General features: G+C 65.6%; 844 protein-coding genes, 12 tRNA genes, 1 other RNA gene, 1 pseudogene and 3 riboswitches (1 of these 861 running past the window's edge). Of the genes and pseudogenes, 512 read left to right on the top strand and 346 right to left on the bottom strand.

The genetic code is table 11. The annotated features are described in order from the left end of the window. Window positions 1–796, top strand: the 3' portion of a protein-coding gene (locus Q9R31_RS04285; protein WP_311261485.1) for a 3-hydroxyacyl-CoA dehydrogenase family protein. It extends 77 nt beyond the left edge of the window; the window shows 796 of its 873 coding nt (coding positions 78–873); the start codon falls outside the window, past its left edge; it ends in the stop codon at window positions 794–796. A 9-nt stretch (window positions 797–805) separates the two neighbouring features. Here Q9R31_RS04285 and Q9R31_RS04280 read toward each other — a convergent pair whose 3' ends face one another. Next, window positions 806–1039, bottom strand: a complete 234-nt coding sequence (locus Q9R31_RS04280; protein WP_311261484.1) for a DUF6480 family protein — start codon at window positions 1037–1039, stop codon at window positions 806–808. A gap of 72 nt (window positions 1040–1111) precedes the next feature. Here Q9R31_RS04280 and Q9R31_RS04275 point away from each other — a divergent pair, with 72 nt between their 5' ends. After that, entirely contained in the window at window positions 1112–1720 is a 609-nt protein-coding gene (locus Q9R31_RS04275) for a GNAT family protein (RefSeq protein WP_311261483.1), read from the top strand. A 20-nt stretch (window positions 1721–1740) separates the two neighbouring features. Here Q9R31_RS04275 and Q9R31_RS04270 read toward each other — a convergent pair whose 3' ends face one another. Continuing rightward, window positions 1741–2592, bottom strand: a complete 852-nt coding sequence (locus Q9R31_RS04270) for an SGNH/GDSL hydrolase family protein (protein WP_311261482.1) — start codon at window positions 2590–2592, stop codon at window positions 1741–1743. Window positions 2593–2740: 148 nt separating this feature from the next. On the opposite strand from Q9R31_RS04270, the gene Q9R31_RS04265 reads away from it, so the two are divergent. Together Q9R31_RS04265 and Q9R31_RS04260 are read left to right on the top strand one after the other, a co-directional pair. Further along, window positions 2741–3472, top strand: coding sequence for a tyrosine-protein phosphatase (locus Q9R31_RS04265; protein WP_311261481.1), 732 nt, complete (start codon window positions 2741–2743; stop codon window positions 3470–3472). A gap of 57 nt (window positions 3473–3529) precedes the next feature. After that, complete coding sequence (locus tag Q9R31_RS04260; protein WP_311261480.1) at window positions 3530–6142, top strand: S1 family peptidase; 2613 nt, start codon at window positions 3530–3532, stop codon at window positions 6140–6142. Here the strand turns inward: Q9R31_RS04260 and Q9R31_RS04255 are convergent, their stop codons facing one another. Further along, window positions 6143–6586 carry a PaaI family thioesterase gene (locus Q9R31_RS04255; protein ID WP_311261479.1) on the bottom strand — a complete coding sequence of 148 codons (444 nt, stop codon included), beginning with the start codon at window positions 6584–6586 and terminating at the stop codon, window positions 6143–6145. Window positions 6587–6729: 143 nt separating this feature from the next. Between Q9R31_RS04255 and paaZ the strand changes: the two genes are divergently transcribed. Next, entirely contained in the window at window positions 6730–8841 is a 2112-nt protein-coding gene (gene paaZ, locus Q9R31_RS04250; RefSeq protein WP_311261478.1) for a phenylacetic acid degradation bifunctional protein PaaZ, read from the top strand. 166 nt (window positions 8842–9007) lie between these two features. After that, entirely contained in the window at window positions 9008–9415 is a 408-nt protein-coding gene (locus tag Q9R31_RS04245) for a VOC family protein (RefSeq protein ID WP_311261477.1), read from the top strand. A gap of 95 nt (window positions 9416–9510) precedes the next feature. Here Q9R31_RS04245 and Q9R31_RS04240 read toward each other — a convergent pair whose 3' ends face one another. From Q9R31_RS04240 to Q9R31_RS04220, 5 genes are all read right to left on the bottom strand, one after another. After that, window positions 9511–9813 carry a hypothetical protein gene (locus Q9R31_RS04240; protein ID WP_311261476.1) on the bottom strand — a complete coding sequence of 101 codons (303 nt, stop codon included), beginning with the start codon at window positions 9811–9813 and terminating at the stop codon, window positions 9511–9513. Between the two features lie 13 nt (window positions 9814–9826). After that, window positions 9827–10978, bottom strand: coding sequence for a trypsin-like peptidase domain-containing protein (locus Q9R31_RS04235; RefSeq protein WP_311261475.1), 1152 nt, complete (start codon window positions 10976–10978; stop codon window positions 9827–9829). Between the two features lie 187 nt (window positions 10979–11165). Further along, the gene (locus Q9R31_RS04230) at window positions 11166–11810 is read right to left on the bottom strand and encodes a TetR/AcrR family transcriptional regulator (protein ID WP_311261474.1); all 645 of its coding nucleotides are present in this window, start codon (window positions 11808–11810) and stop codon (window positions 11166–11168) included. 47 nt (window positions 11811–11857) lie between these two features. After that, window positions 11858–13207 carry a phenylacetate--CoA ligase PaaK gene (paaK, locus tag Q9R31_RS04225; protein ID WP_311261473.1) on the bottom strand — a complete coding sequence of 450 codons (1350 nt, stop codon included), beginning with the start codon at window positions 13205–13207 and terminating at the stop codon, window positions 11858–11860. A gap of 7 nt (window positions 13208–13214) precedes the next feature. Next, window positions 13215–13685 (bottom strand): hotdog fold thioesterase, encoded by a 471-nt coding sequence (locus Q9R31_RS04220; protein ID WP_311261472.1) that lies wholly within the window; start codon window positions 13683–13685, stop codon window positions 13215–13217. A 284-nt stretch (window positions 13686–13969) separates the two neighbouring features. Between Q9R31_RS04220 and pta the strand changes: the two genes are divergently transcribed. After that, complete coding sequence (gene pta / locus Q9R31_RS04215) at window positions 13970–16057, top strand: phosphate acetyltransferase (protein WP_311261471.1); 2088 nt, start codon at window positions 13970–13972, stop codon at window positions 16055–16057. Between the two features lie 61 nt (window positions 16058–16118). On the opposite strand, the gene Q9R31_RS04210 is transcribed toward pta, so the two are convergent. After that, window positions 16119–17450, bottom strand: a complete 1332-nt coding sequence (locus Q9R31_RS04210; protein ID WP_311261470.1) for an MFS transporter — start codon at window positions 17448–17450, stop codon at window positions 16119–16121. A 243-nt stretch (window positions 17451–17693) separates the two neighbouring features. Here Q9R31_RS04210 and Q9R31_RS04205 point away from each other — a divergent pair, with 243 nt between their 5' ends. From Q9R31_RS04205 to Q9R31_RS04190, 4 genes are all read left to right on the top strand, one after another. Beyond that, the gene (locus tag Q9R31_RS04205) at window positions 17694–18419 is read left to right on the top strand and encodes a GntR family transcriptional regulator (RefSeq protein ID WP_311261469.1); all 726 of its coding nucleotides are present in this window, start codon (window positions 17694–17696) and stop codon (window positions 18417–18419) included. Between the two features lie 185 nt (window positions 18420–18604). Beyond that, window positions 18605–19954 carry an L-fuconate dehydratase gene (locus Q9R31_RS04200; RefSeq protein WP_311261468.1) on the top strand — a complete coding sequence of 450 codons (1350 nt, stop codon included), beginning with the start codon at window positions 18605–18607 and terminating at the stop codon, window positions 19952–19954. Beyond that, window positions 19951–21480: an aldehyde dehydrogenase (NADP(+)) gene (locus Q9R31_RS04195; protein WP_311261467.1), complete on the top strand. Its 1530-nt coding sequence runs from the start codon at window positions 19951–19953 to the stop codon at window positions 21478–21480. The genes Q9R31_RS04200 and Q9R31_RS04195 overlap by 4 nt, the downstream gene beginning before the upstream one ends. A 5-nt stretch (window positions 21481–21485) precedes the next feature. Next, on the top strand, window positions 21486–22676 hold the full coding sequence (locus Q9R31_RS04190; RefSeq protein ID WP_311261466.1) for a fumarylacetoacetate hydrolase family protein: 1191 nt from the start codon (window positions 21486–21488) through the stop codon (window positions 22674–22676). Between the two features lie 70 nt (window positions 22677–22746). Here the strand turns inward: Q9R31_RS04190 and Q9R31_RS04185 are convergent, their stop codons facing one another. Next, window positions 22747–23037, bottom strand: a complete 291-nt coding sequence (locus Q9R31_RS04185) for a hypothetical protein (protein ID WP_311261465.1) — start codon at window positions 23035–23037, stop codon at window positions 22747–22749. 139 nt (window positions 23038–23176) lie between these two features. On the opposite strand from Q9R31_RS04185, the gene Q9R31_RS04180 reads away from it, so the two are divergent. After that, window positions 23177–24343 (top strand): acetate kinase, encoded by a 1167-nt coding sequence (locus tag Q9R31_RS04180; RefSeq protein ID WP_311261464.1) that lies wholly within the window; start codon window positions 23177–23179, stop codon window positions 24341–24343. Window positions 24344–24410: 67 nt separating this feature from the next. Continuing rightward, complete coding sequence (locus tag Q9R31_RS04175; protein ID WP_311261463.1) at window positions 24411–24971, top strand: GNAT family protein; 561 nt, start codon at window positions 24411–24413, stop codon at window positions 24969–24971. A gap of 2 nt (window positions 24972–24973) precedes the next feature. Here Q9R31_RS04175 and Q9R31_RS04170 read toward each other — a convergent pair whose 3' ends face one another. After that, window positions 24974–26170 carry an FAD/NAD(P)-binding oxidoreductase gene (locus tag Q9R31_RS04170; protein WP_311261462.1) on the bottom strand — a complete coding sequence of 399 codons (1197 nt, stop codon included), beginning with the start codon at window positions 26168–26170 and terminating at the stop codon, window positions 24974–24976. 4 nt (window positions 26171–26174) lie between these two features. After that, entirely contained in the window at window positions 26175–26381 is a 207-nt protein-coding gene (locus Q9R31_RS04165; protein WP_311261461.1) for a DUF2945 domain-containing protein, read from the bottom strand. A 163-nt stretch (window positions 26382–26544) separates the two neighbouring features. On the opposite strand from Q9R31_RS04165, the gene Q9R31_RS04160 reads away from it, so the two are divergent. Further along, window positions 26545–26997, top strand: a complete 453-nt coding sequence (locus Q9R31_RS04160; RefSeq protein WP_311261460.1) for an SRPBCC family protein — start codon at window positions 26545–26547, stop codon at window positions 26995–26997. Window positions 26998–27065: 68 nt separating this feature from the next. Here the strand turns inward: Q9R31_RS04160 and Q9R31_RS04155 are convergent, their stop codons facing one another. Beyond that, window positions 27066–29303 carry a S9 family peptidase gene (locus Q9R31_RS04155; RefSeq protein WP_311261459.1) on the bottom strand — a complete coding sequence of 746 codons (2238 nt, stop codon included), beginning with the start codon at window positions 29301–29303 and terminating at the stop codon, window positions 27066–27068. A gap of 603 nt (window positions 29304–29906) precedes the next feature. Between Q9R31_RS04155 and Q9R31_RS04150 the strand changes: the two genes are divergently transcribed. Then, window positions 29907–30329, top strand: coding sequence for an Hsp20 family protein (locus Q9R31_RS04150; RefSeq protein WP_311261458.1), 423 nt, complete (start codon window positions 29907–29909; stop codon window positions 30327–30329). 243 nt (window positions 30330–30572) lie between these two features. Here the strand turns inward: Q9R31_RS04150 and Q9R31_RS04145 are convergent, their stop codons facing one another. The 9 genes from Q9R31_RS04145 to Q9R31_RS04105 all read right to left on the bottom strand — a co-directional run bounded on the left by Q9R31_RS04145 (window position 30573) and on the right by Q9R31_RS04105 (window position 40056). Beyond that, window positions 30573–31490 (bottom strand): NAD(P)H-hydrate dehydratase, encoded by a 918-nt coding sequence (locus tag Q9R31_RS04145; RefSeq protein ID WP_311261457.1) that lies wholly within the window; start codon window positions 31488–31490, stop codon window positions 30573–30575. Further along, a complete protein-coding gene (locus Q9R31_RS04140) occupies window positions 31474–32265 on the bottom strand; it encodes a histidine phosphatase family protein (protein WP_311261456.1) in 792 nt (263 codons plus the stop codon). Before Q9R31_RS04140 ends, Q9R31_RS04145 begins: the two co-directional genes overlap by 17 nt. A gap of 108 nt (window positions 32266–32373) precedes the next feature. Then, the gene (locus Q9R31_RS04135) at window positions 32374–34059 is read right to left on the bottom strand and encodes an alkaline phosphatase D family protein (protein WP_311261455.1); all 1686 of its coding nucleotides are present in this window, start codon (window positions 34057–34059) and stop codon (window positions 32374–32376) included. 87 nt (window positions 34060–34146) lie between these two features. Then, window positions 34147–35301: an LCP family protein gene (locus tag Q9R31_RS04130; protein ID WP_311261454.1), complete on the bottom strand. Its 1155-nt coding sequence runs from the start codon at window positions 35299–35301 to the stop codon at window positions 34147–34149. 130 nt (window positions 35302–35431) lie between these two features. After that, window positions 35432–36124 carry a low molecular weight phosphatase family protein gene (locus Q9R31_RS04125; protein ID WP_311261453.1) on the bottom strand — a complete coding sequence of 231 codons (693 nt, stop codon included), beginning with the start codon at window positions 36122–36124 and terminating at the stop codon, window positions 35432–35434. A gap of 141 nt (window positions 36125–36265) precedes the next feature. Then, the gene (locus tag Q9R31_RS04120) at window positions 36266–36910 is read right to left on the bottom strand and encodes a DUF305 domain-containing protein (RefSeq protein WP_311261452.1); all 645 of its coding nucleotides are present in this window, start codon (window positions 36908–36910) and stop codon (window positions 36266–36268) included. Window positions 36911–36965: 55 nt separating this feature from the next. Beyond that, the gene (locus tag Q9R31_RS04115; protein ID WP_311261451.1) at window positions 36966–37418 is read right to left on the bottom strand and encodes a hypothetical protein; all 453 of its coding nucleotides are present in this window, start codon (window positions 37416–37418) and stop codon (window positions 36966–36968) included. Between the two features lie 16 nt (window positions 37419–37434). After that, window positions 37435–39618 carry a heavy metal translocating P-type ATPase gene (locus tag Q9R31_RS04110; RefSeq protein ID WP_311261637.1) on the bottom strand — a complete coding sequence of 728 codons (2184 nt, stop codon included), beginning with the start codon at window positions 39616–39618 and terminating at the stop codon, window positions 37435–37437. A gap of 81 nt (window positions 39619–39699) precedes the next feature. Further along, complete coding sequence (locus tag Q9R31_RS04105) at window positions 39700–40056, bottom strand: heavy metal-associated domain-containing protein (RefSeq protein WP_311261450.1); 357 nt, start codon at window positions 40054–40056, stop codon at window positions 39700–39702. A 273-nt stretch (window positions 40057–40329) separates the two neighbouring features. On the opposite strand from Q9R31_RS04105, the gene Q9R31_RS04100 reads away from it, so the two are divergent. Both Q9R31_RS04100 and nhaA read left to right on the top strand, forming a co-directional pair. Next, complete coding sequence (locus Q9R31_RS04100) at window positions 40330–41010, top strand: PAS and ANTAR domain-containing protein (RefSeq protein ID WP_311261449.1); 681 nt, start codon at window positions 40330–40332, stop codon at window positions 41008–41010. 83 nt (window positions 41011–41093) lie between these two features. Continuing rightward, the gene (gene nhaA, locus Q9R31_RS04095; protein ID WP_311261448.1) at window positions 41094–42446 is read left to right on the top strand and encodes a Na+/H+ antiporter NhaA; all 1353 of its coding nucleotides are present in this window, start codon (window positions 41094–41096) and stop codon (window positions 42444–42446) included. A gap of 4 nt (window positions 42447–42450) precedes the next feature. Here the strand turns inward: nhaA and Q9R31_RS04090 are convergent, their stop codons facing one another. From Q9R31_RS04090 to Q9R31_RS04070, 5 genes are all read right to left on the bottom strand, one after another. Further along, window positions 42451–42711, bottom strand: coding sequence for a hypothetical protein (locus Q9R31_RS04090; RefSeq protein ID WP_311261447.1), 261 nt, complete (start codon window positions 42709–42711; stop codon window positions 42451–42453). 127 nt (window positions 42712–42838) lie between these two features. Continuing rightward, window positions 42839–43069: a hypothetical protein gene (locus Q9R31_RS04085; protein WP_311261446.1), complete on the bottom strand. Its 231-nt coding sequence runs from the start codon at window positions 43067–43069 to the stop codon at window positions 42839–42841. A 199-nt stretch (window positions 43070–43268) separates the two neighbouring features. Further along, window positions 43269–44426 (bottom strand): ABC transporter ATP-binding protein, encoded by a 1158-nt coding sequence (locus Q9R31_RS04080; protein ID WP_311261445.1) that lies wholly within the window; start codon window positions 44424–44426, stop codon window positions 43269–43271. Next, window positions 44423–46012, bottom strand: a complete 1590-nt coding sequence (locus tag Q9R31_RS04075; protein ID WP_311261444.1) for an iron ABC transporter permease — start codon at window positions 46010–46012, stop codon at window positions 44423–44425. The genes Q9R31_RS04080 and Q9R31_RS04075 overlap by 4 nt, the downstream gene beginning before the upstream one ends. A gap of 4 nt (window positions 46013–46016) precedes the next feature. Next, a complete protein-coding gene (locus Q9R31_RS04070; protein WP_311261443.1) occupies window positions 46017–47075 on the bottom strand; it encodes an iron ABC transporter substrate-binding protein in 1059 nt (352 codons plus the stop codon). Between the two features lie 339 nt (window positions 47076–47414). On the opposite strand from Q9R31_RS04070, the gene Q9R31_RS04065 reads away from it, so the two are divergent. Then, window positions 47415–47933: a DUF2243 domain-containing protein gene (locus Q9R31_RS04065; RefSeq protein ID WP_311261442.1), complete on the top strand. Its 519-nt coding sequence runs from the start codon at window positions 47415–47417 to the stop codon at window positions 47931–47933. Between the two features lie 118 nt (window positions 47934–48051). After that, entirely contained in the window at window positions 48052–48936 is an 885-nt protein-coding gene (locus Q9R31_RS04060) for a manganese catalase family protein (RefSeq protein ID WP_311261441.1), read from the top strand. 163 nt (window positions 48937–49099) lie between these two features. Here the strand turns inward: Q9R31_RS04060 and ctaD are convergent, their stop codons facing one another. Beyond that, window positions 49100–50854: a cytochrome c oxidase subunit I gene (gene ctaD, locus Q9R31_RS04055; RefSeq protein WP_397428193.1), complete on the bottom strand. Its 1755-nt coding sequence runs from the start codon at window positions 50852–50854 to the stop codon at window positions 49100–49102. Continuing rightward, window positions 50854–51714 carry a cytochrome c oxidase subunit II gene (locus Q9R31_RS04050; protein ID WP_311261635.1) on the bottom strand — a complete coding sequence of 287 codons (861 nt, stop codon included), beginning with the start codon at window positions 51712–51714 and terminating at the stop codon, window positions 50854–50856. Before Q9R31_RS04050 ends, ctaD begins: the two co-directional genes overlap by 1 nt. 199 nt (window positions 51715–51913) lie before the next feature. Between Q9R31_RS04050 and Q9R31_RS04045 the strand changes: the two genes are divergently transcribed. Then, entirely contained in the window at window positions 51914–52753 is an 840-nt protein-coding gene (locus Q9R31_RS04045) for a carbon-nitrogen hydrolase family protein (RefSeq protein ID WP_311261440.1), read from the top strand. A gap of 18 nt (window positions 52754–52771) precedes the next feature. On the opposite strand, the gene Q9R31_RS04040 is transcribed toward Q9R31_RS04045, so the two are convergent. From Q9R31_RS04040 to Q9R31_RS04010, 7 genes are all read right to left on the bottom strand, one after another. Then, a complete protein-coding gene (locus Q9R31_RS04040; protein ID WP_311261439.1) occupies window positions 52772–53260 on the bottom strand; it encodes a hypothetical protein in 489 nt (162 codons plus the stop codon). 37 nt (window positions 53261–53297) lie between these two features. After that, a complete protein-coding gene (locus Q9R31_RS04035; protein ID WP_311261438.1) occupies window positions 53298–54020 on the bottom strand; it encodes a VIT family protein in 723 nt (240 codons plus the stop codon). A 98-nt stretch (window positions 54021–54118) separates the two neighbouring features. Then, window positions 54119–55453, bottom strand: a complete 1335-nt coding sequence (locus Q9R31_RS04030; protein WP_311261437.1) for a cytochrome P450 — start codon at window positions 55451–55453, stop codon at window positions 54119–54121. 147 nt (window positions 55454–55600) lie between these two features. Continuing rightward, entirely contained in the window at window positions 55601–55891 is a 291-nt protein-coding gene (locus Q9R31_RS04025; RefSeq protein WP_311261436.1) for a hypothetical protein, read from the bottom strand. A gap of 10 nt (window positions 55892–55901) precedes the next feature. Continuing rightward, the gene (locus tag Q9R31_RS04020; protein ID WP_311261435.1) at window positions 55902–56618 is read right to left on the bottom strand and encodes a GAF and ANTAR domain-containing protein; all 717 of its coding nucleotides are present in this window, start codon (window positions 56616–56618) and stop codon (window positions 55902–55904) included. After that, complete coding sequence (locus Q9R31_RS04015) at window positions 56615–56833, bottom strand: hypothetical protein (protein WP_311261434.1); 219 nt, start codon at window positions 56831–56833, stop codon at window positions 56615–56617. The genes Q9R31_RS04020 and Q9R31_RS04015 overlap by 4 nt, the downstream gene beginning before the upstream one ends. Continuing rightward, window positions 56833–57090 (bottom strand): hypothetical protein, encoded by a 258-nt coding sequence (locus tag Q9R31_RS04010; RefSeq protein ID WP_311261433.1) that lies wholly within the window; start codon window positions 57088–57090, stop codon window positions 56833–56835. Before Q9R31_RS04010 ends, Q9R31_RS04015 begins: the two co-directional genes overlap by 1 nt. 256 nt (window positions 57091–57346) lie before the next feature. On the opposite strand from Q9R31_RS04010, the gene Q9R31_RS04005 reads away from it, so the two are divergent. From Q9R31_RS04005 to Q9R31_RS03995, 3 genes are read left to right on the top strand one after another with little or no spacing between them, the layout of a single operon-like run. Further along, complete coding sequence (locus Q9R31_RS04005) at window positions 57347–57700, top strand: hypothetical protein (RefSeq protein WP_311261432.1); 354 nt, start codon at window positions 57347–57349, stop codon at window positions 57698–57700. Window positions 57701–57727: 27 nt separating this feature from the next. Further along, complete coding sequence (locus Q9R31_RS04000) at window positions 57728–59161, top strand: M20/M25/M40 family metallo-hydrolase (RefSeq protein ID WP_311261431.1); 1434 nt, start codon at window positions 57728–57730, stop codon at window positions 59159–59161. Further along, entirely contained in the window at window positions 59142–60281 is a 1140-nt protein-coding gene (locus Q9R31_RS03995; protein ID WP_311261430.1) for a glutamate--cysteine ligase, read from the top strand. The genes Q9R31_RS04000 and Q9R31_RS03995 overlap by 20 nt, the downstream gene beginning before the upstream one ends. A gap of 36 nt (window positions 60282–60317) precedes the next feature. Here the strand turns inward: Q9R31_RS03995 and Q9R31_RS03990 are convergent, their stop codons facing one another. The 6 genes from Q9R31_RS03990 to Q9R31_RS03965 all read right to left on the bottom strand — a co-directional run bounded on the left by Q9R31_RS03990 (window position 60318) and on the right by Q9R31_RS03965 (window position 65562). Then, window positions 60318–61958 (bottom strand): alkaline phosphatase family protein, encoded by a 1641-nt coding sequence (locus Q9R31_RS03990; RefSeq protein ID WP_311261429.1) that lies wholly within the window; start codon window positions 61956–61958, stop codon window positions 60318–60320. 1 nt (window position 61959) lies between these two features. Beyond that, on the bottom strand, window positions 61960–63102 hold the full coding sequence (locus Q9R31_RS03985) for an alkaline phosphatase family protein (protein ID WP_311261428.1): 1143 nt from the start codon (window positions 63100–63102) through the stop codon (window positions 61960–61962). Window positions 63103–63284: 182 nt separating this feature from the next. Next, window positions 63285–64049 carry an ABC transporter permease gene (locus Q9R31_RS03980; RefSeq protein WP_311261427.1) on the bottom strand — a complete coding sequence of 255 codons (765 nt, stop codon included), beginning with the start codon at window positions 64047–64049 and terminating at the stop codon, window positions 63285–63287. Continuing rightward, window positions 64046–64819, bottom strand: coding sequence for an ATP-binding cassette domain-containing protein (locus tag Q9R31_RS03975; RefSeq protein WP_311261426.1), 774 nt, complete (start codon window positions 64817–64819; stop codon window positions 64046–64048). Before Q9R31_RS03975 ends, Q9R31_RS03980 begins: the two co-directional genes overlap by 4 nt. A 27-nt stretch (window positions 64820–64846) precedes the next feature. Further along, complete coding sequence (locus tag Q9R31_RS03970) at window positions 64847–65212, bottom strand: DUF1048 domain-containing protein (protein WP_311261425.1); 366 nt, start codon at window positions 65210–65212, stop codon at window positions 64847–64849. A 2-nt stretch (window positions 65213–65214) separates the two neighbouring features. Further along, window positions 65215–65562: a PadR family transcriptional regulator gene (locus Q9R31_RS03965; protein WP_311261424.1), complete on the bottom strand. Its 348-nt coding sequence runs from the start codon at window positions 65560–65562 to the stop codon at window positions 65215–65217. 195 nt (window positions 65563–65757) lie between these two features. Between Q9R31_RS03965 and Q9R31_RS03960 the strand changes: the two genes are divergently transcribed. The 4 genes from Q9R31_RS03960 (at window position 65758) to Q9R31_RS03945 (ending at window position 68998) form a co-directional block, all read left to right on the top strand. Beyond that, window positions 65758–66114: an SPW repeat protein gene (locus tag Q9R31_RS03960; protein ID WP_311261423.1), complete on the top strand. Its 357-nt coding sequence runs from the start codon at window positions 65758–65760 to the stop codon at window positions 66112–66114. Window positions 66115–66174: 60 nt separating this feature from the next. Beyond that, window positions 66175–67515 carry a phosphoribosyltransferase gene (locus Q9R31_RS03955; RefSeq protein ID WP_311261422.1) on the top strand — a complete coding sequence of 447 codons (1341 nt, stop codon included), beginning with the start codon at window positions 66175–66177 and terminating at the stop codon, window positions 67513–67515. A 120-nt stretch (window positions 67516–67635) separates the two neighbouring features. Next, a complete protein-coding gene (locus Q9R31_RS03950; protein WP_311261421.1) occupies window positions 67636–68244 on the top strand; it encodes an NAD(P)H-dependent oxidoreductase in 609 nt (202 codons plus the stop codon). Window positions 68245–68284: 40 nt separating this feature from the next. Then, window positions 68285–68998 (top strand): haloacid dehalogenase type II, encoded by a 714-nt coding sequence (locus tag Q9R31_RS03945; protein ID WP_311261420.1) that lies wholly within the window; start codon window positions 68285–68287, stop codon window positions 68996–68998. Here Q9R31_RS03945 and Q9R31_RS03940 read toward each other — a convergent pair. After that, the gene (locus Q9R31_RS03940; protein ID WP_311261419.1) at window positions 68985–69728 is read right to left on the bottom strand and encodes a CDP-alcohol phosphatidyltransferase family protein; all 744 of its coding nucleotides are present in this window, start codon (window positions 69726–69728) and stop codon (window positions 68985–68987) included. The two genes, Q9R31_RS03945 and Q9R31_RS03940, sit on opposite strands and share 14 nt — an antisense overlap. Window positions 69729–69770: 42 nt before the next feature. Next, window positions 69771–70199 carry a hypothetical protein gene (locus tag Q9R31_RS03935; RefSeq protein ID WP_311261418.1) on the bottom strand — a complete coding sequence of 143 codons (429 nt, stop codon included), beginning with the start codon at window positions 70197–70199 and terminating at the stop codon, window positions 69771–69773. 145 nt (window positions 70200–70344) lie between these two features. Here Q9R31_RS03935 and Q9R31_RS03930 point away from each other — a divergent pair, with 145 nt between their 5' ends. Beyond that, on the top strand, window positions 70345–70890 hold the full coding sequence (locus tag Q9R31_RS03930) for a YceI family protein (RefSeq protein ID WP_311261417.1): 546 nt from the start codon (window positions 70345–70347) through the stop codon (window positions 70888–70890). A gap of 10 nt (window positions 70891–70900) precedes the next feature. Here the strand turns inward: Q9R31_RS03930 and Q9R31_RS03925 are convergent, their stop codons facing one another. From Q9R31_RS03925 to Q9R31_RS03915, 3 genes are all read right to left on the bottom strand, one after another. Beyond that, entirely contained in the window at window positions 70901–72115 is a 1215-nt protein-coding gene (locus tag Q9R31_RS03925) for a GAF domain-containing sensor histidine kinase (protein WP_311261416.1), read from the bottom strand. A 118-nt stretch (window positions 72116–72233) separates the two neighbouring features. Then, a complete protein-coding gene (locus tag Q9R31_RS03920) occupies window positions 72234–73346 on the bottom strand; it encodes an FAD-dependent monooxygenase (protein ID WP_311261415.1) in 1113 nt (370 codons plus the stop codon). 33 nt (window positions 73347–73379) lie between these two features. After that, window positions 73380–74126, bottom strand: coding sequence for an ABC transporter permease (locus tag Q9R31_RS03915; RefSeq protein WP_311261414.1), 747 nt, complete (start codon window positions 74124–74126; stop codon window positions 73380–73382). 162 nt (window positions 74127–74288) lie between these two features. Here Q9R31_RS03915 and Q9R31_RS03910 point away from each other — a divergent pair, with 162 nt between their 5' ends. Further along, window positions 74289–74858, top strand: coding sequence for a hypothetical protein (locus Q9R31_RS03910; protein ID WP_311261413.1), 570 nt, complete (start codon window positions 74289–74291; stop codon window positions 74856–74858). A 63-nt stretch (window positions 74859–74921) separates the two neighbouring features. Here the strand turns inward: Q9R31_RS03910 and Q9R31_RS03905 are convergent, their stop codons facing one another. Next, complete coding sequence (locus Q9R31_RS03905) at window positions 74922–75122, bottom strand: DUF2795 domain-containing protein (RefSeq protein ID WP_311261412.1); 201 nt, start codon at window positions 75120–75122, stop codon at window positions 74922–74924. Between the two features lie 196 nt (window positions 75123–75318). Between Q9R31_RS03905 and Q9R31_RS03900 the strand changes: the two genes are divergently transcribed. The 3 genes from Q9R31_RS03900 (at window position 75319) to Q9R31_RS03890 (ending at window position 80690) form a co-directional block, all read left to right on the top strand. Next, a complete protein-coding gene (locus Q9R31_RS03900) occupies window positions 75319–77892 on the top strand; it encodes a DUF4118 domain-containing protein (RefSeq protein ID WP_311261411.1) in 2574 nt (857 codons plus the stop codon). Beyond that, entirely contained in the window at window positions 77889–78572 is a 684-nt protein-coding gene (locus tag Q9R31_RS03895; protein ID WP_311261410.1) for a response regulator, read from the top strand. The genes Q9R31_RS03900 and Q9R31_RS03895 overlap by 4 nt, the downstream gene beginning before the upstream one ends. 141 nt (window positions 78573–78713) lie before the next feature. After that, window positions 78714–80690 (top strand): amino acid transporter, encoded by a 1977-nt coding sequence (locus Q9R31_RS03890; RefSeq protein ID WP_311261409.1) that lies wholly within the window; start codon window positions 78714–78716, stop codon window positions 80688–80690. Here Q9R31_RS03890 and Q9R31_RS03885 read toward each other — a convergent pair. Beyond that, window positions 80659–81129: a hypothetical protein gene (locus Q9R31_RS03885; protein ID WP_311261408.1), complete on the bottom strand. Its 471-nt coding sequence runs from the start codon at window positions 81127–81129 to the stop codon at window positions 80659–80661. The genes Q9R31_RS03890 and Q9R31_RS03885 overlap by 32 nt on opposite strands. 184 nt (window positions 81130–81313) lie before the next feature. Here Q9R31_RS03885 and Q9R31_RS03880 point away from each other — a divergent pair, with 184 nt between their 5' ends. Continuing rightward, window positions 81314–81832, top strand: a complete 519-nt coding sequence (locus Q9R31_RS03880; protein ID WP_311261407.1) for an N-acetyltransferase family protein — start codon at window positions 81314–81316, stop codon at window positions 81830–81832. A 101-nt stretch (window positions 81833–81933) separates the two neighbouring features. Here the strand turns inward: Q9R31_RS03880 and Q9R31_RS03875 are convergent, their stop codons facing one another. Further along, complete coding sequence (locus Q9R31_RS03875; RefSeq protein ID WP_311261406.1) at window positions 81934–82311, bottom strand: metalloregulator ArsR/SmtB family transcription factor; 378 nt, start codon at window positions 82309–82311, stop codon at window positions 81934–81936. Then, window positions 82271–83560, bottom strand: coding sequence for an MFS transporter (locus tag Q9R31_RS03870; protein ID WP_311261405.1), 1290 nt, complete (start codon window positions 83558–83560; stop codon window positions 82271–82273). Before Q9R31_RS03870 ends, Q9R31_RS03875 begins: the two co-directional genes overlap by 41 nt. A 217-nt stretch (window positions 83561–83777) precedes the next feature. On the opposite strand from Q9R31_RS03870, the gene Q9R31_RS03865 reads away from it, so the two are divergent. Both Q9R31_RS03865 and Q9R31_RS03860 read left to right on the top strand, forming a co-directional pair. Continuing rightward, entirely contained in the window at window positions 83778–83903 is a 126-nt protein-coding gene (locus Q9R31_RS03865; RefSeq protein ID WP_311261404.1) for a hypothetical protein, read from the top strand. 5 nt (window positions 83904–83908) lie between these two features. Continuing rightward, window positions 83909–84145, top strand: a complete 237-nt coding sequence (locus Q9R31_RS03860; RefSeq protein WP_311261403.1) for a hypothetical protein — start codon at window positions 83909–83911, stop codon at window positions 84143–84145. A gap of 39 nt (window positions 84146–84184) precedes the next feature. On the opposite strand, the gene map (Q9R31_RS03855) is transcribed toward Q9R31_RS03860, so the two are convergent. Then, entirely contained in the window at window positions 84185–84958 is a 774-nt protein-coding gene (gene map, locus Q9R31_RS03855; RefSeq protein ID WP_311261402.1) for a type I methionyl aminopeptidase, read from the bottom strand. Between the two features lie 138 nt (window positions 84959–85096). Between map (Q9R31_RS03855) and Q9R31_RS03850 the strand changes: the two genes are divergently transcribed. The 4 genes from Q9R31_RS03850 to Q9R31_RS03835 are packed head-to-tail and all read left to right on the top strand — an operon-like array spanning window position 85097 to window position 87941. Continuing rightward, window positions 85097–85447, top strand: a complete 351-nt coding sequence (locus Q9R31_RS03850) for a metalloregulator ArsR/SmtB family transcription factor (protein WP_311261401.1) — start codon at window positions 85097–85099, stop codon at window positions 85445–85447. Continuing rightward, window positions 85444–86145: an aquaporin gene (locus tag Q9R31_RS03845; RefSeq protein WP_311261400.1), complete on the top strand. Its 702-nt coding sequence runs from the start codon at window positions 85444–85446 to the stop codon at window positions 86143–86145. The genes Q9R31_RS03850 and Q9R31_RS03845 overlap by 4 nt, the downstream gene beginning before the upstream one ends. Then, complete coding sequence (locus Q9R31_RS03840) at window positions 86142–86561, top strand: arsenate reductase ArsC (RefSeq protein WP_311261399.1); 420 nt, start codon at window positions 86142–86144, stop codon at window positions 86559–86561. Before Q9R31_RS03845 ends, Q9R31_RS03840 begins: the two co-directional genes overlap by 4 nt. Before the next feature lie 12 nt (window positions 86562–86573). After that, window positions 86574–87941, top strand: a complete 1368-nt coding sequence (locus Q9R31_RS03835; RefSeq protein WP_311261398.1) for an FAD-dependent oxidoreductase — start codon at window positions 86574–86576, stop codon at window positions 87939–87941. Window positions 87942–88060: 119 nt separating this feature from the next. Here Q9R31_RS03835 and Q9R31_RS03830 read toward each other — a convergent pair whose 3' ends face one another. The 4 genes from Q9R31_RS03830 to Q9R31_RS03815 all read right to left on the bottom strand — a co-directional run bounded on the left by Q9R31_RS03830 (window position 88061) and on the right by Q9R31_RS03815 (window position 91433). Next, on the bottom strand, window positions 88061–88495 hold the full coding sequence (locus Q9R31_RS03830) for a hypothetical protein (RefSeq protein ID WP_311261397.1): 435 nt from the start codon (window positions 88493–88495) through the stop codon (window positions 88061–88063). 123 nt (window positions 88496–88618) lie between these two features. After that, window positions 88619–89449: an oxidoreductase gene (locus Q9R31_RS03825; protein ID WP_311261396.1), complete on the bottom strand. Its 831-nt coding sequence runs from the start codon at window positions 89447–89449 to the stop codon at window positions 88619–88621. 45 nt (window positions 89450–89494) lie between these two features. Further along, window positions 89495–90523: an aldo/keto reductase gene (locus Q9R31_RS03820; RefSeq protein WP_311261395.1), complete on the bottom strand. Its 1029-nt coding sequence runs from the start codon at window positions 90521–90523 to the stop codon at window positions 89495–89497. Between the two features lie 28 nt (window positions 90524–90551). Continuing rightward, window positions 90552–91433, bottom strand: coding sequence for an aldo/keto reductase (locus Q9R31_RS03815; protein ID WP_311261394.1), 882 nt, complete (start codon window positions 91431–91433; stop codon window positions 90552–90554). A 93-nt stretch (window positions 91434–91526) separates the two neighbouring features. Here Q9R31_RS03815 and Q9R31_RS03810 point away from each other — a divergent pair, with 93 nt between their 5' ends. Further along, window positions 91527–92414, top strand: a complete 888-nt coding sequence (locus Q9R31_RS03810; RefSeq protein WP_311261393.1) for a helix-turn-helix transcriptional regulator — start codon at window positions 91527–91529, stop codon at window positions 92412–92414. Between the two features lie 87 nt (window positions 92415–92501). Here Q9R31_RS03810 and Q9R31_RS03805 read toward each other — a convergent pair whose 3' ends face one another. Together Q9R31_RS03805 and Q9R31_RS03800 are read right to left on the bottom strand one after the other, a co-directional pair. Continuing rightward, entirely contained in the window at window positions 92502–93116 is a 615-nt protein-coding gene (locus Q9R31_RS03805; protein ID WP_311261392.1) for a hypothetical protein, read from the bottom strand. 542 nt (window positions 93117–93658) lie between these two features. Next, window positions 93659–94039: an STAS/SEC14 domain-containing protein gene (locus Q9R31_RS03800; protein WP_311261391.1), complete on the bottom strand. Its 381-nt coding sequence runs from the start codon at window positions 94037–94039 to the stop codon at window positions 93659–93661. 93 nt (window positions 94040–94132) lie between these two features. Here Q9R31_RS03800 and Q9R31_RS03795 point away from each other — a divergent pair, with 93 nt between their 5' ends. Beyond that, a complete protein-coding gene (locus Q9R31_RS03795; protein ID WP_311261390.1) occupies window positions 94133–94549 on the top strand; it encodes a hypothetical protein in 417 nt (138 codons plus the stop codon). 45 nt (window positions 94550–94594) lie between these two features. Here the strand turns inward: Q9R31_RS03795 and Q9R31_RS03790 are convergent, their stop codons facing one another. The 3 genes from Q9R31_RS03790 to Q9R31_RS03780 are packed head-to-tail and all read right to left on the bottom strand — an operon-like array spanning window position 94595 to window position 96552. Beyond that, the gene (locus tag Q9R31_RS03790; RefSeq protein ID WP_311261389.1) at window positions 94595–95416 is read right to left on the bottom strand and encodes an alpha/beta hydrolase; all 822 of its coding nucleotides are present in this window, start codon (window positions 95414–95416) and stop codon (window positions 94595–94597) included. 54 nt (window positions 95417–95470) lie between these two features. After that, the gene (locus tag Q9R31_RS03785; protein WP_311261388.1) at window positions 95471–96112 is read right to left on the bottom strand and encodes a winged helix-turn-helix transcriptional regulator; all 642 of its coding nucleotides are present in this window, start codon (window positions 96110–96112) and stop codon (window positions 95471–95473) included. 5 nt (window positions 96113–96117) lie between these two features. Then, window positions 96118–96552, bottom strand: coding sequence for a VOC family protein (locus Q9R31_RS03780; RefSeq protein ID WP_311261387.1), 435 nt, complete (start codon window positions 96550–96552; stop codon window positions 96118–96120). A gap of 189 nt (window positions 96553–96741) precedes the next feature. Here Q9R31_RS03780 and Q9R31_RS03775 point away from each other — a divergent pair, with 189 nt between their 5' ends. Continuing rightward, window positions 96742–97809 (top strand): tartrate dehydrogenase, encoded by a 1068-nt coding sequence (locus Q9R31_RS03775; protein ID WP_311261386.1) that lies wholly within the window; start codon window positions 96742–96744, stop codon window positions 97807–97809. Between the two features lie 43 nt (window positions 97810–97852). Here the strand turns inward: Q9R31_RS03775 and Q9R31_RS03770 are convergent, their stop codons facing one another. From Q9R31_RS03770 to Q9R31_RS03745, 6 genes are all read right to left on the bottom strand, one after another. Continuing rightward, the gene (locus Q9R31_RS03770) at window positions 97853–98479 is read right to left on the bottom strand and encodes a hypothetical protein (RefSeq protein ID WP_311261385.1); all 627 of its coding nucleotides are present in this window, start codon (window positions 98477–98479) and stop codon (window positions 97853–97855) included. A 53-nt stretch (window positions 98480–98532) separates the two neighbouring features. Continuing rightward, window positions 98533–99249: a sortase domain-bontaining protein gene (locus Q9R31_RS03765; protein ID WP_311261384.1), complete on the bottom strand. Its 717-nt coding sequence runs from the start codon at window positions 99247–99249 to the stop codon at window positions 98533–98535. Between the two features lie 24 nt (window positions 99250–99273). After that, complete coding sequence (locus tag Q9R31_RS03760; protein ID WP_311261383.1) at window positions 99274–100038, bottom strand: LPXTG cell wall anchor domain-containing protein; 765 nt, start codon at window positions 100036–100038, stop codon at window positions 99274–99276. A 292-nt stretch (window positions 100039–100330) separates the two neighbouring features. Then, window positions 100331–100804, bottom strand: a complete 474-nt coding sequence (locus Q9R31_RS03755; protein ID WP_311261382.1) for a hypothetical protein — start codon at window positions 100802–100804, stop codon at window positions 100331–100333. A 194-nt stretch (window positions 100805–100998) separates the two neighbouring features. After that, window positions 100999–102804, bottom strand: a complete 1806-nt coding sequence (locus Q9R31_RS03750) for an Ig-like domain-containing protein (protein WP_311261381.1) — start codon at window positions 102802–102804, stop codon at window positions 100999–101001. Window positions 102805–103386: 582 nt separating this feature from the next. Then, window positions 103387–104235, bottom strand: coding sequence for a hypothetical protein (locus Q9R31_RS03745; protein WP_311261380.1), 849 nt, complete (start codon window positions 104233–104235; stop codon window positions 103387–103389). A gap of 620 nt (window positions 104236–104855) precedes the next feature. On the opposite strand from Q9R31_RS03745, the gene paaA reads away from it, so the two are divergent. From paaA to galU (Q9R31_RS03685), 12 genes are all read left to right on the top strand, one after another. Continuing rightward, window positions 104856–105860 carry a 1,2-phenylacetyl-CoA epoxidase subunit PaaA gene (gene paaA / locus Q9R31_RS03740; protein WP_311261379.1) on the top strand — a complete coding sequence of 335 codons (1005 nt, stop codon included), beginning with the start codon at window positions 104856–104858 and terminating at the stop codon, window positions 105858–105860. Continuing rightward, a complete protein-coding gene (paaB, locus tag Q9R31_RS03735) occupies window positions 105857–106270 on the top strand; it encodes a 1,2-phenylacetyl-CoA epoxidase subunit PaaB (RefSeq protein ID WP_311261378.1) in 414 nt (137 codons plus the stop codon). Before paaA ends, paaB begins: the two co-directional genes overlap by 4 nt. Further along, window positions 106267–107187 carry a 1,2-phenylacetyl-CoA epoxidase subunit PaaC gene (paaC, locus tag Q9R31_RS03730; protein ID WP_311261377.1) on the top strand — a complete coding sequence of 307 codons (921 nt, stop codon included), beginning with the start codon at window positions 106267–106269 and terminating at the stop codon, window positions 107185–107187. The genes paaB and paaC overlap by 4 nt, the downstream gene beginning before the upstream one ends. After that, a complete protein-coding gene (gene paaD, locus Q9R31_RS03725) occupies window positions 107184–107714 on the top strand; it encodes a 1,2-phenylacetyl-CoA epoxidase subunit PaaD (RefSeq protein ID WP_311261376.1) in 531 nt (176 codons plus the stop codon). Before paaC ends, paaD begins: the two co-directional genes overlap by 4 nt. A 9-nt stretch (window positions 107715–107723) precedes the next feature. Beyond that, the gene (gene paaE / locus Q9R31_RS03720) at window positions 107724–108950 is read left to right on the top strand and encodes a 1,2-phenylacetyl-CoA epoxidase subunit PaaE (RefSeq protein WP_311261375.1); all 1227 of its coding nucleotides are present in this window, start codon (window positions 107724–107726) and stop codon (window positions 108948–108950) included. 35 nt (window positions 108951–108985) lie between these two features. After that, window positions 108986–109771: an enoyl-CoA hydratase-related protein gene (locus tag Q9R31_RS03715; protein WP_311261374.1), complete on the top strand. Its 786-nt coding sequence runs from the start codon at window positions 108986–108988 to the stop codon at window positions 109769–109771. Between the two features lie 176 nt (window positions 109772–109947). After that, window positions 109948–110508 (top strand): hypothetical protein, encoded by a 561-nt coding sequence (locus Q9R31_RS03710; RefSeq protein ID WP_311261373.1) that lies wholly within the window; start codon window positions 109948–109950, stop codon window positions 110506–110508. Then, on the top strand, window positions 110505–110786 hold the full coding sequence (locus Q9R31_RS03705; protein WP_311261372.1) for a PqqD family protein: 282 nt from the start codon (window positions 110505–110507) through the stop codon (window positions 110784–110786). The genes Q9R31_RS03710 and Q9R31_RS03705 overlap by 4 nt, the downstream gene beginning before the upstream one ends. A 226-nt stretch (window positions 110787–111012) precedes the next feature. Further along, entirely contained in the window at window positions 111013–112011 is a 999-nt protein-coding gene (locus Q9R31_RS03700; protein ID WP_311261371.1) for a hypothetical protein, read from the top strand. Between the two features lie 46 nt (window positions 112012–112057). Beyond that, on the top strand, window positions 112058–113629 hold the full coding sequence (locus Q9R31_RS03695) for a polysaccharide biosynthesis tyrosine autokinase (protein ID WP_311261370.1): 1572 nt from the start codon (window positions 112058–112060) through the stop codon (window positions 113627–113629). 7 nt (window positions 113630–113636) lie between these two features. Next, window positions 113637–114539, top strand: a complete 903-nt coding sequence (locus tag Q9R31_RS03690) for a nucleotidyltransferase family protein (protein WP_311261369.1) — start codon at window positions 113637–113639, stop codon at window positions 114537–114539. A 115-nt stretch (window positions 114540–114654) separates the two neighbouring features. Next, complete coding sequence (gene galU, locus Q9R31_RS03685; protein WP_311261368.1) at window positions 114655–115545, top strand: UTP--glucose-1-phosphate uridylyltransferase GalU; 891 nt, start codon at window positions 114655–114657, stop codon at window positions 115543–115545. Window positions 115546–115616: 71 nt separating this feature from the next. Here the strand turns inward: galU (Q9R31_RS03685) and rfbA (Q9R31_RS03680) are convergent, their stop codons facing one another. The 6 genes from rfbA (Q9R31_RS03680) to Q9R31_RS03655 all read right to left on the bottom strand — a co-directional run bounded on the left by rfbA (Q9R31_RS03680) (window position 115617) and on the right by Q9R31_RS03655 (window position 122712). Continuing rightward, window positions 115617–116522, bottom strand: coding sequence for a glucose-1-phosphate thymidylyltransferase RfbA (rfbA, locus tag Q9R31_RS03680; RefSeq protein ID WP_311261367.1), 906 nt, complete (start codon window positions 116520–116522; stop codon window positions 115617–115619). A gap of 47 nt (window positions 116523–116569) precedes the next feature. Beyond that, window positions 116570–116977, bottom strand: coding sequence for a VanZ family protein (locus tag Q9R31_RS03675; RefSeq protein WP_311261366.1), 408 nt, complete (start codon window positions 116975–116977; stop codon window positions 116570–116572). Between the two features lie 292 nt (window positions 116978–117269). Further along, entirely contained in the window at window positions 117270–117881 is a 612-nt protein-coding gene (locus tag Q9R31_RS03670; RefSeq protein ID WP_311261365.1) for an LPXTG cell wall anchor domain-containing protein, read from the bottom strand. 182 nt (window positions 117882–118063) lie between these two features. After that, window positions 118064–119788, bottom strand: coding sequence for a DUF4012 domain-containing protein (locus Q9R31_RS03665; protein ID WP_311261364.1), 1725 nt, complete (start codon window positions 119786–119788; stop codon window positions 118064–118066). 153 nt (window positions 119789–119941) lie between these two features. Continuing rightward, on the bottom strand, window positions 119942–121255 hold the full coding sequence (locus tag Q9R31_RS03660) for a UDP-glucose/GDP-mannose dehydrogenase family protein (RefSeq protein WP_311261363.1): 1314 nt from the start codon (window positions 121253–121255) through the stop codon (window positions 119942–119944). Between the two features lie 62 nt (window positions 121256–121317). Further along, complete coding sequence (locus Q9R31_RS03655; RefSeq protein WP_311261634.1) at window positions 121318–122712, bottom strand: sugar transferase; 1395 nt, start codon at window positions 122710–122712, stop codon at window positions 121318–121320. A gap of 367 nt (window positions 122713–123079) precedes the next feature. On the opposite strand from Q9R31_RS03655, the gene Q9R31_RS03650 reads away from it, so the two are divergent. The 4 genes from Q9R31_RS03650 (at window position 123080) to Q9R31_RS03635 (ending at window position 128286) form a co-directional block, all read left to right on the top strand. Further along, on the top strand, window positions 123080–124282 hold the full coding sequence (locus Q9R31_RS03650) for a glycosyltransferase (protein WP_397428202.1): 1203 nt from the start codon (window positions 123080–123082) through the stop codon (window positions 124280–124282). 28 nt (window positions 124283–124310) lie between these two features. Next, window positions 124311–125414, top strand: coding sequence for a glycosyltransferase family 4 protein (locus Q9R31_RS03645; RefSeq protein WP_311261362.1), 1104 nt, complete (start codon window positions 124311–124313; stop codon window positions 125412–125414). A gap of 22 nt (window positions 125415–125436) precedes the next feature. Continuing rightward, complete coding sequence (locus Q9R31_RS03640) at window positions 125437–127326, top strand: glycosyltransferase (protein WP_311261361.1); 1890 nt, start codon at window positions 125437–125439, stop codon at window positions 127324–127326. Between the two features lie 450 nt (window positions 127327–127776). Then, window positions 127777–128286 (top strand): glycosyltransferase, encoded by a 510-nt coding sequence (locus Q9R31_RS03635; RefSeq protein ID WP_311261360.1) that lies wholly within the window; start codon window positions 127777–127779, stop codon window positions 128284–128286. A gap of 3 nt (window positions 128287–128289) precedes the next feature. Here Q9R31_RS03635 and Q9R31_RS03630 read toward each other — a convergent pair whose 3' ends face one another. From Q9R31_RS03630 to Q9R31_RS03620, 3 genes are all read right to left on the bottom strand, one after another. Continuing rightward, window positions 128290–129174 carry a hypothetical protein gene (locus tag Q9R31_RS03630; protein WP_311261359.1) on the bottom strand — a complete coding sequence of 295 codons (885 nt, stop codon included), beginning with the start codon at window positions 129172–129174 and terminating at the stop codon, window positions 128290–128292. After that, the gene (locus Q9R31_RS03625; protein WP_311261358.1) at window positions 129174–130523 is read right to left on the bottom strand and encodes an oligosaccharide flippase family protein; all 1350 of its coding nucleotides are present in this window, start codon (window positions 130521–130523) and stop codon (window positions 129174–129176) included. The genes Q9R31_RS03630 and Q9R31_RS03625 overlap by 1 nt, the downstream gene beginning before the upstream one ends. A gap of 110 nt (window positions 130524–130633) precedes the next feature. Then, window positions 130634–132109 carry a polysaccharide biosynthesis tyrosine autokinase gene (locus tag Q9R31_RS03620; protein ID WP_311261357.1) on the bottom strand — a complete coding sequence of 492 codons (1476 nt, stop codon included), beginning with the start codon at window positions 132107–132109 and terminating at the stop codon, window positions 130634–130636. A 383-nt stretch (window positions 132110–132492) separates the two neighbouring features. Between Q9R31_RS03620 and Q9R31_RS03615 the strand changes: the two genes are divergently transcribed. The 8 genes from Q9R31_RS03615 to Q9R31_RS03580 all read left to right on the top strand — a co-directional run bounded on the left by Q9R31_RS03615 (window position 132493) and on the right by Q9R31_RS03580 (window position 143837). After that, on the top strand, window positions 132493–133665 hold the full coding sequence (locus Q9R31_RS03615; protein ID WP_311261356.1) for an acyltransferase: 1173 nt from the start codon (window positions 132493–132495) through the stop codon (window positions 133663–133665). A 219-nt stretch (window positions 133666–133884) separates the two neighbouring features. Further along, complete coding sequence (locus tag Q9R31_RS03610; protein ID WP_311261355.1) at window positions 133885–134043, top strand: hypothetical protein; 159 nt, start codon at window positions 133885–133887, stop codon at window positions 134041–134043. Window positions 134044–134605: 562 nt separating this feature from the next. Next, on the top strand, window positions 134606–135433 hold the full coding sequence (locus tag Q9R31_RS03605; protein ID WP_311261354.1) for an MBL fold metallo-hydrolase: 828 nt from the start codon (window positions 134606–134608) through the stop codon (window positions 135431–135433). A 286-nt stretch (window positions 135434–135719) separates the two neighbouring features. Beyond that, entirely contained in the window at window positions 135720–135866 is a 147-nt protein-coding gene (locus tag Q9R31_RS03600; protein ID WP_311261353.1) for a hypothetical protein, read from the top strand. 354 nt (window positions 135867–136220) lie between these two features. Further along, entirely contained in the window at window positions 136221–137504 is a 1284-nt protein-coding gene (locus tag Q9R31_RS03595) for a MinD/ParA family protein (RefSeq protein ID WP_311261352.1), read from the top strand. A 98-nt stretch (window positions 137505–137602) separates the two neighbouring features. Then, the gene (locus tag Q9R31_RS03590; protein ID WP_311261351.1) at window positions 137603–138685 is read left to right on the top strand and encodes an acyltransferase; all 1083 of its coding nucleotides are present in this window, start codon (window positions 137603–137605) and stop codon (window positions 138683–138685) included. A 1419-nt stretch (window positions 138686–140104) separates the two neighbouring features. After that, a complete protein-coding gene (locus tag Q9R31_RS03585; protein ID WP_311261350.1) occupies window positions 140105–142339 on the top strand; it encodes an acyltransferase family protein in 2235 nt (744 codons plus the stop codon). A 97-nt stretch (window positions 142340–142436) separates the two neighbouring features. Beyond that, the gene (locus Q9R31_RS03580) at window positions 142437–143837 is read left to right on the top strand and encodes a hypothetical protein (RefSeq protein ID WP_311261349.1); all 1401 of its coding nucleotides are present in this window, start codon (window positions 142437–142439) and stop codon (window positions 143835–143837) included. Between the two features lie 173 nt (window positions 143838–144010). On the opposite strand, the gene Q9R31_RS03575 is transcribed toward Q9R31_RS03580, so the two are convergent. The 6 genes from Q9R31_RS03575 to Q9R31_RS03550 form a co-directional block, all read right to left on the bottom strand. Continuing rightward, window positions 144011–144262 carry a hypothetical protein gene (locus Q9R31_RS03575; protein ID WP_311261348.1) on the bottom strand — a complete coding sequence of 84 codons (252 nt, stop codon included), beginning with the start codon at window positions 144260–144262 and terminating at the stop codon, window positions 144011–144013. After that, window positions 144259–144432: a hypothetical protein gene (locus Q9R31_RS03570; RefSeq protein WP_311261347.1), complete on the bottom strand. Its 174-nt coding sequence runs from the start codon at window positions 144430–144432 to the stop codon at window positions 144259–144261. The genes Q9R31_RS03575 and Q9R31_RS03570 overlap by 4 nt, the downstream gene beginning before the upstream one ends. Before the next feature lie 111 nt (window positions 144433–144543). Continuing rightward, window positions 144544–145719: an alpha-hydroxy acid oxidase gene (locus Q9R31_RS03565; protein WP_311261346.1), complete on the bottom strand. Its 1176-nt coding sequence runs from the start codon at window positions 145717–145719 to the stop codon at window positions 144544–144546. A gap of 24 nt (window positions 145720–145743) precedes the next feature. Next, complete coding sequence (locus Q9R31_RS03560) at window positions 145744–146508, bottom strand: amino acid ABC transporter ATP-binding protein (protein WP_142117436.1); 765 nt, start codon at window positions 146506–146508, stop codon at window positions 145744–145746. Continuing rightward, the gene (locus tag Q9R31_RS03555) at window positions 146505–147467 is read right to left on the bottom strand and encodes an amino acid ABC transporter permease (protein ID WP_311261345.1); all 963 of its coding nucleotides are present in this window, start codon (window positions 147465–147467) and stop codon (window positions 146505–146507) included. Before Q9R31_RS03555 ends, Q9R31_RS03560 begins: the two co-directional genes overlap by 4 nt. Window positions 147468–147471: 4 nt before the next feature. Beyond that, entirely contained in the window at window positions 147472–148386 is a 915-nt protein-coding gene (locus tag Q9R31_RS03550) for an ABC transporter substrate-binding protein (protein WP_311261344.1), read from the bottom strand. Window positions 148387–148586: 200 nt separating this feature from the next. On the opposite strand from Q9R31_RS03550, the gene Q9R31_RS03545 reads away from it, so the two are divergent. After that, window positions 148587–149288 (top strand): GntR family transcriptional regulator, encoded by a 702-nt coding sequence (locus Q9R31_RS03545; protein WP_311261343.1) that lies wholly within the window; start codon window positions 148587–148589, stop codon window positions 149286–149288. Between the two features lie 376 nt (window positions 149289–149664). Beyond that, entirely contained in the window at window positions 149665–150558 is an 894-nt protein-coding gene (locus tag Q9R31_RS03540; RefSeq protein WP_311261342.1) for a class II glutamine amidotransferase, read from the top strand. A 23-nt stretch (window positions 150559–150581) separates the two neighbouring features. On the opposite strand, the gene Q9R31_RS03535 is transcribed toward Q9R31_RS03540, so the two are convergent. The 4 genes from Q9R31_RS03535 to Q9R31_RS03520 form a co-directional block, all read right to left on the bottom strand. Then, complete coding sequence (locus Q9R31_RS03535; protein ID WP_311261341.1) at window positions 150582–151085, bottom strand: anthrone oxygenase family protein; 504 nt, start codon at window positions 151083–151085, stop codon at window positions 150582–150584. Between the two features lie 102 nt (window positions 151086–151187). Further along, the gene (locus tag Q9R31_RS03530; protein ID WP_311261340.1) at window positions 151188–151898 is read right to left on the bottom strand and encodes a hypothetical protein; all 711 of its coding nucleotides are present in this window, start codon (window positions 151896–151898) and stop codon (window positions 151188–151190) included. 162 nt (window positions 151899–152060) lie between these two features. Next, window positions 152061–152975, bottom strand: coding sequence for a DMT family transporter (locus Q9R31_RS03525; protein WP_311261339.1), 915 nt, complete (start codon window positions 152973–152975; stop codon window positions 152061–152063). 104 nt (window positions 152976–153079) lie between these two features. Beyond that, window positions 153080–153358, bottom strand: a complete 279-nt coding sequence (locus Q9R31_RS03520; RefSeq protein WP_311261338.1) for a hypothetical protein — start codon at window positions 153356–153358, stop codon at window positions 153080–153082. Window positions 153359–153577: 219 nt separating this feature from the next. Here Q9R31_RS03520 and Q9R31_RS03515 point away from each other — a divergent pair, with 219 nt between their 5' ends. Continuing rightward, window positions 153578–154240: a peptidoglycan-binding protein gene (locus Q9R31_RS03515; protein WP_311261337.1), complete on the top strand. Its 663-nt coding sequence runs from the start codon at window positions 153578–153580 to the stop codon at window positions 154238–154240. 6 nt (window positions 154241–154246) lie between these two features. Beyond that, on the top strand, window positions 154247–156730 hold the full coding sequence (locus Q9R31_RS03510) for a hypothetical protein (RefSeq protein ID WP_311261336.1): 2484 nt from the start codon (window positions 154247–154249) through the stop codon (window positions 156728–156730). 43 nt (window positions 156731–156773) lie between these two features. Here Q9R31_RS03510 and Q9R31_RS03505 read toward each other — a convergent pair whose 3' ends face one another. After that, on the bottom strand, window positions 156774–157859 hold the full coding sequence (locus tag Q9R31_RS03505) for a glycerophosphodiester phosphodiesterase (protein ID WP_311261335.1): 1086 nt from the start codon (window positions 157857–157859) through the stop codon (window positions 156774–156776). A gap of 278 nt (window positions 157860–158137) precedes the next feature. Between Q9R31_RS03505 and Q9R31_RS03500 the strand changes: the two genes are divergently transcribed. Continuing rightward, window positions 158138–159160 (top strand): DUF6454 family protein, encoded by a 1023-nt coding sequence (locus Q9R31_RS03500; protein WP_311261334.1) that lies wholly within the window; start codon window positions 158138–158140, stop codon window positions 159158–159160. Window positions 159161–159190: 30 nt separating this feature from the next. Then, window positions 159191–160900 carry an alkaline phosphatase family protein gene (locus Q9R31_RS03495; protein ID WP_311261333.1) on the top strand — a complete coding sequence of 570 codons (1710 nt, stop codon included), beginning with the start codon at window positions 159191–159193 and terminating at the stop codon, window positions 160898–160900. A 72-nt stretch (window positions 160901–160972) separates the two neighbouring features. Here the strand turns inward: Q9R31_RS03495 and Q9R31_RS03490 are convergent, their stop codons facing one another. Continuing rightward, window positions 160973–162652, bottom strand: coding sequence for an ATP-binding protein (locus Q9R31_RS03490; RefSeq protein WP_311261332.1), 1680 nt, complete (start codon window positions 162650–162652; stop codon window positions 160973–160975). Window positions 162653–163159: 507 nt separating this feature from the next. Here Q9R31_RS03490 and Q9R31_RS03485 point away from each other — a divergent pair. Continuing rightward, window positions 163160–163675, top strand: a complete 516-nt coding sequence (locus Q9R31_RS03485; protein ID WP_311261331.1) for a hypothetical protein — start codon at window positions 163160–163162, stop codon at window positions 163673–163675. Between the two features lie 616 nt (window positions 163676–164291). Continuing rightward, window positions 164292–166445, top strand: coding sequence for an Ig-like domain-containing protein (locus Q9R31_RS03480; protein WP_311261330.1), 2154 nt, complete (start codon window positions 164292–164294; stop codon window positions 166443–166445). Between the two features lie 108 nt (window positions 166446–166553). Here the strand turns inward: Q9R31_RS03480 and Q9R31_RS03475 are convergent, their stop codons facing one another. Then, the gene (locus Q9R31_RS03475) at window positions 166554–167129 is read right to left on the bottom strand and encodes an SRPBCC family protein (protein WP_311261632.1); all 576 of its coding nucleotides are present in this window, start codon (window positions 167127–167129) and stop codon (window positions 166554–166556) included. Between the two features lie 362 nt (window positions 167130–167491). Between Q9R31_RS03475 and Q9R31_RS03470 the strand changes: the two genes are divergently transcribed. Continuing rightward, window positions 167492–167704, top strand: a complete 213-nt coding sequence (locus Q9R31_RS03470) for a hypothetical protein (RefSeq protein ID WP_311261329.1) — start codon at window positions 167492–167494, stop codon at window positions 167702–167704. Window positions 167705–167803: 99 nt separating this feature from the next. On the opposite strand, the gene Q9R31_RS03465 is transcribed toward Q9R31_RS03470, so the two are convergent. The 12 genes from Q9R31_RS03465 to Q9R31_RS03410 all read right to left on the bottom strand — a co-directional run bounded on the left by Q9R31_RS03465 (window position 167804) and on the right by Q9R31_RS03410 (window position 178688). Continuing rightward, on the bottom strand, window positions 167804–168631 hold the full coding sequence (locus Q9R31_RS03465) for a sulfurtransferase (protein WP_311261328.1): 828 nt from the start codon (window positions 168629–168631) through the stop codon (window positions 167804–167806). A 275-nt stretch (window positions 168632–168906) separates the two neighbouring features. Then, complete coding sequence (locus Q9R31_RS03460; protein ID WP_311261327.1) at window positions 168907–169350, bottom strand: YdeI/OmpD-associated family protein; 444 nt, start codon at window positions 169348–169350, stop codon at window positions 168907–168909. 331 nt (window positions 169351–169681) lie between these two features. Further along, window positions 169682–171796 (bottom strand): OmpL47-type beta-barrel domain-containing protein, encoded by a 2115-nt coding sequence (locus Q9R31_RS03455; RefSeq protein WP_311261326.1) that lies wholly within the window; start codon window positions 171794–171796, stop codon window positions 169682–169684. Further along, complete coding sequence (locus Q9R31_RS03450; RefSeq protein ID WP_311261325.1) at window positions 171793–172296, bottom strand: hypothetical protein; 504 nt, start codon at window positions 172294–172296, stop codon at window positions 171793–171795. The genes Q9R31_RS03455 and Q9R31_RS03450 overlap by 4 nt, the downstream gene beginning before the upstream one ends. Before the next feature lies 1 nt (window position 172297). Next, entirely contained in the window at window positions 172298–173437 is a 1140-nt protein-coding gene (locus Q9R31_RS03445) for a hypothetical protein (protein WP_311261324.1), read from the bottom strand. A gap of 77 nt (window positions 173438–173514) precedes the next feature. Beyond that, complete coding sequence (locus Q9R31_RS03440; RefSeq protein WP_311261323.1) at window positions 173515–173967, bottom strand: hypothetical protein; 453 nt, start codon at window positions 173965–173967, stop codon at window positions 173515–173517. 298 nt (window positions 173968–174265) lie between these two features. Next, the gene (locus Q9R31_RS03435; RefSeq protein WP_311261322.1) at window positions 174266–174829 is read right to left on the bottom strand and encodes a copper resistance protein CopC; all 564 of its coding nucleotides are present in this window, start codon (window positions 174827–174829) and stop codon (window positions 174266–174268) included. 5 nt (window positions 174830–174834) lie between these two features. Then, the gene (locus tag Q9R31_RS03430; RefSeq protein ID WP_311261321.1) at window positions 174835–175569 is read right to left on the bottom strand and encodes a YcnI family protein; all 735 of its coding nucleotides are present in this window, start codon (window positions 175567–175569) and stop codon (window positions 174835–174837) included. Window positions 175570–175698: 129 nt separating this feature from the next. Then, window positions 175699–176289 (bottom strand): hypothetical protein, encoded by a 591-nt coding sequence (locus Q9R31_RS03425; RefSeq protein WP_311261320.1) that lies wholly within the window; start codon window positions 176287–176289, stop codon window positions 175699–175701. A gap of 510 nt (window positions 176290–176799) precedes the next feature. Next, on the bottom strand, window positions 176800–177264 hold the full coding sequence (locus Q9R31_RS03420; protein WP_311261319.1) for an Lrp/AsnC family transcriptional regulator: 465 nt from the start codon (window positions 177262–177264) through the stop codon (window positions 176800–176802). Window positions 177265–177428: 164 nt separating this feature from the next. Then, window positions 177429–177764 (bottom strand): hypothetical protein, encoded by a 336-nt coding sequence (locus Q9R31_RS03415; protein ID WP_311261318.1) that lies wholly within the window; start codon window positions 177762–177764, stop codon window positions 177429–177431. A 309-nt stretch (window positions 177765–178073) separates the two neighbouring features. After that, on the bottom strand, window positions 178074–178688 hold the full coding sequence (locus tag Q9R31_RS03410; protein ID WP_311261317.1) for a metalloregulator ArsR/SmtB family transcription factor: 615 nt from the start codon (window positions 178686–178688) through the stop codon (window positions 178074–178076). Between the two features lie 275 nt (window positions 178689–178963). Between Q9R31_RS03410 and pdhA the strand changes: the two genes are divergently transcribed. The 5 genes from pdhA (at window position 178964) to Q9R31_RS03385 (ending at window position 184799) form a co-directional block, all read left to right on the top strand. Next, window positions 178964–180187: a pyruvate dehydrogenase (acetyl-transferring) E1 component subunit alpha gene (gene pdhA / locus Q9R31_RS03405; RefSeq protein ID WP_311261316.1), complete on the top strand. Its 1224-nt coding sequence runs from the start codon at window positions 178964–178966 to the stop codon at window positions 180185–180187. Continuing rightward, entirely contained in the window at window positions 180184–181305 is a 1122-nt protein-coding gene (locus Q9R31_RS03400) for an alpha-ketoacid dehydrogenase subunit beta (RefSeq protein ID WP_311261315.1), read from the top strand. Before pdhA ends, Q9R31_RS03400 begins: the two co-directional genes overlap by 4 nt. A gap of 2 nt (window positions 181306–181307) precedes the next feature. Beyond that, the gene (locus Q9R31_RS03395) at window positions 181308–182753 is read left to right on the top strand and encodes a dihydrolipoamide acetyltransferase family protein (protein WP_311261314.1); all 1446 of its coding nucleotides are present in this window, start codon (window positions 181308–181310) and stop codon (window positions 182751–182753) included. Window positions 182754–182914: 161 nt separating this feature from the next. After that, window positions 182915–183061 (top strand): lmo0937 family membrane protein, encoded by a 147-nt coding sequence (locus Q9R31_RS03390; protein WP_311261313.1) that lies wholly within the window; start codon window positions 182915–182917, stop codon window positions 183059–183061. 961 nt (window positions 183062–184022) lie between these two features. Continuing rightward, window positions 184023–184799 carry a glycoside hydrolase family 16 protein gene (locus Q9R31_RS03385; protein ID WP_311261312.1) on the top strand — a complete coding sequence of 259 codons (777 nt, stop codon included), beginning with the start codon at window positions 184023–184025 and terminating at the stop codon, window positions 184797–184799. Between the two features lie 202 nt (window positions 184800–185001). Here Q9R31_RS03385 and Q9R31_RS03380 read toward each other — a convergent pair whose 3' ends face one another. Both Q9R31_RS03380 and Q9R31_RS03375 read right to left on the bottom strand, forming a co-directional pair. Beyond that, window positions 185002–186249 (bottom strand): DUF6596 domain-containing protein, encoded by a 1248-nt coding sequence (locus tag Q9R31_RS03380; protein ID WP_311261311.1) that lies wholly within the window; start codon window positions 186247–186249, stop codon window positions 185002–185004. Next, window positions 186249–186584 carry a YciI family protein gene (locus Q9R31_RS03375; protein ID WP_311261310.1) on the bottom strand — a complete coding sequence of 112 codons (336 nt, stop codon included), beginning with the start codon at window positions 186582–186584 and terminating at the stop codon, window positions 186249–186251. The genes Q9R31_RS03380 and Q9R31_RS03375 overlap by 1 nt, the downstream gene beginning before the upstream one ends. A gap of 198 nt (window positions 186585–186782) precedes the next feature. On the opposite strand from Q9R31_RS03375, the gene Q9R31_RS03370 reads away from it, so the two are divergent. Next, window positions 186783–188249 carry an FAD-dependent monooxygenase gene (locus tag Q9R31_RS03370; protein ID WP_311261309.1) on the top strand — a complete coding sequence of 489 codons (1467 nt, stop codon included), beginning with the start codon at window positions 186783–186785 and terminating at the stop codon, window positions 188247–188249. Here the strand turns inward: Q9R31_RS03370 and Q9R31_RS03365 are convergent. The 3 genes from Q9R31_RS03365 to Q9R31_RS03355 all read right to left on the bottom strand — a co-directional run bounded on the left by Q9R31_RS03365 (window position 188224) and on the right by Q9R31_RS03355 (window position 189916). Then, on the bottom strand, window positions 188224–188658 hold the full coding sequence (locus Q9R31_RS03365) for an SRPBCC family protein (protein WP_311261308.1): 435 nt from the start codon (window positions 188656–188658) through the stop codon (window positions 188224–188226). The genes Q9R31_RS03370 and Q9R31_RS03365 overlap by 26 nt on opposite strands. Before the next feature lie 4 nt (window positions 188659–188662). Beyond that, window positions 188663–189079, bottom strand: a complete 417-nt coding sequence (locus tag Q9R31_RS03360; protein WP_311261307.1) for a VOC family protein — start codon at window positions 189077–189079, stop codon at window positions 188663–188665. Window positions 189080–189178: 99 nt separating this feature from the next. Then, on the bottom strand, window positions 189179–189916 hold the full coding sequence (locus tag Q9R31_RS03355; protein WP_311261306.1) for a GAF and ANTAR domain-containing protein: 738 nt from the start codon (window positions 189914–189916) through the stop codon (window positions 189179–189181). Window positions 189917–190057: 141 nt separating this feature from the next. On the opposite strand from Q9R31_RS03355, the gene Q9R31_RS03350 reads away from it, so the two are divergent. After that, a complete protein-coding gene (locus Q9R31_RS03350; RefSeq protein ID WP_311261305.1) occupies window positions 190058–191290 on the top strand; it encodes an acyltransferase in 1233 nt (410 codons plus the stop codon). 13 nt (window positions 191291–191303) lie between these two features. Here Q9R31_RS03350 and Q9R31_RS03345 read toward each other — a convergent pair whose 3' ends face one another. After that, window positions 191304–191987 (bottom strand): cation diffusion facilitator family transporter, encoded by a 684-nt coding sequence (locus tag Q9R31_RS03345; RefSeq protein ID WP_397428189.1) that lies wholly within the window; start codon window positions 191985–191987, stop codon window positions 191304–191306. A 40-nt stretch (window positions 191988–192027) separates the two neighbouring features. After that, window positions 192028–192354, bottom strand: a complete 327-nt coding sequence (locus Q9R31_RS03340; RefSeq protein WP_056329323.1) for a helix-turn-helix transcriptional regulator — start codon at window positions 192352–192354, stop codon at window positions 192028–192030. Window positions 192355–192547: 193 nt separating this feature from the next. On the opposite strand from Q9R31_RS03340, the gene Q9R31_RS03335 reads away from it, so the two are divergent. Continuing rightward, entirely contained in the window at window positions 192548–194062 is a 1515-nt protein-coding gene (locus tag Q9R31_RS03335; protein WP_311261304.1) for a DUF222 domain-containing protein, read from the top strand. 26 nt (window positions 194063–194088) lie between these two features. Here the strand turns inward: Q9R31_RS03335 and Q9R31_RS03330 are convergent, their stop codons facing one another. Beyond that, complete coding sequence (locus Q9R31_RS03330) at window positions 194089–195624, bottom strand: LCP family protein (protein WP_311261303.1); 1536 nt, start codon at window positions 195622–195624, stop codon at window positions 194089–194091. A gap of 203 nt (window positions 195625–195827) precedes the next feature. On the opposite strand from Q9R31_RS03330, the gene ftsW reads away from it, so the two are divergent. Further along, window positions 195828–197066 (top strand): putative lipid II flippase FtsW, encoded by a 1239-nt coding sequence (gene ftsW / locus Q9R31_RS03325; RefSeq protein WP_311261302.1) that lies wholly within the window; start codon window positions 195828–195830, stop codon window positions 197064–197066. A 452-nt stretch (window positions 197067–197518) separates the two neighbouring features. Here ftsW and Q9R31_RS03320 read toward each other — a convergent pair whose 3' ends face one another. After that, window positions 197519–198268, bottom strand: coding sequence for an ANTAR domain-containing protein (locus Q9R31_RS03320; protein WP_311261301.1), 750 nt, complete (start codon window positions 198266–198268; stop codon window positions 197519–197521). A 223-nt stretch (window positions 198269–198491) separates the two neighbouring features. On the opposite strand from Q9R31_RS03320, the gene Q9R31_RS03315 reads away from it, so the two are divergent. Together Q9R31_RS03315 and Q9R31_RS03310 are read left to right on the top strand one after the other, a co-directional pair. After that, window positions 198492–199010: a MarR family transcriptional regulator gene (locus Q9R31_RS03315; RefSeq protein ID WP_311261300.1), complete on the top strand. Its 519-nt coding sequence runs from the start codon at window positions 198492–198494 to the stop codon at window positions 199008–199010. A 66-nt stretch (window positions 199011–199076) separates the two neighbouring features. Further along, window positions 199077–199517, top strand: coding sequence for a hypothetical protein (locus Q9R31_RS03310; protein ID WP_311261299.1), 441 nt, complete (start codon window positions 199077–199079; stop codon window positions 199515–199517). A 142-nt stretch (window positions 199518–199659) separates the two neighbouring features. On the opposite strand, the gene Q9R31_RS03305 is transcribed toward Q9R31_RS03310, so the two are convergent. Further along, window positions 199660–199983 (bottom strand): hypothetical protein, encoded by a 324-nt coding sequence (locus Q9R31_RS03305; protein ID WP_311261298.1) that lies wholly within the window; start codon window positions 199981–199983, stop codon window positions 199660–199662. A 156-nt stretch (window positions 199984–200139) separates the two neighbouring features. On the opposite strand from Q9R31_RS03305, the gene Q9R31_RS03300 reads away from it, so the two are divergent. Next, on the top strand, window positions 200140–200574 hold the full coding sequence (locus Q9R31_RS03300; RefSeq protein ID WP_311261297.1) for an arsenate reductase ArsC: 435 nt from the start codon (window positions 200140–200142) through the stop codon (window positions 200572–200574). A 22-nt stretch (window positions 200575–200596) separates the two neighbouring features. After that, a complete protein-coding gene (gene trxB, locus Q9R31_RS03295) occupies window positions 200597–201574 on the top strand; it encodes a thioredoxin-disulfide reductase (protein WP_311261296.1) in 978 nt (325 codons plus the stop codon). Between the two features lie 88 nt (window positions 201575–201662). Here trxB and Q9R31_RS03290 read toward each other — a convergent pair whose 3' ends face one another. Next, the gene (locus Q9R31_RS03290) at window positions 201663–202004 is read right to left on the bottom strand and encodes a hypothetical protein (RefSeq protein ID WP_311261295.1); all 342 of its coding nucleotides are present in this window, start codon (window positions 202002–202004) and stop codon (window positions 201663–201665) included. Window positions 202005–202288: 284 nt separating this feature from the next. Between Q9R31_RS03290 and Q9R31_RS03285 the strand changes: the two genes are divergently transcribed. Next, on the top strand, window positions 202289–202810 hold the full coding sequence (locus Q9R31_RS03285) for a PAS and ANTAR domain-containing protein (protein ID WP_311261294.1): 522 nt from the start codon (window positions 202289–202291) through the stop codon (window positions 202808–202810). Window positions 202811–202931: 121 nt separating this feature from the next. Continuing rightward, window positions 202932–204149, top strand: a complete 1218-nt coding sequence (locus Q9R31_RS03280) for an MFS transporter (RefSeq protein ID WP_311261293.1) — start codon at window positions 202932–202934, stop codon at window positions 204147–204149. Between the two features lie 10 nt (window positions 204150–204159). On the opposite strand, the gene Q9R31_RS03275 is transcribed toward Q9R31_RS03280, so the two are convergent. Continuing rightward, a complete protein-coding gene (locus tag Q9R31_RS03275) occupies window positions 204160–205002 on the bottom strand; it encodes an SDR family NAD(P)-dependent oxidoreductase (protein WP_311261292.1) in 843 nt (280 codons plus the stop codon). Between the two features lie 273 nt (window positions 205003–205275). Here Q9R31_RS03275 and Q9R31_RS03270 point away from each other — a divergent pair, with 273 nt between their 5' ends. The 12 genes from Q9R31_RS03270 (at window position 205276) to Q9R31_RS03215 (ending at window position 217537) form a co-directional block, all read left to right on the top strand. After that, entirely contained in the window at window positions 205276–205977 is a 702-nt protein-coding gene (locus Q9R31_RS03270) for an alpha/beta hydrolase (RefSeq protein ID WP_311261291.1), read from the top strand. A gap of 186 nt (window positions 205978–206163) precedes the next feature. Further along, complete coding sequence (locus tag Q9R31_RS03265; RefSeq protein ID WP_311261290.1) at window positions 206164–206709, top strand: alternate-type signal peptide domain-containing protein; 546 nt, start codon at window positions 206164–206166, stop codon at window positions 206707–206709. Window positions 206710–206786: 77 nt separating this feature from the next. Beyond that, window positions 206787–207395, top strand: coding sequence for a hypothetical protein (locus Q9R31_RS03260; protein ID WP_311261289.1), 609 nt, complete (start codon window positions 206787–206789; stop codon window positions 207393–207395). Further along, entirely contained in the window at window positions 207385–208023 is a 639-nt protein-coding gene (locus Q9R31_RS03255; RefSeq protein WP_311261288.1) for a signal peptidase I, read from the top strand. Before Q9R31_RS03260 ends, Q9R31_RS03255 begins: the two co-directional genes overlap by 11 nt. Continuing rightward, window positions 208024–208509 (top strand): hypothetical protein, encoded by a 486-nt coding sequence (locus tag Q9R31_RS03250; RefSeq protein WP_311261287.1) that lies wholly within the window; start codon window positions 208024–208026, stop codon window positions 208507–208509. 287 nt (window positions 208510–208796) lie between these two features. After that, entirely contained in the window at window positions 208797–209174 is a 378-nt protein-coding gene (locus tag Q9R31_RS03245; RefSeq protein WP_311261286.1) for a VOC family protein, read from the top strand. A 202-nt stretch (window positions 209175–209376) separates the two neighbouring features. After that, a complete protein-coding gene (locus tag Q9R31_RS03240; protein WP_311261285.1) occupies window positions 209377–210372 on the top strand; it encodes an aldo/keto reductase in 996 nt (331 codons plus the stop codon). Window positions 210373–210546: 174 nt separating this feature from the next. Then, a complete protein-coding gene (locus Q9R31_RS03235; RefSeq protein WP_311261284.1) occupies window positions 210547–211386 on the top strand; it encodes a gamma-glutamyl-gamma-aminobutyrate hydrolase family protein in 840 nt (279 codons plus the stop codon). A gap of 221 nt (window positions 211387–211607) precedes the next feature. Beyond that, on the top strand, window positions 211608–212810 hold the full coding sequence (locus Q9R31_RS03230; RefSeq protein ID WP_311261283.1) for a glutamate--cysteine ligase: 1203 nt from the start codon (window positions 211608–211610) through the stop codon (window positions 212808–212810). A 21-nt stretch (window positions 212811–212831) separates the two neighbouring features. Then, a complete protein-coding gene (locus Q9R31_RS03225) occupies window positions 212832–214328 on the top strand; it encodes an ornithine decarboxylase (RefSeq protein ID WP_311261282.1) in 1497 nt (498 codons plus the stop codon). Window positions 214329–214354: 26 nt separating this feature from the next. Beyond that, entirely contained in the window at window positions 214355–216136 is a 1782-nt protein-coding gene (locus Q9R31_RS03220; RefSeq protein ID WP_311261281.1) for an N-acetylglutaminylglutamine amidotransferase, read from the top strand. A gap of 3 nt (window positions 216137–216139) precedes the next feature. Further along, a complete protein-coding gene (locus Q9R31_RS03215) occupies window positions 216140–217537 on the top strand; it encodes a M20/M25/M40 family metallo-hydrolase (RefSeq protein ID WP_311261280.1) in 1398 nt (465 codons plus the stop codon). 15 nt (window positions 217538–217552) lie between these two features. On the opposite strand, the gene Q9R31_RS03210 is transcribed toward Q9R31_RS03215, so the two are convergent. Together Q9R31_RS03210 and Q9R31_RS03205 are read right to left on the bottom strand one after the other, a co-directional pair. Continuing rightward, window positions 217553–218458, bottom strand: coding sequence for a phosphatase PAP2 family protein (locus Q9R31_RS03210; protein ID WP_311261279.1), 906 nt, complete (start codon window positions 218456–218458; stop codon window positions 217553–217555). Window positions 218459–218494: 36 nt separating this feature from the next. After that, complete coding sequence (locus tag Q9R31_RS03205; RefSeq protein WP_311261278.1) at window positions 218495–219685, bottom strand: MFS transporter; 1191 nt, start codon at window positions 219683–219685, stop codon at window positions 218495–218497. Between the two features lie 53 nt (window positions 219686–219738). On the opposite strand from Q9R31_RS03205, the gene Q9R31_RS03200 reads away from it, so the two are divergent. From Q9R31_RS03200 to menD, 9 genes are all read left to right on the top strand, one after another. Then, complete coding sequence (locus Q9R31_RS03200) at window positions 219739–220722, top strand: ABC transporter ATP-binding protein (RefSeq protein WP_311261277.1); 984 nt, start codon at window positions 219739–219741, stop codon at window positions 220720–220722. 1 nt (window position 220723) lies between these two features. Next, complete coding sequence (locus Q9R31_RS03195; RefSeq protein WP_311261276.1) at window positions 220724–222346, top strand: hypothetical protein; 1623 nt, start codon at window positions 220724–220726, stop codon at window positions 222344–222346. Beyond that, window positions 222343–222906 (top strand): MarR family transcriptional regulator, encoded by a 564-nt coding sequence (locus Q9R31_RS03190; RefSeq protein WP_311261275.1) that lies wholly within the window; start codon window positions 222343–222345, stop codon window positions 222904–222906. Before Q9R31_RS03195 ends, Q9R31_RS03190 begins: the two co-directional genes overlap by 4 nt. Continuing rightward, the gene (gene corA, locus Q9R31_RS03185; RefSeq protein ID WP_311261274.1) at window positions 222903–223919 is read left to right on the top strand and encodes a magnesium/cobalt transporter CorA; all 1017 of its coding nucleotides are present in this window, start codon (window positions 222903–222905) and stop codon (window positions 223917–223919) included. The genes Q9R31_RS03190 and corA (Q9R31_RS03185) overlap by 4 nt, the downstream gene beginning before the upstream one ends. 111 nt (window positions 223920–224030) lie before the next feature. Beyond that, the gene (locus tag Q9R31_RS03180; protein WP_311261273.1) at window positions 224031–225383 is read left to right on the top strand and encodes an Nramp family divalent metal transporter; all 1353 of its coding nucleotides are present in this window, start codon (window positions 224031–224033) and stop codon (window positions 225381–225383) included. A gap of 125 nt (window positions 225384–225508) precedes the next feature. Further along, complete coding sequence (locus Q9R31_RS03175) at window positions 225509–226969, top strand: ornithine decarboxylase (protein ID WP_311261272.1); 1461 nt, start codon at window positions 225509–225511, stop codon at window positions 226967–226969. 28 nt (window positions 226970–226997) lie between these two features. After that, on the top strand, window positions 226998–228041 hold the full coding sequence (locus Q9R31_RS03170; protein WP_311261271.1) for an o-succinylbenzoate synthase: 1044 nt from the start codon (window positions 226998–227000) through the stop codon (window positions 228039–228041). 81 nt (window positions 228042–228122) lie between these two features. Then, complete coding sequence (locus tag Q9R31_RS03165) at window positions 228123–230189, top strand: PhoX family phosphatase (protein ID WP_311261270.1); 2067 nt, start codon at window positions 228123–228125, stop codon at window positions 230187–230189. A gap of 278 nt (window positions 230190–230467) precedes the next feature. Then, on the top strand, window positions 230468–232246 hold the full coding sequence (gene menD, locus Q9R31_RS03160; protein WP_397428188.1) for a 2-succinyl-5-enolpyruvyl-6-hydroxy-3-cyclohexene-1-carboxylic-acid synthase: 1779 nt from the start codon (window positions 230468–230470) through the stop codon (window positions 232244–232246). Window positions 232247–232365: 119 nt separating this feature from the next. On the opposite strand, the gene Q9R31_RS03155 is transcribed toward menD, so the two are convergent. The 4 genes from Q9R31_RS03155 to Q9R31_RS03140 form a co-directional block, all read right to left on the bottom strand. After that, a complete protein-coding gene (locus Q9R31_RS03155; protein WP_311261269.1) occupies window positions 232366–233142 on the bottom strand; it encodes an amino acid ABC transporter ATP-binding protein in 777 nt (258 codons plus the stop codon). Continuing rightward, the gene (locus tag Q9R31_RS03150) at window positions 233139–234098 is read right to left on the bottom strand and encodes an amino acid ABC transporter permease (protein WP_311261268.1); all 960 of its coding nucleotides are present in this window, start codon (window positions 234096–234098) and stop codon (window positions 233139–233141) included. The genes Q9R31_RS03155 and Q9R31_RS03150 overlap by 4 nt, the downstream gene beginning before the upstream one ends. 35 nt (window positions 234099–234133) lie before the next feature. Further along, on the bottom strand, window positions 234134–235087 hold the full coding sequence (locus Q9R31_RS03145) for an ABC transporter substrate-binding protein (RefSeq protein ID WP_311261267.1): 954 nt from the start codon (window positions 235085–235087) through the stop codon (window positions 234134–234136). A 184-nt stretch (window positions 235088–235271) separates the two neighbouring features. Then, the gene (locus tag Q9R31_RS03140; protein ID WP_311261266.1) at window positions 235272–236672 is read right to left on the bottom strand and encodes an isochorismate synthase; all 1401 of its coding nucleotides are present in this window, start codon (window positions 236670–236672) and stop codon (window positions 235272–235274) included. A gap of 117 nt (window positions 236673–236789) precedes the next feature. Here Q9R31_RS03140 and Q9R31_RS03135 point away from each other — a divergent pair, with 117 nt between their 5' ends. The 7 genes and pseudogenes from Q9R31_RS03135 to Q9R31_RS03105 all read left to right on the top strand — a co-directional run bounded on the left by Q9R31_RS03135 (window position 236790) and on the right by Q9R31_RS03105 (window position 242078). Next, entirely contained in the window at window positions 236790–237476 is a 687-nt protein-coding gene (locus tag Q9R31_RS03135) for an alpha/beta fold hydrolase (RefSeq protein WP_311261265.1), read from the top strand. Then, entirely contained in the window at window positions 237410–237580 is a 171-nt protein-coding gene (locus Q9R31_RS03130) for an alpha/beta hydrolase (protein WP_311261629.1), read from the top strand. Before Q9R31_RS03135 ends, Q9R31_RS03130 begins: the two co-directional genes overlap by 67 nt. 50 nt (window positions 237581–237630) lie before the next feature. Continuing rightward, entirely contained in the window at window positions 237631–238407 is a 777-nt protein-coding gene (locus Q9R31_RS03125; RefSeq protein WP_311261264.1) for a demethylmenaquinone methyltransferase, read from the top strand. Between the two features lie 3 nt (window positions 238408–238410). Further along, window positions 238411–239742, top strand: a complete 1332-nt coding sequence (locus tag Q9R31_RS03120) for a geranylgeranyl reductase family protein (protein WP_311261263.1) — start codon at window positions 238411–238413, stop codon at window positions 239740–239742. Then, window positions 239739–240839, top strand: a complete 1101-nt coding sequence (locus Q9R31_RS03115; RefSeq protein WP_311261262.1) for a polyprenyl synthetase family protein — start codon at window positions 239739–239741, stop codon at window positions 240837–240839. The genes Q9R31_RS03120 and Q9R31_RS03115 overlap by 4 nt, the downstream gene beginning before the upstream one ends. Before the next feature lie 417 nt (window positions 240840–241256). Next, a pseudogene (locus Q9R31_RS03110) lies at window positions 241257–241391 on the top strand (type IV toxin-antitoxin system AbiEi family antitoxin domain-containing protein); the annotation flags it as partial. Between the two features lie 252 nt (window positions 241392–241643). Continuing rightward, complete coding sequence (locus Q9R31_RS03105) at window positions 241644–242078, top strand: DUF559 domain-containing protein (protein WP_311261628.1); 435 nt, start codon at window positions 241644–241646, stop codon at window positions 242076–242078. Between the two features lie 111 nt (window positions 242079–242189). Here Q9R31_RS03105 and Q9R31_RS03100 read toward each other — a convergent pair whose 3' ends face one another. Further along, window positions 242190–242618 (bottom strand): hypothetical protein, encoded by a 429-nt coding sequence (locus Q9R31_RS03100; protein ID WP_311261261.1) that lies wholly within the window; start codon window positions 242616–242618, stop codon window positions 242190–242192. Window positions 242619–242670: 52 nt separating this feature from the next. Continuing rightward, window positions 242671–243324, bottom strand: coding sequence for a trimeric intracellular cation channel family protein (locus tag Q9R31_RS03095; RefSeq protein ID WP_311261260.1), 654 nt, complete (start codon window positions 243322–243324; stop codon window positions 242671–242673). A 61-nt stretch (window positions 243325–243385) separates the two neighbouring features. On the opposite strand from Q9R31_RS03095, the gene Q9R31_RS03090 reads away from it, so the two are divergent. From Q9R31_RS03090 to Q9R31_RS03070, 5 genes are read left to right on the top strand one after another with little or no spacing between them, the layout of a single operon-like run. After that, the gene (locus tag Q9R31_RS03090; RefSeq protein ID WP_311261259.1) at window positions 243386–244243 is read left to right on the top strand and encodes a sirohydrochlorin chelatase; all 858 of its coding nucleotides are present in this window, start codon (window positions 243386–243388) and stop codon (window positions 244241–244243) included. A gap of 54 nt (window positions 244244–244297) precedes the next feature. Beyond that, window positions 244298–246043 carry a nitrite/sulfite reductase gene (locus tag Q9R31_RS03085; protein WP_311261258.1) on the top strand — a complete coding sequence of 582 codons (1746 nt, stop codon included), beginning with the start codon at window positions 244298–244300 and terminating at the stop codon, window positions 246041–246043. Beyond that, window positions 246043–246771 (top strand): phosphoadenylyl-sulfate reductase, encoded by a 729-nt coding sequence (locus Q9R31_RS03080; RefSeq protein WP_311261257.1) that lies wholly within the window; start codon window positions 246043–246045, stop codon window positions 246769–246771. The genes Q9R31_RS03085 and Q9R31_RS03080 overlap by 1 nt, the downstream gene beginning before the upstream one ends. After that, entirely contained in the window at window positions 246768–247712 is a 945-nt protein-coding gene (cysD, locus tag Q9R31_RS03075; RefSeq protein WP_311261256.1) for a sulfate adenylyltransferase subunit CysD, read from the top strand. Before Q9R31_RS03080 ends, cysD begins: the two co-directional genes overlap by 4 nt. After that, window positions 247712–249118 (top strand): GTP-binding protein, encoded by a 1407-nt coding sequence (locus tag Q9R31_RS03070; protein ID WP_311261255.1) that lies wholly within the window; start codon window positions 247712–247714, stop codon window positions 249116–249118. The genes cysD and Q9R31_RS03070 overlap by 1 nt, the downstream gene beginning before the upstream one ends. 95 nt (window positions 249119–249213) lie before the next feature. Here the strand turns inward: Q9R31_RS03070 and Q9R31_RS03065 are convergent, their stop codons facing one another. Further along, window positions 249214–249651 (bottom strand): SRPBCC family protein, encoded by a 438-nt coding sequence (locus Q9R31_RS03065; RefSeq protein WP_311261254.1) that lies wholly within the window; start codon window positions 249649–249651, stop codon window positions 249214–249216. Between the two features lie 75 nt (window positions 249652–249726). Here Q9R31_RS03065 and Q9R31_RS03060 point away from each other — a divergent pair, with 75 nt between their 5' ends. From Q9R31_RS03060 to Q9R31_RS03040, 5 genes are all read left to right on the top strand, one after another. Then, window positions 249727–250893: an RtcB family protein gene (locus Q9R31_RS03060; RefSeq protein WP_311261253.1), complete on the top strand. Its 1167-nt coding sequence runs from the start codon at window positions 249727–249729 to the stop codon at window positions 250891–250893. A 129-nt stretch (window positions 250894–251022) separates the two neighbouring features. Continuing rightward, window positions 251023–252153, top strand: coding sequence for an ABC transporter substrate-binding protein (locus Q9R31_RS03055; protein ID WP_311261627.1), 1131 nt, complete (start codon window positions 251023–251025; stop codon window positions 252151–252153). Window positions 252154–252178: 25 nt separating this feature from the next. Then, window positions 252179–252904, top strand: a complete 726-nt coding sequence (locus Q9R31_RS03050) for an ABC transporter ATP-binding protein (RefSeq protein ID WP_311261252.1) — start codon at window positions 252179–252181, stop codon at window positions 252902–252904. After that, complete coding sequence (locus Q9R31_RS03045) at window positions 252894–253838, top strand: ABC transporter permease (protein WP_311261251.1); 945 nt, start codon at window positions 252894–252896, stop codon at window positions 253836–253838. Before Q9R31_RS03050 ends, Q9R31_RS03045 begins: the two co-directional genes overlap by 11 nt. Before the next feature lie 205 nt (window positions 253839–254043). Then, on the top strand, window positions 254044–254505 hold the full coding sequence (locus Q9R31_RS03040) for an SRPBCC family protein (protein ID WP_311261250.1): 462 nt from the start codon (window positions 254044–254046) through the stop codon (window positions 254503–254505). An 8-nt stretch (window positions 254506–254513) separates the two neighbouring features. Here the strand turns inward: Q9R31_RS03040 and Q9R31_RS03035 are convergent, their stop codons facing one another. After that, the gene (locus tag Q9R31_RS03035; RefSeq protein ID WP_311261249.1) at window positions 254514–255011 is read right to left on the bottom strand and encodes a cupin domain-containing protein; all 498 of its coding nucleotides are present in this window, start codon (window positions 255009–255011) and stop codon (window positions 254514–254516) included. Between the two features lie 65 nt (window positions 255012–255076). Here Q9R31_RS03035 and Q9R31_RS03030 point away from each other — a divergent pair, with 65 nt between their 5' ends. The 3 genes from Q9R31_RS03030 (at window position 255077) to Q9R31_RS03020 (ending at window position 258605) form a co-directional block, all read left to right on the top strand. Then, window positions 255077–255694 carry a helix-turn-helix domain-containing protein gene (locus Q9R31_RS03030; RefSeq protein ID WP_311261248.1) on the top strand — a complete coding sequence of 206 codons (618 nt, stop codon included), beginning with the start codon at window positions 255077–255079 and terminating at the stop codon, window positions 255692–255694. A gap of 94 nt (window positions 255695–255788) precedes the next feature. Continuing rightward, the gene (cobA, locus tag Q9R31_RS03025; RefSeq protein ID WP_311261247.1) at window positions 255789–257051 is read left to right on the top strand and encodes a uroporphyrinogen-III C-methyltransferase; all 1263 of its coding nucleotides are present in this window, start codon (window positions 255789–255791) and stop codon (window positions 257049–257051) included. An 87-nt stretch (window positions 257052–257138) separates the two neighbouring features. Further along, window positions 257139–258605: an FAD-dependent oxidoreductase gene (locus tag Q9R31_RS03020; RefSeq protein WP_311261246.1), complete on the top strand. Its 1467-nt coding sequence runs from the start codon at window positions 257139–257141 to the stop codon at window positions 258603–258605. Between the two features lie 130 nt (window positions 258606–258735). Here Q9R31_RS03020 and Q9R31_RS03015 read toward each other — a convergent pair whose 3' ends face one another. Genes Q9R31_RS03015 through Q9R31_RS03005 form a run of 3 tightly spaced genes read right to left on the bottom strand, consistent with a single transcriptional unit; the run spans window position 258736 to window position 261137 of the window. Next, on the bottom strand, window positions 258736–259986 hold the full coding sequence (locus tag Q9R31_RS03015; protein WP_311261245.1) for an SRPBCC family protein: 1251 nt from the start codon (window positions 259984–259986) through the stop codon (window positions 258736–258738). Between the two features lie 29 nt (window positions 259987–260015). Then, entirely contained in the window at window positions 260016–260843 is an 828-nt protein-coding gene (locus Q9R31_RS03010) for a DUF1206 domain-containing protein (protein ID WP_311261244.1), read from the bottom strand. Window positions 260844–260846: 3 nt separating this feature from the next. Beyond that, window positions 260847–261137, bottom strand: coding sequence for a hypothetical protein (locus tag Q9R31_RS03005; RefSeq protein ID WP_311261243.1), 291 nt, complete (start codon window positions 261135–261137; stop codon window positions 260847–260849). Between the two features lie 160 nt (window positions 261138–261297). On the opposite strand from Q9R31_RS03005, the gene Q9R31_RS03000 reads away from it, so the two are divergent. Then, window positions 261298–261837, top strand: coding sequence for a hypothetical protein (locus Q9R31_RS03000; RefSeq protein WP_311261242.1), 540 nt, complete (start codon window positions 261298–261300; stop codon window positions 261835–261837). A gap of 172 nt (window positions 261838–262009) precedes the next feature. On the opposite strand, the gene Q9R31_RS02995 is transcribed toward Q9R31_RS03000, so the two are convergent. Next, the gene (locus Q9R31_RS02995) at window positions 262010–262690 is read right to left on the bottom strand and encodes a FadR/GntR family transcriptional regulator (RefSeq protein ID WP_311261241.1); all 681 of its coding nucleotides are present in this window, start codon (window positions 262688–262690) and stop codon (window positions 262010–262012) included. A 4-nt stretch (window positions 262691–262694) separates the two neighbouring features. After that, window positions 262695–264020: an MFS transporter gene (locus Q9R31_RS02990; RefSeq protein ID WP_311261240.1), complete on the bottom strand. Its 1326-nt coding sequence runs from the start codon at window positions 264018–264020 to the stop codon at window positions 262695–262697. Between the two features lie 136 nt (window positions 264021–264156). On the opposite strand from Q9R31_RS02990, the gene Q9R31_RS02985 reads away from it, so the two are divergent. Next, complete coding sequence (locus Q9R31_RS02985) at window positions 264157–265827, top strand: CYTH and CHAD domain-containing protein (RefSeq protein WP_311261239.1); 1671 nt, start codon at window positions 264157–264159, stop codon at window positions 265825–265827. A gap of 18 nt (window positions 265828–265845) precedes the next feature. On the opposite strand, the gene Q9R31_RS02980 is transcribed toward Q9R31_RS02985, so the two are convergent. Beyond that, window positions 265846–267282 carry a PucR family transcriptional regulator ligand-binding domain-containing protein gene (locus Q9R31_RS02980; protein WP_311261238.1) on the bottom strand — a complete coding sequence of 479 codons (1437 nt, stop codon included), beginning with the start codon at window positions 267280–267282 and terminating at the stop codon, window positions 265846–265848. Between the two features lie 168 nt (window positions 267283–267450). On the opposite strand from Q9R31_RS02980, the gene Q9R31_RS02975 reads away from it, so the two are divergent. Continuing rightward, a complete protein-coding gene (locus tag Q9R31_RS02975) occupies window positions 267451–268881 on the top strand; it encodes an aminobutyraldehyde dehydrogenase (RefSeq protein ID WP_311261237.1) in 1431 nt (476 codons plus the stop codon). A 36-nt stretch (window positions 268882–268917) separates the two neighbouring features. Further along, a complete protein-coding gene (gene gabT, locus Q9R31_RS02970; protein ID WP_311261236.1) occupies window positions 268918–270288 on the top strand; it encodes a 4-aminobutyrate--2-oxoglutarate transaminase in 1371 nt (456 codons plus the stop codon). Between the two features lie 122 nt (window positions 270289–270410). Here the strand turns inward: gabT and rarD are convergent, their stop codons facing one another. Continuing rightward, window positions 270411–271451, bottom strand: a complete 1041-nt coding sequence (rarD, locus tag Q9R31_RS02965) for an EamA family transporter RarD (RefSeq protein ID WP_311261235.1) — start codon at window positions 271449–271451, stop codon at window positions 270411–270413. Between the two features lie 104 nt (window positions 271452–271555). Here rarD and Q9R31_RS02960 point away from each other — a divergent pair, with 104 nt between their 5' ends. The 6 genes from Q9R31_RS02960 to Q9R31_RS02935 all read left to right on the top strand — a co-directional run bounded on the left by Q9R31_RS02960 (window position 271556) and on the right by Q9R31_RS02935 (window position 279323). Continuing rightward, window positions 271556–272551, top strand: a complete 996-nt coding sequence (locus tag Q9R31_RS02960; protein ID WP_311261626.1) for a DNA topoisomerase IB — start codon at window positions 271556–271558, stop codon at window positions 272549–272551. A gap of 75 nt (window positions 272552–272626) precedes the next feature. Continuing rightward, the gene (locus Q9R31_RS02955) at window positions 272627–274057 is read left to right on the top strand and encodes an FAD-dependent oxidoreductase (RefSeq protein ID WP_311261234.1); all 1431 of its coding nucleotides are present in this window, start codon (window positions 272627–272629) and stop codon (window positions 274055–274057) included. A 99-nt stretch (window positions 274058–274156) separates the two neighbouring features. Beyond that, window positions 274157–275518, top strand: a complete 1362-nt coding sequence (locus Q9R31_RS02950; protein ID WP_311261233.1) for a GAF domain-containing protein — start codon at window positions 274157–274159, stop codon at window positions 275516–275518. Between the two features lie 133 nt (window positions 275519–275651). Next, the gene (locus Q9R31_RS02945) at window positions 275652–277175 is read left to right on the top strand and encodes an aldehyde dehydrogenase family protein (protein WP_311261232.1); all 1524 of its coding nucleotides are present in this window, start codon (window positions 275652–275654) and stop codon (window positions 277173–277175) included. A 3-nt stretch (window positions 277176–277178) separates the two neighbouring features. Next, the gene (locus Q9R31_RS02940) at window positions 277179–277586 is read left to right on the top strand and encodes a DUF779 domain-containing protein (RefSeq protein WP_311261231.1); all 408 of its coding nucleotides are present in this window, start codon (window positions 277179–277181) and stop codon (window positions 277584–277586) included. A 174-nt stretch (window positions 277587–277760) separates the two neighbouring features. Continuing rightward, on the top strand, window positions 277761–279323 hold the full coding sequence (locus Q9R31_RS02935; protein WP_311261230.1) for an amino acid permease: 1563 nt from the start codon (window positions 277761–277763) through the stop codon (window positions 279321–279323). A 100-nt stretch (window positions 279324–279423) separates the two neighbouring features. On the opposite strand, the gene Q9R31_RS02930 is transcribed toward Q9R31_RS02935, so the two are convergent. The 3 genes from Q9R31_RS02930 to Q9R31_RS02920 form a co-directional block, all read right to left on the bottom strand. Next, on the bottom strand, window positions 279424–280059 hold the full coding sequence (locus tag Q9R31_RS02930) for a DUF2461 domain-containing protein (protein ID WP_311261229.1): 636 nt from the start codon (window positions 280057–280059) through the stop codon (window positions 279424–279426). A 137-nt stretch (window positions 280060–280196) separates the two neighbouring features. Beyond that, window positions 280197–281693 (bottom strand): catalase, encoded by a 1497-nt coding sequence (locus tag Q9R31_RS02925; RefSeq protein WP_311261228.1) that lies wholly within the window; start codon window positions 281691–281693, stop codon window positions 280197–280199. A gap of 7 nt (window positions 281694–281700) precedes the next feature. Beyond that, on the bottom strand, window positions 281701–282186 hold the full coding sequence (locus Q9R31_RS02920) for a Fur family transcriptional regulator (protein WP_311261227.1): 486 nt from the start codon (window positions 282184–282186) through the stop codon (window positions 281701–281703). An 80-nt stretch (window positions 282187–282266) separates the two neighbouring features. Between Q9R31_RS02920 and Q9R31_RS02915 the strand changes: the two genes are divergently transcribed. Continuing rightward, window positions 282267–283538, top strand: coding sequence for an MFS transporter (locus tag Q9R31_RS02915; protein ID WP_311261226.1), 1272 nt, complete (start codon window positions 282267–282269; stop codon window positions 283536–283538). Window positions 283539–283566: 28 nt separating this feature from the next. Further along, a complete protein-coding gene (htpX, locus tag Q9R31_RS02910) occupies window positions 283567–284433 on the top strand; it encodes a zinc metalloprotease HtpX (RefSeq protein WP_311261225.1) in 867 nt (288 codons plus the stop codon). Between the two features lie 221 nt (window positions 284434–284654). On the opposite strand, the gene efeB is transcribed toward htpX, so the two are convergent. The 4 genes from efeB to Q9R31_RS02890 form a co-directional block, all read right to left on the bottom strand. After that, window positions 284655–285944: an iron uptake transporter deferrochelatase/peroxidase subunit gene (gene efeB / locus Q9R31_RS02905; protein ID WP_311261224.1), complete on the bottom strand. Its 1290-nt coding sequence runs from the start codon at window positions 285942–285944 to the stop codon at window positions 284655–284657. Between the two features lie 83 nt (window positions 285945–286027). Continuing rightward, the gene (gene efeO, locus Q9R31_RS02900; RefSeq protein ID WP_311261223.1) at window positions 286028–287224 is read right to left on the bottom strand and encodes an iron uptake system protein EfeO; all 1197 of its coding nucleotides are present in this window, start codon (window positions 287222–287224) and stop codon (window positions 286028–286030) included. A gap of 29 nt (window positions 287225–287253) precedes the next feature. Further along, window positions 287254–288114, bottom strand: coding sequence for an iron uptake transporter permease EfeU (gene efeU / locus Q9R31_RS02895; RefSeq protein WP_311261222.1), 861 nt, complete (start codon window positions 288112–288114; stop codon window positions 287254–287256). A gap of 251 nt (window positions 288115–288365) precedes the next feature. Next, the gene (locus tag Q9R31_RS02890; RefSeq protein ID WP_018769043.1) at window positions 288366–288857 is read right to left on the bottom strand and encodes a YajQ family cyclic di-GMP-binding protein; all 492 of its coding nucleotides are present in this window, start codon (window positions 288855–288857) and stop codon (window positions 288366–288368) included. 186 nt (window positions 288858–289043) lie between these two features. Here Q9R31_RS02890 and Q9R31_RS02885 point away from each other — a divergent pair, with 186 nt between their 5' ends. The 3 genes from Q9R31_RS02885 to Q9R31_RS02875 all read left to right on the top strand — a co-directional run bounded on the left by Q9R31_RS02885 (window position 289044) and on the right by Q9R31_RS02875 (window position 290173). Next, window positions 289044–289298, top strand: coding sequence for a hypothetical protein (locus Q9R31_RS02885; RefSeq protein WP_311261221.1), 255 nt, complete (start codon window positions 289044–289046; stop codon window positions 289296–289298). Between the two features lie 167 nt (window positions 289299–289465). Next, window positions 289466–289547 (top strand) — tRNA-Tyr (locus Q9R31_RS02880). A gap of 200 nt (window positions 289548–289747) precedes the next feature. Further along, the gene (locus Q9R31_RS02875) at window positions 289748–290173 is read left to right on the top strand and encodes a CBS domain-containing protein (protein ID WP_307088626.1); all 426 of its coding nucleotides are present in this window, start codon (window positions 289748–289750) and stop codon (window positions 290171–290173) included. A gap of 90 nt (window positions 290174–290263) precedes the next feature. Here the strand turns inward: Q9R31_RS02875 and Q9R31_RS02870 are convergent, their stop codons facing one another. Further along, complete coding sequence (locus Q9R31_RS02870) at window positions 290264–291304, bottom strand: LysM peptidoglycan-binding domain-containing protein (RefSeq protein WP_311261220.1); 1041 nt, start codon at window positions 291302–291304, stop codon at window positions 290264–290266. A 368-nt stretch (window positions 291305–291672) separates the two neighbouring features. On the opposite strand from Q9R31_RS02870, the gene Q9R31_RS02865 reads away from it, so the two are divergent. After that, window positions 291673–292227 (top strand): acyl-CoA thioesterase, encoded by a 555-nt coding sequence (locus Q9R31_RS02865; RefSeq protein ID WP_311261219.1) that lies wholly within the window; start codon window positions 291673–291675, stop codon window positions 292225–292227. Window positions 292228–292319: 92 nt separating this feature from the next. After that, window positions 292320–292757: a thioredoxin family protein gene (locus tag Q9R31_RS02860; protein WP_311261218.1), complete on the top strand. Its 438-nt coding sequence runs from the start codon at window positions 292320–292322 to the stop codon at window positions 292755–292757. A gap of 69 nt (window positions 292758–292826) precedes the next feature. On the opposite strand, the gene Q9R31_RS02855 is transcribed toward Q9R31_RS02860, so the two are convergent. Next, on the bottom strand, window positions 292827–293105 hold the full coding sequence (locus Q9R31_RS02855; protein ID WP_311261217.1) for an antibiotic biosynthesis monooxygenase: 279 nt from the start codon (window positions 293103–293105) through the stop codon (window positions 292827–292829). Window positions 293106–293206: 101 nt separating this feature from the next. Here Q9R31_RS02855 and Q9R31_RS02850 point away from each other — a divergent pair, with 101 nt between their 5' ends. After that, window positions 293207–294883 (top strand): AMP-binding protein, encoded by a 1677-nt coding sequence (locus tag Q9R31_RS02850; RefSeq protein ID WP_311261216.1) that lies wholly within the window; start codon window positions 293207–293209, stop codon window positions 294881–294883. On the opposite strand, the gene Q9R31_RS02845 is transcribed toward Q9R31_RS02850, so the two are convergent. Continuing rightward, on the bottom strand, window positions 294880–295509 hold the full coding sequence (locus Q9R31_RS02845) for a hypothetical protein (RefSeq protein ID WP_311261215.1): 630 nt from the start codon (window positions 295507–295509) through the stop codon (window positions 294880–294882). The genes Q9R31_RS02850 and Q9R31_RS02845 overlap by 4 nt on opposite strands. 108 nt (window positions 295510–295617) lie before the next feature. Then, a complete protein-coding gene (locus tag Q9R31_RS02840) occupies window positions 295618–296601 on the bottom strand; it encodes a 3-methyladenine DNA glycosylase (protein WP_311261214.1) in 984 nt (327 codons plus the stop codon). 189 nt (window positions 296602–296790) lie between these two features. On the opposite strand from Q9R31_RS02840, the gene Q9R31_RS02835 reads away from it, so the two are divergent. Next, the gene (locus tag Q9R31_RS02835) at window positions 296791–297195 is read left to right on the top strand and encodes a VOC family protein (RefSeq protein WP_311261625.1); all 405 of its coding nucleotides are present in this window, start codon (window positions 296791–296793) and stop codon (window positions 297193–297195) included. Window positions 297196–297235: 40 nt separating this feature from the next. Here the strand turns inward: Q9R31_RS02835 and Q9R31_RS02830 are convergent, their stop codons facing one another. After that, window positions 297236–298423 carry an SLC13 family permease gene (locus tag Q9R31_RS02830; RefSeq protein ID WP_311261213.1) on the bottom strand — a complete coding sequence of 396 codons (1188 nt, stop codon included), beginning with the start codon at window positions 298421–298423 and terminating at the stop codon, window positions 297236–297238. Between the two features lie 59 nt (window positions 298424–298482). Here Q9R31_RS02830 and Q9R31_RS02825 point away from each other — a divergent pair, with 59 nt between their 5' ends. From Q9R31_RS02825 to Q9R31_RS02805, 5 genes are read left to right on the top strand one after another with little or no spacing between them, the layout of a single operon-like run. Next, complete coding sequence (locus Q9R31_RS02825) at window positions 298483–299868, top strand: cystathionine beta-synthase (RefSeq protein ID WP_311261212.1); 1386 nt, start codon at window positions 298483–298485, stop codon at window positions 299866–299868. Between the two features lie 25 nt (window positions 299869–299893). After that, the gene (locus tag Q9R31_RS02820) at window positions 299894–301057 is read left to right on the top strand and encodes a cystathionine gamma-synthase (protein WP_311261211.1); all 1164 of its coding nucleotides are present in this window, start codon (window positions 299894–299896) and stop codon (window positions 301055–301057) included. A gap of 52 nt (window positions 301058–301109) precedes the next feature. Then, window positions 301110–301616: a helix-turn-helix domain-containing protein gene (locus Q9R31_RS02815; protein WP_311261210.1), complete on the top strand. Its 507-nt coding sequence runs from the start codon at window positions 301110–301112 to the stop codon at window positions 301614–301616. Then, window positions 301613–302977 (top strand): MFS transporter, encoded by a 1365-nt coding sequence (locus Q9R31_RS02810; protein WP_311261209.1) that lies wholly within the window; start codon window positions 301613–301615, stop codon window positions 302975–302977. Before Q9R31_RS02815 ends, Q9R31_RS02810 begins: the two co-directional genes overlap by 4 nt. Window positions 302978–303002: 25 nt before the next feature. Next, window positions 303003–303773, top strand: coding sequence for an SDR family oxidoreductase (locus tag Q9R31_RS02805; protein WP_311261208.1), 771 nt, complete (start codon window positions 303003–303005; stop codon window positions 303771–303773). A 74-nt stretch (window positions 303774–303847) separates the two neighbouring features. Here the strand turns inward: Q9R31_RS02805 and Q9R31_RS02800 are convergent, their stop codons facing one another. Genes Q9R31_RS02800 through Q9R31_RS02785 form a run of 4 tightly spaced genes read right to left on the bottom strand, consistent with a single transcriptional unit; the run spans window position 303848 to window position 308389 of the window. Beyond that, window positions 303848–305020 carry an acyl-CoA dehydrogenase family protein gene (locus Q9R31_RS02800; protein WP_397428201.1) on the bottom strand — a complete coding sequence of 391 codons (1173 nt, stop codon included), beginning with the start codon at window positions 305018–305020 and terminating at the stop codon, window positions 303848–303850. A 26-nt stretch (window positions 305021–305046) separates the two neighbouring features. Beyond that, window positions 305047–306540, bottom strand: a complete 1494-nt coding sequence (locus Q9R31_RS02795) for an APC family permease (protein WP_311261206.1) — start codon at window positions 306538–306540, stop codon at window positions 305047–305049. 13 nt (window positions 306541–306553) lie between these two features. Next, the gene (locus Q9R31_RS02790) at window positions 306554–307765 is read right to left on the bottom strand and encodes a glutathionylspermidine synthase family protein (protein WP_311261205.1); all 1212 of its coding nucleotides are present in this window, start codon (window positions 307763–307765) and stop codon (window positions 306554–306556) included. A gap of 3 nt (window positions 307766–307768) precedes the next feature. Further along, window positions 307769–308389 (bottom strand): Tat pathway signal protein, encoded by a 621-nt coding sequence (locus tag Q9R31_RS02785; RefSeq protein ID WP_311261204.1) that lies wholly within the window; start codon window positions 308387–308389, stop codon window positions 307769–307771. Window positions 308390–308485: 96 nt separating this feature from the next. Between Q9R31_RS02785 and Q9R31_RS02780 the strand changes: the two genes are divergently transcribed. The 5 genes from Q9R31_RS02780 to yidC all read left to right on the top strand — a co-directional run bounded on the left by Q9R31_RS02780 (window position 308486) and on the right by yidC (window position 313021). Further along, window positions 308486–309139 carry an MOSC domain-containing protein gene (locus tag Q9R31_RS02780; RefSeq protein ID WP_311261203.1) on the top strand — a complete coding sequence of 218 codons (654 nt, stop codon included), beginning with the start codon at window positions 308486–308488 and terminating at the stop codon, window positions 309137–309139. A 395-nt stretch (window positions 309140–309534) separates the two neighbouring features. After that, on the top strand, window positions 309535–311637 hold the full coding sequence (locus Q9R31_RS02775) for a DEAD/DEAH box helicase (protein WP_311261202.1): 2103 nt from the start codon (window positions 309535–309537) through the stop codon (window positions 311635–311637). 298 nt (window positions 311638–311935) lie between these two features. Then, window positions 311936–312007 (top strand) — tRNA-Thr (locus Q9R31_RS02770). Window positions 312008–312067: 60 nt separating this feature from the next. Beyond that, window positions 312068–312141 (top strand) — tRNA-Met (locus Q9R31_RS02765). Window positions 312142–312232: 91 nt separating this feature from the next. Then, window positions 312233–313021: a membrane protein insertase YidC gene (gene yidC / locus Q9R31_RS02760; RefSeq protein ID WP_311261201.1), complete on the top strand. Its 789-nt coding sequence runs from the start codon at window positions 312233–312235 to the stop codon at window positions 313019–313021. Between the two features lie 8 nt (window positions 313022–313029). On the opposite strand, the gene Q9R31_RS02755 is transcribed toward yidC, so the two are convergent. Both Q9R31_RS02755 and Q9R31_RS02750 read right to left on the bottom strand, forming a co-directional pair. Beyond that, window positions 313030–313929: an SDR family oxidoreductase gene (locus Q9R31_RS02755; RefSeq protein ID WP_311261200.1), complete on the bottom strand. Its 900-nt coding sequence runs from the start codon at window positions 313927–313929 to the stop codon at window positions 313030–313032. Next, window positions 313926–314378 (bottom strand): nuclear transport factor 2 family protein, encoded by a 453-nt coding sequence (locus Q9R31_RS02750; RefSeq protein WP_311261199.1) that lies wholly within the window; start codon window positions 314376–314378, stop codon window positions 313926–313928. The genes Q9R31_RS02755 and Q9R31_RS02750 overlap by 4 nt, the downstream gene beginning before the upstream one ends. 91 nt (window positions 314379–314469) lie before the next feature. Here Q9R31_RS02750 and Q9R31_RS02745 point away from each other — a divergent pair, with 91 nt between their 5' ends. From Q9R31_RS02745 to Q9R31_RS02735, 3 genes are all read left to right on the top strand, one after another. Then, window positions 314470–315129: a helix-turn-helix domain-containing protein gene (locus Q9R31_RS02745; protein WP_311261198.1), complete on the top strand. Its 660-nt coding sequence runs from the start codon at window positions 314470–314472 to the stop codon at window positions 315127–315129. An 81-nt stretch (window positions 315130–315210) separates the two neighbouring features. Continuing rightward, window positions 315211–315768 carry a dihydrofolate reductase family protein gene (locus Q9R31_RS02740; protein ID WP_311261197.1) on the top strand — a complete coding sequence of 186 codons (558 nt, stop codon included), beginning with the start codon at window positions 315211–315213 and terminating at the stop codon, window positions 315766–315768. 16 nt (window positions 315769–315784) lie between these two features. Continuing rightward, window positions 315785–316441: an SDR family oxidoreductase gene (locus Q9R31_RS02735; RefSeq protein ID WP_311261196.1), complete on the top strand. Its 657-nt coding sequence runs from the start codon at window positions 315785–315787 to the stop codon at window positions 316439–316441. Window positions 316442–316461: 20 nt separating this feature from the next. Here Q9R31_RS02735 and Q9R31_RS02730 read toward each other — a convergent pair whose 3' ends face one another. Further along, window positions 316462–317664, bottom strand: coding sequence for an ROK family transcriptional regulator (locus Q9R31_RS02730; RefSeq protein WP_311261195.1), 1203 nt, complete (start codon window positions 317662–317664; stop codon window positions 316462–316464). Between the two features lie 95 nt (window positions 317665–317759). Between Q9R31_RS02730 and Q9R31_RS02725 the strand changes: the two genes are divergently transcribed. From Q9R31_RS02725 to Q9R31_RS02705, 5 genes are all read left to right on the top strand, one after another. Next, a complete protein-coding gene (locus Q9R31_RS02725) occupies window positions 317760–319472 on the top strand; it encodes a glycoside hydrolase family 13 protein (RefSeq protein WP_311261194.1) in 1713 nt (570 codons plus the stop codon). Window positions 319473–319529: 57 nt separating this feature from the next. Then, window positions 319530–320471 carry an aldo/keto reductase gene (locus tag Q9R31_RS02720; RefSeq protein WP_311261193.1) on the top strand — a complete coding sequence of 314 codons (942 nt, stop codon included), beginning with the start codon at window positions 319530–319532 and terminating at the stop codon, window positions 320469–320471. Window positions 320472–320641: 170 nt separating this feature from the next. After that, a complete protein-coding gene (locus tag Q9R31_RS02715) occupies window positions 320642–321505 on the top strand; it encodes a CoA ester lyase (RefSeq protein ID WP_311261192.1) in 864 nt (287 codons plus the stop codon). A 28-nt stretch (window positions 321506–321533) separates the two neighbouring features. Beyond that, complete coding sequence (locus Q9R31_RS02710; RefSeq protein WP_311261191.1) at window positions 321534–322490, top strand: DUF2797 domain-containing protein; 957 nt, start codon at window positions 321534–321536, stop codon at window positions 322488–322490. A 34-nt stretch (window positions 322491–322524) separates the two neighbouring features. Next, entirely contained in the window at window positions 322525–322749 is a 225-nt protein-coding gene (locus Q9R31_RS02705) for a DUF3188 domain-containing protein (protein WP_311261190.1), read from the top strand. On the opposite strand, the gene Q9R31_RS02700 is transcribed toward Q9R31_RS02705, so the two are convergent. Beyond that, entirely contained in the window at window positions 322739–324430 is a 1692-nt protein-coding gene (locus tag Q9R31_RS02700) for a SulP family inorganic anion transporter (protein ID WP_311261189.1), read from the bottom strand. The two genes, Q9R31_RS02705 and Q9R31_RS02700, sit on opposite strands and share 11 nt — an antisense overlap. Next, window positions 324427–324807, bottom strand: a complete 381-nt coding sequence (locus Q9R31_RS02695) for a metalloregulator ArsR/SmtB family transcription factor (protein ID WP_311261624.1) — start codon at window positions 324805–324807, stop codon at window positions 324427–324429. Before Q9R31_RS02695 ends, Q9R31_RS02700 begins: the two co-directional genes overlap by 4 nt. 95 nt (window positions 324808–324902) lie before the next feature. Between Q9R31_RS02695 and Q9R31_RS02690 the strand changes: the two genes are divergently transcribed. From Q9R31_RS02690 to Q9R31_RS02670, 5 genes are read left to right on the top strand one after another with little or no spacing between them, the layout of a single operon-like run. After that, a complete protein-coding gene (locus Q9R31_RS02690) occupies window positions 324903–325364 on the top strand; it encodes a MaoC family dehydratase N-terminal domain-containing protein (RefSeq protein ID WP_311261188.1) in 462 nt (153 codons plus the stop codon). A 2-nt stretch (window positions 325365–325366) separates the two neighbouring features. Next, the gene (locus tag Q9R31_RS02685; RefSeq protein WP_311261187.1) at window positions 325367–325804 is read left to right on the top strand and encodes a MaoC family dehydratase; all 438 of its coding nucleotides are present in this window, start codon (window positions 325367–325369) and stop codon (window positions 325802–325804) included. Window positions 325805–325832: 28 nt separating this feature from the next. Then, a complete protein-coding gene (locus Q9R31_RS02680) occupies window positions 325833–327107 on the top strand; it encodes an MFS transporter (RefSeq protein ID WP_311261186.1) in 1275 nt (424 codons plus the stop codon). A 22-nt stretch (window positions 327108–327129) separates the two neighbouring features. Beyond that, window positions 327130–328197 carry a UDP-N-acetylmuramate dehydrogenase gene (locus tag Q9R31_RS02675; protein ID WP_311261185.1) on the top strand — a complete coding sequence of 356 codons (1068 nt, stop codon included), beginning with the start codon at window positions 327130–327132 and terminating at the stop codon, window positions 328195–328197. A 47-nt stretch (window positions 328198–328244) separates the two neighbouring features. Next, complete coding sequence (locus Q9R31_RS02670; protein ID WP_311261184.1) at window positions 328245–329348, top strand: winged helix DNA-binding domain-containing protein; 1104 nt, start codon at window positions 328245–328247, stop codon at window positions 329346–329348. A 66-nt stretch (window positions 329349–329414) separates the two neighbouring features. Here Q9R31_RS02670 and asd read toward each other — a convergent pair whose 3' ends face one another. From asd to Q9R31_RS02630, 8 genes are all read right to left on the bottom strand, one after another. Next, a complete protein-coding gene (gene asd / locus Q9R31_RS02665) occupies window positions 329415–330545 on the bottom strand; it encodes an aspartate-semialdehyde dehydrogenase (protein ID WP_311261183.1) in 1131 nt (376 codons plus the stop codon). A 45-nt stretch (window positions 330546–330590) separates the two neighbouring features. After that, complete coding sequence (locus Q9R31_RS02660; RefSeq protein ID WP_311261182.1) at window positions 330591–330827, bottom strand: NF038396 family protein; 237 nt, start codon at window positions 330825–330827, stop codon at window positions 330591–330593. A gap of 4 nt (window positions 330828–330831) precedes the next feature. Next, window positions 330832–331416, bottom strand: a complete 585-nt coding sequence (locus tag Q9R31_RS02655; RefSeq protein ID WP_311261181.1) for a dihydrofolate reductase — start codon at window positions 331414–331416, stop codon at window positions 330832–330834. Beyond that, a complete protein-coding gene (locus Q9R31_RS02650) occupies window positions 331413–332216 on the bottom strand; it encodes a thymidylate synthase (RefSeq protein WP_311261180.1) in 804 nt (267 codons plus the stop codon). The genes Q9R31_RS02655 and Q9R31_RS02650 overlap by 4 nt, the downstream gene beginning before the upstream one ends. A gap of 21 nt (window positions 332217–332237) precedes the next feature. Then, window positions 332238–333206, bottom strand: a complete 969-nt coding sequence (locus tag Q9R31_RS02645; protein ID WP_311261179.1) for an NUDIX hydrolase — start codon at window positions 333204–333206, stop codon at window positions 332238–332240. A gap of 9 nt (window positions 333207–333215) precedes the next feature. Next, a complete protein-coding gene (locus tag Q9R31_RS02640) occupies window positions 333216–335465 on the bottom strand; it encodes an RNA degradosome polyphosphate kinase (protein ID WP_311261178.1) in 2250 nt (749 codons plus the stop codon). 130 nt (window positions 335466–335595) lie between these two features. Next, the gene (gene mshD, locus Q9R31_RS02635; protein WP_311261177.1) at window positions 335596–336564 is read right to left on the bottom strand and encodes a mycothiol synthase; all 969 of its coding nucleotides are present in this window, start codon (window positions 336562–336564) and stop codon (window positions 335596–335598) included. A gap of 34 nt (window positions 336565–336598) precedes the next feature. Beyond that, window positions 336599–337297: a response regulator transcription factor gene (locus tag Q9R31_RS02630; protein WP_018769102.1), complete on the bottom strand. Its 699-nt coding sequence runs from the start codon at window positions 337295–337297 to the stop codon at window positions 336599–336601. Window positions 337298–337636: 339 nt separating this feature from the next. On the opposite strand from Q9R31_RS02630, the gene Q9R31_RS02625 reads away from it, so the two are divergent. The 6 genes from Q9R31_RS02625 to Q9R31_RS02600 all read left to right on the top strand — a co-directional run bounded on the left by Q9R31_RS02625 (window position 337637) and on the right by Q9R31_RS02600 (window position 343085). Next, the gene (locus Q9R31_RS02625) at window positions 337637–338404 is read left to right on the top strand and encodes a permease (RefSeq protein WP_311261176.1); all 768 of its coding nucleotides are present in this window, start codon (window positions 337637–337639) and stop codon (window positions 338402–338404) included. A gap of 174 nt (window positions 338405–338578) precedes the next feature. Further along, window positions 338579–339187, top strand: coding sequence for an FABP family protein (locus tag Q9R31_RS02620; RefSeq protein ID WP_311261175.1), 609 nt, complete (start codon window positions 338579–338581; stop codon window positions 339185–339187). A 52-nt stretch (window positions 339188–339239) separates the two neighbouring features. Further along, window positions 339240–339974, top strand: a complete 735-nt coding sequence (locus Q9R31_RS02615) for a flavodoxin family protein (protein WP_311261174.1) — start codon at window positions 339240–339242, stop codon at window positions 339972–339974. 22 nt (window positions 339975–339996) lie between these two features. Beyond that, complete coding sequence (locus Q9R31_RS02610; protein ID WP_311261173.1) at window positions 339997–341079, top strand: glycine cleavage T C-terminal barrel domain-containing protein; 1083 nt, start codon at window positions 339997–339999, stop codon at window positions 341077–341079. Then, window positions 341079–341510: an ankyrin repeat domain-containing protein gene (locus Q9R31_RS02605; RefSeq protein ID WP_311261172.1), complete on the top strand. Its 432-nt coding sequence runs from the start codon at window positions 341079–341081 to the stop codon at window positions 341508–341510. Before Q9R31_RS02610 ends, Q9R31_RS02605 begins: the two co-directional genes overlap by 1 nt. Window positions 341511–341561: 51 nt before the next feature. Further along, window positions 341562–343085 (top strand): DHA2 family efflux MFS transporter permease subunit, encoded by a 1524-nt coding sequence (locus tag Q9R31_RS02600; RefSeq protein ID WP_311261171.1) that lies wholly within the window; start codon window positions 341562–341564, stop codon window positions 343083–343085. Here the strand turns inward: Q9R31_RS02600 and Q9R31_RS02595 are convergent. From Q9R31_RS02595 to Q9R31_RS02575, 5 genes are all read right to left on the bottom strand, one after another. Next, window positions 343047–343763 (bottom strand): GNAT family N-acetyltransferase, encoded by a 717-nt coding sequence (locus tag Q9R31_RS02595; protein WP_311261170.1) that lies wholly within the window; start codon window positions 343761–343763, stop codon window positions 343047–343049. The genes Q9R31_RS02600 and Q9R31_RS02595 overlap by 39 nt on opposite strands. Window positions 343764–343790: 27 nt before the next feature. After that, a complete protein-coding gene (locus Q9R31_RS02590) occupies window positions 343791–344816 on the bottom strand; it encodes an ATP-dependent 6-phosphofructokinase (protein WP_311261169.1) in 1026 nt (341 codons plus the stop codon). A gap of 199 nt (window positions 344817–345015) precedes the next feature. Then, the gene (locus Q9R31_RS02585) at window positions 345016–345273 is read right to left on the bottom strand and encodes a PspC domain-containing protein (protein WP_311261168.1); all 258 of its coding nucleotides are present in this window, start codon (window positions 345271–345273) and stop codon (window positions 345016–345018) included. A gap of 3 nt (window positions 345274–345276) precedes the next feature. Further along, window positions 345277–345534 (bottom strand): hypothetical protein, encoded by a 258-nt coding sequence (locus Q9R31_RS02580; RefSeq protein ID WP_311261167.1) that lies wholly within the window; start codon window positions 345532–345534, stop codon window positions 345277–345279. Window position 345535: 1 nt separating this feature from the next. Next, the gene (locus Q9R31_RS02575) at window positions 345536–347167 is read right to left on the bottom strand and encodes a PspC domain-containing protein (RefSeq protein ID WP_311261166.1); all 1632 of its coding nucleotides are present in this window, start codon (window positions 347165–347167) and stop codon (window positions 345536–345538) included. A 125-nt stretch (window positions 347168–347292) separates the two neighbouring features. On the opposite strand from Q9R31_RS02575, the gene Q9R31_RS02570 reads away from it, so the two are divergent. Both Q9R31_RS02570 and Q9R31_RS02565 read left to right on the top strand, forming a co-directional pair. After that, window positions 347293–348690, top strand: a complete 1398-nt coding sequence (locus Q9R31_RS02570; RefSeq protein ID WP_311261165.1) for a PspC domain-containing protein — start codon at window positions 347293–347295, stop codon at window positions 348688–348690. Further along, complete coding sequence (locus tag Q9R31_RS02565) at window positions 348687–349376, top strand: response regulator transcription factor (protein WP_311261164.1); 690 nt, start codon at window positions 348687–348689, stop codon at window positions 349374–349376. Before Q9R31_RS02570 ends, Q9R31_RS02565 begins: the two co-directional genes overlap by 4 nt. A gap of 138 nt (window positions 349377–349514) precedes the next feature. Here Q9R31_RS02565 and Q9R31_RS02560 read toward each other — a convergent pair whose 3' ends face one another. Then, the gene (locus tag Q9R31_RS02560) at window positions 349515–350732 is read right to left on the bottom strand and encodes a pyridoxal phosphate-dependent aminotransferase (protein ID WP_311261163.1); all 1218 of its coding nucleotides are present in this window, start codon (window positions 350730–350732) and stop codon (window positions 349515–349517) included. A gap of 276 nt (window positions 350733–351008) precedes the next feature. Between Q9R31_RS02560 and Q9R31_RS02555 the strand changes: the two genes are divergently transcribed. The 9 genes from Q9R31_RS02555 to rplL all read left to right on the top strand — a co-directional run bounded on the left by Q9R31_RS02555 (window position 351009) and on the right by rplL (window position 357557). After that, window positions 351009–351081, top strand: a tRNA-Trp gene (locus tag Q9R31_RS02555). An 82-nt stretch (window positions 351082–351163) separates the two neighbouring features. Beyond that, window positions 351164–351448 (top strand): preprotein translocase subunit SecE, encoded by a 285-nt coding sequence (secE, locus tag Q9R31_RS02550; RefSeq protein ID WP_056388913.1) that lies wholly within the window; start codon window positions 351164–351166, stop codon window positions 351446–351448. 115 nt (window positions 351449–351563) lie between these two features. Next, on the top strand, window positions 351564–352382 hold the full coding sequence (nusG, locus tag Q9R31_RS02545; RefSeq protein ID WP_311261162.1) for a transcription termination/antitermination protein NusG: 819 nt from the start codon (window positions 351564–351566) through the stop codon (window positions 352380–352382). Between the two features lie 128 nt (window positions 352383–352510). After that, on the top strand, window positions 352511–352942 hold the full coding sequence (rplK, locus tag Q9R31_RS02540) for a 50S ribosomal protein L11 (protein WP_003803853.1): 432 nt from the start codon (window positions 352511–352513) through the stop codon (window positions 352940–352942). Window positions 352943–353122: 180 nt separating this feature from the next. Continuing rightward, window positions 353123–353830 (top strand): 50S ribosomal protein L1, encoded by a 708-nt coding sequence (rplA, locus tag Q9R31_RS02535; protein ID WP_311261161.1) that lies wholly within the window; start codon window positions 353123–353125, stop codon window positions 353828–353830. Window positions 353831–353999: 169 nt separating this feature from the next. Then, window positions 354000–355100 carry a GNAT family N-acetyltransferase gene (locus tag Q9R31_RS02530; protein WP_311261160.1) on the top strand — a complete coding sequence of 367 codons (1101 nt, stop codon included), beginning with the start codon at window positions 354000–354002 and terminating at the stop codon, window positions 355098–355100. A 7-nt stretch (window positions 355101–355107) separates the two neighbouring features. Continuing rightward, a complete protein-coding gene (locus tag Q9R31_RS02525; protein ID WP_311261159.1) occupies window positions 355108–356226 on the top strand; it encodes a GNAT family N-acetyltransferase in 1119 nt (372 codons plus the stop codon). A gap of 297 nt (window positions 356227–356523) precedes the next feature. Beyond that, window positions 356524–357105 (top strand): 50S ribosomal protein L10, encoded by a 582-nt coding sequence (gene rplJ / locus Q9R31_RS02520; RefSeq protein ID WP_311261158.1) that lies wholly within the window; start codon window positions 356524–356526, stop codon window positions 357103–357105. Between the two features lie 77 nt (window positions 357106–357182). Then, complete coding sequence (rplL, locus tag Q9R31_RS02515; RefSeq protein WP_311261157.1) at window positions 357183–357557, top strand: 50S ribosomal protein L7/L12; 375 nt, start codon at window positions 357183–357185, stop codon at window positions 357555–357557. Window positions 357558–357646: 89 nt separating this feature from the next. Here the strand turns inward: rplL and Q9R31_RS02510 are convergent, their stop codons facing one another. Next, window positions 357647–358144, bottom strand: a complete 498-nt coding sequence (locus tag Q9R31_RS02510; RefSeq protein WP_311261156.1) for a YbaK/EbsC family protein — start codon at window positions 358142–358144, stop codon at window positions 357647–357649. Further along, window positions 358144–359343, bottom strand: a complete 1200-nt coding sequence (locus Q9R31_RS02505) for an acetyl-CoA C-acetyltransferase (RefSeq protein WP_311261155.1) — start codon at window positions 359341–359343, stop codon at window positions 358144–358146. The genes Q9R31_RS02510 and Q9R31_RS02505 overlap by 1 nt, the downstream gene beginning before the upstream one ends. 274 nt (window positions 359344–359617) lie before the next feature. On the opposite strand from Q9R31_RS02505, the gene Q9R31_RS02500 reads away from it, so the two are divergent. The 9 genes from Q9R31_RS02500 to Q9R31_RS02460 all read left to right on the top strand — a co-directional run bounded on the left by Q9R31_RS02500 (window position 359618) and on the right by Q9R31_RS02460 (window position 374366). Continuing rightward, window positions 359618–360094, top strand: coding sequence for a hypothetical protein (locus Q9R31_RS02500; RefSeq protein ID WP_311261154.1), 477 nt, complete (start codon window positions 359618–359620; stop codon window positions 360092–360094). 307 nt (window positions 360095–360401) lie between these two features. Then, window positions 360402–363911, top strand: a complete 3510-nt coding sequence (rpoB, locus tag Q9R31_RS02495) for a DNA-directed RNA polymerase subunit beta (RefSeq protein ID WP_311261153.1) — start codon at window positions 360402–360404, stop codon at window positions 363909–363911. Window positions 363912–364014: 103 nt separating this feature from the next. Then, window positions 364015–367914 (top strand): DNA-directed RNA polymerase subunit beta', encoded by a 3900-nt coding sequence (locus Q9R31_RS02490; protein ID WP_311261152.1) that lies wholly within the window; start codon window positions 364015–364017, stop codon window positions 367912–367914. 384 nt (window positions 367915–368298) lie between these two features. After that, a complete protein-coding gene (gene rpsL / locus Q9R31_RS02485) occupies window positions 368299–368673 on the top strand; it encodes a 30S ribosomal protein S12 (protein ID WP_009358312.1) in 375 nt (124 codons plus the stop codon). Between the two features lies 1 nt (window position 368674). Next, window positions 368675–369145 (top strand): 30S ribosomal protein S7, encoded by a 471-nt coding sequence (gene rpsG / locus Q9R31_RS02480; RefSeq protein WP_003803829.1) that lies wholly within the window; start codon window positions 368675–368677, stop codon window positions 369143–369145. A 69-nt stretch (window positions 369146–369214) separates the two neighbouring features. Further along, a complete protein-coding gene (gene fusA, locus Q9R31_RS02475; RefSeq protein WP_142117238.1) occupies window positions 369215–371329 on the top strand; it encodes an elongation factor G in 2115 nt (704 codons plus the stop codon). Window positions 371330–371576: 247 nt separating this feature from the next. After that, window positions 371577–372767 (top strand): elongation factor Tu, encoded by a 1191-nt coding sequence (tuf, locus tag Q9R31_RS02470; RefSeq protein ID WP_056334246.1) that lies wholly within the window; start codon window positions 371577–371579, stop codon window positions 372765–372767. Between the two features lie 101 nt (window positions 372768–372868). Beyond that, window positions 372869–372994 carry a hypothetical protein gene (locus Q9R31_RS02465; RefSeq protein ID WP_018769130.1) on the top strand — a complete coding sequence of 42 codons (126 nt, stop codon included), beginning with the start codon at window positions 372869–372871 and terminating at the stop codon, window positions 372992–372994. A 121-nt stretch (window positions 372995–373115) separates the two neighbouring features. Next, window positions 373116–374366, top strand: a complete 1251-nt coding sequence (locus tag Q9R31_RS02460; protein WP_311261151.1) for an Nramp family divalent metal transporter — start codon at window positions 373116–373118, stop codon at window positions 374364–374366. Window positions 374367–374396: 30 nt separating this feature from the next. Here the strand turns inward: Q9R31_RS02460 and Q9R31_RS02455 are convergent, their stop codons facing one another. Continuing rightward, on the bottom strand, window positions 374397–375833 hold the full coding sequence (locus Q9R31_RS02455; protein WP_311261150.1) for a GH1 family beta-glucosidase: 1437 nt from the start codon (window positions 375831–375833) through the stop codon (window positions 374397–374399). 397 nt (window positions 375834–376230) lie between these two features. On the opposite strand from Q9R31_RS02455, the gene rpsJ reads away from it, so the two are divergent. From rpsJ to map (Q9R31_RS02340), 23 genes are all read left to right on the top strand, one after another. Next, entirely contained in the window at window positions 376231–376539 is a 309-nt protein-coding gene (gene rpsJ / locus Q9R31_RS02450) for a 30S ribosomal protein S10 (protein WP_003803825.1), read from the top strand. Window positions 376540–376556: 17 nt separating this feature from the next. Then, entirely contained in the window at window positions 376557–377207 is a 651-nt protein-coding gene (gene rplC / locus Q9R31_RS02445; RefSeq protein ID WP_013601833.1) for a 50S ribosomal protein L3, read from the top strand. A gap of 4 nt (window positions 377208–377211) precedes the next feature. Continuing rightward, a complete protein-coding gene (gene rplD / locus Q9R31_RS02440; protein ID WP_018769134.1) occupies window positions 377212–377832 on the top strand; it encodes a 50S ribosomal protein L4 in 621 nt (206 codons plus the stop codon). Continuing rightward, window positions 377829–378134, top strand: a complete 306-nt coding sequence (gene rplW, locus Q9R31_RS02435; RefSeq protein ID WP_011692807.1) for a 50S ribosomal protein L23 — start codon at window positions 377829–377831, stop codon at window positions 378132–378134. Before rplD ends, rplW begins: the two co-directional genes overlap by 4 nt. A 29-nt stretch (window positions 378135–378163) precedes the next feature. Continuing rightward, window positions 378164–379003, top strand: a complete 840-nt coding sequence (gene rplB, locus Q9R31_RS02430; RefSeq protein WP_026264302.1) for a 50S ribosomal protein L2 — start codon at window positions 378164–378166, stop codon at window positions 379001–379003. A 12-nt stretch (window positions 379004–379015) separates the two neighbouring features. After that, the gene (gene rpsS, locus Q9R31_RS02425) at window positions 379016–379297 is read left to right on the top strand and encodes a 30S ribosomal protein S19 (protein ID WP_003803803.1); all 282 of its coding nucleotides are present in this window, start codon (window positions 379016–379018) and stop codon (window positions 379295–379297) included. 38 nt (window positions 379298–379335) lie between these two features. Then, complete coding sequence (gene rplV, locus Q9R31_RS02420) at window positions 379336–379701, top strand: 50S ribosomal protein L22 (RefSeq protein ID WP_009358304.1); 366 nt, start codon at window positions 379336–379338, stop codon at window positions 379699–379701. Continuing rightward, a complete protein-coding gene (gene rpsC / locus Q9R31_RS02415) occupies window positions 379702–380532 on the top strand; it encodes a 30S ribosomal protein S3 (RefSeq protein WP_311261149.1) in 831 nt (276 codons plus the stop codon). It begins immediately after the preceding gene. Continuing rightward, a complete protein-coding gene (rplP, locus tag Q9R31_RS02410; RefSeq protein WP_015937848.1) occupies window positions 380533–380949 on the top strand; it encodes a 50S ribosomal protein L16 in 417 nt (138 codons plus the stop codon). A 2-nt stretch (window positions 380950–380951) separates the two neighbouring features. Further along, complete coding sequence (rpmC, locus tag Q9R31_RS02405) at window positions 380952–381281, top strand: 50S ribosomal protein L29 (RefSeq protein ID WP_018769136.1); 330 nt, start codon at window positions 380952–380954, stop codon at window positions 381279–381281. Beyond that, window positions 381278–381583 carry a 30S ribosomal protein S17 gene (gene rpsQ / locus Q9R31_RS02400; RefSeq protein ID WP_018769137.1) on the top strand — a complete coding sequence of 102 codons (306 nt, stop codon included), beginning with the start codon at window positions 381278–381280 and terminating at the stop codon, window positions 381581–381583. Before rpmC ends, rpsQ begins: the two co-directional genes overlap by 4 nt. A gap of 769 nt (window positions 381584–382352) precedes the next feature. After that, the gene (gene rplN, locus Q9R31_RS02395; RefSeq protein ID WP_003803789.1) at window positions 382353–382721 is read left to right on the top strand and encodes a 50S ribosomal protein L14; all 369 of its coding nucleotides are present in this window, start codon (window positions 382353–382355) and stop codon (window positions 382719–382721) included. A 3-nt stretch (window positions 382722–382724) separates the two neighbouring features. After that, entirely contained in the window at window positions 382725–383087 is a 363-nt protein-coding gene (gene rplX, locus Q9R31_RS02390; protein ID WP_142032009.1) for a 50S ribosomal protein L24, read from the top strand. Then, window positions 383087–383668, top strand: coding sequence for a 50S ribosomal protein L5 (gene rplE, locus Q9R31_RS02385; RefSeq protein WP_311261148.1), 582 nt, complete (start codon window positions 383087–383089; stop codon window positions 383666–383668). Before rplX ends, rplE begins: the two co-directional genes overlap by 1 nt. Window positions 383669–383750: 82 nt before the next feature. Continuing rightward, on the top strand, window positions 383751–384149 hold the full coding sequence (gene rpsH, locus Q9R31_RS02380) for a 30S ribosomal protein S8 (RefSeq protein WP_018769139.1): 399 nt from the start codon (window positions 383751–383753) through the stop codon (window positions 384147–384149). Window positions 384150–384167: 18 nt separating this feature from the next. Next, entirely contained in the window at window positions 384168–384704 is a 537-nt protein-coding gene (gene rplF, locus Q9R31_RS02375) for a 50S ribosomal protein L6 (RefSeq protein ID WP_311261147.1), read from the top strand. A 2-nt stretch (window positions 384705–384706) separates the two neighbouring features. Further along, entirely contained in the window at window positions 384707–385090 is a 384-nt protein-coding gene (rplR, locus tag Q9R31_RS02370; RefSeq protein ID WP_018769141.1) for a 50S ribosomal protein L18, read from the top strand. After that, entirely contained in the window at window positions 385087–385803 is a 717-nt protein-coding gene (rpsE, locus tag Q9R31_RS02365) for a 30S ribosomal protein S5 (protein WP_311261146.1), read from the top strand. Before rplR ends, rpsE begins: the two co-directional genes overlap by 4 nt. Before the next feature lie 2 nt (window positions 385804–385805). Beyond that, complete coding sequence (gene rpmD / locus Q9R31_RS02360) at window positions 385806–386012, top strand: 50S ribosomal protein L30 (protein WP_009358731.1); 207 nt, start codon at window positions 385806–385808, stop codon at window positions 386010–386012. Further along, a complete protein-coding gene (gene rplO / locus Q9R31_RS02355) occupies window positions 386013–386495 on the top strand; it encodes a 50S ribosomal protein L15 (RefSeq protein ID WP_311261145.1) in 483 nt (160 codons plus the stop codon). A gap of 210 nt (window positions 386496–386705) precedes the next feature. Beyond that, the gene (secY, locus tag Q9R31_RS02350; protein WP_311261144.1) at window positions 386706–388016 is read left to right on the top strand and encodes a preprotein translocase subunit SecY; all 1311 of its coding nucleotides are present in this window, start codon (window positions 386706–386708) and stop codon (window positions 388014–388016) included. 5 nt (window positions 388017–388021) lie between these two features. Beyond that, window positions 388022–388591 carry an adenylate kinase gene (locus Q9R31_RS02345; RefSeq protein ID WP_200830555.1) on the top strand — a complete coding sequence of 190 codons (570 nt, stop codon included), beginning with the start codon at window positions 388022–388024 and terminating at the stop codon, window positions 388589–388591. A gap of 72 nt (window positions 388592–388663) precedes the next feature. Next, entirely contained in the window at window positions 388664–389491 is an 828-nt protein-coding gene (map, locus tag Q9R31_RS02340; protein WP_311261143.1) for a type I methionyl aminopeptidase, read from the top strand. Window positions 389492–389597: 106 nt separating this feature from the next. Here map (Q9R31_RS02340) and Q9R31_RS02335 read toward each other — a convergent pair whose 3' ends face one another. Genes Q9R31_RS02335 through Q9R31_RS02325 form a run of 3 tightly spaced genes read right to left on the bottom strand, consistent with a single transcriptional unit; the run spans window position 389598 to window position 392884 of the window. Further along, window positions 389598–390947 (bottom strand): ABC transporter substrate-binding protein, encoded by a 1350-nt coding sequence (locus tag Q9R31_RS02335; RefSeq protein ID WP_311261142.1) that lies wholly within the window; start codon window positions 390945–390947, stop codon window positions 389598–389600. A gap of 60 nt (window positions 390948–391007) precedes the next feature. Beyond that, a complete protein-coding gene (locus Q9R31_RS02330) occupies window positions 391008–391928 on the bottom strand; it encodes a carbohydrate ABC transporter permease (RefSeq protein WP_311261141.1) in 921 nt (306 codons plus the stop codon). Next, window positions 391925–392884 (bottom strand): sugar ABC transporter permease, encoded by a 960-nt coding sequence (locus Q9R31_RS02325; protein ID WP_311261140.1) that lies wholly within the window; start codon window positions 392882–392884, stop codon window positions 391925–391927. The genes Q9R31_RS02330 and Q9R31_RS02325 overlap by 4 nt, the downstream gene beginning before the upstream one ends. 215 nt (window positions 392885–393099) lie before the next feature. Here Q9R31_RS02325 and Q9R31_RS02320 point away from each other — a divergent pair, with 215 nt between their 5' ends. From Q9R31_RS02320 to Q9R31_RS02285, 8 genes are all read left to right on the top strand, one after another. Further along, window positions 393100–394035: a P1 family peptidase gene (locus Q9R31_RS02320; protein ID WP_311261139.1), complete on the top strand. Its 936-nt coding sequence runs from the start codon at window positions 393100–393102 to the stop codon at window positions 394033–394035. A gap of 171 nt (window positions 394036–394206) precedes the next feature. Next, the gene (gene infA, locus Q9R31_RS02315) at window positions 394207–394428 is read left to right on the top strand and encodes a translation initiation factor IF-1 (RefSeq protein ID WP_009358723.1); all 222 of its coding nucleotides are present in this window, start codon (window positions 394207–394209) and stop codon (window positions 394426–394428) included. 71 nt (window positions 394429–394499) lie between these two features. Next, window positions 394500–394613 carry a 50S ribosomal protein L36 gene (gene rpmJ, locus Q9R31_RS02310; protein WP_009358722.1) on the top strand — a complete coding sequence of 38 codons (114 nt, stop codon included), beginning with the start codon at window positions 394500–394502 and terminating at the stop codon, window positions 394611–394613. 183 nt (window positions 394614–394796) lie between these two features. Then, window positions 394797–395171 carry a 30S ribosomal protein S13 gene (gene rpsM, locus Q9R31_RS02305; RefSeq protein WP_003803743.1) on the top strand — a complete coding sequence of 125 codons (375 nt, stop codon included), beginning with the start codon at window positions 394797–394799 and terminating at the stop codon, window positions 395169–395171. Window positions 395172–395225: 54 nt separating this feature from the next. Beyond that, the gene (gene rpsK / locus Q9R31_RS02300) at window positions 395226–395627 is read left to right on the top strand and encodes a 30S ribosomal protein S11 (RefSeq protein WP_018760435.1); all 402 of its coding nucleotides are present in this window, start codon (window positions 395226–395228) and stop codon (window positions 395625–395627) included. A gap of 130 nt (window positions 395628–395757) precedes the next feature. Then, window positions 395758–396768 (top strand): DNA-directed RNA polymerase subunit alpha, encoded by a 1011-nt coding sequence (locus Q9R31_RS02295; protein ID WP_013601812.1) that lies wholly within the window; start codon window positions 395758–395760, stop codon window positions 396766–396768. Between the two features lie 68 nt (window positions 396769–396836). Continuing rightward, window positions 396837–397424, top strand: a complete 588-nt coding sequence (gene rplQ, locus Q9R31_RS02290) for a 50S ribosomal protein L17 (protein WP_311261138.1) — start codon at window positions 396837–396839, stop codon at window positions 397422–397424. A 32-nt stretch (window positions 397425–397456) separates the two neighbouring features. Continuing rightward, window positions 397457–398362: a tRNA pseudouridine synthase A gene (locus Q9R31_RS02285; protein WP_311261137.1), complete on the top strand. Its 906-nt coding sequence runs from the start codon at window positions 397457–397459 to the stop codon at window positions 398360–398362. Between the two features lie 41 nt (window positions 398363–398403). Here Q9R31_RS02285 and Q9R31_RS02280 read toward each other — a convergent pair whose 3' ends face one another. Beyond that, window positions 398404–400071, bottom strand: a complete 1668-nt coding sequence (locus tag Q9R31_RS02280) for an ATP-binding protein (RefSeq protein WP_311261136.1) — start codon at window positions 400069–400071, stop codon at window positions 398404–398406. Between the two features lie 253 nt (window positions 400072–400324). On the opposite strand from Q9R31_RS02280, the gene Q9R31_RS02275 reads away from it, so the two are divergent. Continuing rightward, window positions 400325–401110 (top strand): response regulator transcription factor, encoded by a 786-nt coding sequence (locus Q9R31_RS02275; protein WP_311261135.1) that lies wholly within the window; start codon window positions 400325–400327, stop codon window positions 401108–401110. Window positions 401111–401113: 3 nt separating this feature from the next. Here the strand turns inward: Q9R31_RS02275 and Q9R31_RS02270 are convergent, their stop codons facing one another. The 18 genes from Q9R31_RS02270 to Q9R31_RS02185 all read right to left on the bottom strand — a co-directional run bounded on the left by Q9R31_RS02270 (window position 401114) and on the right by Q9R31_RS02185 (window position 417007). Further along, complete coding sequence (locus Q9R31_RS02270) at window positions 401114–401596, bottom strand: Hpt domain-containing protein (RefSeq protein ID WP_311261134.1); 483 nt, start codon at window positions 401594–401596, stop codon at window positions 401114–401116. A gap of 93 nt (window positions 401597–401689) precedes the next feature. Continuing rightward, window positions 401690–402574, bottom strand: a complete 885-nt coding sequence (locus Q9R31_RS02265; protein ID WP_311261133.1) for a type II secretion system F family protein — start codon at window positions 402572–402574, stop codon at window positions 401690–401692. Between the two features lie 7 nt (window positions 402575–402581). After that, on the bottom strand, window positions 402582–403514 hold the full coding sequence (locus tag Q9R31_RS02260) for a type II secretion system F family protein (protein ID WP_311261132.1): 933 nt from the start codon (window positions 403512–403514) through the stop codon (window positions 402582–402584). A gap of 10 nt (window positions 403515–403524) precedes the next feature. Then, window positions 403525–405021 (bottom strand): CpaF family protein, encoded by a 1497-nt coding sequence (locus tag Q9R31_RS02255; protein WP_311261131.1) that lies wholly within the window; start codon window positions 405019–405021, stop codon window positions 403525–403527. Next, window positions 405021–406214 carry an AAA family ATPase gene (locus Q9R31_RS02250; RefSeq protein ID WP_311261130.1) on the bottom strand — a complete coding sequence of 398 codons (1194 nt, stop codon included), beginning with the start codon at window positions 406212–406214 and terminating at the stop codon, window positions 405021–405023. Before Q9R31_RS02250 ends, Q9R31_RS02255 begins: the two co-directional genes overlap by 1 nt. After that, window positions 406211–406960 (bottom strand): Flp pilus assembly protein CpaB, encoded by a 750-nt coding sequence (gene cpaB / locus Q9R31_RS02245; RefSeq protein WP_311261129.1) that lies wholly within the window; start codon window positions 406958–406960, stop codon window positions 406211–406213. The genes Q9R31_RS02250 and cpaB overlap by 4 nt, the downstream gene beginning before the upstream one ends. 27 nt (window positions 406961–406987) lie before the next feature. Then, entirely contained in the window at window positions 406988–407962 is a 975-nt protein-coding gene (locus Q9R31_RS02240) for a Tad domain-containing protein (protein WP_311261128.1), read from the bottom strand. Next, window positions 407950–408363 (bottom strand): pilus assembly protein, encoded by a 414-nt coding sequence (locus Q9R31_RS02235; RefSeq protein WP_311261127.1) that lies wholly within the window; start codon window positions 408361–408363, stop codon window positions 407950–407952. Before Q9R31_RS02235 ends, Q9R31_RS02240 begins: the two co-directional genes overlap by 13 nt. Window positions 408364–408470: 107 nt before the next feature. Continuing rightward, on the bottom strand, window positions 408471–408695 hold the full coding sequence (locus tag Q9R31_RS02230) for a Flp family type IVb pilin (RefSeq protein WP_311261126.1): 225 nt from the start codon (window positions 408693–408695) through the stop codon (window positions 408471–408473). 263 nt (window positions 408696–408958) lie between these two features. Continuing rightward, entirely contained in the window at window positions 408959–409843 is an 885-nt protein-coding gene (locus tag Q9R31_RS02225; protein WP_311261125.1) for a type II secretion system F family protein, read from the bottom strand. 9 nt (window positions 409844–409852) lie between these two features. Then, entirely contained in the window at window positions 409853–410794 is a 942-nt protein-coding gene (locus Q9R31_RS02220; RefSeq protein WP_311261124.1) for a type II secretion system F family protein, read from the bottom strand. A 4-nt stretch (window positions 410795–410798) separates the two neighbouring features. Next, window positions 410799–412274 carry a CpaF family protein gene (locus Q9R31_RS02215; protein ID WP_311261123.1) on the bottom strand — a complete coding sequence of 492 codons (1476 nt, stop codon included), beginning with the start codon at window positions 412272–412274 and terminating at the stop codon, window positions 410799–410801. Continuing rightward, window positions 412271–413470: an AAA family ATPase gene (locus Q9R31_RS02210; RefSeq protein WP_311261122.1), complete on the bottom strand. Its 1200-nt coding sequence runs from the start codon at window positions 413468–413470 to the stop codon at window positions 412271–412273. The genes Q9R31_RS02215 and Q9R31_RS02210 overlap by 4 nt, the downstream gene beginning before the upstream one ends. Continuing rightward, window positions 413467–414243: an RcpC/CpaB family pilus assembly protein gene (locus Q9R31_RS02205; RefSeq protein WP_311261121.1), complete on the bottom strand. Its 777-nt coding sequence runs from the start codon at window positions 414241–414243 to the stop codon at window positions 413467–413469. The genes Q9R31_RS02210 and Q9R31_RS02205 overlap by 4 nt, the downstream gene beginning before the upstream one ends. Before the next feature lie 56 nt (window positions 414244–414299). Continuing rightward, window positions 414300–415340: a pilus assembly protein TadG-related protein gene (locus tag Q9R31_RS02200; RefSeq protein WP_311261120.1), complete on the bottom strand. Its 1041-nt coding sequence runs from the start codon at window positions 415338–415340 to the stop codon at window positions 414300–414302. Further along, window positions 415337–415762, bottom strand: a complete 426-nt coding sequence (locus tag Q9R31_RS02195; RefSeq protein WP_311261119.1) for a pilus assembly protein — start codon at window positions 415760–415762, stop codon at window positions 415337–415339. Before Q9R31_RS02195 ends, Q9R31_RS02200 begins: the two co-directional genes overlap by 4 nt. A gap of 107 nt (window positions 415763–415869) precedes the next feature. Further along, window positions 415870–416082 (bottom strand): Flp family type IVb pilin, encoded by a 213-nt coding sequence (locus tag Q9R31_RS02190; RefSeq protein WP_311261118.1) that lies wholly within the window; start codon window positions 416080–416082, stop codon window positions 415870–415872. Between the two features lie 277 nt (window positions 416083–416359). Then, window positions 416360–417007, bottom strand: coding sequence for an A24 family peptidase (locus Q9R31_RS02185; RefSeq protein WP_311261117.1), 648 nt, complete (start codon window positions 417005–417007; stop codon window positions 416360–416362). A 312-nt stretch (window positions 417008–417319) separates the two neighbouring features. Here Q9R31_RS02185 and rplM point away from each other — a divergent pair, with 312 nt between their 5' ends. The 3 genes from rplM (at window position 417320) to glmM (ending at window position 419842) form a co-directional block, all read left to right on the top strand. After that, on the top strand, window positions 417320–417763 hold the full coding sequence (gene rplM, locus Q9R31_RS02180) for a 50S ribosomal protein L13 (protein WP_015937805.1): 444 nt from the start codon (window positions 417320–417322) through the stop codon (window positions 417761–417763). Window positions 417764–417801: 38 nt separating this feature from the next. Further along, a complete protein-coding gene (gene rpsI, locus Q9R31_RS02175; protein WP_188570868.1) occupies window positions 417802–418305 on the top strand; it encodes a 30S ribosomal protein S9 in 504 nt (167 codons plus the stop codon). Window positions 418306–418480: 175 nt separating this feature from the next. Next, window positions 418481–419842, top strand: a complete 1362-nt coding sequence (glmM, locus tag Q9R31_RS02170) for a phosphoglucosamine mutase (RefSeq protein WP_311261116.1) — start codon at window positions 418481–418483, stop codon at window positions 419840–419842. Between the two features lie 141 nt (window positions 419843–419983). On the opposite strand, the gene Q9R31_RS02165 is transcribed toward glmM, so the two are convergent. The 6 genes from Q9R31_RS02165 to coaA all read right to left on the bottom strand — a co-directional run bounded on the left by Q9R31_RS02165 (window position 419984) and on the right by coaA (window position 426742). Continuing rightward, complete coding sequence (locus Q9R31_RS02165; protein ID WP_311261115.1) at window positions 419984–420646, bottom strand: isoprenylcysteine carboxylmethyltransferase family protein; 663 nt, start codon at window positions 420644–420646, stop codon at window positions 419984–419986. A gap of 347 nt (window positions 420647–420993) precedes the next feature. After that, entirely contained in the window at window positions 420994–421395 is a 402-nt protein-coding gene (mscL, locus tag Q9R31_RS02160; RefSeq protein WP_311261114.1) for a large conductance mechanosensitive channel protein MscL, read from the bottom strand. A 585-nt stretch (window positions 421396–421980) separates the two neighbouring features. Next, window positions 421981–423579 carry a CoF synthetase gene (locus tag Q9R31_RS02155; protein ID WP_311261113.1) on the bottom strand — a complete coding sequence of 533 codons (1599 nt, stop codon included), beginning with the start codon at window positions 423577–423579 and terminating at the stop codon, window positions 421981–421983. Further along, the gene (locus tag Q9R31_RS02150) at window positions 423572–424651 is read right to left on the bottom strand and encodes a hypothetical protein (RefSeq protein WP_311261112.1); all 1080 of its coding nucleotides are present in this window, start codon (window positions 424649–424651) and stop codon (window positions 423572–423574) included. The genes Q9R31_RS02155 and Q9R31_RS02150 overlap by 8 nt, the downstream gene beginning before the upstream one ends. 232 nt (window positions 424652–424883) lie before the next feature. Then, window positions 424884–425741, bottom strand: coding sequence for a M15 family metallopeptidase (locus tag Q9R31_RS02145; RefSeq protein ID WP_311261111.1), 858 nt, complete (start codon window positions 425739–425741; stop codon window positions 424884–424886). Between the two features lie 5 nt (window positions 425742–425746). Then, window positions 425747–426742 (bottom strand): type I pantothenate kinase, encoded by a 996-nt coding sequence (gene coaA, locus Q9R31_RS02140; protein WP_311261623.1) that lies wholly within the window; start codon window positions 426740–426742, stop codon window positions 425747–425749. Window positions 426743–426914: 172 nt separating this feature from the next. Between coaA and glmS the strand changes: the two genes are divergently transcribed. From glmS to Q9R31_RS02100, 8 genes are all read left to right on the top strand, one after another. Next, window positions 426915–428807, top strand: coding sequence for a glutamine--fructose-6-phosphate transaminase (isomerizing) (gene glmS / locus Q9R31_RS02135; RefSeq protein ID WP_311261110.1), 1893 nt, complete (start codon window positions 426915–426917; stop codon window positions 428805–428807). 168 nt (window positions 428808–428975) lie between these two features. Next, entirely contained in the window at window positions 428976–429323 is a 348-nt protein-coding gene (locus tag Q9R31_RS02130) for a holo-ACP synthase (protein ID WP_013601780.1), read from the top strand. A gap of 12 nt (window positions 429324–429335) precedes the next feature. Then, a complete protein-coding gene (locus Q9R31_RS02125) occupies window positions 429336–430919 on the top strand; it encodes an NAD(P)H-hydrate dehydratase (protein WP_311261109.1) in 1584 nt (527 codons plus the stop codon). A 69-nt stretch (window positions 430920–430988) separates the two neighbouring features. After that, entirely contained in the window at window positions 430989–433229 is a 2241-nt protein-coding gene (glgX, locus tag Q9R31_RS02120; RefSeq protein WP_311261108.1) for a glycogen debranching protein GlgX, read from the top strand. Continuing rightward, complete coding sequence (treY, locus tag Q9R31_RS02115; protein ID WP_311261107.1) at window positions 433226–435553, top strand: malto-oligosyltrehalose synthase; 2328 nt, start codon at window positions 433226–433228, stop codon at window positions 435551–435553. Before glgX ends, treY begins: the two co-directional genes overlap by 4 nt. Then, window positions 435550–437319, top strand: coding sequence for a malto-oligosyltrehalose trehalohydrolase (gene treZ / locus Q9R31_RS02110; protein WP_311261106.1), 1770 nt, complete (start codon window positions 435550–435552; stop codon window positions 437317–437319). The genes treY and treZ overlap by 4 nt, the downstream gene beginning before the upstream one ends. Before the next feature lie 96 nt (window positions 437320–437415). Beyond that, window positions 437416–438456 (top strand): L-glyceraldehyde 3-phosphate reductase, encoded by a 1041-nt coding sequence (gene mgrA, locus Q9R31_RS02105; RefSeq protein WP_311261105.1) that lies wholly within the window; start codon window positions 437416–437418, stop codon window positions 438454–438456. A 158-nt stretch (window positions 438457–438614) separates the two neighbouring features. Further along, complete coding sequence (locus tag Q9R31_RS02100; RefSeq protein ID WP_311261104.1) at window positions 438615–439700, top strand: inositol-3-phosphate synthase; 1086 nt, start codon at window positions 438615–438617, stop codon at window positions 439698–439700. Window positions 439701–439934: 234 nt separating this feature from the next. Here the strand turns inward: Q9R31_RS02100 and Q9R31_RS02095 are convergent, their stop codons facing one another. From Q9R31_RS02095 to Q9R31_RS02080, 4 genes are all read right to left on the bottom strand, one after another. Then, a complete protein-coding gene (locus Q9R31_RS02095; RefSeq protein WP_311261103.1) occupies window positions 439935–440900 on the bottom strand; it encodes a hypothetical protein in 966 nt (321 codons plus the stop codon). A gap of 300 nt (window positions 440901–441200) precedes the next feature. Continuing rightward, window positions 441201–442877, bottom strand: coding sequence for a formate--tetrahydrofolate ligase (locus Q9R31_RS02090; protein WP_311261102.1), 1677 nt, complete (start codon window positions 442875–442877; stop codon window positions 441201–441203). 76 nt (window positions 442878–442953) lie between these two features. Beyond that, entirely contained in the window at window positions 442954–444219 is a 1266-nt protein-coding gene (mshA, locus tag Q9R31_RS02085; RefSeq protein WP_311261101.1) for a D-inositol-3-phosphate glycosyltransferase, read from the bottom strand. Window positions 444220–444295: 76 nt separating this feature from the next. Continuing rightward, entirely contained in the window at window positions 444296–445723 is a 1428-nt protein-coding gene (locus Q9R31_RS02080; protein WP_311261100.1) for a 6-phospho-beta-glucosidase, read from the bottom strand. A gap of 89 nt (window positions 445724–445812) precedes the next feature. Here Q9R31_RS02080 and Q9R31_RS02075 point away from each other — a divergent pair, with 89 nt between their 5' ends. Genes Q9R31_RS02075 through tsaD form a run of 6 tightly spaced genes read left to right on the top strand, consistent with a single transcriptional unit; the run spans window position 445813 to window position 451081 of the window. Beyond that, complete coding sequence (locus Q9R31_RS02075) at window positions 445813–446904, top strand: carbohydrate kinase family protein (protein WP_311261099.1); 1092 nt, start codon at window positions 445813–445815, stop codon at window positions 446902–446904. Between the two features lie 56 nt (window positions 446905–446960). Next, complete coding sequence (alr, locus tag Q9R31_RS02070; RefSeq protein ID WP_311261098.1) at window positions 446961–448199, top strand: alanine racemase; 1239 nt, start codon at window positions 446961–446963, stop codon at window positions 448197–448199. Next, entirely contained in the window at window positions 448196–448813 is a 618-nt protein-coding gene (tsaE, locus tag Q9R31_RS02065) for a tRNA (adenosine(37)-N6)-threonylcarbamoyltransferase complex ATPase subunit type 1 TsaE (RefSeq protein ID WP_311261097.1), read from the top strand. Before alr ends, tsaE begins: the two co-directional genes overlap by 4 nt. Further along, window positions 448807–449478 (top strand): tRNA (adenosine(37)-N6)-threonylcarbamoyltransferase complex dimerization subunit type 1 TsaB, encoded by a 672-nt coding sequence (gene tsaB / locus Q9R31_RS02060; protein ID WP_311261096.1) that lies wholly within the window; start codon window positions 448807–448809, stop codon window positions 449476–449478. The genes tsaE and tsaB overlap by 7 nt, the downstream gene beginning before the upstream one ends. Before the next feature lie 44 nt (window positions 449479–449522). Continuing rightward, complete coding sequence (gene rimI, locus Q9R31_RS02055) at window positions 449523–449993, top strand: ribosomal protein S18-alanine N-acetyltransferase (protein WP_397428200.1); 471 nt, start codon at window positions 449523–449525, stop codon at window positions 449991–449993. After that, window positions 449990–451081, top strand: coding sequence for a tRNA (adenosine(37)-N6)-threonylcarbamoyltransferase complex transferase subunit TsaD (gene tsaD, locus Q9R31_RS02050; RefSeq protein WP_311261094.1), 1092 nt, complete (start codon window positions 449990–449992; stop codon window positions 451079–451081). Before rimI ends, tsaD begins: the two co-directional genes overlap by 4 nt. 153 nt (window positions 451082–451234) lie before the next feature. On the opposite strand, the gene Q9R31_RS02045 is transcribed toward tsaD, so the two are convergent. Beyond that, entirely contained in the window at window positions 451235–452386 is a 1152-nt protein-coding gene (locus tag Q9R31_RS02045) for a glutamate--cysteine ligase (protein ID WP_311261093.1), read from the bottom strand. 385 nt (window positions 452387–452771) lie between these two features. Here Q9R31_RS02045 and Q9R31_RS02040 point away from each other — a divergent pair, with 385 nt between their 5' ends. Next, on the top strand, window positions 452772–454220 hold the full coding sequence (locus Q9R31_RS02040) for a glycoside hydrolase family 3 N-terminal domain-containing protein (protein ID WP_311261622.1): 1449 nt from the start codon (window positions 452772–452774) through the stop codon (window positions 454218–454220). 48 nt (window positions 454221–454268) lie between these two features. After that, window positions 454269–455087, top strand: a complete 819-nt coding sequence (locus tag Q9R31_RS02035; RefSeq protein WP_311261092.1) for a shikimate 5-dehydrogenase — start codon at window positions 454269–454271, stop codon at window positions 455085–455087. Between the two features lie 12 nt (window positions 455088–455099). Here Q9R31_RS02035 and Q9R31_RS02030 read toward each other — a convergent pair whose 3' ends face one another. Next, a complete protein-coding gene (locus Q9R31_RS02030; RefSeq protein WP_311261091.1) occupies window positions 455100–456353 on the bottom strand; it encodes a class I SAM-dependent methyltransferase in 1254 nt (417 codons plus the stop codon). 54 nt (window positions 456354–456407) lie between these two features. Between Q9R31_RS02030 and Q9R31_RS02025 the strand changes: the two genes are divergently transcribed. From Q9R31_RS02025 to groL, 3 genes are all read left to right on the top strand, one after another. Then, window positions 456408–456788 (top strand): hypothetical protein, encoded by a 381-nt coding sequence (locus Q9R31_RS02025; RefSeq protein ID WP_311261090.1) that lies wholly within the window; start codon window positions 456408–456410, stop codon window positions 456786–456788. Between the two features lie 252 nt (window positions 456789–457040). After that, on the top strand, window positions 457041–457334 hold the full coding sequence (gene groES, locus Q9R31_RS02020; RefSeq protein ID WP_003805290.1) for a co-chaperone GroES: 294 nt from the start codon (window positions 457041–457043) through the stop codon (window positions 457332–457334). 77 nt (window positions 457335–457411) lie between these two features. Continuing rightward, entirely contained in the window at window positions 457412–459022 is a 1611-nt protein-coding gene (groL, locus tag Q9R31_RS02015; protein ID WP_311261089.1) for a chaperonin GroEL, read from the top strand. 99 nt (window positions 459023–459121) lie between these two features. Here the strand turns inward: groL and Q9R31_RS02010 are convergent, their stop codons facing one another. Beyond that, window positions 459122–459724 carry a dihydrofolate reductase family protein gene (locus Q9R31_RS02010; RefSeq protein WP_311261088.1) on the bottom strand — a complete coding sequence of 201 codons (603 nt, stop codon included), beginning with the start codon at window positions 459722–459724 and terminating at the stop codon, window positions 459122–459124. A gap of 57 nt (window positions 459725–459781) precedes the next feature. Between Q9R31_RS02010 and Q9R31_RS02005 the strand changes: the two genes are divergently transcribed. Continuing rightward, complete coding sequence (locus Q9R31_RS02005) at window positions 459782–461305, top strand: ATP-dependent DNA ligase (protein WP_311261087.1); 1524 nt, start codon at window positions 459782–459784, stop codon at window positions 461303–461305. Between the two features lie 12 nt (window positions 461306–461317). On the opposite strand, the gene Q9R31_RS02000 is transcribed toward Q9R31_RS02005, so the two are convergent. Then, the gene (locus Q9R31_RS02000) at window positions 461318–462289 is read right to left on the bottom strand and encodes a DUF389 domain-containing protein (RefSeq protein WP_311261086.1); all 972 of its coding nucleotides are present in this window, start codon (window positions 462287–462289) and stop codon (window positions 461318–461320) included. A 123-nt stretch (window positions 462290–462412) separates the two neighbouring features. On the opposite strand from Q9R31_RS02000, the gene Q9R31_RS01995 reads away from it, so the two are divergent. The 4 genes from Q9R31_RS01995 (at window position 462413) to Q9R31_RS01980 (ending at window position 469860) form a co-directional block, all read left to right on the top strand. Next, window positions 462413–464485, top strand: a complete 2073-nt coding sequence (locus Q9R31_RS01995) for an acyltransferase family protein (RefSeq protein WP_311261621.1) — start codon at window positions 462413–462415, stop codon at window positions 464483–464485. A gap of 216 nt (window positions 464486–464701) precedes the next feature. After that, window positions 464702–466213 (top strand): IMP dehydrogenase, encoded by a 1512-nt coding sequence (guaB, locus tag Q9R31_RS01990; protein WP_311261085.1) that lies wholly within the window; start codon window positions 464702–464704, stop codon window positions 466211–466213. A 130-nt stretch (window positions 466214–466343) separates the two neighbouring features. Continuing rightward, the gene (locus tag Q9R31_RS01985) at window positions 466344–467873 is read left to right on the top strand and encodes a DUF222 domain-containing protein (RefSeq protein WP_311261084.1); all 1530 of its coding nucleotides are present in this window, start codon (window positions 466344–466346) and stop codon (window positions 467871–467873) included. Between the two features lie 73 nt (window positions 467874–467946). Further along, a complete protein-coding gene (locus Q9R31_RS01980) occupies window positions 467947–469860 on the top strand; it encodes an ABC transporter ATP-binding protein (RefSeq protein WP_311261083.1) in 1914 nt (637 codons plus the stop codon). Here Q9R31_RS01980 and Q9R31_RS01975 read toward each other — a convergent pair. Next, complete coding sequence (locus Q9R31_RS01975) at window positions 469857–470462, bottom strand: hypothetical protein (protein ID WP_311261082.1); 606 nt, start codon at window positions 470460–470462, stop codon at window positions 469857–469859. The two genes, Q9R31_RS01980 and Q9R31_RS01975, sit on opposite strands and share 4 nt — an antisense overlap. A gap of 56 nt (window positions 470463–470518) precedes the next feature. Between Q9R31_RS01975 and Q9R31_RS01970 the strand changes: the two genes are divergently transcribed. The 7 genes from Q9R31_RS01970 (at window position 470519) to Q9R31_RS01940 (ending at window position 481672) form a co-directional block, all read left to right on the top strand. Further along, window positions 470519–471655: a GuaB3 family IMP dehydrogenase-related protein gene (locus tag Q9R31_RS01970; protein ID WP_142031892.1), complete on the top strand. Its 1137-nt coding sequence runs from the start codon at window positions 470519–470521 to the stop codon at window positions 471653–471655. A 107-nt stretch (window positions 471656–471762) separates the two neighbouring features. Next, the gene (locus tag Q9R31_RS01965) at window positions 471763–473502 is read left to right on the top strand and encodes a glycerol-3-phosphate dehydrogenase/oxidase (RefSeq protein ID WP_311261081.1); all 1740 of its coding nucleotides are present in this window, start codon (window positions 471763–471765) and stop codon (window positions 473500–473502) included. Window positions 473503–473542: 40 nt separating this feature from the next. Next, complete coding sequence (locus Q9R31_RS01960) at window positions 473543–474031, top strand: PTS sugar transporter subunit IIA (RefSeq protein WP_018769223.1); 489 nt, start codon at window positions 473543–473545, stop codon at window positions 474029–474031. A 103-nt stretch (window positions 474032–474134) separates the two neighbouring features. After that, window positions 474135–475040 carry an SURF1 family protein gene (locus tag Q9R31_RS01955; protein WP_311261080.1) on the top strand — a complete coding sequence of 302 codons (906 nt, stop codon included), beginning with the start codon at window positions 474135–474137 and terminating at the stop codon, window positions 475038–475040. Then, on the top strand, window positions 475037–475546 hold the full coding sequence (locus tag Q9R31_RS01950; RefSeq protein WP_311261079.1) for a DUF3817 domain-containing protein: 510 nt from the start codon (window positions 475037–475039) through the stop codon (window positions 475544–475546). The genes Q9R31_RS01955 and Q9R31_RS01950 overlap by 4 nt, the downstream gene beginning before the upstream one ends. A 114-nt stretch (window positions 475547–475660) precedes the next feature. Beyond that, window positions 475661–477250, top strand: a complete 1590-nt coding sequence (gene guaA / locus Q9R31_RS01945; protein ID WP_311261078.1) for a glutamine-hydrolyzing GMP synthase — start codon at window positions 475661–475663, stop codon at window positions 477248–477250. Between the two features lie 129 nt (window positions 477251–477379). Next, window positions 477380–481672 (top strand): DUF4011 domain-containing protein, encoded by a 4293-nt coding sequence (locus Q9R31_RS01940; protein WP_311261620.1) that lies wholly within the window; start codon window positions 477380–477382, stop codon window positions 481670–481672. A gap of 26 nt (window positions 481673–481698) precedes the next feature. Here Q9R31_RS01940 and Q9R31_RS01935 read toward each other — a convergent pair whose 3' ends face one another. The 3 genes from Q9R31_RS01935 to Q9R31_RS01925 all read right to left on the bottom strand — a co-directional run bounded on the left by Q9R31_RS01935 (window position 481699) and on the right by Q9R31_RS01925 (window position 483577). After that, window positions 481699–482445 carry an RcpC/CpaB family pilus assembly protein gene (locus Q9R31_RS01935; RefSeq protein WP_311261077.1) on the bottom strand — a complete coding sequence of 249 codons (747 nt, stop codon included), beginning with the start codon at window positions 482443–482445 and terminating at the stop codon, window positions 481699–481701. A 125-nt stretch (window positions 482446–482570) separates the two neighbouring features. After that, window positions 482571–482846: an FmdB family zinc ribbon protein gene (locus tag Q9R31_RS01930; RefSeq protein ID WP_311261076.1), complete on the bottom strand. Its 276-nt coding sequence runs from the start codon at window positions 482844–482846 to the stop codon at window positions 482571–482573. A gap of 110 nt (window positions 482847–482956) precedes the next feature. After that, a complete protein-coding gene (locus Q9R31_RS01925; protein WP_311261075.1) occupies window positions 482957–483577 on the bottom strand; it encodes a 5-formyltetrahydrofolate cyclo-ligase in 621 nt (206 codons plus the stop codon). A gap of 105 nt (window positions 483578–483682) precedes the next feature. Here Q9R31_RS01925 and galU (Q9R31_RS01920) point away from each other — a divergent pair, with 105 nt between their 5' ends. The 5 genes from galU (Q9R31_RS01920) to Q9R31_RS01900 all read left to right on the top strand — a co-directional run bounded on the left by galU (Q9R31_RS01920) (window position 483683) and on the right by Q9R31_RS01900 (window position 489323). Continuing rightward, window positions 483683–484588, top strand: coding sequence for a UTP--glucose-1-phosphate uridylyltransferase GalU (gene galU, locus Q9R31_RS01920; RefSeq protein ID WP_311261074.1), 906 nt, complete (start codon window positions 483683–483685; stop codon window positions 484586–484588). A gap of 4 nt (window positions 484589–484592) precedes the next feature. Further along, complete coding sequence (locus Q9R31_RS01915) at window positions 484593–485213, top strand: GNAT family protein (RefSeq protein WP_311261073.1); 621 nt, start codon at window positions 484593–484595, stop codon at window positions 485211–485213. Between the two features lie 105 nt (window positions 485214–485318). Continuing rightward, a complete protein-coding gene (locus Q9R31_RS01910) occupies window positions 485319–486251 on the top strand; it encodes a hypothetical protein (RefSeq protein WP_311261619.1) in 933 nt (310 codons plus the stop codon). 131 nt (window positions 486252–486382) lie between these two features. Then, a tRNA-Ala gene (locus Q9R31_RS01905) sits at window positions 486383–486458 on the top strand. 816 nt (window positions 486459–487274) lie between these two features. Next, the gene (locus Q9R31_RS01900) at window positions 487275–489323 is read left to right on the top strand and encodes a S8 family serine peptidase (protein WP_311261072.1); all 2049 of its coding nucleotides are present in this window, start codon (window positions 487275–487277) and stop codon (window positions 489321–489323) included. 10 nt (window positions 489324–489333) lie between these two features. On the opposite strand, the gene Q9R31_RS01895 is transcribed toward Q9R31_RS01900, so the two are convergent. Both Q9R31_RS01895 and Q9R31_RS01890 read right to left on the bottom strand, forming a co-directional pair. After that, a complete protein-coding gene (locus tag Q9R31_RS01895) occupies window positions 489334–489537 on the bottom strand; it encodes a hypothetical protein (RefSeq protein ID WP_311261071.1) in 204 nt (67 codons plus the stop codon). After that, window positions 489534–489659 (bottom strand): hypothetical protein, encoded by a 126-nt coding sequence (locus Q9R31_RS01890; RefSeq protein ID WP_311261070.1) that lies wholly within the window; start codon window positions 489657–489659, stop codon window positions 489534–489536. Before Q9R31_RS01890 ends, Q9R31_RS01895 begins: the two co-directional genes overlap by 4 nt. A gap of 580 nt (window positions 489660–490239) precedes the next feature. On the opposite strand from Q9R31_RS01890, the gene Q9R31_RS01885 reads away from it, so the two are divergent. The 4 genes from Q9R31_RS01885 to Q9R31_RS01870 all read left to right on the top strand — a co-directional run bounded on the left by Q9R31_RS01885 (window position 490240) and on the right by Q9R31_RS01870 (window position 492175). After that, window positions 490240–490389: a hypothetical protein gene (locus Q9R31_RS01885; protein ID WP_311261069.1), complete on the top strand. Its 150-nt coding sequence runs from the start codon at window positions 490240–490242 to the stop codon at window positions 490387–490389. A 96-nt stretch (window positions 490390–490485) separates the two neighbouring features. Next, a complete protein-coding gene (locus tag Q9R31_RS01880) occupies window positions 490486–491265 on the top strand; it encodes a hypothetical protein (protein ID WP_311261068.1) in 780 nt (259 codons plus the stop codon). A gap of 159 nt (window positions 491266–491424) precedes the next feature. Further along, window positions 491425–491724: a DUF4193 domain-containing protein gene (locus Q9R31_RS01875; RefSeq protein ID WP_311261067.1), complete on the top strand. Its 300-nt coding sequence runs from the start codon at window positions 491425–491427 to the stop codon at window positions 491722–491724. 178 nt (window positions 491725–491902) lie between these two features. Further along, entirely contained in the window at window positions 491903–492175 is a 273-nt protein-coding gene (locus Q9R31_RS01870) for a hypothetical protein (RefSeq protein ID WP_311261066.1), read from the top strand. Between the two features lie 64 nt (window positions 492176–492239). On the opposite strand, the gene Q9R31_RS01865 is transcribed toward Q9R31_RS01870, so the two are convergent. After that, window positions 492240–492869, bottom strand: a complete 630-nt coding sequence (locus Q9R31_RS01865; protein ID WP_311261065.1) for a TMEM175 family protein — start codon at window positions 492867–492869, stop codon at window positions 492240–492242. Between the two features lie 150 nt (window positions 492870–493019). Between Q9R31_RS01865 and Q9R31_RS01860 the strand changes: the two genes are divergently transcribed. Together Q9R31_RS01860 and Q9R31_RS01855 are read left to right on the top strand one after the other, a co-directional pair. After that, complete coding sequence (locus Q9R31_RS01860; protein ID WP_311261064.1) at window positions 493020–495497, top strand: PEP/pyruvate-binding domain-containing protein; 2478 nt, start codon at window positions 493020–493022, stop codon at window positions 495495–495497. Window positions 495498–495611: 114 nt separating this feature from the next. Next, a complete protein-coding gene (locus Q9R31_RS01855) occupies window positions 495612–495764 on the top strand; it encodes a hypothetical protein (RefSeq protein WP_311261063.1) in 153 nt (50 codons plus the stop codon). 76 nt (window positions 495765–495840) lie between these two features. Here Q9R31_RS01855 and corA (Q9R31_RS01850) read toward each other — a convergent pair whose 3' ends face one another. Both corA (Q9R31_RS01850) and Q9R31_RS01845 read right to left on the bottom strand, forming a co-directional pair. Further along, window positions 495841–496836: a magnesium/cobalt transporter CorA gene (corA, locus tag Q9R31_RS01850; protein ID WP_311261062.1), complete on the bottom strand. Its 996-nt coding sequence runs from the start codon at window positions 496834–496836 to the stop codon at window positions 495841–495843. Beyond that, window positions 496837–497331, bottom strand: a complete 495-nt coding sequence (locus tag Q9R31_RS01845; protein ID WP_311261061.1) for an Lrp/AsnC family transcriptional regulator — start codon at window positions 497329–497331, stop codon at window positions 496837–496839. A 169-nt stretch (window positions 497332–497500) separates the two neighbouring features. On the opposite strand from Q9R31_RS01845, the gene Q9R31_RS01840 reads away from it, so the two are divergent. After that, window positions 497501–498760 carry an MFS transporter gene (locus tag Q9R31_RS01840; RefSeq protein WP_311261060.1) on the top strand — a complete coding sequence of 420 codons (1260 nt, stop codon included), beginning with the start codon at window positions 497501–497503 and terminating at the stop codon, window positions 498758–498760. A 25-nt stretch (window positions 498761–498785) separates the two neighbouring features. On the opposite strand, the gene Q9R31_RS01835 is transcribed toward Q9R31_RS01840, so the two are convergent. Together Q9R31_RS01835 and Q9R31_RS01830 are read right to left on the bottom strand one after the other, a co-directional pair. Next, entirely contained in the window at window positions 498786–499289 is a 504-nt protein-coding gene (locus Q9R31_RS01835; protein ID WP_311261059.1) for an Lrp/AsnC family transcriptional regulator, read from the bottom strand. A 160-nt stretch (window positions 499290–499449) separates the two neighbouring features. Then, on the bottom strand, window positions 499450–500688 hold the full coding sequence (locus Q9R31_RS01830; RefSeq protein ID WP_311261058.1) for an MFS transporter: 1239 nt from the start codon (window positions 500686–500688) through the stop codon (window positions 499450–499452). Window positions 500689–500806: 118 nt separating this feature from the next. Between Q9R31_RS01830 and Q9R31_RS01825 the strand changes: the two genes are divergently transcribed. Further along, window positions 500807–501781: a LysR family transcriptional regulator gene (locus tag Q9R31_RS01825; protein ID WP_311261618.1), complete on the top strand. Its 975-nt coding sequence runs from the start codon at window positions 500807–500809 to the stop codon at window positions 501779–501781. Between the two features lie 97 nt (window positions 501782–501878). Then, a complete protein-coding gene (locus tag Q9R31_RS01820) occupies window positions 501879–502829 on the top strand; it encodes a BadF/BadG/BcrA/BcrD ATPase family protein (RefSeq protein ID WP_311261057.1) in 951 nt (316 codons plus the stop codon). 102 nt (window positions 502830–502931) lie between these two features. Here the strand turns inward: Q9R31_RS01820 and Q9R31_RS01815 are convergent, their stop codons facing one another. Further along, window positions 502932–503951 carry a pirin family protein gene (locus Q9R31_RS01815; protein WP_311261056.1) on the bottom strand — a complete coding sequence of 340 codons (1020 nt, stop codon included), beginning with the start codon at window positions 503949–503951 and terminating at the stop codon, window positions 502932–502934. 206 nt (window positions 503952–504157) lie between these two features. On the opposite strand from Q9R31_RS01815, the gene Q9R31_RS01810 reads away from it, so the two are divergent. The 6 genes from Q9R31_RS01810 (at window position 504158) to Q9R31_RS01785 (ending at window position 509940) form a co-directional block, all read left to right on the top strand. Then, complete coding sequence (locus Q9R31_RS01810) at window positions 504158–505258, top strand: ATP-binding cassette domain-containing protein (protein WP_311261055.1); 1101 nt, start codon at window positions 504158–504160, stop codon at window positions 505256–505258. Continuing rightward, window positions 505258–505971 carry an ABC transporter permease gene (locus Q9R31_RS01805; RefSeq protein ID WP_311261054.1) on the top strand — a complete coding sequence of 238 codons (714 nt, stop codon included), beginning with the start codon at window positions 505258–505260 and terminating at the stop codon, window positions 505969–505971. Before Q9R31_RS01810 ends, Q9R31_RS01805 begins: the two co-directional genes overlap by 1 nt. Next, a complete protein-coding gene (locus tag Q9R31_RS01800) occupies window positions 505968–506714 on the top strand; it encodes an ABC transporter permease (RefSeq protein WP_311261053.1) in 747 nt (248 codons plus the stop codon). Before Q9R31_RS01805 ends, Q9R31_RS01800 begins: the two co-directional genes overlap by 4 nt. Next, a complete protein-coding gene (locus Q9R31_RS01795) occupies window positions 506711–507673 on the top strand; it encodes an ABC transporter substrate-binding protein (RefSeq protein WP_311261052.1) in 963 nt (320 codons plus the stop codon). Before Q9R31_RS01800 ends, Q9R31_RS01795 begins: the two co-directional genes overlap by 4 nt. 140 nt (window positions 507674–507813) lie before the next feature. Beyond that, window positions 507814–509034, top strand: a complete 1221-nt coding sequence (locus Q9R31_RS01790) for a pyridoxal phosphate-dependent aminotransferase (protein WP_311261051.1) — start codon at window positions 507814–507816, stop codon at window positions 509032–509034. A gap of 51 nt (window positions 509035–509085) precedes the next feature. Then, entirely contained in the window at window positions 509086–509940 is an 855-nt protein-coding gene (locus Q9R31_RS01785) for a polyphosphate kinase 2 family protein (protein ID WP_311261050.1), read from the top strand. A gap of 46 nt (window positions 509941–509986) precedes the next feature. Here the strand turns inward: Q9R31_RS01785 and Q9R31_RS01780 are convergent, their stop codons facing one another. Then, on the bottom strand, window positions 509987–510205 hold the full coding sequence (locus tag Q9R31_RS01780) for an exodeoxyribonuclease VII small subunit (protein ID WP_056334565.1): 219 nt from the start codon (window positions 510203–510205) through the stop codon (window positions 509987–509989). Continuing rightward, the gene (gene xseA, locus Q9R31_RS01775; protein WP_311261049.1) at window positions 510202–511560 is read right to left on the bottom strand and encodes an exodeoxyribonuclease VII large subunit; all 1359 of its coding nucleotides are present in this window, start codon (window positions 511558–511560) and stop codon (window positions 510202–510204) included. Before xseA ends, Q9R31_RS01780 begins: the two co-directional genes overlap by 4 nt. Before the next feature lie 161 nt (window positions 511561–511721). Here xseA and Q9R31_RS01770 point away from each other — a divergent pair, with 161 nt between their 5' ends. Both Q9R31_RS01770 and Q9R31_RS01765 read left to right on the top strand, forming a co-directional pair. After that, entirely contained in the window at window positions 511722–512570 is an 849-nt protein-coding gene (locus Q9R31_RS01770; protein ID WP_311261048.1) for a hypothetical protein, read from the top strand. A 9-nt stretch (window positions 512571–512579) separates the two neighbouring features. Then, window positions 512580–513659 (top strand): 4-hydroxy-3-methylbut-2-enyl diphosphate reductase, encoded by a 1080-nt coding sequence (locus Q9R31_RS01765; protein ID WP_311261047.1) that lies wholly within the window; start codon window positions 512580–512582, stop codon window positions 513657–513659. 102 nt (window positions 513660–513761) lie between these two features. On the opposite strand, the gene Q9R31_RS01760 is transcribed toward Q9R31_RS01765, so the two are convergent. After that, entirely contained in the window at window positions 513762–514991 is a 1230-nt protein-coding gene (locus Q9R31_RS01760) for a DNA recombination protein RmuC (protein WP_311261046.1), read from the bottom strand. Between the two features lie 90 nt (window positions 514992–515081). On the opposite strand from Q9R31_RS01760, the gene ychF reads away from it, so the two are divergent. The 6 genes from ychF to Q9R31_RS01730 all read left to right on the top strand — a co-directional run bounded on the left by ychF (window position 515082) and on the right by Q9R31_RS01730 (window position 523719). Continuing rightward, window positions 515082–516167 carry a redox-regulated ATPase YchF gene (gene ychF, locus Q9R31_RS01755; RefSeq protein WP_311261045.1) on the top strand — a complete coding sequence of 362 codons (1086 nt, stop codon included), beginning with the start codon at window positions 515082–515084 and terminating at the stop codon, window positions 516165–516167. Window positions 516168–516269: 102 nt separating this feature from the next. Continuing rightward, window positions 516270–518030, top strand: a complete 1761-nt coding sequence (locus tag Q9R31_RS01750; RefSeq protein ID WP_311261044.1) for an ABC transporter family substrate-binding protein — start codon at window positions 516270–516272, stop codon at window positions 518028–518030. A 298-nt stretch (window positions 518031–518328) separates the two neighbouring features. Further along, window positions 518329–520014 carry an ABC transporter substrate-binding protein gene (locus Q9R31_RS01745; protein ID WP_311261043.1) on the top strand — a complete coding sequence of 562 codons (1686 nt, stop codon included), beginning with the start codon at window positions 518329–518331 and terminating at the stop codon, window positions 520012–520014. A 123-nt stretch (window positions 520015–520137) separates the two neighbouring features. Next, complete coding sequence (locus Q9R31_RS01740) at window positions 520138–521067, top strand: ABC transporter permease (protein WP_311261042.1); 930 nt, start codon at window positions 520138–520140, stop codon at window positions 521065–521067. Next, window positions 521057–522001, top strand: coding sequence for an ABC transporter permease (locus tag Q9R31_RS01735; RefSeq protein WP_311261041.1), 945 nt, complete (start codon window positions 521057–521059; stop codon window positions 521999–522001). Before Q9R31_RS01740 ends, Q9R31_RS01735 begins: the two co-directional genes overlap by 11 nt. A gap of 11 nt (window positions 522002–522012) precedes the next feature. Beyond that, the gene (locus tag Q9R31_RS01730) at window positions 522013–523719 is read left to right on the top strand and encodes an ABC transporter ATP-binding protein (RefSeq protein WP_311261040.1); all 1707 of its coding nucleotides are present in this window, start codon (window positions 522013–522015) and stop codon (window positions 523717–523719) included. 93 nt (window positions 523720–523812) lie between these two features. Here the strand turns inward: Q9R31_RS01730 and Q9R31_RS01725 are convergent, their stop codons facing one another. Then, window positions 523813–524637 carry an SGNH/GDSL hydrolase family protein gene (locus tag Q9R31_RS01725; protein WP_311261039.1) on the bottom strand — a complete coding sequence of 275 codons (825 nt, stop codon included), beginning with the start codon at window positions 524635–524637 and terminating at the stop codon, window positions 523813–523815. A gap of 271 nt (window positions 524638–524908) precedes the next feature. On the opposite strand from Q9R31_RS01725, the gene typA reads away from it, so the two are divergent. Further along, on the top strand, window positions 524909–526837 hold the full coding sequence (typA, locus tag Q9R31_RS01720) for a translational GTPase TypA (protein WP_311261038.1): 1929 nt from the start codon (window positions 524909–524911) through the stop codon (window positions 526835–526837). Window positions 526838–526897: 60 nt separating this feature from the next. On the opposite strand, the gene Q9R31_RS01715 is transcribed toward typA, so the two are convergent. Next, a complete protein-coding gene (locus tag Q9R31_RS01715; RefSeq protein WP_311261037.1) occupies window positions 526898–527158 on the bottom strand; it encodes a hypothetical protein in 261 nt (86 codons plus the stop codon). Between the two features lie 137 nt (window positions 527159–527295). Between Q9R31_RS01715 and fdxA the strand changes: the two genes are divergently transcribed. The 3 genes from fdxA to Q9R31_RS01700 all read left to right on the top strand — a co-directional run bounded on the left by fdxA (window position 527296) and on the right by Q9R31_RS01700 (window position 530311). Next, the gene (gene fdxA, locus Q9R31_RS01710; protein ID WP_013601705.1) at window positions 527296–527622 is read left to right on the top strand and encodes a ferredoxin; all 327 of its coding nucleotides are present in this window, start codon (window positions 527296–527298) and stop codon (window positions 527620–527622) included. 14 nt (window positions 527623–527636) lie between these two features. Then, the gene (gene dapC / locus Q9R31_RS01705) at window positions 527637–528788 is read left to right on the top strand and encodes a succinyldiaminopimelate transaminase (protein ID WP_311261036.1); all 1152 of its coding nucleotides are present in this window, start codon (window positions 527637–527639) and stop codon (window positions 528786–528788) included. A gap of 236 nt (window positions 528789–529024) precedes the next feature. Further along, complete coding sequence (locus Q9R31_RS01700) at window positions 529025–530311, top strand: citrate synthase (RefSeq protein WP_311261035.1); 1287 nt, start codon at window positions 529025–529027, stop codon at window positions 530309–530311. A gap of 119 nt (window positions 530312–530430) precedes the next feature. Here Q9R31_RS01700 and galE read toward each other — a convergent pair whose 3' ends face one another. Next, on the bottom strand, window positions 530431–531444 hold the full coding sequence (gene galE, locus Q9R31_RS01695) for a UDP-glucose 4-epimerase GalE (RefSeq protein ID WP_311261034.1): 1014 nt from the start codon (window positions 531442–531444) through the stop codon (window positions 530431–530433). A gap of 98 nt (window positions 531445–531542) precedes the next feature. On the opposite strand from galE, the gene Q9R31_RS01690 reads away from it, so the two are divergent. Together Q9R31_RS01690 and Q9R31_RS01685 are read left to right on the top strand one after the other, a co-directional pair. After that, window positions 531543–532151, top strand: coding sequence for a TetR family transcriptional regulator C-terminal domain-containing protein (locus Q9R31_RS01690; RefSeq protein WP_311261033.1), 609 nt, complete (start codon window positions 531543–531545; stop codon window positions 532149–532151). A gap of 121 nt (window positions 532152–532272) precedes the next feature. After that, window positions 532273–532884 carry a hypothetical protein gene (locus tag Q9R31_RS01685; protein ID WP_311261032.1) on the top strand — a complete coding sequence of 204 codons (612 nt, stop codon included), beginning with the start codon at window positions 532273–532275 and terminating at the stop codon, window positions 532882–532884. A 28-nt stretch (window positions 532885–532912) separates the two neighbouring features. Here Q9R31_RS01685 and Q9R31_RS01680 read toward each other — a convergent pair whose 3' ends face one another. Beyond that, window positions 532913–533770 carry a hypothetical protein gene (locus tag Q9R31_RS01680; RefSeq protein ID WP_311261031.1) on the bottom strand — a complete coding sequence of 286 codons (858 nt, stop codon included), beginning with the start codon at window positions 533768–533770 and terminating at the stop codon, window positions 532913–532915. Window positions 533771–533777: 7 nt separating this feature from the next. Next, entirely contained in the window at window positions 533778–534800 is a 1023-nt protein-coding gene (gene dapD, locus Q9R31_RS01675) for a 2,3,4,5-tetrahydropyridine-2,6-dicarboxylate N-succinyltransferase (protein WP_311261030.1), read from the bottom strand. 51 nt (window positions 534801–534851) lie between these two features. Between dapD and dapE the strand changes: the two genes are divergently transcribed. Then, window positions 534852–535988 carry a succinyl-diaminopimelate desuccinylase gene (gene dapE / locus Q9R31_RS01670; protein ID WP_311261029.1) on the top strand — a complete coding sequence of 379 codons (1137 nt, stop codon included), beginning with the start codon at window positions 534852–534854 and terminating at the stop codon, window positions 535986–535988. Window positions 535989–536062: 74 nt separating this feature from the next. Here dapE and Q9R31_RS01665 read toward each other — a convergent pair whose 3' ends face one another. The 4 genes from Q9R31_RS01665 to Q9R31_RS01650 all read right to left on the bottom strand — a co-directional run bounded on the left by Q9R31_RS01665 (window position 536063) and on the right by Q9R31_RS01650 (window position 539349). Then, window positions 536063–536902: an amino acid ABC transporter permease gene (locus tag Q9R31_RS01665; RefSeq protein WP_311261028.1), complete on the bottom strand. Its 840-nt coding sequence runs from the start codon at window positions 536900–536902 to the stop codon at window positions 536063–536065. Further along, on the bottom strand, window positions 536899–537549 hold the full coding sequence (locus tag Q9R31_RS01660; protein WP_018768597.1) for an amino acid ABC transporter permease: 651 nt from the start codon (window positions 537547–537549) through the stop codon (window positions 536899–536901). The genes Q9R31_RS01665 and Q9R31_RS01660 overlap by 4 nt, the downstream gene beginning before the upstream one ends. 85 nt (window positions 537550–537634) lie before the next feature. Continuing rightward, the gene (locus tag Q9R31_RS01655) at window positions 537635–538522 is read right to left on the bottom strand and encodes a glutamate ABC transporter substrate-binding protein (RefSeq protein WP_311261027.1); all 888 of its coding nucleotides are present in this window, start codon (window positions 538520–538522) and stop codon (window positions 537635–537637) included. A gap of 71 nt (window positions 538523–538593) precedes the next feature. Then, window positions 538594–539349: an amino acid ABC transporter ATP-binding protein gene (locus tag Q9R31_RS01650; protein ID WP_311261026.1), complete on the bottom strand. Its 756-nt coding sequence runs from the start codon at window positions 539347–539349 to the stop codon at window positions 538594–538596. A 104-nt stretch (window positions 539350–539453) separates the two neighbouring features. On the opposite strand from Q9R31_RS01650, the gene Q9R31_RS01645 reads away from it, so the two are divergent. The 4 genes from Q9R31_RS01645 to Q9R31_RS01630 all read left to right on the top strand — a co-directional run bounded on the left by Q9R31_RS01645 (window position 539454) and on the right by Q9R31_RS01630 (window position 542422). Beyond that, complete coding sequence (locus Q9R31_RS01645) at window positions 539454–540236, top strand: TIGR00730 family Rossman fold protein (RefSeq protein ID WP_311261025.1); 783 nt, start codon at window positions 539454–539456, stop codon at window positions 540234–540236. 43 nt (window positions 540237–540279) lie between these two features. Beyond that, window positions 540280–540768, top strand: a complete 489-nt coding sequence (locus Q9R31_RS01640) for a DivIVA domain-containing protein (protein ID WP_311261024.1) — start codon at window positions 540280–540282, stop codon at window positions 540766–540768. Continuing rightward, window positions 540765–542021: a hypothetical protein gene (locus Q9R31_RS01635; RefSeq protein WP_311261023.1), complete on the top strand. Its 1257-nt coding sequence runs from the start codon at window positions 540765–540767 to the stop codon at window positions 542019–542021. Before Q9R31_RS01640 ends, Q9R31_RS01635 begins: the two co-directional genes overlap by 4 nt. 233 nt (window positions 542022–542254) lie before the next feature. Next, entirely contained in the window at window positions 542255–542422 is a 168-nt protein-coding gene (locus tag Q9R31_RS01630) for a DUF3117 domain-containing protein (protein WP_009357720.1), read from the top strand. 57 nt (window positions 542423–542479) lie between these two features. Here Q9R31_RS01630 and Q9R31_RS01625 read toward each other — a convergent pair whose 3' ends face one another. Then, window positions 542480–543112 (bottom strand): O-methyltransferase, encoded by a 633-nt coding sequence (locus tag Q9R31_RS01625; RefSeq protein WP_311261022.1) that lies wholly within the window; start codon window positions 543110–543112, stop codon window positions 542480–542482. A 229-nt stretch (window positions 543113–543341) separates the two neighbouring features. Here Q9R31_RS01625 and sigE point away from each other — a divergent pair, with 229 nt between their 5' ends. The 3 genes from sigE (at window position 543342) to Q9R31_RS01610 (ending at window position 545328) form a co-directional block, all read left to right on the top strand. After that, window positions 543342–543956, top strand: coding sequence for an RNA polymerase sigma factor SigE (sigE, locus tag Q9R31_RS01620; protein ID WP_311261021.1), 615 nt, complete (start codon window positions 543342–543344; stop codon window positions 543954–543956). A 7-nt stretch (window positions 543957–543963) separates the two neighbouring features. After that, window positions 543964–544860, top strand: coding sequence for an anti-sigma factor (locus Q9R31_RS01615; RefSeq protein ID WP_311261020.1), 897 nt, complete (start codon window positions 543964–543966; stop codon window positions 544858–544860). Window positions 544861–544929: 69 nt separating this feature from the next. Further along, the gene (locus Q9R31_RS01610) at window positions 544930–545328 is read left to right on the top strand and encodes a Sec-independent protein translocase TatB (RefSeq protein WP_311261019.1); all 399 of its coding nucleotides are present in this window, start codon (window positions 544930–544932) and stop codon (window positions 545326–545328) included. 27 nt (window positions 545329–545355) lie between these two features. Here the strand turns inward: Q9R31_RS01610 and Q9R31_RS01605 are convergent, their stop codons facing one another. Genes Q9R31_RS01605 through Q9R31_RS01595 form a run of 3 tightly spaced genes read right to left on the bottom strand, consistent with a single transcriptional unit; the run spans window position 545356 to window position 548463 of the window. Beyond that, a complete protein-coding gene (locus tag Q9R31_RS01605) occupies window positions 545356–546498 on the bottom strand; it encodes an Mrp/NBP35 family ATP-binding protein (protein ID WP_311261018.1) in 1143 nt (380 codons plus the stop codon). After that, window positions 546495–547196, bottom strand: a complete 702-nt coding sequence (locus Q9R31_RS01600; RefSeq protein WP_311261017.1) for a DUF1003 domain-containing protein — start codon at window positions 547194–547196, stop codon at window positions 546495–546497. The genes Q9R31_RS01605 and Q9R31_RS01600 overlap by 4 nt, the downstream gene beginning before the upstream one ends. Then, entirely contained in the window at window positions 547180–548463 is a 1284-nt protein-coding gene (locus tag Q9R31_RS01595) for a magnesium transporter MgtE N-terminal domain-containing protein (RefSeq protein WP_056334647.1), read from the bottom strand. The genes Q9R31_RS01600 and Q9R31_RS01595 overlap by 17 nt, the downstream gene beginning before the upstream one ends. 77 nt (window positions 548464–548540) lie before the next feature. Between Q9R31_RS01595 and Q9R31_RS01590 the strand changes: the two genes are divergently transcribed. Next, window positions 548541–549581 (top strand): general stress protein, encoded by a 1041-nt coding sequence (locus Q9R31_RS01590; RefSeq protein WP_311261016.1) that lies wholly within the window; start codon window positions 548541–548543, stop codon window positions 549579–549581. Between the two features lie 121 nt (window positions 549582–549702). Here Q9R31_RS01590 and Q9R31_RS01585 read toward each other — a convergent pair whose 3' ends face one another. Then, window positions 549703–551277, bottom strand: a complete 1575-nt coding sequence (locus Q9R31_RS01585) for an aminopeptidase P family protein (RefSeq protein WP_311261015.1) — start codon at window positions 551275–551277, stop codon at window positions 549703–549705. A 164-nt stretch (window positions 551278–551441) separates the two neighbouring features. On the opposite strand from Q9R31_RS01585, the gene Q9R31_RS01580 reads away from it, so the two are divergent. Next, window positions 551442–551867, top strand: coding sequence for an ester cyclase (locus tag Q9R31_RS01580; RefSeq protein ID WP_311261014.1), 426 nt, complete (start codon window positions 551442–551444; stop codon window positions 551865–551867). 28 nt (window positions 551868–551895) lie between these two features. Further along, window positions 551896–552744 (top strand): PHP domain-containing protein, encoded by an 849-nt coding sequence (locus tag Q9R31_RS01575; protein WP_311261013.1) that lies wholly within the window; start codon window positions 551896–551898, stop codon window positions 552742–552744. Here Q9R31_RS01575 and Q9R31_RS01570 read toward each other — a convergent pair. From Q9R31_RS01570 to thiE, 4 genes are all read right to left on the bottom strand, one after another. Further along, on the bottom strand, window positions 552741–553613 hold the full coding sequence (locus Q9R31_RS01570) for a site-specific DNA-methyltransferase (RefSeq protein ID WP_311261012.1): 873 nt from the start codon (window positions 553611–553613) through the stop codon (window positions 552741–552743). The two genes, Q9R31_RS01575 and Q9R31_RS01570, sit on opposite strands and share 4 nt — an antisense overlap. An 8-nt stretch (window positions 553614–553621) precedes the next feature. Further along, window positions 553622–555334, bottom strand: a complete 1713-nt coding sequence (locus Q9R31_RS01565) for a DEAD/DEAH box helicase (RefSeq protein ID WP_311261011.1) — start codon at window positions 555332–555334, stop codon at window positions 553622–553624. Window positions 555335–555625: 291 nt separating this feature from the next. Continuing rightward, window positions 555626–557125, bottom strand: coding sequence for an RNB domain-containing ribonuclease (locus Q9R31_RS01560; RefSeq protein ID WP_311261010.1), 1500 nt, complete (start codon window positions 557123–557125; stop codon window positions 555626–555628). Window positions 557126–557161: 36 nt separating this feature from the next. Further along, complete coding sequence (gene thiE, locus Q9R31_RS01555) at window positions 557162–557896, bottom strand: thiamine phosphate synthase (protein WP_311261009.1); 735 nt, start codon at window positions 557894–557896, stop codon at window positions 557162–557164. 27 nt (window positions 557897–557923) lie between these two features. After that, window positions 557924–558042: riboswitch (TPP riboswitch) on the top strand. On the opposite strand from thiE, the gene thiO reads away from it, so the two are divergent. The 3 genes from thiO (at window position 558035) to Q9R31_RS01540 (ending at window position 560389) form a co-directional block, all read left to right on the top strand. Further along, window positions 558035–559336 carry a glycine oxidase ThiO gene (thiO, locus tag Q9R31_RS01550; protein WP_311261008.1) on the top strand — a complete coding sequence of 434 codons (1302 nt, stop codon included), beginning with the start codon at window positions 558035–558037 and terminating at the stop codon, window positions 559334–559336. It overlaps the preceding riboswitch by 8 nt. After that, window positions 559333–559569 (top strand): sulfur carrier protein ThiS, encoded by a 237-nt coding sequence (thiS, locus tag Q9R31_RS01545; RefSeq protein WP_311261007.1) that lies wholly within the window; start codon window positions 559333–559335, stop codon window positions 559567–559569. Before thiO ends, thiS begins: the two co-directional genes overlap by 4 nt. A 4-nt stretch (window positions 559570–559573) precedes the next feature. Next, a complete protein-coding gene (locus Q9R31_RS01540; RefSeq protein ID WP_311261006.1) occupies window positions 559574–560389 on the top strand; it encodes a thiazole synthase in 816 nt (271 codons plus the stop codon). A gap of 97 nt (window positions 560390–560486) precedes the next feature. Here Q9R31_RS01540 and Q9R31_RS01535 read toward each other — a convergent pair whose 3' ends face one another. From Q9R31_RS01535 to Q9R31_RS01525, 3 genes are read right to left on the bottom strand one after another with little or no spacing between them, the layout of a single operon-like run. Then, window positions 560487–560789, bottom strand: a complete 303-nt coding sequence (locus tag Q9R31_RS01535) for a hypothetical protein (RefSeq protein ID WP_311261005.1) — start codon at window positions 560787–560789, stop codon at window positions 560487–560489. A 21-nt stretch (window positions 560790–560810) separates the two neighbouring features. Next, window positions 560811–561035, bottom strand: coding sequence for a DUF3107 domain-containing protein (locus Q9R31_RS01530; protein ID WP_311261004.1), 225 nt, complete (start codon window positions 561033–561035; stop codon window positions 560811–560813). A 48-nt stretch (window positions 561036–561083) separates the two neighbouring features. Then, entirely contained in the window at window positions 561084–561749 is a 666-nt protein-coding gene (locus Q9R31_RS01525; protein WP_311261003.1) for a TetR/AcrR family transcriptional regulator, read from the bottom strand. An 84-nt stretch (window positions 561750–561833) separates the two neighbouring features. Here Q9R31_RS01525 and moeB point away from each other — a divergent pair, with 84 nt between their 5' ends. Continuing rightward, window positions 561834–563033, top strand: coding sequence for a molybdopterin-synthase adenylyltransferase MoeB (moeB, locus tag Q9R31_RS01520; RefSeq protein WP_311261002.1), 1200 nt, complete (start codon window positions 561834–561836; stop codon window positions 563031–563033). A gap of 176 nt (window positions 563034–563209) precedes the next feature. Here moeB and Q9R31_RS01515 read toward each other — a convergent pair whose 3' ends face one another. Then, complete coding sequence (locus Q9R31_RS01515; protein WP_311261001.1) at window positions 563210–564535, bottom strand: glutamyl-tRNA reductase; 1326 nt, start codon at window positions 564533–564535, stop codon at window positions 563210–563212. 158 nt (window positions 564536–564693) lie between these two features. On the opposite strand from Q9R31_RS01515, the gene hemE reads away from it, so the two are divergent. The 10 genes from hemE to hemL all read left to right on the top strand — a co-directional run bounded on the left by hemE (window position 564694) and on the right by hemL (window position 575710). After that, entirely contained in the window at window positions 564694–565788 is a 1095-nt protein-coding gene (hemE, locus tag Q9R31_RS01510) for a uroporphyrinogen decarboxylase (RefSeq protein WP_311261000.1), read from the top strand. A gap of 3 nt (window positions 565789–565791) precedes the next feature. Beyond that, a complete protein-coding gene (hemG, locus tag Q9R31_RS01505; protein ID WP_311260999.1) occupies window positions 565792–567231 on the top strand; it encodes a protoporphyrinogen oxidase in 1440 nt (479 codons plus the stop codon). A 111-nt stretch (window positions 567232–567342) separates the two neighbouring features. Next, window positions 567343–568287: a hypothetical protein gene (locus tag Q9R31_RS01500; protein ID WP_311260998.1), complete on the top strand. Its 945-nt coding sequence runs from the start codon at window positions 567343–567345 to the stop codon at window positions 568285–568287. A 113-nt stretch (window positions 568288–568400) separates the two neighbouring features. Further along, on the top strand, window positions 568401–569102 hold the full coding sequence (gene hemQ / locus Q9R31_RS01495) for a hydrogen peroxide-dependent heme synthase (RefSeq protein ID WP_311260997.1): 702 nt from the start codon (window positions 568401–568403) through the stop codon (window positions 569100–569102). After that, a complete protein-coding gene (locus Q9R31_RS01490; RefSeq protein ID WP_311260996.1) occupies window positions 569099–570346 on the top strand; it encodes a ferrochelatase in 1248 nt (415 codons plus the stop codon). The genes hemQ and Q9R31_RS01490 overlap by 4 nt, the downstream gene beginning before the upstream one ends. After that, window positions 570343–571341: a hydroxymethylbilane synthase gene (gene hemC, locus Q9R31_RS01485; protein WP_311260995.1), complete on the top strand. Its 999-nt coding sequence runs from the start codon at window positions 570343–570345 to the stop codon at window positions 571339–571341. The genes Q9R31_RS01490 and hemC overlap by 4 nt, the downstream gene beginning before the upstream one ends. A gap of 7 nt (window positions 571342–571348) precedes the next feature. After that, on the top strand, window positions 571349–572230 hold the full coding sequence (locus tag Q9R31_RS01480) for a uroporphyrinogen-III synthase (protein WP_311260994.1): 882 nt from the start codon (window positions 571349–571351) through the stop codon (window positions 572228–572230). A gap of 58 nt (window positions 572231–572288) precedes the next feature. After that, window positions 572289–573272, top strand: a complete 984-nt coding sequence (gene hemB / locus Q9R31_RS01475; RefSeq protein ID WP_311260993.1) for a porphobilinogen synthase — start codon at window positions 572289–572291, stop codon at window positions 573270–573272. Further along, the gene (locus Q9R31_RS01470; RefSeq protein ID WP_311260992.1) at window positions 573269–574345 is read left to right on the top strand and encodes an LLM class flavin-dependent oxidoreductase; all 1077 of its coding nucleotides are present in this window, start codon (window positions 573269–573271) and stop codon (window positions 574343–574345) included. The genes hemB and Q9R31_RS01470 overlap by 4 nt, the downstream gene beginning before the upstream one ends. Before the next feature lie 33 nt (window positions 574346–574378). After that, window positions 574379–575710, top strand: a complete 1332-nt coding sequence (hemL, locus tag Q9R31_RS01465; protein WP_311260991.1) for a glutamate-1-semialdehyde 2,1-aminomutase — start codon at window positions 574379–574381, stop codon at window positions 575708–575710. A gap of 135 nt (window positions 575711–575845) precedes the next feature. Here hemL and Q9R31_RS01460 read toward each other — a convergent pair whose 3' ends face one another. From Q9R31_RS01460 to Q9R31_RS01445, 4 genes are all read right to left on the bottom strand, one after another. Further along, the gene (locus Q9R31_RS01460; protein ID WP_311260990.1) at window positions 575846–576583 is read right to left on the bottom strand and encodes an amino acid ABC transporter ATP-binding protein; all 738 of its coding nucleotides are present in this window, start codon (window positions 576581–576583) and stop codon (window positions 575846–575848) included. Then, on the bottom strand, window positions 576580–577344 hold the full coding sequence (locus Q9R31_RS01455) for an amino acid ABC transporter permease (RefSeq protein ID WP_056334717.1): 765 nt from the start codon (window positions 577342–577344) through the stop codon (window positions 576580–576582). Before Q9R31_RS01455 ends, Q9R31_RS01460 begins: the two co-directional genes overlap by 4 nt. Window positions 577345–577356: 12 nt before the next feature. After that, window positions 577357–578310, bottom strand: a complete 954-nt coding sequence (locus Q9R31_RS01450; RefSeq protein WP_311260989.1) for an ABC transporter substrate-binding protein — start codon at window positions 578308–578310, stop codon at window positions 577357–577359. 349 nt (window positions 578311–578659) lie between these two features. Further along, on the bottom strand, window positions 578660–579370 hold the full coding sequence (locus tag Q9R31_RS01445) for a 3'-5' exonuclease (protein ID WP_311260988.1): 711 nt from the start codon (window positions 579368–579370) through the stop codon (window positions 578660–578662). A 63-nt stretch (window positions 579371–579433) separates the two neighbouring features. Here Q9R31_RS01445 and Q9R31_RS01440 point away from each other — a divergent pair, with 63 nt between their 5' ends. From Q9R31_RS01440 to Q9R31_RS01430, 3 genes are all read left to right on the top strand, one after another. Beyond that, window positions 579434–579850 (top strand): MGMT family protein, encoded by a 417-nt coding sequence (locus Q9R31_RS01440; protein ID WP_311260987.1) that lies wholly within the window; start codon window positions 579434–579436, stop codon window positions 579848–579850. A gap of 122 nt (window positions 579851–579972) precedes the next feature. Beyond that, window positions 579973–583224, top strand: coding sequence for an ATP-dependent DNA helicase (locus Q9R31_RS01435; protein ID WP_311261617.1), 3252 nt, complete (start codon window positions 579973–579975; stop codon window positions 583222–583224). Further along, on the top strand, window positions 583221–586697 hold the full coding sequence (locus Q9R31_RS01430; RefSeq protein WP_311260986.1) for a UvrD-helicase domain-containing protein: 3477 nt from the start codon (window positions 583221–583223) through the stop codon (window positions 586695–586697). The genes Q9R31_RS01435 and Q9R31_RS01430 overlap by 4 nt, the downstream gene beginning before the upstream one ends. Before the next feature lie 65 nt (window positions 586698–586762). Here the strand turns inward: Q9R31_RS01430 and Q9R31_RS01425 are convergent, their stop codons facing one another. Further along, complete coding sequence (locus Q9R31_RS01425; RefSeq protein ID WP_311260985.1) at window positions 586763–588124, bottom strand: macrolide 2'-phosphotransferase; 1362 nt, start codon at window positions 588122–588124, stop codon at window positions 586763–586765. A gap of 143 nt (window positions 588125–588267) precedes the next feature. Between Q9R31_RS01425 and nudC the strand changes: the two genes are divergently transcribed. Genes nudC through Q9R31_RS01410 form a run of 3 tightly spaced genes read left to right on the top strand, consistent with a single transcriptional unit; the run spans window position 588268 to window position 592158 of the window. Continuing rightward, window positions 588268–589290, top strand: a complete 1023-nt coding sequence (nudC, locus tag Q9R31_RS01420) for an NAD(+) diphosphatase (protein WP_311260984.1) — start codon at window positions 588268–588270, stop codon at window positions 589288–589290. A gap of 55 nt (window positions 589291–589345) precedes the next feature. After that, window positions 589346–591481 (top strand): ATP-dependent DNA helicase UvrD2, encoded by a 2136-nt coding sequence (locus Q9R31_RS01415; RefSeq protein WP_311260983.1) that lies wholly within the window; start codon window positions 589346–589348, stop codon window positions 591479–591481. Then, window positions 591478–592158: a YgjP-like metallopeptidase domain-containing protein gene (locus Q9R31_RS01410; protein ID WP_311260982.1), complete on the top strand. Its 681-nt coding sequence runs from the start codon at window positions 591478–591480 to the stop codon at window positions 592156–592158. Before Q9R31_RS01415 ends, Q9R31_RS01410 begins: the two co-directional genes overlap by 4 nt. 122 nt (window positions 592159–592280) lie before the next feature. On the opposite strand, the gene Q9R31_RS01405 is transcribed toward Q9R31_RS01410, so the two are convergent. Beyond that, window positions 592281–593723 carry a zinc-dependent metalloprotease gene (locus Q9R31_RS01405; RefSeq protein ID WP_311260981.1) on the bottom strand — a complete coding sequence of 481 codons (1443 nt, stop codon included), beginning with the start codon at window positions 593721–593723 and terminating at the stop codon, window positions 592281–592283. Between the two features lie 136 nt (window positions 593724–593859). Between Q9R31_RS01405 and Q9R31_RS01400 the strand changes: the two genes are divergently transcribed. The 5 genes from Q9R31_RS01400 to Q9R31_RS01380 all read left to right on the top strand — a co-directional run bounded on the left by Q9R31_RS01400 (window position 593860) and on the right by Q9R31_RS01380 (window position 599724). Then, on the top strand, window positions 593860–595074 hold the full coding sequence (locus Q9R31_RS01400) for a S16 family serine protease (RefSeq protein ID WP_311260980.1): 1215 nt from the start codon (window positions 593860–593862) through the stop codon (window positions 595072–595074). Between the two features lie 161 nt (window positions 595075–595235). After that, complete coding sequence (locus Q9R31_RS01395; protein WP_311261616.1) at window positions 595236–598214, top strand: UPF0182 family protein; 2979 nt, start codon at window positions 595236–595238, stop codon at window positions 598212–598214. 122 nt (window positions 598215–598336) lie between these two features. After that, a tRNA-Met gene (locus tag Q9R31_RS01390) sits at window positions 598337–598410 on the top strand. A gap of 167 nt (window positions 598411–598577) precedes the next feature. Next, window positions 598578–598651 (top strand) — tRNA-Met (locus Q9R31_RS01385). A 140-nt stretch (window positions 598652–598791) separates the two neighbouring features. Continuing rightward, window positions 598792–599724: a cytochrome b/b6 domain-containing protein gene (locus tag Q9R31_RS01380; RefSeq protein WP_311260979.1), complete on the top strand. Its 933-nt coding sequence runs from the start codon at window positions 598792–598794 to the stop codon at window positions 599722–599724. Window positions 599725–599739: 15 nt separating this feature from the next. Here the strand turns inward: Q9R31_RS01380 and Q9R31_RS01375 are convergent, their stop codons facing one another. The 3 genes from Q9R31_RS01375 to Q9R31_RS01365 form a co-directional block, all read right to left on the bottom strand. Continuing rightward, entirely contained in the window at window positions 599740–601161 is a 1422-nt protein-coding gene (locus Q9R31_RS01375) for a deoxyribodipyrimidine photo-lyase (protein WP_311260978.1), read from the bottom strand. Between the two features lie 90 nt (window positions 601162–601251). Then, window positions 601252–602040: a PspA/IM30 family protein gene (locus Q9R31_RS01370; protein ID WP_311260977.1), complete on the bottom strand. Its 789-nt coding sequence runs from the start codon at window positions 602038–602040 to the stop codon at window positions 601252–601254. Window positions 602041–602150: 110 nt separating this feature from the next. Further along, entirely contained in the window at window positions 602151–604214 is a 2064-nt protein-coding gene (locus Q9R31_RS01365; protein WP_311260976.1) for a TPM domain-containing protein, read from the bottom strand. Between the two features lie 282 nt (window positions 604215–604496). On the opposite strand from Q9R31_RS01365, the gene Q9R31_RS01360 reads away from it, so the two are divergent. The 4 genes from Q9R31_RS01360 (at window position 604497) to Q9R31_RS01345 (ending at window position 608889) form a co-directional block, all read left to right on the top strand. Further along, window positions 604497–606116, top strand: coding sequence for a trypsin-like peptidase domain-containing protein (locus tag Q9R31_RS01360; RefSeq protein WP_311260975.1), 1620 nt, complete (start codon window positions 604497–604499; stop codon window positions 606114–606116). A 236-nt stretch (window positions 606117–606352) separates the two neighbouring features. Then, window positions 606353–607144: an electron transfer flavoprotein subunit beta/FixA family protein gene (locus Q9R31_RS01355; protein WP_311260974.1), complete on the top strand. Its 792-nt coding sequence runs from the start codon at window positions 606353–606355 to the stop codon at window positions 607142–607144. A gap of 13 nt (window positions 607145–607157) precedes the next feature. Next, window positions 607158–608105: an electron transfer flavoprotein subunit alpha/FixB family protein gene (locus tag Q9R31_RS01350; RefSeq protein WP_311260973.1), complete on the top strand. Its 948-nt coding sequence runs from the start codon at window positions 607158–607160 to the stop codon at window positions 608103–608105. 4 nt (window positions 608106–608109) lie between these two features. After that, window positions 608110–608889, top strand: coding sequence for a PIG-L deacetylase family protein (locus Q9R31_RS01345; protein WP_311260972.1), 780 nt, complete (start codon window positions 608110–608112; stop codon window positions 608887–608889). An 80-nt stretch (window positions 608890–608969) separates the two neighbouring features. Here Q9R31_RS01345 and Q9R31_RS01340 read toward each other — a convergent pair whose 3' ends face one another. From Q9R31_RS01340 to Q9R31_RS01325, 4 genes are all read right to left on the bottom strand, one after another. Next, a complete protein-coding gene (locus tag Q9R31_RS01340) occupies window positions 608970–609848 on the bottom strand; it encodes an anti-sigma factor (protein WP_311261615.1) in 879 nt (292 codons plus the stop codon). Between the two features lie 10 nt (window positions 609849–609858). Beyond that, window positions 609859–610467, bottom strand: coding sequence for an ECF RNA polymerase sigma factor SigK (sigK, locus tag Q9R31_RS01335; RefSeq protein ID WP_311260971.1), 609 nt, complete (start codon window positions 610465–610467; stop codon window positions 609859–609861). A gap of 213 nt (window positions 610468–610680) precedes the next feature. Beyond that, complete coding sequence (locus tag Q9R31_RS01330; protein WP_311260970.1) at window positions 610681–611148, bottom strand: tRNA (cytidine(34)-2'-O)-methyltransferase; 468 nt, start codon at window positions 611146–611148, stop codon at window positions 610681–610683. A 23-nt stretch (window positions 611149–611171) separates the two neighbouring features. Beyond that, the gene (locus Q9R31_RS01325; RefSeq protein ID WP_311260969.1) at window positions 611172–612116 is read right to left on the bottom strand and encodes a DnaJ domain-containing protein; all 945 of its coding nucleotides are present in this window, start codon (window positions 612114–612116) and stop codon (window positions 611172–611174) included. A 207-nt stretch (window positions 612117–612323) separates the two neighbouring features. Between Q9R31_RS01325 and Q9R31_RS01320 the strand changes: the two genes are divergently transcribed. After that, entirely contained in the window at window positions 612324–613019 is a 696-nt protein-coding gene (locus Q9R31_RS01320) for a hypothetical protein (RefSeq protein WP_311260968.1), read from the top strand. 148 nt (window positions 613020–613167) lie between these two features. Here Q9R31_RS01320 and Q9R31_RS01315 read toward each other — a convergent pair whose 3' ends face one another. After that, window positions 613168–613590: a hypothetical protein gene (locus tag Q9R31_RS01315; protein ID WP_311260967.1), complete on the bottom strand. Its 423-nt coding sequence runs from the start codon at window positions 613588–613590 to the stop codon at window positions 613168–613170. Window positions 613591–613677: 87 nt separating this feature from the next. On the opposite strand from Q9R31_RS01315, the gene Q9R31_RS01310 reads away from it, so the two are divergent. The 9 genes from Q9R31_RS01310 to Q9R31_RS01270 all read left to right on the top strand — a co-directional run bounded on the left by Q9R31_RS01310 (window position 613678) and on the right by Q9R31_RS01270 (window position 624303). Beyond that, window positions 613678–614343 carry a helix-turn-helix domain-containing protein gene (locus Q9R31_RS01310; protein WP_311260966.1) on the top strand — a complete coding sequence of 222 codons (666 nt, stop codon included), beginning with the start codon at window positions 613678–613680 and terminating at the stop codon, window positions 614341–614343. A gap of 48 nt (window positions 614344–614391) precedes the next feature. Further along, on the top strand, window positions 614392–615621 hold the full coding sequence (locus Q9R31_RS01305; RefSeq protein WP_311260965.1) for a cysteine desulfurase family protein: 1230 nt from the start codon (window positions 614392–614394) through the stop codon (window positions 615619–615621). A gap of 150 nt (window positions 615622–615771) precedes the next feature. Continuing rightward, entirely contained in the window at window positions 615772–616905 is a 1134-nt protein-coding gene (mnmA, locus tag Q9R31_RS01300) for a tRNA 2-thiouridine(34) synthase MnmA (RefSeq protein ID WP_311260964.1), read from the top strand. Window positions 616906–617168: 263 nt separating this feature from the next. Beyond that, window positions 617169–618803, top strand: coding sequence for an ABC transporter substrate-binding protein (locus tag Q9R31_RS01295; protein WP_311260963.1), 1635 nt, complete (start codon window positions 617169–617171; stop codon window positions 618801–618803). 96 nt (window positions 618804–618899) lie between these two features. Beyond that, entirely contained in the window at window positions 618900–619982 is a 1083-nt protein-coding gene (locus tag Q9R31_RS01290; RefSeq protein WP_311260962.1) for an ABC transporter permease, read from the top strand. Further along, window positions 619982–620983, top strand: a complete 1002-nt coding sequence (locus Q9R31_RS01285; protein WP_311260961.1) for an ABC transporter permease — start codon at window positions 619982–619984, stop codon at window positions 620981–620983. The genes Q9R31_RS01290 and Q9R31_RS01285 overlap by 1 nt, the downstream gene beginning before the upstream one ends. After that, on the top strand, window positions 620980–622695 hold the full coding sequence (locus Q9R31_RS01280) for an ABC transporter ATP-binding protein (RefSeq protein ID WP_311260960.1): 1716 nt from the start codon (window positions 620980–620982) through the stop codon (window positions 622693–622695). The genes Q9R31_RS01285 and Q9R31_RS01280 overlap by 4 nt, the downstream gene beginning before the upstream one ends. A gap of 103 nt (window positions 622696–622798) precedes the next feature. Next, complete coding sequence (locus Q9R31_RS01275; RefSeq protein WP_311260959.1) at window positions 622799–623206, top strand: chorismate mutase; 408 nt, start codon at window positions 622799–622801, stop codon at window positions 623204–623206. 59 nt (window positions 623207–623265) lie between these two features. Continuing rightward, the gene (locus Q9R31_RS01270; protein ID WP_311261614.1) at window positions 623266–624303 is read left to right on the top strand and encodes a hypothetical protein; all 1038 of its coding nucleotides are present in this window, start codon (window positions 623266–623268) and stop codon (window positions 624301–624303) included. A gap of 2 nt (window positions 624304–624305) precedes the next feature. On the opposite strand, the gene Q9R31_RS01265 is transcribed toward Q9R31_RS01270, so the two are convergent. Genes Q9R31_RS01265 through Q9R31_RS01240 form a run of 6 tightly spaced genes read right to left on the bottom strand, consistent with a single transcriptional unit; the run spans window position 624306 to window position 630550 of the window. Continuing rightward, a complete protein-coding gene (locus Q9R31_RS01265; protein ID WP_311260958.1) occupies window positions 624306–625019 on the bottom strand; it encodes a DUF4166 domain-containing protein in 714 nt (237 codons plus the stop codon). A 43-nt stretch (window positions 625020–625062) separates the two neighbouring features. Beyond that, on the bottom strand, window positions 625063–626355 hold the full coding sequence (locus Q9R31_RS01260) for a DUF58 domain-containing protein (protein WP_311260957.1): 1293 nt from the start codon (window positions 626353–626355) through the stop codon (window positions 625063–625065). Further along, window positions 626355–627350 carry a MoxR family ATPase gene (locus tag Q9R31_RS01255; RefSeq protein ID WP_311260956.1) on the bottom strand — a complete coding sequence of 332 codons (996 nt, stop codon included), beginning with the start codon at window positions 627348–627350 and terminating at the stop codon, window positions 626355–626357. The genes Q9R31_RS01260 and Q9R31_RS01255 overlap by 1 nt, the downstream gene beginning before the upstream one ends. Next, window positions 627347–628573, bottom strand: a complete 1227-nt coding sequence (locus tag Q9R31_RS01250; protein ID WP_311260955.1) for a DUF4350 domain-containing protein — start codon at window positions 628571–628573, stop codon at window positions 627347–627349. Before Q9R31_RS01250 ends, Q9R31_RS01255 begins: the two co-directional genes overlap by 4 nt. Continuing rightward, window positions 628570–629208 (bottom strand): DUF4129 domain-containing protein, encoded by a 639-nt coding sequence (locus Q9R31_RS01245; RefSeq protein WP_311260954.1) that lies wholly within the window; start codon window positions 629206–629208, stop codon window positions 628570–628572. Before Q9R31_RS01245 ends, Q9R31_RS01250 begins: the two co-directional genes overlap by 4 nt. Continuing rightward, on the bottom strand, window positions 629198–630550 hold the full coding sequence (locus tag Q9R31_RS01240) for a hypothetical protein (RefSeq protein WP_311260953.1): 1353 nt from the start codon (window positions 630548–630550) through the stop codon (window positions 629198–629200). The genes Q9R31_RS01245 and Q9R31_RS01240 overlap by 11 nt, the downstream gene beginning before the upstream one ends. Window positions 630551–630731: 181 nt before the next feature. Here Q9R31_RS01240 and mtrA point away from each other — a divergent pair, with 181 nt between their 5' ends. From mtrA to secA, 7 genes are all read left to right on the top strand, one after another. Next, window positions 630732–631406 (top strand): MtrAB system response regulator MtrA, encoded by a 675-nt coding sequence (gene mtrA / locus Q9R31_RS01235; protein WP_056334824.1) that lies wholly within the window; start codon window positions 630732–630734, stop codon window positions 631404–631406. Between the two features lie 124 nt (window positions 631407–631530). After that, on the top strand, window positions 631531–633303 hold the full coding sequence (gene mtrB, locus Q9R31_RS01230; protein ID WP_311261613.1) for an MtrAB system histidine kinase MtrB: 1773 nt from the start codon (window positions 631531–631533) through the stop codon (window positions 633301–633303). Continuing rightward, a complete protein-coding gene (locus tag Q9R31_RS01225) occupies window positions 633300–635015 on the top strand; it encodes an LpqB family beta-propeller domain-containing protein (RefSeq protein WP_311260952.1) in 1716 nt (571 codons plus the stop codon). Before mtrB ends, Q9R31_RS01225 begins: the two co-directional genes overlap by 4 nt. A gap of 117 nt (window positions 635016–635132) precedes the next feature. Further along, window positions 635133–636104 (top strand): phosphoribosyltransferase family protein, encoded by a 972-nt coding sequence (locus tag Q9R31_RS01220; protein WP_311260951.1) that lies wholly within the window; start codon window positions 635133–635135, stop codon window positions 636102–636104. A gap of 144 nt (window positions 636105–636248) precedes the next feature. Further along, window positions 636249–636974 carry a ribosome hibernation-promoting factor, HPF/YfiA family gene (gene hpf / locus Q9R31_RS01215; protein WP_311260950.1) on the top strand — a complete coding sequence of 242 codons (726 nt, stop codon included), beginning with the start codon at window positions 636249–636251 and terminating at the stop codon, window positions 636972–636974. Between the two features lie 32 nt (window positions 636975–637006). Further along, window positions 637007–638218 (top strand): DNA glycosylase AlkZ-like family protein, encoded by a 1212-nt coding sequence (locus Q9R31_RS01210; protein ID WP_311260949.1) that lies wholly within the window; start codon window positions 637007–637009, stop codon window positions 638216–638218. A gap of 100 nt (window positions 638219–638318) precedes the next feature. After that, window positions 638319–641060, top strand: coding sequence for a preprotein translocase subunit SecA (gene secA, locus Q9R31_RS01205; RefSeq protein ID WP_311260948.1), 2742 nt, complete (start codon window positions 638319–638321; stop codon window positions 641058–641060). 123 nt (window positions 641061–641183) lie between these two features. Here the strand turns inward: secA and Q9R31_RS01200 are convergent, their stop codons facing one another. Both Q9R31_RS01200 and Q9R31_RS01195 read right to left on the bottom strand, forming a co-directional pair. Continuing rightward, a complete protein-coding gene (locus Q9R31_RS01200; protein ID WP_311260947.1) occupies window positions 641184–641690 on the bottom strand; it encodes an Rv3235 family protein in 507 nt (168 codons plus the stop codon). 207 nt (window positions 641691–641897) lie between these two features. Continuing rightward, entirely contained in the window at window positions 641898–642800 is a 903-nt protein-coding gene (locus Q9R31_RS01195; RefSeq protein ID WP_311260946.1) for a hypothetical protein, read from the bottom strand. A 137-nt stretch (window positions 642801–642937) separates the two neighbouring features. On the opposite strand from Q9R31_RS01195, the gene Q9R31_RS01190 reads away from it, so the two are divergent. Beyond that, window positions 642938–643507 carry a hypothetical protein gene (locus tag Q9R31_RS01190; RefSeq protein WP_311260945.1) on the top strand — a complete coding sequence of 190 codons (570 nt, stop codon included), beginning with the start codon at window positions 642938–642940 and terminating at the stop codon, window positions 643505–643507. Between the two features lie 5 nt (window positions 643508–643512). Here the strand turns inward: Q9R31_RS01190 and Q9R31_RS01185 are convergent, their stop codons facing one another. Further along, a complete protein-coding gene (locus tag Q9R31_RS01185) occupies window positions 643513–643728 on the bottom strand; it encodes a helix-turn-helix domain-containing protein (protein WP_018768505.1) in 216 nt (71 codons plus the stop codon). Between the two features lie 153 nt (window positions 643729–643881). Between Q9R31_RS01185 and Q9R31_RS01180 the strand changes: the two genes are divergently transcribed. The 4 genes from Q9R31_RS01180 to Q9R31_RS01165 are packed head-to-tail and all read left to right on the top strand — an operon-like array spanning window position 643882 to window position 652227. Then, window positions 643882–644523, top strand: coding sequence for a hypothetical protein (locus Q9R31_RS01180; RefSeq protein ID WP_311260944.1), 642 nt, complete (start codon window positions 643882–643884; stop codon window positions 644521–644523). Next, window positions 644520–645824: a P-loop NTPase gene (locus Q9R31_RS01175; RefSeq protein WP_311260943.1), complete on the top strand. Its 1305-nt coding sequence runs from the start codon at window positions 644520–644522 to the stop codon at window positions 645822–645824. Before Q9R31_RS01180 ends, Q9R31_RS01175 begins: the two co-directional genes overlap by 4 nt. Window positions 645825–645879: 55 nt before the next feature. Beyond that, window positions 645880–650733, top strand: coding sequence for an NAD-glutamate dehydrogenase (locus tag Q9R31_RS01170; RefSeq protein ID WP_311260942.1), 4854 nt, complete (start codon window positions 645880–645882; stop codon window positions 650731–650733). A 27-nt stretch (window positions 650734–650760) separates the two neighbouring features. Continuing rightward, window positions 650761–652227: a PAS domain-containing sensor histidine kinase gene (locus Q9R31_RS01165; RefSeq protein ID WP_311260941.1), complete on the top strand. Its 1467-nt coding sequence runs from the start codon at window positions 650761–650763 to the stop codon at window positions 652225–652227. Between the two features lie 148 nt (window positions 652228–652375). On the opposite strand, the gene Q9R31_RS01160 is transcribed toward Q9R31_RS01165, so the two are convergent. Further along, window positions 652376–652624, bottom strand: a complete 249-nt coding sequence (locus tag Q9R31_RS01160) for a WhiB family transcriptional regulator (protein ID WP_003804966.1) — start codon at window positions 652622–652624, stop codon at window positions 652376–652378. Window positions 652625–652854: 230 nt separating this feature from the next. On the opposite strand from Q9R31_RS01160, the gene Q9R31_RS01155 reads away from it, so the two are divergent. Then, on the top strand, window positions 652855–653343 hold the full coding sequence (locus Q9R31_RS01155; protein ID WP_397428181.1) for a hypothetical protein: 489 nt from the start codon (window positions 652855–652857) through the stop codon (window positions 653341–653343). Between the two features lie 55 nt (window positions 653344–653398). On the opposite strand, the gene Q9R31_RS01150 is transcribed toward Q9R31_RS01155, so the two are convergent. Next, the gene (locus Q9R31_RS01150) at window positions 653399–657484 is read right to left on the bottom strand and encodes an FtsK/SpoIIIE domain-containing protein (protein ID WP_311260940.1); all 4086 of its coding nucleotides are present in this window, start codon (window positions 657482–657484) and stop codon (window positions 653399–653401) included. A gap of 245 nt (window positions 657485–657729) precedes the next feature. Here Q9R31_RS01150 and glf point away from each other — a divergent pair, with 245 nt between their 5' ends. The 5 genes from glf to Q9R31_RS01125 all read left to right on the top strand — a co-directional run bounded on the left by glf (window position 657730) and on the right by Q9R31_RS01125 (window position 664669). After that, complete coding sequence (gene glf, locus Q9R31_RS01145) at window positions 657730–658917, top strand: UDP-galactopyranose mutase (protein ID WP_311260939.1); 1188 nt, start codon at window positions 657730–657732, stop codon at window positions 658915–658917. Continuing rightward, window positions 658914–660938: a glycosyltransferase gene (locus tag Q9R31_RS01140; protein ID WP_311260938.1), complete on the top strand. Its 2025-nt coding sequence runs from the start codon at window positions 658914–658916 to the stop codon at window positions 660936–660938. The genes glf and Q9R31_RS01140 overlap by 4 nt, the downstream gene beginning before the upstream one ends. After that, the gene (locus Q9R31_RS01135; RefSeq protein ID WP_311260937.1) at window positions 660935–661816 is read left to right on the top strand and encodes an ABC transporter permease; all 882 of its coding nucleotides are present in this window, start codon (window positions 660935–660937) and stop codon (window positions 661814–661816) included. Before Q9R31_RS01140 ends, Q9R31_RS01135 begins: the two co-directional genes overlap by 4 nt. A gap of 3 nt (window positions 661817–661819) precedes the next feature. Beyond that, a complete protein-coding gene (locus Q9R31_RS01130; protein ID WP_311260936.1) occupies window positions 661820–662545 on the top strand; it encodes an ABC transporter ATP-binding protein in 726 nt (241 codons plus the stop codon). 114 nt (window positions 662546–662659) lie between these two features. After that, window positions 662660–664669: a DUF6541 family protein gene (locus Q9R31_RS01125; RefSeq protein ID WP_311260935.1), complete on the top strand. Its 2010-nt coding sequence runs from the start codon at window positions 662660–662662 to the stop codon at window positions 664667–664669. 650 nt (window positions 664670–665319) lie between these two features. On the opposite strand, the gene Q9R31_RS01120 is transcribed toward Q9R31_RS01125, so the two are convergent. Further along, window positions 665320–666393: a hypothetical protein gene (locus Q9R31_RS01120; RefSeq protein WP_311260934.1), complete on the bottom strand. Its 1074-nt coding sequence runs from the start codon at window positions 666391–666393 to the stop codon at window positions 665320–665322. A 661-nt stretch (window positions 666394–667054) separates the two neighbouring features. On the opposite strand from Q9R31_RS01120, the gene Q9R31_RS01115 reads away from it, so the two are divergent. Together Q9R31_RS01115 and Q9R31_RS01110 are read left to right on the top strand one after the other, a co-directional pair. Continuing rightward, window positions 667055–667960 carry a glycosyltransferase gene (locus Q9R31_RS01115; RefSeq protein WP_311260933.1) on the top strand — a complete coding sequence of 302 codons (906 nt, stop codon included), beginning with the start codon at window positions 667055–667057 and terminating at the stop codon, window positions 667958–667960. Between the two features lie 36 nt (window positions 667961–667996). Continuing rightward, window positions 667997–668980 (top strand): glycosyltransferase, encoded by a 984-nt coding sequence (locus Q9R31_RS01110; protein WP_311260932.1) that lies wholly within the window; start codon window positions 667997–667999, stop codon window positions 668978–668980. A gap of 34 nt (window positions 668981–669014) precedes the next feature. Here Q9R31_RS01110 and Q9R31_RS01105 read toward each other — a convergent pair whose 3' ends face one another. Together Q9R31_RS01105 and Q9R31_RS01100 are read right to left on the bottom strand one after the other, a co-directional pair. Further along, entirely contained in the window at window positions 669015–669950 is a 936-nt protein-coding gene (locus tag Q9R31_RS01105) for a glycosyltransferase (RefSeq protein WP_311260931.1), read from the bottom strand. 45 nt (window positions 669951–669995) lie between these two features. Further along, complete coding sequence (locus Q9R31_RS01100; protein WP_311260930.1) at window positions 669996–670754, bottom strand: glycosyltransferase; 759 nt, start codon at window positions 670752–670754, stop codon at window positions 669996–669998. A 333-nt stretch (window positions 670755–671087) separates the two neighbouring features. On the opposite strand from Q9R31_RS01100, the gene Q9R31_RS01095 reads away from it, so the two are divergent. Further along, window positions 671088–672023: a glycosyltransferase family 2 protein gene (locus Q9R31_RS01095; protein ID WP_311260929.1), complete on the top strand. Its 936-nt coding sequence runs from the start codon at window positions 671088–671090 to the stop codon at window positions 672021–672023. 193 nt (window positions 672024–672216) lie between these two features. On the opposite strand, the gene Q9R31_RS01090 is transcribed toward Q9R31_RS01095, so the two are convergent. After that, window positions 672217–674172 (bottom strand): hypothetical protein, encoded by a 1956-nt coding sequence (locus Q9R31_RS01090; protein ID WP_311260928.1) that lies wholly within the window; start codon window positions 674170–674172, stop codon window positions 672217–672219. Between the two features lie 424 nt (window positions 674173–674596). On the opposite strand from Q9R31_RS01090, the gene Q9R31_RS01085 reads away from it, so the two are divergent. Further along, a complete protein-coding gene (locus Q9R31_RS01085) occupies window positions 674597–675094 on the top strand; it encodes a GtrA family protein (RefSeq protein WP_311260927.1) in 498 nt (165 codons plus the stop codon). A gap of 87 nt (window positions 675095–675181) precedes the next feature. Further along, entirely contained in the window at window positions 675182–676063 is an 882-nt protein-coding gene (locus Q9R31_RS01080; RefSeq protein ID WP_311260926.1) for a glycosyltransferase, read from the top strand. Between the two features lie 55 nt (window positions 676064–676118). Here the strand turns inward: Q9R31_RS01080 and Q9R31_RS01075 are convergent, their stop codons facing one another. From Q9R31_RS01075 to rfbB, 4 genes are read right to left on the bottom strand one after another with little or no spacing between them, the layout of a single operon-like run. Continuing rightward, window positions 676119–676529, bottom strand: a complete 411-nt coding sequence (locus Q9R31_RS01075; RefSeq protein ID WP_311260925.1) for a DUF2304 domain-containing protein — start codon at window positions 676527–676529, stop codon at window positions 676119–676121. Between the two features lie 8 nt (window positions 676530–676537). Then, window positions 676538–677269, bottom strand: coding sequence for a glycosyltransferase family 2 protein (locus tag Q9R31_RS01070; protein WP_311260924.1), 732 nt, complete (start codon window positions 677267–677269; stop codon window positions 676538–676540). After that, window positions 677266–678690 carry a bifunctional dTDP-4-dehydrorhamnose 3,5-epimerase family protein/NAD(P)-dependent oxidoreductase gene (locus tag Q9R31_RS01065; protein ID WP_311260923.1) on the bottom strand — a complete coding sequence of 475 codons (1425 nt, stop codon included), beginning with the start codon at window positions 678688–678690 and terminating at the stop codon, window positions 677266–677268. Before Q9R31_RS01065 ends, Q9R31_RS01070 begins: the two co-directional genes overlap by 4 nt. Before the next feature lie 3 nt (window positions 678691–678693). Further along, window positions 678694–679692: a dTDP-glucose 4,6-dehydratase gene (gene rfbB / locus Q9R31_RS01060; protein ID WP_311260922.1), complete on the bottom strand. Its 999-nt coding sequence runs from the start codon at window positions 679690–679692 to the stop codon at window positions 678694–678696. A 55-nt stretch (window positions 679693–679747) separates the two neighbouring features. On the opposite strand from rfbB, the gene rfbA (Q9R31_RS01055) reads away from it, so the two are divergent. Further along, on the top strand, window positions 679748–680614 hold the full coding sequence (rfbA, locus tag Q9R31_RS01055; RefSeq protein WP_311260921.1) for a glucose-1-phosphate thymidylyltransferase RfbA: 867 nt from the start codon (window positions 679748–679750) through the stop codon (window positions 680612–680614). Between the two features lie 141 nt (window positions 680615–680755). On the opposite strand, the gene Q9R31_RS01050 is transcribed toward rfbA (Q9R31_RS01055), so the two are convergent. Beyond that, the gene (locus Q9R31_RS01050) at window positions 680756–683092 is read right to left on the bottom strand and encodes a GH25 family lysozyme (protein WP_311260920.1); all 2337 of its coding nucleotides are present in this window, start codon (window positions 683090–683092) and stop codon (window positions 680756–680758) included. Window positions 683093–683812: 720 nt separating this feature from the next. On the opposite strand from Q9R31_RS01050, the gene Q9R31_RS01045 reads away from it, so the two are divergent. From Q9R31_RS01045 to ssrA, 13 genes are all read left to right on the top strand, one after another. Further along, on the top strand, window positions 683813–685036 hold the full coding sequence (locus Q9R31_RS01045) for an ATPase, T2SS/T4P/T4SS family (protein WP_311260919.1): 1224 nt from the start codon (window positions 683813–683815) through the stop codon (window positions 685034–685036). Further along, window positions 685033–685890: a type II secretion system F family protein gene (locus Q9R31_RS01040; protein ID WP_311260918.1), complete on the top strand. Its 858-nt coding sequence runs from the start codon at window positions 685033–685035 to the stop codon at window positions 685888–685890. The genes Q9R31_RS01045 and Q9R31_RS01040 overlap by 4 nt, the downstream gene beginning before the upstream one ends. Further along, the gene (locus Q9R31_RS01035) at window positions 685887–686828 is read left to right on the top strand and encodes a type II secretion system F family protein (protein WP_311260917.1); all 942 of its coding nucleotides are present in this window, start codon (window positions 685887–685889) and stop codon (window positions 686826–686828) included. Before Q9R31_RS01040 ends, Q9R31_RS01035 begins: the two co-directional genes overlap by 4 nt. Before the next feature lie 75 nt (window positions 686829–686903). After that, a complete protein-coding gene (locus Q9R31_RS01030; RefSeq protein ID WP_311260916.1) occupies window positions 686904–687194 on the top strand; it encodes a hypothetical protein in 291 nt (96 codons plus the stop codon). Between the two features lie 3 nt (window positions 687195–687197). Then, on the top strand, window positions 687198–687611 hold the full coding sequence (locus Q9R31_RS01025; protein WP_311260915.1) for a pilus assembly protein: 414 nt from the start codon (window positions 687198–687200) through the stop codon (window positions 687609–687611). A 262-nt stretch (window positions 687612–687873) separates the two neighbouring features. Next, on the top strand, window positions 687874–688215 hold the full coding sequence (locus tag Q9R31_RS01020; RefSeq protein WP_311260914.1) for a hypothetical protein: 342 nt from the start codon (window positions 687874–687876) through the stop codon (window positions 688213–688215). After that, window positions 688212–688658, top strand: a complete 447-nt coding sequence (locus Q9R31_RS01015; RefSeq protein ID WP_311260913.1) for a Tad domain-containing protein — start codon at window positions 688212–688214, stop codon at window positions 688656–688658. The genes Q9R31_RS01020 and Q9R31_RS01015 overlap by 4 nt, the downstream gene beginning before the upstream one ends. Window positions 688659–688739: 81 nt before the next feature. Continuing rightward, a complete protein-coding gene (gene prfB, locus Q9R31_RS01010) occupies window positions 688740–689855 on the top strand; it encodes a peptide chain release factor 2 (protein WP_311260912.1) in 1116 nt (371 codons plus the stop codon). Window positions 689856–690041: 186 nt separating this feature from the next. Beyond that, window positions 690042–690830: a cell division ATP-binding protein FtsE gene (ftsE, locus tag Q9R31_RS01005; RefSeq protein ID WP_311260911.1), complete on the top strand. Its 789-nt coding sequence runs from the start codon at window positions 690042–690044 to the stop codon at window positions 690828–690830. Beyond that, a complete protein-coding gene (ftsX, locus tag Q9R31_RS01000; RefSeq protein ID WP_311260910.1) occupies window positions 690827–691741 on the top strand; it encodes a permease-like cell division protein FtsX in 915 nt (304 codons plus the stop codon). Before ftsE ends, ftsX begins: the two co-directional genes overlap by 4 nt. 27 nt (window positions 691742–691768) lie before the next feature. Beyond that, window positions 691769–693199 (top strand): peptidoglycan DD-metalloendopeptidase family protein, encoded by a 1431-nt coding sequence (locus tag Q9R31_RS00995; RefSeq protein ID WP_311260909.1) that lies wholly within the window; start codon window positions 691769–691771, stop codon window positions 693197–693199. An 84-nt stretch (window positions 693200–693283) separates the two neighbouring features. Next, window positions 693284–693757, top strand: a complete 474-nt coding sequence (gene smpB / locus Q9R31_RS00990; protein ID WP_311260908.1) for an SsrA-binding protein SmpB — start codon at window positions 693284–693286, stop codon at window positions 693755–693757. 73 nt (window positions 693758–693830) lie between these two features. Beyond that, window positions 693831–694199: a transfer-messenger RNA gene (gene ssrA, locus Q9R31_RS00985) on the top strand. 297 nt (window positions 694200–694496) lie between these two features. On the opposite strand, the gene Q9R31_RS00980 is transcribed toward ssrA, so the two are convergent. Both Q9R31_RS00980 and Q9R31_RS00975 read right to left on the bottom strand, forming a co-directional pair. Further along, window positions 694497–696644: an acyltransferase family protein gene (locus Q9R31_RS00980; RefSeq protein WP_311260907.1), complete on the bottom strand. Its 2148-nt coding sequence runs from the start codon at window positions 696642–696644 to the stop codon at window positions 694497–694499. Between the two features lie 466 nt (window positions 696645–697110). Then, the gene (locus Q9R31_RS00975) at window positions 697111–697572 is read right to left on the bottom strand and encodes a pyridoxamine 5'-phosphate oxidase family protein (RefSeq protein WP_311260906.1); all 462 of its coding nucleotides are present in this window, start codon (window positions 697570–697572) and stop codon (window positions 697111–697113) included. A 196-nt stretch (window positions 697573–697768) separates the two neighbouring features. Here Q9R31_RS00975 and Q9R31_RS00970 point away from each other — a divergent pair, with 196 nt between their 5' ends. After that, window positions 697769–698752 carry a trypsin-like peptidase domain-containing protein gene (locus Q9R31_RS00970; RefSeq protein WP_311260905.1) on the top strand — a complete coding sequence of 328 codons (984 nt, stop codon included), beginning with the start codon at window positions 697769–697771 and terminating at the stop codon, window positions 698750–698752. A gap of 97 nt (window positions 698753–698849) precedes the next feature. Here Q9R31_RS00970 and Q9R31_RS00965 read toward each other — a convergent pair whose 3' ends face one another. The 10 genes from Q9R31_RS00965 to Q9R31_RS00920 form a co-directional block, all read right to left on the bottom strand. Then, window positions 698850–699227 carry a hypothetical protein gene (locus tag Q9R31_RS00965; protein ID WP_311260904.1) on the bottom strand — a complete coding sequence of 126 codons (378 nt, stop codon included), beginning with the start codon at window positions 699225–699227 and terminating at the stop codon, window positions 698850–698852. Between the two features lie 63 nt (window positions 699228–699290). After that, entirely contained in the window at window positions 699291–699701 is a 411-nt protein-coding gene (locus Q9R31_RS00960) for a CrcB family protein (protein WP_311260903.1), read from the bottom strand. Then, entirely contained in the window at window positions 699698–700099 is a 402-nt protein-coding gene (locus Q9R31_RS00955; protein ID WP_311261611.1) for a CrcB family protein, read from the bottom strand. The genes Q9R31_RS00960 and Q9R31_RS00955 overlap by 4 nt, the downstream gene beginning before the upstream one ends. 7 nt (window positions 700100–700106) lie before the next feature. Next, the gene (locus Q9R31_RS00950; RefSeq protein ID WP_311260902.1) at window positions 700107–700820 is read right to left on the bottom strand and encodes a metal-dependent transcriptional regulator; all 714 of its coding nucleotides are present in this window, start codon (window positions 700818–700820) and stop codon (window positions 700107–700109) included. Window positions 700821–700865: 45 nt separating this feature from the next. Further along, complete coding sequence (locus Q9R31_RS00945; RefSeq protein WP_311260901.1) at window positions 700866–701624, bottom strand: class I SAM-dependent methyltransferase; 759 nt, start codon at window positions 701622–701624, stop codon at window positions 700866–700868. A 103-nt stretch (window positions 701625–701727) separates the two neighbouring features. Further along, window positions 701728–703146: an aminotransferase class V-fold PLP-dependent enzyme gene (locus Q9R31_RS00940; RefSeq protein WP_311260900.1), complete on the bottom strand. Its 1419-nt coding sequence runs from the start codon at window positions 703144–703146 to the stop codon at window positions 701728–701730. Window positions 703147–703183: 37 nt separating this feature from the next. Continuing rightward, a riboswitch (SAM riboswitch) is annotated at window positions 703184–703297 on the bottom strand. 152 nt (window positions 703298–703449) lie between these two features. Further along, on the bottom strand, window positions 703450–704262 hold the full coding sequence (gene hisN / locus Q9R31_RS00935; protein WP_311260899.1) for a histidinol-phosphatase: 813 nt from the start codon (window positions 704260–704262) through the stop codon (window positions 703450–703452). 44 nt (window positions 704263–704306) lie between these two features. Next, window positions 704307–705422: a ribosome small subunit-dependent GTPase A gene (locus Q9R31_RS00930; protein ID WP_311260898.1), complete on the bottom strand. Its 1116-nt coding sequence runs from the start codon at window positions 705420–705422 to the stop codon at window positions 704307–704309. Then, window positions 705406–706794: a 3-phosphoshikimate 1-carboxyvinyltransferase gene (gene aroA / locus Q9R31_RS00925; protein ID WP_311260897.1), complete on the bottom strand. Its 1389-nt coding sequence runs from the start codon at window positions 706792–706794 to the stop codon at window positions 705406–705408. The genes Q9R31_RS00930 and aroA overlap by 17 nt, the downstream gene beginning before the upstream one ends. Before the next feature lie 6 nt (window positions 706795–706800). Then, entirely contained in the window at window positions 706801–707349 is a 549-nt protein-coding gene (locus Q9R31_RS00920) for a DoxX family protein (RefSeq protein WP_311260896.1), read from the bottom strand. Between the two features lie 155 nt (window positions 707350–707504). Here Q9R31_RS00920 and Q9R31_RS00915 point away from each other — a divergent pair, with 155 nt between their 5' ends. Both Q9R31_RS00915 and rsrA read left to right on the top strand, forming a co-directional pair. Further along, window positions 707505–708395, top strand: coding sequence for a sigma-70 family RNA polymerase sigma factor (locus tag Q9R31_RS00915; protein ID WP_397428180.1), 891 nt, complete (start codon window positions 707505–707507; stop codon window positions 708393–708395). Further along, entirely contained in the window at window positions 708392–708652 is a 261-nt protein-coding gene (gene rsrA, locus Q9R31_RS00910) for a mycothiol system anti-sigma-R factor (protein WP_142031662.1), read from the top strand. Before Q9R31_RS00915 ends, rsrA begins: the two co-directional genes overlap by 4 nt. A 118-nt stretch (window positions 708653–708770) precedes the next feature. Here the strand turns inward: rsrA and Q9R31_RS20110 are convergent, their stop codons facing one another. From Q9R31_RS20110 to Q9R31_RS00890, 5 genes are all read right to left on the bottom strand, one after another. Continuing rightward, on the bottom strand, window positions 708771–708845 hold the full coding sequence (locus tag Q9R31_RS20110) for a 50S ribosomal protein bL37 (protein ID WP_369299106.1): 75 nt from the start codon (window positions 708843–708845) through the stop codon (window positions 708771–708773). Window positions 708846–708964: 119 nt separating this feature from the next. Beyond that, on the bottom strand, window positions 708965–709426 hold the full coding sequence (locus Q9R31_RS00905; protein WP_311260894.1) for a PadR family transcriptional regulator: 462 nt from the start codon (window positions 709424–709426) through the stop codon (window positions 708965–708967). Next, entirely contained in the window at window positions 709426–710259 is an 834-nt protein-coding gene (locus tag Q9R31_RS00900) for a DUF4097 family beta strand repeat-containing protein (protein ID WP_311260893.1), read from the bottom strand. Before Q9R31_RS00900 ends, Q9R31_RS00905 begins: the two co-directional genes overlap by 1 nt. Before the next feature lie 85 nt (window positions 710260–710344). Further along, the gene (locus Q9R31_RS00895) at window positions 710345–710944 is read right to left on the bottom strand and encodes a GDSL-type esterase/lipase family protein (RefSeq protein ID WP_311260892.1); all 600 of its coding nucleotides are present in this window, start codon (window positions 710942–710944) and stop codon (window positions 710345–710347) included. A gap of 155 nt (window positions 710945–711099) precedes the next feature. Continuing rightward, window positions 711100–714918, bottom strand: coding sequence for a multifunctional oxoglutarate decarboxylase/oxoglutarate dehydrogenase thiamine pyrophosphate-binding subunit/dihydrolipoyllysine-residue succinyltransferase subunit (locus Q9R31_RS00890; RefSeq protein WP_311260891.1), 3819 nt, complete (start codon window positions 714916–714918; stop codon window positions 711100–711102). A 595-nt stretch (window positions 714919–715513) separates the two neighbouring features. On the opposite strand from Q9R31_RS00890, the gene Q9R31_RS00885 reads away from it, so the two are divergent. From Q9R31_RS00885 to Q9R31_RS00865, 5 genes are all read left to right on the top strand, one after another. Further along, window positions 715514–716848: a hemolysin family protein gene (locus Q9R31_RS00885; protein ID WP_311260890.1), complete on the top strand. Its 1335-nt coding sequence runs from the start codon at window positions 715514–715516 to the stop codon at window positions 716846–716848. Continuing rightward, window positions 716845–717915 carry a hemolysin family protein gene (locus Q9R31_RS00880; RefSeq protein ID WP_311260889.1) on the top strand — a complete coding sequence of 357 codons (1071 nt, stop codon included), beginning with the start codon at window positions 716845–716847 and terminating at the stop codon, window positions 717913–717915. Before Q9R31_RS00885 ends, Q9R31_RS00880 begins: the two co-directional genes overlap by 4 nt. A gap of 77 nt (window positions 717916–717992) precedes the next feature. Then, a complete protein-coding gene (locus Q9R31_RS00875) occupies window positions 717993–718970 on the top strand; it encodes a metal ABC transporter solute-binding protein, Zn/Mn family (RefSeq protein ID WP_311260888.1) in 978 nt (325 codons plus the stop codon). Continuing rightward, the gene (locus Q9R31_RS00870; protein WP_311260887.1) at window positions 718967–719782 is read left to right on the top strand and encodes a metal ABC transporter ATP-binding protein; all 816 of its coding nucleotides are present in this window, start codon (window positions 718967–718969) and stop codon (window positions 719780–719782) included. Before Q9R31_RS00875 ends, Q9R31_RS00870 begins: the two co-directional genes overlap by 4 nt. Further along, entirely contained in the window at window positions 719782–720666 is an 885-nt protein-coding gene (locus tag Q9R31_RS00865; protein WP_311260886.1) for a metal ABC transporter permease, read from the top strand. Before Q9R31_RS00870 ends, Q9R31_RS00865 begins: the two co-directional genes overlap by 1 nt. Here the strand turns inward: Q9R31_RS00865 and Q9R31_RS00860 are convergent. Beyond that, the gene (locus tag Q9R31_RS00860; RefSeq protein ID WP_311260885.1) at window positions 720644–721105 is read right to left on the bottom strand and encodes a Fur family transcriptional regulator; all 462 of its coding nucleotides are present in this window, start codon (window positions 721103–721105) and stop codon (window positions 720644–720646) included. The genes Q9R31_RS00865 and Q9R31_RS00860 overlap by 23 nt on opposite strands. 130 nt (window positions 721106–721235) lie before the next feature. Here Q9R31_RS00860 and Q9R31_RS00855 point away from each other — a divergent pair, with 130 nt between their 5' ends. Beyond that, the gene (locus Q9R31_RS00855) at window positions 721236–721892 is read left to right on the top strand and encodes an MBL fold metallo-hydrolase (protein WP_311260884.1); all 657 of its coding nucleotides are present in this window, start codon (window positions 721236–721238) and stop codon (window positions 721890–721892) included. Here Q9R31_RS00855 and Q9R31_RS00850 read toward each other — a convergent pair. Further along, window positions 721889–722998, bottom strand: coding sequence for a PLP-dependent cysteine synthase family protein (locus Q9R31_RS00850; protein WP_311260883.1), 1110 nt, complete (start codon window positions 722996–722998; stop codon window positions 721889–721891). The genes Q9R31_RS00855 and Q9R31_RS00850 overlap by 4 nt on opposite strands. Before the next feature lie 108 nt (window positions 722999–723106). Between Q9R31_RS00850 and Q9R31_RS00845 the strand changes: the two genes are divergently transcribed. Genes Q9R31_RS00845 through Q9R31_RS00835 form a run of 3 tightly spaced genes read left to right on the top strand, consistent with a single transcriptional unit; the run spans window position 723107 to window position 725612 of the window. Beyond that, window positions 723107–724021: a sulfurtransferase gene (locus Q9R31_RS00845; protein WP_311260882.1), complete on the top strand. Its 915-nt coding sequence runs from the start codon at window positions 723107–723109 to the stop codon at window positions 724019–724021. After that, window positions 724018–725187, top strand: a complete 1170-nt coding sequence (locus tag Q9R31_RS00840) for an NAD(P)-dependent alcohol dehydrogenase (RefSeq protein WP_311260880.1) — start codon at window positions 724018–724020, stop codon at window positions 725185–725187. Before Q9R31_RS00845 ends, Q9R31_RS00840 begins: the two co-directional genes overlap by 4 nt. After that, entirely contained in the window at window positions 725184–725612 is a 429-nt protein-coding gene (locus Q9R31_RS00835) for an HIT family protein (protein WP_311260879.1), read from the top strand. Before Q9R31_RS00840 ends, Q9R31_RS00835 begins: the two co-directional genes overlap by 4 nt. Window positions 725613–725630: 18 nt before the next feature. On the opposite strand, the gene Q9R31_RS00830 is transcribed toward Q9R31_RS00835, so the two are convergent. The 4 genes from Q9R31_RS00830 to Q9R31_RS00815 all read right to left on the bottom strand — a co-directional run bounded on the left by Q9R31_RS00830 (window position 725631) and on the right by Q9R31_RS00815 (window position 732162). Beyond that, window positions 725631–726614 carry a beta-ketoacyl-ACP synthase III gene (locus tag Q9R31_RS00830; RefSeq protein ID WP_311260878.1) on the bottom strand — a complete coding sequence of 328 codons (984 nt, stop codon included), beginning with the start codon at window positions 726612–726614 and terminating at the stop codon, window positions 725631–725633. Between the two features lie 30 nt (window positions 726615–726644). Next, window positions 726645–730631: an ATP-dependent RNA helicase HrpA gene (gene hrpA, locus Q9R31_RS00825; RefSeq protein ID WP_311260877.1), complete on the bottom strand. Its 3987-nt coding sequence runs from the start codon at window positions 730629–730631 to the stop codon at window positions 726645–726647. Between the two features lie 80 nt (window positions 730632–730711). Further along, window positions 730712–731050, bottom strand: a complete 339-nt coding sequence (locus Q9R31_RS00820) for a protealysin inhibitor emfourin (RefSeq protein ID WP_311260876.1) — start codon at window positions 731048–731050, stop codon at window positions 730712–730714. Window positions 731051–731109: 59 nt separating this feature from the next. Continuing rightward, window positions 731110–732162 carry a M4 family metallopeptidase gene (locus Q9R31_RS00815; protein WP_311260875.1) on the bottom strand — a complete coding sequence of 351 codons (1053 nt, stop codon included), beginning with the start codon at window positions 732160–732162 and terminating at the stop codon, window positions 731110–731112. A gap of 125 nt (window positions 732163–732287) precedes the next feature. Here Q9R31_RS00815 and Q9R31_RS00810 point away from each other — a divergent pair, with 125 nt between their 5' ends. Next, window positions 732288–733238 carry a cation transporter gene (locus tag Q9R31_RS00810; protein ID WP_311260874.1) on the top strand — a complete coding sequence of 317 codons (951 nt, stop codon included), beginning with the start codon at window positions 732288–732290 and terminating at the stop codon, window positions 733236–733238. Between the two features lie 84 nt (window positions 733239–733322). Here Q9R31_RS00810 and Q9R31_RS00805 read toward each other — a convergent pair. From Q9R31_RS00805 to Q9R31_RS00790, 4 genes are all read right to left on the bottom strand, one after another. Then, window positions 733323–733395 (bottom strand) — tRNA-Arg (locus Q9R31_RS00805). Window positions 733396–733505: 110 nt separating this feature from the next. Next, complete coding sequence (locus tag Q9R31_RS00800) at window positions 733506–735074, bottom strand: oxidoreductase (protein WP_311260873.1); 1569 nt, start codon at window positions 735072–735074, stop codon at window positions 733506–733508. Beyond that, window positions 735071–735943, bottom strand: a complete 873-nt coding sequence (locus Q9R31_RS00795) for an FAD:protein FMN transferase (protein ID WP_311260872.1) — start codon at window positions 735941–735943, stop codon at window positions 735071–735073. The genes Q9R31_RS00800 and Q9R31_RS00795 overlap by 4 nt, the downstream gene beginning before the upstream one ends. 3 nt (window positions 735944–735946) lie before the next feature. Beyond that, window positions 735947–736438 carry a hypothetical protein gene (locus Q9R31_RS00790; RefSeq protein ID WP_311260871.1) on the bottom strand — a complete coding sequence of 164 codons (492 nt, stop codon included), beginning with the start codon at window positions 736436–736438 and terminating at the stop codon, window positions 735947–735949. A 217-nt stretch (window positions 736439–736655) separates the two neighbouring features. Here Q9R31_RS00790 and argS point away from each other — a divergent pair, with 217 nt between their 5' ends. The 26 genes from argS to Q9R31_RS00660 all read left to right on the top strand — a co-directional run bounded on the left by argS (window position 736656) and on the right by Q9R31_RS00660 (window position 765964). Next, on the top strand, window positions 736656–738305 hold the full coding sequence (argS, locus tag Q9R31_RS00785) for an arginine--tRNA ligase (RefSeq protein WP_311260870.1): 1650 nt from the start codon (window positions 736656–736658) through the stop codon (window positions 738303–738305). A 5-nt stretch (window positions 738306–738310) separates the two neighbouring features. Continuing rightward, a complete protein-coding gene (gene lysA / locus Q9R31_RS00780) occupies window positions 738311–739783 on the top strand; it encodes a diaminopimelate decarboxylase (protein ID WP_311260869.1) in 1473 nt (490 codons plus the stop codon). Further along, the gene (locus Q9R31_RS00775; RefSeq protein WP_311260868.1) at window positions 739784–741100 is read left to right on the top strand and encodes a homoserine dehydrogenase; all 1317 of its coding nucleotides are present in this window, start codon (window positions 739784–739786) and stop codon (window positions 741098–741100) included. After that, window positions 741101–742207 carry a threonine synthase gene (gene thrC / locus Q9R31_RS00770; RefSeq protein WP_311260867.1) on the top strand — a complete coding sequence of 369 codons (1107 nt, stop codon included), beginning with the start codon at window positions 741101–741103 and terminating at the stop codon, window positions 742205–742207. It abuts the gene before it with no gap. Window positions 742208–742209: 2 nt separating this feature from the next. Further along, a complete protein-coding gene (gene thrB / locus Q9R31_RS00765) occupies window positions 742210–743184 on the top strand; it encodes a homoserine kinase (protein WP_311260866.1) in 975 nt (324 codons plus the stop codon). Between the two features lie 293 nt (window positions 743185–743477). Then, the gene (rho, locus tag Q9R31_RS00760; RefSeq protein ID WP_311260865.1) at window positions 743478–745619 is read left to right on the top strand and encodes a transcription termination factor Rho; all 2142 of its coding nucleotides are present in this window, start codon (window positions 743478–743480) and stop codon (window positions 745617–745619) included. Window positions 745620–745871: 252 nt separating this feature from the next. Next, window positions 745872–746945 (top strand): peptide chain release factor 1, encoded by a 1074-nt coding sequence (gene prfA, locus Q9R31_RS00755; RefSeq protein WP_311260864.1) that lies wholly within the window; start codon window positions 745872–745874, stop codon window positions 746943–746945. A gap of 13 nt (window positions 746946–746958) precedes the next feature. After that, on the top strand, window positions 746959–747858 hold the full coding sequence (gene prmC / locus Q9R31_RS00750; RefSeq protein WP_311260863.1) for a peptide chain release factor N(5)-glutamine methyltransferase: 900 nt from the start codon (window positions 746959–746961) through the stop codon (window positions 747856–747858). Continuing rightward, on the top strand, window positions 747855–748649 hold the full coding sequence (locus Q9R31_RS00745; protein WP_311260862.1) for an L-threonylcarbamoyladenylate synthase: 795 nt from the start codon (window positions 747855–747857) through the stop codon (window positions 748647–748649). The genes prmC and Q9R31_RS00745 overlap by 4 nt, the downstream gene beginning before the upstream one ends. 1 nt (window position 748650) lies before the next feature. Beyond that, on the top strand, window positions 748651–749562 hold the full coding sequence (locus Q9R31_RS00740) for a glycosyltransferase (RefSeq protein WP_311260861.1): 912 nt from the start codon (window positions 748651–748653) through the stop codon (window positions 749560–749562). A gap of 6 nt (window positions 749563–749568) precedes the next feature. Continuing rightward, window positions 749569–750531 (top strand): glycosyltransferase, encoded by a 963-nt coding sequence (locus tag Q9R31_RS00735; RefSeq protein ID WP_311260860.1) that lies wholly within the window; start codon window positions 749569–749571, stop codon window positions 750529–750531. A 99-nt stretch (window positions 750532–750630) separates the two neighbouring features. Beyond that, window positions 750631–752499, top strand: coding sequence for a nucleoside-diphosphate sugar epimerase/dehydratase (locus Q9R31_RS00730; protein WP_311260859.1), 1869 nt, complete (start codon window positions 750631–750633; stop codon window positions 752497–752499). Window positions 752500–752513: 14 nt separating this feature from the next. Beyond that, the gene (locus Q9R31_RS00725; protein WP_311260858.1) at window positions 752514–753521 is read left to right on the top strand and encodes a glycosyltransferase family 4 protein; all 1008 of its coding nucleotides are present in this window, start codon (window positions 752514–752516) and stop codon (window positions 753519–753521) included. Between the two features lie 99 nt (window positions 753522–753620). Then, on the top strand, window positions 753621–754103 hold the full coding sequence (locus Q9R31_RS00720) for a hypothetical protein (protein WP_311260857.1): 483 nt from the start codon (window positions 753621–753623) through the stop codon (window positions 754101–754103). After that, entirely contained in the window at window positions 754096–754434 is a 339-nt protein-coding gene (locus Q9R31_RS00715) for a hypothetical protein (protein ID WP_311260856.1), read from the top strand. The genes Q9R31_RS00720 and Q9R31_RS00715 overlap by 8 nt, the downstream gene beginning before the upstream one ends. An 81-nt stretch (window positions 754435–754515) precedes the next feature. After that, window positions 754516–755316, top strand: coding sequence for a F0F1 ATP synthase subunit A (atpB, locus tag Q9R31_RS00710; protein WP_236798771.1), 801 nt, complete (start codon window positions 754516–754518; stop codon window positions 755314–755316). A gap of 109 nt (window positions 755317–755425) precedes the next feature. After that, the gene (atpE, locus tag Q9R31_RS00705; RefSeq protein WP_003804776.1) at window positions 755426–755644 is read left to right on the top strand and encodes an ATP synthase F0 subunit C; all 219 of its coding nucleotides are present in this window, start codon (window positions 755426–755428) and stop codon (window positions 755642–755644) included. 54 nt (window positions 755645–755698) lie between these two features. Beyond that, complete coding sequence (locus Q9R31_RS00700) at window positions 755699–756250, top strand: F0F1 ATP synthase subunit B (protein WP_018768405.1); 552 nt, start codon at window positions 755699–755701, stop codon at window positions 756248–756250. Next, the gene (locus Q9R31_RS00695; RefSeq protein ID WP_311260855.1) at window positions 756250–757077 is read left to right on the top strand and encodes a F0F1 ATP synthase subunit delta; all 828 of its coding nucleotides are present in this window, start codon (window positions 756250–756252) and stop codon (window positions 757075–757077) included. Before Q9R31_RS00700 ends, Q9R31_RS00695 begins: the two co-directional genes overlap by 1 nt. Window positions 757078–757154: 77 nt before the next feature. Beyond that, window positions 757155–758792 (top strand): F0F1 ATP synthase subunit alpha, encoded by a 1638-nt coding sequence (gene atpA / locus Q9R31_RS00690; protein WP_311260854.1) that lies wholly within the window; start codon window positions 757155–757157, stop codon window positions 758790–758792. Window positions 758793–758865: 73 nt separating this feature from the next. Then, on the top strand, window positions 758866–759756 hold the full coding sequence (locus tag Q9R31_RS00685) for a F0F1 ATP synthase subunit gamma (RefSeq protein ID WP_311260853.1): 891 nt from the start codon (window positions 758866–758868) through the stop codon (window positions 759754–759756). 82 nt (window positions 759757–759838) lie between these two features. After that, on the top strand, window positions 759839–761293 hold the full coding sequence (gene atpD, locus Q9R31_RS00680; protein WP_311260852.1) for a F0F1 ATP synthase subunit beta: 1455 nt from the start codon (window positions 759839–759841) through the stop codon (window positions 761291–761293). Between the two features lies 1 nt (window position 761294). After that, the gene (locus tag Q9R31_RS00675; protein WP_311260851.1) at window positions 761295–761579 is read left to right on the top strand and encodes a F0F1 ATP synthase subunit epsilon; all 285 of its coding nucleotides are present in this window, start codon (window positions 761295–761297) and stop codon (window positions 761577–761579) included. Between the two features lie 10 nt (window positions 761580–761589). After that, window positions 761590–762021 (top strand): DUF2550 domain-containing protein, encoded by a 432-nt coding sequence (locus Q9R31_RS00670; protein WP_018768399.1) that lies wholly within the window; start codon window positions 761590–761592, stop codon window positions 762019–762021. 5 nt (window positions 762022–762026) lie between these two features. Next, window positions 762027–763355 carry an alpha/beta hydrolase-fold protein gene (locus tag Q9R31_RS00665; RefSeq protein WP_311260850.1) on the top strand — a complete coding sequence of 443 codons (1329 nt, stop codon included), beginning with the start codon at window positions 762027–762029 and terminating at the stop codon, window positions 763353–763355. A gap of 32 nt (window positions 763356–763387) precedes the next feature. Next, entirely contained in the window at window positions 763388–765964 is a 2577-nt protein-coding gene (locus Q9R31_RS00660; RefSeq protein ID WP_311261610.1) for a phosphatidylglycerol lysyltransferase domain-containing protein, read from the top strand. A 162-nt stretch (window positions 765965–766126) separates the two neighbouring features. On the opposite strand, the gene Q9R31_RS00655 is transcribed toward Q9R31_RS00660, so the two are convergent. Together Q9R31_RS00655 and nucS are read right to left on the bottom strand one after the other, a co-directional pair. Next, window positions 766127–766330 (bottom strand): cold-shock protein, encoded by a 204-nt coding sequence (locus Q9R31_RS00655; RefSeq protein ID WP_011692441.1) that lies wholly within the window; start codon window positions 766328–766330, stop codon window positions 766127–766129. Between the two features lie 307 nt (window positions 766331–766637). Then, a complete protein-coding gene (gene nucS / locus Q9R31_RS00650; protein WP_311260849.1) occupies window positions 766638–767333 on the bottom strand; it encodes an endonuclease NucS in 696 nt (231 codons plus the stop codon). A 119-nt stretch (window positions 767334–767452) separates the two neighbouring features. Between nucS and Q9R31_RS00645 the strand changes: the two genes are divergently transcribed. Beyond that, a complete protein-coding gene (locus Q9R31_RS00645; protein WP_311260848.1) occupies window positions 767453–767803 on the top strand; it encodes an ATP/GTP-binding protein in 351 nt (116 codons plus the stop codon). Between the two features lie 96 nt (window positions 767804–767899). After that, on the top strand, window positions 767900–768697 hold the full coding sequence (locus Q9R31_RS00640) for an alpha/beta hydrolase (RefSeq protein WP_311260847.1): 798 nt from the start codon (window positions 767900–767902) through the stop codon (window positions 768695–768697). Window positions 768698–768757: 60 nt separating this feature from the next. Here Q9R31_RS00640 and Q9R31_RS00635 read toward each other — a convergent pair whose 3' ends face one another. Next, window positions 768758–769987: an AI-2E family transporter gene (locus tag Q9R31_RS00635; protein ID WP_311261609.1), complete on the bottom strand. Its 1230-nt coding sequence runs from the start codon at window positions 769985–769987 to the stop codon at window positions 768758–768760. 323 nt (window positions 769988–770310) lie between these two features. On the opposite strand from Q9R31_RS00635, the gene Q9R31_RS00630 reads away from it, so the two are divergent. From Q9R31_RS00630 to Q9R31_RS00615, 4 genes are read left to right on the top strand one after another with little or no spacing between them, the layout of a single operon-like run. After that, window positions 770311–771990, top strand: coding sequence for a hypothetical protein (locus tag Q9R31_RS00630; RefSeq protein ID WP_311261608.1), 1680 nt, complete (start codon window positions 770311–770313; stop codon window positions 771988–771990). Between the two features lie 51 nt (window positions 771991–772041). Further along, entirely contained in the window at window positions 772042–773049 is a 1008-nt protein-coding gene (locus tag Q9R31_RS00625) for a tetratricopeptide repeat protein (RefSeq protein ID WP_311260846.1), read from the top strand. Then, window positions 773049–774146, top strand: coding sequence for an NADH:flavin oxidoreductase/NADH oxidase (locus Q9R31_RS00620; RefSeq protein ID WP_311260845.1), 1098 nt, complete (start codon window positions 773049–773051; stop codon window positions 774144–774146). Before Q9R31_RS00625 ends, Q9R31_RS00620 begins: the two co-directional genes overlap by 1 nt. A gap of 14 nt (window positions 774147–774160) precedes the next feature. Then, window positions 774161–774451, top strand: coding sequence for a DUF3253 domain-containing protein (locus tag Q9R31_RS00615; protein WP_311260844.1), 291 nt, complete (start codon window positions 774161–774163; stop codon window positions 774449–774451). Window positions 774452–774465: 14 nt separating this feature from the next. Here the strand turns inward: Q9R31_RS00615 and Q9R31_RS00610 are convergent, their stop codons facing one another. Next, window positions 774466–776340: a Na+/H+ antiporter gene (locus tag Q9R31_RS00610; RefSeq protein WP_311260843.1), complete on the bottom strand. Its 1875-nt coding sequence runs from the start codon at window positions 776338–776340 to the stop codon at window positions 774466–774468. A gap of 52 nt (window positions 776341–776392) precedes the next feature. Here Q9R31_RS00610 and Q9R31_RS00605 point away from each other — a divergent pair, with 52 nt between their 5' ends. The 5 genes from Q9R31_RS00605 (at window position 776393) to Q9R31_RS00585 (ending at window position 781771) form a co-directional block, all read left to right on the top strand. Further along, window positions 776393–777187 (top strand): ABC transporter ATP-binding protein, encoded by a 795-nt coding sequence (locus tag Q9R31_RS00605; protein WP_311260842.1) that lies wholly within the window; start codon window positions 776393–776395, stop codon window positions 777185–777187. Continuing rightward, window positions 777169–778740 (top strand): transporter, encoded by a 1572-nt coding sequence (locus Q9R31_RS00600; RefSeq protein ID WP_311260841.1) that lies wholly within the window; start codon window positions 777169–777171, stop codon window positions 778738–778740. Before Q9R31_RS00605 ends, Q9R31_RS00600 begins: the two co-directional genes overlap by 19 nt. Before the next feature lie 22 nt (window positions 778741–778762). Beyond that, entirely contained in the window at window positions 778763–779542 is a 780-nt protein-coding gene (nagB, locus tag Q9R31_RS00595; RefSeq protein ID WP_311260840.1) for a glucosamine-6-phosphate deaminase, read from the top strand. A 118-nt stretch (window positions 779543–779660) separates the two neighbouring features. Continuing rightward, window positions 779661–779990, top strand: coding sequence for a DUF3039 domain-containing protein (locus Q9R31_RS00590; protein WP_397428179.1), 330 nt, complete (start codon window positions 779661–779663; stop codon window positions 779988–779990). Further along, window positions 779990–781771: a DEAD/DEAH box helicase gene (locus tag Q9R31_RS00585; RefSeq protein ID WP_311260838.1), complete on the top strand. Its 1782-nt coding sequence runs from the start codon at window positions 779990–779992 to the stop codon at window positions 781769–781771. Before Q9R31_RS00590 ends, Q9R31_RS00585 begins: the two co-directional genes overlap by 1 nt. A 4-nt stretch (window positions 781772–781775) precedes the next feature. Here the strand turns inward: Q9R31_RS00585 and Q9R31_RS00580 are convergent, their stop codons facing one another. Both Q9R31_RS00580 and Q9R31_RS00575 read right to left on the bottom strand, forming a co-directional pair. Further along, window positions 781776–782408 (bottom strand): isochorismatase family protein, encoded by a 633-nt coding sequence (locus Q9R31_RS00580; protein ID WP_311260837.1) that lies wholly within the window; start codon window positions 782406–782408, stop codon window positions 781776–781778. Window positions 782409–782417: 9 nt separating this feature from the next. Beyond that, a complete protein-coding gene (locus Q9R31_RS00575; protein ID WP_311260836.1) occupies window positions 782418–783746 on the bottom strand; it encodes a nicotinate phosphoribosyltransferase in 1329 nt (442 codons plus the stop codon). 214 nt (window positions 783747–783960) lie between these two features. Between Q9R31_RS00575 and clpS the strand changes: the two genes are divergently transcribed. The 6 genes from clpS (at window position 783961) to rdgB (ending at window position 788277) form a co-directional block, all read left to right on the top strand. Beyond that, window positions 783961–784344 (top strand): ATP-dependent Clp protease adapter ClpS, encoded by a 384-nt coding sequence (gene clpS, locus Q9R31_RS00570; RefSeq protein WP_311260835.1) that lies wholly within the window; start codon window positions 783961–783963, stop codon window positions 784342–784344. Next, window positions 784337–784903 (top strand): DUF2017 domain-containing protein, encoded by a 567-nt coding sequence (locus Q9R31_RS00565; protein ID WP_311260834.1) that lies wholly within the window; start codon window positions 784337–784339, stop codon window positions 784901–784903. The genes clpS and Q9R31_RS00565 overlap by 8 nt, the downstream gene beginning before the upstream one ends. A 123-nt stretch (window positions 784904–785026) precedes the next feature. After that, window positions 785027–786040, top strand: coding sequence for a glutamate racemase (gene murI / locus Q9R31_RS00560; protein WP_397428199.1), 1014 nt, complete (start codon window positions 785027–785029; stop codon window positions 786038–786040). After that, a complete protein-coding gene (locus Q9R31_RS00555; protein ID WP_311260832.1) occupies window positions 786037–786834 on the top strand; it encodes an MBL fold metallo-hydrolase in 798 nt (265 codons plus the stop codon). Before murI ends, Q9R31_RS00555 begins: the two co-directional genes overlap by 4 nt. A 28-nt stretch (window positions 786835–786862) precedes the next feature. Next, window positions 786863–787621, top strand: coding sequence for a ribonuclease PH (gene rph, locus Q9R31_RS00550; RefSeq protein ID WP_026265632.1), 759 nt, complete (start codon window positions 786863–786865; stop codon window positions 787619–787621). Further along, on the top strand, window positions 787618–788277 hold the full coding sequence (rdgB, locus tag Q9R31_RS00545; protein WP_311260831.1) for an RdgB/HAM1 family non-canonical purine NTP pyrophosphatase: 660 nt from the start codon (window positions 787618–787620) through the stop codon (window positions 788275–788277). The genes rph and rdgB overlap by 4 nt, the downstream gene beginning before the upstream one ends. Before the next feature lie 90 nt (window positions 788278–788367). Here rdgB and Q9R31_RS00540 read toward each other — a convergent pair whose 3' ends face one another. Beyond that, the gene (locus Q9R31_RS00540; RefSeq protein ID WP_311261607.1) at window positions 788368–789162 is read right to left on the bottom strand and encodes a VTT domain-containing protein; all 795 of its coding nucleotides are present in this window, start codon (window positions 789160–789162) and stop codon (window positions 788368–788370) included. A gap of 82 nt (window positions 789163–789244) precedes the next feature. Here Q9R31_RS00540 and Q9R31_RS00535 point away from each other — a divergent pair, with 82 nt between their 5' ends. Then, window positions 789245–790339: an exonuclease domain-containing protein gene (locus Q9R31_RS00535; protein ID WP_311260830.1), complete on the top strand. Its 1095-nt coding sequence runs from the start codon at window positions 789245–789247 to the stop codon at window positions 790337–790339. Here Q9R31_RS00535 and Q9R31_RS00530 read toward each other — a convergent pair. Further along, window positions 790306–791391: an ADP-ribosylglycohydrolase family protein gene (locus Q9R31_RS00530; protein WP_311260829.1), complete on the bottom strand. Its 1086-nt coding sequence runs from the start codon at window positions 791389–791391 to the stop codon at window positions 790306–790308. The two genes, Q9R31_RS00535 and Q9R31_RS00530, sit on opposite strands and share 34 nt — an antisense overlap. A gap of 235 nt (window positions 791392–791626) precedes the next feature. Between Q9R31_RS00530 and Q9R31_RS00525 the strand changes: the two genes are divergently transcribed. From Q9R31_RS00525 to Q9R31_RS00510, 4 genes are all read left to right on the top strand, one after another. Next, entirely contained in the window at window positions 791627–792586 is a 960-nt protein-coding gene (locus tag Q9R31_RS00525; protein WP_311260828.1) for an aquaporin, read from the top strand. Window positions 792587–792643: 57 nt separating this feature from the next. Continuing rightward, window positions 792644–793822, top strand: a complete 1179-nt coding sequence (locus tag Q9R31_RS00520; RefSeq protein WP_311260827.1) for an exonuclease SbcCD subunit D — start codon at window positions 792644–792646, stop codon at window positions 793820–793822. After that, a complete protein-coding gene (locus tag Q9R31_RS00515) occupies window positions 793819–796977 on the top strand; it encodes an SMC family ATPase (RefSeq protein WP_311260826.1) in 3159 nt (1052 codons plus the stop codon). The genes Q9R31_RS00520 and Q9R31_RS00515 overlap by 4 nt, the downstream gene beginning before the upstream one ends. 82 nt (window positions 796978–797059) lie before the next feature. Continuing rightward, window positions 797060–798400: an MFS transporter gene (locus Q9R31_RS00510; protein WP_397428178.1), complete on the top strand. Its 1341-nt coding sequence runs from the start codon at window positions 797060–797062 to the stop codon at window positions 798398–798400. Window positions 798401–798435: 35 nt separating this feature from the next. On the opposite strand, the gene Q9R31_RS00505 is transcribed toward Q9R31_RS00510, so the two are convergent. After that, on the bottom strand, window positions 798436–799167 hold the full coding sequence (locus Q9R31_RS00505; RefSeq protein ID WP_311260825.1) for an IclR family transcriptional regulator: 732 nt from the start codon (window positions 799165–799167) through the stop codon (window positions 798436–798438). Window positions 799168–799417: 250 nt separating this feature from the next. On the opposite strand from Q9R31_RS00505, the gene Q9R31_RS00500 reads away from it, so the two are divergent. Then, window positions 799418–800749, top strand: coding sequence for an MFS transporter (locus tag Q9R31_RS00500; RefSeq protein ID WP_311260824.1), 1332 nt, complete (start codon window positions 799418–799420; stop codon window positions 800747–800749). A gap of 74 nt (window positions 800750–800823) precedes the next feature. Here Q9R31_RS00500 and Q9R31_RS00495 read toward each other — a convergent pair whose 3' ends face one another. The 3 genes from Q9R31_RS00495 to Q9R31_RS00485 form a co-directional block, all read right to left on the bottom strand. Beyond that, complete coding sequence (locus tag Q9R31_RS00495) at window positions 800824–801471, bottom strand: phosphoribosyltransferase family protein (RefSeq protein WP_311260823.1); 648 nt, start codon at window positions 801469–801471, stop codon at window positions 800824–800826. A gap of 96 nt (window positions 801472–801567) precedes the next feature. Then, the gene (locus tag Q9R31_RS00490; RefSeq protein WP_311260822.1) at window positions 801568–802395 is read right to left on the bottom strand and encodes an alpha/beta fold hydrolase; all 828 of its coding nucleotides are present in this window, start codon (window positions 802393–802395) and stop codon (window positions 801568–801570) included. 80 nt (window positions 802396–802475) lie between these two features. After that, window positions 802476–803873 carry an amino acid permease gene (locus Q9R31_RS00485; RefSeq protein WP_311260821.1) on the bottom strand — a complete coding sequence of 466 codons (1398 nt, stop codon included), beginning with the start codon at window positions 803871–803873 and terminating at the stop codon, window positions 802476–802478. 293 nt (window positions 803874–804166) lie between these two features. On the opposite strand from Q9R31_RS00485, the gene Q9R31_RS00480 reads away from it, so the two are divergent. From Q9R31_RS00480 to Q9R31_RS00460, 5 genes are read left to right on the top strand one after another with little or no spacing between them, the layout of a single operon-like run. Then, window positions 804167–804877 carry an NrtR DNA-binding winged helix domain-containing protein gene (locus tag Q9R31_RS00480; protein ID WP_311261605.1) on the top strand — a complete coding sequence of 237 codons (711 nt, stop codon included), beginning with the start codon at window positions 804167–804169 and terminating at the stop codon, window positions 804875–804877. After that, complete coding sequence (gene nadA, locus Q9R31_RS00475; protein WP_311260820.1) at window positions 804874–806178, top strand: quinolinate synthase NadA; 1305 nt, start codon at window positions 804874–804876, stop codon at window positions 806176–806178. Before Q9R31_RS00480 ends, nadA begins: the two co-directional genes overlap by 4 nt. Beyond that, window positions 806178–807956, top strand: a complete 1779-nt coding sequence (locus Q9R31_RS00470; protein ID WP_311260819.1) for an FAD-dependent oxidoreductase — start codon at window positions 806178–806180, stop codon at window positions 807954–807956. Before nadA ends, Q9R31_RS00470 begins: the two co-directional genes overlap by 1 nt. After that, window positions 807953–808870: a carboxylating nicotinate-nucleotide diphosphorylase gene (nadC, locus tag Q9R31_RS00465; RefSeq protein WP_311260818.1), complete on the top strand. Its 918-nt coding sequence runs from the start codon at window positions 807953–807955 to the stop codon at window positions 808868–808870. The genes Q9R31_RS00470 and nadC overlap by 4 nt, the downstream gene beginning before the upstream one ends. A 7-nt stretch (window positions 808871–808877) precedes the next feature. After that, on the top strand, window positions 808878–810044 hold the full coding sequence (locus Q9R31_RS00460; protein ID WP_311260817.1) for a cysteine desulfurase family protein: 1167 nt from the start codon (window positions 808878–808880) through the stop codon (window positions 810042–810044). A gap of 9 nt (window positions 810045–810053) precedes the next feature. Here the strand turns inward: Q9R31_RS00460 and Q9R31_RS00455 are convergent, their stop codons facing one another. Together Q9R31_RS00455 and Q9R31_RS00450 are read right to left on the bottom strand one after the other, a co-directional pair. Beyond that, window positions 810054–810542 carry a GtrA family protein gene (locus tag Q9R31_RS00455; protein WP_311260816.1) on the bottom strand — a complete coding sequence of 163 codons (489 nt, stop codon included), beginning with the start codon at window positions 810540–810542 and terminating at the stop codon, window positions 810054–810056. An 86-nt stretch (window positions 810543–810628) separates the two neighbouring features. After that, window positions 810629–811291, bottom strand: a complete 663-nt coding sequence (locus Q9R31_RS00450) for a DUF1684 domain-containing protein (RefSeq protein WP_311260815.1) — start codon at window positions 811289–811291, stop codon at window positions 810629–810631. 242 nt (window positions 811292–811533) lie between these two features. Here Q9R31_RS00450 and Q9R31_RS00445 point away from each other — a divergent pair, with 242 nt between their 5' ends. After that, window positions 811534–812325 (top strand): hypothetical protein, encoded by a 792-nt coding sequence (locus Q9R31_RS00445; RefSeq protein ID WP_397428198.1) that lies wholly within the window; start codon window positions 811534–811536, stop codon window positions 812323–812325. Between the two features lie 69 nt (window positions 812326–812394). Further along, the gene (locus Q9R31_RS00440) at window positions 812395–813201 is read left to right on the top strand and encodes a transglutaminase family protein (RefSeq protein ID WP_311260813.1); all 807 of its coding nucleotides are present in this window, start codon (window positions 812395–812397) and stop codon (window positions 813199–813201) included. A 22-nt stretch (window positions 813202–813223) separates the two neighbouring features. Here Q9R31_RS00440 and Q9R31_RS00435 read toward each other — a convergent pair whose 3' ends face one another. From Q9R31_RS00435 to bcp, 8 genes are all read right to left on the bottom strand, one after another. Then, window positions 813224–813691 (bottom strand): MarR family transcriptional regulator, encoded by a 468-nt coding sequence (locus Q9R31_RS00435; protein ID WP_311260812.1) that lies wholly within the window; start codon window positions 813689–813691, stop codon window positions 813224–813226. Further along, window positions 813691–814833 carry an LLM class flavin-dependent oxidoreductase gene (locus Q9R31_RS00430; protein ID WP_311260811.1) on the bottom strand — a complete coding sequence of 381 codons (1143 nt, stop codon included), beginning with the start codon at window positions 814831–814833 and terminating at the stop codon, window positions 813691–813693. Before Q9R31_RS00430 ends, Q9R31_RS00435 begins: the two co-directional genes overlap by 1 nt. Before the next feature lie 113 nt (window positions 814834–814946). Beyond that, window positions 814947–818177 carry an efflux RND transporter permease subunit gene (locus Q9R31_RS00425; protein WP_311260810.1) on the bottom strand — a complete coding sequence of 1077 codons (3231 nt, stop codon included), beginning with the start codon at window positions 818175–818177 and terminating at the stop codon, window positions 814947–814949. A gap of 69 nt (window positions 818178–818246) precedes the next feature. After that, the gene (locus Q9R31_RS00420; RefSeq protein WP_311260809.1) at window positions 818247–819749 is read right to left on the bottom strand and encodes a malate:quinone oxidoreductase; all 1503 of its coding nucleotides are present in this window, start codon (window positions 819747–819749) and stop codon (window positions 818247–818249) included. Window positions 819750–819828: 79 nt separating this feature from the next. Beyond that, window positions 819829–821496 carry an ABC transporter substrate-binding protein gene (locus tag Q9R31_RS00415; protein WP_311260808.1) on the bottom strand — a complete coding sequence of 556 codons (1668 nt, stop codon included), beginning with the start codon at window positions 821494–821496 and terminating at the stop codon, window positions 819829–819831. A gap of 159 nt (window positions 821497–821655) precedes the next feature. Then, window positions 821656–822348 carry a fasciclin domain-containing protein gene (locus Q9R31_RS00410; protein ID WP_311260807.1) on the bottom strand — a complete coding sequence of 231 codons (693 nt, stop codon included), beginning with the start codon at window positions 822346–822348 and terminating at the stop codon, window positions 821656–821658. 234 nt (window positions 822349–822582) lie between these two features. Further along, window positions 822583–822664: transfer RNA gene (locus Q9R31_RS00405), tRNA-Leu, on the bottom strand. Window positions 822665–822784: 120 nt separating this feature from the next. Continuing rightward, window positions 822785–823258, bottom strand: a complete 474-nt coding sequence (bcp, locus tag Q9R31_RS00400; RefSeq protein ID WP_311260806.1) for a thioredoxin-dependent thiol peroxidase — start codon at window positions 823256–823258, stop codon at window positions 822785–822787. Between the two features lie 96 nt (window positions 823259–823354). Here bcp and Q9R31_RS00395 point away from each other — a divergent pair, with 96 nt between their 5' ends. Next, window positions 823355–823813, top strand: a complete 459-nt coding sequence (locus Q9R31_RS00395; protein WP_311261604.1) for a MarR family transcriptional regulator — start codon at window positions 823355–823357, stop codon at window positions 823811–823813. 241 nt (window positions 823814–824054) lie between these two features. Here the strand turns inward: Q9R31_RS00395 and Q9R31_RS00390 are convergent. The 3 genes from Q9R31_RS00390 to Q9R31_RS00380 form a co-directional block, all read right to left on the bottom strand. Continuing rightward, window positions 824055–824130: transfer RNA gene (locus Q9R31_RS00390), tRNA-Lys, on the bottom strand. A 114-nt stretch (window positions 824131–824244) separates the two neighbouring features. Beyond that, the gene (locus Q9R31_RS00385; RefSeq protein ID WP_397428177.1) at window positions 824245–825348 is read right to left on the bottom strand and encodes a PQQ-dependent sugar dehydrogenase; all 1104 of its coding nucleotides are present in this window, start codon (window positions 825346–825348) and stop codon (window positions 824245–824247) included. A gap of 43 nt (window positions 825349–825391) precedes the next feature. Continuing rightward, the gene (locus Q9R31_RS00380) at window positions 825392–826513 is read right to left on the bottom strand and encodes a hypothetical protein (protein WP_311260805.1); all 1122 of its coding nucleotides are present in this window, start codon (window positions 826511–826513) and stop codon (window positions 825392–825394) included. Between the two features lie 260 nt (window positions 826514–826773). Here Q9R31_RS00380 and ilvD point away from each other — a divergent pair, with 260 nt between their 5' ends. From ilvD to Q9R31_RS00330, 10 genes are all read left to right on the top strand, one after another. Continuing rightward, complete coding sequence (gene ilvD / locus Q9R31_RS00375) at window positions 826774–828495, top strand: dihydroxy-acid dehydratase (RefSeq protein WP_311260804.1); 1722 nt, start codon at window positions 826774–826776, stop codon at window positions 828493–828495. A 380-nt stretch (window positions 828496–828875) separates the two neighbouring features. After that, window positions 828876–830783, top strand: a complete 1908-nt coding sequence (locus tag Q9R31_RS00370) for an acetolactate synthase large subunit (protein ID WP_311260803.1) — start codon at window positions 828876–828878, stop codon at window positions 830781–830783. A gap of 2 nt (window positions 830784–830785) precedes the next feature. Continuing rightward, window positions 830786–831298: an acetolactate synthase small subunit gene (ilvN, locus tag Q9R31_RS00365; RefSeq protein WP_018768340.1), complete on the top strand. Its 513-nt coding sequence runs from the start codon at window positions 830786–830788 to the stop codon at window positions 831296–831298. Window positions 831299–831382: 84 nt separating this feature from the next. After that, the gene (gene ilvC, locus Q9R31_RS00360; protein ID WP_311260802.1) at window positions 831383–832408 is read left to right on the top strand and encodes a ketol-acid reductoisomerase; all 1026 of its coding nucleotides are present in this window, start codon (window positions 831383–831385) and stop codon (window positions 832406–832408) included. 124 nt (window positions 832409–832532) lie between these two features. Beyond that, window positions 832533–834122 carry a phosphoglycerate dehydrogenase gene (gene serA / locus Q9R31_RS00355; RefSeq protein ID WP_311260801.1) on the top strand — a complete coding sequence of 530 codons (1590 nt, stop codon included), beginning with the start codon at window positions 832533–832535 and terminating at the stop codon, window positions 834120–834122. Window positions 834123–834337: 215 nt separating this feature from the next. After that, window positions 834338–837136 (top strand): FtsX-like permease family protein, encoded by a 2799-nt coding sequence (locus tag Q9R31_RS00350; RefSeq protein ID WP_311260800.1) that lies wholly within the window; start codon window positions 834338–834340, stop codon window positions 837134–837136. Next, window positions 837133–837888 (top strand): ATP-binding cassette domain-containing protein, encoded by a 756-nt coding sequence (locus Q9R31_RS00345; RefSeq protein WP_311260799.1) that lies wholly within the window; start codon window positions 837133–837135, stop codon window positions 837886–837888. The genes Q9R31_RS00350 and Q9R31_RS00345 overlap by 4 nt, the downstream gene beginning before the upstream one ends. Before the next feature lie 36 nt (window positions 837889–837924). After that, on the top strand, window positions 837925–839481 hold the full coding sequence (metG, locus tag Q9R31_RS00340; RefSeq protein WP_311260798.1) for a methionine--tRNA ligase: 1557 nt from the start codon (window positions 837925–837927) through the stop codon (window positions 839479–839481). 88 nt (window positions 839482–839569) lie between these two features. Beyond that, the gene (locus tag Q9R31_RS00335) at window positions 839570–840622 is read left to right on the top strand and encodes a 3-isopropylmalate dehydrogenase (RefSeq protein WP_311260797.1); all 1053 of its coding nucleotides are present in this window, start codon (window positions 839570–839572) and stop codon (window positions 840620–840622) included. A gap of 103 nt (window positions 840623–840725) precedes the next feature. After that, window positions 840726–841838 carry a branched-chain amino acid aminotransferase gene (locus Q9R31_RS00330; RefSeq protein WP_311260796.1) on the top strand — a complete coding sequence of 371 codons (1113 nt, stop codon included), beginning with the start codon at window positions 840726–840728 and terminating at the stop codon, window positions 841836–841838. 86 nt (window positions 841839–841924) lie between these two features. Here the strand turns inward: Q9R31_RS00330 and Q9R31_RS00325 are convergent, their stop codons facing one another. After that, window positions 841925–842518, bottom strand: a complete 594-nt coding sequence (locus Q9R31_RS00325) for a hypothetical protein (protein WP_311260795.1) — start codon at window positions 842516–842518, stop codon at window positions 841925–841927. Window positions 842519–842652: 134 nt separating this feature from the next. Here Q9R31_RS00325 and Q9R31_RS00320 point away from each other — a divergent pair, with 134 nt between their 5' ends. The 4 genes from Q9R31_RS00320 to Q9R31_RS00305 all read left to right on the top strand — a co-directional run bounded on the left by Q9R31_RS00320 (window position 842653) and on the right by Q9R31_RS00305 (window position 846611). Further along, window positions 842653–843474, top strand: coding sequence for an MBL fold metallo-hydrolase (locus Q9R31_RS00320; protein WP_311260794.1), 822 nt, complete (start codon window positions 842653–842655; stop codon window positions 843472–843474). Between the two features lie 10 nt (window positions 843475–843484). Continuing rightward, window positions 843485–844261: a fumarylacetoacetate hydrolase family protein gene (locus Q9R31_RS00315; protein WP_311260793.1), complete on the top strand. Its 777-nt coding sequence runs from the start codon at window positions 843485–843487 to the stop codon at window positions 844259–844261. Between the two features lie 92 nt (window positions 844262–844353). Then, window positions 844354–845868 carry a glutamate--tRNA ligase gene (gene gltX, locus Q9R31_RS00310; RefSeq protein WP_311260792.1) on the top strand — a complete coding sequence of 505 codons (1515 nt, stop codon included), beginning with the start codon at window positions 844354–844356 and terminating at the stop codon, window positions 845866–845868. Further along, complete coding sequence (locus tag Q9R31_RS00305; RefSeq protein WP_311260791.1) at window positions 845868–846611, top strand: HAD family hydrolase; 744 nt, start codon at window positions 845868–845870, stop codon at window positions 846609–846611. Before gltX ends, Q9R31_RS00305 begins: the two co-directional genes overlap by 1 nt. 86 nt (window positions 846612–846697) lie before the next feature. Here the strand turns inward: Q9R31_RS00305 and Q9R31_RS00300 are convergent, their stop codons facing one another. After that, window positions 846698–848302: a hypothetical protein gene (locus tag Q9R31_RS00300; protein ID WP_311260790.1), complete on the bottom strand. Its 1605-nt coding sequence runs from the start codon at window positions 848300–848302 to the stop codon at window positions 846698–846700. Window positions 848303–848598: 296 nt separating this feature from the next. Here Q9R31_RS00300 and Q9R31_RS00295 point away from each other — a divergent pair. The 4 genes from Q9R31_RS00295 to Q9R31_RS00280 all read left to right on the top strand — a co-directional run bounded on the left by Q9R31_RS00295 (window position 848599) and on the right by Q9R31_RS00280 (window position 852441). Continuing rightward, a tRNA-Gln gene (locus tag Q9R31_RS00295) sits at window positions 848599–848670 on the top strand. A gap of 127 nt (window positions 848671–848797) precedes the next feature. Next, window positions 848798–848873 (top strand) — tRNA-Glu (locus Q9R31_RS00290). A gap of 188 nt (window positions 848874–849061) precedes the next feature. Then, on the top strand, window positions 849062–850828 hold the full coding sequence (locus Q9R31_RS00285) for a dynamin family protein (RefSeq protein WP_311260789.1): 1767 nt from the start codon (window positions 849062–849064) through the stop codon (window positions 850826–850828). Next, window positions 850825–852441: a GTPase gene (locus Q9R31_RS00280; protein WP_311260788.1), complete on the top strand. Its 1617-nt coding sequence runs from the start codon at window positions 850825–850827 to the stop codon at window positions 852439–852441. Before Q9R31_RS00285 ends, Q9R31_RS00280 begins: the two co-directional genes overlap by 4 nt. Before the next feature lie 60 nt (window positions 852442–852501). Here the strand turns inward: Q9R31_RS00280 and Q9R31_RS00275 are convergent, their stop codons facing one another. Both Q9R31_RS00275 and Q9R31_RS00270 read right to left on the bottom strand, forming a co-directional pair. Then, on the bottom strand, window positions 852502–853047 hold the full coding sequence (locus Q9R31_RS00275; RefSeq protein WP_311260787.1) for a DUF1697 domain-containing protein: 546 nt from the start codon (window positions 853045–853047) through the stop codon (window positions 852502–852504). Window positions 853048–853107: 60 nt separating this feature from the next. Continuing rightward, the gene (locus Q9R31_RS00270; RefSeq protein ID WP_009356552.1) at window positions 853108–853827 is read right to left on the bottom strand and encodes an IclR family transcriptional regulator; all 720 of its coding nucleotides are present in this window, start codon (window positions 853825–853827) and stop codon (window positions 853108–853110) included. A gap of 113 nt (window positions 853828–853940) precedes the next feature. Here Q9R31_RS00270 and leuC point away from each other — a divergent pair, with 113 nt between their 5' ends. The 6 genes from leuC to Q9R31_RS00240 all read left to right on the top strand — a co-directional run bounded on the left by leuC (window position 853941) and on the right by Q9R31_RS00240 (window position 860477). Beyond that, entirely contained in the window at window positions 853941–855395 is a 1455-nt protein-coding gene (gene leuC / locus Q9R31_RS00265; protein ID WP_311260786.1) for a 3-isopropylmalate dehydratase large subunit, read from the top strand. 9 nt (window positions 855396–855404) lie between these two features. Further along, the gene (gene leuD, locus Q9R31_RS00260; protein WP_311260785.1) at window positions 855405–856007 is read left to right on the top strand and encodes a 3-isopropylmalate dehydratase small subunit; all 603 of its coding nucleotides are present in this window, start codon (window positions 855405–855407) and stop codon (window positions 856005–856007) included. A 167-nt stretch (window positions 856008–856174) separates the two neighbouring features. Continuing rightward, complete coding sequence (murA, locus tag Q9R31_RS00255) at window positions 856175–857500, top strand: UDP-N-acetylglucosamine 1-carboxyvinyltransferase (protein ID WP_311260784.1); 1326 nt, start codon at window positions 856175–856177, stop codon at window positions 857498–857500. Window positions 857501–857509: 9 nt separating this feature from the next. Then, complete coding sequence (locus Q9R31_RS00250; protein ID WP_311260783.1) at window positions 857510–858280, top strand: lysophospholipid acyltransferase family protein; 771 nt, start codon at window positions 857510–857512, stop codon at window positions 858278–858280. An 11-nt stretch (window positions 858281–858291) separates the two neighbouring features. Next, a complete protein-coding gene (locus Q9R31_RS00245; protein WP_311261602.1) occupies window positions 858292–859326 on the top strand; it encodes an NAD(P)H-dependent glycerol-3-phosphate dehydrogenase in 1035 nt (344 codons plus the stop codon). A gap of 2 nt (window positions 859327–859328) precedes the next feature. Then, on the top strand, window positions 859329–860477 hold the full coding sequence (locus tag Q9R31_RS00240; protein ID WP_311260782.1) for a D-alanine--D-alanine ligase family protein: 1149 nt from the start codon (window positions 859329–859331) through the stop codon (window positions 860475–860477). Window positions 860478–860546: 69 nt separating this feature from the next. Here Q9R31_RS00240 and Q9R31_RS00235 read toward each other — a convergent pair whose 3' ends face one another. Beyond that, the gene (locus tag Q9R31_RS00235) at window positions 860547–861050 is read right to left on the bottom strand and encodes a DUF3515 domain-containing protein (protein WP_311260781.1); all 504 of its coding nucleotides are present in this window, start codon (window positions 861048–861050) and stop codon (window positions 860547–860549) included. A gap of 69 nt (window positions 861051–861119) precedes the next feature. Here Q9R31_RS00235 and thiL point away from each other — a divergent pair, with 69 nt between their 5' ends. The 4 genes from thiL to rsmD are packed head-to-tail and all read left to right on the top strand — an operon-like array spanning window position 861120 to window position 866128. Next, window positions 861120–862166: a thiamine-phosphate kinase gene (gene thiL / locus Q9R31_RS00230; RefSeq protein WP_311260780.1), complete on the top strand. Its 1047-nt coding sequence runs from the start codon at window positions 861120–861122 to the stop codon at window positions 862164–862166. Between the two features lie 22 nt (window positions 862167–862188). After that, complete coding sequence (locus Q9R31_RS00225; RefSeq protein ID WP_311261601.1) at window positions 862189–863175, top strand: DAK2 domain-containing protein; 987 nt, start codon at window positions 862189–862191, stop codon at window positions 863173–863175. Further along, entirely contained in the window at window positions 863165–865426 is a 2262-nt protein-coding gene (locus Q9R31_RS00220; protein ID WP_311260779.1) for an ATP-dependent DNA helicase RecG, read from the top strand. Before Q9R31_RS00225 ends, Q9R31_RS00220 begins: the two co-directional genes overlap by 11 nt. 57 nt (window positions 865427–865483) lie before the next feature. Next, a complete protein-coding gene (rsmD, locus tag Q9R31_RS00215) occupies window positions 865484–866128 on the top strand; it encodes a 16S rRNA (guanine(966)-N(2))-methyltransferase RsmD (RefSeq protein WP_311260778.1) in 645 nt (214 codons plus the stop codon). On the opposite strand, the gene Q9R31_RS00210 is transcribed toward rsmD, so the two are convergent. Then, window positions 866125–866913 carry a fused MFS/spermidine synthase gene (locus Q9R31_RS00210; protein WP_311260777.1) on the bottom strand — a complete coding sequence of 263 codons (789 nt, stop codon included), beginning with the start codon at window positions 866911–866913 and terminating at the stop codon, window positions 866125–866127. The genes rsmD and Q9R31_RS00210 overlap by 4 nt on opposite strands. Further along, entirely contained in the window at window positions 866913–868142 is a 1230-nt protein-coding gene (locus tag Q9R31_RS00205) for an aminotransferase class I/II-fold pyridoxal phosphate-dependent enzyme (RefSeq protein ID WP_311260776.1), read from the bottom strand. The genes Q9R31_RS00210 and Q9R31_RS00205 overlap by 1 nt, the downstream gene beginning before the upstream one ends. Before the next feature lie 43 nt (window positions 868143–868185). Here Q9R31_RS00205 and coaD point away from each other — a divergent pair, with 43 nt between their 5' ends. From coaD to mutM, 5 genes are all read left to right on the top strand, one after another. After that, a complete protein-coding gene (coaD, locus tag Q9R31_RS00200) occupies window positions 868186–868686 on the top strand; it encodes a pantetheine-phosphate adenylyltransferase (protein ID WP_311260775.1) in 501 nt (166 codons plus the stop codon). A gap of 122 nt (window positions 868687–868808) precedes the next feature. Continuing rightward, complete coding sequence (locus Q9R31_RS00195) at window positions 868809–869333, top strand: YceD family protein (protein WP_311261600.1); 525 nt, start codon at window positions 868809–868811, stop codon at window positions 869331–869333. A 36-nt stretch (window positions 869334–869369) separates the two neighbouring features. Beyond that, window positions 869370–869573, top strand: coding sequence for a 50S ribosomal protein L32 (gene rpmF, locus Q9R31_RS00190; RefSeq protein WP_009356569.1), 204 nt, complete (start codon window positions 869370–869372; stop codon window positions 869571–869573). 20 nt (window positions 869574–869593) lie between these two features. Beyond that, complete coding sequence (gene rnc / locus Q9R31_RS00185; RefSeq protein ID WP_311260774.1) at window positions 869594–870322, top strand: ribonuclease III; 729 nt, start codon at window positions 869594–869596, stop codon at window positions 870320–870322. A gap of 6 nt (window positions 870323–870328) precedes the next feature. Next, window positions 870329–871300, top strand: coding sequence for a bifunctional DNA-formamidopyrimidine glycosylase/DNA-(apurinic or apyrimidinic site) lyase (gene mutM, locus Q9R31_RS00180; protein WP_311260773.1), 972 nt, complete (start codon window positions 870329–870331; stop codon window positions 871298–871300). A 59-nt stretch (window positions 871301–871359) separates the two neighbouring features. Here mutM and Q9R31_RS00175 read toward each other — a convergent pair whose 3' ends face one another. Genes Q9R31_RS00175 through Q9R31_RS00165 form a run of 3 tightly spaced genes read right to left on the bottom strand, consistent with a single transcriptional unit; the run spans window position 871360 to window position 876028 of the window. Beyond that, window positions 871360–872331 carry an NAD-dependent epimerase/dehydratase family protein gene (locus Q9R31_RS00175; protein WP_311260772.1) on the bottom strand — a complete coding sequence of 324 codons (972 nt, stop codon included), beginning with the start codon at window positions 872329–872331 and terminating at the stop codon, window positions 871360–871362. Then, complete coding sequence (locus Q9R31_RS00170; RefSeq protein WP_311260771.1) at window positions 872328–875012, bottom strand: alpha/beta fold hydrolase; 2685 nt, start codon at window positions 875010–875012, stop codon at window positions 872328–872330. The genes Q9R31_RS00175 and Q9R31_RS00170 overlap by 4 nt, the downstream gene beginning before the upstream one ends. Continuing rightward, window positions 875006–876028, bottom strand: a complete 1023-nt coding sequence (locus tag Q9R31_RS00165; RefSeq protein WP_311260770.1) for a 3-oxoacyl-ACP synthase III — start codon at window positions 876026–876028, stop codon at window positions 875006–875008. Before Q9R31_RS00165 ends, Q9R31_RS00170 begins: the two co-directional genes overlap by 7 nt. 229 nt (window positions 876029–876257) lie before the next feature. Between Q9R31_RS00165 and smc the strand changes: the two genes are divergently transcribed. After that, a complete protein-coding gene (gene smc / locus Q9R31_RS00160) occupies window positions 876258–879845 on the top strand; it encodes a chromosome segregation protein SMC (RefSeq protein ID WP_311260769.1) in 3588 nt (1195 codons plus the stop codon). Between the two features lie 118 nt (window positions 879846–879963). Further along, the gene (ftsY, locus tag Q9R31_RS00155; RefSeq protein ID WP_311260768.1) at window positions 879964–881169 is read left to right on the top strand and encodes a signal recognition particle-docking protein FtsY; all 1206 of its coding nucleotides are present in this window, start codon (window positions 879964–879966) and stop codon (window positions 881167–881169) included. A 36-nt stretch (window positions 881170–881205) separates the two neighbouring features. Here ftsY and Q9R31_RS00150 read toward each other — a convergent pair whose 3' ends face one another. Beyond that, entirely contained in the window at window positions 881206–882447 is a 1242-nt protein-coding gene (locus Q9R31_RS00150) for an MFS transporter (protein WP_311260767.1), read from the bottom strand. Window positions 882448–882672: 225 nt separating this feature from the next. On the opposite strand from Q9R31_RS00150, the gene Q9R31_RS00145 reads away from it, so the two are divergent. After that, entirely contained in the window at window positions 882673–884034 is a 1362-nt protein-coding gene (locus Q9R31_RS00145) for an ammonium transporter (RefSeq protein ID WP_311260766.1), read from the top strand. After that, on the top strand, window positions 884031–884369 hold the full coding sequence (locus Q9R31_RS00140) for a P-II family nitrogen regulator (RefSeq protein ID WP_307089431.1): 339 nt from the start codon (window positions 884031–884033) through the stop codon (window positions 884367–884369). Before Q9R31_RS00145 ends, Q9R31_RS00140 begins: the two co-directional genes overlap by 4 nt. Before the next feature lie 131 nt (window positions 884370–884500). On the opposite strand, the gene Q9R31_RS00135 is transcribed toward Q9R31_RS00140, so the two are convergent. Further along, entirely contained in the window at window positions 884501–885904 is a 1404-nt protein-coding gene (locus tag Q9R31_RS00135) for a glucose-6-phosphate dehydrogenase (RefSeq protein WP_311260765.1), read from the bottom strand. An 84-nt stretch (window positions 885905–885988) separates the two neighbouring features. On the opposite strand from Q9R31_RS00135, the gene ffh reads away from it, so the two are divergent. Together ffh and Q9R31_RS00125 are read left to right on the top strand one after the other, a co-directional pair. Continuing rightward, complete coding sequence (gene ffh, locus Q9R31_RS00130) at window positions 885989–887575, top strand: signal recognition particle protein (protein ID WP_311260764.1); 1587 nt, start codon at window positions 885989–885991, stop codon at window positions 887573–887575. A gap of 113 nt (window positions 887576–887688) precedes the next feature. Continuing rightward, entirely contained in the window at window positions 887689–888423 is a 735-nt protein-coding gene (locus tag Q9R31_RS00125; protein ID WP_311260763.1) for an alpha/beta hydrolase, read from the top strand. On the opposite strand, the gene thiC is transcribed toward Q9R31_RS00125, so the two are convergent. Continuing rightward, window positions 888420–890246 carry a phosphomethylpyrimidine synthase ThiC gene (thiC, locus tag Q9R31_RS00120; protein WP_397428176.1) on the bottom strand — a complete coding sequence of 609 codons (1827 nt, stop codon included), beginning with the start codon at window positions 890244–890246 and terminating at the stop codon, window positions 888420–888422. The genes Q9R31_RS00125 and thiC overlap by 4 nt on opposite strands. Continuing rightward, a riboswitch (TPP riboswitch) is annotated at window positions 890242–890349 on the bottom strand. It overlaps the preceding gene by 5 nt. A gap of 79 nt (window positions 890350–890428) precedes the next feature. Between thiC and Q9R31_RS00115 the strand changes: the two genes are divergently transcribed. The 17 genes from Q9R31_RS00115 to Q9R31_RS00035 all read left to right on the top strand — a co-directional run bounded on the left by Q9R31_RS00115 (window position 890429) and on the right by Q9R31_RS00035 (window position 903911). Further along, window positions 890429–891511, top strand: coding sequence for an amidohydrolase family protein (locus tag Q9R31_RS00115; RefSeq protein ID WP_311260762.1), 1083 nt, complete (start codon window positions 890429–890431; stop codon window positions 891509–891511). Window positions 891512–891610: 99 nt separating this feature from the next. After that, window positions 891611–892486, top strand: a complete 876-nt coding sequence (locus Q9R31_RS00110; protein WP_311260761.1) for a VOC family protein — start codon at window positions 891611–891613, stop codon at window positions 892484–892486. 119 nt (window positions 892487–892605) lie between these two features. Then, window positions 892606–893061: a hypothetical protein gene (locus Q9R31_RS00105; RefSeq protein ID WP_311260760.1), complete on the top strand. Its 456-nt coding sequence runs from the start codon at window positions 892606–892608 to the stop codon at window positions 893059–893061. A 234-nt stretch (window positions 893062–893295) separates the two neighbouring features. Then, window positions 893296–893718: a 30S ribosomal protein S16 gene (rpsP, locus tag Q9R31_RS00100; RefSeq protein ID WP_311260759.1), complete on the top strand. Its 423-nt coding sequence runs from the start codon at window positions 893296–893298 to the stop codon at window positions 893716–893718. A gap of 1 nt (window position 893719) precedes the next feature. Then, on the top strand, window positions 893720–893962 hold the full coding sequence (locus tag Q9R31_RS00095; protein ID WP_013601399.1) for an RNA-binding protein: 243 nt from the start codon (window positions 893720–893722) through the stop codon (window positions 893960–893962). A 134-nt stretch (window positions 893963–894096) separates the two neighbouring features. Further along, window positions 894097–894642 carry a ribosome maturation factor RimM gene (gene rimM / locus Q9R31_RS00090; protein WP_311260758.1) on the top strand — a complete coding sequence of 182 codons (546 nt, stop codon included), beginning with the start codon at window positions 894097–894099 and terminating at the stop codon, window positions 894640–894642. Then, complete coding sequence (gene trmD, locus Q9R31_RS00085; protein WP_311260757.1) at window positions 894643–895455, top strand: tRNA (guanosine(37)-N1)-methyltransferase TrmD; 813 nt, start codon at window positions 894643–894645, stop codon at window positions 895453–895455. A gap of 235 nt (window positions 895456–895690) precedes the next feature. Further along, window positions 895691–896050 (top strand): 50S ribosomal protein L19, encoded by a 360-nt coding sequence (rplS, locus tag Q9R31_RS00080; RefSeq protein WP_018768283.1) that lies wholly within the window; start codon window positions 895691–895693, stop codon window positions 896048–896050. An 84-nt stretch (window positions 896051–896134) separates the two neighbouring features. After that, window positions 896135–896812, top strand: a complete 678-nt coding sequence (gene lepB / locus Q9R31_RS00075) for a signal peptidase I (protein ID WP_311260756.1) — start codon at window positions 896135–896137, stop codon at window positions 896810–896812. After that, window positions 896813–897643: a signal peptidase I gene (gene lepB / locus Q9R31_RS00070; RefSeq protein ID WP_311260755.1), complete on the top strand. Its 831-nt coding sequence runs from the start codon at window positions 896813–896815 to the stop codon at window positions 897641–897643. A 2-nt stretch (window positions 897644–897645) separates the two neighbouring features. Next, complete coding sequence (locus Q9R31_RS00065) at window positions 897646–898467, top strand: ribonuclease HII (RefSeq protein WP_311260754.1); 822 nt, start codon at window positions 897646–897648, stop codon at window positions 898465–898467. A 49-nt stretch (window positions 898468–898516) separates the two neighbouring features. Further along, window positions 898517–898843, top strand: a complete 327-nt coding sequence (locus Q9R31_RS00060) for a DUF2469 domain-containing protein (protein ID WP_056335405.1) — start codon at window positions 898517–898519, stop codon at window positions 898841–898843. Window positions 898844–898952: 109 nt separating this feature from the next. Then, entirely contained in the window at window positions 898953–899309 is a 357-nt protein-coding gene (locus tag Q9R31_RS00055) for a YraN family protein (protein ID WP_311260753.1), read from the top strand. Then, window positions 899309–900853, top strand: a complete 1545-nt coding sequence (locus Q9R31_RS00050) for a YifB family Mg chelatase-like AAA ATPase (RefSeq protein ID WP_311260752.1) — start codon at window positions 899309–899311, stop codon at window positions 900851–900853. Before Q9R31_RS00055 ends, Q9R31_RS00050 begins: the two co-directional genes overlap by 1 nt. A 146-nt stretch (window positions 900854–900999) precedes the next feature. Further along, window positions 901000–902196, top strand: coding sequence for a DNA-processing protein DprA (dprA, locus tag Q9R31_RS00045; RefSeq protein ID WP_311261598.1), 1197 nt, complete (start codon window positions 901000–901002; stop codon window positions 902194–902196). Between the two features lie 45 nt (window positions 902197–902241). After that, the gene (locus tag Q9R31_RS00040) at window positions 902242–903168 is read left to right on the top strand and encodes a tyrosine recombinase XerC (protein ID WP_311260751.1); all 927 of its coding nucleotides are present in this window, start codon (window positions 902242–902244) and stop codon (window positions 903166–903168) included. A gap of 239 nt (window positions 903169–903407) precedes the next feature. Further along, entirely contained in the window at window positions 903408–903911 is a 504-nt protein-coding gene (locus Q9R31_RS00035) for a DUF3145 domain-containing protein (protein WP_311260750.1), read from the top strand. A 113-nt stretch (window positions 903912–904024) separates the two neighbouring features. Here the strand turns inward: Q9R31_RS00035 and fabF are convergent, their stop codons facing one another. The 6 genes from fabF to Q9R31_RS00005 form a co-directional block, all read right to left on the bottom strand. Continuing rightward, window positions 904025–905260, bottom strand: coding sequence for a beta-ketoacyl-ACP synthase II (fabF, locus tag Q9R31_RS00030; RefSeq protein WP_311260749.1), 1236 nt, complete (start codon window positions 905258–905260; stop codon window positions 904025–904027). A 177-nt stretch (window positions 905261–905437) separates the two neighbouring features. Continuing rightward, the gene (locus Q9R31_RS00025; RefSeq protein ID WP_009359314.1) at window positions 905438–905683 is read right to left on the bottom strand and encodes an acyl carrier protein; all 246 of its coding nucleotides are present in this window, start codon (window positions 905681–905683) and stop codon (window positions 905438–905440) included. Window positions 905684–905760: 77 nt separating this feature from the next. Beyond that, window positions 905761–906822: a beta-ketoacyl-ACP synthase III gene (locus Q9R31_RS00020; RefSeq protein WP_311260748.1), complete on the bottom strand. Its 1062-nt coding sequence runs from the start codon at window positions 906820–906822 to the stop codon at window positions 905761–905763. Further along, window positions 906819–907748, bottom strand: coding sequence for an ACP S-malonyltransferase (locus Q9R31_RS00015; RefSeq protein WP_311260747.1), 930 nt, complete (start codon window positions 907746–907748; stop codon window positions 906819–906821). The genes Q9R31_RS00020 and Q9R31_RS00015 overlap by 4 nt, the downstream gene beginning before the upstream one ends. Before the next feature lie 88 nt (window positions 907749–907836). Then, a complete protein-coding gene (locus Q9R31_RS00010; protein ID WP_311260746.1) occupies window positions 907837–909081 on the bottom strand; it encodes a helix-turn-helix domain-containing protein in 1245 nt (414 codons plus the stop codon). A 187-nt stretch (window positions 909082–909268) separates the two neighbouring features. Beyond that, a partial coding sequence (locus Q9R31_RS00005) for a transketolase-like TK C-terminal-containing protein (protein ID WP_397428175.1) occupies window positions 909269–909629 on the bottom strand: 361 nt, incomplete at its 5' end.

Genomic DNA, 909629 nt, shown 5'->3' with positions numbered 1-909629 from the left:
TGCCCACGCCTTCCTGATCAAGGGCGCCGACGTACTGGTGGTGGAACGCGACGAACAGTCCGCGGAGGCCGCCCGGGAACGGGTGGAGTCCGCGGCCGCGAAGAGCATTGAGCGCGGCATGACCGACGCCAACCTGGACGAGATGGCATCCCGGCTGACCGTGGGCGTGGACTATGACGCCTTCAAGGACCGCCGGCTGGTGGTGGAGGCCGTCCCCGAAGACTGGGACCTGAAAGTTTCCGCGCTGCGTGGCATCGAGGAACGGCTGGCGGAGGACGCCTTCATCGCCTCCAACACTTCGTCGCTGTCCGTCAACGGCCTGGCCCGTGAACTGAAGCGGCCGGAGAACTTCCTGGGTCTGCATTTCTTCAACCCGGTCCCGGCGTCCACGCTCATCGAGGTGGTGCTGGGTGAGCGGACGTCTCCCGGACTTGCCGCCGCGGCGAAAAGGTGGGTGGAGGCACTCGGGAAGACCGCCGTCGTCGTCAATGATGCCCCGGGCTTCGCGTCCTCACGCCTGGGCGTGGCCATCGCGCTGGAAGCGATGCGGATGGTGGAGGAAGGCGTGGCATCCGCCGAGGACATCGACGCCGCCATGGTGCTGGGCTACAAGCACCCCACGGGACCGCTGAAGACCACGGACATCGTGGGCCTGGACGTCCGCCTGGGCATCGCGGAATACCTGCAGTCCACCTTGGGCGAGCGGTTCGCACCGCCGCAGATCCTCAAGGACAAAGTGGCTCGCGGTGAACTGGGGCGCAAGACGGGCAAGGGCTTTTTCGACTGGCCCAGCTAGGAGCACTGCCTAGTCGAAGAAACCCACAATGTAGCCGATGAAGTACAGGAGGCACAGCAGGACCACCACGGCGATAATGCCGATCCACAGGAACTGCGTGCCCTTCCTGGTGCCGTGCTCGTCATGACCCTGCGGGCCGGCGGTTGATGCTTCACCCGGCGGGGTCTCACCCGGCGGGACCCCGCCGCCAGGTTCAAGTCCGGTGATCTTGTCGTCTTCGGGGTCCGGGTTGGTTCCTGACAAAATAACTCCCTCGCTCGACGTCGTGGTGCTTCCCAGCGTAACCCGCCCGTTCGGCGGGCCTAGGCTGGTGCAGTGACTTTCCTTGAACCCCTTACCCTGACCGGCCGCCATGTAATCCTGGAGCCACTCGCCGAGGAGCACCATGACGGCCTGGTGGATGCGGTGAGTGACGGCGAGCTGTGGAAGCTTTGGTACACCTCTGTCCCGGCTCCGGATGCCATGGCGGGCGAGATCCGCCGGCGGCTGTCGCTGCAGGAGCAGGGATCCATGCTCCCGTTCACCACCCGGCTGATCGACGCCGCCACCGGCGGGCCGGGCCGCATCATCGGCATGACCACCTACATGAACATCGACGCCGCCACGCCGCGCGTTGAGATCGGCTCCACCTGGAACACGGCATCGGCACAGGGGACCGGGACCAACCCGGATTCGAAGCTCCTGCTGCTCAGGCACGCCTTCGAGGTAATCGGGTGCCCGGCTGTGGAGTTCCGCACCCACTGGCTGAACCACCAGTCGCGGGAGGCCATTGCCCGGCTGGGCGCAAAACAGGACGGTGTGCTCCGCAGCCATTCACGGACCAGCGACGGGAACCTGCGGGACACTGTGGTGTTCTCCATCCTGGACCACGAATGGCCCGCAGTCCGCGCCGGGCTTGAGTACCGGCTGGCCCGGCGCGGATAAGGGTCTGCGTTCTGGCCGAGTTAGTTCAGATTGAAGGCACGCTGGCTACGAAGTGAGTCGTAGTAGCCAAGACGATAGCCGTCACCGTTCGGGTGGAAGCCATCGGGTGCGGTGCCGAGGTTGATCCACGGGTCCGGCGACAAGGCACCGTGGCCGAGGAATGCGGCCCGCACATCGACGTATTGCACTTTGGGGTCGTTGATTAAGGCGGCATCGGCCTCCTGGGCCGCTGCGGCAATGGTCTGGTCCAGGCGGTTTGCCAAGTCGGTGGCTGTGTAGATGAACTGCGCTGCCGGGTCGGTCAGGCCTGCCGGGATTGGGTCCAGGAGGTAGGGGTAGCCCGTCAGCACAATCTTGGCGTTTGGCGCTGCGGCACGAACGCTCTGGATCATCGCAACCAGGTCACTTTCAAGCAGGCCGCTCTGAAGCTGTACCTCCGCCTGGCCGAGGGCACCGCCACACTGCGGGGCCGGGGGGAGGTTCGCAAGGACGACCCCGCAATAGTTGATGATGTCCCCGAAACCGATGTTGTTGCCGCCGGCGGTAATGGTCACCAGTTCGGTGCTTTTATTGAGCTGACTTAGCTGGGTGTTCACGACGTCCCATGTGGTCTTGCCGCTGCAGGCGGCGTTGACCACCAGTTGGATAGCTTTCTCCTCATCAGCGAGTTCGGAATAGGCGTTGTTGCTGCGGTAGCAGGCATCCAGATACGGGCCGGCCCCTTGCCCAGCAGCATAGGAATCTCCCAGTGCTACGTATTTGAGTTTGCCCACGGCCTGGGCGGGTGAAGCCGCGAATCCGGCTGTTAGTGCCAAGGCGGCGAGGCCGGCCGCGAAAGCCGGGATTCGGCGTCGTAATGCAGTATTTCCCACTGGGTTCCCCTTTGAACATCAGTCACATGAAGTAGCTAGTGTTGCAACCGTAGGGCCCAGCAGATGGAGATCATGGGGCCTTCGTACCCTTCCCGGCCGCCGGTTTTTGTGGCATGCGGCATTCACGAGCGTGTGGTTAGCTGTGCGCATGAGCAAACGGGGCAAGTCCGTGGACTGGGACGGCGCCGTCAACGGGTGGCACGTTTCCGGCGGCGTCTACCGGATGGGGCGGCGCGAGTGGCTGACGGAGGCAGGCTGGAAGCAGGCGTTCGACGACGGCATCCGCACCGTCGTGGATCTCCGTAACCCTGTTGAGGGGAGGCGCCGGGACAAGGATCCCGTGGTGCCCGCAGCTGCCTGGGCTGGCATCGATGTGGTGCAGGCACCGACAGAGGAGCCGGGCGATCCGCGATTCACCGCCGTCACGGGTCCCTACCTGAACGACCCTGCCCACTATGCCGAGAACGCCCGCCTGTTCCCGGAAAAGCTCGTGGGCGTCTTCCGGGCCATCGCGCTGGCTGCACCCAAGGGGGATGTCCTGCTGCATTGCGCCGCCGGGCGTGACCGCAGCGGACTGGTGGCGGCCATGGTCCAGGATTTAGCGGAGGACCCGGACGAAGCAATCGCTGAGGGCTACCGGCGGGGCGCCCGCGGCATCAACGAGCGCTACCGCACGCACGGTCCGCCGCACAGCCGCGAACGCTACCTGGACGAGACTGAATTAGCGCCCCTGCTGGAGCGGCGCGGCCTCGCGGTTGTTTCGTTCGTCCGCGACCTGGACACCCGCCGCTACCTGCTGGCGAACGGACTGCAGGAGGCGGAGCTGGATGCTGTCCTGGCCCTCTCGCGAAAGCGTGCGCATAGAATGGGACCAGTGTGACGCATGTGACGTGAGGGAAATGATGCCTCCGTTACGTTGATCGGCAGAGAGACGACTATGAGCGGAACGGCAGCACCAGGGAACAGGATTCTTGCCTCGGGAGTGATGGCTGGCATCGTTCTCGCAATGGGCGTTGGCACGGGGCCCACAGCGGCCTTCGCCGGGAGCCCCACCCCCGGGGACGCGACGGCGGGCAGCCCCGCAGTTGCCCCACCGCCCGACGGCAGGGCCGGAAGCCCCGAGGCCGGCGCTTTGACAGATACTTCTCCTTCGCCGGCCCCCTCGGGTGGAGCACTCCCGGAAGCCGTGCTGCGTGACCTGGGCATGACCCCGGCGGAATTCAACGCGGCAGGCGAACTGGGGCGGCAAGCGGCGCAAGCCTTGGGCTCCCTGCAGGTGCTTCCGGGATATGCGGGCATCAGCGTTGGAAACGGAAAGATCCAGGTGCAGGGTAGCGGCCCTGCCCTGCAGGCACGGCTGGACGAGCTGAACATGCCCGGTGGGGCGACCTTCGTGCTCGTTGCGCCCGCCACGCCCGCGACGCCGGAAACGCCGGCGCCACCAGCGCAGACCCCGTCCGACATGCCCCAGGCCCACGATGCAGCAGCGGCCGGGCCGGGCCAGGGGCGCCGGATCGCAGTCAGCGCCGATCAGCTCTTCCAGGCTTATCTGCGGGACGTCGGAACGGCAGGCCTTCAGGCTGTGGTCTCCGAGGCAGGGAAATTCGTGATCCGCACAGGCGGAGTCGCCGCGGCCCAGTCAGCCCCTGACGGCGTTGACGCCGAGGCCGCCGCGGCCGCCGCAAACCAAACCGGCGCTGCCGCAAACCCCGGAAAAATTTCTCCATCGGAGTTCGTCTCAAGGTACGCCAACGTGGTGCTCGATGGTGCTGCCCCCCTCAAGCCGGAAGCGGACGTCCCCGGCGGGGTTGGGTACCGGTCCGCCACCGGGTTTACCTGTTCGACAGGCTTCTCTGCCTTCGATCCGGCCGGACTTCCCGCTGTCCTGACCGCCGGGCACTGCGCAGAAGACGGTACTGCAAAAACAGTTGACCTGCTGCTCGGGGGAGCGCCTGCGGGCCGTCTGGGCAGCTTCCAGTTCAGCCAGTTTGGCGGTCCTGGAAACTCCCCGGTGCTTGACCCGGAAACCCCCACGGGCGCCGACTACACCGCGGTCACCGACCCGGGCAATGTGGGAACTGACGTTGCCGTCATTGGATCGATCCGGCAGGACCTCGATCCGTTGCCGGCCACCAGCACTCACGGGGACCCGTCGGAGGCAGGCCCGGACGTCAAGATCATCGGAACCGCGTCCCCGGTAATCGGCATGCCCGTCTGCCGCTCCGGATGGAGGACGGGGTGGTCCTGCGGCCACATCAGTGCGGTCGGCATCTTCCTGGTGGGCGGCCCCACCTACGTCGATAACCCCGCCGATCCCAGGCACAATGACATCCGCGCGTTCAACGGGTTCCTCTCCTACGACGTCCAGTCCGCAGGCGGCGACTCGGGCGGCCCCTGGATCAGCGGAAACTTCGCGGTAGGTACCCATTCCGCCGGCGACTCGGACGGGGCCCAAAACATTGCCGTCGCGGCCACCCTGGAGGACTCCCTCAAGGTGCTTCCCGGCTACCAGCTGGAACTCTTCCTGAACAAGCCCGAACTCGTGGCTCCCGCTGACAGGACGTTCAAGGCAGGGACCAACGTCACGGGCCGGGTTCCTGCCGCCCCTGCCTCCGCCGTGGCCGCCGGTTCCCAGGTCCGTATCAGCTATTCCGGCCGGCAGCCGTTCGACGTGCCCGTGGATGCCGCCGGCAACTGGTCCTTCACAGCGCCGGAAGCACCGGGCCCGTTCACCTTTACGGCCGAATCCGTGAACGGGTTCAGCCGCTCTGAGGCGGTGCCACTGAGCATCGTCATTACGCCCTCGTTCCTTCCTGCACCGGCCATCACCACACCGGCCAATGAGCCCCTGCCTGCGCTGAAAAGTCTCGAAGGGACGGGAACGCCCGGCGCCACCGTCACCCTGTCCGGCGACGTCGCAGGCTCGGCACTGGTCGGGACGGACGGCCGCTGGTCGGTTTCACTGCAGGCCCCGGCCCCCTCCGGCAAGGTGAACATCACGGCAGTGCAGTCCTACCCCGATCTTCCGGACAGCCCCGCCACGGCCGTGACCTTCTCTGTCACGCCGCCTCCTCCCGCCGTCACCAGCCTCGCCGACGGGCAACACGTCACCCAGGACGGGCTGCCGGCAACCATCGCTGGAACCGGAATGAACGGCGCGGACGTGACCGTTTCGCTCGATGGGAAGCCGGTCTCCGGCACGGCGGTAGGCGGCACAACGGGAGCCCGCGCTGCAGGGACACACATTGCACCGTTGGTCCTGGTGGCCGGCGGAACCTGGCAGGTTTCGTTCCCCGCCGGGCTGGCAACAGGCGCCCACACTGTGTCAGTGACGCAGTCGGTGGACGGTGTGCCTTCCGCCCCGGCGCAGCTCGCGTTCATCATCGACGCCGCGCCGTCCGTCCTTCCCGCCGGGAACATCACGGCCGGCACTCTCGCCGCCACCGGGGCCGGTGGACTGAGCTTCGCGGCAGGGGCAGCAGCGGCCGCACTCGCCGTCGGGATCCTGCTGACGGTGCTGGTCAGGCGGAAGCGCCGTTCCGCCCGGTAGTTATTTGTGGCGCTTCATCAGCAGGTTGGTGATGCGGAGGGTGCAGAGCCTCTGGCCCGACTCGTTGGTGATCAGCACCTCGTGCGTAGTGAGTGTGCCACCCAGATGGATCGGCGTGGCGGTGATGGTGACGTGCCCCTCGCGCGCGGAGCGGTGGTGGGTGGCCGAGACGTCCACGCCCACCGCCGTCTTACCCATGGTGCTCGCGTGGATCACCGCCGCCCAGGACCCCACGGCCTCACCCACGGCAAGGGACGCGCCGCCGTGCAGAAGCCCAAAGGACTGCCTGTTTCCCTCCACGGGCATGGTGGCCACCACCCGCTCCACCGATTCCTCGAGGATCTTCACACCCATCTTCTCGTCGAGCTCGCCGAGGTGGATCTTCCACAGTTCGTGCTCTGACGGCTGGTTCTCCGCGGCATCCTTCGGTGAGGGGGCGCTCATTTGTTCTCCTTTGGGGTGGCCATTTCAGTCCCGGCCTTCTAGTCTGCAGCACGGCACGTCATGTATGGTGAATATATTACCGAACGGACGGTCAGTAATGACTGTCCTGTTTGCCTGCCCCCTTGTTGGAAGGACCGTCAACGATGACCACCACAGCCACAGCTCCCCAGGCCACGGTCGACACCGTGGAGACAGTACCCAGCTTCATCATGGACGCATGGTGGACGCCCGACGCCGGCTCGTCGGCTTCCGCAGTCCCGGTCCGTGATGCCAGCACGGGGGAGATCCTGGCCAAGGTGAGCACGGAAGGGCTGGACCTCGTCGACGTCGTGGACTACGGACGCACCACCGGCCAGGCTGAACTGGGCAAGCTGACCTTCCACCAGCGGGCCCTCAAGCTCAAGGAACTGGCGCAGTACCTGAACGCCCGGCGTGACCATTTCTACACCTTCTCAGCCCAGACCGGTGCCACCAAGATCGATTCCATGATCGACATCGACGGCGGCATCGGCGTCCTCTTCACCTTCGGCTCCAAAGGCCGGCGCGAGCTGCCCAACTCCCAGGTAGTGGTGGACGGTCCCATGGAGGTCCTGTCCAAGGACGGCTCCTTCGCCGGCGAGCACATCTACACCCGAATCCCGGGCGTGGCCGTCCAGATCAACGCCTTCAACTTCCCGGTCTGGGGCATGCTGGAGAAGTTCGCGCCCGCCTTCATCGCCGGCGTGCCCACCATCGTCAAGCCGGCCACCCCCACCGGCTACGTGGCCGCCGCCGTGGTCAAGGCCATTGTCGAATCCAACATCCTGCCCAAGGGCTCGCTGCAGCTGATCTCCGGCTCGGTCCGCGGGCTCCTGGACGTCCTGGACTACCGCGACCTGGTGGCCTTCACCGGCTCCGCCTCCACAGCCCTGTCCTTGAAGTCCCACCCGAACGTCGTCCAAGGCGGCGTCCGCTTCACCTCCGAAACCGACTCGCTCAACGCCGCCATCCTCGGCCCCGACGCAGTGGAGGGCACACCCGAGTTCGACGCCTTCGTCAAGTCCGTGGTCACCGAAATGACGGCCAAGGCCGGGCAGAAGTGCACCGCCATCCGCCGTGCCATCGTGCCCCAGGAGCTGGTTCCCGCTGTCTCCGCTGCCATCGGCAAGCGCATCACCGAACGCGTTGTCCTCGGCGACCCCCGCGCCGAGGGCGTCACCATGGGCGCGCTCGCCTCCGTGGAGCAGCTGAACGATGTGCGCGCCGCTGTGCAGTCCATGCTCGACGCCGGTGGTGAGCTTGCGTACGGAACCCTCGATTCGCCGTCGGTCACCTCTGCCGACGGGACCACCGGGATGGTGGACGGCGGGGCCTTCATGGCGCCCGTCCTGCTGAACTGGAACAACCCCGAGGCGGAGGAAGTGCACTCGCTGGAGGCATTCGGCCCGGTTTCGTCAGTGATTGGCTACAAGGACATTCCCGACGCCGTCCGCCTCGCCGCCCGCGGCAGCGGCTCCCTGGTCGCCTCCGTGTGCACCAACGACCCTGGCGTGGCGCGTGAACTGGTCACCGGGATCGCCGCCCACCACGGCCGCGTCCTGATGCTCAACCGCGAGGACGCCCGTTCGTCAACGGGCCACGGTTCGCCTGTCCCGCACCTGGTCCACGGCGGTCCCGGCCGTGCAGGCGGCGGCGAGGAACTGGGCGGCATCCGGTCGGTGATGCACCACATGCAGCGCACCGCCATCCAGGGCTCGCCCAATATGCTGACCGCCGTCACCGGCATCTGGCACACCGGAGCGGACCGCAACTTCACAATTGAAACGGAAAGGACGCACCCGTTCCGGAAGTCACTGGCAACGTTGCGGATCGGCGATGCCGTCCGTTCCGACCTGCGCCAGGTTACCTTGGAGGACATCACGGCTTTCGCCAACTCCACCGGCGATACGTTCTACGCCCACACCAACCATGAAGCCGCGGAAGCCAACCCGTTCTTCCCCGGCATCGTGGCCCACGGCTACCTCCTGCTGGCCTGGGGTGCCGGACTGTTCGTCGAGCCCGCGCCCGGCCCGGTCCTGGCCAACTACGGCCTGGAAAACCTGCGTTTCATTACGCCGGTGGCCGCGGGCGACTCCATCCGCGTGACCCTCACCGCCAAGAAGATCACCCCGCGCGAAACGGACGAGTACGGCGAGGTGGCGTGGGACGCCGTGCTGACCAACCAGAACGACGAGATCGTGGCCACCTACGACGTCCTCACGCTGGTCGAAAAGTAACCTCCAACGCCCGCTCACTTCTGGCGCCTTTTTGATCAACGCCCGCTCACTTTCCTTTCGGAAGTGAGCGGGCGTTCTGGTTTTGGATGCGGGAGGTGAGCGGGCGTTGAGGGAGGGTCTTTTCCGGCGGCCCGGGCGTAAGATTCATCCCGTAGGAGGTGGCCACATGACCCTTAAATTGAACACAGCCACAACCATCCTGCCGGTGGATGATGCAGCCCGCGCCCGCAGTTTCTATACCGAAAAGCTCGGACTCCCGCACCGCGGCAAGGCGGACGATGGCAGCGAATTGCTCGGCTCTGACGGCGGCCCCATGCTGCAGCTGATGCCGGTGGCCGACGGCAAGCACTCCGAGCACACGGCACTGAGCTTTGAGGTTTCGGACATCGAGGCGACGGTGCGGGACATGGAAGCCAGGGGCGTGATGTTCCAGGACTACGACCTGCCCACGCTGCGGACGGAGAACCACATCTGCACCACGGAGTCGGAGAAGTGCGCCTGGTTCATGGACACGGAGCACAACATCCTGTGCGTCCACCAGAACCTCGGCGGCCAGCCCGAGTACCAGGTTTAGGCAGGGCCGCCGCAACGCAGGCAGGCGCAAAAGAAAGCAGGAGGGGTGCCCCGGCAGGACCGGGGCACCCCTCCTGCTTGTTTCCAGCGGCGGCGTCAGCTTTCGGCGCCGCCGTGCAGGCCGTCGTCGCTGCTGTCATCCTCGGGACCCGTGCCCCGGCCGCCTTCGCTGCGGTCGGACAGGTCCATGTTGCCGCGGGCCTCATCCATCGTGGGGCCGCCGGAGGGAACGCTGTAGGTGTCAGGGCGGATGCCGTGCGACTGTTCCTCAATGAGGGCCTGCTCCTCGCTGAAGCGGATCACGTTGGCCTCGTCGCCGGCGTCGCCGGGAACGTCCTCGCGGATTTTTGAGGGGTCCGGGATGATGAATCCTGCCTCGGGCTCTTCCTTGTGGCTCATGTGCTTTTCCTTCCTATCGGGTGGTTGTGCTGGCGGGCCGGTCGGTAAGGTCCACCTTGATATCCAAACTCTGATCGCCGCGCTTGACCTTGAAGCCCACGGTGTCGCCGGGGTTGCGCTTGCGCAGTTCCGCCAGGAGCTTCTCCGGGGTGGCGAGTTCCACTCCCTCCATCGACTGCAGGACGTCGCCCGGGCGGATCCCCGCGCGCCCGGCAGGGCCGTCACGGTCGGCGGCGAGGACCACGACGCCGGCGCCTTCCTGGATTCCCAACTGGTCGGCGATCTGCGCCGTCAGTTCGCCCGGTGTCAGGCCCAGATACGCGTGTTTAGCGGTGCCGTTGGCCAGCAGTTCCTCGGCGACGTCCACGGCGGTGGCAGCCGGAATCGCGAAGCCAAGTGATACGGCCCCGGCTGACGGCGGGATGTAGGCCTCGCTGATCCCGATGACCTCGCCGCGCATATTGATCACGGCGCCGCCGGAGTTGCCGGGGCTGATGGGCGCGTCCGTCTGGATGAGGTCCACCAGCGAGAGGCTGTTCGACGCGGAACCGGGGATGGAGCGGTGGAGTCCGGAGATGATGCCGGCGGTGGCCGTGTTTTCAAAGCCAAGGGGGGAGCCCAGGACCAGGGCACCTTCGCCGACCTTGGGCAGGTCGCTTTGGTAGGTGGGCTTCGGCAGACCGGTGCGCTTGGCCTGCACCAGCGCAAGGTCCGTCACGGCGTCGCTGGCCTTCACCGTGCCTTCCACCCGCTGCCCGTCGGCGAACCCCACCTCAACGGTGGTGGCGCCGCGGATCACATGCTCGTTGGTCAGGATCAGCCCGTCGGCCGAGTACACCACGCCGCTGCCCAGGCCGCCTTCCGTGAAGATCGTAACGACGGAGGGCGACAGGTTCTCCACGAGCTGCGGCAGGTTGCCGGCCGCTGCCCCGGAGCCGCCGTCCGCCGGCGCGGCGGACTTGGCAGTGGAGGGCGCAGCGGTGGAGGACGCCAGGGCGGAGTTGGCGGAGTCCGACGACGGCGCCTGGCTTGAGGAGGTGCCGCTGGGGGCCGGGGGATTCGGCGTCCCTGTGCAGCCGCTGAGGGCCAGCGCGGCGGCGAGGGCGCTGCCGCCGACAACTGTCCGCAGGCGGCGTGAACGCTGCGGATCGCTGGCTCGGTTCATCGGTACCTCCCTGCGGATGCTGGTTTTCTACCACCGTAGCCGGGGAGCGGGGAAAATACCAAGCACACTTATTATTCCCCGGGTTGGGATTCCCGTGGCATATCAGATGGGGCGCCGAGGAGGGAGGCTGCCAGCCCAACTAACTAGCGCTAAGTGTCGTTATGGGGCCTCAAAACCATACTTAGCGCTACTCAGTTGCGGGAGGCTGGGGCTGGGAGTGGAGGCCGTCGAACGCCATCGTGATGACGTCGTCGGCGAGCCGCTGCGGCGACAGGGAGCCGCCCGGCTTGTACCACTCGACAATGGAGTTAATCATGCCGAACAGGAGCCGGGAGACGGTCCGGGGGTCGATGTCCTGGCGGAGCGAGCCTTCGTCGCGGGCAGCGGAAATCAGGGCCGCCACCTTGTGGTCGAAGGCCCGCCGCCGTTCCAGCGCGTCCCGCTCGATCTCGGTGTTGCCGCGGAGGCGCAGGAGCAGTGTGACAAAGGGAAGGCGGTCAACGAGCACGGCCACCGTCTGCCGCAGCACGAACTCCAGCCGTGCATCGGCCGCTCCGGAAGTAGCCTCGGGCCGTTCCAGGATGGCCTCGAGGCCGCCCAGCGCGTGGTCCAGGGCGAGCTTGAGGAGATCGCCCTTGGACGGTACGTGGTGGTAAATCGCCGACTTTGAGATGCCCAGGTTGTCCGCCAGGATCCCCATGGACGTCGCGTCGTAGCCGTGGCGGTTGAAGACGTCGACGGCGATGCGCAGCACGGACTGCTGGTCGTAGCCGGGGCGGCCGCGCTTCGCTGTGCCATTAGCGGCGGTGGTGGTCTCAGTGCTGCTGGGCATAGTGGCTAGTTTCTCATGAACGGTCGGTCGGCCGGCGCAGGGCTGAACTACCCCTTCGGGCGCAGGTCGTAAATCCGGCGGAGCTTGCCGTTGGACCTCTCCAGCGAGCCGGGCTCAACCACGTCCACCTGGCATGAAGAACCCACGTGGATCTTGATCTGCTCCTTCAAGGTGCGTGCCGCCGTCGTGCCCTGCGCAACGCTCACCGCGTCCCGGCGCTCGATCTTGACTGTCATCTGGTCCATCCGCTGGCCCTCGGGGCGGGTCAGCTCGAGCTGGAAGTGCGGGCTGAGCTCGGGGATCCGCAGCGCGATTTCCTCGATCTGGGACGGAAAGACGTTCACGCCGCGGAGGATGATCATGTCATCGCTGCGGCCGGTGATGCGTCCCATGCGGCGGTGCGAGGGGCGGGCCGTGCCGGGGAGCAGGCGGGTGAGGTCCTTGGTGCGGTAGCGGATGATGGGGAGGGCTTCCTTGGTGAGCGACGTGAACACGAGTTCGCCGTGCTCGCCGTCCTGCAGGACGTTTTCCTTGCCCACCGCGGGGTTGAACGCGTCGATGATCTCGGGGCGGAAGTGGTCCTCCCAGATGTGGCTGCCGTCCTGGGTCTCCACCGCTTCGCCGGCGACGCCCGGGCCCATCACTTCGGAGAGGCCGTAGATGTCGCACGCCTTGATGTTCATGGTGACTTCGAGCTCGTGCCGCATCTCCTCGGTCCACGGTTCGGCGCCGAGCACCGCGTACTTCAAGGAGGTGGATGCGGGGTCGACGCCCATGTGCGCCATGGCGTCGGCGATGGTCAGCAGGTACGTGGGGGTGGCCAGGATGGCGTCCGGCTTGAAGTCCTGGATCAGCTGGATCTGCCGTTCGGTCTGGCCGCCGGAGATGGGGATCACGGTGCAGCCCAGGGCTTCAGCGCCGGCATGGGCGCCCAGGCCGCCGGTGAACAGGCCGTAGCCGTAGGCGTTGTGGACCTTCATGCCTGGGCGGACGCCGGAGGCGCGCAGGCTGCGGGCCACCAGCTTGGCCCAGTCCGCCAGGTCCTGCTTGGTGTAGCCGACGACGGTGGGCCGGCCCGTGGTGCCCGAGCTGGCGTGCACGCGGGCTACTTCGTGCTGCGGGACCGCGAACATGCCGAACGGGTATTCCTCGCGCAGGTCGTCCTTGGTGGTGAAGGGGAAGTTGCCCAGGTCGCTGAGTTCGCGCAGGTCGTTGGGGTGGATGCCGGCGTCGTCGAACTTGCGCTTGTACAGCGGCACGCGCTCGTACGCGTACGCGACGGTGTGCTGCAGGCGGCTGAGCTGGAGGGCTTCGAGCTCATCCCGGGAGATGGTTTCCTCGCGGTCCAGGACGGCGTCGGTGCCGGTGGGTGCGGTTTCGGGGGCATGCAGGGTCATGGTTTTCCTACTTCTTGGGAATGGTGCGGCTGCGTCCGCGGAACTCGGCGATGAGCTCGCCCGGGGAACTGGGTTCGGTCTTGGAGGCCGGTGCGGCGGCGTCGGCGGCAAAGATCCGGATGTCGTACAGGCCGCTGCGCCCGGCACTGGAGCGGCGGTCCGCGACGGCGGTCAACACCTGGCCGCGGAAGGCGGGCTTGAGGAAGTTGATGTCGACGCCGGAGGCTACGGTGATGGTGCCTTCCTCGCCGGGTGCAGGGTGGATGGGGTTGCACGCGAGGGCGAAGGCGGTGTCCCCGAACGCGAAGATCATTCCGCCGTGGGCCATCCCGAAACCGTTGAGCATCTCCTGCCGGAGGGTCATCCGGATGGTGGCATGGCCGTCGCTGAGGGCGAGGACCTCGATTCCCATCCATTCGGAGGCGTAGTCGTTTTCCAGGATGGGGTGGGTGGCCCCGGAAAGTGTTGCTTCAGCCATGCGTCATTGCCTCCAGCTTTATTTACCGAATGTTCATTAGGTAATCCCATTGGGGGGTCCGGTGTCAAGGGCATGCAGCTCTGGCGCGTGCGTTCCTGCCCGCTTACTTGGCGGACCCCAGGCACCCACGCCGGGGACACGCCGTCGTCCGCGGCGCGCCGCACGATGCAGGGAAAAGCAACTGGGCTGGAACGCTCGACGGCGGCACGCACCTTTGCCCTTTAGGGCGTGCGGGGTGCAAGGATGGGAGGACCGGCACCAGCAAGAACAGCAAAAGGCGGACCATGGCAAAAGGCATCTACGTCAGCGCAACCACCCCGGGATCGGGCAAGTCCCTGATCGCCCTCGGTCTGGCCGATACGCTGCACCGGCACGCGGACAGGATCGGCTTCTTCAAGCCGGTGGTCCACGGGCCCTCGGCAGCCCATGACCCCATGGTCGCGCTGATGAAGTCCCGGTTCGCCTTGGACGATGACCGGTGCCGCGGCGGCCTGACCTATGACGAGGTCCGCGCGCTGCTCGCGGAGGGAAACCGGGCGGAGATCGACGCCAGGTGCGTGGAGATCTTCGCGGACATTGCCCGCCTCTGCGACGTGGTGATCGTCGAAGGCACCGACCTGGTGGGCCAGGACTCCGCCGTCGAGTTCGACCTCAACGCCCGGCTGGCCAACAACCTCGCCACGCCCGTGGTGGCCGTTGTGGGCGCCAAGGGGCGGACCGTGCCTGAGACCGCTGCCGCCGTCGAGGTTGCGCGCAAGGAACTTGCCGCCGAAAGGTGCGCACTGCTGGCCATTATGGTCAACCGGGCGGACGCCGATGACCTGGACGCCATTGCCGCTGCCCTGAAGCCGGGTGCTTCCGGCCGCCCCGTGTACATCCTGCCGGAGCTTGAGGAGATCGCACGGCCCACCACCGGTGAGGTGGCCACGGCACTGGGCGTGCGGCAGATCGCGGGGACGCCGGACATGGAGCGCGACGTCAGGGACATCAAGGTGGCCGCCATGAATGTGGGCAACTTCCTGAATGTGCTGGACGAGGGCGCCCTGGTGATCGTGCCGGGGGACCGGGCGGACGTGATGGTGGCCTGCCTGGCATCGTCCTTCTCGCCCGAGTTCCCGGTGGCGTCGGCCCTCATCCTCACCGGTGGCCTGGCCCCGGACGCGAACATCTACCCGCTCCTGGCCCAGGCGCCGTTCCCGGTGTTCGCCACTGAAGATGACACCTACCAGACCGCCCGCCGGGTCTCCGAGGTCCGCAGCGAGATCTGGTCCGGCCACCGGCGCAAGGTGGCCTCCGCCCTGGGGCTCTGGTCCCGCCGCGTGGACGAGGCCGAGCTGGTGGAGCGCCTGCACCTGCCGAGGGCGGAGCGGATGACCCCGCTCCGGTTCCTGCACGACCTCATCGAGCGGGCAAGGGCGCAGCGGCGCCATGTGGTCCTGCCGGAGGGGACGGATGTCAGGATCCTGCGCGCGGCCGAAATCCTGCACCGCCGCGATGTCTGCGACCTTACGTTGCTGGGACCCGAATCCGACATCCGGGAACTGGCAGCCGCCAACGGCATCGATTTGTCCGGCATTAACCTCATCGACCCGGCCACCTCCGATCTCCGGCTCAAGTTCGCCGAAAAGTATGCCGAACTCCGGGCGCACAAAGGCGTGGACCTGCCCAAGGCCCTGGAGATCATGCAGGACGGAAGCTACTTCGGCACCATGATGGTCCAGCTGGGCGTGGTGGACGGCATGGTGTCCGGCGCGGCCCACACCACCGCCCACACCATCCGGCCGGCACTGGAGTTCGTGAAAACCCGCGAGGGCGTGAAGATCGTGTCCTCGGTGTTCCTGATGCTCATGCCGGACCGGGTGCTGGTCTACGGCGACTGCGCCGTGAATCCGGACCCGAACGTGGAGCAGCTGGCGGATATTGCCCTGGCCTCGGCCGAGACCGCCGCCCAGTTCGGGGTGGAGCCGCGGGTGGCCATGCTCTCCTATTCCACCGGCGGCTCGGGTTCCGGCGAGGCCGTGGACCAGGTGCGGCAGGCCACCGAGCTGGTCCGCCAGCGCCGCCCGGACCTCGCCGTCGAAGGCCCCATCCAGTACGACGCCGCCGTGGACGCCTCCATCGCGGAGTCCAAGATGCCGGGCTCGTCAGTGGCCGGGCAGGCCACGGTGTTCATCTTCCCGGACCTGAACACCGGCAACAACACGTACAAGGCGGTGCAGCAGAGTTCGGGGGCCGTGGCCGTGGGTCCCGTCCTGCAGGGGCTGCGCAAGCCGGTCAACGATCTCTCGCGCGGCTGCACCGTGGAGGACATCGTGAACACGGTGGCCATCACGGCCATCCAGGCGCAGGTGCCGGTCCCGGCAACGCTTTAAAAGTACGACGCCGGCACCTGGGGAGTGCCGGCGTCGTAAGTTTGTGCGTGGTTGGGAGAGCCTAGGCGGCTGCCGTGACCTTCAGCGGCTCGATCTTGCCGATGACGAACAGGTAGTTGGCTGCACCAATGAGCGAGACCGCGCCGATGACGGCCAGCGGCGCCACGAAGGAACCGGTCTGGTCCACCAGCACACCGATCAGGATGGGCGTGAAGATGCCTGCCAGGTTGGAGGCGAAGTTCTGCAGTCCGCCGATGGAGCCGACGTGGCGTGAACTTGGGGCGACGTCTGCCGGCAGCGACCAGATGCCGGACGCTGCCACGGTGAGGCTGGAGTATGCGACGGACAGCAGTGCCAGTGCCATCCAGGCTTCCGGAACCAGTGCGGCAAACATGATGACCGAGCCGCCCGCCAGGCCGCCGGCGATGGCGGTCTTGCGGACCTTGCTGACCGGGGAGCCGGCACGGACGGCGCGGTCGGCAAGGTAGCCGCCGAGCCAGCCGAACAGGACGGCGCAGATGCCGGGGATGGCGCCGAAGAAGCCCAGCTTGAGCAGGTCGAAGCCGCGTTCCTTGACCAGGTAGCTGGGGAAGAACGTGATGAAGAAGTAGATGGCGCTGTTCAGGCAGAAGAAGCCGAACATCATGCTCAGGATGGTGCGGTACTTGAAGAGCGAACGCCAGGGGAGTTTGGCCGCGCCTTCGTCATCACTTGCCGCGCCGCGGGCGCCGCCCTCCTGAATGTAGCGGACTTCGGCGGCATTGGCGCCGCTGTGCTCCTCCGGACTGCGGTAGTACTTCCACCAGGCGGCGGCCCAGATGATGCCCAGGACGCCGATGATGATGAACACCGCGTGCCAGGAGGTGAAGGCGACGATCAGGGTGACGATCGGCAGGGCGATGACCGCCCCGACCCGCGAGCCGGAGTCCCAGATGCTGGTGGCAAAGGCGCGTTCCCTGACCGGGAACCACGTGGCCACCACCTTGGCTGCCGTGCTGGGCGCCGGGCTCTCGCCCACGCCGAGGAGGAAACGGGCCGCGAAAAGGGACCAGAAACTGGAGGCTGCGGCAGTGACCATGGTGAAGACGGACCACCACACGGCGGCCAGCGAGAACGAGCGGCGTGGACCCACTTTGTCCACGTACCAGCCCGCTGCGAGCTGGAAGAAGTCGTAGGCCCAGAAGAAGGCCGCAAAGATCAGCCCCTGCTGGGTGGCGCTGAGTTCAAAGTCCTTGCCCATAAACGGCAGGGCGACGCTAAGGCTGGAACGGTCCAGGTAGTTGATGCTGAGGCCTATGAAGGCGAGCCAGATGATCACCCAGCGTTTGCGGGTCATCATGCGGGGCTGCCGGGCGGGGTTGGTGATGGATGTTTTACTTCCGAGCGTAGTCATGCGGTCTCCTTCGACATATACATGGCTTCGGGTGCTATAGACACCGGCGGGAGGGGGAGACGCGGAAGATCGCAGCGCCAAAATCGTATAGGAATCTGCTTAATCATATAGACGTTGTGATCCAGGTCAAGTGTTGCTTTGGGAAAGCTTCCCGCGGAGGTGCCGGCATTTTCGTGGCTTATGATTCCCCCAGCAGTTCCAGAGCAATCAGTGCTAGTCCAACCCAGTGCAAGAGGTAACCGCGTGCCCCCACGTCACCCATCCGAAGTCCCGCGCGGCAAGGCAGCCGTTCCCGACGTCTACACGGCCATGCGGGCCTCCATCCTGGAAGGCGAGATTGCCCCGGGCACCCGCATCAACATTGACGCCGTGGCCCGCAGCCTCGGGGTCTCGCAGACTCCCGTCCGTGAGGTGCTCCAGCGGCTCGAGGGCGACAACCTGGTGGTGTACAACCCCGGCCGCGGCTACAGCACCACTCCGCTCCTGGACCTGCCGGAACTGCGCTCGCTGTTCGAGTTCAGGCTCCTCGTGGAGCCCTGGGCGGCCCGGGCGGCGGCGGTGGACCGCCTTGCCAATCCGGCCGGAGCGCTGGAAAAAGAACTGGCAGGCTTCCGGGGCGTCATGAAGCGCAGCAAGGACCTGAGGCAGGATCTGGTGGCCCACGACACCCGCTTTCATGACGCCATCCTGGCCGCCTCTGGAAATCCGGTGGTCCGGCATGCCTTCGCCCAGACCCACTGCCACCTGCACACCTTCAGGCTCTACCCTGCCGACGTGGACGGCGCCATCACCGTGGCTGAGCACACCGCCGTGCGGGAGGCAATCGAGGCCTGCGATCCGGAGCGGGCCGAGGCAGCCATGACGACCCATATCCGCAACTCCTTCGACAGGTTTGCCCAGGCCTTCGAGGGTGAACTCGCTCCGCTGGAGGACAGCGGCCCGCCCCGAAGGCGGATTATCACCGGCTAGCCCATGGAGGCGAAGCCCCGGCCCTGCTGACCAGTTCATGCAAAGGCCGGGGCTTCCTGCGTCTTGGTAGCAACGGGAAGTTGCGGGTGAGGCTTGACGTGGATCACTCGTCCTATATGATTTTATAAATTCGTATAGGAATCGAATCTTTCCCTTCCCCCAGTTGAAACCGAGAGTTGAGATCCATGCCTTCCATCACGTCCATCAAGACCCAGGACGTACGTTTCCCCACATCCCTCGAACTTGACGGTTCCGATGCGGTCAACGTCGACCCTGACTACTCCGCCGCCTACGTGGTCATCCGCACCGATGCGGGCGATGAAGGCCACGGCTTCGTCTTCAGCTGCGGCCGCGGCAATGAAATCCTGACGTCCGCGATCGACGCCTACGCACGCCTGCTGGTGGGCCGCGACATCGACGAGCTGATCTCCGACCTTGGCGGCGCCTCCCGGCTCCTGGTCCACGACTCCCAGCTCCGCTGGCTGGGGCCCGAGAAGGGCGTGACGCAGATGGCGTGCGGCGCCCTGGTCAGTGCACTGTGGGACATCCGTGCCCGCCGCGAAAACAAGCCGCTCTGGCTCCTCCTTGCTGAGATGACGCCCGAGGAACTGGTCAGCGTGGTGGACTTTACCCACATCCGCGACGCCCTCAGCCCAGAGGAAGCCCTTGAGATCCTCCGCGCCGGCCAGGACGGCAAGGCTGAACGGATCGCCGCCCTCAAGGCCGACGGCTTCCCCGCCTACACCACCTCACCGGGCTGGCTCGGCTACAGCGACGAAAAACTGGTCCGGCTGAGCAAGGAGGCGGCGGCAGAGGGCTTCTCCATGATCAAGCTCAAAGTGGGCGGCGACATCAACGACGACCGCCGGCGCATGGCCCTTGCCCGTGAAGCGGTGGGGACCCTGCCCATCGCGATCGACGCCAACCAGCGCTGGGAAGTTTCCGAGGCCATTGAGTGGGTCAACCAGCTGGCCGAGTTCAACCCCTACTGGATCGAAGAGCCCACCAGCACGGACGACATCCTGGGCCACGCCGACATCCGCAGGGGCGTCAGCCCGGTGCGGGTTGCCACCGGAGAGGCCGTCGCAAGCCGGATCGTCTTCAAGCAGCTCCTCCAGGCCGGCGCCATCGACGTCCTGCAGCTCGACTCCACCCGCGTGGCCGGCGTCAACGAGAACATCGCCATCCTGCTGCTGGCAGCCAAGTTCGGGGTTCCCGTCTGCCCGCACGCCGGGGGAGTGGGCCTGTGCGAGCTGGTCCAGCACTTCTCCTTCTTCGACTACGCCGTAGTGGGCCGCAGCCAGGAAAACCGCATGATCGAATTCGTGGACCACCTGCACGAGCACTTCGCCGAACCCGTCCGGATCATCGACGGCCGCTATGCCGCCCCGGCACTGCCCGGCACGGGTGCCGAGATGCTCACCGCCTCCCGTGCCCGCTGGGAATTCCCCAACGGCGAAGGCTGGCAGGAAGTAGGCAACCGTGCCGCCGTCACCGGAGGTTCCCTGGCACCGGCAGCAGGAGCCGCCCGATGAACGCGGCCACGGAAGCAACGGCCGTCCTCGCCGGCCCCACCACCGCGGAGCAGCTCGAGGCTGCGGTAGCAGCGGCCCACCGTGCCTTCGAACAGGGCCGGCTGGCCGATCCGCACCGGCGCGCGGCCTGGCTTGAAGCCATCGCCGCCGGGCTCGAGCAGGACGCGACGGCGCTGGTGGAGACCGCCGTCGCGGAAACCCACCTCGGGGCCGCCCGGCTGGAAGGGGAATTGAAGCGCACCGTCTTCCAGCTGCGGCTCTTCGCAGCGGAAATCCGCGATGGCGAGCACTTCGACGCCACCATCGACCACGCCGACCCCGACTGGCCCATGGGCCCGCGCCCTGACCTTCGGCGCTGCAACGTTCCACTCGGCGTCGTTGGTGTTTTCGGTGCTTCCAACTTCCCCTTTGCGTTCAGCGTGATGGGCGGGGACAGCGCGTCAGCCCTGGCTGCGGGCTGCGCCGTGGTCCACAAGGCACACGACGCGCACGCGCGGCTCGCTGCCCGGACCGCGCGAACGGTGATTGACGCGCTGGAAGGCGCCGGAGCGCCGTCGGGCCTGTTCTCCATGGTGACCGGACGGCGGGCCGCCGAGGCACTCGTGGACCACCCCCTGGTCAAAGCCATCGGCTTCACCGGCTCCACCGCCGGCGGCCGCGCCCTGCTTAACCGTATCGCCGCCCGCCCGGAGCCCATCCCGTTCTTCGGCGAGTTGGGCGGCATCAACGCCGTCTTCGTCACGGGCAGTGCCTGGGCAGCACGGAGGGCGGAAATCCTCGCCGGCTACGCTGCCTCCTTCACCCTGGGAATGGGCCAGTTCTGCACCAAACCCGGGCTGCTGTTCGTCCCCGCAGGGCAGGCTGACGAGGTTCGCCGCGAGCTGGAGCAGGCCCTGGCAGGTTTCACGCCCGCCCGGCTGCTCAGCCCCCGCCTCCACGACGGTTACGCCGATGCCGTCAGCCGGCTCCGGGACAGCGACGGCGTGGACGTCCTGGTGGAAGGCAACTTTGCCGAAGAACCGGCCCCCACCGTCCTGCTCACCACCGCAGCGGATGTCCGGAATACCCCGGACCTGCTCCGCCAGGAGATGTTCGGCCCGGCCAGCCTCGTGGTCGAATACGGTGACGAATCCGAGTTGCCCGCCCTGGCCGGACTGCTGGAAGGGCAGCTGACCACCACCCTCCAGGCCGAAGCGGACGACGACGTCGCCGCGCTCGCTGCAAGGCTGGCGGACATCAGCGGCAGGGTCCTGTGGAACGGCTGGCCCACCGGTGTCACCGTCAGCTACGCCCAGCACCACGGCGGGCCCTACCCGGCCACCACGTCAAACACCACGTCGGTGGGGACGGCGGCGATCCGCCGGTTCCTGCGGCCGGTGGCCTACCAGTCTTTCCCCGCAACGCGATTGCCCGAACCCCTGCAGGACAGCAATCCCTGGCAGATCCCGCAAAGGGTCGACGGCGTCTGGCAGCGCCCGTCCGGCGCCGCAGCCGGGGCCGCCACTACCCAGGAGGACAAGCAGTGAACCCCATGAACCCTGAAGAAGTCCAGGCAATCCTGCCCGAGGACGCGGACCAGGCCCTGCTGATCGGGCGCGTCTGGGACGTCGAGAGCGGCGGGCCGCGCGTTGTCGCCGTCAGCGGGGGCAGCGTCTTTGACCTGCACCGCCTGGCCGGAACTGTCGCGGACCTCCTGGAGCTGCCGGATCCGGCAGCTGCCGTCCGCTCAGCCATCGCGGATCCCACCCTGGCGGAACCGCGGTGGGAGACGGCCGACGTCGTCAATGCTTCCCTGGAAGGTGACGGCACCCGCACCAGGTTGCTGGCCCCCGTGGACCTCCAGGTCATCAAGGCCTGCGGCGTCACGTTTGTGGACAGCATGATCGAACGCGTCATCGAGGAGCGCTGTGCGGGCGATGCGGGACGCGCAGCTGAGGTGCGGCAACTGGTGGGCAGCGCCCTGGGCGGAAGCATTTCTGCCCTGCGGCCGGGATCGCCGGAAGCGGCCGCAGCCAAACGCGTCCTGATCTCCGAAAGCCTGTGGTCTCAGTACCTGGAGGTGGGCATCGGCCCGGACCCGGAGGTCTTCACCAAGGCCCCGGTTCTTTCCTCGGTGGGCCTGGGCGCGGAGATCGGCATCCCGGACTTTTCGTCCTGGAACAACCCGGAGCCGGAGCTGGTCCTGATCGCCACCTCCGCCGGCAAGGTGGTGGGTGCTACTCTCGGCAACGACGTGAACCTGCGTGACGTTGAAGGCAGGAGCGCGCTGCTGCTGGGTAAGGCCAAGGACAACAACGCCTCCAGCGCACTGGGCCCGTTGATCCGGCTGTTCGACGGGACATTCACCCTGGATACCGTGCGCGACGAGGAGATCCTGCTGCGCGTCGAAGGCCCGGACGGCTACCTGCTGGAGGGCCGGAACAGCGTTGCCCGGATCAGCAGGCCCTTCGAGGAGCTTGTGGCCGCGACCTATGGAAAGCACCACCAGTACCCTGACGGGTTCGCGCTCTTCACGGGGACACTGTTCGCCCCGACGCAGGACCGCGACGTGCCGGGGCAGGGCTTCACCCACAAGCACGGCGACTTGGTGACCATACGCAGCCGGCACCTTGGTGCCCTGGTGAACCGGGTGGGCGCGTGCGAGGAGCTGCCGGAATGGTCGTTCGGTCTTCGCCAGCTGTTCGCGTACCTGGCCGCGCAGCGGCAGGGGGCGCAGGCTTAGCTGTTATGCGCAAAGTACGACGCCGGCACTTTGGAAAGTGCCGGCGTCGTACTTTTTTGCGCTGGTTTTCTTAGCTGTTGTCCGGCTTGGCCAGGCTCTCCGGATCCTCCTGCTTGGCGGGTTCGTCGGAGAGGCCCTGCGGAGTAAGGTCCAGGCCTTCCCGGTCCTCAGGAGCCTCCGGCGCTTCCCCGGTCTCGGCGGCCTTGACGTGGCCGGTGTCGTCCAGGGCAGGGTTGGCGCCCTCCACCCCCGTAGGATCATTCTTGCTGCCGGAGTCCGGCTGGGCATTGAGCGGGGCAGTGCTGCTGGATCCCGTGTTGGTGGGGTCGTTCTCGTCGATCGAATTGGGCTCGTTCGTCATGGAATTGTCCTCTCGCCGTGGTCCAGCCTTGTCCGCCGACCATAGGCACAGCCGAGCCCCATCCGCAAGGAATGAGCCGACTGGGCGCGGCACATATAGTGGGGGTTGAACTGCAGACGCCAGGCTGAGGAGGCCCCGCATGCTCGTGCTCGTCATCAACTCCGGTTCGTCGTCCCTGAAGTACCAGGTCCGTGACGTGGCCGCCGGGACGGTCCTGACCGAGGGCCTGATCGAGAAGATCGGCATGGGCAACGGCGGGGGCGGCGACGGCGAGATCGTAGGCCCGCGGGACCACGCGGAGGCGCTGGAGCTGGTGGACGCGGCCATCCACCGGGAACTGGGCGGCCTTGAGCTCGGGGCGGTGGGGCACCGGGTGGTCCACGGCGGCGAGCGGTTCGCCGAACCCGTGCTGGTGGACAACGAGATCACCCGCGCCATCGAACGCCTCAACCCGCTGGCGCCGCTGCACAACCCCGCCAACGTCCTGGGAATCCGCGCCATCACCAAAAAGTGGCCCAAAATGCCGCAGGTGGCCGTCTTCGACACTGCTTTCCACCGGACGTTGCCTGAGCACGCGTGGCGCTACGCTGTCCCGGATGAGCTCTACACCAACCACGGCATCCGCCGCTACGGCTTCCACGGCACCTCCCACGAGTACGTGGCGCGCCGGTCCGCCGGGCTGCTGGACCTCCCCGTCGAGGAGTTCGACGGCGTCATCGCCCACCTGGGCAACGGCGCGTCCGTCACCGCCATCCGCGGCGGCCGGTCCGTGGACACCTCAATGGGCTTCACCCCGCTGGAGGGCCTGGTCATGGGCACCCGCTCGGGCGACCTGGACCCCTCCATCCTGGTGTTCCTTGGCCGGGCCGGGTGGACGCCCGAGGACATCGACACCATGCTCAACCGGGAATCGGGGCTGAGAGGCCTGGCCGGCAACAATGACATGCGCTCGGTGGTGGAGGCCTCCGAATCCGGTGACGGGAAAGCCACCATGGCGCTCGCGGTGGCCTCCTACCGGCTGGCCAAGTACATCGGCGGCTACCATGTCGCCGTGGGCGGGGCCAAGGCACTGGTGTTCACCGCGGGGATCGGCGAAAACTCGTACCAGTTCCGTGCCTTGGTGGCGGACAAGCTGGGTGCCCTGGGCATCGAGCTCGACGCCGGCCTGAACGCCGGGCGGTCCAAGGAACCGCGCGTCATTTCCACGCCGTCCTCCGCGATTCCCGTCCTGGTGGTCCCCACTGACGAGGAACGCGCCATTGCGGAGGCAACGGCCGCCGTCGTCGGTTCATCGACTGCTCCGTAACGGTCCTTTTGGGCGTGCAAAACGACGTTTTTGGAGCAATCGATAAACCATGGGTTAGCCTCGGTCCATGCCGCACATCTCCCTGCCGATTCGCACCGAACGGCTGGTCCTTCGCCGGTTCGATGGCGGAGACCTGGACGCGTTCCACGCCTACCACTCCTTGCCGGAGACCGCCCGGTTCCTGCCCGGCCCAGCCAAAAGCTACACCCAGTCGATGGAGCGGGTGGGCCGGTACGCCAACTTTGTCTTCGAAAAGGAGGGGGACTGGGTAGCCCTTGCCATTGAAGCAGCGGATGAGCCCGGGCTTAAGGGTGAGGTGGTGCTCAAATGGCTGCCGGGACGCGGGCAGGGCGAAGTGGGATGGACACTGGCGCCCGGAGCCCGCGGCAAGGGCTACGGCACCGAAGCGGCCCGGGCGATACTCAGCCTGGGTTTCGGGGAGCTGGGCATGCACCGGATTGAGGCCCGGCTTGACGAGCTCAACGTGGCGTCGGCGTCACTGTGCAGCCGGCTGGGCATGCGGCTGGAGGCGCGGCACATCGACAAGTGGCATTACAAGGGCCAGTGGGCCACCGAACTCATCTATGCCATCCTTGCCGATGAATGGCGCATCGGTTCCGGCGGTTAGCCTTACGCCCGGCCCTTGAGGATCAGGTTCCAGTAGATCTTCGGGAACAGGTCGCGGTCCACAACCCATGACAGTTTGCTTTCATTCCAGGTGGGCACCCGGGGAATGGTGGGCATCGGACGGTACCGGTCGTCGAATTCGGCGAAAACCACGGTGTCCCGTGAGACCGTGAACGGGCACACAGAGTAACCGTTGTACTTCGCCCGCAGCGGCTTGCCTTTCCGGGCCGCCACCAGGTTCTTGGCCACCACTTTTGTCTGCTTGCGCAGCGCCCCTCCCGACTTGGAGTTGGTGGTGCCTGCGGCGTCACCCAGGGACCATACATTGGGGTAGCGGAGATGCCGGAGGGTCTGCCGGTCCACGTCCACGAAACCGCCCGCGTCACCGGCGGCCGGCAGGTCGGTGGCCTTGAGCCAGTCCGGCGCCGACTGCGGCGGGACGGCGTTGAGGACGTCGTAGGTCAGGTCCTCGGTGGTGTTTGCGGCGTTGTCCCGGATGGTTGCCCTGCGGCCGGCGGCGCTCACGGACACCAGTTCGCTGTTGGTCCGGAGTTCGATCCCGTACTCGGCGATCTTCCGGTCCAGCTCGCGGTCCACTTCCGGGACGCCGAACACCGTGGGGTAGGGCTGCACCATCACCACCCGGATGTTGTCCAGGACGCCCTGCTCACGCCAGTAGTCGCAGGCCAGGTACATGGGTTTCTGGGCGGCTCCGCCGCACTTGATGGGTCCGGCGGGCATCGTGAAAACGGCGGTGCCGGAGGTCATGCCGCTGAGCAGCGTCCAGGCCTTGGGGGCGAGGTCGAACTCATAGTGGGATGCGCCATGGGGCGAGTGGACGGCGTGGGCCAGGCCCGGGACCGCGTCCCAGTCGTACTGCAGCCCGGGGCACACCACCAGCTGGCCGTAGGCCACCGAGGCCCCCGATTCCAGGGTGACCGTGTTGGCATTGGCGTCCACGCCCGCGGCCGCATCCCGGATCCAGGTGACGCCTTGGGGGATCACCGACTCCTGGGGCCGGATGGCTTCCTTGGCCTGGGCGCGCCCGCCTGCGATATGTGAAAACAGCGGCTGGTACAGGTGGTGGTCCCGTGGCTCGATCACGGCCACGTCTTTAACGCCGTAGCGCTGCAACCTCGCGGCCAGCGAGATGCCGGCATTGCCGCCGCCGATGATTACGACCTCATGCTGGGCAGGCACGGCGCTACTTCTTCTCGGTGAGCGCGGATGCCTTGTGGGCCGCACGGGCGCCCGTCTTCTCCGATTCCACCACGTACTGCGGCTCATCCTCACTGGCGCGGTGCGTGTTGCCGTCGAGTTCGAAGTCGCTGGTCTTCTTTTCCACGATCCTGCCGTGCGTCTTGCCCTGCGAAGTGTTCCACTCCACGGACGTTCCCTTGCGCAATGACATCTGGTCTCCTTTGGCAGTGGGTGGACGCGGCTCGCGTGCCTCAATAGTAAGCATGGTTAGCTTATTGGCGCATTGACAGGGGCGCAGCAGCGGTCCAAGCTGGCGCTGTGCCTACCTGCCGGCCAAGCCGCGTCGGCACCAGGCGCCGTTCCAGGAGAATCCGATGCCAGTAGTAGAAGAATCCGTTGTCATCGACCGGCCGCCGCAGGAAGTCTTTGATTTCCTGTCGAAGTTCGACAACACCGCCGTCTACGATTCCTCGGTCACCACCTCTGAGCAGGTGGGGGCCGGTCCCGTGGGGATGGGAACCCGGGGGCGGGGAACAAGCAAAATCATGGGGCGGCGGTTCGACTGGACCGTCGAGGTGGTGGAGTTCGATCCGCCCAGGCGGATGGTGTCCCGCTCCGTTGAAGGAAAGCTGAATTTCACGGTGACGTTCACACTGGAACCGGCCGATGGCGGCACCAGGGTCACCCAGCGGATCGACGCCGATTCCGGCCTGGGCGGCATCTTCGGCAAGATCGCCGATCCGCTGGTGGAGCGCGCGCAGGGACGCACCGTCCGCGCCAACCTTGAAACACTCGCTGAATGGCTGGTGGAGCACCCGCAGACCTGAAGCCCTGCCTGCTGCGGCGCGGGCAAAGGAAAGAGTACGACGGCGGGACGCGCCCGCCGTCGTACTCTTCAGTCCTCCTTCAGGCCGGCGCCCGGCAGCAGCTCGACGGCCCCCAGGGCGTCGGCGATGAAGGCGTAGTCCCAGGCCCTTTCCCGCCACTGGACGTACCGGCCGGACGCGCCGCCGTGGCCGCCGTCCATCTCGATCTTCATCACAATCGGCTCGGACCCCGTGGTCTTGTTCCGCAGTTCCTGCACCCACTTGGCCGGCTCAACGTACAGGACGCGGGTGTCGTTGAACGACGTCACCGCGGCGATCTTGGGGTAGGCCACCTCCCGCACGTTTTCGTACGGGGAATAAGACTTCATATAGGCGTAGGCCTGCGGGTCCGTGATGGGGTTGCCCCACTCCTCCCACTCCAGGGCGGACAACGGCAGGTCCGGGTCCAGGATGCTGGTGAGCGGGTCCACGAACGGCACCTGCGCCACGATGGCCGCGTACTTCTCCGGCGCCATGTTGGCCACGGCGCCCATCAGGAGCCCGCCGGCCGAACCGCCCAGCGCAGCGATGCGGGAGGGATCCACCCAGCCCGAGTCCGCCAGCCAGTCGGTGGCATCCACGAAGTCCGTGAACGTGTTCTTCTTGGTGAGCTTCTTGCCGTCCTCGTACCAGTGCCGGCCCAGCTCACCGCCGCCGCGGATGTGGGCGATCACGAACACCACGCCGCGGTCCAGCAGGGACAGGCGTGCAATGCCAAAACCCGGGTCCATGCTCATCTCATAGGAGCCGTACCCGTACACCAGCCCGGCCGCCGTCGAATCCTGCTTGACGGCCTTGTGCCGCAGGACCGAGAGCGGGACCCGCGTGCCGTCGCCGGCCGTGGCCCACTCCCGGGTGGCGACGTAATCGCCTGCGTCATAGCCGCCCAGCACGGGGCTCTCCTTGCGGAGCAGCAGCTCGCCGCTGGGCTGGTCCGGGGTGGGCAGGACGAAGTCGTAGATGCGCGACGGCGTGAAATAGGACGTGTAGCCCAGCCGGATCACGGGTGCCTCGTAGTCCGAACCGCCCACCCCCGCCGTGTACAGTTCCTCGTCGAACGCCGGCTCCACGGGCGCCTGCTGCGCGGCCGTGCCCAGCCCGGCCAGCCCCATCACCTGCACACGCTCGATGGTGTCCTTGCGGATGGAGACGATGAGGTGCGTGGAGGTGACGCCGGCGCCGTTGACGCGGACGTCGCCGGAATGCTCGACGACGGTCTGCCAGGCCTGTTCTGCCAGCGGCTTTTCCAGCTCGGCCGGGTCCGCCAGGGAGACCATGGAGTTGATGGCGCCGTGGTTGTGCGTGAGCAGGATCTTCTCGGCTTTTTCGCCGTTGGGGCCGTCGAGAAGGAAGGGCTCGGCCTCGTACAGGATGCGTTCGTCCCGCGAAATCACCGTGCTGACGGTTCCAGCGGGGTCGTCAAAACGGAGCAGCCTGGTTTCGCTGTACTCCGAGCATCCGATGCCCAGCACCAGGTAACGCCGGTCCGCGGAGAGCTCGAAGCCCAGCCACATGGCGGGGTCGTCCTCCTGGTAAACCACCACGTCGTCTGCCACCGGGGTGCCCAGGGCATGCGCCTTCACCTGGTACGGGCGCCAGGACTCGTCCACCACCGTGTAGAAGAGCCGCGTGCCGTCGGGGGAGAACGCCACGCCGTAGAAGATGTTCTCGATGACATCAGGCAGCAGTTCACCGGTGCGGAGGTCCTTGATCCGGAGCGTGAAGCGTTCGTCGCCGGAGTTGTCCACGGCGTAGGCGTAGAGGGTGCCGTCAACGGTGACGGCTGTGCCGCCCACGGAGAAGAACGGCTTGCCTTCAGCTTCCACGTTGCCGTCCAGGAGGATTTCCTCGCCGGGGATCTCCATCCCGGGCTCCACGGCGGGCGGAGTCCAGTCGGCCACTTTGTCTCCGGTGTCCTGCGCCTTGACCCGGCAGTGGATGCCGTACTCCTTGCCCTCCGCGGAGCGGCTGAAGTACCACCAGCCGTCCTTGCGGTGCGGAACGGAAAGGTCGGTTTCCTGGGTGCGGCCCTTGATCTCCTGGAAGATGGCCTCGCGGAGCGGCTCCTGGTGCGCGGTGACGTCTTCCTGGTACGCGTTTTCGGCCCGCAGGTGCTCCACGACCTCTGCCGATTCCTTGTCCCGCAGCCACTCGTAGTTGTCCACGAATGTCTCCCCGTGGTGGGTGCGCTCGGTGGGAATCTTCTTGGCCACCGGGGGTGCCGGGATGGCAGTGCCGGTGGAATCCTGCAGGGAGGTGGAGGTCATGGAATCAATATATAGACCAGCTGGACAAGTCGGCAGGCCGTTCGCTACCGGGGGAGAAGGTCCGTAAGTGATGGAGCAACGGGGAGGGGGAGGGTAGTTGCCGGAGGGCTGCAGGCGTATTCTGTTCAGTTCAAGGCACATCCGCCCAGCGTGAGAGGGGAAGTTCCATGACCATCCCGCCAGTGCACGAACCCGAACCGTTTCCGCCTGAACCTGGTCCGGAGCCCACATCGCCGGATCCCACCCAGCCGCGCCCGCCCGGACCGCCGTCTCCCAACCCGTTCCCTGCGCCGGCGCCGCCGGGCCCGCTGCCGGTCCCGGATCCGGGGCCCGCACCGCTCCGCCCGGACCCCACCAGGGACTGACCCGGGAAGCCAGGAAGCACTTCGGAAGGGGCCTTCCGCGCAGCATCAGCCGGCGCGGAAGGCCCCTTCCGCGCCTCCCGGACAACCCGGGAACCAGGGCAAACTGGGCTCAAAAAAATTTCAAAAATCCACGCCGTAACCCCTTGCAGACCTGCTTCCCCAGTGCTAAAAAATCTATGTCAGCCAATATAGATCGGCTGACATGGATGTTGGACCATCTCTTACGAGGAGGGAAGCCATGTTGATGCGAACCGATCCGTTCCGCGAGCTGGACAGGCTAACCCAGCAAGTCCTCGGAACCACTGCACGCCCGGCGGCGATGCCGATGGATGCATGGCGCGAGGACCAGGAATTCGTCGTGGCCTTCGATTTGCCCGGTGTCACGGCGGACTCGGTGAACCTGGATGTCGAACGGAATGTCCTGACGGTGCGGGCGGAGCGCCCGGATCCCACAGGCAAGGATACCGAGCTGATCGCCGCTGAACGTCCCCGCGGCGTCTTCAGCCGCCAGCTGATCCTTGGCGACACCCTGGATACGGAGAACGTCAAGGCCAGCTACGACGCCGGTGTCCTGACGCTGCGGATCCCGGTCGCCGAAAAGGCCAAGCCGCGCAAGATCGAGATCGAAACGAAGGGGGCCAAGCAGGAAATCGCTGCCTAGACCTGACAGACCGGGAGACGGCCGTATCTGTTGACTGCCTTTTTGGGGCGAATCGCCATTCTGTGCACGCCACAGCGCCAGACAGCGCACCGGCAGCTTGGGCCCTGACCTCCCGACACGATGGCCCCCGGCTTTGGCCGGGGGCCATCCCGTGTTCAGGGAGTCCACGTGTTCAGGGAATCCACCTGTTCCAGCGATCCGCCTGTCCGGGCGGCTACGCCTCCAGGCCGTCCGCGTCCGGGGTCAGGTGCCCAGTTCCAGCATCAGCGCCGGCAGTTCGTCGGCAAGTTCACGGGCCAGGAACCCCAGCGGCCCCAGCCTGCTGGCCAGGCGGTCCGCCGCGGCCGCATGCAGGTGTGTTCCCCAGCAGGCTGCCTGGGCGCTGCTGGTTCCCCGCGCCCGGAGCCCGGCAATGGCGCCCGCCAGCACGTCCCCGCTGCCGGACGTGCCCAGCCCGCCGTACCCCGTGGTGATTTTCCACAGCTCCGGCTCGTCCGGGTTCAGCCCCGGCGGCTGGGTGATCAGCCCCTGGCAGCTGACCACAGCGCCGAACCTCTGGGAGATTTCGGCCAGGTCCTTTTCGAGGTCATCCGCGTCCCGGCCCAGCAGGATCCCTGCTTCCTTGGGATTCGGCGTGAGGATGAGCCGGCCGCGCCACGGGCCCAGCCGGTCCTCCACGGACACCAGCGCGCCAAGTGCGTAGGCATCAAGGACGACGGCGGCGCCTTCCTTGCTGCCGGCGTCGCCTTTCCCTTCCCGTTTGAGCAGCGCCGCCAGCAACTCAGCCGCAAGGTCCTGGTCATCAAGGCCGGGTCCCACCAGGAGGGTGTCTGCCCGGTCCAGGTAGGAGGAAATGCGCTCCAATTCAGCCTTGACCGACCCATCCGGAGTCTCCGGCAGGCCGATCGCGCCGCATTCGGGTATCGCCACCCCCAGCTGGACGGCCACCGACTCTGCTACGGCCAGGGTCAGCTTCCCGGCACCCGCACGCAGGGCCGCGGCCCCCGCCAGCAGGGCGGCACCGGGGGTGGCCCGGGCGCCGCCCACCACCAGCACCGCGCCGCGTGAATACTTATCCGCCCCCGGTGCCGGCAGCGGCCACTCCCGCAGGAGCGACGGCGTCACCAGGGTGGCGCCCGAGGAGTCAGCGCGGCCGGACACTGGTGTCTCCCGCGTGCTCGGTGACGGCGACGCCCTGCTCCGCCAGATGATCGGCCACGTTGAAGCTCTCCAGCGTCCACGGCCCAACGCCGGAGGGGCGGACAAACCGGGTCACCGAGGCGTTGAGGATGGCCTCGGTGGCCGCCAGATCCAGCAGTTCCTTCTCGCTGAGCCCCTCCAGCACGTACCGGAACAGCATGATCACGGCATCGTGGCACACCAGCATCACCCGCTGGCCCGTGCCCAGGCCGTTCAGCTCGGCCAGCACGGATCGCAGCCGCAGCGCCACGTCCGCCCAGGATTCTCCTCCCGGCGGCCGGTAGTACAGTTTGCCCAGCCAGTTCCGGCGCTCGGATTCCTCCGGATAGCGGTTCTCCACGCCCAGCCGGGTGAGCCGGTCCAGGATGCCCAGTTCGCGGTCGCGGAGCCGTTCATCCGTGCGCACCCGCAGCGGCCAGCCGGCTGTTTCCACCGCGATCCCGGCAGTCTGGAGGGCACGGGCGTAGGGGGAGGACACCACGGCGTCAGGGCGGAAGCCTTCAGCGATCCGGCCCAACGCGATACCCAGCGCTTTGGCCTGGTCCCGTCCGGTTGCGGACAGGTCCACGTCCGCATCGCGGGCGGGGACCTCTATGACCTCCACTCCGGCCTCACGCGCCTCGGTGGCCGCCACGTTGCCTTCGCTCTCACCATGGCGGATCAACAGCAGCTCCACGGCCCCTGCCTGCTGGACCGCCTCCGTCAGGCCGTCGTCGTTCGAAGTATTGTCCTTCAAAAAATCACCCCGTCCTCGCCATGCTGAATACCATGCAGATATGCCGTGCTGAATGCAGGAACACTACCAACGGCGTACCCACGGCGGGGCGGAAGATAACGGCAGCAGCTACCGCTCCGGGGTCAGGACCTTGGAGAACACCGTGGTGCCGTTGGCGTTGCGGAGGCTGGCGGTGAAGCTGTTGTCCGCACCCAGCTGGACGTGCCCGAAGAACTGGTTTTCGCCGTCGCGCGGGGACTCACCGGCAAACCGCCCGGCCTTGGAGAACACCACCTCGGGCCCGAACGTGCCGTCCATCGCGTTGGGGCCGAACGATCCCGCGGCGATGGGCCCGGCCACGAACTCCCAAAACGGATCGAAGTCGGTGAAGGCTGCCCGCTCAGGGGAGTAGTGATGGGCGGCGCAGTAGTGGACGTCGGCGGTGAGCCACACGGCGTTCTTCACCCCGTTGCGCTTGAAGGCGCTCAACACCCCGGCGATCTCCAGCTCACGGCCCAAGGGGGCGCCCGGGTCGCGGTTGGACACGCTTTCCTGGTTCACCGGGCCATCCGGCACCACGATGCCCAGCGGCAGGTCCGCGGCGATCACCTTCCAGGTCGCCTTGGACCCGGAGACCTCCCGGACCAGCCAGTCCGCCTGCTCCTGGCCCAGGATGGACGTGGCGTAGGGCTCCCTGCCGTCCGTGTTGGGGGACTTGTAGGTGCGCATGTCCAGGCAGAAGATGTCCAGCTGCGGCCCGCGGCTGATCTTTCGGTAGATGCGGGCGGGCTGGTACTGGCCGGCGTCGTCGAACGTTCCTGGGCGCCAAATGGCTGAGCTGTCCGCGATGGGCATGTTTTCCTGCCACGCCTGCCGGCCGCGGGCAGCCAGGGTGTTGACGTCCCGCACCGTGTAGCGGGAGTCGTCGATGACTTGGCCGGGGTACCAGTTGTTGTGGGTCTCGTGGTCGTCCCACTGGGCGATCACCGGGACCTCCGCGAACATGGCCCGCATGTTGGCGTCCATGGAGTTGTACCGGTGGCGGCCGCGGAACTCGGTGAGCGTCTCTGCTACTTTGGAGACCTCCTCCGTCACCAGGTTCCGCCACACCTGGCCGTCCTTTTCCACCACGCTTTCGGCGATGGGACCGTCGGCGTAGATTGTGTCGCCGGAGTGGATGAAAAAGTCCGGGCGGGTCTGGTGCATGGCGCGGTAGCCGCGCATCCCGCCGATCTCCTCGTTGATGCCCCACCCCTGGCCCGCGGTGTCGCCGGTCCAGACAAAGCTTTGGGAGGACGACGCCGGAACGTCACCGCCGCTGCTGATGTCACCGGTGCGGCCCTTGCCGTTGTACGTCCCCGCGTCCGGCGCCGTACGGAAGCCGCCGCGGACCGTCTCGCCCGCCGCCCCACCCTCGTCCTCGAAGCTGATCTCGAGTGCGAAGCGTGTGTTGGACGGCAGGTTGCCGGCGTGGATTTTGGCGGTGAAGTCGGAAGCCTGGGTGGCGCGGGGCCCGCGGAGGATTCGCTCAAAGGCGCCGCGCCCACGGAGGATCTGGCCGTCGTCGTCCACCGCACGCAGGACTGCCGTCATCCGGCCGGCGCCGGACGCCCGGGACCAGAGCACGGCTGAATCGGAGGTGACGTCACCGGTGGCGATGCCGCTGGGCAGTGTCAGGCGGTTGCGGACCAGCGCAACGCCGGACGGGACTGTGCCTGCCTGGGCAGCGGCGGGAACGGACGCGAGCGCGGCGGCCAGGACGGAGCCTTTGACGACGGTGCGGCGTGAAACGGTGGCGCGGGAGTTCTCAGTCATGACCTCAGGTTTCCGCCGGCGGGCGCACGTACTCTGTCCTGCCGGTGAACCGCGGGTGAGCCGGGGCTGAACAACCAGTGGCGGCCCTTACGGCGCCGCGAAGTCCCCGATCCTGCCCTCCCGAAGGGCCGCACCAACGGCTGCGATGCCTCCATAGTCGGGGAACACCACCGACTGGCCCGCCGCCATGCCCGTTCCCGCGGTGGGCAGGGTCATGGTGCCGATGGCGTTCACATCCAGATTGCGCAGACTGTAGGCCAGGATCGCCGCCTGGACCGGGTCGAAGCCCTTGTCCACAGTGAGGCAGCAGGAGGCGAAGTCCACCAGTGAGCGCACCGCGTTGACGTCGTTCAGGGCGCCGCTGCTTGTAAACCGGGCCAGGACGGCGCGGACCATCGTGCGCTGGTTCTGGACCCGCTGGTAGTCGCCGTCGGTGAATGCATGGCGCTCCCGGCTGAACTCGAGGGCTGCCTGCCCGTCAAGGTGGTTGATCCCCTGCGTGAAAGCGTGTTCGGTTTCGATGGTGGATTGGAACGCGAAGGGAACATTCACGTCAATGCCGCCCAGGCCGTCCACCAGGAGCTTGAACCCGCCGAAGTCCAGCATCAGGGTGTGGTCGATGGTGATGCCCAGTAGCTGCTGCACCGTGGCGGTTGTGAGGTCGATGCCGCCGTACTGCAGCGCTGCGTTGATCTTGGAGCCGCCGACGCCGGGTACGTCCACCCAGAGGTCCCGCATGATCGAGATGATGTAGAGGGCGTGGCGGTCAGCAGGAACGTGGACCACCATCAGCGCATCCGAGCGCTGGTCCGTCGCCTCGCCCGTGGCCGCTGTGTGGGCCGCGGCATCACGCGCGGGAGTGTCGCGGATGTCGCTGCCGATGATCAGGATGTTCATCGGCGCGGCGGGAGCCTCGGGAATCGGAGCGGGGGGTGGCGGCGGAGCCGGGGCAGGCGGGGGAGTTTCAGAGGGAGTAGGCGTAGGCGTGGGTGTGGGCGTCGCTCTGGGCGTCTGGGTTTGGGCGGCCACAGGCTGTGCTTCCTCGCTAGCGCGGGTCAGGTTGAAGACCGCGACGCCGGCCGCCACCACAAGCGCCAGTACCACCAGGGCGGCGATCCAGCGGCGGCGGCCCAAGGCCGCCAGCCGGCCAGGCCGCTTGGAACCGGGGGCACCCGGGGGCGGGGAACCGGAGTTCCCGGAGTTGCCCGGCCCGGATGGATCAGAACCGCCTGGGATGCTCATGACGCCTCCACCTCATTGTGTTTGGTGGGATCAGTGTGCGTCCGGCAGGCCCTGGTTGGCTACAAGGTTATCCAAACTGTCACCTGGGAAGGCGCGCGCGGCTCGGCTGGGAGCTACGGCAATTCCAGTCCTACAGCGGCTGGGACGCGGTCCCCCGGACCGGGGCGTTGAGGCGGGCATGGCGCAGGATGGAGACAATCGCGGGTGCCAGCTGGTCCTCCATCTCCCGGTACACCTCGGGTGCCCGGCGGTACGGGTCCACGATGTCATTGTCTGCGGAGTCGGCAGGGAGCGAGAGATGCCGCACCCCGGCGGCCCGCGCGGGCAAGCCGCGCCACAAGGCGGCGTTGGCAGCCAGCCGGGCGTCGTCGTCGGACACGGCGCTCCCCGGCAGGGCACCCGGGGACGATGCAGCGGAGTCAGGCCGGCCATCTGCAGCGGAGTCACGCTGGGCCAGCACGTCGAGCATTCGGGCGAACTCGCGGATGGTGAACGTCCGCTTGAGCAGAGAGGCATCCAGCTGCAGGACCTCGCCGCGGTGCCCGGACGTCATGGTGAGCACCAGATCAATCCCGCGCAGGATCCTGGGCGTAAGCTGCCGTGCCGTGAACCCTTCGGGATTGCCGCCAAACGTTCGGACGATGTCCGCGGAGATGGGCTGCATGGGTTCGCCGACCAGGGCGCGGGTGCCTGCACTGGATACCTGGAAACCGCCCGGCACCACCTGGTCGAGTCCTGCCTGCAGCAGCCGTTCGGCCACCGGCGAGCGGCAGATGTTGCCGGTGCAGACGGTGAGGATTCGTACTGGTGCGGAAGTGTCCAAGGAGATGTCTCTTTTCCCAGCTGGTGACGGATCCGTTCGGACCCGTGCCTTTCAACTTAACACGCAACGGCACGACGGCGGCCTCCCGGGCTGGGTGCCGCCGCCGCGCCGTGTGGATGCTCCGGCTGGCCGGCGTGCCGGTTACAGAGTGGTCAGCAGTTGCTTCATCTGCATAATTTCCGCCTGCTGCGCCTCCACGATGTCGCGGCCCAGCTTCACGGCGTCGGGAAACTTGCCGGCGCTGATCTCCTGCTGGGCCATGTTGATGGCGCCCTCATGGTGGCTGATCATCTGCTCGAGGAACAGCCGCGCGGCCTCGGTACCGGTGGCCGACTTCAACTTGTTGATGCCGTCGTCGTCCACCATGCCGGTCATGCCGTGTCCGGAATGGCCGCTCATCGTGGTGCGCGCGTTCCACCCCGTAAGCCAGCGGCTCATCTGCTCAATCTCGGGCGCCTGGGCTGCCTTGATTTTGGTGGCTAACGCGGTCACCTCTGCGGGCATGTCCGGCTTAGCCAGGATGATCCCGCTCATCTCCACCGCCTGGGCGTGGTGCGGGATCATCATCTGCGCAAACATGATGTCCGCCTGGTTATGGTCGGCAGTGGCGCCGGGCGTCATCCCGGCGCTTGGGATTGCGCTTGGCATTGCGCTGGATATGGGGTTGGAGCTGCCTTGGTCCATGGGCATGCTGTTGCCGGAGCCGGTAGTGGAGGCGCATCCGGCGAGGCCGAGGGACGCGGCCAGGGCAGCAGCAACGGACAGGGTCTTGATAGTGGTGTTCATGGTGGTCCTTCAGGGAGGCAATGGAACTGGGCCGGGTTGAATGGCGCAGTCCGGTTTACGTCCGGCTGATGGACAAGTCGCAGGGTGTGGGGCTGGGCGGCAGGTAGTCGTAGGCGGGGCCCGGGCTGCCGGCCGCCGGCAGCAGCGGCAAGACGCCAAGGGTGGCCTGAGGCGGGGAAACCGTCACGGGGCTGGCGGGGGCCGATGGGATGCAGGGCGCCCCGGACTCTTGGGCCCCCGGGCAGGAGTCACCGCAAGTGGCCGGTGCAAGGGCCGGCACGCCGGTTGAGGCGGCGGCAGGGTGGCCGGCGTGGCCGGCATGGTCGCCAACAGCAGAATGCGCGACGGCGGTGGTTCCGGCGACGTGCGAGGCGTGGGAGGCAGCGCCGTGCGAGGCGTGGCCGGCGGTCAGCACATGCATGCCCAGCAGCCCGGCGATGACGGCCAGGGTGCCAGCGAGCAGCCATGCCCGGCGCAGGATCGCGGTCATTCCGGTGCTGTTGGTCATGGCCTTTCCTCCCGGCTCACTGTACCTCTGACGGGTTCAGCTTCAGGCGCCGCAGCAGCTGGGCGTTCAACGCCACCACGATGGTGGATACCGACATCAGCACCGCTCCGGCCGCGGGGGACAGCACCACTCCGGCGAAGGCCAGGACGCCGGCGGCCAGCGGCACGGACAGGATGTTGTAGCCGGTGGCCCACACCAGGTTCTGCCACATCTTGCGGTAGCTGGCCCGGGACAGGTCCACCATGGACAGCACGGCGCGGGGGTCGTTCCCGGCCAGCACCACGCCGGCCGATTCCATGGCCACGTCCGTCCCCGCCCCGATCGCGATCCCCACTTCGGCGCGGGCCAGCGCGGGTGAGTCGTTGACGCCGTCGCCCACCATGGCCACCCTCAAGCCGCGCGACTGCAGCTCGGCCACCTTCTTGTCCTTGTCCGCGGGCAGCACCTCGGCAAACACCTCGTCGATGTTCAGGTCTGCGGCGACGGCCTGCGCCACCTGGTGCGCGTCGCCGGTGACCATGGCCACCTTGACGCCGCGCCGTTGCAGGGCGCGCACGGCCTGCCGCGACTCAGCCCGCACCGCGTCCTCAAGGCTGACCGCCCCAAGGACGTTCCCGCCGTCGTCAATCACATGCAGGATGGCAGCGCCGCGGTCCATCCACGCGCGCGTCGTGGCTTCCAGAGCAGGAGGCACGACGGCGCCCAGCTCGCGCAGGAGCGCGGGCCCGCCTACGTGCACCGTGCGGCCGTCCAGGGATGCCCGGACGCCGCGGCCGGTGAGCGACGCGAATCCGGTGACGGCAGGCAGGGCCAGGTGCCGCTCGCGGGCTGCGCGGACGATGGCCCGCGCCACGGGGTGCTCGCTGTCGGACTCGACGGCGGCGGCCAGGGCCAGCAGCTCATCGGCGCCCGCGCCCGGCGCAACGGCCACGTCCTTCAGCTCCGGTTCGCCGGTGGTGAGGGTGCCGGTCTTGTCGAAGAGGACAACGTCGATGCTGCGCATCCGCTCCAGCGCCATCCGGTTCTTGATGAGGACGCCGGCCCGGGCAGCCTGTTCGGTGGAGATGGCGATGACCAGCGGAATGGCAAGGCCCAGGGCGTGCGGGCAGGCGATCACCAGCACCGTCACGGTCCGGGTCACGGCCTCGGGGATACTGCCCAGGAGGGTCCACACAATGAAGGTGATGACACCGGCGCCCGCTGCGAAGTAGAAGAGGAAGGCGGCTGCGCGGTCGGCCAGTGCCTGGGCCCGGGACGAGGACGCCTGTGCTTCGGCCACCAGCCGCTGGATGCCGGCGAGGGCGGTGTCCTCGCCCACGGCGTCCACCCGGACGCGCACGCTGGAGTCGGTGGCAACGGTCCCGGCCACCACCGCATCTCCGGGGCCCCGGGGTACGGTCTTGGATTCACCGGTGATCATGGACTCGTCGAACTCGGCCTGGCCCTGGACCACAGTGCCGTCGGCGGGCATCCGGGCGCCGGAACGCACCAGGACGAGGTCGGCGGGGCGGAGTTCGGAGACGGGCACAGTTTCGGTGCCGGTGTCCGTGATGCGTTCGGCCTCGTCCGGCAGCAGCGCGGCGAGGGCGTCAAGGGCTCCCTGGGCCGATCCCAGGGCGCGCATCTCGATCCAGTGGCCCAGCAGCATGATGGCCACCAGCAGCGCCAGCTCCCACCAGAAATCCAGGTCGAAGTTGCCGATTCCCAGGCTGGTGACCCAGGACGCGGCGAAGGCAACGGTGATGGCCATGCCGATCAGCAGCATCATGCCCGGGGTGCGGTCCTTGAGCTCCTGCAGGCCGCCCTTGAGGAACGGCTGGCCGCCGTAGAGGAAGATCACCGTGCCCAGCACCGGCGGAATCCAGGCCGAACCGGGGAATTCGGGCGGTATATAGCCCAACAGGCGGGCCATCATGGGGCTGAAGTAGACCACCGGAACGGCAAGGGCCAGGGTCAGCCAGAACCGGTCCTTGAACATGGCCGTGCTGTGCCCGGCATGCTGCCCGTGGGTGTGGACGGTATGGTCGTCGTCGCCGTGTTGTCCATGCCCGGCACCGTGGTCATGCCCGGCTCCGTGGTCATGCCCGGCATGGTGTGTTTGTCCGGCCCCGTGCGCCGGGGGCTGCGTCAGGGTTCCGCTGGGTGGCTGGTCCTGCCCGTGCGGGCCGCCGTGGTGGTGCATGTCGTGATGGTCCTGCATCATTCCTCCTTGGAGGCAGTCGCTGCCGCCGGCGCGGGCCGGCGGAAAATGTGGGGTCCGCGCGCAGGGGCGCGGCAGACCTTACGCCAGGGCGTAGCCTGCGCCGGCTACGGCCTGGCGGACGTCGGCATCCGATGCCGAACCCTTCACGGTCAGCCGGGACCGGCCGCCGGGGACCAGGTCAACCGAGGCCGACGTCACACCCGCAAGCGCGGACACGGCCGATTCGACGGACCGGACGCAGTGTCCGCAGGTCATGCCCTCCACGGCAAAGTCACGCTGGAAGGAGGTGCCGGCGTCGGGATCCGCGACGGCGGCAGGGGGCTGCTGTGCAGCCGGCGTGGTGAGGGTAGTGGCCTGCTCCGCGGCGCCCGCAGGGGCGCAGCAGCTGCAGCCGGCGGACGCGAGAGGGAGCTGGCGGCGGTTCCCGGTGTTCATGTCAGTTCCAATCCGTTGAGGTAATCAAGGGGCGCTGGGGTTGAACGGCTGTGAAGGCCGGTGCAGGGCACCAGCCGGGACATACCACTTCACTGACAACACCCTCGAATATACCCCCTAGGGGTATGAGGGTCAAGAGGCCGCTAGCGCATTTCGCCCGGCACGACCATAGGACCTAGCGCACTACCTTCTGTTGCCGGGGGCGGCCATACTTGGATTAGTGAGGACAGAGCCTGCCCGCTGGGGGCTGGCCTTTGCGCGGGAGGTGAACCTGTGACGGAGCTCAGCGACCTGTACACGTATTCGAGTGCGCTCGGTGACAGCGAAAGCGACGCCGGCATCTTCAGGGTGGAGATGGGGGCTGCGGGTCCGGTGTTCCAGTGGTCCGACGGAATGTTCCGGCTGCATGGCTACCAGCGCGGCGAAGTAGTCCCCAGCATGGAACTGATTTTCGCCCACAAGCATCCCGATGACAGGGAGCGGTGCGAAGAGATCCTCGCGCAGGTTTCGGGCACCGGCGGGTTCTTCTGCATGTACCACCGGATCGTTGACGCCCGCGGCAGGACCCGGCGAGTGCTGACCTCCGGCGAGGCGATCCTGGGCGGGGACGGATCCCTGGCGGCGATCGAAGGCGTGACCGTGGACCTCAGCCGGACGCTGCAGCGGGAGACTGAACAGACGGCGCGGGAAGCAGTGGTGGGCGCCACCGCAACTCGCACGGTGATCGACCAGGCCAGAGGCATCCTGATGGGCCAACTGAAGCTCGGCTCTGACGACGCCTTCCAGATGCTGGTGAACACCAGCAGCCACCGCAACGTCAAGCTGGTGGTGGTGGCGGCGGAACTGGTGCAGCTGGCCAATTCCCCGGAGGCCCGGATTTACCTGGACCGGGCCGTGCGGGCCATCCAGCTGACCGGACGGGCGGACCGCGCCGGGGGCCGCCGCGCCGGCTAGCAGCGTTGCCGGTAGGATGGCTGCAGGTGCGCCGGGAAGTCTGGTCGGCATGGATTTGCCGAACCCGGATTAAGGACGCTGTCATGAACCCCAACCCGCCCATGCCCAACCGGAACAAGTTTTTCGGCTCCACCGTCTTCGCCCGCGGCAGCTACGCCGAGGCACTGCGCATCGGGGAGATCCTCCGCAAGGAAACCGTGGGCGGCGCCCTCCTGGTCATCGCTGCCGTGATCGCGCTCATCTGGGCCAACTCGCCGGCGTCGGACAGCTACTTTGCCCTCCGCGATTTCAAGGCGGGGTATGCGCCGTGGCACCTGGAACTGAGCCTGGGGGCGTGGGCCGCGGACGGCCTGCTGGCCATCTTCTTCTTCCTCGTGGGCCTGGAACTCAAACGCGAATTCGTGGCCGGTGACCTGCGGCAGATCAGCAAGTCCATCGTGCCCGTGGCGGCCGCCGTGGGCGGCGTGGTGCTCCCGGCGGTGATTTACGCCGTCGTCAACCTTGCCAGCCCGGAAACGCGGGCTGGCTGGGCCATTCCCACCGCAACTGACATTGCCTTTGCCGTGGCTGTCCTGGCAATCATCGGATCCCACCTGCCCAGCGCCCTGCGGATCTTCCTGCTGACGCTGGCCGTGGTGGATGACCTGATCGCCATCACCATCATCGCTTTCTTCTACTCCAGCGACATCCAGGCCACCCCGCTGCTCCTGGCCCTTATCCCGCTGGTCACCTACACGTTCCTGGCCCAGAAGTACCGCCGGTTCTTCGGCCGCCATGCAGCTGCCGCATGGCTGATCCTGCTGCCGCTGGGCGCCGTGACCTGGGCGCTGGTGCACGCCTCCGGCATCCACGCCACCGTGGCCGGGGTGCTCCTGGGCTTCGCCATCCCCGTGATCCGGTCACGGGCCTCCGGCGGGCCTGAAGCGGGTCCGGGGCTGGCCGAGATCTTCGAGCACCGGTTCCGGCCCATTTCCGCCGGCGTGGCCGTTCCCATCTTCGCGTTTTTCTCCGCCGGCGTAGCCGTTGGCGGATGGGAAGGCCTGGGCTCAGCCTTGTCGGATCCGGTAGCGCTGGGCATCATCCTGGGCCTGGTCCTGGGCAAGCCGCTCGGCATCATGGGCACTACGTGGATCCTGACCAAAGCCACCAGGGCCAGCCTGGACACCTCTTTCAAGTGGATCGACGTGTTTGGCGTTGCGCTGCTGGCAGGGATCGGGTTCACCGTGTCCCTGCTGGTGGCAGAGCTCAGCTTCGGCCATGGCAGCCTGCATGACGACCACGCCAAGGTGGGCATCCTGGCTGCCTCACTGATCGCCGCGCTGCTGGCCACGGCCGTGCTGCGCTCCCGCAACCGGCAGTACCGGCTCGCCGAAGAGCTGGAGCAGGTGGATTCGGACCACGACGGCGTCCCGGACGTCTACCAGGAACGCACCTGACGAACTAGCGGCGAACTGACCTGCGGCCGGCAACCGCCTCGGCAGTTCCAACCAGGAGCACCGAGGCGATGACCGCCACGATGAAGCCCAGGAAGTTCAGTTCGAAGATATTGCCCGTTCCCAGCAGCGAGGCAACCACGCCGCCGATAACGGAGCCAACGAGCCCCAGCAGCAGCGTGGCCAGCAGGCCCAGGTTCTGCCTGCCGGGCTTGATGAGGCGGGCCAGCGCGCCGATAACCAGGCCCGCAACGATGAATCCAATCATGGTCAGTTCTCCTAAGTGGTGGCCGGAAGTCGCACCATTGTAAGCATGCTTACTAATTTCGCGCTACCGGCCATCACAACCCGTGCCGCGGAACCCAGGTGCCGGACACCCGCCGGCGAAGAGGCGCTCAGGCCATCGCGGCCGGGCTGACCTCCGGCGCCGGTTCCACGTGGCGGATCTCCAGGGCCTCAGGATCCAGCAGCTTGCGCGTGCCGGTCCGGGCATCCAGGATCCAGAAGAGCTCGAGGTGCGGGACGACGTCGGTCACCCGGCCCCTGTGGAAGAGCCTGCCCCTGTGCCAGGCCTCGATCTGGTCCCCGATGCGGAGCTGGGCGGTACGTACTCCTTGTGCCTCCATAATGGGCTGCCTCCTGCTGTTGTATCCCCGTAAGCACAGCTTGCCCTGAGGAGGTTGCCGGAGTGTTTCCGCACGGTGTTTTTTCTGTGTCGGCAGTGGCGGCCGCATCGGTCAGAAGCCTGTTCGTGCATCCGTGCCCTGTGGCTTCGGATGTGCGGACAAGCTTCTGATGCGTCGCCGAGGGACGGGGCCGGAGGGCTCAGTCGTCCATTGGGAACGCGACTGCTTCGCCGACAACCCGCAGGCACAGCTCCATGCCGGGCCGGGCGATCGAGGCGTTCCAGTGCCGGATGGTGATCACTTCGCCGCCGCCGGGGTACCGGTGGTCGGCGTGCTCCGCCACTTCCTGGGGCACGTTCAGCTTTAGCCGCACGGTGGTTTCGGGCCCGAAGTAGTCGGTGTCCACGACAACGCCGCGGATGGGGCCGTCTTCGGCGATGCGGATCTGTTCCGGCCGCAGCATCAGCTGCACGCGTCCCTGCGCCGGCGGCCTGCGCACCGGGATGCCGCCCAGGGAACAGGTGGCCAGGGATCCTTCCAGCCAGGCGTCCAGGATGACGGCGTCGCCCAGGAATTCGGCGGTGGCCCGGTCGGCAGGGCGCGTGTAGACCACAAAGGGGTTGCCGATCTGGGCCAGCCTGCCGCCGCGCATGACGGCCACCTGGTCCGCGAAGGAGAGGGCCTCGGCCTGGTCGTGGGTGACCAGGATGGTGGTGACGCCGGCTCCGGCCAGGACCTTGGCCACGGCGCGGCGGGTGGCTACCCGGAGCCCGGCGTCCAGGGCGGAGAAGGGCTCGTCCAGGAGCATCAGCTCCGGTTCACGTGCCAGTGCCCGGGCGAGGGCCACGCGCTGCTGCTGGCCGCCGGAAAGCTGGTACGGCCGGCGCTTGGCCATGGACGCATCCAGGGACACCATTTCCAGGAGTTCGGCCACGCGGGCGGCGACGGCGCGGCGGCCGCCCTCGAGCTTGGCCGCATCAAGGCCGAAGGCAACGTTCTGGCCCACGGTCAGGTGCGGGAACAGGGCGCCGTCCTGGGCCACGTAGCCGATGTGCCGCTTGTGCGCCGGGAGCCAGGCGCCGTCACCGGCCACGGTGGTCCCGTTCAGTGAAATGCTCCCTGTGTCGGGGTGCTCAAAGCCGGCGATCAGGCGCAGGAGCGTGGTCTTGCCGGAACCGGACGGGCCCACAATGGCGGTGGTTCCGCCCTTGGCCACGGACAGATTGACGCCCTTGAGGACCGCCTGCGGCCCGAAGTTCTTGGTGACATCGGTGATCTGCAGGTGGCTGTTGGTGGTTGCCGCCACCGAGGGTGCCACCCGAGGCTCGGGCAGCCTGCGGGTTGATGGTGCTGTCACTGTCCGGCTACTTTCTTGGACTGTTGGAAGAGGAGATAGGTCATGGGGGCGGACAGCAGGATCATCAGCAGTGCGTAGGGCGCCGCACCCGCGTAGTCGATCTCGCTGCTCTTGCTCCAGAACTCGGTGGCCAGCGTCCTGGTGCCGTTGGGGGACAGGAGCAAGGTGGCGGTGAGTTCGTTGGCGATGGCCAGGAACACCAGGGCGGCCCCGCCGGCAGCGGCCGGGGCGGTCAGCCGCAGGGTAACGCGGATGAAGGCCAGCAGCGGCGGCTTGCCCAGCGCCTGGGCTGCTTCATCGAGTTCCTTGGGGGCCTGCGCCAGCCCGGCGCGGAGGTTAACCAGGGCCCGGGGGAGGAACAGGAGCACATAGGCCGCCACCAGCAACCCGGCCGTCTGGTACATCCCGGGGACCATGCGGATGCTGACGGTGACGAACGCCAGCGCCACCACGATGCCGGGCATGGAACTGGTGACGTAGTTGGAGAGCTCCAGGGACTTGCTGAACCAGCCCGGCCGGCGAACGGCCAGGTACGCCATGGGAAAAGCAACCACTGTGGTGGCCACGGCCCCGGCAAGGCCGTACCCGAACGTGGCGAAGAGGGCCGGAAGGAACTCGGCCGCAGACCAGGCTTCCGCACCTCCGGCCAGCGTCCAGCGCAGCACAAAGAACAGCGGAAGGCCGAACGCCAGGGCCGTCAGTGCCAGCAGGAAAAGCTGGGCGGGCAGCTGGTACGCATGCAACGGGAGCCGCAGCGCCCTGCCCTGGACCCCGGACCCGATGCGGGCGTACCGGGCGGTGCCGCGGCTGCGGACCTCCGCCATCAGCAGGAGCAGGCAGAAAAACACCAGGACGCTGGCCAGCATGTTCCCGGCGGCGCCGTTGAAGGTCGACTTGTACTGGGTCATGATCGCGGTGGTGAAGGTATCGAACCGGATCATGGCGAACGCGCCGTATTCCGCGAGCAGATGCAGCCCCACCAACAAGGCACCGCCCGTCATGGCGATCCGGAGCTGGGGGAGGACCACGCGGAAGAATGACCGCCAGGCGCCCAGCCCCAGGGCGGCGGCGGACTGTTCAATGGCGGGGTCCAGCCGGCTCAGGGTTGCGGCGGCCGGAATGTACACCAGCGGGAAATAGGACAGCGTTGAAATCAGGATCCCGGAGCCAAGCCCGCCCAGCGACGGGACGGCCGAGACCCAGGCATAGCTGTTGACGAACGCCGGGATGGCCAGCGGCGCGGCCAGCAGCACGGCCCACATGCGGTGCCCGCGCAGCTTGGTCCGTTCCACCAGCCACGCCCCCGCCACGCCAAGCAGCAGGCACAGCGGGATGGTGGCGGCTACCAGCAGCAGGGTGTTCAGCAGCAGTTCGCCCACACGGGGCCTGAGGATGAGTCCGACGGCGGTGTCCCACCCGGTTGCCACCGTCATGTAGGCCACGTACCCCAGCGGGACGAGGGAGAAGAGGGCGATCAGCACCGCCAGGACGGACACCGCGGAAACGCCGAAAGGCGGGCGGGGGCTGCTGCCCCGGCCCGCCGTCGTCGTGCTCCGCTGTGGGGGAGCCGATAGATCGGTGGTCACGGAATTAGAGGAGTCCGGCCTTGGTCATCAGGTCGGTGACCTTTTCGGAGTTGAGCTTGGCGGCGTCAACCTTGGGAGCCTGCAGGTCCTTGATGGGAACCAGCTTGTCGTTGGCGGGGACGTCGGAGCCGATGGCGTACTCGAAGGACGTTCCGTTCTTCAGGACTTCCTGGCCCTTCTTGCCGGTGATGAACTTCAGGAACTGCTGTGCTGCCGCGGCGTTTTTGGAGGACTTCAGCACACCGCCGCCGGAGACGGACAGGAAGGCGCCCGGGTCCTGGTTCTTGAAGTAGTACGGGGTGACGTTGGCGGAGTTTTCGCCGGTCTTGGCCTGGTCGCCGTAGTAGTAATAGTGGTAGATCAGGGCGGCATCCACTTCACCGGCGTTGACTGCCTTCATGGCCGTGCTGTTGCCCTTGTAGGCCTTGGAGTTTTCCTTCATGCCCTTCAGCCACTCGTCGGTGGCGGACTCGCCCTTCAGCTCCAGCAGCGCTGAAACGATGGCCTGGAAGTCTGCGCCGGTGGGGGAAGCGGCCCACTTGCCTTTCCACTCCGGCTTGGCCAGGTCCAGCATGGACTTGGGGAGCTGGTCTTCGGTGAGCTTGGTCTTGTTGTACACCAGGACGGTGGAGCGGGCGGCGATGCCCGTCCACTTGCCGGTGGACGGCGCGAACTCGGCGGGGACCTGGGCCAGGGTGTCCTTGTTGACGTCGGCGAACAGCCCGGCGTTCTCCACCTGCGTCATGGCGGGGGAGTTTTCGGTGAGGAAGACATCTGCGGGGGACGCCTGGCCTTCCTGGATGATCTGGTTGGACATCTCGGTGTCGTCGCCCTGGCGGAGGGTCACCTTGATGCCGGTTTCCGCCGTGAAGGCGTCCACCCATTCCTTGGTGAGGCTCTCGTGCTGGGCGTTGTAAACGGTGATCTCGCCTGACGCGGCGCCGCCGGAAGCGGCGGAGGAGGAGCTGTTGCCGGCGGGGGTGCCGCCGCCGCAGGCGGTCAGGCCGAGAGCTGCGGTGGCGGCGAGTGCGATGCCGGCCAGCGCGCTGTTGCGGATCTTCATTGAGGCTGCTTTCGGTGGGGAAAAAGTCTGCTTGAACCGAGGTCCTGATGGGCGCCGCGAACGGTGCCTCTGTCAGGAAACTGTAGGGTAGGCAAACCTAAGCTCCAAGCCGGAAAGCGCTTTAAGTGACGAGGTTCACATCAATTACGCAACCATGGCATGACCTAATTCCTCCAGTGCCATAGCGGCCTCCCGCGGGGTCAACGGCACCCCCACGCCGGGTCCGGCCAGCACCCATGGCCCCGCCACGATGACGACAGGGGGTGGCTGCTCCGCTTGGAGTGGCCGACGGCGGGTAGGGGCTAAAGCGAGAGGCGTACCGGGTGAAGGGGGATTTGGATGTCCGGCGACAGTACCGGCGCGGCCGTCACGGGCGCCGCCAAGGCGCGTGCCGCCGTCGCGCCCGCCTTCCTGCTGGGGATGGGGCTGGGTGGGTTCGTGGACGGGATCGTGCTGCACCAGCTCCTCCAGTGGCATCACATGCTCACCCACACGGAGGCCGGCAGCGCAAAGACCGTTCCCGGCCTGGAGCTGAATACCCTGGCGGACGGCCTGTTCCACGGTGCCATGTGGGTGCTGGTGGCCGCCTCGGCAATCCTCACCGTCCGCGCCCGCCGGAACGGCACCCTGTCCCCAGACTGGGCCTTCCATGCCGGCCTGGTGCTGCTGGGATGGGGAGTCTTCAACGTGCTCGAAGGCCTGGTGAACCACCAGCTCCTTGGCATCCACCACGTCCGGGACGATCTGGGTGGTCCGCCCGCCTGGGACCTCGGTTTCCTGGCGCTGAGTGTGGGCCTGGCGGTTGCGGGGTGGCTGCTGTACCGGGCTTCTGCGCGCAGGTTGCCGGCCGGCAATTAGGTAGCCCAATCGCTGGAAAAACCAGCCGGACTCCCGCAGGATAGTAAGTATGCTGATCAATTTGGCATTCGGGGACGCCTCCGTCCCATCCACCGGCACCTGAACCCGAGAGGACATCATGGTTTTCTTCCACAAGCAGGAACTTCAATACAAGGCCACCCCGGACAAGCCGGACGCCGTCTACGCACGCAAGCTGCAGGAAGTGCTCGGCGGCCAGTACGGCGAGATCACGGTAGCCATGCAGTATTCATTCCAAGCCTGGAATGCCCACATTCCCGGCAAGTACCGGGACATGCTGTTCGGCATCGGGGCCGAGGAGTTCGGCCACGTGGAAATGCTGGCCACCATGATCGCGCAGCTGCTGGAAAAGGCGCCGCTGGGCATTACCGACGACGCCGTCCAGTCCGACCCCACCATCGCCGCCGTGGTGGGCGGAACGGACATCCAGTCCGCCATCGTGGCCGGAGCGGGCGTCCGCCCGGTGGACAGCATGGGAAACCCCTGGCAAGGCAGCTACATCACCGCCAGCGGCAACCTTTTGGCTGACTTCTGGGCCAACGCCAACGCCGAGATGCAGGGCCGGCTCCAGGTGGCCCGGCTCTACCACATGACCGACGACCACGGCATCCGGGACATGTTGTCCTTCCTGCTGGCCCGCGACACCATGCACCAGAACCAATGGATTGCCGCCGCCAAGGAACTGCAGGAGGAAGGCACCGAGAACTTCCCGGTCCCCAGCAACTTCCCCATCAACAAGGAGATGCGGGACGTGGCCTACGAATACCGGAACTTCTCCGACGGCCAGGCGGCGGCCGAAGGCTCCTGGGCCAAGGGACCCTCACCTGATGGCCTGGGCGAGTTCAGCTATGTGGCCCAGCCGGACTCCACCGTGCCCATGCCCCCGCCGACGCATCCGGATGCCCGCTTCTACGGCACCACCGAGTTGCCCAACATGATGGAAAAGGCGGCCGGCACCATTCAGGACAAGCTCCACAAGGAGTAGGGCCGCGGCGGGAGGCGAACCGCGGCAGGGTGCAAATGCGCTGGCGCTGTGCCAATGCGCTGGCGCTGCGCAAACCCGCCTTCGCTACCCAAAAACGCTGGCGCTGCCCGGATCCGGGCAGCGCCAGCATTTTTGCGTCTCGAAAAGAGCGGTCCGCGTGCTTCTACTTGTTCGGGTTCGGGTCGCGGACGTCGTCTTCACCGATGTCAGCGGCGCCCAGGACGTCAGCCGTGGGGCCATGCACCGGCGCGTGAACCCGCACGCTCAGCTCCGGGTGGTGCAGGTCCAGGGCAGGGCGCTCGGAGCGGATCCGGGGGAGCGAGGTGAAGTTGTGCCGCGGCGGCGGGCAGGACGTGGCCCACTCCAGCGAGGCACCGAAGCCCCAGGGGTCGTCAACGGTGACCTTCTTACCGGCCCGCCATGTGATGAAGACGTTCCAGAAGAACGGGATGAGGGACGCCCCCAGGAGGTAGGAGCCCACAGTGGAGAACTGGTTCATGAACGTGAAGTTGTCCTCCGGCATGTAGTCCGCATACCGGCGGGGCATGCCCAGGACGCCCAGCCAGTGCTGGATCAGGAACGTGGCGTGGAAGCCCAGGAAGAGCATCCAGAAATGGATCTTGCCCAGGCGCTCATTGAGCATGGTTCCGGTGAATTTGGGCCACCAGAAGTAGAACCCGGCGAACATGGCGAACACCACGGTGCCGAACACCACGTAGTGGAAGTGCGCCACCACGAAGTACGTGTCCGAGACATGGAAGTCCATGGGCGGGGAAGCCAGGATGATCCCGGTCAGGCCGCCGAAGAGGAACGTGGCCAGGAAGCCGATGCTCCACAGCATGGGCGTCTCGAAGGTCAGCGACCCGCCCCACATGGTGCCGATCCAGTTGAAGAACTTTACGCCGGTGGGCACCGCGATGAGCATGGTCATGAATGCGAAGAACGGCAGGAACACCGCACCGGTGACGTACATGTGGTGCGCCCACACCGTCACCGAGAGGGCCGCGATGGCGATGGTGGCGTACACGATGCCCTTGTAGCCGAACAGGGGCTTTCGGCTAAAGACCGGGAAGACCTCGGAAACGATGCCGAAGAACGGCAGCGCAATGATGTACACCTCCGGGTGGCCGAAGAACCAGAACAGGTGCTGCCAGAGGATGGCACCCCCGTTGGCCGGGTCATAGATATGGGCGCCGAACTTCCGGTCCGCGCCCAGCGCGAACAGCGCGGCGGCCAGCGGCGGGAACGCCATCAGCACCAGGATCGAAGTGACCAGCGCGTTCCAGGTGAAGATGGGCATCCGCCACATGGTCAGGCCCGGCGCGCGCATGCAGATGATGGTGGTGATGAAGTTGACGGCACCGAGGATGGTGCCGAAACCGGACAGCGCCAGGCCAAAGACCCACAGGTCACCGCCAAGGCCCGGGGTGAACGTCGTATCGGAGAGCGGCGCGTAGGCGAACCAGCCAAAGGACGCCGCGCCCTGCGGGGTGATGAAGCCGGACACCGCGATGGTGGAGCCGAACAGGAAGAACCAGAACGCCAGCGCGTTCAACCGCGGGAACGCCACGTCAGGTGCGCCGATCTGCAGCGGCATGATCACGTTGGTGAAGCCCGCGAAGAGCGGGGTGGCGAACATCAGCAGCATGATGGTGCCGTGCATGGTGAACAGCTGGTTGTACTGTTCCTTGGTCTGCAGGATCTGCATGCCGGGCTCGAACAGCTCGGCGCGGATCAGCAGGGCCATCACGCCACCCGCGCAGAAGAACACGAAGGACGTGATCAGGTACATGTACCCGATGGTCTTGTGGTCGGTGGAGGTGATCCAGTTGACGACGATGGTGCCTTTGGGGCGGCGGACCACTGCCGGGGCGGCCGTGGCCGCGGTCCCGCCCATACGCTGGCCTGTGGTGGTCATTACGGTGCCGTCCTTTGCTGTTCCGGTTCCAGGGCCGGGCGTGCCGGGTTCCTGACGTAATCTTCGCCCAGGCTGCCGGTGTTGCCCTTGGACTTGAGATCGGCGATGTGGCTGTCATAATCCTGCTGGCTTACCACGCGGACCTTGAAGAGCATCTCGGAGTGGTATTCGCCGCAGAGTTCGGCGCACTTGCCCATGTATTCGCCGATGCGGTTGGGGGTGATGTTGATGTAGGGGTTGTACTGTTCGTGGCCCGGGTACAGGTCTCGTTTCTGCAGGAAATCCACCACCCAGAAGGAATGCTGCACGTCGCGGGACTGCAGGTGCAGTTCCACTTTCTTCCCCACCGGAAGGTAGAGGGTGGGCAGCCGGTCAGGGGCGCCCCAGTCGCCGGTCAGGTGGGCCTGCTGTCCGGCATCCTCGTGGACCTGTTCCTTGACGTAGTTGAAATCCCAGGACCACTGTTTGCCGAAGACGTCGATCACGACGTCCGGGTTGGGATAGCGCGCATCGATGGCCCGCTGTTCCCGGTCGGTGAAGACGAACAGGACGCCGATAACGATCAGCGGAATGGCCAGGTAGAACACTTCCAGCGGAAGGTTGTAGCTCAGTTGCGCGGGAAACCCGACAGTGTTCTTCCTGCGCCGGTACGCCACGATGACCCAGATCATCAGCCCCCAGGTGATGATGCCCACCACCAGGGCAGCAATCCAGGAGTTTACCCACAGGTCCGTGATCAGCGCGGTGTTGTTGGTGGTGTCGCGGGCTCCGGGCAGGAAGCCGCGGGAAACCAGGTCGGAGCAGGAGGTCAGTGCCGGCAGCACCATGAGGCCTGCGCCCAGCCCTGCCAAGCGCCGCATGCTGTGGTTTTTGGATGGTTTGTTGCCCACGTATGGTCCCTCCGGCATGCTCCGAAGCCCAGCTGCTTGAGCCCACCGCTGGCCCGGGGACCAGCGGGTTGTGTCCATTACCCTACGCGGGCAGGATGCTGATGGGAAGAGGTTCTGTGGCCGCCGGGAAAACTCCGCGGCCAGGCCCCTCGTGCGGGAAGGACGCGCCATGAATCCAGGAGAAATGATCATCGCGGCGGGGCAATTCAGCGCGGGTACCGATAAAGCCAAAAATACGACGGCGGCAGGCCGGCTCATTGCGGAGGCTGCGGCTGCGGGGGCGGCCCTGGTGGTCCTCCCCGAGTCCAGCCTGTACGGCACCAGCGAAGCGGCCACTGCCATTGCGGCCGTGGCGGAGGACCTGGATGGGCCGTTCGTCCGGAGCATCGCCGCCTTTGCAAGGGAGCATGCGATAGCGGTGGTGGTAGGCACCTACGAAAGGCCGGAAACGGGCTTGCCGCACAACACCCTGGTGGCACTGGACAGCAGCGGGGAAATCCTGGGCTGCTACTGGAAGGTCCATCTGTACGATGCCTTCGGCTACCGGGAGAGCGACGGCATCTCACCTGGCAATGCGGAGGAACCCTTCGTGTTCAGCCTGGGCGGCTACCGGTTTGGTGCGTTCACCTGCTACGACCTGCGCTTCCCCGAGAGCGCGCGGGCAGCCGTCGACGCTGGCGCAGACGTCCTGCTGGTGCCGTCCATGTGGATCCGCGGACCGGGCAAGGAGGACCACTGGTCCACGCTGGCCAGGGCGCGGGCCATCGAGAACACGGCCTACGTCCTGGCGGCCAACCAGTGCGGCCCCCTCGCCACCGGCTTCTCGATGGCAGTGGATCCGGCCGGGGTAGTGGTGGCCAACGCTGGTGAGGAACCCGGCCTGGTCGTGGCCCGCCTCAGCCGGGACCGGCTGGACCAGGTGCGCAGGCGGGTGCCGGTGCTCGCCAACCGCCGCTTCGCCGTCGTACCTCTGCCGCAGGCTGTTTCAGGCACGAGACCGCACGGCTGACGGGCAGGGAACGTGGGGCTAGCGGGCCCCGGCCCAGACGGATACTGCTCCCGAGTGGCCGGTCAGGATGCTCTGGTACACCAGGAAAAGCCCCGCCAGGATGCCCAGCACGGACGTGGCAGGGAGCAGCCAGCGGGATTCCAGGAGCCCGCGAAGACCACGGAGGGCGGGCCGCCGCGTCAGGATCGACGGGAATGCGGCGGCGATCTGGGCGGCGACGGCCACCAGGAACAACACGGTGACGTAGCGGAGGAAACTTCCCTGGTGGGCGTGTTCCTCGATCAGTCGCGACAGGCCTCTGGCCTTCTCCAGCTGTTCTCCGGCTTCGGCCGTAAGGACGGACAGCGGGACCAGCACCAGCGCCAGGACCCCCAGCGGCCCGGCCAGGTAACGCCTGGTCCGCCCGATCAGCGCGAACACCACTGCTGAAACCCCTGCCAGCGGGGCCAGGACCACTACGCCGTGAATCAACAGAATGTGGGCCGGAAGGCCGGCGATCTCCAGCACGGGGAACTCCTGATCAGTAGCGGATGTGGGGCAAAGACTACGCGATGCCGGTGGTGCCCATCAGGCTTCCCACCGCGAACGTGAACGCCATGGCCAGGGCCCCGCCCGCCACCAGCCTGATGGTGGCCTTGCGTTTGGAGCTCCCGCCGATTTTGGCGCTGACGGTGCCGGTCAGGGCGAGGGCCAGGATGACGGCAACGAACGTGACCGGGATACGGGCCGCTTCAGGCGGGAAAATGATGGCCAGCATGGGCAGCACGGCGCCGACGGTGAAGGCGATGGCGGAGGCGAACGCTGCGTGCCAGGGGCTGACCACTTCCTCTTCGTCAATGTTCAGCTCTGCGGACAAGTGGGCTTTCAATGCATCCTTTGCCGTCAGTTCTTCGGCGACGGTCCGCGCCGTGGCTGCACTAAGTCCCTTGGCCTGGTAGATGTGGGCGAGTTCTGCGAGTTCGCCGTCGGGGTCGTCCCTGAGCTCCTGCCGTTCCTTTTCGATCAGGGCCTGCTGGCTGTCACTCTGGCTGCTGACGGAAACATATTCGCCCAGGGCCATGGACACGGCTCCGCCCACCACGGCGGCGGTGCCTGCCACCAGGATCGGCGCGAGGTCGTTCGTTACCCCGGCCACGCCCACCACTGTCGCGGCCACCGAGACGATGCCGTCGTTGGCGCCGAGCACGCCCGCCCGCAGCCAGTTCAGCCGGGCTGCGAGGCTGCTGGCGTGTGGTTCGTTGTGGCTCAGCTCGAGAGTTTCAGACATGCTGGCAGTAAAGCACTGCAGGGAAGCCGGTGCCACGAAGGTTTGCATCCCCTAACAGCATCGCCAACAGCGGCAACAACTGGCGGAAGGGCTGCTCCTCAAAGAGGGGACACCCGGAACCGCAGCGGGAAGTGGCTCAGCGTGCCGGGCAGCGGCCGGTCCGGGGACAACCGGGCGGATTCCAGGGCGAAGGTGTGGTCGCGGAGCAGGCGGGCGAGCAGGGCGCTGCTCATCAGCAGCACCAGCTGGCGGCCGGGGCACCGCGCGGGGCCGTCACTGAAGGGAACCACGCCCCAGGTTTCAGGATCCCCGGACAACGCATCCTGCTGCAGCCAGAGGCCGGGATCGAAGGAATCGGCCTGGGGGAGCCGCCGGCCGTCCCGGTGGAAGTAGGGGACAAAAATGAGCACGCCGCAGCCTTCTGGCATGGTCCCGTTCTCCCAGGCGACCTGCCCGGTGGTCTGGCGGAGGATCATGGGCGTCGTTGGCCACAGGCGGACGGATTCCAGCAGGCAGGCGCGCAGGAACGGCAGGTTACGGCCACCGGAAGCATCGCCGGCGATCTCCTGCCTGGCCGTCGCCGCCTGGTCGGGATGGGTGGCCAGGAGCGCCAGGGCACGGAAGGCTGCTATTCCCGCCGCCTCGAAAGCGAACAGCCATTGCGGGACCTGGTCGCCTGGCGCGGAAGGGTCCGTGTCAGGCCTGCCGCGCATCACGGATGCCAGGCTGCCCGGGGCGGCGGCATCAATCCCTGCCCGCACGCGCCGGTGGAACTCCTTACGGACACTGTCCCTGCGTGGCTTCAGGCCGGACCAGTTGGCGTCCTTCCGCAGCCGGGCCAGCATGTCCGTCAGCTCGACGTCATCCCTGGCGGCATCGCCGAACACCACGCGCCGGACGGCACGGTGCCAGGCGGCGGTGAACAGCGGCCAGTCAAGCGTCCCGGTAGCGGCCCTGGCCGCGGAAAGCAGTGCATCTGCTTCCTCGTCAATGACCGGCAGGAAGGAATCCGCCAACCGGTGGACCGGGCTGGAGGTATCCAGCGCCTGCTCCTGCAGCGCACGGCGGGCAGTCCTCTCGGTTCCGGTGGAAACCAGTACGTTCCGGGGCTCGAAGTGCGCCAGTGCGCCCCGCTTTTCGCTGCTCGCCGTGGAGAAGGGTTCCGGTGACTCGGCCAGGACCCGGTGGAGCTGGTCCGGCCGCAGGACCAGCGCCTGCTTCCGGAAGGGCAGCCGGAGCAGCAGCGGCCCTGCCGGATACTTGCTGTCCAGCTTCTGCATCCGGGCCACAGCCCGCCGGTCAAGGTCCAGGCGCTCCGCGAGGGCCTCTGCCCGGGGCCGCCGGATCAGGGGACCTTTGGCCGCCGTCGGAAGGAAAACGTCCAACATGAACGACACTGTGTCGCGGATGCCGGCATGGGGTAGCGGACTCATCGTGCCTGCCTTGCTCTCGGGGAGGATGCCGGTGACGTACCCTTCCCGGACACAGCTACACGGGCCAGGTGGGCGGCCTTGGACCGGGGACCAGGCGCGCAGCCCTGGGCCCCGCTGCAGCCTTATCCGCCCACGGACCCTGCCGGCTTACCCGCCCGCCGACGCGGCGCCGGGGCCCGTGCCCTTCATCTGGTCCGCGTACGGTGCGTGGAGTGGCGGCTTCTCGGCGATGATTTCGTTGCAGGCCAAAGCCAGCAGGTCGCGCTGGATGACGGGCAGGGAGATCAGGCCCTGCAGGTACGCCTGGACCTCGTACTCGCCGGCGGAACCGGTCATGCTGAAGTACCGCAACCACAGTTCTCCCACGGTGATGTCAGCGGCGGCCAGGGCGCCCCTAAGCTGGCCGCGCTGCTCCGGTTCATGCGGATCAAACCCCACCGGGTGCCCCCTACGTTTCTGCAGGCGGCACCCTGGTGGCCAGTTGTTCACTGACCTGAACCAGGGTGTCCCCTGACACCCGAGCGTTTTGAATCAATTGCTGCAGGGCCCGGTCATAGCTGATGCCCTGCCGTTCCATCAGCATCCCGCAGGCGCGGTTGATGATGTCCCGGCTGGCCAGGCTTGCCTTGAGGCTTTCCGCCATCCGCAGCGGAGCTTCTGTTCCTTGGATATGGGCCAGAAGCGTGGCTGCCGTTTCAGCAAACAGGGACAAGGCGCGTCCGGTTGACTCGTCGTATTGGCTTGGCAGTGCCGAATAGATCTTGAAGGCACCCAGCGCTTCCTTGCCCGCCCACAGGGGCGCGCTTACCACCGACCGGACCGGGAGTGACGCCACAGCGGATTGCCAGCGCGGCCACCGGGTGTCAGTCAGGAGGTCGTCGATGATGACCACTTTTCCGGCCGCCCAGGCCGTAAGGCAGAGGCCCTCACCGAGCTCGTACTGGGAAGCGTCAAGCTGCTCCACCATCGCATCTGTGGCGGCGCTGCTCGTGCGCTTGCCGTCGGCATCCAGCAAGGACACCCCGGCACCGGGACTGCCCGGAAGCGACTCCTTGATCGCCTGGGCCAGGAGTGAGACGGCGCGGTCCACCTTCTCCTCCGTCAGCAGGAGCCCGCGGATCCGGGCCACGGCCATGGTCAGATCGTCCAGCGGCAGCTGCTTCATTCCGCTACCGGATCATGCTGGTCCGGGATCTCCATCTGGAACCCGCACGCACAGCGGAGCACACTGGTTGCCAGGTACACCCCCAAGGCCTCCGGCAGGCGGTCACTGACGTAGCTGCCGTGGATGGTGCGCATGTCCGCGCCCGCGATGCCCATCGGTTCGCCGCAATGCATGTAGTGCCCGTTGGCATACAGCACATCGAACTGCGTGGACATCAGGCCACCGCCGGGTAGCTGCTGAGGATGTAATCGGCCGCGGCAGGGCCCTTCATCCGCAGGTGGCAGTTCCGGATGTCCACGCCGCAGCGCAGCATTCCCGCCCGGAAGGCCTGGTCGGATTTCGGTGCCATGCCATGCAGGTCGGCCCAGCTGACATACAGGCCGTAGAGGCAGTCGGGGCCTAACGAAGATTCATCGAAGGGGTCGGGGGCCGTGGCTTCGTCCAGGAACTGCTGGAATTGCGATAACGCCATCTCAGGGCTCTTTCGCTCCTGCATCTTGTGCCGCCGTTGCACTACAGCAGCTGCTCCGTTCGGGCCTGTGCAGGGGGCCCGGGGGAGGACGGGGCATGATTCCCGTCACAATTCCGAATGTACCTGAGGTGTGGGGCGATGTACAGCGTGCCCTTCGTGGAGGGCCCTGTACCAAACTGCCATCCTCCGGGTACCGTAAAACAAGTAAGCGTACTTACTATGTTTGCCGAAGGATCCACGCAGAAAGGGAGGAACCATGAACGACTCACCCCAGGACAACAATGTTCCCCGCCACAGCGACCTGCCCCTTCCGGACTATGACCATCTGCCGGTGGGAACTCTGCCCACGCGGATCACGGGCCTGACGGAGGCGGACGTGCACCAATTGATCAGCTACGAAAAAGCGCACGGGAACCGGTTGCCCGTCCTGCAGGTCCTGGAACAGCGCCTTCAGGCCCTGCAGAACGGGGCGGAGCCAAGCGGCACCCGGACCCCGCCTACGCCTGAAGCGTCGGCCGGGCCGGGCACTCCGCAGCCGGCAAGCGTGCCTGGCCCTCCCGTGAACCCCCCGTCCCAGGGTGATCCGACCAATCCTGCGCAGCCGCGCTAACGGGATCGTAGAAGAAAAGGCGCGGATATGGCGGATGGACAGAGCGACGACGTCGGGCACCTGCGTGAGCGCGTCCAGTCGCGTGAGGCGGAGTTGGAGCGGCGCCTGGCCGAGTGGGTGCGGGTCCCGGGCATCCTGGGCGTACCCGAACACAGCCAGGACCTGCTCCGCTCCGCCACCTGGCTCGCCGCCGAATTCCGCGAAGTGGGCTTCCCCGTGGTGGACGTACTGCCCACGGGGGAGTCCCACGCCGTGTACGCGGAGTGGTGCCAGGCCCCCGGAGCGCCCACCGTCCTGGTCTACAGCCACCACGACGTCCGGGAGGTGAAGCCGGAGAACTGGGCAATGACGGCACCCTTTGAACCGGTGCTCCGCGAGGGCCGGCTGTACGGCCGGGGAAGCTCGGACGCCAAGGGCCAGATCCTGGCCCATTTGGAGGCGGTCCGGGCCCACCTGGAAGAGACCGGCACGCCGAAGATCAACCTGAAATTCCTTATCGAGGGGGAGGAGGAAGGCGGCTCAGCACACCTGGCCAAGCTGCTGGAGGACAACACGGAACGGTTCGCCGCAGACCTGGTCCTCTTCTCCGACACCCTCCTCTGGCATGCCCGGCACCCGGCCGTCTGTGTGAGCCTGCGCGGGATGCTCAGCGTGCACCTGGAGGTGTACGGGCCCGGGCGGGACGTGCACAGCGGCGCAGTGTCAGGCAACGCACCCAACCCCGCCTTCGAGCTTGGCCGGCTGCTGGGGCTCCTGCATGACCAGGACGGCCGGGTTGCAGTTCCGGGCTTTTACGACGACGTGGAGCCGCTCCCGGCCGATCTCCGAGACGCGCTGGCGGACCTGCCCTTCAGCGAGGAGGACTGGCTGGCCCGCTCCGAAACCCGCGCAATCACCGGTGAGAAGGGATATACCGTGCTGGAGCGGCTGTGGCTGCGTCCCGCCGTCGAGGTCACCTCCATCATTGCCGGCGACCCGCTGGGCGTGTCCCGCGCCGCCGTTCCCGCTGTAGCCTCGGCGGACCTCAGTTTCCGGACCGTTCCCGGCCAGCGTCTGGAAAAGATCGCGGAGCAGTTGCAGGAGTGGGTGGCCGCCACCATCGGCGACACCTATGGCTACAGCCTGGTTCCCGACCTGGAAACGGCCCAGGAACCGTACCGCACCCCGGACCATCCAGCGGTCGCCGCCCTGGAAAAGGCAATGGCGCTTGGTTTCAGCGCAGAACGGACGGGCCGGATGGGCAACGCCGGGGGCGGTCCCGCCGAGCTGCTCGGCCGCACCCTGGCGGCGCCCGTACTCTTTTTTGGCACCGGGCTGGTGGAGGACCACTGGCACGACAGTGACGAGTGCGCGAGTCTTGACGTCCTGATGAACGGGGCACTCACGCTGGCATGCTTCTGGGAGGAGCTTGCAACCATGCAATGGGAGAAGGGCGACGGCGGTGGACACCTACGGCAATGACGGTACAGGCGGCGCCGGCGCGGGGATGCGGACGTTTGGGATTGAGGAGGAGCTGCTCCTGGTGGACCCCGCGCACGGCGAAGCCGTGCCCATGGCGGGAGACCTCCTGAACCTGTACGTCCGCCCCTTTGAGGCCGGGGCCGGCCCAGTACTGACGGCTGAGTTCCAGCAGGAAATGATCGAGGTGGTTACCCCGCCGCACGCAACCCTGGCAACGCTTGAACAGGACATCGTTGCCGGACGGGCCATCGCCCAGCAGGCGGCTGCGGATGTTGGCGTCAGGGTGGCCGCGCTGGGCACCTCACCGCTCCCGGCGGACCCCCATCCCGTGCAGCTCCGGAGGTTCAAGGCGATGATGGAGGAGTACGGGCTGACCGCCCGGGAACAGCTGACCTGCGGCTGCCACATCCACGTCTCTGTGGAGTCGCCGGAGGAAGCCGTGGCGGTGCTGGACCGGATACGCATCTGGCTGCCGGTACTCATCGCGCTCAGTGCCAACTCACCGTTCTGGCATGGCAAGGACAGCGGCTACGCCAGCTACCGCTCCCAGGTGTGGAACCGCTGGCCCTCCGCCGGGCCACTGGAAATCCTGGGCACCCCGGACGCCTACCACCAGCTGGTGCACGACATGGTGAGCACGGGCGTGGCCCTGGACGAGGGCATGATCTACTTCGACGCCCGCCTCTCCCGGCACTACCCCACGGTGGAGATCCGGGTGGCCGACGTATGCCTGCGGCCGGAGAACACCGTGCTGCTGGCGGGAATCGCCAGGGGCCTGGTGGAAACGGCGGCGCGCGAATGGCGGGAGGGGACGCCGCCGGTGGCTGTGCCGTCCGCGCTGCTCCGGCTCGCCTGCTGGAAAGCCAGCCGCTGGGGCCTCCGGGGCGAGCTGCTCGATCCCCAAACGCACCGCCCGGCGCCCGCGCTCGCCGTCGTGAATTCATTGCTGAACCACATCCGCGGGGCGCTGGAGGACATGGATGACCTGCACCGGGTGGAGGACCTGGTGGACAGGGTGCTCGCCGGCGGCACCGGCGCGGTACGGCAGATCGAGGTGCTGCACCGCACCGGGGACCTGAAACGGGTGGTCCAGGACGCCGCGGACTGCACTGTGTCCTAAGCAAGGCGCAGGTCTTAACCCAAGGCGGAACGGGCGTCAGTACGTGGTTGCGTCGGGCAGGATCAGCGGCGGCAGCGGAGCCTGGTTGAAGTCGAAGTCGTTGACCAGGTCTCCCAGTTGCGGGTTGTTTTCGCGGACCCCGGGGCGGTTGTCCGGCCGCCCATCGGTGGCGGGGTTGAGACGTTCGCCGCCCAGGAAGTCGTCCTCGATGAACTTGAAGTAGGCGTCCTGGCTGAGGACCTGGTGGTCGATGTAGCCTTTCTTTGCGTAGGGACTGATCACCATGGCCGGTATTCTCAGGCCAAAACCGGCCTTGTCCACGACGGGTGGCTGGAGATGGTCGTAGAACCCGCCCCAGTCGTCCCAGTTCAGGAAGATGGCGGTGCTGTTCCAGTCCGGGCCGCTCATGATCGCGTTGACCAGCCCGGCAACATACTGCTGTCCGGTGCTGACCCTGGCCGGGGGATGTTCGCTGACCTCGTCGCTGGGCGCAATCCAACTGACGGCGGGCAGCCTGCCCTGCCGGGCGTCCTCGTAGAAACCACTCAGGGGTTTGATATTGCCCTGCTCGCCGTTCTCCTTGACCGTGTCGAAGTACGGAAGAGGATTCCAGCGGCCGGGCGTTTCGGCGTCCTGGTCAATGGGGTCGCAGGTGGCGGCATCGTTGCGGCAGTCCGGTTCTGTCCCGCTGAAGACGTAGTAAGCCCACGGCACGCCGTGTTTGTGGAGCAGGTAGGTCAGGTCGGTCCAGGCGTAGCTGGGGCGTTTCAGGTTCTTGGCTGCTGCCGCCAGCTTCTCCTTCAGGTCGGCCGGAAAGGTGGCTGCGTCCACCGCGGCCTTGCAGGTGGCGTAGGAATCGGTGCGTTTGCAGCTGGCGGTGGCCAATTGCTGGGCCTGGACGGCAAAGCCGGGGTCGGCGCCCGCTGCCTGGAGCGCATCCCGGCAGGGCTGCACCTCCGGGCCTGCCTGGCATTTGCCGATCAGGCTTCTCTCGAAGTCATCCTTCTCCGGTTCATTGTCAAGGCCTTCGAGTGCGTCGACGCACGACGACGGGTCCCCGGCCTTGGCGCACTTGGCCGACCATTCCGAGACCATGTACAGATGGGCCTGCAGGCTTCCCGCTGCGGCGGAGGTGAACATGTGGTCCTGCAGCACGAAGTTGTCGGCGTACGTCCAGTACGTTGGCAGTTGTTTCCGGTCGTGGTAGCCCATCACGTCGGTGCGCCTGGTCTTGTACGTGCAGTCAGTGGCAGTGGGCTCGCAGTGGGCCAGGTCCTTTTCCGCCTGGGCCACGAACCCGTCCATGGCCCCGTTGTTGATATCTGCCGCCGCGTCCGCCGGGCTGTGCGGGCCGCCGTCATTTTGGTCCGTGGAATCGTAGAACGGCGCCATGCAGCCGCCGTGTGCAGGGTCCGGAAGGCATACGGCGGGTTTGCCGTCCTTCATGGGTATCCCCTCGGCACCCGGATAGGTGCCGAAGTAGCTGTCGAAGGACCTGTTCTCCTGGGTAATGATCACCACATGCTTGATCTTGGAGATTCCCGTAGCCGTCCCGTTTGCGGCCGGTGCGCCGGGACGCAGCGTGGTGGAAAGTACGACGGCGAGAATCACCAAAACCGCCACCGTCACGGCAGCAGCCAGGACAGTCCGCCGTCGTCCCTTCCGTAGGATCCCCACCTTAGGAGGCCTGCCCGTAAACATCGGCGCCGAAGGTCTTCACACCGGGGTCGGCGGCCAAGCCGAGCCGGGGGAGGTGGAAGAGATCCTCGATGGTGGCCAGCAGGCTGTAATGGTTATAGGGCTGGTCTGACGAGGCGCCGGGAGCGCTGAACGGGGAGAGGACCAGCGCGCCCACCCTGCCCCCGGCGGCACCGCCCGCGGGGCTGCCTGCGTCGCCCTCGGAGGGGCCGGCCGTGCCCCCGTCGGCCTCGTCAAAGGTGATCACCAGCATGCCGTCCTGCTGGTACGCCGGGGATGACAGGATCGCGGGTACCTGGTCCTTGAGCCAGGCGTCCACGGCCTCCAGCCCGCCAGGGCTGCCGTCAGCGCAGTTCTCATCGTGGCCGTCGTGGCAGAGGTTGGGCGTGATGTAGACCAGGTTCGGTGTGGTGTCCACTGACTTCAAATCGCCCGCCAGTTTTGAGAAGTTGACCACGTTTTTGGCGCAATCCGGCGATGAGGTCATGGAGCGGAAGTAGACAAAGGGATTGTGGCGCGTGGCGTACATCATATTCGCGGTGGCCCGGATGTCGTTGTCAGCTTCTCCCAGGATCGGGTGCTCACAGGGCTGCTGCATGTCCTCCATGTAGCCCTTCCACGTTTTGCCCTGGGCGGTCAGCTGCCCGGCCACGGTCTGGGTGTCCTTCGGGTAGACGCAGCCGTTGCCGTGCAGCGTGCCGTCGGGGCCGGTGCCTGTGGCCCTGAACGCGGTGTAGGTGTGGCAGTCATCCCTGGTGCTCTTGTTGGGTGGCTGGCCGGATATCTGGGCCAGATAGTTGGGGAGCGAGTTGTGGCCTATGCCGTAGTAGTTCTGCAGCAGCACGCCCTGGCTCCGGAGCGTCCCGGACAGGTACGGGGCCGGCGAGCTGCCACCCCACACCAAGTCGTAGCCCTTGTTTTCGAGGTTGATAACGAACACATGCCCGGGCTGGCCCGATCGGCTTGGGGCCTGCGGCTGAACGCTGCTGGTCTGCGGAGGGGCCGGCGCGGGGGTGGCAGGTTCGCAGCCCGCCAGCGCGGATACCAAAAGGGGCGCCATCAGGAGCAGGGCGGGAGCAGGCCACCGGTGGGGCTTCATCCGGGGCGCTGAACGGTGTTCCATGTCCGGCCTCTTTTGGTCGCAGCTGTTGCCCTGCCCGTCCGGCCCGAAGAGCAGCCAGCCGGGCAGGAGTGGCACCCCAGCCTTGCCGCCACTCTTGCACACCGAGGCCGGGTTGTGCAGGGGCAATCGCTATGAATTCGCCGTGAATCCGTTCACGGGCCCGCCGCGACGGCCTGCAGCGTTCAGCTGACTTTTCGGCGGTAGGCAGCGGCGGCGGCCGTGATGGCCAGCAGGAGGATGCCGGCCAGCCAGGCGAGGGCGGTCCAGATGCCGGCGCCCACCGGTTCCTGCGCAAACAGGGCGCGGATGGTGTTGACAATGGAGGTCACCGGCTGGTTCTCGGCGAACCAGGCCACCGGGCCCGGCATGGAGCCGGTGGGAACGAAGGCCGAGCTGATGAACGGCAGGAAGATCAACGGATAGCTGAAGCCGCTGGCCCCGTCCACGGTTTTGGCCAGCAGTCCGGCGATAACGGCGACCCACGTCAGGGCCAGCGTGAAGAGGGCAAGGATTCCGACGACGGCGAGCCAGGCGGCCACGGATGCTCCGGTGCGGAAGCCCATCAGCAGGGCCACGCCCACCACGATGGCCAATGCGGTGAAGTTGGCGGCCAGGGAAGTGAGCACGTGGGCCCACAGCACACTGGGCCTTGCCACGGGCATGGACATGAACCGTTCGAAAATGCCGCCCTGCAGGTCCAGGAACAACCTGTAGGCGGTGTAGGCGACTCCGGACGAAATGGTGATCAGCAGGATGCCGGGGAGCAGGTAGTTGATGTACGGTCCGCCCGAGCCGGTGTTGATGGCCCCGCCGAAGACGTATACGAAGAGCAGCATCATGGCCACGGGCGTCACTGCCGTGGTGATGATGGTGTCCGGGCTGCGGAGGATGTGACGGAGCGAGCGGCCCGTCAGGACCCGGATGTCGCTGAAGACGTGGGTGGTCATCGGATGTCCTTTCCGACGAGGGCGAGGAAAACGTCCTCGAGTGAGGGTTGTTTTTCGACGTACTCGACGGTGGCGGCGGGGAGGAGCCGTTTGAGTTCGGCGAGGGTTCCGTCCTGGATGATGGTGCCCTGGTGCAGGATGGCGATGCGGTCGGCGAGGTGTTCGGCCTCGTCAAGGTACTGCGTGGTGAGCAGTACGGTGGTCCCCTGGGCGGCCAGCTGGCGTACGGTGTGCCACACTTCGAGGCGGGACTGCGGGTCCAGCCCCGTGGTGGGCTCATCGAGGAAGATGACCGGCGGGTTGCCGATCAGGCTCATGGCGATGTCCAGCCGCCGCCGCATGCCCCCTGAATAAGTGGATGTCCTGCGGTTCCCGGCTTCGGTGAGCGAAAACCTGTCCAGGAGCCCATCGGCGATCTCCGCAGGGTTGGGCAGATGCCGCAGCCTGGCCACCAGGACCAGGTTCTCCCGGCCCGTCAGCACGTCGTCCACCGCGGCGAACTGGCCCGTGAGGCTGATGGAGCCGCGCACCCCGGCCGGCTCCGCGCCGACGTCGTACCCGTTGACGGTGGCGGTACCCGCGTCCGCCCGCAGCAGCGTGGACAGGATGCGCACCAGCGTGGTCTTGCCGGCGCCGTTGGAGCCCAGGAGCGCGAAGATGCTTCCCGGCATTACGGCAAAGTCGACGCCCCGCAGCACATGCAGGTCCTTGAACGACTTTTCGATGCCCTGTACCCGGATGGCGGGCTGCAGGGCCTGGTCAGTGGTCATGGCGGGTCCTTTCGTATGAGTGGGCAGTCAGGCGCCGTCGGCGGTGGCCTGGTTGATGGCGTCCGTCAGCCGCTCGCGCTCCTTGTTGATCCATTGGCCGTCGGAGTAGTTGCGGATGAAGGTTTCGGCGAACTCCACCGGGTCGTCGCCCACGATGTCGCGGATCGGGGTGCCGTCCGCGGCTGCCCGCTCGATCAGGTCTGCGAGGTCCTCCAGCATCTGCATCAGGACATCGCCCTTGACGATGGCGCCGGCGTAGGTGAAGTACCGCTCCAGCGCGTCGATGGTGGTCCGGTAGCTGCCGGCCAGCTGCTCTTTGCGGGCCTTGTACTGACGCCAGCGCTTCTTGTCGTCGAAGGAGCCGGTAACTTTTTCAAGCCATCCCTGGGCCATGGTTATTCTCCTTTTTCCTGCGGGCGGTTGTTGTGGTGGAGGTGGTCGATGCGTTCGGCGAGGAAGCTCCAGGTAGTCCAAAACTCGTCCAGGTACGTGCCGCCCGCTTCATTCAGCGTGTAGACCTTGCGCGGCGGTCCCTTCTCGGAGGGGACCTTTGCCACGTCCACCAGGCCGCGCTGTTCGATGCGGACCAATAACGCGTACACCGTGCCCTCGACGATGCCGGAAAAGCCCTGCTCCCGCAGCCGGGCTGTGATTTCGTAACCGTAGGCGGGCTGCGCGGCGAGGATGGCAAGGACAATGCCCTCCAGGGTGCCCTTGAGCATCTCGGTCATTTGCTTACCCATCACAGGCTCCTGACTACTTAGTGATGATGACTACCACTAGATAGTAACACTGAGTACCGGAAGTGCAAGGGGATGCAAGGTCTTTCTGCCCTAGCACCTCCACGCTGCCCGGCGTTGACTTGGATTGCGGGCGGTGAACGCCCTCCCGGGACGGAAAGCGAAAGGCCTGCCGCCCGGAACCGAAAGGAAAATGCAGTGAAAAAGTGGTATCGGTGGCAGGACTACGCAACGGTTGCCGCCGGTCTCTTCACCGCCATCGCGGTCCTGTGGACACGGCAGCAGAACATGTCCACCACCTTCATGCTCCTCTTCGGCGGACTCCTGATCATCAGCGGCGTCATCAACCTGGCCATGCCCGGAACACCGGTCATGGAATACGCCCAGGCTGCCCTTGCCGCCCTGCTGATCCTCTCGCCGTGGATGGGCTCTTACACCGGCGCCACCGGCGCCGCGTGGACATCCTGGATTGCCGGCGCAGTGGCGCTGGTGGTCACCGCCGTGGCCATAAAGCCCAGCACGGATGCCCATCACAACCTCCGCATCTCGCATTAGCGCCAGGCCCCGCCATGCTCGTCGGCCAGGGAAAGGAACCGCGTACGGCGGGAGATGGTGATGGCTGCGTTTAATGACAGGTCCGACGCCGGGCGGCGGCTGGGCAGGCGGCTTGCCGGCCTGCGCGGCCGGGACGTCGTGGTGCTGGGCCTGCCCCGCGGCGGCGTTCCCGTGGCATTCGAGGTAGCCAACGCCCTCGACGCGCCACTGGACGTGATCGTGGTGCGGAAACTGGGGGTTCCGTTCCAGCCCGAGGTGGCCATGGGAGCCGTCGGGGAGGGCGGCATCCGGGTCCTGGATCGGCGCACCATGTCCATGGCCCGGGTTTCCCAGGAGGACCTGCAGCAGGTGGAACGGCAGGAACGCGAACTGCTGGAGAACAGGGTGGCACGGTTCCGCCAGGGGCGCCGCCGGATTGACCTCACCGGACGCACCGCGGTGATCGTGGACGACGGCATCGCCACCGGCTCCACCGCCAGGGCGGCCTGCCAGGTGGCCCGGCAACTCGGGGCGGCGCACGTCATCCTTGCGGTGCCCGTTGCTCCCGCCCGCGCCATCGTGGAACTTAAGGAACCTGACGACGTCGTCTGCCTGCTTTCGCCCCAGGACTTCCAGGCCGTGGGCTACTACTACCACGACTTCTCGCCCACGGACGACGGCGAGGTGGTGCAGCTGCTGGATGCCGCTGCGCCCGCACCGCTCCACCTCGCCGGGGACAGCGCGGACGGCAGCCTGGCGGACGAGGTCGACATCCCCGCAGGCGGTGCAGTCCTGCGCGCCAGCCTCTACCTGCCGGCCAGGTGCGACGGTACGGTCCTTTTCGCCCACGGCAGCGGAAGCAGCCGGCACAGCCCCCGCAACCGCTTTGTTGCCTCTGTCCTGCACGGGGCAGGCCTGGGCACGCTGCTTCTTGACCTGCTCACGCCCGAAGAGGAGGTCAACCGGGCCAATGTGTTCGACATCGGCCTGTTGGCCCAGCGCCTCTCCTTCGCAACCCACTGGCTGGAAGCGCGGCATGATGGTTCCGCCGGCCGGATCGGCTACTTCGGTGCCAGCACCGGCGCCGGCGCCGCGCTCTGGGCCGCAGCCGAGCCCGGCGCCCAAGTGGCCGCCGTCGTTTCCCGTGGCGGCCGGCCGGATCTGGCCGGGCCGCGGCTGGCCGCCGTGAAAGCTCCCACCCTGCTCATCGTTGGCGGTGCCGATGAAAACGTGCTGGCCCTGAACCGCCAGGCCATGGCAGGCATGCAGGCCCCCACCCGGCTGGAAATCATCCCGGGGGCCACCCACCTCTTCGAGGAACCCGGCACCCTGGCCACGGCGGCGAGCCTGGCCGCGGACTGGTTCCGGCAGCACCTCCTGCCGTCGCCGGTGGGGCGGTCCATCCCGGAGGCCAGGGAGTGAAGGCCGAAGCCACCGGCTGATGCCCGCGGCCGCGCGCGGCCGGTAGTGCCCGCAGCACCTATGTGATCTACTGCTAAGTAGCCTGACTATCTGTTGCTGTTATCAAGGGAGCTCCCGCTGATGTCCGAACTGTCCGCTCTTGCCCTGGTTTGTACCCTGACCCCCTCCCCGGAACCCTCCAGCAGCGAACTGATGGCCCAGCACATCCTGGACGAGCTCGAAGGCCAGGGCGTCACCACGGAGTCAGTGCGCGTCGTTGACTTTGACGTGAAGCGCGGCGTGCAGGTGGACATGGGCAACGGGGACCAGTGGCCCGCGATCCGCGCGAGGATCCTGGCCGCGGACATCCTGGTCTTCTCCACCCCCATCTGGATGGACCACCCGTGCAGCGTGGCCCAGCAGGTCATGGAGCGCCTGGATGCCGACCTGTCCGAAACGGACGACGACGGTCGGCCCATCATGTACGGGAACGTCGCCACCGTGGCCGTGGTGGGCAACGAGGACGGAGCGCACAAGACCATCGCCGACATGATGCAGGGCCTGAACGACGTCGGCTTCAGCCTTCCCGCGCAGGGCGGCACTTACTGGGTAGGCGAGGCCATGCAGACCGTGGACTTCAAGGACCTGGACCAGGTGCCTGATCCCGTGGCCTCCACCAATTCGGGGCTGGCCCGCAACGCGGTGCACCTGGCCCGGTACCTGCGCTCCAACCAGTACCCCGCCAAGTAGCGCGGCCAAGTCCGCACCCGGAACAAGAAGGGAGACGACCATGCCTGCCGAACGGCTCGTTATTGTCTTTGACGTCAACGAAACCCTCTCGGACATGGCTCCGCTCGGGGAAGCGTTCGCGCAGATCGGGGCGCCGCGCGGACTGGCCAAACTGTGGTTCGCCACCCTGCTGAGGGACGGGTTCGCCCTCACCGCCAGCGGCGATAACAAGGCCTTCGCCGCCATCGGCGCCGACGCCCTCCGGACGCTGTTGGAAGCCGAAGGCATCTCCCGGGACCTGGACGCCGCCGTCGAACGGATCATGACGGCCATGCAGAACCTTTCGCTCCACCCGGACGTCCCGGACGGTGTGCGTGCCCTGGCCGCAGCCGGGCACCGGCTGATTACCCTGACCAACGGGGCGGCGGCCAACACCCGGAAACTGTTTGCCGCCGGCGGCATCAGGGACAACTTCGAGCTGCTCCTGTCCGTGGACGACGCCCCTGCCTGGAAGCCGGCCCGGGCCGCCTACGAGTATGCGGGAGCATCGGCCGGATCTGAGCCTTCAAACATGCTGCTGGTCGCGGTCCACCCCTGGGATATCCACGGGGCGGCACGCGCCGGGCTCCGGACGGCCTGGCTGAACCGGACCGGCGCCCGCTACCCGTCCTACTTCCAGGCCCCGGACGTCGTCATCACGGCTCTTACCGAACTGCCGCCGGTCCTCGCCGGACAGGGGTTGGCTAAAGGACAGGGCCTGGCTAACGGACGGTAGATCCGGTCCGGGCGGCGCCGGGGTGCAGCAGCCCGGCACGGTGGCGGGTCTCCAGCTGGACCACATCGCGCGTGAAGGAAAACGTGAGCAAGGCAAGTGCCAGGGCCGGGAAGGCGGCGGCCAACGGGATGCCGGGGAGAAGCGCCACCAGCAGCGCGAACGGCTGGAAGGCGCCGATGGCCTTGCGGGAAAAGCTGGGCGGGAGCGTAGCGCGAAGGTGGGGCCGGAAGAACCCGGCCGCCACGAACACGTAGTACATGCCCCCGATCGCGAGGGTCCAGTACCCCGCCACCGCGGCGGCCGCGACGGATAACACCAGCACCAGTGCAGCGTCGGTGGCGGCGTCGAAGCGTGCCCCCGCCGGGGATGCTGTCCCGGTCCGCCGTGCCACAGCGCCGTCCACGCCGTCCAGCAGGAACGCAGCCCAGCCCAGGACCGGCAGGAGGAGGTCCGTCCCGCCCCCGGCGAATAGGTGCGGAACGGCCACCACGGCGCAGAGCGCCACCAGGACGGCCCGCAGCAGGGTGACACGGTCTGCCGGAGTTGAGAACCGCGGGATGCGCCGCAGGACGGAGCCGACGGCAGCCGCAGTCACCAGGGCGCCGGCCCCCAGGCCGGCGAGCTGGGGAACCAGTCCGGAGGCGGACAGAGACGACAACCACAATGCCGGCAGGACGAAGGCGGCAAAGGCCGCCACCGCGTCCGGCACGGCCCGCTCAGCTGCGCTCATCTGCCACCTCCACCCGCATGCTGGCAACGGCTGCGGTGATGGTCACGGCCGGCGGCGTCCGGCCGGGAACCTGGTGCCGGCGTCGGACCTTCCCTTGCGTCCGGTGCGGACCAGGCCCGTGAGCGCCAGCAGCGCCCCGGCTCCCTCAGCAACAGCGCTGAGGGTCTTGGAGAAGAACCAGACGGGGTCGTACATCGCCGGGATCGGTCCGATCGCCGGGATGTCCACGTACCTGTAGAGCACGACGGCGACGAACGCGCTGAGTGCCACCACAAAAGCGAGTGCATAGGCGGGTCGGCTACCGCGCACCAGGACCCAGATCCCGGCCACCACGGCCACGCCCGCCTCGAGGAGGAACAGCGTGCCCTGGCTGACCGTGCCCGGCTGCGCGTCCTGGTGACCGGGAGCCAGGAAGAGATGGACGCCGGCATCGATGAACAGCGCCAGGGCGGTCAGTAATCGTAGTGCCACGCTTATGTATACGCCCGAAGTTCCCTCCCGGTTCACCCCGGCCCCTTATGTCTGCGGGTTTTATGGGGAATATTTAGGGGCATCCGTAATCTTGCGCCTGTAGCGGGCGGCGAAGCCTGCGGCCCTACGAGTAAGGAGAATGACAATGACCCTTCCCAAGGAACTCACGCCGGGAACATGGACCCTGGACATGGCGCACAGCGAGATCGGCTTCAGCGTCCGCCACGCCGGAATCAGCAAGGTGCGCGGCCGCTTTACGCAGGCCAGCGCCGAGGCCCGGGTGGGGCATTCCCTGGAGGAATCCTCGGTGCACGCCACCGTATCCACTGCCAGCTTTGACTCCGGGGATGCCAACCGTGACGCGCACGTGAAGGGTGCGGATTTCTTCGACGTCGAAAAGTATCCGGAGATGACGTTCCGCGGCACCCATGTGGAAGGGGACGGGGAGGAGTACACCCTGACGGGGGACCTGACCATCAAGGGCGTGACCCGGCCCGTGGAGCTCGAGGTTGAATTCACCGGCGTGGCCGTGGATCCCTTTGGCGCCACCAGGGCCGGATTCTCCGCCGAAGCCGAAATCAGCCGCAAGGAATTCGGGCTGACCTGGAACGCGGCCCTGGAAGCCGGCGGCGTGCTGGTCAGCGACAAGGTGAAGATCACCCTCGAGGCGGCGCTGGTCAAGCAGGGCTGACAAGCGGCCGTCAGCTGTTGCTGCCCAGGTGGATAGTGACCATGGTGCCTGGCCCCGGGACTGGCCCGATCTCAAGCCGTCCTCCGCTGGCGGACGCTATCCGGGCAGCCGTGGCCAGGCCCAGGCCTGTGCCGGGCGGATCATCCTCCCGGTGCAGGCGGACCAGGGGATCCAGGACGCGTTTCCGGTCCGCTTCGCCGATGCCTTTGCCGTTGTCGATGACCCGCAGGGTTGCTCCGCCCTCTGCCCGGTGGCCGGTGATGTGAATGACGGGAGGAATTCCCGGCCGGCTGTAGGTAATGGCGTTGTGGATCAGGTTCTGCAGCAGCACCCGCATCTGGACCGCATCAGCCGTGAAGGCCAGGTCACCGCATTCAATTGACGCGCCGTACTCCTCGACGCTGGCCGCCAAATCCTGCACAACGTCCCGGACCAGGTCCCGCAGCGAAACCCGGGTTGGCCGGACGTCCCCGCCGATGGTGGCGTAGGACAGGACCTCGCTCACCATGGACAGCATGCGCTGTCCGGAATTGGCCACCACGTCCAGGTAGTCCGCGATCTGCCGGTCCTCCAGCCCTTCGGCGTCGTCCCGGGCCAGCTCAACGTAGCCGAGGACGGAGGTGAGCGGGTTGCGGAGGTCATGGCTGATCCGCCCAGCGAACTCTGCCAGCAGCGTGTTGCTGCGTTGGGCCTCGGCGAGCGCGTCGGCAAGCTGGCGGGCGCGGTGCTCAAGCTGCAGGGCCTCGACAATTTCAGCAGCCAGGATTTCCAGGCCCTGGAGCTGCCGGTGGCTCAGCTGCCCGGTTTCCCTTGCCCCTGCGCAGAGCGTGCCCAGGACAAAGCCGTCCTCAGCCACCAACGGGATGGACGCGTAAAACCTGACCTCGCCCCGGCGCCCGTCCACATAGGGGTTGCTGCTGTAGCGGGGATCAAGCGAGGCGTCCTCCAGGACGGTGGGGGTCCCGTTGAGGAAGCCCACAGCGCACATCGAATCTTCCCGGGAGCACAGGTATGGTTCCATGCCGGCGGTTGCCACCTGGTACTGCATGTTTTCGGTGATGATGTTGATCGCTGTGACGGGTTGCCCGCACAGCGTCCTGGCCAGTTCCACCAGGTTCTGCAGGCGCTGGGAGGGAATCGGGACGGCGACGTCCAGGCCCGGCCCGGGGGTGGGGAGCCCGGTCCTGGCGAGGACGGCATCCCTGGCCAGCTCTTTGACGGTCACCGCGGGAACCCTGGCGCTGCCGGGAAAGTGGTGCCAGCGGGATTGATGTCCTGGCTCAGAAGGGCGTGCTCACACATCGCACCATCATGGCAGATCCACGCACCCTATCTGGCCATCATCAGCCCGGAAGCAGGCGGACGGCAAGATTCCGGACGGTGAGGCCGCCGCGGGAAGCGGGGACGAGGATGGCCGCTCCCAGGCGGTACCCGCGCTGGCGTGAAGCTACCTCCCGGCGGTGCCGGGTTTCGTACCGGCGAAACGCCGCGGTGGGGTTGCCGGGGGTGGCTGACAACTCCTCCGCCAACGTGGCCGCGCCCACCATGGCCATGCTGGAACCGTCGCCGAACAAGGAGACGCAGGATGCCGCATCGCCCAGCAGGGCCACGCGCCCGCTGGACCAGCCCGGTAGCCGCACCTGGCTGACGGCATCAAAATACAGGTCCCGGGCGTCGCGTACCTGGCCGGGCGGGTCGGGTAACTCCGGCACAGTCCACAGATGCCGGCTGTACGCATTGGCGACGATCCCGCGTTGGGCCTCCGGGTCGCGGTACTCGGCGCCGGGATGCTTTGGTCCGCGGAAGATGAATCCGGCTCCGGCAGTGCCCCGGACGGGGTGAATGGTCAGCGACAAACCCGGCTGGTTGTACATGAGGACCGTGGCGGGGTCGGCCGCCGGCCGTCCGAGGGAGAGGGTGGCAATGTACAGGCCAAGCGGGCGGACAAAGTCTGCCTCCGGGCCAAAGGCCAGCCTGCGGACGGTGGAGTGCAGTCCGTCGGCGCCCACCACCAGGTGGAAGCGCCGCGGCGCTGAGCGTTCGAACGTAACGTCCACGCCGCCGTCGTCCGGCTGCAGCGCGGTGACCGAATCCCCAAACATGAACTCGGTGCCGTCCGAGGCTGCCTCGCAGAGGACCGCCGCGAGGTCGGCCCGCGGCACCTCGACGTCGTCTCCGCGGGGGCGGCCAAGCCGCAGCGGGCCGATCCTGCGCCCGGACGGGGTCACGAACGTCAGCCCCGGCGCCCGGGTGGCGGCTGCCTGCAGGCGGGGCAGGACACCCATGCGGCGCGCGATCCCCGTGGCGTCTCCATGGACGTCGACGGGGTTGCCGCTGGACCGCAAACCGGCGGACCGTTCCACCAGGGTCGGCGCGAAACCATGCCGGGCCAGCCAGAACGCCAGGGTGGGCCCGCCAATGCCTGCCCCGCAAATCAATACCGTCGGCTGTGCCACAGGCCTCAGCGTAGCCCCGCGCCTGCCCTTGGCCTATAGCGGTTTCGGCCGCACCTTCACGTTGCCCAGCGAGCGGATGAGCGCGACAGCGGTGATGGACCCAGCCGCCATAATCGAGGCCAGCACCACCACCTGGAACCGGCCGGCCTCCAGGGGCGAGGCGCCGCCGAAGATTGCCCCCACGAACGCGCCGGGAAGAGTGACCAGGCCGGTGGTTTTGGTCTGGTCCGTGGACGGGATCAGCGCCGAATGCACTGCCTGCCGGGCCTGGATCAGGGTGGCCTGCCGCGGCGTTGCACCCAGCGCGAACCAGCCCTCCACCTGGTCCCACTGCTCCACCACGGCTTCAAAGAAGCGGCGGCCGGCAAGCGTGGCGATGGTCATGGAGTTGCCGATCACGATCCCGCCCACGGCCAGCAGGTAGCGCGGCGCGAACTCGACGGCGCCTGTTCCGAAAACGACGGCGAGGGTCACCAGGATGCCGGCGGCCATCGTCCCCGCCACCACGGCAAAGCGCCGCCAGGACCAGGCGAGCCGCCGCGTGGCCGTCACCGACGCCACGGAGAACATGACCAGCAGGGCCGCCCCCACCCAGAGCGGGTTGCTGATCACGCCGCCCAGCACCAGGCTGATGACCGCGAGCTGTGCCGCCCCGCGGAAGATGGCCAGGGCGGGGGAGAGGTACGACGGCGTCCGCGCGCCCCAGAGGATGCCCACCGTGAGTGCCGCCAGGATGGCAACGGCCATGAGGGTGGGCAGCAGGACGGAAAGGGCGGGCACCAGCCCAGCGTATCGTCCGGCCTTGGCCGGGAGTTGCGGGTTGGGCGCAACAAAAGGGAGCACGTTTGGTAAGGCTAGCCTTAGTGGTTAGGCTTTCTCCGAATTAGGTCACGTTTTGTTTTCCTAATCTGATCACCTGCACCCACTCCCCGAAGGAAGCCAATGTCCATCAACATCCCCAAGCAAGCTGCCCCAGCCCAATCTGCCTCTACCAAACCCACTGGCACAGACCCCGCTTTCCCCTCCTCGGCAGGCCGCGCCCTCGCCGTGTTGCGTATCCTGCTTGGCGCCGTCCTTCTCTGGGCCTTCGCGGATAAAGTGCTTGGGCTCGGGTTCTCTACGCCTGCCGCCAAGAGCTGGGTGGCGGGGGGATCGCCCACGGCCGGCTACCTGGGCAGCCTGAAAGGATCGCTTGCTCCTGCCTTCCAGCTGCTCGCCGGCAACCCGGCCGTGGATATCGCGTTCATGCTCGGCCTCCTCCTCGTCGGAGCGGCCCTCGCGCTGGGAATCGCCCTCCGCGCGGCAGCCGTCGGGGGAACCATCCTCATGCTCCTCATGTGGCTCAGTTCCCTGCCCATCAAGACCAACCCGGTCCTGGACGAGCACGTCATTTACGCCTCGGCCATGATCGCCCTCGCAGCAGTGGGCGCAGGCCGGGTCTGGGGCCTTGGCCGGCAGTGGGCGGGCCTCCTCAAGGCCGCCCCCGCCCCGGTGCGTGCCGCACTCGCGTAAGCATTCCCGCCGCCGGCACGGGCGAGGGCTTCGAGGATGCCCCCGGAACCGTTCAGGCTCCTCCTAGGAGTTGCTGTCCGAAATCGCGGAGCTGACCGCCGTCGGGCTGTCGTACTCCCGGTCCGGGAGTGCCTCGAGGGCCTCCATCACGTTGCTGTCGGCGCCGGAGTCCTTTGCACGTGACAGCAAGTCGTCGCGCTTCGCGGGATAGTCGATGCCGCCCAGGAACTTTTGGATCTGGATGGGGTTGGGGGTGTCTGCCATGGTGCCGGGTTTCCTTTCGGTGTCGGCTCTGCTCTCCGTGGCCCACCACGTTCGGGCCGCGGTGGACCTATCGTAGCCCTGCCGCCCGCCACGGGGAATGCGTCCGCACGGACCAGACCCATGGTGGGCCCAGGCCGGGCCTGGCCCTGCACGCGGCGAGTTGGTCCGGGTGGCTGGAGGGGATAAGACTGTGGGTATGGCACGGGGAACGCTTCGGATCTTCCTGGGGGCGGCGGCAGGGGCCGGCACCACGTACTCCATGCTGCGGGAAGCGCACCGCCTCCTGGCCGATGGCAGGGACGTCGTCGTCGGCATTGCTGAAGGCCACGGCAGGCCGGACACCGGGAAACTCCTTGACGGGCTCGACGCCGTGCCGCCGCGCCTCCTGCCGGACGCCCACGGAGCGGAGGTACCCGAGCTCGACGTTGAGGCCGTCCTGGCCCGGAAGCCGGACGTCGCCGTCGTCGACGAATATGCGCACGTCAACACCCCCGGCAGCAGCAACGAGCGCCGGTGGCAGGACGTCGAGGAGCTTCTGGCCGCCGGAACGGATGTGCTGACCACCCTTGCCGTCCAGCACGTGGCCTCGCTGAAGGACGTTGTTGCCGCGATCACTGACGAGCCAGGGGACGCGTCGGTCCCAGACGCTGTGCTGCGGCGGGCAGACCATATCGAGCTGGTCGACATATCACCGGACCTCCTGCGCCAGAGGGTCGCCGACGGGAAGGTCGTTCCAAAGGGCAGGATCGACGCGGCCCTGGCCGGCGGGTATCGCCTGGGCAACCTCATTGCCCTCCGCGAGATCGCCTTGATCTGGTTGGCCGACCGGGTGGATGAAGGCCTGGCGAGTTACCGCGAAAGCCGGGGCATCACCACTAGCTGGCCGGCGCGCGAGCGGATCGTCGTGGGACTCAGCGGGGGACCGGAAGGGGAAGTGCTCATCCGGCGGGCGTCCCGCATCCTGTCCAGGGCCAAGGGCGGGGACCTGTTGGCCGTCCACGTGCGGCGGGCCGAGGGACGCAGCGCGGCGCCGGGCCGGTTGCTGGACGCCCAGCGGCAGCTCGTCACCGACCTCGGCGGCACCTCCCACACGGTGTCCGGCGAGGATCCGGCAGCATCGCTCCTGGAATTTGCCCGCAGCGTCAACGCCACGCAAATAGTTATCGGCGCCTCGCCCGGACGCCTTTGGAAGCGCATCCTCGGCGCCGGCGCTGGCGCCAAAGTGGTCCGCGGTTCCGGTGATATCGATGTGCACATCGTCTCCCACCAGCAGGGCGGCCTTGGATTGCCGGGCCCGGCGCCCGCCGCGCTCAGCCGCAGGCGCACCGCGGCCGGTTTCGTCCTGGCCGTCCTCCTTCCTGTCCTGGTGACGGCGGTGCTGTCGGCCAGCCCGGACCTGAACCTGGCCACCCATGCGCTCGTCCACCTGACCGGGGTGATGGCGGTGGCGTTCATCGGGGGCCTGTGGCCGGCGGTCCTCGCAGCCGTCATGGACTCGCTGCTGCTCAACTACTTTCAGACGGACCCGGTGGGAACGCTCAACATCAGCGACCCGCAGAATGTCTTCGCGCTGCTGGTCTTCCTGAGCGCGGCGGTGGCCGTGTCACTCGTGGTGGGCCTGTCCGCCAGGCGCGCCCGGGAGGCCGCACGTGCACGCGCGGAAGCCGCCACCCTCGCGGATCTTGCCCGCGACGCCCTGCTCGCCGACGATACGGTCGCGGCGTTCATGGACAAGGTCCGGGAGACTTTCCAGGTCCGGTCGGCCGGGCTCTTCACCAGATCCGGGGACGGGGAAGCAACATGGGCACTCCAAGCCTTTTCGGGTGACTCCCCACCTCCGTCCCCGGATGCCGCAGCCGTGACGGACAGTGTGGAACTCGCCGATACCCGGACCGCCCTGGTCCTCTCCGGGCGGACCCTCACGGCCGGTGACCGGCTCCTCCTGTCCGCCCACGGGGCCCATCTCCTGCTGCTGCGCCAACGCCATGCCCTGCAGCGCACCCTGCAAAGCACCACAAAACTGGCCGAGGGCAACAACGTCCGCACCGCCATCCTGCGGGCCGTCAGCCATGACCTGCGCACCCCGCTGGCGGGGATAAAGCTGGCCGTGACCGCCCTGCGCCGCCAAAGCCGCAGGCTGCCGGAGGAGGTGCAGGCCGAGATGCTGGAGACGATCGAGTCCTACACGGAGCGCCTGGACGCCCTGATCTCCAACCTCCTGGACATGTCCCGGATCTCCAGCGGTTCGGCGGCGCCGCTGACCGCCCCGGTCACCTGGCGCGATGCGATCGAGGACGCCCTGCGCGGCCTCCCGGCGGACCGCATCCGGATTGACCTCGCCCCCAATATTCCCGCCGTGTGCGCCGATCAGGGGATGCTGGAGCGGGTCATCGCCAACATCGTGGAAAACGCACTGAAATACGCGCCGGCGTCCGATGTCGCCATCGTGGGCGTCCCGGGCGGATCGCATGCAGCGGACGACGACGGCATCCGCTTCGGTGAGTTGCACATCGTCGATCACGGGCAGGGTGTGCCCGCTGCCGCCGTCGAGGGCATGTTCCAGCCGTTCCAGCGCCTCGATGACGCGCCCGATGGCCTTGGCATGGGGCTCGGCCTCGCCGTCGCGAAAGGCTTTACCGAGGCCATGGGCGGCCAGCTGCTGGCCGGGCCCACCCCCGGCGGCGGACTGACCATGACTATCCGCCTGCCCCTCCCGGCCGGACCGGCCAGGTCCAACGTCCGCGGGAAAGCAGGCACCAGCACCTCATGAAGACCGTGCTGATTGTCGACGACGAGCCGCAGCTCCTGCGCGCCCTCCAGGTCAATCTGGAAGCGGAAGGCTACCGGGTGCTCACCGCCCTGGACGGGATCTCCGCCCTGCGGCACGCGGAGGGCGGCCACCCGGACGCCGTGGTGCTGGACCTTGGCCTGCCGGACATCAACGGCGTGGACGTGATCACCAGGATCCGCCGCACCAGCAGCATGCCCATCATTGTGCTGTCGGCCCGCCACGGGTCCGTGGACAAGGTCCGGGCCCTGGACGCCGGCGCGGACGACTACGTCACCAAACCGTTTGGCCTGGACGAACTCCTGGCGCGGCTGCGCGTGGCCGGCCGCCGGAGCGGCGCAGCGGAGGTAGCGGAAGAAGGGCCCGCAATTGACGTGGGGGACTTCGAGGTGGACCTGGCAAACCGCAGGGTGACGCGTGCCGGGGACCCGGTCCGGCTCACACCCCGTGAATGGGCCATCCTGGAACTGCTGGCGCGGAACCCCGGCCGGCTGATCACGCAGCAGCAGATGCTCCGGAAGGTCTGGGGTCCCGGCTACGACAACGAGACCCACTACCTCCGTGTCTACATGGGCCAACTCCGCCGCAAGCTGGAGGCAGACCCGGCCCGGCCCCGGCACCTGCTCACGGAAGCTGGCATGGGCTACCGCTTCCAGCCGTGACGTGCCGCGGAAGGCCCGTGCCGCCGTCGTAAATACGGCGTAAAGGATTCATCAAAAAATCCCCTGCCCGCCCGCCAGCCGTTTCCGCCGGTGCTAGCTTCGCAAGGGTCGCGGTGCAACGGGCAGCGCGGAAAGGCAGACATGACCACGTTGAGCAGGCCCCCGGCGGATCCTTCCGCGCCCAACAGGCACGGCAGGAAGGCGCTCCAGGACTGGCTGCTGTTCGGCCTGCAGGACAGCAAGGGAGCCCACCAGGGCCCCGGCGGCGTGCCCACACAGCACGAGAAGAAACATTCGTGGTGGCAGGTCATGTGCCTTACCGGCGTGGACTACTTCTCCACGCTGGGCTACCAGCCGGCCATCGCGGCCCTTGCCGCCGGCGTCATCTCCCCGCTGGCCACCCTGGTGCTGGTGGCGGTGACCCTGCTGGGCGCCTTGCCGGTGTACCGGAGGGTAGCCGGTGAAAGTCCCCGCGGTGAGGGCTCCATTGCCATGCTCGAGCGGCTGCTGCCCCGGTGGGGAGGAAAGCTCCTGGTGCTGGTTCTCCTGGGGTTCGCCGCCACTGACTTCATGATCACCATGACCCTCTCGGCAGCCGACGCCACCGCGCACCTGATCGGCAATCCTGTCGCCCCCGAATGGCTCCAAAACCAGAACGTCCCCGTCACGCTCATCCTGCTCGCCCTGCTGGCGGCCGTGTTCCTGCGGGGGTTCAAGGAAGCGATCGGCGTCGCCGTGGTCCTGGTGGTCCTCTACCTGGGCCTGAATGCAGTGGTGGTGGTTGCCACCCTCGCGCAGGTCGTCACTCACCCCGCGGCCATGGGGGACTGGTGGACCAATTTGTGGGTATCCCACGGAAACCCCCTGATGGCCGTGGCCATCGCGCTGCTCGTGTTCCCCAAACTGGCGCTGGGCCTGTCGGGCTTCGAAACCGGCGTCGCCGTGATGCCGCAGGTCCGGGGAGCGGCCGACGATACGGAAGAAAACCCGAAGGGCCGCATCCAGGGTGCCCGGCGCATGCTCACCACCGCCGCGGTGATCATGAGCGTCTTCCTGCTGACCACCAGCGTCATCACCGTGGTCCTCATTCCGGAACAGGAATTCCAGCCCGGCGGCCAGGCAAACGGCCGAGCCCTGGCGTATCTGGCGCACGAATACCTCGGCGTAGGATTCGGCAGCGTCTATGACATCAGCACCATCGGCATCCTCTGGTTCGCCGGCGCGTCGGCCATGGCCGGCCTGCTGAACCTGGTTCCCCGGTACCTGCCGCGCTACGGCATGGCGCCGGCCTGGGCCAAAGCGGTCCGGCCCCTGGTGCTCGTCTTCACGCTGGTCGGCTTCCTGATTACCTTCATTTTCAACGCCGACGTCGACGCCCAGGGCGGCGCATATGCCACCGGCGTCCTGGTGCTGATGACCTCCGCCGCGGTGGCCGTCACGCTGTCCGCACGCCGGCGCGGGCAGCGGAACCTCACCGTGGGCTTCGGTGCCATCTGCATCGTTTTCGCTTACACCACCGTGGCCAACATCTTCGAACGCCCCGAAGGCATCCGGATCGCCGCTATCTTCATCCTCGGCATCATCGTCATCTCACTGCTGTCCAGGGTCCGCCGTTCCTTTGAGCTGCATGCCACCCGCGTGCATCTGGACCAGCAGGCACTGGAGTTCATGTCCAGCACCCTCGACGGGCCCATCGCCATCATCGCGCACGAGCCCCTGCGGCTGTCCGCCCAGGCATACCGGGACAAACTCGAATCAGCCATCGAGGTCAGCCACCTCCCACTGGCCGGCGATGCCCTGTTCCTCGAAGTCGTCGTGGACGACTCGTCGGACTTCGAAACCGAGCTGTACGTGCGCGGCGTGAACCGCCACGGCTACCACATCCTCGAAGTCCACGGGCCCGTGGTCCCCAACACCATCGCTTCCGTGCTGCTGCACATCAGGGACGTCACCGGGCTGATGCCGCACATCTACTTCCGCTGGACCGAGGGCAACCCCATCACCAACCTCGTCCGGTTCCTGTTCCTGGGCGAGGGCGAAATCGCGCCCGTCACCAGGGAAGTCCTGCGCGAGGCCGTGCCGGACGTTACCCAGCGTCCCTGGGTCCACGTCGGTTGACCGGAGGGTCCGCCGTCGTCCGGTCCTGCAGCGTCGCGCCCTGCACCGTCCCGTCCTTCTGCTCCGCTCCCGCCACGTGGGCAACCGTGGCCGCAACGCGGGCGGCGTCAGCGAGGCTTGACGGAAGGTCCGCGCGGAACGCGGCCTCGGCGTCGTCCTCCCAGACGCCCGCGGCCAGGACCACTACATGCACCATGTCGCCGTAGGAATCGTTGCAGGCGAGGATGTCGCCGGGAACGTTGCGGCCCGCGGAGCCGAGGGACGGCCAGGGCTGGAAGATGACCCACCAGCCCTCGCCGTCCTGGTCGGGGAAGAGGTAACCGCTGGCCGGATGAAGGGCGTGGCCGTTCAGTCCACGGCCGCCGTAGCCCTCAATGGCATCGGCCGCGGCGGCGAACTTGACCCTGCCGCGGTCCTCCGGCGCCTCATCCCATCGCATCTGCACTCCCTGTCCTCGATACACGCTCCTATGCCTCCATCAAAGGGCCGGGTGGGCGCAGCCGGGGACGCGAAGCGGTTTAATTGACGGATTCTTTACACCCGACTTCCTTACACGCTGTCTTCTTTTACTCCTAGCCGCATGGCCGCAGGGTGGAGGCGGCCGCGGCACCATAATGGGACCCATGCACAGTCCCGTCGCCATCCGCCCCATGTGCCGCGAGGACTGGGACGCGGTCCATGCCATCTACGCCGCCGGCATCGCCACAGGGGAGGCAACGTTCGAGAGCGAACCGCCTACATGGGAAAGGTTCGACGGCGGCCGGTTGCCCGGGCACCGGCTGATCGCCGAGGACGCGGGGCGGGTTTTGGGGTGGGCCGCGGTCTCACGCGTTTCGTCCCGTGAGGTGTACCGGGGCGTCGTGGAGCACTCCATCTATGTGGCGCCGGAAACGCACGGACGGGGCGTGGGCCGGCGCCTCCTGAACGCCCTGATCGAGTCCACTGAAGCTGCAGGGATCTGGACCATCCAGTCCAGCATCTTCCCGGAGAACACGGCGAGCCTTGCGCTGCACCAGCGCCTCGGCTTCCGGGTGGTGGGAACCAGGGAACGGATTGCCCGGATCAGCCACGGCCCCAAGGCCGGGCATTGGCAGGACACCCTGCTCCTGGAACGCCGCAGCCAGGTGGCCGGGACCGAATAGCCCGCCCGGGGCTGGAGCTCCGGACGGGCTATGGCTTCACGCGTCGTTAGTCGGTCTTGCCGGCGGCTGCTTTAGTGCGACGGCCGCACTGGATGCGGCGTCTAGTCGTGGGTCGGTTCGCCCGTAAGGCGGTGGTCTGCGTGGTTGATCGTTTCACGAATGAGCCGGACCAGGTGCCCGTCATGCAGCGAGTAGATGATGTGCCGGCCGTCCCTGCGGGTATCCACCAGGCCGCTGAGCCGCAGCTTGGCCAAGTGTTGGCTGACCACGGTACGGGGCACGGTGGAGGCCTGCGCCAGCTCCGTGACGGACTTCGGTCCTTCAGCGAGCTGCCACAGCAGGTGCAGCCGCGTGGGTTCGGCGAGCATCCGCAGGGTCCCGGCAGCTGTTTCGAGCAGCTGGGGTCCGGGAGCTACCCGGTGGACCAGCGAAGGCTCGTCAGGCGCGGGGCTGGTGGCGTGCTGCGGTTGGCTGCCCATCCCCTTGCTCCCTGCTCTCGATCGATGTGGCTGTCCGGACGCTGTGCCGGGGCCAGGACAGGAAAGCTCCCGCCGTCCCTATCATTGCAAGAATCAGCAGCGCCAGCGAAGCCGCGCCCAAACCGGCGGCCGCCCCGGCGATGCCGGCCAGCGGGTAGCTGATGATGTAGCAGGCGTGCGAGAGGGAGAACTGGGCCGTGAAAACGTAGGGGCGGGTCTCCTCGGTGGAAGCCTCCCGCAGTAGTCTCGCGGAGGGGGTCAAAATGGTGGAGTTGCCGGCGCCCAGCACAAACCACAGCACCAGCAGCCACCACCACGTCGAATCCCCGGCGGGCAGGAACAACAGCATGGTGGCCCCCGCCAGGGCCAATGGGATTACGGCGGCGCCGGTAAGCATCACCGTCCGGTCGCCCAGCCGTTCCAGAATTCCGGGCGCGGACAGGGCCACCACCATGGACCCGACGCCGAAGCAGGCAAGTGCCAGGGCCAGGTCCGTATTTGGGCGGTGCAGGACCTCCCGCACCACCACCACACTGTTCACCAGCACCAGTGCGGTGGGGGCGGAAACCACCAGGTTCAAGGCGAGCAATGAGCGCAGCTTCCGGTTTCGCCAAAAGATCCGGGTGCCCAGGGTGGTGCGGTGCCAGAGCGATGACGCCCCGCCCTGCTGGACGGGGCCTGTGGCGGGCAGAACCGTCAGGACCACCATCAGCGCGGAGAAAAGGAACCCGCCCACGGTGCCGAGGAACAGGTTGTTGTAGCTGAGGACGCTCAACAGCAGGGCGGCGATGGCCGGGCTCACCAGCGCTTCCATGTCATAGGCCAAACGGGAGAGGGACAGCGCCCGGGTGTAGTCCTTCTCGTCTTTGAGCACGGCCGGGATCAGCGACTGGAACGCCGGCGTAAACGTTGCCGAGGCTGACTGCAGCAGGAAGATCACCACGTAGATCTGCCACGTCTCGGTGATGAATGGCAGGCATAGCGCCATCCCGGCCCGGATCAGGTCCGCGCCGATCAGCACCGGTCTCTTGGGCAGCCGGGCCACCACAGCGTTGATCACCGGGGCGAACCCGACGTACGCGAACATCTTGATGGTCAGGGCCGTGCCCAGAACCGCTCCGGCGTCTTTTCCCGCCAGGTCGAAGGCCAGCAATCCCAGCGCAACGGTCAGCAGCCCCGTACCCAGCAGCGCCACTACCTGCGCGGCAAACAACCGCCGGTACGTTGTATCCCGAAGAACCGAGAGCATCCAAACCCCTCCAAGTGCAAATGTGCGTAGCTGTGCACATAACAATAACCTTGAATGCTAGGCAACAAAACCAGGCGGACGCACTGACTGAAAGAGGCCTTATCAGCGCGCGGATCCCTGGCCATGGCAGCTTCACGGGTCATGGCACCACCCCTCACCGTGGCTCCCGGCCCTGCACTGGACCCATGATTTCCGGCGTCTGTACCCGGGGGTTTACATGAGCCTGCCGGCCATGTTCCTGGGCGCACTGTTGTCTGCCCTGGTTGCGCTGGTTTTCCTGCTGCTGGTGCGCAGGGAACGCCGGGCCGCCGTCGTGGCCACCGCAGCAGGTGCGCGCTTCTGATGCCCATGCTGTGGAATTCCATCCTGAACTGGACCGGAGCCATCGGCCTGTTTTCCCACGACCTGCCGTTCCCGCCGTTTCCGGTCAGCTGGCAGGATACGGGAACAGGTGTCTTTACGCTTGCCGGAACTGCTCTGGCCCTGATGACGGGGCCGTGCAGGCGCGATGCGCCCCGCAGCATTGCGGCAACAGCAGCCGTGACGGCGCTTGCCGCCCTCATCGTGGACGTCTACCTCTACTGACAGGCCGGCTGGAACCCGTTCCGTTGACCCGGGCCAGGGCTACCTTGTCGGCAGCGTCAGGATCTCGGCGCCGTCGTCCGTGATGGCGATGGTGTGCTCCGTGTGGGCAGTCCTGCAGCCCGTGGCGCTCCGAAGCGTCCACCCGTCGTCGTCCGTCACCAGCTCAGCCGTGTCCGCCATGACCCAAGGCTCGAGGGCGAGCAGCAGCCCGGGCCGCAGCTTGAAGCCGCGGCCGGGCCGGCCGGAGTTGGGCACATGCGGGTCCTGGTGCATGGTGGAACCGATGCCGTGGCCGCCGAACTGCGTGTTCACCGGGTACCCCGCGTCGATGAGGACGCGGCCGATGGCGTATGAGACGTCGCCGATTTTGGCATTCGGCCCGGCCGCTGCGATCCCGGCGGCCAGCGCACGCTCGGTCGCCTCGATCATCGCCACGCTGTCCGCCGGCTGTGAGTCGCCCACGATGAAGCTGATGGCAGCGTCCGCGGCAATCCCGTTCTTGACGACGGCGAGGTCCAGGGTCAGCAGGTCGCCGTCGGCCAGGGCGTAGTTGTGGGGCAGCCCGTGCAGCACGGCATCGTTGACGCCCGTGCAGATGTAGTGGCCAAAGGGCCCGCGGCCGAACGAGGGCGCGTAGTCCACGTAGCAGGATTCCGCCCCGGCGTCGGTGATCATCTCCTTGGTCCACTGATCGATGTCCAGGAGGTTGGTGCCTACGGTGGCGCGGCTCTTCATGGCCTGCAGGATGTCAGCCACCAGGGCGCCGGTCTCCCGGGCGCGGGCCACCTCAGGGGGGTTGAGGATCTCGATCATGGGGCGTCCCTCTTCTGCGGCCGATAGCTGTAGGGGCCATCCTATTTCGCCTTTCGCAGGAAGGCGCAAGTGAGTACTACCCTGCCCGATTTCGGGGTTGCCAAAGACATAGATGAATGTAAATATTCACATGTGTCTATGTCTATGGAGTTGACCCCGGTCCAGGCGGTCGCGTGCTGTTCGCCGTTGGCCCGCCAGCCCTTGTCCGAATCGGAAGCGGACGGCATTGCCCCGCTGTTGAAGGCACTGGCCGATCCGGTCCGGCTCCGGCTGATGTCCATGGTCGCGTCGCATGAGGGCGGCGAAGCCTGCGTCTGCGACCTGAATGATGCCTTTGAGCTGTCCCAGCCCACCATCAGCCACCACCTGAAGATCCTGCACGAGGTGGGCCTGTTGGACCGGGAGAAGCGCGGCGTCTGGGTCTACTACCGTGCACGCACGGAAGCGCTGCAGAACCTTGCTGCCCTGATCGGCGGGCAGGCCAAGTGAACGGGCTGTTCCGCCGGGTGGCGGCTGAGTTTGTTGGCACCGCGTTTCTGGTCACGGCGGTGGTCGGCTCGGGCGTGATGGCGTCCAGGCTGTCCCCGGACGACGCCGGGCTGCAGCTTTTGCAGAACAGCCTCGCCACGGGTGCCGCGCTAGTGGCGCTGATCGTGGCACTGCAGCCGGTGTCGGCGTCGTTCAATCCCGTGGTGACCCTGGTGGAACGGGGGCTGGGGATGATCGACTCCAGGACGGCGGCCGGCCTGATCGGCGGGCAGGTCCTCGGCGGCTTGGCCGGGACGGTGGCGGCGAACCTGATGTTCGGGCTGGACGCCGTCGCATTCTCCACGCACCAACGCGCGGGCGTCCCGCTCTGGCTTGGGGAAGTCATCGCCACGGTGGGGCTGCTGCTGGTTATCTTCGGCACGGTCCGGTCGGGCCGTGCGGACCGGGTGGCGTTCGCCGTCGGCGGGTACATCACGGCCGCCTACTGGTTCACCAGCTCCACCAGCTTCGCCAACCCCGCCGTGACCATCGCCCGCACCGTCACGGACACGTTTGCCGGCATCGCACCGTCGTCGGCCCCTGCCTTCATCCTGGCGCAGCTTCTGGGCGGCGCCATTGGATACGTCCTGGTCCGGTTCCTTTACCCAACTCTCGCCATTCCCGCCGTCATCGCGGCTGACCGAAAGGTATTGTCATGAGCCCCAAGCCCTCCGTCCTGTTCGTCTGCGTCCACAATGCCGGCCGCTCCCAGATGGCCGCCGCCTTCCTGACCACCTTGTCCCAGGACGCCATCGAGGTGCGCTCCGCCGGCTCCCAGGCCGCGGAGAAGGTCAACCCGGCCGCCGTCGAGGCCATGGCCGAGGTGGGCATCGACATGTCCGCCGAGATCCCCAAGGTCCTCACCACCGAGGCCGTGAAGGACTCCGACGTGGTGATCACCATGGGATGCGGCGACGAATGCCCGTTCTTCCCTGGAAAACGATACGAGGACTGGGTCCTGGAGGATCCCGCCGGCAAGGGCGTGGACTCGGTCCGGCCCATCCGCGACGAGATCAAGACGCGCGTCGAAGCCCTGATCGCCTCCCTGATTCCCGCCGTCCCAGCGCAGGCCTGAAAGGTGGACAGCATGGCACCGTCCGCGTCCCTTCCCGTGGCCGTCATTGGTGCCGGGCCCGTCGGCCTGGCCGCGGCCGCACACCTGCTCGAACGCGGGCTGGAACCCCTCGTCCTGGAAGCCGGGCCCACGGTGGGCGCTGCGATCCGGGAGTGGGGCCATGTGCGCGTGTTCTCCACGTGGAAGTACAACCTGGACGCTGCCTCCGTGCGCTTGTTGGAACGCAGCGGCTGGGAAGCCCCACGGCCCACAGCGTTGCCGTACGGCGCCCAGATCGTGTCCGATTACCTGGAACCGCTGGCGGCAACACCGGAGCTCAAAGACCGGATCAGGACCGGGGCCAGGGTTGTCGCGGTCAGCCGGCAGGGCATGGACAAGGGCCGCAGCCAGGGCCGCGACGAGGCGCCGTTCCTGCTGCGGATAGTGCACGACGGCGGGCAGGTCACCGAGCTCTTGGCCCGCGCCGTGATTGATGCCTCCGGAACCTGGACCATGCCGGCGCCGTTGGGAGCTTCCGGGCTGCCGGTTCCAGGGGAGGCAGCAGCCCGTGCTGCCGGGCTGGTCACGCGGCCCCTGCCGGACGTTTCCGCCGGTGGGTTTGCCGGCCGCCGCACCCTGGTCATCGGCTCCGGCCACTCTGCCGCGAACATGGTCCTGGACCTGGCCCGCCTGGCCCGCGCCAACCCGGGCACCGAAGTCCTCTGGGCCATCCGCGCCGCCACGCCTGCCCGTGCCTACGGCGGCGGGGACGCCGACCAACTGCCCGCCCGCGGCCAGCTCGGCGCCCGGCTGCACACCGCCGTCGAAACCGAGGCCGTCCGGCTCCTGACCGGCTTCCACACCACGGGACTCGAAACCTATAACGGCGACGTCACCGTGCACGCCGCTGACGGCCGGAGCGTTGACGTGGACCGGATTATCCCGGCCACCGGGTTCCGCCCCGACCTGTCCATCCTGTCGGAGCTGAGGCTTGACCTGGATCCGGCGGTTGACGCGCCCAGGGCCCTGGGCCCGCTGATCGATCCCGACTTCCACAGCTGCGGCACGGTTCCGGCCCACGGTGCCAAAATCCTGGCACAGCCGGAAAAGGACTTCTACCTGGCCGGCGTGAAGTCCTACGGCCGCGCGCCGACCTTCCTTATGGCCACCGGCTACGAACAGGTCCGCTCCATTGCCGCGGCCCTGGCAGGTGACGCCGAAGCCGCGGACGCCGTGGAACTCGAGCTGCCGGAAACGGGGGTGTGCTCCACCAGCATCCCCACCGGCGCCGGTGAGACCGCTGAGGACACCTGCTGCGGAGGCCCGGTCCCGGTGCCCGCGACCATCGGCTTCGCCACAGGCCTCCAGCACGGCCGCACCAGCGAATCGGTTCCCTTATAGGCTGTGCGTTCCAGCCCAGTTACCCGCCAGCTGTCCCGGCATGAAGGCCGCGCCGCGCTGATAGCCACGGCGTGTTTCCGGGGGAACCGAAGAGTAACTGGGCCGGAACGCACGGCGGCTCACGGCGCGGACGGGTCCCCCCAGTTGATACCGATGGAACGGCCGCGGGCAAAATGTGCGTTCGCGATGTCATTGACTTCGCGAAGGCTCTTCCCCGGGTAGGCCAGCCGGATCCATTCGTAGTCCCACTCCTGCATGTCCCGTACACGGCCGGCCTGCTTTTCGGCGCGCATGTGGGCTGCAAGGTCGTCCCCGCCAAGGACCTGGCGGGGCGGGGTCATGACGGGCTGCGGCTTGGGCGGGGGCACCCTGGCCGGACGGGGCGGGGCCTTTGCCGTGTGCACGAGTGCCACGGTCAGCGCAACCACGCCCGCAGCAATCACGAGGACCCACCAGTACTTAATGATGAGGGCAATGACGATGAGGGCGAGGAAGGGGGCACACCCGATGCTGCCGCCGCCCTTGCTGCCTGAACGGCGCCTTTTTGCTGCCATGGTGCGGTATCCAACTTGTCTCGACATGTTGACGGAACAAGTTCACTCTGGCACCGGGTTGGCGCCCTGTCATGAGTATTTAGTACTCGATTGTGGGTGCCGGAGTATGGGGAGAGCCCGAGGTCAGTCGGTGATGTCGGTACTGGTGCTCAGCTCCTGCCACTGCTCGAGCTCCGCGCGCTGGGCCTCGGCCACCTTGCCGAACGCGCCGAAGGCGTCCGTGCCCAGGACCAGCAGGCCCGGCGGGTTGGGGGATTCGACGACGGCGATGATCGCCCGGGCGGCCTTGTCCGGGTCACCGGGCTGGTTGCCGTGCGCGGTGTCATGTTCCTTGCGGCGCTTGCCGGCCGTGTCCGCGTAGTCGTCGATCGCCGTCGAGGACTGCGTGAGCGAGCGGCCCGCGAAGTCGGTCCGGAAGCCGCCGGGTTCGATGGCGGTGACGTTGATGCCCAGCGGCTTCAGCTCATTCCGCAGCGACCCGGACATGCCCTCCAGCGCCGCCTTCGTGGCCGCGTAGTAGCCCGACCCGGTCGGCGTGATCCGGGCGCCGATGGAGGAGATGTTCAGGATGGACCCGGCCTTGTTGGCGCGCATGCCCGGCAGAACTGCCTTGATCATGTCCACCGCGCCAAAAAAGTTCGTGTCGAACAGCCGCCGGATGTCGCCGTCGTCCGCTTCCTCCACGGCGGCGCGGTAGCCATAGCCGGCGTTGTTGACCAGCACGTCGATGCTGCCGAACTTCTCCTCCGCCTGCTTGACCGCGGCGCTGATCTGCGCCTTGTCGGTGACGTCCAGGGGAAGCGCCAGCGCGGTGTCCGGGAAGCCGGCCGTGACGTCCTGCAGCGTTTCCACGTTCCGGGCGGTGACGACGGCGTTGTGCCCGGATGCGAGCACGGCTTCCGCCAGTGCCCGGCCAAGTCCAGTGGAGCAGCCTGTGATGAGCCACGTTGCCATGGGTGTTCCTTTCATAGGGGGCGGGAAATGAGGCGCGGCGCGGGTTTAAGCCCGGTGCCGTCGTCGTGCCTGTGCCGTCAGCTCGTGGGCGCCGTAGCTGTTGTCGTCGGGGTTGACGGTGTCGCCCGGGCCGACGAGTTCGTCGATGCGGTCCAGTACCTCGGGGGCCAGTTTGGTGTCCGCAGCCGGAAGGTAGGACTCCAGCTGCTCCATGGTGCGCGGCCCGACGATGGCGGAGGTGACGCCGGGGTGGTTGATCACGAACGCGAGGGCGAGCTCGATGAGCGTGACGCCTGCCCACTCGGCCACCTGGGCGAGCTCCTCCACGATGTCCAGCTTGCGCTGGTTGGCGGGCTGGGTCATGTCGAAGCGGGCGCTGGGGCGGGCACTGGAGGTGGGCCGGGACGCGGAGTCCTTCCGCCACCGGCCGGAGAGCCAGCCGCCGGCCAGCGGGCTGTAGGTGAGGGTGCCCATCCCGTGGCGCTGGACCGTGGGCAGCACGTCCTCCTCGATGCCGCGGACCAGGATGGAGTAGGGCGGCTGCTCGGTGACGAACCGCTCAAGGTTGCGCTCCCTGGCGGCCCACTGGGCTTCCACAATCTGCGAGCCGGAGTAGGAGGACGAGCCGATGTAGCGGACCTTGCCCTGGCGGACCAGGTCGGTGAGGGCACCCAGGGTTTCCTCCACGTCGGTGTCCGGGCTGGGCCGGTGTACCTGGTAGAGGTCGATGTGGTCCGTGTTCAGCCGGCGGAGCGAGTCCTCCACTGCGCGCATGATCCAGCGCCGGGAGCCGCCGCGCTGGTTGGGATCGTCCTCGTTCATGGGCATGAAGAACTTGGTGGCCAGGAAGACGTCGTCGCGGCGGCCTGCCAGGGCCTCCCCGACGATTTCCTCGGAAGCCCCGCCGGAGTAGACGTCCGCGGTGTCGATGAAGTTGATGCCGGCGTCCAGGGCGTGGTGGATGATGCGGGTCGCGTCGGCGCGGTCATTGTTGCCCCACGGGCCGAACATCATCGCGCCGAGGCAGAGGGGGCTGACCTGCACGCCGGTGCGGCCGAGCGGGCGGTATTCCATGCTGGTTCCTTGTCTTTGCGGGACGGGTCTAGGCTTCGGGGATGACCATGGCGAACCGCTCGGGGCGGGCCACGTCCGGGTCCGGGCCGCTGCGGACGCCCGTGTCCAGGGCATCGATGGCAGCCAGCTCAGCGGCAGTGAGCTCGAAGTCGAACACGTCGAAGTTCTCGGCGATGCGCGACGGGTTGGTGGACTTGGGGATGGCGGAGCGGCCCTGCTGCAGGTGCCAGCGCAGCATCACCTGGGCGGGGGTCTTGCCGTGGGCCTGCGCGACGGCGGCAATCGCCGGGTCCCGCATGACGTTCTTCCGGTTCTCGCCCCACCCCGGGTAGAACGTGATGCCGCCGATGGGCGACCACGCCTGGGTGAGGATGCCGTGCTCGGCGTCTGCCGCCTGGACGTTCCGCTGGGCGAAGTACGGGTGCAGCTCGATCTGGTTCACAGCCGGGACCACGTCGGTTTCCGCAAGCAGCTGCTGCAGGTGGTGCGGCATGAAGTTGCTGACGCCGATGGCCCGTACCCGCCCGTCCTTGAGCAGGGTTTCCAGCGCCTTGTACGCGGCGATGGCCTTTTCGAACCGGTCCGGGGCGGGCTGGTGCAGGATGAACAGGTCCAACTGCTCCACGCCCAGCTTGCCGGCCGCCTTATCCCACGCGTGCAGCGTCTCGTCGTAGCCGAAGTCGCTGACCCACACCTTCGTCTCGATGAACACCTCGGAACGGTCCAGGCCGGAGCGGCGGATGCCTTCGCCCACTTCCCGCTCGTTGCCGTATGCGGCGGCGGTGTCGATGTGCCGGTAGCCCACCTCGAGCGCGGTCTGGACGGCCGCCGTCGTTTCTTCCGGGGGACTTTGGAAGACGCCCAGGCCGAGCGCGGGCATTGTGATTCCGTTGTTGAGCGTGAGTTCCATAACCATGCCTTTCACGGTATTGGGATGCTGAGGTTTGTGGGAGGGGCAGCCAGTCCCTCCTTCGCTTGACGCGGCGGCGGTACCGTGGACGCCATGACGAACAGCGATGACGTGCGGAAGTTCCTCTCTTCCCGCCGTGCCCGGCTCACGCCCGAGGAAGCCGGACTGCCTGCGTACGGCGGCAACCGGCGCGTCGAGGGCCTGCGCCGGGAGGAGGTGGCCATGCTCGCGGGGATGAGCATCGACTACTACATCCGGCTGGAGCGGGGGAACCTGTCCGGCGCCTCGGACAGCGTCCTGGAGGCGTTGGCCCGCGCGTTGCAGTTGGACGACGCCGAGACCGCCCACCTGTTCGACCTGGCCCGAGCCTCCACGGCCGCCCCGCGCGTGCGGCGCAAGCGGAGTCCGCAGACGGTGCGGCCCAGCGTGCAGCGCGTCATCGATGCGATCACGACGGCGCCGGCCTGGGTCCGCAACGACCGCGGCGATGTCCTGGCCTCCAACGAGCTGGGCCGGGCCCTGTACCTGGACATGATGGCCGACGGCGGCACGCCGCCCAACAGTGCACGGTTCACCTTCCTGAGCCCGAAGGCGCGGGAGTTCTTCGCCGACTGGGAACGGGCCGCGGACGATATCGTCGCCGTCCTGCGGTCCACTGCCGGGAAGAACCCGTACGACAAGGACCTCTCAGACCTGATCGGGGAGCTCTCGACGCGCAGCGAGGAGTTCCGCACCCGGTGGGCCCGGCACGACGTGAAGTACCACCGCGCCGGCCGCAAGAAGCTCCACCACTCGATCGTGGGGGACCTGGACCTCACCTACGAGGCGCTTGAGCTCCCCGCCGATCCCGGGCTGCGGATCAACATCTACACCGCCGAACCGGGAACCCCGTCGGAGGACGCGCTGAAGGTCCTGGCCAGCTGGGCCGCGACGCAGCGGGCGGCCGGGGCCGGGGCGCCGGCGAGGGAGACGGCCACCTGAATCCCGTCCCGCGCTGCGCCAACTCATTTCCGACCCGCATAATCCCGAGTGCTACCCAAATAACGGGAGCGGAAAGGACTATGCGCCTCACTGGCGGTTTTGTGCGTCGAAAATGGCAGAGCGCGTACGACGGCGGCCCACACCGGCCGCTGCCAGCTTGCCTTCCAGCTTCCCCGACTTCAGGTCGGCCCAGTCCCACCGCACCACGTTGATGCCCAGGGCACGGATCCGGTTCTCCCGCTGCTTCTCCGCCACAACAGCTTGGGAGGCGGTCTGGCCCTTGAGGAACTCGGGCTTGAGGTACTTTTCCTCGCCATCGAATTCGCCTACCACCCTGGATTGCTTCCAGTAGAAGTCGGTGTAGCCCGCCAGCCCGGCGGCGTCGGAAAACCGGTGTTGCAGGACCGGGGCTTCGAAGCCGGCAACATGGATCAACGCGCGGCTCCAGGATTCGCCGGCGGACCCGGAAGCGGGATCGGCAAAGGCAATGGCCGCACGGATCCTGCGGCCAGCAGCGGCGGAGTAGATCGATCCGATCCCGCTCTCCAGGTCGGTCTTGGTCAGGGCGGGCAGACTCCGGACCGGGTCCGGCCGGAGCACATGGTCCAGCGGCGCGATGGCCTCGGTGAAGGGAATGAACGCCGCCAGGTCAAGGACAGTGCGGATGCGGTCGGTGACCAGGAGGCCTTCCACCGTGACCACCGCTAAGCCAGCCCGCGCCGCGAAGTGGCGGCTGACTCCGGCACGTGACCTCCCGCCGTCGTTCTTAAAAGTCAGTGCCTGGACATGATGATGAAGGCCGATGGTGGGGATTCCCCAAACGCTGGCGGCGGAATGACGCGCGAAAATTGTGGTTTTTTCGAATGTCTCCGCGGCGGCCTGGATGCGGAGTCGGTACTGCTCCCATGGCTTCAGCGCCCTCCACGTCGGTCCGTCAACATAAACGCCGTGCCGGATTCGAACGAGTGCGCCCGACTTCACACGCCTGGCGAGCTCATTCGCACCAGACCGTACAGGGTGCGGTCGCGGGACAACAAGAGGCGTGGAAGGTCTGGCATATACCTAAGCTGGCTGACAGCCGTCCTAGCCGGTACCGCCACTCCCTGCTATGTGGAAATGTGGCTGCGACCTGGGGGTTCTTTCCCGATGCGCATATTCCCTAACGCACGCAAAATATGGCCTGCGTGAAGGAATCTGGGCGTCGAAGATGTCTTTCCAGGGCGGAGGTCCAGTGCGGCCGGGCGCTACGGCTCCGGAGTATCCTCGGCCAGCCAGGCCATCGCCTCGTCCATTGAGGTGAAGAACCGCGTGGGGTGCACCGGTTTGTGCCGCCCGGTGTAGAAGCCGGCCAGGGTCTGGTCAACGGGGGAGGTGCCCACCACGGCCGCGCGGGTCACGGGCCAGGGACCGGCGAAAGCTTTCAGGGCGCCTTGATCTATCCAGGCCAGGCCCGTCATTTCCACCAGCAGCGGTAGGGTTCGGCCGGCGCTGAGTTCCCTGGCTTTCTTCATCAGCGTCTTGGCGTCGCGTTCGGTGACCACGTCACCGGGCACCCACTTCAGGTGCAGCAGTGCGCCGGAGAGCTCGATGGTTCCGGTGACGTTGTCATCCGCTTGGTCTTTCATGCCTTCTACTGTGCTGCTGATCCGGGGGACACACCAAAAGCCGGCAAAAATGCCGTACTGACGCTCCTTCCAAAACGGCGCTACCTTTTTGTCATGGAACGCAGGGCCGTACCCGAAGATATCGATGCGATCTGCAGTGGTCTGCCTGAGGTCGAGCTTGGGGTTTCCTGGGGCGACCGGCCGACGTACAAGGTGCCGCGCGGACCTAAAGGGCGCGGCTTTGTGCTGTACCGGGCACCCCACAAAACGGCTGTAAATCCGGACACGGGCGAGCTGTTCGCTGACCTGCTGGTCATCGTCGTCCCCGATGATTCCGCCAAGTCAGCCTTGGTCGAGGACCCGTCCGTGCCGTTTTTCACCGTCCCGCACTTCGACGGTTACAACGCCGTCCTGGTGCAGGAGTCGCGCCTGGGTGAGATTTCACGCGATGAACTGGAGGAGATCCTCATTGACGCCTGGGCTGCACGGGCACCGAAAAAGCTGGTCGCGGAGTTCTTCGCGGACCAGTGAGCGCTCGGCGGCGGGTTTGCCCAGGAAACGTACGACGGCGGCAGGCTAGGTCCCGGAGGTGAAAAAGTCCCTGAGCTGGGTGGCTATGGCCGCGGCGGAGACCTGGTGGGTTTGCCCGTCCAGGATCCGGTGTTCACTGCCCGGGATGGCCCCGGCGATGGCCTTTTGTCCCTGAACCATGGGAGCGGCAGCTTTTCCGCCCACCATGACGAGGGTGGGCACGGTGACCTGCCGCAGCCTTTCCAGCGGGGCCACGAAGTCGTTGGTCACCCGGGCCTCGTAGGGCAGGGTGTTCGCGGCGGCGGTTTGCTTTTTCCATACGCCGGGCATGAGGCGCAGCAGGTAGGGCAGGAAGGCCGGCGCCCCCACCATCTTGACCAGGAAGTAGGACACGGCGCTGCCGCGCTTGCCGTCCCTGAGCAGGGCCTCCAGGTGCTCACGGTGGCTGCCGGGCGTCCCGTCCGCGCCCTGGACGCCGGTGTAGGGGGCCTCGTAGGTGGCCAGACGCCGCATTGGCACTCCCGCTGCGGCCGCTTCGAGGGCCAGGGCGGCGCCGGAGGAGATGCCGTAGACGTACGGGCTGCCGCCGGCCTCATTCAGCACTGCCTGCAGATCCTCGATCTCCCGTTCGGTGGCGTAGGGCATCGTTTCGCCGCTGTCACCGCGTCCTCGGCGGTCGTAGAAATAGACGGTGAAGGCATCCTTCAGTTCATTCGCCAGGGCACGTGCCGGCCCGAACGTCCGGCCGCAGAAGGCGCCGTCCACCAGGACAAGGCTGGGTCCGGTCCCCATCCGCTCAAGGCTGAGGGCGGTGCCGTCGGGCGACAGGACGTTGAGGACCGTGCCTGCTTCTTTGGTGTTGGTCATCGCGATGCTCCATTCAGTGGCAGGTCGAGGTGGTGGAAGGAAGCTGCTGTACCGCTAGGCGGCCAGGTGGAAGGTGTCCGCGAAGCGGTAGAGGAGTTTCCCCTGCCCGCTCAGGACCTGGATCACTCCGGTCTCGATCGCGTGGTCGGGTTCTATTTCGCCGGAGATGAGCCGGCGGATTCCCGGCCCCGTGGCGAAGGCGAGGTCGGCCAGGCCATCACCACGGCTCACGTCCAGGGTCGGGCCATCCACCCGGATCAGGAGTTCGGTGGAACCGAAGTGCGCTGCGTAGGCAGTCGGCGGGAGTGTGGCCGCCACGTCCGGGCGGAACGTGGTGCGCAGGTCAATGGTCATCGAATCCGGGGTGATGATCTGTTCCTCGCGGGGGTCGCCCATGGCCTTGAATCCCCAGGCGCCCAGCGCGAGAATAACCGGTTCCAGCTCGCGGCCGTACGGCGTGAGTTCGTAGACGATCACGCGTGAGCGGGGCGCGCGCCGGATGACGCCGGCCGCCTGGAGTTCCTTGAGCCTGGCGGCCAGGATGTTGCTCGGGATCCGGGGCAGACCCGCGGCGAGCTCTCCGTAGCGGCGCGGCCCCACCAGCAGGTCGCGGACGATCAGCAGGGCCCACCGTTCGCCCACGAGCTCCATGGCATGCGTGATGCCGGAGTACTGCCCGTAGTCGCGTGCGGCCATGGACCTCAGGCCTGCTGGTTCATGAAGGCCTCGGGGCCTTGTTCCGCGGCGGCCGGGTCCATGTAGCCGAATTCGAGGATGTTGCCGTCGGGGTCGGTGAGCTGGCGCTGGTACATGAAGCCGTAATCGGAGGCCGGCTGTGCCTCGGAACCGCCAGCAGCGATGCCGCTGGCCACGCTGGCATCCACTGCCTCCCGGCTGTCGAGGAAGACCGCTGTGGACACCGACACCGCGGTTGAAGGATCCCCGATGGGCCGGTTAGTGAAGGTCTGGAAGTACTCGCGGACCAGGAGCATGAAAAAGCTGTGGTCTTCTTCCACCACCACGCAGGCCGCGTTGTGGTCCGTGAAGAGCGGGTTGATGGTGAACCCGACTGCCGTGTAGAACGCCTTGGCGCGCTCCAGATCGGTCACCGGCAGGTTGACGAACATTGCGGTCATTGTGGTCTCTTTTCCCAAGAATGGTTCGGATAGAGCTGATACTTGCAAAAAACAAGTGGCCCGTCAAGACCCTGACTAACAGGGGTCAGGCCCGGGGCGAGGGGCAGTTCGAGCCGCCGACCGTTGGCACCACCAATGTGTGGATAGACTTCATGCCGATCGCATCATCAACCTTCCGGAGCGAACAGCATGAGCCAAACCCACAGCATCGCCGTCATCGCCGGTGACGGCATCGGCCAGGAAGTGGTCCCCGCCGCGATCGAGTGCCTGGACCGGGTGGCCGGGGTCTACGGAATCAGCCTCGACTATGAGCACCTCGACTGGGGCTCGGACTTCTACGTCCGGCACGGCCGCATGATGCCGGCCGACGGCCTGGAACGGCTGGGCCGGCACGAGGCGATCTTCCTTGGCGCCGTGGGCAGCCCGGAGATTCCCGACGCCGAAACCCTGTGGGGCCTGCTCATTCCCATCCGCCGCGAGTTCCAGCAGTACATCAACCTACGGCCGGTCAAAACGCTCGACGGCGTGGCCTCGCCACTGGCGTCCCGGGAACCTATCGACCTCCTGATCGTGCGCGAGAACAATGAAGGCGAATACTCCGAAATCGGTGGCAGGATGTTCCGGGGCCTGCCTCAGGAAGCGGCCGTGCAGGAGACGGTGTTCACCAGGATGGGAATCACCAGGGCAGTGCATTTTGCGGCCAAACTGGCCGCATCCCGCCGCGGGCTCCTGACCTCCGCCACGAAGAGCAACGGCATCATCCACACCATGCCGTTCTGGGACGAGGTGGTGGCCCAGACCGCGGCCGAATATCCCGGCGTGGAGCTGTCCTCCGAACTGGTGGACGCGCTCGCAGCCCACCTGGTACTCAAGCCTTGGACCCTGGACGTGATCGTGGCCTCCAACCTGCTGGGGGACATCCTTTCGGATCTGGGCAGCGCCGTCACGGGCTCCATCGGGGTGGCTCCCAGCGCCAACCTGAATCCGGAGCGGCAGTTCCCTTCGCTGTTCGAGCCCGTCCACGGTTCCGCGCCGGACATCGCCGGCCAGGGCCTGGCGAATCCCGTGGGGCAGATCTGGTCGGGCGCCATGATGCTGGAGCACCTGGGCCACGCGGCTGCGGCCTCGCACCTGCAGCTGGCCTTCGAGGCGGCGCTGCGGGACGGAGCGGGGACCCGGGACGTGGGCGGGACGTCCTCCACCAGGGAGTTCACCGACGCGGTCCTGGGGCAGATCGACATCCTGCCGCGCCGGTAGGTACCGGCGCGGGCACCATCAGCATGCAGTTCCGGGTGAGGGACTACGGGTGCTCCACCCAGCAGGCCAGGATGGTGGTGGAAAGCTGGTAGGCGAGTGCGTTGCGCGTGATGCTGTCCGGCCCCAACGTGGCGGGGAGGCCTGACGCGTCTACGTGCAGCACGAAGCTGTCCTTTTGGAAGACGGCGGACCCGTCGGCGGTTTCGTAGGCCGGGAAGCCTAGGTTAGCAAGGCCTTCGATGGGTGTAGCGCCCTTGGCCAAGGCCTGCATCGCGTCGAAGTACTTGAGCGCTGATGCCTTGTCCGCCGCCTCCTGAACGGAGATGACCAGCGATCCTTCAGCCAGGTGGTAGGTACAGGTGAAGGTGCTGTCGGCCCAGCTATTGATCGTGTGGGGGTCGGAGACCAGCTTCAGGATGGAACGCAGTCTCTCCTTTGGCTGGTCACCGCAGACCATCAGGGCGGCGGCACTGGGCCCGGCCGCCGTCGTGCCCTGTGACGGCCGTTCCTGGCTGTGATGCCCTGCATGGCCGGGTGTCGAAGTTGCTGCAGGCGGCGCCGACGTCGAAACGTCCGACGGTGCGGTCACGGATCCTGCGGTGGTGGCGCATCCTGCGAGCAGCAGGGACGTGATACCAATTGCGGCCAACGTGCTTTTTCGGTTCTTCATGTCCAGTCCATTCGCACCAGTCCCGCTCCCCGAAGGGGCGGCAGTTTCGGGTGTCAGGCTTTGAGTTTGGCGTAGATGACGTAGTTGTCGTCAAAGAGTCCGGTGGCGGGGTCGTAGCCATCGCAGGTGATCAGCCGGAGTTCGGCTCCGGGGGTGTTGCCGTAGACCTCAAGGGTGGGGAACGCGTTTTTCGGGTACAGGGCGCCGTGGTCAACGGTGAACACGGCGATGCTGCCGTCGGTCCGCGAAACGCTGATCTCGGCCCCGGGAGTGAGCTTGCGGAGGTCCGCGAATACGCCCTTGTGGCCTCCGAGGGCGTTGACGTGGCCCAGCATCACTGAGGGGCCGCGCTCACCGGGGGTCGGGGAACCGCTGTACCAGCCCGCGGGGGCCCCGTTGCCGGTGTCCTGCGGGACTTGGAGCGAGCCGTTGTCCTCCAGTCCCAGCTGGAGAAGGTCCGTTCGAACCCCGATCGAGGGAATGGTCAGGGTGACCGGAGCCGAAGCGCCCAGCACGCCCGGGAGCTGCGGCGCAGCCGGGACTTCTGCAGCAGCGGGTGCTGCGGCGGCAATAGTGGGGGACGGAACGACGGCGGCACTGGACGCCGCCGGCGAAGTGGCCGCCCGTGAGACGGACGCGGATGGTGCCGATCCGTCGTCGGGCGTTGTAGCCTGCCCGGCGGCGCAGCCGGCCAGGGAAAGCGCGAGCAGAACCCCGGCCGCCGTAGAGGCCCCGAGACCTCCACGGCGGCCCGGATTCCTGGTTGTCACAGTAGTGATCCGTTCAGCTTTGGCTTAGGCCGCTGCGTTCCGGCGGCGGACGGCGTAGGCGCCGCCGGCGAGGGCCACCAGGGCCAGTCCTCCGCCGATGGCGAGGGCTCCGGTGTCGGTGCCGGTTTCGGTGGGAACGCCGGTGTTAGCACCGCCGGCGGGCATCTTCATCTGTCCCGCAGTCAACGTCCCGCACAGGGCAGGGGAGGTGGCGGCCAGTGGCAGGGAGGGGACCAGATCGCTCTTGGCGGCCTGGCCTGCTGCGCTGAGGGTGGCGGGGTCAAGGCCGTGCACCACAACCACTGCGGTGCCGGCGTCGAGGGCTGCCTTGGTGTCGGCGTTCAGTTCGAACGTGCGGTCAATGGTGTAGGAAGCCCCTTGTCCGGCGACCTTCAGGTCAAGGCCTGCTGCCGGGCTGGTGTCGCCGCTGGTGGAGAGGGTGGTGACGATGCCACCGTAGGACGGTGCGCCTTCGGTGGTGGAGACGACCTTGTCGCCGTCCTTGTCCGCTGAAGGGTCGGGGCAGGTGCCCTTGGCGCCGCCGTGGATGTGCTGGACGTGCGGGTACGGGGCGTCCATGAAGGTAGCGGGCATGCCCGAGACCTTGAGGACGACGTGGGCCTGGTTGCCCTTGACGTCCAGGGTGACGGTGCCGGATCCGGCGCTGCCGTTGATTTGCTTCAGCGTGGACTGGTAAGAGCCGTCGGCAGCCATTGCAGGGGAACCGGACAGGGCGAGAGCGGCGAGGGCAAGGGTGGGGACTGCCATAAAGCGAAGTGACTTGTTCATTGGGAAAATCTCCTCAAACACGCGCGTGAGATGTTGGTGTCCCCAGGGAGGAGACACTAGTACTTCGCAGCGCGCCAGACAGCGGATGGGTGCGGACGTGGCCTAATTCACATGCCGCTCGTTGCGGGCCTGCTCCTTCGCAGCAGGCTGCCTACTCCATGCACGCTATTCGTTACCCCTACTGCCACGGATGGTGTTGTCAGTTGGCCACGGTGAAGGGGATGACTGTCATCGTCGGCTGCCCCCAGTGTCCGGCGCGACGGTCCTCCTGCTGCCTCCGCAGGGCGCGCTCCTACATTCGGCCAGAGGCAAGGTCGGCGTCGGCATCAGGGCCGGTGCCGCTGCTTTCCTGGGAGGTTAGTGACGGTGCTGGCTCTTTGTTGGAAGCCTGCATGGAGCGCCATCCTGCAACCCCTGCTGCTGCCAGCGCCGAGAGCCCGCCGATCCACCACCAGATCCTGGCCGCCGATCGAGGAGCCTTGGCCGGGACGGTGGCAGCTTTCGGTCCCACCCGCCTCAACCGTTCCTGGACCCGGGGAGTATAGGTTTCGACACCCCCGGCAAGTTCGTCCGCCAGGCGGCGCAGGAGCGTCTGGAGGCGCGGGGAAGCGGTCTCAATGCCGGTATCCAGTCCTGCCACCGCTCTCTGGAGCGCAGCCTGTACCCCAGGGGTGGCCCATTCCCTGCCCCTGGAGAGCTGATTCAGAAGGTTCTCGGAAAGACGGTGGGCGTGTTCGGTTTCGGTGAGTGGTTCTGCTGTGCGCATGGATGTCTCCTTTGAGGATGGGTGACCACAGCGTAAGGCCTGCAGAATCGGGGAGACAGGGTCTTTGGAATTAAGGGGTATGGGATTGGGTAGAAGCCCCATTTTGTGGAGAGCTGGCGGCGGCTGGGGTAGGCGTTCGCAGTCTAGGGCGAACACCTTCGCCGCCAGCTCCCGGTACCACCCTACGATCTGACCTACCTCAGGGTGAGCACCAGTTTGGGTGCCAGCGTGCTGCCTGCCTCCTTGGAGTTGAGGTCCAGGCCGTCGCTGCTGCCGGAGTCCAGGCCCAGTGAGAGCTGCTGGCCGAGTTCACCCGAGATGCCGCTGACCGTGAGCGGAATGCTGTAGCCGGTGTTGATCGTTGTGGGGCCAAGTGTGCCAATGGCAGTGGTGCCCAGTGCCGGACGGGTGTTGTAGGTCATCCCGCCCTCGGTCCAGGTGTCATCCGTGACCAGCTTGATGTTCTGCTTGCCCGTCGACGCGTTTCCGGCGCTTTGCAGTTGCAGCGTTGCACTTTCCAGGGTCCTGCCCGCATAAGGCGACAGGTCGAACTTCAAATAGCTGTATTCCACCGGGCTGAAGTTGTCCACGCGCAAGACCGCGCTGGTGCCATACCCCGTCCCCGGCGCCGCGCTTGAGACATAGGTGTCAGCGGTGGCTGTGAGCGTGACGGTCTCCGGTAGACCGGGGCTTGGGGCGGCGGCCGTGCTGAAGGTCCACACCTTGTCGGACGCCAGCGGATTTCCGGCAGCGTCCTTCACCCCACCGGAACCGCCCCTGATCGTCGCGGTGTATGTGGCGCCCGCCGCCAGGTCGGCGTCAGGGTTCAACGTCGCGAGTTTGTCAGTGCTGTTGTAGGTCACGGTGGCCGGCACCGTCGTGGTCCCTGCCGTCAGCGTGAACGTGCCGGGCGTGACCGTTGACGGATCGATTGCTTCCGAGAAGGACGCTGTCGCATCCGCCGTCACCGCAACTCCCGTTGCGCCGGAGGCCGGAGTTGAAGCGGTCACCGTGGGAGCCGTTGTATCAATACCGCTGCTGTCGTAAAAGTGCCAGTACCGGCTGGTGGCGTTGACGTCCGCGATTACCAGCAGCCCGCTGTTGGCCGTACCCCGCGCGGCGCTGTTGAGGTTTTGCTTTGTGGACGTGACGTTGTGGACATACTGGTCGGAATCCGCGATGCGTGCGGTCTTTGCGGTGGTGAAGTTGATGTTGTCCAGCGGTGTGGACTTCTCATAGATGGCGCCACCAGAGCTGGTGCAGACCCCGGCGTTCGTGGTGCCGTCAGGCTTCGGATAGGTGGCGAAGGTACGGAGCATTTGTGTGCCCTCGTCAATGAGGACGATCACCCGGTTGGGGCACTCGGACACAGCCGCGATTGGGTATGCGGTCCACGAGGTGCCATTCAGTGCCAGCACTTGGATGAGCGGCTCAGAGGCCGTGATGAACGACGTCTTGACGGCGGCGAAAACCCGGCCGCCCGACGAGTCCAGCCACTTCAGGTTCATGTGGTCATCGCTGCTTCGCTGCCCCGACACCGCCGCGACAGGATCGGTCCAGGCCGTGTTAGGAGCCCCGTCGACGTGGTAGCTCCAGTACATCCCGTCGGTGGCGTCGCCAACCTGCCGGCTCCACATCAGGCCCATCTTGTTCCCGTCGAAGGCGATCACGGCAGACGTATCATCCACGGACACGTTGCTCAACGCCGCGGGATGCGTGAACGGGGTCCCCCACGTCTTGCCGTCGGTGGCGGTGACGTTGAGGTAGATCTGGTTCCCTTGCTGCCAGGTGGCCCATACCCGGCCCGTTGAGTCCTTGTCGATGGTCAGGACCTCAACTTTGGAGTTGTTGATTTGCGTGGAACTCAGCAGGGAGTACGTCTTCTTGGCCGGGTCGTAGCTGTAACGCCGCATGGTCGTCGGGAAATTAGGCTCAGCCGGCAGGCCGTCGTTGACGAAGCGGTAGCTGGCAACGTTCAACGTCGCCCCGTCCCACAGCACATCATGATGTGTGTTCGCCCGCGCATCTATGACCACACCTGTATCGACCCAGGAGCTCGTCGCGGGATTGAACCGGAAGATATGGAATTTTGAGCTGGTCGGGTCCCACAGGTTCCCCCACCAGATCCCGTCATTGAACCACAAGCCGCTCGTCGCCCGCTTTGTGCCCGTTGGTGACGCGGTCCCCAAATGCGAAGGTCCCTCAACTCCAACATCACCCGGGTCTGCCGAGGCTGAAACCGGTACCGCCAGAGCAGCCAGGGCAAGCAGCACCGCTGTCAGCAACGCCTGGAGCCGCAGAACCCGCAACCGGCGGACCGGAAGAGCCGCCCTGCGACCGGTTGGCCACTTCAGGCCAGGCCAGGAAGGCATGGGGCTCCGGCCACGTTCGTTCACATGAAGGAATGGAAAATCTCGCAACATTACTCCCGGAGTTGAACGTGGATCCTGGTTTCATTCAGTGTCAAAAGCCAGATGCATCGTGGACCGATGGTACGGGCCGCTCACAGTTCAACACCCGAGTAACGGGTACCTGCATACACGCAGACAAGACACCTGCCCGGGTACAGTCCCAGCCGGTCCTCAGTTGGCCACCATGAAGGGAATGACTGTCACGCCGGAGTTGGTGGACCCCAACTTGTCGTCCCGGCACGAGGTGCGCAGGTGCAGCTTATGGACGCCGTTGGCCAGGCCCCTGGTATCGATCGAGTAGGGGGCGGCCCCGGAAGGCTCGGGGCCGAACGGGCCCGCGGCGTCCCACAGAACGAGTCCGGGATTGGCCGGAACGGCGTGGAAGTCCGGGTCGATGGCGATGAAGGAGTGGGTAGCCGGGCGGGAACCGTCGCCGTGGGAGGTCAGCCCCACCACGGGCGACCAAATACCCGATACCGGGCCGTCGGGAAGGGGAGCACTTCGCAGCGAGGCCTCACAGTACCCGGCGTGGGTGTACCAGCCCTTGCCCCGCAGGAATGCATCCCTTGTGACGTCGGACGGGGACTTGCCGTTTTGGATGTTGAGCTGCCAATTGAAATTGGTCCGCATGCTGTTGCCGTCCGGCTCCTCGATGAATCCGCGGAAACGGACCTCCTGGAGGCCCGAATGGTTGAAGGCGGAAATTGGCCGCGAGAACGTCAGCCAGCGCTCGCAGGTCCCGTTGCAGGTGAAGTCGCCCGTGTCTGAGCCGGCCGGGCCGGGGCAGCTGAAGTTGGGTGCCGTGGCCCGCAGATAGCACTTCTGCACCGTGGTTTCCCTGTCGGAGGTTTTGAACACCATCGCGACATAATCGGCCCTGCCCGGATTGTCATGAAGGACTACCCGGACATTCACCGTGAGGTCGCCCGAACTGACTGTTTCACCTTCCGGGACACACGCCCCCATATGGGTGTGGCCCGTATTGGTGATGGCGTTGTTGGCCTGGTCAATGTCTGGCATCCACCACGACTGTGTATCCACGAACTGCCGCGTCTCCGCGTACACCGTGCCATCGGCGGGAGGCGCCCCGATGCATGGTCCGGCAGCCCGGGCAGTACTGGCGCCCAGTGCAGGCAGGATTGCGCAGGCAAGCGCAACAGTGGATATCAGTGCGAGGAACCGTCTCATGACCATCTATCCGCCGTTGTCTGTCTATACGGGAATGCTGCGCGTGCGCAGTGGCTGTCGCCGGCGTCGAAACGCCGAACCGTGAGATTTCGCTGTTTTGGGCCATATAAGGCCCGGTCAGTATATGACGGGCATGAGCGGGCGGACCAGAGTCCCCAGGCTGTATTACGACGGCGCCACGCACCTAACGTGCAGGAGCTGAGCGGGCGTCGCCGGAAAAGGGGCAGGAGGTGAGCGGGCGTCGCAGGAAAAGGGGCAGGAGGTGAGCGGGCGTCGCAGGAAAAGGGGCAGGAGGTGAGCGGGCGTCGCAGGAAAAGGGGCAGGAGGTGAGCGGGCGTCGCAGGGGGAGGACGGGGGCGGTGCTTGACGGGGTCCGGCGCTCCCGCATATCCTGAACGAACGGTCGGTAAATAATTCGGCACGTCCCAGACGGTCTTTGCATAGGAGCAACCATGGCAGCGCAGAACCTGCAGTCAGTGCCCGCTGAGCTAACCCCGGAAGAGGAAGCCGCAGGCCAGGCCCACTTTGACCGGATCATCGCCGAGGACTCGCGCATCGAGCCCCGCGACTGGATGCCGGCGGCCTACCGCAAGACCCTCCTGCGCCAGGTCTCCCAGCACGCGCACTCCGAGATCATCGGCATGCAGCCGGAAGCCAACTGGATCTCCCGCGCCCCCAGCCTGAAGCGCAAGGCCATCCTCATGGCCAAGGTCCAGGACGAGGCCGGCCACGGCCTCTACCTCTACTCCGCAGCGGAAACCCTGGGCCAAAGCCGGGACCAGATGATGGACGACCTCATCGCCGGCAAGGCCCGCTACTCGTCAATCTTCAACTACCCGGCCCTTACCTGGGCGGACATGGGCGCCATCGGCTGGCTGGTGGACGGCGCAGCCATCTGCAACCAGGTCCCGCTCTGCCGCGCCTCCTACGGCCCGTACGGCCGGGCTATGGTCCGCATCTGCAAGGAAGAATCCTTCCACCAGCGCCAGGGCTTCGAGATCCTCCTTGAACTGTCCAACGGCACCCCCGCGCAGAAGCAGATGGCCCAGGACGCCGTGAACCGCTGGTACGCCCCGGCCCTGATGATGTTCGGCCCGCCGGACGACGATTCCCCCAACTCCAAGCAGTCCATGGCCTGGAACATCAAGCGGTTCAGCAATGACGAGCTCCGCAGCCGCTTCGTGGGCATGATGGTGGAGCAGGTCCGGGTCCTGGGCCTTACCCTCCCGGATGACCAGGTCCGCTTCAACGAGGACACCAAAAAGTGGGAGCACGGCCCCCTCGACTGGCACGAGTTCCAGGAAGTCCTGGCCGGCCGCGGTCCCTGCAACGCCCAGCGACTTGAGCGGCGGAGGGCAGCGCACGACGACGGCGCCTGGGTCCGCGAGGCAGCGGCAGCTTACGCAGCAAAACAGGCAGCCAAAGAGTCAATGAAGACGAAGGAATACGCAGCATGAGCCCGCATGGCAACCCGGACGCCCCCGCAAGCGCCGCTACTGAGATCAACCGCGAAGCCCCGAAGGCGAGCCCCAAAGTAGAGGCAAGCCCGGCCCCCGAGCAGCAGGCCCAGCCGGAACACCACGACCGCAGTGCCTGGGGCCTCTGGGAGGTCTTCGTCCGGTCCAGCCGCGGCCTGAGCCACGTCCACGCCGGCTCCCTGCACGCCCCGGACGCCGCCATGGCCCTCCGGAACGCAAGGGACCTCTACACCCGCCGCAACGAGGGCGTGTCCATCTGGGTTGTCCCGGCGGACGCCATCGCCGCCAGCGATCCCGACTCCAAGGGCTCCTTCTTCGAGTCCCCGCAGGGCAAGGACTACCGGCACGCCACGTACTACACCAAGAGCGAAGGGGTAAAGCACCTGTGAGCCCCCAAAGCCCCGAAACCACAACCGGCCACGGCGACATCTCCACCGGTGTGGCAGGCGGCGACTCCAACGCCTCCGCCACCCGCATCACCCCCGGCAACGCGCTGCGCCCGGAGGACATCGCACTCGAGGTCCGCACCGGCCTGGTGAAGCCGTCCGAGGACATCGCCGAGTACGCACTGAGGCTCGGCGACGATGCCCTGATCCTCGCCCAGCGCCTGGGCCACTGGATCTCCCGCGCCCCCGAGCTGGAAGAGGACATCGCCCTGGGCAACATCGCCCTGGACCAGCTGGGCCACGCCCGCAGCTTCCTCACCTACGCCGGTGCCGCCATGACCAACGACGACGGCTCGGCCAAGTCCGAGGATGACCTCGCCTACTTCCGCCGCGAACACGAGTTCCGGTCCGTCCAGCTGTTCGAGCAGCCCAACGGCGACTTCGCGGCCACCATCGCCCGCCAGTTCGTCGTGAGCTACTACCAGTACGAGCTCTACCGCCGCCTCACCGAATCCACGGACGCAACCATCTCAGCCATCGCCGCCAAGGCCGTCAAGGAGGTGGACTACCACCGGGACCACAGCGCCCAGTGGATCCTGCGCCTGGCCGGCGGCACGGAAGAGTCCAGAACCAGGACGATCCACGGCCTGCGCCTCATGTGGCCGTACGTCGGCGAACTGTTCCAGGACGATGACCTGACGCAGCGCCTCGCCGAGGCGGGTGCCGGCGTCGCGCCTTCCTCACTCAGGGAAGACTTTGACGGCCTGACCAGCGAAATCCTCACCGAGGCCGAGCTGGAGGTCCCGGACGTGCCCGCAGCCCCCGGCGGCGGCCGGTACGGCAAGCACTCGGAGCACCTGGGCTACCTCCTCGCTGAAATGCAGGTGCTGGCCCGCGAGCATCCCGGAGCCAGCTGGTGACCGCCGTGTACATCTCGGACTTCGAGTCCCGCACCCGCACCCCGCAGCAGGACGCGTGGGACATCGCGGCCACCGTCTGCGACCCGGAGATCCCGGTGCTCACCATCGCAGACCTGGGCATCCTGCGGAACGTGCAAGTACAAGACGGAAAAGTCACCGTCACCATCACGCCCACGTACTCGGGCTGCCCGGCCATGGACGCCATCCGCGACGACGTCTACACCGCCTTCAGTAAAGAGGGCTACGAGGACGTCCAGGTGGACTTGGTCTTGGCCCCGGCGTGGACCACGGACTGGATGACGGAGGCCGGAAAGCAGAAGCTGCAGCAGTACGGCATCGCCCCGCCCACCGGGAACAGCAAAGCCGGCGGCCACTCCGGTCCCATCCGGCTGAGCCTGGCCGTGAAGTGCCCGCAGTGCAGCAGCCTCAACACCAAGGAACTCACCCGCTTCGGTTCCACGTCCTGCAAGGCGCTGTATGTGTGCCAGGACTGCAGGGAACCGTTCGACTACTTCAAAGTCCTGTAAGGAACCCCCATGCCTGTTGTCCGCCAGACCGCCGCCGAAGAGGCCGAGCTGACCGGCCGCCGTCGTCCGTCCTTCCACACCCTGGCCGTGAAGGAGGTGCGCCGGCTCACCGACGATGCCATCGAGGTCGGCTTCCATGTGCCGGCGGAGCTCGCCGGCAAGTTCGACTACCTGCCCGGCCAGTACGTGGCCCTGCGCACCACGCTGCCGGATGAGAACGGCGAGCCGAAGGAAATCCGCCGCAGCTACTCCATCTGCGCCGAGCCGCGCAGCTTCGCGGACGGCACCAGCGAGATCCGCGTGGCCATCAAGAAGGACCTGGGCGGGCTGTTCTCCACGTGGGCCAACGCCGAGCTGAAGGCCGGGGACACCCTCGACGTGATGAGCCCCATGGGCGCGTTCGTGTCCAAGCACGGCCGCGACGGCGTGGCCGTGGACCAGAACGTCATGAACTCGATGAACCATCCGGAGGACCTGGCGGGGGAGGCGGGGAACTTCGTGGCCATCGCGGCCGGGTCCGGCATCACCCCGGTGATCGCCATCGCCCGGACGCTGCTGGCCGCCAACCCGGACACCCGGTTCGACCTGATCTACGCCAACAAGGCGGCCATGGACGTGATGTTCCTGGAGGAGCTGGCCGACCTGAAGGACAAGTACCCGCAGCGGCTGGCCATCCACCACGTGCTCTCCCGTGAGCAGCGGATCGCGCCGCTGCTGTCCGGCCGGATCGACGCCGAGAAGCTGCGGCAGCTGCTGGGCACCGCCATCCACGCGGACGATGTGGATGAATGGTTCCTGTGCGGGCCGTTCGAGCTGGTGCAGCTGTGCCGGGACACCCTGGCCGAGCGGGGCGTGAAGCCGGAGAACGTCCGGTTCGAACTGTTCACGTCGGGCAAGCCGGACCGCCCGGAGGGCAACGCCGGCCGTCCCGTGGTCGTGGACGAGTCCAAGGAGACGTACAAGATCACGTTCAAGCTGGACGGCCTGCAGGGCGAGGTGGCCAGCCCCACCCACGCCCGCGAGTCCATCCTCAATGCTGCGCTGCGGGTGCGCCCGGACGTGCCGTTCGCGTGCGCCGGGGGAGTGTGCGGCACGTGCCGGGCCAAGGTGGTCACCGGCAGCGTGACAATGGACGAGAACTACGCGCTGGAGCAGGATGAGCTAGACAGGGGCTACGTCCTGACCTGCCAGAGCCACCCCACCAGCAAGGAAGTCACGGTCGACTTCGACGTCTAAGCCTTACCCCTTGCCCGTCTGAACATAGGAGTTCCATGATTTCCCTTTCCATCAGCAACGGTGTTGCAGAAGTCGTCCTGGACGGGCCGCACAAGCTGAACTCGCTGGATGAGCAGGCGCTGCGGGATTTAACCCAGGCGTACGACGACGCTGCTGCCGCCGCCTCGCGCGGCGAGGTGCGGGCGCTGCTGCTGAGGGGAGAGGGCCGGGCCTTCTGCGCGGGCCGGGACATCGCGGGGGTCACCCCGGAGAGCGACGATGCCGCCGAGTACCTGGGCGGGCTGGTGGAGCCGTTGCTGAAGAAGATGGCTGCCTTCCCGGCCCCCACCTTTGCTGCCGCGCAGGGGGCTTGCCTTGGTGTCGGGCTGGGGCTGCTGCTGGCCACGGACGTGGTGTACGTGGCGGAGAATGCGAAGTTCGGCTCGCCGTTCGCCAAGTTGGGGGCCACGCTGGATTCGGGCGGCCACTGGTACTTCACGGAGCGGCTGGGCATGCACCGGACGCTGGACCTGATCTACACCGCGGACCTGATCTCGGGCGCGGAGGCGGTGGCCCAGGGGATGTTCAGCCGCGCCATGCCCGCCGGCTCGTTGTTGGAGATGACGCGGGGCATTGTGGAGCGGGTGGCAGCCGGCGCCACGGAGGCGTTCGTTGCGTCAAAGGAGCTGGTGGCGCACATCCGTGACCAGCGGCTGGGCCTGTGGGAGGCCATGCAGGAGGAAAACCAGGAGCAGGCGCGGCTCTGCAAAACCGACGATTACGCCGAAGGCTTCCGGGCTTTCCAGGAGAAGCGTGAGCCGAAATTCACCGGCGGCCACTAGAGGATTCGAAATATTGATCAAGAGCTCTTGAAGAATTCTTGATTGAACCTTGCAAGGCGATTGCAGAAATCTTTATTTGTGTTCGCGAGAGTAGGCGAAGCCGGGCAAACCGGCCGATGCGCGCTGCCGGTCTCAAATAGGCAGCCCCATCTGGGAACCTACTCTGGGGGCAATAATTGTCTGAGGTTTTGAACGCGGATGTCGATGGTAAGGAAGAGAACGGCTTCAGCCGTCGGAGGGTAGTCGCAGGAGTTGCCTGGTCGCTGCCGGTGATCGCAACCGCCATCGCCGCTCCAGCGGCTGCGGCCTCGGGATCGCTTACCCTGGCGGCCAGCCCGATCGTCACTATCAACATTTCTAAGCAGCAAGGGGCAAGTGGCACGCGTACCGGTCAAGGACCTGCGACGCTCACCATCCAGAACACCTTCGCAACGGCCCAGACAGTAACTGTAGGAATCGTTCCCACCGTCGACAAGGGAGCGATTGCTACAGGCATAGCCGTTAAGTCGTTGAATGGAAACGTAGTAAATGCGGCAACTTTCAACTCGGCCTATGCCTCGACCGCAACTATTACCATCTCCGCCAACCAATCGGCGGCTCAAGCCATTTCCTTCTATTACCTCGACGGTACGGGCCAAGCCAAGGTGACGAGCGGTCAGACTTACACCTTTACGATGACCCTCACTGCCGGTTCGTCCACTTTTGTTATACCCGGCATCAAAATGGTCATTCCGTGATCTGGCACCACGCCCGCTTGGTCGCAGAGGTCTGCACGGAACCAAGGGCTCGGGTCGCTCTCCTGCACCTCGACGCAGCCCAACCTGTGGTCCTGGAAGGGCCGGCTGCCGTAATTTGGGACCTGATTGACGGTCACAGAACCGAACAGGACATCTTCGCCGAGCTTGAGGCCACCTTCGAGGACCAGTCAGGACAGATGCAGGTGCAGGTGGAAGGGTTCCTGGCGAGCCTCGAAGCGCAGCGCCTGATCGAGGCCGCCCGCGGCGTTTCCCACTAACGGCATGACGTCCGCGGGGATCACAGGGAGCCAACGTTTGGCCTGGCAGCAACGCCTGTTCGAAGAGTTGGCACAAGGCGGTGACCTGCTGTGCCTAAACGTTGTGGGACAGCGGTTTGTGGTCCGCTGGGGCCGTGCGGTCACGTGGCAGCAGCGGGCATCAATGAGTTCGGCCTGGGCACGGTGTACAAGCAACAGCCTTGAGCCGCTGCTGCCGCCTGAGCCGATGGAACCCGCTGATGGCAGTCCCTTCACGGCCTCAGTCACCTGCGCGTCCATGAAGTATGGCGACGGCACCTTTCATATCGGAGCACCGACCTTTGAGGAGCTTGCTGAGAACCTCACGTCCCGGCTGACTGTGTCCGCGATCCTGGCCAACGCCGGTGAACTGACCATGCTCCACGCCTGCGGGGTTGCGGACCCCGTCACGGGGGCTGTTGTGGCGCTTGTGGCAGAGTCGGGAACAGGGAAGACCACTGCAGCTTCTGTACTCGCCAGGACCTATGGCTACGTCACGGACGAGACGGTGGCCATCGCCTGGGACGGCTCTGTGGTTCCTTACCCCAAGCCGCTGTCGGTAAAGCAGGGAGCTGGCTCACCTAAACGCCAGGCGGGGCCGGATGAGTTTGGACTTCAACCGGCCCCGGCCATGCCCTTCATCCAGTCCATTGTGCTCTTGAACCGCGTCCAGGGGGCGCGTCCAGTTGCTCCGGTGCTGGAAAGGGTACCGCTGGCCGACGCCATTCTCGCGCTGATCCCTGAATCGTCCTCGCAGGCAGAATTCGTGGATCCGCTGCAGTCGCTGTGCCGCCTCATCGAGAGTGTTGGGGGAGTGTGGCAGGTGACCTACTCGGAGGCAGCGGACCTCCCAGCCGCTCTGGAGCCCCTGTTCCAGCTGCAGGCAATGTCAGGCACAGAGTGGGAAGCGGCCGAACCGGACGATGCACAGCGGACGCCCCTTCCGGCGGCCAGCATCCAGCGCAGGGCCGCAAGAGATGCGGTGAAGATCGGCGGCGACCTGCTGGTCATGTTGGACAAGGACATAGTGCGGCTGAGTGGGATCGGCCCGGCCGTGTGGGAAGCCTGCGCCGGCCCGGTGGGGCTGGACCAAGTAACGGAACACATCGCGAAGCTGCACGGCGAAGCCGAAGGTTACCAAGCCGCTGTCGCCTCAGCCGTAGAGCAGCTCACCGCCAAGTCGGTATTGGAACGCGGCGAAAACTGAACCCGCCTGCAAGGCAAGTACAAAGACCTGAATTTGAGGAACCACTATGAGCGCAACAACCACGCCCCCGGAGGCGTCCCCGGGCCTGGACCTGGCGGACTACCTGAACGTCCTGCGGGTGTACTGGAAGGCCATTGTCGCCTTCACCTTGCTGGCCACTCTGGCAGCCGCAGGATGGACTGTTCTGCAGCCAAAGATCTACTCCTCCGATTCCAGCGGCATAGTGGTCACGCCGGGCTCGGACAACGTGAGCCTCGCTCTAGCCGGTGACAGCCTGGCCAAGGCCAAGGTCAAGAACTATGAGTCCGTGGCGAAATCGCGGCTCGTCGCGGACCGGGTCATCCAATCCCTGAGCCTGAAAACAACTGCCGATGCACTCCTTGGCAGCGTCAGCGTCAAGGTGCCGCTGGACACCGCCGAGATCAGGGTCACCGCACAGTCAACGGATCCCGCAACTGCGCAGCGGGTGGCCGATGCCTGGGTCAACGGCCTCGCCGCCCAAGTGGAGGCCATTGAGACGGCGCCCCCAGCTGACTCGGCCGGACAGGGCAGCGCCGCGGCAACGCCTAACGAGGGATCGCAGGCGAATGCAGCGACGGCCGTCCGGGTACTCCCGCTGGGCAAAGCTGTCCTTCCTGCCAGCCCCACGTCACCCAACACCAAGCTCAATCTGGCCCTGGGTGCCCTCGTCGGGCTGGCCCTGGGCGTGGCCTATGCACTGATCCGAAGGCACCTGGACCGGCGGATCCGGAAGGCTGCAGACATCGAACGGCTGTTCGGCGTTCCCGTGATCGGTACCCTCCCTGTGGACCACCGGTTGGATGGGAAGAGCACCATCGTGGACGCGGGTACCGCCGCAGAGCTTCATGACGCTGGCGGGGCCATGGCCGAAGCCCTCCGCGAGCTGCGCACCAACATCAGTTTCCTTGACGTAGACCAGCCGCCACGGATCATCGTGGTCACCAGCTCCCTCCAGGCAGAGGGTAAGTCCACTGTGACGGCAAACCTGGCGGTCACCATGGCTGCTGCGGGAGAAAACGTCGTGGTGGTCGACGGCGACCTCCGCCGGCCGACGCTGGTGGACGTCTTCAACCTTGTTCCGGGAGTAGGGGTCACCGATGTGCTCACGGGCACGGCTGAGTTGGCCGATGTCCTCCAGCCCTGGGGCGCACTGCCCAACCTCTCAGTCCTGGGATCCGGCCGCATCCCGCCGAATCCCAGCGAACTGCTCGGCTCAAGAGCCATGAAGAACATGCTCACTACCCTGGCCAAGGATGCCGTGGTCCTGATCGACGCACCGCCGCTTCTTCCCGTGACCGATGCTGCGGTCCTCTCCCGCGCTGCGGACGGCGCCATCCTCGTAATTCGGACCGGCAGGACCACCCAGGAGCAGTTGGACCAGTCATTGGGGAACCTGGAGAAAGTCAAGGGGCGGGTCCTCGGAGCCGTTCTCAACTACGTTCCCATCAAGGGAACGGACGCTTACTCCTACTACGGAACATATACCTCGGCGGCCGCCCCGTCGCCTGCAGAACCTGAACCCGTCAACGATTGGCAGGATGCGGACACGCATGACGCGCTGGAAGCCGTCCCCGGCGGCCGCAGGGCCAGGATCTAGGCGTCCCATGACTTCCACTGGCCGCGAAACCCAACTCAGGGTCCCGGAGGGCGTGCTCCTCGGCCACGCCCTCGCGGCACGTCTGGCGGTCAGCCTCGGCGTCAGGGTGTTCTTCATCAAAGGACCAGCAAGCGTCACGCAGGGGCTGCGTCAGGCCAAGATTTCAGCAGACGTGGATGTCTTCGTGGACCCGTCCAGGTTGGATGAGTTGCTGGCGGGCCTCCATGACCGCGGCTGGCGCGAACGTCCGTCAGATCCAGACAACGTCACCTTCCCTAAGCACTCGGTGACCCTCGATCATCCAGAGTGGCCCTGTTGCATTGACGTGCACTTCCGCTTTCCAGGGATGGAAGAACCAGCCGGCAGGTGCTTTGAAGCGATGTGGACCAGCACCGTCCATATGGAACTCGCAGGACAGCGGCTGAGAGTCCCTACGAGGGCTCTTGGAATCCTGTTTTTGGCGCTGCATGCCTTGCGGTCGCCCGAGCTGCCTGCCTGCCGCCAGGAGCTTGAGTACCTCTCCGGACTCGCACGGCGGGAATCTCAGGCGGATGAGCTCCGGGAGCTCGCAACGGCCACGGGTTCCCTGGCCGCCGTCCGGCCCTTCCTTGAGAACCTTCTTGCCGTAACCACTGCGCCTGTATGGCCGGAACCCTCGCAGGAGTGGCGAAACCGCCTCGCTGCGCGGGAAGCTGGAAGCGCGCGGCTCATAGCCATTGTTCAGGCTTCCTGGAGGGACAAGCCAAGGATGGTGTGGCGGGCGCTCTTTCCGACCGCCGAAGTCTTCCTGAGCGGGAACATCTATGCCGACATGTCTTTCCTGGGGCGGCTGAATCAGCATCGCGCCAGATGGGCGAGGTTCTTTCGCACAGTCCCGAGCCTTGTTCGGGACCTTCGTCACCACCAATGAGGTGCTCACGGTGCGGCTGTGAACGGGTCAAAGGCTTATGTTCCGCTGCCGATCCGGCCCTCCGAAATCCGCCTCCGATTGCCGGTCACCGCATCAAATTTGTTAAGGTTCAGCTATGACTAAGGGGAAAGCTATTACCAAAGCCGTCATTCCTGCTGCCGGATTGGGGACACGCTTCCTGCCCGCCACCAAGGCAATGCCGAAGGAAATGTTGCCGGTGGTTGACCGTCCGGCCATTCAGTACGTGGTGGAGGAAGCGGTTGATGCGGGCCTCACGGACCTGCTGATGATCACAGGCCGCAACAAGCGCGCCCTTGAGGACCACTTCGACCGGGAACCCGGCCTGGAGGCCGCGCTGGAGGCCAAGGGGGACAAGGACAAGCTGGGCATGGTGGAGTACGCCTCCAACCTGGGTCCCATCCACTATGTGCGCCAGGGTGAGGCCAAGGGACTGGGCCACGCGGTGCTGTGCGCGCAGCAGCACGTGGGCGACGAGCCCTTCGCCGTCCTGCTGGGTGATGACCTCATCGACGAGGCTGAAGACCTGCTGAGCACCATGATGGAGGTGCAGCAGAAGACCGGCGGTTCGGTGATCGCGCTGATCGAGGTTGATCCGTCGCAGATCAGCGCCTATGGCTGCGCTGACGTCACTCCCGTGGAAGGCGAGGATTACGTCCGCGTCAACAGCCTCGTGGAGAAGCCGGCAGTCGGCGAGGCTCCGTCCAACCTGGCCGTGATCGGCCGCTACGTGCTGCACCACTCCGTGTTCGGTGTCCTGGAGAACACCGAGCCGGGCCGTGGCAACGAGATCCAGCTGACGGACGCCCTGCAGACCCTTGCCGCTGGCGAGGGCGAAGGCTCCGGTGTCTATGGCGTGGTCTTCAAGGGCCGCCGCTACGACACGGGCGACAAGCTGAGCTACCTCAAGGCCGTCATCACCCTCGCCTCCGAGCGCGTGGAGTTCGGTGAGGACCTGAAGACCTGGATGAAGAACTTCGTCGGCTAGTTTTTGACGCAAGAAGTCGGGCCCATCGATGTACGTGATGGGCCCGATGTCATTTAAGGCGTTTGTAGAGATTAGCGGGTTACGAGTTCCAGCCGCTCCGCGGATCTCTCAGCATCCTCGGCGAGAAGCTCCAGCAGGTATTTGTCGTAGCCGCTCTTTGCGAGCGGTTCGGCGCGCTCCCGGAGCTCGTCGTCACTGAGGAAGCCGAGACGCCACGCGATTTCCTCCGGGCAGCCGATGGAGAGTCCCTGACGGTGCTGCACTGTACGCACAAATTCGGAGGCGTCGTTGAGGTCATTGAAGGTCCCTGTATCGAGCCAGGCGGTGCCGCGGGGAAGGATCTCAACCTGCAGTTTCCCGCGTTCCAGGTAGACCCGGTTAACGTCGGTTATTTCCAGCTCGCCCCGGGCGGAGGGCTTCAGGTCGCGGGCAATCTGAACTACGTCGTTGTCATAGAAGTACAGGCCTGGCACTGCATAGTGGCTCTTCGGCTCAGCAGGCTTCTCCTCTAGGGAGATCGCCCGCCCGTTCTCGTCGAACTCCACTACACCGTAGGCAGAGGGATCTGCGACGCGGTAGCCAAAGACAGCTCCGCCATCGATGTTTTCGAACCGCCGCAGCTGGGTTCCCATTCCCTGGCCGTAGAAAATGTTGTCGCCAAGCACCAGGGCGACGGGTCCGTCACCAATGTGCTCAGCACCAAGGACAAAGGCCTGAGCCAGGCCGTCCGGCGAGGGCTGCTGGGTGTAGGTGATGTTCACCCCGAAGCGGCTGCCGTCGCCCAGAAGCCGCTGGAACTGGTCTGCGTCGTGCGGTGTGGTGATGATCAGGATGTCCCGGATGCCAGCCAGCATGAGCGTGGACAGCGGGTAGTAGATCATGGGTTTGTCGTACACCGGGACCAGTTGTTTGCTGATGCCCAGGGTAATTGGATGTAGACGTGAACCGGTTCCCCCGGCGAGGATAATTCCGCGCATTACTGTATTTTCCGTGACGACAGGAAACGGAACCAAATTTGGTCAGGTCACGATGGGCCGGAGGCGTCTCCTGCGCTTGGGTTGAGGTTGGATTTGTTTCTTAGCAGCTCCACGAGTGTCGCCCCTATTGTCGATCCTGCAGTGTTGGTGACAATGTCTGACAAAGCTGCAAAGCGGTCGCGTAGAAACAAGAGCTGGCCCAGTTCGATGCACCCCGAAACCAGCAGCCCAAGCGCCGCTATCTGCCACCAGTACCTTTGGGAAAAAGCAAGGCTGCTGACGATTCCGAGCGGAACGAAGAGCAGGACGTTTGCAACTGCTTCAACGAACTCATAGTTGAGCCACCCGGGAATGCCGTGCCGGTGGAAAATGTCCAGAGCACTTGCTAATTGCCCCTGAACTGGCTGATCTACGGGGGACGGCCAAAACGCTACGAAGGCGAGGGGGATGAGCATAGCGGCTAGGGCAGCGCGCCAGAGCCGCTGGTTCTGGAGGAATGTCAAAGACGTCTCAGGAAGTTACTAAAAGGGCGTAGGCAGCCACTCCGAGAGCAGATAGGACGAGGAGCGACAGTAGGACGTAACGGAGTACTTGAGGCTGGGGGAGTGGGACGGAAAAGTCGTATTCGAGTGGTGCTCTGCGCCAATGTCTCCCCATAGATCCAATTGATACCACACAAAGCAAAAGGTGGGCGCCTCTCCGATATCGGGGAGGCGCCCACCTCGTTGGTGCTATGAAGGGGTGCGGCTAGGCAGCAGCCTCTGACTTGGCGCGGCGGCGAACCACCACTACCGAGGTGGCGCCTGCCGCCAGTGCGCCAGCACCAACCAGGGTCCACAGAACCAGGCCGGAGTCGGCGCCTGTCTTGGCGAGGCCACCGGTGTTTGCCAGCGGAGCGCCGCCCGTGGTGCCGGCGACGGAGCCGCCGGTGTTGGCGAGCGAAGCTGCCACGATGACCGTGACCGGCCCAACGGTCAGGCCGGACTCGGTGCCAGTGGCCGTGATGGAGTAGGTGCCGGCCTCGCTGATGGCGATCGGCAGTGCGACCGCGCCCTGGGCGTCGGCAGTAGCGGACAGGTTCTGAGCCTCGGTGACCACGGCGATGCGGGCGGCAACCGCGCGGTTACCAACGCCAGCGCCATTGGAGGCAGGAGCCTGGCCCGGCGTAACGCGGATGATGAGTGGTTCTCCGGCGCGGAAGCCCTGCCCGCGGAAGACGAAGGTTTCACCAGGGCCAACAACACCGTCAGATACGGCGGCCTGCGGCGGAAGTGCCGGGTAAGTGGCGGCCATGGCAGGAGCCGAGCCGATAAGTGCGATGGAGCCTGCAAGTGCGAGTGCAGCGAAAGTCTTCTTCATGTGTGTCCCCCCGGAGACGTAAAATTTTTTGATACCCGATTTAGGAGAATTGTCCCCTCTGCACGAGACCGTGTGCAGAACTACGGATAGATATCCCAGATAGAAGATACCATCCCAAGGCATGTGCGACCAACCTCAATCCAGTTGGTTTACATACTGTTAACGCTCATGTCACATAGCTTTCAGCCCTGTTCACAGCTTGCATTTTGATTGGGCAGGACAACGTCCTTTACACGCTGGACGGTCGGTGTGACAACCAAGTCAGGTTCCGTGGATTGCACAATTTTGCCGAACGTGAACTCCACAGTCTTTGTCTCGCCCGGTGCAAGTCGTTGCGCCAGGACTCCCACGGGCCGATTACCGTGCAGATAGGGGGCAAACTCTGTTCGTTGACCATCTGCCCTTGCTGACTCCACGTGCGCCTGCACAGGTCCGTAGGCCACGATATTTGTTTGCACTGACCCCGGCGGTACACCATAAGCGCCGCCGGCGGTGACGTATGCCGGCAACAACCTGCCGGCATCCTTGGGAGCAGTGTTCGTACTAGTGACCCGTACCGTTACTTCTGAATACCCGTCCTTGGGACATGCCTGAACGAGTTGGACGGTCCGTTTGACATAAAAGTCCATTTTGGCGCCGGTCCCGTCATTGAAGTAAACCCCAAACTCGTTAGGTGAGATGCTCGGGCCTGTAACTGCGCCCCCCAAGGGGTAGCGGGCGATAACTGATTGTTCGGCGGTGTTTCCAGACCAAACCAGAACGCGCCCATCTTCCACGCCCTTCGTGATTCCCGCGATAAGGCCCTTGCCATCCCCCTTGCCTTTGGATAAAGCCCCAAAGACCTCTTGGGCGACTCCCGCGAAGTAGGCATCTTGCAGTTTCGGTTGCTCAATTTTCGCGTAGACGTCTGACAGCATGGTCTGAACCACGTTAGATCCGCTGAGTTCCGTGGGTAGCCCGGCGTTTGCTGCGAGCGTCATCCCAGGGCCAGAAATGTTCACGGGCCCCGTTGCTTGCAGAATGTAGCTCAAGACAACCGGGTCAATAGAAATAACGCCGTCGACGTGCTGCCCGGTCTTTCGTTCCCACATCGACTGCGCGGTCGAAGCGGCTGTGGGAAAATCAGGGGTCAGATTGACGTCCTGCATATATTTTCCGAGCCGGCCGGAATATATCTTCTGTTGTTCCGCATCAACGGGGAGCACAGGATTCATGGTCCCTACATCACCTGCGCTGCTCTGGCTTCCCAGGGATAGTTTCCCGTCCCTGAAGTCGAGGATTGCCAGGGCTCCTGGAATTCCACCGGAGGCACGTGCTTCAGCATTGTTTTGGATCATCAAGAGGTAGCTGCGTGGGGCGTCAACGCCAAGCATCTGTGGCAGGACACTGGAAGCATGAGCCGCGACGTCCAGGGTTGAGATTACGCTGCGCAGCTGACCTCGTGCCTGGTTCAGTGGCTCCGATACCTGAGGAAGGAGGCGTTGCGCGTCTATCGCTTCCAGTCTTTCCGATGACAGACGCACCGCTGTTGCAGCTGAGGATACTTTTGGGGCAGCCGCTTGGAGCGGCGCCATATCTGCACCCTCTTCATTAGGCAGAAGGGTGTTCCAATCGAGCGTGGCGAAAACATTGACGAGTGGTGCTAAGGCCAGGTTAGAAACATCGTCTGCAGAGCGTGCCACCTCAGTTACTGCCGTTAAATTTGGACCGATGAAGGGAACGACAGATGCCAGAGCCCAGACTGGGTCTTCGGCCGAAGCCTTCGCAGCATTCGTATGTTGCCGAATCAACTCGACGGCATCGGACGCTTGATCAACCTCGTTCTTGGCAAGAAGAGCCTGAACTTCGGGAACTCCTTTCATGGCCGACTCAAGCTCGTTTTTGACGGATGCAGCTTTTAGAGTCACCCAAGCTCCGGCGATGACCAGTAGAAGAGTCAAAGTGCCGCCGATGATGAGGACAATGCGCTTGCGTGGTCCTCGCTTTCCACGTCGACGTGCCTCAAGCCTCGATGCGGCGCCGCTCCTCATTCCGTGATGTTCCCTTGAAAAAGCACCCATTTATGGTCGGCCAAGTCCCCGGTAGGACCATCCGGCCGCTCGCCACTTCTCTGGGTTCAGGATGTTACGACCATCCAAAATTTTGGGCGTAGCGACACTGCCCGAAAGCTCGTATGGGTCTAAGTCCCGGTATTGCTTCCACTCGGTTAGCAGGAGTAGAGCTTCAGCACCACTCATCGCCACCTCTGCGTCCTGTTGATAATGCAGTTCAGGAAAGCGGCGCTGGGCGTTTCGAAGCGCTTTCGGGTCTGTGACTGTAACCACGGCGCCCTGCAATTGCAGTTGCGCTGCAATGCTTAGGGCAGGACTGTCCCGCACGTCGTCGCTCTCGGGCTTGAAGGCAGCCCCAAGCACTGTAATCCGTTTTCCCAGTAAAGAGCCATCACAGAGCTCACGGGTCAATTCCACAACCTTGCTGCGACGCCTCATGTTGATTGCGTCTACTTCACGGAGGAAGGTCAGCGCTTGGTCTGCGCCCAGTTCACCAGCCCGAGCCATGAAAGCGCGGATGTCTTTCGGTAGGCATCCGCCTCCGAAGCCGATCCCGGCGTTAAGGAACTTGCGGCCAATCCGGTCATCCAGGCCGATAGCGTCGGCCAATTGAGTTACGTCGGCGCCGGCGGCTTCACAAAGCTCAGCCATGGCGTTGATGAACGAGATTTTTGTCGCCAAGAAGGAATTCGCAGCAGTCTTGACGAGTTCGGAAGTGGGGTGGTCGGTAACGAGGCGTGGCGTTCCCGATGAAATCGGGGATGCGTAGACCTCATCCAGAACCGAGACAGCGGGGTTGTCCTCCAGTCCGTCTTCATTGCCGTAGACAAGCCGGTCCGGATGCAGCGTATCTGCGACAGCGTGGCCTTCTCTTAGGAACTCTGGATTCCAGACGAGCGTTGCTTCAGGCTGCACGTCCCGGATGCGGCGATTGAGTCGAGAGGCTGTGCCCACTGGTACTGTCGATTTCCCAACGACCACATCCCCAGGTGATAGGTGGGGGAGTAGAGCTTCCACGGCAGCATCAACAAAGGTCAGGTCTGCAGCGTTTTCACCGTGCCGTTGCGGGGTACCGACGCATATGAAATGCACACGGCTTCCCGCGGCAGCGGCAGCATCACAGCTGAAGCTCAGTCGACCCGTGCTTTGAACCTCACGGAGCAGATCATCCAACCCTGGCTCGAAAAATGGCGCGGTTGCAGCAGCGAGATCCGAGATTTTTTTCTCGTCAACATCGATACCCACCACCTCATGACCAAGCTTCGCCATGCAGGCTGCATGCACTGCTCCTAAATAACCGCAACCAATGACCGAAATACGCATTAGTATCTTTCCTCCCCAGCTGGGTACTAACGAGTTGCCCAACAATTTAAAGTGCGCAGCGTTCAATATGCGCCGGTGCTTCCAAAAACGGCTCGTACCGTACGGAGCAGAATCAGGAGGTCTCCGGTAAGTGACCAATTTTCAACGTAGTAAAGATCGAGGCGGACCGAATCTTGCCATGAGAGATTAGACCTGCCGCTTACCTGCCAGAGTCCAGTAAGTCCTGGCTTGACCAACAGGCGCCGACGCACGTCATTCTCATATGCCTCGACTTCACGCGGCAACGGTGGCCGCGGGCCCACAAGGCTCATCGAACCACCAAGTATGTTAAAGAGTTGAGGAAGCTCGTCAAGACTGAACTTGCGCAAAACAGAGCCCACCCTTGTTACGCGTGGATCGTCCTTCAATTTGAACAGAACCCCGTGTCCCTCGTTTTGCGCAACCAATTCACTCAGTCGAGTTTCGGCATCAGCCACCATCGATCGAAACTTAAGCATCTTGAAGGGCGCACCTTCGATTCCCACGCGTTCCTGTCGGAAGAGGACGGGGCCTGGGCTGTCAAGTTTGACAAGAGCCGCGAGGGCCGCCATCAAGGGTGCGGTCACAAGGATCAGTGCGGCGCTTACCAGAATGTCAAATAAGCGCTTTGCCACTCTTTGCCCTCCCTCCAGGGTGGGAGTGGTGACATGGATGAGCGGCAGTCCGGAAACCTGTTGGGTATGTATACGCGGTCCAGCGATGTCAGTAAGGGCCGGTGCCATGATGAGGCCCACATTGCGTGCCGCCAATTCCCAGCCCAGATGACGCAGAGTCTGCGGATGAAGTTGCACCCCTGCTGACACCGCAACTGCATCGGCTCGGCAAGAATCAATAGCGGTGAGAATGGTCCCGATCTCGGGGCTGGTCCCAAGAATGGGCAGGCCTAATAGGCTGTCCTGTGAGGTTGGGGTGGGAGCGCCGGGGGTATAAGCCGCAACAGGTTGGTATCCCGAGTGCTTGGCTCCGGCCAGGGTCTTGGCGAGATGGGCCACGGCGCCCGGCCCTCCCAAGATCAGCAATCGCGACATGCTTTGACCGCCCTGTCTGTCGACATGGAGGTGCTGCCGCAGTAGCCAGCGTGCCAGCAGCAGGCCAAACAAACCAGCAGGTAGAGCGATACCTACGTATCCTCTCGCGGTCTCGATGCGGAAGACATAAGAAATAATCGCTACCAGCCCGAAGAGCCAGAGGGAGGCCGCGGCAACGCGCTTGTATTCGTCCGCTCCCGCTCCCAGAATGCGGCTCTGACGCGTGTTCCAGGCTCCGAGCATCAGCCACCAAGACACGGCCAGGGCCAGAGAGAACCAGATATATGAAAAATCTTGACCTTGCACGATTAGGTCAGAGTCCAAGCCGAAGCGGACCACGTAGGCGCCTGCTATTGCCCAACAGATTACAAAAGCGTCAACAACTCGCAGTTGCCGCGCTGTCCGCCGTCGCCAATTCGGCCCTGTCCCCAATTAGCACCCAATCGTTTACTAGTTCTTACCTTGGGAGCTCCCCCCGACAGGATACCTCGCTCTGTCGCGTCACATGCCAATGTGTCAGCAGCGGTCAAAGGCGCTATGACCGCTGTCACGTCGGCTTCTCACTCCCTGGGTAGCGGCATGCCTTTGAGGTGATCCTGTGCTAGCTTAGGCCCCGCCAGCATGCCCGCTGATGTAACTTCAGCACTGATGCGATTTTCATCGTATTCCTGTGGTGTCCGGTATGCATTGCGTTCGTTCCGGCACGCGAGCATTGCGCCTCAGCGACCATGGGTTGAAGGTGTGCGCCGAAACAAGAATGAGCGGAAGAATAAGTATTGTGAAACCGAGTAAACCCTTGGGTCAGGCAAAGTCGGTCGCGATAATCGGCACACGGGGCTACCCTAGCTACTATGGCGGATTTGAGACCGCGGTTCGAAAGATAGTCCCGCACCTTGCTGACGCTGGCTGGGACGTGAATGTATACGGGCGGGCAGGTGCGGTAAAAGCCGAGGATCCCGATCTTGATCCTCGTGTCCGTTCGACACTAACTCCAGGCTTGGACACCAAGTCTCTAAGCACGCTAAGTTATGGTCTAACCGCCGTTCTGCACTCGGTATTTCACCGCCCTGACGTGGCTTTGGTGATGAATGTTGCAAATGGTTTCTGGCTTCCGATTCTGCGGCTTAGGCGTATTCCCACAGTGGTGAATGTGGATGGAATCGAATGGGAGCGTGCGAAATGGGGCCGCGCAGCAAAGTTTATGTTTCGAATGGGTGCGGCTTTCACAGCCCGCTTTGCTGATGTTCTGGTCAGCGATTCGGTTGAGATTCAACGGCGATGGAAGGCTGAATTCGGTCGCGACAGTCAGTTCATCCCTTATGGCGGCGATGAGCCCGGCGTTTTACCGGTGGTGGACGGTTTGCAACCGGGCAAGTATGTTCTTATGGTTGCAAGGTTCGTTCCGGAAAATTCAATCTTGGAATTTTTCGAGGCGGTGGAGACTCTCGCCCAAAGTCACCCCGTGGTTATTGTGGGTTCCTCTGGTTATGGAGGAGAGCTGGATGAGAAGGCGGCAATCCTGAGCCGACACGAAAACGTCACTTGGCTGGGGCATCTAAGCGACGACGAAAAGCTTCTTTCTTTGTGGCAACATGCCGGTGCCTACTTTCATGGACACAGTGTGGGCGGAACAAATCCAGCGCTCGTGCAGGCGATGGCGGCAGGTGCACCTGTGGTGGCTCGGCGGACACCTTACAATCTGGAAGTGCTCGGCTCTGAGGAGCAGCTGGTGGATCCTGAGCCCAACGATATTGTGCGAGGCCTTGAAGCAATGCTGGGAAACGTCGGGACTCGTGAAGCCATAAGTCATCAAAACAAGACTCGCGCTCGCGACCACTACAATTGGCCTGGCGTTTCTAAGGCCTATGAGCTTGCCATCAGCGATGTATCGCGCGATCTTTCACGCAATGACAGAGGCCGTATAATGGGGACTTTCTTTTTCTCGCGAATGAATAAATAAAGGTGACCTTTCGGTTTAGGAGCATCATATGCCCGATGATGACAGCGTGTCGTCGGCAATGACAAGTATTAGGATTCGGCCGGAACTGAGGGCGGCGCAAGTCAAGCGTGCCGCCCTCATGACCCCAGCGACCACTCTCTATTTCGACGAGAAATATGACCTGGGGCAGACCGCACTATCTTCCGCATTTCGAAAAGTCAGCTTTGTGCAGGCGCTTAAGTTCGTAGCGTTTAGCGATGCCTCAACTCTCGAAGTGCCTGAACCTCTGTGGTTGCGGTTCTTGCCCAAAAATATCGTACTGGTTGCTTTCTGGAAAGCTTTTGGAGTTCTACGTGCGCGTAAGCGCTCGACCGTGACCTACGCGATTGAGAATAATGAACTGAACAATTTGCTCTGTCCGCATAAGCGACTCCCAGACTTCGTGCTGCGATTCGCCGAGTTTTGCCTGGGGTTTCTTGTTCGCAGCATGATTGATCGAATCGCTTACGGAAGCTCTGCCGCAGCAGCGCTCTATGAGAGTCTCCCTGGTGTAAAAGCGATACGCAGTGCTCTTATTGAGGAACTGCCGGCTCCCGCGGCTACTCGCATTGAAGCCCAGCCGGGTGGCCGACAAGAGGCGTTGTTCATTGGCGAGCTTGATAACCGCAAAGGCATCGCGCATCTGATGTCTGCTTGGCCCACGGTAGAGCAAGGTTTGCCCTCCGCCCGACTCACGATTGCGGGAAGCGGACGCTTGTCTGAAGAAGTCGAAACATGGTGCCAACTGAAGCCCGCTTCGCGGGTATTCGCTGGCTTCGTACAGCACGAAGCGCTGCCAAAGCTCCTGGACGCGTCGACAGTTCTATTGGCGCCTTCGTGTAGGGATGGAAGGTGGCGCGAACAGATAGGTCTGCCAATCGTTGAAGCATTGGCAGCTGGGCTGACTGTAGTCACAACTGACGAAACCGGCTTGGCCCAATGGCTGGCTGGGAATGGACATTTCGTCATCAGCTCAGGAGAAGTGGCGGGAGATCTGGCAGCCATCTCCGAAAAGGCGCTCCGTGCACCTCTCCCCAAAGATGAAGTCAGAGACTCGCTTCCGTCGGTAGCTGGTCGCATCAGGGCCGACTCTTGGCTCCACGCAGGTGGATGACGGACTCGTAAGGAAGTTGAATATGGACACGTCAGATATCGCTGCGGTGGTCGTGCACCATCGCAGCCCAGATTCCCTTGGCAAGACGGTAGGACGCCTTCTTGACCAAGGAGTGTTGCCCAACAACCTTGTTGTAGTGGACAACAGTGAGAACCCGGTCGACTCCGGCCGGGCGCGAGCGATCATACCAATGAACGTCGCTGTCATCCTCTCGCCTAACTTGGGCTACGGCGCAGCCGTCAATCGTGGCGTGCGCTGGCACGTGGAGTCTGGAACAGACGCTTCGCTGTTGTTGGTGTCGACTCACGAGTCTCTCCCTGAGCCCGGAGCCATCCAAGAACTGCAACGCGTGCTGTTGGAGAACCCTAAGGCGGCGGTCGTTGGACCGGCTTTGGTAACTGGAGAGGCCTCCGACGTAGTGTGGTCTCTCGGCGGGTACTTCACGAGGAGTCTGAACCTGCCACGGCATCACGGACACAAGTCTTCGAGATCGACCATAGGCAAACGCTCAAGCCAAGCAGTGGATTGGCTGGACGGGGCATTTCTTCTGTTCAGAAGGGAAGTCCTCGAACAATACAAGATTGACGAACGATTCTTTTTATATCTTGAAGAGACAGACCATCAACGACAGTTGACGCGTTCCGGCTGGGAAGTTCTTGTGGCTCCTCAGGCAGTCGTCTGGCAGAGTTCCAACGGTATTCCCCCGTATTACCAAACCCGTAACATCCAACTTTTCCAAGCCAAGAACGGCAACTTGTATCAACGATTTGTTTCTGCCCCTTACCTCACCATTCGGGGAGTCGGACGAAGTGTTTACAGGCGTCAGGGCAGTTCTGACTGGAAGCCATTAGTGTCCGGCCTGGTGGCTGGACTCAGGTTCAGCCGAGAAGATGCGTGCACAGCCTCTGCTGTTCATATTGTGAACCCGCTTGGGGGAGCCCTAGCGCATTACACGTCTGCCCTCGAGTCCGTGCTCCGAGGTGCGGGAGTTCGAGTCACGGTTTCTTCAGTTTTAGAGCCCTCGATGGCGGGAACGGGCCGTATGGCGTGGCTGGCTAAGTACGCTGCCCTTCTATTCAGGGCCGGCAGGAATAGCAGCCGCGGCAACCGAACTGTGGTTGTGTGGCCAGTGCTCGGATTTGTCGATCTGATTCTCGCCCGATTGCTCAGCGGCAAAATGACATCGGTGGTCTACCACGACCCCAAGCCTCTGGTTAGAGCCATCGGCACTGGAAAGGTCTCGGCCGCACTTGTTTCGTCGATACCCTTTCTATGCGAAGTCATCGTCCACAGCGAGACGGCGGCGCAATCAATGCGTTCAGCAGGACTGGGAAAGACTCAGGTGTTGTTGCGACACCCGATGTTTGCCCCGAGGGAGGATGCTCGGGCTACACAGACCAGAAAGAACCGCCGTCCCGTATTGCGCGTCCTGGGCCAGTATAAACAGGATCGCGACCTGGAAGTTCTGCGGCTGCTTTCCTCAGATCTGCGAGAACAGTTTGAGCTCGAAATTGTTGGCCGTGGATGGCCGGATATAGAGGGCTGGCGAGTTGACGCTCGGTTTGTGTCTGAGCTCGAACTGGATGAACTCGTTCGAGGCAGTGACGCCATTCTTATTCCGTACAAGCGGTTCTATCAGAGTGGGATTGCCGTGCGGGCCTTGGAATGGGGCACGCCTGTTGTGGGGCGTGCAGGCACCAGTTTGGACGGCTTATATGGAGAAGGTTCCCGACTGTTGGTGGCAGAAGATGACAACGATGGTGGCTTAGATGTGGCCGCTTGGTCCAGCGCCATCAGATATGCCGTCACTGCAGGCGGCCAGGAAGCCGCGGAGGCCAGTAGGCATCATTTTGACGACGTACTGGCCGACTGGGAATCCTGGCTCGCCTCCGCCAAGTGTGAAACGCGATAGGACGTTGCATCAATGACTTACACCATGCTTGCGATTGGACCGGCTAACCCAGAGGCGGACTCAGCGTGGTTGCGGACGCAAGCAGTTAGTCGCGTCATAAGGCAGCCTTCTCAAGCTTTGGCCGGTAAACGGTTGAACAATAGGATGTTGGGCATCGGCCTGGACTCCCTGCTTTTGGCGCTTCGTACTCTTCGTCCGGGAGTGCGGGGTCCTTACTTGGCGAATAACCCTTGGATAGGCGCAGCACTAAGGCTCACGGGTCGCAAGAACTTCGTCGTAACCGGTATCTATGCGGAGCCCAGGAGTAGAAGCTGGTGGGTATTACAGAAGCTAATCGGACATACGAAAGTAGTTACTCTCTCTAAATCGGAGGCGGACGCCTGGACGGCGGATGGAGGAGACGCAACGCCCGTTTTGTACGGGAACTCATTTGGCTATCCCGTCAAGAAGGTGTCCAAAGAGTTCCATATATTCGTGGGTGGGAGTTCAGACCGCGATGAGGTGCTGATGTCGCGACTGGAAAGAGAAGTCCTGCAAGCCGAATCTGGCGTTCGCCTCACACTGGCAGTCGGAGGTGAACCGGGACTGACAGAAGTGAACGGAAATGCAGTTCATCGACCAGGACTGTTGAGTCAGGCGGAGTTCGGTGAACTTCTGAGCACTGCATCGGTCGCGTTCATTCCTATCCGAAACGGGATTCGGGCTGCCGGACACATGGTCATGGTGGGCGCTTTGGAATGTGGAATTCCCGTGCTTATCTCACCAGCGCAAGGTGTTCGCGAGTATATTCTCGGACCTGCGATCGACGCTTTAACTGTTGAAGGAGACATTCTGCCGCAGCTGCGCACACTCGCCGCCGATCCTCGTAATGGTTCCGCGCAAGTGAAGACATTTTGGCAGGACGTGTACAGTCTGGAAGCGTACACGCGACGCGTAGCTCACGTGCTCGCTGACTTCTAGGTCCTAGATCCCTGCCTGGCTGAGCGGTTCTCGTTTTAGGAACTCGAGGGTAGCGGCGTCGTATGTCGCTTTGATCTGTAAGTCGTTTTGTCCTTCCCCTACATTTACATTTTGCAGGGAAGTATCTTGCCCAAATGGCAAGATTTTAAATTCCAAGTCAAGCGGTGTGCTGCTCACCTGCCTTACAGGTACTCTTGCAGTCACCGCCGCATAATGCAGCCATACGTCGTCTGCTTTGGGAGCCTTATCCATAAACGAAAGGCCGAGCTTTTGCAGCTGGCGCAGTACACTCGGTGGATATAGCACTCCACCGACTCCCGTGGCGAATGTTCTGAAGGTGGGTCGGTCCGTACGGCAAGCTGGCCACGAGGAATAGGGGAGGATCGCTTCTGCGATCTGCAGCTCGTGCGCCCTCGTGCAGCTCACAACGTTAGGGTACTCAGCGTATGAAGACATCAATGACTGAAGCCAAGACTTCGGATAGAGGAAGTCATCATCTACGACAATAAGTGGGCGGTTGGCTTGACTGACCTCTAGCGAGGCGACGTAAGGGTAGTACTTTTTATGAGGGCCATAGTTCGCGCAATGACGCACTTCTAGGCCTCTCTTTACTAGCCGCTTAAGTGGAGCAGGCAGTTCATCGGTCTCACTGAACTCATCGACCCAGAGTATCAAGCGCTGGGGACGAATATGACCGCAGGCAATGCTCTCAATCGCGAGATGTACAGTGCGAGTGCGCTGCCCGTAGGTGGTGAGAGAGACGACTGCGCCAGCAGTGCCAGTAATGGGCTTTGTGGAGAAGGTATTGAGCAACTGTAATTTTGCGAGTAATAGCCAACGGAGTGCATGTCGCGCGCTTCTCGCTGGAATATCTGGCGTCGGAGCCATCAAACAATCCTGCCTTTTCTGCGAGGCTTAACAAAGCCCGCCGCCAAGAAAAAAATGGAAGCTAAGTCGGACCTTCTTATCGCGTAAAACGAGGCAAAGGGCATGCCATAAGAGCGTTTTAGGATGAGGATATTCAGGTTCGCGGCAACGAAGTTGCCTACTAGAGTGGAAACTGCGGCTCCTGTGGCACCAAGCGATGGCACCAACGCAACAACCGCTACGACGTTTATCACGGCCGCTACTACAAGGGAAGTGCTCACTGCCCCTGGACGGCCGCGTCCCACAATGCCTGCGCCTGCGATTGACCCTGGTATTCCGATGACAGCCGCGATCGTTAGGATAACGACGGCAGGCACGGCGTGGCGGAAGTCATTGCTGAAAAGGAGCGGGAACCAATAGGAAACCGGGAGCAGGAGAACGGCGCAAATCATTAGCCCCGCGAGAAAAGAAACCCTTGCGCTCCTCTGCAGGACGTGGGGGTCCGAGTCGGAGGTTTGTGCCGAGAAGGTTATGTCTCGTACTGCATTGTTGATCACCAAGACGGCGTCTGCCACGGAAGCTGCCGCAGCGTAGTAGCCCAGCTGCCGTGCGTCCGAGAGCGGCAGCATGATTGCTTGGTCGATTTTCCCGAGGATTATTCCTGAGACAGAGCCTAGCCAAACGACCAAGCTAAAAGACGTCATGTCTTTGTAAGGCACTACAGTTTGGTTCTTGTGCTGTCCGAGTGCAAGCAGGGGCTTGAGGAAGGCAAAACCCGCAACGACTGGCGCGATGGACAAAATCAAGACTGCTGCGAGAGGTGAGAGACTCCCGAGAGCAAATGCGCCGCCGATGAAGCAAAGTCGGAAAGCAGAGGTCAGGTACTTCTCGAGATTTACGTACTTCCACTCATGCAACCCTCGCGGAAGTGACCGTAGACCTGCGACAAGAGTTGTGGGCAGAACAAATAAGGCTGCGATTTTAATGAGGTCCTCGGCGGCACGATTACCCCCTGACAGAGGTGCGGCCAGCAAGAAGACAGCAAGTGACGCCAGAGCGCCCGTGCCGCACAAGAGCAGCAATCCCTTCCGCATGGCTTCCTTGGCGCTAGCCGGGTTGCGGGCAATCAGGTATGTAACGGCCTCTGGAATGCCAAACATGGCCAGCGTTGTCATCAACAGCAAGGGCGAGGTCGCCGCTGCGGCAATCCCGCGCTGTTCAGCACCCAGGGCTTGGGCCAGGAGAGGCGCGACAGCGAAGCCCGCTGCGGGGGGCGCCAGATTTGCTAGCGCCGAGAGCGCCATCTGTTTAGCTAATCTGTTGCGCGGAGGGGGAACATTATCCGATAGTTGCTGGGGAGCATCGCTCATTGAGAGTTGACCTTTGCCTTCAGGCTGGGACTTGAAGTCCGTCGTAAACGCGTTCTGAGGACGCCTTTCTCACGCGGGCGGCCGTGCAGTAGGTGCGTCTGCGGCGACCGTTATTGCCCGCGGCTGTCCCTGCCCGAAGATGGAAATACACTCGGGGCTCGGTCCATCCGGCCATACATCTGAGCGTCTCCCGTATCTAGCCCCGAACTCGCACCTGGGCCGTGCTCGAATTGAGCGGTCTCGGGGCTCTGGTAACTATAGGTGTAAGCGTCCTGACTTTTGAACGGCAAATGGTTCAACACCACGCCTAAGACGTTCGACTCCACTAAATCGAGGGCCGCCAGCGACCGTTCCAGGTCATGTTGCTTCAACTTCTGGCTGCCGACAACAACTACAACACCCCCGACTTGTTGAGAAAGAACTGCGGCGTCCGTGACCGGAAGAAGGGGCGGCGCATCCACTACTACCGCGTCAAAAGTGCTTTCAAGGCGTTCGATGAGGAGCCTCATCTCTTCAGAACCGAGCAGTTCGCTCGGGTTTGGGGGTACCTGTCCGGAAGTCAAAACATAGAGGTGGTCGCTGCCCCAGTGTTGAAGGACATCGTTTATGTCTGCGGAACCCACCAAGGCGGTAGTTAATCCAGCATTACGTTCCAGACCGAGATACTCGCCCACCATAGGTCGACGGAGGTCGGCGTCAACGAGGCAAACAGATTGCCCTGCCTGAGCAAGAGCGATCGCCAGATTGGTGGCTGTCGTGGTCTTACCCTCGCCGGGAAGGGACGAAGTAACTAGCACAGACTTTGCGCGGCCGGAAACGTTCGCGAACTGGAGGTTGGTACGAAGCCGCCGGAACGATTCAGCGCGAGGACTCTGGGGGGCGACTTGCGTAAGCAATGGCTTCTTTGCCGCATCCGACTCGAATGCAATAGCACCCAGCAGAGGTGCGTCAGTAATGCGGCGAAGCTCATTCTCTCCACGGATCCTATTGTCCAATAGGGATCGGAGAAGGGCTCCTCCTATGCCGAGGACTAAACCTGCGAGAAGCCCCACGAGGAGATTCATTTTGGTGTTTGGCGAGGACGGCGACAAGGGCGCCTTTGCCGGCTTGATTACTGACATGCTGACAGGCGAGACACCGCCAGCTTTCGGTTTCTCCAGAGAATCCACGGTTTTGATCAGACTATCGGCAATTGCCTGCGCCAGAGCGGCTGCTTGAACGGGGGAGTTGTCGTTGACAGAAATCGAGATCAACACAGTGTTTATATCGCTGCTTGCCTTAACACGGCCGGCCAAGTCTTCAGCGGTAACATTTAGGCCCAGCGATTCTATGGCAGGTTGGAGGACGACCGGTGAATCTATTGTCTTGACGTATGACTGGACACGCGCTTGACCAAACGAGTTGCCTTGTTGAAGTTCCTGGATCGACCCCGACCCTTGAATAGCTACGAAGAGCTGCGTTTCTGCAGTGTACGTTGGTTTTGAGAGCATTGACGCCGCTCCACCCAGGAGTAGCCCAACAAGCGTCGAAGCAATAATGAGAATCCAACTGCGGCGAAGGATTTTGAGTACGTCGCGAATTTCCACGGCCGGTCCCCCTATAGGTGGCTTGATTCTGCTGAAACCCTGCCAACAGGGCGGCAATCTGAGCCACCTCGACGATTCTACCCGGTAGGGGAAGTGTGATTTGAACGGCGCTGCCATTGTTCTCGACCTGTACCCTGCGGGGCGCGCACCCGTCAGGTTGGGGGTGGAGCACCGGGAGTGAGGCCACGCCTGTGGTGACAGAGGCGCCTCTACAGTCTGGCGACTGCGGCGCTGTCCATGTGGACCCAAGATGCAAAGATTGAGCGGTCTGGACGTCCAGCTATGGGCGTGAGCGGATGTCCTTAGATTTCCGGGCCAACTTTCGCAGCTGTTACGTACTGGCTGACACTGTTCCGTCTCAGGCTTTCCCTTACACTGTGCTTATGCCAAATGGGGGAAACACGTCAGACTCGTTCGCGTCCGTTCGGCGCCTCGACGCAACCAAAGGGCATAAAAAAAACCTACTTCGCCAGCTTAATGGTGTCCGAATTGTTGCTGCCATGTGGGTGGTCTTGTACCACTACCAACCCCAGATCTACGGGATCCTGCCAGAATTGGCATTCTTGGCTCCCGTGACCGGTATGGGATATCTCGCCGTTGATCTATTCTTTGTCCTAAGCGGCTTCATCATTTGTTATCAGTATCTTGGACGTTTTTCACATTTCACAAGAATCGCCTATGTCCGCTTCTTAGTAAAACGGCTAGCCCGCATTTACCCTGCGCACTTTGCTGTTTTGCTGGCTCTGGCCGTGTTTGTGCTTGGTTCGGATGCTATCGGTGTGAAGATAACAGATCCGGAAAATTACAGCGCCTCGGGGCTCGTCCTTGACCTATTTCTCTTACGCTCGTGGGTGGGGGACTCTCAGGGTTGGAACATACCAGCATGGTCACTGAGTGCTGAGTGGCTGGCTTACGTGCTCTACCCGGTCCTGGCTCTTGGCGTAACGTGGTTGGCAGTCAGACGTACACGCCTCCTGTTAGTTGCGGCGAGCCTTATTGTATTGTTCGAAGGCTTGGCTACATCGGTATATCCTTCTTCCCATATGCCGGTTCCGGCCGCTCGAATTCTCCTGGCCTTCAGTTTGGGGTGCGTCGTTTACCTCTTATCCAACAAGATCACCCACAGCGAGAAAAACGGGTGGCTTGGGATGGGATCGCTAGTCGCATTGTTGGTTTTACCTGCATCGATTTCGGTGGACGGACTCCGCGCTTCCGTTTCCCTACTTCTCGCGGGGCTTGTCATTCTTCTGTTGGCGACCGGTTCTGGACGTCCAATAAGGTTGCTTGGCGCTCGACTCTTGAACGCGGGTGGGCTCATCTCCTTCAGTCTGTATCTGGCTCACGTCCCAGCTTTGATGCTGATCGTTCGCACGCTACCGGCCGAACGTTTCTATGATTCTGCAATTTTCTTCCGTTTAGCGGTGGCCGCGCTGTACCTGATTTTTGCCGTTGCAGCAGGATCTTTTTTGTACCAATTGGTGGAAAGGCCCGCGCACAAAATGCTTCTAAACGTTTTCGATAAACGTTTGGGTGGTCTGCCCAAGCAGCAGCGCTAACTGCAAGCACACAGGAGCAGTCGGAAACGGCCCAGAGCAATGACTTCCTGTTCGGTTCCGATATATAGCCAGCGGAGCCGCCCCACCGGGCTACCCCAGCTGCGGGGCCATCGGGTCCCGGCGGAAGGAAGGACGCTTCCAACGGTCCAGGGGCATTCCTGTCGCCGGACCGGTGGAGGCGCTCTGGCCAAAGTACCGCTGGTCCTGCAAAGAGCCTGAATGCGACCGGCTGTCGTTCTTCGAATCCATGCCACAGGTGCGGCGCCGCGGCCGCTCCGGGACGAGCTCGTGGATGCCGTCATCCGCTCCGGCCGGGCCGTCTCTGAGACAGCCCTCGGCTTCGCCGCGTACTGGTGGATGGTCCGCGGCACTGAATGAAGCGTGCTTGCTCAGGCGGCCCGATGTGGGGACAAACTACTGATCATTACAGGGGGCCTACAGTCAAGGTCGGGCCCAACAACACCGCTATTAAGAATAGCCAAACGCAGAGCGCGCGGCAGGCTGATTGGTTTCAACGATGACCGGCCGGCGGCTGGCAGCTACGGTGGTGGAAATGATGCTGGCAGCGTCGGCTGCGACCCCGGTTGGATCGGTCAAGGCCCGTGGTCCTGTTCCAAGTTGCATGCTAGACATACTCATCCCAGCAGTGCCGGGGGCCCCTTGCCTTCAACCACACGAACTCAATTCCCCATCAACCACGAAGAGCCGGATAACTTGGCGATCGCGGGTTGTACAGGCCCCGAACTAGGGTCTCACAGCAAGCAGTTTCTGCTCGACGAGTCACCGGTCCAATACATTCAGATCCCTGACGGCAAACGTAGGCCTGAATTCGCGTACTAAGCATCTGGAAGACGGGCCGCTAACGACTAACTGGGACCTTTATGCTCCATGGGTAGGATTAAAGCAGACAGTTGGCTGGTTGCGGAGGTACGGAGAAACAATGTCGGAATGGCTCGAAGTCGGCACGGACAACTATGTGGTGGTCACGGAAGGATCCTTGCTGAATACGGGCCTGATTGTTGGTTCTGAGCGCGCCATGGTGATCGACACCGGCTGCGGTCCACGGCAGGGACGCGAAATACTGAAGGCCGTGCGCGAGAAAACAAGCCTGCCGCTCGTCGTCGTTAACACACACGCCCACTACGACCACTTCTTCGGCAATGCAGTGTTTGCCGAAGCCGGTGTCACCGAATTCTGGGCCCACGAGAACTGCGCCACGGAGATCGACCAGCGCGGCGACCTGCAGCGCCGGCATGTCGGGACGCTGGAGCCGGAGATGTCCGCAGGCGAAGGTGACAACGTGGAACTCGTGGTCCCCAACGTCATCGTGAAAGACCAGCCCGTCCTCGTGGATCTCGGGGGACTGACAGCGACCTTGTTCTACCTCGGCCGTGGCCACACTGATGGTGACCTCCTGGTGGGCACGCCGACCACACTCTATGTGGGCGACCTCGTGGAACAGGGCGCCCACCCATCCTTCGAGGACTCCTACCCCGAGGAATGGGCGGACGTGCTCCGGCACATCTCCGCCCTGCGTCACCGCTATGAGTTCCTGATTCCGGGACACGGCAAGCCGTGCAGCGACCAGTTCGTCAAAACCATGGCCAACACCATGACTACCGCCGTCCGGCAGGCCCGCCAGTCCATCCGCGATACTCCCAACGACGCCACCAAGGCAATTCCCGTCCTGCCCTATGGGCCGGAGCAATCCCGTTGGTTCATCAAACGGCTGCAGGAGACCCGACGCCACCCCCAGGAAGCCTCGTAACAAAAAGACTTCTTGAGGAAATCTTGAGCTTGGGCCCCTATGCCTTTCCATGAGGGGAACCTCTGGCGGTGGCTGCGAGGCTAGGAACGCTAAGAGCGGAAGATAAGGCTACTTTCCTTTGTTTTGCTGGCTATCCTCGCGGTTCTCACCACATTGGTCGCATTGCCGGCGGTTGGAAAGGAGTGGTCTAGAGGCTTAGGTCCCCCTTTTCGATGTGACTTGTCAATCCATTTGTCACGTGCTTATGTCAAGGCGATGGGGATCGCTTTGATCAATGGAGGCTGTTGTGGCTTTTTCGGACTACGCGCTGGCGCTGAGCGCTCTGCTGGCCACCCTGCTGGTTCCCTTCGCTGTCCTGTACCAGATGCTGCGGCTCAAGCGCCGTGCACTCCGGATCCCCGTCCGGCCCGCACCCCGAGGGAACCAGCACTGATCATGCCGTATGTCGATATCAACCCCCACAAAGGCCGTCCCAAGTGGGTGGGCTACGCCACTCTTGCCGTTCTCTTGGTACTTACGGCTGCGGTCGTTTCGGCTGCGCTCATCCACCACTGAGCTGCGCCGATGACGGCCGGATATTGGATAGGAGCTCCTGCCGGACCCCCTAGACTTACTGATTGACCAGTGCCGCAGAACCGTTTGCCGAAAGGTCCGGGGGACAGACATGCCAGATCCGGCAGATCAGAATGCAGGCGCCCAAGCAGAGGATGCAGGGCAGCCGCAGCTGCGCCGACGCCGCGACCTTCGTCGTGCCGACGGCTCAGTTCAGGATGCCTGGACAGGAACCATGCCAGCAGTAACCCCTTCCCCTTCCAGCTCAAGCGACGCCAGTCAGCCGCTCACTCGCCGCACATCCTGGGCGGAAGCGGCTGCCGCAGCCGATGCCACCAAGCCGTCCCGCGCACCGTCGCCTGCAAGTGCCGCTCCTTCCCAGCCGGCGCCACCCGCCAGGCAGCCTGCCGCTGATCCTGTCGTGCCGCCCATCGCTTCTGTGCCCTCCGCCGAGCCGTCTCTTGAGCCGGCCGCTGCGGAAGCTGAGGCGACTCCTGAAGCTGCCGTGCCGCCGTCGGATGTTCCCTCCCCAACGCAGTCTTTCCGCCGCAGCCGGCCCACCGTGGCGGACGCGATCGCGGAAAGCCCCATGCCGGACTTCATCAGCTCGCCGGGATTGTTCGTCAAGGAGCAGAAGCCCCGTCCCAGGGGTGGCATCCGCGGCGCGCTGTACAACCTGACCGGCGGCGCCTGGAACCTTGGCCCTGGCCCAAAGCAGCGCCAGGAGGACGAGTTGGGCCGCCGGATCTCGCGCCAACTCCAGGGCAGCTACAACACCGCGATCCTGAGCCTAAAGGGCGGCATCGGCAAGACTTCCACCACCGTTGGTGTGGGCCTGACTCTGGCCGAATACCGGGGAGATGCGCCCTGTGCCATCGACGCCAACCCGGACTCGGGAGATCTGGTCGAGCGTGCCTTGGGCGAGGGCATCTACCAGCAGGCCAGCCCGCGCACCATCACGGACCTGCTGGACAACATCGAATCCATCGACTCCCTGACCGCCCTGGCCCGGTACATGCACCACGCCGGCCGGCTGCACCTGATCGCGGGGGAGCAGGACCCGGAGGTCTCCGACTCACTCACGGCCGAGGAGTACCTGCGGATCCGCAAGCTCATCTCCAGCTACTACTCGGTAGCCCTGACCGACTGCGGCACCGGCGTGACCCACAACGCGATGAGCGGGATCCTGCAGTCGGCCGACAACCTCGTAATCGCCGCCGGCTACGCGGTATCCGGCGCCAAGCGGGCCCGCAGCACCCTGCACTGGCTGGCCAGCCACGGCTACGAGGACCTGGCCCGCAACGCAATCGTGGTGATTACCGACAAGGACGAGGTGTCCTCCCGGGTGGATAAGGACGCGATCGAGGAGCACCTGTCCGGGATCTGCCGCGAGCTCATCGCGGTGCCGCACGACCGGGGTGTGGCTGACGGGGACCTCGTAACTCTGGATGTACTGAAGCCTGAAACGCGGCGAGCCTACAAGGAGATCGCCGCCGCGATCGTGGATGGGTACCGGTAGCACAGCACCGTTGGGGGTAACGGAGTATTTCGGTTTCCTGCACCTGTAGAATTCTCGCGGGGAGAAACCGCTGGACTTTACTTTTGGGGGAAACTACTGTGCGCTCTATCACCGGAGTCGGACGCGATAACACCTTTGACTTCCTGAGATTATTTGCAGCCCTCGTTGTCGTCCTTGCGCATGCGCAATTCGAACTGCGAAGTGAGCTCCTTTGGAACGCGTCCCAGTTGTTTGACGGAATCGGTATGTTTTTTGTAATGAGCGGATTCCTAGTCTGGCAGTCTGCGGTATCTATCGAAAGGCGCACCGGCAGTTTTCGCGTGTACTTTCAAAACCGGGCGTTACGAATCCTGCCCGGGCTATACACATACGCTCTGTTGATGCCGCTCGTTCTAGTGGCAGTGGGGGCGATACCGTTGCAGTCGCTGCTGACTAAAGACATGCTCATATGGCTGGGAAGTGCCGCATTTATCGTCCCCGGGTATGATCCTGCTATATGGGCGCAAGTGGGTACAGGAAACATGAATGGTCACTTGTACACAATCCCGGCAGAAGTCAGCTTTTACGCCGTTGTTCCTGTCTTAGTCTTGATGGCCCGGCGCTGGGGTTTTCGCTGGGTGGTAGTCGCTTTATCGGCGGCAGCGATCGCGGGTCCGGTACTGATGTTCTTCCTGACCGGTCCCATCACCGTCGCCGTGCACTATACGTTCCTGGAGAGGGCGGGATACTTTCTTGTCGGCGTTTTTGCGGCGGTGTATAGGGAGCGCATAGTGCTGAGCGCCCGCGCCTTCGTATTGGCTTTAGCCGCATACTTCACGTTGAAGATTTTCGGGACTGGCCATGATTGGTTCAGAGTTGTCCAGCCGCTGTGGCTTGCAGCGCCGTTGGGGTATTGCATGTTGTTTTTCGGATACCGAGGTCCAAAGGGTCTGCAACGCTTTACGTCGTGGTTTGGTGACCTGAGCTATGGCACCTATATATGGCACGTTCTGGTTGTCGAGCTCTTCGTCTGGGCTGGTTGGGTTGGACACTGGTGGCAGGTTTTGGCAGTGCTTTGTTTATCCTTAGCTGCGGCCCAGATATCGTGGCGGTTTATCGAGAGGCCAGCGCTCGGGCTCAAGAAAGACAGTTCTTCACGGGCAGCGAGGGAGAGCAGCAGCGTAGGGCCACAAGCAGTTTGACTTAGGTGGTCGGCTGGTCAACAGAATGTTCGGGATGAAGCGTCTTGTTAGGGGACCAGTCGGACGCATAACCTGGAATGGAAGGCCTGACTCCTCTGGAGGCGATCAGCAAGGAGAACCCGTCAGGGAAACTGCCATCACAGTCGACTAATGGCCCGTACTGCTCGTGGCTCCAACCATATGCAGATCATGATGCTGGCGCTCACGCCAATTCAGGCTGCTCGTGTGAGGGCAAAACGAAGGTGCATTCGGCACAATGCAAATCATCCAGATGCTCGGGCGACTGACCGATAAAGGCCACGACAGGACGACGTTGATGCCGGTGAACATGCCGAGCCCGTCAGGTTCTGGGGAGTACCCGCTCGGGCGACCGAGCGGACGTGGGCGTGCCTTATAGACGCGGCCCTCCTGCTGAACGACGGGCCACCCGCAGCTTTTGAACGTGATGTGGCCGGTGTGCGGATCTCCCTCGAACCGGAACTGCACTTACTAATAGAACGAATTCCACCAGTACATCTGCTGCCCCACCCCGCGGTATCGCCGGGCGGATGCACAGTATGCCCTTCCTGCCGCCAATACGTACGAGTACTCGCCCGGCCGGCTTGTGAACAACCATCCCGCTGAACCTCGGCTGCTTCAGGTTTCCCTGTCGGCGTCGCCTGTACTTGCTTGTTACCCATCAGCCCCGTCGCGAACCGGACGACGGCGACGACGATGCCCCACAGCCACAGCAGGCCCAGTAGTCGGGCGCCGCTGGGCGTCGTCGATCACCGAGGCCAGGTTCAGCGCCCCTGCACCAGTTCACCAGCGCCCAGATGGCCACCAGCGAATTGACTTCGACGACCACGAGAGTCGTGTTGCGCAACCTGGTTCTTTGCGCTTTCGGCGCGGACCACCAGCGCATCGGAGAAACCCCAGGCTATCCGAGAGCATCGAGAAACCAGCAGGTTTCGGGTTCTCAGTAATGCCCCAAATTAAAGACAGGTATCTGGTACCGAGGTAACTCGCCAGTGGAATCCATATTGTCGTGACCAGGATGGACCTCATTCATGGTGGGCGTCGCGGGCGCCCCTGTCAAGGCGCGAAACGCTGGAGATTGTTGCCTTCACCGCGCTGTCGGTGACCGCCACGGCAGTGTTGCTTCCCGCGATTGGAGTCAAGGCTGTTGTTACTTACCTGCCGTTCGTCAAGAAGGCGGTTGAGTGTCAGGCGGAGCCTGAAGACTACTACATCATCAACTAGCGTTCGCCGGTTTGGTCTCGTCCGCCGTCGTGCTTTTGGTATGCGGCAGGCTGCCTTGTATTCCTTTCGAACCAGCGAGGTGGCTCCCGCTGCTCCTTACAGCACAGCGGCGAAGCGGATCAGCAGCATGGTCACGACGAAGCCCGTCACGTAGTTCAGCCACGGGAAGCGCGGTACATGGCCATATGTACCTACCCACTACAATTAGGTCAGTCTCACACCACACTTTCCTTGGGGGAACCTTTGTCGCTGCTGCTCGACCGCATTCCTGCGCTCTTTTCCCGGAAGCGCAAAGGTAAAAAGGACCTTCGCAGAGGGCGCGGGCTACGTCCGGATGTCCAGGGCCTTCGGGCCTTCGCTGTCCTTGCTGTGATCCTTGACCACACTTTTGGGTGGCCGAGAGGCGGCTTCGTTGGCGTGGACATCTTCTTTGTGATCTCAGGTTTCGTGATTACGGCATCTCTACTCCGAGAGCACGATCGGACAGGCCGTATCTCTTTCGCGGGCTTCTACAAGCGTCGTGTGAAGCGTATTCTGCCTGCTGCGGTACTGGTCCTGCTTGTCACGTCCGCCGCAGGGTTCTTTGTCTTCAACCAGGCGCGAGCATCATCCACGGTGTGGGATGCCGTGTGGGCCTTCTTCTTTAGCGCCAACTGGCGGCAAGCCGTGATCGGCACGGACTACTTCCAGGCATCAGGTCCGGTGCCCCCCCTGCAGCATTACTGGTCCCTCTCGGTAGAGGAACAGTTCTATTTTGTGTGGCCTTGGCTGATGGTGCTTCTCTTTGCCTTAGCGGCCAGGGCGCTCCGGGGACGCGGGCAAGAACGTGTTGTAGCGGGTGTCGCCATGTCCTTTATCGTTGCAGCGTCGTTCGCGTGGTCTGTCTGGGAAACGGCGACTAATCCTACCGTGGCCTATTTCTCCACCTTCTCCCGCGCTTGGGAATTGGGTGTCGGGGGTATCCTCGCATGCATAGCGACGGTTTTGACGCGTATTCCCCAGGGGGCAAGGCCTGCGCTGGGTGGGGCTGGTATGGCAGGTATGGTCGCTGCATTATTTGTGACAGATGCCCACGCTGGCTTTCCCGGGCCTGGGGCTGCCCTGTCAGTGCTGTCGGCGGCCGTGTTTATCGCCGCCGGGACAGGTTCGTCATCGCACCGCTATATGACGCCCTTGACCAACCGGGTTGCGGTCTACCTAGGGGACATCTCCTACTCCCTGTACCTGTGGCACTTTCCAGTGATCGTTTTTGGCGCCGCGATTGTTAGTGAAACGTCCGCAGGATATTTCACTGTCGTCTTGGCGGCAATCTTTGTTATCTCCATCTACAGCTACCATCTGCTTGAAGATCCAATTCGGAAGTCGGACTGGTTGGCCGGTAATACCAGGGGCAGCAAAGAGCGACCGTCGTTTTCCACTGGCTTTAAACTAACGGCCCTGAGCCTTCTATCGATGGTTACGGTTGCTGTCACCGCTTTTGCGATTCTCAGCACAGCACCCACATCCGCGCCAATAATCTCTGCTTCTACGGCAAGACCGTCCACCGCGGCCGCGGTCCCGGCTGCGTATGGACCCGCCAGTGCTCAGATAAAGACTCAAATCGCAACTGCTCTCGCCTCACCGGATTGGCCCGATCTGACCCCGTCCATGGACAGCGTCATCGGCGGGTCGCAGGTGCCGGATGACGTGAGTCGATGCGGCAACGTCGGCCCGATCAGAGATGGATGCACATGGGGCGATCCTTCAGCTCCGAAGACGGCTGTAATTATCGGAGACTCGGTCGCGCTGACGTATGTGACCGCCCTCAGGGACGTGTTGGCAGACAAACCCGACTGGAAGTTGTCCACATACGCTGCCTTTGGATGTTCGTTTACTGATACTCGAATAAGCAATGCAGACGCAAATATCGTACTAGGCTGTCCTGGCAGGAAAGATGAAGCAGTAGCAGCTATCAACAAGCTTCATCCGGACATCGTCTTCATCACGAATACGTATGAGCCGAGGCTTGACCTCACCACGAAGGTGCCCCTGACTCCGGCTCAGTGGAATGCAAGTACCAGCAAGTTCGTCGACTTGTTCAAGGCATCAACTAAGAAGATCGTGTTCGTGGCTCCGCCACCATCAGACAAGGATGTCAAGGCCTGCTACAGCCGGACAAGCAAACCAGTAGCCTGCGTCGGACAGGTCACTCCCCAGTGGTATGCCATCGCAAACGCAGAGCAGGACATAGCGAAGAAAATCGGGGGTACGTGGTTGGACACGAGTCGCCTGTTCTGTGACGCGAGAGATGCTTGTCCGAGCTTTGTTGGCACAACCCCGACCAAGTCGGACAAAGTGCATATGACAGCTGAGTATGCGCATAAGATCGCGCCAGCCCTATTGGAGCAACTGAATTCATTGAAACTGCTATGACAACCATATGTCTGCCCTCTAGCGTTTCGGGTCCCCTCCATCACACGTCACGTCTTTCCGCCCCTACAATCGGGCCCACGGGAACTGGGGGTATGCGATGAACCGGGACGCGCCGGCTCGTGGAAGTGCCTACATCGGCTTTGGTTCTCTGGCCGTGCTCAGCCTGCTAGGGATCATCACGTACCCTGCGGCTGGCCTTTCAATCATGGGGGCGGCGGTCGCCGCCGCGATTATCATAACTGTGCGCGTGGACAGGGTAGCGCTTTACTGCGGGTGCGCAGCTCTCACTTTGTTGATGCTGGTCCCCGTGCAAAACATTGGCGGATTCGGAAGCTTGAAAATTGGGGTGCTGTGCGCAGTTGCAGCCCTGGCGGTTGCCGGCGCACTTAGGCGCTGGCGGTCGTTCCGCGACAGGCCCGCCGGTCTTTGGCTGTTTCTTGTATACCTGTGCGTCCTCGCGTTGGCCACTCCGCGATCCGATTCGCCAAGCTCATGGAACCTTCTGATTGGTGCCGCCGTTGCAGGCCTTTCAATAAGCATCTTGTTTGTTCTAATGAACCCGGAAGAGCGGAAAAGCGCGCTCAACTTTGTTGTGTTTCTGGCAAGCTGCGAGGCTGCTTACGCACTTTTCGAACTCGTGGCGAAGCGGCCGCCACTCTGGGGCTATTGGAGCGTCGGGTCTTCGGGTGCCCCTAATATAATGGTCAATCAGATCGATACGGCCCTTATCCGGTCTCAAGGTACGTTGGGCCATCCGCTTCCACTGGCCCTGCTGCTTCTGGCTGGACTGGCACTCGTCATCCGCGGCGCCGGCCCAAAGAGGCCAATACTCCGGGTCGCGGTCTTTGGGTTGTTGGCTGCTGGCTGCTTTGCTGCCGGCAGCCGTTCCGCCATGCTCGTCGCCGTAGTGTTGCTCTTCCTGGCCATCGGTACGAAACGTCGGCTGATCATTGCCGGAGCTGGCTCACTGCTGCTCGTTCTCACCGTGCTTATCGCCGCTGCCGCTGGCTTCTTTCAATCGGAGGTCTACGAGCGCTTCGTAGCCTCTGACTCGCTGAGCCACCGCAATGGCGCTCTAGATGCAGTGCCAGGCCTCCTGACAAATCAGGACCTAGTCAACGTTGCCTTTGGTAACGGCTACTACTCGGCACCGCAATTGTTCCGCGAGGGAATGCTACAAGTCGGCAACTTCTACGCTGTGGATAACCAGGCGGTCATGACGTTGGTCGAGGGTGGCTTGGTAGGCCTTGCGATCCTCGCCACGCTCATCGTACTCGCAATCATCAGGATCGATGTCGCAGCGCGAATGGGTTTACTGTCCGTTGCCGTCTTTTTCTTCTCGTTCGACGTGCTTTCCTGGCCCTCCGGGATGACACTCTTCGGCATGTTCATCGGGCTGGCTTTCTCAGCCAAAAAGGCGCTGAACGTCGGCGCCAGCCATTTTGAGGAGCAGGCCAAGCCGGCCATCACAACCCGAGTCGCCTCGGCAACGGGCTGACGTAAGCCAGTGAATTTATGGGGCAGCAGAAGGCAGCGGGGCCTTTTCTGGGCGAAGACGTCCTGTCCGCTGATGGAGTCCGCGCGGCCCGCCCGACTCCCGGTCTCAGACGCGCCCCACCAAGAGGGCCTGGTCCGCATCCGCGGGCAGGACCTGGTCTGCAGTAACAGTTGTCATCGCGTTTCAGCTTTCTGTCCGGCCGGCTGGTGGATTCCGTCCACCCGCCGCGTGATGTTCCAGGGGTTGTAGTCTAGGAGGGCAGGCGGAAGCTGCTCCGGGGTGAAGGAGTCGTAGGCGACCGGGCGCATGAACCTTCCGCTGGCAGCGGTGCCTACTGAGGTGGTGGAAGCGGCGGTGGTAGCAGAGTAGGGTCCGCCATACTGCTGCGCGTAGGACGCTGACTCCTGTTGGCCAGGCGTTTTCACACCAGCCGTCCGCTCCGTTCCTGCGGCACCGTCAGCAGATCCTCGAGCTTTTCCTCCGGTTCACCCTGGACAGTGGCCGTCAGCTGGCCCTCCAGCAGGGCGGCCCGTTCGACGAGATCGGTTCCGGGACGGTAACGGATAGCGTCCGCACCCAGGCCGACAGCGGCCACGATGTTCCTATAGGAAAAAGTAAGCAACAAACGATTCCGACGCAGGGCGGTCCGTCTCCGGCAAACGAAGTAACCGCCTCTGGGGAGAGGCGGCCACTGGTTGGCGTCATTCTAAACAAGCAGGCTCTCGGCAGGGGCGGGTTGGGCTTGCGTCGCGAAGATGCTGGGGTCCAAGTCAGCAACGGAGGACTTGCCCACGAATCCCATGGCTCCCTTGAGCTCTTCCTGAAGGATTGAGAACACCCGGTCCACGGCCGGCTCACCGCCCGTCGCGAGGGCGTAGGCGAACGGGCGTCCGGCCAGCGTCGCCTTGGCACCCAAAGCGACTGCCTTTACGATGTCGTGGCCACGCCGCACACCGCCGTCGAGATAGATTTCCGCCCGTCCGCCAACTGCCTCAGCAATGGACGGCAGCACGTCGATGGTGGCCGGCTGTGAGTCGAACTGCCGGCCGCCGTGGTTGGAGACGAAAATGCCGTCCGCCCCCTCATCCACTGCCCGGGCCGCGTCCTCGGCGTCCATGATGCCCTTGATCACCAGGTTCCCCTTCCACTCTGAGCGGAGCCTGGCGAAGTCGTCCCAGCTGGCACCCGGGTTCTTGTTGGACGCCATCCAGTTGTTCATCTCGTCCATGCGCAGGGGGCGGCCGTTGATCTGGTAATTCCCGTACGTCATCTTCCGGCCGGTAAGCCACCGCCACAGCCACGCAGGGCGCGTGGCGGCATTAAAGTAGTCTGCAACCGGCGGGCGCGGCGGCATGGACAGGCCATGGTGCAGGTCCCGTTCCCGCTTGCTGGAAGACCCCACATCGCCAGCCACCACCAGAGTCTCAACCCCCACAGCCCGTGCCCGGTTGATGTAGCTGGCGGTTTCCGCCGGATCCTTCCAGAAGGCGATTTGCGCCCACAGATTGTTCGGCGCCACCTTGGCCACTTCCTCCAGCGAGCAGCCGGCCCACGCGCTGTGGATGAAGATCGAGCCTGCCCTGACCGCGGCCCGGGCGACGGCAGGATCCGAACCCGGGTGGAAGATGGTGAGCATTCCCATTGGGGCCACCATCAGCGGCATCGCCAGGGAATGGCCCAGCACGGTGGTGGACGTGTTCAGGCCCCGCAGGTCCACCATGGACCGCTGGCGAAGCATCAGGGCGTCGAAACGGTCTTCGTTGGCGCGCATGGTGGTCTCGTCCAGCGCGCCGCCCTCCAAATAGTCCGAAATCATTTTCGGAAGCTGCTTGCGGGAGGCTTTGCGGTAGTCCTCAACGCTGACAATCCATTTGTTTTTCAAGAGTCCTGCTCCAATGTGAAGGGTCTAAATTACTTTCGCCAGGAATTGTTTGGTGCGCTCATGCTGCGGGTCGCTCAGGACCGTCCGGGGGTCGCCCTGCTCCACGATGCCGCCGCCGTCCATGAAGATCAGGTGGTCGCCGACTTCCCGGGCGAAGCCGATCTCGTGGGTGACCACGATCATGGTCATTCCGCCGTCCGCGAGCTTGCGCATCACGTCCAGCACCTCGCCCACAAGCTCCGGGTCCAGGGCCGATGTTGGTTCATCGAACAGCATCAGCCGCGGCTCCATGGCCAGTGCCCTGGCGATGGCCACGCGCTGCTGCTGGCCGCCGGACAGGGACGCCGGGTAGGCGTGGACCTTCTCGGAGAGTCCCACCCGCTCCAGGAGGATCCGGGCCCGGTCCTGCACGGCCTTCCGGTTCTCCTTCCGCACCCTGACCGGTGCCTCGCAGATGTTCTCAAGCACCGTCATGTGCGGGAAAAGGTTGAAGCTCTGGAAGACCATGCCGATGTTCTCGCGCATTTTCGCCGCCTCGGCGTTGTTCTGCGCGTGCAGCCGGCCTTTCCTGATCTTCACGCCAACCGGCTGTCCCTCCACAAGGATGTACCCGCCGTCGAGCGTTTCCAGCTGGTTGATGCAGCGGAGGAACGTTGACTTGCCGGAGCCTGACGGCCCGATGATGCAGGTAACGCTGCCCTTGGGGATGGTGAGGTCAATGCCTTTGAGGACCTCGAGGTCGCCGAAGCTCTTGGTGACTCCCTGTGCTTCGATCATCACGTTGGTCATGGCCGGGCCTCCAGTGGTGTGGTGGGGGAGTTCAGGGCCTTGGGCTTGCGGGGCCGCCGGGTTCTGCGTCCCGAGGTGATTCCGCCCCGGTTGAAGTGCTTTTCGATGAAGTACTGCCCCAGGCTCAGGATGCTGGTGACCAGCAGGTACCACATGCTTGCGGCGATCAGCAGCGGAATGGTCTTGAAGTTGGCGCTGTAGACCAGCTGCGCAGAGTAGAGCAGCTCGGGGAAGGCCAGGACGCTCACCAGGGAGGTGGTCTTCAGCATGGAGATGGTCTGGTTGCCCGTTGGCGGGATGATGATCTTCATTGCCTGCGGCAGCACAATCCGGGAAAGGATGGCGAACCGCCGCATTCCCAGTGCGGTGGCTGCCTCCGTCTGCCCGCGGTTGACGCTCAGGAGCCCGGCGCGGACGATCTCGGACATGTAGGCGCCTTCATTCAGGCCCAAGCCAAGGATTGCGGCCATGAACGGGGTGATGAGCACGTTGGCGTCCACCGAGAAGAACTCGGGTCCAAACGGGACACCCACCGCGATCCGTGGGTAGATGGCGGCGATGAACCCCCAGAAGAGGAGCTGGACGAACACCGGTACCCCGCGGAAGAGCCAGACCAGGAACGCGGCAGTTCCGGCGACAATGACGTTCGGCGCGAGCCTGGCCAGCGCCAACAGGACGCCGACGACGATTCCCACGGCCATGGAGATGGCTGTCAGTCCCAGCGTGCGGAGGAGGCCGGTGAACAGCCTTTCCGAGGTGAACCATGCGAACACCACGTTCCACTCGAAGCGGGGATTGGTGATCAGGGAGTAACTGACCAGGAAGATCGCGAAGAGGACGATCGCCGCCGTCAGCCACAACCCTCCGTGGCGCTGGTGGGGACGGCCCTGGAGAAGCTGGCGGTCCAGCCCGTCCCCGGCTGGTGCCTTGGCGTCAGGCTGCGTGGCTGTGTTGGCCATGTGGCTACTGCGCTTTGTTGAAGGCGAAGTCAGAGATGGCACCGCTGCCTACACCCCACTTGTCGAGGATTTCCTTGTACTTTCCGCTCTTGGCGAGAGACTCCATGCCAAGTTGGATGGCCTTCTCCAGGCCGGCGCCCTTCTTGAAGCCGATGCTGACGGGGGAGACGTCCTTTTCGCCGAGCAGCTCGATCTGGCCGCCCTGCTTGATGGCGTAGCCCAGGGTGGGTCCGTCGATGTAGACGGCATCGATCCGGCCGGCGGTTAGTGCGAGGTTGGGGGCCTGCATGTCCGGGTAGGTCATGGCCTCAATGGCTGGATTGCCCGCGGCCGTGCAGGCCTGGGACAGGGCGGGGAGGCGCTTGAGGTCCTGGAAGGAACCCTTCAGCACGCCCACCCGCTTGCCGCAGAGTGAGTCCACCGAGAGGTGCTGGGGGTTGCCGGGGGCCACGCCGATGCCGCTGCCTGACTGGTAGTAGTCGACGAAATCGAGCACTTTCATGCGTTCGGTTGAGGGCGACATCTGGGATACGGCCATGTCGAACTTGCCGGCGGCAATGCCGGGGATGATGCCGTCGAAGGGGCCGCTCTTGACCTCCGTTTTCAGGCCCAGCGTCTGTCCCAGGGCCATGGCAATTTCGGGGTCCACACCTTGAACGGTGGTTCCGTCCGCGGCCATGAAGTGCAGCGGCGGGGAGCTCTGGCTCATGGTGACGGTCAGGGTCCCCTTGTCCCGTGCGTCTTTGGGGAGGGCTGCCGCGGCGGCGTCGTCGACTTTGACGGCCTGCGCGGAACCGGTGGTTTTAGGGGCGTCGGACTGGGCCGAGCTGGTCATTTCCGGGTTGGAGCAGCCGGAGAGAAGCGCGCTCGCCATGGAAACTGCGGCGACGGTTACCAACATCGATCGAAACTGAATCATCTACACGCCTTCGGATTGGGGGAGGAGGGGTGATGGGAGAGCTGTGTTACAGATCACTTCGCTGTCCGGTATCATGTACCGTACATCATGCACGATTTTCTGCAAACACCCTTTTTGCGTTGTTTGGTTTGTGACGGGGCGCTGGTGAAAGTAGTGCTGACGCTCCATTCGACTGACCGAAATTCACATAGGATTCCGAAATGAACGCCGCTTCGCCTGAAGAAGAAGTCCTGATCCCCGGCCGGCCCATGCTGGTGGACCAGGTGTTTGAGGCCATCCTGTCCCTGTTGCTTGACGACAAGATCTCCACCGGATCGCCGTTGAGCATTGACGGACTGGCCAAGCGCTTCAAGGTTTCCTCAACCCCCGTGCGGGAGGCGCTGGCCCGTCTGGAAACCACCGGGATGGTCAGGCGGGAAGCGCTGCGCGGATACAAGGTGGCGCCGGAACCCACGGCCAGCGACATCGCCGCGCTGCTGACCTCGCGGCAGATTCTCGAACCTGCCTGCACCAACATTGCCGCCAGCAACTCAACGGACGAACTGGTGGCGGACCTGGAAGGGTTCCACCGCGACCTTGAGGCGTCCCGCCGGGGCGGTGACACGTTTGCCGGGTATCGGGCTTACTGGAAGGCGGACGAGAACTTTCACCGGCGGATCGTGGAGGCCACGGACAATGAGTTCCTCTTAAGGGCCTACTCCTCCATCGAGGGAAGTATCCAGCGGTTCCGGCTCATGGTTCACAACGACATGAGCGGCGACCATACCGTGAAGGAGCACCACGCGATCATTGAAGCCATCAAGGCGGGCGACCCGGAGGCGGCCACGGCGGCGATGAACCGGCATATCGAGGGCATCAAATCCCGTTCGCTGAGCCTCTCGAAGTTCGGGAAGCAGGACTGAAGTGCGGGGGGCACAGACTTGTGGCATCGTGGGATGCTTTTCCCGGCGTCAGGCCTCCAAAGCCCACTGTTAGGTTCCGTGGAGCATGGTCGGGCAAGTACCCCGGCCGGCAGATTCAGGTATCGCTTTACTGGTCCAATATCCAGAGCGGGCGCATAGCCTGCATCCATGTTGAAAGCCGTGTTCCGAAGTCGACATAAACCGAGATGCCGGTTCTGCGGACGGCCGCTGCCTCAAAATCCGTCCGCGATGTTTTGCTCCCGTGACTGCTACGACAGCTACCAGGCCAGCAACGACACGTCCCGCCACGAACAATAGCTTCGTTCTGGCTGGTATTTCTGGCAGCGGAAGTCAGCCGGACTGGAAGCTGGCATGCATGGCTGCAGGGAAGGAGCGTCCCGTGTGCCGGTTGTTCGGGCTGCACGCCGGGTCCCGGCCCGTACGCGCCACTTTCTGGCTCCTCGACGCCCCGGACAGCCTGGCCGAGCAGAGCAGGCGGGAGCCCGACGGCGCGGGGATCGGAACCTTCGATTCCGACGGCGGCGCGCGCGTCACCAAACGGCCGCTCGCCGCATGGGAGGACCACGCCTTTGCCCGGGAGGCCCGGCAGCTGATGAGCACCACCTTCCTGGCCCACGTCCGGTACGCGAGCACGGGTGCGCACACCCTGGTGAACACCCACCCGTTCGAGCAGGACGGCCGTCTGTTCGCCCACAACGGCGCCTTCCATGGGCTCGCCCGGCTCGACGAGCGCCTTCGTGACCTTGGCGTGGCAGGGCTGGTGCAGGGCCAGACCGACAGCGAACGGCTCTTCGCCCTCATTACGGCCGAGAGCCGCAGTGCCGGCGGGGACGTGGCGGAGGGCATCTCCCGGGCGGTCGGGTGGATCGCCGCCGAGCTCCCCGTCCTGGCCCTGAACCTCATAGTGACGACGGCGACGGACCTCTGGGCGCTCCGCTACCCTGCAACCCACCCGCTGTACATCCTTGAAAGGGACCCCGCAGCAGAGCCCGCACCGGCAGCACCACTGGACGCCCGAAGCCCCCGAATCCACTCCCGAAGCACGGAACTTTCCGTTGAACGCTCGGTTCTCTTCGCCACCGAACCGATGAACCAGAACCCCGGCTGGCGCCCCTTGGCGCCGGGGGAGCTGGTGCATGTTGGCCGGGACCTGGCGGTGGCCTGCACCTTTCCCTTCCCGGACCAACCCGCCCACCCGCTCACGCTCGCCGACTTGGAACCGTCCGCGGCGGCGTCGCAAATGTCCTGAAGACTGAAGCCGGGGCTGTGGTCTCACTGGTCTCTGAGCCGGATGGTCCGTGCCCGGTGGATAGCGGCCAGGGCAACGGCGCTGGCCGCCAGCCGTACGGCGTGGACGTTATACCACCGCCGCAATAAGGGCTCCCGTTGGTCCTCGCTCATTGGTTCCGGGCTGAAGAACAGCCTGGGGTTGAGGGACCGGAGGACGTAGGCGGTAGCGGCCGCCCCTGTAACAGAACTGGCGGCGGCGACCATCAGCCAGGTCCTGGTGCGCGCATCACGCCATCCCGCCGCGAGGGCACCCACAGCGGCGGGGGCATTGATCGGTGCGATCGGTGCGTAGTAGCGTCCTGGGCTGCCAGCTCCAAAGGGGGACCGGGGAAGGTCCGCGCTTGCCTCCGAGGCCGCGACACGATGGGGCACTTTGACCAGAAGCTCATACAGGTTCCCGAAGAACCAGTGCGCGTGGCTGAACTCCGCAACGTCAAGAAGCCGGTCAGTGAGCAGATCGCGGCGATGCGAGGAAATCAGTTCCATGCCCACAATCTACTCCGGTCCCTGGATGGGCCGGCCCGCGGACCTGGAACCGTCCGCGGCGGCGTTGCAAACGTCCTGACGGCGTCCGTCCGGACGGTCCTTCTACGTGCTTGGCGTTGCAGCCTTTTTCTGCAGCGCCTCGGCCATCTTCTGGACCTTGGCGCCGTAGCCGCCGTTCAGCGCGGTGTCCTTGATCTTGTTCGCCTGGGCATCCAGGTCAGCCGGGGCGGCGTTCTTCAGTGCCGTCAGGTCCGCCTGAAGATTGGCGGGGAGTTTGGCGAACAGCTTCGGGTGGCTGATGAGCTGGTCGGCCACCTTCTGCAGCCCGGCGCCGGGGTTGTCCGAGCTGAACGCGGTGCGCAGCTCCTGCCGCAGGCCGGCCAGGCCCGTTGCCGTCTTCTCCAGCGCTTCGGCGCGCTTCTGGATCTCGGCACCGTACCCGCCGGACAGGGCCGTGGTCTTGATCTTGTAGGCGTCCTTCACCCGGTCGGCCGCGGGGGCATCCTTGAGGGTGGTCACGTCCGACTGGAGGGCAGCGGGGAGCTTTGCAAAAAGCTGCGGGTGGTTGGCCAGGGCGGTGGCTGCTTTCGCGGCACGGTCTCCAGCGGCCTGAGGACTGTCTTCCTTGATCTTGAGGAACGCTTCCAGTCCGCCGAGCCGGTGACCGGTCTTCGCGGTCTTTATCTCGGGAGAGGCCGTGGCGGTTGAGACCGCCGTCGGGGTGGACGCTGCGGACGCGGCGCCGACGCCCGCGGCGGCCATGGCACCGGCGGCCAGGACGGCTGCCGCGCCGACTCCGATGCGGGTTTTCATTGACGGAATTGATGGCTTCACCACGGTGTGTCCCTCCAGATGTGTGCGCGCGTTCGCGCCGGACGCAGGGACCGGCGCAGGATCACTGTAGGAGCACAGGCTGGGAAAAAGCTGAATGGTGACGGCGGCCGTCAGCGAGGGCGGTTGCCTGCAGTTCGAGGGTCAGGCTTTGCCCTCAGCGGGGGCGTGCGTTTTCACCGTCGCGAGCAGGATGACCCCGGCGACGGCGGTGGCTCCTGACAGGAGGAACAGGACGATGGCCAGCGGGGGTGCCGCGTCTGCTTCGCCGAGGATGGTGATGCCGATCGCGACGGCCACGAGTGGGTCGATGACGGTCAGGCCGGCGACAACGAGTTCGGGGGAGCCCCGGGTGTGGGCGTTCTGGACCAGGAAGCTGCCGCCCAGGGCGGCAATGAGCAGCCCCGCCAGGCACGTCAGGGACAGCCACTCGAAGTCGCCTTGGAACAGCCGGGCGATGACGGTCTTGGCCAGGGCCGCGACGAACCCAAAAAGGACGCCGGCTCCGGCGGTGAACAACACGGCGTGCGAGCGGTGGCGCCACAGGAGATAGGCCACGGCGACGCAGGCGAGGACCACGGCGAGGACGATCAGGATGGTGACCAGGTGCCGGTCGCTGATTTCCACGTCCTCCGCGGACAGCGCCGCCACGGCAACGAACACGCCTACGCCGCCCACGCATAACGCGACGGCGGTCAGGGCCCGGCGCCCCGGGGACCGGCGGGTCATCCGCGCGGTGGCCAGAGTGGTGACCACCAGGGCGATTGCGCCGATGGGCTGCACCACGATCAGGGGCGAGAACCGCAGGCTGGTGAGCTGGAGGAGGATCGCAGCACCCAGCATCGCCGTCCCGGCCAGCCACACCGGTTTCCGCATCAGGGCGTGCAGGCGTCCGCCGCCCATGCTGCCCGCCGCGCGCCCTTCTGCAGCCGGCTGGTCTCCCACGGCGCGGTGCTGGAACAGCGTTCCCAGGGCGAGCAGGACGGCGCCGGCGGCGGCGATCGGAATCCCCAGCCAGTGGTAGGACGTCAGTGCGGACACGGCCGCGGCCTGGATCATGATCAGACCTTACCCGCCCGGGACGCCGGCAACCCGCCCCGGTGACAAACCGCCGTCGTCCTTCTGCTTTGGCCGGCCGGACAAGCGGCGGCCCGCGCGGACGGCTAGATCAGGCTGGGCTGGCTGGCAAGGATGTAGTCGACGGCGGCAGGTCCTGCCATGGACAGTTCCCGCCATTCCCTGCGCCCGCCCATGTCCTGCCGCATGTGCCCTTCCTGGGCGGCGGCTGCCGACAACGCCTCGGCGGAACCCGGTTCCACCGAGTTGAGCAGGCACCAGCTCAGGTACAGCCCGTACATCTCGTCGTCGCCCAGCCCCGGCTGCTTTCCGGGGACGGAGACGATGCATTCGGAGAGGAAACGGCAGTAGTTCGAACCGCTCATGGATGTGCCCTTCGGCTGGGTGTGGACCTGCAGTGTCGACGTGCTGTGCGGGCGACCGGACGGCGCTTACACATAGGCCATTCGTAGCTGGAAGGGTCCTGGATGGGCCGCGCGGCCGGGTAATTTTCACTTCGCAAAACTGCTAATCATGCTTAGTATTGTGGAGCGCGGGCTGCCCGCTGGGGGCAGAGCACCCGCGCCGCACCGGAGGTCTCAGCCATGGACAACGAAATGCGTCCCCTCACCGATGAAGAACTGATGTCGGAGCAGGCCACCGCCCTGCCGGACAAGGAAGTGGCGTCCGTCCTGGACCTGAACGCGGACCTGGACCTGGGCATCAACGCCGCGGCACCCATCGACCTCGCGGTCGCCGCCAACGCCAACGTGGCCGCACCCATCGATGCCGCCGCCTCGGCCAACATCCTGTCCTTCGGCTCCGACGCGCAGGCACTCTCCAGCCAGGACGCCGCCATCGACCAGGGCATCACGGCCGATGCCAACGCCGACTCCACCCAGGACAGCGTGATCGGCCAGGGCGACGACACGGCTGACGCCGGCACTACCGACGCTGGAACCACGGGCGGAACGGTGACGGATCCCACAGGCGCCGGTGGGCTCACGGACGCAGCCGGTGTCCTGAACGGCAACCTGCTGAACGTCGACGTGAACCTGGACGCGGACGCCGCCATCGCCGCCCCCATCAACGGTGCCGTGGCCGCCAACGCCAACGTGGCTGCCCCCATCGATGCCGCGGTGGCCGCGAACATCGGCTCCATCGACAGCCAGGCGTACGCCATCTCGGACCAGAGCGCCACCATCTCGCAGCACATCGACGGTGAGGCCAACGCCACCGCTGACCAGCAGTCCGACCTGCAGCAGTAACCAAAGATGACCCACGCCCACGGCGGGCCGCCTCGTGAGGCGGGCCCGCCGTCGTCACGCGCCACCCTTGCCCAGGATCCGCCGGGCAGCAGCATTACGACGGCGGGTGCGCACCTTCCTGCCCGGGCCGACGGTGTGCAGCTGCTCGGCCCGGCCGAGGGGTCCGGTTACCGTGAACCGCCCGCCCTGGTGCGCCGCGCCGACGGCCAGACCCTCCAGCTGACCCCATTGCTGTACCTGGTGCTGGAGGCCGCCGACGGCTCGCGTGACCTCGAGGGCATCGCCCGGCACGCCAGCGAGGGGTCCGGGCGGCTGGTCAGCGCGGAGAACGTCCGCACGCTGATCGACTCGCAGCTGCTGCCCATGGGCCTGCTCCGGCTCGCCGACGGCAGTCAGCCGGAGGTGAAGAAAGCCAACCCGCTGCTGGGCCTGCGCTTCCGCTACATCGTGTCCGATCCCGAACGCACGCGCAGGATCACCGCACCCTTCGCCGTGCTGTTCAACCCGCTGATCGTGGTGGCCGTGACGGCCGCGTTCCTGGCGGCCTGCTGGTGGGTGCTCATGGTCAAGGGCCTGGGCTCCGCCACGCATGAGGCCTTCGAACAGCCTGCCCTGCTGCTGCTGATCCTCGCCGTCACCATCCTCTCCGCCGGTTTCCACGAGTTCGGCCACGCCGCCGCCACCCGCAGGGGCGGGGCAACGCCCGGGGCCATGGGCGCCGGGCTGTACCTGCTCTGGCCCGCGTTCTTCACGGACGTCACCGACTCCTACCGGCTGGGCCGCGGCGGCAGGATCCGCACCGACCTGGGTGGGCTGTACTTCAACGCCATCGTGGCGGTGGCCATCATGGGCGTGTGGTGGGCCACCGGCTTTGACGCGCTGCTGCTGGTGGTGGTCACGCAGATCCTGCAGATGGTCCGCCAGCTGATCCCGCTGGTGAAGTACGACGGCTACCACATCCTGGCCGACGCCACCGGCGTGCCCGACCTGTTCCAGCGGATCAAACCCACCCTCCTGGGGGTCCTGCCCTGGCGGTGGGGGAACCCGGAGAGCAAGGTGCTGAAGCCGTGGGCGCGGGCCGTGGTCACCATCTGGGTCCTGGTGACCGTTCCGGTGCTGCTGTTCAGCATGGTGATGATGGTGCTGTCCCTGCCGCGGCTGCTCGCCACCGGCTGGGCCAGCGCGGTCAAGCAGCAGGAAATGCTGGCCGCGAGCCTGTCCGCCGGGGATTTCGCGGGCGTGGCCGTGCGGGCACTGGCCATTGTGGTGGTGGCCGTCCCGGTACTGGGCGTGCTGTACATCGTGGTGCGGCTGCTGCGGCAGCTGGTCACCGGCCTGTGGCAGAAGACCCGCGGCAAGGCGGTGCAGCGCACTGTTGCCATGGGCGCCGTCGCGGCCCTGCTGGCCGGCGTCGCCTGGGCATGGTGGCCCGACGGCGGGACGTACCGGCCGGTGCAGGCGTACGAACGCGGGACGCTGGGTGACGCCACCCGGGCTATCCTGCCCAAGCGCGACGGCGGTGCGTTGCGGCAGGGGAGCACCGGGCGGACGGTTGCGCTGTGGCCGACGGGTGCCACGAAGCCGACGCGGGACAACCCGCAACTGAGCATGGTGCTGGTGCCGGTGGACAAGGCCGGCGCCGCTTCCGGGACTTCTCCTTCCGGCACTGTTGCTTCCGGTTCCGGTACTTCCGGCACTGTCGCCCCCTCCTGGGTGTTCCCGTTCGACCGGCCGGCTGCTCCCGAGGGCGACGGAAACCAGGCGCTCGCCGTCAACACCACCGACGGCTCGGTGACGTACAGCGTGGCGTTCGCGCTGGTGTGGGCCGAGGACGGAGAGCCAGTCACTACCACCAACGAGGCCTACGCCTTTGCCAACTGCACGGGCTGCGCGGCGGTGGCTGTCGGATTCCAGGTGGTCCTGGTGGTGGGCCAGACGGACGTCATTGTTCCGCAGAACCTCTCCGCGGCCGCCAACTACAACTGCCTCGACTGCCTGGCCTACGCCCTGGCCAGCCAGCTGGTCCTCACCCTTGACGGCCCGCTGGATGCGGCCAGCAAGCAGCAGCTCGAGGCGCTGTGGGCGCAGATTGCCGAGTACGGCAGGAACACCCAGGACGTGCCGCTGTCCGACATCCAGGCCACGCTGAACGGGTACAAGGAGCAGATCACTGCCATCATCAAGGGCAGTTCCGGGACACCGGCTTCCGCGCCGACGCCATCGGCATCGACCTCCGCTGATTCTGTCCCCGGCCCCACCGCATCCGGTGCCCAAGCCGAACCCACCGCCGCCGCACCCGCCTCCGTCCAGGCGACGGCCCCTGCCGGTGCCCCCAACCCGGCCCCGGCTCAGGAGGCCACCGCCCCGGCGGGCCAGTATGTGGAAGGCGGGCAGCCGACGTCGTCCGTTGATTACGGGACGCCGGCACCAACTGTTGGTTCCGGGACAGGGGAGACCCCGGCCCCGGTGCCGACCTCCGGCGCGAACTAGAACGGCCCGCCTCATGAGTGAGGCAGGCCGTTCGAGAGCGTGGTCAGCCGGCGGCTGCTGATGCGCCGGGCTCCAGCGTGTACTGCTTGGGGAGTTTCAGCGACCGCTCCGCCATGACCTCGCGCAGCATGTTGGGGTAGTCGGTAATGATCCCGTCAACGCCCAGGTCCATCAGTGCGCGCATCGTGGGCTTGTCGTCCACCGTCCACGGAATGACCTGCATGCCCTTGCTGTGGGCGCGGGTCACCATGTCCGCGGTGACGTAGGGGACGTAGCCGGGGTCCGTGACGGTCCCGTTTTGGGGCGTGCCGTGGACGGGGGAGATGGCGTCGAACCCGAGGGATGCTGCGGAATCAACCAGGTCACCGCCGAAGTCGTCGGAATCAATGCCGCCCAGCCAGGGTGAGGCGCCGGGCATGCCGGCCTGCAGGAAGTCCTTGTTGGTCAGGGCAACCGTGCGGATACCGGGCTGGCGTTCCTTCACCAGGCGCAGGGCACCCCAGTCGAAGCTTTCTATGGATACCCGCTCGGCCATGTTCGCGGCGTTGATCTCACGCAGGGCCACGTCCACGAACTGCTCACGGGGTGCTGTCTGCTCGGGTGCCCCGGCCTCCACCTTGGTCTCGATGTTGAACTTGACCTGGCTGGCCCGGTACTGCCTGGCCAGGTCGAAGACCTCGGCGAGGGTGGGCATCTTGGCGCCGGGCGAAGCCTGCTGGCCCGGGAACTGCGGCAGGGTCTTTGAACCGCAGTCAAGGCTGCGGACCTGGGCGAACGTGAGGTCCTTGATGTATTTGCCCACGTACGGGAACTGCGGATCTCCCGGGGTGACGGGGGCCGTGTCCTGGCACTTCTGGCCGCTGATCTTGCGGTCATGGGTGATGACTTCGCGGCCATCCCTGGTGATCTGCAGGTCCAGCTCAAGGGTGGACACGCCTGTTTCGATGCCCTTGGCGAAGGACGCCAAGGTGGATTCGACCGTCAGGCCGATGCCGCCGCGGTGGGCTTGGAGGTCAAAATGGTTTTCGGTGCCGTTGGGGTTGGTGTCGGCCGCCTGGGCCGGGAGGGATGTTCCCATGGCCAGGCCGGTGCACATGGCGGCTGCGGTCAGCAGCTTTGCATACTTCATCAGTGAGTCTCCAAAGTGGGGGAGGGGAGCCCCGTTGGCGGGGCCACCGCCACTGTTCCGACTCACGGGAAATGACTGGCGACGCGCAGATGACCTGCTGATGGCTGGAAGGCGAACGGGCAGATTCTGTGGTTTTCACGCCTGACCAGCGCAAACACGTGCCGGGGGAGGGGGTGCATGTTTCCACCTGCCGTTCATCCGCCTGCCAACAACGGTTAATTACCGCTAAGTAACTTTGGGGCTTCTTGCTAAGACCCATCCCTGAGAGGCTGCCCCCATTGAGTACATCCCGTATGCGCGGCGTTACCACGGCCGCCGCAGCCATCCTCCTGGCGGCGTCGGCAGTCGGCGGTACCGCCGTCGCCCAAGCCGCAGGCAACACCGACCACGAAGCCAACACCGGTTCCGGCACCCACAAGGAGGCGGACACTGCCCTTGCCGACACCTTCAGCGGTGTAGACCGGAACACGAAATGGCAGCAGACGTCCAAGCTGAAACTGAACTTCCCCACCTATCACACCGAGGGCATCGCCTACAGCGGGGACCACATCTTCCTGTCGGCGGTCCAGATCACTGAACCGACCGTCAAGTACCCGGCACCGCAGGACGGTTTCGACCGGACCCCCGGCAAGGGCATCGGCCACCTGTTCGTGATGGACAAGGCCGGCAACCTGCAAAAGGACATCATCCTGGGCGAAGGGGACATGTACCACCCGGGCGGCATCGACTTCGACGGCACCAACGTCTGGGTCCCGGTGGCCCAGTACCGGCCCAACAGCAGCGCCATCATCTACCGCATCGACGCCAACACCCTGGACGTGCACAAGCAGTTCGAGGTGGCAGACCACTTCGGCGGCATCGTGTTGGACAAGAAGACCGGCCACCTGGTGGGCAACACCTGGGGTTCACGCCGCTTCGCCGAATGGGACCTCCAGGGCAAGCAGCTCTCCACCTGGGAAAACCCGAACTACTTCATCGACTACCAGGACTGCCAGTACGTGCCCAACTCCAAGATGCTGTGCAGCGGCATCACCAACCTCCCGCAGACCCCCGCTGCCGGCGGCACCGGTGCCACCTATGAGCTCGGCGGCATGGCGATGATCGACCTGAAATCCCACAGCGTGATCCGCGATGTGCCCTTCCAGCAGTGGTCCACCGCCGGGCACGTGGCCACCCGCAACCCCTTCAAGATGACGGCCGAAGGTGACCACCTGACCATGACGGTGGCCCCCGACAACGGTGACGAAGGCAACGGCACCGAAATCCTCACCTACCAGGCCGCCGTCACGCCGGCCCAGTAACCCCAACACCCGGAACGAACGGATACAACAATGCTTCAAGGACGACGACGGTCCACCCCTAAGCGGGTCGCCGCAGCTACCAGCGCCACGGCACTGGCGGCCTCGGCCCTGACGGCCGGGCTCTTCGGCCTCGGTGCCGTTCCGGCCACCGCCGGCGAAACCCCTGCCGATACCGCGACGCCGATCAAGCACGTGGTGGTGATCTTCCAGGAGAACGTCTCCTTCGACCACTATTTCGCCACTTACCCCAACGCTGCCGACACCCCCGGCGAAACCCAGCAGGGCTCGGGCACCAAGACCGCGTCCTTCACGGCATCCGAGGACACGCCCAGGGACATCAACACTTTGGGTAACGCCGGCCTGCTCGCACCGAATAACCCCAACTCGGTCCAGCCGGCCCGGCTCTCGCCGTCGCAGGCCGTCACCTGCGACCAGGACCACGGGTACAACGCCGAGCAGAAGGCCTACAACGGCGGCCTCATGGACAAGTTCGTCCAGTTCACCAGCCGGGACGCGTGCGGCACCAACCAGTACGGCCGCCCCGGACTGACCATGGACTACTACGACGGCAACACCGTCACCGGCATCTGGAACTACGCCCAGAACTACGCCATGAGCGACAACCACTTCAGCACCGTTTTCGGCCCCTCCACGCCGGGCGCCCTGAACCTGGTCTCCGGGCAGACCCACGGGGCCAAGGAATTCACCGCCGCCGGACAGCCCGTCGCTACGCCGGTCATCGGCAGCAGCGCGGTCCGCCAGCCGGACGCGAACGGCGTGGGCACCGTCATCAATGACCCGGACCCCGTGTACGACGACTGCTCCAACAGCAGCCACGCCAAAACCAGCAACCTCGCCGGCATGACCGGCACCAACATCGGTGACCTGCTCAACAACAAGGGCGTCTCCTGGGGCTGGTTCCAGGGCGGCTTCACTCCCACCACCCCCACAACCGCCACCAGCCCGGCGTCGTGCCTTTCAACGCACACCAACGCCGCTGGTGCCAGCGTCACGGACTACTCCCCGCACCACCAGCCGTTTCAGTACTACGCTTCGACGGCCAACCCGCACCACCTGGCGCCCGCCTCTGAGTCGGAGATCGGGCACAACGGGCAGGCCAACCACCAATACGACCTCACCGACTTCAGCAAGGTCGTGGACAGCGACAACATGCCCGCCGTGTCCTTCCTGAAGGCCTCCGAGTTCCAGGACGGCCACGCCGCCTACTCCGATCCCGTGGACGAGCAGAACTTCATCACCAACACGGTGAACCAGATCCAGCAGTCCAGGAACTGGGACAACACGGCCGTGATACTCGCCTACGACGACTCGGATGGCTGGTACGACCACGTCGCCGCGAAGGTCAAGAACTCCTCCAACACGGCGGACGACGCCGCATGGTGCCAGGACGCTGCGGCCAGCGGAGTCCCGATGGCCGGCGGCTACGCAGACCGCTGCGGTCCCGGCCCACGCCAGCCGCTAGTGGTCATTTCGCCGTATGCGAAGAAGAACTTTGTGGACCACACCGAAACGGACCAGGCGTCCATCCTGCGCTTCATCGAGGACAACTGGAACACCGGCCGGATTGGCGACGCCTCCGCCGACGCCACGGCAGGGTCCCTGGGCGCCATGTTCAACTTCCACCACCAGCGCAACGACCAGGTCCTGCTGGACGAACAAACCGGAGCCGTCGACTCCATCACCCACTCCGGCAACGGGAAGTCCGGCCTCGGTCATTGACCCCCGGCAAGACTGCAAAAAACGCCACCCGGCCAACGGCCGGGTGGCGTTTTTCATGAAGAGGACTTGATCTCAGGCGGAGACTTCCGCGGATCTTGCGTCAGCTGCCGCCCTCGGCAGTGTCAGGGAGACTGTTGTTCCCTTTCCGGGGCTGCTGGAGATGCTGATGGTTCCGTTGTGGTTTTCGATGATGGATTTGGTTATGGCCAGTCCAAGGCCGGCACCCGGAATAGTCGAGGAGTGCAGGTTGGCGGCACGGAAGAAACGGGTGAACGCCTTGGACTGTTCTTCCTCCGTCATGCCAATACCGGTATCAGTGACCTGGCAGTAGAGCGTGTCGTCTTTGGTGCCGGCGGAGATGGTGACGGACCCGCCGTCGGCAGTGTACTTAATGGCGTTGGAAACCAGGTTGTCGATGGCTTGGCCAATACGGTCGGGGTCGAAATTCCCTGTGAGTTGGCTGCCCGGTTCAAGATCGAGCGTGAGCGTGACGCCCGCCGCTTGCGCCCGGGGGCAGGCGGCCTCGACGCTGTGCGCGAGGATTTCGCCGAGGTCTGCCGGGCAGGGACTCGCGTTTAGGCCGTCAGTAGCGGTGGCAAGCAGGTCATCGACCAGGCCAAGGAGCCGCTGGGTGTTGCGGCGGATCACGGTGAGGTAGTCCTCCAGGTCCGGATCCAGGTCCTCGTCCAGGGCCAAGGCCAGGTATCCAAGGATCGAGGTCAGCGGGGTCCGCAGCTCGTGCGAGACGCTGGAGACGAACTGGTCCTTGACGGCGAGTGCTTCCACCAGGGCTGTGACATCGGTGAACGCCATCACCGCGCCGGTGTGGCGTCCGTCGGGGGCTTTTATCAGGCGGCAGGTGGCGGAATAGGCGCGCTGGCTGGTGCCGCTGCCGATCCAGAGCAACTCGTCCGTGAAGGCCTCACCCCTCGCGGCCCGGCGGCGGGGGCTTTGCTCCGGCGGCAGGGGAGTGGCCCGATCGGGGCCGTAGATGGTGAGGTCTGACGGGTTCTCCGCCAACTCGTCCTTGCGGACGGCCCGTGTGACGTCGCTGCTGTACTGGTGGTTGGCCAGGATGGTGTGCCCTTGGGGGTCGACGGCTGACACCGCGACGCTGACGGTGTCCAGGACAGTGCTGAGCAACTGCTCGCGGTCCTGGCTTGCGGCCAGCAACTCCCGCACCTCGGATTCCCGTTTTTCAAGGGAACGCCGTTGGAATGAAATGACGTTGAATGCGCCGTAGGTGGTCACTGCGATGGCGCCCAGGATGACGGGGAGCAGGGCAATACGGATAAAATCCGCCCGGTCGAAGCCCGTACCAAGAATGATTGGCGGCAGGACCGCGCTGAGGACGGTGGCCATGACGGCCACTGCGACTCTCGGCCGACGCGGGCCCGCCGAAATCCAAACGACTGGAAACGCGAGAAGAAAGCCCAGGACCGCCAAGTACTGGTCGCCGGCTTCCCGGGTGAGACCTACGGCCAGGCAGTCCAGGACCGGAATGACCAATACGGCCCGCGCGGGCAGGCGCTCCCAGGGGATCAGGGCGCAGCCGCCAAGGAGGAGCAGCTGGGCGCCCATGCTGAGGATCAGCGGCAGCGACCAGTCAAGGGTTGGGTGCAGCAGGACCACCAGTACGGTGACCAGCAGCATCGTCACGAACAGCGGCAGCTGGAAAATGACTGTCCGGCCGCGTGGTCCAAGCCCCCGAAAGTACCGTTCTGCCGAGATTAAAAGTGTTGTGTCCCCCATATCGGGCATTTAACCACACTGCCACTGCTCCTGATCAGGTGCTTTTTGGGCATGACTGGGACATGTCACCTCAGTCAGACGTCCGGACAGGAAGAAGCCATTGACGGGACCGTCCGGGATGCCAGATGATTTGCCTTGGCGGTGTTCGCACCTTTGCTGGGGAGGCTCTGGTCTTCATCGGGGGAAACACCGCAGGGAGCCGGCTCCGGTCTCGGACTCGAGGAGCCGGCTCCCGCCTTCCTTCTCTTTCCTCGCTCTGCGTTGTGGCAGATGCCGTCCTGCCTTCACTGTGGTTTTCCCCTTGCAAATTCATGCCTTCCCTTGTTATCGCGCCGTGATGCTAAGTAGGCTTAGCATGAGGTTGGAGGTAGGGCTGGAGCCCTTATCCGCAGCTCTGGGGATCAGTGGCCGCTTTGGAAGGCGAAGGTTGGACCCATGAACGGAAACCAGGAATTGCCCTCCATGGGCTCCGGAGACCACTCCTCCCTGCCGATCCAACTGCAGGCAATGGAGATCATTGAGGAAATCCTCAGCAGCGCATCTCCAGGTGAAGCTGACGTCCGTGAATCTCTCAGGCGCCATGTAGCCAACCACCCTGGCCAGCCCGAGAAAGCATTGCTGATGCACATGCTCACGGTCCGCCGGCCATGTCAAGGCGAAGGGGCGGACCCCCGCGACTCTTCAATCCACCGAATGGGAGGACGGAAACCGATGGGCTGTGAAAGCGTCCAACAACAGGAAGCTTCGCATCTGAACGCCTTGTTCAATCAGGCAGGAGTTAACCTTTGGGACCTGTGGCTGCGGTACTACAGCCTGGGTGGTGAAGCCAGCGAGGCTGCGGTGGCCGCCCAATTGCGTGGAGAGCTGTCCCTTCCTGGAATGCAGCAGCAAATACTCCGCATCGCACTCACTGAACTGAGCGCGGAAGAATCGCCGGATCCAGACGGGGGCATCGATCTTTTCGCGCTGGGGGAGATGCGGTCCCTGCGGATCGCCCCCGACGTGCCTCTCCGGTATCGGTGACGCGGGCTGTCCGTTCAAAGCGGCAGGTGTGCAGTTTTACGCCGCCGGCGCCGGCCTGCAAAGGTAGGCTGCCCCGCACCTAATCGGCCAGCGCAGTTAATACGGCAATGTGGCGGAGCGAACCTCAAGATCACGTCAATAAATTCCTATGTGCTTTTGCCTAGTCCTCCGGCTTCCTAATGTGTCTCTACCAGGCAGCAGAAACAAGACACGTCAAGGGGGACGTATGGACATGGATAGTCCGTTGGCGGCAACGGAAGGGCGGTCTGGTCGTAGTGCCGGGATTTCCTTGCTTTCCCTCAAATTAGGCGTTGATCCCTTGGCTGGTCCTCGTGCCCGGCGATGGCCGAATTCGCGGCTGCATGCACTCTTGGCAGCCATGTTGATTGCGCTGGGTGCTCTGGTGGTCCCGGTTTCGGCGTCTGCTGACACGGGTGATGTCGGCGTTCAGGATATGTCGCATTCCGGCACGGGGACGCCCACAGGTACCAAGCGGGCTACGAGCGTGTTGTGGTTCAACGACGGGTCATGGTGGGGAAATCTGTGGGACTCTGCCTCGTCCGATTTCCATATCTTCCGGTTCAACGCGACGACGAGCTCCTGGGTGGACACGGGAGTGGCAACAGAATCTCGCGCCGATACCCATCATGATGTTTTGTGGGACGGGAAGACGCTGTACGTCGCCAGCTATAAGTTCGTGAACGACGAGCTGCCGGCCGAGCCCAATTTCCCCACGATAATGCGCCGTTACAGCTACGACTCCGCTGCCAAGAAATACACGCTGCTGGGTTCCAGCCAAATCAACAACTCCAAAGTTGAGGTCCTGACCATCGACAAGGACTCCACTGGAAGGGTCTGGTCCAGTTGGCAGGAGGGTAACAAGATCTACCTCAACGCGACGGCCACCGACGGCAAGACCTGGGGCACGCCCTTCCAGGTTCCCGGATCGATGAGCAACGTCTCTGTGGACGATACATCAGCCGTGATTGCCTTCGATGGGAAGATCGGTGTGATGTGGAGCCGGCAGGTGGGGGACTCCACCGACGGCATGTACTGGAGCTACCACGTCGATGGGGCGTCGACCACGGCCTGGAGTAGTCCCGTGGCGGCGGTGTCGGGGCAGCGCAGCAGCGATGACCACATGAACCTCAAATGGCTGGACTCCTCAGGCGGCCGCGTGTTCGCAGCCATAAAGACCTCGTACATATCCGCATCCCAACCGCAGATCCAGCTGCTGGCCCTCAGCGGCACCAGCTGGTCCGCCCACACAATCGCTACCGTTGCGGAATGCCCCAACCGGGTGATGGTCATGATCGACGAGAGCACCCAGAGGCTGCGTACCTTCGCTACCTATCCAAAGCCTGCAGGCACGACGGACGCCGGTGTCTGCAGCACCTCGGGCGGTGCGATCTACGAAAAGTCCACCCCGCTGGACAACATCAACTTCACCACCACGAAAACGGCCCGGATCGTAGATGCAGACCAGTACGTGCACAACGTAACGTCGACGAAGCAAAACATCAACAGTGCCGCGAGGGGCACGGCAGACAGCGGCCTGTTGCTGCTTGCAGATGTCAACGCCACAAGCCAGTACTGGCACTACTACGATCCCAGCGGCGGCAGTGGCAGCCCTGACATCACTGCTCCGACCGTGACCGCCACATCCCCGGCCGCCGGTGCCACCGGAGTCGCAGTGACGGGCAATGTGGCGGGAACCTTCTCAGAGTCCATGGACCCCTCCACGATCACGTCAAACACATTCACGCTCACCGACGGAACGACGACGGTGCCGGCCGCCGTGACCTACGACGCCGCAGGGAAAGTGGCAACCCTCAACCCAGATGCGGACCTTGCAAGCGGCACAAAATACACGGCGACGATCAAGGGCGGCACCAGCGGTGTGAAGGATATTGCCGGTAACGCCTTGGCCGTAGACAGGACCTGGACTTTCACGACGGCCGGGTCTGCGCAGACTCCCATCGCAGCCAAGGCAGCTTCGCTGAATGGCGCTCTTGGCGCAGCCACCACGGGAGAGGTATACGGCCTGAAGGACAACGGCGGGTACCAGTGCTTTGAACGCGGATGCATCCTCTGGTCGCCGGCAACAGGAGCCCACATCTCCGTGGGGGCGATCCGTGGCCTGTGGGCGGCCACAGGGTTTGAAAACGGCAGGCTCGGCTACCCGGTCACGGACGAAGTAGGCGGACTCAGGGACGGTGGCGTGTACCAGAACTACCAGGGCGGGGCGATCATCTGGTCGCCGGTAACAGGAGCCCACATCTCCGTGGGGGCGATCCGTGGCCTGTGGGCAGCTACAGGGTTTGAAAACGGCAGGCTCGGCTACCCGACCACGGACGAAGTGGGCGGGCTCAGGGACGGCGGCGTCTACCAGAACTACCAGGGCGGGGCGATCATCTGGTCACCGGTAACAGGAGCCCACATCTCCGTCGGGGCGATCCGTGGCCTGTGGGCGGCTACAGGGTTTGAAAACGGCAGGCTCGGCTACCCGACCACCGACGAAGTGGGCGGACTCAGGGACGGCGGCGTGTACCAGAACTACCAGGGCGGGGCGATCATCTGGTCGCCGGTAACAGGAGCCCACATCTCCGTCGGGGCCATTCGCTCAATCTGGGCCTCCACAGGGTTTGAATCAGGTCGCCTCGGCTACCCCACAAGTGATGAATACGCGACAGGGAATGACGGAAGCGTGGCTCAGAACTATCAGGGCGGCGTCATCCACTGGAGCCCAAGCGGCTACTACATCTCCTGATTATTAGGGACTCGGGCTCTTGTGGTTTCGGTCTCGGAGCCATCACCCATGATCCCTGGGGATCGCACCGACGTGCCTCTCCGGTAATCGGTGACGCCAGCTATCCGCTCAAAGCGGCAGGTGCGCAGTCTTACGCCGCCGGCGCCGGCCTGCAAAGGTGGGAGCCGCGGGCTGCGGGATGTCGGAGTGATCGCCGCCGGGCCGCCGTCGCCGTAGTTCCAGCGCCAGGGCTTCCTGCCCGCGGGCCATGGCCCAGCGATGGTTCGCCGAAAACGCGGGCTTGAGCAACCAACTCAGCCGACGCAGGAGTGGTTTTGATGTGCTGACCCGCCAGTCATAAATGACAACCGTTTCCGGTCCGTCCTGTTTGAAGGTCCAGCGTCCTGAGCCTTTGAGGTCACCTTGGGCGGAGATGGCGAATCCTTGTTCTGTGATGGGTTCGGTGACGGTGAGCTTCCACTTGAGGGTATACGGCAGCCAGCCCTTGGTGTGAAGGAAGAATGCCCTGCCGGTGCCGTCCGGCCCGCCTGACTCCAGCGGCAAGACCGCCAAGTACACCGACGGCCACCAGCGGGCCAGCGTGCCGGCATCGCCCAAAATGTCCAGCACCTCGCGCGGTGTCCCGGCGACACGCCAAACGGTCAGGAATTCGTAGTCGTTTCTGCCTTTGGAATTGCCGCCCATTGCTGCCTCCACCCACGGATTATTGACCCACACTACGCATGGTGTGACACGCAATCAACGGCCCCGCATTTGTCCAGAATCAGGCCCCCGGCGCCGGATTCAACCTGGAGTGCCGGCGGTCAGGGGGCCTACCCTGTGACAGGCATGCCAGGGGGAAATCTATTGGGTAGGCGGTGGCGCCAAGTGGGGTGCCAGCTACCCTTACGGCGCATTCGGTGGCACGAGTACGTTTGCTAGTGCCGGAGAGTCCTGACCTCTCAGGACTTGCTTTTTGGGAATCGGCTGGGACCCCAGTTGCGCCCGCCCTCGTTTCTGGCCGGGCCGCCTTTCCATCTCCCTTGCCGCATCCAAGGAGACAAGCTTTGTACAAGCGCACCGTCCCGGTCATTGCCGCCGTTTTCCCGGCACTGTTCCTCTCTGCGGGGCCAGCCCCTGCCTCAAATTACACGGACGACGAGGCCCTCAATACCTATGTCGACTGCCCACTCGAACGCATCGGTACCCAGCTGGTCCGCTGCGACAACCTCACCGGCATGGGAGTTGATGCGCCCGACTGGATACCGGAGCAGAAGTAGCGCCCGACGAAGCAGTGAACCACGGCAGTGAACCGCGCCCGCCTCCGGCGTGCAGCCGATGCCACGGAACTGTTGAGGCGTGGCGCGTTAGTTAAAGGGTCAGGCCGTTTGCACCGGCCTGTCCGTGGCATGCCCGTACTGGGACCAGCCGCCGACGAACAGCCTGCCCTTGCCTGCTCCCAGATGCTCCAGAACCAGCAGGTTGTGGCAAGCGGTCACGCCGGATCCGCAGTACGCGATGGTGTCTGCGGCGGAGTCGATGCCGGCGCGCTGGAAATTCTCACGCAGCCGTTCGTCCGCGAGCAGCCTTCCTGAGCTATCCAGGTTCTCGCGGCAGGGGACGTTCACGGCACCGGGTATGTGCCCCGGCCGCGGGTCGATGGGGTCCTGGCGTCCCTGGAAGCGGTCAGGGTTCCTTGCATCCATGACCTTGAATCCATCCGCGGACGCCTCTGAGATATCTGCCAGCAATTCATAAGGCCAGGCCTGGGCCGCAAAGTTCCCCCTTGGTCTTTCCGTGTCGTTTGTAGCCAATACGCCTGGGTAGCTGGCGAGGCCGCCGTCCAGGATCGCCGCGTTGCCGCCGACCGCCCGGAGCATCCACACGAGTCTGGCCGCGATCACGCCTCCGGCGTCGTCGTAGGCCACAACGATGTCGGAGTCGCTGATGCCCGCCCGACGCATTCCTTCGGCAAAGATTTCCGGATCAGGCAGCGGATTGCGTCCCTGCTCCTTCGAAGCTGGCCCGGAAAGCCATCGGTCCATGTCCATGAAGACAGACTCCGGGATATGCCCGGCATCGTAGGCGGCCTTCCCGGAGGACCCATCCAGGTACCAGCGGGTATCGACCAGGATGATCCTGGCAATGTTGCTGGCGCACCATTGCCAGTCGACAAAAGGATCCAGAGCGGCGTTGCAAGTCTTCATGTCTTGGGAGCTTAGAACGAGAGTTCGGATATTGAGACGTGCATTCCGCGATATGGACAGGGGGCAACGCACCCCCGGCGAGGCAAGTGCCGCCAGGGTTGTCCCTTGACAATAGTAAGTAGACTGACTATCGGACGCGGTGTCCAGCAGTGTGGCGCTGCGTTCCGTGCCTCCACCGTCCGTGGAAGGGACTTCGGGGCATCCCGGGACGGGCAGTCCGGGCGCCTCAAAGTTCCGTGGGGTGACAACCGTACTCCCCGCCGCGGCGGTGCCGCCTACTTCTTGCCTGCCTTGAGGTCGGCTACGGCCTTGGCCACCCGGCGCGAGCGGGTTTCCGGCGTCTTCGCGTCGGTGATCGGCTCCACGTAGCGGCGTTGGCTGCTGTAGTTCAGCGTCCCGTAAAAGGCCTGCGCCTCAGGCTCGGAGCCCAGGGCCAAAGCGAGGTCTTCCGGAACTTCAATGCTCCGCGGCTCGGTGTCCAGTTCCAGGCCCACCTCGACCGTGTCCCCGGCAGACACTCCCGTCAACTGCCGGTTCGCGGCGCTCACGCCAACCATGTTCCTGCCGCCCATTACCGCGATGCTGCTGCGGTAGCTTTCACCGTTCATCGTGACGACCACCGGCGGCCGCCGTCCGGCATCAAGTGCAGTGACGATCTCTTCAGGTACCTCAATGCCTGTCTTGTTGCCGTCGCCCTGGATGGTGGTGGTGAATTTCATTTTCACAGTATGCATGCCGTCCCCTTCGACAGACATCTTTCCGCGCATGCGGCCTTGCTCAACAGAGGTGTTCATTGCGGGGATCCGCGGGCGGCCCGGCTTGAAGACCAGCCCTCGTCCTCCGGCTTGCTCAGCTATACCTGATCACGCTGGGGTCACCACCAGTGCGACGGCCACCACCCCACCACATCCAGCTGCCCCGGAAGCCCGGAGTCGTTGCCTGCCGCGTCAGCGGCCTTAGGGGGCGCCGAAGGGCGTGTGTCTACCAAAAGGTCGCCCCGCAGCTCCGTAGAGAGCAGGGCGACCTGTTGGAGTCATGAGCAGGGCGGGGTTAGAACCTGAAGGACGTGGTACCTGAGAAGGGGCCTGTTCCGAGAGCGTTGCCAGCAAGGTCTGTGAGGCCGGCGCCTGCGGTGTAGGAGGGGACATCCGCGAGAGTGGTGGTCCCCGAGCTCGTGTTACCGACCTTCCCCAGCTTGACGGTAAGAGTTGTGGACCCGTTCCACGTCACGGAACTCATGTTGCTTGCATTGCCATTGCCCCCGAAACTGAGGGCACCTGCTGTCCCATACCTGGCATTGGATCCCAGGCTGATGGAGCCCAAGTTCAGCACGCACGTTGTGCTGGAGACCGTCAGCACATTCGTGGTGCTTATGTTGACGGTGACATTGTTGTTGCCGGTCAGCGTCTGAGTGCTGCCATCATTGGTCCAGGCGGAGCAGATTTTACTGGCGTCCATAGGTTCGGAGAACTGGATCGTCAGTGAGTCGCCCTGCTCAGCTTTACCCAGAGTCCCGCCGTTCACCAGAGTAATGTCTTTGAAGGTCGGCGCCGCGGTGTCCTTGGTAACAGTGGCAGTGACAGTGATGCTGTTGCCCGCCGCGTCCGTGGTTGTTGCCCTGACGCTGACCTTGACGGAAGGAATTGTGGAAGAGTCCTTCAGAGTGGACAGGTTGAGTGGCCCGGTGTTCCAGGTTGCGCCGGATGCCGTTGCCGGAACGCTTGTTGCCCCGTCCGTGACGGCCACGCTGACGGGTGAACCCGAATCGGTAGTGCCCCCAATGGAGTAATTGTTGACGTTGCCATTGAGGATGCTAACCAGTGGATCAAGCGTCAGGGACACCACTGTGTCCTTTGTGTCCGTGGTTGTGACGGCGGTGCTGTTGCCCGCGGCATCGGTGACGGTGACGGTGTATGTGACCGTCCCGTCTTTGAGCGGCGTCAGATTGAGGTTCAGCGACCACGTGCCGTCGCTGGCAGTTGCCGTGCCCGTTACCGGTTGGGCAGACCCTGGAGTGCTGGCGGAAACGGTCACCCCTGCCCCGACTTCGGCGTTTCCGGAAATACGAATGGAAAAAGCGGTGGAGCTGTTCACGTAGGTTGGCACACTCACTGCCGTCGCCGGTGCCGGTGCCACCGTGTCCTTGGCGCTCGTGGCTGTCATAGGTGAGCCCGTGTTGCCGGCGGCATCCGTTGCGGTTGCCGTGTAGGTCACCGTTCCCTGGTCCAGGCCATTCAGGTTCAGGCTGGCGGACCAGGAACCCAGGGTTGCCGAGGCCGTCGCCGGCACGGAATGCCCGGCGCCATCGCGGGCTATGAGGTTAACTGTCGCCCCCGCTTCAGCGCTGCCGGTGACGGGAACCGCGGAAACGGTGGCCTGGTTTACGTAGGCCGGTACGGTGAGCGAGGGTGCATACGGGGCCTGGGTGTCGATCCAAACAGACTGGCTCTGAGCAGCCCCGGCATTGCCCGCGTTGTCCGTGGCGAAGTAGGAGACGGTGTGCGTCCAGTCGCCGCTGACCGGGATGGTGGCGGCGGCGCCGCTCACTGTCTGCTTGGCGCCGCCGTCCACCGCGTAGGTAATGGAGGCGACGCCGGAACCGGCCGGACCGTCGTCGGCAGTGATGGTGACGGTGACCGGGCTGGTGTTGTTCCACCCGGCCGCGTTGGGGGTGGGTGAAATGCTGGACACCGTTGCCACCGGGGCGGTGGAGTCGCTGCTGATGCCGGCGCTGCGCGGGCTTTCGTAGCCCGTCCAAAGCGCGATGTTGGGGGTGACCGTGTAGTACCAGATGCCGCCGGGGACGTTCTGTTCGGTGCAGGTCAGCGTGGTGATAGTCCCGACGCAACCGCCCGTGGCCGGGGTGCCCGTGCCGCCGCTGGCTGCTGAATACCTGGTGATGGTGTATCCGGTTGCCGCGCGGCCATTGACCGTGGTGCCGGCTGCCCAGCTGACGCTGAGCGAGGCACCGTTGGCGGTGACGGCCGGCTTGGAACCGGGCGAGAGTGCGTCCGCCGCGGCCGTCGCGTTGCTGCTGCTGGTGGTAGAGGCCCAGAATGCGTAGGCCGCGGTGCCCGTGCCCAGCAGGAGCAGGAACAGGGTGGCAATCCAGGGCAGCCGGCGCGACGCGCTGCGGCTGAACAATGCCCGGATGGTGGGACTCATTTCCGCACCTCCGCCGTCACGGGGAGGCTGAAGGTTGCGCCCTGGCAGGCTGCGAGAGAAGTGGTATCCATGACGGCCGATCCTGGAAGGGTGAGCAGGGTGGACGAGTTAGCGGCAACGGAGGTTGCGGGGGACAACGGGGCGGTCGTCCCGGTGAAGCTGACCCCGGTGGTGGTGCAGCCGGGGTGGGCTGCGTCGGCCGTGGCGGGGCCGTTGGCAGTGATGCTGTAGACCTGCACGGCGTAGGGGTTGGGGTTGGTCAGGCGGAGTACGACGTCGGCGCTGCCGCCAGGGATGAGCGCCGTCCTGGGGTTGTCGCCGGCTACGAGAGCGTCCACGGTGACGGTCTGCATGGTGCCGGCGGCTGCGGATCCAGAACCGGTTCCGCCCGCAGTCCAGTAGGCGTAGGCGGTTCCGGCGCCGGCGGTGACCAGGAGGCCGGCGAGTGCCGCTGCCTTGAGTCCCCGGCCATGGTGGGCCCTCGTTGCGATGGCAGTCATCTCAGTTCCCCTGTCCTGATCCTGAGTACGTGAGCTGGAGGGTCGCGCCTTTGCAGCCGTCCTGGTTCGCGGAGGTGTCCAGCATGGCAACTTGCGGCAGCGCGCTGGAGCTGACGCCGAGATCCTTGAGCGACTTGTTCGTACCGGCGGGTACGGAGACCGGGTAAGGGCCGCTGTACTGGGTGACCGAGAAGTCGGTCGGTGTGCAGGCGAGGTTCTTGGCCACGGCGTCCGCGCTGCGGCTAACCCCTGCCACCGCCACTGAAATGTTCGTCAATGACAACGGCTTGTTGTTGGGGTTGTTGATCTGCAGGTCCAGTCCGGCCGACGTGCCGGGGGACAGGCTTCCGGGGATGCTGCCCGAGAGCGCGAACTGCTTGATGGTGGAGTCCAGCACAAGCTGCACATTCGCATACGCGTACTGCGACTTCCCGCTGGAATCCTTGCCCGTGCCTACCAGATACAGGTTGTAGCTTCCGTTTGGTGAAGCGGCCGTGGTGGCTACCTGCAGTGTGGTGGAGCTGCCGGTCACCGGATTAGGCGAGAACGATGCGGTACCGCCGGAAGGAAGCCCGCCCAGGACACTGAAGGAGACCGGGCCGGAGAAGTTGTTCCGGGTGAGCTGAAGGGTGTAGACCGCTGTGGCGCCGGGCGGGACCGAAAGGGAGTCCGGGGTGGCGGCAACTGTAATTGCCGAGGAGATCTTGTAGTTGACGGTAAGGCCGGCGGTGACGCTGCCGGAAACCTTGCCGCTGGTGCCCGTGATGGTCAGGGAGCTGGTGCCCGCGGGTGTGGTGGCAGCCGTGCTGACGTTCAACGTTGCGGTTGCGGTGCTTCCGGAGGTGAGCTTGACGGACGACGGCGTGAAGGCACCTGCTGCTCCGGCCGGCAGTCCCGCGGTGGTCAAGTTGACCACCCCGCTAAAGCCACTGGTTGAGGTAAGGGTCACGGTGTAGCTGGCCGACTGGCCTTGCTGCAGGGACTGGCTGGCAGGGGAGACCTGCACGGTGACGCCCGGCTTCGCGCTTTGAGACGCGGCGGATAGCGCCCCCGCGCTGGCCAGCATCACGGCAAGCGCGATCAGGGCCGCCTTTATGGCTTTCCGCAAGCGATGCCGCGGTTTCCTGTCCTCGTTGTGCACCCCGTGCCCCTTCCCAGTTGGTGCAAATGACGGCAAGCCGGGGGCGGATTCCCACCGCCCCCGGCCCGCTCGTTTGACTAGTGGCTGGTTACGGTCACGGTGATGGTGGCACCCTTGCAGGCGTCCTGCTTGGTCGCAGTGTCGGCGAAGGACAGCGTGCCCTTGCCCAGCCCTGCTGTAGCACCCGCAGCAATTGTCGTGGTCGTGCTTGGGACGGAGGCCGCGAACCACGACGCGTCACAGGTACCGCTTGCCGTAACAACGGCGCTGTCCAAGGTCACCGTAGTGCTTGAGGAGTTGGGGTTATATCCCGTGTAAGTGATGTCCTCGGAGGCACCAGGGGTGAGGCCGTCCGCAAAGGCTGCGGAGATCTGGATCGTGGACGTAGTGGTCCCCGAGGAGGCAGTAGCCGTTCCGCCGCCCGAACCCGTGGTGCTCCAGTAGGCGTAGGCGGCACCGCCACCGACGGCCACGAGAGCGGCGGAAGCGGCAACAGCGGCGATCTTGTTCTTCTTGGTCATCTGGCGCATGGAAAGACTCCTTGTAAGTGTGATTGAGAACCCGTTCCCCCATGAGCGGCCCCATCCAGGTGCCTTTCGGTGGATCGATGACCCAATAGTCGCGGGATGGATAGAGGCGCAACAACACGTACCGGTACCCGACTTTCCAGGCACCCGAGATTTCCGCTACTTGGATTCGCCCACAATTACTCGCCGATCGTGAGTATCCAAATCGCCAGAAACAAAGCAGCGCGCCCGGCGTTTCGCCGGACGCGCTGCAATCAGGTTGGACCTGGCTAGCCTTCGAATTTGCATGGCAAGGTCATGCTCAGCCCTCGCCCTCCGGGTTCCGCAGCCTGCGCCTGATAAGTTTCCCTGCCGCCACCAGCCCGACGACCAGGACGGCGGCGACCACCCCCACTACAATCAGCTGCCCCGGGAGCCCGGAGCCGGTGCTCGTTGCGGCGGCCGTGGGCGCTGGTGCAGCCTCGGTATTGGGGCCGCCGGCGGTGAAGCCGAACGTCCCCTCGATGGGATGGCCGTCGGAGGAGACCACGCGCCACACCACTGTGTACTTTCCTTGGGGTGCGCCCGGTTTGACCGCCTGGCTGACCTGGTTGTCGACGATCTGCACCGGCCCTTCCGCCTGGTCTGTCCCGGTGGCGTCTTCCACGCGGATGATCGAATTGATGGCGATCGGGGTGTGGTCGAACGTCAGCTCAATCGTGGCGGGAACGGCGCTGACCGTGGACCCGTTGGCGGGGTTGCTGGATTCGAGGGCGTCGTGCGCCTGTGCCGGTGCTGAAAGAGCCAACAGGAAGGCGGCGGTGGCCAACGGCAGCAGCAGCCGTGCCAGCCAGGCCGGCCGGTTGGGGGAAGGCAGGTTGTTCATGGGGGCTACTTGCCGGCGGTGCGGGTGCGGCGCCCGGCGAGGACCAGCCCCAGGGCCACTGCACCGAGCACGAAGCCTGCTGCACCCAGGACGACGCCCCACACGGACGTGGAATCACCGGAGACCTGGGACGTCTCCGAAGCAGCTGCTGCGCCCGGTGCCGCAGACGCTGTGGCGGCGGCAGCGTCGTCGTTGGCCGTGGTCACAAAGGACGGGGCCGGATGCTTGGGCTCCGGCTGCCCCTCGGCGCTCTCTTCGTCCCAGTTCACCACGTTGCCGTCCGTGTAGGTCTGGGCCGCCTTAAGGGTGACCGTGGTCCCCTCGGCAGGAAGCCTGCCCACGGACAGCGAGAACGACTGGTATTGGTTCTGGCCCAGTTGGTGGGCTTCGTCTGCGGTCCACACCACTGACGTGGGCGCCTTGGTGACCGTGGCGCCGGACACCGTGACGGGCTTGGGCAGGTCGCCGGTGATGACCTGGGCACTCCAACCCTCCACGGGCTTGACGGAGACAGAGGTGAATGGAGTGTCGGTAGGCAGCGTGACTTCGAGCTTGCTGGTCTTGGCCGTGGGGGATTCGTTCGGGACGTTGAACGTCAGGTGCGAGTAGCCGTTGGCGCCGGTGTCGTCCGGGTCCACACTGACGTGGGCGGATGCAGCGGTGGCGCCCGCGGCGATCATTCCCGCGGCGGCAGCAGCGGCGGTCAGGGTCTTGAGGGTACGGCGGAGTGAGGTTTTCAAAGCAAGCCTTCCAAAGGGTGCGCCAAAGGGGCCGCGGATGCGGCGGCGCAGAAAAAGGGGACAACGCGGTCGCCCCGGGGTGTACCTGCCTGGAGGCAGGTGGGGACGGCGCGGAGGGTCGGCGGCCGCTTAGGGTGCGGCCTGGAAGGCTGGCGGCCCGCGCAGGGCAGGCAGCCGCAGGTTCCGCCACCGGAAAGGAAGGACGACGGCGGGCGGCGCGGGAACGAGCGGCCACTCCGGAATGGCAACGGCAGCCAGGATCCGCACCAGCGGACGCAGCCACCCGGCCAGCGCCCACACGGCTGCTTCGCCCCGGGCAAGGACCAAGGCGGTGGCAAGGGTTGCCGAGGCGTGCAGGGCCAGCATCAGGGCCCCGGGCACCGCTGCATGCTCCGGCATCATGGCCACGGCCGCGGGTGATACTGGCGATGCCTCATGGACATGGGCGCCGGCAGCGGGACTGAACGTTGCCGCGACCGAGAGGGCACCGAAGGCCCAGTGGAGGACCAGCTGGCTGCAACCCAGGAGCCCGATCATCACGGGCGCAGTGATTTTGGTTTTGGAGAGCATCATGACAGGCGCCAGCACCAAAGCCAGGATTCCGGCCGCGATTGCCGGATGCGGCAGGGAACCGCCGCCCAGCACGTGGGCTCCTGCGGCCAGGACAAACATGGCTGCGGTGAAGGCGATAGCGCGGGGGAAGCGGAACGGAGCACTCATGCCACTCGCCGCCCTTCCATCCGATGTTGCCACCCATCAGTTTAGGGACAACATGGCCGCGGCAGGTAATCTCGTCCGCCGAGGTCCTGAGCGCACGTGCCGCGTCGCCCTCAATCCCTGTGCGCGGCTTTCCGTCTGTTCTTTAGGCTCCTTCGGCCAGTGCCCGGACCGAAATGCCACCTGCAGCCAGCTTGCCTGAGCACTCTGACCTGTGGAGTGTGGATTTGGGTTGCCTGGCGGCGCCATTGCTTAGCGCCGCCAGGCAACTGAGACCATCGGTTTTATCCGATGCAGGCGCGGGTTCACTGGGCCCAGTCCCCAGGTGCATCAATGCTGCGCTCCTGTCCTTCACGCATCACTCTGGAGGGAATGCCTCAAGGACCTGCCCGGATTCGGTCAAGAAGACATCAAGGTCACCTCAATTTCGGCGGGGCGAATTAAGGTGCGTGGCAGGAGGAGGCGCGTCCTTCGGGTGGTTGCCGCGTTCGGGCCTGCAGAACCACATTCTGCCTACCGCGTATCCACGTCCTCAAAAACCAGGAACGTCTGGGTGTCCAGCACGCCCGGCATGTTCTGCAGTTGGTCGAAAATGACGCGGCGCAGGTCGATGTTGTCCACAGCGCGGACCAGCAGAATCACATCGAAGTCGCCGCCCACCAGGGCGATGTGGTGCACCTCCGGGATGGCGCCCAACTGGTCGCGCAGCTCGCGCCAGGAGTCCTGCTTCAGCTTCAGCGTCACGTACGCGGAGGACTTCAACCCCGCTTTGATGGGATCCACCAGCGCCGTGAACCGGGTCAGCACCCCGTCGCCCGTCAGCCGCGCTATCCGGCTGTACGCGTGCGCGCGGGAGATATGCACGTTCTCCGCCACCTGGGTCACGGACATCCGGCCGTCCCGGGTCAGCTCCCGGATAATGCGCCGGTCAATCTCGTCCAGCGCCACCTGATCGCTGCCGGCATCCTTGCCCGCCATTGTGCCCACTCCCGCCGGTTACCCAGACCACGCTTACAAATCGTCTCTCATAGTAGGCAGATTTGAGCGCATTCCTCCGGTGGAGGCAGGTACCGGATACAAAACCGGTTGACGGCGGGCCCGCCAGCGAATAATGGGGTACCGAAGGTCGGTTTTTCGGGAGGTCAGCGGCGCGGGGTGGAAGATGCGCCGCGGGATGCGTCGGCGCGCTCTGCTGCTTCCCGGATGAAGTCGCAGTCGCTGGGGGAGAGGACAGTTTCGCCGTGCCGGTCCTGTTCCACCTGCGTTCCGGTGCTCTTCATGATCGCTGCCGCCACCGTTCGGGGAAGGATTTTGCAGCCAGGATTATCAACCAACCATTGCCGTGTTTCCGGGTCCAGTTGGTCCCACAACTTCTCGATCTCCATAGCTAACGCCCCACCCTCGTCATCGCTGTTCAGGAATTGACGCGTGGCCCGGATGTCCCGGACCCTGCGTGTCCAGATGTTCAACTTCTGCATGAATGCCTGACCGCGTAAATCGATGGAGAGGCGGAGGGAACCACGCTGTCCCCTCCGCGTCCATCCCCGCAGCAGTAACCCCCAATGGGGCAGAACCCTGTCACCTGTTGCGGAGCCTTTCCCCTGTAGCAAGCGGGAAAGCAGGGTTTTGATAAAAATACATTTTCGTCAATTCCCTGACTCAGAGTGTGCGCCTAAGGCGGGCAGAGGTCAACGAAATTCTTCAAACCAACGGACTAAGACTCGTCATCCTTGCGGGTTGTCATGAAGCAGCCTGGCGAGCCCCGCCGGTCCCGCCGCACGGCCGCGTCAGGCGTCGCGGCCGTCCTCCCCGTTGCGGAGCTCGTCAAGGGCGGCCTCCAGCAGGGTCATGTGGCAGGTCCGCGCTGTCATGATGAGCCGTCCAGCCGCTGCCTCGGTGGTGCAGCCGGTCCGCTCAGCTATCGCCTGGCACGCATCCGCGATCACCGAACGCGACACCAGTGCTGTTTCCGGTGCCGAGATCCGCCCGCCCCAGGCTGCCGTGAAGGGTTCCTCTTCCGGGATGGGGCCAAGGGAGTTAAGGGCTGCCGTTGTCCGGGCGTGAAGGAGGGACCGGGCAGCGGCGAGCAGCTCGGCGGCCTCCGGGTTCGCCAGCCGGTATACCAGGCGGCCGTCAGAGCGGGCGCAATCAATCAGTTGTTGCGCGCGCATTTGGGCCAGGTGCCGGGATAGATGCGTGGGTTTCACGCCCGTGCGCTCGCAGACCTGCGGGATGGACATCTCGCCGCGGGAGAGAAGCTCCAGGATGGTGGCGCGGACTGGGTGGGCGACAGCCTTGAACAGTTCCGCCTCAGCCGCCATCGACACTCCGGCCAAGCCACCGTCAGTGGGCTCATGCACCCGTGCCTGGCGGCTTTCAACATCAACGTCGTAGCTGTTCATGCGCCTGCGCTCCCTTCGGCTACGCATCCCATTATCCGGTGCCGCAGCTTTCCTGTCCGCGCTATTCCGAAAAAATCGCAAGTTTGATATCAGTTCCGGCTTCAGTGCCCGGCATTTTGTCCACAACCCCTGCCCGTAATCCACATCACACTTACAAATCGTCTCCCGGAACCGCCTTTTGGAAGCAGCTTCTCCACGGTTCCCGCAGGCGCTGGATACGAAACCTGCTCCAGGACAATACTGGGAACGAATAGTGGCTACCGAAGGACGGACCAATGACGATCTCCGCAGACCACACCGCGCCGCACAGCACCAGCCCGGAAGCAGCAGAAGATGCGCTGACTGAAGCTGTGAAGAAGTTCGGCATCACGGTGGAGGACTACATGCTCCCCGCCCGGCACCAAATACAGATGGTGGACCCGGACGGCCGGCTCATCCCGGAAAGTGAGCAGGGCACCCAGCCCGGCCACGAATACCCCGTGCCCGGCGATGACGAACTGCTGGCAGCGTACGAACGCCTCGTCGTCGGCCGCCGCGTCAACGACCAGAACTCCGCCCTGGTCCGGCAGGGCCGCATGGCCGTCTACCCCTCCAGCCATGGCCAGGAAGCCTGCCAGGTGGCAGCCGCTCTCTGCCTCTCCGGGAGCGACTGGATGTTCCCCACCTACCGGGACGCCGTGGCCGTGATGACCCGCGGCGTTGACCCCGTGGAGGTGATGACCATTTTCCGCGGCGACTGGCACGGCGGCTACGACCCCCTCAAGTACAAGGTGGGCATCCAGTGCACCCCCTTGACCACCCAGCTCCTGCACGCCGTGGGGGTGGCGCACGCCGCCAAGCTCCGCGGCGAGGACACCGTGGTGCTGGCCATGTGCGGCGACGGCGCCACCAGCGAAGGCGACTTCCACGAAGCCCTGAACTTCGCCGCCGTCTTCCACCTGCCCGTCATCTTCTTTGTCCAGAACAACAAGTACGCCATCTCGGTGCCGCTGGCACACCAGTCCGTGGCACCGTCGCTCGCGCACAAGGCCGTGGGCTACGGCATGGCCGGCGAACGCGTGGACGGCAACGACGTTGTGGCGCTCCTCGCCGTCCTGGACCGCGCCGTGAAACTCGCCCGTGAGGGTTCAGGCCCGCTGCTGGTCGAGGCCAACACCTACCGCATGCAGGCCCACACCAACGCCGACGACGACACCCGCTACCGGGAGAGCGCTGAAGTTGCGGAGTGGCGGGCCAAGGACCCGGTGAACCGGATGCGCACCTACCTGACGGAGCGCGGGCTCCTCGACGACTCCACGGAGGCCCGGATTGCTTCGCACGCAGAAGCGGTGGCATCCCAGCTGCGCGAAGGCCTCAGCGAGGACGTGCCCGTGGACCCGCAGGAACTCTTCCGCCACGTCTTCGCCACACCCACGCCGCAGCTGAAGGAACAGTCCGCCATGCTCGCCGACGAAATCGCCCGTGACGCAGCAACAACATCACAGGAGGCCGGCAAGTGAGCCCCACCATCACCACATCGTCCGAGGCCAACGGCAACGTTTCTGCTGCAACCGCCCGGGCCGCAGCCTCGGCCGCCGCGTCCGCCGAAGCCGCCGGCCCCCAGCCCGTCACCATGGCCAAGGCCCTCAACACCGCCCTGGCCGATGCCATGCACGCCGACTCCTCCGTCCTGGTCTTCGGCGAGGACGTGGGCATGCTGGGCGGGGTCTTCCGCATCACCGACGGCCTGACCGCCACCTTCGGCGAGCAGCGCTGCTTCGACACCCCGCTGGCCGAATCCGGCATCGTCGGCATGGCCGTGGGCATGGCCATCAACGGGATGCGCCCGGTGATCGAGATGCAGTTCGACGCGTTCGCCTACCCCGCCTTCGAACAGATCGTCAGCCACGTGGCCAAGATGCACAACCGGACGCGCGGGGCGGTCAAGCTCCCCATGGTCATCCGCATCCCGTACGGCGGCGGCATCGGGGGAGTGGAGCACCACTGCGACTCCTCCGAGTCCTACTACGCCCACACCGCCGGCCTGAAGGTCTACACCCCGGCCACTGTGGCGGACGGCTACCGGATGCTCCGCGAGGCCATCGACTCGGACGATCCCGTCGTCTTCATGGAACCGAAGAAGATGTACTGGACCAAGGACCAGGTGGACCTGGGCGAGCTGCGCCGCCTTCATGAACTTCCTGGGGAAGGTACGACGGCGGGACGCACCACCGAAGGCCGTGCCGCCGTCGCCCGTCCCGGCACAGACGCCACGCTGATCGCCTACGGCCCGTCCGTCCCCACCGCGCTCGCCGCCGCCGAAGCCGCCGCGCTGGAGGGACGTTCGCTGGAGGTCATCGACGTGCGCACCATTGTCCCGTTCGACGACGCCACGGTGTGTGAGTCGGTCCGCAAGACCGGCCGGGCGGTAGTGATCGCAGAGGCACACGGCTTCGCGTCCGTGTCCTCCGAGATCGTGGCCCGGGTCCAGGAACGCTGCTTCCACTACCTGGCCGCCCCCATCCGCCGTGTCACCGGATTCGACGTCCCCTACCCGGCACCCAAACTCGAGAAGTACTACCTGCCCGGCGTGGACCGCATCCTCGACGCCGTTGACGACCTTCAGTGGGAGAACTGACCATGAGCGAACCACGCGTGTTTTTGTTGCCCGACCTGGGCGAAGGCCTGACCGAAGCCGAGCTCGTGTCCTGGCACGTGGCCGTGGGCGACGAGATCGCTGTTGACCAGCCCATCGCCGAGGTGGAAACCGCGAAGTCCGCGGTGGAGGTGCCGTCCCCGTATGCCGGGATCGTCACCGAGCTGCACGGGCAGCCGGGCGAGACCCTGGACGTGGGGAAACCGCTGATCTCGGTGACGCCCCTCTCTACGGGTATCGCCGCGGATGATGCCGCCCCCGCGGCGGCATCATCCGCTCCTCCTGCTGCTGAGGCGGCAGCGGAGACCTACCGGGAAGAGGAAAAGGCCGGGTCCGGCAACGTGCTGATCGGCTACGGCACTCCCGGTGGACATGGCGTTGCCCGGCGTACACGCGCGCCCAAGGCTGGAACTGCGGTGGTTGAGCCTGCCCAAACTACCGAGGACGACCTCACGCTCCTGCGCACCCGCGTCCCCGGCAAACTCGGGGCCGTGATCTCGCCGCTGGTCCGGCGCATGGCCCGGGAGCACGGCGTCGACCTGGGCGACATCTCCGGATCCGGTGACAGCGGACTCATCATGCGCCGCGATGTAGAGGCGGCGCTGCGGACAGCCCCTGCGGAAGCCCCCGAAGCCAAACCGGCGGAAACCAAGCCTCTCGAAACGCCCGCGACCGCGGCACTCCGGGAAGCCCGGCCAGCCAACGGTGTGGATGCCCGCACCGGGCTTGCCATTGCCGCCCGCACCCCGGTCCGTGGAGTCCGCAAGGCCGTGGCCGCCAACATGGTGCGCAGCCGCTCCGAAATTCCCGAAGCAACCGTGTGGGTGGATGTGGATGCCACCGCCCTGCTGGAGCTGCGCGGGGGATTCAAGGCCAACGGTACCGAGGTTCCCGGCCTGCTGGCTTTCATCGCCCGCTTCGTCACGGCGGGGCTGAAGAAGTACCCGGAACTGAACACCCGGATCGAAACGGGGGAGGACGGGGCGCAGGAGATCGTGTCGTTCGACGGGATAAACCTCGGCATCGCCGCCCAGACCGACCGCGGCCTGGTGGTCCCCTCGGTCCGGGCCGCGGAGAAGCTGACCGCCCGGGAACTGGACGCGGAGATTCGGCGTCTCACCGACGTCGCACGCCAAGGCAAGGCGACCCCCACGGAACTGGGCAGCGGAACTTTCACCCTCAACAACTACGGGGTGTTCGGCGTGGACGGATCCGCGGCGATCATCAACCACCCGGAGGTGGCCATCCTCGGCGTCGGCCGGATCATCGACAAGCCGTGGGTGGTCAACGGCGAGCTGGCGGTCCGCAAGGTCACCGAGCTCACGCTCACGTTCGACCACCGCGTCTGCGACGGAGGCACAGCGGCCGGCTTCCTCCGCTTCGTGGCTGACGCCATCGAAAACCCAACGTCGCTCCTGGCGGACATTTGATCGCCGCTATCTGACGGCCGAATTCGTGGTGCCATTTCCCGGAATTCAAATTCGGAATATTGTGATAGCTACCACGTGCGACCTTTGTGGGCCTTTCCAGGGGCCACCCCTGGCAGGGGTTTTAACATGTGCCATCTGGAAACGAAACGAAGGAGATTCTGATGTTGCTTTGGATAGCGATTATCATCGCGGTTCTTTGGCTTCTGGGCCTGCTTACCAATATTGGCGGGGGGCTGATCCACATACTTTTGGTCGTGGCCGTGGTGGTCCTGATCTTCCATTTCCTTCAGGGCAGGCGCCGCGTCTGAGAGTAACTGCACTCCAAAGGCCCGGTTCTGGTGAGCCAGGACCGGGCCTTTGAGCAGGCAAGTCACAGTTCAATGGCCCACCGCAAGAGTGGCCCCGGAGAGGGGGCCGACCCTCAAATGTCAGGGAAAAATCACCTTGAAGACACCCGGGAGCCAGCTTGCACAGGAAACATATGAGACAGGGGGATCTGCTAGCCAATAGGAAAGGACCAGTCGTGAAAAGTTGTGACCGACGTATTGTCGGATCTTGCCGGGAACTCGCCTCGGGTGACGCGATCGAAGCCTTTTACGAGGACACTTTGGTTCATCGGGGCCCCGTGACGGATACCGCCCCCGATTACGGGCTGTTTTGGATTCTGGATACATTGACGGGAAGCAGGTGTCTTGTCGATATCTTCGAACTCGACATTGTCCGCATCCCTCCGCCCGCCGTCGAATCCTGGCCATGGTTCTTTTCCAGGGGTGGCCACTTATCAGCAAACGCAGCGGGAGCAACGTCCTACTGGCGCGAGGTAACCACCCCGGGCTGACAGCCCTCCACCCCGTAACTACCCAACGCGTAGCCCCCCTCCAGGCCCTGAACGGAAATATGAGTACCCACTACTCGTGACCCTCTGCCGGCTTCTACGTAGGCTGAGTCGAACAGTGGGACCAGGCTCCCGCGCAATGCCTTGGGGAAGGAGCGAAGCTCTTGAAGAGGAATCAGCGCCGTGCATGGACTTGCGCGGTCCTCGTCTTGGTGATGACGCTCTTATCGGCTGTCGCATGCGGCGACCTCAGGGGCGCTCCAGGCTCAGCGCCGCCAGTGGCCACAGAACCGCCAGTGGCCACCGAACCCCAGGGCACGCCCTCCGCCTCCGCTTCCACCCAGCCAGCCACCGACGAGCCTTCTCCAATCTCCGAATCAGCAGAGCCGCCCACAGAGGAACCTTCGCCAGCGTCAGAGCCCTTACCTGCCTCCGTGCCTTCCCGGGCCTCAGACCCCTCTGCCGCCTCGGAAGCCATGCCGGTGGGCGACCTGCCCGGTTGGCGGCAGGTCTTTGCCGAGGACTTCAGCGAGGGGGACGTAGGCCTTGGCGGATTTCCGGGCCCCGTCTACGGCACCCGATGGAGTCAGAACTATGCTGACGGCACGCCGGATACAGCTGCCCAGCAGCAACCCAAGGGCCAACGAACATCCGGTTATTACCCATCGAACGTCCTGAGCGTCCATGACGGCTTCCTGGACATGTTCCTGCACTCGGAAAACGGTGTGGCAATGGGTGCGGCTCCATCACCCAAATTTGATGGAGCCAGCCAGCGGCCCTACAACAGCCAGGTGTACGGGCGCTACTCGGTGCGCTTCAAGGCGGACGTCCTGCCGGGTTTCAAGCTGGCATGGCTGCTGTGGCCTGACAGCAAGCAGTGGCCCGAGGACGGGGAGATCGATTTTCCCGAGGGCGATCTGTCAAAGGTCATCTACGCCGCGGTGCATGGCGTCGAGAACGGCATCCACGACAATGAGGTCCTGCGTCCCAACGTACCCTTCGGGGACTGGCACACGGCCACCACCGAGTGGCGTGCGGACGGCATCGAGTTTTTCCTTGATGGAAGGTCGATCGGCGTGTCCCAGAGGTTCACACCGTTCAAGCCAATGCACTACATCCTGCAGACCGAGTCCTGCTCGCCAAAGTGTCCGTTGCCGGAAACCAGCGGCCATGTCCTGGTTGACTGGGTAGCCATCTGGACAAAGTCCTAGCCAAGTTTTTCGCAGGGGGTCTTTACGCACTGGCCGCCCGTTATTAAAGTGGGTGGGGTCATAGTCCGGATGGGCGCCGGGGGCGTCCGGGAAGGGGGAGTGCATCACCGCTGACCGTTACCTACAGACAATTGACCACTACGTTGAAGGCCCCTCCTAGGAGGGGCCTTCCCTTTGCCCGCCACGGCTTAGATGGCACGGTTCAGTTGGCCAGCTCACCCATGCGGGCCCGGAGGGAGTGCCGTTCGGCATCGTTATCGGTGAGGATCAGGGCTTCCTGGAACGCCAAGCGCGCCTCCTCGTGGCGGCCGAGCCGGGCAAGGAAACCGCCCCGGGCCGCGGCAAGGTAGGGGTACCGTGCCAGCTGCGGTTCGGCACCCAGCGCATCCAGTTCTGCCAGGCCCTCCGCATAGCCCACGGCGAAGCCCAGCGCGATGGCCCTGTTCAACTGGACCACCGGGGACGGCCACCTTTCGATGAGCAGGTCGTACAGGACCAGGATCTCCTGCCAGTCGGTGCCGGACCAGGTCCCGCTTTCATCGTGCACGGCGGCAATCGCGGCCATCAGGGCGAACCGGCCCGGTGGCCGCGAAACCAGGGCCTCCCGCAGCAGCCCCACCCCTTCCGCGATGGCACTCCGGTCCCATCGCGACCGGTCCTGGTCCTCCAGCAGGACCTGCTCCTGGTGCTCATCCAGCCGGGCATCCCTGCGCGCGTCCGTGAGCAGGATCAGGGCCAGCAGCCCGGCAACATCGGGATCCGTGGGGAGCAGAGCCCGCAGCGTCCTTGCCAACTCCAGGCCGCGTTCGGCAAGATCCCGCCGCATCAGGCCGGATCCCGACGGTGCGGTGTGCCCGGTGGTGTACACCAGGTACACGACCGACAGCACGCCGTCCACGCGTTCGTGCAGCTCGGACGCCGGCGGCACCCGGTAGGGGATGTGCGCGGCGGTGATCTTCTTTTTCGCCCGCGTGATGCGTGCCGCCATGGTGGCTTCCGGGACGAGGAATGCACGCGCAACGTCGGCGGTGGACAACCCGCACAGCAGCCTCAGCGTCAGGGCAACCTGGGCCTCAAGCGCCAGGGCGGGGTGGCAGCAGGTGAAAATCAGCCGGAGCCGGTCGTCCGGAATATCCCCGGCGTCCGGCGCGTCGACGCCGTATTCTTCCGGCTCCAGCAGCTTGGGCAGGGCCCGCTGTGCCGTGGCGGCGCGGCGGCGCATGTCCAGCGCCCGCCGTCGTGCCGTCACCGTGAGCCATGCCCCCGGATTCCTGGGGATTCCGTTCGCTCCCCATGTGGACAAAGCGCTGGCATAGGCGTCCTGCACCGCCTCTTCGGCGGCATCAATGTCACCGGCAGTACGTACCGTGGCCGCCAGCACGAACGCCCATTCGCGGCGGTGGGCGTCTGCCACCGCCGCGGCGACTTCGGAGCTGGCGGCCTGCGGCATCAGCTGACCACCCGGACGGGCCAGACCTCTACTCCGACCCCGGCGGGAACCTCCTTGGCGATCTCAAGGGCTTCATCCAGGTCGGCTGCCTCCACCAGGTAGTAGCCGCCGAGGGTCTCCTTGGACTCCGCGAACGGACCATCCGAGACCAGGAACCCGCCGGACCCATCGCGCCGGATGGATGTCACTGTCGAGGATGGCTGCAGGGCGGCGCCGTTGATCAGGTTGCTCCCGCGCCGCTGCATGAACTCCTGGTAGCTGGCGCTGATGGATTCGCCTTCGGCCTGCCGCGCCACTGCCTCGTCCTGGAAGATCAGGATCAGATACTTGGACATGTCGTGCTCCCTTCGCTGTTGGTCGAGGGCTCTTCGGTGAAGCCCCTACCCATACGACGCGCACCGGAAGCGAAAATCGACAGCTGCGAGGGGTGATTCCCTTCCATTTCCAAAGTACCCCGCAGTGGGGGCCTTGCCGCAAGGCCCCCGGGGTGCCGCATACTGGCGGTCGACTGTTTCGGTATGGAGGGGGACGGCATGTATGACGTGGCGATTGTGGGGAGCGGGCCCACGGGGTTGATGCTGGCAGGCGAGCTGCGGCTGGCGGGCGTGGACGTGGTTCTCCTGGAACGGCGGGAGTCGCAGGAGCTCGCGGGCTCACGCGGGGGCGGCATCCATGCGCGCACCCTTGAACTGCTGGACCAGCGCGGCATCGTGGACAGGTTCCTTGCCGAGGGCAAGACAATGACCGCTGCCACATTCGGCAACACCCCGCTGGACCTGGGTGGGCTCCCGACGCGCCATCCGTACACGCTGGCGCTGTTCCAGAACCACATCGAGCGGCTGCTGCTCCAGTGGGTGGAGGAGCTGGGCGTGCAGGTCCGGCGCGGAGTGGACGTCACCGGCGTGGCGGAGGACGACGGCGGCGTGGACGTTCAGCTCGCCGCCGGCGGATCCCTGCGCGCCCAGTATGTGGTGGGCGCCGACGGTGGGCGCAGTACCGTGCGGCGTTCGGCCGGCATCGCGATGATGGGCCCGGACGCGACCCGGAGCAGCCTAATCGCCGAGGTGAAGGTGGCGGGTGAGCCCGAACAGCAGGGGAAGGTGGACGCCCGCGGCATCCACGGGCTGTACCCGATGGGCGACGGTACGGTCCGCGTGGTGGTCACCGAGGCCGCGCTTGGGCCCGCCACCGAGCCCACCCTGGACGACCTGCGGCAGGCGCTGAACGATGTGTTCGGCACCGACTTCGGCGTGCACAGCCCCACCTGGCTCTCGCGGTTCACCGACGCCACCCGACAGGCCGAGTCCTACCGGAAGGGCCGGGTGCTGCTGGCCGGCGACGCGGCACACGTCCATTCACCCACCGGCGGGCTCGGGATCGGGCTGGGCGTGCAGGACGCCGTCAACCTTGGCTGGAAGCTGGGGCAGGTGGTGCGGGGCAGTTCCGGCGCGGAACTGCTGGACAGCTACCACGCGGAGCGCCACGCGGCGGGGGAGCGGGCGCTGAAGTACACCATGGCGCAGTCCCTCTTCCAGAAGGCCGACCCGCGGCAGGAGGCCCTGCGCGACCTGCTCGGCGAGGTGCTCCGAGTGGACGGGGCGGGTGTTCCCATCGCCGCACTGGTCACCGGGCTCGATGTTGCCTACGACCTGGGTCCCGGCCACCCGCTCCTGGGGCGCCGGGTGCCGGACCTGGACATCACCACCACCGAGGGTCCCGTGCGGGTCTTCGAGCTGCTGCACGAGGCACGGCCCGTGCTGCTGGACTTCGGCGGGCACGGGCTGGGTGCCCGCCTTTCCAGCAGCAGGCTCCGGCACGTTCGGGCCACGTACGACGGCGAATGGCAGCTTCCCGTGCTGGGTGCGGTGCCAGCACCCACGGCAGTCCTGGTCCGGCCCGATGGTTACGTGGCCTGGGTGGGGGACGGCTCAGGGGACGGGCTTGCCGAGGCCCTCGACAACTGGTGCGGAAAGGCTAACCCGACTCGAGAACAGCCTTGAGGCTGGCCAGCTGGTTGACCTCAGAGCGCATTGTCCGCGTAATCATGGGCGCCATGATCCGCATCAGGCCATGGGGCTGCAGGTCCAGGACGAACCGGACAGTTGTCCCGGTGGGTGCGGGTGCCAGCCGGTATTCGCCGGCCGGCCGCGCAGGTCCTGCCATAACCTGGAATCCCAGGTTCGTCGATGGTTCTGCCTTGGTGATTTCGTAGTCCCCGGCAATTGGCCGCCCGCCCGGCCCCCGAAGGGTTTGGCTGTACACAGCACCAACTGAGCCGGGGGATCCGCTTTTGAGGGCAATCTCCTGAACGCCCGTCCGCCACTTGGGGTTGTTGAGCCCGTCCGCCAGGAAAGCGTAGACGTCCTCCGGTGACCTGTTGACAGTGGTCTCGTTTTCAGCGTGGGGCATGTGGTTACTGCTTGGGACCGGCGATGTTAACCAGCCACTGGACGCCGAATTTGTCGGTGCACATGCCAAAGGCGTCACCCCAGATGGCTGTTTCCAGCGGCATTGCCACCGTGCCGCCGTCGGACAGCTTCTCCCAGTAGCCCCTGAGTTCTGCATCGTCATCGCCGCTGAGGGAGACGCTGAACGTGTTTCCGGGCTTGTAGTCCATGCGCTGCGGAGTATCCGACGCCATCAGCGTGAGCCCCGACGGGGTGTCCAGCTGTGCGTGCATGACCAACTGATCTTCCGAAGGATCCTGGCTGCCTTGGAACTCCGCGAACGTGCCGATATTCAATTCGCCGCCAAAGACGTCCTTGTAGAACTCCATGGCTTCACGGGCATTGTTTCGAAAGCTCAGGTAGGGATTGAGTTTGGTGGGCATGCGGGAAACTCCTTATTGGGCGGACACCATTGTCGGCACGCGTCATGCTAACAGGGCATCCCGCAAGCGGGAAGGGCTAGCCGGGCAGGAGTGGAAGCCTTAGTCGTCGAAGTACGCTTTCGCGGTACCAGAGCCTGAAAACCGGTCCACCAGGCTTTGCGCGAGGTCGTTGAGTTTTTGATTCCTGGTATTGGAAGCATTGCGGAGAAGCTCGAAGGCTGCTTCCTTGTTGCACTTACTTTGGGCCATGATGATCCCGCAGGCGAGGTCAATGACGGTCCTGGTGTCCATAGCCGCCTTCAGGTGCTCGGCACGCTGGTCCGCTGACACGATCCGCACGGCGAGCCGCAGCGCTTTCCCGGCCATCCCGGCGAACCTGACCCCATCAGCCACCGCCCGCTCACTGAAGTGCCCGCTGACCGGAGCAAAAAAATCCAGGACCGCCCCGGCGTCGTCATCCAATTTCATGGGGATGCCCAGGGCACTGGCGATGCCCGCCGCAGACAAGGCGCTGCGGTAATCCGGCCAGCGCCGGTCGGACGAAACATCGCCCAGGAGGACGGGGACGCCGCTTTCCAAAGCGTCCACGCACGGACCATCCCCCAGGGTCTGTTCAATCCGGTCCAGCACCATAGCCGTGCCGCTGCTGCCGCCAATGGTGGCAGTACGCTTGCGCCGGCGCAGCGTGACGGCGCATTCGATGGGCACTCCCGTGGTGCTGGTCATGGTGGCTGCCGCAATCTCGGTCAGGCCGTCCAGCATCGATTTGATGTCCTCCATGCCGGCGATCAGGTCGACAAGCTGTTCAAGGTCGTCTGCCATGTCCTGATCTACCATCTGTTCAATCTAGAAGCAGCAGCGACCAGCCACAAGGGCGTTAACGGGCTCGATGCCAGCTTCCTCCCAGCCGCCGCCCAGCGCAGTTATGGAAACGTTATATATGCTTGCTTAGTGGTTTTGACGTCAAGCAGTGGAACTATGCCAGCACAGGAACGCCCTGCAGGGCCCGAAACAGGGCTCATAGCCGGGCGCAAGCATGCCCTGGACGGGCTCCGGACCATCGCCGTGGCGGGCGTGTTCTTTTTCCATACGGCTACGGACTCGATGCCGGGCGGCTCCATTGGCGTGGACGTTTTCTTCACCCTGAGCGGCTTTATGATCACGCTGCTGATCATGAAGGAGCGGATCGCCACCGGCCGGCTGCACCTGGGCGTCTTCTACGCCAAGCGCCTGGCCCGGCTCTGGCCGGCGCTGCTGGCACTCTGTGCGGTGATCGTCGCCGTCGGATTCCTGTTCCCCGCCTCAGGCTGGGCGGGCCAGACGGAATTCGTCCTTCCCGCCGCCGCCTACGTGATGAACCTGGCGCACTTTGGCATGTTCGGCGAATCCATCGCCGGTGAAACCCTGGGCCCCACCTGGACGCTTGCCGTGGAGGAACAGTTCTACCTGGTGTGGCCACTGCTCCTGCTGCTGATGCTCCGCTTCTGGAAGGTCCGCACCGCAGCCTTGGCCACCGTGGCCCTGGCCGCAGTTTTCGTGCTGAACCGGTTCCTGCTGGTCAACGCGGGCGAGCCGCTGGACCGCATCTACAACGGGCCGGACACCCGGGCGGACGAACTGCTGACCGGCTGCGCGCTCGCCCTGCTGTTCACCGCCATGCGGAACGGTTCGCGGCTGCACCTCGCCCTGGCAGCCGCCGCCCGATGGGCCGCCCCGCTGGCCGGCATCGCCTTGGTGGCGGCGCTGTTCCTGCTGAAGGAACCGGACACTCCCGGCGACTGGTTCAGCATGTTCTGGACGCTGGGACCTGCGGCGCTCGCGTTGTTGTCCGCGGTGCTGATCGGCTCCCTGGTCCTCCAACCGGCCGGCTTCCTGTCGCGGATCCTCAGCCACCCCTGGCTGGCCCGCCCCGGCCGCGACCTCTCCTACGGTATGTACCTCTGGCACCTGCCGGTCTACCTGCTGCTGATGCCCCTGATCCCGGCGCTGCCGCTGCGCATCGCGCTGACCGCAGCCCTCACGGTACTGCTGGCCTACGCGTCCTTCCGCTGTGTTGAGCGTCCACTCCGGCGCTGGGCGAACAAGAGGCTGGAGCCCGGCGTCGTGCGTTCGGCCCCCGTGCTCTCCGCGCCCCAGGATGCCACCGCCGCACGCTCCGTTTCCAAGCAGTTGGCGCCGGAGCCCGAGCCTGCGGGCCAGTTGATCAACTGACGCAGCTGCAGCGTTAGCCCTGCCGGAGGCCGGGCATGCCCAGGGGTTGCGGCTCGGCATTGCTGGAGCAGTCCGGGCAGCACGCGGTGTTTTCGGCTTCGTCTGCCTGCGCGTGCGGAACGGCGCAGCAGGCTTCCCCGCGCCAGGCGTTGATACCTTCCCGGACGGCAATGCCGGCGATCACCAGCGCTGCGCCCGCGTCAGCCCACCACCAGCCAAGGGTGCTGTTCAGGACCAGGCCCACCAGCAGGACCGCGGAGAGATAGGTGCACAGCAGGGTCTGCTTGGAATCGGCCACCGCTGTCCGTGACCCGAGTTCCCGCCCGGCCCGTCGCTGGGCCCAGGACAGGACGGGCATGACGGCCAGGCTCACCGCAGCGATCACGATGCCGGGCACTGAATGCCGGGCTTCTCCCGCACCCGCCAGGGAACGGATGGAATCCACTGTCACGAAGGCGGCCAGGGCGAAGAACGAGACGGCGATGATCCGCAGGGTCAGGTGCTCGCGCCGCTCCGGGTCCTTGCCGGAGAACTGCCAGGACAGCGCCAGTGCGGAGGCCACCTCGATCACGGAATCCAGCCCGAAGCCGATCAGGGCGGAGGAATCGGCCACGCCGCCGGCCCAGAGCGCGACGACGGCCTCGACGATGTTGTAGGTGATGGTGGCGGCCGCGAAAAGCCTGATCCGCCGGCTCAACACCTTGCGGCGTTCTGGGGCGGGGAGTGGAGTGCGGCCGTCATGCGAAGCACTCCCCGTCAGGGGCGCAGCAGGCAGGGTCGACGGCGAGGACAACGTTGATCAGGTCCTTGATGGCGTGGCCGATCCGGCCGTCCGCCAGCTCATAACGGCTGCGCCGCCCGTCCGGGACCGCAACTACCAGCCCGCAGCCGCGCAAACAGGTCAGGTGGTTGGACATGCTCTGCCGGGACACCCCCAGGCTGTCCGCCAGGTCCGAGGGATAGGACGGTGCCTCCGCGAGTGCCAGCAGCACGCGGGCGCGCGTGGGGTCCGAGACGGCATAGCCGAAGCGGGCCAGGACCGGAGCGTGGGTGAGGGTCTGCATGCCTTCCAAAATACATCGCTGGCTGTATTCAGGCAAAGGTGAATTGTTGCGTCGATCCCCGCGAAGTTTCCCGGCAGGCCAACCACCCTTTTTCCTGCCCGCGGGATGGCACTTAGCGGCAGTCCTTCCGGGGAAAAACTGCTGTTAGCTGCCATCCCCCGTGAATGTCATACCCCCTTGTCATCATGGGTTTATGGGGAAAGCGGCGGTGGCCAAGGCGTTTGAGGACATCCGTGCTGCGCTCGCTGTGCTTGATGCGGAGGTGGACGGGGCGGGTTTGGAGCCGTTCTCTGAGGCTGATCTGTTGGCGGGCTTCGCGGATGGGTGTCTGGATGTTCTGGCTGGTGCCCGGGAGGTGGAGGCTGGCTTCGCGGGGTTGAAAGCGAGGGCCGCGGTGAAGTATTCGGACACTGCCTGGGCTGTTGCGGGGCCGGATGCGCCGGTGGTGGCTCAGGAGATGGCGGTCGCGGCGGAGATCGGGTGCGTGCTGGCTCTGGGGCCGCGGGCAGCGTCGTCGTTCCTGGCCACCTCCCATGCCCTGACGACGAGCTTGCCGCGGACCTTGGCAGCCCTGCGGGCCGGAACGATTTCGTGGCAGCACGCGGTTGTGATGGCCGACGAGTCGGCCAGTCTTGATCCTGCGGGGGCGGGGGCGTTGGAGGCGCATTTCCTGGACCCTGACGTGTTGGACCCGGCCAGGGGGTGTCCGGTGGGGGAGATGCCTGCCCACCGGTTCAGGGTCAAGGCCCGTATGTGGCGGGAACGGCACCATGCCGAGTCGATCGAGAAGCGTCATGCCAGGTCTGTGGCGGATCGGCGGGTGGAGTACCGGCCGGACCAGGACGGGATGGCCTGGCTCAGCGCGTGTCTGCCGGCGGATCAGGCGTTGGCCGGGTGGAACCGGCTCACCGCTGTCGCCCGTGCCTTGCAGGGGCCGGAAGAGTGCCGAAGCATGGCCCAGCTCCGGGCCGACACCTTTGCCGAAGCGATCCTCACGAGTGAGCTGGGCGCCGGCGGGAACGGTGCCGGCGCCACGGACGACGTCGTTGGGACCGGTGACGGCGCCGGACGGGAACACTTGTCCTCGCCGATCAGGGCGCAGGTGCTGGTCACCGTCCCGGTGTTCTCGTTGATGGGCCGGACCGATGAGCCGGCGGTCCTGGACGGGTACGGGCCGATCCCTGCGTCGATGGCACGGCGGCTCGTCGCGGACGGGGCGGATTCCTTCCACTGGGTCCTGGTGGACCCGCGGGACGGGGCGCCGCTGGAGATCGGGCGGACCAGTTACCGAATCACGAAAGCGATGCGGGCGTGGCTGAGGATGCGGGACGGGAAATGCCCGTTCCCCGGCTGCAGCAACAACTCCCTGGACAACGACGCCGACCACATCCTCGCCTGGCACAACGGCGGAACCACCGGCATCAGCAACCTGGGACAGCCCTGCCCGAAACATCACAGGCTCCGGCACACCACGGGCTGGAAACCCACTCCGGCCACCAAAAATCAACCGCCGGGCTGGATCTCACCCACCGGCAGGCACTACAAAAGCGAACACCAGGACTGGGAACCACCACCCTGGCCTCAGCACATGCGGCCGGGGCTCAACCCGCGGCCTGGATCAATCGCGGGCTGTACGGACTTTATCCACGTACAGTACTCACCGGCAGAGGACGGCCTGGCACGGTTCCTGCACGCCCCACCGGCTTGAGCCAGTGCCGGCCTGCCCCAGCCCTGCTACCCCAGCGGGTTGGCGGACTGGCAGGTCTGGTCGCTGCCGGTCTGTGCCACGACTCCGCCTAGGGAGTCGACGGACGACGGCGGTGCGGCGGGTTTGGTGCCTGTTGCAAAGTCTGTGCCCGCGTACAGCTGGACGCCCTGGATGTTCGCCACCTGCTGGACGCTGCCTGCGGGCAAGCCGAACAGCGCGGCCACGTCCGCGGCGACGTCCTCGAACCCGGCCGAGTAGTAGACCATGGTCTTGTCCTGGTCCTGGGCCTGCAGCTTGGTGACGTTGGTGAAGCCGGCGTCCGAGAGCAGCCCGGAGATGGCGTTGCTCCGGCCCGTCACCCCGGTGCCGTTGGCAATGGAGACGGGCTGCAGCGACTTGTCGTAGGAGGGCGCAGCGGGAGTTGCGGGCGTCTCCGTGGGTGCGGCGGGCGCAGGCTGGCTCAGGTCTGGGCTGTTGCGCAGCGCTGAGAAGAAGGTCGAGGCCGCCGGCTCTTCCAGGGCGAGCCGGTTGGGGTCCTGGGGCGCCGGCGTGGTGGGCGCGGTAATGAAGTTGATGTTGGCGGGATCGATGGTCTTCAGCCGGTTGGCGATGGTCAGCAGCGACGGGATGGAGGACAGGCCCGAGTCGACCGTCAGGTTCCTGGTGATGGTATCGGCAATGGTCAGGGTCTTCTGCGGGTTGCCCAGCGTGCCCTCGGATTTGAGCTTGCGGCTGAGCGAGGCCAGGAAGCCCTGTTGGGCCTGGATGCGCCCCAGGTCCCCGCCGTTGGCGAAGGCATGCCGGGTGCGCAGGAACGCCAGCGCCTGTTCGCCCTGCACCTGGGAGGTGCCGGCCGGCAGGTTCAGGCCGCTGTCAGGATCGTGCACAGCATCGCTGACGCAGACCTCAACGCCGCCCACGGCATTGGACAGTTCCTTTACAGCGTTGAAGTCGGCCATCATGAAGTGGTCCACTTCCAGCCCCGTCAGCTTGTTGACAGTGTCCACCGCGCAGCCGATGCCGGCCTGCGCCATGGCGCTGTTGATCATCACATCCTGGCGCGCGGGATATGCCTGCTTGGTTTTGGGATCCGTGCACGCCGGCACGTCCACCAGCAGGTCGCGCGGGAAGCTGACTACGTTCACATGCTTGTTGTCGGCGGAAATGTCCAGCAGCATCATCACATCGGACTGGCCGTAACTGGACGAGTCCTCCACACTGCCGTACTGGCTGTTGCTTCCCTCCCTCGTGTCCGAACCGAGGACCAGGATCTGCAGCCGGTCGGAGCTGTCATTCACAGCCCCTTCGGTCCGCTCCCCGCCGGCAGTCAGTTCCGAGGTGCTGATGTTGGACTGCAGCCGCCACGCCCAGTAGCCGCCGAAAGCCACGGCGGCCAGGAGCAGCACGGAGACCACGGCGGTGAGGACCTTGAGCCAGCGCGGAGATCGCCGTACCGGACGACGGCGGCGCAGACTGGCGGCGTACAGGTCACCCTGGCCCGGGTAGGGGGCGGGGGCGGAGCCATCCTGATCCGGGCCGGGGGATTTTCTGGAACCGAACACGACAAAATAACCTTCGGGAGGGGGCAGGTTTCCGCTACCCTACAGCCCCAAGCTGGCAATTCCCCAAGAATGGCGGCCCCGCCGCCGCGCCGCCACGGCCCCGGCGGCGCCAAAGGGCGTACTCTTTTTTCTCGGCGGTACCCGCCCCGGAGATGGGCCCGGCCATGGGGGAAGCCCTGCTGTGCAGGTTGAGGAACGGACAGATGAATACAGGACAAAGGCAGCGCGCGACGGACCGTCCCGCCCGCCGCGGGCTGGGCAAACTGGCGGTGTGGCTGGAAGATGACTCCCCGGGACGCCTAAGGCCGCTGATCCTGGCGGTGGTCCTCACGCTCTCGGCGATCGGACTCGTGGAGGTGGCATCGGCGTCGTCCGTGGAATCCGTGGCGGCAGGAAACAATCCGTACGATCTTCCCCTGAAGCAGGCCATGTGGACCGTGGCAGGCGTGGTGATCATGCTGGTGCTGGCACGGATGCCTGTACGGCGGATCCGATGGCTGGGCTGGCCGCTGCTGATCGGCTCCCTGGTTGCCCTGGTGCTGGTGTTCACGCCACTGGGCATGTCCGTGAACGGCAACCGGAACTGGCTGAGTGTGGGTGGTTTCACTGCCCAGCCGTCAGAATTCGCCAAGCTCTCGCTGATTGTCTGGGCCGCCGGCATCCTGGACCGGAAACAGGCCCTGCTGGCCAATTGGAAACATGCCGTTGTTCCGCTGGGTCCCGCGGGCGGACTGATGATGCTGATCGTGGGCCTGGGACACGACCTGGGCACCACCATGATCATCATGATGATCCTTGCCGCCACCATGTTCTACGGCGGGGTCCGGATGAAAGTGTTCTCTGTGGCCGGGCTGATCTGCGTGGTGGCAGCCCTGCTGCTCGCCGCCACCAGCGGCAACCGCATGGGCAGGATTTCCTCCTGGCTGGGCATGGGATCGGAGGAGGACGCGCAGGGAGTGGGCTACCAGGCGCAGCACGGCGCCTACGCCCTGGCCTCCGGCGGCTGGTTCGGCGTGGGCCTGGGGCAAAGCCGGCAGAAATGGAACTGGATCCCGGAAGCCCACAACGACTTCATCTTTTCGATTCTGGGCGAGGAACTCGGCCTGGCCGGCACCCTGCTGGTGCTGGGCCTGTTCGCCATTTTGGCCATCGCGGTGTTCAAGACCATCGCCCGCACCACGGACACCTTCTCCAGGATCGTGGCCTGCAGCGTCATCACCTGGATCCTGGGGCAGGCGGTGATCAACATCGCCATGGTCAGCGGACTGCTGCCGGTGATCGGCGTGCCTCTCCCGTTCATCTCCTACGGCGGATCGGCCATGGTTTCATCCCTGGCCGGCATAGGGGTGATCCTGGCGGTGACCCGCCCGGGAAGTGCGGTGACCCGCCCCGTCAGCAAAAACCGCCCGGTCAGCAACAGCAAGGTGCTCTCTAAGACCTAGGCAACCGCCCCGGCAACCTCGGGGCACTCAACACAGCGGACGTCCGCAACCAGAGCGCCGGCGTCGTCCTTTTGGAAATGGGTGACGTGATTGGTGGTCCTGCCGCAGGTTGGGCAGAAGCTCTGGCTTTGTTTTGTCCACATGCATGAATAATACGGAACGCCCCGACAAAGAGAAGATCGCGGGCCAAAGTATGTGGATCACCGCAGTTTTCCTTTACCGGATCTTGACCAAAGCTGCTGGCGATCCTTCAGGGAACACTGAGTTTGGGCGCATAGTTTGGGCTCATCAGGCAGTACGGAAGGAGCGCAGGACAATGACCATCACCGATTACTTCGTGGCTCTCGGCGGCATGCTGGCTTCACTCGGGGGAGCAGGACTGGTGGCGGCCGGACTTATCCGGGCACGGGCGCGGCACTAGCCTCTTCCGCCGCAGTTCCTAGCCGCAGTTCCTACGCGATCGCCGGGGGATCGAACCGTGTTCCGGGTGCGCCGCTGGGCAGCGACCTCAGGATGCTCTCCGCAACGCTGCGGACCTTCAGGTTTCGGTGGCGCGAGGTGCCGGCGAGCTTGCTGAACGCCTCGGCGTAGGAACAGCGGTTCTGTGCCATGAGGACGCCGCAGGCGACGTCGATGCTGGTCCGGCTCTCCAGGACCTGCTTGAGGTTGTCCCCGGCGCGGATGACGCCATGGACGTCAAGGGCCAGTTTCAAGCTATGGGATGCCACCTCGCCGAACCAGGCTGCCTCGTTGATCACTGCGGCGTTGAAAACATACTTTGCCGGCCCCAGGAACACCAGGGCCCCGGCGGAACCAGGCTGCAGTTCCAAGGGAACGGCGAGGGCCGAGCCGAAGCCCCGGTCCACCAACCGTCTCCGGTACCCCTGCCAGCGCGCGCCGGCCTGGCTGATCACAGCCGGCACAACCAGTGCCGAGCCCAGTGCCGTGGGGCCGTCCCCGTGCTCATCCTCCGATGCCAGGGCGGCAGCGGCCGGCGTGCTCCCGGCGGTTGCGGAACAAGACCGCTGCCGGTGCAGCACCGCGGCACATTCAAGGGCTGATCCGGCAGTGGTGCTGATCCAGCGCGCGGCAGCATCGGTGAGCTTCTGCAGAGACCCTGCATCGCCGTCGGCCCCGGTCACCAAATCCAGCAGGAAACCTTGCCGCTCAGGCTCCACGTTGTCCGCCGGGCCAACTGCCACCCTGCACCCCATTCCGTCACGCCCTTGGCCGTGGTGCCGCGGGTTTATAGAAACCTATTGGGCTGACTGAAGGAGGGCACGAGTAGCCTGTACTCTACTTTTCCCCTCCGGCCTGTGCGGGTACTTACCTGTACTTCTCAACGACGCGGAGGTAGCGGCGGATCAAGTGGGCTACCATGTGTTTCTTAGACAGCCAAGCAAGTAGGATATCGAAGGAATTCGCATGAACCCGCACGGTGCAAGCGAAGGTTACTGGTACCCGGCCCTCGAGGGCGTCCAGCCCGGAACTGTTGACGTGATCAATGCCCTCCGCGAATTCCGGACTTCCGAAAGCGCCATGCGAAGGCGCACCCGCTCCTCCGCTGCGATGGGGGAGACGGACCTCCTGGCGCTTCGCTACCTGATCGACGCAGAGGCCGCCGGCGTTGGTACCCGCCCCACGGAACTTGCCGCCCGCCTGGGGATTACCTCCGCTTCGATGACCAGCCTCGTGGACCGCTTGGTGGCCGGCGGCTATGTGACCCGCGAACCCCACCCATCGGACCGCCGGGCCGTCATCCTCCGGCCCAGTCCCGGCGCGGACGAGGAAGTCCGGCACAACCTCAATCAGATGCACAAGCGCATGCTGGAGGCCGCGGAATCGCTGTCTCCCGAGGAACTCAAAGCCGTGATGCGCTTCCTGGTGCGCATGCGCGAAGCCGTGGAGGCAGTGAACTCCAACCAAGGTGTTACCGTCCGGTAGACAGGACCTTTATTCTAGTTAGGCTAGCTACATTGCTTCTTAACTATTTTGGACGGCGGATTCGCAATGACTGCAGTACTTGAACCTCAGGCGGCCGGGCAGTCAGTCCCTGTTGCGCAAGGCGATGAACTTCCGCTTCAGCCCGCAGCGTCCTTTGTACCCGGCGAGCCCGCAGCGCCCTTTCACTGCGGCGTAGCGATGACGGCTGCGCCCGTTCCGGTCACATCCCTGGGCTGGGCGCCGCTGGAACTTGGCGCGGCGGAGTGGTCCTGCACGTGCGGCTACACAATGGATGGTTGGCCCGATGGTGACCCGCTGGAGGCCGTGCGGCTGGCATCGGCGAGGGTGGAGAGCGTCCAGTGGGAGCTGGATGCGGCGCAGGAGCGGTTCGAGACTGCCGTCCAGGGCGCTGCCAGGCTGGGCGCGGGCCAAGAGGCCTTGGGCAGGGCCGCCGGCCTCACCGTTGAGGAGCTCCGGGACATCCTGGGCGTTGGCGACCAGTCCTAGGGCAAAAAAAGCTCCGCCGGCCCCGAAGTGCAGCCATCCGTTTGTTCAGATGCAGCCGCACTTCGGGCCGATGGAGCGAAAAGAGAAGCGGTGGTCGGCCCGTTCTGGCCCGATCAGGGGGCGCGGCGAGGGGCCGGGAAGTTTATGCGGCCAGGCGGCCTGCTGTTTGGCGCGGATATCGGCGGTCGGCCAGCACGCTGATGGTGCAGGGTGCCTGTTCCGGATCGATCCTGGCGGGCAGGTGCCTTGTTTCAGAGGCGGCGCGGAGCATGTCCAGCGCTTCCTCGTCCACCCAGGCGCTGGAGATGTCCAGTTCCAGGTCCAGGCCTCCCCTGAGGGAGTTGGCCCGCTTCGCCACGACGTAGAGAGCATTGATGCTGTGAATGGTGATATGCCCCGTTGCAATCACCTTGGCCTTGCTGCGGTCCAGATCCACCCGGACCACGATGTTCAGCTTAGAGTTCAAGTTGTAAAGCCTTCCCCGGCATTGGCTGCGACGCTGCAGCTTCTTGCATGGCCTGTTTGCTTAAGCCTCAACTAGATTAGGCAATCAGTGTGATCCACGCAACACCGTGACGTTTATTACACCGAACGTAGTTATCTATCAGTTTGAGGAGCATCCATGAGCAGCGACCCCGCGGGAAAGCCTTCCGTCCTCTTTGTCTGCGTCCACAACGCCGGCCGGTCCCAAATGGCTGCGGCCTTCCTTACCTCCCTGTCCAGGGGAGCCATCGAGGTGCGCTCCGCCGGATCCCAGCCCGCAGACAAGGTCAACCCGGCCGCCGTCGAGGCCATGGCCGAACTGGGGATCGACGTGTCCGCCGAGGTCCCCAAGGTCCTCACCACTGAGGCAGTGAAAGAATCGGACGTGGTGATCACCATGGGCTGCGGTGACGAGTGCCCGTTCTTTCCGGGAAAGCGTTACGAGGACTGGGTGCTGGAGGATCCGGCCGGCAAGGGCGTTGACTCCGTCCGTCCAATCCGTGATGAGATCAAAGCACGCGTTGAACAGCTGATCACCGAACTCCTGCCCGCGCAGCACGCGGACGCCCAGTAGTACCGCCACCGAAGGACAATCCATGAGCAAAGAACAGCTGATCATCATCGGCTCCGGCCCCGCCGGCTACACCGCCGCCATCTACGCCGCCCGCGCCGGCCTGAACCCCCTGGTCCTGGCGGGCTCCGTCACCGCCGGCGGTGCGCTGATGAACACCACCGAGGTGGAAAACTTCCCGGGCTTCCCCGGAGGCATCCAGGGTCCTGAACTGATGGACGGGCTGCAGCAGCAGGCGGAAAAGTTCGGCGCCCGCATTGAGTACGACGACGCCACGTCCGTTGAGTTGAAAGGTTCCCTCAAGCGCGTGGTCACCGGCGCCGGGGAGACCTACGAGGCACCGGCCGTCATCCTGGCCACCGGCTCCGCCTACAAGGAACTCGGCCTGCCGGAGGAGAAGAAATTCAGCGGCCACGGTGTTTCCTGGTGCGCCACCTGCGACGGGTTCTTCTTCCGCGACCAGGACATCATCGTCGTCGGCGGCGGCGACTCCGCCATGGAGGAAGCGACCTTCCTGACCCGGTTCGGCAAGACCGTGACCGTGGTGGTCCGCAAGGGCGAACTGCGCGCCTCCCGCATCATGGCACAGCGGGCCAAGGACAACCCCAAGATCCGCTTCGCCTGGAACTCCGCCGTCAGCACCATCCACGGCGACGGGAAGGTCACCGGGGTCACCCTAACCGACACCCGCACCGGCGAGACCCGGCACCAGGACGCCACCGGGATCTTCGTGGCCATCGGGCACCTGCCGCGCACCGAGCTCGTGGCCGGCCAGGTGGACCTGGACGAGGAAGGCTACATCAAGGTGGACGCCCCCACCACGTGCACCAACCTGCCCGGCGTCTTTGCCTGCGGTGACGCCGTGGACCACCGCTACCGGCAGGCCATCACCGCCGCCGGCACCGGCTGCGCCGCGGCCCTGGACGCCGAACGCTTCCTGGCCGCACTCGACGACGCGGCCAGCATCGCCACCGCACTTGTGGAAGAACCAACGCACAGCTGAGTCCTGTGCCCGGCCCCAACCAGCCCGCAGCAGATGCGTTGTGCTCACTAAAAACGACATTGATTGCGGGTTGGTTGGGGGCGCCGGGTCAGACGACTTCGGGAAGCCGTCCTGTTAATACTGAAACTGGAGCCGCAGACCAACGCTCACGTTCCGGTTCGTATGAAATCACCATTGAAGCGTCGCTCTCGCGCGCCTCGTCGATGGCCAGCAGCAGGGCGTCCTCCATGTGCCTGGCGTATTCCAGCCGCTCGGACATGGGACCCTGCAGCCCGCCGTCGTCAATCAGCACGTGGCCCTTGCCGTCCACGATGACCTTCAATGAATACCCCTGGTCCTCATACAGGGACCCGCGGGTGGATGAAATCTCGGTGACCCGATCCGCCCGGACCAGCCCGTTGCCCAGCGTCCGGATCCATGCCTCACCCATGAATTGACCTTCCCTTGGATTGGGGACGCGGTTCAGCGCCCCATAAGGCGAACGCTACTCCTCCGCGCGGCTTTTGTGACCCCCTTGAATCCAGCCCTGCTGCGGCCGGCGAACATGCCAAGTAACAGCTGTTCCATTCAGCTATTCTTATGCCAGAACCCGCCCGGGGTGCCCGAATTTTGGAGGAATGTATGTGGTCGAGGCTGGAAGCGTACCTCTTCCCGCTGCCGATTACTGGCGTCTGTCCTTCAGGAACCTTTCAGCTGGATGTTGCCTCCGGAAACATGCAGTGGTCCGATGGCATCTTTGGAATCCACGGGCTGCGGCAGGGCGAGGTAGTGCCCACCTTGGACGTGCTGATGGCCCACAAGCACCCGGAAGACCGTGAACCCGTGCGCGCAGTGTGGGCGGACCTCCTTGATGGCGGCGGGCAGGGCGCCCTGCTGCACCGGATCGTTGACGTCCGGGGCAGGGAGCGGCGCGTTTTTTCGGCGGTCCAGGCCGACGTCTCGCCGTCCGGGCGGGTGGAGCAGGCCCGCGGCTTCATGGTGGACGTGACCCAGAGCCTGCGCATCGAGTCCCAGCATGCTGCATCCGAGGCCATCGAGGGTGCATTCGGGCACAAGGCGGTCATTGAGCAGGCGAAGGGCGTTGTCATGGCCCTGCAGGGTGTGGATGCCCAGGCAGCGTTCCAGGTCCTTGCCACCAGAAGCCAGCACGCCAACGTCAAGTTGCACCTTGTGGCGGAAGAATTGGTCACCGCGGCGGCAAACGGCAAGGCCAGGGAAATCCTGGAAGGTTACTGATTCCCGGCTGCCCCATGGGCTGCGGCGGACCGGGTTCGAGCCTCGGGCCCGCTGAGCCCGGCCTGTCCCGTGCGTCACAGTGCATCCTGCCGCGTAAGGGGCCGGCCATAGGATAAATCTGATGACTTCCCCGGACGACTCCCAGCCCTTCAGCCTGCGCAGCATTGCGGTAGCCGCTTTCGGACCCACACTGCTCTTTGGAATCGGGCAGGGCGCCATCCTTCCCGTGGTGGCGTTGTCCGCCCGCGAACTGGGCGCCTCCGTGGCCGTGGCAGCCCTGATCGTCACCCTGATGGGGCTGGGCTCCTGGTTCTTCAACCTGCCGGCGTCCCTGGTGACCCTGCGCTTCGGCGAACGGTGGTCCATCGTGGGCGCCGCCGTCGCGGCCGGCCTGGCGCTGGCAGCCGCCGCGACCTCCGCCGTGGCCCCGAACGGACTGTGGCTGCTCGCGCTGGCGATGGCCGTCGTCGGGATGTCCGGGGCGGTGTTTGGCCTCGCCCGCCAGAAGTACCTGACCGAAGCGGTGCCCGTGGCGTTCCGCGCCCGGGCGCTGTCCACGCTGGGCGGCGTGAACCGCATCGGCGTATTCATCGGCCCGTTCGCAGGAGCCGCCGTGATGCAGTTCTTCGGTATCTCCGGGGCCTACTGGGTGGGCGTGGTGGCCATGGCGGCCGCCGCGCTGCTCTCCCTCACTATCCCGGACCTTGCGACGCCGGATCTCCCCCTGGGCAGGGACGCGGGCCCCCAGCCCACGCTCCGCAGCGTCGCAGCCTCGCATGCGGGCGTGTTCCTTTCACTGGGCGTGGGCATCCTGCTGCTCAGTGCGCTGCGGTCCTCCCGGCAGGTGGTGATCCCGCTCTGGGCCGACCACCTGGGCATGGACGCCACCTCCGCTTCCCTCATCTACGGGCTGTCCGGTGCCATCGACATGCTGGTGTTCTATCCCGCAGGGAAACTGATGGACCGCAAGGGGCGGCAGTGGGTGGCGATTCCGTCCACAATGCTGATGGGAACCGCGCTGCTCCTGATCTCGCTCACCGGTTCCTTCGTCGGGCTGCTGCTGGCGGCGCTGCTGATTGGTTTCGGCAACGGCATTAGCTCCGGGCTGGTGATGACCCTGGGCGCCGACTTCTCGCCGGACCGCGGCCGCGGGCAGTTCCTGGGGCTCTGGCGGTTCATGGCGGACGCCGGCTCCACCAGCGGCCCGGTCCTCCTCTCAGGGGTGACCGCCCTTGCCTCCCTGGGCCCGGGGATCTCAGCCACGGGCCTGCTGGGGTTCGCGGCGGCGGCCGTGTTCGCCGTCGTCATTCCCCGCCTGAAGCACCGCCGCAACTACTGAACCGGTGTTCTTACGGCAGATGGGCCAGGCCGGCGCAGGCGTCCCACAGGCGCTTGCGGGCCTCCGGATCCGATCCCATGCCGGGCGTACTGAGCTCCTTGCGCTTTGCCCAGAGCTTCCCGGACACGCCCGCCGTTTCCTCTGATGTGGCCAACCAGAGGGCGGTGTCTGCCGCTTTTTCTGCCGGTCTGCCGAAGGTGTTGGTCAGCAGGCGGAACGGGCCCCCGACGTCCTTCAGCAGGGATGTGTTCCTGGCCAGCCCCGGGTGGACGGCGTTGGCCACCACGCCCGAGCCCCGCAGGCGTTCGGCGAACTCCTGGGTGAGGAGCACGCGGGCAAGCATGGTGGGTGGTGTGGAGCGGAGGTAGCTGTACCGGCCTTTGGCAGTCTGGAGGTCGTCAAAGTTGATTTTGGTGTTGCCGTACCTGGACGCCATGTTCACGATCCGGGGTGTGCCAGCCGGTGCGGCGTTCTTCAGCGCATCAAGCATCAGGTTGGTCAGCAGGAAATACGCCATCACGTTGGTGGCGAACGTCAGTTCCAGTCCGTCGGGGGTTACCTGGCGCTGCTTGCGAAACACGCCCGCTGCGTTCACCAGGACGTCCAGCCTGCTGTGGCTCGACAGGAAGTCAGCCGCTCCAGTGTGGATCGCGGACTGCACCGAGACGTCGCAGGCCAGCGGCTCCAGCAGCGCGGACGGGACGAGGCGACGGATGGCACTGACTGCCTCTTCCGCCCGGGCGGGGGAGCGCCCCACCACCACGACCAGGGCGCCTTCGCGTGCCAGGCCGGTTGCTATGGCCTGTCCCAAGCCGCTCGCCGCACCGGTCACCAGCGCCACGGTTCCCTGCATGGAAGCCATCCTTTTGGCCTTGCGGGCCGGTCAGCGAACAATCTTGACGTTGCACGAGGGCGTGCCGAGGGCATCCCAGGGCGAAGCCGGACGGGGAGGAGCATTTCCGTGCCGCGGGCTGTGGAGATGTCCACGAGGTCAATGATGTCCTCGTGGCCGGCATCCTTCAACAGTGCCGTGACAACGTACTTGGCGTCCGCGGGTCCGGCCGTGATTCAACGTGCTGCGGCCGTCATGGCAGGAAGTGTGGCAGGGGCGCGTTATTCTCGACACATGAGTGATCCCGGCGCCGAGGCCCGCATCAGTCCGCTGCAAAAAGCCGTGTGGTGGGCACAGGACTATATTTACGCCGCTGCCTGGCAGGTCCGCGGATTTATGTCGCGCGTGCAGCCGGGGTCCTTCCGCAACGGCACCCGCGCACCCGTGCTGATCATTCCCGGCGTGTACGAAAACTGGCAGTTCATGATGCCGCTCATCCAGGCCATCCACGATGCCGGGCACCCCGTGCACGTGGTCACAGTGCTCCAGCGCAACAAGATGAAAGTCCCGGAGGCGGCAAAGCTGGTGGCGCAGCACCTGGAGGAAGCGGGGCTGCGCGACGCCATCCTGGTGGCGCACAGCAAGGGCGGGCTGATCGGGAAGTACGCCATGCTGTCGCTGGATCCGGAGCACCGGATCGACCGGATGATCGCTGTGTGCGCACCGTTCTCCGGCTCGCGCTATGCCCGGTACATGCTGCTGCCCAGCCTGCGGATCTTCTCGCCAAGGAATGCCCTGACGCTCCAAATGTCCCGCGAACTGACCATCAACAGCCGCATCACATCCATTTACGGCCCATTTGATCCGCACATTCCGGAGCGGAGCATGCTGCCTGGGGCCACCAACATCGAGCTGCCGGTGGCGGGGCACTTTCGAATCCTCGGCGACCCTGCCACTGCCCGGATCATTGTGGAGCAGCTGAACCTTCCGGCCTGACGTCGGCGGGTGTCCGCGCTGCCGCTGTTGTTGCCCTCCTATCGGTAGAAGTGCAGGTCAGAGGCCTCTTGACCTTTCAAATAACTTGAGCTTTCGTTGACCTTTTACCCCCTGACTTCCTGAGCTTGGCCGTGCAATGTTGTCCCCAGTTAGACCACCACACCACAAAGTCTGAGGGGACACATCATGAAGAACAGCACCCTGATCAAGGGAACCGCAGCCATCGCCGTTGGCGCCGCACTGTTGCTGGGCGGCGGCGGAACGTTGGCCAGCTGGAACGCCGAGGCAACCACGGCTCCCGGTACGATCGTCTCCGGTGACCTGAACGTCGCCAGGACCGTCGCCGGCGTCTGGAAGGACCGGGCGGGCGCCACCATCGACATCACCACCTACAAGGTTGTTCCCGGTGACAAGCTGACGTTCACCCAGGACCTGGCCGTAACCCTGGTTGGCAACAAGATGGCCGCCAACGTGGCCACCACCGGCATCACCGCAACCAACGGCTTCACGCCCGCCAACGTAACGGTGAGTGCACCTGTGCTGACCGTTGGCGGCGCGGCCGTGGCCAACCCGTTGAAGCCCACGGCTACTGGGGCGGACCAGACGGTTACTGCCACCATCACCTTTGAATTCCTGTCCAGCACCACCGGCCGCGCGGACACCACCGCGAGCTACAACTTCAACAACGTGGCATTCCAGCTGACCCAGGTCACCCAGGCCGGCCTCTCCTAGCCTGATGCAGCCGGGTGGACCCAGGACCACCCGGCTGCCAACAGAAGGAAACAGAACCAGGAGACCAGGAGGAGACCATGCGCATCAAGCGCAGGCTGCAGGCGGCGGCGCTGACCGCCATCGCAGTGGTCCTGGGCCTGTTCACCGTGCAGGGAACCTACGCGCTGTGGAGCGCGGCGGCGTCCGCCTCCCCGGGAACCATCACGTCGGCGTCGTTCGACACGGCGCTGACGGCCGTGAACACGGGACAAACAACCACCATGACCCTTGCCAACGGCTCGGCGGCGACCCTGACCCTGTCACCCGCAGGGACTCTGGGGCCGGGCACCTCGGTCTACGGCGGCGTTGTGGTCACTAACAACACCAACGCCGGCGGCCAGTTCAACACCGCCATCACGGCAAGCCAGCCCACCATCGCCAATATCAGCGGCGGAACCCTTGCCGGCTACGTCAGCGTCAACGCCAAAACGGCAACTTCTTCCGCGGAATGCAGTACAACCACGGGCTTCACGCCAGTGAGTACGGCCGGGCTTGTCTCACCCACGGTAGTCAAAGGCGGTTCCACCGTCTTCTGCTTCCAGGTCAGCCTCAGTTCCAGTGCCCCCTCAACAGTGAAAGGACAAGCAGTGAACATCTCGCTCCAACTCACCGCACGTCAGCTCTGCGGGGTGCCCAGTGGCTGCTGACCTGAGCGAACGACTGGTTCGCCGCGGCGGCCCGGAATCCGGGAACGAATCTCCGGCCGCCACTCCGCAACGGGGACGCAAGCGCACTGGTGCCCGGACCGTCGTCGGACGTTTCCTGAGCATGGCTGCGATGCTGGTTGTCCTGTTCGCCGCTTTGGTCCTGATCGTGGTGCCGGTGGCGACGGGCTCGCAGACCTACACGGTACTGACCAACTCCATGGCGCAGAAATACCCGCCCGGTACGTTCATGGTGATGAAGCCGGGGCCTTTTGACGGGCTCAAATACGGCGACGTCATCACCTTCCAGCTCCACTCGGGCCGGCCTGAGGTGGAAACACACCGGATTGTCGGGTTCGGGTCCACACAGCAGGGCGAGAAGACGCTGATCACCAAGGGCGACAACAACGGGGCCAACGACCCGGATCCCGTCCGCGCCATCCAGGTCAAAGGCAGGTTGTTCTATGCAGTCCCGTATGTGGGGTTCGCGGCCAACTTCCTGGGGAACTCGAACCGGGAAATGTGGACCGTCATCGCTGCCGCGGCCCTCATCGGCTACGGGACCATCACCGTCTACAGGTCCATCCGTAAAACCCGCTCCCGCGGCACAATGAATGCCGAGGCGGAGTAGATGGCAGGGTTCCGGAACCTGCCTGGTGCGGGCTTCGCCGTCGGGGCCTTCATCCTGACGGTGCTGCTGGGCATCGGCGGGGCCTCGGCGTCGGCCCTCTGGCAGCAAAGCGCGACGGCGACCATGACCGTGACGTGGCCCGCGCAGATGTTCTCGGGCTTCACCTGCGCAAACGACAACAACAGGACCAACGCGACGCTGACGGCTACGGGCACGAAGGCCCCGGCTTCCCTGGCCTACTCGGCGCTCCAAGGCAACGGAACCTACGGTCCCTCCTACTCCGATGCAGTGACTTTGGGCAGCGCCAGCACCGTGGCACTGAACATTAACTCACCGATCATCCTGGCCAACAGGACAACCTCCCAGCTCACCATCCGCGTCGTTGCCACCTACGCGGACCAGACGCAAAGTACCGCCACCGCGGTGGTGCAGATCGAACAAGGCAACAACAGCAACAAGGTCACCTGCGTCTCAACCAGCTTGTAGGCGCCTGACCGCCCGCCAGCTCGGCGGAAGAAGGCGCCGCTGCAAAACCCCCAACGCAGCGGCGCCGCCTCCCGCCGAGCTGGCTTTTCGTTTTCACGACGCGCATATTCATTTTCGACCCGCAGCTGCTTTGTCGCACCGCGTATATGGGCCGCGGAGAGGAATATGCGCCTCGAAAACTAACATGCGCGTCAAGGATGGGTCGCCGCGGATGGTGCGCGCCGCCGTCATACTTTTCCGCCCGTGTCTGTCCTCAGGCAGGGGAGGGCCGTCCGTACACTGGCACCATGTCATGCCGCATCAGTGAACTGGTCCTGAACTGTGCCGACCCGGAACTGCTCGCGCGGTTCTGGAGCGATGTCCTGGGGTTTGTGGAGATCGACCGGGAGGACGGCGGGATCGAAATCGGGCCGCCCGACGCCGGCTTCGGCGGTCTTCAGCCAACGATCTTCCTGAGCCCCAGCAGCAATCCGCGGGTGGGGAGGCTTCCGTTGCATATCGACGTCAACCCGGTGGACCGGGACCAGGACGCGGAGCTGGAACGCCTGCTGGCCCTCGGCGCGCGGCCGGCCGACGTGGGGCAGACCGGCGACGAGCAATGGCACGTGCTGCAGGACCCCGAAGGCAACGAATTCTGCCTCCTGCGCCGGCGGCTCGATCCCTGAAACTGAGTCAGTGAAGGGGGGAGCGGTGGGGGTTACCGGGCGGCGCCCACTTCAAGACGCCGCCCAGGCACCTGCAACTATCCACGGCGAGCCTCAAGCTACAGGGCACCAATTCCTCAAGATTTGCTCAAAACATTACTGCCGGCGCCCTGCCGTGCTACGGCAGGGGATGACGGAACCAGCACACTGAACAGGAGCACACATGCACAAGCGCACCCTGGGCCGCGGCCTTGACGTATCCGCCATTGGACTTGGCTGCATGAGCATGACCGGCGGCTATGGCAGCACGCCGGAACGGAAAGACATGCTGGCGTTCCTCCGGGCGGCGGTGGACCGGGGCGTCACCTTCTTCGATACAGCCGAAATCTACGGGCCCTACGCCAACGAGGAGCTGGTGGGGGAGGCCCTGGCGCCGTACCGCGACCAGGTGGTGATCGCCACGAAGTTCGGCTTCGATATCGATCCCGTGGCCCGTAAACCGCGCGGCAAGGTCACCAGCGATCCTGCCCACATCCGTACCGTGGTGGAGGGCTCCCTGCAGCGGCTCGGCGTGGAGTCGATCGACCTGTACTACCAGCACCGGGTGGATCCGAACGTTCCCATCGAAGAGGTGGCCGGAGCGGTCAGGGAACTCATCGACGCCGGCAAGGTGAAACACTTCGGCATGTCCGAGGCCGCAGCCTCCACCATCCGGCGCGCCCACGCGGTGCAGCCCGTCACCGCCGTCCAAAGCGAATACTCCCTCTGGTGGCGCCGCCCCGAGGAAGAGGTCCTGGACACCTGCGAGGAACTGGGCATCGGCTTTGTCCCCTACAGCCCTTTGGGAAGGGGGTTCCTCACCGGGACGCTGGCCCCGTCCAGCACGTTCGACGGCGGCAATGACGCACGTGCCACAATCCCCCGTTTCGGGCCGGACGCAATGGCGCACAACCAGCCCCTGGTGGACGCGGTGCGCGGCATCGCCCGGAACAAGGGGGCCACCCCGGGCCAGGTCGCCCTGGCCTGGCTGCTGGCCCAAAAGCCCTGGATCGTCCCCATCCCCGGCAGCCGCAAACTGGAGCGCCTCGAGGAGAACCTCGCTGCGGCGGATTTGGTCCTCACAGACGCGGAGCTGGCTGGGCTGAACGGCCTGATCACCAGGATCCCCGTGGAGGGCGCCCGGTATGCGGAAGACGCGGAGGCCCGGACCAACCTCTAACGGGACCAACCTCTAACAGGACCAGCCCCTAACGGGAGACCTTCGAATGGGACACTTCGAATGGGACCAGGGTCACCACGACTGACATGTGATTTTGATCTGCCTGAAACATTCCGGCGCCTGGGCTCTTATACGCTTAACTGAGAGATTTTCCCGGAAGGATTGCAGCAGCACATGGAAACCACGGACGCCGTCGTAAAGCCCGTCATCGGCCTTAGCACCTACCTCGAACAGGCGGGTACTGCCGGCTGTGGTGACGTCAGCGCCGCGTTCCTGCCGGAAACCTACCTTGCCCCCATCATCGCCGCCGGCGGCATCCCCATGCTGCTGCCGCCGCAGCCTGTGGCGGCAGGGGTGATCGAGGTGCTGGTGGGCAGGCTTGACGGCCTGCTGATCCCCGGCGGCTGGGACGTGGACCCGGCCCTGTACGGCCAGGAACCCCACCCCGCCACCGACCGGCCGCGGCCTGAACGTGACGCCTGGGAACAGGCCCTGATCCGCGAGGCCATCCGCCAGGACATTCCGCTGCTGTGCATCTGCCGCGGCGAGCAGCTCCTCAACGTCACCCTCGGCGGCACGCTGCACCAGCACCTGCCGGAGGTCGTTGGCCACAGCGCGCACCAGCTGGGCGGCTTCCAGTACAACCGGATCCCGGTGGAGGTCCGGCCCGGGTCGCAGCTCGCACAGCTGATCGGCCCCGAGGCCCAAATGGTCCCCGTGGCGCACCACCAGGCCGTGGACAAGCTCGGAGACGGCCTGGTTGCCGCTGCCTGGACAGAAGAACAGGTGGTGGAGGCCATCGAATACCCGGCTGCCACCTTCGCCCTGGGTATCCAGTGGCACCCCGAGGAGCTCACCGAGGACTACGCACTCTTCCAGGGATTCGTCGAAGCAGCCCGGGCAAAGTACCTGACCCGCCTGCGCCCGGCAGCGGCGCCGTCCGTTGCCGCCGCGCCTGCTTCGTTCATGCAGGATTCCGCGCCCGCAATGTCCGTCCACCCCGAAGCTTTCTGACCTGCGGAGTCATCCCTAACCGGGGGTTATGCAGCGCCAGTCCGCGCCAGTGCGCCTTGCGGCAAGGAAATAAGCATGCTTACTATGTGAAGGTAAGGTGAAGCAGCCGCCCTACGGCTAACTGACCTTGGGAGCGTTGTGGCTGACCTTACCCAGAACCGCCTGAAATCCGCAGTCAGGCGGGTTGTTGTTACGGCATCGTATTGCATGGGATGTGCACGATGACCCGCCGAGTGGGTGTTGAAGAAGAATTCCTCATTGTCGACGGTGCCGGCGGCTACCCTGTTGCGTTGGGCAGCGTGTTGCAGCGCGCCGCGGAATACCCCAATCTCAGCAGTGAGATGAAGCAGGAACAGATCGAAACCTGCACGTCGCCCCGGCTGACCCTGGCGGACATTGCCGAAGACATCACGGCGGGACGCAGGTACGCCGATGCCTTGGCCCGGCAGGCTGGAGCCAGGGCGGTTGCGCTGGCAACGTCTCCACTGCCGGTCCACTCCACGGTGGCACCGGGAGAACGTTACGGGCAGTTGATGCAGCGGTACGGGCTGACGGCTGTGGAGCAGCTCACCTGCGGGTGCCACGTGCATGTGGAAATCGAATCGGATGAGGAGGGCGTGGCCATCCTGGACCGCATCCGGGTCTGGTTGCCGGTCCTGCAGGCCCTCGCGTCGAACTCGCCGTTCTGGAATGGCACAGATTCCGGCTACGCGGGCTACCGCTCACAGGCGTGGAACCGGTGGCCAACCACCGGGCCCAACGAAATCTTCGGATCCGCCGCCGCCTATCACGCGAACGTCAGGCAGATCCTGTCCTCCGGTGTCCCGCTGGACAAGGCAAACCTCTACTTCGACGCGCGGCTCAGCGACCGCCACCCCACGGTGGAGGTCCGGGTGGCTGATGTCTGCCTGTTCGCGGACGACGCGGTCCTGGTGGCCGCGCTGGTCCGGGCATTGGCGGAAACCGCCGCCAGGCAGTGGCGCGACGGCGTGTCCCCGGCCCCCGTGCCCTCCACCCAGTTGCGGCTCGCCTGCTGGCAGGCCAGCCGCTTCGGGCTGGAGGCTGACCTGCTGGATCCGGTTGACGGGAACCCACGGCCCGCGTCCGATGTGCTGGCGGCCCTGCTGGACCACGTCCGTCCAGTGCTGGAAGAGCAGGACGAGCTGGCCACCGTGGAGTTGCTGATGTTCCAGGTGATGGCGAGGGGGACCGGGGCTGCTGCCCAGCGGGAATGGTTCGCCCGGTTTGGCAACCTTCCAGCCATGATCGCCCAGGCCGTCGACACCACAGCCATGCCCCCAACGTCCGTCCGGGGGCAGGCTTCTTCCAGCCGCCGGCGCAGGCAATCCACCAAACTGCTGCAGGGGAACGCCTCCACGCCCACCCATGGCGGCACCGCGCAGTTGGACAACCAGACTCTGTAAACCGACACCAGGAGGTCCCCGTTGGGCCAGAATGAATTGGACCAGAACCAAGCGCCGGTGATTGACGCGCTGGCAGAACACCAGAAGCTGGGACGGTATGGCTTCACGCCGCCGGCACACCGCCAGGGACGGGGCGTGGACCCGCGGGTGCTGGAGGTGCTGGGGGAGCAAAGCTTCAAGGCCGACGTCGTTGCCTCCTCAGGACTGGACGACCGCAAGTCTTCCAACGGCTACCTTTCTAAAGCTGAGGAACTGCTGGCGGCTGCCGTGGGCGCTGACAAGGCCTTCTTCTCCACCTGCGGCAGTTCCTTGTCCGTCAAGGCAGCCATCCTCGCCGTGACCCGCGGCGAAGGGGACCTGCTGATCAGCCGCGACGCCCACAAGTCGGTGGTGTCGGGCCTGGTGCTGTCCGGGCTGCAGCCCCGGTGGATCAAGCCCCGCTGGGACGACGAGCTGAAGATGAGCCATCCGCCGGCACCGGAGACGGTGGAGGAGATGTGGCAGCGCTACCCCGATGCCTCCGCGGCGCTGATCGTGAGCCCCACCCCGTACGGGACGTGCGCGGACCTCGAAGCCATTGCCGAGATTTGCCACAAGAGGGGCAAGCCGCTGATCGTGGACGAGGCGTGGGGTGCCCAGCTGCCCTTCCATCCGGACACTCCCACCTGGGCAATGGACGCCGGCGCGGACATCTGCGTGGTCAGCGTGCACAAGATGGGACTGGGGTTTGAGCAGGGTTCGGTCTTCCACCTGCAAGGCAACCTGGTGGACCCGGTCCGGCTCATGCAGTGCGCGGACGTTCTCTCCACCACCAGCGCCAACACCCTGATCTACGGGGCCATCGACGGGTGGCGGCGGCAAATGGTGCAGGAAGGCAAAGCGATGATCGAGCGCGCCCTGGACCTGGCCCGCCGGGTCCGCAAGGAGATTGAGGCAATCCCTGGCCTGCACGTCCTGGAGGATGAGCTGGTCCATCAGGAGGCGTCCCACGACCTGGACATCCTGCACATCCTGATCGACGTCTCGCAGTTGGGCATCAGCGGCTACCAGGCCACGGACTGGCTGCGCGAAAACTGCCGGATCGACCTCGGCACCAACGACCACCGGCGGACGGAGGCAGTCATCTCCGTTTCCGACGACGACGAAACGGCGGACCTGCTGCTGGGCGGACTGCGCGCCCTGGTGGACGCCGCGCCATCCCTGCCCCGGCCGCCCGCCGTCGTCATTCCCAAGGAGGAGGAACTCTTCCTGGAAACCGTGATGCTGCCCCGGGACGCCTTCTTTGGTCCCGTGGAAGTCATTCCGGTGGAGGAGTCGCCCGGCCGGATCGCGGCGGAAATGGCCACTCCATACCCACCCGGCGTGCCGCTTCTGCTGCCGGGCGAACGGATCAACCAGGCGGCCATCGACTACCTGAGGAGCGGCGTGGAGGCGGGCATGGTCCTGCCGGACCCTGCCGACCCGTCATTGAAGACCATCCGGGTAGTCCGGGAAATACCTCATGAACAACAGCAGTAGGACTGCGTCAACAGCAAGGAAGAAACATGTGTGGCATAGCCGGCGAAATCGCATTCAACGGCAGGGCGGCGTCGGGGGAAGCAGTTCTGAAAATCATGGGGGCCATGGCCTCCCGCGGACCGGATGGAAAGGGACGCTGGAACGGCGGCTGGGTTGCACTGGGGCACCGGCGGCTCAGCATCATCGACCTCTCCGACGCCGGGGCGCAACCCATGGAGGACGAGGGCGGCCTGGCAGTCGTCTTCAACGGGTGCATCTACAACTACCAGGAGCTGCGCCGGGAGCTTGAGCCGGAGTTCAGCTTCCGCTCCACCAGCGACACGGAGGTAATCCTCAAGGCGTACCGGAAATGGGGTGACGACTTTGTCCACCACCTGGTGGGCATGTTCGCGATCGCCATTTACGATCCGCAACGGGAAGAGGTCCTCCTGGTCCGCGACCGGCTGGGCATCAAGCCGCTGTACGTTTCGCAGCTGCCCGGGAAGCTGCGCTTCGCGTCCACGCTGCCCGCGCTGGTCGCGTCGGGCGGAATCGATACGGGCATCGACGAGGTTGCGCTGCACCATTACCTGAGCTGGCATTCAATCGTCCCGGCGCCGCGGACCATTTTGCGCGGTGTCCAGAAGCTCCCGGCCGCCACCATCCGCACCATCCGTCCGGATGGCACCTGGCAGGACCGCGAGTACTGGCGGCCGGACTACACCCGGAAGCCTGAGCATGCAGGTTGGTCAGCCGCTGACTGGCGGGATGCCGTGCGGGATGCGCTGCGGACGGCAGTACGGCGCCGGATGGTCGCCGACGTGCCCGTGGGTGTCCTTCTGTCCGGCGGACTGGATTCCAGCCTCCTGGTTGCCTTGCTCGCCGACGAGGGCCAGCACGGACTGTCCACGTTCAGCATCGGCTTCGACGACGGCGCCGGCGGCGACGCCGGGAACGAGTTCGAGTACTCGGACCTGGTGGCGCGGGAGTTCGGCACCCGGCACGAGCGGCTGCACGTGCCCACGGCCGAGTTTGCGCCCTCCATCGGCGGCGCCCTGGACGCGATGTCCGAGCCCATGGCCAGCCACGACGTCACCGCCTTCCACCTGCTCTCGGACACGGTGTCCCGTCACCTGAAGGTGGTGCAGTGCGGGCAGGGGGCCGACGAGGTCTTCGGCGGGTACGGCTACCACCAGCCGCTGGCCGGCCTGCCGCGGGAGCAGGCCCTGCCGGCTTTCACGGCAGCGTTCGTTGACCACAGCCACGAGGAGCTCCTGGACATCCTGGAACCCGAATGGCTGGCCGGTTCCGATGTCAGCCGCAGGATCCTGGCCGACCACCTGGCCGCTCCGGGGGCGGACACTGCCCTGGACGCCGTCCTGCGGCTGGACACCCACCTGCTCATGGTGGACGATCCGGTGAAGCGGCTGGACAACATGAGCATGGCCTGGGGCCTGGAAGCCCGCGTGCCGTTCCTGGACCACGAACTGGTGGAGCTCGCCGCCTCCTGCCCGCCCGAACTCAAGGCAACCCAGGGCGGCAAGGGCATCCTGAAGGACCTGGGCCGGCAGTTGCTGCCGGCAGCGGTCATCGACCGGCCCAAGGGCTACTTCCCGGTCCCGGCCCTGCGGCACCTCGAGGAACCGTTCATCACCATGGTCAGCGATGCCCTCCACGCACCGGAAGCCAAACAGCGCGGGCTGTTCCGCCCCGAGTACATCGACGGGCTGCTGGAAAATCCCAACAGCCAGCGGACGCCGGTGAAAAGCAACGTCCTGTGGCAGTTCGCGCTGCTGGAAATGTGGCTGCAGCGCCACGGGGTGGGCTAACGCATGGGGCCGCGGCCAAAGGTGGACCAGGATGTCCTGGCCGGACTCCGGCAGGCCGTCCGCGGCGACTTCCGCGCCGCCGTCGACGAACTTTCCGCCCTGGTCCGCATCCCCGCCATGGCCTGGGACTCGTTCGACCCCGCCCAGCTGGACCAGGCCGCCCAGCAGGTGGCCGGCCTGCTCCGCGACGCCGGCCTGGCCGACGTCGACATCCTCCAGGCGCCGCGGCCGGACGGCAGGCCCGGCGCCCCTGCAGTGGTGGGACGCCGCAGCGCGGAAGCCGGCAAACCCACCATCCTGCTGTACGCGCACTACGACGTCCAGCCCGCGGGCGAACTGGAGCTGTGGGACAGTCCGCCCTTCGAAGCGGTGGAGCGCGGCGGCCGGCTGTGGGGCAGGGGAGCGGCGGACAACAAGGCCGGGGTGCTGCTGCACGTGGCCGCCGTCCGCAACGCACTCCGGGTCCTGGGCAGTGATCTGGGCGTCGGCATCACGGTATTCATCGATGGCGAGGAGGAAGCGGGCTCGCCCTCGCTGCCCCTGCTGCTGCAGCAGCACGCCGACCTGCTGCGGGCGGACGTGGTGGTGGTGGCCGACTCGGGCAACTGGAAGGTGGGCGTGCCGGCCCTGACCACCAGCCTGCGCGGGCTGGTCCTGGGAACCATCGAGGTGCGGGTACTGGAGCACGCCCTGCACTCCGGGACCTACGGCGGCCCGCTGGTGGATGCGGTGGCGGCGCTGTCCCGGCTCATCGCGTCCTTCCATCACGACGACGGCAGCGTGGCGGTGGAGGGCCTGCCGGCTTCGGAGGAGCCGGGTCCGTCCCTGACCGAGGCAGAGTTCCGCGCCGATTCCCGCGTCCTGCCGGGAGTGCCGCTGGCAGGCTCGGGACCCTTGACGTCGCGGCTGTGGACCAAACCGGCCATGGCCATCATCGGGATCGACGCGCCGTCCGTGGCGCTGTCCTCCGACACCCTCCAGCCCGCAGCCCGGGCGCGGTTCAGCCTCAGCCTGGCGCCGGGTTCAGACACCGCGGCCGCCCTGGAGGCGGTCCGCCGGCATGTGGAAACCCATATACCGTTCGGCGCCGAGGTGGTCTTCACTCCGGGCGGGCGGACGGAGGGGTTCGCGGGGGACGCGTCATCCCCCGCTTCACGGTCAATGCTCGCGGCCATGGGTGAGGTGTGGGGTGTTCCCGCTGTTTCGATGGGCGTGGGCAGCTCCATTCCCGCCGTGAACATCCTCAACAAGCTGTACCCGGAGGCGGAAATCCTGATCACCGGGGCCGAGGACCCGGACTCGCGGGCCCACGGCGCCAACGAGTCCATCCACCTGGGCGACTTCGAGAACGCCATCGTCGCCGAGGCTTTGCTGCTGGCCCGCCTCAACGCCCTGGACTGACTAACACGTGGCCGCTTACCGCCGGGGTACGTCCCGTCGTCGTGCCGCGAACGCGAACAGCGACGTCGTGGCAACGGTGGCCAGGTACCCCGCGATCACAATCAGCGAAATGCCGGCCCAGAAGTAGTTGGTGGTGCTGGCCTCCTGCCACGGGCTGGGCGCAATCCGGATCAGCGAATACACCGCCACCACAGCCGAGGCCAGCCCTATTAGCACCGGCAGCATGAGCCAGATCCGGGCCGAGCCCACATGCTCGCCGAACCCGTCCCACTCGTTCCACGAACCGCGGCGGAGGATCAGCCAGCCCGCGGGAATCATGAACGCACCCACCAGCAGGAACGCGGCCACCACGTCGGCGGGGCGGTGCCATTGGTTGATCAGCGTGGAGACCCCGGATGCGATGGCAAAGCTGCCGCCGATGAAGCCGGCCATGGGGCGCCAGCGCGGGGAGGCCATCAGGAATACGGCGGCCGCCGCGGACGCGGCCAGCGTGGTGTGCCCGGACGGCAGCGAATTCAGCTCCAGCGTCAGCACGCCCTTGTCCGGGCGCGGCGGCAGCAGGTCCTTCAGCACCTGCGTGGCCACGTTCGCGCCGATGCAGGCTGCCACGGCGATCCCTGCCTCGGCCCAGTGCCGCCGGATCACGGTCACGAACAGGACCACGACGGCGGCCATCACCAGCGAGATGGTGGGCAGCAGGTCCAGGAACCGCGTGGCGGCCTTTCCGGCGGGGCCGTGGATCTGCACCGCTTCCACCAGCGCGGACTCGTCAATGAACTGGCCGGTGGTGGTCTGGACGAAGAAGTAGTAGGTGGCAAACAGCCCGGCAACGCATGCCAGGGTGGACAGCACGAACAGGAACGCCGAGCCCGGGGCAGGCCGGGCCGGGGTCCTGGTGGGTAGTTGCCGTGAAAAAGTCATCGCGGTTAAGGGTGACACAGAAAGCTGGAAGGCCGCTCAGGGAGCGGGGGTGGGTTGGACCGGGTCCAGCCGGGGGATGCTTGCCGCGGCCACCAGCAGCGCCAGCGCGCCCAGCCCGAACGGCAGCGCCGTGAGGGTGGCGATGCCGCCCACCAGCAGGGGCCCGCCGGCGTCGCCCAGTTCGCGTCCGAGTTCGGCCGAGCCCATGGTCCGGCCCATCCGCTCGGGCGGCGTCGTGTCCGCAAGATGGGCGAAACCGAGCGGGGTCACCGCGCCGATCCCCACCCCGATACACGCCGCGGCACCAAAAATGCTGAGCACTCCGGGGAATGCCGCCACCAGGCCGACGCCCGCGGCAATCAGCAGCAGGCCCGCCGTCGTACCCCTGTTGTCGGTGACGGCGTGCCGGTCCCGCCGCCGCCCGATCCAGGGCTGGGTCAGCACCGAGCCGAGCGCCACCACGCTCACCGCGGCCGTGCCGGCGAAGGCGTCCAGGCCGTGCCGGGTGGCCAGCGCCGGAAGGAAGCCGACGGCGGCGCCCATCGCTCCCGTGGACGCGGCCAGCACCAGCGTGGGGACCAGGAAACGGCGCTCGCCCGCCTGCCGGGCAAGGTCCATCACCGTGTACCGCTTCCGGGGCAGCGGCGCCAGGTGCCGCACGGATACCAGCACCCACACCGCGGTGACGGCAGCCAGCGCGGACAGCGTGCCGAACAGCAGCGGGAAGCCGCCTGCCAGGATCAGGCCCGCGCCGAGCGGCGGGCCAATGATGTAGCCCAGGCTCTTCCAGGACCCGTACCGGCCAAAGTAGGTGCCCGCACTCCCGCCGCGGGCCATCCTTGCCACCATGGCGGACGACGCCGGCGAGAAGGCCGACGCCGCAGCCCCCTGTCCCAGCCGGGCCAGGGCCAGGATCAACGGGTCGGCAGCGCCCAGGCCGATCAGGGACAGCGCGGCAAAGGCGAGGAGTCCGCCGACGACGACGGGCTTGGCACCGATGCGGTCGCTGAGGGCGCCGAAGACGGGCTTCAGGAAGACCTCGGCAACGTCGTAGAGGGCCAGCAGGATGCCGAGGTTCAGCAGGGTCAGGCCGATGTTTCCGCTCTGCGCGCCCAGCCCGGCCGCGATGCTGTGGGCACCGAACGCGGTGACGAAGCCTGCGGCGTACAGCGGCGCCGAGGAGGAGCGGGTGGCCTGGCCGCTGGACAGGGGATCGCCGGTGCTCATAGTGGGGACTTTAGTACCTTCATAATTTTGTGAAAACTCCGAAGACTTGAACCATGAACACCGTTGTCCAGACAGCGAACCTGCATAAGCACTTCGGCAACGTCAGGGCCCTGGACGGGCTCGACCTCGAAGTCCAGCGCGGTGAGATCCACGGTTTCCTGGGCCCCAACGGCGCCGGGAAATCCACCACCCTCCGCATCCTCCTGGGGTTGGCCAGGGCCACCTCCGGCTCCGCGGCTGTCCTGGGCCTCGAACCCTGGAGCGAGGCCGTGGAGCTGCACCGGCGCCTGGCGTACGTTCCCGGCGACGTCCGGCTCTGGCCCAACCTGTCCGGCGGCGAAACCGTCGACCTGCTGTCCCGGCTGCGGGGCGGCACCGCTGACGGGGACGCGTACCGGCGCCGAAAGGACCGTCTGTGCCAGGTGTTCGACTTCGATCCCGCCAAGAAGGGACGCGCCTACTCCAAGGGCAACCGGCAAAAAGTTGCGCTGATCGCGGCCCTCGCCACCGAAGCCGAGGTCTACCTGCTGGACGAGCCCACGAGCGGCCTTGACCCGCTGATGGAGGAGGTCTTCCGGCGCGAGCTGCTGGCCGCCGTCGACCGCGGGGCCACCGTGCTCCTTTCCAGCCACATCCTCTCCGAGGTGGAAGTGCTGTGCCACCGCGTGAGCATCATCCGGGCCGGCAGGATTGTCGACGGCGGCACGCTGGACTCGCTGCGACACCTCACCAGGTCGGAGGTGTCCTTCGCCGCCGACGGCCTGGACGCGGAGGCCCTGGCCCGCCTGGCCGCGGTGCACGACCTGACGCTCGACGCCGGCCGGGTCCGGTTCAGCGCGGACTCGGACCGGATCGCGGAGGTGCTCCCCGCGCTGGGGGGCCTGGGCGTCCAGGGCCTGACGATTGTTCCGCCGTCGCTGGAGGAACTGTTCCTGCGGCACTACGGGGACAGCCCCGTCATTCGGCAGCCCCAGGCCGATAGCCCCGGCGGACATGGCTCCCGGCGGCACCTGCTCGGCGCGAGGGGGCGGAGCTGACATGGGCATCCTCCTGGTCCTCTGGGGGCAGCGCCTGCGGCGGGACCGCTGGCAGTTGGTGAGCTGGGTGCTGGCCATTGGGGCGTTCGCGCTGCTCGCGGCGGCCGCCGTCACCCAGACGTACGGCAACGCAGCGGCCCGCACCGAGATCCTGCAGGTGGCCATCGCCACCCCCGCCATCCTGATGCTGCGCGGCCTGCCCCGGGGCGCGGAGCAGGGAGCCTTCACGTTCTTCCTGATCTACGCGTTCCTTGCCCTCCTGGCCGGCCTGATGAGCACCTTCCTCGCGGTACGCCACACCCGCGCCGATGAGGAATCGGGCGGGGCGGAACTGGTGGCCGCCACCCCTGCCGGGCGCCTGCTGCCCAGTGCCGCCACCCTGCTTCATGGCGTCACCGCGAACGTCCTCGTGGCACTCGCCGTGTTCGCAGGCTTTGCTGTCCAGGGCCTGGACCCGCAAGGTTCCCTGACCGCGGGAGCCGCAACGGGCGCCGTCGGCCTCGCTTTCCTGGGAGTGGGGCTGCTCGTGGCCCAGTTCATGGGCACCTCGCGCGGCGCGAACGGTGTCTCGGCGGCACTGGTTGTCCTTGCCTACATCCTGCGCGGAATCGGGGACGCCACCGGGACGCCCGGCGCCGACGGAACCACCATGGCCGAGGGGGCGGCCAGCTGGTTCTCCCCGATCGGCTGGGGCCAGCAGACGTTCGCCTACTCCGGGAACCGCGGCTGGCCGCTGCTGCTGCCGGTGGGGCTCGCCGTCGCCTGCCTCGCCGCCGCCTGGTCCATCCTCCGGACCCGGGACACCGGCGCCAGTGTTTGGGGTGCCCGCCCCGGACGTGCCGCCGCCCGGCCCGCGCTACGGAGTCCGGTGGCCCTGGCGTTGCGGCTGCAAAGCGGATCGATCACCGGCTGGGCGCTGAGCGGGCTGGCACTGGGACTGCTGGCGGGGTCGCTGGGCAAGGCGGTGGCCGCCCTTGATTCGCCCGGGGCCGGGATCACGGCCGTGATGCGGGCCATGCTCCGGTCGCAGGGAACCTCGCTGACCCAGCTCATGGTCTCGGTGATCTTCTCGATGGCCGGGGTCCTGGCAGCGGCGTGCGCCCTGCAGGCGGTGATCAGGCTGCGGCAGGAGGAAACGGCTGGAACCGCCGAACTCCTGCTCGCCGCTCCGGTGGGTCGGGTCCGGTGGCTGGCCGGCTACCTGCTGCTGGGTGCGGCGGCCGTGGTGCTGGTGGTTGGCCTGGCCGGTGTGGGGGCGTGGGCCACGCTCAACGGATCCGGTGATATGTCCATGCCGGCCGATGCCCTGTGGGAAACCGCCCTGGCCCAGCTGCCGGCTGCGTTGATCTACCTGGCCGTTCCCGCCCTGGTGTTCGTCCTGTGGCCCGCCGCCACCATCGCCGCCAGCTGGGCGTTGCTGGCCCTGGGCGTGGTGCTCGGCATTTTCGGGGGCATGCTGGGGCTGGACCAAAGCCTGCGCGACCTGTCCCCGTTCACCCACACACCGGTTCCGCACGGGGACGCCACGGACTGGGGCGGCGCGTGGTGGATGCTGGCTATCGCGGCGGTTGCAGCCGCACTGGCCGTTGCGGTGATGAGGCGGCGGGAAGTGGGGTCAGCATGAGCGCAAACCCTGATGTTGGGGCCGGCCCGGTTTCGGGCCCCGGCTCGGTTCCCGCGCCTGCCGGGGTTGCCTCGGTTTCGGGGCCCGCTGCCGATGCCGGACCCACGGTGGCCGCCGCCGAAAGAACCGCGGCTGCCTTCGCCGCGGCAGGCTTTCCCAAGATGCCGGCGCGGACCTTGCTTGCACTGGTGTCCTCCGAGCAGGGGAGCCTCACGGCCGCGGAACTCGGGGAGCGGCTGGGTGCCAGCCCCGCGGCGGTCTCCGGGGCCGTGCGGTACCTCCAGACCGTGGGCTTCGTGCACCGGGTCTCCCAGCCCGGCAGCCGCCGCGACCTCTACGCGCTGCATGAGGATGAGTGGTACGTGGTGTCCATGCGGAACAGCCCCATCTACGAAAAGCTCGCCGCCCTGACCGACGCGACGGCGGAGACCCTCCCGGAGGGATCGGCGGCCCGGGCGCGCGTGGTGGACATGGCCCGCTTCTACCGGTTCCTCCATTCCCGGATGCCGGCGTTGCTGGATGACTGGGAGCGGGAACGGTCCGGGGAGGGCGCGCCGTGACCATCATCGACAACGCTGTCTACGTCAACGGGCTGCGGACCGAGGACCCGGAGGACCTTGACGAAACCTACTTCCTGCTCCGGCAGCGCGAGGGGATGGCCTGGATCGGGCTGTACCGGCCGGACGCTGAGGAGCTGCAGTCCGTCGGCGAGGAATTCGCCCTCAACTCCCTGGCCATCGAGGACGCGCTTGCCGGGCATCAGCGGGCCAAGCTGGAGCACTACGGCGAGTGCCTGTTCCTGGTGCTGAGGCCCGCCAGGTACCGTGACGACGAGGAAAAGGTGGACTTCGGCGAGATCCACGTCTTTGCCGGTGACGAGTACGTCGTGACGGTCCGGCATGCCGAGTCTCCAGACCTGGCCAAGGTCCGCCACCGGATGGAGTCAATGCCCGAATTCCTGGCCCTCGGGCCGGATGCCGTGCTCTACGGGATCCTGGACCAGGTGGTGGACGAATACGAACCGGTGGTGGCCGGCCTCGAAAACGACATTGACGAGATTGAGGATGACCTCTTCGGGGCCGACCCGGACGTATCCCGCCGCATCTACGAATTGTCCCGGCAGGTCATCATCTTCCAGCGGGCCACCAGTCCGCTGGCGGGGATACTGCAGGCCCTGATGGCCGGGGCTCCCAAGCGCGAACAGGCAAGTGAGCTGCGGGACCACTACCGCGATGTCCTGGACCACGTCATCCGGATCAATGAACGCGTGGCGTCCTTCCGGGCCCTGCTCCAGAACGCGCTCGCCGTCAACGCGGCCCTGGTGGCCCAACGGCAAAACGAGGAAATGCAGCGGATGACCGAGTCCAGTTTTGAACAAAGCGAGCAGGTCAAGCGCATCTCCTCCTGGGCTGCCATCCTGTTCGCACCCACGCTGGTGGCGTCCATCTACGGCATGAATTTCGCCCATATGCCTGAATTGGCCTGGGCCTACGGCTACCCCTACGCCTTGGGCCTGATGGCGGCGATGGGCCTGGTCCTATACCTGGCGTTCAAGCACAACAAGTGGATCTGAGCGCCTTGGCGTAAGTGTGCCTCCCAGATTCATGCCCTACCATGGGCTCTTATTCATAAGCTTGCTTAGCAGTTGGCAGCTTGGAAGCCGATGGTGAGTGGAGAGAACTGGATGAGCAAGGCCGAAACGACCGGACGGCCGGCAGGTGATGTCACCGCGTTCGGCACAGCACGGAAATCCCGCCTGCGCCGCTTCGGTTCGCTGCTCGGTCCCGGACTGGTGACCGGCGCGGCGGACGACGATCCATCAGGGATCGCAACCTATGCAAAGGCGGGTGCCACCTTTTCCAATGGCATGCTGTGGACCGCCCCGGTGACGCTGCCCATGATGATGGCGGTCCAGGAGATCTGTGACCGCACGGCGCTGGCCACCGGTGAAAGCCTTGGCAGGCTGGCCCGGCGCAAGTTCTCCCGCCGCCCACGGGTGGTGATTGCAGTCCTGATCGTTGCGCTGCTGGTGGGCAACATCCTCAATGCCGCCGCGGACCTGATGGCGATCGGGCAGGGCATGCAGATGCTCGGTGCCGGCCCCGACCATTTGTGGAGCGCGCTTGCGGGGATCGGTATTGCGGCCGCGCTCATGAGTGGATCGTTCGCCGTCATTGCGAAGGTCTTCAAATGGCTGTGCGTCACGCTTTTGGCGTACGTCGCTGTCCTGTTTGTCGCCAAGGTGGACTGGCCGGACGTCCTGCAAGGCGTGCTGGGACTGAAGTTCAGTTTCGCCCCGGAGTACCTTGGCCTGATCGTTGCAGTGCTGGGCACCACAATTTCCCCGTACCTTTTCTTCTGGCAGAGCGCCCACCGGGTCCAGGAACTGCGCGCCGAGGACCACGGAGGCGACGAAGCTGTCGGGTTGAGGGACCGTTCCGATGCAGCCGCCGCGGCACATACCCTCCGCAAGGCCCGGGCCGACGTGTTCATTGGCATGGTCTTTTCCGTCCTGGTGATGTTCTCCATCATGGCGGCCACGGCAGCCACCCTGGGCAGGGACGGCACGGACGTGAACAGCCCTGCCGACGTTGCCAAGGCGCTGGAACCGGCTGTTGGGCCGGCAGCCACATTCCTGTTTGCCGCGGGATTCATTGGCACCGGCATCTTGGGCGTCCCGGTCCTCGCCGCCTCGGGCGCAGCGGGCCTGGCGGGCCTGCTGGGCAGGGACTGGGGCCTGGACCTCAGCCCACGGCGGGCCCCTTTGTTCTACACGCTGCTTGGGGCAGGGCTAGTGGCCGGTGTTGTCATCAGCTTCTTCTCCGCCGACCCCATCGGGCTGCTGGTTTTCAGCGCCACGATCAACGGCATTGCTGCTGCCCCCTTCCTGGTGGTCACCATGCTCATCTCGGGAGACCGGAAGATCATGGGCGCCTACCGGAACGGGAGGCTGGCAGCCACCCTGGGCTGGTTCACGGCCGGCGTCATGGTGGTGGCCGGGAGCATCGGCGTCTGGTTCACCGTTACCGGCGCCTGACAGCGGGGACTGCCCCACCGGCCGCTCAACGGAACTGGCCACCCGAGGCGGTTGCCGCCGTCGTACGCGCGGCGTGAAGCCCGTCAACGGACCTTACTGACCAACCCAACGAAAGCGAGATAGAAGTGGACCACAACGAAGCTCCCCTCCTGGACGCCCTGGACCAATACCACCGGCTGGACCGCTATGGATTTACTCCACCCGGCCACAGGCAGGGCCGGGGCGCGGACCCGCGCGTCCGGGAAATCCTCGGCGCGGACACCTTCCACGCCGATGTTTTGGCCTCAGCGGGCCTGGATGACCGCTCATCCTCCGGCGGGTACCTGAAGAAGGCCGAGCAGCTCATGGCGGATGCCGTGGGTGCCGGGCAAGCCTTCTTCTCCACCTGCGGAAGCTCTTTGTCGGTGAAAGCCGCCGTCCTGGCGGTGGCGGCGGGCAAAGGTGACCTGCTCGTCAGCCGGGACGCCCACAAATCCATCACCGCCGGGCTGGTGTTTTCCGGCATCCAGCCGAGGTGGATCCGGCCACGCTGGGATTCGAAGCTGCACCTGGCGCACCCGCCGTCAGTGGCGGACGTGGAGGAGATGTGGGAACGGTACCCGGACGCGGCGGGGGCGCTGATCGTCAGCCCCACCCCGTACGGGACCTGCGCGGATATCGCCGGCATCGCGAAGGTCTGCCACGACCGGGGGAAGCCACTGATCGTCGACGAGGCCTGGGGCGCGCACCTGCCCTTCCACGAGGACCTTCCCACCTGGGCGATGAGTGCAGGCGCGGATGTCTGCGTGGTGTCCGTCCACAAGATGGGTGCGGGCTTCGAACAGGGCTCTGTCTATCACGTCCAAGGCGAGCTGGTGGACCCTGCGCACCTGTCCGAATGCGCGGACCTGCTGATGACCACCAGCCCGAACGTCATTTTGTACTCCGCGATGGACGGCTGGCGGCGGCAAATGGTCCGGCAAGGGGCCGAGCTCCTGGGCAATGCCCTGGACCTGGCCCGGCGGCTGCGCCGCGACATCGAGGCGCTTCCGGGTATCCATGTCCTCGAAGACGAGCTGCTGGCCGCCGAGTCCTCACACGACCTGGACCGCCTGCAGATCCTGATGGACGTCTCCGGCCTCGGCATCGGCGGCTACCAGGCAGCCGACTGGCTGCGGGAACACCGCCGGATCGACATGGGCCTGAGCGACCACCGCCGCGTCATGGCCACCCTGTCAATGGCCGATGACGACGCCTCCGCCCAGCGGCTCCTGGACGCACTGCAGGCCCTCATCGAGGCAGCTCCGGCACTTCCTGCCCCTGCCCAGGTGGACCTGCCCTCGCCGTCGGGCCTGGAACTGGAAACGGTGATGCTTCCGCGCGATGCCTTCTTCGGCCCGCGGGAGGACGTTCCGGCGAGCCAAGCGGCAGGACGGGTGGCGGCGGAGCAAATCACGCCGTACCCGCCGGGCATCCCGGTGATCGTTCCGGGGGAGCGGATCAACGACGCCGTCATCGAGTACCTCGTGTCCGGGCTGAAGGCCGGCATGGTCCTTCCCGACCCCGCGGACCCCGCGCTGGGCACCATCCGGGTGGTCCGGGAGTAACCTGCGCGTGCCGCGTACAGTAAACGGCATGCCCAACCATGGTCTCCCGCCTGCCCCTGCTGACTTCCCCGAGGGCGTCCCCCCACTGGATGAGTTGCTGTCAGGCGCCCACGTGGTCAGCCTGCCCATGCGGGTGAGGTTCCGCGGCATCATGGAACGCGAGTCGCTGCTGCTGCGCGGGCCCGCGGGCTGGGGCGAGTTCTGCCCGTTCCCCGAGTACGGCGACGCGGAGGCGTCCCGGTGGCTGGCCGCCGCCATCGAGGCGGGCTGGCAGGGGTTCCCGCCTCCGTTGCGCCAGTCTGTGCCGGTCAACGCCACCGTGCCGGCCGTGTCCGCCGACCGGGTACCGGACGTGCTGGCGCGGTTCGGCCGGGTGGACGCCGCCAAGGTCAAGGTGGCCGAGCAGGGGCAGACGCTGGACGACGACGTGGCCCGGGTGGGTGCCGTGCGCAACGCTTTGCCGGACGCAGCCATCCGCGTTGACGCCAACGGTGGCTGGGACGTGGCCCGCGCGGTGGAGGCGCTGACCCGGCTGGCGCCTTTTGGGTTGGAGTACGCCGAGCAGCCGGTGCCCTCCATTGAGGGCCTGGCCGAGGTCCGGTCCCGGCTGCGGGACGCAGGGACCCCAGTGCTGATCGCCGCGGACGAGAGCGTCCGCAAGGAAACGGATCCCCTGAGGGTGGCGCGGGCCGGGGCGGCGGACCTTCTGGTGGTCAAGGTGGCACCGCTTGGGGGAGTGCGGCGCGCCCTCGACATCGTGGCACAGGCCGGACTCCCCGCCGTCGTCAGCTCCGCGCTGGACACCTCCGTCGGCATCCGCGGGGGCCTTGCCCTCGCCGCCGCCCTGCCGGAGCTGCCCTACGCCTGCGGCCTGGGAACGGTGTCGCTGTTCGAATCGGACATCACTTTGGACCCCCTGGTGGCCGACGACGGCGCCATCCGCCTCCGCGACGTGGCGGCCGACGCCGGGCTGCTTGAGCAGTTCGCGGCTCCCGCGGTACGCCGCGACTGGTGGCTGGCCCGGCTCCGCCGCGTCCACGCATTACTGCAGGTCACGGGCGGTTCACCATAACTTCATCCAATTGATGGCTTCCTGTAGGAACCGGCTGGAAGGGTGAACGGGCACCCCAGTGAGATTCCTTGGAAGGTACCCATGTCTGAAACTGCCCGCAAGTTCACCCTGCTGCCCATGCTTGGCCACACCAAGGGCAAGCGGAGCCCCGTCACCTGCGCGCTCAAATGTGACAACGCCTGCGCCGGCGATGTCTGCAACACCAGCTCCAACAGCTACTTCCGCGACATCGCCTCCGCCACCCTGTCCCGCCGCGCCGCCCTCGGCATGGGAGCCGCCGGTGCACTCGCCGTCGTCCTCGGTTCAGCCGTGGGCTCCGCCGAACCCGCCTCCGCCGCAGGCCTTTCCAAGGCCGCCAAGGAAGGCTTCGGCAAGTCCAAGCTGCAGTTCACGGCCATCAAGCCGGTGGACAAGGCCGTTGACGCCCTCACCGTTCCCGAGGGATTCACGTGGCAGCCGATCATCCGCTGGGGCGACCCGCTGTTCGCCGACTCGCCGGACTTCGACCTGAACAACCAGACCGCGGCAGCACAGGCCCGCCAGTTCGGCTACAACAACGACTACACGGACATCGTGGAAATCCCGGACAGCAAGGGCCGCCGCGCCGTGCTGTTCACCAACCACGAATACACCAACGAGAACATCATGGTCCCGGCCGGATACGACGCCAAGGAAACCCGCGCCATCGGCCGTGCCGCCCACGGCCTGGCCGTCGTGGAGCTGGAGCGCAAGAACACCACCAAACCGTGGAGCTACGTCAAGGGCGCACCGCTGAACCGCCGCTATCTCTCCGACACCACCTATGAACTGACCGGCCCCGTTGCCGGGTCCGCACTCGTCAAGACCGTCGCGGACCCCTCCGGCCGCGCCATCAAGGGCACGTTCGGCAACTGCTCCGGCGGCACCACCCCCTGGGGCACCATCCTTTCCGGCGAGGAGAACTTCAACGGCTACTTCGTCGCCGCCGGCACCTCAGCCAGTGACAAGCGCTACGGCCTCACCAACAAGCCCACCAACCGCAAGTGGGAGCTGGACGACCCCCGCTTCGATACCCGCAACGCCGGCTATGAGAACGAAACCAACCGGTTCGGCTGGATCGTCGAGGTTGACCCGTTCGACCCCACCTCCACCCCCAAGAAGCGCTCCGCCATGGGCCGCTTCAAGCACGAGGGCGCCAACGTGATCGTGGCCGAATCCGGTCACGTGGTGGCTTACATGGGCGATGACGAGAAGTTCGACTACCTCTACAAGTTCGTCTCCGCAGAGAAGTACCGTGAAGGCGACCGCCGGCACAACATGAACCTGCTGTCCGAGGGCGACCTCTACGTAGCGAAGTTCACCGGCAACTCACCCGCCGCGGAGATCGACGGTACGGGCAAGGTGCCGGCCGACGGTGCTTTCGACGGCACCGGCGAATGGCTGCCCCTGGTGGTCGGCGGGAAGTCCGCTGTGCCCGGCATGTCCGTCGAAGAGGTCCTGGTGTACACCCGCCTGGCTGCGGACAAGGTCGGGCCCACCAAGATGGACCGCTGCGAGGACGTCCAGCCCAGCCTCCACACCGGCAAGGTCTACGTGGTCTGCACCAACAACTCGGACCGCGGCACCGGCACCAAGGAAGGCGCGACGGAAATCAACCCGCGCACCCAGAACCGCGACGGGCACATCGTGGAAATCACCGAAACCGGCGACCAGACGTCCACGAAGTTCAATTGGACCCTCCTGATGGTCTGCGGTGATCCGGCGCAAGGCGACGTCACCTACTTCTCCGGCTACCCGGTGGACAAGGTCTCGCCCATCTCCTGCCCGGACAACGTGGCCTTCGACTCCGTCGGCAACCTCTGGATCTCCACCGACGGCGCCCCCTCCGGCATCGGGTACAACGACGGCCTCTTCAAGGTCACCCTGGACGGCGCCGAGCGCGGGAAGGTGGAGCAGTTCCTCTCCGTTCCCCGCGACGCCGAGACCTGCGGCCCGGTCATCCACGACGACGAGCGCACGGTGTTCGTCTCCGTGCAGCACCCGGGCGAGGACGGCACCTTCGAGGCGCCCAACTCCTACTTCCCGGACTACGTCCCGGCAGGCACGACGCCGGCAGCCGGCCAGGTGCGCGCGCCGCGTCCCGCGGTGGTCCAGGTGTTCCGCGCCTAGTTTCCTCTTCCCACGACGCCCGCTCACCTTTGACGGGTTTTCTGGCGACGCCCGCTCACCTTTGACGGGTTTTCTGGCGACGCCCGCTCACCTTTGACGGGTTTTCTGGCGACGCCCGCTCACTTTTGACGGCTTTTTCGGCAACGCCCGCTCACCTCCCACTCCTCGTGGGGCCTGAAGGTGAGCGGGCGTTTCGTTTTGATCGACAAAAGGTGAGCAGGGGTCGGGAGATTGTCTGTCATAAGTGAGCGGGGGTTGCGGGATGGCAGACTGGTTGGGTGACTTCGCTGAACGAACCTGCCCCGGAGACCACCCCTGGATTTTCCGGCAGAGATGACCCGGACACAGATGCCACGGAGGCCCAGTTGAGCGCGCTCGCCGCGGCGCGGATCGCCGTCGACGTACTGCTCGACGGCGGCGTGCGGCACGTGGTGGTATCGCCGGGTTCCCGGTCGGCCCCCATGGCGTACGCCCTCGCCGAAGCCTCCGCTGCCGGCCGGGTGGACCTGCTGGTCCGGATCGATGAGCGGTCCGCCGGGTTCACGGCCCTGGGCCTGGCCCTCTCCACCGGTACGCCTGCAGCCGTCCTCACCACGTCCGGGACCGCCGTCGGGAACCTGATGCCGGCGGTGATGGAGGCCAACCATGCCGCCGTGCCGCTGATCGTGCTGTCCGCAGACCGGCCCGAGGAGCTCCGCGGAACCGGCGCCAACCAGACAACCGTGCAGCCTGACCTGTTCGGTGAGCAGGTTCGCTTCGCCGTGGACGTCCCCGCCGGGACGAGCCCCGAGCGGGCCGTCCGAACCGGGCTCTCCGCGGCCACCGGCGCCTTCCCGGACCTGCCGCCGGGCCCCGTCCAGCTCAACCTTGCGTTCCGCGACCCCCTGGTTCCGTTGCCCGGGGAAGGGCTGCCGGAGGCGGTGGAGCGGCAGCGCTACCGGGTGGGCACCGAGCCGCTGGTCATGAACCTTCCGCCCGCGTCGGAAAGCCTGCCGGAGCGGCGCACCGTGGTGCTGGCAGGGCACGACGCCGGGCCGGTCGCCGAGGCGTTCGCCCGCGCCCACAACCTGCCGCTGCTCGCCGAACCGTCCTCCAATTCCCGGTTCGGACCCAACGCGGTGGGCCCGTACCGACTGCTGCTGGAGCATTTCGGACCCGGTTCGGCACAGCCGGTCGAGCGTGTGGTGCTGTTCGGCCGGCCCACACTGTCCCGTCCCGTGGCCGCGCTCCTGGCCCGCGCCGACGTCGAGTCGGCCCTGTACCAGCCGGTTCCGGTCGCCTGGTACGAGCCCGGCCGCCGCACCGAGCTGCCGCTGGAAAACCTGGCGGACCTCGCCGATTTTGCCGGTCGGGGGACCCCGGCCTGGCTGGACACCTGGCTCCTCGCCGGCTCCGCTGCGCAGCATGCCCTGGACCAGGTGCTCGCCGCCGGGGCCGCTGCCACTGGGCCCTCGGTCGCCTCGCTGGTGTGGAAGCACGCCCGCGGCCAGCTGCTGCTCGGGTCCTCCAACGGCATCCGCGACGTGGACCTGGCCGGGTTGCCCGCGCCCGATCCGGCCGCCACCGTTTACGCGAACCGCGGCCTGGCCGGAATCGACGGCACCATTTCCACCGCCACCGGCATCGCCCTGGGCGGCCGGCAGGAGACCACGGTCTTCCTGGGCGACGTGACCTTCCTCCACGATGCCGGCGGCCTACTCCTCGGCGCGGGCGAGGAGCAGCCGGACCTGCGGATTGTGGTCCTGAACGATTCCGGCGGCGCCATCTTCGGGCTGCTCGAACACGGGGGAGTCGAGGAGGGCGGCCGCTACGGAGACGCCGTCGAACGCCTTTTCGGCACCCCGCACTCCGTGGACATCGCGGCACTCGCCGCAGCATACGGCGTCGGCCATTCAATGGTAAGTACGACGGCGGGACTCGCCGAAGCGCTGGCCCGGCCTGTGCAGGGGCGCGGCATTGTGGAGGTCCGGACGGACCGCCGCTCGCTGCGGCACCTCCATGCCCGGATCAAGGAAGCCGTAACGGCTGCCGTCGAGGGTGTGCTGGCGGGCCGGTAAGTCAGTCTGAGGCACGCTCCCGCATCCTCGACGCGCAAATTATCCTCCGACGCAAAAATTCCCTGGCGCTACCGATATAACGGCAGCGCCAGGGAATTTGAGTGTCGAAAGCGGGGAAATCAGAGCACGCGGCCCAGGAACTCCTTGGTTCGGGCATGCTGGGGGTTGGCGATGATCTCGCGGGGATCGCCCGATTCCACTACCACGCCCGCGTCCATAAACGTCAGGGTGTCACCCACCTCGCGGGCAAAGCCGATCTCGTGGGTCACCACGATCATGGTCATGCCCGACTTTGCCAGGTCCTTCATCACGTTCAGGACGTCGCCCACCAGCTCCGGGTCCAAGGCGGACGTGGGCTCATCGAAAAGCATGAGCTCCGGATCCATGGCCAGGGCCCGGGCAATGGCCACGCGCTGCTGCTGGCCGCCGGAGAGCTGGGACGGGTAGTGGCCGGAACGGTCCGCCAGCCCCACCCGGTCCAGCAGTTCCAAGGCCCGCTTCTGGGCGGCAGCCTTGGGCTGGCCCTTCACGTGCACCGGTGCTTCCATGACATTCTGCAGCGCGGTCTTGTGCGGGAACAGGTTGAAGCGCTGGAACACCATGCCGATTTCACGGCGCTGGGCGGCGATCTCCTTGGTCTTGAGGTCGTGGAGACGGCCGTTGACCTCGCGGTAGCCGATCAACTGGCCGCCCACGGAAATCCGGCCGGCACTGATCGTTTCCAGGAGGTTCACGCAGCGCAGCATCGTGGACTTGCCGGACCCCGACGGGCCGATCACCACCGACACCTCGCCCTGCTTGACCGTCATGTCAATGCCCCGCAGCACGTGGTGGTGCCCGTAGAACTTGTGCAGGCCTTCGATCTTGACCAGCGGCTTTTCTGCTGTGACCGTCATCGTGCACTCTCCTCGGGGAAGTCCGTCTCTATCGACCGTCCGCCATCCTGGCTCAGGGCCACGCGGGCGGACTTGGCCACGGGCTTGCCCGCCGGGGCGAGATTGTCCACGCCCTTGCCGTAGTACGCCTCAATGTAGTGCTGACCCACCATCAGGATGCTGGTGATCACCAGGTACCAGATGGCGGCCACGATCAGCAGGGGCACCGGGAGGTAGGTCCGGTTGGCCAGGGCGTTAGTGGCAAATGTGAGGTCCAGGGTAAACGGCACGGCGAGGACCAGCGAGGTGGTCTTCAGCATGCCGATGGTTTCATTGCCTGTGGGCGGAACAATGACGCGCATTGCCTGCGGCAGGATGATCCGCCACATGATCTTGGTCTTGCCCATGCCCAGCGCCTCCGCCGCCTCCATCTGCCCGCGGTCCACCGACTTCAGGCCCGCACGGAAGATCTCGGCGAGGTAGGCCGATTCGTTCAGGCCGAGGCCCAGGATCGCGGCCACGGTTGCATTGATGACTGCGGCGGTATCCAGGCTGAAAAGCTCAGGTCCGAACGGCACCCCGGCGCTGATCTTGGGATACAGGACCGAAATCAGGCCCCACAACACCAGCTGCGTATAGACAGGTGTTCCACGGAAGAACCACACCCACACCCAGCTGGACCAGCGGAAGACAGGATTGTCGGACTGGCGCATGAACGCCAGGAGGATCGCCAGGACGATGGCCAGCACCATGGACGTGACCGTCAACAGGAGGGTCCAGCCCACACCCTGGACCACCTTCACGTCCAGGATGTAAGTGCCCACCACGTCCCAGCGGAAGTTCGGGTTGGTGAACAGGCTCTGCAGGAAGAGCACCACCAACGCCAGGATGATAAAAGCGCTGATCCACCGGCCGGGATGGCGCACCGGTACCGCTTTGTTCAGTACCGGTGCATCATCCTCTTGCTGGCCGCCCATGTGCACGCCTGACGTGTCGTCGGTAACGCGAAAACTCAAGACTTAACCGCCGGGTTGACCTCGGACTTGGTGAGGGCGCCCTCGGAGTTGCCCCAGCCGTCCAGGATCTTCTTGTAGGAACCGTCCTCCATCAGCTTGGTCACGGCCTTCTGGATGACGCCGGCCCAGGCGGTGTCACCCTTGGCCACGGCAATGCCCTGCGGAGCGGAGTCGTAAACGTCGCCCAGCTTCTCCAGCTGGCCGTTGGTCTGGGTCAGCGCGTAGCCGATGATCGGGGAGTCGGCGGTCATGGCGTCGATGCTGCCGTTGACCAGGCGGGTGGTGACGTCCGTCTGGTTCTTCAGGGTGACGATGTCAATCGGCTTCTTGCCGTCGGCGACGCACTTCTTGTTGCGGTCGGCAAGGTCCGGGTCTTCCTGGACGGTGCCGGTCTGCACGCCGATGGACTTGCCGCAGACGTCGTCCAGGGAGAACTTCTTGGGGTTGCCCTTCTGCACGGCCCAGGCGGTGCCGGCGTTGAAGTAGCTGACCATGTTCACAGCACCCAGCCGTTCGGGGTTGATGGTGAACGAGGAGATGCCCAGATCGTACTTGGGGCCGAGGGCCGGAAGGATGCCGGTGAACTCCGCGGTCTGGACCTGGACCTTGAGGCCCAGGGTGGCGCCGATGGCCTTCGCGATGTCCACGTCGTAGCCGACGGGCGTCTGGCCATCCGGACCGAGGAATTCGGCGGGGGCGTAGCTGGTGTCGGAGCCCACGGTGATGGTGCCCTTGGACTTGATGGCGTCCGGGACCATGGCGGCCAGGGCGTCGTCCTTCTTGACGGTGGACGGATCAAAGCTGGCGCTGGCCTTGCCCGAAGAGGTGGCCGCGCTGGACGGACCCGTTTCCGAGGCGTTCGTGCACGCTGAGAGGGCCAGGGCGCTGATGGCGATCATGGTGGCAGCGGTCAGCTTGGAAGTGCCCAGAAGGGTACGGCGAGTCTGCATTTCTTACCTTTTGTTGCAGGGGCTATGAGGTACTAACGCGGCTTATAGTGTAACGCTCAACAAGAGAGGTACGTCACACGCAACTAAGTTTCACTATTGGATAACTGTATGGGCTCAAAATCAAGCCTCCAAGGATGGGAGCAGTCTGCCATCCCAGACTTCGTACCCCATTCCCGGGGGAAAATCAGCTGTTGATGCCCAGCGACTCCAGCATCGGCCGGAACTTGGCCCACGTTTCAGCCAGCTCCGCCTTCGGCTGCGAGCCGTCAACGATGCCGCAGCCGGCATAAAGCCGCACTGTCTCGGGCGACTCGATGACGGCGCCGCGCAGGGCGATGCCCCACTCGCCGTTCCCTGCCGCGTCCAGCCAGCCCACCGGGCCGGCGTAGGGGCCGCGGTCAAGATGCTCCAGCTTCCGGATCAGTTCGCCCGCCACCAGCGTCGGGGTTCCGCACACGGCCGCCGTGGGGTGCAGCGCGTTGATGAGGGCCAGGCAGGTGGGAACGTGGCCCTCCACCTCGGTGAGTTCCGCCTTGACGTCCGAGGCCAGGTGCCACACGTTGGGCAGCTCCAGGATGAAGGGCTCGTCGTGGGCATTCATGGCCTCCGAGAACGGGGCCAGCTGCCTGGTCAGGGACTGGATGGCAATCTCATGCTCATGCCGCTGCTTCTCGGATCCGGCGAGCACGCGCGTTGCGTAGTCCATGGGCGGGCCGTCCTCGCCGTGCGCGTCGCGGCGGTCCAGGGTGCCGGCCAGCACGCGGGCCTGCGCCGTGCGGCCCTCCACCTGGATCAGCATCTCGGGGGTGGCCCCCACCAGCCCGTCCACGCCGTAGGTCCAGCATTCGCGGTACCTCGCGGCGAGTTCGCGCAGCACATCTGCGGCATGTACGCCGGATGGAATAGTCGCCACGACGTCGCGCGCCAGCACCAGTTTCTCCAGTGCTCCCGTGCGGATCTCGGCAACGCCGGCGGCCACGGCGTCCATCCACGCTTCCTCACTGAGGGAGCCGGTGTGCAGCGTTGCGCCGGCCGCCAGGGGGAGGGGACGTACGACGGCGCCGCCGGCTTTCCCGGGCACGGCACCCAAGGGAGCGTCCCCGGCGGAGTCCGCTGCCGCCGTCGTGGTTTCAAGGTCAGGGGCGCCGGCGGAACCACCGCTGAGCCACCGGTCCAAGGCGGCGAGGGCCGACTCTTCGGTTAGCGGGCCGTCGTCGAACGTCAACTGCGTGAGCCATGCCTGGTTGTCCCGCACGCCCACCACGATCTCCGGCACGATCAGGCGGGACTCGTGGGCGGACGTCTTGGAGAACGCGAAGGAGCCGAAGGCCACGGGGCCGGTGCCGGGCAGCTCCACGGAGTCCGTGGCGTCAGCCTCCAGGACCAGGTGACGCCACCAGATGTCCGCCTCCAGGAACCGGTCCGGTCCGGTGGCGGTGAAGCGCGCTATCTCGCCGAAGCCGGCCAGCCCGGCCTCCCGGCGGGTCCAGCACAGGACATCGTCCCTGACCAGAAACGAAGGCAGCCCCCCGGGGAACGCTTTGCCATCCAGGGGGACTGTCAAGGTGCGGAACGTGCTCGTCATGATGAGACAACACTACTCCCGCGTACACGATGGCCTCCCCGGCACCCGAAGGGGGCCCAGACGCGGTGGCGCAAGCGTGGACTGCCGGGAGCGGCACAGCGCGCGTACCCTGTGGCCATGGACTCCAGGGTGTACACGCTGGCGCTCAGTACCGGCATCGCTGTGCCCTGCCTCGTCGCCGGGAACCCGTCCGGCCGGCCGCTGCTGCTTCTGCATGCTTGGGGAGAGTCCCGCCGAAGCTTCGACAGGTTGGTCCCCCTGTTGACGGAGTTCCGGATCTTCGCCCCGGACCTTCGAGGACACAGTGACGCGGACAAGCCGGCGGGCGGCTACTCACTGGTGGAGCAGGCCGGGGATGCCTCTGCTGTCCTCGATTCATTGGGCCTGGCATCCGCTGCTGTCCTGGGATCCTCCAGCGGGGGCTACGTGGCCCAGCAGCTGGCGGTCTCCGGCCCGCAGCGGGTTGACGCCCTGATCCTGGCGGGTGCCCCGCTGACCCTCGCCGGCCGTCCCGCCTTCGCCGATGAGGTGGAGACGTTGGTCGATCCCATTGGTGAAGAGTGGGTGCGGCAGTCCTTGTCCTGGTTCCCCTTGGTCCGGCCGGTTCCACCCTGGTTTGTGAAGGACCGCATCCGTGACGGAACCCGGGTGGCGGCGCAGCCTTCAGGGCCAGCCTCGAAGGGCTGTACCGCGCCGTTCCGCCCACGGAAAGCGGAACTGTCCATGGCCCGGCCCTCATCATCTGGGGAAGCCATGACAATCTGCTGGCCCGGAGCGACCAGGAGGAGCTGGCCCGTCGGATAGCAGGCGCGGTCCTTGTCGTAATTCCCCATGCGGGGCACCTGGTCCTGTGGGAGTGCCCGGAACAGGTAGCGGAGGAAACGCGCGCGTTCCTGCTCAATTCCTGACTCCCGGGCCGCTGGTCAGCACGCCCGGGAACATTTGAGACAATGTCATGGTGAACCGAGCATCCTTGGATAAGCGTCCGGACGAAGTAGCCACGATGTTTGACGACGTCGCACCGAAATACGACGTCGTCAACGATGTCCTCTCCATGGGGCAGACCCGCCGCTGGCGCAAGGTCGTGGTGGATGCGATGGAAGCCTCCAAGGGCCAGCGGGTCCTGGACCTCGCAGCAGGAACGGGTACCTCCAGCGAGCCATATGCCGATGCCGGCATAGACGTGGTGGCCTGCGACTTCTCCCTGGGCATGCTCAAGGTGGGCAAGCGCCGCCGCCCGGACATCAACTTCATCGCCGGGGACGCCACCAACCTGCCGTTCGCTGACAACACTTTCGACGCCACCACCATCTCCTTCGGCCTGCGCAACGTGAACGAGCCCAAGAAGGCGCTGCAGGAGATGCTCCGCGTCACCAAACCGGGTGGCCGGCTGGTCATCGCCGAATTCTCGCAGCCCGTGGTTCCGCTGTGGCGCACCATGTACACCGAATACCTCATGCGCGCCCTGCCGGCCATCGCCGTCAAGGTCGCTTCCAACCCGGACGCCTACGTCTACCTCGCCGAATCCATCCGTGCCTGGCCGGACCAGGACCATCTGGCCGCCTGGCTGCAGGAAGCCGGCTGGGAGAATGTCACCTACCGCAACCTCACCGGCGGCATCGTGGCGGTCCACCGTGCGTTCAAGCCTGCCGATTCCTCTCCGGACGGTGCTGCTTCAGCCATCGCCGGGCACAAGGGCCCGGTGGCCAAGCTGCGCCGCAACATCGTCCGCTGACCTGTGAAGGTACTGATTGTCGGCGCGGGTCCGGCCGGATCCACCGCCGCGTACTACCTCGCCAAGGCCGGCCTCGAGGTCACGGTCCTGGAGAAGACCAGCTTCCCCCGGGAGAAGGTCTGCGGCGACGGGCTCACCCCCCGCGCCGTCCGCGAAATCCAGAAGCTCGGCCTCCCGCACCCGGAGAACGACGGCTGGCGCCGGAACAAGGGCCTGCGGCTGATCGCCGGCGGGCGCACCATCGAACTGCCCTGGCCGGAGGTGTCCGACTTCCCGCAGTATGGGCTGATCCGCACCCGCCTGGGCTTTGACGAGGAACTGGCACGGCACGCCCAGGCCGCCGGTGCAGAAATCCTTGAGCGGCACAGCGTCACCGATGCCCTGACCAACGACGACGGCCGGGTCACCGGGGTCCGCGCAGCGCTCCTTGACGAGTCCGGACGCAAGACGGGACAGACGCGCGAGTTCAGTGCCGACGTCGTCCTCGCCGCTGACGGCAACTCCACCCGCACAGCTGTTTCGCTCGGCATCCAGAAACGCGACGACCGCCCGCTCGGCGTCGCCGTCCGCACCTACTTCACCTCGCCGCGCACCGATGACGACTGGATGGAAGGCTGGCTGGAACTCCCCGGCCGCGACGGCAAGCTGCTGCCCGGCTACGGCTGGGTGTTCGGCGTGGGCGACGGCACCTCCAATGTGGGCCTGGGCATCCTGAACTCCTCCAAGGAATTCGGCAAGCTCGACTACAAGCAGGTCCTGCGCGAATGGACCGCAGGCATGCCCGCCGACTGGGGCTTCACGCCGGAGAACCAGGTGGGGGAGATCCGCGGGGCCGCGCTGCCCATGGGCTTCAACCGCACCCCGCACTACTCGCCCGGCCTGCTGCTCCTGGGTGACGCCGGCGGCATGGTTTCGCCCTTCAACGGCGAGGGGATCTCCTATGCGATGGAGTCGGCGCGGTTCGCCGCTGAGTTCATCATCGACGCCTCCTCGCGCTCTTTGGCAGCCAGCGGGACGTACGACGCCGACGCGCACCTTTCGCGGTACGCGGACTATGTGCGGGACCAGTGGGGCTCGCACTTCACCCTGGGCCGGGCATTCGCCGGGCTCATCGGAAAGCCGGCCGTCATGAAACTCGCGCTGCGGACCGGCATGCCCATCCCGGTCCTGATGCGGTTCGTGGTCCGGCTCCTTGCCAACCTCACGGACCCCTCCGCCAAAGGCTTCGAGGACCGGGTGATCCGCGTCCTGGAATCGCTGGTTCCGGCCACATCCAATACCCCGTCAGCTCCGAACCAGCGGTATCCGCAACAAAAAGTTAGGGTTAACCCGTGACCAAATCCGCAGACCAAAGCTGGACGCACGCCGGGCACGGCCTGCCGGACTCCGAACCCAGCCTCAACACCACCGCCATCGCCACGGGCCTCCAGCTGCCGGCAGGCTTCGCGGCCATCGCGGGCGACGCCGAACTGGGCCCGGCCATCACAAACAACCTGGCCAAGGTGGAGAAGAAACTCCGTGAAGCCATCGCCAATTCGGATCCCCTGGCTGACGCAACGTCGCGCCACCTGGTGGAAGCCGGCGGCAAGCGCATCCGGCCGCTGCTGACCCTGCTTTGTGCCCACCTCGGCGACGCCTCCCTGCCCGCGGTGGTGCAGGCCGCCGTCGTGGTGGAACTGACGCACCTGGCCACTCTGTACCACGACGACGTTATGGACTCCGCCCCGTTCCGCCGCGGCGCCCCCACGGCACATGAAGTCTGGGGCAACTCCGTGGCCGTCCTCACCGGTGACCTGATCTTTGCCCGGGCCTCCATCCTGGTCTCGGAACTAGGCGGGCGCGCACTGGGTATCCAGGCCCGCACCTTTGAGCGGCTGTGCCTGGGCCAGCTCCACGAAACCGTGGGACCGCGCCCCGACGAGGACCCGGTGGAGCACTACCTCTCCGTGATCGCGGACAAGACCGGTTCGCTGGTGGCGGCTTCCGGCCAGTTCGGTGCCATCTTCTCCGGCGCCGACGAAGCCTTCGAGGACATCCTGGTGGAGTACGGCGAGAAGGTGGGTGTGGCCTTCCAGCTGGCCGATGACGTCATCGACGTCACGGGCGTGAAGGTGAAGTCCGGCAAGTCGCCGGGGACCGACCTGCGCGAAGGGGTTCCCACCCTGCCCGTGCTGCTCCTGCGCAAGGCTGCCGCGGATGGTGACCAGTCCGCCGTCGACCTTTTGACACTGATTGACGGCGACCTGACCTCTGATGAAGCCCTGGCGGCCGCCGTCGCCGGGCTGCGTGAGCACCCGGTCACGGCCGAATCCTGGGTGGTTGCGCGCCGGTGGGCCGATGAGGCGATCGCTGCCCTGGCTCCGCTGCCCGAGGGTGTGGTCAAGGAGTCGCTGTCCAACTTCGCGCTGGCTGTGGTGGACCGCGCCAGCTGATCCGACGGTTTCAGGAGCCCGGTTCCCCTGGTTTATCCAGCCAGTGGGGCCGGGCTTCTTCTTTTGCGCAGGCTAACCCCGGCTTGAACGGGACGGCCCCGGTCCTCAACAACCGAAGCTGCTGTGAACCGGGGCCATCTCTCCGTTCGCATCAGACCCGCCGGAGGCGTTTAGCGGATCCGTGAATAGCTTATGACAGCTTTGTCATAATGCGCAAGTCGGTTGTTACTACCGGTGTCAAAGATTTTTGGGCTGAATCTCCCCAAGTTTCAGGCATGAAAGTCCCGGAGACGCGGCAGGTCGCGGGAACGCGCCGAACGAGCCGCCCAAACACGGGGGATTCCAGCGCTGGCGCGCTTATTCACATAGCGCGTTCCACGCACCCCGGAGCCGCTGGATATCAGCTCTGCTGGTTCTATGGATCTTTGCCGATTCCTTCGCGATGCAGGCTCTGTTGCCAGGACGGCCACAATTCTGAAAGCTGGGTTTTCCGACCGGGATCTCCGAAATGCGGTGGCATCGGGAGAAATCAGTCGACTCAGGCATGGCGTGGTAGCCTTGCCCGGCGCCGCCCCGGACCTGGTGGCCGCGGTCTTGGGAAATGGTTTGCTCACGTGTGCCTCCGGAGCAAGTCACCGTGGGCTCTGGTTGCTGCACAAGCCGGACAAGATCCACCTTCTGTGCCGGCACGGCGGACCAGTGAATACGGTCGTCCACCGTGAGTCCCTGGTACCGCATAGGACGGCGGAAGCTGTTGCCAGTACAACTGACGTGCTCATCCACGGGTTGCGTTGCCTGCCGGAAATGGAAGCCGCCGTGATGGTGGAGAGCGCCGTGCGGCAGGGGGTGACCACGTTGCCTTACCTGTGCGAGCGGCTGCCCGGGAATCGGAATGGAGCGGCGCGCAAGGTCCTGGATCTGGTGGACGGCACTGCCGACTCACCCGTTGAGGTTGTGGCCCGCCTGCTGTTCCGCAGCGAGGGAATCTATACGGAGACGCAGGTGGAGTTGCCGGGGATCGGTTTTGTGGACTTCCTGCTGGAAGGCTTCCTCATTGTCGAGATCGACGGGGCCACCCACCTCGAACCACGGCAGGTCAAGAAGGACCGGTCGCGGAACAATGCCAGTATCCTTACCGGCTACGCCGTGTTGCGGTATGGCTACGCGGACGTGGTGCATAACCCGCAAAAGGTCGTCGACGAAGTCTGGCAGGTCCTCCGGGGGAGGGTTATCCGCTGAAATTCCACAGGATTGACCCGGGAAACCGGAGGCACGCCGTCCAAACAGGGGGACCCGCCGTAGGCCGCCCTCAAAGGTGGGGAAGTTCAGCAAACCGCGGCCGGGCAACCCCTACTCTTCCTCTTCTTCCTCGAACGCCCAATCGAACATGTCGAAGACGAACTCGGAGAAGGTGCCTTCCTCGGACTTCCACTGGCCGCGGGCATTGTTGCGGCGGTACACGATGGGATCGGGGACGCTGAGGTCGCCCACGCGGAAGCCCCAGGTGAAGGCTTCCTCTTCGTCCTCGAGGAACATGAGGAAGCCTTCGTCATCAACCTCGAGCTCTTCGGGGTCCCAGAAGTAGTGGTACGCCTCCATCAGGTCCTCGCAGCCGCCCAGGGCGAGGTAGAACTCGCGCAGGACCAGGGGGATCTCGAACTGGTGCCCAGCGAGGGCCTTATCCAGTTCCTCCGGGGTCAGGCCGTCCTCTTCCTGCCATTCATCCTCGAGATACTTCGGAACAAGCGCACGGAACTTCTCGAGGAACATGTCAGTCATGCTCATATCCTAGCCAATACCGGGCACCTCAAAATGACAGCCAAACCGGCCCTCACAACCCGGTGCCACCCACCCGCCGGTGCCACCCGCGAACGGCAAGTGGCGCCTGCCAGGAGCGCCGCCACGCCAGGACCCGGAACGTGAAAACCACGCCCGCGATGCCGGCCGCCGTCAGAACGTTGAACACACCCAGGACCCACAGCACGGCTGTCATCGCGGAACCCACAAAAGCAGGCAGCGCGTAAATGTCCTTGGGGTTGAACAGTTCGGGAACCTCGTTGGCCGTGACGTCCCGCAACAGTCCGCCGCCCACCGCCGTGGTCACGCCGAGCAGCACGGACGCCACCGGATTAAGGCCCGTGGCCAGCGCCTTGAGCGTGCCCGTCATGCAGAACAGGGCCAGGCCGGCGGCGTCGAACAGGATCAGCAGCGACGTATAACGCTGGACGCTGGAGAACAGGAAGAACACCAGTACCGTGGCCAGCAGCGGCGGTGCCAGGTACGCCGGGTTGGTGAACGCCGCCGGGACTATGGCCAGGATGATGTCGCGGATGACGCCGCCGCCGAGCCCCACCAGGGAGGCGAGCAGCAGCGATCCCACAATGTCGATCTGCTTCCGCGCCGCCAGCAGTGAGCCCGAGACGGCAAAGAAGAACACCCCCAGCAGATCCAGCCACACCGGGGAGTTGTCAAAGGCGAATGTCATGGGGCGTCCCCGGTATTTCAAAGAGGGCGGGCAGGGCGGCTCCAACGTTACGCTAGCCCCTATGAACAGCCCCATCATGATCGCCTGTGCCCATGGGACGTCCAACACACAAGGTGCCGCGGAGGTCAATGCCCTGCGCGCCGCCATCGCGGAACTGCGGCCGGGCCTTGATGTCAGGGAGGCCTATGTGGACGTCCAGCAGCCGGACCTGGTGGACGTGGTGGCGGGCCTGCCGGAAGGGGACGCCGCCGTCGTGGTTCCGCTGCTGCTGAGCGTTGGGTACCACGTGAAGGTGGATATCGCGCGGGCCGTGAAGAGCCGTCCGGGCAGTGCGGCGGCCGCGCCGCTGGGCCCGGACCCGCGGCTCGCCAAACTGCTGGACCAGCGCCTGCGCGAGGCCGGCACCACGGACAATGACGTCATCGTGCTGGCCGCCGCCGGCTCCTCCAACCCCAACGCCGCCGTCAGCGTCGAGGAGTTGTTGGGCCAGCTGCGGGAGCTGCGGTCCAACAGGATGGTGGCCGCCTATGGTGCCTCGGCCAAGCCGTCCGTGCCCGACGCCGTCGCGATGCTTCGGGAGGAACTGGAAGGAGGTGCCGGGGCGGGGGAGTCCGCAGGGGCTGTCGACGTCGGCGGCCGCGTGGTGATTGCCTCGTACCTCCTGGCGCCGGGCTTCTTCCATGACCAGTTGGCCAAGGCAGGCGCCGACGTCGTGACCGACCCCCTGCTGCCGTCCCCGGTTCTCGCCGAGATCGCGCTGGACAGGTACGACGCCGCCGTCGCGAGGATGAACGAAGCGCCCGCAGCAGCACGCCGGGAACCGGCGGCGGCAGCCCCTGCAGGGCACCCTGCGGATGCACAGGAGGATGGCTTCTTCAAGGCCGTCCGGCGTTTCGTGACGAAATATTTCCCTAGGTGACTTAGCGTTTCCGGGCCTTTGTGACGTAATTCGGGCGGGACCTACAGTCGATGCATGACTGATACAGCTCTAGCCGGAGCGTCCGCGGACCCCGCTGCCACCAAGCGCCCCGCCCGCCCGTCCCGCCCTGCTGCTAAGCCGCACGGGCAGTGGAAAGTGGACGGCAAGACGCCCCTGAACGCCAACGAAACCTGGAAACAGGAAGACGACGGCCTTAACGTGCGCGAGCGTATCGAAACCGTCTACTCCAAAGAGGGCTTCGACGCCATCCCCGGCCAGGACCTGCATGGCCGGTTCCGCTGGTGGGGCCTGTACACCCAGCGCAAGCCCGGGATCGACGGCGGCAAGACCGCAACCCTTGAGCCGCACGAGCTTGAGGACAAGTACTTCATGCTGCGCGTCAGGATCGACGGCGGCGCGCTGACCACCGAGCAGCTGCGCGTCATCGGCCAGATCTCCGTGGACTTCGCCCGCGATTCCGCCGACCTCACCGACCGCCAGAACATCCAGCTGCACTGGATCCGCGTGGAGGACATCCCCGAGATCTGGAACCGTCTGGAAAGTGTTGGCCTGTCCACCACCGAGGCCTGCGGCGACGTTCCGCGTGTCATCCTGGGCTCGCCCGTGGCCGGCATCGCCAAGGACGAGATCATCGACCCCACTCCGCTGATTGAGGAGTTGGGCGAGCGGTTCATCGGCAACCCGCTGCTGTCCAACCTGCCCCGCAAGTACAAGACCGCGATCACCGGCCACCCCAGCCAGGACGTGGTCCACGAGATCAACGACTTCGCCCTCGTAGGCGTGCGCCACCCCGAACTGGGCGTCGGTTACGACCTCTGGGCCGGCGGCGCGCTGTCCACCAACCCGATGCTCGGCAAGCGCCTCGGCGCATTCGTCAGGCCTGAGCAGGCCGCGGATGTGTGGCTCGGCGTCACCAGCATCTTCCGTGACTACGGCTACCGCCGCATGCGCACCAAGGCCCGCCTGAAGTTCCTGATGGCCGACTGGGGTCCGGAGAAGTTCCGCCAGATCCTCGAAGACGAATACCTCGGCTACAAGCTGGCCGACGGCCCGGCCGCGCCCAAGCCCACCACTCCGGGCGACCACATCGGTGTGCACGAGCAGAAGGACGGCAAGTTCTTCATCGGCGCCACCCCGTTGGCGGGCCGCCTGTCCGGCTCCGGACTGGTGAAGCTGGCGGACACCCTGGAGGCCCGCGGTTCCTACCGCCTGCGCACCACCCCGCACCAGAAGGTGGTTGTCCTCGACGTCGAGAAGGACCAGGTGGAGCCCCTCGTGGCCGAGCTGGACGCCCTGGGCCTGTCCGCCCGCCCGTCCGTGTTCCGCCGGGGAACCATCGCCTGCACCGGCATCGAATACTGCAAGCTGGCCATCGTGGAGACCAAGTACACCGCCGCCACCGCCGTGGCCGAGCTGGAACGCCGCCTGGCCGACCTCGCCGGCTCGGGTCAGCTGCCCCAGGCACTCTCGCTGCACATCAACGGCTGCCCCAACTCCTGCGCCCGCATCCAGACGGCGGACATCGGCCTGAAGGGCATGATGCTGCCAACGCCCGACGGCGACCCCTCCCCGGGTTTCCAGGTCCACCTGGGCGGCGGGCTGGCTTCCAACGACCGCGAGGAAGCAGGGCTGGGACGCACCGTCCGCGGACTGAAGGTGTATGTGGATGACCTGCCCGACTATGTTGAGCGCGTAGTCCGCACCTTTGTGGCCCAGCGCGCCGAAGGCCAGACCTTCGCCGAGTGGGCCCACGCAGCAGACGAGGAGGCACTCCAGTAATGGCAAAGCACCTGGCACCCGCACCCGCCAAGCGCCCCGTCGAAGAGCTCAAGGCCCTGGCCGAGGCCGGCGCCGCCGAGCTCGGCTGGGACAGCCCTGCCCGCGACGTGATCGCCTGGGTAGAGCGCAACTTCGAACTTCCCGCCGTCGCCGTCGCCTGCTCCATGGCCGACGCCGTCCTGCCCGCCCTGGTGGCGGACCAGATGCCCGGCGTCGATGTCCTCTTCCTGGAAACCGGCTACCACTTCCCGGAAACCTACGCCACGCGGGATGAGGTGGCCGCCAACCTCCGCGTCAACGTGGTGGACGTGCTCCCCGAGAACACGGTGGAGCAGCAGGACCGGCTCCTGGGCAAGGACCTCTTCGCCCGCGACGCCGCCCAGTGCTGCGCCCTCCGCAAGGTGGCCCCGCTGCAGCGCACCCTGGCCGGCTACGAACTGTGGTTCACCGGCGTCCGCCGCGACGAAGCCCCCACCCGGACCAACACGCCGCTGGTCACCTGGGACGAGAAGAATGGCCTGGTCAAGGTCAATCCCATGGCTGCCTGGACGTTCGACCAGCTGGTCCAGTACTCCGATGACAACCTGCTGCCCGTCAACCCGCTGCTTTCCCAGGGTTACCCCTCCATTGGCTGCCAGCCCTGCACCCGCAAGGTGGCGCCCGGCGAGGATCCCCGCGCCGGCCGCTGGGCAGGATCCGACAAGACAGAATGCGGGCTACACGTATGAGCACTTCACTTACCGAGGAGACCCAGGTGACTGACGCCGCCGTATCCACGCGCCTGTCCAGCCTGGACACCCTCGAGTCCGAGGCCATCCATATCATCCGCGAGGTTGTTGCCGAGTTCGAGAAGCCTGCGCTGCTGTTCTCCGGCGGCAAGGACTCCGTGGTGATGCTGCACCTGGCCACCAAGGCGTTCTGGCCGGGCAAGGTCCCGTTCCCGGTGCTGCACGTGGATACCGGCCACAACTTCCCCGAGGTCATCGACTTCCGCGACCGGACCGTTGAACGGCTGGGCCTGAAGCTGGTGGTGGGCTCCGTGCAGGAGTTCATCGACCGCGGCGAACTGGCCGAGCGCGCGGACGGAACCCGCAACCCGCTGCAGACCGTCCCGCTGCTGGACGCCATCCAGCAGAACAAGTTCGACGCCGTCTTTGGTGGCGGCCGCCGCGACGAGGACAAGGCCCGCGCCAAGGAGCGCATCCTGAGCCTCCGTGACGAGTTCGGCCAGTGGGACCCCCGCAACCAGCGCCCCGAACTCTGGAACCTCTACAACGGGCGCCACACTGTGGGCCAGCACGTCCGCGCGTTCCCCATCAGCAACTGGACCGAGCTGGACATCTGGCGCTACATCGAGCGCGAGAACATCGAGCTGCCCGGCCTGTACTACGCCCACGAGCGCGAGGTCTTCGCCCGCGACGGCATGTGGCGCGCAGTGGGCGAGGTGTCCCAGCCACTGCCTGATGAGAAAGTCATCACCAAAACCGTCCGCTACCGCACCGTGGGGGACATGTCCTGCACCGGCGCGGTCGAATCCAACGCCTACACCGTGTCCGATGTCGTGGTGGAAGTCGCCGCCTCCACCCTGACCGAACGTGGCGCCACCCGCGCAGATGACCGCATCTCCGAGGCCGCCATGGAAGACCGCAAGAAGGACGGGTACTTCTAATGACCACCGAAGCAGTTCTCCCGGCAGACCTGGAAACGGCCCTGCCCACCACGCTCTTCCGCTTCGCCACGGCAGGATCGGTCGACGACGGCAAGTCCACGTTGGTGGGCCGCCTCCTTCACGATTCCAAGGCCATCCTGGCTGACACGCTCGACGCCGTCGCCCGCACCTCCGCGGACCGCGGCTTCGGCGGGGAAAAGGGCGGCATCGACCTCGCCCTGCTGACCGACGGCCTGCGCGCCGAGCGCGAACAGGGCATCACCATCGACGTGGCCTACCGCTACTTCGCCACCGACCGCCGCAGCTTCATCCTTGCCGACTGCCCCGGACACGTTCAGTACACCAAGAACACGGTGACCGGCGCCTCCACCGCGGATGCCGTCGTCGTCCTCATTGACGCCCGCAAGGGTGTGCTGGAGCAGACCCGCCGGCACCTGTCCGTGCTGCAGCTGCTGCGCGTGGCCCACGTGATTGTGGCCGTGAACAAGATCGACCTGGTGGACTTCAGCGAGTCCGTGTTCCGCGAGATCGAAGCCGACGTGCAGCAGGTTGGCCGCGAGCTGGGCCTGGGCGCTGATGGCATTGCCGACCTGCTGGTGGTTCCGGTGTCCGCGCTCGACGGCGACAACGTGGTGGAGCGCTCCGGGCGCACCCCTTGGTACACCGGTCCCGCGCTGCTCGAGGTCCTCGAAACCCTGCCGGCCGCCGACGAACTCGAAAGCCACCTGGAGAGCTTCCGCTTCCCGGTGCAGCTGGTCGTCCGGCCGCAGGGTGCCCTCGCTCCCGACGCCGTGGCCGCCGGCCTGGACGTCGAGGCCTACCGTGACTACCGCGCGTACGCCGGCCAGATCACCGAAGGCTCCGTGAAGGTGGGGGACCAGGTGTCCGTGCTGACCCCGGGCCAGTCGCCACGGACCACCACCGTGGTGGGCATCGACTTTGCCGGCGCCTCCCTGGAGGAAGCCGCCGCGCCGCAGTCGGTGGCCATCCGCCTGGCGGAGGAGTTCGATGTGGCCCGCGGCGACACCATCGCTGCTGCCGGCACCGTCCGGGAAGCCTCCGCCGACCTGTACGCGTCGCTGTGCTGGCTGTCCCCGAAGCCGCTCCGCGAAGGACAGAAGGTGCTGGTCAAGCATGGAACCCGCACGGTGCAGGCCCTGGTCCGCAACGTCAACGGCAAGCTGGACCTCTCCACGTTCAAGCTGGAACCCGCCTCCACCCTGGAGTTGAACGACATCGGCCACGCGCAGCTCCGGCTCGCCGCACCGCTGCCGCTTGAGAACTACCTGCACCACCGCCGCACCGGCGCGTTCCTGGTGATCGATCCGCTGGACGGCAACACGCTGGCCGCCGGCCTGGTCAAGGACCACCCGGGCGACCACGAGGACGAGCGCTACAGCATCTAGTCTTCGCCACTAAACCGCGGCTTGTTCGCAGATCCGAACCTTCAAGGGACGGACACGCGAACAAGCCGCGGTTTTGTCATGTCCAGGGCCGGGGCCTACTGCCGCCCCTCGAGGATCGCCTTGAGCCGCTGCAGGTCCTTCCGGTTCTCGCGGCGCATCACCGGTTCCATGACCAGCCCGGCCAGCCGTGAGAAACCCGAGGGGCTCCCGCTGTTGCCAAGCGACATCCGGGTCCCGCCGCCGTCGTCCGTCCAGGTGTAGGTGGTCTGCATGGGAAACGGGCCCTGGTCGGTGCGCATCACCAGCTTTTTGCCGGGGACGTACTCCACGAACTCGTACGTGTAATTCAGCTCCCGGCCCAGGAACTTCGCGGTGAACGCCACCTTCGAGCCCGGTCCCAGCGGGCCGCCGTCCAGCCGCTGCGAGGAATGGATGTTGACGTACCACCGCGACGCGTTGTCCGGGTCCGCCGCGAAGTCCGCCACGTCTGCGCGCGGCCTGTCAATGTGGATTTCCGTCTGGACGTTGACCATGGCTGCATCTCCTCTCGAAGGCGGGGTTAGCCTAGGACTTACCCTAGTCCTGGTCACCGCGGCGGGAGGCGAAGCATGGAGACCATTAGCCCCAAGCTCCTGAACTGGGCGTCCATCCTGGATGACAAGACCCGCGAACAGGCAGTGATGACGGCGGGGTTGCCGTTCATCTACCCGCACCTGGCGCTGATGCCGGACGCGCACCTGGGCAAGGGCGCCACCGTGGGCTCGGTCATCCCCACGCTGCGGGCCATCATTCCGGCCGCGGTTGGCGTGGACATCGGCTGCGGCATGATCGCGGTCCGGACGCAGTACTCAGTGACGGACCTACCCAAGGACCGGAAGCGCCTGCGCGAGGACATCGAGCGCGTCATCCCGTTGTCCGCCGGCCACAACAACCGGCAGATCCTGCCCACAGCGGCGCCACGGATCGCCGAGCTGAAACAACGTGCCGCGAAGGCCGGATTCAACCCAGCCCAGTACGTTGCCAAGTGGGAGCTGCAGCTGGGGTCCCTGGGCTCGGGGAACCACTTCATCGAGGTCTCCGCAGATGAGGACGACGGCGTATGGCTCTTCCTGCATTCGGGCTCGCGGGGCATCGGCAACAGGATCGCCCAGCACCACATCGGCGTCGCGCAGCATGTCAGCCGGAAGAACCAGGTCTATCTGCCGGACCCGGACCTCGCGTACCTGGACGAGGGGACCCCGCAGTTCGAGCGGTACATCGCCGAGCTGCGCTGGGCCCAGCACTTCGCCCTGCTGAACCGGGAGGAGATGATGGACCGCGTGAGCGCCCAGTTCAGCCGCTGGGTGGGAGGGCCGGTCCGGGAACGCGAGCGGATCAACTGCCACCACAACTTCACCGAGCAGGAGACGCACTACGGGAAGTCCGTGTGGGTGTCCCGCAAGGGGGCCATCAAAGCCGGCCCCGGCGATCCCGGACTTATCCCCGGGTCCATGGGAACGGCGTCGTATGTTGTGGAGGGCCGGGGCAATCCGGCGTCGCTGAACTCCTCACCGCACGGCGCGGGGCGTGAGTACTCACGGAACGCCGCCCGGAAGACGTTCACGCTGGAGGAACTGAAACGGGCCATGCGGGGAATCGAGTTCCGTGCCTCGGAGGCGTTCATTGACGAAATTCCGGCCGCGTACAAGCCGATCGACCAGGTCATGCAGGATGCCGCGGACCTGGTGACGGTGCGGCACAAGCTGCGGCAGCTGGTCAACGTCAAAGGCAACTGAATCTGCGAAACAGGCAGCAGCGCGGCCAAATGTGACGCTAGATGAACGTGCGTGACCCCCCGTTTCCGCTTCATTGAACGGGTTTGGGCCACTCCCTATGGTGAAACAATGACTAGTTCCAAGCCCGGGATGACCCGCATCGTGGCAGGCGAAAGCGCGGTCCCCACGCGCAGGCGCGCCGTCGAGGCTGCCCTGGCCATCGGGCTGGTCCTGCTGATCGCCCTCGGCGCCATCGTGGCCTCGAACATTTCCCGTAATACCGAGGCCCAGGCCGCCGAGCCCAGCCCGGCGGCGGAACTGAAGCTGGGCTACTTCGGCAACATCACCCACGCCCCGGCCCTGGTGGGCGTCAAGAAGGGCTTCCTGGCGGATGCCCTGGGCAGCACCAGGCTCAGCACGCAGACCTTCAACGCCGGCCCCGCCGCCATCGAAGCCCTGAACGCCGGGGCCATCGACGCCGCCTACATCGGCCCCAACCCGGCCATCAACTCGTTCGTGAAGAGCCAGGGCGAGTCCGTGCGGGTGATTGCGGGAGCCGCGGCCGGCGGTGCGCAGCTGGTGGTCAAGCCCGGGATCAGTTCCGCGGCGGATCTAAAGGGCAAGACCCTGGCAACGCCGCAATTGGGCGGCACCCAGGATGTGGCCCTCCGCGCCTGGCTTGCCAAGCAGGGTTACAAGACGAACGTGGACGGCAGCGGGGATGTCGCCATCAACCCCACGGAGAACGCCCAGACCCTGAAGCTGTTCCAGGACGGAAAGCTCGACGGAGCGTGGTTGCCTGAGCCGTGGGCGTCGCGTCTGGTGCTCCAGGCCGGCGCCAAGGTGCTGGTGGACGAAAAGGACCTCTGGGACGGCACCGGCACCGGCAAGCCCGGAGAGTTCCCCACCACCATCCTGATCGTGAACCAGAAATTCGCCGCGAATCACCCGGACACCGTCAAGGCCCTGCTGAAGGGCAATGCGGAGTCGGTGGCCTGGCTCAATTCGGCGCCGGCGGACCAGAAGGCGGAGCTCATCAATTCCGCCCTGCAGGAAGCCGCCGGGGCAGCGCTGCCGGTCGACGTCCTCACCCGGTCGCTGGCGAACATCACGTTCACCCTCGACCCCCTGGCCGGCAGCTACCCCAAGCTCCTCCAGGATGGCGTTGATGCCGGCACCACCAAAAAGTCCGACATCACCGGCCTCTTCGACCTCCGGGCCCTCAACCAGGTCACCGGCGGTACCAACAAGATCTCCGCGGCCGGCCTCGGCCAGGACTGACCCACCACTACCTAAGGACGGCACCATGCCAGTCGTACTGGAACACCTGGGCAAGCGCTTCGGCGACGGCGCCCCGGTACTGGACGACGTCAACGCCAACATCAGGCAGGGCGAGTTCGTTGCCCTCCTCGGTGCCTCCGGCTGCGGCAAATCCACCCTCCTGAACATCATCGCGGGACTTGAAGCGCCGACGTCGGGCGCCCTGGAAGTACCCAGCGACGGCGCCGCGTTCATGTTCCAGGACGCGGCCCTCTTCCCATGGCTGACCGCGCGGGAAAACATTGAACTCGCGCTGAAGCTGCGCGGGGTGGGCAAGGCCGAACGCCGCGCAAAGGCCCAGGAACTCCTGGAACTGGTGCATCTGGGCACGGCGGGGGACAAGCGCCCGCACGAGCTCTCCGGCGGCATGCGGCAGCGCGTGTCGCTCGCCCGGTCGCTGGCCCAGGACCGTCAGCTGCTGCTGATGGATGAGCCGTTCGCCGCCCTGGACGCCATCACCCGTGACCTGCTGCACGACGAGCTGGAGCGCATCTGGAAGGAAACCGGGCGCACCATCGTCTTCGTGACCCACAACGTCCGTGAAGCGGTCCGGCTGGGCCAGCGCGTCCTGCTGCTGTCCTCCCGCCCCGGCCGTGTGGTCCAGGAATGGGCCGTCACCGAGGAACACCGAACCGACGCCGGGCTCGCCGGCCAGCTGACCGGGGTTATCACCGCCCGGCTGCGGGAGGAGATTCGCCGCCATGCCAAGTAACCCCACCCCGCTCGCTGAAGCCCCGTCCGAACCCGAGACCCGGCACGTCCACGCGGCACTGACCCGGACGTCTACCGGCCACGAGGACCTCCGGCAGCTCGAATCCGGCCTGGACTCCCTGCAGTCCGACGCCGACCGCAAACACCGGATCGACTGGAGCCGGATCCTGCTGCCCGTGGCCGCGCTGGTGGTCCTGGTGCTCGTCTGGCAGTTCTACGTGTCCCTCGGGGTCAAGCGGCGCGACCTCGTTCCCGGGCCCCTGGACGTGGTGACCCAGATGGGCGTGCTCTGGAATGACGGCAAGCTCCAGGAATCGGTATGGACATCACTGCAGCGCGGCCTGGTGGGCTTCCTGATTTCGGTGGTCATCGCCACGCCGGTCGGCCTGCTGCTGGCCCAGGTGGCCCCCTTGCGCCGTGCATTCGGTCCCCTGATTTCCGGACTCCAGGTCCTGCCCTCCGTGGCCTGGGTTCCGGCGGCCATCATCTGGTTCGGACTGACCGACGCCACCGTGTACTTCGTGGTGTTCATGGGCGCCATCCCGTCCATCATCAACGGGCTCATCTCCGGGGTGGACCAGATCCCGCCGCAGTACCGCAGGGTGGGCACGGTGCTTGGCGCATCCCGGCTGCAGATGGCCCTGCAGGTGATCCTTCCCGCCGCGCTGCCCGGCTACCTGAGCGGCCTCAAACAGGGCTGGGCCTTCTCCTGGCGCTCACTCATGGCCGCGGAAATCATCGCGGTAGGCGGCACCATCGGCTTCGGCCTGGGCTCCCTGCTGGACCAGGGCCGGGTCTTGTCCGACATGACGATCGTCATGGCAGCCATCCTCCTGATCCTCGGCGTCGGCATCCTGATCGAGCTGCTGGTCTTCGGCCCCTTCGAGAAGCGCCTCCTGCGCCGCCGCGGCCTCCTGGCCGGCAGCACTCGCTGACCCAGCCCGCACCGAACGCACCCAGAGAGCCCGACGGCGAGTCCCGCCGTCGGGCTCTCTGCTTTGTTCTGCGCTGCGCCCTGCCCTGACGGAACCGGGGCACTTTGACACGGACACGCCGTCGAACCTGCCCCCGGAACCTCCATCCGGCGCCAATATGTCCCACGACCGAGGGGCCGCGGGCAAGCCGTGGCAGACTGGCGCCATGACAGCCACCTTCGTGTGCCGCACCGAGTCGCAGCTTCCGGTGGAGCGGCTCTTCGACCTGGCGCGCAGCATCGATGCGCACATGGAATCCCAACGGAAGGCTGGGGAGCGGGCGGTGTCAGGCGTGACAAGCGGGCTCATTGGGGAAGGCCAGGAGGTGACGTGGCGGGCCAGGCACTTCGGCATCCCGCTCACCATGACCAGCCGGATCACCCACCTGGATTTCCCCCGCAGCTTCACGGACGAACAGGTCAAGGGACCCTTCAAGACCTTCCGGCATGTCCATGACTTCTCGGCGACAGCCACTGGCAGCATCATGACGGACCGGGTGGAGTTCACCGCGCCGCTGGGCGTGCTGGGCCGCGCCGTCGAGCGGCTGTTCCTGGTCCGGTACCTGGAGCGCCTCATCGCACGGCGCGGTGGTTTCCTCGCGGGCGGCGCAGATCCCCGGATCAACTAACTTCAGGGCTACGCGAAGGGCGGCGGTCCAATAATCTCGATCCCGCCGTGGGCCTCGCCGGATGCCCTAATCCGGCCGAAGTCCACCAGGCCTGAACCGTTCGGGGCATTAGAATCGGCCAGTGGTTCGCTGGCGCCGTCGTAGAAGGACTGGGCGCTGCCGGGTGTCTGCAGGCAAAGGATCCGCGTGCCCTCCTGCAAAACCTTGAAGGCGTGGGGAAGGCCGCGTGGTGCCATGGCCAGGCCGCCGGCGGGAATGCGGTGCTCCGTGCCGTCCAGGTTCACCAGGATCGCGCCGGACAAAACGTAGAGGGTTTCATCCGAATCCGGGTGGGTGTGGAGCGGGGTGACCTTGTTCAAGGCCATCTCGTCCTCGAAGAGCAGGAACGCGCCGGCCGTCTCCTCCTCCCTGGCCTTCCAGGTATGCACTCCGCCGCCGTAGAACCAGCGTCGTGGTCCTTCGCCGGGCTGGCGGACCAGGGATGATGACGCATTTTTCGTTTCCATGCTGCTCGCCTCGATGCCTTGGGAAACTTTATGGGACGTATGTCCCATAACAAGACTGATGTACCATGAAGGACGTGTCAAGACCCTATGCGGACAGCGGGCGCAGCAGCCAGAAGCGCCGGACAATGGATGCGCTCGTGGCGGCGGCCAGGACCCTTGTTGCCGCCGGCAGGACGCCCACGGTGGACGAGACCGCGCAGGCAGCCGGAGTTGCCCGGAGTACTGCGTACCGCTATTTCCCAGGCCAGCGGGAACTGCTCGCCGCGGCGCACCCCGAGACTGCGCGGACCTCGATGCTGCCGGACACTCCGCCCCTGGACGCGGCCGGGCGGCTCGATGCGGTGGTGGTGGAGTTCACCCGCATGATCCTGGAAACCGAGGCGCAGCAGCGGACCATGCTGCGCTTGTCGCTTGAGTCCGCAGACGGTCCCGAGCGGAGCCTGCCGCTGCGCCAAGGACGCGCCATTGGCTGGCTAACGGAGGCGCTCATGCCGGTGCGGGGGGAACTGACCGATGAGCAGATCCACAAACTGGTGCTGGCCATCCGCAGTGCCATCGGCATTGAAGCCCTGGTCTGGCTCACGGACGTGGGCGGGTTGGGTCGGGAGGAGGCGATCGAGTCGATGCGGTGGACTGCGAACGCTTTGCTGGCAAAGGCGCAGGCGGAGGGCCTGTGGGCTTGACCGCCCACAGCACTATGTGACGCCGCGTTACCTTGCGTGAACTGGTATTGCTCGGCCTTTGTTGGCGAATGTGACGCGGCCCTACCGTTGATTCATGGCAATTCAGGACATTTACCCCACGGCGCTGCGGCTGCTCGGCCGCCCGGTGCTGGTGGTGGGCGGCGGCCCCGTTGCTGCCCGCCGCGCCAAGGGGCTGCTCGACGCCGGTGCCGTGGTCACCGTCGTGGCTCCGGTTGCCTCGCCCGCGCTGCTGGAGATGGCCGACGCCGGCCTGCTCACCTGGGAAGCACGCCCCTACCTTTCCAGCGATGTCGACGGCGTGTGGTTCGTCCAGACCGCCACCGGCGATTCCGCCGTGGACGCCCAGGTGTCGGCCGACGCCGAGGCGCAGCGGGTCTGGTGCGTCAACGCCTCCAACCATGAAGCTTCCGCCGCCTGGACCCCCGCCGTCGCCGAAGTCGACGACGTCAAGATCGCCGTCAACGCCGGGGGAGACCCGCGCCGCGCCATGGCCGTCCGGGACGCCGTCGCCACCGCCCTCGAAACCGGCGACCTTCCACTCCGCCGGCGCCGCGCCCACCAGGGAACCGTGGCACTGGTCGGCGGCGGTCCGGGCGACACCGGCCTCATCACGGTCCGCGGCCGCCGGCTCCTGGGCCAGGCCGACGTCGTCGTCGCCGACCGCCTGGGCCCGCGCGGACTCCTGAACGAACTCGCCCCGGACGTCCGGATCATCGAAGTCGGCAAGACCCCCGGCCACCACCCGGTCCCGCAGGCGGAGATCAACCGGATCCTCGTCGAGGAAGCCCTGAAAGGCCACCGCGTGGTCCGGCTCAAGGGTGGCGACCCGTACGTGCTGGGCCGCGGCGGCGAGGAAGCCGAATACTGCCGCCAGCACGGGGTCGAGGTCGAAGTGGTCTCCGGCGTCACCTCCGCGATCTCCGTTCCGGCAGCGGCAGGCATTCCCGTCACCCACCGCGGCCTGGCCAAGGGCTTCAGCGTGGTCACCGGCCACGAGGAACTCTCCGAGGTTCCCGCCCGCCCGGACCACACCATCGTCCTGCTCATGGGCGTGGGCCAGTTGCGCGAATCCGCGTCCGCGCTGGGCGAAGCCGGCCTGCCGCAGGACACGCCTGTTGGTATCGTGGAAAACGGCTATTTGCCGGACCAGCGCGTGACGATTGGCACGCTCGGTTCCATCGCCGACCAGGCACAGGCGGCCGGCGTCGCAAATCCTGCCGTAATTGTCATCGGTGACGTGGTGCGCGTGAGCCCGTTCGCGCCGTCGCACTTCAAAACCGCTGACTACAGCACCACCACCCCGAACAGCCCCCGCAAGACCGTCCTCACCACCTGAAACCCATCGACTGCTCCATAACTGCCGTTATGACTGTTCAAAACGGCATCTATGGAGCAATCGATGCAGAAGAAAAGGAACACAGCCGTGTCATCCAGCACTCCCGTAGGAACAGCTGCGCGTCCGCTGCGCGTCGCCGTCGTGGGCTCCGGCCCGGCCGGTGTCTACGCCGCGGACATCCTCACCAAGAGCGAAGCCGTCAAAAGCGGCGAGCTGACCGTCAGCATCGACCTTTTTGACCGCTACCCGGCACCCTACGGCCTGATCCGCTACGGCGTGGCCCCGGACCACCCGCGCATCAAGGGCATCGTCAACGCGCTGCACAAGGTGCTGGACCGCGGTGACATCCGCTTCTTCGGCAACGTGGACTACGGCACCGACCTCACCATCGAGGACCTCCGCACCCACTATGACGCCGTCATCTTCGCCACCGGCGCCATCAAGGATGCGGACCTGAACATCCCGGGCATCGAACTGGAGGGCTCGTTCGGCGGCGCCGACTTCGTCTCCTGGTACGACGGACACCCCGACGTCCCGCGCGAATGGCCGCTGGAGGCCAAGGAAATCGCGGTCATCGGCAACGGCAACGTGGCTCTGGACGTGGCCCGCGTGCTGTCCAAGCACGCCGACGACCTCCTCACCACCGAGATCCCGGACAACGTCTACGCCGGACTGAAGGCCTCGCCCGTCACCGACGTGCACGTCTTCGGCCGCCGCGGTCCCGCCCAGGTGAAGTTCACCCCGCTGGAGCTGCGCGAGCTGTCCCACTCCAAGGACGTGGACATCATCCTGTACCCGGAGGACTTCGAGTTCGACGAGGAATCAGACCGCCAGATCCAGACGAACAACCAGACCAAGACCATGGTGGGCACGCTTACCAACTGGATCGCCGAGCAGCCCGAGGACCTCTCCGAGCTCAAGGCTTCCCGCCGCCTGCACCTGCACTTCCTGCACAGCCCGGTGGAGATTTATGACGACGCCGAGACGCCGGGCAAGGTGGCCGGCATCAAGTTCGAGCGCACCGAACTGGACGGCACCGGCAACGCCCGCGGCACCGGCGAGTACGTGGACTACCCGGTCCAGGCCGTGTACCGCGCCATTGGCTACTTTGGTTCCGCACTCCCGGACGTGGAGTTCGACCACAAGAAGGGCGTCGTCGTGAACGACGGCGGCCGCGTCCTTGACGTCGACGGCCAGCACGTGCCGGGCATCTACGCCACCGGCTGGATCAAGCGCGGCCCGGTCGGGCTCATCGGCCACACCAAGGGTGACGCCCTGGAAACCGTGACCTACCTGCTGGAAGACCGCGAAAACCTCCCCGTCGCTTCGGCACCGGAGGAGGACGCCGTGGTGGAACTCCTCGACGCCCGCGGCGTGAAGTTCACCAGCTGGGAAGGCTGGCTGGCGCTGGACGCGCACGAACTCGCGCTGGGTGCAGCTGCCACCGAAGCCGGCGGCTCGCACGGCGTTGAGGTCAAGCGTGAGCGCATCAAGGTGGTGCCGCGCGAGGACATGGTGGACATTTCCCGCGACGGCGTCGCCGCCCAGGTCTAGCAGGCCCAACCACAGCAAAAGCAGGAACCGCGGGGCCATTGGTCCCGCGGTTCCTGCTTTAAGTGATCGTCTCTACGTGTTCGTTAACCCGGCCGCGCTATTTCGGGTTTCCTAGTAACCTTCGGGTTTCCTATTTACCAGCGCCACCAACGGCCATCAGCTCCAGGCGCCGCAGGGTCTCCCTGTTCCGCGCCGAAATCAGCGGATCGCGCAGGGCTTTCGGCATCAGCGTGCCGGGCCCGCGGATGGCGTCCTCGGCGATGGTCACCAGGCATTGGTCGCCGCGGTTCTCCAGCGTGATCTCCACCTTGGCCTCGCCCATCGGCCAGCCCCGCGCAACGAGTTCCAGTGAGCGGCCGGGCTCGACGGCGGTGACGCGGGTGCTGTCATCGATCACCAGCGGCCAGGCGCCCACGGAGTGGTGGAGACGGGCGCCCTGCCGCGGCCATTCAGCGTCCACGTCCCTGATCCGGGATGCGCCCACCACCCAGCCGGAATACAGCCAGCCGTCGGCGATGACCCGCCAGACATCGGCCGCGGGGGAGGTGAACAGCTGCGAGACGGTGGACATGGGGTTCCTTCCGGTTCCGGTCGTGCTTTGCTGGTGTGTGGCGGCGGGTTTTGCTGGGCGTCCGGGTTCCTTGGGACGGACGACGGCGGGAGGTGCCGGCCGCTGGGCGGCCCGGTAGGACGGCTTCCGCAGCCGCCGGGTCCAGCCGTAGGTTCCTGCCCCGGGCGGCTGGTTCCCGAGGGGGTCGAAACGCAGCGGGATGTCCGCCGGGTCGGCGCCCGCATGCAGCCGCAGTTCCCCGCACTCCCGCCACGGGCCGCGCGGCGTTGCCCAGTAGAGCCCCAGCACCCATTTGCCCGATGCCAGCGACCCCGATGGGAGGCTCCGCGTCCGCAGTCCCAGCAGCACCGGGCCGCGCCGGCCGCGGTACGGCATCAGCGTGGTCAGGGTGGCTCCCGCGACATCCAGCCGCGGCATCAGCAGGAACCGGCCGGGCAATCCCCAACCGGTGGAGGCAAATAGGACATCGGCGGGGTTGGCATCAGGGTTGGCATCAGGGGCGGCGGCAGGGCCTGCATCCCCGGAAGGCGTAACCCGGAGGGCCAGGCCCAGGATGTCCGGCACCGCCTGCGGCAGCCCCACGGACCGTGAAAAGCGGGCCACCACCTGGTCGGTTCCGGCGGAATCGAGCCAGTCGATGCCGCTGGGTCCGGCGGGGTTGCCGGTCCTGGTGAGGCCTCCGGTAAGGCCCAGGCCCTGGGGATGGATAGGCCGGGCAGGGCGTGCCAGTTTCAGGAGCCGGAAGAGGGCAGCAAAAGCCTGCCCGGCACTCCCTGTGACGGCGGAAACAACGCGGAACTGCTGGGTCATGCTTCCTTCCTACCCATAAACCGGGGGGACTACATGCGGCCGAACCGGGCCCTGATCAGGGCGAAGATGCCGTAAGCGATGAAGCCGGCGCCGATCGCCACCAACAGGGCGGGCCCGAACGGGTGGTCCTGCAGGGCCTTGAGGCTGCCGTCCAGCCCCGTGGATTCCTCGGGCTGGTGCTTGGCTGCGGCGATCACGAACAACAGGCCGGTGAGGTCCAGGGCTATCCCTTTGGCGACGTGGCCGGTAACGCCCAGGCTGTCGATGAGCCTGCCGCGCCTGGTCCCGTCGAAGTGGAACAGCTCCTCCTTGAAGCCGCGCCGGAACCCTTTGACCATGAAGTAGATGCCGATGCCCAGCACGGTCAGGCCCAGGGCCGCGAGGACCCACGGGCCCAGCGGATGGGCCATGAGGCTCGCACTGAAATCCCGGGTGTTTTCGCCCGAGTCGCTGCGCTGTCCCACGGCGAAGCCCGCGAAGGTGAGGCCCACGCTGCCGTACGCGATGGCCAGGAATCCCGAGGAGACCAGTTTGGCCAGCCGTTCCTTGCGGGGCAGGCTTCGGGCGCGCAGCGTCGCCTCGCTGGCCTGCCACAAGGCAAGGCCAAGACACGCCGCCACGCACGCCCACATGACAAAGGGTCCCCACGTGTTGTCAGCCAGTTGGGCGATGGCGCCGGTGGCCTCGGCTTCGCCTGGATGGCCGAAGGCGATGGCGATGGCGATGGCCCCGACGATGACGTGGAGCAGGGCCATGACGGCAAACCCGGTCCGGGCCAGGACGTCCAGGGCCTTGTGGTTGGAGGCTTCCTCGACAGCGTCCGCTGCCTGGCTGAGGGTGGAATCGCCGTCGGACATGTCTTAGCCGTTCATGGGCCCTTCGGCCCGCAGCTTTTCTGCGCCCGGGCCCTGGACGTGCACGGTGCAGCGGACCACCAGCTGGCCGGGGGCGTTGTCCAGCTCAACTAGGGAATCATCCGCGCTGAGGACGGTGAACACCTCGGAACCCGTCACAGCCTCCACGCCTTTGGCCTTCGCGGTTTCCCGCGCATTCCTGAGCGCCTCGCGCTGCAGGCCGTCCACGTAGCCGCCGTCTCTTTCACGGGCAGGGTCGCCGAAGGCCCAGCCGAACAAAGTTCCTGTGTTTCCCATGGCGACGATATTACGCGGTTGCCCCGGCCGCGGGGCGGGCTTTCGTAATATTAGTAAGTGTGCTTACCATGGGCGCACCATACCTGGATGGGACACGGCAAGTGAAGTCCGCGGCACAGCCGCAAACCGGAACCAGTTCACGACGTTAGGAATGCACATCATGGCAGGAAATCTCATTGCCCGTTCAGTTCACGACCTGACAGCAGCAGCATGGTTTGGCGGATCCCTGATGGGCGCCATCGGGCTCAACGGTGCAGCGGCACAGGCCAAGGACCCCGCCGAGCGCACCCGGCTTTCCAGCGCCGGCTGGATGAAGTGGGCCCCGTTCCAGACTGCGGCCTTCGCCTCCCACCTGGTGGCCGACCTCGCTATTGCCTGGGAGAACAAGGGCCGCATCGCCAAGCAGGAGGGCGTGGCCCGCGACACCGTCATCAAGACGGCCGTCACCGTGGCGGGCGCCGCGGTGACCCTGTACTCGGGCATCCTGGGCAAGAAGGTGGAGAAGCTTGCCGGGGAAGGCGCCGAGGGTGCAACGGAACCGCACGGCGCGGCCTCGGACGAGCTGAAAGCGGCCCAGCAGCAGCTCAAGCTCCTGCAGTGGGCCATCCCCGGCTTCGCAGCCCTGGTGATCATCCTCGGCGCCAAGCACGGCGAGATGCAGCGTCCCAAGAACGTCTTTGCGGGCCTCCGCGGGGAGTAGCAGCCAGCCAGTAAAGGCGTACGACGGCGGCCCGGCACCTAAGTGCCGGGCCGCCGTCGCGCCCTATGCGCACCGCCCCGCGCCGCGGGGACTCCTTCCCGACGCGCCTGATCAAAACCGCGCCCGATATATACGGCGCGTCAGGGAATTTGCGCGTCGAAACCGGCGGGGGCTACTCCGCCAGCCACTCCGCGCAGGAGTTCAGGTTCCGGTTCACCGTGGCGACGGCAGCGTCTTCGTCCCGCCGTTCGATGGCATCGAGGAGCGTCTCGTGGCCGTCCCGGGGAAGGCCATTGAAGCCGGGCCGGCGCTGCTGCTTGAGGAGATCCTGGTGGAACACTGTTCCGAAGCTGGCGTAGAGCTCGTGCAGCAGCGGGTTGCCGGATGCCCTCGCGATGCCCTCGTGGAAGTGCCAGTCCGCGTCCGCCCAGGCCTCGAAGTCCCCCTTGTTCCAGGCCTGGTCCCGGCTGGTGAGGAGGGCACGCAGGGCGGTGACGTCGTCGTCCGTTGCATTGCGAGCCGCCAGCCGGGCAGCCTGCGTGTCCAGGCCCAGCCGGACCTCCAGGATGTGCTGCTGGGTGTGGTCCCGGTACATCCGCTGCGCGGCACCGGACATCTCGCTGGTGGCGCGCACGTAGGTGCCGTCGCCGCGCCGGACCTCCAGCATGCCGCCGTGGGCAAGGGCCTTGACCGCTTCGCGGAGGGTTCCGCGGGAGACACCGAGCCGGGCCATGAGCTCGGGCTCGGAGGGGATGCGCTGGTTCAGGGTCCACTCGCCGGAGTGGACCATGTTGCGTAGCTTGGCCGTGACTTCGGCGGCAAGCGGAGGACGGACTGACGGGCTCAGGGACATGGCGCTACTTCCATCCGTCCCGAGTCCGGGCCGGAACAGCGCCCGGAACAACGGCCGCAGCAGTGGCGGCGGGCTTCCCGGACATGGCGCGCCCGGTAATCAGGTGGGACACCACGATCTGCACCAGGGCCAGGGCCAGCAGCAGCGCCAGCGGCAGGATCCAGCCGCCGGTGGCGCTGTGCAGCAGTCCCATGCCGAACGGACCCGCCGTGGCCAGCAGGTACCCCGAGGACTGGGCCAGTGTGGACAGCGCGGTGGTCTCGGCTGTGCTGGTACCGCTGCGGCTGATCATGACCATCACCAGCGGGAAGATGGCCAGGCCAAAGCCCAGCAGGACGGCGGGGATTGCCGCCAGTGCCACGGGAAGGAACAGCAGCGCCAGGATTCCCGCGGCCATGGTGATGCTTACCAGGTAGAACGCCGGACGCAGCATCCGGGGGCGCGATCCGATGGCAATCAGGACCATGCCCGCCGGAACGGAGACCAGCTGCATGAGCCCGAACATCAATCCGCTGTCCGAGGCGCTCAGGCCCATGGTGGTGAGCATGTAGGGGAACCAGCTCAGCAGGGCATACGCGAGAAGGGCCTGCAGCGTGAAGATCGCGGTGAGGAGCTGGCCTTTACGGGTCCGCAGCAGCGGCCAGGGGGAAACATGGCCGGCAGTGCTCCGGACGGTATTGCGGTGCGCGTGCAGCGCCACCGGCAGGAAGCCCAGGAAGGCGGCCACCGCCGCGATGCCAATGGCACCGACCGCGGCGGAAGGAGACCCCAGGGCCTGGGCCAGCGGCACCACTGCGACGGAGGTCAGCGTGCCACCGGTGGTCATGGTCACTGTGTAGACGGCGGTCATGAGTGAGGTCCGGGAGGCGAAGTGCTCACGGATGAAGGACGGCATGGCCACATTGCAGACGGCCAGGCCGGACATGCCCACCACGCTGCCGGCCACGAGCATGCCGGTGGCGGGGATGCCGCGCAGCAGCAGGCCCCCGGCCAGCAGGGCCAGGGACAGCAGGATCGCTTTCTCCACCCCGACCCTGCCGGTGAGCCAGGAGGTGGCGGCGCCCGCCAGGGCGAAGCAGAGCGTGGGGATCGACGGAATGATGGCCGCCACCAGCGCCCCGTACCCCAGTACCGACTGAAGGTCGTGGAGCAGGGAGGACGCCCCGGTGATACCCGCTCGAAGGTTAAGCCCGATCAGCACCAGCGCGACCACGGCGAACACGACGGCGGAGCGCGGCTTGGCACGGGCCGTGCCGGTTGCCTGGGCGTTCGGGGCTGCGGCGGGGGCCTGGAGGGTAATGGGCGGGGAAGCGGGGGGAGTGGCGGGCATACCTTCCAGCCTAAAGGTTAGACGTTTGATGTCTGCGTTTTTGTGGCCAACCTCTCCCCGGCCGCGGCCCCTGCAATAGACTGCCAAGGGACTGTCGAAGGGCCTGGCGCTGACCAGGCGGTGCGGAAGGACGGCTGTGGAGGCTTCCCGGGGACTGGAGATCGAGAAAAAGTACGACGTCGATTCCGGCGCCGCCGTGCCGGCATTGGAGCAGGCGGCGGGGGTGGCCCGAACGGGAAAGCCACACACCGACCTCCTCGAGGCGGTGTATTTCGACACACCCAGGCATGCCCTCGCCGCCCGCCGCATCACGCTCCGCCGCCGCACCGGCGGGAAGGACGCCGGGTGGCACCTGAAGCTGCCGCCCCAGGCTGCTGCAGCCGGCGAAGGGCCGCAGCACCGGACGGAACTGCACGCACCCCTCGGCCGGCCCGACGTCGTCCCTGACGCCCTGCTGACCCACCTTCAGGCCTACCTCAGGGGCGCCGTCCCGGTGCCGGTGGTCCGCCTGGAAACCCGGCGCACCACCTACCCCCTGTACGGGGACGACGGCGTGCACCTCGCCGACCTCGCCGACGACCAGGTCACCGCCGAACGGCTGCAGGACAGGGATAAAGCCGCCGTCACCCGGCAGCAGTGGCGCGAGTGGGAGCTGGAACTGGTCCACGGTGATCCCGGCCTCTTTGGGCCGGTGGAGGAACTGCTTGCCGCTGCCGGCGCCCGTCCTGCAGGGCACGCCTCCAAGCTGGCCCGGGCGCTGGGCGACGACAAAAGAGCCGGCAAGGCAGCCGCGAAGCGCTCAGGCGCCGGTGGGGAATCCGCCGGTCAGGAAGCCACCAGTCATGAAACTGCCGGCCAGGAAGCTGGCAGTGGGGAGGCCGGCGGCCCTGCCGCCGCCGAAAGCAGCCCTGCCCTGGTGGCCGGGAAGCGCGCCCCGGCAGCCGCCGTCGTCACCGTTTATGTGGGCGGGCAGATCGAGCAGATCCTTGCCAGGGACGCCGCTGTCCGGGGCGAGGAACCCGGGGCAGTCCACGCCATGCGCTCGGCAGCCCGCCGGATCCGTTCGGTCCTGGGTGCCTACGGCAGGCTTTACCGGGCATCACCGGTGCGCAAGCTGCGGAGCGAGCTGAAGTGGCTGGGCCAGCTCCTGGGCCAGCCGCGCGACGCCGAAGTCCTGCGGGAGCAGCTCCGTGAACAGCTGGCCGGACTGCCGGCCGGGGAAGGCGTTGCGGCCGCCACAACACGGCTGGAAGAGCGCACCGGCGGCGATTACGACGCCGCGTTCAGGCTCCTGCAGGAAGCCCTGGGAACCGACCGCTACTTCCGGCTCCTGGACAAGCTCGAGGATTTCCGCGACAACCCGCCGGTGCGCGCCCAAGCGGTGGTCCCCGGGCGGCGGGCGGCGGCGAAGGCGGTGGACAAGGCAGCCAAACGGCTGCGCCGCTCGCGCAAGGCTGCCAAGCAGGCGCGGCGCGGGATGGAGCAGGAGCTTGCCCTCCACCGAGTCCGCAAGGACGCCAAGCGGCTGCGCCATGTGGCTGAATCAGCAGCGCTGGTGCACGGCAAACGGGCGGGCAAGGTGGCGAAGGCCGCCCGCCGGCAGCAAAAGATCCTGGGCCGGTTCCAGGACGCCGTGGTGGCGCGCGACCTGCTGGCCGGTGTCGCCGCCGACGGCACCGACGCGGCCACGGCAGGCATCTACGCGCAGCTGCGCAGTCAGCAGGAAGAACGGATGCTGGCGGCCCAGGCGGACTTCCGGAAAGCGTGGAAGAAAGCCCGCGACCTGTTGGGCCACGGCGTTATCTGACCCGTCTGCCCTTCCTGGCTACTTGCCCTGGCGTGCCGACAACCGGGCCACCGCCAGGGCGAGCCACAGCTGCACCCGGTCGGCGGTGACGGCGGGATCGTACCCGGTGAGTTCGGTGATCTGGGCCAGCCGGTACCGTACGGTGTTGCGGTGCAGCGTGAGTTCCTCCGCCACCGCGGCCACGGAACCGTTGTTGTTCAGGTAGCTCTCCAGCGTGGCCATCAGCTCCGAGCCGTGCGCGGCGTCGAAGGACCGAAGGGGGTCCAGTGACTCGTGCGCCATGTCCGCCAGCGGCACATCCTCGCTGGCCAGCAGCAGCGAGGTCAGGCTGAGCCGCTCCGGTTCGTTGACCGGCAGGCCGTGGCTGGCGGCGTCGCGGGCCTCGAAGTAGCTCCAGCGCAGGCCGTTCGGTTTCGTGTACGCCCCGCCGATGCCGATCGTGGCGTGGATCCCGGCTTCGGCGAGGTGGTCGCTGAGCTTCCGTGCCAGCGCCGGCGCCGTCCCGCCGTCGTCATTGACCACCAGCACCAGGTCCTTGCCCACGACGGCGGCAACCGCCTTTTCCAGTTCCAGCGGTACGGAGGTGCTCCCCAGGGCCTTGCCGTGGGCGGCCGACACAGCCAGCAGCACCACGTTCTTGCGGGTGCTGTTGACCCCCACGCCGGCCAGCCGGCGCTGCGCTTCGCTGGTCTCCAGCGCACCGTGGATCACGTCCTCCAGCACCTGGCCGCACAGGGCGCGCTGGGCCTGCCGCTGCTTGACCATGTTGTTCAGCTCCACGCTGATCAGGTTCTGCGCGTAGCCGATGATGCCCGTGTCCTCGAACGGCTGGCGCACCCATAGCGTGCACGCATCACGGCGTCCCGTGGGGACGGGATAGCTGGACCAGGTGTCCGCCGACGGGCCGGTGGCGTTGCTGTTGTAGAGCTGCGCCGTGAATTGGGTGAGGGCAATGTCCGTGCGCAGCATGCCGCCCAGGTTCTTCAACAGCTCGGCCACCCCGCCGCCGGTCAGCAGCGCCCGCGCCAGCACCTGGTGCCCGGCGATCAGCCGCTCCAGTTTGGCGTAGTGGTCTGCCGATTGCGCGTCTGCCACCAGCTTGGTGATGGCGATGAACGGGGTCTCGTAGGGCACTTCCACCACGGGCAGGCCCCAGCGGTTGGCCTCGGCCAGGAGGGCGGGCGGAACCGCCTCATGCGACAGGCCCACGCCGAATCCGATGCCCACCGCGCCGGCCCGCTGCACCTGGCGGACAAACCGGCGCTGCTCGGGGGCCGAACGCAGCCGCAGGCCGGTGGTGAGGACCAGCTCGCCGCCGTTGAGGAACCGCTGCGGATCCTCCAGTTCCGTGACGGCCACCCAGTTGATGTCCTGGTTCCAGGTAGTCTCCGCCACCCCCGCCTTGGACAGCTTCAGGGAGGAGACGCCCACCAGGGCAGCAAGGGAAATGGCCATGAAGCAAGGATAAACGTGAGCTGGGCAACCGCACTAAACTCCTTCGGCAAGGGTGTGCAGGTGGCTATTCACCCGGGTTGGGCGCTGGCATAGGCTCAAGGCAGTTCCATCCATCCGTCCCGGTCTCCCCCCGGCCGCCGATGGCCCTTACGAAAGAGGTTGCACACCGTGGTCCAAACCTTGCAGAACTTCATCAACGGGAAGTTCGTGACCCCCGCCGGCACCGCCCTGCTGGATGTGGTCAACCCCACCAACGGCGAAGTGGTGGCGCAGGCACCCGTTTCCGTGAAGGCGGACGTCGACGCCGCAATGGCGGCTGCCAAGGACGCCTTCAGGACCTGGAAGCACGTCACGCCGGGCCAGCGCCAGTTGATGCTCCTCAAGCTTGCCGACGCCATCGAGGCGAACAGTGACGAAATCGTTGAAGCCCAGCACCGCAACACCGGCCAGGTCCGTTCCCTGATCGCCTCCGAGGAAGTGGCAGCTGGTGCCGACCAGCTGCGCTTCTTCGCCGGCGCGGCCCGCATCCTGGAAGGCAAGTCCGCCGGCGAATACTTTGAGGGCCACACCTCCTACGTCCGCCGCGAACCCATCGGGGTGGTGGCCCAGGTGGCCCCCTGGAACTACCCGTTCCTGATGGCCATCTGGAAGATCGGCCCCGCGCTCGCCGCCGGCAACACCGTGGTCCTGAAGCCGTCCGACACCACCCCCGAGTCCACCCTGGTCCTGGCCCGCCTGGCCGGCGGCATCTTCCCGGCCGGCGTCCTGAACGTGGTGCTCGGCACCGGCGAAACCGGCGCCATGATGGTGGAGCACAAGGTCCCCGGGCTGGTGTCGATCACCGGTTCCGTCCGCGCCGGCATGGCTGTTGCTTCCGGTGCCGCCAAGAGCCTCAAGCGTGCGCACCTGGAGCTCGGCGGCAAGGCTCCGGCCATCGTGTTCAAGGATGCCGACATCAAGAAGAGCGCCGCGGCCATCGCCGAGTTCGCTTTCTTCAACGCCGGCCAGGACTGCACCGCCATCACCCGGGTGCTGGTGGAGGACTCCGTGCACGACGACGTCGTGGCCGCCATGGTGGAGCACACCAGGACCCTGCACACCGGCTCGCAGAACGACGAAGACAACTACTTCGGCCCGCTGAACAACGTGAACCACTTCAACGCCGTCACCTCGGTGGTGGAAAACCTGCCGGCCAACTGCCGGATCGAGACCGGCGGCCACCGGGCGGGGGAGAAGGGGTTCTTCTTCGAACCCACCATCATCACCGGCGCGAAGCAGACCGACGACGTGGTGCAGAAGGAAACGTTCGGCCCGGTCATCACCGTGCAGAAGTTCAGGACTGAGGAAGAAGCCGTGGCCCTCGCCAACGACGTGGACTACGCCCTGGCCTCAAGCGTCTGGACCAGCAACCACGGCACCGCCATGCGGCTGAGCCGCGACCTGGACTTCGGCGCCGTCTGGATCAACACCCACATCCTGCTCACCGCCGAAATGCCGCACGGCGGCTTCAAACAGTCCGGCTACGGCAAGGACCTCTCCATGTACGGCGTGGAGGACTACACGCGCATCAAGCACGTAATGTCCGCCCTCGACGCCTGATCCCCCCGGCTCCCCTTTAGCGAAGAAAGAAACACCATGACCACCACCGCATCAGACATCACCTACCGCCTGGAGCAGAAGCGCAACGTCCAGGCCGACTTCCCGGGGCCCAAGTCCGTGGCACTGACCGAGCGCCGCAAGTCCGTGGTGGCTGCCGGCGTCGCCTCCAGCGTCCCGGTCTACGTTGCCGACGCCGACGGCGGCATCATCCATGACGTCGACGGCAACTCCTTCATCGACCTCGGCTCGGGCATCGCCGTGACCAGCGTGGGAGCGTCCGATCCCGCCGTCGTCGGTGCCGTCAAGGAAGCCGTGGAGCACTTCACCCACACCTGCTTCATGGTCACCCCCTACGAAGGCTACGTGGCGGTCGCCGAGCAGCTGAACCGCCTCACCCCGGGCGACCACGAAAAGCGCACCGTCCTCTTCAACTCCGGCGCGGAAGCCGTGGAAAACGCCGTGAAGGTGGCGCGCCTGGCAACCGGCCGGGACGCCGTCGTCGCCTTCGACCACGCCTACCACGGCCGCACCAACCTGACCATGGCGCTGACCGCCAAGGCCATGCCGTACAAGACCAACTTCGGCCCGTTCGCCCCCGAGGTCTACCGGATGCCCATGAGCTACCCGTACCGCGAGGAAAACCCCTCCATCACGGGTGCCGAGGCCGCCAAGCGTGCCATCACCATGATCGAAAAGCAGATCGGCGGCGACCAGGTTGCCGCGATCATCATCGAGCCCATCCAGGGCGAGGGCGGCTTCATCGTCCCGGCCGAGGGCTTCCTGCCCGCGCTGGCCGCCTGGGCCAAGGAAAAGGGCATCGTCTTCATCGCGGACGAGGTCCAGTCCGGCTTCTGCCGCACCGGTGAATGGTTCGCCGTGAACCACGAGGGCGTCGTCCCGGACATCATGACCATGGCCAAGGGCATCGCCGGCGGCATGCCGCTGTCCGCCATCACCGGCCGCGCCGACCTGCTGGACGCCGTGCACCCGGGCGGACTGGGCGGCACCTACGGCGGCAACCCGGTGGCGTGCGCCGCCGCGCTGGCCTCCATCGGATCCATGGAGGAGTACGACCTGAACGGCCGTGCCCGCCACATCGAGGAACTCGCGCTGGGCCGGCTCCGTGACCTGCAGGCCGAACTGGCCGATTCCGGTACCGCCGTGATCGGTGACGTCCGCGGCCGCGGTGCCATGCTCGCCGTCGAACTCGTTCAGGCCGGCTCCAAGGAACCCAACCCGGAACTGACCAAGGCCGTTGCCGCCGCGTGCCTGAAGGAAGGCGTCATCATCCTCACCTGCGGCACCTACGGCAACGTCATCCGCCTGCTCCCGCCGCTGGTCATTACCGACGAGCTGCTGAACGACGGCCTGGATGTCCTGGCCGCCGCCATCAAGGCCAACGCTTAACCGGAACGACTCCCTCCGGCAACGCAAGGAAGGCGGGCTCCCCGATGGGGAGTCCGCCTTCTTTGTCGGTACGGGTGCGTCAGGAGCAGGGCGTCAGGAACAGTGCGCAAGGAACGGTGCGGTCAGGCGGCCCGCCGGAGCGCTGCCTTGCGGGCCACCGAGTTCCTGCGCGCGGTCCGGAGCATGTCAAGAGTGAGCAGGAGCAGCGCCAACCACACCACGCCGAACCCGATCCAGCGCTCCGCCGTCATGGCCTCCCGGAACACCAGGAGCGCCACCAGGAACTGCAGCACGGGCGCAAAGTACTGGAGCAGCCCGATGGTGGTCATGGGCAGCCGCCGCGCGGAGGCGCCGAAGAAGAGCAGCGGAACGGCCGTGATCACGCCGGACGCCAGCAGCAGCCAGAAGTGTCCGGAGCCCTGCGAGGTCAGCGTGGAGCTGCCGTTCGCGGCGAGGACCACCATGGCCACGGCGGCCAGCGGTGCCAGTACCATGGTCTCCACGCTCAGGCTGGTGATGGCGTCCACCCGCGACCCCACCCGGTTCTTGACGAACCCGTACAGGCCGAAGCTGAACGCCAGCGTCAGTGCGATCCACGGCAGCTTCCCGTACGAGTACGTGAGGACGCCCACGGCCACGAAGCCCACGCCGACGGCGGCCCACTGGAGCGGCCGCAGCTTCTCCTTCAGAACCAGCACGCCGAGCAGCACCGAGACCAGCGGGTTGATGAAGTAGCCCAGTGACGTTTCCACTGCCTGCCCGGTGGTCACGCCGTAGGTATAGGTCAGCCAGTTGATGGCGATCAGGAAAGCCGCCAGCGCCAGGGAGCCAAACACCCTCCGGTCCTTCAGCGCCGCGGCGAGCGTGCCCCACGCCCTGGTGACTGTGATCAGGAGGGCGCAGAACAGCAGCGACCACACCACGCGGTTGGCCACGATCTCGACGGCGCCGGCCGGCATCAGGATGAAGAAGTACAGCGGGAGCAGCCCCCACAAAACGTACGCGCCGATGCCGAACAGCATTCCCGCCGTCGTGTCCTTTGCCAGCGGCTTGGGGCCCGCGCCCGGCTTGGGGCCCGAGGGCGCCGCGGTTCCAGTCCTGGAGCGTGATGCGGGGGAGGAGGTGGCTGTCGGGGTTCCGTCTGGCATGGGCACGTTGTCCATAACAGCAGCCTCGGGGCGGGTATTCCAGCAGGCGGGCGGGAAATCCGGAAAATAATCAGTAGGCTTGCTTTCATGAAATGCGCCCGTACCCCGTTGCCGGCCCCATGAGGCTCCGGCGCAGCAACGCCTCGGGCCGGGGCTACCGCAGGGTGCCGGCCGGCAAGGGCTTCAGTTACCGGGACCTGGACGGCTCCACCTTGCCGCCGGGCCCGGTCCGGGACCGGCTGGAAAGCATCGGCATTCCGCCGGCGTGGACCGACGTCTGGATTGCCCCGTTTGAGAACGGCCATATCCAGGCCACAGGTGTGGACGCGGTGGGCCGGCGCCAGTACATCTACCACCCGGAGTGGCGGGAGCGTAAGGACCGGGTGAAGTTCGACCGGTCCCTCCAGTTGGCCGAATCGCTTCCTGCGGCACGCCGCCGGGTCACGATGGACCTGCGCAGCGAGGGCTTCACCCGTGAGCGGGTCCTGGCGGCGGCGTTCCGGATGCTGGACAGCGGATCCCTGAGGGTGGGGTCGGAGCGGTACACCAACGAGAACGGCAGCCGGGGCCTGGCCACGCTGCTGTGCGCCCACGTCCAGGTCCGCAAGGACCGGATCCTGCTGCGCTTCCCGGCCAAGAGCGGCAAGGACTGGGAATCGGAAATCCGCGACCCCGACCTCGCCGTCCTGCTGCGCCTGCTCAAGCGCCGCGGGCCCAATGCGCGGCTCCTGGCCTACAAGGAGGGCAGGACCTGGCGTCCGGTGACCAGCGCGGACATCAACGCCTATGTGAAGGAACGGACGGGGTCGGACTTCACGGCGAAGGACTTCCGGACCCTTCGCGGGACGGTGGCGGCGGCGGCAAGCCTGGCGCGGACCGGCGCGCAGCGCACGGCGGCCAAACGGAAACGGGCCATCAGCCGGGCCATGCACGATGCGGCCGAGACGCTGGGCAACACACCCTCCATCGCCCGCAAGAGCTACGTGGACCCCCGCGTCCTGGACCACTACCATGCCGGCGAAACCATTGATCCGAAGCGCCTCGACTCGGCGGAGTCCGAGCTGCGGTCGCTCCTGTACCGCGAGGGCAAGGTGGTGGCCCTGGCCGCCAACTAGAATGGGGGACTGTGCGCTGCATGATGCGGCGCAGTCTCATGAAACGTGAGCAGGACCAGTTCAGAAGGGCTCCCGGTGTCCAATCAGAGCGAAACCGCCGCCAACCGTCCCCTCCGCGTCGCCATCGTCGGCGCAGGACCGGCGGGAGTCTATGCTGCGGACATCCTCACCAAGTCCAGCGGGGTCAAGGACGGCGACTTCCAGGTCAGCATCGACCTCTTTGAGGCCTACCCTGCGCCCTACGGCCTGATCCGTTACGGTGTCGCCCCGGACCACCCCCGCATCAAGGGCATCGTGAACGCCCTCCACAAGGTCCTGGACCGCGGGGACATCCGGTTCCTGGGCAACGTGACCTACGGCCGGGACCTCACGCTGCACGATTTCCGGGCCTTCTACGACGCCGTGATCTTCTCCACCGGTGCCGTGAAGGACGCTGACCTGGACATCCCCGGCATCAACCTGCAGGGCTCCTTCGGCGGAGCCGACTTTGTGTCCTGGTACGACGGCCACCCTGATGTTCCCCGGGAGTGGCCGCTGGAGGCCAGGGAGATCGCGGTCATCGGCAACGGCAATGTGGCCCTGGATGTGGCGCGCATGCTGGTCAAGCACCCCGAGGAGCTGCTGAGCACCGAGATTCCGGACAACGTGTACCAAGGCCTGAAGGCTTCGCCCGTGACGGACGTGCACGTCTTCGGCCGCCGCGGCCCGGCCCAGGTGAAGTTCACCCCGCTGGAGCTGCGCGAGCTCAGCCATATGGACGACGTCGACATCGTCCTGTACCCGGAGGACTTCGAATTCGACGAGGCGTCGGACGAGGCCATCCGCAGCAACAACCAGGTCAAGACCATGGTGAACACCCTTACCAACTGGCTGGTGGAGGAGCATGCGGAGTCGGAGAACCCCTCCTCCCGCAGGCTGCACCTGCATTTCCTGCACAGCCCCGTTGAAGTGCTCGACGACGGCACAGGCAAGGTGGGCGGCATCAAGTTTGAGCGCATGCAGCTGGACGGGACGGGGAATGCCAAGGGCACCGGGGAGTACGTCGAGTATCCCGTCCAGGCTGTCTACCGGGCCATCGGCTACCACGGCTCGGCCCTGGACGAACTTGAGTACGACGCCAAGCGCGGCGTCATCCCCAACGAGGGCGGTCGCGTCCTGGACGGCCAGGGCAACCCCGTCCCGGGCATCTACACCACGGGCTGGATCAAGCGCGGACCCGTCGGGTTGATCGGTCACACCAAGGGCGATGCGCTGGAGACCATCGGCTTCCTCCTGGAGGACCGGCTGAACCTCCCCGCGGCCCAAAACCCGGATCCGCAGGCCATCATCGACCTGCTCGAAGAACGCGGCATCGAATACACGACGTGGGAAGGGTGGAACAAGCTCGACGCCCACGAGGCAGGCCTGGGCGCTGCCTGGACCGGGCCTGAGGGCTTGGACCACGTGGTGCGCGAGCGGATCAAAGTGGTGCCACGGGAGGACATGATCCGCATCTCCCGCGGCTGACGCAAAGTGCGCGTGTTTATTCGGGTTGGTCCGGTACAGCTGGAGGAACTGGTCCGGATAGACTGGCCCCGCCAGAAGCCGGCACTTCCAGGGAGTTCGATGACGAACCTGCTCCAGCCTGAACCGCGCCAGCGTGCCGCCCTGTCCGGGCACGAGTGGCTGGAGCACGCCCTGGACGGCGGCACTCCGGAACTCCCCGGCCTGCGTAAACTCATCCGCGAGTCCTGGCAACGGTCCGCCAGCTTCAAAGCCAACCCGGACAACACGGCCGCGCCGTTGGCCCTCGACGTCGAAGAGCTGGAGGACTACCGCCGGCAGCACCCCTTGGCCGCGATCATGCCGGTCATCAACAAACTTCTGGTCCAGCCCAGCCACGACAGCGGGCTCCTGGTGGCGGTGGGGGATGAAGTGGGCAGGCTCCTGTGGGTGGACGGGGACCCCACGCTCCAGCGCCGGGCCGAAGGCATGATGTTCGTCCCGGGCGCCGACTGGTCCGAAGCCAGCGTTGGCACCAGTGCCCCGGGCACGGCCCTGGCCCTGGGCAGGGGAATCCAGATCGCCGGCGCCGAGCACTACCAGCGCACCGTCCATCCCTGGAGCTGCACCGCCGTCCCCTTCCACGACCCCGACTCAGGTGCCGTGCTCGGCGTCGTGGACATCACCGGGACAGCCACCGCCGTGGCGCCGCACACCCTGTCGCTGGTGGAGGCAACAGTAGCGGCCGCCCAGGCACAGCTGCGGGTGGAGCGCCTGCAGCATGCGGCGGAGCTCGCCCGGAAGCCTGTACGACGACGGTCCCCGGCTTCCGCTGGAAGGCAGGGCCACAGTGCGGGGCAAGGGAGCGGTGCCAGGGAAGGCAGCCTTTACCGGAACAGCCTGCAGCTGCTGGGCCGCGACCAGGCGCTGCTCAGCATAGGAGGCAGGACCGTTTCCCTGTCGGCCCGGCACAGCGAAATCCTTGCCCTGCTCAGCATGCATCCTGATGGGCTGACGGCGGAGGAACTCAGCCTGCTGCTGTATCCGGGGGACGGCTCCACCATGACGCTGCGCGCCGAGATGGTCCGCCTGCGCAAAGTCCTCCAGCAGCTCTACCCGGATGCTGTTCCCGGTTCGCGCCCCTACCGGCTGCCCATCGATTTGGTGCCGGACACGGGCCAGGTGCTCAGTTGCCTGCAGCGCGGTGCGCACCGGATTGCCCTGGAGATTTACCGCGGCGGGGTGCTTCCGCGCTCCGAGGCGCCGGGCATCGTCGAGCTGAGGAATCGGGTCTCGTCCCTCCTCCGGGAAGCGGTCCTCACGGATGGCAGTGCCGAGTCCCTGCTCAAGTACGCCGCACTTCCCGAGGCAAGTGACGACGTCGGAATCCGCCGGGCCGCGCTCCGCCTCCTGCCGCCGCGCTCACCCAAGCGGGCCGCCGTCGTGGCCGACCTGGAACGGCTGGAAGCCGAACTACGCGCCTGAAAGCGCGCCCCGCGGTCACTTTGTGACCTGGCTCTCACCGTTGCAACCTTGCTGCAACCTCCCGCCTCCTACGCTGTCTTCACCGGCGGACGCCCCTGTGGCCCGCCTCCTGCACAGCAAAGGAGCTAAGCACATGACCGTTTACGCACAGCCGGGAACCGACGGTTCGAAGGTCACCTTCAAGGACCGGTACGAAAACTGGATCGGCGGCGAATGGGTGGCCCCCGTGAAGGGGCAGTACTTCGAGAACATCACTCCGGTGACGGGCAAGGCGTTCTGCCAGGTGGCGCGCGGCACGGCGGAGGACATTGAACTGGCCTTGGACGCGGCGCACAAGGCGGCGCCGTCCTGGGGCAAGACCTCCGTCGCGGAACGTGCGGCGATCCTGAACAAGATCGCCGACCGGATTGACGAGAATTTGGAAATGCTCGCCGTGGCCGAAACCTGGGACAACGGCAAGCCCGTCCGGGAAACCCTCAATGCAGACCTGCCGCTGGCCTCGGACCACTTCCGCTATTTCGCTTCAGCCGTCCGTGCCCAGGAGGGCAGCCTGTCCCAGCTGGACGAGAACACCACCGCATACCACTTCCACGAGCCGCTGGGGGTGGTGGGCCAGATCATCCCCTGGAACTTCCCCATCCTCATGGCCGTCTGGAAGCTTGCGCCGGCGCTCGCAGCCGGAAACACGGTGGTGCTCAAGCCCGCGGAGCAGACGCCAAGCTCCATCCTGGTGCTGATGGAGCTCATTGGCGACCTGCTCCCCGCCGGTGTGCTGAATGTGGTCAACGGCTTCGGCGTGGAGGCCGGCAAGCCGCTGGCGTCCAGTTCCCGGATCCGGAAGATCGCCTTCACCGGAGAAACCACCACCGGCCGGCTGATCAGCCAGTACGCCAGCCAGAACCTCATCCCCGTCACCCTGGAACTCGGCGGCAAGAGCCCGAACATCTTCTTCAACGATGTGGCCCAGGACAACGACGCGTTCTATGACAAGGCCCAGGAGGGCTTTGCGTTGTTTGCCTTCAACCAGGGTGAAGTCTGCACCTGCCCGTCCCGCGCGCTGATCCAGGAGGACATTTACGACTCCTTCATGGCGGACGCCGTGGCCAGGGTGGAAAGGATGGTCCAGGGCAACCCGCTGGACACCGATACCCAGGTGGGTGCACAGGCCTCCAACGACCAACTGGAGAAAATCCTGTCCTACATCGACATCGGAAAGCAGGAAGGCGCCAAGGTGCTCACCGGCGGCGCCCGCGCCGAACTCCCGGGCGACCTGGCGGGTGGCTTCTACGTCCAGCCCACCGTCTTTGAGGGCCACAACAGGATGCGGATCTTCCAGGAGGAGATCTTCGGGCCTGTAGTGGCGGTGACGAAGTTCAGCGACTACAACGACGCCATGGGCATCGCCAACGACACCCTTTACGGGCTGGGCGCCGGTGTCTGGTCCCGGAACGGCAACGTGGCCTACCGGGCCGGCAGGGAGATCCAGGCCGGCCGTGTCTGGGTCAACAACTACCACGCCTACCCGGCGGGAGCGGCCTTCGGCGGGTACAAGTCATCGGGCATCGGCCGTGAAAACCACGCGATGATGCTGGACCACTACCAGCAGACCAAGAACCTGCTGGTCAGCTACGACGAAAACAAGCTTGGTTTCTTCTAAGCCATGGCTTCCACCAGGCTTGATGCCGCCGTGACGCTGCCCGGGGAAGACTTTTCCCGGGTGGCGCTCACGCCGGCTGCCGTGGACCTGCTGCGGTTGCTGTGGGACCGGCATGGACCGCTCATGTTCCACCAGTCCGGCGGCTGCTGCGACGGCTCCTCGCCCATGTGCTACCCGGCAGGCGACTTCATCATTGGGGAGTCGGACGTCCTGCTGGGGCTGTTCGACCTGTCCGACGGGCTGCAGCCCCTGCCGCTGGAGTTCTGGATGTCCCGGGAGCAGTTCAATTACTGGAGCCACACGCACCTGACCGTGGATGTTGTACCGGGCCGGGGGAGCGGCTTTTCGGTGGAAGCGCCGGAGGGCAAACGCTTCCTGATCCGCTCAACGCTGATGGATTGGCCCGCCTAGCACGTTCGATGTTTACCCACTCGGGGCTCTCCTTTCGGAGGGCGCCTAGTGGGTTAACGGAAGAATATTCGGCCATAGGGCCATCTCACTATTCGGGACGATTGGGGCCGTCCAGTGGATGGACACTATCGTTGATAGGTCTGTTTCCCTCACAAACCAGGATTGTGACCCCTTATGAATCTTCTGCGGACAAAATCCATCGAGCAGTCGATTGCCGACGCCGATGAGCCCGGACGCAAGCTTAAGCGTTCCCTCAGCACCTGGGACCTCATGATCATGGGCGTCGCCGTTGCTGTGGGCGCCGGTATCTTCTCGGTGGGCGCCAAGGCCGCTGCCAACTTCGCGGGCCCCGCTGTTACCGTCTCGTTCGCCATCGCCGCCGTCACCTGCGCGCTGGCCATCATGTGCTACGCCGAGTTCGCCACCGCCATCCCCGTGGCCGGCTCGGCCTATGTCTTCACCTACGCCACTATGGGCGAACTCCTTGCCTGGATCATTGGCTGGAACCTGATCCTGGAACTGTTCACGGCCGCCGCCGTCATTGCCAAGTACTGGGGTATCTACCTCAGCAAGGTGTTTGCCCTGACGGGCCTCGACGTCCCGCCGGCCATCTCCCTGGGCGGCGTGGACCTCTACTGGGGCGCCTTCCTGATCGTGGCCATCTTCACCGTGCTGCTGGTGCTGGGCACCAAGCTGTCCGCCCGCGTGGGCAACATCTTCACCCTGATCAAGATCGGCGTGGTGCTGTTCGTGATCGTCGTGGGCTTCACCTACGTGAAGGTCGAAAACTACAGCCCGTTCATTCCCGCCGCCGAGCCCACGGCAGGCACCGGTGCCGCGGACGTCCTGAAGCAGTCCTTCTTCGGCTTCCTGACCGGTGCTGCTCCCGCCCAGTACGGCACCATGGGCATCTTCGCCGGCGCCGCACTGGTGTTCTTCGCCTTCATCGGATTCGACGTGGTGGCCACCTCCGCCGAGGAAGTCAAGAACCCCCAGAAGACGCTGCCCCGCGGCATCTTCGGCGGCCTGGCCCTGGTGACCCTGCTCTACATCCTCGTGTCCCTGGCCCTGACCGGCATGGTCTCCTACACCCAGCTGGCCGAGGCCAAGAGCCCCACCCTCACCACCGCCTTCGAGGCCGTGGGCGACACATCCGCCGCCAAGGTCATCGCCTTCGGCTCCCTGGTGGGCCTGACCACCGTGATCATGGTGCTCCTCATGGGCCTGTCCCGCGTGGTGCTGGCCATGAGCCGCGACGGCCTCCTGCCCCGCTCATTGTCCAAGACCAGCGACAAGCGCTCCACGCCGGCCCGCCTCCAGATCATCTGCGGCGCCGCGGTTGCCTTGGTGGCAGGCCTCACCAACGTGGACCTGCTCGAGGAAATGATCAACATCGGTACGCTGTCCGCGTTCGTGGTGGTAAGCCTGGGCATCCTGGTGCTCCGCAGGAAGCGCCCGGACCTGAAGCCCGCTTTCCGCGTCCCGTTCGGGAAGGTGCTGCCCGTCGTTTCCGCAGTGCTGTGCCTTTACCTGATGACCAACCTCGCTGTAGAGACCTGGATCTTCTTTGCCATCTGGCTGGTCATCGGCCTGGCCATCTACTTCGCCTACGGGCAGCGCCACTCCCGGCTCAATGAGCGCTTCGCGGAAGCCAGCGTGTCCGTCAACGGCGCCCGCGGGTCCGCCGCGCCGGCAGCCGGTGCGCGTGATGACGAGGACGAGCTGAGCCGGACCTGACGGCCCGCCTCTCCAGCTGTTGAACTGCCCGCCCGGCCTGTGCCGGGCGGGCAGCCGCGTTTCCGGCGATAGTGTTTCCAGAGGCTCCGCATTTCAGGACTCAGGGTGCCGCATACCTGCCCACCCACTCCACGAGGGGACGGAGCTGCCGCCACCGGTCAACAATCTCGTCCTTCGCCGCCGGGGTGGAGACCCACGCCGGCTGGCCTACCCCAACTCCGGCGGACAACGACTTGTGCTTGAGCAGTTCGGCACGCGGATGGTCCTTGTCGAAACCCCGCGGTACGGTTTTCAGCTTCTCGCCTTCGATGGCGAAACCGGCTCCGGCCACGGCGTCCACAATGTCCTGCAGGGCGGCGCCGCTGGCGGAAGCGTCGGCGGCGGCGCGGAACCGGGCCAGCTGGGCAGGTGTATGCGAGTGGTAGCCGCCGCCGATCAACAGTCCGTCGGCGCTGACCTGGAGATAGAATCCAACACCTTCCTGGCGCGCGGCGAAGGCGCCCTGGGCGGTCTTGTACGGTGACTTGTCCTGCGAAAAGCGGATGTCTCGGTTGGGGCGGAAGAGCTTCGCCGGGCCGAACTCGGGCTCGAGCTCCGACAGCAACAGGGTCAGCGGCTCCTTGACCGATTCTTCGTACGTTCGTTTGTGCTCCAGCCACCACTCGCGGTTGTTGTTGTCTTCCAGTTCCTCATAGAAGCGGAAGGCTTCCGGGGGAATGCCTGCGAAAGTGTTCATGTACGGAGCCTAGGGCTGCGAACCGGGAACCGGCCAGGGGCCAGTGCCGTATGTGCAAAAAGTGCCTGGGACGGAAAAGACCACCCCGCCACGGAAACCCGTGACGGGGTGGTCTTCAGCTACGAAGAGGGGCCGGATCAGCCGATCTTGTTGGCGGCCTCTGCGTCGGAGGTCGGTGCTGACGGAGCGGCGACGGCACCGAGGTTGGCCCGCAGCTTGGCGCCGAGTTCGGCATCAACGTTGGTCCAGTACTGGATGGCGCGTTCCTTGATGCCCGGGCTCTTGACGCCGCCCACGGCACCGGTGATGGTCTCCAGGAAGCGGGCCTTGGCTGCCTCGTCGTAGACCTCGCGGTACAGCGCGCCGGCCTGGACGAAGTCGCTGTCCTCGGCGTGGAGGGAGTGCGCGGCGAGGGTCAGTTCGCCGTCGTTCTCCCAGCCGCCGGCCGGGTTCTGCGGCTCAACCGCCGCCGGGCCGCCCACGGAGTTCGGGGCGTAGACCGGAACCGAGGGGGCGTTGAACAGGAAGCGTCCCTGGCCGTCCTGGCTGTAGTTGTTGACCTGGTTCTTGGGCTGGTTCACCGGGATCTGCGCGTGGTTGGTGCCCACGCGGTAGCGGTGTGCGTCCGCGTAGGAGAAGATGCGGGCCTGCAGCATCTTGTCCGGCGAGGCGGCGATGCCGGGGACGAAGTTCGACGGCGCAAAGGTGGCCTGTTCGATCTGCGCGAAGTAGTTCTCGGGGTTCCGGTTCAGCTCCATGGTGCCCACCTTGATCAGCGGGTAGTCAGCGTGCGGCCAGACCTTGGTCAGGTCGAACGGGTTGAAGCGGTAGGTCTTGGCATCCTCGTAGGGCATGACCTGGACGTGCAGGTCCCAGGACGGGAAGTTGCCGGCCGCGATGTTCTCGGACAGGTCGCGGATGTAGAAGTCGGCGTCGGAACCGGCAAGCTGTTCAGCCTGGTCCGAGCTCATGGAGTTCACGCCTTGGTTGGACTTGAAGTGGTACTTGACCCAGAAGCGCTCGCCGGCTTCGTTGATCCACTGGTAGGTGTGCGAGCCGTAGCCCTGCATCTCGCGCCAGGAGGCGGGCAGGCCGCGGTCACCCATGAGCCAGGTGACCTGGTGGGCGGACTCGGGGGACAGGGTCCAGAAGTCCCACTGCATGTCGGCGTCGCGCAGGTGGGTGCCCGGCAGGCGCTTCTGGGAGTGGATGAAGTCCGGGAACTTGATGCCGTCGCGGATGAAGAAGACCGGGGTGTTGTTGCCCACGAGGTCGTAGTTGCCCTCGGTCGTGTAGAACTTCACGGCGAAACCGCGCGGATCGCGCCAGGTGTCCGGGGAGCCGTTCTCGCCGGCGACGGAGGAGAAGCGGATCAGCATTTCGGTTTCGACGCCCGGCTGCAGGAACGCGGCCTTGGTGTACCTGGAGATGTCCTCGGTGGTCTTGAACGTGCCGAATGCACCGCCGCCCTTGGCGTGCACTACGCGCTCCGGAACCCGCTCGCGGTTGAACTGGGCGAGCTTTTCAACGAGGTAGTGGTCGGTCAGGATGATGGCACCATCGGCACCAACTGACTTCGAGTGAGCGTCGGATGTAACCGGCGCACCTGACTGGGTTGTGGAAACGGCAGCCATTGTTCTCCTATTTCTCTTTTTCTTGCGAGGGATTATGGGGAGGAAGTTGCTGGGCCAGCTGGCAGTCCTGGCAGATGCCCTGGTACATGACGTCCGCGATCTGGATGGTCATGGGCTTGGCGTCCGGGTTCCAGTGGGGCGTGAGGCAGGGGGCGTGGCCGACGGCGCAGTCCACGTCCTCCACGCGGCCGCAGGTGATGCAGATGGCGTGGTGGTGGTTGTCGCCCACGCGCGTCTCATACAGTGCGGGGGAGTGCGGCGGCTCGAAGCGGCGCAGCATGTGCAGGTCCGTCAGGTCGCCGAGGACAACATAGACGGACTGGGCCGTTAATTCGGGCAGTTCGGCCCGGGCGGCGGCGAGGATGCTTTCGGCGGGGGAGTGGGGGTGGCGTTCGACGGCGGCCAGCACGGCCAGCCGCTGCTTGGTCACCCTGCGGCCGTGGGCGCGCAGGGCTGCAGCCCATGCTTCCTGGCCGTCAAAGTGCTCCGTCATGGCTCCATTGAAACACTTATTTTTAGCAACTCACAATAAGGTAGGACTAACCTCATCGTGTCGCCCATTACTGTTACGGGGTGGGGAAATTACTTGCCGATGTCGCGCCGCTCAGGGAAAGCCCCGCATTCCGCCGGATGTGGCTCGGATCGGCAGTCTCCGCCGTCGGAAGCCAACTCACCCTGGTGGCTGTAAGCCTCGAGGTATACCGCCTGACGCAGGACAGCTTTTATGTGGGCCTGCTGGGCATCTTCGCGCTGGTTCCCCTGGTGGTGGGCGGCCTGATGGGCGGTTCCATCGCCGACGCCCACGACCGCAGGCGCATCGCCCTGCTGGCCACCACCGTGCTGTGGCTGACCACCGGCCTCATCGCGCTGCAGGCCTGGATCCAGCTCGGGAACGTGTGGGTGCTGTACCTGCTGGTGGCGCTGCAAAGCGGGGCGCAGGCCATCAACCAGCCGGCACGCAGCGCCATTATCCCCATGCTCATCCGCAAGGAACTCCTGCCGGCCGCCAACGCACTGAGTATGCTGACCCTCGGCCTTGCCATGACCGCGGGGCCGCTGCTGGCCGGCCTCCTGGTGGCGTGGCTCGGATTCGGCTGGACCTACACCATCGACTTCGTGAGCTTTGCCTTCGTCCTGTGGGCTGTCTACCGGCTGCCACCCATGCCACCCACCGGTGGCCGGACCAAGGTGGGCATCCGCTCCGTCATCGAGGGCTTCCGCTTCCTGGGCACCCGGCCCAACCTGCGCATGACCTTCATCATCGACCTCGTGGCCATGGTCCTTGCCCAGCCGCGGGCGCTGCTGCCCGCCGTCGCGGCCCTCATGATCGGCGGCGGCGAGGCAACCGTCGGCATCCTGCTGGCCTGCACCGCCGTCGGCGCTTTCCTTGCCGGCCTCTTCTCCGGCCCGCTGGGCAGCGTGCGCCGCCAAGGCACCGCCGTCGTCATTTCCGTGATGGGCTGGGGTGCCTCCATTGGGGCGTTCGGCCTGGTGGTGCTGCTGGCCGGCCCCGCGCCGGGCGGGGCGGTGACCCTGTGGCTGCTGCCTGCGGCCATCTGCTGTGGCCTTGCCGGCATCGCCGACTCCATCAGCAGCGTCTTCCGCAACACCATCCTGCAGGCCGCGGCCCCCGACCACCTCCGCGGCCGGCTGCAGGGCGTGTTCATCGTGGTGGTGGCCGGCGGCCCCCGGATCGGTGACCTGCTGGCCGGAGGAGCGACCAGGGTTCTGAATGAGGGCTGGGTCCTGCTGCTGGGTGGAGTGCTGTGCATCGCGGGGGCGTGGCTGGCGGCGAAACTGCAGCCGGGCTTCCGGACGTACGATGCGCGGAACCCGGTTCCCTAGCGGGCCGTTCCTTTACTGAGGAGGAAACGTGCACAAACATCACAACGGGCTCAAGACCGCGGCACTGTTCGGGGTGCTGTGGGCGGTGCTGCTGGGCCTTGGCGGGCTCATCGGGGTGGGGACCCGCAGCTCGGCCCCTATCTGGATCATGGCCCTGATCGGCGTCGCCACCACATTCTACGGCTACTGGAACAGTGACAAAATCGCCATCCGTTCCATGCAGGCCTTCCCAGTGTCCGAAGCGCAGGCGCCACAGCTTTACCAGATTGTCCGTGAGCTTTCGATGCGGGCCAGCCAGCCCATGCCCCGCATCTATGTTTCGCCCACCATGAACCCCAACGCGTTCGCCACCGGCCGCAACCCCCGGAATGCCGCAGTCTGCTGCACCGAGGGCATCCTGCAGCTCCTGGATACCCGCGAACTCCGCGGCGTCCTGGGGCACGAACTCATGCACGTCTACAACCGGGACATCCTCACCTCATCGGTGGCCGCCGCCGTCGCCGGTGTCATCACGTCGGTGGGGCAGATGCTGCTGTTCTTCGGCGGCGGTGACCGGCGCAACACCAACCCGCTGGCCATGATCGCCATGGCACTGTTGGCGCCGTTCGCGGCGTCGCTGATCCAGATGGCCATCTCCCGCACCAGGGAGTACGACGCCGACGAGGACGGTTCGCAGCTCACGGGTGATCCGCTGGCGCTCGCCTCAGCCCTGGCCAAGATTGAGCGCGGCGTCAGCATTGTGCCGCTGCCCCACGACCAGCGGCTGGTCAATGCCTCGCACCTGATGATCGCCAACCCGTTCCGCGGCGGTGCGATGAACAAACTGTTCGCCACCCACCCGCCCATGCGGGACCGGATTGCGCGGCTGGAGCGGATGGCCGGCAGGCAGCTGTAGCATTGCCGGGCGCACGGCGTCGGACGCCTGCGCGGCGACGCCCTGCCTCCACCAGCGGCCCGGCCTCCGCCCGGCGACCCGCACCTTCAATCTCGCTGCGCAGATTCCGTGGCGCCTCTGGTATTTCGGGTGCGTCAGGGAACCTGCGCAGCGGTTTGCCTTTTGCGCGTCGAAAACGACGGCGGGGCGCGGGTTGGCCGCCGCGGGCTTGGGCGGCCGCCCTAAGTGAAGAGGCCGTCGCCGATGAAGCCGCCCGGCTTCACGCCGCCGGGGACGGCGAACAGGCCGGAACCCGTGTGCTTCAGGTACTCAACAGCCAAGGTGTCGCCTTTCGCCATCGCCATCTGCATGGGCACGTAATGCGTCCGCGGATCGGTGACGAAAGCGATGAAGAACAGCCCGGCATCGAGGTGGCCCACGCCGTCCGAACCGTCGGTGTAGTTGTAGCCCCGGCGCAGCATCCGGACCCCGTTGTTGTGGCTGGGGTGGGCCATCCGCACATGCGAATCCAGCGGGATCAGCGGTTTGCCGCCGCGGCCCTGCCGATTAAAGTCGGGGTCCGTGAACTCTTCACCGCCGGACAGCGGGGCCCCGGTGCCTTTGGTCCTGCCGACCAGGGCTTCCTGCTCGCCCAGTGACGTGCGGTCCCAGATTTCGATGTGCATCCGGATCCGGCGGGCCACCAGGTAACTGCCGCCGGCCATCCAGGCGTCCTGGGGCCGCGCGGCGTGGGCCCACACGTGCTGGTCCAGCAACTGCTCATCCTCGACCTTGAGGTTGTTGGTGCCGTCCTTGAACCCGAACAGGTTGCGCGGGGTCTGTTGCGCCCGGGAGGTGGACGATGTCCGGCCAAAGCCCAGCTGGGACCAGCGGATCCGGACCTTCCCGAATCCGATCCTGGCCAGGTTCCGGATGGCGTGCACTGCCACCTGAGGGTCATCCGCGCAGGCCTGGACCACCAGGTCGCCGCCGCTGCGGGCCGGATCCAGGTCGTCGCCGGGAAAATGCGGCAGGTCGATCAGCGCCTCGGGCCGGCGGCCGTCGAGGCCGAAGCGGGCCGCCCCATCCTTTTCGAACAGGCTTGCCCCGAACCCGAACGTCAAGGTCAGCTTGCCGGCATTGAGGTCCAACGCTTCGCCGGTGTCCTCGGGCGGAGCCCCGTACGGCCCGTCCACGGCACCCGTTGCCCCGGCGGGACGCCCAGCGGTCAGCGCCTCCGCAGCCTTGGTCCAGTCCTTGAGCAGCTGAATCAGTTCGTCCCGTTTGGTGGTGGTGACGTCGAACGCTGCCATGTGCAGGCGGTCCTGGGCGGGGGTGGTGATGCCCGACTGGTGGTCGCCGTGGAAGGGGACCACCAGGCTGTCCGCAGCCGGCGGTGAGGCAGAGGCGGCCACGGCGTCGTGGCCCAGGAAGCCGGCGGCCATACCGGCGGCCGCACCGCCCAGTCCGGCGATGCCAAACAGGCCGCGCCTGCTCAGGCGCGCTCCCGCCGTCGGCTGTTCCCTGTCCATGCCAGCCGGCGCCGGGTCAGCGGAAACGGCAGCTCCGTCCGGCCCCGAGGCCTCCGGCGGGCGGCCGCCAAACGGGCACCCGGTCACAGGACCACGGCCGCTGTCAGCCGGGACAGCGGTTCCCCGAGCGCGTCCACCAGTGAGGCGAGCCGCTGGACCTGCTCGGGGCCCAGCTTGTCGTAGGAGGTGAATCCCGGGCCCTGCGCGTGGGTGGCAAGTTCGGCCTGTAGCGCGGCGAACTTCTCGTCCAGGGATGCGGCCAGCGCCGCGTCCTTCTGCTGAAGGGCGGGCTTGAGGTTCTCAAAGGCGATGCGGGCGCCGTCGACGTTCGCCTGGAAGTCCCACAGATCAGTGTGCGACCAGATTTCCTCTTCCCCGGTCACCTTTCCGGTGGCCACCTCGTCCAGCAGTTCCTTGGCGCCGTTGCCCAGCGCATCCGCGGTGAAGTCCAGGGTCTTCGTGCGTTCCACGAGGTCCTTGGTGTCGGCCACCATGCGGTCAGCGATGGCGGACCGCTCCGCCGGGGTCATGGCGGTGTACTCCGCGGGCGGGAAGAGGTCCTTTTCGGCGCGGTGCCAGCCGGTCCACTCCTGGCCGGGTTCAAGGTCGGCTTCCCGGGCGTCGAGCTGGGGGTCGAGGTCCCCGAAGGACTCCGCCACCGGCTCAATCCGTTCCCAGTGCTGGCGGGTTGCGGCATACAGGTCACGGGCCTGCGCGGTATTGCCGGCCGCGAAGGCGGCGGCGAACTGTTCCGTGCCGCTGAGCAGCTGCTCGCTTTGGTCCTTCACATAGGCCGCGTACTGGGCGGTGGCAGTGTCCAGGAGGTGCTGGAAGTCCGTGTCAGCCGACGGCTGGCTTCCGGACTGGGTGACTTCCAGCGCTCCCCTGATCCCGTCGCCTTCCATGCCGGGCTTGCACGCGGTTGTGTACGTACCGGCCGGGGCGGTGACCACCAGGTTGCGGGTCAGGCCCGGCCCGATGTTCTCCACCTCGCCCAGGATGCGGAGTCCGTCTGCCGCCAGGACGTAGAACTCCGTGACTTCGGTGCCTTCATTCTTCACCGAGAAGTTGAGGTTGCCGCTGGGCACGCTGGCGGTGGACACCTTGCAATCGGTGGTCGAACTGACAACCTCGATAACGCCCCCCGAGGTATCCGCGGCTTTGGTGTTGTCCGTGCAGCCGGCAAGGAGCAGTGGGACGGCGACGACGGCGGCAGCCAGGGATGCGGTCTTCGCCAGGGGAGTGACGCGGGTGGTTTTGGGCAGGGTGAAGCCAGGCATGGGGGATTCCTTTGTGCGGGTGGAGGGGGTCAGGCGGCCACTGTGGCTTTGACAGCAGCGTTGGTGCCGGAAGCGGCGGCGCCGGCCGGGGATTTGCGGCTTGTGCGCAGGTAGAAGAACAGCACGGGCACCACGTACAGGAGCCATGCGGCAGCTTCCAGCCAGGTGGTGGCCGGGGAGAAATTCAGGGTCCCCTTGAGCAGGGTGCCGTACCAGGACGACGGCGGGACCGCGGCGCTGATATCGAACGCCAGGGAGTGCAGCCCCGGAAGGAGGCGGGCCTCCTGGAGGTCATGGATGCCGTAGGACAGGACACCGCCCGCGATGATGACCAGGGCCGCGCCGGTCCAGGTGAAAAAGCGGGAAAGGTTGACCTTCAGGACGCCGCGGTGCAGCAGGTAGCCGAGGCCGGCGGCAGCTGCCAGGCCCAGCAGGGCGCCGACCAGCGGCTGGGTGGATTCACCCGTGGCCTTGGCAGCCGCCCAGAGGAAGAGCGCTGTTTCCAGGCCTTCACGCCCCACGGCAATGGCAGCCACCACGGCCAGGCCCCAGCCGGTTCCGCCGGCGGACCGGTCAATACGCGATTTCAGGTCGCTTCCGAGGGTCCGCGCCGTACGGGCCATCCAGAAGACCATCCACGTCACAAGGCCGACGGCGAGGATGGAGAGGCCGCCGCCGATCGCTTCCTGCGCCTCAAAGGTGAGCCCCTTGGGGCCGAAGGTCAGGAGGGCACCGAAACCAACGGAAACGGCCACCGCCGCCGCAACGCCTGTCCAGAGCCTGGGAATGAGGTGGCGGCGGCCCGTCTTGGCCAGGTATGCCATGAGGAGGACCACCACCAGGGTGGCTTCGAGTCCTTCGCGCAGGCCGATCAGGAAGTTGGCAGTCATGGATGTTCTTTCGCTCAGGTAAGCCTTACTTAGGCAGGCCTAAAGAAGAGGTTACCCGGCGCCGGCTATTACGCAAACCAAACGTGCTCTAATTGAGCATTCGTTACGCCCCCGCGGAACTGTCGGTTTCCCGATGGGCACGGCCAGACAGCGACACGCAAAAAGGCCGGCGCCCCCGATGTGTCGGGTGCGCCGGCCTTTAGGCCTGGCGGTGGAAACTCTCCGCGTCGAATACGACGGCGGGGGGAGGGTTAGCTGCGGAAGTTCACGAACTGCAGGTCGGCTTCCTCGAAGTCCTTGAGCAAGGCCATGGTGGCCTGCAGGTCGTCGCGGGATTTGGAGGAAACGCGCAGTTCATCGCCCTGGATCTGCGATTTGACCGATTTGGGTGCCTCGTCGCGGATCAGCTTGTTGATCTTCTTGGCCAGGTCCTGGGCAATGCCTTCCTTGATGGAGGCTTCCAGGCGGAACTCCTTGCCGGATGCGTAGGGTTCGCCGGTGTCCAGCGACTTCAGTGAAATCCCGCGGCGGATCAGCTTGGACTGGAGTACATCCAGGACGGCCAGGACGCGTTCCTCGGAGTTGGCCTTCATGAGGATCTTCTCGCCGCTGAAGTCCACCTCGGCGCCGACGCCCTTGAAGTCGTAGCGCTGGGCGAGTTCCTTCTGGGCCTGGTTGAGCGCGTTGGCCACTTCCTGCTTGTCCACTTTGCTTACGACGTCGAACGTTGACTCGCCTGCCATGACTCTCCTTTGTTGATGGGAGCCCTGCGCGGGGACAGGGCCGGATCACTGCCATTAAGCCTAGTACGGATGCCCCGGCCGGTGGGGGCCGCTTATTCACAGTTCCCTCTCAGCGGACGCACCGGGGGAACGAAGGAGCGCTGGACAGAGTTGGACCAGTTGTACTGCAGTCCGAAGGGAACCCCCATGCACCGCAAAGCCGCCCGTTATGTCACCCGGACCACAACAGCAGCAGCCGGGGCGGTGGCCACGGCGGCGACCACGGTGGCGGCAGCAGCAGTGGCCGCCTCTATCATTCTCAGCCCGGTGGCAGACGCCTCCTCCCGCATGGACGGAGTGCGGGCAGACCTTCAAAGGGCGGTGCAGTTGAACCAGATCACCGAGGAGCAGGCCCAGAGCTTCGAGGCCAAGCTCGCCGGACGCATCCTGGGCGAGGCCTGAACCGGCCGTTTCCCACCGCCGTTTCAAGGCTTTTCCGGCAGTCCGAGGCCCGATTCGATTCTTCGGCGGAAGTTCTGTAAAGTTGTCTTGCCCGCGGTTACTGAAGCGGAACGGACCGGAAACGGACGCTCCGAACACTGCATCAGCGGGTACTTCTTTTGAAGTTCGGCAGATTACCCGAGCGGCCAAAGGGGGCTGACTGTAAATCAGCTGGCAACGCCTACGGGGGTTCGAATCCCTCATCTGCCACCCAACGAAAAGCCTCCGGAACCACCAGGTTCCGGAGGCTTTTTCGTGTCCCCTTTTTGTGTCCCCCGGCGGGCAGTGGGCCGGCTGCAAACAGTGCCAAACCGCCGTCGACACCGTGTTGGTGCGGGCGTAGTCTGGCAGGATCGGCGCACCTGCCTCGATGCCCTGCGTCGATAATTCCATCGATGAAGGAGGATTCAATGAGTGCTGTACGCGAATTCATGACCACGGATGCGCGATGTATCCGTGAAAGCGAGTCCCTTGTGGACGCCGCCCGGATGATGATGGACCTCGACTGCGGCGCCCTTCCCATCTGCGGGGATGACGGCAAGTTGAAGGGCATGATCACCGACCGCGACATTGTGCTCAAGTGCGTCGCCGCCGGCCGTGACCCGGGCCAGATGATGGCCCGCGACCTCGCCTCCGGCAAGCCGTACTGCGTCGACGCCGACGCCAATGTCGATGCAGCCATCGACATGATGGAAAAGCACCAGATCCGCAGGCTTCCGGTGATCTCCGACCACAAGCTGGTGGGCATCATCAGCCAGGGCGACATTGCGCGCAACTACTCCGAACAGCGCGTGGGCGAACTGGTGGAGCACATCTCGGAGCGCCACGGGGTGTAGCGCCGGCAGCTCAGCATGGCCTTGTCCGCGGATCCACCCCTTGAAGGTTCGGACCCGCGGACAAGCTTTGGAAATTTCAGTTCAGTGCAATCAGTTCAGTGCGATCAGGAGCATTTGGCTGGTGCCCGGGATGCAGGTCTGCAGGATCGCCCGGGGGAAACCGCCGAAGACACCAATCACGTCATTGGTGGTTCCGGGGTTGGGGACCGTCCCGCGACCAGTCACCGTGAAGGTTCCATAGCCCGGGATGCTCACCGTCTCACCCACGCCGATCCCGGAGAACCTGGCCCACCCGCCGCAGAAATCGTGCTCGGTGATGAAGAGTGAGTAGCCGTCATTGGGCGTGTAGTGGATGGGCCCGATGCAGGCGTCAACCATGGACTGGCCGCCGGAGCCTGCAACATAAATGGTCCGGATTGCAGGTGCTGCGGGCACGAAGACCGGAGCCGGTGCCGGTGCTGCAGCCGGAGCCGGAGCCGGTGCCGCGGCGGCGGCAGGGGCAGGCGCCGCAGCCGGTGCCGGTGCAGGTGCGGCCACCGCGACGGGCGGGCCGGTCAACACGAGTGTCTGGCCAGGGTAGATGGTGCTGTAGGCACTGAGCCCGTTGGCCGCGAGCATGGCGTTCATATCCACGCCATGGCTGGCGGCAATCGCGCCCACCGTGTCGCCTGATGCCACTGTGTACAGGTTGGGGTCACCGGCAGGTTCGGGCGCCGGTGCAGGCGCAGGTTCCGGTGCTGGTGCGGCCGGTGCAGGTTCAGCCGTTGCCGGCGCGGGGGCAGGCGCTGCTTCGGCGACCGGCGCGGCAGCCTGGGCCGCGACCGCCGCCACCGCACCCGGATCGCTTTGGCCGGCTGCCCCGGCATCCGTGGTTGATCCGGCTGCGGCGCTTGGCGACGGCGGTGCGGCGGCCTCTGCGACCTGTGCGGCCGCCGTCGTGCCTCCGCTGAGGGTAGCGGGCGGAGCGGCCAATGCGCCCACGCCCACCGCGGCCACCACGGCTGCCGTGGCCATCCCGGCCCATAGCTTGTTGCTGATGACCGGCCGGCCGGTGTTGAGGTCTGTTCGCGGTTCGTCTGTGGCGAAGCTTCTGCTGCTGCCGTCGGGGGAGGGAAGGAAAGGCTGGTTCATGGAATTGGCCCATCTGGGTTCGGTCCAGCCAGGTCGTGCTGTTGCACGCCGGTGCGCCGGACGGATGGAGAAGTCATTGCACCGCCGGCTCCGGCAGCTGCCGGAGCCGCAGGCGGCACAGGTTGGAAGCATCCGCATACCCAGAAAATGCGGAACTCCGTGTGAAGGCAGGAATTTCCGGAAGCCACCCGGGGGACCTGCCAGTGCGTGTTGGTCCTAGGAATCCCGAGTCTAGGAACCGGCCAAGGCCGGGGCACCAGTAGGAATTACCCGAGTTTCAGGGGCCGCTACCCGCCCGAGGCAGCGAACCTACTCAACCGCGTGAGGTCCAATACTTGGAGCATGTTACTGGCGGGTAACATTAGGGCATGCACCTGCTCCTGAGAACACTGCTCATGCTCATCCGTTCCGCCCGGCGCCCGCCGCTGACCGTCTGGGACCCGTCATCCCTGCCGTTGCGCGTCCTGCCCACGGACATCGACATTGCCATGCACGTGAACAACGGCATGTACCTGTCCCTGATGGACCTGGGCCGGTTCGACCTTCTGGTGCGCAGCGGGGTCTGGAAGCGGATGCGCGGCCGCGGCTGGACCCCGGTGGTGTCGGCGGAAACCATATCCTTCCGCAAATCCCTTCAGCTGTGGCAGGACTACACCATCGAGACCCACATCATTGGGCTGGACACGAAGGCGATCTTCTTCGAGCAGCGCATGGTGGCCGACGGCGAAATTTACGCACGTGCCTACATCGCCACCCGGCTGGTCACCAAGGCCGGCCCGGTCAGCCAGGAGGACATCATGGCCGAGTTCGGGACCCCGCCCGCGGACCTGGTGCTCCCCGAATGGATCCACGAGTGGCGCGCTTCAAGCGCCCTCCCCGGCAGCCGCACCCCCGCCCCGCACCTGTGGAACGCCGTCCGCTGACCCCGCCTGCCGGCGTCGTTCCTCCCTTATTCCCGATGACGCGGGGAGCGAACACGGGCGACAGCCGCGGCCGTGGCGCGTAGCGTGGACACATGGCTACCCTCGACATCACAGGTGAACAGTTCGCATCCACGATCGAAGGCAACGACATTGTCCTGGTCGATTTCTGGGCAGAATGGTGCGGCCCCTGCAAGCAGTTCGGCCCCACATACTCAGCAGTCTCGGAGAAGCACCCCGACGTCCTCTTCACTAAGGTGGACACCGAAGCGGAGCAGCAGCTCGCGGCGGAGGCGGGCATCACCTCCATCCCCACGCTGATGGCCTTCCGCGAAAAGGTGCTGGTGTTCTCGCAGCCCGGCGCCCTGAACGCGCAGCAGCTGGAACAGGTGGTTGACGCGGTGAAGGCGCTGGACATGGACGAGGTCCACGCCCATGTAGCCCGTCAGCGTGAGGAAGCAGCCGCCGCGGCCGGCCAGCCTGCCGGTTCCCGGGACAGCACCCAGGACGGCACACAGATCCCCGACTTCTAAGACCCGGTTAAACGCGAAGAATGCGGGACCTCCCACTGGAGGTCCCGCATTCTTTGGGTTAAGGCTGCCTCAGACGCGTTCCACCTTGACCGGTTCGGCCAGCAGCGCGCTGAGCGATTCGTTCAGGTCCTGCACGGCGGTGCCCTTGGAATGCTTGTCCAGGTCCTCCTCGGACGCCCACTGTTCGGTCAGGACCAGCTTGTCCTCCGTGGCGTCGGTCAGCTCGTAACGGATGCAGCCTTGCTCGTTGACCACCTCATCGATCGCGATTTCCAGGGCCAGCTTGACGCGGAAGAACTCGCCGTCGTTGGGGATGAACGTTGCTATCAGATCAATGGGTGCACTCATGAATTTCACAATACCGGGGCTGCGGTGCCGCTCCGTTGTTTTGCGTCCGTTTCCCGCCTGTCCTCCTTCTCCTGCCGGGGTCCTGTTGGTAGCGTGCCATCATGCGTGCTTACACAGCCGGGGACACTGACGTCCCGCTCCTGGAGGAAACCATTGGTGCAAACTTTGAGCGGGTGGCCGCCCAGTTTCCCCTCCATGACGCCCTGATTGAGGCCGCTCCGGTGCCGGGCGCCGATGCACGCCGCTGGAGCTACACAAAAATGAATGACGACGTCGACCGGCTGGCGCGTGCGCTCCTCGCCCTGGGCATCGCAAAGGGGGAACGGGTGGGCATCTGGAGCCCCAACTGCGCCGAGTGGACGCTGCTGCAGTACGCCACCGCCAAAGCCGGGGCCATCCTGGTCAACGTCAACCCTGCCTACCGCAGCCATGAACTCGAATTCGTGGTCAAGCAGAACGGCATGCGCATGCTGTTTACGGCGCCGTCGGACAACACCAGCGATTACGTGGCCATGGCGCGCCAGGCACTCCTGACCAGCCCGGACCTGCGCGAGCTCGTCTTCCTGCCGGACCACGGCCTGGACGGGCTGACGGCCGGCAGCCCCCAAAGTGACGCCGAACTTCCGTACACCGAACTGCTCAAGCGGGCGGACGACGTCGGCCACGCTGCCCTGAAGGCCCGCATGGCCGAACTCCACCCGCACGATCCCATCAACCTGCAGTACACGTCCGGCACCACCGGATTTCCCAAAGGTGCCACGCTCACGCACCACAACATCCTGAACAACGGCTACGCCATTGGGGAGCTGCTGGGCTACACCGAACGGGACCGCGTGGTCATTCCCGTGCCGTTCTACCACTGCTTCGGCATGGTGATCGGCAACCTCAATGCGCTCAGCCACGGCGCCGCCACCATCATCCCGGGGCGCGGCTTCTCGCCCGCGGCCGCGCTTGAGGCAGTGCAGGACTTTGCCGGGACCTCCCTGTACGGGGTTCCCACCATGTTCATCGCCGAGCTCGCGCTGCCCGACTTCGGCTCCTATGACCTGTCCACGCTCCGGACCGGTGTGATGGCCGGGTCGCTGTGCCCCATCGAGGTGATGAACCGGGTGATTTCGGAGATGCACATGGTGGACGTGGCCATCTGCTACGGCATGACCGAAACCTCGCCCGTCTCCACCATGACCCGCAAGGGCGACACCCTCCAGCAGCGCACCGAGACCGTGGGCCGGACCATGCCGCAACTGGAGAGCCGGATCGTGGATCCCGCCACCGGGGAGGAGCTGGAGCGCGGGCAGATCGGCGAGCTCTGCACCCGGGGCTACGCCGTCATGGCAGGGTACTGGAACCAGCCTGACAAGACGGCCGAAGCCATCGACGCCGACGGCTGGATGCACACCGGCGACCTTGCCCGGATGGACGACGACGGCTACGTGGTGGTGGAAGGCCGGATCAAGGACATGGTGATCCGGGGCGGCGAAAACATCTACCCGCGCGAAATCGAGGAGTTCCTTTACACCCACCCCGCGATCCAGGACGTGCAGGTGATCGGAGTCCCGGATCCCAAATACGGCGAGGAACTGATGGCCTGCATCATCCTCAAGCCGGGTGCCGCGCCGCTGGACGCCGGGACGCTCGCGGAGTATTGCCGGGGGCGGCTGGCCCACTACAAGATCCCGCGTTACGTGGAGGTCCGCGAAAGTTTCCCCATGACGGTCTCGGGCAAGATCCGCAAGGTCCAGATGCGCGAGGAAGCAGTGGCCCGGCTGGGACTTTAGGAGTTCACTCCATCCCGGCCCTTGCCCGGCCGGATTGTGGCCGCCCGGAGTGTGCCTGCACGGCCTGTGCCTGCCCGGACTGCTATGACGGCCACGACGGCGGCCGCCGCCAGCGCGGCCAGGGCCAGGATGGCGCCACTTTCCCACCTGGTCAGCGTCCCCAGCGATGACGTGCGGGTGCTGCCGCCGGCATTTTCGCCGCCCGGAACGCTCCACTCGTCCGAAGCAGGAAAAATCCCGGCCGGGAGCTTCTCCTCCTGGAGCTCACGCCGGGAGGCGAGCCGGTCCCGGACGTCGTCGTTAGGCGCCGGCACCACAGCGTCCGCTGCCACCGCTGCGTTGAGGTCCACGATGTAGGGCTCACCGTAGAACGCCGACGAAGCCACCGACTCCACCCAGGTGCCGGGTGGCGGCTCCACGCCGTGGCGGGAAAAGGCGGCGAGCAGCATCTCCCGGATTTCGCTGAGGCTCTTGCCGCCGGCGTCGCGCGTGACCTCGAAGATGGCCAGCTGGAGCCGGACCTTCTCATCTGCCATGGGATCCGTGGCGCTCGGATCCTGCCCGGTGGGGTCCACGTCCGCCGATTCCGCGCCGGCGTGGTTGGTGCTGCCTGGATTGGTGCTCATGGGAATCCCCTCGGTCATGGTGGAGCCGTCCGCCTCGCCGGACGCGCTTACTGGGGCCGTACCCATTGCCAACCGGGTCAAGCGTTTGTTCGGCGGGATCCCGGGAGTTCAGTGTCCCCGGTGGTCCTGGATGGTCATCCGCGGGCCGAAGGTGGGCTTCCGGAAACCGGTGGCCTGGATCATCCGGACCACGCGCTGCCGGTGTCCCCGCCAGGGTTCCAGCAGCCGCAGCATTCCGGCGTCGTCGGTCCGGCGTCCGGTCAGCGCGGCCCCCACATAGGCGGCAAGGTGGTAGTCGCCCACCGAAATCGAGTCCGGGCAGCCGTGGGTGCGCTGTACCACCTCGGCGGCGGTCCAGACCCCAATGCCTGGAATGACCTGCATCTTCTCCGCAGCTTTCGCGGCCGGCAGCGCGGCGAGCCGTTCAAGCGCGGCGGCGGAGCGCAGCGCGCGCACGACGGTGGCCGAACGCTGGGGCCCCACGCCGGCCTTGTGCCACTCCCAGCTGGGAATCTGCAGCCACTGGGCTGCCGTTGGTGCCACCACCAGCCCGGCCGGGGTGGACGTTCCGGCCGGCGGTGCCGGGGTTCCGTAGCGGTGCACCAGGTAGCGGTAGGCGCGCCGTGCCTCAATAACCGTCACCTTTTGCTCCAGGATGATCGGCACCAGCTGGTCCACCATCCGGCCGCTCGAAGGCAGCCGGAGCGCCAGGCTGCGCCGCCGGGCCTCCTGGACCATGCGGGGCAGGGTGGCGTGGAAGGACGGTTGATCGAAAGCCCGCCAGTCGTCGTCGGCCCCCAGGAGCCGGGGCGCTGCGTTGACCGCGGCGGCGGCACCGGGACCCCACGCCTGGATGTCCACCAAGGGTCCGCCTGCTTCGCCGCCCGCCGGGGCGAGCCGCATGGTTGCCGGACCAGCCGGCGTCGTAAACGCATTCCAGATGACATCGCCCTGGACGCAGAAGGAAGGATCGCTGTTGCCGCGCAGGAGGGGCCCCAGCGTGCGGGAGAGGCTGTAGGGGGCCTCCGGATACCACCGGAGGGACACGTCGGCCGCGGCTGCAAGCCGGGGAGGTGCCTCTGCGATCGTCATATCTTCATGGTCCCACGGACCACTGACAGCGGCGGGACAACCGGCGGACCCGGGGTCCACTTCGAGGAGGAAGACGGCCGGAAGCAAAAGGTACAAAGGCCCTAATTCGCCGGGTGGGCAAAACCTAGAATCCACTCTGTGGCGCGGAACCAACTGCACCGCAACCACGGACGCGGCAGGAGGGCCACGATGGGCGGAGTAGTGCATTTCGAAATCCCGGCAGACGACCAGAAGCGGGCCAGGAAGTTCTACCAGGAAGCGCTGGGTTGGCAGATAGAACCGGTGCCGGGCATGGACTACAGCATGGTCATCACCACGGCCATGGACGACGCCGGGCAGCCCGTGTCCGCGGGCGCCATCAACGGCGGAATGATGGCCAGGGAGGGACAGATCACCAGCCCCGTCATCACCGTGGACGTTCCGGACATCAACGCGACCCTCAAGAGCGTGGAGGAGTTGGGCGGGTCAGTGGTCGTGCCCAAAAACGAGATCCCCGGCATGGGCTACACGGCGTACTTCAAGGATCCCGAAGGCAACGTGCTGGGACTCTGGGAGAACCTGCCGGCGGAAGGCGAACAACGCCAAGGCGCTTGACGGCGTCGCCTGCGGGGACGACTTTGCCTGCGGGGACGGCTCATGGCATGCCGGAAACCAGCCAGAGCGCCAGGACGGCCAGCGGCAACGTCAGCACCACGGCGACAAGGCCCGCCAGGGCGAACCCGCCCCACCTGATGGGGACATTCAGCACCCGCAGCCGCTCATGCCACAGCAGCGTGGCCAGCGAAGCCCACGGGGTCACCAGCGGACCGAGGTTCACCCCTATAAGCAGTGCCGCGAGCCTGGCCGGGGACCCCGCCACGGGTTCCAGTGCCAGGTAGGCGGGCAGGTTGTTGGCGGCGTTGGCAGCACCGGCCCCCAGCCAGGCCAACTGCAGGAGCGCTGGCAGGCTCTCACCGGAGCCGGCCACTCCCGCGAGCAGTGGGGTCAGGCCATGCGCGTGCAGTGCTTCCATGAGCATGAACAGGCCCACCGTCAGCATCAGCGGCCGCCAGGGAACCATGGCCCACCGCAGGACGGACGCCCGGCGCCGCAGGAAGACCACCAGGAGGACGGCGGCGGCTGCCAGTGCCGGGTACTGCACCGGGACGCCGGACACCAGGGCAGGCAGCAGGACCAGCAGCGTGACGGCGGCAACCTTCAGCAGGGTGCGGTCACGGACGGGATGCGCAGGCTGTGGCCCGTACGTTCCGTGCAGGTCCCGCCGGAACGCCAGCCATAGCAGGACAAGGGGGACCAGCAGGCCAACCAGGGCGGGGGCCCACACCAGCCCCGCAAAACGCCACGGGCTCAGGCCCAGCCGGTCCTGGGCGAGAAGATTGGTCAGGTTGGAAACGGGAAGCAGCAGGGACGCGGTATTGGCCAGCCAGATGCTGGTCAGCGCAAACGGCAGCGGCGGGATCCGGGCATGGACGGCCAGGAGCACAACCACCGGCGTCACCAGCACCGCCGTCGTGTCCAGGGACAGGAACACCGTGGACACCGCCGCCACCGCCACCACCAGCAGCCAGAGGGAAAAGACCCGGCCACGGCCGAAGGCGGCCAGCCGGTCCGTCAGCACCTTGAACAGCCCGGCTTCGTCCACCAGTTCGGTGACCAGGGACATCGCCAGCACGAAGGCCAGGATGGGGATGGTGCGGGAAGCCAGCTCCCCGAACGCGGGGAGGGGAAGCCAACCGACGGCAAGGGTGGCTGTCCCTGCGGCCAGCGTTGCGCCGGGCAGCAGGTAGCTGCGGGCGGCTTTCAGCCATGCGAACTGCTTCACCGGCCTATCCTCGCATCCGGCGCAGGGAAGGGCGCGCAGGAAGCGGTAGCTTTGTACCTATGAAGTACGCCCAGTCCATCCTGGACCTCATCGGCAACACCCCGCTCATCAAACTCAACCACGTGACCGAAGGCATCAAAGCCACTGTCCTGGTCAAACTTGAGTACCTGAACCCGGGCGGATCCATCAAGGACCGCATCGCGGCGCAAATGATCGAGGACGCCGAACGGGACGGCAAGCTGAAGCCCGGCGGCACCATCGTGGAGCCCACCTCCGGCAACACCGGAGTGGGCCTTGCCCTCGTGGCGCAGCAGAAGGGCTACAAGTGCATCTTCGTGGTCCCGGACAAGGTGGGCGAGGACAAGCGCGCCGTGCTGCAGGCTTACGGCGCGGAAGTGGTGGTCACGCCCACCTCCGTCCCGCCGGACAGCCCCCAAAGCTACTACGGTGTCTCGGACCGGATCACCCGGGAGACGCCGGGCGCCTACAAGCCGGACCAGTTCTCCAATCCGGCCGCCCCGGGCAGCCACTACAAAACCACCGGCCCGGAGATCTGGCAGGATACCGACGGCAAGGTCACGCACTGCGTCATTGGCGCCGGCACGGGCGGCACCATCACCGGTACCGGGCGGTACCTCAAGGAGGTCTCGGCGGACCGGCCGGAGTCCGACGGCGGCGTGGTCCGGATCATCGGCGCCGACCCCGCGGGCTCGGTCTACTCGGGTGGTACCGGGCGGCCCTACTTTGTGGAGGGCGTCGGCGAGGACATGTGGCCGGCCAACTATGACAAAACGATCCCGGACGACGTGATCGCCGTCAGCGACGCCGACTCCTTCGCCATGACCCGCCGCCTGGCCCGGGAAGAGGGACTGCTGGTGGGCGGCTCCTCGGGCATGGCCGTAGTAGCCGCGCTGCAGGCGGCGCGGGACCTGCCCGAAAGCGCCGTCGTCGTGGTCATCCTCCCTGACTCCGGACGCGGCTACCTGGCCAAGATCTTCAACGACCAGTGGATGCGCTCCTACGGCTTCCTCTCCGGCGGCGAGGAAACCTCCGTGGGGGAGGTCATCAAGTCCAAGAACGGCGAGCTGCCGGACCTGGTGCACATCCACCCCAACGAGTCGGTCCGCGACGTCATCAACATCATGAACGAGTTCGGCGTCAGCCACATCCCGGTGCTGTCGCAGGAACCGCCCGTTGTCATGGGCGAGGTCCTGGGTGCGGTGGACGAGCGCAGCCTCACGGCCAAACTGTTCCGCGGCGAAGCCAAGCTGACGGACAAGATTTCCGAGCACATGGGGCCCAAGTTGCCCGTCATCGGATCGCTGGAAACCATCTCCGCCGCCAGGGAACTGCTCTCCGACACGGACACCCTGATGGTCACGTTCGTGGGTGCCCCCGTTGGCATCCTCACCCGGCACGACCTGCTGGCCTACCTCAGCAACTGATCTGCGTCACAGCAAAGGAGCACCCATGCCCGCCTCTGAAAACCAAGGTTTCAACACCCGCGCCGTCCACGCCGGCCAGGACTTCGAGCCCCGCACCGGAGCCGTGGTGCCGCCGCTGCACTTCAGCTCCACCTACGCCCAGGACGGGATCGGCGGCCTGCGCAGCGGCTACGAATACGGACGCGGCGGCAACCCCACCAGGGACGCCCTGCAGGAACAGCTTGCGGCGCTGGAAGTGGGCACCCACGCCTACAGCTTCAGCTCCGGCCTGGCCGCGGAGGACGCTCTCATCCGCGCGCTCACCCGCCCCGGTGACCACATCGTGCTCGGCAACGACGCCTACGGCGGCACCTACCGGCTGATCAGCCGGGTCCTTGGCGACTGGGGGATCGGCAATACCCCCGTCGATATGGCCAACCTGGACATGGTCCGCGATGCCGTGGCTTCCCACAAGACCCGCTTCGTGTGGGTGGAGACGCCCTCCAATCCGCTGATGAAGATCACCGACATCGCAGCGCTCGCAGACATAGCGCACGACGCCGGGGCCCTCCTGGTGGTCGACAACACCTTCGCGTCCCCCTACCTGCAGACCCCGCTCACCCTGGGTGCCGACGTCGTTGTCCACTCCACCACCAAGTACATCGGCGGCCACTCGGACGTAGTCGGCGGCGCCGTCGTGGTGAAGGACGCGGAGCTGGCCGAAAAGATCGGCTTCGTCCAGTTCGCCGTGGGAGCCGTGTCCGGCCCGATGGACGCCTTCCTCACCACGCGCGGACTGAAGACCCTGGGCGTCCGCATGGACCGGCACAGTGAGAACGGCCAGGCCGTGGCCGAGTGGCTGCTGGAACGCCCGGAGGTGGAGGCCGTCCTGTATCCGGGCCTGCCCACCCACCCCGGCCACGAGCTCGCCAAAAAGCAGATGCGCAAGTTCGGCGGCATGGTCTCGGTGCAGTTCAAGGGCGGTGAGGCTGCGGCCCGGAAGGTGGCCGAGTCCACCTCCGTGTTCACCCTCGCGGAGTCCCTGGGCGGGATTGAGTCGCTCATGAACTACCCCTCCGAGATGACCCACGCGTCCGTCAAAGGCACCGAGCTGGCCGTCCCGGTCAACTTGCTGAGGCTGTCCTGCGGCATCGAGGACGTCGAGGACCTGATCGCGGACCTGGACCAGGCCTTCTCCGCCATCCCCTAGCATCTCCCACAGGGGGTGGCTTTCTTCAGGAAAGCCAGCTAGGGTTTGCCCTATGCCTCTTCGCTCCGACTGGTCCCAACGCAGCTGCAGCATGGCCCGCGGCCTGGACATCCTCGGCGACCCCTGGTCCATCCTGGTGCTCCGCGAGGTCTTCTTCGGGAACGGGCGCTTCGACGCCATGAAAAGCCGGCTGGAGGTGGCGGACTCCGTGCTCACCAAACGCCTGGCAGGCCTGGTTGAGTCCGGGCTGCTCGCGAAGAAGGCATACGACGACGGCGGCCGGACCCGCCAGGAGTACGTGCTCACTCCCAAGGGTGAGGACGCGCTCCCGGTCCTGAACGCGGTCACCATCTGGGCCGAGAAGCACCTGCCCGCGCCCTCGGACCAGGCACACCTGTATGTGATCCACACCGGCTGCGGGGAACCCACCACCTCGGCGGACACCTGCACCCGGTGCGGCGAACGGCTGACGGCGGCCAACACCAGCTGGCACAGCCGGTCCAGGTCCGAACAGCCGATTCCACTGTCCACTGCCGCCCGGGAAGGAACCGCAGCATGAGTGCCCTGCCCGGAAAAGCAGCAGCAGTGCCGGATGAAACCACAACCCTCCCAGCCCCCTCTGGGCAGCCGCGCCGCCTGCATCCGGCCTGGATCGTTGCCGCCGTCGCCTTCCTGGCGCTGGTGGGAGCTGCCGGTTTCCGGGCGGCCCCGGGGGTCCTCATGGTTCCGCTGCAGCAGGAATTCGGCTGGTCCACCACCGTACTCTCGGCCGCCGTCAGCATCAACCTGGTGCTCTTCGGCCTCACGGCGCCGTTCGCCGCCGCCCTGATGGAACGGTTCGGCATCCGGGCGGTCACGGCAACGGCCCTGGTCCTGATCGGCATGGGCAGCGCCCTGACGGTGCTGGTCAACCAGTCCTGGCAAATCCTGCTCACCTGGGGCCTCCTCATCGGCCTCGGCACGGGATCCATGGCCCTGGTCTTCGCCGCCACCATCGCCAACACCTGGTTCGTCAAGAGCCGCGGACTCGTGATCGGCATCCTCACCGCCGGCAGCGCCGCCGGTCAGTTGGTCTTCCTTCCAGTCATTGCCGTGCTCGCCCAGGATCCCGGCTGGCGGCAGGCCTCGCTGCTCATCGCCGCAGGCGCCTTGGCCGTGGTCCCGCTGGTGCTGAAGTTCCTCAAGAACTCTCCGGCCGACGCCGGGGTGCTGCCGTTCGGCGCGGAACCGGTGGCCGATGACGAGCAGGCAGCATCCCAGGCAGCCGAACTGGACGCCCGCCCGCGCAGCAACGCCGCCGTCCGGGCACTCCAGGTCCTCAAACGCGCCAGCAGGGTCCGCACGTTCTGGGCCCTCGTGGCCGGATTCGCGATCTGCGGGGCCACCACCAACGGCCTGATCGGCACCCACTTCATCCCCTCCGCCCACGACCACGGCATGCCGGAAACCACGGCCGCAGGGCTGCTCGCCGTCGTCGGAATTTTCGACATCATCGGGACCATCGCCTCAGGCTGGCTGACCGACCGGTTCAACCCCCGCGTCCTGCTCGCCGTCTACTACCAGTTCCGCGGCATCGGCCTGCTGGTGCTCCCGCTGCTGCTGAACGCCGAGGTGCAGCCCAGCATGATCGTGTTCGTGGTGATCTACGGCCTGGACTGGGTGGCCACCGTCCCACCGACGGCCGCCATCTGCCGCGAAACGTTCGGTGCTGACGGAAGCGTGGTCTTCGGGTGGGTGTTCGCAGCCCACCAGCTGGGTGCCGCCGCGGCCGCCATCACCGCCGGGGCCCTGCGGGACGCCACCGGCCACTACACCTACGCCTGGCTGGGGGCAGCGGCCATGTGCACTATTGCCGCGGTCATCAGTGCCACCATCCGCAGGAACCGCAGTCCGCAGGAAGCGGAGCCGGCTACGGCCTGAAGCGGGCCACCGCTAGGCTGGTCCGATGGAACCCGCCGCACCCGCCCCTGCCCGCCCGGTTGCCCTGGTCACCGGCGTCGGCCGGCTGGCCGGCATCGGTGCCGGTATTGCCCGGCAGCTCGCGGCGGACGGCTGGGACCTCACCCTGTCCTACTGGGCCGACTACGACGCCCGCATGCCGTGGGGGAGTGAACCCGAGGAAGTGGTCCGCCTTACCGCCGAGCTGGAAGCCATTGGCGCCAAGGTCCATGTCCTGTCAGCCGACCTCCAGGATCCCGGTGTCCCGGACCGGCTCGTGGCTGAGGCCGCACAGCTGGCCGGCCCGCTGCAGGGCCTGGTGCTCAGCCATGCGGAATCAGTGGACTCGGGCGTGCTGGACACCAGCGTTGAGTCGTTTGACCGGCACTTCGCCGTGAACACGCGCGCCAGCTGGCAGCTGATCGCCGCGTTTGCGCGGCAGGCAACGGACGACGGCGGCGCGATCGTTGCGCTGACCAGTGACCACACAGCGTTCAACCTTCCCTACGGGGCTTCGAAGGGGGCGCTGGACAGGATCATGATTGCAGCCGCCCGTGAGCTGGGTCCGCAGGGGATCTCGGCGAACGTGCTGAACCCCGGGCCTGTGGACACGGGCTGGATGACCCCGGAGATCCGCGTGGAACTCACCGCGCGGCAGCCCACCGGCAGGCTGGGCACCCCGGCCGACGTCGCCGGAACGGTAGCATTCCTGCTCTCACCCGCCGGCCGCTGGGTCTCCGGGCAACTCATCAAGGCCGACGGCGGCTTCTCGGCCTGACCCAACTAGGTAGCGCGAAGTGTCGTTTTGAGCCCCCAGAACGACACTTAGCGCTACCTAGTTGGGGGGGAAGGTCAGTGGAAGGCGTCCAGGCCGGTGATGTGGCGGCCGAGGATCAGGGTGTGCACCTCGTCCGTGCCCTCATAAGTGCGGACCGACTCCAGGTTCGCGGCGTGCCGCAGCGGTGAGTAATCCGTGGTGATGCCGTTGCCGCCCAGGATGGACCGGGCCTCCCGCGCCACGGCAATCGCCTCGCGGACGTTGTTCAGCTTGCCCATTGATATCTGCTCCGGCCGGATGGTCCCGGCGTCCTTCAGCCGGCCCAGGTGCAGCGCCAACAGGGTGCCCTTCTGGATCTCCAGCAGCATGTTCACCAGCTTTTCCTGCGTGAGCTGGTAGCCGGCCAGCGGCTTGCCGAACTGCAGCCGGTCCTGGGAGTAGGCCAGTGCGGCCTCGTAGGAATCCCGGGCCGCGCCCATGGCACCCCACGCAATGCCGTACCGGGCCTCGTTCAGGCAGGTGAACGGGCCGCGCAGCCCCCGCGCACCCGGCAGCAGGGCCTCAGGGCCCAGCCGGACGCCGTCGAACACCACATCGCACTGGATGGAGGCGCGCATGGACAGCTTCTGCCCGATGGGCGTGGCCGTCACGCCGGGCGTGCCGGCCGGCACCAGGAAACCGTGCACGCCGTCGTCCGTCATGGCCCACACCACCATTACACCGGCCACGGAGGCCAGCCCGATCCAGCGCTTGGCGCCGTTGAGCACCCAGCCGGCGTCATCTCCGCTGCCGTCCCGCTCGGCGAAGGTGGCCATGGAGGCGGGATCTGACCCGGCCGTCGGCTCGGTCAGGGCAAAACAGCCGATGACTTCCCCGGCCGCCATCCGGGGAAGCCACTCCTGTTTCTGCTCCTCGGACCCCCAGGCATGGATGGCCGTCATGGCCAACGAGCCCTGGACGGAGACGAAGGTGCGGATGCCGGAATCGCCGGCCTCCAGTTCCATGGCCGCGAGGCCGTATTCGACGGCGGACCGGCCGGGGCAGCCGTAGCCTTCCAGGTGCATCCCGAGGACCCCCAGTTCACCCAGCTCCGGGGCTAGCTCCAGGGGAAAGACGGCGTCGTCGTACCAGCGGGCAATCTCCGGTTTGATGCGCTGGTTGGTGAAGTCGCGGATCTTCTGCCGGAGCTCCAGTTCCCCGGCCGACAGCAGGGAATCGAGGTCCAGGACATCGGCCCCGGAGGTCATGGCTTCACCCGTCATTTCTTCACCGGTCATTTCTTCACCTTGAAGTAGCCGCGGGTGGAGGGCAGGAAACGGCAGACGACGGCGAGGACCACGCCGAGCGCCAGCAGCAGGACCCCGCTCACGAAGGCGCCCCCCACGCCGAAGATCTGGGTGTCACCATAGGCGGGGTCCCACATCTGCACGGCCGAGATGAAGAACGCCGCCGTCAGCAGCAGCGCCCCGGCCAGGGGCAGGATGCCGCGGAACCAGAGGTTGCGCGCCGATTCCCGCAGCGTTCCGCGGAAGTACCAGAAACAGGCGAAACCGGTCAGGGCGTAGTAGAACGCGATGAACAGGCTGATGGCACTGATGGAGTCCGCCAGCAGGTTTTCGCTTAGGAAGCTCATCGCCACGTAGTAGGCCCCCGCCGCTCCGCCCATCACCTGGGTGGAGAAACCCGGTGTCTGGTTGCGCGGGTGCACCTCTCCGAATTTGGCCGGCAGGGCGCCGTGGACACCCATGGAGAGGGTCCCCCGGGCCGTGGGCAGGATGGTGGTCTGGGTGGAGGACAGGACAGACGCCAAAACCGCGACGACGATCAGCCAGCCCCATGGGCCCAGCACCACGTCCTTCATGGCCAGGAAGACGTCGTCCTGGTTGGCCTCGTTGCCCAGCCCGATCCCCTCCGAGCCCACGGTGGCGTACATCATCACCAGCAGCGCCACGGAAACATAGATCGCCACCAGGACGAACGCCGAGATCACGGCCCCGCGGCCCGGAGTCGTAGAGGGGTTCTCGGTTTCCTCGTTCACCGCCAGGCAGGTGTCCCAGCCCCAGTAGATGAACAGGGCCAGGAGGGCGCCGTGGACCACGGCACCCGGGTCGGCGAAGGCGCCGGCCGGGTTGAACCATTCGGCATCAAAGGCCTGCCCCTCCGGCGCGCCGCCCACGATCCGCACCACGATGGCCAGTGCGAAAACGCCCAAGGCTATGTACTGCACGTACGTCAGCACCCGCTGGACGTGTTCGCCGAGCCGGATCCCGCGGTAGTTCACCAGGGTCATGAGGAGGATGAACAGCAGGCCCGTGCCGGTGACCAGCAGTTTGTTCTCCGCCAGCGATCCGTCGCCCACCAGCAGCCAGAGATACTGTCCTGCCACCTGGGCAAGGTTTGCCAGGACCACGATGCCGGCAAGTGCCACGCCCCACCCGCCCAGCCAGCCCGCCCAAGGCCCGAAGGCCTGGCGGGACCAGGTGAAGGTGGTGCCGCAGTCCGGGATGGCGCTGTTGAGCTCGCGGAAGGCGTAGGCGATGAACAGGACCGGAATGAAGCCCAGCAGCAGGATCAGGGGAGTGTAGTTGCCGTTGACCGCAACGATGAGGCCAAGGGTGGCGGCCAGCGAGTACACCGGGGCGGTGGAGGCAAGGCCCAGCATCACCGAGTCGCCCAAGTCGAGGATCCCGGCCCGCAACCCCTTGGCGGGCACCGTGGCGCCGGCCCCGCGGCGGGGGCCTCCCGTCGTCGTCATGTCCGTGCTCATGCTGTCACCGGTTTCATAGAACGATTCCTGCCTTGGTGGTATCGGCCACCGCGGAAAGCGGCGCCGGCGCGTCAATGGTGTTGGGAACGAAGCGGCAGTAGTAGTCCGTGACCGGCCCGTCCGATTCCCGGATGCCGCAGCCCACGGACTCGCCGTCCACCACCCAGAGGCCCAGGACCGGGTGGTTGCCGTCAAAGTCCGGCAGGGGGTGGTACTGCTGGTAGCACCAGCCCTCCCGGCCGTAGCCGCCGGGCTGCTCCAGGCTGATACCGTCCGCGTGGATCCGGATGTTGTCGCCTTCGCGGCCGTGGAGGGGCTTGGCCACCCATTCTTTCAGCGGCCCCGGATCGGTGAGGTAGGCAGGCAGCAGGTTGGGATGGCCGGGGTACAGGTGCCACAGGGCAGCGAGCAGGGCCTTGTTGGAGAGCAGCATCTTCCAGGCCGGCTCCACCCAGCGCGGGTTGTGCGCCCGCTCCAGGAGGCGGGGGCCGAACTCCTCCTTCATCATCAGCTCCCAGGGGTAGAGCTTGAAGATGGTGCTGATCAGAAAGTTGTCCAGGTCCACGAAGCGGTTCAGGTTGGGGTCCCAGCCGATATCGGACATATTGATCCCAATGGTGGTCCACCCGGCCTGGCCGGCGACGTCGCGCATGTAGGCCGCGGTCATCCAGTCCTCGCCCGATTCTTCCACCTCCGAATGGGCAACGTGCAGGGTACTCATGCCTGTGCGGTACTGGAACTTCTTCCACTGCCTGATCAGGGCTTCATGGATGCCGTTCCACTGGTCCTTCTCCGGGTGGACGTCCTGCAGCCAGAACCATTGGGCGACGGCGGCCTCGATGAGTCCGGTGGGGGTGTCGGCGTTGTATTCGAGCATCTTGGCCGGACCGCCCTGGCCGTCGTAGATGAAGTCGAACCGGCCGTACACGTCCACGTCGCCGGCCTGCAGCGATTCGGCCGCCAGTTCCAGGGCCTGGGGGCCGATGCCGATGCTGCCCATGGCGCCGGTGGCCAGGAATTTCGCGGCCTCCAGGCACATCCGGTGCATGTCCTCGGCCACCACCTCGAGGGTCTCCACCTCGTCCATGGTGAATTCGTAGTACGCGGACTCGTTCCAGTACTCGATCCGGCGCCCGTCATCCATCGTGGTGGTGGAGAACACCAGGCCCTGCTCTTCGATCTTCTGTTTCCACCCCGGACGGGGTTCGGACAACATCCTCTTCATTCGTCAGCCCCCCGAAACCTTGCCGCCGCCACCGCTTGAGCCGCTCTTGGCGCTTGAGCCGAAACCACCGCGGCTGACCGTGCCGCCCGTGCTGCTGTAGCCCGTGGACGCCTTGGCCCCGCTGGGAACAGTCCTGGTGTAATTGGGCGCGGATGACCGGTTCTGCCCTATCGGCGGGACGTAGGCGCCACGGGAGAAGAAGTACCAGGCGTAGATCCCGCCACCCCTCCCGGCCGAACTGTCGCAGTTCCTGTCCTCCACGCGCTCGCCGGTTTCGTCGTTGAAGCACACCTGTGCGTACTCGGGGTCGTCCTGGTTGCTGGCCACCACCGCCGTAATGGTTCCGGCCAGGAGGGCCGTCACGCCCAGGCCCACCACCACCGTGCGCCGCTGGGAGCGCTTCTTCCGCGCTGCCGCATCGTTGAGCTGTTTTTCCCGCTCCCGTGCGAACGGGTCAACAGGGGTGACGGGCTCGTTGAGGAGTTCGGGGCGCAGGTCCGGCTTGGGAACCTGCCAGGGCGGCGGCTTGGCGGTGCTGCCGGTCCCTGGTTCCGAGGGCCCCTGCCCCGCTTTGTCCTGGTCCTTGTTGGGGTCCTCGTTCGGGTCCATGGTGTTTGAGTCCACAGCGTCCCCTTCAGTTGTCCACGTGAATTGGGCACAGCGCTGCACCCCCAATTGCAATCCTCGGATCAGCCTAGCCCCAGACCCTAGACTGGAGCCATGGAAGCCGCCACCGTCCTCGCCGTCTGCCGCGTCCACCAGCTCATCGGGGACCAGGGGAACGTTGGCGTCACGGCCATCGACAAGCGCCCGGCGGATGGTCCGGTGAAGGTCCACAAGCTAGGCCTGCGCGGAGACATCCAGGCCAACAGGGCGCACCACGGCGGGGAGGACCAGGCCGTCTACGCCTACTCCCAGGCTGATGCCGACTTCTGGGCCCGGACGCTGGGACGCGAACTGCCGCCGGGCACCTTCGGTGAAAACCTGCGGGTGTCCGGCATCGAAGCCACCCACGCCGTCATCGGGGAGCGCTGGAAGGTGGGGACCGACGTCGAACTCGAAGTCACCTCCCCGCGCACCCCCTGCGCCACGTTCCAGCGCCGCATGAAGGAACCGCAGTGGGTAAAGCGGTTCACCGACGAGGGGCGGGTGGGGACGTACCTGCGCGTTATCCGCACCGGCAGCATCGGGGCCGGCGACACCATCGAGCGGACCTTCCTGCCGCGTCACGGCGTCACTATCGGCAGATGGTTCAGTGCGCCGGACGCGGAGGTCGTCGAGGCCCTCCGCAGTGCAGAGGCCGACGGCGAGATCAGGCTGCAGGACGAATACCACACCAAGTTCGAGGTGCTGCTGCGGCGGCTGGGGCAGTAGCACCCCCGCCTGGGGCGGGCAGTGTGCGCAAGCTCACCGCCGCCGTCGGACACTGAATTGGCGGTCAGTGGCGTCCATACCTTACACTTGAAACATCCCCCACTCCGGAAATCCCTTATTCCTGCCCAATTTTTGAGGCAGGACTGGCAAGTGTTGGGGCCCGCGCAAGCGATGCGGGCATTTTCATAGGGAGAGCCGGCTAAAGAAAACGCTGTACAGACTGCTGGGATAGCAGCCAAGAGATGCAGCGCGAAGTCCTGCCACGGGATTGCGAAAGCGCCGGACTTCTGTGACCGGCCGGTCAACGTTTGCCCGGCATCATCGGCACGCGTACTGCGGCTCCGCTCACCTCGGGTAGTGCCGCCTGGCCCCCTATGGATGAGGAATATCTCCCTATGCCCGAAAATCACAACGACGCCACCACCGAAGCAACCGCCAGCATCGAATTCACCGAGCCCGCTGCCCCCGCAGCAGAGGCGGCCGGCGTAACCGCCGAGGCTCCCGAAGCCGCCCCGGCCGCTCCCGAAGCGAAAGCCGAAGAAGCCCCGGCTCCCAAGGCTGACGAGGACGAAGAAGACGGCGTGCGCTTCGCCGACCTTGGTATCGACGGCCGTGTCCTGGCCGCCCTGCAGGATGTTGGCTACGAGAAGCCGTCGCCCATCCAGGCCGCCACCATCCCGCTGCTGCTCGAAGGCCGCGACGTGGTGGGCCTCGCCCAGACCGGCACCGGTAAGACTGCAGCATTCGCAGTACCGGCACTGTCCCGCCTGGCCGAACTCCACGACCTCAACGGCCCGTCCCGCAAGACGCAGGCCCTGGTGCTGGCCCCCACCCGTGAGCTCGCGCTCCAGGTGGCTGAGGCGTTCACCTCCTACGCCAAGCACATCGATGACTTCACTGTGCTGCCCGTCTACGGCGGCTCCGCCTACGGTCCCCAGCTCGCTGGCCTGCGCCGCGGTGCCCAGGTTGTAGTTGGTACCCCCGGCCGCGTGATCGACCACATCTCCAAGGGGTCCCTGGACCTCTCCGAGCTCCAGTACCTGGTGCTGGATGAGGCCGACGAGATGCTGCGCATGGGCTTCGCTGAAGACGTGGAGCAGATCTTCCAGCAGACCCCGTCGGACCGCCAGGTTGCGCTGTTCTCGGCCACGATGCCGAGCCAGATCCGCCGCATGTCCAAGCAGTACCTGAACAACCCGGCCGAGATCTCCGTCAAGTCCAAGACCACCACCGGCGCCAACACCCGCCAGCGGTACCTGCAGGTCATGGGCCCGCACAAGCTTGATGCCATGACCCGCATCCTCGAGGTGGAAGAGTTCGACGGCGTCATCGCCTTCGTGCGCACCAAGATGGCTACGGAGGACCTGGCTGACAAGCTGAAGTCCCGCGGTTTCCAGGCCGCCGCCATCAACGGTGACATCCCGCAGCAGCAGCGCGAGCGCACCGTGGACGCGCTGAAGGAAGGCCGCATCGACATCCTGGTGGCCACCGACGTCGCCGCCCGCGGCCTGGACGTGGAGCGCATCAGCCACGTGGTCAACTACGACATCCCGCACGACACCGAGTCCTACGTGCACCGCATCGGCCGCACGGGCCGCGCGGGCCGCAGCGGTGAGGCGATCCTGTTCATGACTCCGCGGGAGAAGTACCTGCTGCGTGCGATCGAAAAGGCCACCCGCCAGCCGGTGGAGCAGATGCACCTGCCCACCGCCGAGACCGTGAACTCGCTGCGCCTGGGCAAGTTCGCCGAGCGCATCACCGAGACCCTTGAATCCGAGGACGTCTCGATGTTCCGCGACCTGATCGCTTCCTACGAGGAAGAGCACAAGGTGCCGGCAGCAGAAATCGCTGCGGCACTGGCCGTCATGGCCCAGGGCGGGCAGCCGCTGCTGGTCAAGGAACTGCCGGCTGCTCCCGAGTTCCAGAAGCGTGAACGTTCCAAGGACGGCTTTGGCTCCCGTGGGCCTACCCGTGCACTGACCGAGGGCAACGCCACCTACCGCATCGCGGTGGGCCGCCGCCAGCGCGTCATGCCCGGCTCCATCGTTGGCGCCATTGCCAACGAGGGCGGCATCTCCTCGGCGCAGATCGGCGGGATCGACATCCGCTCGGACCACTCCCTTGTGGAGCTGCCCGCGGACCTGAGCCCCGAGCAGCTGCGCGCCCTGTCCCGCACCCGGATCGGCGGCGAGCTGATCCACCTCGAGCTGGACAACGGCCGCAAGCCCTCCGGTGACCGCGGCGCCTACCAGGGCAACCGTGGCGGCGACCGCGGGGGCAACTTCAAGGGCAACGGCGGGTTCAAGAAGGAATTCCGCAAGAACGACGGCGAGCGGTCCTCGGCTGACCGCGGCGGCCGTTCGTACAGCGAGCGTTCCTTCAGCGACCGTGGCCAGGCGGGCGACTCCCGCTTCTCCGGACACGGCGACGGCTCCCGCAAGCCCCGCAGCGGCGGCGACAGCGGACACCGCGACTTCAACCGCAAGGGCAAGTGGTAAACCACCCCTCGCGTTGAGGAATTGACGACGGCGATGGGCCGGCTTCCGAGCCGGCCCATCGGCGTTTAACCACCAGGGTGTGGGCCTCACCACATTCCTGCCCCGACGGGATGGTGCGACGCCCCCGGAAGGTGCTTCCCGCCGTCGTCCGTTGTGCTCTCTCCGGCCTCTACAGCCCCGGAATTCCGCGGAAAAAGCTGCTCCCGCTGTCCGTAAGAGGGCGTCTGCCAGCGGCCCGGAAGCGCTCCTGATGCCGATTTGTTGGTGCGTAAATCTTCCGGTAGAGTATTTACTCGTTGCCCCCCTAGCTCAGTGGTAGAGCGCGTTCTTGGTAAGAACGAGGTCACCGGATCGATTCCGGTGGGGGGCTCTGAATGAGGGCCTGTGTCAAGGCGGTTTGACCGGCTTGACACAGGTTTTTCTCATTCGTGGCGGTGTAGCTCAGTTGGTTAGAGCGCACGACTCATAATCGTGAGGTCGGGAGATCGAGCCTCCCCACCGCTACAGGCTAAGCCCCCGGAATCCATGGATCCCGGGGGCTTTCCTGTTTCCCGGATCCGCAGTAGCTTGGCAGCAACGTGCGGACGGGGGATCGGTGGACTTTTTCACGGCGGTGCTGGAGCCGTTCCGGTGGCTGGTGTCCGCCATCATGGTGGCTTTCCACGACGGACTGAGCACCCTGGGCATGCCGGCCGCGGGCGGCTGGACCTGGACACTGTCCATCATCGGGCTGGTGCTGGTCATCCGCGCGGCCTTGATCCCGGTGTTCCTGGCACAGGTGCGGGCCCAGCGCAGGATGCGGCTCCTGCAGCCGGACCTGAAGGAGCTCCAGGACAGGTACCGGGGCAGGACGGACCAGGCGTCGCGGCAGGCCATGGCCCAGGAACAGATGGACCTGTACCGGAAACACGGCACCAACCCATTCTCGGCGTGCCTGCCACTATTGATCCAGGCACCGTTCTTCCTGGCGCTTTTCCAGGTGCTGTCGGGAATTTCCAACGCCTCACGGCAGGGCGGGGGCATTGGCGTGATGGGCCACGACCAGGTGGTCCAGTTCGACTCCTCCAGCATCCTGGGGGCACCGCTGTCAGCTTCCCTGCTGCACGGCGGAGGAGAGCCGGCGGCCGTGGCCGTGCTCGCCGTCGTCATGATCCTGGTGATGATTGCCAGCCAATTCCTGACGCAGAAACTCGTGGCCTCACGGACCATGGCGGGCCAGGACAGCGAGAGCCCGCTGGTGCGCCAGCAGAAAATCCTCCTTTACGTCCTGCCCGTGGTCTTCGGCGTGGGCGGGATCTTCTTTCCCATTGGAGTCCTGGTCTACTGGACGGTCTCCAACCTCTGGACGCTGGGCCAACAGTTCCTGGTGTCGCGAAAGCAGTGAGCGCAGCGTCAGCCGCTGCCGTAGGCCCGGGCCTGCTCCCTGAGGAAATCGCTGACAGGCCTGGGGTCGATTCCGCGTTGGCGAAGGGGCTTGTCGTCCCAGGTGGCCTCGGTAAGGTCCGTCGTCAGGCCCGCCCCGAGCGCCGATGCCAGGCCGTCCTGGTGGCGGCTAAGGACACGTACTGCGAGGCGGGCCAGGATACGCGGCATGTGCTGCATCTTCATGGTGCGGTGCATCAGCTCCCCGGCGATTGCGCCGGCTTCGTTCTTCGTCAGCGGCTCCGGTCCGCCGAACTCGATGAGCCGGGGCGGGCCCGGCTCCAGGGCCACGGCGCAGAGGAGGTCTGCCACGTCCTGGGTCGCCACCCACCGCGCCTTCCTGTCGCCCTTTCCGATGACCGACACTTTGCCGCCCGCCATGTCAAAACGGGCGGTGGGAGAGAAGTGGACTTCCTGGAATCCGTCCGGCCGCACGACGACCGTTTGCATGACGGAGGCCGCCAGACGGCGCTCCATGGCCAGCTTTGCGTGCCTCAATGGCGTCTCGACAGCGGTTTCGATTCCGGCGAAGGACAGGTAGACGAAGCGGCGGACCCCCGCGGCCTCGGCAGCATCGATGAGATGACCCATCCCCAACTCGTCGATCTCCCGGATGCCGGCATTGCTGCTGCCCTGCAAACGGCGGGTCATGGCCGTGGCCGTAGCGATTACGGTATCGATGCCTTCGCACGCTGGTGCCAGCGAGGCAGCGTCGGTGAGGTCGCCGCGGGCAACTTCTGCGCCGAGCGCCTGCAGCTGCGAACCGTCCGTGTTCTGCCGGACCAGGCAGCGGACGCCGTGACCGGCATGGCGAAGTTGCCTGGCAACCCTGCCGCCCAGATCACCTGTAGCCCCGACCAGGAGGATCATGGCCGTGACCCTTCAGGACCCGCCCCGGCCACGGACCGCACTGCGGCGTTCACGTCACCCGTGTCGCGTTCCACCGGTTCCAGATAGAACCTGGCGGCCGACAGCCGGTCTCCGCGAAGGCTGAAGATCGCCACTCCCGCCTGCTCAACGGCCAAGCCGTCCCGGCGGGTGCCGTGCGACTCCCATTCCACCCAGACTTTCCCATCGGCACCGGTTGCCGCATCGCGTACCTCCACCTGCAGATCCGGAATCCCGGCGAACAGCGCAGACCAGTTGGACCGCACCTGTGCCCGTCCGGTGAAGCTGCGGGCCGGGTGGTTGGGGGTGGTGTTGACGTAGTCTTCGACAAACTCTGCCACCATGGCGTCGAGATCGTGCGTCCGGGCTGCTTGGAACATGCGGCGAACAGGGCCGTCCGGGAGGCGGTCCACGCCTGCTGGCGTGTCCATGGAGTGCTCCTTGGTGCTTGGCCCTGGGAGGCCATTGCCTGTTAGATTGATTTCAATACAGTTGACTGTATTGATTGGAGTGTAGGACTGCATGCAAAGCCCAGTCAATGCCTCCGGGAAACAGACCCCGAAGCGCGCCTATGATGCCCGCCGACGCCGGCAGCTCGCCGATGAGGCGTTGCATACCGTGCGTGCCCGGGCCAGGGAGTTGTTCCTGGCCAAGGGGTTCGGTGCCACGACGATCGCCGAGATCGCACGGGCAGCAGGGGTGTCGCCTGAAACGGTCTATAAGAACTTTGGCGGCAAGCCGGGGCTGGTGCGCGCGATTTACGAGGAGAGCCTCCTCGGTGCCGGCGGCGCGCCGGCCGAGCAGCGATCCGACCTGGCGCAGCTGACAACCAACGATCCTGCGGCGCTGATGGAGCAGTTGGGCCGCTTCACCACCGAGGTCAGCCCCCTGGGGGCTCCGGTCTTCCTTCTGATCCGGGACGCTGCGGCCGGAGGGGACGCAGCCATGGCTGCCTTGCTGGCGGAGGTGGACGACGCCCGGTACCGGCGGATGCTCCACAATGCCCGGCAACTTGTCGGCAGGGGACTCCTGCGGGCGGGCCTTGATGACACGGAGGCAGCGGACGTGATGTTTACCTGTACCGCAGCGGAGCTCTATGAAACCCTTGTCCTCAAACGGGGATGGTCCGCCGAACGGTACGGCACGTTCATCGCCCGGACGCTGGCGGCGAACCTGCTGTAGACCGGGGCGCATGGCGGGTCCGTGCCGGCTTTCCAGCGGCCAGGCCTGTTCGCAGGGGAACTCCGTCGGCAGAATGGGCCCATGGCGCAGCTGATCTATTCCGCAATCATGTCCCTCGACGGCTATACGGCAGACAAGGACGGGAACTTCAACTGGTCTGCTCCCGACGAGGAAGTCCACGCGTTCATCAACGACCTTGAGCGGGATGTGGGCACCTACCTCCTGGGCCGGCGGATGTACCAGGTGATGTCCGTTTGGGAAACCCTGGGCACTGCCGAGGACCCGCCGATAATCCAGGACTACGCCCGCATTTGGCAGGGGGCGGACAAGGTGGTGTACTCGACGTCGCTGGACAGCGCCGCCACGCCCCGGACCCGGCTGGAGCGGCGGTTCCTCCCGGAAGCGGTGCGGGAGCTGAAGGCCGGCACGGACAGGAACATCAGCATCGGCGGCCCCACCCTCGCGGCGCATGCCCTCAAAGCCGGGCTCGTCGACGAGTGCCAGTTCTTCATCACCCCGGTTGCCGTCGGCGGCGGCCTGCGCTTCCTGCCGGACGGACTGGACGCCCGGTTCGCACTGCTGGACGAGCGCCGGTTCGGAAACGGTGTGGTGTACCTGCGCTACGGACGCCTTGCCTAGAAGGCAGAATGGGGGCATGACACGCATCGCCATCATTGGCGGCCACGGGAAAGTGGCCCTCCTCCTGTCCCAGCTCCTCACCAGCGAAGGCCACTCCGTCACGTCGTTCATCCGGAATCCGGACCACGCGGGGGACGTCACTGCCACCGGCGCCTCGCCGTCGGTCCTGGACGTGGAGAATTCGACGACGGCGGAAATCACCGACGCGCTGGCTGGCCACGACGCCGTGGTCTGGTCTGCCGGCGCCGGTGGCGGCAATCCGGACCGCACCTACGCCGTGGACCGGGACGCCGCGATCCGTTCCATGGATGCCGCCGCCCAGGCGGGAGTGGACCGGTACGTCATGGTGTCCTACTTCGGCGCTGGCAAGGATCACGGGGTGCCGGAAGGCAACAGCTTCTTTGCCTATGCCGAAGCCAAGGCGGCAGCAGACGAGTATCTCCGCGGCACTGGGCTCGCCTGGACCATCCTCGGCCCCGGGGCACTAACGGACAAGCCGGGAACCGGGCTGATCGACGTCGACCCCTCCCCGGAGGGGGACCGTGACACCTCGCGCGCCAACACGGCGATCGTTGCGGCGGCGGTGCTGGACCTGCCCCAAACCGCGGGGCGGACCATTGAGTTCCGCGACGGCACCCTGCCGGTGGCGGCCGCGCTGGGACCGCGCGCGTAAGCCGCGGCGCGGGGAGGCGGCTATGCCGGAGCAGCCAGCTCCAGGTCCAGGGAATTCTTCTCCACGTAGTCCAGGGCGCAGCGCACGGCACCCACCGTGACGATGGAGTCGCCCAGCGGAGACACAGCCACACGGGCGGGGGTAGCGGTGAACCCGGTCAGGCGCTCGCTGATGGGCGCGAGCAGTACGTCCGCGGAATCGGCCACGCCGCCGCCAATCACCACCAGTTCCGGATTGAGCAGGGTGGAAATGGTCCCCACCACCCGTGCCATCCTGTCCGCCAGCCGGTCCAGGATACCCAGCGCCACAGCGTCGCCCTCCTTTGCAGCGGCGAAGACCTGCTCGGCCTCCACCCGCCCGTCCTGGAGCGAGCGGAGGGCGGTGGGGACCGGGGTGGCCAGGGCTTCGGCGGCCCACGTACGGGCAAGGTGCGCGATGCCGTAGGTGTCGCCCACGCCTTCCACCAGGTCCAGGTACGCAAGCTCTCCGGCGCTGCCCCGGGTTCCGTGGACCAGCCGCCCGCCCTCCACAATGCCGGAACCCAGCCGTTCGCTGGCCAGGATCACCACGACGTCGTCAATCCCCGCGGCGGCCCCCCGCCAGCGGTCACCCAGGGCCGCAAGGTTGGCGTCGTTTTCGAGGAGGACCGTCCATCCCCGGGTCTCTTTGAGGGCAGGCTGCAGCCCCAGGTCGAACAGTCCCCAGAACTTCTGCGTGGCCACCACGTCGCCGTGCCGGTCCACGGGCGCGGCAACTCCGGCGCAGACGGCCAGCACCTGGCCTGATCCCGCTCCGGCCGAGCGCAGTGCCGACTCGGCCACGCCGTCGATGAAGGCAATGCGTTCCCCGGAGTCCACCTCCCCGGCCTGGAAGGGCTGGCTGGACCGTCCCAGGGTCCTGCCCCGGAGGTCGGAAACCACCACGGTGACCTTGGAGTAGCCGATGTCCATGCCCAGGACCACGCCCGCGCGGTCGTTGATTTCGAACCGGCGGGCAGGGCGGCCCTTGTGGTACCCGCCGAACTCGCGCTGGTTCTCCCGCTCCAGGACCCAGCCCCGGCGGACCAGGTCCTCGCAGACGGCGATGGTGGTGGCGCGGGTCAGGCCCGTGGCTGCCATGACGTCCGTGACGGTCACGGCGGCGGAGGCGCGCAGGAACTCCAGGACCGCGCCGGCACTGACCCGCCGCAGCAGTTGGGGAGTCGCCGGAACCAGTTCAGCCATGCTGTTGACCTTCCTGTCCAAAGCACCGGATAATAGTTGGGAAGTAAATTTAGATTCAATATAAATGTACCTGCTTCGAAGAAAAGGACCACCCCTTGTCCACCACTGCCACGCTGGCAACCCTGTCCGACTCCGACCGTCCGGCCGACCCCAACTGGTGGCGCCAGGCCTCCGTCTACCAGATCTACCCGCGCAGCTTCGCTGACTCCAACGGTGATGGCATCGGTGACCTGAAAGGCATTACCGCCAAGGTTCCGTATCTGAAGTCGCTGGGAATCGACGCTGTATGGCTGAGCCCGTTCTACCCGTCCGCGCTCGCCGACGGCGGCTACGACGTGGACGACTACCGCGACGTGGATCCCAAGCTGGGCACGCTGGACGACTTTGACGAAATGGCCAAGGCCCTGCACGACGCCGGCATCAAGCTGATCGCGGACATCGTCCCGAACCACTCCTCCAACCGGCACAAGTGGTTCCAGGAAGCGCTGGCCTCGCCGAAGGGTTCGCCGGAACGCGACCGCTACATCTTCCGTGACGGCAAGGGCCCCAACGGTGAGTTCCCGCCGTCGGACTGGGACTCGGTGTTCGGCGGACCCGCCTGGGCGCGCATTACCGAACCGGACGGCACTCCCGGCCAGTGGTACATGCATATCTTTGCCAAGGAGCAGCCGGACCTGAACTGGTCCAACCGGGAAATCCGGGATGACTTCCTGAAGACCCTGCGCTTCTGGTCCGACCGCGGCGTGGACGGTTTCCGCGTCGACGTGGCGCACGCCCTCACCAAGGACCTCACCGAGCCGCTGCTCTCCAAGCTGGAACTGAGCGCCGCCAACACCGGCGTGGACGGATTCGACGACGGCTCGCACCCGTTCTGGGACCGCGACGAAGTCCACGAGATCTACGCCGAATGGCGTGAGGTGTTCAACGAGTACAACCCGCCGCGCACCGCCGTGGCCGAAGCCTGGGTGCACGCCACCCGCCGTGCCCGCTACGCCAGCCCCCAGGGCCTGGGCCAGGCGTTCAACTTCGACCTGCTGCAGGCCGACTTCGACGCCGCCGAGTACAAGGAGATCATCACCCGCAACCTGGCCGAGGCCGCCGCCACTGGTGCCTCCTCCACGTGGGTCTTCTCCAACCACGACGTGGTCCGGCACGCCACCCGCTACGGACTGCCCCAGGTGGCCAAGGAAAAGGCCGGCGCCAAGGGCCAGGACGGCAAGGACTGGCTGCTCGCCGGCGGCCCCAAGGACCAGCTGGACGTCGAACTGGGCGAACGCCGTGCACGGGCAGCCACCCTGCTGATGCTCGCCGTTCCCGGGTCCGCCTACCTGTACCAGGGCGAGGAACTGGGCCTTCAGGAAGTGGCCGAAATTCCCGAATCGGAGCGGCAGGATCCGTCCTTCTTCCGCAACAAGGGCGTGGAGATCGGCCGCGACGGCTGCCGCGTGCCCCTGCCCTGGAAGGTGGAAGGCACCTCCTTCGGATTCGGCGACGGCGGCTCCCACCTGCCGCAGCCGGACTGGTTCAGCAAGTACGCCGTGGAAGCGCAGGACGGCACCCAAGGCTCCACCCTGGAGCTCTACCGCACGGCCCTGAAGCTCCGCCGCGAGCTGCTGACCGATGAGGAACTCGAATGGGTTGGGAATGGCAACCCGGACGTCCTGCACTTCAAGCGGCCCAACGGCTGGCAGTCCGTGACCAACTTCGGGAACACCGCCGTCGACCTTCCGGCCGGCGAGGTGCTGGTCAGCAGCGGCCCGCTGGAAGACGGCAAGCTGCCGGCCAACACCACAGCCTGGCTGCGCTGAGTTGGGCGTGCCTGAAGTCCTGCCAAAGCCGGCTGTCCTGATGAGGGAGCAGGCCTGATGCAGGAAGTCATCTACGGGTGCATGGGACTGGGCGGCAGCTGGTCCGACGAGCCACACGAAAGCCACCATGTGGACCAGGCCGCTGCTGCCGTCCAGGCCGCCCTGGACGCGGGAATCACCCTGTTCGACCATGCCGACATCTACCGGAGCGGCAAGTCCGAGGCAGTGTTTGGTGAGGTCCTGGCCGCCACGCCGGGCCTGCGGGAGCGGATCCGGCTGCAGACCAAGTGCGGCATCCGGCTGAACGAACGCGGCCTGCAGACCCACTACGACCTGAGCCGGGAAGCCATTCTGGAGCGGGTCAACGGCAGCCTGGAACGGCTCCGGACCGACTACGTGGACGTCCTCCTGCTGCACCGCCCGGATCCCCTGGCGGACCCCGGGGAGGTGGCATCCGCCGTCCGGCAGCTCATGGACGAAGGCAAGGTCCGGCAACTGGGCGTCTCTAACATGTCCGCAGCCCAGATTGAGGTGCTGCAGGACCGGCTGGAAACCCCTGTGGTGGCCAACCAGCTGGAGATGAGCCTGCTCAAGCGGGCGTGGCTGGAAAGCCAGGTCCTGGTCAACCACCCGGAGCACCTGGACTACAGCTTCCCGCACGGGACGCTGGAGTACTGCGTCCGCAACAACATCACCCTGCAGGCGTACGGCTCCCTGGCCCGCGGCGTCTACACCGGCGCCGAACCGGACAACCCCACCTCAGCCGAAGCGGCAACTGCCGAACTCGTGGCGCAGCTCGCGGGGGAGTACGGCACCTCCGGCGAGGTTGTCCTGCTGGGCTGGCTGATGAAGCATCCGGCCGGCATCGCGCCGGTGATCGGGACCGTCAACCCGGACCGGATCCGGGCCTGCGGCGATGCCGCCCGGGTGGCAAAGGCCATGAGCCGGGCGGACTGGTACAAACTCTGGGTCACGGCGCGCGGGAGCAACATCCCCTGACCCCGGTCCAAACTGGGTAGCAGTAAGTGCCGTTATGGAGCCGCATAACGACACTTACTGCTACCTACATTCCCCGTCGACCCGGTCATATCCCGTTTAGTTCGTATTGATCCTCACAAGCTGGCCGTTTTCTTCGCCGTGCCGCTTGCGGGGCGGATACTGTAGAAAGCATGACGTCTACCATCGCCGCCGAAACTGTTAGGCCGGAACGCAATATCCCCGCAGAGATCGCCCGCTCCTGGCTGCTGGTCAATGCCATGAAGCCGGAGCTTTTCGACCAGTCGGCCGTCTCCCGCGCCGATTCGATCATCCTGGATATTGAAGATGCGGTGGACCCTTCCCAGAAGGACCAGGCCCGCAGTAACGTGGTCGACTGGCTGACCGCCGGCGGCAAGGCCTGGGTCCGGATCAACGACGCCACCAGCCCGTTCTGGGCCGATGACCTCGCCGGGCTGCGCGGCACCCCGGGCCTGCTGGGCGTCATGCTCGCCAAGACCGAATCCGCGGACCAGGTCACCGAGAGCTTCCACCGCATGGACGGCAAGACCCCCGTGATCCCGCTGGTGGAATCCGCCCTCGGTATCGAGGAAGCCAACCACATCGCCAAGGCGCAGGGCGCTTTCCGCCTGGCCTTCGGTTCCGGCGACTTCCGCCGCGACACCGGCATGGCCGCCACCCCCGAGGCAATGGCCTACCCGCGCGCCAAGCTCGTGGTTGCCAGCCGGGTGGGCAACCTGCCCGGTCCCATCGACGGCCCCACGGTCGGCACCAACCACCCCATCCTGCGCGAGCAGACCGGCATCACAGTGATGATGGGCATGACCGGCAAGCTGTGCCTGGCCATCGACCAGACCCCGGTCATCAACGAGGTCATCAGCCCCACGCCGTCGGACGTTGCCTGGGCCACCGACTTCATGAACGACTTCGAAGCCAACGGCCGCGTCATCCGTGACGGCTCGGATCTTCCCCGCCTGGGCCGCGCCGAGAAGATCATGAAGCTGGCGGTAGCCTTCGGGGTGCAGCCCGCGCTGTAGCCCACCACTTCACCTTTCAGGAGACCCCGTGACCGATACCCGCTATCTGGTCCACGGGGTCTTTTGGGATGGACCGCCGGGTTCCAGTGCGGCGAATCCTTTGAAGGCGGACGACGGCGGCGGCCCGGCTTTGCGCCTCCAGTCACCGGACGGGGACGTCCGGCAGCTCAGCCTGGGCCCCGGCGGACGCCTCGGCTTCGAAGTGGTGAAACCCGGCAGGTCCTGCCTGGGGCACGTCCGGGTCCAGTCGGCAAGCTCGCGCAGCCACATCCTCTGCGCCTCCGCCGCTCCGGCTCTCCGGGGAAAGCAGTGCGAGCGGTGTTTCGTGCTGGACGAGTCCCGGCTGATGCACGACTTCCACCGCGGCGGCCGGGTCACGCCGGGCCTGCGTGACTACCTGATGCAGGAACACTGGCTGTACGTTGCCACGTTCGCGGGCGGTGCCACCAAGGTGGGAACGGCCTCCGGTCCGCGGAAGTGGAACAGGCTCGCGGAGCAGGGGGCCGCAGCGGCGGCTTATGTCGCCAGGGCGCAGGACGGCCGGGTGGTGCGCATCCTCGAGGACCTGGTGACGGCCGTCGCCGGCCTGACGCAGCAAGTCCGCTCCACCGCCAAGGCGGACGCCCTGCTGCAGCCGCTCCCGCCGGGAGACTTGCTGGCCGCCAATGCCCGCGCGGCCGCCGACGTACGCGCGCTGCTGGCGCGCACCGCCGTCGACGGCTATGAAACTGTGGAGGAGCAGTGGGTGAGGCCGGCGCAGGCCGGCGCCCTGTACGAACCTGCCCAACGGCACGCCTACCCGCATGCCCTGGACCAGGGGCAGCACGGCTTCCGGATCGCCGCTGTGAGCGGCGCGAACGTGCTGGCCCGGCTCGATGGCACGGACGCCGCATTCGTGGTGAACCTGTCCCAACTGGCCGCCCGGACCATCACCCTGGGCGGCTTCGCCTCCCAGGTCCCGGCAGTGCAGGAATCCCTGTTCTAGCCGGCCCGCAAGGCCTGGACGGTAGACTTGCACGGTGCTGAACGAATTCTGGGCCACCGCGCCAACCCGTTACAAAGTCCTGGTCTTCAGCGCGATGGGGCTGATCGCCGTCGGCATCATCCTCAACATCATCGGCAACACCGGCGGCAACCAAACCCTGGCCTTTGCCTCCCTGCCGCTCATCGGGTTGGGCCTTGTCCTGCACGTCGTGGGCATCGTGGTCCGCGGCCAGTCGATCCGTAGGAACCTCAGGCGCTAGCCGCTGCGTTCCGCAGGACATGGCTGCGGGCGTGCTCCACGGCATCAGGAAGATGCTGGAACAGGTGTTTGTGGTGCCGCAGCGAACGGATCACGCCCACGTTGGTCACCAGGTCCAGGTGGTCTGGCCGCACACCCTTGAGCAGCACGGTAATGCCGCGCAGTTCCAGCGCAGCGATGACCTCCACCAGCGCGTGGGCGCCAGTGGCGTCAAGCATCCGCAGCTGCGAGAGTCTGATGATCGCCACCCGGATATCCTTGACCTGGCTGATTTCCTGGAGGATGCGCTCGGCGGCGCCGAAGAACATTGCGCCGTCCAGCCGGAGGACGGCTATGTGCTCATCGCCGTCGGCGGAAGGACCGGGGACCGGCTCGCGCTGGACGCCGCTCAAGGAGGCGAACTTTCGCAGCGCGAAGAGCGCAGCCGCGGCAAGCCCGATCTGGATGGCGACGATCAGGTCGAAGGCCACGGTGATGATCGCCGTGAGAACGAAGACTGCGGCGTCTGCCCGGGTGGAGCCCAGGATGGCGGCAACGGTGCGCCGGGAAACCATCCGTGTCGCCGTGACCATCAGGATTCCGCCCAGTGCTGCCAGCGGGATGCGGCTGACCATTCCTGAAGCAAGGTAAGTGATGCCCAGCAAAACGACGGCGTGAACGGCTGCGGCAAGGCGGGTCCGGGCCCCGGAACGGACGTTGACCGCAGTCCTAGCGATGGCTCCGGTGGCGGGCATGCCGCCAAACAGGCCGGCCGCGATGGAAGCCAAGCCCTGGCCCGTCAGCTCACGGTCCGGGCTGTAGGGTCCGGTGGGCCTGCCGTCGGGGCCGGCCATCCCCGCGGCCACCCTGGCTGAGAGCAGTGATTCGATAGCGGCAAGGACGGCGATTGCCACCGCAGGCATGGCAAGGCTGCCCAAGGTGGTCACGTCCACGGCCGGCACTGCCGGCGCTGGAAGGGAGTGGGGCAGGGGTCCGATCCGCGGGATATCCAGCTGCAGGAGTTCGGCTGCTGCCGCGGCCAGGAGAACCGCCACCAGGCTTGCCGGAATGGCCCGGAACAGCTTTTGCAGCAGGACCATGACGACGGCGACCAGCACTACGAGCGTCAGCGTCAACAGGACAGTGGGAGCCTGGGCGGCTGAGGCAGCTTCGACGGCGGCGACCACGGTGTTGTGTCCCGGGACGCCTGACGTGCCCGTTGCGAGCGGAACCTGCTGGAGGAAGATAATGGCCGCGATCCCCAGTGTGAACCCCTCCACCACCGGCCAGGGGATGAAGGCGACCGCGCGGCCCAGACCGCTGAATCCCATAATGCAGACCAGCAGCCCTGCCATCAGTGAGAGCGGGGCCACGCTGCCGGGGCCGTGGACGGCCACGACGGGCGCCAGGACCACCACCATGGCGCCAGTGGGGCCCGAAACCTGCACGGATGACCCGCCCATAAGGGCTGCCACCATGCCGGCCACGATGGCGGTGATAAGTCCAGCCTCGGCGCCCACCCCGGAGCTCACCCCGAACGCGAGGGCCAGCGGCAGGGCGACAATGCCCACGGTGATGCCGGCCAGCAGGTCTGTGCGCCACGACGAGCGAAGACCGGCGTAATCCTGCCGGGACGGGAGGAACCTGGTAAGCCTCTGGGCCGCCCTGGCGGCGGCGCGGCCGGTGGCGGCGGTGGCCGTCACGAGGCTGGTCCGCGGGACAGGTGCTCTGCCGGCAGCTGCTGTGCCAGCCGGAGCTGTTCGTTCGATTCGGACAGGTTGTCCAGGAGGAAGGTCCGGGCGATGGCGAGCAGTTGCGAAACCCCGGGGTGTGCCAGTTGGTACGTCACGGCATTGGCGGTACGGGCGGAGGTCACTACTTTGTGCCTGCGCAGGGTGGCGAGGTGCTGGGAGAGGTGCGAGGCTTCAAGCCCGGTCTCCGCCAGGAGGTAACTGACGGCCGCAGTTTCCTGCGGTGCTGCGGCCAGCAGTTCAAGGATCCGGATACGTGCCGGGTGCGCCAGGCCCTTGAACAGATTGGCTTTGATCTCGTACAGCGGTGCTTGGGCGGAAGACAGCAAAGGAGTCACTCCTGGCGGTTTGATGAAATGATGAATTCATCATACCGGTGGGTTGCGGAACCTGTGCCGGCTGCGCCGACGATAGGCTGGAATCCATGACTATCAATCCGGATCTGCAGGGCCGAAGCTACCCTGCCGCAGAGGTGTACGACGTTGGCCGCGAAAAAATCCGCGAGTTCGCCCGTGCCGTGAAGGCCACGCACCCCGCGCACTTCGATGCCGACGCGGCCAAGGCCCTGGGACACCCCGACCTGGTGGCGCCGCCCACCTTCGCCATCATCATCGCCCAGCGTGCCGACGCCCAGCTCATCGAGGATCCGGACGCAGGCATCGACTTCTCCCGCGTCGTCCACGCGGACCAGCGCTTCACCCACCACCGGCCCATCATTGCCGGGGACCGCCTCGTCGCGGAACTGCACGTCGACGGCGTCCGGGCCATGGGCGGCGGTGCCATGATCACCACCCGCTCCGAGATCTTCGCCCTCGGTTCCGGCGACTCCCGGGAACCGGTCACCACCACCACGTCATCCATCCTGGTCCGCGGAGAGGGACAGTAACCATGAGCCCCACCTTCAACGACCTCAGGGCCGGCCAGGAAATCGGCAGCCGCACCATCGAGGTCACCCGCACAGACCTGGTCAAGTACGCCGGTGCTTCCGGAGACTTCAACCCCATCCACTGGAATGAGGCCTTCGCCACCGGCGTGGAACTGCCGGGCGTCATCGCGCACGGCATGTTCACCATGGGCTCAGCCGTCCAGCTGGTGACCGACTGGGCGGGCGACCCCGCCGCCGTCGTGGACTTCCAGACCCGCTTCACCAAGCCGGTCCTGGTGGCCGACACCACGGGCACGGCCGAGCCCGGCGCCACCATCGAGGTCAGCGGCACCATCGGAAAACTCGACGCCGAAGCAGGCACCGCCCGCGTTGACCTCACCGTCGTCTCGGCCGGGCAAAAGGTCCTGATGAAGGCCCAGGCCGTCGTCAAGCTGTCCTGAGCAGCCTGGTGACGATGAGCTGCAAGCGTTGACCTCCGCGCCCAAAACCGGGGCTACCGCCGCCCAGGTCACCCACTGGCGCAACGCCGTGGTGGTGGCCTACGGGGCGAGCGGCGTGGCCTTCGCCTCCTGGGTGTCCCGGCTGCCCGCCATGCGGGACGCGCTGGACCTTAGCCCGGGCGCCGTCGGCGTCATCCTGCTGTGCATGACGCTGGGCTCCTTCGCCTCCGTCTCGGCCTCGGGGCTCATCGTGCTGCGGCTCGGGTCTAAACGGACCATCCGCACCGGCAGCATCATGGCTGGCGCCAGCCTGCTGACCGCCGGTTTTGGCACAACCGTGCTGGCCAGCCCGGTGGCGACTGCCATTGGGCTGGCCATCATCGGCTTGGGGACGGGAAGCTGGAACACCGCGTCGAATGTGGAAGGCGCGGCTGTCGAACGCGCCGTGGGCCGGCACATCATGCCGCGGCTTCATGGCGCGTTCAGCCTGGGCACGGTGGCGGGCGCCGGACTGGGTGCCGCTGCTGCGGCAGCATCCGTGCCCGTGTTCTGGCACCTTGCGGCGGCAGGAACGGTGGTGGCCGTGTCAGTGGCGACGGCGGCGTCATGGTTCCGCGCCGACGTTACCCCCGTGGCGGGGGAGCGCACCTACTCCCCGGACAACTTCGAAGACCCCATCACTGGCCCTATTCCCGTGATCCCTGCCGGAAGCACCGGGGATGCGCCGCTGGACAACAAGCGCAGGATCGCCCAGGCCTGGCGGGACCGCCGGACGCTGCTGCTGGGCGTCCTGGTGCTCGGCCTCGCCCTGGCCGAAGGCGCCGCGGGGGACTGGGTTGCCCTTGCCCTGGCAGACGGCCACGGGCAGAGCGATGCCGCCGGTGCTGCCGGATACGGCCTTTTTGTTACGTTCATGACCATCGGCCGGTTCGCCGGGACGCCGCTGCTGGACCGGTTCGGGCGGGTTCCCGTCATGCGCTGGTGCGCTGCGATGGCCGTCCTGGGCCTTGCCGTGTTCGTCTTCGCCCCGGCACCGTGGCTCGCTTACGTGGGCCTCGCGGTCTGGGGCCTGGGCGCATCGCTGGGTTTCCCGGTGGGCATGTCGGCCGCGGCCGACGATCCGGCCAAGGCCGCGGCGCGGGTGTCGGTGGTGTCCACGATCGGCTACGGCGCGTTCCTGTGCGGGCCGCCGCTGCTCGGCCTGCTGGCCGAACACGTGGGCATCCTGCACTCCCTCCTTGCCGTGATGGGGATGCTCGCTGTGAGCTTCGTGCTGTCCCCGGTGGCCCGGAAGCTCTACTAGGTTTCCCTAGTATTGTTGACGGGTGACTTCCACGCTGCTTTCCTCCCTGACCACGTCCGCCGTCGGCGGTCCCGCCGGCAAGTTCATCGAGGCCCGGACCGAGGCAGAAATCATCGACGCCGTACGGTCCGCGGATGCGGCCGGGGAGCAGGTCCTCATCATCAGCGGCGGGTCCAACCTCCTGGTGTCCGACGACGGGTTCCCCGGGACCGTCGTCAAGATCGCCTCGGAGGGTTTCGCCGTCAACGCGGAGGACTCATGCGGGGGAGTGGCGGTGGTGGTGCAGGCCGGCCATAACTGGGACAAGCTCGTGGAGCACGCCGTCCGTCACGCATGGTCGGGAATCGAGGCATTGTCCGGGATTCCCGGCTCAACCGGTGCCACCCCGGTCCAGAATGTGGGTGCCTACGGGGCCGAAGTTTCCCAGACCATTGCGGCCGTGCGCACCTGGGACCGCGAACGCAACGCCGTCCAAACGTTTACCAACTCGGAGCTGAAGTTCGGCTACCGGGACTCCATCCTCAAGCGCACCACCGTCAACGGCTCGCCCCGGTACGTCGTCCTCACGGTCGAGTTCCAGCTGCCGTTGGGGCGGATGAGCGCTCCCATCCGTTACGCCGAACTGGCCCGCTCCCTCGGCGTGGAGGCGGGCAAGCGCGCCTACGCCAACGACGTCCGCCGGGAAGTGCTCCGGCTGCGCGCCTCCAAGGGCATGGTGTGGGACGGCGCCGACCGCGATACCTACTCCACCGGTTCCTTCTTCACCAACCCCATCGTTTCCGCGGACGTGGCGGACACGCTGCCGGACTCGGCGCCCCGCTACCCTGCAGGCCAGGACGGACAGGTGAAACTGTCCGCAGCGTGGCTGATCGACCAGGCAGGGTTCGGCAAGGGCTTTGGCCTGGAACCGGAAGGCGTGGCCGGCGGCCGCGCCTCCCTGTCGACCAAGCACACCCTGGCCATCACCAACCGCGGCGCCGCCAGCGCCGCTGACATGGTGGCTGTGGCACGTGAGGTGCGGGCCGGCGTGGAACGCCGCTTTGGCATCCAGCTGCATCCGGAGCCGCTGCTCATCGGCCTGGACCTGTAGGCGTCCGACCGGGCCATACCGGGCCATACCGGGCCTAGGATGGGCCCATGGCTGCATCTGGTTCCCTGGGCGACCGCAGGATCATCGGCAGGCTCCGGCTGGCATCGCAACGGCTCGCCGGGGCCGGTGCCGCCTCAGTGCCGGAGCTGGTCCGGTGGATGACCGCAATGCAGGCGCAGGACCTGCCGGCGGCGCTGTGGGCCGTTGGGGTTCGCTTGCCCGGTGCCGGGATCACCGACGTTCGTGCTGCCATCGATTCCGGGACTGTGGTCCGGTCCTGGCCGATGCGGGGAACACTGCATCTCGTTGCCCCCGAGGACCTGCGCTGGATGCTGGACCTCACCGCCGAGCGGCTCACCAGGAGCATCGCGGCCAGGCACCGGCAGCTGGAGATCACCTGGGCTGATGTTGAGAAGGCGCGCGACCTGGCACTGGACCGAATCCTCACGGATGGTCCCGTCAGCCGTTCCGGGCTGTTTAACGTGTTCGACGCCGGCGGCCAGCCGACCCAGGGGCAGCGCGGCATCCATCTCCTGGGTACGCTCTGCCGGCACGGCTGGCTGGTGCTGGGGCCGCTTTCCGGAAACCAGCAGCTGATCGCGGCCTTCGATGAGTGGATCCCGGCGTCCCGCCGGCTCGGGCGGGAGGAGGCTATCGGTGAGTTCCTGGTGCGGTACTTCCGGAGCCATGGCCCGGCAACCCTCCGCGACTTCGCCTGGTGGACGCAGCTGCCGCTGACCGAGGTGCGCGCCGCGTTCCAGCAGGTCCGGAGCCAGCTGGTGGAGCTGGAAGTCGCTGGCACCAGCTACTGGCTCTCACAAGACGTCGCCGCCCTGCTGGATTCCGGTGTCCCCGGCGGCCGCTCGCTTCACCTGCTGCCCGGCTTCGATGAGTTCGTCCTTGGCTACACGGACCGGACGCCCGTCCTGGCACCGGAGCATGTCGATCTGATCGTTCCGGGCGGCAACGGCGTCTTCAAGAAGACCATGGTTGCGGCGGGGAAGGTGGTGGGCACCTGGGCGCTCCAGGGCACGGGCCGGGGTGCCGCCGTCGTCCCCGAACTCTTTGATGAGGCCAAGCCGCTGGGCCCGGCAGCCCAGGCAGCCCTTGCCAAGGCCGCGAGGCGCTACACCACGTTCCTGGCCACCTGACCTCCTCACGCACAAAAGCGGTCCCTGCCCGGTAGGCAAGGGCCGCTCGTGGGGCAGCTGTACGGGTTACAGGTTGCCGGTGGCGATGTTGAGCATGCGGCGCAGCGGCTCGGCGGCGCCCCAGAGGAGCTGGTCGCCCACGGTGAAGGCGCTGATGTACTGCGGGCCCATTTCCATCTTGCGGATACGGCCCACCGGGATGTCCAGGGTGCCGGACGCGGCCACGGGGGTCAGCTCGGCCATGGTCGCTTCCTTGGTGTTGGGAACCACCTTGGCCCACTGGTTGTCCTCGTCCAGCAGCTTCTCGATCTCGGCGACGGACAGGTCCTCACGGAGCTTGAGCGTCAGGGCCTGGGAGTGCGAGCGCATGGCGCCGATGCGCACGCAGAGGCCGTCCATGATCACCCGGTTTTCCTCGGAGGTGCCTAGGATCTTGTTGGTCTCAACCCCGGCCTTCCACTCTTCCTTGGACTGCCCGTTGCCCAGGTCCGCGTCGATCCAGGGGATCAGGGAGCCGGCCAGGGGGACGCCGAACTGGGTGGCGTCGATGTCCGTGCGCTGGTGGGCCAGGACTTTGCGGTCGATGTCCAGGATGGCCGACGCCGGGTCGTCCAGTTCCGTGCTGACCTCGGCGTTGAGCGTGCCGAACTGGCTGAGCAGCTCACGCATGTGCCGGGCTCCTCCGCCGGAGGCTGCCTGGTAGGTCATGGAGGTGCCCCACTCCACCAGGCCGTTCTTGAACAGCCCGCCCAGGCCCATGAGCATGCAGGATACGGTGCAGTTGCCGCCGATGAAGTCCTTGGTGCCGTTGACCAGGCCCTTGTCGATGACGTCGCGGTTGATGGGGTCCAGGACGATGATCGAGTCGTCGTTCATGCGCAGGGTGGAGGCGGCGTCGATCCAGAGGCCGTCCCAGCCGCGGCTCCGCAGCTCGCCGTGGACCTGCTTGGTGTAGTCCCCGCCCTGGGCGGTGACGATAATTGGCAGCTTGGCCAGCGTGTCGAGGTCGAACGCATTCTCGAGCTTGCCGGCGCCTTCAGCGAAGGACGGCGCGGCACCTCCCGCGTTGGAGGTGGAGAAGAACACCGGGTTGATGTTGGCGAAGTCGCCCTCGTCCTGCATGCGCTGCATGAGGACGGAACCGACCATGCCGCGCCATCCGACCAGGCCGACGGAAGGGGTAGCTGCTGTAGTCATTGGACTATTTTAGACGGCGCGGGCGGCAGCGCGCAGTCGGTTACGTCACTGTGGACGGATGCCCTGGCCGCGCTCGGACTCCTCCAGCACAGCGGCCTTCCGGGCCCGCAGCGCGAAGAACGCCCCGAAGGCGAAGGCCTGGGTAACGACCACCAACACGATGGCCCCGGCGATCCTGTTGCCGCCCAGGATCATGGTCAGCCCGACGATCGCGGACAGCAGCGCCAGCAGGGGCAGCAGCATGTAGCCCAGGACGAATAGGGTTTCGGGTTTTTTCAGCATGTTCCTAGCCCTCGGTCCGTGACCATTTGGTGAATCGATAGCGCGTGCCGTTGGCGGCGGTCAGCCAGCCGTCCGGCGGGACGGAAGCAGACGCCTCCCAACTGGTACCAAGCTCGGGGGCGAAGGTGTCGCCGTCGGCCTCCACGTCGATGGTGGTGACCACTGCAACGTTGGCGAGGTCCGTGGACTGGCGGAAGACCTCACCGCCGCCCAAAATCCACACCGTTTCGCCGCCGTCGACAAACTGCGACTCAAGGAGCGCGTCGTCCAGGGAGGGAACCACGACGGCGCCTTCCGCCTCGGGCGTGTTGGCCCAGCTTTTCTGCCGGGTGATGACGATGTTCGTCCGGCCGGGCAGGGGACGGTACTTGTCGGGAAAGGACAGCCAGGTCTTGCGGCCCATGATGACCGGGTGCCCGGTGGTGAGCCGGGTGAAGTGCTTGAGGTCCTCGGGAAGGTGCCAGGGCATGTCCCCGTCCTTGCCGATGACGCCGTCGGAGGTCTGCGCCCAGACCAGGCCGACGCCCGTGATGGAGGCGGCAAGTTCCTCAGTGAAGGACTGGGGATCGGTGAAGTTTTCGGTGCTCATACGGCGATCGGTGCCTTGATCGTGGGGTGGTGCTGGTAGCCCACCACTTCGAAGTCCTCGAGCGTGTAGTCGAAGATCGATGCCGGCTTGCGGATGATCTTCAACTGCGGGTAGTCATACGGCTCGCGTTCCAGCTGCTTGAGGACCTGGTCCATGTGGTTCTCGTAGATGTGGACGTCTCCGCCGGTCCAGACGAATTCGCCGGGCTCAAGCCCCACTTGCTGGGCCACCATGCAGGTGAGCAGCGCGTAGGAGGCGATGTTGAACGGCACGCCCAGGAACATGTCCGCGGACCGCTGGTAGAGCTGGCAGGAGAGTTTGCCGTTGGCCACGTAGAACTGGAAGAACGCGTGGCACGGCGGCAGCGCCATGTCGTGAAGCTCGGAGACGTTCCAGGCGGAGACGATGTGCCGCCGGGAGTCGGGGCTGGACTTCAGGTTCTCCACCAGCTCGGCGATCTGGTCGATGTGCCCGCCGTCCGGTGTGGGCCAGCTGCGCCACTGCACGCCGTAGACCGGGCCCAGGTCGCCGTCGTCGTCCGCCCATTCGTTCCAGATGGTGACGCCCTGGTCCTGCATCCACTTGATGTTGGTCTCGCCGCGCAGGAACCACAGGAGTTCAACCGCCACGGACTTGAAGTGGACCCGCTTGGTGGTGATCAGCGGGAAGCTCTTGGCCAGGTCAAAGCGCATCTGGCGGCCGAAAACGCTGGTGGTTCCGGTTCCCGTGCGGTCCGATTTATGGGTGCCGGAGGCCAGGACATCGCGCAGGAGGTCTTCATAAGGCGTAGGGATGCTCACGCCCCAAGTCTACTGGCTGGCCTAGTCGTCGAACGGTTTGAACTGCTCCACCGCCACTATCCGTTTCTTCCCCCCGTTGGCCACATGGCACACCACCACTTCGCCGGGGGACAAGTACGGTTCCTTGGCCGGCAGCAGTTTGGCCAGGTGTGACGGCATGTGCCCGGCCAGCTGGTTGAGGACGGTCGGCAGCGCCGGCCGGTGTGTGCAGGCAACCACGGGCCGCTGCTTGTCGAAAAAGGATTCGATGACGGCAGCCGTCTTTTTGGGATTGCGCTGGTGCTTGTGCTCGGTCAGGCCTTCCGCCAGCTTCACCTTGGCGCCGGTGGTCCGCGCATAGGGGGCCACAGTTGCCACGCAGCGCAGCCATGGGCTGGTGACCACCCGCATCGGCTTCCACGCCTGCAGGAGCCGGCCGACGGCCTGCGCCTGGCGGGTCCCGGTGGCCGCCAGCGGACGCTCGCCCTCCGCCTTGCTCCAGGATGAGCGCGGCTTGGCTTTGGCGTGGCGGAGCACCAGGAGCGGCCACGTGTCCAGCGTTCCCCGTTCGTGCGCGTCCCGCAGGAACTCAAGAGGTACGACGTCGGAGGGGTTGGACAGCAGGCGGGCCGCCTTTTCGGGGGCGCACCACATTACGCTGTCCACCTCCTTTCCGTCCGGGACCAGGGTGTCACCGTTGACCTTGACCGCCCAGTAGTAGACCACCTTGAGGCCGGATGATACGTGGTAGTGGATGGGCGGCAGGGGTATGCCCAGCGGCGCCCGGAGGCCGATCTCCTCCCACACCTCACGGACGGCGCACTCCGGGACGGTCTCGCCGCTGTCAATTTTTCCCTTGGGCCAGGACCAGTCGTCATAACGCGGCCGGTGGATCAGCAGGACTTCAAGCCCGTCCTTGCCGACCCGCCAGGGGATGGCCCCGGCAGCGGTTACGGCGATGGGTTCCCCGGGGTGGTCAGTCTGGTCGGCTACGAGTGCATCGCTCGACAACGCGGCTGCCTATCGCCGGCTCAGGCTGCGCTGACGCGGCCGGGAAGCCAGCAGCCAGGACTGGACGTCTTCCAGCGGGGTCCCGTCCTCGGACAGGTGGTGCCGGATCCAGCGGCCCTCGTTGTCCAGATGCCAACTGGAAGTCTCCGGCGCCATGTAGCGGCGCAGGAGGTCAAGGACATAGGCGATGTCGTCCGCGCTGGACAATTGGACCAGCGCCTCCACCCTGCGGTCCAAGTTCCGGTGCATCATGTCTGCCGAGCCGATGTACACCACCGGATCGCCGGCGTTGGCAAAGGCGAACACCCGCGAGTGCTCCAGAAAACGGCCCAGGATGGAGCGGACGGTGATGTTGTCGCTCAAACCGGGAACGCCGGGCCGCAGCGAGCAGATGCCGCGGACCACCACGTCCACCTTGACCCCCGCCTGCGAAGCGCGGTACAGCGAATCGATGATGGCCTCGTCCACCATGGAGTTCACCTTGATCTGAACGAGTCCGGGCACCCCCGCCCGGGCGTTGCGGATCTCGGTCTCGATCCGGTCGATGAGCCCGGACCGGACGGAACGGGGCGCCACCAGGAGCCGTTTGAAGGTGGACTTGGGCGCGTAGCCGGACAGCTGGTTGAACAGCTTGGACAGGTCCTCGCCCACTTGTTCGTTCGCCGTCAGCAGGCCCAGGTCCTCGTAGTACCTCGCGGTCCGCGGGTGGTAGTTGCCGGTGCCGATGTGGCAGTAGCGGCGAAGCCCGTCCACTTCCTGCCGGACCACCAGCGAAAGCTTGCAGTGCGTCTTCAGGCCGACAATCCCGTACACCACGTGCACGCCGGCCTGCTCGAGTTTGCGGGCCCAGGAGATGTTGGCCTGCTCGTCGAACCGCGCCTTGATCTCCACCAGGGCCAGGACCTGCTTGCCGGCCTCGGCGGCGTCAATCAGGGCGTCCACAATGGGGGAGTCCCCGGAGGTGCGGTACAGGGTCTGCTTGATGGCTTGCACCTTGGGGTCCGCCGCGGCCTGTTCCAGGAAGGCCTGCACGGAGGTGGAGAACGAATCGTATGGGTGGTGCAGCAGGATGTCGCGTCGGCGCATCGCGGCGAAGACGTTCGCCGCCTTGGAGGTTTCGGACTCGTTCAGGTACCGCGAGGTGTGCGGGACATGCTTGGGGTAGTGCAGGTCCGCCCGGTCGATGGCGGCGATGACGGACAGGCCCCGGAGGTCCAGCGGTGCCGGCACCGAGTAGACCTCGGACTCTTCCACACCCAGCTCGCGGATCAGCAGCGCGCGGATGTTGGGGTTGATGTCGTGGGTGACCTCAAGCCGCACGGGCGGGCCGAAGCGGCGGCGCAGGAGTTCCTTCTCCAGGGCCTGCAGGAGGTTCTCGGCGTCGTCCTCCTCCACTTCCACATCCTCGTTCCGGGTGACGCGGAAGGTGTGGTGCTCCAGGACTTCCATGCCCGGGAACAGCTTGTCCAGGTGGACGGCGATGACTTCCTCGAGCGCAATGAAGCGGGCCACCCGGCCGGGTATCGCGCCGGCCCGGGGACCGTCGATGGAGATCAGGCGGGGAAGCTGGTCCGGGACCTTGACGCGGGCGAAGAGCTCCTTGTCGCTGACCGGGTTCCGGACCACCACGGCAAGGTTCAGCGACAGGCCCGAGATATAGGGGAAGGGGTGCGCCGGGTCAACGGCCAAGGGGGTGAGGATGGGGAAGACCTTTTCCGCGAACATCACGCTCAGCTGCTGCTTGGCGGCGTCGTCCAGTTCTTCCCAGTGCATGAGGTGGATGTGCTCGTAGGCCAGGGCAGGGCGGATCTGGTCGGCGTAGACCTGGGCGTGCCGTTCCTGCAGCCGGTGGGCTTCCTCGCTGATCCGCTCCAGAACCTCTACGGGGCTCAGGCCGGCCGGGGAGGGGACGGCCAGTCCGGTGGCGATGCGGCGCTTGAGGCCGGCCACGCGGACCATGAAGAACTCGTCCAAGTTTGAGGCAAAGATGGAGAGGAAGCCGACGCGTTCCAGCAGGTGCAGGGTGGGGTCCTCGGCCAGTTCCAGGACCCGGGAATTGAAGGCGAGCCAGCTCAGTTCGCGGTCCAGGAAGCGGTCCGGCCGGATGTCGCCTTCCGGCTGCAGGTTCGGGGCGAACTCCGGGATGTCAATGCGGTCCTGGGTGGCCCTGGATGCCGGTACTTCGGAGGAGCCGAAGCGTGCCCGGACGGGCACTGCAACATCCTGGGACGTAGCTGTTCCGGAGGGTTCCGGGTTCATGGCTTCTCCTTTAGCTTGCGCTTTGGTGCCGGCGCTTCCGCCCCGCGCGGTTCCCTTCAACCTTACAAGCATTCACCTGCGCCACGGCCCTTGTTTTACGCGGTGCGGGGGATGGGCGTGGCTGCCGTGCCTAGCCTGCCGCCGGGCCATACATCACGTCCATATCCCAGCGGGTGAAACCAAGCCGGCGGTACAGGGCGACGGCGGCGGCATTGCCTGCGTCCACGTAGAGCATGACCCCGTTCAGCCCGGCGTCGCGGAGGTGCCTGATGCCGGCAATGGTCAGTGCCTTTCCCAGGCCCATGCCCTGGGCTTCCGGAGTCACGCCCACCACATACACCTCGCCGATCGCGGGGTGCGAGCCGTGCCGGGGGTGGACCTTGGTCCAGTGGTAGCCCAGCAGGCGGCCGTCCCGGTCCTCGGCCAGGAAGAACCCGGCCGGATCGAACCAGTCCTCCGCCATGCGCGCCTCAAGGTCAGCCCGGGTGAGGTTCCCCTGTTCCGGATGGTCGGCGAAGGCTGCCCTGTTGGCCGCCAGCCAGGCGTCCTCATCCTTGCCAGGCACAAAGGCGCGGATGGTTACCCCGTCCGGCAGGCCGGCGTCGGGAAGGTCCGCACCCGCCGTCGTCATCCGCATCTTCCACAACTCACGCACTGGCGCGTACCCGTACCGCGCAGCAAGGTCCGCAGCGGCCTCATGGTTGCCGTGGGACCAGGCGTTCAACCCGTCAAAGCCCCGGACCTCCTTGAGCGCGCCCACCAGCCGGTCCGCCACTCCCTGGTTCCGGTAGGAGGGGTGGACGGCGATTTCCAGGATGCCGTGGCCGTCCGGCTCCTCAACCACGACGGCGAACCCCGCCAGGTCCTGACCGGTCGCGGGGTCGGAGTCCTCGTCGGGTGCGTAGAGGGCCAGCGTCAGCAGAGTGTGTTCCGCGGAATCCCCGGCGCGCATGGTTACCAGGCTCTGCTCCGAAATGGACGGGTTTCCATCCGATTCCTCAGCCGCGGCCAGGAGGTCGCGGCAGTCTTTCAGGAGCTGCTGGTCAACTCCGCCCCGGACGACATGGACGGGCCACTTCTGCGGATGCGCTGGAGTCATGAGCCAAGGCTATACGCCAACGGCGTGCCGGGGCTTAGGCCTCGGTGAGTTCGTCTTCCTGCTGCCGGACGAGGGTGAGGCGGTAGCCAACGTTCCTGACCGTGCTGATGAGGTTCTCGTGGTCGGCGCCGAGTTTTGCGCGGAGGCGCCGGACGTGGACGTCCACGGTGCGGGTTCCGCCGTAGTAGTCGTAGCCCCAGACCTCGGTCAGCAGCTGCTGGCGGGTGAACACACGGCCGGGATGCTGGGCCAGGTACTTCAGGAGCTCGAATTCCTTGAAGGTGAGGTTCAGCGGCGCGCCATTAACCCGTGCCGTGTAGCTTGCCTCGTCGATGATGACGCCGGCGGCGCGGATCTCGCTCGGGGCGTCCTCCTGCTCCGGTACCGCCCGGGCAACGGACAGCCGGATACGCGCCTCCACTTCGGCCGGACCGGCGGAATCGAGGACGATGTCGTCAACGGCCCACGCCGAGGAAACCGCGGCCATGCCGCCTTCGGTCAGGATCAGGACCAGCGGGGCGCTGAGTCCGGTGGCCTTCAGGAGCTGGGTGAGTGAACGGGCACCCACCAGGTCCTTGCGGGCATCCAGCAGGACGATGTCGCAGGGGTCCGTTTCGAGGAGGGCCGTGGGCTCGGCCGGGAGGATATGGACCCGGTGGTTCAGCAACTCAAGGGCAGGCAGGATGTCCACCGAAGAACCGGTGCTGTTGGTCAGTAACAGGATGTGCGACATTGTTCCTCCAAGGGCCGTCCGCGCATCATTGGGCGACTGAACCGGATTCTCACCGGCCGGTACGGGCTTCCTGCACGAGGTTCCAGGCCGTCAGCACGCCGCCGGCCAGCCACCTCAGCAGGGAGCGTAGCTGAACCTTGAGTATACCCGGCGGCCTCCTCCGGACCACAGATTCAGGCCGTGGACAGGCACGTTTTGCGACATATGCGGTTCACATAAGGCAGGATTGAAGGAGGGCGGACCAGCCCTGCCATGAGGGGGCGGACCAGCCTTCCGGCCGACGCCAGGATGGGAAAACAGCGCAGTGAGTGCACCGACGAACCACAGGCCGGGCCCCGCATGACGGCGGAACTGCAGGCACCCGTGCGTTCGCTTGGTTCCTGGACCATCGGCGTTATCGGGATCGCCGGCCTCGTCGCCATCATCGCCGGGGTCTATGCCTCGCCTGTTGCGCTCGTCGCCGTCGGCATTGTCATTGCCGCCGCGGTGGGTATCGGTTGGCCGCACTTCCTCCGCATTCCCGCCAAGAAAACCCTCGCCGCCGTCATCGCCCTGCCGGGTGCCGGCGCTGCGGTGGCGGCCGGTGTGGCGCCGGCCCCGGGCTACTTGGACTGGACACCTGGTCTGGTGGCGCTCGGAATGATGGCGGTCTTTGTGGTGCAGCTGATCCGCGGCACGGGACAGGCGCAACGGCTGGAGTCCACGCTGGGATGCTGCGCCGGCGTCCTCTTGTCCTGCCTCGGGGCAGGCTGGGTTGCCGGTGCCCGGTTCAACGGCGTCCGCGAAATGCTGCTGGTGGCGGCGGTCAGCGCGGCCGTGGCCCTGCTCGCCGGCCTCATCCGCTGGCCCGACAGCATCATCGCTCCGCTGGGCATTGTGCTCGCCGGCCTCGCCGGGCCGCTCGCCGGCCTGGTCCTGTCGGACATCGCCGTCCTTCCAGCCGCAGTCTTCGGCGTTGTGGTGGGCGCGGTCCTGGCAAGCTTCCGCAGACTGGCCACACTCCGCGGCGCCCCGCTGAATCTTCCCGCCGCACTGAGCATGGGCCTCGCCCCGGTCTCGGCAGTGGGATCCCTCGCTTACTTCATAGACAAACTACTCATCTACTAACGGGTTAGGATGGCACCATGTCCGTACTTGCTTTTGAAATCTTCTTCCTTGTCCTGCTCGGCATCGCGAGCCTGTCCATGGCCTGGTTCGCCGGTTTCGTGGTCTACCGCCTCTTCAAGGGCCAGAAGTAGCCACCCACTTTCCGGAGCCGGCCGTATCTCGAGGTAACACCAAATGCCCATTGAGATTCCTACAGATCTGACCCCTGAACTCGTTCCCCTTTCATGGCTCATTGGTGAGTGGGAGGGCCGCGGCCGGCTGGGCAGCGGCGACGAGGACTCGGAACACTTCCTGCAGCATGTCTCCTTCACCCACAACGGCCTCCCGTACCTCCAGTACCGTGCCGAAAGCTGGTTGACCGACGACGAGGGCACGCGCCTGCGGCCGCTCACCGTTGAGACGGGCTTCTGGGCGCTGGAGCGCAAGCAGCTGGATGCCGACGGCGGCCCCGGCCTGGTGCCGGCCGACATCGTCCCGGTGTTGAAGAGCGCCGACGAAGTGGAAGCCCTGCGCAACAAGGACGGCGGCTTCGACATCTCGGTGTCCATCGCCCACCCCGGCGGCATCACCGAGCTGTACTACGGCCAGATCAAGGGCCCGCAGATCCAGCTGACCACCGACATGGTGATGCGCGGCAGCCACTCCAAGGACTACAGCGCAGCCACCCGGATCTTCGGCCTGGTGGACGGCAACCTGTTGTGGCGGTGGGACGTCGCAACAGGCGGAGAAGGCGGCAACGGCCTCGAAGCCCACGCCTCCGCGTTCCTGCACAGACTCTCCTGACAAAACAGGGTCTCCTGACAAAACAGGGTCTCCTGACCTGGAAAGGCCTCTCATGGCTGACGGCACGGAACAAGCAGGGAAGCCCGGCGGCTACAGCGGCCTCAAAGCCGTCTTCTTCAACGGCACCCTGAAGAAGTCGCCGCAAACCTCCAACACGGACGGCCTGATCACCATCAGCCGCCGGATCATGGAAAAACAGGGTGTGACCACCACGGTGATCCGCACCGTGGACCACGACATCGCCAGCGGCGTCTACCCGGACATGACCCAGCACGGATGGGCCACCGACGAATGGCCGGACCTGTATCCCGCCGTCCGGGAAGCCGACATCGTGGTGGTGGCGGGTCCCATCTGGCTGGGTGACAACTCGTCCCAGACCAAGAAACTCATTGAGCGCCTCTACGCCCATTCCGGCGAACTGAACGGCAACGGGCAGTGGGCGTTCTATCCCAAGGTGGGCGGCTGCCTCATCACCGGCAACGAGGACGGCATCAAGCACTGTTCGATGAACATCCTCTACAGCCTGCAGCACATCGGCTTCAGCATCCCGCCGCAGGCCGACGCAGGCTGGATCGGGCCGGTTGGTCCCGGTCCGAGCTACCTGGATGAGGGCTCCGGCGGTCCGGAAAGCGACTTCACCAACCGCAACACAACGTTCATGACCTGGAACCTCCTGCACCTGGCCAAGATCCTGAAGGATGCCGGGGGCTACCCGGCATACGGCAACCTGCCCAACGAATGGAAAGCCGGAACCCATTTCGATTTCGAAAACCCGGAATACCGTTAGCCTTCAAGGACTTCTACTTCATATGACTACGCCCAGCCCTTTGTTGTCGCGCCCCGGCGCCGTCGAGGCCGCCGCTTCTGACGCCGGAGTCGCCGCCCACTACGGCGAGCCACTGCGCGAGCAGCGCGCACTCGCCGCCGGAACCGCCGTCGTCGACCTTTCCCACCGCGGCGTTGTCACCGTCACCGGGCCGGACCGGCTGAGCTGGCTCAACACCCTGTCCTCGCAGCAAGTGGCGGCGCTGAAGCCGGGGGAGTCCAGTGAACTGCTCCTCCTCAGCGTCCAGGGCCGCATCGATTTTGACGCCCGGGTCATTGACGACGGCGGGACCACCTGGCTGATCGTGGAGGCCGCCGAGGCGGCGCCGCTGGCTGAGTACCTCAACCGGATGAAGTTCATGCTGCGCGTGGAAATCGCCGACGCCTCGGCAGACTGGGCCGTGGTGGGCAGCACCCGGGCGGTCCCGGAGTGGTCCGGGCGCCTTGCCTGGCAGGACCCGTGGCCGCACGTGTCCGCCGGCGGATACTCCTACGCCACCGTCTCCGAGGAAAACCATCCGGGGCGTGAGCGCCCCTGGTTCGAGTACCTTGTTCCCGCGGCGGAACTGGAAGAAGCGGTCTCCGGACACGCGCTGGCCGGTGTCCTCGCCGCCGAAGCCCTGCGCATCGCCGCGTGGCGGCCCAGGATCGGTGCCGAGACGGACGACAAGACCATCCCGCACGAACTCGACCTGCTGCGCACCGCCGTCCACCTGGCCAAGGGCTGCTACAAGGGCCAGGAAACCATCGCCCGCGTCCACAACCTGGGCCACCCGCCCCGCCGGCTGGTGTTCCTGCAGCTGGACGGCTCCCAGCACACCCTCCCCGCCGCCGGCAGCCCGGTCATGGCAGGGGAGCGGAAAGTCGGGACCGTCACCTCGGTGGCACAGCACTACGAGATGGGCCCGGTGGGCCTGGCAGTCATAAAACGTTCCGTGGCCCCGGATGAGATACTGACGGTCCTGGACGGCGATGAGCCGTATCCGGCCGTCCAGGAACTCATTGTCGCCCCGGATGCCGGCCAGGTGGTGGGGCGCCAGACCGGATTCCTGAGGGGGCCACGCTGATGACCGAACATACCGGGACCACGCCTGCGGGCGTTGGGGCAGAGGCAGCGGAAGGGCACGACGACGACGCGCTGGCTTTGGCGCAGACGCTCTTCCAGGCTGCGCGTGAAGGAAGCGACGCGCTGCTGGGTGCCTATCTTGACGCCGGAGTTCCCGCCACCCTGACCAACTCGGCGGGTGATTCCCTGCTGATGCTGGCCGCCTACCACGGCCATGCCGGCACAGTTGGGTTGCTCCTCCAGCATGGCGCCGACGCCAACACCGCCAACGACCGGGGCCAGACCCCGCTGGCTGGCGCGGTATTCAAGGGCTACACGGACGTTGCCCGGGTCCTGCTGGACGCCGGTGCGGATCCGGACGCCGGCGCGCCGTCGGCACGGGCCGCGGCGCAAATGTTCGCCCGCACGGAGATCCTGGGCCTGCTGGGCTAGCTTCACCCGGGTTTCGCCCGGCACCTGCAAAAACTCCTGAAGGATGACCGAGTGGAAAACGTAGCAAAGCCCTGGCCGGCACTGTGGTCGCTGGTGATCGGATTCTTCATGATCCTGATCGACACCACCATCGTGTCCGTGGCCAACCCCCGCATCATGGAAGGCCTGGATGCCGACATCAACTCGGTGATCTGGGTGACCAGCGCCTACCTGCTGGCCTACGCCGTCCCGCTGCTCATCACCGGCAGGCTCGGGGACAGGTTCGGGCCCAAGAAGCTGTACCTCTCCGGCCTGGTGGTCTTTACCCTGGCCTCGTTGTGGTGCGGATTCTCCGGGGACGTCCGGATCCTGATTGCCGCCCGTGTCCTCCAGGGCCTTGGTGCTGCCATGATGACACCCCAGACCATGGCAGTGATCACCCGGATCTTCCCGCCGGACCGCCGGGGATCGGCCATGGCCGTCTGGGGCGCAACCGCCGGGATGGCAACCCTCGTGGGCCCCATCCTGGGCGGCGTCCTGGTGGACGGCCTTGGCTGGGAGTGGATCTTCTTCATCAACGTGCCCATCGGCGTCGTAGGCTTCATCCTCGCTTGGCGCAACGTTCCCGCCCTGAGCACCCACCCGCACAAGTTCGACATTCCCGGCGTCCTGCTGAGCGCCGTCGGACTGTTCCTGCTGGTTTTCGGGATCCAGGAAGGCGAGACCTACAACTGGGGCACTATCACCGGGCCCATCAGCGTGTGGGGCCTGATCATCGCCGGCATCGTTGTACTGTCCGGCTTCGTCCTGTGGCAGCGGTTCAACAGGGGTGAGCCGCTCCTGCCGCTTGCCCTGTTCCGGGACCGCAACTTTTCCCTGGCCAACATCGGGATCACCACCGTGGGCTTCACCGTGACCGCCTTCAGCCTGCCGCTGATCTTCTACTACCAGCTGGTCCGGGGCCTCACCCCCACGCAGTCCGCCCTGATGATGGTGCCCATGGCACTGATCTCCGGCGGCCTTGCCCCCGTGGTGGGAAAGCTGGTGGACCGGGTGAACCCGAAATTCATTACGGCCACGGGTCTGGTGCTCATGGCGGTGGCGCTGCTGTGGAACTCCGCCCTGATGCAGCCGGATACGCCCATCCTGCTGTTCCTGCTGCCCAGCGCCGTCCTCGGCTTCGCCAACGCAGGCATCTGGGCCCCGCTGAGCACCACTGCCACCAGGAACCTGCCGCCGCGCCAGGCAGGGGCCGGTTCGGGCGTCTACAACACCACCCGCCAGATCGGCGCGGTGCTGGGCAGTGCCGCCATCGCCGTACTGATCCAGTCGCGGCTTGCCGCCGAGCTTCCCTCGGGAGGGCCCGGTGGGGCTGCGGGGGAAGGATTCGCCATGGGCGGCTCACTGCCGGAATTCCTGCATGCCGGATTCTCGACGGCGATGGGCCAGTCCATCCTGCTGCCCGCCGGCGTGATCCTGGTGGGGGCGGCGGTGGCGCTGTTCTTCGCCAAGCCGCAGCCGGTCCAGGGCTGGGGAACGCAGGGGCAGGACCAGGCGTCAGCGAAGGTGGACGCTGGTCTGGATTCCGCCGGCTGACAAGCCAAGCTGCCTGGCCAGCGCCAGGCAGCCGGTGTTGCTGACGTCCGCACGCCACTGCAGCGTCAGCCCCGCGGCGAGGGCCTCGTGGGCCGCGATGGAGCCGGCCAGCGAGCCGAGGCCGCGCCGGCGCCAGTCCGGATCCACCAGTACACCCATGTTGGCCAGCAGGCCCTCCCATTCCCCGTACGCCCCGCAAGCCAGGGGCACGCGCCGCCCATCCACCTCATGCACGATCGTGTAGCGGTTGTCGAGGTCGGAGAGCCCCACTTCGTTGACGTCGTCCGGGGGGCAGCGGCCCTCCAGTTCAATGGCCTCAGGGTTCCCGCGCGAGACCGTCAGTTCCCCGGAGGGCTGCTGAAGCGGCAGGTCGTCCGCGAAGAACAGGGCCGCAGCGCCAAGCCCATGGCCGCCCTGGTCCCTGGTGAGTTTCAGCAGCGTGACATGCTGGGCCATCTCCTCGTCGGGGATGTCCGTCGCGGCATCTATGACGCTCTGCGGGCCCACGAGTGCGGAACTTCCGAACAACCGGACGAACTCGACGCTCCGGGCTGATTCGTCCGCGCGGACTATCCGTTCCCCCGAAGCCAGGGCGTCACCGAATGCGTCGTCGTCAAGGCCCAGGCGGCGCGCCCACGCCAGCTGGATAATGGCCGCTGAGCCGGGATCGAGTGTCATGGTCCCAGCCTAGGGCGGCCCACTGACTTAGCCGAACAGGACCGCGGCTTCGTCGTAGCGGTTTTGCGGGACGGTCTTCAGCTGGCCCAGGGCCTCCTCGAAGGCGACGTGCTGGATGTCGGTGCCCTTCAGCGCAACCATGGTGCCCCAGTAGCCTTCCACCACGGAGTCGATGGCAGCCATGCCAAGCCGCGTGGCCAGGACCCGGTCGAACGCCGAGGGAACGCCGCCGCGCTGGATGTGGCCCAGGATGGTGGCGCGGGTTTCAATGCCAGTCCGGGCCTCCAGCTCGGGGGCCAGCTGGTCGGCGATGCCGCCCAGGCGGGGACGGCCAAAGGTGTCCAGGCCGCGCTCGGAGTGGGGGGTCTCCATGTGCTCCGGTACGAAGCCTTCGGCCACCACCACCAGGGGTGCACGGCCACGTGCGTGGGCCTCCTTCACCCATTCGGTGATCTGCTCGATGCTGACCTTCTGCTCCGGGATGAGGATGGCGTGCGCGCCTGCAGCCATCCCGGCGTGCAGGGCGATCCAGCCCACGTGCCGGCCCATTACTTCGGCGATCATGCAGCGGTGGTGGGATTCGCCGGTAGTGCGGAGCCGGTCGATCGCTTCGGTGGCGATCTGCACGGCGGTGTCGAACCCGAAGGTGTAGTCGGTGGCGTCAAGGTCGTTGTCAACGGTCTTGGGGACACCCACGATCTTCAGTCCGGCGTCCGTCAGGCGCTTGGCGGCAGCGAGGGTTCCCTCACCGCCGATCGCGATGATGGCGTCGATGCCCAGCCGGTCCATGTGGGCCTTGATGGCCTCGGGGCCGCCGCCGTTTTCGAAGGGGTTGGTGCGGGAGGTGCCCAGGATGGTGCCGCCCTGCTTGGCGATGCCGCGGACCATGGTGCGGGGGATGTCGATGATGTCCCCCTCCACCACACCCCGCCAGCCGTCGCGGAATCCCACGAATTCCTGGCCGTGGACGGCGATGCCCTTCAGCACAGCGCCGCGGATCACGGCGTTCAATCCGGGGCAGTCGCCACCGCTGGTAAGGATTCCAATTTTCATGTTCGGCTCAAATCCTGGGGAGAGGGTTTACAGGCAGAGCGCCACGCTGAGCTCACCTAGAAGTGTAGTGGGGTGTGTGGGGTACGACACAAACCGGTTACATGGGGAGGCGCCGGGCAGGGACAGCCGGGCATGGAAGGGCCCCCGCTTTCGCGGATTGTCCGCGAAGGCAGGGGCCGTGGTCTCTGGCCAGTGGTGGTCAGGGCCGGTTGAGCGACCGGCGGTCCAGGAATGTCTGGAGCAGGATGTCGTTGCGCTGGTCCGGGATGATCACCCATGCCAGGAGGTAGAAGATCACCGCTGGTCCCGGGAGCAGGCAGAACAGCAGGAAGGCGATGCGAACATAGGCCACGTCAACGTTGAGCTTGGCTGCGACGCCGCCCAGCACTCCGCCGAGCCAGCGCTGGGGTCCACGCCTCAGGCCGAGGCCCCTGACAATGCTGAAGAACTTATCCATGGATCAAGACTTCCCTGTAGTTGATTCGTTGTCACGTTTACGGGCCGAGAGCAGGCCGCCTGCCACCAGGGCCACGCCCGCACCGATCATGAGGCCGATCAGGACGTAGGTGCCGTTGAGGGTCACGATGCCCAGCTGCGCCACGATGATCAGTGCGGCCAGCGCCAGGACGATCAGGCCCCACACCACCGTCCCCACCCTGGGAGGTGCCGTTCCCGTGGTGTCCTGGCCCGACGTCGTCGGGATGTTGCTGCTGTCCATGTCAGTTGCCTTCCTGGATTGTGACGTTGCTGAAGGTGCCGTCGATCCGCACCACCAGGTGGTTGCCGGGCCTGTCCGCGTTGTAGCTGCTTTCCCGGGTGGTGGTACCGCCGCGCTGGCCGTTTGCCTCGTTCAGGTTGCCCATGGTCATGTCCGCCTTGATATCGACGGGCACGTTCTGCGGGATCACCACGGTCACGTTGCTGGCGGTGATGTCCAGGGGAACCACGACGTCGAACGTCAGGGGGGCGGTGGCGGAGAGGTCCGTGAGGTCCACGGTTCCGCGCCCGGCGGTGATGTCGATGCCGCCGCGTGCCTCCTCGATGCTGGCCGGGTTCCAGTCCACCTGCTGGAAACGCATCCGGCCGTCGTCCAGCGTGTTGAAGATGCCGCCGGTCACGAGTGCGATCACGGCAAACAGGCTCAGGATGCCGGAGGTCCGGCCGCGGAAGCCCGCCACCAGGATGCCCAGGCCGAGGACTGCTGCGGCGCTGGCCCACACAATGGCGTTGGCGGAACCGCCCAGGTCGATGATGTGTGCGGCATCGAGCGCCTTGAGGCCGCCGCCCACCAGCAGGGCAGACCCCGTTGCGATGGCGACGGCGGGGGCGCCGGGACCGGCGGGGCGGGGCTTTTGCGGCCGCGGCGGAACCCACGGTGTGGGGTAGCTGCTTCCGCCGGGTACTCCGCTGCCGGCGCCGCCCGCGCCGGAGCTGCCTGCGCCGGGGCCGCCTGCGCCGGAGCTGCCTGCGCCGGGGCCGCCTGCGCCGGAGCTGCCTGCGCCGGGGCCGCCTGCGCCGGAGCTGCCTGCGCCGGGGCCGCCTGCGCCGGTGCCCGTTCCGCTGGCAGGTCCGCCGCCGTACCGTGGCGCCGCAGGGAAGCCAGCTTCCGAGCCTGCGGCAGTGCCAGCGGAGAACGCAGAGGTGTATTCCGTGGAGGTGTATCCAGCGCCCGGGCGGCCCGTTGTGTAGGCCGCACCGGGGGCCGCCGCCATGTGGGCGGCCACCGTGGGGTTGGACTTGTTGCGCTGGGAGAGGTAGTAAACCAGGTAGATCGCGGCGGCCACCCAGAACACGGTCCACAGCAGACCGCCCAGGCCGTTATGGCTCCAGCCCCAGAAGCCTCCGCCCAGGCCGGTGAGCCCCAGGACAGTGGCGATCAGGGAGCCGGTCATGCCACTGGACCAGCGGCCCGCACCGGCTTCCTGGACGTGGATCCGTCCGTCCGGTTCCGGGAGGAAGGCCCATGCCAGGCCGTAGAGGAACACCCCGATGCCGGCCAGGAGGGTCAGGACAATGAAGACGCCGCGGATGATGACCGGGTCCACATTCAGCCGGTGGGCGATGCCGCTGCAGACACCGCCAACCCACCGGTCGTTCCCCCGGTAGATGCCGTTGCTGCGGATCCAGCCGAAGAAGTCGGTGGAAGGAGCCGGGGCGGTGGAGCTGCTGCGGTATGCGTAGCCCTGCGTCGGATCAGCAGGACCAGCGCCCGGATCAGCATTTGGACCGGCCGCGGGCTCCGAAGGCTTTGCGGAAGGGGACTGCAGCGGCTCCGTGGGCCGCTCGCCGTCGGGACCGGGGAGGGCCCCGGCAGGATGTTCGTCGTCAGGGGAAGGGGTCTGCGAGTTCATACTTCGATCCTCCCGTCCGGGCCCGTTGGCGCTCTACTGGGGGAAACCCTGAACGGCCCCTGAGCTGCCCCCGGTAAGCGGCCGGATGCGGTCCGGGCAACCCTGATCCGTGTTTGGATTGATCCATGACAACCCTCCCGGTGCGCCCGCCCCTGGCGCGGAGCAGCGACCGAGTCATCGCCGGGGTGTGCTCTGGCCTCGCCGCGCACTTGGGCTGGCCGGTCAGGAATGTCCGGCTGGGCATGGTCCTGGCCGCGTTCGCAGGAGGGGCCGGCCTGGTCTTCTACGCGTGGCTCTGGATCATGGTGCCCACCGCTGACGAGGCCGCGCGCCGCAACGCCCGCCGGCCGGCGTCGCCCATTGCTCCCGCCGTAAGCCAACCGACCCTAAGCCATCCAACGCAGGGCCAGCCGTTGCAGAGCCAGCCGCTGCACGGCCGGCCGGCGCAGGAAACACCGTCCGACGGCGGAACATCCGCAGGCGCCGGTGGGTCTGTTGTGCCCGGTGCAGGCGGGACGGCAGGGGCGCCCTGGTTCCGCGTGGGCGGGATGCGGTACGGCAAGGAAATCCTGCTCGGCTGCGGGCTCCTGCTGGTGGCCGGCATCATGATCGCCCAACTGCTGGGAGTGGACGTGTCCCTGGGCACGCTGATCCCAGCTGCAGCTGTCCTCGGCGGCGCGTCGATCGCCTGGATGCAGCTGGACGAGACCCGGCGGGCAGGGCTGGTGGACAAAACCAAAGCGGACCAGGCCGGCGGGTGGGGCAGGCTCGCTGCAGGGTTGGCCCTGGTGGTTGCCGGGGTCCTGGTGATGGTATCCGGCTCGGGGTCCTGGGAACAGACGTGGCTGGCGCTGCTGGCGTCCGTGGCCGTCCTGGGCGGTGTTGTGCTGGTCCTGCTGCCGTGGGCGCTGAAGTTCTGGCGGGACCTGGAAACCGAACGCGCAGGCAGGATCCGGGAGACGGAACGGGCTGAGATTGCGGCGCACCTCCACGATTCCGTGCTGCAGACGCTTGCCCTGATCCAGCGCCGGGCCGGCAACGAGCATGACGTTGTCCGGCTGGCCCGTGCGCAGGAACGCGAGCTGCGCGGCTGGCTGTTCCAGGATCCCGGCCGTGAAAGCGGACAGCTTTCAGACCGGATCAAGGCGGTTGCCGCCGAAGTGGAAGACCTGCTCGGCCATCCCGTGGAGGTGGTCACGGTTGGTGATGCCGCCATGACCGAGGCACACGAGGCCCTGGTCCAGGCAAGCCGCGAGGCAATGCTCAACGCCGCACGGCACGGCGGCGGAACCGTCTCGGTCTACCTTGAAGCATCAGACGGCCAGGCCGAGATCTTCATCAAGGACAGGGGGCCCGGTTTCCGGCTGGGGGACGTCCCGGCGGACCGGCTGGGTATTCGGGAATCAATCATCGGCAGGATGAAACGGCACGGCGGCTCGGCCGCCATCCACAGCACGGGGGACGGCACCGAGGTCCGCCTGAGGCTGCCGGCTGCAGCAGAACACGCGGAAGGAAAATCATGAACACGACCCAGGGGACAGGCGCAGGAAGCGCCCGGCCGGCCAATTCCGTGCGGGTGGTCATCGTGGACGATCACGCCATCTTCCGGTCGGGGCTCAAAGCGGACCTCGATGCCAGCATCCAGGTGGTGGGTGAAGCCGCCACTGTTGAACAGGCCATCGCCGTGATCGCCCAGCAGCGGCCCGACGTCGTCCTCCTGGATGTCCACCTCCCCGGCGGGCTGGGCGGCGGCGGCCGGGAGGTCATCGCAGGCTCCGCCGCGCTCCTGTCCACCACCCGCTTCCTGGCCCTGAGCGTCTCCGACGCCGCGGAGGACGTGGTGGCCGTCATCCGCGCCGGTGCCCGCGGCTACGTCACCAAGACCATCTCCGGCGTCGAGATCACCGACGCCGTGTTCCGCGTGGCCGGCGGCGACGCCGTCTTCTCCCCGCGCCTCGCCGGGTTCGTCCTGGACGCCTTCGGCACCGCTCCCGCGGATATCGCCGATGACGAGCTGGACAGGCTCTCCGCCCGCGAACTCGAGGTCATGCGCCTCATTGCCCGGGGTTACAGCTACAAGGAGGTGGCCAAGGAGCTCTTCATCAGCATCAAGACCGTGGAGACCCACGTGTCAGCCGTGCTGCGCAAGCTCCAGCTCTCAAGCCGCCACGAACTGACCAAGTGGGCCGCCGAGCGCCGCCTCCTCTAGTCCCAACGCCTGCTCACCTTTCGCAGCTGTTCCCCAAACGCCCGCTCACCTATGACGGCATAAATACCAACGCCCGCTCACTTTCCTTGAGGAAGTGAGCGGGCGTTGGTGTTTGGGCTGCCGGAAATGAGCGGGCGCCTACTGGGCCTTCCCCAGGAAGTCCTGCAGGCGCTGGACGCCGGTGGCCAGATCCTCATCACCAAGGGCGTAGGAAAGGCGCAGGTAGCCGGAGGGGCCGAAGGCTTCGCCCGGAACCACTGCCACCTCAACCTCGTCGAGGATGAGCGAAGCCAGCTCGGCGGAGGTCTGCGGCGTGGCGGTGCCGGACGCCGTCGGGAATTCCTTGCCCAGCAACGCACGGACGTCCGCGTACACGTAGAAGGCGCCCTTCGGCGTCGGGCACTCCACTCCGTCGATCGCGTTCAGGCCCGCGACGATCGCCTTGCGCCGGCGGTCAAATGCGACCTTCATTTCGTCTACGGCGGTCAGCGGGCCGGACACCGCGGCGAGTGCAGCGATCTGCATGATGTTGGACACGTTGGAGGTGGCGTGCGACTGGAGGTTGGTGGCCGCCTTGATGACGTCGGCCGGGCCGATCATCCAGCCCACGCGCCAGCCGGTCATGGCGTACGTCTTGGCGACACCGTTGAGGATGACCACCTTGTCGCCCAGTTCCGGGGCCGCGGTGGCGATGGATGTGAAGGAAACACCGTCGTACGTCAGGTGTTCATAGATTTCGTCCGTGACCACCCACAGGCCCTTCGCGGCAGCCCACTTGCCGATCTCTGCCACCTGTTCAGGGGAGTAGACGGCGCCGGTGGGGTTCGACGGCGAGACGAACAGCAGGATCTTGGTGCGGTCCGTCACGGCTGCTTCGAGCTGCTCGACCGTTACCAGGTAGTCCTGTTCCGGCCCGGCGAAAACCTCCACGGGGACGCCGCCGGCGAGCCGGATGGCCTCCGGGTATGTGGTCCAGAACGGGGTGGGCACGATGACTTCGTCGCCCGGATCCACCAAGGTGGCGAACGTGTTGTACACGGCTTGCTTGCCGCCGTTGGTGACCAGCACCTGGGAAGCGTCCACCTGATAGCCGGAATCGCGGAGTGTCTTCTCGGCGATGGCCTTCTTCAGCTCGGGCAGGCCGCCGGCGGGGGAGTACCGGTGGAACTTGGGCTGGCCCGCCGCCTCGATGGCTGCCTGCACGATGTAGTCCGGGGTGGGGAAGTCGGGTTCGCCCGCGCCGAAGCCAATAACGGGCCGGCCTGCTGCCTTCAGCGCCTTGGCCTTGGCATCGACGGCCAGGGTTGCGGATTCGGCAATTGCGGAAATGCGCTGGGAAACGCGTGCGGCAGACATGGCAGGTCCGTTCTTCGCTTGCAGCCGGGAGGCTGGAATGTGGGATTCGACGAGTTCTACTCTATGCTGTTCACCGGACCCTCCGGGGAGCCGGTTTTGATTTATGACTGCCCCGCGCAGCACCTTTCAGGCCGGACTTCGGATGGACCGGGCCAGGCTGGTTTTACCTACGCGAAGTTCTTGCGTAGACTGGTTCACCGGTGTTGAAACACGGATGATGACGTGCGCCCCAGTTCAAGCTGGTGTTGGGTCGTCAAAGAGTGGCATTCACTCCATAGGGTAGTGGCGCAATTGGTAGCGCAGCGGTCTCCAAAACCGCAGGTTGCAGGTTCGAGTCCTGTCTGCCCTGCGCAAGCTGCTCCGGGCGAAAGCCCGGGGCAGGCGCAGCAACCATGGTTCTGATCAGGGCCGGGTAATCCACCATTGCAAAGATGAGCGAGGACCAGGTGACCGAAACAGCTGCCAGCAGCTCCAAGGGCCGCCCAGCTAAGAAGGAAGCCAAGGCAAACTTCTTCGCCCGCATTGCACTCTTTGTCCGCCAGATCATTGGCGAACTGAAGAAGGTTGTTGCCCCCACCCGCAAGGAACTGATCAACTACACGCTCGTGGTGCTGGTGTTCGTGGCCATCATGATGGTCATCGTCAGCCTGCTGGACATTGGTTTCGGAACCGCTGTCAGCTGGATCTTCGGCGGCACCGGCCCCAAGGACAGCTAAGGCTGCACGGTCCGCAGGCCGCGCGTTTCGCCCGGGAAACCGGAAGGGATGCGCCGGTGTGCGGGATTGAGCCATTTAAATAGGCATGTTAGGCAATGAGGAAGCAGGAGACCAAGTGTCTGAGCAGGAGCTCGAGGTAACCGAGACGGGGCTGGAAGAATCCCCGGACGTCACGGCAGAAGCCGGTGAAGAGTCCGAGGTTGAGTCCTCCACGCCCGAATTCGACGACGCCGCCTCCGACGATGCAGAAGCCGCCGAAGGCGACGCTTCAGACGCTGACGGGGAAGACGAGCCCGCCGACGCCCTTGCCGCCGCGGCAGCGACCGCAGCCATGGACCCCGCAGAGGAGTTCAAGGCGAAGCTGCGCCGCCAGGAAGGTGACTGGTACGTCATCCACTCCTACGCCGGTTACGAAAACCGCGTGAAGGCCAACCTTGAAACCCGCATCCAGACCCTGGACATGGAAGATTACATCTTCGAAATCCAGGTGCCCATGGAAGAAGTCGTGGAGATCAAGAACGCCCAGCGCAAGGTGATCAATCGCGTCCGCATCCCCGGCTACGTCCTGGTCCGCATGGACTTGACCGACGCCTCCTGGGGCGCCGTCCGTCACACCCCCGGCGTCACCGGCTTCGTGGGCAACGCCCACAACCCGGTCCCGCTGCGCCTGGACGAGGTCTTCTCCATGCTCGCCCCTGTCTTCGAAGAGGAGCAGGCCGAGAAGGGCAAGCCGGTCAACAAGCAGAACCAGGCTCCCGTGGCCGTCGACTTCGAGGTCGGCGAGTCCGTCATCGTTAAGGAAGGTCCCTTCGAGACCCTTCCCGCCACGATCTCCGAGATCAAGCCCGAGTCCCAGACCCTCGTGGTCCTGGTCTCCATCTTCGAGCGCGAAACGCCCGTCACCCTGGCGTTCAACCAGGTCACCAAGATCTGAGAATCCTAGAATTCGTCCCGGCGCCGCCTGCTTAGCGGCTCCGGAACGGCCGGCCGCCTTGCCATGGCGGCCAGAAACCTGAGGCACGCTCCTGTGCCCCAGGACGTTATTGAGAGAAGGACCCTACATTGGCTCCCAAGAAGAAGGTCACCGGCCTCATCAAGCTGCAGATCCAGGCAGGTGCCGCCAACCCGGCCCCGCCGATCGGTCCTGCGCTTGGCCAGCACGGTGTCAACATCATGGAATTCTGCAAGGCGTACAACGCTGCGACGGAAGCCCAGCGCGGAAACGTCATCCCCGTGGAAATCACGGTCTACGAGGACCGTTCCTTCACGTTCATCACCAAGACCCCGCCGGCTGCAGAACTCATCAAGAAGGCTGCAGGCGTCGCCAAGGGTTCAGCAACCCCGCACACCGTCAAGGTTGCCAAGCTGACCCAGGCCCAGGTCAACGAGATCGCCTCCACCAAGATGGAAGACCTCAACGCCACCAGCCTCGAAGGCGCAGCGAAGATCATCGCCGGCACCGCCCGCTCCATGGGCATCACCGTCGAGGGCTAATAACCCGTCCCGCTGTCCAGCGTCAGGGTAATTGACGACGACGGGCCGCACCGCCGGGAACACCGGCACCAAACACATTGAAATGTTGGTCATCCGGGCCGGATAACGAACCGGATCACCGACTGTGGCAGGGCCCAGCGCGGTCCGCAGACCACAACTGCACAAGGAGAAATAAGCAGCATGGCAAAGCGCAGCAAAGCATATGAGGCAGCAGCCGCCAAGATCGACGCGGAGAAGCACTACGCACCGTTCGAGGCAGTAACGCTGGCCAAGGACACCAACCCGTCCAAGTTCGACGCCACGGTTGAGGTTGCCTTCCGCCTGGGCGTCGACCCCCGCAAGGCTGACCAGATGGTCCGCGGTACGGTCAACCTGCCCCACGGCACCGGTAAGACCGCCCGCGTCCTGGTCTTCGCCACGGGCGACAAGGCTGAGGCCGCAATCGCAGCCGGCGCCGACTTCGTTGGTTCCGACGACCTGATCGAAAAGATCGCCGCCGGCTGGACCGACTTCGACGCCGCCGTTGCCACCCCTGACCTCATGGGCAAGGTTGGCCGCCTCGGTAAGGTCCTGGGTCCGCGTAACCTGATGCCGAACCCGAAGACGGGCACCGTGACCCCCGACGTCACCAAGGCCGTCAACGACATCAAGGGTGGAAAGATCGACTTCCGCGTCGACAAGCACTCCAACCTGCACTTCATCATCGGCAAGGTTTCCTTCGACGCTCTGAAGCTGGCCGAGAACTACGCCGCCGCACTGGAAGAGGTTCTTCGCCTGAAGCCGTCCGCAGCCAAGGGCCGCTACATCCAGAAGGCCACCGTGGCCACCACGTTCGGCCCGGGCATCTCCGTTGACCCCAACGTCACCAAGGTGCTCACCGAGTCGTAGTCCTTGAACGAAGTTCCTGCACCGGAATGATTCCGGCGCAACCGAAGACCGTCCCGGCGCGAAAGCGCCGGGACGGTCTTCTCTTTTGTCTGCCCTATTTGCCTATGCTGGCTGCATGGACCGGACCGAGCCGACCGAACCCCCGCCAAGCCCTGGCCCCAGTTCTTTGATGATTGCCGCCGTCGGCCTTCCGCCGGGAGGGGTCCAGGGCAGCCAGGGCGGCGACGGCGCCGTCGAACCGTCCCCGGATTTCCTGGCCTGCCAGGCCATGAAGGAAGCCCATGCCATGGCTGTCTGGGGGAGCCTGGAGCGCTGCCTCACCCTGGCTGAGGCGCTGGAGTTCTGGCGCGGGAGCAGGTATGAGGAACGGCATCTGTTCCTGGCACGGATCGGCCCGGAACCGGTGGGGCAGTACTCGGTCACGCTGCCCCTGCGCGAGAACCTTGCGACCGCGGGAATCGATGTCCTGGTGGCTCCCCGATGGCGGCGCAGGGGAGTGGGGCGGGCGTTGCTGGAGCAGGCCGAAGCCATGGCGCGGGAGCGCGGCAGGTTGTCCCTCGACGCCTTCCATGAACTGCCCCTGGAAGCTGTGCGCCCTGGTCAGGGCATGGTCACGGCGAAGTCCGGGGCCGGGCAACTGCCGTTGGATGACCCGGCCACCGCGTTTGCCCTGGCCGCCGGGTACCAGCTCGAACAGGTGGAGCGTTCCAGCCGGCTTACGCTTCCTGTCCGGGAAGAACTCCTTGCACCGTTGGAAGCTGATGCGGTTGACCGCGCCGGCGACTATGTGTTGACGGGCTGGGACGGGCGCTGCCCGGAAGGGCTTGTCGCCGGTTATGCCGCGCTAAGGGCGCAGATGAGCACGGATGCGCCCACCGCCGGCATGGACTGGGAGCGCGAGGACTGGGACTCCGGCCGCGTGCGTGACGATGAAGCGGCGCTGGCCCGGGGCGGCGTACAGTCGTCCGTGACGGCGGCGCTGCACCGGCGAACCGGTGAGCTCGTGGCTTATACCGTCCTGACCTGGCGCCCGCTGGTGCCGGAGTCACTAATGCAGGAGGACACTTTGGTGGCGGAGGAGCACCGCGGCCACCGGCTGGGCATGCTGGTCAAGGCGGCTAACCTCCGCCGGGCACAGGTGAAGTGGCCCCGGGCGCGCTCGGTCCTGACATGGAATGCCAGCGAAAACCAGCATATGCTGGCGATTAATACCGCACTTGAATTCAGGCCCGCTGGCTATGAAGGTGAGTGGCAGAAACGGCTGGGATGATGCCCGAATGGCAATAGACGTAAAGATCGAGCAGCTATGGATCCCCGACTCACTGGACACACCCGACGCAACGGACTTCCTCGCCGCCGTCGAAGTGGGGCGCAAGGTGCGGATGCAGACGTGGGGCAGCGACGATCTGGCCTACGGTCCGCTGGAGAAGCTGCTTGAGTTCGCCGACCCGTATGAGCGCCAGCTGATCCTCGTGGCCAAGGTGGACGGCGCCATCGTCGGAACGGTCGACATTGCACTGCCGCTGACGGACCACCTGGACCTCGCCGAGCTCACCCTGGACATCCTGCCTGAGTTTCAGCGGCAGGGCGTGGGACGGCGGCTGCTCGAGGCCGCCGAACAGCTGGTCAGGGGCGAAGGCCGCACCCTGATGGTGGTTGATACCAACCACCCCGGCGCTTCCCTGCATGAGTTTGAAAAGGCCCAGTTGGTCCCCGGCGCCGGCCAGGGATTCGTGCCGCTGGAGAGCCGCGAAGTGGAGTTCGCGCAGAAGACCGGGTACACGCTGCAGCATATCGAGCAGTTCAGCTCCTGCATCCTGCCCCTGGACAGCAAGCTGGTGGCCGACCTCCAGGCCGAGGCCGACGAGGCAAACAACGGCAGGTACCGGCTGCATCACTGGACCGACCGCTGCCCGGAACGGTGGCTGGAGGCCGTAGCCGTCCTGGAAAACCAGGCGGGCGCCGACCTGGATCCGTCGCTGGACGCGCCCGTTGAGCAGGAAATGGTGTTCGACGGCGGGATCCTGCGCGAAGCCGAGGACGTCGCCATTGCGCAGGGCCGCCGAACGGTAGTCACCGCAGTTGAGCACATCGCCACGGGAGCCCTCGTGGGACTGACCACCATCACCGTGCTGGCGCACCGGGCCGACGTCGTGTTCCAGGACGATACCCTGGTGCTGCAGGAACACCGCGGCAACAAGCTGGGCCTGCTCATCAAGGTGGCGAACATGGAGCGCCTCAGCGAACAGTTCCCGGACGCCCGCGTCATCTACACCTGGAACGCGCCGGAGAACCGGTACCTCCTGACCGTGAACCGGCAGCTCGGATTCCAGACAGCCGGCGTGACCGGGATCTGGCAAAAGGAACTCCCCACGCTGCATACCAGCACCAGTTGAGAGCCCGATTTGGTGGAGGGGCAAAGCCTCACGTAAGCTGGGAGTACCAAAGACCGTCGGTTGTTGGAAATCCACTCTCCTGAACATGGCTCAACTCTGTAGTTGTGCGCTGGAGGCCACAGTGGTTTTCCGGACGAAGGACCCTCAACGCAGGGCGGCCGGCGCAGGTGAACGAAGCAAAGCTCCGCGGTAAAACCGTGTTGAGCCAAGCCCCGTGCATCTGCGCGGGGCGTTTTTAGTTTTAGCTCTCTTGAGCGGGGACCGTCGAATACCGGCACTATCCCCGGAAGGAGGGTTATGGCAACGCCTACCAAGGTTTCAGCAGTAGCTGAGATCACTAACGATTTCAAGGAATCGAACGCCGCTGTCCTGACCGAATACCGCGGGCTCACCGTTGCACAGCTCAAGCAGCTGCGTGTTTCTCTCGGCCAGGACACCAAGTTCGCGGTCGTCAAGAACACCCTGACCGCCATTGCAGCCAAGGAAGCCGGCGTCGAAGCATTCGACGGCCAGCTTGCCGGCCCCACTGCAATCGCGTTCATCAAGGGTGACGCAGTTGCCGCTGCCAAGAGCCTGACGGATTTTGCCAAGGCCAACAAGCAGCTGGTCATCAAGACCGGTTACTTTGAGGGCAAGGCGCTGGACGCCAGCGAGGTTGCCGCACTGGCTGCCCTCGAGTCCCGTGAGCTGCAGCTCGCCAAGGTTGCAGGTGTCCTCAAGGCACCCGCCGCCGCAGCTGCACGCATCATCGACGCGCTGCGCCTCAAGCTTGAAGAAGAGAACGGTGCACCGGCAGCTGCCGAAGCGCCCGCCGCTGAAGAAGCCCCCGCCGCTGAAGCTGAAGCTGCCGCCGAAGCTCCCGCTGCCGAAGAGAACTGATTCTCTTACCCCCACCAGACTCCGGTGCCCGCCCGGCCACGCGCCGTTCGAACACCACAACAGGAAGGACGCCTACCATGGCGAAGCTCAGCAACGAAGAGCTCATTGAAGCTTTCAAGGAACTGACCATCATCGAGCTCTCCGAGTTCGTCAAGCTCTTCGAAGAGACCTTCGAAGTTACCGCCGCTGCTGTTGCAGTTGCCGGCCCCGCCGGTGCTGCTGCTGAAGAGGTTGAAGAGAAGACCGACTTCGACGTCATCCTCGAAGCTGCCGGCGACAAGAAGATCGCAGTCATCAAGGAAGTTCGCGCCATCACCTCCCTCGGCCTCAAGGAAGCCAAGGACCTGGTTGACGGTGCCCCCAAGGCTGTCCTCGAAGGCGCCAACAAGGAAGCTGCCGAGAAGGCCAAGGAGCAGCTCGAGGCTGCAGGCGCCACCGTTACCCTCAAGTAACAACGCCTTTTCCTTCGGAAACCCCGTCCACTCCGGTGGGCGGGGTTTCCTGCTTTAAGCACGCTCCTGCGTTACGCCCCGCTTCTGCCTTAGGCGGGGTCGCTGATGTCAGCTACGACGGCGCCCAGGGCCGCGGTCAGCGCGTCGGCGTCCACGAACGCACTGTACCCGTGGGCGCCGGCACCCATGGAGATCCGGCGTCCGGTGATGGTGGCGTCGGCATAGACCGGCCAGGCGGTGGTGCTCCCCAACGGCGTGATGGTGCCCCGTTCGTAGCCGGTCGCCTCCAGTGCGGTGGCTGCGGGTGGGAGGGACAGCTTGTTGACGCCGACCAGGGAGCGGAGCTTCGGCCAGGAAATCTGCCGGTCTCCCGGGATCAGGGCAAACAGGAAGGTGCCGTCCTTGTGCTTGACCACCAGGGACTTGACGATGTCGGCCGGGCTGATGCCCAGGATGCCCGCGGCCTCTTCGAGGCTTTTCGCTGCGGGGCGCTCCACCACGTCCACCTGCAGGCCCCGGGCCGCGGCGTCGGCCAGGAAGCGTTCCCGTCCGACGCCGTCCGTTCCGTTTCCGGACCCGCCCGCCATCAGTCGCGGTACAGCAGCAAAGCTTCGCCCTGCCCGCCCCCGCCGCAGAGGGATACGGCGGCCTTGCCCGTTCCGCGCCGTTTCAGCTCATGCGCGGCATGGGCCGCCAGCCGTGCTCCCGACGCCCCGATCGGGTGCCCCAGCGCGATGGCACCGCCGTGGATGTTGCACTTCTCCAGGGGGTAGTCCAGGTCCTTGAGGGACTGGACGGCCACGGAGCCGAAGGCCTCGTTAATCTCGATGAAGTCAAGGTCCGCGGTGCCCCACCCGGCCTTGCCCAGGGCGTTCATGATCGCGTTTGAAGGCTGGGAATGCAGGGAGTTGTCCGGACCGGCCACTTGTCCTGGCTTTCCCACAACCGCCAGGTACTCCAGCCCGTGTTCCTCCGCATAACCGCGGGATGTGAGCACCAGGGCTGCGGCGCCGTCGGACAGGGGAGAGGAGTTGCCGGCGGTGATGGTGCCGTCGGTCACGAACGCTGCGCGCAGGCCCGCCAGTGATTCCACGGAAGTGTTGGGGCGCACGCCTTCGTCGGTGTCCACCACCAGGGGCTCACCTTTACGCTGCTTGACGCTGATCGGTGCGATCTCGCCGTCGAACGTTCCGTTCTTCGCCGCCAGCGCCGCACGCTGGTGGGACTGGGCGGCAACGTTGTCCTGCGAGGTGCGGTCGATGCCCAGCGTGAGGTTCCGGGTCTCGGTGGAAAGGCCCATGGACTGCCCGTCAAAGGCATCGGTCAGTCCGTCATGCGCGGCCGCGTCCAGCGCCTGGATGGAGCCGTACGTCCATCCCTGGCGGGAACCGGGGAGCAGGTGCGGCGCCCGGCTCATCGATTCCTGGCCGCCTGCCACCACCACGGCGGCCTCGCCGGCGCGGATCATCCGTGCGGCGTCAATCACCGCGGTCAGGCCGGAAAGGCACACCTTGTTGACGGTCACAGAGGGAACGTTCCATCCGATGCCGGCGCCGATGGCACTCTGCCGCGCTGGATTCTGCCCGGCGCCTGCCTGCAGCACCTGGCCCATGATCACGGCCTCCACGTCGCCGGCGTCCACACCGCTTGACTCCAAGGCGGCCTTGATGGCGTGGGCGCCAAGGTCCACTGCTGTGAGACTGGACAGTTGGCCGTTGATCCGGCCCTGCGGGGTCCGCGCTGCCCCAAGGATGACAACGTCATTGCTGTCAGGAGAATTGCCCATGGTTATCACTTTCAATCCGGTTCCGGTGTAAGCCACCAAGGCTATCGTGAGCCTTGTCACCCATCTATTCAAACGCTGGAACACCCTATGTGCATTCCTGGGGCCAGTGCATGCCCTGGGGCCAGTGCATTCCTGGATGGGAGGGGAGTGGTCCCCATCGGGAGCGTTGTGCACGACGGCGGCCGCTTGCGTAGGGTGGACGGCGAGGCTTTGCAGGGGGAGACGCTTTGCAGGGGGACGTAAGGTCCGGAGCCGGGACGGACGGAGCGGGATCGTGAAGAAAACATCTACCGCGGCAGCCATCGCTGTGGTGGCGGTATTGACGGGTGGATGCCTGGCCGGCTGTTCGGTGTCCACCCCGGCCCCGGCAGAACCGGTTCAGCCAACCGCATCAACGCAGCAGACCCGGGATGCGGCCGGCAGCAGCCCCTCGGCCAGACAGGGCGCCAAGGCAAGCAGCACCAGGGAAGCCTGCGAACTGTTCAACAAGCTGGTGGCGGACTATGCCGCTGTTTCAGCCACTGACTCCAAGGGCTATGAGGACGTGTACCTGAACGCCCAGGATGCCAAGGATACTGTCACCGGTGACCTGCAGGGGCTGTTTGCCTCCCTTAGCCTGCTCGCCATCGACCACTCATCCGCGGCGGAGTCCGGCGGCAAGCCGGGGCAGGAGTCCCAGGACGCTGTCCGGGACGCCGTCTTCGCAAACTCCGCAGCCTGCACGGCGGAAGGCGTAACGCTCCGGCTCTAGCAGCCGGAGGCGGCTGCTAGAGCCCATGAAATCAGGTGCTTGCAATCCGGCCGGATGTGGGGTAGACATGTAGGTTGTTTTGCCGTATCGTAGATATTTGCGTCTTCCCTGTTTACCTTCAGCCTTCATATAGCGGTGGGCTTTGCCTGGCAGCTGGCAATCAACGTGCCGTAACAACGGTCACAGCATAGTCAGTCCAGGTCCCGGGTCATATAGCGGAACCGGATGGTAGCGCTGCGGAGTCACTCCGCAGGGTGCACAGCGGGGGAGATCTGAAAACGCCTGAAGGTCTGTGGAAGGATCCCTCTTGGTCGCCTCGAGCACCTCTAATAACGAAACCGCTAACACTGCCGACAGCACTGATGGTGCCACTCGCCGGCTCTCATTCGCAAAGATTCACGAACCTCTTGACGTTCCGAATCTGCTTGCCCTGCAGACGGACAGCTTTGACTGGCTGGTCGGCAATGAGCGCTGGCAGGCACGCGTGGCAAAGGCTGTCGAAGAAAACGATCTCAGCGTCGCCACCACGTCCGGCCTGTCGGACATCTTCGAAGAAATCTCCCCGATCGAGGATTTCCAGGGCACCATGTCCCTGAGCTTCTCCGATCCGGAGTTCGCTGACCCCAAGTACACCATGGCCGAGTGCAAGGACCGGGACGCAACGTACTCGGCTCCGCTGTACGTCAAGGCCGAGTTCATGAACAACAACACGGGCGAAATCAAGCAGCAGACCGTGTTCATGGGTGACTTCCCGCTGATGACCGAGAAGGGCACCTTCGTCGTAAACGGCACCGAGCGTGTCGTCGTCTCCCAGCTGGTCCGTTCGCCGGGCGCCTACTTCGAGCGCGCCGCCGACAAGACCAGCGACAAGGACATCTTCACCGCCAAGATCATCCCGTCCCGCGGTGCCTGGTTCGAGCTCGAGATCGACAAGCGCGACCAGGTCGGTGTCCGCCTCGACCGCAAGCGCAAGCAGTCCGTCACCGTCCTGCTGAAGGCCCTTGGCTGGACCGAAGGCCAGATCCTCGAAGAGTTCGGCCAGTACGACTCCATGCGGGCAACCCTGGAGAAGGACGCCACCGAGACCCGCGAAGACGCCCTGCTGGACATCTACCGCAAGCTGCGTCCGGGCGAGCCGCCCACCGTCGAGGCTGCCCAGTCCCTGCTGGACAACCTGTACTTCAACTCCAAGCGCTACGATCTGGCCAAGGTTGGCCGCTACAAGATCAACCGCAAGCTGGGTATCGACCGCTCCCTTGGCGACAAGGAAGCCTCTGTCCTGCACGTTGAAGACATCGTCGCCATGATCAAGTTCCTCGTCGCGCTGCACGCCGGCGAGAAGACCATCAAGGGCACCCGCGATGGCCAGGAAGTGGACCTGCGCGTCGAAATCGACGACATCGACCACTTCGGCAACCGCCGCATCCGCGCCGTCGGCGAGCTCATCGAGAACCAGGTCCGCACCGGCCTGTCCCGCATGGAGCGCGTTGTCCGCGAGCGTATGACCACCCAGGACGTCGAGGCCATCACGCCGCAGACCCTGATCAACATCCGCCCCGTGGTTGCTGCCATCAAGGAGTTCTTCGGAACCTCCCAGCTGTCGCAGTTCATGGACCAGAACAACCCGCTCTCGGGCCTGACCCACAAGCGCCGCCTGTCCGCGCTTGGCCCCGGTGGTCTGTCCCGTGACCGCGCCGGCATGGAAGTCCGTGACGTGCACCCGTCCCACTACGGACGCATGTGCCCCATCGAAACTCCTGAAGGCCCGAACATCGGCCTGATCGGTTCGCTGGCATCCTACGGACGCATCAACCCGTTCGGCTTCATCGAGACCCCGTACCGCCTGGTCAAGAACGGCGTCGTGTCCGACGACGTCCAGTACCTGACGGCCGACGACGAGGCCGAGGTCCTGATCGCCCAGGCCAACGCGCCGCTGGACGAGAACAACAAGTTCGCTGAAGACACCGTGCTGGTCCGTGCCCGCGGTGGTGGGGGCGAGCCCGTCCTCGTTCCGGCCGACGACGTCGAGTTCATGGACGTCTCCCCGCGCCAGATGGTGTCCGTGGCTACCGCGCTGATCCCGTTCCTCGAGCACGACGACGCCAACCGCGCACTTATGGGTGCTAACATGCAGCGCCAGGCTGTGCCGCTGGTCCGTTCCGAGGCTCCGTTCGTGGGCACCGGCATGGAGCGCGCTGCCGCCGTCGACGCCGGTGACGTTGTCATCGCCAAGAAGGCCGGTGTGGTCACCGAGGTTTCCGCCGAGCTCGTCATCATGCTCAACGACGACGGCACCGAGACCAACTACCGCATCAACAAGTTCGCCCGCTCCAACCAGGGCAACTGCTACAACCACCGTGTCCTGGTCAACGAAGGCCAGCGCCTGGAAGTTGGCGGCATCATCGCTGACGGCCCGGCAACCGACCAGGGTGAACTCGCACTGGGCAAGAACCTGCTCGTGGCATTCATGTCCTGGGAAGGCCACAACTTCGAGGACGCCATCATCCTCTCGCAGCGCATCGTTGCCGAGGACGTCCTTTCCTCCATCCACATCGAGGAGCACGAGATCGACGCCCGCGACACCAAGCTTGGTGCCGAGGAAATCACCCGTGACATCCCCAACGTGTCCGAGGAAGTCCTCGCAGGCCTGGACGAGCGCGGCATCATCCACATCGGTGCCGAGGTTGAAGCAGGGGACATCCTGGTTGGAAAGGTCACCCCGAAGGGTGAAACCGAGCTGACCCCGGAAGAGCGCCTGCTGCGCGCCATCTTCGGCGAGAAGTCCCGCGAAGTCCGCGACACCTCCCTGAAGGTGCCCCACGGCGAGTCCGGCACCGTCATCGGCGTGCGCGTCTTCGACCGCGACAACGACGACGAACTGCCCCCGGGCGTGAACCAGCTGGTCCGCGTCTACGTGGCTGCCAAGCGCAAGATCACCGACGGCGACAAGCTCGCCGGCCGCCACGGCAACAAGGGTGTTATCTCCAAGATCCTCCCCGTTGAGGACATGCCCTTCCTTGCCGACGGTACGCCCGTTGACATCGTCCTGAACCCGCTGGGTGTTCCGGGCCGTATGAACGTGGGCCAGGTGCTCGAAACCCACCTTGGCTGGGTCGCCAAGACCGGTTGGAAGATCGAAGGCGAGCCCGAGTGGGTCAAGCAGCTGCCGAACCTGCCGCGCGAGAGTGGTCCCACCACTGTTGCAACGCCGGTGTTCGACGGTGCCCGCGAAGAGGAAATCACGGGCCTGCTGGATTCCACCAACGTCACCCGCGACGGTGAGCGCCTGATCAACTCCTCCGGCAAGACCCGCCTGTTTGACGGCCGCTCCGGCGAGCCGTTCCCGGATCCGATCTCGGTCGGCTACATGTACATCCTGAAGCTCCACCACCTGGTGGACGACAAGATCCACGCACGCTCCACCGGCCCGTACTCCATGATCACGCAGCAGCCGCTGGGTGGTAAGGCACAGTTCGGTGGCCAGCGCTTCGGTGAAATGGAAGTGTGGGCGCTCGAAGCTTACGGCGCCGCCTACACGCTCCAGGAACTCCTCACGATCAAGTCGGACGACATCCACGGTCGTGTGAAGGTCTACGAAGCGATCGTCAAGGGCGAGAACATCCCCGAGCCGGGCGTTCCCGAATCCTTCAAGGTCTTGATCAAGGAAATGCAGTCGCTGTGCCTGAACGTGGAAGTTCTTTCCACGGACGGAACCACAATTGAAATGCGTGACTCTGATGACGCAGTCTTCACGGCTGCGGAGGAACTGGGCATCGATCTGTCTCGTGCAGAGCCCAGTTCCGTAGAAGAGGTCTAGCAGGCGGTTTACGACGGCGGGTGACCACCCGCCGTCGTATGCCCCCTCCCTCATCCCGCACCAAGACTTCAGAATTTAGAGAACAAGAGAGAACAGGGACCATATGTCCAGCGAATCCTCCTTCGGCCTCATGCAGATCGGCCTCGCCACCGCGGAAGACATCCGCGGCTGGTCGTACGGCGAGGTTAAGAAGCCGGAAACCATCAACTACCGCACGCTCAAGCCCGAGAAGGACGGCCTCTTCTGCGAGAAGATCTTCGGCCCGTCCCGGGACTGGGAATGCTACTGCGGCAAGTACAAGCGCGTGCGCTTCAAGGGCATCATCTGTGAGCGCTGTGGCGTTGAAGTCACCCGCGCCAAGGTCCGCCGTGAGCGCATGGGCCACATCGAACTGGCCGCCCCAGTCACGCACATCTGGTACTTCAAGGGTGTTCCCTCCCGCCTGGGCTACCTCCTTGACCTGGCCCCGAAGGACCTCGAAAAGGTCATCTACTTCGCTGCCTACATGATCACCAGCGTCGACGAGGCTGCCCGCCACGAGGAACTGCCCAACCTGCAGGTTGAGCACGACATCGAGAAGAAGCAGCTGATCGACAACCGCGACGCCGACATCGCCGCGATCGCCCGCGACCTCGAAGGCGAAATCGCACGCCTCGAGGGCGAAGGCGCCAAGGCTGCCGACAAGAAGAAGGCCCGCGACTCCGCCGACCGCCAGATGGCCAACGTCCGCAAGCGCGCAGATGCCGACATCGAGCGCCTCGAGCAGGTCTGGGACCGCTTCAAGAACCTCAAGGTCGCCGACCTCGAAGGTGACGAAGGCCTGTACCGCGAACTGCGCGACCGCTACGGCATGTACTTCGAAGGCTCCATGGGTGCCGAAGCCATCAAGAAGCGCCTTGAGAACTTCGACATGCAGGCCGAGTCCGACCTGCTGCGCGACGTCATCGCCAACGGCAAGGGCCAGCGCAAGACCCGCGCCCTCAAGCGCCTGAAGGTGGTCAACGCGTTCCTGACCACCAACAACAGCCCGCTTGGCATGGTCCTCGACGCCGTCCCGGTGATCCCGCCGGAACTGCGCCCCATGGTCCAGCTGGACGGTGGCCGCTTCGCGACCTCCGACCTCAACGACCTGTACCGCCGCGTGATCAACCGCAACAACCGCCTCAAGCGCCTGCTTGACCTGGGTGCTCCGGAGATCATCGTCAACAACGAGAAGCGCATGCTTCAGGAAGCTGTTGACAGCCTCTTCGACAACGGCCGCCGCGGCCGTCCGGTAACCGGACCGGGCAACCGTCCGCTGAAGTCCCTGAGCGACATGCTCAAGGGCAAGCAGGGCCGTTTCCGCCAGAACCTCCTCGGCAAGCGCGTCGACTACTCCGGCCGTTCGGTCATCGTCGTCGGCCCGCAGCTGAAGCTGCACCAGTGCGGCCTGCCCAAGCAGATGGCCCTGGAGCTCTTCAAGCCGTTCGTGATGAAGCGCCTGGTTGACCTCAACCACGCCCAGAACATCAAGTCGGCCAAGCGGATGGTGGAGCGCTACCGCCCGCAGGTCTGGGACGTCCTGGAAGAGATCATCACCGAACACCCGGTGCTGCTCAACCGTGCACCTACCCTGCACCGCCTGGGCATCCAGGCGTTCGAGCCGCAGCTTGTTGAAGGCAAGGCAATCCAGCTGCACCCGCTGGTTTGTGGCGCCTTCAACGCCGACTTCGACGGCGACCAGATGGCAGTCCACCTGCCGCTGAGCCCCGAGGCGCAGGCTGAGGCCCGCATCCTGATGCTGTCCTCGAACAACATCCTGAAGCCCTCCGACGGACGCCCGGTCACCCTGCCTTCGCAGGATATGATCATCGGCCTCTACCACCTGACCACCAAGCGCAAGGGATCAGCCGGCGAAGGCCGGATCTTCGGTTCTGTTTCAGAGGCCATCATGGCGTTCGACGCCCGCGAGCTGCACCTGAACTCGCAGGTCAAGATCCGGCTCGAAGGCTTCGTGCCCTACGCCGGCTGGGAAGCTCCGGAAGGCTGGGAGCCGGGTCAGCCCGCGCTCGTCCAGACCTCCCTGGGCCAGGTCCTCTTCAACGAGACCCTGCCTGAGGACTACCCCTGGGTTGAGGCTGTTGCCGACAAGGGCGAACTGTCCCGCATCGTCAACGACCTCGCCGAGCGCTACCCGAAGGTTGTCACCGCCGCAACGCTGGACAACCTGAAGGATGCCGGTTTCTACTGGGCCACCCGTTCAGGCGTCACCGTCGCCATCTCCGACATCGAGGTCCCGGCCGCCAAGCCGGAAATCCTTGCCGGGTACGAGGAGCGGGCCGCCAAGATCCAGGGCCAGTACGACAAGGGCCTGATCGACGACGACGAGCGCCGCCAGGAACTGATCGAGATCTGGAACAAGGCCACCAACGACATCGCCTCGGTGATGCGCGAAAGCCTGTCCCCGATGAACACCATCAACCGCATGGTGTCCTCCGGTGCACGTGGTAACTGGATGCAGGTCCGCCAGATCGCGGGTATCCGCGGCCTGGTGGCCAACCCGAAGGGTGAGATCATCCCGCGCCCCATCAAGTCCTCTTACCGTGAGGGCCTGTCGGTGCTGGAATACTTCATCGCCACGCACGGTGCCCGTAAGGGCCTGGCCGATACCGCTCTGCGTACCGCCAACTCGGGTTACCTGACCCGTCGTCTGGTGGACGTCTCGCAGGACGTTATCGTCCGTGAAGAGGACTGCGGCACCGAGCGTGGCCTGGTCACGCCGATTGCCGTGGCTGACTCCAACGGTGAGCTCGTCCTGGATGAGAATGTCGAGAACAGCGCGTACGCACGTACGCTGGCCGTCGACGTCGTGGACTCCGAGGGCAACGTCCTCGCAGCCGCCGGCACCGACTGCGGCGACGTCGTTATCGACGAGCTCTTCAAGGCAGGCATCACCGAGGTCAAGGTCCGCTCCGTACTCACCTGTGAGTCCAGCGTTGGCACCTGCGCCCTGTGCTACGGCCGTTCGCTGGCCACCGGCAAGACCGTGGACATCGGCGAGGCCGTCGGCATCATCGCCGCACAGTCCATCGGTGAGCCCGGTACCCAGCTGACCATGCGTACGTTCCACACCGGTGGTGCTGTCTCCGCCGGCGGCGGCGACGACATCACCCAGGGTCTGCCCCGTATCCAGGAGCTCTTCGAAGCCCGTACTCCGAAGGGTGTCGCGCCGATTGCTGAAGCAGCCGGCCGTATCACCATCGAAGAGTCCGAGCGCCAGATGCGCCTGGTCATCACTCCGGATGACGGAACGGAAGAGATCGCTTACCCGGTCCTGCGCCGTTCACGCCTGCTGATCGAAGACGGCGACCACGTCGCCGTCGGCCAGAAGCTGATCAACGGCCCGGTGGACCCCAAGCAGGTCCTGCGCATCATGGGTCCGCGTGCGGCTCAGAAGTTCCTGGTGGACGAAGTCCAGGGCGTGTACCGCAGCCAGGGCATCGGTATCCACGACAAGCACGTCGAGGTTATCGTCCGCCAGATGCTGCGCCGCGTCACGGTCATCGAGTCCGGGGAATCGGATCTGCTGCCCGGCGAGCTCGCCGAGCGCAGCCGCTTCGAGGAAGCCAACCGCCGCGTTGTGTCCGAAGGCAAGACTCCGGCTTCCGGACGTCCTGAGCTCATGGGTATCACCAAGGCGTCCCTGGCCACCGAGTCCTGGCTGTCCGCAGCTTCCTTCCAGGAGACCACCCGCGTCCTGACGCAGGCGGCCATGGAAGGCAAGAGCGATCCGCTGCTCGGCCTCAAGGAGAACGTCATCATCGGTAAGCTGATCCCGGCCGGCACGGGCCTCCCGCGCTACACCGAGGTCACCGTGGAGCCCACTGAGGAAGCAAAGGCCAACCTGTTCACCGGCCCGAGCGCATTCAGTGACTTCTCGTACGACACCCTGGGCGGCGACGGAGCTCCTGAGTTCCACGCCATCCCGCTGGATGACTACGACCTGGGCAACGACTTCCGGTAACAAGTCCCGGTAGAGCCTTGCAAGGGATGGTCCCGTACCGAAAGGTGGGGGACCATCCCTCTTTAACCCCTCGATTAAGGCATGGAGACTGTCCATGCTAGACTTGTTACCAATTGTTATTGTGGCAGTGGATGAGAGCGCCGGTTTGGCTGAAAAGCTGGATCAGAGCGACGTTTCCGGTTTGCAGGGTTCTTGTGCAACGTATGCCACATTTTTGCATGCCTAGGGACTTGTCCGACGCGAGTCGCTGCCCGGGAATGCGATCCGACTATTAAGGCTTCGCCTTCGCCGCCCTGGAGATCTTCTTCAAGGCCCGGGCGGCGGGGCAACGCAACAGGAGAGTGGCCGGAAACAGCCACTCCGGATAAAACGGAGAACACGAGAGTGCCTACGATTAACCAGCTGGTCCGCAAGGGCCGCACGCCTAAGGTCTCAAAGACCAAGGCTCCCGCGCTTAAGGGCAGCCCCATGCGCCGCGGTGTCTGCACCCGCGTCTACACCACCACCCCGAAGAAGCCGAACTCGGCTCTGCGTAAGGTGGCACGTGTGCGCCTCAATGGCGGCGTGGAAGTTACCGCCTACATCCCCGGTGTTGGCCACAACCTGCAGGAGCACTCCATTGTGCTCGTTCGCGGTGGTCGCGTGAAGGACCTCCCGGGTGTCCGCTACAAGATCGTCCGTGGCGCCCTCGATACCCAGGGTGTGAAGAACCGTAAGCAGGCCCGCAGCCGCTACGGCGCAAAGATGGAGAAGAAGTAATATGCCTCGCAAGGGTCCGGCCCCCAAGCGGCCGCTCGTTTCGGATCCGGTATACGGTTCCCCGCTGGTAACCCAGCTCATCAACAAGGTGCTCGTTGACGGTAAGAAGTCCACGGCAGAGCGCATTGTCTACGGTGCACTCGAAGGCGCACGCGCCAAGTCCGGCGGCGACCCCGTTGCAGCCCTGAAGAAGGCCATGGACAACGTCAAGCCTTCGCTTGAGGTTCGCTCCCGCCGTGTCGGTGGCGCCACCTACCAGGTTCCGGTTGAGGTCAAGCCGGGCCGCTCCACCGCACTCGCCCTGCGCTGGCTGGTTGGCTACTCCAAGGCCCGCCGCGAGAAGACGATGACCGAGCGCCTCCAGAACGAAATCCTGGATGCCTCCAACGGTCTCGGTGCCGCTGTGAAGCGCCGCGAAGACACCCACAAGATGGCCGAGTCCAACAAGGCCTTCGCACACTACCGCTGGTAATACTCCCCGGGCGCCGCCGGCTCAACCGAGCCGGCGGCGAACGTGTAGTCCATCCCAAAAGGAGACCCCGTGGCACAGGACGTGCTTACCGACCTTAGTAAGGTCCGCAACATCGGCATCATGGCCCACATTGATGCCGGCAAGACCACCACCACCGAGCGCATCCTGTTCTACACGGGTGTGAACCACAAGATCGGCGAAACGCACGACGGCGCTTCGACCACCGACTGGATGGAACAGGAAAAGGAACGCGGCATCACCATCACGTCTGCCGCCGTGACCTGCTTCTGGGAAAACAACCAGATCAACATCATCGACACCCCCGGCCACGTGGACTTCACTGTTGAGGTTGAGCGCTCCCTGCGCGTCCTCGATGGTGCTGTCGCCGTGTTCGACGGCAAGGAAGGTGTTGAGCCCCAGTCTGAGACCGTTTGGCGCCAGGCTGACAAGTACAACGTTCCGCGCATCTGCTTCGTCAACAAGATGGACAAGCTCGGTGCCGACTTCTACTTCACCGTAGACACCATCATCAGCCGCCTCGGTGCCAAGCCGCTGGTAATGCAGCTGCCGATCGGCGCCGAGAACGACTTCATCGGCGTCGTGGATCTGCTCTACATGCGCGCTCTGGTGTGGCCCGGCGATGCCAAGGGCGACGTGACCATGGGGGCCAAGTACGAGATCCGCGAGATCCCGGCTGACCTCCAGGAAAAGGCCGAAGAGTACCGCGCGAACCTCGTTGAGACCGTCGCTGAGTCCTCCGAGGAACTCATGGAGAAGTACCTCGAGGGTGAAGAAATCTCGATCGACGAGCTCAAGGCCGGCATCCGCAAGATGACGATCAACTCCGAGCTGTACCCGATCTTCTGCGGTTCCGCATTCAAGAACCGCGGCGTGCAGCCCATGCTCGACGCAGTTGTCGACTACCTGCCGAACCCGCTCGACGTCCCCCCGATGGTCGGCCACGATCCCCGCGACGAAGAGAAGGAACTGACCCGCAAGCCTTCTTCCGAAGAGCCGTTCTCCGCACTGGCCTTCAAGATTGCTGCGCACCCGTTCTTCGGCCAGCTCACCTTCATCCGCGTGTACTCCGGTCACGTGGAAGCAGGCGCCCAGGTGGTCAACTCCACCAAGGGCAAGAAGGAGCGCATCGGCAAGCTGTTCCAGATGCACGCCAACAAGGAAATGCCCGTCGAGGGCGCTACCGCCGGCCACATCTACGCAGCCATCGGTCTGAAGGACACCACCACGGGTGACACCCTGTGCGACTCCGCCAACCAGATCGTCCTCGAGTCCATGAGCTTCCCGGAGCCCGTGATCTCGGTTGCCATCGAGCCGAACACCAAGGGTGACCAGGAGAAGCTCTCCACGGCCATCCAGAAGCTCTCCGCTGAGGACCCCACCTTCCAGGTGTCCCTCAACGAAGACACCGGCCAGACCATCATCGCCGGCATGGGCGAGCTCCACCTGGACATCCTGGTGGACCGCATGCGCCGCGAATTCAAGGTCGAGGCAAACGTGGGCAAGCCCCAGGTTGCCTACCGCGAAACCATCAAGCGCGCGGTCGAACGCCACGACTACACGCACAAGAAGCAGACCGGTGGTTCGGGCCAGTTCGCAAAGATCCAGATTGCCATCGAGCCGCTGGACACCGCCGAGGGCGAGCTGTACGAGTTCGAGAACAAGGTCACCGGTGGCCGCGTTCCCCGCGAGTACATCCCGTCTGTTGACGCGGGCATCCAGGACGCGCTGAACGACGGCGTCCTGGCTGGCTACCCGGTTGTCGGCATCAAGGCCACGCTGATCGACGGCGCGTACCACGATGTTGACTCCTCGGAAATGGCCTTCAAGATCGCCGGCCGTATGGCTTTCAAGGAAGCTGCACGCAAGGCGAACCCGGTTCTGCTCGAACCGCTGATGGATGTCGAGGTCCGCACCCCTGAGGAATACATGGGTGAAGTTATCGGTGACCTCAACTCCCGCCGTGGCCAGATGCAGTCCATGGAAGATGCACAGGGCGTCAAGGTCATCCGTGCGCACGTTCCGCTGTCCGGCATGTTCGGCTACATCGGTGACCTGCGCTCCAAGACCCAGGGCCGTGCTGTGTACTCCATGACGTTCAACAGCTACGCCGAGGTCCCGAAGGCTGTTGCCGACGAGATCATCCAGAAGTCCCGCGGCGAATAGTCTCTGACTTCTCAAAGCAACAAACTCGGGTGCGCTTGCCGGTAACGGAGAGCACAGCCTGTGCAGGTGGCCGGGCGCGGTTGACGCCGGACTCGGCCATCTGCACGAACAGGATCCTGGGACTAGTATTAGTTCCTGAATCTGCAATTTCACCAATCCAAAGCCCCCCAAGTAGACTTACCTGAGTTTCTGCCGCGACAAGAGCGGCAGAAGGGTATGTCATTTGAAAACGTTCTAGGAGGAACCTGTGGCAAAGGCAAAGTTCGAGCGGACTAAGCCGCACGTCAACATCGGCACCATTGGTCACGTTGACCACGGTAAGACGACGCTGACGGCCGCCATTTCCAAGGTGCTGTACGACAAGTACCCGGATCTCAACGAGAAGCGCGACTTCGCGTCGATCGACTCTGCTCCCGAAGAGCGTCAGCGTGGCATTACCATCAACATCTCCCACGTGGAGTACCAGACCGAAAAGCGCCACTACGCACACGTAGACGCCCCGGGTCACGCTGACTACATCAAGAACATGATCACCGGTGCTGCCCAGATGGACGGCGCTATCCTCGTGGTTGCCGCTACCGACGGCCCGATGGCTCAGACCCGCGAGCACGTTCTGCTGGCCCGCCAGGTTGGTGTTCCCTACCTGCTGGTCGCCCTGAACAAGGCCGACATGGTTGACGATGAGGAACTGCTGGACCTCGTTGAAATGGAAGTTCGTGAGCTCCTGAGCTCGCAGGGCTTCGATGGTGACGAAGCTCCCGTGGTCCGCGTTTCCGGCCTCAAGGCCCTGGAAGGCGACCCCGAGTGGGTCAAGTCCGTTGAGGACCTGATGGCTGCGGTCGACGAGTCCGTTCCGGACCCCGTACGTGACCGTGACAAGCCGTTCCTGATGCCGATCGAAGACGTCTTCACCATCACCGGCCGTGGCACCGTTGTTACGGGCCGCGCCGAGCGTGGAACCCTCGCCATCAACTCCGAGGTCGAGATCGTCGGCATCCGCCCGGTCCAGAAGACCACGGTTACCGGTATCGAGATGTTCCACAAGCAGCTCGACGAAGCATGGGCCGGCGAGAACTGTGGCCTCCTGCTCCGCGGTCTGAAGCGCGACGATGTCGAGCGTGGCCAGGTTGTCGTCAAGCCGGGTTCCATCACCCCGCACACCGACTTCGAGGCCAACGTCTACATCCTCTCCAAGGACGAAGGCGGACGTCACAACCCGTTCTACTCCAACTACCGCCCGCAGTTCTACTTCCGTACCACGGACGTAACCGGCGTTATCACCCTGCCCGAGGGCACGGAAATGGTTATGCCTGGCGACAACACTGAGATGACCGTTGCGCTCATCCAGCCCATCGCCATGGAAGAGGGCCTCGGCTTCGCAATCCGCGAAGGCGGCCGTACCGTTGGTTCGGGACGTGTCACCAAGATCATCAAGTAATACTTGCTGAACTGAAGGACAGCCCCGCTGCATAGCAGCGGGGCTGTCCTTTTTCGTTAACAGGCCACTGATACTGTTGCAACCATTGAAAGGAGGTCATCATGGGATGGCTTATTTTCCTGATCATCGCGGTTGCTGTTGTAGCCGGCGTGTTCTGGACCAGGAAGTATTTCCGGCGCGAGATTGACCGCGCCAAGCGGATCAACCGGGCAAACAAGAACCAGTAGCAGGGGCGGCCGCGCAGTGATTTGCCGGCATCCCTTACTACTACTTTTCGGTATACCTAAACTCGCGGTATCCTCGTCGTATTAACACCCGCATTGACGCCCGCAACGACGAGGACACGTAATGGCTGTTTCAACAATGGCGGCAGAATCCGCCGGCACCAGGTTCTGGTCCCGCCTGCTGCTGCTGGGGCCGGCGTTCGTGGCGGCCATTGCGTACGTCGACCCCGGAAATGTCGCCGCGAACCTGACCGCCGGTGCCAGCTTCGGGTACCTCCTGGTATGGGTCCTCGTTGCCGCCAACGGGATGGCCGTGCTGATTCAGTACCAGTCAGCCAAGCTGGGCCTCGCCACCGGCATGAGCCTGCCGGAAATACTCGCCCAACGCCTGGGAACGCGGCGCCGCCGGGCCTACTGGGTCCAGGCCGAGATTGTCGCCGGCGCCACCGACATGGCTGAGGTCATCGGCGGGGCAGTGGCACTTAACCTGCTGTTCGGTCTGCCCCTGTTGACGGGCGGCGTCATTATCGGCCTGGCCTCCATGCTGCTGCTGACACTGCAGTCGCACCGCAGCCAAAAATCCTTTGAGATTGCGATCCTCACCCTGCTGGGCGTGATCGCTGTCGGTTTCGTATCCGGCCTGTTCGTCGCACCGCCGGACGCCGGTGGGGCCCTGGCCGGGCTGGTGCCCCGGTTCGAGGGAACCGACACAGTGCTGCTCGCAGCGAGCATGCTCGGAGCGACCGTCATGCCGCACGCCATCTACCTGCATTCCGCCCTAGCCCGCGACCGCCATGGATTCTCGGAAGATCCGGTGGTCAGGACGCGGCTGATCCGGACCACGCGCGTGGATGTTGCCGGAGCTTTGCTGCTTGCCGGCGTCGTCAATATCGCCATGCTGCTGCTGGCTGCCTCCAGCCTGCGCGGCGTGGAAGGAACCGACACTATCGCCGGTGCCCATGCTGCCGTGACGTCCGCACTCGGGCCGGTAATCGGCGTCGTCTTCGCTGTGGGCCTCCTGGCCTCCGGCCTGGCGTCCACGTCCGTGGGCTGCTACGCGGGGGCGACCATCATGGGCGGCCTGCTGAAGGTACGGATTCCACTGCTGGTCCGCCGGACCGTCACCCTGATTCCCGCGCTTGCCGTCCTGGGCGCCGGCATCGAACCCACGCTGGCTTTGGTCCTCAGCCAGGTCCTCCTGAGCTTCGGCATTCCCTTCGCGCTGATTCCCTTGATCCGGCTCACCGGCAGCCGCAAGGTGATGGGCATCCACGTCGACTCGAAGCCGCTGCGGATTGCCGGATGGACCAGCGCCACCCTGATCGTCGGCCTGAACTGCGTCCTGATCTTCCTCACGGTCCTGGGACAGGGCTGACCGCAGGGACAGCTTAAGCGCGCGCCACCGCTAGGCGCTCCGGTGGCCCCGCGCCCTGGACAGTGCCTGGTACCAGTAGAAGGACCGCTTGGGCGTCCGCTCCAGCGTCTCGAAGTCCACGTGCACCAGGCCAAAGCGCTGCGAGTAGCCGGCGGCCCACTCAAAGTTGTCCATCAGCGTCCAGACGTAGTAGCCCCGGAGGTCCACGCCCTCGGCAATGCCGCCCGGGGCGGTGGCATCAAGCGCGGCCCCCAGATGGGCGGCCAGGTACTCCACCCGGTCGGTGTCCTCAAGGGTTCCGTCAACACTGTCGGGCTCAGGAAAGCTGGCGCCACCCTCAGTGATGTACACCGGCGGGAGGGCTTCTCCGTAGCGGTCCCGCATTTCCTGCAGCAGGATTCCCAAATGGTCCGGCGCCACCGGCCAGCCGAATCCGGTGCTGCCGAACTCCGCGTAGCCCACCTCATGGAAAGGCAGCCTGGCCACCTCCTTGTGCATATCCGCAGGCATCGGCGTGATCCCCGGCCCCAGGGCCACCTTGACCGGGAAATAATAGTTGAGCCCGTAGAAGTCCAGCGGCTGGTGGATGGTCCGGAGGTCGGCATCGGAGATTTTTCCAATGGAGCGCAGCCAGGGCTTCGCGTACAACGGCAGGGTGGGATACCGGCCCAGCAGGACCGGGTCGGCATAGATCCTGTTCGCCAGCAGGTCGTACAGATGCGCCACCAGCCGGTCGCCGATCTTCCGGGTGGCAGGCCGGACCGGCGAGTGCAGGTTGGTCAGGCCGATGCCCCCCGCAACTCCGGCCGACCGCAACGCCTGCACGCCGAGCCCGTGCGCCAGGAGCTGGTGGTGGATCGCCGGCAGGGCGTTGAACATCAACCGGCGCCCGGGCGCGTGCACGCCCAGGGCGTATCCGTTCAAGGTGACCGAGACGGGTTCGTTCAGGGTGACCCACTGCGCCACCCTGTCCCCAAACCGCTCCCCGGCGGCCCTTGCATACTCGCCAAACCGCTCTGCAGTGTCCCGGTTCAGCCAGCCGCCACGGTGTTCCAGCGGCAACGGCGTGTCCCAGTGGTAAAGCGTTGCCATGGGGGAGATGCCGGCCTCGAGGACCTGGTCAATCAGCCGGTCGTAGAAGTCCAGGCCTTCGGCATTGAAGGCACCCTGGCCGTCCGGCTGGATGCGCGGCCAGGACAGCGAGAACCGGTAGGAATCGACGCCCAACTCCTTGAGCAGCGCCACATCCTCAGGCAACCTGTTGTAGTGGTCGCAGGCCACAGCGGGGGAGTGCCCGTCCTGGATGGCACCAGGCTTCTCAGCAAAGGCATCCCACCCCGATGGTCCGCGGCCGCCGGCCTTTAGCGCGCCTTCGATCTGGAACGCCGCCGCCGCGACGCCAAGGGTGAACGACGGCGGTATGCGTCCGGCCAGTTCGGTCACCGATTCAGTGCCTTCCAGGGTCATGCCCCTATCATCCAGTGCGTTCCCGTCCTCGGCAATGGCCCTTGACCAGGCCGGACCAGGAGACGATTCGCATCTGCAGCCGATTTCCGGCATACTAGATGAGTTGTTCAAGCGCTTCTTCGCGTCCCGATCCGGATAATGCCGGGTGCAGGGTCCAAGCTGAAGACCAAACATAACCCACCCCCAAGGAACTGCGGATCTACATGTGCGCCCAGCGCGACACGCCCGACCGCGGGGGTCGGTTACGCCGGCAAGGTGAGGAACCCGGATTCATCCGGATTCAGTTTGTGCGGCGGATGGTGGTTACGACCTCAAATGCTTCGGCAGCCATACAACGAGTAAGTGAACAGGGCAGCCCTAAACCGGGGAAGCACAGACTGAAAGAGAGTCAGGCGACATGGCGGGACAAAAAATCCGCATCCGGCTGAAGTCATACGACCACGAGGTCATTGACGTTTCAGCACGGAAGATCGTTGAGACGGTCACGCGCGCAGGCGCAACGGTAGTCGGCCCCGTGCCGCTGCCGACGGAGAAGAACGTGTACTGCGTGATCCGCTCTCCGCACAAGTACAAGGACAGCCGCGAGCACTTTGAAATGCGCACGCACAAGCGTCTTATCGACATCATCGATCCCACGCCGAAGGCTGTTGACTCGCTCATGCGTCTCGACCTGCCGGCTGACGTGAACATCGAAATCAAGCTGTAGGGAGGTGCTGAGAAACTATGACCGCAACCCGTAACGTAAAGGGCCTGCTGGGCACGAAGCTCGGCATGACCCAGGTCTGGGACGAGAACAACAAGCTCATCCCCGTCACTGTGGTCCAGGCAGACTCGAACGTCATCACCCAGCTGCGTAACGCAGAAGCTGATGGCTACGTCGCCGTTCAGATCGGCTACGGCCAGATCGATCCCCGCAAGGTCACCAAGCCGCTGGCTGGTCACTTTGAAAAGGCAGGCGTCACGCCTCGCCGCCACGTCGTCGAACTCCGTACCGCAGATGCTGCTGAGTACGAGCTGGGCCAGGAGCTCTCCGTAGAGGTCTTCGAAGCCGGCCAGAAGATCGACGTCATCGGCACCACCAAGGGTAAGGGCTTCGCCGGTGTTATGAAGCGTCACGGCTTCCACGGCGTTGGAGCTTCCCACGGTGCCCACAAGAACCACCGTAAGCCCGGTTCAATCGGTGGCGCATCCACCCCGAGCCGCGTCTTCAAGGGCATGAAAATGGCCGGCCGCATGGGCGCCGTTCGTCACACCACGCTGAACCTCACGGTCCACGCGGTTGACGTCGAGAAGTCGCTGCTCCTTATCAAGGGTGCCGTTCCCGGCGCCCGCGGCCAGGTCGTCCTCGTACGCACCGCCGTGAAGGGAGCCTAATTCAATGGCTAACACTGTCCAGGTTGACCTGCCTGCAGAGATCTTCGACGTTCAGACCAACGTGCCGCTGCTGCACCAGGTTGTCGTTGCCCAGCTCGCTGCTGCCCGCCAGGGAACCCACAAGACCAAGACCCGCGCTGAAGTTTCCGGTGCAGGACGCAAGCCGTTCAAGCAGAAGGGCACCGGCCGCGCCCGTCAGGGTTCAATCCGTGCTCCGCATATGACCGGCGGTGGCATTGTCCACGGTCCCACCCCGCGTGACTACAGCCAGCGCACCCCCAAGAAGATGATTGCTGCTGCACTGCGCGGCGCACTGTCCGACCGGGCCCGCAACGGTCGCATCCACGTTGTCGCAGAACTGGTTGAAGGCACCAAGCCCTCCGCCAAGACCGCACTGGCAACGCTCCGCGGTGTTTCCGACCGCAAGAACCTGCTGGTCGTCATCGAGCGCGATAACGACGTTGCCGCACTGTCCGTGCGCAACCTCGCCGGCGTTCACGTTCTGTACGTAGACCAGCTGAACACCTACGACGTTCTCGTCTCTGATGACGTTGTCTTCACCAAGGCTGCCTACGACGCATTCGTTGCCGCTAAGGCAGCTAAGAACGAGGAGGATGCCAAGTGAGTGCAGCCACCATCAAGGATCCCCGCGACGTCGTGCTTGCACCCGTCGTGTCGGAAAAGAGCTACGGCCTGATCGACGAGGGCAAGTACACCTTCCTGGTGGACCCCCGTTCGAACAAGACCGAGATCAAGCTGGCCGTGGAGAAGATCTTCTCCGTCAAGGTCGAATCGATCAACACCATCAACCGTGCCGGTAAGCGCAAGCGCACCAAATTCGGATGGGGTACCCGCAAGAACACCAAGCGTGCGATTGTCACCCTCAAAGAAGGCACCATCGACATCTTCGGCGGTCCGCTCGCGTAGCGGAGACCACTTTAACGAGGAAATAAATTATGGGAATCCGTAAGTACAAGCCGACTACCCCGGGCCGTCGTGGCTCGAGCGTAGCGGACTTCATCGAAATTACGCGGTCGACGCCGGAAAAGTCGTTGGTACGTCCGCTGCCCAAAAAGGGCGGCCGTAACAACACCGGTAAGATCACCACCCGTCACAAGGGTGGCGGACACAAGCGCCAGTACCGTCTGATCGACTTCCGTCGCCACGACAAGGACGGCGTAAACGCCCGCGTTGCTGAAATCGAGTACGATCCGAACCGCACGGCTCGCATCGCCCTCCTGCACTACGTTGATGGCACCAAGCGTTACATCATCGCTCCCAACAAGCTCTCCCAGGGTGACGTGGTTGAGGCCGGTGCCGGTGCTGACATCAAGCCCGGTAACAACCTGCCGCTGCTCAACATCCCGGTGGGTACCGTTATCCACGCAGTGGAGCTGCGTCCGGGCGGCGGCGCCAAGATGGGCCGCTCCGCCGGCGCATCCATCCAGCTTGTTGCCAAGGAAGGCCGCTTCGCCCAGCTGCGCCTGCCTTCCGGTGAAATCCGCAACGTTGACGTGCGCTGCCGCGCAACCGTCGGCGAGGTGGGCAACGCCGAGCAGTCGAACATCAACTGGGGCAAGGCCGGCCGTATGCGGTGGAAGGGCGTCCGCCCGACCGTCCGTGGTGTCGCCATGAACCCGGTTGACCACCCGCACGGTGGTGGTGAGGGTAAGACGTCCGGTGGACGTAACCCCGTCAACCCGAACGGTAAGCGGGAAGGCCGCACGCGCCGCCCCAACAAAGAGAGCGACAAGCTTATTGTGCGTCGCCGTCGTACTGGCAAGAACAAGCGATAGGAGCCTGGACACATGCCACGCAGCCTGAAAAAAGGTCCTTTCGTTGACCAGCACCTCTTTGTGAAGGTAGCCAGGGAAAACGAAAAGGGCACCAAGAACGTCATCAAGACCTGGTCCCGCCGTTCGATGATCATCCCCGACATGCTCGGGCACACGATCGCCGTACACGACGGACGCAAGCACATCCCGGTGTTTGTCACTGAGTCGATGGTCGGGCACAAGCTCGGCGAATTCGCTCCCACGCGGACATTCCGCGGCCATGTCAAGGACGACCGTAAGGGCAAGCGCCGCTAGGCGCCTGCGTTTACGTCAAAGACGAGAGAAGGAAAGCAATGGAAGCCAAGGCAATTGCGCGCCACATCCGCGTAACGCCTATGAAGGCCCGGCGCGTCGTCAACCTTGTTCGTGGATTGCAAGCGAATGAGGCTCTGGCAATTCTGAAGTTTGCCCCGCAGGCAGCTTCGGAGCCGGTATTCAAGGTAGTTCAGTCGGCAATCTCCAACGCCCGGGTCCTCGCGGACCGCGACGGCGTGGCGTTTGACGAAGGCGACCTCATCATCAGCGAAGCGTTTGTTGATGAAGGCCCGACCATGAAGCGGTTCCAGCCGCGTGCCCAGGGTCGTGCATTTCAGATCAAGAAGCGCACCAGCCACATCACCGTGGTAGTCGCTACCCCGGAGAAAGAGGAGGCTCGCTAAGTGGGACAGAAAGTAAACCCGCACGGGTTCCGACTCGGCATCACCACCGATCACGTATCGCACTGGTTCGCTGACAGCACCAAGGCCGGCCAGCGGTACAAGGACTTCGTTCGCGAAGACATCCGCATCCGCCAGCTCATGTCCACGGGCATGGAGCGTGCCGGTATCGCCAAGGTCGAAATCGAGCGCACCCGTGACCGTGTCCGCGTGGACATCCACACGGCCCGTCCCGGCATCGTCATCGGTCGCCGTGGAGCAGAAGCAGACCGCATCCGCGGCGAGCTCGAAAAGCTCACCGGCAAGCAGGTCCAGCTGAACATCCTCGAGGTCAAGAACCCCGAGATGGAAGCCCAGCTTGTGGCCCAGGGCGTTGCAGAGCAGCTGACTTCCCGCGTGGCGTTCCGCCGTGCGATGAAGAAGGCCATGCAGTCCGCACAGCGTGCAGGTGCCAAGGGCATCCGTATCGCCTGCTCGGGCCGCCTGGGTGGCGCTGAAATGTCCCGCTCGGAGTTCTACCGCGAAGGCCGTGTGCCCCTGCACACCCTCCGCGCGAACATCGACTACGGCTTCTACGAAGCCAAGACCACCTTCGGCCGCATCGGCGTGAAGGTCTGGATCTACAAGGGTGACGTCACCGCCAAGGAACTGGCCGCGCAGGCCGCTGCCGCACCGTCCCGCGGTAACCGTGGCGAGCGTCCCGGCCGCCCGGGTGGCGCTGACCGCGGTGACCGCCGCCGTCGCAACGACCGCCCGGCCGCTGACGCAGCTCCTGCTGCCGAGGCACCGGCAGTTGAAGCAGCACCGGCTGCTGCAGAAGGAGGACAGGCTTAAATGCTTATCCCACGTCGAGTCAAGCACCGTAAGCAGCACCACCCGGGTCGTTCCGGCGCTGCCACGGGCGGCACCGAGGTCTCGTTCGGTGAGTGGGGTATCCAGGCTCTGAGCCCGGCATACGTCACCAACCGTCAGATCGAATCTGCCCGTATCGCGATGACCCGCCACATCAAGCGTGGCGGTAAGGTCTGGATCAACATCTACCCGGACCGTCCCCTGACCAAGAAGCCGGCCGAAACCCGCATGGGTTCCGGTAAGGGTTCACCGGAATGGTGGGTCGCCAACGTCAAGCCGGGCCGGGTTCTGTTCGAACTCTCCGGTGTCAATGAAGAGGTAGCTCGCGAGGCCCTGCGCCTGGCAATCCACAAGCTGCCGTTGAAGGCACGCATTGTGCGTCGCGAAGGTGGTGAGTAGAAATGGCAGTAGGATCCAAGGATCTGGCTCCCGCACAGCTGGACGGTTTCGACAACGAGCGTCTCGTTGAAGAACTCCGCAAGGCCAAGGAAGAGCTGTTCAACCTGCGTTTCCAGTCCGCCACCGGACAGCTGGAGAACCACGGTCGCCTGCGCGCGGTAAAGAAGGACATCGCCCGCATCTACACCGTTCTCCGCGAACGCGAGCTGGGCATTCGTGCCGAGGTTGCCGCACCGGTTGTGGAAGCCAAGGAAGAAAAGAAGTCCAAGAAGGCTTCAACCAAGAAGGCCGACAAGGCTGAAAAGGCTGAGACCGAGGAGGACGCCAAGTGAGTGAAAAGGACCAGAACGTGACCGAAACTGCTACCGCAGCCAAGGCTGGGCAGCGCGGTTACCGCAAGACCCGTCGCGGCTACGTGGTCTCCGACAAGATGGAAAAGACCATCGTTGTCGAGGTTGAAGACCGCGTGAAGCACGCACTGTACGGCAAGGTCATCCGCCGCACCTCCAAGGTCAAGGCGCACGACGAAGAGAACACCGCCGGCATCGGCGACCTCGTAGTCATCGCCGAGACCCGTCCGCTGTCCGCCACCAAGAACTGGCGGCTCGTGGAAATCCTCGAGAAGGCCAAGTAGCACCTGCTGCTTAGCTGTTGCCCCTGCTCCCTTTCGGGAGCGGGGGCTTCCTCGTTTAACAGCCCCCGGATTGGTTGCCGGCGGCGTCACACCGGGCAGGTTTTGCAGGCCGCGGACGACGGCGGCGCCTGGACTGGCGGGGGAGTGGCACCCGGGTGCGCCGAAAGGCTGCCGTGCGTGACGCCGTCGTGCGTCCCACCCAAACGCCCGCTCACCTTTGGTGCCTTCCCCTGCGACGCCCGCTCACCTTTGGTGCCTTCCCCTGCGACGCCCGCTCACTGTCTTCAAGAGGGTGAGCGGGCGTTGCGTTGGGCACTGCCAAAGGTGAGCGGGCGTTACGTCGAAACGTGCGAAAGGTGAGCGGGCGTCCGACGGCGGGACCCGGCCGGGCGGGGAGCGGCACCCGGGGTGCGCCGAAAGGCTGCCGTGCGTGACGCCGTCGTGCGTCTTGCGGGGCGTCTCTTCGTCTTGCAGGGCAGGGGACGGTGGTGATATGGGGACCGGCGGAAAACGTGCTAGGATATTGAGTTTGTATGGCGCCTTTCTGGCGCCATCATCAACCTCGTAAACAAGCGTGCCACAGCATAGTGCCCCTGTGCGCCCGGGATTCGTCCCGGACCGGATGGGAGCAACTGCTTCTGGCACGGGCGTTTAGGCCTGGTCTGGCAAAATCCAGGCAGGTCAAGAGACACCCCGATCAACCGTTCCGCAAGGCTCATTCCGTAGCAAGATCACGGCCTGAGAACCGGCGCGACGCAAGGAGTAAATAGTGATTCAGCAGGAGTCGCGACTCAAGGTCGCCGACAACACGGGTGCTAAGGAAATCCTTACCATTCGCGTTCTCGGTGGATCCGGCCGTCGCTACGCAGGCATCGGTGACGTCATTGTCGCCACCGTCAAGGATGCAATTCCGGGCGGCAACGTAAAGAAGGGCGATGTGGTTAAGGCCGTCATCGTCCGTACCAAGAAGGAACGCCGCCGTGCGGATGGTTCCTACATCAAGTTTGACGAGAACGCAGCTGTGATCCTGAAGAACGACGGTGACCCCCGCGGTACCCGTATCTTCGGACCGGTTGGTCGTGAACTGCGTGACAAGAAGTTCATGAAGATCGTTTCTCTGGCTCCGGAGGTGCTCTAGTCCATGGCTGCAAAGATTAAGAAGGGTGACCTGGTTCAGGTCATCACTGGCGCCAAGGCTGAGCGCGGCGGCGACCGTGGCAAGCAGGGCAAGGTTCTGCGCGTCTTCACCGACACCAACCGCGTGCTGGTTGAGGGTATCAACCGCGTCACCAAGCACACCCGGGTTGGACAGTCGCAGCGCGGCACCAAGACCGGCGGCATCGAGGTCGTAGAGGCCCCGATCCACATTTCCAACGTGGCCCTGGTTGACCCGTCGACCAAGAAGCCGACCCGCGTGGGCTTCCGCCTCGACACCGTGGAGAAGAACGGCGTCCAGAAGACCGTCCGCATCCGCGTGTCCAAGAGCTCCGGGAAGGACATCTAATGACTGAGACTCTCGAGACTCCGGCAACGAAGATCGTTCCTCGTCTGAAGACCAAGTACGCCGAAACCATCAAGGGCCAGCTCCAGGATGAGTTCGAGTACGCCAACGTGAACCAGGTTCCCCGTCTGGTCAAGGTTGTTGTGAACATGGGTGTTGGAGATGCCGCCAAGGACTCCAAGCTGATCGACGGCGCCGTCCGCGACCTCACCCAGATCACCGGCCAGAAGCCGCAGGTTACCAAGGCCCGCAAGTCGATCGCACAGTTCAAGCTGCGCGAAGGCATGCCCATCGGTGCACACGCAACCCTGCGTGGCGACCGCATGTGGGAATTCGTGGACCGTCTGGTCACCCTGGCGCTGCCCCGTATCCGCGACTTCCGCGGCCTGAGCGGCAAGCAGTTCGATGGCAACGGCAACTACACCTTCGGTCTGACCGAACAGGTTATGTTCCACGAAATCGACCAGGACAAGATCGACCGCGTCCGCGGTATGGACATCACGGTTGTCACCACCGCCAAGACCGATGACGAAGGCCGCGCGCTGCTCAAGGCGCTTGGTTTCCCGTTCAAAACCGAAGCTTAATTAACTACGTAAAAGGTCCGGCCGCTCCGCTCCGTCAAGGACGGAACGGCGGAAACCGTTACGAGGAAGGGCATGAGCCCACATGACAATGACAGATCCTGTCGCAGATATGCTTACGCGCCTGCGTAATGCAAACTCGGCATACCACGACTCCGTGTCTATGCCTTACAGCAAGCTCAAGGCACGCGTTGCCGACATCCTCAAGGCCGAAGGTTTCATCGCCGGCTGGAAGGAAGAGGACGCCGAGGTTGGCAAGAAGCTGACCCTCGAACTCAAGTTCGGTCCGAACCGCGAGCGTTCCATCGCCGGTGTACGCCGCATCTCCAAGCCGGGTCTCCGCGTTTACGCGAAGTCCACCAACCTGCCTCACGTGCTCGGTGGCCTGGGTATCGCAATCCTGTCCACCTCTTCCGGCCTCCTGACTGACAAGCAGGCCGGCAAGAAGGGCGTGGGCGGCGAAGTCCTCGCGTACGTCTGGTAACGGGAAAGGAAGAGAATAATGTCACGTATTGGACGTCTCCCCATCACCGTTCCTGCCGGCGTTGAGGTCAAGGTTGACGGCTCTGTCGTCAGCGTCAAGGGTTCCAAGGGGGAGCTGACCCACACTGTGGCCAGCCCCATCGAGGTTGCCCTGGACGAGAACACCCTGACCGTCACCCGCCCGAACGACGAGCGCGCCTCCCGTTCGCTCCACGGCCTGACCCGCACCCTGATCGCCAACATGATCCAGGGCGTCACCGCAGGCTACGAGAAGAAGCTTGAAATCGTTGGTACCGGTTACCGCGTTCAGGCCAAGGGATCTGACCTTGAGTTCGCTCTCGGCTACAGCCACCCGGTCAGCGTTACCGCTCCGGCCGGCATCACCTTTGCAGTAGAGGGACCGACCAAGCTCTCTGTCTCAGGTATCAATAAGCAGCAGGTCGGCGAAGTTGCTGCCAACATTCGTAAGCTGCGGAAGCCTGACCCCTACAAGGGCAAGGGCATCCGTTACGCCGGCGAAGTCATCCGCCGCAAGGTCGGAAAGGCTGGTAAGTAACCATGGCCATCTCCATTAACAAGAAGCGTACGAACAAGAGCAAGGCTGCTGCCCGCAGCCGCCGCCAGCTTCGTATCCGCAAGCGCATTGCCGGTACGGCTGCCCGCCCCCGCCTGGTGGTCAACCGCTCCGCACGCCACGTATTTGTCCAGGTTGTCGATGACAGCATTGGCCAGACCGTAGCAAGCGCATCCACTCTGGAAGCTGACCTTCGTGCATTCGACGGTGACAAGACTGCCAAGGCCAAGCGCGTCGGCGAGCTCGTTGCCGAACGTGCCAAGGCTGCCGGCGTCGAGGCTGTCGTGTTCGACCGTGGTGGTAACAAGTACCACGGCCGCATTGCCGCCGTCGCCGACGGTGCACGCGAAGGTGGGCTGTCACTGTGACCGAAGCAAACAACGAAAAGGACACTGTGTCTGCAGATCAGAAGGCCCCCGAGGCCGCCGCTGCTGAGACCACTGCCCCCGCTGCCGAGGACCGCCGTGGTGGCGCCCGTCGCGGCGAGCGTGGCGACCGCGGCCAGGGCCGCGGCGACCGCGGTGGCCGTGGCGGCCGCGACGGTGGCCGTGAAGCCGAGAAGAACCAGTTCGTAGAGCGCGTTGTCACCATCAACCGCGTTTCCAAGGTCGTCAAGGGTGGTCGTCGCTTCAGCTTCACCGCACTGGTCGTCGTTGGTGACGGTAACGGCATGGTCGGCGTGGGCTACGGCAAGGCCAAGGAAGTTCCCGCTGCTATCGCCAAGGGCGTTGAAGAGGCCAAGAAGTCCTTCTTCCGCGTTCCCCGCGTTGGCAACACCATCCCGCACCGCGTTCAGGGTGAAGCCGCTGCCGGCGTCGTAATGCTGCGTCCGGCCTCCGCCGGTACCGGTGTTATCGCCGGTGGTCCGGTCCGCGCAGTACTGGAGTGCGTGGGCATCCACGACATCCTCTCCAAGTCGCTCGGTTCCTCCAACGCCATCAACATCGTTCACGCGACCGTTGATGCCCTGAAGCGCCTCGAAGAGCCGGCAGCAGTGGCAGCACGCCGCGGCCTGCCGCTGGACGAGATCGCTCCGGCGGCACTGGTGAAGGCCCTCCTGGCTCCGAAGGCAGGTGCATAGTCATGGCTAAGAACCTTGTCCCCTCCGACGCTCAGTTGGAGATCACTCAGATCAAGTCCGCCATTGGCGGCAAGCAGAACCAGCGCGACACCCTGCGGTCCCTCGGCCTGAAGCGGATCGGACACACCGTTGTCCGCACCGCCGATGCCGTAACCGTTGGAATGCTCAACACGGTTCCGCACCTGGTAAAGGTAGAGGAGGCGAAGTAAATGGCAGAGAACACTGCTGATAAGGCGGCTGCTGAGAAGCAGAACGCCCTGAAGGTTCACCACCTGCGTCCCGCTCCGGGTGCCAAGACCGCCAAGACCCGTGTTGGTCGTGGTGAGGCATCCAAGGGTAAGACCGCCGGCCGCGGTACCAAGGGTACGGCTGCCCGCTACCAGGTGAAGGCTGGCTTTGCCGGCGGCCAGCTGCCGCTGCACATGCGCCTGCCGAAGCTGCGTGGCTTCAAGAACCCGTTCCGGGTCGAGTTCCAGGTTGTAAACCTGGACAAGCTCAGCGAGCTGTTCCCGGAAGGTGGCGCAGTCACCGTGGAGAACCTGGTCGAAAAGGGTGCCGTTCGCAAGAACCAGCCCGTCAAGGTGCTGGGCACCGGCGACATCACCGTCAAGGTTGACGTCACCGCCCACGCATTCTCGGCCAGTGCCGCTGAAAAGATTGCTGCAGCAGGCGGAAGCACCACCGCCCTCTAGGGGACGGCGCCAGCTGTTGAACTCCCGGTATCCGCAGGCTTCGGCCCCGGATACCGGGAGTTTTTCACATCCGCCGGGCGAATTTTTCCCGCCTTCCAGCGCATCGGCGCTGGTGCGGATTGTTCGCACGGCACATTGAACCGTTAGACTCGGTTGTCGGGATTTATCAAGTTCCGCCACCCCACTCTTATTGACACCACAGGAGGACGCTTGCTTAGCGCATTTGGCCGGGCCTTTCGCACGCCTGATCTGCGACGCAAGTTGTTGTTCACGCTGGGAATCATCACCATCTTCCGCTTGGGTGCTTTCATTCCCTCGCCAGGTGTGAACTACCAGAATGTCCAGCAATGCTTGCAGAACGGTCAGACCGCCGGCGGGCTGTACCAGCTCGTTAACCTCTTCAGCGGCGGTGCGCTGCTCCAGGTGTCCATCTTCGCCCTGGGCATCATGCCCTACATCACGGCGAGCATCATCGTCCAGCTGCTCCGGGTGGTCATTCCCCGGTTCCAGCAACTTTACGACGAGGGCGCGTCGGGCCAGTCCAAGCTGACCCAGTACACCCGCTACCTCACCATCGCGCTGGGACTGCTCAACGCCACCACCCTGATATCCCTGGCCCGCTCCGGGCAGCTGCTTCCCGGCTGCCAGCTGCCGATCATCCCGGATACCAGCATCATCACCACCATCCTGATCATCATCACGCTGACGGCCGGCACCGGCCTGATCATGTGGATGGGCGAGCTCGTCACGGAGAAGGGCGTGGGCAACGGCATGTCGCTGCTCATTTTCACGTCCATCGCGGCGCAGTTCCCCACGTCGCTGGGTGCCATCTGGACCTCGCAGGGCCCCGGGACGTTCTTCATCGTCCTGGCCGTGGGCCTGCTCACCGTGGCACTGGTGGTTTTCGTGGAGCAGTCGCAGCGGCGCGTTCCGGTCCAGTACGCCAAGCGTATGATCGGGCGGCGCACCGTGGGCGGCACCAGCACCTACATTCCCATCAAGGTGAACATGGCCGGCGTTATTCCGGTGATCTTCGCTTCCTCCATGCTCTACATCCCCGGGCTGATCGCGCAGTTCAACCAGCCCCGGAACGGCGAGCCAATGCAACCGTGGGTTGAGTGGATCAACAACAACCTGACCCGCGGTGACCACCCGATCTACATGGCGGTTTACTTCGTCCTGATCGTGTTCTTCACCTACTTCTACGTCGCGATTACCTTCAACCCTGAAGAAGTCTCGGACAACATGAAGAAGTACGGCGGCTTCATTCCAGGTATCCGCGCCGGCAGGCCGACCGCTGATTACCTGCAGTACGTGCTCTCAAGGATCACCCTGCCCGGCGCCCTCTACCTGGGCTTCGTGGCACTGATCCCGCTGGTGGCACTGGTACTGATCAACGCGAACCAGAACTTCCCGTTCGGTGGCACCTCGATCCTGATCATGGTGGGCGTTGGTTTGGAGACCGTAAAGCAGATTGATGCGCAGCTACAACAACGTCACTACGAAGGGCTTTTGCGATGACGAGAATGCTGATTATTGGACCTCCCGGCTCCGGAAAAGGAACGCAGGCGGAGCGGATCTCAGAACGCCTCGGCGTTGTGGCCATCTCCACTGGCGACATCTTCCGTGCCAACGTGAAGGGTGAGACCCCGCTGGGCCTCGAGGCCAAGAAGTACATGGACAACGGGGACTTCGTGCCGGACAGCGTGACCAACAAGATGGTCCGCGACCGCCTGGGCGAGTCCGACGTCGAAAACGGCTTCCTGCTGGACGGCTACCCGCGCACCACCGCGCAGGTGGATTACCTTGACGAGATCCTCGCCGACGGCGACGAGAAGCTCGACGTGGTGCTGCAGCTGACCGCTGATGACGAGGAACTGGTCCACCGCCTCCTGGGCCGGGCTAAGGAAACGGGCCGGAGCGACGACAACGAAGCCGTCATCCGCCACCGCCTGGACCTCTACCACGAGCAGACCGAAGCCGTTGTGGCGAAGTACGCCGAACGCGGCATCCTCACCCAGGTTGACGGGATCGGTCCCATCGACGAAGTCACCAACCGCGTGATGCAGGCCATCAAGGCCGCACAGGCAGCCTGACCCAGGCGCCCGGTTTTATCGAGGCTCCTCCCGGCATCCGGGAGGAGCCTCAGCCATTTGAAAGGACACACCATGGCCTTCGGCCAGCCCCGCATCGAATTCAAGAACAACGCCCAGATGCGCACCATGCACGAGGCCGGCCTGGTCCTCAGCCGTGCATTGGATGCCGCCGTTGCCGCCGCGGTGCCGGGGGTTACCACCAAGCACCTGGACGACGTCTTCGCCGCCGTCCTCAATGAGGCAGGGGCCAAGTCCAACTTCCTGGGCTACCACGGCTTCCCGGCCACCATCTGCACGTCCGTCAATGAGGAAGTGGTGCACGGAATCCCCGGCAGCCGCATCCTTCAGGATGGGGACATCATCTCCATCGACGGCGGCGCCATCGTCAACGGCTGGCACTCGGACTCCGCACGCACGGTGATCGTGGGAACCGCGGACCCCGAGGACCAGCGGCTCTCCGACGTCACCCAGGCAGCCATGTGGCGGGGGATCGCGGCGCTTGCCACCGGCACGCACGTGGGGGACATTGGGGCCGCGATCGACGACTACGTTTCGTCCGTCCCGGGCAAGCCCCTGGGCATCCTGGAGGACTATGTGGGCCACGGCATCGGCTCCGAGATGCACATGGCACCGGACGTCCTGAACTACCGCACCAACCACCGCGGCCCCAGGATCAAGCCGGGCCTGTGCCTGGCCATCGAGCCCATGCTGGTCCGGGGCAGCATTGACACCGCAGTCCTGGACGACGACTGGACGGTGGTCACCACCGACGGCAAGCGGTCCTGCCAGTGGGAGCACTCCGTGGCCGTGCACGAAAAGGGCATTTGGGTGCTGTCAGCGCCCGACGGGGGTGCGGAGCACCTGGTGCCCCTCGGCGTCACCCCGGTCCCGATTCCGTAAGGGACGTGCTTCTTTCCCTCCGACACGCAAAATCCCTGTCGACCCCTAAATCACGGTGTCGGCAGGGATTTTGCGTGTCGCTCGGGGGTATCCGGGTCGAAAACGGTCAGGACTTCAGTTTCGGCTTCACGTCGCGGTCGTAGATGCTCTGCAGCGTGTTCTTCAAGTCGGTCATGGTGGACTTGACGTCGCCCTGCTGCGTGAGGATCTTCGCGGCGGCCTTGGCCATTTCCTGGTCGGCGCCCGGCAGGAACACCCGGGCGTTGTCCTGGACCTTGGTCACTGCGAGTTGGTCCATGGCCGTCCTGATCTGCGGCGTCTTGGCCAGCACGGCCGCCATGTCCGCCGACTTGCGGGTGGGCATGTAGCCGGTGGCCGCGGAGAACTCAGCGGTGCTCTGCGGTTGGGTGACGAAGTCCAGGAACATGCCCGCCGCGAGCTGTTCCTCCTTGGAGATCCCGCTGGGGATGCCCAGGCCTGCACCGCCCGTGGGGCACACGTTGGACTGCGCCTTTGGGCCACCGGGGAGGAACCCGACGCCCACGTTGAACTTGGCCGATTTCAGGATCCCCAGCAGGGAACCGGTAGATGAGATGGTGGTGGACGTCAGGCCGGCAGAGAAGTCATCCGCAGCTTCCTTGGATGAGACGCCGGCCCACTTGTCCTTGTAAATCGAGTCCTGCGCCCATTGCAGGGCGGCCACGGATTCGGTGGAGTCGCACGTGATGTCCCATTCCTTGGACCAGCCGCCGCCCCAGCCCCACAGCATGTTCTGCAGTGTCCAGCCCGCGTACCCGGCGAGGGCGGGGTAGATGTAGGCGTACTGGGCGCCGGAGCTTGCCTTCAGCTTGGGTGCCCATTGGCTGAATTCGTCCCACGTCTTGGGGGCGCGGTCGGGAAGGCCGGCCGCCGCGAAGTGGTCCTTGTTGTAGTAGAACAGCGGCGTTGACCGGCCGTACGGCAGCGCCCACTGCTTGTTGTCGTATTTGTAGTCATTGACCAGCGACTGCTGGAAATCGTCCATCTTCATGTCCAGCTGCTTGATCAGGCCGTCAACGGGAATGATGCTGCCGTTGGTGTAGTAGCGGAACCACCAGACGTCGGACAGGACCACCACACCCGGCAGGCCCGACTTCGCCGCCTGGGCGGTCTGGAACTTCTGCGCGATTTCCTCGTAGTTGGCTCCTGCGGTGACCAGGTTGACGGTGATGTCCGGGTTCTTGGCGTGGAATTTCTCGATCAGGCTCTTCTCCACGTCCTGCGACTGGCCCGGGTGGCTGGACCAGAAGTCGATCTTGGCCGCCGGCTTCACCCCTTTGAAGTCGATCTCGGCCGCCTGGGAGGTAGCCTGGCCGCCGCCGGTTGTTGATGGTCCGCCGCATGCGGCCAGGGCAGCGGCAGAGGCGCTTACCCCTGCCAGGCCCAGGAAATGCCTCCGGTCCAGATGCAGTGTCATGACTGTTCCTTTCGGTTGTTGCCTTTGTAAAGGTTGGAAAGTACGACGGCGGCCGGCGGCTTAGCCGGTCACGCTGCCTTGGGTGAGGCCCGCAACGATGTAGCGCTGCAGAGCCGCGAAGATGATCAGGATGGGGACGATGACCAGGACCGCCCCGGCCATGAGGACGCCCCAGCCGGCGGCATTGCTTTCGTTGTTCTGCAGCAGGGTGAGCCCCACGGGCAGGGTCATGGTTTCCGGGCGGTCCGTGATGATGAGCGGCCAGATGTAGTCGTTCCATTCGGTCACGATCGTCACGAGCGCCACGGTGGCGATGGACGGGACCGAGACGGGAACCACGATTTGCCACAACCGGCGCCAGTGGCCGGCACCGTCCATCTCGGCCGATTCCAGGATGGAGGCGGGGAGGGTGCGGAAGTGCTGCCGCAGCAGGAACGTGCCGAACGCGGTGCCAAGGCCGGGGAGGATGATGCCCCACAGGGTGTTCTTTCCACCGATGCCCGCGATCAGGATGAAGTTGGGCAGGATGGACACCTGCGGCGGCACCATGAGGGCCACCAGGATCAGCAGGAAGATGAAGTTCCTGAACGGGAAGCGGACAAACACCAAGGCGTAGGCGGTCAGGATCGCCAGCAGCACCTTGATGGTGGCCCCGGCCAGCGTGACGATGGTGCTGTTCAGGAAGAACTGGCCAAACGGCACCGTGGTCATGGCGGTCCGGTAGTTCTCAAGGTTCAGGCTTTCCGGGAGGACCTTCAGATCCGTGGTGACGATCTCGCCGGACTGCTTGAAGGAGCTCAGGACCATCCACAGCAGGGGCAGGAACACCACCAGGGTGGCCACGAGCAACGGCACGTAGCCACCCATCACGGTCCGGATGAGGTTGCGGCGCGACAACGGCCGGTCGCGGTGGAGGCCTGGCTCCGGTGCGGCGATCGCGGGGGCTGCGGGGTCGGGGCTGACCGGGGACAGGGAGGTCATGAGTAATGCACCTTTCGTTCCACGAACCGCAGCTGCAGCACGGTGATCACCAGGAGGATGGCGAACAGGACCACCGAAATGGCTGCCGAGTAGCCTGCCCTGTTGTAGGCGCCAAAGGCCTGCAGGTATGCCTCATAGATCAGGGTGCTGGTACCGGTGCCCAGCGGCGTCATGATCCGGATGAGGTCGAAGGCTTGCAGTGAACTGAGCATGGTGGTGATCAGGAGGAAGAACGTGGTGGGGGACAGCAGGGGCAGCGAGATGCTGGTGAAGCGGCGGAATCCGTTGGCGCCGTCAAGGGATGCGGCCTCCATGACATCCTGCGGAAGGGACTGGAGCCCGGCCAGGTACACCACGGCGCAGTAGCCCAGGTTCTTCCAGACGTAGACCAGGATCACCATGACCAGCGAGAGCTGGGGGTCGTTGATCCATTGCGGGCTCTGCTGCCCGACGCCGCGCAACAGCCAGGCCAGGACGCCGTAGCCGGGGTCGAAGATGAACAGCCACACCAGGCCCACCCCGACGCCGGAAAGCACGTACGGGGCAAAGACCGCCGAACGGGCGAACGTGGTGCCCCGGATCTTCGCATTCAGGGCCAGTGCCACCAGCAGGCCCAGCACCATGGAACCGCCCACCGTGACCAGGGTGAACACCGCCGTGGTCCCCAGGACTTTCGGCGCATCATTGCTGCTGAAGAAGGTGACGTAGTTGTTGAGGCCAACCACCGTGGCGCTGGGGGAGCCCAGGGTCCAGTCCAGGGTGGAGTAATACATGTTGCTGAACAGCGGACGGTAGGTGAAGACGGCGATCAGCACCAGGTTGGGCAGCGCCATGGCGAGGAAAACGAAGAAGTCCCGCCGGGTCCTCGCGGTCCACCGCCGCTTTGGGACTTTCGCTGAGCGGCCCGGAGGCCTCTTCGGCTTGGCGGCTGGGTGCGGGGCGAGTTGACGGGTCATGCGTGTCTCTCCCGGGTTGGGAGCCTGCTTGTGGCCGGCCCTGGCTTGATCTAGGGACTACTACACCAGACCGTCAGGGGGCTGAAACCCGCATATGCCCTTGTCAGGGGACTGTTATCCAAGGCTTCGTCGCCCGTTAACGCTGTGTTGAATGCAGTCTCGCACAAAGTTCCCCGATGCGGCAGGGGCACGCCTGCGGAGGGGAGAATAGGGGGATGGGATCCATCAACGATGTTCCGGGCATCCGGGTAGGCCACGTCCACAAGGACAGCGGGGGCTGGCTGACCGGGGTCACCGTGGTCCTGCCGCCGCCGGGCTGCGTGGGATCGGTGGATGTCCAGGGCGGCGGGCCTGCCACCCACGAAACGGACGCCCTTGACCCCACCACCCTTGTCAGCACAGTGGACGCCGTAGTGCTCACCGGCGGCAGCGCCTATGGGCTGGCGGCCGCTGCCGGCGCCCAGCGCTGGTGCGAGGAAAACGGCAGGGGATTCGCCGTTCCCGGCGGCGTCGTGCCCATCGTGCCCGCCGCCGCCATCTTCGACCTCGGCAGGGGCGGGGACTTCGCAGCGCGTCCGACGCCGGACATGGGCTACGCGGCAACGGCCGCCGCGGCGGCACAAAAGGAAGGGCACGACGTCGGACGCGGCAACGTCGGTGCGGGAACCGGCGCAGTCATCGCCAGGACGTTCAAAGGGGGAGTGGGCACCGCGTCGGTCACCCTGGAGAACGGCGTTATTGTGGGGGCCATTGCTGTTGTGAACGCGCTGGGACTGCCATTTGACCCGACCAAACCTGAAGTACCAGCGCCGCCCAAAGCAGCCACCACGACGAACACAACGCTGGTTGTTGTGGCAACGAACGCATTCCTGGACGTGGCCGAGTGCAAGCGGACCGCTGCTGCTTCCCATGCTGGAATCGCCCGGGCTCTGAATCCGTCCCACACCCTCGCCGACGGGGACATCGTCTTTTGCCTTGCAACCGGGGCCATCCCGCTGGACCGCTCGGACGAAGCTGCCCGGCAGGTCAGTCTCATTACGCTGCAGAGTGCGGCAGCCGGCGTCGTCCGTTTGGCCATCCTGGACGGCGTGGCCAGTGCGGAAGGAATCAGCACTCCTGCAGGTGAATATGGTGCGTACCGCACCGCGTAGGCTACTATGGCCGATTTAACTTTTACCGGCCAACAGGGTAGTGTTGTTTGTTGGTTGTCTGGACTGCCACGCCCTTTTGGGCCTGGAACCGGCAATCGATCCAACAAAAACGTTCGTGGTCATGACCGGTGCAATCCGGCGGGGCTGCGGCAACAACAGTTAGCGGAGGGTATGGCCAAGAAGGACGGGGTCATTGAGATCGAAGGCGTTGTGACCGAGGCGCTGCCTAACGCGATGTTTCGCGTTGAGCTCACCAACAAGCACATCGTTCTGGCACACATCTCTGGAAAGATGCGTCAGCACTACATCCGGATCCTCCCCGAGGACCGCGTAGTGGTGGAGCTGAGCCCGTACGACCTCACCCGTGGTCGTATCGTCTACCGCTACAAGTAAATTGCTGGGCGGCTTCAGCGCGAGCTGACCGCTGCTCCAGTTGACCACACTGCTACACGCAAAGGAACGCCATGAAGGTCAAGCCGAGCGTCAAGCAGATCTGCGAAAAGTGCAAAGTGATCCGCCGTAATGGCCGGGTCATGGTGATCTGCGAGAACCCGCGCCACAAGCAGCGCCAGGGCTAATTTCCTTCCCTGAAGGAATCCTGGGTTGCTAACCCACGCAAGTAAATAAAGGCAGCACAAGCTGATCTGGAACATTGAGCTCGAAAGAGTCCGGACAGCTAACCCCCGGTCGGAGGCTGGGGCCGCACGGACCGTGCGGGTGTACTGCCTACGACCTCCGGTTTATCAAGGAGTACTGCCACTATGGCTCGTCTCGCTGGCGTAGACATTCCCCGCGAAAAGCGGCTGGAAATTGCGCTTACTTACATCTACGGCGTGGGCAAGACCCGTGCACACGAAACCCTGGCTGCCACTGGCATCAGCGCTGACGTTCGCGTCAAGGACCTGACTGACGCCCAGCTGGTTGAGCTGCGTGACTACATTGAAGGCAACTACAAGGTTGAGGGTGACCTTCGCCGCGAAGTAGCAGCAGATATCCGCCGCAAGGTTGAAATCGGCAGCTACGAAGGCCTGCGCCACCGCAAGGGCCTGCCCGTACGCGGTCAGCGTACGAAGACGAACGCACGTACCCGCAAGGGCCCGAAGCGCACCGTCGCCGGCAAGAAGAAGGCCCGTTAAAATCCCCGCCCGGGATTTACGGACTTTCCCCAATAACTTTCTGTAGGAGAAAAAATGCCCCCGAAGACTCGTGGCGCGGTTCGCAAGCCGCGTAAGAAGGACAAGAAGAATATCGCGCTTGGCCAGGCGCACATCAAGAGCACCTTTAACAACACCATCGTTTCCATCACGGATCCGTCCGGCGCTGTTATTTCCTGGGCTTCCTCCGGTGAGGTTGGCTTCAAGGGCTCGCGCAAGTCCACCCCGTTCGCTGCCCAGATGGCTGCCGAAGCCGCTGCCAAGCGTGCGCAGGAGCACGGCATGCGCAAGGTAGACGTTTTCGTCAAGGGACCGGGTTCCGGACGCGAAACCGCGATCCGTTCGCTGCAGGCCGCAGGCCTCGAGGTTGGCTCCATCCAGGACGTCACCCCCGCAGCGCACAACGGCTGCCGCCCGCCGAAGCGCCGCCGCGTCTAATTCTTTTCCGCAGCAGGAGCTTGCCCGGACCAGCGATGGTCCGGGCAAGCCCAGCGCGTTAAGTCTTCAGACCGAATTTCCACCACCTGTGTTGCGTCATATAGCGGATGCTCGCCGAAAGGAAACCTAAGTGCTCATTGCACAGCGCCCCACCCTCTCCGAAGAGGTAGTCTCCGAAAACCGTTCGCGTTTCATCATCGAACCGCTGGAACCGGGCTTCGGCTACACCCTCGGAAACTCCCTCCGCCGTACCCTGCTCTCCTCCATCCCCGGTGCTGCCGTAACCAGCATCCGGATCGATGGTGTGCTGCACGAGTTCACCACGGTTCCGGGTGTCAAGGAAGATGTCACCGAGATCATCCTTAACATCAAGAGCCTGTCGGTTTCCTCCGAGCACGACGAGCCCGTCGTTGCCTACCTGCGCAAGCAGGGCCCCGGAGTCGTCACCGCCGCGGACATCGCTCCGCCGGCCGGCGTCGAATTCCACAACCCGGATCTGCACATCGCCACGCTGAACTCGAAGGGCAAGTTCGAACTCGAACTGACCATCGAGCGCGGCCGCGGCTACGTTTCGGCAGCTCAGAACAAGTCCGGCGATGCAGAGATCGGCCGTATCCCGGTCGACTCCATCTACTCGCCGGTGCTGAAGGTTACTTTCCGCGTGGAAGCAACCCGTGTTGAGCAGCGCACCGACTTCGACAAGCTGATCGTCGACGTCGAGACCAAGCAGGCCATCGCCCCGCGCGATGCCGTTGCTTCCGCAGGCACCACCCTGGTGGAACTGTTCGGTCTGGCCCGTGAGCTGAACACCGCAGCTGAAGGTATCGAGATCGGCCCGTCGCCCACCGACGCTGCCCTGGCAGCCGACATGGCACTGCCGATCGAGGATCTGGACCTCACCGTCCGTTCCTACAACTGCCTCAAGCGTGAGGGCATCCACACCGTGGGTGAACTCGTTGCCCGCTCCGAGGCTGACCTGATGGACATCCGCAACTTCGGTGCAAAGTCCATTGACGAGGTCAAGGCAAAGCTGGTTGAACTGGGCCTGTCCCTCAAGGACTCGCCTCCCGGTTTTGACCTCGCAGCACGCGCCGCAGCAATCGAAGAGGACGACGCCGCCTTCGGCGACGACGAACTCTAAACCAGACCTTGGCCGGCGGGCAGCACCACGGTGTGCCGCCCACGGCTTCCACATGAGGAGAAACAATTATGCCTACCCCCACTAAGGGTCCGCGCCTCGGCGGCGGCCCGGCTCACGAGCGCCTCATGCTCGCGAACCTGGCAGCATCCCTGTTCGAGCACAAGCGGATCACCACCACGGTCACCAAGGCCAAGCGCCTGAAGCCGTACGCAGAGCGCCTGGTGACCTTCGCCAAGCGCGGCGACCTCGCTTCCCGCCGCCGGGTTCTCGGCCTGATCAGCAACAAGGGCATCGTCCACGAGCTGTTCACCGACATCGCCCAGGCTGTGGAGAACCGCGACGGCGGCTACACCCGCATCACCAAGATCGGCAACCGCAAGGGCGACAACGCTCCCATGGCTGTCATCGAGCTTGTCCTCGAGCCCGTTTCCGCCAAGCAGGCTGTCGTAGCCGAGGCTACGTCCGCTGCCAAGCGCGACGCTGACAAGAAGGAAGCTGCTGCTGCTCCCGTTGCAGAAGAAGCTCCCGAGACCGAAGCTGCTGAGGCTCCGGCCGAAGAGGCTCCCGCCGCTGAGGAAGCTGCTGCAACCGAAGAGGCTCCCGCCGCTGAGGAAGCTGCCGAGGCTCCGGCTGCCGAGGAGAAGGACGCGAAGTAATTCGCTGATTCCCTTCGCATAGACTTAGGTCTGTGAACCACCAAAAACCCGCGGCCCCCGTTCCAGGGGGCGGCGGGTTTTTGCGTATCCGGCTTGATCTTTCGTACGACGGCGGCCCGTTCAGCGGGTGGGCGCTGCAGCCGGGACTGCGCACCGTCCAGGGCGTCCTGGAGGAGGCGATCGCGCTGCTGATCCGCCGTGCCGTCCGTGTCACCGTCGCGGGACGGACCGACGCAGGCGTGCACGCCCGGGGCCAGGTGGTCCATCTGGACCTCACGGACGACGAGTGGCAGGGACTGCCACGCGGGCACGAACTGGATCCCGCCGTCGCCATGATGCGCAGGCTCCGCGGTGCTCTGAGCCGCATCCTGGGAGACCTGACCGGCGCGGTGGAGGTGCACGACATTTCGCTGGCCCCCGAGGGCTTTGACGCCCGGTTCTCCGCCCTGTGGCGCCGTTACAGCTACCGCATTGCGGACGGCCCCGCCCGGTGGGATCCGTTGGAGCGGTACTTCACGCTGTGGCACAAAAATCCGCTGGACGTGGCGCTCCTGAACGAGGGCGCCTCGAAGCTGCTGGGCCTCCAGAATTTCCTGTCCTTCTGCAAGCCGCGGGAGGGTGCCACCACCATCCGGGAACTCCAGCGCTTTGAATTCCGGCGCGGCGAGGACGGCGTCATTGTGGCCACAGTGCAGGCCGATGCGTTCTGCCACAACATGGTGCGGGCACTCATCGGCTCCGCCCTGTACGTGGGTGAAGGCGTCGAGGAGCCGGGCTGGCTGTACGAGCGGCTGCTGCTGCAAAAGCGCGATGCCAAGTCCGTCCTGGCCGCCCCGCATCCGTTGGTGCTTGAGGAAGTGGCTTACCCCTCGGACAGCGAACTCTTGGCCCGGGCGGAACAGACACGCGCCCTCCGCGATTCCCCACCCGCCCCCTAACCTCGCAAGCTCGGCCAGGGAACCCTGCGGGCGTGGGCCCACTAGAACGAAGGCGGCGGGCCCTCGGCCGGCAGCGTCACGGTGAAGGTGCTGCCCTGGCCCTCACCGCTCTCGCACGCGATGGTGCCGCCATGCCGCTCCACGATCATCCGGGTAATCGATAGACCCAGCCCGGCGCCCGGGATGGCGGCCTTCTGCGCGGATTCGGCGCGGAAGAAGCGGTTGAAGGCCCTCGCCGCGTCCTCGCTGGTCATGCCCATCCCGGTGTCCGTGACGCTCAACCGGACCCACTGCCGGTCTGCATCCGCGCTGATGCTGACCCTGCCGCCGTCGGGGGAGTACTTGATGGCATTCGAGACCAGGTTGTCCAGCACCTGCCCGATCCGGAGCGGGTCCGCATAGGCCCACAGCGGCGAGGGGACGTCGGCGGCGATCTCCACGTGGGACCGGAGCGCCAGGGCCTGGGCTGAACCGAGGCTGGTCTCCACCAGGCTGGCCAGGTCGGTCCGCTTGGGGTGGACGTTCAGGGTGGTGGAGGCTGAGGCGGTCAGGTCGGCCACGAGGTCCAGCAGCCTTTCCGCGTTGCGCTGCACCACGAGCAGGCGCTGGGCCACCTGCCGGGGCAGGCTGTCGGCCTCGTCCAGCACCAGGTCAATGTTGCCGAGGATCGAGTTCAGCGGGTTCTTGAATTCGTGCGAGACGTTGGAAACCAGCTCCTGGTTTGCTGCCAGGGATTCCACCCAGCCGGTGACGTCGCTGTAGACCACCACAGCCCCGGTCAATTCGCCGTCTTCATTGACCAGCGGGCGGGCGGCGGCGGATACCGCCCGCTGCTCCGGGCCCTCGCCGGCCCACACCAGGTAGTCGGCGAAGGACTCGCCCGCCATGGCCCTGTTAATGGGCCGCCGGTCCTGGGGGAGCAGGGTGCGGCGGTCCTGTCCGAAGATGAGCTGGTGGCCTTGGCCGGGAACGGCGTCGTCCGCGCCCGTGACACGGCGGAAGTTGCGCTGGCGGCTGTTGGACACCAGGAAGTGGCCGGAGCGGTCGACGGCGGCAATTCCGACGTCGGTGGCGTCCAGAACGGTTTCCAGCAGCTTCTCCCGTTCCCGGCTTGCGGCGAGCAGTTCCCGGAGTTCCCGGTCCTTGTCGGCGAGCTCGGCCTGCTGCTGCCTGAGGCTGACGCTCGCAAACCGGATGGCCAGGGACACCGCGAGCATCATGACGGGGAAGAGGACGGCGCTGGTGATGTCGGCGGCCGTGACCGCGGGGAGGTGGGCCACCACCGAGGGGACCATGATCAGGAAAGGTCCCAGAAAGCTGAGCACCAAGCTGCTGCGCGCCAGCATGCCGGAGGCGGAGAGCCAGATGACGGGGAAGATCACGAGCACCGCCAGGCCCGGGAGGAGCGGTGCCGCACCGTTGCGCAGGAACCCGATCGCTGCGAAGTCCAGCACGGGGATCAGCAGGTACGGGCGGTGTGCCAGGCGTTCCCAGGGCATCAGGAAGCAGCCGAGGAACAGGACCGCGTGAAGGACAAGGCCGGCCACGTACAGGGGGCTGTGCAGGAGCGAGGGCCATGCGAAGGGGGTAGCCACGGCAATCGCGGCAACAATGAGGGTAAGGGGGAGCTGGCACAACGCCACTTGGGCGCGTGTTCCCAGCCGCCGGAAGATGCGGCCGGGGCCACGGTGGAACAACGGCTCGGCCATGGTTCTGACTCGTACCCCTTTACGTCCGGAAAGCAGGTGCCGCCAAGGTGTAGCAATTCCCCCCGGTTACCTTGGCATCCACCCTTTCCTTTGGATAATGCACATGTCTTGTCATAATAATTGACTTTTCAATTTTCGGTGCCGATTGGGATGTCATCAGTCCGGCTTACTAGTAGCGTATAAATGGTTGGAGCGGGATTGGCATTGGCGCTGGGCCAATGGGGGGCCATTTCCGCCTGGCGCAGGGATAGCAATGGACGATCTTGGTGTAGCTGTAGTCATCGAGGATGACGCCGATGTACGTAACCTCCTTGAAGGTGTTTTGACCCAGGCGGGCTTCGAAGTGCATACAGCAGTTGATGGGCGTGCCGGGGTTGAGGTGGTCCGCAGTAAGCAGGCCAATGTTGTGACGCTCGATATCGGGCTGCCGGATATTGACGGGTTTGAGGTTTTGCGTCGGATCCGGAATTTCAGCAACGCCTACGTGGTGATGCTGACAGGCCGGACCGATGAACCGGACCTGCTGTCCGCCCTGAACGCGGGGGCGGATGACTACATAGCAAAACCCTTCAGGCCCAGGGAACTTCGGGCCAGGGTTTCTGCCATGATGCGCAGGCCGCGCCATGAAGTAAACGGGCAGAACCCGTCCACTTCACAGTGGGGACAGCCGCAGGCGCCTGCCGCCCGGCAGCCCGAGCCCGGGGTCCTGCAGCACAACGGGCTCCTGCTGAACCACCGGACACGCACGGTGGAGATCAAGGGTGAGCCGCTGGGCCTGACCCGCAGTGAGTTCGACCTGCTCCATGTGCTGCTCAAGGGCGGCGGTGCCGTGTGTACCCGGGCGGACCTGGTGCGGGCGGTGCGGGGCGACTTTTATGACCGGGATACGTACATCAGTGAGGCGGACGAGCGCGCCGTGGAGGTTCACGTGGGAAACCTGCGGCGCAAGCTCAAAGAAGACCAGTTGTCCCCGCGTTGGCTGCAGACAGTCCGTGGGGTGGGGTACCGGCTGGCGCCGCGGCGGCCGGATGATGCGTAACTGCTAGCCGTTTTCCAGGATGTAGGTTGCCTGCAGTTCGGACACGGTGCGGGCGCCATCCAGGGCCACGCCGGTCATCAGGGCCTGGCCCTGGACAAAGTCGCCCTGCCGGATCAGGCCTTCGAGGAGTTCGGCGAGCTTGGCCAGCCGTACGCCGCCAACCATGGCGGAGCTGATCTTGAGGCTGATGACGGCGTCCAGGGCGGACTCTTCGTCCTGGCTCTCGACTGCTGTTCCCAGCCGGGCCAGCCGCAGGTCCCACATGGCGGCGTAGTCGCGGGCGAAGCGCTGCGCCAGCCCGGATCCGGCCAGCTCATCTTCGAGTTCTTCCAGTACTGCGGCATCAACCAACGGCAAGAGAGCGGCCTCTTCCAGTGAAGGGGCCGCGGCGGCGGCCGGAACGGGAGCGGCAGGCAAACCGACCCCGGACAGCGGGTAGTCCGCAGCGGGGCTCTTTCCGCTGGAACCGGGATCGGGACTGTTCATTGTTCAAGGCTACTTCCTGGAAATCCTTCGGTGTCCTGTTTCTTGTCATTCTGTGTAAACCTTGAGGCAACCTTGCCGCCGCACTGAGTATCTTTACTGTCCGCTGAAGGTCACCACTGCATTGATCACGGCCGGGCCCAGAATGGCGATAAAGAGGACCGGAAAGATGAAGAACAGCAGCGGGAAAAGAATCATGACGGGCAGTTTCATTGCCTTTTCCTCGGCCCGCTGGCGCCGCTTGACCCGCATGACCTTGGCCTGGACGCGCAGGACCCGGCTGATGGCGATTCCGTAGGTGTCGGCCTGCACCACGGCCTGCACGAAGCTGCGCAGTTCCGGGATGCTGGTCCTTTCGGCCAGGGCGATGTAGGACTCGCGCCGGCTCCGTCCCACCTGCATGTCCTGCAGCGTGCGGACCAGTTCCTCCGCGAGGGGGCCCTTGCCGTTCTCGCCGGCCCGGGCCATGGCGCCTTCAAAACCCAGTCCGGCTTCCACCGAGATCAGCATCTGGTCCAGGGTGTTGGCCAGCTCCAGCTGCATCGCCTTCTGCCGCTCCTGGCCCTTGCTGTACAGGAGGAGGTCCGGAATGAAGTAGCCGAGGACAATCAGGAACAAGCCGGCGAGCTTCATGAGGGGGCTCGCGCCGATGCTCACGAGCCAGAGTCCCGCTGCCAGACCAGCCATTCCGAGGCCCAGCTTAGAGCCCAGCACCTTGCCCATCGGCATTGAGGCGGGCCGGCCGGCGAGGGACAGGAGCCGGTCAAGGAAGGCCACATAGGCCGGGGGAGTCAGGCGGCGCCCCACGGTTTCGAGGATGCCCGGTTTCCCGGCAGGCGCAACGAGGGCCGCCGGAGCACCGCGGCCCAACAGTTCAGCGGCGGCGATGCGCCCCTGCTTGTCCACGGTCAGCATGGACCAGGTCACGGCCGCGAGGGGGATGCAGACCAGGAGTACGGCGAGGAGGACGATCAGGTTCATGGGGTCCTCAGAACTTCAGGTCGATGATCTTGCGCATCCACAGCGCGCCGATGGTCATCAGGACAAAGGAGGCGCCGATCATCGCCCAGCCCAGGGGGTGGGTGAACATGGAGTTCATGTAGCTGGGGCTCACGGCAAGCAGCATGGTCACGATGCCGAACGGCATGGCGATCAGGATGTAGGCGGAGAACTTGCCTTCCGCCGCTAGGGCCTTGATGTGGCCCTTGATTTCCGCGCGCTCGCGGATGGTCTCGTTCACCTGGTCCAGCACCTCCGCCAGGTTGCCGCCCACCTCGCGGTTGATCTGGATGGCCTGCGAGATCCAGACGAAGTCCTCGTTCTTCATCCGGTCCGCGGTGTCGTTCAGTGCGGCCAGCAGGTCGCGGCCCAGGCTTGTTTCGGTGATCACCCGCCGCATCTCTTCCGACGTCGGCTTCTGGGACTCGGTGGCGGCGGCGTCGATGGCGCGCAGGATGCTGTGGCCGGCCCGGAGGCCGCCGGAGAGCAGCTGCAGCGTGTCGCCGAGCTGGCTGTCGAAGGCGGTGCGCCGCTTGCCGGCCAGGAATCCGAGGACGAGTTTGCCCACGAAAGGTGCCAGCAGTGCCAGCAGCACCCCCACCAGGGGACCCACCGTGACCGTGCCCACCAGCATCCCGACGCAGGCGCCGATCCCCACCAGCAGGAAGAATTCGGCCTGGCTGAGGCGCAGGCCGGCGTTTTCCAGCTCAGGGCGGGGGAACAGCTTGACGTTCCGTCCCCCGAGGAGCCGTTCGAAGGATCTCACGCCGGACAGCGCCAGGCGGGACAGTGAGGACGGCGGTTCCGGTTCAAATGGACGACGGCGGTCCAGCGGCACGGCGGGGGCGCCCGGCAGGAGCACGGCCACACCGAGAAGGCAGATGGCTGCCAGCAGGATGACGCTTCCGATGGCGATGATCATGGCCGCGTCCCTACTTCGCGCCCGGCGACAGCGGCCCGGCGAACACTGCCGGGGACACGTGGATGCCCAGGTCCTCGAACCGGTCAATGAACCGCGGCCGGATGCCCGTGGCCACCGGCCGGCCCAGGAAGCGGCCCTGGGCGTCAACACCTGCAGAGTAATCGAACACAAATGCATCCTGCAGCGTCACGATATCGCCCTCCATGCCCTGCACCTCGGTGACGTGGGTGATGCGGCGGGAGCCGTCGCGGAGCCTGGAGATCTGGACGATGAGGTTTACGGCGGAGGCGATCTGCTCGCGGATGGCGCGCAGCGGAAGGTCCATGCCGGCCATCAGCACCAGGGTTTCGAGGCGGGCCACGGCGTCCCTGGGCGAGTTGGAGTGGACCGTGGACAGGGAGCCGTCGTGGCCGGTGTTCATGGCCTGCAGCATGTCCAGCGATTCGCCGCCGCGGACCTCACCCACCACGATCCGGTCGGGGCGCATACGGAGGGAGTTGCGGAGGAGCTCGCGGATGGTGACTTCGCCTTTGCCTTCGGTGTTGGGCGGGCGGCTTTCCAGCCGGACCACGTGGTCCTGTTGGATCTGCAGTTCCACGGCGTCCTCGATGGTGACGATGCGTTCGTCGTGCGGAAGGAACGAGGACAGGACGTTGAGGAGCGTGGTCTTGCCCGTGCCCGTACCGCCGGAAACGATGATGTTCAGCTTGGCCTTCACGCACGCGTTCAGCAGTTCGGCCATCTCCGGGGTCAGGGTGCCAAAGTCGATGAGGTTGCGGACCGTCAACGGGGTCTTGCTGAACTTTCGGATGGTCAGGGAGGAACCGCCAACGGCCAGGGGAGGGATGACGGCGTTGACGCGCGAACCGTCCTCCAGACGGGCGTCCACCAGCGGGGAGGACTCGTCGATGCGGCGTCCCACCTTGGACACGATCCGTTCGATGACCTTGCGCAGGTGTTCCTCGGAGCTGAAGCGGGACTCGGAAAGGGTCAGCTTGCCTTTGCGTTCCACATAGATCTGGTCCATGCGGTTGACCATGATTTCGGTGACGGCGGGGTCGTCCAGCAGGCGTTGGAGGGGGCCGTAGCCCAGTACGTCGTCGGCCACGTCCTGGACCAGGCGGGTGCGTTCCTCCGGTGTCAGCGGCACCTGTTCGGCGTCGATGATGCGGGTGAGTTCCTTCTTGGCGGTGCTGCGCAGTTCCTGTTCGGTGACGGCGGCGTCGTTGAAGCGCGATCCCATGCGTTCAAAGAGGGCGGTGGCCGCCCTGTCCTTCATGGCTGCGAAGACGTCCACCTTGGGTGCCGTGGGCACCTGCTGCGCGCCGTCGTCGTACGTTGAATGCGCGACGGCGGCCGGTGCCGGAAGGTGCCGCTCCGCACCTTCCGCAGGGGAGGGCGAAGGCGCCGGGCGCGGGGCCTCGAGCACGGCGGTGCCCGTGCCCGACCCGGAGCCAGAGGCCTGGTCGCGGGTCTGGACCGCGTTGATGCGTTCAGAGAGTTTCATCAGATGACCACCCTTCGGTGAAGCTTCTTCTGTGCCTGGGCGCGCCAGGCCGGGTTGAAGCGCTCCACGAGCTGGCGGAGGCTTTTGACGGCGGGGTCCTTCCTGGATTCCTGGAGGACCGGGATGCCGCGGTTGGTGGATAGTGCAACCGCGCGGGACCGGGGGACGCTGACGTCCACGGGCGCGCCGATGGTGGATTCGACGTCCTGCACGTTCAGGCCGGCTTTGGCGTCGGCCATGTTCAGGACCACATGCCGGGATTCGGGCATGATGTCCAGCTGGCGGAGGACTTCCAGGCCCGAGCGGAGGCCGCGGAGGCTGGGGATGTCCATGGCGCTGACCCAGACCACGTCCGTGCACTGTTCCATGGCGGCGAGGCCGATTTCCGGCATGCCGGGGGCGGTGTCCAGGACCACGTACTGGAATTCGTGGGACAGCTGTTCCACCAGGCGGCTGACCTGTTCCGGGGTGATGTGGTCCGCGTCCACGGGGTTGGGTGGGGCGCAGAGGGCGTAGATGCCGGCCGGGTGCACGGTGAGGAAGGCCTTGAGGACCAGGGAGTCCTGGGCGGCGGCGGGCGTGACGGCATCGGTGACGGTGTGCTGAGGGTTGAGGTACAGGCCGGAGGCGACGTCGCCGAACTGCAGGTCCAGGTCTACGATCACCACGCTCATGGGCGCGATCTGGCCCAGGCCGATGGCGATGTTCGTGGCGAGGGTGGTTTTGCCGACGCCGCCCTTGGGGGAGAAGACGCCGATCACCAGGCCTTTGCCGTTCTCTGTTTGTTGAGCTTCGGGGCTGCGGTGGCGCGTGGCGAAGGACTGGCAGGCGCGTTCGAGCAGCACCCTGATTTCCGCCGGGTCCGCTTGGGGGCTGAGGATGTCGCGGATGCCGGCGCGCATGGCGTGCAGCAGGAATTCCGGCTGCACGTCGCTGACCAGCACCAGGCTGAGGCCGGGGAGCTGGACGTCGAAGACCTTGGCGAACTTCAGAGCTTCCTCGTAGGGGACGTCCGGTCCGATGATGAGCACCTCGGGCTGTTCCTGGTTGAGGAGGGCGAACAGTTCCGCCGGGCCTGCGGGGAGGATGTCACTCGCGATGGTTTGGACAGACCCGCGCAGGCCGTGGGCGACGGCGTCGCGCAGTTTCTGGTCGAAGTCGGCGTTGGGGGAGAGGAGGACGAAGCGGCTCATTTGTACACCGTGTCCTTCCTGGCGATGAAGCCGCCGTTGTCCTGGGCGTCGAGGGGTTCCTTGGTGAGCCACAGGCTGCCATTCAGCGTTGTGAAGATGATCTTGTTGGCGTCGACGTCGTTGACCGCGACGGTGACCATGAACTGGCCTTCGGGAAGGGTTGTGTCCTGGGGGTTGGTGCCGTCGGTGGGCTTCGCAGTTGGTTGCGCGGCGCGCTGGACGGCTGTGACCAGGACCTTTCGGAGGGCGAGCTGTGTTGTTGGTTCGCCCGGCTTTGTCTTGTCTGCACCACCGCTGAAGCTGAAGCCAATTGCAACATGGTCGCCCGCTTCAAGACGGCCTCCCACAACCATCTTGGGTTCCAGTTCGAAAGTGACTTCCTGCATGCCTGTCGGCACCTTGACGGCGCCGCTGGTCTTGGCGTCTGCCGGGTTGACCAGGCGTTCGGCCAGAAGTTGCTCGCCGGGGACAAGGTCGACAGCGGCGACTTTGCCAACCGAGTCGTCAAGGTTCTTCAGTGCGGTCTTCGAAACAGCAGTGGAGGGCACCTGCTGTAGGGTCACGGACGCCCTCACTATATCGAGGGAAGAGCCTGCAGACACGGCCTTTGTCACCACCAGTACCCCGGTGGGATCCATGTCTTTCATGGCTCGCTGATCGGCACCTTGGGCATAGGTGACGATGAGGACCGCTCCGATGATGGCCAGCACGACTGCTGATACACCGGCCAACATACGTGACTTCACTGACTGCTCCTGTGGTCTTGCTGCTTGCTATGGGGTGAGACGGACAATTGAAGCCCCATAATTTGGGACGTTGCCAAGCTCGAAGGCTTGGGACAAGGAGACGAACTTTACGAAATAGCCGCGGATCATCTTGTTTTGGACATTGCCCCCGGTGGACCAGTTGAAATTTGCAAAGTGATAACCGGTGACGTGGAAGGCGGCAAAACCCTTCACGTAATACTTGACTGCGGTACCAGTGCCGGTGGCCACGTCAAACAGTGGCAGGAGCACGGTCTGGTCGTTCATCTGACTGAAGTCGGCAGTGGTGCAGATAGCTGGCGCGCTGGCCCCCGGGTCACTGTCGAACCAGATGCCTGAATTGCCCGATTGGCCTGCAGTCATTGTGACTGAGCATTTTGTCCCTGGCGTCGTGATCCAGCCGAATCCGCCGGGGAGCTTGTTATTGCACGCGGGCGACGACTGATCCAGCACCTGTTCATTGCCCTTGGTTCCGCCGATCGGGATATCCAGCTTGCAATAAGCAATGGCTAGGGGAAGGATCGCCGGGCCTTTGGACGGCGTACCCCACTGTGCTTTTGAGGTTGCGATCACTTCGGCCGATGAGATGCCGAGGACCCGGGCAAAGAAGAGCGAGACATGATTGGGTGTCTTGCCTGCTTCTTGGGATCCAGCAGTGACGGTTACGGACTGGTTCGGTAAATCGAGTGCCGTTGCCTTCATGTTGGTGAGGCCGTCGCTTGCGTTGCCATTGGCGAGGCCGGCAGCGAGGGACGAGGTGTTCGAGCAGTCAGTGTCGCTGGTGTTCTTGGCACATTTTTGGGCGATGGCGAGGGCGGCAGCGTCGGCACCATTGCGAAGTTGGGTTCGCTCTGCGTACATCATGCTCACGTCTACGGCGATGGCCGCGAAGCCGAGGAGTACGACCAGCATTATGGCGACGATTAGGCTTACAGCTCCGTGCTCAGGCCCGTTCATGGATTTGCGGTCAATCAGCCGCCACACAACATGGCTCCTTTGGCGGTCATGGTGAACGGCCCGGCAATCCCTGTCAGCGTCGAAAGACTGTAAGTGATGGTTACCGTTGTTTGCGGGTTTGTTCCAGACGGAATCGTTGAGGGGCAGGCGGTCCCAAACTGGATTGCGCTGTCTGGCAACCCAGGCTGCAGGGATACCGCAGTGGTTTTTGCCGTGGTTATTGCGTTTGCTTTGGCGGTCGCTACGGCGGCGGGCGTTCGGTCCGATGTTGCCATCACTCGGACGGCCTCCCGGGCAGCTGCCGAAAGTGACGCCTGGGCGTTATATGCCCTGCTGAATTCCATGATGCCGAGCAGCAACGCGACGAGGACAGGCACCACGATCGCGAACTCGACCGCGGCTGCGCCGCGCTCGGCTGCTTGGGACATGGAGGTGCCTTTCAATCGGATCCATCATTCAAGGGCCGGAAACCGGAGTGGCGGCGGCTACTTTTGCCGCCGCCACTCTCACTCGGCGCTGGAGAAACGCTTCCTGGCTAGGGGGCGCAGGTGCCGGCAGCGCCGCCTACACCTGCGGTGTAGGTTCCGCCAGTCACTGAACACTGCACGTTCAGGAACATGTCGTTGATGGTGCCGCCAAGGGTCGTAACGGCGACGATGATGGCGACCGCGATAAGGGCGACCATGATGCCGTATTCAACGGCGGTTGCGCCCTTTTCGTCGCGGATGCGGACTGAGAGGTTGGTGTAGAGAGAAAGCATTTTGACTCCTGAGCGAGACGGATTGGCTGGTCCTGCACCAGCACTGAAATGAAGTTAGCAGCGCTTGACGCGACATTGACCGGAACTTGCAGCTTCCTGCGCAAAGGCTTTAGGGGCTGCGCCTTTCCTGCGCTTCCGCTGTGCCGGTCCTGTGTTAAAGCTGGGATGGACGGAAATGTCTGGGGACGTAGAAGGACCCCCTCGGTTCTGGGTGCCGAGGGGGTCCGGTCTATGGGGCGTCTAGCGACGCGTTCTTTGGTTTCTCAGGTGTGACTGAAGGCTTCGATGATGTTGATAGCAGCGGGCCCGAGTAGAACTATGAACAGCACGGGAAAGATGAAGAAGATCAGCGGAAACAAGACCTTTACGGGAAGCTTCATGGCCTTTTCTTCTGCCCGCTGGCGCCGTTTTACTCGCGCATCCTTGGCCTGTGCACGCAGAACTTTGGCTATACCAATGCCATATTTATCGGCCTGCACGACCGCCCGAACAAAACCCTTCAAGTCCTGCACGGAGGACCTTGCCGCCATGGCCTCGTAGGCTTCCTGCCGCGGTCTGCCAACTTGAATGTCTTGCAACGTGCGCACCAGCTCCTGGGCCAGAGGTCCTCCGCCATATGAGCCTGCTCGGGCCATTGCCGATTCGAAACCTAGCCCAGCCTCTACAGAGATCAGCATTTGGTCCAAGGTGTTGGGGAGTTCCAGTTCAATGGCTTCCTGCCGCTTTATCGCCTTGTTGTACACCAACAGGTCTGGGACGAAATAGAAGAAGACAGTCGCAAAGATCGCCAATGCGATGTTGCTTGAAGTAAGTGAATTGGACAGCATGAGGATTCCTGCGAGCGCACCTGCAAGAGCCAGCAAGGGTTTAGATACGATCAACTTATCCAGCGGCATAGACGCTGGTCGTCCGGCCAGCGATAGCCATTGGTCAAGTTTCGACTCATAGCTGCCCGGTGTAAGCCGTTTTGATATTCCCAGAAGCATTGGAGCTTGCTGGCCAGCGTCGCGGCCTGCGAGGTTGAAGCCGCGAGCAAGGTTTCCTCGGATGGCGAGGGTACCTTTGCGGTCCAGTGTGGCCCAAGACCAAACGAAATAAGTGAGAGGAAGAATAACCGTGGCGATTATCATCCAGGCAATTGGAGTCATTCTTTATCCTTAGAACTTAATCTTCACAATGCGGCTCATCCAGAAACCGCCGATGATGAACATCAATGCGCTCAGGCCCAGCATGAACCAGCCGATCGGTTTTTGAACAAAGACGTCCAAGTAGCCCGGGTTGATCATTCCGACGAAGAACGCGACCCCTACCGGCAACGCCATGAGAATATACGCGGATATCCTTCCTTCCGCGCTTAGTGACCGCACGTGGCCCTTGATTTCGCTACGCTCACGTATTGTGCCGGCGACTTGCTCCAAGACTTCCGCAAGGTCTCCGCCGACTTCGCGATTGATCTGGATAGCCTGACCAACCCATCGGAAATCTTCGCTGTCCATACGATTGGCGGAGTCCTCAATTGCCTCCCGGGCGTCTTTGCCGATTCGTGTCTCGTTAACGATTCTGGTCAGTTCCTCCGATGTGGGCGCCTCGGACTCGTTCGCCGCGGCCTCGATTGTCCGCATCACGCTGTGGCCAACACGCAGTCCGCCTATCAGCATTTGAATGGTGCCCGTCAACTGCCCATCGAATTTACTCCGGCGCTTGTCCCTACGAACTGTCAGCACAAGCCTGGCCACGAACGGCGTCGCAAGCGCTAGTAGAATTCCGAACGCCACGTTACTGATAAGACTGGACATGAGCCCAACAGCTATGGCCATGGCGGCTACGAAGGCGCTGAACTCTGCCGGCGACATCTTCACGCCCGCGTTGTAGAGCAGTTCACGGCTGTAGGGTCCTCCGGACTTACCGATCACACCGCCCATCGCGTTGGCAGCCGACTCTGAAAATTTGGTCAGTGCCGATGGCTCAGGTTGCCCGTCGGGTCGGCGGCGTTCGATCGGGATGGCCGAGTAGCGGGGCCTGAGGACCACCAGCACCAGGACAAGAAGCGCACCGAAGCATAGGCTGATGGCACCGATGAAAACCAAGGGCGAGTCCATGGGACTACCTCCTGCCGGTCGGAACTGCGGCTCCGAATACGGCCGGGGAGACAGTGATACCGAGTTCGGAAAACCGGTCAAGGAACCGCGGACGAATGCCCGTAGGTATTGGTTTGCCTAGGAATCTGCCGTGCTGGTCAACTCCGGCTGAGTAGTCGAAAAGGAACGCATCCTGGAGCGTGACAATCTCGCCTTCCATACCTTGGACTTCTGTGACGTGCGTGACTCTGCGGCTGCCATCACGCAAGCGGGTGACCTGGATAATGAGGTCGACAGCCGAGGCAACCTGTTCACGGATAGCTCGTAGCGGAAGATCCATACCTGCCATTAGCACCAGAGTCTCCAGCCGGGCGACAGCATCCCGTGGAGAGTTTGCATGGACTGTGGAAAGGGACCCGTCGTGGCCGGTGTTCATTGCCTGCAACATGTCCAGTGATTCGCCGCCTCGGACCTCGCCTACAATGATGCGATCAGGGCGCATGCGAAGGGAGTTACGCACTAGCTCGCGGATTCCAACCGCGCCTTTACCTTCAATGTTCGGAGGACGGCTTTCCAATCGGACAACGTGCTCTTGCTGCAGCTGAAGTTCCACAGCGTCCTCGATGGTGACGATGCGGTCGTCTTCGGGTATGAACGATGACAGGACGTTGAGGAGCGTCGTTTTGCCTGTACCGGTTCCGCCCGAAACTATGACATTCAACCGTGCGCGTACACAAGCGCTTAGCAATTCGGCCATTTCCGGTGTCAGAGACCCCCACTCGATGAGGTTTCGGACGGTCAGAGGGACGTGGCTGAACTTCCTGATGGTCAACGAGGGTCCGTTTACAGCCAGGGGCGGGATAATCGCGTTGACGCGCGAGCCGTCTTCAAGCCGAGCATCCACCAGGGGCGACGACTCATCAATTCGCCGGCCCACTCTCGAAACGATACGGTCGATCACTTTTCGTAGGTGGTCGTCCGAGCTGAATTGGGACCCAGTTAGGCTCAAGTGCCCGTTACGCTCGATGTAGATTTGGTCGTACTTGTTGACCATTATTTCCGTCACCGATGGGTCTTCGAGCAGTTTCTGAAGCGGACCGTAGCCCATTACTTCGTCTGCAATTTCCCGAATAAGCCTGCGTCGTTCTTCGGGCGAAAGTGGCACTTGTTCGTCGTCGATGACTGCCGACAGCTCGTCGACGGCTATGGTTCGAAGTTCCTCATCCGACGAAGATGTGTCGCCAAAACGCGTCCCGAGACGGTCGAATAGTGCCAGCGCAGCTCTTTGTTTGAGTCCGGCAAGAGCATCAATTGGCTGGGAGATCACATTGCCGCCCAGTGAGGAAGCAGGTGGAGCCGAGGCGCCAACCGAAGCGAAAGATGCGCTCTCGGGCTGACCGCCCGTTTTCGATATATCAGACAACGTACGAACATTGGGCGTAGCGGCATTTGGCACATCAGAATTGCCATGGGAACCAGCGAGCCGATCTGAGAGTTTCATGACACGACCACCCTTCGGTGCAGCTTGGTGCGTGGGGAGGATACCCACTCCGGATCAAACCGATCTACGAGCTTCTTTAGCCCCTTGGCCGCGGCATCCCTCGCGGAACCCTGTAGAACGGGTATGCCGCGGTTCGTGGAAAACGGAAGGGTGCGTGAGCGCGAGATGACAGCGTCGACAGGAACGCCCACGGTTGCTTCCACGTCCTGGACCGAAAGGCCGCTTTTGCGGTCGGCAAAGTTGAGGATCGTGTGCCTTCCCTGGGGCATGAGCTGCAGTTCTTTTAGTACTCCGAAGCACTTCCGCAAACCACGGACACTTGGAACGTCCATGCCGCATACCCAAACGCCATCGGTGGCCTGCTCCAAAGTAGCGAGTACATGCTCGCCCAGGCCTGGAGCGGTATCCACCACTACGTATTTGAACTCGCTGGCCAATTGTTCGAGGAGCCGGCCCACGTGTTCGCCAGTGATGTAATCGGCTTCGGCGGGGGTCCGAGGTGCGCAAAGGGCGTATATCCCGGCAGGGTGAACTGTCAGGAATGCCTTGAGAACCATGGAGTCTTGGGATGCAATGCCATGAACCGCATCTGTAATCGAGTGCTCAGGCTCAAGCAACAAACCTGAGGCAACATCTCCGAACTGCAGGTCCAGGTCAACGAGGACTACGCTCATCGGAGCTACTTTGCCTAATCCAACGGCAAGGTTGGTGGCGACGGTGGTCTTGCCAACTCCTCCCTTTGGCGACATAACGGCGATAACCCGACCCCGTTCCTGCCCTGGGTCCGTGGGTAACGACATTCCCCGGCGCCGGCTGGCGGATGCCAAGCAGGCGCGTTCAAGTAGAACCCGCAGGTCGTTTACCTCGATGTCGGGTTTCAATACATCCCGGATACCTGAGTGCATTGCGCGGAGTACCAGCTCAGGTGAAGGCTCTGCGACGAGGAGCAGGCTGATTTCCGGATACTGGAGGTCAAAGACGGTCGCGAGTTTTAACGCGTCCTCTTCGCTGACGCCGGGGCCTAGGATAAGAACTTCGGGCGGTGCTCCCGTCAGCTGCCGGAAAACATCTTCCGGGCCGCCGGACAGAATTGCGGGGCTAAGTGTCTCCAGGTCCCCGTGAAGGGCAGTTGATACTGCCTCGCGCACCCGGGATTCGAAGTCGCGTACTCCCGTTATTGCTACGAAGCGGCTCACCGGTACAGCCCACCAAAGGTCGTCACGGGTGGCTGGGACTTGCCGCTCTTGTCGGTCTGCTTCGAGAGCCAAAGAGTGCCGTATTCGGCTCCGAACACCATTTTGGCCGCGTCAGCATCGCTCCTGGCTACCGTTACAAATGCAGAGCCGTTCGGCATGGCCACGGCTGCACCGCCTGAAGTGTTAGACGAGTTTTTGCTGTCGTCCGGTGCCGCTTTCTGAACGGCTGTTACCAGGACATCGTGGAACAACAGACCCGTAGATTGCTTCCAGCCTTTCACTTCAGCCGGGACGTTGGCGTCGGCGGGCATGTTGTCTTCACTCTTGAAGGAGCTGTAAACGGTCACCACGTCGCCGGCTTCGAGCCGGCCTCCGAGGATACGTTCCGGCGCCAGCAGGAAGGTAACTTCCTGCATGCCATCCGGTACCGGCACAGTGCCGGGTACGAGTTCCTTCGGATCAACCAGCTTTGCTGTGAGCAATTGTTCGCCAGGTTGCAGGGCGGCCGCGGTGACCCGGCCCGACTGGCCATCCAGGCTTTCCAGCGCCGCTGCCGGAACGGCAGATTGCGGAAGCTCTTCTACCTGTACCTTGCCGGCCAAGTCTTCCGCCTTGGTGCCGGCGGGGACAGCTTCTTTAATGACGAGAACTTTTACGGGGTTCAGTCCCTGCGCCGCTCTGCTGTCTGCGCCTTGGACGTAGACGACCAATAGGACTGTTCCAATGATTGCCAGCACCAGTGCTGCAATGCCTCCCAGTAGGCGAGATTTCACGATGGTTACTCCTTTGCGATGGTGTGTGTCGATTTAGCGGGTGAGGCCCACCGGTGCTAGTTCTTGAGGAAGACCTCGGAGCCGCCGTAGTTAGCAACCGTGTTGCTCGTCGACAGCCCTTCAGCAAGGGACACAAAGCGGGTGAAATAGCCTTGGATGCCGCGACAGTTTCCGGAGCAGGACGGTGCGAGCGGGTCAGGGCTGGCAACGTTGCCGCTGAACTTGTAGCCCGTCACTTTGAAGGCCAGAAAACCAACGATGGTGTATTTGGTGTTGTTGCCGTTGGCAAGTGGAACAGCCGAAGAAAACACAGGAACGAGAATCGGCTCATTCATGATGAGTGATGGCATGGTTGAGCAAACGTTTGGAAGGTCATTACCAGGGTTCGTACCAACTACGGTTGTCCCTGCGTCAATCGTCGCCTTGCAATCCGAACCGGTATTTAGCCAACCAAACCCGCCTGGGGCGTAGCCGTTTTGCACTGCGCATCCCGAGTAGGCGGGAGTGTTGGTGTCGTATCGAAGGAGGATGTGGGTAGGGGTTGGAGTGCCCGTGAAGGTACCGGTCGAATTGAACTCATTGAGCTGAGAAGCGCTGAGGTACTTTTTGAAGACGCAATCGCTGATGGTCCAAGGAAAGGACGTTGCGCCTGATACTGATCCCCAGGAAGCTTCTGCCGTCGCATGAATCTGCGTGTTGTTAAAGCCCATTACACGTGCAAAGAACAGTCCAAATCCATCGGTTGTCGATCCAGCCGCCCGAGCTTTGGTTTCTACGTGCACGGTTGTCGAATTGGGAAAAGTGACCGTGGCTCCGCTGGAACCGTCGTTGGCGTTGCTGTTGGCGAAGAGATCTCCGGTGTCGGTCGTATTCCCACATGAGCCTTTGGCGCACTGATTGGCAACTGCCAGGGCGGCCGAGTCCGCGCCATTTTGCAGCTGTGCCTTTTCGGCGTACATTGCGCCGACGTCTACTGCCAAGGCCGCAAAACCGAGAAGAACGACCAGAACAATCGCCACAATGACGCTTGCCGCACCTCGCTCATTCACCTTCATGCTCTTAACTCGCTGCTCGCCTTGCCCCTTTATGCTGCTCACCCGCCGCATCTCATAACTCCTACTCCTGTGAGGGTCATTGGGAAGATGCCAGGGGTGCCAAAGAAGCCAGCATTTAGGAATCCGGAGAGTGAAGGCAGCGTGACCGTGGTGGTCACTGTCACGTTGCTGCCGGCAGCACAGCTGCTCGCATTGTTGGTGACGCCAACCGGGAGCCCGGAGAGTGAGGGTGCAGCCGCGAGGGTAGCTGCTGTCACGTTCAACCCGGCCTCCTTATAGTGGATAGCCGCGTAGCGTGCGCCTTCTCGGGCGGCCTGGGTCATTGAGATCTGTACGTTCAGTACTCGGCCGAACTCGATCGTTCCCATGAGGATTAGAAGTAGGAGCGGCAAAAGCATTGCCATTTCCACGGCGACAGCTCCACGCTGACCCTCTTTTGATTTGTTGCATAGATTTGATGCCATGGTGGTCTCCCAGGCCAGGTCCTCGATGAGAAGAATTCGCTGACGTCTATATGACGAAAACCGGCGCTGGTGGTAGTTAGAGACTCCACCAGCGCCGGCTGCCGGACCTACGGAGCGGGGGTTCCGCCGAGGCTGGTCGTGACGCCGTTGAACAGAGTGAAGATTGCCTGTCCAAGCGGGCCGACTGCCGCAAGGACGATGACGGCGATGAGGGCGACCATGATGCCGTACTCCACCATCGTGGCGCCCTTTTCTTCGCGGGTAAAACGATCCTTGACGCCGGCGATGAAAGCAGTCATTGAGACCATGAGAGAAGTCATTGTAATTTCCTTTAATTCGGTGAAATGATTTATTGGATTTCAACGAATTTCCAGCTGCCCCCATAAATCCTTAGCGGCTGGACTTCGCTAAGAAGAGATTGTCACTGGGGGGCGTAGGGCAACAATGCGTAGTGGTACTCGACTTTTTCGAGGAGTGCGCAAAGGATGTACCTGAAAAATGACGGGGGTACTCGGAAGTGAAACACGAGTACACGGCTGACTACTTGGAGTGACCTGTGGAAGACGCGGCGACCGTCGGGAGATTGCTCGGCGCGGGCTAACCCATGAAGAACGTTACGGCCGTAAGTGCGCCGAGCATCGATGGGCCGTGCGGTACTTCTGTGGCTTTATTTCGGCCTTTTCTGCTGAGCACAAGCGCCGTGACTACGCCGTTCAAGATGAAACCGAGCAACCCGCCGTAGAGGAGGTGGCTCCAACCTAAGTACCCCAGGTAAAGACCCACGGGCGCCGCGAGCTTCACGTCGCCCATCCCGATGCCGCCAGGAGAAATAAGTCCCAAAATCAAGTAGACGACAAACAAAATGATGGCCCCGAGGGCTGCCCGAAGCAGATCGTCAGATTGCTTATTAAATAAACCTGGCAATAAAAACAGTAAGAGTCCGCCGGCCAGCAGCGTCAGCACCAACGGGTTGGGTAGTAAGTGGAGTGCCACGTCTATCCGGGCCAGCTGCACGCCTAGCACCGCAAGGAATAGGAAAGTTGGAAGGCTGAAAGTAATCCCAAAATGCAAAGTAAAGGCGACGCATGCGAGGCCGGTGACTGCCGCCGTCGCAATTTGCACCCCCAGGGTAGGTATTCTGCCCAGCCGGGGAAGCAGCTTTGCGATCAGGATCTCGGCGGTGGGGGAGAGGATGCCTCCGAGGAGCCCGGCCCCTAAGACAAGCAGCCAGCTGTTGGAGTCCACGTTCGCCACTGACAGCACTGCATCCCCCGTATTGGTTGAGCCGGCATGGGCCCCAGCGGCCGTCGGCTACCTCATTTTGACCCTGAACCCCCTGACGCGCTAATCTTGGGAGTCGTTGTGCGTGTCCTATTCCGATGGTGCGTGCCCGCTTGAGAATCCGGTTGCAGGATAACTACTCAACGTGCACATTCGGAACTTCAGGATGACTGGTTACATGGAGCCCTCACCTCTGTTCCGGTAGCGCGCAGACAGTAGGTGCGCGAGCTAGCGACACCTAAACAAGAACGCCAGAACAAGAACGAGGCAAACACCGTGCGTACGTACACCCCGAAGCCCGGCGATATCAACCGCCAGTGGCACGTCATTGACGCCACCGACGTTGTCCTTGGTCGTCTTGCAAGCCAGACCGCAATCCTGCTGCGCGGCAAGCACAAGGCCACTTTCGCATCCCACATGGACATGGGCGACTTTGTCATCATCATCAACGCTGAGAAGGTAGCCCTGACCGGCGCCAAGCTGGAGCAGAAGCGCGCATACCGCCACTCCGGCTACCCGGGCGGCCTGACCTCCGTCAACTACGCGGAACTGCTGGAATCCAACCCGGTCCGCGCCGTTGAGAAGGCCATCAAGGGCATGCTCCCCAAGAACTCCCTTGCTGCCCAGCAGCTCGGCAAGCTGAAGGTGTACCGCGGTGCTGAGCACCCGCACGCCGCCCAGCAGCCCAAGACTTTCGAAATCACCCAGGTCGCCCAGTAGTCCTGGCCACCAAACAACTTATCTATACAAGGAGAATCGTGGCTCAGAACGAAGAGACCACCGAGGTCGTCGAGGCCGAGGAAAACCTGACCAGCTACACCTCTGAAAGCTCAGCTGCCGAAGCTGCGCCCAAGAAGGAGCGCCCGGCACTGACCGTAGCCGGTGCCGCAGTTGGCCGTCGCAAGGAAGCCGTTGCACGCGTTCGCGTTGTTCCCGGCTCCGGCAAGTGGACCATCAACGGCCGCGCGCTGGACAACTACTTCCCGAACAAGCTGCACCAGCAGGACGTCAACGAGCCCTTCAAGATCCTTGATCTCGAAGGTGCCTACGACGTCATCGCCCGCATTCACGGCGGCGGCATCTCCGGCCAGGCCGGCGCCCTGCGCCTCGGCATCGCCCGTTCGCTGAACGAGATCGACGTCGAGAACAATCGCGCCACCCTGAAGAAGGCCGGTTACCTGTCCCGCGACGCTCGTGTCATCGAGCGTAAGAAGGCCGGTCTCAAGAAGGCCCGCAAGGCCCAGCAGTACTCCAAGCGCTAAATCCGCTTGCACAGAAGCCCGTCCCGCCGTTTGGTGGGGCGGGCTTCCGTCGTTGACGACTCTATCCATCGCTGTGGCAATGTCGAGGCCACCTAGACGAGCCGCAAAAGGGGCCTATGCGTGCCTCTGGCCAGCCGGTTCAAGCCGCGGCAACCCCATCCTCTACACTTGACCGGTGTCTAGATTATTTGGAACTGATGGTGTCCGGGGGCTGGCCAACGGCCTGCTGACAGCAGAACTGGCCCTGCAGCTGGCCCAGGCGGCCGCCGTCGTGCTCGGCCACGACCGCAACTCCAACGGCTCCCGGCCCCGCGCCGTGCTGGCCCGTGACCCGCGCGCCAGCGGCGAATTCATCGCCGCCGCCGTGGAAGCCGGGCTCTCCAGCTCAGGCATCGACGTCTATGACGCCGGCGTTCTGCCCACCCCCGCCGCCGCCTACCTGGTGGCGGACCTGGACGCTGACTTCGGCGTCATGATCTCCGCCTCCCACAACCCGGCGCCGGACAACGGCATCAAGTTCTTTGCCCGGGGCGGCCAGAAGCTGCCTGACGAGGTGGAGGACGCCATCGAGGCCCAGATGGGCAAGGAAGCAGTCCGCCCCACCGGCGCCGACGTCGGCCGCATCCAGCGCTTCTCCGACGCCGAAGACCGCTACATCGTCCACCTGCTCCGCACCCTCCCGCACCGCCTGGACGGCCTCACCGTGGTCCTGGACTGCGCCAACGGCGCCGCCAGCGGCTGCTCACCCCAGCTCTTCAAGGACGCCGGCGCGGACGTGATCGTCATCGGCGCCGATCCGGACGGCCTCAACATCAACGACGGCGTCGGCTCCACCCACCTCGGACCGCTCAAGGAAGCCGTGGTCAAGTACGGTGCCAACCTGGGCATCGCCCACGACGGCGACGCCGACCGCTGCCTTGCCGTGGACCACGAGGGCAATGAGGTGGACGGCGACCAGATCATGGCCATCCTCGCAGTCGCGCTCAAGAAGTCCGGCAAGCTCAAGAACGACGTCCTGGTGGCCACCGTCATGAGCAACCTGGGGCTCAAGATCGCGCTCCGCGACGCAGGCATCACCATCGTGGAAACCGGTGTGGGGGACCGCTACGTGCTGGAGGGCATGCGCGACGGCGGCTACAACCTGGGCGGCGAACAGTCCGGCCACGTCATTTTCGCCGACCATGCCACCACCGGCGACGGCCTCCTCACCGGCCTGCAGCTCGCCGCACAGGTGGCCCTGACGGGAAAGACCCTCAAGGAGCTCTCCACGGTCATGACCAAGCTCCCGCAGGTCCTCATCAACGTCAAGGGGGTGGACCGGAGCCGCGTGGGCAGCAGCGACGTCCTGGCCCAGGCCGTCGCGGCCGCGGAAGCGGCGCTGGGTGAAACCGGCCGCGTCCTGCTCCGTCCCTCCGGCACCGAGCCCGTTGTCCGCGTGATGGTGGAGGCCGCAGACGAAGTGACGGCCCAGTCCATCGCCGAACACCTGGCACAGGTGGTCCGCACCGAACTCGCACTGGAACTCGCCTCAAACTAGCAGTCAAAATATGTGGCCCGCCTCCTGATAAGGAAGCGGGCCACTTTCGGTAGGGTAGACCTACTCGCGCGGTCCCTTAGGGAGTCGCGGATAAGGTTAAGCTCCCGCCCGCTGGCGGTACCTGCCACACAAGCAGCAGGGTCAGAACAGGCCTGGCACGAATCGCGTAGTCCGCAGCTTGTATGCGGCATATTCGGGCAAGTTATCCGCTAGTAGCTGTTCCTCCTGAATTGCCCGGTACGCCTGAACGGCTGCCAGTGCCACAAGGATTGCCGTCTTCAACAATGTGGGGCTAAAGCACACTGCCCCGGTCAGAGTGATCATCTCTCCGACGTAAAGAGGGTTACGGATCAGCCGATAGGGGCCGTGCTGCACGAGCGTTCTTACCTGGGGCTCTACGCCGAAACTCTTACCGAGCGTCATCAGGGACCAGACAGTGAAGGCCATTCCCAGGGTCATGAGTCCCACCGCAAACAAGGCTAGACCTTGAGATACTTCCGACCCACCCGCAAACGCGAACAGAAAAGGCAGGAAGGTCCCGATGTATGCCGCGATTGTGGGAGCAATCCGTCCGCTCCGGGCACTTGCAGGGTTCCTTGTGAGAAGGAAGAAAATCGCCATGATATAAAAAACGGTCAGCAGCACTTGGTAGGTGAGGCGCAATGCAGCGTCTAGGACAGAAGCCGAAGCGCCGTTCGCACCGGAGAATAGTGCGGAGACCGCCGACAATAGCAAGAGCGCCATGATCGGGACAAGAATTACCCGTTCAATGTCAATTGACGTTGACTCCTCGCGAAGTTTCATCGAAAAAGCCTTCCAGAGAGTTGCAGACCCAAAATCTGCAGTCACAGTTCCGCCGCCTCCCCGGCGAGGTGGCGGTGCGATGAGCCTAATAGGACTTGGATACTTAATGAGGGGAATTTCCCATAAATTGCCCCGATCCTGAGCAAACTCCGCAGGTAATCAGGACATCTCGGGCCTTGACCGGCGCGACGTGCCCTGACTTCATCGCCGAGCACCTTGCGCAAGTGGTCCGGACGGAGCTTGCGCTGGAGCTCGCCTCAAACTAGCCGAGCCGCCTCAAAAAACCCAGCAAGAAAAAATGGCCTGCCTCCTAAACAGGAGGCAGGCCAATGCGGTTAACGAACGACTTAGACGCGCTCCTTCAGCGCGTCCCGGATCTCGGTCAGCAGCGCAACCTGCGGATCCTCGGCAGCGTCCTTCTTCACGTCCTTGTTGATCCCCAGCCGGCGGTTGCGCCGCTCGATCATGATGTTCATCGGCATCACCACCACAAAGTAGATAGCCGCTGCAATCAGCAGGAAGTTCACCACGGCGGTCAGGAGCACCCCGAACTCGATTGCATTGCCGTTAAGGTCCACCCTTGCGAAGCTGTCAAAGTTGGGCGCACCCACCAGGCCCGAGACGAACGGCATGAGCACCTTGTTCACCAGCGCCGTCACCACCGCGCCGAACGCGGTACCCATGACAACGGCGACGGCCAGGTCAACCACGTTGCCCTTCATGATGAAATTCTTGAATCCACTAAGCATGGAGACCAACCTAGCGCAGATTTCAGTACCCGAACTTATCGGGACGTGCCGAGCGGGGAGCCAACAGCGTGACGCATGGTGGTGCAGAGGCCGGCAGCGGATCCACTAGCCAGTCCGTTCTTCCGTGTGAAAGGGAATGCTCATGTCCCGATGCCTCAACACAAACGCCTTCCCCGGATCCCGACCGTGAGGGCCTTCAACTGCAAAGAAATACTGCGGTCAGCATCTACGACCCGCCGCTTGTTCGAATATCACGGTTCCTCAGCAGGCAAATCGATGGAAGACACTGCGCTCGCCTTCCAGTCGCAAGATTGTTACACGATCACATCGCTTTGCCTGATCATGCCGGTCACCGTCATTCTGCAATCGTCCGTGACCGAGTGCGTGGATAACTGGAAGGGCCACGGGAGCATTCCAGGACCTATGCAATAGCTCGGGTCGGAAATCAAAGCTGACCACGTCCAGCGGTTACTGCGCCTGAGGCTACTTCTACTCCTCGTCGGCGGGTCCGGGACGCGCACCTTTTCCGATGTCGCGACCTGGCGATTTTGTGGGTAGAGCATGGCATGTATCACCAAACGCGTCTCAGGTAGTGGCTGCGCGATTCTTTTGCGCTCGAAAGGTCAGGTCCAGGGCCCAGTCTTGGGGAGCTGAGGGACCAAGCTGCCAGACGTACTCGTTTTTGAGTTTCGCGCCATCAGATCTGAACGGGCCGGTACGCAGTGCATAGAATGCAACTGTGGGCAGGCTCGACTCCGCCGATGTCAGAATTGCGTTGTTGAAATCACCGTTCATTGCTCTCAGCTGCTCAAGAATGTAATTCCTGTACGCCACCTGGTCCAAAGTGCGCTCATGGGTGGCTTTTGCGGTTAGCTGGAGCGCGATGTGCAGCTGCCGGTCTCCTTGCTCGTCTTCGAAACTGACAAGGCGGTGGTTTTCTACGGCTGCGAGAAGCCTGCCGTCGCTGCTGAGGACGTCCCGCAGGGCATCCGGTGCAACAACCGCGCCGTTGAAGTCAACGGACAGGTCGCTCCGACCGTAGTGGAAGAGCAGGGGGAGATCGAGGAACTGCTGGTTAATGATGTGTCCGAGCCCGAATTCCTTGAGTACGGCGTTGAGGTCGCGGACGCGCAGCACGTGCCCACGGTCATGGATGTTGTAGCGGATCCGCGGGTTGACGTTCTCTTTCCGCACGATCGTGACGATCAGTTCGCCATCCGCATTTGTTTCAAGGAGGTAGTCGTAGGGGTTGAACTGGAAGATCATCGGCAGCACGCCGTACTCGTCCTGCTTGGTGAGCCGCGCCGACAGGGCGGGATTCGCGGCGATGGCCTGACGGAGCGCCACTGTGTAGTCAGTCTCTATTGCAATGTTGATTTCCAGGTCGGAGGCCCCGTAGGAGCCGAAAGCGCTGTGGGCGTACTTTGTGATGTGCCCGCGCATGTTCTCGCTGATGCCCTCGCCGCCGAACGCCGCGACGATGTCGTAGTCTTCCCAGTTGATGCGTTCATCTTCGAACAAAGCCTTCAGGAAGGGCGGGTAACTGAGGACGATGTAGGTGTAGTCCGTCCCGAATTCGAGCATCGTGGCGATGACCTTGTCTCGGTCCGGCCCGATGGATTTGATCATTGTGACATCCGTGAGGGAAGTGCTGACGTTCATCCCCGTCGCCCATGCGCCAAGGGAGAAGCAGTTGAGCACGAAGGGTTGCTTCTTGAGCGTCTCGGCAGTCCGCGAAAAACCAACCTGGAGCAACTGCCGGGTGGCGAGGCGTTCCTCCAGGCCCCGAACCCAACTGGTGGGAACACCTGAGCTTCCGGACGATTCATCCACTACGACACCGTGCCGGGGAAGAACGCCGCCCACGCTGCGGGCAGGAATGGACCAGCGCTTGATATAGCTGTCCTTGTCCATTTCCGGGAGCGCTGCGAACGCCTGCGTGAGCGTATTGCCACTGAGGGAGAGCTTTCCGGGTACCTCATGCTCGGCGAGGAACTCGCGATAGGCAGGCACTCGTTTAGCCGCCATTTCAAAGGTCCGCCACGCCCTCCACCGCCCGGCGGTCCACCGGAAAGGTTCGATTCCAGGCATGAGCAGCATTCGGTGCGTGGAAATCCTTGGGGTGAACAGGCCAACGAACCTGTCCATCAGAAAAACGAATGCGAATACGAACGTTTTATTCACGGAGGGGCTCCTGTAGTGATGTGTCCTCAGGCAATGGACTAAGCAGGGTGGAGGTGGCCGGGCGGCGGTGCGCGGCTGGAGGGGTGGCGCTGTATCCGAACCTGAAGAGCATCCAGGCCATTCTGCCCGCGGTTTCATTTAGTCCCGCCGCCCGAACGAATTCGGAGTGAGAGACCGGGTTGGTGATGACAGTGCCGAAGGGATGAAGGCACACGCCGTTTTCGGAGAAGAATAGCCAGACCCGCATGAACGTACGCCCGGCTTCCAAGTAATCCGCCGGCTTGTCGAACGGGCCTTCGAGCCACCCAAGCTGGCGCACGCCACGCATGGTGCGCAAGTAGATGGCTCTGATTAAGCCGCCGATTACGGGGAAGGACCACAAGCCGCGGTGCCGCATGGCGAAACGAAGCACAGGACCCGGCATGATCATGGTTTCTGCACTAAGACCGTCGGCCAGCGCGGCCGCTTCATCTTTCGAGAACCGCAGCCAATGCATAATCTCGGCGTAGACGGCGTCATTGCGCAAGTCGGAAAACAGGGTCTTCTGGTTGATTTGCACAAGCAAAGAAACAATGCGGGCGTCGGTGGTCGATCGGAATTCGTATCCTTGCGCCGCGGCGATCGAATAAGCTGACGTCAGTAGCTCGGCGTCAACAAGCTTGCTGTCATAGGGCCGGCGGGAAGTTCGTCTTGACCGGAATGCAGCCAACCGACGTTGAGCCGCGGACTGCAACTCGTCGTCCTGGGGGACGGGTTCCAACCGCACTGTCCCAATACGATGCAAGCGGTCTGCGGCAGCGAAATCCATTTCTGAATGTTCGAGGAATTCCACTGTCCTGTAGCCGCGGGCTTCCGCCACCACAGATAAGGACTCCAAGAAGACACCTGCACAGACATGGCCAAAAGGGATACCGAACGATTCGGCAGGTAATCCGAGGTCGAGATCATAATAAACAACTGCCGCCGTGTCACTGATGGCCCTCAGCTTGATCGGCTGGGAGTTATGGGGTGAGGGATACCAGCGAACGTCATCAACGAGGTCGAGCCAAAGGGCTCCGGCATCCATAACCATGTGGTCAATCTATGAGGACCGGCTACCAATAACCATCTTGGCGCTAAATCCTTCGCAAGACTTGAGGAAACGACGGCCTACGAGCAGACGGGAATTGAAGGTTGTCAGAGTGCACAGTCCAAATTCGGCCGGTTCACACTTTCGACCCACTCAGGTGAAGCGATATCCACTGGTGGTGTGCAGAGGCGGGCGGGCGGGTACTGACCTGGCGGGGGACAGTGACTATCCCTTGTCACAGGTACCCCGCCGCCGCCTCCAGGCCGAAATATTCCTCCAGCGTCCCGATGCCGCGGTTCGCCATGTCCGTGGCCGCCTCCACCCCCACGTACCGCAGGTGCCACGGCTCGTAGTAGTACCCCGTGATCGGGTGCAGCATCCACGGATACCGCACCACAAACCCGAACCGGTGCCCGTTCGCCTTCGCCCAGGTAGCCGCCGGCTGGTCGGCAAAGCACGGCTGGAAGCTGCAGGCGCCCCCGCCATCCGCGATGTCGAACGCCCACCCCGTCTGGTGCTCGGAGTGCCCGGGCCGCGCACTGGCCGTGTCGGCGTCCGCCTGTCCCCGCGCCGCAACGTACCCGTTGTACGTGGTCACCTGCGTACTGTACGAGCGGTACCCGCTGGCCAGGACCATCGCCACGCCATCTCCTGCGGCCGCCGCGAACATCGCCTCGGCCGCTGCCGCCGTCGTACTGTTCAGCAGCGCAGCCTCGCCCGCTGCGGAAATGGCGACGGCGGGACGCACCAGGTCAGTCGGCACAAAGTCCGCCGGCTTCAGGGGCCGGTGCTTGTTGACGATGACCCACGGGCTGGCCGGGTCATCGAGCGAAAACTGCCGCGCCAGGGTGGCCGACGGCGACGGCGTGGGGGACGGCACCTCCGGTGACTGGCCCACCGTGGCGGCTTCCGCCGTCGGGCCCGCTGACGCGGTGACGGCAGCAGGGGAGGGGGACGCTGAAGCGGCAGCGGACGACGGCGGCACGGCCTTTGGTGCCTCAGGCGTGCACGCTGACAGGACGGTGAGTCCGGCGCCCGCTGCGAGGAACCGGGTGAAGCTGCGCCGGCTGGGGGACCCGCATTTATAGCACACCTGTGCTACACCTTCCGGAGGAGCATGCGGCGGATGGAGTGATCCGCATCCTTTGTCAGCACCAGCTGTGCCCGGCCGCGCGTGGGAAGGACGTTCTCCTCCAGGTTGGGCTCGTTGATCCGCTTCCAGATGTCGCGGGCGGTGCTTTCGGCTTCCTCGTCCGAGAGCGTGGCGTAGCGGTGGAAGTAGGACTCCGGCTGCGCGAACGCGGTGCTCCGCAGCTTCCGGAACCGGTCCACGTACCACTCCTCAATGTAGGAGGTCTTGGCGTCGACGTAGATGGAAAAGTCAAAGAAGTCGCTCAGGGCCAGGCCCTGGCGGCCGTCGTGCCGCGGCCGCGCGGGAGCCAGCACGTTCAGGCCCTCAACGATCAGCACGTCGGGGCGGCGGACCACCACTTCCTTGCCGGGCACGATGTCGTACGTGACGTGGGAGTACCACGGCGCGCGCACTTCCTCGGCGCCGCTCTTGATTTCGCTGACGAACCGCAGCAGTGCGCGGCGGTCGTAGGACTCCGGGAAGCCCTTCCGCTCCAGCAGCTGCCGGCGCTTGAGCTCGGCCAGGGGATAGAGGAAGCCGTCGGTGGTGATGAGCTCCACGTTGGGGGTGCCCGGCCACCGGCGGAGCATCTCACGCAGCACACGGGCGATGGTGGACTTCCCCACGGCAACCGAACCGGCCACACCGATCACGAACGGGGTGCGCTGGGTCTGTTCACCCAGGAACGTTGTGGTTGCCGCGTGCAGCTGGCCGGCCGCCTCCACATACAGGTGCAGGAGCCGTGACAGCGGCAGGTAGACCTCCCTGACTTCGTCGATGTCCAGGGGATCACCGAGCCCGCGAAGGCGCAGCACGTCCTCTTCATTAAGGGGCTGTTCCATCTGGGCTGCGAGCCGGGACCAGGTTTGCCGGTCCAGCTCCACGAACGGCGAGGCACCCTCCCCGTTCGCTTCATTGCGTTGCGAAGTCACGCTAAAGATTCTGCCCCGCGCCCGGCGCATCACGAAATGGCGGCCCTGCTCAGCGCGGCGGCGCACGTCACCCAAGCCCTGCAGGACGGCGTGCCGGCCGGCCCGCCGGTTTAGAGCAACAGCCGCGCTGCCGATAGTCTTGTGCCTATGTGTGGAATCGTGGGATTAGAGCAACAGCCGCGCTGCCGATAGTCTTGTGCCTATGTGTGGAATCGTGGGATACGTAGGCCGTCCGGTTGACGGTGCAATTAACGGTCACAGTGCCCTGGATGTGGTCCTTGAGGGACTGCGCCGCCTGGAGTACCGCGGTTATGACTCTGCCGGGGTAGCGGTGGTGTCCCAGGGCGCCATCGAGTCGCGGAAGAAGTCCGGAAAGCTGAGCAACCTGATTGCTGAGCTGGAGGCCCGCCCGTTGCCGGAGGCGGTGACCGGTATTGGGCACACCCGCTGGGCCACGCACGGCGGCCCCACGGACCGCAACGCGCACCCGCACCTGGCGGATGACGGCAAGCTGGCCGTGATCCACAACGGCATCATCGAAAACTTCGCCGAGCTCAAGCTCGAACTGCTGGAAAAGGGCGTCACGTTCCTGTCCGAAACGGACACCGAGGTCGCCGCAGCCCTGCTGGCCGACATCCTCCGGAACAAGCTGGGCGGCGACACGGCGAACGGCGGCCTGACCCACGCCATGGAGCTGGCCTGCCAGCGCCTGGAGGGCGCCTTCACCCTGCTCGCGGTCCACGCGGACCAGCCCGACGTCGTAGTGGCCGCCCGCCGCAACTCACCGCTGGTGGTGGGCCTGGGCGAGGGCGAGAACTTCCTGGGCTCGGACGTGTCCGGGTTCATCGACTACACCCGCCGCGCGGTGGAGCTGGGCCAGGACCAGATCGTCACGATCACCGCGGACACGGTGGAAATCACCGATTTCTACGGCAACCCGGCCCAGGGCAAGGAATACCACGTGGACTGGGACCCGGCCTCGGCGGAAAAGGGAGGCTTCTCCTCCTTCATGGAGAAGGAAATCCATGACCAGCCCGACGCCGTGGCGCAGACCCTGCTGGGGCGTTCGGACATCAAGGGCAAGCTGACCCTGGACGAGCTCCGGATCGACCCTGAACTGCTGAAGCAGGTGGACAAGATCATCGTGCTGGCCTGCGGCACCGCCGCCTACGCGGGCATGGTGGCCAAGTACGCCATCGAGAACTGGTGCCGGATCCCCACCGAAGTGGAGCTCGCGCACGAGTTCCGCTACCGCGACCCGATCCTGGACGAGAAGACCCTGGTGGTCTCCATCAGCCAGTCCGGCGAGACCATGGACACGCTGATGGCAGTCCGATACGCCCGGGAACAGGGCGCCAAGACCATCTCCATCTGCAACACCAACGGCTCCACCATCCCGCGTGAATCCGACGCCGTGCTCTACACGCACGCCGGCCCGGAAATCGCGGTGGCCTCCACCAAGGCGTTCCTGGCGCAGATCACCGCCGCGTACCTGCTGGGCCTGTACCTGGCGCAGCTGCGCGGGAACATCTTCTCCGGCCAGATCAAGGACGTCCTCGCGGACCTGAACAAGATCCCCGCGAAGATCCAGACCATCCTGGACAAGGCCGGGCCGCTGCGCGAACTGGCCCGCAGCATGGCCAACGAGAAGTCGGTGCTGTTCCTGGGCCGGCACGTGGGTTACCCCGTGGCCCTCGAGGGCGCGCTTAAGCTCAAGGAAATCGCGTACATCCACGCCGAGGGCTTCGCCGCAGGAGAGCTCAAGCACGGCCCCATCGCCCTGATCGACGATGGCCAGCCCGTGTTCGTGGTGGTCCCCTCCCCGCGCGGCCGCGACTCCCTGCACTCCAAGGTGGTCTCCAACATCCAGGAAGTCCGCGCCCGCGGCGCCCGCACCCTGGTCATCGCCGAGGAAGGCGACGAAGCCGTCAAGGCCTACGCCGAGTACGTCTTCTACGTCCCCGAAACCCCCACCCTGCTCATGCCCCTGCTCACGACCGTCCCGCTGCAGATCTTCGCCGCGGAACTGGCAGCAGCCAAGGGCTACGACGTGGACCAGCCCCGCAACCTCGCCAAGAGCGTCACCGTCGAGTAACGGCTGGCTAGCCGAAAGCCTCAGACCCTGTGGTCTGGGGCTTTCGTCTTTAACACCGCCGTGCCAAAACCCAACGGTTTGCGCTGATGGCGGACAAGGGCAATATCCGGGAAGAACAGCGGCGTGCGCCGGCAACCCGGCCAGGACCGCCCCCGTAGAATGAACCGCATGATCGTTGGCATTGGGGTAGACGTAGTAGACATCGAGCGGTTCGGCCGCCAGCTGGAACGGACGCCGGGCCTGAGGGACCGCCTGTTCGTGCCGGCGGAGCGGGAACTGAATACCCGCTCCCTGGCAGCCCGGTTCGCCGCGAAGGAAGCCGTGGCCAAGGTCCTCGGTGCCCCTGCCGGCATGAACTGGCAGGACTGCTGGATCGGACTCGACCACAACGGACCCACCGTCCAGGTCAAGGGGACCGTCCTGGCGGTCGCCGAGGCCAAGGGCGTCAAACGCTGGCACCTGTCCATCAGCCACGATGGCGGCATCGCCACGGCCACGGTCCTGGCCGAAGGCTGACCCGGCCGCCGCATGCTCAGCGCCTACACCGGAAGGCAGGTCCGGGCAGCCGAGGAGCCCCTCCTGGCCACCGGCTTGGGGGACGTGCTCATGCAGCGCGCCGCGCACGGCCTGGCCAACGCCGTCGTCCATGAACTCAAGGCCCGGGGCCGCCGACTGACCGGCGCGCGCGTGGTGGTGCTGGCAGGCAAGGGCAACAACGGGGGCGACGGCCTGGACGCCGGCGCCTTCCTTGCTGCCCGCGGCATGCGGACGACGGCGGTACTCACCGGGGATTCCGCCCATCCGGCTGGTCTGGGGGCCTTCGAGCGCGCGGGCGGCCGGGTGCACCGGCTCACTGACGCGGCATTTCCGGAACTGGCGGCGGAAACCGCCGCGGCCGACGTCGTGATTGACGCCGTACTGGGGACCGGCGCCAAGGGTGGGCTGCGGGGGAGTGCCGCGGATTTGGTCCAGGCTGTCGCTGACGCACACGGCCACGGCTTTGTGGTGGCCTGCGACCTTCCCAGCGGCGTGGACGCGGATACCGGCGAGGCCGCCGTTCCGGTCCTGCCGGCCGACCTGACCGTCACCTTCGGGGGAGTAAAGGCCGGCCTGCTGGCCGATCCTGGCGCTGATTACGCCGGGCGCGTCCTGGTGGTGCCGATCGGGATCGAGGAGCACCTGCCGCAGCCGTCCCTGCGCCGGTTTGAGGACGCCGACCTTGCGTGGCTCCTGCCGCACCCCGCACGGCGCGCGCAGAAGTATTCCCGCGGGGTGCTGGGAGTGGTGGCCGGCTCCGAGGACTACCCCGGCGCCGCAGTCCTGGCATGCCGGGGCGCCCTCGCCGCAGGAGTGGGCATGGTCCGGTACCTTGGGCCACCGGCCGTGGCCGACCTGGTCCGGCAGTCCTGCCCGGAGGTGGTGTGCAGCACGGGGAACGTGGCCGACAACCGGGTGCAGGCCTGGCTGGTGGGCTCGGGCATGGGCCCGCAGGACCACCACCAGCTGGCGCGTGCCCGTGATGCCATCGCGTCCGGCCTTCCCGTCGTGGCCGACGCCGGCGCGCTGCCCGCGCTTCCCGAAGCCCTCGCCCCGCACGTGGTGCTGACACCGCACGCCGGGGAGCTTGCCTCGCTGTTCCAGCGCCTGGGCGGCGGGGAGGACCGGGAGGCGGTGGAGGCGGGGACGCTTGCCGCCGTCCGCCAGGCGGCCCGCCGCACTGGCGCCACCGTCCTGCTCAAAGGCGCCAGCACCCTCGTGGCCGCACCCTCCGGCGATACCTTCAGCCAGGCGGACGGTACGCCCTGGCTCGCCACTGCCGGCAGCGGGGACGTCCTGGCCGGCGTCATCGGGGCGCTGCTCGCCCAGGCCGGGTCCGACGTCGGCCGCTTCAGTGCGGCGGGCATCGCGGCGGACGGCCGGTGGGCTGGCATCGCCGCACTTGGGGCCGCATTGCACGGCCGCGCGGGGAGGGCGGCGTCGGAGGCGGTGTCCGGCGGCCCGATCACCGCCGGCGGGGTTGCGGATTCCATACCTGAAATTTGGGGTAAAGTCAGCATGCTTAGTAAACATGGAGCCTGGAAACGTAATAGTCACAGCCAGCCACTACGGTAGGCATTAGTTCGCACCAGCAGCAGGGGCGTCCCGATGCCGTTCGCTGCTGACCACAAAATGAGGAGCACGATGGAAGTCTGGCCTGGAAATGCCTACCCGCTGGGAGCTACCTTTGACGGCACCGGCACCAATTTCGCCCTGTTCAGCGAACGGGCTGAGCGGGTGGAACTCTGCCTCCTGTCCGATGACCTGACCGAAACCCGGATCGAACTGACGGAAGTGGACGGCTATGTGTGGCACTGCTACCTGCCCCACATCCAGCCCGGCCAGAAGTACGGCTACCGTGTCCACGGGCCGTACGACCCCGCCAGCGGCAACCGTTTCAACCCCAACAAGCTGCTGATGGACCCCTACGCCAAGGCCGTCCAGGGCCAGATCGACTGGGACCCCGCGCTCTTCTCCTACGAATTCGGCGACCCCGATTCCCGCAATGACGCCGATTCCGCCCCGCACACGATGCACGGCGTCGTCATCAACCCCTTCTTCGAATGGGACGGCGACCGCCAACTGAAGATCCCGTACCACCAGTCGGTGATCTACGAAGCCCACGTCAAGGGCCTCACGGAACTGCACCCGGAGATCCCCGAGGAACAGCGCGGCACCTACGCCGGCGTGGCGCACCCCGCGGTCATCGAGCACATGAAGAAGCTCGGCGTCACGGCGATCGAGCTCATGCCGGTCCACCAGTTCGTCAACGACGGCACCCTGGTGGAGAAGGGGCTCAACAACTACTGGGGCTACAACACCATCGGCTTCTTCGCCCCGCAGAACACCTACAGCTCCACCGGCGACGTCGGGCACCAGGTCCAGGAATTCAAGGCCATGGTCCGCGACCTGCACCGCGCCGGCATCGAGGTGATCCTCGACGTCGTCTACAACCACACCGCCGAAGGCAACCACCTGGGCCCCACGCTGTCCTTCAAGGGGATCGACAACCAGGCCTACTACCGCCTGGTGGACAACGACCTCAAGCACTACATGGACTACACCGGCACCGGCAACTCGCTCAACGTGCGCCACCCGCATTCCCTGCAGTTGCTCATGGACTCCCTGCGCTACTGGGTCACGGAAATGCACGTGGACGGCTTCCGCTTCGACCTCGCCTCCACCCTGGCCCGCGAGTTCTACGACGTGGACAAGCTCTCCACCTTCTTCGAACTCATCCAGCAGGACCCCGTAGTCTCCCAGGTCAAGCTGATCGCTGAGCCGTGGGACGTTGGCCCCGGCGGCTACCAGGTGGGCAACTTCCCGCCGCAGTGGACCGAATGGAACGGCAAGTACCGCGACACTGTCCGTGACTTCTGGCGCGGCGAGCCCTCCACCCTGGGCGAGTTCGCGTCCCGGCTGACCGGCTCCGCTGACCTGTACGAAAGCTCCGCCCGCCGCCCGGTGGCCTCGATCAACTTCGTCACCGCCCACGACGGCTTCACTATGCGGGACCTGGTCTCCTACAACGAGAAGCACAACGAGGCCAACGGCGAAGGCAACAACGACGGCGAATCGCACAACCGGTCCTGGAACTGCGGTGTTGAAGGCGACACGGACGACGACAAGGTCCTGACCCTGCGTGCCCGGCAGCAGCGCAACTTCATCGCCACCCTGCTGCTCTCCCAGGGTGTGCCCATGCTGCTGCACGGCGACGAACTTGGCCGCACCCAGCAGGGCAACAACAACACCTACTGCCAGGACTCCGAGCTCAGCTGGATCCACTGGGAAGCCATGGACCAGCCGCTGGTGGAGTTCACCGCCTTCGTCAACAGGATCCGGCACGACCACCCCACATTCCGCCGCAGCCGCTTCTTCGACGGCCGCCCGGTACGCCGCGGCGAGGGCGAAAAACTGCCGGACATCGTCTGGCTGAAGACCGACGGCACCGAAATGCTGCCGGAGGACTGGGGCAGCGGCTTCGGCCGGACCATCGGCGTGTTCTACAACGGCGACGGCATCCAGGAACAGGACTCCCGCGGCCGCCGGATCACCGACGACAGCTTCATCATGGCCTTCAACGCGCACGACGACGCCGTGGACTTCTGCCTGCCGTCCGACGAGTACTCCCAGTACTGGGAGGTGCTGATTGATACGGCCAAGCAGGCCGATGCCTACGAGCCCCTCAAAGCGAAGGCGACACTGACGCTGGAAGCGAAGTCGATGGTGGTGCTGCGCGCCTACTCCGGCCCCGAGGAAGAAGTGGACCTTTCCGCCGCCGCTTCCCTGGCCTCCATGGCCGAGCATGAGGAAGCCCAGGAGGAGATGGTGGAAGCCCAGACCAAGGCAGCGGAAGCAAGCGAGGAAAGGGCAACGAAGGCATGAGGACCCCGGCCTCCACCTATCGTTTTCAGATCCGCAGCAGCTTCACCCTTTTCGACGCCGCCGAAAAGGTCCCGTACCTGAAGGACCTCGGCGTGGACTGGGTGTACCTCTCGCCCATCCTCACCGCGGAGAAGGGCTCGGACCACGGCTATGACGTGACCGATCCCTCCGCCGTGGACCCGGACCGCGGCGGCCCGGAAGGCCTGCTGGCCCTGTCCAGGGCGGCCCGCGAGCACGGCATGGGCGTCCTGGTGGACATCGTGCCCAACCATGTGGGCGTGGCATCCCCGCCGCAGAACCCATGGTGGTGGTCCCTGCTCAAGGAAGGCCGCGAATCACCCTACGCCGAAGCGTTCGACGTCGACTGGGACCTGGGCGGCGGAAAGGTCCGGCTCCCCATGCTGGGCTCCGATGAGGACCTGGACAAGCTCGAGGTCAAGGACGGCGAACTCCGCTACTACGACCACCGGTTCCCCCTGGCCGAGGGCACGTACAGCGAGGGTGACTCCCCGCAGGAGGTGCACAGCCGCCAGCACTACCAGCTGATGGACTGGCGCCGGGCCGACGCCGAGCTTAACTACCGCCGCTTCTTTGCGGTCACCACGCTCGCCGGCATCCGCGTGGAGGTGCCGTCCGTCTTCGAAAAGGCCCATTCCGAGGTGGGCCGCTGGTTCAGCGAGGGCCTGGTGGACGGGCTCCGCGTGGACCACCCTGACGGCCTGGCCGAACCCGCCGGCTACCTGCGCTGGCTCAAGGACCTCAGCGGCGGCGCGTACGTCCTGGTGGAGAAGATCCTGGAACCGGGCGAGGTGCTGCCGCAGGAGTTCGCGTGCGAAGGCACCACCGGATACGACGCCCTGGCGGACGTGGACCGCCTGTTCGTGGACCCGGCAGGGCAGCAGGCCTTGGACGCACTGGATGCGAAGCTGCGCGGTTCCTCTGAACCGGCGGACTATGCCGACATGATCCGCGGCACCAAGCGCATGATCGCCGACGGCATCCTCCGCTCGGAGGTGCTGAGGCTGGCACGGCTGGTTCCCGAATCCTACGGGCTTGAACTGGAGCAGGCAGCCGACGCCATCGCCGAGATCATCGCGTCCTTCCCGGTGTACCGGTCGTACCTGCCGGTGGGCGCCGACGTCCTCAAGGAGGCATGCGAGTCCGCCGCCGCGCATCGGCCGGACCTGGACGTGGCGGTTGGCACACTCCTTCCGCTGCTGCTGGATCCCGCCAATCCCATCGCCATCCGGTTCCAGCAAACCTCCGGCATGGTCATGGCCAAGGGCGTGGAGGACACAGCCTTCTACCGCTACACCCGGCTGGGCACCCTGACCGAGGTCGGCGCCGAACCCACCGAATTCGCGGTGGCGCCGGAGGAATTCCACCGGCGGATGCAGCGGCGCCAGCAGGACCTGCCGCTGTCCATGACCACCCTGTCCACCCACGACACCAAGCGCAGTGAGGATGCCCGGGCACGGATCTCGGTCATCGCCGAGCTGCCGCAGGAGTGGACGGAAACGCTGGAGACCCTTCGCGGCCTGGCGCCGATCCCGGACGGCCCGTACGAGAACCTGCTGTGGCAGGCAATCATCGGAGCCTGGCCTGCAAGCCGGGAACGGCTGCAGGGCTACGCCGAGAAGGCGGCCCGGGAGGCCGGCAACTCCACCAAGTGGACCGACCCCAACGAGGATTTCGAGTCGACGGTGAAGGCCGCGGTGGACGCAGTCTTCGACGACACCAAGGTTGCCACAGTGGTGACGGATTTCGTGGCACGCATCGACGCCTTCTCCGCCGCCAACTCGGTGTCCGCCAAGCTGGTGCAGCTGACCATGCCTGGCGTGCCGGACGTGTACCAGGGCAGCGAGTTCTGGGAACGCTCGCTGACTGACCCGGACAACCGCCGCCCCGTGGACTTTGGCGCCCGGCAGGCTGAGTTGGCAAAGCTCGACGCCGGCACCTTGCCGGACGCGGGCACCGAGGCCAGCAAGCTCTTGGTCACCTCGCGGGCCCTCCGCCTGCGCCGGGACCGGCCGGAACTGTTCCAGGGGTACACGCCGGTGGCAGCCACCGGCGCGGCTGCCGGACACCTGCTCGCCTTCAGCCGGGGAACGGATGCCTCTTCCGGTGCCCTCACGCTTGCCACCCGGCTCCCCGCCGGACTGGAAGCCGGCGGCGGATGGCGGGACACCGCCGTCGACCTTTCCACCACCATGCGGGACGAACTCACGGGAAGCAGCTACGGGCCAGGCCCGGTTTCGGTGGCAGAGGTCCTGGGTACCTACCCCGTGGCTTTGCTGGTACCCGCGGATGGAGAAAAGGCATGACCCTGGTCAACGTTGGACCCGAACGCTTCGACGTCTGGGCGCCGGACGCCGAGTCCGTCATCCTCCTGGCTGCCGGCCGGCAGTATCCGATGCGGAAGAAGGACACGGCGCCGGGATCCGAAGGGTGGTGGACCGCCCCCGACGCTCCCTCTGAGGGTGACGTGGACTACGGCTACCTGCTGGACGGAGACACCACCCCCATCCCGGATCCCCGGTCCCGACGGCTCCCCGCCGGCGTGCATGAGCAGTCCCGGACGTACGATCCCGCAGCCTATGCGTGGCAGGATTCCGGCTGGCGCGGCAAGGACCTGCAGGGTGCGGTGATCTACGAACTCCACGTGGGCACCTTTACCCCCGAAGGAACCCTGGACGCCGCCGTCGAGAAACTGGGCTACCTGGTGGACCTGGGCATCGACTTCGTGGAACTGCTGCCGGTCAACGGTTTCAACGGCACCCACAACTGGGGCTACGACGGCGTGCAGTGGTACACGGTGCACGAAGGCTACGGCGGGCCGGAGGCCTACCAGCGTTTCGTCGATGCAGCCCACGCCGCGGGGCTCGGCGTCATCCAGGACGTGGTGTACAACCACCTCGGCCCCAGCGGAAACTACCTGCCCAAGTTCGGCCCGTACCTCAAGCAGGGCGACGCCAACACCTGGGGCGACTCCGTGAACCTGGACGGCCCCGGCTCGGACGTGGTGCGCGAATACATCCTGGACAACCTCGCGCTGTGGCTGCGCGACTACCACGTGGACGGGCTCCGCCTCGACGCCGTGCACGCGCTGCGGGACGAGCGCGCGGTGCACATCCTCGAGGAGTTCGGGGCGTTGGGCGACGCCATTTCGGCCGAAACCGGTCTGCCCAAGACACTCATCGCGGAATCGGACCTCAACAACCCGCGCCTGATCTACCCCCGTGACGCCAACGGCTATGGGCTGGCCGGGCAGTGGAGCGACGACTTCCACCACGCGGTGCACGTCAGCGTCAGCGGCGAAACCACCGGCTACTACTCCGACTTTGAGTCCCTGGCCGTGCTGGCCAAGGTGCTGAAGGACGGGTTCCTGCACGACGGCAGCTACTCCAGTTTCCGTGGCCGCCACCATGGACGGCCCATCAAGGGCTCGCTGGCGCATCCGGCGGCGCTGGTGGTCTGCAACCAGAACCACGACCAGATCGGCAACCGGGCCACGGGGGACCGGCTCTCCCAGTCCCTGTCCTACGGGCAGCTCGCCGTGGCCGCGGTTCTCACGCTGACGTCCCCGTTCACGCCGATGCTGTTCATGGGCGAGGAATACGGCGCCACCACACCGTGGCAGTTCTTCACCTCCCACCCCGAACCAGAGCTCGGGAAGGCCACCGCGGAAGGGCGCATCAAGGAATTCGAGCGCATGGGGTGGGATCCCGCCGTCGTGCCTGACCCGCAGGACCCGGAAACCTTCCGCCGGTCCAAGCTGGACTGGGCTGAGGCCGCCACCGGCGACCACGCGCGGCTCCTGCAGCTGTACCGGGCTCTGACCGCGTTGCGCCGCGAGCATCCGGAGCTGGCGGGGCTTGGCTTTGATGAGACGGCGGTGTCGTTCGACGACGACGCCGGCTGGCTGCGGTTCCGGCGCGGATCCGTCGAGGTCCTGGTGAATTTCTCGGATTCGAAGGTCCAGTTGGACGAGGCCCCGGGCAGCGTCCTCCTGGCCACGGACGAAGGGACCGCACTCGACAGTGGATCCCTGGAACTCGCGCCGTGGAGTGCCGCGATCCTCAAGTCCTGAAAAAGTTACGCCGCGGACAATGTCCGCGGCGTAACTTTTCTGCTGTGCGCTAACCCCTGGCGTGTAGCGCACGTCACAACTGGCAGGATGGAACGTATGACTTATTCAGCAGCGGACAACCGCTACGAATCCATGCCCTACCGCCGGGTGGGCCGCAGCGGACTCAAGCTCCCGGCCATCTCCCTGGGCCTGTGGCACAACTTCGGCGACGACAAGCGCTTCGAGGAACAGCGGGACATCCTCCGCCGTGCCTTCGACCTCGGCGTCAACCACTTCGACCTTGCGAATAACTACGGCCCGCCGGACGGGTCCGCCGAAACCAACTTCGGCCGGCACCTGCGGGACGACTTCAAGCCGTACCGCGAGGAACTGGTGATCTCCACCAAGGCCGGCTACTACATGTGGCCGGGTCCCTACGGTGAGTGGGGTTCCCGCAAATACCTGATCTCCAGCCTGGACCAATCGCTGCAGCGCATGGGTCTGGACTACGTGGACATCTTCTATAGCCACCGGCCCGATCCGGAAACGCCCATGGAAGAGACCATGGGTGCCCTGGACTACGCCGTCCGTTCGGGCAAGGCACTGTACGCCGGCATTTCCTCCTACACGCCGGAGCAGACCCTCGAGGCCGCCCGCATCCTCAAGGAACTGGGTACGCCGCTGCTGATCCACCAGCCCAGCTACTCCATGCTCAACCGCTGGACCGAGGACGGCTCGCCCAACCTGTACGAGGTGCTGGACCAGGTGGGCGCCGGATCCATCGCCTTCTCGCCGCTGGCGCAGGGCATGCTGACGGACCGCTACCTCCACGGCATCCCCGCCGACTCACGGGCAGCCAAGGCCCGCTTCCTTTCGGAGGACTCCATCACCGAGGAGAAACTGGACCGGGTCCGCGGGCTGCGGAAAATCGCCGAAGGCCGCGGACAGTCCCTGGCGCAGATGGCCATCGCCTGGATCCTGCGGGACCAGCCCAAGGGCTCGCCCGTCACCTCGGCACTCGTTGGTGCGTCCAGCGTCCGGCAACTGGAGGACACCTTGTCCTCCATCAACAACCTCAGCTTCTCCGCTGAGGAACTGACCGCGATCGACGAATTTGCCGTGGAGTCGGACATCAACCTCTGGAAGCAAAACGCCTGACGGATGATTTCTTACGCAGCGGGACCGGGCGTACCGCGCCCGGTCCCGCTGCGTTGGGTAGTATGAAAAGGCGCCGCGTGGCGCCGTGCCAGCCGGCCGCCGTCGTACTGTCTGCGAAGCAAACCCGGCCGGCTGACGTTTGTCCCCAAAGGAGTTCTGTGTCTTCACATCCGATCCGTGTTGCAATCGTTGGCGTGGGCAACTGCGCCGCCTCGCTGGTGCAGGGCGTCCAGTACTACAAGGATGCCGATCCGGCAGAGACTGTTCCGGGCTTGATGCACGTTGAGTTTGGCCAGTACCACGTGGGTGACGTTCAGTTCGTCGCCGCGTTTGATGTTGACGGCAAGAAGGTCGGCGTTGACCTGGCCGACGCCATCCTGGCCAGCGAAAACAACACCATCAAGATCGCCGACGTCCCGCCCACCGGTGTCACCGTCCAGCGCGGCCACACCCTGGACGGCCTCGGCAAGTACTACCTCGAGACCATCGAGGAATCCACCGAAGAGCCCGTGGACGTGGTCCAGGCCCTCAAGGACGCTGCCGTTGACGTCCTGGTCTGCTACCTGCCCGTCGGGTCCCAGCAAGCTGCTGAGTTCTACGCCCAGGCCGCGATCGACGCGGGCGTGGCGTTCGTCAACGCCCTGCCGGTCTTCATCGCCGGTACCAAGGAGTGGGCGGACAAGTTCACCGCCGCAGGCGTGCCGATTGTTGGCGACGACATCAAGAGCCAGATCGGTGCCACCATCACCCACCGTGTCATGGCCAAGCTGTTCGAAGACCGCGGTGTCACCCTGGACCGGACGTACCAGCTGAACGTCGGCGGCAACATGGACTTCAAGAACATGCTGGAGCGCGACCGCCTGGAGTCCAAGAAGATCTCCAAGACCCAGGCCGTGACCTCCAACGTGGAAGCCGAGCTGGCCGCCAAGGACGTGCACATCGGCCCGTCCGACTACGTCCAGTGGCTTGATGACCGCAAGTGGGCCTTCGTCCGCCTGGAGGGCCGCAACTTCGGTGACGCCCCGGTCTCGCTCGAGTACAAGCTCGAGGTCTGGGACTCGCCGAACTCCGCCGGTGTGATCATCGACGCGATCCGTGCCGCCAAGATCGGCCTGGACCGAGGCATCGGCGGGCCGCTGCTGTCCGCGTCGAGCTACTTCATGAAGTCCCCGCCGGAGCAGTTCAACGACGACCTCGCCCGCGAGAAGGTCGAAGCCTTCATCCGCGGCGACCTGGAGCGCTAAACCTCCGGTCTTCTGTCGTTCGGGGCGCTCCCTCACCCTCCGGGTGGGGGAGCGTCCCCGGTTAACACGCCCGCTCACTTTTGACGGGTTTTTTGGCAACGCCCGCTCACGTTTGGTGGGTTTTTTGGCAACGCCCGCTCACTTTTGACGGGTTTTTTGGCGACCCCCGCTCACCTTTGGTGGGTTTTCAGAAGACGACCGCTCACCTTTGGTGGGTTTTCAGAAGATGCCTGCTCACATTTGGTTTGGGGCGGCAAATCCCGCAGCGACCGCCGCATCCGCCACACAATTCTTCAGGGCTCGCTTGATCGTCTTGATGGCGATATCGAATCCGTCCTTCTGATCGGCCTTGCCGACAATGATGACCGTCCATCCAGCCGTTTCGAAGGCCTTGTCCCTGCGCCGATCGCTCAGCCGCTGTGCTTCGAGAAGGTGGTGGCCGCCGTCGTACTGGACAGCAATTTTTCGACGTCGAAAGGCAAGGTCGGCGGACGGCGATCGAGGGTCTCCGGGACGAAGCGACAGCTGCAACTCGGGCTCCGGAAGACCTGCGTCTAACATGGCCAACCTGAGGAAGGTCTCGGGCGCAGAGTCCGATCCAACCCGCACAAGGTCCAGAGCCTGCCTCGCACGCACAACCCCTTGAAGGTTTGGATGACGGGCAATCATGTCCCGTAGTTCCTCAACTGTTGAGTACGCGTCCTCCCGGCCCTCCAATTCGGGCCGAGGCCGTCGAACTAGCTGGTCCGCCATGGCCACCAGGTCTTCCAGGGGCAGCAGCCTTGCCATGTCCAGCCAAGTCCGGGCCCGTGTGCTGAGCCACATCCCCTCGACGAACTCCACCTCGCCAGGTTTCACAATGAGGCGGTGGCCGTGGATACCTTTCCGCCGGGCTCCGGGAAGCACCGTGGGCTTACTGAGATGCAGTTCTCTTGAGTCGGACAACCAGGCGGGCAGTAGCGAACACTGTAGGCGCGCCGCGGTGACGTGGGAGATCCATGCGCCGGGTGTCGCTTCCGACAACGCGCGGGCAGCTTCTTCCAAGCAGAAGTCCCATTCAGCAGGGCGATAGAGGCCCCGGCTGATGTGCTCGATGTCGGTGCGGCGCAGGCGGTTGTAGTCCAGTCCCGCGCTCTTGAAGCTCTCGACCGTGAAGGGTCTGCTGGCCAGATGCGCAGGTAAGGGCGGGCGGGATCGCATACTGCATTCTCATGCAAATGGTGGGCGGCCGTGTGAAGTTATCCACAGGCTGAAGCCCCTCCCGGTTAACACCCTCGCTGGCCAAGGGGTGGGGCCTGAGCGGGGGTTTCAGGACCGGCTGCCAAAGGTGAGCGGGGGTTTCAGGACCGGCTGCCAAAGGTGAGCGGGGGTTTCAGGGAGGGCGGCGAAAGGTGAGCGGGCGTCGGTGGGAGGGCGGCGAAAGGTGAGCGGGGGTTTCAGGACCGGCTGCCAAAGGTGAGCGGGCGTCGGAAAATTTGGTGCGAAAGGTGAGCGGGGGTGTCAGGTGAGGCCGACGGGGTTGCCGTCCGCGTCCACGTCCATTCGCAGGGCGGCCGGGACGGCGGGGAGGCCGGGCATGGTCATCACCGCACCCGTCAGGGCCACAATGAAGCCCGCACCGGTTTTGGGCAGCAGGTCGCGGACATGGATGGTGAAGCCCTTGGGGGCGCCCAATCGGGAGGCATCATCCGTGAAGGAGTACTGCGTCTTGGCCATGCACACCGGCAGCCCGCTCCAGCCGTTCCGCTCGATGTCGGCCAACCGCTTCAACGCCGGGACGGAAAAGTCCACGCCGTCCGCGCCGTAAATCTCCTGCACGATGGTCCGGATCTTGTCCTCAACCGACAGCCCCAAGCTATAGAGGTGCCTGAAGCTGTTGGGCCCGGCCACCGCCTCGGCAACCAAAGCCGCGAGTTCATCACCGCCGTCCCCGCCACCGCCCCGGCCCCACACATCCGCAACGGCCGCCGGGACGCCCTCGGCCGCGCACCATGCGAGCAGCCAGTCGAGTTCCTCGGGCGAATCGGACGAGAACTGGTTGATGGCCACCACGGGGGTCACGCCGAACTTCTCCACGTTGCGGATGTGCCGGCGCAGGTTCTCCGCGCCGGCTTCCAGTGCGGCCAGGTCCGGCCGGGCCAGGTCGGCCTTGGCCAGCCCGCCCTGCATCTTGAGGGCACGGACTGTGGCCACCACCACCACGGCGGAGGGTGCCAGGGCGCCGATCCGGGCTTTGATGTCCATGAACTTCTCCGCCCCCAGGTCTGCGCCGAAGCCCGCCTCGGTCACCACGATGTCCGCCAGCCGCCGGGCTGTCTGGGTGGCGATCAGGGAGTTGCAGCCATGGGCGATGTTTGCGAACGGGCCGCCGTGCACCAGGGCAGGGGTGCCCGCGATGGTCTGCACCAGGTTCGGTTTGATGGCTTCCTTCAGCAGCAGGGTCAGGGCCCCCTGCACGCCCAGGTCGGCCACTGTCACGGGTGCGCGGTCGTAGGTGTACCCGAAGGTGATCCGGCCCAGGCGCTCCCTGAGGTCAGCGATGTCCGTGGCCAGGCAGAAAACAGCCATTATCTCGGAGGCCACGGTAATGTCGAACCCGTCCTGGCGCGGGACTCCCTGGGAGGGGCCGCCCAGGCCGATCACCACTTCCCGCAGGGCCCGGTCGTTCATGTCCAGCACCCGCTTGAACGTCATCCGTCGCGGGTCGATATTTAGGGCGTTGCCCTGGTAGATGTGGTTGTCCACCAGGGCCATCAGGGCGTTGTTGGCCGACGTGATGGCATGGAAGTCACCGGTGAAGTGCAGGTTGATCTCATCCATGGGGAGCACCTGTGAGTAGCCGCCTCCAGTGGCACCGCCCTTCATGCCCAGCACCGGACCGAGCGACGGCTCCCGCAGGGCGATCATCACCTTGTGGCCGGCGCGGGCCAGGGAATCGGCCAGCCCCACCGTGGTAGTCGACTTTCCTTCGCCTGCCGGCGTGGGGGACATGGCCGACACCAGCACCACCTTCCCGGCCGGTGGCGGTGCGTCCAGGCGTGCGGGGTCGATCTTTGCCTTGTACCGCCCATACAGCTCGAGGGCTTCAGGGTTGATCCCTGCGGCAGCCGCGATGTCCTCGATGGGCCGGATCCGCGCAGCACGGGCTATCTGAAGATCCGAAGGGAGAGCAGACATCCTTGTCCTTTCCTGCACGGGCCAGCGCCGGCATCTGCCCCTAAGCTAACAGCTTCCGCGCTTGCAGGGGGCAGTTTCAGGAAGCCGGAACCACCGGGGCCAGGCGCCGGCCCACAAAGTTCTCGACGGCGGCGTGGTAGCTCTCCAACGTAATCGCGGCAGTGCGCTGCCAGCCGGAGTTCTGGGCGCGGATGGCGGCGGCGCGGCCCAGGTCCTCCCGGGTGGCGGGGTCGTCGTACAGGGCTTCCAGGGCATCAGCCCAGTCGGCAGCATGGTGGCCATCCACAAGCAAGCCGGTCCGGCCGTGGAAGATGGCGCGGGAAAGCCCACCAACCCGGGTGGCTACCACGGGCGTGCCGCAGGCCTGGGCCTCGAGCGCCACCAGCCCGAAGGATTCGCTGAAGGACGGCATCACCACGACGTCGGCCGCGCGGAACCAGGACGCCAGCTCCGGTGCCTTCACCGGTGGAAGCTGCGTGACGACGTCGTTCATTCCTGCCTCCGCAATCAGGCAGCGCAGGTTGAATTCCTTGTTGCCGCTCAAGGCGCCCAGGATGGTGACGCGAAGATCGATGTCCGGGCGGCGTTTGCGCAGCAGCGCCGCAGCCTTGACCAGGACGTGCGGGCCTTTCAGCCGTTGGATGCGGCCGGCAAACACCAGGTGGAAGGTGTCCGGGCTGATGCCGTGTTGTGCCCGGGACCGCGCACGGAACGCGGGGGTGAAGGTGGCCAGGTCCACGCCGGGAGGCGCGATGTCGATCCGGTCGTACGTGGCGCCGTAGTGGGAGACGAGCTCGGCTGCTTCGGAGCTTGTGTTGGCGATAAGCCGCGCGGCGCCGTCCACGATGCGGTGCTCGCCCACCTCGCGCCGCCGGGGCTCGGGCTGTTCGCCGGACTCCAGCAGCAGGTTCTTGACCTTGGCCATGGTGTGCATAGTGTGTACCAGCGGCACACCCCACAGCTCGGACAGCTCCAGGCCGGCGATCCCCGAGACCCAGTAATGAGAATGGATGACGTCGTAGCGGCCGTGCGGCTGGCGGCGCCGGATCTGCTCGATCTCGGCCACCATGGCGTGCAGCAGCCCGGGAAGCTCCTCCTTGGGGATCTTCTTCGGCGGCCCGGCCAGGACATTGTGCACGCACACACCGGGATCGGGATGTTCGACGGCGGGCTGGTCGGCGGAGGTGGCGCGCGTGAAGATTTCCACCTCCACGCCCGCCTCGGCCAGGGCAGATGCCAGCTCGCGGATGTAGACGTTCATTCCACCGGCATCACCGGAACCCGGCTGTTCCATGGGAGAAGTGTGGAGGGAGAGTAACGCGACCCTGCGGATCAGTGCCACGGGACCTCCTTCCGGCAGCCGGCAGATGTCAGGGGAGCCGGCTCAGTGCGCATTCGATAAAACATTACTCCTTCGCCTAACGCCTGCCGCCCTCCCACATCTTCCCCAGAGCCGGGAAGGCCTGCTCGTAACCCGCCAGAAGCTTCGCGGCCAGTTCGGGCGAATCCACGAGCGGGTGCCGGCCGAAGGCCTCCAGGGCCGCGTCGCGGTTGCCGGTGGTGGCAGCGCGGACCACGAGCCGTTCCACCTCCTTGACCCGCTGGAGCAGGCCCAGCTGCGGGCCGTCCGGTGCCTTCTGCGCCAGGGGGACCGCGCCGTTGGCGGTCACGGTACAGGGAACTTCGACGACGGCGTCTGCCGGGAGTCCGGGAATGGCGGGTTGGGAAGCTGCCGCCGCAGCCGTGGCGGACACGGGTGGGTGGGCTTCGGGTTGCCGGGCGGGCACCGGCGCGTTCCGGGTGTTCAGGACCAGGTGGGTGTCGCCGCCCCCGGACAGAGCGCGCATGGCCGCCAGCGCAACCCGCTCATAACCGCCGCCGGCCAGGTCCTCCTCGGCCCGGCGTTCGCCGTCGCGCCGCGCCTCGGCCAGGTACCCCTCTTCACGGGAGCGCCGCGCCTCCTCCCACAACCGGTAGGCCCCACGCCCCGCAGCGGCCAGCCGCGGATACAGCTCCTGCTGCTGGCTGTGGATGCTTTCACCGCGGGTCTGGGCCATGGCCTGCATCGCCTGCCGGGCTGCGTCGCGCTGGTAGTAGTAATACAGATACTCGTTCGGAAGCATGCCCAGTTCCGCCAGGAACGGCTGCGGGAAGAGCCTGCCTTCCTCGAACGACTGCAGGGCCCCGGCGTCCGCCAAAAGGCCAGGCAGCACGTCCCGGCCGCCGGACTCCAGCCGGTACAGCCAGCCCAGGTGGTTCAGCCCGTAGTAGCCCACGCCGTCGAGCCGGCCTTCCGGCGACGGCACACGGGCAGCACTCGCCGCCCGCTGCACCAGGCCGCCCGCAGAGTCGCAGATCCCGATGACCCGGGGCCCCAGGACGGGAACCAGCGCCTCGGTGACCATTCCGGCGGGGTTGGTGAAGTTGATCAGCCACGCCTCCGGGCAGTGTTCCCGCATCAGCCCCGCAAGGTGCAGCATGTGCGGAATGGTCCGCAAGGCGTAGGAAATTCCCCCGGCGCCCGTGGTTTCCTGTCCCAGCAGTCCCAGGTCCTGCGCCACTTTCTCGTCCGCGACGCGTCCCGCTGTGCCGCCCGGCCGGATCGCCGCGAAGACCATGTCCGTGCCGGGCAGGGCTTCGGCAAGATCGGTGGTGGCGTGGACGGGAAGGCGGGCGCCTTCACCACCGGGCATACTGTCCAGCACGGCGGTGACGGCCTCAAGGCGGGCGGGATCGACGTCGTACAGCACCAGTTCGGTGACCAGCCCGGAAAAGGGACCGGCTACCAGGGCCCGGAATATCAACGGAACCCGGAAACCCCCGCCGCCGGCAATCAAAAGCCGCATACCATGCAGTTTAGGACCAGCCTCCGACAACCCGCCCACCTGTCCTACGCCCCTACCGCGGGAGTGTGGCACGGCGTATCCTGCGCACTATGGACGCCATCCCAGCACGCCCCTTCGACCCCCTGGCTGCCGTCCGTTCACCCCTTGAACCCGGATTCGACCTGCTGCTGGCAGGGACCGTGTTCCAGGACATCATCTTCACGGGCCTGCCCCACGGGCCCGAGCCCGGCACGGAAATCTGGAGCGACGGCATGGGAAGCTGCCCCGGCGGGGTGGCGAACCAGGCCATTGCCGCTGCCCGGCTGGGACTGCGCACCGGGTTGGCTGCCGCATTCGGGGACGACGGCTACGGGGACTTCAACTGGAAGATCCTCTCGGGCCAGGAGCACGTGGACCTCAGCCTCTCCCGCCGCGTCCCGGGATGGCACTCCCCGGTGACGATCTCTCTCTGCGTGGACCAGGACCGCTCCCTGGTGACCCACGGGCACTCGGCGCCGGTGACAAACTCCGAGCTGATCGGAACCCCGCCCAGGACGCTCGCGGGCATCGCGGAGGTGGGCCTGGAAGTGGAGCCGTGGGCCCGGGCAGCCCATGGTGCCGGGGTGAGGCTGTTCGGGGATGTGGGGTGGGATCCCAGCGGCGAATGGGCGCCGGTGCGGCTCGAAAACCTGCAGTACTTTTACGCTTTCCTGCCGAACCAGCGCGAGGCCATGGCGTTCACGGGCAAGGACAATCCGTGGAGTGCCCTCTATGCGCTGGCGGAGCATGTTCCGGTGGCCGTCGTGACCCTGGGCCCCCAGGGTGCCATGGCCGTGGACTCGGAAACCGGTGAGGAGGAGTGGGTCCCGTCGCTTCCGGTCAAGGCCCACGACCCCACCGGTGCCGGCGACTGCTTCGACGCGGCGTTCATCGTGGGAACCCTGGCCGGCTGGCCCCTGGGGGACAGGCTGCGGTTCGCCAACCTGTGCGCAGCCCTGGCAGTGCAGGAGGTGGGCGGCTCGCTGGCGGCCCCGGGCTGGGGCGACATCGCTGACTGGTGGAGACGCGCCAACGCCCGCCCCGAACGGCAGACGAGCCAATGGCTGCGGCGCTTCGGGTTCCTCGCGGACATCATTGAAGACGTGCCGCTGGCAGCCCAGCGCCGGGCAGCAGCCACCATCGCGCACCTGTCGGATGCTTAAGGAGCGCTGGAGGCCCTGATTATTCGGCGCGAAGTGCCAGCACTAGAATCACTTAGGTGACTTACCCCGCAAGAACCGGTGAATTCAGCGCTGCCCCCGGGCCGGACCCCCGCCATGAGCGGTCCGCCGTGATCGACCTCGACGCCATCCGGCACAACGTCCGCCGGCTTGCCGCCGCTGCTTCCCCGGCAAAAGTCATGGCCGTCGTCAAGGCTGATGCCTACGGGCACGGCGCCGTCCCGGTGGCCCGGGCAGCCCTGCAGGCAGGTGCGGCCTGGCTCGGCGTGGCCCACATTTCCGAGGCCCTCGCGCTGCGTGCCGCCGGCATCGATGCCCCGCTCCTGGCGTGGCTGCACACCACGGACAGCAACTTCGGCGCCGCCGTGGCCGCCGGCGTCGACATTGGCTGCTCCGGCTGGGAGCTGGAACGCATCGTGGCCGCGGCCCGTGAACAGGAGCGTCCGGCGCGGGTGCACCTGAAGGTGGACACCGGCCTGGGACGCAACGGAGCCACGCCGGAGGACTGGGACCGGCTGGTGGGGGAGGCCGTGGAATACCAGGACCAGGGTCTCCTGCGCGTGGTGGGCATCTTCTCCCACCTGGCCGTGGCCGACGAGCCGGAGCGGCCCGAGACGGACGAGCAGCTGGCCGCATTCCGGGAGGCGCTTGCCATCGCCGAGGACGCGGGCGTGGATCCCGAGGTCCGGCACCTTGCCAACACCCCCGCCACCCTGTCCCGGCCGGACACCCACTTCGACCTGGTCAGGGTTGGCCTGGGGATCTACGGGCTTTCGCCGTTTGACGGCCAGACCTCGGCAGAGCTCGGGCTCCGCCCCGCCATGACGCTGCGCACCCTCGTGTCGCAGTGCAAGCAGGTTCCGGAGGGGCAGGGCGTCTCCTACGGACTGCATTACCGCACCAGGACGGCGAGCACCCTGGCCCTGATTCCCATGGGCTATGCCGACGGCGTCCCCCGCATCGCCACCGGTGGACCGGTCCGCGTGGCTGGGAGGACCTACCCGGTTGTCGGCCGGATCGCCATGGACCAGATGGTCATCGACCTCGGGCCGGAGGCGTCCGGGGCTCCCGTGCAGGGTGCGGAAGCGGAGCTGTTCGGGGACGGCGCCGACGGCGGGCCCACGGCGGAGGACTGGGCGCGCGCCGCAGGGACCATCAACTATGAAATCGTGACCCGGATCAGCCCCCGTGTTCCGCGCCGCTTCATCAACGAGGACCAGCCGGCGGGCAACGGCCAGGGCCTGGTGGGCGCGCCCGGCACGGCGGGAGCCGCATGAGCCCGGCGGAACAGTTGGCCGCCAACCCGGCCGCCAACTGGGAAAAGACGTTTACGGCGACGACGGCGGAACAGACGCACGCGTTCGGCGCACGTTTGGCGGAGGTGCTGCAGTCCGGGGACCTGCTGGTGCTGTCCGGCGAGCTGGGTGCCGGGAAAACCACCTTCACCCAGGGGCTGGGCGAGGGACTGGGTGTCCGCGCCGGCATCATCTCGCCCACCTTCGTCCTGGTCCGGATCCATCCGAACCTGCCGGATGGTCCGCGTCCCGGTGGGCCGGACCTGGTGCACGTGGACGCATACCGGCTGGGCTCGGCGGCGGAGATCGACGACATCGACCTCGAAAACACCATGGACTCGTCCGTGACGGTGGTGGAGTGGGGGCACGAGCGGGTGGAACACCTGAGCGACAGCCGGCTGGAGATCGACTTCCTGCGTGCCATCGGCCTCGACGCCGGGGGCAACGGAGCCGGAAGCGGAAGCCTGGACTTCGACGGCGAAGACACCGACGAGCCCCGCACCATCGTGATGCGCGGGTACGGGCCACGGTGGGCAACTGCCCCGGAACTGGGCGGGCCGGAACTGGGCGGGCCGGAAGGAAACGTTCCATGCTGATCCTCGCGATTGACACCTCCGCGGTGGCCAGTGCCGCGCTGGTGTCCTATGAAGCCCCGGAAGGAGTGCTGGCCAGCTTCTCCACGGAGGACACCCGCAGCCACGCCGAGGTGCTCGCACCCGGCATCCACGCCATGCTCTCTGAAGCAGGCGTCACCGGCCAGGACGTCGACGCGCTGGTGGTGGGGGTGGGCCCTGGCCCCTTCACAGGGCTGCGCTCGGGCATCGCCACTGCCCGCACCCTGGCGTTTGCCTGGGGCAAGCCCCTGCACGGGCTGATGAGCCTGGACGCGGTGGCGCTGGAGGTGGCCGAATCCACTGCCGCCGTCCCGGAATTCCTGGTGGTGACCGACGCCCGCCGGAAAGAGGTCTACTGGGCCCGCTACAGCCTGGAAGACGGGCAGTTGCCGCTGCTGGAGGACGGCCCGCACGTCGGATTCGCCGCGGACCTGCCGGACCTGCCCGCCTTCGGCGCGGGCGCAGGGCTTTACACCGACGTCCTGCGCGCCCATCCGGAGTTCCAGGGGGAGCAGCCCGACGCACTGTACCTTGGCCAGTTCGCCCTGGCCAGATTGGCTGCCGGGGACGCCCTGTTGGACACCGCGCCCCTGTACCTGCGCGAATCGGACGCCCAGGTTCCCGGACCACGGAAGCGGGCACTGTGAGTACCGCCCCGGAACCCCGCTTGGCAGGCGTCACTGTCCGCGACATGACCCTGGACGATGTGCCCGCCGTCGGCGCCCTGGAGCATCAGCTGTTCCCGATCGACGCCTGGCCCGTGCAGATGTTCCTTGATGAGCTCTCCCAGCCGGAGACCCGGCGCTACCTCGTGGCGGAGACCAGCGACGGCATCGTGGGCTATGCCGGGCTGATGTGCATCGAGCCCATCGCGGACATCCAGACCATCGCCGTCGTCCCTGACTGTGAGGGGCGCGGCATCGGCAGCACCCTGCTCACGCAACTGATCGGGGAGGCCAGGCACCGCGGTGCCGCCGACGTCCTGCTCGAGGTCCGGGCCGACAACCCTCGGGCACAGCAGCTGTACGTGCGGTTCGGCTTCGAACAGATCCACATCCGCCCCCGCTACTACCGTGACGGGGTGGATGCCCTGATCATGCGGCTCCAGCTCGCCGCACCGGAAACTGACGGCCACGAGGCAACGGAAGCAGGCCAGCCATGAACCGCTCACAGCCCCTGGTGCTGGGCATCGAATCATCCTGCGACGAAACCGGCGTGGGCATCGTCCGCGGCACCACCCTCCTGACCAACACCGTCTCCTCCTCGATGGATGAGCACGTTCGGTTCGGCGGCGTCATCCCCGAAATCGCTTCGCGTGCCCACCTGGACGCGTTCGTCCCCACGCTCGAGCAGGCACTGGCAGACGCCGGCGTTAGCCTCGACGAGGTGGACGCCATCGCCGTAACGTCCGGGCCCGGGCTGGCCGGCGCCCTCATGGTGGGCGTGTGCGCTGCCAAGGCGCTCGCCGTCGCCACCGGAAAGCCGCTCTACGCCATCAACCACCTGGTGGCACACGTGGGCGTGGGACTCCTGGATGACCGCGCCAACGGCCGGAAGCAGGAGCTGCCGGAGAACCTGGGCGCCCTGCTGGTCTCCGGCGGCCACACCGAAATCCTCCGGATCAACAGCATCACCAGCGACGTGGAGCTCCTGGGCTCCACCATCGACGACGCCGCGGGCGAAGCCTACGACAAAGTGGCACGCATCCTGGGCCTCGGTTACCCCGGCGGGCCGGCCATCGACAAGGTGGCGCGCGGCGGCAATCCCAAGGCAATCCGCTTCCCCCGTGGCCTCACCCAGCCCAAGTACATGGGCACGGCGGATGCCCCCGGACCGCACCGGTACGACTGGTCCTTCAGCGGACTCAAGACGGCAGTGGCCCGCTGCGTGGAGCAGTTCGAAGCCCGTGGGGAGGAGATCCCGGTGGCTGACATCGCGGCCGCCTTCCAGGAAGCCGTGGTGGACGTCATTTCATCCAAGGCGGTGCTGGCCTGCCGCGAACACGGCATCAAGGACGTCCTGCTGGGCGGCGGCGTAGCCGCCAACTCACGCCTGCGCGAACTGACCGGCCAGCGCTGCGCCTCCGCCGGCATCCGCCTGCACGTGCCGCCCCTGGACCTCTGTACGGACAACGGCGCCATGGTGGCGGCCCTCGGCGCCCAGCTGGTGATGGCCGGCATCGAACCCAGCGGAATCGGCTTCGCCCCGGACTCCTCAATGCCGGTCACGTCGGTATCACTCCCGGCCTGACGGCAGTAGGCCCGTCGGTAGGCCCGGCCAACCGTCGCGGGGCACTTTGGGGGCGCCGCCGTCGTACATCACGACGGCGGCCGGCGTGTCCGTGTCGAAGTGCCCCGTTTTGGGCGAGCCACCTCAGTCGGGCCACCTCAGGTGAGGAGCAGATCAGGCGGTGGGGCCGTTCCGCATCTGCTTGACCAGGTCCAGGACCACGGCCTGGAGGTTCCCGCCGTTCTCCGCGGCCACACGGCGCTGGCGCTGGTACCCGGCTCCGCGGCGGATGATCTTTTCGACGTCGGCAAGCTCGTCGGCGCATTGAAGCTTGGCCGCCACCGGCTCCAGCCGGTTCAGCGTCTCCAGCAGGTGGTCGGTGACCAGCTGCTCCCGGCCCGCGGCGTCCAGGATGATAATGGCGTCCATGCCGTAGCGGGCCGCGCGCCACTTGTTCTCCTGCACGTGCCACGGCGGCATGGTGGGAATGGTGCCGCCGTTGTCCAGGGTGGTGGAGAACTCGTCCACCAGGCATTGGGTCAGGGCCGCGATGGCGCCCACCTCCTCCAGCGTGGCCAGGCCGTCGCAGATGCGCATTTCGATGGTGCCCAGGGCTGGCACGGGCCGGATGTCCCAGCGGATCTCGGAGATGGTGTCGATGACGCCGGTAGTGGTCATGTCCTGCACGTAGGACTCGTATTCCTCCCAGGATTTGAACTGGAAGGGCAGGCCCGCGGTGGGAAGCTGCTGGAACATCAGCGCCCGCTGGGAGGCGTAGCCGGTGTCCTCGCCGCCCCAGAACGGGCTGGACGCGGAGAGCGCCTGGAAATGCGGGAAGTAGTTGACCAGGCCGTCCAGGACGGGCAGCGCCTTCTCCCGGCGGTCCAGTCCCACGTGCACGTGGACGCCGTAAATGACCATCTGCCGGCCCCACCACTGGGTCCGGTCAATGAGTTTGGCGTAGCGTGCCTTGTCCGTCACGGGCTGCAGCTGCGGCGGGCTGAACGGGTGGCTGCCGGCGCAGAACAGCTCCACGCCCATGGGATCGGTGATTTCGCGGACGGCGGCAACGGACCGGCTGAGGTCCTCCTTGGCCTCGGCGGCCGTTTCGCAGATGCCGGTGACCAGTTCCACGGTGTTCAGCAGCAGTTCCTGCTTGATGTGCGGGTGTTCGTCGTCTTCGTTGAGTTCCGGGTGGCGCGAGGCCACGCCACGGAGCACCTGGTTGGCCACGGACGCGAGCTCGCCCGTCTTTCCGTCCACCAGGGCAAGCTCCCACTCAACACCGAGGGTTGACTGCCTCGATGACGCGAAGTCGATCTTCACACGTTTCCTTACTGTCCGGTTTGCCGCTGGCTGATGCCGCTCACAGGCTGCGCCGGCTGGAGAACGGGTGGTTCAAGTCTAGTGCAGGGGTAGCATCATATTGATGGCCCCGTTCCCCCTGCGTCACAGCCCTGCCAAAACCAGTCCTGCCAGATCCTTCCCCCTCCTCCTGGCCTTGTCAGCCCTGGCCCTGGCCTCCTGCACCGCTTCGCCCAACGCGGCCCCGCCGTCGCCGGCCCCGCCCACCACTGCGGCCCCGTCCGCATCAGCAAGTACGACGACGGCGCCTCCCACCGCTTCTGCCTCACCTGACCCGGGCTCCCGCCCCCTGGGGTGGGGCCCGGAGCAGCGCGACCAGGACGCCGCCGTGGCCGCCGTGGCGGCCATGTCGCCGGAGGAGAAGGCCGGGCAGGTGCTGCTCCCGTTCTTCAAGGGCAACCAGGTGGAGGCGCACGCCGCGCTCATCCAGCGCCTGCACCTGGCCGGGTCAATCATCATGGGCGACAACGTGCCGCGGGGCCCGCAGGGGACGGTGGATGTTGCCGCCATGGGCGCTGTGAACCAGCGCCTGCAGCAGGCTGTTGCCGCCGACGGCCGGCGCTGGCCGGGCATCATCGGCGTGGACCAGGAAGGCGGCGCCGTGGCACGCCTGGGGCAGCCCCTGACCGAATGGCCGACGCCCATGAGCTACGGTGCCGCCGGCAACCAGGCCCTGACCCGGGAAGCAGGAAAGGGGTTGGCAGGTGAGCTGGTGCCGCTGGGGTTCGACCTCGACTTCGCACCGGACACCGACGTGACCATCGGGCCCAACGACCCCACCATCGGTGCGCGCTCCATGTCGGCAGATCCGGCCGCCGCCGCAGCCCATGGAGTTGCCTTCTCCCAGGGCATGCTGGACGCCGGTGTGCTCCCCACCGTGAAGCACTTTCCGGGCCACGGCTCGGTGACCACCGATTCCCACCTCAGCCTCCCGGTCCAGCCCGCCGGCATTGACGAGCTCCGGGCCCGGGACTGGAAACCCTTCCAGGCTGCCGTTGCAGCGGGCCTGCCGATCGTCATGACCGGGCACATTGCCGTGCCTGCGCTGGAACCCGGTGTGCCGGCGTCGCTGTCCGCACCAAGCTACGCCGCGATGCGGGGCCTGGGCTTCAAAGGCGTGGCCGTGACGGACGCCCTCAACATGGGGGCCGTGGACAACCAGTACCCCGCCGGGGCAGCCGCGGTGAAAGCCCTGGGCGCCGGTGCCGACCTGCTGCTGATGCCCGCGGACGTGGTACAGGCGCACGCCGCCATCCTCCAGGCCCTGGCCGCCGGCACGCTTCCCGCCGCGCGGCTGGATGAGGCCGCGCAGCGGGTGGCCACCTTGATGATCTGGCATGCCCGGACCACGGCGGCCGCCGGAACGGCGGGAGCAGGTGCTCCGGCCGGAAGCGGCGCCGCGTTGTCGGCACGGGTTTCCGCGTCGGCCGTGACGGTTGTCGCCGGTCCCTGCAGCGGCCCCCTGGTTCCCGGTGCCGTGCGCGTGGCCGGCGGGGGACCGGGGGACAGGGAGCGGTTCGAAGCAGCCGCCGCCCGTGCCGGCCTGGCGGTTGGATCGGGCCCGCTGGTGAATCTCATCGGCCTCGGCGGGAAAGCGGCGGGCGGGGACATCGCCGTGGCCCTGGATGCCCCCTGGCCGCTGCAAAACTCCACCGCCCCGGTCAAGCTGGCGCTGTATGGCCGCACCGACACCGCCTTCGATGCGCTGGCCGCCGTGCTGGCCGGAAAGGCGCCCGCTCCCGGAAAGCTGCCAGCCGCCGTCGGGCCCTTTCCTGCGGGAACTGGCTGCCCCTGACCCAACTAAGTAGCGCTACCCAGTTGGGAGGGACGGTTTAATGGTCTGGTGCCCATTCTGAATAAAGACATGACCCTCTGCATCTCGCTCTCGGCCCGGCCCAGCAACAACGGGACACGGTTCCACAACCACCTGTACGGGCAGCTGGACCTGAACTGGATCTACAAGGCGTTCGCGCCCACCAACCTGGAACTGGCCATCGCCGGCGTCCGGGGACTGGGCATCCGCGGCTGTGCCATCTCCATGCCCTACAAGGAAGATGTCATCGCGCTGGTGGACGAGATGGACCCGTCTGCCAAGGCCATCGACTCGGTGAACACCATCGTGAACACGGAGGGACACCTCAAGGCGTACAACACCGACTACACGGCGATCGAGCAGCTGCTGGCGTCCAACGGGGTCCCCACGGACTATTCCGTGCTGGTCCAGGGGGCGGGCGGCATGGCCAAGGCCACGGTGGCCGCGCTCCGGGACGCCGGGTTCAAGGACGTTACCGTTATCGCCCGGAACGAGGCTGCCGGGCGTGCGCTCGCGGACCAGTACGGCTTCCAGTGGCGGGCAGCGCTCGACGGCGGCACGGCGGACCTGATCGTCAACGTCACCCCCATCGGCATGGCGGGCGGCGCCGAAGCGGACAGCCTTTCCTTCCCTGAGGAGGCCATCGAGGCTGCCCGGCTGGTCTTCGACGTGGTGGCGCTGCCGGCCGAGACGCCGCTGGTCCGTGCCGCGCGGGCCGCAGGAAAACCTGTCATCACCGGCGCGGAGGTCGCCACGATCCAGGCATTGGAACAGTTCGTGCTCTACACGGGCGTGCGCCCCACCGATGAGCAGGTGCGGGCAGCCGAGGAGTTCATGCGCGCGCAGTAGGCGTCTGGACCCTTACGCTGCCGTAACAGGTTCCACCACGATGGCCACCCTGTCTTCGCCGATGCGCGTCAGGACCAGGGTGGCCGTCCTGCCGCCGCCCTTTTTCGCCGAACCCTTGCTGCCCGGGTTCCTGCCGCCGGGCAGGAGCTGCTTCCGCAGTTCCTCCGGCGTGACTGCCGTGCCGCGCTTCTTGATGTCCAGCACGGTGATGCCCTCCTGCTTCACCCAGGCCTTGAGTGCCTTGACGTTGTAGGGCATGACCTCCAGGACCTTGTACGCCCGGGCGAACGGGGTGTCCAGGAGTTCCGGGGCACAGATGTAGGCAATGTGTTCGTCCACCAGGTGCCCGCCCAGCTGCAGCGCCACGTCGGCCACCAGCCCGGCGCGGATCACGGCGCCGTCGGGTTCGTACAGGTGGCCCTCCACCGGCCCCACCGGCGCAGCCGGGCCGGCTCCGAAGTCGTCCGCGCTGGTCAGCTCGGCAAGTCCCTGGGAACCCAGGACCAGGGCTGCGCGGCGCACCCCCGGCCTGCGCACGGCGTTGTACCAGAGGGTCACCTCCGTGACATCCCCGCCCACTGACACCCACTGGGCTTCGCAGCCCGCCGGCACCGACTCGTGCGGCATGCCCGGGCCCATCTTCACGCCCACTGCCTTCCCCCCGGCCGCCAGCGACTCCACGAAGGACAACGGCGGCGAGAACGCCTCGGGATCCCAGATCCGCTTGGTGCCGGACGTGGAAGTGACGCGCCGCGCGGGATCCAGCCAGACGCCGTCGATCCCCTCCAGCGGGACCGATGCCGCGTCGGCGTGGACCACCGTGGCGTTGGGGAAGGGGATGAGGTTCATGGTGGCGCAGGCCGCGGTGGTTTCGTCCACTTCGACGGCGGTCACGGTGATGTCCAGGGATGCCAGGGCCATGGCGTCGGCACCAAGCCCGCAACCCAGATCTGCCACCCGGCTGATCCCGGCAGCAGCGAACCGCTGCGCGTGGTGCGCGGCGACGTTCAGGCGCGTAGCCTGCTCCAGGCCTGCCTGGGTGAAGAGCATCTGCCGGGCGAACTCGCCGAATTTCGCCTCCGCCCTGGTGCGCAGCCGGGACTGGGTCAGGACGGCGGACACAAGTCCTGCGGGGTGCCCGGCCTTCCGCAGCGCAGAATTGAGCTCGAACGAGTCCTCGTCCCGGTACGGACCCAGCGATGCCAGCAACTCCCAGCCTTCGGGGGTCAGCAGAGGTGCAATCTGGTCCTGGGGAGCGTGAGCCATGGGTTCCAGCCTAGTGGAGGAGCGCGGGGCCGGGATGCCGATACTGTTGAAACCATGGATGACAGCGCAGCCCCCGTGGAGCCCGGCGGACACCAACCCAGGGACCGCGGTATGGCAAGGTTTGCCCGTCCCGTCCTGATCGCCGCGGCCGTAGTTGCGGTGGTCTGCCTCGCCCTGCTGGTGATCATTTTCCTGCTGGACACGTTCAACGCCACCGTCTATTCGGTGGGCGGCAACGACATCCAGGACAACACCCAGGAGTCCCGGGATATCCGCGGGCTGTACGACGGCGCCCGGGCGGGAAGCACCTTCTTCCTCGTTATTGCGCTGCTTGCCGCAGCGGTGGCCGGCTGGGTGCTTTACCGCGGACGGAAGCCGGGCGGCGGCGACGCCGACGGCGGCGAAGACGTGGACTTCGACGACCTGGGCCGCTAGGGGAGCGTGCCCGGCGCCCCTCGGCCGCCGTCGTCCGAACCGGAAAAGGCGTACGCCCATGACGAAACGTTGGCACTCGCCTTGACCGAGTGCTAACCCTTACATAGAGTCTTCATTAGCACTCTCCCTAGGAGGGTGCTAATACATGAAGAGCTGCCAGCCAGGCTGCTGCCGGCACCGCGACGACGGTTTGCCAGCTACGGCGGAAAGCTTTCCAGTCCACGAATTTGCTGACGAAAAGGAGAGGTCCGAGTGTCGGTCTCTATTAAGCCTCTTGAGGATCGTATCGTTGTCCGCCCGCTCGAAGCCGAGCAGACCACGGCTTCCGGCCTGGTTATCCCGGACTCCGCGCAGGAGAAGCCGCAGGAAGGCGAAGTTGTTGCAGTAGGCCCCGGCCGCTTCGAAGATGGCAACCGCGTCCCCGTTGACGTAGCCGTTGGCGACGTCGTCATCTACTCCAAGTACGGCGGAACCGAAGTCAAGACCGGCGGCACCGAATACCTCGTGCTGTCCGCCCGCGACGTCCTGGCCATCGTCGTCAAGTAACTCTTCGGATCCCCGTGCCGCCGGCCATGCTCATGCTGGCCGGAGGTGCGGGGTTCTGTCTTTGAAAGGACACAACCATGGCAAAGCAGCTTGCGTTTAATGACGCTGCCCGCCGGTCCCTTGAGGCCGGCATCGATAAGCTCGCGAACACCGTCAAGGTGACGCTCGGCCCCCGCGGCCGCAACGTCGTCCTGGACAAGAAGTGGGGCGCCCCCACCATCACGAACGACGGCGTCACCATCGCCCGCGAAGTGGAGCTGGACGACCCCTACGAGAACCTTGGCGCCCAGCTGGCCAAGGAAGTAGCCACCAAGACCAACGATGTTGCCGGCGACGGCACCACCACCGCCACCGTCCTGGCCCAGGCACTGGTCAAGGAAGGCCTGCGCAACGTGGCAGCGGGCGCTGCCCCCGGCCAGATCAAGCGCGGCATTGAAGTTGCGGTTGAAGCCGTGGCTGCCCGCCTGCTGGAGAACGCCCGTCCGGTCGAAGGCACCCAGGTGGCCAACGTTGCCGCCATCTCGGCGCAGAGCGACGAAATCGGCGAGCTCCTCGCCGAGGCCTTCGGCAAGGTGGGCAAGGATGGCGTCATCACCATCGAAGAGTCCTCCACCACCCAGACCGAACTGGTCCTCACCGAGGGCATGCAGTTCGACAAGGGCTACCTGTCCCCGTACTTCGTCACTGACGCGGAACGCCAGGAAGCAGTCCTCGAGGACGCGCTCATCCTGATCAACCAGGGCAAGATCTCCTCGATCCAGGAATTCCTGCCGCTGCTGGAAAAGGCGCTTCAGGCTTCCAAGCCGCTGTTCATCATCGCCGAGGACGTCGAGGGCGAGGCCCTGTCCACGCTGATCGTCAACCGCATCCGCGGCACCCTGAACGTTGTTGCCGTCAAGGCTCCCGGCTTCGGTGACCGCCGCAAGGCCATGCTGCAGGACATCGCCACCCTCACCGGTGCGCAGGTTGTCTCCCCGGAGCTGGGCCTGAGCCTGGACACCGTTGGCCTGGAGGTGCTGGGTACTGCCCGCCGCATCACCGTCACCAAGGACAACACCACCATCGTCGACGGCGCCGGCTCGGCCGAGGACGTCGCCGCACGCGTTGCCCAGCTGCGTGCCGAGGTCACCCGCACCGACTCCGACTGGGACCGCGAAAAGCTCCAGGAGCGGCTGGCCAAGCTGGCCGGCGGCATCGGCGTCATCAAGGTCGGTGCCGCAACCGAGGTTGAGCTGAAGGAAAAGAAGCACCGCATCGAGGATGCCGTGTCCTCCACCCGCGCTGCCCTCGAAGAAGGCATCGTGGCCGGCGGCGGCTCCGCCCTGATCCACGCCCTCAAGGCACTGGATGAGGACGCCGCCGTGAACGCCCTCGAAGGCGACGCTGCCGCCGCCGTCGGCATTGTCCGCCGCGCACTGGTGCAGCCGCTGCGCTGGATCGCCCAGAACGCAGGCTTCGACGGTTACGTGGTGACCGCCAAGGTTGCTGACCTCGAGATCAACAACGGATTCAACGCCAAGTCCGGCGAGTACGAGGACCTGATCGGCGCGGGCGTCATCGACCCCGTCAAGGTCACCCGTGCAGCCCTCCGCAACGCGGCCTCCATCGCCGCCCTGGTTCTCACCACCGAGACCCTTGTGGTGGAGAAGCCGGCTGAAGAGGACGAGCACGCAGGCCACAGCCACTAAGGGCCCAGCCCCTGTAGTCACAAAGAACCGGTCCAGCATCAGCTGGGCCGGTTTTTTGTCGCCTGCAGAAAGGAAACTGCGTTAGGGGGGCTGCCGGTATCAGCCCGCATCCATCTCGGCCGTTTCGACTCCGCCCGCCCGCTCGTAAACCAGCGACACAGCTCCCTTCGGAAAGCTGCGTACCGGCTCGGCGAGGCGGAAAGTGGCGGGCACGGTCCCGTCGTCGAACAGGCGCTTGCCCTGCCCCAGGGCGAGCGGGTAAAGCCAGAGATGAAGGCGGTCCAGCACCTCTGCTTCGAGCAATGATCGGATGAGGACCCCGCTGCCGAACATGTGCACCTGCTGGTACTCGTCACGCAGCCTGCCCGCCGCCACGGCATCCGGCAGCACGGTGGTGCCTGCCCAGTCCGGATCAGTGAGGGAGCCGGACACCACAAACTTGGGGACCCGGTTCAGCGTATCCGCAATGTCCCCGGACTGGTGCGGCCAATAGCCGGCAAAGATGTCGTAGGTCTTCCTGCCGAGGAGCAGGGCGTCCATGCGGCCGATCCCGGCGGCGATGGCCGCGCCGGCCTCGTCATCGGAGACGGGCGCCTGCCAGCCGCCAAAGGCAAAGCTGCCTTCAGGGTCTTCTTCCCGGCCGCCGGGCGCTTGGTACACGCCGTCGAGGGTGATGAACAGGTTCGCTACGATGAGTCCCACGCGCCCATTCTGGAACAGCGCCGGGGGCCTGTCCAGTGCCCGTGGCAGGATGGTGCCATGCTGCTCCTTGAGCTCGTTAAAACCGCGGAGGCCCTCACTTCCACCCGCTCCCGGCTGGCGAAGGTGGATGCGCTGGCCCAGCTGCTGGGCCGGCTTGACCCGGCAGAAATCCCGACGGCGGTGGGCTTGCTTGTTGCCAAGCCGCGCCAGGGACGCGTCGGTGTCGGCTGGAGCGCCGTGGCGGCGGCCAAGGAGGAGCCCGCCGTCGAGCCAACCCTCACCGTTGCCGGCCTCGACGCCGCCCTGGACCGGCTGCTTGCCACGGCGGGAACCGGATCGGGCGCCGGGCGGGCGACTACCCTCCGGAAGCTGATGGCGGCTGCCACCGCGCCTGAGCAGTCATTCATCGCAGGGGTCCTCCTTGGCGAGCTCCGCACCGGTGCCCTGGAGGGAGTGCTGACCGATGCTGTTGCCCGTGCTGCCGGCAAGCCCGTTGCCGCCGTGCGGCGTGCCGCGATGCTTTCCGGCGACCTGGGCGGAACAGCCCTGCTGGCCATCACGGGCACCGAAGCCGAGCTTGACGCCGTCGGCCTGATGGTCGGCCGCCCCGTGCAGCCCATGCTCGCCGCCACCGCTTCCAGCCCCGGCGCAGCCCTGGAAGCCACCGGGGAGGCGTCGGTGGAATACAAGCTCGACGGCGCCCGCATCCAGGTGCACCGGGCGGGCGAGGATGTCAGCATCTTTACCCGCAACCTCGCCGACGTCACCCACCGGCTCCCTGAAGTGGTGGAAGTAGTGCGCGGACTGCCGCTGCGGGACGTGATCCTTGACGGCGAAACCCTGGCCCTGGACGAGGAAGGCGGACCGCGGCCGTTCCAGGAAACCATGGCGCGCTTCGGTGCGGACGCTGTGCGCGAAACGGTGCTGCATCCTTGGTTCTTCGACGTGCTGCATATCGATGGCCGGGACCTGCTCGATGAGCCGCTGGCCGCGCGGATCAGTGAACTTGAGCGCATCGCGCCGAAGTACCGGATACCGGGGGAGGTCACGGGTGATCCGGCCGTTGCGGAACGGGTGTCGCAGGACGCGCTTGCCGCGGGGCACGAGGGCGTTGTGGTGAAGGCGATCGGGTCCACCTACGCTGCGGGTCGGCGCGGGTCCAACTGGGTGAAGGTCAAGCCGGTGCTCACATACGACCTGGTGGTGCTGGCCTGCGAATGGGGGTCCGGGCGCCGCACCGGGATGCTGTCCAACCTGCACCTTGGCGCCCTTGATCCTGACGGGGAGTTCGGTGAACCCGGCGGCTATGTGATGGTGGGCAAGACGTTCAAGGGCCTCACCGATGAACTGCTGCGATGGCAGACGGAGCGGTTCCAGGAGCTTGAGGTGCGGCGCACCGCCGGAACTGTCTGGGTTGAGCCGGTCACCGTCGTCGAAATCGCCATCGACGGCGTGCAGCAGTCGCCGCGCTATCCCGGCGGCATCGCCCTGAGGTTTGCCCGGGTCAAGCGCTACCGCGACGACAAAACTCCGGCCGAAGCGGACACCATCCAGACCTTGCGCGCCCTTATGCGTTCTTAGCCGGAGGCGTTCTTAGCGGTTGCGCGGCCCGCTCCGGCGCCGTTCGAGGTTCCGAGCCACCCCGTGGGGCAGGCGCCTGGAAACCACCCGGTAGAAAAACAAAACCGCGAGGGCGGCCACCACGATGCCCACGAGGTTTAGCAGCAACTGGAGGGCGGAGCCGGTCGCCTTCTGGTATTCACCCAGGACCAAGGCCACCGCAACATATCCTGCCGCGGGCACGGTGGTTACCGAGATGAAGACGCCGATCAGGGCCGCGGAGCGCCGGCCGATGATGGAGAGCATTCCAGCGATCCCTGCCAGGACGGCGACAATCAGTGAGTACGGGCCCGGGTGGTAGATGAATTCCACCGCGGACCCCTTCTCCAAAGCATCGTGCGGGAAAAGACCGAGTGGCACCGACAGCCATGCCATCAGTGCCGTGAACAGCATGGCAACCGGGAAGCCCACGCACAGTGCAACTGCCGCGCGCCTGCCAAGCCGCCACTGGCGGGTGGCAAGCGAGACGGCCAGTGCGGCCAGCGGCCCGAACTCGGGCCCGACCGCCATGGCGCCCACAATTGCAATGGGGGAGTCCGTCACGATCCCAATTCCGGCGAGCTGGGTTGCCAGCACCAGGAAAGCAAGGAAGTTCCACGTTAACCGGGAATCCTCGCCCGTTTGCCGGGTCACGTCATCCCAGATCACGGCGTCCGCGCCGTCCCCGGGTGCAGCCTGCTCTGCCCGGTCAGCATTCGTGGACAGGACGAATTCCGGGGTGTTCATGGAAATGGAGCCCACGTCCCGGATCTTCAGGATCTCCAGCTTCTCGAGCAGTTCCTCCACTGCCTCCCGGGCGATCAGGACCTCAATGACATCGCCCCGCGGAACCACTGACGCACCCGCAGCCAATGCAACTTCTGCCGCTCCCCGCTGGTCGCGGCACGTCTTCAGGGTCACGGCAGACAGCTCCCCGGGCACGCAAATCCGCAGCTGGACAACCATGCCGGCTCCCTTCAATGGTTGGGGCCAGCATAGTCCGAACAGGAGCTGTGATTGGCCGTTGCAGAACGCCTTGGCTAGGCTTGATGTTTTGGCTGGCGGGCGTTCTGAGAGGTTCTAGTGTCGATAACGGAAACCCCGAAGGCACCTGAACCGCAGTCCAGTGCCGCGAACAGGAAACGAAAACCCACTTTCCGCCCCGAGGTCCAGGGGCTCCGGGCCCTTGCCGTCCTGATGGTGGTGGCCTACCACGTCTGGTTGGGCCGCGTGTCCGGGGGAGTGGATATCTTCCTGCTGATTTCGGCTTTCCTGCTCACCCTGTCCTTCGTCCGCAAGGCAGAATCCGGCCACCCCTTCCGGCTGATGGCGCACTGGCTGCACCTTTTCAAGCGCCTGCTGCCCGCCGCCGTCGTGGTGATCCTCGGAGTCCTGGCAGGCACCTGGCTGATCCTGCCGCAGGGCCGCTGGCCGCTGGTGCTGGACCAGGCATGGGCATCGCTCCTTTACCGGCAGAACTGGCTCCTGGCTGACACCGCCGTGGACTACTACGCGCAGGACCATGCCGGTGCCAGCCCGCTGCAGCATTTCTGGTCCCTGTCCATCCAGGGTCAGGTCTTCATCCTGTGGCCGATCATCTTCGCCTCCACCGCTGCCGTGCTGAACCGGCTCCGCCGGGTTCCCCGCCTCCAGGGGCTGACCTACAGCGGGCTGCTGGCCGTGGTATTTGGCGCAGTGCTGGTGGTGTCGCTGGCCTACTCCGTTGACCAGACGGCCCTCAACCAGGCCTACGCATATTTTGATACCTGCGCCCGGCTCTGGGAGTTTGCGCTGGGATCACTGCTGGCACTGGTGCTGCCCTACCTCAAACCCGGCCGCGTGCTGCGGGTCGCTTTGGGCTGGGCGGGACTGGCAGCCATGGTGTCCTGCGGGCTGGTCCTGACCGTCGACCGGTCGTTCCCCGGCTACGTGGCGCTGTGGCCGACGGTGGCCGCGGCGGCGATCATCGTGGCAGGGCGGACCGGCAGCCGCTTCGGCGTCGACCGGCTCCTCAGCAGCCGGCCCGCCGTCGCCCTGGGTGACAACTCCTACGCGCTGTACCTCTGGCACTGGCCCGTCCTGGTGCTGGCGCTCGCGGCCACCGGCGTTGAGGCGCCCAACCTCAAGCAGGGACTCGCCATCGTCGGCGCCTCAATCGTCCTTGCTGTCCTGACCACCCGCTTCGTCGAAAAACCCTTGCGCGACTGGCACTGGCCCAAGCTCCGCGCCTGGCGGACGGCCGTCGTCATTGTTGCCTGCGGCGCCATGCTGGCCGGTCCCGTCGCCGTCTGGCAGACGTCGCTCACCGCGGAGGAAAGCGCGACGGCGGCACAGCCCCGTGAGCTCACGCCCGGCGCCCTGGCACTTGCGCCGGAGAACGAAAACAGTCCTGCGCCCAGGGCCCGGACCATTCCCGGGCCTACCGCCCTGGACAATGACTGGGCCGGGATCGACTCGCCCTGCGCCGGTGCCAACGCCACCAGCGACCCACTCCTGGAGGGGTGCCGGCAGGAGCTCCCGGAGGAACAGTCAACCAAGCGCATCGTGGTGCTGGGCGACTCCCATGCCCAGCAGTACCTGGCCGCGCTGGCTCCCGTGGCAGCCGCGCGCGGCTGGGAACTGGTGACCCTGCTGATGCCCGCGTGCCGGTTCGGTGCCGAGTCGGAGACCAGGAAAGCCGAGTGCAACGCCTACAACAAGGCCAGCTCCGCCTACGTCCTGGAACACCGCCCGGATGCGGTGTTCACCGTGGCGTCGCTGACCCATGAGGATGCCCCGTTCGAAACCGAAGTGCCTGGATACCTTGAGGGCGTGAAGCCGTTCGCTGACGCGGGAATCGAGATCGTGGGCATCCGCGACAACCCAAGATTCACTTTCAACATGCCCCAGTGCGCGCAACGGAACGGTGCCGGGTCGCCCGCTTGCAACCCCTCGCTCGCCGAGTCCCTGGTGGAGCCGTCGCCCTTGGAGAATTACCGCGGCAGGCTGCCCGGGCTGCACCTGATGGACCTGAGCGACTTCATCTGTGCCCGGGGTGTCTGCCCTGCAGTAGTTGGGAACGTGTACGTCTACAAGGACGACAACCACCTGACCAGGACCTATGTGGAGACCATGATTCCCATGTTCGAGCAGCGGCTGCTGGCCGCAACGGGCTGGAGCTGAGCGCTTCTTTCGGGTGCGGTTGCTCACATTGGCGGCGTGGAATAGGGGGATCGTCGCCAAGGTTCTAATATTTACTCAACACTTTCTGCCCCCGGAGCGCCGTTCTTGCATGGTACTCCCGCAGGATCGTCTGCACAGGCCAGTTCCGTAATAACGGGCTGGTCATCGGCTGCAACCCCTACCCGTGACCCAGCAACCAAGGTAAGAGGCGCACTCATGACCGAGCCCCAACACGACCCCTTTGGCTTTATCGGCCTGACCTACGACGACGTCCTGCTCCTGCCGGGCCACACCAACGTCATCCCGTCCGAGGCAGACACCTCTTCGCGGATCTCCAAGCGGATCACGGTGCAGACCCCGCTGCTCTCCGCCGCCATGGACACCGTCACCGAATCCCGCATGGCCATCGCCATGGCCCGCCAGGGCGGCCTGGGCGTGGTGCACCGCAACCTGTCCATCGCCGACCAGGCGGACCAGGTGGACCGGGTCAAGCGGAGCGAGTCGGGGATGATCACGAACCCGCTGACCATCCGCCCCGAAGCCACGCTGCGCGAACTGGACGATCTCTGCGCCCACTACCGCGTCTCCGGCCTGCCCGTGGTGGACGAGGACAACCGCCTGCTGGGCATCGTCACCAACCGCGACACCCGCTTCGTACCCGAATCCGACTTCCCGCTGCGGCTTGTCAGCGACGTCATGACCAAGATGCCCCTGGTCACGGGGCACGTGGGAATCAGCCGTGAGGAAGCATCCCACAAGCTGGCAACCAACAAGATCGAAAAGCTCCCGCTGGTGGACGACCAGGGCCGGCTCAAGGGCCTGATCACCACCAAGGACTTCACCAAGGCCGAGCAGTACCCGCTGGCCACCAAGGACGACGAAGGCCGGCTCCGCGTGGGTGCCGCCATCGGCTTCTTCGGCGACGGCTGGGAGCGGGCCATGGCACTGGTGGACGCCGGCGTCGACGCCCTCTTCGTGGACACCGCCAACGGCCACTCGCAGGGCGTGCTGGACATGATCCGCAGGCTGAAGTCCGACCCCGTTGCCGCGCACGTGGACATCATCGGCGGCCAGGCTGCCACCCGCGAGGGCGCCCAGGCACTGATCGACGCCGGTGCCGACGGCATCAAGGTGGGCGTGGGTCCTGGGTCCATCTGCACCACCCGCGTCGTGGCCGGCGTGGGCGTCCCGCAGATCACCGCCATCTACGAATCCGCCAAGGCAGCCGTCCCTGCCGGGGTTCCCCTCATTGCCGACGGCGGCCTGCAGTACTCGGGCGACATCGGCAAGGCGCTGGTGGCCGGAGCAGACACCGTCATGCTGGGCTCGCTCCTGGCCGGTTGCGACGAGTCCCCGGGCGAGCTCATCTTCGTCAACGGCAAGCAGTTCAAGTCCTACCGCGGCATGGGCTCCCTGGGCGCCATGCAGTCGCGCGGCAAGAACACGTCCTACTCGAAGGACCGCTACTTCCAGGCCGACGTGTCCGGCGACGACAAGCTGATCCCCGAAGGCATCGAAGGCCGCGTGGCTTACCGCGGGCCGCTGTCCTCCGTTGCGTACCAGCTGGTTGGCGGCCTGCGCCAGACCATGTTCTACACGGGCGCGCCGACGATTCCCGAGCTGAAGGCCCGCGGGAAGTTTGTCCGAATCACTTCTGCAGGGCTGAAGGAATCGCACCCGCACGACATCCAGATGACCGTCGAGGCACCGAACTACGGTTCCCGCTAGGTTGCGGGCGGCTCAAGGCCGCTGACAAAGCATGGACACGAGGAGGCAGGGGTGACCCTGCCTCCTCTTGTTTGCCCTTTATGAGGGCGCCGCACCTTTGATTGTCAGACCCCCGTTGGATGATGTTCGTATGGGAATCGGCGCAGGTGGTGGGGTGGCTTTGGAGGGTGTTCATGCCTCTGTTGCTGCCCTTGATGCGCTGGACCGTGAGGACGGTCTCCTGGCTGCCGGGGCCGGCGTTGGTGTTGGTGTTGGTGCTGATGTGGATGTGTTGCAGCGGCGGTTTGAGCTCCGGCTGACCCGGCTGGAGGTGGTGAAGCGGCTGGAGGCGCAGCTCGCCGCGGTCAAGGCCCGCGATGTCGCCGAGGCCGTTGAGATCCAGCACGCGATGCTTGCTCCGGACGCGCCGGTGCATGAGCGCACCTTCGCGGAGATATCAGCCGTGGAGGAGATCGCCGGGGTCCTGACCATCAGTTCCGGTGCTGCCGGGGCGTTCATGGAGCAGTCCCGGCGGGTGTGTTCGCTGCCGCCTGTCCTGGACGCTTTGGCCGCCGGGGCCTTGTCCTGGCAGCACGCCAGGATTGTTGCCGACGAGACCGAAGGCCTGTCCCCGGACGGTGCCGCCGCGCTGGTGGCGCACTTCTTCGACCCTGACGCGCCCAACCCCGCCCGCGGCGCAGCCCCCGGTGAGCTCGTGCCGTCCCGGTTCCGGGCCAAGGTTCGCGCCTGGCGGGAACGCCACTACCCCGAAACCCTGGAGAAACGCCACGCCAAGGGCGTCGCGGACCGGCGGATGGAATACACCCCGGACCGCGACGGCATGGCCTGGATCTCCCTCTGTCTCCCCGGGCACACCGCTTCGGCGATTTGGAACCGCACCACCGCCACCGCCCGCGGCCTTCAAGGTCCCGACGAGCCCCGCACCCTCAGCCAACTCCGCCCCGACATCGCAGCATCACTCCTCCTCGGCGCAGGCAATACCACCGAGGCAGGCAGAGTCCCCACCCCGCGTGCCGATGTGCTGGTGATGGTGCCGGTGTTCTCCGTCCTCGGCCAGACGGACGAACCCGCGGTGTTGGACGGTTTGGGCCCGATCCCGGCATCGATGGCCCGCAAACTCGTCGCGGACGGGGCGGAGTCGTTCTACCGGGTCCTGGTCGACCCCCGCGACGGGGCCCCGCTCGAGATCGGCCGCACCCGCTACCGGCTGCCCGAGACCATCAAGCAATGGATCCGGATGCGGGACGGCAAATGCACCTTCCCCGGCTGCAGCAACCACACCTCCGACAACGAAACCGACCACCTCACCGCCTGGGACCACGGCGGCACCACAGGCGCCGGCAACCTCGGACAACTCTGCCCCAAACACCACCGGCTCAAACACGCACGCCCATGGATCCCCTATGGCGCATCGCAAAACGGACCGCCCGGCTGGACCTCACCCTCCGGCCGGCACTACAAACCCGAATACCCAAACCCCGAACCAACCCACTGGCCACAATGGCTGATGTCCACGTCCAGTCTGTGCGTCGACGCCCGCCCCGAAGACCTCCCACCGTGGGAACCGGACGATGACCAACTCATAGACCTCAACGACCTGTCACCGGAGGACCCCGTCTGGGCGGATTTCTTCGCGAAGCCGTTCGTGCTGTCGGTATAACCTGTGCCTCCCGTCCGTCGGCGGATCGTTCGGCGCTGCCCTTTCAGACGCAAGCCAGCACTAGGCTGATTCCATGCCCCCACCACGCCATCCGGCGGAGCTGACCCCCAAGCGCGATCCGCAGCGGCGCCTTGCCCTTCGTCCCTATGCCCGCGCCGTAGCCCAAGTGCTGCGGGTCAGCTTCCGCGCCTCGCCGGGCGCCGTGGTCATGAAAGTGCTCGGCTCGCTGATCTCGGCGGTGCTTCCCCTGGTGACCACCTACTTCGCAGCGCTCACCACCACGGCGCTGGCAGCGGCTTACAGCGGCGATGCCGGTGCAGGCCAGCTCGCCATTGTCTACGTCATCATTACCGCAGCACTCGGCCTGTTCTGGGGCGCTTTCAACAGCATCGACCGGTACATCCAGCAGCTGATGAGCTTCAAGGTGGGTGCCATCGTGGGCGACCAAATGTACGAGCGCTTCCTGGCCCTCGAATTCTGGCGTTACGACGACAAGGAAACCGTGGACCTCTACGACCGCGCCAAGAGATTCTCCGATTCCTACGCCCGGGTCCTGGATCGAATCGCCGCCATCTTCACACAGCTGGTCTCGGTCATCCTGGCCATCGGCGCCCTGTTATTGGTCAGCTGGTGGATCGCCGTCATCGTCCTCGTCGCGATCGTGCCCAGTGTGTACCTGCAGTTCAAGCTCTCCAGGGAGCAAATTGCGCACTGGAACACCCAGGTGGACTCACGCCGCCAACGCCGCATGATCGAAACCAACCTGCTCCGCCCGCAGCATATTGCTGAGATGCGGCTCTACGGCATTGTCGGTTTCCTTATGGACCTCCGCGCCCGGCTCCGGGACGCGGACGAACGGCGACGCCTCGACTACCAGCGGCGCTACATCCCCAAGCAACTGGCTGCGGACGCGCTCCAGTACGGCGCGCAGGTGGTCTCGCTGATCTGGGTAGTGGGGCAGATCATCGCCCGCGCCCAGCCCGTCGGCCAGTTCCTGTACGTACAGCAGATCGTCAGCCGTGCCTTGTCCACCGCAAACAATCTGGTGTCCTCCTTGAGCTCCATCGACGAAGACCTCGCCAACCTCAAGGACTACGAGTTGTTCATGGCGATGCCGGTGCACTCCGAACACGCGCCGCCGTTGCTCCAGGCGCCGAAGGAAGTCGAACTGAAGGACATCCGCTTCACCTACACCGGCAGCGACATCGAGGTGATCCGGGGCATCAGCATGACCATCCGCCAAGGCCAGCACATCGCCATCGTGGGGGAGAACGGTGCCGGCAAGTCCACGCTGATCCGCATCCTCGCCGGGCTCTACCGTCCGGACTCCGGCCAGGTGCTGCTCGACGGCGTGGACCTGGCCGCCGTCGACGTCACCTCCTGGCACCGTCATCTGGCGGTGCTGAGCCAGGAGTTCCTCAAGTATGAGTTCGCCACGGCAGCCGAAAACATTTACTTCGGCGATGTGGAAAGCCCGCGTGACGATTCACGGATCAGGCGCGCGGCCGCCGACGCCGAGGCCCTCGACTTCATTAACAGACTGCCCAACGGCCTGGACAACCACGTCAGCAACTGGATGGAGGATCCCCGCGGGCGGAAGGGCAGCGGCCTTTCCGGCGGCCAGTGGCAGCGCCTGGCAATGGCACGGAACTTTTACCGGGACGCGTCCTTCATGGTGATGGACGAACCGACGTCGGCCATCGATGCCCTTGCCGAGCACCGCATCTTCACCCGGCTTTTCGCGGACCGCAGCAGTACCATCATCGCCATCAGCCACCGTCTCGCCACCATTGAGAAGGCCGACATCGTATACATGCTGGAGGACGGAGAGATTGTTGAGCAGGGCACGCACAAAGAGCTGGTGGCGTTGCGCGGCCGGTACTTCAGGATGTTCGAATCCCAGCTGACAGTCCCCATCATCCCCCTAACCTCGCAAGCTCGGCCAGGGAACCCTGCTGACGTGGGCCCCGCAGTCGGAGGACTCTAAGCCCCCACCACAGTGGTGCGTACCCGCGCCACGCCCGGCCGGGGCGGGACGCTGCTGAAGCCGAAGGTCACTGCCGGGCGAATGGCGGCCAGCGCCCCGGCATCTGCGCCCTCCCATGAAACGACGGCGGAGGTCACATGGTGCAGATCGGTCACACCGTAGTACTCGACCCTGCCGCTGCCCGCCGAGCCGTAGGTGCGGGCGCCGGGAGCTGCCAGGGAAGCCAGCGGACTGACCGCGGACAGCCACCGCGGATGGACTGAAAGGCGCCGGGGCACTGCCCGCAGCGCCGAACCGAGGTAGGTCCTCGCTCCGGTGACTGCCCGGATCGCCAGCGGGCCGGCGTCGACCGCCAAGGTGCCTTCCGCCAGTTCCGCACTGACATCCACCACCTGCACCTCATCAAAGCTGTACGTCGACGCGATGAACTCTGCCACCCCGGGGGACGGCGCCAGCAGCAGCCGGTGCCCTGAGGGCTGCTGCAGCATGACGTCCGAGAAGGCCCCGAAAGGGGACTCCTGCCACATGCCAACCACCGCACGCAGTCCGGAGGCGGTGCCAATGCCGGCGATGTGCCCATCGAAGATCCAGCGTCTGCCCATCAAGCCACTGTAGCCACCGTCCGGGACCTGCGGGGCCGCTGGGATAACCTAGAGCAGTGACTTATGAGATCGAGATCGGCCGTGGCAAGCGTGGGCGTCGTGCCTACTCCCTGGATGACATTGCAATCGTCCCCAACCGTCGCACCCGCGACCCCAAGGACGTCTCCGTCTCCTGGCAGATCGACGCGTACCAGTTCGACATGCCGGTCATCGCCGCCCCGATGGACTCCGCCATGTCCCCGGCGACCGCCATCACCCTGGGCAAGCTCGGCGGCCTGGGTGTCCTGGACCTTGAAGGACTCTGGACCCGCTACGAGGACCCGCAGGCCATCCTCGACGAGATCGCGGCGCTCCAGGACGAGACCAACAGCCCCGCCGTCACCGGCCGTATGCAGGAGCTGTACAAGGCCCCCATCCAGCCCGAGCTCATCACGTCCCGCCTGGCCGAGATCCGTGAGGCCGGTGTCACCGTTGCCGGTTCCCTGACCCCGCAGCGCACCCAGGAGCACTACAAGACCGTGGTGGCTGCCGGCGTCGACATCTTTGTCATCCGTGGCACCACCGTGTCCGCCGAGCACGTCTCCAAGGACCACGAACCGCTGAACCTCAAGCAGTTCATTTACGAACTCGATGTCCCCGTTATCGTCGGCGGCGCCGCGGGCTACACCCCGGCGCTGCACCTGATGCGCACCGGCGCGGCAGGCGTCCTGGTCGGCTTCGGCGGCGGCGCAACCACCACCACGCGCCGCGCCCTGGGCATCCACTCGCCCATGGCCTCCGCCATTTCCGACGTCGCTGCCGCCCGCCGGGATTACATGGATGAGTCCGGCGGGCGTTACGTGCACGTCATTGCCGACGGCGGCATGGGCACCTCGGGTGACATCGTCAAGGCAATCGCCATGGGCGCCGACGCCGTCATGCTGGGCAGCGCGCTTGCCCGCGCCGAAGAGGCGCCGGGCAAGGGCTGGCACTGGGGCCAAGAGGCACACCACCTGGAACTGCCGCGCGGTGACCGCGCCAACGTCGGCACCGTGGGCCCGCTGGAGGAGGTCCTCTTCGGACCCGGCCACCACACCAACGGCACGTCCAACCTCATTGGCGCGCTGCGGCGCTCCATGGCGACCACCGGTTATTCGGACCTGAAGGAATTCCAGCGGGTCGACGTCGTCGTATCGCCTTACGCAGGCAACTGAGCAACTGACACGGAGGGCAGGGCGGGGCACTTCCCGCCCTGCCCAAAGCACGCCGCCAGCAAGTAGTGTGGGTTTACTACCGGCACTAGCGGCACTGGAGGCGTTCAATGAAGAGTGTTCCTGCAAACGGCGGGGCCCTTGGCCCCGAAGCCAGGGAAGCATCCATCCAGCGGTTGCGCGCCACTACCGAGCCCGGCCAGGAACTGGACATCCTGATCGTCGGCGGCGGCATCGTAGGTGCGGGAGCCGCGCTGGATGCAGTCACCCGGGGGTTGAGCGTTGGCATCGTGGAGGCCAGCGACTGGGCTGCCGGCACATCGTCACGGTCTTCGAAACTCATCCACGGCGGCCTGCGCTACCTGGAGATGCTCGACTTCGCCCTGGTCAAGGAGGCCCTGCAGGAACGGGGGCTGCTGCTCTCGGAAATCGCCCCGCACCTGGCCCGGCCGGTGCCCTTCCTGTATCCCCTCACCAAGCCGTTCATCGAGCGGCCCTACGTCGGCGCCGGCATCGCGCTGTATGACCTCATGTCCATCTCCAGCGGCCACAGCCGGGGCGTGCCGTTCCACAAACACCTGAGCAAGCGCGGCACCCTGCGCGCCGCCCCCAGCCTGAAAAACGATGCTTTCGTGGGCTCCATCCGGTACTACGACGGCCAGGTGGATGACGCGAAATACGTGGCAAACCTGGTCCGCACCGCCGCCTACTACGGGGCCTATGCAGTGAACCAGATGGCCGTGGTGGACTTCCTGCGCGAAGGTGAGCGGGTGGTCGGAGCCAAGGTAGAAAACCGCGAGGACGGGACGCAATTCAGCATCCGCGCCAAGCAGGTCATCAACGCCACCGGAGTCTGGACCGACGAAACCCAGGCCATGGTGACCGACCGGGGCCAGTTGAAGGTCCGCGCCTCCAAGGGCATCCACCTGGTGGTTCCCCGCGACCGCTTCCAGTCCACCGTGGGCCTGATTCTGCGCACGGAGAAGTCGGTGCTCTTCGTCATTCCCTGGGGACGGCACTGGATCATCGGCACCACCGACACGGACTGGCATCTGGACAAGGCCCACCCAGCAGCTTCGAGCAAGGACATCGACTACGTGCTGGAACACGTCAACCAGGTACTGAAACGTCCGTTGACCAGGGAGGACGTGGAAGGAGTCTACGCAGGGCTCAGGCCGCTGCTGGCCGGCGAAAACGACTCCACGGCCAAGTTGTCCCGTGAGCACGTGGTGGCGCACCCGGTCCCCGGACTGGTAGTGGTGGCGGGCGGCAAATGGACCACCTACCGGGTGATGGCCAAGGACGCGGTGGACGAGGCCACGCGCACCATGGACGAACGGGTCCCGCCGAGCTGCACGGAAACCATCCCGCTGCTGGGCGCCAGCGGCTTCCGTGCGGCCTGGAACCGCCGGAACCGCACCGCAGAGGAATCCGGGGTCCACGTGGCACGGATCGAGCATCTGCTCAACCGGTACGGATCGATGACCCCGGAAGTGCTGGCCATCATCGAGGAGAACCCGGAGCTGGCCGAGCCCATCCCGGGAGCAGACGACTATCTGCAGGCCGAGGCCGTCTACGCCGCCACCCATGAGGGGGCCCGCCACGTGCAGGACGTCCTGACCCGGCGGACGCGCATTTCCATCGAGGCCTGGGACCGCGGCGTGTCTGCTGCCCCCGTTGTCGCTAAACTGATGGGTGACGTCCTTGGCTGGAGTGACGCGCAGCGTGAAAACGAGGTCCGCCACTACATTGCCCGCGTGGAAGCCGAGCGCCTCAGCCAGCAACAGCCGGACGACGAATCCGCAGACGCCGCCCGCCTGGGCGCGGAAGATATCGTGCCCTTGCGCTGAGGGGCCGTTCGCCCCGCACTGCTGACTGAAGGGATACGCCTTGGCGGAACCACTGGACCCGTATGACGCCCACCTCACCACTGCCGACATGGTGATCCTGGAAATGGAAGCGAAGGACAAGACCGACGCCACCAACCAGCTGGCGGAACGGTTGCACGCCGCCGGGCGGATCTCGGATCTTGACGGGTTCCTGAAGAACGTCAATGCACGTGAGCACCAGTTGGCGACGGGGCTCCCGGGCGGCATCGGGCTCCCGCATGCGCGCAGCGAATTCGTGTCCCAAACCTCGATCGCGGTCGGGATCGCCAAGTACGGCCATGCCCTGGACTTCGGCGCGGCAGACGGGCCAGCGACAGTCATCCTGCTGATTGCCACGCCGGCCAGTTCCTTTTCGGACCACCTGGAAGTGCTCGCCACCCTGGCACGGTCGCTGTCCAAGGAATCCTTCCGGGAGTCGCTGCGGCGTGCCTATGACGCCGAAGTGATCGCCGAGCTCATCAACTCAAGCCTGGTGTTCTTCGACCACTAGGTTGCCCGAACCACCAGGCATGCCCGGCCCTTTCCCGGCCCTTCCCAGTCCGGGCGCCCTTCGTGTTTAGTTGTTCTACAAGAGTACGAAGTACGGTTAAGACGTGTGGAAATCAGCCCTTAAGCCCCGATGGATCGCAGGCTTTGTCTTTGCGATCGCGCTCTCCGGGGTCTTTGTGCTGCTCAGCCAGTGGCAGTTCGGCCGTTCCACCCAACCCGAAATGCCCGTCAACCCGGCCACCGAACAGGTCCAGCCGCTGACAGGCACGCTCCGGCCGGGTGAGTTCTTCCACGGCAGCGTTGCGGACCAGATGGTCACCGCCCAGGGAACCTACAGCCCGGACAAACAGGTCCTGGTTCCCGGCCGGCTCCACGACGGAAAAAGCGGCTACTGGGTGGTTTCGGCCTTTGCCGTCAACGGCGCCCCGACACTGACCGGGGCCGCCGCAACACCCCAGACCTGGATCCCCGTGGCACGCGGGTGGGTGGCGGAACCCCAGGACGCGGCAGCACCGCCGTCGGGCCTTGTTGAACTGACCGGACGCCTGCTGCCGTCCGAGGCGCCGGTGGCAGGGAAATCGCCTAGGCCGGGGGAGGCCTCGGCGGTCTCCGTGGCCGAGCTCATCAACTACTGGGACGTGAGCAGCTATCCGGGCTTCGTGTCGGCCACTGCAGAGGTGGTGGGCGGCCAGGACGTCAGTGCCGCCGCAGTACCCGGAAGCCTCCTGCCGCTGGACATCGGCCCGCAGCCGCCGGCACAGCACATCAACTGGCTCAACCTCTTCTACTCCATCGAGTGGGTCGTCTTCGCCGGCTTCGCCCTCTTTATATGGTGGCGGCTGGTCAAGGATGACTATCACCGGGACCTCGAAGAGGCCCTCGATGACGCAGAAGATTCCGCCGCCGACGAGCGGCACGAACCGCACCAGCCACAAGAGCACCAGCGACCCCAGCAGCACCCTGACCAGCCCCAGCAGCCTGACCAGCACCAGCAGAAGGTACAGCCATGATTGATCCGAAACCGGCCACCCCGTCAGCACAGGCCCCCGGCGGCAAAACGTCCGGCAAGAAGCGCCGCTTCGGCGGCACCGAGGCGCAGATCCGGTCGGCCCTGAAGTTCTATAAAGTCATGGCCTACCTCACCGGCACCATGCTGCTCCTGCTGTGCGCTGAACTCGTGGCCCGGTACGGCTTCGGGCAGTACCTGTTCGCCGGCGGCACCAACGCAGTGACCGGCCAGCCGTTCGGCTTCGGGTTCGCCGACGCGGAGCCGCCGGGAGTGCTGAACGGCATGAACGTCTCCGTCACGGTCCTGATCGTGCACGGCTGGATGTACGTCGTATACCTGATCTCCAACTTCCGGTTGTGGTCGCTGATGCGCTGGCCTTTCCTGAAGCTGGTCCTTTTGGCCCTCGGCGGCGTGGTGCCGTTCCTGTCCTTCATCGTGGAGAAGAAGTTCCACGCCGAGGTGGAGGCCGAGCTGGCCGCCAACCCGCAGGCCCCGCAGCGCTACTGATCCGCTTGGCTGCCCGGCCCTGCGTGAGGCGGCCCGCCGCCGTCGTACGTCTGCTGCGTCACAGCGCGGCGTCTCAAGGTGCGCCGGTGCAAGGGCGGCAAGTAGGCTATTACGGTGACTACTCCCACTGCATCCCAGACTTCCCAGAAGCCGGTGCTGGTTGTTGATTACGGTGCCCAGTACGCGCAGCTGATTGCCCGCCGCGTCAGGGAAGCAAATGTGTATTCGGAAGTGGTTCCGCATACGTACACCACCGAGCAGCTCCTGGCCAAGAACCCCGCCGCCATCATCCTTTCCGGGGGGCCTTCAAGCGTTTATGCCGACGGCGCCCCGAGCGTGGGTGCCGACCTCTTTGAAGCCGGCGTCCCCGTCTTTGGCATCTGCTACGGGTTCCAGGCCATGGCGAACGCCCTGGGCGGCAAGGTGGACAAGACCGGCCTGCGGGAGTACGGCTCCACGGAAACCACCATCCTCGGTGACGGCCGCTCAGTCCTTGAAGGCATGCCCCAGCACCAGAAGACCTGGATGAGCCACGGTGACTCCGTGCATGAGGCACCTGCCGGATTCGACGTCCTGGCCACCACGGCCGGCGCCGAGGTCGCGGCGTTCGCCAATGAGGAAAAGTGCCTGTACGGCGTTCAGTGGCACCCGGAGGTCAAGCACTCGGACTACGGCCAGCAGGTGCTGGAAAACTTCCTCTTCAAGGGCGCCAAGCTCGAGCCCAACTGGACAACCGGCAACATCCTCGAAGAGCAGGTGGAGCGCATCCGCCAGCAGGTGGGGGACGCGCGGGTCATCTGTGGCCTCTCCGGCGGCGTGGACTCCGCAGTGGCGGCAGCCCTTGTCCAGCGCGCTGTAGGCGACCAGCTCACCTGCGTGTTCGTGGACCACGGTCTGCTGCGTGAAGGCGAAGCGGAGCAGGTGGAGCGCGACTTCGTGGCCGCCACCGGCGTGAAGCTGTACGTGGCCAACGAACAGGAACGCTTCCTCTCGGCGCTGGCCGGAGTCAGCGACCCGGAAACCAAGCGCAAGATCATCGGCCGCGAGTTCATCCGTGCCTTTGAAGAAGCCGAACTGGCCATCATTGCCGAGGCCGCTGCCCACGGCGAGAAGATCAAGTTCCTGGTCCAGGGCACCCTGTACCCGGACGTGGTCGAGTCCGGCGGCGGAGAAGGTGCCGCGAACATCAAGAGCCACCACAACGTGGGGGGCCTTCCCGAGGACCTGCAGTTCGAGCTCGTTGAGCCGTTGCGCGCCCTGTTCAAGGACGAGGTCCGCGCCGTGGGCGCCCAGCTGGGCCTGCCGCAGGAGATCGTTGGCCGCCAGCCGTTCCCCGGCCCCGGCCTGGGCATCCGGATTGTCGGCGACGTGACCAAGGAGCGGCTGGACCTGCTGCGCAAGGCAGACGCCATTGCGCGCGCCGAGCTCACGGCAGCCGGTCTGGATAACGAAGTCTGGCAGATGCCCGTGGTCCTGCTCGCGGACGTCCGCAGCGTGGGTGTCATGGGCGACGGCCGCACCTATGGCCACCCCATCGTGCTTCGCCCCGTCTCCTCCGAGGACGCCATGACAGCCGACTGGTCCCGGTTGCCCTACGATCTCCTGGCCCGGATTTCGAGCCGGATAACCAACGAGGTGGAGGGTGTCAACCGCGTGGTGCTGGACGTCACCAGCAAGCCGCCGGGAACCATCGAGTGGGAATAGCATCCTAAGTGGCCGGCCTCCGCCAGCGGGGGCCGGCCACTGCTTTTCCCGGATGAATCCTCGGCAATTTCCCGTGCTCCAGTGTTGCGGTCTCTCAAGTCCGGCGCCGAACCGGCTACTCTCGAATCTATGCCGGTATGGTCCAGGGCGTCACGTGCAAGCGCAGAAAAGAAGGCAGAAGTGTCAGTTGGTCAAGGCCACCCGGAAGGCTCGGAAGAGCTTCGTAAATGGCTCTCCGGGCTTAAACCCGTCACCGGCGCGGACACGATGCTCCGCTTCACCAAGACACCCGAGGGCTCCATCGACCTCACTTCGGCGCACCCCTCCGGGCTCGCCCAGCTCATGGCCGGGCGCCGCACACGCCTGTCCACGCTGATCCGTGACAGGCAGCAGTATGTGGTGGCGGCGAGGGCTTCGCGCAACATCCGGTCCAAGATCTTCGAGCTCGCCAACGACCGCGGCATCGATGCCGGGTACTTGTCCGCGGGCACCGTCGTGTGGACGTCCGCCGTCGGGGGCAAACCTCAACGGGTGTCCGCACCCATCATGCTGACCGCCATCTCCCTCACGGTGCGGCCGGGGGAGGACGACTTCGAACTGCAGCTCACCGAGCAGGCGCACATCAATCCCGCCCTGGTGCGCCACCTGAAGAACATCCACGGGATCGTCTTCGACGTCAACGCCGTGACCCGCCTGGCCTACAGCACCGCCCGGTTCGACCCCCAGCCCGTCCTGGACCGGCTGGCCACCCTGATCCGGCCCATCCACGGCGCCGAAACCCAGCACAACCTGCTCGTTTCCACCTTCGCCGACCTTTCCGGCAACCTCGACGACCCCTGGATCAACGACTCCCATCCCATCGTGTCCGCGTTGGCGACTGCCGCCGGCGGCGAAGTGGTGGACGTCAACGAGCCCGACCCGTCCCGCTTCCCCCACCTGGACAACAGGCATCCCAAGGATGAGCTGTTGCTGCTGGATGCCGACACCGACCAGCAGTACGTCATCGACGCCGCCCGGGCGGGAGACTCCCTGGTGGTCAGCAGCCCGCCCGGCACCGGGCAGACCCAGACGGCCATCAACACCATCGGTGCCCTGGTGGACGCGGGCAAGACCGTCCTGGTGGTGGGTGACCGCCGGGCCAGCCTTAATGAGGTCTCCGGCCATCTCGAGTCGCTGGGGCTGGAGTCCATCCTGTTCCAGCTCTCCGGAAACGTGACTGCGCAGCAGCTGAAGGGCCAGTTGGTCCGGGCAATCGTCCGCAACGAAAAGTCGCTGGAACCGCAGCTCGGGAACCTCCACAACACCCTGGTCGAACACCGGCACGCGCTCATGGACCACGTGGCGTCGCTCCACAACGTCCGCGACCGGTGGGGCTGCTCGCCCTACCAGGCCATGCAGTCACTCGCCGAGCTCACCTCCATCCACCCCGCGCCGGCCACCACCGTCCGGCTCAAGCGCAGCGTTCTGGACAGCATCCGGGACCGCGAGGAGCTGGCCGGCCGGCTCCGGCGCGCCGCGGAACTGGGCAGCTTCAGCAAAGCTGCCACCACCAGCCCCTGGCACGGCGCCCGGCTGTTGACCCGCAAGGAAACCGAGGAAGCCCAGGACCTTGTCCGCTCCGTCGCCAAGAGCCTTCCCCTCCTCCGGGACCGCATGGACGCCGTTGCGGAGCACGCCGAAATCCGCCTGGGCGAATCGTTCGCCGAGTGGGGTGAGCAGCTGGAACTGCTGGTCGCCGTCCGCGGAAGCCTGGACAAATTCACCCCGGACATCTTCGACCGGCCCGTAACGGACCTGATTTCCGCCACGGCGCCGTCTGCGTGGAGGCGTGAGCGCGGCATCGAGTTGACCGCCATGCAGCGCTCCAGGCTGCGCCGGGTAGCCAAGGAATACGTGCGCCCGGGTGTACACATCGCAGACCTGCACTCATCCCTGGTGCTGGTCCAGGAACAGCGTGCCCTGTGGGCGGACTACGCCACCACGCAGCGGCACCCCGCCGTTCCATCCGGCCTGGCCGAAATGAATGCCATGTACCGGTCCCTTGCCGGCGAGCTGGAACAGCTGGGCGAGGCGCTGCGGCACACGGAGGATGGCGGGTCCCTGGCGACCGTTCCCTACGCGCAGCTGATGGAACGCCTGGAGCGGCTGGTGGCGGACACCGATACGCTCAAGACCCTTCCCGAACGCACGCTCCTGATCGAGAACATGCGCGAACACGGCCTGGGTGAACTCCTTGCCGACCTCGCCGAACGGGAAGTCCCGGAAGGCTCCGTTGCCGCCGAACTGGAGCTGGCCTGGTGGCAGTCCGCGCTTGAGGCAATGATCAGCGGTGACGACTACCTGGCCATGTCCGACGGTGACGCCCTGCGCCAGCTTGAAGCTGAGTACCGGCTGGCGGACAACGCACACGTTGCCAGCGGCGCCGCACGCCTGCGGTGGGATCTGGCAGAGCGGTGGCGCACTGCCATCGCCGCCCAGCCGCGCCAGGCCGACCTGCTGCGCAGCCTGCTCAAGGACGGCCGGGTGTCCCTGCCGTCCCTCACCGCGCAGGCTCCGGACCTGATCGGCACCCTGGTTCCCGTCTGGTCCGTCAGCCCGTACCTGATGACGGGCCTGCTTCCGGCTGAGCAGCACTTCGACGCCGTCGTGATCCTTGATGCGGAAGCCACGTCCCTGCAGGCTGTCCTGCCCTCGATCGCCCGTGCACGGCAGGTCATTGCCTTCGGCGATTCACGCATTGCCACCCCACGGACCTTCACCGTTGGGGTGGAGCGGCTGGCACCCGGCGAGTCCGCCCACCAGCGCGTGGAAAGCGCCTTCACCGCACTCTCTGCCGTGCTTCCGGTATGGCGGCTCAACGTGGTGTACCGGGCGGTGGACGAGGACCTGGTCCTTCAGCTGAGCAAGAACTTTTACGACGGCGGCCTGCGCCGGCTGCCCGAAGGCCAGTCGGCCACGGGGCTGGACCGGTCGCTGCTGGTGGAATACCTGCCCGACGGCACAGGCCTTCCCAGTGCCGATCACGAAGGCGTGGAGTCCGTGGTTGCTGAAGTCAACCGGGTGGTGGAACTGGTCTTCGAACACGCCCGCCTGCGTCCGCGGACGTCCCTGGCCGTGGTCACTGCCAGCCTGCGGCACGCTGCCAGGATCGGTGAATCCATCAGGCTCCAGCTGTCCAACCAGCCGGGCCTGGCCGGTTTCTTCGGCGCCGGGCCGGAGTCTTTCCGTGTGGTGGACCTTGAACGCGCCCAGGGCCTGGTCCGCGACCACGTCATTTTCTCGCCCGGATTCGGGCGGACCCCGCACGGCCGGGCACTGCACAACTTCGGTCCCCTCTCCGCCGAGGGCGGCCGGGAAAAGTTTGCCTTGGCCATGACCCGGGCACGGCGTTCCATGCACGTGCTCACCTGCTTCCGGCCCGAGGATCTGGACCAAACCCGGCTCACCCACGGGGCTGTGGACCTCTACACGCTGCTCGACCGGGAAATTTCGGGCAACACCGATCTCGGCACTCCCGCATCCCGTGCCGCCGCGAGCGAACAGGCGCTGGGAGCGGACGCGCTGGTGGCCGATCTGGGGGACCGGCTGCGGGCGCGCGGCGCCAGGGTCTGGCATCAGTACGACGGCGCCATCGACGTGGTTGCCGCGGCGGACCCCCTGAACAACATGGGCCAGGACGACCATGACCTTCCGCGACCGGTGGCCATCGAATCCGACGGCACCGGGCAGTACCGCACCATGAGCGTGCGTGAGCGCAGCAGGCTGCGGCCGCAACTGCTCGAACGCCTGGGATGGCGCTACATGCCGTTGTGGACCATCGAGGTCTTCACTGACCCCTCGTCCTGCGCGGACCGCATCGCCGGGTACCTTGGCCTTGAAAAGCTGGTGCTTCCGGACCGGACAACGTCCTCCACCGGCTTCCTGGACGACGACTTCAACCACGCACTCCATGGGATCGACGGGACGCCCTCTGCGGGAGTCTCCTACCTGCCCTCGGTGGGCGGCGGAAACCGAAACAGCGAGGGCGGAAACCGCCGCCAGGAAGACGGCAGCCGAGGCAGGCGCGCCCACGACGTGCGGGAAGAGGGTGCCGTGACTACAGAAGACAGGCCTGGCGAAGACAGGCCCGAGGAAGAAATGCGCCAAAACAAGAACGCAGACCAGAACAAGAACGCAGACCAGAACAAGAACGACGGCCAGGACGAGAACAACCACCAGGACAGCGGCGGGACCAAAGCAGGTCCTGACAGTGCCGTTTCCGCGGATTCCGCGGCAGCCTCCCCGGCCGCCCGGGCAGCAGCGGGTGGCGGTGAAGAGATCCTCCCAAGCAAAGCGGCCGAAGACGACGCCCGCAGCTGGGGTGACCGGGAGGACGATCACGATACCTGGCTGAAGGAACAGAAGCCGCCGCACTGGGGTTGACCACCACAACCTGGGCGCGCCTGGGATCAGGGGTGCCCGACCAGGACGAAGAACAACCTGCCCTGGGTGGAGGCTCCTGCAAGGCGTGATGACTGTTCCGCGGTCGCTGCCACCACGATCAGTCCATCCGTCTCCGTCGCGCCAAGCCATTGTCCGCTCTGGCCGCCCCTGTTCGAGGTCCAGAGCACGGGGACGGCAGATGCCAGCACCTCAGAGGGACCCCGCTGGTCGAACCCATTGGCCGATGTCAGCACCACGTTGACCAACTGGCCGGGGGAGACCAGCTGGATGGACGAGGCATCGGCCATGCGCAGGGGGACCGCGGCCGAGCCGGGAGGCGTGCCTGCGAGGAGACCGGGGCCCAACACCTGGGCGTCGGTGAGGAGCTGGCCCTTGCGCAGCGGCGCGGCGAGCTGCTTGCCTGTGGCTGCGGCGCCATCCCTGAGGAAGCCGTCGGAGACCATCCCTGGAGGCACCTGGACGCGCTCGAGGTCGGCCGCTGATAGAGCTGTTCCGGCGGGCAGGTCGCGGGCAGCGGCCAGCGCGGTGACGGTGGAGATTGGGGCCGGAGTGAGCTGCTGGACAGCGATCGCTGCAGCAGCGCACAAAAGCAATGCCGCCGCGAGGCGGCGGTTGCGGCTCAGCCAGGCGGCAAACCGGGAGGGCAGGGAGCGCTTTCCCGGACGGAGCCCGATGTTACGCGTGCTGCCGGCACTACGGGCATTCCCGGGAAAGCGGAGGCCGTCACGGCGACGGCGGGGGAGTATGGGCATGGCGCCCACGCTAATTGCAGCCAACGCCGCAGGGGAGCCAGGACGACTGCTATGTGGACAAAGGCGGCCGGACGCTGCCTAATTTCGCGCTGGAGGCGCCGGCCGCCGTCGTAAGACCTGCTTGGCTAGTTGGCAGCAGCTGCTGCCGGCGCCGAAGCGGCGGGGGCGGCAGCGGGGGCGGCTGGAGCCGCGGCCGGTGCGGGAGAGACGGCGCTGCCCTTGGAGTCGCGTGAGTCGGTGCGGTAGAAGCCCGAGCCCTTGAAGACGACGCCGACGCTGTTGAACTTCTTGCGCAACGTGCCCTCGCATTCAGGGCAGGACGTCAGGCTGCTGTCCGAGAATGACTGGACAATGTCGAAGGCGTGGCCGCAATCCTTGCAGGCGTAAGCATATGTTGGCACTGGTGCTCCTCCTCTTGGGCAAACGAGAGGTCCCGTGCTGCCATTGGTAAACCATTAGCAGTCGCAGGGCCTGAGTGCTAATTCTATCACTGCGCCCGGACGGCCCGGGCTCAGGCGCTGCCCGCCAATCGCCGGTAACCGGACGGAGCCAGGACGGCCGGGACTGGCCGGTCGAACTCCTCGGCCGGAATCCGGCCGGCGGGCAGCAGTTCATCGTCGTAGATAACAGCGGCCAGTGGAATTTCCTTCCCCGCCGTGGCAAGGTGCCCCAGGAACTTGTCGTAGTACCCGCCGCCCTGGCCGATCCTGTTGCCGGTGAGGTCCACGGCGGTGGCCGGAATGAAAAGCATCGTTGCCCCGCCTGCCGTCTCCGGTCCGTGCCGCTGTCCAGCGGGTTCCAGGATCGGCGCATATTTGCTGCGCTCGAAGCCGGTGTCCGGCGTCCAAAACACCCAGCTCAATTCCCGGCCGGGTTCGCACACGGGAAGCAGCACCTCGTGCCCGCTGTGGTGCAGGGCGTTAATCAGGGGCAGGGTGGGCGGTTCGTGTCCCACGCCCAAGTACACGCAGGCGATCCCGGGGCGTTTTCCGGTGACCGACCCCGCCCACGCGTCGCCGTGGGTGGCCAGGGCCGCACCGGCCGCTTCCAGTTGCGCCGGCGACAGGGCTGCGCGCCGCCGCCGGTGCGTGGCCCTGATATCGTCCTTGACCGCGTTGGTCTCCTGCAGCATAGGTGTCCTTCCTGCATTGCCCGGTATTCGGGTTTTTCCCGCGCCGGTGCGGTGCCTGCCGCGCCGGTGGTTACTGAAATGCATGACTGACGCTAGATTAGTCCGGTGAACACCAGTAACCCCAGAGTCCGCAAAGCCGTCATTCCCGCCGCGGGCCTGGGCACCAGGTTCCTGCCTGCCACCAAGGCCATGCCCAAGGAAATGCTTCCCGTCGTGGACAAGCCTGCCATCCAGTATGTGGTGGAGGAAGCCGTCCACGTGGGCCTCCACGACATACTGATGATTACTGGCCGCAACAAGCGGGCCTTGGAAGACCACTTTGACCGTGTTCCGTCCCTTGAGTCGACCCTCCAGGATAAGGGGGATACGGAGAAACTTGCCTCCATCCAGGCAGCCAGCCAGCTTGGCGACATCCACTATGTCCGGCAAGGGGATCCCCACGGTCTCGGCCACGCGGTACTCCGCGCAAAGCAGCATGTGGGTGAGGAAGCCTTCGCTGTCCTGCTGGGCGATGACCTGATTGACGCCCGCGACGAACTGCTCAGCACGATGATTGAGGTCCAGGCGAAAACGGGAGGGTCCGTCGTCGCCCTCATCGAAGTGGAACCCTCCCAGATCAGTGCCTACGGATGCGCGGACATCCAGGAAATCGACGGCGAAGACTATGTCCGCGTCAACCGCCTGGTGGAGAAGCCCTCCCCGGAGGAAGCGCCGTCCAACCTGGCCCTGATCGGGCGCTATGTCCTGCACCCCGCCGTGTTCGGTGTCCTTGAGCACACCGAGCCGGGGCGCGGCGGAGAAATCCAGTTGACGGATGCCCTCCAGGAACTTGCGTCCGCTGACGGAGCGGGAGGCGGGGTGTATGGCGTTGTGTTCCGGGGACGGCGCTACGACACCGGCGACAAACTCAGCTACCTCAAGGCCTGCATACAGCTCGCCATCGACAGCGATGACCTGGGCCCGGGCCTGCGGGAATGGCTGCCAGGTTTCACTGCGGACCTTTCCCGGTAACGCCATGCGCAGTGGTCCCATCTGGCCGGTCACCCTGGAATGCGGCGACCTGGTCCTGCGGCCAATCCGGTACCGCGACAAAACGGAATGGATGGCGGTGCGCTCGCGGAACAGCGAGTGGCTGCAACCATGGGAGGCCTCCAATCCGGATCCTTCCGGTGGGCTGCCCGATTACCGGCACATGGTCCGGTCGCTCAAAACTCAGGCCGCCCAGGCCACGGCCCTGCCTTTCCTCATTACCGAGTGGAGGCCGGGCCTCAGGAGCCCCGCCATCGTTGGCCAGCTGACAGTGTCCTCGATTGTCTGGGGTTCGGCCATGATGGCAACCCTTGGGTACTGGGTTGACCAGGAGCGGGCCGGGCGGGGGATAGCGCCGACCTCCGTGGCGCTGGTGACTGACCACTGCTTCCGTGCCCTGGGGCTGCACCGGATGGAAATCAACATCCGGCCCGAAAATGGTCCAAGCCTGCGGGTGGTGGAGAAGCTGGGGTTCCGGGACGAGGGGTACCGGCCCCGCTTTCTGCACATCAACGGTAAATGGGCTGACCACCGTTCGTTCGCCCTCACGTCGGAAGAAGTCCCTGGGGGCCTGCTGGGTCCCTGGCTGGCTTCCCGCCGGTCATAAATCCAACGGTTTGCCGTTGCGGGCACGACACACCGCGGGTAATGCGGCCTGAGCAGGCATGATGCTCATACGGTTTTGAGTGTGGACTTCCCCCTTAGCAGCTCAGTGATCCTTGTGGTTGCCGTCGCGCTCTGGATTGTTTGGGTTGCCCCTTACGTCCTCCGGAACCGCAGGCACCAGTTCCAGCCCGCCGGCGAGTTCCGGGCAGACGCCCCCGCCGATGAGGGGCCGGATCCGCACCCCGGCCTGGTCTTGAACGTCGCCGCCCAGCAGGAGAAAGCCATGGAACCCAGGAAGAGTCCGGCATCTGGTGCCGGCACTGCCAGCACCCCACCTCCGGCCCGGTTCCGCATCCGCTATGGCCGGACCGCGTTGGCGCTTGTGGGATTACTGTCCCTGGTTGCTGCCTTTATCTCAGGTGTCCTGGCTGCCTTCGGTGTTGGCTCACCTGCCCTTCCGATCCTGTGCACGTTGCTGACTGTTGGGTCGGTGGCGCTGCTGCGTTCCCTCGCCGTCCGCGACCGGAAGGCAAGAGTCAATGCGGCCTTCCGCTCGGCCATGAGTGCGCCTGCACGCCGTCCCGGGACGAGCGAAGCGCTTCCTCCGAAGCCTGCAGCTGCGCCGGCGCGGCCGGAAAGCCCGCTTTTCGACGCCGAAGCGGGCGCGGCAGGGGAGGCCAAAATCCAGCGACTGACGGCGGTTGAACTCCGAGAAGCCGCCCTCGCCGTCGCTGTGGCTGCCGGTGACGCCAGTGCTGCAGAGGCAGCTCCAGCCACCCCTGCGGGAACCCCCTGGGAGCCCGTGGAAGTCCCCAAGCCTGTTTACGTTGAGGCAGCCAAGGCGAAGCGCCCTGAGCCCGAGCCGCTTGAACTGCCTGATGCCCCCAAGGCGGTCGGCAAGCCGTCCCTGAAGAAGGGGGCCGCCGGGGTGCAGGCAGCAGAGGCCATGGAAGCCCAGCAGCTGGGCGATCAGCAGTTGACCAAGGCGCAGAGCGCCCTGAGCAACCTCGACGACGTTTTGCAGCGCCGCCGCGCATAAGGCCCGACGGCGGCACGCATCTTCCGTGCACATGGTCAGCGTGCCAATTGGCATTGGGCCGGGAAAATTTGTAGCCTAGGGACACCGGTTCCGCACCGTCCTGAAGCATATGGCAGGATGCGGCCACTTCCGGGGCTATAGCTCAGTTGGTAGAGCGCTTCGTTCGCATCGAAGAGGTCAGGAGTTCGAATCTCCTTAGCTCCACCATTTGCGTTGGTTTTCCGGCCTCGCCGATTTCTGGATAAACACCTTGGTAACACTTTGGGGCAGTTTTGTGATGGTGTTCAGGGCGGGGGACGAGTGTCACAGCGAAATCCCAGGGCAGCGGTTGCCGCATCGCCGCTCGATTGAAGCCCGCTGAACCTCTCCGTTCTGGAGGTTCTGGAAGTTTTCAGGGCGGCGAATCTGACATCTGCGCGGACGGTGAAACTCAATACAAAGCCGCTGTGAGGCATTCTTAGCGCCGGGCGAGCAAGAGGGTCCTCACGCCTTTCGCCGGCCACATCTGTAGCGATACGGTACGGGATGCTGCAGGGGATCTGGGAGGCCGCTTATCTGGATCTACGGCTGGAAGCCAACCGGGCCGACGACAAGTGGCCCTCCAAGATCTACGCCTCCGTCGCGCCCGCCGACGACGCCCGGACCGGGGGAGCCGGACTTCCTTGGGTTTGGACTTATCGTTGTGGCTACCTTCGTGACGGCGACTTGGCAGGTGGCGACAGCAACCGTCTGCAATGGAGTCCACCTCGAAACCTTCACCTTGGGCATCGGTGATCGTTTTCATGCCGGGTCCTGTGCGGCGCCGGCCGAAGTTGGCGGGAAGCTTTAGCCGGATACGTTTTTGGACTGGCAGCCACGCTCGTTGTAGACGCCGCCCGGCGGCGATCTGGACCGGCGCTGTCCGGCATCGACGCTGCGTCCGGCACTTGTTGCTTAAGTGGTCTTGAAACCGGGTACAGCCTTAGTAAGCTCGCTGCTGGATCTGGGAGGCCAACGGAAGTGAATCTGCGCATGAAGACTGGCATGACCAAAGGACGCACGCACACAAGGGCCTTGGGGTTGGTCCTGGCCGCCATGATCTCCGGTTCTGCCATGGCGCCGGCCGCCGAGGCAGCAGACAAGCCGGTCCTTCCTGGCCCCTCGACCGCAGCGAAAACCCCGGACGCCCAGCTGCCCACCGACCAGTTCATCGTGAAGTTCAAGCCGTCCGTTGCCCATAGCACGGCAGAACGGGAGAAGACCTACGCGAAGGTTTCCAGCGTTGCCTCCATCCGCGTCAGGGAGATCAAAGCCACGGCCAGTGATGCCAAGGTCGTCAAAGCAGGCCGCAAGCTCTCTGTGGAGGAGTCCCGGCGCGTGCTGGATAGCATCGCCGCGGATGACACGGTTGCATCGGTGGAGCCTGACGTCCTCATGCGTCCGTCGTCCACACCCAACGACACCTACTACTCCAAGCAGTGGGGCCTGTCCGATCCCAACGTCGGGATCCGTGTTCCATCGGTGTGGGATAAAACCACGGGGACGGGGCAGATAGTGGCGGTGATCGACACCGGCATCACGGCCCACAGCGATCTCAACGCTAATGTCATTGCGGGCTACGACATGATCGCCGATGCGACGTCTTCAGGCGACGGCGACGGCAGGGACGCGGACGCCTCCGACCCGGGCGACTACCAGGCCCCAGGTGCCTGCGGTTCAACCTCATCCACCAACTCTTCCTGGCACGGTACCCACGTCGCAGGGATCATCGCCGCCGTCGCCAATAACAGTGAGGGCGTGAGCGGCGCGGCTCCCAGCGTAAAGATCGAGCCGGTACGCGCACTTGGTGACTGCGGCGGCTACCTCTCCGATGTGGCCGACGGCATCACATGGGCTTCCGGAGGAACCGTCAGCGGCGTTCCCGCCAACGCCAACCCGGCGAAAACCATCAACCTGAGCGTCGGTGGAACGTCCGCCTGCCCGTCCACCCTGCAGGGTGCCATTGACGGGGCCGTCGGCCGCGGCTCCTCTGTTTTCGTGGCTGCCGGTAACGAGAACCAGCCGGCCGCAAACAATGCACCGGCGAACTGCAACAACGTCATCACGGTTGGCGCCACCAGCCAGACCGGGGCCAGGGCCTCGTACTCAAATTTCGGCACCGCGGTCGACGTCGTGGCCCCGGGAGGCGACACAGGAGCCGGGATCCTCTCCACCTACAACGCCGGGACTACGATCCCAGGTGCAGAGGCCTACGGCTACCTGATGGGTACGTCGATGGCCTCGCCAATGGCAGCCTCGGTCGGCGCCCTGATGAAGGCTGCTGATTCCTCCCTGACACCAGCCAACATCGAAGCGAAGCTCAAGGCAACGGCCAGGCCCCTTCCGGGGGCCTGCTCAGGAGGCTGTGGCGCCGGTCTGATCGATGCCTCGTCCGCCGTCGTCTTTGCGGCCCCGCAGACGCCGATTGCCGCCAAGGCAGCGTCTCTGAACGGGGCCCTTGGGACGGCCACGACCGGAGAGGTCTACGGGCTACGGGACAACGGCGGCTACCAGTGCTTCGAGCACGGATGCATCCTGTACTCGCCGGCGTCCGGGGCGCATGTCTCAACCGGCGCGATCCGCAGCCTCTGGGCAGAGACCGGATTTGAGAACGGCGGCCTCGGCTACCCGGTCACCGATGAAGTCGCTGGGCTACGGGACGGGGGCGTGTACCAGAACTACCAGGGCGGCGCCATCATCTGGTCACCAGCCACGGGAGCGCACATCTCAGTTGGCGCCATCCGCGGGGAATGGGCGGCATCAGGATTCGAGAGCGGCCGCCTGGGATACCCGGTGACCGACGAAGTCGGAGGTCTCCGGGACGGGGGTGTCTACCAGAACTACCAAGGCGGCGCCATCATCTGGTCGCCTGCCTCAGGAGCCCACATGTCCGTCGGCGGCATCCGCTCCATCTGGGCCTCCACAGGGTTCGAATCGGGACGCCTGGGCTATCCGACAAGCGATGAGTACGCCACGGGTAATGACGGAAGTGTCGCCCAGAACTACCAGGGCGGCGTCATCCACTGGAGCCCGAGCGGCGCCTACATCTCCTGACAACATTGGGTCACATAGGCTCCTGACCATGGACGACTTCGAGGAATTGGTGGGGGACCTCAAAGCTGGGGCCGAGCGACGCCGGCTGCGGTTCCTGGATGCCACGTTCCCCGGGGACCCGGCGGTCATCTTCCACTACGGCCGATCGGCCGGTGAACAGCTGATCCAGTTCCTGCTGGCCGAAGGCGTTGAGCCAGGCGCCAAGGACACTCACAGGCTCATTTCGTTTCGAGACCAGACCGCTCTGCGCGGTTCGGCGTCACTGGGGTCAATGGCCAGTTCCGGATCGTACAACGTGGACTTCACCCAGGCAAGAAAATCATCGGTGTCAGCCATGCGATCAGTATGCTCCCGCAGGTCTCACAGAAGACACTGTCAGCGATCCTCAATGCCTTGCCTCACAGGCCGGGTCTGCAATATTAGTGCCGGCACTACTATAAACCGAGAGGGGCGATTGATGCCCATGGGGTTAGCTGCCATTCGAGAATGACGACGCGCTGGACTGGCTGGACGAACTCGAAGCCGTCACTCAGACCGCCAGGCGCAGCAGAACCTCAACAACCGCTGGAAGGGTGCCAGACCGATGCCCAGAATGTGGATGAGCGGGTGTTCGCTGTCACAGTAGGGGCGATGTAGACGCTTCCCAGGGGTTAACAGAGGTCAAGGGAAGGAGTACCTTCTGATTGGTCACCTCAACACAGCAAAGGACCCCCACGTGCCTTGACTCGATCCGTGGAGGTCCTTCCATAGCTGCGCCGCACATTGGGGGAACGTGTATTGCTGCTTTGGAAAAAGTAGTACAACATATGCCACTTTCCAAAATCGGTTCCCTGTGCCGTTTTCGATTCCATAGGGCACCGCATTCCATATAGTGGCAATCGTCCGTGTCCTTTGTCAGGCCGAACCTGGCCCAGCTGTGATCCTCGACCGCAAGATGGGCCGCAGCCTTGAACGGCTCTCCATGGACTGCGCACTGCCTGCCAGCCGGCGGTTGCAGCAGATGGCCAATGGCAACCGGGCTGATAAGGAACGTTCCCGACCTGAAGACGACCAGGGCGATGGCTAATGGCCGGGCCGTCAGCGAATCGGAGATCATCATCCTGTGCTGCCCGTAGTCGGGAAACGTCTTGACGCCGGAGAGCGGCTGGAGGACTCTTTGCCCATGAATGACGAGGGGGAGGAGAGGCGTGAGGCCGTCCGGTGGGTCAGCTGGACCGCAGGGCTATTCGTGTTGGTGCTGTTTTTTGCTCTCGTGGACCTGAGCGTCCCGCTGTTCTTCCAGTCCCGACCGGAGTTCTACGAGGGCTACCTGCTGGAGACAGGCTGGGGTGTCCTGTTCACGTTCTTCGTCGGAATACCGCTCTGCGTCCTCGGTTGCCGCCCAGGGAGCGCCTCAGCGGCCTTGCTGCCGGTTGCAGCAGTGACCGCTGTGCTTGCTGCCGCCATGGCATCCGCCCGGCCCGGGCACCTGTTGATAGTTGCGGGTCTGCTGGTCCCTTCCGCCGTTAAATTCCTACCGGATGGGAGTATCGAACTCAAGGCACTCCTTAAGGTCGGCAGGCTCCATAGGCCCACACTTGTCATTTCGGTCGTCGCTCTTCCTGCTGCCGTATTGTTCGCCGCCGAGATGGCGACGACAGCGCGGGAGGGGCGTGCTCCTGTCGATTTCACCTGGGATTTCGACCACTGGCCGATACAGGCTGCCGCAGCATTGGTGATCCCTCTGGCTGCAGCGGTCCTTTCGTTCAGGCTTCCGGGCTGGCGTCCCATGGTGTTCATCGTCGCTGCGGGAGCTGCCTGGTTCGGAACCGTGAGCATCGTCTACCCGGACCATGCGGGAAGCCTCGGCACGGTCACCGGCTGGACATCTATTATTTGGGCGGCAGTGCTCGCCGCTTCGGCTTTCCACAAATGGGCGCAGCCACGCTCCATTCGTCCGTGAGCACCCCCCCCGGGGACAGCCAGTCCGGCCCTGATCCGCAAGCTTGCGGAGTTTAGCGGACCTCGGCTTAGCGCCTCAGTCCGCCCGCTGTGGAATAGCGTCGACATGGTATATGTTGCAGTCGCCGACAAACCATCAACAGAAAAGAGAAGTACCTCCGTGGCAACTGACTACGACGAACTGCGCACTGACGTCAAGGAATCCCAGAACGACTCCCTGGAGGCCCTGAAGTCCGCAAAGGCCCCGGATGCGAAGTCGGTCGTGCTGGAGCTCGACGAAGCCGACGTGCTGGATGGGCTTACCCCTGGCGGCGAATTCATAGCCGAAGAGCTGACCGTCCAGGTCATCCCCCAGGCCGACGATGAATTCACCTGCTACTCCTGCTTCCTGGTCCGGCACCGCTCGCAAAAGGCGCGCGAGAAGGACGGCCACGGTTACTGCGTCGAATGTGAAGCATAAGCGGTAAGGAGCAGGTCCGGCGGCATCGTGCACGTCAGCCCGATGCCCCGGACGACAAGCTGACTGGCGCACCGTGATGCTCGCCTCCTTCGAGCCGGAGAGGGAATACCAGGGTCTGTTTCGAGCTTGTATCCAGTGAGGCGCCGACCGCTGGCTGCCTTGCTCGAAAGGACCCTCTTTGCCTATAGCTTTCATCCCCTTCTCCATGCGCGCCTCCGTCCGTGAGGACCACCGCCGCACCTTCCGCACCGACATCGAACGGCTGTCCGACGGACATCTCCGGTGGACGCCCCTGGACGTGCTCAGGTCAACGAACACCCAGGCCGAATTCCGCGGCGCCGTCCACAAGGGCCCGCACACCGCCACCGATGCGAGCCTGGCCCGCTACCTGGAGGACCGCCTCGCCGCGGAGAACATCCATCTCGACCTCAGCGTCACCATCGAGCGGTAAGCCGATCATCCACGCCCCGGACCACTGCTGGTCCGGGGCTTTCCTGTATCAGCTGTTGCCTGGGCTAATCCTGCCGGCGGTGCGCATTCGACTGATCGTTGATATGCCCGGTCTGATGGGCGTGACGAACGTATTGCTCTACCCGCCGGTCGGGAACAAGCCAGATCAGCGCCACGACTGTATAGACGGCGATTCCCGCCAGCGGCTGGACGGTTGCCAGCGCGATGCCCAGGATGTAGATCAGCGGTGACGCTTTGCCTTTCCAGTCCCGGCCAAGGGCCCTTGCAAGCGGACCGCTCCTGCCTTGTTCGCGGATGAGGGATCGCTCCAGGACGTAGAACGCGACGGCAGCGCAAAGGAGGTTGACTCCGTAGATCAGCACCGGGACCTGGAGGAACCCTGATTCATCCATCCAGCGCGTGGTGAACGGAAACAGCGAAAGCCAGAACAGCAGGTGCAGGTTGGCCCACAAGATTGCTCCGTTGACCCGGTCGGCAAGCTGGATCAAGTGGTGATGGTTGTTCCAATAGATACCGACGTAAACGAAGCTGAGCAGGTAGCTGAGCAGGGTTGGCAGGACCTCGGCCAGGCCGTGCCACGTTGGATCTTCCGGTATGCGCAGTTCCAGCACCATGATGGTGATGATGATGGCAAGCACTCCGTCGCTGAAGGCCTCCAGCCGGTTCTTGTTCACTAAGGTTCCTTCCTGGAGAAACTTCATGCAGGTTGCGGGCGGCATTGGCGTCCCGCCGTGACAGCATATCCACCGGCACTCAGTTGTGCGCCGGCGGCCGTGGGCCTAGCTTGAAGGAAACACTGGACGGGAAACGTCAGGAGCCCAGGGATGGATCATCAGACCGTAGGTCCCCTGGAGGAATTCGGGGCGCGGGATCTGGCCATGGCCGGCGGGAAGGGTGCCAACCTCGGCGAACTGGTGCGGGCCGGTTTCCCGGTGCCTCCGGGGTTTGTGATTACGACGGCGGCCTACCGTACCTTACTGGGGGAGGCCGGGCTGGGTGCGTCGCTGACGGCATTGCTTGCGGCTGATGCGCCCGCCGCTGAGTTGCGGCAACTTCTCCGTGCAGCCCCAGTCCCCGGGCAGCTCCGCGAGGGCATCGCTGCGGCTTATGCGGCGCTGGGCAGCGGCCCGGTGGCTGTGCGTTCCAGCGCCACCGCCGAAGACCTGCCGGGCGCAGCGTTCGCGGGACAGCAGGATACTTACCTGAATATCCTTGGCGAGAGCGCAGTGCTGCGGGCGGTGATTGATTGCTGGGCCTCCCTGTGGACCGACCGGGCTATCTCGTATCGCCAGCGGCAGGGCATCGAGGCCAGGGGCGTGGCGATGGCGGTCGTCGTACAGAAGATGGTTCCGGCAGATACCGCCGGCGTCATGTTCAGCGCCAACCCCGTGACGGGCGAACGCCGTGAAATTGTCATTGATGCCGGCCCTGGCCTGGGCGAGGCCGTGGTTTCAGGAGAAGTCACCCCCGACCGGTACGTCCTGGACCTAGCCGGCAGGTTACGCGGCTTCATCCCGGCCGGCCATCGGATGGGTGTCCTGGCCAAAAGCCAAGGCGGCACAACGACGACCACATCCGGGGTGCCGCAGGCCAGGCCGGGCCTCAGCAGTGCGCAGCTGGCCGAGCTGGCGCGGTTGGCTGTGCGGGCGCAGGGCCATTTCGGCTGCCCGCAGGACATCGAATGGGCCATCGCAGACGGGCGTATCTACCTGGTCCAGGCCAGGCCCATAACGGCCCTTCCCCCGCAGCCGTTGCGGCTCAGCCCCTTCCAACGGCTGGTTGGACCCTTCTTCCTGGAAATGTTCCAGGTCCGTCCCTACCCGCTCGATGTGTCCGGCTGGATGCAACGCGGAATCCTGGCCATGCTCCATGGCATGGCGGGCAGCGTCGGCGTCTCGTTCCCGCCTCTGCAGAAGCTGTTGCCGGAAGAGGACGGCGTGGTGCTCCGGCTGGTGCCGCCGGTACCGAAACCCACGGTGCGTACATTGGCCGCGCCGTTTTCCCTGGTCCGCCGGGCCAGACGTTACGATCCGGCCCGATGGACTAAAGACCACCGTTTCGCGGCGTTTCTGGCCGGCATCGGGCGGCTCAAGGCGCAGGACCCCAGGGCGCTTCCCTGGCAGGGAGTGATTGCGCTCGCGGAAGACGCCTTCGCCACCATGCGCGGCATCACGGAGCTGAGGATCTCCTACCTGCCAGCGGTGTTTCTTTCCCAGCTGAAGCTGCGCCTAATGCTTCTGCTGCTGGGCAAGCGGAAGCTTGCCCAGGCTCTGATCGCCGGGGCGCAGACCCGCACCAGCCAAGCCAACGGTGCCCTCGAACAGCTGGCTGCCCAGGTCCGGTCCAGTCAGGAGCTGACCCGGCTCTTTACCAGACTGCAAGCGGGCGAATTGCTGGGCGCCCTGGAGCAGGGACAGGAGTTTGCGGACTTCCGTTCGTCATTAAGGGAGTTCCTGGCCGAATACGGCCACCGCGAAACGGTAAGCGTAGTGCTCAGCAGTGCACCCACCTGGTCCGACGCCCCCGACGTGGTGCTCGCGCTCATCAGCTCCATGACAGGCGACCGGCCGCCGTCGACGGACCAGACCGGTGAGGCGGTTCAGGACCTGATGCGGCATCCGGCGCTGCGCATCCCCGCACTCCGCCGACGCCTCTTGGCTGACGTCGCAACAGCCAAGGCAGGGATGGCATTCCGGGAAGACACACACTTCTACGCAACAATGGTCCTTCCACCGCTGCGCCGGTCACTGCTGGACTTGGGCAGGCGCCTCACGGAGACCGGGGTTCTGGCGGAGCCGGGGGAGGTCCACAATCTGCGGTTCGAAGAACTGTCCGCAATGCACGACGGCGGCGCGCTGCCGGCCGCCGACCAGGAACGCTACCGGCGCCTTGTGCTGGCCAGGGCCGCCAAACGGAGGGAGTTGGAGGGGATCCCGCTGCTTGAGCCCGGCTCCTTGTTCACCCGCTCCAGGTCCGGAAAAGGCGCCCTGCTGAGCGGCACGCCGGCCAGCCGTGGCCAGGCAAAGGGAACGGTGCGCATCATCCGCGGCCCGGAGGAATTTGGCTTGCTGCGCAGCGGCGAGATCCTGGTGTGCCCCTACACCAACCCATCCTGGACCCCGCTGTTCCAGCGGGCTGCTGCCGTTGTGGTGGATCTCGGGGGCATCGGTTCCCATGCTGCCATTGTTGCCCGCGAGTACGGCATCCCGGCCGTGATGGGCACGGGCTCCGGTACCAGGACACTCGTGGACGGCCAGACAGTGATCGTGGACGGCAGCGCCGGACGCGTCACGGCGGCTTGACCCCGGTAAGGTATGCGACGGCACGTGGCCATTCCAGGCGACACCGCAATACCCGCAGGCAAAACGCAGCCGGATGCGCCGCACGGTCCGAGGGATCGGGCCTAGAGTGGGCCCATGGGAATCATCATCGGACTTCTTGTCATCTGGCTCATCCTGTCCATCGTCGGTTTCGTGGTGAAGGGCCTTCTCTGGCTCGCCGTCATCGGCCTGGTCCTGTTCGTCGCCACCGGCGTCTGGGGCTGGCTGAAACGCAGGACCAACGCCTGACCATCATCCGACTCCCGGACCGGCAGCCACAGGCCCCCGGGGAGGGGCAGGCGGTCCAGGAAGCGAACCGCGCGCCCTAGAGCCAGCCTTTTCTTTTAAAAATGCCGTACATAAGGCCCCCGGCAGCAACCATGAGGACCAACGCCAGGGGATAGCCGAAGGACCAATGGAGTTCAGGCATGTTGTCGAAGTTCATCCCGTAGATGCCGGCAACGAATGAGGGCGCAAACAGGATTGCCGCCCAGGATGAGATCTTCTTGACCTGTTCGTTCTGCTCGGCACTGGCCTCGTTCTGCCGGTTCGCGGTCAGGGTGCCATCCAGGGTCAGGGCGTTCTGCAGCAAATCCCGGAAAGAGTCCGCCCGCGAAATCACCCGTTCAACGTGGTCTTCCACGTCGCGCAGGCTGTGCCGCAGATCGCTTTCCACTTCGTACTTTTCAAAGCCGCGCTTCAACTGGTCCAGCATCTCGGGCAGGGGGTGGATGGCCCGCTGGAACTGGATGACTTCGCGTGCCAGTTCGTAAATCCGCCGGGACACCGAGGAATCGCCGCTGAACAGCTGGTCCTCAATTTCGTCAATGTCGTTTTCCAGCCCCGCCACCACCGGCGCGTAGTCATCCACTACCCGGTCCAGCAGGGCGTAGAGCACAGCCTCGGGCCCATGGCGGAGAAGGTCCGGCCGTCCCTCCAGCCGCTGCCGCACCCTAGCAACGCCTGCGGTTTCGGCGTGCCGCACCGTCACCACAAAGTTCTTCCCGGTGAAGACGTGGAGTTCGCCGAACTCCACGGTTTCGTTCGCATCCACGTACCGGGCGGGCCGCAGGACGGTGAAAAGGTTGTCGTCGTAACGCTCCAGCTTGGGCCTCTGGTGGGCCGAAACAGCATCCTCCACGGCAAGTGCGTGGAGCCCGAACTCGGTGGCCACCGCAGCCATTTCGTCTGCGGTGGGCCGGTAGAGACCGATCCATGCCATGCCGCCGTGCCGGGCCAGGGTCTCAAAGGTCTGCTCAAGGCTGTCAGGCTCTGCGTGGCGGACGCCGTTGACGTAGACGGCGTTATCGATGATGGTCATTCAGGAAATCCTAGCCGCCGGAGCTGCGGCACTGCTGAGCCCGCTGATGAGGGGCTCGGTCCGGTACGGGATATGGGTGTGCAGGGCCAGAACGGTCTCCGTCCGGATGACCCCCTTGATCCTCAGCACCTGCCGCAACGACGACTGGAGGTTGTGGGTGTCCGTTGCCACCACCCGGCACCAGACGTCGCCTCGGCCGGAGATCTCGTGGACTTCCAGGACCTGCGGTATGAGCCGCAGCGCTGCCACGACACCGTCGAGCTCGCGGTGCGAAACCTCTATGGTCACAAAGGCCACCACGTCATAGCCCACCGCCTCCAGGTCAACCTCGCGGCCGCCTGGACGCAGCACCCCGGCGCGCAGCAGGCGGCGCACGCGTGACTGGGCCGTGTTGCGCGCAATGCCCAGGGATTCGCTGAGCTCGCCGATCTGGATCCGGGGATCCCGGATGAGGGCCAGGAGAATCTTCAGGTCCGTGGGGTCCAACTTGTTCACGATCGTCACTCTCCATCATTCACGGATTCAAAAGTTGATGATTTTGCTCAATTATCCCTTCCACGTCGCCCTATATGGAGCAACGGTGACGCACTCTTGAACCATCACAGTTGTATCCGCGCCGGGCTCCCACAAGGACAACCTGCCGCGGCGACCCTAAGGCGGCACAATGACGGTCTTCAGCGAACTGCGCATGCGCCCGGCGAAGGCCACGGCCGCCGGGTGGAATGCCACCACGACGGCGCGGCTTGTGATTTCGGGGGCGGTCATCTTCATGCTCCTGGTGGGCGCCAACCTTGCCACGCCGCTGTACCCCCTGCTGCAGGCCAACCTGGGGCTGTCCAGCCTTGAGGTTACGGCGGCTTTCGCCAGCTACGTCCTGGCCTTGGTGGGGACACTACTGCTGGCCGGGCACTGGTCTGACCATATTGGCCGGCGGGCCGCCCTCCTGGTCGCTGTCCTGGCCGGACTGGCGGGCGGCTGGATTTTCGCCGAAGCAGGCACGCTGGTTGCCCTGTGCGCCGGGCGGGCACTGCAGGGAACAGCAGTTGCGCTTGCTACAGGCGCCAGCGCAGCCGCACTGCGTGAACTTCTACCGTCCCGGCCCGAGTGGGCATCGCGCTTTACGCTGCTGGCGTCCTCCGGGGGAGTGGCGGCGGGCCCTGTCATCGGCGGACTGCTCTCGCTGCTTCCCGGCGCCACCACGGCTCCGTACGTCGTCCACTCGCTGCTGCTTGCCGGGCTCCTGGTGCCGCTGTACCTGATCCGCGCACGCCCGGCCATCATGGTGCCGGCGGTGTCCCGGCCGCTGTACGCCCTTGCACCGCGCCGCCCTTCCGTGTCCCGCCAGGCGAGGGGAGCTTTCTGGCTGGCGTCCGGCGTCGGCTTCCTGAGCTTTGCCGTGTTTGGCTTCTCCCTGTCCCTGGCTCCGGGCTACTTCGCGCAGGTCCTGGGCACGGACTCCCGTCCGCTGATTGGTATTCTGGCGGGTCTGCCGTTGGGTGCGTCAGCCCTGAGCCAGCTGCTGACCCTGCGTGGCCGCCTGGCCGTTCCCGCCGGACTGGCAGTCCTCGGCGTCTCCGTCATGCTGCTGGGTGCCGCCGGGGCATGGCACAGTCCAGTGCTGCTGGTGGTGGCTGCCGTGACCGCCGGCCTGGGGCAGGGCACGGCCTTCCGGATCGTGTTCAACGACGTGGCAGCCAGCGTGGAGCCGGCCCGCCACGCCCAGATCATCAGCACCGTTTACGTCATCACCTACCTGGGAAGCGCCGTTCCGGTCCTCGGCCTGGGATGGGCCAGTGCCGTGTCCGGCATGGCCGCAGCCGTGCAGGGCTTCGTCCTGCTGTGTGGCATGGCGGCACTCGCCCTGTCCGCCGCGACGCTCTTCGCCACGATCACCCGGCAGGCAAAGCAGCGGGCCGGCGCCTGATCAAGCGCCGCGCCCGGCGGCAGAGCTAGTCCGGAAGCGGGCCGTGGTTGCCCTGGATATGTTCGAAGACCAACGTGGTTTCGGTGTGGCCCACCACGGGGTCGGTAGCCAAATTGTCCAGGACCCAGTCCCGCAGGTCTTCGGTGCTTCCGACGGCGATGTGCAGCAGGTAGTCGACGGAACCTGAAGTGTGGAAGGTCGACAGCACGGCGGGCAGGTTCGGCACGCGCGCAGTGAAGCGGTCGATCTGGTCCCGGTCGTGGGCGCGGAGCCGTACGGCCACCAGGGCCTGCACCGACCTTCCGATGGCGGACAGGCTCAACTTCGCCTCATAGCCTTGCACAATGCCGCGCTCGGACAGTGCGCGGGTGCGCATCAACGCTGTAGACGGCGCAATACCCACCATCTCGGCGAGCTGCTTGTTGGAGATCCGGGCGTCTGCCACGAGGGCCGCCAGGAGGCGCTCGTCAATGGCATCCAGCGGCTCCAGGTGCGCCCCGGGCCTGGTGTTCCTGGCATTCGTACTCACTGCGGTTCCTTCCACGCGGTCCTGGGTTCATCCTAGACCGCGGAATCTCCGCCATCAGCACCACCGGCATGCGTCCTGCCGAATATCCACGCTGTGCCCGCGGCCGCCAAAGCCGCTTAATTCGGGGCACGGCGCCCTACACCGGGGATGAGGCCGCGCGTCAGGCGGCGGCGTTTTCCGGCCGGGAATGCACGACGGCGACAGTTGCGGCGGTGAGGCACGCCAGGGCAATCACGGCCCCGGCGAGTGCGTTCCAGCCCCAGGCCTGGAAGACCAGGCCGCCCGCCCAGCCCAGGAGGCTGGAGCCCAGGTAGTAAGCCAGGTTGTACAGCGATGCCGCCTGGGCGCGGCCGGTGCTGGCGATGGCGCCCGTCCAGCCGGACCCGATGCTGTGGGCGGCGAAGAAGCCACCGGTGAACACCACCAGCCCGGCGAGGATCAGCACCAGGGACGGGGTGAGCGTCAGGGCGAGTCCGCCGGCGGCGAGGGCAAGTCCACCCAGCAGCACATTCCGGCGCCCGTACCTGGCCGTCATCCCCGCTGCCCAGCGGGAGGAGAAAGTGCCGGACAGGTAGGCAAGGAAGATCAGGCTGATCACTGTGGCGGGCAGCCCGAACGGGGCGCCGGACAACCGGAATCCCAGATAGTTGTAGACGGCCACGAATCCGCCCATCATCAGGAAGGCCTGGGCGTACAGGGCCAGCAGCCGGATGTTCCGAAGGTGCGCTCCGAGCGTCCGGATGGCGCTGCGGAGGCCGGCGGCCTGGGCCGGGACGAATCCCCGGGCCCTGGGCACGAGGATAAGGAAGGCGACGGCGGCAAGAGTCGCCAGCAGGGAAACGGCCAGGGCTGCCGACCGCCAGCCCCACAGTTCGCCGGCAGGACCGGCCACGAGCCGTCCGGACAGTCCTCCCAAGGTGGTGCCGGCAACATAGCTTCCTGCTGCAATGGCGGCGTGGGCTTTGCTGACCTCCTCGTTGAGATAGGCAATGGCGATGGCGGGGATGCCGCCCAGCGCCATACCCTCCAGCAGCCGCAGGACCAGCAGCATGCCGAAGTTGGCGGACAGCGGCACCAGCAGTCCCAGGACGGTGGCTGCCGAGATGCCCCACATCATCGCCTTCACCCGGCCGATCCTGTCCGCCAGGAAGGACCAGGGAATCACGGTGGCCGCGAGGCCCACGGTGGCCAGGGAAATGGTGAGGGCAGCCTCGGCGGCAGTGACGCGCAGATCGGCCGCCAGGAGGGGCAGGACCGCCTGCGTGGAGTAGAGCTGCGCGAACGTGGCCACCCCGGCGCAGGAGAGGCCGGCGAGGATCCGCCCGTAGGCCCTGGACCCCTTGGGATGACCGTTCCAGGCGGGGGAAGCCTGGGTTCCCGCGCTCGCGTTCTGTGCCATCAAACCAGCGTAGCCCTCATCTAATGGATGCTTCCAATGCATACTTCATGCAAAACTAATAGCAATAACGGATTGATATTCTGTCGGAAGAGTCCGGCGGTGAGGCAAGGGGATGGCGATGGAACCGGACCGGAAACAGCTGGCGCAGCTGCTGCCCCTCATGCCGGTGCTCGCCGAGCTGGGCCGGACTGAACACGTGACGGAGACGGCGGAGCTGCTGGGAGTACCCCAATCAACCGTGAGCAGGGCAGTGGCGAGGGCCAGCGCCGCCGTCGGCACCGAACTCCTGGTCCGGGACGGACGCGGTGTCCGCCTGACTCCCGCAGCCCGCACTCTGTTGCCATACATTGAGCAGGCGCTCGCGGAGTTCCAGGCCGGCCTGGACCTGGTCCGGGATGAGTCCCAGGTGGTCAGGGGCACCGTGTCCGTGTCTTTCCAGCACACCTTCGGCGAGGCTACGCTGCCACTGCTGATCAGCGCCTTCCGTGCCCGGCATCCCGGTACCGCATTCCGGCTCAGCCAGGGCGCCCGGAGTGCCTGCCTGGAGGAGCTGTCGTCGGGGGAAGCGGACCTGGCCCTGACCGCTCCCGTGGCGCCGGCAGGCAAGAACCTGGATTCAGCGCCGCTGTACCGCGAGCCGCTCCGGCTGGTGGTGCATCACGCCCATCCCCTGGCCCGGCAGCGCAGGGCGCGGCTGGCCGATATCCGGACGGAGCCGTTCGTTGCGCTGGGGCCCGGATACGGGCTGCGCTCGCTGACCGACGCACTGTTCCGGGAAGCAGGCTACCGGCCGCGGATCGCCTTCGAAAGCCAGGATTCGCACACGGTGCGCGGGCTGGTCTCCGCCGGCCTTGGCGTCAGCATCCTGCCCCCTGGCGGTGACGCCCCCGGCAGGACCCTGCGCCCGGAAACGGGAGACCTGGGCTGGGTGGAAGTGCCGCTGGACTCAGCGCTCGCCTTCCGGGAAGTCGGAGTGAGCTGGCGGCGCCGGAAACCCGAAACCGAACCGGTCCCGGCCAGGCTCTTCCGCGAGCTGGTGGTGGCCCAGGGGCCCGGCTTGTTGGCGGGGCTGGTGGACAGGGCGGACCGCTGATTCGGGAAGTCGTCCCACGACGGCGGGCAGGGGCACCGCGGCCGACGAAGGATTTGTGCCGCGCACCAAAGCCACGCCGCGCAAGTACCCTTGTGACGTGACAAACACCCAGAACCCCTCCACCCGTCCCGTCCGGCACGCCGCGGTTGCTCCAGGCGATCCTCTCCGCGGCATCACCATCGGGCTGGACATCGGCGGTACCAAGACACACGGCGTCCGCTTCGAGGACGGAGTCCCCGTCGCCGACGACTCTGCGGGAAGCTCCAACGTCCAAAACGTCAGCCGCGACCAGGCAGCACGCAACCTTGCTGAGCTTTTCGCCAGGATCGGCGGCGGGCGCGTGGACCGGGTTTATGCCGGGTCCGGTGGCATTGATACCGACGAGGACGCGGCCGCCCTGGCTGCCCTGATCCAGCCCCTGGCCCCGGAGGCCCACATCACCGTTGTCCACGACTCCCGGCTGCTGCTGGCCGCGGGCCGCGCCGGCACGGGAGTGGCGGTCATTGCCGGGACCGGGTCCGCCGCCTGGGGCCGCAACGCCGACGGCGGCGAGGCCAGGGCGGGCGGATGGGGATACCTGCTGGGGGACGAGGGCAGCGGTTATTGGCTGGGCAGGGAAGCGGTACGGCACAGCCTGCGGAGGATGAACCAGGGCCTGCCGATTGACCAGCTCACGGCAGCCCTCCTGGCATCCTGCGGGCTGGACCACCCCAACAAGCTTATTGCGCTGTTCCACTCCCCGGACACGGGACGGCGCTTCTGGGCCCAGCAGGCCAGGCACGTTGTGGAAGCGGCGGCTGCCGGGCACCAGGACAGTGCAGCCCTGCTGGACCAGGCCGGCCGGGACCTCGCTGCGTTGGCCGGACAAGTGCTGGGCCAGCTGAAGATCCAGGGCCCCGTGATCCTGGGCGGTGGGCTCGGCATGAACGTGGCACCGCTGCAGGAGTCCTTCCGCCGGAACCTTGAAGCAGCCGGGATCCCGGACGTAAGGGTCCTGGACCAGGAACCGGTGTTCGGTGTCCTGCAGCTCCTGGCAGAGCCGGCCTGACGACCGGCAGGTGATGAACCACGCCTGGCGGCAGCGGCCCGGCCGGCAGCGCGGTTGGTCGACCGGTTAGTTAACCGACCGCTTGGTTAACCGGCCGCTTAGTTAACCGACAGAGCGCTTACGGGGCGTCAACCGGACGGCGGGGAGCGGGGGAGCGGGAATGCGGCCGGCCTCCGCCCCGGCGTCCGGACCATGGCCGGGCACCAGCCCGTAACGTGCCGCCGCCGTTGCGGTTTCCGGCAGCCCGGCCTGCGCTTCCCAGTCCTCCCGGGCCTGTTCCACTTCGTCATGGGTGCGGCCCACGAAGTTCCACCACATCAGCAGTTCCTCACCGAACGGCTCACCGCCAATCAGCAGGAACCGCGTGCCGGGGCGCGCCTGCACCCGGAGTTCGCTGCGGCCGGTGCCCAAGTAGCCCAGCGGCCCTGCCGGCAGGTCCTGCCCGTCCACCGCCAGGCCGCCGTCGAGCACCAATATGCCGTGTTCAAAGGCGGGGTTCAGCGGCAGCACCGCGTCCCCGTCACAGGAAACGTCAGCGCCAATAATCGGCGAAAACACCGTTGCGGGGGAGGCCACCCCTGCAAGCTCTCCCACCATGACGGTGGCCGTGAAGCCATGGCCGGCGGCGCGCGGCAGCTCCCGGTGCTGTTCAAATGCCGGCTCCCCGTGCCGGTCCCCGTCAGGAAGGGCAACCCACAGCTGCAGGCCCCGCTGCAGCGGCAACTCCCCGCCGTCGGAAGGAAGCACCGCGAACTCCGAGTGTGAGACCCCATGCCCTGCAGTCATGATGTTCAGCTCCCCGGGACGCACCACCACGTCGCTGCCCACGCTGTCCCGGTGGCGGATGTGCCCCGCCAGCGGCCAGGTCACCGTCTGCAACCCGATATGGGGATGCGGGAGGACGGACATGGCGGTGCGGTCCGGTCCAAAACTGTCCAGGAAACACCAGGCCCCGATCGTGGGCAGTCCGCGCTGGGGCAGCGTGCGCTTGACGTTCATGGCGCGGACCCCGCCCAGGGGCACCTCGCGTTCAGGCCACAGCTGGAGGCAGGGGCCCGACGTCCCTCCGGCAGGGGCGGGCGGACAAACTTCCTGCTGGGGTGAAACTTCCAAGTTGGTCACGCCTCCACTTTAAGCCTGCCCGGCTTTGTGCTACCCATCCACGCCAACCTGGGTACCGAATGGTCACAGTAGGGATTCCTTTGCGGGTATTAGGGCTTCAGCTGCTGAAGCCTGTCCCCGTTTGGGTTACCGTAACTATCAGCGTGCTGATGGCAATGTCGCGGTGCTGACAACAGCCCGTCCAAGAGAACAGGTAAGTCCGCACCATGGACCAGGCGATGATCGAGTTCCAGAGTGTTACCAAGCAGTATCCGGGCGGCCAGCCCGCGGTGGACGGCCTGTCCATGTCCGTCGCCAAAGGCAGCATCACCGTCTTCGTAGGCCCCTCCGGCTGCGGTAAGACAACGTCTCTTCGGATGATCAACCGCATGGTGGAACCCACCTCCGGGACCATCACCGTGGACGGCCGGGACGTCACCTCCGTACCGGCGGCGGAACTGCGGCGGTCCATGGGCTACGTGATGCAGTCGGCAGGGCTGCTGCCGCACCGTTCGGTCCTGGACAACATCGCCACCGTGCCGCGGCTGAACGGCGTTTCGAAATCGGACGCCCGCAGACGGGCCGGGGAGCTCCTGGATGTAGTGGGCCTGGCACACTCCCTCGGCAGGCGGTACCCCTCCCAGCTCTCCGGCGGCCAGCAGCAGCGCGTTGGCGTGGCCCGCGCACTCGCTGCGGACCCGCCCGTTCTGCTCATGGATGAGCCCTTCAGCGCGGTGGACCCCGTTGTCCGCGAAGAACTCCAGCAGGAACTGCTGCGCCTGCAGAAGGACCTGGCCAAGACCATTGTGTTCGTGACCCACGATATCGACGAGGCCACAATCCTCGGTGACCAAGTGGCCGTCTTCGCCACCGGGGGCAAGCTGGCGCAATATGCCACCCCGGAGGAAATCCTGCGGGCGCCGGCGAACAACTTCGTGGCGTCCTTCGTTGGCCGGGACCGCGGCTTCCGGCACCTCGGCTTCACCCCGTCCGACGGCGTGGCCATCCATCCCGTGCCCACGATTGTCCGTGGTCCGGCTGGATCTGAGTCGGATTCGAGCGCCGCCGGCGGCTGGCAGCTGGTTGTGGACGCGGACAAGCATCCTTTGGGATGGTCCGCGCCGGGCACCGAAACCGAGCTTGTTCCCGGCGGGTCACTGTTCCGTCCAGGGGAGAGCCTGCGGCGGGCCCTGGACGCGGCCCTGTCCTCGCCGTCGGGCCTTGGTGTCGCCGTCGACTCCGAAGGCAGGGTCCTGGGCGTGATCCGCGGCGGTGAGGTCCTGGCACTGATCGAAGAAGCGCGCCAGGTACGGCAGGCTGCCCTCTGATGGAATGGTTCCTTGCCAACACCGGCATGATCCTGGAACGCGGCGGCCAGCACCTGGTGCTGGCACTCATCCCCATGGTCCTGGGCCTGCTGATTTCCATCCCGCTGGCGCAGTTGGCACGGAAAAACAGTGCCCTCCGCTCCGTGGTGCTTACGGCCTCTTCCCTGCTCTACACCATTCCCTCGCTGGCGCTCTTCATCATCCTGCCCACCATCCTGGGCACCCGGATCCTGGATCCCCTTAACGTGGTGGTGGCGCTGACCATCTACGCGGTGGCGCTGCTGGTCCGCGCCGCCCTGGATGCCTTCGATTCCGTGGACGCGGAAGTCAGCCAGGCTGCGCAGGCCATGGGCTTCAAGCCGCTGGCCCGGTTCCTGCAGGTGGACCTGCCGCTCTCCCTGCCGGTCATGTTCGCCGGGCTGCGGGTTGTATCGGTCAGCAACATCTCGCTGGTCAGCGTGGCCGCCCTCCTGGGCGTCGGCAACCTGGGCATGCTCTTCACCGACGGCCTGCAGCGGGATTTCGTGACCGAAGTGCTGGTGGGGATCGTCGCCATCCTGGTCCTCGCGCTGCTGATGGACGCCGTGCTCGTCCTGCTGGAACGCACCCTCACCCCGTGGGAGCGGGCAGGAACGCGGCGGGGCGGGCATGCGGGCACCAGTGAGCCGGCGGCTGCGAACCGGGCGGCGGTTATGGCCGGAGAAGCGCCGTGAGCAACGTCTTTGCCGATACCTTCGCCTGGCTCGCGGACCCGCTGCACTGGTCCGGAAGCATGGGCATCCCCGCCAGGCTCGGGGAGCATCTGCAGTACACCGGGCTCGTCATGCTGATCGCCACTGCCATCGCCGTTCCCGTCGGACTGTTTGTCGGCCACACGGGACGGGGGCGGGTCGCCGTCGTCGCGCTGGCCGGGGCCCTGCGTGCCCTGCCCACCCTTGGCCTGCTCATCCTGTTCGTGCTGCTGGCCGGCATCGGGCTGATGCCTCCCATCTGGGCGCTGGTGATCCTCACCGTGCCCCCGCTCCTGGCCGGGACGTATGCCGGCATCTCCAGCGTGGACCGGAACGTGGTGGACGCAGCCCGGGCCATGGGGATGACGGAACTGCAGGTCCTGTTCCGGGCGGAGCTGCCCAACGCACTGACGGTGATGTTCGGCGGGTTCCGGACCGGCGTGCTGCAGGTGATCGCCACCGTCTCCGTCGTTGCCTACATCAATCTCGGCGGCCTCGGCCGGTATCTCTTCGACGGCCTTGTCCTGAGTGACTTCCCCCAAATGTTGGGAGGGTCCCTCCTCATCGCGGCGCTCGCAATCGCCGTCGACCTCATCCTGTCCCTGTTCCAGAGGCTGTTCCTGACCCAGGGCGCCTTGAAGCTGTCCTACCGCAGCCAGGAGGCTGCGGTAGATCTCACAGACCCCGTAGTTGCGGAGACTGTTGTACAAGGAGGTAAGTCATGAAAGATAGCCGTCCCCAGCGCCTCGGCAGGCGGGCGTTCAGCGGCCTGGCCGCCGGGCTTGGCCTGGCAGTGGCGCTGTCCGCCTGCGGAGGTTCGTCCGATCCCCTGAAAAATGCGCCCGCCTCCAGCGGCGGCGCATCGGGCGGAGCAACATCCCTCGTGGTGGGCTCCGCCGATTTCCCGGAGAGCCAGATCATCGCCGAGCTGTACGCCGGCGCCTTGAACGCCAACGGCATCACCGCCACCACCAAACCGAACATCGGCTCCCGCGAGGTCTACTTCAAGGCCGTCCAGGACGGGTCCGTTGACGTGGTGCCGGACTACAGCGGCAACCTGCTGCTGTATGTGGACAAGGAAGCCAAGGAAGTCTCCGCCGGTGACATCGCCAAGGCCCTGCCCGGCAAGCTGCCGGACGCGCTTGGCGTGCTGGATGCGTCAAAGGCTGAGGACAAGGATGCCATGGTGGTTACCAAGGCAACCCAGGAGAAGTACCAGTTGAAGTCCATCGAGGACCTCGCCAAGGTCTGCAGCGAGATCGTGGTGGGGGCACCGGCCACCTTCGGCGAGCGTGCCTACGGCCTGCCCGGGCTGAAGAAGAACTACAACTGCGTCCCCAAGAAGCTGGAACCCTTCAGCGACGGCGGCGGCCCAGTGACGCTCAAGGCGCTGCTGGAGAACCAGGTGCAGGTGGCCGATATCTACACCACCACGCCGTCCATCGCCGACAACGATCTGGTGGTGCTGGATGACCCGAAGAACAACTTCATCGCCCAGCAGGTCCTGCCGCTGTACAACAAGGCGAAGATGACGGACAAGGCCAGGCAGGCGCTGAACTCCGTATCCAGCACGCTCACCACTGATGACCTGATCAACCTCAACCGGGCCGTCAGCGGCAGCCAGAAGCAGGATGCCAAGGCGGCAGCAACCGCCTGGCTCAAGGACAAGGGCATCGTTAAGTAGGACGTTCCCTGCCCGCGGGGGCAGTCAATGGCTGGTGATGACGACGGCGGCTGCCGGACCTGCGAGGGTCCGGCAGCCGCCGTCGGCCATGTGGTGGACGTCTCAACGGCCGTCCATCCTTCCTGTGGCATATTTGAGGGATGGCAGAATTCAGGCAGTCCACGAAGCTCAACAACGTCCTCTATGACATCCGTGGACCGATCCTGCAGGCCGCCCAGCAGATGGAGGCGGAGGGCCACCGGATCCTCAAACTGAACATCGGAAACCCGGCACCGTTTGGCTTCGAGGCGCCGGACGCCATCCTGGTGGACATGATCCGCCACCTGCCGCACGCACAGGGCTACAGCGATTCCCGCGGCATTTTTTCCGCTCGCACCGCCGTTTCGCAGTACTACCAGACCCGCGGCATCCAGAACATCCACGTTGACGATATCTACCTGGGCAACGGTGTCAGCGAGCTCATCACCATGTCCCTCATGGCGCTGCTTGACGACGGTGACGAAGTCCTGATCCCAACCCCCGATTACCCGCTGTGGACGGCGTCCGTGGCGCTGGCCAGCGGCAGGCCGGTGCATTACCTCTGCGATGAGGAATCCGGCTGGCAGCCCGACCTTGACGACCTGGAAGCGAAGATCACCCCGCGCACCAAGGGCATCGTGGTCATTAACCCGAACAACCCCACAGGCGCCGTCTACCCGGAAGAGACGCTGAAGCGGATTGTTGGCCTGGCCGAAAAGCACGGCCTGGTGATTTTCGCCGACGAAATCTACGAAAAGATCCTGTACGAGGACGCTGTCCATGTGAACCTGGCCAAGCTCACCGGGGACGACGTCCTGTGCCTGACCTTCAGCGGGTTGTCCAAGGCCTACCGGGTCTGCGGATACCGGGCAGGCTGGATGGCCATCTCCGGGCCGAAGAAAGAGGCCGCGGACTACCTCGAGGGCATTAACCTTCTGGCCAACATGCGCCTGTGCGCCAATGTCCCGGCCCAGCACGCCATCCAGACGGCGCTGGGCGGTTACCAGAGCATCAATGACCTGATCCTCCCGGGAGGCCGGCTGCTGGAGCAGCGCAACAAGGCGTACGACATGCTGAACGCCATTCCAGGCGTCAGCACCCAGCAGGCCAGGGGAGCCCTGTACCTCTTCCCCCGGCTTGACCCGGAGGTTTACCACATTCGGGACGACGAAAAGTTTGTCCTTGACCTCCTGCGGGAGCAGAAGATCCTGGTCTCGCACGGCCGTGCCTTCAACTGGGTGCGACCGGACCACTTCCGCATGGTGACGCTGCCCAACGTCAAGGATATTGAAGAGGCCATCGGCCGCATGGGGGACTTCCTAAGCAGGTACCAGGGGAACTAGCCTGTGCTCACGGGCCCGCCGGGTCCGTGCAACCTTGCGGAAAGGACTCCCATGGCCCGCGTCGTCGGCTTCGACCAGCATCCCGCCGAAACCCTCCGGGCCGGGAAGGGGTTCTCCCTTGCCGCGGTGGACCCCGGCTCGACGCCCGGGTACAGCGGCAACAAGGCCGATGGCAGGTTGCTGCTGACGGAGATGGACGACGAGCTTTCCGGGCTGCAGGAAAAGCTCTTCGCCGAATCGCGCTTCGGCGGGACCAAACGGATCCTGCTGATCCTCCAGGCCATGGACACCGCCGGCAAGGGCGGCATCGTAGGCCATGTCATGGCCGCCATGAACCCGCAGGGCGTCCAGTTCAAGGCATTCAAGGCACCCACCGACGAGGAAAAGTCTTACGACTTCCTGTGGCGCATCGAAAAGGAAGTTCCGGCCGCCGGGATGGTGGGCGTGTTCGACCGCTCCCACTATGAGGACGTCCTCATCCACCGCGTCCACGGCTGGGCCAGTCCGGAGGAGATCAAACGACGCTACGTGGCCATCAACGAGTTCGAGTCACGGCTGGCGGACTCGGGGACGAAGATCATCAAGGTGATGCTCCACATCAGCGGCGTGGAGCAAAAGGAGAGGCTGCTGGCCCGGCTGGATGATCCTTCCAAGCACTGGAAGTACAGCAGGGGCGATCTGGACGAGCGGGCCCACTGGGAGGACTACATGGCCGCGTACCAAGCTGCCATCGACGAAACGAGTACGCCGAATGCGCCCTGGCATGTTGTTCCGGCGAACAAGAAGTGGTTCGCCCGGATCGCCGTGCAACAGCTGCTGCTCGGCGCCTTGTCAGACATGAAGCTGGAATGGCCCAAGGCCGAGTTCGACGTTGCTGCGGAGCGGGAGCTGGTGGCCCGTTCCTGACAGCTGCTCCCGGGTGCGGTGCTGCTGTTCGAGCCCCTTCGGCTGGTTAAAGCGGCTGATCCCGGGCGGCGGCCAGCCGCTTCCGGGCACCTTCCAGCCACTCCTCGCAGCGTGCGGCCAGCGCCTCGCCGCGCTCCCACAGGGCCAGGGACTCCTCAAGGCTTGCCCCTCCTGCCTCCAGCCTGCCCACCACTGCAATGAGCTGCTCCCGCGCCTCCTCATAGCTCAGGGCTGCGACGTCGGACTCTGGTTTCTGTTCGGTCATGCCTTCTCTTCCAATTCCTGGTGGTCTGCGTTTCCTGGTTGAGCCCCGGCGGACCCGGCTTCCGTTGATGCCGCTCCGGTGGATGTGGCGCTGAAGCGGCCCTCCGCCACACGGATGGACAGGGGTGCCCCCGCCGGCGCTTCGGCGGGACGGCGGACAACAGCGTGGCCCGCCTGGGCAATCCGGGCGGCCTGGTCTCCTGCCAGTTCGACGACGGCGTACCCCCGGTCAAGGGTCTTCTGCGGGGAGAGGGCGCGGACCTGGGCTTTCAGGTGCTCAAGCTGGTCCGCTGCCCGGACCACCGTGGAGCTTACTGCAGCGGAAGAGCGCCGCAGCAGCCGCTCAATTTCCTCGGCCCGCACGGAAACCATGCCCTCGGGCGCCGCCATGACGGGCCGGGAATGCAGTGCCGCCAGCCGGTCCGACTCCCGGTCCACCAGCCGTTCCATGCACCGGCGCAACTGCTCCCGCGCCTGGCGCACCCCGGCGAGTTCTTCGGAAACTTCGGGAACGATCCGCTTCGCGGCATCGGTGGGGGTGGAAGCGCGAAGGTCGGCAACATCATCCAGCAGCGGGCGGTCCGCCTCATGCCCGATGGCACTCACCACCGGTGTGGCGGCAGCGGCCACGGCCCGGATCAGGTCCTCGCTGTTAAACGGCAAAAGGTCTTCCAACGCGCCGCCGCCCCGGGCGATGACGATGACGTCCACCTCGGGCCGGGCATCCAGTTCCCGCAGGGCACGGACCACCTGCGCCACCGCGGTATTTCCCTGGACGGCAACCTCGCGGATCTCAAACTCCACGGCCGGCCACCGCAGGGCCGCGTTCCGCAGGATGTCCTTTTTCGCGTCCGAATCGCGGCCTGTGATCAGGCCGATCCGGTGCGGCAGCAGGGGCAGCGGCTTCTTCCTGGAATCGGCAAACAGGCCCTCGGCCGCGAGGGCCTGGCGCAGCCGCTCAATCCTGGCCAGCAAGTCACCCAGGCCCACGGGCCGGATGTCCCGCACCAGCATGTTCAGCCTGCCCGTCTTCAGCCAGAATTCAGGTTTCAGCAGGGCCACCACCCGCGAACCACGCTCCAGCGGGAGGTTCTGACGTTCCAGCACCTTGGTCCAGACAGACGCCGGAAGGGACACTTCTGCATCCACGTCGCGAAGGGTGAGGTAGGCGTTGGTGCCGCGGCGGTTCAGCTCGATGACCTGGCCTTCCACCCATGCCGACGGGGTGCGGTCGATATGGGCCTTGAGCTTCTGCGACAGCAGCTGCAGCGGCCAAGGGTTATCCGGGCTTGTCTCGGCTGCGGTGGCCGGCAAGGTAGTGGGTGCTGTACCCGGAAGGGATGCCTGGTCAGACATGCGGACGCCGTTGGGAGGCTGGTGCTGCGGGCATGCGGTCCTTCATCTGTCGTGGGCGATCTATCAACCTTATCCATAAGGTCTAGCAGCGGGGACTGACAGGGACAGCCCTTCAACCCTGCCTAGGATGGGGTAAGTCCCCCAACCCCGAAGGACCTGCTGTGCGCACTCTTGTTTCTGCCATCGCCACCGTGCTGGGCATCCTCCTGGCCGCCGTTGCCGTGCCCGCAATTTGGGTGGACCGGAACGTCGTCCAGGAAGACGGGTTTGTCCGTCTTGCGGCTCCGCTCGGCACGGACTCAGACTTCCAAAGGAAGCTGGCAGCGGCGGCGGTGGGAACGATTGATACCGGGTCTGTTCCAGGTTTTCTTTCCGGGCTGGTCCAGCCGATGCTCGAGAAGGCGGCGGAGTCGCTGACCGGGCTTCCCGGCTATCCGGCGGCCTGGGAGGAAACACTGCGAAGGAGCCACCGCCTCAGCTTCGCTGACCCGGCAGCCTCCCACGGCGGCGCTGCGGCATCCACGCTCACCCTCGACGTCGCCCCATTGGTCGCCCTCGGGTCAGAAGAGATCTCGCGCACCACCCGGCTTCCCCTCGACCCGCCGGAGGAAACGCTGATCAACGTCGGCCAGCCGGCACAAAAGGAGTGGACCGAGCGGCTGACCACGTATGCGCCCATGGGCTACATCCTGGCCATCGGTTCGGCCGTAGCGTTCCTGCTGGCCCTCGTGGCTGCACGCCGCCGCTGGACAGTGCTGCTGGCCGCCGGACTTGGGGGTCTGGCCCTCGCTGGGCTCTGGGGGGTGGGCCTGCAGCTGGGCTCGGCCCGTGCCCAGGCCACGGACACCGGCAATGCCGTGGCCAATATGTTCCGTGACGAGTTCCTGGCCGCGGCAGGCGCGGATTTCCAAACGTGGATCACCACGGCCGCAGTGACAGGCGCCGTCCTGGTGGCAGCAGCCGTTGTGACGTTGTTCGCATCCCGGAAACGGGAGCGGACCAGCCGGTAGCATGGAGGGATGACCACCTCGGCTGTATCCCTTTCGATGCCAACCATTCCGCGCAGGCGCCGCTCGCCCGAGGACGTAGCAGCTGCAGCCCCGGTGAACGGTGCCAAGAAGGTGCTGTTGGCTGCTCCGCGTGGCTACTGTGCAGGCGTTGACCGGGCGGTTATCGCCGTCGAAAAGGCGCTGGAACACTACGGGCCGCCCGTGTATGTCCGCAAGCAGATCGTCCACAACGTCCACGTGGTCAGTTCGCTGGAAGAAAAGGGCGCCATCTTCGTGGACGAGACAGACGAAGTGCCCGAAGGCGCACTGGTGATCTTCTCTGCCCACGGCGTGTCCCCGGCAGTGGTCGAATCTGCCGAAAGCCGGGGCTTGCGCACCATCGACGCCACGTGTCCGCTGGTCACGAAGGTGCATAAGGAAGCCGTCCGCTTCGCGAAGGATGATTTTGACATCCTCCTGATCGGCCACGACGGGCACGAGGAAGTGGAAGGTACCTCCGGTGAAGCACCGGAGCACATCCAGATCATCAACGGACCCCATGAAGTGGACAAGGTGACCGTCCGCGACCCCGAGAAGGTCATCTGGCTCTCCCAGACGACGCTCAGCGTGGACGAGACCATGGAGACCGTAAGGCTCCTCAAGGAGCGGTTCCCCACCCTGCAGGACCCGCCAAGCGATGATATCTGCTACGCCACCACCAACCGCCAGGTGGCCATCAAGAAGATTGCGCCAAAAGCGGACCTGGTGATCGTGGTTGGCTCGGCCAACTCGTCGAACTCTGTCAGGCTCGTTGAGGTGGCACTCGAGTACGGCGCCAAAGCCTCCTACCGGGTGGACTTCGCCAATGAGGTTGACGAAGCCTGGTTCGAGGGCGTCGCCACTGTTGGCGTCACGTCCGGGGCGTCCGTTCCGGAGGTGCTGGTGCAGGACGTCCTGCGGCTCCTGGCGGATTACGGCTATGGCACGGTGGAGGAAGTGGTCACCGCAGAGGAAGACCTCCTGTTCTCGCTGCCCAAGGAGCTCCGTGCAACGCTGAAGCAGGCAGGCGACGTCAGCCGCGCACTCGGCGGGCGCCGGCCCCGCAGCTGACATCACGTCAGCAGTAACCAACAGCAGGTATCAACCAGAAGTAAAAGGATGGGCCGGGCAGCTCCACAGCTGCCCGGCCCATCCTGCATCTACGGCCCCTTGTCAGGCCGCTTCCCCGTCGCTTTGGAGTTCGGGTGCCACCAGCGCGCGGGGGGTCACCTCCACGAGAGGAGGTGTCACCAGCCCGGACTCCTCAAGGGAGTTGAGCTTCCGCGCTGTGGGCAGGACCCTGGCTTCCAGGGTGCCCACCATGGCGTTGTAGCGGTCCACCGAGGTCTTCAGGGACGAGCCCAGCTTGCTGACGTTTTCACCCAGGGTGCCCATCCGGTCGTACAGCTGCCGCGCGAGCTCAAACAGCTCGCGTGCACTGTCCGTCAGGACGTCCTGGCGCCAGGTGAACGCCACGGACTTCAGCACCGCCAGCAGGGTGCTCGGTGACGCAAGGACCACGTTGCGGGACAACGCGTGGTCCAGGAGCCCGGCGTCGGCTGTCAGTGCTGCCGCCAGGATGGATTCGGCCGGAATGAAACAGACCACCAGTTCGGGGGAGTTCCCCGGGATGTCCCAGTACTTCTTGGAACCCAGCGCGTCGACGTGCGCCCTCAGGGCCTTGGCATGCGCCGCCAGCAGTGCCTGCTGGTTCCGCCCGTCGTTAGCCGACTGCAGTCCGGAGGGCTGGCCCAGGCGCGGATCCACCGCCCCCAGTTCCTGCGCCTCAAGGTAGGACGACAACGGGACTTTGGCATCCACCACCAGCTGCTTGTCGCCCGGCAACTGCACCACCAGGTCGGGGCGGACAGCCGAGTCGTGACCGGCGCTGTGCACCTGCTCCACAAAGTCCACGTGACGGAGCATTCCCGCGGCCTCCACTACACGCCGAAGCTGCACCTCGCCCCACTGGCCCCTTGCGCTGTTGGAACGCAGGGCCGATTCCAGGGCATGTGTGGACCGGATGAGTTGTTCATCGGACAGCCTTGCCTCCTGGAGCTGCTGTGCCAGTTGCCCGTACTGTTCCACACGGTCCCGCTCCAGCAGTGCCACCTGCTGCTGGACAGCGGACAGCTTCTCCGCCACGGGAGCCAGGGCGCGCAGAACGCTGCCGTCCTGCGTCCTGGCCTCGCCCAGCTCACGGTTCTGCACCGCCAAAAGCCGCCGCTCGGCGTCGGCCGCTGCCAGCTGTGCCGTGACCTCTGAAAGGCGGGACGACACCTGGTCAAAGTCGGCCTCCACGGCATGCGAGTTCCTGCGCAGGGAAAAATAGGTGGCTGCGGCGCCGGCAAGCGCACCAAGCAGCAGCATGAGAAGGGCCAGAATCAAGGCAAAAGCATCCATGGCTTCACTGTTGCACGGGCCTCTGACAATCAAAGGCAATGACATTCCCCGGTACGGGCCTGCGGGGCCCGGCGGGTAGAATCAATGCTCGTGGCTCTTACTATTGGCATCGTCGGACTGCCCAACGTCGGCAAATCAACCCTCTTCAACGCACTGACCCGCAACCAGGTGCTCGCAGCGAACTACCCGTTCGCAACGATTGAGCCCAACGTCGGTGTCGTGAACCTCCCGGACCCCAGGCTCCAGAAGCTGGCCGGGATCTTCGGTTCGCAGCGTGTCCTGCCTGCCGCCGTGTCCTTCGTCGACATCGCAGGCATCGTCAAGGGCGCGTCCGAGGGGGAGGGGCTGGGCAACCAGTTCCTGGCCAACATCCGTGAGGCCGAGGCCATCGCCGAGGTTGTCCGGGTCTTCGACGACCCCGACGTGGTGCACGTGGATGGCAAAGTGGATCCCCGTTCGGACATGGAAACCATCAACACCGAGCTGATCCTCGCCGACCTGCAGACCATCGAAAAGGCCATCCCGCGGATCGAAAAAGAAGTCAAAATCAAGAAGCGGGAGGCCGCCGAGCTTGCCGCCATCAAGGCCGCCCAGGCTGTGCTGGAGCGCGGTGACACCATCTACTCCTCCATCAAGAGCGACAAGTTGGAGATGGAGCACCTGAAGGAGCTGGGGCTGCTGACGGCCAAGCCCTTCATCTACGTTTTCAATGCGGACGAAGCCATCCTCGGCAGCCCGGAAAAGCAGGAGGAGCTGCGCGCCATGGTGGCCCCAGCGGACTGCATTTTCCTTGACGCGAAGCTCGAAGCGGACCTCGTGGAACTGGACGAGGAAGAAGCCCGCGAGATGCTCGAGATGAACGGCCAGGACGAATCCGGCCTGGACCAGCTGGCGCGCGTCGGCTTCCACACCCTGGGGCTGCAGACTTACCTCACCGCCGGGCCCAAGGAAGCACGCGCCTGGACCATCCGGCAGGGGGACACCGCACCCCAGGCGGCCGGCGTCATCCACTCGGACTTCCAGCGCGGATTCATCAAGGCCGAGGTGGTCTCCTTCGAAGACCTCGTGGACGCCGGGTCCATGGCTGAGGCAAAATCCCGGGGCAAGGTCCGCATCGAGGGCAAGGAATACGTCATGGCCGACGGCGACGTGGTGGAGTTCCGCTTCAACGTGTAACCGCCTTCAACGTGTAACCCCCCGGACGGCTTATCCTGAACTGTGGGGCGTGATCGTGGCGGCCCCAGTCCCCTCCTGAGAGGGAAAACACAAGGAGGCGGCATGCCGGTCCGGCGTCTGATGCAATTGCTCATCGCCGCGTTGGCGGCTGCCCTGGTCCTTTCGGGCTGCTCGGGCGCCAGCGCCCCGTCCGTGGTGGTGGGCGAGGCAAAGCGCGGCGGAAGCGTGACAGTGGCAGAGGTCAATGCGTTCTCCTCGTTCAACCCCTACAGCGCCAACGGCAATACCGACATCAATTCGAAGATCGGTGCCGTCACCCACTCGGGCTTCTTCTACCTCGATGACAGCGCAAAGGTGGTCCGCAACGACAAGTTCGGGCACTTCGAAAAGGTCTCAGACGAGCCGCTCAAGGTGAAGTACACGGTCAACGAGGGCGTCAAGTGGTCAGACGGTGCGCAGATCGGGGCGGCCGACCTCCTGTTGAGCTGGGCCGCCGGGTCCGGCTACTTCGATGACGTCGATCCAGCGACCGGGAAGGGAACCAAGTACTTTTCGGTTGCCTCAGACACCACCGGGCTGGCGGGTACCCTCTTTCCCGAAATAGGGTCCGACGGCCGGTCCATCACCATCGAGTACGCCGCACCGTACGCCGACTGGGAAGTGGCGTTCGACGTCGGACTCCCGGCCCACGTCGTCGCTGCCAAGAGCGGGCTGAACGACGAGGAAGACCTTGTTGAGCTCCTCAAGGACACCCAGCGCGGCAACCCTGGGAAGCCTGCGGCTAACCCGGCGCTGAAAAAAGTCAGCGACTTCTGGAACACCGGATTCGATGCAAAATCCATTCCGGACGATCCCGCCCTCTACCTGTCCAGCGGCCCGTACATCGTCCGTGACATCGTGCCCGAAGTCTCCATGAAACTGGTCCGCAACCGGGACTACGTCTGGGGCTCGGAACCCTGGCTGGACGAGATCAATGTCAGGTTCACCGGGGCAGTACCGGCCGCTGTCGATGCCCTGCGCAACGGCCAGGCGGACATCATCTCGCCCCGGCCCTCAGCTGCAACGGATGACCTGCTCACAGGCCTGTCGGGCCAGGGACTCACCGTTGAACGGTACAAACAGTCCGGCTACGACCACCTGGACCTCAACTTCTCCGGGCCCTTTGCCGAAAAGGATGTCCGCGAGGCATTCCTCAAGACGGTTCCACGGCAGGCGATCGTGGACGCAGTGCTGGGAACCCAGGTGCCGGACAGCAAGCCGCTGGACTCACAGGTCTTCCTGCCCGGACAGCCGAAATACGACGACACCGTGAAGAGCAACGGCTCCTCAAACTACGCCAAGGTGGACATCGACGCCGCAAAAAGGCTTCTGCAGGGCGCTACCCCCACCGTCCGGATTCTCTACAACCGGGACAATGCCAACCGTGCCAAAGCGTTCACCCTGATCCGCGACTCGGCCGCGCTGGCGGGGTTCCGTGTGGTCGACGGCGGCCAGGCGAGTGCCGATTGGGCGGCGGCGCTCAGCCGCGGCGGGTACGACGCCTCGTTGTCCGGCTGGATTGGCACGGAGGCCGGCGTGAGCCGGGTGCCGCAGATCTTCCGCACCGGGGCTGGCAGCAATTTCACGGGATATTCCGACGGCAACGCGGACAAAGTCATGGAGCAACTGGCCGTGACCACGGACCTGGGCAAGCAGGACGAACTCCTGGCCGATATTGACAAGCATGTGTGGGAGGACGCGTACGGCCTGCCGCTCTACCAGACCCTGGGCGCAACTGCCTTCAGTTCCCGCGTGGCCGGCGTGAAGACAAGCCCTGGCCCCCTCGGCGTGTGGTGGAACGTGTGGGAGTGGCGGCTGTCCTGATTCAGCTGTCCTGATCAGCCGCGTCCCCTTTGGGTCTTCCGGCCCTTGCGGACCCTTCAACCTGCCGATTCGCCGTCCGGCCTACCGGCGAGTAGCATGTGACGTGCCTAACTAATTATTGTGGCGTGGGACATTGGACTGCGTCGGTCACGTTTTGGCAACGGAGTACCAGTATCTGGACTTCGTGCGGTTAGGCTAACTCGTATTATGTAGGTCTCGTCACAGCGGTGAGCTGCGTCCGGCCTGCGGGGAAGCACAAGATTCCCCTATATCTCTCCCACAACTCATAGGAGGCGGAATGCGTTTTACGCGCACTTCCAAAGCACTGGGCATCGTGGCAATCGCCGCGCTTGCCCTGACCGGGTGCGGTGCCGGCGGCGGCAGCAACGACGGTGCCAGCAACGCCGCCGGTGATCCGAACAAGGTCATTACCGCCTACAGCAACGAGCCACAAAACCCGTTGCTGCCGGCAAACACCAACGAGGTCTACGGCGGCCGCGTCGTAAACCTGCTGTTCGAAGGACTTCGCAGCTACGACGCAAACGGCAAGGCGGTCAATGCGCTGGCCGATTCAATCGAGTCGTCCGACGCGCAGAACTGGACCATCAAGGTCAAGCAGGGCCAGAAGTTCACCAACGGTGAAGCCATCACGGCCAAGACCTTCGTTGACTCCTGGAACTTCGCAGCAAACTCCAAGAACCTGCAGAACAATGGATTCTTCTTTGAGTCCATCGCCGGTTACGAGGATGTCTCTGCCGTTGATTCCGTCAAGGGTGCTGACGGCAAGACCACCACCACACCTGCCCCCAAGGCCGACACCATGTCCGGTCTCCAGGCAACCGATGATTCCACCATCACCGTCAAGCTCGCGCAGCCTGAAGCTGACTGGTCCCTGCGCCTTGGCTACTCCGCGTTCTACCCGCTGCCCTCCGCTGCGCTGAAAGACCCCAAGACCTACGGCGAAAACCCGGTAGGCAACGGTCCCTACAAGTTCGACAAGCAGGGTTCCTGGGTCCACGACCAGTCCATCACGCTGGTGAAGAACGCCGATTACAACGGCACCCGCGCAGCCAAGAACGGCGGCGTCACCTTCAAGTTCTACACGGATCCGGGCCCCGCATACACGGATCTGCAGTCGGACAACCTGGACATCACAGACGTCCTGCCGTCCAACGCCCTGAAGACCTACGTCAATGATTTCCCGGACCGGAACGCCACCAAGCCGGTCGCCACCGATTCCACCCTGAACATCCCGGGCTACAACCCGAACTTCCAGGGTGAAGCCGGCAAGCTGCGCCGCCAGGCACTGTCCTACGCCATCAACCGCGAGGAAATCGCCAAGGTTGTCTTCAACGGCACCCGCACCCCGGCCAAGGCGTTTGCGCCGCCGGTCATCGATGGCTTCAAGGAAGGCATCAAGGGCAGCGAAGTCCTGAAGTTCGACGCCGCCAAGGCCAAGGACCTGTGGGCACAGGCTGAGAAGATCCAGCCGTACGACAACTCCAAGCCGCTCCAGATTGCCTCCAACACCGACGGTGGCAACAAGGAATGGATCGACGCCGTCGCCAACGGCTTCAAGAACAACCTCGGCATCCAGGCTGAAATCCAGCCCTTCGCCAAGTTCGCCGAAGTCCTGAACCTGCGCAAGTCCCAGCAGCTGCCGGGCCTGACCCGCGCCGGCTGGCAGGGTGACTACCCGTCGCTCTACAACTTCCTGGGACCGGTCTGGGCCACGGGCGCTTCCTCCAACTACGAGAAGTACTCGAACCCCGAGTTCGACAAGCTCCTCAAGGAGGGCCTGGCTGCCAAGAGCACCGACGAGGCAAACGCCAAGTTCAACCAGGCGCAGGAGATCCTGTTCCAGGACCTGCCGGGGCTGCCGCTCTGGGACCAGGCACGGCCGATCGTGTGGAGCAACAACATCGCGAAGGCCGAGACCGGCTGGAACGGTGAAATCCTCTACTACGGCATCACGGCCAAGTAGTCCCAGATCTAACTTGCCGAAAGCTCATGGGGGTCCGGTCACGTCCGGGCCCCCATTGGCTTGCAAGCGGCAGGAAGGCATTCATGAACGTGTTCTCCTCCTTACCGGAAGGCAGGTGACCCTGTGATCCGGTTCATCCTGCGCCGACTCCTTCAGGTGATCCCTGTTTTCCTCGGCACCACCCTTTTGGTGTACTACATGGTGTTCGCCCTGCCGGGTGATCCCATCGCCGCGCTCTTCGGCGACCGCCAGCCCCCGCAGGCAGTCATCGACACCCTGCGCAGCCAGTACAACCTGGATCAGCCCTTCTGGGTCCAGTACGGCCTGTTCCTCAAGAACCTCTTCACCTTTAACCTGGGCAACGACTTCACGGGTCAGCCCATCGCGGCAAGCCTCGCCCGTGTGTTCCCCGTGACGGCGATGCTGGCCATCGAGGCGCTGGCCATCCAGGCCGTCTTCGGTGTTGCCTTCGGCGTCTTCGCGGGCCTGCGCCGCGGCGGCTGGTTCGACTCCACCGTTCTGGTGGCCTCGCTGGTGGTTATCGCCGTTCCCACCTTCGTCCTGGGCTTCGTATTCCAGCTCGTCTTTGGCGTGCAGTTGGGCTGGGCCAAACCCACCGTCGGCGCCAACGCCAACTGGGTCACCCTGCTGCTGCCGGCGGTGGTCCTGGGTCTGGTGTCCTTTGCCTATGTACTCCGCCTGACCCGCGCATCGGTCAGCGAGAACATGAACGCCGACTACGTGCGGACGGCAACCGCCAAGGGACTTTCCCGGCCCCGGGTGGTCCTGGCGCACATCCTGCGCAACTCGCTGATCCCGGTGGTGACCTACCTGGGCGCCAACCTTGGCGGCCTGATGGGCGGTGCCATTGTTACCGAGGGCATCTTCAACGTTCCCGGCGTAGGCAACAAGCTCTACCAGGCTGTCCTTCGCAGTGAGGGCCCCACCATCGTCTCCATCGTCAGCGTGCTGGTGCTGGTGTTCGTGGTGGCCAACCTGCTTGTCGATCTCCTGTACGCCTGGCTTGACCCGAGGATCCGCTATGACCAGTAACAACAGCCACTATGTGGCCCCCATCGACGAGACGCCGTTGCAGGCAACGGACGCCGTCAAGACTGACCAGGCTCCGCTCAGCCTGTGGGCCGACGCGTGGCGCAAGCTCCGCCGTCGTCCGCTGTTCATCATCTCGGCACTGTTGATCCTTGCCCTGATCGTGATCGCGCTGTTCCCGGGACTCTTCACGTCAACGCCCCCCAACGAGGGCTGTGAACTCGCCAACTCCGAGGCAGGCCCTACCGCGGGACACCCGTTCGGCTTCACGTTCCAGGGCTGCGACGTCTACTCCAGGGTCATCCACGGCACGCAGGCCTCGCTGTCCGTCGGCCTGCTCTCCGTCCTTTGCGTCCTGGTCATCGGCGTGACCCTCGGCGCCCTCGCCGGGTACTACGGCGGCTGGATCGATGCCGTGCTGGCCCGCCTGGGTGACATCTTCTTCGCACTGCCGCTGGTGCTGGGCGCACTGGTGATCACTCAGCTCCCGCTGTTCCGCGAGAACAAGAGCGTATGGACCGTGGTGTTCGTCATCTCGCTCCTGGCATGGCCGCAAATGGCCCGCATCACCCGGGGCGCGGTGATCGAGGTGCGCAACGCGGACTTCGTCACCGCTGCACGCGCGCTGGGTGTCTCCAAGTTCGGCGCGCTGATCCGCCACGTCCTGCCGAATGCCCTGGCCCCGATCATCGTCCTGGCAACGCTGGAACTTGGCGTGTTCATCGTGGCGGAAGCCACCCTGTCCTTCCTGGGCATTGGCCTGCCGCAGAGCATCATGTCCTGGGGCAACGACATTGCAGGTGCGCAGGCCTCGATCAGGACCCGGCCGGAGATCATGCTCTACCCGGCCGCCGCGCTCTCCCTTACGGTGTTGAGCTTCATCATGCTGGGCGACGCCGTACGTGACGCCCTCGACCCGAAGAGCCGTCAGCGATGAGAGATAAAGAGATGACAACTCCAGACGTCCGCATTGATGAGGCCGGCACCACCGGCGTCAGGCCGCTGCTCGAAATCCGTGACCTGGCTATCACCTTCAAGACCGGCGGCGGTGAAGTCCAGGCAGTCCGGGACGCCCACCTGACGATCATGCCGGGCGAAACGGTCGCGATCGTGGGCGAGTCCGGTTCCGGAAAGTCCACCACTGCCCTGGCAGCCATCGGACTCCTGCCCAACAACGGCAGGGTGTCCGGCGGGCAGATCCTGCTCGACGGCGAGGACATCGCCCACGCCAGCGAGCAGCGCATGATCGAACTTCGCGGCAACACGATCGGCATGGTCCCGCAGGACCCCATGTCCAACCTGAACCCGGTGTGGAAGATCGGCTACCAGGTCAGGGAAACACTGAAGGCGAACGGCCGTCCCAGCGGGCCGGACGACATTGCCAAGGTGCTGTCCCAGGCAGGACTGCCGGACGCCAAACGGCGGGCCAACCAGTACCCGCACGAATTCTCGGGCGGCATGCGCCAGCGTGCGTTGATCGCCATTGGCCTCTCCTGCCAGCCGCGCCTGCTGATCGCGGACGAGCCGACGTCGGCCCTCGACGTCACCGTCCAGCGGCAGATCCTGGACCACCTGGAGACCATGACCAAGGAGCTTGGCACCTCGGTCCTGCTGATCACCCACGACCTGGGTTTGGCAGCCGAGCGGGCCGACAAAGTCGTGGTCATGTACCAGGGCCGCGTGGTTGAGGCGGGACCGTCGCTGGAGCTGCTCCGGAACCCGCAGCACCCCTACACCAAGCGGCTCGTGGAGTCCGCGCCGTCCCTGGCCAGCCGCCGTATCCAGGCGGCCAAGGAGCAGGGAGTAGAGACGGCCGACCTCCTGGCGCCCGCCGCCGAGACGGTGAAGTCCGATACCTTCCTGCAGATCCAGGACCTGCGGAAGGTGTACAAGCTCCGCCAGGGGCTTGGCAAGGCAACGGACTTCGCGGCCGTCGACGGCGTGAGCTTCGACGTCCGGCGTGGAACCACGACGGCGATCGTGGGGGAGTCGGGGTCCGGCAAGTCCACAGTGGCCAAGATGGTCCTCCAGCTGGAGAAGCCGACGGACGGCAGGATCCTGTTCGACGGCGTCGACACCTCTGCCCTGAAGCCCGCCGAACTGTTCAAGTTCCGCAGGCGGGTCCAGCCGATCTTCCAGGACCCTTACGGCTCCCTCGATCCGATGTACAACATCTACCGCACCATCGAGGAACCGCTGCGCGTCCACAAGATAGGGGACCAGGCCAGCCGGGAGAAGAAAGTCCGGACGCTGCTGGACCAGGTGGCGCTGCCCCAGTCCGCCATGCAGCGGTATCCGAACGAACTGTCAGGCGGACAGCGGCAGCGCGTTGCCATTGCCCGGGCGCTGGCGCTTGACCCCGAAGTCATCATCTGTGATGAGGCAGTCTCCGCGCTGGACGTGCTGGTGCAGGCGCAGGTGCTCAACCTGCTCGCCGATCTGCAGGCCAACCTTGGGCTGACCTACCTGTTCATCACGCATGACCTTGCCGTGGTGCGGCAGATCGCGGACCACGTGTGCGTGATGGAGAAGGGCCGCCTGGTGGAGACCGGCTCTACGGACGACGTCTTCGAGTCGCCGAAGCAGGATTACACCAAGGCACTGCTCAACGCCATCCCCGGTGCCAAGCTGATGCTTCCGCCTGAGGTGGCGTAGCGGGAAGTTCCCCCTGAACGGCTGGAGCCGGGACCCTCGGGTCCCGGCTCCAGCTGATTTACCGCTTCAGCCGGATTCGCTGCTGCACCTGGGTCACAGCAGAGACTTCCGGTCCAGCCCCAGCTCCCGCAGCCTGCGCTCAAGGATCCTGCCGAGCGCCACGCGGCCTTCGGCGTTCATGTGGACGGCGTCCGCAAGGTCCTTTGCCAGGCCGTACCTGGTGAGCCAGTCGCCCACGGGAACGAAGGGAAGCCCGTTGGCGGCTGCCACGGCACCCAGCAGGGCGTCCACTTCGCTCCGGCGGCCGCCGCCGTCGTTTGCTCCCCGCGCCAAGGTGCCGATCATGGCAATCCGCGTGCCGGGATAGCGGGTCCGCAGTTCGCCAATCAGCCGCTGGGCGTTTCCTGCGATCTGCGCGTTGCTTGCGCCCCCTGCGGCGTCGTTCCCGCCCCCTTCGATGACGATCAGTGCCGGAGCTCCGGCGGGAAGCAGCCAGTCCCCGCGCTGCAGGGCATCGATGTAGTTACCCGTGGCACCGTTCGCCGCCACGTAGCCCGTGCCGCCGCGGCCGCAAAAGTACACGTTGTAGCCGGCAGCGGCGAGGCCCAGGCGCGGCCAGCCGTCCGTCGGCTCCGACTGTGAATCCCCAATCAACAGGACAGTGCTGCTGATGTCCGGAACCACTGCCTCGAGCCTTCCGTTCCCGGGATTCCGGATCCGGGACGTGGCCGCCGTGGCAGGGTCCGCTCCCGCGCTGGCCGCTTGCCCGGCCGCCACCCGCGCCAGCCCGGCGGGAGAGTCGCCGGAAAGTCCGCAGGCGGCCAGGCCCAGGACGGCCGATACGGCCACGAGGCCGGACACGGCGGCGGTGGCGGCCCGGGCGGCACCACGCGGGGTGCTGGCCTTAGCTGGGGGCATCGTTGTCTCCGGCGCGCTCAAAGGTGGGCTGTGTCACAGCCATCATGCCACGTACGCAGAAGTGGTAGTGAACTTGGTCACACGGCGCAGCGGTTGGCGTCATCGCGGCATCCCCGGAGGCGGCGAATCCCGGCGGAATTTAGGCCAACAAATGGCTCACCGGCTAGAATAGAGGTAGGCGCCCTGTGCCAAGGGCCTTGTCCGTCGTGCGTTCCAGTTGGAAATGTCGCGATACAACAGCTGACTTCACCACTGAATCGAGCAATAACGCATGTCTGAAACCACCACCAACACCGCGGTAGCCACTGCATCGCGCAGTGACCTGCGCAACGTCGCGATCGTGGCCCACGTTGACCACGGCAAGACCACCCTGGTCGACGCCATGCTCAAGCAGACCCACTCCTTTGCCGAGCATAACCACCTCGAAGACCGCGTCATGGACTCCGGTGACCTGGAACGCGAAAAGGGCATCACCATCCTGGCCAAGAACACCACCGTGGCCTACAACGGTCCGTCCTCCAAGGGCGAGACCATCACCATTAACGTCATCGACACCCCCGGCCACGCCGACTTCGGCGGTGAGGTGGAGCGCGGCCTGTCCATGGTCGACGGCGTCGTCCTCCTCGTAGACGCTTCTGAAGGCCCGCTGCCGCAGACCCGCTTCGTGCTGCGTAAGGCCCTTGCCGCGCACCTGCCGGTGATCCTGCTGGTCAACAAGACCGACCGCCCCGACGCGCGGATCGATGAAGTCGTGCACGAGTCCATGGACCTGCTCCTGGGCTTGGCCTCCGACCTCGCCGACGAAGTTCCGGACCTCGACCTGGACAAGATCCTCAACGTCCCCGTCGTTTACGCCGCAGCCAAGGTTGGCCGCGCCTCCCTCGAGCAGCCCGCCAACGGCACCGCCCCGGAGAACGAGGACCTGGAGCCGCTGTTCCAGACCATCGTCGAGCACATCCCGGCCCCGACGTACAACCCGGAGGGTGTCCTGCAGGCGCACGTCACCAACCTGGACGCTTCCCCGTTCCTCGGCCGCCTCGCCTTGCTTCGTATCTACAACGGCACCCTGCGCAAGGGCCAGACCGTGGCTTGGGCACGGGCCAACGGTGAGCTCAAGAACGTCAAGATCACAGAACTGCTTGCCACCAAGGCCCTGGAGCGCGTCCCGGCAGAATCCGCCGGACCGGGCGAGATTGTCGCCGTCGCCGGCATTGAGGAAATCACCATTGGTGAGACCCTGACCGACGCCGAGAACCCGCAGCCGCTGCCGCTGATCACCGTGGACGATCCCGCGATCTCCATGACCATCGGTATCAACACCTCGCCGCTGGCCGGCAAAGTCAAGGGCGCCAAGGTCACCGCCCGCCAGGTCAAGGACCGCCTGGACAAGGAACTGATCGGTAACGTCTCCATCAAGGTGCTCCCCACCGAGCGTCCTGACGCCTGGGAAGTCCAGGGCCGTGGCGAGCTCGCCCTGGCAATCCTCGTGGAGCAGATGCGCCGCGAAGGCTTCGAACTGACCGTCGGCAAGCCGCAGGTTGTCACCAAGACCGTCGACGGCAAGATCCACGAACCGATGGAGCACATGACCATCGACGTGCCCGAGGAATACCTGGGCGCCGTCACGCAGCTCATGGCTGCCCGCAAGGGCCGCATGACCAACATGGCCAACCACGGCACCGGCTGGTGCCGCATGGAATTCATCGTTCCCGCCCGCGGCCTGATCGGCTTCCGCACCCGGTTCCTCACCGACACCCGCGGCGCCGGCATCGCGGCCTCCATCTCCGAAGGCTACGAGCCGTGGGCCGGCCCCATCGAGTACCGCACCAACGGCTCCATGGTTGCTGACCGCGCCGGTGTTGTGACCCCGTTCGCCATGATCAACCTGCAGGAACGCGGCTCCTTCTTCGTGAAGCCCACCTCCGAGGTGTACGAGGGCATGATCGTGGGCGAGAACTCCCGCGCCGACGACATGGACGTCAACATCACGAAGGAAAAGAAGCTCACCAACATGCGTGCCGCTTCCTCCGACACCTTCGAGAACCTGACCCCGCCGCGCGAGCTCACCCTTGAAGAGTCGCTCGAATTCGCCCGCGAGGACGAGTGCGTCGAGGTGACTCCGGAAGCCATTCGCATCCGCAAGGTCATCCTGGACACCAACGAGCGCGCCAAGGCCAACCGCGCCCGCGCCAAGGCATAACAACGCCCTGATTGAACAGAATGCCACCGGCTCCAGGCCGGTGGCATTCTGCGTTAAGTTTCATTCCTGTTGTGAGGGCGGCGCCTGGCGCGCTGTCCGGCGCGGGGGAGCGGGCGGGACCTCCTTGGCGGCCACCACCTGGCCAAGGGGAATGACGACGTCGGCCTGCCGGGTGCGGATGGTGCAGGAACCGGCGTCGCAGGCCAGGAGGTGGCCGAGGGCGTCCGTGAGGCCGCCCTCGATCCGGTAACGCACCACCACGCGGATGCCTGGCGCGGCCGAGGCAAGGAAGCGGGCGGGCGCAGGTAGTGGCTGACTCACCAGTTCATACTAGGGGCGCCGGCTAGGTTCGCGGGAACGGGCTGGGAGATAATAGGCTCAGATGTCAGTAGTCCGGCCATGCTGCCGGATGCAAGAGCCGGCGGGAAGCCGGAACCCAACGTGGAGAGGCCAGGGACGTGACGTACGTAATCGCGCAGCCGTGTGTGGATGTTAAGGACAAGGCATGTATTGAGGAATGCCCGGTCGACTGCATCTATGAGGGCGAGCGTTCGCTGTACATCCATCCGGACGAATGCGTGGACTGCGGCGCCTGCGAACCGGTGTGCCCGGTGGAGGCCATCTACTACGAGGATGACACCCCGGAGGAATGGGCCGACTACTACAAGGCCAACGTTGAGTTCTTCGATGACCTCGGGTCCCCGGGCGGGGCGGCCAAGATCGGCAACACGGGCAAGGACCACCCCATGATCGCCGCCCTGCCGCCGCAGAACCAAGACCACTGACCCGGACCCACACCGTGACCGCAGCAGTGAATTCGTTTGGCCTGGACCTGCCCGACTACCCGTGGGAGGCCATGGCGCCGTACCTGGCCAAGGCTTCGGAGCATCCCGGCGGAGCCGTGAACCTTTCGATCGGGACACCTGTGGATCCCACGCCGCAGCTGGTGCAGGATGCACTCAAAGCTGCCGCGAACGCCCCGGGCTATCCCACCGTGCACGGCACCGCGGCGCTCCGGGAAGCGATCGCGGGCTGGTTCGAACGCCGGCGCGGCGTTCCCGGCCTCGATCCCCGCAACATCATGCCCACAGTGGGGTCCAAGGAACTCGTTGCGTGGCTCCCGCTGCTGCTGGGCCTCAAGCCGGGGGACGTCGTCGTACGCCCCAAGGTGGCTTACCCCACGTACGATATCGGCGCCACCCTCGCTGGCCTCACCTCGGTGGCAACGGACAACCTGGATGAACTCGACGACGCCACCCGTTCTCGGGTCCGGCTGGTCTGGGTCAATTCCCCCGGAAATCCCACGGGCAGCGTCCGGGGCGTCGAGTCCCTGAAAGCGCTCGTGGAGCAGGCCCGTGAACTGGGCGCCGTGGTGGCCTCGGACGAATGCTACGCAGAGCTGGGCTGGGGCGACTGGGATGTCCAGCGTGGCGGCCAGCCTGTTCCGAGCATCCTGGACCCGCGGGTGGCGGGCGGATCCCACCAGGGCCTGCTGGCCGTGTACTCGCTGAGCAAGCAGTCCAACCTTGCCGGCTACCGTGCAGCGTTCGTTGCCGGTGACCCGGACCTGATGCCCAACCTGGTCAACAGCCGCAAGCACGCGGGCATGATCGTTCCCTACCCGGTCCAGGAAGCCATGCGTGTGGCGCTGGGCGACGACGCGCATGTGGAGGCCCAAAAGGACCTGTACCGGGGCCGGCGGGAGCGGCTGGTGCCCGCGCTGCTGGACTTCGGGCTCGAGATCAAGGAATCCGACGCCGGCCTCTACCTGTGGTCGACGGCGGGGGAGGACACATGGGACACGGTGGCCCGCCTGGCTGACCGCGGCATTGTGGTGGGCCCGGGCGTCTTCTACGGAGACGCGGGCAACGGCTATGTCCGCGTCGCCCTTACCGGATCCGACGAGCGGATCGACTCGGCCGTGGCCCGCCTAGCCGGATCCGGCTCCTGAGGCACGTAATAATCGTGTGACTCGCCCCACATCCAGTGCCTTTTACGCTGGATTTGGAGGCCACGGATTAGTGACACCCGCCAAGGAGCGGTACTTTTTAAGTGACTATCAATGGTGGCTTTCTACAAGAAGGCAGCCCGGGTGTTGGAACCTGTCCTCTCAGGCTTCGTGCGCGGCTCACCTGATGTTGGATCAAGCTTTCGACAGAGGCCCAGAAGCCTCATGAAGGGGACTCCATGACTGAGACCAACAATGCTGCGACCCTGCTCCACGCAGGTGGCGAGCTGAAGCTCCCGCGCATCCAGGTTGTTGAAGGGAACGAAGGTTACGACGTCTCCAAGCTGCTCAAGCAGACCGGTGCCGTGACCTTTGACCCCGGCTTCATGAACACCGCAGCAACCACGTCGGCAATCACCTACATCGATGGCGATGCGGGCATCCTGCGCTACCGCGGATACCCCATCGAGCAGCTGGCGCAGCACTCCAGCTTCCTTGAGGTGTCCTACCTGCTGATCTACGGGAACCTGCCCACTCCCACCGAGCTGGACGAGTTTGACCAGAAGATCCGGCGCCACACCCTGCTGCACGAGGAGCTCAAGGGCTTCTTCGGCGGTTTCCCCCGCGACGCGCACCCCATGCCGGTGCTGTCCTCGGCCGTGTCCGCTTTGTCCACGTTCTACCAGGACTCGCTGGACCCGTTCAATGCCGAGCAGGTGGAGGTTTCCACCATCCGCCTCATGGCCAAACTGCCGGTCATCGCTGCCTACGCGCACAAGAAGTCCATCGGGCAGCCCATGCTGTACCCGGACAACTCACACAACCTCGTGGAGAACTTCCTGCGCCTCAGCTTCGGCCTGCCCGCGGAGCAGTACGAGGTGGACCCCGTCGTGGCCAAGGCACTGGACCTGCTCCTCATCCTGCACGCTGACCACGAGCAGAACTGCTCAACGTCCACCGTGCGACTGGTAGGCTCCTCCAACGCCAACCTCTTCGCCTCCGTCTCCGCAGGCATCAACGCCCTCTTCGGTCCGGCCCATGGCGGCGCCAACGAGGCCGTGCTCAAGATGCTCCGCCAGATCCAGGCCGAGGGCCTCAAGCCCGAGGACTACATGGAGAAGGTCAAGAACAAGGAAGACGGCGTCCGCCTCATGGGCTTCGGACACCGTGTGTACAAGAACTACGATCCGCGTGCCAAGATCGTCAAGGCCACGGCGCACGAGATCCTCAGCAAGCTCGGCGGCAACGACGAACTGCTGGACATCGCCATGCGCCTGGAAGAGAAGGCACTGAGCGATGACTACTTCATCCAGCGCAAGCTCTACCCGAACGTTGACTTCTACACCGGCCTGATCTACAAGGCCATGGGCTTCCCGGAGAAGATGTTCACGGTGCTGTTCGCCATCGGCCGCCTCCCCGGCTGGATTGCCCAGTGGCGCGAAATGATCAGCGACCCGAACACCAAGATCGGCCGTCCGCGCCAGCTGTACATCGGCGAGCCGGAGCGGGACTACCCGGTCCGCTAGATCCCCACCGGCCCCCGAACCTCGCAGGCTCGGTTCGGGTCCCTCGCCGGCGTGGCCCCAGTACGACGGCGGCCGCTCACCTCATCGAGGTGAGCGGCCGTTTGTTGTTAATCAGCAGGCTAGGACTCGTAGCCGTTGGGGTTGTTCTTCTGCCAGCGCCAGTGGTCCTCGCACATCTGGTCCACGGTCTTGGTGGTGGACCAGCTCAGGTCCGCGAGTGCCGAGGTGGCGTCGGCCCAGAAGGCGGGAAGGTCCCCAGCGCGGCGGCCGGTGATCTCGTAGGGGATGGCTTTGCCCACGGCTTTTTCAAAGGAGCGCAGGACCTCCAGGACGGAGGAGCCCTTCCCGGAGCCAAGGTTCCAGCGGAAGACGCCCGTGCGCCCGGCAATGTGGTCCAGCGCGGCCACGTGCCCTTCCGCCAGGTCCACCACGTGAATGTAGTCGCGAAGGCAGGTGCCGTCCGGGGTGTCGTAGTCGCCGCCGAAGACCATGAGCTTCTCGCGCCGGCCCACCGCGACCTGGGCGATGAACGGAACCAGGTTGTTGGGGATGCCCTGGGGGTCTTCGCCGATCCGGCCGGAGGGGTGCGCGCCCACCGGGTTGAAGTAGCGCAGCAGTGCGATATGCCAGCGGGAGTCCGCCGCGCCGAGGTCGGAGAGGATGTCCTCGATCTGTTCCTTGGTGCGCCCGTAGGGGTTGTTGGCGCCGATCTCCATCTTTTCCACGTAGGGGATGGGGTTGTGTTCGCCGTAGACGGTGGCTGAGGAGCTGAAGACGATGGAGCGGACGTCGTGCCTGTCCATGACGCGGATCAGGTTCAGGGTGCCGACCAGGTTGTTGTAGTAGTACTTCAACGGCTCCTGTACCGATTCCCCCACGGCCTTGAGCCCCGCGAAGTGAATAACGGCGTCGATGCTGCTGCCGGCGAAGACCTTTTCGACGGCGGCCTCGTCCACCAGGTCAACGTGGTGGAACTCTGCGGCCTTGCCGCTGAGTTCGGCCACCCGCCGCAGCGATTCTTCGCTGGAGTTGACCAGGTTGTCGATGACGACCACGTCGTGGCCGGCTTCCTGCAGGGAGAGAACAGCGTGGGAACCGATGTAGCCGGTGCCCCCTGTAACCAAGATTTTCATGCCTCAACGCTATCCCACGGGGGACAGTCCCCGCCTCCGCGTCCCGGATGGCGGGCGTTCGAGGAGGTGGTGAAAGCACAAGTGTGCTAATAAGAATGGTGCCCAAAATAGTAGACGCTGACGCCCGGCGCCAGGACGTTGTCCAGGCGGTTCTCCGCATCATCGCCGTCGACGGGCTTGAGCGTGCGTCACTGCGCGAAGTGGCGGACGAAGCCGGGCTGGCGGTCGGTTCCGTCCGGCACTACTTCGAAGGCAGCGAGGAACTCCTGGCGTTTTCGTTCGGCACGGTGGTGGACAGGGTGGTCGGCAGGCTCGAAGCCCGGCTTCCGGCCGTACAGGAGGCCGTCCAGGCCAGTCCCGAACAGCGGCAGGCCGTTTTAACCCTCCTGGGTGGCATGCTTCCCCTGGACGAGGAAACCGCTGTGGAGGCCTGCGCGTGGCTGGCCTTCAAGAACGCGGCGCGGATCCGGCCCTTCCTTGCCGTCCAGGCCGACCGCAGCCACCGCGACGTCGCGGCCATCATTGGCGGGGTGGTTGCCTCCCTGCTCCCGGAGGATGAACCGCAGGAGAACCTGGTGGTGGAGGCCGAACGCCTCCTGGCCACGCTGGACGGCCTGTGCATGCACGCCCTGCTGCAACCGGGCTGGATGACTGCGCAGATGTGCCGTGACGTGCTTGAACGGCACCTGGACGGGCTGGCACGGTAAGCGACCGCGTCATCGGCAGCCGGTCCTGCACTACCGCGAAGTGGCTGCGGGAATAGACTGATATCCGGGGACAGCCGACCGTCATGCCGGCCGGCATGGACAGGCCAGGGAAGGACTTCGGATGCAACACGCAAGCGGTTCAGGGTGGCAGATCACCACCGACACGTCCGGGCCGATGATGATCGCGCTTTACGTCCGGGACGCGGCCGGCCTGAACGGAGTGGGCCACCCGATGCTGTCCCATGCGTCGCCCAAAGTGCGCCCCGCAGACCACACCCACCTGACGGCAGACGTTGGTGGGCTCGGTGCGCTGAAGACCGAGTGGGAGGCCTGGTGGGAGCAGCTGCTGAAGGCCTACCCGCACGCTTCCCCTGAACTTTCCCCGCCCAGCTTTGACGCGTTCGGCAACTCTCCGGCGCTCCAGCGGCTCCTGCAGGCGCATTTTGGCTCCGCCCTCACCTGGGCCAGGGAACGCAGGAGCGAATACGCCGAGCTTGAGGCTGAACGCGTCGCCTCCGGGACGGATCAGCTCCTGGAGGACATGGTGGACGACAGGCTGATGGAAGTGGGGCGGGACTCGAGGGACTTCAGGCTGACCATCATCGAATTGCCCTTGGATGAGCAGCGGGCCTGGTATCTGGAGCCGGACAAGATCATCATGAGCCACCAATTGATGGGACAGCCGGAACTGTTCCGCAGCTACGTCCAGCCTGTGCTGGAGATTCTGGTCTAGCCCGCCCCCGGCAGGACGACGACGGCGCTCAGCTGCCGCCGTCGTCCAGCCGGACGGTGATGCGTACCTTCCCGTCCGGCACCCCTGACACCTGCCATCCCTCCCCGTTGGGACGGTTCCAGGTGCGGCCTGCCACGCCCACCTGGGTTATGGCCAGATCCTTGGCGTTGGCCACAGCCCATTGCGCCATGGACCACGCCAACGGCCCGTCGGCGTCCACGACCAAAGTGGTCCCGTCCACCTGCGAATCCACACCCCCGTAGGCCTGCTCCAGTTCGGTGGCAACCGATGCGGAATCGCCGCCGGCCGTCGGTGAGCGCAGCGTGCACTGGACTCCCGCCGGCGTCTGCCCGGTAAGCGCGGAGGCAAAGGCCCGTCCCATGTCCTCGTGCTGGGCATAGGCCTTGGGGTATGCGGACTTCTGGACCTGCTGTGCTGCCTCGGTGATGTCCAGCGTCTCGTATCCGGGGATTTTAACCAGTGCGTCATAGAAGGCGTTGACCGCATAGTAAGGGTCCATGATTTCGGCCTCCGTGCCCCAGCCCTGGGAGGGACGCTGCTGGAAGAGCCCCCGCGAGTCCGGTCCGGCCTGGTCGCCGTGCCCGATGTTGCGCAGTTTCGACTCCTGCATGGCCGTGGCCAGGGCAATGGTCGCGGCCCGCGGCGGCAGTCCCCGCCGGACAGCGGCCGCCGTGATCAGCGCGGCGTTGGCTGCCTGGTCCGGGGCAAGCTCACCGGTCCGGTTGCCGGCCGCGGCGGTGCAGCGTTCCGAAACGAGGGTTTCGGAACGCTGCACAAAGAACACGGCGGTGTAAATGGCTCCCGCTGCCAGCGCAAGGGTGAGCAGCAGCACCGCCAGGCGGCGGAGGCCGCGTCTGCGTGCCACGAAGGGATCAGTTGGCGTGCAGGGCGTCGTTCAGTTCAACGGTCTGGCCCTTGCGCGGCAGGGCCTCCACCGCGCCGGAGGTGGAGTTGCGGCGGAACAGCAGGTTGGGGACGCCGGAGAGCTCGGCGGCCTTGACGATCCTGGTGGTGTCTTCGCCCACCTCGTCCTTGGGCCCAGGGACGCGGACGCGCGTGCCTGCCGTGACGTAAAGCCCGGCCTCCACCACGGAATCGTCACCGATGCTGATGCCCACGCCGGAGTTGGCGCCGAGCAGGACGCGCTCACCGATGGTGATCTTTTCCTTGCCGCCGCCTGACAGGGTGCCCATGATGGAGGCGCCGCCGCCCACGTCGCTGCCGTCGCCGGTGACGACGCCGGCGGAAATGCGGCCCTCCACCATTGAGGTGCCCAGGGTGCCGGCGTTGAAGTTCACGAAGCCCTCGTGCATGACGGTGGTGCCGGCGGCGAGGTGGGCACCCAGGCGGACGCGGTCGGCGTCGGCAATCCTGACGCCGGTGGGCACTACGTAGTCCACCATGCGCGGGAACTTGTCGATGCCGTAGACGGTGACAGCACCGCGGCGGCGCAGCCTGGCGCGCGTCAGTTCGAAGCCCTCGACGGCGGCCGGGCCGAAGTTGGTCCACACCACGTTGGGCAGCTTGCCGAAGATCCCGTCCAGGTTGATGGTGTTGGGCTGGACCAGGCGGTGCGAGAGGAGGTGCAGGCGGAGGTAGGCGTCGGCGGTGTCGGCAGGGGCTTGATCGAGGTTGATCTGGACAAAGACCACCTTCTGCTCAGTGCCGCGGTCCTCGTCCGCGCCGTTCTCGGCGATCTGCGCCAGGGTGGCGTCCGCGTTTTCCACCGAGCGGAGGTTTTCCGCCGCGACACCGAGCGCCGGCGCCGGGAACCAGACGTCCAGCACGGTGGCGTCGCCTGTGGCAATGGTGGCCACGCCAAAGCCATAGGCGGAGCGGTCATCAGCATGGGAGGTCAAGGTTTCGGGCACGGCAGAGGAAGCGGTCTCAGTCATGTGCCCCAGTCTATCGATGGCCGGGCATCGGGTTCGAACTAGACTTGCTTCGTGACTGCTGAAACCGCCCCTGACTCTTCTGTGTCCACCCTCGACCTCCGGCAGGACGTGGCACTGCTGACCGCGGCGCTGATGGACATCAACAGCGTGTCCGGCAATGAGAAGCAGCTCGCCGACGCCGTGGAAGCCGCTTTGCTGGAGATCCCCCAGCTGACAGTGGTGCGCGACGGCGACGCCATCATCGCCCGGACCGAACTCGGCCTGGATGAGCGCGTGATCCTCGCCGGCCATCTGGACACAGTGCCCCTTCCGCTCACCGAGGGTTCCCGGGGAACGGTTCCCTCGAGCTGGGAATCAGGCGTTCCGGGGGAAGGCGTCTTGTATGGCCGCGGCGCCACGGACATGAAGGGCGGGGTGGCTGTCCAGCTGGCGCTGGCGGCAGGATTGTTCGACGGCGGCAAGCAGCCCAGGCGGGACGTCACCTTTGTCTTCTACGACCATGAAGAAGTGGAAGCCGTCAAGAGCGGCCTGGGACGCCTGGTCCGCAACCACGGAGACCTGCTGCATGGGGACTTCGCCATCCTGCTTGAGCCGACGGACGGCACGGTTGAGGGTGGCTGCAACGGCACCAGCCGGTTCGAGGCAAGCACGGTGGGGGAGGCGGCACACTCGGCCCGCGCCTGGATGGGCAGCAACGCCATCCATGCCGCGGCGCCGATCCTGGCCCGCCTGGCGGCCTACGAACCCCGGACCATCAACGTTGACGGACTCGATTACCGGGAAAGCCTCAACGCGGTGAAAATCAACGGCGGCACGGCCGGGAACGTCATCCCGGACCGCTGTGTTGTGGAGATCAACTACAGGTTCGCGCCGGACAAGACGCCGGACCAGGCTGAAGCCCACGTCCGGGACCTGCTGGCGGGCTTCGACGTGGTCCGCACCGATGCTGCCGCCGGCGCCAGGCCCGGACTGCAGCACCCGGCTGCCGCCTCCTTCGTTGCCGCCGTGGGAGCCGAGCCGAAGCCCAAATACGGTTGGACCGACGTCGCCCGTTTCAGTGAGCTGGGCATCCCGGCAGTGAACTTCGGCCCCGGGGACGCGCTGCTGGCGCACAAAGACAACGAGCACGTCCACGCCGACGCCATCCGGAAGTGCCTTGCCGCCCTGCAAAACTGGCTCGCTGCCTGACAGTGCACGAAAAGGAAAGGTCCGGCAACTCCCACGGGAGTTGCCGGACCTTTCCTTTTGTGAGCTTTCGGAAGCTACGGGGCCGCGGCTTCCAGGGCGTCGAGTTCGGCTTTCGCCACACCGCCGGCGGCCTTCTTGGAGCCCCGGCGCTCGATCCACACGGCAATCCGTGAGACCGAGATGTTGATGGCGATGTAGATGGCCGCCGCCACGAAGAAGATCGGGAACAGGTACTGCGTGCCCAGGAAGTCCGCCATGACCTGGACGGCGCGCAGCAGCTCGCCGTACGCCACGATGTAGCCAAGCGACGTGTCCTTCAGCAGCACCACCATTTGCGCCACGAGCGAGGGCATCATGCGCCGGATCGCCTGCGGCAGCTCGATCAGCATGCGGGACTTGTAGCTGGTCAGGCCGATGGCCAGGCCGGCCTCCCGCTGTCCCTTGGGCAGGGACTGGATGCCGGCGCGGATGATCTCGGCAAAGACCGCGGCGTTGTAGAGCACCAGGCCGGTTACGACGGCGATGAACGCGGAGGTCCCGAAGCCCAGCAGGATGAAGAGCATCATCAGGACCACGGGCATGCCGCGCAGGAATTCCAGGATGATCCGCATGGGCACGCGGATGATTGCGGCGTCCGAAATGCGCAGCAGGCAGAGCATCAGGCCCAGGGGGAACGCGATGACCGCCGCGAGTGCCGCCGCGGAAAGCGTGGATCCGAGCCCGTTGCCGAGCAGGCGCCAGACGTCGGCGCGGGTGAAGATCTGCCAGCGGCGGCCCTCGAAGATGCCCTGTTGGGCAAGAATCGCGACCACCCAGGCCAGGAGGCCGAGAATCAGCAGGCCCCCAATGATGGAGGCAATGAGGGAGACCCGGCGTGCTTTGGGGCCTGGGACATCGTAGAGAACGGAGCTCATCGGGCAATCGCCACCTTTCGTTCCACCGTGTTGGCGAGGATCCCCAGCGGAACGGTGAGGAGCAGATAGAAGAACGCCGTGCCCAGCAGGACGGTGATCACGGCGTCGCCGTTGGCGTTGGCCAGCTGCCGGCCGTAGCCGAAAAGCTCCAGGACGAAGAAGGCGCCGGCCACGGAGGAGTTCTTGACGAGCGCGATCAGGATGTTGATCAGCGGCGGGATCACCGTCCGCAGTGCCTGGGGGAGGATGATGAGCGAGAGCACCTGGCCGAACTTCATGCCGATGCTGCGTGCTGCCTCGGCCTGGCCGACAGGCACGCTGTTGACACCCGAGCGGACAGCTTCGGCGATGAACGCGGCGGTGTAGGTGCTGAGGGCGATGATCGCGGCGATCTCGAACTGCTCGAACTTGACCCCGATGCGGGGGAGTACGACTGCTGCGAAGAAGAAGGCGATGGTCAGCGGGGTGTTGCGGAGGACTTCCACGTAGACGGTGCTGAAACCGCGGAGCGCCGCGACCGGGGAGACGCGTGCCGCGGCAAGCAGGGTGCCAAGGATCAACGCGAAGATACCGGAGACGACGGACAGGAAAAGAGTGCGGAGAAAACCCTCCCAGTACAGGGGCAGGTTTTCAAAGATGACGTCCATAAGATCCTTCGGCTGTAAGCGTGGACGGATTGAAGGCTGTGCTGCCGGGGCCGTTGTGCGGCCCCGGCAGCGTGGCGGACGCTACTTAGTAACGGTTGATGGCCGGGAGCTTGGGTGCGGTCTTGATGACCGAACCTGCGGTGGCTTCCCAGGCCTTCTTGTAGGAGCCGTCCTTGTCGAAGGATTCCAGCTGGTCGTTGATCCAGTTGCGGAACTCGGTATCGCCCTTCTTCAGGCCGATGCCGTAAGGCTCCTTGGTGAAGGTTTCCTCGGAGGCAAGCTTGAAGGCGTCCGGCTCCTTGTCGACGAAGCCGGCGAGGATCACGTTGTCAGTGGTCACGGCTTCAACCTGCTTGTTGCGCAGCGGCTCAAGGCAGGCGGAGTAGGTGGCGGCCGGAACCAGTTCTGCGCCGTACTTGTCCACGATGGTGGCGGCGGGCGTGGAGCCCGTCACGGAGCAGACCTTCTTGCCCTTGACGTCCTCAGGCTTCTTGATGGAGTCGTTGTCCTTGTTCACCATGAGGGCCTGGCCGGCTTCGTAGTACGGGCCGGCGAAGTCGACAACCTGCTTGCGCTTGTCGCTGATGGTGTAGGTGGCGATGACCAGGTCCACCTTGCCCTGCTCGATGAAGGGCTCGCGGTTGGCCGAGACGGTCTCGGACCATTCGATCTTGTCCGCGGGGATGCCCAGCTTGGCGGCGATCAGCTTGCCGATTTCAACGTCGAAACCGACGGGCTTGCCGTCCAGGCCAACCTGGCCGAACAGCGGCTGGTCGAATTTGGTGCCGATCTTTACCGTGCCGGCGGAGGACAGTTTTGCCATGGTGGTTCCGGCAGCGAACGACGGCTTCTCGACCGGGCTGGGGTTGCTGGAGCCACCGGTGTCCCCGCCGCCGCAGGCGCTGAGGGACAGGGCAAGGGCAGCTGTAGCTGCCACGACGAAGGATTTCCGCCTGGACATAAATGCCTTCATGACATTCCTTTCATTGGTGGCCGTGGGTTGTGCGGCCTGGATGCGAACTGACGTGTGGTTGGTTCGGTAATTCAGTGGGTGAGCAGCTTGGACAGGAAGTCCTTGGCGCGGTCGCTCTTCGGGTTGGTGAAGAACTCCTCCGGGGTGGCGTCCTCCACGATCTGGCCGTCCGCCATGAAGACCACGCGGTCCGCGGCCTTTCGGGCGAAGCCCATCTCGTGCGTGACCACGATCATGGTCATGCCTTCCTTGGCCAGCTGGACCATGACATCCAGGACCTCGTTGATCATTTCGGGGTCCAGGGCGGACGTGGGCTCGTCGAACAGCATGACCTTCGGCTTCATTGCCAAGGCGCGGGCAATCGCAACGCGCTGCTGCTGGCCGCCGGAGAGCTGGGCCGGCAGCTTGGGAGCCTGGTGGCCCACGCCCACGCGTTCGAGCAGGGCCATGGCGTCCTTGTCCGCGGCTGCCTTGGAAACGCCCTTGACCTTGACGGGCCCCAGGGTCACGTTCTCAAGGATCGTTTTGTGGGCGAACAGGTTGAAGGACTGGAAAACCATTCCGACGTCGGCGCGGAGTTGGGCGAGCTCCTTGCCTTCCTCGGGGAGGATTTTCCCGTCGATGCTAATGGTTCCACCCTCGATGGTTTCCAGGCGGTTGATGGCCCGGCAGAGGGTGGACTTACCGGAGCCCGAGGGTCCGATGACCACAACAACCTCGCCCTTGCGGACCTGCAGGTTGATGTCCTTCAAAACGTGCAACTGGCCGTAATGCTTATTAACGGCGTTCAGGGAGACGAGGGCATCGCCGGGCACATGAGTAGTCATAGGAACGAATCTAGCGAACAACGGCGCGTTATGACGCCAATCACCCCAAGTTCCTGCTGATCGTGATTCAAGAGATACCTGGATCGGGAGGTTAGCCTAGGGGAATGAGTATCAATGCAGATCCGGCCAAGAATTCCCAGCCGCGGCGTAAGGGGCCCCTTGAGCTGCGCCGCAAACAGGCGGCCGTGGAAATGTCGGACCAGCACCTGCTCGATACCAAGGGGCCGGGCCAGTTCGTCCACACCGACCCGTGGCGGGTCCTGCGGATCCAGAGCGAATTCGTCGAAGGGTTCGGTGCCCTTGCAGACATCGGAAAAGCGGTCAGCGTCTTCGGCTCGGCCCGGACCAAACCCGGCAGCCAGTATTACGAGATGGGCGTTGAGGTGGGCCGCAAGCTCGCCGAAGCCGGGGTGGCCGTAATCACCGGTGGCGGTCCGGGCTCCATGGAGGCCGCCAACCGGGGAACCGTGGAAGGCAACGGTGTGTCCGTTGGCCTTGGCATCGAGTTGCCGTTCGAGCAGGGCCTGAACCAGTGGGTGGACCTGGGAATCAACTTCCGGTACTTCTTTGCCCGCAAGACGATGTTCGTCAAGTACGCGCAGGGTTTCATCGTGCTGCCCGGCGGCCTGGGCACGCTGGATGAGCTGTTCGAGGCCATGGTCCTGGTCCAGACGCGCAAGGTGACGTCCTTTCCCATCGTGCTCCTCGGCGTCGCATTCTGGGGTCCGATGATCGACTGGATCAGGGGCACCCTGGTGGCGGAGGGAATGGTCTCGGAGAAGGACCTGGACCTCATCCAGCTCGTGGATGATCCCGCGGAGGCCGTGGACCGGGTCCTGCATGGTGGAGTGACGCCTTCCCTGAACGGGGAGCAGCGGCCGGAGTAGCCGCAGGCGAAAGTCCGGGCCGCCGGTCTGGCACGATGGAACCGTGAGCTTCTTCCTCGTTTTCCTGGCCGTCGTGCTGGTGGCGGCCGTCCTTTGGGCCGGCCTGGGCCGGCGCTCCCGCAACACCGGCGGGGCAGCGCTGCCCGCCCTGTTGGACGGGGGATTCGAAGAGCCGCCCGCCAACCTTCCGCCCGTGCTGCTGCCCGACCGTGCCGGTCCCGCTGACGTTGAACAGGTGCGCTTTTCGCTTGGCCTGCGCGGCTACCGGATGGACCAGGTGGACCAGGTCCTGGACGAGCTGCGGGACCAGCTGGCCGCGAGAGATGTGGAGCTGGCTGAGCTTCGTGTCCGGCTGGCTGCCAGGGAGCAGGCCGGGGAGCAGGCTTCCGACGGCGGACCCGCGGCAGGCGTCACGGCGCCGCAACAGCCGGGCCCGGAAACCGGCACGGAAACGGGGACGGAAACCGAAGCGGGAGACAGTGGAAACCCGGCTGCCGACGAGGTTGCCGCCCAGGGAAAGGGTGGCGTGTGAGCACCGTGGCCCGCCGCAACCCGCTGGCCTCCGCCGGAACGATGGCCCAGCGGATGGCTTCCGCCGTCCGGAACTGGCCGTGGTGGCTCCAGGTCACCGCCCTGTACGGCGGCGCACGCCTGGTCTCCGCCTGCATCTTCATGGCCGCGGCGCTCCACCAGGGCGCCAACCCCTGGTTCCCGCCGAAGCCTGATTACTGGAACTTCATCAATATCTGGGATGCCCGCTGGTACGCACGCGTTATCGCCGACGGCTACCCGTCCGTCCTTCCCACGGATGCCGCTGGCAATGTGCAGGAAAATACCTGGGCTTTCTACCCGCTCTTTCCCGCATTGGCCGGTGGACTCAGCCGCCTGACCGGCCTGAATCCTGCCGCCTCGCTCACCCTGGTCGCCATGCTGGCCGGCTGGGCGGCCGCCCTGGTGGTGTACGCGCTCTTCCGGCAGAAGGCTCCGCACGCGCCGGCCATGTGGGGCGTGGCTTTCTTTTCGACGTTCCCCGTCTCCGCCGTGCTGCAGGTCCCGTACGCCGAACCGCTGTCCCTCCTGCTGCTCGCCGCGGCCCTGCTGCTGGTAATGCGCCGGCAGTACCTGTGGGCCATCCCGGTGGTGTTCCTGCTGTGTCTGTCCCGGCCGGTCGGCGTTCCCTTCGCCGCCATGGCGGGGCTGCTGCTGGTTTCCCGCGCCGTGGCGCAAATCCGGAAGGGGCGAAACCGCAGCCGGGATGAAGCAGCCCATTCCAACGGGGACCTCGCAGCACTGGCCGGGCTCACCGCCGTCGCGGGCATCTCCGCGCTGGCCTGGCCCGCCGCGGCCTGGGCAGCGACGGGTGACCCGGAGGCCTATACCAAAACGGAAACTGTGTGGCGGGGCCAGGACCTGGTCCCCTTCAAGCCGTGGTTCGACTCCGGCGTTGATCTCTTAGGTCCCGTGCTGGGCCTCCTTGCCCCCCTGGTTTTTGTGGCACTGTTCGTTGCGATGCTGTTCCTTCCCCCTGTGGTGCGGCTCGGCGGTGAACTGCGGCTCTGGTGTGCCTGCTACATGGGATACCTGCTGGCGTTCCTCCACCCGCAAACCAGCACCTTCAGGATGCTGATGCCGCTGTTTCCGCTGGCCCTCGGCGCGGTGTTCCTGTCCAGGTCCAAGGCTTACCGGGGGACGGTGGTGGTGATGTTCCTGCTGCTCCAGATCGTCTGGATCGTGTGGCTGTGGGCCTGGGCCCAGCTGCCCGGCGGTGGGGACTATCCGCCCTGAGAAAACCGGCTTTCGCGCAGGTCAGGCCGGGAATAACACGCCGATGGAAATGTCCATCGATTAGCTACGCACGTGTAATTACGCGATAATGATAGGTAAGCAAGGACAAAGCATTCAGAAAACGTGCAGCCTTGGCGGTGGAACCACCACCGCCGCCATAGCGGCCTGATCGACATGCGGACACAGCCCGCCCGGGCTGATTAGTCCTGGGACAAAATGGAGGGGAATTCCTCATGGCGGCTATGAAACCACGCACCGGCGACGGCCCAATGGAAGTCACCAAGGAGGGCCGCAGCCTGATCATGCGCGTCCCGCTCGAAGGCGGCGGCCGCCTCGTGGTCGAACTGAACGCTGCCGAAGCAGCCAATCTTAAGGAATGCCTGGTAGGCGTTACCGAATAGTCGTGCCGGACGGGGTGCGCAGCCCGGAGGCTGCGCACCCCGTCCTTTTGGCGACGCTTATTTCTTGACGGCCACCAGCAGGCCGTCTCCGGTGGGAAGCATTGCGGAAGCCAGCCGGTCGTCGTCGCGGATTGCCCTGCCCACCTGGCGCAGGACCACCGTGGTTGCCTCCCGGCCCGCTGGGTTGGCTACCTTGTCCTTGTCCAACGCGTCATTGATGACCAGCAGTCCAGCGGGCTTCAGAAGACGGGTGGCCTGCTCCACGTAGCCGGGCAGGCCCGGCTTGTCCGCGTCGATGAAGACGAGGTCGTAGGCGCCATCGGTGAGCCGTGGCAGGACGTCGCCCGCGCGGCCGGAAATGGTGCGGGTACGGTTGGCGGGACTTCCGGCCTCGGCGAACGCTTCACGGGCGGCCCTCAGGTGTTCCACGTCCACATCGATGGTGGTCAGGACGGCGTGCGGGCCCAGGCCCCGCAGCAGGCAGACGCCGGAGACGCCGGCGCCGGTGCCGATCTCGACTGCGGTCTGGGCTTTGGAGGCGGCGGCCAGCACGGTCAGGACCGCGCCGACGCCAGGGCTGATGGCGCTTACTCCCAATTCAAATGAACGTTCCCGGGCCCGCAGCATAACCTCATCCTCAGCGGGCAGATCTTCTGCATAGGACCAGCTGCTGGACTTGTCGGCGCTCATGAATTATCGCTTTCTGGGCGTAAGGGGGGAATGTCTCCTCAAGCGTACTGTGTCCTGCCCGGCTGACCGGGAATGCAGGCGTTGCGCCCAAGGCTGAAGTTTGCCGGCGGTCAGGAAATTCCCAGCCAAGTTTGACATGATTGATATCCGCTCATCCAAAAGGTGACCGGCGCCGAATTAGAGATGTCAACAGTATCCGGGCGTTAGCATTCCACGAGGGGAGTGGACGATGTCATCTTCAGTTGTGGCACCTGTCCCTGCAGTACACAATCCCGACGATGAGTGGGTCCGTCCCACCTGGGAAGAAGTGGTCACCAACCACTCCGCAAAGGTCTACCGGCTGGCGTACCGCCTGACCGGCAACAAGTACGACGCCGAGGACCTCACCCAGGAGGTCTTCGTCCGCGTCTTCCGGTCGCTGGAGAACTTCAAGCCCGGAACACTCGATGGCTGGCTGCACCGCATCACCACCAACCTGTTCCTTGACCAGGCCCGGCGGAAGACCCGCATCCGTTTCGACGCCTTGGCGGAGGATGCGGAGTCCCGGCTGCCCGGCCGTGAGCCGGGGCCGGAGCAGAGCTTCGAGCTGAACAACCTGGACCTGGACGTGCAGGCCGCGCTGGAGGAACTTCCGCCGGACTTCCGGGCCGCCGTGGTCCTGTGTGACCTCGAGGGACTGTCCTACGACGAAGTCGCCGAGGCCCTGGGCGTGAAGCTGGGCACTGTCCGCTCGCGCATCCACCGCGGCAGGACCATGCTCCGCGAAAAGCTGGCCCACCGCGACCCCCGCCCGCAGCAGTCCCGGCGCAAGCTTGCGATGCCGCGCATCGCCGGCATCCTCTGAACGGCACATGAGGTCCCAGTTTCCTTTCGGCGGCAGGCATCAGCGCACCGGCAGCCACCTAGAGGCCTGCCAGGAGTGTGCTGCAGCCGTGCGCCGGGAACGGCAGTACCTTGAGCGTCTGCGCGAGGCCCCCATCCCGCCGGCGAGCCAGGACCTGACGGCGCGGCTGCTGGCACGCACGCACGAACTGGCTGCCCAGCCGCCCGCGCCTGCGCATCAAGGCGGAACGTCCCGCGTGGCTGCGCGGGCTCTTGGCCTCGCCGCGGGCGGAACCATGGCAGCGGCCGGTGTGTTGGCCGTAGGGGCCTTCACGGCAGCAGGAGACCCGGTGGGCGGGGAACCGGCCGGAACCGAAGCGGCCTTTTCGCACGTTTCGTCCCAGACCCCCGCCGACGGGCGCACCTTGACCGCTGCGCAACTGGCCACCTTGCGGTCCGAGGGATGGGCGTGTCCTGAACTGCAGGCCATGGGATTCCACCTTGAAGCCGCAAGGGCGCTGGTGGTCGGCGGGCAACCTGCGGTGGAGCTGCGGCTCACTGACGGCACCCATCACGCCACCATCACGGAACAGCACCCGGTTGATCATCGAACGGCAAACAACGCCATGCCGCCTTCGGACAGTGCTCAGGCCGCTGCAGCCCCTCAAGATGCCCAACTGCAGGTATCGGGCAACTCTCCCTGGTCCGCCACCTACCATGCGGCCGGCCTCACCATCACCTACCGGTCCGACCTGCCCCCGGAGCAGGCCGATGATGCCCTGCCGATCCTCAAACAGTTTGCCGACACCGCGGCAGAAGGGGTGGACGCGGCCGTTCCCGAACCATCCGGAACGCCTGCCGCGGAGCCCTTGGAGGCACGGCTGGAGCGCGGAATCAACAAGATTGCGGCCCTGTTCACCCAATGACACGGACTGTTTCCCCGTCCCTCGGACGGGAATCGTCACTCGCAGCCCGGAGAGGGTAATCTTCCTAAAGTGTTTGGAATCAACGGCCCGGAGTTCATCCTTCTGCTGATCATTGGCGTCCTCGTGATCGGCCCCCAGCGGCTGCCTGAATACACCCAGAAGCTGGCCAACCTGGTCAAGGAACTCCGCCGTATGGCTTCCGGCGCGCGCGAACAAATCAAGGAAGAAGTAGGCATCGACATCGACGATGTCGACTGGAAGAAATACGATCCGCGCCAGTACGATCCCCGCCGCATCATCAAGGAAGCACTGCTCGACGACGATACCAAGCCCGTCAGCTCAGGAGCCCCGGCTGCCGTGGCAGCGGTTTCAGGCGCCGCGGCGGATTCGGCCCCCCAACGGCCCGAAAGAGTCGTGCAGCGGCTGGCACCGGGCGATACCGCCCCGTTCGACACCGAAGCCACCTAGGGTTCCGCGCCGGGAGTTCCGGCCCGGTCAGCGGGGCTGCAGCCCCAGCTTCAGTCCGGCAAGCCCGCGGGGTTTGGCGGCCAATTGCCCTGCGATGCCCGCCAGCGCGAGAGCCGCCGCCGAACCGGGCTGCCCCAGGATGATCGGAACCCCCGAGTCACCGCCTTCGCGCAGCTGGATGTCCAGGGGAATCTGGCCCAGCAACGGCACCTCCGCCCCGACCGTGGCGCTGAGGCGTTCGGTGAGGACCGCCCCGCCGCCGCTTCCGAAAAGTTCCATCCGGCCGCCGTCGGGCATCTCCAAATAGGACATGTTCTCGATGACGCCGGCAATCTTCTGCCCCGTCTGGGTGGCGATGGCACCGGCTCGTTCGGCAACATCCGCAGCTGCCGCCTGGGGGGTGGTGACCACCAGGATTTCGGCCTTGGGCAGCAGCTGGGCCACGGAAATGGCGATGTCTCCCGTACCCGGCGGCAGGTCCAGGAACAGGGCATCCAGGTCGCCGAAGTAGACGTCGGTGAGGAATTGTTCCAAGGCCCGGTGCAGCATGGGTCCGCGCCAGGCGACGGGCTGGTTGCCGGTCACGAACATGCCAATGGAGATCACTTTCACCCCGTAGGCCACCGGGGGAAGGATCATGTCGTCCACCTGCGTGGGTGCCTGCGTGATACCCATCAGCGCAGGCACGGAGAAGCCGTAGACATCCGCATCCACGATGCCCACGCGCAGGCCCTGGGCAGCCAGGGCCGTTGCCAGGTTGACGGTGACCGAGGACTTGCCCACTCCGCCCTTGCCGCTGGCCACGGCATAGACCCTGGTGAGGGAACCGGGTTCGTTGAACGGGATCCTGCGCTGGCCGCCGGCGCCGCGCAGCTTTTCCTTGAGGGCATCGCGCTGCGCCTGGTTCATCACCTTGAGCTCGACGTCGACGGCGGTGACGCCGGGGACGGCGAAAAGGGCCTTCTGGGAATCGGCGGTAATCGTGTCCCGCAGCGGGCAGCCGGCGATGGTGAGCAGGACCGCAAGGGTGACCTTGCCGTCGTCGGAAACCTGGACGGAATCCACCATGCCCAGTTCGGTGATGGGACGCCGGAGCTCGGGGTCGATCACTGTGGCCAGGGCAGTGTTGACTGCATCAGCCAACGGAGTGCCGGCAATGGGTTCGGTCATGAACGGTCCTGTGTGGAGTGGCCGGGCTTCACCCGGGGGATCTGCTGGGTGCGCGGGCTGCGCTGCCGGTCCCGCTGTTCGCGCAGTTTGTCTTTCACTTTGTCCCGCGGGGATTCGTGCGAACCGGGTCCGGTGTCGTCATGGGTACGCAGCTCCTCCTGGGCTTCCAGCAGATCCTCAAGGAGTGAGCGCAGCTCGGCCCGGACGTAGTCGCGGGTAGCTACCTCGCGCAGTGCGATCCGCAGGGAGGCAAGCTCCCGGGTCAGGTATTCGGTGTCGGACAGGTTGCGTTCGGCGCGCTGGCGGTCCTGCTGCACCGAGACACGGTCCCGGTCATCCTGCCGGTTCTGCGCCAGCAGCAGCAGGGGTGCGGCGTAGGAAGCCTGCAGTGACAGCATCAGGGTCAGCAGGGTGAAGCCCAGGTCCCTCGAGTCGAACTGCCACTCGACGGGCGCCCACGTGTTCCAGCCCAGCCAGAAGATGCAGAACACCGTCATGTAAACCAGGAACTGCGGCGTGCCCATGAACCGGGCAAAGCCCTCTGTGGCGTGCCCGAACGCGTCCGGATCGGGGGAGAACTTGGGCAGGATCCGCTGACGGGCGCTCAGGGGTGTGTCGAGACTGCCTTTTGATTCCGTATTGGCCAGGTTCCGCTGGTTGGGGTTCTTCGGAGCGCTGTTATCAGCCAATGCGGCCACCCAGCCTTCTTATCGGGGCTTCGCCATCATGGGCGCGCCAGTCGTCCGGCAACAAGTGATCCAATACGTCATCAACAGTCACCGCCCCCACAAGCCGGCCCGCATCATTAACCACGGGGAGGGAGTTCAGGTTGTAGGTAGCCAGGGTCCGCGCCACTTCACTGATGTGGGCTTGGTCGGACAACGGCTCGAGGTTCTTGTCCACCAGGTTTCCCAATGCCTCGAACGGCGGGAAACGCAGCAGCTGCTGGATGTGCACCACGCCCAGGAAACGGCCGGTCGGTGTTTCAAGCGGCGGCCGGGCAATGAAGATCGACGACGCCAGGGCGGGGGAGAGCTCTTCGCGCCGGACGTGGGCCAGGGCTTCGGCCACGGTGGCTTCCGGCGGCAGGATGACCGGCACCGGAGTCATCAGGCCGCCGGCGGTGTCCTCGTCGTATTCCAGCAGGCGGCGGACGTCCTCGGCGCCTTCGGGCTCCATCAGCTGGAGCAGTTCCTCCGCCTGGGCGGAGGGGAGTTCGCCCAGGAGGTCGGCGGCGTCGTCGGGATCCATCTCCTCCAGGACGTCCGCGGCGCGCTGGACATCCAGGGCGGAGAGGATTTCCACCTGGTCGTCTTCCGGCAGTTCCTGGAGGACGTCGGCCAGCCGCTCGTCCTGCAGTTCGCTCGCCACTTCGAAACGGCGCTTGTCGCTCATTTCCTGCAGCGCCTCGGCGAAGTCTGCGGGTTTGAGGTCCTCGTGGTTGGCCACGAACTGGGTGGCGGCCTGCGGCTCGGTACGGGGTCCCTGCTGGGCGTCCGCCCAGTCAATGATCAGGGTCTCGTTCCGGCGCAGCCGGCTCAAGGGGGAGAGGGAATGGCCACGCCGGACAAAGAGCTTGCTGACGAACCAGTCGCGCGACCGGTGCTGGTCGATGGCGATGTCCTCGATGGTGGCGTCGCCGCTGCCGTCACGGAGGGTCACCCGCCGGTCGAACATTTCGGCGACCACCAGCGTTTCGGCGCCGCGCTGTTCAAACCGGCGCAGGTTGACCAGCCCCGTGCAGATGATCTGCGTCTGGTCGATCGAGGTAATGCGGGTCATGGGCACGAAGACCCGCTTCTTTCCCGGTACTTCCACCACGATGCCCACCACATGGGGGGCTCCCTGGGTCCCGCGGGACAGCACAACAACATCGCGCAGCCGGCCCAGCCGGTCGCCCAAGGGGTCGAAAACATCGAGGCCCAGGAGGCGCGCCACGAAGACGCGGGTAGGTGTTGTACTCACCACTACAGGCTACCGAGTCTGCTCTCTTTTAGCTGAATTTACAGGCAGCACCCACCTTGATGGGCAAGAATGGGGTTATGTCTAACATTTTTGGTGCTCCCAGGGCCGGTGGCCCCAGCGGGACGGATGACGCCCGTGCCGTGCCCACCGGTGACACCGTAGGCTCCTACACCTCCTACCTCGATGCCCAGAAGGCGGTCGACTACCTGGCGGACCAGCAGTTTCCGGTCCAGATGGTGTCCATCGTGGGCAATGAACTGAAAATGGTGGAGCGGGTTACGGGGCGCCTGAGCTACCCCAGGGTGGCCCTTTCGGGGGCCCTGAGCGGCATGTGGTTCGGCCTGTTCGTGGGCGTCATGCTGTCCTTCTTCGCACCGTCACCCGGGTACTTCTCGATCATGACGTCGGTACTCATGGGCGCAGCCTTCTTCATGCTGTTCGGCATCGTCACCTACGCCATGCAGCGCGGCAAGCGGGACTTCACGTCCACCAGCCAGGTAGTGGCCACCAGCTACGACGTCATTGTTGCGCCGGAGGCCGCCCACGAGGCGCGGCGCCTGCTGCAGCAGCTGCCCATGACCCGGTCGGATGCGGCATCAGGCCACGGCGCGTATACGCAGCACGACTACTACAACCAGCCGTACCAGCACCAGCAGCAGCCCGGGCAGCCGCAGGGCCCGGCCCGCCCGGCCGGCTGGAACGATCCCTACGGCCAGCGGTCCGCGGGCCCGTCGGTCCCCGAGGGATCCGCGCAGGACGGATCAGGCCAGGACGGATCAGGCCAGGACGGGTATGGCTACCGGGACGACGGCGGCCAGCAGCACAGTGCCCCGCAAAACGGTGGCCAGCAGCACAGCGGCCAGCAGAATGGTGTCCAGCAGTACGACGGCGGCCAGCACCAGCAGCCCGCCGGCCCGGTCCGGGCGGTCCGCTACCCCGACCTGCCGGATGGCCGCCCGCAGTACGGCGTCCGCCTGCCGCAGGGTCCCGCCGCCGGCTCCGGTCAGCACGTCGGGACCGGACAGCCGGGACAGAACGCAGAACACGGCGCCGAGCACCATGCCGATGGTCAGTATGGTCCGGACGGGGACCAACACCAGGGTGAACACCGGCAGTAGGACGGCCGGATCAGTCCAGGCCGGCGCAGGCTGGTAGCGTCGGAACCAAAGAGCGGGACCGCCGGAATGAATCCGGCTGTCCCGCTCTTTGCTGTTCCTGCCCGTGTCAGGCTTCTTCGGGTCAGGCTTCTTCGGTCCGGTAGATGCCCGCCATCCAGTCCTCGACGTCCTCCGGGTTGCGCGGCAGGGCGGCACTGAGGTTGACGGGGCCGTCAGCCGTCATGAGGATGTCGTCCTCGATCCTGACGCCGATGCCACGGTATTCCCCGGGGATCGCCAGGTCTTCCTTCTTGAAGTAGAGGCCCGGTTCGATGGTGAAGACCATGCCTTCGGTGAGGATGCCGTCCAGGTACAGTTCGCGTTTGGCCTGTGCGCAGTCGTGCACGTCCAGTCCCAGGTGATGGCTGGTGCCGTGCGGCATCCAGCGGCGGTGCTGCTGGCCCTCGGGGCTGATTGCTTCTTCCACGCTGACGGGCAGGAGGCCCCATTCGGCCAGGCGCTCGGCAAGGACCGTGGTGGCGGCGGTGTGGATGTCACGGAACTTGGTTCCCGGCCGGGCGGCGGCGAAGCCGGCGTCGGCAGCATCGAGGACAGCCTGGTAGACCTTGCGCTGGATGTCGCTGAAGGCGCCGCTGGCCGGAAGCGTCCTGGTGATGTCTGCGGTGTAGAGCGAGTCGGCCTCGACGCCGGCGTCCAGGAGCAGGAGCTCGCCGGCGTGAATGCGCCCGGTGTTGCGGGTCCAGTGCAGCACGGTGGCGTTGTTCCCGGACGCTGCGATCGTGTCGTACCCCAGCTCATTGCCCACCTCCCGGGCACGGGCAAAGAACGCTCCTTCAACCACCCGCTCGCCGCGTGCATGCGTGAGCGCCCGGGGCAGGGCCTTGACCACTTCTTCAAAACCTTCAACGGTGGCCGCCACAGCAATCTTCATCTGCTCGATTTCCCACTCATCCTTGAGCAAGCGCAGTTCGGAGAGGGCCTCACTGAGTTTTTCGTCCAGGGCGTCCAGGACGGCAAGGTCCAGGTTTTCGGGGTCCCTGGCAGTGTTGTAGCGGGCGGTGTCCACCAGGGCGTCGATGTTGTCGTCCACCTTGCGGACCAGGCGGATGGAAATGCCGCCGATTTCCGGGGCGCCCACGTCCTTGGTGATGGCCGTTTCCAGCTGGTCGATGTGCGCGGTGGCCAGTCCCAGGCGGGCCTCGAATTCTTCCAGGGTGGGGCGGGCCCCGATCCAGAACTCGCCGGAGCGTGAGTCGGCGTAAAACTGTTCCGTGTCCCTGCCGGCCAATGGCCGGAAGTAGAGCGTCGCCCGGTGGTTCCCGCCGTCGTCGCCCGTTCCTTCTTCAACCGGTTCCAGGATCAGGACGGCGTCCGGCTCGTGGTCCAGGCCCAGCCCGGTCAGGTGGGCGAAGCCGGAATGCGGGCGGAAGCGGTAGTCGCAGTCGTTGGAGCGGACTTTCAGCGGCCCCGCCGGGATGACCAGGCGTTCGCCGTTGAACAGGGCGGAGATCGCCTTGCGACGCGCTGCGGCGTAGCCGGCGACGGCGTCCCGCGGCGGAAGTTCCTGGCTGGATGGCGCCCAATTGCTGGCCATGAAGGCCTTGAAGGCGTTGGAACTGGGCCGCTGTGAGCGGTTGTTGACGCGCTCCTCCAGCGGCTGGGAAGCAGAGTTTTGGGTGTTTTCGGCATCGTTCACGGCACCATCGTCTCACCAGCACGAAGGCTTGGGCCAATAACCGGCGGGATCGCCAGGCCAATCCGCCCCGCGGTCTCCCGCAGCGCCAGGTTTGGCGTTACTATGTGCTCCCACGGGACACGCCGGAATGGAAATGAAGACCGTGTACAAGCGGAAAGACGGCGATGGAAACCGACGATAACAAGGCACTGGTCCGGCGTTTCTATGAAGAAATCGACGCCGGGAACATCGATGCCATGGATGAGCTGGTCGCGGAGGACTATCTTGACCACAACCCGCCATTTCCGGGCCTGCCCGGTGGACGCGAGGGCCTGAAGGAGGCCTTCCGAATCTTCTGGAAGGCAACTCCTGGCCGGCATGAGATCGAGGACCAGATCGCCGAAGGGGACAGGGTGGTTACCCGGTTAATGGCATCCGGAACCCATGCCGGCGAACTCCCCGGTCCCCTCACGCCGACCGGGGCGGCCTTGCGGGAATCCGCCGTAGCCGTCCACCGCGTCGAGCACGGGCGCATCGCTGAGCACTGGTCGAACAGGGACGATCTCGGGTTGATGCAGCAGCTCGGCGTGATCCACCCTCTTGGGGAGTGACTGCGGCACCTTGAACTAGGCTGGGCAGGTGAGGATTGACCTGCATGCCCACTCCAACGTTTCCGACGGCACCGAAACACCCGCCGATGTCATGGCGTCCGCTGCGCGCGCCGGCCTCGATGTGGTTGCCCTGACCGACCACGATTCAACGGCAGGCTGGGCGGAGGCAGCGGCGGCAGCGCCAACCTGCGGGGTGGCACTGGTGCCGGGCATGGAAGTCTCATGCCGGACGGAGGAAGGCATCAGCGTCCACCTGCTGAGCTACCTGCATGATCCCACCCATCCCGGCCTCCTGGAGGAAATCACCAAGGCCAAGGATTCCCGCCTCACCAGGGCCGAACGGATGGTCACCATCCTTGCAGAGGACTACCCGCTGACATGGGACGACGTGATCCACCACGTGGCACCCGGCGCCACCCTTGGGCGGCCGCACATCGCTGACGCCCTCGTCGCCGCAGGCGTGGTGGAGGACCGTTCGGAGGCCTTCGCCTCCATCCTCACGTCCCGGTCCAGGTACTTCATCCCGCATTACGCTCCGGACCCGGCCACCGCCGTCGAACTTGTCCGTGCCGCCGGCGGCGTGCCCGTGTTCGCCCATCCAGTGGCGTCGGCACGGGGAAGGATCGTAGGGGAGCGGACATACCGTGACATGATCGACGCCGGGCTGGCGGGCCTGGAGATCAACCACCGGGACAACCCGGAAGAGGGCCGCGACTTCCTGCGCAGGCTGGCGGCCAAACATGACCTGCTGGTCACCGGTTCCTCCGACTACCACGGCACCGGCAAGCCCAACCTGCTCGGCGAAAACCTCACCACGCACGACATGCTCGCGCGGATCGAGGCACTCGGCACCGGAGCCGCCGTCGTCCGCCCCTAACGGGGTTGGAACGAGGCCAGGGTGGCGTGCGCACCCAGCCGCTTGGCCATGATGTCGATGGCGGGCTGGTTCTGGTCCACGCACACGAACTTCCGGCCAAGCTTGGCGGCAACCGCCCCCAGCGTGCCTGAACCGGCGAAGAAGTCCAGGCACCAGTCGCCGGGCCGGCTCGACGCCGCAACCACCCGGCGGACCAGGCCCTCCGGCTTCTGCGTGGGATAGCCGGTCTTCTCCTTGCCGGTGGGCGAGACGATCGTGTGCCACCAGACGTCGGTGGGCAGCTTTCCCAGTTCACGCTTGGCAGGGGTGACCAGTCCCGGGGCCATGTACGGCTCGCGGTCCACCTCGGCGCTGTCGAAGTGGTATTTCGCCGGGTTCTTCACGTACACCAGGATGTTGTCGTGCTTGGTGGGCCAGCGGTTTTTTGCCCGGGCACCGTAGTCATAGGCCCAGATGATCTCGTTCAGGAAGCATTCCCGGCCAAAGATGGCGTCCAGCATCACCTTGGCGTAGTGCACCTCGCGGTAGTCCAGGTGCAGGTACAGGGTTCCGTCATCGGCCAGCAGCCGCCACGCCTCCACGAGCCTGGGCTCCAGGAAGGACCAGTAGTCGCTGAACGCGTCATCGTAACGGTGCAGGGCACCCTTGATGGTGTCGTAGGAGCGCCCTTTGAAGCCCACCCTGTCCCCGCTGCCCTCGGCGTTGACCACCATCCGGGTTTCCTGGCGTTGCTGCGGCCTGCCCGTGTTGAAGGGCGGGTCCACGTAAATCAGTGTGAAGGCGCCGTCCGGCAGCGTGGGGAGGTACTCCGCGTTGTCCGCGTGCACCACCAGGCTGCCGCCGTCCGGCGCCCAAACAGTGTCAGTCATCGGGGCAGTTAGCCCTCGGTGTTGCCAGGCTGCGTGCCCGTGTCGGCGCCGGCCACCACTTCGCCGTTGCGGCGGCGGGTGCGGGTCCGGGTCCGGCGGGCGCGCGAGGGCTGCTCGCCCTCGGTTGCGGGCGCAGCAGCCTCAGCTGCGGGAGCGGCGGCAGAGTCGGACGTACGACGGCGGCGCTCGCCTGAGCGGCCCGCGGAGTCACTGCTGCGGCCGCCTTCGTTTCGGCCGCCTTCGCGGCTGCCGCTCCGGCTTTCCCGTCCGCGGCCGTCCCTGTCCCTATCCCTGTCCCGGGACCGGCCGCCGTCGCGTCCGCCACTGCGGCTGTTCTTCTTGCCGGTTTCGCCCAGGTCCTCAAGCACCTCAGCGTCAACGCCGGCCAAGGTCCGCTTGTCGCGCGGCAGCCGGCCCTTGGTGCCCTCGGGGATGTCGAGGTCCGAGTAGAGGTGCGGCGAGGAGGAGTATGTCTCGATGGGCTCGGGCACGCTCAGCCCCAGGGCCTTGTTGATCAGGCCCCAGCGCGGCATGTCGTCCCAGTCCACGAACGTGACCGCCGTGCCTTTGTTGCCTGCCCTGCCGGTACGGCCCACGCGGTGCAGGTAGATCTTCTCGTCTTCCACGCACTGGTAGTTGATCACGTGGGTGACGTCCTCGACGTCGATGCCGCGTGCCGCGACGTCCGTGGCCACCAGGACGTCCACCTTGTTGTTGCGGAATGCCCGCAGGGCCTGTTCACGGGCGCCCTGGCCCAGGTCGCCGTGGATGGCGGCGGCCGCGAAGCCGCGGTCCACCAGTTCCTCGGCCACCTTGGCGGCGGTGCGCTTGGTCTTGGTGAAGATGATGGTCCGCCCGCGGCCTCGGGCCTGCAGGATGCGGGCCACCACTTCGGTCTTGTCCATGCTGTGCGCACGGTAGATCAGCTGGCGGATATCGCGCTTGGTCAGGCCCTCGTCCTCCGGATCCGCGGCGCGGATGTGGGTGGGCTGGGTCATGTAGCGGCGGGCCATGGCGATGACCGGCCCGGGCATGGTGGCCGAGAACAGCAGCGTCTGGCGGACGGCGGGAGTGCCCGCGATGAGGGTCTCCACATCCGGCAGGAAGCCCAGGTCCAGCATCTCGTCGGCCTCGTCCAGCACCACGATCTTGACGTTCTTCAGGCTCAGGTGCTTCTGCTTGTAGAGGTCGATCAGCCGGCCGGGGGTACCCACCACAACCTCGACGCCCTGCTTCAGGGCCTCCACCTGGGGCTCGTAGGCGCGGCCGCCGTAAATGGTGGCGATCCTCGCATTGCGCTTCCGTGATGCCGTCACCAGGTCCCCGGCCACCTGCACGGCCAGTTCGCGGGTGGGAACGATGACCAGGGCCTGCGGGGCTCCCGGCACGGCCAGCTTGGCATAGCCGGGATCGTCCTGGCCCACCACACGTTGAAGCGCGGGGATGCCGAAGCCGAGGGTTTTGCCGGTGCCGGTCTTGGCCTGGCCGATGATGTCGTGCCCGCTCAGGGCCACCGGCAGGGTCATGGCCTGGATGGGGAAGGGGTGGGTGATCCCAGCGTCAGCCAGGGATTCGACGATGTCCTCGCGCACGTTGTAGTCCGCGAAGGATTTTTCCGCGATCTCGTGCGGCTTCTCATCCGAGATGATGGTTTCTTCCGGCTCGATGGTTTCCGTGCCGGACTCATCGCTCAGAAGCTGGTGGGTATGCAATTCACTCACGGGGGAGTTTCCTTATTCATTTGGGCAATGGCGCTGCCTGCTCAACGGGCCGGCCAGGGCTGGCCGTTCCGGAGCACGCTCAGGCGCGCAAGCGATTCCAGTGGAAGCCGATCGCGGGCTATCTAATGCTGGCACTGGTGACCAGCGGGTAAATCTCAAGATCGCGTAGGGGCGGGCTTGTTGGTTTCAAATCAAGGAAATCAACGACCGGGCATCCATTTCTACCCTTTTAGTCTAGCCGCCCGGGCGCAATAACACTGTTTCGGCCCGTTTGCCACGCCTGCCGGCACCTTATTCGACGAGTTCGAAATGGATCTCGCGGGTGGTGATGTCCGACGAAACCAGGCGGACCCGGACCTTGGTTCCCGACTCCAGCTCCCCGGCGCAGCGGGCGGTGACCGCGGGCTCGGCGATCTGGATGATGCCCGAACTTCCGCCGCCGTTGCCGTTCTTCCCGTTGCCGCTTTTCCCGGTCCCGCCGCCGTTGCCGTTGCCGTTTTGTGGCCTGGAACCGGAAATCACGATCGCGTCGAACTCCTGCCCGATGTGGTTCAACAGCAGCGCGGCCTCCACGGTGTCCAGGGCCAGGCGTTCCATCCGGGACGCCAGCTGGTCTGATCCGGCCATGATGCCCGGCAGCAGCGGGAGGGCTTCCCGCGCCCAGTCCGGAACGTCGCCGCCGTTGCTCAGGGCCTCGCAGATGACCAGCACGAAGCGGTCCACCAGGCGGCGCAGCGGCGCCGTGGTGTGCGCATAGGCGGCGCCGATGGCGGACTGCACCCCATCCTCGGGGACGGTGCCGTCAAAGGCGGTGTAGGACGCGCCCCGGAACAGCATGCCGGCGGAATGCATGATGGCCAGCTGCCGGGGATCGGTGGGATCCAGTGAACGGAGGTACTCGCCATAGCTGACTTCGCCGTCCCAGGGCCTGCCCAGCACCTCGGTCTGCAGGCGGAAATGCCGCAGGGACCGTTCGTCCGGGGCGGGCATGGTGCGCAGGATTCCCACCTTGCCCTCCAGCATGAGCTGGGCGGCGGCCATGCCGGTCATCAGCGATATCTGCGCGTTCCAGTCCTCCACGGGAAGCTGCGGGACAGCATCAATGCGGTAGCCGCCGTCGGGCAGCTGGACAATTTCCTGCTCGGGCATGTTAAGGCTTGCCCCTCCGCGTGCCCGTTCCAGGGCCACCCGCTTCAGGCCCACCTCACGGAGCAGCTGCAGCACCGGCGAGGCAGTCCCGGCGTCGAGGTCTGCCTGGGCGCCCTTGTAGCTGAGCTTGTCGCGGCTGCGGACCCGCGCCCGCCTGACGCCTACCGACAAAACGGACGCGTCGCCGTCGAGCATGAAATCCCACACGAAGGCCGAACATTCCTGCCCGGGCAACAGGCTTCCTGCCCCTTCGCTGATCACTTCCGGATGCAGTGGAATCCGGCCGTCCGGAGCGTAGAAGGTCTGGCCGCGTCGCCGGGTTTCAGCATCCAGCGGACCTCCCGGCGCCACAAAAGCCGGAACATCGGCGATCGCGTACAGCACCCGGTAACCGTTCCCGTCCGGTTCGATGAACACGGCCTGGTCCAGATCCGTGGACGACGCCGGATCGATGGTCACGAACTCCACGGCGGTCAGGTCGTAGGACGGCAGTTTCAGCGCTGCCACGGCGGCCCGGGCATCGGCCACGGCCTCAGGCGGATACGGTCCCGGCAGTTCGAGTTCCGTCCGCAGCAGGCCCAACGCCTCTTCGAGGGCGTTCCTGTGGTCATGGACGTTGGGGGCCAGCCGATGATGTGACACAAAAATCAGCCTAGCTCCAAGTCCACGGATCTGGCATCAGGAGCCGGCGGCATCCAGCGCGTCGAGGAGGGAAGCAGCGGCGGCGGCAGGATCGGGGGCCTCGGTGATGGCGCGGACCACCACGATCCTGCGCGCACCGGCTTCCGCAACCTCCTGGACATTTCCATGGCCGATGCCGCCAATGGCGAACCAGGGCACCGGATCCGCGGCCTTCCGTGAGGCTTCGGCGGCGTACTTCACCAGGCCGGGTCCGACGGCGGCCCTGCCGGGCTTGGTGGGCGTCGCCCAGACCGGACCCACGCAGAAATAGTCCAGCCCGGCCGGGCCGGCAGCTGCTGCCAGGGCCGTGTCCACCTGCTCCGGGCTGTGGCTGGACAGTCCGATGGCGGCATTTCCGTTGACCAGCGTCCGCGCTGCGGCCAGCGGAAGGTCCTTCTGGCCGATGTGGAACACCGGAGCCCCGGAGAGAACGGCGATGTCCGCACGGTCATTGACCGCCCACAGTTTGCCGTGCCGCACCGCCGTCTCCTTTAACACGGCCAGGAGGTCAAGTTCCTCCGCAGCCTCGATGGCCTTGTCGCGCAGCTGGATGATGTCCACACCGCCGGCGAACGCGGCATCAACAAATTCCGCAAAGTCGCCGCGGTCCCGGCGCGCATCAGTGCAGAGGTACAGCCGGGCCGCCCTGAGGGCGTCGCTGTCCCGTGAATTGACGACTTCGGTGGCTGGGGCACGGTGGCCTGCGGGAAAGGATGGGGTGGACACATTCATGCCTGCAAGCCTAGTTCCTCTAAACTGGGCTGGTACTGCGGGAGCCCGCGGCAGCTGTCACAAAGCGCCGGGCTGAGAGGGCGTCAGAGCCGACCGCTTGACCTGATCCGGTTAATGCCGGCGTAGGGAAGGAACCATATGAGTACCCCCTTCACTCATCACCCCGGGTCCGCCGGCGCCGCCATCCCCTCGACCCTCCGGGCCGACGTCGCCGTCATCGGCGGGGGAGTGGTGGGGCACGGAATTGCCTGGGAGGCGCAGCGTTCCGGACGCTCAGTGGTCCTCATCGACGACGCACCAGGTACCGGCGCCAGCTGGGCAGCCGCCGGCATGCTGGCCCCCGTCAGCGAACTGCACTACCAGGAGGAAGACCTCCTCGAGCTGATGCTGGACGCCTCATCGCGCTGGCCGGGGTTCGCCGCCGCCCTGGGGAGTGCAACCGGCGCGGATTCCGGATACCTTACGACGCCGACACTGGCCGTGGGTGCCGACGCGGCCGACCGCCGGGCACTGATGGATCTGCGCACCGTCCAGCAGGCCAACGGGCTGGCGGTGGAACCGCTGACCGTGCGGGAGGCCCGGAAGCGCGAGCCGCTGCTCAGCCCGGCCATTGCCTGCGCCCTGGATACCCCGGCCGACCACCAGGTGGACCCCCGGCGCCTGGTGTCAACGCTCAGGCTGGCCCTCGCGGCCGCGGCACGGGAAGAACCGGAGCTGGCCGTTGCCGGGGCAGTGGACGGCTACGCCATTCCGGAGCGGGCAGCCGGGCTGTTGTGGGAGGGCCGGAGTGTTGCCGGTGCCCGCCTGGCCAACGGTGCCACGGTGCTGGCAACGGAATCCGTGGTGGCCAACGGGCTGCAGGCCGGGGCGCTTGACGGCCTGCCGGACGGACTTGAGCTGCCCCTGAGGCCAGTGCACGGGGACATCCTCCGCCTTGCCGTTCCCCGCCACCTTCAGCCGCTGGTGACGTCAACGGTCCGCGGCCTGGTCCACGGCATTCCGGTGTACATCGTCCCCCGGCAGGACGGGACCGTGGTGATCGGAGCCACCCAACGGGAGGACGCCCTCTCCGATGCCGTCAGCGCCGGCGGCGTGTACCAGCTGCTGCGGGACGCCCAGTCGCTGGTGCCCGCCGTCGCTGAACTTGAACTCCTGGAATCCACGGCCCGTGCCCGCCCGGGAACTCCCGACAACGCTCCTCTCCTGGGCCGGGTGCCCGTGGCACTTGGATCCGGCAGCGGACAGGCCGGGCATGTCCCGGGACTCATCATTGCCACCGGGTTCTTCCGGCACGGCGTCCTGCTCACTCCCGCGGCGGCGGCCATCTGCAGGGAGCTGTTGGACGGACAAGCCGACCCCCGCTGGGCACCCTTCAGCCCGGACCGGTTCTCCAGGCCGGCAACGGCAGCAACAAGCCCTTACATCAAGGAGACAGCGTGAACATCATCCTTAACGGAAACCAGCACACCGTGGCCGATGGCGCTTCCATCACCACGCTGGTCAGCCAGGTCACCGGACGCCCGCTGGCTGACAACGGGCAGGCGACGGACGGCGGGAAGCTGGGTGTCGCCGTCGCGCATAACGCCCAGGTGGTGCCGCGCAGCCAATGGTTCGCCACCGCGCTCGCCGAGGGCGACGACATCGAACTTGTCACAGCAGTACAGGGAGGCTGACGCCATGACCGAAACCAGCACCATCAATCCCGCAGGACATGCCGGGGCCGGCGACGCCCTGGTGATCGACGGCGTCGCCCTCGGATCCAGGCTCATTATGGGTACCGGGGGAGCACCCAGCCTCGATGGCCTGGGCGCCGCGCTCCTGGCCTCCGGCACCGCGTTGACCACCGTGGCCATGCGGCGCTACTCCACGGCGGAAACCGGCTCGCTGTTCCAGCTGCTGGTTGACCATGGGATCCGGGTCCTGCCCAACACCGCCGGCTGCTTCACCGCCAGGGACGCGGTCCTGACCGCGGAACTGGCCAGGGAGGCGCTGGAGACCGACTGGGTGAAGCTGGAGGTCATCGCGGATGAACAAACCCTCCTGCCGGACGCCGTGGAACTCGTCGAGGCCACGGAGCAGCTGGTCAACCGCGGCTTTAAGGTCTTCGCCTACACCAATGACGATCCCGTGCTGGCGCTGCGGCTGGAGAACCTTGGCGCCACCGCCGTCATGCCGCTGGGTGCCCCGATCGGCACCGGACTGGGGATCCTGAACCCGCACAACATTGAGCTCATCGTTTCCCGGGCCTCCGTGCCTGTGGTCCTGGATGCCGGAATCGGTACGGCCTCGGACGCCGCGCTTGCCATGGAGCTGGGCTGCGACGCCGTGCTGCTGGCCACGGCGGTGACCCGGGCGCAGAACCCAACGCTCATGGGTGAGGCCTTCAAGCACGCGGTAATGGCCGGAAGGATGGCCAGGGCGGCAGGGCGCATCCCGCGCCGGGAGCACGCCCTCGCGTCGTCGGCAATGGAAGGCCGCGCAGAGTTCCTTTAGGACACCCGCCATTTCTGTTTAAACGGCTGTGGCCACCACCCGGGGGTGGTGGCCACGGCCGTTTAAGTTCTGTCCGTAGGAGCCGGCCAGCTGAAGCTCAGCGCCGCAGGATCGCCGTCAGCCGCTCGGCATCGTGGCGGGCACGCGTGCGGCCCACGTAGACGACAGCGGCGACGGCGGCAGCAATGCCAAGAACGACGGGCAGGACCCAGGGAAGCCAGGTCAGCCCGGGCAGGTAGCCGAAACCCGCTGCCATCAGGATGATCCACACCAGCGCCGCAACACCCACAGCAACGCCGGCCGGCAGCGCAGCGCCGTACCTGGCATGCCGCCTGTCATTGGCCCAGACAACGAAGCCGGCGGCGACGGTGGCCAGCACCACGATGGTCAGCGAAAGCATGGATCTCCTTGGAACCGGGGACTAGAACTGGCCGAACCCTACGCGCCGAACCTCTTCGGCGCCGATCTCCACATAGGCCAGGGCGTTGCCCGGAACGATGATCAGGCGTCCTTTGTCATCCTTCAGGCGCAGTTCGCTGCCTCCATTGATGGCTTCACCAACAACCTTGGCCACAGACTCCGCGTCCTCGTTCGATTCCAGCACGATCTCGCGGCCAACGTTTTGCACGCCGATCTTAATTTCCAAAGGGGCCTCCCAGCCTGTGAAGTTCGTTGATGATGTCTTATTTGTAGTCTAGGACTCTTTGGGGAAGCGAGAGATTCCGCGCCAAGCTAAACGGTAGATGAGGTCGCTGGCCACGTTGAGGTCCAGGTTGCCGTCCGTTTCCAGCCAGTACCGGGCGCTGACCTGCGCCATCCCGGCCAATCCCCGGCCCAGGAGTTCGGCTTCGAGGTGGGGGAGCTTGGTGTCCTCGGCGATGACCCTGGCGATGGCGTCGGCGAAGGTCCGGTTGAAGGTTTCCAGCCTGGAGCTGACGTCGGGGTCGTTGATCAGGTCGGACTCGAACACCAGGCGGTGGGCCTGGTCGTCGTTGGCGATGAACTGGAAGTAGGCGCGCATGACGGCCTGGACGCGTTCATCGTTGTCCGTGGTGGAGTTCAGGGCGCCCAGCATCAGCTCCGTCAGGGAGGCGAGGTGGCTTTCCAGCAGGGCAAGGTACAGGTCCCGTTTGGAGGGAAAGTGCTGGTACAGGACCGGTTTGCTCACGTGTGCGGTCTCTGCAATTTCATCCATGGCCGCACCGTGGTAGCCGTTGGCCACGAACACCTCCTGGGCGGCCGCCAGGAGCTGTGCGCGCCGCTCGTCCCGGGGCAGCCGGGCGGACCGATGGCCGGCGGGGCGGGAGGGAGTTTGCGGTTCGGCGGCGGGCGGGCGGTCGGCCCGTGCTTCAGGGACCACAGTTGTCCTTCTTTCCATTGCAGTTACCTTCACTTTACTGCGGGGTAATATGACCCGCTGGTATCCCGGGGCATACATTGAAGTATGGCTTCGTCTTTCCCCGCAAATGTTTCAACCCTTTCGCTGGATCCGCTCGTGGAACCGGCTGCCGGCCTCACGCCTGCGGAGGTGGAACGGTACTCCCGGCACCTGATCATTCCCGAGATCGGTGCCTTGGGCCAGCGGCGGCTCAAGAACGCCAAGGTGCTGGTGATCGGCGCCGGTGGCCTGGGCGCGCCGGCGTTGCTGTACCTCGCCGCGGCGGGCGTCGGCACTATTGGAATCGTCGACGACGACGTGGTGGACCTAAGCAACCTGCAGCGCCAGGTGATCCACGGCGTCAGTGACGTGGGCCGGCCCAAAATCGAGTCGGCACGCGACGCCATCGCCGAGCTGAATCCGCTGGTTGATGTCCGGCTTCACAACGTGCGCCTGGACTCCTCCAACGCCCTGGACCTGTTCAGCAGCTATGACCTCATCCTTGACGGTGCCGACAACTTCGCCACCAGGTACCTGGTAAACGACGCCGCAGCCATCCTGGGCAAGCCTTACGTGTGGGGTTCCATCTTCCGGTTCGACGGCCAGGTCAGCGTGTTCTGGGAGAAGCACGGCCCCACGTACCGGGACCTGTACCCGGAGGCGCCGCCGGCAGGCTCCGTGCCCTCCTGCGGCGAGGGCGGCGTGTTCGGCATGCTCTGCGCTGCCGTGGGATCGCTCATGGTGACTGAGGCAGTGAAGCTGATCACCGGCGTCGGACGTTCCCTGCTGGGCCGCGTGGCCCTGTTTGACGCCCTGGGCGGCAGCTGGCGCGAGATCCGCGTGTCGAAGGATCCCGCGGTGGAGCCCATCACCGAACTCACCGATTACGAGGCCTTCTGCGGCATCGCGCCCCCGTCGCAGGCGGACACGGAACATACCGTCACCGCCACCCAGCTGGCCACCATGCTGGCGTCGCGGAAAGCCGGGCTCAAGGATTTCGAGCTGGTGGACGTCCGGGAGGCCGGTGAATACGACATCGTCCGGATCGACGGGGCCAAACTGATCCCGCAGGGCCGGATCCTCGCCGGGGAGGCGTGGGACGAACTGCCGCAGGACCGGGACATCGTGTTCCACTGCAAGGCAGGTACCCGGTCCGCCAACGTGCTGGCGGCGGCGCGGCAGGCCGGCTACCAGCGGGTCAGCCACCTCGACGGCGGGATCCTGGCCTGGGTGCGGGACGTGGAACCCGGGAAACCCGTCTACTGACCCGAACGCCCGCTCACGTTCGGCAGCTTTTTGGGCAACGCCCGCTCACTTTCGGCAGCTTTTTGGGCAACGCCCGCTCCTTGCTTGAAGAAAGTGAGCGGGCGTTGCCTGGAACTGGGCCGGAAGTGAGCGGGCGTTGCAGATTGTGGCGCAGGAGCTGATGGGGCGTTTGCGGGTCAGGCGGTTTCGCGGCCCTGGTGGTCCACCGGGCATTCGGCCTCGACGGCGGCAGGGGCGGCTGTGCCGGGCTGTTCGACGGTGATGCCGTACAGCGCCTCCAGCGCGGCAACATAATCGTCCTGCTGGCCGTTCGCGGCGAGTTCGCGGGCGCGGACCGTGGGAACATGCAGCAGCTGCTTGACCATCCGGCGCAGCGCGAACTCCACTTCCTCAGCGGCGGCGGTGCAGCCGTGCCGGGCACGGACCTTTTCCATCTCCGCGTCCAGGACATTCATGGTGTGGCGCCGCAGGGCCACGATCGCTGAATCGACAGAGCGGGCCTCGCGCTCCTGCTCAAATGCCTTTGCGGCACCCTTCACAATGCCGCTCGCCTGAGTCAGCGATTCCGCCTGTTCCTGCGGTGCAGCCAGGCGAACGGATTCCAGGGTAAGCAGCTCCACGCCGTCCAGCTCGCCCACGGCGGGGTCGAAGTCGTGGGTGAGGGCGAGGTCGATGGCGATCAGGGGCTGAGATGAGCCGGCGCGCACCTCGGCCAGCTCATCGGCCTCAACCCGGGTATCCGAACCACTGCAGCCGATCATCACGTCGGCAGCCGCCACCGCAGACCGCAGCGAATCCACATCCAGGGCGGTGCCGCCGCGCGAGGCCACGAAGCCTTCGGCGCGGCCGGAAGAGGAGTAAACGGAAATGTCCGTGCAGCCGCGTTCACGCAGCAGTGCCATAGTGGCCCCGGCGTAGGCACCGGTCCCGAACAGTACAACCTTCTTGGTTGCCCAGTCGGGGTTTTCGGAAAGATCGGTGGCCAGGTCCAGTGCAACGGAAACGATGGACAGGCCGCGGGAACCGAGGGCCGTCTGCGCGCCAACATCCTTGGCGGTCTTGGACGCGGCCTGGAAAAGCCGGATCAGGCCGGCGCTGGCAGTGCCGTCGTGCTGGGCGGTGATCAGCGCCCGCCGCACCTGGCCGGCGATTTCGCGTTCACCCACGACGGCGGAGTCCAGTCCCGCGCTGACGGCGAACAGGTGTTGGGTGACCTCGGGGCCGGTGCGCGTGCTGAAGGAACGCGACACGAGGGGTTCGGGCAGCCCGCTGGCGTCGCTGATTCGGGCCACGAGTGCCGCCCTGGCCGCTTCGACATCATTCGGGTTGGCGGCCTCGCCGTAGATTTCGTAGCGGTTGCAGGTGGCCAGGACCACGGCCCCTGCCACGGCGGGGGACTCGGTGAGCGCGGATGCGGCAATCCCGGAGGAACCGTTGCTCAACTGAGCAACGGTTTCAAGGTCGATGTCGGCGTGTGTAGCCACCAATGAGAAAAGAACCACAGCAGACCAATCATAGCTTTTTCGTTCCCTGGTAGAACAACCACCGGAAAGGATAGTCGCCACAGTGCACCGTGATCCGCGCCACGTTGCGGGCGCCCCTCCTGCGGGCGACAGGTTGTCGTTATCTTTTGCAGCTCTTTTTGGGCACAATCAAAAGCATGACTCCTAGCCCTGCCGTCTCCGCTGCCGGCGCCCTCGCCGCAGACCATCCACTGATGGACGGCCGTACAGCGGATTCACCGTTGATCACGGCCTACCGCGGGGGCAACCCGTCCCGCCGTCCCGTCTGGTTCATGCGGCAGGCCGGCCGGTCGCTGCCGGAATACCTTACGGTACGCGAGGGCATCGCCATGCTGGACTCCTGCCTCCGGCCGGAACTGGCTTCCGAGATCACACTGCAGCCTGTGCGCCGCCACGACGTGGACGCCGGCATCTTCTTCTCCGATATCGTGATCCCGCTGAAGCTGGCCGGAGTCGGGGTCGACATCGTTCCCGGCGTGGGTCCCGTCCTTGACAAGCCCGTGCGCACCGCGGCCGACGTTGCCGCCCTGCCCCAGCTCACCTGGGAAGCGTTGGAGCCCATCCGCGAAGCCGTCCGCCTCACCGTGGCGGAACTGGGCAAAACGCCGCTGATCGGTTTCGCCGGCGCGCCGTTCACCCTGGCCGCCTACATGGTGGAAGGGAAACCCTCCCGCGACCACCTGGGCCCGCGGACCATGATGCACGCGGACCCGGAGACCTGGACCGCGCTGGCCAACTGGGCTGCCGACGCCTCCGGCATGTTCCTCCAGGCCCAGCTGGAGGCCGGCGCCTCCGCCGCCCAGCTCTTCGACTCCTGGGCCGGCTCGCTGGGACTTGCCGACTACACCAAATACGTTGCGCCGGCGTCGGCCCGTGCCCTGGACCATGTCCGCCACCTCGGCGCTCCGCTCATCCACTTCGGCACCGGCACCTCCGAACTTCTCGTTGCCATGCGCGACGTCGGCGTGGACGTGGTGGGCGTCGACTACCGGCTCCCGCTCGATGAGGCCAACCGCCGACTGGGCGGGACCGTTCCGCTGCAGGGCAACATCGACCCCGCACTGCTGTCAGCCCCCTGGGAAATCCTCGAGGCCCATGTCCGTGAAGTCATCGCCGCCGGCTCCGCCGCCCCCGGCCACGTCCTGAACCTGGGACATGGAGTGCCGCCCGAAACCGACCCGGACGTCCTGACCCGGGTGGTGGAACTCATCCACTCCATCTCGCCGGAGTAGCCAATGGGCAGCTCTGCGGCGGCGCCGCGCACGGCATTGGTGGTCGGCGGCGGCATCTCCGGGCTGCTGTCCGCCCGGGAACTCGCCGCGGCCGGCCACGAAGTGACCGTCCTGGAGGCGGGCGCGGCGTGGGGCGGCTGTGTGGGCAGCCATGCGGTAGCCGGGCTCACGCTGGACAGCGGCGCTGAATCCTTCGCCACGCGGTCCGACGCCGTCGCCCGGCTGTGCGCAGAGCTCGGCCTGGGCGAAAGGATTGTTCCTCCCCGTCCCGGCGGTGCGTGGGTGCAGCTTCCGGAAGGCCCCCGCGAACTGCCCAGGACCGGCGTCCTCGGCATTCCCGCCAACCCCTGGGACCCGGAGGTCCGGCGCACCCTGGGCATCCTGGGCTCGCTGCGCGCCTCCCTGGACCGGCTGCTGCCCGCTTCCGTGGGAGCCGGCAGGGACGTCACCAGCGTCTCTGCCCTGGTCCGCGCCCGGATGGGTTCGCGGGTGCTGGAGCGGCTGGTCTCGCCCGTCGTGGGCGGCGTGCACTCCGCAGATCCCGGCCTGCTCGACGTCGACATGGTGGCTCCCGGCCTTAGGGCCGGCCTGCGCAAGCACGGTTCCCTCGCTGCCGCGGTTTCAGCCCAGCGGCGGAGCGTCCAAACGGGGCAAGCGGATAAACCTGCCAAGGCCGGTTCCGCCGTCGCAGGCCTCGAGGGCGGCATGCACACCTTGGTTCAAGCACTGGTGGAAGATCTCCAGCTCCGGGGTGTGACACTCCTGGCGGGCACCGCCGCGACGTCGGTTTCCCGCATCCCCGACGGCTGGCGGGTCGAAGCCGCCGGCGCTGCCTTCAGCACCACCCTGCTGGTCATGGCCGTGGATGGGCCGGCCGCCGTCGGACTGCTGGAAAGTGCTGTCCCCCGGATTTCAGGGAAGAAGCCTGCGTCCGGACCTGACGTTAAGCTGGTCACGCTGGTCCTGGACAAGCCGGACCTGGACCGGCGGCCCCGGGGAACAGGAATCCTGGTGGCCCCGCAAACGCCGGGCATCGAAGCAAAGGCGCTGACGCACGCCACGGGGAAGTGGGATTGGCTGGCGGCCGCCGCAGGCCCGGGCCGGCACGTGGTCCGGCTGTCCTATGGCCGCGTGGACGGCGCTTCGGCGCAGCCGGCCGGCCCGCAAACCGATGACGAGCTTTTCGCCGCCGCCCTGCGGGACGCTTCCACCCTCCTTGAGGTCCAGATCACCAGCGACGACGTGCACGGCTGGGACGTGGTGCGCTGGCGCGGATCCCTGCCCTTCGCAGCCGTGGGGCACCGCGCCCGGGCAGCGGAGATCCGCCAGTCATGCACCGCCGCCGGTGGCGTGGCGGTAGTGGGCGGCTGGGTGGCTGGAAACGGTTTGGCCGCCGTCGTTGCCGACACGCGTGAGCAAATCGGCCAATTGGCCGCTGCCTGAGCATCGTTGCTGGTCAGCCCGGTGGGGCTGGCTGGCGGCAGTGGCCCCCACGGGCCGCGCGGCCCTTCCCGGTTTCCAATCGCGCAGGCGTTCTGGTTAGGGTCGATGACTATGGTTCAACACAGGTCCGAGCTCTCCATGTCCCGGACCGGTATCCATGGGGGACTCCGACGTGGCACTGCAGCCGCAGCCGTCGGAGTGGTACTGGTTCTTTTCACAGGCGTCCAGGCGTCCTTGGCCGACGACGCGGTTCCACCTCCCCAAGACCCCGCGGTGCAGGCGTCCCCGGCCGCCGGCACCCCGCGTGGGAAGGCGCCCGCCATCCTTGCCGTGCCGAGTGCGTTGAGTCCGGCGGTGAAGGCGACGGCACCGGCCACGGCCGAGGCATCAGTCAGTGCGCTGCCCCTTCCGGACCTCCCGCTGCCCACGGTCTCCGGGACGGCCCTGGTGCCCGGCGGGCAGACCGCCGCGCCTACGGCTCCGGCCGGCGGGTCTCCCACCGCACCCCAGCCGACGGCACCCCAATCGACGGCACCCCAATCCGCTGCGTCCCAACCGGGATCCAGCACGAGGCCGGGGCCCGCCTCAGCCTCCGCCCCCGGGGTTGCCCCCGCCTCGGGCGCATCCCCTGCGGCAGGAGCTCAGGCGCCGGCCCCCACCGCGGTCCCTTCCGTCCTCGGAACGGGGGAAGGCTCAAGCGCTGACCCGGCGTCCGAAGCGAAGACTGCCGGGCCAGGTTCCGGCGGCGCGGCAGGAACGTCGGATTCCGACACCTCCGGCAGTGCGGAAACCGGCGGCGATGGGGCCGGCCCGGCCGCCAATGGCTCAGGGGCTGTGCCTTCTCCCGCCCTGCCCACAGCACTGTCGATCAACGCACGGCAGTCCCAGCCCACCCGCATGCCCCAGTCTGCCGCTGCACCCGCAGGTCCGGGCCGGGCTGTTTCCTCCACCGGGCCCCTGCCGGACATGCCGGATGCCATGGTGTGGCTGGGCGCCGGACTGGTTGGCCTCGGTGCCGCCGCGGGCCTGGTGTTCCTGCGCATGCGCCGCCTGTAGGAGTGCAACGTGGGGCGGCCTCCGGAACCAGCCGGGGTGACCTTGCTCACTTCTACAAGTTGTAGAACTCTTCGGTTTCGCCTTGGGGGTGGCGAAGGGGCAAACTTGTAACCATGAGCCACACTTCTGCCGAATCTGTCACTAAAACCGAAGAATCAGCCGAGCAGTTCTTTACCCTCTGGACGGTATTCAAGCGGTCAGAGCCAGTGGTCCGCAGTGCGAATGCCGCCGCCGACTTCGAAGCCCTGCTGGAGCGGCTCGCCGCGGCCGGCGTCACGCACCGGGGCAGCTACGACGTTTCCGCCATGCGCGCCGACGCCGACGTCATGGTGTGGCTCCACGGCCCCAAGCCGGAGGCGCTGCAGCAGGCCATCCGCGACATCCGGCGCAGCCCGCTCTTCGTCGGCACCGAAATCGTGTGGTCCGCCATGGGCGTCCACCGCGAGGCGGAGTTCGCGAAGAACCACACGCCCGCCTACTCGCGCGGTGTTGCTCCGGCGGAGTGGCTGTGTGTCTACCCCTTCGTACGCTCCTACGAGTGGTACATCCTGCCGGAGGCCGAGCGGGGCAAGATGCTCCGCGACCACGGCCTGCTCGGAAGGGATTTCCCCCAGGTCATCTCCAACACCGTCTCGTCCTTCGCCCTGGGGGACTGGGAGTGGATCCTCGGCCTGGAGGCACCCGAACTGGTTGACCTTGTGGACCTTATGCGCCACCTGCGCGCCACGGAAGCACGCAACCACGTCCGCGAGGAAGTCCCGTTCTACACCGGACGCCGGATCACCGCCGATGAAGTAGCAGAGGTGCTCGCGTGAACCCGGTCGATCCCACGCTTGCCACCGCCATCAACCCGGTCACCGAGGCCGGACGCATGGCCCCCAAGAACTACGACGCCGTCCTGCTCGCCTCCTTCGGCGGCCCGGAAGGCCAGGAGGACGTCATCCCGTTCCTCCGCAACGTCACCCGCGGCCGGGGAATCCCGGACGAGCGGCTTGAGGAAGTCTCGCACCATTACCGCGCCAACGGCGGCATCAGCCCCATCAACCAACAGAACCGCGAGCTCAAGGCAGCGCTGGAGGCCGAGCTGGCGGCGCGCGGCATCGACCTGCCCGTGCTGTGGGGCAACCGGAACTGGGCACCTTACATTCCAGAGACCCTGCAGGAAGCGTACGACGCCGGCCACCGCCGGGTGCTGATGCTCACCACGAGTGCCTACTCCTGCTACTCCAGCTGCCGCCAGTACCGCGAGGACATCGGGATGGCATTGAGCGAGACCGGCCTGGACGGCCGGCTGGAAGTGGACAAGGTCCGCCAGTACTTCGACCACCCCGGTTTCGTTGAGCCGTTCGTCGAGGGAACTGCCGCCGGACTGGCAGATGTCCGCGCCAAGCTTGCCGGCGCCGGAAGCCCCGACGCCCCGATCCACGTCCTGTTTGCCACGCACTCCATCCCCACCCGGGACGCGGAGGCTGCAGGCCGGTCCGAGGGTGAGCCGCGTGAGTTTGAGGAGGGGTCCGCCTACGTAGCCCAGCACCTTGCCAACGCCGCAGCCGTCATGGAGCGGGTCAAGGATCAATCCGGCCTGACCGCGCCGTGGTCGCTGGTGTACCAGTCCCGTTCCGGCGCACCGCACGTGCCGTGGCTGGAACCCGACATCAACGACGCCATCGATGAACTGGCCGGGCAGGGTGTCAAGGGCATCGTCATCGTCCCCCTCGGCTTTGTCAGCGACCACATGGAAGTCGTCTGGGACCTGGACACCGAAGCCATGGAAACCTGCGGAAACCTCGGCCTGGCCGCCACCCGCGTCCCCACCCCCGGTACGCACCGGAAGTTCGTTGACGGGCTGGTGGACCTGATCTGCGAGCGGACGGTGGCCAACAACATCAGCGACCGCCCCGCCCTGACGGACCTCGGACCCTGGTACGACGTCTGCCGCCCGGGCTGCTGCGCCAACTTCCGCGGCGAAAAGCCAACGATTGCAGGCGCCGATACCACAGTCGGCACCGGGCACGACGCCTATCCGCCAGCGGATTCAGGGAAAACGGCGCAGCTGTGACAGTCAGGATTGGAACCCGCGCCAGCAAGCTGGCGCTTACCCAGACCCAGCAGACCGCTGAACAGCTCGCCGCCGTCGGAGGTTTCCCGGTGGAACTGGTGCACATCCGCACTGATGGCGACGTCCTCACCGGGTCGCTCTCTCAGATGGGCGGCACCGGCGTCTTTGTCGCTGCCCTGCGCGATGCGCTGCTGCGCAGTGAGTGCGACGTTGCCGTCCATTCACTCAAGGACCTGCCCACCGGTGCGGCGGTAGGTCTCAGCCTTGCCGCCACGCCGCGCCGGGTGGACGTCCGGGATGTCCTGTGCGCCCGGGACGGGCTGAAACTGGCCGACCTGCCTGCCGGAGCCCGCGTTGGCACTGGGTCGCCGCGGCGCGCGGCACAGTTGCGCGCCGCCCGCGCCGATCTGGATATCGTCGATATCCGCGGAAACGTGGACACCCGCTTGGGCCGCGTTCCCGGATTGCCCGGCAACTCCAGCGACCAGGCGGTGCCCGGGAAGTCCTGCGACCTGGACGCGGTGGTGCTTGCCGCCGCCGGCCTGGAGCGCATCGGCCGGCTGGACGCCGTGACCGAGTACCTTGAAACCGACGTCATGCTGCCCGCGGCCGGCCAGGGATCACTGGCCATTGAGTGCCGTACCGCCGACGCGCCGCCACGGCCCGGATCGTCCGAAGGTTCCCGCGAGGTCCTGGCCCAGGCCCTTGCCGCCTTGGACGACCCCGACACCCGCCTTGCCGTCACCGCGGAACGGGCCCTGCTGGCGCGGCTTGAAGCAGGTTGTGCAGCCCCCGTGGGCGCCTACGCCTACCGGAAAGGCAGCATGCTGCACCTGGAAGCCGTGGTGTGCGCCGTCGACGGCACCGCCACGGTCCGGGACAAGCTCGCCACGGACGGGCTGACGGAAGTCGGAGCCACCCTGCTGGGCATCGAACTTGCCGAAGCCTTACTTGCTGCCGGAGCCGCCGACATCGCAGACCTGCAGGCGTCCTGACCTGGCGATGACGCAGCCTTCCCGCAGGTCCGGACCGCACACGCCGCCCAGCCAACCCGTGCTGGGCGGAGTCCGGGTCCTGGTGACGCGCAGCCCGGAACGGTCCGGTGCCTTGGCGGGGGCCCTGGCCGAAGCCGGCGCGTCGCCGGTCCTGCTGCCCCTGATCGACTTCGAACGGGCCCCGGACCAGCACGCGCTCGACGTCGCCTGCGATGCCCTCGCAGCGGGCGCCTTCGACTGGCTGGTGGTCAGCAGCGCAACTACGGTGCACGTCCTGATGGAAAAGGCGGCAGAGCGGGGCCTCGGCCTGGCCCAGTTGGTCCCGTCGACTACGCGGATCGCCGCCATAGGTCCCGCGACGCGGAGGCTGCTGGCGGCGGGCGGACTGGATGCCGCCCTCACCCCGGCCGGTGAGCAGTCCGCTGCCGGCCTCCTCGCGGTCTGGCCCGGCGGCGGCAGGATCCTGCTGCCGCAGGCAGACATCGCCGCCGGCACCCTGGCGGAGGGACTCGCAGCTGCAGGCGGCGCAGTCACCGCCGTTACTGCCTACCGCACCGTTGACTATCCGGCGGCAGCGGAGCGCAGGCTCGCCGTGCAGCCGGAAGACGGCGACGGCGGTCCCCAACCGTCGTCGTACCCCCTCCTGACGCCCGAAGCCGCCGCCGCTGACATTGCGGAGGGGCGCATAGCTGCCGTGATCGCCGCCTCGCCAAGCGCCGTGCGCCGGATCTCCGCCCTTGGTCCGCTGGCCGGCTGCAGGCTAGTGGTGATTGGCCGTTCGACGGCGGAGCAGGCTGCTGCCCTGGGCCTGGACGTGGCTGCGATAGCGGCTGAGCCCACGCCGGACGGGCTGGTGGCAGCGGTCGCGAAGGCCCTCAACCCGCCCTGACCGGCCAGCACGCCGCCCGCTCCATAAAGCTTCAAGAACAACGCGAAGGACAGGACCCATGACTTTCCCCAACCAACGCCCCCGCCGCCTGCGCACCACCCCCGCCATGCGCCGGCTGACCGCTGAGACCCGCCTTGCGCCGGCGGAGCTCATCCTTCCGGCGTTCATCCGGGAGGGGCTCAGCGAACCCAACCCCATCACCTCCATGCCCGGCGTGGTCCAGCACACTACCGACACCCTTAAGCGGGCTGCGGCGGAGGCCGTGGAACTCGGCCTGGGCGGCATCATGCTCTTCGGCATCCCCGAAACCCGCGACGCTGAAGGCTCGGCATCACTGGACCCGAAGGGTGTGCTGAACAAGGCCATCCGGGACGTCCGCGCCGAAGTGGGCGATGACCTGGTGATCATGAGCGACGTGTGCCTGGACGAATTCACCGACCACGGCCACTGCGGAGTGCTCGACGCCGACGGGTACGTGGACAACGACCGCACCGTGGAGATCTACGCCAGGATGGCCGTGGCGCAGGCGGAGGCCGGCGCCCACATGCTGGGCCCCTCCGGCATGATGGACGGCCAGATCGCTGCCATCCGCTCGGCCCTGGATGAGGCCGGCCACCAGAACACGTCAGTCATCGCCTACTCGGCCAAGTACGCCTCGGCGTTTTATGGACCATTCCGGGAAGCTGTGGACTCACAGCTCAAGGGGGACCGGCGGACCTACCAGATGGATGCCGGCAACCGCACCGAAGCCCTGCGCGAGGTTGAACTGGACCTGGCTGAAGGAGCCGACATCATCATGGTCAAACCGGCCATGAGCTACCTCGACATCGTGGCCGATGTTGCCGCCATGAGCCCCGTTCCCGTGTCCGCCTACCAGATCTCCGGCGAATACGCGATGATCGAGGCTGCCGCCGCCAACGGCTGGATCGACCGTCGCGCAGCCATCACCGAATCCGTCCTGGGCATCCGGCGGGCCGGCGCCCACATGGTCCTCACCTACTGGGCCGCCGAACTGGCCGGCTGGCTGAAGGAAGCCCGGTGACAGCCGGGCAGGCCGCGGAACCCACCGCGCCCGTGGGGGAGGACCGCATTCTCCTCGGCCTGAACACCTTCGGCGATGTTGGCGAGGCTCCGGACGGCAGCCAGCAGCCGCATGCCCAGGTCCTGCGCCAGCTGCTGGACCAGGCAGAACTTGCCGACGCCGTCGGACTCCATGCCTTTGGGGTGGGGGAGCACCACCGCAAGGACTACGCGGTGTCCGCGCCGGAGGTCTTCCTGGCCGCCGCTGCCGCCCGCACCACCCGCATCCGGCTGGGCTCAGCCGTAACCGTCCTGAGCTCGGACGATCCCATCCGGGTCTTCCAGCGTTTTTCCACGGTGGACGCCATCTCCAACGGCCGCGCCGAGGTGATGCTGGGGCGTGGCTCGTTCGTGGAGTCCTTCCCGCTTTTCGGGCTGGACCTGGCGGACTATGAGGTCCTCTTCGAAGAGAAGCTCGAGCTGTTCGACAAGGTCCGGGCACAAAAGCCGGTGCACTGGGAGGGCCGCACCAGGCCTGCCCTGCATGGCCTGAGCGTCTATCCGCCGCTGGAGCACCACCTGCTGCCCACGTGGATCGGGGTGGGTGGAACACCTGAATCGGTGCTCCGCTGCGCCCAGTACGGCTATCCCATTATCTTCGCCATCATCGGCGGGCAGCCACGCGGCTTCCGGCCGCTTGCCGACCTCTACCGGGAAGCGATGGCCAAGTACGGGCACCCGATGCAGCAGATGGCCACGCACTCACCAGGCCACGTGGCCGACACCGATGAGCAGGCCCGGGAAGAGCTGTTCCCGCACTGGTTGAAACTGCGCAACAAGCTCGGCGCGGAGCGCGGGTGGGGACCGGCCGGGCGGGGGGAGTTCGATGCCCTGTGTTCCGCGGAAGGCGCCCTGTACGTCGGATCGCCGGAAACGGTGGCCCGGAAGATCGCCCGTCTGAAGCGGAACCTGGGTGTTGACCGGTTCGACCTGAAATACAGCAACGGGCCGCTGCCGCACGCGGCCATGATGCGCTCAATTGAACTGATGGGCACCAAGGTGGCGCCCCGGGTGGCAGAGCTGCTCGCCGGCTGACTGTGCTTACGCCGAACTGAGAGAATAGGAACCATGACTTCCAGCAATCCTCGCAACGAGGCACTCTTCGACCGCGCCCGCCAGCTCATGCCGGGCGGAGTCAATTCGCCGGTCCGGGCCTTCGGGTCCGTGGGCGGAACCCCGCGCTTCATGGTCTCCGCCAAGGGGCCGTACCTGACCGATGCCGACGGCAAGGAATACGTGGACCTGGTCTGCTCCTGGGGCCCGGCCCTGCTGGGGCACGCCCACCCGGCCGTGCTCGATGCCGTCCATGCCGCCGTCGACCGTGGCCTCTCCTTTGGCGCTTCCACCCCCGACGAAGCGAACCTGGCAGAAATCGTGAAGGAGCGCGTCCCCGCCGTCGAACGCCTCCGCATGGTCTCCACCGGCACCGAAGCCACCATGACCGCAGTCCGGCTGGCCCGCGGGTTCACCGGCCGCAACCTCATCATCAAGTTCGCCGGCTGCTACCACGGCCACCTCGATGGACTCCTGGCCGCCGCCGGCTCCGGCGTGGCAACCCTCGCCCTGCCCGGTTCCGCCGGTGTCACGGAAGCAACTGCCGCGGAAACCCTGGTGCTGCCCTACAACGACCTGCAGGCGGTTAAGGAAGCGTTTGCCACGCACGGACCCAACATCGCGGCCGTCATCACCGAAGCCGCGCCGGCCAACATGGGCGTGGTCACCCCCGCCGAAGGGTTCAACGCAGGGCTCTCGCGGATCACCCGGGAGCACGGCGCGCTGCTCATCGTCGATGAGGTCCTCACCGGTTTCCGCACCGGCTACTCCGGCTACTGGGGCCTTACCGGCGGCGCGCCGGACGCCACGGATCCGTGGACTCCGGACCTGCTCACCTTCGGCAAGGTCATCGGCGGTGGAATGCCGACGGCGGCACTTGGCGGACGTGCCGACGTCATGGATTACCTTGCCCCCACCGGCCCGGTCTACCAGGCCGGAACGCTGTCCGGGAACCCGGTGGCCATGGCCGCAGGTGTGGCCACCCTGACGCACGCCACTCGGGACGTGTACTCCTTCATCGACGTCCGGTCCCTGGAACTCTCGTCGGCCCTGTCCAATGCCCTGGATGCCGCCGGGGTGGACCACTCCATCCAGTTCGCCGGCAACCTGTTCTCGGTGGCGTTCGGAACCTCGGCCCACGGGGTCCACAACTACGCCGAGGCCCAGGCGCAGGAGGCGTTCCGCTACGCACCGTTCTTCCACTCGATGCTGGAGTCCGGCGTCTACCTCCCGCCGTCGGTCTTCGAGGCCTGGTTCCTCTCCGCCGCGCACGATGACGACGCCATGAACCGGATCTACGACGCGCTTCCCGCGGCAGCAAAGGCCGCAGCCGCCGCCCAGGGGTAGGCACTAAGGCACGTCCCGCCGTCGGGCACTTGCCCCCGGGACGACAAATCCCCGCCTTCCGGACCAATCCTCCCTGTATGCGAGGGGGAAAAGTCCGGGAAGCGGGGATTTTCTGTCTTTGCCTGCGGGCGGGGCCTAGAGGACGTCCGAGAGGAAGCCTTGGAGCCGGTCCGTGCGAGGTGCCGTGAAGATCTGTTCCGGCGGACCGGATTCGACCACCACGCCGGCGTCCATGAAGGTCACCGTGTCCGACACGTTGCGGGAGAAGCCCATCTCGTGGGTCACCACCACCATGGTCATGCCTCCCTTGGCCAGGTCAGCCATCAGCGCCAGCACGCCCTTGACCAGCTCAGGGTCCAGGGCGGAGGTTGCCTCGTCGAAGAACATGACCTCCGGCTTCATGGCCAGCGCACGTGCAATGGCCACGCGCTGCTGCTGGCCGCCGGAAAGGTTGGCCGGGCGGGAGTCCGCTTTGTGCCTCAGGCCCACCAGGTCCAGCTGCTCCAGCGCCTCGCTGCGCGCTTCCTCCTTGGAGAGTTTGCGCAGCTTCCGCAGGGCCAGCGAAACGTTTTCCTCCACCGTCTTGTGCGGGAACAGGTTGAACTGCTGGAACACCATGCCGATCCGGCGCCGGAGTTCGTCCGGGTTGTCTTTCAGGACCGAACGGCCATCCAGCAGGATGTCCCCCTGGTCCGGCTCAATCAGCCGGTTCATCACGCGCAACAGGGTGGACTTGCCCGATCCTGACGGTCCAATGACGGAAGCCGTGGTGCCCTGCGGAACGTGCAGGTCGATGCCCCGCAGCACGTGGTTGCTGCCGAAGGAAAGGTGGATGTTCTTGGCGCTCAGTGTTCCCGACGCGAATTCACTCATGCCTGGGCTCCCTTTCCAACGACCGCTGCGGCCTCGTCCGGTTCTTTCTTTTCCGGCCGTCCGGTGCGCAGCCGGGCATCAATCCAGTTCACGAAGTGGGTCAGCGGGATGGTAAGCGCCAGGTAGAAGACCGCTGCCGCCACGTAGGGCGACAGGTTGCCGGTAGTGGCCGCCGCATCCTTGCCGATCTGGAAGATCTCGCGCTCACTTGCCAGCAGGCCCAGAAGGAAGACCAGCGATGACTCCTTGATCAGCGCAATGAACTGGTTGACCAGGGCCGGAAGCACCCGGCGGATACCCTGGGGTACCACTACGAGCCTCATGGAGGCACCGTAGCCGAACCCCAGGGCACGTGAAGCCTCGAGTTGTCCCTTATCGACGCTTTGGATGCCGGACCGGAAGATTTCACCGATGTACGCGCCGGACATCAGGGAAAGCGCTGCCACAGCCATCGGGTAGGGGCTCGTGGAACCGGTGAATTCGCGGACAATCGGCCCGAATCCGAATCCGATGACCAGGATGGTCAGGACCGGGGGAAGACCGCGCAGGATGTCGGTGTAAACCCGTGCGATCCAGCGCGCTGCTGCGTTCCGGGAGATCCCCATCAGGGCGAGGAGCATCCCAAGGGCTGTCCCGATTATGCCCGAGATGATGGCCAGCACGAGGGTGTTCGGCAAACCGACGGCGAACATCTTGGGGATGACTTCGCCCATCGCCTTCCAGTCAAGGAAGGTGTCAGCGAGTTGCTTGAGGATATCCATGGAACGCCCTGGTTACTTGGCGGCCGGGATCTGGACGGCCTTGCTGCCCGGCTTCCAGCCCTGGGGGGTCTGTTCAGCGGCGGTGGGGCGGTCCTTGTACCACTCGGACGTCAGCTTGGCCCAAGTACCGTCCGCGATGACCGCGTCCAGGCCGGAGTTCAGCGCGTCGATCAAGGGCTGGTTGTCCTTGTTCACTGCGTAGGCGGTGAAGTTTTGCGTGTTCACAACCTTCTCGGCGATCTTGGTGTTGTCGCCTTCCTTGACCTGGCCGGTTGCCTGCTGGGAAGGTGCCACCCAAGCGTCAATCTGGCCGTTCTTCACGTTGCCGTAAACGGTGTTGTAGTCCGGGAAGCGGACGGGCTCCAGCTTGAGGGTGTTGGTGACGTAGTCGTCCTGCACGGTGCCCTGGACGACGCCGATCCGGACGCCTTCCTTGAGGTCGGCGAAGCCGTTGACCTTGGAGCCGCTCTTGGTCACGACCGCCATGTAGCCGAAGTCATAACCGTTGGTGAAGCCGACGGTCTTGCGGCGGGCGTCGGTGGTGGAGATCGAGGAGGATCCGACATCGAACTGCTTGTTGGCCACCTGGGACAGCAGGGCCGAGAAGTCGGTGGAGGCGAACTCCACCTTGAGGCCGAGCTTGTCGCCGATGGCGCGCAGCAGCTCATTGTCATAGCCGGTGAACTTGCCGGAAGGGTCGATGAAGATGTTCGGCGGGGCGTCCGAGAGGGTTCCCACGCGCAGGGTGCCCTCGGTGATGAGGCCGAGCTTGGTCTTGTCGATCTTGTCCACCGGGGTGACGTCGGCGGTGGTGTACTTGTCCAGCGTCTGCTGGTCACTGCCCTTCAGGGCATCGGTGGGGGTGCCGCTGGGCTGGGAAGACCCGCCGCCGCAGGCAGCCAGGGAAACCGCGAGGGCAAGTGCAACGGGAGCGGTAGTGAGCCACTTCATCGCTTTGATTTTCATCAGGTTGTCACTTTCATATGAGTCATAAGTCGGCCGGGCCGCAAGGCAGCGCTGTGGCGCCTGGCACCTGCCCGGTGCTGGTCGAGCCGTCCGGGGCAGGGGTGACCGCAAAACTTTATTGTCTCACTAGCGTGAACAGCAGGACCGAACCGAAGGAAAGCGAGCTGGGCCGCTGGTCTGCAAAACAAAATTCTGCCACCGGCCTACCAGCAGGCTCATGTCGGTCCTGGATACGCTCTTCCGGTGAACGATCAGGCGGCTCAAGGCCTCAGCTTTGTTAAGCGCCGTGACTGTGACATGCCTCCCAATTGGGAGCAGGACAACTGGTTCTGGAGTAGTGCGGGCCTACCTAGAATCCACCTGCCGTGGCATCCTGGGGCGGCAGTACCGGCCAGTCTCCCTCGATCACGGCGGCAGGCTTTGTCTTTCGGAGGTATCCCTGGAAGTCCGCTGCCTGGCTGACCGCCCAATCCACCTGCAGTTGATGCAGCTGGCTGGCAGGCATCACCAGCTTGGGGAACTTGCCCGCCATTGCATCCAGGACCCTAAGGGTGGCCAGGGCATCCGCAGCGGAGGTGTGTGCGTTGTCCAGGACCACGCCGTACTCCTCACACAACGCGGTGAGCGTGCGCTTGCCCTTGCGGTACCGGTCAACCTGCTTGTTCATGACGTACGGGTCCAGGACCGGGAAGCGGGTCAGCTGGGGAATCCCGTAGCGGGCGGATTCGGCGGCGAGGACCGTGAAATCGTAGCTCGCGTTGAAAGCGATCACCGGTGTGGCGGAATCGAAGAGCTCTTGGAGTACCGCGGCGACTTCGCGGGTGACCTCGTGGGCCGGGCGCCCATCACGCCTTGCTTGTTCTGTGGTGATGCCGTGGACGTCACTTGCCTCTGTGGGGATTTCCACGCCAGGATCAGCCAGCCACTCGTGCTCCTTGATGACCTGGCCTTGGTGGTCGACCACCGTGATCGATGCCGTGACGATTCTTGCCGCCCTCGAATTGCGGCCAGTGGTCTCAAGGTCGAAGGCTGCACGGGGGAGGGTGTTCCAGGAACTCATGCTTCAACGCTAAATGGACCCACCGACAATTCCGTGGAACGCCACTGCGGCTACATTGGATCAATGCGGAATGAGTACGTCGAAGCGGTCCTGGCCGTCGTCAGGTTGGTGCCGCCAGGGTCCGCAGTCTCGTACGGGGATGTTGCCGAGCTCCTGGGTTCGGGTGGCCCGCGCCAGGTCGGGTACGTCATGAGCCACCATGGGGGCGGCGTTCCCTGGTGGCGCGTCCTGAAGGCCAGCGGCCACGCGCCCGAGGGCCATGAAGCCCAGGCCCTGCTCCTTTACCTTGAAGAGGGCACCCCGCTTGTTGGCGCCTTCAGTTCGTATCTCCGGACCGGGGAGGGACGGTGGCGGGTGGACCTGAATGCCGCCCGCTGGGCACCAACGGACAGTGATTTTGACAGTATCGACGCTATTGCCGAGCAACTGGAGCGCGGGCTCCATAGATTGTCGGTGGCTGATGATGGAATGATTTTGTGACCGTAACAATTCCTTTGACCGGCCCCTGGGACCCGCACCGTCAAGAGCCGGGGACAGGCGAACCTGAAACAGGCCGGGAGCAGGCTTTCCCCGGTGCGGGAAACCCGGACAGCAGCAGTGACCTGCAGGCTGCCCCTGCCCTTCGGTTGCTGCCGCCACGGCGGGTTCACGCCCAGGCGCCGCGGCTCACACCGGACCAGCAGGCAGCGGTTGACGTCGCCCAGGGTTCCGGACCCGTGCTGGTCCCGGGTGCACCGGGCACGGGAAAGACGACTGTCCTGGTCGAGGCCGCTGTCCAGCGGGTCTTCCGTGACGGCGTCGACCCCGAGCGCATGCTGATCCTCGCGCCCACCCGCCTTGCCGCCGACTTCCTGCGCGACCGTTTCACCGCCCGGCTGGACAGGAGCCTCAGCACCACCCCCGCCAGGACGTGGGCCTCATATGCATTCGACCTGATCCGCCGCGCCAAGGCGGAGGGCATCATCCCGCTGTCCAGGCCGCCGCGCCTGCTGTCCGGCCCCGAGCAGGACCTGATCATCAGGGAACTCCTCGAAGGACACAGGCTTCCCGGTCTGGAACTGCCCTGGCCGGCCGATCTTGACGGGGCGTTGGAAACCCGCGGCTTCCGCCAGGAAGTGCGGCAACTCTTTGACCGCATCATCGAATCGGGCCGTACGGCCGACGACCTTGCGCAGCTGGCGGTGGAGTGCAACCGGCCGGACTGGAAAGCCGCAGCAGCCCTGTACGCCGAATACCGGGACGTCCTTGACCTGCGGATGCCCGAAGCCTTCGATCCCGCCGGGATCATCACGGCCGCACGGCAGATCTTCCAGGATGCACCGGAATTCCTCGCCGCAGAACGCGCCCGGCTGCAGGTGGTCCTGGTGGACGATGTCCAGGAAGCAAACCCCGCCATCTTTGAGCTGCTGGCAGATATCGCCGCCGGCAAGGACTGCTACGTGGCATCGTCCCCGGACACGGTAGTCCAGGGTTTCCGGGGAGCCCGCCCGGACCTGGTGGCTGAGCTGCCCCGGCTGCTGTCAACTCAAACTCCTGTCCTGGAACGGCCGCTGTGGCACGCCCATGGCCTGGCTCCGGCCTTGGCTGAGGCGTGGTTGAACGTCGCTGGCCGCATTTCCCAGCGGGCCGGCGGGCAGCTGGCGCGGCGCCTTGAACCGCCGGTGCGTCAGGGGCAGTATGAAAGCGCCGGGCACCCCGGACCTGCCGTTCCCGGCAAAGTTGAGGCTCATCTGGTCCCCACTCCCGTGCACGAGCTGCGCTACGTGGCACAGCGGATCCTGGACCAGCACATCAACCACAACCGTGACCTCGGGGACATCGCGGTCATCGTGCGCAACGGCGGCCAGGTCAGCGAGCTGCAGCGCTACCTGTCCGGACAGGGAATTCCGGTGCGGGTGCCTGTGGCCGAATCCGCAGTACGGGACGAGGTCGCTGTAAGGCCGCTGCTGGATGCTTTCGCCATCGCCCTGGATCCGCAGTTGCTGACACCCGAAGCTGCCGTGTCGCTTCTTACGTCCCGCATCGGAGGCGCCACACCAGTGGAACTGCGCAGGCTCCGGCAATCGCTGCGGCGCGAGGAACTCCTGGGCGGCGGGGGCCGCGCCAGCGACGCGCTGCTCGTCGAGGCGCTGTTGGAGCCCGGCGCGCTGGGTGCGCTTGGCATCGAGGGCCGCGCCGCCCGCCGCACAGCCCGGATGATCCAGGCGGGGCGGGAGGCCGCCCACCTTCCCGGTGCCAATGCCGAGTCGGTCCTGTGGGCGCTCTGGAACTCCACGGGGCTCTCATCGGCATGGACAACCACCGCATTGTCGGGCGGGCCCCATGGAGCCCGGGCTGACCGGGACCTTGACGCGATGATGGCGCTCTTCCACACCGCGGAACGCTACGTGGACCAGATGCCCGGCGCCGGCCCCGAACAGTTCCTGGAATACCTCCTGAACCAGGAGCTTCCCATGGACACCCTCGCCGCCCGTGCCCAGGTGGATGATGCCGTGGAGCTGATGACGCCGGCCAGCGCGGCCGGGCGGGAATGGCCCGTCGTGATTGTGGCCGGGCTGCAGGAGGGAGTGTGGCCCAACACCAGGCTCCGCGGTGAACTGCTGGGCAGCACGCTGTATGCGGACGCGGTGGAACATGGCCCGGAATATGCCTTGCAGCGTGACCCCTTGAGCCGGCTGCGGGACATCCGCTACGACGAACTCCGGAGTTTCTCCACGGCGGTGTCCAGGGCACGCGAACTGCTCGTCTGTACCGCGGTCTCGTCGGAGGACTACCAGCCGTCGTCGTTCCTGGACTTCGTTGCGCCCTTGGGCCCGGGGGAGGAGGGGCGGGCGTTCACCCAGGTGGCGCGGCCCATGACCCTGCGTGCCCTGGTCGCCGAGCTCCGGCAGCATGCCCAGCTGGACGGGACAGTGCAGGCAGAGGAAGCCGCCAGGGTTCTGGCGCACCTGGCTGCGCAAGAGCCTGCCGTGGCCGGGGCGGACCCGGGCAGCTGGTGGGGACTTGCCCCGCTGACCTCCTCCGAGGCGGTGGTCCCGCCGGGGGGAACGGTGTCCGTGTCCCCCTCAAAGGTGGAGACTGTCCAAAAGTCGCCGTTGGACTGGTTCGTCCAGGCAGCAGGCGGGGAACCAGCCACCGACTTCGCCCGAAGCCTCGGCACCCTGGTGCACGCGATCGCCCAGGACATGCCGGACGCGTCCGGATCGGAGTATGTTGCTGAACTGGTGCGGCGCTGGCCTGCGCTGGGCATGAAGGACAACTGGGAGGGAAGGCTGGACTTCCAGCGCGCCGAGGCCATGGTGCGGAAACTGGCCCAGTACGTGCTCGTGATGAGGAGTGAAGGCCGCAGCCTCGTTGGCCTGGAGCAGGACTTCGAAGTGGCCCTGGGCCAGGTAACGGTGGACGAGGCTCCGCCGCGGGAAGCGGTGCTCCGGGGCCAAGTGGACCGCCTGGAGATCGACGGCGAGGGCCGGCTGGTGGTGGTGGACCTCAAGACCGGGAAGCGGCAGCCAGGCAAGGATGAGCTCTCCCGCCACCCGCAGCTTGGCGCATACCAGGCGGCAGTGCTCGCCGGTGGTTTTGACGCTGCCGCGGACGGGGACTCCGGCCGGTCCGGCGGGGCCGTCCTGGCGCAGCTGGGAACCGGGGCCATCAATCCTGCCGTTCAGCAGCAGGAGCCACTCGACCAACAGGAGAACTGGGCATTGGTCATGGTGAAGGAGGCGGCCGCCGTGATGGCAGGCAAGGAATTCATTGCACGGCATGACCCCGCCAAGGGCAGCCATGGCGGCCACGGCTGCCGGCTCCCCGAGGTGTGCCCGTTGTGTGCGCGCGGAAGGCAGGTGACCGAATGAGCGGGGCACTGGCTGCCGCGGAAGCCGCCCCGGAGGTGCGCTTCAGCCCCGAAGAACTCTCGGCCCTGCTCGGCGAAAAAAATACCCCCACGCCTGAGCAATCAGCCATCATCTCCTCGCCGCTGGCACCGAGGCTGGTCATCGCCGGAGCCGGATCGGGAAAAACCGCCACCATGGCTGACCGGGTGGTCTGGCTTGTGGCCAACGGCTGGGTCACCCCTGAAGAGATCCTGGGCGTGACCTTCACCCGGAAGGCAGCCGGCGAACTTGCCAGCCGGATCCGGTCAAAGCTCCTGGCACTGCAGCGCCTTGCCGGCCAGGATGCCGGGAAGGGCGTCTTTCCGGAGGGCCTGGGCAGCAGCGACACCCTGGAGCCCAAAGTGTCCACCTACCATTCGTTCGCCAGCGGCATCGTCTCCGACTACGGACTGCGGCTTGGCGTGGAGCGGGACGTGGTTCTGCTCGGCGGCGCCCAGGCGTGGCAGCTGGCCAGTGAGGTGGTTGAGGCCTACGACGGCGAATACGCACACTTTCGGGCCGCCAAGTCCACGCTGGTGAAAGCCGTCATCCAATTGGCGGGAGAGTGCGCGGAACACCTTCAGGAGCCCGAGGACGTCGAAGCCTGGCTCATGGCGCGCCTTTCGGAGTATGAGTCACTGCCGTACCTTGCCGGCAAGAAGAGGAACCCGTCCAAGGCGGCCCTGGACCTCGGCGGAATGCTGCGGACCAGGGCGAGCGTCGCTGACATGGTGGGCCGGTACGCCGCAGCCAAACGGGCCCGCGGCGCACTGGATTTCGGCGACCTGGTGGCGCTCGCCGCCAAGGTGGCTCAGGAGGTCCCCCTGGCAGCCCAAATGGAGCGCCAGCGGTACAAAGTGGTTCTGCTTGACGAGTTCCAGGACACCTCGTATGCGCAGCTGGTGCTTTTTTCCCGTCTCTTCGGTGGCGGCCATGCGGTGACAGCCGTCGGAGACCCCAACCAGTCAATCTACGGTTTCCGTGGCGCTTCGGCGGGCCAGTTGTTCCACTTCGTCCGCGAATTCCCCGTCCGGACCGGCACGTCGCACGAAGACGCAGGCTGGGCGCCCGCCCCCACCTCCTACCTGACAACAGCCTGGCGGAATGGCCGGTCAATCCTGGCAGCAGCGAACGTCATGTCGCAGTCCCTCGGCCGGGCAGCGACCCACAACGGACCTGCCGGGGACAGGGCAGCTGCTCCTGAGGTGCCTCCGCTGCAGCCAAGCCCCCACGCCGTGGACGGGACGGTGGTGCTGGGCCGTTTCGCCAGCGACGCCGAGGAAGCAGCAGCCCTGGCTGACGACGTCCTGAGATACCGCGTGACTGACTTTGAGCTGAAAGCTGACGGCACGGCCGAGCCACCGGCCCTCGCCGTGTTGTGCCGCAGGCGCGCCCAAATGGAAACCGTCCGACGGCAGTTTGAGGCCCGGGGGATCCCTTACGAAATTGTGGGTCTTGGGGGGCTCCTGGACACCCCGGAGATCGTTGACCTGGTGGCCACCCTTCGCGTCCTTGCCGACCCCGGCCGGTCTGATGCCCTCATGCGGCTGCTCTCTGGTGCCCGGTGGCGGATTGGTCCTGCCGACCTCATGGCTTTGCGCGACTGGTCCACCCAGCTGGCACGGAGCCGGGGGAGGGCGCCGCAGGGGTTCGACGCCGACAGCCAAGACAGCGACAGCGATGAAGCAGATGCCCCCATCCTGGAGAGCGACCTGACCGACGGCGCCAGCCTGGTGGAGGCCCTGGACTTCCTGCCGCGTGACGGATGGACGTCGGCGAACGGACGCACTCTCACCTGGGAGGCGCGCCACAGGCTGGCCAGGTTGTCCACAGAGCTGCGGCAGTTGCGCGGCTACCTTGGCGATGACCTCACCACGCTCCTGGGTGAAGTGGAGAGGGCCATGCTGCTGGACATCGAGGTAGCAGCGCGCCCGGGAATCAGCATCCACCAGGCCCGCCGCAACCTCGATGCCTTCCAGGATGCGGCGGCCGGATTCCTCCGTACCTCCCAGAGAGTGGATATCCTCGCTTTTCTCGCTTGGCTGGAGGCTGCCGCCGCGGAAGAAAACGGGTTGGAAGCGCCTGCCAGTGATGTGAACCGGGAAGCGGTTCAGCTGTTGACAGTCCATGCTTCCAAGGGCCTGGAGTGGGATGTCGTGTTTGTCCCTGGAATGAATGCGGGAGCTTTCCCCAGCGACCGGGACTCCCGCTGGAGCAGTGGTGCTGCCGCGCTGCCCTGGCCCCTGCGCGGGGACCGGGCCGACCTTCCGCAATGGGACCTTGACCAGCCGGACCAGAAAGGGTGGCTGGATGCCGAGAAGGACTACAAGGGCGCCGTCCAGGTCCACGGGGAGTCGGAAGAGAGGCGGCTGGCCTACGTGGCCTACACCAGGGCCAAGCATGTCCTGTGGGTATCCAGCGCGGCCTGGGTGGGTTCACGAGCCGGCCGGGCGGAGATGTCGCCCTTCCTTGCGGAGCTGGAAGTGTTGACTCAACCGGCCGACGCCGCGCGGCGTCCGGGTGCCGTGGTCCACCCACTGTCCCTGGAGGAAGGCACGCTGCCGCAGCAGAGTCCGCTGACGCTGGAAACCGAAGAAGCAACCTGGCCCTACGACCCCCTTGAAGGACCGGTGGACCCGCGCAGCGGCGAGCGGCTCCGCCTGGCCCCGGGGCGCAGGTCAGCGATGGAAGCGGCGGCACAACGGGTGCGCGGGATCCTAAGCGCAGGCGGGGGATCGTTGGTGCCGGAGGGGCCAGCTCAGGAGCATGCGCTCACGGGAGCAGCGGCAGGCTGGGCACGGGAAGCCGCCCTGCTGCTGGAGCGCAGGGCAAGAAGGTCCAGTGGACAGGATGTGCACCTGCCCACCCACATTTCTGCTTCCACCCTGGTTGACCTCGGGGACGACCCCGAGGCGGTGCTGGGCCGATTGCGCCGGCCGGTGCCGCGCGAACCGGGCATGTCGGCCCGGAAAGGCACCGCTTTCCACGCCTGGGTGGAGGAGTACTTCGGGAAGGCCGGAATGCTGGACCTCGGCGAAGCGCCGGGTTCGGACGACCATATTGATGCGGCCTACGACCTGGACGAGATGGTGGCCACCTTCAAGGCTTCGCCCTGGGCGGAGAGGTCCCCGGCTTTCGTCGAGGTTCCGGTGGAAACCAGGGTGGGGGAGGTTGTGGTCCGCGGCCGGGTGGACGCCGTATTCCGTGACGCGGACGGCCGCTGGGACCTTGTGGACTGGAAAACCGGGCGCCGGCCATCCGCGGAGCAGCTGAAGACCCGTTCGATCCAGCTGGCGGTGTACCGGCTGGCGTGGGCCCGCCTCAAGGATGTTCCGCTGGAGGATGTGCGCGCCGCGTTCTTCTACGTTGCCGACAATGCCGTGGTGCGGCCGCACGACCTGGGGACGGCGGCCGAGCTGGAAGGAATCGTTGCCGCTGCACTGAGTCGTCCTTGAGCACTGTGGTCGTTAAGCTTGGCCGTCCTTGACAGGCGCAGCCACAGGGCCATGCCTGTCCATGCTCAGCCCTGTTTGGCGTTGACCACCGAGATGGCGGCCGTGGATGTATCGTCCGGACCCTTGGTTTCGGCGCCCGTGACTTCAGCGGAGTCAGCCCCTGCCGGCGGCACCTCCACCGGAATAGGGGTGATGTGCACGGCCGGCCGCACCGATACTGCCGGTTGCGCGGGTGCCGCCGGTACAACCGGCGCCGTTGGTTGTGCCTGCCCTGCCGGCTGGGCTGGAGCAGCGAGTGGGGCAGGTACGACGAGTTCCGCCGGTGCAGCGGGTTGGGCAGGGACCGGGACGACCGTAACGGCAGGAGTGACAGCGGAACTGCCGCCCCCGGAAGCGGTGGCCGTACCGGAATCGGAGGCGGTTCCGGAACCCGCGGCGGAGGCAGGAACGGATGCTCCTGGCCCATTCGGGCCGCCCGTGGCCGGAAGAGGCTCGACGCTGATCGGCTGGCCGCCATACTCGGCGATGTCGCTGGCCAGGCTCTCCAGCATGTCCTCCGCTTCGCTGACCATGTCCTGGTCCCCGGCTGCGAGGCCCTTGACCAGGTACTGGGCCAGGGCGAACTCAGCGGACAGAGCGGCCCGCCGCAGCAGGTGCTGGTCGGGGACGTCACGGCGGCTGGAAGTGTAGGCCTTCAGTACGGCGTCGATGAAGTCCTGCTCATTGGAAGCCACCAGCCAGGCGAAGTCATCGGCAGGATCCCCAATGCGCAGGTCCGTCCAGCCGGTAACTGCCGTCACCCTTCCCGCGTCCACCAGCAAATTGTCCTCGTGCAGATCGCCGTGGACCACACAGGGGTTGAACCGCCACAGCGACACGTCCTCCATGGCGTGTTCCCAGCGGCGCAGCAGTGCGGCCGGAATCTTGCCCGTTGTGGCTGCCTGGTCCAGTTCGTTCAGCCTCCGCTGGCGGAACTCATTGGGGGTGTAGCTGGGCAGGTCGGCGTTGCTGACCAAGGACCGGGGCAGGTCGTGGACCGCGGCCAGGGCGGAACCGATCTCGCGGGCCAGTCCGGCCGGCCCCGATGTCAGTTCCTCCACGCTGCGTGTGGTGCCGGCCAGGTGCGAGTAAACGAAGGTGGTCAGCGTCCCCAGCCGGACGCTGCCGGCCACAGTAGGCATCAGGAACGGCAGTTCCGCGCGGACGGCGGGAGCGAAAGCCCGCAGCACCAGGAACTCCGTTTCCAGCCGCGCGCTGGCTTCCGCGTGCCGCGGCGACCGGACCCGCCAGCGCTTGCCTTCGGAATCGAGGAGCAGGGCCGAATCGAAGTCCGCAGGGTCATCCGGCGCGGAGCTAACGGCCGTCGGTGTCAGTCCGGGGACTGCCGCGGTTGCAATTGCCGCCAGTTCAATCGGTTTTCTTCTCACCGTTCCACGGTAGATTGCGCGCCGTCCCAGACAGCGGTCCGGCCGCGGCGAGTCTTCAGATAGGTGCAAATCAGGGGGCTTCCAGCAGCAGGCGGAACCTCTCCAAAATGTGAAATGTCGGCAGCAGTCAGTACGGTGGAAGCATGAGCCACGCGGAGTCCGTATTACCCGTCCACCAGGCTGCGCCGGAACGGCTGCCGGCCAACCATCTGGTGGAGACCCTGCTCCCGGTAAGGCCGGCCCTGGTGGACCGCGGATCGGCAGCACGCATCAGGCCCGGCATGATCGAAGCCCTTCTGTCCGGCCCGGATACCCGGGCCGCGGTCCTGTCGCGGCGGCAGGGCCTGGTGCAGGGCAGCAACCTGGTGCTGACCGGGGCCACGGAACTCCTGGCAGAGTTGAAGGAAGCTGGATTGACTCCGGACCTCGTGGTGTACCTGGGAGCGGCCCTGCCTGCCTCTGACCTCCCGGCCGGGACCGAGCTGCTGCTCTTCGTCCTGCATGAACAGCCGGAACCCGGCACCGCCGGTATCCCCGCAGACGCGACCTGGGCTGGATTCCGGGAGGTCGCCGCAGGTTTGACCGCTACCTCCACAGCCTTGTTCGTTGAAGCCAGCGCCATCGCCAACTGGCACGCTGCCCACACGCATTGCCCCCGCTGCGGCACGCCCACCGAGGTGGAAGCCGGCGGTTGGGTGCGGCGGTGCCCGGCTGACAATTCCGAACACTACCCCCGGACCGACCCCGCCATCATTGTCACGGTGGTCGGCCCGGACGGCCGGCTGCTGCTGGGGGGAGGGGGCCCCGTGGATGCCCGGAACTACTCCACGCTTGCCGGGTTTGTGGAGCCTGGCGAGTCACTCGAAGAGGCCGTGGTGCGCGAAATCCAGGAGGAGGTCGGGGTGCGGGTCGCAGCCTGCCAGTACCTCGGCTCCCAGTCGTGGCCGTTCCCCGCCTCCCTTATGCTTGGATTTACCGCCGTTACCGAGGACGCCCAGGCAACGCCCGACGGCGTGGAGGTCACCAGGGCCCGCTGGTTCACCCGGGAGGAACTCCAGGAAGCGGTGCTCAGCGGGGAGATCACCATCTCCAGCAGGCTCTCCATTGCCCGCTCGCTTATTGAGCACTGGTACGGCGGCCGGATCCAGGACCGGGCCGGCGCCTAAGTTATTCCATCCACCAGACTCCAGCACGCGGTAGTCGAGAAATAAAGCAGCAGAAGTGACTACAGAGAATTTTGACGGAGCAGCATCGCTGGAGGACAGGATCCTTGGGGGGCTGGACGCCGAACAGCGTGAGGTGGCCAGCACCCTGAACGGACCGTTGTGCGTGCTGGCCGGCGCGGGTACTGGGAAGACCCGCGCCATCACCCACCGCATCGCCTACGGCGTGCACTCGGGGGTCTACACCCCCCAGCGCCTGCTGGCCGTAACGTTTACTGCCAGGGCCGCGGCAGAGATGCGCAGCCGCCTTCGGGACCTCGGCGCCGGCAATGTGCAGGCCCGCACCTTCCACGCCGCTGCCCTTCGCCAGCTGCAGTTCTTCTGGCCCCAGGCGGTGGGCGGAACACTGCCCAACCTGCTGGACCACAAGGCCCAGATGCTGGCAGAGGCGGCCCGGCGGCTCAGGCTCAGCACGGACCGGGCCTCGATCCGCGACCTTGCCTCGGAAATCGAATGGGCCAAGGTGTCCATGCTGACACCGGCAAACTATCTGGAGAACGCCCAGGGGAGGGGCGCGCCCGGCGGGTTCGATCTCACCACGGTCGCCCGCGTCTTCCAGTCCTATGAGGATGTCAAGACCGACCGCAACGTGATTGACTTTGAGGACGTCCTGCTGATCACGGTGGGCATCCTTCAGGAGGACGAGAAGGTCGCCGCCACGGTTCGGGAGCAGTACCGGCACTTCGTGGTCGATGAATACCAGGACGTCTCCCCGCTGCAGCAGCGGCTCCTGGAGCTTTGGCTGGGCGGGCGTGACGAACTCTGCGTGGTGGGTGACGCGAGCCAGACCATCTATTCGTTTACCGGCGCATCGCCACGGCACCTCCTGGATTTCAAGACCCGTTACCCCCAGGCCAATGTGGTCAAGCTCATCAGGGACTACCGCTCCACGCCGCAGGTGGTGAAACTGGCCAATGACCTGCTGGCCGCCCGCCGCAGCGGGGGGCCCAGCGCCGACGCCGCCTGGGCGTCGCCCCTGCAGCTCGTGGCGCAGCGCCCCGCCGGGCCCGTGCCGCAGTTCACCGAGTGCACGGACGATGAAGCCGAAGCCGCGACAGTGGCGCAGAAGATCAAGGCCTTGCTCGACGCCGGCACTCCGGCCAGCGAGGTGGCCATCCTTTTCCGTACCAACGGACAGTCCGAGGCCTACGAGCAGGCGCTGGCAGCGGCAGGCATCGGTTACCAGCTGCGCGGCGGCGAACGCTTCTTCGCCCGCAAGGAGGTCCGGGACGCGATCCTGCAGCTGCGTGCTGCCACCCGGGCGGTCTCTGAAACGGATGCGCCGGAACCGCTGGGGCAACTGGTCCGGGACATCGTTTCCTCCCTCGGCTACACCGACTCGGCGCCACACAGTGGAGGTGCGCTGCGCGAGCGCTGGGAGTCCCTCGCTGCATTGGTGGCCCTCGCCGATGAACTCGTGCAGGCCCGCGGTCCCCAGTTTGGCCTGGCGGATTTCGTCAATGAACTCCAGGAGCGTTCCCTCGCCCAGCACGCGCCCACCGTCCAAGGCGTTACGCTTGCCTCGCTCCACGCGGCCAAGGGCCTGGAATGGGACGCCGTCTTCCTGGTGGGGCTCAGCGAAGGCCTGATGCCTATTTCCTTTGCCGACTCACCCGAATCTGTGGATGAGGAGCGCCGTCTCCTGTACGTGGGCATCACCCGCGCCCGCGAACACCTTTCGCTCTCGTGGAGCACCGCGAGGACTCCCGGAGGCCGGGCCAACCGGAAGCCGTCCCGGTTCCTCGACGGCCTGCGGCCGGACTCGGTGGCCAGCTCAAGTACCCGGGGGAAGGGCGCCCCTCCGCGCCGCAAGGCTGCCGCTCCCGCGGTCTGCCGGGTCTGCGGCAGCATGCTTGCCACAGGGGCCGAACGAAAGGTGGGCCGCTGCAACGCGTGTCCCCCCAGTTATGAGGAGCAGACCTTTGACGCCCTCCGCAACTGGCGCCGCGAGGTGGCGCAGTCCGCGGATGTCCCGGCATTCGTCGTCTTCACCGATGCCACCCTCACTGCCATAGCGGAAGCCCGGCCGGCATCGCTGGAGGAGCTTGCCGGCCTTGCCGGCGTTGGCCCGTCCAAGCTGGAAAAGTACGGGGAGGACGTCCTCCGGGTCCTTGTCGAAAGCTCCGTCCTGTGAAGCGCGCACCCATCGGCGGAGCCCGTCAGACCGCCGCGCTGACCACGTCCAATGGTTCCCCGGTGGAGGTGCGGCGGTCCGCCCGGCGCACCCGCACCGTAGCGGCCTTCTGGGAAGACGGAACGGCGGTGGTCGCGATTCCCGCCCGCTTCACTGCCGCGCAGGAGCGCGAGTGGGTTCACAAAATGCTGGCCAAACTGCACAAGCAGGGGGAGCGGCATGCGGCCGGGCGGCGGCGTCCTGCCACCGACGAGGCCCTGGCAGCCCACGCGGCCCAGTTGTCCGCCCAGTATCTCGGGGGCCGGTCAGTGCCCACCTCAGTCCGTTGGGTCAGCAACCAGAATTCCCGGTGGGGTTCGGCCACGCCGGCCGAGGGCACCATCCGTCTGTCTGACAAGCTGCGGCCCATGCCGCAATGGGTCATCGACTACGTCCTGCTCCACGAGCTGGCCCACCTCCTGGTGGCCTCACACAACGCCGCGTTCTGGAAGCTGCTGGAGTCCTACCCCGAAACCCAGCGGGCCAAGGCGTTCCTGGAGGGTGTTTCGTTTGCCACGTCCCGGGGAATGGACAAAGACATTGCAGGCGGCACCCATGCATTGGACCCCGGGAACGCCGGCACCTACGCACAGGACAGCGGGCGCGCGCCGGGCCTCTGGCCCGCAGATGCCGACTAGGCCCGGCGCGGGACACTGAGTCAGCCCAAGCACACCGCCAGCTGAAGCACGCCGCCAGCCGAAAAGCACGCCCTCGAACAGCAAACTGGCGGGCCAGGAAGCCCTGGCCCGCCGGAAAAGTGTCAGCCCCGGGGCTGGTCCGTTTCGCCGTCGTCGCCCGGTCCGGCGTCGTCCGCCTTGCTGCCCGTCTCCCCTGCAGCGCCCTCATCGCCGGAGGTGTCGTCGAAGCCCCCGTTCAACAGCTTCTGCAGTGCGTCATCCACCTCACTGTCGCTTGCTTCGGCGAGCTTGCGGCGGGAGCTGAAGCCCTTCGGATCATCCAGGTCTTCGGCCGTGGGCAAGAGGTCGGGGTGGTGCCAGATGGCGTCACGGCCCTCGATACCGCGTTCTTCCTTCAGCGTGGCCCACAACGTGGCCGCGTCACGCAGCCTGCGCGGTCGCAGCTCGAGTCCCACCAGGGAAGCGAACGCGTGCTCGGCGGGACCTCCTGTTGCCCGGCGGCGCCGTACTGTTTCGCGCAGTGCGCCGGCGGACGGCAGCACCTTCTCCGTAGCGGCCGCCGTAAGCTCATCCACCCAGCCCTCCACGAGGGCCAGCGCGGTCTCCAGCTTTTCCAGCGCCTGTTCCTGGGCGGGTGTCCGCTGCGGCATGAACACGCCTTGGGACAGTGCCTCCTGGATGCCTTCCGGGTTGCTGGGGTCGAGGTCGCGGGCGAGTTCCTCAATGCGCGAGGTGTCGATGTGGATGCCTCGGGCGTACGCCTCAATGGCGCCCAGCAGGTGTCCGCGCAGCCAGGGAACCTGCACGAACAGCCGGGCGTGCGCGGCTTCCCGCACCGCAAGGAAGAGCCGGATATCGTTCTCGGGCAGGGAGAGGCCCTCGCCGAACGCAGCAACATTTACTGGCAGAAGCGCCATCTCAAGGTCGGCGAGCGGGACACCGATGTCAGTGGAGCTCACCACGTCCTGGGAGAGGGCACCGATGGCCTGACCCAACTGCATGCCGAAAATGGCACCGCCCATGTTCTGCAGCATGGAGGAGGCGCCGCCCATCATGGACTTCATTTCCTCGGGCATCTGCTCCGTCATCGCGGACGAGAGCGCATTGGCGATGCTGTTGGCCACCGGTTCGGTCAGCCGCTTCCAGGTGCCCAGGGTGGCCTCCACCCATTCGGCACGCGACCAGGCCTTGCCGATCAGGCCGGTGCCCGGCAGGTCCGTGACCGGGTCCAGCCACAGCTCAGCGAGGCGGAGGGCTTCGTCCACCTCCCTGGACTGCTGGGCGGTGACGGACGGGTCCGAACTGCCGGCGGCCACCCGCCGGGCGTTGTCGTGGGCCAGGGTCCAGTTGACGGGACCCTCGGACGGCGCGCTCATCATCGCCTGTACCTGGGAAAACATCTGGGCCAGCAGATTGGGGTCATCCGGCAGGCCGGCAGCCTTGGCGAGCTCGGCGGGGTCGAAGTTCTCCATCCCCTTGCCGCCCATCAGGTTCTGCAGCATTTCGGTCAACGGATCCTTGGGGGTGTCGTCGCCGTTGGACGGATTGAGTGGGTTGGAGGTCATGGTCCCGCCGATCGATGGTGTGACTGTTGATCAACCTTCACGGTACCCCGGCGGGGGTCGGCTGTCTGCCGCCCGCCGCCGTCGTTCGCTCTAGGCAAAGCGCCCCGGCGCACCGCTACCGCGTAGTGTTGGTGGGGTGACTACAACCCGTGGCGGCCATCCCTCCGAGGACCACGTTCCCGATCTTCCCCCCTTGTCCAATCCCGGTCCCTTTGGTGCCGGCAGCCCGCCGGAAGGCTCGGGGGACAGCGGCGGCACAGCGGTTGCGGGCAGCGGCGCCGGCGCGTCCGACGACGGCGGCCCGGGGAGGCGGCTTTCCACCATGATGGTTGCCGGGCTGGCGGCGTTGGGGCTGGGAATTGCCGTGGGCACGCTTCCGGTGCCGTATGTCATCGAATCTCCGGGCCCCACCTACAACACGCTGGGGGAGAGCCAGGGGCATCCGGTCATCAATGTCAGCGGCCATGAAACGTATCCGGCTGCCGGGAGCCTGGACCTGACCACCGTGTATGTTGACGGCGGCCCCACCGGCTCCGTCAGCGTCCTCAGTGCATTCTCCGCATGGCTGGACAGGTCCAAAGCCGTGTACCCGGTTGAGCTGATCTACCCCACCGGCACCACCAGGGAAGAGGCCCAGGAACAAAGCGCCGTGGCCATGGCCACGTCCCAGGAGAACGCCGTGGCCTCCGCCCTGAACGAACTGCGGATTCCCTTCGGCCAGCAGCTCCAGGCCGCGGACCTGTCCAGGGATTCCGCTTCCGCGGGCAAGATCCAGCAAGGGGACATCCTCAAGTCCATCAACGGCAAGGACATCCGTGCACTCAGCGTGATCCAGGATGAGCTGGCTGCGGGCAGGGGTGCTCCCGTATCGGTGACGGTGGAACGCGATGGGCGGCCCGTCACCGTCGAGGTCACCCCCAAGGACAATGGCCAGGGCCGTTTCATCCTGGGCATCATGTTGAAGTACCAGTTCAGTTTCCCCTTCCAGGTGCAGATCTCCCTGGACAAGGTGGGCGGCCCCAGCGCCGGGCTCATGTTCTCGCTGGGCATCATCGACACGGTCACGCCGGGTGACCTCACCGGCGGCAAACACGTCGCGGGCACCGGCACCATCTCGCCGGACGGCTCGGTGGGACCCATCGGCGGCATCGGGCAAAAAATGCGGGGTGCCCGCTCGTCCGGTGCCACCCTTTTCCTGGCGCCCGCGGGCAACTGCGATGAAGTGGCGGGCCATGTTCCCGACGGTCTCCAGGTGGTCCGCGTGGAGAATCTCTCGGACGCCCGGCATGCAGTTGAACTGGCCGGCAGCGGACAGGACACATCCGCACTCCCGGCCTGCACCAGCAAATAGACTGGGCGCAACTAGACTCACAGGAACTAAGCTTTACCGCCACTCGTGGCACAGTTGACGGACGAAACCAGCCGTTTGACCGGTACCGTACGTCGCTCGCACGCTTCGAATATCTGACGACCAGCTATGAGGTACCCAGTTTGTCCCGTCCCGCCAGCACCATGTCCACAGGCAGGCCCCCTTCACGGCGAGGCGTGCTGACGCCCACCCTGATCGTTGTCGCCCTGGTGGTAGTGGGCTTCATATTCTTCGCCAACGTCTGGACCGACGTCCTGTGGTACCGGCAACTGGGCTTCATCGAGGTCTTCGTCACCGAGAACCTGGCCAAGATCGCCATCTTCGTGGCCGGCTTCGCCATCATGTTCGCGGCCGTCTTCTTCTCGATCCGCATCGCCTACAACGCCAGGCCCGTCTACGCGCCGGACTCGGAAATCCGGGACAACCTCAACCGGTACCAAGCCCAGCTGGAGCCCGTCCGGCGGATTGTCATGGTGGGCCTGCCGGTCCTCTTCGGCCTGTTTGCGGGCAGCGCCGCCGCGAGCCAGTGGCAGAAAGTCCTGCTGTTCTTCAACCAGGTCGGCTTCGGCCAGACTGATCCGCAGTTCAACATGGACATCAGCTTCTACCTGATGACCCTGCCGTTCCTCGGGTTTGTGACCGGGTTCCTGATCAGCGTGGTGGTGATTGCGGGCATCGCCGGCCTTCTCACGCACTACCTGTACGGCAGCATCCGGCTGATGGAGCGCGGCGTGTTCACCAGCCGCGCCGCGCAAATCCATATCGCCGTGACCGGCGCCGCCTTCCTGGTGCTCCTGGGCGTCAACTTCTGGCTTGACCGCTACTCCTCGGTCCAGAGCAACGGGGGCCGCTGGGCCGGCGCGCTCTACACCGATGTCAACGCCGTCATCCCCACCAAGGCCATCCTCGCGGTCGCTGCCGTCCTGGTGGCCATCCTGTTCATCGTGGCTGCCGTGATCGGCCGCTGGCGCCTCCCGGTGATCGGCACGGCCATGCTGATCATCACCTCCATCCTGGCCGGGGGAGTCTACCCCTGGGTGATCCAGCAGTTCCAGGTCCGCCCCTCCGAGCAGACACTGGAAAGCAAATACATCCAGCGCAACATCGAGAACACCCGCAAGGCCTACGGCCTGGACGGCATCCAGGAAACCCGGTATGACGCCACCAATACGGCCAATACCGGCGCACTGGCGCCCGACGCCCAGACCACGGCCAACATCCGGCTCCTGGACCCGAACCTGATCTCGGACGCCTTTGCGCAGCTGGAACAGTACCGCCCGTACTACCAGTTCCCCAAGGCCCTCAACGTGGACCGCTACGAGGTGGACGGCAAAATCCAGGACACTGTGATCGCCGTCCGGGAGCTGAACCCCACCAACGTTGCAACTAACCAGCAGGGCTGGCTGAACCAGCACGTGGTGTACACCCACGGTTACGGGGTTGTGGCGGCCAAGGGCAACAAGTTCACCGTGGACGGCAAGCCCGAATTCCTGCAGTCCGGCATTCCGTCGACAGGCGTGCTGGGGAACGACACAACCTACGAACCGCGGATCTACTTCGGCGAGACCTCACCCGAATACTCCATCGTGGGTGCCCCCGACGGCGCCGCGCCCCGTGAGCAGGACCGCCCCTCCGGCAAGGAGGGGGAGGGCGAAACCCAGTACACGTTCAAGGGCAACGCCGGGCCCAACGTTGGCTCGTTCTTTAACAAGATCCTCTACGCCATCAAGTTCCAGTCCTCGGACCTGCTGCTGTCGGACGGCGTGAATCCGGAGTCGCAGATCCTGTACGACCGCAGTCCCCGCGAGCGGGTCCAGAAGGTGGCGCCCTACCTGACGGTTGACGGCGGCGCCTACCCGGCCGTGGTGGACGGCCGGGTCAAGTGGATCGTTGACGGCTACACCACCAGCCAGTACTACCCGTACTCGCAGCAGAAGCAGCTGTCGGATGCCACGACTGATTCGCAGACCAGCTCCGGCCGCGCCGTCGCCCTGCCCAACAGCACGGTGAACTACATCCGCAACTCGGTCAAGGCCACGGTTGACGCCTACGACGGCTCCGTCACCCTCTACGCCTGGGATGACACGGACCCGGTCCTCAAGGCCTGGCAGAAGGTCTTTCCGTCGTCCCTGAAGCCATACACGGAGATGTCCGGGGCTGTAATGGGCCACGTCCGCTATCCGGAGGACCTGTTCAAGGTCCAGCGTGAGCTGCTGGGCCAGTACCACGTGACGGATCCCACCAGCTTCTACAAGAACAACGACGCGTGGAGCGTCCCCGCCGATCCCACGGTGGACACGGACGTCAAGCAGCCGCCGTTCTACATGTCGCTGCAGATGCCGGACCAGGAGAAGCCCGCTTTCCAGCTGACGTCCTCCTTCATCCCGCAGATCGTCAACGGAAACGCCCGCAACGTCCTGTACGGCTTCCTCGCCGCTGACTCGGACGCCGGGAACCAGGCCGGCGTGAAGGCGGAAGGCTACGGCAAGCTGCGGCTGCTGCAGATCCCGCCGGAAACGCAGGTGCCCGGTCCGGGCCAGGCGCAGAACAAGTTCAACTCCGACCCCACGGTTTCCCAGGCACTTAACCTGCTGCGGCAAGGTGCGTCGGACGTGCTGAACGGCAACCTGCTCACCCTGCCCGTCGGCGGCGGGATCCTGTACGTCCAGCCGGTCTACCTCAAGTCCACGGGTGAGACGTCGTACCCCACCCTGCAGCGCGTTCTGGTGGCCTTCGGCGACAAGGTGGGCTTCGCACCGACGCTCGACGCAGCCCTCAAGCAGCTCTTTGGCGGTGACTCGGGTGCAGCCGCGGGTGACTCGGCCAACAACGGGCAGACGCCGGCCGGTCCGGCAGCTCCTGCTACACCGGCGGAAGCAGACGCCAAGGCCCAGCTGAAGGCGGCCCTGGATGAGGCGAACGCGGCCATCCAGTCCGGCCAGGCAGCACTCGCGGCCGGCGACTTCGCTGCCTACGGCGAGGCGCAGAAGAAGATCGCGGCCGCGCTGAAGAAGGCGATGGACGCCGAGGCCAAGATCCCGGTGACCGCTCCGGAGGCCAGCCCGGCCCCCGCTGCTTCCAGCTCACCCTCGGCAACGCCGTCCGCGTCGGCGGGCCGCTAGCACGACGGCGGCGGCCCGGCATCCGAGCCCCCCACGGGGACCGGGTGCCGGGCCGGCGTAACGGACGTCACGCCGCTTCGATTTGGCCTGCGGTTAAGCTCCCGGTAAAGTAGTTCTTGCGACGCGGGGTGGAGCAGTTCGGTAGCTCGCTGGGCTCATAACCCAGAGGTCACAGGTTCAAATCCTGTCCCCGCAACTGAGGAAAGGCCCGGACATTGGAAACAATGTCCGGGCCTTTTGCTTTCCCCGAAAGCCTTGCCGGGCGGGGCGCCCACTTTGCCGGGACCCGCCGTCGAATCCCAAAGGGTCCCGGTGGAGCGTGGTCAGGGCGGCCCCGAAAGTAGGGTAGTGTTGATCAAGCGACGCGGGGTGGAGCAGTTCGGTAGCTCGCTGGGCTCATAACCCAGAGGTCACAGGTTCAAATCCTGTCCCCGCAACTTATGAAGGCCCTGACCGGCAGTTACGCCGGTCGGGGCCTTTCTTTTCCTTGGATGCGCACAGTTCCTAGTATTCTCTTTCGGAAGGGTCCCGCGATCTGCGGGCCGCCCCAAGTCATTCCTGAGAGGTAAGTAGTTCCATGGCCACACCCACGAAGAAGCCCGGCGCCGCGACGGGTAAGCGGTCCCGGCTTTACTGGGTGGTCCCTGCTGTCCTCGCGGCGCTGGTCCTGGTGGTACTGGTGGCCAGGCTGCTCGTGGGACTGCCCGCCGTAGCGTCCTTTCTCACCGACTACCCGGGCCAGTCCGAGCTGCCGGACAACGCCCCAGTGGGATTCCCCGCGTGGCTTGCGTGGCAGCACTTCCTCAACGCCTTCTTCCTGCTCCTGATCATCCGCACGGGGTGGCAGGTACGCACCACCACACGGCCCAGCGGGCACTGGACCCGGAACAACAAGGGCCTGATCAAAACCAAGAACCCGCCCACCAAGATCAGTCTTGAACTGTGGTTCCACCTGACGCTGGATGCCCTTTGGATCCTGAACGGGCTCGTCTTCGCCGTGCTGCTGGTCGCCACCGGGCAGTGGATGCGCATTGTCCCCACCAGCTGGGATGTGTTCCCGAACGCACTGTCGGCGGCGCTGCAGTACGCCTCGCTGGACTGGCCCACGGAAGACGGCTGGATCAATTACAACGCGCTGCAGCTCCTGGCCTACTTCGTGACCGTCTTCATCGCGGCGCCGCTGGCGTTCATCACGGGCCTGCGGATGTCCTCCGCCTGGCCCAAGAAGGCTGCGGGCCTCAACAAGGCCTACCCGATCGAATGGGCGCGCGCCGTCCACTTCCCGGTGATGATCTACTTCGTGGCCTTCATTGTGGTCCACGTCTTCCTGGTGCTCACCACCGGCGCGCTGCGGAACCTGAACCACATGTACGGGGTCCGGGACGACGATGGCTGGTTCGGCTTCTGGGTATTCCTCGCCTCCGTGGCCGTCATGGTCGCCGCATGGTTCCTGGCCCGCCCGATCTTCCTGCGGCCCATCGCGTCCCTCATGGGCAAGGTCAGCCGCTAGGCATCAGCGTCCGGCTCACCCGTCCTTGAGCTGCTGGTAGGCCGCCAGCGCCCGTTCCCGGGACTCCGGCAGCTCAATGAGCGGTTCCGGATAGTCCGGAACCCCCGTCTTCCAAGGCTCATGGATGGATTTGTTGTCCAAATTGGCAAGCTCCGGAACGAATTCGCGGAGATACCGGCCGCCGGCGTCGAACTTCCTGCTCTGGGTGACGGGATTGAAAATCCGGTAGTACGGTGAGGCGTCCGCGCCCGACCCTGCCACCCACTGCCAGTTGGCCGGGTTGCTTGCGGCGTCAGCGTCCACGAGGGTGTCCCAGAACCACTGTTCTCCGATCCGCCAGTCGGCCAGGAGATTCTTGACCAGGAACGAGGCCGCGGCCATCCGCACCCGGTTGTGCATCCAACCGGTCTGCCACAGCTGCCGCATCCCGGCATCCACCAGCGGGTAGCCCGTGCGGCCCTGCTGCCAGGCTGAGAGCTCGCTTCTGCCCGGTGGCTGCCAGGCAAACCGGTCGAACTCAGGGCGGTAGTTCCGGGTGGCCAGATCCGGGTTGTTATACAGCAGCTGCCAACAGAATTCCCGCCAGCCAAGCTCGGAGCGGAAGATCCCGACGTCGGCAGGCACCTTTTGGGGATAGTGGCGGCGGATCTCGCGCCACACCCGGAAGGGACTGACTTCGCCGAAGCGCAGGTGGGGGGACAGGCGGCTGGTCCCCTCGACGCCGGGCAGGTTCCGGCCGGTTCCGTACTCCCCGGCCGGCCCGTCCAGGAATTCCTCCAGCCGGTGGTGCGCGCCTTCCTCGCCGGGAGTCCAGGTGGCGGCGAGACCGCCGCTCCAGTCAGGAGAGGAGGGGAGCAACCGCCAGCTGTCGAGGTCGTCGCCGGCCTGGAGGCGGCCCGATGGGGGTCCCGGGATCCGGGCGGGGGGCTCCAGGGGGTCCCGGACCTCCTGGCCGGCAAGGCATGCCCGCCAGAAAGGCGTGAACACCTTGTAGGGCCCGCCGGAGCCGGTCTTGACCGTCCAGGGCTCGAACAGGAGGTTTGCCTGGAAGCTTGATGCCTCCAGGCCCTTCTCCCCGGCCCACTCCTTAATTGCGGCGTCGATGGTCCGCTCGGGTTGACCGTAGCGCCGGTTCCAGAAGAGGTGCCGAGCTCCGGTCTGCGCCGCCACATCCTTAATAACCTGCCCGGCAGGCCCACGGCGAAGGAGCAGGCGCGAGCCGCGGGCCTCAAGGACGGAGGCTAATGATGCCAGCGAGTGGTGCAGCCACCATCGGGTTGCGCCGCCCAGCGGCCTGATGCCTGCAGATTCTTCATCCAGGACGTACACCACCGTCAACGGCAGGCCCAGCGCAGCGGCGGCGTCCAGGGCCGGGTTGTCGTCCAGGCGAAGATCGTCGCGGAGCCAGACCAGGGCGGTGTCTTCAAGTGAGGTCATGGCAACCACGCTACACACTGGGGACGTGGCGATGGCCGGGACCACGGTCCCGGCCATCGCCTTGCTTTGCCTGTGGGGCGTCGGCTGGATTCAGAGTTTGTCGAAGTCGGCTTCCTCAACGGTGGACTCGGACGGCGCGGCACTGGCGGCACCGAGGGCAGGCTTGGCACCGCCGGACTTCAAAGCTGCCAGCCGCGCCTCGATCTCGGTCTGCTCGCCCAGATCCTCCAGCTGGTTGAACTGGGCGTCCAGGCTGGACTCGGTGAGTTCCTGCTGGCCGCGGACCCGGGCTTCTTCGCGGCGGATCTTCTCTTCAAAACGGCCCACTTCGCTGGTGGGGTCCATGATGTCGATGCTCTTGATGGCATCGTGCACCTGGGACTGTGCTGCGGCGGTCTTGGAACGGGCCACCAGTTCATTGCGCTTGCTGGTCAGCTGGTTCAGCTTGCCCTTCATCTGGTCCAGGCCGGTCTTGAGCTTGTCCACCACTTCGCGCTGGGACGCGATGGCCGGCTCGGCACCCTTGGCTTCGTTCTCGGCTGACATCTGGCGCTGCAGGGCCACCTTGGCCAGGTTGTCGAACTTCTCGGCGTCGGACACGTTGCCGCTGGCGCGGTACTCGTCCGCCTTGCGGGAGGCGGCCAGTGCCTTGTTTCCCCAGTCGCGCGCGTTCTTGACGTCTTCGTTGTAGTCGTCTTCCAGCATGCGGAGGTTGCCGATGGTCTGGGCCACCGCGGACTCTGCTTCGGCGATGTTGTTGGTGTAGTCGCGGACCATCTGGTCCAGCATCTTCTGCGGATCCTCGGCGTTGTCCAGCAAAGAGTTGATGTTCGCCTTTGCCAGCTGCGCGATCCGGCCGAAAATGGACTGCTTAACCATGGTGTTTGCCTTTCGTCCTGCTCTGGGTTAACCACTGGAACCGGTGCACAGTGGTGTACTGCTTCTGTCCGCCCGCCGGAGTCTCTCCGGCGTGTTCCTGGCGGAAGTTCTTAGAAACTGCCGGAGTCGCCGCCGCCGAAATCGCCGCCACCGAAGTCCCCGCCGCCGAAACCGCCGTCTCCGCCGAAGCCGCCGCCTCCGCCGCCGTCACCCCAGCCACCGCCGCCGCCCCAGCCGCCGTGGCCACCGTTGAGGATGGAGTTGATCAGGATGCCGCCAAGGATTGCACCGCCCAGTCCGCCGCCGCCTCCGCCGCCGAACATGCCGCCGCGGCCGAAGCCCTGGTTGGCGTAGCCGTCGAAGTGGTCGACGTCGGCCTGGGCCAACTGCGCCGCCTGCGCTGCCAGGGCGTGCCCCTGCTGTGCGTAGGTAAGTGCCGTGACGGGGTCGGTGCGGGCGATGGACAGTGCGTAGTCGAGGTTCCGCTGCGACTCTGCCAGCCTGGTGCGTGCCTCGGTGCCCACGCCGCCGCGGCGGGCCGTGATGTAGTCGGACGTGGCACTGATCTGGGCCTGGGCGGACGTGATGGTCTGCTGCAGCGATGCCTGTGCCCGCCGGGCCTGTTCCTGCTGGTCCCGGATCCCGGTCAGGGCCTGGTCCAGGGACTGGTGCGCGGTTTCGACCCGCTGCAGGGTGGCGATGGGGTCGATCTTTCCGCCCCGGATCTCGTTCTTGACCTGGGCCAGCGCGGCCTCCACCGCCGCTACCGGCCCGGCCAGTTCGGCGTGGGATCCGGACTGGATGATGGCCTTTGCCTGGGCCAGGTCCTGGGACGTATCCACCACCGCTGCTTCGAGGCCGTTGCGGGCCTCATCGAGGTTCGTGGCGACCTTGGCGATGGCGTCCAGGAGGACATTGGTCTGGTGCAGGCTTTCTTCGGCTGCGCGGACGGCGACGGCTGCCAGGCTGCTCTCGCCCTCACTGAGCTTCTGTTGCGCGGTTCCGGACGCATTCTGGACGAAGGCCAGCCGTTCCTTGGCCTGCACGATGTTGTCCGAGACCTGGGACAGTGCACTGTCTGCGTACTTGGACCGCATGGCGGCCAGGGACTGCTCGGCGCTGGCGATCTTGGCGTCGGCTTCGCGGGCTCCGGCGTTGACTGCGGCAAGGGCCTGCGGCGCGTTCTTCTCCAGCTCACGCAAGGAGTCAAAGTCCGCCTTCTGCTCCTGGAGGGAGGCCAGGGCCGCCTCGGAGCGGCGGATGATCTCGCCCAGCCAGGTCCGTTGCTGCTCCTCGGTGTCCGGAATGTGGTCGTCGAGCTGCTGCTGCAGTTTGAAGGACTCCGTCATGTGGGCCTTCGCCTCGGCCAGGGCGTTGGTGAAGTTTCCGACGGCGGAATCACCGTACTGCGCCTGGGCAAAGCCAAGTTCCTGCTCGCTGGACTTGATGGCGTCATCCGCCTCGATCAGCAGAGAACCGCTCCTCCGGCGGAGTTCCTCCACGCTGAGCGATGCCAGCGGATCCAGTTCGGCGCCCTGGGGGCCGTAGCTTCCGCTGGACGCGTCCTGGCCCGCAGCCTTCTTCCGGCGGTTCCGGTAATACAGGTAGGCGCCGCCCCCGGCCACGACTACGCCCGCACCTACGAGGATGCCTGCGCCTGCTCCGTCCCCGGATGACACGTTGCCGCTGCCGCCGCCGGCGGCGTCACCGATGGCTGAGGCAGTATCAATGGCAGCCTGGGCGAAGTCCCGCTTGCCGGCGCCGAGGTTTGCGGCCACAGCATTCTGTGTGATGTTGCTGCGCTTGGAGTAAATGGAACTGGTGGAGTTGGGGGAGAAGTAGTATTTCCCCTGCTCGGTGGCGATGGCGAGGATCGCGTCTGCCTTGCCCATTCCCTTGGCCTGCGCCACGGCACTGCTCCAGGCGGCTGGATCAGCGGGGTTCTCGAAAGACTTAACCGTGACCACGTACAGGTTGTACTTGTGGTCCTTCAACAGCTTCTGGATGGCGTCCTGGACCTCGCCCTTCCGGCTGCCCAGGACATTGGCGCCATCAACGATGTTGGTGCCAGAGGGAATGGTAACCGGGTTCTCGGCCCAAGCGGCGCCGGCGGGTACCGCCAGCAATCCGGCAAGGCCGATCACGGCGAGGATACGTTTGAACTTTGACCGCATGTGCAACCCTTCAGCACGCCTGACACCGATTCGGGACGAATCAGTCGTCGAATCCAGCAGCGCCCCCACGCTTGGTGTGAAGCCGCAGGTCGCTGTGGCAATTCATCTTGATTCTATGGTGCACCCCACAGCCAGTCCATGCGGCCGAATATGCCCCCAGCGAAACGCCGCGCCGCGAAGGCGGCCACCATCAGACCGTTCAGCAAGCTCCCAGCAAACATCCGAGCTTGTTCCAGCGCGACGGTACATAGTTAATGGCAGACGAGGATGAAAGGAAGTCCCATGACTGAGAATCAAACCCCAGGACCGGTCCCGGAGGACAGCCACGCGGGCAGCCGGAACCCGTGGCAGCAGCAGGGCCCCCAGCAGCAGGACCCGCAGCAGCCCGGAGACCGCCCGGCGGCCACTCAGTATGGGAACGGCGGGGAGCAGCAGAACGACAGGGCACGCCAGAACACCACGGGATACCAGAACAACACAGAGCGGCTGGACCAGCCGCAGACGGGTGAAAACCACACCCAGGAGTTGCCGGGTGCCCCGCGCCCTGTGTATCCGCAGCGGCAGCCGTTCTACGGCCAGTCCGGATACTACGGCCAGCAGCAGCACCAGAATGGCCAACCCGTTCACGATGCGGGCCACGGAACGTCCAACGGGAGCGTTGGCCTGGCCCCCAACCCCAAGGATGCGCCGCGACGGAAGGCGAGCTTCGGCATCGGCACCCTCGTGGCCAGCATCCTCGCGGCGGGCCTCGTCGGCGGCGGCGTGGCCACGGTTGGCGCCGGCGAACTGTTCGGCACCACCGGGTCCAGCACGTCAACCGTCACCGGCAACAGCCAGCCCGGGACGGTCATCGTCAACAACAAGGATGACGTCAACGCCATCACCGCGGCTGCCGTGAAGGCCTCGCCCAGCGTCGTCACCATCAGTGCCACCAGCGGCAGCTCAGGGGGCACTGGTTCGGGCATTGTCCTTGATGACCAAGGGCACATCCTGACCAACACCCACGTCGTGACCCTCGACGGCCAGACCGCCAACGCCACCCTCGAAATCCGGACCAGTGACGGAAAGGTCCTGCCCGCAAAGCTGGTGGGCACCGACCCCTTGTCCGACCTCGCCGTCATCAAGGTTGACGACACCTCAAGCCTTACCCGCGCCACCCTCGGGGATTCCTCCAAGCTCAACGTGGGGGACACCGCCATCGCCATCGGATCCCCGCTCGGCCTGACCGGAACGGTCACGGACGGCATTGTCTCCACCCTCAACCGGACCATCAGCGTGGCCTCCTCCGCAGCGCCCGAGGGCGGTGACAACAGCCAGGGCGGCGACCAGGGCTTCCAGTTCGCGCCTCCGGGCGGCGGCCAAAGCCAGCAAAGCTCCGGCGAGGGCTCCATCGCCATCAACGTCATCCAGACAGACGCGGCCATCAACCCCGGCAACTCCGGCGGCGCCCTGGTGAACAGCAAGGGCGAGATCATCGGCGTCAACGTCGCCATCGCCTCCGCTGGATCCGGGACGTCCACGTCCCAGAGCGGCAACATCGGCGTCGGCTTCAGCATCCCGATCAACAATGCGAAGCGCGTGGCCCAGGAAATCATCGACACCGGCAAGGCCTCGCACGGCCAGCTGGGCGTCAGCGTCAAGGCCAAGACCACATCGGGTGCATCCTCCGAATTCTCGGTAGGAGCCGATGTCGCCACCGTCGACCCCAACTCGGCGGCAGGAAAGGCCGGCATCAAGGTCGGTGACGTCATCACCAAGTTCAACGACCTCACCATCGGCGAACCGAACCAGTTGACCGCAGCCGTCCGCGAACAGCCGGCAGGCTCGACCGTAAAGATCACGGTCCAGCGCAGCGGCAAAGAGCAGACCTTCGACGTCACACTGGGTGCCGCGGCCAGCTGACGCCGGCAGCAACACCGTGGAGCAATGACGACGGCGGCGTCCCCACCCAGGGGCCCCGCCGTCGTCATGCTGCATGCCGGGGACGCCCTGACACAGGCGTTAACGGAAGAGGGCGCGGGGGTGCGCCGATATGGTTAGCTAGGAGCTACCCGCCTGCCGGGCATTCCGCGGCCATGACCCACCCGGCTGGCTGTCCACAAGCATGGAAGGCTGCTGTAAACACAGTGGAAGAGACATTGAAGATCGTAGTCCTGGTCAAACATGTACCGGACGCCCAGTTCGACCGTCACCTCAACGGTGAGGGCAACACCGTGGACCGCGACGAAAGCATTCTGTCCGAGCTTGACGAGTACGCCCTCGAGGCAGCGCTGCAGCTGGCCGAGGCGAGGGGCGGAAGCAAGGCGGGCAACCAGGTCATCGCCCTCAGCATGGGTCCTTCCGGAGCTGTCAACGCCGTCAAGAAGGCGCTGCAAATGGGGGCCACCGAGGGCGTCCACCTCACGGACGATGCCCTGGCCGGCTCGGACGCGGCCGCCACTTCGCTTGCACTCGCGGCAGCGGTCCAGCACTTGGGCGGCGTGGACCTGGTCATCACCGGCATGGCGTCCACCGACGGCGAAACCTCGCTTGTTCCGGCGCAGTTGGCCGAACGGCTCGGGCTGCCCCAGGTGACCTTTGCATCCACGCTGGAGGTCGACGGCGGCCGGTTGACGGCCCGCCGCGACGCGGACACCTCCTCGGAGACCGTCGAGGCACCGCTGCCCGCCGTGGTGTCCGTGACGGACCAAATCAACGAGCCCCGGTACCCCAACTTCAAGGGAATCATCGCGGCCAAGCGCAAGAGCATCACCACGCTGTCCCTGGCCGACATTGGCGTCGACCCCGTCCAGGTGGGCTTCGCCGGTTCCTGGACCAGCGTGGCCAGCGCCGAGCAGCGGGCGCCCCGGACTGCAGGCACCATCATCACTGACGAGGGCGACGCCGGCATCAAGCTGGTTGACTTCCTAGCCGCCCAGAAGCTGCTCTAAGAGGGACATCGACATGGCAAAAGTACTCGTATACATCGACAACCCCGGCGCAGCGCTCAAGAAGAGCAGCCTTGAGCTGCTGACCCTGGCGCGCTCCCTGGGCGGAAGCGCAGTGGCGCTCAACGGCGACCTTTCCGACGGCGCCGCCGCCACCTTCGCCGAGTACGGCGTGGAAAGCATCCTGCGCCCGTCCGCCCAGGACCTGGATGACTTCCTGGTGGCACCCAAGGCCGCCTACGTGGCAGCGGCGGCTGAAGCCAGCGGCGCCGGCATCGTGCTACTGGACAACTCACCGGAAGGCAAGGAGATCGCGGCGCGCGTGGGGATCCGGTTGAACGCCGGCGTCATCACGGACGTCGTCGCTGTGGACCCGGACGGCACCGCACACAAGTCCGTCCTGGCCGGCTCGTACAACACTGCCTGCAAGGCCAGCACCCCGGTTTCCGTGGTGACCCTCAAGGCCAACAACGTCATCCCCGAACCTGCGCCTGCACCCTCCACCCCCGAAACCGCGACAGTGGAGGTTCCCGCGGTGGCTGCCGCCGCCCGGATCACGGCCCGCGAGCAGAAGGTGGCCAGCGGCCGGCCCGACCTCACGGACGCACGGATTGTGGTCGCCGGCGGACGCGGCATGGACGGCGACTTCGGTCCTGTGGAAGAGCTGGCCGATGCCCTCGGTGCCGCCGTCGGCGCCTCCCGCGCCGCCACGGACGCAGGCTGGATCAGCCATGACGCGCAGGTGGGGCAGACCGGCAAGACCGTTTCCCCGCAGCTTTACATTTCCGCAGGCATCTCCGGCGCCATCCAGCAGAAAGCCGGAATGCAGACATCCAAGGTCATCGTCGCCGTCAACAAGGATGCCGAGTCCCCGGTCTTCGAGATCGCGGACTTCGGCATCATCGGCGACGTCTTCGATGTCCTGCCCCAGGCGGCGGCCGAGATCAAGAAGCGCAAAGGCTGAATCGTTGACTGCCTTCCATGGGCAGGCAGGGAGCCCGTTCAACCCGGGCAGCCACCGGGTTGGGCGGGTGCTCTGTTTTGCGGCCCACCCTGACGACATCGATTTCGGCGCAGCCGGCACCGTCGCCGCCTGGACGGCGGCAGGCGTGGAGGTCAGCTACTGCATCATGACCGACGGCGACGCGGGCGGCTTCGACCCGGCGCACCGCGCGGACATCATTGCCATGCGCGACGCCGAGCAGCGGCGAGCCGCGGAACTGGTGGGCGTCACCGACATCCACTACCTCCACCAGCGGGACGGGTACCTCGAGCCGTCGCACGAGGTGATGAAAGGGGTGGTGCGGCTGATCCGCGAAATCCGTCCCGACGTCGTCCTCGCCATGCATCCGGAACGGAACTGGCAGCGGATCCAAAAGAGCCACCCCGACCACCTGGCCGTAGGGGAAGCGGTGACGCGCGCCGTGTATCCGGCCCTGGAGAACCCGTTCGCCTACCCGGAGCTGGCCGAAGCCGGCCTGGCAGCCTACAAGCTGCCGTGGCTGTGGCTGTACGCCGGACCTGAGGAGCGGGAAAACCACTTCGTGGACGTCACCGCCCAGGTGGACGCCAAGCTGGCCGCCATCCATGTCCATGTCAGCCAGCACCCTGACGTGGCCGCCATGGAGGCCACTGTCCGCCAAGGCATGCGGCTCAACGCCGCCCGGGCCGGGCTGCCGGACGGGCGCAGCGCGGAAGCCTTCCACGTGGTGGCAGTCAACGGGCCGGGGACCATCGCGGGTTTCTAAGGCAGGGAAGCGCCCCCGGTTCGTTCCCCAGGAAGGGGCCGGGGGCGCTTCTTTCGTTTGACAGCCGCGTTGGTGAAAGGTCAGGCTCCGAGCGGGGCCGCGGCCACCGTTGGCAGCGTAGGCGCCTTCGACCCACCGGCGGGCTCCACGGTGATTCCGAGTGAGGCAGCCGAATGGATGCCCTGGACCACCGCAGGCTTGGACAGCGCCTGTTCGTCCATCAGGCCCTGCGACACCGGCGCGGAGCCGTCCTTGGGGATCAGCCACATCTGGTAGACCTTGCCCGCCGGGGGAGCGGGGACGCCGTTCATCTTCACCACGGCCGCGTCCTCCGACGCTGAAATCAGGAGGGTGGCCTTGCCGCCGCCCACCACGTTCACCGAAGCTTCGCGCAGGTCGCCTGCCCGGGCCACCTGGTTGACGGGGTCGTTCTGGTCGGCCATATAGGCGCCCACGCCCACACCGCCCAGGGCGATGGCTGCGGCCGCTGCCACGCCGACCAGCCAGCGCCGGACGCCGGATGCGCCACGCCGGTCCTCCCGGCGCTTGCGGGCCTGCGCCAGCTCGTCACGTGCCTCCGGCTCGCCAGGCATTCCCTGAAGAGGTGCGGGTGCGGTGCTTCCGGCTGGTGCAGGAATGCCCCCACCGGGCAGTCCCTCCTGCCGGGGGAGTTGGGCAGGCAGCTGCGCAAGGATCCGCTCGAAGAGGTCCGACGGCGGTTCCTCCTCCACCCGGAACGTGCGGGCCAGTGCCTCCCGGGACTGCCGGACGCGCTCAAGGAAGGCCAGGCGTTCCGTTTCCGGGGCCGTGGAGATGTAGAGGTCGATGGCGTCGCGTTCCTGCTCCGTCACCGCATCCAGGGCGTACAGTTCGGCAAGGTCCACGGCGCGGCCGGACGCGAGGTCCATGGCGACAGTGTCACCGAAGGCACTCGAACGGTTGTTGCGGCCTTCATCCATTCCGCTCATCTCAACTCACCCCCAAACAGGTCTTCAATCGGATCAGTCCATCGCGGATGCGGGACTTGATGGTGGGCACCGCTGCATTCAGCCGTTCGGCGACTTCCCGGTAGGTAAGGCCGCCGTAGTAGGCCAGCCGCACGGATTCCTGCTGTGTTTCGGTCAGCGTCGCCAGGCAGCGGACCACAGCCTCGGCCTCCAGCCGGCTGCCCACTTCGTCGGAAACGCTGTCGTGGTCGATGTCCTGCGTGCTCGCCCCATACCTGGCTTCCCTGTCAGTGGAGGACTGCGACGACCGAACCTTGTCCACAGCCCGCCGGTGCGAGATGGTCATCAGCCAGGAGAGCGGGCTCCCCGCCTGCGGATCGAACTTCGCGGCGTTTTGCCAAACCTGCAGGAAGACTTCCTGCGTGGTGTCCTCGCTGAGTTCGGGATCGATCAGGACGCGCCGGGCCATGCCGAAGACCCTGCGGGACGTCAACCGGTAAAACTCGGCGAACGCCGCCTGGTCCCCGCGGGCAATGCCCGCCAGCAGGACCGAGAGGCGCTGGCTGAGGTCTGCAGGTGGGTCAGTCACCGCGGCAGAGCCCTCGGAGTTTGGCGCGTTGGGAGTTTCCATTAAGTCCAAGCATAAGTCTCTTGGCGCCGAATCCTCAGCAGTGCCGTCCCGGCTGCGGCCGGACGGCCGGGTTCCTGCCTCCAGTAGTGTCACCGGCCGCTCCTTGCTCCGCTCGAATGTCTTCAAGAGTCATTCGATGCCGTGGAGGGTGCGGATGGGACGGCGGGTGAGAATTTGCTGCGGCCGGGGGAGTCAGCCCAGGTCCAGGGGTTCTTAAAGCCTGGCTCCGGCAAAGCCCTGCTGGCGCCAGGCTTCGTAGACCGCAATCGAGGCGGCGTTTGCCAGGTTCAGCGAACGCAGGGCCGGGAGCATGGGCAGGCGCACGGTGGCTGTGACGTGGGGATCGGTTTTCAGCTCTTCCGGCAGTCCCACCGATTCGCGGCCGAACATCAGGACATCGCCCGGACGGTAGGTGATGTCCGTGTAGCTGGTGGAGCCGTCCGACGTGAAGGCGTAGACGCGCTCGGGCCGAAGGTGCTGCCAGGCGTCTTCGATTGACTGGTGCACCGTGACGACGGCGAGGTCATGGTAGTCAAGGCCTGCCCGGCGCAGTTTTGCGTCGGAGAAGTCGAAGCCCAGGGGTTCCACGAGGTGCAGTTCTGCGCCGGTGATAGCCGCAAGGCGGATGGCGTTGCCGGTATTGCCGGGGATTTCTGGGGCATGGAAAAGGATGCGGAACACCTCCCCATCCTAGCCATCCGTTCTCAGTGCATGCCGCGCAGCAGCCTGGCAAGGACCGGGACGTTCACCGTGTTGGGGGCCGGGCCTGATGCCAGGAATTCCTTCAGGCCGCGCACCATGCCCGCCGCGTTGACGATCTGAACGGTCTCCAGCGCACCCGCGGGGCGTCGGTGGTGGTCGATCACGGGTTCATGCAGGTTGCCGTCCGGGCTGTGCACCACCGTCCATCCGGTGACGTTGAGCTCGGGGAAGATGTCCTGCATGGCCCACACCACGCGGGCGAGCTGCGGTGGTGCCACTGCACGGCCGCCGTGGTTGAGGGTCCGGCCGTCCCAGGCGTAGGCGCCCTTGGGCAGGAGCATGGAGTTCACCAGTGCCAGCCGGTAACCCGACAGGACCGCATGGTCGATGTGGCTGTTGTCCGCCGGCGACTGCAGGCCGTTGATGAGCCGGGCAGCCGGAATGTTCGGCAGCACCTGCCGGGTCAGCAGCTGTACCGTGCGCATTTCGCGCTGGATGCGGGCCTCGGCACCGAAGATTCCGCGTTTCCGCGGCATCCCGTGCACCTGCTGGCGTGCCTGCCCGAGGGGAATGAGGGGGACCTCGGAGCCGCCTGCGTCATACGGCGGAACGTAGACCGGCGGGTCTCCCGCGGTGTTCCTGGCGTTGTCCGGCCTGCGGACGGTGGCGGAGGCCCGGCTCCCGGCGGCGGGCGCATCAAAGTGGGCGCCGTCGTCGGTCGATGTGCCACGGATACCCGCGCCATAGGTGCGGTCGTAGGCTTTCCGGCGCTGTGGATCGATGAGGGTCTCGTAGGCAGCGGTGACGCGGCGGAAAGTTGCGGCGTCGCCCCCGTGGTCCGGGTGGGCCTTCCTGGCAGCGCGCCGGTAGGCCACCTTGATTTCTTGTTCGGTGGCGGTCACGGCCACGCGAAGGACCTGGTAGTGGGAGCTGCTGCTCTCGGTCAAGATCTTCCTTTTCTTGATGCGCGGCTTCTTAATTTTCCGCAGGGAAAGCAAAGTGCCCGCCCAGTTTAGCCAGCACAGCCTGGCCAGCACGGATGGCGGGCCTGCCGTGACAACGAATGTCCGGGGCTTCCGGGTTCCCGGCGGGCGGCGTCTAGACTCGTGCCTGCGCGGCCGGACGCCGGCCGAAGGGGATGCGACGGAGTGGAGATGGATATGCCGACGACGGCGGTGCGGGCCGGCAGGGCATGGAACCGGGGGGTGCCGCTCGCCATTGCCGGCCTGGGCGCGGTGATTCTTGGCGGCTGCAGCGTGGGCGTCCCGGACCCTTCTGTGCCAGCTGCCCCGGCCACCACACCCGTTGTGTCCACCCCCACTATCACCCCGGGGCACGACGCTGCGGCGGTGGCCGGACGGGACCTGCCCTTTGCTGCCGGCCGCACCCTGGCGCCGGGGGTTCCCGTAGGTATTTCTGATGAGCTGAAAGACGCGCCAGGCTGGAAGCTTGTCAAGGAGAACGTGGCGGGCGCCAGCCAATATGCCAAGGCGGATGGGTGCGTTGTTGCCTCGAGGGTCAGTACCGGCCAGGCACCGCTGGTAAAGGGGGATGACCGGGAATCTTCGGCCGCCCTTTTCCAATACCTGGACGCCACCATCCAGCCCTCGTACCTGAAGACGGAAACGTTGCGCTGGGGTGGTACCCCGGATGCTCCAGGCAAGAACGTGGAGGTGCTGGCGCTGGAGCAGTCAGCTCCCGGCGGCCGGTCCACTGCCATACTCGCAAGGGTTTTTGGTGCCGCGGAATCCTCGACCTATATGTCGGTATCCTGCCCGGATCCGGCGACCCTGGCTTCTGCCCGCAATGACGTGGCCCGCTACCTGCCGTTGCTGCCCCCGTCTGCTTGATCCCTTGTAAGGTCCGTGCGGTCCCCCTGGTCTTCACATTCCGCCGCGCACAAAACCGCCGGCGGCTGGAGGGCTCAGCTGCCGACGGCTCTGCATGTGCAATAACACTTGGCGGTGCGGTTAACCGCAGCGCCTGAAGTCCGCGTACTCACGCAGTGGTTCGCGTGGTCCCCACCGACAGCCGGTTAAGGGCCAGCGCGCCCACCAGCAGCCCGAAGTCCCGCAGGGCAACGTCGTAGAAACTCCCGAGCAGCAGCAGGTTGATGATGATCCCTGCCAGCCAGGCCGCCACGAGCAGCGAACCATATTTAGGCCGGACAGCCACGACGATGCCGGCGATGATCTCCACGACGCCCACGATGTACATGAAGGTCTGGGGGGTCAGCGGCACGACGGCGGTGGCCTGGGGTGCAAGGTAGACGGTCCAGTCGGTGAGGATGTTGGTGAACTTGTCCAGGCCGAAAAGGATTGGTGCGACGGTAAAGACCGTGCGCAGCAGCAGGAACGCCTGCCGGTCCGCCGGCATAGTGGTCAGCGCGTTCTGGGTCCGTACTGCCGATGCTGATTTCATGGTGTCTCCTTCTAAAAGTAGGTATGCCAATTTTAGAAAGACGGCGATCTATAATCAATAGATCTTGACTTTGGATTGGTGGGCATCATGTACCGACTTCCCTGGGCTGACAGGATTGCTGCCGTTGCCTCGCTGACCGACGCGAAGAGGCTGCAGCTTTTCGAACTGGTTGCTGCGTCGCCAGGGCCGCTGGGCCGCGACGAGGTGGCTGAAGCTGCCGGGATGCCCCGCAGCACCGTCTCGTTCCATCTGGACAGGCTGGTCCAGGACGGCTTGCTGGCCGTGGAGTTCCACAAGCCCGCGGGCCGGGCGGGGCCGGGCTCCGGCCGCCCCGCCAAGATGTACCGGCCGGTCGGCAGCGAAGTGGGTGCATCGGTGCCGGACCGGAACTATGATCTGGCCGGCGAACTCATGGCCGGCGCCATCGAGTCCTCCCAGGCAGCCGGCGCGCCTGTTGGCGAAGCGCTCCGCGCGGCCGCCTTCCGGAAAGGTCGGGAGCTGGCAGAGGCAGCCGGTGATTTGGAAGAGTTCCTGACGGAAGCGGGCTACCAGCCGGAGCGCGACGGCGACGGCGGCTACCTGCTTTCCAATTGCCCGTTCCACTGGCTCTCGCGGGGACATGCGGCAGTGGTATGCGACATGAACGGTGCTCTCCTGCGCGGGGCCGCGGTGGGATGCGGCAGTCCGGAAGACCGTGTCGCCCCGGCTGCCGGCTCTGGTCATTGCTGTGCAAGGATCACCGGCCGGGACTGAGGGTTCCGCGCCCGGGGAGGTGGCAACAGACCGCGATAGAATTGGGGGATGCCCGCCTACCTCGACCATGCCGCCACGACTCCGCTTTCGAGTGCGGCGCTCGCCGCCCTCACACGTGAACTGGCGCGCACGGGGAACCCGTCATCGCTGCATGGATCGGGACGCAGGGCCCGCCGCGCAGTCGAGGATGCGCGCGAAGTTATCGCCGCGGCCGCGGGAGCCCATCCCTCCGAGGTCATTTTCACCTCCGGCGGCACGGAATCGGACAACCTCGCCGTGAAGGGCATGTACTGGTCCCGCGTGGCAGAGGACCCAAAGCGGCGCCGCATCCTCTGCTCCGCCGTCGAACATCATGCGGTGCTGGACACCGTTGAATGGCTGGAACGCCACGAGGGTGCTGAAGTGGCGTGGCTGCCGGTGGACAGCAACGGCGTCCTGGACCTCGATGTCCTCGAAGCCGAGCTCACACGCGACCCCGGCGCTGTAGCCCTGGTGACCGTCATGTGGGCCAACAACGAGGTGGGCACCATCCAGCCTATCGGCCGTGTGGTTGAGCTGGCCCATGCCGCAGGCGTCCCGGTACACTCCGACGCCGTCCAGGCGTTCGGCTCGGTGCCGGTGCACTTCAAGGATTCGGGCCTGGATGCGATGTCCATCTCCGGACACAAGATCGGCGGACCGGTCGGAGTGGGAGCACTCCTGCTGGGCCGGGCAGTCAAACTGACACCGGTGCAGCACGGCGGCGGACAGGAACGCGATGTCCGGTCCGGCACGCTGGACACTGCCTCCATCGCCGCCTTCGCTGCCGCCGCAGAAGCTGTCACCGCCACTTTGCCCGCGGAAGCGGCGCGGATCGCCGCACTGCGTGACCGCCTGATCGAGGGCGTCCGCCAACGTGTTCCCGAAGCCGTCCTCCGCGGTGCGCCCCACGGCGGCCGCCTGCCGGGCAATGCCCATTTCACCTTCCCCGGCTGCGAAGGGGACTCGCTGCTGTTCCTCCTTGACCTGGCCGGCGTCGAATCCTCCACCGGCTCGGCCTGCACTGCCGGCGTGCCGCGGCCGTCCCACGTGCTGTTGGCCATGGGCCTGGACGAGGAAACGGCGCGCGGAGCCCAGCGGTTCACCCTGGGGCACGCATCCACCGGGGCCGACGTCGAGGCCCTGCTCGGGGCGTTGCCGGAGGCTTATTCGCGCGCCCGCCAAGCCGGCATGGCCGGGCACGAGTCCTCGATCCAGACAGCGGGAACCGCGGCGCGGCAGGCACTGCGCGGCGCGTGAACGCTTCACCCGCAGTGATCTTCACGGGAGCCCCGGCCTGTATGCCGCCGTGATTTGCCTGCCACCGTAGAATAGATAGGCGAAGATCGTTTCCGCCGCCGGCGCGTCCAGCCCCCGGCGGAAAACACTATTCCCCAACAGAAAGCCAGCATGCGAGTACTAGCAGCCATGAGCGGCGGAGTCGACTCCGCTGTTGCCGCCGCCCGCGCGGTGGAGGCCGGGCACGACGTCGTCGGCGTCCACCTGGCCCTTTCGCGCATGCCCGGCACCCTGCGCACCGGCAGCCGGGGCTGCTGCACCATCGAGGACTCCCGGGACGCCTGGCGCGCCTGCGACGTATTGGGCATTCCCTACTACGTGTGGGATTTCTCGGAGCGCTTCAAGGAAGACGTCGTCCAGGACTTCATCGATGAATACGCGGCCGGCAGGACGCCCAACCCCTGCATGCGCTGCAATGAACGCATCAAGTTCGCCGCCCTGCTGGAAAAGGCCATTGCCCTGGGCTTTGACGCCGTATGCACCGGCCATTACGCCAAGGTGATCGAAGACGACGACGGCAACCGGGAACTGCACCGCGCCGCCGACTGGGCCAAGGACCAGAGTTACGTCCTGGGCGTCCTCACGCACGAGCAGCTCAAGCACTCCATGTTCCCGCTGGCCGACACCCCGTCCAAGGCCGAGGTGCGTGCCGAAGCGGAGCGGCGGGGCCTGTCCGTGGCCAACAAGCCGGACAGCCATGACATCTGCTTCATTCCCGACGGTGATACAGCGGGTTGGCTTGCCGAAAAAATCGACATGACCAGCGGCGACATCGTGGACGAGACCGGCGCGAAGGTGGGGGAGCACCCTGGAGCCAACGCATTCACCGTCGGCCAGCGGCGCGGCCTCAAGCTCGGAACTCCTGCCGCTGACGGCAAGCCCCGGTTCGTCCTGGAAATCCGGCCCAAGGAAAACAAAGTGGTGGTCGGTCCCGAGGCACTGTTGGCGATCGACGAGATCCGCGGCATCAAGGTTTCCTGGGCGGGACTTCCCATCGCCGAGGTTGAAACGGGAGCTGAGTTCGACTGCCACGCGCAAGTCAGGGCGCACGGGGATCCCGTACCGGCCACTGCCTGGGTGGAATCAGCAACGGATGGTGCCGCCCGAAACCAGCTGGTGGTCCGGCTGGCGACCCCCCTGCGCGGGGTGGCCCCCGGCCAAACAGTGGTGCTGTACCAAGGCAGCCGGGTACTGGGCCAGGCCACCATCGACGCCGCCCGTTCGCTCCAGCGCGCCGCGCTTTAGTCCGCACCTTCCAAGGCACCGTTCCGGTCAGCACCGGGGTGGTGCTTTGCCGTTCCCGGTGCTTTGCCGTGCCCCGGGCGGCTGCGCCCGCTGTCCGGTCAGTGGGCGGGGGTACCAATGAGATAAATTTTGTGTTTCAACTCACAGGATTGGCCGTCCTGAGGGCGAACTCTCTGATTGAATCTAGGGATCAGCACTGCGCGCCGGTGCATATGCACCCATGTGGTCGGCGCGCGCGTACTCATCGGACAGAAAGTTCACAGATGATAAAGAGCACAACGGCCCTGCACCGCGCCATAGCGCTGGCAGGCATCTCCGCCCTGGCCCTGACAGCCTGCACAGGCCCGTCGGGCGGCGGCGGCAGCACGGCGTCAGGGAATGCCGGCAGCACCATTGCGTACGGCACCACCGACAAGGTCACGGCTCTTGACCCCGCAGGCTCGTACGACAACGGTTCGTTTATGGTGATGAACCAGATTTACTCCTTTCTGATGAACTCCAAGCCTGGTGGCGCCGAACCCGCCCCGGACCTCGCCGAATCGGCCTCCTTCACTAAACCCACTGAGTTCACAGTCAAGCTGAAGAGCGGCCTCAAATGGGCGAATGGACACGTACTGGACTCCAAGGACGTGAAGTTCTCGTTCGACCGCCAGACCAAGATTGCCGACCCCAACGGACCGTCCTCTCTGCTGACCAACATCGAGTCCATCGCCGCGCCGGACGCCACCACAGTGGTGTTCACGCTGAAGCAGGCCAATGATCAAACGTTCGCGCAGATCCTGCAAAGCCCTGCCGGGCCCATCGTTGACGATGAGGTCTTCCCGGCGGACAAGCTGCTCAGCGACGAGGAGATCGTCAAGGCCAAGCCGTTCTACGGCCAGTACGTCATTGACTCCTATAACAAGAACACGCTGGTCAGCCTGACGGCCTGGCCCGATTACAAAGGTGTTCTGGGCAAGCCGGCTAACGCCGGGGCCACCATCAAGTACTACACCGACCAGACCAACATGAAGTTGGAGGTAAAGGGTGGGCAGATTGACGTAGCCAACCGCAGCCTCAGCGCCACGGACATCGAGGACCTCAAGAAGGACTCCAACGTCAAGGTCAACATCGGCCCCGGTGGCGAGATGCGATACATCGTATTCAACTTCGACACCATGCCGTTTGGAGCCAAGACGTCGGAGGCGGATCCAAAGAAGGCACTGGCAGTCCGCCAAGCCGTAGCCAACCTGATCGACCGGCAGGCGATTTCTGACCAGGTCTACAAGGGTACTTACCTGCCGATGTGGTCAAACGTTCCTTCTGGTTTCCTCGGTGCCAACGAGTCCTTCAAGCAGGCCTATGGGGACGGTTCCGGCAAGCCGAGCTTGGACAAAGCCAAGAAAGCCCTGTCCGATGCCGGAATCACCGGGCCCGTGAACATTAAGCTGCAGTACAACCCGGACCACTACGGCAAGTCCTCCGGTGACGAGTACGCCATGGTCAAGGACCAGTTGGAGAAGAGCGGGCTGTTCACAGTTGATCTGCAGTCCACGGAGTGGGTCACGTACAACGCGGCCTCCAAGAAGGACAGCTACCCGGTGTACCAGCTCGGCTGGTTCCCGGATTTCAGCGACCCGGACAACTACCTGACCCCGTTCTTCCCCAAGGGCGGCTACATCAACAACCACTACTCCAACACGGACGTCGAAGCGCTGATTGCCAAACAGCTTGTCACCGCCGAGAAATCGGAGCGTGAGAAGACCATCCAGGACATTCAAAACCAGTTGGCTAAGGACATCTCAACTCTGCCGTTGCTGCAGGGCGCCCAGGTGGCGGTCTCCGGGAAGAGTGTCAAGGGCGTGGATTCCACCCTGGACGCATCATTCAAGTTCAGGCTGGGACAAGTTTCCAAGTAATCGCCATTAAACCAGCTTAGGAGGTGGGACCCTGGCGGTCCTGCCTCCTAACTGTTGGCCCCACATTCGTCATTCTTCATACCAAGCAGGGACAGCATGGCTACAATGATCGATGCGCCGCCGCCAACGGTCGCGCCGCCCAAATCCAAATCTGCGGGAGGTGGCCTTGGGAGATACATCCTGATTCGCTTCCTGCTCATTTTCCCGACAATCTTCATCCTCGTCACCCTGGTCTTCTTTTTGATGCGGATCACCGGCGATCCCATCACTGCAGCCCAGGGCGGACGCCTGCCGCAGGAGCAGATTGACGCGTTGATTCACCAGGCCGGTTACGACCGGAGCCTTTTCATTCAGTACATCGAGTACCTCGGCAACATCGCCACAGGCAATTTCGGCCGGACCATTTCAGACGGACGGCCAGTCATTGAGATGCTTACCACCTTCGGCGCCGCCACGCTGGAATTGACCATCAACGCCTTGCTGGTGGCTTTGCTCGTGGGGATTCCCCTTGGAATGTTCGCCGCCCACAAACGCGACAAGGTCCCGGACGCATTCCTTCGCTTGTTCGCCATCCTTTGCTATGCCACCCCGGTCTTCTTTGCAGGCCTGCTGCTGAAGCTGGTTTTTTCCGTCGGCCTGGGATGGTTTCCGGTCGCCGGCCGCGCTTCCACCACAACGGAGCTGGCGATGGGAAGGCTCGGAGCACCCACCGGCATCTACTGGCTGGACGCCCTGCGCAGCAGCGATCTGGCAGCTTTTGGCGACATCGTCCACCACGCCGTCCTGCCCGCCGTCGCCCTGGGCCTGCTGACAGCCGGCGTCTTCCTCCGCCTGGTCCGCACCAACGTGATCGGCACCCTCGGCAAGGACTACGTTGAGGCCGGCCGTTCCCGTGGCGTCAGCGAATACCGGCTGGTAACGAAGCACGCCTACAAGCCGGCCCTGATCCCCATCATCACGGTCATGGGTCTGCAGATCGCCCTGATGCTCGGCGGCGCAGTGCTCACGGAGACAACTTTTGAGTGGAAGGGCCTCGGATACCAGCTGGCGCAGTACCTTACGGCGCGTGATTTCGTCGCCGTTCAGGGCATCGTTATGCTCCTGGCCGTCATTGTGGCGGTCACCAATTTTGTGGTGGACATTGCCGCCGCCCTGATCGATCCGCGGGTGAGGTACTGATGAGCATCGAAGCCTTGCCCCATCCCAAAAAACCGATACTTGACCGCATCCCCGTTGCATCCCACATACGCCAAAGCGTCGGCCTGCAGCGCACAATGCTGCTCATCGGCGTCGTGCTTTGTGCCGCTTTTATGGTGACGGCCATTTTTGCGCCGCTGCTGGCGCCCTTTGGCTTTTCGCAAATTTCCGATGATGCAGGCTCTTTCCCGGCCCAGGCCGCACCCGGCGGCAAGCATCTCCTGGGAACAACTGTGGGCGGCTACGACGTCCTGTCCCGTGTTATCTGGGGATCGCAGACGGCAGCAGCAGTACTTGTCGCTGCAGTGTTGATGTCCATCTTCCTGGGAGTGTTTCTTGGACTCGTCAGCGGCTACGTTGGCGGCTGGCTGGACCGCGTCCTGGTGGTAATCGCTGACGCCATCTACGCTTTCCCCACCCTCCTTGTGGCGATCGTTATGTCTATTGCGATCAACAAGGGCCAGTCCGGATTCTGGGGCGGAATCCTCGCCTGCGGGTTAGCGATCACGGCAGTGTTCGTCCCACAGTATTTCCGGGTGATCCGTGCCGAAACCATCCGGCTCAAGGCTGAACCGTTCGTTGAATCGGCCCAGGTGGTCGGTGCATCCAGTGCAAGGATCATCGGCCGGCACATTTTGGCCAATGCCACCAGGACCCTGCCCCTGATCTTCACCCTCAACGCCTCCGAGGCTATCCTCACCCTGGCCGGACTGGGCTTCCTGGGCTTCGGCATCGAGCCCAGCTCCGCTGCTGAATGGGGATTCGACCTCAACAAAGCACTTTCTGATGCATCTTCCGGTATCTGGTGGACGGGCGTGTTCCCCGGCCTGGCCATCGTGCTGACAGTGGTGGGACTGACCCTGGTGGGTGAGAGCATCAACGACCTGAACGATCCGCGGCTCCGGGGCCGCAAACGCGCCAGCGGCAGCTCCCCGGTGACCGGAGCGAATGCCGCCCTCGCGGCAGAAGTGAGGAGTTCATGACCATCAACATCGATCCGTCGTCGGGCCATCAGGCCGACGACGGCCATCCCGTTCTCGACATCGACCACCTTAAAGTTACTTTCGCCACCGATGCCGGCGATGTCCAGGCAGTCAAGGACGTCAGCCTCGAAGTCAGGAAGGGCGAAGTGCTGGCGATCGTGGGGGAGTCGGGCTCCGGCAAAACGGTCACCGCCAAAACCATCCTGGGCCTGCTCCCCGAAACCGCCACCAGCTCCGGCACGGTGCTCATCAACGGGGCCAACGTGATCAGCGTCAGCGCGGCGCGGCTCCGCCAGATCCGCGGCCGCGACGTTGCCATGGTGTTCCAGGAACCGTCCACAGCACTGAACCCCGTGTTCACCGTAGGTTGGCAGATCGCCGAAGGAATCAGGGCCCATGCGGGCAGCGGCGGCGGCAAGCGGGTTTCGGCCAAGGACGCGAAGGCCCGCGCCATCGATGCCCTGCGCAAGGTAGGCATCCCTGATCCCGAACACCGCGTCAACTACTACCCCCACCAGTTCTCCGGCGGTCAGAAGCAGCGGGTGGTCATCGCTGCGGCACTGGCATTGAACCCGGGCCTGATTGTGGCCGACGAACCCACCACCGCCCTGGACGTCACCGTCCAGGCCGAGATCCTGGGGCTGCTGCGGGACCTGCGCGACAAGTACGGCACGTCGATCGTGCTCATCACGCACAACATGGGGGTGGTGGCGGACCTGGCGGACCGCGTGGTGGTGATGTACCAGGGCGACATCGTGGAGGAAGCCCCGGCGAAGACGTTGTTCGCTGAACCACGGCAGGATTACACCCGCAACCTCCTGGCCGCCGTGCCGCACCTGGGCCGCAACTCGGCGTCGGCCGGGCTCACCGAACGGCCCCACCAGGACGAGGAAATCCTGGTGACTGCCAACAACCTGGAAATCGAGTATCCGGGACGCCTGGGAACGCCGGCCTTCAAGGCCGTGGACGGGGTCAGCTTCACCCTCTCCAGGGGTGAGGTCTTTGGCCTGGTGGGCGAATCGGGGTCCGGCAAGACAACAATCGGGCGCGCCATCGCCGGGCTCAACCGGACCACCGGGGGCAGCCTCAAGGTGCTGGGTTACGAAATGCTGAACCTCCGCGAGCGCACTTTCAAGCCGCTCCGGAAGGACATTGGCTTCGTGTTCCAGGATCCGGCCGCGTCGTTCAACCCGCAGCTGACCATTGGTGAGTGCATCGCTGAGCCGATGATCATCCACACCCGGCCCAGCGATGCCCAGGCGCGTAAGCGTGTGGGTGACCTGCTGGAGTCCGTCCAGCTGCCGGCGTCGTACGCAGGCCGCTACCCGCACGAACTGTCCGGCGGCCAACGCCAGCGGGCATCACTGGCGCGGGCGCTGAGCCTGAATCCCCGGCTGCTGATAGCGGATGAGCCGACGTCGGCCCTGGACGTTTCGGTGCAGGCAAAGGTTTTGGAGCTGTTCCGAGACATCCAGGAGGAGTTTGGCTTCGGCTGCCTGTTCATCAGCCATGACCTGGCGGTGGTGGACATCCTGTCCTCCTGGGTTGGTGTGCTGTACAAGGGCAAGCTGGTGGAGCAGGGGATCGGCAGCCAGGTCATGGGAAACCCCCAGCATGACTACACGCGCCGGCTGATCGCCTCCCTGCCCGTGCCCGACCCGGACGAACAGGCCAAACGCCGGGAGGAGCACCGGGCACTCCTGGGCATCTGAACCTGGAGGGGATCCCCGCAGTGTGAAGCGCCTGTGCCGGCGAACGGCCGGCACAGGCGCTTCACACCCGCGTCGATTCCATCGGCTCCCATAGACTGGAACCATGACGCAGCACAACCCCAGCTCTCCTGGCTCCGACGATTTTGATCCCTCCGCCAGCTCACTGGCAGGCACCGTGGACGATTCGGTGATGGCTGAACTGCTGTCCATCCGCTCCAGCATTGACAACATCGATGCCACCTTGGTGTACCTCCTCGCCGAGCGCTTCAAGGCCACGCAAAAAGTGGGCTTCCTCAAGGCAACGCACCGACTGCCCGCCGGTGATCCAGGACGTGAAGCCGCCCAGATCGCACGCTTGCGCCGCCTCGCCGAGGACGCCCACCTTGACCCGGCATTCGCGGAGAAGTTCCTCAACTTCATCATCGGCGAGGTGATCCGCCATCACGAGGCCATCGCCGAGGACCACCAGGCCTCGTCCGGCCAGCAGCCGCAGACCTCCGCGCTGGCGTGAGCCGGGAACAGCACCAACGGGAGCCCGAACGGCGTCCGGCCGTTGCCCCCGCTAAGGAAGTGGCAGCCAAGGACCTCACAACCACGGAAGTAACCGCCACCGGCCTGGGTCCCTGGCCGGGCGAGGACCCGCTCGAAGCCGCCCGGATCATCCGTGGCGAGCTCGGCAGCCCGCACCTGCCGTTCCTCGCCGAACTGCCTGGCCGCGGTGTTGGTTCCGACGCCCTGGGCCGTACTGCCTCGCTCCTGGAAGAGTTGGCGGTGGACGTCCAGCCCTACGGATGGCGGCTCGTTGACCGTCCGGGCAAGGACATGCAACGTGCGGTGTCGGCGCTGTCCACCGACGTGAATGTCCTCGCCGACGTGGCGGGGGCCGAGGACGCATCGGCCGGTGAACTGAAGGTGCAGTTGGTGGGGCCACTCAGCCTTGCCGCCGGCCTGCACCTGCACAACGGGGAGCGCGCCCTGCTGGACCACGGCGCCCGCCGCGACGTGGCCGCCTCCCTGGCTGCCGGAGTGGGCGGTTACCTTCGCCGGGTAGCTGGCGCCGTTCCGGGTGCGCGCCTGGTGGTGCAGGTGGACGAGCCGGACATTGCCGCCGTGCTGGCCGGAACCATACCCACGTCCAGCGGTTACCGCACCCTCCGCGCCGTTGCGGCATCCGAAGCACGCGAGTCCTGGCGCCTGGTCCTGGACGCCCTGCGGTCGGCCGGTGCAGCTGAAGTCGTGGTGTCGTGCCCTGAAATCGAAGCGCCAATCGAGCTGATGCTGGCCGCCGGTGCGGACGGTATCGCGGTGCCGCTCAAGGCACTGACCAACCGGCAGTGGGAACATGTGGCCGCAGCGGTGGAGGCAGGTAAAAAGTTCTGGGCCGGCGCGTTGGACGTGTCCGCCGGCCGCTCGCTGCCCAGGGTTGCCGACTGCGTGGAATCGGTTTGGCGTCCGTGGCACCAGCTGGGTCTTCCGCCGAAGCTTCTGGGCGCCATCCGGGTGACGCCCTCAGCCGGGCTGGCAGGCCACACGCCCGCGCAGGCCACCGCCGTCCTGGGCAGGCTCACGCAAGTAGCCGACGGCCTGAACCAGCAGGCGCTGGGATAGGGCTAGACCCTGTTCTCCCAGCGGTCCGGCTGGGCATAGCGGGGCAGGTAGCTTTGGGCGGAACTGCCGCCGGTGTAGGAGCGGAGCCGGTAGTCAAAGGCCCCCGCGTACACCAGTACCAGGCCGACCTGCGGCTGGATGACCTTCACCTGGATGCGGTGCCGGCCGTTGCTGCCCTCCGCAGGGTCCCACCATTGTTCGGCGTAGGCTTTGGCGTCCAGGGCCGCCGGAAGCGGCACCCGGAGCGGGCCCAGGAAGAGCCGCGATGCCTCTGACACGCCGCGCAGCCTTCCGTCGGCAGTGACGCTCAAGTTCAGGTCGGTCACCAGGCGCCGGTAGCGGCCCACGTAGTCCACCAGCTGCCTGGCCCCACCCCGGTTGGTGACGCTGGTGGTGTCCTGGAAAAGCCGGGTGCGTTCCGGGAACCGGATCTCGCGGCGGGCGGTAAGGCTGGAGCGGCCGAACGGATCCTGGTGCGCGTGGTTCTCGATCCGGAACGGGACGTTCTCCCCATACTCAGGGAAAAAGGCCTCTTCGCCCCCGGTGACGCGCAGCAAAGGGCGCAGCCACTGCTGGCGGCACCCCACGACGTCGAACGTTCCTTCTCCCACGCCGTACTGCCCGGATCCGGGGACCAGCGAGAAGTACTCCTGGAGTTCAGGCTGCAGCCGGGAGAATTCCCCGCCCAGGGCCTGCTGGTAGATCGGGACGTTCATGACGTAAACCTCCTGTTGGCAGTGGAGGTGGCTGCCTCCGGTTTCACAATCTACCGGCCGCCTTGAGCCTGATGTACATGTCCGCCAGCCGGGGCGGCAACTCCTGGGGCTCAGCGTCCACCACCTCCACCCCGTAGCGCCGCAGCTCGGCCGTCACCGCCGCCCGCTGCAGGAGGGCGCGCTCGGCCGCAGCCGCCCGGAACACCGCCGTGGCATCGTCGCGTTCGCGGAGCATGGCGCCCAGCTGGGGATCTCGGACGGCCGCCACCACCACGACGTGCTGGCTTGCCAGCCGCTCCGCCACGGGCAGCAGGCCCTCCTCCGGCGCCCCGCTGTCCAGTGACGTCAACAGCACCACAAGGGAACGGTGCGCCGACACCGCGCGGACCTGCGCCGGGAGCGCCGACCAATCCATTTCGATCAGCTCGGCCTCAAGGGGAGCCATGGCCTGGACCAGCCGGCCCAGGATATTGCCCTGCCCGGCAGCACCCGCCCGCGCCCGGGTCCTGCGGTCGAAGGCCACGAAGTCCACCCGGTCGCCGCCCCGTTCGGCCAGGACTCCCAAAAGAAGCGCAGCCTCGATCCCGGTGTCCAGGCGCGTTTCGTCCGCGATCCTGGCGGCGGCGGTTCTGGATGTATCCAATACCATCACCACGCGCCGGTCCCGTTCCGGCCGCCAGGTCCGGACCACGACGGCGGAGCGCCGGGCCGTGGCCCGCCAGTCGATGGAGCGTACGTCGTCACCGCGGACGTAGTCCCGCAGGGAATCGAACTCGGTCCCGGCGCCGCGGATCTGGACGGCCGCTTTTCCGTCGAGTTCGCGCAGCTTCCGCAGCTTTGAGGGCAGGTGGCGCCGGGAATGGAAGGGCGGCAGCACCCGCACCGATCCCGGACATCCGATGGTCCGCTGGCGGGCTGCGAGGTGCAGCGGGCCAAAGGCACGAAGCGTCACGTGGGGCGCGGCGAGGTCACCCCGGCGGACCGGCCGGAGCCGGACCGCGAACCGCCTGCGTTCGCCGGCCGGGACGTCAACGTCCTGAACGGGGTTCTGCGCGCCGGCGGAGGGCTGCCACCCGTCCCTGAACGATCCCCGAAGCCGCCTGCTGCCGTCGTTGCTGACCGTGAGGACCGCTTCCGCCTCATTGTCGAGTGTCACGTTCGGGGGCTGTGCACGGGCCACAGTCACCTGTCCAAGGCGCGCCGCGACCAACAGGTCGGCGCCCAGCAGTGCCCCGAGCACGGCGGTCGTGGCCAATACGGTCAGCCATCCCGGGAACAGCAGTACCGGTACAAGGCCGAGCAGCACCACTGCCACGAAGCGCCCGGAAACGGCCATCAGCGCGGTACGGGGACGGCGGCCAGGATGCTGCCCAGGACGTCGTCCACCCGGACCCCGTCCATCTGTGCTTCAGGCTGCAGCGCCACCCGGTGCCGCAGGCAGGGCAGGGCCAGCGCCTTGACGTCGTCCGGGGTAACGAAAGTACGGCCGGAGAGCCACGCCCAGGATTTCGATGCATTGAGCAGGGCGGTGGCCCCGCGGGGTGAGACGCCAAGCTGGAACGAGGGGGCCGACCGGGTGGCGCGCACCAGGTCGACGATGTAGCCGATGATTTCCGGTTCCACCGCCACCCGGCCCACTGCCTCCCGCGCCCGGTCCAGGTCCTCCGCGCCCGCCACCGCCCGGACACCCGCTGCTGCCAGGTCCCGGGGATCGAACCCGGCGGCGTGGCGGCGGATGACTTCAATCTCCTCCCCGCGCCCGGGCAGCGGCATGGTGAGCTTGAGCAGGAACCGGTCCAGCTGTGCCTCCGGCAGGGGATAGGTCCCCTCGTACTCCACGGGGTTCTGGGTGGCCGCCACCAGGAACGGCGCCGGCAACCGCCGGGACACGCCGTCCACGGACACCTGCCGCTCTTCCATGGCTTCGAGGAGTGAGGCCTGGGTCTTCGGAGGTGTCCGGTTGATCTCATCCGCCAGCAGGAGGTTGGTGAACACCGGTCCCTCGCGAAAGCTGAACTCGGAGGTGTGCGAATCGTAGACCAGCGAGCCCGTCACATCGCCCGGCATGAGGTCGGGGGTGAACTGCACCCGTTTGGTGTCCAGGCTCAGCGCGGAGGACAGCGCCCGGACCAGCAGGGTCTTGGCAACCCCCGGGACGCCCTCCAGCAGCACATGGCCCTGGGACAGCAGGGCAATCAGGAGGCCTGTGACCGTGGCGTCCTGTCCCACTACCGCCTTGGCCACCTCCCGGCGGACAGCAAGCAGCGCCTGCCGTGGGCCGTCGTCGTCCATGGGGTTGAGGACCCGCTGGCCAATGCTCTGTTCGCTCATCGGATCATGACCTCTTTCTCGAGTTTGTCCAGGGCCTGGGACCAGGCAACCAGCCGGGCCTCGGTTCTGGGGCGTTCGTTGATCAGCGTGCGGACTTCGGCGGTATCCCGGTCCAGGAACCTGGCTGCCGCGGAGATCGTGTCTTCAGCGGTGGCGCCCGGGCCCATCCGCAGCTTCCCGGAAAGCCGCACCAGCAGGCCGGCCCGAAGGTTGTCCCGGGCCTGGTCGACGGCGCGCGAGTCCTGGTAGAGCCGGGCGCGTCCCTCCGCCGTCTCGACAGCCTTGACCACCACGGGCAGCGGCTCGAAGACCAGCGGGCCGTGGCGGCGGCCCCGCCACACAACGGCCGTCACCGCGACCAGGAGCAGCCAGGGGCCCAGGAAGCGGGCCCAGTCCGGTGCCAGCTCGTCGAGGGTTTTCCCGGACCCGCTGTCCGCTGCGTCCGCAAGCGAGGGCAGGTACCAGACCAGGTCCGGTGACGCGCCGAGCAGCCTGACTGCCAGCGCGGCGTTTCCCTGTTCGTCCAGCTCCCCGTTGCCCAGGACGGCTGCGCTGCCCAGCACGGCCAGGCCGCCGTCGTCGCTGACGGCGAGCATCCCGGCGGTTCCTGCTGCCCGGTAGCAGGACGTGCCGCCGTCGTACACAAATACACCTTGCCCCGTGACTTGCCCGGTGATATGACCGGTGACCTGCCCCGCAGCCTCCGCATCAGGGTGGGAACACCCGGGGTCAAGGACCGGGAAGGCATCGGGAACAACACCGGCCTGGTGGATGGCGCTGTCAAGGGCGGTGAGCGTCTCCAGCCGGGGGGACACCACCACCACCCGGTCCGCCTCCGCTCGCAGGTCGGCCAGTTGCTGCTCACCCAGGATGCCGTTCCTGTCGTAGAGCAGGAGTGTGGGGGAGGAACCCGCGCGCAAGTCCTCCACCGCTGCCTCGAACCGGTCCGGAGTGTGCACGGAAACCCCGTGCCGGCCCAAAATCTGGCCCAGCGCCTTGGCCCCTTCCGGCCCGGCATTGTGGACCGAGAGGGGAACGGTGTCGCCCTTGGGCGCGAGTTGCGCGCCCACGACAAGCGCCAGCGCCGCTGCCACCACCATCCCCGCTGCCGTCCCGCCACGGTGCCGCCGCAGCCAACCCGGGATTGTCCGGCCACCAGGCAAGGACCCCGTGGCCTTGTCGACGTCCCGGCGCTTTTCGCCGGCGGTGGCAAGCCCGGTCATGGCAACACTGCCGCAGCGCCGGCGGTAGCCGGCTTCATGGCGTCCAGGATCGTGTCAAGCTCCACCATCTCCTGGTAATCCCCACTGCCTGCTGCCCTGTTTCCATAGCGGATCCCGTCAAAGGTGGCCGCTGCCCGGGCCAGGCGCACGGCCTCCGTGTTGAACGGAAAAGACAGGGCACGGGCCGCTTCATCAGCTGTCCGTCCAGGCTGCGGGTCCAGGATGGCGCGGTCCTCCGCTCTTCGGACCACCGCACGGAAGCGGTCGACGACGGCGTCCCCCCACTTTCCGGCCTCGGCAGCCGTTGCCGCCCGGTCGCGGTAGTCGGAGGCGCCCAGGGCGGGCTCACTTTCGAAGACGTCTTTGGGCTGCCGGGCACGGGCGTGCCTGCGGGGGCGGGCCAGGATGATGGCAGCGGCGATGATGGCGGCAACGACGACGGCGATGACGGGGCTTGGTACTGGGGCGGCGTCTCCGGGGGAGCCGCCCAGGGACTGCAGCCAATCCAGGAAGTTCCGCCACAGGGTGTCCAGCCATGACGGGGCGGCGTCACGGTACTCCGCTTTGGCCAGTTCCTCCGCCGCCCAGCGCCGTGCCTCCTCTGCGCCGGGAAGGACGGGTGGTTCAGCGGCCATAGGGCCATGCTCCCGGCGCCGTCCCGTATCCGGGGTGGGGCCCGCCAGACTGGACGCCGCGGCCCGGGATGCCGTCAGGATCAGCACCTGTCTCCAACTGGTGCAGCAGCGCGATGTCCAGGCCGTCCCGGCGCATCCGGAGGTCCATGTAGAGCAACGCCATGACCGAGGTCTGGAAGGCGTAGCCGACCGCCCCGACCAGGGCGCCGACCACGGCGGTGAAGATGCCGACGGCTACGGCCAGGGAAGCCTCATGTCCGCTGCCGCCGTGCGGCGAGACGACACCGGCGAGGACCGTGGGCAGCATGCTGGCGGGGATCAGGACCACCTGGGTGATGACGGCGACCAGGATTCCCACCGTCAGGATGATGCCGAGGATCCGCCACCAGTTGGCCCTGGTCAGCTCCCACGAACGGCGAAGCCCGGCAAAGGCGCCGAGTTCTTCGATGACGACGGCGGCGGGTGCCACCATGAGCTTGACCGCCACCCAGAGGACGCCGACGCCAAAGGCAAACATCAGGGGGATGGCCAGCAGCGCCCCCGCGCCACGAACGTTGGCGAACAGGAGCGCGATGGCTGCGAACGAGAGGACCATTGCGCCCAGCACCGCCGCGACCAGCAGCGCCGCCAACCGGATCAGCGCCCCCATCCTTGGGCGTGCCAGCGACAGCATGCGCCGGAAGCCGGTGGGCTGGTTAAGGACCGACCGGGCGACCGGGACCACCATTGCGCCCTGGAGGACAGCGCTGATGAACACGGACAGGATGGACAGGAGGACAAAGGCAGCCATCAGCCCGATGCCCAGGGAAGCGATCTCGGCGTTGCTCGCAGTCTCCGCCCAGGTTTCGATGGACCCGGACGACGTGGCGAGGAATCCTGTGAGCACCGCCGCGAGGATAGCCGAGAGGGACTGGGCCAGGAGGCCTGCGCCGAGCATCGCCTTGGCATTACGCCTGATGGCTTGGAAAGAGCCGTCCAGGATCTCCCCGAACATCAATGGCCGCAATGGGATGATTCCGGGTTTGGGCGGGGCGGAATAGCGGGGCTGTTGGGAGGGCCAGGCTCCGTTGGAACCACCGGTATACGGGAAGCCGTTGTTGGGCGGACCGGTATACGGGGAGCCGTTGTTGGGCTGGCCGCCGTATCCCCACGTGGGTGGTTGCTGCCTCGGCTGTGGTTCCTGCCCGGGGAGCGCCTGCTGGCCTGCCGGCGGCGCCCACGGCTGCTCCCAGGTGGGCGGCACCGGAGGCCGGCCGGCCGCAGGGGCCGGCCCGCCGTCGTCACGCCCAACGCCTGGCCGCTCCTGCATGGGCTCCCCGGGCCCCGACTCCTGTGGTGACACTGATTCCTCCCCCAATACCGGTCGGCCTGCCGTGCGGCGCCCACGCGCCAGGGAAAAGTGGCGCACCGGCCACGCCGAGCCTGACCCAAGACTATAGTTCCGGCGTCGGACGGCCTAGTGTCCCGCCATGCCGGACGCCGCTCAACAGGACAAACCCATTTCGATAAGGGAATATATAGCTATGAAGGCACGCATTCTGGTAGTAGATGATGACGAAGCGCTGGCCGAGATGATTGGAATTGTCCTGCGTAATGACGGCTTCGAGCCGGTCTTTTGCGCTGACGGCGCCCAGGCCCTCGACGTGTTCCGGTCATCGCGGCCGGATCTGGTCCTGCTGGACCTCATGCTTCCCGGTATGGATGGCATCGAGGTCTGCCGGCAGATCCGCGCTGAGTCCGACGTGCCCATCGTCATGCTGACCGCCAAGTCCGATACCTCCGACGTCGTCCGGGGACTGGAATCGGGTGCTGACGACTATGTGCCAAAACCATTCAAGCCTGCCGAGCTGGTGGCACGCGTGCGTGCACGCCTTCGCCCCGGAGACCAGAAGGCCCCCGAAACGCTTCGCATCGCGGACATTACCATCGACGTTGCCGGGCACACCGTCAGCCGCGGCAATGAGCGGATCTCCCTGACGCCGCTCGAGTTCGACCTCCTGGTGGCGCTGGCCCGCAAGCCGTGGCAGGTGTTCACCCGCGAACTGCTGCTGGAGCAGGTCTGGGGCTACCGCCACGCCGCCGACACCCGCCTGGTCAACGTCCATGTCCAGCGCCTGCGGTCCAAGATCGAGCAGGACCCGGAAGCTCCGGAAGTTGTTTTGACGGTGCGTGGTGTCGGCTATAAAGCAGGGGTCTGACCCCGCCGCGCAGGACGGGGAACCGGATCAGCGCGCAACCCCGGACTCGGATGCCGTGACGCAGGACGGCAGTGCCCAGGGCACGCCGGAAACCGGTGACGCTGCTACTCCGGGGCTCCGGCATGTGGCGTTCCGGGCCAGGATCTGGCAGCGGCGCGCCCTGATCGTGGCGCTGCGTGTCGCCAGGCTCGTCCGGACTGGTGTCCGTCGCTTCCTTCCCGGACTGAGGTACCTTTGGCGGGCCCTGCAGCGGCGCTGGCGCCGGTCCCTGCAGTTCCGTACTGTCCTCACCACCCTGATGCTGGCCGTGACCTCGTTCGCCGTGGTCGGTGCCTATCTGTCCAACCAGATTGCCAACAACCTGTTCCAGGAACGGCTCACGCAGGCGGAGTCGGAGACCCGCTACAACGTCAAGCAGGTCCAGGAGACGTTCGACGGCGCCCAGGTCACCGACCAGTCCAGCGTCATTACCCTGGTCTACGACACCCTGAACGCGGTGGAGGGCCGGGGCTCAGTGATCCAGCGCCGGTACGTCTTTGAGGCCATGCCGGAGCAGACCAAGCCCCGGAACCGTTGGGTTGAGTCGCGGGCATCCGACCAATTGACGGTCAGCGTGATTCCGCCGGAACTGCGCAAGGCCGTCCAGCAGTCGGGGAAGGACCAGTACTGGGCTTCCACCGTCATCCCGGTCGGCACCGAGGACCGGCCAGGCATCGCGGTCGGTAACAAGGTGACCTTCAACGGCACCGTTTACGAGCTTTACCTGATTTATGACCTGAACACCGCGCAGCAGACGCTCAACGAGATCCAAAGCGTCCTGTGGGCAGGCGGTGCGGTACTGGTCCTCCTGATCGGCGCCGTCGCCTGGTACGTCACCCGCAACGTGGTGAGCCCGGTCAGCCATGCCGCCATGGTGTCGGAGAAACTGGCGGCCGGGCAGCTGCAGGAGCGCATGGTGGTCAAGGGCGAGGACGAAGTGGCCCGGCTTGGCGCGTCCTTCAACCACATGGCCGCCAGCCTGCAGGAGCAGATCACGCAGCTGGCGACGCTCTCGCAGATGCAGCAGCGCTTTGTGTCCGATGTTTCGCACGAGCTGCGGACGCCGCTGACCACCGTCCGGATGGCAGCAGAGGTCCTGTACGACGCCCGTGACGACTTCGACCCCATCAACAAGCGGTCCGCCGAGCTGCTGTACAACCAGGTGGAGCGGTTCCAGTCGCTCCTCTCCGACCTCCTTGAGATCAGCCGCTTCGATGCCGGTGTGGCCGTGTTGGACGCTGAACCCGAGGACCTCCTCCAGGTGATCGCCCACGTGATTGAAGGGGCTGCGCCGGTGGCTGCAGAATACGGTTCGGAGATTATCTACACCGCTCCGGAGGGCGCATTGATCGTGGAAATGGATGCCCGGCGGATCGACAGGATTTTGCGGAATCTCATCCTGAACGCGGTGGAGCACGGTGAGGGCAAGCCGGTGACCGTCACGGTCGCGGCCAATGAAACTGCCGTGGGGGTTGCCGTGCGGGACCACGGCATCGGCATGGACCCGGCACAGGCTGCACGGGTTTTCGACAGGTTCTGGCGTGCGGATCCTGCCCGTGCACGCACCACGGGAGGCAGCGGACTCGGGTTGTCCATCGCGATGGAGGATACAAAGCTGCACCACGGCTGGCTTCAGGCCTGGGGCAGGAAGGGCGACGGCGCCAACTTCCGCCTGACCCTGCCCTTGCGGCAGGATGGTGACATCACTGAGTCGCCTGTGCAGCTCGAACCGAAGGATGTCACCAATCCCGGTGCGCCGGGAAGCGTTCCCGGGGAACAGGACCATAAGAACATGCTGGTGCTGCAGACTGGAGCGGCCCGGACTGCTCCAGTGCGGGCGCCCGAGGAGACACCATGAGGGCCACAGCGCGCCAGGCGAAATATCCGGCGGCACTGCTTGCCCTGCTGATCGTCCTCCTGTCAGGCTGCGCACGGATCCCCACGTCCGGTCCGGTGGGAAAAAGCAGCGAAAGCAGCGCCGGCAACGTCAGCGCACCCGTGTTCCTCCCGGCAGCACCGCAGCCGGGCGCCACGCCGGAAACCATCATCGACTATTTCTACCGGGCAGGCAGCGGCTACGAGGACGATTACGCGGTGGCCCGCCAGTACCTGACCCAAGCCTCTGCCGTGTCCTGGAAACCGGACAAACGCGCGCTGGTTTACCGCGAGGCACGCGTTGTCCCCACAGACGCTGACAACGTCTTCAACTATGAGCTGGATGTCTCCTACACCGTGGACGCCGACGGCGTAGCCACCCAGTCGCCGCCGGGAACCGTGGAACGCATCCCGGTGACGGTTACCCAGGTGGAAGGCGAGTGGCGGATCTCCGCGATCCCGGACGGGACCGCCATTGCCGAGGAAACGTTCAAGGTGATCTACGGCGCCTACCCCATCTACTTCTACGACCCCACCTTCACTTACGCCATTCCCGACGTCCGCTGGTTCCTGAAGAACAAAACCGTCAAAGCCATGACCAGTGCACTGCTGGCCGGGCCTGCTCCATACCTCCGGGGCGCCGTCGCCAGTGCCTTTCCCTCCGGCATCAAGCTCGCCAGGGAATCCGTGCCGGTGGTATCCGGGGCGGCCCAGGTGGACCTGACGGCCAAGGAGCTGACGGAAACATCGGCGGAGGACAGGCTCCGCATGCAGATGCAGCTGACCCTGACGTTCCGCAGCCAGCCTGACGTGGTCAATGTTGAGCTTCGCGCCAACCAGGACCTGGTCCGGGTGGAGGACAACGGGTCCGTGCTTCCCCCGGTGCTGGATAAGACCGTGCCGTCACGCCAGATCGCCATCAGCGGCCACGAACTGGTGCGCTACGAAAACAACCGCGTCTCGCCGCTTCCCGACATGCAGCCGGTGTCCGCGCTCAACCCCCGCCACCCCGCCGAATCCCCGGTGTCGCAGACTGCCGCCTTCCTCAATGACGGCCGCACCACGCTGTACAGCATCAGCCCAGGCCAGCCCGCCCGGGCCCTGACCACCAGGAGCATCCTCAGCCGGCCGACCTTCAGTGTCAACGACTGGGTGTGGACGGCCGGACCCGGTGCCGCCGGAGCCACGGAAGTGGTGGCTTTCCATCCCACCGGAGTGGCGGAAGGCGCCGCCGTCCCGACCGTGACCCTGGCACCTTCCTGGCTTGCCGGCCGGACGGTCAAGGAATTCCGCGTCTCGCGCGACGGCGTGCGTGCCCTGGTCATATCCGAGCAGAACGGGAAGTCCAAGGTGCAGGTGACGGGCGTCATCCGCGCCGCCGACGGCACACCGCGCGAACTGACCGCACCCATCACCCTGGTGGCCGCCAGTGACCCGGATCAAGGGGTCTGGGTGAATGGCACCACCGTTGCCGTCATGAAGGGGGCTGACGGTGCGAACGTCACACCGGAGCTGCTGTCCCTGACCTCCGGGCAGCCGCAGCAGCTGGCCCCCTGGCCGGGCCTGGTAGCCATCAGCGCCGGAAATGGCGCCGACGACATCTACGTCCAGTCCGGGGAGGGGATCTTCCAGCGCCTGGGCAACGGCTGGTCCCCGCAGATCAAGGGCCCCATCGATCCGGCGTTTCCCGGCTGAACCACTGCCAAGGGCGGCGCGGGACAATGCTTTCACCGTCCGGATGGGGCCAGCTTTATCCACATAGCCCAGGCCGGGCCTCCAACAGTGAGGGTGCTCCGGGCGATAGTTGGGACTGTGAACGGCCTATTTGGCAGGAACGGCACTAAAGGTCCCGGCCATCGTGCGACCCGGAGCACGGATCCGGACCTTCAACCGCCTCCTCAATGGGCGGCGCTGCACCGGGGTGAACACGAGGCCGCGCTCCTGCGCCTCATTGATTGGCTGGCAGGCGCCCTGGCGGATCTGCTCGCTTTGGCAGTGCCGGTGGACTGTGTCTGCTGCGGGGCAGAAGACAGCACCCTGTGCCCCTCCTGTGCCGGCCGCATCCGCCAGCTGACCAGGCAGCCGTTCCGGGCGGAAAGCGGAGCCCCCGCCCTGATGGATGTTGCCGGGACCGTCATGCTTCCCGTCGTGGCAGCAGGGGTGTACCGGGACGAGCTGGCGCAGGGACTGCTGTCGTTCAAACGGCACGGCCAGCATCAGCTCGGCAGAAACCTTGGCCGGGCGCTCGCCGGGGCAGTCAGGGAAGGCGTGCCGGGCCAAGGCGACGGTTTCCTGCTGATCCCTGTGCCCACCAGCACCGCGGCCTACGTCAACAGGGGATTCAGCCCGGTCCACCTGCTCCTGAAAGAGGCGGTTCGGCAGCTTCCAGGGCTCGGCGTCGCAGACGTGCTGGCCAAAACCCCGGTGTCCAGCCCCCTGCTGCCCGGCGGCCACGGATTGGGCGGCGCGAAAGGTGCGGCCGGCCAAAAGGGTCTAGGGAGGGGAGCCCGTTCCCTGCGAGTCCGGGGGTCCATGCGGGTCAAGCCCGGGGCCCGCGCAAAGGTTGCAGGGCGCTCCTGCATCATCGTCGACGACGTCCTGACAACCGGCGCCACGGTCGCTGAAGCAGCCCGCGCACTGCACCTGGCCGGCGCCCAGGTAAGGGGCGCAGTCGTGCTCGCTGCGACACGCCCGCCGGACATTAAAGACCAGGACGCCGCAGCCGCCAGCCCGCCCGGAAGACACCATGACTTAGAAAAAAATAAACCGGGAAAGGATGAATAACGGGTGGCTATGAACTAACGTCTGAGGTGGGTACCAAGAACAGAATGTACCTTTCGATGGCGGCTCGGAGAGGGGCTCGACTGTCAGACAGCCCGGCCCAGGGAAGCGCCGCCGTCGTGTCACCGAAGTCATTTGGAGGGCACCATGGAGTTTATGATCAGCGGACGAAATCTGACAGTTTCAGACCGGTTCCGCGAATATGCCGGGGAAAAAATCGCGAAAATCGAATCGCTGGGTGACAAGGTCCAGCGGGTCGACGCGAAAGTCTCCAAGGAGACCAATGCCCGGCAGACCGGCGACCAGCTGACAGTTGAAGTGACAGTTCTGGGCCGCGGACCCGTAATCCGTGCCGAAGCGAGCGCCGCAGACAAGTTTGCCGCCTTTGACCTCGCCTACAACAAACTGCTTGAGCGGCTCCGGCGGGCCAAGGACCGCAAGAAGGTCCACCACGGCCGCCACACCCCAAAGGCTGTCCGTGAGGCTACCGCCTCGCTTGAGCCCGCCAGCGCCCACGAACCGCTGTATCTTGAGGCCAACCACCGGAATGAAGCGGTGGCAGCCCCCGAAGACAAATCCCCATACGATGTCGACAACGACATCCCGGCCGGAAACTCGCCGGTACTGATCCGCCGCAAGGTCTTTCCCGCTGCATCCCTCTCCCTTGACGATGCTGTAGACAACATGGAGCTTGTCGGTCACGACTTCTACCTCTTCGTGGACAAGGCCACCAATACGCCATCCGTCGTGTACCGCCGCCGCGGCTGGACCTATGGGGTCATCACCCTGGACCATGAATGCGAGCCCGGAGACACTGTGGTGGAGGAAAAGGTCCTTGCCTACCGCTCCGACGACGCCGCCGCCAACGCTTAGGGTGGACCACACCACCAGCAGAGAGGACTAATTTGTCAGCAACGCTGAGCCTTGACCAGGCACGGCGGATCGCACTGGCAGCGCAGGGACTCCACAAAGGACGGCCCACCGGCCCCGTGACAGCACGGGCGGTGGGCCGCACTTTTGCCCGACTCCAGCTCGTCCAGATCGATTCCGTGAACGTCCTGGTCCGCAGCCACTTCCTGCCCTTCTATTCCCGCCTGGGGAACTACGACCGCGACATCCTGCAGCGCATGTCGGCCAAACACCCCCGCCGCATGCTCGAATACTGGGCGCACGAGGCGAGCTACATCCGGCCGGAGCATTACCAGGATCTGCTTCTTTGGCAGAAGCGGTCCTGGGTGGGCGCCTCCCGGCTGGATCCCGGGCTCCGTGATGACGTCGCAGCCCGGATCCTGGCGGTCCTCGCCAGATCACGGCCGATGACGGCCTCCGAACTGACCGCCCGGATTGGCCATGTTGAGGAAAAACAGGCAACCAACTGGGGGTGGAACTGGAACGCTGTGAAACGGGTCCTGGAACACCTCTTCGAAGCAGGGCTGGTATCGGCTGCCTCAAGGACGGGGCAATTCGAGCGCAGATACACGCTGACCTCCAACGTCCTCCCATACCCGGACCCGCAGGGCGGGGAAGCAGATCCAACAGCTGCGCTGCAGCGGCTGACCGAAGCGGCGGCCCGGGCACATGGGATTGGAAGCATCCGCTGCTTCGCCGACTATTTCCGGACTCCCGTCAAGGCAACGGCGCTGGCCGTTGGGCACCTGGTAGATCAAGGCACGCTGGAATCGGTCACCGTGCCGGGCTGGGGACGGGAAGTCTACCGGCATGTGGAGGCTGCGCTGCCGCGGCGGGCAACCGGCCGCGCGCTGTTAAGCCCGTTCGATTCCCTGGTCTTTGAACGCCGGCGCCTCCTGGAATTGTTCGGCTTCCATTACCGGATCGAGATCTACACCCCGGAACCCAAACGGCGGTTTGGCTACTACGTCCTGCCTTTCCTGCTGCGCGACAGGATCGTGGCGCGGGTTGACCTGAAGGCGGACCGCGCGGGCGGCCGGCTGCTGGTGAGATCGGCCTTTGCCGAGCCGGACGCACCGGCGGACACCGCCGTCGAACTCGCTGTCGAGCTGAAGCTGATGAGCCAGTGGCTTGGCCTGCCAGACGTGGAAGTGGGGCCGGCGGGGGACCTCGCTGCCCGGCTGGCACAGGAACTGGCATGCCTGTGAGGAGTATCCGCTCTCAGGGAAAAGGGGGCACCGGCAGTGTGTCTCTCCCGTAGACTGAACACGCCAGAATTCGGCGGCATCAGACTGGGAGCATCTTCACGTGGCATCACTTATCGAAAAAATTCTCCGCACGGGTGACAAGAAAACACTCCGGCAGCTGCGGAACTATGCCGATTCCATCAACGCCCTCGAAGACTCATTCAAGACCTTTACCGACGCAGAGCTGCGTGAGGAGACTGACCGTCTCCGCGAACGCCACCGGGACGGTGAAAAGCTCGACGACCTGCTTCCGGAAGCCTTTGCCGCCGTGCGGGAGGCCTCCTCACGGACTCTGGGGTTGCGCCACTTCGACGTTCAGCTGATGGGCGGCGCCGCACTCCATTTGGGGAACATCGCCGAAATGAAGACCGGTGAAGGCAAGACCCTGGTGGCGACCGCTCCCGCCTACCTGAACGCCCTCACCGGCAAGGGTGTCCATGTGGTCACCGTCAACGACTACCTGGCCGAATACCAGTCTGAACTCATGGGCCGCGTCTACCGCTTCCTTGGCCTGACCAGCGGCGTCATCCTCGCGAACCAGGACCCGGGCGTGCGCCGCCAACAGTACGCCGCCGACATCACGTACGGAACCAACAACGAGTTCGGTTTCGATTACCTGCGCGACAACATGGCCTGGGACCGGAACGAACTGGTCCAGCGCGGCCACAACTTCGCCATAGTCGACGAAGTCGACTCCATCCTCATTGATGAGGCGCGTACGCCGCTGATCATCTCCGGCCCGGCCCAGGGGGACACCAACCGCTGGTACAGCGAATTCGCCAAAGTGGTGCTCCGGCTGCAGCCCGGAAAGGATTACGAAGTCGACGAAAAGAAGCGCACGGTAGGCGTCCTGGAGACCGGAATCGAAAAGGTCGAGGATTACCTTGGCATCTCCAACCTCTACGAATCCGCCAACACCCCGCTGATCGGGTTCCTTAACAACGCCATCAAGGCCAAGGAACTGTTCAAGCGGGACAAGGACTACGTCATCCTCGACGGCGAAGTGCTGATCGTGGACGAGCACACCGGCCGCATTCTGGCCGGCCGGCGGTACAACGAGGGCATGCACCAGGCGATCGAAGCCAAAGAAGGCGTCGAGATCAAGGCCGAAAACCAGACCCTGGCCACTGTGACCCTGCAGAACTACTTCCGCATGTACGACAAGCTTTCCGGCATGACCGGCACCGCCGAGACTGAGGCGGCCGAGTTCATGAGCACCTACAAGCTCGGCGTGGTGGCCATCCCCACCAACCGCGACATGCAGCGGATCGACCAGTCGGACCTCGTGTTCAAGAACGAGGTTGTAAAATTCGACGCCGTGGTGCGGGACATTGCAGAACGGCACGAAAAAGGCCAGCCCGTCCTGGTCGGCACCACCAGCGTGGAGAAGAGCGAGTACCTGTCAAAGCTGCTCGCCAAGGAAGGCATCCGGCACGAGGTCCTGAACGCCAAGAACCATGCCCGGGAAGCTGCCATTGTTGCCCAGGCGGGCCGGAAGGGCGCCGTCACCGTGGCCACCAACATGGCTGGCCGCGGCACGGACATCATGCTGGGCGGCAACGCCGAATTCACCGCCGTTGCCGAGCTCGCAAAGCGCGGGCTGGACCCGGAGGAGAACTCGGAAGAATACGAAGCAGCCTGGCCGGCGGCATTTGAAGCTGCCAAACAGTCCGTTAAGGATGAACACGAGGAAGTCCTGGACCTCGGGGGCCTGTACGTCCTGGGCACCGAACGGCATGAATCACGCCGCATCGACAACCAGCTCCGCGGACGTTCCGGCCGCCAGGGCGACCCCGGCGAATCCCGGTTCTACCTCTCACTGACGGACGACCTCATGAGGCTCTTCAACTCGGGTGCCGCGGAACGCCTGATGAACAGCTCGGTCCCTGACGACGTCGCGCTGGAATCCAAGCTTGTCTCACGTGCCATCGCCTCCGCACAGGGACAGGTGGAAGGCCGGAACGCCGAGCAGCGCAAGAACGTGCTGAAGTACGACGACGTCCTCAACCGTCAGCGCGAAGCGATCTACAGCGACCGCCGGCGCATCCTGGAAGGCGACGACCTGCACGAGAAGGTGCAGTTCTTCATCGAGGACACCATTACGGCCCTGATCGACGCCGCAACCGCAGAAGGGAACGGCGACGACTGGGACTTCCACCAGCTGTGGACGAACCTCAAGACGCTCTACCCGGTCAGCGTTACGGCTGAAGACATCATCGACGAAGCCGGCGGCAAGTCCAGGGTCACCGTTGAGCTGCTGAAGGAGGAGATCCTCTCTGACGCACGCCTGGTGTACCAGGCCCGCGAGGAGGTCATCGGCTCCGAGAGCATGCGGGAGCTCGAGCGCAGGGTGGTCCTTTCCGTCATTGGCCGCAAATGGCAGGAACACCTTTACGAAATGGACTACCTGAAGGAAGGCATTGGCCTGCGCGCCATGGCGCAGCGCGATCCGCTGGTGGAGTACCAGCGCGAGGGTTTCGCGATGTTCCAAAGCATGATGGAAGCCATCCGCGAGGAAAGCGTTGGGTTCCTTTACAACCTGGAGGTTGAAGTAACCCCTGCCCAGGATGTCGTCGTACAGGATGCTGCCGGCGGTCACACCGAGCATGTTGACCCGCAGGTCCACGCCGCAGGCCTTGAAGCCCCCGAGCAGCCGACGCAGCTGCAGTACACGGCTCCCAGTGAAGGCGGCGGAACCCAGACCCGGGTGGAAACCCGGTCAGGAGGCGGACGCTCCGGGAACCCTGCTAAGGCAGCTGCCCAGGAAGCAGCCAAACGCCCCGCGAAAAAGAAGAAACGCTAGCAGCACAGCTAACCGCTGGCGGCGGCTACAGGGCAGGGGCGGACGCGTCCCTGCCCTGTTTGCGTGACGCCTGTTGCACGTCGCCCGATCTGTATCGTCACCTGCCCCGGCTTTTTCAAAGGGTCAGCCGATGACAAGCTCAACGACCCGCCACACGTGCTTGCTGCGCTCAAGCCGGACAGCAACGGCACGGGCACGCACGTCATCCACCACCACGGCGCTGGCTTCATAGATTCCGTCGGCTACCTCACAGACCCGTACTGAGCGCACCGCTGAGTTCCGGTGGAGCCGGGCCAACGCCGGATTGCCTGTCCTGGTGAGTTCGCGCCTGATCAGGGCTGCCCGGTGCTGCAGCGATGACAGGCAGCGCGGATCCAGGCGCCGCGCAAGCTGGTGGATGGGCCGGATTCCGGCCAGGACCTCCATGCAAGCCTGAACCGTGCCGCGGGTAATGGCCCTGACTTCCGCAGCTTCACTGACTGGCCGGAGGGGTGGTGGCTTTGCCCCGGGAGATTGGGCCGCCGGGGCCGTCGCCGCCGGCACTGGCCGGGGCTTAACGGGGCCGCTCTCTTCTTGCCTGGTCTTGGCAGCCAGCCCTTCAACGGTCCGGATAGATGTCGCTGCGGTCATGGTGTTCCCCTAGGTTGGACCGGCTGGTAGCTCGGCTGGCTTTTGATTCGACTAGCTGTTGCTGCAAATAACTGATGGTTCGATTGGTTGGCGGGAGCTGTGGAATGCCCGGCCGGACGGGCTGGTTGAGGACAGGCTGCACCGCCTGCTGATTCGGTGTCCTGGCGTGCCGGAACGATTCGCCGTCCGGCGGGGGAGCGACAGCGGCTACGACACTGCCGGTGCGTGGAGTATCTGGCCTGGAAGCAGGACATCCGGGCTCCCGCCAATCAGCGCACGGTTCGCTGCAAACCACCGCGGCCACTCAAGGGCGATGTCCACATCCGATGCGTCCGGTCCCAAATAGGAAGCGACGATGTCCCAGAGTGTGTCGCCGGCGAGTACGGTCACGGCCCTTGCCTGGCCAAACGTGTCACCGGGGCCCCTGTCACGGCCGTCCGACCCACGGCCGGATCCAGCCCTGGCCTCCGGTGCGGCCAGCAGACCCGGCTCCACCACGGGGGGAGCAGGCTGCCACCCGGGGTTCAGCTCCTGGACGGTCGCCGCGGTGCTGGATTCCCACGCATGCGACGGGCCTTCCCGGCCGGCTGAGGGTGCGTCCGCTTGAAGAGGCTGGGTTTGGACGGGCGTACCGCGTGGGCTGTTGCTGGCAGTGGCCTGCGGGGCTTGGTGTGGAATCGCCGGGTTTGATGCGGCCGACGCCGTTGCACGTGCCTGTGTTGGTGTCCATTCAGGCCCCGGCATGACCGCAGCATTTGCGGCGACACCTGTCACGAGTTGTATCGAGAGCGCGGCGACCACTGCCCGCTGCATGAAAGCCGGCGACAGCCTTCGCACGGATGCCGCCGCCCGGCGTCGTCCCATGCGTTCCAACAGAACGGACGCCCAGGCACTCAGGATCGAGACGGCCCACCAGAGCAGAAGGGCAATCCCGGCAGCCGCTGTGACCCCGCCCAGGAGGATATCAACGGACCCGCCCTGATGCCGGGCCGTGGATTCCTGCCACTGGAACAGCAAACCCATGCCCAGGAAGCAGAGCAGGATGCCGAGCAGAAGCAGGGCCAGCACCATGCCGGCATCTGACCATTGCATCTTTTCCGAACGAGCCACTGGTACCCCTTTGATGCCGTTTGATGCTGTTTGATGTTGCTTGGATCAGTCTGAACCGCTGATGAGCATTTGTCCATACGTTGGAGTGAAAATGATTGCGCGTTGACGGGCATGGCTGGGAACCCTACGCTGGCGAAATGCGCTGGGATGCACTCTTCAATGACATGGAAAGCCAGCTTGCGGAGGCAGACCGGCTGGCACTCGACACTGAGGTCAGCGAGCGGACGCGGGCTGAGATGGTGAGCCTGCCCCTCGAGGACAGGCTGCGTGCGGCGGTCGGTTACCGGATCGGCGTCCACCTGATGTCCGGCGACATGGTGCATGGCGAACTGACACATGCTGGGGCGGATGCCCTGGTTTTGGTGGATGACCAGCACCAGGTGCTCATTCCCTACGCGGCGGCCGCGCGCTACGTGGGCCTGGGCAGGTATGCGCGGGCGGAGAACTCACCGGTCCGCAGGTCAATTGGACTTGCCCATGCACTGCGTGGCTTGGCACGCGACAGGGCAGAGCTTTCAGTGACAATTGGCGGCGGAGCCGGAATCCTACGGCTGGCCGGCGTTATCGACCGGGTCGGCAGGGATTACATTGACCTCGCCACGGTCATTCCAGGCGAAGCGCGGAGGAGTCAGAGTGTCAGCCAGGTTTCAGCCATACCTTTTACGGCGCTGGCCATGATCAGGTCCCGCAAGGCTACTGGGAGCTAGCGGCGTCAGACTGACTTGGAGCGCGATTCCTGGATCATGCGGCTGGCCTCGGCGTAGCGTTCCTCGATGTACTGCTCCAGCATCTTCTCTTCGACCCGCCATTGCCCACGGCCGCCTACCTGAATGGCCTTCAGCTCACCGCTCCGGACAAGGGCGTAGGCGGCAGGGGAATTGATCTGGAGCTGCTCTGCGACGTCCGCGAGTGTGAGGAACCTGGGCATGCCTCCATTTTGCCATCAACTGGTCCAGTTTGTGGCCGTTATCCACAAGTTGATGGTATTTAAACAAATGACTTTTGTTCCCCCGCCCTTGCGGTAACAATGAGGAGTCCGGGCCAGAACGTGCAGGTCCGGTGTACCCAGGGGGAGAACGGTATGGTTCCTGATTCAAGTGCCACTGCAGCACGGCTCAAGCGTCCATCGTGGAAGGACCCGCGGCTGCTGGTGGGTGTTCTCCTGGTCCTGGTGTCCGTTGCCGGAGTCATCTTTCTTGTCGGAAGTGCGGACCGTACCACCGAGGTCTATGCCGCGCGGGAGGGCATCGCTGTGGGTGAGCGGCTGACGCCGGAGAACGTGGTCCGCGCCAAGGTCCGGCTGGGCGATACCGAGCAGCATTACATCACCGTCGAGGCCGGCCTGCCCCAGGACGTTGTCGCCATGCAAAGGATCGCGAAGGACCAGTTGGTCCCCAGGGCAAGCCTTGGCGAGGTGGACCGGCTGGACCGGAAGCCCGTTGCCCTCAGCATCGAGCAGACCTTGCCCTCGCAGGCAGTTGCCGGTGCCCGGGTGGACGTCTGGATAGCACAGCCGGATGCGAAGAACGGATTCAGCGAGCCCCGGCTGATCCTGCCCGGAGCGGAAATAGCAGAGGTCGCTACGGGGTCCACCGCCCTGGGATCGTCAAAGACCACCGTGCTGATGGTCCTGGTGGAGGACAGGCAAATGCCTGCATTGCTGGGCGCGCAGGCAAACGAGGCAAAGATATCCGTGGTGTGGAACCCGGGTGGCGCGCGGTGAGCATTCCCGTTGTCACCGTGGGCCAGAGCCGCGAAGACCTGGTCGGCGGTCTCGAAAGACTTCACGGCCCGGTCACGGTGGTTCGAAGATGCGCCGAACTTGCCGAGCTGCTCGCGGCCTGCCAGAGCGGATTGGCAAGGGCGGCCGTGGTGGCCGAGGGGTCCGAGGGGCTGACCGCTTCCCTGGTCGATCGCCTTGGAGCTGTTGGCGTGGCAATCATCGCGCTGACCGATAACGCGGAGGAGGCGGCCAGGCTCCGCACGATAGGTGTCGCCTCGGCGCTGACAGGGGTTGAGTCCGGGGAGCTTTCGGACCGGATCGCCGATGCCGTCGCCCAGCTGACCGGCGCGCAGCGTCCGGCCAGTCTCAGCGCCCCAGCCGATACCGGGGCTGCGCTGGCAACAGATCCCGTCATGCCTGAGCCGGAGACGGAGGGGCACGGGACCGGAAAGCTGATTGTTGTGTGGGGTCCGGCAGGATCCCCTGGACGGACCACAGTCGCGGCGAACATTGCAGGAGAGATGGCGGCCGACGGCCGGGCCGTCCTGCTGGTCGACGCCGACACGTACGGCGCCAGCGTGGCGGCAGTGCTGGGTCTCCTGGATGAGTCAGCCGGGCTTGCCCAGGCGTGCAGGCTTGCCGACCAGGGGTTGCTGGACGCGGACGCGCTGCGTAAGGTCGCCGCCACGGTCGCCACCAGATCCGGGACATTCCGCGTGCTGACTGGCATAACCAGGGCTGACCGATGGACCGAGCTCCGCGCACCTGCGCTGGCGGTGGTCCTGGAGCGGGCCCGGCAGATTGCCGATGTGGTTGTGGTGGACACCGGCTTTTGCCTTGAGGCGGATGAGGAACTGAGCTTTGACACCATGGCTCCACGACGAAACGCGGCGACACTGCGTCCGCTGGAACTTGCTGACACGGTCTTTGCCGTGGGAGCTGCTGATCCTGTGGGTGTGCCGAGGATGGTCCGCGCCCTCGCCGAGTTGGAAGGCGTAGTCCCGCAGGCAGCGCCCACCGTCGTCATGAACAAGGTGCGTTCCTCCTCCGTTGGACGGGCTCCGGAGCGCCAACTGCGGGACGCATGGGAAAGGTATGGTCCCGCCCCGGGGCTTAAGGCGTTCCTGCCTTACGACCCCGCAGCCGCCGACGCTGCCCTCCTGGCAGGATCGCTGCTGCTCGAAGCGTCCCCGGACTCGGCGCTCCGGCATGCCATCCGTGAACTGGTTTGTGCACCCGACCAGCGAAAACAGAAATCCTCTGTATTTTCTTCCACACCGCGGCGAAGGGCGAAGGACTAGGCTCGCCATAAGAGCTGCAAAGGTGCAGCGAATATCTCTGATGGAGGCGTTGTCGATGTCGTCTGGATCCAGTGTGGAGGACCAGCCCCTCTCCATGGAAGGCCTTGAAGGTTTCATGGGGGACTACTACCAGCACCTGGCCGAGGAGGATGCCCGGAGCTACTCCCGGGAAGTATTGGAGTCCCGGGCCACGGAGCACCGGCGGACAGCCTCCGTACGGCAGCCGGGGCAGGCAAAAATCTCGATCTTCGATGAAGAGGACAGCAGCGTCATCTTTGTCGTCACCGACGACATGCCGTTTCTGGTCGACTCCGTGAACTCAGAACTTGTCCGGCAGCATGCCGCCATCAAGCTTGTGGTCCACCCGCTCTTCGTAGCCACCAGGAACCGGGAAACCGGTGAACTGGTCAAGGTCAACAGGGTTCCCGCGCACTTGGGCATCTCAAGCGGGGACACCGCGGCAATGCCCAACCTCTCCCATCTGATTGCCCAGGGCGGGAATGCTTCGCACATGGAGTCGTGGATCGCCGTCGAAATCCAACGCGTCTCCGACGACGTGAAGGCGTCGCTGCTCGCCGGCCTGACCCGCGTTCTTAAGGACGTGCGGGCGGCCGTGGAGGACTGGCCCAAGATGCGCCAGAAGGCCCTGGAAATCGCCGAAAGCCTGGACCGGGTGGCGCATGCCGCGCAGATTGCCGAACTGCGGCAGGCCAAGGACCTGCTGCGGTGGCTTGATGACGGGAACTTCACCTTCCTGGGCTACCGCGAATACGACCTGCTCAACGTTGACGGCGAAGACGTCCTCGAACTGCGGGAAGACAGCGGACTCGGTCTTTTGCGCGCCGCCGCCGATTCCCCGCACATCCAGCACCTCACCGATACCGGGCGTAAGAAGGCGCGGGAAAAGCGTGCGCTCGTTATCACCAAGGCCAACTCACGCTCCACGGTCCACCGCTCGGCCTACCTCGATTACATCGGCATCAAGAGCTTCGACGCAGCCGGCAATGTCAACGGCGAGCGCCGCTTCATTGGACTCTTCGCGACCAGCGCCTACGCAGGCTCCGTCCGGGACATCCCCATCGTCCGGGAGAAGGTGGACGCCGTGCTGCAGAGCGCGGGCTTCCCGCCGGACTCGCACTCGGGCAAGGACCTCCTGGGAATCCTGGAAACCTACCCTCGCGACGAACTCTTCCAGATCGAAATTCCCGATCTCGCCGCCACTGCGCTGGGAATCCAGAAGCTGCAGGAGCGGCGGCGCACCCGCCTGTTCCTGAGGCCGGACATCTACGGCCGGTTCATGTCCGCCGTCGTCTACCTGCCCCGCGACCGCTACACCACCAACGTCAGGCTCCGGATCGAACAGGAGCTGCGCGAAACGTTCCAGGCCGTCTCGATCGACTACGAAGCCCGGATGACCGAGTCGGCCCTTGCGCGGCTGTTCTTCCGCATCCGGCTGCCCAAGGACGCTGACGTCAGCCACGTCAACAGCGAGGAGCTGGAGAAGCGGCTGGTCCGGGCCGCACGGTCATGGAGTGAAGGCATCGCGGAAGTCCTGCGCGAGGGGCGGGACCCAGCCGAAGCCAAAGAACTGGCCGCGATCTGGGCCGAAGCGTTCCCTGCCGGCTACCGCGTGGACTACGAAGTGGAGGACGCGCTTGAGGACATTGCGCGTTTCGAGAAGTACGGGGCCGCCGCCGAGCGCAGGACCGGTGAGCGGCAGGACCGTCCCGGCGTGCACGTGTACCTTCCAGAAGGCGCCGGCGCCACCCTGGAGGAGGATGCCAGGGTCAAGCTCTACATGCTGGAGCCCAAGAGCCTGAGCCAGATCCTGCCGTACTTCCACAACCTCGGACTCGAGGTCCTGGATGAACGCCCCTTCGAAATCGAAACAGCAGACCACCGTGACTTCTTCCTTTACGACCTGGGGTTGAAGTACCCGGCCGGCGTGGACCCCGTGTCCACCGGAGAGCTCCTTGCCGAATCCTTCGGCGCGGCCGTCACCGGCGCTGCCGAATCGGACAGTTTTGACCGGCTGGTGCTGAGGGAGGGCCTGCACTGGCGGCAGATCACGGTGCTGCGGGCCTATGCCCGCTACATGCGGCAGATGGGCAACAGCAGCTCCTTCGGCTTCATGGCCGACACGCTCCTTGCAAACCCGGACGTGACGAGGGGCCTCACAGCACTCTTTGCCGCCCGCTTTGATCCGGGCATGAGCGATGAAGACCGGTCCGAGGCACAGACGTCCGTGCGCGAAGATCTGGCAGCGTCCATCGAGAAGGTTGCAACGCTTGACGCCGACCGCGTGCTGCGCACTTTCGTCAACCTCATAGAGGCCACCCTTCGCACCAACTTCTACCAGGACAAGCAGCACCTGAGCTTCAAGCTGAATCCTGCACACATCGAGGGCCTGCCGTTTCCGCGGCCCATGTTCGAAATCTGGGTCTACTCCCCACGGGTTGAGGGTGTGCATCTTCGGTTCGGCAAGGTGGCCCGTGGCGGGCTGCGCTGGTCTGACCGGCGTGAGGATTTCCGGACAGAGGTCCTGGGCCTGGTGAAGGCGCAAACGGTGAAGAACGCCGTCATCGTACCGACCGGAGCGAAGGGCGGCTTCTTCGCCAAGAAGCTTCCCGATCCCTCCACGGACCGCGCCGCCTGGATGGCAGAAGGCGTCGAAAGCTACAAGACGTTCATCCGTGGACTGCTGGATCTTACTGACAACCTCCTTACTGAAGGCGGCCGCGAGCGGCTCGTGCCGCCGTCGAACGTTGTCAGGCACGACGACGACGACTCCTACCTTGTGGTCGCGGCGGACAAGGGAACGGCTACTTTTTCCGACATTGCCAACAGCCTCTCCGCGGAGTACGGCTTCTGGCTGGGCGACGCGTTCGCTTCCGGCGGCTCCGTGGGTTACGACCACAAGGCCATGGGCATCACGGCGCGGGGCGCCTGGGAATCGGTCAAGCGGCACTTCAGCGAGCTGGACCTGGATACCCAGACTGAGCCGTTCACAGTGGTGGGTGTGGGCGACATGTCCGGCGACGTGTTCGGCAACGGGATGCTTCTGTCCGGGCACATCCGACTGCTCGCCGCATTCGACCACCGGCACATCTTCCTGGACCCCAACCCCGACGAGGAATCCTCGTTTGCAGAGCGGCAGAGGCTGTTTGAGCTGCCCCGGTCCTCGTGGGACGACTACAACAAGTCCCTGATCAGCGAAGGCGGCGGGGTCTTCGCCCGGCAGGCCAAATCCATCCCGGTGTCCCCTCAGGTGCAGGCCGCGCTGGGGCTTCCGGCGGACACCACCGAACTCAGTCCTCCGGAGCTGCTGCGTGCCATCCTGCTGGCACCTGCAGACCTTCTCTACAACGGCGGGATCGGGACCTACGTCAAGGCCAGCTCAGAGTCCAATGCATCCGTGGGCGACAAGGCCAATGATGCGATCCGCGTCGACGGCCGGGACCTGCGCGTCAAGGTGGTGGGCGAAGGCGGAAACCTGGGCATGACCCAGCGCGGACGTATCGAGGCAGCCTTGCAGGGCGTCATTCTCAACACGGACGCCATCGACAACTCCGCCGGTGTGGACTGCTCGGACCACGAAGTGAACATTAAAATCTTCGTTGACCGGATGGTGGCCGCGGGCAAGCTGCAGGCCGGGGAACGGGCCGACTTCCTCGCCTCCATGACCGATGAGGTGGGCCGACTGGTCCTGGAAGACAATATCGACCAGAACATCCTGCTGCTCAACGACCGGACCAGGGTGGCGGAGTGGAGCCCGAGCTATGAGCGGCTCATGGACTGGCTGGAGAAGAGCGCCGACCTGAACCGGGAGCTGGAGGCGTTGCCCACCACGGCAACACTGCGGGAGCGGCTGCAGCAGGGGCAGGGCCTGACATCTCCTGAGCTCTCGGTGCTGGCCGCCTACGCCAAGATCGAGCTGGCATCGGCGCTGCGCGATAGCGACCTTGCCGATGACCCATGGTTCCGGCAGACGCTGCGTTCCTACTTCCCGCATCAGCTGCGTGAACGCTTTGACGCCGAGCTGGACACACACCCCCTGCGCCGCGAAATCATCGCCACGGTAGTGGCCAACGACATGATCAACCTCGGCGGGATCACGTTCGCCTTCCGCGTCATGGAGGAAACGTCCGCCAGCGAAGTGGCTGTCGCCAAGGCTTTCGTTGCGCTGCGCGAGGTGTACGAACTGGATGCGATGGTGGCCGAGCTGAACAGCCTGCCTGCCTCGTTCCCCACGGAGCACTGGAGCACCGTCCACCTGGACATCCGCCGGCTTTTGGACCGGGCGGTTCGGTGGCTGCTGAGCCAGGAGAGCGTTTCACGTCCCATCGCCGACGTGGTGGCCGAGTTCAAGCCGCTCATGGACCCGATGCGGGCCCGGCTGCTGGACTACCTGCGCGGCGACGACCGCGAGCGGGTGGCGGAGTGGCTGGCGAGGGGCCGCGAATGGCAACTGCCCGAAGGCCTTGCCCTGCGCTGGGCCGAACTGTTCGAGAGTTTCGTGCTTTTGGACATCGCGAAGATCGCCCGGACCCGGAAAGACCCGGTGGAGCAGATCGCAGCCGTCTACTACACGGTGTTTAACCGCTTCCATGCCGACTCGCTGCTGGAGCGGATCAGCAGCCTGCCGCGGCAGGACCGGTGGCAGGCACTTGCCCGGGCGGCCCTGCGCGACGACCTGTACTCAACGGTGTCGGACATGACGACGGCGGTGCTGGACGCCACGCCTGGCACCGACTCACCCGATGCGCGGCTCAAGGGCTGGGAAGCACAAAATGCCGAACAGTTGGGCAGGGCAAAGAGCATGTTCGACGAGGTGAACGCGCTGGAAGCCGACGACATGGCTTCACTGTCGGTAGCATTGAGGCTCTTGAGGTCAATCGTCCGACGCTAGCAATCCGGCGTCGCAAATGGAGGTGCAGTGGCAATCTTTACGGACCCCATCAGGGAGCATGCTGATTTTGGGCCGGGCGATGCCGAATGGCTGCACCTCCTGGTGGGGGACTGGCAGATGGTCGCGGACCTGGCGTTCGCGGACCTGGCTCTCTGGTTCCCCCACCCGGAGCTTGGCTATATCGCCCTGGCGCACGTGCGGCCTTCCACCACGCACACGGCGTTCCACAGCGACTTTGTGGGTGAGGGGATCCGGTCCGACCTGCAGCCGCTCGTGGACAAGGCGTGGAACTCCCGGTCCATTGAGCGGTCCAGCGAGACGAACTGGAACAGCGAGATGGCGCTGCGGGTGGAAGCCGTCCCCATGGTGCGCAACGGCCGGACCCTTGCCGTGGTTACTACCCACATGGACCTCTCCAGCTCCCGGATGCCGTCGCGGCTGGAGTTGACCTACCGCCAGTGCGCCTATGACCTCCTGAGGATGGGCACGCTGGGGTTGTGGCCGGACTTTGCTTCGCCTACCGGATCCCGCCGGGGCGCCCCCCGCGTGGGGGACGGCCTCATCCGGCTGGATGCTGATGGCATCGTGCAGTATGCCAGTCCCAACGGCGTTTCGGCTTTCCGGCGCCTGGGTGACGGCGAATCACTGGAAGGCCGCTCGCTCGCCGAAGTCACCGCCGGCCTGCTCAAGGACCGGCGGATGGTCGACGAGACCCTTCCGCTGGTAGTTACCGGACGCATGCCGTGGCGCAGTGAGATCGAGTCCCGTGGGGTCAGCCTGTCGCTGCGGGCCATCCCGCTGCGGGACGAACAGCAGCGGTTCGGTGCCCTGGTCCTCTGCCGTGACGTCTCCGAGCTGCGCCGGCGCGAGATGGAACTGGTGACAAAGGACGCCACCATCCGGGAGATCCACCACCGGGTCAAGAACAATCTCCAGACTGTGGCCGCGCTCCTGCGGATGCAGTCCAGGCGCATGGTCAGCGACGAGGCAAAGCAGGGCCTGGAGCAGGCGATGCGGCGCGTGGCCACGATCGCACTGGTTCACGAAACCTTGTCGCAGGGCCTGACGCAGAGCGTTGATTTCGACGAACTGATCGGGCGCCAGTTCCGGCTGTCCGCTGAAGTGGCTTCCCCCTCCCAGCAGGTCAGGACGGAACGCTCAGGTACATTCGGCGAGCTCCCCAGTGACCTCGCCACCCCGCTGGCCCTCGTCATCAACGAGTTGGTCACCAACGCCGTGGAACATGGCCTTGAGGGAAGGGCGGGAACAGTATGGCTCGTTGCCGACCGGTCCGAAGGGGACGACGGCGAAGAGCTGACCGTGACCATTGCCGACGACGGCGTGGGGCTTCCACAGACTCCGCACGTTGAGGGGCTCGGACTTCAGATCGTGCGGACGCTTGTCACCAGCGAGCTGGGCGGGACCATCACTTGGGAGCGCCGCGATGGCGGTGGGACCGAGGTTAAAATCCGGCTCAGCCTGGCCGGTAAGTAGGAGGCACCCGGCGGGCCGCGGACCCGCCCCGCCGGACCACAGAGTAAAACAGACAAAGGCCCCTGGACGATCCAACGTGGATTGTCCAGGGGCCTCTGTCTTGTGCTTGCTTCGACCTGTGCTTGCGGCCGGGCGGTGCCAGGTGCTCCTAGGAGGCGCGGCGTGCGCGGGCGGCGCGACGTTTCAGTGCACGGCGCTCGTCTTCGCTCATGCCACCCCAGACGCCGGCGTCCTGGCCGGACTCGAGGGCCCACTGGAGGCAGGTGTCCACGACGGGGCAGCGGCGGCAGACGCTCTTGGCTTCCTCAATCTGCAGGAGGGCCGGTCCTGTATTCCCGACAGGGAAGAACAGTTCCGGGTCCTTGTCGAGGCACGCTGCGCGGTTACGCCAATCCATGCTGATCAGTTGCTCCATTTCTGGGAAAAGCCTTTGTGAAATTATTCACTAGTGGCTACAAAGGAAAGGGGCCCTCTGGGGCCCCCTTGGTCATCTGCATCAAGCCTGTCATGTTAACGCGGTGTAAACAAGAGGTAATAACGCTTGATATCCGTCGAAAGCTGAGCGATGCGTCACAGTGGCGGCTCCCGCCCTCACCAGTGTTCGACTATGTCCGGTAGGGTGCCAGTGTGTCAAGACCCCCGGTAAACCCAGCAGGTGCCCCCTCTTCTCCTGATGAGCCGCGCAACAGCGCTGACCACTCCACTGATGGTCGTCCGGCAACCGTCCCGGCCGCGGCCAGGGTGGTGGCCTTTGTAGCTGCTGCAGAGGCGACCGCCCTCCTGGTAGCGGCCGCGTGGTACGCCTGTGAGTTGCTCAGTGGGAGCCCTGCGCTGTCGTTCTGGGGTGCCGTCTTCACCTTGGGGCTCCTGCTGGCCTTTTCCGCCTGGTTGTTTGCTGTGTCCGTCTTTCTTTATCGGGGTTACCGGTGGACCCGGGCGGCAGCCCTGGTGGCACAATTGTTCGTCCTGACCATAGGCGTACCTGCCATAACCAGCGGGTTGGTTCTTGCCGGGCTGGCCATGGTGATCCCCGCTGTCATCGCCATCGTTCTCCTATTCTCCAACAAGGTCATCAACCATGCCGCCCGGACGGGAAGCGCACCCCCCGCACTTTGACCTGCTGCCGATGCTTTGCCGAGCCCTGGCATGGGTTGGACGCGGACCGGAATGCTTATCCTGATGCCCCTGCCCAGGCCACCTGAAGCGGAGAGGACCGGCCGCCTGAAATGAGGACACCACGTCCCGGCGGGGCATTGGCCTCAACTTCAAACCTGACCCCAAACAGATCACCGTCAGCCATCGACCGTGGGCCCAGCAGAAGTCCGACGCCGGCCGCCCGTGCGTTCATGACCAGCGGAACGCGTTGGAAAAGCATCGGGCTGTAAGCAGAAGTGACCACCAGGGAGTAGCCCAAAGCATTCAACTGCTCCAGGGCCCTTACTGCCGGCGGGGCAAGCAAATCGACGTCGTCAACCAGCAGCACGGTCTCCCGTGGCAGGCCACCGCCCTCCGCCTGTCCCAGCACGTCCTTCCAGAAATCTCCCGCGTCGTCTGGCGGCACCGGTGATGTGCACCACTGCTGTGCCGGATTGAGGGCCGCCAGCGCGAGCAGGGTATTGCTTTTGCCGCTTCCCGGGTTGCCGAGAATAGCCGTAACACCACTGCCGGGGATCCGCAGGGACACTGGAGCGGGCTCGTCGCCGGTGACGCCCAGGAAGACGTCGCGCCGGCGGCGGGGTTCCGAAGGTTCGAAACGGCGTGTCCCGCCCAATGCCTCCTGACCTGGATGCGCCCGGCCCGCTGACTGGTGTATTCCGGCCGACGCCAGGAACGCTGCGACCTGCCCTACAGCTATTTTCAGGGGTAGAGGTTCAACCCGGAATGGAGGTGATACAGGTGGCGGATATCCGGCGCTGCTTCCCCCTTCTCCCGTTTCCGTGGCGGGGTTGCGGTAGAACTGGCAGGCAACGGGGCCGCCTCCGGAGACAGGGCCGAAGGCTGCCGCCCTGCCCCTGACGGCGGGGATGGCAGGCATCCGCGGCCACATTGCCCGGCTCTCCTCGCTGGAACCGGCTGGAAAGAAGAAACGGTTGGGAAGCGCGCCAAAGAACCTGGCGGTGACAAGCTCACGCTCCCCATGGACCAGGAGCGTAATGCCTGCCCTGGCGCCATCGCGGACGAGGTCCTGAACCAGATCCTCAGCCCAGGCCAAGGGTCCGGACCGGAATGCAGAAACCCAGGATCCCCAGCCGACGAGCACGAGGACGAGCGGTACCTGCTTGGAGGCTGGTTGGCTCAGCCGCTGCCCCAGCTCACGGACAAGCCGCTCAAGGATGCGCACGCCACGCCGCAGGTCGTGCAGGGCGGCGTGTGCGCCCACCCGGCCTTCACCTGCCAACGGCCAGAGACTCCCCGGTGCGTCGAGGATATAGAGATGGGCCTCGTCAGCACCGGCCATAAGCTTATGGACGGCCAATTCCAAGGCCGATCCGGCCCCGGATGCAGGACTGCCAATGAAGGCTGCGTGGCCGTGGCTGGCAGGGCTCCATACAAGGGGCTCCAGCTTTTGCTTCTCGGGCACGTCCATCAGGCCTAGGCGCACCTGGCCCGCCAACGTCCCTGGTTCCAGGGGCGGGGGTCCAGGGCTTCCTGACTCCCGGGTTGCAGGGCCGGCAGCCGGTTCTTCAAGCTGGTCCGGCAGGGGAGGAGCGACAGGCCTTCTCGGGACCGGCTTCTGCTGCGCTGTGCACAGTCTCCTCACCAGGGCTGCCAGCGGTTCCACTGCCTGCGCGGGGGTGAGTGGTGAGGCTCGACCCACCCCTGGCTCGGCTGCCTGGCGGACAAGATATTCCTTTGTCCGGTGGACAGTGAGGGCGCTTGGTCCTTTGCCTTCGGAAACGGACGACAGGGACGCCGCCTGGAACTCCTCGGCCGCCTCCGTCCCGCGCGCCAGGAAGGCGCGGCCGGGAGTGTCAACACTGATGGCCGCGGCGTCCTTGGAATTGACGATATCCACGGATTCCATGTCGGATTGCACGCGAAGGGCGATGCTCGTGGTCACGTTGGCGCGGATGTCAGCCGTCAGTGCTCCCTGCGGCCTCTGAGTCGCCATGATCAGGTGAATGCCCAGCGACCGGCCGATCGATGCTATCCGCAGCAGCTCACGGAGCACCTCCGGCGCATCGTCAACCAGCATCCTGAACTCATCGATCACAATGACCAGATGTGGGAGGACAAAATCCTCGGCTGCCGTGGTGGAGCGGTAAGTCGAGAGGTCAGGGACGTGGGCCGCGGCGAGGCAACGCTCCCGGAGCTGCACTTCGGCCCGAAGCGACGTCAGCGTACGCTCCATTTCAGCGGGGGAAAGATCCGTCTGCACTCCCACGCAATGAACAAGGTCGCTGAGAGGACCAAGACCTGAGCCGCCCTTGAAATCGATGAAGAAGAAGTTGACGCGGTCCGGCGGGTAAGTCAGGGCGAGCGCCAGGGTCAAGCTCCGGAGCAGTTCCGACTTCCCTGAGCCTGTCGTGCCCGCCACCAGGAGGTGGGGGCCGTCGGCGAGGAGGTCCAAAGTCTTCGTTCCTGACGTGCTGAGGCCCACGGGTACGGGCAGCCCCTCGTTCCGCGTGCTGGAGAGCCAGCGGTCAGCGGTAGCGGTGAGCGTCAGGGGCAGGACTTGGTCAAGGCTGCACGAAGCGGGAACGGTCCGTACCTGTTCCATGTCCCGGCGCCTGGCGCCTGCGTGATGCCGGCAGAACCTGCCGAATACTTCGTTCGGCACCAGATCCGGGACAAACACAGTCTCGCGGTGGTCCTGCACCAGAGTTGATCTGCGCTCGGAAAGAAAGATGTCAGGAGCAGGCCATTCCCCGTCTTGAGGGAGGAAGTGAAGAACCTGCCACCCCTGCTGGAGTGCTGCTTCACGCACCGAGTGTTCGGCCGCGGCTGTGGAGTTGTCGCCATGAATCAACAGGACTGCGCGCTCGCAGCCCAGTTGATTCGTGCCGGCCACGAGATTGAGGGCGGCATCCAGCGTTGCAGTGAGCGTCACTCTGTGCAGAAAGCGGGCGGCAAGGGGGAGGGCTCCTGGCCGCCCATGAACGACGACTCGAACCGCGCCCGCGCGCGGATATCCCGCCAGTTGCATGAGAACGGATCGGATGGCGCCATCGACGGCAAACCGGGTGCCGCCCAGGGTGGTGAGCGGGCGGCCCGGATCGAGCACGATGGGGACGGTTCCTGCCGATGGGATCCTCCCAGCAGCACCGCCCGGTTCAATCCTGATATTGGCCGGCCGCTCTCCTTGGCCCAGCCGCAACCACACCCCGTCGCCAGAGGAGCTCGCACTGGTCGTCCCTTCAGCTTTCTGGGCTGCCAAGGCGACGATGGACAGCGGAGGGGCGCACCGCCGTCGGCGTTCCCTGTCTTCCTCAACAGCCAACTTCAGAGCGGCGGACAGGGCCCGTCTCTGCCGCCGTCCGCTGGCAGCGGGCACCAGGGCCGAAAACACGGAAGCGGCGGAAAATGCAAGGAACATCCACATTCCTGTGAGAACGGCCAGCAGTACCCCCAACGACAGTGGGAGAACCGCGGTCAGAACGATCAGAGCGCGGTTTCCTGTATCAACGCGCCCGGGCACCACAATCGGTTCAGCCACCGACATTCCGGCATCCGCCAGGATCTTCCCCGGCACATCTGCAAATACCAGCAACAAGTTCGACTGCCCGCACATAATGGTTGAGTCCGTTGAGACAACGGCGCTCCGCACTCTTTCACCGTCAACGTACGTGCCGTTGGCACTGTCCAGGTCAAACAACATAATTTTCGTGTCAGTGACCACAAGACGTGCGTGTTCGCGGGACAGCTCCGGGTCAGGGATGACAATTCGTGTGCCGCTTCGGCCGATGGTGTAGCTGCCGCGCCGTAACGGCACGACAGTTCCAGCTGCTGCTCCGCTGTCGACGGCGAGGACCAGGGGAGGGGCGGCATCAGCAATTGGCTGGCGCCGGGGCCGCCGAGCCGAAGGGGCGGGGCCGCCGTCGACAAGGACCGCCGCCTCAACGAGCGGCGGCACGCCGAGGACCAGGGAGCACAGATCCTTCCCGTCCACAGTGACGGCGCCTGTACCGAACTTGTGGACCAACTGCTGATGGAGGACCTGGCCTGCCGTGCCGGCGGGAGCATCTATGGACAGTTCCACGGGTGGCTGGGGACGTGCTGATCCCGGGCCGCCAACCAGTGTGCAGTTAAGCGTCATGGGTTGTTGATCCTTCGTGCATGTATCCAGACGCTAGCCACAGCAGGCAGCGCAGCACACACGCCTGGGCACCTATGTGGATAACGGCTGGCGGGAAAGCATGGATCCTCAGCCCGCTCCACACCAACCCGTGTGCCGGGTCACAGCGGGGATGCGGATTCGACGGTCGCTGTAGTCACTCGGGTAGGCTAGAGCAGCAGACAATGCGCACCATTGCGCTGCCCGCTTTCGAACCAGGAGATTTTGTGACCGCTGACCTCGTCATCGTAGGGTCCGGCTTTTTTGGCCTGACAATTGCAGAACAGGCCGCCACTGAGCTCGGCTTGAAGGTCGTCGTCATCGACCGTCGCCACCACATCGGCGGAAACGCGTACAGCGAAAAGGAAGAGCAGACCGGGATCGAGATTCACCGGTATGGCGCCCACCTTTTCCATACCTCGAACGAGAGGGTGTGGGAGTACGTTAACAGGTTTACTACTTTCACGAACTATGTGCACAAGGTCTACGGCGTTCACAAGGGCGAGGTCTATTCGCTGCCTATCAACCTGGCGACAATTAACCAGTTCTTCCGGGCAAACCTCACCCCCGGCCAGGCAAGGGAACTTATCCAGGAGCAGGCCGGGGAACTGGCGGGAACCGACCCGCAAAACCTGAACGACAAGGGCATCCAGTTGATTGGCCGCCCCTTGTACGAAGCGTTCATCAAGCACTACACCGGCAAGCAGTGGCAGACGGATCCCAAGGACCTGCCGGCAGGCATCATTTCCCGGCTGCCGGTGCGCTATAACTATGACAACCGGTACTTCAACGACAAGTACGAGGGCCTGCCCACGAACGGTTACACCGCGTGGATCGAAAAGATGGCGGAGCACCCGAATATCGAGGTGCGCCTGAACACGGACTTCTTTGACGAGTCACAGGAGTACAGCAAGAACAAGGTTGTGGGCAACATTCCCGTTGTCTACACCGGGCCTGTGGACCGCTACTTCGATTACACGGAGGGCGACCTCTCCTGGCGCACCATCGACTTCGAGGAAGAAGTTCTGGACATGGAGGACTTCCAGGGCACTTCAGTGGTCAATTACAACGACGACGATGTTCCCTACACCCGCGTTATCGAACCCCGCCACTTCCACCCGGAGCGCAACTACCAGACGGAAAAGACGGTCATTATGCGGGAATTCTCGCGTTTTGCCGAAAAGGGCGATGAGCCTTACTACCCGGTGAACACCTCTGCTGACAGGGAGCGCCTGCTCAAGTACCGCGACCTCGCTGCAGCTGAGAAGGACGTCCTGTTCGGCGGCCGGCTGGGCACCTACAAATACCTGGACATGCACATGGCGATTGGAGCCGCGCTTAGCATGTTCGACAACAAGATCTGGCCGCACTTCGAGAGCGGCGTGAAGCTCGAGAGCGGGGGAGTCGACGCATGAGCGCCCCCGCCGACAGCAAGGCACAGAGCACATTGAAGCCTGAAGTGAGCGAAAGCCAAGAGGGGTGGCAAACGCTTCAACGTGTCATTTTGCCCAGCATCAGCCAGATGGACACGGCGCCCCTGTACATGGACATGGGCACAGCCACGGGCATTCAACTCCCCACAATTGGGGACGCGGACGGTAAGACTGCCAAACCTCGGACCATCAGCGGTCCGACAAAAGAAGCGCACGTTGAAGACTTCCTCTCCCGCCGTTCCACATCCGTGCGGTCGGGCGAACGAGTGTCCTTTGGGACCTACTTCAATGCGTTTCCGGCCAGCTACTGGCGCCGGTGGACAAAAGTTGACAAGGTCCGGCTGCAGGTAAGGACACAGGGCACCGGCTCCGTGATCGTTTACAAATCGAACGCCCGCGGGTCGCTGCAGAGGGTCGACACCCGCCGCGTCGAGGGTATCTCGGAAAGCCTGTTTGAACTGACCCTGGCCCCCTTTGGTGACGGTGGGTGGTACTGGTTTGACCTGCTGGCCGGAACGGAGCCGCTGATCATGCTGGACGCCGAGTGGCAGGGCCCTGCTGTCGAGACCAGTACCGGATCGGTGACCCTCCAGATCACCACCCTCAACAAGACGGACTTTTGCCTTAATAACCTCCGACTGCTGGCGGACAGCGCCGAGGCACTGGCCCATGTGCAGGAGATCCTCATCGTTGACCAGGGCACGCAGAAACTCTCGGATGCTGCTGGTTTTGATGAGGTAAAGGAGTCATTGAACGGCAAACTCCGCATCATCAACCAATCCAACCTTGGTGGTTCCGGCGGATTCGCACGCGGCATGTTTGAAGCTGTTGAGAACGGCAGCGATTATGTTCTGCTCATGGACGACGACATCGTGGTGGAACCGGAAAGCATTATCCGGCTACTCACTTTTGCCGACCGGTGCAAGACCCCCACCCTCGTTGGCGGGCACATGTTCGATTTGTACAACCGGACTGTTTTACACACCTTTGGGGAAGTGGTTAACCCCTATCGTTTCCAGCCGGCGCTCCCCAGCGAGGATATGATACTGGGGCACGATTTCCTGTCGTCCAACCTCCGGCAGACGTCTTGGCTGCACCGGCGTTGCGACGTCGACTACAACGGCTGGTGGATGTGCCTGATTCCGAGCAAGGTAATCCGCGACATCGGGCTGTCGCTTCCCCTGTTCATTAAGTGGGACGACGCCGAATACGGCCTGCGGGCCAAGGCGCATGGCTACCCTACGGTTTCCCTGCCCGGGTCTGCCGTATGGCACGTTTCCTGGATCGATAAGGATGACCTGGTCGGATGGCAGGCGTACTTCCACTCCCGGAACCGGGTTGTGACGGCGTTGCTGCACAGCCCCTATGAGTTCGGCGGGGACGTTGTCAGAGCTTCACAGTACGGTGACGTCAAGCACATGGTCTCCATGCAGTATGCGACTGCTCAGGGCAGGCAATGGGCTTTGGAAGACGTCCTGAAGGGGCCGGAAGCCCTGCCTGACCTGTTGTCTACCAAGCTGCCGCAGATCCGCGAGATGATGTCCGCGCACTCTGATGCTGTGTTCCGGCCTGATCCTGAGGACTTTCCTGCTCCGAAGATGGACAAGCCACCGCGCCGGGGCCACGGGCCATCCCAGCCCTCGCGAATCACGCTGTTGCCGTGGGCTGCCAAGACGGTCGTCCGGCAGTTGCTCAAGCCGGTTAAAGGGACCAGCGCAGAGCGGCCGCAGACGACAGTGGCCCACCAGGACAACCGCTGGTGGCGCATGGCGCAGTATGACAGCGCCGTTGTTTCCAATGCTGAAGGAACAGGTGCTTCCTGGTATCGGCGTGACCCAAAGCAGTTGAGGAAGATGTTGGCTGAAAGTGCCCGCTTGCATTCTGCGCTGCTGAAGGAATGGCCGGCGCTCAGCAAGAAATACAAGGCGACGATGAACGATCTAACGTCGATTGAGTCGTGGAGGAAGACGTTCGAGCAGCACACGCAGAACGAGATCAAGTGAGCGTAATGTCACTGGGTGAGCTGACCACGCCTGGTTTGGGTGGTGGACTGCGGGACATCAAGCATTCAAGCTTCCTGCTCAAGTTGCTGGTCCGAAAAGAACTCAAAGTGCGGTACCGGGGTTCGGTGCTGGGTCTCCTATGGTCCTACGTAAAACCAGGTGTGCAATTCATCGTCTTCTACGTAGCCTTGGGTATTTTCCTTGGGTTGGAGCGGAGCGCCCGGAATCCGGACGGCTTAGCGAATTACGCCGTATACCTGTTTTCGGGCATCGTGCTGATCAATTTCTTTTCTGAAGCATTGGGCAACGCGGCAAGGTCCATCGTGATGAATGGGAACTTGATCAAGAAAATTTACCTTCCCCGTGAGCTATTTCCAGTAGCCTCCGTATGGGTCTCCGCAGTCCACTTCTTCCCGCAGCTTGTGGTTTTGGTCATTGGGTGTATTTTCGCCGGATGGCATCCGAACCTGGTTCAATTGCTGGCTGCAGTCGCTGGGTTTATCATCGTGGGCCTTCTCGCCACAGGGTTGGGCCTGATGTTTGGTGCCGCAAACGTCTATTTCCGTGATTCCGAGAACTTGGTGGACATGCTGTTGATGGTGGCGACGTGGGCTTCTCCCGTCATGTACGCCTGGTCCATGGTCGAGCAAAAGTTGGGCGCCGCAGCATTCGCCGTCTATCAGGCGAACCCAATCACCATCGGGGTGGAACTGTTCCACTATGCGTTTTGGTTCCCCACCACAGATGGGTCTGTAGCTATGCCACCCAATCTCTTCAACCTTTGGCTACCCGTGGGGCTCGGCGTCGCCGTATTCATCATTATTTTGGGTCAATACACGTTTCGGCGCCTTGAGGGCCGTTTCGCACAGGAGTTGTAACTGGTGGCAACGGCGATAGAAGTTTCCGGCATCAGCAAACAGTTTGTGCTGCGCCATACCCGGTCCCTCAAGGAGGCCGTCGTCTGGCTTGCCAAGGGGCGCAAAGGCGACCTCTCCGAGAAGTTCCACGCTTTGAAGAATGTTTCTGTTGAGGTCGAGGCCGGTGAAACCGTAGCGCTCCTGGGACTCAACGGGTCCGGTAAGTCGACTCTGTTGAAGCATATCTCCGGTGTGATGTTGCCCGATTCGGGAACGGTAAAGACACGCGGCCGGGTAGCCGGCCTCATCGAGGTGGGTGCTGGTTTTCATCCAGACCTGTCCGGACGGGACAACGTGTTCCTTAACGGGGCGATTCTGGGAATGACCGAGCAACAGATCAAGGACCGGTTCGACGATATCGTCGAATTCTCTGAGATCGGTCAATTCATTGATACAGAGGTCAAGTTTTACTCGTCCGGCATGTACCTGCGGCTCGCCTTCTCGGTTGCTGTGCATACAGACCCGGAAGTGTTCCTTATCGATGAGATCCTTGCCGTGGGGGATGAGCCTTTTCAGCGAAAATGCATTGACAAAATCCAGGAGCTGGCGCGGGACGGTAAGACACTGGTTGTAGTGAGCCACGATCTGGATCTCGTTTCCCGTATCTGCAAGAGGGGCGTTCTCCTCAAGCATGGAGAACTGATTTACGACGGCCCTATTCACGAGGCTGTCGGCCTGCTGCGTAGTTGACGCTAAGCAACCTTTTGTCGCGGCGTCCCTGCCTGGGCCGTCCATGACGTTTTCCACCAGACAGTCGCGGCATGGACAAGATACCCGCGCTGCAAGTAGCCGTATGGAGGACTTTTGTCTTGGTTTGAAGCAACACCGCTGTTTGTCCTCGCGGTGGCCCTGCTGATCATCCCCGGCCTCGCCGTTGGCATGGCCGCGCGGTTGGACGCAGCCCGGGCAGTAGCAGTGGCTCCTGCGGTAAGTATCTCCATAATCGCTATCGCCGCAATCGCGGCCCCATTCGTTGGAGTCACTTGGTCGCTGCTGCCTGTGCTTGGGGTAGCCCTCGGGGTGTCCGCGATAGCTTTCGCCTTTTCGGTGTTGGTCAAGAAGAGGGCCGGCGCGGCTGAGGTCACATTGGACGACAAGCCGCGTTTCTGGATACCGGCTTCTCTAGCGGCAATTGCCGTCGCGGCCGTCTTGATAGGTCGCCGGCTGCTGAACGCCATCGGTTCCCCCGACGCGTTCTCTCAGACGTTCGATAATGTCTTCCATCTGAATGCCATAAGATACATTCTTGATACCGGTTCCGGTTCGTCCCTCACTCTGAGTGAAATGACGGGTGGCAGTTCCTATCCTGCTGCCTGGCACGACCTGGTGTCCTTGGTCGTCATGACGGGAGGAGGGGAGCTAACCTCTTCGGTAAATGTCCTTAATATTCTGGTGGCCGCCCTCGTGTGGCCTATCGGGTGCATTTATCTATCGCAAACTGTTTGGGGACGCCGTCCTGCCGTGAGTTTCGCAGCAGGCACCCTGTCCGCAGCCTTCGGCGCCTTTCCCATGTCCCTGTTGGACTTCGGCGTCCTCTACCCAAACTTCCTTGCGCTCGCTCTCTTACCCCTGGTGTTTGCCCTGGGACTAGAAGTCTTAGGCCTGTCGGCAGTGTCGAACCGGTCCAGGCTCTTGAGCCTTCTTCTGCTGCTTGCCGTGCTTCCCGGAATGGCGCTGGCCCACCCCAGCGCCGGCATGGCCTGGCTGGCACTGATGTTGCCGCCAGCCCTTTACGTCTATGCCCGCCTTTTAACCGGTGCCCTTAAACATGGGAAGGGCAGGGCACGCATCGTAGTTCCGACGCTGTCCTCCATTGCTTTAGTCGCCGCCATCGCATTGATCAAAGTCTTATGGGACGTGGTACGCCCACCGGCGGAGACCGCCTTTTGGCCGCCAGTAGAGTCGACGGGTCAGGCTATCGGCGAGGTGATTTCCGTCTCAGCGATCGGACGTCCGGTCGCATGGGGCGTTATGCTGCTGACGCTCCTTGGCATCTATTTCACTATCCGTTCTGGCCAGCAACTTTGGCTGCTGGGAACGTATGCGATCGCAGGGTTTCTCTTCATCGTGGTCAGTTCTTTCCCCGCCGACGATTTCCGGCTTTTTGTGACCGGAATTTGGTACAACGACCCGCCACGATTGGCCGCGCTTCTGCCTGCGCTGATCATCCCGCTGGCCTGCAGGGGCGCGGTTGGCTTATGGAATCAGCTTTCCATGATAATGACTGCAGCTGGTGCTGTCGGACATAAGCGATTTCTGCAACGTGCAGAGTGGTCCGTATGGAGGGGAACCCGGTGGCCAGCGATGACGATTTCCGTGGCAGGTACGTTAATGGTCCTAGCCCTGATCGTGGGCACTCAACGCGGCAACGTTAGCCGAGCCGAAACATCAATGGCAGGCTCTTACCGGTTGTCCGAGGATTCGCCTCTGATATCAAGTGACGAGATGATGCTCATCAAGCGGTTACCCAGCGAAGTACCCGCGGATGCCGTCATGGTAGGTAATCCTTGGAATGGAAGTTCCCTCGCATATGCTTTTGCTGACAGGAAGCTCGTCCAGCTGCATATCCTCAGTGCTGTTCCCCCGGGCACAGCACCTTTGCTCAACGGTCCTGCCCCTGCCAAGGACGATCCGGTTGTATGCCCTACAGTTGAAAGCCTAAGAATTGGATATATCCTCGACTTCGGACATCGGGAAGTTCATGGAAGGGACAGCGGCTATAAAGGTTTAGACGCTCTGATAGCCGCCGGAATGGCCACCCTGGAAGATGCGCAGGGGGAAGCAAAGCTCTATAAACTCAACTTGTGTCGTTGAGCAAGTATAGTCATCGGTAGATTGTGTTTCACAAGCGACTCGCAATGCGGCTGGATGGTATTGAGGATCAGATGAATTCTGCGGGTCCGGTCCTGCCACTTTCCGAAAGTGTTTAGGGCGGACAACTTCCGACGCTTCCGTCTCCGGTAATGTCGGCGTTGCCACTGAAAGGGAACCACTGGTGAGAAGGGTGGGCATATAGAGCTCGTGCGCAAACACCTTATGGCAGCGCTGGATTCCCCGCGAAAGAAGTAATCGTCTACGCGCTGATTTCCCGGGACAACCTGAAATACGCGTGGTGCTCGAGACCGCTTATTATCAGGCCCAGTGTCAGTGGGGATACCTGGATATGGACGTGGATCTGGCGTTTGGGCTGCCTCGGGCGCACTGGGCGCCCGTCGCGCGGCCTGGAAGGACTACCGGACTAAGCGCTTCCCGGACATGCGTGATGATTCGGACATGCCGGGCCGTGCGGCTCGAACGAGAACGCCCACGGCCTGCAATGCCAGTACTTCCCAAAGGGAATGAACCTGGGCGTCCACTGCCCAGAACACTTCATCAGAGTCGCCGCCGAACCCCGCCGCCGTCTCAATGCTCCCTTTTCGATTGTCGCTGTCGCCATGTCTCCAATTTGAAAGGTACGGCACGAGCTAATTCTTGACGAAATAGCGCCATAGCGCCTTGCCCTGGTATGCGGCAACGAGGATCTCGGAAATGGCAACTGCCCAAGCCACGCCTGTAACGTCGGTGAATAGCGCGGCAAAAGTAATGGCAGGCGCGCCGCAGGCGGCACCGAGAACGGTTGATTGAACTAGGATTCTTCCTTGTCCCACGGACACGAGGCATGCCAAGCCAAGGATCTGGGAAACCGCCACGGAGAAGAACATCAATCCCACAGCAGCGCTCAGTAGGCTCGGGAAGATAACTAAACCGTTGGACAGTATCTCGCTGGCGAGCGGTCCAAGTAGAAAAATACCCATCCCGCCAAGAAATCCAAACAATGGTGCAACTTGGGCGCTCCGCACGAGCCTGTGCCTTAGGTTTTCGCGGCCCCCTTCGGGAATCCAGCCCTGGATGAATTGAAGGAGTGGAGAAAGCGCCAACACGCCGTAGCGGAAGATCCTATCCGCCATGAGATAAACTCCCAGCTGAGCGGGCAGGAAAAGATTGATCGCCACCAGTGGAAGATTCACATACAAGCTCCCGGTTGCCGCTGTCACGACCCCGTGCCGCTGATGCGTCAGCCGGCCAAATGCTTCCCGTACACCGAAGTTTGCAGCAATTTTTGTCTTCGACGGTCGAACTATGACCAAACAGGTAAGGGCCAGCGCAAGAATATTAAAGAATAATTGCACTGCTACCAACCAGACGATATCGCGGGTTAGCGACAAGACTGCCAGGCCGATCAAAGTCCCACTGAACTGCGGGAGTGCATCGAGAAAGAATAACCTCTTGGGCTTGGCTTCACCTACGAAGTACCAGTTTCCGCCCAAGAACGGCAGTAGATATGCGATCGAGGCCAGCACAACGAGAAGGACATGCTCAGGTTGCAAAATGATCATGACGGCTGCCATCGCCGGCGCCGCGATCAGAAATAGGTAACCGCGACTAACAAGCGAATCAAGGAAGAGCTGGGGCCGAAGAGCCTTGTCCGTCGAGGCAACCATCGATGGGCCGGTAGTGCCCCAACCGAAGGCAACAAGGATGCCGAACATGATCGACACAGACTGAGCCATTGCCTGAACTGCCCACAGTTGAGCTCCAGCGATCCCGGTGATTACTGGGATTGATACAAGTCCAACGATCGTTCCGACGCCAACTGTAAGGGCAAAGCTTGCAAGACGTGCCAAAGAGGCCATGATCGGTTTCGCTGACAAGAGTTCTCGCGTTCCTCGAGTTTGAACAGGGCCAAGTGTTAAATATTAGTTCACCACGAAGGGGCGCCAGGATTGCCTGATCGGACACGTGGTACCAATCCCGCGCTTCAGCGGCAGCCCTATACAGCACCGTCTGGTGAATCCTCGGGTAAGAAGCACAGGTGTACTCGCTTCGCGGAATGTGTGCGATCTCCGCCACTCTAGCCGGCCATGGCGCGGTTCGTGCTGCCCGGGGGTCGGTGCAAGCTCGTACGGCGGCCCTCACCCCAAGGTTCAGGTATGCGGAGGGTACGTGCCCTTGGCACTTGACCGGACCGGCATCAGGGGTGCCCCAGGTCTTGGTCCATTAGAATTGGTTAACGGCAGATAAGGTGGGTTGGAAATTGCCGATGGTGCTCGGTTGTAGTGATGGGCATAGATGCCGCCGAGTATGTTTCTCGGACGCCAAAGACTGCCGGCGCGAAACGCTGCAAGATAAAGTGCTAAAAGATGAATTGAGGAAATTTGCATGACACAGGGAGAGGAGAACGCTCGCGTCGCCGCAGTCATTGCCGCATATAATCCCGATAAAAAGATCATCGATGTTTTCAGGGCAGTTGTCGGGCAAGTGGACCTGGTTGTGGTCGTAGACGACAAATCAAATGATTCCGCAATGCCAGTGTTTGATGAGCTGCGGTCTCTGGGCGCTGAAGTGATGCATTCACCCAAAAATGCTGGAATAGCCGGAACGCTCAATGCCGGTATAAGCAGAAGTGCCGCGTTCGGCAAATTTGACTATTACCTAACCTTGGACCAAGACTCCATACCAGACGAAGATTATGTCAGCCGCGCACTGAAAACGGAAAGGCTTGCACGTGATTTGAACATGCCGGTCGGGTTCGTAAGTGCTGCGACATATAACAATAGCCCCGTCCTCGGAAACAGGCCGTTACTCGGATTCGAGCAACCCTTCGATCCATGGCAATCGGGAATGCTAATTCCCCGCTCGACCTTCGATGCAGTAGGCGGTTTGGACGAGCGGCTTGTTATAGACGCAGTTGACAGTGAATTCACGCTACGGGTGCGGAAGGCGGGCCTTGCAGTCCTTTGTGGCATCGGATGCAATATGTCGCACTCATTGGGGCAACAGAGCACCGTTAGTTTGTGGGGAAAGAAAAGGCTTTTTACATACCATTCGCCGGTTCGCGTTTATTACATCTCTCGGAACAATGTTATAATTTTCTTTCGATACTTTCTGACGGACCCGATTTGGGTTGGGCGCAAGGGTTACTACGAGTTGATTAATCATACTCGAAGGATTCTTTTCAGTAAAAATAGAGGCGACATTTTGCGAGCTACATACTTCGGATTCCGAGATGCCTTGCTGTTTCGAAATGGTATTATCAGGGGCCGTGACATGCAGAAACTGAACTAGCCTGAGTTTTTTGGTCGGGATGAAGGGAAACAAAAATTGAACGATCAGGTTCGGAAAGGCTTCGGTGTGGTGGCCCTTGCGGCGTACAAACCTGACTGGAACCTGTTCCGCCGTCAACTGCAATCGATCCGTGACCAATCACATGATGATTTCGTATGCTTGATTTCGGCTGACGGTGGCCACGATGAAATTGAAACCTTCGTCGCTGAGACTGTCATTGGTGACACGCGGTTCCGGGTCATCGGATTTGATGATCGCTTGGGATTCTATGGAAATTTCGAACGAGTTCTAGAGCACGTTCCAGCGGATGCGGAATGGATTGCTCTATCGGATCAGGACGACTTTTGGTATCCAAACAAGTTGGAGACCTTGCTTCCCTATCTCATGCATTATTCACTGGCCACGGGCCAAGCTCGGGTAGTCACCGAGACGGGTAATGTGCTGGCAGAGTCCACAAACCGATATAACGTCCCGCCGACACATCTTCTCCTGGATAATCAGATAACGGGGGGCCTTTCTGTCTTCCGTAGGGAACTGCTTGATACCGTTCTGCCTTTTCCGCATCTGAGCAATCCATCCGAGAACCATGACCATTGGATTGGGCTTTGCGCGGCCGTTGCCGACGGGGCTTACATTGCTGACAAGTTAGTGCAGGATTATGTACAACATGGAGGGAACGTTCTGGGTGAGCCTGATCGGAGATTCAACCCAAAGCGCTCGATCGACAACCTTCGAAAAATGGGGCGCAAATTCGAGGGTGCTGGTAACTTTTCCCCTCTTTTGCGGGTAATGATGAACATCAAGTACGGCTGGTCTCGTACCATGGTCCTTGAGCTCCAGGGGAGGGCCCCGCGCAACGCCCAAGCACTGGAGCCGCTTCTGGAAATTGTGGCGCCCAGGAAATACTGGCTGAAGAAGCTGGTAGTTCTCTGGTCCGCGGTTTCAAGCAAGCACGTCTCGTTACCTTCGGCCATAACATTCGCAGCAGGCGCCGCAGTAGCGGCGTTACTACGCCGATAGCCCAAGGGCTGGTGCCGGCTGTTCATCGCCCGCTTTATTTCAGCTTTGCAGCATCTTTTGGTCGAATGCGGCCTGAATGACCGGAAATTGCATCTCGGATACCAGTCAGCCAGGCGCGCAGAAACTTGATGCGGTGAGGCCCAAAGACGAAGCGGACAATGTTGCTCTCGACTTCCATCCAAAGTCGTCTCAACATCCAAATGCGATTCTTGGAAAAGTAGCGGACTACCATGAGCCAAATATTCCGAGTTATGTAATAAACGCGGACAGGAGAGTGATGGATAATCTGAAGATCCTGACCGCCAACTCGCAGAGGACGCCCCAGTATTGTCATGGGCCGTGTTTCTCCAAGAGAGTGTGCGATATCGCAACCGACGCCGACAGGGGTTGAATAGCCTGCTGCCCGGATCCGGAGATTGAAGTCAGTATCAACGCAATCGATAAACAGGCTCTCATCGAAAAGCCCGACCTCGTCCAGTACGCTAACTGGAATGAGACAGCCCGACTGCATCGGGTCGAAGGCCTGGACGACGTCCTCGTTTTGCTCGTTTCCATGGAGTGTTTTGACAGGCTTTGCGTTGTGCGATTCGGGCGAGACCAGACCAACTCGCATTCCTTGTGCGGCCGCATTGTTGACGCTTCGAAGTGCGTTTTCCACATAATCGTCGCCGAGAGTCGAATCCTGGTCCATCGTTAGGATCCAGTCGGGCTTCCACAGAATGCGCGCCCGCCGTATGCCTTCGTTCAGCGCACTGGCAATTCCTGAATTCCGCGACTGCCGGACCACTGTGATGCCACCTTCTTCCAGGACGCTGAGAATGCGCGACGAGTCCTGACTGGAGCCGTCGTCAACGACGAGGACGTAGCGCACATGTTTCTGCAGGAGAGTCACGCGGGAGATGATGTCGACCGAGGGGTTGAAGCTGGTGACGACGGCGGCAACTGTGGGCTGAAATGCTGCTTCAATCATGGGTATCCGTTTCGCGACTTGTGGTGGCCTTAGCTCGCAGCAAGCTCAACCGTTTACGGCTTCGGGCGCTGCACGCCGCATGCTTCGAGTCGCAAGAGTAACAAGGTTGGCAAGGAACATAGCCCGGGCACGGACAATCTTGCTGATTCCGCGCATTTTGTCGGGGGTCAAATTCTCATTGTGTAGCCGGTGAAGTATCGTGTCATCATCGAGGTACGCGATGCTCTTCGAAAAATTACCGCACATTGCCAACCACTGGTCGTGGGATTCAGACATATGGGATGGAAAAGGGAGCGCTAATTCCTTCAGGCTTGACCTAAAAGCCATGGCGCAGCCCCAATGCAGTCTGTACCCAACAACAATACCCAGAAGATTTCGTAGATGCTTTTTAGAATCGTTGCTCCGGAGCCTTATATTGTGAAACCGACCCGACTTGCCGCCAAAATGCTTGCAGTTCGTTACCACCATGGAATTTTCCGCTAAAGCTGTAAGCATTTTTTCCAGCCGGCCAGGAATCCATATGTCATCCTGATCGGAAAGGAAAATAAATTTTCCGCTGCTTAGCGTTATCGCTTTTTCGAAGGTCTTCACATAGCCAAGATTTTGCTTATTCCGGTGAAGGATTATCCGCGCATCACCGTTGGCCTCAATCCGGGCGGCCGTATCATCCGTGGACTCATCATCTACTATGAGCAGTTCGTCATTTGGCCCGAGCTCCCTGAGTATGGAATCGATTTGCTCTTCGATGAATTCAGAGCCGTTATAGGCGGCCATGCAGACGCTGACGCGGACATTTTCTGTCATTTAGTCGGAAGCCCTTCTTCAACTCACGGACACGGAGAATCACGCGGCAGGAATACGTGAGGTCCATAAGAGTTTACCCGTATTCCTTGCGAAGCTGCGTGTGAGTGCCGTGGTCCTTATAGATCAGGCCGCGGTCGGTACCGTAATGATGAGGCGCTGCGGGCGTCTGCTCGTCCAGGCCACCTTCCTTGGCAGGAGCTAGGAACCCGGCTCTGCTCAATATGAGCTTCCCTTATCAGAGGTGTAAGAAGTACGCGATCCCGGCTCCGGAGCTTACTGGAGCGGATGGGCTATGGTTGATGGGTTCATCTACACCTTCCGACAGGAATTCCAATGACCGTTGCTGCTGTGGTCGTCTCGTACAACAGGAAAGACCTCCTCGAAAAATGTCTTGTCGCCCTCGAAGGGCAGACGCGACCACTCGACGAAATCATTGTGATCGACAACTCTTCCACCGACGGCGCTCCTGAGCTAGTGAAAGAATCGTTTCCAGAGGTGAAACTCTTTGACACGGGATCCAACGTCGGTGGAGCAGGCGGCTTTGCGTGGGGCGTTGAGCTGGCCATTGCACACGGCCACGAGTATGCCTGGTTGATGGACGACGACGCCGAGCCGGAGCTGGACGCCCTGGAACCGCTGATGGAGCTTGCAGGAAGCGCTTCTGAACCGTACTCCTTCTTGGCATCTATGGTCACGCTGGGTGGACACACCATCAACACTGGGAACCCGCCTGTTTTCAGTAATGACATCAGCCGTCAGGTCAGTGCGAACCTAAAAGGTGCAATCGCCATCGATGCCGCAACTTTCGTGGGGGTTTTGGTGAATCTTGACGTTGCCCGCCAAACGCACCTGCCGCAAAGGGATTTTTTCATCTGGGTCGACGACACCGAGTACACCCTCCGCTTGTCTCGTATAGCCCCGGCTGTCATGGTGCGGGAAAGCAGGATCAAGCACCCCCTCAGCAAGTCCGGGTCAAACGACATGGGCTGGCGCCTGTTCTACTTCCTTCGAAACAAGCTTTGGCTGATTCGGACAGATCCGCAAATGAGCCTCCAGCGAAAGGCGTTCGAGATTCTGGGCTTTGTTGGTGTCGCATTACTTCAGGGGCCGCATGCAGCAGACAAGAAGCTGTGGGTTCGAAGCGTAATCCGCGGCGCATATCAAGGTTTCTTCAGATCCGCACGTAAGGAAATTCCGGGAACGTTGTTGGATGCATTGAGCCCGACAGAACGCGCGGCAGCCCTCGAATTGAAGAATATGAACGTTTAGCGGCCTATGTGCGTGCCGGCCGCCAGTAACGTAGCGATTCAGCGCTGGCCGGCAACCTCAGCGATGCCGGGTTCCCACCGTGCAGGTGCTCGGCTCTACGGAGCCGAGTCAGGCTGAACGTACGCACCTGTGCGGCTGAGGGCTCTGGCATTCCAGCCGGGCCGTATCTGCGAAACTGGATCCTTAGCTGTGTCTACGAAACTTTGTAAACGAGGGTTTCTTGTCCGGACCACGTCAGTTCCTTTTCCAGGTTCAGGCAGGCCCCGGAAAGTTCTTGCGACGCAGTGATGTGGGTGAGGGAAGGAAAGGACTTCTTAAGGTCGCATGGATCGATGTGGACGATTGTTCTGTCCGTACCGTTATTTGAGAAGGTCGGTGATGCCCCAGGAGTCCAAAAGAACTGGATAAAGCCACCGCCCCTGTTCCAGTCGTTGGCAAACCGCTGTTCGGGGTCAAGGATTGTCCACTTGCTCATGTCCGGGCCAGACCGTTGAACTCCCGTAAGCGACGGCACGCCGTTGGCAAGCAACAACGTGTCGACGGAGGACCGGTCGCTAGCCCAAAGCGAACCAGTTGAGCGGCTTACTGTACCTTCAGAGTAGAAATACTTTGCGGTTGCTGATGCGCGCAGGTCACCCAGCCCGAAAATCAGGGGATTCGATCCATAAACCGGAATTGCCATCAGGACTGCTGCAATTCCCACAGAGAAGACCGACTTGGGAAAGCTCGTCACAATGAAGACCACGACAGCGACGCCAGCGCCGGCGAGCAGTACGTCTTTCCTCGACATAGTAGGCAGATAAGAAAGTTGAAGTTGGGAGCCTGCGTATGCGGTCACGAGTCCTGTTGTTAGAGCCGAAGCTATGGAGAGGCGCCAGCGATGACTGTCCGGCACGCGGGACAAGAGCACGCCCACCAATAATGCCCCAATGATTCCGCAGACTTGGGCCGCCCTGGCCGGCTGCACGTAGTTGAGCAGTGGAATCTGTGCGCCCATGGGACCGAAGTTGAAGGTGCACCATAAAAGCCATAAACCACCCGAGAAGGCAAGCACCAGTGTCACGACATTGTCGCGCCACCGGCCCATGGCTGAGATGCCGAGCCATATCACTACAGCCCAGACGAACGTTACTGTGAAGGCCGTTGACATCTCGCTCTGGTTGCTGCCAATAGGCACTGCATCCTTGAGTTCGCCAAGAGAGGGTGCGCCAAAAAGAAATCCAAATGGTTGGGCTTCGCCGGTCGATCGTCTCGAACCTGGATAGACGGTGTTCAGCAGCGCATTGATGCCTGTTGCGTTTTCCAGTAGCGTGCCCAGGCCAAAGATCAGAGCGACACCACCGGTAAAGCCGAGAGCTTTAGTTTTTGGCAGCAACCTATCCTCGCGGGTGAGGATCCAGAGAGCACTTGCGGCAAGAACGGGCAAACCGAGGACCAGTGACCAAGGGATGTAAAAACTTGGGATGCCGGCAAGGAGGATGCCGCCGACAACAGACTGTACGAGGGGTAGAACTGACCGCTTTGATGTGAAGCCGCAGTAGGCGGAGAGAAGCAAACTTGATCCCGCGACCGTATAGGCAATGAGCTGAATGGGCATCATCGTCCACCAGGAAGCGGCCGGAGAGAGCGCTATCAGGAATGCTGACAGCCAGCCCATGTTGCGCGAGGATCCAATCTGTTCGAACCATTTAGGCAGAAAGAGGAAGAGTACGACGGCCGGGAGCCACCAATGGGCAGCGAAAACCATCGCGTCTGGAAGGATCGTTGCCGTTCGAAGCAGTGTGGAATCAAAGTAGACGAATGTTTCGAAGAAACCGCCGGAGGGGTACCTGTGAACGACGTCGGCGGGGGCCGCAAGGTAGCTTGTCGTTGGCGCTGCACCTGTAGCCATGATCGAAATCGCTATGGGGGAAAACGCGTTGAATTCGTCCGAGCGGATGGCGGAACTTGACCCGACCTGGTGACCCTCCGGCCGTGAAGGATCTTGCCGGAGTTCTCCTATTCCAATAGAGGAAGTCGTAGCGCCCGTGATAACTAAAAATGCATACACGGCGATGACGGCAATCCGGGCTAGCCGATCTGAAACCGACACCCAGTGCCAGCCGCGAACGCTGATGCTTTGAAGTCTGGACAACATAAGGGGCGACACTCTGCTCTTCCTTCTTGCCTAGCGACTGCCGTTAGCAACCCGCTACCGATCCGACCGGGACACTATGGGGACAATCCGTTGAAAAACTGCAAACAAATCCGGCGCTTTCATCAGTGGCAATCTGCCGCTGTGGAAACGGTCAGTTGCGGTAGTCGCCTGCAACCTTGGTCCGGTGCCGCAAGTGCAATGAAAGGGCCTGCCGGTTTACTGGAGCGTCGACTTCAGCACGATGGCATGCGCAGACGCCGCATACGTAGCGGCAACGCAATATAATCACACACATCTCACACAGGCCCAGCAGGGTCGTATGGCATGTCCGCCTGGGGGCGCACCTCAGTTACCGGTAGTAGCCTGCAGGCAGACAGCCGGTATGATTACTTGAGCCCGACTGCATCCTGCACGGGTAGACACGACCGGGAGTGGCTTGCAGACAACAAACAGTGCGCGATCATTATGGCATCGAGCACGGAAACTCGGTTCCCGGATCGCGCTTATCGTCGAGCGCAGCCACCTGATTAAGTTCCTCCTGGTTGGAGGTGCCTCATTTGCCGTGGATCTTGCGCTGCTGGCCCTCATGCATGAAGTCTTCGCAGTGGACTTGTGGATTGCCACTCCCATTGCTTTCATCGCCAGCTTGGTATTCAACTTCGCTCTCCAGCGCTCCTTTACATTCCGTGCCCAAAACCGGAGTCACATCAGTCTCCTCAAATACTTGGCACTTGTGGTTTTCAACATCGTGGCGATAGATGTCATTGTGAACGCCTTTGACGCTTGGGGAATTTCATACGGAATTGGTAAAGCTTTCGCAACCATACTGACCACGTCCTGGAATTTCTGGCTCTACAAGGTGTGGATCTTCAGGCACGAGCCCGTGCAAGATCCCGCACAGGTAGAAACCGTCACGGCTCAAGGCCCAAAATAGCCGCAGCCCAACCGACACCACCTGGCTCACTTCCGGACAACCGCGGCGGATATCCGCCGGAAGACAAGAAAAGGACCTACCTGGCACATGGCCATTGATGTATTGCTTCCCTACTATGGGGACGTCGACCTGATGAAACTTGCTGCCCAGAGTGTCATGAGCCAGCAGTTCGAAGACTGGCGCCTCATTGTGGTGGACGACGGGTTTCCAAGCCCCGAACCCCAGCGTTGGTTTGAATCCATCTCTGATCCCCGGGTGAGCTACCAAAAGAACGAAAAGAACCTGGGCGCCAACGGCAATTACCGCAAGGCCCTGGACTTGGCTGAAGCTCCCATCGTCGTCGTCATGGGCGCCGATGACATCATGCTTCCGAACTATCTGGCAGTAGTATCCAAGGCTTTCGAGGCCTACCCACAAGCCAGCGTGGTGCAGCCAGGGGTTCAGGTGATCGATGAAAAGGGCCGCGCCTGCTCGCCGCTTGTTGACATCGTCAAGAAGGTTTACGCGCCGACGGTCAAGGAACCGGTGCTCCTGCAGGGTGAAAGGATGGCTACCAGCCTTGTTCGGGCAGACTGGGCCTACTTCCCCTCCCTGGCCTGGCGCACGGACGTCATTCGACGGATCGGCTTTACTGAAGGGCTGCACGTCGTGCAGGACCTCGCGCTGCTGCTGGATATCGCTGCTGAAAACGGATCGATGGTGGTTGATCCCACCCTGGCATTCCTTTATCGCCGTCATTCAGCCTCGGACTCATCAGTGAAGGCTCTGGATGGGAGGCGCTTCGATGAGGAGCGAGCGTTCTTCGAGGGCCAGGCGCGCCGGTTCCGAGAACTCGGCTGGCAGAGGACAGCACGGGCGGCTGCTTTTCATACGACGTCACGTCTAAACGCCGCTACCCTGGTTGCCCGTTCACTGGCTATTGGAAAGACCGACTCGCTGCCCCGGTTGTTGAAACACGTTATCTCATAGCAGGCTTAAACAATTCAGGTGGCTGCCGGCATCGACCGGCAGCCACCTGAATTGTTTAAGCAGTGGCTTCGGGCGGCCTTACAGGGCTCCCGATCCCACTGCCCGGTGCAGATTGATCGCGTACCGTGCCTGTTTCCAGTTCCTGTACTTTGAGCCGAAGGATGCCCACCTCTTCTGCCAGGACCCTGATCTCGTCCTCCGCCTGGGACTGTTCGAAGGACAGATGAAGGCAGACCAGAACGAGTAACAGCAATGCCATCGCAAACAGCAGGTTTGAAGGTACCTGTACGCCGAGCACGCCACTGGCCCAGAAAAGCAACTGCGGGAAGGCAACCAGGATCAGCATTCCGATACCGATGATGATCCAAAGGACAGCGTACTTTTCCCGCAAGTGACGCCGGCGCAGCATCTCGAAGATGATGAGCAGAATGACCAGCACAAAGATGAAGCCAACGAGGGTGGCCATGTGAACTCCTAGTTGGATGAAGGTTCGTTCTTCTTGCGCGTTAAAGCGAAGAGGAGGGCAAAAGCTGACCGGCCGAGGTAGATTGCGGCCTTCACCGGATCGTGGCTTGGCGTTCCGCCCTGGCGCTCACGCATGGAGACTCCAACCTGGCTTACGGTGCAACCGGACCGGATTGCAACCACAAGTGAATCTATGGTGTCCCCGAGATACTCTGCAGGGTAGTGGTCCACATACTGCCGGATAGCCTTTGCGTTGGCTGCGCGGAAGCCTGACGTTACGTCGGTGAGCCGCGTTCGTGCAATTTGCGATATTGTCCAAGCCAAGACATTCATAGCCCATTTACGGGGTCCGCGGACGGTGTAGTTGCCTTTGTCGGCGAAGCGGGCACCGATGACGATGTCCGCCTCGTGAAGGCCATCAAGTACAGCTTTGATGTCACGGGGATCATGCTGACCGTCCGAATCCACCTGGATGACTTGGCTGTAGCCGTGCATCTTTGCGTATTTGAAGCCGGTTCTCATGGCTCCGCCGACACCCATGTTGAAGGGGAGCTGGACAACCAGAGCGCCCGCCTCGCGGGCCACCTGAGCTGTGTTGTCCCGCGAACCATCGTCCACTACCAGGACGTCACAATCGGGACCGAACTCAAATACCTCACGGACTGTATTGCCGATAGCCTCGGATTCGTTCCAAGCCGGCATAATCACAAGAGTGCGGTGCACTTGCTCTCCAGAAGTCATGCCTTATCGTTTTCCGACTTGAGATATTCCGCCAGCCGCTCGTCAGCATCTGCTGGTTCAAATCCAGTCGCGCGGGCCTTCGACAGGTTCAGGGCGCTGGACAGCGGCCGCGGGGCAGCCTCTTTGCCCCTGAAGTAATCCGCCGTTGTCACCCCGGTGACGTCACTCCTGGAGGCGCCGGACTGCTCGAATACATCCGCGGCTAAATCCGCCCAGCTCTTTACGGGGCCATCGTTGGTGAAGTTGTAAGTACCATAGGCGGCTTCTGTGGCCAGCAGGTGCCGGATGAAGGCTGCGATGTCTCCGGTGAAACTCAGTCTGCCCGTCTGATCGTTAACCACGGAGGGTTTGACACCTTTGCGGGCCAAGTTGGTCATCGTGCGTACGAAGTTATTGCCGTCGCCGATGACCCAGCTCGTCCTGACAATGTAGTGACGGGGAGCAACGCTGGCTACCGCGTCCCCGGCTGCTTTGGTCTGTCCGTAGACGCCCAGGGGAGTGAACGGCTCGTCCTCGTCGTGGCTGTCCCGCCTACCGTCAAAGACATAGTCCGAGGACACGTGAACGAGAGTGAGATTATGCTCGACGGCGGTACGCGCCAAATGCGCTACGGCTGAAACGTTGAGGGACCAGGAAGCGGCACGTCCTTCTGCCGTTTCGGCCGTGTCGACGGCAGTGTAGGCGGCAGCGTTAATGATGGTGGAGTAGTTCTTCCAGTTCCTGCTCGTGAAGCTGTCGCCGCTGGTGAGATCGAACTCGGCTCGGCCTGCGAACTCGACTGACGTATCGCCGTCGTACTGAGCGCGAAGTGCCTTGCCCAGTTGCCCGTCCGCACCCACCACGAGGACTTTTTTGGCTGGCATCGGTGCGACATCGGCCATGCGCGGGTGCGCCTTGTCCTTCTCGGAGAGTTCGGCCTGTCCAAGTGGAATCGGCCAGTCAATCGCAGCGGTCTCATCGGCGAGGTTGAGGAAGGTGTATTGCTCCTGCGCGTCCGCGGACCAGTGGTCGTTCACCAGGTACGTGTAGGCCGTATTGTCCTCGAGCGTCTGGAACGCATTGCCCACGCCCCGGGGAATGAATATCGCTTGGCTGGGGTCAAGTTCGGCCGTAAAGACCGCGCCGAATGAGGGTCCTTCACGAAGATCCACCCAGGCTCCAAATATGCGGCCGGTGGCGACCGAAATGAACTTGTCCCACGGCTCCGCGTGGATCCCGCGAGTGGTTCCGGCCTTTTCGTTGTAGGAGATGTTGTTCTGGACGGGCCGGAAGTCCGGCAGTCCGAGTGCCACCATCTTCTCCCGCTGCCAATTTTCCTTGAACCATCCCCGGTTGTCGCCGTGGACCGGAAGGTCGTAGAGGACTACGCCGGGAATGGGGGTTGCGTGGGCAGCAAGCTTTTTCGAGAACTCCAAAGACATGGATTACTGTCCCTGTTCCTTGTACTTCGCTTCGGTGACGGCCTTCTGCGGGCGCCACCAGTCCTCGTTATCCCGGTACCACGCAATGGTGGCTTCGATGCCTTCGTCGAAGTTGGAGAACTGCGGTTCCCACCCGAGCTCATCCCGCAACTTGGTGGAGTCAATGGCATAGCGCAGATCGTGGCCGGGCCGGTCGACAACATGGTCATATGCATCCGGGGCCTGGCCCATGTGCTTGAGGATGAGTTCAACGACTTCTTTGTTGTTCTTTTCGCCGTCGGCGCCAATCAGATAAGTCTCACCAATCTTGCCCTTTGCGATGATCGCCAGCACAGCCGAGGAATGGTCGTTGGCGTGGATCCAGTCCCTAACGTTTTCACCCTTGCCGTAGAGCTTGGGACGAATTCCGTCGATAACGTTGGTGATCTGCCGTGGAATGAACTTTTCCACGTGTTGATAAGGACCGTAGTTGTTGGAGCAGTTGCTGATCGTGGCCTGAAGGCCGAACGAGCGTACCCACGCCCTCACCAGGAGATCGGAACCGGCCTTGGTGGACGAGTACGGGCTTGAAGGGTTGTAGGGTGTCTGCTCGTTGAAGCGCTCCGGGTCATCCAACTCCAGGTCTCCGTAGACCTCGTCCGTGGAGATGTGATGGAAGCGCTTGCTGTACTTACGCGCTGCTTCAATCAGCGTGTAGGTGCCGATGATGTTGGTATCCAGAAACGGGCGCGGATCGTGCAGCGAGTTGTCATTGTGCGACTCGGCAGCGTAGTGAACCACGATGTCGGAAGCGGCTACAAGACCGTCGACAACGGCGGGGTCTGCGATATCGCCCTGAACAAACGTGAACCGTTCCTGCGGAAGGCCCCGCAGCGACTCGAGATTGCCTGCGTAGGTCAGCTTGTCCAGAACCGTGACGTGGTGTTCGGTGTTTTCCAAAACGTAGTGGACAAAGTTCGAGCCGATAAAGCCGGCTCCGCCGGTCACGAGAAGTCGCTGCATAATTCCCTAGACTACCGGATTTGCTGCTGCCCCAAGCGAAGGGAAAGATGGGGGCATGCGCGGAATAATACTTGCCGGCGGGACCGGCTCCAGGCTTCATCCCATCACGCTGGGTGTCAGCAAGCAATTGGTACCGGTCTACGACAAGCCAATGATCTACTACCCGCTTTCGACGCTGATCCTTGCAGGTATCCGGGACATCCTTATCATCACCACCCCGCATGACGCGGACCAGTTTGAACGCTTGCTCGGAGACGGCTCCCGGTTTGGCGTCTCCATCACATACAAACAGCAGCCTTCTCCTGATGGGCTGGCCCAGGCGTTTGTGTTAGGCGCCGACCACATCGGCGACGACAGTGTCGCCCTGGTCCTGGGCGACAACATCTTCTACGGCCAAGGTATGGGCACGCAGTTGCGCCGGTTCAAGACCATCGATGGGGGAGCAGTCTTCGGCTATTGGGTCAAAGACCCGTCCGCCTACGGTGTTGTGGAGTTTGACGACAATGGTAAGGCGCTCTCTTTGGAGGAGAAGCCTGCGGTACCTAAGAGCCACTACGCCGTTCCGGGACTTTATTTCTATGACAACGACGTGGTTGACATCTCAAAGAATTTGAAGCCCTCTGCTCGCGGAGAACTTGAAATCACTGACGTCAACCGTGTTTACCTTGAGGCCGAAAAGCTGCAGGTTGAAATTCTGCCCCGCGGAACGGCGTGGCTGGATACTGGGACCTTCAATGACCTCAACGACGCCTCGAACTTCATCCGGACGGTTGAGAACCGGCAGGGCCTGAAGATAGGTGCCCCTGAGGAAATTTCATGGCGGCTCGGGTTCCTGACCGATGACGAGCTTCGCGAAAGGGCGGAACCGCTGGTCAAGAGCGGCTATGGGGCGTACCTGCTGGAGCTCTTGGCTGAAAAGTAAGCGTTTCCGGGCGTGAACAAAGAAAAGGTTGAAGCCGCGCTTCAACCTTTTTCTTTGCCGTTGCCTGGACCAACCGATTCAGGCTTGGCTGCTGGCTGCTGGCTGCTCCTACTCCTGCCTCCGCATCAGCAGCCACAGCCGCTACCGGCGGCTCGTGCTGACGCTTGTCCCGGTGGTGGGGCTCCAGGTGATGGAACCGCCCTGGTAGTTCTGGTAGCAGGCCCCATTTGCCAACGTGCAGGACGTCGCCGCGATGGGGTAACCAAGGAAACTGTTTTCATAACCCAGGCTGGCGTACCGTGCACGAATCGCGCCGGTGCTGGGCTGAGCTCCCGTAGATTGCGACCACAGCATGGCTCCTCCTTGGAAATTCTGGTAGCAGCCACCGTCGCGTATACCGCAGACCACGGCCCCCGTGGGATATCCCAATTCGCTGAGCTCGTAGCCCATTGAGCCCCACTTGGACCTGATGGGTCCGTTGGGGCTTATCTGTGCCCCCGTGGCGGGGGACCAGAGGATGGCCCCGTTTTGGTAGTTCTGGTAGCAGCCGCCGTCTTTCAGCCCGCAGACCTGGTTACTGGTGGGGTATCCGAGCGAACCGTTCTCGTTGCCTGTTGTGGCCCAGAGTGTGCGGATTGGTCCTGAAAGGCTGGTTTGGGCACCGGTGGCGGGGGACCAGAGGATGGCCCCGTTTTGGTAGTTCTGGTAGCAGCCGCCGTCCTTTAGCCCGCAGACCTGGTTACTGGTGGGGTATCCAAGAAAACCATTTTCGTAACCTGTTGTGGCCCAGAGTGTGCGGATTGGTCCTGAAAGGCTGCTTTGGGCACCGGTGGCGGCCGACCAGATGATCGCCCCGCCTTCGAAGTCCTGGAAGCACCCACTGCCGGCCAGACCGCACGTTTGAGGGCCGGTGGGATATCCCATCAGACCGCTCTCGCCCCCTTGCTGAAGCCACAACGTGCGGATCGGTCCTGTGGGACTCAATTGAGCTCCAGTGGCGGGTGACCAGACGCTGGCGCCCTTCTCGAATACTTGCCGGCATCCACCGTTTTTCAGGCCACAGGATTCATCCTGCATGGGATACCCGAGGGGGCCCGCTTCCCGGCCGGAGGATCGCCAGGCTGACTCCATGTCGCCCCAAACGATGTGTGTTCCGTTGGCCGCGGAGCTGGCGATGCTGCCTGTTTGAAAGCTTTGGAAACACCCGCCGTCCCGCAGCCCGCACATCGTGTCGCTGGTCGGGTATCCCAGAGGTCCCGCTTCGAATCCGGACTTCTGCCAAGCTGTCCGGATAGGACCGTTGAGGCTGAGTTTGGCTCCGGCGCCCGGCGACCACAAGATGGCACCCGACTGGAAGTTCTGGTAGCAACCTTGAGCGGAGAGACCACATACCTGGCTTCCCATCGGATAGCCCATGGGTCCGTTTTCAAAGCCCGAGTTGGCCCATGCCGTTCGGACCGGCCCCTTCACGCTGACTTGCGCGCCCGTGCCCGAGGTCCAGATGATCGCCCCGTTCTGGAAGTCCTGAAAGCAACCGCCGTTCTTCAGGCCGCATACGACAGCAGACATTGGGTACCCAAGCATTCCGTTTTCGAAACCGGTTGCTTGCCAGGCGGTCCTGATCGGACCCGCAGGGCTCGGCTGGGCTCCGCTGGCAGGCGACCAGATCACCGCACCGTTTTGGTAGTTCTGGTAGCACCCGCCGTCGCGCAGACCGCAAACTATTGCCGATGTCTGGGCCCCCAGTTCCGGTGCGCGGGCTCTGACGTCACTAATGCCCTGACTTGCGGCGAGCGGGATAGCGGTTCCAGCGAAAGCCTTGAGCCCGGCATAGTCTCCATTCCAGACGTTGGAGTCGCCCGCAAAGGGGCCGGTGCTGCTGTACTGCCAGATACTGTATGTGCCCCAGCTTCCCGTGGGGATTGCGCCGGCGTCATTGGTGGCCGAGTAGGGGTAGGCCGCGACCCAAAGCGGATAGTCGCCAAAACCAGTGGGATTGCCCAGGCACTGGTTCCACCAATTCGTATTCGTATAGATCACGGGCAATCTGCCGGTGAGCGACCTCATCGTGTTTCCGAAGTCCTGGACCCAGGATGTCAGCTGCGCCTGGGACATGCCGTAGCAGGTGTTGCCAAAATAGAAGCCATTAATCGTCCGGCCCTCGTAGGGATTGAACTCAAAGTCGAGAACCGGCGGCATCGTATAGCCGTCCCCGGACCAACCACCACCGTTTTGAACGAAATAGCGTGCCTGGTCTGCCCCGGACGACCAGTTGGGGATGGCAAAGTGATACGCGCCCCGGATCATGCCCACGTTCCGTGCGCCCTGGTACTGAGAGCTAAAGAGGTCGTTCGTAAAGTAGTTGCCCTCGGACGCCTTCACGTACGCAAATCTTGCGCCCATGTTCCACTGTTGCTGCCAGTCCACACTCGTCTGGTGTCCGCTCACATCAAGTCCTTGCACGCCAAACGTCGGCATCCAGGTTCCTTGCGCAGTAATTGACTCAGCGCCGAGTTTCTTCAGTGGGTCGGAGTTTGATGCTGTGACCCTTGCAGACCGCTGACCCATCTCAGCTCCACCTGCACCAATGGCTTCAGCCATGGTCTGTGACGCAGCGGGGGATGGCGACGGTTTCGCACTCACCGCCGGGGCAGGTTCGGCAGTGCCGGTAGCCAGCAACGAGGGTGAGGGCGACTGCGACGGCGAATTTTGTCCGCCGGCGCTGGAGGTGGCTGAGGGTGTGGGTGCGGGACTGGAGTCGACGGCAAAGGCAGTCCCATTTAGACCGGGTCCAGTTAATAAGGAGCAGACAAGAGTAACGAGCCCCAAAGACTTAAGGACTGGGCGACGGGACTGAGACAGGTTCCGCTTCATATATGCTCCGGAGACAATGCGGCGCTCCCCCAAGCGCCTCTTTGGATACTGCTCAGGTGCTTTCCCCAGGAAGGCACCTGATAGTGCTATTTCGATAAATAACGCGCTCACCATAGCACCGGTGTTACTGACGTAACTAGTGATTCTCATGTTACTGATGTGAATCCTGCGCTTCCTAGTGGGAAATCCTGAGGTCCTGGTGGGATCCTGTGCTTCCTCTTATCCACAATCGGGGATCGATGACTTGTTGCGTGCGGACCCTCTACTTAAGCTGTACCCAGTCGCACTGCCTCCGCCGGGGGCGGCAGTTGTATGGGGGAACATATGGACGCGCTGGGAATTGTCGAGGACGAGGTCCGTGAGCTCATCCGCCGCCGCGGGCTGGATCCGCTCAGGCAAGCCGGAGAGGTCCGCAGGCTGGTGGAAGCAGCCGTCACCGACTATGACGAGCGCGCTCTTATGGGGCCGCTTCCGCCTCTTGGCCCGCTGGACGCAGCCCGCAGATTCCTGTTCGATGCCGTAGCGGGCTTCGGGGTGCTCCAACCACTGCTCGACGACCCGTCAATCGAAGAGATTTGGCTCAACGCCCCGAACGAAATCTATGTGGCACGCAACGGCGAGTCAGAGCTGACATCGTTGAGCCTCTCCGAGCAGCAGGTGCGCGACTTGGTTGAACGCATGCTCAAGAGCTCCGGCAGGCGCCTTGATATGTCATCTCCCTTTGTCGATGCCGCGCTGCCCGACGGATCCAGGCTCCACGTAGTCATTCCAGATGTGACTCGGCGCCACTGGGCGGTAAACATCAGAAAGTTCGTTGTGAAGGCCAGTCGCCTTGAGCATCTGGTGGAGCTGGGAACGCTGACACCGCAGTCGGCACGATTTCTCGGCGCAGCGGTGTCCAGTGGCCTCAACATCCTTGTGTCAGGGGCAACGCAGGCAGGCAAAACGACCATGCTGAATTGCCTGGCGGCGAGCATCGGAAGCCGGGAGCGCGTCATCACTGTGGAAGAAATCTTTGAACTGCAGTTTCCGCTCCGGGACGTCGTCGGGCTCCAGTGCAGGCAGCCAAACCTCGAAGGTGAGGGTGAAATTCCACTCCGCCGCCTGGTGAAGGAAGCCTTGCGCATGCGCCCGGACCGGCTGGTGGTGGGGGAGGTGCGGGAAGCCGAGAGCCTGGACATGCTGATTGCCTTGAACTCGGGCTTGCCAGGAATGTGCACCGTCCACGCTAACTCGGCCCATGACGCCGTCACCAAGATTTGTACGCTGCCGTTGCTGGCCGGGGAGAACATCTCCAGTGCCTTCGTGGTCCCCACCGTCGCGTCCTGCATCGATCTCGTGGTGCACTGCAGCAGGCATACGGACGGCCGGCGGCAAGTGACTCAAATCCTGTCGTTGGGCCGTCGCGTGGAAAACGGCATCATCGAGTCGTCCTTGATCTTTGCCCTGGAGAATGGACTCCTGCAGCCTCGGGCCAATTCCATGCCGGCCGCAGAGAAGTTTTCGCGGGCGGGATACGACGTCGCGACGCTGCTGGATCCGCGATGATTCCGGCGCTGGTGGGGGCGGCGTTAGGGATAGGCCTCTTCCTCGTATGGTGGTCCTGCTGGGAAACGCCGGACCGCGGGCACCGCGAGCGCAAGCCCAGCCGCCTGGCCGACCTGCTCGCCGCTGCCGGGGTCGATAGAGTCTCAACCCGTGGCTTGGCGGGTACTTGCCTGGGGCTGGGGATCTTCGTGGCACTAATCTTCTATGCGCTCAGCCGTTCGTGGCCCATTGCCGGATGCTTTGGGCTTTTCGGCTCGTGGCTGCCCATCACCATCCTCCGTTGGCGGGCCAAGAAGAGGACGGCCATGCTCCGTCAACTTTGGCCTGACGTCGTCGATCACCTCCGGTCGGCGATCCGGGCTGGCCTGCCCCTGCCTGAGGCCCTTATCCAGCTTGGAGACAAGGGGCCTGAGGAACTGCGGCCCATCTTTCGTGAGTTCGGCGCTGACTACCGCGCCGGTGGCCAATTCGATGGCTCTCTCAACAAACTGAAACAGCGGTTGGCCGACCCCGTGGCCGATCGGATCATCGAAGCGCTGCGGCTGACCCGGGAAGTAGGCGGCTCAGACCTTGGGAAGCTCCTGGGCACCTTGGCCGAATTCCTGCGTGAGAATGCCCGGACCCGCAGCGAGCTTGAGGCGCGGCAATCCTGGACCATCAATGCAGCCCGGCTTGCCGTCGCAGCACCTTGGATCGTGATGATCCTCCTCGCCACCAGGCCGGAAGCAATCCAGGCCTACAACACGCCGATGGGCGCTGCGGTCCTGCTCGGCGGCCTGGTGGTCTCGCTGGTTTGCTACGCAGTCATGTTGAAGATTGGGGCCCTGCCGCAGGATGAGAGGGTCCTCCGTTGATCACCGTCCCGCCTGCAGCAATCTTCTGTGGAATCGGACTCGGCCTCGGATTGTGGCTCGTGATCTTCCGGTCACCTCCAATGCGTGCAATGACACTCTCGGAGCGCATTGAGCCCCAATTGAAGGCGCAGAACCTGGAGTCACGGCTCCTGCGCGCCGGCGAGCAGAACCTGACACCTTTCGGTCCGCTCGAACGGATTCTCCGCCCTGTCATTCGGGACTGGCTCTCGGCGTTGGGAAAACTCAACCCCTCGCCTGGAGCGACAGTGCGGCGCCTGGCCCAGGCAGGGATTAACAAGTCATCCATCGACTTCCGCGCGGAACAGTTGCTGTGGGCGGCAGCCGGTTTTGTCCTCTCGCTGACCTTCATCCTCATCGGAGCCGTAGGGGGCCGGTTCAGTCCGCTCTTCGCAGCTGCGGTAGTAATCGGCAGTGCTGCAGCAGGTTTTGTGCTGCGGGACTACTGGCTGGGTGTTCAGGTGCGTCGGCGGGAAGCACGGATGATGGCAGAGTTTCCCAGCCTGGCTGAACTGATGGCCCTGGCGGTCGGCGCTGGGGAGAGCGCAACAGGGGCTTTGGATCGTGTTTGCAGAAGTGCCAAGGGTGAGCTGTCCAAGGAATTCTCGAAAATCCTCGCGGAGACAAGAGCCGGCAAGCCATTGGTCCTCGCGTTGCAGGAGTTCTCCGCGCGCACCGATCTCGCGCCGCTGGTCAGGTTCGTTGACGGGATCATCGTTGCGGTGGAAAGAGGAACACCCCTCGCAGACGTGCTCCGGGCGCAGGCACAGGACGTACGCGATTCGGCGAAACGGGACCTGATGGAAGCCGCAGGAAAAAAGGAAATCGCGATGATGGTGCCGCTGGTTTTCGGGGTGCTTCCCTTAACCGTCGTGTTTGCCGTTTTCCCCGGCCTGGCGGCAATCAACCTGGGCTTTTGATGGGGAGAACAACCGGTAGCCCAAACCCGTAGCCAATACTGAAGCCCACCTTAGAAAACAGGAATAGGACACAAGATGAAAACCATGGGAACCCGCTGCGCGATGCTGCTTCTTGGCCTTACGGCTTTGCTACAGCTAAAGGTGCCTGCCAGGGCGCGACGCCGCACGGGGGGACAGTGCCAGCATCGCAAGGGAGACCACCAGTTGCCATCGGTAAGCCCAAGCGATAACCCGGAGCGCGGCGACGTTCCCGGATGGGTCATGATAACCCTGATGTCCGCAGTCCTGGTTGCAGCCCTGCTGGCGCTCGCGGGCCCCGCTTTGGAGACCATGTTCAACCAGGCAATGGACAAGGTGGGGAACTGAACCATGACGACGTCCGCTCACGCCCCCGTGCAGCCAGAGCTGCCCCGGCTGGGCGAGCGGGGTTCAGCCGTGGTGGACTTCGTCCTGGTTGGCGGGTTGCTGACCATGTTCTTCCTTGCGATTATCCAGCTGACCCTGGTTCTCCATATCCGCAACACACTCATTGATGCTGCGGCCTCTGGTGCCCGTTACGGGACACTCGCTGACCGCAACGCCTCCGATGCCGTGGAACGGACGCGCAGCCTCATCGGCATGGCCCTGAACGAGGGGTTTGCCGAACAGGTCAGTACGCGGGAAGTAACGGTGCAGGGCATGCGCACCCTGGAAGTAACTGTCCGGTCCCCAATGCCGGTTATCGGATTCATTGGTCCGCGGGACATGCTGGAGGTGAAAGGGCATGCGGCTGTTCAGCCCTGACCCAATCTGCTCCCGCCCCTTTCCCCGCTCCCGTGAAAAACCCGTCTCGAATCCGTTCCGGTTCCGGACCCGCCTGGCAGAGGCCCTTGGCAGGGAGAGCCCCGGAAACAAGCAAATGGGGCGCACATGCCCGCGCCCCAGGCCTAGCCACCGTGAGCACCAGCAGCAGGGTTTCGGGCATGAGTGCCAAGGGCGCACTCATGAAGACGGAAGTGCCGTCGTCGAGTTCACCTTCCTTGCGCTCTTGCTCATGGTTCCGCTGGTGTACTTCGTAATCACCGTCGGTCAAATCCAAGGCGGTTCGTTCGCCGTGGTGGGAGCCGCCGACCAGGCTGCAAAGGTTTATGTGGCCCAGCCCGACGCCTCCACCGCACGGGCGGCTGCTGAGCAGGCCGTGGCCCTGGCACTCTCCGACTTCGGGCACCAGGCGGGTAGGGCCAGCATGACTACCACCTGCAACCCAGCTGACTGCCAGGCGGCCGGCACCACGGTCACGGTGACGGTCAGCCTGAACGTGCCGCTGCCGTTCATACCGTTTGCCGAGGGAATGTCCGCTACGGAGGTTGAGGCGTCCTCCACCCAACTGGTGGGGAGATATCGGTGAATCGCGGCGAAACGGACGAGAGCGGACAGGTGATGGTGATGATCCTCGGCTACATCGTCCTGGCGCTCTTGGTGGCGACGGTCGTCACCGGAATATCTGCCGTCTATCTCGAACACAAGCGCCTGCTGTCTTTGGCGGACGGAGCCTCGCTGGCGGCGGCCGACAGTTACACGCTGGGCGAAGTCACATCCCAGGGCGGCAGCCCTTCGGCTGTCCTGAACCCGGCCCGTGTCCGGAACGTCGCTGCCGATTTCGTCGCAAGGAGTCCTGCCTCGCAGCGTTTCTCCGGTCTTGCCGTCGTTGGGGCGACTGGTACGCCCGACGGGTCCACCGCCGTCGTCGTCCTTGTGGCAGCCGTGCACCCACCTGTAGTGAACTTCCTCATTCCCGATGGCATCCGCATCGAGGCGACGTCCACCGCGCGCTCGCGCATGATCCGCTGAGGAATGCACAAGCTGCATTAAGCGTGACGCTGCGCCGCCAACGCAGGGCCGTATCCGCCGATAGCGTAGGGTTAAACCACCATGGCCAATATTGATTTTTCCGCTGAAATCCGCGCGCTTCGCGCCACCTACGAGTCCATTGAACGCGTCAGTGACGTGGAGACACTCAAGGAAGACATCGCCGAACTCAGCGAGCGGGCAGGGGAGCCGGACCTTTGGGACGATCCCGCAGCCGCGCAGAAAATCACCTCCAGGCTTTCCCACCGCCAGTCCGAACTGGAGCGCCTGACCACCCTCGCATCCCGGATCGACGATCTTGAAGTGCTGGTGGAACTTGGCCAGGACGAGGACGACGCCGACTCGATGGGCGAAGCCGCGGCGGAACTCGAGTCCGTCAAGAAAGCCCTCAAGGACCTGGAAGTAGTCACGCTGCTCTCCGGCGAATACGACGAACGCGAAGCCGTGGTTTCCATCCGCGCCGGGGCTGGAGGCGTGGACGCCGCAGACTTCGCCGAGATGCTCATGCGCATGTACCTGCGCTGGGCTGAACGGCACGGCTACCCCACAACCGTCATGGACACCTCCTACGCAGAGGAAGCCGGACTCAAATCGGCCACCTTCGAGGTGAAGGCGCCCTACGCGTACGGCACCCTGAGTGTGGAAGCCGGAACCCACCGTCTTGTCAGGATCAGCCCGTTCGACAACCAGGGCCGCCGTCAGACGTCCTTCGCCGCCGTCGAAGTCATCCCGCTGATCGAGCAGACGGACTCCATCGAGATCCCGGACAACGAAATCAGGGTGGACGTGTTCCGCTCGTCCGGCCCGGGCGGCCAGTCGGTTAACACCACCGACTCTGCCGTCCGCCTCACCCACATCCCCACAGGCACCGTGGTTTCCATGCAGAACGAAAAGTCACAGCTGCAGAACCGCGCCGCCGCCATGCGCGTGCTGCAGTCCCGGCTCCTGCTGCTGAAGAAGGAGCAGGAGGATGCGGAAAAGAAGGCGCTGGCCGGCGACGTCAAAGCGTCGTGGGGCGACCAGATGCGCTCCTACGTCCTGAACCCGTACCAGATGGTGAAGGACCTGCGCACCGAGCACGAAGTGGGCAACACCTCCGCGGTGTTCGACGGCGAAATTGACGACTTCATCGACGCGGGCATCCGCTGGCGTACTGACAACCGCAACGCCGACAAGTAACCCGCGGGTCTGGGCGGGAGGCAGCCGATCCGGCGACACGCCCCCGAAAGCAGGCCCAACCACCCGGCATCCTGCGTATAGTCGAGGGGCCGGGGCCCTACTTTCCCCAAACGAAAACCCGTGCACCGGCTGCAGAACTGGGCTGCATCAAAAGAATCAGCCATGCCCTGCAGGGTACTTAGGGCCATGATCCGATTCGAAAATGTCACCAAGGTTTACGACCAGAAAGCCCGTCCGGCGCTGGACTCCGTCACCCTTGAGATCGACCGTGGCGAATTCGCCTTCCTCGTCGGCGCGTCCGGCTCCGGAAAGTCCACCTTCCTCCGCCTGGTGCTGAAGGAAGACCGTGCCACGTCCGGCGCTGTTTACGTCGCCGGCCAGAATGTCGCAAAGATTTCCAGTTGGCGGGTCCCGCGCCTTCGCCGCGGGATCGGCGTCGTCTTCCAGGACTTCCGACTCCTGCCGCAGAAGAACGTGTTCGCCAACGTGGCTTTCGCCATGCAGGTCATCGGCAAGAGCCGCAGTGTCATCCGCGACACCGTGCCCGAGGTCCTCAAGACCGTGGGCCTGGAAGGCAAGGAACACCGCATGCCGCACGAGCTTTCCGGCGGCGAGCAGCAGCGCGTGGCAATCGCCCGTGCAGTGGTCAACCGGCCCGGGATCCTCCTCGCGGACGAACCCACCGGAAACCTGGACCCCACCACGTCCATGGGCATCATGGGCGTCCTGGACAAGATCAACCAGAACGGAACCACCGTGGTGATGGCCACGCACGACGACGACATCGTCAACGAGATGCGCAAGCGGGTGGTTGAGCTCAAGAACGGCGTGGTGATCCGCGACGAAGCCAAGGCCTTGTACACGTCGATGATTCCCGTCGTCGGACAGTCCCGGCGTCTGAAGGACGCCAGCGGCAGGGAAGCGCCCGACGGCGGTCTGCCGGGCAACGGCGCCGAAGGCGAGGCCCAGCGGTGAGGCTCGCATTCATCCTGTCGGAGATCGGCAGCGGCCTGCGCCGCAACCTTTCCATGGTGGTCTCGGTCATTCTGGTGACGTTCGTGTCCCTCACCTTCGTGGGTGCGGCAGGAATGCTCCAGATGCAGATCAACCAAATGAAGGGCTACTGGTACGACAAGGTCCAGGTGGCCATCTTCCTGTGCAGTGAAGGCTCGACGGCGCCCGGCTGCGCTTCCGGGCCGGTCACCCCTGAGCAGCAGCAGGGCCTGAACGCCCTCCTGGAGTCCCCGGCCGTGGCGCAGTACATCAACGACTTCCAGTTCGAGTCCAAGGATGAGGCCTACAAGCACTTCAAGGACCAGTTTTCGAACTCGCCCATCGTCGATTCCGTGACGCCGGACCAGCTGCCGGCATCGTTCCGGATCAACATGAAGGACCCGGAGAAGTACCAGATCATCAGCGAGACGTTCTCATCGCAGCCCGGTGTGGAGACGGTGATTGACCAGCGCCAGCTGCTCGAACGCCTCTTCTCGGTGATGAACGGGGCCTCCCTGGTGGCGGTCGGCATTGCCGGCGTCATGATCGTCTGCGCCATCCTGCTGATCGCCACCACCATCAGGTTGTCCGCCTTCAGCCGGCGCCGGGAGACCGGGATCATGCGTCTTGTCGGTGCCTCGAAAACAGTGATCCAGTTGCCGTTCATCCTGGAAGGCGTCATCGCAGCCGTCATTGGCGCTGCCCTCGCCTCGGGCACCCTGTGGGCAGTGGCGCAGTTCTTCCTGGGCGACTACATGTCCCGCCAGTACCCGGATACAGCCTTCATCTCATCCGGCCAGACCCTGATACTCGTTCCGGCGCTGCTGATCCTTGGCGGATCCTTGGCAGGAATTTCGTCTCTCTTGACCTTACGTAGATATTTGCGCGTTTAGGCTGTGCACACCGACCAAGGAATGCCGATGAACCTAACTGATGAAACCTTGCCCCGCCCCCGGCGCAGCCGAGAGCGGTCCGCTGCCCGCCGTTTGGGGATCGTCAGCGGCGTGCTCACCGTCATCCTCACAGCCGGGATGGCCCTTGCCACTCCCGTCGCCTTCGCAGACGACCTCGAAGACCGCAAAGCCGCGCTCGAGGCCGAAGCTGCCCGCGTCCAGGCCTCCCTTGAGTTCGTTGATTCCCGGATCGCGAAGGCCGCCGGCGACCTGGTGATCTACCAGGGCCAGTTGCCCGGCGCACAGCAGGCCCTCCTTGAAGCACAGGGGCGGGTCGCCGGCGCCGTCAAGGAAGTTGAAGCACTGTCCGCCCGCGTGGACATGGCCCAGCAGAACAAAGCCAAGATCACCCAGCAGCTGGAGACGGACAAGCAGAAGATCGCCGACACCAAGAAGCTGATCGGGCAGATCGCCACACAGGCCTACAAATCCGGCGGCGTTCCCTCCAACCTGTCGCTCTTCTTCGGATCCAACAGCGGCAGCAGCCTGACCGAAACCATGGACCTCGCGGACCAGGCCATGCGCAGCCAGAACGCCGCCATGGACAAGCTCAGCCAGCAGAACGCCACCAACGTCAACTCGCAGGCACGGCTTCAGGCCGTGGAAGCGGAGATCAAGGACCTCAAGGCCAAGGCCGACGCCGCGCTGGAGCGCGAGAAGGCCGCACGCGACGAAGCTGCCGCCAAGAAGGCGCAGGTGGACCAGCTGATTGCCGACACCACCCGCCTCGATGCAGAGCTCCAGGCGGCCAAGCCCGGCATCCAGGCCCAACTCGCCGGTGTCCAGGCCAACCAGAACCAAGTAGCGAACGAAATCGCCGAACGCGACCGCAGGGCCCGTGAGGCGTGGGAAGCCGAGCAGCGCAGGCAGGCCGCGGCAGCAGCTGCCGCGGCAGCAGCGGCGGCGGCCGCCGCAAACCGCCCGGCACCCCCCGCCCAGCCGTATGTCCCACCCGCTGCAGGATCGCCGTCGGCCTTTGGCCTTCGCCATCCTTTCGACGGCAGCATCCCTATCACCTCAGGTTTTGGGTACCGGACCACACCCCCGGGAACCATCGACTTCTACGGCACCGGCGGATACATGCACACCGGAATCGACTTTGGTGCCGCCTGCGGCACCCCCGTGTACGCTGCAGCTGCCGGTGAAGTCTTCAGCTCAGGCTGGAACTCTGCCGACGGCGGCGGTTGGCGCGTCAAGATCGACCACGGCGTGGCGCAGGGCAACACGCTCACCACCATCTATTACCACAACTCCAGCATCGTGGTCTCGAACGGGCAGCGGGTCTCCCAAGGCCAGCTCATTGCCTACTCCGGCAGTACCGGCAACTCCACGGGCTGCCACGCCCACTTCGAAACCTGGCTCAACGGCGCCGCCGTCGATCCCATGGGTCTGCTGTAGGGGCCAGGCACTGCTGCCGTAGACTGATATAGCTCCGCGCCGCAGGCCCGGAGGCACCCGACCTGAAACCCGAGGAGTTCTCCCGTGCCTAAAGAAAGTGGCCGTAAGGTGGTGGCCACCAACCGCAAGGCCCGGCACGATTATCACGTGCTGGACACGTACGAGGCCGGCATCGCGCTGATGGGCACCGAAGTGAAGTCCCTGCGCGAGGGCCATGCCTCCATGGTGGACGGATTCTGCACGTTCTACAACGACGAGTTGTGGATGGAAGCCATCCACATTCCCGAGTACAACCAGGGCAGCTGGACCAACCACGCGGCCCGCCGCCGCCGCAAGCTGCTGCTGCACCGGGAAGAACTGATCAAGATCTCGCACAAGGTGCGGGAGTCCGGTTTCACCATAGTGCCGCTCCAGCTGTACTTCGTGGACGGCAAAGCAAAGGTGGAAATCGGTGTGGCCCGCGGTAAGCGCGAGTACGACAAGCGGCAGACGCTGCGTGAGCAGCAGGACAACCGGGAAGCCCAGCGCGAGATGCGCGAACGCAACCGGCGCCGGTAGGAATTATTCCTGCGGGACATGCGTTAGTATGGGTAGTCCGGCAGGCTTGCCAGCCGGTTTGGTAACAAAATACGGGGATGATCGGTTTCGACGGTGTTAGTCGCGACAGGTGAAGCGGGCCGAGGATGCAGAATTATCTCGTAAACGCTTTCTGCAAACCAATAAGTGCCGAATCTAAGCGCACTGACTTCGCTCTTGCTGCCTAAGCAGTAAGACAGTCCGTCAGCCCGGGGTTGCTATCGCCCCGGATCCTGGCGTCATTTAGATAGCCACTGCTGTTTGCTCCCGTCATCGGAGTAAACGGGACTTTTAGATGACTGGGCCCGGATCAGCCAGCTGTTTGCGGCATGGCTGGGGCCGAGAAAATCCGACGCAAACTGCGCCCGGAGAAGCCCTGACAACACGACATCGGACGGGGGTTCAATTCCCCCCATCTCCACCCGTGGTGAATCGGGACATCCTTAACGGATGAGCCCAGTCATCATTAACACCCCGGTCTTCGGACCGGGGTGTTTTTCTTTGCCCAACCTATTTGGTTGCAGTCTCTGAGCTCAACCGTGTTTAGGCCCTCGTTGGATCCGTGCGGCCTGCAGGCTGGATGCTCGTCGCCATCCCCGTCCCTCTTCGCCACCGGCCTAAGCCGGCGACGAAGCACCGCCGTGCTCCGTAAGCTGCCGGAGTGACTTCCCCTGGGAGAGCCATGGCGGTTATTTAGAGAAGCGGACCCAAGCAGGACGTCTTATTGCCGGGCCTCGTTGAATCGCTGAGCCAGGACAGGAACCAGGGAATGGATGTAGCTGCGGGCGGCATGATCGTTGTCGAAATAAACCTGCAGACCGCCTATTACTGCGTAACAGCGTTGATCATCGCAGAACTGATCCGACAGATCGATGACCTTAACATTTGCCCGGCCCATGCTTCTGGCCGCGTTCACGATTGGGTCCGGTGCCAAGGCCTCTTTTCGCCCGTTTACGCAGTTTAACGGCTGTTGCTGATTGAGTGCGACGCAGTCGGGGCTGGTGTGGCGCAGTGTCAGCGGGGGATCCCGGAAGACGAAGACTTGAGTGCCCGCCGACGTCCAATCAAGAAATCTCTTGCTAATGCCGTCGTTGTATTGATCCATCTGCGGGCGGCCGGTACCGTCGTCGATCGTTTCAGCTGCCCCGAAGGATGACGCGAAAACCATGTCGGGCTTTTCCTTAACGATCCGTTCCGTGACCTGCGCGCTCCACGCCAGGCACCGTTGCTGTGAGTGCAGGTCCGCGGACGCGCCCATGAAGGCGACCCGTTTAACGTCGATGAAGGGACAACCCCCCAACAGCGACTCCTTCAGCTTCCACTTGTGAAGCCTTGCAAGCTCGTATAGAGCAGCCTTCCACTGCTCGGCATGCGAGTCCCCGACCAGCCACACAGTTGCTTCAGATTGCTCCCCACCAGTGAAATCGCAGTCAGCCAGGATTTTTTGACCCTCATAGACTATTGGGTCAGCTGACGGATGGCATTCGGGTGCGTTGAACCACGGTGCTTCGTTCGGGCCTACGTTTGCGACTTGCGCGGCGCCGAACGGGTCGCTGCAATTGTTTCGCGGGTCCAGGCTGCGTGCCCCGTGACATGGGTCTCCGAAAAGACTCTGAAGTTTCGCCGCTTCGGCCTCCTGGGCTTTGCCGAAGCTCAGCAAGAGGCCACCGCACAGTGCACATACGACTGCTGCTGTCACTGCCATGACCGCAAAGACGCGGGTGGGTCTGGTTCCCCGCAGGAGTTTCGTGCGGCCAGGGTCCTCAACGAATTTCTTGGAAACATACGAAAGCCCGATGGCCACCACCAGAATGACCAATTTGTCTCGTGTCCCCAGCGAGTGGCCCAACAGTGCGGGCGCCAAGACGATCATCGGCCAGTGCCACAAGTAGAGGGAGTAGGACACGTCACCAAGAAACTGGATGGGCCTGGCGGCAAGAAACTGGTTAGCCGACCAGAATGGACTGTTCGGCCCGGACGCGACCACAAGGAGAGAACCGGCAACGGGGACCATCGCGGCGAAGCCCGGAAAGACCGTCTGCTCGTTGTACGTAAAGGCGGAGTAGGCTATCAACCCGTATCCGAGCCATTGGGCCGCGCCCGAGAGCGCCAAGTGGCTGTTGGGCAGCCGCAGGCGAAAGGCTGCCATTGCGTGTGGGCCTCCGATCGCTATCAAGGCGCCGGCGCCGAACTCCCAAGCGCGTGCGGGCGTGACAAAATAGGCTGCGCTCCTATTGGAGTAGGTGAACCAGATGCAGAACGCGAACGCGAGGGCAGCGACCAACGCGACACCCAGTGCCAGCAGCGCCCGTCGGCGTAGGCGCAGCCGTATCGCGATCATGTACAGCCCAAGAAACAGTAGTGGCCAGACCAGATAGAACTGTTCCTCCACCGCGAGAGACCAAAAATGCTGCACCGTTGAAGCAGCTTCACTGTGGGCCGAGTAATCCACCGCTTTGGCCGCCAGAACCCAGTTTTCGACATACAAAACTGACGCAACGGTTTCTTGGGCTACGGCAAGCCAGCGCGAGAATGGCAGCAGTGCCCACGCGGCCAGCAGAGAAACGGTGCCAACAAGGGTTGCGGCAGGAAGCAACCGCTTAATACGCCGCGAGTAGAACTGTCCGAGGTTGATACGGTTTAATCGCTCCAGTTCGCCGAGAAGGTGTTTGGAGATCAAATAGCCCGAAATTACGAAGAAGACATCGACACCGACGTAACCGCCGGGAAGCCGTGCCGGCCATAAATGGTTCAGGACCACGAGCCCAACCGCCAGGGCGCGCAGGGCCTGAATATCCTTGCGGGTCGCGTTGACCGTTTCTGTTCTTCGCGCTTCCGCGCGGGTTCGCAACACGACCGTTCCGGTCACAGGTACTCCTTGTCAATCTTCGTTTGCGCGCAGCGCACCCGGCGCGCTCGGTAGCGGCACGGATTGTAGGCCCTGATGCTCTGCACATAATGCTTGCCCTGATGAGGCGACACTCGGAGACAGACAGCGCCCAGGGGCCTCCACTTCGCCGGGCAGCACCCTATGCACGCGGACATAGCTGGACGAATTCCGGCCACCTGGCAGCGGTAGAGTCGGTGAGGTCAGAAAAACAAGCGAGCCTGCTTCCGGGCCGCTGTTGCAACCCCCCGGGGGTACTTTAGCACCGCGGTATGACCACGATGGCCCGCCTTGGCCGAACCAAGTACCAATGAAGACCCTCCATCGTTCACAGAGGACAGACAAATTCCTCGACGCCTACGACACGTTCTCCAGGGCTGCCGAAACCAAGGCGCTCAAGGTGATCCTCACATCCTGATGAGGGAAGTTCCGGTGCGGTTCCCGGCGGCTACAGCCAGTCGGCAGAGAAATCGAGGGGCGGCCACCAGCGGGTTCGCGACCTGATGGCGAACCGGCGGCCGGTGATGTCCGTGGGGGTAAGGACCACGAGATGGTCCTTGATCCCCGGCTCCCACGGTTCCCGGTCGGCGTCGTCCGGAAGGCGCATGGTGGTTTCCTCGAATGGCTGCGCCCAGCCCTTGGCAACGACGCTCCAGACCTCCGTGGCATACGGGTTGAGTCCGTCCACCTCCAAGGCAGCAACCGTGCCCTGAAGCAGGGCCCGGAGCTTGGTCCCCGGTGCCGTGCGGAACACGAGGGTTTCTCCGGCAACTGAAAAGTTCACGGGAAAGATCTCCGGAACGTCACCGTTGATGACCGCCAGCCGCCCTATGTAGGAGGACCGAAGGTACCGCCAGCACTCATCGGCGTCCAGTATTTCTGTTTGAGACCCTGCAGGGGAGTCGGTCATGCTCCGATCCTAGAGCCTTGACGGGAGCCGCGCACGGGCGGGAAGGAGGCCGCGCCGGCAGGGGAGGCCCGGCGTGCTGTGTTCACCCATGGCGTAGCTGCAACGGGACTTGAATCCGCCCGTCTGTCGTTGTTCCCCGTAAGGACCCGGAAGGGCCACGCCACTGCCGGGATCGGCATGAAGCTGGAGGTGCGCCATGGAGCAGGCGCGGGAATTTACACCACCGGAGGACGACGACGTCCTGGACTCATACTCGCAAACCGTGATGCGGGTGGCGGCAGCCGTCACACCCCACGTGGCAGCCATCGAAATGACCGCCAATCGCCGCAACGGAAGGGTCAGGGTAGGCGCCGGCTCGGCCGTGCTTTTCACCGAGGACGGGTACTTGCTGACAAACTCCCATGTCGTGGCCGGGACGCAGAAAGGGCACGCGGTCTTCGGGGACGGGAGCCGGATGGAGCTTGAGTTGGTGGGAACGGATCCGCTGTCCGATCTTGCTGTGGTCCACGGCTCGCGGCCCAAAATCCGGCCAGCGGAGTTTGGCAACGCGGAATCCCTCCGGGTGGGCCAGTTGGTGGTCGCCGTCGGAAATCCGCTGGGCCTGGCAGGTTCAGTCACGGCGGGGGTAGTCAGCGGCCTGGGCCGGGCCATCCCGGTCTGGGCGGGCGGCAACCGGCGGGTCATCGAGGACGTCATCCAGACAGACGCCGCCCTGAACCCCGGAAACTCCGGGGGAGCGCTGGCGGATACCCACTCCAGGATTGTCGGCATCAACACCGCAGTGGCCGGCGCCGGCCTGGGACTGGCGATACCGATCAACGCCACCACCCGCCGGATCATCTCCGCGCTGCTGTCCGACGGGAGGGTGCGCCGCGCCTACCTGGGCCTTGTCAGCACCCCCATCCAGCTCAACCCCAGCGCGGTGATCCGCAGCGGGCGGCGGGAAGGGCTCCGCGTCGTAGAGGTACTGCCTGGCTCGCCGGCCGACAAGGCAGGCCTGTTGGCCGGCGACATCATCGTCACCGCCGGAGGCCGCCCCGTCAACAACGCTGAAAGCCTGCAGCGGCTCCTGTTTTCCGATGCCATCGGCGAGCCGCTCGATGTGGCCGTGCTGCGCGACGGCACCGAACTGCACCTCACCGCCGTCCCGGACGAAATGACGGGCAACGGCGCTGCATGATGCCCGACGGCGGCACGAACGTGCGCGGGCACGTCACCGGGCACATCACCGGACACAGCGACTGGGCCTATCGGCAGGGCGCGTCGGCGGGGAAATCCTAAGGGCTGACTGGAGGCGCTTCCACGTCCACAATGCCTACGAAACGCGTCCCGACGTCGTCGTACTCGCTGCGGATGGCGCCGGGGCGGACGGCCGGAACGTCGGACGGCGCGTGGTGGCTGCACACCACGTACGTGAAGTCCGGCCACCATTTCTTGGGCCTGGCCGCCTCCTCATAACCGCAGACCGCGCATTCCAGGTGCACCCACACGGGCCGCTTGCCCGTCCGGTTGGCACGCGACTGCACCAGCCAGGGCGGAGGATTGTCCAGGATGGCGCGGAGTTCGGCTTCCGTCATCCACTTCGGCAGGCCGTGGCGCTGCGCCATTTCAAGGGGAACATCAAGGGTTATTGCGGCGTCGCGTCTGCTGATCATCACCTTCCACCATACGGGAGGCCGCCAAATCGCCGGCGGTCAGGTCCGCCGGAACAGGCGACCCTAGGCGGCCAGCGCAATCCCTGCGGCCGCGGCAGCGAAGCCAAGGCCCAGGTTGACTGCCACGTTCAGGGCCGCGGAACCGAACCGTGCTTCACTGAGCAAACGGATGGTGGCGGTGGTCCAGGAACTGAAGGTGGTCAGTCCGCCGGCCAGCCCGGTGGCCAAACCCGCCTGCCATTCCGCGCCCAGCCCCAGCCTGCCGGTCAGGCCGTGGGCCAGGCCGATAATGAAGCACCCTGCGACGTTGACCACCAGCGTGGCCCAGGGCCAGTGCAGAGCCGAACGTCCGCCAGCGTGGCCATCCGCACGGACGCTGCGGATGCTGCTGTGGTGTGCAAACCAGCTGTCGATCCCGAACCGCAGGAGCGCGCCGGCCACGCCAAAGACTCCCACCAGGGCTGCCGTGGTCATTGCAGTCCAAGGTTCCGGGCGATGAGCCTGCCGGAGCGCCAGCCCAGGCCGGCAGCCGCAAGACCGAGAGCCAGTGACAACCCCAGATAGGCGAGCCAGACCGGGTGCGCACCTGCGCGTGCCAACTGGTCGGAGGCGAAGATGACTGCGGAAAAGGTGGTGAAGGAGCCCAGCAGCCCCGGCCCGATGCCGGCGCGCAGCCAGAATGCCGTATGCGGGCGGGCCATCCAGACGGTGGTCAGCGCAGCGAGGGCGAAGCTGCCGGTGATGTTGATCCCCAGCGTGGCCCACGGGATCGATTCGGGCACGTCCGGGAAAGCGAGCCCCAGCCCATAGCGCAGCTCACTGCCGATCAGCCCGCCCGCGGCGACAGCCAGCCAGGCACGGCCCGTGGGCATCGCCACGTCAGAGTCCGTCCAGGGTGCAGCCGGGGTGCGGGGCGTCGCTGGAGACCCACAGCGCGGAGGCGATTTCGTCAGCGAGGTCGAACTCGCGGGCGCCGCCCGGACCGCCGATCCGCACCACCAGGGCGCCCCCGAAGGGCCGGCGTCCCACCACCTCAACATCGGCATCCAGGTCGATGTCCTGGGCGGCAAGGTAGCGCAGCAGCTCAGGATTGTCATCGCTGATCCGGGTGATCCTGCCGGCATGTCCGTCGTCCAGTTCGGCGAGAAGGTGTGCCCGCGGCATCAGCACCTGTCCGTCCGCTGTGGGAATGGGATCCCCGTGCGGGTCACGCTTAGGGTCCCCCAGCCTGGCGGCGACGCGTTCAATGAAAGTGTCCGACACTGCGTGTTCGAGCTGTTCAGCCTCATCATGGACTTCGTCCCAGCTGTAGCCGAGCCGCTGGACAAGGTACGTCTCGATCAGCCGGTGGCGCCGGACCATGGACAGGGCCAGCCGCAGGCCGGCCTCGGTCAGCGTGACGGCGCTGTAGGGCTTGTGGTCCACCAGGCCCTGGTCCTTGAGCTTGCGGACCATTTCCGAAACCGAGGAATTGGCCACCCCCAGCCGCTGTGCAAGCTGGGAGGACGTGATGGGCTTGTCCTGCCATTCCGTGAACGAATAAATGACCTTGACGTAATCCTCGATCGAGGAGGAGGGCGCGCTGGTCTTCACACGCCCAAGCCTACCGGCTCTGCGGGCGCCGTATGGGAAGCGCGTTCATGCCTTGACGGCCCGCCAGGCCAAGGTCAGGTAGGGAAGGTCGATTTCCTGGTCAGGGGTGTAGGCCAGGTGTTCGTGCAGGTACCAGTCCAGGTTGGCCAGGACCTTCGCCCGCGTTGACTCGCCGGCCCGCAGGTAGTAGCTGCGGGATTTGGTAAGTTCCATCAGGTCCGTGGTGCGCACTTTGTCTTGCCAGTGGGTGACATGCCCTTCGAGCCCTTGGAATTCAGGTCCGACGACGGGTTTGTGGCCCGGCCGGTACACGTCGCCTGCGTGCATGATCCGGGAGAGCCGGTGCACCCAGGGAACGGAAGTGTCCAGCTGGTTCCACACCAGGCCCAGGGTTCCGTGCGGGCGCAGGACGCGGGCCAGTTCGGTGCTTGCCGCCAGGGCGTCGCACCAGTGCCACGCCTGGGCAACGGTGGCGACGTCGAAGCCGGCGTCGGGCAGGCCTGTCACCTCGGCAGTCCCCGGCACTGCCGTGGCAGCCGGGTAGTGTTCCGTGAGCTGGGCGAGCATGTCCGCGGAGGGGTCCACAGCGGTGACCTCGAGCCCCATCTCCAGCAGCAACGCGGTGAACTTTCCGGTACCTGCGCCCACGTCGAGGGCATCCCGGGCATTGGCCGGCACCAGCCACCGGGCTGACTCTTCGGGGTAGCCGGGCCGGACGCGCTGGTAGTGCCGGCCGCCGTCCTGGAAGCTCTGCCCGAGCTCCCTGCGCCGTCCGTGATCAAGCTTGGGGCCACCCCGGATCACGCGTGGCCTCCTTCAGTCAACATCCTGCGGTACCTTTCGAATTTACCGCATCCACCCTGGCCGAAGGATCCATGGCTGAACCAGCCCCTGGCCGGTCAGGTGGTCAGTCGTCGATGCAGGGCGCTGCGCCGGCCGTACCGGGCGTGTTGGGCGCCCAGTGCGGGTAGGTGCGGGAGTCGTTGGCAGGAACCCAGCGGCCCGCGTCCACCACGTAGTCCCAGCCCAGCCCGCTGCTCCGCAGGGCGCGGATGCCGGCCAGCAGGCGTTCGGCATCCTCCAGGCGTGAACCGACGCCGAAGCTGGCGCGGAGGGAACCGGAGGGCAGGCCCAGTCGCTTGAGCAGGGGATGGGCGCAGAAGCGCCCGTCGCGCAGGCCCACGCCATGCTCTGCGGAGAGGTATGCCGCCACCAGTCCTGCGTCGTATCCCTCGACGGAGAAGTTGACCACCCCGATGGTGTCCGTTTCGGGGTTGGTGTCCTTGAAGATCTGGTGGACGGTGACGCCGTCGATCTCCTGCAGGCCATCCACCAGGAAGGAACGGATGGCGGACTCGTGGGCGTGCCAGCGTTCCGGGTCCAGTCCGGCAATGACCTGGGTGGCGCGGGCCAGGGTGGCGGCTCCCAGGACGTTCGGCGAGCCCCCCTCATGGCGGGCCGGGCCGGTGGCCCAGCTGACGCCGTCGAGCCTGGCTTCCTTGACCGCACCGCCGCCGGCGAGGTGCGGGACGCCCGCGTCCAGCCAGTCCGGTCGCCCCACTAGGACGCCGGCACCGAAGGGCGCGTACAGCTTGTGGCCGGAGAAGGCGAGATAGTCGACGCCGTCGGCGCTGATGTCCACGCGGCGGTGCGGGGCGAGCTGGGCGGCATCCACCACGATCCGTGCGCCATGTTCATGGGCCAGCGCGGCCAGGGCCCGGATGGGCAGGATCTCGCCGGTGACGTTGGAGGCACCCGTGACCGCGAGCAGGCTGACACCGCCCTGTGCAAGTTCGGCCCGAAGAGCCTCGAGGGTGCCGGTGATGGTGTCGGCGGCGACGATGCTGCGGTGCGGGACGCCCTGCCACGGCAGCAGGTTGGCATGGTGTTCGATGTCCAGGTAGAGCACTTCGCCGTCGTGGCGGCCATCGGTTACCGGCAGGCAACCGGCCAGCAGGTTCAGGGAATCCGTGGTGTTGCGGGTGAAGATGACCGAATCATCCGCGCGGCCGCCCACGAAGTCCCTGACGATGCTGCGCGCGTTCTCGTACACCGAGGTGCTGATCTGGGAGGCGTACCCTGCTCCGCGGTGGACGCTCGCGTAGTAGGGGAGGATCTCGTTCAGGTAGGCGGAGACCACGGACAGCGCTGGGGCGGAGGCGCCGTAATCGAGGTTGGCGTACCGCACGTGGCCGCCCGAAATCAGGGGTGCCTGGATTTCGGCGCCGGTGACGGCAGCGAGCGGACGGCCGGCAGCGGCACGGCGTTCGTCGGGAACAGCAGCTTCGGCAATAACGGGCTTGGGGGAGACGGTGGCAGTTGTCACAGAGACCTCACTTGATGACAGGACTCCGCCATGGGGGAATCCGCGCTTGCCGCATCCGCTCCGGACCGGCCTGGTCGTCACCCGGGGCACCCCACCGCGAATGGAGGGTTGCCGGCCAGCAAACCGGGGTTTTGCGCTGGCACTCGTGACCTGCCTAAAAGCGTAGGACATGGGGCGGCCAGGATTGAAGCCGCGGCGATTATTAAGTGCTTTGTTACGCGGCGCCGAATAAACGACGCCGGACACCTCCACAGGAGGGTGTCCGGCGTCGCATTATTCGATTTTTCCTGGAAGGCGCGTCAGTTACAGCAGATCATCCAGGTACGGGTTGAGGCGGTGAAGAACCTCCGAATGCAGGATTGAGTTCGTGGCCAGGGCGTTTCCGCCGAACGGGCCGTCCTCTCCTTCCAGCGAGGTGAACCGGCCGCCGGCCTCCACGACGATTGGCACCAGGGCAGCCATGTCGTAGAGATTGAGCTCCGGTTCGCAGGCAATGTCCACCGAACCCTCGGCCACCATGCAGTACGACCAGAAATCGCCGTACGCCCGGGTCCGCCACACGTCCTCGGTCAGTCCCAGGAACTCGTCCAGGTTTCCGCGTTCCTTCCACCCGCCCAGGCTGGAGTAGGAGAGGGAGGCATCGGACAGCTTTGCCACGTTGGAGACGCGGAGCCGGGTGGCGGCGGCCAGGGACCTGCCCATGTAGGCTCCCATGCCTTTCGCCGCCCACCAGCGCTTGCCAAGGGCCGGGGCGCTGACCACGCCCACCACGGGCTCACCCTCGTCCACGAGGGCGATCAGGGTGGCCCATACCGGGACGCCGCGGACAAAGTTCTTGGTCCCGTCGATGGGATCGATGATCCAGCGCCGCGAACCGTGGCCGGTGCTGCCGAATTCCTCGCCCAGGACGGCATCGCGGGGGCGCGAACGGGAGAGCTGGCCGCGGATGGCTTCCTCGGCGGCCTTGTCCGCGTCGGTGACCGGCGTCAGGTCCGGCTTGGTCTCAACGTGGAGGTCCAGGGCCTTGAAGCGGCTCATGGTCTGGTCATCCACGGAGTCGGCCAGGACATGGGCCAGGCGCAGGTCATCGTTGTAGCTCGAAGCGGGTTGGATCATGGTTCCAAACTACCGTCTGCGGACGGTTCTGCCGGGAGAACGCGTCAGTTGACGCTGCCGAGCTCCTTGGTTTCCTGCGCTTCCATCCTCGGATCCGCGCCCAGGAGCCGCCGCAGGGACGACAGCCGGGCCGGGCCGGTGGGGCCTGCATGTCCGCCCGCCACCCAGTCGTCAAGGCCGCAATTGACCGCGGTCGCAGTGTGCTTGCAGCCCCGTTCGCAGTTCTCGATGCCGGGGGAGAGGTCAGGGAAGGAGCGCAGGATCCGGTCCGGATCCACGTGCGCCAGGCCAAAGGAACGGATACCTGGCGTATCGATGATCCAGCTGCCCGGCGGGGCGTCCGCCAGCCGCAAGGCAAGGGCAGAGGACGACGTGTGGCGGCCGCGGCCGGTCACGGCATTCACTCCGCCGGTGGCCCGTTCCGCGCCGGTCAGCGCGTTCACCATGGTGGACTTTCCGACGCCGGAGTGCCCGAGCATCACGGTGACCTTGCCGTCAAGGTGGTCCCGGAGGGCAGCCACTGCCGCCCTGTCCAGCCGCGCGGACAGGCCGTCATCGGAGCGGGCGTCGATTCCCGATGCCTGCGAATCCGCGGTCCGGCTGATGATCACCGGGAAGTCCAGGTGCGTGTAGTTGGACAGCAGTTCCGCGGGGTCTTTGACGTCGGCTTTGGTGACCAGCAGGATGGGCTCGATCCCGGCGTCGTAGGCGGCCACGAGCGCGCGATCGATGAACCCAGTCCGGGGTTCTGGATTGGCGGCCGCCACGACGATCACCAGCTGGTCGGCATTCGCCACCACCGCGCGCTCAATGGGGTCGGTATCGTCCGCGCTGCGGCGCAGGAGGGTGCGGCGGTCCTGGATCTTCACCAGCCGGGCCAGAGTGTCCGGTGCGCCGGATACGTCCCCCACCAGTGAGACGAAATCGCCGGCAACCACGGGCGAGCGTCGAAGTTCGCGGGCACGCGCCGCGATGACAACGCGCTCGTTGTCCGAGTCCTCGTCCACCACGGCGGTGTACCGGCCGCGGTCCACGGTGATGATCCGTCCGGTCACGGCGTCGTCGTGGCTGGGGCGGTCCTTGGTGCGCGGCCGGGAGCCCTTCTTGCTGGGACGGATCCGAACGTCCGATTCGTCCCAGGAATCAGTGCTTCGCGCCACTGCCGCGCCCTTCCGGTCCAACTGCGGACCCGGTTCCCTGGGCCAGCATGCCGGCCCACAGCTGGGGGAAATCCGGCATGGTCTTGGCGGTGGTCGCGATATCCTCCACCTGGACGCCCTCGACGGCGAGGCCCAGGATTGCGCCGGCCGTGGCCATGCGGTGGTCCGCGTAGCTGTGGACGACGCCGGCGTGCAGCGGGGCGGGCCGGATCACCAGGCCGTCGCTGGTTTCCTCGGCGTCGCCGCCGAGCCGGTTGATCTCCGCCACCAGGGCTGCGAGCCTGTCCGTCTCGTGTCCCCTCAGGTGGGCGATTCCGCTGAGCTGCGAAGGTCCCGATGCCAGGGCACACAGGGCTGCGACCGTTGGAGCCAGTTCGCTGGTGTCTGCGAAGTCGCCACCCTTGATCTCCGGGCCGCCGGTGACGGTCAGGACGCCGTCGGCCAAGGTGACAGTGGCGCCCATGCTGGCCAGGATTCCGCGCCACAGGTCCCCCACCTGCTGGGTTGCAGCCGGCCAGTTGGGAATCCGCACCGTGCCCCGCGAGGCCAGCGCCGCCGCCAGGAATGGCCCGGCGTTGGAAAGGTCCTGTTCGATCCGCTGGTCGAAGGCGCGGATGGGTCCCGGCGCCACCACCCAATGGTTGGGGACGGAGTCGTCCACTGATACGCCGGCACCGCGCAGGACGGCCACCGTCATGTTGATGTGGTCCAGGCTGGGTACCGGCTTGCCTACGTGTTCCAGGTGCAGGCCCTCGTCGAACCTTGCCCCCACCAGGAGGAGGGCGGAAACGAACTGTGAGGAGGCGCTCGCGTCGATCACCAGGTGGCCGCCGCGGACTGCGCCGCTGCCTTCCACCACGAAGGGGAGCGACGACGGCGCGCTGCCGTCTTCAGCGGAAACGGCCACGCCCAGGGCCTTGAGAGCCTCGATGATGGTTCCCATGGGGCGCTTCCGGGCGTGGGGGTCGCCGTCGAACACGCTGGCTCCGTTGCGGAGCGCCGCCAGCGGCGGGACAAACCGCATGACAGTGCCGGCAAGTCCGCAGTCGATCCTGGTCCGGGAAGCCGGTGCTGCCGCCGGCAGCGGAACCACCTCCAGGTCCGGCCCAAAGGCACCGTCCCCCGGCACTTCGGTGATGACGGCACCGAGCTGCCGGAGTGCGTCGACCATGAGCGCGGAGTCTCTGGAATGCAGGGGCGCCCGCAGTCGGGACGGGCCGTCCGCGAGCGCTGCCAGGACCAGGTACCTGTTGGTCAGGGATTTCGATCCGGGCACCGTCACGGTGGCATCAACGGGCCGGGACGCAAAAGGAGCGGCCCAGTGCTGGACAGGTGTTCCGGAACCGTCCCGGGTGGCAGCTGCTGCGGTCATTCGTGGTTATGCTTTCGTGGCGTGTTCGACGGCGCGGCGTACAGCCTTGTCCGCCTTGTTCAGCTTCTTGGTGGTGGTCCTGCGGGCGTCCGCGGCCAGGTGCGTGGCGTTCCTGCGGGCATCGGCCGCCAGGTGCTCGGCACGCCAGGCCAGGCCGGGCTTGCCCGCGGTGTCCACCGAAGCGAGCAGCGCGCCGCCGCCCAGCGAGAGGTTCTTGAGCAGCTGGTTCCGGCGGTTTTCGCGCCCTTCCTTGCTGCTGATGTCCGCACTGCGCCACTCAACGAAGGTGTTGAGGAGCGAAATCACCGTCAACAGGCCTGCGGAGAGCCGGGAGAACTTGCCAAGCCCGAACAGGACGCCGGCCCCCACCTGGGTCCCGCCAATGACACGGGCGAGTGTCTTGTCATTCGCCTGGAAGGGAAGCGAGGCTGCGGCCTTGCGCAGCAGCGGTGAGAGCTGCTGTGCGGTGTCGTCGGCGTTCCTGAGCTTATCCAGTCCGGCAAGAACGAAACTGGAGGCGAGCATGGGCCGTGCGAGGGTGCGGACAAAGGACATGGATTTCCTCCTGGATGGACGAGCCGCGGCGAGCGGCGGAGTCGGTCCTAGTCTTGCACTTTTGGGGAATATTTGCCCGTGGGAGGCGGTTATCGCAAACGGGTCCGCGACACGGGCCTGACGATCATTCACCCGATACAGAGCGGAGTTGGGCCTTGGCGACGGCGTTGGACGGAACCAGAAGGGCGGGCCCGGTGGCAGTGGACAAGCTGGCCTCAGAACCGCCGGAGTACGGCACGCCCCGGGCAGGGAGCCTGACAGTAGACTTGAACGCAATGAACACCCTGGATCCGGCCGTTGCGGCCATGTATGAGGCTACCCCCGGCGAAGTGAACGGCAGGGCAGGCACCGCGGTGCCTGCCGGACAGGCAGGACCCGATCCGTTGACCGCTGAGGCGGACGCCGAGGACGGCACTTTGGACGTCTCCACGGAAACCGTGGAACAGCGCCGCCTTCGCTTTGAACGGGACGCCATGCAGTACGTCGACCAGCTGTATTCCGCTGCCATGCGCATGGCCCGGAATCCGTCCGACGCGGAGGACCTGGTCCAGGAGGCCTACACCAAGGCTTTTTCGGCCTTCCACCAGTACAAGCCTGGCACGAACCTGAAGGCCTGGTTGTACCGGATCCTGACCAACACGTACATCAACCTCTACCGCAAGAGGCAGCGTGAGCCGCTGCAGTCCAACTCGGACAGCATCGAGGACTGGCAGCTGGCACGGGCGGAGTCACACACCTCGAGCGGACTGCGGTCGGCCGAGGCTGAAGCCCTGGACCATCTTCCGGATTCGGACGTGAAGCGGGCGCTGCAGGATATCCCGGAGGAGTTCCGCTTGGCGGTCTATTTCGCCGACGTGGAGGGCTTCGCCTACAAGGAAATTTCAGACATCATGAATACGCCTATTGGCACTGTGATGTCCCGGCTCCACCGCGGCCGGCGAATGCTGCGGGACATGCTCGCGGAATACGCCGCCGAGCGGGGATTCAAAACGGCCGCGGATGCCACGGATGCGGCAGGAAGCAAAGCACAGGAGAACAGGAAATGAGCGACTGCCAGGGATTGGGCGATTGCGACGACACCCGGATGCAACGCATCTACGAATACCTTGACGGGGCACTGACCCGCGAGGACCTTACGGAAATCAAGAACCACCTTGACGACTGCCCAGAGTGCACGGAGCAGTACGACCTGGAGTGCGTCATCCGCAACATGGTCAAGCGCTCCTGCACGGAGTCCGCTCCGGACAACCTGAAGAACGCCATCCTGGACAGGATCCACGCCATCCGCCCCGTGGAGGCGTAAGCACCCGCCACCCCGTGCATGAAGCGTGTGTGCGGATCAGGGCCGCAGACAGCAAAGGACCCCGGAAGCCGATTGGCTTGCGGGGTCCTTCGCTTGAACCGTAGTTCCTGGCATTTGCCTAGGTGTTGGGGCGCTTCCCGTGGTTCGCGCCGCCACGCTTACGGTCACGACGCTTGCGTGCACGCTTGCTCATAGCTGGCCTCCTTAATGTTGGTACTCAAAAGAGCTGCCCTCAAGTCTCCCACATGATGTGGCAGCCCGCGAACCGGGAAGGGGCGGATGACCTGCGGCAGTACTGCAGGAGCCGACGTACTAGGACTGGAGGGTGCTGCGGATGGCCGCACGGGCATCGTCCAGGGTGGTCCTGACGGTTTCCAGGGTGACCGGGCTGATGGGCCGGCGCAAAGCCTGCCCCCGCAGGTCCGCGCAAAGATCGTCGCGGAATTTCTGCAGCATCACTTCCACGTCAAGCCGTTGCACGGAGGCCGCGATGTCTTTCTCGACCCCTGCCAGATCCTCCCGGCGCCGGTCCAGCTCGGCAAGGCCGGCGGCGGTGATGCGGTAGTTGGTGCGCCGCCCGGCGCGCTCCGTGGTGACCAGGCCGTTGTCCTCCAGCTTGCCCAGCCGGGGGTAGATGGTTCCCGCGCTGGGCGAATAGGTCCCGCCGAACCGGTCCTTCAGTGCCTTAATGAGCTCGTAGCCGTGTTTAGGCCCGCTTTCCAGCAGTGCCAGGAGGTAGAGGCGCAACGCACCATGTGCGAAGACGGGCGGCATCAGCTTTGCGCTTCCCCGTCGCCGTCAGCAGGTGCAGGAGCGTGGACGACGGAGGTCCTGCCGGACACCGAATTGGTCCGGACGAGCATCAGTTGCCCGTCGGGACCGGCGATGGTTTCCACTTTGCCGTTGGTCAGGAGGCACTGCCGGCCGTCAAGGACCACCGCTCCGCCGGCCGACTTGGCCACAATGTCAACGCCAACGTAATGCGGCAGCCTGATGGTGAGATCCCCGGACACCGAGTTGGAGCCGAAGTCACGGGTGAAGTCGAGCAGCTCGACGTTGAGGTGGCCGCTGACGGTGTTGGTGCGCACGTTGGTGAAGTGGCCGGAGGCGGTCACGCCGCCCGAGACACTCTTGGCGGTGAGTACTCCTCGGTGGTTCCTGACATCCACGCTGCCGCTGATGGTGTTGACCTGCAGCTCGCCGGCCGTACTGTCCGACGCCACGGAACCTGACACGGTGTTCAGCCGCACGTGGGCGGAGACGCCGGAAACCAGCCCGTCCCCGCTGACGGTGCCTGCCTCCACCTCCACGCCATGGGGAACGGCGATGGTGATGACAGCGGAATTGTCGCTGTTGTGGTTGACCGTCTCCATGAGGTTCTTGAACCAGCCCTGGGGACCGTGCAGCTGATGCCGCACTTCCAGCCTGCCGCTGTTCAGCGACACGGACACCGGATCGCCGTGCACCTCGGCGAGCTCCAGCCGGACCAGGGGTTGGTCATGGGCCACGATCCGGAACCTGCCCCGGACCATGCCCAGCTTCAGGGACGTCACGCCACCAATGTCCAGGATTTGCGGGTCTGTAACTGTCCAGGTTTGCGCGGCCATGGCCCCCTCCAGAGACGATATATCGCGTTGTTCCTACAACGTAACGCCGCGGAAAGGCAGGGTCAAGATATATCTCTAAGAGGGGTTACTGGGGGGCATCCAGCCGCAGCCACTGGAACCAGCCGCGGTGCAACACCAGCCATGCCATGAGGCCATACCCCGCCTGGCCGGGAGTTCCGCCGTTGGCGGCGAGGTCCTGGCGCCACTGTTCGTGGTTCAGCAACGGAGAGAACGTGTCGACGTAGAGGTGTTTGCGGCGGGTGGTGACATCGGCGAAGGCCGTGTTCAGTTCGTCGAGCCTGCGGTTCTGGGCCGGATCAAGGGTGGGCGGCGGCCCCACGACGAAAACCTCGATCCGGTTCTGCGAGGCCGAGTCCAGGATGTTGGCCAGGTTCAACCTGCTCCGGGCGGTGGAGAGGCCAAATTCGATGTCCCGCCCGGAGAGGCCGATGACGAGCCGGTTCTCCGCCTGGGCGCTGAAACGCCGGCCGGCTTCATCCAGCCACCGTGAGGCCAGTCCCTCCGTACCTTCCTGCGGACAGGGGAGGGAGTAGCTTTCCAGGAGCATGCCGTCCTGGGGAGTGCGGGCCAGGACGCGGCCCAGCCAGCCAAGCGCCCTGGGATCGCCCAGTCCGGCCAGCAGTTCGTCTCCTACAGCTGCGATCCGCAGCTTCCTGTCTTCCACGCGTTCCTCTTTACTTCGGTACGGGTTTGCTTCGGTACGGCCGCTGGATCGTCGCCGCCGCGGCTGCGGAGGTACGGGGCGGCGCTGTTCATCCATTAAACAGAACTGCCCGGCCGGAGTCTGGTATTTCGACTCCGGCCGGGCAGCCTTAATGCTTACTTCCGGGCAAATGCCTGCTTCAGGAGGACATCCTGTTCGGCAGCGTGCCGTTTCATGGAACCGGCGGCCGTGGAGGCGGATGCCGGCCGCGACACCAGGCGGACGCGCCGGTCAAGGATCTCCGGCAGGTTCAGGCCGATGAACGGCCAGGGGCCCTGGTTGGCAGGCTCGTCCTGGGCCCAGACCACTTCGGCGTTGGGGTACTTGGCGAGCTCAGCCGCGATCTCCTCGTGAGGCAGCGGGTAGAGCTGCTCCACGCGGATGATGGCAGTGGTCTTGTCACCGGTCTTCTGCCGGGTGGACAGCAGATCGTAGTACAGGCGGCCGGAGACCAGGAGCACGCGTTCGACGGCGGCCGCCGGCAGCTGCTCATGCTCAGCGATGACCGGACGGAAGGTGCCGTTGGTGAAGTCCTCGACGGACGACGCGGCAGCCTTCAGGCGGAGCAGCTGCTTGGGCGTGAAGATGATCAGCGGCTTGCGCGGGCGGCTGTACGCCTGGCGGCGGAGCAGGTGGAAGTGCGAGGCCGCCGTGGTCGGGTTGGCCACAATCATGTTGTCTTCTGCACACAGCTGCAGGAAGCGCTCGATCCTCGCCGAGGAGTGGTCCGGCCCCTGGCCTTCGTAGCCGTGCGGAAGCATCAGGACCAACGAGGAGCGCTGGCCCCACTTCTGCTCGGCGGAGGAGATGAATTCGTCGATGATGGTCTGCGCACCGTTGACGAAGTCACCGAACTGGGCTTCCCAGAGGACCAGGGCATCCGGGCGTTCCACGGAGTAGCCGTACTCGAAGCCCATGGCCGCGTATTCGGACAGCAGGGAGTCGTAGATCCACAGCTTGGCCTGGTCATCCGAGAGGTTGCCCAGGGGCAGCCATTCCTTGCCGTTGGCGCGGTCGTGGAAGACCGCGTGGCGCTGGACGAAGGTGCCGCGGCGTGAATCCTGGCCGGCCAGGCGTACGGGCACGCCTTCCATGATGAGGGAGCCGAAGGCGGCGATCTCGCCGAAGCCCCAGTCGATGCCGCCCTGGCGCGACATCTGCTCGCGCTTTTCCAGCAGCTGCTTCAGCTTGGGGTGGACCGTAAAGCCCTCGGGGATTTCGACGTGGGCCTTGCCGATCCGGGCCAGCGTCTCGGCGCTGATGGCCGTGGAGACCGGAGCGCTGACACTGGAATCGGACTGCTGGGCCATGGGCCGCTCGATGTCCGACACGGCAGCGGAATCCGCCGTCACGATCGGGATCGGGGAGGTCTGGGCGGCGTGGGTCTCGGCGAAGACCCGCTCCAGCCGTTCTTGGTAGTCGCGCAGCAGCTGCTCCGCTTCTTCCTCGGTGATGTCCCCGCGGCCGATCAGCGACTCGGTGTACAGCTTGCGGACGGAGCGCTTGGCCTCGATCAGGTTGTACATCAGCGGCTGGGTCATCGAGGGGTCGTCGCCCTCGTTGTGGCCCCGGCGCCGGTAGCACACCATGTCGATGACGACGTCCTTGTGGAAGCGCTGGCGGAATTCGTAGGCAAGCTGGCCGATGCGGACAACAGCCTCGGGGTCGTCGCCGTTCACGTGGAAGACCGGTGCCTGGATCATCTTGGCAACGTCCGTGGAGTACGTGGAGGAGCGCGACGACGACGGGGCGGTGGTGAAGCCGACCTGGTTGTTGACCACGATGTGGATGGTTCCACCGGTGCGGTATCCGCGCAGCTGGGACAGGTTGAGCGTTTCGGCCACCACGCCCTGGCCGGCGAAGGCAGCGTCGCCGTGGACCATGATGGGCAGGACGGGGAACGATTCGCCCTGGTCCAGGCGGTCCTGCTTGGCCCTGACAATGCCCTCGAGGACGGAGTCCACGGCTTCCAGGTGGGACGGGTTGGCGGCCAGGTAGACCTTGGTCTCCTTGCCGTTGTCCGAGGTGAACGTACCCTCGGTGCCCAGGTGGTACTTGACGTCACCCGAACCCTGCACGGAGCGCGGATCCTGTGTGCCCTCAAATTCCCGGAACACCTGGGCGTAGGTCTTGCCGGCAATGTTGGTCAGGACGTTGAGGCGGCCACGGTGGGCCATGCCGATGGCAACCTCGTCCAGGCCGTCGTCGGCTGCATCGGACATGATGGCGTCCAGCAGCGGGATCAGGGACTCGCCGCCTTCCAGCGAGAAGCGCTTCTGCCCGACGAACTTGGTCTGCAGGAAGGTTTCGAAGGCCTCGGCCGCGTTCAGCTTGGAGACGATGCGGAGCTGCTCTTCACGGCTTGGCTTGGAGTAGGGGTGTTCCAGCTGGTCCTGGAACCACTTGCGCTCGGCGGGCTCCTGGATGTGCATGTATTCGATGCCGGTGGTGCGGCAGTAGGCATCGCGCAGGACGCCAAGGATGTCGCGGAACTTCAGCATCGGCTTGCCGCCGAAGCCGCCCGTGGGCCATTCGCGGTCCAGGTCCCAGAGGGTCAGGCCGTAGGTGAGGACATCGAGGTCCGGGTGCTTGCGCTGTACGTACTCCAGCGGATCCGTATCCGCCATGAGGTGTCCGCGGACGCGGAAGGAGTGGATCAGCTGCTGGATCCGGGCCACCTTGTTGATTTCGTCGGCCGGATCGACCTGCAGGTCGGGGCTCCAGCGGACGGGCTCGTAGGGGATGCGCAGGGCTTCGAAGATCTCGTCGTAGAAGTTCTGTGCGCCCAGCAGGAGCTGGTGGACCAGCTTGAGGAACTCGCCGCTGCCGGCGCCCTGGATGACGCGGTGGTCGTACGTCGAGGTCAGGGTGAGGACCTTGCTGATGGCGTTCTGGGCGATGATCTTTTCGCTGGCGCCCTGGAACTCGGCAGGGTAGTCAAGGGCGCCGACGCCGATGATGGCTGCCTGGCCCTTGGAGAGGCGGGGCACCGAGTGCACGGTGCCGATGCCGCCGGGGTTGGTCAGGGACACGGTGGTGCCCTGGTGGTCCTCGGCAGTGAGCTTGCCGTTGCGGGCGCGCTTGATGAGGTCCTCGTACGTGTGCCAGAACTCGGCGAAGTTGAGGGTCTCGGCCTTCTTGATGTTCGGGACCATGAGCAGGCGGGTGCCGTCGGGCTTGGGCATGTCGATGGCGATGCCGAAGTTGACGTGTGCGGGCTGGACTGCGACAGGCTTGCCGTCCACCTCGTCGTAGTACACGTTCATCGACGGGAACTGGGAAAGCGCGCGGATCACGGCGTAGCCAATGAGGTGCGTGAAGGAAACCTTGCCGCCGCGGGCGCGGGCCAGGTTGGAGTTGATGACCACGCGGTTGTCGATGAGCAGCTTGGCCGGAATCGCACGGACGCTGGTGGCGGTGGGCACCTGAAGGCTGGTGACCATGTTGGTGGCGATAGCCTTGGCCGGTCCGCGGAGGATGGAGACGACGTCCTCCTCCGGCGCGGTGGGCGCCTTGACGTTCTTGGGCAGCTGCGCCGGAATGGGCTGCGAGCCGGTTCCTGCTTCAGTCTTGGTGCCGCCGTCGCGGGCTTCCGTGGCAGGGGCCTTCTTGACCGGTGCAGGGGCGGCTGCCGGAGCGGCGGGCGCCGGGGCGGCGGGTGCCGCCGGGGGAGTGGCAGGGGCTGCGGCCGGCGACGGTGCCGAAGCAGTGGGTGCCGGCTTCACCACGGGGAGCTCCCGCGTAGGAGGGTTGGCAGCGTGCGCGGAATTTCCGTTGTTGGAAGAACCGTTACCCGAGTCGAAAGATTCAAACAGCGGCCACCATTTGGCATCCACGGCGTTCTTGTCTTTTTGGTACTGCTCGTACAGTTCGTCAACGAGCCACTCGTTCCCGCCAAATTCCTCTGGTAGACGGTGGCTTGGCTGCTCTGGCACTTGAAATACGCCTCTTCCATGAGTTTGATTTCTCTTTGGCCCCCCGGTGCTTCAGCACTGCGATCGAACCAGTCTCTGCGTCCTCTGAACCCAGACCCTTTGCAAGTCTAGTGAGCATCTTGTGTTAACTGCCAATAAGGGTGACCCAAATCATGAAGTGACGTTCCCGGGGCTGAATATGAGGCCAAAAATGAGTCCCCGCCGGGGTCCAGATACGGGCGCCTCCCGGCCCGTCAGGCGTTGCGGGGACGTCCCGGAAGGGCTTTGCAGTCCCCCGAACAGGGCGGCTCCCAGACGCCCTGCCGCGCATCCGGCCAGGGGCCCGCTCCTGTAGACTGAAATTCTTATGGACAGTAAATCTAGGTGCCGGCCTGGGCGCTGTCAGCGGAGCTCCAAGAGAAGCGCCGCGCAGTCCGCCCCCAGAGCCGGCAAACCCCGACAACGCGCCCATCACCAGCCAACGGCCCAGCTTGCCGCAACCCGCACGGACCAGTCATCGGGATCCGCCGATCATCCTCCGCCGGGTCGAAACAGCCCTTCCCCCTTCAGGTTGACTGCGACTCCTGCAGTTCCGGTACTCCGGGCGGGATGCTGAATGGAGTGGCTCCTCCTGGCAGCAGGCTTGCTGCTGATCGCCGGCACCGGATTCTTTGTGGCCGTCGAGTTCTCCCTCATCGCCCTGGACCAGGCCACCGTCCAGCGGGCAATTAACGACGGCGACAGTGGCGCCACGCCGTTGCTGACCTGCCTCAAATCGCTGTCGACCCAGTTGTCCAGTTGCCAGCTCGGCATCACCTTGACCACTCTGCTCACCGGCTATGTCATGGAACCCTCGGTGGGCCACCTGCTCGAGGCGCCGCTGGCCGCCGTCGGACTTCCGGCCGTGGCAGTGCAGTCCATCTCGCTCATCCTCGCGATGGTGCTGGCAACGCTGCTGTCCATGCTCCTGGGCGAACTGGTGCCCAAAAACATGGCGATCGCCCTGGCGTTTCCCGTGGGCCGGGCGCTGGCCGGGCCGCAACTGGTTTTCACGGCAATCTTCAAGCCGGCCATCCTTGTCCTCAACGGCTTCTCCAACAAGGTCCTGAACGTCTTCGGGCTGGAAGCCAAGGAGGAAATTTCCGGAGCACGGACCCCTGCCGAGCTTGCCTCGCTGGTCCGCAGGTCTGCAGCGATGGGAACGCTCGACGCCGGGACCGCCAACTTCATCGCCCGCACCCTGAATTTCTCGACCCGCACGGCCGCGGACGTCATGACGCCGCGCATCCGGCTGGAGACGATCGACGCCGACCAGCCGGTCTCCGATGTGGTGGACGCAGCACGCAGGACCGGCTACTCCCGGTTCCCCGTCATTGGCGATTCCGCCGATGACATCAGGGGCCTGGTACACGTCAAGAAGGCCGTCGCCGTTCCATGGGAGCGGCGCCGCAACCTCGAAGCGGGCGCCATCATGACCGAGGTGCTGCGGGTGCCTGAGACTATCCACCTTGATGCACTGCTGGCCGAGCTGCGGGAGGGAAACCTCCAGCTGGCCGTGGTGCTTGATGAATACGGCGGTACGGCAGGCATCGCCACCCTGGAGGACCTGGTGGAGGAAATTGTGGGCGAGGTGGCGGACGAGCATGACAAGGTCCGTCCCGGGCTCCTGCAAAGCGCCTCCGGCGACTGGTACTTCCCAGGGCTCCTCCGTCCCGATGAATTGTCCGAACAGATTCCGGGGCTGAGCGTTCCCGACGAAGCGGCCTACGAGACCGTGGGCGGCTACGTCATGAGCGAGCTGGGCAGGATCGCCGTGGTGGGGGACACGGTCGAGGTGGGCGGCGGAACGCTAAGCGTGACCAGGATGGACGGGCGCCGGATCGACCGAATCTGCTTCCACCCCACGGATGAACCGGCCGCACCGGACGCCAATGACAGGAGCAAGCCATGAGCGACTGGGCCGGAATATCCTGGCTGGGCTTCCTCCTGCTGGGCAACGCTTTCTTCGTGGCGGCTGAGTTCGCCATTATGTCCGCGCGCCGCAGCCAGATCGAGCCGTTGGCCGATGCCGGATCCAAGCGCGCCCAGACCACTTTGCGCGCCATGGAGAACGTGTCGCTGATGCTGGCCTGCGCGCAGCTGGGCATCACCGTGTGTTCGCTGCTGATCCTGCTGGTGGCCGAGCCGGCAATCCACCACCTTCTTGCTGTCCCCATCGAAACGGTGGGCCTGCCGGCGGAAGCCGCTGACGTTGCGGCCTTCGCCGTGGCCCTGATGCTGGTGACCTTCCTGCACGTTACCTTCGGCGAGATGGTGCCCAAGAACATTTCCGTGTCCGTGGCGGACAAGGCCGCACTGTTCCTGGCCCCGCCCCTGCTGTTCATCTCGCGGCTGGTCCACCCGGTGATCTCAATCCTCAACTGGTCGGCCAACCACATCCTCAAACTGATGCGGATCGAGCCCAAGGACGAGGTGACGTCCTCCTTCACTCTGGAGGAGGTCCAGTCGATCGTCCAGGAATCCACCCGCCACGGGCTGGTGGACGACGACGCCGGCCTCATCACCGGTGCGCTCGAGTTCTCGGAGCACACGGCTGAGGACATCATGGTCCCGCTCGAAAGCCTGGTCATGCTGGGGGCCTCAACCACCCCGGTGGAGTTCGAAAAGGCCGTCAGCCGCACGGGGTTCTCCCGGTTTCCCATGCTGGATGACGAGGACATGCTCTACGGATACCTCCATGTCAAGGATGTGCTGTCCATTCCGGAGTCTGCCTACGAACTTCCGATTGCCGAGAGCCGCATCCGGTCGCTGGCAAACCTGGCGCTGGAGGACGAGATCGAAAAGGCAATGTCCGTCATGCAGCGGACGGGGTCCCACCTTGCGCGCGTGATAGGCCCCGACGGTAAAACGCGGGGTGTGCTCTTCCTTGAGGACGTCATTGAACAGCTCGTCGGCGAAATCCGGGACGCGACGCAGGCCACGGGCATCCGGCGCCTGGGCCAACCGAATGGAAGTTGAGCTAAATAGGAATCATTCGCATTTAGGTATAGGCTTGCACAGTCGTCCTCCCCGATCTGTGTGAACTGAGGTTTTCCGTGCGCCGTACCGCCGCTGCCAGCTCTTTCCTTGCCGCCTTGACGGGACTTGGGCTTCTGCTGGGTGCTTGCAGCCCCCAGCAGTCCGGAGCGGCTGCCTCCGGGCAGGGGATCAACGTCGTGGCCTCAACAAATGTCTATGGCGACATCGCCAGGACCATTGGCGGAGACAAGGTCAACGTCACCGCGATCATCAACAGCGCCAGCCAGGATCCGCACTCCTACGAGGCAACCGCCCAGGACCGCCTGGCCGTTTCCAAGGCGAAGCTGGTCATCGAAAACGGCGGCGGCTACGACGATTTCCTCCATACCCTGGTGGAGAGCAGCAAGCTGGACGGCGGTTCGGTGCTGACCGCCGTCGAAATCTCCGGCCTTGCCCACCCGCAGGAGGAGGCGCCGGCAGCGACCGGGCCCGCGGCTGAGGGTTCGGACGCGCACGACCACGGCGACTTCAACGAGCATGTCTGGTACAGCCTCCCGGCCATGGAGCGGGTCGCCGACAGCGTTGCCGCGAAACTCGCCACCCTGGATCCCGGTTCCGCTGCCACCTTTACCGCCAACGCCGACGCGTTCAAGTCGTCCCTTTCAGGCCTGCACAGCAGGCTCGACGCCGGGAAAACCGCGGCGGCCGGAGGCCAGGTTGCCGTCACCGAACCCGTCCCGCTCTACCTGCTCGAGGACGCGGGCCTGAAAAACGCGACACCTGAGCCTTACACTGCCGCGATCGAGGAGGGCAGTGATGTGCCGCCCGCCGCGATGAAGGAAGCCACTGACCTGGTGGCGTCCAGGATGGTGCGGCTGCTGGCCTACAACGCGCAGACCGAAGGCCCGCAAACGGAAACACTGAAGAAGGCGGCCGAAGCTGCAGGGGTCCCGGTGGTGGACTTCACCGAAACCCTGCCTGAGGGCAAGACCTACCTGCAGTGGATGACGGACAATGTGAACAACGTCAGCAAAATTCTGGAGTCAAACAGGTGAAATCGGTCGTCAGCCTCGAAGGGGCGTGCCTCAGGTTCGGTCAGCGCACGCTCTGGGAGGACCTGGACCTGGAGATCAGGCCCGGTGAGTTCTTCGCCGTGCTGGGTCCCAACGGCAGTGGCAAAACCAGTTTCCTGAAAGTCCTCCTGGGCCTGCAAAAGCTGCACTCCGGACGGGCGTCCTTGGGTGGACGACCGGTGGAACGCGGCAGCAATCTGATCGGCTACATTCCCCAACAAAAGTCCTTTCCGCAGGACACGCCCATGCGTGCCCGCGACCTGGTGGGCCTGGGCGTGGATGGGCACCGGTGGGGCGTCCGGCTTTCCGCGGGCAAGACGAACCGCAGGGTGGACCAGCTACTGGAGTTGGTGGGCGCCTCCGACTACGCCAAAGTCCCGGTTGGCCAGCTCTCCGGCGGGGAACAGCAGCGGCTCCGGGTGGCGCAGGCGCTGGCGGCGGATCCGCAGGTCCTGCTCTGCGACGAGCCGCTGTTGTCCCTTGACTTGCACCACCAGCAGGCAGTCAGTGCCCTGATCAACAAGCAAAGCCGTGAACGCAAAAGCGCCGTGGTCTTCGTTACCCACGAAATCAACCCCATCATCGACTACGTCGACCGCGTCCTGTACCTGGCCGGGGGACGGTTCCGGGTGGGGACGCCGGAAGAGGTCATGACTACGGAAGTGCTTTCGGACCTTTACGGCACCCAGGTGGAGGTGATCCACGCCAACGGGCGGATTGTGGTCGTTGGTCTGCCCGATGCCACCACCCATCACCATGCCGCGGTTGACGCCCTGGCGGGGGAGGCCGCGTAATGGACGCCGACAGTATCCTGGGGGCCATCTTCAACTTCGACAACTACGGCGAACTGCTGGTGCTGGTCCAGAACTCCATCTGGGCGGGCGCCATCCTGGGGCTCCTTGGCGGCCTGGTCGGCACGTTCGTCATGAAGCGCGACCTTGCCTTCGCGGTCCATGGCATCTCCGAACTTTCCTTCGCGGGCGCCGCCTTCGCGCTGCTGGTCGGCGCGGACGTGGTCTTTGGCTCGCTCATCGGATCAGTGGCGGCAGCCCTGCTGCTGGGCCTGATGGGAGTCCGGGCAAGGGACAAGAACTCGACCATCGGGGTGATCATGCCGTTCGGACTGGGACTCGGAATCCTGTTCCTGTCCCTGTACCAGGGCCGCGCCGCGAACAAGTTCGGGCTCCTCACGGGGCAGATCGTTTCCGTGGACACCGTCCAGCTCCAGGCCCTCGCCGGGACAGCCCTCGTCGTGATGCTGGTGCTGCTGGCCATCTGGCGGCCGCTGAACTTCGCCAGCGTGGATCCCGAGCTCGCCGAGGCGCGGGGCGTCCCGGTCCGGACGCTGGGAATCGTGTTCATGGTGGTCCTGGGCGTCAGTGTTGCCTTGTCCATCCAGGTGGTTGGCGCCCTGCTGGTGCTTGCCCTGCTGATAACACCTGCGGCCGCGGCGCTGCGGGTCACGTCCACGCCAGTGGCGGCGGTGGTCCTGAGCGTCGTCTTCGCGGTGACTGCAACCGTGGGCGGAATCCTGCTGGCACTGGGCGGACGCATCCCCATCAGCCCCTACGTCACCACGTTGTCATTCCTGATCTACGTCGTGTGCCGCGCCATCAGCTCGGTGCGCGAAGCCCGCGGCATCAACGGGCGGATCCTTACAGCTTCCCGGCGGCCTTAAGGGCGGTGCAGTCCGGGCACAGGCCAAAAATCTCCACGGTGTGGTCCACCTCGGTGAAGCCATGCTCGGCTGCCGTGCGCACCGCCCACGTCTCGACGGCGGGTGCTTCCACTTCCACTGCCTTCCCGCAGTTCCTGCACAGCAGGTGATGGTGGTGCGCGGTCACGGCGCAGCGCCGGTACACCGCCTCGCCCTCACCATTGCGCAGCACATCGACGAGTCCCTCGTCCGCGAGCGACTGCAGGATCCGGTAGGCGGTGGCCAGTGACACGGACACGCCCTGGTTCTGCAGGATCCGGTAGAGCTCCTGCGTGCTGACGAAGTCGTCCAGGTGGTCCAGCGCCGCACTGACGGCCTTGCGCTGCTTGGTGACGCGCTGTTCCCTGCCGCCTCCTGCCGGGGATGGGGCGGCGGAATCAGCCTTGACGCCGATCGGCATGGACGAACTCGCTTCCGTGGGGGGGCAAACACCAAGATTACCAGCCGGAGCTTCATGGGCAGGGGTGCAGGACAGGGCCCGTTGCCAGGGTTTGTGGACAGGCTTCCGGGCCGGACTTTAGGCTGGCGCCATGAAGCTGACCAAATACACCCACGCCTGTGTCCGGCTCGAGAAGGAAGGCGGGGTCCTGGTCCTGGATCCCGGCACCTTCTCCGAATCAGCCGAGGCGCTGTCGGGGGCGCAGGCGGTCCTGGTGACCCACGAACACCCGGACCATCTTGACACCAAGGCTGTGGTGGCCGCCCTGGAAGGAGACAGGGAGCTGGTGCTGCATGCTCCCGGGGGAGTGGCCAGGCAACTGCGTGCGGAAGCTCCCGCCGCCGCAGACCGCATCCACACGGTGGAACCCGGCCAGTCCTTCCAGGCCGCCGGCTTCGACATCCGCAGCTTCGGCGGCCAGCATGCCCTGATCCACCCGCAGATCCCTGTGGTGGCAAACATCGGTTTTCTGGTGGACGGGAACGTGTACCACCCGGGGGACTCGTTCATCATCCCGGACGGAATCCCGGTCAAGACACTCCTGGTCCCGCTGCACGCGCCGTGGAGCAAGTCCGCCGAGGTTGTGGATTTCGTCATCGGGGTGCGGGCACCGCGGGCGTTCCAGATCCATGACGGGCTGCTCAACGGGAACGGCCTGGGCATCGTTGAAGGCCACGTCAAGCGGATCGGAGCGAAGTACGGCACCGAATACAGGCACCTGGCCGCCCGCGAGTCCGTGGAGGTCTAGGCGGGCGCGCCGGTCCACTCGCCGGTGTCCAGGAAGCGCGAAATGACCGCCTCGTAGGGCGCCGGATCCAACCCCTGGGAAGCCAGCCAGTCCTGGTTCCAGTAGTTGCCCGCATACCGTTCGCCGCCGTCGCACATCAACGACACGACGCTGCCCCGGCGGCCCTCTGACAGCATCTGCGCCACGGTCTGCCACACGCCCCACAAGTTGGTACCCGTGGATGGACCGGCGTGCAGGCCGGCGAAAGAGTCAAGGTGCCGCATGGCGGCGATCGAGGCGGCATCCGGCACCTGGACCATCCGGTCGATCACCGTGGGGATGAAGCTCGGCTCCATCCGGGCCCGGCCAATGCCTTCAATGCGCGAGGGGCCGGTGGGCCGTCCCGCTGATTCCCCCAGCCAGCCTGGATAGAACGCCGAGTTCTCCGGATCCACCACCAGCAACCGGGTGGGATGGTTGTGGTAGCGCAGGTACCGGCCGATCGTGGCACTGGTTCCACCCGTGCCGGCGCCCACCACGATCCACTCCGGGACCGGGTGCTGCTCCAGGTTGAGCTGGCCGAAGATCGATTCGGCGATGTTGTTGTTTCCGCGCCAGTCCGTGGCCCTCTCCGCGAACGTGAACTGGTCCATGTAATGCCCGTTGCAGGTGGCAGCTACTTCCTCGGCCGTCGCATAGACATCCGAGGCGTTCTCCACCAGCAGGCAGGAGCCGCCGAATTTTTCGATCAGCGCGATCTTTTCCGGGCTGGTCGTGCGCGCCATCACGGCAACAAAAGGAAGCCCCAGCAGTTGGGCGAAGTAAGCCTCCGAGACCGCGGTGCTGCCGCTCGAGGCCTCCACGATGGTGGTGTCCGCCCGGATCCAGCCGTTGACCAGCCCGAACAGGAACAGGGACCTCGCCAGCCGGTGCTTCAGGCTGCCGGAGCGGTGAGTGGATTCGTCCTTGAGGTACAGCTGGATGCCCCACTGTTCCGGCAGCGGCACGGAGTACAGGTGGGTGTCCGCGGAGCGGTTGTTTTCGGCCCTGATGGTACGGATGGCCTGGTCGGCCCAATCCCGGTCCGAGCCGTCGTACTTCCTGCCGGTGCTGCCCTCGATCGTCACCGGTCCAGCCTACCCGCGGCACCGGCAGCATCGCGTCTAGAGTGGGACCGTTGGCCGTCCCGGCATGATGTTCCGCATCCGCCGCCCCATCCCGCAGAAGGAGCACCGATGAAGCCCTTGATGGACGTTCCCGCCCTGGAAGCCAGGCTTGCCGCCGGGCACCGGACGGTACTGCTGGACGTGCGCTGGGTGCTGGGCGACCCCCACGGCCGCGACCACTATCTCGCCGGTCACCTGCCGGGCGCGGTGTTCGTGGACCTGGCCTCCGAGCTTTCGGATCCGGCGGTCCCTGACCGGGGACGGCACCCCCTGCCGTCCGCCGGACAGTTCCAGGAGTCGGCCCGGCGCTGGGGCATCAGGAAGGGCGATGTGGTGGTCGCCTACGATGACAGCGCGAACATGGCCGCGGCCCGGGTGTGGTGGATGCTCCGCGATGCCGGGCTGGACGAGGTTTACCTGCTCGACGGCGGCCTGGGCGCCTGGATTGCCGCAGGCCTGTCCGTCGAGGCGGGCCCCGTCCATCCCACGCCAGGTGACGTGGAGTTGGGCAGCGGGCGCATGCCGGTGCTCGACGCCGGTGCTGCCGCCGCCTGGCCGCGGCAGGGCCTGTTGCTGGACGCCAGGGCGGGGGAGAGGTACCGGGGTGAGGTTGAGCCTGTGGATCCCCGTGCCGGCCACATCCCGGGTGCGGTGAGTGCCCCCACCACAGGGAACGTGGACGAGGCCGGGCGGTTCCTGTCCCCGGCGGAGCTGCAGAGGAGGTTCAAATCGGTTGGCGTCACGGCCGGCCGGCCCGTGGCCGTCTACTGCGGGTCCGGCGTCACGGCGGCCCATGAGGTGGCTGCGCTGGAACTCGCCGGGTTCCCGGCCGCCCTGTACCCCGGCTCTTTTTCGGAGTGGTCCAACCGGCCGGGACTGCCGGTGGCCACTGGGCCGGAGCCTGGCGACCTTGGAACGGAGACCCTCAACGGCGGCAAGCCGGCTGGAAACCCCGCGGGCGGCAGGGGTAGCGTCGCACTATGACACCAGGACGCCCCGTGCCACCGCCGCTAGCCAGACCCATAGAACCGACCAAACCCATAGACCCGGCCGAACCCCTAACTCCTGACACACCCGTGCGCGCCGCGGCCTACGGTGCACTTTCCGGGGACAGCGGACTGGTGCCGCTGACCGTAGCCCGGCGTGCTCCCAAGCCGGACGATGTGGAGATTGCCATCGAGTTCTGCGGGCTCTGCCACTCGGACGTGCACGCAACCCGCGGAGAATGGGGCGGCCAGGCGTACCCCCTGGTTCCGGGCCACGAAATCGTGGGGACCGTCAGCAGGATCGGCTCCGATGTCACCGGCTTCGCCGTGGGCGACCGGGTGGGCGTGGGCTGCATGGTGGACTCCTGTCGCGAATGCGACAGCTGCCTTGACGGCCTGGAGCAGTACTGCGAAAACGGCATGACCGGCACCTACGGCGCAAAGGACCGGCGCAACGGCGGCGCCATCACCCAGGGCGGGTACTCCTCGTCCATCGTGGTGGACCGCCGCTACGTCCTCCGCGTCCCGGCGTCACTGGACCCGGCCGCCGTCGCGCCCCTGCTCTGCGCCGGCGTCACCACCTTCTCCCCGCTGCGGCATTTCGACGTCGGGGAAGGGGACGTGGTGGGCGTCGTCGGTCTTGGCGGGCTCGGCCATATGGCCGTCAAGCTTGCCAAGGCGATGGGGGCGAAGGTGGTGGTCTTCACCACGTCGGAATCCAAGGTGGCGGCCGCGCTGGAACTGGGCGCAGACGAGGTTGTCCTGTCCCGGGACGAAGCCGCGATGGCCGCCGCGGACCGCACCGTGGACCTCATCATCGATACCGTTGCCGCGCCGCACGACCTGAACCCTTTCTTCCGCACCCTGCGCGTGGACGGGGCATTGTTCCAGCTGGGACTGCCCTCCGAAGCCATGCCTCCGGTCAACCCGGGTGCCCTGATCCGTCGCCGGATCGCCTACGCAGGATCCTTGATTGGCGGTATCGCCGAAACCCAGGAGATGCTGGACTTCTGTGCTGAGCACGGCGTGGTGGCCGACATTGAGCTGGTCACCGCCGGCCGGCTGAATGAAGCTTACGACCGGATGGTCGCAGGAGACGTAAAGTACCGGTTCGTGCTGGATACCGGCACGCTGCACCCAGCCGCCGAGGAGGCAGACGCATGAGCACCCTGTTCACCAAGATCATCAAGGGCGAGATTCCCGGCCGGTTTGTGTGGCGCGAGGACGACGTTTCGGCGTTCCTCACCACCGGCCCGCTCGCCGACGGCCACACGCTGGTGGTTCCCACCGAAGAAGTGGACCGCTGGACGGACGCATCGCCGGAAACCCTTGCCAAAGTCATGGAAGTGGCACGGCGCATCGGAGCAGCCCAGGTGGATATTTTCGGGGCACGGCGGGCGGGCCTGATCGTGGCGGGCTACGAAGTCAACCACCTGCACGTCCATGTGTGGCCGTCGCAGAGCATGGCCGACTTCGACTTCGGATCGGCGGACCAGAACCCGGACCCCGCCGTCCTGGACGCCAACGCGGAGAAGCTGCGCGGCGGCCTCCGCGCCGCCGGGTACGGAGAGTTCGTACCCGGCGGCTAGGACAGGCTTGCAGGGACGTTAGCCCCTGCGCGGCGTCATCGCCACCATGCCTGCATAGGTGAAGCCGCCGCCGAAGCCGAAAAGCAGTGCGGGGACGTCCGCCGGGATCCGCCCGGAGTGCCACCATTTGCTCAATCCGAGCGGCACGCTGGCGGCGGACGTGTTCCCCGACTCGGTGACATCGGTGATGACAATCCGGTCCGACAGCCCCAGCGCCTCCGCGAGCGGTTCGATGATGCGGAGGTTGGCCTGGTGAGCAGCCAGGACCTGGATGTCGTCCAATGTCAGCCCGGCCTTCGCCACCGTCTCGCGGGCACGTTCCGGCGCCTTGGTCAGGGCCCACCGCAACACCTCCCGCCCGTTCTGCGAAAACCTGCCCGAGGGCGGCGAGATCCGGACAGCATCGGCCATGCCGCCCTCCGACCCCCACACCACGGGACCGATGCGCGGCGTCCCGGACGGGCGCACGACGGCGGCGCCGGCGCCGTCCGCGGTGAGTACCGCCGTCGCGCGGTCCGTCCAGTCGGTGACTGCCGAGAGGGTTTCGGCGCCGACGACGATCGCGTGGGTGGCGCTTCCGCTGCGAATGGCCTGGTCGGCTACGCCAAGGGCATACTCAAAACCCGAGCAGGCCGTGTTGACGTCCATGATTGCCGGCCCGCGCCCGTCCCGTCCCAGTTCCAGCGCCTCGGCCACCCGGCCCGCGGTGTTGGGGGAGCGTTCGGCGGCGGTGGTGGTGGCCACCACGACGAGGTCGATGTCCGCGGCTGCGACCCCCGAATCGGCCAGCGCCATCCGGCCCGCGGGGATGGCCAGGTCCACCACGGTCTCGCCCTCGCCGGCAATGCGCCGTGTGACAATGCCGGTGCGCTGCCGGATCCACTCGTCGCTCGTCTCCATCATGCCTTCGAGTTCATGGTTGTCCATGATGCGCGAGGGCTGGGCGTGGCCGAGGCCGGCAATTTCCGTTCCTGCCGGGCCTTGGGCAAGCGTGAGCTTCATTGGATTCCTCTCGTTGGTGGCCGGCCGCCGCTATGCGGGGGCCAGCGCTTTGTTGAGCACGGTGCGGATCCGCTTCTCGGATACCGAATAGGCCGTGCCGAGCTCGACGGCGAACAGGCTCACCCTAAGCTCCTCGATCATCCAGCGCACCTGGGTTAACTCGCGTCCTGCACGGCGTCCCGGCAGGAGTGCCGAGACCGCATCGTCATAGTCGTCCTCAAGCCTCTGGATCACAGCCATGTTGAGGGCGTCGCGCTGGACGTTGCCGGGCAGGCGTTCAAGCCGTTTCTCGATGGCCGCCAGGTACCTGGGCAGCTGGCTGAGCTGTGCGTAGCCCGTGCGTGCCACAAAACCCGGATACACCAGCTGTTCCAACTGGCTCTTAATGTCGTTCAGCGCGCTGATCAGGGCCAGGCTGGTAGTGCCCTTGAGCTGCTTTTCGATCCGGCGGGTGCTGGCCAGGATGCGCTCCACGATGGCGGTGACTGTGAAGACAGTGTCGATCAGCTCGGCGCGAACCTGCTCATAGAGCCCGTCAAAGGCCTTCCGGTCCCACGGAAGGTCTGCGGGCGTGAGCTTGTCGATGGCGGCCAGGGCGCAGTCGGCGATCAGGGCGGACACCGACCCGTGCGGGTTCTGGCTGAAGGTGAGCTTTTCCGTGTTGCTCAAGTGCTCCAGGACGTAGCGGTCCGGCGCCGGTACCCGCAGGGCCAGCAGGCGGATCACACCGCCGCGCATCGCGTCGAGCTGTTCATCCTGGGTTTGGAAGACCTGCAGCGACACCGAGGTGCCCTGGTCCACCAGACCCGGGTAGCCGGTAACGGTGTGGCCTTTGACCATGCTGCTCACCTGGCGCTCGATGGTGCCGAAGCTCCATTCCGTCAGGCCTTCCTGCTCCACGAACCCGCCCGCGGCGGAGGCTCCCGGCACCCCGGCCGCCTGCTGCCGGGAGGGTGCTCCGGCGTCGGGCGCCTTGCCGTTCCCGCGCTGCGCCTTGCCGTTCCCGCGCTGCGCCGTGGCGCCGGCGCCGGGCGCAGCGGATGCCGGGGTGGCGCCGAGCGATTCGGCAATGGCACGCCGGGTGGCGGGAGCCAGCCTCTCCTGGAGTTCCGCCAGGTCCTTTCCCTCGCCGAGGACCTTGCCCTTGCTGTCCACCACCTTGAAACTCACGCGCAGGTGCGGAGGCACGGCTGCCCAGTTCCAGGAACCGGGCGGGATGATGGCACCGCGGATACGCCGCAGCGCGAGCTCCAGCGACGGTTCCAGCTCATCCCTGGCCGGATCGAAGTCCGATTCCAGGACGGCGACAGCCTGCCGGGCAACATCGGGGGCAGGAACGAAATTCTTCCGGACCTGCTTGGGCAGCGACTTGATCAGCGCCGTCACCAACTCCACGCGCTGGCCCGGGATCAGCCAGCGGAACGGGGCATCATCCAGCTGGTTGAGGAACAGGACCGGGACTTCGGCGGTGACGCCGTCGGACGGATCGGGCGGCGAGCCCGGAGCCACGGGGTGGAATTCGTACGTCAGGGGAAGCTCGAAGCCCTTGTGCAGCCAGGTCTTGGGGTAGGCCGATTCATCCAGGTCGTCGGCGTCGTCGCTGAGGAGCAGCGATTTGTCGTAGTCGAGGAGGTCGGGGTTCTCCCGGCGGGCATCCTTCCACCATTTGTCGAAGTGCCGTTCGGACACCACGTCGGGGCCGATCCTGGCGTCGTAGAACTCGAACAGCGTCTCGTCGTCCACCAGCAGGTCGCGGCGGCGCATCCGTGCCTCGAGCTCCTCCACCTCCTGCAGGAGCGCACGGTTGCGGTGGAAGAACTTGTGGTGGGTCTTCCAGTCGCCTTCCACCAGCGCGTGGCGGATGAACAGTTCCCGGGCCACCACCGGGTCCACCCTTCCATAGTTGATCCGCCGTTGGGCGATGATGGGGACGCCGTAGAGGGTGACCTTTTCGTAGGCCATGACGGCACCCTGCCGCGTGGACCAGTGCGGTTCACTGTAGCTGCGCTTCACCAGGTCCGGCGCCACTTGTTCAGCCCACAGGGGATCGAATCTCGCGGCCACCCTCGCCCACAGCCGGCTGGTTTCCACCAGTTCCGCTGCCATGACGAACGTGGGGGACTTCTTGAACAAGGCGGAGCCCGGGAAGATCGCGAACCGGCTGCCGCGGGCGCCGGCATATTCGCGCTTGCGCTCGTCCAGGATCCCGATGTGGCTCAGCAGGCCGGAGAGCAGGCTGATGTGGATCCCCTCATGGTTGCCCACAGGATCGGCCAGGCGCTTGTTGTCCAGGGAGATCCCCAGCGGCCGGGCGAGCTGGCGGAGCTGGGCAAACAGATCCTGCCATTCCCTGACGCGCAGGTAATTGATGAACTCCGCCCGGCACAACCGGCGGAAGGCCGACGACGACAGCTCCTGCTGTTTCTCCTGCAGGTAGTTCCAGAGGTTGAGGTAGCCGGTGAAGTCCGAGTTCTCGTCCCGGAAGCGGTTGTGCTTTTCGGCGGCCAGCTGCTGCTTGTCGGTGGGGCGTTCACGTGGGTCCTGGATGGTCAGGGCCGCCGCCAGGACCATGACTTCGCGGACGCAGCCCCGTTTGCCGGCCTCCACAATCATCCTGCCCAGACGGGGATCGACGGGCAGCTGGGCGAGTTTCTGTCCGACGGCGGTCAACCCGCCGCCTGCACCGGGCCTGCCATCCTTGCCTTGGGGCCGTGGGGGAGCCAGGGCGCCGAGCTCTCGAAGGAGGGTGACGCCGTCGTTGATGGCCCGTGTTTCCGGCGGCTCGACGAAGGGGAATTCTTCAACATCCTTGGGGCCTTTTGCCACGCCCATGGCGGTCATCTGGAGGATGACGGCGGCGAGGTTGGTGCGGAGGATTTCCGGATCCGTGAACCGGGGCCGGGATTCGAAGTCCTCCTCGGAGTACAGGCGGATGGCGATGCCGTCAGAGACGCGGCCGCAGCGCCCGGAGCGCTGGTTGGCTGATGCCTGCGAGACGCGTTCGATGGGCAGGCGCTGGACCTTGGTGCGGTGCGAATACCGGGAAATGCGCGCGGTACCGGTGTCAATGACGTACTTGATGCCGGGCACCGTCAGGGACGTCTCCGCCACGTTCGTGGCCAGCACAATCCGGCGCCTGCTGCCCGGGTGGAACACTTTGTGCTGCTCCTGCAGGCTCAGGCGCGCGAACAGGGGGAGGATCTCGGTGTTGGCCAACCTGCGGTTGGACTGTATGCGGGCCTGCAATGCGTCTGCGGCGTCACGGATTTCGCGCTCGCCGGAGAAGAAGACCAGAATGTCACCGGGCGCCTCCGCTGCGAGCTCGTCCACGGCATCGCAGACGGCGTCCAGGGGGTCGCGGTCCTCCTCGAGTTCATCATCCGAGGCCTCATCATCGTCGGCCTTCGGCTGGGACAGGGGCCGGTAGCGGATCTCCACGGGATACGTCCGGCCCGAGACCTCGATGATCGGGGCGGGGTTTTCCGGCGTGCCGAAGTGGTTGGCAAACCGTTCGGGATCGATAGTGGCCGAGGTGATGATGACTTTCAGGTCCGGCCGCTGCGGCAGGATCCGCTTGAGGTACCCCAGGATGAAGTCGATGTTGAGGCTTCGTTCGTGTGCCTCGTCAATGATGATGGTGCTGTATTTGCGCAGCAGTTTATCCCGCTGGATTTCGGCGAGCAGGATGCCGTCGGTCATCAGCTTGACCTTGGTTGCCTTGCTCACCTCGCCGGTGAAACGGACCTGGAAGCCCACCTTCTGGCCGATGTCCACGCCCAGTTCCTCCGCGATGCGCTCGGCCACCGTCCGCGCTGCCAGCCGCCGGGGCTGGGTGTGCCCGATCAGGCCCTTTTCGCCCAGGCCAAGTTCCAGGCACATTTTGGGGATCTGGGTGGTCTTTCCGGAGCCGGTCTCACCGGCGATGATGGTCACCTGGTTGGCGGCGATCGCGGCCATCAGGTCCTCGCGGCGCTCGGAAACCGGCAGCTCGGCGGGATAGGAGATATGAAAAGTCATGGCTGCAGACAGTCTACTGCCGTACAGAACAGCCCTTCATTCGATCCCCGGCTGCAGGCTCCCTCCGGCGGAACACGCCTTCAGGCGGGACCGCCTCCATCCGCCCGGGGCCGGGTTCCGCCCGCAGATTCTTCGGCGGCCGCCCGGGCGGTATCAACCAGGACGCGCCAGGGGCCGGTGACGGCCTGTTCCGGCAGGGCGGCCCGGCGCTGCCCTGCCGAGATGGAGTAGATGAAGCGGTCCGGCTGCGGTGCCTCGAAAGCCGCAGCGGCTGCCCGCGGCGTGCTGGGAACGGCATCCCACGGGCAGGCCTCGACAAGGGGCTGCCACTGGCTAAGGTCGCTGTCTGACCGGGCATCGACCGTCCACACCCGGGTAACCGCCGCGAACCCGCCGCTCCGCTCCACCTTGATCTTCATGGCCTGGCCCCTGGGCTTCCCTGTGGCCCGGCTGCCTGTGAACGGGAAGCCGGGGGTGGTTATACCTTGACCTTTACAGTTTCCCACGCCCCCCGTACGGCGTCATGCTCTTTGGACTCGGAACCGAAAAGGTCCGCGGCGGCGCGTGCCGTGGCGCGCGCAAAGACGGTGAACGTTGCGGCCGGCGGCAATGAACCGTTCGTGAGGGCCTCGTACCAGATGCGGCCGGGCGTTTCCCAGGCACAGCCGCCCAGGGCCTCGGCAACCAGGTAGAACGCGCGGTTGGGGATGCCGGAGTTGATGTGGACGCCGCCATTGTCGGCACTGGTCCGGACGTAGGAGTCCATGGAGTCGGGCTGCGGGTCCTTGCCCAGCACGTCGTCGTCGTATGCCGTGCCGGGCGCTTTCATGGACCGCAGGGCGCGCCCCTGGACCTTGGACGTAAAGAGGCCCTCCCCGATCAGCCAGCTGGCCTCGGCCGCGGTCTGGTTCCTGACATACTGCTCAACGAGCGCGCCGAAGACATCGGACATCGACTCATTCAGGGCACCCGCCTGGTTCCGGTACGCCAGCCCGGCCGAGTACTGGGTGACGCCGTGCGCGAGTTCGTGTCCGATGACGCTGAGGGACTTCGTGAACCGTTCAAAGACGTCGCCGTCGCCATCACCGAAAACCATCTGGGTGCCATTCCAAAAAGCATTGTCGTACAAATTGCCGAAGTGCACCGTGGCATCAAGCTTCATGCCGCGTCCGTCAACCGAATCGCGTCCGAAGGCCTCGGCGTACAGCCGGTGGGTGTGTCCCAGTCCGTCGTAGGCCTCATCGGTGGCGGCATCGCCGGTGGCGCGCCCGCCTTCTTTGCGGACCAGAGTGCCCGGCAGGGTCTCTTCGCTGCCGGCGTCGTAGACGGTGCGGTTCACCGGGCCCGGCTTGACCTGCCGGAGGCCGGGCGGGAGGACCGGGACAGTCTGTGCCCGGGCGGCCTGGAATGATTCGACGTGGTCCAGGGCGTTCCGGGCGGCGCTTGCGGCCGACGAGAACCCTGGCGCGTCCTGCTGCGCCAGGCGGCGCAACAGGTAAGGCGGAACGATGGAACAGAACTGAACGTGCATGGCATACTCCCTCAGCTAGGTGGTTTCAGCTTAAGAGGAGCCACTGACAATCAACGGCAGGCGGCGGCCGGGAATTCGCAGGCCTTCCGCGTGGTGCGGCAGGCCTGCGTGGGTACGGTAGGCGCATGGCTGAAACCGAAAAGCGCAACAAGTCCAGCTCCACCCTGCTGACGGTCATCATCGCCTTCGTGGCCAATGCCCTGGTGGCGGCGGCGAAGTCGGTGGCCGCTGTCCTCACGGGCTCGGCGTCCATGGCGGCGGAGGCTGCCCACTCCTGGGCGGATACGGGAAACCAGGTGTTCCTGTTCTTCGCCGAGCGCCGTTCTGCCCGGCCCAGGGACAAGAGCCATCCCATGGGCTACGGCCGGGAAGCCTATGTTTGGTCGATGTTCGCCGCGTTCGGACTCTTTACCGCCGGCGCGGTGGTGTCCATCATGCATGGCGTCCAGCAGATTATTGAGCCCGAGCCGGCGGCGGATTTCGCTGTGGCCTACGTGGTCCTGGCCGTGGCGTTCGTCTTCGAAGGAATCTCCTTCGTCCAGGCGTTCCGGCAGACCAGGAAGGCCGCCCACGAGCTGGACCGGCACACCCTCGAGCAGGTACTCATCAGCTCGGATCCCACCCTGCGCGCCGTCTTCGCCGAGGATGCTGCCGCGTTGATCGGCCTTGTCGTGGCATTCGTGGGCGTGTTCCTTGGCCAGGTCACCGGATCGCCGCTGCCGGATGCGATCGGCTCGATCGCCGTCGGCGTGCTGCTGGCCGTCGTCGCCGTCGTCCTGATCGACCGGAACCGGCGCTTCCTGGTAGGCCAGGGCGTCACCCCTGACATCGAACGGTCCATGGCCCGGCGGGTGCTGGAGCACCGGGACATCGCCCGGCTCACCTACCTGCACCTGGAATTCGTTGGTCCCCGCAAGCTGTATCTCGTCGCGGCCGTGGACCTTCAGGGGGACCACCCCGAACACGAGGTGGCGGTCACCCTCCGCCGGATCGAGAGTGAGCTGGAAGACCACGAAACCGTCGAGGAAGCCGTGCTGACCCTGGCCACGCTGGACGAGGCCGCCCTGCACTTCTGATCCTGCGGCGTGCGCAGTGCGGCCGGATAAGGCTGGAAAACGAAAGAACCCCCACCGCTTCACTGAAGCGGCGGGGGTTTTCTGTGCCCTCGGTAGGATTCGAACCTACGGCCTTCTGCTCCGGAGGCAGACGCTCTATCCCCTGAGCTACGAGGGCAATCCGGATTTCCTGCCGTTCCCGGCGGGACGTCCTAGAGCTTAGCAGGAAGGTGGCCTGCAAGGGAAAACCGGCACCAGGACCAGCGGAGGACAGGCACTGAACCAGCCTTAGTAGCCGGAGAATGAGTCTGTCCGGACCCGGCGGGCACCGGCGCTCTTCGCCGCCCGGCGCAGGGATGCGACGCTTGCCGGTGACCCCGAGACATAGACCTCGCGGGCGGCGATGTCCGGCACGAGCGCCGCAAGGGTTTCCCCGTCCAGCCGGTTTCCGACCAGCCGGTCCCCGGGGCCGGGGTTTGCGGCAGCGGACGCCAGGCCGGACGGCGGCCGTGACCCGTCCGCCACCCACACCAGCACCCGGATGCCGGAGTCCCGGAGTTCTTCCGCATAGGCCACTTCATCTGCGCTCCTGGCCAGGAGCAGGAGTATGGCGTCCCGGTCCCGCAGGCCTCCGGAGGACAGGTGCGAAACGAAGGGCGTAATGCCGATGCCCGCTGCGATGAGCAGCACCGGACGGCGCGGATCGCGCGGCAGCAGGAAGTCGCCGCCCACCGCCGTTGCTGCCATTTCGTCGCCCGGCCGCAGGGCCAGGAGCGCCTCCTTCGCCCCGGACAAGGGGCCGGCGGTCCGCACGGCGAACTTCACCAGGCGCTCACCGGGCGAACCCGTCAGACTGAACACCCGGCGTCGGCCCTTGCCATCCGGCCTGGCCTGCGGCAGGTCCACTTCCATGTACTGGCCCGGAAGGAATCGCACCGGCCGGGCTGGTTCGAACGAGAACTCGGTGGTGGCGGGCGTCAGCTGCCGGGTCCCGGCCAGCCGGAGCTTTACGGCCCCGCGCTGGCCTGCCAGGAAGGCCAGCAGGTTGCCTGCCAGCAGGGCAGCCTCGGGCGAGTTGGCGAATAGGCCAAGGTTCCAGGGGACGGCAAAGAGCACCCCCACCACGGCGGCCAGTGCCAGCTGTTGCCGGCGGCGGGGCGGCAGTGTCAGGGGCTCGGTCAGCATGAACCCGACGAAGAAGAGGACCGGCCGCTGCGCCAGGGCCTGATAGATGCCCATGTCCGTCGTCATGCCCGAGCGCAGCAGTTCAAGGGTGATGACTGCGGTGGCCACCAGCGTGAACACCGATGCCATCAGCACTTTGCGGGTCCGGTACAGGACCAGCAGCACGCCCGGCACCAGCAGCCACAGCATGGCAGGAGTCGCCGCCCACCAGGTGGCGATGTTCAGCCCCGTAAGCCCGGTGGCAAAGGCGCCGGCGGCAGCGGGATTGAAGATATGCCTGCCGCGCCACGCCAGCGCGTATTTGGATGCGGATGCCAGGACACACGCCAGTGCCACCCCGGCCAGGTCCATCGGCTGCAGGGACGGCCAGAACAGGAAGTAAAGCAGCAGCCCCGTGATAAGGGACGACTCTGTGTGGGGGCTCACCCGGAAAAGTGCTCCCAACGCCCGGTTGGCTGCGTAGGTCAAGCCCAGGCACAGGACGAGGTGGGCCAGCATTTCCGGAATGCCGAACGTCAGCCAGCCCAGGACGTTGAGCAGGAGGCTGTAGGCGGCCAGGACCGCCAGGACCACCAGGACCACCCGGTACATGGTGAACCTGCCCACGGCCGTCCCCATTCGGCCGGCCAGGGACGGGGCCGGGCGGGCGTGCGGTGTTTCCACTGGGCTCATGAGAACAGCGTCCCTTCGAATTCGGCGGAGTAGGCTGCGCTGCCGTCGGAAAAGACGGTCAGCCAGGAAAAATCAAAGGTGTCCTGGAGCGTGGCGCCGGGAACAAAGAAGAGGGCAGTCGCAAGAGCATCGGCCACCATTGCCGTTTCGGCCAGTGTCCAGGTGGCGACGGCGGTCCGCACCGGCTGGCCGGTGGTCCCGTCCAGGACGTGGTGCAGTCCGTCTCCCCAGGCGCGGCGGTTGGCAGCGGACGCACACAGGGCGCGCCCTTCCAGGTGGATCATCCCGATCGCCTGGGCAGGGTTGTAGGGGTGCTCAAGCGCCACGCTGACCGGCCCTGCCCCGCGGGCCAGCAGGTCTCCGCTGGCATCGATGACATACGCATCAATACCGGCCGCCGTCAGTTCCGCGGCCAGCAGATCCACCAACAGGCCCTTGCCGGCCGCGCCGATGTCCAGCAGCACGGGAGCGCTGGCCGTCAGGACTGTTCCGGACCAGGTGAGGACCGATTCCCACTCCGGTGCAGGGAGGGGAGGACCGGCCGGGCGCAGTGAATACGCAGCGTCATACCCCAGGCGCTCCAGGCTGGCGCCAATGAGCGGTGTCATGGCGCCGCCGGTGACCCGGTAGAGCAGGCTGTACAGAGCGCCCAGCGGGGCAGCCTCATCCGGAAACGCATAACGCCCTGGCTCCCGTGCCAGCTCAGCCACCCGTGAGTCGGCCCGGAAACGGGACCAATCGGCGTCGAACCTTTCAACCCTGTCCAAAAGGTGTGCGCAGAGCGGCGGCGGCAATGGCAGGGGTGTGCTGATTTCCCAGCCCGTTCCGATCCCCTGAAACGGGAAGTCCTCCCAGTCCGCGACGGGCACCCCCTACTGCGCCTCCGCCTTGATCTTGTCGACGGCCTGGTTGAAGCCGCCGCTGGTCAACGAGGACCCGGCAACCTTGGAAACGTTCAGTTCATCGATGTTCTTACCCACCACCTGTGCAGCGATGCCACCGGCGAACTGACCCTGGAACTTCCGGGTGTTCGGATTGGAAGGGTGCTGGGTGATCTGCACGTCCGTGACTTTTCCCGCTGCCAACGTCAGTTGCACGCCCACGGTTTCCGTGCCGTTGGGCGACACATAGTTACCGTCCGCGCTGAAGGTGCCGTCTTTGTAACCGCCGCCGCTGCCGGCAAGGGCGGATGAACCCGCAGAAGGAGTGGCCGGGTTTCCCGCAGCGCCCGGGGTGCTGTCCGCCGTGGACGGTGCACAGCCCGCCACGGTTCCTGCCAGGGACAGGCCTGCGATACCGGCGAAAATGCCTTTGCGGAACGCGGCGCCGGATATGGCGGGGCTTTGTTGGATGGAGGGTCTCATGAAGGCTCTCGTTTCACTTTTGGGCTGTACCGTTCACTATTCGGGCAGTGCCGTTCACTTTTGGCAAGTGCCATGCGGCAGTGGTTACGGTGTAGTCAACGCCGGATCCGGGTAAATGGTTCACGGCATGGCCGGAGCCAGGTGTTTTGCATCCAGCCGGAACGGGGCCCGGACCGCCAAATTCTTTGCTGTCACTGGCCCCCGGTAGTCTAGAGGGGTGACTCCCGAAGAACTTTCCCTGGCCATATCCGCCTGCCTCAAGGACGCCGTCGCCGCCGGCGAGATTGCCCTTGCGGCATCAGCAGTTCCCGAGGACGTGCGCGTGGAGCGGCCCAAGAACCGGGACCACGGCGACTGGGCCACCAACATTGCCCTGCAGCTGGCCAAGCAGGCGGGCACGAACCCCCGCGAATTCGCCAGTATCCTCAGCAGCCGGCTGAAGACCATCGACGGCGTCGCCGCCGTCGACATTGCCGGCCCGGGCTTCCTGAACATCACCGTGGACGCCGCAGCAGCCGGCGCCCTGGCAAAGGTCATCGTCGAGGCCGGCAAGGACTACGGCACCAACACGGCGCTCGCCGGGCACACCGTCAACATGGAGTTCGTGTCCGCGAACCCCACCGGGCCGCTGCACATCGGGCACACCCGCTGGGCCGCCCTGGGGGATTCCATCGCCCGCGTGCTGCGCGCTTCCGGCGCGGATGTCACGGCCGAGTACTACATCAACGACGCCGGCTCGCAGATGAACACCTTCGCCACCTCCGTGTACAACCGGCTGCACGGCCTGCCCGTGCCCGACGGCGGCTACCCGGGACAGTACATCGCTGACCTTGGCCACGAAGTGCTCACCGCACACCCGGACATCCGCGAACTCACTGAGGTGGCGGCCCTGCCCGTCATCCGCGCCGCTGCCTACGAAGCGCAGATGAAGGACATCAAAGCCACCCTGGCGGACTTCGGCGTCGAGTTCGACGTCTTCTTCTCCGAGCAGGAACTGCACGACGCCGGCGCCATTGAAAGTGCCGTGGCGCGCCTTCGCGAACAGGGCCACGTGTTCGACGACGGCGGTGCGGTCTGGCTGCGGACCACGGACTTTGGCGACGACAAGGACCGCGTGATGATCCGCGCGAATGGCGAGCCTACCTACTTTGCCGCGGACGCCGCCTACTACCTGTCCAAAAAGGACCGCGGCTTCACCGAGAAGATCTACCTCCTGGGCGCCGACCACCACGGCTACATCAACCGGCTCAAGGCCATCGCTGCCGCCGCCGGCGACGACCCCGAAGTGAACATCGAGGTCCTGATCGGCCAGCTCGTGTCAGTCAACGGAGCCAAGCTTTCCAAGCGCGCCGGCAACATCATTGAGCTCAAGGACCTGATCGACTGGCTCGGCAAGGACGCGGTCCGCTACTCGCTGGCCCGGTTCCCCGCCGATTCGCCGCTGACCCTTGATCCGGAACTGTTGAAGAAGCACAGCAACGAGAACCCCGTGTTCTACGTGCAGTACGCCCACGCCCGCTCGCGCGGCGCCGCACGCAATGCCGTGGATGCGGGCGTGGACCGCTCCGCTTTTGACGCCTCGCTCCTGGACCACGCCACCGAAAACGAGCTGTTGTCCTACCTGGGCAGCTACCCGTCGATCGTGGCCAAGGCGGCAGAGCTGCGCGAACCGCACCGCGTGGCCCGCCACCTGGAGTCGATCGCGGGGGCCTACCACCGCTGGTACGACGCATGCCGTATCGCCCCCATGGGTGACGAAGCCGTGACGGACCTCAACCGCACCCGGCTGTGGCTCAACGACGCCACCAGCCAGGTGCTGGCGAACGGACTTGACCTGCTGGGCGTCTCGGCGCCGGAACGGATGTAGAACCGATGACGCACACAGCAGCACAGGGTTCTCCGCTTGCCCCGGAATGGCTCGCCGTCCCGGCGGACCTCAATGACCTCCAGGAACCGATGTGGGCGCATGACGTGGCGCGCAACGGGGATGGCGAAGTCAGCATTGACGGCATCCCCGTCAGCGAGTTGAAACGGCAGTACGGCACACCGCTTTTCGTGATGAGCGAGAACGACTTCCGCGCCCGGGCCAGGGCATTCAGCGACGCATTCAACGACGCATTCGCCGATGTCTGCGGGGGAGTGGATGTCTACTACGCCGGAAAGTCGTTCCTTTGCACCTCGGTAGTCCGCTGGGTGGAGGAGGAAGGGCTGCGCCTGGATACGGCCTCGGGCGGGGAACTCGCCGTGGCGCACCGCGCCGGAATCCCCGGGGAGGACGTCGCCCTGCACGGCAACAACAAGTCCGACGCCGAGATTCACCGGGCGCTGGACATGGGCCTTGGCCGGATCGTGGTGGACAGCATGGCCGAACTGAAGCGCGTCGGCAGCATTGCCGAGGCCCGCGGTGAACAGGCGAAGGTCATGCTTCGGCTGACCCCCGGCGTCCACGCCCACACGCACGAGTTCATCGCCACCGCCCATGAGGACCAGAAGTTCGGCCTCTCGATGGCGGCCGACACCACTGATGAGGCCGGAATCTCCGCTGCCGAGGAAGCAGTGGCAGCGGCAGCAGCCCATCCCGGCATCGAGCTGCTGGGCCTGCACTGCCACATTGGTTCGCAGATCTTCGAACCCGATGGTTTTGCGCTGGCCGCGGAGAAGCTCCTGCGCTTCCTGGCCGCCGTGCAGGAAAAATACTCCATCACCATGCCCGAACTGGACCTCGGCGGCGGATACGGGATCGCCTACACGCCGGTGGACACCCCCCGCCCCGCAGCAGAGATCGCGACGGCGATGGCCGCCGTCGTGCGTTCCACCTGCGCCGACCTGGGCATCGAGTCGCCGCGCATCTCCATCGAGCCCGGCCGCGCCATCGTGGGCAGCACCACCTTCACCCTCTACGAGGTGGGCACCCTGAAGACGGTCCGCGTGGATGCCCCTGCGGCTTCCGCCGACGGTGACGCGGGCAACAACGTTACGTATCCCCGGCGGTATGTTTCGGTGGACGGCGGGATGAGCGATAACGCCCGGCCGGTGCTGTACGACGCGGATTATTCGGCCGTTCTGGCCTCGCGCACATCCGGCGCGGCTGCGCAACTGTCCCGCGTGGTGGGCAAACATTGCGAGAGCGGCGACATAGTTGTTAGAGATGTATATCTGCCCGAGGACGTGGCAGCCGGTGATCTGCTTGCCGTACCGGGAACCGGCGCCTACTGCTGGGCCCTCTCGAGCAACTACAACTATCTGGCCCGGCCGGGCGTTGTCGCGGTGCGCGACGGATCTGCCCGGCTGATTGTCCGCGGGGAAACCGAAGAAGACCTGCTGAACCGCGACATGGGAGCCTGAATGACGGAAATGCGAACGCTGAATGTAGCCCTGCTGGGCTGTGGCAACGTTGGAGCCCAGGTTGCGCGGATCCTCATCGAAGACGCCGACGCCCTTGCCGCCCGGACCGGTGCCCGCCTGCAGCTCAGCGGCATTGCCGTGCGCAACGTCAACGCCCCGCGCGACGTGGACCTGCCGCAGGAGCTTTTCACCACCGACGCCGACACCCTGGTCAAGGACGCGGACCTGGTGATCGAACTGATGGGCGGCATTGAACCCGCCCGCACGCTGATCCTCTCCGCGCTGCGCAACGGCGCCTGCGTGGTCACGGGCAACAAAGCGCTCCTGGCCCAGGACGGACCCACCCTCTACGAAGAGGCTGACAACGCCCACGTCCAGCTGTCCTACGAAGCCGCCGTGGCCGGAGCCATCCCCATCCTCCGTCCCATCCGCGACAGCCTCTCGGGCGACCGGATTACCCGGGTGCTGGGCATCGTCAACGGCACCACCAACTTCATCCTTGACCAGATGGACACCACTGGCGCCCAGTTCTCCGATGCCCTCGCCGAAGCCCAGCGCCTTGGCTACGCCGAAGCGGACCCCACCGCCGACGTCGAAGGCCACGACGCCGCGGCGAAGGCCGCTATCCTGGCCTCGCTGTCCTTCCACACCCGCTTCGCCCTGGACGACGTGCACTGTGAAGGCATCACGTCCGTCAGCGCAGCCGACATCGCCGCCGCCAAGGATGCAGGCTTCGTCATCAAGCTGCTGGCCATCGCGGAGAAACTGGCCGACGCCAATGGCAAGGAAGGCGTGTCCGTCCGCGTCCACCCCACCCTCCTGCCGCGCGAACACCCGCTCGCGGCTGTCCGCGGTGCATTCAACGCCGTCTTCATCGAGGCCGAAAACGCCGGCGAGCTGATGTTCTACGGCCAGGGAGCCGGCGGCACCCCCACGGCCTCCGCCGTCCTGGGCGACCTCGTCTCGGCCGCCCGACGCCTGGTCCTCGGGGGCCCGGGACGCACCGAGACCACCACGGGCCACGTACCGGCCCTGCCCATCGATGCGGCCACCACCAGCTACTACATCGGCCTCGACGTCGCAGACCAGCCCGGCGTCCTCGCCAGGATCGCCCAGCTGTTCGCCGAGCACGGCGTCTCCATCGAAATCATGCGGCAGACCATCCACCGCGACGCCGAATCCAACGTGGAGTCGGCCGAACTGCGGATCGTCACCCACCGCGCATCAGAGGCTGCCCTTGCAGCCACCGTCGAGGCCGTGAAGGGCCTGGACGTCATCAATTCCGTTACATCCGTTTTGCGGGTAGAAGGAGTCTAAGTGGCTCACCAATGGCGCGGTGTCATCCGCGAATACGCTGACCGTCTGCCCGTGACGGAGTCCACCAGGGTGATCACCCTGGGCGAGGGCGGCACCCCGCTGGTGCACGCGCAGAAGCTCTCCGAACTCACCGGTTCCGAGGTCTACCTGAAAGTGGAGGGGATGAACCCCACCGGGTCCTTCAAGGACCGCGGCATGACCATGGCCATGACCGCCGCAGTGGCCTCCGGCGCCAAAGCCGTCGTGTGCGCTTCCACCGGCAACACCTCCGCTTCCGCCGCAGCGTACGCAACCGCCGCCGGCCTGAAGTGCGCCGTCCTGGTGCCCGAAGGCAAGATCTCCATGGGCAAGCTCAGCCAGGCCATCGCGCACGGCGCCACCCTCCTGCAGGTGGACGGCAACTTCGACAACTGCCTGGACATTGCCCGCAAGCTGGGGGAGTCCTACCCCGTCTTCCTGGTCAACTCCGTCAACCCCGCCCGCATCCAGGGCCAGAAGACCGGTGCCTTCGAAGTGGTGGATGCCCTGGGCGACGCGCCTGACATCCACGTCCTTCCCGTGGGCAACGCCGGCAACATTACGGCGTACTGGAAGGGTTACAAGGAGTACTCCACCCCCTTCGAATCCGACACGGCCGGCACCCTGCCCGCCGTCTCCACCAGGACGCCTGCCATGTGGGGCTTCCAGGCTGCCGGGGCAGCACCCTTCGTCGCGGGCCACCCCATCACCGAGCCGGACACCATCGCCACGGCCATCCGCATCGGCAACCCCGCTTCCTGGGACGGAGCCGTGGGCGCACGTGACGAATCCGGCGGCCTCATCGAAGCCGTCACCGACGAGGAGATCCTGAACGCCCACCGCTGGCTGTCATCCCGTGAAGGCGTGTTCGTGGAGCCCGGCTCCGCCGCCGGTGTGGCCGGCCTGCTCAAGAAACACGCTGCAGGCGAGGTGCCCAGCGGGAAGACCATCGTGATCACGGTTACCGGGCATGGCCTCAAAGACCCCCAGTGGGCCCTGCGCACGGAGGACGGCAGCGATGTCCAGCCCGTCAAGGTTTCGAACGACGTGGTCACCGTTGCCGCTGAGCTGGGACTGGAAGAAAAGTAGCCTTGGACACCACTTCGCAGGCCGCCGTCGGACTGCACCTGATTGAGCCGGGGCAGCGCGTCAGCGTCCGGGTCCCGGCCACCAGCGCCAACCTCGGTCCCGGTTATGACAGCCTTGGGCTCGCCCTGGCCCTGCACGACACCCTCACGGTGGAGAGCCTCGATACGGACGAACTCGTGTTCGAGCTCCGCGGTGAGGGCGCGGACACCCTGCCGCGGGATGCGAGCCACCTGGTGGTCCGGGCCATGGACGCAGCCTTCGAACGGCTGGGTTACCGGCACGGCGGACTGAGGGTGGTTGCTGACAATGTGAACCCGCACGGCCGGGGGCTCGGTTCCTCCGCGTCAGCGGTGGTGGCCGCAGTCTCGGCCGCGAACGCCATGGTGCCGGCCGAAGACCAGCGCGGGAAGGACTGGATCCTCCAGCTCACCAGCGAACTGGAGGGCCATCCGGACAACGTGGCACCGGCCCTGTTCGGCGGCCTGGCGCTGTCATGGCAGGACAGTGAGCAGTACAGCAGCACCAGTGCAACGGTGGCCGGGTCCGTCATTCCCATCGTGGCGGTACCTGACTTCGAACTTTCCACCGAAGCGGCCCGCGCACTGCTGCCGGCATCCGTGGGGCACCACGCTGCCGCCATGAACTCCGGCCGGGCGGCGTTGCTGATCCACGCACTGACGCAGAACCCCGAATTCCTGTTGCCCGGCACTGAGGATTACCTGCACCAGAGTTACCGCGCTGACGCCATGCGGCCCAGTGCCGCGCTGATCGGTGCCCTCCGCAAAGCGGGTTACGCGGCGGTGGTTTCCGGCGCCGGGCCCACCGTTCTGGTGCTCGCAAACGGTGAAGAGCAGGCAGGCAATGCCCTCGCCTTCATCGGGGCATATACGGCGGAGAACACGCCGGACGTCGGCTGGCGCGTGCTGAAGCTCGCAGTGGACGTTGAAGGTGCTAAGGTTGAACTGCACCGGCGGTAATTCCGCCTATCTGATCTGCTCCTGCATTCAGTTGCTATTTGATCTACGACTGTGAATGTATTCCGGTGCCACCTGCTTGGTCTGTCGCAGGAATCTGCAGCATCCAACTGCCCCTGAACCGTCAGCCCGGCGTTGTGCCATGGGCACAGCGCAAGGTGAATCAGTATCCGGCCCTGCTGGCCGAAATCCAACCGGCAAGGCCGAAATCCCGGCTGCAGATCTGAACTGCAGCCCAGATCAAATCATCGCGCCCAGCTCCCAGTCTGGACGCCGTCGAGGGGGAAGGATCCTTCGTGACCGAAACCACTGAGCTGTCGCCAGCTGTGGAACACACAACTTCTGCTGCCGAATCACCGGCCGCAACCGCCAAGAGCAGCGGCCTCGCCGGCCTGAAGCTCGCCCAGCTGCAGGCCCTTGCCAGCCAGCTCGGTATTTCCGGCGGATCCCGCATGCGCAAGGGGGACCTGGTCTCGGCCATTTCCGCCCACCGTGCAGGAACACTCACCGCCAAGGCCCCCGCAAAGGCAACGGAAAAGGCTTCGGAGTCCACCGTGGCCCCGGCCGCAGCTGCACCGGCATCCGCTCCGGAGGCCCCGGCCGCCGAAGCTCCCGCCACGGAAGGCACCCGTGCCCGTGGACGCGGCCGCAGCCGCCGCGCCGTGAGTGACGGGGTGGTTGCCCCGGCAACCGAAGCTCCCGTTGTGGAAACCCCTGCCGCACCTGCCGGCGAAACCGTTGAGGCGCCGTCGGCCGCCCCCGTGGAAACTACGGAAGCAGCCGACGGCGCTTCTGAACGCCGCCAGCCGCGCACCCGCAACCGCCGCCGCAGCGAAGCCGTTGCCGCCTCCGTCCAGGAAGCACCGGCCGAAACTCCGGCAGAACAGCCCGCCGCGGAACAGCGTTCCGGCGAGCAGCGCACCGAAGCCCCCGCAACGGAAACGGGCGACGCCGGCCAGCGCACCGAACGCCGTGACGGCGGCCGTACCCGCGGCCGCGACAACACCTCCCGCGAGTCGGACGGCGGCCGTGACAACAGCGGCAGCCGCGAGGCGGGCCAGCGTGAAGGCAGCCGGGACAACCGCGACACCGATGACAGCGACGGCGGAAGCCGCCGCAACCGCCGGAACCGCCGCGACCGGAACGACCGCAACGACCGCTCCGGCGGCCAGGACCGGGACAACTCCCGCAATGACCGCTTCCGCGACCGGAACGACCGCCGCCGTGGCCGCAACCAGGGCCCGGACGTGGACGACGTCGAAATCACCGAAGACGACGTGCTGCTGCCCGTCGCCGGCATCCTGGATGTCCTGGAGAACTACGCGTTCATCCGCACCTCCGGCTACCTGCCCGGCCCCAACGACGTCTACGTCTCCCTGGCCCAGGTCAAGAAGTACAACCTCCGCAAGGGCGACGCCGTCGTCGGCGCCATCCGTGCACCCCGTGACGGCGAGGACCGCAGCCAGCAGTCCAACCGCCAGAAGTTCAACGCCCTGGTGCGCGTGACGTCCGTCAACGGCAAGACCCCGGAAGAGCTCAAGGACCGCGTAGAGTTCGCCAAACTGGTTCCGCTGTACCCGTCCGAGCGCCTGCGCCTGGAGACCGACCCCAAGAAGATCGGTCCCCGCGTCATCGACCTCGTTGCCCCCATCGGCAAGGGCCAGCGCGGCCTGATCGTCTCCCCGCCCAAGGCCGGCAAGACGCTCATCCTGCAGTCCATCGCCAACGCGATCACCACCAACAACCCTGAGGTCCACCTCATGATGGTGCTGGTTGACGAACGCCCCGAAGAAGTCACGGACATGCAGCGCACCGTCAAGGGTGAGGTCATTGCCTCCACGTTCGACCGTCCCGCCGACGACCACACCACCGTGGCCGAACTCTCCATCGAACGCGCCAAGCGCCTGGTGGAAATGGGCATGGACGTGGTGGTCCTCCTGGACTCCATGACCCGCCTGGGCCGCGCCTACAACCTGGCAGCACCGGCCTCCGGCCGCATCCTGTCCGGTGGTGTGGACTCCGCCGCGCTGTACCCGCCCAAGCGCTTCTTCGGTGCAGCCCGCAACATCGAAAACGGCGGCTCGCTCACCATCCTGGCAACGGCACTCGTAGAGACCGGATCCAAGATGGACGAGGTCATCTTCGAAGAGTTCAAGGGCACCGGCAACATGGAGCTCCGCCTGTCCCGCCAGCTGGCTGACAAGCGCATCTTCCCGGCCGTGGACGTCAACGCCTCCGGCACCCGCCGCGAGGAAAACCTGCTCTCGCCCGAAGAAGTCAAGATCATGTGGAAGCTGCGCCGCGTCCTCTCCGGACTCGAGACCCAGCAGAGCCTTGAACTGCTCACCAACAAGATCCGGGAAACCCAGAGCAACGTCGAGTTCCTCATGCAGGTCCAGAAGACGACGCTTGGTGCGAAGTCGGATAACGACAAGTAGCTGAGTTCGGGGCGGGGTGCGGATTCCTCGCGTGGTTCGCCGCGCGGGTTTTCCGCCCCCGCCCCTTTGTCGTTCGGATTTTGCCGCCCCCGCCCCTCCGCTGGGAGGCTTTCGATCTTCGATCGTCAGCCTCCCAGCTCCGGCAGGCCCGATGCGACTCCCGGGGCGGCAAAATCCGAACGCCATGCCGTTGTCTCACCAGTCGCTCGGCGAAACTAGACTGTTTCCCAGCGCGTCGAAAGGTTTTGAAAGATGTTTGAGTCCGTACAGGGCCTGCTTGATGAGCATGATGCTATCCAGGCGCAGCTGGGGGATCCTGCTGTTTATGCTGACCAGCGGCTTGCCCGGAAGCTGGGGCGGCGGTCGGCTCAGCTCAATGGCATTGTGGAGGCCTACCACAAGTGGGAGGGCATCCGGGATGACCTTGCTGCTGCCAAGGAAATGGCTGACGAGGATCCCGAGTTCGCGGCTGAGGTGCCTGAACTTGAAGCTGCACTCGAAACTGCCGCGGCCAGACTCCGGCGCCTGCTGATTCCCCGCGATCCTGACGACGCCCGCAACGTGATCCTTGAAGTCAAGGGCGGTGAAGGCGGCGACGAGGCTGCCCTGTTCGCCGGCGACCTGCTGCGCATGTACACCCGGTACGCTGAGTCGCGCGGCTGGAAGACCGAAATCATCTCCGCCACCGAATCCGACCTTGGCGGGTACAAGGACGTCCAGGTGGCCGTCAAGGGCAACTCCAACGACCCCGCCGAGGGCGTCTACGCCCGGCTCAAATTCGAAGGCGGCGTGCACCGCGTCCAGCGCGTCCCCGTCACCGAATCCCAGGGCCGCATCCACACGTCCGCCGCCGGCGTGCTGGTCCTGCCGGAAGTCGACGAGCCCGAAGAGCTCGAAATCAACCAGAACGACCTGAAGATCGACGTATACCGGTCCTCCGGCCCCGGTGGCCAGTCCGTCAACACTACGGACTCGGCCGTCCGCATCACGCACCTTCCCACGGGCATCGTGGTGGCCATGCAGAACGAGAAATCACAGCTGCAGAACCGTGAGGCCGGCATGCGCGTCCTGCGGGCACGCATCCTGGCACACCAACAGGAGCAGATCGACGCCGAGAACTCCGCGCAGCGCAAGTCGCAGATCCGCACCATGGACCGCTCGGAACGCATCCGGACCTACAACTACCCGGAAAACCGGATCGCGGACCACCGCACCGGGTACAAGGCCTACAACCTGGACCAGGTCATGAACGGGGACCTGGAACCGGTCATCCAGTCCGCCATCGAGATGGATGAGCAGGCGCGGCTGGACGCCATCGGCGACTGACCGGGAACCTCGCATGACTGAGCCCACCCAAGCGGCGCCTGCCCAGTCCCTGGCTGCGGCGGTCCGTGAAGCGGCGGCCGTCCTGGCCGAGGCCGGCGTCCCCAGTCCGCGCGCAGACGCGGAGCTGCTCGCGGACCATCTCCTCAATGTCGGGCTGGGCCGCCTCCGCTCCCTGATGCTGGGCGACACGCCGGCGCCCAGGGGATACGCCGAGCTTGTCGCCGAACGTGCCCGCCGCATCCCGCTGCAGCACATCACCGGGACAGCGCACTTCCGCTACCTTGAACTTGCCGTGGGACCCGGCGTGTTCATCCCGCGCCCGGAGACCGAGTCCGTGGTCCAGCTGGCCATCGACCACGTCAAGGGCATGCCCCACCCGCGCATCGTGGACCTGGGAACCGGCTCCGGGGCCATCGCGGGCTCCCTCGCGCACGAAGTGCCCGGCGCGGAGGTGCATGCCGTCGAATTCAGCCCGTTCGCCCACGCCTGGGCTGCGAGAAACCTCGCCCCGCTGGGCGTCCACCTTGTCCTGGGGGACCTGCGGGATGCCTTTCCGGAACTCAACGGGACGGTCGACGTCGTGGTTTCCAACCCGCCGTACATCCCGGCCGAAGCCATTCCCAACGAACCCGAAGTAGCCCTGCACGACCCGCCGGAGGCTTTGTACGGCGGGGGAGCGGACGGCATGGAACTTCCGACGGCGGCGGCCGCCTCCGCTGCCCGGCTGCTGCGTCCCGGGGGCTACTTCGTCATGGAACACGCGGAAGTCCAGTCCGCCTGGATTGCCGCCATGCTTGCCAGGACCGGATCCTGGACAGCCATCACGACGCACCTGGACCTCAACGGCAAAGAGCGCGCCACCAGCGCCCTGCTCGCGGACCAGGCCACACGGAATGAAAGAATGGGCCAGTGACCACAACTTATGACTGCACGATTGACGACGAGCGGGCACGGGGCCTGGAACATGCCCAGCGTGCCATCAGCGAAAAGAAGTGCGTCGTGCTCCCCACAGACACGGTTTACGGCATCGGCGCGGATGCGTTCTCACCGCAGGCTGTCACCATGCTGCTGGTATCCAAGGGGCGCAGCCGCACCATGCCCCCGCCGGTCCTGATTCCGCGCATCAACGCACTGGACGGCCTGGCCACCGAGGTCTCAGCCGAGGCCCGCAAGCTGGCAGAGGCCTTCTGGCCGGGCGGCCTGACCCTGATCCTGCACGCGCAGCCGTCGCTGGACTGGGACCTCGGCGAAACCAAGGGAACGGTGGCGCTCCGGATGCCCGCCGACGAGGTTGCGCTGGAACTGCTGACCCTGACCGGACCGCTTGCCGTTTCCTCCGCCAACCGCACCGGCCAGGCTCCGGCCCAGACGGCTGCAGCGGCGCGGGAACAGCTGGCGGACTCGGTCGAGGTGTACCTGGAGGGCGGGCCGCGCCCGTTGGAGGGTGAAGCCGGCGTGCCGTCCACCATCGTGGACGCCACAGGCCCCATCCTTCGCGTGGTTCGGAACGGAGCGGTGAGCCTGGACCGGTTGCGTGAGCACGTCCCGGGCGTCCTGGGCCTGGGCGAGATTCCCATGGCTGAGGAGGAGGGCGAAGCACCCGGCGCATCGGCGGTCCCGGAGCCGGAAGCATCCGTCGGCGGCAGCAGTGCCGTCAGCACCACCGACAACCCTGCCACCACCGACAATCATGCCGGGAACTGACATGCAGCCGAAAGTCGCCGTCGCGGCCGTAACCTTTGACCGCCACGAGGAGCTTGCCCTGCTCCTTAAGGGCCTGGCCGAGCAGACCGCGCCGATCCATTCGATTGCCCTGGTGGACTCCGGCACCGTCCCGGCCCACGACGTCGTTACTGCCGGGGGAGCGCAGAACATCAACTACCTGCGCTCCGAAGCGAACCTTGGTGGCGCGGGCGGCTTCGCGTACGCCATCCTCGCAGCCATGGCCAGCGGCGCCGAGTGGATCTGGATGATGGACGACGATGGCCATCCGGAAGACGCCAGCTGCCTGGCCGAGCTCCTTCGCACCGCAGAGGAGCACCAGCTGGACATCATCAGCCCACTGGTGGCCGCCACGGCGGACCCCAACCGGCTGTCCTTCAACTTCCGCATCAACGGGCTGCTCACCAACGACCGGTCACGGCTGGCTCCGATGGGCTACCTTCCTGACATGGTGCACTTCTTCAACGGCGCACTGATCCGGACCGAGGTTTTCTACCGCATCGGTATCCCCGACGTGAAGTTCTTTATCCGCGGCGACGAAGTGGACTTCCTGTCGCGCGTGAAAAAGGCGGGGCTCAAGTACGGCACGCTCGCCACGGTCGCCGTGCAGCACCCGGCTACCTGGACGGAGATGAAACCGGTGTTCGGCGGGTTCATTACCCCCGTCATCCCGGAGGGCGAGTTCAAGCGCTACTGCTATTTCCGCAACCGCGGCTACCTGACCCGCAAGTACCGGAACCTGCGGTGGTTCAGCGCGGACATCGTCGGCTTCCCCTATTACTTCCTGAAGACCGGTGACATCAAGGGCCTGACGCACTGGTTCAGGGCGTATACCACCGGCTTCCGCGGCAAGGGCTTCGGCTCGCCCGCGGAACTGATGTCCGCCAACAGCTAAGCCGCCGTGGAAAACCTGTACGCCGTCGTCGTCACTTACAACCGCGCCGACTTCCTGCGCAACCTGCTGGAATCCTTCGCCCGCCTCAGCACCGCGCCGGCGCGGATCCTTGTCGTGGACAACGCCAGCACCGACCATACGGCGGACGTCGTAACGCAGGCCATCGCGGCCGGCGGACCTCCCATCCAGTACGAACGGCTCGACCGGAACGTCGGCGGCGCCGGCGGATTCTGCCGGGGCGTGGAGCTGGCACTGGAGTCCGGCGCCGAATGGCTGTGGCTGATGGACGACGACGTCGAGGTGCTTCCAGGTGCCGTGGAGGCACTGGACAAGTTCACGCCGGACTACTCCTGCATGATCGGCCGCCGCTACGATGCCAACGGCAAACCGTTCTTCTGGCAGCACCATTTTGTCGAGGCCCTGGGCATCTTCCTCCCGGTCTCGCGGGACGTTTTCCGGCACTCCGCCGTATTCCGCACGAATGTGGGAAACTTCGAAGGCATGCTCATCAAGGCCTCAGTGGCCCGAAGCATCGGCCTGCCGGACCCGCGCTTCTTTATCACCTGGGACGACCTCATCTACGGCTGGCTTGCCGCGCAGCAAACTCCTGTGGTGTACGTCAATGCCTTTGTCATCAAGAAGGTCCGGGCGCAGCGCCAAGTGGACCTTGGGCTGCGGCACCTCAATGATTCGTCCGACCTGAGCCGCCGCTATGTGATGCGCAACCGCGGGCACGTGGCGCACTATTTGCGCGCGTATGGCAGATTCAACCGCGTGGGTTTCGCGGCTGGCACGGCCCTGACTTTCCTGAAGGAACTGGCCCGTCTGGTCCTGGTCGAGCGGACCCTCAAAGGGGCCGGCGCGCTGTTGCGGGGATGGCGTGAATCGCGCATTATCCTTGCCGACGCCGACTGGAAACCCATGGCGCCGCTGCCGGTGCATCCTGGAAGCGGAACCCGGAGCGATTAGTATCGTTCTAAGCCCCGACGCCGTCCGACAGTTTCGCGGCGGGGTATTTTGAAACAGGCGCCTGGCCGCCGTGGTAGTGGAAGTCGGTTGCATCCTTCGTTGAGTACACAATCAGAAACGCGCGCACCTGCCGCAGTACGGGACGAGAAGCCCGCCCTCTGGATCTGGATCCAGCTCTTCCTCGACTCGATGTCGTGGGTGGTGGCCATCGGCCTGGCACTGCTGCTGCGGTATGAGATGGGCATCCGCGTGGAACAGTTCGCCGGCGCCTGCCTCATCGCAGCCATCGCTGTGGTGGCACAGATGCTGGCCGGCTACTCCCTGGCCCTCTACCGGGGCCGGTACCCGTTCGGCAGCTTCCAGGAAGCCCGGGCACTCGTTTTCGTCACCGTCATTGTGGCTGCCACGATTACCGCAAGCCTGCTGGTGCTTTACGCGGAGATCAACATCGGCCGCAGTGTGGGCCTGATCGCCTTCCCGTTTGCCTGCCTCTTCATGTGCGCCGCCCGCTACGCCAAACGGCTCTACGTGGAGGGCAAGACCAGGCCCGGGGACGGAGCGCAAAACACCTTGGTTTATGGTGCCGGGTTCCTGGGCAACTCCCTGGTGACCCGGATGCTGCAGGACCCGGATTCGCCATATTTCCCGGTGGGCCTCGTTGATGACGACCCCGCCAAGAAGCATCTTCGGCTTTCGGGCGTCCAGGTCCAGGGCCGCGGTGATGACCTGCCCGCGATCATTCGCCGCACCCGTGCGAAGGTGCTGGTCCTGGCGTTCGCCAACGTGGAGGCCAGCGTGGTCCGCCGGATCTCGGATGCGGTTGCCGGCTTGAACGTGCGCGTCCTGGTCCTGCCCCCGCTGCGGGACATGCTGGGCACGGGCGCCCCCGCCGGTTTCTCCGACTTCCGCGACGTCGCGGTGGAGGACCTGATTGGCCGCCGGCCCGTGGACATTGAGGTCGACGAGATCGCCGGGTACATCAAGGGCAAGCGGGTGCTGGTCACCGGAGCCGGGGGGTCGATCGGATCGGAGCTGTGCCGGCAGATCGTGCAGTTCCACCCTGCTGAACTGATCATGCTGGACCATGACGAGACCGGGTTGCAGCAGACCCAGATCTCCATCACCGGCCGCGGCCTGCTGGCCGGCAGGGACACCGTGCTGGCGAACATCCGGGACGGCGAAGCGCTGCAGGACATTTTCAACAACCGCCGCCCCGAGGTAGTGTTCCACGCTGCTGCGCTCAAGCACGCGCCGCTGCTCCAGCAGTACCCCGTGGAAGCCTGGAAAACCAACGTGTGCGGCACGCTGAACGTCCTGCGTGCTGCCCAGCGCGCCGGCGTCACCCACTTCGTGAACATTTCCACTGACAAGGCAGCCAACCCCACCACGGCCCTTGGCCACTCCAAACGGGTTGCGGAAAAACTTACTGCCTGGATGGCCGGCCAGACCGGCGGCAAGTACGTCTCCGTCCGGTTCGGCAATGTGATGGGCAGCCGTGGCTCCATGCTGCCGCTCTTCACCGAGCAGATTCGCGTTGGCGGTCCCGTCACCGTCACAGACCCCGAGGTCACCCGGTTCTTCATGACCATCCCCGAGGCCTGCCAGTTGGTGATCCAGGCAGGCGCCATTGGTGCCGGCGGCGATGTGCTGATCCTGGACATGGGCGAACCGGTCCGGATCCTGGACGTGGCCCAGCGGATGATTGCCATGTCGGGAAAGGACGTGGAGATCATTTACACCGGCCTGCGGCCCGGGGAGAAACTGCATGAGGAACTGGTGGGCAACGGTGAGCTGGACCAGCGGCCCCTGCATCCGAAAATTTCACACACCAGGGCCACAGAGCAGGACCCGGACAAGCTGGACCTCAATGTCTGGCTGGCGCGCTGCGAGGCAGAGCAGGGCCTCCAGATCGCCGACATCCCTGATGAAGAGGCCGACGACTCGGGCGAGATCCGGGTGGCGTCATGATTCCCCTGGCGTTGATGGCTGCGATTACCCTGCTGGCAAGCCTGCTGCTTCCCTTTGCCGTGAAGCCCCTGCTGGTGCGGATGGGCGTCGTGGATGTTCCTTCCGCACGTTCGTCCCACGTCAAAGTGACCATTCGTGGCATGGGAGTCGCCACCGCCGCAGCAACGGTCATTGGGTACGGTGCCGCTTTGCTGCTGGGCGTCGTCACGGTGGACCGCTCGGTCCTGGCCGTCATTCTGGGCGTCATTGTCACGTGTGCCGCCGTCGGCTGGATTGAAGACCTCCGCGGCCTGTCCATCCGGGGCCGGGCCGCGGCCCAGCTCGGAATCGGTGCGGCCGGGTCGGCGGTGCTGATCGTCCTCACGGGGCAATCGTTCTGGTGGCTGCCCCTCGGGGCACTGGCGATAGCTGCCTACGTCAACATCGCCAACTTCATGGACGGCGTCAACGGCATCTCGGGACTTCACGGGGTCACCGCCGGCGGCGCATACGCGGTGGCGGGGATGCTGTCCGAACAACCCTGGCTGACCGCCGGCGGCGCCGTGCTCGCGATGTCCTTCCTCGGCTTCCTGCCGTGGAACCTGGGCCGGAGTTCCGTGTTCCTGGGCGACGTCGGCAGTTATCTGCTGGGAGCGTCAGTAGCTGCCCTTGCGGTGGCAGGCTTCCTCGGCGGGGTGTACGTGGAGTACGTCCTGTCGCCGATCCTCGTCTACGCCGCAGATACCGGCTACACCCTGCTGCGCCGCATCAAGGCGGGGGAGCGCTGGTACGCATCGCACCGCGAACACGTCTACCAGCGGCTTACCGACGTCGGCTTCTCACACCTGCAGTCGGCGGCTGCCGTTACCGTGTCCACCCTTGCCGTGATTGTCCTCGGTTTTGTTGCCGCCACCGCCCAGTTGCCTGTTGTGGCCTTATGCGTGGCCGCAACTGTGCTGGTGCTTGCCATGTACCTGGCCAGTCCGGACCTGATCCGCCGCTACCGGCGCCGGTCCAAGGTAACGCGGCTCCCGGTGACCTAAGGATGTTCTATCTCGTGTAGAATTTAGGGGCAGCCCAAGCTGCCACTCCACCCCCTGCCACCTGGCGATCTGCCCTGTGGTGCCGACGATTGGGATCGAATGACCTCCAACGCCGAGTCCGGACCTGCCTCCGGCAACGGACGCGTTGGCGCCTCCGGTCCCACCCGTTCGCTGTGGCTGAACCTGCTCAAACGCAGTTCGATTGCCGCGGCGGCCGGACTTGCGCTGTGTGCCGTTCCCGCCGGACTTCTCAACGGGGCGACCGGCGCGGTCTCCAGTTTGCTCGGGGGCCTGCTGGTCATGCTGTTCTTCGCGATCAGCCTGCTGATTGGCCACTTCGTGGGACGCGGGAACCCCTCCGGCGCAATCGGGATGTTCGTAGCCACCTATTTCATCAAAGTGATTGGCTTCGCCGTCGTCCTGTTCGTCATCGGCGCCCCGGAATGGCTCCACGGACGCTGGTTCATCATCGGAGCCGTGGTGGCGGTCGTCCTCTGGCAGGCCGCGGAGATCCACGGCTTCAGCAGGGCCCGCCTCCAGATCTACAACGATCCAGACGATAAGGGAGGAAACCATGCCTGACCAGAAGAAGTCCGCGGCCGGCGCACATGGCAGGCCCGGATCCAACGGCTCCGCAGCAACTGATTCCGACGCTTCCACCGATGGCGGCTACAACGCTGGAATGGCTGTATTCAGCTACATCATTGGCGGAATCATCGTCTGGAGTTTGATAGGGTGGGGACTGGATTATCTGTGGGGAACGCGCTGGATTGTGCTCGCAGGCGCTCTGCTTGGAGCCGTCGGAGGTTTCTACCTTTCCCACATGCACGGCCTCACCAGTTCCCGCAAAAATGCTGATGGGCGCCACGCTCCCAGCGCACCGTCCCAGGACGGAATAGATAATGCCAAATAATTTCACAGGGGGAACAGCAGGCTGTCAGGCTGCCGGACCCCGCCCAACGCCCAATGATGGACACTGCAGAGAGGAAACGCGTTGATCGCGCTTGCGCTCCCGGCCCAAGATTCAGGAGAGTTCACTCCTCCTGGTATTAACGAAATGCATTTGCCGGCAATCCTGCCGTGGGGTGCCGCAGAAGGATTCTCCAAGCAGATGCTGCTGGTCCTCCTCTCTGTTGTCTTTATCGCCGTCTTCTTCGTGCTCGCCGCACGCAAGCAGCAGCTGGTACCAGGCAAGCTCCAGTTTGCCGGTGAAGCCGCCTACGGCTTTGTCCGCAACGGCATTGCCAAGGACATCATCGGCGGCAGGGACTTCATCAAGTACGTCCCCCTCCTGTTCAGCCTGTTCTTCTTCATCCTGGTCAACAACATCTACGGCGCCATCCCGGTGTTCCAGCTCCCCACGTTCTCGCACGTGGGTGGAGCGTACGTGCTGGCCGGCCTGGTCTACATCACCTGGATCGCCATCGGCGTCAAGAAGAACGGCCTGCGCTACTTCAAGCTGGCCACCGTCCCCTCGGGCGTGCCGTGGTACATCCTGCCGATCGTTATTCCGATCGAGATCATCTCCAACTTCGTTGTCCGGCCCGTCACGCACAGCCTCCGTCTGTTCGCCACCATGCTTGCCGGCCACCTGATCGTGATGATCGCCGGTTCCGGCATCGAGTACCTCATCATGCAGGAGAACGTGCTGCTGAAGGGAACGTCGGTCCTGGTGCTGGCAGGTGCCATCGCCATGTACATGCTCGAAGCCCTGATCATGGTCCTCCAGGCCTACGTCTTCACGCTGCTGACCGCGATCTACATCGAAGGCGCACTCCACGCCGACAGCCACTAGGCACCCCGCCGGAAGCGACGCTCCACCGGCCCACCACAGTCTTCCCCTCGCGGGGATGAAGCAACCCAAACAACCTGCCACACAAAGTGGCATCTTGAAAGGAAAAAAAATGGAAGGCTCCATCAACGGCTCCCTCAACCTCATCGGCTATGGCCTCTCGGCTATCGGCGGTGGTATCGGTGTGGGTCTCGTGTTCGCTGCCTACATCAACGGCGTTGCACGTCAGCCGGAAGCCCAGCGCGTCCTGCAGCCGATCGCATTCCTTGGCCTGGCGCTGACCGAAGCACTCGCCATCCTGGGCCTGGTCTTCGCCTTCGTTCTCAAGTAAACCTTCAGAACTTCAGCGAACATTCAGAACCGAGTAGATAAGGACGGGTGAAATATGCATCAGCTGATCATCTCAGCCGCCGCTGAAGGCGACGTCAACCCACTTATTCCCAATGCCTGGGAAATGCTGGTTGTCTTCGTGGGCTTTGCCATCCTCTTCTTCATCGTGGTCAAGTTTGTTGTCCCGATGTTCGAGAAGACCTTCGCAGAGCGTGCCGAGGCCATCGAAGGCGGCATCGCCAAGGCTGAAAAGGCCCAGGCTGAGGCGTCTGCTGCACTCGAAGAGTACAAGCAGCAGCTGACCGACGCCCGCACCGAAGCCAACCGCATCCGTGAGGAAGCCCGCGCCGAAGGTGCCCAGATCCTCGCGGATCTCAAGGAGAAGGCGGCCGCCGAGTCCGCCCGCATCACTGCGCAGGCGCACGCACAGATCGAATCCGAGCGCCAGGCGGCCGTTGTGTCCCTGCGCTCTGAGGTAGGCACCCTTGCCACCACCCTGGCAGGCCGCATCGTGGGCGAATCGCTCAATGACGATGAGCGTGCAGCACGGGTCGTGGACCGCTTCCTGGCAGATCTGGAGTCCCAGAACGCAGGTGCAGCTAAGTAATGGCAGGCGTATCGAGCGAATCGCTGGCAAAAGCGCTGGCAGAGTTGGAAGCAAAGCTTCCGACGGCGTCGCTGCAGCTGGCAAAGGAACTCTTCGGAATTCTGGGAATGGTGGACAGCTCGGCTGGCTTGCGCCGCGCCCTGACTGACCCGTCCCGCAATGGTGACGAAAAGTCGGCGCTGGTCAAGCAGCTGGTTGGCGGGAAAGTCTCCGCTGATGCTGCAGACATCGCAGGCGGACTGGCCAGCTCACGCTGGGCAACCGCCCGTGATATCGGCGATGCACTCGAGACTCTTGCCGCAACGGTGGTCATTTCCGTTGCTGAAAACAAGTCGGCCGTTTCTGCCTCCGGAATCACTGGCCTGGAAGAGCTGGAGAACGACCTGTTCTCCTTCAACCAGGCTGTTGCCTCCAGCCATGAGGTACAACGTGCTCTGTCCGAACCACAGGCCAGCAGTGCAGCCAAGGTTGCACTTGCGGAGAAGCTTGTGCCGGGCGCCAGTGAGGAGGCCAAAGTCCTCATTGCCCAGGCTGTGACCCAGCCCCGCGGCATCAAGCCAACCCGGCTTGTGCAGCGGTTCGCCGAACTGGCGGCCAAGCGGCAGCAGCGCTGGATTGCAACGGTCAGCGTGACCCGTCCATTGACCCAGACGCAGCTTGCCCGCCTGCAGGCTGGCCTGAATGCCTTGTACGGGCGGGAACTGAAGGTCAACGTCAATGTTGACCCGGCACTCATTGGCGGCATCCGCGTCCAGGTCGGTGACGAAGTGCTTGACGCTTCGGTCCTCACCAAGCTGGGCGAGCTGCAGCGCCAGCTGGCCGGCTAGCCGGACAAGCACAACCTAACTGATAGAAACCCCGGTCACCGCAAGGTGATCACAAAACAGGAGAGCAGGGACTGCAGATGGCCGAATTGACCATCAACGCCGACGACGTCCGTAATGCGCTGAACGAGTTCGCGGCGTCCTACGAACCCGGAAACGCAGAGCGCGTAGAGGTCGGCCGCGTAACCACCGCTAGTGACGGCATCGCCCGTGTTGAGGGCCTTCCCTCGGTCATGGCGAACGAGCTGCTGCGCTTTGAGGACGGAACCCTGGGCCTGGCCCAGAACCTTGACGTCCGCGAGATCGGCGTCATCATCCTCGGCGACTTCACCGGCATTGAAGAAGGCCAGGAAGTCCACCGCACCGGACAGGTTCTGTCCGTGCCCGTGGGCGACGCCTTCCTGGGCCGCGTTGTTGACCCGCTGGGCGTGCCCATCGACGACCTCGGCGAGATCAAGGCCGAGACCACCCGCGCCCTGGAGCTTCAGGCTCCCGGCGTGACCCAGCGCAAGTCGGTCCACGAGCCGATGCAGACCGGCCTCAAGGCTATTGACGCCATGATTCCGATCGGCCGCGGCCAGCGCCAGCTCATCATCGGCGACCGCCAGACCGGTAAGTCCGCCATCGCGATCGACACCATCATCAACCAGAAGGCCAACTGGGCTTCGGGCGATGTCACCAAGCAGGTCCGCTGCATCTACGTCGCCATCGGGCAGAAGGCGTCCACCATCGCCGCCATCCGCCAGACCCTCGAGGACAACGGCGCGCTGGAATACACCACCATCGTGGCTTCTCCCGCCTCCGACCCCGCAGGCTTCAAGTACCTGGCACCGTACGCAGGCTCGGCCATCGGCCAGCACTGGATGTACGGCGGCAAGCACGTCCTGATTGTGTTCGATGACCTGTCCAAGCAGGCCGAAGCCTACCGCGCCGTGTCGCTGCTGCTGCGCCGCCCGCCGGGACGTGAAGCCTACCCGGGCGACGTCTTCTACCTGCACTCCCGCCTGCTGGAGCGTTGTGCCAAGCTCTCCGACGAGCTCGGTGCCGGCTCCATGACCGGCCTGCCGCTGATCGAGACCAAGGCGAACGACGTGTCCGCCTACATCCCGACCAACGTCATCTCCATCACGGACGGCCAGATCTTCCTGCAGTCCGACCTCTTCAACGCCAACCAGCGTCCCGCTGTTGACGTGGGTGTCTCGGTGTCCCGCGTTGGCGGTGCCGCCCAGGTGAAGTCCATGAAGAAGGTCTCCGGTACTTTGAAGCTGGACCTGGCCCAGTACCGCGACATGCAGGCGTTCGCGATGTTCGCATCCGACCTGGACGCAGCATCCCGCCAGCAGCTGACCCGCGGCGCCCGCCTGATGGAACTGCTGAAGCAGGGCCAGTACTCGCCGTTCCCGGTCGAGGACCAGGTGGTGTCCATCTGGGCCGGCACCAACGGCTACCTGGACGACGTTCCGGTGGAGGACATCAGCCGCTTTGAGTCTGAGTTCCTGGAGCACCTGCGCCACAAGTCCTCGATCCTGACCACGCTGGCCCAGACCAACGTGCTGGACGACGACACCGTCGCCGCCTTGAAGTCTTCGATCGTCGACTTCAAGAAGGGCTTTTTCGGCGAGGGTGACAACCACCTGGTAGGCGCCGGCCACGAGGAGCATGACGCCATCTCCGAGGGCGAAGTCGACCAGGAAAAGATCGTCAAGCAGAAGCGCTAGTTCCGCATCGTTCGGGTGTGCCGGGCCCCAGGGTCCGGCACACCCGGCTACGGAATGTTAGGAAAGGATAAGTATGGGAGCCCAGATCCGGGTCTACCGCCAGAAGATCAGCTCGACCACGTCGATGCGCAAGATCTTCAAGGCGATGGAACTGATCGCTACCTCGCGCATCGGGAAGGCCCGTGCGCGCGTAGCAGCTTCACTGCCTTACGCGAACGCGATCACGCGCGCCGTTTCTGCTGTCGCCAGCCAAAGCGAAATCGACCACCCGCTGACCACTGAGCCGGAGCAGATCCGCCGCGCCGCAGTCCTGGTAATCACCTCGGACCGCGGTTTGGCAGGTTCCTACTCCGCCAGCGTCCTCAAGCAGGCGGAAGGTCTCAACGAGCTGCTCCACGCCGAAGGCAAGGAAGTCAAAACCTACCTCGTGGGCCGCAAGGCCCAGGCCTACTTCGATTTCCGGAACCGGCAGTACGCACGGGTCTGGACCGGAGGAACCGACGCACCGGAATTCGCCACCGCCCGCGAGATCGGCGCAGCGCTGCTGGCAGAATTTGCGACCGACTTCGAAGAGGGCGGCGTGGATGAAATCCACGTTGTGTACACCCGCTTCAAGTCCATGGTCACCCAGGAGCCGACGGTCATCCGCCTGCTCCCGCTTGAAGTAGTGGAAGAGCAGGCCGCCTCCGAGTCGGATCTCCTGCCGCTGTACGAATTCGAACCGGAAACGGAGCGTGTCCTCGACGCCCTGCTGCCGCGCTACATCGAATCGCGTATCTTCGCAGCCATGTTGCAGGCAGCAGCTTCCGAGCTCGCCGCCCGCCAGCGGGCGATGAAGTCCGCAGGCGACAACGCAACGGACCTGATCAAGAAGTACACGCGTCTGCGCAATACGGCCCGCCAGGCCGAAATTACGCAGGAACTCTCCGAGATTGTTGCCGGTGCCGACGCCCTCGCGTCGTAGCCTTCACCTTCCCGGTTCCGCGTAACCAGCACCACCACAGATAAACTTAACCCCACGCCATCTACTGAATGAAGTGAGAGAGATGACTGCCACTGCTACCGAACACGTAGCCGCAACGTCCGGTGCAACCGGCCGTATTGCGCGCGTAATCGGCCCGGTTGTCGACGTCGAATTCCCGGCTGACGCAATCCCGTCGATCTACTACGCCCTCACCACTGAGATCACTCTCAACGGTGAGACCAAGACCATCACGTTCGAGACCTCCCAGCACCTGGGCGACAACCTCGTGCGGGCCATCTCCCTGCAGGCAACCGACGGCCTCGTCCGCGGTACCGCCGTGGTGAACACCGGCGCCCCCATCTCCGTTCCCGTTGGTGACGGCGTCAAGGGACACATCTTCAACGTCCTGGGCCAGCCCCTGGACGTTGCCGAGTCGGAACTGGACATCAGCGAACGCTGGCCCATCCACCGCAAGGCCCCCAGCTTTGCCTCGCTTGAAGGCTCCACCGAGATGCTGGAAACCGGCATCAAGGTCATCGACCTCCTCACCCCGTACATCAAGGGTGGAAAGATCGGCCTCTTCGGCGGCGCCGGCGTGGGCAAGACCGTGCTGATCCAGGAAATGATCACCCGTGTTGCCCGCAACTTCGGTGGTACCTCGGTCTTCGCCGGTGTCGGTGAGCGTACCCGCGAGGGCAACGACCTCTGGGTTGAAATGGAAGAGGCAGGCGTCCTCAAGGACACCGCCCTTGTATTCGGCCAGATGGATGAGCCGCCGGGAACGCGCCTGCGCGTGGCCCTGTCCGCGCTGACCATGGCGGAGTACTTCCGCGATGTTCAGAACCAGGACGTGCTGCTCTTCATCGACAACATCTTCCGCTTCACCCAGGCCGGTTCCGAGGTGTCGACCCTGCTGGGCCGCATGCCTTCGGCCGTGGGCTACCAGCCCAACCTGGCGGATGAGATGGGCCTCCTGCAGGAGCGCATCACGTCCACCAAGGGCCACTCCATCACCTCGATGCAGGCCATCTACGTCCCCGCAGATGACTACACCGACCCGGCTCCGGCCACGACCTTCGCACACCTCGACGCGACCACGGAACTTTCCCGTGAAATCGCCTCCCGTGGTCTGTACCCGGCCGTTGACCCGCTGACGTCGACGTCCCGCATCCTGGACCCGCAGTACATCGGCAAGGACCACTACAACACGGCCGTCCGTGTGAAGCAGATCCTGCAGAAGAACAAGGAACTCCAGGACATCATCGCCATCCTTGGTGTCGATGAGCTCTCTGAAGAGGACAAGATCGTCGTGTCGCGTGCACGCCGCATCCAGCAGTTCCTCTCGCAGAACACCTACACCGCCAAGCAGTTCACCGGCGTCGAGGGCTCGACGGTCTCCATCAAGGACACTGTTGAAGGCTTCGCAGCCATCTGCGACGGCGAGCTGGACCACATCGCGGAGCAGGCGTTCTTCAACGTCGGCGGCCTCGATGACGTTGAGCGCCAGTGGGCCAAGATCCAGGAACAGACCAAGTAATATGGCTGAGCTTGAGGTTGAGATTGTCGCAGCGGACCACTTTGTGTGGTCCGGAGCGGCCAAGATGGTCAAGGCCCGCACCAGCGATGGTGAAATCGGAATCCTGCCCGGCCACTCGCCCCTGCTGGCGATCCTGGCCGAGGGTGAACTGGCCATCCAGCCGGTGTCCGGGGACCGCATTGCGGTAGATGTGGACGGTGGATTCTTCTCCGTTGACAACAACCGCGTGGTTATCGTTGCTGACAACGCCCACATGGGCGGCTCGGCTACCGCTGGGATCCGCTAGCACGACCTTGATGGACGCACCGGGTATTCCGTTCATCGCACTGGCAATCGCGTTCGGATTGCTGATCATTGCACTGTGCCTTTCGGGGGTACGCCGCTTCAACCTGCGGCGTGCCCTCGGCACGGTGGACGCCTCCATTTGCGTTGCTGGAAACAGCTGGCAGATGGGGGTTTGTCGTTATCAGGACAACGACCTTGAATGGTTCAGGCTCATCTCCTTGAGCGTCCGCCCCAAGTACACGTTCAAGCGCAGTTCACTGGAGCTGCTGGGCCGCCGGAAACCCACGGAGGCTGAGGCCGTAAAGGTCCAACCGGACGTGGTGATCGTGGAACTCCGGTATGAGGGGCAGGACCTGCACCTTGCCATGAAGTTCGACGCCTATACGGGTCTTTCATCCTGGCTGGAAGCAGGTCCGGTGATCGGCGTGGGGACCTGGCGCTAGCCGACGTGGATTGGCTCTCAGACATCCGGCTCACGGACGGCCCACTTTATGGAACTGTCCTGGTATTGGGAATGGGCGGCGCAGCCTATCTCCTGGTGCCACCCTGGCGCGCCTCCATGGCGCCGGCCCACCGGGCCCGGGCATGGGCGGTCCGCGTCCTGGCAGCCGCGGCGGCTGCCTTTGCCCTGGTGGGTACCGTCCACTGGGCGCTGATCAATATTTTCACCACCTTCCCCGAGGACCTGCCGGACCCTGTGCTGTTGTGGCTGGTGCCTGGAGTGGCCGCTGTTTTCCTCGGCCTGCTCCGGTTGCCCCGGACCAGCTGGGGCGCACGCGGGGGAGGGGTCCTCGCAGCGCTGCTGGTGGTGCTGCTCTCGGCGATGCAAATTAATGCGTACTTCGGCCTGAACAGGACCGTCAGCGACTTGCTGGGCACGGCCCTGGCCCGGATACCGGCCCTCGAGCAGGAGCTCATGCGGCGCCCGGGACAGTCCGACGGCGTACCGCTCCAGGGCTGGAAGCCGGAAGGGGAGTTGCCGGCCGGGGGCGTTCTCCGGAAGTCCGCGATCCCTGGGACGATTTCCGGCATGAACACCCGCGACGCCTACATCTACCTTCCGCCGGCGTACTTTGCGGCGAACCGGCCTGCACTGCCGGTACTGGTCCTGGTGGCCGGCCAGCCGGGAGGGCCTGCTGACTGGCTCACCGGCGGTGCCATTCGGGGCCACATGGATTCCTTTGCCGCAGCGCACGGCGGGGTGTCCCCGGTGGTGGTCATCCCGGACCCCAACGGCACCCAGTCTGCGAACACCATGTGTATGGACAGCCGCATTGCCAATGCAGACACCTACCTTTCGCAGGACGTGCCGAAGTGGATCAGTTCCACGCTGGCCGTTGATACCAACCACAGCCACTGGGCGGTGGGTGGCTTCTCCTTCGGCGGGACGTGCGCCGTGCAGATGGGAACCAGGCATCCCGGCATCTACGCTGACGTCCTTGCCTTTTCCAGCGAGGCAGAACCCGCCATTGCCAAGGAACGGCAGAAAACCATTGATGCAGCCTTCCCCGGGAACCCTGATGGATTTACCGGGCTGACTCCACTGGAGATCATGAAACACCAACGGTTTGAGTCCAGCGGCATGTACCTCACTGCAGGCCAGAACGACCCCGAATTCGTGGGGAACCTCCGTACGCTGGCCGCCGCGGCAGAGGCTGCGGGCTTCACGGTGCAGGCGCACGAGGTGGAGCACACCGGCCACTCCTGGGATACCTCGTCCAAGAGGTTCGCGGATGCGCTGCAGTTCCTTGGCACCCAGTGGGGGCTGCAGTGGTGAGCACCAGGAACCCGGACCGCACCGCAACCCTGATGTGGGCCGCCGTCGGACGCCCTGCAGTCCGTCAGACGCTGCTCACGCTTAGGGCCATGCCCTTCACCCTGGGCGTGCTTGTTGCTTTCCTGGCGGCCGCTGCGCTGACCGGAAGCTTCCTTGACGGGCCGCCGGAGCAGCTCCTGGGACTGGCCTCTGTCAGCGGCCCCGGCCTGCGCGGCGGGCAGTGGTGGACGCTGTTCACCAGCCTGTTCTTCGCCACCAACCCGCTCGCCTACCTGGCGGCGTCGCTGATGATCGTCCTGCTGTTGGGGCTCGCCGAGCGCAAGCTCGGCCGGCGGGCCGCCGTCGGACTGTTCTTTGGCGGGCAGTTCGCGGCTGTCACGCTGTTTCTCCTGGTGACGCAGCTGGCAGTCTATGTGGGCGATGGCTGGCTGGACGCGATGGTGGATGACAGACTTATTGGCCCCTATTCCCCGGTGCTCACCGCGGGCCTGGCAGCCAGTGCCCGGATCACGCTGCTGTGGCAGCGCCGGCTCCGCACCGTGGTGCTGACCACATCCCTCCTGCTGGTCCTGTACGTGGGGCACGCCGAGACCGTCATTGGCCTCATCGGCGCCCTCCTTGGCCTCCTTGCGGGCTGGTGGATCCAGGGGGACCAGGGGCGCCTTCACCGTCACCGGTCCACCGGCCGGGAAACCCGGAACCTCCTGGCCTTGACCGTCGCCGTGTTTGCGGTGGGTCCCATCCTGACTGGAATCACCCGCGCGCCCACCGGCCCGCTGGCACTGCTGCGGGACGTCGTGCTGAGCCCGATGCCCACGCTGAATGAACTGATCTTCAACTGCGGTGCCACCGTTGACGCCACCTGCCTGGAAACGGGAAGGGCAGGATTTGCCGGCCCGTTCGGCCTGGCGCTGGCCGTGGTGCCGGTGATCCTGCTGTTGATCTGCGCGGACGGCATGCGCCGGGGCCGCCGGCTGGCACTGAACATTGCGCTGGCCATCCAACTGGCTGTCACTGCCCTCGCGGCGGTCTACCTTGCCCTGTTCGCCCTTGTCCCTTCGCGCCTGCAGGGCACGCATTCAACGCCCATGTCTTCAGCCTTCGCCCATGTGCTGCCCCTTGTCGTTGTCCCCCTGCTGCTGGCGGTGGTCCTGTGGCTGAACCGGCGGCAGTTCCGCGTGCAGACGCGCCCGGGAGCCCGGCGGGTCCTCGCATCGGTGGTCTGCGGAACCTGGCTTGTCCTGGCCGGTTCGTATACCGTGGCGTGGTTCTGGTCCGGCGGCCTGTCCCGTGACGGCGGGCTGCTGGGCCTCTTCGCCGAGTTGGCCCGGCAGTACGTCCCGGTGCCCATTCCGCAGCATTTCCGCCGGGTCTTCCCGGAGCGTGACAGTGCCGAAGCAATGCTGTTCGCCTACTCGGGTCCGGTGTTCTGGCTTGTAGCCCTGGCGGCGGTGTGGTGGATCCTGGTGGGGCGGCACCACGGGCTCCACTTCGGGCGGCAGGACCGCAGCCGTGCCCGCGAGTTGCTCCACCAGGGCGGCGGCCCCTTGTCCTGGATGGCACTGTGGGAGCCCAACACGTACTGGTTCAGCCCGGACGGGGCAGGTGGCATGGGGTTCCAGCAGCACGGGACCGTGGCCCTGACCCTGGGCGGGGCGTTCGGTGACCGCAAGGCGGAGCAGCGGGTGACCGAAGGGTTCCTGGACTTCTGCCGCAGCCAGGCGCTGATACCGGCGCTGTATTCCTGTGACGACACTTTGTGGCCGGTACTGAGGGAACGCGGTTTTTCCCGGGTGGCCGTCGCGCAGGAGACCCGGCTGGCGCTGAGCGAACTTGAGTTCAAGGGCAAGGAATGGCAGAACGTCAGGACGGCCCTGAACCGCGCCGCGAAGCTGGGGGTCCACGCCGTCTGGGGCTCCTACCATTCGCTGCCGGCAACGCTCCGGTCGAGGCTGAACGAAGTGTCCGAGGAATGGGCGGCCGGAAAGTCTGTTCCGGAAATGGGCTTCACGCTGGGGGGCGTGGACGAGCTCGACGACGAGGAAGTCCTTTGCTGCCTGGCCGTGGACGGCAACGGCACAGTCCATGGCGTGACCAGTTGGCTGCCGGTGTACGACGACGGGCGGCTGGTGAGCAGGACGTTGGACGTCATGCGCCGGGGCAGTGAGGGTTTTCCGGGGGTGATGGAATTCCTGATCGCCTCCGCCGTCCTGGAGCTGCGGGATTCCGTGGACGTGATCTCCCTGTCGGGCTCGCCGCTTGCCAGCCGCCCCGATGTCCAGCCGGAGCGGGGGCCAAGCACAGGTGGCACGGGAGCCGACGGCATGGGCTGGCCTGATGACTCAGGGGAGCAGGAGGGCGCCGCTGATGAGGGCGCGCAGAACCTGGTCAGGATCCTGGACCTGGTGGGCCACGCGCTTGAGCCGGTGTACGGCTTCCGCTCCCTGGCAGCCTTCAAGTCCCGGTTCAAACCGGAGTACCGGGCGCTCTATCTGTACTACCAGGACCCGTTGCACCTGCCGGCCATCGGCAGGGCGCTGACCCGTGCCTACCTTCCCGGCCTTTCGCTGGCGCAGGGGGCCCGGCTTGTCCGCAAACTGGTGACCTGATGCCAGCTAACCGGGACTGATGCTGCATTTCTGCACCCTTTGTCAGCAACAAAGGAAATGCAGCATTCGGTGCACCTGTTTGCGGGATAAACAAATGGTCCCCGGCAATTCTGCCGGGGACCATTTGTCTCGCTGACAGCCGCGGTAAGCGGCCGGCGGATACTAGACCAGCGTTACGCCCGTAGCCTGGGGGCCCTTGGCGCCCTGGCCGATTTCGAACTGAACGCGCTGGTTCTCGTCAAGGGTCTTGAAGCCGCCGGTCTGGATCTCGGAGTAGTGAACGAAGACATCGCCATCGGAGTCATCCGGGGTGATGAAGCCGAAGCCCTTTTCAGCGTTGAACCACTTGACGGTTCCCTGTGCCATTTATTTCTCCTCATTATGGAACTATTTAGGATCGGCACACCTCGTGCCGACCTTGGTCACTCCGCGAGAAGAATCCTGATTGCCTTGCCCCAAAGTGAGGATCCGGCGCTGCAGGAGCTTCGCGCTCGCAACATGTCTTGCGAGCATGAAAAACACCTACACAAAGACTGAGATAAGAATTTCATGCCCGTTCCCGCAGGTCAACGGCGCGGACGACAAAAAGGACAAAATTTAGGTAAAAAACAGATGTCACAGAAGCAGCAAGCAAAGCCCGGCGATTAAGTGCCTAAAGCAACAAAGGGGAAAACTAGAAGAGACGGGATTCGCTGTCGTCGACTCCGCGCATGGCGTCGTAGTCCAGCGTCACGCAGTCGATCCCGCGGTCATTGGCCAGCACCTTGGCCTGCGGCTTGATCTGCTGGGCCGCGAAGATTCCGCGGACCGGTGCCAGCAGCGGGTCGCGGTTGAGCAGTTCCAGGTACCGGGTCAGTTGCTCCACGCCGTCGATGTCCCCCCGGCGCTTGAGCTCGATGGCCACCGTGGCACCGTCCGCATCGCGCGCCAGGATGTCCACAGGGCCGATGGCGGTGAAATACTCGCGCCTGATGAGTGAGTAGCCCTCGCCGAGCGTCTCGATCTGTTCGGCCAGCAGCCGCTGCAGGTCCGCTTCCACGCCGTCCTTGATCAGTCCGGGGTCCACGCCCAGGTCGTGCGAGGACTCGCTGATCTTTTCGTGGATGTTGATGATGAGCCGGTCATCGGTCTTGGCCGACTGCACGGTCCACTGCTCCACCACGCCAAGTTCAAGGTCCACTTCTTCCGGGGATGAGACCCGCAGCGTGGCAGGAGGGCTCATCCAGTTCAGCGGCTTGTAGGAACCGCCGTCGGAATGGACCAGTACCGAACCGTCCGCCTTGACCAGCAGGAGCCGGGTGGCGAGGGGGAGATGGGCTTTGAGCCGGCCAACGTAATCAACGGAGCAATGGGCTATGACAAGTCGCACGCCGTACAGACTATCGCGTGGGTTCCGCAGGTGATGTCCGACGGCGGGACGCCGGGAACATGCGGAAGGGCGGCCGGGAGCGGGACGGGTGAGTGGACGGGCTGGGGCAGAATGGATACATGCCGCGTTCCAACCGTCCCCGCCGTCCTGTTTCCGGCAAGGGTTCCGCCTTCGGCAGGGGCACCGGGAAAAGGAATGGGGACGTTCCGGAGCTGGACCTGGAACGTGCACGGGCCGGGATTGCCCGCCGGGAAAGTGCCCCTGACGGCGAGTGGATGGTCCGGACCATGACCGCCAAAAATGCTGAGAAAACCTACATCTGCCCGGAATGCTCCACCGCCGTGCTTCCCGGCGTTGCGCACCTGGTGGTCTGGAAGGATGACCACCTCTTCGGCGCGGCGGCCGGCCTGGCCGAACGGCGGCACTGGCACACCAACTGCTGGATGACGCGCAGCTACCGGTACCGCTGACTGCCAGCGCCGCTGCCGGTCTGCCAGGGCCACTGCCACACTGCCCGCGCCGTCGCCTGGCACAGCGAAGCGCCCGCTGTCGCTAAGCTGGCAGGCATGACTTTTGATCCGGCGTCGTACCAATTCACCCAGGCCGGGGGCCCTGTCCCCATCCGTGCCTCCACCGTCCTTCCTGCCCGGCGCGAGAACATCGAGCTGCACACGGAGGACGGCCACAGGCTGGTGGGTGAGCTGGCACTGCCCGAATCCGGTCCCGTCAAGGCCACCCTGATCACGCTGCACCCGCTGCCAACACATGGCGGCTTCATGGATTCCCACGTCTACCGCAAGGCCTCCTACCGGCTGCCCGCCCTGGCGGGCATTGCCGTGCTGCGTTTCAATACCCGCGGCACCGAATCCGCCCGGGGCACCAGCAGCGGCGCGTTCGAGGAAGGCATCGGGGAGCGGCATGACGTTGAGGCCGCCGTGCGCTTCGCAGTGGAGCGGGGCCTGCCCAACCGCTGGCTGGTGGGTTGGTCATTCGGGACGGAGCTGGCGCTGATGTACGGCGCAGTGGATCCGGTGGCCGGGCAGATCGAGGGCGCGGTGCTGTTGTCGCCGCCGCTGCACCGCGCCATGGACAAGCACCTGCAGCTGTGGGCGGAGTCGGGCAAGCCGCTCACCGTCCTGGTGCCGGAGCATGACGACTTCCTCAAGCCTGCCGAGGCAGCAGCCCGGTTCAGCCTGGTGCCGCAGGCCCGCGTGGTGGGTGTGGACGGGGCCAAGCATCTGTGGGTGGGCGAGAAGTATGCGTCTCGGGTCCTGAACGACATCGTGGCGCAGGTCAGTCCCGACCCCGGGGCAGCCCCGCTGCCGCACGAATGGGACGGCCCGGCGGCGACTGCCGGCAGCTAGGAGTTGCCGAAAGGAATGATGCTTGGGGAACTGCGGGTTCAGGGCTGGTCCTGCCGGAGTCTAGTGCTGGTCCTGCCGGACAATGTAGATTTCCCGGAGCAGAAGCAGCACGGCGGCCGCGGTGGGAATGGCAATCAGGGCACCGAGCACGCCCAGCAGGCTGCCGCCGGCAATGACGGAGATCACCGCCACCGCACCGGGCACGGCAACTGCCTTCTGCATGATGCGCGGTGAAATGAAGTAGGCCTCGAACTGCAGGTACGCGAAGTAGCAGACCGCGTAGATGGCGGCCGCCTGCCAGCCCTCGGTAAGCGACACGAGGACCACCACGATGCCTGCGATCATGCCGCCCACCAGCGGGATGAAGGCGAGCAGGACCACCACGAACGCCAGGAGCAGGGCAAACGGGATGCCCACGATGGACATCACCACGAACGCGAATGTGGCATTGAGAAGCGCCACGCAGGCCTGGCCGATCACGTAGTTCCCCACCGACCGGGTGATTTCCTCCGACAGGGCCGCCACCCGCTTCCGGCGGGAGCGCGGCGCCAGCCGGTAGCCCCACTTCTTCATCGCCGGCAGCGCTGCCAGGAAATAGAGGCTCAGCACCAGGACGATCAGGGTGCCGAAGAGTCCGTTGGCCACGGTGGACCCGAATCCCACCACGCCGCCGAAGATGCCGCCCATGGCGGCGGGGTCGTTGACGAACTTGTCCAGTTCCTCGGTGATGCGGTCGCGCACGCCGAACTGGTCATCGAGGCTGCGGAAGAAGTCCGAGTCCATGAAGCTGCGCACCCAGTCCGGAGCCTGCCGCACGATCTCCGATACCTGTTCAACGATGGTGGGGATGAGAGTGGCGAAAAATCCGACGACGGCGCCCATCAGGACGGCCACGGAAACCAGGATGCCGGCGGGCCGGGGGATCTTCCGGTTCTCCAGCCAGCCCACCACGGGTTCAAGCCCCAGGGCGATGAACAGTGCCGCGACGATCCACAGCAGCAGTTGCGTGGTGTGGGAACCGATCCAGTAGACCAGCAGCGCCAGCCCCACGCCCACAGTCCCCATGAAGCCCATGTACAGCGGGTGCTGGGGAGACATGCGTGGGCCGGGGTGGCCGAACTGCGGTTCCTCGTCACCGCCCTGGTCCGTATCGGGAAACTGCCCGGTGTATTCCGGGGGCATTTCGAACCGGAGCCTGGGCTGGGCCCCGGGCAGGGGCTGGCGGAGCCTGCGGACCACCTGGCCGAGGGCAGCGGCGGCAGTACCCCTGCGATGCGCTGCTGCTGCCATCCCAAGGGGAGGCATCGGCGCAGGGACAGGGCCCCTGGAATCCCCGGAATTTGCGGTTGCCGCCGAGGACGGGTCCGTCTTGTCAGTCACTGGTTTTAGGAGCCTGTTCCGTGCGTGGCTCCGCGTTTGCGGGCCGGTGTGATGATCATCGCAAACACTATCAGCAGGCTTGCCACCGCGAGCTGAAGCCGCCAGCGGGAGGACTTTCGAGGAAGGGGCGGGGCGCCCAAAAGGGGCCCGTGGTAACAAAAAGGTTACTATTGAAGGCAAACCCCCGCTGATGATAGGTGTTTCCCTTGCGTTTAAAGACTGCAGCCGCACTTGTGCTGCTCGGCCTCCTGACACTTTTGGCCGGTATCGGCCAGAGAACCATCTGGGCTCCATCCGAGACGTTCACCGCGTCCGTGCCGGCTGATGCCGCCGCCGCGCCGCTGACCGTTATCGACCAGAAGCTGCGCACCCTGCATGACGGAACCGTCAAGATCACCGTCCAGGGCGACGGTAACTTCATGCTGGCCACAGGACGGCCTGATGACGTGAGCGCCTGGGTGGGCCAGACAGCCCACAACACCGTCACCGGCGTATCCGGGGATGAAAAGTCCCTTGTGGTTGAGCACGCCGACGGTGAGGGCACCGCCCCCAACCCGGCCGGCTCCGATCTCTGGGTTTCCAACGAGAGCGCCAGCGGGGAACTCGAATACACCTGGACCCCGCCTGCCGACGGCGACTGGAGCCTGCTGCTCGCCTCCGACGGCACCAAGCCCGCGCCGGCCTCCGTATCCATGACTTTCCCCAACGACACCTCCACCCCCTGGGCCGTTCCGCTGATGGTCCTGGGCAGCCTGCTGATCCTGGGCGGAATCGTCCTGGCACTGCTCTCGGCCCGCCGGAAGGACGGCGAGGGCGGCGACAGCAGCTACGCCCGCCGCGCCCGTGCACGGAACGCCGCGCCGCAGAGCCAGGCCCCGTCGTCGTCCTCCTCCTCGTCCAAGGCCACCATGGCTGCCGCCGGTGTGGTTGCGGCCCTGCTGGCCGGATCCGGCACCGCCGCCCAGGCCGCCACTCCCAGCCCGCAGCCTTCCGGGTCTGCGTCATCGCCGGCAGCCAAGGAAGCAACGGGATCGCCCGTCCTGCTGGACGCCCAGTTCCGCCGGATCCTGGAACAGGTCTCCAGCGCCGCCGACGCCGGCGACGCAGCCAAGGATGCGGCCAAACTGACGGACCGCGTAGGCGGACCCGAGCTGGAAATCCGCACCCAGAACTACAAGATCCGCTCCCAGGTGGGCTCCTACGAGCCGCGCATGCCCGTGCGCTCCACCAAGCTATTGACCACCGTGGTCACCAGCGGCCGCGACTGGCCCCGCTCGGTGCTGGCCGTCACCCAGGGCGAAGGAAACGTGGTTCCGCAGATCCTGACACTGGTCCAGCAGTCGCCCCGTGAGAACTACAAGCTGATGGAAACCACCCCGCTGCAGCCGGGCACCACCTTCCCGAACATCAGCCGGGGCGGAACCGAGACGATGGCCGCGTCGGACAAGTCCGGACTGCTTTACAGCGGCGAGGAAGCAATGTCCGGCCTGGCGGACAGGCTGACATCAGCGGACTCCCCGTTCAAGGACAAGCTCGTCGAGGGCCAGTCCTCCCCGTACATCGCCGACACCCTCTCCTACCAGGCTGAGGTGGTCAAGGCGGGCGAGAACGGCAATTTCTCCTTCACCCACAAGGTGGTCCCCGAAAGCACCGTGGTGTTCCGCACCTCCGACGGCGGCGCCCTGGTCCTGGGCCGGATCAACTTCGGCTTCGAAGGCACCCCGAAGGCGGCCGGTGACAAGCTGAGCATCGGCGACGACGCCGCAGCCCTGGCCGGCGGCAAGGAAACCAACACGGGCATGGTGCTGAGCTTCGCCGAGTCCATGGCGGTCTACGTCCCGCCGGCAGGATCCACGGACCCGATGAAGCTCGTCGCCGCCACCCGCGGCCTGGTCGGAGCCACCTTCAAGTAGGCCCTGACTGTATTACCACCGGCAGCGGCCGGAGTGGTTAGAGTGGGAAACATGAGTTCGCCAGCTTCCCGCCCAGTCCCTCCTGCCGCTGCCAACCCGCTTAACCTGCGCGGCGCCGTCGACCTTTCCTCGCTGAAGCGCCCCGCAACTGCGCCCGGCACCCCGCCCTCCGGTGCCGCCCCCTCCGGTCCTGCGGCAGGAGCGCCCCAGGCTCCGCAGGCCGGGGCATCCGCCGGCGGAGCCGAACTCAAGGTCAACGTCACCGAGGCAAACTTCCAGCAGCTGGTGGAGCTGTCCGCCCAGGTTCCGGTGGTGTTTGCCCTGTGGGCCCCCTACTCGCCCGAGTCCGGCAGGATGCTCGAGACCCTTGAACGCGTGGTTGCCTCGTACGGCGGCCGCCTGGTCCTGGGCGCCGCAGACATCGAAGCCTTCCCGCAGCTTGCCCAGGCCTTCCAGGTGCAGGCCGTCCCCACCGCCGTCGCCGTCCTCAAGGGGCAGCCGGTCCCGCTCTTCCAGGGCGGGGCGGACGAACAGCAGGTGCGCAGCCTCTTCGACGAACTCCTCAAGGTGGCTGCGGCCAACGGGATCACCGGAAGCCTTGACGGGGGAGCAGGCGGAGAGCCGGAGCCCGCGCCGCTGCCGCCACTGCACCAGGCCGCGTTCGACGCCATCGAGGCGGGCGACTATGCTGCAGCCGCCGAGGCCTACCGCCAGGCGCTGAAGGAGATGCCGTCGGACCACGAGGCCAAGGCCGGGCTGGCGCAGGTGGAGCTGATGGACCGGCTGCAGTCGTTGTCGGCCCAGGACAGCGAGGCCCTGCGCGCGCAGGCGGCGGATGAGCCGGACAACCTGGCAGCACAGCTTGGGGTGGCGGACCTGGATGTGGCCGGCGGGCACGTTGACGATGCGCTGAACCGGCTGGTGTCGTTCATCGGCAGGAACTTCGGCCCCGAGCGTGAGACCGCGCGCGTGCGGCTGCTGGAACTGTTCGACGTCGTGGGCGCGGGTGATGAGCGGGTGGCAAAGGCGCGGCAGGCGCTTGCCAGGGTGCTGTTCTAGTGCCGGCCCTGTTCCAGCCGCTGACGCTGCGGTCCATGGAGCTGCAGCACCGCGGCTGGGTGTCGCCCATGTGCCAGTACAGCTGTGATCCCGACGACGCCCCGGGAGTGCCGAACGACTGGCACCTTGTGCACCTGGGCGGATTCGCCACGGGCGGCGCGGCCATGATCCTCACGGAGGCCGCGGCGGTGAACGCCGCCGGCCGGATCAGTCCGCGCGACGCCGGCCTCTACAACGAGGACCAGGCGGCGGCCTGGCACCGGATCATCTCCTTTGTCCACCGGCACGGTGTTGCCGGGACAAAGATCGGTGTGCAGCTGGCCCACGCGGGGCGCAAGGCGTCCACCTACTGGCCGTTTTCCGGCAAGCACGGCAGTGTACCGGCGTCCGACGGCGGCTGGGACACCGTGGGCCCGTCCACCACGGCCTTCGAGGGCTACGCGGCGCCTGCCGCCATGACTGTGGAACAGATCCACGGCGTCATTGCAGATTTTGCCGCTGCCGCGGTACGGGCGGTGGACGCGGGCTTTGACACCATGGAGATCCATGGGGCGCACGGCTACCTCCTGCACCAGTTCCAGAGCCCGCTGATCAACCAGCGCGACGACGACTGGGGTGGGGATGAAGCCGGACGCAACCGGCTGATGCTGGCCGTGGTTGACGCCGTCCGCGCCGTGATTCCCGATTCCATGCCCCTGCTGCTCCGGATTTCGGCCACCGACTGGGCGCCGGGCGGGGTGGACCAGGCAGCGTCGGTCCGCCTGGCCCGCGAGGCCGCCAGCCGCGGAGTGGACCTCGTTGATGTCTCCAGCGGCGGGGCAGTGGCACACCAGCAGATCAAGCCGGGCCTGGGCTATCAAACCGGATTCTCGGCCGCCATCCGGGAAGAGGCGGGAATCGCCACCGGCACGGTGGGCCTGGTGACCACACCCGGGCAGGCGGAGCATGCCATCGCCACGGGGCAGGCCGATGGCGTATTCATTGCCCGGGCGGCCCTCCGCGACCCCCACTGGTGGCTCCGGGCCGCCTTCGACCTGGGCTATGACATCGCCTGGCCGCCCCAGTACGAGCGGGCGATCCCGCGGCGTGCCTTCTGAACCCGGTATCTGCCATGGCGCATCCTGGCGGGAACGGGCCGGAGACCACGGTTGACCGGCAACTGGAAGCGAAGATCCTGGAACTTCTGGCGTCCCGCGCCGCCACGTCCACCATCTGCCCCTCTGACGCCGCCCGGGCCGTGGGCGGAGACGACTGGCGCCGGCTCATGGACCCTGCCCGCGACGCCGCCCGGCGCCTGGTCGATGCCGGGCTGGTCCACATCACCCAGCACGGCACCGTGGTTGATCCCGCCACGGCGAAGGGGCCGATCAGGATCCGGAAGGTTCCCCGGGACGACGGGTAAGCGACCGTGCGCTGTCAGCCCAGCAGGTCATCCACGTAGCACCAGCGCCACTCTTCGCCGGGTTCAATGCTCCGCATGACCGGGTGGCCGGTTTCCTTGAAGTGGCGGCTGGCGTGCCGGCCCGCGGAGGAGTCGCAGCAGCCGATGTTGCCGCACCCGAGGCACATGCGCAGGTGCACGGGCGTGGTGCCCTCCCGCTCGCACCCCGTACAGGACGGGTTCCCGGGAACCGGCGATGGCATGGTTGCCGTCAGGTGGTCGCACACGCCGCCGGGCTGGGATAAGCCTTCGCCGCCACCGTCGCTGGCGGAGTCCAGTTCGTTGAGGGACGCGTCCAGCATGGACTCCTCCACATCCAGCCGTTCCAGGACCTCGCTGAGGACTTCGTGCGCAAAATCGCCGCCGCGCCTCAGTTCCAGCACCTTGTCCCGTTCAGCCTCCAGCATCGCCATTCGCAGCTGCGCGTAGCGCTGGCTGGGGGTCGCCGCCTCTGCCGACGGCCTGCCCAGGCGCTCCCAGGCCGCCAGCCCCCGCTCCTGCGTCCGCCGCCGGAGCATGTCCATGACCTCCGGCGGGTCGCTCTCTTTCCGCAGCTGCTCCAGCCGCTGCATCCCCGCCGCCGTGGCCAGCTGCATCAGTGAGGCCTGGTTCAGTGCATCCTCCCGCCGGTCGGGCCCCGGCAACCCCAGGGCCCGGACCAGGGGCGGCAGGGTGAAGCCCTGCAGCACGAGGGTCCCGGCCACCACCACCATGGCCGCCAGGACCAGCACGTTGCGGTGCTCCAGGCCGTCCGGCAGCGTCAGGACGGCGGCAAGGGTGACCACGCCCCGCATGCCTGCCCAGGACACAATGGCGGGAAACTGCCATGGCGGGGCAGGGTCTGTCCGCTGTACGGAAGGAAGGAGGCGGGGCAGGTATGTGGCCGGAAAGACCCAGACGGGGCGCAGCAGCAGCACCGCCAGCAGGATCACGGCGCAGCCGAGCCACACCCTGCCGGCGCCGAGCGAATCGTCCTGGACGCTGTCGATGATGCTCCGCACCTGCAGGCCGATCAGGAGGAACACCGCGTTCTCCAGCAGGAACTGGACGGTGTCCCAGTTGCTCCGGGCGCTTTGCCGGGCGGCACCATTGGGCATGGACGGCGCCTTGGTGCCCATCACCAGGCCGGTCACGACGACGGCGAGCACGCCGGACGCGTGGATCGCCTCCGCGGGGAGGAACGCAACAAAGGGCGCCATCAGCGATGCCGAGGTGTTGATGGCAACGTTGCTGATGCGCTTCCTGATTTCGGTGAGGAGGTACGCTGCGGCCAGGCCCACCACCAGGCCGCCGCCGGCCGCGACCACAAAGCCACCGGCAACGTCCAGCACGGAGACGGAGCCGGCGATCGCCGCCACGGCGGCGCGCAGGCACACGAGCGCCGTGGCGTCATTGACCAGCGATTCGCCTTCCAGGATGTTGACGATCCGGCGGGGCATCCCCACCTTCCGCGCGATGGCCGTAGCTGCCACCGCGTCCGGAGGCGCCACGACCGCGCCAAGGGCAATGGCCGCGGCCAGCGGGATTTCCGGAAACAGCCACCACACCACCAACCCGACTCCCAGGGTGCCGAAGATGACGTATCCCACGGACAGCAGCCCAATGGACCGGCGGTTGGTCTTGAAGTCGAACAGCGAGGTGCGGAACGCGGCCGCGTAAAGCAGCGGCGGCAGCAGTCCCACCAGCACCAGTTCGGGGTTCAGCTCCACCGGGGGAATGAATGGCAGGAACGATCCCGCCACCCCTGCCAGGACCAGCAGCAGTGGAACCGGGATATTGAACCTGCGGCCCACGGCGCTGCCGGCGCACACCACGGCAACGATCACCAGCAGGCCCAATGCAATGTCCATGACGTTAGTCTCGCACCCCCGCCGGGCCCGGTCTGCGGACTAGGCTGGCATCATGACTGCTCCGATACCCGGCCAGGCGTCGAACACCGCGCCCGTGGCCGCCCTTTCCATCCGCGGGCTGGCCAAGCGCTTCGGCGGGAAAATCGCGGTGGACGGCATCAGCCTGGAGGTCCCGGCGGGGTCGTTTTTCGGGATCGTGGGGCCCAACGGTGCCGGCAAGACCACCACGCTGTCCATGGCCACCGGCCTCCTGCGACCCGACTTCGACACGGCGGTGGTGCACGGCGTGGATGTCTGGCAGCACCCGCTGGAAGCCAAGCGGCTGATGGGGATCCTGCCCGACGGGGTCCGGCTGTTCGACCGGCTTACGGGGGAGCAGCTCATTACCTATGCCGGGCTGCTGCGCGGCATGGACAAGGCCGTGGTGGCTGCCCGGGTCGGGGAGCTGCTGGCGGCCATGGACCTGACGCAGGACGCCGGAACGCTGGTGGTGGATTATTCGGCCGGCATGACGAAGAAGATCGCCCTGGCCTCCGCCCTGATCCATGCCCCCAGGCTCCTGGTCCTGGACGAGCCCTTCGAAGCCGTCGACCCCGTGTCAGCCGCGAACATCCGTTCCATCCTGGACCGGTACGTTGCCTCCGGCGGAACCGTCATCGTGTCCAGCCACGTGATGGACCTGGTCCAGCGCATGTGCGACCACGTCGCCGTCGTGGCCAGTGGCCGGCTGCTGGCCGCGGGAACCGTGGACGAGGTGCGCGCCGGCGCGTCCCTGGAGGACCGTTTCGTCCAACTTGTCGGCGGGCACAGCCACACGGAAGGGCTGGAATGGTTGCGCACCTTCTGAGGCTCAAGCTCACGCTGCTGCGCAACGCACTGCGCCGCAGCCCCTGGCAGCTGGTGGGCATGGCCATCGCGGGACTCTATGCGCTGGGCGTCGTGGCAACACTGATCATCGCACTGGTCCTCCTGCGCCACGCGGGTCCCGTGACCGCACACACCGCAGTTGTCCTCGGCGGTTCCGCCGCAGTGCTTGGCTGGGGCGTCTTTCCCGTGGTGGCATCTGCCACGGACATGACACTCGATCCGGCGCGCTTCACCACCTTTGCGATTCCCATGAAGCAGATGCTCACCGGCCTCGCCCTTGGCGGTTTGATCGGCATTCCGGGCCTGGCCACCGCGCTCGTGGCCCTGTCCACGGTGGTGACGTGGTCCCGCGGCGTCCTCCCCGCGCTCGCAGCCCTCCTGGGCGCAGCCCTGGGCGTCATGACCTGCGTGGTGCTGGCCAAGGTGGTCACCACCGCGACGGCAAGCCTGGCTGCTTCGCGGCGCTTCAAGGACATCAGCGCCATCGCGTTCATGGTGCCCCTGGTCCTGCTGGGCCCCATCCTGGCTGGGGTTGGCCGTGGCATCGGCGCTTCCACCGGCTTCCTGCCCGAATTCGCCCGGACGTTGTCCTGGACCCCGCTCGGGGCACCCTGGGCGCTCGGCGGGGACATCGCGTCAGGCCGGCCCGGGCAGGCCGCGGTGAAACTGCTGGTTTCCGTGGCGGTCCTCGGCGCCCTTGCCTGGTGCTGGAAGCTGCTGCTCGAGCGGGCGCTGGTCACCCCGCCGTATGCCGGGGCCGGGAAGCGCAGGGGCGGCCGGCTTGGGCTGTTCGGCGTCCTGCCGGCCACGCCGGCCGGTGCCGTGATGGCAAGGTCGCTCACCTACTGGCTCCGGGACCCGCGGTATTCGGGTTCGCTCGTGGTGATCCCGCTGCTTCCGGTGGTGCTGGCCTTCCAGGGGGCCCAGACCGGCAGCTATGGCAGCCTTGCCTTCCTTGCCCCGGTGTCGGCCTTCATCCTGGCCTGGTCCATCTCCGCGGACGTCTCCTATGACAACACGGCCTTTGCGCTGCACCTGGCCACCGGGGTCCGCGGGGTGGCGGACCGCCTTGGCCGGGCCCTGGCGTGCATGACCTTCGCACTGCCGGTGGTGCTGGTGTTCGCCGTGGGCTACGCGGCATTCACCGGCAACTGGGCTGCGTTGCCGGGCCAACTGGGGTTGAGCCTGGGAATCCTCTTCACCGGCCTGGGGCTGTCCTCAGTGGTATCGGCCCGCTACACGGTGACGGTACCGCTGCCTGGCGACAGCCCATTCAAGAAGCCGCCGGGCAACGTGGGGCAGACCCTGGCCGTGCAGTTCGTCGGGATGCTGGTCCTGATGGTCCTGGTCCTGCCCGAGGCCGCGCTGCTGGTTGCCCAGGCCGTCACCGGGAACGTCCTGTTCGGCTGGCTCAACCTGGCCGTTGGAACGGTTGCGGGCCTGGTCCTTTTCCTTGCGGGTGTCCGCCTGGGCGGCAAGTGGCTCGAGGCGCGGGGGCCCGAGCTCCTGGCGCAGCTAACCGTCAACCGCTGACAAGGTCCCGGGAAGGAACACCATGGAAATCGTCATTCTGGGCGGCAGCAGGCAGATCGGTAAACTCGCGGCCGATGCCATTGAACAGCTGGTCCGGCGCAAGCCCGGCGCCGTCCTCGGCCTTGCCACCGGGTCCTCGCCCCTGCCCGTCTACGACGAACTGGCGGCCCGGCACGAACGGGGCCTGGACTTCAGCCGTGCCTCCGGTTTTGCGCTGGATGAATACGTGGGCCTGCCGGCCGGCCATCCCGGGTCCTACCGTGAGGTGGTCCGCCGGGAATTCACCAACCGCGTGAACATCGCGCCCGGGAACGTCCACGGCCCCGACGGAACCGCATCCGATATTCCCGCAGCCTGCCGTGCCTACGAGCAGGCCATCACCGCGGCGGGCGGCGTAGACCTGCAGTTGCTGGGCGTGGGCACCGACGGCCACATCGGTTTCAACGAACCCGGCTCCTCCTTCGCATCCCGGACCAGGATCAAGAGCCTGATCGAACAGACCCGCCGGGACAACGCGAGGTTCTTCAACAGCCTCGCGGAGGTGCCGCACCATGTCCTCACCCAGGGCCTTGGCACCATCATGGAGGCCAGGCATGTGATCCTGCTGGCAACGGGAGCGCAGAAGGCCCAGGCTGTCCGCGATTTCGTGGAAGGGCCCGTGGCAGCCATTTGCCCCGCGTCCGTGCTGCAGTTCCATCCGCACACCACCGTCCTGCTGGACGAGGCCGCCGCTTCTGCCCTGAAGCTGGCGGATTTCTACCGCCACACCTACGACAACAAGCCGGCCTGGCAGGGTCTTTGACCGCAGGCCGGCGGACAGGGCGACCGGGAGAAAAGTACGACGGCGGCAGGTTCCGGGCGGCGCGGCGGGAGCCTCCGGCGTCGAACGTCCAGCAGCCGGAACGGCTAAGATGGATCGCATGACTAGCATGACGGACCCTCTCGACAACGACCCGATGCGCGAGCTTTCCGGGGCTGGATCGTCCACGGCCACCATCGAGCGCGAGGAACTGCGCCAGGAAGTGGAACCGGGCGACCGGGAGCGCTTTGCCCACTACGTGCGCAAGGAAAAGATCATGGAGTCCGCGCTGACCGGCGAGCCGGTCATCGCCCTGTGCGGCAAGGTCTGGACGCCGGGCCGGGACCCGCAGAAGTTCCCGGTGTGCCCTGAGTGCAAGGAAGTGTATGAGGGACTCCGCCCGGGCAACGACGGCGGGAAGGGTCCGGGGGACTCGGGCAACAACAAGTAGTGACGGAGACGCTCTTTGGCGGCCCCACCCTGCCTCCGGCCTACCCGGAACGCGCAGCCTGGGGAACCGCCCCGAAACTCCGTGCCTGGCAGCAGGAAGCCCTTGACCTCTACCTGAAGAACAGTCCGCGGGACTTCCTCGCGGTGGCAACGCCCGGTGCCGGTAAAACCACCTTCGCACTGCGGATCGCCTCCACGCTCATCGATTCGGGCGCCGTGAACCGGGTAACCATCGTGGCGCCCACGGACCACCTGAAGCGCCAGTGGGCGGATGCTGCCGCCAAGGTGGGAATCGCCATCGACCCCAACTTCAAGAACTCCGACGGCCAGCACGGCCGCGGCTTCATCGGCGTGGCCGTGACCTATGCCCAGGTGGCCAGCAAGCCGCTGCTGCACCGGGCTAAAACCGAAGCGGCGCGGACCCTGGTGATCCTGGACGAGATCCACCACGGCGGCGAAGCCCTGTCCTGGGGCGACGGCCTGCGCGAGGCCTTTGATCCCGCCGTACGCCGGCTGTCCCTGACCGGTACCCCATTCCGCTCGGACACCTCGCCCATCCCGTTCGTGGAGTATGCCGAGGACCGGGACGGCATCAGGCGCTCCAAGGCCGATTACACCTACGGCTACGGCAACGCCCTCCGGGACCACGTGGTCCGGCCCGTGATGTTCATGGCCTACTCAGGCCAGATGCGCTGGCGCACCAGCGCGGGCGAGGAAATGGCGGCGTCCCTGGGTGAGGCAGCGGTTACCAAGGACATCACCAGCCACGCCTGGCGGACCGCGCTGAACCCGGCGGGGGAGTGGATCCCAGCGGTCCTGGCCGGTGCGGACAAAAGGCTCAGCGAAGTCCGGCGCACCGTCCCGGACGCCGGCGGCCTGGTCATCGCCACTGACCATGAGGACGCGCGGGCCTACGCCGGCCAGCTGAAGAGGATCACCGGGGAGTCGCCCACCGTGATCCTGTCCGACGATGCCAAGGCGTCCAGCAAGATCGAGGAATTCTCCGCCGGCGACAAACGCTGGATGGTGGCCGTGCGCATGGTGTCCGAAGGCGTCGACGTGCCCCGGCTCTCGGTCGGTGTGTACGCCACGTCGACGTCCACGCCGCTGTTTTTCGCCCAGGCCGTGGGGCGCTTCGTGCGTGCCCGCAAGAGGGGCGAAACGGCGTCGGTCTTCCTGCCGTCCGTGCCCCAGCTGATGGCACTGGCCAACTCCATGGAGATGGAGCGGGACCACGCCCTGGACCGGCCGGAAAAAGAGGACGGCGACGGTCTCTTCAACCCCGAAGACTCGCTGATGGAGGAGGCCAACCGCGAAGACAAGGCCTCGGACAGCCTCACCAAGGGCAAGTTCGAGGCGCTGGACTCCCAGGCCTCCTTTGACCGGGTGCTGTTCGACGGCGGTGAATTCGGTACGGGCGGCGAGGTGGGCTCCGACGACGAACTGGACTTCCTGGGAATCCCCGGCCTGCTGGACGCGGAGCAGGTGGGGACACTGCTGCGCCAGCGCCAGCACGAACAGCTGAACCGGAAGAACCGGAAAGCGCCGGCGGCCGCCGAAAGCCAGGCCCCGGCCGTTCCCGACCACCGGATGCTGATGGACCTGCGCAACGAACTGGCCAAGAACGTGGCTGCCTGGGCCGCCCGCACCGGGACGCCGCACGGCGTGGTGCACACCAAGCTGCGCACGGTCTGCGGCGGGCCTCCCGTGGCGCAGGCCAACGAGGAGCAGCTGAAGTCGCGGCTGCGCAAGCTCCAGGACTGGTTCGTGGGCCGCACGTAGCGGCTTAGGTGACGTCCGCCCCGCCGAGTTCCATCTCGGCGACGGTGTCCTCCAGGTCATCGGCGATGCCGGCGGTCAGCGAGCGCACCACCGTGACGCCGTAGCCGGCCTGGACGGCGTCGAGCGCGGTGGCCTTCACGCAGTAGTCGGTAGCGATGCCGACCACCACCACGTCCTCCACGTCGTGGCTCTGCAGCCAGTCATCGAGGCCGATGGCGTCCTCATCGGGCTCCAGCGCCTCCTTGGCGCCGGCCAGGCCGCCGGCCTGCCGTTCCCCGGTGGGAACGGCGTCCTCCGGGGCCAGCAGTCCCTCGAAACCTGAGTAGGCGGCGGCGAACTGGCCCTTCCGGAAGTACGCATCGATGTACTCGGTGTCCAGGTCCGGATGAAGATCCGCCCCGCGGGTCCCGGCCACGCAGTGCGGCGGCCAGCTGTCCTTGAAATCAGGGGTGTCCGAGAAGTGGCTGCCGGGGTCGACGTGCCAGTCCTGGGTGGCAACCACATAGTCGTATTCGCTGTTGTGGGCGTCCAGGTACTCGCTGATGGCGCCTGCCACGGCCGCGCCGCCGGAAACGGGGAGCGAGCCGCCCTCGCAGAAATCGTTCTGCACGTCCACGATGATCAAAGCGCGGGACATCGGTGCTCCTTAGTTTTCCTCATAGAGGGTGGGAATGGCGGCCTCGCCCCGCTGCAGGCGGTTGACCACGGACGGCAGCTCGGCCATGGAGTCTGCGTGGCGCTGCCGCGCGCGGAGCACGCCCTCGTGTCCGGTCCAGCCGGGCAGCAGTTCGCCGTTCTTCATGAACTGCTGCAGCAGCGGACGGTCGTTGCCGTCGTCCTCGGGCCGGCGGCCAACGCCCACCACCTCCGCGGTGGCGGTGCCGCGTTCGTCCAGCTTCCGCAGCGCGTACTTGCGCCCGCCCATGCTGGCCTTGTTCTTGGCCGCCTTGGCCACGGACACGAAGTTGCCGTCATCGTCGGCGCGGCTGACCAGCTTGTAGACCATGCTGGCGGTGGGAGCGCCGGAACCGGTCACCAGCGATGTCCCCACGCCGTAGGAGTCAACGGGCGCTGACTGCAGGGCGGCGATGGCGTACTCGTCCAAGTCCGAGGTCACCACGATTTTGGTGTTTTCGTTGCCGAGGTCGTCCAGCAGCCGGCGCACCCACTGCGCCTGGGCCACCAGGTCGCCCGAGTCCAGCCGGACGGCGCCCAGGCGGGGCCCCGCAAGGTCAACGGCCGTGCGGACGGCCTTTTCGACGTCGTACGTATCCACCAGCAGGGACGTTCCCTCGCCCAGCGACGCAATCTGGGCCTCGAAGGCCTCCCGCTCGGTGTCGTGCAGCAGCGTGAACGAGTGGGCTGCGGTGCCCACGGTCTTTACGCCGTAGCGGATGCCCGCTTCAAGGTTTGAGGTGCTGTCAAAGCCGGCAATGATGGCCGCACGGGCTGACGCGGTGGCGGCCTCCTCATGGGTGCGCCGCGAGCCCATCTCGATACAGGGCCGGCCACCGGCGGCGCTGACCATCCGGGAAGCGGCGGAGGCGATCGCGGTGTCGTGGTTCAGCACGGACAGCAGGTAGGTCTCCAGCATGCAGGCTTCGGCGAAGGAGGCCTCGACGATCAGGATTGGGGAGTTGGGGAAGTAGGCCTCGCCCTCGGCGTAGCCCCAGATGTCGCCCGAGAACTTGTAGTTGGCCAGGTACTCCAGCGTCTCCCGGTTGACCACCCGGGTGCGCTCCAGGAACTCCAGTTCAGCTTCGCCGAAGCGGAACTGCGCAATGCCTTCCAGGAGCCGTCCGGTGCCGGCCACAATGCCGTAGCGCCGGCCGTCGGGCAGCCGCCGCGCGAACGCCTCGAACACGGACCTGCGGTGCGCGGCCCCTGAATGGAGGGACGCCTGCAGCATGGTCAGCTCATAGTGGTCGGTGTAAAAGGACGTGCGGGGATGGTCCCAGCCGGCTGAGGTGCTCACGAAAGTCACTCTAGTCCCCACCGGCTCCCACGTCTCGCTCCGCTTCGCCGCGGGGCCCTGACCGGCGTGGGCCCACCCACCGGCTCCCACGTCTCGCTCCGCTTCGCCGCGGGGCCCTGACCGGCGTGGGCCCACCCACCGGCTCCCACGTCTCGCTCCGCTTCGCCGCGGGGCCCTGACCGGCGTGGGCCCAACCCCCACATAGAATGGACAGATGACCATAAGCGTTGCGCCCGGCCCTGATACACAGGAGGGCATCCGGACCGGCACAGCAGAGTCCACCGACTCCCTGACCGCGCCGGACATCCCCTGGAACCTGGTGATCTGGAACGATCCCGTCAATCTGATGAGCTACGTCAGCTACGTCTTCCAAAGCTACTTCGGCTACTCGGAGACCAAGGCCAACAAGCTGATGATGGAGGTTCACCGCAAGGGCCGCTCGATCGTCGCCTCCGGCAGCAAGGAACAGGTGGAGCGCCACGCCGTGGCCATGCACGGGTTCGGCCTGTGGGCCACGGTGGAAAAGGCAAGCGGCGGCAACGGTGGCACATCAGGCAAGTCCGGCGGTCCGCGCCAGGGTAAGGGAAAACGTGGCTAAGGCATTCAAATACGGACTCAAGGGCATCACCGGCTACCTGGAACCGGCTGAACGGGACCTGCTGCGCAGCCTGATCGACGACGTCATTTCCATGCTGCAGCCCGAGGACCGCACCGGGCAGGACCCGCTGGCAGCGCTGATCGGCCTGGACATGGACGTCGCCGAACCGACGGACCGCGCCGTGAAGCGGCTGCTTCCCAACGTTGTGAAGGACGACGGCGCCGCGTCCCTTGAGTTCCGCCAGCTCACCGAGCGTTCCTTGCGGGAAGCGAAGATCGGGGCCCTTCGCGCTGCGGCTTTGGACCTGGATAAGGACGAGATCGTGCTGACGCCCGAGGGGGCGCAGCACTGGTCCATGGCGCTGAACGACGTGCGGCTGGTCCTGGCAGAGCGGCTGGACATCCGGGACGAGGCCGACGCCGAGCACGTCCACCGCATGCAGGACTGGTCCCAGGCCGAGGACGTGGAAAGCTACCTGGCCCTGGTGTACAACTTCAGCACCTGGCTGCAGGAGTCCCTGGTCCAGGCCATGCTGCAGTCGATGGAATCCCGCCGGTGAACCACGGCGGCCAGGGGGAGGCCGTCCGCTGTGACGCAGCAGACATGAGTCGCAGGACACAAGATGATGGCTGACGCTTCCGGGAACACCTATCCTCGAATAATCATGACTACAGCCCCGAGCATGGAACCACCGGCGGAAACACAGCCCGCGGACGCAGGCAGCGGGTTTCCGGCCGTTGCCCCGGAAACCCGTCCCATCGGCGTCTTCGATTCCGGCGTCGGCGGGCTCACCGTGGCCCGCTCCATCATCGACCAGCTTCCCAACGAGTCAATCCTCTACGTGGGGGACACCGCCCACGGGCCGTACGGGCCGCTCCCCATCGCAGAGGTGCGGGCCAACGCCCTGGGCGTGATGGACGAACTCGTGGACTCCGGCGTCAAGCTGCTCACCATCGCCTGCAACTCGGCGTCGGCCGCTGTCCTGCGGGACGCCCGGGAACGGTACACCGCCAAGTACGGCATCCCGGTCATCGAGGTCATCCAGCCCGCGGTGCGGCGCGCCGTCGCCGCCACCCGCAGCGGAAAGGTGGGCGTGATCGGCACCTCGGCCACCGTGGGATCGCGCGCGTACGAGGACACCTTCGCCGCCGCGCCCGACCTGGACATCACCTCCGTGGCATGCCCGGAGTTCGTCAGCTACGTGGAGGCCGGAATTACCACGGGCCCGGCGCTGCTCGCCGTGGCGGAGGAATACCTTGCACCCCTGAAGGCAGCCGGCGTGGACACCGTGGTCCTGGGCTGCACCCACTACCCGCTGCTGACCGGCGTGATCTCCTACGTGATGGGCGCAGACGTCACCCTGGTGTCCAGCGCGGAGGAAACCGCCAAGGACGTCTACCGGGCGCTGGCCACCCACAACCTGCAGCGCACCGAATCCTCCCCGCCCGAGCACCACTTCGTGGCCACCGGCGACGCGGGGCAGTTCGAAGCACTGGCCCGGCGGTTCCTGGGCCCCGAGGTACTGTCCGTTCGCCACGTGGACCATGTGGCCGCGCAATACCCTACGGGCAGCCTGGCGCGGATCACTCCTGAGATGATCGCCGCTGCCCAGAGCGCGCGGGAACGCCCCAGGATCTCCAACTTCGTGGGCGGCGGACTGGCCGGCGCCCGCCGCGCGGGGGGACCCGCCCTGTGAAGCTGACCATCGTGGGATGCACGGGCTCGTTCCCCGGGCCCGGCTCCCCGGCGTCGTGCTACCTCCTGACCGCCTCTGACGGAGAGCGGACCTGGAAGGTGGTGATGGACCTTGGCAGCGGTGCGCTGGGAGCCATCCAGCGCTACACGGACCTGGAGGACATTGACGCAATCTTCCTCACCCACCTGCACCCGGACCACTGCATGGACCTGTGCGGACTGCACGTTGCCATCCGCTGGAAGCCCGGCGGCTGGGGCCGCGGCAGGATTCCCGTGTGGGGTCCCGCGGCCACCGCGGACAGGATGGCCACGGCCTATGGGCTGGACCTGGACCCCGGCATGCGTGAAGAATTCGACTTCACCAACTGGGCCGAACGCGAATCCGTGACCGTTGGCCCCTTCACGGTGACCCCCTTCGCCGTCAACCATCCCATCGAAGAGGCCTACGCCCTGCGGGTGGAAGTGGTGGAGCCCGGCAAGGACGGCACACCGGTGTCCCGGGTCCTGACCTATTCCGGCGACACGGACTCCTGTGCCGGGCTGGAGGAAGCTGCCAAGGACGCCGACCTGTTCCTGTGCGAGGCAGCCTTCGAGGAGGGCCGTGACGCCGACATCAAGGATGTCCACCTGACCGGCAAACGTGCGGGGGAGGCTGCAGCGGCGGCCGGCGCGCGGCGGCTCCTGCTGACCCACATCCCGGTATGGACGTCCCAGACCACGGTCATGGCCGAAGCCCGTCCCGTGTTCCACGGCGACGTGGCCGTTGCCGTGGCGGGCGTCCACTACACCATCTAGGCGCACCGGCACTCGATAAGCTAGGGGCATGACATCTGAAGCAACTGCAGTGCCCATCGTGCGCGCCGACGGCCGTGCCCCCGACCAGCTCCGGCCCATCAGCATCACCCGCGGATGGTCCAACCAGGCTGAGGGATCGGCACTGATCGAGTTCGGCAACACCAGGGTGCTCTGCACGGCGTCGCTGACCCCTGGTGTCCCGCGCTGGCTGAAGGGCGAGGGCCGCGGCTGGGTCACGGCGGAATACGCCATGCTGCCGCGCGCCACCAACACCCGGTCGGACCGCGAATCCGTGAAGGGAAAGATCGGCGGCCGTACCCACGAGATTTCCCGCCTGATCGGGCGCTCGCTGCGCTCCATCATCGACACCAAGGCCCTGGGCGAGAACACCATCGTGCTGGACTGCGACGTCCTCCAGGCCGACGGCGGCACCCGCACCGCAGCCATCACCGGGGCCTACGTGGCGCTGGCGGACTCCATCCGGTTCGCCCGGGACAACCAGCTGATCGGCAGGAATGCCCAGCCCATCATCGACACCATCGCCGCCGTGTCCGTGGGCATCATCGACGGCGTTCCCATGCTGGACCTGCCTTATGTCGAGGACGTCCGTGCCGAGACCGACATGAACGTGGTGGTTACCGGCTCCGGCAAGTTCGTGGAGGTGCAGGGCACTGCCGAGGGCGCCCCCTTCGACCGGGCAGAGCTGGACCAGCTCCTTGACCTTGCCCTGCTGGGCACCGCCCAGCTCGCTGCCATCCAGCGGGAGACCCTGGCGGAATCCCTGTGAGCAGAACCCCTGCGACCAGCGTTCCCCGCTTGGTGCTCGCCACGCACAACAAAGGAAAACTCCGCGAACTCCGCGAACTGCTGCGCGGGCAGGTGCCAGGGCTCGACGTCGACACCCAGGTGGTGGACGCCGCGGCGGCAGGTGCCCCGGACGTCGTCGAGACCGGCGTGACGTTTGCCGAGAACTCGCTGCTGAAGGCACGCTCCGTGGCCGGCGCCACCGGACTGGTGGCCATCGCCGACGACTCCGGGCTGGCCGTGGACGTCATGGGCGGGGCTCCGGGGATCTTCTCCGCCCGCTGGGCGGGACGCCACGGCGACGACGCCGCCAACCTGGAACTCCTGCTGAACCAGCTCTCCGATGTTCCCGACGAGCACCGCGGCGCTGCCTTCGTGTGCGCGGCCGCGCTGGCCATGCCCTCCGGCGCGGAAGGGCCGGGGCGTGAAGTGGTGGAGTACGGGCAGCTGGAGGGGATCCTCCTGCGTGAACCCCGGGGGACCGGCGGGTTTGGCTACGATCCTGTGCTGCAGCCGGCAGGTGAAAACCGCAGCTGCGCCGAATTGTCCGCGGAGGAAAAGAACGCCATCAGCCACCGCGGCAAGGCTTTCCGGGCGCTGCTGCCCTCGATTGTGGCAGCCCTGGAGGCAGCCGGCTAGGAACCCATCGGCAAGGCAAGCCACGAAAAGAAGGTGCCCACCCCGGTGGGGTGGGCACCTTCTTTTCGCAATATCGAGGCGGGAGGCCTGCTACTCCGGGCGGCCGCCGCGTATGTTGCGGGGAGTCTTGCGCTCCTCCTCCGGTTCGTGCTCCTCGATGAACTCGTCGACGGCGTCTGTGCCGTAGGCCTGCGCCTGGCGCTTGGCGGCCAGGCCGCGCAGGACCTCGATGCCGATGGGAATCACCGAGACCAGCACGATGGCGATGAAGATGATGTCCAGGTTGTCCCGGACCCACGGCACTTTGTCGCCCAGCAGGTAGCCGAGCAGCGTCACGCCGCCGCCCCACAGCGCGGCACCGATGACGTTGTAGATGAAGAACTTTTTCCTGCTCATTTGTGCCACGCCGACGATGACGGGGACGAAGGTGCGGATGATGGGCACGAAGCGGGCCAGGATCAGGGCCTTGCCGCCGTGCTTTTCAAAGAAGGCGTGCGCGTTTTCGATATTCTCGCGCTTGAAGAGCCGGGAGTTTGGCTTGTTGAAGATCGCGGGGCCGGCCTTTGAACCGATGAGGTAGCCGGTCTGGTTGCCGATGATGGCCGAGACCACGATCAGCAGCGCCAAAAGCCAGATGTTGAACTTGATGGTATCCGTGGCCACCAGCAGGCCGGCGGTGAACAGCATGGAGTCGCCGGGGAGGAAAAACCCCACCAGCAGGCCGGTTTCGGCGAAGACGATTCCGCACACCAGCAGGACCACCCAGGGGGCGAGCGCGGGATCGGCCAGGAAGACCTGGGGGTTCAGCCAGTCGGGCAGGAAGGAAGCCATTTTCGGCTGGATCGGTCCCGCGCCGCCCAGCATGGACACAGCGAGGTCATTCATCACAGGAAAGTTCACCCCTCAAGGGTACTTGACCGGCCTGTGCCTCCCCGGCTGGGACGTTAGCGGCGGTAAGGTAGGGGCCGTGGGTTTGGACTTTACGGCGATCGATTTCGAAACGGCCAACGGCTTCCGCGGCTCCCCGTGCTCCGTGGGATTGACGAAGGTGAGGGGCGGGAAGATCGTCGCAGAGGCCTCCTGGCTGATGCGCCCGCCGGCCGGTTATGACCACTTTGACCACCACAACGTCCGGATCCACGGCATCACTGCTGCGGACGTTGCCGGAATGCCCCGCTTTGGCGAGCTGTTCCCGGAAATTGGCGCCTTCATCGGCGACGACGTGCTGGTGGCGCACAATGCCGCCTTTGACCTGGGCGTGATCCGTTCCGCGCTGGAGGTTTCCGGCTTGCCCGGACCCGCCTACCACTACGTCTGCACCGTCATGCTGTCCCGGCGCTGCTACTCCCTCGTCTCCAATTCCCTTCCCTTCGCCGCCGAGGAAGCGGGAGTCCCGCTGGTCAACCACCACGATGCCGCCGAGGACGCCCGGGCCTGTGCCGGAATCCTCATCGATATCGCCGCGCGCAACGGTGCCAACAGCATCGCCGAACTCTTCCTCTCCCTGGGGCTGGCCATGCCGCACCAGCAGGCCTTCGATCCCGCCTCCGGGGACCTGTCAAAGCCAAGCCTGGCGGCCATCGCAGCTTCTTCCGGCAACGGTGCCGCTCTGGTCAGCCGGTTCCAGTCGGGCTGGCCCGAGGAGGGGCTGAACCCCGAACCCAACCTGGACGCCGAGCCCGGCCATCCCCTGTACGCGCAGACGGTGGTGTTCACGGGGCAGCTCTCCATTGACCGACCGGAAGCGAAGCTGCGCTCGGCCAGGTGCGGTGCCCGGACGGAAAGTCGGGTCACCGGCCGTACCACCGTCCTGGTGGTGGGGGACGGGTTCGTTGCCACGGACCTGCGCTCGGGCAGGCTCACCGGCAAGGCCCGCCGCGTCCTGGAACTCCATGAGCGGGGACAGGCCATCGAAGTGCTGTCCGAGGGTGAGTTCCTGCAGATGGTGGGAGGCGGGGACTCCCGGCAGGATGCGTACGCCGGTGCCGGGGAACCTTGGGACGGACATCTGCAGGGCCTTCACCAACATCAGCCTTCGCCGGTGGTGACCTTCACCAACTGATCGGCCATGCCGCGGACCACGTCCGGCGCTTCCAGGGCCCCGAGCCACTGAACCGGGAGGCAGTCCTCCCCGTACAGGGCTCCCAGGATGTTCCCGGCCAGCGAGCCCGTGGTATCGCTGGGGCCGCCGTGGTTCACGGCAAGTGACAGAGCGTCCTGGAAATGCCGGGCCGGCTGGGCGTCCGCGCCGTCATCCGGCAACGTGGCGAGGACTGCATAAAGCGCGACGGCGAGTGCTTCCGCTGCCGTCCAGCCTCCGCCGAGCACCTGGACCAGTTCCTCCGGGGCAACGATGGCTTTGTCGGCGAGGCGGAGGGCTGCCTCAAGCCCGTCCGGGAGCTCCGGAGCCACGCCGGGGAGGGCGGCCGCATGCGCGGTGACGTCGGCAGCGGCGTTCCGCAGTGCCTCACCGGACACCAGCTTATGGATCAGGAGGCTGAAGATTCCGGCACTCTGGCGGGCGGAAGGATGTCCGTGCGTCAGGGAGGCGGCGTCGGCGCTCAACTTGTACACGGCGTCGGGCGCAATGTGCGGAATCAGCCCGAATGGTGCCGAGCGCATTACGGTGCCGGCGCTTTTCGCTTCGGGGTTGACCGGGCGGACCGACGTCCCCATCTCGCCGGTGGCGAGCCCGCTGACGCAGTCCTGGTCCGGATGCCGGTTTTGACGGAACACCTCGTTGCGGTCGATCCAGCGGGGCTGCGGTGTGGGCGCCGAAGGCCCGGCGTCTTTGCCCTGGGCCGCCAGCCAGCGCAGGTACGCCAGCCAAAGGCAGGCGTTCACGTCCGCACCCACCCCGGAGTTGGCCCACTCCAACGCCTCCACGAGCCCGTCCACCGTATATAAGGTCAGTTGCGTGTCATCGGAAAAGGGCCAGGGACCGGACAGGGGGTCAAACCCGGTCAGGCCCTGCGCTCCGAAGCGCTGCCGGATCGCCCCGATGGAATCGGCCTGCACGGCGTAGCCCAAAGCGTCCCCCAGCGCTCCGCCCAGCAGGGCGCCATGGATCCGGGACTTGAGGGAGGGCGCAGGAAGGCCACTGTCGGTGCTCATGGAGTAAATTTACCGTCCGAAAACCGGTCCCGGCGCGGATCCCTTCCCTTGGGGGCGTCCCTTCCATCCAGCCGGGCTCCGCGGACAGCTGGTGTCCAGCAAACGCACAGCCAATCATGCAATACTGCACGGGTTGCCCGCGAGGCTCCTGCTTGCCGGTGGAAGCACCGGAACCAGCTGCAGCACCATGCCACGCAACGCATGCACCAGGCCCCCACGAAGTAAAGGTCCCATCATGAGCACCCCCGTCCCCGCCCGCGACGCACTGCAGCCCGGTACGCCTGCTGCGGCCACCGCTCTGATGCCCCGCCTGGCGTCCGAGGCCTTCGGCAGCCTCTTCCTGGCCGTTGCCGGGCTGGGCGTGCCACTGTTCAGCATTCCGCAGTCCAGCCCGGTGCCGTCCGCCCTTGCGGCCGGGCTGGCCATCACCGCTGCAATGCTCGCCTTCGGGCATATCTCCGGTGGCCACTTCAATCCTGCCATCACCTTGGGGCACCTCCTGGCGGGACGGATCCGTGCGGGCGCCGCCGCAGCGTATGCTGCCGCGCAGGTGGTGGGAGCCCTGGTGGGCGCCCTTGCGCTGTTCGGAATCCTGCGCACCCTGCCCAGCATCCCCGACAGCCGCACCGCATTCGATACCGTAACCGCCGGCTTCGGCGAACACTCCATCATCCAGGCGCCGCTCGCCGCCGTCGTGCTCCTGGAACTGCTGGGGGCCGCGATCATCGTGGCTGTCTTCCTTGGTGCAAGCCGCTCCGGCGGCAGCCGCACCGTGGCGCCGGTTGCCGTAGGCCTGTCCTTCGCGGCGCTGCTGCAGGTGGGCCAGTCGGTCGGCAACCTGCCGTACAACCCCGCCCGGGCCGTCGCCTCCGCTGTCTTCAGCTCCGGCTGGGCTGTGGAGCAGCTGTGGGTCTTCCTGGTCGCGCCGCTGGCCGGCGCGGCCATCGCGGGGCTGGTGTTCCGCATCACCGGGCTGGAGGGCGCCGCCGCTCCCGTTGAGGACGGCGCGGGCGTCGCTGCCGCCGGGGCCGACAAAAACGCGGCCGAGGCCGGCGATGATTCCGACGATGAGGCCGACGACGACGGCGTGGAAAGTGCCGCAGCAGACGGGGTGGCGCCCGCAGCGGCTGCCCGCAAGGAGAAGGCGGGCAGCGTCAGTGAGGCCCAGGAGTTTTTCGAAGGCAGGCGGTCCTGAGCGCCGCGGGCCGCGGCGTTTTCTTAGAGTGTCAGTGGTTGCCGATAGCTTAGGGATATGCGGTTACTTCACACCTCGGACTGGCATCTGGGCCGGTCCTTCCACGGCGTTGGCATGCTGGACGCACAGCGCGCTTTCGTTGACCAGCTGGTGGCAGCGGTCCAGCGGGACAGCGTGGACGTTGTCCTAATCGCCGGTGACGTCTATGACCGGGCACTGCCGGGCGTGGATGTGGTCCACCTGCTCGATGACGCACTGGTCCGCCTGACGGCCGCGGGTGCCAAAGTGGTGCTTACCAGCGGAAACCACGACTCCGCCATCCGTTTGGGTTTTGCCTCCCGCCTGCTGGAACGCGGGGGAGTGCACCTGCGCACCAGGGTGGAGGACCTGGACCACCCGCTCCTGCTGCCGCTGGGCACGGATGCTGCCGGAAGGGAAGCCGTCCTGGCGCTTTACGGCATCCCGTGGCTTGAGCCCAGGCTGGTCGCCGAACAGTTGGGAGCGGAAACGGCAAGCCACTTCGAGGTTACCCGGGCGGCCACCGGCCTGATCCGGGAGGACATCGCCCGGCGCGCGGCTTCCGCCACCGTCCACTCGGTGGTCCTGGCCCATACCTTTGCCAGCGGAGGCATCAGTTCAGACAGCGAGCGGGACCTCAGCATCGGCGGCGTGGGCGCGGTCCCCCTGGACCTGTTTGACGGTTTCGGCTACACCGCACTGGGCCACCTGCACGGGCGCCAAAAGCTCTCCGTTTCGGTCCGGTATTCGGGTTCGCCACTGGCCTACTCCTTCTCCGAGGCCAGCCACCAAAAGGGCGCCTGGCTGGTGGACATCGGTCCCGAAGGCGTCACGTCCGTTACCGAGGTCCTTTGGGAGGCCCCGCGTTCCCTGGCCGTCCTGCGCGGAACCCTCGAAGATCTCCTGGCGGACCCCGGCCACGCCTGGGCTGAAACCGCCTATTGCCAGATCACCCTGACGGATGCGCAGCGTCCCGCCCGCGCCATGGAACAGCTCCGCGCAAGGTTCCCGGACACCCTGGTCCTGGCATTCGACCCGCAGGGCGCGGCTGCCGCCACACAGGCCAGCTACAGCAGCAGGCTTGCCGGCGCGCCGGACGACCTCACGCTGTGCTGCGGCTTCCTGGACCACGTGCGCGGACGGAGCGCGGACACGGCCGAGAAAAACGCGCTCGCCGCCGCGCTGGAGAACGTTCGGCTGCTGGAGGCGTCACGGTGAGGATCCATCATCTGCGCATCTCCGGATTCGGCCCTTTCGCCGGAACCGAAGACATCGACTTGGACCGCCTCAGCGCCCATGGCCTCTTCTTGCTGAACGGGCCCACCGGTGCCGGCAAGACCAGCGTGCTGGATGCCATCTGCTTTGCCCTGTACGGCTCCGTCCCCGGAGCCCGGCAGGATGGCAAGCGGCTGCGCAGCGACCACGCGGACCCCGGGCAGGAACCTGCTGTAACGTGCGAATTTTCCTCCCAGGGCCGGCGCTTCGAAGTAACCCGCTCCCCGGCATGGGACAAGCCCAGCGCGCGCGGCAAGAACGGCTTTACGGTTCAGCAGGCCAAGACGCTGCTCCGCGAGCGGGTGGACGGCGCCTGGGTGGAAAAGTCCGCCCGCAATGACGAAGCCGGCGCGGAAATCATGGCCCTGCTGGGCATGGACCGCGATCAGTTCACCCGGGTGGTGATGCTGCCGCAGGGTGATTTCGCCGCCTTCCTCCGCTCCAAGGCCGCCGACCGCCTGGACCTGCTGCAGAAGCTCTTCGGCACGCAGCGGTTCGAAGCCCTGGAACAGGAACTGGCGCGGCAGGCCGCCGCTGCCAGGGAGGACGTCGCCGCCCTTGCTGGGCAACTTGCCCTCCTTGCCTCGCGTGCCGAAACCGAAGCCGCTCCGCTCCAGCTTCCAGATGCCGGGGCTCCGCCGGCGGACGACATCCCTGGCCGCCTTGACTGGCTCCAGGCTTCCGTTGCAGGCCGCCTGGCGGAACTCACCGACGTTGCCACCGCTGCTGCGGCCGCCGGCCAGGACCGTCGCATTGCGGTGGAGCTGGAAGCGGCACGCCATGAGCGGCACCGGAAACTCCAGGCGGCCAGGGAACGCCGAAAAGCCGTGGAGGAGGGCGCCGCACGTCAGGAAGAGCTTTCCACCCGTCTTGGGCGGCACCGCCAGGCCGAGGTACTCCAGGGGCAATTGCAGGCCGTGGACGCTGCGGCTGCCAAGGTCCACAGCGCGGCAGCGGCTGCAGAATCCGCCATGACGTTGCTCCGCATGGCAGCCGGGGACGACGACGAGCTGGCCCAGCTGGGCCTGGAAACAGTTAGCGTCACACCAGTTGGCCCGGCAACACCAGAGTTGCCGTCAGCAGAGGGTGCTGCAGCCGCTTCCGGTCCGGGTTCCGGGGGCACAGCCGGGCGGACTGCACATGCCGCCGCGGGAAGCGTGCCCGGGGCAGCCGACGAACTCGGCCGGCTGCGTTCGCTGCTGGCCGTCGTCGAGGCGCGGCTGCCGGACGAGGACAGGCTCCAGGACCTCCGGAAGCGGCACAGCAGCCTGGCCGGCCGGGAGGAAGAGCTCCGCCTGGCCCTGGAGACGCTGGGCAATCGTGCGGCCCACCTGCAGGAGCAACGGGGAGTGCTGGCCGAGGGCATGGACCAGCTTGAATCCCGTTCCGTCGAGGCGGCGCTGCGCCGCAAGGAAGCTGCTGCGGCCGCGGAACTGCTGGACGTCGTCCGGCGGTACGGGACGGCTGCCCAGCGCAGGGACCTGGCCAGGGCCCGTCATAACGATTCGCGGGAGGCCCTGCTGGAGGCCAAACGCCATTGGCTGGACCTGCGGGAGGAACGGCTCGCCAACGCCGCATCCGAGCTGGCCGCCAAGCTGGTTGCCGGCGAGCCCTGCCCGGTCTGCGGAAGCGGGCAGCATCCCCTTCCTGCAGATGGCGGCACCGAGGGGCCGGGCCTGGCCCAGGCTGAGGAGGAGGCCCACGGCGCCTACGAGGCTGCAGAGGCAGCCCATGCCCTGGTTGCCGGGGATCTTGCCGACGCAGAGCAGGCCGTGGCCGTCCTCGCCGGTCAGGGCGGGACCACCCTGGTGGAGGAGGCACGCGCCGGTGCAGAGGCCGCACTCGCCGCAGCAGCCGACGCTGAGCAGGCCGCGGACGAGTTGCAGGACAGGCGGCAACGGCTGGAAGCATTGGATGCCAGCATCGGGAAGGCCCAGGCCGCGCTGTCTGAAACGGAGGCAGAGCTGTCCCAAACTGCATTGTCCCTTGCCGGCGTGGCCGAGCAGGCAGCCTCACTGGACAATGCGCTTGCCGGCCTCCGGGGGAACCAACCCAGCTTAAACCACCGGCTCCGGGCGCTCGAGGACGCAGTAGCGGTCCTGGACAAGGCCGTTGAAGCGCAGGCGCGGCTGGACGCGGCGCGCCTGCGGTCCGCGGAATTGCAGGAACAGTTGGAACTGGCCCTGCCGGGTGCGGGCTTTGCCACGGCGGACGATGTCCGCGGCCAGCTCCTGCCGGCCGGTGAAGCGGCAGCCCTGGAAGCTGCCATCCGTGCAGCCCAGGATGAAGCCGCCCGCGTGGCCGGATTGTTCGAGTCCGAGGACATTGTGCTCGCCCTGGCAGAAGCCGCCGACGGCTTCCTGGCGGACGAGGAACGGCTGGCAGCGCTGCGCCTTGAGGCGGACACTGCCCGGAATGACGCGCGGGAAGCCGATCTGGCTGCCGGTCTTGCCAGGCGCTGCCTGGAATCCCTGAAATCCATCGCCGCGGAATACCAGGAACTGGTCCGCTCGTCCCGGGAGCCGGCGGAGCGGGCGCAGATGCTTACGGGACTGGCTGACGCGGCAGCCGGCCGCGGCGAGAACACGTACCGGATGAGCCTGAACAGCTACGTCCTGGCCGCGCGGCTGGAGCAGGTGGCCCTCGCCGCCTCCGAACGCCTGGTGGCCATGAGCGATGGCCGCTACCTGCTCCAGCACACTGACGCCAAGGCTGCGCGCGGGGCCAAGTCAGGGCTGGGCCTTGAAGTTGTGGACCAATGGACGGGCTTCCGGCGGGACACCTCCACCCTGTCCGGGGGTGAGTCCTTCATGGCATCGCTTTCGCTGGCTCTCGGGCTCGCGGACGTGGTCCAGCAGGAGTCCGGAGGGGTGGAAATCGAGACCCTGTTCGTGGATGAGGGCTTCGGAAGCCTGGATGAACAGTCCCTGGAGCAGGTCATGGATGCCATCGAAGGGCTCCGCGACGGCGGCAGGGTGGTGGGGCTGGTCAGCCACGTTGCGGAGATGAAACAGCGCATCGGTACCCAGCTGCAGGTACTCAAGAGCCGGAACGGTTCCACGCTGCGGATCTCCGAAAGCCTGGACGCCCTCGTTTGAGCCGGCCGATATAATGGAGCGCGTTACCGGGTTGCGCGCATCGGGAGGAGGGACGATGCGCACCTACTGAACGAGCCCGGAATTGACACCACAAAGAACTCCTTCAACCACCCGCAACACTCCTGCCCGCGCAGTCACAGGACAGGAAGGCTCCAGCCCGGCCTCCACGAAAGCGGCAGCAAGCGGACGCTTTTCCCGGTTGCCGCAGCTTGCCGGCAGAACCTTCATACCCCTGGGACTTTTTGCGCGGCTTCCCCTGGCCATGCTGGCCATGGGCACCCTTACCCTTGTCACCTCGGTCAGCGGCTCGTTTGCCGCCGGCGGAGCGGCAGCCGGCGCGGTGGGCATCGGTTCCGCGCTGGGAGCTCCGGTGCTTGGATCCCTGGCTGACAGGCGGGGGCAGCGCCCCGTCCTGCTGCTGTCCGCGGTGCTCAATAGCGTGGCGGTGCTGGCCCTGGTCCTCGCCGCCAACGCCACTGCCGGGTCGGGGGATTTCCCGCCCGCCGTCCTGGCGGCTGCCTTGGCGGCCGGCGCCACGTGCCCCCAAGTTGGGCCCCTGGCCCGGGTCAGGTGGATGGCCCTGACAGCCAACGCGGCGGAGCCGTCGTCGGCGCCCGCTGGCGCTGCCCGCGACCTGGACGCCGCGCTCTCCTACGAGAGCACGGCTGATGAAGTGACATTCGTCCTCGGGCCGGCTCTGGTAGGGATCCTGGCCAGCCTCGTGGCGCCCTGGCTTCCGCTGGCACTGGCAGCGGCCATGACCATCACCCTTGTTCCAGCGTTCGCAATGCACCCCACCCATCACGCCGTGCCCGGTTCCCTGCGTAGCGGCGGCAGGAAGGGCAGGGATGCAGAAAATCGCGTGAAGCTGCCGTGGACGGTGGCCCTGCCTGTTGTCGCGATGGTCTGCATGGGAACTTTCTTTGGTTCCACCCAGGCCGCCCTCAGCGCCTTCTCTGCCGGGATCGCAGGAACGGAAATAGCCGGCCTGCTGTACGCCGTCATGGGCCTCAGCTCTGCAGCGGCGGCGCTTTCGGTTGCCTACTGGCCGCGACGGGCCGGTCTGGCACTGCGCTGGGTGCTGTGCGGAGTCCTGATGGCGGGGCTGGCGGTCTTGTTGCCCGTGCCGGCGTCGCTGCCCTCGATGGCGGCGGTCCTGCTGGTCCTTGGACTCCCTGTGGGTCCGGTGATGGTCACCATCTTCGCGGTGGGCGGAAAGGTGGCTCCCGCCGGCCGGCTTGGCACGGTCATGACCGCACTGGCCAGCGGCATTGTCGCAGGAACGGCAATCGGGTCCTCCGTCGGAGGACAGCTGGCGCAGCTCCACGGGTCCGCGGCCGCGTTCCTTGTCCCGGTCGGTGCGGCGGCGGCGCTGGCGCTGCTTGGTGCGGGGGCCGCCGTCGTGCTCCGCCGCAGGCCCTGACAGCCACACCACCCAGGGTGGCGGCTTCCGCGCTGTCAGGCCAGCTGGCGCTCGATCCTGGCCGCGCTTTCGGCGATGGCCGCCCCCACCGCTTCCGGATCATGGGCGGAACGAATGTAGACGACGGCGAGTGCGGCCGGGCGCCCGCCGGGCACCCGGACAGGGGCTGCCAGCGAGGAGACCCCGGCGATGACTTCATCATGGCTGGCCGAGTAGCCCCTCCTCCGCGCTTCGGCCGCTTCGGGCCGGTACGGGATCCCCGTCTCCAACCTGTCCCATTCGGCTTCGGAAAGGGCCGACTGGATGGCGATACCCGGCGCGCCTGCGTTGATGGGGTGGCGTGTACCAGGGTGCTGGGCCACGGTTGCGCCCGAATGCCGCGGCTCGACCGTGACGAGCGTAATGCAGTCGTGGTGGTCCCACACCGCCACGAACGCCGTCATGTCCAGTGAGTTTGCCAACTGGGTGAGCTCCGGCAGGGCGGCGCTTTGCAGGTTGCGCGAGACGCCGCGGGCCAGGACTGCGAGGCCGGGGCCGGGCTGGACCCGTCCTGCGTCGTCACGGACCAGGAGGGAATGGTCTTCCAGGGTTCGCAGGATCCGGTAGGCCACCGAACGGTGGACGCCCATAGCGTCGGCCAGTTCGGCGATGGTCAGCGGGCCCGGGGCAGCTGCCAGGATCTCAAGGGCGCGGATGCCGCGCGAAAGGGTCTGGGACGGCGAAGCCTGCGGCGCCGCCGTCTTGGCCGCGGCTGCTGGAGGTGTCATGAAGTCCATCCTAGGTGGCTGCGCATGCCATGCCGTGACCCTTGTCTCAACCGGCGACTCCCGGTATTGTCCTTTATACGAACAGTCCGTTCGGATATAGAACTCATGGTACGCGGTTCCCGCAATAAATAGTCCCGCAGGCCGTGTCCCGCATCACATTCCGTAGTACCCTACTAACTAACTGACCGTTCTGTCGGTAATTCTGAAGGCGTCCGGGCGGCACAGCTGCCCAATAAACAATGGAGTTTCAATGACCACACCTTCCAGGGTGGATACCCCCGCTGGTCCCAGCACCCGGCGGGAGGAACGCAAGGTCCTCGCCGGCACCCTCGTCGGCACCACCATCGAGTGGTACGACTTCTTCATCTTTGCCCAGCTGACCGCAACGCTGCTGTCACCGCTGTTCCTGGCTCCGCTCAACGAGTCCAACCCGGGCCTGGCGCAGATCCTCTCCTTCGCCCTGATCGGCATCAGCTTCCTGTTCCGTCCCCTCGGTGCTGTGATCGCCGGACACCTGGGCGACCGCCTGGGACGGAAGGCGATGCTGGTCTTCACCCTGGTCATGATGGGTGCGGCCACGGCCCTGATCGGCATGCTCCCCACGTATGCGCAGATCGGTGCCTGGGCTCCGATACTGCTGATCCTGCTGCGTGTCATCCAGGGCTTTTCTGCCGGCGGTGAATGGGGCGGTGCGGCCCTGATGGCCGTGGAGCATGCACCGATCAGCCGTCGTGGCCTGTTCGGTGCCTACCCGCAGATCGGTGTGCCCGTGGGCATGATCCTGGCCACCGGCCTGCTGTTCTTCCTCAACACCGGCATGTCCAAGGAAGACTTCGCCGCCTGGGGCTGGCGGGTGCCGTTCCTGCTCTCCATCGTCCTGATCGTGGTGGGCTACCTGATCCGCCGCGCAGTGGCCGAGAGCCCGGTCTTCCAGGAGATGGCCCTGCGGAAGAAGGAAAGCAAGGCGCCGCTGGGCGAGCTGATCCGGAACCACAAGCTGCCCGTCCTGTACTCCACCCTGATCTTCATCGGCAACAATGCAGCGGGGTACCTGCTGATCGCGTTCTTCATTTCCTACGCAACCAAGACGCTGAAGATGCCCACCCCGCAGATCCTCCTGGCCACCACGCTGGCATCCTTTGGCTGGCTGATCTTCACCCTGGTGGGCGGGTGGCTGTCGGACCGGATCGGCCGCGTGAAGACGTTCCTGGCCGGCTACGCCATCGTCTTTGCCTGGATGATTCCCATGTTCGCGCTCATCGACACCAAGGACATCGTGCTGTACGGCGTCGCGCTGTTCGTGCTGACCATTGGCCTGGGCCTGTCATACGGCCCCATGTCCGCCATGTATGCCGAAATGTTCCCCGCCAATGTCCGTTACTCGGGCATCTCCATCGGCTACGCCTTTGGTGCCATCCTGGGCGGGGCCTTCGCAGCCACCATTGCCGAATCGCTGCTGCAATCCACCAAGTGGACCGGTTCGATCGGCATCTACATCATGGTGCTGTGCGTCATCTCGGCTGTCGGCGTGGTGCTGGCCAAGGAAACCAAGGGCCGCCCCCTGGGCGTCAGCAGCCACTGATCCATCGTCCTCTCCATACGGCACAACAACAGCAGGCCCGGACCGCAAGGTCCGGGCCTGCTGTTCGGGTCCGGTCAGCGTGCCAGCAGGCTGACCGCGTCGTCGTCGCTCAACTGCCTGAAGTGCCGGTAGTAGCTCCCCACCGCCCGGAACCTGCCTGGCAGGTGCAGGCACACCACGGCGTCGCACACCCGCTCCAGTGAGGCTTCGGCGTCGATCGATCCCACGGGCGCTGCGGCCACTACGGCAGCCGCGCCACCCTCCCGCATGGCCTCGACGGCGGCTCGCATCGTGGCGCCCGTGGCCAGGCCGTCATCCAGCAGGAGAACGGTCCGGCCTGCAACATCCATATCGGTTCCGGGATACCGCTGTACCCGGCGGAGCAGTTCGTCCCGTTCGCGTTGTTCGACGTCGTCCAGCCATTCCTGCTGCACGCCGTGCGCCAGGACGCGCTCCAGCAGGGGCTTGTTGATTATCCGGACCGTGCGCCCGCGCGCCCAGGCCAGGGCTCCGTAGGCGGTTTCCTCGTGCCCGGGGATGCCCAGCTTCCGTACCAGGACGGCGCCCAGCGGCAGGCGGAGGGCAGCCGCTGCCGCCGCGGCGACGGGAATGCCCCCGCGTGCCAGGCCCAGGACCACGGTGTCCTGATGTTCCCGGAACTGGCCGAGCGCAGCCGCCAGGTGTCGGCCGGCTTCGGCGCGGTCTTCGAAACGCGTACCCATGTGTCCCTCCCGGCGCTGCGGCCTGCGTGCCGCCCTCAGCGTACTGCCGGATGCGTGGACTGTTTCCGGCGGCGGCCAGACTTCTTTCCCGGACGCCTAAACCGACAGGAACGAGATGGCGGCCTGCTTGAAGGCCCTGCTGGTGACGGCATTGGTGTGGTTCCGGCCGGGGAGGACCAACTGTTCGGCCATGGAGCCGGCGCCGCGGGCCAGGTCGGCGAGCCTGGGCAGTATGGCTGCCCGTTCGTCCTTGTCTCCGGCCACCAGCAGCATGGGAACGTGGGGGACTGCTTCTGCGGGGTCGTAGGGCTCGGCCTTGATGGCCTCCACCAGGGACAGCAGCGCGAAGATGTTGTTGCTCGGCAGCAGCAATGCCATCTTCAGGAGCTGTGCGGTCGATTCGTCCTGGATCGGCGTGCCGTCTGCCAGGTAGTCCTGGGCGGCCCTGAGGTCGAACGCGGCCAGGGGGTCGGAGTCGTTGGGCCCGCCGAGCACCAGCCGGTGCACCAGCTCGTGCTGCGTTGCGGCAAACTCCCAGGCGAGCCGCGATCCCAGGGAGTAGCCCACCACGTCCAGCCCGCTGGTAGGATCACCCTCCTGCAGGGGCCGCGCGCCGGCGTCGAACGCTGCCTGGAGCAGGTCCGCCCTGATCCTGCTGGGGGAGTAGGAGTCGCGGTCCTCCGGAGCGCCGCTGCGGCCGTGGCCGGGAAGGTCCACGGTGATGACCCGGCGGCCGGCGTCGAGCAGGGCGGATACCCAGCCGGTGTCCTCCCAGTTGAGCTTGGACGAGGAGGAAAAGCCGTGCAGCAGCAGGACCGGCCGCAGGCCTGCGTCGCTTGCGGGGTCATGGACTGCCACATACAGCTGCGGGTCGGTGCCTTCAACGGTGTGCGCGTGCTGCTGTCCGGTGTGCCTGCCGCTCATGGTGTCAGTTCCCCAATCAGTACGGCGCCTGGGCGGGCCCGGCGCGTCGGTGCGTCTTCCTTGGAAAGGTACGAACCACTCTACCTGTTGGCAGGCCCGTTCCCGCTGGTGAGGCGGGCCCCGGCGGCACACGCCAGGGCGATGCCGGCGATCAGGGCGAAGGTGCTGAAGAGCTGCACCCGGCTGCTGTCCGCGCTGAAGCCGACGGCGAAGATCAAGCCAAGGAGGACCAGGCCAAGGATGGTCAGGCCGGGAAAGCCCCTCATCCGCAGGGGAAGCGGGATTCCGTCCCGTTCCGCCCGCCGGCGCAGTATCAGCTGGGAGACCAGTGCGCTGCCCCACACCACCAGGCACGTCGAGCCCACCAGCTGGAACAGGGCGGGCAGGATCCGTTCAGGGAACAACAGTTCCAGGACCGTGGCGATGAAGCCGAAGGCCACCGATACCGCCACCGCGAGCCGGGGCACGGCGGCGCTGTTGAGGCGGGTCAGGACGCGCGGCGCTTCACCCCGCTGCGCCAGGGAATACACCATCCGGGACGCGCCATAGAGGTTGGCATTCAGTGCCGAGAGGAGCGCGACGACGGCCACCAGGGTGATGGCGGTGGCGGCGCCGGGGATCCTTGCTGCGTCCAGGACGCCGGCGAAGGGCGAGGCGAGGCTCGCGGACGTGGCGGGGAGGACCGCGGCGATGACGAAGACGGACCCGATGTAGAACACCAGGATGCGCCACACGACCGTCCGGATGGCCTTGCCCACGCTGCGTTCCGGATCCTCGGTTTCGGCCGCGGCCACAGAAACGATTTCCGTCCCGCCGAATGCGAAGATCACCACAAACAGGGCAGCAGCAACGCCGCCCAGGCCATGGGGAGCAAAATTTCCGGTGAGGTTGCCGGCACCGGGGGACGCGACGCCGGGCAGCAGGCCAAGGAGCAAGGCAGCCCCGACGGCAAGGAACACCACGATGACGGCCACCTTGAGGATGGCGAACCAGAACTCGAACTCACCGAAGTTCCGGACGCCGGCCAGGTTGATGCCGGTGAACACCACCATGAACAGGAGCGCCAGCGCCCAGACGGGGATTACGGGCCAGACGGAGAACAGCAGCCCGGCGGCGCCCAGTGCCTCGGCCGCGATCACCACCACCAGCTGCAGCCACCACAGCCACCCGATGGTGGCACCTGCCGTACGGCCCAGCGCCCGCTCCGCGTAGACGGAAAAGGCCCCGCTGTCCGGGTTGGCGGCCGCCATCTCGCCCAGGGCCCACATCACCAGGATGATCAGCGTTCCGGCCACCAGGTAGGAGATGAGGACTGCCGGTCCGGCTGCCTGGACCCCGGCGCCCGAGCCCAGGAACAAACCGGCGCCAATGGCGCTGCCCAGCCCCATCATGGTGAGCTGGCGCGGCTTCATGCTGTGGGCGGCTGTGGTTTTCGCCGGGGGTGTGGCGGGCGTGGTCCGGTAAGACTTCATCGTCATGGGGCAGGGCACCTTCTGGGGCTGGTTCGACGGTTCCGGTCCGGATGGTCCGGGGGTCCTTGTGGGACCTTTTGAATTTACCGCCTCCAGGACGTGCCCAAAAACGGCAGCGGGAACCGGGCTGTGGATGTGAGAGGCCCCGGTTGCCGGCCTGATGATGCCGCAAGTCCAAATATGGTGCAGAAACATTTCCCTTTCCGGCTCCGTGCGCCGTAGAATTAGTTTTGGTCAAAGTGACCATAACTCTGAACCGCCAGGGCGGGCACGATGAGCACGACGAGAGGCGGTGGGACGTGTACTACAGCTCGGCAAATGTTTCCGAGCGGCAGGCCGCGCCGCCGTCGCTGGCCATCTCCACGGTGATCTTCGCCCTGCGGCCAAGTGAAACCTCGGGCCGTCCCACGCTGTGGCTGCCCCTGGTGCGCCGCATCCGTGAGCCTTACAAGGGGCTGTGGGCATTGCCGGGCGGGCCCCTTAGCCATGAGGAATCCCTCCAGGACGCCGCGGCCAGGAACCTGCGGGAGACCACGGGCCTGGCGCCCCGCTACCTTGAGCAGCTGTACGCCTTCGGCGGCCTGCACCGCTCACCCACCCAGCGGGTGGTCTCCATCGTGTACTGGGCCCTGGTCCAGCCAACGGAAGCCGCGCTCGCCGACGAATCCGAGAACGTGAGGTGGTTTCGCGCGGACCGCCTCGGCGAACTCGCGTTCGACCACAACGCGATCGTTGACTATGCGCTCTGGCGCCTGCGCAACAAGCTGGCCTACGGCTCGGTGGCGTACCACCTGCTGGGTGAGTACTTCACCCTCGCCCAGGTCCGCGAAGTCTATGAAGCAGTCCTGGACCGCCAGCTGGATCCCGCCAACTTCCGCCGGCAACTCAAATCCACCCCGGAAATTGAAGAAACCGGCGAATACCTCCAGGGCGGCAAACACCGTCCACCACGCCTCTACCGCTACACCGGCCGGCCAGGCCTTGACCCAGACAACAGGAGCACACCATGAGCAGCGTCAACACGGCAATCCAGCTGATCACGCGCGAACAGGCCGAAAAAGGCGCAGCAGCTGAACGCAGCACCTGCAGCCCGGCACTGGCCAGGGGCCCCTGGGACTACGACCTGGCCGAGGCGCTGGCCGGTGTCCCGGCCTATGGTCCGGGCGCGTCCAGCGCCGACCCCGCCCCCGCGACGACGCCGCGCCAGGGCCAGCTTCCCGAGGAGTACAAGCTGGCCAGCGACGCCGAGCTCGGGGAACGGATCCTCGCCGCCAAGGCCGCGCTGGGCGAACGGGCCGTGATCCTGGGCCACTTCTACCAGCGCGACGAAGTAATCCAGTACGCCGACTTCGTGGGTGACTCCTTCCAGCTCGCCAATGCGGCACTCACCAGGCCGGAGGCCGAGGCAATCATCTTCTGCGGTGTCCACTTCATGGCCGAAACCGCGGACATCCTCTCCACCCCGGAACAGGCGGTCATCCTGCCCAACCTCGCCGCCGGCTGCTCCATGGCGGACATGGCGGACGCGGACTCCGTGGAGGAATGCTGGGAGCAGCTGGCGGAAATCTTCGGCACCGAGCCCGACGCTGAGGGCCGGGTACCGGTCATCCCCGTCACCTACATGAATTCCTCCGCAGCCCTGAAGGCATTCTGCGGCGACAACGGCGGCATCGTCTGCACCTCCTCCAACGCCAGGACCGTCCTGGAGTGGGCCTTCCAGCGCGGACAGCGGGTGCTGTTCTTCCCCGACCAGCACCTGGGCCGCAACACCGCCAAGGCATTGGGCGTGCCCCTGGAGCAGATGCCCATGTGGAACCCGCGCAAGGACCTGGGCGGCAATGACGAACAGGCGCTCCTGGACTCCCGGGTCATCCTCTGGCACGGGTTCTGCTCGGTGCACAAGCGCTTCAACGTGGCCCAGATCGAGAAGGCCCGCGCGGACTTCCCCGGTGTCCAGGTCATCGTGCACCCGGAGTGCCCCATGGAAGTGGTGGACGCGGCAGATTCGGCCGGCTCCACCGACTTCATCAGGAAGGCCATCGCGGCGGCGGCGGAGCCCACCACGTTCGCCATCGGTACCGAAATCAACATGGTTAACCGGCTTGCCGCCGAGTACCCGCAGCACACCATCTTCTGCCTTGACCCGGTGATCTGCCCGTGCTCCACGATGTACCGCATCCACCCCGGCTACCTGGCCTGGGTCCTGGAGGAACTGGTGGCCGGCCGCATCGTCAACCGCATCACCGTGGACGAGGACGTCCAGGCCAACGCCAGGACGGCGCTCGAGCGCATGCTCGCCGCGAGGCCGTGATGAGTCGCCGTCTCGCCGTCGTCGGAAGCGGCATCGCGGGGCTCTACGCCGCACTGCTCGCCGCGGAGGCCGGCGCCGACGTGGTGCTGCTGACCAAGGGGGCGCTGGAGCACAGCAACACCTGGTACGCGCAGGGCGGCATCTCCGCCGTGCTCGCCGAACCCGCCCCGGGGGACACCGTTGCCGCCCACATTGCGGATACGCTCCGTGCCGGCGCGGGGCACTGCAACGAGGCCGCGGTCCGTCTGATGTGCACGCAGGCGCGGCAGGACATCCAGGGCCTCCAGCGCTACGGGGTCGCCTTTGACACGGGCCCCACTGAAGCTGCGCACGGGGACGCAACGCACGACGACGGCCCGGCCCTTGGGCTCGAAGCAGCCCACAGTGCGGCCCGCATCCTGCACGCAGGAGGAGACGCCACGGGCGCGCGCGTCGCCGGCGCGCTGATCGAGGCTGTCCTGTCCCGGCGGGACGAGGGAAAGCTCTCGCTCCTCACGCACGCGCACGTAACCGGCCTGACCAGCAGGGAAGGCCGTGTGGCGGGGGTCGAATTCCTCCAGGAGGGCCGGCATGTCAGCCTGGACGCGGACGCCGTCCTGCTTGCCACCGGGGGAGCGGGCCAGCTGTTCGCCCAAACCACCAACCCCGCGGTGGCCACCGCCGACGGGCTGGCGCTCGCCGTCCGCGCGGGCGCCGCCACGGCAGACCTCGAGTTCTTCCAGTTCCACCCCACCTGCCTGGTCAGCTCCGCCACCGCCCACCCTGCCCGGCTGGATGGCCCGCTGTTGATCTCCGAAGCCGTCCGCGGCGAAGGCGCCGTCCTGCTCGACTCCAACGGCCGGCGCTTCATGAAGGCCTACCACCCCGACGCCGAACTGGCACCCCGCGACGTCGTCTCACGCAGCATCGCCCTCCACCTTGCCAAACTCGGCGACCCCAACGGCCATGTCTATCTCGACGCCCGGGCCATCGAAGAGGCCAGGGGCAACGGCTTCCTCCGCCGGCGGTTCCCCACCCTCACCCGCAAGACCCTCGACGCCGGCATCGACTGGACCCGCGAACTGGTCCCCGTTGCCCCCGCCGCCCACTACTGGATGGGCGGGGTTACCACCGACCTCCACGCCCGCACCACCGTCCCCGGCCTCTACGCCGCCGGCGAAGTTGCGTGCACCGGGATCCAAGGGGCGAACCGGCTGGCCAGCAACTCCCTCCTTGAGGGACTCGTCTTCGGCCGCCGCGCTGTTGAAGCTTTTCTCTCTGGTGACGCGCTTCCTTGGGTGTCGCCTGACGGCGCTCCTCCGCGTGCTGTCTCGGCCGCTGGCGGCCTCCCCTTGACGCACGCTTCCGGAGCACCCTCAGTCGACGATGGTCGGGTCCCCTTGAGTGTGGCATCAGTAGGCGCGACGGCCGGCTCAGGTGCCTCCAGCGGAAAGTGGCCGTCCAGCTTCGGTGGGGGAATAGTTGCCGGGGAGCCGTTTTCTCGGGGGGCTCTTCGCCGCTTGATGACTTCGCATGCCGGGGTGCTGCGGTCTGGGGAGTTGCTCTCTGAGGCTGCCGGGATCCTGGCCGGCTGGGCCGCCGTCGTCCGTCCTGATGCCGGCTCTTCCTTCTCTGATCCTGTGGGGTGCGAGGACCGGAACCTCCTGTTGGCCGCGCAGCTGCTCGTCGCCGGTGCCCTCGGCCGCCGCGCATCGCTGGGCGCGCACTACCGCAGCGACGATCCCGCAGACCCTGAAACCACTTACCCTCCGCGTCCGAAAGCGAGCCTGCTCCGATGACTGAACCCGCCGTGATCGATCACGCAGCCACCCTGCGCCCGGCACTGGACCTGACCCTTCCGGCGGCACCGGTCAGGGAGATCCTGGAACGGGCCTTCGCCGAGGATGCGCCCTCCGGCGACATCACCTCTCAGCTGCTGATTCCCGCCCAGGCCCGCGCCACAGCCGTCCTCAACGCCCGCGTCCCTGGCGTCCTCAGCGGCGCCACCGTGTTCCGCGACGCGATGCAGCTGGTGGATCCCGCCACCCAGGTGGAACTGCTCGTGGCGGACGGGGAAACGTTCTACGCCGGCACGCACCTCGCCAGGGTCAGCGGCAGCGCCCGCTCGGTCCTGATGGCCGAACGCGTGGCGCTCAACCTGGTCCAGCGTATGTCCGCCATCGCCACGAAGACCGCCGGATTCGTCCGGCTGGCCGAGGGAACCCGGGCCCGCATCACCGACACCCGCAAGACCACACCGGGCCTGCGCGTCCTGGAACGCTTCGCCGTGCGGTGCGGCGGCGGCTCGAACCACCGGTACAGCCTGTCCGACGCCGTGCTGGCCAAGGACAACCACCTGGCCGTAATGACCGGGGGAGACCCGGCAAAACTGACCGGGCTCCTGCTGGCCGCCAAAGCCCAGCTGGGGCACACCACCCACTTTGAAGTCGAAGTGGACAGCATGGAGCAGATCGAACCCGTCCTGGCCGCCGGCGTGGACACCATCATGCTGGACAACTTCACGGTCGAAGAGCTGCAGGCAGGCGTGGCCCTGGTGGCCGGACGCGCCCGCGTGGAAGCAAGCGGCAACGTCAACGCCGGCACCGTCGCTGCCATTGCCGCCACCGGCGTGGATGTCATCTCCATCGGGGCGCTGACCCACTCCGTGGCCGCCCTGGACCTGGGCCTCGACGTCGAACTGACCGCCGGGTGAGATTGCCGTGATCTTCCTTGACGCCGCCGCCACCACCCCCGTCCGCCGTGAGGTGCTGGACGCCATGTGGCCCTACCTCACGGGCTCATTCGGGAACCCCTCCAGCCACCACACCCTGGGTGAGGCGGCAGCTGAGGCGCTCGCGGGGGCGCGGGCAGCGGTGGCCGGCGTCCTGAACTGCCGGCAGGGCGAGGTGGTGTTCACCTCCGGGGGAACGGAAGCAGACAACCTGGCCGTCAAAGGCATCGCCCTGGCCCGGCAGGCCGCAAACCCGGAGTTGAACCGGGTGGCGATCAGCGCCGTCGAACACCCTGCCGTGGAGGAATCCTCGCGCTACCTTGAGCGCTTCCACGGCTTCCTGGTGGACGTGGTGCCGGTCGACGCCACCGGCCGGGTCACGCCGGAGGCGCTGGCCGGGGTGCTGCGGCCGGAGACCGCGCTGGTCAGCGTCATGTACGCCAACAACGAGGTGGGCACCATCCAGCCCATCGCCGCGCTGGCGGAACTGGCTCACCGCCACGGAATCCCGTTCCATACAGACGCCGTCCAGGCAGCCGGCTGGCTGCCGCTCGATGCCAGGGCGTTGGGCGTGGATGCCATGAGCATCTCCGGGCACAAACTGGGGGCACCCAAAGGCTGCGGCATGCTTTTCGTCCGGAGCCGTACCCGGCTCGAACCGGTCATCCACGGCGGCGGTCAGGAAAGGGGCCGCCGCTCGGGAACCGAAAACGTGGCCGGGGCGGTGGGCCTGGCCACAGCACTCACGCTTGCCCGGGACCGGCAGGCAGAGCAGCAGGCAAGGGTGGCCGCCCTGCGGGACCGGTTCATCACTGCGGTGGTGGCCGCGGCGCCGGACGCCGTCCTGACCGGCCACCCCATCGAACGGCTGCCGTCCGTCGCGTCGTTCTGCTTTCCCGGGACCAGCGGCGAGTCCGTGCTCCTGGAGCTGGAACGGCGCGGCGTAGTCTGCTCCAGCGGCTCGGCGTGCGCTGCCGGTTCGGACGCGCCGTCGCCGGTGCTATCCGCGCTGGGAATTTCGGCCGAAGTGGCGCAGACTGCCGTCCGGTTCAGTTTTGACGCATCAGTGACCGGGGAAGACCTGGACGTGGCGGCGGACGCGCTCCGGGCCGCCGTCGCCACTGTCAAAAACCTTGGCGCGGGCCACAGCCGCTAGCGGATCGATTCAGCGGTGGCGTGCGCGCCGGAAGATCCAGTGCCGCAGCATGCTGAAGCGCACCGCCGTGGCCAGGAAACCGGACAGCGTGGTGGCCAGCAGTTCGTCCCCCACGGTGGCCTCCGGATTGAACCAGTGCAGCACGCCCAGGCTGCTGCCGGTGATCACCAGCGCCACTGCGATCACCACCAGGCCGTTGAAGTGGTCACGGGTGCGGCGCTGCTGGCCGGCGATCTTGAAGGTCAGCCGCCGGTTCAAGGCGGTGTTCAACAAGGACGTGACGACCAGTGCCACGGCGTTGGCCAGCTGGGCGCCGAGCCATGGACGCAGCAGCGCGTAGAGGCCAAGCGATGCGGCGGTGCAGATGCCGCCGACACCGGAGAAGCGGACCAACTGCCGGATAACCGGAAAACGCAGGATCCCCCGGTAGTGCCTGGTGGCAGGAAGGCGCCGGGGCCGGGTTTCCTGGACAGCGGGTGCGGACGGTCCCTCCGTCATCCGATGGCACCGGCAGCACGCTCAGTGCGGCAGGCAGGAAGCAGGAACGGGATGCGCACACGGCACATGGAACAAACCGCCATGCGTCAGTACAGCTCGCCCACGGGGATTTCCACGGCCAGCCGGTTGGAGGGCCCGGGCAGCGGGCACGCCCAGGCCTCGTTGTAGGCGCAGGAGGGGTTGTAGGCAAAGTTGAAATCCAGGACGAACGTGGCGCCCGGGCCGGTGCCGTTGACGCCGTGGAAGGCACCCTTGATGGTGTCCAGCAGGTAGCGGCCGGCGCCGTAGGTTCCGCCGGGCTGCCCCGCCGTGGCGTCGCGGAACGGGACGAAAATGCCGCCGCCGTACCCGCGCAGTTTCCATACCCCGAGCTGGCCCAATTCGGGCAGGTCGAATGTGCCCAACCGGACAAAGTGGACCACCCCGTCGGTCGCGGTTTCGACGCTCATCTCCCTGCCGGCGCCCTCTTTCGTCAGGGGCACGTGGAACCGGTAGATGGGGTCGTAGTCGGCAGTCTTCAGCCCGGAGAAATGGGCCTTGGCCTCGGCGGTCAGTGCGGAAGCCGGGTGGGTGCCGAACATCAGGTCGCGCTGGTGGCGCCAGTACGAGTGCGCCTCTGAGGGGCTCTCGACGGCGAAGCGGCGGACGTTGTCATAGAGCGCAAAGGTCCTCAGCCGCCAGTCGGCGATGTCCAGGGCGGAGATGTCCGCGGGATTGTCTTCGGCTGCGCCGTGCTGCTCTTCCGCCATAACCTCCAGCCTAGTCCCAGGCCAGGGTGGTAAACGCCCGACGGCGACACGCTGGGCACGTGCCCGCGGGAAGGGACGGGAGCGGGAAGGGCCGGCCGCAGTCCGGCAGAGGGACGCGCTGGCCGCAGCAAACACCGCTTCCGGGGCGCACGAAACACCACCGCACCGGTCCGGGAAGGAGCCGTGCCACCACTAGGCTGGCTTCCATGACAGGCAAGGCTGTAGCGAGCGCTCTTTCCCGGATGTCCCTGGTGGCCGCCGTGGTCCTGCTGTCGGGATGCTCGGGATCCCCGGCCGGCCCGGGATGGACGGCCCAGCCATCACCATCCGGGGCAGCAACCTCGGGATCTGCAGCGCCTGGCCCAACAGCAGGCACGGCATCGGCGTCCCCGGATGCTTCCGGCAATGTCCAGGCCTCCGCGTCCGCAACGCCCGGCGAACCCACCGGTGTGGCCACTGCCGCTTCGTGGAAGTCGTTCGCCGACCCCGCAAAAACTGTCAGTTTCGACCTGCCGGCCGACTGGATCGCCCAGTCGGTGGCGCCGGAGGACGGGGTGCTTCCCGGCGGACTGAAGATTGAAGTGAAGAAGCCCGACGGAACCTTCATTGCCGCGCTCCGGACTGGACTGCCGCCGTCGTCCGTTGACTGTCCCGAAAGCGCGCGGCACCCGTACACGGTGATCAGCAGCGTACCCTTTGAGCTCTCCGCCCAGGGCGGGGAAGGGACCATCCCGCCACGCATGGTCTACAGGGTGATCCAGGGATACCGCTACTTCGGCTCATACGGCATCACCAACCTGGTGGGTGGAACGGACGGGCAGGCGTGCGAGCTGCGCAACGTGGTGCGTGGTCCGGCCGGCAAGGGAGACTACTCGTTCGGTGACCTGGTGGCCCTCAAAGCCTTTGCCCCGGATGAAAAGGTGGCACCGGCGAAGGCCTTCGACACCCTGGGCCAGGCCGCCCAGTACGTCGACGAAAGCCCTGATTTCGCCAACGTGCAACGGATGCTAATGTCGCTGAAGGTCAAAAACTAGTCCCGCTGCCGGCAACCACAAGTCCACGGTGTGCGGCTTGCCTTCCGCCCCCAACACCCCCGGAGATTCATGGAACGCTCTGTTTCCGCACGCCTGGCCTTCAGGACCATCGCCAATACCAAGGTGGCCATGGCCATTGCCGTGGCAAGGAACAGCGGGTACACATCCTTTGAAGAAGTCCTCTCCGTCACGGCGGGCGGGGCAGACGTTCCCCTTACCGAGGTCTCCGACCACCACGGCGGCCGGTTCCACTACATGGAGCTCGCCGAACCCACGGACGTCACCGTGGAATATTCAGCCACCGTGGCCGGCCGCGCCGTCCCGGAAGACGCCACTCTGGCGGACCGCATCCGCTACGTCCGTCCCAGCCGGTACGCCGAGTCGGACCGGTTGCTGCCTACGGCCTACGCAGAGTTCGAAGGGGTCCAGGGGGCGGACCTGGTGCACGCCGTCCGCAACTGGGTCAATGGTGAGCTGCGGTACATCAGCGGCTCCTCCCGCGGCACGGACGGTGCCGTGGAGACCCTCCTCAGCCGGCGCGGCGTCTGCCGGGACTTTGCGCACCTGGCCATCGCCTTGCTCCGCTCGAAGGACATCCCGGCCCGGCTGGCGGCCGTCTACGCGCCGGGCCTGAGCCCCATGGATTTCCACGCTGTGGCGGAAGCCTACGTGGAGGGGGCCTGGCACGTCATCGACCCCACCGGCCTGGCGCCGCGGGAGTCCATGCTGCGCATTACCGCCGGCCGGGACTCATCAGACACCGCTTTCCTTTCCACGGTGGGTGGAAGCCTGGTCCTGAACCAACTGCGCGTCACGGCCGTGGTCAACGGGGACCTGCCCTGCGAGGATCCTTCCCGGCTGGTGGCGCTCGGCTGATTCTCCGGCCGGGCCGGCTCTGCTACTTGGGAAGGGGACCCAGCGAGCTCCGCAGCTTGTCCGTGAGCCGCATCAGCTCCTTCTGCTCCGCGGCCGTCAGCGCAGGGCCCACCAGCGCCGAAATGTCCCGGACGTGCTCGCGGCCGATTTCCTTCTGCAATTCCCGCCCCTCGTCGGTCAGCTTCAGCAGGATGCCGCGGCCGTCGTCCGGAGCGGGCATCCGGGCAACGAGCCCGCGCTTTTCGAGCCGCTCCACTAGCCGGCTCAGGCTGGACTGGCTCAACAGCACGTTGTCGTTGAGCTCATTGAGCCGCAGCCAGCCGGACGGGCACCGGGAGAGCGTGAACAGGACGTCGTATTCATTCACCGCCAGTTTCCGGAACGCCCGCCCGGACTGCAGCTTGCGCATGACGGCCACCTGGGCCCGGAACAGGGACTCCCAGGTTTCGGCAGCCAGCCGCACCGGCGATTCCGATCCTCCGGCAGCCATCACGCCTCCGCGGAAGACTTTTCAGCGCCCGCCGCGTCCTGGCCCTGCCCTGACTGCGCCTCCTGGGCGGCCAGCGCAGCGGCAACCCGGTTGGCATGGGTAGGCGGTTCGGGAACGTGGGCCGGAGTGAGGGCGGCGTACTCCCTGCGGAGGACGGGCAGGACTTCCTCGCCGAACAGGTCCAGCTGCTCCAGGACGGTCTTCAGCGGCAGCCCGGCGTGGTCGATCAGGAACAGCTGGCGCTGGTAGTCGCCGAAGTACTCGCGGAAGGTCAGGGTCTTTTCGATGACTTCCTGCGGGCTGCCCACGGTCAGCGGGGTCTGGGAGGTGAAGTCCTCCAGGGACGGCCCGTGGCCATAGACGGGGGCGTTGTCGAAGTACGGGCGGAATTCGTTCACGGCGTCCTGGGAGTTCTTCCGCATGAAGAACTGGCCGCCGAGTCCAACGATCGCCTGGTCCGCCTTGCCGTGGCCGTAGTGTTCGTACCGCTCGCGGTAGAGGCCAATCAGCTGCTGGTAGTGCTCCTTGGGCCAGAAGATGTTGTTGGCGAAGAAGCCGTCACCGAAGTACGCGGCCACTTCCGCGATCTGCGGGGTGCGGATGGAGCCGTGCCATACAAACGGGGCCACGCCGTCCAGCGGCCGGGGCGTGGAGGTGAAGTTCTGCAGCGGGGTGCGGAACTTGCCGGACCAGTTGACGGTGTCCTCGTCCCACAGCTTGCGCAGGAGACTGTAGTTCTCGATGGCCAGCTCCACGCCGTCCTGGATGTTCTTGCCGAACCATGGATACACGGGGGCGGTGTTGCCGCGGCCCAGGACCAGGTCCACCCGCCCGTCGGACAGGTGCTGGAGCATGGCAAAGTCCTCGGCGATCTTCACCGGATCATTGGTGGTGATAAGCGTGGTGGCCGTGGAGAGGATGATCCGTTCGGTCTGGGCCGCAATGTAAGCGAGGGTGGTGGTGGGGGAGGAGGAGAAGAAGGGCCGGTTGTGGTGCTCGCCGATGGCGTAGACATCCATGCCGATTTCCTCGACCTTTTTGGCGATGGCCACCGAGGCCTTGATGCGTTCGTGCTCGGTGGGAGTGCGGCCCGTGGTGGGGTCCGTGGTGATGTCGCTGACGCTGAAAACACCGATCTGCATGGCTGCCTTTCCGTTCCTGGACTTTCTGGGCTTGGCTCCAGTGTAGACCAATTTAGATGCATTTGCATCTATCGCCGGATACAACGCAGCAGCGCCGATAATATTCCGCTGTTTTATTCTGCGCCGGGTGCGGCGCGCCGCCCGCCGACTTTGGGAACCTGGCCGGTGGTCCAGTCCCTGAGCTCGGCGTCAATATCCGCGCCCGGGCCCACCTCGGGGCGGGCCCGCAGGTCCCGCAGCAGCGCCTTCTTCTCGCGCCGTCCCTCCACCAGCCGGTACAGCACCGGAACCAGGATCAGGGTCAGCGCGGTGGAAGACACCAGCCCGCCGATCACCACCACGGCCAGCGGCTGCGAAATGAACCCGCCGCCGCCGGTGAGGCCCAGGGCCATCGGGGTCAGTGCAAAAACGGTGGCCAGTGCCGTCATCAGGATCGGCCGGAGGCGCTGGCGTGCGCCGTTGGTGATGGCCTCTGCCACGTTCATGCCGGGCCGCCCGTCACGGGGCTGCCGGTACTGGTTGATCAGGTCTATCAGCACGATGGCGTTGGTGACCACGATGCCCACCAGCATCAGCATGCCGATGAGCGACGGCAGGCCCAGGGGCACTCCGGTGATCAGCAGCAGTGCCACCGCGCCGGTGGCTGCGAACGGAACCGAGACCAGCAGGATCAGCGGCTGGATGAGGGACTTGAAGGTGGCCACCATGATCACGTAAACGATGGCGATGGCTGCCAGCAGTGCCAGCCCCAGCTGCCGGAACGATTCCGCCTGCTGCGTGGTGGCGCCGCCGATCTGCGCCGTGACCCCGGCCGGCAGCTGGACGTCAGCCAGGCGCTTTTGGACTTCCGTGTTCACCGCGCCCAGGTTGGAGCCCGACGGCGTGATGGACACCTTGGCGGTGCGCTCACCGTTGCTGGCGGTGATGGAGACGGGGACGTCCACCTGCTCAACGGACGCGATGCTTCCGAGCGTCACCGCCCGCCCGCCCGCCGGCAGCGGGATGTTCCGGACGGCATCGATGCTGGTGAACCTGGTGCCCTGGCCGATGCGGACGGGGAAATCGTTGGTGTCGATCCGTACCGTGCCGGCAGGGATGGGGCTGATGGTGGATGCGAGGACGCCGGCTACCTGTTCCTCGTTCAGGCCCGCGGCGACGGCCTTGGCCCTGTCTACCCTGACCTGCACCACAGGGTTGCTGGCGGCCAGGTTGCTGGCCACCTCACTGGTGCCGGGCACGCCGGTCATGGCCGCAACCATGGTGTCGCTGGCGGCCTGCAGGTCGGCGCTGGTGGAAGCCTTCAGCGTAATGTCCACGGTGGATGAGGTGCCGAACCCGCCCTGCTGGGTGCCCACCGATACCTTGCCCGAGTCGGGCACCTTCGCAAGCTCCGAGCGCACGGTCTCCTGCAGCCGTTCCTGGTCGGCCTTTTCGTCTGTGACCACGGTGAAGGTGGAGTTGGAGGATCCTGTCGAGGTAAGGGCGGCGAAGCCTGCCTGGGCATTGCCGGAGGTCACCTGGACGTCCTTGATGCCGTCGATCCCGCGCAGGACCTCTTCGAGGCGGATGGCGGCGGCGCTGGTGTCAGCCAGGCTGGTGCCGGCCGGCAGCACCTGGCGCACGGTCATGCTGTTCTGTCCGGAATTTCCCAGGAGGTTCGTGGCCAGCAGCGGTGTCATGGCCCCGGTGGCCCCGAGCACCACGACAGCGGCCACCAGGGTGATGACGGGATGTTTCTGCGTTGACCGGAGGATGGGCAGGTAGCCGCGCTGGAGGCGGCTGCGCTGTTCGGCGTCGTGGGCCTTGGCTTTCGCCTCATCGGCTGTCCGCCGGGCCGCGGCAGAGCCGGCGGGCAGGCTGCCCGCCGCGCCCCTGGGGTTCCTGAGGAACCAGTAGGCCAGCACCGGGACGATGGTCAGGGACACCAGCAGCGATGCCAGCAGTGCCATGGTCACCGTCAACGCGAACGGCCGGAAGAGCTCGCCGGCCAGTTCGCCGACGAAGGCGATCGGCAGGAACACGGCCACCGTGGTCAGCGTGGAGGCGGTGATGGCGCCGGCCACCTCCCTGATGGCGGTGAGGATCGCCGTCGACTTTTCCTCACCGTAACTGAGGTGCCGCTTGATGTTTTCGATGACGACGATGGAGTCGTCCACCACCCGCCCGATCGCGATGGTGAGCGCGCCGAGCGTCAGGATGTTCAGGGAGTAGCCGGTGGCCGACAGCCCGATGAACGTGATCAGCAGGGACAGCGGAATGGACACCGCAGTGACCAGCGTGGACCGGGCGGACATCAGGAAGAGCAGGATGATGGCGACGGCGAACCCCAGCCCCAGCAGGCCTTCTGTAGTGAGGTCCTTGATGGATTTTTCGATGAACGGTGCCTGGTCGAAGACAGGGGTGAACCTGGCGTTGGAGCCCAGCTCCGCCTCCAGGTCCCTCAGCGAGTCCCGCACCGCGTGGGAGATGCCCACCGTGTCGCCTTCGGGCTTCTTGGTCACTGAGACGGCAAGCGTCTCGGCCCCGTTGGTGCGGGTGATGGAGGTGCGTTCGTCATCCTTGAGGGAAACATCGGCTACGGTGCCGATCGTTGCCCCATTCCGGGCACCGGCCAGCGGCAGTGCCTTGATGGCGTCCAGGGAGTCCACGGGGCTGCCGATCTGAAGCGACAGGGTCCTGCCCTGGTCCTGGAGCGTGCCGGCAGGGACCAGCGAGCCGTTGTTGGACAGGGCGTCACGGATGGAAGTGACGCTTGTCCCCGCCGCTGCCATGGCGTCGGCCCGGGGAAGGATCTCGATGTGCTGGGAGGCGCCGCCGGTGACATCGGCGCTGCGGACGCCGTCGATCTTCTGCAGCCGGGGAACGCTCAGGCGCTGCAGGTCGGCATTCAGGTCGCTGAGCGGCTTGTCCGAGGAGACGGCGAGGAAAACGATGGGAAAGTCACTGATGCTTCCCGCGATGGCCTGCGGCTGGACATCGGTGGGCAGGGTGCGCTTGGCGTTGGAGATGGCCCGGTCGATCTGGTTCCGTGCCCGGTCCAGGTTGGACCCGTAGGTGAACACCATGGTGATCTGGGAGACCCCGGTGCGCGACGTGGAGGAGGTGGATTCCAGCCCCTCCACGCCGTTCAGCGCCTTCTCCAGCGGGCCGCTGACCTGCTTGTCCACTACTTCCGGCGAGGCGCCCGGCATGGAGCTGAGCACGGTGATCTGCGGGAACTCAATGGAAGGGATGAGCTCCTGCTTCAGCGATGACATGGTGATCACGCCGAAGACCGAGGCGAAGACGGTGATCAGGGCGATCAGGGCCCGGTTCGCCAGGGAAAGGTGCGCCAGCCGGAACATGGGTGGTCTCCTGGGGGTCTTGGTGACTGGTACATGCCCTGGGGGTGCCAGCCGCTGGCCCCGGCAGGGTCAGTGGCTGGCGGAAACGCTCTCCAGCTGGAGGGACTTGGCCGTTGCCCTTTCCAGCTCCGCGGCAAGGTCCGGATTCTCATCCAGCTTCACCCCGTAGCCGGGCATCATGTCCTTGAGCTTGGACTGCCAGCCCTTGAAATTCTTGGGGAACGTCTTCTGCAGCAGTTCGATCATGATGGGGACAGCGGTTGAGGCTCCGGGCGAAGCGCCCAGGAGCGCACCGATGGAGCCGTCGCGGCCGGCGATCACTTCGGTTCCGAACTGAAGGATGCCGCCCTTTTGCGGATCTTTCTTGATGATCTGTACACGCTGGCCGGCGGTGATGAGTTCCCAGTCCCCGCCCTTTGCCTCGGGGTAGTACTCGCGCAGGGCCTCGACCTTCTGGTCGTGCTTCTTGACCACTTCCTTGACGAGGTAGGCGGTGAGGTCCATGTTGTCCTTGGCCACGGCCAGCATCGGGATGATGTTGCCGGGGCGGATGGACAGCGGCAGGTCCAGGTAGGAGCCGTTCTTCAGGAAGTTGGTGGAGAAGCCCGCGTACGGGCCGAACAGGAGCGAGCGCTTCCCGTTGACGTAGCGGGTGTCCAGGTGCGGAACGGACATGGGGGGAGCGCCCACGGAGGCCTGGCCGTAAACCTTGGCGCTGTGCTGGGCTGCGATGGTCTCGTCGGTGCAGCGGAAGAACTGGCCGGACACGGGGAAGCCGCCGTAGCCCTTGCTTTCCGGGATGCCGGAGGCCTGGAGGAGATGAAGGGCCCCGCCGCCGGCGCCGACAAAGACGAACTTGGCGTGGATTTTGCCGTGTTCTCCGGACTTGGGGTACTTCAGCGTCAGGTCCCAGCCGCCGTCGGAGGCGCGGGAGATTCCGGTGACATCGTGGTTGTAGTTGATTTCAACCCCGTTGTTCCCCAGATAGGTGGTCAGCTCACGGGTCAGTGCACCAAAGTCGACGTCGGTGCCCTCGGCGGCGCGGGTAGCGGCAATACGCTGCTGGGGGTCGCGGCCCTTGACGATCAGCGGCGCCCACTTGGCGATCTGGGCGTGGTCCTCGGAGAACTCCATGCTCCGGAACAGGGTATGCGGTTTCAGGGCCTCGTACCGGGTTTTCAGGAACCGTGTGTGGTCCTCGCCGATCACGAAGCTCATGTGCGGGACGGTGTTAATGAAGCCCTTGGGCGAACCGATCAGGTTGTTGTCCACCAGGTGGGACCAGAACTGGCGGGAGAGCTGGAACTGTTCGTTGATGAGCAGCGCCTTGGCGGGGTTGACCGAGCCGTCTTTGGCTGCGGGGGAGTAGTTGAGTTCGCAGAGGGCGGCGTGGCCCGTTCCTGCGTTGTTCCAGGGATCTGAGCTTTCGAGGCCCGGCTGGTCCAGCCGTTCGAACAGGGAGATGGTCCAGTCCGGCTCCAGCTGCTTGAGGAATGCCCCCAGCGTGGCGCTCATGATGCCGCCGCCTATCAGGACAACGTCGGCGTGTGGGGTCTTGGAAATGAAGGTCACGATCAGTCTCCGATTGCAGCGGCTCTGGCTGTCACAGAATATCCCCGCGCAGCCCGCATACTGAAATTGGCCTGGCCCGTCAAGGCTTTAGCTGGACCTTCGTGAAAACTTCGTTTAAGACCGGTGATGCCGGGTAGCTCAGGACGCGGTCCGAGAGGGCAAGCGCGGAGATGGGAAAGGCGACGGGAACTGCCGGCACGGTCGCGGCGATCTGGGCGTTGATGGTGTGGTACAGCTCATCACGTTCCTTGCCGTCAGGCAGCCCCCGCGCCCGGTTGATCTTTGAAAAGACCTGGGGGTCCTGGTAGCCGAACTCGCCGTTCTTCTCTCCGAAGAGCGGGCCGACGAAGTTGTCCGCATCAGAGTAGGAGCCGTTCCAGCCCAGGATGTGGAATGCGTGGTCCCCGGCGGATTGGACCTTCTGGAGGTAGCCGTCGGACCAGTCGATCGGGACGGGCAGGATGTTGAAGCCGACGGCGGTGAGTTGGCGGCTGAGCTCGGCGTACACCTTCTCGGGTGTGGGCAGGTAGGGCCGGGTGACGTTCATGGGGTAGTAGAACTTCAGTTCCTCGCCCGCGTAGCCGCCCTCCTTGAGGTAGTCCTTGGCCTTCAATGGATCGTGCCCCAGTGCGGGCGCGTCGTTGTTGAAGCCACTGATCTTGGGCGGAACGAACTGCGTCGCCTTGGCGGTGTTGTCGATGAAGAACTTCCGGATCAGGGTTTCCTTGTCAATCGCAAGCTCCACCGCCTGCCGGATCTTCTGGTTCTGGAGCACCGGGATGTCCTGGTTCATCCCTACATACACCACCGAGAAGGGGTCGCGTTGCACGATCTGCTTGCCGCGCTTGACCAGTTGGTCGAAGTTCCCCACGGTCACGGCGTCGTAGCCGTCGATTTTTCCGTCCAGCAGGGCCTGGAGGCGGGTCTGGGGATGGTTGTAGGCCAGGAAGTTAATGGTGGCGATCTGGCCGCGGTCGCCCCAGTAGGTTTTGTTGCTGGCCAGGGTGACGTTGTCGTTGCCCCATGCGGCCAGGGTGAAGGGCCCGGTGCCGACGGGGTTCGTGGCGAACGCTGACATCGCCTGGCCGCCCCGGTTCTGGTCCAGGACGTCGGCCTTGCCGGCGGCAAGGGCGGCAGGGGACGCTATGGCGAAGGCCGGCAGGGTCAGCGCCTGGAGGAACGCAGTGAACCGCTGGGTCAGGTCGATCTGGACGGTATCGGCCGACACGGGCGTGCAGCTTTTGAAAATGGACAACCCGGGCTCGTCCGAGTGCGCCTTGAACACGCTCTTGAACGAGCTGCCGGGCGCCTGCTTCCGCAACTCTGCTGGAAAGGCGAACCAGCGGTTGAAGTTGGTGCAGACGGCGTCGGCGTTGAACGGGGTGCCGTCCTGGAACGTCACCCCGGAGCGGAGTTTGAAAGTGTAGGTCCGTCCTTCGTTGGACTCGTTCCATTCCGTGGCCAGCAGCGGGGTGGGCTTGCCGGTGGTCTGGTCAACGCCCACCAGGCCTTCAAGGATCTGGCGGGTAATGCGCTGGGACTCCACATCGCTGGACAGTGCCGGGTCCAGTCCCAGGGGCTGGGCAGCGGTGCCGAAATTGAATGTGGCATCCGGCTCCGCCGGCGTGGAACTGGGCGTTCCGGACGTGGGGGAGGGGGACGGCATGCCCGTGCATGAGCTCACGCCCAGCGCCATGAGGACGGCGCCGGCCTTGATGACCGTCCGCCGCGATGTACTGCTGGGCACTCGTTTATCACCTCTGGATGCTGCCGGCTCCGCCGCTTGCGGGCCGGGATCCAGTCTAGAGGACTGGGCCTGGGACTGGCCCAAGGTGGACGGGCGACGCGCCAAGGCCGGGCCCGCCCGTATGGGTGGACCCGGCCTGGCCTGGGGCTCGTGGATGCCTTACTTGGGCATGAGGACCGAGTCGACCAGGTAGACCGTTGCGTTCTTGGTCTTGACCCCGCCGCAGACCACGTTGGCGTTGTCCACCTTGAGGTTGTCCCCGCTGCCGGTCACGGTGACGGAGCCGCCCTGGACCGTGGCGTGGGTTCCGGCGATCTTGTCCGGGGTGATCTGGCCGGGAACCACGTGGTAGGTCAGGATCTTGCTCAGCAGTGCGTCGTCCGTCTTCAGGGTCTCGATCGTGGCGGCGTCGATCTTCTTGAAGGCGTCATCCACCGGCGCGAAGACCGTGAATTCACCCCCGTTGAGGGTGTCCACCAGGTCGACCTTGGGGTTCAGCTTGCCGGAAACGGCGGCGGTGAGCGTGGTCAGAATCGGGTTGTTGGAGGCTGCTACGGCCACCGGATCCAAGGCCATGCCCTCCACGGAGCCTGCGCCGGTGGGAACCTGCTGGGCGTAGGCGGCGCAGCCAGGGCCAACCAGGTTCGCCGCCGGGCTCATGGTTCCCGCCGATGCGCTGGCAGAGGCCTTGGCGGAAGGGGAAGCCATGCTGGAGCTGGGGGAGGATGCCATCGGCGCAGACGACGCCGACGAGCCGGAGGTGCTGCCGGAACCGCCACATGCGGTGAGGCTGAGCAGAGCGGCCGCTGCAACGCCGGCGACGGTGAAAGTGGTGCGCTTGAAGGTCTGCATTTCAGTTCTCCTTGGATCGTTTTGCCTGCCGCCTACGGACGGTGTGTCCGCGCCTGCAGCTTGCCTTGGGTAAGCACCTGCCCTTGGCTGGTGTCTCAATGGCTATTCGGCCGGTGGGCGGCGGCGGATGGGTGATCTTTGAAGTTTTTCGATTCGGGGCACGAAGCCGGTGTGCGGACGGTCGCCCTGCTTAACGCAAAGGATCCCCCGGCCGAAGCCGGGGGATCCATCAGGTGCGCAAGGGGGGACTTGAACCCCCACGCCCGAAGGCACAGGAACCTAAATCCTGCGTGTCTGCCAATTTCACCACTCGCGCGTGGCGTCCTGCCAGGAACGCTGAACGTTCGACGGCGGATGCCAGTGTCCATTGTAGCGTTGCCCCGGACACGTACCTGGGGTGCGGGTGGACAGCTGCCGCGGCCGGCCGCCGGGCCGGTCAGTTGTCCAGGTTGAGGTCCCGCCGCAGTTTCGCCACGTGGCCGGTCGCCCGGACGTTGTACTGGGCAAGGGCGACGTTGCCGGTGGGGTCCACAACGATCGTGGAGCGGATAAGGCCCTGGTACGTCTTGCCGTAGTTCTTCTTTTCGCCCCAGGCGCCGTAAGCCTCGGCCACCGCGTGGTCCGCATCGGAGAGGAGCGGGAATGTCAGCGACTCGTTGGCGGCGAATTTGGCCAGTTTTTCAACAGGGTCCGGGGAGATGCCGAGGACGTCGTAGCCGGAGGCCTGAAGGGAGGCCAGGCTGTCCCGGAAATCGCAGGCTTCCTTAGTGCAGCCGGGCGTGGATGCGGCGGGGTAGAAGTAGACAATGGTGGAACGGCCGGGCCGGGGAGCCAGGCTGACGTCATTGCCGTTTGCATCCTGCAGGGTGAAAGCGGGCGCTTTGTCGCCGGTAACGAGTCTTTCGGCCATTGTTTTTCTCCTTGTTGCGGGCGGGACACAACAGCCTAGTAAGCAGGTGGAACGAGTGCTAATCGGCACTTGGCTATACTTGCTGCTATGCCTGATATGGATCACTGGCCCACAGGGCGCCTCCTGTCCACTGCTGCGCGACTCGTTGAACATTCATGGAACGAAAAACTCGGCGCGATCGGACTCACCCACGCCGGTGTTATCGCCATCGAAGTCCTCGCCGCGCAAGGACCCATGACCCAGGCACAGCTTGCCCAGTATGTCCGCGTCCAGGCCCAGACCATGGGCAAGACGCTCAGCCGGCTTGAGTCCCATGGCCACATCATGCGGGTGCGCAGCACCTCCGACCGCCGGAGCCACGTGGTCTCGCTTACCGAACAGGGCAAGGAAGCCGTTGCCCAGGCTGTGGAGATGGAGCGCTCCGTGCTGGCATCGGCGTCGATCGACCCCGAACTGCTGCGCCAGGAACTCAAAGCCGTGGTGCGCGAACTCGCCAGCCAGTTCGCCACGACGCCCAGCAACGCAGCCGCACTGGTGGACAACGCCGCCAAGTAGCCGTTGGCGCCGCAAACCGCTTAGGACAGCGCGGCTCTGGCTTGGAAAAGCCGGATCCGCGCTTTTTTGTGCCAAGCCGCCGGGCCGCCGTCGGACTTTCCACACACCACCATCGATTGCTCCGCACATGCCGTTTTGAGCACTGAAAACGGCCGGTACGGAGCAATCGATGACTCCTGAAGCACACAAAACAAAACAGCCCCCGGCTTGTGTTTCCACAAGCCGGGGGCTGTTTTCCCAGTGGTGCACCCCCCGGGACTTGAACCCGGAACCCATTGATTAAGAGTCAATTGCTCTGCCAATTGAGCTAGAGGTGCATCTTATTTGCTTCCATCCCCGGGCTTTTTCTTTCCCGTTGATCTCCGCAACGACATGAAACTCTACACGAACTTTCAGTGCAAGTGAAATCGGCACCTGCAGCGGTGCATGGGTCACTGGAAGGGGCGCAAAACCAGCGCGAAATCAGGGTTTTCGTTGTTGCTCAGCAGCCACAGCCCTCCCTGCGGAGTCCGGATTACGTCCCGGATCCTGCCATATTCGCCTGTGAAATAGGCCACAGGATCACCGGCTTCCGTCCCGTGAAGCGGAACCGCCCACAGACGTTCGCCCCGCAGCGCACCCAGATAGGCAATACCTCCGGCAATCTCCAGTCCGCTGGGTGAGGAGTCACGGGTGGACGGCCACACCACTTTGGCATCCTGGAACTCCGCGCGGTGCGGCGCACCGGTGACCTGCGGCCAGCCGTAGTTGGCGCCCGGTGCAATCAGGTTCAGCTCGTCGTCCACGTCCGGTCCGAACTCGCTGGCCCAGAGCCGGCCGGATTCGTCCCAGGCCAGGCCCTGGACGTTCCTGTGCCCCAGGCTGTACACGGCGTTGCCGAAGGGGTTGCCGGGAGCGGGGCTGCCATCGGGACTAAGCCGAAGAATCTTCCCGCCCAGGGCATTGGGGTCCTGGGGCTGCTCGCGGCGCTGGGCATCACCGGTACCCACATACAGGAAGCCGTCCGGGCCAAAACGGATCCTGCCGCCGTTGTGGGTGGTGGCCTTTGGTATTCCGGAAAACACAACCTGGGGTTGGCCGAGTGTCAGGGAACCATCAGTGTTGTTCTCGACCGTCAGCCGGACAACCCGGTTGTCCGCCTGGGCGGTCAGGTAGGCGTAGAGGTACCGGTCGGCGTCGAAATGCGGGGACAGCGCCAGGCCCAGCAGGCCACCTTCTCCAGCGGGCACCACGCCCGGGACTTTGCCAAGGGTTGTGGCTTTTCCATCACGCACGGCCTTCAGCAGTGCTGTTTCACGTTCGGAGATGATGGCGGTGCCGTCCGGAAGGAAGACGGCCGCCCACGGGATGCTCAGCTGCAGTTCCAGCCGTTCCTGCACCGTGGGGACAGGGGCGGCGGCAGGGGCAGGGGTGGAGGCGGAAGCGGGCGGTGGGATAACGACGGCGGTTCCCGGCGGGGTGCCGTCGCTTGCCGTGCTTGTGGCCGTTGCAGTCGGGTCCGGAGTCCCGGTGCAGGCGGCCAGCAGCAGGCACAAGGCCAGGCAGGGAAGGCCCGCACAGCGACGGGCCGTCCTCCTGCTAGAGCCGCTTGCGCCGGGGGGCCCGGAAGCCGGCGGCCTCCGCGTGCGCAGCAGATTCAAACCAGACTTCCGCCCGGGTCTGCTCATAGTCGGGATGTCCTTCTTCGTAGTAGACCATCTCGGCGGCATCGCCTTTGACCGTGTAATCCGCCGGTCCGCTACCGTCGGGGCCCGGGGCGGCAGAACCTGCACCGTAAGGTTCGGCTGCCGCAAGGTGTCCTGCCGGCTCGGCGGCAGGGATGCCCTGTGCCTGCCCGCTCGGAGCCGCGCCCTGCCCCTGTACAGATGGCTGGTGGTGGTCCGCTCCGTTCTCCACCAGGGCGGAGGACTGGGCACGGTCGAGCGTTTCGGCCGCTGCGGCCCCCTGGATGCCGCCGGTGGCGGCGGGCGCGGCCGGCTCCTGTTCTGATTCGGAGGTGCCCGCCAGGTGCGCGGACGCATGCCCGCCGGACTGCGCCGCAGGCGACGTGCCGCCGTCGTCGGTGCTTTCCACCGCAGCTGTTTCAGCACCGGGAAGCGTGGGGGCGTGAGGGGCCGTGTATTCGTCATGGTGGACGGGCCGGGCGTCCGGAGCGGAAGCTTGTCCGGAAGGCGTCCCAGCGGAGTGGCCGGTCCGTTCCGCCTGGTCCGCAGGGGTTCCGGCGGAACCGACCACCGAGGAGCCTGGCCCGGATGCGGCCTCGGACCACTGGGTTTCCCATTCGGCCTGGTCGGCCGCCTGGTCCTCTGCCTGGTTCTGCGTCTGGTTTTGTGTCTGGTCGTGATGCTGACGCTGCCCGGTCTCGGTCCGGCTGCCCGACGTGTTGCCGCCCGAGGTGTTGCTGCCTGACGTGTTGCCGCCCGACGTGCCGGGGCTGGAGGCGGCCGACGAATCGGCCGGCTCCTCGGCCGTGGCCGGGGCGGCCGGTTCGGCAGGCTTTCCGAATCCCGCCGCCGTGGGAATGCCCGTGGTGCCTGCGGCCTGGGCAGACGCCGCCGCGCTGCCGCCTTCGAGCGCCCCGTCTGTCCGGGCCCCTGCCGCCGATCCGCCGGACCGATTGGCGGACTTGTTGCGGTTCAGCAGCCACCAGATGATGACGGCGACGACAACTATGAGAATGATCCAGAAAACAATGTCCATGGCAGGCCCTTCGGTCCAGGTGGCTCGGTTCCTGTCCCTGACGCTACGTCGGGTCACCACTGCTGTCCAGAGATCCGCTGCGACGTGGGGGAGGGCGCTGCCCCGGGAGCAGCGGAGGGGGCCCGCGACCCAGCCGGCAGCAGGATGCGTCTCAGAATATGAGATGGAAGTCCACTATTTGGCAGGAATTTGGCGGATTTTTGCCCCAACCCTCGTCCTGCGGTCGTTTCTGCCGCCGTCCGAGCCCTAGACTTTCCCCTATGAGTGACGCCCAGACCGCAACCGAGAACACGCCTGACATCAAGCCCCGCAGCCGCGTCGTAACCGACGGGATCCACGCGGCCCCGGCGCGCGGCATGTTCCGGGCCGTCGGCATGGGGGATGATGATTTCGCCAAGCCGCAGGTGGGTGTCGCCAGCTCCTGGAACGAAATCACCCCCTGCAACCTCTCCCTGAACCGGTTGGCCCAGGGCGCCAAGGAAGGCGTCCACGCCGGCGGCGGCTTCCCCATGCAGTTCGGCACCATCTCCGTCTCCGACGGTATTTCCATGGGCCACGAAGGCATGCACTTTTCCCTGGTCTCCCGCGAAGTCATCGCCGACTCCGTTGAGACAGTGATGCAGGCCGAGCGCATCGACGGTTCGGTCCTGCTGGCAGGCTGCGACAAGTCCCTCCCCGGGATGCTCATGGCCGCCGCCCGCCTGGACCTGGCCAGCGTGTTCCTCTACGCCGGCTCCATCATGCCCGGCTGGGTCAAGCTCGAGGACGGCTCCGAGAAGGAAGTCACCCTCATTGACGCCTTCGAAGCCGTCGGCGCCTGCGCGGCCGGCAAGATGAGCATGGAGGACCTCACCCGCATCGAAAAGGCCATCTGCCCCGGCGAAGGCGCCTGCGGCGGCATGTACACGGCCAACACCATGGCCTGCATCGGCGAAGCCCTGGGCATGTCCCTTCCCGGCTCGGCCGCCCCGCCTTCGGCAGACCGCCGTCGTGATGAATTTGCCCGAAAGTCCGGCGAAGCGGTGGTCAACCTGCTGCGCCTGGGCATCACCGCCCGCGACATCATGACCAGGAAGGCCTTCGAGAACGCCATCGCCGTCACCATGGCCTTCGGCGGTTCCACCAATGCGGTCCTGCACCTGCTGGCCATTGCCCGCGAGGCCGAAGTTGAGCTCACCCTCGACGACTTCAACCGCATCGGCGACAAGATCCCGCACCTGGGTGACCTGAAGCCCTTCGGCCGTTACGTGATGACCGACGTCGACAGGATCGGCGGCGTGCCGGTGATCATGAAGGCCCTGCTCGACGCCGGCCTGCTGCATGGCGACTGCCTCACCGTCACGGGCAAGACCGTTGCGGAGAACCTCGCCGCGATCAACCCGCCGGATGTGGACGGCAAGATCCTGCGCGCCCTGGACAACCCCATCCACAAAACCGGCGGCATCACCATCCTGCACGGCTCCATGGCACCCGAAGGCGCCGTGGTCAAGAGCGCCGGATTCGATGCCGATGTCTTCGAAGGAACAGCGCGCGTCTTCGAGCGCGAGCAGGGCGCCCTTGACGCGCTGGACAACGGTGCCATCAAAGCCGGCGATGTTGTGGTCATCCGCTATGAAGGGCCCAAGGGCGGCCCCGGCATGCGCGAAATGCTCGCCATCACCGGCGCCATCAAGGGGGCGGGCCTGGGCAAGGACGTCCTGCTCCTCACCGACGGCCGGTTCTCCGGCGGAACCACAGGGCTGTGCATCGGCCACGTTGCTCCGGAAGCGGTCGACGGCGGCCCCATCGCCTTTGTGAAGGACGGCGACCGGATCCGGGTTGACATCGCCGCCCGCAGCTTCGACCTGCTGGTGGACGAAGCCGAACTCGAAGCCCGCAAAGTGGGCTGGGAGCCGTTGCCGGCCAGATACACCAAGGGCGTGCTCGCCAAGTACGCCAAGCTGGTGCACAGTGCCAGCCAGGGTGCCTACACCGGCGTGTGACACCTTCCCTTTACCTGGGGCGCTGAGCGCCCCATGTAAAGGGACCCCCGGCGTCACCCTTATTAAGCCCTTCCGGGCTTGGACGGGGAGCTGGGGGTTTGGTCCCTGGGAAGATGGGATCAGTTTGTGGACAATGTAGTCCACATGGTGAGATTGGGTTGTTGCTCGTTGACACTTATCTCGCCAAGAGGGAACACTGAACGCATGACCTTCGTTACCGCCGGCACCGTCGTCGTCCTTACCAAGCGCGTGGCACATTAGCCTCCACTGGTAACGAACCGTCACGCGCGAACCCCTCACAGAGCCACCCGGCTGAGGGGTTTTTTTATTTCCCGCAGTCAGCAACACAACACCAGAGAAGATCCACAAGGAAGAGTCCGATGAGCAAAGGATCGCCCATCAGCCCCTCGCTGATGGCCACCAAGTCCGCTGGAGCCGCCAAGGCTCCGGAACGCGCCGACCGGGGGGCTGACCACGCCGCCGTCGTCGCCGACCTTGCTGCCGTCTCTCCTGTCCTTGGGCCGAACAACGTCGTACCCCCGACGGTGATGACCGGTTCGCAAGCAATCGTCCGCTCGCTCGAAGAACTCGGCGTCGACGATATTTTCGGTTTGCCGGGTGGCGCGATCCTGCCCACCTACGACCCCTTGATGGCCTCCACCATGAACCACGTGCTGGTCCGTCACGAACAGGGAGCCGGCCACGCCGCGCAAGGCTACGCCATGGTTACCGGGCGGGTGGGCGTCTGCATCGCCACCTCCGGCCCCGGGGCCACCAACCTCGTCACCGCCATCATGGATGCCCACATGGATTCCGTGCCCCTGGTGGCCATCACCGGCCAGGTATCCAGCGGCGTCATCGGCACCGACGCCTTCCAGGAAGCCGACATCGTGGGCATCACCATGCCCATCACCAAGCACTCTTTCCTGGTCACCGACCCCAACGACATCCCGCACGTCATGGCCGAAGCCTTCCATCTGGCTTCCACCGGCCGTCCCGGCCCCGTGCTGGTTGACGTTGCCAAGGACGCCCAGGTGGGCCAGATGACGTTCTCCTGGCCGCCGAAGATCGACCTGCCGGGCTACCGGCCCGTTACCCGCGGCCACAACAAGCAGGTGCGCGAGGCAGCCAAGCTCATTGCAGCGTCCCGCAAGCCGGTGCTGTATGTGGGCGGCGGCGTGGTCAAGGCGCACGCCTCGGCCGAGCTGCTTGCCCTCGCGGAAGCAACCGGGGCACCTGTCGTCACCACCCTGATGGCCAAGGGCGCGTTCCCTGACTCCCACCCGCAGCACATGGGAATGCCCGGCATGCACGGAACCGTCTCAGCCGTGACCGCGCTGCAGCAGTCCGACCTGCTCATCACGCTGGGCGCCCGCTTCGACGACCGCGTCACCGGCGTGCTGAAGACCTTCGCGCCCAACGCCAAGGTCATCCATGCGGACATCGACCCGGCCGAGATTTCCAAAAACCGCACCGCTGACGTGCCCATCGTGGGCTCCGTCAAGGAGATCATCCCGGAACTGACCGAGGCCGTACGCAGCCAGTTCGAGGCAGCCGGGACCCCCGACCTGACCACCTGGTGGGCGTTCCTGAACAACCTGAAGGAAACCTACCCGCTGGGCTGGACCGAACCGGATGACGGCCTCATCGCGCCGCAGAAAGTCATCCAGCGGATCGGCGCCCTGACCGGGCCCGAAGGCGTGTACGTGGCCGGCGTCGGCCAGCACCAGATGTGGGCTGCCCAGTTCATCAAGTACGAGCGCCCCCACGCCTGGCTGAACTCCGGCGGCGCCGGAACGATGGGCTATGCCGTCCCGGCGGCCATGGGCGCGAAGGTCGGTGAGCCGGACCGGGTGGTCTGGGCGATCGACGGCGACGGCTGCTTCCAGATGACCAACCAGGAACTGGCTACCTGCGCCATCAACAACATCCCCATCAAAGTGGCTGTCATCAACAACTCCTCGCTGGGAATGGTGCGCCAGTGGCAGACCCTCTTCTACGAGGGCCGCTACTCCAACACCGACCTCAACACCGGCCATGACACCGTCCGCATCCCGGACTTCGTCAAACTGGGGGAGGCCTACGGCTGTGCCTCGTTCCGCTGCGAACGCGAAGAGGACATCGACGCCACCATCCAAAAGGCCCTCGAAATCAACGACCGGCCCGTGGTCATCGACTTCGTGGTGAGCCCCAACTCCATGGTGTGGCCGATGGTGCCCGCCGGCGTGAGCAACGACCAGATCCAGGTTGCCCGCAACATGACCCCGGAATGGGAAGAGGAAGACTGAGCATGAGCCGCCACACACTCTCCGTCCTGGTTGAGGACAAGCCCGGCGTCCTGACCCGCGTGGCCAGCCTCTTCGCCCGCCGCGCCTTCAACATCAACTCCCTGGCCGTTGGCCCCACCGAAGTGCCGGGCGTATCCCGCATGACGGTGGTCGTCGACGCCGACGGCGACCTCATCGAGCAGGTCACCAAGCAGCTCAACAAACTGATCAACGTGATCAAGATCGTTGAGCTGACCCCAGAATCTTCCGTACAGCGCGACCACATCCTGGTCAAAGTACGTGCGGATGCCGCAACACGTCTGCAGGTAACCCAGGCCGCAGACCTGTTCCGCGCCTCAGTGGTGGACGTATCCACCGACTCCGTCGTCATTGAGGCCACCGGCCACCCCGAAAAGCTCACAGCCCTGCTCTCAGTGCTGGAGCCCTTCGGCATCCGCGAAATTGTGCAGTCCGGCACCCTGGCCGTTGGACGGGGATCCCGCTCCATGAGTGACCGGGCGCTCCGCTCCGCCTAGGCACACTGCCCAAGGCGGGCCCCGCGCCCGTAACCGCAGCACCGCAAGACCACTATCTACAACCACTCAAGAGGAGTTACGCAAGTGACTGAAATGTTCTACGACGACGACGCCGACCTGTCGATCATCCAGGGCCGCAAGGTTGCCATTGTTGGCTACGGCTCCCAGGGCCACGCCCACGCGCTCAACCTGCGCGATTCCGGCGTCGAGGTCGTCATCGCCCTGAAGGAAGGCTCCAAGTCGACCGCCAAGGCGCAGGATGCAGGCTTCACGGTCAAGAACGTTGCCGACGCCGCCGAATGGGCCGACGTCATCATGATCCTGGCGCCGGACCAGCACCAGCGCTCGATCTACAACGACTCCATCAAGGACAAGCTGACCCCCGGCAAGGCACTGGCCTTCGCCCACGGCTTCAACATCCGCTTCGGCTACATCCAGGCACCGGAAGGTGTTGACGTCATCCTGGTGGCCCCGAAGGCTCCGGGCCACACGGTGCGCCGCGAGTTCGAGGCCGGCCGTGGCATCCCGGACATCATCGCCGTCGAGCAGGACGCGTCCGGCAACGCCTGGGAGCTGGCCAAGTCCTATGCCAAGGCCATCGGCGGCACCCGCGCCGGCGTCATCAAGACCACCTTCACCGAAGAGACCGAAACTGACCTCTTCGGCGAGCAGTCCGTCCTCTGCGGCGGCGTGTCCCAGCTCATCCAGTACGGCTTCGAAACCCTGACCGAAGCCGGCTACCAGCCGCAGATCGCCTACTTCGAGGTGCTCCACGAGCTCAAGCTCATCGTCGACCTCATGTGGGAAGGCGGCATCGCCAAGCAGCGCTGGAGCGTCTCCGACACCGCAGAATACGGCGACTACGTCTCCGGCCCGCGCGTCATCACCCCCGAGGTGAAGGAAAACATGAAGGCCGTCCTGGCCGACATCCAGTCCGGTGCCTTCGCCAAGCGCTTCATCGAGGACCAGGACAACGGCGGCGTGGAGTTCAAGGAACTGCGCGCCAAGGCAGAGCAGCACCCCATCGAGGCTGTTGGCCGCGAACTGCGCTCCCTGTTCTCCTGGCAGCAGCAGGACGTCGACTACGTGGAAGGCTCCGCAGCCCGCTAAGGCTGCCAGCCCAACCACATAGACCGCAACGGTGAGGCCGGGTTCACACTTAACAATGTGAGCCCGGCCTTTCCGTCGGCCTAGACTTGTTCCATCCCCAGGACTGCAACGCAGAGGATCAGCCGTGTCAAAACCCGTAGTACTGCTCGCCGAAGAACTTTCCCCCGCCACCGTCGAGGCCCTTGGCCCGGACTTTGAGATCCGCCAGACCGACGGCGCCGACCGTTCCCAGCTGCTCTCGGCGATCAGTGACGTAGACGCCATCCTGGTCCGCTCCGCCACCCAGGTGGACGCCGAAGCCATCGCCGCGGCCAAGAACCTGAAGGTCATCGCCCGCGCCGGCGTGGGTCTGGACAACGTGGACATCAAGGCCGCCACGCAGGCCGGCGTCATGGTGGTCAACGCGCCCACGTCCAACATCGTTTCCGCCGCGGAGCTCACGGTGGGCCACATCCTGAGCCTGGCCCGCCACATCCCGCAGGCAAGCGCCGCCCTCAAGGACGGCGAATGGAAGCGCTCCAAGTACACCGGCATCGAGCTGTTCGAAAAGAAGATCGGCATCATTGGCCTGGGCCGCATCGGCGCCCTCGTTGCAGCCCGCCTGAAGGGCTTCGACACCAAGATCCTGGCCTACGATCCCTACATCACCTCCGCCCGCGCCGCGCAGCTGGGCGTGCAGCTGGTCACCCTGGACGAACTCCTGGCCCAGTCCGATTTCATCACCATCCACATGCCCAAGACGCCTGAGACGGTGGGCATGCTGGGTGCTGACGCGTTCAAGAAGATGAAGAACACCGCCTACGTGGTCAACGTGGCCCGCGGCGGCCTGGTGGACGAGGAAGCCCTCTTTACTGCCCTCCAGGACGGCGAAATCGCCGGTGCCGGTGTGGACGTCTTCGCCAAGGAGCCCAGCACCGACCTCCCGTTCTTCAAGCTCGACAACGTGGTGGTGACCCCGCACCTGGGCGCCTCCACGGACGAAGCCCAGGAAAAAGCCGGCGTCTCCGTGGCCAAGTCCGTCCGCCTGGCCCTCGCCGGCGAGCTGGTGCCGGATGCCGTCAACGTCGCAGGCGGCGTCATTGCCCCCGACGTCCGCCCGGGCATCCCGCTGATCGAGAAGCTGGGCCGCATCTTCACGGCGCTGACCCACGCGTCCCTGACCCAGTTCGACGTCGAGGTGGCCGGCGAGATTTCCTCGCTGGACGTCAAGGTGCTGGAACTGGCAGCGTTGAAGGGCATCTTCGCCGACGTCGTGACCGAGCAGGTGTCCTACGTCAACGCCCCGGTCATCGCCGAGCAGCGCGGCATCAACGTCCGCCTGATCACCACTCCGGAGACCGAGTCCTACCGCAACGTCCTGACCCTGCGCGGCGCCCTCAGCGACGGCAGCCAGATCTCCGTGGCCGGCACCCTGACCGGGCCCAAGCAGATCGAGAAGCTGGTGGGCATCAACGGCTTCGAGGTTGAGATCCCCATCAGCGAGCACCTCGTGGTGGTTGCCTACACCGACCGCCCCGGCGTGATCGGAACCATCGGCCACATCCTGGGCATGAACAACATCAACATCGCAGGCATGCAGGTGGCCCGCTCCAACGAGGGCGGCCATGTCCTTGCCCTGCTGACCATCGACAGCTCCGTGCCCCAACAGGTGCTCGATGCCATCAAGGCCGGCATCGGCGCTGAAATGGTCCGGGAAGTGGACCTGGAAGACTAGCGCGACACACCGGCCGAAACGCCGTAGCCGCTCCTCCGCAGGGCCGCGCCCCCGCGGAGCCACGTATGATTGGCCGGTCTGCTTACAATGGCAAGGTCCTGATTCAGGACCGCAGCCGGCAGACCGGCCAATACCTTTTGCACATCCGTCCGTCATAGTCCACGTCCTCGGACGGATGGAAGTGTGCGCACGCAATCCAGGTTTCAGGGAGTTCCATGAACGCCGTCCAGAGGTTCATCAGAAGCAGGGTGCTGCTGTTGACCGCGGCCATCTTGATCGCAGCCATGTGCTTGTCGGTCCTCGTTCAAAGCCAGTCACAGGCTGCGCTCAACCGGACGGTTGATGAAAATTCGAGGGGGCTCTACGACATCCTGGTCCAGGCGAAGGCGCCCTCCGGTGCCCTCCTGCAGCCCGAGATCGCCAACGGCGCCGGTGGCATCGGCTTCGACCAGCTGGACTCCATCAGGAAGCTGTCGGGCACCTCCGTGGCGGCCCCCATCAGCCTGGTCTCGCGCGTCACCCAGAACCTGGAGACGCCCCGCCTGGACGCCATGGACTACCTCGGCTACAACGCCGGGCTGGCCGGTACCGCCACTGCGGACCAGGCGGCGGGTGCGACCGCCCCGGACAAGTGGCCGGCCGCCGAATCCGTCCTGACCGATGCGGCGAAGAAGTACCGGCTCACCGCCAGCGCCGTAAGCTCCGACGGCAGCTCCGAGCAGACCCTCTTCAAGACCACCGCCGAGGGCACGCTGGGCAAGGCCCGGCTCGTGGAGGAGAAGGCCCAGGGCGGCAGCAGCATCCGCATCGCCCCGGCGGCAGGGGAGACCGGCATCAAGTTCCCGGCTCCCGCCGGCGGCTCCGAGCACAACCTCTTCAACCTTTCCGTGGCACTGCCGCTTGCCCCGGAAGTCACCGAATCCGTGGTGGCCGTGGACCCTGCTGCCGAGCGGTCCCTGCTGGGCCAGGCCGGCGACTTCCTGGCCCCGCTGGAGAAGGCACCGCCCGCTGATGCGCGCGACGCCGGCGCCGTGGGCCGCTACCTGGAAGGGCTTTTCACCAGCGGCATCAGCATGGACCAGCTCAAGGAAGGACCTGACTTCCTGGGCGTCAAGCTCAAGTACTGGGCTCCGTTGATGACCCAGTACCAGCAGGCCAAGCGCACCGGCCAGCTGACCAGCGGCTCGCAGGCCGTCCCGCTGATCGTGCGCTCCGGCACGTCCCTGGACCTGAAGTACAACGTCAAGATCGAGGAAATTGACGACGCCGGCAAGGTGGTCAAGGACGTCGGCACCGTTTCGAAATCGCTGGGCAAGGATTACCTGCCTTTCGTTTCGAAGGACCCCTTCGTTTTGTCCTGGCCGGGCTCCACGGACCACTCCTCCCTGCTGGGCAACAACGGCAACTTCAACCCGGGCCTGTACACCCCGGCCAAATGGAGCACCGATTTCGCTGGCGCCCCGAAGTACACCGACGGCAGCACCGCGGCCAACGGCGCCGTGGACAAGACCGCTGTGCCTGGCGAATGGGTCACCGTGAACCGCCTGCCTGACAAGGCCGCCAATGGCGCGCCCGTCGACCAGACCCAGCGGAACCCGGTGGACGAGCGGGCGTACCGGGAGAACCTGTCCACCGGCCAGCAGAAGGCTGCAACGCCGCTGCCCATGGTGTACGGCACCTTCGACCCCGCCGCCGTGGAGGCAGCCTCCGGCGACGTCAACAAGCTCCCGTTGGGCGGCTACGACCCCACCCCGTTCACCCTGGTCAAGGATGCCGCCGGCAAGGACGTTCCCGCGGCAGACCTCAAGCCTTCCTTGAGCGCCACCGGGCTGGCCAGCCAATCCGCCGGCGCCATCACCGACTACTACGGACTCGCCGCGGCGCGCGGTTACAAGCAGAACGCTGCCGTCATCGACGCCGTCCGCGTCCGCGCCAAGGCGCCAGGCAGCTGGAAGGACGCCCAGCCCGAGGTGGAGAAGCTCGCCGCCCAGATCCGGGACATGGGCCTGGACGCCACCGTGGTGGCCGGTTCGGCCCGCGAGGACACCAGCATTTTCGTTCCCGGCTACTCCAAGGACGGAGCAGGCAAGGAGTCGGCACTGGGCACCGTCCAGCAGTCGTGGGTCCGGCAGAACGCTGCTGAGGCAGTCGCCGGAGCGCTGTCCGGGACAAACGTCACCCTGCTGTTCCTGACACTGTGCGGCGCGGCCCTGCTGACCGGAGCCTCCACCGTGAGCTACATCCGGAAACGCCGCAGTGAGGCCGGAACCCTCCGGGCCATGGGCTGGACCCAGCGGCGTATCCGCAGCTGGGTGCTTGAGGAATTCGGCGTGGGTGCAGTGCTGCTCGCCGCCGCGGGCGTCGTGCTGAGCCTGCTGAGCTGGAGCCTGGCCACCGCACTGGTGTGTGCCGCCGTCCTGGTCCTGTACTGCGGCGCGGCTTTCTTTGCCGCGCAGCAGCTCCGCCACCGCGACGAAATCGACCAGGAGCCGCAGCATGACGAACGGCTCATCCCGGTTGACTCGCCGCTCACCTTCGCCAACCGGCAGCTGGGCACCAACAAGTTCAATACGCTGTCCCTGGCCGTCGCGGTGGGGGTCTTCGGTGCGGCCGTGGGCGGGCTGATCGCCCTGCTCATCGACATTCCACGTGCGGCAGGTGCCAGTGCCCTCAGCGGGCTGGCTGCGGCCAGCGTCACCCTGCCCAGCATCCTGCTGGCTCTTGCGGGCGTTGCCGTGGGACTGGTGCTGACCCTGGTTACGGGCCGATTCGAGCTCAACGCCAAGCGGCAGTACCTTGGCATCCTCCAGGCCATGGGCTGGAACCCGGACATGCTCCGCCAGGTCCGTTTGTTCGAGAACGCACTGGTGGGAACTGTGGCCCTGCCGCTGGGCGTGCTGGGCGCCCTGGGCATCGGCCTGCTGCTGGCACCCTACGCGGCCATCTGGGCCGCCGTGGCCGGGCTGGTGGCCGTAATTTGCTGGATACCGATTGCAACGAAAGTGGTCCAATGACAAACCCGACGAACCTCCAGCGCAGCCGCAGGGGCGGCTCCAACGAGGTCCCCCTGCAGACCCGGGCCAACACCATCGTCAAGTCGGCAGACCACGCCACCCCGCTGGAGATGCGCGACATCACCATCCGCTACGGCGGCGGAAAAGGCGGTGCCGAAGCCGTCAGCGTGGTCGAAGGCTTCGACCTGACCCTGCACGCCGGCGAGATGCACTGCGTGGCCGGCCGAAGCGGCTCCGGCAAGACCAGCATCCTGACCGTCGGCGCCGGACTCACGCTGCCGACGTCGGGCCGCGTTTTCTGGGAAGGCGATTCCCTTGAAAGCATGGGCGACGACGAAATCGCCGACCGCCGTCGTGCACTGATCGGCTACGTCGACCAGGGCGGCGCCCTGATCGACGGCATGAGCGCGCTCGAAAACGTGCTCCTGCCCGCTGTTCCCGACGGCGAGGTGGACCAGCGGCGCGACATGGCCAAGGACCTCCTTGACCTGGTGGGCCTGGGCCGGCGCATGCGGCACCGCCCCGCCCAGCTCTCCGGCGGTGAACGGCAGCGCGTGGCGATCGCCCGCGCCCTGATCCTGGGTACCAGGGTCCTGGTGGTGGATGAGCCCACCGCCAGCCTGGACCGTGCCTCCGCCAACCGCATCATCAGTATCCTGAAGGACACTACCTCGGACGGGATCGCCGTCCTGGTGGCCTCACACGACCACGAGCTGGTCCGGCTGAGCGATACCCTGACAGAACTGATCTAGCCCGCCCACTTACGCACCGAAGGTAACCGTCCGAACGTGACTGCACCAGCAAAAACGCCGTTCTACATCACCACGGCCATCACCTACCCCAACGGCGTGCCGCACATCGGCCATGCCTACGAGTACATAGCCACCGACGCCATGGCGCGCTTCAAGCGGCTGGACGGTTATGACGTGATGTTCCTGACCGGCACGGACGAGCACGGCATGAAGATTGCCCAAACCGCGGAGAAGGAAGGCATCACGCCGAAGGAACTGGTGGACCGGAACGCCGAGGTCTACAAAGCGGCCCACGCCGCACTGGGCATCAGCTACGACCGCTTCATCCGGACCACGGACGCTGACCACTACGCTGCGTCCCAGGCCATCTGGAAGAAGATGGAAGCCAACGGCGATATCTACCTCTCCAAGTACGAGGGCTGGTATTCAGTCCGCGACGAAGCGTTCTACGGCGAGGACGACACCGTAGTCAAGGACGACGGCGTGCGCTACTCGAAAGAGACGGACACCGAGGTGACGTGGACGGCGGAGGAGAGCTACTTCTTCCGGCTGTCCGCCTACCAGGACAAGCTGCTGGCGCTGTACGAGTCCCATCCCGAGTTCGGCGCCCCGCAGTACCGGTTCAACGAGGTCATCAGCTTCGTCAAGCGGGGCCTGGAGGACCTGTCCATCAGCCGCACCACCTTCGACTGGGGCGTTCCCGTTCCCCGCAATGACCAGCACGTCATGTATGTCTGGGTGGACGCCCTCACCAACTACCTCACCGGCGTGGGCTACCCGGACACCGAGTCGGAAACGTTCCGGAAGTACTGGCCAGCGGACGTCCACATCATCGGCAAGGACATCTCCCGGTTCCACGCCATCTACTGGCCGGCCTTCCTGATGAGCGCAGGGCTGGAGCTGCCCAAGCGGGTCATGATCCACGGGTTCCTGCACAACAACGGGGTCAAGATGTCCAAGTCCCTGGGCAATGTGGTGGCACCGGCAGACTTTGTGGCACGCTACGGCCTGGACCAGGTGCGGTTCTTCTTCCTGCGGGAAGTGCCGTTCGGGGCCGACGGCAGCTACAACCACGAGGCCATCGTGGGCCGCATGAACTCTGATCTGGCCAACAACTTCGGCAACCTGGCCCAGCGATCTCTGTCCATGGTGACCAAGAACTGCGGCGCGGCCGTGCCCGTTCCAGGGGAGTTCACTGCCGCGGACACCGCCATCCTGGCGCAGGCGAACGGGCTGCTCGAGGCTGCCCGCGCCGCCTTCGACAAGCAGGAGTTCAGCCGGGCGCTGGAGGCAATCTGGCACGTCCTGGGGGACACCAATGCCTACTTCGCCGAGCAGGCGCCCTGGATCCTGCGGAAGACCGACGTCGAACGCATGAACACCGTGCTGTACGTGACCCTGGAGGTGCTGCGGATCGTGGCCATCCTGGCCCAGCCGGTCATGCCCAACGCCACGGCCAAGCTCCTGGACGCCTTGGGCCAGCCCGAAGGCGAGGGACGCCAGTTCACGGCGATCGCCACCCCGATCGTCCCGGGAACCGCCCTTCCCGCCCCCACTCCCGTCTTCCCCAAGTTCGAGGAACCCGCGGAGTAGGACCATCACAAATCGCTGGAGGATGCGCTCGTGTCCAAAAGCTGAGACGTTTTGACCAGCATATGGATGTCTTGGCTACCCTGAAAACATGAGCGCATCCTCCATCGATCTTGCAGTAATTCCCGGCGACGGCATTGGCCCCGAGGTCATTGCCGAGGCCCTCAAAGTCCTGGAAAAGGCTGTTGCCGCGGAGGGCGTGGAGCTCAAGCCGACGCATTACGAACTCGGCGCCGAGCACTGGCTCCGCACCGGCGAGACCTTGCCGGACGAGGTCCTGGCTGACCTGAAGACGCGCGATGCCATCCTCTTCGGCGCCGTGGGTGCGGCACCCGGCGACACCCGGATCCCGTCCGGAATCATCGAACGTGAGCTGCTCCTCAAGCTCCGGTTCAGCCTGGACCACTACGTCAACCTGCGGCCTTCCCGGCTCTACGGCACCGTCGGCAGCCCCCTGGCCAACCCGGGCACCATCGACTTCATCGTGGTGCGCGAAGGTACCGAAGGCCCTTACGTCGGCAACGGCGGCACCCTGCGCGCAGGAACCCCGCACGAGGTTGCCACCGAGGTCTCGCTGAACACCGCCCACGGCGTGGAGCGCGTGGTCCGCGACGCCTTCCGCCGGGCAAGTGCAAGGGAGCGCAAGCACGTCACCCTGGTGCACAAGCACAACGTCCTGGTCTTCGCCGGACACCTGTGGAAGCGCACTGTCGAAGCCGTGGCCCAGGAATTCCCGGAGGTCACCCACGACTACCTGCACGTGGACGCCGCCACCATCTTCATGGTCACGGACCCGTCCCGTTTCGATGTCATCGTGACCGACAACCTCTTCGGCGACATCATCACCGACCTCGCCGCGGCCGTCACCGGCGGCATCGGCCTGGCCGCGTCCGGCAACATCAACATGGACCGCACCGCGCCGTCCATGTTCGAACCGGTCCACGGATCCGCACCGGACATCGCCGGCCAGGGCAAGGCAGACCCCACCGCGGCGATCCTCTCCGCAGCCCTCCTGCTGGACCACCTGGGCTACACCGACGCCGCCCGCAGGATCGAAGCCGCCGTGGTTGCCGACGTCGAAAAGCGCGACGGCACCGCACGCAGCACCAGCGCTGTGGGCGACGCCATCGCCGCAGGCCTCTAGCCCGCGCCGGGGCCGCCGGCATCGGGCGTAAGCTTGTCTCGAATCACCAAATGCCGCCTCGCCGTTCAGCGCTGAACCCCGGGCGGCCGATCGTGGAGGAACCATGACCCAGACCGCCCATGGCGTTGAATTCACCCGGCAGCCCTCGGCCAACCCGAAGTCTGCCGAAGAGCGTGCAGCCATCCTGGCGAACCCGGGATTCGGCAACTACTTCACCGACCACACCGCCATCGTCGACTACAGCGTGGACGCGGACGGCAACGGCGGCTGGCACGATGCACGGATCGAACCCTACGGTCCGATCGTCCTGGACCCTTCGGCTGCCGTCTTCCACTACGGCCAGGAGATCTTCGAAGGCCTCAAGGCCTACCGCCACGCGGACGGCTCCGTCTGGACCTTCCGGCCCGAGGCCAACGCGGCGCGCCTGAACAAGTCCGCCCGCCGCCTGGCCCTTCCGGAACTGCCGGCGGAGTACTTCCTGGGCGCCATCCGCGAACTCGTGGCAGCGGACAAGGAATGGGTTCCCTCCGGCGACGGCGAAGCCCTGTACCTGCGGCCGTTCATGATTGCCACCGAGGCATTCCTTGGCGTCCGTGCCGCCCGCGAGGTGTCCTTCCGCGTGATCGCCTCGCCCGCCGGCAACTACTTCGGCGGCGAGCTCAAGCCCGTCTCCATCTGGATCTCACGGCAGTATGCCCGCGCCGGCCGCGGCGGCACCGGCGACGCCAAGTGCGGCGGCAACTATGCTGCCTCGCTGATCGCGCAGCAGGAGGCCGAGGCCAACGGGTGCAAGCAGGTCCTGTTCCTGGACCAGGCCAATGACAACGCCGTCGAGGAACTGGGCGGCATGAACGTCTTCTTCGTGATGAAGGACGGCTCGCTGGCCACCCCCGCGCTGACCGGCACCATCCTCGAAGGCGTCACCAGGATGTCCGTGATCCAGGTGGCCAAGGACATGGGCCGCGAGGTGTCCGAGCGCAAGATCACCCTTGACGAATGGCGCGACGGCGTTGCCTCCGGGGACATCGCCGAGGTCTTCGCCTGCGGCACGGCAGCCGTCATCACCCCCATCGGAGTCCTCAAGGACGCCACCGAATTCATCGGTTCCGAGGACGCCAAGGCGGGGGAGACCACCATGGCCATCCGCGAAAGGCTCCTGGGCATCCAGACCGGAGCGGAACCGGACACCCACGGCTGGCTGACCCGCCTGGCGTAGCCCGGCTTTTCTCTTAACGTACGACGGCGCCTGCCGGACTGGGGTCCGGCAGGCGCCGTTCTGCGTTCCGGCCAAGGACGACAGGGTCAGCGGCGCGCTGCTTTCCGGGCGGCGTTTTTCATGGCTTTGCGGGAAACAGGCTTGAGCGCCTTCCTTGCCGCTTCCTCGGCCAAGGCCCGGTTCCGGCGGGCATCGATGATGTCGTTCCAGAGGGTGGTGGCAAAGACGCCGCCATCCTGGGCATAGACGTCGTAGGGGTAGCCGGCGAAAACGGAAGGCATGGCGCCGCCCGTGAACGGGTCCTTGCCGTTTGCCTTCGCCACGGCGTCGCCCAGGGCCCAGGTGCGGGTCAGGTGGCGGGTAAGGTTCTCCTGCACGAAGACGCCGGCGTCAGTAGCGCCGGCGGCCCGCTCCAGCAGCGTTTCCAGATCCGAGGCCAGCAGTGCGGCGCCGGCCTGGTCTGCCGGCGCGGAGGCGGCAGCAAGTTCCGCGCCGGCGCCGTTGACCGCATCAACCCAGTCAGTGGTTTCGCGGAACTTCTTCCACGTGGGAAACCAGGTGATGCCGCCCGTCGCGTGGTTGTGGACATGCAGGAGGCCGGTGGCTTTCTCCGTTGCGGAATGGTCGTGGCCGTCCGCGTCCGCTTGGGCGAGAAGGTCTGCGAGTGTGGGGATGCTCATTGGGGCTGTGTCCGGCTTCCTGTGGAGGTCGTGTGGTTGTCACTGGTGCCAACCCTGGCCTGCCACAGTTCTATTCCTGCAGCACATCCCGCCGGAGCTGGGGAAGGAACGGCCCCGGATGCAAGGATGGGTCGGTGACCACAGTTTCCGGCCCCCGCCTGCAGCGCAGCTCCGGGCTCACACAATTCATCCTGGCTCCCAACCCCGGCCCCATGAGTTTGGACGGCACCAACTCCTATCTCCTGCGTGCCCCCGGCCATTCGTCCGTGGTGGTTGTCGACCCGGGTCCCCGGGACGAATCGCACCTCAACGCACTGGCCGGTGCCGGCGTCGTCGAACTGATCCTGGTGACCCACCGGCACCCGGACCATACGGCAGGTTCTGCCCGCCTGCACGAACTTACGGGCGCACCGGTCCGCGCCGTGGATCCCAACCACTGCCACGGCGGGGGTGAGCCGCTGGTCCACGGGGAGGGTATCCGGGCTGCCGGGCTGGACATCGTTGTCCTGGCCACGCCGGGCCACACCTCCGACTCCGTCTGTTTCCATGTGCCGGCGGACGGGCACCATGGATCGGTGCTGACGGGCGACACTGTCCTTGGCCGGGGCACCACCGTCCTGGACTATCCGGACGGCACGCTGGGCGACTACCTTGCGTCCCTGGACCGCCTCGAGGCCTTGGGGCCGGCAACCGTCCTCCCGGCCCACGGCCCGGTCCTGCCTTCCCTTGAAGCCATCGCCCGGGACTACCGGACGCACCGGGAAGAACGGCTGGCGCAGATCCGTGCCGCACTGGACCGGCTGGGCCAGGACGCAGCCGTGGGGGAGGTGGCCGACGCTGTCTATTCCGACGTCGGCCCTTCCGTCCGGCGTGCGGCCGAGCTCTCCGTGGCAGCCCAACTGTCATACCTGCGCGGCGGCGGCAGCGCGGGCCGGCCGGCTCCGGCGAAACGGTAGGGTAGGAGCCATGCGTATTGCCAGGTTTGTCGTCGATTCTGATCCCATGTACGGCGTTGTGGAAGGTGCACCGGGCAGTGAGGAAATCACTGTCATCCACGGCGACCCCTTCTTCAACGGCGTGGAGCGCACCTCCGTGCGCCACAAGCTGGAGGACGTCCGGCTGCTGGCGCCCATCATCCCGCGGAGCAAGGTGATCGGCGTAGGCCGGAACTTCGTGGAGCACGCCCATGAGCTCGGCAACGAGGTACCCGCCCAGCCGCTGCTGTTCCTGAAGCCCAACACCGCCGTCGTGGGCCCCAATGACCCGGTAGTGCTGCCGGAATTCTCGGAAGAGGTCTCCTTCGAAGCTGAACTGTGCGTAGTGATCGGCCGGATCTGCAAGGACGTGCCCGAAGAGCGGGTGGACGACGTCATTTTCGGTTACACCTGCGGCAACGACCTCACGGCCCGCGATGTCCAGAAAACGGACCTGCAGTGGACCCGGGCCAAGGGCTTCGACACCTCCGCCCCGCTGGGGCCCTGGATCGAGACCGACCTGGACACGGAGGACCTTCAGATCCAGGGCAGGCTCAACGGTGAGGTGCGCCAGGACGGCAGCACCAGCCAGATGATCCGCGGCGTGCGCGAACTGGTCTCGGTGGTGTCGCAGGCGTTTACCCTGCTGCCGGGCGATGTGATCATGACCGGCACGCCCGCCGGCGTGGGCCTGGTCAAGGAGGGCGACCGCTTCGAGGTGGAAATCGAGGGCATCGGCCGGCTGTCCAACCCCATCGTCCGCCGCTAGGCCTCTTCCGCCGCTGGGCCGGTCCCGCCGCTGCACGCCTGCCCGGACGCCGGAAGGCCGGACCCGGCCAGGCGGGTAAAGTTGAAGCCACTATGACTATCGCTTCTTCGTCACCCGCCGCAGCCATCCCGCCCGTTACCGCCGAGACGCCCGTCCGGGTCCGTTTCTGCCCCTCGCCCACGGGTACCCCGCACGTTGGACTGATCCGGACGGCCCTGTTCAACTGGGCCTACGCCCGCCACACCAAGGGCACGCTGGTCTTCCGCATCGAGGACACGGATGCGGCGCGGGACAGCGAGGAAAGCTACCACCAGCTTCTGGATGCGCTGAAGTGGCTGGGCATCGACTGGGACGAGGGCGTGGAGGTGGGTGGCCCGCACGAGCCGTACCGGCAGTCCCAGCGAGGCGATATTTACCAGGACGTCATCAAGCGGCTGCATGACGGCGGGTTCATCTACGAGTCCTTCTCCACCCCGGAGGAGATCGAGGCACGCCACCGTGCGGCCGGCCGGGACCCGAAGCTTGGCTACGACGGCTTTGACCGGCACCTGACAGAGGAGCAGCTGGCACAATACCGGGCAGAGGGCCGGCAGGCCGTCCTCCGCCTGCGCATGCCGGACGAGGACATCACGTTTACGGACCTGGTCCGCGGCGACATCACGTTCAAGGCCGGTTCCGTCCCCGACTTCGCCGTGGTGCGGGCGAACGGCGCGCCCTTGTACACGCTGGTCAACCCGGTGGACGATGCCCTGATGGGCATCACGCACGTGCTGCGCGGCGAGGACCTGCTCAGCTCCACGCCGCGCCAGATTGCGCTGTACCGGGCGCTGTATGCCATCGGCGTTGCCGAGTACATGCCGGAGTTCGGCCACCTGCCCTACGTCATGGGCCAGGGCAACAAGAAGCTTTCCAAGCGCGACCCCGAGTCAAGCCTGTTCCTCCACCGCGAGCGGGGCTTCATCCCCGAAGGGCTGCTCAACTACCTGTCCCTGCTGGGCTGGTCCCTCAGCGCGGACGAGGACATCTTCACCGTTGAGCAGCTCGTGGAGCACTTCGATATCCACGACGTCCTGGGCAACCCCGCCCGCTTCGACCTGAAGAAGGCCGAGGCCATCAACGGCACGCACGTCCGGATGCTTGACCCCAAGGTGTTCCGTGACCGGGTTGCGCACTACCTGCGCGAGGCCGGCCTGGTGGGGGAGATCCTGACCGACCGGGAGGAAGAGATCCTCACCGAGGCCGCGCCCCTGATCCAGGAGCGCATCACGCTCCTGGGCGAAGCCCCGGACATGCTGGCGTTCCTGTTCAAGCCCGATGACGCCATCGACATCGCCGACGACGCGCGCAAGGGCCTTCCCGCCAACCTTCCCGAGGTCCTTGATGCCGCCATCGCCGCCCTGGAACCGGTGGCCGACTGGACGGCGGAAAACATCCAGGCTGCACTCAAGCAGGCCCTGGTCGAGGCCATGGGCATCAAGCCGCGGCTGGCCTTCGGTCCAGTGCGCACGGCTGTTTCCGGCCGCCGCGTTTCGCCGCCGCTGTTTGAATCCATGGTGATCCTGGGTAAGGAGTCCTCCCTGCGCCGGCTCCGCGCCTTCCGCGGCTGATGACCGCGCCCAGCGAAGCGGCACGCGCCGGCATATTGAAAACACCTTTCGGTACTGTCCGGGGCGTCCTGTTCGACATTGACGACACCCTGGTGGACCTCGAATATTCGATGACCACCGCACTTCGTGAAGTCAGCGAACACCTCCTGCCAGGACTGGACCAGGCCGGGTGGGAGCGGTTCGGGCGCATCTTCACCCACGAAACCACCCACTTCTACGACCGCTACCTGGCCGGTGAGCTGACGTTCAACGAGCAACGCCTGCTCCGCGGGCGGGCGGCACTGGGCCACTTCGGCGTTGAGTTGGCTGATGGCGAGGAATCGCACCGGTGGCTGGCGGCCTATATGGAGAAGCAGCCCGCGTACGTGAAGCCGTTCCCCGATGTGCTGCCCCTCCTGGACGTCCTGGACAGCGCGGGCGTCCCTTACGGGGCAGTCAGCAACAACGTCCATGACTATCAGCGCGCCAAGCTCGACGGGGCCGGGTTGGAGCGGATCACGCACTTGGTGGGCACGGACACGCTTGGCGTGGCCAAGCCCAACCCGGCCATATACCTTGAGGGCGTCAGGCTCCTTGGCACGCCCCCCGGCGAAACGCTGTACGTGGGCGACAATCGGCTGCTGGACGCGGAGGGCTCGACGGCGGCAGGGCTGGTGGGTGTATGGCTCAACCGCATGGGTGAGGTTGTGGAAGGCTTCGAGGGCAGCATGGTGGCTTCCTTGGAGGAACTGCTGGTGGCATAGCTGGGCCAGCTGCTGACATTGACGTTGCCCGCCGGGGCCGCGGCCTGGTTTGATGGGCCGCGGCCCCGGCGTTTTTGCTTCCGCCGTCAGGCGGTCCGCAGCCCCACGGCACGCCGGCGCAGGAGCAGGTAGGCCGCGACGGCGCCGGCCACCAGGAGACCGATCAGCAGCAGCGCGATGACAGGGTTGTCCAGCCAGGACGACGGCGACACGGCGGCCACCTTCGTGTGCAGCTCCTGGGTGCCGGCAGCGATTCTTGCGTTGCCGTCCGCAAGCTTGCCTGCGCCCTCGGCCAGTTTGCCCGAGCCGTCGTCCAGCTTGCCGTTGCCTTCAGCCAGTTGGCCGGTTCCTTCGGCGAGCCGGGCAGATCCCGACTCCAGCTGGCCCGTTCCACTGCTGAGTTTGACGGTGCCGTCGGAGAGGGCTTCCGTTCCCGCGAGCAGTCCCGGGTTTTCGGGATCGCCGCTGCCGTTGATTCCCGCGCTGAGCCTGGTGGTGCCGTCCTGGAGGTTGTTGGCGGCGTAGATGAGGCCGGGACGCTCCGGGTCGCCCGGGACACCGTCCATTCCCACCCGGATTTTCGCGGTGCCTTCGGCCAGCATCGACGTGCCCAGGACCACGCCGGGGTTCTGCGGGTCCGTCGCATTGAGCTTTTCCGCCAGGAGGGCGAATCCTGCCGTCAACCGTCCGGCGCCGTCGTTTAACTCGCCGGCTCCCGTGTTCAGCTTGGCGGTTCCGGCCTTCAGCTGCCCGGCGCCGTCGTTCAGGGCTCCGGCCCCGTCATTCACTTTTGTCGCGCCGGCATCGAGCTGGACTGCGCCTGCATAGGCCCTCCGGCCGCCGTCGGCCAGTTTGGCAATCTGGTCCCTGATGACCGCAAGGGGCACCAGACCCTGGGGTCCGTTCGCGGCCGCTTCGAGCTGGTCCAGTCCCTGGCTGAGCGCGGCGAGCCCGTCGCCTTTTGCGGGGTCGTTGCCGGCGCCGGGGTAACCCCTCAGCTGGCTTGCCCCGGCTGCAAGCTGGCCGGCGCCGTTCTTCAGTGCTGCCGTCCCGTTGCTGAGGTTGGTGGCACCGGCATCCAGTTGCCCGGCACCGGCAGCCAGTTGGCCCGTGCCTGCAGCCAACTGGCCTGCGCCGTCGGCAAGGTTGTTGGGTGCGTTTCCAGACGCGGTCGGGGTGAGGGCCAAGGAAAGGGCGACGGCGCCGGACTGCAGCTTACGTGCGCCGTCGTCCACCTGGTACACGCCCGGGACGAGTTTGTTCAGGACGTCATTCTGCAGCTTGGTGGTACCCGCATGCAGCTTGTCCACCCCCGGCGCCAACTGGTCGCGGACTCCGGAGAAGATCCTTCCGGCTCCCGACTGCAGGGCCGCGGCTCCGGCATTCAATTCGCTGCTGCCGTCCTTGATTTTGATCGAGCCGTCCTTCACCTGCGCCGAACCCTTGTTCGCGGCCCCGGCTCCCGCGGCCAGCTGGCCCGAACCGTCTTTGAGTTGGCTGGCTCCTGCGGCGGCTTGCTCCGCTCCGTCCATCAGCTGGGCGGCACCGTTGGAGATCTGGCCCGTGAGGTAGGTGTAGAAGGCCAGGAACAGCACCAGCAGCAGGGACAGGGCGATGATGGCGATGGGCTGGGAGCGGGGTTTGGGCCTGGCTGTTGCGATGGTTTGGGTGCGGGTTGTCAACGCTGACACTTCCTAACTGTCCGCCGGACGACGCTGCCCGGTGGCGTAAACCGTGGTTGCATGGCGTTCCCGTTCCTCGTGGGTGCCCGGAGAACGGAAGGGGAGGTTGTTACTGATGGGTAACTTACTCGAGGGTAACCATATGATTGGAGCGCGGGCAAGGGTTTGGACGGGAAGTGCTTGCGGCCCCTGGCGCCCGGGTCGATCCCGATTTGTGCGAGCCGAAAGTCTCGGGTAAAGTAATTTCTCGTGCTGAGGCGCACGGAGCAGGGAAAACCCCCTGAAAACCGGCCCGAAAGTGCCATTGGGATATGGTGTAATTGGCAACACTACGGTTTCTGGTACCGTCATTCTAGGTTCGAGTCCTGGTATCCCAGCTCTGGTTTGAAGGCTGATTCCAGCCGCAAAACAGAAGGTTTCACTCGGTTCGCCGATTTGAAACCACAGCGAAGTGTATGAAATACTCACTGAGCTTGAGCAGCGGGAACGCTGCCGAAAGTACTTGGCCCCATCGTATAGCGGCCTAGTACGCCGCCCTCTCACGGCGGTAACGCGGGTTCGAATCCCGCTGGGGTCACCATCGAAATGGTCCCGGGCAGCAGCCCGGGGCCATTTTTGTTTTTTGGCCGCGGGTCCTGGGCTTTCCCCCGCAATCGGACAAAACCCCTCATCATTGCGCGGGGAGTTGTCCTTTTGCGGGGGAGCGTCCTGCAGTGGGCGGCGCGCCGCGACGGCTCCGAGCCGACACTGAACTGGCATGATGTTGCTGTGACCTCCCATGACGAGCACGGCCGCCCCGCCCAGCCGGTGCCGCACGCGATGGCGGCGGTTACCCTGCTGGAAGAGATCCGCAGCGGCCTGGACGACGTGGCGCTGCCGCTTGCCCTGCCGGGCGCAGACCAGGCACGCCGCGAAACGTCAGCCGCAAGAGCCCAGCTGGACGACTACATCCTTCCGCGGTACCGGAGCCTGGACGCCCCCTTGCTTGCCGTCGTCGGAGGTTCCACGGGCGCCGGCAAATCAACCCTGGTGAACGGGCTGGTGGGGCACCCCGTCACGCGTGCCGGCGCCATTCGCCCCACTACCCGGCAACCCATCCTCCTGCACAACCCCGCGGAGAGGACCTGGTTCGAAGGTCAGCGGGTCCTGCCCGGGCTGAGCCGGATCCGCGGCACCCTCGCCGGCAGCCCGGTGCCAGGCGGCGCCATGCCGGAGACGCGCGAGGCCTCTTCGCTGGTGCTGCTGGCCGATCCGGCGGTGCCGGCCGGCATCGCGCTCCTGGACGCCCCGGACGTCGACTCCATTTCAGACCAGAACCGCCTGCTCGCCGGGCAACTGCTGGCCGCCGCGGACCTGTGGGTGTTTGTCACCACAGCCAACCGGTACGCGGACGCCGTGCCCTGGAAACTCCTGCTGGACGCGGCGGCCCGGGACATTACGGTGGCAGTGGTGCTGGACCGGGTGCCGCCGGGCGCCGAAGCGGAGGTGAGCCAGGACCTGCGGGGCCTGCTCGACCGCGAGGGCCTGGCCGGGAGCCGCCTGTTCATCATCGCCGAGACGGTCCTGGATCCGCATGGCATGCTTCCAGCCGCGGCTGTCACTGAGCTGCGGAACTGGCTGGGTTCGCTGGCCGCTGATGCTGCCGGCCGGGCCGACGTCGCACGCCGGACCCTGAACGGGACTGTCCGTGCCTTGGCCCTCCGTATTCCGGACATCGCCGGCGCCGTCCGTGAGCAGGATCTGGCCGCCTCACGCCTCGAGGCCGACGCTGTGGCGGCCTACGGGGACGCTGTCACCCGGATCCTTGAGGCCACCCGCGATGGAGCACTCCTGCGGGGCGAAGTGCTGGCCCGGTGGCAGGATTTTGTTGGCACCGGCGAATTCTTCCGCGCACTTGAGCAGAATGTGGGCCGGTTCCGGGACCGGCTGGGGGCCTTTTTCCGCGGTGAACCGGCGCCCGCGGTCCGGGTTGAGGCTGCCATCGAAACCGGCCTTCAGGCGGTCATTGTGGACGAGGCAGCCAACGCGGCGGAGGACACCGACCAGCGGTGGCGGTCAGACCCTGCCGGCCGGCAGCTGCTGGGTCCGGACGACCTGTCCGGGACGGCGCCCGGGTTCGCCGAACGGGCAGCAGCGGAAATCCGGGCCTGGCAGGAAGCCCTCATGGAGCTGATCCGCACCGAAGGCCAGGGAAGGCGGACCCAGGCGCGGTGGTTGTCCTTTGGCATCAACGGCCTCGGCGCAGCGCTGATGATCGTGGTGTTCTCCATGACCGCGGGCCTGACCGGTCTGGAGATTGGTGTTGCGGGCGGCACCGCCGTCGTGGGCCAGCGCCTGCTGGAGGCGGTGTTTGGCGAGGACGCGGTGCGGCGCATGGCCGACAAGGCCCGTGAAGACCTTGCCGCGCGCTGCAAGAACCTGCTGGCGGACGAACAACAGAAGTTCCTGCAGCGACTGCCGGAAGGAAATCCTGCCCTTGCGCAACGTCTTGCTGCCCAGGCCGGCGAGCTGGCCCGGCTGGTGGAGAGCGCGTGAGCCGCCACAGCGGGGCGCGGGAGTCCTCCCGGCTGGATGCCCGGCTCCAGGCGCTCCAGGACGCCCGGGAACTGGGGGAGGGGGTCCTGCCGGACCAGGCACTGCAGGAAGCGTTCGACGTCCTGGAACGCGCAAGTTCCCGCCGCTCGTTGTCCGGTGACCACACGGTGGTGGGATTTTTCGGGGCAACGGGCAGCGGCAAGTCCTCCCTCTTCAACGCCGTCAGCGGAGCGGAGATCGCGACGGCGGCGGCCCGCCGTCCGACGACATCGGAACCTCTTGCAGGTGTTTGGGGAGCAGCGGGCAGCGAAGCGCTCCTTGACTGGCTGGAGGTGGGAAACCGGCACCACGCCACGCCGGTGGACGGCTTCGCCGATGAACAGACGGGGCTGATCCTGCTCGATCTGCCTGACTTCGACTCCACCCATGCCGCCAACCGCGAAATTGTGCAGCGGATGGTGGGCATGGTGGACGTCCTGGTGTGGGTGCTCGACCCGCAAAAGTATGCCGACGCGGCCGTCCACAACGGGTTCCTGGCGCCGCTCGCCTCGCACGGGGCGGTCACGCTCGTGGTGCTGAACCAGGTGGACAGGCTGCCCGAACGCGACGTGCAGCCGGTGCTCGACTCGCTGCACGCAATCCTGGCAGGTGAAGGGCTCGGGCAGGTGCGGGTCCTCCCGTCATCGGCAGTGACGGGCGCGGGGATTGGGGAAGTGCGTGCCGCGATCCGGAAGGTGGCTGTCCAGCGGCAGGCCCAGTCACGGCGGTTGGAGGCCGACATCACCAAGGCCGCCGAGGACCTGCGGCACGCGTCCGGTGACGGTGACGCCGCAGGGGTACGGCCGGCCGCCAGGACCCGGCTGTCGGACGAACTGGCCGTGGCAGCGAACGTGCCTGCCGTAGTGCGGGCCGTCGGGCAGTCCTACCGGCTGGAATCGGTCCGGCGCACCGGCTGGCCCGTGACCCGCTGGCTCTCCAGGTTCCGCGCAGACCCGCTGCGCAGGCTCAATCTCCGCAGGGATTCTCCTGCCGGGCTGAACAGGACATCGCTGCCCCCCGCGGGCGCGCCGGAACGGGCCCGGACGGACGCTGCCGTCAGGGAGTTCGCGGACTCGGCCAGCGACGGAGCGCCGGGCCCCTGGCGGGCAGCGATCAGGGGAACTGCCAGGGCGGGCAGGGAACGGCTGCCCGATGCGCTGGACCAGGCCATCGCCGGGACAGACCTGGGAGCCAACCGCAAGGCGTGGTGGTGGGGTGCATTCAACGTAGTGCAGTGGCTGGCGCTGCTGACCGTGCTGGGCGGCCTGGGCTGGCTGGGCGTCCTGGCCGGACTGGCGTACCTGCAGCTGCCGGTGCCCGGGGTGCCACGCGTGGAAGGCTGGCCGGTACCCACCCTGATGATCGTCTTCGGCCTCGTGCTGGGGATTTTCCTGGCCATCACCGGCCGTTTTATTGCCGCGGGCGCCGCCAGGGCGCGGGCTGCAAAGGCACGACGGCGGCTGAACAGTGCCGTTGCAGCCGCGGCGCAGGAGCTGGTGGTGGCACCAGTGGAGGAGGAGGTAGCCAGGCTGGCGGCCTTCAACAAGGCGCTGAAGAAAGCACGGCGGCCCTAGGGCTGACGCCTGCTGGATCGACCTGGCCGGCGCGCATCGACCTGGCCGGCGCGCATCGACCTAGCCGGCGGCGAGGGCGGCCGCGGCGTCGCGGACCTTGATCAGCGTGCGCAGGTTGCGGGTGGTGGTTGCGGCCTTGAACTTCGTTTTCGCGCTGATCCTGCTGAAGGGGCTGTCCAGGGTTCCGCCCGCGGGGGCCAGCCAGGCAAGTGCCTCCGGCCCCAACCGCTGCTGGTCCTGGCTTTCAAGGGCTGACCCGGCCGCCTCCAGTTCATCCAGGACAGGGGTGTCCGAGGACAAGGTGATGTAGGTGTGGGTGGATTTGTCGTCCTCCGGATAGGGGCAGGCATCCGCCAGTTGGGCCACCCGCGCGGCGTCCAGGACCACAACCCACGCTTCGTAGCCGAAGGCAGTGCGGAGGCACTTTTCACACTCCTGCTTGACCTCGGCCGCGTCCAAGGTGCTGCTGAGCACCACGTTTCCGCTGGCCAGCAGGGTCTTTGCGTCCGGAAAACCGCAGGTCTTCAGCGCGTCCCGCAGGTCGGCCATTTTGATGTTGATTCCGCCCACGTTGATGCCGCGGAGGAATACTGCATAGCTGCCCATGGGCACAGCCTAGCCGCCAAGGGCCCGGCCGTTGTTCTTGCGCTGGTCGTTGTTCTTGCCCTAGTCGTTGTTCTTGCGCAGGGCCTCGGTGAGGATGCGCCCGGCATTACAGACCACTTCCGCATGCAGGCGCCCCGGCTGGCGGGTCAGCCGCTCGATCGGGCCGGAAATGGAGACGGCGGCAATGACCCTGCCAGACGGACCCCGCACCGGCGCCGAAACGGAGGCGACCCCCGGCTCGCGCTCGCCCAGGCTCTGTCCCCAGCCCCGCCGTCGTACCCCTGCCAGGACGGTTGGCGTGAAGCGGGCCGACTGCAGGCCCTCAAGGAGCCGGTCGTGGTCCTCCCAGGCGAGCAGGACCTGAGCGGCAGAACCGGCTTTCATGGACAATTGAGTTCCTACGGGAATGGTGTCGCGCAGGCCGATGGGGCGCTCGGCAGATGCGACACAAACGCGCCAGTCGCCCTGCCTGCGGAAGATCTGGGCGCTTTCGCCGGTGGCGTCGCGCAGTTGCATGAGCACGGGCCCGGCTGAGGCGATCAGGCGGTCCTCGCCGGCGGCGGAGGCGAGCTCCACCAGCCTGCTGCCGAGCACGAACCGGCCCTGGATGTCGCGGCTGACCAGGCGGTGGTGGACCAGGGCCAAAGCGAGGCGGTGGACGGTGGGCCGGGCCAGTCCGGTAGCGGCTACGAGCTGCGCCAGCGTGGTGGGGCCGGCCTCAAGGGCATCGAGCACTTGGGCCGCTTTATCAATGACGCCGACTCCACTAGAATTGTCCATGTAATGATATTGCCGTCTCAATATCTGAGATGCAAATCTTTCGGCTGGCGCAGTTTGCGGCCATCCTGATTCAGTGGTGCTAATCAGCCAAACAGCAGTGAAGGGAGATGGCCATGGCAAAGACATTGGCCGAGAAAGTCTGGGACGCACACGTGGTGCGCAAAGGTGACGGCGATGGTGCCAACGCCCAGCCAGACCTTCTGTACATCGACCTCCACCTGGTCCACGAAGTCACGTCCCCGCAGGCGTTCGAAGGCCTGCGGCTGGCCGGCCGCAAGCTGCGCCGCCCGGACCTGACCATCGCCACCGAGGACCACAACACGCCCACGCTGGACATCGACAAGCCGATTGCCGACCTCACCAGCCGCACCCAGATCCAGACCCTGCGCAACAACTGCGCGGAGTTCGGCGTGCGGCTGCACAGCCTGGGCGACACCGAGCAGGGCATCGTGCACGTGGTGGGCCCGCAGCTTGGCCTCACCCAGCCCGGCATGACGGTGGTGTGCGGCGACTCGCACACCTCCACCCACGGGGCCTTCGGCGCGCTGGCCATGGGCATCGGCACCTCGGAGGTGGAGCATGTCATGGCCACCCAGACGCTGTCGCTGAAGCCGTTCAAGACCATGGCCATCAACGTCGAGGGCACACTGCGCCCCGGCGTGACCGCCAAGGACATCATCCTCGCCGTGATCGCGAAGATCGGCACCGGCGGCGGCCAGGGCTACGTCCTGGAATACCGCGGCTCCGCCATCCGCGCCCTGTCGATGGAAGCGCGCATGACCATCTGCAACATGTCCATCGAAGCCGGCGCCAGGGCCGGCATGGTGGCACCGGACCAGACCACCTACGACTACATGTCCGGCCGCCCCCATGCGCCGGAGGGCGCAGAGTGGGATGCCGCCGTCGAGTACTGGAACACGCTGAGGACCGACGACGACGCCACCTTCGACGTCGAAGTGGACCTGGACGCCAACACGCTGGAGCCGTTCGTCACCTGGGGCACCAACCCCGGCCAGGGCGTTTCGCTGTCCGAATCCGTGCCGTTCCCGGAGGACTTCGGTGACGAAAACGCCAAGGCGGCCGCCGAACGCGCCCTGCAGTACATGGGACTCGAAGCCGGCACGCCCATGAAGGACATCCGCGTGGACACGGTCTTCCTGGGCTCCTGCACCAACTCCCGGATCGAGGACCTGCGCGCGGCGGCGGACATCATCCGCGGCCGGGAAAAGGACCCGCAGGTCCGCATGCTGGTGGTGCCCGGCTCCGCCCGCGTCAGGCTCGAGGCCGAGGCCGAGGGACTGGACCGCGTGTTCAAGGACTTCGGCGCCGAATGGCGGTTTGCCGGCTGCTCCATGTGCCTGGGCATGAACCCGGACCAGCTGGAGCCGGGGGAGCGCTGTGCTTCCACCTCGAACCGCAACTTCGAAGGCCGTCAGGGCAAGGGCGGACGCACGCACCTGGTCTCACCGGTGGTGGCAGCCGCCACGGCAGTGCGCGGAACCCTCAGCTCGCCGTCGGACCTTGAACCGGCTCCCGAACCCGCCGCCATCCGCATCGACGCAGCCTAGGACAGCATCATGGAAAAGTTCACCAAGCACACCGGTACCGGCGTCCCGCTGCGCCAAAGCAACGTCGACACCGACCAGATCATCCCCGCCGTCTACCTCAAGCGCATTACCCGGACCGGCTTCGAGGACGCGCTGTTCTCCGCCTGGCGCAAGGACCCCTCCTTCATCCTGAACCAGGAGCCCTACAACGCCGGGTCGGTGCTGGTGGCCGGCCCCGACTTCGGGACCGGCTCCTCCCGCGAACACGCGGTCTGGGCCCTGAAGGACTATGGCTTCAAGGCTGTCCTGTCCTCCCGCTTCGCCGACATCTTCCGCGGCAACTCCGGCAAGCAGGGACTCCTGGCCGCGCAGGTGGCCCAGGATGACATCGAGCTCATCTGGAAGGAACTCGAAAACGCGCCGGGGACGCAGGTCACGGTGGACCTTGAGTCCAAGACCGTGGTCTGCGGCAACATCGTGGCACCGTTCGACATCGACGACTACACCCGCTGGCGGCTCCTGGAAGGCCTGGACGACATCGGGCTGACCCTCCAGCACGAAGCCGACATCACCGCATATGAGGCCACCCGCCCGGCGTTCAAGCCCAAGACCCTGCCGGCGAAGCTTTCCTAGCCCTGCGCCTGGCTACGGCCCCGTGCCGGTGGCGCGGCGGGGTGGCGCAGCTCCCGCCACGCCCCGCCGCCGGTACCCCCTTATTTCGGTTCGGTAACGCGACCTCCTATGCTTGGTTGGAGCCTTTGCAAGGTTTTGGGGGCTAGTGATCGTGAGGAAACCGGTATATGAGTAGTGTTCTGACAATCCGCGGCGGTGTCCCGCTTACAGGCCGCGTCAGCGTCCGTGGGGCAAAGAATCTTGTTCCCAAGGCAATGGTGGCGGCGTTGCTGGGCAACGAACCCTCGGTGTTGCGGAACGTGCCGGAGATCAAGGACGTGGAGGTTGTCACCTCCCTGCTCCAGCTGCATGGCGTGACCGTGGAGAAGGACCCCGTCAACGGTGACCTCACCCTCGATCCAAAGGGTGCAAAGACGGCGCCGAGCACCGCGATCGATGCCCACGCCGGTGACTCCCGCATTCCCATCCTGCTGTGCGGGCCGCTGATCCACGCGATTGGCGAAGCCTTCATTCCCGACCTGGGCGGCTGCAAGATCGGCGACCGTCCCATCGACTACCACCTGGATGTCCTGCGCCAGTTCGGCGCCGTCGTGGAGAAGCGTCCCGGCGGCATCCACATCTCGGCACCCAAGGGCCTGCACGGCGCCAAGATCTCGCTGCCGTATCCGTCTGTTGGCGCCACCGAGCAGGTCCTGCTCAGCGCCACCCGCGCCGAAGGCATTACGGAGCTTTCCGGTGCCGCCACCGAACCGGAAATCATCGACCTCATCGCCGTGCTGCAGAAGATGGGCGCCATCATCAGCGTCCAGACGGACCGCACCATCCGCATCGAGGGTGTCCGCGACCTCGGCGGCTACAACCACCGCGCACTGTCGGACCGCAACGAATCGGCGTCCTGGGCTTCGGCTGCACTGGTGACCCGCGGCGACATCTTCGTGGCAGGCGCCTCCCAGCGCGACATGATGACGTTCCTGAACACCTACCGCAAGGTGGGCGGCGGCATGGACATCGGCGAGGACGGCATCCGCTTCTACCACAAGGGCGGAAAGCTGAACCCCCTGGTTTTGGAGACGGACGTGCACCCCGGCTTCATGACGGACTGGCAGCAACCACTCGTTGTGGCACTGACCCAGGCCGAGGGCGTATCCATCGTCCACGAAACTGTGTACGAAAACCGCTTCGGCTTCACCGATGCGCTCATCCGGATGGGCGCCAGCATCCAGGTGCACCGGGAGTGCCTGGGCAGCGTTCCGTGCCGGTTCGGCCAGCGCAACTTCCTGCACTCAGCGGTGATTTCCGGTCCCACCCAGCTGAAGGGCACCGATATCGACGTCCCGGACCTGCGCGGCGGCTTCAGCCACCTGATCGCGGCACTTGCTGCCACCGGAACCTCCCGGGTCACCGGCATCGACATCATCAACCGGGGCTACGAGCGGTTCACGGAAAAGCTCGCCGGCCTCGGTGCCGACTTCGACATCACCACCACGAAGTAGCGCGCCACCGTGAAGGAATCGGCCAAGAGCAGGGCCACATTTGTGTTCATCGCCGGCATCGCCCGGCCGCTGCTGAACCTCATGATGTCCAAGACGTGGGAAGGCACCGAAAAACTTCCCGCCGGGGGCTTCATTGCCGCCCCCAACCACTGCACAGAGATCGACCCCCTGGTGGTGGGACACATGCTCTACAACCAGAAGCGGGCCCCGCACTTCCTGGCCAAGGCCGGACTGTTCAAGGTTCCGGCCCTGGGCTGGCTGCTGCGCGCCACCAAGCAGGTGCCGGTGGAGCGGTCGACGGCGGGAGCGAACCGATCGCTGCAAGTGGCCCAGGATATTGTCGCCGAAGGCGGCGCGATCATCATCTATCCCGAGGGCACCCTCACGCGGGACCCGGACCTTTGGCCCATGAAAGGCCACACTGGAGCAGCGCGGCTGGCCCTCGAAGGCGGGATTCCCGTGGTCCCGATCGCCCACTGGGGAGCGCATGAAGTGTTCCCCCGGTACGGCAAGTCGTTCCACATCTTTCCACGCAAACGCTCCCGCGTGGTGGTGGGCAATCCGGTGGACCTGAGCGCGTTCAGTGGCCGTCCCCTGGACAAGGCCACCCTGGCGGAGGCCACCGAGGTGATCATGGACGCCATCACGGCATTGTTGGCAGGGTTGCGCGGTGAACAGCCTCCCGCGGAGCGCTGGGACCCGGCCAAGCAGCAGCAGGCCAAGCATGGACGGTTCGTTGAACGCGGACAGCAGCCGGGATCAGGAACGGAAGCTCCGTGACCGCTGATGCGATGCCGGGGGCGGCACGTACGGTTGCTGTCCTGGGCGCGGGATCGTGGGGGACAACCTTTGCGAAGGTCCTCGCTGACGCCGCCATTGCCACCGGTACGCCGCGTGCCATCAGGCTGTGGGGCAGGCGCGCCGAGGTGGTGGAAGAGATCAACGGCAGCCACCGTAACAGTGACTACCTGAAGGACGTCGTCCTGCCGGAAAGCATCACTGCGTCTACTGACGTCCGCGCGGTCCTGGCAGGTGCGGACCTTGTGGTGGTGGCAGTTCCGGCCCAGTCCCTCCGCCCGCAGCTGCGGGAATGGAAGGACATGATAGCTCCCGGAGCTGTTGTGGTCTCCCTGATGAAGGGCCTGGAGCTGGGCACGGACGCCAGGATGAGCGAGGTCATCGGCGAGGAGCTGGACCTGCCGCTGGAACGCATTGCAGTTGTCTCCGGACCCAACCTCGCCATGGAAATTGCGCGGCAGGAACCCACGGCATCGGTCGTGGCGTGCACCGATCCGGCCACCGCCGGCTGGCTCGCCAGGACCTGCACCGCCCCCTACTTCCGTCCCTACACCACGTCCGATGTCGTAGGCGTCGAAATCGGCGGCATCGTCAAGAACGTGATCGCACTGGCGGTGGGCATCTGTGAGGGCAAGCAGATGGGAGACAACACCAAGGCCTCGGTGATTACCCGGGGACTCGCGGAAACGTCCCGCCTCGCTTTGGCACTGGGAGGCGACGCCAAGACCATGGCCGGCCTCGCCGGGCTGGGCGACCTTGTGGCAACCTGTTCGTCTGCGCTGTCCCGGAACCACACTGCCGGGAGGCTGCTGGGCCAGGGCCTGACGCTGGAGGAAGTGGGCCGAAAGATGACCCAGACCGCCGAAGGCATCAAATCCGGCCAGGCCGTCCATGAACTCGCCGGCAAGCTCGGCGTCGATATGCCCATCACTGCCGCCGTCGTCGCGGTGCTGGCAGGCAAGCTGTCCGTTGACCAACTGGGGCCGGTTCTGCTGTCCCGGGAATTGAAACCTGAAGGCGATTACTGACCATGTCCCAAGACACACCCACCACACGGGAAACGGCCACCACCAGGAAACCGCGGGTAGCAGTGCTTTTCGGCGGCCGTTCCAGCGAGCACGCCGTAAGCTGCGTCACCGCAGCAGGCGTGCTGGGCGCAATCAACAAGGACAAGTACGAGGTGATCCCCATCGGGATTGCCAGGACCGGCCAGTGGGTCCTTGCTCCGGCTGAAACGGCCCAGTGGTCCCTCGCGGCATCATCGCTCCCCGAAGTGGTACCTTCGCCGCAGACCGTCACGTTGGCGGAGATCGGCGGCGAACACCAGCTGATCGTGGCGTCGCCCAACGAAGTTCCGCAGGAACTGGGTGCCGTTGACGTCGTCTTCCCGCTCCTGCACGGACCCTTCGGCGAGGACGGCACCATCCAGGGCCTCCTTGAGCTTTCGGACACCCGCTACGTCGGCGCCGGCGTGCTCGCATCCGCCGTCGGGATGGACAAGCACTACATGAAGGTGGTCTTCGAAGCCGCCGGGTTCCGCGTCGGACCGTACGTCGCCGTGACCGACAGGCAGTGGCGCAGGGATCCCGAGTCTGTCCGGAAGCAGGTGGACCGCCTCGGGTTCCCCGTCTTCGTCAAGCCGGCCCGTGCGGGCTCGTCGATGGGCATCTCCAAGGTTGATTCCCTTGAGGACCTGGACGCCGCCATCGAAGAAGCGCGCCGCCACGACCTCAAGCTGGTCATCGAAGCCGGAATCGTCGGCCGGGAAATCGAATGCGCCGTCCTGGAAGGCAGGGGCACCGATGCGCCCCGGACCTCAATGCCCGGCGAAATCTCCGTAGCCGGAGGAACCCATGAGTTCTACGACTTCAACGCCAAGTACGTCGAGGATGATGCCGCATCCCTCAGCTGTCCGGCAGACATCCCGGCGGAAGCGATTGCCCGGGTACGTGAGCTGGCCGCCGCGGCATTCGATGCGGTGGGCGCCGAGGGCCTGAGCCGCGTGGACTTCTTCTACACCCTCGACGGCGAGCTGATCATCAACGAGATCAACACCATGCCAGGCTTCACGCCCAAGAGCATGTACCCGCAGATGTGGGCGGCTTCCGGGCTGGGCTACGCGGACCTGATCGATGAACTCATCTACCTCGCCCTGAACCGTAAAACCGGACTGCGCTGAGCCCCACTGGCACCCTAACCTCGCTTCGCTTCGGCCAGGGAACCCTGCCGGCGTGGGCCCACCACCGGCTTACTGGCTCTTCGGCAGGTTCTGCAGGTCTTCCTGGCCCACGCAGTTCCGCGAGGACGGCACCTTTTCCGCCGCTGCTGCCAGGTCCGCGAGAACCGTTGCGGAGCTGATCTTGTCAGGGTCCATCAGGATCTCCGTGGCGGGTTCCCGCCCGTACGTGGTCAGCGTCCACACGGGGTCGCCTTCCTTGATGACCCAGTCGACACCGTTGACGGTGACGCAGCGGTCCGTGGTGGGGCCAGGCACATTGACGCCGCAGCGGAGGATGACCAGCGACGGGTCGCCCCAGGCCGCGGTGGCCTGGCTGTTGGTCTTCCGCAGTTTCGAATCGCCGATGGCGTCCGGCAAGGCCACCATCATCGGTGCGCACAGCGGGTTGGCGGCGTCCTTGGCGGCGGTGACATCCACGGCGGGGGAGCAGGCAGTCAAGGAAAGGGCGGCGATTCCCCCAACCAGCGCCATCCTGGCGGCACGGGCGGACAGGGGCAGCTGGGGATGGTGCATGGTCCCAGCCTATCGCCGCCGTCGTCCCCGTCCGGACACGATGTCGGCCGGGCGCGGTAGCGTAGTGGCGTGCCTGAAGACCTCCGTAACCGCCTAGACCGCCAGCCCACCGTCGCCGGCCTTTCCGAAGCCGAACTGCTGGACCGGATCTTTCCGCGCCTTCGGATGGCGGCCGGCCACACCTCAAGCACCCTGCTGGGGTCCGGGGACGACGCCGCCGTCGTCGCAGCCCCGGACGGCAGGACCGTCATCAGCATTGACACCCAGGTCCAGGACCAGGATTTCCGCCTCCTGTGGCCCAACGGCTACCGCACCACCGGGTTCGACGTCGGGTGGAAGGCTGCGGCACAGAACCTCAGCGACATCAACGCCATGGGCGCCTATGCAACATCCATGGTGGTCAGCCTTACCCTCCCCGTTGACACCCCCGTGAGTTGGGTGGAGGACCTGGCGGACGGGCTGACAGCGGGAATCCGCGGGCTTGGTGCCACCCACTGTTCCGTGGCCGGCGGAGACCTGGGCCGGGGCCGTGAAATTTCCGTGACCGTGGCGGTGCTCGGAACGCTCGACGGCGGACGGCCGGTCCTCCGGTCGGGCGCCCGGCCCGGGGACATCCTGGCGCTGGCAGGAACAGCAGGCCATGCAGCGGCCGGATTGGCCCTGCTCGAATCGGACATCGCGGTGGACACCCTCACCCCGGCGGAGCGCGCCTTCGTGGACCTGCAGTGCCGGCCCCGCCCGCCGCTGCATGCCGGACCGGCGGCCCGGGCGGCCGGTGCCACGGGGATGCTGGACATTTCGGACGGGCTCCTGCGGGACGGCAAGCGGCTGGCCGCCGCCAGCAACGTTGCCGTCGCCCTTGATCCGGCCGCGCTGGCCCAACTGGCCGTTCTCCTGGCCCCGGCCTCGGCCAGGCTGGGCGAGGATGCGGCGGGTTGGGTGCTGGGTGGCGGAGAGGACCACGGGCTGTTGGCCACATTCCCGGGCAGTGTTCGGCTGCCACCCGGATTCACTGCGATAGGCTCGATACATGCACTCGGTACCGACGACGGCCCGGGCGTCCTGATAGCGGGCCGGGCCGCGGACAACGGGGGATGGGATCACTTTGCACACTAAGGTTGCCGCCAACGCGCTGGCGATGAAGAGGTGGCTGGGCAAGGCTGAAACTGCCCTGGGAAACCACAGCGACCGGCTCAATGCCATCAACATCTTCCCCGTGGCCGACGGCGATACGGGCACCAACCTCTACCTCACCGTCCGGGCTGCCGCCCGTTCCCTGGTTCTTGCCGAGGACCAGCCGGCCCCGGTGGACGTCGGGGAAGTCCTTGCCACGGCCGGACAGGCCGCCATGGAGGAGGCCAGGGGAAACTCGGGAACCCTCTTTTCGGTGTTTCTGTGCGCTGCGGCCGAGCCCTTGGCCGGCCATACACGGTTGACGTCCACCCTCCTGTCGGCAGCACTGAACCGTGCCCAGATCCGCGCCTGGTCCGCACTGAGCGACCCCGTCCCGGGAACCATGCTCTCGGTCATGGAAGCGGCAGCCCGTGCGGCAGCCGCCGTCGACGCCGCCCAGGACGGCGACGACAGCAACCATGCGCTCGGCCTGGCCCTGGACGCGGCGGTGGAGGGCGCGCTGGCCGCGGTGATCCACACGGAGGAACAGCTCGACGCGCTGCAGTCCGCCCACGTGGTGGATGCAGGCGGCGTGGGGATGCTGCTGATCCTGGACTGCCTCCGCTCCGTCGTCCTGGGAGAGGAACTGCAGAGCGAACTCCTTGATGGCCTGCACGGCTATGACGTCTCCGATCCCCACATCCACACCTCCATGCCGGACGACGACGGCGTGGAAGTCATGTGCACCATCAGCCTTTCGCCCCTGAACGCCGCCACCCTTCGGCAGCGGCTGGACGAAATTGGCGAGTCGGTCATCATGAGCCAGGTGGGCAGTGGTCCGGATGCCGACGGCAACTACCGGTGGCGGGTGCACGTGCACGTCCCGGACCCGGAACCGGCCGTGGAAATCATCCGGTCCCTGGGTGAGCCGTCCCAGATCAGCATCAGCGAGCTGGCGCTTCCGCGGGACCCGGATGTGGACAAGGTGAACACCGGCGGGCATGAACGCTGAGCTGGACCTGGCCCTGGAGCGCCGGATCGGAAAGCGCTCCGCCGCCGTCATCGAGAAACACCTCGGCATCACTACCGTCGAGGACCTCCTTAATTACTTTCCCCGCCGCTACCTGATGCGGGGCGAGTTAACCCCCATCAGTGAGCTGCCGCTCAATGAGGAAGTCACCCTCATCGCGCGGGTGCTGTCCAGCAGTACCCGGCACATGCAGGCCCGGCGCGGGACCATCACCGACGTCATCGTTTCCGACGACGACGGGCAGCAGGGGCTCCGGCTGGTGGGAGGCACGGACTACCGCGGCAAAGTGCCGGGGACCCTCAAGATCAGCTTCTTCAACGGCTACAAGGCAAAAGCCGAACTCCTGCAGGGACGGCGGGCCCTGTTTTCAGGAAAGGTCACCAGCTTCAAAGGCCAGCTGGGCCTCACCAACCCGGACTTCCAGCTCCTTGACGATGACCCCTTCGTCCAGGGCAGCGGTGATCCGGAGAAACTCGCCGCGATGCCCATCCCGGTCTATCCGGCTACAGCGAAGCTCCCCAGCTGGAGGATCCAGAAGGTCGTCAACACTTTGCTCGAAACCGCGGACCTGGCCTCCCTGCCGGACCCGCTTCCGGCCGCGGTCGCTTCGAGGGAAGCCTTCCTGCCCGTGGCGGATGCCTACCGGCTCATCCATGCGCCCCAAACAGCCTCTGACTGGAAACGCGCACGGGACCGGTTCCGGTACCAGGAAGCCCTGGTGCTGCAGTCCGCGCTGGCCAGGCGGCGGGCCCAGCTCGCCGCCGAGGAAGCCACCGCCCGGCGCCCGGTCAGTGACGGTATCCTGGCTGCCTTCGACCACAACCTGCCCTTCACGCTCACGGCCGGCCAGGCCGCCGTCGGCAAGACCCTCGCCGCGGAACTGGCGCAGCCTGCCCCCATGAACCGGCTGCTGCAGGGTGAGGTGGGCTCCGGGAAGACCGTGGTGGCGCTGCGGGCAATGCTGCAGGTCATCGACGCCGGCGGGCAGGCTGCGCTGCTGGCGCCCACCGAAGTGCTCGCCGCCCAGCATTACGACTCCATCCGCCGCACCCTGGGAGTGCTTTCCAGCGACGGACTCCTGGGCGGGGGCGACGGCCCTTCCGTGCAGGTCACGCTGCTGACAGGGTCCATGCCGACGGCGGCACGGAAACAAGCCATGCTGGACGCCGCCTCGGGCACCGCAGGAATCATCATCGGCACCCATGCCCTGCTCAGCGACAACGTGGCGTTCTACGACCTCGGCCTGATCGTGGTGGACGAGCAGCACCGCTTCGGCGTTGAACAGCGCGATGCCCTGCGGGCCAAGGCACGGAAGCCGCCGCACCTGCTGGTCATGACCGCCACGCCCATTCCCCGCACCGTGGCGATGACCGTGTTCGGCGACCTTGAGACCTCCACCCTCGATGAACTGCCAAAGGGCCGGGCCCCGATCACCACCCACCTCGTCGGCCTTGCGGAGAATCCCGCCTGGGCGGGACGGATCTGGGCACGGGCCAGGGAGGAGATCGACGCCGGCCACCAGGTGTACGTGGTCTGTCCCAAGATCGGAACAGACGACGACGGCGACTTCAGCCCGGGGGAGGCCGCGCCTCCCGGCGTGGAAGGGGAGGAGACGCGGGAGCTCGCGTCGGTCACCGCCGTCGTGGACCATCTGCTCTCCGAACCCTCGCTCGCAGGGGTTCCGCTGGCTCCCCTGCATGGGCGCCAGGACCCGGACCTGAAGACTGGGACCATGGCCGGGTTCACTGCCAACCGTATTAAGCTGCTCGTCTCCACCACCGTGATCGAGGTGGGGGTGGACGTCCACAACGCCACCCTGATGGTCATCCTCGACGCCGACAGGTTCGGTATATCCCAGTTGCACCAGCTCCGCGGCCGCGTGGGCCGCGGTGGCCTGCCGGGAACCTGCCTGCTGGTCACCGCCCTGGAACCCGGGCACCCAAGCCGGCGGCGCCTGGATGCCGTGGCCGCCACCACCGACGGTTTCGTCCTCTCCCAGGAGGACCTCAAGCTGCGGCGCGAGGGCGACATCCTGGGCGCGTCCCAGTCCGGCGGGCGGTCGACATTGAAACTGCTGCGGGTCCTCGAACACGAAGACGTGATCGCCCGGGCCAGGGAAGACGCCCAGGCAATCGTTGCCGGCGACCCGTCACTGGCCGGCTGCCCGGAACTCGCCGATGCCATCGAGAAATACCTCAACCCTGAGAAGGAGGCGTTCCTTGAACGCGGTTAGCAACAGAAGCGCAGCGGGCACAAACGCAGCGGGCGCCGCCGGATTGCGGTGTACGCGGTGACCCGGATCATTTCCGGTGCTGCCGGCGGCACGCCGCTTGCGGCCGTTCCGGGGTCGCTTACCAGGCCCACGACGGACCGGGTGAAGGAAGCGCTCTTCTCCCGCCTTGATGCTTTTGAGGTGATTGCGGGCGTCCGGGTGCTGGATCTTTATGCGGGTTCCGGTTCCTTGGGGGTGGAAAGCGCCAGCAGGGGAGCGCGGTCGGTGGACCTGGTGGAGTCAGATGCCAAGGCCAGCGCCGTGTGCCAGCGCAACGCGGACCTCATCAATGGAGTGCTGGGCCGCAAGACCGTGACGGTTCACCGCTCCAAGGTGGAGCCTTTCCTGGACCGGGCCCCGGAATCCGCTGTTTGGGACCTGGTGTTCCTGGATCCGCCCTATCCGTTGGAGGATGCCGCGCTGGCAGCAGCCCTGCAGAAGCTTGCCCCGCACCTGGTCACGGGCGCCGTTGTGGTGGTGGAACGCTCCTCGCGCTCCCCGGAACCGGAATGGCCGGACGGAATGACGAGGTTCGCCGAGAAGAAGTACGGGGAGACCCGGTTGTGGTTCGCTGAGCCGTCCGTGCCCGACGCCATCGCTGCGGATGACCTGGCGGACGCTGCCGGGCCTGAAACTGCCGGGCCTGATACCCAGGGGGCCTAGCCCGAGAAGGGGTCCAGGTCCACTCCCGCCAGGACACGTGCAGGGTGCGGGCCGCGGGCGGTCAGTTCAGCTGTCCAGGATTCCGGCCAGGGGTGCTGCGTCCCGGCCAGGATGATGTTGCCCGGGTACCTGCCCTCGAACATGCCTGCTTCCGCAAAGGCAGCCACATCCGGCATGGCCTCACGCATCGCCGCCACCTGGCTCCTGACCAGTGTGAGGGCTGCTTCGTCGCCGACATTGACGATCAGCAGGCCGGTGGGGCTCAAACGTTCCCTGGCCTCGCGGTAGAAGCCGCCCGTGGCGATGTGGGCCGGCGCTTCCGGGCCGGAAAAGATGTCCAGGATCACGACGTCGAACGTGAGGCCGGGCTCGAGCGCACCGAGCGCTTGGCGGGCGTCGCCGATGATGCTGGTTAGATCCGTTCCCTCAGGCATGGGAAGGTGCCGAAGGACAAAGTCCAGCAGCTCGCGTTCCAGCTCAACCGCGTACTGCGCTGAGCCGGGGCGGGTGGCCTGGATGTACCGTGCAAGTGTCAGGGCGCCTGCCCCCAGGTGGAGGGCATTGATCGGCTCGCCGGGAGGGGCGGCCAGATCCACCAGGTGTCCGATCCTGCGGAGGTATTCGTAAAAGATGTCCTGCGGCCGGTCGAGGTTGACGTGGGACTGTTCGGCTCCGCCAATGCTGAGCACATAGCCGCCATCAGTAAACGCATCGGCTTCGATGGTGGCGTGCCGGCCGGTGGTCCGAAGGAAACGGCTGGCAGGCCCGCCGCTGCCGCCGGACATCAGAGCCTGCCGCCCAGGGTGGCCAGCCGGCCCGCAGCCTCCTCCAGCACTTCTGTCTTCTTGCAGAAGGCAAACCGGAGCAGGGTCCGCATCCGTTCCGCCCCTTCCGCGTGGCAGAAGACCGGAACGGGAATGGCCGCGACCCCCACCAGTGCCGGCAGGCGGCGGGCGAGGTCCAGGGCGTCGGTGATGCCCAGCGGAGCCGTGTCCACATTCACGAAGTAGGTTCCCTGCGGGGTGAAAACGTCGAAGCCGGCCGCCCGGAGCCCGGCGCTGAGGATGTCCCGTTTCTTCTCAAGGGCGGCGGCGATGCCCGTGTAGAAATCGTCCGGCAGGGCCAGGCCTGCGGCGATCGCCGCCTGGAAAGGAGTGCCTGAGCTGTAGGTAAGGAACTGCTTTACCGTGCGGACGGCGGAGACCAGCTCTTCCGGCCCGCTCAGCCAGCCGATCTTCCAGCCGGTCAGTGAAAACGTCTTTCCGGCAGAGGAAATGGTGATGGTGCGGGCAGCGGCGCCCGGAAAGGTGGCGACGGGGGTGTGGGCGACGCCGAAGGTGAGGTGCTCGTACACCTCATCAGTGATGATGATGCTGCCGTGCTTTTCCGCAAGCTCCACCACACGCTGCAGGACGGCCGGCGGAAAAACGGCGCCGGTGGGGTTGTGCGGATTGTTCAGCAGGACAACGCGGGTCCGCTCATTGAAGGCAGCATCCAACGCCGCCAGGTCCGGCATGAAGTCCGGGGCAACCAGCGGCACGGTCACATGGGAGGCGCCGGAAAGTCCGATGATCGCCCCGTAGGAGTCATAGAAAGGCTCGAACGTCAGGACCTCATCGCCCGGCCCGGCGAAGGCCAGGAGGGAGGCGGCGATGCCTTCGGTGGCCCCGGTGGTGATGATGACCTCGGTTGCCGGGTCCGGCGCCAGCCCGTAGAAGCGTTCCTGGTGTACGGCCACCGCCTCGCGGAGTTCGGGGAGGCCCTTGCCGGGCGCGTACTGGTTGGCTCCAGCTGCGATGGCTGCCCGGGCTGCCTCCCGGATTTCAGCCGGCCCGTCCTCATCGGGGAAGCCTTGTCCCAGGTTGATGGCTCCGGTCTGGACGGCCAGGGTGGTCATCTCTTCGAAGATGGTGACACCCAGCCTGCCATCGGGTGCCAGGAGGTTGGCTCCGAGCGCTGTGCGCTGCCAGGGCGCAGGTGCCAGGGGGGTGGAAAGTTCCCGTGGTGGATGCATCCAGTCATGGTATCCCGGCCTTTCCATGGGGTAGGTTCGGAGCATGAGACGCGCTGTGTGCCCCGGATCCTTCGACCCCATCCATAACGGCCATCTCGAAGTCATCGCACGGGCTGCCGGTCTTTTCGACGAGGTCATCGTGGCCATCTCCACCAACTACGCCAAGAAGTACATGTTCAGCCTGGAAGAGCGGCTGGAAATGGCGCGCGAAACCCTGGCGCTGCTCAAGGGCATCGTGGTGGAGCCGGTGGGTGAGGGGCTCCTGGCGGAGTATTGCCGCCAGCGGGGCGTGTCGGCCATCGTCAAGGGTCTCCGGTCCTCGTCGGACTTTGACTACGAGCTCCCCATGGCCACCATGAACCGGCAGCTGAGCGGGGTGGAGACGGTCTTCCTCCCGGCCGAGGCCAGCTATGTCCATCTGTCCTCCACCCTGATCAAAGAGGTGTCGGTCCTGGGCGGCAGTGTGTCGGATTATGTGCCCCGGTCGGTGCACCGCCGTATGGTTTCCGGCGAGCCTTCGCCGGATCAGCAGCCAAAGCGGTAGGCTGGATCGGTACTTCGGCGCTGCCTCCTGCCGGTTTGAGTCACTGCGGCTCTTCAGGCTAAGATGGTACGTCGGTCATATGTTCAACAGGAGTTCTCATTAACAGAGATGCTGGTTCGCCCCTGGCGTTCGACGTCAAGGACCTCGGGCGCAGCCCGGGAAGCATGCGGACACTGACGGAACATGTACCCGCACCGGGTGATCTTGGTGTGGCGCTCATTGGTGTTCAGGAAGGCTCGGATGTCGAGCTGGACCTGAGGCTGGAGGCCGTACACGAAGGAATTCTGGTATCAGGAACCGTAGTTGCCGAAGTTACTGGCGAGTGCGGCCGATGCCTGGATCCCCTTGCGTATGACCTCGAGGTCAATGTGCAAGAACTTTTCTTCTACGAGGGCGTCCAGCTTTCGGATGGAGAAGAAGATGAAGAGCAACGTCGAGTCGAGCACGATGTAATCGATCTTGAACCGGTGTTGCGGGACGCGGTTGTCACCAATCTGCCGTTCCAGCCGGTGTGCCGGGAAGACTGCCAGGGCCTTTGCTCCGAATGCGGAGTTCGCCTGGAAGACGAGCCGGGGCACCACCACGAGGTCCTGGATCCTCGCTGGGCTGCCCTAGCTGATATGGCTAAGCCTGACCGGCAAAATTGATTTGTACGTGTTTGTCTAGAGAGAAATGAGTTAGCCGTGGCTGTTCCCAAGCGGAAAATGTCTCGCTCGAATACCCGCGCCCGCCGCTCGCAGTGGAAGGCGACCGCCCCCCACCTGGTGAAGACCGTTGAGAACGGTCAGGTCACCTACAGCCTGCCGCACCAGGCAAAGGTCGTTACCGACTCTGCTGGCACCGCGCTGTTCCTTGAGTACAAGGGCCGCAAGGTCGCTGACGTCTAATCGGCCCAACAGGCTGACTGATGTCTTCAACTGAAGAGCTTCTGAAGCGTCTCGGTGTCACTATTGACGCCGGGACGCTTCGTCTTGCGCTTACCCACCGTTCCTACGCGTACGAGAACGGCGGCATACCCACTAACGAGCGGCTCGAGTTCCTGGGCGACTCCATTTTGGGTTTCTCCGTCACCGACGCCCTCTACCGGGACAACCCGGAGCTGCCCGAAGGCGAACTCGCCAAGCGCCGGTCCGCCGTCGTCAGTACCCGGGCCCTGGCCGGCATCGGCCGCAGCCTGGGCATCGGTGAGTACATCTACCTGGGGCAGGGCGAAAAGCTCACCCACGGCAAAAACAAGGCCTCCATCCTCGCGGACACCATGGAGGCCCTGATCGGGGCTACCTACGTCTCCAACGACATCGAGACCGCGCGCCAGCTGGTCATGCGGCTGATCGGTCCCTTGCTGAAGGACGCCGCCGTCCTGGGTGCCGGCACCGACTGGAAGACCAGCATCCAGGAGCTCGCAGCCAGCCGGCAGCTGGGCAGCATCCACTACGCAGTGGACGGCTCCGGCCCGGACCACGCACGCACCTTCACGGCGGTGCTGAACATTGGCGGCACGGCCTACGGCAAGGGCTCCGGCCATTCCAAGAAGGAAGCCGAACAGGAAGCCGCAGCAGACGCCTGGCGGGTACTCTCCGGAGCCGGGGCACAGGCCGCACCCAGCCCTTCCGCAGGCTCCGCAGCCGCCAAGTAGCCCTCCGTGCCTGAGCTGCCCGAGGTCGAAGTGGTGCGCCGCGGCCTGGTGAACTGGGTGCGCGGCAGGACCATCCGCGCTGTGGAGGTCATCGATCCCCGCTCCATCCGGCGCCACGCCCTTGGGACCGGGGACTTCATCGGCAACCTCGAAGGCGCCACGGTGTCCGACGTCGTGCGCCGTGGCAAGTTCCTCTGGATGCCGCTGCTGGACAGCAACGCCCCTGCGCTGCCGGACAGCCCGGAAAGTGCCCGCGTGCCAGAGGTGGCGCTGATGGCGCATCTGGGCATGAGCGGGCAGCTGCTGATGCAGGGCGCCGGTGTTCCCGATGAAAAGCACCTCAAGGTCCGGTTCCGGCTTAGCCCACGGGACGGCATGCCGGACCAGCTGCGGTTCGTGGACCAGCGGATTTTCGGCGGCCTCTTTGTCACCGCGCTGGTACCCACGGACGACGGCGGACCGGGCGGCCTCGCGGAATCCCCCCTTCCGCTCATTGCAGAGGAAGCGGCCCACATCGCCCGGGATCCCTTGGACCCTGCCTTCTCTTTCGACCTCTTCTACCAGCGGCTTCGGAAACGCAGGACGGGCCTGAAGCGGGCACTGCTGGACCAGGGCCTGGTCTCCGGAATCGGCAACATCTACGCCGACGAAGCCCTGTGGCGTGCCAGGCTGCATTATGCCCGGCCCACCGACACCCTTCGCCGCGGCGAGGCCCAGCGCGTCCTCGACAGCGCCCGGGAGGTAATGCTCGATGCCCTCGCAGCAGGAGGAACCAGCTTCGACTCCCTGTACGTCAACGTCAACGGCGCGTCAGGCTACTTCGACCGGTCCCTCAACGCGTACGGCCGCCAGGGTGAGCCGTGCAAGAGGTGCGCGGAAGCAGGCATCCAGGCGATCATCCGCCGGGAGCAGTTTATGAACCGTTCGTCCCACACTTGCCCCGTTTGCCAGCCCCGGCCACGCAACGGCCGCTGGTAACGACGACTGACCAGCCCAACCGCCCAGCCCAATCGCCCAGCCCCCGGGAGCCGGCCGGTTCAGCGGGAGCCGTAGTGCGCGGCCAGCCGTTCCAGCCCTTCGTCGATCGATACAGCCGGGGCCCAGTCGAGGAGTTCCCGGGTCTCGCGCTGGTCGAACCAGTGCGCCGTGGACAGCTGCTCCGCGAGGAACTTTGTCATCGGCGGTTCGTCCTGCTTTCCAAGCCCCAGCCACACCCTTTCCACCACGGAACCGGCAATCCGCGCGAGCCGCCCCGGCACGGACCATGACGGGGCGGGTACGCCACCGGCGGCGCAGATGCCGGCAATCAGTTCGCCCACCGGCCGTGGCTCCCCGTTGGTGACAACCAGCGCCCGGCCATGGATGTGGCTGATCCGCTCCAGCGCGGCAACGATCGCTGCCGCCGCGTTGTCCACGTAGGTAGTATCGATCAGGGCAGCGCCCGCATCCAGCAACGGCAGCCGCCGCCGGGCCGCCCGTGCCAGCACCCGCTCCACCAGTTGGGTGTCTCCGGGCCCCCAGACCACGTGCGGGCGCACGGCAGCAACGCGGAAGTCCGGGGCATCCGCGGCAAGGGCCAGCAGTTCCGCCTGGGCCTTGGTGCGTGAGTAGTCACCGTGGGCATGCTCCGGGTCCGCGGGCTCCGCACCCAGGCCTGCGATGGCGGCGCCGGAGTTGGCCACTGACGGGGAGGAAACGAAGACCAGGTCCCGCACCCCTGCCCCCCGGCCGGCGAGGAGAAGGCGGCGGGTGCCCCGGACGTTCACCTCGTCAAACTCGGCGGGACGGCCGGTGAAAGAGACCTTGGCTGCCAGGTGGATGACTGCTTCCGCACCCCGGACGGCATCGCTGACTGCCGCATCCTCGGTGAGGGATCCGCAATGGTCCGTCACGCCGTCGACCCCTGAGGGACGCCGCTGGAACGTGGCGACATCATGGCCGCGGCGCACCAGCTGTGCCGCGACTTCCCGGCCTAGCAGCCCGCTGGCACCGGTGACGAGGACTTTCATGGCGTACCCGGGCGGCCGCCGGCCAGTACGGCGGAAGCCCATCGTGAAAGGCGCGTCCGATCGATCTTCGCGTTGTGCCGGATGTCGGTGGGCAGCGCGGGGACAACCAGGACAGCGGCTACGGAAACACCTGCCGTATGGGCTGCATCCCGGACCTCTCCGGCCAGTTCCATGCCGGCAGGGCCGGCTTTGCGGACGGGCGGGACGGTCTCAACGACGGCCGTCACTGCCTGCGTCCCCGCTGGTCCAACGCCAACAATTGCCGCCATCCGGATACCGTCCAGGAGTTCTATGGCCTGTTCGGCGCCCACCGGAGTCACCACTGCTCCAGGCGCGGTGACGACGTGCGCGAGGCGGCCTTCCACCCACAGCCGGCCATCGGCGTCGAAGTGGCCCACGTCGCCGGTGCGGTGCCATCCGGCCACACCGGCGCTGGCTTCCTCCGTCAACCAGAGCCGGTCGTACCGTTCCTTGACGTGGGGAGCGCTGACCAGGATTTCGCCCGTGATCCCGGCCTCCGTGACGGGCGTGGAACCTGGGGCGGTGCCGTCCGCCGCCAGGGGAATGACGGCGACGCGGGAACCATGGACGGGCCGGCCCACGCAGACACCGTTGCCTGCCCCGGGTTTTGTTCCGGACGAGGCGTCGACGGCGGCGGCCCGGATCTGTTCGAGGCTGATGTCGGTGACGGGCAGCGCCTCAGTCATCCCGTAGGGGGTGTGCAGGGAGGCGCCCGGCAGCAGCTGCTGCACCTCTGCCAGGAGCGGTTCCGGAACGGGAGCGCCGGCGGAGAGCAGCAGCTCAACGCGTTTCAGGGCCGCGGTACCCTCTGCGCTGAGGCCGGCACTGGTGGCGACGACATTGCGCAGCGCAGCCGGGGACGCGAAGACCACTGTGGCATCGACGGCGGCGGCGGCGTCTGCGAGGGCACGTGCCGTGAGGGTACGGGGCGCGGTGACGTCCATTGCCGGCGTCACGGACACGGTTCCCAGTGCCGGCCCCAGCAAGGCGAAGGGCGCAAAGCCCGCCACCAGCCGATGGCCCGGATGGATCCCGAAGGTCTCGGCCACGGTGTCCCGCATCGCGGCGAGCTGCCGGTGCGTGTACAGCACGCCCTTGGCAGGACCCGTGGAGCCGGAGGTGAAGAGCACGGCGGCGGGGGAGTCCGGGTCCGGAAACTGTAACGCGGGGCCGTCGTCTTGCCCCGCGGAGGGCCTGGAACCAGCGTTGGCCAGGGCGGCGAGGGAGGTTTCCACCCCGAGGACGCTGCGGCGGGCGGCCGGCAGGTCGCGGACGCTGATGAGCCGGGCCGCCCATCCCAGGGCGCGGGCAGCGGCCAAAGCCCTGTCGATGCCAATCAGGAAATCAGGGGTGGCCCCCTTGACTGCCCGGCTCAGCCCCCGGGTACCCAGGCCGGCATCGGCCACGACCACCACGGCTCCCAGCCGCAGGCAGGCGTACAGGGCTACGGTCAGGTCGACTCCTGGCGGGACCATAAGGCTCACCCGGTTGCCGGCCCTGACGCCTGCCCCATGCAGGCCGGCGGCGAGGCGGGTCACCGCCGAGTCCAGCTGCTGCCATGTGAGCGAGCGGGCAACGGTGCCGTCGGCTTCCATTTCGACGACGGCCTGGACGCCTCCGGCCGGTCCTGCGGCCAGTTCGGCGAGGGGCGCCCATAGAGGCCGGAAACCCTCGCGGGCCGGTTGCTGCGCAGCGCCGGGCCCAACCGCGGAAGAAGCGTTGCCGCCGCCTGTGACGCGCCCGGCGAGCCAGTCGAAAACGGCCGGGGCGATATTACGGTCTTCCGTGAGCAGGTGTCCCGCACCCTCGTACCGGTGCACGTCGGCATGCGGGAGGCGGGTAATGAGGTCCTTCAGGTAGCGGTCGGAAAAGATCGGATCGCGCGGACCCCACAGCATCAGGGCAGGGACATCCAGCCTGCGCAGGCCTTCCGCGACGCCGCTGAGCGCGGCAAAGCTGGGGTGCGAAGCGTCAACGGGAATGTCGGCAACAAAGTTGCCCACCCCCACACGCCGTGGGGCTCCGCGGTAGGGGGCCATGTATGCGTGGCGGACATCCGCCGGCAACGAGGGATGCGCCAGCGAATGCGTCACCCGCAGGAACGCGTCGGAGGTAGTGGTTCCCCACTTGTGGACGGCAGGGTGCAGGGCCAGGCGCAAAGCCGGGGGAATGGATGAGCCTGCGGGCTGGTGCACGGCCGTGTTGGTCAGCACCACGCCGGCCAGCCGGTGTCGATGGGCCAGCGCCCAGCCCAGGCTGACCACCCCGCCCCAGTCGTGGCCAACTGAGACGACCGGTCCTTCCAGGCCCAGCGCGTCCGTCAGGTCGCCCAGGTCCTGGATCCTGTCAGCCAGCCGGCGGAAGGTGCCCGTGCGCTCCGAGAACCCCATGTCCAGTTGGTCCACCGCCACCACCCGCCACGGATGCGCGGGGTCGGATCCGGCGGCCAGCAGGCTTCGCCACAGGTAGGACCAGGTGGGGTTGCCGTGCACGCACAGCAGGGTTCCGGCGGGAGCCAGGCCGCGGCGGAGAAGTTCTCCGCCATTGTCCAGCAGGTGCCAGCGGCGGACAGTGCCCGGTGCGTCGACGCCAGCTGTGGAGGGGACATCGATTTCACGCGACCATCGGGCGTCCACGCCCGGCCAGTCCGCGATCACCAAACGATTTCCAGCATTGCGGTGTTCAGGCCGGACCCCACGCCCATGCACAGGACGCGGTCCCCGGCTGCCAGGGACTGGGCCTCAGCCGCCAGCGTCATGGGCAGCGACGCAGGCCCGACATTGCCCCAGTGCGGGAACGTGATGGGCACCTTGTCGGGATCGAGGTCGATCGCGTCGATGATGGCCTGGGTGTAGGCGTTGCTGACCTGGTGCGTGACGTAGCAGTCCATGGCCGCCCAGTCCCACTCGGGCTGCGCTTCGTGCCACGCGTCGACCACAAGCTGGAGGCCGCCGTCGAGCAGTCCTTTGGTGTCGGTGTTCATGCCGTCGATGCCGCCAACGCACAGTTCGTGGTGCTCGGTGCCGGCTCGCATCACGCCGCCCACCACCCGGTGCGCACCGGGATGCTCATCGGCCGGTCCCAGGACGGCCGCGGCAGCCCCGGACCCCAGCGTCAGCGTGGCAAACTCGCGGTTGAAGTCGTCGCGGGTGGTTTCCGGCCGCTGCAGCCGGGCGAGGGTGGCTTCCTGCGTCAGCTGGGCGTCCTCGCCGTTGACGACGACGGCGTACTTGATCTGTCCGGAGTCGATCATGTTCGCTGCCAGGGTCAGGGCGTTGACGAACCCGAGGCAGGCGTTGGCAAGGTCGAAGTTCATGGCCGACGACGGCAGGCTGAGGCCGTGGTGGATCTTCACCGCCACGGACGGTTCGAGGTTGCGCCGCGTGACCGAGGTGTTGATCAGCAGGCCGACATCGGAGGCTTCGATGCCGGCCTCGGCCAGGGCCTTGGCGCCGGCTTCCACCGCGGCGTCGTCGAACGATGTTCCGGGGGCCCACCAGCGGCGGTGCGTGATGCCCGCGACGCGCTCCAGCAGCCGTGGCGGAAACTTCAGCCGCTTCAGGGTGGACGCCAGGTGGCGGTCGAAGTCCGTGGAGCTCACAATCCTCGGAGCCTCGACGCTGCTCACCGAGAGCAGCGCGGTGTTGCTGTGGCGGAAGGTTGCATTACCGGCCAATTCAAGCCCCTCTTCGTTTCCGTGGCGCATTCATGCGGTGACTGTACCCACATATACGCAGGCTCAAGAGCTTAACTATGCCTTTGCCGGGCCGGAACTGGCATATTGAGCCGTGGCGCCTGCCCCGGCTTCCCTGTGCTGCTGCCGGGAAATGTCGGTCCTGCGCAGTAGATTGGAGTGAGCCGGTTCCAGCAAAGTGCCCCACCCGCTCCAGGAGACCAGAAAAGCCTTGCACCTCAAAAGCCTCACCGTCCGGGGGTTCAAGTCCTTTGCCTCTGCCACCACCTTCGACTTCGAACCCGGCGTCACCGCCGTGGTGGGTCCCAACGGATCCGGCAAGTCCAACGTGGTGGACGCCCTGGCCTGGGTCATGGGAGAACAGGGAGCCAAGACCCTCCGCGGCGGCAAAATGGAGGACGTCATTTTTGCCGGGACCTCCGGACGCCCGCCTCTGGGACGCGCCCACGTTTCGCTGACCATCGACAACACCGACGGCGCGCTCCCCATCGAATACAGCGAAGTGACCATTTCCCGGACACTCTTCCGGACGGGCGGCTCCGAATATGCCATCAACGGTGCGGCCTGCCGGCTGCTTGATATCCAGGAACTCCTCTCCGACTCCGGGCTGGGCCGGGAAATGCATGTCATCGTGGGCCAGGGCCAGCTGGACCGCGTGCTGCACGCCACCCCCGAGGACCGCCGGGGCTTCATCGAAGAGGCGGCAGGGATCCTCAAGCACCGCCGGCGCAAGGAACGGACGGTCCGGAAGCTGGAGGCCATGCAGGCCAACCTCCAGCGCCTTACCGACCTCACCGGCGAAATCCGCCGCCAGCTGACCCCCCTTGGCAAACAGGCGGAAGTGGCCCGCCGGGCCCAGCGCGTCCAGTTCGACGTCCGGGACGCCCGGGCCCGTCTGCTCGCCGATGACCTCGTCCAGCTGCAGCAGGCGCTGGAGCAGGACGTGGCGGACGAGGCCGCGCTCAAAACCCGGCGCACCGCCGTCGAGCAGGAACTCGAGGCCGGGCGCAGGCAGCAGGCAGCGCTGGAGCAGCTGGCGGCCGAAGCCACGCCCCGCCTCAACGCGGCGCGGGACACCTGGTACCGGCTCTCCACTGCACGGGAACGGCTCCGGTCGCTCGGTTCGCTGGCCACCGAACGGAGCCGCCTGCTGGGCTCCGAAGACGCCGCGCCGGCTTCCGGCCGGGATCCCGAACAGCTCGAACGCCAGGCAGCTCGGGTGCGGCAGGAGCTGGCCGAGCTGGAACAGGACATCCATGCCAGGCGCGCCGCCCTGGACGCGGCCAGCGCTGCCAAGGCTGAAGCGGAGCAGGCCGCCCTGGCCGAGGACCGGCGCCTCACAGCCCAGCTCCGGGCCGCAGCGGACCGGCGGGAGGGCCTGGCCCGGTTGGCCGGACAAGTAGCGGCGGCCAGGTCCCGGGTGGAGTCCGCGCAGGCGGAACTGGGCCGGCTGCGGGAGTCCCTTACCGCCGGCACGGAACGGCGTGCCCGCGCCCAGGCCGAGTTCACGGCCCTGGAAAACCAGGTGGCCGGCGTGGAGGAAGGGGAGGAATCCCTCGACGCAGACTACGAGGCTGCCAGTGAGGCGCTGGATGCGGTCCTTCAAGACATCGCAGACCTCAAGGCCGCCGTCAATGAAGGAGTCCGCAAGCGGGACGCCCTCGCCGCCCGGCTGGACGCGCTCAAGCTCGGCCTGGACCGCAAGGACGGCGCCAGGCACGTGCTGGAGTCAGGGCTGCCGGGAGTGCTGGAAGGCCTGGCGGCCGGGATCACTGTGGAGGGCGGGTACGAGGCCGCGATCGCGGCCGCCCTGGGGGAAGCATCCGACGCAGTCCTCGTCCAGGACGCGGCCACTGCGGCCGCAGTCCTGCAGGTACTCAAGGACGACGACGCGGGGCGGGCTTCGCTGCTCCTCGCCTCGGCGACGGCAGACCTGGGCGGGGAAGGCCAGAACGTGACACTGCCCGGGGACGCGCGCTGGGCCGCCCACCTGGTGGCCGGACCTGCGGCTCACGTCCCGCTGGTCCGGCACCTGCTGGCCGGAACCGCCGTCGTCACCGGCATCGACGCGGCCGCCGCGCTCGTTTCCTCCCTGCCCGGGCTCACGGCCGTCACCCGCGAGGGGGACGTGTTCACCGCCTTATCCGTTGCCGGCGGTTCTGCCAAGGCGCCGTCCCTCCTCGAGGTGCAGGCGGCAGTGGACGACGCCGGCCGGGGCCTTTCGGCAGTCACCGCGGACCTGGAGCGGAACAGGTTCGCCCTGGCCGCCGCCGAGGCCCGGCGCGCCGAAGCGCAGGAGGCGGCGGACGCTGCCCTGGAAAGACTGCACGAATCCGATGCCCGCCTGGCCGCCGTGGCTGAACGCCTGGGCCACCTCAACTCGGTCCTGCGCAGCGCCGTCGGCGAGAGTGAGCGCCTGGCAGCGTCCCTGGCACGTGCGGAGGAGAACGTGGCCGCGGAGGAGGAAGCGCTCGCTGCCGTCACCGCCCGGCTGGCCGCTGCCCAGGACGCTCCGGTTGAAGCGGAGCCCTCCACCGAACGGCGGGACGCCCTGGCCAATGCCGCATCCGCCGCCCGCGCAGCCGAGGTGGAGGCCAGGTTGTCCCTGCGCAGTGCCGAAGAGCAGCTCGCGGCCACCCGCAACAGGGTGGCATCCCTGGAACGCGCCGCCGCCACCGAACGCCGCGCCCGGGAGGAAGCAGCCCAGCGCGCCCGGCGCCGCCGCCTCCAGGCCAGGCGCGCGTCCGCGGTTTCCGCAGCCGTGGAACTGGCACTGCGCTATGCGGACATCTCCGTGGACCTCGCCCGGCACGAACGGGACCTGGCCGAGGAAAACCGCGAACAGCGTGACCGTGGGCTGCGGGACATCCGGGAAGCGAATGACGCCCTGGCCCGCGAACTGGCAGACCTCACCGACAACGTGCACCGTGACGAGCTGGCCCGGGCCCAGCAACGGGCCAGGATCGAGGCGGTGGAGTCCAGGTCTGTGGACGAACTGGGCATCACCCCCGAGGCCCTGGTGGCAGAGTTCGGGCCGCAGGTCCCGGTACCCGTACCCGCGGAAGAGACGGGCGACAAGTGGGCAGCACTGCGCGCTCCCGTTGACGCAGGCGGGGAAGAGATCCGGGAAGGGAAACCCTACGTCCGGCAGGAGCAGGAAAAGCGGCTGCGCAAGGCCGAACGCGACCTCGCCAGCCTGGGCAAGGTCAACCCCCTGGCGCTGGAGGAATTCGCGGCGCTGGAGGAGCGGCACCAGTTCCTCAGCACCCAGCTTGAGGACCTGAAGGCCAGCCGCCGGGACCTGCTGGACATCATCAAGGAAGTGGACGACCGGGTCCAGCGCGTCTTCACCGAAGCGTTCGAGGACACGCAGGCCCAGTTCGTCCGGGTTTTCGAGCGGCTCTTTCCCGGCGGTGAAGGCCGCCTGGTCCTCACCGACCCTGGGGACATGCTCACCACAGGCATCGAGGTGGAGGCCCGTCCTGCGGGCAAGAAGATCAAACGGCTGTCCCTGCTCTCCGGCGGCGAGCGGTCCCTGACCGCAGTGGCGCTGCTGGTGGCCATCTTCAAGGCGCGGCCCTCGCCGTTCTACGTCATGGACGAAGTGGAAGCGGCACTGGACGATACCAACCTCGGCCGGCTGATCACCATCTTCGAAGAACTCCGGGAGTCCAGCCAGCTCATCGTGATCACCCACCAGAAGCGGACCATGGAAGTGGCGGACGCACTGTACGGGGTCACCATGAGGGGCGATGGCGTCTCCACCGTGATCAGCCAGCGCCTGGGCGTGGAGGTGTAGCGGCGGCGGAGGTGCAGCAACAGCGGAGAGCGTACCGGCCGGCGGACACCGCGTAGGGGCAGGTCAGGGGCGCGGTGGCCGCCGGAACCGGGCCAGCCGTTTGTGAGAAGCTAGGGGAGTGAATGACATCCTTCCCATTGTCCTGTCCATTCTTGCTGCGCTGGTGGTCATCGGCGGGCTGATCCCGGTCCTGCTCAAGACGCGGAGGAACATCACCCGGTACCCCGGCACGCGCGATGCCAACGACCCGGAGATCCGCTCCGGCGGCAGCACCGCGGTGGCAGACAGCACCGGCACCATTGAACGCGGGGCCCCGGCGGGCGCGGACGTCGAAGGGCTGGACACCACCACGGTTCCGGATAACGCTGCCGGGCTCGAAACCATCCCCGTCGAAACCCCGTTGCCTGTCGCCGGACGCCTCATCCGCCTGCGTGAACGGCTGGCCCGCTCCAACAACATCATGGGCAAGGGCCTGCTGGCGCTGCTGTCCAGCGACCGGATTGACGAGAGCGTCTGGGACGAAGTGGAGGAAACTCTCCTGCTGGCGGATCTCGGAACCGAACCCACCATGCAGCTGGTGGATGCCCTGCGGGAACGGGTCAAGGTGCTGGGCACCAGGACCCCCGAACACGTCAAGGCCATGCTCCGCGAGGAACTGATCAAGCTCGTGGACCCCGCCATGGACCGCAGCCTGAACGTCCAGCGGCACGCCGACAAGCCCGCCGTGATGATGGTGGTGGGCGTGAACGGTGTGGGCAAGACCACGACCGTGGGCAAGCTGGCCCGCGTGCTGGTTGCCGAGGACAAGGACGTCCTGCTGGGCGCCGCGGACACGTTCCGCGCCGCCGCGGCCGAGCAGCTGGCCACATGGGGCCAGCGCGTCGGCGTCCCCACCGTGAAGTCCGACATTGACGGCGCCGACCCCGCCTCCGTCGCCTACGAGGCCGTAAAGGCCGGCATCGAGCAGGAAGTGGACGTCGTCATGATCGACACCGCCGGGCGCCTGCAGAACAAGGTGGGCCTGATGGACGAACTGCGCAAGGTCAAGCGGGTCGTGGAAAAGCTGGCCGAAGTGGACGAGGTCCTGCTGGTGCTGGATGCCACCACCGGCCAGAACGGCCTGAACCAGGCCCGGGTCTTCTCAGAGGTGGTCAACATCACCGGCATCGTCCTGACCAAGCTGGACGGAACCGCCAAGGGAGGCATCGTCGTCGCCATCCAGAAGACCCTGGGCGTGCCCGTCAAACTCGTCGGACTGGGCGAAGGCGCGGACGACCTCGCCCCGTTCGATACCGAGGGCTTTGTCGACGCCCTGCTGAACTGACCGGTTTCCACCGGCCCGGTGTATTGACCGCCCGGGCTACGAACCGGCCGCCCGCAGTGTTTCGCGGGTGGGCAGCCAGCCTGCAGCCGCCAGGAGCATGATGCCGCCGGTCACGGCGAAAGCCCAGCCGAAGCCCAGCCGGTCCGCCAGCAGCCCGGCTGCCACCGGACCAACGATCGCGCCGACGTCGGACGTCATCTGGTAGACCGCCAGTACCTTGCCGCCGGAGCGCGCATTGCCGATGACATCGGCGACGGCGGCCTGCTGGGCCGGGCCGAAAAGGCCGGACCCGACGCCGGCAAGCGTCGATGCCGCAAGGAACCAGGGCAGGTCGGAGGTCATGCCGATCGCAGCGGTTGAGAAAGCTGCCATCAGCAGTCCCAAAATCATCATGGGCTTGCGTCCCAGGGAGTCCGCCAACCGCCCCGAGAAGGTCAAGGCCGCCGCGTTCCCGGCAGCAAACACGGCAAGCGCCAGCCCGGCCGCCTGCGGGCCTGCCCCGACGGCGGCCGCGGCGAACAGCGGCACGGTCGCCATCCGGACGCCAAAGGTGGCCCAACCGTTGGCAAAGCTGGACAGCAGGGCCGACCGGTAGGTTCCGGCCGCCAGGGCTTCGCCAAAGTGCATGTCGGGCGGACGGTGCTGGGTCCCGCCGCCGCCCCGGCGTTGGTGGCTGAGCTGGGTCTGCACCACAAACGCGGCAACGAGCAGGGCGGCGGCGTAGGCAAGGAACGGGACCCGCAGGCCAAGCCCCGCCAGCAGCCCGCCGACAATGGGCCCGCAAACATTCCCGATCAGGAAAGCGGACGCGTAGGCTCCCGAGACCCGGCCCCTGCTCTTGGGCGGCGCCAGCCGGACCACCAGGGCCATCGACGCCACCGTGAACATCACGGACCCGGCTCCGCCGAGGCCACGGAACAGCAGCAACTGCCAGTAGTCCTGCGCGAAGGCGCATGCCGCCGTGGACAACGCCACGATCAACAGCCCCGCGACATAGACAGGGCGTTCCCCGCGCTTGCCGATCAAGGCGCCGCCGGCGGGCGCAAACACGAGGCGCATGAAGGCAAAGATCGCCACGATGACCGCAGCCTCGGTGTTCCCCACCCCGAAGGTTGTTGCGAACTGCGGCAATACAGGCGCAACGAGCCCGAATCCAAGGGCAATGAGGAACGCAGCGGCCAGCATCACCTTAATGTCGCGGGGAAGCTTCTCCCGCTGCGGCCTCAGCCTGGCCAAAAACCTCGAAGTGGCGCCGCTTTCGCGGGGTGTTGCCGTCATGGTGCAGGAGTCCTTGCAGGAAAGGGAGCCGGGTGGCTGCGCGGGTGCGGAAACATAACCGTAACAAGGCGGATATGCACCATTTACTTCCTAGAGGTTGTTGTAACAGGCCGGCAATCTAAATCCTCCGCGGGCGAAACACGCCGCCCACAGACTCTTTACAGGACGCAAAAGGCGTTGGCAGGCGGAGTACTCCGCAAGATTCGATGAGAGAGGACGTGCACCATGGAACTTACCGCAGGTCACGTTTGGGTCATGGTGGCGGCAGCCCTTGTGCTGTTCATGACACCCGGTCTGGCATTTTTCTACGGCGGCATGACCCGCGCCAAGGCAGCCCTGAACATGATGATGATGAGCTTCATCTCCATCGGCATGGTGGGCGTTGTCTGGGTGCTGTGGGGCGCTTCCATGAGCTCCGGTGAAGGGTTCCTGGAAATCGTGGGCAACCCGTTCGCCACGTTCGGCCTTGAGGGCATCACCACCCCTGACGGCCTGATCAAGGTGGGCTACGCCGCCACCTTCGCCATCATCACCGTGGCATTGATCAGCGGCGCCATCGCCGACCGTGCCAAGTTCGGCGCCTGGTCCGTCTTCGTCCCCGTCTGGGTCACCCTGGTGTACTGCCCGCTGGCCTACATGGTGTGGGGCGGCGGTCTCTTCGGCCCCGAAGGCGCCATCGGCAAGGCCCTCGGCCCCGCCATCGACTTCGCTGGCGGCACCGTGGTCCATATCAACGCAGGTGTGGCCGCGCTCATCCTCGTCCTGATCATTGGTAACCGCAAGGGCTTCGGCAAGGACCCGAACCACCGCCCGCACAACATCCCGTTCGTCATGCTCGGCGCGGCCATCCTCTGGTTCGGCTGGTTCGGTTTCAACGGTGGTGCAGCCACCACTGCGGAACAGGGCGGCCTGATCTGGATCAACACCCTCGCAGCCCCGGCAGCGGCCATGCTCGGCTGGCTGGTCACCGAACGCATCCGCGACGGACACCCCACCTCCCTCGGCGCCGCATCCGGCGTGGTTGCCGGCCTCGTCGCCATCACCCCCGCCTGCGCCAACGTCAGCCCCGTCGGAGCGCTTGGCCTGGGCGTCGTGGCCGGCGTGGCCTCGGCCCTGGCAGTCGGCCTGAAGTTCCGCTGGGGCTTCGATGACTCGCTGGACGTGGTCGGCGTCCACCTGGTTTCCGGCATCATCGGCACCGTGGCGCTGGGCTTCATCGCACTGCCCACCGACGGTGTCGGCGGCGGCCTCTTCTACGGCGGCGGACTGGCCCAGCTCTGGGCGCAGCTCGCGGCGGCCGGCGTCGCCATCACCTACTCCGCTGTCCTGACGGCCATCATTGCGCTGGCCATCCACAAGACCATGGGCTTCCGCGTCTCGCAGGAACAGGAAACGGTGGGTGTGGACCTCAGCCTGCACGCCGAGACTGCCTACGAGTTCGGGTTGAGCGGACACGGCGGAAGCTTCCAGCCGCTTCACGACATGATCACCGGCAAGGGCCAGGGCGGGTCGCTGGAGCCGGTCCAGGCAGCACCCGGTGCGGAGAAGTCACAGTCAGCAACAGGTAAGGAAAGCGTGGGGGCATGAAACTGATTACTGCGATCATCAGGCCGGAAAAGCTCGAAACCGTCAGGGAAGGGCTGGAAGCCTACGGCGTCCAGGGCCTGACCGTCAGTGCAGCCAGTGGATACGGCCGGCAGCGCGGCTACACCGAGGTCTACCGTGGAGCCGAATACAACGTGGACCTCCTGCCCAAGATCCGGGTGGAAGTCCTGGCCACGGACGAGCAGGCCGACGACATCCTGGACGTGATCATTGCCAGCTCCAATACCGGCAGGGCCGGGGACGGCAAGGTCTGGACCATGGACGTCCATGAAGCAGTAAGGGTCCGGACCGGGGAACGCGGCGTGGCCGCAATCTAGGCAGCCGACCGAAGCCGCAGCGGGAACGGACCACAAAGACAGGACGGGCGGGAACCGAAAGGTTCACGCCCGTCCTGTTGTCGTTAACGGTTCCCCTGCCGCCGCCGTGGACTTGTCAGTCCTTGTACTGCTCAGTCCTTGAGCCGGTTGGTGGGCCAGGAAGCCGGGCCGGCCGAACCGGCGTCGTACTCTTCAAGCGGGACGTCCCCGCGCTCCCATGCCTGGAGCACCGGCTCAACGATCCGCCAGCAGTCCTCCGCCGTGTCGCCGCGGACGGACAGCAGCGGGTCGCCGGTCAGCACGCCTTCCAGCACTTCGCCGTAGGGCAGGAGGTCGGAGGCGCTTAGTTCGGCTTCCAGGGTGACCCGGCCCAGGCTGAAGATGTTCCCCGGACCGTTGACGTCGACGTCGAACTCCAGCGTGTCCGGGCCGAACCCGATCCGCAGCTGGTTGGGGGAGTCCACCCCGGTAAAGCCCTTGGGCAGGTGGGGCACCGGAAGGAAGGTGACCACCGCCTCCTTGCGCTTGTCGCCCAGGGCCTTGCCCGAGCGCAGGATGAAGGGGACACCATGCCAGCGCCAGTTGTCGATGCCCACCTGGATTTCGGCGAGAGTTTCCGTTCCCCGTCCGGGATCCACGCCCTCCTCCCCGGCGTAGTCGGGGACCCCCTTGCCTGCCACCGAACCCGCCGTGTAGCGCGCCCTGCGCGTTGAGTCGGTAAAGGGGGCCCTGACACTGCTGGCCCGCAGGACGGTGGAGACGGCATCGCGGAGATCGCGCTCGCCGATGGTGGCCGGAGGTTCCATGGCCATGATCGCCATCACCTGAAGGAGGTGGCTCTGGATCATGTCCCGGAGGGCACCGGCGCCGTCGTAGTAGCGGGCGCGGCCTTCCAAGGCCAGGTCCTCGTCAAAGAAGATCTCCACCTTTTCCACGTGCTGCCGGTTCCACACCGGCTCAAGGAAGTTGTTGGCGAACCGCAGGCCCAGGATATTCAGGACGGTGGCCTTGCCCAGGAAATGGTCCACGCGGTGGATGTGGTCCTCGGGGACAAGGCGCGCGAGGGTCCGGTTCAGGGAACGTGCGGATTCCTCGCTGGAACCGAAGGGCTTCTCCATGACCAGGCGCGTGCCTTCGGGAACCTCTTCCGGCTGGAGGGTCTCGCACGCCAGCTGGCTGATCCGGGGCGGCAACGCAAAGTAGACGGCCACAGGCCCTTCCAGTCCGGCGAGCAGGGCGGCCAGGGCACCCTTGGCGGTGACATCCACCTGGTGGTACGCCGTCTCCTTCTGCAGCAGCTTGAGGGCGTCCTTTCCGGGCCCGTCTGCTGCCCCGGCTGCAGCAGCGAACGATGACTGGACCCGATCCCGCCACTGTTCCGGCGTCCACGGATCTGAGCCGGCACCCACCAGGGTGAGGCCCTCCGCACCGCCTGCCGCCGCAAGCCGCGCCAGGCCCGGCAGGAGGAGCCGGCCGGTGAGGTCGCCCGAGGCGCCGAGGATGAGCAAGGTTTTCACAGTTGTTTGGCTCGTCATTTTGCCAGCATGCCACCTACCGCGCCTGACTTGATACCCTAGATAGTCGAGTCCCGATCATCCACTGAAAGAAGTGCACGTCGCGTGTTCAATTCACTCTCTGACCGGTTGACAGCAACCTTCAAGAATCTCCGCGGTAAAGGCCGGCTCACCGAGGCCGACGTCGATGCCACTGTCCGGGAGATCCGCCGCGCCCTTCTGGACGCCGATGTTGCCGTTCCCGTTGTGCGTGAGTTCACTGGCCGGGTCCGTGAACGCGCCCTGGGTGCCGAGGTCTCGGCTGCACTGAACCCCAGCCAGCAGATCGTCAAGATCGTCAACGAGGAACTTGTGGAGATCCTCGGCGGCGAAACCCGGCGGATCCGGCTGGCCAAGAACGGGCCCACCGTCATCATGCTCGCCGGCCTCCAGGGTGCCGGCAAGACGACCCTTGCGGGCAAGCTGTCCAAGTGGCTGAAGGCCCAGGGCCACAGCCCCATGCTGGTGGCCTGCGACCTGCAGCGCCCCAACGCCGTCACCCAGCTGCAGGTGGTTGGCCAGCGGGCCAACGTCCCCGTCTTCGCCCCGCACCCGGGAGCCACTTCCACAGAGCTTGACCAGCCCGCCGGCGACCCCGTTGCCGTCGCCCGCGCCGGCGTCGAGGAAGCACGCCAGAAGCTGCACGACGTCGTCATCGTTGACACGGCCGGCCGCCTGGGCGTGGACGCCGACATGATGGAACAGGCGCGCCAGATCCGCCGCGCCATCGTGCCCAACGAAGTCCTGTTCGTGATCGACTCGATGATCGGCCAGGACGCCGTGAACACGGCCCTCGCCTTTGACGAAGGCGTGAACTTCACCGGCATCGTCCTGTCCAAGCTCGACGGCGACGCCCGCGGCGGTGCCGCGCTTTCGGTTGCTTCGGTCACCGGCAAGCCGGTCATGTTCGCCTCCACGGGCGAAGGCCTGGACGATTTCGAACTCTTCCACCCGGACCGGATGGCCTCGCGCATCCTGGACATGGGCGACATCCTCACGCTCATCGAACAGGCCGAAAAAGCCTGGGACAAGGATGAAGCCGCCCGGATGGCGAAGAAGTTCGCCGACCAGGAAGACTTCACCCTCGAGGACTTCCTGGCCCAGATGCAGCAGATCCGCAACATGGGCTCCATGAAGAAGATGCTCATGATGATGCCGGGCGCGCAGAACATCCGGCAGCAGCTGGAGCAGTTCGACGAGCGCGAGATCGACCGCGTCGAGGCAATCGTCCGGTCCATGACGCCGCACGAGCGGCTCGCGCCGAAGATCATCAACGGCTCACGGCGGGCCCGGATTGCCCGCGGTTCCGGCGTCCACGTTTCCGAGGTCAACGGCCTTCTGGAGCGCTTCGCCCAGGCCCAGAAGATGATGAAGAAGATGGCCCAGGGCGGCATGCCGGGAATGCCCGGGATGCCTGGCCTGCCCGGTGCCGGCGGCGGTGCACGGAAGAACGCCAAGAACGCGCCCAAGAAGACGAAGGCAAAGTCCGGCAACCCGGCCAAGGCTGCCCAGGAGCGCAAGGAGGCGGAGGCCCGCCGTGCCAACGCTGCGAAGGCACTGCCCACTGGTGCTGCCTTCGGCCAGCAGGGCGGCGACTTCGATCCGTCCCAGCTGAACCTTCCCAAGGGCTTCGACAAGTTCCTGGGCAAGTAGCAACCCCAACTGAGTAGCGCCAAGTGTCGTTTTGACGGTTCATAACGACACTTGGCGCTACTTACTTGGGATGGTTCCCGGGGGATGTCAGTGCCGTGGAATAGGGTTGGGACATGTTCAAGCAGAGGGTAGTTTTCGTGCACGGCGCCGGGACTTTTGGCGCCGCCGCGTGGCCGCGCCAGCACGGCATGGCACTGTCCTATGACGCATTGTTCCTCCGCCGGCACGGCTTTGATGCCGTGGCGGAGCCCCTTGAGTCCTCCTTCGCCGAGGACACCGCCATTATCCTGCGGTCCCTGGCCGATGACGGGCGGGGCGCCGCCGGAGGGCATGTGGTGGCGCACGCCCAGGGGGCCATCGCGGCCATGATGGCCGCTGTCGAACGTCCGGACCTGGTCTTTTCGTTGACCCTCGTGGAGCCGGCCTGCCTCTCCCTGACGGCAGAGCTTCCGGCCACGGCAGCCCACATCAGCCTGATGCAGCCCCTCTTCGACGTCCGCCACCAGCTCAGCGACGAAGACTTCCAGCGTGAATTCGTCAGGCGGGTCTTTGCCACCGACCTCCAGCAGCCCGCCACCACGGAGGAAAAAAGGTCCGCCCGCAGGCTGCGGCTCCAGGCCCCCTCGTGGGAGGCGCCGCTGCACATCGTTCCCGGTGTGCCCACGCTGGTCCTGACCGGCGGGTGGGAGCCGCTTTACGAGGAAATTGCCGGCTATCTCCGGGAGACCGGCGCCCTGCACCGCGTTGCCGCGGGAGGGCACCGGCCCCATGACTCCCCGGACGGGGACCGGGCGATCCGGCAGTTCATCAGCCAGGTCAGCCGGAGCCAGCCCGCCCGGGCCTCCTAGCTCCCGGCAGGAAGGCGCAGCTCGGGCAGGTAGACCTTGCCGCCGGCCGCCAGGAACTCTTCGCTCTTCTCCCGCATCCCGGATGCCACACCGGCGCGCGCAGCCTGGGCCTCCGCGGAGCCAAATTCGTCCCGGATGTCCTGGCTGATCCGCATGGAGCAGAACTTGGGCCCGCACATCGAACAGAAATGCGCCGTCTTGGCGGGCTCCGCCGGCAGGGTCTCGTCGTGGAACGCCTCCGCCGTCACCGGGTCAAGGGACAACGCGAACTGGTCCCGCCAGCGGAATTCGAACCGCGCCTTGGACAATGCGTCGTCCCGTTCGCGCGCCCCCGGGTGGCCTTTGGCCAGGTCCGCGGCGTGGGCGGCAATCTTGTAGGTGATCACGCCGGTCTTCACGTCGTCCTTGTTGGGCAGGCCCAGGTGTTCCTTCGGGGTGACGTAGCACAGCATCGCGGTGCCGTAACGGGCAATTTCGGTGGCGCCGATTGCCGACGTGATGTGGTCATAGCCGGGGGCAACGTCTGTCACCAGCGGCCCCAGGGTGTAGAACGGCGCCCCCTTGCACAGTTCCTGCTGCCGTTCGACGTTTTCGCGCACCAGGTGGAAGGGAACGTGGCCGGGCCCTTCCACCATCACCTGCACGTCGTACTCCCATGCGCGCTGGGTGAGCTCGGCGAGCGTGTCCAGTTCCGCGAACTGGGCGGCGTCGTTGGCGTCCGCCGTTGAGCCGGGGCGCAGGCCGTCCCCCAGGGAGAAGGCAACGTCGTACTTCGCGAAGATTTCGCACAGTTCGTCGAAGTGTGTGTAGAGGAAGTTCTCCTGGTGATGGGCCAGACACCATCCGGCCATAATCGAGCCGCCGCGCGAGACAATGCCCGTCACGCGGTTGGCAGTCAGCGGCACATACCGAAGCAACACCCCGGCGTGGATGGTCATATAGTCCACGCCCTGCTCACACTGTTCAATCACCGTGTCCCGGAAGATCTCCCAGGTCAGTGCGTTGGCCTCGCCGTTCACTTTTTCCAGGGCCTGGTAGATCGGCACGGTACCGATCGGGACGGGGGAGTTGCGGATGATCCATTCCCGTGTGGTGTGGATATCGTCGCCGGTGGACAGGTCCATCACGGTGTCGGCGCCCCATTGCGTGGCCCACTGCAGCTTGTCCACCTCTTCGGCGATGGAGCTCGTCACGGCCGAGTTGCCGATGTTGGCGTTGATCTTCACCAGGAACGCCTTGCCGATGATCATCGGCTCGGACTCCGGATGGTTGATGTTGTTCGGGATGATGGCCCGGCCGGCAGCCAGTTCGCTCCGGACCAGCTCCACGTCGCAGTTCTCGCGGAGCGCCACGAATCGCATTTCCTGCGTGATGATTCCCTGCCGGGCGTAGTGCATCTGGGTCACCGTCCGGCCGTCGACGGCGCGGCGGGGCACCGGCTGCGCCCCCTTCCACTCCGCCGAGGCAGCCCCCCGGCGGACGGCCGAGCGGCCGTCGTCGAGCAGGTTGCGTTCCCTGCCGCTGTAGGCCTCGGTATCCCCGCGCGCCACGATCCACTCCGCGCGGAAGGGCTCCAGGCCGCGGACCGGGTCGCTGCCCGGGCCGGCGGTCCGGTAGGTCCGGAAAGGTGCGTTCGGCTGCCCGTTGGGTGACGGCTCCAGGGCAATTTCCGTCACCGGTACCCGGATTCCGGAGGCGGCGTCGTCAATGAACGCCAGCGAATGCGACGTCAGGGACTGGGTCACCTGTGGCACCGGATCAGCGCCGGACTTCCCGGCGGACGGCTGGTGGGCAGGGTTCAACTGGGTGTTTTGCGTACTCAAGGGAATACTCACTTCCTTCGCCGGCATTACCCGGACAGGTTCAACGGTCGCAGGCTGCGTCAGCCCGATCTCAGCCCCTGCAAGGGCACCCGTGTGGTCAGGAAAGAAGCTACCACAGGCCCCGGGAAGAGCCTTGTCACATTCGCGGGTGCTAGCCTGACCGGGCATCGAAAGGAAGCCCGATGGCAGACATCATCTACTTTCGCGGACCCGTCCTGACCGCACCGGACCGGGTACGCCATGGACTCTGGTCGGTGGACGGCAAACTCACATTCAGCCGGCCCGCTGCCCCTCCGGAGCGGGTACTCGACGGCTGGGTGCTGCCGGGGTTTGCGGACGCCCACTGCCACATCGGGCTTGGCCCCGCCGGCCCTGTCGAACCCGCCGTTGCACGGGCCCAGGCGCTGGCCGACCTCAACGCCGGAACACTGCTGGTCCGCGACGCCGGCTCACCTGCCGACACCCGCTGGATGCAGGGCGGCCGGGACTTCCCGGTGCTGATCCGTGCCGGACGCCATGTAGCCCGCACGCGGCGCTACCTGCGCGGTTTCGCCGAGGAGGTGGAGCCCGGCAGGCTCGCGGAGGCCGTCCGAAAGCAGGCGCGCGACGGCGACGGCTGGGTCAAGCTGGTGGGCGACTGGATCGACCGGGGCGCCGGCGACCTCGCGCCCTCCTTTCCTGCCGCCGTCGTGCGTGATGCTGTCCAGGCTGCCCATGACGAAGGTGCCCGGGTCACTGCGCATTGCTTTGCCGAGGACACCCTGGACCAGATGCTGGACGCCGGCATTGACTGCATCGAGCACGCCACGGGGCTGCTGCCCCGCCACCTGCCCCGGTTCGTGGAACAGGGTGTGCCGATCGTGCCCACCCTCATCAACATTGCAACCTTCCCCGACATCGCTGCACAGGCAGATGCCAAGTTCCCACGCTATGCGGCGCACATGCGCGCCCTCTGGGAACGCAGGCTGGAACGGGTGGCCGAGGCCCATGCCGCCGGGGTGCGAATCTTTGCCGGCACGGATGCAGGCAGCGTGATCCGCCACGGCAGGATCGCCGATGAGGTCCTCGCCCTGCACCGGGCAGGCCTGCCCATGGAGGCGGCCCTGGATGCTGCCTGCTGGGCAGCCCGGACCTGGCTGGGAGCGGACAACCTCGCGGAAGGTGCGCGGGCCGACGTCGTGGTGTGCCGGGAAGACCCGCGGGCCGTGCCGGAGACCATCACAGCCCTGGAGCATGTGGTGCTGGGCGGCCGGATCATCCGCTGACCTGCCCCGGTCCGGCACTTGGAATAAATTGAATCTTCAAGTAATTTTAATATGTGAAAGGCCGCCAACGGGACGGCCTCCAATACAAGGAGCCTTCACATGACCGAAGCAGCCAGCAGCCAGGATCTTCTTCCTGCCGACCTCGCCATGGGCACGGTGATGCTCAAGGTGGGCGACATGAAGCTCATGACCGACTACTACCAGCGCGCGTTGGGCCTTGAGGTGGTGGCTGAGCAGGACGGCGGGCTATACCTTGGCAGGCTCGGCAGGCCGCTGGTCCACCTGGCGCCGGCCCCCGGGCTGCACCTTCCCGGCAGGGGGGAAGCGGGCCTGTTCCACACCGCTTTATTGTTCGAGGACCAGGCTTCCCTGGCGGCCACCATCGCCACGGCTGCCCAGTACGAGCCCCGCTCCTTCACCGGCAGCGCCGACCACCTGGTCAGTGAAGCGTTTTACTTCACCGACCCTGAGGGCAACGGCATCGAGCTGTACTGGGACCGGCCGCGCAGCAACTGGTCCTGGAACGGGACGGACGTGGTGATGGACAGCCTCGCGCTCCCGCCTCAGCGCTACCTGGAAAAGCACCTCACCGAAGAATCCCTGGAGGGCCAGCGGCAGACGTCCGCCGGCGTAGGGCACGTCCACCTCCAGGTTGGCGATGTCCAGACCGCCCGGGACTTCTACGTGGGCACCCTCGGTTTCGAGAAGACGGCGGGCTGGCACGGGCAGGCGCTGTTCGTTTCCGCGGGCCGCTACCACCACCACATGGCCATGAACGTCTGGAACAGCCGCGGCGCCGGCCCCCGCAAGGACACGCTTGGGCTCGGCGAGGTGCTCATTGAGGTTCCCTCGGGTGACGACGTCGGGGCGCTGGCTGACCGCCTCAGGGTCGCCGGGGTGCCGGCCCACCACACCGGTGCGGAGCTTCGGTTCGAGGACCCGTGGCGCAACCGGCTCCGGGTGGCCGTCCGCTGACCGGTTCCTCAGACCCCGGCGTGTGCGCAGGTGGCCCGGCAACTACTAGGCTGATTCCGTACGGCGGGGGCTGCAGGCAGCCCCCGGCACGCAGCTCCGCCAACGGAAGGGCACCCGCAATGGGCTTCACCGAGATCTTTGTCGCCACCCATGACGCCGCACTGAAACGCGCCGGCATCCTCGATGAAGGAAGCGGATCCGCTGCGGACGGCGGGCCCGCGGGCCAGGCAGTACGGATCCAGGACATCAGCGACTTCGAAGTCGAGCAGCTGGGCGACCTTGCCGGGACTGCCGTGCACGCCGGCGGGGCCGACTACGAGCTGACCATGGTGGACGTTTCCAGCGATTCCCTCCTTGCCGTTCCGCCGGCCATGGTCCGCGCCCTTGCCGACTTGCTCTCCTACGAAACCGAAGGCGAAGGCAACGTCCTGGACGACGTCGCCGAACAGTGGGCCGGCCAGGAGGATATGCCGTTCGGCGCCGGGCAGGCCCGGGCCTACGTGCAGCAACTGGCCGAACTTGCCGCCGCCGTCGACGATTCCGAGCGCACCGGCCTGTACGTCTGGTCCGCTTGACCGGGTGACGCCAATTTGGCAGCCCGCGGCCCGGCCAAGGGCTCGCTGCGCCATCGCGCGTGGCGGGCCAAGTCGAAATAACGCCGTTCATCTGGCACAATAAACAGGTACTCGATCTGCGTGGCCCCTCTCTCCGCGTCCGGATCCTGTCCTTCGAACCCGCAAGTACGGCCCGCCCCACGGGTGCAGAAAGCCGGGTTCACCCCTTTTTCTGAAACAGGAGTGACCACAAAAGTGGCCGTAAAGATTCGCCTTAAGCGCTTCGGCAAGATGCGCGCCCCGTACTACCGCATCGTCGTTGCGGACTCACGCACCAAGCGTGACGGCCGTGCCATCGAGGAGATCGGCAAGTACCACCCCACCGAAGAGCCCTCGTACATCGAGGTCAACTCCGAGCGTGCGCAGTACTGGCTCTCCGTGGGCGCCCAGCCGTCCGAGCAGGTTGCCGCGATCCTGAAGATCACCGGTGACTGGCAGAAGTTCAAGGGCCTGCCGGGCCAGGAAGGCACCCTCAAGACCAAGGTCGCGAAGGAAGCTTTCGTTGCCCCGGAGAAGGGCTCGGTCATCATCCCGGAAGCCATCACCAAGAAGGCCTCCAAGTCTGACGCTGCCGAGGCCCCGGCCGACGCCGAAGCTGAGACCACCGAGGCTGAGTAAATTGCTGGCAGAAGCGCTGGAACACCTGGTCCGCGGAATCGTCGATTCCCCGGATGACGTCAAGGTCAGCTCCAAGAGCAACCGCCGCGGGGATACCCTCGAGGTGCGCGTTCATCAGGATGACCTGGGACGGGTGATCGGCCGCCAGGGCCGCACGGCCCGCGCATTGCGCACCGTGGTGGCTGCACTGGCCGGCGGCGAACCGGTGAGGGTCGACGTCGTCGATACCGACCGCCGCCGCTGAGCGCTCGGCAACATTCAGCTTTGCTCCGGCCCCTTCACCATCAGGTGAAGGGGCCGGACTGCTTTGATCAACAATGCGGTTTCAACAACACACTGCTTTCAGCAGAACCACCACAACCCGGAACAGAGGAACAGATGCAGCTTCAGGTGGCACGGATTGGCAAGCCGCACGGCATTCGCGGGGAAGTCACGGTCCAGGTGCTGACCGACGCTCCGGAGGACCGGTTTGTCCCGGGCACGGAATTCATGGTTGAACCTGCCGCGGCAGGACCGTTGACCGTGTCGAGTGCGCGCTGGAACAAGGACATCCTGCTGCTCGGTTTTGAGGAGGTGGCGGACCGCAACCAGGCCGAAACCCTTCGCGGCGCCAAGCTGTTCATCGAAACCGAAGAACTGGACGGGGACGACGACGAGGGTTGGTACGAGCATGAGCTTGTCGGCCTTGAGGCCCGGGTAGGGGAGCAGGTGGTGGGCAAGGTGACGGCACTGAACACGATGCCGGTGCAGGACCTGCTCACGGTCACCACCCCGGATGGCAAGGAGATCCTCATTCCGTTCGTGGAGCAGATCGTGCCCGAGGTGAATGTCGGCGAAGGCTTCATCCTCCTCACCCCGCCGGACGGCCTCTTCGAAGTCAACTCCGACGAAGCCGCCGCCTCCGAACCGGAAGGCACGGACTAGATGCGGATCGACGTCGTCAGCATCTTCCCCGAATATCTCGCCCCGCTCGAACTCTCGCTGATCGGCAAGGCCCGCCAGGACGGAATCCTGGACCTGCACGTCCATGACCTGCGCAGCTTCACCACGGACAAGCACCGGTCCGTCGATGACACTCCCTACGGCGGCGGTGCCGGAATGGTCATGAAGCCAGAGCCCTGGGCGCAGGCGCTCTCAGCAGTGGCGGAGGGGCGGCCGGATCCGCAGCGCAAGCCCGTCCTGATTGTGCCATCGCCCGCAGGCGAGCGGTTCACACAGGCTCTCGCCTACGAACTGGCTGAGGAACAGCACCTGGCGTTTGCATGCGGGCGGTATGAAGGCATCGATGAACGGGTCATCGAATGGGCGCAGGAGCACTTCACCGTCCGGCCGGTCAGCCTGGGCGACTATGTGCTGAACGGCGGGGAGGTGGCCGTCCTGGCCATGGTGGAAGCCATTGGCCGCCTGCTGCCCGGCGTGGTGGGCAACCCCGAGTCCCTGGTGGAGGAATCCCACTCCGACGGGCTGCTGGAATATCCGGTCTACACCAAACCTTCCGTTTGGCGCGACCGCGAGGTGCCGCCGGTGCTCCTTAGCGGCAACCATGGCAGGATCGCCCAATGGCGGCGGCACGAGCAGTACCGCCGCACGGCGGAGCGGCGGCCGGACCTGCTGGAAGGGTTCGACGCCGGCAGCCTCCCGCGCGCCGACCGCACGGAATTGCACAACCTGGGGTACGACATTGTGGACGGCAGGCTGGCCCGCCGGCCCGAGGCGGCAGCCGGGCAGCAGGATTAGTGCCGGACGAATTGGCGTAACCCTGCCACTGTGGCAAAATTAAGCTTTGTGTCTGCTGGGTCCGCACCTGCCACAGGGGGTAGCGCGGCCAACAGCCGGACAACCGGCCCCATCAACCCTTGAAGCGGCCGGACCATTTTACTTCGGCGGTGAGACCCGGCCTGCCTTCCGGCAGCCGGCCTTGCCTGCCGTGACCCAAAGTGAATGACCTGTGGCGTTCACCAGGAGTGCAATCATGCATATTCTCGATTCCGTCGATGCAGCCTCGCTGCGCAACGATGTTCCCGAATTCCGCGCCGGCGACACGCTCAAGGTGCACGTGAACATCATCGAAGGCAAGAACACCCGTGTCCAGGTCTTCCAGGGCTTCGTCCTGGGCCGCCAGGGCGACGGCGTGCGCGAAACCTTCACCGTCCGCAAGGTCTCCTTCGGTGTCGGCGTGGAGCGTACCTTCCCGGTGCACTCTCCGATCATCGAAAAGATCGAGGTTGTCACCAAGGGTGACGTCCGCCGCGCCAAGCTGTACTACATGCGTGCACTGCGCGGCAAGGCCGCAAAGATCAAGGAAAAGCGCGACTTCAGCTCCGCCAAGTAAGTCCTTCACGGACCTGCCGCCAGGCTGGAGAGCGGTCGTAGCCGGCAAGCGCCGGAGCAATGCACCAGCGCCAGGATACGGACCATGCACCAGACAAAACGCCAGCCCCGCAAAATGGGCTGGCGTTTTGTTTTACTGGCCCTGGTCCTCGCCGTGGCCATCAGCGGGGTGGTCCGGTCCCTGTGGCTCGACGTCTACTTCATCCCCTCGGAGTCCATGGAGCCGCTCCTGGAAGGCGGGGACCGGATCCTCGTGTCCCGCACGGACTTCCAGGCCGAACCCATCCGGCACGGCGACGTTGTTGTCTTTGATGGACGCGGCAGCTTTGCGCCCTTGAACAGCGGCAAAGGTCCGGTGGTGGATGCGGCAGCCGCCGCCATGCAATGGCTTGGGCTTACCGGCAGCGACACAACATACGTCAAACGGGTCATCGGTCTTCCCGGTGACACGGTGGTCTGCTGCGACGCCGGTGGCAAGGTCACCGTCAACGGCGCACCCTTGGACGAGCCCTACGTCTTCCCCGGCGACGCACCCAGCACGCAGAAGTTCAGCACCCTGGTTCCGGAGGGCAGGCTCTGGCTGATGGGCGACCACCGCTCAGTGTCCGCCGATTCGCGCAGCCTGCTTGGCGCCCCCGGCGGCGGGTTGGTTCCGCTGGACCGGGTGATTGGCAGGCCGGTCCAGATCCTTTGGCCGCTTGATAGATTTGCCCCAGTAGCACGGCCGCCCGCTGCGGGGCCGACAACAGAGAACGGACGGTAAATGCCCGAGAACCACGCGCGGAAACCTGAACCGCGCCACGACGGCGCATCAGAGACGCCGGCCGTTCCAGCTTTCTCCGTGCCCGGTGAGAGCGGGGAACCCGCACCCGGGCCCGGGCACCGGCGGGACAGGGCGTCGTCGAAGGCAGCCGGCAAGTCCAGCGGCAATCCCCTGCTGGGGTGGCTCAGGGAGATCGCCACGGTGGTCGTCATTGCCGTCGTGCTGTCCTTCCTCATCAAAACCTTCCTGTTCCGGGCCTTCTTCATCCCGTCGGAGTCCATGGTGAACACCCTGGACGTGGATGACCGGATCTTCGTCAACCTCCTGGTTCCGGAGCCCTTTGCGCTCAGCCGCGGGGACGTTGTGGTCTTCCGTGACACCAAGGGCTGGCTCCCGCCGGCACCGGCCAAGGCGCAGGGCCCGTTCACCTGGGTCCAGGACGGACTGACGTTCGTTGGCCTGCTGCCGGACAACTCGGAGCAGCACCTGGTCAAGCGCGTCATCGGGCTCCCGGGCGACCACGTGGTCTGCTGTGACGCCGGCGGTAAACTGACCATTAACGGGACAGCCATTGACGAGAAGTACATTAATCCCGCCGAAGTCCCGCAGATCCGCAACTTTGACGTCACCGTTCCGGAAGGCAAGGTGTGGGTGATGGGCGACAACCGGAACCACTCCGCCGATTCCCGTGCCCACATGGAGACCGACGGGGGATTCATTGACCTCAAAGACCTCGAAGGCAAGGCTGCGGTCATCGCCTGGCCGCTGAACAGGATCAAGACCCTGGACAACTACCCGGACGTGTTCCACAGCGTCCCGGCGGTCCGCTGACCATGTCTTCAGCAGTCCAGGCGTCCCCGGCGGTGAAGGCTTCTCCGGCAGGGAAGGCTTCCCCGGCAGTGAAGGTGCGCTCCGGTTCAAAGCCGGCGGCACGTGGTGCGAAGGCACCCACGCTGCGGCACGAGCGGAGCTTCAAGGCCCAGGGGATACGCCTGCTGGCCGGGGTGGATGAAGTTGGCCGCGGCGCCCTCGCCGGTCCTGTCAGTGTGGGAATCGCCGTCGTGGACCTGGAACGCCAAAAGCCGCTTGCCGGCGTGCGGGACAGCAAACTCCTCAGCCCGGCTGAACGGGAACGGCTGGATCCGCTGGTGCGGCGCTGGAGCGTCGCTTCGGCGGTGGGGCACGCGTCCGCCGGTGAAATTGATTCGCTCGGTATCATCGCCGCCCTTCGGCTGGCAGGTACCCGAGCGTGGAACAGCATCCTCAGTACGGGAACCACCCCTGACGCTGTGCTCCTGGATGGAAGCCACAACTGGCTTTCCCCGGCAGACCAGCTGTCACTGTTCGACCAGCCAGTGCTGGAGTCCGCATGTGAAGCTCCCGTCCACACCAAGGTCAAGGCTGACTTGCAGTGCCTCAGCGTCGCGGCGGCGAGCGTCATTGCCAAGGTGGAACGGGACCGGATGATGCGGGACCTGCACAGCGAGTTTCCCGAATACGGCTGGGACATCAACAAGGGGTACGCCACGGCAGCCCACCGGAACGTCCTCCGTGCCGCGGGCCCCACGCCCTACCACCGGGTCAGCTGGCGGCTGCTGGGAGGGGAACTGCAGGGCGTCGAGGTGCCCGACGGGGAAGAGCCGTACGAAGACTGACTCCCGCCGCCCGGCGGCAGCCACGCCGGACATGGTGCAAGATGGAAGCATGAGTGCTGAGGATCTTGAGAACTATGAAACCGACATGGAGCTTCAGCTCTACCGTGAATACCGCGACGTCGTCGGCCTCTTCAGCTATGTTGTCGAGACCGAGCGGCGCTTCTACCTGGCCAACCATGTAGACCTCCAGGCCCGCAGCGCCGACGGTGAGGTCTATTTCGACCTGACCCTCCAGGACGCCTGGGTGTGGGATGTCTACCGCTCGGCACGGTTCGTCAAAAGCGTCAGGGTCCTGACCTTCAAGGACGTGAACGTGGAGGAACTGCCCCGCAACGAGGAACTGGCCCTGCCCAAGGACGTGGACCTGGGCAACTAGGGTCCCGCGGGGACCCTGACTTCCCCTCCACACCGGCCCCTGTCCACATACGGCAGGGGCTTTCTGTCGTCCGCAGCCATCCGCCGCCAGGCTGGTTGCGGAGGTAGAAATGAAATCCAAAGACCTGTTGGGCCGGCGGGGCGAAGACCTTGCCGTGGGCTATCTTGAAGCGCTGGGCATGCTGGTGGTGGAGCGCAACTGGAGGTGCGCAGACGGCGAGATCGACATTGTCGCGCTCGACGGCGACGCCCTGGTCATCGCCGAAGTCAAAACCCGCCGCTCGCTCGACTACGGCCACCCGTTTGAAGCCGTGGGCCCGGAAAAGCTCGCCCGGCTGCACCGCCTTGGTGCTGCCTGGTGCCGCGACCGCGAGCTGCGGATGCCGCTGCGCCGCGTGGACGTCATCGCCGTCCTGGACGACGGCGGCGGCGAACCCGTGGTCGAACACCTCAAGGGGGTGGGGTGATGGCACTCGGGCGGACCTACTCCGTCGCCCTCGTGGGGCTCAACGGCTACATGGTGGAAGTCGAAGCGGACATCGGCCAGACGCTCCCGGCCTTCGTCATTCTTGGGCTGCCGGATGCTTCGCTGAATGAAGCCAAGGAGCGCATCCGGTCAGCTGCGAAGAACTCAGGGATTCCGCTCAGCCGCAGGAAGATCACCGCCAACCTCATTCCTGCTTCGCTGCCCAAGCGCGGCTCGGGTTTCGACCTCGCCGTCACCATGGCCGTGCTCCGGGCAGCGAACGACATCAAGCCCACAGGCCGGACTGTCTTCATCGCTGAGCTGGGACTGGACGGCAGGCTGCGGCCGGTGCGGGGCATCCTGCCGGCGGTCATGGCGTCGGTCCAGGCCGGTTATCCGGAGATCGTGGTGGCGCAGGCCAACCTTGCCGAGGCCTCCCTGGTCCCGGGCGCCATAGTGAGCGGGTACCGTACGCTTGCCCGGCTCGCCCTCGACTTTGGTGCCGATCCGCAGGAACTTGCGCTGGACTTCGAACCCGACGAGCCCGACGACGCCGGTGACGGCCAGGCCTTGCCTGGGCCATGTCCCGACATGGCAGATGTCTCTGGGCAGGGCGAAGCCCGCAGGGCGTTGGAAGTGGCTGCCGCCGGTGCCCACCATCTGCTCCTCACGGGGCCGCCGGGTGCCGGCAAGACCATGCTGGCGGAGCGGCTGCCCGGTCTCCTGCCTGACCTTGGCGACCACGAGTCAATGGAAGTCACAGCCATCCACTCGCTGTGCGGCCTGCCCGCGTCGTCTGTACAGCTCCTGCGCCGGCCGCCGTTCGAGAACCCGCACCACTCAGCCACCGCTGCAGCCATCATCGGCGGCGGGACGGGCCTTCCGCGGCCGGGTGCAGCATCACGTGCCCACCGGGGCGTGCTGTTCCTTGACGAGGCGCCCGAATACGAACGCCGTGTCCTGGACGCGCTGCGGCAGCCGCTGGAGAGCGGGGAGCTGGTCATCCACCGGTCAGCCGGAACAGCAGCCTACCCTGCCCGGTTCCAACTGGTGCTCGCGGCCAACCCCTGCCCCTGCGGCAAGGCATCGGGTAAAGGGCTGGACTGCACCTGCACCCCGGTAATGCGCCGCCGCTACCTCGCCAGGATGTCCGGGCCCCTGCTGGACCGCGTGGACATCCAGTTGCAGGTGGAGCGGGTGTCGCTGGCCGAGTTCGGCCAGGCGGGCGCGGAAGAGGGCACCGCGTCAGTGGCACGGCGGGTCCTGGACGCGCGTGCCCGGCAAGCGGAACGGTTAAAGTGCTTCGGCCTGGAGACCAATTCGCAGGTGCCCGGGCGCATCCTGCGCGGTGAATTGCGGCTTCCGCCGGCCGCGACCCGGATCCTGGACCAGTCCCTGGAGCGGGGCATACTCACCGCGAGGGGGTATGACCGCGTCCTTCGGCTTGCCTGGACCCTCGCGGATCTGGGGCACCGCGGGACGCCGGACCCAAACGACATCGGACAGGCGCTGGGTCTGCGGCAGGCCGCGGCGGCCACGGCATGACACACGCGGCCACGCCGAGCGAAATGAAGGAACCGGACATGGAACAGGAATCGGGTGTGCAGAAGGAACTGGCTGTGGAGAAGGAACTGGTCGTGGAAAACGACTCGGGTGTGCAGAAGGCCCCGGGCGTCAGGGAGGCGCAGGGCATGAAGAAGTCCTCGGGCCGGGATGCCGAACGGCTGGCCCGCGCCGCCCTTTCACGGCTCATGGAGCCCCAGGACACCGCGGGCCTGGCTCTCGTACAGCTGGCAGGGGCAACGGACGCCCTGCGCATCGCCACCGGACAGGTGGCACCGGGGCCTGACCTGGAGCGCGGGATGACGTCTCTGCTGGCTGACAGCGGGGCTGGCGGCAGCTGGGCCGGACTCGCTGCCGCATTGAAGCGTTGGCAGCCACGGCTGCCTGACCTTGCGCCCGAACGCGACCTTGCCACCATGGCGCGGCTCGGCGGCCGCCTCATCATTCCCGGCGACGAGTTGTGGCCGGCCCAGCTGGCTGACCTGGGAATCCAGGAACCCATCTGCCTTTGGTGGCGCGGGCAGGAACAACCGCTGCCGGGTGCGGACAAGTCCATCGCCCTCGTGGGATCGCGGGACAGCACCAGCTACGGGGCGGCCGTGACAGGGGACATCGCCTACTCGCTGGCGCAGCGGGGCTTCACGGTGGTATCCGGCGGAGCCTACGGTATCGATGCCCATGCGCACAGGGCCGCGCTCGCCGGCGGATCCGCCGCGGTCCCCACCATCGCCGTCATGGCCGGGGGAGTGGACCGGTTCTATCCATCGGGCAATGATGACCTGCTGCGCGCCGTGGCAAACCAGGGTGCGGTGCTGGCCGAGGTACCACCGGGATCTGCCCCTACCCGCTACCGCTTCCTCCAGCGGAACCGCCTAATTGCTGCCCTGTCAGCGGTGACGGTGGTGGTGGAGGCACGGTGGCGGTCCGGGGCACTTAACACCGCCCATCACGCAGAGACCCTCGGCCGTGCCGTCGGCGCCGTTCCCGGATCCGTCCACAGCGCCAATTCGGCCGGCTGCCACCGGCTCCTGCGGGATGGGGGAGCCGTCTGCGTCACCGACGCCGCTGAGGTGGCTGAGCTGGCCTCGCCCAGCGGAGCTGCCCTTCCCGATCAACGCACCGCAGAGGCGGCAGTGCAGGACGGATTGACGCTGGAGGATCTGATCCTGCTGGACGCTCTGCCGCTTCGCTCCACTACGTCGGTGGAAAAGCTTTCCGCCGTGGCCGGACTTGGCCAGGACTCCGTGCGGGCAGGGCTCGGGCGCCTCGGGCTGCTGGGACTTGCAGTATCGGAGCGGGGCGGCTGGAAACGCGGCAAGGCATGACCGTGTCCACCGGCGGTCCAGCCGGGAAACTGGGAAAGTAGAGGAGTGGACAATGAAGAACTGCCAGGGGAACTGGACAAGGCACTGGATGCGTTCGCCGGCTATCTGTCAGGGGAACGCGGGGTGTCCGCCCACACCAGGCGCGCGTACCTGGGCGACCTGCGCAGCCTCCTGGCATATGCTGCATCGGAAGGTGCAGTAGGGCTGAAGGAGCTTGAACTGGGGACCTTCCGCCGCTGGCTTGGCAGCCAAAGTACCTCAGGCGCCTCGCGGGCAACCCTCGCACGCCGCTCAGCCACAGCACGGGCCTTCGCCGCCTGGGCCTTGCGGGAAGAACTCATCGACGCGGACCCCGCCCTGCGGCTGAAGGCACCCAAGCGCGAAGGGTCACTGCCGGGGGTCCTGCAGGCATCCCAGCTCACACGCATCCTGGAGGGCCTGGAAAGGGCAGCCGAGGAGGGCGAACCGCTCGCCGTACGGGACCGTGCCATCGTGGAACTGCTCTACGCCACAGGTATCCGGGTAGGCGAACTCGCCGGACTGGATGTCGATGACCTGGACCCGGACCGCCGGACGCTGCGGGTCATCGGCAAGGGCAACAAGGAACGAACGGTTCCGTTCGGGGTGCCGGCGGCCATGGCCGTCGACGACTGGCTCCGGCGGGGGCGACCGGCGCTGGCGAAGGGCAACAGCGGGCCTGCGCTCTTCCTCGGCGCCCGCGGGGGACGTGTTGACCAACGCCAGGTCCGCACGCTGGTCAACGCCCTGTTCGAGGCGCTGGGTGATACCTCCGCATCCGGGCCCCATGCGCTGCGGCACTCGGCCGCCACGCATCTGCTCGACGGCGGCGCGGACCTCCGTGCGGTGCAGGAGATTCTCGGGCACAGCAGCCTGGCCACCACCCAGATCTACACGCACGTCTCGGTTGACCGGCTTCGGAAGAGTTATCAGCAGGCCCATCCCCGGGCCTGATCCGGCTGGCTGACGCACTGGCGTAATTCCGTGGGGTACGGCACAATAAGAGTCACGTCCGGCAACTTTCAAGTGCGGCTTGAAGCTCGCAAGGCTTCGAGCGGCGCTGCAAGCCCGGACACAGCTTAATCTGATACATCTGAATACAGGCAGGGAACCACCGCCGCAGTGCAGGGCACGGCAGTTTCATCCAGGCAGAGGTCGTTGGGGAAGACGTACCTAGAGCTATGGAGGATGGAATGTCTGTTGCAATGACCCGCGGTGTGCTGTTCGTTCACTCGGCCCCTACGGCGCTGTGCCCCCACGTTGAGTGGGCAGTCGGCGCCGTAGTGGACAAGCGGACGGACCTTGAGTGGACCCCGCAGCCTGCTGCGCCCGGAATGTTCCGGGCGGAGTTGTCCTGGACCGGAAGCCCCGGCACGGGAGCGAAACTGGCGTCCTGCCTTCGCGGCTGGGCGCATCTGCGGTACGAGGTGACCGAGGAGCCCAGCCAGGGCGTGGATGGCGGCCGCTGGTCGCACACCCCCGAGCTGGGAATTTTCCATGCCGTCACTGACGTCCATGGCAACATCATGGTGTCCGAGGACCGCATCCGGTACGCCTACGAATCCGGAGCCGGTGACCCTGCCGCCGTCTATCACGAGCTCTCCCTTGCGCTCGGCGAGGCCTGGGACGAAGAACTTGAACCGTTCCGCCACGCTGCTGAAGGCGCACCCGTCCGCTGGCTCCACCAAGTGGGCTGACCGCCGTCGTCCGTTCCAGCCGTGACGACACCACAACACCTCCATAGCGCAAAGGAGGCCCCGCCAGTGGCGGGGCCTCCTTTGCCGTTCCGGGTGGTTCCCCCGGACAATGCCTAGACGCTGCGGATGGCCACGACGGCGTTGTGGCCGCCGAAACCGAACGAGTTGCTCAACGCCACGATGCTCCCGGCGGGGAGGTCACGGGCGGAGGTAACGACGTCGAGCGGGATCTCCGGATCCTGGTTTTCAAGGTTGATGGTGACCGGTGCCTTGCGCTCATGGACCGCCAGCACGGTGAGGACGGCCTCGACCGCGCCGGAAGCGCCCAGGAGGTGGCCCATCTGCGACTTGGTGGCGGATACCGCCACGTTGTCAACGTGGGTGCCCAGGGCGGCACGCAGGGCCGTGTACTCTGGCTTGTCGCCGACGGGGGTGGAGGTGGCGTGCGCGTTGACGTGGACCACGTCTTCAGCCTGGATCCGTCCGTCGAACATGGCCGCCTTCAGGGCGCGGGTGGCGCCAAGCCCTTGGGGGTCCGGGGCAGTGATGTGGTAGGCGTCAGCGGTAACGGAGGTGCCGGCGAGTTCGGCGTAGATTCGGGCTCCGCGGGCCAGGGCGTGTTCCTCGGCCTCGAGGACCAGGGCGCCGGCGCCTTCACCCATGACGAAGCCGTCACGGGCGGTGTCGTACGGGCGTGAAGCACGCTCGGGCTCGTCGTTCCTGCGGGAGAGTGCCTGCATCGAGGCAAATGCTGCCAGCGGCATGGGGTGGATGGCAGCCTCGGCCCCGCCGCACATGACGACGTCGGCCTTGCCCGAGCGGATGAGCTCCAGGCCAAGGTGCATGGCCTCCGTTCCCGACGCGCAGGCGGAAACCGGAGTGTGGGCGCCGGCGCGGGCGCCGAGGTCCAGGCTGACGGCCGCGGCAACACCATTGGGCATGAGCATGGGCACCGTCATGGGAAGGACGCGGCGGGGGCCCTTTTCCTTCAGGGTGTCCCAGGCGTCCAGCAGCGTCCAGACGCCGCCAATGCCGGTGGCAAAGGCAACAGCCAGCCGGTCCTGATCGAACTCGGTAATGCCGGAGTCCGCCCATGCTTCACGGGCTGCGATGACGCCAAACTGGGTGGAGGGGTCCATCCGCTTGGCCTCGACGCGGCTGAGGACGTCAAGGGCCGGCGTGCTGCACCGGGCGGCGAAGTGGACGGGGAGCTCGTACTTGGCTACCCAGTCGTCCTCCAGGGTGCGGGCACCGGAGACCCCTTTGAGGGCGTTGTTCCACATTGTGGGCACGTCGCCGCCGATGGGCGTGGTGGCGCCCAGACCGGTAATGACTACTTTGCGTGTCATGGGATCACTCTTTCGTCGGTGGGGGTATCCGCCTGCGGCTGTCGCAAGGTCCCGCACAGTTTGTTGATCGGCCAGTCCCGGTCGGGGGTACTGTGCCGGATAAATGCGGCGGGCTGCCGGTCCGGTCAGTCCGGACCGGCAGCCCCGCCAAGCCGTAGGACGGCGAAAAGCCTGTGGCTAGGCCTGTGCTCCGGCGATGAAGCTGACGGCGTCGCCAACAGTCTTGAGGTTCTTGACCTCTTCGTCCGGGATGCGCACGCCGAACTTTTCCTCGGCGTTGACCACGATGGTCATCATGGAGATGGAGTCGATGTCCAGGTCCTCGGTGAAGGACTTGTCCAGCTCGACGGCCTCCGGGGCCAGGCCGGTTTCCTCGTTGACGATTTCAGCCAAGCCGGCCAGGATCTCTTCGTTGCTAGCCATTGGTGGCTCCTTTTCTTGTATTGCCGGCAGGGTCTGCCGGAAACGGTCAGGGCCGCGGTTGCGACCCTTGGGCGTATCTAGGGAAGGACAACTACCTGTGCGCCGAAGACCAGCCCGGCACCAAAACCGATCTGCAGGGCCAGACCGCCGCTTAGTCCCGGGTTCTCCTGCAGGAGCCGGTGCGTTGCCAGCGGGATGGAGGCAGCGGACGTGTTGCCGGCCTCGGCAATGTCCCGTGCCACTGTAACCGTCTCGGGCAGCTTCAGCTTCTTCACCATCTCGTCGATGATGCGCATGTTCGCCTGGTGGGGGATGAAGGCAACCAGGTCTTCAGCCTCGATGCCGGCAGCATCGAGTGCCTGCTGGGCCACTTTGGCCATCTCCCACACCGCCCAGCGGAAGACCGTCTGGCCGTCCTGCCGGAGGGTGGGGTATAGCTCCTGGGCTTCCTCCAGGAGGGCAAGGTCGCCCGTGGAGTCGGAATGCCGGGCGGCGAGGCCGAGGTCGCGGACGTCAAGCAGGGAGCGGGTCATGCCAATGGCATCCCACTTGCTGCCGTCGGAGCCCCACACGGACGGGGCGATGCCCGGGCTGTCGGAGGGGCCGATGACGACGGCGCCGGCACCGTCACCGAGCAGGAAGGAGATGGTGCGTTCCCGGTTGTCGATGACGTCGGAAAGCTTTTCTGCACCCACCACCAGCACGTACTTTGCGGTACCGGAACGGACCAAAGCGTCGGCCTGGGCAATTCCGTAGCAGTAGCCGGCGCAGGCGGCGGAAATGTCAAAGGCGGGAGCGGGCGTGGCGCCGATCCGGTCGGCCAGGCTGGCCGCGGCGGAAGGGGTGGCGTAGGGGTGGGTCACCGTGGAAACAATGACGGCCCCGAGCTCTGAAGCCTCAATCCCGGCCTTCTCCATGGCTTCGCGGGCAGCGCCCTCGGCCATATCGATCACGCTGACGCCGGCAGCCGCGCGGTGGCGGGTGACGATGCCGGTGCGCTGGCGGATCCACTCGTCTGAGGAATCGATCCACTGGCAGACATCCTCGTTGGTGACGATGACGTCCGGCCGGTAAGCCCCCAGGCCAAGGATGCGGCTGTGCTCCTGGACCGGAGCCTGTTTCAGCGTGGGAACGCTCATGCGTTGCCCTCCAGTTCTGCAAAAAGCGCCAGTGCGGCGGAGAGGTCGTCGGGGGTTTTGACCGCAACGGTTTTGACGCCGGGCATACCGCGCTTGGCCAAGCCGGCCAGCGTGCCGGCGGGGGCGAGTTCGATCACGCCGGTAACACCACGGTTGACCATGGTTTCCATGCAGAGATCCCACCGGACCGGCCGGGACACCTGGGCGATCAGGCTTTCGACGGCGGCATCGCCGTCGGTGACCTCGCCGCCGTCGAAGTTCGACAGCAGGGGCACCTTGGGCGCCACCGGGTTCAGCTGCGGCTTCAGTTTCTCAAGCGCGCTGACGGCGGGCGACATGTGGCTGGTGTGGAAGGCACCGGCCACCTTGAGCGGGATGACGCGGGCCTTGGCCGGCGGGTTGTCGGCGAGGGCCTTCAGCTGTTCAAAGGTTCCGGCGGCGACTGTCTGGCCTGCACCGTTGACGTTGGCAGGGGCGGCGCCGGCCGCCTCGATGGCAGCCAATACCTCGGCGGGGTCACCGCCCACGACGGCGCTCATTCCGGTGGGGGTGACGGCTGCCGCGGCGGCCATGCTGTTGGCCCGTTCGCGGACGAAGGTCATGGCTTCCTGCTCCGTCAGCACTCCGGCAAGGGCGGATGCGGTGATCTCACCAACGGAGTGGCCCGCGAGGATCACGGGGAGGGAGTTCAGCTCGACATCGAAGAGGGAGGCGGCGGTGACCAGCCCCGCGGCAACGATCAGGGGCTGCGCGACGGCAGTGTCCTTGATGGTCTCCTCATCGGAGGTGGTCCCATGGGCTATCAGGTCGATGCCTGCGATGTCACTCAGGGAGGCCAGCTGGCCTGCCACCGAGGGAAGTTCCAGCCAGGGGGCCAGAAAACCCGGGGTCTGTGAGCCCTGTCCAGGGCAGACTATTGCAAGCACGTAACCAGCTTTCCAAATTACTGTGTGATCCAGCGGTGTTTCACCGCACCAAGCTCACGGGGTCAGGTTGTAGGAAGTCTACAATGCCTCACGACTGGTTCCGGGACACCTGCCGCTCTGTGGCGGCCTTCGGCGGGGCCGATAGGCGGCCCACCACCAGTGCGGCCTGCAGCACGAATGCCTCCCGCGGCAGCAACGGGTCCCAGCCCGTAACGTCGCAGACGCGCTTCAACCGGTACCGCACGGTGTTGGCGTGGACAAAGAGTTCCCGCGCCGTGGCCTCGAGTGAATGGCCCAGCTCCAAATATGTTCCCAGCGTTTCCACCAGGCCGTTGGACGCTGCCAGGAGCGGACGGTAAATGTTCTTCACGAGCGAGCGGCGCGCCGCGTCGTCACCGGAAATTACCCGTTCCGGCAGCAGGTCGTCGGCGGCCACCGGCCGCGGGGCGGAGGGCCAGGCGCGGGCGGCCGTCAGTCCCGCAAAGGCCGACTGGGCGGAACCGCTGGCTTCCAGCAGCGAACTGGCTTCGGGGCCGTAGACCACGGGTCCCGGGGCGAACATGTCGCTCAACTTCACATACGCCGTTTCGCGGTCCTGCACCCCGCCAAGGATGAGGATCAGGCGGTCGCCCTGGATGCCCACCAGGGCATCCTCGGCGTAGCGTCCCGCCATCCGCCGCAGTTCGCTCACATAGCTGGCGCTGGGTTCGCTGGGTGAATTTCCCACCATCACCGTGAAGCGCTCCTGCGCCTTCCAGCCAAGCGCTGCGATGCGTGAGCGCAAGGCATCTGTGTTCTCGCCGCGCAGGATGGCATCCACTATCAGGGCTTCCAGCCGGGTATCCCAGGAGCCCCGGGACTCGGCAGCGCGCGCATACACGTCCGCGGCGGCAAAGGCGACCTCGCGCGAGTAGCGCAGGACGGCCTCGCGCAGGGATGGTTGGTCGGCTTCGGGCGCGATCACCGGTACCTGGTCCTCCACCACCTCCACCACGATCCTGATCAGCTGCAACGCCTTCTGCAGGCTGATCGAACGGGTCAGTTCCGTGGGCGCCGTCCCAAAGACATCCGTGAGGATCCACGACGGCGAGCTCGGCCGCTCATACCAGGTAACGAAAGCGGCAATACCGTTCTGCGCCACCATGCCCAGTGCCGACCGCTCATCCGCGCTGAGCCGGCTGTACCAGGGCAGCGACTGCTCCAGCTTGCGCATGGTGCTGGTGGAGAGCTGGCCTACGTTGGCCCGGAGCTGCTTGAGGGTTTCGGACTTCTCCGGTGTGACCTTCGGCGGGGTCGGTTTCCGCTTGGAGGACGGACTGGTTGGTGCTGGCATTCTTTGAGCATACGGCCACGGTCGCGCAAGCTCCATTTGTGCGAAGGCTACAATCCGCCTTGTCACAGATCACAACCTGCCGCGACCCTTCGGTACCGCCCGTCCCGGACAGGACGACGGCGGCCCCCACCTTGTGGTGGGGGCCGCCGTCTCATGCTGCTGCTGGTTCCGCCGTCCAGCTTTGGGGCTAGGCTTCGCCTCCGGCATTGCCGGTGGTGCCGGCGTTGACGTTGAGCAGCTTGTACTTCTCGATCGCCTTGACCGGGGCGTCCACATCCACCTCGCCACGGCGCGCCAGCATTTCAAGGGCGCGCACCACGATGGAGTGGGTGTCGTTCTTGAAGTAGCGGCGGGCTGCGGCGCGGGTGTCGGAGAAGCCGAAGCCGTCGGCGCCGAGGGTGGCGAATTCGTTGGGGACGAACTGGCGGATCTGGTCCGGGACGGCCTTCATGTAGTCGGACACGGCGACGATGGGGCCGGTGGCGCCTTCGAGTTGCTGGGTGACGAACGGGGTGCGGGCGGGCTGGCCGGGGTTGAGGAAGGCTTCT

Origin of the sequence: Pseudarthrobacter sp. BRE9 (genome assembly GCF_031844305.1) — a bacterium.
Lineage (GTDB): Bacteria > Actinomycetota > Actinomycetes > Actinomycetales > Micrococcaceae > Arthrobacter.
The sequence above is the reverse complement of the archived record's forward strand: the minus strand, read 5'-3'. Positions and strand labels throughout refer to the sequence as shown.

Excerpts from the sequence above, each read along its gene's own strand:
- efeU (WP_311261222.1), bottom strand. The coding sequence starts at position 288,114 with ATGACTGCCAACTTCCTGATCGGCCTGCGCGAAGGACTCGAAGCCACC.
- Q9R31_RS01940 (WP_311261620.1), top strand. The coding sequence starts at position 477,380 with ATGCCGGTATGGTCCAGGGCGTCACGTGCAAGCGCAGAAAAGAAGGCA.
- Q9R31_RS03100 (WP_311261261.1), bottom strand. The coding sequence starts at position 242,618 with ATGACTGACATGTTCCTCGAGAAGTTCCGTGCGCTTGTTCCGAAGTAT.
- atpD (WP_311260852.1), top strand. The coding sequence starts at position 759,839 with ATGACTGCCACTGCTACCGAACACGTAGCCGCAACGTCCGGTGCAACC.
- Q9R31_RS03090 (WP_311261259.1), top strand. The coding sequence starts at position 243,386 with ATGAACAGCCCCATCATGATCGCCTGTGCCCATGGGACGTCCAACACA.
- Q9R31_RS00505 (WP_311260825.1), bottom strand. The coding sequence starts at position 799,167 with ATGACACCTCCAGCAGCCGCGGCCAAGACGGCGGCGCCGCAGGCTTCG.
- guaB (WP_311261085.1), top strand. The coding sequence starts at position 464,702 with ATGACCGAGCCCCAACACGACCCCTTTGGCTTTATCGGCCTGACCTAC.
- Q9R31_RS01405 (WP_311260981.1), bottom strand. The coding sequence starts at position 593,723 with ATGACCTCCAACCCACTCAATCCGTCCAACGGCGACGACACCCCCAAG.
- Q9R31_RS03030 (WP_311261248.1), top strand. The coding sequence starts at position 255,077 with ATGAAGGACGTGTCAAGACCCTATGCGGACAGCGGGCGCAGCAGCCAG.
- Q9R31_RS00675 (WP_311260851.1), top strand. The coding sequence starts at position 761,295 with ATGGCTGAGCTTGAGGTTGAGATTGTCGCAGCGGACCACTTTGTGTGG.
- Q9R31_RS03195 (WP_311261276.1), top strand. The coding sequence starts at position 220,724 with ATGGGCATCCTCCTGGTCCTCTGGGGGCAGCGCCTGCGGCGGGACCGC.
- Q9R31_RS00445 (WP_397428198.1), top strand. The coding sequence starts at position 811,534 with ATGTCCCTGGTGGCCGCCGTGGTCCTGCTGTCGGGATGCTCGGGATCC.
- Q9R31_RS03875 (WP_311261406.1), bottom strand. The coding sequence starts at position 82,311 with ATGGGCAGCCAACCGCAGCACGCCACCAGCCCCGCGCCTGACGAGCCT.
- Q9R31_RS01965 (WP_311261081.1), top strand. The coding sequence starts at position 471,763 with ATGAAGAGTGTTCCTGCAAACGGCGGGGCCCTTGGCCCCGAAGCCAGG.
- Q9R31_RS01340 (WP_311261615.1), bottom strand. The coding sequence starts at position 609,848 with ATGGATGAAGGCCGCAACAACCGTTCGAGTGCCTTCGGTGACACTGTC.
- Q9R31_RS02795 (WP_311261206.1), bottom strand. The coding sequence starts at position 306,540 with ATGAGCACGGACATGACGACGACGGGAGGCCCCCGCCGCGGGGCCGGC.
- Q9R31_RS03300 (WP_311261297.1), top strand. The coding sequence starts at position 200,140 with ATGAGCAGCGACCCCGCGGGAAAGCCTTCCGTCCTCTTTGTCTGCGTC.
- Q9R31_RS02255 (WP_311261131.1), bottom strand. The coding sequence starts at position 405,021 with ATGAAACTCTCTGAACGCATCAACGCGGTCCAGACCCGCGACCAGGCC.
- Q9R31_RS03625 (WP_311261358.1), bottom strand. The coding sequence starts at position 130,523 with ATGAGCGATGCTCCCCAGCAACTATCGGATAATGTTCCCCCTCCGCGC.
- Q9R31_RS01840 (WP_311261060.1), top strand. The coding sequence starts at position 497,501 with ATGACGGTCTTCAGCGAACTGCGCATGCGCCCGGCGAAGGCCACGGCC.
- Q9R31_RS00905 (WP_311260894.1), bottom strand. The coding sequence starts at position 709,426 with ATGCCGCCCGTCTTCGCACATGGTGCGTTGCGCCTCTACCTCCTGGCA.
- Q9R31_RS00975 (WP_311260906.1), bottom strand. The coding sequence starts at position 697,572 with ATGACCGACTCCCCTGCAGGGTCTCAAACAGAAATACTGGACGCCGAT.
- Q9R31_RS03265 (WP_311261290.1), top strand. The coding sequence starts at position 206,164 with ATGAAGAACAGCACCCTGATCAAGGGAACCGCAGCCATCGCCGTTGGC.
- Q9R31_RS01350 (WP_311260973.1), top strand. The coding sequence starts at position 607,158 with ATGGCAAAAGTACTCGTATACATCGACAACCCCGGCGCAGCGCTCAAG.
- Q9R31_RS02605 (WP_311261172.1), top strand. The coding sequence starts at position 341,079 with ATGACCGAACATACCGGGACCACGCCTGCGGGCGTTGGGGCAGAGGCA.
- efeB (WP_311261224.1), bottom strand. The coding sequence starts at position 285,944 with ATGGACAGGGAACAGCCGACGGCGGGAGCGCGCCTGAGCAGGCGCGGC.
- Q9R31_RS02855 (WP_311261217.1), bottom strand. The coding sequence starts at position 293,105 with ATGAGTGCACCCATTGATCTGATAGCAACGTTCATCCCCAACGACGGC.
- Q9R31_RS02130 (WP_013601780.1), top strand. The coding sequence starts at position 428,976 with ATGATCGTTGGCATTGGGGTAGACGTAGTAGACATCGAGCGGTTCGGC.
- Q9R31_RS00235 (WP_311260781.1), bottom strand. The coding sequence starts at position 861,050 with ATGCACCATCCCCAGCTGCCCCTGTCCGCCCGTGCCGCCAGGATGGCG.
- Q9R31_RS02465 (WP_018769130.1), top strand. The coding sequence starts at position 372,869 with ATGGGATGGCTTATTTTCCTGATCATCGCGGTTGCTGTTGTAGCCGGC.
- Q9R31_RS02870 (WP_311261220.1), bottom strand. The coding sequence starts at position 291,304 with ATGAACCAGCCTTTCCTTCCCTCCCCCGACGGCAGCAGCAGAAGCTTC.
- Q9R31_RS04235 (WP_311261475.1), bottom strand. The coding sequence starts at position 10,978 with ATGAACCGAGCCAGCGATCCGCAGCGTTCACGCCGCCTGCGGACAGTT.
- Q9R31_RS03580 (WP_311261349.1), top strand. The coding sequence starts at position 142,437 with ATGAACCGGGACGCGCCGGCTCGTGGAAGTGCCTACATCGGCTTTGGT.
- Q9R31_RS00590 (WP_397428179.1), top strand. The coding sequence starts at position 779,661 with ATGACTAGCATGACGGACCCTCTCGACAACGACCCGATGCGCGAGCTT.
- rpsS (WP_003803803.1), top strand. The coding sequence starts at position 379,016 with ATGCCACGCAGCCTGAAAAAAGGTCCTTTCGTTGACCAGCACCTCTTT.
- Q9R31_RS02860 (WP_311261218.1), top strand. The coding sequence starts at position 292,320 with ATGGCTACCCTCGACATCACAGGTGAACAGTTCGCATCCACGATCGAA.
- asd (WP_311261183.1), bottom strand. The coding sequence starts at position 330,545 with ATGACTACAGCAGCTACCCCTTCCGTCGGCCTGGTCGGATGGCGCGGC.
- Q9R31_RS03230 (WP_311261283.1), top strand. The coding sequence starts at position 211,608 with ATGACCCGCCGAGTGGGTGTTGAAGAAGAATTCCTCATTGTCGACGGT.
- Q9R31_RS03340 (WP_056329323.1), bottom strand. The coding sequence starts at position 192,354 with ATGCAGACCCTCACCCACGCTCCGGTCCTGGCCCGCTTCGGCTATGCC.
- Q9R31_RS03560 (WP_142117436.1), bottom strand. The coding sequence starts at position 146,508 with ATGACCAACGTGATGATCGAAGCACAGGGAGTCACCAAGAGCTTCGGC.
- rplV (WP_009358304.1), top strand. The coding sequence starts at position 379,336 with ATGGAAGCCAAGGCAATTGCGCGCCACATCCGCGTAACGCCTATGAAG.
- Q9R31_RS03985 (WP_311261428.1), bottom strand. The coding sequence starts at position 63,102 with ATGGAACACCGTTCAGCGCCCCGGATGAAGCCCCACCGGTGGCCTGCT.
- aroA (WP_311260897.1), bottom strand. The coding sequence starts at position 706,794 with ATGACCGCAGCAGCTGCCACCCGGGACGGTTCCGGAACACCTGTCCAG.
- Q9R31_RS00395 (WP_311261604.1), top strand. The coding sequence starts at position 823,355 with ATGGATCACTGGCCCACAGGGCGCCTCCTGTCCACTGCTGCGCGACTC.
- Q9R31_RS02260 (WP_311261132.1), bottom strand. The coding sequence starts at position 403,514 with ATGATCATCGCCATCGGAAGCGTCATCCTGCTGGCAGCCATCTGCCTT.
- hisN (WP_311260899.1), bottom strand. The coding sequence starts at position 704,262 with ATGATCCAACCCGCTTCGAGCTACAACGATGACCTGCGCCTGGCCCAT.
- Q9R31_RS00175 (WP_311260772.1), bottom strand. The coding sequence starts at position 872,331 with ATGAAAGTCCTCGTCACCGGTGCCAGCGGGCTGCTAGGCCGGGAAGTC.
- Q9R31_RS02960 (WP_311261626.1), top strand. The coding sequence starts at position 271,556 with ATGAGGCTCCGGCGCAGCAACGCCTCGGGCCGGGGCTACCGCAGGGTG.
- Q9R31_RS01260 (WP_311260957.1), bottom strand. The coding sequence starts at position 626,355 with ATGGCCGTTTCCGGGCGCTTCGTGGCAGTGGTGCTGCTCGGCCTTGTA.
- Q9R31_RS03045 (WP_311261251.1), top strand. The coding sequence starts at position 252,894 with ATGCCAAGTAACCCCACCCCGCTCGCTGAAGCCCCGTCCGAACCCGAG.
- Q9R31_RS03780 (WP_311261387.1), bottom strand. The coding sequence starts at position 96,552 with ATGACCGCAATGTTCGTCAACCTGCCGGTGACCGATCTGGAGCGCGCC.
- thiE (WP_311261009.1), bottom strand. The coding sequence starts at position 557,896 with ATGAATGTGTCCACCCCATCCTTTCCCGCAGGCCACCGTGCCCCAGCC.
- Q9R31_RS00110 (WP_311260761.1), top strand. The coding sequence starts at position 891,611 with ATGACCGAAGCAGCCAGCAGCCAGGATCTTCTTCCTGCCGACCTCGCC.
- Q9R31_RS02460 (WP_311261151.1), top strand. The coding sequence starts at position 373,116 with ATGGCTGTTTCAACAATGGCGGCAGAATCCGCCGGCACCAGGTTCTGG.
- rfbA (WP_311261367.1), bottom strand. The coding sequence starts at position 116,522 with ATGCGCGGAATTATCCTCGCCGGGGGAACCGGTTCACGTCTACATCCA.
- rpsH (WP_018769139.1), top strand. The coding sequence starts at position 383,751 with ATGACAATGACAGATCCTGTCGCAGATATGCTTACGCGCCTGCGTAAT.
- gabT (WP_311261236.1), top strand. The coding sequence starts at position 268,918 with ATGACCACCACCGCATCAGACATCACCTACCGCCTGGAGCAGAAGCGC.
- prfA (WP_311260864.1), top strand. The coding sequence starts at position 745,872 with ATGTTTGAGTCCGTACAGGGCCTGCTTGATGAGCATGATGCTATCCAG.
- Q9R31_RS03615 (WP_311261356.1), top strand. The coding sequence starts at position 132,493 with ATGCCAAATGGGGGAAACACGTCAGACTCGTTCGCGTCCGTTCGGCGC.
- ftsW (WP_311261302.1), top strand. The coding sequence starts at position 195,828 with ATGAATACAGGACAAAGGCAGCGCGCGACGGACCGTCCCGCCCGCCGC.
- Q9R31_RS02335 (WP_311261142.1), bottom strand. The coding sequence starts at position 390,947 with ATGACACTGCATCTGGACCGGAGGCATTTCCTGGGCCTGGCAGGGGTA.
- Q9R31_RS00635 (WP_311261609.1), bottom strand. The coding sequence starts at position 769,987 with ATGGCAGCAGCAGCGCATCGCAGGGGTACTGCCGCCGCTGCCCTCGGC.
- Q9R31_RS02025 (WP_311261090.1), top strand. The coding sequence starts at position 456,408 with ATGGATGACAGCGCAGCCCCCGTGGAGCCCGGCGGACACCAACCCAGG.
- Q9R31_RS02320 (WP_311261139.1), top strand. The coding sequence starts at position 393,100 with ATGGGATCCATCAACGATGTTCCGGGCATCCGGGTAGGCCACGTCCAC.
- Q9R31_RS00050 (WP_311260752.1), top strand. The coding sequence starts at position 899,309 with ATGGCACTCGGGCGGACCTACTCCGTCGCCCTCGTGGGGCTCAACGGC.
- Q9R31_RS03540 (WP_311261342.1), top strand. The coding sequence starts at position 149,665 with ATGGCTGCAGGGAAGGAGCGTCCCGTGTGCCGGTTGTTCGGGCTGCAC.
- Q9R31_RS01305 (WP_311260965.1), top strand. The coding sequence starts at position 614,392 with ATGCCCGCCTACCTCGACCATGCCGCCACGACTCCGCTTTCGAGTGCG.
- Q9R31_RS02345 (WP_200830555.1), top strand. The coding sequence starts at position 388,022 with ATGCTGATTATTGGACCTCCCGGCTCCGGAAAAGGAACGCAGGCGGAG.
- Q9R31_RS02455 (WP_311261150.1), bottom strand. The coding sequence starts at position 375,833 with ATGACCCTGGAAGGCACTGAATCGGTGACCGAACTGGCCGGACGCATA.
- Q9R31_RS04200 (WP_311261468.1), top strand. The coding sequence starts at position 18,605 with ATGCCTTCCATCACGTCCATCAAGACCCAGGACGTACGTTTCCCCACA.
- Q9R31_RS02215 (WP_311261123.1), bottom strand. The coding sequence starts at position 412,274 with ATGAAACTCTCAGATCGGCTCGCTGGTTCCCATGGCAATTCTGATGTG.
- Q9R31_RS03835 (WP_311261398.1), top strand. The coding sequence starts at position 86,574 with ATGGCACCGTCCGCGTCCCTTCCCGTGGCCGTCATTGGTGCCGGGCCC.
- Q9R31_RS01590 (WP_311261016.1), top strand. The coding sequence starts at position 548,541 with ATGTCTAACATTTTTGGTGCTCCCAGGGCCGGTGGCCCCAGCGGGACG.
- Q9R31_RS00345 (WP_311260799.1), top strand. The coding sequence starts at position 837,133 with ATGACAAACCCGACGAACCTCCAGCGCAGCCGCAGGGGCGGCTCCAAC.
- Q9R31_RS03235 (WP_311261284.1), top strand. The coding sequence starts at position 210,547 with ATGGAAACCACGGACGCCGTCGTAAAGCCCGTCATCGGCCTTAGCACC.
- Q9R31_RS01760 (WP_311261046.1), bottom strand. The coding sequence starts at position 514,991 with ATGGATGCTTTTGCCTTGATTCTGGCCCTTCTCATGCTGCTGCTTGGT.
- Q9R31_RS03595 (WP_311261352.1), top strand. The coding sequence starts at position 136,221 with ATGCCAGCAGTAACCCCTTCCCCTTCCAGCTCAAGCGACGCCAGTCAG.
- Q9R31_RS00275 (WP_311260787.1), bottom strand. The coding sequence starts at position 853,047 with ATGGGCAGCTATGCAGTATTCCTCCGCGGCATCAACGTGGGCGGAATC.
- Q9R31_RS00115 (WP_311260762.1), top strand. The coding sequence starts at position 890,429 with ATGGCAGACATCATCTACTTTCGCGGACCCGTCCTGACCGCACCGGAC.
- Q9R31_RS00020 (WP_311260748.1), bottom strand. The coding sequence starts at position 906,822 with ATGAGCGTTCCCACGCTGAAACAGGCTCCGGTCCAGGAGCACAGCCGC.
- Q9R31_RS03440 (WP_311261323.1), bottom strand. The coding sequence starts at position 173,967 with ATGCGCCAGATGACCAAGAAGAACAAGATCGCCGCTGTTGCCGCTTCC.
- Q9R31_RS01200 (WP_311260947.1), bottom strand. The coding sequence starts at position 641,690 with ATGACCGCAGCGACATCTATCCGGACCGTTGAAGGGCTGGCTGCCAAG.
- Q9R31_RS02805 (WP_311261208.1), top strand. The coding sequence starts at position 303,003 with ATGGAACCCGCCGCACCCGCCCCTGCCCGCCCGGTTGCCCTGGTCACC.
- Q9R31_RS01750 (WP_311261044.1), top strand. The coding sequence starts at position 516,270 with ATGCCGGTCCGGCGTCTGATGCAATTGCTCATCGCCGCGTTGGCGGCT.
- Q9R31_RS04010 (WP_311261433.1), bottom strand. The coding sequence starts at position 57,090 with ATGGCGTTATCGCAATTCCAGCAGTTCCTGGACGAAGCCACGGCCCCC.
- tsaD (WP_311261094.1), top strand. The coding sequence starts at position 449,990 with ATGAACCGCTCACAGCCCCTGGTGCTGGGCATCGAATCATCCTGCGAC.
- galU (WP_311261368.1), top strand. The coding sequence starts at position 114,655 with ATGACTAAGGGGAAAGCTATTACCAAAGCCGTCATTCCTGCTGCCGGA.
- Q9R31_RS01450 (WP_311260989.1), bottom strand. The coding sequence starts at position 578,310 with ATGAAAATCAAAGCGATGAAGTGGCTCACTACCGCTCCCGTTGCACTT.
- ilvN (WP_018768340.1), top strand. The coding sequence starts at position 830,786 with ATGAGCCGCCACACACTCTCCGTCCTGGTTGAGGACAAGCCCGGCGTC.
- Q9R31_RS00600 (WP_311260841.1), top strand. The coding sequence starts at position 777,169 with ATGGTTGCGCACCTTCTGAGGCTCAAGCTCACGCTGCTGCGCAACGCA.
- Q9R31_RS01570 (WP_311261012.1), bottom strand. The coding sequence starts at position 553,613 with ATGACTGACACTGTTTGGGCGCCGGACGGCGGCAGCCTGGTGGTGCAC.
- Q9R31_RS03180 (WP_311261273.1), top strand. The coding sequence starts at position 224,031 with ATGAGCAAGGCCGAAACGACCGGACGGCCGGCAGGTGATGTCACCGCG.
- rplR (WP_018769141.1), top strand. The coding sequence starts at position 384,707 with ATGGCCATCTCCATTAACAAGAAGCGTACGAACAAGAGCAAGGCTGCT.
- nadC (WP_311260818.1), top strand. The coding sequence starts at position 807,953 with ATGACTGAACCCGCCGTGATCGATCACGCAGCCACCCTGCGCCCGGCA.
- Q9R31_RS01795 (WP_311261052.1), top strand. The coding sequence starts at position 506,711 with ATGAAAGATAGCCGTCCCCAGCGCCTCGGCAGGCGGGCGTTCAGCGGC.
- rimI (WP_397428200.1), top strand. The coding sequence starts at position 449,523 with ATGACCCTGGACGATGTGCCCGCCGTCGGCGCCCTGGAGCATCAGCTG.
- Q9R31_RS00245 (WP_311261602.1), top strand. The coding sequence starts at position 858,292 with ATGCCGGGGGCGGCACGTACGGTTGCTGTCCTGGGCGCGGGATCGTGG.
- rfbB (WP_311260922.1), bottom strand. The coding sequence starts at position 679,692 with ATGCAGCGACTTCTCGTGACCGGCGGAGCCGGCTTTATCGGCTCGAAC.
- rsrA (WP_142031662.1), top strand. The coding sequence starts at position 708,392 with ATGAGCGACTGCCAGGGATTGGGCGATTGCGACGACACCCGGATGCAA.
- Q9R31_RS01950 (WP_311261079.1), top strand. The coding sequence starts at position 475,037 with ATGATTGATCCGAAACCGGCCACCCCGTCAGCACAGGCCCCCGGCGGC.
- Q9R31_RS01115 (WP_311260933.1), top strand. The coding sequence starts at position 667,055 with ATGACACAGGGAGAGGAGAACGCTCGCGTCGCCGCAGTCATTGCCGCA.
- Q9R31_RS02190 (WP_311261118.1), bottom strand. The coding sequence starts at position 416,082 with ATGACTTCTCTCATGGTCTCAATGACTGCTTTCATCGCCGGCGTCAAG.
- Q9R31_RS01460 (WP_311260990.1), bottom strand. The coding sequence starts at position 576,583 with ATGAGTGAATTCGCGTCGGGAACACTGAGCGCCAAGAACATCCACCTT.
- Q9R31_RS02930 (WP_311261229.1), bottom strand. The coding sequence starts at position 280,059 with ATGAACACTTTCGCAGGCATTCCCCCGGAAGCCTTCCGCTTCTATGAG.
- map (WP_311261402.1), bottom strand. The coding sequence starts at position 84,958 with ATGATCGAGATCCTCAACCCCCCTGAGGTGGCCCGCGCCCGGGAGACC.
- Q9R31_RS01040 (WP_311260918.1), top strand. The coding sequence starts at position 685,033 with ATGATTCCGGCGCTGGTGGGGGCGGCGTTAGGGATAGGCCTCTTCCTC.
- rpmJ (WP_009358722.1), top strand. The coding sequence starts at position 394,500 with ATGAAGGTCAAGCCGAGCGTCAAGCAGATCTGCGAAAAGTGCAAAGTG.
- map (WP_311261143.1), top strand. The coding sequence starts at position 388,664 with ATGGCCTTCGGCCAGCCCCGCATCGAATTCAAGAACAACGCCCAGATG.
- Q9R31_RS02840 (WP_311261214.1), bottom strand. The coding sequence starts at position 296,601 with ATGACGATCGCAGAGGCACCTCCCCGGCTTGCAGCCGCGGCCGACGTG.
- nagB (WP_311260840.1), top strand. The coding sequence starts at position 778,763 with ATGGAAATCGTCATTCTGGGCGGCAGCAGGCAGATCGGTAAACTCGCG.
- Q9R31_RS03840 (WP_311261399.1), top strand. The coding sequence starts at position 86,142 with ATGAGCCCCAAGCCCTCCGTCCTGTTCGTCTGCGTCCACAATGCCGGC.
- Q9R31_RS03525 (WP_311261339.1), bottom strand. The coding sequence starts at position 152,975 with ATGATCCAGGCCGCGGCCGTGTCCGCACTGACGTCCTACCACTGGCTG.
- Q9R31_RS00225 (WP_311261601.1), top strand. The coding sequence starts at position 862,189 with ATGAAGAGGTGGCTGGGCAAGGCTGAAACTGCCCTGGGAAACCACAGC.
- Q9R31_RS02265 (WP_311261133.1), bottom strand. The coding sequence starts at position 402,574 with ATGAACCTGATCGTCCTCCTCGCCGTACTCCTGGTCTGCATCCCCCTC.
- Q9R31_RS03435 (WP_311261322.1), bottom strand. The coding sequence starts at position 174,829 with ATGAACAACCTGCCTTCCCCCAACCGGCCGGCCTGGCTGGCACGGCTG.
- Q9R31_RS04070 (WP_311261443.1), bottom strand. The coding sequence starts at position 47,075 with ATGAAGATCCGCAACAGCGCGCTGGCCGGCATCGCACTCGCCGCCACC.
- Q9R31_RS00615 (WP_311260844.1), top strand. The coding sequence starts at position 774,161 with ATGGCGCATCCTGGCGGGAACGGGCCGGAGACCACGGTTGACCGGCAA.
- Q9R31_RS01370 (WP_311260977.1), bottom strand. The coding sequence starts at position 602,040 with ATGGTTAAGCAGTCCATTTTCGGCCGGATCGCGCAGCTGGCAAAGGCG.
- Q9R31_RS02825 (WP_311261212.1), top strand. The coding sequence starts at position 298,483 with ATGAAGTACGCCCAGTCCATCCTGGACCTCATCGGCAACACCCCGCTC.
- Q9R31_RS03800 (WP_311261391.1), bottom strand. The coding sequence starts at position 94,039 with ATGAAAGACCAAGCGGATGACAACGTCACCGGAACCATCGAGCTCTCC.
- efeO (WP_311261223.1), bottom strand. The coding sequence starts at position 287,224 with ATGCCTGGCTTCACCCTGCCCAAAACCACCCGCGTCACTCCCCTGGCG.
- Q9R31_RS00775 (WP_311260868.1), top strand. The coding sequence starts at position 739,784 with ATGACGGAAATGCGAACGCTGAATGTAGCCCTGCTGGGCTGTGGCAAC.
- Q9R31_RS03550 (WP_311261344.1), bottom strand. The coding sequence starts at position 148,386 with ATGATTCAGTTTCGATCGATGTTGGTAACCGTCGCCGCAGTTTCCATG.
- prfB (WP_311260912.1), top strand. The coding sequence starts at position 688,740 with ATGGCCAATATTGATTTTTCCGCTGAAATCCGCGCGCTTCGCGCCACC.
- Q9R31_RS02790 (WP_311261205.1), bottom strand. The coding sequence starts at position 307,765 with ATGAAGAGGATGTTGTCCGAACCCCGTCCGGGGTGGAAACAGAAGATC.
- Q9R31_RS03105 (WP_311261628.1), top strand. The coding sequence starts at position 241,644 with ATGGAAGCCGCCGTGATGGTGGAGAGCGCCGTGCGGCAGGGGGTGACC.
- Q9R31_RS02945 (WP_311261232.1), top strand. The coding sequence starts at position 275,652 with ATGACCGTTTACGCACAGCCGGGAACCGACGGTTCGAAGGTCACCTTC.
- Q9R31_RS01855 (WP_311261063.1), top strand. The coding sequence starts at position 495,612 with ATGGGAATCATCATCGGACTTCTTGTCATCTGGCTCATCCTGTCCATC.
- Q9R31_RS03870 (WP_311261405.1), bottom strand. The coding sequence starts at position 83,560 with ATGCTCTCGGTTCTTCGGGATACAACGTACCGGCGGTTGTTTGCCGCG.
- murA (WP_311260784.1), top strand. The coding sequence starts at position 856,175 with ATGAGTAGTGTTCTGACAATCCGCGGCGGTGTCCCGCTTACAGGCCGC.
- Q9R31_RS00150 (WP_311260767.1), bottom strand. The coding sequence starts at position 882,447 with ATGACGGCAACACCCCGCGAAAGCGGCGCCACTTCGAGGTTTTTGGCC.
- nhaA (WP_311261448.1), top strand. The coding sequence starts at position 41,094 with ATGAACCCCAACCCGCCCATGCCCAACCGGAACAAGTTTTTCGGCTCC.
- Q9R31_RS01245 (WP_311260954.1), bottom strand. The coding sequence starts at position 629,208 with ATGGCCGCTGAACCACCCGTCCTTCCCGGCGCAGAGGAGGCACGGCGC.
- Q9R31_RS03890 (WP_311261409.1), top strand. The coding sequence starts at position 78,714 with ATGACCACGTTGAGCAGGCCCCCGGCGGATCCTTCCGCGCCCAACAGG.
- Q9R31_RS01860 (WP_311261064.1), top strand. The coding sequence starts at position 493,020 with ATGGATCATCAGACCGTAGGTCCCCTGGAGGAATTCGGGGCGCGGGAT.
- Q9R31_RS02325 (WP_311261140.1), bottom strand. The coding sequence starts at position 392,884 with ATGACCCGTCAACTCGCCCCGCACCCAGCCGCCAAGCCGAAGAGGCCT.
- rplS (WP_018768283.1), top strand. The coding sequence starts at position 895,691 with ATGCATATTCTCGATTCCGTCGATGCAGCCTCGCTGCGCAACGATGTT.
- Q9R31_RS03495 (WP_311261333.1), top strand. The coding sequence starts at position 159,191 with ATGCTTCAAGGACGACGACGGTCCACCCCTAAGCGGGTCGCCGCAGCT.
- Q9R31_RS00145 (WP_311260766.1), top strand. The coding sequence starts at position 882,673 with ATGGAACTTACCGCAGGTCACGTTTGGGTCATGGTGGCGGCAGCCCTT.
- Q9R31_RS00995 (WP_311260909.1), top strand. The coding sequence starts at position 691,769 with ATGAACCTAACTGATGAAACCTTGCCCCGCCCCCGGCGCAGCCGAGAG.
- Q9R31_RS03270 (WP_311261291.1), top strand. The coding sequence starts at position 205,276 with ATGAGTGATCCCGGCGCCGAGGCCCGCATCAGTCCGCTGCAAAAAGCC.
- leuC (WP_311260786.1), top strand. The coding sequence starts at position 853,941 with ATGGCAAAGACATTGGCCGAGAAAGTCTGGGACGCACACGTGGTGCGC.
- Q9R31_RS02755 (WP_311261200.1), bottom strand. The coding sequence starts at position 313,929 with ATGATCCTCCTGGTCGGGGCTACAGGTGATCTGGGCGGCAGGGTTGCC.
- trxB (WP_311261296.1), top strand. The coding sequence starts at position 200,597 with ATGAGCAAAGAACAGCTGATCATCATCGGCTCCGGCCCCGCCGGCTAC.
- Q9R31_RS02000 (WP_311261086.1), bottom strand. The coding sequence starts at position 462,289 with ATGGTTGTCCAGCTGCGGATTTGCGTGCCCGGGGAGCTGTCTGCCGTG.
- Q9R31_RS03140 (WP_311261266.1), bottom strand. The coding sequence starts at position 236,672 with ATGACGAGCACGTTCCGCACCTTGACAGTCCCCCTGGATGGCAAAGCG.
- Q9R31_RS04060 (WP_311261441.1), top strand. The coding sequence starts at position 48,052 with ATGGTTTTCTTCCACAAGCAGGAACTTCAATACAAGGCCACCCCGGAC.
- Q9R31_RS03310 (WP_311261299.1), top strand. The coding sequence starts at position 199,077 with ATGACTGCAGTACTTGAACCTCAGGCGGCCGGGCAGTCAGTCCCTGTT.
- Q9R31_RS03745 (WP_311261380.1), bottom strand. The coding sequence starts at position 104,235 with ATGCCAGACATTGACCAGGCCAACAACGCCATCACCAATACGGGCCAC.
- Q9R31_RS00845 (WP_311260882.1), top strand. The coding sequence starts at position 723,107 with ATGAAGCCCTTGATGGACGTTCCCGCCCTGGAAGCCAGGCTTGCCGCC.
- Q9R31_RS03000 (WP_311261242.1), top strand. The coding sequence starts at position 261,298 with ATGGCAGGAAATCTCATTGCCCGTTCAGTTCACGACCTGACAGCAGCA.
- sigK (WP_311260971.1), bottom strand. The coding sequence starts at position 610,467 with ATGGAAACTCCCAACGCGCCAAACTCCGAGGGCTCTGCCGCGGTGACT.
- Q9R31_RS03945 (WP_311261420.1), top strand. The coding sequence starts at position 68,285 with ATGCCTGCCGAACGGCTCGTTATTGTCTTTGACGTCAACGAAACCCTC.
- Q9R31_RS00960 (WP_311260903.1), bottom strand. The coding sequence starts at position 699,701 with ATGACCACGGCAGCCCTGGTGGGAGTCTTTGGCGTGGCCGGCGCGCTC.
- Q9R31_RS04230 (WP_311261474.1), bottom strand. The coding sequence starts at position 11,810 with ATGCCCAGCAGCACTGAGACCACCACCGCCGCTAATGGCACAGCGAAG.
- Q9R31_RS01980 (WP_311261083.1), top strand. The coding sequence starts at position 467,947 with ATGCCCCCACCACGCCATCCGGCGGAGCTGACCCCCAAGCGCGATCCG.
- hrpA (WP_311260877.1), bottom strand. The coding sequence starts at position 730,631 with ATGACTTTTCATATCTCCTATCCCGCCGAGCTGCCGGTTTCCGAGCGC.
- Q9R31_RS02935 (WP_311261230.1), top strand. The coding sequence starts at position 277,761 with ATGAATCTTCTGCGGACAAAATCCATCGAGCAGTCGATTGCCGACGCC.
- Q9R31_RS02735 (WP_311261196.1), top strand. The coding sequence starts at position 315,785 with ATGACACGCATCGCCATCATTGGCGGCCACGGGAAAGTGGCCCTCCTC.
- rpsG (WP_003803829.1), top strand. The coding sequence starts at position 368,675 with ATGCCTCGCAAGGGTCCGGCCCCCAAGCGGCCGCTCGTTTCGGATCCG.
- leuD (WP_311260785.1), top strand. The coding sequence starts at position 855,405 with ATGGAAAAGTTCACCAAGCACACCGGTACCGGCGTCCCGCTGCGCCAA.
- Q9R31_RS03095 (WP_311261260.1), bottom strand. The coding sequence starts at position 243,324 with ATGACATTCGCCTTTGACAACTCCCCGGTGTGGCTGGATCTGCTGGGG.
- Q9R31_RS00470 (WP_311260819.1), top strand. The coding sequence starts at position 806,178 with ATGAGTCGCCGTCTCGCCGTCGTCGGAAGCGGCATCGCGGGGCTCTAC.
- Q9R31_RS01375 (WP_311260978.1), bottom strand. The coding sequence starts at position 601,161 with ATGACCTCACTTGAAGACACCGCCCTGGTCTGGCTCCGCGACGATCTT.
- Q9R31_RS00920 (WP_311260896.1), bottom strand. The coding sequence starts at position 707,349 with ATGTCCTTTGTCCGCACCCTCGCACGGCCCATGCTCGCCTCCAGTTTC.
- Q9R31_RS01290 (WP_311260962.1), top strand. The coding sequence starts at position 618,900 with ATGGCTACAATGATCGATGCGCCGCCGCCAACGGTCGCGCCGCCCAAA.
- treY (WP_311261107.1), top strand. The coding sequence starts at position 433,226 with ATGAGGACCCCGGCCTCCACCTATCGTTTTCAGATCCGCAGCAGCTTC.
- hemL (WP_311260991.1), top strand. The coding sequence starts at position 574,379 with ATGACTTCCAGCAATCCTCGCAACGAGGCACTCTTCGACCGCGCCCGC.
- paaK (WP_311261473.1), bottom strand. The coding sequence starts at position 13,207 with ATGACCCTGCATGCCCCCGAAACCGCACCCACCGGCACCGACGCCGTC.
- Q9R31_RS02615 (WP_311261174.1), top strand. The coding sequence starts at position 339,240 with ATGGCTGACGGCACGGAACAAGCAGGGAAGCCCGGCGGCTACAGCGGC.
- Q9R31_RS02730 (WP_311261195.1), bottom strand. The coding sequence starts at position 317,664 with ATGGCTGAACTGGTTCCGGCGACTCCCCAACTGCTGCGGCGGGTCAGT.
- pdhA (WP_311261316.1), top strand. The coding sequence starts at position 178,964 with ATGACGATCTCCGCAGACCACACCGCGCCGCACAGCACCAGCCCGGAA.
- Q9R31_RS01580 (WP_311261014.1), top strand. The coding sequence starts at position 551,442 with ATGGAAACCGACGATAACAAGGCACTGGTCCGGCGTTTCTATGAAGAA.
- Q9R31_RS03900 (WP_311261411.1), top strand. The coding sequence starts at position 75,319 with ATGGCACGGGGAACGCTTCGGATCTTCCTGGGGGCGGCGGCAGGGGCC.
- rplF (WP_311261147.1), top strand. The coding sequence starts at position 384,168 with ATGTCACGTATTGGACGTCTCCCCATCACCGTTCCTGCCGGCGTTGAG.
- fabF (WP_311260749.1), bottom strand. The coding sequence starts at position 905,260 with ATGACACGCAAAGTAGTCATTACCGGTCTGGGCGCCACCACGCCCATC.
- Q9R31_RS00695 (WP_311260855.1), top strand. The coding sequence starts at position 756,250 with ATGGCAGGCGTATCGAGCGAATCGCTGGCAAAAGCGCTGGCAGAGTTG.
- Q9R31_RS00540 (WP_311261607.1), bottom strand. The coding sequence starts at position 789,162 with ATGAATGACCTCGCTGTGTCCATGCTGGGCGGCGCGGGACCGATCCAG.
- rplJ (WP_311261158.1), top strand. The coding sequence starts at position 356,524 with ATGGCAACGCCTACCAAGGTTTCAGCAGTAGCTGAGATCACTAACGAT.
- Q9R31_RS00105 (WP_311260760.1), top strand. The coding sequence starts at position 892,606 with ATGGGCTTCACCGAGATCTTTGTCGCCACCCATGACGCCGCACTGAAA.
- Q9R31_RS01825 (WP_311261618.1), top strand. The coding sequence starts at position 500,807 with ATGGAACCGGACCGGAAACAGCTGGCGCAGCTGCTGCCCCTCATGCCG.
- Q9R31_RS02225 (WP_311261125.1), bottom strand. The coding sequence starts at position 409,843 with ATGACTCCAATTGCCTGGATGATAATCGCCACGGTTATTCTTCCTCTC.
- mtrA (WP_056334824.1), top strand. The coding sequence starts at position 630,732 with ATGAAGGCACGCATTCTGGTAGTAGATGATGACGAAGCGCTGGCCGAG.
- Q9R31_RS01030 (WP_311260916.1), top strand. The coding sequence starts at position 686,904 with ATGAAAACCATGGGAACCCGCTGCGCGATGCTGCTTCTTGGCCTTACG.
- Q9R31_RS03520 (WP_311261338.1), bottom strand. The coding sequence starts at position 153,358 with ATGAGCGGTTCGAACTACTGCCGTTTCCTCTCCGAATGCATCGTCTCC.
- clpS (WP_311260835.1), top strand. The coding sequence starts at position 783,961 with ATGACCATAAGCGTTGCGCCCGGCCCTGATACACAGGAGGGCATCCGG.
- Q9R31_RS03485 (WP_311261331.1), top strand. The coding sequence starts at position 163,160 with ATGGAGATCATTGAGGAAATCCTCAGCAGCGCATCTCCAGGTGAAGCT.
- Q9R31_RS01295 (WP_311260963.1), top strand. The coding sequence starts at position 617,169 with ATGATAAAGAGCACAACGGCCCTGCACCGCGCCATAGCGCTGGCAGGC.
- Q9R31_RS02815 (WP_311261210.1), top strand. The coding sequence starts at position 301,110 with ATGCCTCTTCGCTCCGACTGGTCCCAACGCAGCTGCAGCATGGCCCGC.
- Q9R31_RS00425 (WP_311260810.1), bottom strand. The coding sequence starts at position 818,177 with ATGTTCCGGCTGGCGCACCTTTCCCTGGCGAACCGGGCCCTGATCGCC.
- rplB (WP_026264302.1), top strand. The coding sequence starts at position 378,164 with ATGGGAATCCGTAAGTACAAGCCGACTACCCCGGGCCGTCGTGGCTCG.
- Q9R31_RS02490 (WP_311261152.1), top strand. The coding sequence starts at position 364,015 with ATGTCCAGCGAATCCTCCTTCGGCCTCATGCAGATCGGCCTCGCCACC.
- Q9R31_RS01480 (WP_311260994.1), top strand. The coding sequence starts at position 571,349 with ATGACGCAGCCTTCCCGCAGGTCCGGACCGCACACGCCGCCCAGCCAA.
- Q9R31_RS04005 (WP_311261432.1), top strand. The coding sequence starts at position 57,347 with ATGAACGACTCACCCCAGGACAACAATGTTCCCCGCCACAGCGACCTG.
- coaD (WP_311260775.1), top strand. The coding sequence starts at position 868,186 with ATGAGACGCGCTGTGTGCCCCGGATCCTTCGACCCCATCCATAACGGC.
- Q9R31_RS00330 (WP_311260796.1), top strand. The coding sequence starts at position 840,726 with ATGACCCAGACCGCCCATGGCGTTGAATTCACCCGGCAGCCCTCGGCC.
- Q9R31_RS03535 (WP_311261341.1), bottom strand. The coding sequence starts at position 151,085 with ATGGAACTGATTTCCTCGCATCGCCGCGATCTGCTCACTGACCGGCTT.
- Q9R31_RS02690 (WP_311261188.1), top strand. The coding sequence starts at position 324,903 with ATGACTATCAATCCGGATCTGCAGGGCCGAAGCTACCCTGCCGCAGAG.
- Q9R31_RS00485 (WP_311260821.1), bottom strand. The coding sequence starts at position 803,873 with ATGACGATGAAGTCTTACCGGACCACGCCCGCCACACCCCCGGCGAAA.
- ctaD (WP_397428193.1), bottom strand. The coding sequence starts at position 50,854 with ATGACCACCACAGGCCAGCGTATGGGCGGGACCGCGGCCACGGCCGCC.
- rplA (WP_311261161.1), top strand. The coding sequence starts at position 353,123 with ATGGCAAAGCGCAGCAAAGCATATGAGGCAGCAGCCGCCAAGATCGAC.
- Q9R31_RS03970 (WP_311261425.1), bottom strand. The coding sequence starts at position 65,212 with ATGGCCCAGGGATGGCTTGAAAAAGTTACCGGCTCCTTCGACGACAAG.
- Q9R31_RS01070 (WP_311260924.1), bottom strand. The coding sequence starts at position 677,269 with ATGACTTCTGGAGAGCAAGTGCACCGCACTCTTGTGATTATGCCGGCT.
- paaA (WP_311261379.1), top strand. The coding sequence starts at position 104,856 with ATGGCAGCGCAGAACCTGCAGTCAGTGCCCGCTGAGCTAACCCCGGAA.
- glgX (WP_311261108.1), top strand. The coding sequence starts at position 430,989 with ATGGAAGTCTGGCCTGGAAATGCCTACCCGCTGGGAGCTACCTTTGAC.
- Q9R31_RS02800 (WP_397428201.1), bottom strand. The coding sequence starts at position 305,020 with ATGACCTCCGGGGCCGATGTCCTGGACCTCGATTCCCTGCTGTCGGCC.
- rplL (WP_311261157.1), top strand. The coding sequence starts at position 357,183 with ATGGCGAAGCTCAGCAACGAAGAGCTCATTGAAGCTTTCAAGGAACTG.
- Q9R31_RS02560 (WP_311261163.1), bottom strand. The coding sequence starts at position 350,732 with ATGTCTGCCGCACGCGTTTCCCAGCGCATTTCCGCAATTGCCGAATCC.
- Q9R31_RS03760 (WP_311261383.1), bottom strand. The coding sequence starts at position 100,038 with ATGAACAAGTCACTTCGCTTTATGGCAGTCCCCACCCTTGCCCTCGCC.
- Q9R31_RS03715 (WP_311261374.1), top strand. The coding sequence starts at position 108,986 with ATGATTTCCCTTTCCATCAGCAACGGTGTTGCAGAAGTCGTCCTGGAC.
- Q9R31_RS01310 (WP_311260966.1), top strand. The coding sequence starts at position 613,678 with ATGTACCGACTTCCCTGGGCTGACAGGATTGCTGCCGTTGCCTCGCTG.
- Q9R31_RS03545 (WP_311261343.1), top strand. The coding sequence starts at position 148,587 with ATGAACGCCGCTTCGCCTGAAGAAGAAGTCCTGATCCCCGGCCGGCCC.
- Q9R31_RS00700 (WP_018768405.1), top strand. The coding sequence starts at position 755,699 with ATGCATCAGCTGATCATCTCAGCCGCCGCTGAAGGCGACGTCAACCCA.
- Q9R31_RS00625 (WP_311260846.1), top strand. The coding sequence starts at position 772,042 with ATGAGTTCGCCAGCTTCCCGCCCAGTCCCTCCTGCCGCTGCCAACCCG.
- ftsE (WP_311260911.1), top strand. The coding sequence starts at position 690,042 with ATGATCCGATTCGAAAATGTCACCAAGGTTTACGACCAGAAAGCCCGT.
- Q9R31_RS03675 (WP_311261366.1), bottom strand. The coding sequence starts at position 116,977 with ATGCTCATCCCCCTCGCCTTCGTAGCGTTTTGGCCGTCCCCCGTAGAT.
- Q9R31_RS03460 (WP_311261327.1), bottom strand. The coding sequence starts at position 169,350 with ATGAAATTCACCACCACCATCCAGGGCGACGGCAACAAGACAGGCATT.
- Q9R31_RS01790 (WP_311261051.1), top strand. The coding sequence starts at position 507,814 with ATGGCAGAATTCAGGCAGTCCACGAAGCTCAACAACGTCCTCTATGAC.
- Q9R31_RS01440 (WP_311260987.1), top strand. The coding sequence starts at position 579,434 with ATGCGGAATGAGTACGTCGAAGCGGTCCTGGCCGTCGTCAGGTTGGTG.
- Q9R31_RS00800 (WP_311260873.1), bottom strand. The coding sequence starts at position 735,074 with ATGAGCCCAGTGGAAACACCGCACGCCCGCCCGGCCCCGTCCCTGGCC.
- Q9R31_RS02640 (WP_311261178.1), bottom strand. The coding sequence starts at position 335,465 with ATGAACCCGGAACCCTCCGGAACAGCTACGTCCCAGGATGTTGCAGTG.
- Q9R31_RS00435 (WP_311260812.1), bottom strand. The coding sequence starts at position 813,691 with ATGGCTGCCGGAGGATCGGAATCGCCGGTGCGGCTGGCTGCCGAAACC.
- Q9R31_RS02095 (WP_311261103.1), bottom strand. The coding sequence starts at position 440,900 with ATGCGATCCCGCCCGCCCTTACCTGCGCATCTGGCCAGCAGACCCTTC.
- corA (WP_311261062.1), bottom strand. The coding sequence starts at position 496,836 with ATGACCATCATCGATAACGCCGTCTACGTCAACGGCGTCCGCCACGCA.
- Q9R31_RS03035 (WP_311261249.1), bottom strand. The coding sequence starts at position 255,011 with ATGGAAACGAAAAATGCGTCATCATCCCTGGTCCGCCAGCCCGGCGAA.
- Q9R31_RS00490 (WP_311260822.1), bottom strand. The coding sequence starts at position 802,395 with ATGAGCGGCAGGCACACCGGACAGCAGCACGCGCACACCGTTGAAGGC.
- mscL (WP_311261114.1), bottom strand. The coding sequence starts at position 421,395 with ATGCTTAGTGGATTCAAGAATTTCATCATGAAGGGCAACGTGGTTGAC.
- nudC (WP_311260984.1), top strand. The coding sequence starts at position 588,268 with ATGAGCCACGCGGAGTCCGTATTACCCGTCCACCAGGCTGCGCCGGAA.
- Q9R31_RS00725 (WP_311260858.1), top strand. The coding sequence starts at position 752,514 with ATGGCTGCGATTACCCTGCTGGCAAGCCTGCTGCTTCCCTTTGCCGTG.
- Q9R31_RS03850 (WP_311261401.1), top strand. The coding sequence starts at position 85,097 with ATGTCTATGGAGTTGACCCCGGTCCAGGCGGTCGCGTGCTGTTCGCCG.
- Q9R31_RS03190 (WP_311261275.1), top strand. The coding sequence starts at position 222,343 with ATGAGCGCAAACCCTGATGTTGGGGCCGGCCCGGTTTCGGGCCCCGGC.
- ilvD (WP_311260804.1), top strand. The coding sequence starts at position 826,774 with ATGAGTGACGCCCAGACCGCAACCGAGAACACGCCTGACATCAAGCCC.
- Q9R31_RS03605 (WP_311261354.1), top strand. The coding sequence starts at position 134,606 with ATGTCGGAATGGCTCGAAGTCGGCACGGACAACTATGTGGTGGTCACG.
- Q9R31_RS03770 (WP_311261385.1), bottom strand. The coding sequence starts at position 98,479 with ATGAAGAACCGAAAAAGCACGTTGGCCGCAATTGGTATCACGTCCCTG.
- Q9R31_RS01605 (WP_311261018.1), bottom strand. The coding sequence starts at position 546,498 with ATGACCGAACCCATTGCCGGCACTCCGTTGGCTGATGCAGTCAACACT.
- Q9R31_RS01160 (WP_003804966.1), bottom strand. The coding sequence starts at position 652,624 with ATGGATTGGCGTAACCGCGCAGCGTGCCTCGACAAGGACCCGGAACTG.
- Q9R31_RS02995 (WP_311261241.1), bottom strand. The coding sequence starts at position 262,690 with ATGTCCCTGAGCCCGTCAGTCCGTCCTCCGCTTGCCGCCGAAGTCACG.
- Q9R31_RS04190 (WP_311261466.1), top strand. The coding sequence starts at position 21,486 with ATGAACCCTGAAGAAGTCCAGGCAATCCTGCCCGAGGACGCGGACCAG.
- Q9R31_RS00370 (WP_311260803.1), top strand. The coding sequence starts at position 828,876 with ATGAGCAAAGGATCGCCCATCAGCCCCTCGCTGATGGCCACCAAGTCC.
- Q9R31_RS00790 (WP_311260871.1), bottom strand. The coding sequence starts at position 736,438 with ATGAGACCCTCCATCCAACAAAGCCCCGCCATATCCGGCGCCGCGTTC.
- Q9R31_RS00350 (WP_311260800.1), top strand. The coding sequence starts at position 834,338 with ATGAACGCCGTCCAGAGGTTCATCAGAAGCAGGGTGCTGCTGTTGACC.
- Q9R31_RS03895 (WP_311261410.1), top strand. The coding sequence starts at position 77,889 with ATGAAGACCGTGCTGATTGTCGACGACGAGCCGCAGCTCCTGCGCGCC.
- Q9R31_RS04160 (WP_311261460.1), top strand. The coding sequence starts at position 26,545 with ATGCCAGTAGTAGAAGAATCCGTTGTCATCGACCGGCCGCCGCAGGAA.
- Q9R31_RS02080 (WP_311261100.1), bottom strand. The coding sequence starts at position 445,723 with ATGCGGCTTTTGATTGCCGGCGGCGGGGGTTTCCGGGTTCCGTTGATA.
- Q9R31_RS03860 (WP_311261403.1), top strand. The coding sequence starts at position 83,909 with ATGCTGTGGAATTCCATCCTGAACTGGACCGGAGCCATCGGCCTGTTT.
- Q9R31_RS01660 (WP_018768597.1), bottom strand. The coding sequence starts at position 537,549 with ATGGACGTCATCTTTGAAAACCTGCCCCTGTACTGGGAGGGTTTTCTC.
- paaB (WP_311261378.1), top strand. The coding sequence starts at position 105,857 with ATGAGCCCGCATGGCAACCCGGACGCCCCCGCAAGCGCCGCTACTGAG.
- Q9R31_RS02330 (WP_311261141.1), bottom strand. The coding sequence starts at position 391,928 with ATGACCTCCCTGTCCCCGGTCAGCCCCGACCCCGCAGCCCCCGCGATC.
- Q9R31_RS02940 (WP_311261231.1), top strand. The coding sequence starts at position 277,179 with ATGGCTTCCACCAGGCTTGATGCCGCCGTGACGCTGCCCGGGGAAGAC.
- Q9R31_RS02625 (WP_311261176.1), top strand. The coding sequence starts at position 337,637 with ATGACGGCGGAACTGCAGGCACCCGTGCGTTCGCTTGGTTCCTGGACC.
- Q9R31_RS03165 (WP_311261270.1), top strand. The coding sequence starts at position 228,123 with ATGTCTGAAACTGCCCGCAAGTTCACCCTGCTGCCCATGCTTGGCCAC.
- Q9R31_RS00450 (WP_311260815.1), bottom strand. The coding sequence starts at position 811,291 with ATGGCGGAAGAGCAGCACGGCGCAGCCGAAGACAATCCCGCGGACATC.
- cobA (WP_311261247.1), top strand. The coding sequence starts at position 255,789 with ATGGCAATTCAGGACATTTACCCCACGGCGCTGCGGCTGCTCGGCCGC.
- Q9R31_RS03640 (WP_311261361.1), top strand. The coding sequence starts at position 125,437 with ATGGACACGTCAGATATCGCTGCGGTGGTCGTGCACCATCGCAGCCCA.
- Q9R31_RS00440 (WP_311260813.1), top strand. The coding sequence starts at position 812,395 with ATGGAACGCTCTGTTTCCGCACGCCTGGCCTTCAGGACCATCGCCAAT.
- Q9R31_RS01275 (WP_311260959.1), top strand. The coding sequence starts at position 622,799 with ATGACGCAGCACAACCCCAGCTCTCCTGGCTCCGACGATTTTGATCCC.
- Q9R31_RS01725 (WP_311261039.1), bottom strand. The coding sequence starts at position 524,637 with ATGCCCCCAGCTAAGGCCAGCACCCCGCGTGGTGCCGCCCGGGCCGCC.
- Q9R31_RS00325 (WP_311260795.1), bottom strand. The coding sequence starts at position 842,518 with ATGAGCATCCCCACACTCGCAGACCTTCTCGCCCAAGCGGACGCGGAC.
- Q9R31_RS00900 (WP_311260893.1), bottom strand. The coding sequence starts at position 710,259 with ATGGCCGCGCAAACCTGGACAGTTACAGACCCGCAAATCCTGGACATT.
- Q9R31_RS02530 (WP_311261160.1), top strand. The coding sequence starts at position 354,000 with ATGATTGCCGCCGTCGGCCTTCCGCCGGGAGGGGTCCAGGGCAGCCAG.
- Q9R31_RS02670 (WP_311261184.1), top strand. The coding sequence starts at position 328,245 with ATGGCTGCATCTGGTTCCCTGGGCGACCGCAGGATCATCGGCAGGCTC.
- Q9R31_RS00810 (WP_311260874.1), top strand. The coding sequence starts at position 732,288 with ATGGCTGAAACCGAAAAGCGCAACAAGTCCAGCTCCACCCTGCTGACG.
- Q9R31_RS03170 (WP_311261271.1), top strand. The coding sequence starts at position 226,998 with ATGCCCAACCATGGTCTCCCGCCTGCCCCTGCTGACTTCCCCGAGGGC.
- xseA (WP_311261049.1), bottom strand. The coding sequence starts at position 511,560 with ATGTCTGACCAGGCATCCCTTCCGGGTACAGCACCCACTACCTTGCCG.
- Q9R31_RS00740 (WP_311260861.1), top strand. The coding sequence starts at position 748,651 with ATGCAGCCGAAAGTCGCCGTCGCGGCCGTAACCTTTGACCGCCACGAG.
- Q9R31_RS02775 (WP_311261202.1), top strand. The coding sequence starts at position 309,535 with ATGCCCGAAAATCACAACGACGCCACCACCGAAGCAACCGCCAGCATC.
- Q9R31_RS03830 (WP_311261397.1), bottom strand. The coding sequence starts at position 88,495 with ATGGCAGCAAAAAGGCGCCGTTCAGGCAGCAAGGGCGGCGGCAGCATC.
- Q9R31_RS00860 (WP_311260885.1), bottom strand. The coding sequence starts at position 721,105 with ATGCCGATCGGCGTCAAGGCTGATTCCGCCGCCCCATCCCCGGCAGGA.
- Q9R31_RS01320 (WP_311260968.1), top strand. The coding sequence starts at position 612,324 with ATGGATATGCCGACGACGGCGGTGCGGGCCGGCAGGGCATGGAACCGG.
- rplP (WP_015937848.1), top strand. The coding sequence starts at position 380,533 with ATGCTTATCCCACGTCGAGTCAAGCACCGTAAGCAGCACCACCCGGGT.
- Q9R31_RS02250 (WP_311261130.1), bottom strand. The coding sequence starts at position 406,214 with ATGAGCCGCTTCGTCCTCCTCTCCCCCAACGCCGACTTCGACCAGAAA.
- Q9R31_RS01535 (WP_311261005.1), bottom strand. The coding sequence starts at position 560,789 with ATGCTTTCGCTGACCATCGTGGTGCTGGCCACCGTCGCCGCCGGCTTC.
- Q9R31_RS01140 (WP_311260938.1), top strand. The coding sequence starts at position 658,914 with ATGAGCGCCCCCGCCGACAGCAAGGCACAGAGCACATTGAAGCCTGAA.
- Q9R31_RS00500 (WP_311260824.1), top strand. The coding sequence starts at position 799,418 with ATGACCACACCTTCCAGGGTGGATACCCCCGCTGGTCCCAGCACCCGG.
- Q9R31_RS00315 (WP_311260793.1), top strand. The coding sequence starts at position 843,485 with ATGCGTATTGCCAGGTTTGTCGTCGATTCTGATCCCATGTACGGCGTT.
- Q9R31_RS00640 (WP_311260847.1), top strand. The coding sequence starts at position 767,900 with ATGACTTTTGATCCGGCGTCGTACCAATTCACCCAGGCCGGGGGCCCT.
- galE (WP_311261034.1), bottom strand. The coding sequence starts at position 531,444 with ATGAAAATCTTGGTTACAGGGGGCACCGGCTACATCGGTTCCCACGCT.
- hpf (WP_311260950.1), top strand. The coding sequence starts at position 636,249 with ATGGAGTTTATGATCAGCGGACGAAATCTGACAGTTTCAGACCGGTTC.
- Q9R31_RS01730 (WP_311261040.1), top strand. The coding sequence starts at position 522,013 with ATGACAACTCCAGACGTCCGCATTGATGAGGCCGGCACCACCGGCGTC.
- Q9R31_RS03940 (WP_311261419.1), bottom strand. The coding sequence starts at position 69,728 with ATGAGCGCAGCTGAGCGGGCCGTGCCGGACGCGGTGGCGGCCTTTGCC.
- glmS (WP_311261110.1), top strand. The coding sequence starts at position 426,915 with ATGTGTGGAATCGTGGGATACGTAGGCCGTCCGGTTGACGGTGCAATT.
- Q9R31_RS04150 (WP_311261458.1), top strand. The coding sequence starts at position 29,907 with ATGTTGATGCGAACCGATCCGTTCCGCGAGCTGGACAGGCTAACCCAG.
- Q9R31_RS03215 (WP_311261280.1), top strand. The coding sequence starts at position 216,140 with ATGGGGCCGCGGCCAAAGGTGGACCAGGATGTCCTGGCCGGACTCCGG.
- Q9R31_RS04195 (WP_311261467.1), top strand. The coding sequence starts at position 19,951 with ATGAACGCGGCCACGGAAGCAACGGCCGTCCTCGCCGGCCCCACCACC.
- Q9R31_RS03810 (WP_311261393.1), top strand. The coding sequence starts at position 91,527 with ATGACGAACAGCGATGACGTGCGGAAGTTCCTCTCTTCCCGCCGTGCC.
- mgrA (WP_311261105.1), top strand. The coding sequence starts at position 437,416 with ATGACTTATTCAGCAGCGGACAACCGCTACGAATCCATGCCCTACCGC.
- lysA (WP_311260869.1), top strand. The coding sequence starts at position 738,311 with ATGACGCACACAGCAGCACAGGGTTCTCCGCTTGCCCCGGAATGGCTC.
- Q9R31_RS04000 (WP_311261431.1), top strand. The coding sequence starts at position 57,728 with ATGGCGGATGGACAGAGCGACGACGTCGGGCACCTGCGTGAGCGCGTC.
- Q9R31_RS01780 (WP_056334565.1), bottom strand. The coding sequence starts at position 510,205 with ATGACCGAACAGAAACCAGAGTCCGACGTCGCAGCCCTGAGCTATGAG.
- Q9R31_RS02740 (WP_311261197.1), top strand. The coding sequence starts at position 315,211 with ATGGCGCAGCTGATCTATTCCGCAATCATGTCCCTCGACGGCTATACG.
- Q9R31_RS03955 (WP_311261422.1), top strand. The coding sequence starts at position 66,175 with ATGGCTGCGTTTAATGACAGGTCCGACGCCGGGCGGCGGCTGGGCAGG.
- Q9R31_RS03865 (WP_311261404.1), top strand. The coding sequence starts at position 83,778 with ATGAGCCTGCCGGCCATGTTCCTGGGCGCACTGTTGTCTGCCCTGGTT.
- Q9R31_RS01190 (WP_311260945.1), top strand. The coding sequence starts at position 642,938 with ATGCGCTGGGATGCACTCTTCAATGACATGGAAAGCCAGCTTGCGGAG.
- Q9R31_RS02195 (WP_311261119.1), bottom strand. The coding sequence starts at position 415,762 with ATGGCATCAAATCTATGCAACAAATCAAAAGAGGGTCAGCGTGGAGCT.
- Q9R31_RS02835 (WP_311261625.1), top strand. The coding sequence starts at position 296,791 with ATGGGCGGAGTAGTGCATTTCGAAATCCCGGCAGACGACCAGAAGCGG.
- Q9R31_RS01500 (WP_311260998.1), top strand. The coding sequence starts at position 567,343 with ATGGTTCAACACAGGTCCGAGCTCTCCATGTCCCGGACCGGTATCCAT.
- Q9R31_RS03465 (WP_311261328.1), bottom strand. The coding sequence starts at position 168,631 with ATGAAGACTTGCAACGCCGCTCTGGATCCTTTTGTCGACTGGCAATGG.
- Q9R31_RS02580 (WP_311261167.1), bottom strand. The coding sequence starts at position 345,534 with ATGGACAGCAGCAACATCCCGACGACGTCGGGCCAGGACACCACGGGA.
- Q9R31_RS04155 (WP_311261459.1), bottom strand. The coding sequence starts at position 29,303 with ATGACCTCCACCTCCCTGCAGGATTCCACCGGCACTGCCATCCCGGCA.
- Q9R31_RS04165 (WP_311261461.1), bottom strand. The coding sequence starts at position 26,381 with ATGTCATTGCGCAAGGGAACGTCCGTGGAGTGGAACACTTCGCAGGGC.
- Q9R31_RS03825 (WP_311261396.1), bottom strand. The coding sequence starts at position 89,449 with ATGGCAACGTGGCTCATCACAGGCTGCTCCACTGGACTTGGCCGGGCA.
- Q9R31_RS02890 (WP_018769043.1), bottom strand. The coding sequence starts at position 288,857 with ATGGCAGGCGAGTCAACGTTCGACGTCGTAAGCAAAGTGGACAAGCAG.
- Q9R31_RS04175 (WP_311261463.1), top strand. The coding sequence starts at position 24,411 with ATGCCGCACATCTCCCTGCCGATTCGCACCGAACGGCTGGTCCTTCGC.
- Q9R31_RS04220 (WP_311261472.1), bottom strand. The coding sequence starts at position 13,685 with ATGGCTGAAGCAACACTTTCCGGGGCCACCCACCCCATCCTGGAAAAC.
- Q9R31_RS00880 (WP_311260889.1), top strand. The coding sequence starts at position 716,845 with ATGAGCGACTGGGCCGGAATATCCTGGCTGGGCTTCCTCCTGCTGGGC.
- Q9R31_RS03240 (WP_311261285.1), top strand. The coding sequence starts at position 209,377 with ATGCACAAGCGCACCCTGGGCCGCGGCCTTGACGTATCCGCCATTGGA.
- Q9R31_RS01665 (WP_311261028.1), bottom strand. The coding sequence starts at position 536,902 with ATGAGCTCCGTTCTCTACGATGTCCCAGGCCCCAAAGCACGCCGGGTC.
- Q9R31_RS02630 (WP_018769102.1), bottom strand. The coding sequence starts at position 337,297 with ATGTCGCACATCCTGTTACTGACCAACAGCACCGGTTCTTCGGTGGAC.
- Q9R31_RS04065 (WP_311261442.1), top strand. The coding sequence starts at position 47,415 with ATGTCCGGCGACAGTACCGGCGCGGCCGTCACGGGCGCCGCCAAGGCG.
- Q9R31_RS03085 (WP_311261258.1), top strand. The coding sequence starts at position 244,298 with ATGACTGATACAGCTCTAGCCGGAGCGTCCGCGGACCCCGCTGCCACC.
- Q9R31_RS03690 (WP_311261369.1), top strand. The coding sequence starts at position 113,637 with ATGACTTCCACTGGCCGCGAAACCCAACTCAGGGTCCCGGAGGGCGTG.
- tsaB (WP_311261096.1), top strand. The coding sequence starts at position 448,807 with ATGCTGATCCTCGCGATTGACACCTCCGCGGTGGCCAGTGCCGCGCTG.
- trmD (WP_311260757.1), top strand. The coding sequence starts at position 894,643 with ATGCGGATCGACGTCGTCAGCATCTTCCCCGAATATCTCGCCCCGCTC.
- Q9R31_RS01430 (WP_311260986.1), top strand. The coding sequence starts at position 583,221 with ATGAGCGGGGCACTGGCTGCCGCGGAAGCCGCCCCGGAGGTGCGCTTC.
- Q9R31_RS04020 (WP_311261435.1), bottom strand. The coding sequence starts at position 56,618 with ATGAAGCAGCTGCCGCTGGACGATCTGACCATGGCCGTGGCCCGGATC.
- Q9R31_RS01455 (WP_056334717.1), bottom strand. The coding sequence starts at position 577,344 with ATGGATATCCTCAAGCAACTCGCTGACACCTTCCTTGACTGGAAGGCG.
- Q9R31_RS03490 (WP_311261332.1), bottom strand. The coding sequence starts at position 162,652 with ATGGGGGACACAACACTTTTAATCTCGGCAGAACGGTACTTTCGGGGG.
- Q9R31_RS02660 (WP_311261182.1), bottom strand. The coding sequence starts at position 330,827 with ATGCTGAAAAAACCCGAAACCCTATTCGTCCTGGGCTACATGCTGCTG.
- Q9R31_RS03360 (WP_311261307.1), bottom strand. The coding sequence starts at position 189,079 with ATGCCCACCAAACTCAATCCCTACCTGAGCTTTCGAAACAATGCCCGT.
- Q9R31_RS00670 (WP_018768399.1), top strand. The coding sequence starts at position 761,590 with ATGGACGCACCGGGTATTCCGTTCATCGCACTGGCAATCGCGTTCGGA.
- Q9R31_RS03670 (WP_311261365.1), bottom strand. The coding sequence starts at position 117,881 with ATGAAGAAGACTTTCGCTGCACTCGCACTTGCAGGCTCCATCGCACTT.
- mnmA (WP_311260964.1), top strand. The coding sequence starts at position 615,772 with ATGCGAGTACTAGCAGCCATGAGCGGCGGAGTCGACTCCGCTGTTGCC.
- Q9R31_RS02565 (WP_311261164.1), top strand. The coding sequence starts at position 348,687 with ATGAACACGACCCAGGGGACAGGCGCAGGAAGCGCCCGGCCGGCCAAT.
- Q9R31_RS03630 (WP_311261359.1), bottom strand. The coding sequence starts at position 129,174 with ATGGCTCCGACGCCAGATATTCCAGCGAGAAGCGCGCGACATGCACTC.
- Q9R31_RS02920 (WP_311261227.1), bottom strand. The coding sequence starts at position 282,186 with ATGACGGAGCACTTTGACGGCCAGGAAGCATGGGCTGCAGCCCTGCGC.
- Q9R31_RS00520 (WP_311260827.1), top strand. The coding sequence starts at position 792,644 with ATGCGGTTACTTCACACCTCGGACTGGCATCTGGGCCGGTCCTTCCAC.
- Q9R31_RS00965 (WP_311260904.1), bottom strand. The coding sequence starts at position 699,227 with ATGATCAGCAGACGCGACGCCGCAATAACCCTTGATGTTCCCCTTGAA.
- Q9R31_RS04240 (WP_311261476.1), bottom strand. The coding sequence starts at position 9,813 with ATGAGCCACAAGGAAGAGCCCGAGGCAGGATTCATCATCCCGGACCCC.
- gltX (WP_311260792.1), top strand. The coding sequence starts at position 844,354 with ATGACTATCGCTTCTTCGTCACCCGCCGCAGCCATCCCGCCCGTTACC.
- Q9R31_RS03150 (WP_311261268.1), bottom strand. The coding sequence starts at position 234,098 with ATGGGCGGCCAGCAAGAGGATGATGCACCGGTACTGAACAAAGCGGTA.
- Q9R31_RS03280 (WP_311261293.1), top strand. The coding sequence starts at position 202,932 with ATGACTTCCCCGGACGACTCCCAGCCCTTCAGCCTGCGCAGCATTGCG.
- pta (WP_311261471.1), top strand. The coding sequence starts at position 13,970 with ATGGCAAAAGGCATCTACGTCAGCGCAACCACCCCGGGATCGGGCAAG.
- Q9R31_RS01065 (WP_311260923.1), bottom strand. The coding sequence starts at position 678,690 with ATGTCTTTGGAGTTCTCGAAAAAGCTTGCTGCCCACGCAACCCCCATT.
- Q9R31_RS03250 (WP_311261287.1), top strand. The coding sequence starts at position 208,024 with ATGGCAGGGTTCCGGAACCTGCCTGGTGCGGGCTTCGCCGTCGGGGCC.
- Q9R31_RS02150 (WP_311261112.1), bottom strand. The coding sequence starts at position 424,651 with ATGGTTATGGATGCCGGAGCCCTTTGGCTCGACCTCGTTGATGACGTT.
- Q9R31_RS01100 (WP_311260930.1), bottom strand. The coding sequence starts at position 670,754 with ATGACAGAAAATGTCCGCGTCAGCGTCTGCATGGCCGCCTATAACGGC.
- Q9R31_RS02875 (WP_307088626.1), top strand. The coding sequence starts at position 289,748 with ATGAGTGCTGTACGCGAATTCATGACCACGGATGCGCGATGTATCCGT.
- Q9R31_RS02505 (WP_311261155.1), bottom strand. The coding sequence starts at position 359,343 with ATGGGCAATTCTCCTGACAGCAATGACGTTGTCATCCTTGGGGCAGCG.
- rplD (WP_018769134.1), top strand. The coding sequence starts at position 377,212 with ATGGCTAACACTGTCCAGGTTGACCTGCCTGCAGAGATCTTCGACGTT.
- Q9R31_RS02075 (WP_311261099.1), top strand. The coding sequence starts at position 445,813 with ATGGACGCCATCCCAGCACGCCCCTTCGACCCCCTGGCTGCCGTCCGT.
- Q9R31_RS03155 (WP_311261269.1), bottom strand. The coding sequence starts at position 233,142 with ATGACGGTCACAGCAGAAAAGCCGCTGGTCAAGATCGAAGGCCTGCAC.
- Q9R31_RS01170 (WP_311260942.1), top strand. The coding sequence starts at position 645,880 with ATGTCGTCTGGATCCAGTGTGGAGGACCAGCCCCTCTCCATGGAAGGC.
- Q9R31_RS00720 (WP_311260857.1), top strand. The coding sequence starts at position 753,621 with ATGACCTCCAACGCCGAGTCCGGACCTGCCTCCGGCAACGGACGCGTT.
- lepB (WP_311260756.1), top strand. The coding sequence starts at position 896,135 with ATGCACCAGACAAAACGCCAGCCCCGCAAAATGGGCTGGCGTTTTGTT.
- Q9R31_RS03910 (WP_311261413.1), top strand. The coding sequence starts at position 74,289 with ATGTCCATCAACATCCCCAAGCAAGCTGCCCCAGCCCAATCTGCCTCT.
- Q9R31_RS02270 (WP_311261134.1), bottom strand. The coding sequence starts at position 401,596 with ATGAACAGTCCCGATCCCGGTTCCAGCGGAAAGAGCCCCGCTGCGGAC.
- Q9R31_RS01735 (WP_311261041.1), top strand. The coding sequence starts at position 521,057 with ATGACCAGTAACAACAGCCACTATGTGGCCCCCATCGACGAGACGCCG.
- Q9R31_RS02885 (WP_311261221.1), top strand. The coding sequence starts at position 289,044 with ATGCACCGCAAAGCCGCCCGTTATGTCACCCGGACCACAACAGCAGCA.
- Q9R31_RS03450 (WP_311261325.1), bottom strand. The coding sequence starts at position 172,296 with ATGACTGCCATCGCAACGAGGGCCCACCATGGCCGGGGACTCAAGGCA.
- Q9R31_RS03390 (WP_311261313.1), top strand. The coding sequence starts at position 182,915 with ATGTTGCTTTGGATAGCGATTATCATCGCGGTTCTTTGGCTTCTGGGC.
- Q9R31_RS03555 (WP_311261345.1), bottom strand. The coding sequence starts at position 147,467 with ATGGCCAACACAGCCACGCAGCCTGACGCCAAGGCACCAGCCGGGGAC.
- Q9R31_RS01880 (WP_311261068.1), top strand. The coding sequence starts at position 490,486 with ATGAATGACGAGGGGGAGGAGAGGCGTGAGGCCGTCCGGTGGGTCAGC.
- Q9R31_RS02525 (WP_311261159.1), top strand. The coding sequence starts at position 355,108 with ATGGCAATAGACGTAAAGATCGAGCAGCTATGGATCCCCGACTCACTG.
- rfbA (WP_311260921.1), top strand. The coding sequence starts at position 679,748 with ATGCGCGGAATAATACTTGCCGGCGGGACCGGCTCCAGGCTTCATCCC.
- Q9R31_RS03965 (WP_311261424.1), bottom strand. The coding sequence starts at position 65,562 with ATGGGTAAGCAAATGACCGAGATGCTCAAGGGCACCCTGGAGGGCATT.
- sigE (WP_311261021.1), top strand. The coding sequence starts at position 543,342 with ATGTCATCTTCAGTTGTGGCACCTGTCCCTGCAGTACACAATCCCGAC.
- Q9R31_RS03145 (WP_311261267.1), bottom strand. The coding sequence starts at position 235,087 with ATGCAGACTCGCCGTACCCTTCTGGGCACTTCCAAGCTGACCGCTGCC.
- Q9R31_RS03370 (WP_311261309.1), top strand. The coding sequence starts at position 186,783 with ATGTATGACGTGGCGATTGTGGGGAGCGGGCCCACGGGGTTGATGCTG.
- Q9R31_RS03375 (WP_311261310.1), bottom strand. The coding sequence starts at position 186,584 with ATGTCCAAGTATCTGATCCTGATCTTCCAGGACGAGGCAGTGGCGCGG.
- Q9R31_RS01255 (WP_311260956.1), bottom strand. The coding sequence starts at position 627,350 with ATGAGCGAACAGAGCATTGGCCAGCGGGTCCTCAACCCCATGGACGAC.
- Q9R31_RS02280 (WP_311261136.1), bottom strand. The coding sequence starts at position 400,071 with ATGGCCGAGCCGTTGTTCCACCGTGGCCCCGGCCGCATCTTCCGGCGG.
- Q9R31_RS04255 (WP_311261479.1), bottom strand. The coding sequence starts at position 6,586 with ATGAGCGCCCCCTCACCGAAGGATGCCGCGGAGAACCAGCCGTCAGAG.
- paaE (WP_311261375.1), top strand. The coding sequence starts at position 107,724 with ATGCCTGTTGTCCGCCAGACCGCCGCCGAAGAGGCCGAGCTGACCGGC.
- Q9R31_RS00240 (WP_311260782.1), top strand. The coding sequence starts at position 859,329 with ATGTCCCAAGACACACCCACCACACGGGAAACGGCCACCACCAGGAAA.
- Q9R31_RS03475 (WP_311261632.1), bottom strand. The coding sequence starts at position 167,129 with ATGGGCGGCAATTCCAAAGGCAGAAACGACTACGAATTCCTGACCGTT.
- bcp (WP_311260806.1), bottom strand. The coding sequence starts at position 823,258 with ATGGCCGAAAGACTCGTTACCGGCGACAAAGCGCCCGCTTTCACCCTG.
- Q9R31_RS01925 (WP_311261075.1), bottom strand. The coding sequence starts at position 483,577 with ATGCTGCAGGAGACCAACGCGGTCAAGGACGATATCAGGGCCACGCAC.
- Q9R31_RS01025 (WP_311260915.1), top strand. The coding sequence starts at position 687,198 with ATGACGACGTCCGCTCACGCCCCCGTGCAGCCAGAGCTGCCCCGGCTG.
- rimM (WP_311260758.1), top strand. The coding sequence starts at position 894,097 with ATGCAGCTTCAGGTGGCACGGATTGGCAAGCCGCACGGCATTCGCGGG.
- Q9R31_RS04245 (WP_311261477.1), top strand. The coding sequence starts at position 9,008 with ATGACCCTTAAATTGAACACAGCCACAACCATCCTGCCGGTGGATGAT.
- Q9R31_RS03510 (WP_311261336.1), top strand. The coding sequence starts at position 154,247 with ATGACCCACGCCCACGGCGGGCCGCCTCGTGAGGCGGGCCCGCCGTCG.
- Q9R31_RS01280 (WP_311260960.1), top strand. The coding sequence starts at position 620,980 with ATGACCATCAACATCGATCCGTCGTCGGGCCATCAGGCCGACGACGGC.
- Q9R31_RS01975 (WP_311261082.1), bottom strand. The coding sequence starts at position 470,462 with ATGGGCAGACGCTGGATCTTCGATGGGCACATCGCCGGCATTGGCACC.
- Q9R31_RS03070 (WP_311261255.1), top strand. The coding sequence starts at position 247,712 with ATGACCACCGAAGCAGTTCTCCCGGCAGACCTGGAAACGGCCCTGCCC.
- Q9R31_RS02950 (WP_311261233.1), top strand. The coding sequence starts at position 274,157 with ATGACGAACCTGCTCCAGCCTGAACCGCGCCAGCGTGCCGCCCTGTCC.
- tsaE (WP_311261097.1), top strand. The coding sequence starts at position 448,196 with ATGAGCCCGGCGGAACAGTTGGCCGCCAACCCGGCCGCCAACTGGGAA.
- Q9R31_RS03820 (WP_311261395.1), bottom strand. The coding sequence starts at position 90,523 with ATGGAATACCGCCCGCTCGGCCGCACCGGCGTGCAGGTCAGCCCCCTC.
- Q9R31_RS01105 (WP_311260931.1), bottom strand. The coding sequence starts at position 669,950 with ATGATTGAAGCAGCATTTCAGCCCACAGTTGCCGCCGTCGTCACCAGC.
- Q9R31_RS00885 (WP_311260890.1), top strand. The coding sequence starts at position 715,514 with ATGGAGTGGCTCCTCCTGGCAGCAGGCTTGCTGCTGATCGCCGGCACC.
- Q9R31_RS03260 (WP_311261289.1), top strand. The coding sequence starts at position 206,787 with ATGCGCATCAAGCGCAGGCTGCAGGCGGCGGCGCTGACCGCCATCGCA.
- Q9R31_RS03010 (WP_311261244.1), bottom strand. The coding sequence starts at position 260,843 with ATGTCCGACGGCGATTCCACCCTCAGCCAGGCAGCGGACGCTGTCGAG.
- Q9R31_RS02030 (WP_311261091.1), bottom strand. The coding sequence starts at position 456,353 with ATGGCTCACGCTCCCCAGGACCAGATTGCACCTCTGCTGACCCCCGAA.
- Q9R31_RS04135 (WP_311261455.1), bottom strand. The coding sequence starts at position 34,059 with ATGACTGAGAACTCCCGCGCCACCGTTTCACGCCGCACCGTCGTCAAA.
- Q9R31_RS01380 (WP_311260979.1), top strand. The coding sequence starts at position 598,792 with ATGGCCACACCCACGAAGAAGCCCGGCGCCGCGACGGGTAAGCGGTCC.
- Q9R31_RS03285 (WP_311261294.1), top strand. The coding sequence starts at position 202,289 with ATGCAGTGGTCCGATGGCATCTTTGGAATCCACGGGCTGCGGCAGGGC.
- Q9R31_RS02040 (WP_311261622.1), top strand. The coding sequence starts at position 452,772 with ATGTCGCCGGAGGAGAAGGCCGGGCAGGTGCTGCTCCCGTTCTTCAAG.
- Q9R31_RS01395 (WP_311261616.1), top strand. The coding sequence starts at position 595,236 with ATGTCCACAGGCAGGCCCCCTTCACGGCGAGGCGTGCTGACGCCCACC.
- rplC (WP_013601833.1), top strand. The coding sequence starts at position 376,557 with ATGACCGCAACCCGTAACGTAAAGGGCCTGCTGGGCACGAAGCTCGGC.
- Q9R31_RS03785 (WP_311261388.1), bottom strand. The coding sequence starts at position 96,112 with ATGGCCGCACGCGACTACGGGCAGTACTCCGGCATCACGCATGCCATG.
- Q9R31_RS00060 (WP_056335405.1), top strand. The coding sequence starts at position 898,517 with ATGAGTGCTGAGGATCTTGAGAACTATGAAACCGACATGGAGCTTCAG.
- Q9R31_RS02745 (WP_311261198.1), top strand. The coding sequence starts at position 314,470 with ATGCAAAGCCCAGTCAATGCCTCCGGGAAACAGACCCCGAAGCGCGCC.
- Q9R31_RS01075 (WP_311260925.1), bottom strand. The coding sequence starts at position 676,529 with ATGGCCACCCTCGTTGGCTTCATCTTTGTGCTGGTCATTCTGCTCATC.
- Q9R31_RS01805 (WP_311261054.1), top strand. The coding sequence starts at position 505,258 with ATGGAATGGTTCCTTGCCAACACCGGCATGATCCTGGAACGCGGCGGC.
- Q9R31_RS00455 (WP_311260816.1), bottom strand. The coding sequence starts at position 810,542 with ATGACGGAGGGACCGTCCGCACCCGCTGTCCAGGAAACCCGGCCCCGG.
- Q9R31_RS01650 (WP_311261026.1), bottom strand. The coding sequence starts at position 539,349 with ATGACTACTCATGTGCCCGGCGATGCCCTCGTCTCCCTGAACGCCGTT.
- rarD (WP_311261235.1), bottom strand. The coding sequence starts at position 271,451 with ATGGACAACGTGCCCATGCCAGACGGAACCCCGACAGCCACCTCCTCC.
- Q9R31_RS02990 (WP_311261240.1), bottom strand. The coding sequence starts at position 264,020 with ATGCCCGCCACTCCCCCCGCTTCCCCGCCCATTACCCTCCAGGCCCCC.
- Q9R31_RS01630 (WP_009357720.1), top strand. The coding sequence starts at position 542,255 with ATGGCGGCTATGAAACCACGCACCGGCGACGGCCCAATGGAAGTCACC.
- Q9R31_RS03505 (WP_311261335.1), bottom strand. The coding sequence starts at position 157,859 with ATGAAGTATGCAAAGCTGCTGACCGCAGCCGCCATGTGCACCGGCCTG.
- Q9R31_RS01685 (WP_311261032.1), top strand. The coding sequence starts at position 532,273 with ATGCAACACGCAAGCGGTTCAGGGTGGCAGATCACCACCGACACGTCC.
- Q9R31_RS03700 (WP_311261371.1), top strand. The coding sequence starts at position 111,013 with ATGGAACCCGCTGATGGCAGTCCCTTCACGGCCTCAGTCACCTGCGCG.
- rplO (WP_311261145.1), top strand. The coding sequence starts at position 386,013 with ATGGCAGAGAACACTGCTGATAAGGCGGCTGCTGAGAAGCAGAACGCC.
- Q9R31_RS00065 (WP_311260754.1), top strand. The coding sequence starts at position 897,646 with ATGTCTTCAGCAGTCCAGGCGTCCCCGGCGGTGAAGGCTTCTCCGGCA.
- Q9R31_RS03645 (WP_311261362.1), top strand. The coding sequence starts at position 124,311 with ATGCCCGATGATGACAGCGTGTCGTCGGCAATGACAAGTATTAGGATT.
- hemE (WP_311261000.1), top strand. The coding sequence starts at position 564,694 with ATGACTCCTAGCCCTGCCGTCTCCGCTGCCGGCGCCCTCGCCGCAGAC.
- Q9R31_RS03315 (WP_311261300.1), top strand. The coding sequence starts at position 198,492 with ATGAACCCGCACGGTGCAAGCGAAGGTTACTGGTACCCGGCCCTCGAG.
- Q9R31_RS02585 (WP_311261168.1), bottom strand. The coding sequence starts at position 345,273 with ATGGATAAGTTCTTCAGCATTGTCAGGGGCCTCGGCCTGAGGCGTGGA.
- Q9R31_RS01045 (WP_311260919.1), top strand. The coding sequence starts at position 683,813 with ATGGACGCGCTGGGAATTGTCGAGGACGAGGTCCGTGAGCTCATCCGC.
- Q9R31_RS03880 (WP_311261407.1), top strand. The coding sequence starts at position 81,314 with ATGCACAGTCCCGTCGCCATCCGCCCCATGTGCCGCGAGGACTGGGAC.
- rpsK (WP_018760435.1), top strand. The coding sequence starts at position 395,226 with ATGCCCCCGAAGACTCGTGGCGCGGTTCGCAAGCCGCGTAAGAAGGAC.
- Q9R31_RS02925 (WP_311261228.1), bottom strand. The coding sequence starts at position 281,693 with ATGGCTGCCGTTTCCACAACCCAGTCAGGTGCGCCGGTTACATCCGAC.
- Q9R31_RS03275 (WP_311261292.1), bottom strand. The coding sequence starts at position 205,002 with ATGCAGGGAACCGTGGCGCTGGTGACCGGTGCGGCGAGCGGCTTGGGA.
- moeB (WP_311261002.1), top strand. The coding sequence starts at position 561,834 with ATGGCTTCGTCTTTCCCCGCAAATGTTTCAACCCTTTCGCTGGATCCG.
- Q9R31_RS02090 (WP_311261102.1), bottom strand. The coding sequence starts at position 442,877 with ATGTCTGCTCTCCCTTCGGATCTTCAGATAGCCCGTGCTGCGCGGATC.
- Q9R31_RS02005 (WP_311261087.1), top strand. The coding sequence starts at position 459,782 with ATGCTGCTCCTTGAGCTCGTTAAAACCGCGGAGGCCCTCACTTCCACC.
- Q9R31_RS01830 (WP_311261058.1), bottom strand. The coding sequence starts at position 500,688 with ATGGCACAGAACGCGAGCGCGGGAACCCAGGCTTCCCCCGCCTGGAAC.
- Q9R31_RS00205 (WP_311260776.1), bottom strand. The coding sequence starts at position 868,142 with ATGCATCCACCACGGGAACTTTCCACCCCCCTGGCACCTGCGCCCTGG.
- Q9R31_RS03790 (WP_311261389.1), bottom strand. The coding sequence starts at position 95,416 with ATGACCAACACCAAAGAAGCAGGCACGGTCCTCAACGTCCTGTCGCCC.
- Q9R31_RS03040 (WP_311261250.1), top strand. The coding sequence starts at position 254,044 with ATGACAGCCACCTTCGTGTGCCGCACCGAGTCGCAGCTTCCGGTGGAG.
- Q9R31_RS02750 (WP_311261199.1), bottom strand. The coding sequence starts at position 314,378 with ATGGACACGCCAGCAGGCGTGGACCGCCTCCCGGACGGCCCTGTTCGC.
- Q9R31_RS01250 (WP_311260955.1), bottom strand. The coding sequence starts at position 628,573 with ATGACCGGGCTTGCCACCGCCGGCGAAAAGCGCCGGGACGTCGACAAG.
- Q9R31_RS01285 (WP_311260961.1), top strand. The coding sequence starts at position 619,982 with ATGAGCATCGAAGCCTTGCCCCATCCCAAAAAACCGATACTTGACCGC.
- Q9R31_RS03335 (WP_311261304.1), top strand. The coding sequence starts at position 192,548 with ATGGGGAAAGCGGCGGTGGCCAAGGCGTTTGAGGACATCCGTGCTGCG.
- Q9R31_RS00220 (WP_311260779.1), top strand. The coding sequence starts at position 863,165 with ATGAACGCTGAGCTGGACCTGGCCCTGGAGCGCCGGATCGGAAAGCGC.
- Q9R31_RS00820 (WP_311260876.1), bottom strand. The coding sequence starts at position 731,050 with ATGAAGATCAAGGTGGAGCGGAGCGGCGGGTTCGCGGCGGTTACCCGG.
- rpsM (WP_003803743.1), top strand. The coding sequence starts at position 394,797 with ATGGCTCGTCTCGCTGGCGTAGACATTCCCCGCGAAAAGCGGCTGGAA.
- hemG (WP_311260999.1), top strand. The coding sequence starts at position 565,792 with ATGGGCAGCTCTGCGGCGGCGCCGCGCACGGCATTGGTGGTCGGCGGC.
- Q9R31_RS02685 (WP_311261187.1), top strand. The coding sequence starts at position 325,367 with ATGAGCCCCACCTTCAACGACCTCAGGGCCGGCCAGGAAATCGGCAGC.
- paaZ (WP_311261478.1), top strand. The coding sequence starts at position 6,730 with ATGACCACCACAGCCACAGCTCCCCAGGCCACGGTCGACACCGTGGAG.
- Q9R31_RS03210 (WP_311261279.1), bottom strand. The coding sequence starts at position 218,458 with ATGACTTTTTCACGGCAACTACCCACCAGGACCCCGGCCCGGCCTGCC.
- Q9R31_RS01315 (WP_311260967.1), bottom strand. The coding sequence starts at position 613,590 with ATGAAATCAGCATCGGCAGTACGGACCCAGAACGCGCTGACCACTATG.
- Q9R31_RS01265 (WP_311260958.1), bottom strand. The coding sequence starts at position 625,019 with ATGAACGTCCCGATCTACCAGCAGGCCCTGGGCGGGGAATTCTCCCGG.
- Q9R31_RS03425 (WP_311261320.1), bottom strand. The coding sequence starts at position 176,289 with ATGAGTGCTCCGTTCCGCTTCCCCCGCGCTATCGCCTTCACCGCAGCC.
- Q9R31_RS00430 (WP_311260811.1), bottom strand. The coding sequence starts at position 814,833 with ATGCAGATCGGTGTTTTCAGCGTCAGCGACATCACCACGGACCCCACC.
- dapD (WP_311261030.1), bottom strand. The coding sequence starts at position 534,800 with ATGACTGAGACCGCTTCCTCTGCCGTGCCCGAAACCTTGACCTCCCAT.
- Q9R31_RS00210 (WP_311260777.1), bottom strand. The coding sequence starts at position 866,913 with ATGTCCGGCGGCAGCGGCGGGCCTGCCAGCCGTTTCCTTCGGACCACC.
- Q9R31_RS02845 (WP_311261215.1), bottom strand. The coding sequence starts at position 295,509 with ATGAGCACCAATCCAGGCAGCACCAACCACGCCGGCGCGGAATCGGCG.
- Q9R31_RS01445 (WP_311260988.1), bottom strand. The coding sequence starts at position 579,370 with ATGAGTTCCTGGAACACCCTCCCCCGTGCAGCCTTCGACCTTGAGACC.
- Q9R31_RS02820 (WP_311261211.1), top strand. The coding sequence starts at position 299,894 with ATGCCCGCCTCTGAAAACCAAGGTTTCAACACCCGCGCCGTCCACGCC.
- Q9R31_RS01900 (WP_311261072.1), top strand. The coding sequence starts at position 487,275 with ATGACCAAAGGACGCACGCACACAAGGGCCTTGGGGTTGGTCCTGGCC.
- Q9R31_RS03005 (WP_311261243.1), bottom strand. The coding sequence starts at position 261,137 with ATGGGAAACACAGGAACTTTGTTCGGCTGGGCCTTCGGCGACCCTGCC.
- Q9R31_RS00025 (WP_009359314.1), bottom strand. The coding sequence starts at position 905,683 with ATGGCTAGCAACGAAGAGATCCTGGCCGGCTTGGCTGAAATCGTCAAC.
- Q9R31_RS03980 (WP_311261427.1), bottom strand. The coding sequence starts at position 64,049 with ATGACCACCCACGTCTTCAGCGACATCCGGGTCCTGACGGGCCGCTCG.
- Q9R31_RS02220 (WP_311261124.1), bottom strand. The coding sequence starts at position 410,794 with ATGGACTCGCCCTTGGTTTTCATCGGTGCCATCAGCCTATGCTTCGGT.
- Q9R31_RS01915 (WP_311261073.1), top strand. The coding sequence starts at position 484,593 with ATGCGCAGTGGTCCCATCTGGCCGGTCACCCTGGAATGCGGCGACCTG.
- prmC (WP_311260863.1), top strand. The coding sequence starts at position 746,959 with ATGACTGAGCCCACCCAAGCGGCGCCTGCCCAGTCCCTGGCTGCGGCG.
- Q9R31_RS03415 (WP_311261318.1), bottom strand. The coding sequence starts at position 177,764 with ATGCAGAAGTTGAACATCTGGACACGCAGGGTCCGGGACATCCGGGCC.
- Q9R31_RS01615 (WP_311261020.1), top strand. The coding sequence starts at position 543,964 with ATGAGGTCCCAGTTTCCTTTCGGCGGCAGGCATCAGCGCACCGGCAGC.
- Q9R31_RS01225 (WP_311260952.1), top strand. The coding sequence starts at position 633,300 with ATGAGGGCCACAGCGCGCCAGGCGAAATATCCGGCGGCACTGCTTGCC.
- Q9R31_RS02810 (WP_311261209.1), top strand. The coding sequence starts at position 301,613 with ATGAGTGCCCTGCCCGGAAAAGCAGCAGCAGTGCCGGATGAAACCACA.
- Q9R31_RS03795 (WP_311261390.1), top strand. The coding sequence starts at position 94,133 with ATGGAACGCAGGGCCGTACCCGAAGATATCGATGCGATCTGCAGTGGT.
- atpE (WP_003804776.1), top strand. The coding sequence starts at position 755,426 with ATGGAAGGCTCCATCAACGGCTCCCTCAACCTCATCGGCTATGGCCTC.
- Q9R31_RS03420 (WP_311261319.1), bottom strand. The coding sequence starts at position 177,264 with ATGGCGGGCAAGGATGCCGGCAGCGATCAGGTGGCGCTGGACGAGATT.
- secE (WP_056388913.1), top strand. The coding sequence starts at position 351,164 with ATGAGCGAGGACCAGGTGACCGAAACAGCTGCCAGCAGCTCCAAGGGC.
- Q9R31_RS00815 (WP_311260875.1), bottom strand. The coding sequence starts at position 732,162 with ATGCACGTTCAGTTCTGTTCCATCGTTCCGCCTTACCTGTTGCGCCGC.
- Q9R31_RS03585 (WP_311261350.1), top strand. The coding sequence starts at position 140,105 with ATGGCCATATGTACCTACCCACTACAATTAGGTCAGTCTCACACCACA.
- thiO (WP_311261008.1), top strand. The coding sequence starts at position 558,035 with ATGAGTACCCCCTTCACTCATCACCCCGGGTCCGCCGGCGCCGCCATC.
- rph (WP_026265632.1), top strand. The coding sequence starts at position 786,863 with ATGACATCTGAAGCAACTGCAGTGCCCATCGTGCGCGCCGACGGCCGT.
- Q9R31_RS01890 (WP_311261070.1), bottom strand. The coding sequence starts at position 489,659 with ATGGCTGACACCGATGATTTTCTTGCCTGGGTGAAGTCCACGTTGTAC.
- Q9R31_RS01365 (WP_311260976.1), bottom strand. The coding sequence starts at position 604,214 with ATGCGGTCAAAGTTCAAACGTATCCTCGCCGTGATCGGCCTTGCCGGA.
- Q9R31_RS01935 (WP_311261077.1), bottom strand. The coding sequence starts at position 482,445 with ATGCCCATACTCCCCCGCCGTCGCCGTGACGGCCTCCGCTTTCCCGGG.
- treZ (WP_311261106.1), top strand. The coding sequence starts at position 435,550 with ATGACCCTGGTCAACGTTGGACCCGAACGCTTCGACGTCTGGGCGCCG.
- Q9R31_RS04045 (WP_311261440.1), top strand. The coding sequence starts at position 51,914 with ATGAATCCAGGAGAAATGATCATCGCGGCGGGGCAATTCAGCGCGGGT.
- atpA (WP_311260854.1), top strand. The coding sequence starts at position 757,155 with ATGGCCGAATTGACCATCAACGCCGACGACGTCCGTAATGCGCTGAAC.
- Q9R31_RS03530 (WP_311261340.1), bottom strand. The coding sequence starts at position 151,898 with ATGAAAACCCGCATCGGAGTCGGCGCGGCAGCCGTCCTGGCCGCCGGT.
- Q9R31_RS00335 (WP_311260797.1), top strand. The coding sequence starts at position 839,570 with ATGAGCGCATCCTCCATCGATCTTGCAGTAATTCCCGGCGACGGCATT.
- Q9R31_RS01985 (WP_311261084.1), top strand. The coding sequence starts at position 466,344 with ATGGGAATCGGCGCAGGTGGTGGGGTGGCTTTGGAGGGTGTTCATGCC.
- hemB (WP_311260993.1), top strand. The coding sequence starts at position 572,289 with ATGACTTTCCCCAACCAACGCCCCCGCCGCCTGCGCACCACCCCCGCC.
- Q9R31_RS03365 (WP_311261308.1), bottom strand. The coding sequence starts at position 188,658 with ATGCCCCACGCTGAAAACGAGACCACTGTCAACAGGTCACCGGAGGAC.
- Q9R31_RS01765 (WP_311261047.1), top strand. The coding sequence starts at position 512,580 with ATGACCACCTCGGCTGTATCCCTTTCGATGCCAACCATTCCGCGCAGG.
- Q9R31_RS00035 (WP_311260750.1), top strand. The coding sequence starts at position 903,408 with ATGTCTGTTGCAATGACCCGCGGTGTGCTGTTCGTTCACTCGGCCCCT.
- Q9R31_RS02865 (WP_311261219.1), top strand. The coding sequence starts at position 291,673 with ATGCACCTGCTCCTGAGAACACTGCTCATGCTCATCCGTTCCGCCCGG.
- Q9R31_RS04210 (WP_311261470.1), bottom strand. The coding sequence starts at position 17,450 with ATGACTACGCTCGGAAGTAAAACATCCATCACCAACCCCGCCCGGCAG.
- Q9R31_RS04035 (WP_311261438.1), bottom strand. The coding sequence starts at position 54,020 with ATGTCTGAAACTCTCGAGCTGAGCCACAACGAACCACACGCCAGCAGC.
- Q9R31_RS03930 (WP_311261417.1), top strand. The coding sequence starts at position 70,345 with ATGACCCTTCCCAAGGAACTCACGCCGGGAACATGGACCCTGGACATG.
- mshD (WP_311261177.1), bottom strand. The coding sequence starts at position 336,564 with ATGACTCCAGCGCATCCGCAGAAGTGGCCCGTCCATGTCGTCCGGGGC.
- Q9R31_RS03055 (WP_311261627.1), top strand. The coding sequence starts at position 251,023 with ATGACCCGCATCGTGGCAGGCGAAAGCGCGGTCCCCACGCGCAGGCGC.
- Q9R31_RS01360 (WP_311260975.1), top strand. The coding sequence starts at position 604,497 with ATGACTGAGAATCAAACCCCAGGACCGGTCCCGGAGGACAGCCACGCG.
- Q9R31_RS03410 (WP_311261317.1), bottom strand. The coding sequence starts at position 178,688 with ATGAACAGCTACGACGTTGATGTTGAAAGCCGCCAGGCACGGGTGCAT.
- Q9R31_RS03355 (WP_311261306.1), bottom strand. The coding sequence starts at position 189,916 with ATGGTAGATCAGGACATGGCAGACGACCTTGAACAGCTTGTCGACCTG.
- Q9R31_RS00270 (WP_009356552.1), bottom strand. The coding sequence starts at position 853,827 with ATGGACAATTCTAGTGGAGTCGGCGTCATTGATAAAGCGGCCCAAGTG.
- groL (WP_311261089.1), top strand. The coding sequence starts at position 457,412 with ATGGCAAAGCAGCTTGCGTTTAATGACGCTGCCCGCCGGTCCCTTGAG.
- Q9R31_RS03815 (WP_311261394.1), bottom strand. The coding sequence starts at position 91,433 with ATGGAACTCACGCTCAACAACGGAATCACAATGCCCGCGCTCGGCCTG.
- Q9R31_RS04050 (WP_311261635.1), bottom strand. The coding sequence starts at position 51,714 with ATGCGGCGCTTGGCAGGGCTGGGCGCAGGCCTCATGGTGCTGCCGGCA.
- Q9R31_RS00715 (WP_311260856.1), top strand. The coding sequence starts at position 754,096 with ATGCCTGACCAGAAGAAGTCCGCGGCCGGCGCACATGGCAGGCCCGGA.
- Q9R31_RS00530 (WP_311260829.1), bottom strand. The coding sequence starts at position 791,391 with ATGAGCACCGACAGTGGCCTTCCTGCGCCCTCCCTCAAGTCCCGGATC.
- Q9R31_RS00660 (WP_311261610.1), top strand. The coding sequence starts at position 763,388 with ATGTGGGCCGCCGTCGGACGCCCTGCAGTCCGTCAGACGCTGCTCACG.
- Q9R31_RS00610 (WP_311260843.1), bottom strand. The coding sequence starts at position 776,340 with ATGGACATTGCATTGGGCCTGCTGGTGATCGTTGCCGTGGTGTGCGCC.
- Q9R31_RS00410 (WP_311260807.1), bottom strand. The coding sequence starts at position 822,348 with ATGCAGACCTTCAAGCGCACCACTTTCACCGTCGCCGGCGTTGCAGCG.
- Q9R31_RS00840 (WP_311260880.1), top strand. The coding sequence starts at position 724,018 with ATGACACCAGGACGCCCCGTGCCACCGCCGCTAGCCAGACCCATAGAA.
- Q9R31_RS03755 (WP_311261382.1), bottom strand. The coding sequence starts at position 100,804 with ATGCGCACAGCAGAACCACTCACCGAAACCGAACACGCCCACCGTCTT.
- Q9R31_RS03350 (WP_311261305.1), top strand. The coding sequence starts at position 190,058 with ATGCCAGCACAGGAACGCCCTGCAGGGCCCGAAACAGGGCTCATAGCC.
- Q9R31_RS03245 (WP_311261286.1), top strand. The coding sequence starts at position 208,797 with ATGTCATGCCGCATCAGTGAACTGGTCCTGAACTGTGCCGACCCGGAA.
- Q9R31_RS03200 (WP_311261277.1), top strand. The coding sequence starts at position 219,739 with ATGAACACCGTTGTCCAGACAGCGAACCTGCATAAGCACTTCGGCAAC.
- rpmC (WP_018769136.1), top strand. The coding sequence starts at position 380,952 with ATGGCAGTAGGATCCAAGGATCTGGCTCCCGCACAGCTGGACGGTTTC.
- Q9R31_RS03775 (WP_311261386.1), top strand. The coding sequence starts at position 96,742 with ATGAGCCAAACCCACAGCATCGCCGTCATCGCCGGTGACGGCATCGGC.
- Q9R31_RS02230 (WP_311261126.1), bottom strand. The coding sequence starts at position 408,695 with ATGCTTTCTCTCTACACCAACCTCTCAGTCCGCATCCGCGACGAAAAG.
- Q9R31_RS02510 (WP_311261156.1), bottom strand. The coding sequence starts at position 358,144 with ATGGCGGGCGGGTCCGGAAACGGAACGGACGGCGTCGGACGGGAACGC.
- Q9R31_RS01050 (WP_311260920.1), bottom strand. The coding sequence starts at position 683,092 with ATGCCGACGTTTGGCGTGCAAGGACTTGATGTGAGCGGACACCAGACG.
- Q9R31_RS03885 (WP_311261408.1), bottom strand. The coding sequence starts at position 81,129 with ATGCGATGGGATGAGGCGCCGGAGGACCGCGGCAGGGTCAAGTTCGCC.
- murI (WP_397428199.1), top strand. The coding sequence starts at position 785,027 with ATGGAACCACCGGCGGAAACACAGCCCGCGGACGCAGGCAGCGGGTTT.
- dprA (WP_311261598.1), top strand. The coding sequence starts at position 901,000 with ATGAAGAAGTCCTCGGGCCGGGATGCCGAACGGCTGGCCCGCGCCGCC.
- Q9R31_RS04030 (WP_311261437.1), bottom strand. The coding sequence starts at position 55,453 with ATGAGTCCGCTACCCCATGCCGGCATCCGCGACACAGTGTCGTTCATG.
- Q9R31_RS02620 (WP_311261175.1), top strand. The coding sequence starts at position 338,579 with ATGCCCATTGAGATTCCTACAGATCTGACCCCTGAACTCGTTCCCCTT.
- Q9R31_RS01810 (WP_311261055.1), top strand. The coding sequence starts at position 504,158 with ATGGACCAGGCGATGATCGAGTTCCAGAGTGTTACCAAGCAGTATCCG.
- Q9R31_RS04115 (WP_311261451.1), bottom strand. The coding sequence starts at position 37,418 with ATGACCAACAGCACCGGAATGACCGCGATCCTGCGCCGGGCATGGCTG.
- Q9R31_RS00970 (WP_311260905.1), top strand. The coding sequence starts at position 697,769 with ATGGAGCAGGCGCGGGAATTTACACCACCGGAGGACGACGACGTCCTG.
- Q9R31_RS04185 (WP_311261465.1), bottom strand. The coding sequence starts at position 23,037 with ATGACGAACGAGCCCAATTCGATCGACGAGAACGACCCCACCAACACG.
- Q9R31_RS00380 (WP_311260805.1), bottom strand. The coding sequence starts at position 826,513 with ATGGACATTGTTTTCTGGATCATTCTCATAGTTGTCGTCGCCGTCATC.
- Q9R31_RS02165 (WP_311261115.1), bottom strand. The coding sequence starts at position 420,646 with ATGAAACTTCGCGAGGAGTCAACGTCAATTGACATTGAACGGGTAATT.
- cysD (WP_311261256.1), top strand. The coding sequence starts at position 246,768 with ATGAGCACTTCACTTACCGAGGAGACCCAGGTGACTGACGCCGCCGTA.
- Q9R31_RS03950 (WP_311261421.1), top strand. The coding sequence starts at position 67,636 with ATGTCCGAACTGTCCGCTCTTGCCCTGGTTTGTACCCTGACCCCCTCC.
- typA (WP_311261038.1), top strand. The coding sequence starts at position 524,909 with ATGTCTGAAACCACCACCAACACCGCGGTAGCCACTGCATCGCGCAGT.
- Q9R31_RS00685 (WP_311260853.1), top strand. The coding sequence starts at position 758,866 with ATGGGAGCCCAGATCCGGGTCTACCGCCAGAAGATCAGCTCGACCACG.
- Q9R31_RS03135 (WP_311261265.1), top strand. The coding sequence starts at position 236,790 with ATGGACTCCAGGGTGTACACGCTGGCGCTCAGTACCGGCATCGCTGTG.
- Q9R31_RS01080 (WP_311260926.1), top strand. The coding sequence starts at position 675,182 with ATGGCCATTGATGTATTGCTTCCCTACTATGGGGACGTCGACCTGATG.
- Q9R31_RS01645 (WP_311261025.1), top strand. The coding sequence starts at position 539,454 with ATGAGTATCAATGCAGATCCGGCCAAGAATTCCCAGCCGCGGCGTAAG.
- Q9R31_RS02590 (WP_311261169.1), bottom strand. The coding sequence starts at position 344,816 with ATGAAAATTGGAATCCTTACCAGCGGTGGCGACTGCCCCGGATTGAAC.
- Q9R31_RS00495 (WP_311260823.1), bottom strand. The coding sequence starts at position 801,471 with ATGGGTACGCGTTTCGAAGACCGCGCCGAAGCCGGCCGACACCTGGCG.
- Q9R31_RS02570 (WP_311261165.1), top strand. The coding sequence starts at position 347,293 with ATGACAACCCTCCCGGTGCGCCCGCCCCTGGCGCGGAGCAGCGACCGA.
- Q9R31_RS01540 (WP_311261006.1), top strand. The coding sequence starts at position 559,574 with ATGACCGAAACCAGCACCATCAATCCCGCAGGACATGCCGGGGCCGGC.
- Q9R31_RS03205 (WP_311261278.1), bottom strand. The coding sequence starts at position 219,685 with ATGAGCACCGGCGATCCCCTGTCCAGCGGCCAGGCCACCCGCTCCTCC.
- Q9R31_RS01625 (WP_311261022.1), bottom strand. The coding sequence starts at position 543,112 with ATGAGCGCCGACAAGTCCAGCAGCTGGTCCTATGCAGAAGATCTGCCC.
- Q9R31_RS01785 (WP_311261050.1), top strand. The coding sequence starts at position 509,086 with ATGGCCCGCGTCGTCGGCTTCGACCAGCATCCCGCCGAAACCCTCCGG.
- rplX (WP_142032009.1), top strand. The coding sequence starts at position 382,725 with ATGGCTGCAAAGATTAAGAAGGGTGACCTGGTTCAGGTCATCACTGGC.
- Q9R31_RS00605 (WP_311260842.1), top strand. The coding sequence starts at position 776,393 with ATGACTGCTCCGATACCCGGCCAGGCGTCGAACACCGCGCCCGTGGCC.
- coaA (WP_311261623.1), bottom strand. The coding sequence starts at position 426,742 with ATGCGCCGGGCGCGGGGCAGAATCTTTAGCGTGACTTCGCAACGCAAT.
- Q9R31_RS00855 (WP_311260884.1), top strand. The coding sequence starts at position 721,236 with ATGAAGCTGACCAAATACACCCACGCCTGTGTCCGGCTCGAGAAGGAA.
- Q9R31_RS01095 (WP_311260929.1), top strand. The coding sequence starts at position 671,088 with ATGACCGTTGCTGCTGTGGTCGTCTCGTACAACAGGAAAGACCTCCTC.
- Q9R31_RS02595 (WP_311261170.1), bottom strand. The coding sequence starts at position 343,763 with ATGACACTCGATCCCGGCTCAGCGGCCATTATCCAGCTGGCGTGGGCG.
- Q9R31_RS00835 (WP_311260879.1), top strand. The coding sequence starts at position 725,184 with ATGAGCACCCTGTTCACCAAGATCATCAAGGGCGAGATTCCCGGCCGG.
- Q9R31_RS02235 (WP_311261127.1), bottom strand. The coding sequence starts at position 408,363 with ATGTCCCAAGCAGCCGAGCGCGGCGCAGCCGCGGTCGAGTTCGCGATC.
- Q9R31_RS00830 (WP_311260878.1), bottom strand. The coding sequence starts at position 726,614 with ATGAAGCTCACGCTTGCCCAAGGCCCGGCAGGAACGGAAATTGCCGGC.
- Q9R31_RS02655 (WP_311261181.1), bottom strand. The coding sequence starts at position 331,416 with ATGAGCACCGAAAACTTCACCGATCCCCAGTCCTTCACTGAGGAACTT.
- Q9R31_RS04015 (WP_311261434.1), bottom strand. The coding sequence starts at position 56,833 with ATGTCCACGCAGTTCGATGTGCTGTATGCCAACGGGCACTACATGCAT.
- Q9R31_RS03395 (WP_311261314.1), top strand. The coding sequence starts at position 181,308 with ATGAGCGAACCACGCGTGTTTTTGTTGCCCGACCTGGGCGAAGGCCTG.
- Q9R31_RS02850 (WP_311261216.1), top strand. The coding sequence starts at position 293,207 with ATGCGTGCTTACACAGCCGGGGACACTGACGTCCCGCTCCTGGAGGAA.
- Q9R31_RS04260 (WP_311261480.1), top strand. The coding sequence starts at position 3,530 with ATGAGCGGAACGGCAGCACCAGGGAACAGGATTCTTGCCTCGGGAGTG.
- Q9R31_RS02780 (WP_311261203.1), top strand. The coding sequence starts at position 308,486 with ATGGAAGCCGCCACCGTCCTCGCCGTCTGCCGCGTCCACCAGCTCATC.
- Q9R31_RS03290 (WP_311261295.1), bottom strand. The coding sequence starts at position 202,004 with ATGGGTGAGGCATGGATCCGGACGCTGGGCAACGGGCTGGTCCGGGCG.
- Q9R31_RS01185 (WP_018768505.1), bottom strand. The coding sequence starts at position 643,728 with ATGCCCAGGTTCCTCACACTCGCGGACGTCGCAGAGCAGCTCCAGATC.
- lepB (WP_311260755.1), top strand. The coding sequence starts at position 896,813 with ATGCCCGAGAACCACGCGCGGAAACCTGAACCGCGCCACGACGGCGCA.
- Q9R31_RS02275 (WP_311261135.1), top strand. The coding sequence starts at position 400,325 with ATGGACGATCTTGGTGTAGCTGTAGTCATCGAGGATGACGCCGATGTA.
- Q9R31_RS00140 (WP_307089431.1), top strand. The coding sequence starts at position 884,031 with ATGAAACTGATTACTGCGATCATCAGGCCGGAAAAGCTCGAAACCGTC.
- Q9R31_RS02720 (WP_311261193.1), top strand. The coding sequence starts at position 319,530 with ATGCAGGAAGTCATCTACGGGTGCATGGGACTGGGCGGCAGCTGGTCC.
- Q9R31_RS03060 (WP_311261253.1), top strand. The coding sequence starts at position 249,727 with ATGGAGACCATTAGCCCCAAGCTCCTGAACTGGGCGTCCATCCTGGAT.
- Q9R31_RS02125 (WP_311261109.1), top strand. The coding sequence starts at position 429,336 with ATGCTCAGCGCCTACACCGGAAGGCAGGTCCGGGCAGCCGAGGAGCCC.
- Q9R31_RS02715 (WP_311261192.1), top strand. The coding sequence starts at position 320,642 with ATGACGTCTACCATCGCCGCCGAAACTGTTAGGCCGGAACGCAATATC.
- Q9R31_RS00055 (WP_311260753.1), top strand. The coding sequence starts at position 898,953 with ATGAAATCCAAAGACCTGTTGGGCCGGCGGGGCGAAGACCTTGCCGTG.
- Q9R31_RS00865 (WP_311260886.1), top strand. The coding sequence starts at position 719,782 with ATGGACGCCGACAGTATCCTGGGGGCCATCTTCAACTTCGACAACTAC.
- Q9R31_RS03515 (WP_311261337.1), top strand. The coding sequence starts at position 153,578 with ATGGACAACGAAATGCGTCCCCTCACCGATGAAGAACTGATGTCGGAG.
- Q9R31_RS00525 (WP_311260828.1), top strand. The coding sequence starts at position 791,627 with ATGAGCACCCCCGTCCCCGCCCGCGACGCACTGCAGCCCGGTACGCCT.
- Q9R31_RS03650 (WP_397428202.1), top strand. The coding sequence starts at position 123,080 with ATGAGCGGAAGAATAAGTATTGTGAAACCGAGTAAACCCTTGGGTCAG.
- nadA (WP_311260820.1), top strand. The coding sequence starts at position 804,874 with ATGAGCAGCGTCAACACGGCAATCCAGCTGATCACGCGCGAACAGGCC.
- Q9R31_RS00125 (WP_311260763.1), top strand. The coding sequence starts at position 887,689 with ATGTTCAAGCAGAGGGTAGTTTTCGTGCACGGCGCCGGGACTTTTGGC.
- Q9R31_RS00135 (WP_311260765.1), bottom strand. The coding sequence starts at position 885,904 with ATGACGAGCCAAACAACTGTGAAAACCTTGCTCATCCTCGGCGCCTCG.
- Q9R31_RS04120 (WP_311261452.1), bottom strand. The coding sequence starts at position 36,910 with ATGAACACCACTATCAAGACCCTGTCCGTTGCTGCTGCCCTGGCCGCG.
- hemQ (WP_311260997.1), top strand. The coding sequence starts at position 568,401 with ATGAGCCACACTTCTGCCGAATCTGTCACTAAAACCGAAGAATCAGCC.
- Q9R31_RS02980 (WP_311261238.1), bottom strand. The coding sequence starts at position 267,282 with ATGGCCATTTCCCTTGCTGCCCTGGTGGGCGTCTCCTCCCTGAAGCTG.
- Q9R31_RS01655 (WP_311261027.1), bottom strand. The coding sequence starts at position 538,522 with ATGAAGGCATTTATGTCCAGGCGGAAATCCTTCGTCGTGGCAGCTACA.
- Q9R31_RS03050 (WP_311261252.1), top strand. The coding sequence starts at position 252,179 with ATGCCAGTCGTACTGGAACACCTGGGCAAGCGCTTCGGCGACGGCGCC.
- Q9R31_RS00580 (WP_311260837.1), bottom strand. The coding sequence starts at position 782,408 with ATGTCCCGCGCTTTGATCATCGTGGACGTGCAGAACGATTTCTGCGAG.
- Q9R31_RS04110 (WP_311261637.1), bottom strand. The coding sequence starts at position 39,618 with ATGCAGGACCATCACGACATGCACCACCACGGCGGCCCGCACGGGCAG.
- Q9R31_RS02610 (WP_311261173.1), top strand. The coding sequence starts at position 339,997 with ATGACTACGCCCAGCCCTTTGTTGTCGCGCCCCGGCGCCGTCGAGGCC.
- Q9R31_RS01150 (WP_311260940.1), bottom strand. The coding sequence starts at position 657,484 with ATGACGCTTAACTGCACACTGGTTGGCGGCCCGGGATCAGCACGTCCC.
- Q9R31_RS04105 (WP_311261450.1), bottom strand. The coding sequence starts at position 40,056 with ATGAACACCGGGAACCGCCGCCAGCTCCCTCTCGCGTCCGCCGGCTGC.
- Q9R31_RS01180 (WP_311260944.1), top strand. The coding sequence starts at position 643,882 with ATGGTTCCTGATTCAAGTGCCACTGCAGCACGGCTCAAGCGTCCATCG.
- Q9R31_RS03080 (WP_311261257.1), top strand. The coding sequence starts at position 246,043 with ATGGCAAAGCACCTGGCACCCGCACCCGCCAAGCGCCCCGTCGAAGAG.
- Q9R31_RS03610 (WP_311261355.1), top strand. The coding sequence starts at position 133,885 with ATGCGACCGGCTGTCGTTCTTCGAATCCATGCCACAGGTGCGGCGCCG.
- rnc (WP_311260774.1), top strand. The coding sequence starts at position 869,594 with ATGTCTTCAACTGAAGAGCTTCTGAAGCGTCTCGGTGTCACTATTGAC.
- Q9R31_RS03015 (WP_311261245.1), bottom strand. The coding sequence starts at position 259,986 with ATGACCCAGCAGTTCCGCGTTGTTTCCGCCGTCACAGGGAGTGCCGGG.
- Q9R31_RS00655 (WP_011692441.1), bottom strand. The coding sequence starts at position 766,330 with ATGGCACAGGGAACCGTCAAGTGGTTCAACGCTGAAAAGGGCTTCGGC.
- Q9R31_RS01700 (WP_311261035.1), top strand. The coding sequence starts at position 529,025 with ATGACTGAGACCAACAATGCTGCGACCCTGCTCCACGCAGGTGGCGAG.
- rpsJ (WP_003803825.1), top strand. The coding sequence starts at position 376,231 with ATGGCGGGACAAAAAATCCGCATCCGGCTGAAGTCATACGACCACGAG.
- Q9R31_RS01745 (WP_311261043.1), top strand. The coding sequence starts at position 518,329 with ATGCGTTTTACGCGCACTTCCAAAGCACTGGGCATCGTGGCAATCGCC.
- Q9R31_RS03660 (WP_311261363.1), bottom strand. The coding sequence starts at position 121,255 with ATGCGTATTTCGGTCATTGGTTGCGGTTATTTAGGAGCAGTGCATGCA.
- Q9R31_RS04265 (WP_311261481.1), top strand. The coding sequence starts at position 2,741 with ATGAGCAAACGGGGCAAGTCCGTGGACTGGGACGGCGCCGTCAACGGG.
- Q9R31_RS03065 (WP_311261254.1), bottom strand. The coding sequence starts at position 249,651 with ATGGTCAACGTCCAGACGGAAATCCACATTGACAGGCCGCGCGCAGAC.
- Q9R31_RS00955 (WP_311261611.1), bottom strand. The coding sequence starts at position 700,099 with ATGCCCACGGGCCGTGCCTGGCTGGCTGTCGCCGCGGGCGGGCTGATC.
- Q9R31_RS04180 (WP_311261464.1), top strand. The coding sequence starts at position 23,177 with ATGCTCGTGCTCGTCATCAACTCCGGTTCGTCGTCCCTGAAGTACCAG.
- Q9R31_RS03220 (WP_311261281.1), top strand. The coding sequence starts at position 214,355 with ATGTGTGGCATAGCCGGCGAAATCGCATTCAACGGCAGGGCGGCGTCG.
- Q9R31_RS03455 (WP_311261326.1), bottom strand. The coding sequence starts at position 171,796 with ATGAGTCCCACCATCCGGGCATTGTTCAGCCGCAGCGCGTCGCGCCGG.
- Q9R31_RS04130 (WP_311261454.1), bottom strand. The coding sequence starts at position 35,301 with ATGAGCATCCCAGGCGGTTCTGATCCATCCGGGCCGGGCAACTCCGGG.
- infA (WP_009358723.1), top strand. The coding sequence starts at position 394,207 with ATGGCCAAGAAGGACGGGGTCATTGAGATCGAAGGCGTTGTGACCGAG.
- rplQ (WP_311261138.1), top strand. The coding sequence starts at position 396,837 with ATGCCTACCCCCACTAAGGGTCCGCGCCTCGGCGGCGGCCCGGCTCAC.
- Q9R31_RS00305 (WP_311260791.1), top strand. The coding sequence starts at position 845,868 with ATGACCGCGCCCAGCGAAGCGGCACGCGCCGGCATATTGAAAACACCT.
- Q9R31_RS02575 (WP_311261166.1), bottom strand. The coding sequence starts at position 347,167 with ATGAACTCGCAGACCCCTTCCCCTGACGACGAACATCCTGCCGGGGCC.
- Q9R31_RS03975 (WP_311261426.1), bottom strand. The coding sequence starts at position 64,819 with ATGACCACTGACCAGGCCCTGCAGCCCGCCATCCGGGTACAGGGCATC.
- Q9R31_RS04085 (WP_311261446.1), bottom strand. The coding sequence starts at position 43,069 with ATGGAGGCACAAGGAGTACGTACCGCCCAGCTCCGCATCGGGGACCAG.
- Q9R31_RS03905 (WP_311261412.1), bottom strand. The coding sequence starts at position 75,122 with ATGGCAGACACCCCCAACCCCATCCAGATCCAAAAGTTCCTGGGCGGC.
- Q9R31_RS04090 (WP_311261447.1), bottom strand. The coding sequence starts at position 42,711 with ATGATTGGATTCATCGTTGCGGGCCTGGTTATCGGCGCGCTGGCCCGC.
- Q9R31_RS03380 (WP_311261311.1), bottom strand. The coding sequence starts at position 186,249 with ATGCCGCAGGCCGCCAGCTCCGAAGTCGCCGCGGCGGTGGCAGACGCC.
- rpmD (WP_009358731.1), top strand. The coding sequence starts at position 385,806 with ATGGCTAAGAACCTTGTCCCCTCCGACGCTCAGTTGGAGATCACTCAG.
- Q9R31_RS03695 (WP_311261370.1), top strand. The coding sequence starts at position 112,058 with ATGAGCGCAACAACCACGCCCCCGGAGGCGTCCCCGGGCCTGGACCTG.
- Q9R31_RS00010 (WP_311260746.1), bottom strand. The coding sequence starts at position 909,081 with ATGCCAGCACCAACCAGTCCGTCCTCCAAGCGGAAACCGACCCCGCCG.
- Q9R31_RS00645 (WP_311260848.1), top strand. The coding sequence starts at position 767,453 with ATGCCGCGTTCCAACCGTCCCCGCCGTCCTGTTTCCGGCAAGGGTTCC.
- rplE (WP_311261148.1), top strand. The coding sequence starts at position 383,087 with ATGACTGAGACTCTCGAGACTCCGGCAACGAAGATCGTTCCTCGTCTG.